Raw genomic sequence first — 922746 nt, forward strand, 5'->3', positions numbered from 1 at the left:
TCGATAATTTCTGCCGTTCCAGAGGCGCTTATCGCGGTGTCCTGCTCGAAATCATTTGGACTATATCGCGAGCGTACGGGCGCGGTGTTTGCGGTCGCGTCTTTGCAATCAGCTTCAGAGACTGCTCGGTCCAATCTTGTTGCTATCGCCCGCGCCAGCTACTCAATGCCGCCCGATCACGGCGCCGCAATCGTGAAGACCATCCTCAGCTCCCCCGAACTATGCCGGGACTGGCGTGAAGAGTTGGAATCGATGCGTCATCGCCTCCTCGCGTTGCGAAAATCTTTCGCCGACGCATTGGGAGGAAGATGGTCGAATGCCGTCGCCATCGGCTCGCAAGAGGGCATGTTTTCCATTCTGCCGCTCTCTCAGACCGAGGTGCTGAAACTAAGGGAAAAGCACGGCATCTACATGCCGACATCTGGCCGCATCAACGTCGCCGGCTTGAAGCGCACCGATGTGGCGCGTGTCGCAAGCGCGATCAAGGGGGCTGTGAGTTCCGCACGGGGAGATGGACCTTGATAGAGGCCTCAGACCGCCGTCAAAGGTTCGATTCCCTACTGGCCCGCCTGCCAGATCATCCCTCCAGGCATATCCACGAACTCCTGCCTTGGAACTGGCGCCCTCCGCGCATCGCTCACGCCGCCTAATCGCAATCGGCGATCCGCCCAAAGCGACCTGACCAGGGCCGTCGCCGGGTGCGTACGCCTGACTTTAATCCGATCGAGAATGCCTTTGCCAAGCTCAAAGCGCTCTTGCGTCAGGCCGCAAAACGAACCGTCGAAGGCCTCTGGACCGCGAAGGTGGCATCATTGATCGCTTCATAGCAACCGAATGCCGCAACTACTTCATCGCCGCAGGATACGCTGCAACATGATCGGCGAATGCTCTAGCTTGCGCCGCGGTCTCCTCCACGTTGGCGAGTTTCAGCTCGAGCTGCTCCAGCAATGCGCTTCGCTCGGAGGACTGTCCGAACTGCTCGTGGCGGAGCTTCTTGATCGTGAGTTTGAGCTTCTCGATTAGCAAGGCCCCTGGGCTTCGGCTTCCGCGGCCAAACAGGCGGCTCGCTCGGGCGAGCCCCCCGGTGTAGTGTCCGGGAGAGCCACTCCAGCCAGCTCCATTAGCCCAAGCCGGGATGAGCCAGTCGAATCTGGAGGGACCGCCGATTGGCGACGAGGTTGTCAAGGTGCAGCGGCTCGTGCGCTGGCCGCTCTCCTTGGGCCAATCGTCGAACCAACGCCCGCGTGCCGTCCACCACAAAGACGCCGCAATCATAGCTATTCCGCTGCTGGGCCATGTTGGGTGACTCCAGGCGGGCGCGCAGCCGTCGTGCGAGCTGCGTTGCCGCCTCATGGTTGTGTCCCCGGACAGAGTCGTAGTGATAGGCAACCGGCTCTCCTCGCGTGTGGCGATCAAGGAACAGCAGCGACCAGTGCGTGCCGAGGCGATTAGGATCCATAGCGTCGTTCACTGGCAGGAACAGAAAGTCGGCCGTATCATAACCATTTGGATCGTAGACGATGCGCTGGAACGCGCGGAGCATGTCGGGCTCGGCGCCGAAGCGCAGATGATAGTGAGCTATCAGGGGGTCCACGAACTGCGTCAGGGCGGCGAGTTCCGGACGGCCCCTCCGCAACTCCTCCGCCAGGAGCTCGTAATCCCTGTTGATATGCTTGTCGCCCAGCCATTCCTTGGCGCCGAGCTCTAGTTTACTGCGGCCGTAGGAGGAGTCGGTCGGATCCATAGCCCCGATCTGAGCATCGGCGGATGTGCGCGGGAAAGGCGCATAACGAGCATCATCATGCAGCTCCGGCAGCGTGGGCGGATTGAGATCAATAACTTGCGGTCTGGGCGCATCCCGACCAACAAATGATACAGAACCAGCGTAGGCGTCTGAGCGAACCCTGGCAGGAGCGGCCGGCGCAAAGTGAGCATCCTCGCGCAACTCGGACGGCGCTGGCGCATTTAGATCAACAAATGGCTCAAGACCAGCGTAGGTGTCTGAACGAACCCTGGCAGGATCGGCTGGCGCAAAGTGAGCATCGTCCCGCAACTCGGACGGCGCTGGCGCATTCAGATCAACAAATGGCTCAAGACCAGCGTAGGTGTCTGAGCGAACCCTGGCAGGATCGGCCGGCGCAAAGTGAGCATCGTCCCGCAACTCGGACGGCGTTGGCGCATTCAGATCAACAAATGGCTCAAGACCAGCGTAGGTGTCTGAGCGAACCTTGGAAGGATCGGCCGGCGCAAAGTGAGCATCGTCCCGCAACTCGGACGGCGTTGGCGCAATCAGATCAGCAAATGGCTCAAGACCAGCGTAGGTGTCTGAGCGAACCCTGGCAGGATCGGCTGGCGCAAAATGAGCATCGTAGCGCAACTCGGACGGCGCTGGCGCATTCAGATCAACAAATGGCTCAAGCCTGCCCTTAGCATTTGACGCGGGCCTGGATGGTGATCCTGGTTCTTGCAGCTGTTCACTCAACCAAACCCAAGCTCCAGCGCTTAGGCTGGCCGGCGTTGAGGCAAGATCCTGCGAAGAGCCGGAAAACCGATCGCCCAGCGCGGCCGGCGAGCTCGGCTGCTCAGGGCCTGGCAGCCCCAGCTCTCGGTTTGCCTCGATGAGTGTCAAATAGCTGCGAAGATGCGACAAATCGGGACCGTGTACTCTGCCTCCAGTCCGCTGGAATGCTACCACGTCATTGTCGAGGGATAACTGCTGCCTGCTGGAGCCGTTTAGCCGCCCGACGATGCTCCCTTTGCCATTCCCTCTCAGCCACGCACTCAGCGCACGAAGACGCCTCGCCCGCTGTTGCGCAGACTGCCTCAGCTTCGCAGTCGGAGTTTTAAGATCTTTCAGAGCTTGGTTCAGCGCGCCCTCGATGAGGGGCGCATCTTCTGGATGAGGAACTAGGCGACGGGGGGCACCGAGGACGCGGGGTTCGGGTGCTTCCACGTCTTCACCCCCACGCAGCAGCCGCCGGAGATGATCCAGAGCCGATCTAATGCGGTTCTGGGGGTCACGGCCCAAGCTCCTGTACTTCGCTATTTCCTCATCGAGCGATGAACCATCTCGCAGCCGAGAAGCTACAGGGCCCCTATGACTTGCGTTGACCCAGCGGACAAAAGTCCCAAGCCCGGAAACACTGTTGTTGATGGCCCCTTCGGTGAGCTTGCGCCCCTCGGCGTCTACACGAAACCTCGCCAAGAGCTCCGCGTCTTCGGCCGGAAGCTGCGCGCCGATCAGCTCCTCCGGCGACGACATCGGAGCTTGCCTCTGCGATGGTGACGTCGCCAGTTGATGGGATGGGGCTTGCATCAGCTGCCGCTCAAGCGCGTCGCCCTGCGGAGACGGCGAGGAGCTGGGTCCGTCCATCGTCTCCAAAAGCAGATCCTGCTGGTTCGCGGGCAGAGTCTCTGGCCAGCTCACAGCTTCGTTCGACCCGCTGTGCTGCGCAGTCGCGGTGAGGGTCGGCTTCGTCTCGGCGCGAACCGCGTCATCGAGATCAGGAAGGGGACGAATATGACGCAGGAGTTCGATCGCTCGAGCACCCGCCGGCGACCTCAGGAGATGAGCCAGTGCGGCTCCGGCTTTTCTGCGGCCATGGGGGTCCGCCTCCTTATACCGACTGACATCTTCATCGAGCGAGTCGTGGCCAAGCCGGGCAGCAATGCCGGGCTTATCGTTTTCACGGAGGTAATCACTGAAATCGATAAGAAGAGTTGCATAGCTCCTGGCGGTGTTGGCGGTGCTTGGGGGTGCTTCTTCCTTGTACCTTTTGATGAGATCCGCATCCTGGGGATAGGGATTCCGCTCAACCCGGCTTGCAAACGGCGTGATGCCGCCCGGCGATTGGGAGGCTCGAAGATGATCCAGTGGGGTAGCGATGGCCTGCTCCTCCTTCTCGGCGAACTCCTGGGCATCCTTGTCCAGCGACTTGTCGTAAAGCCGGGAAGCAATGCCCAGCTTGTCGTTCTTCACGAGCCAATGCCCCAGGCTGAGGAGACCACGTAGATTGCGACCGACCGTGCTCTCGGAGGCCCCGGCTTTGATGAGTGCCGGCCTCAGCCCCTCAATAAGAGAGGCATCTTCGCAATAAACAGGATCCAGGCTGCTACCTGCGAAAACCAATTTTGCATGGCCGGGCGGTAGCGCCGAGGCATTCAGCATCGTTCCACCGCCTTGACCGTGCGGAGGCGGCGGAGATGGGTGCCCACTCGCCCGCATGACGGGAATCTGCTCGCCTGGCATGAGGATGTTGCGGTAACGTTCATCCGTCAGCTCGTCGTCCTGGTGGCGCCAGTTCACGGGATCAGGGGACTCTGTAGGATTCAATGCCGGGCCATGCCGCGGTGGCTGAAGACACGACGATGCAGCGGCTTCGTCGACCGTCCCAAAGAATAAATCTCGATCATCCCCCTCAGCGAGCGCCGTTGGCCAACTGAAGGCGGGCTGCGACCCGCCCTGCTTAGCCGCGGCCTCAATGCTTCCTGCCCGGGCAGTGATTGACGCGACTCCGCCCGGCGACTGAGAGGCGCGGAGACGATCTAGTGCGGTAAGAACGAGGTGCCTGCGACTTTGATCGAAGATCGCAGCGTCGCTGTTGAGCGATTCGTCGTTAAGCCGAGCAGCCACTCCCGGCTCGTTTTTTGCAAAGAGCCACTGGCTGAATCTGCGAAGAGGACGAACATAATTCGTCTTAACGGTGATCTCCTCGTACCCAGCCTTAACGAGTGCTTCTTCAAGTCCGGAAATCAAGGGCGCGTCTTCGGGATGAAAAGGCGGACCGTTGAGTTTTCTCGCTCCATTACGCAGATGATCAAGTGCCGCGTTGATACTTTTGTTGCCCCCGGCGTCCTTGTAGCGCGTGATCTCTTCATTGAGCGGTTCGTCCTCGTTCCATTTCTCGTCCTGAAGCCGAGCAGCAATGCCAGGTTTGTTGTTTGCACGAAGGTAGTGGCTGAAATCCGTGAGAATGGATGCATAGGTTTTGGCGGTACCTGAAGTTCCGGCCGCCACTGCTTGCTGTCTGTATTCTTTGATGAGAGTTCCGTCCCTGGGATAAGGAGTGAGGTCAGGGCGGCCTGCGATCGGTACGACTCCCCCCGTCAATTGAGAGGTCCGCAGATGAGCTAGTGCCCAACGGACGTTCGCCGTCCCACCTTTGGTTATGAACTCCTCGACATCCTTATCCATCGACTCGTCATGAAGCCGATCAGCGATGCCCGGCTTGTGTTTTGCAAAGAGCCAGCGGCTCAAGCTGAGCAGATAACCGACGTAGCTCGTGGCGGTGCTCTCGGCGGCTCCCAGGAGCGCCTGCTTAAGGCCGGAAATAAGGCGCGCATCCTTACCATAAAGCGGATCCTTGCTGCGACCTACCAAGACCCAATTTGACTGAGCGGTCTGGAGCGCTGCGGCGCCCAGCACCGCCTCATCCTTTCCGGCATTCGCCTCAGATCGCGATGCCTCCGCTTGATGGGCGCGGACCTGCATGAGCACGGGAGCGGACGGGACAGCGATCTCGCTCAGCTGCTGCTCAAAGGCCGCCGCATCTGTGGACCGAGCCGGTGAGCTATCTTGCGGGCCCGCGGTGCCCGATTGTTGACGCACCCAGTTGGTGGATTCGAACTTCATTCGTTCTCACTTTCGGACGATAGGCCAATTTGAAGCCTGAGGTCGGCTGTGATTTGCCACGGAATCGACTCGGCAGCATCGAACCCAGCAGAAAACTATCGTGAACGCCCCAAAATGCCGCGTCCAAGCACTCCGACCGCGCGCTCCAGTATTCTTGCAGCGATCGCCAGCTATGATCGCCTCTGGAAACCCTGCTCTATGTGCGATATCTGTCGAGAACCTGACGCGGAGCCGCCAACTTCCTGCAGCGGACACGCAGGCTGCCCCCATGGCCGGAAATCGATAGGGAACCTTCCGAAGAACGGTTCTGTGGGCGTTCTTGAGTCTTCTTGTATGATCGTGCCCCGTGGCGTGGTGTAGCTGAGTGCGGGTCACCACGTTCGCCGGCATGGGCCGGATCGGTCAGCTGGCGATAGCCGGAAGGCTGACGGCGGGATCATCGCCCAACGGGCTGCGATGGTTTCCAGCGTCATGTAGCGTCCACGCTCGACGCCCCACCCGTCGTTCTGCTCGAGCAGGATCGCGCCGACCAGACGGGTGATGGCGTCCTCATTGGGAAAGTGCCGACCACTTCGGTCCGCCGCTTGATCTCGCCGTTGACGAAGCCGGCGCATGCTAGCCTCCAGCAGCGTCGACGCGGTAGCGGCTGGTCGAGGTCTGGTAGTACTGCGCGCGGATGGCCGCCATGGCCTCGATCAATGCTCCCCAGGGCGCGGGAAAGCGCTCTTTCGCCATCACCCGGTCCAGCACGCGCGTAAGGCCGGCGAGCTCGTCGTTGAGGAACTCCACCACAGGCATAGCCGGATAGCGCTGCAGCAGGAGAATCGCCGCGTTGTAGGCCTCGCCGGCCGACCTGTCCTTGTCGCGTCCATGCAGGTCGTTCTGCAGGCGCCCTATCGCGGAGATGAGCCGCAGGACCTGGCGAAACGCCGGGCGCGCGCGCAAGGTCGCCATGTCCAGCCCCCACAGCAACGACAGGCAACAGAGCACGTTCGCGTAGGCGATCGAATCGATGCCGTTGTGCAAGTACTCGGTGTAAGACCAGCGCTCCGCCCCCGCCGCTTGCGCGTGTTCGGCGCGCAGCGCCGCGCAGTAGCACCGGGTATCGTCGAGAAGCTGAGCATAGTCGCGACAATCGTAGGCGAGCGCGGCCAGCGAAGCGCGCAGCACAGCGCAGCCTTCGAATCCGGGAAGCGCGCACGGCGCGCCCTGCCCCAGCGCCTGCTCTACCGCGGCGAGTTGCCCCGGCGCGATCAGGCCAAGATCGTTGCAATCGTCGAGCCAGAACAGCAGCGCCAGTTCGCGATAGAATGCCACGATCAGCGTTTCGTCCTGCGGATCGCGGCCGGTGCGGGCGCTGATCTCGCGCAGGCTCAGGTGGATGCTCTGCAGGATGTACTGGCCACCCCTGACCGCTTCCACGGCATGCTCGTCGGCGAACCCGGTCAGGGAACGCCCCCACTGCAGCACCTGCTGCAGCGCGCGTTCGGTCTGGATCATGGCGTCGCTCCTGCTTCCTCGGCCGGGATGCGCCGTCCCCAACGAAGCGCCAGCCATAACCCGGCGAGTTCGGCGACGCGCACGACCCGAGTTGGGCAATACAGTTCCTTGCCGATCCACAGGGGCGTCTGCGGCAACGCGTGCGCCGCATGGCGGGCGAGCATCCACTCCAGCGCACGCGCCACTGTCTGCGCGATGCGCCGGCGCCCTGTCGGCTCTTCGCTCCCGTTCATCACGTGCAACGCGAACAGCGCATAGGCGGTTTCCTCGAACGTTGACGCGCGCCCCGCGCCCCAGCCGCCGTCGTCGCGCTGCGCCAGCAGCAGCGCCGCCAGCGCGCGCTCATCGCGCCACTGCACTTTGCCTTGCGCCAGCGCAGCGACCGCATGCGCGGTGGGATACAGCCACGAAACGTGCCATTTTTCGTTGTCCCACAGACCGTTCGGGTTGCGATTGGCCTCGACGTAGGCGCTGATGCCCGCGGCGGGCTTTCCCAACAGTCGCAACGCATGCAGGGCATGGATGTTGGTCGACACCGAGGCATTGCGCTCGCCGGGGAAAGTGACGAACAGCTCGCCGATTTCGAATTGGCGCAACGCATCGACCGCCGGGTCGCGGCCTGCAAGGCGCAGGACGCACAACGCAACGGCGGTGTCGTCCGCATCGGCCGCAAAGTGCAAGGCCGGGCCCAGACCGCGCACGCCCAGGCGGGCATCGAGCTGCGCGACGATCACGCGCACCGCCTCGGCGAGCGCGGGATGCGCAAGCAGCCCGGCCAGATGCAGGGTGTACAGCGACCAGCATGGCTCGAACACATTGATCGGCCAGACGTTGGGAATGACACTTTCGATGCCGCTGCGCGTCGCCCGCGATGCCATCTGCAGATACGCATCGGCGCGCCCGAGCTGCGGCGTGCTCGCCTGTGTCACGGCGTACGCACGCCATGCGGCGGTGGCCGCCGGACTGATGCCGATGCTGCCGTCGTCATCCGGGAAAGCGGTGGTCGGCGACGTCCCCCAGGCTTCCCAGGAGTGCAGCAGCGGATGGCCGCTCGGCAGCGTTGCCACAGCCCCCAGCTTGACCAGGCACGCTTGCCGCAACGGCAACAGCGCCGGGTGGCGCGGAAACGCCACGTCGCCCAGCAAGGATGCGGCCTCGCCGCAAAGCTGCGGCAGGATCAGCTCCGCGCCGATGGGCGCATCTTCCGGCACCGCATGCGCGTAGGGATCGGGCTGGCGCTGGAGGAACTGGGTTGCAGCCTGGACTGCGTCGGCAACGCCGGGAAGAGAATTGGCACGCTGCAATGCCAGCAACGCCGCCCATGTGGGCGCGTGGCGGAACCGCGAGAAGTCCGTACTTCCCCAACCGCCGTCGGCCTGTTGCTGCGCGATGAGCCACGCGTATGCGTCCTGCCGACCGGTGACGTTGCCGTGGAAGCGCAGCGCTCGCGCCGTGTCGTAGACGGACGGACCGACGCTGCCACCATCGCTCATCTCGCTCAGCAGGTGGCGCAATTCGGAAAGGATCTGTTCGGACAGCGCATTCACGCGGGATGTTCCTTCTGCAAACGATTGACGGGAACCAGGATTGGGCAGACGCCGCGCACGTCGCCGCAGGCCCGTCGCGGCCCGGCGCCTGTGCAGCGCCGGACGGCCGCGCGGGCTTGCGCGCAGCGCGCCTCGTGCGCCGCGGTAATGCTGGTCAACCGCTGCGATCAGCGGCGCGGACTTGGGACACGGTGCAGCATGCACCGCTGGCGCCGGCCGATCGCAACGCCACAGGGGCGACGCCATGCGGACGAGCTCGCTCATGCGGAGGGCGCGTGCTTGAACAGATACGCGTTGGCCCGCTGTAGGATTTGCGCCAACCGCTCCGTACGCGGCCCCAGCGGCGTGATAGCCTCCCCGGCATCGCGCAACAGATCCAGCGCGAACTGGCGTGCTGCCTGCAGTCCCATGATCGACGCGCAGGTCGGCTTCTGCGCCGCCACGTCCTTGCCGGGGGTCTTGCCCAGCGCCGCGGTATCCGCTGTCACGTCGAGAATGTCGTCGATCACCTGCAGCGCCAGGCCGAAACAGGCGCTGTAGTGATCGAGCGCACAGTACAGCGCAGCGTGCGCGGCATCATCCACCACTGCGCATAGCGCGCCCATGCGAACGGACGCGCGCACTAGCGCTCCGCTCTTCATCCGGTGCATCGCCACGATCCTGTCCAGCTCGACGTGCTTTCCAACCAGCGACAGATCGATGGCCTGCCCGCCTGCGGCACCCTCGGCGGATACCGCCTGCGCCAGTTCGCGCACGAGCGCGATACGGTTGTCGGGCGGCGCATCCAGGCTCGCCAGGGTCAGGAAGGCATGCGCCTGCAGCGCATCGCCGACCAGGATCGCAGTAGCTTCGCCGAACTTGACGTGCACGGTCGGAAGGCCGCGGCGAAGCACGTCGTCGTCCATCGCGGGCAGATCGTCGTGGACCAGGGTACAGGCGTGCATCATCTCGATGGCGGCAGCGACGTCGTCGAGCATGTGCGCCGGTGTGTCGGCCAGTGCGCCGGCAGCCAGACAGAGCAAGGCGCGGGTACGCTTCCCGCCATGCAAGGTGGCGTAGCGCATCGCCGCCATCAGCTCGGTCTCACCGTCATGTTCGGCGCAGAGAAGACGCGCCAGCTCCAGTTCGACCCGCTTTGCGCCGTCCTGCATCCAGATCTCGGGGAGCAGAGCGCCGGATGCGCCGCGCGCCTGCGTGCCCGATCCGCCGGGCGCGGAATCATCAGTTCTGTCGTCCTGTGGCGTGGAACCGGTCTGCATGTTGTTCATGTTCTTGTCCCTGACAGGAAACCGCCACGGCGAGCGGCGCGCCGCCAGGGTGTTGTCGGCGTCGCAGCGAGCGCGCGCGCCGAGTGCAGCAATGCCGCGCGTCGCTGTCTCGCCACAGGGGCATGCGATGCCAGCTCATGAGAATCCGATGCGGATCGTCATGGAGGGATGCGCGGTCGGGTAATAGCGCCGGCCTTTTTCGACGCCGCTCAGCAACCGCGGTCGCACCCCGGCCTCATGCATGGTCAGCGCCAAGGCGATACAGAACTGCACCAGTTCCAGCCATGCCAGGTGGTAGCCCATGCAGACGTGTGGGCCGGTACCGAACTGCAGCATGTCCACCGGCCGGATTGGCTCGGTGCGTTGCAGCCACCGCGCCAGCCGAAACTGATCAGGCGCCTCGTGCAGCAGCGCCGAGGTCGAGAAATGCAGCAGTGGGATGCACAGATCGGTTCCCGCGGGAATGCGCCATTGGCCGAGTCGCAATTCACGCAGTGCGCGACGCACTAGGAGCGGCGTCGCCGGATACACGCGCAGCGTCTCGCGGAACAGCGCCTCGGCGACCGGACACTGCGCCAGGTCCGCATGCCGGGTCGGCACCGCGCCCACGCGTTGCGCCTCCTCGACCAGGGCGTCCCACAGCCCAGGCTGCCGCGCCAGCTCGATCACCATCCAGGCCATCGTCGAGGCGGTGGTGTCGTGACCACCAAGCAGCAGCAAGCGGATATTGGCGACCAGGACGTCATCGGAAAGCGCATCGTCGCTGCGATCGAAGGCGCTCACCATGTCGTTGATCAACCCGGTGCGCGAGGCATGTTCGCGCGCGGCGCGGACGAACTCGCGCAACCGCGCATCGATCCAGTCACGGGCGGCGCGGCCGCGCCGCAAGGGCAGTCCGGGCAGGTCGACCGGGGGCGCGACGATCAACTGCAGCAGTTGCTGGTACTTGCGACGCCATCCCGGCAGGTCCTGCGCGGGGATTCCCATGAGACTGAAGATCAGCTTGAGCATCAGATCGCCGGTTTCGCGCAAGATGGTTACGTCGCCGCGGTCGCGCCACCTCTGCACGCGCGCCCGGATGACGGGCGCGAACAGCTCGCCGATGCCGGCCTGGGTCAGCCCCTTGGGCAGAAGCGCCGCCTGGATCGCATCGCGCGCCTGCCGGTGCGCGATGCCGTCCTGGGCGACCAATGTTCCGCCGAACAATTCGGGCGCGATGTCTTCGATCAGTGCCGAAGACACGTCCTTGTGCCGGAGCAGTGCGAGAGCATCCGGAGCCAGACTGGTCATCAGGTGTCCGGCAGGGCCGAAATCCAGCCAGAAGTGGTTGCCCAGCGTCCGTTCCGCGCGCCGCAGCAGGCGCGGCAGGTCGCAGACGACGGCGGGAAGATGACCGACCAAGGGAAAAGCGCCGGGCACGATCGGGATGTCGTGTCGTAGCCGATGCCGACGGTTCAGCGGGTTGAGCAGCATGTCCATCAGCAGCGCGACGCCGCGTCCGCTTCGGCGGTCTCGCCGGAAGGCCGCGCGGCGCGGCTGTTGCCACCGTCGGCGTACGTCGGCACATGCGCCAGCATGCCGCCGTCGATGCACACGACCTGGCCGGTGATGAACGCAGCATCGTCGGAGAGCAGGAACGCCACCAGTGCGGCCACGTCGTCGGGGCGGCCGACGCGCGGCAGGAGCTGGTGCCGGCGCAGATGCCGTTGCGTGCACTCGTCCAGCTTGGCGAGGAGACGATCGGTCATGATGAGACCCGGCGCAACCGCGTTGCAGCGGATTTGCGCATGACCGTACTGGGTGGCGAGCGAGGCGGACAGCATGTTCATCGCCGCCTTCGATGCGGCATAGGACGTCTGCGCGGTGTCACCGCTGAGCCCCTGGCACGACGACATGTTGACGATCGCGCCACCACCGCGGGCGATCATCCGTGGGATGGCCTGCCGGCAGCAGAGCAACGTGCCGCGTAGATTGGTCGCCATTGTCTGATCCCAGACCGCCAGGTCCAGGTCGAGGATCGCGCGGTCGCGCGGAGTCAGATGCATGGCGCTCGCGTTGTTCACCAGCAGGTCGACCCCACCGAAGTGGCGCTCCGCCTTTTCGAACAGCGCCGCCACAGCGTGCGCATCGGCGATGTCGGTGGCCGAGGCCAGCGCGCGGCCCGCTTCGGATGCAATTTGCGCGGTGCAGGCGATGGCCGCCGAGCCATCAATGTCGGCGACCACCACTCTGCCTCCCTCGCGCGCGATAGCGAGGGCGCATGCCTTGCCGATACCTGCGCCGGCGCCGGTCACCACAGCCACCTTGTCTTCAAACCGTCCCATCGTGTCCTCCTGGGATGGCGTTGGTCTCTCGCGGCATGCCGCTCGGGTCGGCGCTGGCGCGCTCGCCATCGCCAGCGTCGCTTTCGATGACCCGAATGGCGGCGACCGGGCACTGGCTAGCCGCGAGCCTTGCGGCGGCGTGCAGCGCCTGCGGGACCGTCGCCACGCACACTTCGGCCACGCCGTCCGGTTCGCGCTGGCGAAAGGTGCCCGGCAGCGTCAGCACGCACTGCCCGCTGGTCCCGCACAGATCCTGGTCGACTACGACGCGCATCTCAGCTCCCCTGCGCATGCAGCCGCACCGGCAGCGCGCGGAACGTCCGAAGAAACGCGGAGGGCTCCCGGGTCGGCTGCTCGGCCAATGCCAGCGTGGGGAACCGGGCCTGGATCCGCGGCAGGCTCTCGGCCAACTGCACCCGGGCCAGTTGCGCACCGAGGCAGAAGTGAATGCCGTGACCGAAGCTCAGCATGATCTTCCCGTCGGTCGACATGCCTGGACTGGTGCCGTAGAATCGCGCGGGATCGAAGCGATCTGGATCAGCGAAGGCCTCCGGGTCGCGATTGCCGGACGCGATCAGCACGCGCACGTCCGCGTTCTTCGGGATCACCACGCCGCCCAGTTCGATGTCGCGTTTGGCGATACGCGGAATGGAGCTGAACATCGCGGGCGCGTCGCAGCGCAGGACTTCTTCGACGAATGCCTTCACCCCCACGGCGTCTCCCTGCAGCCAGTGCCGCTGTTGGGGATACGCCAGCATCGCCAGGACCGCATGGTCGATGGTCGCAGCAGTAGTGGCGAAGCCGCCCAGCAGCATGCCCCACAACATGCTGATCAACTCGGCATCCGACAGCGTGTCGGCATCATCGTCATGTGCGCCGACCAGCATCGACACGATGTCGTGCCGGGGATCGGTGCGCTTGCACTGTATGAGGCAGCCGAAGTAGTCCTTCACTCTGGCACTGGCCGCGTCCGCCGCGGCGAGCTGGGGATCGCTGGCGTGCGGGCTCAGGCCTTCCAGAATGGCGCCGACGCCGGCGGCAAGCCCGAACATGTCGTCCTGGGGCATGCCAAACAGTTCGGCGAAGACCAGCATGGGCAACGCCAGCGCGAATTCCCGATGCAGGTCCACGGCCTCCCCGCGTTCCAGCGCAGGCGCCATGCCGTCCAGGCGCGCGGCGACGATGCGCGCGATGCCCGGCCGCAGGTCGTCGATCTGGCGAATGGTGAAATCGCGTGAGATCAGGCGGCGCAGACGCGTATGCGTCGATGGGTCCTTCATCGCTAGCGTGGAGGCCAGCAGATTGAGCGACAGGCTGGTCGCCGCACGCGGGAAATAGCGCGCCAGTTCGTCCGGCGCCGGTCCCCGAAACGCATCGCCCGTGGCCTTGAGCGCCCAGTAGATGTCGGCGTGGCGGCTCAACAGAAAGAGGCCCGACGCCGCACGATGCACCGGATCGTGCTCGCGCAACCAGCGCATGAACGGATACGGGTCGTGGATGCACGCTGGCGACGCTAGTTCAGCGAAAGCGTCCCGGTATGCTGCCGTGGCTTCTTGCACGTCCATCCTGGTTACCTGTTGGCTGGCTGCTAATCTGACCGGCGCGCGCCATGCGCGCCGGCAAATTGCGGAGAAGATCGCGATCCCCGGCGGCGTCCGCCACATCACCAGAGCACCGGGAACTCCTTGACCCGCCAGGATGATGTCCTCGCGCAACTTCAGTTCTTCGGCCGCCGCGGCCAGGCGGAGCGCGGGAAGCGCTGGAAGATCGAACCGAACACCGTTTGAGCTCCAGTCTGGTGCGCCGTGCCCGTCCCGAAGAACATCGCACTGCGGTTGGTGATGATGCGTGAACAGAGCAAATCGCGTGCCGAAGTGAATTCGCAGGCCCAGCAGGCACTCCGTAGTGGCGCGTAGTGTCAGGTTTCTGTCGTTGAGTCTCAATACCGACAACCGGCGCAGCAAGTGCCGACAAAGGCCTGCTCTCGCGCTGAATGTACGAGGCAGCCCTTGCGCGATACTTCAAGCATCCGGATTGGCTGCAGCAGGTGTGGTTCGCCGGAAACCACTTTGATGTCGGCGGTAGCGATCCGGAAAACGACGCCGCCTCTCCGACATCTCGCTGGGTTGGATGGCGCATGCGGCCGAGACCTTGCGGACGGCAAGACGCCCGACGGCTTCGGCATCAAGGTAGACGATAGATTCCTGAAGCTTGCGGAGATCTTCAACCTCAAAGAGGAAATCATAAGGGCCGAACCGGATTCCGAGGAGTTTCGCACCAAGATCAATGAGCTTTCGTGGAAATATACGTCATCTCTCAAAGCATTTGACATGGCGAACCTGTCGCAGTTGATAGTCCGCCGCGCGGCGAGCGCGTGCAGCTCGTTGACGTCGATCCCCGGAATCGCCATTTTGGCGACGAGTTCGCCAAACAGGATCTCACGCTCTTTCCATTTCGTGCCTTTTTCTCCGAGCGCGCCGCGCCAGCGCGACAGAAAGTCGTGACGCCGAGGCGGCCTCGACGGGACCGCGTTTGCGCGCGCCCTCCCTCGATCCAATTGAGATCGGAGATCGTGACCAATTTCGAGAGCCATGCGTCTTAATCCAGCGAGGACGCGTGCAAGATTACTTCTTGTCGCTGTCTGGAGAGGGCTGTCGTCCATTGAGAACAGGTTCTTGTCGTGAGAGTAGAAAATGTCCTCAAACGAACTGAGTAATCGGCCGCTCGTGGGTGGCTCAAAATTCCAGGTGCGCCAAATCAGGCGAATGGATGCGTTCTCATAGAAATCTTCGCGTTGCACGATGATGGGGATTTGCGTGGTTGCAAGTTGAACCTCCACGACGAGTGGCATGCCATCATAGATCGCGCGCACGTCCGGCCGCCTTCGTCCACTCTCTAGGATGAGATACTCATCGACAACGACGCTTCCTGCGGTCGTGCGCGGGGTGTTCTGACCGAGCGCATGTATGGGTCTATTGGCCGCGTAACAGTAGTGCTGCCGAGTGGCCGCGAACATCGGCCTTGGCCAACATTAGCGCCTGATAGAATTTAAGTGGCACCTGCCTTAATCGTCTATCAGACGGAGCTATGCCGAGGTTTGCTCAGCGTCTCGAACTAGAGCTACTACATCAAACGGTCGACCATGAGTCGCTGGGATTGCCAACTCGATCAGACGCTATCCGAGGAAGCTGCGGCCTGCGCCGATCTTCAGATCGACCTTCTCGATATTGTCCCTCGGCGCGGCAAAGCTAGGATGCGCTGTCATAACACAGCCCCTGCGCTCCAGCACGGCTCGAGTAGGTCGCGGCGCGTTCATGACCAGGATCCGAGAGGAGAGAGCGAACGGATTCCGCTCGATTACCTTGATTGAGTCGATCTGCAACGCGCCGATGGCGACGTATGCTGCTTCCACGCAGGATGGTTCGGCTACGGTTCCTCAGGCAAATCGATCCAAATATCCGCGGGACCTTCCAGGAGCGTATCCTGATCGGGAACGTAGATGCTATCAAAGACCCTGAGGCCATGAGCCATTGCCGCACCGATGATTATGAAAGGGAGCTTGACCTGCTCCAGATCTTCGAAGCTATCAGCGTCTACGATCCGAACGAAATCGAGCTTAAACTGTCGGAATGCGATCAGAGATGCGGCTGATGCTATCAGATCCTTGATGCAGGACGTCCCTTTAGCGATCTCTTTCCTCGAATGGTTCAGTGCCATGAAGAGGCACGAAAGCTCATCAAGCTCAGAGCGGCTAAAGCGTCGTAGCCGCGACGAAATCGGCACTCCGTTCCTATATCTCACCGTCGGCACAAATCGTATTTCGCAATCAAGAAGCAGGTCTGCGACGGCGCGCTTTACCAAGATCGCCTGACCGATATCTTTCAAGCCAAAATAGCTGCGGGTGGGGCGTGCATAGCAGATCCAGCGGATTGAACCGGTAACAGCTTCCTTCAAGTGCTCCTCGGGCCCGTCCAGACGCAGATCATAGTCGTCTTGCGTTAGAAACGTTCGATAGCCCGCCGGAAACATCTCGGAATCGCTGGACGAAAGCACAGCGGTCGCTCCCGCGCGTAGCGCAAGCCCAATGTCGTCGTCCAGATTGAACTCGTAGCTAACACCGGGCTCAAACTGGCTCTTGTTCGGGTAGACCGTGACGATTGCAACATCATTCTCAATTGCCGCCCTTCTGATGAGTTCTGCATGGCCGCGGTGCAGAGCGCCCAAAGTGTGCACCGTGCCAATCGTCTGGCCTGTTCTCGCGACCTCCCGGAGAAAGGCCCTGCCTGCTGAAAGGGAATCTAGATGCATGTGTCTTGATCCAGTTCTTCTGAACACAAGGACCGCCTTGTCCCATCGCTCAGACTACGGAAGACCTGGCCTGAGCGCCGCATCGACCGCGCGCGGCCAGCTAACATCGACGAGAGTTTCATGTCTCACCTCACGAAGGGGGGCTCAGTCCCAATCGGCCTAGTCTGTCTGACATTGTATTTCCCAGTCATTTCGGCCTTCTGAAACAATCAGGTTGATCCAGCTCGACCACGTCTTATCAACGACGACAACTCAGCCAGATAGCTTTCCGGTTCGCGCGGCGGACCACCCTTCAGAGCGGCCGGTAGTCCCGGACATCTATCTGCAAAGAACGGCGGCTCGAATGTGGTTACCGTTGCGCCCGAAAAATCGACCTTTACGAAGCTTGCCTGGAAGGGGGATATTCCACTCAGGTTCGCGTCGCGCAAGGACGATTGGTTCATGCGAATGTATGCGACGCGCGCAGCCTCGAGGTTACTGCCAGTCATTCCCGCCGCGAGATACGCCTGCACTAGATTGGATCCTTCGAGATTTGCGCGATCCAATGCCATTGATTGCGGGGGATCACCGGTAAGTATCGACCTGTAGAGGTAAGCCTGAGATAGGTCTGCATCCTCAAGATCGCAGTCGCGCATAAACGCACAGCGGCCACGAAAGCCCGTAAACTTAGCGGCTCGCATGGTGCTTTCTGTTATCGAAATGCTTTCGCCTGATGCCCGGGACAGGTCCGCTCCATCGAGCTGGCAGGAACGAATAGATGCACCGTTCAACACGGCGCCGACGAGGTTCGCGCCGGACAAGTTTACGGACAGGAGCCGTGCATCGGTCAATTCTGCCTGTTCAAGCTCGGTCCTGGAAAGATTTGACAGGTGCAGATCAGCAAATGGGGCGCTTAGTGCTCTCGCCGTAATCCGGCCGCTCACCTTTGAGAGTCTCAGATACGGAAGATGAGCGCCTTCCAGGACAAGGCCGTCGACCGACGTGGGACGCACGATCGATAAACAGTCACCCTTTGACTGAAAGAACGAGCACGCCGCCAGATACGTCTTCGTGATCGTGACTTGGCTCAATTTGGCAAAGCGAAAAGAAGCGGAAGAAAGGAAGCACTCGTTAATAGTCGAGCCTTGCAGTTCCGCCCCATCGAATACAGCGTAACTCGCGTCGCATTGATAGGCGAAAAGTCCACTGAGCATCGCGTTATCAAAACGCGTTCTTTTCATGCTGCAGCCGTGAAACAGACTGCCGGTCGCATCAACTACATTGCGCAGACTGGCATCATCGAAGTTGCAGACTTGTGCTGCAATCGCGTGCATATACGCACAATCGAGCTTGGCGCCACGGAAGCTTGCTCTCTCTAGCCCAGGACAGATAAGGTTCGCCCCTGAAAGGTCTGCCCGATCTAACGTTGCTCCGTAGAGTTGCGCGCGATTGAGGGTGCAGCGCCGCAACGGGAAATCGGATAGGTCGAGACCGCTCAAGTTCTCGGAGGATAGCTGCAGGCCAATCCCCGTTCTTCTGATAGCCTCCTCAGTTCGTCTGCCAACGGCCGCCACTGCGCGCGGCCGATCAGAAGCTCGGCTCCAGTGTCGAACAAATTCTCCATCGCATGAAACGTTATTTATCGGCCCGGCCCAGTTTTCTGATTCCTCATTTGCGCTGCACTCGATGTTAGCGTCGATCGTTTGCGACATGTCGACGATTCCATATTGCCCGGATTGCGAGTGGGCTTCTCGTTGTTAGCTCTTGTCACTCGGCAAGTGCGGGTAGGCTTAAGCGATTGTCCCCCTGTCGTCTGCCAAACCGCGACTCGATGGGTCGATGACGCAGCAATTGCAGTGCGGGCCTTCGCAGCCGCGGTGGTGCGCGCGTCGACAGAATGTACCATGGCCCCTCCACCACTGCATGTTGCGATGATTCAGCGGCCCGCCACGTCAACAACGCAAGCTCAACGACTATGCCGATATGCCCAAAGATGCGATTTGGCTTGATACGGCTCTCCCCCGGCAAATGCATCCGCCAACGGAATGCGCGAAGTTCACGTTCTTGCTTCTTTCTCAAAATGAAGCCACGGCTTGCGGCCGAAAGTGATCGCTTATGTAGCGCCGTACTCGGCACCACCTGAGCAATGACCGTGCCAGCCGATCAGCTGTAACAAGGGCCTGAATAAATGCGATGAAATCGAGATCGTCGGATCGACGCCAAGTGTTTTGAACCCGACAAAAGCCGTTTCTTGTCGGGGATCGCACCAGGTTCGCAGGGATATCGTAAAAACCAAGTTCCGAGCTCGCTCGCGAGACGGCGATGGCCGAGAAGGGGCACATAGTCAAGGAATTCGGCACGTTCCAACCGTAGAGGCGCGAACAGGGAGTGTACAAGCTCGACTGGCCCGCTCCGCGCGCCGGCCGCCCCACCGCGAACCACACACTGTGCCAGCGGAGCGATGAACGAGCGCGCGATCGTAACCAACCGGCGCGCAAAATGGTAATACCTCCGCGATCGAAGATCAGCTATTTATGATCCAGAAAGTCGAATTCGGCAGCATTCACGCGATGCCTCTCTCGAGAATCGTTGACGAACGACTTATCTCAGGATCGCGCACAAGACGGGGCATGGCGGCGATAAGGCTCCTAGTATATTCAGATAGTGGATTGAGAAATATCTCTTCAGTATCGCCACAGTCGACAATTCTCCCCTGGCGCATCACGATGACGCGATCGCTAATATGACGAACAACGCCGAGATCATGGGAGATGAAGAGATAACTCATGCCGAGGTGAGCTTTCAGATCGCCGAGCAAGTCCAGGACCTGGGCCTGGATCGAGACGTCTAGCGCCGAAACCGGCTCATCGCAGACGATCACGGCAGGATTTGGTGCAATCGCGCGGGCGATCGCGACGCGCTGGCGCTGACCGCCCGAGAGCTCGATCGGTCGCCGGTCGAGGAGGCTCTGGGATAATCCGACTAGATCGAGCAGCTCGATGATGCGCTCCTGACGCTTGCTCGATGTCTCGACGTTGCTCGAAAGGCTATCGGATAAAATGCGGCCGACCGTCCAACGTGGATCAAACGAGCCAAGAGGATCCTGGTAAATGATCGATATCGAACGTCGGCGAGCCCGCCTTTCGCGTTCGTTAAGCTTGGTCCAAGCCTTCCCTTCAAACTGAACGCCCCCCTCGTCGGGTTCCTCGAGGGCCAAGACCATGCGCGCCATCGTGGACTTTCCTGAACCAGACTCACCCACGATGCCCAATGTCTCGCCGGATCGCAATTCGAAGGAGACACCGTCGACGGCCGCCCGCAAAGCTCCATCCGGGCCGCTGAATCGCTTCACGAGGCTTGTGGCTTCGAGCACGATGGGACGAGATCTCGGCAGCAATTGCACGGGTGGGTGCGTTTTTCCGCCAACGGTCGATGGTGGAAGGCGTGAGCCGCGCGGCCGGCCTGATGGCACGGCATCTAGCAGCTGACGAGTATAGGAATGTCGTGGATCTCCAAATATCTGAGCGGCGGTACCGCGTTCGACGACCTCGCCTTGACGCATAACCAGGACCTCATCCGCCACGCGGGAGACCACCGCCAGATCATGACTGATCAGGATCAGAGCTTTACCCCGGGTTTTGGTTTCCTCGAGCAGTGCCAGCACCTGAGCTTGCGCTGTCACGTCGAGAGCGGTGGTCGGCTCATCGGCGATAAGGACGCGTGGCTCGAGCGCAAGTGCTGCAGCGATGAGAGCCCGTTGGCGCTGACCGCCGGACAACTGGTGCGGCAGTTGCTGAGCCTTGATCTCGGGCTCAGGGATGCCGACGAGCTTGAGGAGAGCAATCACGCGCTGTGCGAGCTCCAGGCGTGATGATACGGCACCATGCAGGCGTAAGCCCTCGCCAATCTCTTTGCCGATCCGGCGGAGCGGGTCCAACGAGACGAGTGCATCCTGTAGTACGAAGCCAATCCCGCTGCCGCGAATGCGCCGCCAGCCACGATCGTTAAGGCCGATCAGGTCCGTCCCATCGAAGCTCAGTTGGCGTGCATGGACCCTGGCGTGGCGACCGGCAAGGCCTATGAGAGCCCGCGCGGTCACACTCTTTCCTGAGCCGGACTCACCGACGATCGCAAGGCACCGCCCCGGTTGTAAGGAGAAGGACACATTGCGCACGACCGCTTTCGTGGCGATGTCACGCCCGAAAGAGACACGCAGCGAATCGACCGTGAGGAGGTCTGCCTGCTGCGAGACGGGCCTGGGAGGAGCCTGTAACATTCAAGTTTTTCCTTCCAGACGGTCCTGCAGGTGGCCTCCGACAATGGTGAGGCTAAGGGCAAAGATCGTCACGGCTAGTCCGGGTATGACCTCCAGCCACCAGGAATAGATCACATAGTTGCGCCCGGCATTGAGCAGCGCGCCCCATTCAGGGGCCGGGGGAGCAACGCCAAGACCTAGAAAGGCTAGCCCCGACGCCCAGATAATCGCCTGACCGACGCCGATTGTCATCATAGCTGTCAGGGGGTTCATCGTGTTCGGAAGAATATGCCTCCAGGCGATACGGGGAAACGGATGTCCGAGCGCCTTGGCTGCCTCCACGTACCCGGTCCCCTTGATAGAAAGCATCTGGCCCCTGATCATGCGCGCATAGCCTGGAGCCGTGGCGATTCCGACGGCTATGACCTCAGTCAGCACCGACGGCCCAAAGACGGTGACGAACACCAGGGCTAGCAAGAGCGTTGGAATTGCGAAGAGCACGTCGAAAATCCGGGTGAGGATGCTGTCGACCACGCCACCGGAAAGTGCGGCGGCGACCCCGAGAATGAGTGCAACGGATATGCTCAGCGCGGTCGCACCAAGTCCGATGGCAAGCGATTGGCCAGCCCCCTCCAGCACACGGGAGTAGAGATCCCGGCCCAATTGATCTGTACCCAACCAATGGACGATCGAAGGCGACTGCAATGACGAGCTCAAATCGATAGCGAGCGGGTCGTGCGTCTGCAGCACCTTTGGCGCGATGGCCGCGAGGACAAAGAAGCCAATGATGGCAAGCGAGGCAGCAACACGGAATGGAACATGGCGGATGAATTCCAAGACTTCTCTGAGCAGCTGAGACACCGTGACTTCCGCGAACCTGCTCATGTCAGCTTCATCCTCGGATCGAGCATCCGGTAAGCCAGATCGACAATCACACTAAGAAGGACGAATAGGCCCGCCGAGATCAAGACAGCTCCCGAGACAATCGGGACGTCCCGCGAGGACGTTGCTGCGACGAGAACTCCACCCAGGCCTTGGCGGGCGAAAACGACCTCTATCAAGATCGCCCCCGAAAGAAGCTTGCCAAGAGCCCAACCTGACAACGTAATGCCGGGCAATGCGGCATGACGCAGGACATGGTGAAGTCTGACGCCGAAATCACTCATACCTCGAGCTCGCGCGGACGTAACGAAGGGCTGCTCAAGCACGCGCGTGAACTCGTTCAGAACGACTTGTCCGAAAAAGCCCGACAGTTCGAGAGCCAGCGCAAGGGTTGGGAGAACGAGTCCCATGGCTGAACTTTCCCCTACAACGGGAAATATCCGCAAGTTCACCGCAAAGACGACGAGCAGAATTGTAGCTAGCCAGTAAGGCGGCACGGTTGCCAGGAAGATTTGCGCGCCGCTGAGCAGCTTCGACCATATGTTGTTTCTGCCGGCGATCAACAGGGTGGTCCAGATGGCAATAGCCCATGCCGTCAGCAGCGCGGCGATCGCCAGAACAATAGTCGGACCAATCTGCTCTGCGATGATCCCTGCGACGGGCCGATGCTGCTGGTATGATTCACCAAGATCTCCGTGCAGGATTCGCCATATGTACTTCGCGTATTGAACCACGAGCGGTTGATCAAAGCCATATTGCGCATTGACAGCTGCGAGTTCTGCCGGAGGGGCCGGCCCGACGTTACCATTCCGTATATTGATGATGATCTGCGCGCGATCGCCTGGCAGAGAACACTGAATTAGGAACGCAAACGTTGCTGCAGCCCACACGACAGCCACGCCGGAGAGTATGCGGCGCGCGAACCAAACAAGCCGATTGTGGGCTACGAGCTTCACGGCCTCATTTCCTTTCATCAAAATGAGCGTCGTAGAAGACGGGCTCGCCCACCGACCCGCGGTCCAGCCATACGTCTTTCAGATTAGGGCTGGTGGCCAAAGTCACGTCCAGCACCGTGAAGCCAACCACCGGAGCCTCATCCACGATCTTCCGTTCCGCCTGCTGATAAAGACCGGTACGCTCAGCGCCGCTGAAATCCTGCTCCGCCCTTTGGATCACCTCCCAAAGCGCCGGATCCTGGAAGCGCGACGGATTGAATCGATTGGGTTCACCATTCTGGTCCGGCTTCCATGAAATTCGGAAGATCTCGGCGCCGGGTGCAACCCAATAGAGCAGCACGATTTCATAATCGTCGGGGCCAAGGTTTCTTCCGGCGAAGAAATCAGCGGGATTAGTGGGTTGAAGACGTACGTCAAAACCAGCCGCCCTTGCCTGCTGCTGGATTACTTGCAAGGCTTGCTCGCCATCGGGCTTCAGAAAAGCGTTCGAATAGGAAATGCGCACCGTCAGTGAATTGCCGTGCTTGACACGGATGCCGTTACGGTCGCGCTCAGTCCAACCCGCCCGATCAAGCAGCTGATTGGCTTTGCGAATATCGTACGCATACGCCCGCCCGAGCTCGTGCAGGTATTCCGGCGAGCTTTGACTTAGCGCACCGTTGCCTTCAAATGGCAAAGAGCCAAGAAAGGATGTGTCAACCGCGGCCTTTCGATCAGTAGAATAAGCGAAAGCCTTGCGGACGAGCACGTCGTCAAAAGGAGGCCTGGCCGCATACAACGCAAGGCGTAGAGGAGTGCCGCCAGTAACATGCCGCAATACTCCAAAGCGGGAATTAGCGTCTTTCCATGCAATGGCCGGGATATCGTATATGGCATCGGTCTCGCCCGTGATCAGTGAGCCGTATCGGACAGTCTGATCTGGCAGAAACTTCCAGCTTATTCCGTCAACGTAAGCCGGGCCCTGGTGTTTCGCGGTGGCCGGCGCCGAATTGTAGTCAGGATTGCGGCGGAAGGTGACTTCCCGCCCATGGCGCCACTTGTCGACGATGAAAGGACCCGAGCCGATCGGATTCTCGCAATTCACCGCAAGTCCACGTTTGAGCGCGGATGGCGACAGAATGCCTTGTGAGGATTGGGCGAACACATTGAGCAAGGGCTGGAACGGCGTTTTCAAGGTTACCTGCAGCCTCTGAGGAGCGATTGCCTTTGCCGATTCGAAGCTGTCGCTAAGATAGGGAGCGGCAGTGGGATTACGAAGATCGGGGTCATTGCTGAGCCACCCGTTGATATTGTCAGCGATGGCCTGCGCATCGAGGGCAGTCCCGTCCGTGAACTTCACATTCGGCTTTATCTCGAATGTGTACACTTTTTTGTCGTCGGAGATGGTCCAGGACTCGGCCAACCATGGCGCAATCTTGCCGTCGTCGCTGCGAGCAACCAGATTGTCGCTGTACTGGCGTTGCAGGTACCATTGCTGCACCCACCCGCCGAACAGGCAGGCAGGCTCTTGAAAATGCCCATAACGGATAACGCCTCCCCGCTTCACGGCTCCCCCCTCTTGAGCATGAACGCTGGGTGCCCATTGAGACAGGCCTGAGAGCACGGCAAGGGCGGCCGCCATCTTTCTTGCTAGATGGTTCGACTGGCCAGTGAAGCGCCTCGTGGGTCGCGCAGTCGGTAAAAGCATATCCAGGCTCCGGAACACTAGCGTTAAGGAAATGTCACAGCGGTGAGCCAGCCGTGGCTCTTGCCGGCTCGAAAGGAATCGAAATCCCGAAATGCTCCCGCAGTGTCTGCCCCCGATATTCTCTGCGAAACAGTCCGCGCTTCTGCAGGATGGGCACCACATTGTCGACAAAGGCCGGAGTGCCATCCGTCAGCACGTCCGGAATGATATTGAAACCATCGACCGCGCCAGCGCGGAACCATGCCTCAATCGAATCCGCGATCTGCTCGGGTGCGCCCACGATCAGGCGATGCCCAAACGCTTGAACGGCACTGATGATCTCGCGAACCGTCCGGCCTTGACGTGCGAGAACTTCAATCGTGCGATGATGGCCGACAGAAAACGGAACCTTATCTGCATCGGGCAAAATCTCCTGCGGGATGGTCCTTTCGAGGCTGAGCTTCTCGACTGCCGCGCCCATGCTTCGTGCAAGGGCGGCCACGGCGCGCTCTAGATCGAGCAACTCGTCCAGCTGCTCTTTGCGACGAGCTGCCTCTTCCTCGGTTCCCCCGATGCAGGTGACCAGGCCTGGCAGGATGAGCGGAGCCGCGGGGCGTCCGAATTGCCGAGAGAGCGCGCGCAGACGCGCGGCCTCCTGCAGCGCCGTTGCCAAGTCTCCGGCTGCCGCAAACACGACATCTGCACTGCGGGCACCAAGCCGTAATCCGGGCTCCGAACCGCCTGCTTGAACGATGACGGGATGACCTTGCGACGAAGCGGGATGCGTAAGTGGGCCTCGGATACCGAAGCTATTCGTAGCCGGGTCGAGTAGCCGAAATTGACTCTGATCTGCGTAAACTCCCGCAGCCTGATCGGCGATGATCATCTTGTCGCCCCAGCTCAGCCAGAGAGCACGGACGGCTTCAACGAAGTCCTCGGCGCGTCTGTACCGGTCCGCTCGTGCGATCTCATGACCGCCAAAGTTCGCAGCCGTCGCCGAGTTCGAGGTCGTGACGGCGTTCCACGCGACGCGGCCGCCGCTGATGACATCGAGAGATTGAAAACGCCGGGCGAGATTGTATGGCTCATTGTAGGTTGTCGACGCGGTCGCGATCAGCCCAATCCGCTCCGTTTCGCGGGCAATTACAGAGAGAACCAGCGTAGGCTCGAGCCCGTTCAGCGGCGGCTGGTGCGCAATGTCGGAATTTATCGCGGGCGTGTCGGCGAGGAATACGGCATCCAGCAGACCGTGCTCCGCAAGCTTCGCAGCCCGGACGTAGTGCTCGATATCAAAAAAGGCGCCTGGATCTGTGCCCGGCCAGCGCCACGCGGCGGAGTGCCCACCAGCGCCATGAAGATTCAAACCCAGGTGAAGCATGGAGTTGACCGAAAACATCACACCTCCGAATGCGACGGCCTCTGAGCCGCTCGCAGGGTCTTGTAAACAGGCCGATCTCCTCCTGCGATGTCGGCGGCCACGCCGTTTCGCGCAGGGCCGCCCTGAATGCCCCCGAGCAACCTATTTGAGAGCGCTGATAATAGGCCGCCGATTGATGCCAGGCGGGTATCACCGAAGAGGCCTTGGCTAGGCCTTGCGATGTTCTCCGAGCCGGCGCGCCCCAGAAGACCTGCGACCACGATAGTTGCCAAATGACGCCGAACTATGTGCAGCTCTTTTGCACCCCCGATTTGCTTCCACACGAGTGCACTCACATCGGCTCTCCATTATTCATCAAAAAGCTCGCTTCGTTCTCAGGAAGGTGCCGTCGACGCGCCCATTCGCGATCGTAACGCTTGGACCGACCGAGCGAGCTCAAGCTAGACGATCTCTAGATGTCCAGAGCAGCCAAACGCAATAGTTGAGTATTTCAATCTAACATCCTCGGTTGGCATCCTCTTCTATTCGATGTCTATCTTCCATCGCTGAACCAGACTGCTCTCTGGTCAAATTCACCGAAAACGTCGATGCATGATTACAGCGACTTCAAGCGGCAACCGCCGGCTTGCAGCTAATAGATCGATGCGTTCGACGACACATAAGACATTTGGCGCGACAGTTTTGATCGACCGCTTTCTGCCGCGTTTCAACGTTAAGGTCAGCCAGGTGAAGCCGAGTCAATCATTCAATAATACGATGAAACATTCCAAATTCTCGATGCATCGGTGACACAATCCTGGCAGCTGAGATTGCTACTTGGTCACGCGCGCCCTCAAGGCCGCATTCCTTGGCGGGCCGGATCAGCGGCCTCAGGAATCAGCCTCAATCTCACTTGGCCGACGCGGTGCTGAACCGGCGCAAATGCCGGTGGTGAGGTCGAAAGAAATTATGCAACACAGAGGCGTGCAATTCAGCATGAAGCGTCGGCAGGCAAATGGCGCTACAGTTTTGAGATGGGCGGCAAGACGACCAGCGGCAAAGCCCGAACGAGATTGCAGTTTCTTGTTGTCCGTCGGGCCAAGGATCGCACTAATCGTGTGCGGAAAGTCAGGGTTGATATTGCCGTGGATGCTTCTGCCGGCTGCGCGAGCTCAATCTCTGCCGTCTTGGGATCAGGATGCTAGTTGAGCCGCATATCGAACTTGATGCGCGCGCGCCGCACCGGGCCAATTCACGATTGGACATCGCCATTAGACAACGAGCGGTACCTCTCCCTTTTTTCGGCTCGGCTTCTGGCCGGGCGTCCACCCGTATCGCAGCATCCCCGCCGGCATGGTGGGACGAGGGGTACATGCAAATCGTTTGCTTGGCGGACAAGCGGCCCTGTCCGCGACAGGACCGACGCCTTGCTGACGCTCAACAGGATAATGGAGCGGACCTCCGGAGTCCCCGACGACAAGACGGCGAGCAGGCGCAGGGCGTCGTCGCGAACCTAATGGCGGCTGTAGAGGCGTTCTGAAGCTGGCCGGCCGCGACCAGTTTACCCAGTTCATCTTGATGGACGGCTCGAAGATGGATGCACGCCTCGCCACGAATTCCCGGCCGCAGGGATCCCCAATCCCGGTAGCTTCGTTGGCTTCGGGCTTCGATTAGGTATTTGCGAGGAAGGGCCGCGGCGGCTGCTTGATTGTCCTGAACGATAGGGACTCGCGAATTGCGTAGGACAATCTCACGAACTCGCCGGGGTAACTGCCCGCCAAGGTATCGTTGCCTGGATCACCATCATGCTTTAATCCTTGGTGATGGCATCGGAGAAAATGGCCGAGCCCGCACACTGATGACCGGGTTCAGGCCCAGCGGGTCGGATATTATCTACTTCGTGTGAACGTAGAGAACGCGTTGCTTATCGGTGATCTGTCGATTTCCTGGAGCCAGCGGTCGAAGTTATTCAACTCTACCTTGTGGCTCACGTACGCGTTGCGGCTGATTTTTCAGCACGCTTACAACGTAAGATCTGCCATAATACAGGAACAAATCTTCCACCCTCGAAGACTCGAACAATGGCTCCGCGAAGCGATTGCTCGCGAGTACGATTCGGTCTGTGCCTGATCAGCCGATTCTGATGTCGTCATTTGGCGTGGGAGGGCGAGGAGGCTGCGCTGCAGCGAGATCCCAGAGCATATAGGTCGCAGCTTCGCCGTAGCATGCTAACTTTGCGCGCAATTCCGCATCGGTCGTGACGGACCGAAAGCCGAACCGTTCCCATAGCGGCCGCGTGGCATAGACCGAGACCAGCGCTAGAACTGCCCCCGACGAGCGTGCGAGTTGCTCGAGAGTCCGGATATAGGCGGCCGCTACACCACCGCGGGCGAAGGGCAACACGGCCACGTCGTGCACGTAGAGGCAGTCCGCATCGTCGGGCAAGCTTGCTAGGAAGCAATCGAGCGGCGGGATCTGATGCTGCTTCCAGGGGTGGGCAAGGCCGTAGCCGACTATCCCTTCGTCCCCGACGAGCACGCGGCAGCCGTCGGGACAAAGCCGCATCTTCTCCGCAAACACGTCAGGCCGCTCAAAAAGATCGGGATGGATGCGCTCTGCGATCGCGATAATCGCAGTAATGTCGGTCGTGCTGGCCGGACGCCAATGCGGCTTGCTCACGTCTATCCTCATTCACTCTCATTCGTCCAATCGATTCGCTCGCTACGCTTGCTCAGAATGCCGAGCTCGAAGTGCTGCAGGAGAGCGAAGATTGGCTACCCATATGAGCACGAGTTTATTGCGTTGGCCAAACATGATCCTAACGCGGCGATCAACATGTGCTAGGCATGGATCATCAATCCGGTGGCGGGCGTTCGCTTCTTGAAGGAGTTTTTGATGGCGGTTCCGTCCGAGAAGATCTTCACCTTCGGCGGCGACTATGTCGCTGTCGAGCCAATTTATGGCCATGCGCTTAAGCGGTGGGCAACGCTTGTCTCGATGAAGCGTTCGATTTTTCTAAGGAAGCCCTGGTGTTGCGCCGTGCCTTCTTGTCGGGTTTGGGTCGGCTCGGAAGAACCTGTCTGCCGCGCTCTTCTCACCCGGATCGCGGCTATCGTCCTGGGCGACAAAATTCTCGACAGTCTATTGCCCGGTCATGCCGCAAAGGAATTCTTCCAAGACCCGTCAGCTTATCGACAGCTAAGCCTCATAACGTCATATGCCTATCCACGTTGACCGGTCCCGCTGATTTCTCCTCGATCTGGCGATGGATAATGGAATGGATCTTTAAACAATATCAAGCAAGCCAACGCCCCGGATTCCGTACGGACGTCCTGTGCCCGGCTGCAACTGCTCGGCGCGTGGATCAGGTGGCGTGTTCGGCGGTCGCAACCGGGGCCTTGATCGCCTGCATATCGTTCGTCCGTTATCGTCCATCCGCGGTGACAAGTATCGGCTCGAAAAGCGCCGATCCGGCGCATCTCCGCGATTTGGCGTAAGAGGCAGTTAATGGACACGGGGCGGGCCCAGCGCACCACCATTGCTCCCGAAGCTTCCGAGCGAGCCCATCGGCAAGGTTGCCTGTGCGGTCTCACCCGGGCCGCAACGGAGTGGGTCGGAGCGTTGACCAGAGCACGGGTCCCCACCGCCGATCCAACGAATGTTGAGGGCCCCGCCGCCGGAGAGCCGTCGATGGATCAGCTCCTGGAGGGCTGGGCTGCCGAAGAGGGGCAGGGCGAACACGAAGACGGGCAAGAGGCAGTCAGACGAACAAGAGCTTTACGGGATGCGGCAGCCAACATGGATGTGCCGCAGTGGCTGGAGCTTTCATCGCTGTCCTTGACCAGTTTATCCGCCGCGCTGCCGGCCGGGCTCCAGCGCCTGACTGTCAACGAGAATCAGCTGAGCAGCTTGCCGGCTCCCCTTCCCGCCGAACTCCTGCGACTCTCCGCCATCAGCAACCGGCTAACTAGCCTACCCACTGCCCTTCCGATCGGGCTCCAACGTCTAAACGTCGACCACAATCAGCTGGACAATCTGCCTAATACTCTTCCGGCAACGCTTCGGGAGCTCGACGCCAGCGGTAACCGGCTGACCAGCCTGCCCGACCTTCCGGCCGGGCTTCAGCGCCTGAGCGTCGATGACAATCAGCTGGACAGTCTGCCCGATAACCTTCCGGCAACGCTTCAGGCGCTCAACGTCCGCGGCAACCGGCTGACCAGTTTGCCTGAGACGCTCCCGGCTGGAATCCGCCAGTTCGATGCCGGTCGCAATCGGCTGATCGCGCTGCCCGAAACCCTCCCAAGTGAGCTCAGTTGGCTTAGCATTAGCGGTAACGAGCTGACGAGTTTGCCCAACACCCTCCCGCCTCCGCTTCTGACTCTCTTCGCCGACCACAACGAGCTGAGCAGCTTGCCTGAGACCTTGCTGACGCAGCTCAGCGCTCAATGCACCATTGATCTGGACGAGAATCCGCTGCCCGAGCGGGTGCGGACCAATCTAGCGGCAGCCCTCAATGCTGCGGACTATGTCGGCCCGCGAGTCTTCTTCTCGATGGGTGAAGGAGCGGAGCACGGTCAGGCCCGGCCCCTGGGCGAGGCAGTCGCGAGCTGGCTCGAGGACGAGCCGGCAATTGTAGCCGCCTGGCAGGGTTTCGCCGATGAGCCGGGTGCCCAGCAATACTCACGCTTCCTCGACAGGCTGCGGGATACCGTGAGCTATGGCAATGACGCATTCCGGGAGACGGTGGCGGAGGATCTGCGGCAAACGGCGACCAGGCCGCAATTGCGCGAGCAGTACCTTCAGCTAGCCATCGGAGCGAGTGCCAGCTGCGAGGATCGGATCACTTTGACCTGGAACGACATGCAGACCGCACGCCTGAACGCTGATGTGGAGGACGGGGCCTATGACGAGCGGCTCGACAAGCTCCTGCAGCAGGGCCGCGTCATGTTTCGCCTGGACGCGTTGGAGCAGATTGCGCGCGACAAGGTCAGCTCGCTTCGCTTCGTCGACGAAATCGAGGTCTATCTCGCCTATCAGGTCAAGCTGCGCGATGTGCTGCAGCTGCAGCACATCGCTCCGAACATGCGCTTTTTCGCTGTCTCCCACGTCACCGAGCACGACATTGCCGCAGCCGAGACGTCGGTGCGAAACCAGGAGGCGACGGGATTCGCCGACTATCTGGCGACGCGCTGGCAACCCTGGGAGACGGTGGTGAGCCGCATCGCGCCCCAGGCCTATAAAGCAATGCAGGAGCGGCTCTTCGCTGCGATGGGCGACGAGTTCAACAGCCGCCTGGTGCAACGGCTTGCCGAGCATGGTCTGACCGGCGACGCCGATGCCGAGCGGGTGTTGGGTGCCCAGATCAACAAGGAAATCGCTCGCGAGATCAAGGGCGCGCTGATGCATCAGGTGCTCGCAGACCGTGGCCTTGCGCTGTGAAGCGCGCCCTTCAATTAAGAGGCATTAGGGACTCTTGACGCGGCTCTCATCATTGGTCCCCTGGAACCTCAGTCAACCGTGGCGCGCGCTTGCACCATCGAGCAAGAATCCCTCATCCCGGACCTTCGTCGGCGCTCAATGCCCGATTAAGACTAATATCAGCCCTTGCGGACGAGCTCGTGGCGAGCCCGGTCGGGTTCCTTTCAACAAGAGGTAAGAATGGGCGGCTGCATTTCACGACTGAGCATACGGCGCGAGACTTCTCAGGACGATGGACCGAGCCAGGAAGCTGATTTTGCCGCTCAGCTGGATTCCGTGCAATCGGTCCCGCCTCGATCCATTGACGAACAGGAGCACGCGGCCGGACCCTCTAGCGAGGCCGATCGCGGAACCACGTCGCAACCTATTCGGCCGGCCCGCATTGACGAAAAGCTCCAGCTGCTTGGGCAAACACTTCAGCGCGCCAGCCAGGCGGGACTTTCGTCCGGCCTAGTCGACTACGGTCAGCAAGTCGCTCGCTATCTGTCTGCCGACATCCAGACCGATGAGAAGCTGCTCTCTCTCGATGTCGACAATATTGATCGCTTAGCGGACAGCTACAACGAGCGCTACCCGGACCTTAATCTCAGATATATGGGTTCGCCTGCCGGTTTTCTCGAAGCGTTGACAGACCGATCATCGACTGGTGCCTGGCGTGCCATCGTACGGTTGGCGGATGGCGAGGCGCACCACTTTGCTGCGGATGTTCGAACCCGGGCCGGGGCGGCTCCGACGGTCATCGCGATGGAGCCGGCCGACCTTTACACCTTTATCGCTCCATACTCCCGACTGCGACGGGAAACACTACAACAGCTGGGGACGGAGCCGAAGTGGGCCTTTATCGGGGTTGGTGTGCAGAAATCCGCTAGCGATTGCGTAATGTTCAGCATGCAATCTACACTGGCGGCACGCCAAAATTCATCAACCTTCGATGACTGGCACAACAATCTTCGTCGGCGCGGAACGATTGCCGACGAGCGGGATGTTTCAAGCGACTATATGGCTTCACCCGACGCCATGCTGGAACATGTCGATATAAACTTGTTTCACGGGGAGAAGATGCTCCCGGCGCTGTTTTACAAGCATTCCCACTCGGGCAACGTCATCGAGGAAGCTGCAAGCAACCGGCTTGGTTTCAGAGACGAAGACGTGAGCACCAGCAGTCGCGCCCCAAAATCGGAGTCATTGGCCGAAAGGCGCGACGCCTTTGCTGTCCAGCGCGGGCCTCTAAATTACAGTGCATCTATCGAGACGTCGCGGGCGACCAAGATCCGCAAGGCATTGGACAGCATGCTATCTGACTAGGTGTCTGGGATGCTGGACGTGCAGCCTACAAAGCCGGCGCGAACGATATGGCTAAGGGCGTGACCAGGCCCCAGCACGCGCAACTGATATGCAGCGGCGGTCAGCTTCAGCGTGTCCAGAGCTGGATCGGTAAGGTCGCCATCCTCTCATCTAACGGTAATGGGAAGGGCATCTATCAATCATGATCGGCAACAATGTGCACGTGAAAACGTGGAACAATTTCATGTCTGACGCCGGTACGGCCGGCGCCCGATCGAAAATGAGTTCGTGGTGATCCACGAAGACCGAACGGCCTCTGGATCAGGTGGGCGACTGAGCGCAGTCCGGCGTTCTGGACCTATGTCGTCAGTGGCGCTAGTCCTCCCACCATATAGCGGCGGCCGATCTGAAGACCGCCAGGAACTGCTTCCATCAGGCCTCAAAGCGGTTCTATGGTGATTGAGCATGCGTATCAGAACTTCACGTTGAAGGTGGCATTCAGTCCGTTCTGGGTGATGCCTGAACCGAACTGACCTTGATAGGCGATGCCAAGGGTGCTGTTGCTCGAAAGCTGGAAGTCCAGACCGGATTCCACGAGTGCCACATCCTTGCCAATGGATACGCCTGAAGCTGCAAAAGCGCTGGAACCTGCAGCAAAGCTGGCTATCGCCAGCGGAATAATGTCACCCAGGGCATGACGCCAGCCAACGTCAGCGCGCGCAGTCGTGGCAATGTGGCCAAGTTGAAAACGGGTGGTCGCGTAGACGCCGAGCGTGGAGAGCGTCGTATCCATCGTGTCAGCGCGAACATCAAGCGCCGCCCCGTTCAAACCCCTTTCGTAAAAAGCATCCGTTGCGACGCGAACGTGGGCGAGATTGGCATAGAGTTCGATCAGAGAAGACTTGCGGACATGGACTTTGTAACCCAGTTCTCCAAAGATCTGGGAAGTGCCTGCTCCGTGATCCGAGATCAAGTTGTCGTTGAACCCGGGGAACCGAACGTTGCGGCTCATCTCAAGATCGTGCCATGTATAGGCAATGCCTGAGCGGAGGGCGAGGGCTCCTTCCGGCAGGATCCACTCGGTGCCTGCATAGGTCCCGACCGTGTAATTGTCACTGCGGCCCGACGAAGAAGCAGCGCCAGCCTTGAAAGTGGACCGGCTATAGCCCGCAAGAACACCGAAGCGCCAGTCCTCAAATACCGGCCTATCGATACCGGTCATAAAGCCGCTGATGCTGGATCTCGTGCTTGCAGCATTGCCATCCCCTGACTGGGCCGTCCATCCGCCAAAGGCAGAAGCCCACGCGGCATAACCCTGCAGGTCATAGGATGGCGGATCAGAAGACGCCGCGGCGATGGCAGGGACGGAATCGCCATCTGACCTTTTTTGCTCAGGATAAAAACCGATCGACGCCATCGCTGATGATGGCGCCCCGCCAAACGCCTGTTCCAGGCGGTCGTAGACGGCCGATCGCGCATAGAAGCTGTCATTGATACGTCTGCCCTGTTCGGACGCATAGATGGAGGGCGAGAGCTGTCGCAGCGCAGATGTCACCGCCGCGCCGTCAGGCGAGGAGAAATCGAGTGCCGCGACGAGCGGGTGCAGCCCCGACGCAGCGTTGCCGGCGACTTGATCGAGCGTCGCGCCTACCTCGCGGCTGTTGGCATTGGCCCCATATCGCGAGTAAGCATCGGATGGGCGGGAAAGCTTCAACGAATAGGTGTTGCCGCCCTCGGCTGTAGCACTCGCCAGCAAGGTTGGTGATTGCAGCGATGTCGTCACGTTCGGAAAGGAGCCCGAGAGATTTGTTGCATTCAGCCACTGATTGGAGGAGAAGCTGAAGCCGCTGCCATACCAGCCGCGCTGCGGGGTGATCGTGAGCGTGCCGTCGAGCGTCGCATTGCCGTTCACCACCAGACGACTGAACGCACCGCTATCATTCACCGCGACCTGCAAGTGACCGGTCGAGGTCTGCAGATAGTCGCCATTCACCGTTATGCTGCTGTCAAGGCGACCGATAAGCGGCGCGACAGTACCGCTATTGGTGAAGCGGCCATCGGTATTGAGCAGATAACTGCCATTGCCGGACAAGGTTGCGCCCTGCGCGACAGTTGCGTCATACAGTTCATGATTTCCGGTAAACAGCGTGACGCCGCCCGACAACCGCAGCGACAGGTTGCGTCCAATGATATTCCCTTCATAACGGGTCGCAAAGGTTTGGTCGGGCTCCTGCGTTGAGTGACCGTTCGCATCAGGCGTCATACCGAATGTCAATTTGGTCAGGCGCAGAGCACCGCTCTCGTCAAGCTGGGCGTAGTCAGACAGGATGTCCCCTGACAGCATTGCGCCACGCATGACATTGATCTCGCCGACATAACCGTTGTTCGACATGTACATCGCTGCATGACTGCCAGCCAGGCGTCCGGTCAGATCGAACTTGCTAACGAGGGGACCCTCGATTTCGTTCAGCATCGCCGCCGCGTCATTGCCGATCGTGCGAATATACGATCCACGATATTCATAGTCGTTGCCCATCCCGTTGTTGCCAAAGTCGAAACTTGCTGCGATGCCATGCTCGCCGAGAGCCTGCACGTTTCCACGCTGAGTAAACGTATGATCCTTTCCATAAGCGAACATGACGCCGCGCCCATAGGCGCCGTCGGCGTATACGCGGGTCCCAGGCGGAATTATGATCTGATTGTTTTCGCCGTCGACGCGGATGCCGGCGCCCCCTGCTCCTTGAGAAAGCAGGTCGGCACGCTGGACCACAGTATTGCCGCTGCCATAGACGTGCAGCCCAAGTCCAAGCGTAGCCGTATTGTACGTATTCGGCAGATAGGCCGTGCCGTCAGCGTTACGAGCGAAGAAAGGATTGTCGTTTACCAGATTCTGGCCGTTCCCGTAGGTTGAATAACCGAAGAATTTGCGCCGGTCGATGCTGTAGCCGATATCCTGCAAGGCGGCGATCTCCGCCTCCATCAAAGAGGTGTAGTTACGGTATCCCTGGTGGCTCATCAGGCTGTTCTTAAGTTCGATGTGCGAGGCGAAGGGTACATCGCGGCGTTGACCATGCTCGTCCATCACTCGCACCGGAATACCTGGCATTGCGCCGGCCAGCACCTCACTCACATGCTTGCCAGCGAAATACCCCTGATCGTGACGCAGGTCAAAAACGCCGTCGGCTCGCGGGTTCGCGCAGACCGCGCAATAGATCGTCTGTCCAGGCTTGGCTTGTTTGCCATTGTCGTCGTACAAATGCTCTGTCCAGGCATTTATCTTTTCCGGGAAATAGGTTGATAGCGGCCCAGGGAAATCCGGGAACGGTTCATAGCCGATAGTACTGCCGATTCCGAGATCATGGCCGAGCTCATGAATCATTACCGGTGTAAGACCTATCTTTGGAGTCATCGGCAATTGCGAAGGGATGTATGCTTCGGACGAAAACCCCATCTGGCCGATTGTAACCATGGCATGCGCGCCGTATTGCAGCTCGCCCGGATCTTGACCCGTGAGTGCCGCCTGCACTTTGGTACCGCCACCGGGGGACGTATCGAAATTGGCATATGCGGTGTTGGCGCGAATTCCACCGATGTTGACGAGGGCCGGCGACTGCCCCGGTATGACGTTGATGATCTCGGCCCAATGCCGAATCGCCGCAAGCGAATGATCTACTTCCCACTGCGGCAAATTCCGCAGCGATCGCTGCTGGCTGTCACCTTCTTCCCAATAAGGGCCATCGCTGGTACCGAATATCCGTGCCCGCATGAAGGGCACACCGTTCGAATCGCTGACATCGTAAGTTTCAATGGCCCTACTGGGCGAACCTAGCAACGAATTAACCGCAAGTATGATGGTCGTAACTGTCTTCGTCTTCATACTACACTTTCTATTCGAGGCATTGATTGCAGGCGTGCTTTGCCATCTAACTCGAGCGCGGATGCATGCAGATGGGCGAGCGGAGCGCGGCCATCATTGGTCGGACATCGGCGCGCGCAGTTCGCGCCCCATACCTGACGGCAGCACTTCAATACGAAAGGAAGACTATTTCCCTGGGTCGGCCTTGATGAACCCAAGTCCACTCAATGAGATGTCTTCCCATTGCTGGTGACTTTGATTTCAAATTCCTGGAGCTCAGATTCTGGCACATCACGCTTGCCATATGCGTACCCGCGGAGCCGCTGCTCGCCAAACCGAATATGACCGCCTGATGCCTGCGGCGCCGCGCCGATGTCGATCAATTTCATGGTGCCGTTAACAATGCGAACTCCTGTTGTCTTTTGATCGCGCGAAGGTCCTGCATTCTGCAGCAGACCAATCAGACAAGGCGGCGGTTGCGCGCAACTAACAAGCAGCTGAGCAAAAGTCGGGCCAAATTGCCCGATGCGTCCGCCGGGCGCAACCAGCTGAACGCAGCAACATGCGCGAGCCCTTCGTGCGAAAAACAGGCACTGCCTGTTCGGCGCCCGCCAACGTTGTCGCAAACCCGCCACTGCACTGGAGCGGCCCCCGGCAGTTGGAATGTGCCTCCATTCATCCTTGCTGGCGATTGGCGCGATCAGTTCAAGTTTTGAATGGGATTGCGAGGCACAGGCATTTTTATTGCACTCACCGTCGTGAGCTTCGGTCTCGCATGCGTCAGGCACATACAGAGCACCAAGACGCGGAGCCGGCCACCTCAACTAGACGGCGTAGAGAGAAAGTAGAGTGCAGTGCGCGGCCTCACCGATCGAAATGCTCAGGCCAGCCATCGCGCTTCAGACGGATCGAGGATGGCCGAACAATTGACTCGAAAGAAGCCGGAGGCGATCCTCGTTCCGGCAGAGGAACGCTTGACCGGCCGCGCCATGTTGGGCGCAACCATCGGCAATATTCTCGAATTCTACGACTTTGGGACTTATAGCTTTTTCGCTATCCAGATCGGTCAGGCGTTCTTCCCGGCAAGCGACCCGTTCGCCAGCCTCATGCTGTCGCTCGCAATCTTCGGCGCTGGTTTTGTGACCAGACCGATCGGGGCCATCGTACTCGGCTCGTATTCGGATCGGGCCGGCCGCCGGCCCGCCATGACCGCGAGCTTTGCAATGATGGGCGCGGCGATCCTTGCGTTAGCAGTTACGCCCTCGTACGAGACAATAGGAATTGCCGCTCCGCTACTGGTGATTTTTGCGCGTTTGGTGCAGGGCTTCGCGCTGGGCGGTGAAGTTGGTCCGACGACCGCCTATTTGATGGAAGCGGCCCCGGCCGAACGGCGCGGTCTTGCTGTGTCGTTCCAGCCCGCCAGTCAACAGATTGCTGCGACGGCCGGAGCGCTTGTGGGAGAAATACTCTCCCTTACCATGACAAGCGAGGCGCTCAGTGCTTACGGATGGCGGATCGCGCTTTTGCTCGGCGCCGCTACGCTGCCGTACGGACTCTGGTTGCGGAGCAACCTGCCCGAAACGCTGCACCGCCCCGACACGCCGGCTCCCGGCGGCCAGCCCGTAAGGAGATCGCCAACCGCTCGCCGCATCATAAGTCTGGGATTTGTCATTTTGGCCAGTTGCACGATCATCACCTATGTCACGGGATATATGACCACCTATGCGCTGAACACCTTGCAGGTTTCCGCGCCTCTCGCCTTTGCTGCCACACTCATCAGCAATGCGGTAGGAATTGCCGCCGCACTGCTGGGCGGCTGGCTCGCAGACCGCGCGGGCCGCCGGCACATCATGATTTGGCCGCAGATCGCTGCGTTGCTGATGACCTATCCAGTGTTCTTCTGGATCTCGGAGAGCCGCAGTGCTCTCGCACTTCTCGGAGGCCTCGGCGCGCTCACCCTGATCGGAACGATTCCATATAGCGCCTTCTATGTAAGCATGGCCGAGGGTTTGCCCAAGAACATTCGTGGCGGCGCCTTCGCGACGATCTACGCTTTCGCCATAGCGATCTTCGGAGGTACAGCTCAACCCATCGTCACCTGGCTGATCCACCTGACCGGGAGCGCGCTGGCGCCGGCCTGGTACATGCTTGTCGCGAGCGCGGCCGGGCTCTGTGCCATGCTCATGATTCCCGAGACTGCGCCGCTCAAGATTCGGAACGCTGCGCTCAGGTAAAGTCGGTCATGGCACAGCGCTGGACAAATTTGGTTGCGGGTCTCTTCCGCCTGATGTCGCGTGCTCGCGCCGGTCAGCAAGAATGCAGGTCTCCGCCTTTGACGTGGTCGTTCGCGCGGGCCATCGAGAGCACGGACGGCACAGATAGCCCCGAGAGCACCCGGGATTGCGTCGATTGTCATTGGCTTCATCAGACTGTCGGGCGCTCGCAGCGGTGAACACGACGCGATCGATGGAGTGCCCGGAGCTAAGAAGCGAGGACGTCCGGCCTGTCCGAAGTACCAAAGCCTAGGTTCGAACCGCGATTCTCAGCGCGCTCAAAGATGGTGCTGGAAAGGTAGATTTCGCCGAGGATCTTCGGTTACATGTCTCGACGCCTGCCCTGTGCCTGGTTCATTGATAGGATCGTGTGATCAGAAGTTACGGCCCGCGGCTAGCCACGGCAGCTAGCCAAAACTCGGTTCCTCCTCACCTCCTGATCGCATCGCATGTCCTTCCAAGAGCTTCCAGCAAAAGGAGCTCGAGGGCATTCGCGAGGGCGGCCGCTTTCAGTCCAGACGGGGTAAGGCGAGACGGTAGCAGGGCAATTGACCGGCAACCTAGCCACGCTTCAGGCTGCCGGCAACCTATGGTCGATCCTGGTCGGGGAGATGGTGGGCATCTAAATACCCATCAACCGCTTCCGGGCCTCTTCGTCGCTATGGCTGGTGAGTTCATAGATAGCCCGCGCGGCTTCTGCCGCATCGACCGAGACCGCTACGTGCAATCAAAGTCCTTTGACCATTCTTGTTCATTGGATCGATCGGCAGGACGTTCCAACGCGGCTTGGAATTTCAAGGAATGATGGATGCAACGAACGTCTGGAGACTGCTCGCCCAATCCGAATGCGCAGATTCACATAGTACAATTGACTTGCATGCCGATGGCGAGCCTAATTGATGGGTTGCAAGGCTTATAGAGAGCTAGTGAATTTTGGAACGCCTGCGCAGGCCAGATTTATCGTTCGAATGGGGACCTCTGGCTGGATGGTTTATGATCGAGAACGCAAGGGACCAGCGCTGATAAAGGACAGCCACCTGGCCGAGAAACTGACAAGCTGAACACATAAAAGAGAGCCTGACGAATACTCGGGGCAACGACCAAACTTAGTCTTCGTTGTCCTGGTGCTCGGTTGGCGCCCGCAATCTAGTAAGGGTCAAATCCTTGAGGCTCGATTGGGCAAACGCAGTCCCGGTTCTCGTGATCGCTGCCGGCCTCGCGCTGGTGCTTGTCGGCCTCATCGGCATAGTCCGGCGCCGAGGTCCCGAGCGACGCCACGCAGTGCAAGCAAAAGAAGATGTGTCCGGATCCAGCGAGCCGCCGAAATCCCCGAGCGCCAAAAAGCGGGACAAGAAAGCGCGGCCTACTGAAAACTCTCCCGCGAAGGACCTGGAGGCCCGGCCAGCCAATGAAGAAGAAAACTGAATGGCACAAAACATCTAAGCTCTGCACCGAGACCGCTCCCGAAAAGACAGGACTTCACAGCTGCTATCGCCGCAATGCTTACGACACTCGCTTGACTGCGCGGACGAGTTCGCATTCCCATACAGCAGGATTCGCCAGGACGCCTGAAGGCAGTGACGAGCCGTAAAATCCGCATTGGCCGCATCTGCGAACGCGCGGGCACTTGAGCTGAGCAGATATCAATGGCGACGCCTAGTAGGTGTGATTCACGACACGGTGCCGCCCTGGTGCAAGAAAGTGCTGTGCAAAACGGTTCTCATCTCGCCCTGGAGCGATGCTGGGTGAATGGACGCCAGATCGAGAATTTTCTTCATGGCTCGAATCCTCGCGACGCGGAGGCGTTGAAGCCAGCTTGCACCGCATCTGACAAGCCAATAAGGCAGCCGCCTGAACCGGGCCATTTCGCATTGCTCGCACAGCAGCCGCATTTTCTTCAAGGAAGGCATTTGCCGAGAATATCGATCTGGGTGTCTTCCAAAAACCTGCAGGGACAGAAGTGCGCCTCATGTCCAATCCTGCTTGGAACTAGCTCGCAGGCCGTGTCCGCCCGAGTCCCGGCCCCGGGGGGATCCCGTTAGCCATCCCGTCGCTTGACGGCGCCAAAACAAAACCCCGGGCCCGAACTTTTCCGCGAGCGCGATGGTCAATTTGTCCAATTGGCTCACGACGAACCCAGCGACGACTGGCCATAGCGATCAGTTGAAAGGCCGATCGAGCTGACGATCGGCGCCATCAAGTAGGATCGGCGTCACTGTCCACGAAAAATAGCCAGCCCGAACCAGAACGGTCCGATGATGAGTGGAACGAGGCCGATATGGGGGAAATCCGCGCCCAGCTCGAAATGATAGCTGCCGAAGTGAAAGCCCAAGGCTTTCCATCGGTGAGCGCAATCGTGCTGCACGAAGCAAACAGGATTGAGGCTCGGCGCGGACCATAGGCAAGAGCGGCGGATCAGCGCGCAGGCGATGAAGATTGCCGCGAACGCTTGCGCGAGCGGATTTGCATTCCAGGAAAAACCGATTGCGGCTGCGAGAATGCTGGCGATAGAAGCCCAAAGTGCAATCTCCTGCCAAGTCCAGAGCCCGTTGTCCGAAATACCGTCTCGTCTCGTTGTGTTTGCCCCATCGTAAGTGACGGCGCACACGACGAATCGTAGCCGGCGTCTCGCGCCTCGAAGCGAGGCGCTAGGACTTCTTCTGCACTCGCTGAGAGAATGTGACTACGCGCGCCGGAACACGAGCTTGCTTGTGATCAAGTTCGTCGCCGGCACTACTTCATCATCGCTTCGACCTCTGTACGAAACGCTTGACGCGAATTGTCCCGCGAATAGAACATGTGGCCGCCGGGAAAAACGACAAGTTTGACGCGCGGAGCCGAGGCAAATGGCGGCAATTGATCGAGCAGGATTTGTGATTCGAAATACGGCGTGACGAGGTCAAACAGGCCGTGCCCGACCAGCAATTTCATGCTCCGATCCGTTGCCAGGATTTGGCGTAGCTCCGAGAGCGACTCGGGAGGGCTGCGGCCGAAGTCCCAAGCCTGGACGACGGCGCCGTTGGATAGCTCATAGGAGCCGTCGGGCCGCCAGTTAAGCTTGCGAGTCAGGAGATCGACAGTGGCGCTGGTCAGAGGCGCCAGCAGTGTATCGCTCGAGGGATCCCCGGAAAGGTGAAGATCCGACTCCGGATATGGATCTAGGCCATGCACCGAGGCGTCATAATTGCCGATTAGCTTGCCGTTCTTACGATTGAATTCACGGCGGAATTCGGCTAGGTCGAAGCGGCCCGCGAGCCGGCGACTGACCGCTTGGTCGATGCCGGTCAGCGCCGCAGCCTTATCGGCCAGACGCATGGTTGCTTCCTTGTCCGCCTGGCCCTTGATGAGGTCGACCAGATACTCCCCGCGTGCATAAGCTTCCACGTCGGCGAGATCGGCTCGCTTTACCGGACCTTCTGCTTCACGCAGGGTAGCGACATAGCTCGGCAGTCTTGCGACGTACTGCAGCAGGCTCGTGTGGGCAAACTGGCTGGAGTCGAATCTTGGCGAGACCATGATCAGCCCCTTGACACCTATGCCCTGCCGCATCTGCAACTGGTGCACAACCTTTGGCCCGCGAATGCCCCCATAGCTTTCACCCACAATGTATTTCGGCGACAACAGCCGGTCATGCTTTTCGAGCCAACGGCGGACCACCAACGCGAGTGAGTTGACGTCGCCCTCAACGGAGAAGAACCGCTTGCGCACGTCATCGCTGGTCCCCACGAAACGGCTGTAGCCGGTGCCGACGGGGTCGAGAAACACCAGATCGGTGAAATCGAGCCAGGTTTCCGCGTTTGGCCTCGCCTCCGGAAATGTCGATGGCGTGACCTCGTCAGCATTGATCGGCAGCCGCCACGGTCCCGCATTGCCGAGCTGCAGCCAGGCCGATGATGAGCCCGGTCCGCCGTTGAAAAAGAACGTTACCGGGCGTGTGCCGCGATCGGTGCCGTCGAGCTGATAGGAGGTATAAACGATGTCTGCCTGCGGCTCGCCCTTGTCGTCGAACAGGCGGATGGAGCCGGCGGTCGCGACGAAAGCAAGCGTTCGTCCAGGGAGCTCAAGCGTGTGCCTGGTGCTGGAGTCCGGCGGCAGACGATGCGGCTCAGCAACAGATGGCATACTCGGCGTTTGGCCGGCGCCACTCTTTAGGCCGGACGGCGTCGTGACCTGGGCGGGCCGCGATGGATCGTCGGCTTGCGCACTGCCCATTACCCCGCAGGCAAACAGAATCAGTGCGAGAGAAGTACGGTACAGTGCGATCAGCTGCATCGGGTTTTCCTGGTCTGGCGCGCGCCTTGGTCCGCGAGACGTGCCGTCAAACGGCCTTACCAGTAGCTCATGCCGAGGAACTACAAACCCACTAGATCCAGTAGTCGCGCCACCGTGCCGCGAGTTGGAATGGGATTTCCTCGTCCGGAAGCTGGCCAGCCTAACAGCATCCGCGGTCCATTGAAGTCGATCTCTTTCCACTTTTGCTAATCCCTCATTTTCCCTCTTGAGCGGCTTTTCAAACGAGCGTTGGGTAATATTGGGTCAGATGCATCACTCGGCTGACTCAGATCGAATTGAGCTCGACTGGACCAGCTGTTCGGCTGTTACCTGTTCCAGGCCGGGTGTCGCGGCGTTTGAATCGCAAGTCGGCTGACATGAGCCTTGGCAGGAATTCCCGAGACGACGTGACGACTCGAACGTCCCGTTCTGTCCAGCTTTGGCCAGCAGATTCGCCGGCCGGCTGTTGGCAATGGCTTGGTTCGTCTAACTTGCAGACATTCCGCAACCGGCATTCTTAGACCGGCAGAGGCGCGGGCTGAGCATCCGCCTTGCCTATGTCTGACAACCGCAGGGGGTCAGATCGACCACGACGTCGGTTGTAGAGATGACGCCTCTGCGATGCGTAATCGCCAGCACGGTCACATCTTCCGCTAGGCTGCGAATATGTTCCATGATGTCCCGCTCGGTTCGCTCGTCAAGGGCCGAGCTGGCCTCGTCGAGAAGAAGGATCGCGGGCTCGCCATAGAGCGCACGGGCAATAGCCATACGCTGGCGCTCCCCGCCTGAAAGCTTCAAACCGCGTTCTCCAACAGTTGTTTCAAATCCGTCCGGCTGCGTCTCGATGAAAGAAAGAATAGCGGCTTTTTCCGACGCGGCACGAAGGCGCACCTCATCGCGGGGCCGTCCTAGCAGAATGTTGTCGGCCAGCGACTCGTTGAGCAACATCACGTCCTGCGGCACGACAGCAACTGCAGTATACCAATCCGTGCGATCGATATCCGTTATATCGGTTCCATCGACCAGAATACGGCCGCAGTCTGGCTCGATTGATTTCAGGACGAGCCTAAAGATTGTCGACTTCCCCGATCCTGATTCGCCGATAAGAAAGGTAATCCCGCCGCGTCCAGCCGAAAACGAGACGTTCGCAACGCCACGACCGTTTTCGTAGGCATAACCAATGCCCTCGAAAGACAGCTGGCCAGCAGAGGGTGCGAAATCATGAGCATGGGACGTTCGCCGCTCTTCTGGTGCGCCCCACAGTCTGGCGAGAGGGATGAGGTCGGCGTGCGACCGCGACGCGTCAGAGATCGCGCGCGCGACCATCTCGAAAGGCATACTGAGTTGGAGTATAAGCGTGTTGAATAGCACAATGTCGCCGATCGTGACCACGCCGGCCTGGTAGTCAGGAACTAGAAGGAGAAGAGTGACGGCGAATTGTAGCGCGACGGCTAAGCCGAGCACGGCGATGTAGGGCAGTCGTTGAAGCACGTAGGCTCGCAAGTTATCGCGCACCTCGCACGCTTTCATAGTAAAGCGCTGGCTCATCCAGGCATGACTGCCAAAATGGCGCAACGTGTCCATGGCGTTCGTGACGTTACCGACGAAACGCGCATTCTCCTGTCCGGCGTCGGCGGCCCGGTCCAGAAATACGCGCGCCCGACGCGTCGAACTCCATGTCAATGTGATCGCGGCAGCCCCATAAGCGACGACGATTGCAGCGATCTCAATATTGACCAGTGCACCTAGAGTAGCAATCGTAAGCAGAAGCTGCGCTGCAGCAGGGAGGAAGATCGTAGTGCCAAGCTGGACCATCGTGATCAACGCGCTGCGCCCGCGCGCGGCCGCACTCTGTATCTCCACGGGATTATGCTCAAGAAAAAAGGCTGCGGTTTTTCTCAGGATTCGATCGAAAAAGCGAGTTGCAGCGATGAAGCCAAGGTTCTCTGCTGTCATAAAGGAAAGATACTGCAGCATACTCTGAAATGCGGACGCAATTCCAAGCAGGACCGCATAGCCAGCGAATCCCCAGCCGAGCACCGACGCGCCTTCACTCCGCGGCAGACGATCAATCAGAGACGAAAATACATAGGGGGCTGCAACGCTGCTCGCGCTTGAGATCAGCACCACCGTGGCAACGACGAGAAGCAGGCACCGATCGGACCGCCAGTACGCATGCAAGATTTCAGAAATCGGCGACAACGCTGTGTACTTTGACATATCTGTGACGAGTCGAGGGAACGGCGCTTTGCTTTGCGCAGAGGGCGGCATGGCCTTGCTCGCACGAACTAGATTTGAAACGAACTCGCGTAAAGATACTCGATGCGTGCTCACCGGAATTTGCTATCGTTTACCGCCAGTGGGCTTCAAATGAGCTCCGTCCAGCGCTGTCATCTAACCCCGCCAGTCTTGGTAGGTTGTCGCCCGGCTTCCCACATGAAATACTTCATTTGCGGCCGACACGCTGCCACGCCACGCTATCCAGCTCCTTACTGAAGCATAGGATGTCGAGATGACGAGAAGCCCGATCCGTAAGGAATACGACATGAAGAGTGCAACTGCAGACACGCGCAAACGGCCCGAGTCTGATGCAACTGACCTTCCTCTACCGGTTCTGCCGCCCCCCACCATTAAGACGCCAAAGGGACCTCTGCCTAACGATAGCGCCACGGAGGGCTGGCTTTAAGATTGATTGTATCATTCTTCACTCTCTGTTGCCGCCCCTCACACGAGGGGAGCTTGAGTTTGCATCGAGAACAATGCTCAAGGCTACTCTGAGAATAGGTGATCTGGAAACCTTCGATCCTGCCGTCAGAGACTGCTCAATAGCGATTGGTGAAAGCTACATCCGGCCATTCCAGCATAAGAGCCTTGAAAGCTTTTTGCTAAAGAACTCTGACCAATGGTTCTTCGTCATACGGGAGCGTCAACGAGTAGCAGACGAGTTCGGCACACACCCCATCGCCACAGCTAACGCTGCTGCGGATCAGCTTCGTCAGCACTACCAACAATGCATGCACTGGCCGCTCGACTTTGTCGTGATCGAGGCCGCCCGCCGAGGTCCCCGCTTGCGGGTACGAGCTGGCCATATCGGCAGCCTGCCGATCTACTTCCACGTGGAGGAACGCACTCGTACGGTTACGCTCTCTTGGGATTTCGTCGATTTTTTGAGTACATCGCGAGCGCTTGATAGAGAGATTATGGCTCATCATTTGTCGATGAGAACGTTTTACTCTGCGCGGCAGCCCTGCGTCGGGGTTAACTTACTGACTGCCGGCGCAACCTTGTACGTCGACAGGTCGGAAACTTTTTTTGAGTACGGTTCATTAAATCCGTTCACTGATGAGCTCTCTGGGCGGGAGCAGGGCAATGGCCTCCTTGAGTTTGCGGATACTTTGCAGGAAGTTGTTCTTTCGCGGCCAACGGGCATTTGTGCAAGCGCTGTGGTGCTGAGCGGAGGTATGGATTCCGCTTCGGTCGCGATTGCTGTTGGCAAGAGCGTGAAAACCCTAAGATGTGGCGGCATACTGTTGGGCGACGGGAGTAGCCCCAGGCAGTCTGATCGGCGAGCGCGCATTTTGAGCGCACTGAATTGCCGCGATCACTCCCTTGAAATGCATACCCACATGCCGGCGATTGATCTGAATCTTGTCCCAGAACAACGCCTGCCACTCACTTCAGAGTATTACCTTGAGGCGTTTGAGGCACTCTGGGACAGGTTTCGCGCGGACGGCTGCGAAATCATCTGGTCCGGCATCGGCGGCGACGAGCTTTGCGCTTGTTCCACCATCGAAGAGGAGGCCCCCAGATCTTCGTCTTCACGTCACCTTAAGATCGCCGTCGAACTTGCAGAAGGCCTGTTGACAAAGCGCGCGCTCGACGCCGCTCATTCATCTTTCCTGTTTAGCGCGCCGCTTAGCGCGACTGTGTCCACATTTCTGCTCGCAAGCCTTTGTCATGCTCGTCCACTCGCAAAGCGAGGACTTTGGCCCGTTCGCCCGCTAGGCGATCCGAGATTGATTAATACTGCAGCGAGGCTTCCACTTGCACTTCGCGCCGGCAAGGAAATACTCCGCTCTTACCTGCGCAATCGGCTGGGCTGCGATGTGTTTCCGCCCGGTTATGTAAAGGAGACGTTCGCGCTTGTGTTACCAAAGGCGATTGCGGCTCGTGCAGACACGATTTCATCGCAGCTTTCCTCTTGCGCCCTGGCCGACTTCGGCTTGGTTTCGCGAGAGTCCGTTATGGCGCTCTTGAATAGGGTGTTAACAACGCACGAGTTTTCTGCAACGAGCGCCTTGGTTCGCTTCCTGTGGGCGGAACGCTTCGTTCGGCAACTTTGTTGAGAGCGCCACCATCAACAACCACCCGTCAGAACAGCTGCCACATCAGAGAACGGTTGGAATTGGACGTTCTCGCCCATCGGCACGATGGAACGAGACAGTGTCGGCGTGCATCGGCGGGGCTCTTGGCAGAGACCGCGACGCTGGACGCTTCCGCTTACCTCTGTCGTTGCATGCAGTTTTAGCGACTTTTTCCGTTAGGTAGATTCGTCCTTTGGAGGCGGGTCGGCCGCGAACGGAGGCGCCGTCTGGCGCGCACTCTGTCACGCATCTCGGCAAGCCATATGGATATGGATAGGACTCTTCGGCTTCCACTTACCGTTAGATCACCAGCAGACCTCTACCGGCGAGCGCATTTGAATGGGTTTCGTCGGACCTATGACTACTTGCGGTTGACGGACCTGCGATGCCCCGCGCGCGGTCGCTGGGCCTGTCCATATCGAGAGTCGAGGCCTCGATTGAATCAACGATTGCAATCGCTTTAAATTCTTGTCCCGCGCTCGGATGATAACGTGCAGCTCCGCGGTGTGCTTTGCATGATCCTTGATGGCCAAGCTGTGCTGGAAGATCCGTTCCACGCGCTCATGCTTCAGCGGTGGAACTGGAACGGCTTCAGAGACTAGTCGAAAATCTCTTTACGCGAGAGGACGCGGCCGCTGTTCCCACGAGCGGCCGCGCTGCGAGGCCTCGATTCTCATTTTCTGCCTGGTTTGTATCCCGTGGTCAGTGCTGTACGCACGCCGGATCGGTCAAACAAAAGAACAGATCGCAGATACCATTCAACGGGTCGTCCGCGCATTGAGGATATGACGTATCGGCCACCTGCACCTTGGTGGCGACGGGCTGAGCGGCGGCCTCAGCAACACAGGCCGGCACCGCCGCCGTTGCAAGCGCGATGGCGCTCGCAGTCACAAACAGCAATTTTTTCATTCCAGAGTCGCTCCTTAGATCGGCCCCAAGCCGCCCTCACGGATATATGACGGCACCACAGGTGGTAAAATTGATTTTCTCGATCAGGCCTATCTACGGGATGGATGAGTTCGGACATCTGCGCGGGCTCGGTTATAAGCCGCTCGGACAAGCCGTTTATGGTCGGCTTCTCGCCGGCCTCGAAGCGGTCCGCATTGATCGGAGCAATCGGACAACGCGATGACTGCATCGTCCCGGCCCGATGACTTGCACTCCTTTGACTTGCACTCCTTTGACTTGCACTCCTTGGAGACCGGACGTCTGCCCGAGCGGTCAGTCATATTCGGAATGAGTGCACAAGCGAACTCATCATGACGGATGCGACGACTGCGGCGATCGCTGAAATTCCAATCGTTTGTTCGGCTATGCTACAGGCTACACCGCAAGGCTTCGACCCGTTCAAGTATGGCGGCATGCTGCCAATGAAGCGGGAGTGCGTTCCTAGCTAGAACTTTCCACCGAGGGCGACATGGTTGTTGCGCGCGCGGCCGACTTCGCCGCGCCTCGTGGCGTACCGGCTGCAGCCATCAGCGGACTTCCTCGAAGCTCCCGATCGCGGCTGCCCCCTACAAGAACCACACGGTACTCACTGCCAACGAGAAGAACCATGGTCCAAACAGATTATCACCATGCCGATAGCTTTTGCGAAAGTAGAACCACCAAATGACCATTCAGGGATATGCCGCGTTAGCATCCAGGACCGGCATCTCACCCGCCAGTTCGACACCCTAACGGCGACCAGCGCGACCGCGATCTACAGCGAGAAGATCAGCTGTGTTCGCGCCGATCGGTCGCAAGTCACACAGTTGATGATCGCAGCCTCCAACCCGACGTGGTGCTGGTGACAAAGCTGAACCGGCTCAGCACTCGCGAGCTGATGGCTTGATCGAACGCATAGGCAGAGCTTGTGCTGCATTCCGCTCGCTCGGCGATAGCGCTCTTCACTCGCACGTCGCCTAGAGAGCGAGGCGGTTGCGGCTGCCATGCCGTCGGCGGATGGCAATGTCGAAAGCTTGTCGAGATGATGCTCGACGCCGGCTTCGCAAAACGACGCAGCTTATCGCAACCGCGCGGTGACCGGGCATCCCGTTGCCTGCCAGTGGGTCCAACGATGCGTACCCACTGGCGGCGCGAACAATTCACTGCAGCGCGATGAATTGCCTGTGTCGGTAACAACAACCGAAGCGATCGCGGGGCTCCAGGCCGGCGCGATCGGTCACAGTCGGGGGCGTCTCATACCCGCGTAAGCTTAACGAACCCACCTTCGGCCAACTCGGCTTGATAAGCCCTTCCGTTAAGCTGGATTGTTGTGGGGGTGTTTGCGGTCGGCATGAAACCTTCTTCGCGCAACTTGTCCATGAGGGCAGGTGTGGCCCATTGCTGTGCTAGCGGCGTTCCGAAGCGCCGGTTCTCCGTGAAGAAGGCCCCGAAGTCCGGTATCCCCGCCCGGCCTGCCCCAACCACTTGGTCCCCCGCAGGGTTATGAACAAGACGAACGCGATTGGACCCATCCAAACCGGCCGTGTAGCGGTGACCTTGGATTTCATAGGTCATCGTCGGCTGGTCCGCATCCGGCAAGAGACCACGGTGGAACAGCCTCTCGACCATTGAGTCAGGGGCGATTTGCGAACCGTGGGAAAATCTTTGGGGAGCGGCGAATGAGACATCTACCGCTTCTTCAGGCTCGGCAGATGATGATGGCCCGGCTTCATTCATGACCCGACTGAACAAATCATGGTCTTCCTGTGTCCAGACGTGCGCCGTTGGTGATCCTGGTGAGCGGGCATTATCGATCGGATTGGGATCCATTCAGCTCTCCTATCTGTTATGAGAACAAAGGCCTCTTGAAGACTCTCGGCGGCGAGTGAAGCTGAAGTTCATCACGAATTCAGACATGTGCGGCTTCGTCATCGAGAGGCCAGTTTCGAATGCTAAAAGAGCTGGCTTTCGAGAAGCTGACGAAAGTCGAAGAACGGAGATAAGACCGCGGCCGCGTCTGCCACGTCTGATGCGACCATCTCCGAGCCAAGTCCCATTCCGCTTGATTTTCGCAGTCGGTGCGCGCGTCCGAGTGGTACATCGCGTTCCACTTGGTGGGGGCTTTTCGGAGGTCTAGGCGATGCGGGCAGACGCCGGGCACAGTCTTGCACCGCATATGTGCATCTGGATCTCAGCCCGCGACTAGTCGTTCTGCCTTACACTTCGAGCCTACGCTCGGCTCGGGTTGCCAACCAGTATGAGCGGGATAGCCCGGCCAGCGCGACAACGAGGCGCGGCCTACGAGAGAATCCGGCAAGCGAGAAATGAACTGTTCACCCGATTGTGGGTGCGGAACGAACAGGTCCCAGCACCTTCTGGGGGCCATGGAGGCCGATGCTGGGACCGTCGTGGCCATATCCGAGGATAGAAAACGGACAGGCAGCCTTATTGTGCATCGTCAATTTGATTCGTCAAATCGGCCCAAGGTGCGTCTCGCGGGATGCCGATCACCGGAAATCGCTCGAGATTCGCCGGCTTCAGCCAGCCGAACCACAACTCAGCGCAGCGGTCCCCCTATGCGAGCGGAATGGACATGCTCGCATACTTGCACCAATGTTGGCGCGAATCCTGATCGAGCTTAAGCAGGATGAGGTGCGCCCGCGGTAGTCGCAGGAGCGAGCGACATCTGGCGCTCCGCCTGCTGCCTTCAGTGGTGCACAGTTTCTCGCCCAGCGGCCGACCTCGCCGCAATCGACCGAATTTCCTCATCGCGGAAGACGCGCTCGCCTTCTGCAGTGGACGAAGATCGTGGTCTCCTCATCAGGGCTCCATCCTCACCCGAGTCGAAGTCTCGGACGTCCTGGAGCGGATCAGCGGCCAGCATAGAATCCGGAATCGGAGGCATTATTGATGGTGTCAGCGCAAGCGGCACCCTATCGCGAGATACGCGCGCTACATCCCGTGTCGAGCGAGCTGCATCGCGCCGAACTCCGCCTCGAGACGGGGATACCATGACTGGCCGTCAACTGTGCTCAACAAGGACTTGCAGAACGCCGGCGTAAGCTTGCCGCGGTGGATCACGACGTCTTCGTGGCCCATTGCAGCTCGAGCATTCTGCCAGAGGCGATTGTAGCCGCGTTGTTCATTGGATTTCACGTGGCAAGCGGCGAATTCGGCGTCGTCCAATGCCGCCAGCTGCCACGCATAGCCCGGCCGCTTCGTATGAATATGCACCCACATCGGACTTGGCATTGCACCATTGCCCAGTGCCTTTGGCTGCAACTTGATCTCGAACAGCGTCCCAGGCTCGCCCTTCAACGCGCGCGGTGGCTCCAGGGGAGCTAATTCCTTGGCCGCCTGCAAGCGTTCAAGGTACTGCTGCGAGGGGAAGGCATAGGTCTTCATGCAATCTATCTTGATCATGGCCTTTCGCGCCTTCAAAGCGTTTGCCTGCCCCTGCACCTCGGACAACATTGCCTTGAGGCGGACGATTTTGTCGTGCACTTCGGGCACTTGCACAGGCGTGAGTAGGCCGCGTCGACGAGGCTCCTGCAGCGCGGCTACACAGGCCTCGATTTCGGCGGCCTGGTTCTGCAGGCGCTCGACGACGGTGTGCACGACGTGATCGGCATCTTCAGGTTTCATGTGGCGCGCTTGCGAGATGGCCCTTTGCTGACCGGCCAGATCGAATTGCAACAGTTCGTCCAACCGCTGGAGCAGTCGTGTCAGTGCCTCTTTCGATGGCGGGGCCCGCCACATCGCCAAGTGTTCCGTCGCCGACGATGACGCCCTCGCATGTGCCTCCTCTGCAGTCGCGAGTTTCTTGGTGCCCAGATCCGAAAGCACGATAACCTTGGCTGCTGGCGCCGTGTCGGCGCCGGGCCCAGAGGGCTGCAGCTCCGGCCGCCCGACGGCCGAACTGCCCGCGCCAGCGGCCGGCCTGCGCTTACCTTTCCCCTTCCTGCGCGCCGCTGTGCCTTCGGCCACCGCAGCTCTGCCGGTTGTGTTGACAGGCAACGCAGCTCCAGCCTCGGTTAAAGGTGCAATGATGGCGGGCATCTTCGGCTGTAGTGCCAGGAGGCCCATGATCTCATGGGCAGTGACCCACGCGGCTTCCTCGATCTGATCCAACAGTTCCAGCGGCAGGTTCCCACCTGCTCCGACATTCCTTAGCTCGGCAACCATGTCGTGCAAAGCCGACGCAAATTCCGATAGCCGCTCCATGACCCCTTCCAGAACGGTGCAGTGCTCTGCGTCGAGGACCCGTCCTTTGCTGTTTAGAACAGCATCGCCCGTCGAGAGAAATGCCGGAACGACATCCTCGATGAAGGTTCCGAGTAGACGCGCCCGACCGTTCTCACCCAAGAGGATTTGCCTGACGGCTGGCTCGAACGTGCTCGCCTGCGATTCAATCATGACCCGCGCGAGAGCGACCTGCGATTGCAGATGCATGTTCTTGGTAAACAGCGCCCAGCCGGTGTGCAGCCGTACTGCAGCCTGTTCGGCCTGCCGCATCTCGGCCGTTGTGCTTGGCAAGTTGGCAGTGGCCGCGCAGATGGACTGCATCCGCTCCGAGCGCAGTGCCTTCTTTCCCCACCACTCCACGCAAGCCAAATAGTGTTTCGCCACACTGGACGCCGCTCGGATCAGCTGCTCTGGTGGAGCGTTGGATTGGCGGATCCTCTCAAGCACCTTGCCCGCATTCTTCCTGCTCCCCTCCAGTGCGTAGGTCGTCGGGGTGCCCAGCGCATTGCATTGGTCCGCTGCCTCGAGTGTCTCGTCACGAAGTCGATGAGCCTGATCGTCAGACAGAATGCTGCGCGCTACATGTGAGGGCAGGTTCGCGTAGTAGTCCAGAACTGCTGAGCCTGCCTTGACGAACCGATCGATCAGTTCTTGCTCCTCTGGCGAATTCTGGGCGTTCACGGCCGCATTGCGGCAAGTATCAAGTTCCACAAGCAGGCTGTTCATTTTTCGCATCGCTGGCTCGATCCCCTCACCTCCAGAGGAAATGGGGACTGTCACACCCGAACCGGACGGCTGGCTCGTGAGCACCGCCGTTTCATCTTCAGGCGCGGAGCGCATGCGCTCCACGACGACGTCAAAAACTTGGCTGCCTTCCGCAGGGATGACACCGCTCTCCGAGCGCGAACTGCTCGATCCCGACGTGCTGTCGGCTCCTGCAGCCCCAATGTGCGGTTCGCCAGGTAGGCCTATGCCCGTCATATTCCATCTCCGATACAATCAACAATGCGCAGCCTAGCTGGATAGACCGCCTGGCTGACGACTGGCTGACGAAGGGCGCTCTTCGGATGCACAAGAGAATCCGAGTCGCCCGAGTTCCGATTCCATGGAAGCTGCTGTGGCGCTGGAGACGACGATGCAGCGAAGAACGCGACGCCGCAGGATAGTTAGTGCTGTGCGGGGCCGCAGCCTGGCGTTGCCTCGTCGTGAGAGCCATGTGCGCTGCCAGCTGCGCAGAATGGCCCTGACGGCGATCCATAAGAACTCGGCCGATGCCGGCGGCTTTGTCTATGGAACAGCCTTGCCAAGGGCCATCCCGAATCCTGAAGAGCCGTCACAAGCATGCCCGCATCGTCGAACGGACTGGAGAATGATGGTGAAAGAAAGTACCGCCGGATGTCGATCTGCGGACCTTCGGCAGCCGCAAGCGTCCTGTTTGCGGGCAGGAGATGCTGGTCTTCGATCGAAACGTTCACGGATCCAACGATGCGCAAATCCCGGCTGTGTGTGGACAATTCGTCAAAGCAACATCTTCTTCTTGCATTCAAATTGAGCAGAACCGACGTTGCGCAACTCCAAAATGGGATCCCGCCGAAGACGCCGTCCATCCAAGCGCACTTAGAATACGCTCATAAAAATATCGCAGCGAGCGTGCCCAGCGCACCGAGCGCCAACCCGATCAGCGAGCCTGCCGTCGGCACATCTCGAAACAGGAGCAGGGTTAGAATCGGCTCAACCACTAAAATTGCTCCCACCGATATCGCGATAATGATCCAGATGTTCTCGAGATACATGTAGCCCAGTGCATATCCGAAAACGAGCAGGATGCCGCCGAAGGATATCAGCAGACACATCGGCAGGAGCGTTGCCAGATCCCCGCCGGCCTTTCCAAACTGCTTTGAGGCAATCAACTCTGCGATGATCGAAAGCGCCTCTCCAAGGAAAATCGCCCCTACCGCTACAGTCTTCAATGTTGAGCTCATCGCCGGACGTATCGAAAACGCTAGGTCAAAGGTCACTTCCAATATTGGCATCCATCTGGGCTGCCTTTGACAGCTCGCAAAGACCTCGGCCGGGCATCCCGTTCATCCCCCTCGCAGGCACTCTATGCCTGCTGAATGCTGCCCAGTTCCCGAGATGAACATTCCTTCACGCCGATCAACCGCTTTTGCGGACTATGTAGCGACGAGAGAGGTCAAAGAGGAAGACCAAACCGCACTGCTGGCGGTGCCAAGCCGGAGCATCACGACCTACACTGGAATCCGCACAGGAAGAGCGGAATAACCGTGCACAAAATTCGACGCAATTCGCTCCGGTTCGCCGACAACCTTGACTTTCAGTCGCGCTTTCAAGATTTCTTCCCAGAGGATTTTCAGCTGTAGCTCCGCAAGATGTCGACCAACGCAGCGATGGATCCCGAATCCGAATGAAAGATGCTGCCGCACGTTCTTGCGATCGATGACGAAGCTGTCGGCGTCCTCGATGACCTCATCATCGCGGTTTCCAGAGATGTACCACATGACGACCTTGTCGCCCTTCCTGATTTGTTTCCCACCGACGATGACATCGGCCGTGGCGTTGCGGCGCATATGTGCGATGGGCGTTTGATATCGAATAATCTCGGACACGGCGCTCGAGACCAGTTCGGGATTATCGCGGAGCTTTCGCAGCTCGGAGGGGTGCTGGTTCATGAACAGGAGGCCGCCGGTAATCGAATTGCGCGTGGTGTCATTCCCACCGACGATCAGCAGAATTAGATTGCCGAGAAACTCACTCGGCTCCATGTGTCGAGTTGCAGGCGAGTGTGCCATCATGGAAATCAGGTCGAGACGCGGCTTGGCATTGATGCGCTCGTTCCAAAGCCGCGCGAAACACGCCAAGCACTCGGACAAGATCGCACTTCGCTTGTCCCAGCTATCGATCGGCTGGCCAATTCTCGGCATTGCAACAGCTACGTCCGACCAATAGGTCAAGAGACGCCGATCCTCAAAAGGAAAGTCGAATAGCGTGGCAAGCATTTGCGTCGTCAACTCGATGGAGACCCTATCCACCCAATTGAAGTCATCGTTGCGCGGCAAGCCGTCCAGAATCGTCCTGACGCGACGACGGATCAAGCTTTCGAGCTTGGTCAGGTTTTCCGGCGCGACTATCGGACTTACAGTATCACGCTGCTCGCGATGCTTAGGCGGCCCCATCTTGATGAAACTCTGCGTCCAGTGCTTGTCAGGCACGTCGACAATAGTGACGCCTTGCTCCGACGAGAATGTCTTGTGATCAGTATCCACCTCTACGATATCGCGGTATTTCGTTACGGACCAATATGGACCATAGGGACTATCTTGGCAGTAGTGAACGGGATCTTCCCTTCGCAGCCGCTCGAAGTAACCCCATATGCTATCATCTTGAAAGCGCTTGCCTTCGCTTACATCTAGATTGCTCAGCGGGATCTTACCCGCGCCGTCGGTTCTGTAGTCTGCAGATTGTGTCTTCATAATCGCCTCCGCAGATTTTGCTCTCTTGAGAGCTTGCGGATCCACAGGTCGCGATCCATCGTTTCGAGCTGCCGTGACGTTTTGCTGCGAGCGGATCGTCGCCTCCAACAGAATATCCCAAAGCGCGGGCAGTCACCCCTACCAGTTCCGGCAGGTAAAGATCGCATTGACTTTTCAACTCGATCTGCCCCAGTGGATCGATGAGAACGATCCGCCACAGGCATCGCCCAATGCCGGCTAGATCGCTGCTCGAGCCACCAGACAGTGCAATATGAGGGTAGCCTCCCACTTCTTTAAGATGCCAGATGCGACGTCTTCGGCTCCTCACGGCCCCACCTCGGCCGCTGGGATCGTGCGGCGACCACGAGCCGCGCTGGTCGTCGGGCGAAATCAGTTAGCGCGCTGCTCCGCCGAGAAAGGCCATTTGGTCCTCAACATGGCAATAAGCGTGCTTCATCCATCATCCTGACCAGCAACTTGCCATCTAACCGGAACAGGAAACGTTCGCGGACGATCGCCGCCAAGAGCTTGCGATGCTCGACCGCTTGTCCATCGCATTCATGGTGCCCGAACAGTTCGCGAGCGTAATCGCTTCGCGACAAATAGAAAGATGGTCCAGAACCTGCGTTGCCATCGGGAGGCTTGGGATGTCCCGTTTGTGCGGATTCGGCGCTGGTTCCGCATCGATACGGCTGCGGAAGCATCTCCGCAGCCCCTTCTAGCGAGGACACCGAGCCCAGCATCTGGCGTACGCCAACTCGGAACGAAGATGTTAATGACAGCCAATGGTGCTACGCAGCGGCCAACGCATAGAGAGCCGGGTTGGCACGCCAGGCCTATCCGACCTTCGGTAGCGCATGGTCGAGCCCGGCGCATTGTTAGCAATGAGACAGGAGTTTGGTCTAGTCATTTCGCCAACGGGCATATCCTGTATTTGCAATCCGTGAGGAGCAAAGCAAGCGGCTCCTCATCGAACGCTGCGCTCCTTCTCCAGCAGTTTCGTGGCTCCGGCGCCTGAAAGGACCAGACAGAATGACAGCATATCCCATGGTGTTACAAAACTTACGCGCTGCCAGTCCTGGTCGCCGGGTATTGGAGATAACGACGACCGCAGGATGCATCGTCCGGTGTACTTATTGCCCCCAAGACAAGTTCGCCGACCGGCAAAGACCTGTGTCTCAAGCGAAGTACCTAGGTCTTCAGGATTTCGAGCGGTGTCTTGCACGCGTGCCGAGGGCTACCGACATCAGTTTTGCCGGCTACTCGGAGCCTTGGCTCCATCCGAAGTGCACCAGGATGGTTGAGCATGCTTACACACGTGGGCATGACATCCGAATTTTCACAACCCTCGTCGGAATGAACGGGAGTGACCTGCGGCGCTTGCAAATGCTGCAGTTCAGAGCTTTCATCGTCCACGTTCCTGATGATGGCACTTATATGAACAGCCGGCTCGTCGGAAAGTCCTATCTCAATGTCATGCGCCGACTCGTCGAGGCGAACATTCCCTCGATTCGATTCGTTGTCCTTGGCAAAGTCCATCCCGACCTCGCCGACATCATTCCCGCAAAAGCGCTGGAGCGCTTGCGTCCGTTGAGTAGCAGGCGAGGACGTCTAGAGTCGAATATCATCAAACCGCGACAGCCGGTCGTCGGACCTTTGACGTGTATTGGCAAACAACAACATCGGAATATCCTTCTCCCAAACGGCGACGTTACTCTGTGCGGGATGGATTTTGAGCGGCGTCATGTCCTGGGCAATCTTTTGCGCGACGAATACGCATATCTCTTCGAAAGCCCAATTTTTCACGAAATCGCCGATCGCATGAACGGAATGGATGGCTTTCTGCTCTGCAGGATGTGCGAGTTTGCTCACCCGCAGACGTCGGGATGTTACATGGATGCCGACCAACAGACGTGACGGCCGGCCTGCACGAGTGTGGATGTCAAGACTCTCTCTGAGGAACGCGACCGAAGCCAATTCGCTCGTCACGTGCCGGGAATTGCCAAACCGATGGAAACCCGCCGGATCCGATATGCGATTGACACGAGGCAGATCAGAGCCGCGCTTCAGTGAGGTGAACCAGTTGAGAGCCGGCTCTGTAGGGGGCCTCACGGGCGGCACGAAACCGCCGATATTCAACCGGCGCAGCTGGAAGCGGTAGATCCTCTTCCGCAAGGCGGCCGAGAACGTAGGACGCCAACACGCGGCCGAGGACGGTCCCAGGTGCAATCCCGCGCCCGTTGTAACCGCCGAAGGACACGAGGTTACGGTCGAGCTTGTGAAAGCGCGGCAGGTGGTCGGAAGTCATCCCGATCATTCCGAACCAGCCGGCTTCGAACTCGACGTCGTCGAGTTGCGGAAACAGCCTACGGAGCGACCTGACCGCCCAGGCTCGGTGAACCAAGGCGCCGATACCCTCTAGGTGTCTGGTCCCGGAGTGTGGGGGAATCAGCCAAACTGGTCCTTCATTCCGGGAGGACCTATGGGCCAGATACTCCATGGCAGCGCCACGACCACGCACGCGATCCGAGCGGCAATACAGCGATCGAAGGCTCCGCTCAAAGAGCTAGCCGCCCAGCACGGGCTCAACCAAAAGACCGGTCGCCAAGTGGCGTAAGCGCACCTTTGTCCACGATGCGCCGATGGGGCCAAAGACCGTGCGCTCGACCGTGCTTTCTGCCGAGGAAGAGGCGATGGTTGTCGCCTTCCGCAAGCACACGCTCCTGCCTTTGGATGACTGTCTCTATGCGCTGCAGGCGACGATCCCGCATCTCACGCGCTCGTCCTTGCACCGCTGCCTGCAACGCCACGGGATCAGCCGCTTACCCGGGATCGCCGGCGAGGCAACCCTTCAAGCGCTACGCCATTGGCTACTTCCACATCGATATCGCTGAGGTCCGCACCGCGGAAGGCAAACTCTATCTCTTCGTGGCGGTGGACCGGACCGCCAAATACGCCTTCGCCCGGCTGGTGAAGAAGGCCACGGGTGCAGCAGCCAGGGCCTTCCTCGAAGAACTGGTGGGGGCCGTCCCTTTCCGGATCCACACTGTACTGACCGACAACGGTATCCAGTTCGCCGACCTGCCCAAGAATCGTGATGGCGCCACTGCAAGCTGGCGCGGCCATCCCTTCGACCGCGCCTGCCTGGGACACGGCATCGAGCATCGCCTGACCAAGCCCAATCATCCCTGGACTAACGGTCAGGTCGAGAGAATGAACCGCACGCTCAAGGAGGCAACCGTCCGGCGATACCACTACGAGACCCACGAGCAATTGGAAGATCACCTCGCTGCCTTCCTTGATGCTTACAACTTCGCCAGACGCCTTAAGACCCTGCGTGGTCTCACGCCCTATGAAGCTATCTGCAAAGCATGGGCCGACGAACCAAACCGCTTCAGGATCGATCCCATCCACTTGACCTCGGGACTGAACACCTAGAGCGCCAATGCTGCCAAACACCAGACGGCCGGACTGGTCGAAGCGAAACGAGGAAAGGACCTCGTGGGTGTCCCATGCTCCTTGGCGTTCGGGCAAGATTGAGGTCCTGAGACGATCTGGTAAGGGCCGCGTTGCCAAATTGAAGTAAGGTAGACGGATCTGCTCTCGCTGAACCCGCAACCAAGGTCTTTTGCCGTAGGCGTCGGTAGCGACGATTACCCACTTAGCACATACAGATCCCATTGCCGTGCTGACCCTCCAACGCAACCCCATGTCGCGGACTGTGAGGACCTCCGTCTGCGCGAATATCCTCGCGCCCGCTGCAAGCGCAACGCGCGCCAAGCCGCGCGCATAGGCCAGTGGCTGTATTGTAGCGGCGCGCGTGTCGAGCAGCGCGCCGGTATAGTTGCCACCGCCAATCTTTCTGCGCGTTTCCTTCGCATCAAGCACCACGACCGGAGCGCCGCGTTTCTGCCACTGTTCGGCACGAATCTGGATTTCCTCCAAGCCCCTGCGGCCGACCGCGCAATGCAGGGTCCCCGCGCGCTCAACTTCACAGTCGATCCCATGTGTCTCGATCAGTTCAAAAACCTCTTGCGGTCCGCCACCTAGTAATTCGATGAGCCGCTCTCCAAACGGAGGGCCGAGGGTGTCTGAGAGCGTGTCGGGCACGACCCACATGCCCGCATTGACGAGCCCGACGTTGCGCCCGGAACCACCGAATCCAATTTCGGATGCCTCCAGCAGGATGACGCGCGCGCCGCCCTCCGCGAGGTGGATAGCCGTAGAGAGTCCAGTATATCCACCGCCGATCACAACGACATCGGCTTGCAAATCGCCCACGAGAGGGCCGGTATACGGCGGTGCTGGCGCAGTCAGCTCCCATAAGCCGTGCGACTTGCGATTGCCCTGCATCCGACGAACTCGTTCTGCAACGCATCAAGCATCGGCCGGCGGTCTTCGTTATCGAACTCCCGCCCCGAACACGACCAGGCCTGAACCGGCACACTTTAACAGTTTGACTAGCAGCAGCGCTTGGCGGGATCGAGGAAGCGGAAGAGGCTTCACCGAACCGTTAGCTCCCAGATGATCCGGATATGCCCCCCATGAATCGATGGTCGGAAAATATGCATATTTCTAACACGCAGGTTACTGTTATCGATCAAGTTCAGGACGCGCCCAATATCGCCTTGATCAGAAAAGACGACATACATTAGGCCGTTGGCGTTGAGCCAATTATGCGCTCCCCCGAGAGCTGAGGCCATGGCGCTGTGATCTTCATCAAAGCAAGAGCGCTCCAAATCGTCTCTTGCTTTTCGGTTCCAGTATGGGGCGGCAAACAGAATAAGGTCGAACTTTTCTTCAGGCTGCAGCGCAGAATAGATGTCACTGAGCCGCGCTTCTGCCTGCTTTGAATGACCTAACCGCTCGATGTTTAACTTTGTGGTGAGAACGGCTTGCGGATTGATATCGAGAGCCACCAGGTGTTCTGCCCCGGCGCGAAGTGCCGCCAGCCCCAGGACGCCTGATCCGCACCCCAGATCCAATACTGTTGCTCCAGATTGGATGTGCCACTTCGATATCAAGGCGTCGGGAGCGTGACTTAGGCGTGGCGACAGAACGCCGGGGAGAATGTGCAAGAGCATACCGCACACTTCCACGTCGTGCGGGTGCTCGCATGACCGCAGATCCGCGATCATAGCGTCTACATCGGTCGTTTGGCGCCGCGCCGATATGGCTTGGGGGGCAGTCATCCAACTCTCCAGTTCGCTAGCCCGCGCTTTGCCTCATCGTCCTGCCATCCAATCGAAGGAACGCCCTATTGAGCAAGTGCGGCAGCTGTTATACGCGCGGTGCACTGTACAGGGCCTACTGGTTTAAAGAAGTTTCGGGCAGGTTTGTCCCAACGTGTCTGAATGCGCTTTGCGCCTTCGCCGACTATCGTTGTCTCTCAATAAGCAACGGCCGTGCCATTGGCTTCAAAGCGCCCGGCTTCTGATTTTCCTTGCAGAACGACCGCCGGCAGCTCTGATGTTCTGCCGCCCCGACGATTGTCAGCGGCGGTGTCGGACTCCGAACACGTATGACCGAGTTGGTGTACGAATGGCTTCTATCCCGGCGAGTTTCAGGGCAGTCGAATTTCGACGGTCTTTTAGAACTCACGTTTCGATGAAAGCGCGTCAGGAAGGACAAGACTCAGCTCAATTAACGATTTTGATGCCGCCCAAATGACGATCTAGCGGATCTAAAGGAGCGCTACTTCGCACTGCGCTGGTCTCGGATCATCGAAACTCGCCGAATGGCATACCCGTCGTCGCGATCATAGCGCGGATCGCCTCAATCGAGAGCTGACGGACCACGATCATCAATGGAGCGGCACACCCCTCTTGCAGCTCAAATTTCAACCGTCCCCCTCTTTTGTTACGAACTTTCTTTGGGCCCCCGCCCGCTGCAGCGCCTCCGCGCAGTCATGTGCAGGACCTCGTGCATTCTACCTGACGGAAGGCCACGTCAGGTTTTGGAAAGCTGACATTGGTAGCAAAGGAACCAGAGAGCTATGCTGGCAGACGAGAATCATGGACCGATTGAATACTATCAACCAAGCTGATCATGATTCGGCTGCATCCAATACGGCCGCGGAACAACCGCAACAGCCGCAAGCGGAGTTTGAGCAACAGCTGCTAGAGGCGCCAAGGGCCGGCCCGATATATCCCCACAGAGAGCTTTATGATGTTACTGAGGAGGACGATCGCCTCATCCAGGCAGCGTCCGGTGCTGCTCTCGAGCGAGGGCCACCGCCTAGTTCTGTCACCATCAGTATTTATGATCGTCGGCTTCGCAATTTGGCTGAGGAGCTGAAGCGGTCGGGCAAATCAATGGCTAGCCTGGATGACGATAAGTTACTCAGTTACGCCAGCAAGCTGCTGCCAAACGACAAGATCATCGCCCCAGCATTGTCAATGGTCAGTCGGTACCGCGAGCCTGACGCAGACGCTCTCCCCCTCAGAACACATTATCGTCCTTCCAGGGAAGATGAGCGTCTCATCAGGGAGGCTGCCGAGGCACGTTTTGGTCGACAGATCGGCGAGAAAAGGGCCGGGGGCTATGCGAGCGGGCTGCGGAAGTTAGCTGTAGCGCTCCGCCCGTCGTCCATTGCCAAGCTCAGTGATGACAAACTGCTCGGCCACGCATACCGTTTGTTTCGAAATGACAAGAGGCTCATCTCCGCCTTGAACGCTCTGCGCGACTATCGCGCGATCGTCGGGCGGGGTAATTTGGGCGCAGAAGGAGGCAGCTCGCGCCAGGTCATTCAACCGCCCGCTCCTTTGCCCATGCGGCCGGTCGATGAACAGCGCTTGGGAAGCGCTGCGGATCGCGACGCCTCACTACCGGCTGATGGTTTCAATACTCTGCAGGTTTGGCACGTGCCGGGTTTAGCCCTTCATTCTGCGATACGTAGTGTGGCCCAGGATGCGCCTTTCGATACCGCGGAGGAGAGCGGCGAGCTTCCAGCTCCTGGCTTCGATGCACCAGTGCTTTCGCAGCAAATGTGTTCAGCGACTTTATCGCCCGCGCCAAGTTTCACTCAGGAAGAGCTTCTCGTGCCGTGACCGGTTTGCAACGAATGCACTCAGCGACTTCATCGCCCGTGCAAAATTTCCCCCAGGAAGAGCTTTTCGATGCCGCGGATCGCGAGGGTCTGCTGGCAGCGACCTTCAATGCACCGGCGCCGTGGCCAACGATGAGTTCTAGCGTCCACTCGCCGGTACAAAGTGCCGCTCAGGAAGAACTTTTCGATGCCGTGACCTGGCAACCCAGCCCGCGGCCGCAGAATTTCGTCCCTGAAGACTATTTTAGACGGATGATGGACCAAGGTGCTGCGGCCCAGAGCACACTTGAGCGGACGTCCTTTCCAGCCAGCGACAGCTTTGATGCTTCTTTGGCCGTTCCCGAGGACTTCTCCCACGCCACCCAGCCTGCGCCGGACATGATGCGCTCCAAGCTGCGTCGATGGGGTCTGTTGCCCGATGCAGCACAGTGGGTAAAGACCTACGACATTCGCGGTGAACGCTATACGGGCGTGTTGGGACCGCGAGGGCCCAATGATGTTCAGCTCATCCATCTGCGGTCTCCCGCTGTCGGCGATACCTTCGATGTGTCGTTTGCCGTTCCCAAGGATTTTTCGCATCGCACCCAGCTGGCTCCCGACATGATGCTGTCCACGTTGGGCAAGTGGGACTTCTTGCCTGTTGCGGAACATCCGGTCATGAACTACGAGATTGGCGGCGAACGCTACACGGCCATGTTGGGACCGGGAGGACCCAACGACGTTCAACTCATTCACCACCCTCGGCCCGCTTTGCTGAGTGAAGCTACGCCTGCGGTGGGGAGGGCTTCCCCAGCTATCGACGTCGGTCTTGCGCCAGGGTTTGATGCACCGGCACCTTTCGAATGGCGCGAGGACGCTCCTTCGGCGCTGGCGCCAAACCGTCCCCTGCCGTCTACCGCACCGGCATCGGGCCATCAGCCAACCCCGCAAGTGCCTGAACGCGGGGAGTTATTCGGCGACAACTGGAGGCATGGCCCCAAAGAGGCTTCGCCCGTCGTGATCGACATGCTGCAAAACCGTGGTCTCCTGCCGAGCCAGGATGTCCCAATGACCCGTTTTTTGATCCACGGTCAGCCCTACACGGCCGAAAGCCTAGCCGGAGGCCGCGTTCTTCTCTTCCATCGGCCGCCATTTGGCTAAACGAGGGGCTCGTCGCCACGTTGGACAGCTGCCCAAGGGGCTCCCGAAGCCATGAAGATCTTTTGCTTCCAGAGATCTTAGAACTGCGTTCCAACGCTGTCAGCCAAACCCGACCTTGCCAGTCACAGCATGATCTCAAGCAGGATGTATCTATCGCGTTGTCGTCGCATTCGGCAGCACCGGCACTTTCAGCCGAGCAGATCCGAGAACCATCGGGATACAAGATGCGCACGCGCTACAAGACCATCGCTTGGCCGACGATCAAGTGCGAATCATCGCCGGCCGGTGGACTAATCGGATTGGAAAGAATGTCTACAAGGGTCGCGGACAAGGATACGAACGTACTTTGGCGACCCGGTTTTTGGTCTAATGAGCCCCTTGGCTCCAGATCATACCAGCATAGTCGGCACTGGCGATCCGCCGATCACAAAGATCCGATGAGGATCGTCCGCCCTCATATGGCGCCTTTGAGCGAACTGGCGCAACTTCGTGCAACTCGGCACGTCGGACGAAAGACGGTCAGAAACAATCTGGCCGTCTTCACGATTTAGATTATCGTACCATGTTCGGTGAAGCATCCACGCGTTAGGGAAACGGCTTCGAAGCGCGGTCCCAGCGCGGTGCTCTTCGTTTACCAGATGAACTTCGCGCCATCAGGCAAGTCGCAGATGAATTCGCCCTGATTCACGAGTTCGGTGGTCCCGACGACAAGCTTCGAAGCCCGCACCGTGAGCTTGCCTTCGCGGCTGAGGCTATGGCGGATGTACTCGGTTACGGCATGTCCGGCGCTGTCCACCGTTTGGTGCGCATTGGCGAAACTGATGCCGTTCTGGGGCGTAACCCTGAAGGCATTGATGACCAGACCGGCCTGCGTCGCCGACGCAGGCTTGCTACCCTCCGCGTTGGCACAGCGGCTCATGTCCAGGATGAGCTTCACGTTCTTTCCGGTCTGCAGGGCATTGAGCACCTCGGTGTATTTCGGCGAAGGCTCGTCGGCTCTCGCCATCGTGCTCATGCTTGCGGCCGAAAGCAAGGACAACAGAATCGCCAGCCCTTTGCCAGTAAACTTCATATGCTCATCTCCCTCGATAAGTACCACAGATCGCACGTTGCAAGACGTCGTCCTCGCAAGCCGTTTGGCGGATTCCAGACATCAAGCACGCCGCGCTTGCGACAAAAACAACCTGTCGCGACCAGGCACAAGTGGTTGTGACGGCTATTCCGACGTCACAACCTCGTAGGTCAGGTTTGCTAAAGTGGCCTGATCTCGCGCGACATCGCTGGAACGATTCGATCGAGCGTCGCCCGCTAGAACTACAAACGGCAACCGGTCGCGCTAATCCAACGGAGGCCGATATGGCCGAGGAAATGCGGCCCCAAATGTGCCTAAGCGAGCGACTTCCGAAAGAACACTTCGACCAACCGCATCTGCCAGCTTGTCCACGTTGAGACCTGGCAAGGTCTCTCTGCCACCGGACGATAAGCCGGCAATGGGTGGTTGGGCGAACAAGCTCAGTCAAGGCACCCGATCTCGCCCTCGTCGAAACAGGAACGCCAGATGGCACAAAGAAGTGTCGACTTCTAGTATATCGCTTTGCGTGGCTTCCGTCTGGTTGACCGCTCACCTCACTGAACTGAATTCATCCGGCACCCCTCAAACGGATACTGGCTTGCTTCCAGGTCCGTCAGCTTCTCGAAAGCTGCACCTGCAACACTCCATGCCAACGACCGGCACTCGAGGGGAGATCGAAGAGAAATGAATGTTGATCCACGGAATCCCGCAAATACTCCCCTTGAAGCTCACGACGTCGGGCAGCAGCCGCACCGGGTGGACCGGCAGCCAGACGAGCCGAGCGCACACACCGACGCGCCGGCGCACAGGTCCGAGGATCAAGCAAGCTTTGAGCAGCGGCTAGATGACTTGGATTCGGTCAACCCCGCGAGCGATTCGGTCTCCCTTATGGCAAATCCCGGGACGGCCAGGTCTGCGCCGAACGAGGTCGCCACGGTACCCGGTCGCTATCCATCCATATCATTTGTCAGCGCTCGCGCTAAGCTTGCGGCAACGCTGACAGGCGCCACGCTTGATGCGCTCAGACACGAGATCGACCTCGCCGACCAGCAATCAGCACGTTGGTCGCCAGCGACTGCAACTTTCGATGACAGTGTCGATCGGGACCGCATCTTCGACGAAGTGGCGGGGTCATCATATGTCACTCTGCGGCGCTTTCAGAACCAGGACAGCGATTCCAAGCCGCGCACGGAAGTCAACACGAGCGCAATATCGCATGTTCGCAACACGGCGAGGGACCACTCTTCGGTTGGAGATCCTCTGGAACGATATCCTATGGACCTTGCGCGCCTGGCTGGATGGCATATGCGCGGCAAGACAACAGCTTCTCCTTTCGTGTCGTTAGTTGAGGATCCGTCAAAGCTGGTCGTTTCGCGCGACCATTGGGCGCGAGCGATCGCTAACAATGCGAGCACGTTGCACACATACACCGTACCGAGGTCCTCGGTATGGACGCCAGACGACGTTCTGAGCAGTATCGGGCTCGGAATGAATGTCGAGGATCAGGACAACATCGATGCAGATGTGGATCTGATGTGCTCGCTGGGCCGAGCGCCAACCAGAGAGACCGAACGCCTGTTTCTAGGCGGCAATCTCGACGACTACCGGACCGCCCGCGACGCAAATCCGTACAGGCGTGATAGCACTGAATAGATAACCTACCGACGTGCTCTATTGCGAAAACGTTCATCCATGTGCAAATACCGAAACAGCACATCACGCGGCCATCAAAGGCTCAATCGCCGCCGACATCCCGAGAGCGGGATCCGGCGCGTGGTGCCCATTCGACCGCCCCTTCAAACCTGTTCTTCGACGTCACTCATTCGGGCGGGCTTTGGCTATTGCCTGACATCGATCCGGTCGCCGCGTTCGTTTCGAGATCGAACTCGTGTCGTGAGCCGGAGAACGCCTTCCGTCTGATGCGGGACATGCGTTTGATCCGAAGACCTCAACAGGATCGCATGACTGAGCGCAGTAGACGCCGCATCAGCCACGGCAAGCGGCGCAGCCGCCCGACGCATATCCGCCGCTTGAATGTGTTCCATCAAAACAATTGATTTTGCCAATCCTGCATGAAGCCTCCATAGTCGGCTGCGGTCTTTGGAGGCAGCATTCAGGAATGTGGTGTGACAATCGATTCTCTGTTCAATCCCTTGCCGGTCAATTCCACCTCGGCAATCGCGCGTCTGCATCCAGGACGTTAAGCTCACGCGTCAGATCAACGCTTCTTGCGGCCAGCCACAGTCTGCCTGCCAATCGCCGCGTGTGAGGCAATCTGGCAATCGCACGCTTACGCGCGCTACGGCTTCCCCCTTAACGCGCAGCAAGGATGACTGCCTCATGCCATCTTTGCAGGTGAGGCTGCGCGTCATAGAATTTGGAGAGACGAAATGCTCACGACGTTAGAGAAAGTAAGACCGACCGCAATCCTCAAAGCTATGACCGTGTCCAGACTTCCTCGCTATCGCTTCAAGACGCGCGTAAGTGTGAGGGTACGTTGTAACCAATTGTTAAAGACACTTGAATCTCACCCAACGTCAGATTGTAGGATTTCCGACAACCTCGCGACACACAACCACGCTCGCGCGAACACTTCCTGACAGGCGGCAAGAATTGCGAACGTCTTCCAAACTCAACACCGCGCCGCTTCGCTCCGTCACACGGATTGATCACTTCGCCTATGTGCAGCACGAAGGACGCAGCGCCGCCCCTGTTGCAGCCGGATCAAGATTTAGCATGCGGGCCGAAAGCGGGCTCTGTTTACCTCGCGCTGTCCATGCAACGCGCGACCAAAAACTCGAGCTCCGATTATTCCGCCGCCGCTCATCCAAGATGAGATGCAGCTGGCGCAATGACCTCGATCAGAGGCGTCGTAGCCCCGACGAGCGGCTCCCCTATCTGCCCCTCATTCACTACTGTCGATGGGGCGCAGCATCGGACGCGGCAAAACATCGGGATCGTTGGCGCCCTGCAAGTCTATCACCGGCCAGGGAGCGGTTTTCTCAGTAGTTCGGGAGGCACATCGATCTGTTCGTCGTACATCGTTGCGCCGGAGGCATCGTCCAGATGCGTGGCCTGAAATTGTCATTCACGCGGAAAACCTTGCCTCATCGGGACTTGGCGACGCCACAGGCTCGACAGCATAGCAAGATTGACCGCGGGGCCGGGGCAATGTGGGAGTGGTGGGGAGTTCCAACAATGTCGGTTTCACCAGGCTGTTCAGCCACAAATCCATCGGCTCGCTCCTGGGCATTGGCTTCGATTGCGCGCTCTAGTGCCATCATGATCGAAGCCGGCTACTCAGTGCGTGCAGACATCGCTGCGATCGATGCTCAGATCCGCCAATCGGCTGCAACCGCTCGCGGCCTCGTAAATTATGTCGCATTTTTTCCCGGCACAAAGGGCCCGCTTGGCATCGCCGACGACGCATGCAGTCACTGTCGGGTCATCGCATTTTTCAATCTCATGATAAGGAAGTCACCGAGATTGATCACCCACCACCACGCTCCGCTTCGTCGCTGCCGTACCTTTGCACTCATGTCAAAACGGACGTCTGTCAGTTTCGCCGAACCTCTTGGTCAACCGTGACCCGCTTAAGGTCTTGGCGTGGATGGACGAGAGGCGATGAAATGCGAATTCTCCTGGTTGATCATCATGCGGACTTTGCCCGTGCTGTGAAGGAAGCGCTCCCCTATTGCGGGTTCGCCGTTGACGTGACACGCACGCTGGATGAGGCGGCGGCCGCGCTGGATTGCGCCAACTACCACATTCTTTTGCTCGAATTGGTTCTGCCCGATGGGGACGGCTTGGATTGGCTGAAGCAGCTGCGGCGCGAGGGACGCTCAATGCCGGCCATTATGATGAGCAGTCTCAACGATCTCGGCCGGCGGATTGCGATCTTCAATGCGGGCGCGGACGATTTCCTCCCCAAACCCGTATCTACCGACGAACTCATCGCACGCATGCGAGCCATTCTGCGGCGGTCGACGCAAATGACGGCGCCGCTCGTGACATTCGGCAATCTGCATTTCGACCCCATTGCAAGGCAAGTCGCGGTCGGTGGTCGGATACTGAAGATTGCTCGCCGCGAAGTGTGCATTCTTGAACATTTGCTCAACCGTGCCGGCCGCACCGTGCCGCGCGCATCGCTGGAGGACAGCCTTTATGCGTTCGACGATGAGGTCTCGGCCAATGCGTTGGAAGTCGGAATCTATCGCTTGCGCACGCATTTGAGCCAGTCGGGTGCGACGCTCAGGATCAAGACCGCGCGCGGCGTCGGTTACACCCTTGAACTCATTGAGGCAGCCTCGGCTGCCTGACTAAATCGAACTCGAAAGCAACAATCCCTTGAAGGTCATTTACAATGCTGCCGGCACTGATGGGCCGTCGATGCTCGTCAGGACGTCGCGCTGTGCCGTTTTGTCTCGCCTCTGCTACGTCCTGTGCGGACTTGCTCTGCTGTTTTCATATGCTGCGGCAGCCGAGATCAAGCGGGATGGCAAAGGAGAACCGCCACGCGCGGCGCCCGGCGGCACCTCCGGCACGCTGAACCTGACTTCTTCACAAGGCAAGACAGTTCATCTGACCGCTGCGGCGAGCAGCATCTTTGTTGCTGACCCGACGATTGCGGATTATCAGGCGCCGTCGAACACGACGATCTTCGTGTTTGGCAAGAAATCCGGACGGACCAGCCTCTTTGCCCTGAACGAAAACGGCGAGGCTCTCGCCGAGCTGCGCGTGGTCGTTACACAGCCGATCGAGGACCTGCGAGCAACGCTTCGAGCCGAGGTTGGCGACTATCCGATCCAGGTGAGCTATACCCCACGCGGCGCTATCCTAAGCGGTACGGCGCCCAATGCCGAGGTCGTCGAGACCGCCAAGAAAGTTACCGAGCAGTTTCTTGGGGCCGGGTCACTGGTCGTCAACAAGATCCAGGTCGCCGGCTCGTTGCAGGTGAATCTCAGCGTACGGGTCGCAGAAGTCTCCCGCAGCGCCGTCAAGGATCTCAATATCCATTTCACCGCATCCAGCCCGAACGGCGCTTTTCTGATCAGCGGCAAAGATGGCGGGTCTGGCGCCGCCGGCGGCGGCGGCACGATCGGTATCGGGTTTAGCGCCGGCAATACCAACCTCAGCGCTGTTCTCGACGCGCTCGCCAGCGAACACCTCGCCTCGATCCTGGCTGAGCCGAATCTGACGGCGATGTCCGGCGAGTCCGCAAGCTTCCTGGCCGGCGGCGAATTCCCCATTCCTGTGATGCAGGATAATCGGCAGGTTTCGGTTCAATTCCGCCAGTTCGGCGTGAGCCTCGAATTCGTTCCGACGGTTCTCAACAATAATCAGATCAATGTCCGTGTGAAGCCCGAAGTCAGCGAGCTGTCGAGCGAAGGCCAAGTCAAGATCAATGGCATGGAAGTCCCTGCCCTCTCGACGCGGCGGGCCAGCACCGTGGTCGAGCTCGCCAGCGGTCAGAGCTTTGCAATCGGCGGGCTGATCAGACGCAACTTCAACAACGACATCGGCGAATTTCCCTGGCTCGGCGACGTGCCGATCCTCGGCGCGCTGTTTCGCTCCTCATCGTTTCAAAAGCGCGAAACCGAGCTTGTCATTATTGTCACGCCTTACATCGTGCGGCCCGGATCGAACCCGAGCCGGATGAGTGCGCCGAGCGATCGCATTGCACCGCCGTCGGACGCGGGCCGCATTTTGACGAATACGCTGGCGCGACCGCCAAAAGACCGCGATGCGCCCCGCACCAGCGCACCAGGATTGACCGGCAGCGGCGGCTTTATTATCGAATGAGGATCGTCAAATGACTCTGCGACATCTGTGCCATTTGATCGTTATGGCGGCAACGTTGGGTGGATGCGCAAATAGTGCTTCGGTCCGTTCCGAGCCGGCTGAGCAGGCGATCCAGGTGGAACAGAAGAGCAGCGTCTTGTTCTTGCAGAGCCTTCGTGGCTCTGAAAGGCATCGGCTGCGGAGTTTCATTGCGCATGCCAGTGGCGGTCGGCGGGATGCACTCCATATTGATGTCACCGGCTCACCCCGGCTCATTGCACAAGTGGCCCACGAGGCCCGTGCCATGGGCATCGCCCCCTATAACATCCGCCTGGCTGCCTCCCCGATCGATCTGCCCGCCCGCTTCGGGGTGCGGATCGAGGCCATCACCTTTGAGGCCCATCCTCCCGTTTGTCCATCGCTTTCCATCGTCGGACCTGCGGTAAACGACAATTCGTTCGATCCGACCCTTGGCTGCTCGACCAGAAACAATCTGGCAGTCATGGTCAACGATCCGATCGACTTGCTGGACAATCGATCTGTCATGACAAGTAGTGGCGATCGCGCCGCCATTCCTCTTGCCAGCTACGGCACCTTTGCCCCGCCCAACAAGAGCAAAGAGGAAGATGGAGCGAGCAACAGGGCAACACCGGAAGCCCCCGCGGCGACGACGAGGGACGTACAGCCCTCTCGATGAGGGGCTGGCGCCACCGTCGAGATGATCCAGTTTTTTTCGCTCCGATTGAATTGGAACGAGTCTCTATAGATTTTCGCTCTGGCGCGTTTCTTCACGCGAACCGGGCCCCGCTTCGCCCGGAAGCACTCTAGACCAGGCCGCCAGCGTAAAGCGCTTTTGCGACCGCCTCGAAATATTGCGAAGGAACCGGGTTGCCGAGCTTTGCTGTGCCGAGCAGCTGTCGCGCCAGGACGTCGTCATCCACAACCTTGAGGCCCAGCGCGCGCGCCTCGCCAAGCAGTTTGGAAGCAGTTTCGCCCTCGCCACGGCAGACCAGGATCGGCACGCCGGTTTCGCCGCGAACATAGCGCAGCCCAACCAGGGTTGTGGATCCCGCTAGGATCAGGTTGGCGCGATGAACGCCAAGGGGAGCCTCGTTCGCGGACTCCTGGCGCAGACGCCGGTGTTCGCGTTTCACTTGCGGATTGCCTTGCTGTTCCTTGTTCTCGCGCTTGGCCTCGGTTTCGGTCATGCGCATCTCCTGCAGGAACAACCAGCGCTGGATCAGAAGATCAGTCAATCCGCCGACGAGAAACGCCCCGCCGGCAATCCCGGCCAGCAGCTTGACCTCGGTGAAGACCAATCCGAGACAGCCCATGCCACAGACCGGCAAGTACACCAGCGCTTTCCAGCTAGCGGTCACGGTGAAGAAAAAGCACGTCCCGAGGAGCACTACCTTAACCAGAGTCTTGCCAAGTTCGATGGCCGATCGTTTCGATGCGATCCGCGTCAAGCCCTTGATGGGATCCAGTTTCTCAAGCTTCGGTTTGAGTGGCTCCAAAGCAATCATGAAGCCGCCATTGGCCAGGACATTGGCCAGAAGGGCAGCTGCCACGGCCACCGCGAGTAAAGGCCCGACCGCTGCAATCGAGAGTTCCAATAGGCCGCTGAGCGCCTGCGGAACGGCGCTCGTGAAAGGCTGGTCCTGCAGTTTGTCGATCAGCCGGACCGTTTCATGCCACTTGTCTTCGATCGCTCCCGCTCTCCACCACAGACAGGAAAGACCGGCGCAGGCGCTGACCCCGCTCACCAAATCCGAACTGCGCGCGCTCTGCCCCTTCTTGCGTGCATCGCGCAGCTTCTTGGGTGTCGGAGGAAGCTTTTTCTCCTCGCTCGTGCCGCTCATTTCAAGAGCTTCTTGAAATGCTCGAGCACGTTGTTCGACGTCAGGATTTCAGCTCCCGCATATTCGAGGAGATAGACGGCGTAGCTGACCATGATGACGCCGAAGGCGACATTCTTGATCGTAGGCGAAAGATCGTTCAGCTTGAGCTGCGATGCAAAGCGGCCGAGCATCATGACCGACACGTCGATCAACAGCAGCAGGGCCAGCACCGGCCCGGCGACCAATAGCGTCGTCAGCATGATATGATCGAGAAGGGTGAGGCATTCCATTGCCCCTTGTGCCGTGACCGCAGGCAGGAACTGATACACGGGCCAGATCAGATAGCTGCCATAAAGGCTGCTCACCGTGGTCCGGAGGCCGCCGACCAGAACGAAGATCGTGACTGCAGTGACACCGAGAAAAAGCCCGGTTCCCGACGCCTGGCTGTGCGTTGCAGGATCTTCCGCCGCAACCTGGCTTGAGATTCCTCGCTGGGTATCGATGATGTCGCCGACTGCCTGGATACTCCATAGGGGAATGCTGAGCAGGATACCGAGCATAAGGCCGACGAAGACCTCCTTCAGACCGAGCATGGTGACGCTGATCAGACGCGTGTTCGGGTCCAGCGCTTGGAGGCCTAGCTTGATCTGCGCCAGACACGGTAGTCCGATCGCAATCGTCAGGCTGCCCCGAATCAGGCCGCTGATACGCGGCCGCGTAAAAACAGGAAGCACAAGCATGATGCCTAAGGCGCGGGCCGCGCTTAGGCCAGTTGCCGCGACAAGTTCGATGCCGCCCTGCACGAGAGCGTACGCATCGGTGAGTGACAGGCCAGCCATCCAGGTCCCGCTAGTATCTTGCGGTGAGTGCAGGAAACTCGCTGAAAATGCGCTCGGCCTGCTCGATGAGCGGTGCACTGAGCACAGGAGAGAAGCCGGCGAGCACGGCGACGACGACCAGAAGCTTCACCGTCAGGGGCAAGGTTTGATCCTGGAGCTGGGTTGCCGCCTGGATGAGGCCAATGATCAATCCCGAAATCAGAGCTGCGAGGAGCGGCGGCAGAACCCAGATCATGAAAAGCACGAGCGATTGGCTCAGGTGCATGAGGATGCTGGCTTCGTTCATTGTCAACCTCCGGGCGTCGTGTAGCTTAGTACCAGCCCGTGCATGAGACGTGACCAGCCGTCGATGGTGACGAATAGAAAGAGCTTGAATGGAACAGATATTACTGTCGGCGATACCATCGACATCCCCATGGCCATCAAAATCGTCGTGACGATCAGATCGATGGTGATAAAGGGAAGATAGAGAAGAAAGCCGATTTCGAAGCCGCGCTTGAGCTCCGAGATCAGGAACGACGGCACAAGAATCACAAAATCATCAGCCGTGGCTGTGCCGCGCATCTCCTCCGACCAGACATGTTCGGCCGACGATAGGAAGAACCGGCGTTGCTCTTCATTGGTGAACTTCTTCAGATGGGCGCGCAGCGGCTCCTGCCCCTCCTTGGCGGCCGTCACCCAGTCATCGAACGTTTGGTAGCGGAGTTGCGGATCCGTCAGGCGGTTGTAGGTCTGCTCAAACACCGGCGCGCTGATGAAGACCGTCAGGATCAGTGCCGCCCCATACAGGACAATGTTGGGCGGTATCGATTGGGTTCCGAGCGCGTTGCGCACCAGGAAAAGCACAACGGAGACCTTTATGAAAGCGGTCGTGGTAACGACTGCGAACGCCAGCAGGCCGAGGCCGACCGTGATCGCAAGAAGCGCCAGGACGCTGGGTTGAATCTCAGTCATTGACCGCCAACCTGCCGCGTAACCTGACGGCAAGTTCCTCGCCGATCCGCACGATATCGCCGCGGCCGATACGATGCCCATTGGCAAGAATATCGACGGGGCCGTCAAGCGACCGGCCGAGTTCGAACACATGGCCTTCGTTGATGCTCCGCAAGGTTCCAATCGACATCGGCCAGCGGCCACATTCGAATACGAGCGTGATCTCGAGAGTGTCGATATCGGCCTCGGAGGGGAGCTGTTGTGCTTGGGGTTGTGTCGTCATGTGTCCACTTTTCAGGGGGTGGGATTGCGAGCGAAATGGCCCCCGCAGGACCAGCCTTTCGCCGGCGATCTCGGCAGGAGCCCACAATGCGCTCGCAGTGAGGATGACCTGGCCTCGAGCAAGCGGAATAGCGTCTGGCAGCAGCGCATCGCCTTGCTGTGCCTGACGAACAAGGCCGATCGTGATGCGGAGCGAGCCAACCTGGCCTGCGACAATGACAGGCAGTTCAGAACGAAGCCTGGGCGTCTGTCGCGGCAATCGGCCAAGCAGTTCGCCCAGGACGCTGAACGCTGGTGGAACCAGAGCGTCAAGAGACGAGAATAAAAGCAGGCGAACCTTAGTCGCGAGCTGACCATAGGCGACGTCGAATTCCAGGTATGGACCTGATTTCGCCGCTTCATCGGTGCGGAGAAGCTGCAAATTCCGCTGCATCAGTCGCTCCAGTGGAGCGAGCAACGGCTCTAGCGCCAGTTCAAGGACCAGCGAACGCGTCGGCTCGGAAGGTAGGCTCAGGCCGTTCTGTACGGTCGCAACCAGCGCTTCAGCAAGCGGGACGGGCAAGGACAGGACGAGCATTTCGCCGCCTGCGTCAAAGACACAATCAAGCAGCGATGTCTCAGTCGGCTCGACCTGCCAGACAAGCCGATTTATACGCAGCGATAGCGGCTTGTCGCCGAGACGGCTTTGCAGAGGTCCGCGGAAAACCGCGATCTCATTGAGCCACGAGACCACAGCATGCGAAAGGGCCAGCTGCGCTCTGAATGGCACCGATCTGTCCGGCCTCTGCGTCGCAGGCGACGCCTGCTCCTCACGGCATGCTGGCGTTAAGGTAGAAGTATCGGCCATCAGCTCGGCTCGTCTCCCCTTTGGGCGGACGCGCCTCTGCGGTAGCGAAGCAACACCTCATCATCGGCTTCGACTTCCGTCGCGGCTTCAACATGAGCATTGGTGCTTCGCTCAACGTCACGCTCGATCTCTTGCCATTTGTGGGACGCCGCCGAACGTTTGGCCCAAAGCGCCCGCGCCTCAAGGACTGCAGTCTCGACCTGATCTTGAGCGGAGCGCGCCTCGTCAAGAACCCGCTGGGCTGCCGCGATGTCCTCTGCGAGTCGGCCGATGATAAGATGATGGCGGCGCTCGAGTTCGCTGACGGATATCGCGTTCTCCGATAACATCTGCCGATAGAGCTCGGCTTCGACCCTTGCGCGGTGTCTTTCGGCATTTGCAAGCTGCTCGCAAGCCTGTGCGACAGCTTCATCTACGACGCGGCGCTTGGCTTCCATGTTGGACAGCTCACGAAGGGCACTCCGCTCCCTCATGTCCTTCACGAGCCGCAATTTCGACGCATGAACACAGTTCATGCGGTCAGACGCGACATCCATGCCACCGTCTCCCCAAAATTGCATGCTTCGTCCTGGCCCTGACGCAGGAACGTGCGCAACTCCTCGATCGAGGCGATCGCCCGGTCGGTCAGCGGATCGGAGCCTTGCTTGTATTCGCCGACCTTGATCAAGAACTCGGCCTCGGCGTAGCGCGAGAGCAGATCACGGAACAAGGAAGCGGCCTTGCGATGCTGAACAGACACGATGGCATCCATGACGCGGCTTCGGCTCGACAGCACATCGATTGCCGGAAAATGCTCTCGCGAGGCTAACGCGCGCGAGAGAATGATGTGCCCGTCAAGAATGCCGCGAGATTCTTCGGCGATTGGGTCGCCCGTGCCGTCACCTTCGACAAGCACGGTATAGAAGGCCGTGATGGAGCCATGCTCGCCCATGCCGGCGCGCTCCAACAGGCCCGGCAGCAGTGCAAAGACGGAGGGCGGAAATCCGCGCCGGGTCGGAGGCTCTCCTGCGGCAAGGCCGATTTCGCGCATCGCGCGGCTAAAGCGCGTCAAGGAATCCATCATCAGAACGACGCGCAGCCCTTGATCACGAAAATATTCGGCCAGCGCCGTCGCCATATGGGCGCACTGAGCCCGCTCCATGGCCGAACGGTCGGAGGTCTCAACAACGACGACCGAGCGGCGGAGCGCTTCGCCAAGATGGCGCTCGATGAATTCACGCACCTCTCGGCCGCGTTCGCCGATCAACGCGACAATCGTCACGTCGGCGGCTGCCCCCTTGACGATCTGCGACATCAGTGTCGACTTGCCGCAACCGGCGTCTCCATAGATTCCGATCCGCTGGCCTTCTCCACATGTCAGGAGCCCATCCAGGACACGAACGCCGAGCGGAAAAGACTGTTCGATACCGCGTCGTTTCATGGGGTTAGGCGCCTTACCGCGCAGCGGGCGCACTTCGCCAGCCTTTATGGGGCCCTTACCATCGAGCGGACGACCGAAACTGTCGATCACGCGGCCGAGCAAATCGGGGCCGACCGGCACTTCCTGCATTCGCCCGGTCGTGACGACTTCCGCACGGTTGGACAAGCCGACCATGTCACCGATGGGCGTGAGTAACACCCCGTCCGGCAACAAACCGATCACCTCGGCCTCGAGCGACCATCCGCTGCGGGGATCCTGCAAGAGGCATAGTTCCCCAACCCGGGCCTCCGGCAGGACGGCATGGAGCAGTGTACCGATCGCCCGCGTGATCCGACCGCGGACGGCACGCGTGTCGATATGCTTAGCGGAATATCGCAAGGATGAGAGTGCGGCGTGGACGGCCCCTTCTTCAGCAGCAGCATTGTGGGTCGGTCGTTGCGTGGTCATGGCTCACCTGCGTGCGAAGGCAAGCCAAACCCCAAACGAAGCGCGCGGAGCTGCGCGGCAAGTCCGAGGTCGACATTGCCAAATTCGCTCCACAAAACGCATTGGTCCGCCGCGAGCGCCGGATCCGGCTCGATCCTGACCTTGGGCCGGCCATCCTGTCCATTGTAGGCTGCAAATTCACTGGCAAGCAGATCGGCCTTTAAGGGCGATACGTGAAGGCAAACTTCCGTGTTCTTGTACTTTTGCTCGATCGCGTGACGAACACTGCGCACCAGCATCTCGCCCGGATCAAAGGCGCCAAGCAAATCGCGTACGATCTCAATGACCAGTTCGGGCAATTGCTGCTCCAGAACGGCCTTTCGCTGCGCGACTTCACACGCAGACTGCGCAATCAGTCGTGTCATTTCCTCTGCGCCCGCCTTGACGCCCTCGGCATGGCCGCGCCCCCGTTCCCGCTCATAAGCTTTGCGTCCCCAGCTGCGAACACGCTGCAGGTGCCGTTCGGCAGCGGCCCGCGCGTTTACGGCGTCATGCCAGATCTCGAGCTCGGCTGCCGGGATCAGGGGTCCAAGCGGGCAGATCTGCGGGGTCACGGGCAATGCTGGGTCGTCGACTGTCATACCGTGGCAGCCTCCGCCCGCAAATGGGCCATAACCAAGGAAAGCAGCGGCCCTGCGGCACAACGGTGCTCAGCCGCCGGATTCTCAGCAGCGGTCCCAACGGGCAGGCGTAGTAGCACGCGGATACGGTCGAGCGCTGGAGCCTCGTCGAGCCAGGCGCCAAGACAGGCATGTCCATCATGTTCAATCTGTCGCAACAGGTGCTCCGGATCGGCAATGGGCGTTGTTGCGACCGCACTGGATAAATGCCGGATGGCGAAAGCATGCGCTTCAGCACCGATCGTTTTGATCAAAATTGATAGATCGTGCTTTGAAACCAGCTTCAGGACGGAGCGCGCATGCCAGAGACCGCCGGCGAGCAGGGCAGCCCGCCGCGGATCATGCCCGAGCAAAGGATCCTCGTTCCAGCCAGCTCCGCTCACATCGACTTCGTGGCCGACCAGCAGTGCGGCCAGTCTTGGCTGCAGCCTAAAACACTGTTGTAGTCGGAGCAACGTGGCAGGCGACAGCAGCGGATCAAGACAGGCAGCAAAACGGCTCGGATGAATCGAGGCAACAAGCTCGCGCAATCGATCGGAAGCCAGCGTGAACGAACGATTGGGTTCGGTGGGAGACGTTGATACCGACATGAGCGTCCTGGCTACGTCGCATCAGACATGATCTTTTTATCAGCAGCCTGAACGGCGGGCACATTCGAGCGCCTGCTGAACATGATCAGGTTGCGCGATGATTGCCCGAACTGACGAAGACGCCCACCGAGCAACACATAAGATGCAATGACAAATACGGCGCCAGCGCCTCCAACCCCAAGCGAAAGCCACGGCGTTGAAGAAGATTTTGCGCTTTGAGCTGAAGCGGCTGCCGGCGACGCTGGCTGCTCAAGCGGAGTTCGCTCAACCGGCACGAAGACCACAGCCACCTTGTCGTAGGACAGCCCTTCTATGCTGTTGGCTACGAGCATCTTGATCTGAGGCAACAGCGCCGAGAGCTTTGCGTTGGAGCCATGTCGGATGAAAACCGACGCTGATGACGGGGTCGCATCTTGCCGCAACAGATCGTTTTTAGGAAGGACCACGTGGACCCGGGCGGAAAGGACGCCATCTATATCGCTAATGGTGCGCGACAATTCTTCGCTGAGGGCATAAACGTAACGGGCCCGCTCCTCGATCGGCGAGGCAACGAGGCCCGACCCCTTGAACACCTCGCCAAGATTCTTGAAAGATTGGCGCGGCAGCCCCTCAACATTCAGCAAGTCAATCGAATAGGCGAGCTGCCTTTCCTCGACCTGGATCGTGCTGGTCCCATCCTTGGCGACAACACGAACTGCATCGACACCCTTGCCAAGGAGAAGCGCAAGCATCTCATTGGCTTCACGCTCCTGAATCTTACTGTAGAGATCAGCTTTGCAGCCGATCAACGGAACAAGAAGGGGTAGAGCAAGGCAAACGCGAAGCCGTCGCCACGATTGACGGCTACCGCTGCCCGCACTGCACATCACACCAGGCATCAGCTTCATTCAGCCCGCCGATAGCAGCTTGTTCAGCGACGAACTCACGGCGCTGGTGCTCTTAGAGACAAGTGATACCTGAACGACGTCCCGGTAGACATCCCGCAGATTCACTATCATCGAATCGAAATCTGTCGCTACCGGTTTAACCGTCGCATGCGCACCGATGTCGGGCGGCTGCAATAGCGGCTGCGCGGCAGGTCCAGGCTGGATGACGCTCGGCGCAGACGACACACTGCCGACGGCCGGAGCACCGACATGGCTGTGGTACATGGTAGAAAGCGCTTGAAGGATGCGATCGCCCGGCGGATTCGCCAGCGTGTTCGCGCGCTGCACTTCCGATATGGGCGGAACGACGGCGGCTCTATCTGCGACCGATGAGGTGGCCCCCTGATTGGAGGCCGCTTGCGCAAGAGACTGCTCAAAGTGCGCCTGCTCGCCGGGAGCTGCCGGCGAGCAGGCGTTGGCAAGACAGTCGGCTGAATTGGGTGAGATCGGCGTTGCGCCTAACATCATATAAGGAGTCATTGCGCTCGTTGATGAAACCAGGCGTTGTCTGACACTGAACGGATCAAGATCGTAGAGCGGTGAGCTGACGAAAACCTGACGAGGATGCGCCGCCTTGCGTCATCTAAAGATCACGTTTGGCGTCCAGGCTGGACCGAAATTCCAAGTTTAATTCTTAGAAGGCCTTCAGGAATGTTTGTCCGATCCACGATCGTATTGAAGAGAATTCTTTACGCCGGAGGTTTCATCTGTCTTGGAATGGTCAGCGCGCTTGGCGCCCCCCTCTCGCTGCCGTCGGCCCCTTATAGCTACACGGTTCTGGATCAGGACCTTTCTGCCGCCCTGCAGGAGTTTGGCAACAATCTCAATATCAGGGTCAATGTCAGCACTGAAGTGAAGGGCCGGATTCGCGGACGGATGCCGGACCTGCCACCGCGCGAGTTCCTCGAGCGTTTGACCAACCTTTACAATCTTCAATGGTATTACGACGGCCTCGTGCTTTACATATCCGCGGCCCACGAGGCGCAAAGCCGACTGGTGGTGTTGAGCCCGATCAGCTTCGATGCGTTCAAGACTGCGCTCGATGCGCTCAACATCTCCGATGAACGCTATATCGTGAAACCGGCCCCGGGCGATGGCCTCGTCCTGGCTTCGGGCCCGCCACGCTTCATCGCGCTGGTGGACCAGACGTTGAAGGGCCTTGTGGCGGAGGCGCAGGCGCGGCGCAATCCTGCCGCCGCCGAAAGGCCGCCGCGGGATTCGGTTTTGATGTTGTTTCGCGGCTCCTCGAGCGTGGTTATTCGGGACGGACGCCCGGAAGGGCATTATTCGCCCGACGCGCCGCACCAGGACGGCACCATGCGCGAAGCTGGCACGGGCCAGAGGTGACCAACCGATGCGAGACATCTTAAGCCGAAGTCGATCCGATCTGCATTGGCTCAAATCCGTCCGATCGTCAGCTTTTCGAAAGCTAATGCGCCCAGCATGAACGTGCGGATGTCTGGACGGCGGTGCCTGCTACCGACCGCAACGGACGTGGGCAACCAGCCACCGTAGGCGCGAGCGGAAGTTGGTAAGCGCCAGTTTTGACGGCAGCTCGAGGGCTTAAGGGTCAACGCGAGTCTCCGAACCAACTGCGTCGGAGCGCTGGACCGATTGCATTGAAATCCATCCTGTCACTCCTTTCCCATAATGGAGCGGATCGAACGATACGAAGGCTCATGCCCTGCGGCTGAATACGAGCCGAGAGCCCGACTCACCGGAACCGTCTACGGGACGCGACCGGCTTTGAGCAGCGGCTCAGTGGCGCAAGCGAGGTCGTGTGGCCTCTTGGTATTCCGTTGAGCCGCCAATGCCTGACCAATTCTCTGAAAGGACGCATAACTAATGATTGAGTACATTCATCTTGGCGGGAGGCCAAGATGGCCAAGATAGTCGACGCCGGCCGGAAAGGACGTCGCCAAGCGCTCCTGCCGTCGGCGACGTCGCAAAGGTCTGCTGGCGGCGCGAGTATGCCCGCTCCGCGGGCTGGGCTATGGAATGCTTACCCAGTGGGCGCGTCGCCGTGCGATTGTCCAGGCCAAGGGCCCGCGTCCATCGACGGTTTGATACGAACGAACCCCTCTTGCCGAAATTCGGCTGTGTGGGGCATACCTAGCATGGTGAAAGTTGTGGTCCGGGAGGTATTGCTAGGCAAGAGGCCGGCCCTCCTTAGTATGTTGATCTGGGCATCCGACGCCGTATGGGGAACGAAGACCCAGTGGTCGGCTATGAGACGCTCGTTCTCGGGAATGAAATTTGTAAGCTCCGACAGCGCAGCCCCGGCGGACGAGGACGGCCCGGCTTGCGAAGGTCCAGCTTGCGATGGTCCAGCATGCGATGGCCCGGCTTCCACATTCTGCCAAATCAGATCAGGATCAAACTCTGGGAGTTCCGCGATGGCTTGAGCAATCGGCTGCTGCGAGCCGGGCTGCGGAGAGCTTTCTCTGGCGGCCACCAATGGCCCGGGGGAGCGCGCAGCCGGCGCATATAGATCATCGTCCCGATCCAACGGTGATGAATAGGGATGCCCCGACTCCAAATATTGCGAATAGGGATGCCGGGCGTCCAGATATGGCGAGTAGGCTTTGCCCTGCTGCACGGGAGATCCCGCAGCAGGTGGCAGAGCACTATCTTCGACTTCGCGCAGCTGGTGCTCAAAGCCCGCTGGACCCGCAGGCGCTGATGGTGAATCGGGCTGCGGGCTTGTGTTCGTTGGACTGATTGAGTTGAAATCCATCCTGTTCCTCCTTTGAAAGTTTGGCTCGAGCCATAAGTTCGACGAAGGCCATTTGCATTGCGACCTCCAGAGAACCGTTTCGAAGGCTCGTGTGGAGTGCAGCCTCCGAGCTACCGGCAGAGCATCGGGTGCTCGACGTGCATCTCCATTAAGATGGATAGGCGGTATCGCCCTCTAGACATCCCGCTCTCTCATGCTAAGAGAGTTAGCTTTCGAGAAGCTGACGAGCATCAAAAGAATTCGCAATGAGCCAATGGAGAAGGCATTGACCTGCGCCGAAAGCTGCTGCGCATTTTCAATTCATCTCTGCTTGGCGCAGGCTCGCGCACGATGCTGTCCTGACGCGGCTCGTCGGAAGAATAGGGAGCTTCCGGCCGTCCGTCGCGAACGACCTTGGTTGAGGAGCCACGAAAAAACTTCAGGACCGACTCCCGCGAACTGCTTTCAGACGGCCGCGTGCGGCCGCGTCTGCGCCTCCGCTACAAGGCCGTCTAGCTCTGGTCCAAGAGCGCGATGAACATGGTGGACCAGAAACCAGGACGAGGCCATCTCCTGGTGACGTTCTCACAAGATAGCGCTCGTCGGAGATGTTGAGTGCATCGAGGGCCGCTTTGAATGCATCGAAGCTGATCGGTTTCAACACAAGCAGACGACTTTGCGCCTCATTTGCAGCAGATACATGCAGCACGAGCCCATCGTAGTACCATTGAAGATTGTAGAGGTTGGTCAAAGGCTCGAGGAACTTGCGCGGTGGCAGATCTGGATGCGCCCACTAATCTGCCCGTTCACCTCGGCGCTGACGTTTACTCTGATATTGAGGTTGTTGCCGAATTCCAGCAGTGCGGCAGACAGGTCCTGATCAAATCGTGTAGCTATAAGGTGCCGAAGGCAGCGAGAGCAGCGTCCCAAACGCCGTGAGTGCCCCGGTGCAAAGGAAAACTCCTGCGCCCGCAACTTGGTTTGGATGGTTCGGACCGAGTGATACCAGCCAGTTTTGCCCAAAGCCACCATCAGCATCGGCGCGCTAAAGATCGCCTTTGGTGCGTCCAAGGACGCGACACTTACTTGGTGCGCCCATTGGTGATGGAGCTTGATCGATAAAGCGAGCTCCCGTCATAGATATGTCGCCAGGCGAGATAATCGCGCATTGGCCCATCGTCGAGTAGCATTGGCTCGTCGCGGGTAAACCGTTATGCCTTTCGGTGTCACTGCTCTTCAGTACAGACGAAGCAGAACCGCACAATTGAATTATCCTGATAACTCCTCAGCTTCTAGAAAGCTAACCATCCTAAAATGAGAACCGGATCCTCGAGGGCGAGGCCGCCTAGCGAGCGCAAATGGAATGGACGTGGCAGCGCGCGGTTCGTGTGGTCGGGCGGGCTCGATTAACCGGAGGATCGCGGCTTGCAGCTGCGCCAACTTCTTGTTTGTTGCTGTTTCGAGTGGACAAACGAGCTTTGCTGCTGAAACCTCCCTCGCCTTGAGCCGTGCACACGTCCGAGTGGCGGATTTGCGCACAATCGACATTCTCAAGGACGATTAGAGTGGACCGAAACAACATCAACCCATTCAGCCCTGGTGAGTTTCAGGCGTACAACGCCCCGCTGGAGCAGCAGGAGCAAGAACCGGGCAATACGAGCCAGCAAGCGAGGTTTGAGCAGCAGCTGAGCGAGCTGCAACACAGTGCGTTTTATGAGCGCTCCGCAGAAGCGGGTTCGCCTGATAGGCAAACCGCAGACGGCGGTGAAGCGATTCGGCGCACTGATGTCGGCGGTTCGATGCAGGTGCCGTCCATTCAGGGCCACTCATTCAGCAGCACGCGCCAAAGCTTGGACATACCCCATACTCCCTTCGGCCGTTCGACTGAAGGGCCGTCCAAGCGAAGCCGCGAGAACGAAGGCCCGGACGAGGAGCTTTTTTCTAGATTCCGCGAGGCATCAAAGAAACGCCGAGCCAGCGATGGCACTATCCGCGAGGAAGCCAAGAAAAGCGGGCCAAGCGATCGCACGATCCGGAGGGATCTAGAGGTACTGCGCAACTTCAGCGCCTGGCTTCAGGCGAAGCAGAAGCCACCAATCAGCAGCCAACTACAGAATCTTCAAGCATTGCGTGCCGAGGGGAACGAGTTTGCGGCCAATGTTGTTCACTTGGGCGCTCGTATCGAGGCAGCGTTGACAAGGCTCGAGCAATTCGTAGTCGGAGCGCCGGTGACAACGTTGACGCGAGGCGGCCGGCCAGTCGAGGCTCCGGTCACCGCAGTCGGAGCGTCGGTGATGACATTGCCGCCGGGCGGTCGGCGGGTCGAGGCTCTCTTCCCCGAAGACGAGGCGCTCATCAACGCTGCGTGTGACGAAGGCGTTAAGCGCGGCTTTGCGCCGGTAACCATGCAGGAGTACCGTAGGGCTCTTAACAGCTTCGGTAGGTGGCTCAACAAGCGCGGGGTAAGTATTACTCAGGCTGATCCCGAGAAGCGAGACCGCTATATTAACTCTGGGAAGGGCTCCTATCTTAGAGAGTTTCCACGCGCGTGGAATCTTCTTCAGAACTACCGACAACGCGCCAACGTGCCCCAGCCGTTCCCGCCTCAGGAAGTTTCCGCCAGCGCGGATGACGAGGCGCTTTTTCTCGGCTTCAACGAAGTGGCCCCGAAAATCGGGGTGAACCTGTGGGCACTTCGCCAGTTCAGCGCCTGGCTTCAGGCGACACAGAAGCCCCCAATCACCGGTCGGATTGAGAATCTAGAGGCTTTACGTGCCGAGGCCGACGAGTTTGCGGGCGATGACGTTCGCTTGCGGAATCTTCTCAGGACGGCGTTGCCAAGGCTCTGGCAATATCAACAAGCTGTCGAGGCGAACCGAGCGCTGGGGTTGGGTCCACCGGGACAAGCCGGCTCGCTCGCCGGGCAAGCCGCTCCGCAGCCGAGTTCGCTTCATGAGCTTCCGGCAACGCCCGCTACCCCGAGCGAGGGAGCGTGGGATTGGTTTAGGGAAGTGATGCAACAACCAGCTCCGTCATTGTCCGCACCACACCGTGGCCTGCAGCCCAGCTCGTATCAGGAGCTTCCGGCAACGCCAGCCACCCCGAGCGCGGGGGCCTGGGATTGGTTTAGGGAAGCGATGCAAGAACCCACTCCGTCGTCCACACCACATCGTGGCCCGCAACCCAGCTCGTATCGGGAGCTTCCGGCAACGCCGGCTACCCCGAGCACGGGAGCTTGGGATTGCTTCAGAGAGCAGATGCAAGAACCCACTCCGACGTCGCCTACGCCGCATCCTGGCTCGCGGCCCAGCTATTCGAACTGGCTTAGCGAACAGGTGCAACAACCCGAGCCACGGTCGTCTACCAGGGCTGCGGCGTCAAATATCTACGGTGGCGTTGAGCCAGTGCCTCATCCGAATGCATCCACAGTGTCTGAGTTGCGTGACTATGCGCGCTCTGCGCCGGCGCGTGGTATCGCAAGACCCCCGTCGTTCATCGGACCATCACTGCCCCCTCAAGAGCTACCGGAAATCGGACATATGGTCGACAACTGGCGCCACCGTTCCCAACCTGCCTCGGACGCCCTGATCGACATACTCGGTAACGTCGGTCTCTTGCCGAATCAGTTCGGCCCAGCACAGTTCACCATCGAGAGTCAGCTTTACTCGGCCACATTGGGACCGGGTGGACGCAGGGACGTTCAACTCGTCCATCATCCGCGCGCTAGCCAGATGAGTGAATTCCGGAGATCCCGTCAGCCGCTCCACGAGCCCGCGTCATCGTCGTCAGCCAGCGCTCCCTCAGATATTTATAACAGTGTTGAATCACTGGTTGATATCAATCCAATCACACGGTTCGAGTTGCGTGACCATGCTCAGCCGGTGCGGGGCGCCGGCTCGTCGTCTCCCGGATCATCAGAGGCCTATCGCCGCGGAGCGGAGTTACCGGATATCGGACCTTTTCTCGGCGACGATTGGAACCACAGCCGCTGGGACAATCAAGGCCAGGGCCGAGAGGTCTCGCACAGCGGCATGATGTACATACTGAACACGTGGAATCTACTTCCGACCCCGCAGAACCGGCGCATACAGTTCACCATAAACGGTGAGCTCTACACGGCCGAGTTGAGGAGCAGGCAAAGTAACGCGATCTTGGGGTCCGGCCACGTCGTTTATCTCATCTATCACCCTCAAAGTGACTGAAGAACGCGCTTGGGCTGGGAGTCCCCGAGTTCTTCGTTTCGATGCGCCCAACATCCCATGGCAGCGAAACTGCGAATTCGAACGATCTCGCGCGCGTGTACCGACGCGCTGCGGCCTGCGCATTCCGAGATGATTTCGCCACCATTCCGGGATGATCTCGCCGGGCGTGGAGGCGTCTTCTGCGGACGCTTCTGGCTCCGAGTAAGTCGCACTGGATTGGGGTCTGACGTGCCAGCGAATAGGGAACGCCCGGACGGTCCTAGACATGAACTCCGCCAGCGCCCTAGTGCTCCGCAACAACATGCCGCCCCGCCGGTCCGCAGGGTGATGCCTATTCGCCATATTTGGACGCAGGCCATCCCTATTCGCCGTACCTGGATTTAGCGCATCCATCGCCCGACTTGGGTTGGGAAGATGATGCGCATACGCCGGCTGCACGCCGCGCCAGAACCGGAAAGCCCCCGCAGTATCCCTCCCACCAGACGATCGCTCAGGCGATCGAGGCTCATCCTGGTGTCGATCAGAATCTGATATGGCAGGATGTGGATGCAGGCCCTTCGCACGTCGGGCCGTGGCATGCCGAGCCTTCGCATGCCGGGCTATCGCTTGCAGGGCCATCGTACGCCGGACCATTGCAGGCCGGGCCGTCCGAGCCAGGTCCTTCCGAAGCCGCACCACCAGAACGTTTCGAGTTGCGTATGCTGGACGGACGTCTCGCCAAGGATTACTGGGTTTTCATTGGCTAAACAGCCACAGGCTCAGATCGATATGCTGACGCGCAGCGGAGTGAGGCCCAGCAAGGACCACCTCACAAAGGTTTTCAATCTTTCTTGGAGTGCCTCACACAGCCGAACGCAGAGAAGAGGGCTTCATTCGTCTCGCACCGTCGCTGGACCCGACCCTTTGGCCCGAAGACCCGGCTGAAGATCGACGTGCGGACCGTGGGGAAGATCCGCCTCCCCGCTAGCGACCATGGCCCGTGCCTCGGCAGGGCCATGTCACTGGCGCCGATAGATTGAAATTGCGGACGGCAACAGCAGTTGGTGACGGCCCCCGGCCGGCGGAAAAATTGCCAAGCTCCCTCTTTAAGGCCCAATCGATCAGTGCAGAGAGCTGGTCGCGTCGTCAAGATCGCTGCACGGCGCGGGACAAACGATCACCAATGCGCCCTCTTCTCACTTTTGCGTTCTCCGCCTTGCGCTTTACATGGACCGACGCCACGAAGTCGCCGCCTTGACCATCACGCGCGATTGTCACGTACACAGCCGCCCCGATGAGAGCTCGCATCATTCAAGTCAGGTTTTACCCCGTCCCTTTGGCTAAGGTGCGTAAAACAGTTTCCGTCCGCCCTCCCCAACAGGACGGCGAGCGTGTGCAACCAATCTTCTCAAGCCGCATTGCAGGCGGCCTTAACGCAAAACCGCGTGGACATCGATTGCCTCACGGGCCTCGTGAAACCGGGATTGAGTTCATTTGCGCATCGGCACATCAACGGGCGCAGTTTTCTTCGATCGGTTGCCCGATACCGCGCTGCCTCTGCTCATTCCAGCCGGAGCGTTTTTGATAAACTCCGATACTGGCGGACACCCTAGGTGTGCTCAACACCTCCACTTTGGCACGTCCATCCCAAAGGCCCGCGACCATGATTTCGAGCGGCATAGATCATGCCACTTGAGGTCCGCTGCGGCCCCGCAAGCAGCGGCAGAGCCGACTTTCGCAAACGTCCGAAAATGCGGGGGCGCTCCAAAGCGCTGTTCCGTCTGGCTACGTCCGGCCGAAAGCTGCCCACACCCCGTCTTCGCCGTCCCAGCTGCCGCGGCTCGCCGCCTTGGAGTACTCGGTGGCGCGCTGCTCGAAGAAATTGGCGTGCTCGACGCCATTGAGAATCTCGACGAGCCAAGGCAGCGGATGCGCCTTGAGCTGGGTGAACCCGCCCTCCTTGGCTTCGAAGAAGCCGAAGACCGGGGCAATCCGCAACTGGGTCAGTCGCCAATCGGCGACATAGCGGACGTAAGTGTGGATCTGCTCGGGCCTCATGCCCTCGATCTTGCCTAGGCCGAACGCGAGGTCGACGAAATTCTCCTCCAGCTTCACCATGGTTTTGGCGACCTCGACGATATCGTCACGGACGGAGCGCGTCACCGCGGCGGTTTCGCGGTTCCATTCGTGAAACAGCTTGATAATGCCCTCACAATGCAAACTCTCGTCGCGAACCGACCAGCTTACGATCTGTCCCATGCCGTTCATCTTGTTGTGGCGGGGGAAATTGAGCAGCATCGCGAAGCTCGCGAACAACGCCATGCCTTCGGTGAAGGCGCCGAACATCGCCAAGGTCCTGGCGACATCGGCTACTGTGTCGACGCCAAACTCGTGCATGTAGTCCGCCTTGGCACGCATCTCGGAATAGCCGCGAAATGCCTCGAACTCGGTCTTGGGCATGCCGAGCGTTTTGAGCAGCAGCGCATAGGCGTCGATGTGGACCGTTTCCATATTGGTGAAGGCCGCCATCATCATCTGGACGGTGAGCGGCTGGAAGATCGGGATGTAGCGCTTAAGATAGTTATCGCCGACTTCGATGTCCGATTGGGTGAAGAAACGGAAGATCTGAGTGAGCAGCGCGCGCTCACTGTCGGTAACGCGGTCCGACGCCCAATCCTTGAGGTCAGCACCAAGCGGCACCTCCTCGCCCATCCAATGGGTCTGCTGCTGGCGCTTCCAGAACTCGTAAGCCCAGGCGTAGCGATCGACGTCATAGCTGCCGGTCGAGTCGAGGAGGCCGACGCACCGTTTGCCGATCAGTGTGCGCGGATCGACGGATGAGAGATCGATCACTGACATGCGAGGCACTCCTCATAGTCAGTGTGCCGCTGCGGCGGCTGCGGCGGCGCCGCCTTGTCGCCGTCAGCGATGTTGCCGGCGAACGCCGCGCGCGAGATCGATTTTGAACGGCAGTAGTAGAGGCTCTTCACCCCGCGCTTCCATGCCGTCCAATGCAGCATGTGAAGGTCCCACTTATCGACGTCAGCCGGCAGATAGAGGTTAATCGACTGGCTCTGGCAAATGAACGCGGCGCGGTCTGCGGCAAGCTCGACGATCCAGCGTTGGTCGATTTCGAAGGCGGTGCGAAAGACCGCTTTCTCGTGCTCCGACAGGATGTCGAGATGGGCGACCGAACCCTCGTGCGCGATGATCGACTGCCAGGTCTCCGAAGTATCGGCGCCCTTGGCGGCCAGCAGCTTGGCGAGATGCGGATTACGCACCGAGATGGCACCGGACAAGGTCTTATGGGTGTAGGTGTTGGCCGGGATCGGCTCGACGCAAGCGCTAGTCCCGCCGCAGATGATGCTGATCGAGGCGGTTGGCGCGATCGCGATCTTATGGCTGAAGCGCGCCATCACACCGCGTTCCAGTGCATCCGGGCACGGCCCACGTTCGCGCGCGAGCGTCACGGATGCCGCGTCGGCATCGCGACGGATTTTCCGGAACATGTTCAGATTGAACGACTTGGCCACGACACTTTCCATCGGAATGCCCTTGGCCTGCAGGAACGAATGGAAGCCCATGACGCCGAGGCCGACGGAGCGCTCGCGCAAGGCGGCGTAGCGGGCACGCTTCATGCCGTCCGGCGCCACCGTGATGAAGTGGGTCAGCACGTTGTCGAGGAAGCGCATGACGTCTTCGATGAAGCCTGGCTTCTCATTCCACTGGTCCCAGGTCTCGAGGTTGAGCGACGATAGGCAGCACACCGCGGTGCGCTCCTCGCCGCGATGATCGATGCCGGTCGGCAGGGTAATTTCGCTGCACAGGTTGGAGGTAGAGACCTTGAGGCCGAGCTCGCGCTGGTGCTTGGGGAGCGACCGGTTCACGGTGTCAATAAACAACAGATAAGGCTCGCCGGTCTGCAGCCGGTTCTCCAGGATGCGTTGCCACAGCTGCCGGGCGTCGATCTCGCGGATGACATCGTTGGTCTTCGGGCTGCGCAGGGCGAACGCGGTGCCGGCGCCCACGGCACGCATGAACGCGTCGGTAACGTTGATCCCGTGGTGCAGGTTGAAACTCTTGCGGTTAAAGTCGCCGGACGCCTTGCGGATCTCGAGGAACTCCTCGATCTCGGGATGGTGGATATCGAGATAGACCGCCGCAGAGCCGCGCCGCAACGAGCCCTGGCTGATCGCCAATGTCAGGCCGTCCATAACGTGGATGAACGGGATGATACCCGAGGTAACGCCGCCCTTCACCTTCTCGCCGATCGAGCGAACGTTGCCCCAGTAGGTGCCGATGCCGCCACCGTTAGAGGCAAGCCAGACATTCTCGTTCCAGGTGCCGACGATGCCTTCGAGCGAGTCCGACACCGAGTTAAGGAAGCACGAGATCGGCAGACCGCGCGTGGTGCCGCCGTTGGACAGTACCGGTGTGGCCGGCATGAACCACAGCCGAGACATCGCATCATAGAGACGTTGGGCATGCGCAACATCATCCGCGAAGGCGCAAGACACCCGCGCGAACATGTCCTGGAGCAATTCGCCGGCGAGCAGGTAACGGTCGGTCACCGTCAGCTTGCCGAACGGCGTCACCAGGTCGTCGCGCGTCCGATCGAGCTTGAGATCGGCCGGCCTTGGCGATGGCGCAAGGGGGCGCGGCAGCGGAGCTGGCGATGGCAACACAAGACCAAACTTAGGCGGGGTAGGCCTTGCCTGCGCTGGGCGCCGCTGCCCGTGCGGCGGCTCAATGAGATGACCATGCTGATCGAAATTGTAAGACGGCGACATCGGCAACCCCGCGATGTTAGGCGCGGGCCGGGCGGACGACTTGCGAGGAATCCGGGCAAATGTCCCCGGCTGCAAGCGACCCACCGGAGCACCCCGCCCGAGGACTTTCATTCGGTCGCGGCAGGTCTCCTGGCTCGCGGGTCACTGCGGCTGTCGGCCTTCCCGGCGCTGTGTCGCGCCAGTGACCATGATGACAACCGCTCGCCGCTTACAGTTGCGGGGGCAGCCCCGGAGTTGCCGTTTTGGCGCACCGGGTTCCCTCTTAGCTTCCGCCCTACAAGGTGTGGGGAACGGAAGACCGTGACTGACTATAGATAGGCACTACGCGCCGGGATTCGTCAATTGGAGAGATCAAGATTTAGAAGGCAAAAACATACCGACCTGCCCGGACCACTCTATCGCCGCTGTCACTTCCGCTGCAGATGATTGGAGATGCCGTTGGGCTGCCTTTCCGGTTTCCGTTGAGCTTGCGCACAGTCGAGGAAATTCTGACCCACGTGTCGCATTGATGCGATCTATGAAACCGCGCGTCAGTAGAGAGGGAATTCGGCAAGGCGCTCTCCGATCTGAATAGCAGCGCTCGCCGCGACAAACGGCATCTGGACGAGTCGTTATCCATCGTCGGCGAACAACATTGGCTCTGGCGCGCCTTCGACACAGAATGACCTTGTTTTTCGACGTCTTGATCCAGCGCCGAAGAGATTCGCGCGCTGCACAGTGGTCCTTAACTGTCAGGGCTCCAGCGCAACCTGAAAGCCCTCGTTGCTTTCAACATGAACGTAACGGGGTCCAATCGGCCGTCCCCTGCCGCTGGCGACGGTGACAACGTCTTCCAGAGGCGTGGCCCGCGCATCCGCCTCTGGGCGAGACAAGATCAGATCCGCATGCAACAGCCCTTCTGATTCGAGGCCGGTCGCATCCACGCCAAGGGCCGCCAAGCTGGCCAAACAACTTTCAAACTCTTCAGCATCGCGAAAGCGACGCTGGATAAACGTCGCGCCGGTAAGACGTTCTGTCACAAGACCACGCTTTGCAAACGCTTCGGCCAACGATTCAAATGGGAACATTCGTAGCACGAAGGAGATGATCCATGGTTGCTTCTCTGTCGCATCGAGAATCTCGCTGAACGTCTTCTCGGTAACGTAGCCGATGCATCCGGTTGACATGATAACATCCACGGAGCGGAGAATGCGCGCGCTATCCGTCGATAGCGCCTCCTTTTCAAGGTCAGCGACGATGCCCTGCTCCAAGAGGCCAACAGTCTTTGCATAGCTGATCGCCCGTGCCGACACATCGAGGCCGATAAAGCGCGCCACCCCGACATCAGGCCAGGCTGCATAAAAATTGCGATCGAGACTCACCAGTGTTTCAGAACTGATCGCCCTCATCTCACGCCGGGCGTAGCGGTGACGCAAGCCCCCGAAGGTCAGCGGAAAGCGATGCACCGCTGCGTTGATGCCGTATGAACATCCAACATCGAGCACGATGGGCTTAAGGCCAGTTGCCGAAGCTTTCGCTGCCAGGATTTGGCGCACAACCGGCTCAGCCACGTCCGGGATCATATAATCCAAGTCTCCGAGGATCGAGAAATATGCCCTCGGATCATCAGAAGCATAAATATCATAGAATATAGCTTTAGACCGATTAATACGCGAAAAATCCATCCGCAACGCAATTCCTCCCATCTCATTTGCAAGCGAGTCGACGACAGGTGCCTTCGTACTCGCCCGCACTTTGGTATACAGGTCGGTCTTACACCCGCCGATGCGACAGCAGAAGCGGCAAGCGGACAAGAGCATCCGCCTGCGTAAGACTATCATGAAACTGGTCCCGCACCGATGAACAGCCGCTGGAGATACATTCGGCCGAGTTGAGAGCAGTCGAGGCAACGGCAGGCAGCATGAGAAGAACCGTTTCTGTCGCGTGATAAGATTGGCAGCATTCGTGAGCGCGAATGGGCCAGCACTTAGAGAAGCGAGCTGACCGAAAGCTGACGAACGTTCGTTACCTGATGACCGCGGCTGCTTTCGATTTAGAAAGAAAGTATCGGCCTCCAAATTTGGGACGAATTTTGGTGTCGATCCTGTCGTGAAAATAGCAGGTATACTCATCCGATCTCGGAGGCTGTCATCTTGAAGAAAGTACTATGTGTTCCTGTTTTCACCTGCCTGACGTCGCCAAGGACGCTCGGCGCGCCGCTGACGCTGCCATCGACGCCTTACAGTTACACGTTCTGGATCAGGACCTCGCGACCGCACTGCAGGAATTCGGTCACAATCGGAATATCCGGGTCAATGCAAGTACTGGGGTGAAGGGGCGGATTCGCGGGCGGCTACCGGAACTCCCACCGCGAGAATTTCTCGACCGCTTGATCAAGCTCTATAATTTTCAATGGTACTACGATGGGCGGGTGCTTTACATATCCGACGCGCACGAGGCGCAAAATCGACTACTGATCTTGAATCCGATCAGCTTTGATGCATTCAAGCGGCACTCGATGCACTCAGCCATGGCACCAGGCCAGGCGAACGCAACTAAGCGAAGCTGGCACCGGCATTGAAATACGTCCAGGTCCCTTGCGGGCAAGGCTGTTTCATCAATCACCTTGAAATCGTCTGAGTGCCGTCAGCTTCTCGAAAGGTTGTCCGTTTTACCATACGGCGTGAATATTTAGACGGCGGCGTTCCCATGGATAGTCGCGAAACTGAGCGCTGAAGGCGCACTGAGCAACAGGATGCAAGTGGTAGAACCTGTTGAACTCTGCCGATCAACACTCCCTGTTCGTCGCGATCTAGGGCCGCGCCGGTGACCGTCTTGTGGTGCACACTTACATCGGAGGACGTGTAATGTCAGTCGACCTATCGCCAACCGCCAATTCAACTGTGGCTTTCTCCGGAATGCCCGCCCCGCCCTCCTCGGTGCAGGACTTTTCCAGCTTTCAGGCGATGCTGGCCAGCCTCTCGTCGAAAGACACGACCAGCGATCATGCAGCACCGCAGGAGCGGGCCCCCACAGAATCGACCAAGCAACTGACTGAGGAACTCACGCAAGAGGCGCGGAATATCCTGCCACCAGAGATAAGGGCAGCATTGGATGCATATCAGGATGACCCACAGCCGTCCTGTGCTGCCGGCAGCCCAATCATTGCGGAAGCGCCCGTACAAAGCTCAAGGATCACCTGGAACGGTGGCACGCTGACTAGTGCGGAACTGCAGATTGTCTCTGTGCTGAACCGCCACAAGGACAAATGCCCGCTTGATTGGAAGTCTCTGGGAGATTTGGCCAACGATCCCTCGACACCGCCGGATCTAAAGGCGGCGATCGAGGCACTGCAACAGGACCCGGAGCTCTTCTATGCGATCGGTTCGCAAGGCGACGGCCGCTGTGGCGGCAGGATCAAAGCGGGCGATCTCAGCGGCTTTTCCGACCATCACCCTCAAGTTGCCGCGTTCCAGGAGCAGCGGGCGCGGACCTACGAGCAGAACTACATGCCATCCGACGGTACGGGGAACGGTGAGCCATCGGTCATGACACTGACCGATGCCTTGCGCGAACTCTACCGCTATTCCGATAACCTGCCCAAGAACTTGAGCCTTGCGGATTTCAGGCGCATCGTGGACGGCAACGCCGACATTGGCAAATGCCCCCCACAGGTCCTCGCGGCGGCTCAATATTTTCTCGACCACCCGGATCAATGGAAGCAGTTGTACGGCGGCTCGATAGATAAGGTCCACAAAGAGGACTTCCTGCAGGTCGCTTCGTCATCGATGAGTCTCACTCGACCCGAGCTGAGCACACTAAACACGATCAACAAGAACCAGGACGCTTTCTTTGGAAATGGCGATCTGACCCGGGAAAAGCTCGTGAGTATGGTGGACGACAAGAGCCTTTCCCCTGAGGTGCGAAGCGCGGCTTCCCAGCTGCTCTCGGATCCTGTGCTGTTCGGGTTGATGAACAACGCGATTACTGGTTACAAAACCCACCACAAGTTTTTCGACTTCGGCGGCGGCCATACGGTCGATTCCGGAAACATCAGCAGAAACGATTTCAACCAGTTCTTCAACAACATGTCTGGTGCGAACCGCGCCGCTCCGCAATTGAAAACGCATGCCGCTCAAACGCTGGCCGAACAGGAGGCCACCGCGGACATGATGATTGGCGTGGCAGATCAGCCCGACATCAAGTCTCCCAAGAAGAACGGTGGCGCCCTCATGCACGCAATTAATGACGTGCTCAAGGTAGGCTCAAAGGTACTCGACTGGACAGCGACGGCCGTTGGTGTACTCGGCTTCATTCCAGGGCTGGGCGAACTGGCCGATCTTGCTTCAATGGTGATCGAGGCCGAAGCGCAAGCTGCAAATCTTCTCCACACCGCGATCAGCGGCGGCAACATGAAGAAGGCGCTGGAGGAAGCCAGGCTCAGTCTTGCGGCGCAGGCCGTGGGCTGCATCGCCGGCCCCGAGGTCAAGATAGCGATTCGAGAAGGCTTGGTGAAGCAGGCAATTCAAGAAGCGGCGACGGCCGGCATCAACCTGCCGGTGTCGATGGCCCAGTCCTACGCGGAGGACTATCTGAATAACCTCAAGGCACGGATAGAATCCGAGCGCACGCAAGCTGCAGGTGCCTACGCCTAGTCGTAGCGGCGCTATCGACGCAGGAGAATGCTGCAACGAAAGGCCAGCTTGCGAGGCCACCACGCGGTAGGGTCGTCCCCGCCGCGCAGGTCGCGCAAGCATGCTCGATGCTTACACTGACGAGCGTATTTGTCGCTAGCTAAACCAGCGCATTTGTCGGCTGCACTCGAGCACCCGACGGGCGTTCTCACATCGCGTGCGCCACCGCGAAGATTTCGACGGGCCGATTGCGCCACCCATCGCGGACGGTAAACTTGTTGATGCCTTCACGCCGCGACGGAACCGGTGGAGTGGCGTGCCTGACCGGTTTACGTCGTCGGATCGAGAGCACATTAGTGGACGTGACGCTCAAGGTCCTTGTCTCCAGCGCCTCCTGATCGCTGTCCACGAAAGTGATCCATTTGTATGGGTCTGCTACGAGCGGGAATGGAAGATCGCTCTTCGTCGTTGGCTCGCATGAGCAACTTTAACCTGCCACCCCGCCCGGGGCAGGATTTAGACAAATCGCTGCATGGTTCGAGGTACCTAAATTGCCGAACGAGCTGCGAGGGGTCCCAGCCAGGCGGGCCCGAGATTGGGCCACGTCAAAGCTTAAGCCCATTTTATCCGTCCGGCGCTTACATTCCGCTCATCAAAGCTGCGCTTTGATGAACAACGGCTTGCCTGATCAAGTGCCACATAGGCGAGATCTTGTACCAACTCTGATCTGCAGCTTTCGCCGGCAAACTGCCGAAATATGAGGCGGCCTGTCCATAGGCAACACCAAAGAGATTGGCTCAGTATTTCTGAGGCTCGTCAGCTTGTCGAAAGCTAATGCTTCCATAGTAGACGTGACGGAGACTGCTTCCTCCGCCCGAACGAAGTTTTGAAGTAGGAGAACCCGATGCGCATTTCCAGCTCCAGCGCCGCTGGGCACCTTGATGCTGACCTCCACGCGACTGGCGGCGGCAAAAAGGGATCTCGGGCGCCTGGCGAGCACGATGATCATGGCCAATCGCATGGTGCAGGAGCTCCCTTAAATGGCGGCGCGTCTGGTCCAAACGCTGACTCGCAAGCCGCTGCTATGCAGCAAGCGTTCAACGTCGCTCTCGGCGCCGTCGCTATCCAGTTTGTAAGTAGTGCAATGGGTCGTTTCGACGATGCCATGGCCGAGACAGAGGAGGATTCCTGACCTCGCATGTTGCGGCGTCAGGAAAATCGGAGCCGCAAGGCGCGGCAATCTTCAAATAAACAGGAGAAACAATATGGCTGATAAGGTTGGTGCTTCTCATACCTCGACGGCGGGTGGCGCAGCTGGTACTGTTACTGCAGCCGCGGGTTCCGCCGCTGCTGAAGCTGCGGGAGAAGCGGCATTCAACAGGCAACTCGCCGCCCTGACTGCCAGCAGCACGAAGGCTGCTGAAAGGGATGTAGAACTTCGCGTCGTCTCGACAGAGCTCTCGACCGTCAAGAAGGTGGCCGACGAGCGGGTGCAGTAACGGATGAAGCGGGACGAAATTATATCCTCCCGCTTTTGCCGGCCGCATGATCTGTGAAGTCGCAACAGACCGTACGGCTTTGCCGTACGGTCTCGTTCTTCATTCAGGAGACGATCGTGAATGAACCAGCTTCCCCGCTATTCGAAGTGTTGTCGGGGTGTTATACCGGGTTGACCGGCAAAGCGGGGAGCGGCTCCTGCTTGATTGGCAGCAGCCTCGATGCTGATTTGGTCTTCATCGAGCAAGGCCTCGAACCGCACCATCTTCGCGTCAGCTGGCATGTCAGTTCGATCGAGATCGAGGCCCTTGCCGCGGACGTCGCGATCGAGGGCCGCGGCCCTGTTTCGCCAAATGAGACCGTTGTTGTCCCTCTTCCTGCCGTCATCCATATGGGCGCGATGTCCATTCGCTGCTCGACCGAAGCCACTCAGCATGCCGGCTCTACCGGGCGCTGGCATGTACCGATTATCCCGCTCGCCCTGGTCCTCATCAGCTCTGCCGCAGTTGGCACCCTTTCAACGAGATTTGTCCAGTTCGACAGCGCCGCAGCGCTGAGCACCTCGTCCTCCGCCACGGACATTGCCCCCAAAATCGCGCTCGCGACCCCTGATGTTCCGGCCACCGACGCAGCGGCTCAACGGCTGCAAGGGGAAGTTAACGCAGCGGGCCTGCTCGGTATCAAAGTCAGTTCTGGGCCGGGCGTTGTGACCGCCGATGGCACTATTACGCCTGCCTCGCTCGCTAAATGGCGGGAAGTCCAGCAGCGGTTCGATGTCCAAAGCAATGGTGCTTATACGCTCGTCAGCGCGGTCGCCATCAAGGAGGAGAAGGCGCCCCCCGCAATTGCCGTCCAGGCAGTTTGGCGCGGAAACGACCCTTATCTGGTCATTGCTGGTCAAAAGTATTTCGCGGGTGCACTCCTGAGCAATGGATGGACCGTAAAGGAGATCGAGGACGGACGTGTGCTGCTGACACGCAATGGCCAGCTTGCTGCTTTGTCTTATTAGAGTTTTAGCCCGCGGCCAACGAAGGAACGTTTCATGACTAGGCTGCCGCAGCGGTCCGTAGAGCCTGGCACCGCCTTTCAGGGAATTAACAACGAGCATCATGCAGCTGTCATCGCCCCGACCACATCTCAGGCCAGCAGCATCGGCATCGACAAGGTCCATGGAAACGGCAAGGGCCACACGTCAGTTGTCCAACAGCGCGAAGCGCAGGAGCGGTTGGCTGCCAGCACGATCGATAACGCGCTCGAACTCAAGTCAATCGATTCAATCTCGCGGATCAATCCCACCGATGCCACCGAGCACGCAGGTAAGATCGAAACAAGTTCGGAACTTGCCTGGCTGACGGGCCCCAATCTCGCGCATAGCCTGCTCTCCTTCGTCACGCCCCGCCTGCGTCATTCGCATGTTGTACGTCCAGAGCAACACGGCCTTCTCCTCGAGCGTCTGGCCGATGCGCTGTCAGCCGCGCCAGAGGGCTCCGTGGCAGGCGAAGGGGCCGCGCTTCTGCGGCTGGAGCTGCGGCGGTTGATCCTGCTCCGGCAGAATCACAACAGCTTGATCCAAGGCTAGCAATGCCAGATCCGCACGACGTGCAGCACTTCACGCCTACCCAGTCGTCGAATGTTTCCAAAACCGATCGGATCGTTCCGTTCTCTGGGCCCGAGCGCGATTTGCTCTGCGCGCTTTCCTATGTCCACCTCGCGTGCGGGCAGAGCGCACACAGTCTGACTCTCTTGCGGCTCGTCGTTCACGAACATTCTCAGGACGTCGAGCTGCTTCGCATTCTCGCCTATGCTCTCATCTCACAGCGCCTCGGCGAGGAAGCGCTATCGGTACTGGACAGGCTGGACATGCTTGATGATCAGCCATCGTCGCGTCTGCCATTGCTGCTGCTGCGCAGCCATGCTCTGCGTCAGGCTGATCGCATGGCCGAGGCGCAGGCCACCTTCAAGCGCTATGTTTTCTTGCGGGGCAGTCCGGCTCCGGTCAAACAATAAGGCTTTGCATGGCCAGGCACCTACGAAATTTCGTCGCCCGCGCACCGGCCCATCCGGATATCATGGTCGCACTGATGCTGCTTCTGGCGATCGGCATGATGATCATGCCGATCCCTATCATCGTGATTGACATGCTTATCGGCTTCAACCTTGGCTTTGCCATATTGCTGCTGATGGTTGCCCTCTATCTCAGCACGCCGCTTGATTTTTCGTCGCTGCCGGGCGTCATTCTGATTTCGACGGTTTTTCGTCTGGCGCTGACCATCGCAACAACGCGCCTAATTCTTGCGGAGGGCGACGCCGGCAGCATCATCCACACCTTTGGCGACTTCGTCATTTCGGGGAACATCGCTGTCGGAATCGTCATATTCCTGATCGTGACCATGGTGCAGTTCATGGTCCTTGCCAAAGGCGCCGAGCGCGTCGCAGAGGTGTCAGCGCGCTTCACGCTCGATGCACTTCCGGGCAAGCAGATGGCGATAGATGCGGAGCTGCGCAACAACCATATCGATCAACACGAAGCACGTCGCCGGCGCGCGGCACTTGAGCAAGAAAGCCAACTTCATGGTGCAATGGATGGCGCCATGAAATTCGTGAAAGGCGACGCGATCGCCGGACTGATCGTCATCTGCATCAATATGCTGGGCGGAATCAGCATCGGCCTGCTCTCCAAGGGTATGTCGCTCGATGCCGCGATGCATCACTATACGCTGCTGACGATAGGTGACGCGCTCATTTCACAGATTCCGGCACTGTTGCTGTCGATTACAGCCGCGACCATCGTCACGCGCGTCAACGGGCCCTCCAAGCTCAAGCTTGGGGCCGATATTGTCAGCCAACTTACGGCGAGCACGCAAGCGCTTCGGTTGGCCGCCTGCGTCTTGTTGTTAATGGGATTCGTTCCTGGCTTCCCCTTGCCCCCGTTCGTCATCTTGGCCGCACTCTTCGCTGCCGCAAGCTATGTCAAGGTCGGCGCGAAAGGCGACAAGCCTGCCGCGAAGCCAGGCGCAAATGTCACCGCTTCGGCTCCGGCTCCGGCTCCAGCACAGACACAGAAGCGAGCCGCTCACGCGGAAGCACTTCCGATCGCGTTATTCCTTGCGCCGAACCTGATACATTCAATCGACAAAGACGAGTTGGAACAAAGCATCGCGCGCGTTTCAACGTCGGTATCGGCAGATCTTGGAATCACGGTTCCGCGTATCCCGGCCCAGATTGACCAGAACTTGTCCAAGTCGCAGTTCAGGATAGATGTCGATAGCGTGCCGGTTGAACGGGACGCGATCGATCCGACCCAGCTCGCGCTCAACGATGATATTGCGAACGTTGAACTAAGCGGCATTCCATTTCAGCAAGACCCGGAGACGGCTCGCGTATGGATCGAAGAACGCCATGCAGCTGCGCTCAAAGCCGCCGGGATCGGACACCACCGTCCGGTCGAAATTCTTGCTTTACGTCTCCGTTCCACATTGACACGCTACGCACAGCGCCTGGTCGGCATTCAAGAAACCCGTCAACTGCTTGCCCGAATGGAGCAGGAGTACGCAGATCTGGTGAAGGAAGTGCTTCGTACGGCGACCATTCCTCGGATCGCAGAGGTCCTGCGCCGCCTGCTCGATGAGGGGATACCCATTCGCAACACTCGCCTCCTCCTGGAGGCCCTTGCAGAATGGAGTGAACGCGAGCAGAACGCCGTCCTGCTCACTGAATATGTTCGCGCCGCGCTGAAGCGGCAGATCTGCTTTCGCTATGCCAATGCCCACCGCGTTGTGGCCGCCTTTATCATCGAGCGTGAGACTGAAGAGATAGTGCGCGGTTCGGTGCGCGAAACCGCTGTCGGACCATATCTCGTTCTGGACGATTGGCAGAGCGAGAAGCTGCTCTCACAATTCCGTCAGATCCATTCGACCATCGCACAAAGCCAAAGCCAGCCCGTCATTCTCGGCTCGATGGATATCCGACGCTTCGTACGCGGCTTTCTCACCCGCAACGGGATCGATCTGCCCGTTCTGTCTTATCAGGATCTCGCCTCGGATTTCACAGTCCAGCCGATTGGGTCCGTGAAACTTCCGGCTGCCAAGGAAAGGGTTCCTTCCTCGGAGCGGGGCGGGCTGCTTCCCGCCGCAAGTTAACAGAGCACAGCAGCTCGTCGTGAGATAGCCTATGAATTCCTACGAGATAAGCCTCTGGCGACACGCTCGCTTCTTTCGCTCAGCGTTGTGCTCAGGCACGCTCGCTATCGTTCTGCTGGCAGGCTGCGCTAACCCGGATAGGTCGGCCCTTTCACCGCGGCAGACACTCTCGTCAGAGCTAGCTAACGCCAAGGCGATCGATCCTGGCGTGCGCGAACGAATTGCATACAGCCTCGGTCGGGATGCTGATGAGCAAACTCTGCGCGATACGCTGAAGCAACAACCAAACAATGTCGATGCGGCAATCCCACTTGCGCGGGTCCTGCTGGCCCGCAAATCGCCCGATGAAGCGCTTGAGGTTCTCGATAATGTCCTCTTGGCGGCTCCCGGCGATCTGCGCACACTGAACGCCAAGGGCGTTGTCCTCGATCAGAAGGGCCGCCATCAAGAGGCACAAGGGCTATACCGCAAAGCTCTCGAAAGAGAACCCTCAAATGCAATGTTGCGCAACAATCTCAAACTGTCGCTTGCGCTAGAAAGTAGGACGGAGACCGAGGATCCACAACCGCAGATGGATGACGCCTTGGCCCGAGCAAGATGGCGCGGCAAATAATAGCGTGCAGAGCTTGACGCCTGAGTGGCCGGCTAGGCTCGCCCGAAGCAGCCGCACTACACGCCGCCGCCAAACCTCAAGAATGATAAGCCATGTGGTCGATAATTATACGAATCGTCACGTGTAACAACATTGCAACTTATCCATCACTTACCTTGCAGATGCTTGCGACACTGCCACCTTGCATCGGCAGAGACCAAATTATGCCTGCAGTCCGACATTCGTGAGAGCTTTCGCGGTTTCGATAGAATAGACAACATTCTCCGTGAACCGCTGCTTGGCGCCTTTCATCCACCCCTGAAGAATGCCGATCTGGTCGGGCGCTGAAGATGTCGAGGAGACATCCTTGAAGAACTCAGTCAACTGTGTCGATTCGATTTGAATGCGCTCCTGCCAGTGCCAATAGGCCTCTGAGTACTTTTTCACAAACTCGTTTTGCGCTCCAATTGCTCGCTTTGTGAAGTCCTGAAATGCGCCGGCTGCAATGCCGATGTCATCGTTGATCCCGGTTTCTTTCATCATCACCATCTCCTGTGTGGTTGTATATGGGCGAGACGATGCCTGAGCAGAGCTCCCGCATATCTCCCATGATCACTAATTGGCGCGTCTGCACGCCAGCTTGCAATTGTGAGGCCACTATTGTCACTTCTCGACCGAGCAAGTGACGTGCCACAAACGATCGTGAGGGCTTGCCGTCCACGAACAGGAAAACCATGTGCTTGATACAGTGCTCCCGCAGCCCTGATCCGTGGCGTCGGACTCTGGACATGTAAGTATCATACCGGACAGGGCAGAATGCGACAGGAATAAAGGGCAATGGCAGTTCGTGCTAAACAGCGACGAAGGTGGACCGGGGCGCATTGCCAACCGCTCCGATGCTCTGAGTCTGCTCAACTGGCACTCTCGCACAGCACGTCGCCTGGCGCACGTCCCATCGCTGGACGCTCCACGGCAGAAGATAATGGCGGCAACGTTGTCGTGCAGTCCGAGCAACCGGTCCATGGTAGACGGACGATGCTATGCGTGTCGATCAGTGCGACGTAACCAGTCGGCTTCACGGGAATCGACGTTCGACCCAAGGAGCGGTAATCGCGCGTATTCCGCTTATTCTTGGCTTGCTTCTCACCGCGATAAACTTTCGCTAGAACCGGGACCTTCGATTGGCCGAGAACACTACGACCCGGAATTTACCCCGCCAAAACTAAGAGGCGACGGCCGTTTCGTATGCAGCTAATATTTGCCAGGGTTCGGGCAGACAAAAACGTTCGCCCGAGCGCTCGCGGCTAGGGGACAGGGATGATCACGCCGGTTCGACGGGACTGGAATCCAAACGAATTGTTCAGCGCTCTTACACCTGCGATGTTCTGCGCCGAACCATCAGCCATACGCGCACGTTGGGATAAATTGTGGCCTGACCTATACACGGAATATGACGCCCGGTATTTGAAACAAGAACTTGCCGCCAGAAATCTCATCGCGACTGATGAAGCTGCAGCATTTCTCAACGCCTGGGCGATTGATGAAGAGCGACACACCAATGGCTTCATCCGCATCATTGAACTTGTCGCGAACGGATCCGAAAAGGATCTTCGCGAGAGATTGGGCGCTCGATCGCATGACTTTGGTCCGATCACCGAATACCTGAAGGACGAATTCTCCTTGCTGGTTATGATTGCGTTCGACGAAATGTGCACTTGCCGCGCCTACGCGGCAGAAAAGCCGTTTTACGACGCTCTTGGCAACAACACGTTTCATCATTGGCTGCGAGAGGTAATTGCCGACGAGGCGGTTCATTCGATGAACGCTGTTAATGTCATTCGCGCGCGCTATCGCGACCGCATTGGGCAAGTCGGCGCAATGCTCGATAGCCTAATCCACGCGTGCGATAATCTACGCTATTCTGGCACCTTCGTCCTCGACTACTTCGGCACAGCGTACTCCAAGGAGCTTCTCGTTAACTCTCGCCTCGCAACCATGAGAAACATCGCCAAGCCACTCCCGGCGTAGGACGAGACAGTAACAAGCGAGAGGGATTTGATCCGGCGTCATATCGCGGCTCAATTCGTCTCTCCCTACTGCCATTCTAAGGTTTGTGCCAGATTGTCGTGCGCTTTCTTGCGCAATGTCGTGTTCACGACCTGCCGGCCGTTGACCTTTGACCAGAACACGCGCGCCGGATCGGTTTTGCGTCCGGTTGGCGCGCCGTGCGGTCGTGCCGCGCAGCGGGCAATTGGCCCGACCTTTGCTCCTTGCCAAACCGTGTGCAGCTTCCTGTTTTGTCGGTCTATCTCCCACAAAACATGGATCTCTATGGAGCGAAGGCAAGCCCATGAAGGACCAGAGTTCCGTCAGCGCCATGGCGGCGGGCATCGCTACTGGCGCTATCGATTCAGTGACACAGACCTCCTCGACGGTCGAGCACAGGACGGCTGATAGCACCGATCGTAACCTATACTCTTCTGAGCAGGAGAGCATCTTTGCTGAGGACAAGACCAGATCGGATCGACCGGCTACCCTCACGCTTCCAAACGGCCTGCAAGTGGTGATGATTCCGGATCATCGCGCACCCGTTGTGACTCAGATGATCTGGTATAAGGTCGGCTCCGCCGATGAGCCGGCGGGCAAATCGGGGCTAGCGCATTTCCTTGAACACCTGATGTTCAAGGGCACAACCAAACATCCGGCGAGCGAATTCTCCCAGACCGTGCTGCGTGTCGGCGGCAAAGAGAACGCCTTCACGGGGAGGGACTATACCAGTTATTTCCAGCACGTGCCGCGCGAACAGCTCGGCAAGATGATGGAATTTGAAGCCGACCGCATGACCGGTCTTATTCTCGAGGACCGGGACGTCTTGTCGGAGCGCGACGTCGTGCTGGAGGAATATAATATGCGCATCGCCAACAGGCCGGATGCGCGGCTTGTCCAGCAGATGATGGCGGCGCTCTACCTCAACCATCCCTACGGTCACCCTGTGATCGGCTGGCGACAGGAGATCGAAAATCTCGACCGCGAGGACGCGCTCGCTTTCTACAAGCGTTTCTACGCGCCGAACAACGCCATCCTGATCATCGCGGGCGACGTCAAGGTCAGCGAGGTCCGTCCGATGGTGGAGACGACTTTTGGCGGCATTCCCCCGCAGCGATCGATTCCTGCGGAACGCCTGCGAGCGCAGGAGCCATCGCCGGCCGCGGCGCGCACCGTGACGTTGGCAGATCCCCGCGTCGAGCAGCCAGCCTTGCGCCGCCGCTATCTCGTACCCTCGGCTCGCACCGCGGCCGCCGGGGAGAGTCCAGCGCTTGAGGTGCTCGGCAAATTGATGGGTGGTGGCATCAACTCATATCTCTATCGCGCGCTGGTAATCGACAAGCGGCTCGCGATCAGCGCCTGGACGCACTACCGCGCCACCGCGCTCGATCTCTCGCAATTCGAGATTTCTGCCATGCCGAGGCCGGGCGTTAAGCTCGGGCAGCTCGAGTGCGCCATTGACGAAACGGTCGCCAATATTGCGCACAATTCCCCGCAGGCAGAGGATCTCGAGCGGGTCAAGACACAGCTGATCGCGCAAGCAATCTATGCCAACGACAACCTGGAAGAGCTCGCGACCTGGTATGGCGGCGGGCTGACGACCGGATTGACCATCGACGACGTCCGAGGCTGGTCGGACAGCATCCGCGCCGTACGGGCGGAGCAGGTGCTCGAGGCCTCGCGCAAATGGCTCGACAAGAAGCGCTCCGTGACCGGCTATCTCATCAAAGCGACGTCAAAGCACACGGAGAAACGATCATGACCTGTTCCTTTACACGGCGTGCCTTCTTCATCGGCGGAGCTTCATTGTCAATTGGGATGCTTGTTTCGCCAGATTCGCTCGCCGCCGCCAAGACCGTTGCCGCGACCAAGATCCAGCGCCTGGTCTCGCCCTGTGGTGTAGAGGCCTGGTTCGTCAGGGACGCAACTGTCCCGTTTATTGCGATGGAATTCGCTTTCGACGGCGGCGCGACACAGGACCCCGCGGACAAAGCCGGCGTCGGCTACATGGTCGCTGACTTGCTCGATGAAGGCTCCGGCGATCTCGACTCCAACAGCTTTCACGAGCGGCTCGACCGTCGCGCCATTGAGATGAGTTTTGGATCGACCCGCGATCAGTTCCGCGGTGCCTTGCGCACGCTCGAGGAAAACGCGGATGAGGCCTTCGACCTTTTACGGATGGCACTAACCTTACCCCGTTTCGACGCGGAGGATGTTGAACGGATCCGTGCCAGCCTGCTTGCGAACCTTAGGAATGATTCAAACAATCCTTCATCGCTCGCCAATCGCAAGTTCCTCGAAGTCGCCTTTAACGATCATCCCTATGCTCGGCCGGCCGGAGGCACGCTCGAGAGCGTCCCGAAGATTGGCGTCACCGATCTCAAGGGCTATGTCCGGCGCGTGCTAGCAAAAGACACCCTCAAGATCGCTGTGGTCGGTGACATTCAGCCAGACGTCCTCTGCGGACTGCTCGACAAGGCCTTTGGCGGCCTGCCGGCCAAGGCGGACTCGGTGCCGATTCGGGACGTCGTCGCAGCAAAGCCGCCGCAGCGCGTCTTCATTCCGCTCGATGTGGCCCAGACGGCTGTGACTTTCGGTGGTCCCGGCGTCCGCCGCAGTAAGCCCGATTTCATGGCCGCCAATATCGTCAACCAAATTCTCGGCGGCGACGGTCTGTCGTCACGGCTGTTTCGCGAAGTTCGCGAGAAGCGCGGGCTGGCCTATTCCGTCCGTCAGCAGTTGGTCTGGATGAATCATTCCGCCGTGTTCGTGGGCAATAGCGGCACCCGTGCCAATCGTGCCGGCGAGACGCTCGAAGAGATTGAGAAGCAGGTCCGCCATATCGCCGACGAGGGGCCGACCCGACAAGAACTCGACGACGCAAAATCTTACCTGAAGGGCTCGAAGATGCTGGCTCTTAATTCTTCATCAAAGCTAGCGCGAACGCTGCTGCAACATCAGCTTGACAAGCTACCTATCGACTATATCGAAAACTACAATGCCATCGTCGATGCGGTGACGTTGGAAGACGCCAGGAGGATCGCGCAGCAGCTGTGGGGCCAGGGTCTGCTCACCGTTATCGTCGGCCGACCCCCACCGGTCGCAGCCGAGTCGGCACCTGTCCCATCGGGCACGGCGCCCCCGTCACACGCCGAGCAGCTAGGCGCCACACCATCACCCGCTTTACCGAAAACACCCAATTAACTCTCAGGCAATCCCAGCGCCGCAGGTAGGCTCGCCCTCCATTTCCTCCGGTAGAAGCGGAATTCTTGGCCCGGGGGCCTTCGCAGAGCTAGAGTTTGCTCCTGTCGGCGGACTCCGGGGCAGAGAAGCAGGAGCTATGAAGTCGACGCTTCTTGTTTCCGCTCCTTACCCGATTTGCTAGCAAATATCTGCTTTTAGCTGCCTTGCGCTTTACAGGTGTGCTCAGCTGCTGCGACCGTGGCGAACTGGCGTTATGTTCTGTGGTGTCACGCGGCCCGAGCCTGAATACCTGTGGCGATGATCAGCAGCGGCCCATCGTGGTAGTGGCAGACCCACAATAACGGCGGGTTCCCTCGACGGCCCCGCCTGGGATGCCACCTGATCGGCCGCATTGTCGCGGACCCGATTGTATGCACGAGAAAATTATCGCTTTCGACGTGTCGCGGAGCGAACGGCGATACTCCGAGCGACCAACCTCCGTGTCGCTAGATGCAAGCACGGGGGGTGGTCGGTGACGCCCATGCTCAAAGGAGGATCCCTAATTGAGATGGTCATCAGGCTCGCCGATCAAGCAACTACAGAAGGCCCGTCGGATACCGCTTCCCGCCGTCGAACGGGTCCACAGAGCCGAGGTTCTGGGCCGAGCTCTCAGCTCGGCGCTCTGACATTCGAATGTGCAACGAGGCTTTAAACAGGCCGCTGCTCGATACTTTTCTTATTGTGCTCGCTCGTCACTTTGCCTGCCGGATGAGACGCCGCCATGATTGTCGAGTTAGATGTCTGGCGATCGACTGGATCAACACGGCCGTGCGACCCAACGCGCCGAAAGCGTCTTAAGCACCGGTGCGGAACACCTCGGTCATGCCCACGCCAAAGCGCCACTTTCCTGACGTACGTGAGACTCTCGAGTTGTTTGCACTGATCAAAGATCAAATTGAACGAGCATGATGGCGATCGCGATCATCAGCGCGCATGGTCTACCGCTCGATGAATCTGGCCTTTCAGCTCATCACAAACCTCACGTGAAACGCGATCACGAGAGATTGGTTACTGTCATCGAATTGCATCGTCGTTGCAATCAAAGAGCTCTGACGGCTCGGCACTGGAAAACCTCATCAATCACGCTGCACCCGCATCGAAGATACAATAGCCCCTTCTTTCTGCCATGTTCGCATCCAAAGCAAAGACACGCCGATTGCGCACGTCGCGCGCGGCAATAGCGAGTGTCTCAGGAGAATTCCATGGTGAAGCCGGTTGTGATTGTGGTGGGCGCGGACAAAGGAGGCGTCGGCAAGACGACCGTGTCACGAACGCTTCTGGACTACTTCAACGTCAATAACGTGCAAACACGCGCATTCGACACGGAGTCGCCGCGGGGAACGTTGAAGCGCTTCTATCCCGCAATCACCGAGATCGTCGATATGACGACGACGGCGGACCAGATGAAGATCTTCGATACCCTGAACTCAGGGCTATCCGTCACCGTTATCGATGCTCGCGCCGGCTTACTATCCACAGCACTGGCCTCCTTGCGCGACATCGGCTTTTTGGATTCGGCGCGATCCGGCCAGATCACTTTTGCCGTATTCCATATTCTGGGATCATCCATCGCTTCGCTGGACGAGATCGCCGAGACCGCGACCTACATGGCCGGCGCAAAGTACTATCTGGTGAAGAACTTCATCAACGATACTCAATTCTTCCAGTGGGACCAGTCGACCTATAGTTCCTATTTTCACCGCATCAAGCATGCGACCGAGTTGACCATCCCGAAGCTCAACGAGATGGCCTATGAGCAGGTCGAAGTCGCTTCTGTCCCATTCGTAGATTTTGTCGCAAACAAGGGCCGGAACGAGGAGCCGGCGAACAATTCCTTCGTTCTGCGCGGCTATGTACGGCACTGGCTGGCAAATGTCTGGAGCGAGTTTGATCGCATCAACTTGACGGAATTGGCCGGCGCCAAGTCAGCGACTCGGAGCGACGATAAGTAGTCGCATCATCGGCGAGCGACGGGTTGAGCCCAGGGACGAAGTGAGATTGATCTGCTGGCTATGTTAGCGACTCCTATCTACATCATCTGCTCTCCTAGCCCGCAGGTCGGCAAAACTCTCGTCGCTCGCCTCGTGAGCGAGTACTTGCTGCTGAAAAATGGTACGGCGCTCTCCTTCGATGTAAATCTCAAGGAGCCATCATTGCTCGATTATCTCCCCAACATCACGGAGACCGCAGATGTAATTGACACTTACGGTAAGATGCAACTGATGGACCCACTGATCATACACGATCGGGTAGCCAAGGTGATCGACCTCGGCTTCCACGCGTTCGACGAGTTCTTCAAGATGTGCGAGGAGATCGGCTTCATCAAGGAAACAGCACGCTGCTGTGTCGCGCCTGTCATCCTCTTCGTCGCGGGCGCTGACCGCCATTCCTTCCGTGGTTATCAAATGCTGCGGCGGCAGATTCCACCGGCGGCGCTGGTCACCGTCCACAATGAATTCGTGCTGCGCGGAGGACTACCTGAAGCGATGGATTGTGAGCGAGTGCTCCGGATTTCCGCGCTGCCGTTGTTTCTAAAGAGATATGTCGATCGACTGAGCTTTTCCTTCACCGGGTATCTGCGCGACGAAAAGGACTGGACCACCGAACTGCATCAGTGGATTCGTCGAAACTACACCATGTTTCGTGATTTGGAGGCGAGCGTGATGCAGCGAGGGTCCTATCGGTCTCGCGCAACGAATATCGAGAGCCTACGAGGCACAAGGGCGACTGAGGGACCGGCTCACTCTCCATTTCGCTATCAGAGATGAACGAGTGATATTCGACAGAATGCTCGCCTGGTCGAGCAGCGAGAGAGGTATTTCTCTTGATCGTCCGCACTACCAAGCGACCAAGACCTGCCGGCAACTCATTCGCTCGACGAAACTTCTCCATTCGTTCCTCGATAAGGATCGATAGCCGCCTGCGATTGCGCGCAGCTGGCCGGATCGACGGCTCCCGCTCGAGGGCGCTTCAAAGCTCAAGTCCGAATCTTTCGAGGACCTGATGCATAACCGGGCCTTTGATCTCGAGGGCGATCTCTTTGCGAATCTGGGCACCAAGCACTCGCTCTGCATCGGCATCGCCCGTCAGACCATTCTCGGCCAGTCGTCGATCCAAGCGGGCTTGGAATTCATCGCCCATCGCGTCGACGAGCCGCCTCTCCATTGCAGCATAGTCTTCTGGTGCGATGCGCCTCAATACGCTCTCCCATGGGTGCCAGCGCGTTGCCAGGTAGTCCGGAAATTCCGCTGCCTCCTGATTGCGCACCGACGCCTCGGCCCTGGCAATATCGTCCTCGGTTACGTTAGAGACATTCAAGAAGCGCATGTCCGGAGCGATGTGCAGCAGATGCAGCGGGTCGCGCAGCTGGGTCTGGTAGGCAAGGTAGACCTCGATCTCGTCGACGTAGGCGTCAGGATCGGCACGACGAAGCGAGTTGACCGTCTCGCGTGCGATCCCATCCAGCGCCTCCAGCCGAAACAGGACACGGCCCTGCCGAAGCAGCTCGGCCAACCGCCCGTCATAGACGCCGTCTTCAACGTCAGCGTTCAGACGTGCGCTCTGCATGCCGTTCCAGGTCAAGGTAACCCGATCTTCGCAGCGCTCGCTCGCTCCCGAGGCCAGCTGGAAAAACTGCTCACGCAAACGCGGCCTGACGGCTGCCTGCCGCAGATCCTCGACGACCGCCTGCCGGAACCCGTCGTTGCCATAGTTCACGGTACCCCGGAGCCTGTCGAGGAAGCGTGCATAGTCCCGCGCACCCGGTTCTTGGGCAAAGCCCTGCCAGGTGGCCGTTATCGAGGGCTCGGCCTCGAGCCAGTCCGCCACAACCTCTTGCAGGGACCGCGGCTCGACTTCCAGCGCGCCTTCGGCCGTCGATAAAAAGACCTGCGGGCCTGCATAGTCTGCTGCATGTATCGCTGCCGCCAGGCCGGCCTGCACCAAATCGGGGAGCGGATTATTCTCCAGATCAACGCTAGAATCACGGCCTAGCTGTGTCAGCAGGGTCTCGGGTACGCTGGTCAGCTGGTTGTCGCTGGCGCCGAGCCATAGCAGGTCGGGAGGCACCGTTTCGGGCAGACTGGTCAGTTCGTTGTGGCTAGCGCTGAGCCATTGGAGCCCGCCCGGAAGAGGCTCGGGCAAGTCCGTCAGCTGATTGTAGTCGACGTTCAGGCGCTGGAGCCGGGATGGAAGGTCGGGCAGATTCGTCAAGCGGTTGCCGCTGACGTCCAGCTCCTCAAGCGTCGCCGGAAGGCGATCAGGCAGATTGGTTAGCTGATTGTTATCGACCCTCAGGCGCCGCAAGCCGGGCGGTAGCTGTGCGGGCAGGTTGGTAAGCCCGTTACTGATGACATAGAGCCGCCGCAGGCCATTTGGAAGCTCGGGCAGGCCGGTCAGCTGGTTATTACTGGCATAGAGGCGCTGAAGACTGGCCGGAAGGTCCCCAGGAAGGTTGTTCAGCTGATTGTCGTCGACATTCAGGCGACGCAGCCCGGCCAGGCTCGGCGCAGGCAAGGCGGTCAGCGACAGGGACGACAGATCGAGGGCCTCATTGACATGGCCTGTGTCCTGCCAAGCCCTCGTACGACTTACCGCTTCTTGCCGGTCCTCGTGTTGCCCCTGCCCGACTTCGGCAGCCCAGTTCGTCAAGACCTCGAGCTGCGAGCTGGACGCCTCGCCGGCGGACGCCAGCGCATCCGTCAGGGCTTCGCCCCACTGCGTTGCAGCCGGAGATCCCGGCTCGGAGGTCTCCGAATCGGAAGTTTCGGAAGGAGTGCCTGAGCCAAGCTGTTCTGTATTCATCGCCGTCTCTCCGTATCCAAATCAAGCGCGTCTGCAGCCGCACCCTTAAACCGTCAGACTTCACCAGGGTTGGCGCGCTGATCGGCTGCTGACAAAGCTGGCGGTCATACCGCGCAATCACCGCCCACGGCTGGCGCGAACACCTGCCGGCCTGCGGGCGAGCAACTTCAGCTCACCGCAGCACAGCCAAAGCCGCGGTGGCAGATCGCTTGATGGATACCATCCAATTCTCTTCTGCCAGATCTGAGCATATCAAGCCGGACCAGCCAGCCAGTAAAGACGTTCCTGCTACGAGACGTAGCTGTCGATAAGCTGACGGGCTTCGGAGCGACGAACAATGGGCGGACGGCTGGCCATCAGCCTCTCCCGAAGCTTAGGCGTAGATAGCGGACCGACCAAAAGCAGACGAGGATCAACCGAGTTTTAAGCTTGGCAAAATGCTCGCTGTTTACGGCGCCTCGGCGGCGCGGCGCTGATAGCCGGCGAGTTGCGGCTCCTTTACTCCCGAGGCAACAAACCGCCCCCTGCTCATTCAAGAAGGCCACGTTGGGACGCTAGCTTGAAAGCCCGCGATCCCATGTAGCACCGCTCACGCTTCACTGCGAGGCGGTACGCCCCGGCGCAATCGGCAAAGGCTGGCTGATAACCTCCTGGATAGCGAGTTCCCACCTATTCTGACATCGGCGGCAAGGATCGATCTTGCCAGATCGGTTCAGACTGCCGCAGGTTTCGGCCAGCAAAAGCGGACGACTCGGCCCTTGCCGGGGCGCTTTCTCAGTCGAACAACGCGCGCCCGGCTGCATCTGACACTGATTCGATGGAAGTTTCTTAACTTCGAGATCAATGCAATAGATCCGCCCCGCGTCCGATAAACTCGAGCACCGACTGCGCCTCGTTGATTTCGCTTGAAACGCGCTTCAATATCCGAACTGCCACCTCTTCCGTCGCGATCAGCCCCGCTCTTTCGCAGGCTAATCCGAAATGATGCATCACCTGTTCGTAGGAGGGCGCAACACGATTCTGCAACAAGCTGATCGCCAATGATGAGAGCATCTGCTCGACGACATCCTTCTCAGCCTGGATCAACAACTACGTCCTTCCGATTGTTTACTCAATTCTGTGGCTGTGCACGCCTCCGACTGCATCCCAAGAGGGTCGCTACGTGGGATTGTCGTGTTGTGACCTCGCCGCATACTACGCATGAATACCGCTAGGAAGAGGCTTCTTTGGCCGATTGCCTTGTTTGGTGGGACCACTTCTCCCCTGGCCGGAGCTGAGCGGCTCCACCTTGTATGAGTTGCAGCTCCCCGATGATCTTCGCTATCGCCTCATGCCCTGCTTCGCCTTGCGGCCACCTATTGAAGCCATCCATCAGACTCTCCGATTCCGGTTTGGTAAAGTCAAAGAACCGGACACCGCGGCCTAGGACCTCATTGACGATCGCGATCGTGGCTTGGCGAGCGGCGCTCTCCAGCGGCCATCTGTTGAAACCGATCACCAGGCCCCTGAGATCCTGGGCAGTGAAGTCTGAGAGTCCCGTCCTGCGGCCGGCACGGCGAAGGACCTCGTCCGCGAGCACAACGGTCACTTGACCACACGGCACCTCCTTCGGCCAATTGCTGAAGCCATTCACTAAGTTCGCGAGTCCCTGCTGTGAAAAATCGTAGAGCTGATTGGCACGCCGCAGAACCTCACGAGCGAGTGCGACCGCTGCTCGGCGAAACGCCGGCTCTTCCGGCCACTTGCTAAAGCCATTCACCAGGTTCGCCAGGCCCTGTTGGGTAAGATCGGGGAGCTGGACAGCACGCCAAAGTACCTCACCAGCGATCGCAATTGCAGCTTTACGACAGGTCGCATCTTCAGGCCATTTGCAAAACCCGTTCACCAAGTTTGCCAGTCCTTGTTGGCTATAGTGAGGAAGTTGGTCAGCACGGTGCAGGAGCTCACTTGCGATCGCGATTGTGGCTTGACGAGAAATTGCCTCATCCGGCCATTTACTAAAGCCATTCACCAAATTTGCCAGATCCTGCTCGCTAAACTCATGAAACCGGGCGACCCGACAAAGAACTTCGCCTGCGATCGCAATCGTGACTTGACCACACGCCAGCTCTTCCGGCCACTTGCTGAAACCGTTCACCAGGATGGCCAATCCCTGCTGAGGAAGCTCGCAGAGCCTGCCGGAACGATGCAGAATTTCGAGTGCAAGCGCGGCGGCGGCCTGGCGCGAAGCCGCCTCATCCGGCCACTTGCTGAACCCGTTGACCAGGCTCACCAATCCTTGCTGTGTAAAGTCGGAGAGTTGGTGATGGCGGCCTGCGCGCCGAATGACATCGCCCGCAATTGCAACCGCCGCCTGGCGAAAGTCTGCTTCTTCCGGCCATTTGCTGAAGCCGTTTATCAGCGCCGCCAGGCTCAGATTGTTCAACTCTTGAAGCGGCCTGCTTTCCTCGCGACAAAACTTAGCTATTCTGATCGCCCCTTTGCGACATTCTGCTCTGTTGGAATGCCGACCGAATGATGCGGCGAATATGGAAAGGGCTCTTATCCCGATTTTTCCAATCAGCGCATGATCAAGCAGCGACACGCGAGAAGCTATTCTTTCGCAAACGTCCCGGCCGACCTGACCTCCGGCCTTCCGGCTCACCGCATTGCATGTCGTGGCATATCCCCACGATCTCCCGGCACGGATGCTTTCCTCGAAATTCGGCAGGAATCTAGATTGAAACTCAAGCGCAGCCTTTTGCAGAAAGACCGGATGGTCCGTCTTGCGCAGCTGCTTGTCGCGCGCAACCACCACGGTTGAGAATTGAACGATGTCGCGAGCACAATCGATCTCGCTTAGCGCCGTCGTCAGATTGGCTTGAGTAGACATGGGATCTTCCGAGCTTTCACCGCGGCGCCTTGTCCAGCCACAAGCTCAATGCGACTAGTCACCGCTTATGGCTGAATGTTAACCGCCTACGCAGTTGAAGCATCTCTTGCGAGGGCCGGCTGTTCACTCGGCGGGCCTTCACTGCACAGCGAGGAACGCGATTAAAGCAGTTGTCAGCGACATCCTGCCGCGCGCATCACTCCATCACCTCATGACATATCACGACTCCGGTTGTTGCAGCGCGATTGACAACGGCCAGCACAGCAGCTCGCCGATGGACCAAAGGTCTTGCCCATGGCCCGCAAGCGACAATGTCGGCAATTAGGAAGCCATCCCTGTCCGATCATGCTGAACCATTCGACGCCCGTCCCGCCTGCCTTTGTCTTTGCGAGACTACAACCTGACGCAGCGTGGGGTTCAAGCTACTAAATTGGTATCGAAGCGTGGCGTTGCTATCGCAGCGGCTACCAATGGGGCGTCCATTCAGTTCGACACGATTTCGAGTGACATTCACCCAGTGAGGTCCTGCGCTCGTTCGATCGGGTCGCGCCCGGGATATCGCGGTAATGCTCGTTTTTATCTATAGGGGAAAACACTGCCGCCATGCCTTTCCAGGATGTTGGTGAGCGCGCGCACCTTACTCATGGACATGCCCATCGGGAAACGAATGTGATGGTCCGACGGCAACACTGACCATCGTCAGGGGAACACATCGCGCCGTTTTCCAGTCGTGAGTTGCTGCCCTGCGTTTGCACGTGACTGCGCGCCGATCGACCCTGTGGAGCGCAGGAATTCCTCAACCCAGATGATCGTAGCGCCGAAAACCCGCAGCAATCCGCAGAAATTCCGCTCGCACGCCCAGCGTAAGGTGATATCGGTTGATAGCAGTCTTGAATACATCGAACCGCTCGCCACATCCGCCGAGCAATGGCGACGAACTCCATCGGCATGAATGCGGACGGAGGGACTACGCAGTGCTGAAGCGTACGCGTTGCACCCCCAATGCCCAAGTGAACCTGCATTTGTGATGACTTCGATTGATGATAGATTAAGTGAGATCAGATGGGTGAGAAACGAGATCTGGCGCTGCCGTCGATTGCTTAAGACGGAACTGCCTCGCGAGGAGAGTGCTGCCGTTGAGAAGCGTCTGCTTGAACAGCTTGCAGCCTTTGAGCGGCTCCTGACGACCGCGTTTCCTCTGGTCTTGAGCCCTTCGGCGAACTCAACCAAAAGCAGTCCCATCGGTTCAAGTGAATCCACTGAAAAGCTCGTTGAGAACTCCGCAACGGCATCAACCGGTTCCTTCCGGGCCTCGATCGGAGGCTAATGCGAGCATTCCGGTGCTTAAGAATCCCCCCGCTCCGGTGCCTCATTCTCGATGCAGGATCGGAACGTTTTTGACGCCTCGTCTTTTCGACCCACCGTTTCTCTCCGCCGCGGTTGGCATCACGCGGCGACATTCGACGCGCAAGCCTTTGAAATTGTCCCTAAGGCAAAACATGGCCGCGTCCATATCGCCACGCCCTGTAAAACGGTCACAGAATCGCATCACGTCTGGTCTGCAAGACGTCAAGATCTCTTCCGATCTACGTTCTCGCGCGCTGGCGTATCCCGTGAACCACGCGATCGCAACAAGGGCGGTGACATGGCGAGGCGCGCGGTAAGCCCAACCGGTTCGTCGCTTTTGGCTCAACAGAACTCTCTTAAGTTGCACAATCTTCACTATTGTTCTTTGCCTCGCGAGTATCGTTTGTCTAGGAAAGCAGGTCGCCGCATCGGCAGGAGCGGCCGGCGTCATTTGCGGTCCGAATCACCGTTGCATCGCGCGCCAGACCTTGTTGCCAAGATCAAAGCGCAACGCAGGCTGGCTACATGCAGCGGACGCAGCCCGCTGTAGGTATTGTGTCTAGGCTTGTGACATTCGCGATGTTAGTTCCCAACATGACATTTCTGCAAAGGCGACCGATCCTGCATGGCACTGCCTACAACCTGACGTTACGGTCGATTCAAGCACTTTGATCGTCGAACAAGTGTCAATACGCTCCAAGATAGGCATATCCATATCTCGACGGGAGCTCGCAAGGAGAGTTCTTCGGCAATTGCACGCTTCACTGGACGGAGCGCATACGAAGCCTTATCCAACGACGGCCGATAACTGCTCGGCCACGCTGGAACGCAACGCATAGTTGATGGATTCGCAAGGTCACACAATTTCGTCGCGTCAATGACGCGACGAATTGCGTCGATGCTCCGCGTTTTTGCTCAGCGTCCGATCTAGTTGTAAGCCTACACGTCTAAAATCGCGAAACCGACAGCTTTATGGGTTGCCTGTCGGTTGAGATAGTAGGCCGAAATACACTTCGTCAGCATGGCCATCGTCGCGTGTGGAATGCCAAGTTGATCCCAAAGGTTCGAGCCGACTGCTGGCATTCCTGCAATTGTTCAAGACCAAATCAACGGCCCCCCTTGAACTCCATTGGCACGGCGGTTGCTACTACGCAGCAACGGCGGATCAGACTTGGATGAGTACCCCAATGGATGTCGCTCGTCTTTGATCGCTGGGAGTCATTTCGATAATAGGCAGGCTAGCTGCGACCTCGCACTCTGTTCGCGGCTTTCACGAACTACGACAAAGGCAAGCCAAGGATGAGGAAATCAGCGGCACGAACGCTTTACATCGCAGCCAAGTCATGTGTTCTGGCCGCTGGGATCCTGGCTTCGTCAACAGCAGGCGCCGACGATGATTTGATGAGTGTAGCGAGGCAGATTTTCAAGCCGATCCCCTCCATCGTGCCCGCGGTCAGGGACAACCCTATTACCCACGAAAAGGTTACACTCGGCAAGATCCTGTTCTTCGATCCGAGGCTATCGGCGAGCGGGGTCATTAGCTGCAATACATGTCACAATCTTGGGACCGGCGGAGCAGATGCCGGCCCGAGGTCGGTTGGTCATCGCTGGCAGCTAGGTTCACGTCGAGCGCCAACGGTCTATAACGCAGTCTTCAATGTGGCACAGTTCTGGGACGGGCGCGCGGCTGACCTCAAGGCGCAAGCCGTAGGCCCCGTCCAGGCCAGCGCGAAAATGAATGCGACGCCCGCTCGCCTTCTCAATACGTTGAATTCAATGACCGATTATATCGTCATGTTCAGCAAGGCGTTTCCTAACGACGCGACGCCCATTACCTTTGACAATTTCGCCAAGGCCATCGAGGCTTTCGAGGCGACCTTGATCACGCCCGCCGCTCCCTTCGATCAATACCTCGAGGGCGATGCGTATGCTCTCAGTGCTCAGCAGAAAGCTGGATTAAAGCTGTTCATAGAAAAGGGATGCTCATCTTGCCACAATGGTATCAACGTCGGCGGCCAAGACTACTTCCCGTTCGGCGTGACGGAACGGCCAACTGCAAGCCTGCTGCCGAGGGACGACAAGGGCCGTTTCGCCGTCACCAAGATACCCAGCGACGAGTATGTTTTCCGCTCAGCGCCGTTGCGCAACGTCGCATTGCGTCCTCCCTACTTCCATTCGGGCCAAGTTTGGAGCCTCAAGCAAGCTGTTGGCGTGATGAGTGAGATACAACTCGGCGCAAAGCTCAACGATAGAGAAAAAGACGACATCGTCGCGTTTCTAAATTCACTTACCGGGCAGCTGCCTAAGATCGATTATCCGATATTACCCGCGCGCACCGACACAACGCCAAAGCCCTCTATAGACAAATAGGCCGCCGGCTTACGGAGCCAGGCTCGTCAACTTGCCAAGGGAAGATGGTGCGAGCGCCAAAGCCTCCCGCAGCGATGTCAAAGAGCACCGTGTCAAGCTGGAGCTCACAATGAAGCGAATCCGGCGCTGAGTTCTGCCGGCTTGCTTGGGCGCCCCCGCTTCTCGACTCTCACTTGGAGCGAGGATCGGGCGCGGCGTCGCGGGCTTCGCAGCCGACCGCCGCGCGCAGCGTTCGCGCCCTGATCTGGGGCCAATTGATGAAGCCGTTGTCGGCATCAGCAGCTGCGTGCGCCAATCAGGATGGAGGTACGCATGACAGCATGTGCGAGAGACCTCGTAGATGGCAACGAGCATTTCTCAATTTCGAGAACGCGATCGTGGAGCGCCACGCACCGGGGCCTGGATCCCGATGCATTGTCAGCCATCATGGCCTAATTTGCTCTTCGGCAGTTCCATTGAGCCGGTGTTCCAGTTTGGCTGTGTTTGCTCGAGAATGTTACGGACCAAGAACTCCAGGAGCTTGAGCTGTGCATAACTGCCAGGTGTTCCGTGATCTGCGCCTGGCACGTACAGCATGTCGAAGTATTTTCCCGCCTTGATGAGCCGATCGGCAAGCTGGAACGTGGCGGAAGGATCGACGTTGCGGTCCATTTCGCCGACTATGAGAAGCAATCTACCTTGCAGTTTGGCCGCATTGTCGATGGCGGACGATTGTGAATATTCGATGCCGACCGGCCACCCCATCCACTGTTCGTTCCACCAGATCTTGTCCAGCCGGTTGTCGTAGCAGCCACTGTTCGCGACCGCGACCTTATAGAAATCGGGATGGAAAAGTAACGCGCTCACCGCGTTTTGCCCACCGGCGGAAGTGCCAAAAATACCTACGTTGGATATATCATACCAGGAGTACTTCGCACTCGCCGCCTTGTGCCATAGGATCCGGTCCGGAAAGCCGGCGTCCCTCAGATTTTTCCAGGCAATGTCGTGGAACGCGCGCGAGCGATGGTTGGTACCCATTCCATCAATCTGAACAACGATAAAGCCGAGTTGTGTGAGCGGCTCGATTGAAGCTGAGAAGGACTTGGGAACGAAGGAACCGGTGGGGCCTGCATAGATGTGCTCCACCACTGGATATCTCTTGCGCTGATCGAAATTAGTCGGCAAGTGAATGACGCCCCATATGTCCGTCTTGCCGTCGCGTCCCTTGGCGTTGAAGCTGAGCGGCGGCTGCCAGCCAGCGGCTACGAGCTCGGAGATCTCCGCGCTCTCAACCTGCATCAGTTCGGCATTATCACTGGCACGATACAGCACCATGCGGGGCGGAACGCCGATGCGTGACCACAGGTCTACATAGTAGCGACCGCTAGGCGAGAACTCGATGTGATGATTGGCTGGCTCGGGCGTCAGCGGCGTGAGTCCTTTTCCATCAAAGCCAATGCGATAGGCATGGACGAAATAGGGATCCTCATCAGGGTTCATTCCGCTGGCGGCAAACCAAATCTCACGCTTCACTGGATCGACACAATACACCGCACGGACCACCCAATCTCCTTTGGTGATCTGGTTCTTGAGCTCGCCTGTTCGGCCGTCGAACAAATAGAGGTGCTCGTACCCATCGCGCTCCGAGGCCCAGATGATCTCCTTTCCATCATCGACGTCATAGCGAAACGTTTTTCCACTATTCAGCTGCTTCATCACCAATGGCTGGTAGTCGACGAAGGTCTTGCTTGCCTCATCAATCAACGCGCGCTTTGCCCGTGGCGGCGTCGACCTCCACCAGGCGATAGAGCTGATGGCCACGCTGATTGTATTCGAAGGTAAAGCCCCGTCCGTCCTTCCACCATCGGATCGCCGAAAGGCCGTAGGGATTCTGGAACGCGGCATTATCGATTGTGACCGCGCGTCGGCTGCTGACTTCAAACAGCACGGGTTGGAGCAATGCCAAGGCATCACCGGGTTTTGGATACACCATGGTCAGATGTCTGGGTTGACGCTGGTGCGCCGGCGACGATTCGAGGTAATGGACTTCCCGTTGGTGGGCTGGACGGATCCGGTAGACGGCCAGGTGAGTTGAGGCTGGAGACCATCTTAGTGTCGAGAGAGCATAATAGTCACTCTCAGCTCCGTCCCAGGTCAACTGGATGTCCTGCAAACCGTCTTGGCTGCGCAGGGAGAGATTGTAGTTTCGAATGTAGGCCAGCCATTTGCCATCAGGTGATGCGCTTGTCTTGTTTGGATCGTTCTCTGCCGGTGGCGTGTCGTCGTAGGGGCTCTGCTGATTGGCGCCCGAGTGCATTGCATTGCCGGTGCAGGCATAGCTTGCAAGCTCGCAGCTCCAATGCGTATGCTCGAGGTCGAAGCTCATCCTGCCACCCTTGTCGGTCAGGTCGAAATGGTCGAAGGGAAGATTCTCGGGCTGATAGTTCTTGTGGCTCGCTCTGTTCAGAGCAGCCGCGAGTCCGGCTTGATCAAAAGCGGACTCCTTTACGCCTTTTTCGGCATCAACCAGGATAAACTGGTGCTTGCCATGGGTCGTCCGCCGATAGATGAACGCCTCGCGCTCGCCGAGCCAAAACGGCACGTCGGGGACATTGACGGTAAGCCGGCCATATCGGTCTGCGGTCGTCAGTGCACGCTCGTAATCCGACCGCGCGAGGGGCACATTCACGACATCCTCCGCCGCGTGCGCCTGCGCTGCTTTGCACTCCTGCTGAGCCAACAGCGCAAGCATTAAGGCAACCAATCTGTACATTATGATTCGCGTCCCCTCTTAGTGCGCGGACCCCGATGCGAGGTCACTTCGCGATTGATGCGCGGCTCTTCGGTGCGGCTGGCCTTCTTGCTACTTTAAGCGACATGCCCCTTCGGCTCAGCCTCGGGCGGATTCGTACCTGACGAACATTCGGCTCGGCGGCTCGCCAGCAGCCGCAAGTGCCGCCAACAATCCTCACACAGCAACATGAGCAAACGCCGCGCGCCATTTGCAACGAGCGCTGCAGCGCCGACATTGTCGCATTACTTCCGTGCTCCTTATGCTGAGCAGAATCTATGCCAACTGATGTATATCGCTGCGGCTTCCTCTGCGCACAAGTTTGCCGATTATTCCGAAACGAGGTGGGCGTTTGAGGCCAAACAAAGCACTACGCGACGCTCGCCGCTTCCTCCACAAGCGCCGGTGTGGCCGTAATTCATTAGATATCCGAGCGGCTCTGCCTCGCCAGATCGCGTGCTCCCATCTCAACGGCTATCGAGACCAGGCGGTAGGTGCCGCCGATCAGACGGATCATTTCACCTCCGTTGACACTTCGTTGACTATCGCGGCGGCCCACCGCAATTGACGGGCTTCCAACGATCAACTCAGTGTCGGCATCAGTACAGATGACCCTAATGGGTGTCGTCGGGTCCGTCTCCAGGACTGCGATGTCGCACACTCGATACGGTGACTGGGGAGCGCTAATGCGAAGTCGGGCGATAGTCATGGCTTCTTGCGTTCTCCTATGCGCCCGCAGCAGGACGCGAGAGCGGTCCAGGCAGCGGGCGCAAGCGATTGTTCGCAGGCCAAACCACCTGCGTGCTGGTGATGAGATCAGGAGATCATTCGTGAGTTCGCGCTTGAGGCGTCGTCCTGAGGGTCGCAAGGGAGATCGCGCTAGGGGGGGACGAGAGCTAGATCGTGATGCTGATAAGCTCAGGGTAAGGCGGATTTTCGAAATGTCCTCCAAGAGATCTTGCTAAATGGTCCAATGCAGCCGAAGAGCGCCCCTTTTGTCGACGCAGATCAGACGGACGACAGATTGTAGCGACGCCTCCAACATCGTTCTCGATGCAAGAGCCGACGGCATCATCTTCAGGTGTCTATCTCGTGCGTCCTGCGTGGCCGATTGGCGACGCGAACGTCCGAAACCGGACGACACGATGAGGCCATTCTACACGCTGGGTGTGACATATAAGAGTTTCACATGAGCCAAGCGGGCCGTGCGCCATTTTTTCGAACCGGCACGCAGATTGCTGGGTGAGCAGCAAGTAGCTACCGCGACGAAAGCAGTCGTGGCGGTCCATCTTCAAGGTCCCAATGAGGTTTATCCGGTTGATCCTATTCGATCTGGCTTTGATGCTGCTTGCGCCTGACGTTGCGGAAGCCGTGAATGTGGGCACCGGCGCACACTTCACATTGGTCACCAAAGCTGTGGCGACTTTCAAGCCGATTGCTGGCCCCGAGGCGGCATCAAGCTCTGGCGGTAGCCGACACCTCTACAGCCAAACGACGCAAGCCTTGCCAGTTCAGCCAGAGGACAACCGGCGTCCAGCCAAGCAGCCTGAGGATTCCGCGGTATTGGATTCCCGCCTTGCGTGTGTGATTGGTATACGCGGCCCGGCAGCGTTCGATTGCCACGATCCTCAATGGCACGGAGACGCTCAAGATGCCGGCTGTCGTAACACCGTCGATCTGCAATGCTGCCCCCGCGCCTTTTGGCTTCCTCGGGGCGGAGACGCCGCGCTGGAGCCAAGCAGAATGGATTGTCGGCGGCATGGCGATCATCGCCTTTGCGGCCATTCTCCTCATGATTTGACGGCAAGATACAGCATAGGCGCGGGCAGGTGAGAGAAGCAAGACCGGGCTATATCGAAGTCGCCTTCGACGGTGCTCCCGCAAGCATCCCGCTGGATGCGCAATTCATCGTACCGGCCAAAGGTGTCACGGCAATTTTCGGTCCTCCGGGGTGCGGCAAGACCACACTCGCGCGTTGCATCGCCGGCATCCAGCCTCTACCGAGTGGATTCTGCGGCGTTGATGGTGAAATTTGGCAGAACGAGACGACGTTTCGGCCGCCTCATCTGCGTCCTGTCGCATATGTATTTCAGCGACCCATTCTTTTTTCTCATTTGTCTGTCAAGCGCACCCTTCTGTACAATGCATCGAAATCGAGGGCGACACTGATCGACTTTGATGGTGTGGTCAAGTTGCTCGACTTAGCGTCACTGCTTGACTGTTCTCCGTCACATCTTTCTGGCGCCGAGCGACAGCGAGTTGCCCTAGGCAGTGCGCTACTAACCCAGCCGCGGCTACTTTTGCTGGACGACCCGCTCATTGTGCTCGACCGTCCTGCCAAGCGGGCGATTCTGCCATTTATCGAGCGCATGCGTGAAGAGCTCAGGTTGCCGATGATCTATGTCTGCCATGACATGGCTGACATAGAGCGCTTTGCCGATCATCTCGTCATGATGAAAGATGGCACGGTGACTGCGGCCGGACCGCTTCAAGTCGTTCAGAGTTATCCAGCGCTTGCCGCGCGTGGCGAAGCGGCGGTTTGCGTTGATACCGTGGTCGGCGGCTACGACGGGCGCTATGGACTCATCATCGTCCGCCTCAGAGGCGCGCGTCTGCTAATACCTGGGCCGCCCCTCAGACCTGGCGCGCAGCTACGGCTGCGCATTGCAGCCGCCGATGTCAGCATCGTGCGCGAGGCTCCACGCGCAAGCTCCTTCCTGAATGTCTTTCCGGCACGCATCAAAGCCTCCCTTCCGTTCGACGAATCGGAGATCACGTTGGTTCTAGCGGTCGAAACTGGCCGTTCGGGCGTGCCGCTTTTGTCCCGCATCACACGCCGCTCCTATGATGCGCTAGGGCTCAGCAACGGAATGGACGTATTCGCCGAGGTCGCGCGAGCCTTGCCGGTCTCACCCCCCGAGCGGTTGCTCATAACCCCTGCGATACCACTCCGAGATGCTCTACAGCGGCGCGCCGACACCCGAAACGAACAGAAATCGGATCACGGCCATGATCGACAATTTTGACAACGTCGATTCGACAGCTTTGGCGGCGATTCTCTACCAGCCAAAGGACGATGCCGATGGGCTGATTGCCGATTTCGTCCAGGATCTCGCGCGGCATGACGTACGCGTCGGCGGCATCGTCCAGCGACACTTTAGAAATACAAACGGCACGCACGTTATGCTCGCCGTCGACGTTGCGACAGGGCGAGAGATCTCGATTTCCCAGCTACTCGGCAGCGGGGCAGCGTCCTGTAAGCTCGATACAAACGGACTAGCTGAGGCCGCAGTTGTCGTTTCCCAAGCGCTTCGCGACAAAGTCGATCTCCTCGTGATCAGCAAATTCGCCAAACAAGAAGCGGTTGGCCGCGGCCTGCGCGCTGAATTTGTTGACGCGATCACTCGGGGTGTGCCGCTCCTGACAGCTGTTCCAAGAAAATCCCTTGCCGACTGGAGCGCTTTTACGGGTGACGTTGGCATGCTGCTCCCTTGCGATCGTCAAGCCGTAGAGGATTGGTGGCGCGACGTCGCCACGCGCCCGGCGCGACGCCGCGCTTTCAATCCCAGCTGGAGCTATTTGGGGACTATGATACCGGACAGCTTGATGACGGCTGCGAGAATAATGCCAAGGTCGGCTCCGAAATCGCCGATTGCGCTCCTTCGCGGCCTACGAAAACGACCCTAGCTTCGCAGCCGTTTCACACCGCGAGATATCCGGATGCTATGCCGCCAGCGCCGAGGGTCCATTCTCGGTAGGCAAGTAGCCGTTTCGACCAGCGGTTCAATCGCTAGTCGAGGAACCTGGCTGCGACTTTTTAACTGCGGTACCCCACTCGTGATATACGCACGCGCTCACCGAGCATCGCGTTTCCACGCGGCGCAATGGAGGCGGATGTGAGAGCCATCGGACCTCACGATCAGATGCCTGCGCCCGGGCCGCTGGTCAGCTTCGTTGCGACGATGCGATCTTGATAACGGATGGCATATAGCTTGCTTCACCAATGATGGCACAAACGCAAACCAAACTTGTGAGGTCAGCATGCTCGGAATTGGAAGTCAGTTGCCGCCGTTCGAAATCACAGGCGTGAAGCCCGGCTTTCAGGCGCAGGAAGAAGAAGGACACAGCGCGTTCGAGACGCTGACCGAAACAAGCTTCCCCGAAAAATGGAAGATCATCTTTTTCTATCCCAAAGATTTTACGTTCGTCTGTCCGACCGAGATCGCCGAGTTCGGTCGGTTATCCAAGGAATTCGCCGATCGCGATGCTGTCGTAATGGGTGGTTCGACTGACAACGAGTTCTGCAAGCTTGCCTGGCGGCGCTCGCATGCGGACCTGCACAATCTACCGATTTGGCAGTTTGCCGACACAAAGGGGACCTTAGTCGATGGCCTTGGCGTGCGTTCGCCCGAGGGCGTCGCATATCGCTATACCTTTATCGTCGATCCCGAGAACACAATCCAACACATCTATGCGACCAATCTCAATGTCGGGCGTAGCCCCAAGGACACGCTCCGCGTTCTGGACGCGCTGCAAACCGACGAACTTTGTCCTTGCAACCGCGAAGTCGGCGGCGAAACACTGAAGGTTGCGTGAGGCGGCATGTCGTCGATTGAGCAGTTGAATGAGACGATTCCCAATTTCGCCAAGGACGTCAGGCTTAACTTGGCATCCTTGCTGGCCGATGATACGCTGTCGCCGCAGCGACAATACGGCCTGCTGCTGGCGAGCGCGATTGCCACTCGCAATGCAGCCCTGATTACCGCGATCGAAGCGGCAGCCGCCGCCGTGATGACGCCCGCGGCGATCGCCGCAGCGAAATCTGCAGCCTCTGTGATGGCGATGAACAACGTCTACTACCGATTCGTTCATCTCGTATCCAACCCGGAATACAAGACCATGCCGCCACGGCTGCGCATGAACGTGATCGGCAATCCCGGCGTGGATAAGTCCGATTTCGAGCTGTGGTCGCTGGCGGTCTCGGCAATAAACGGCTGCGGTGCCTGTGTCGACGCTCACGAGAAGACGCTGCGGGCTGAGGGCGTCAGTTCCGGAGTGATCCAGACTGCCGTGCGCTTTGCTGCGATTGTGCAATCAGTGGCGGTTGCAATCGAGGCCGCCGACCCGGCCTCCTCCAAGGCGATGGGCTGAATTTCCTTTGCGCCGTTGGATCGACATCGTTCGTGGCACCACTCAATGGTGCCACAACCAATCCCTCGCCGGTCCGGAGCGGGTGTAATATCCTCAAGCTGTGCCTTGCCGGGCGTCACCCACGGCTGCGCGCCTCGTTCGACTTTCATCTGCAGTACAGATGAGCCAGAATGCCCACAAAGGCGGTGAAATCCCCCGTCTCACGGCGATCACACCGCGGCCCTTCGTTGCACTTCACCCAAACTTGAACAGCACACCGTAACCGCCGCGCGGATAACTCCACTTGATGTCACCGGTGGGTTCGGCGATCACACGGCAGGTGCCGCACTCAATGCAGCCGTCGACGGTTATCTCAACTTGGCCGTTGTCGTTGAGTTCGTAGCATCGCGCGGGACAGGCGTTCAAAAGCGCAAGTAGCTGTGGCGACGGCGTCGTGTGCGCGCGCACCGTGACGTGAGGGCGACCGACGTCCACAAGATAGCGGTTGTAGTACAGCTTGTCTTCGACGCGTACTGTAGGCTCGACATTCATGCTTTGATCTTTCATTGCTGGACTTCACTGTTGCCGGTCAGCGCCAGGCCCGGGTAAAACGACACGCATCGCCGAACAGACCTGTCCATGACCGCGCCTTGACGAAGGATTTCAAGGTCGCCTTCTCCTTCTCAACCTTCGGCGTACCATCGACACGTACAAAGTTCTGCAGCGCCTTGGAAATAAGCTGCGGATAGGTAAGGAAGAAGTTTTGCGAATAGGTGTGCATCAGCATCGGCATGTCCTTGTACTTCTTGAGATCTTTGATGACAAAGGACTCGTCGAGCATCTTCTTGTAGAGCGACAGATTTGTCGCGGTCATCGGCTCGCGGCGCGATTTTACCTGGGCGATCGCTTCGGCTGCGATGCGGCCTGAGGTCATCGCAAGGTTGGAGCCTTCGCGATGAATGGCATTGTTGAGCTGTGCCGCGTCCCCGACCACCACCCAGCCCTCGCCGTAGAGCTGCGGGATTGCCTTGTAGCCGCCTTCAGGAATGAGATGCGCTGCGTATTCCTTGACTTCGGAACCTGCGATGAGCGGCGCCACGGACGGATGCTGCTTGAAATGATCGAGCATGCCGTAGGGCGTCTGGGCGGTGCGCTGGAAATCAGCGACGAGACAACCGATGCCGAGCGAAATGCACTCCTTGTTGGCATAGATGAAACCCATTCCGGTCATGCCGCGGGAAATGGTACCGGCCGCCTCGATCACAACGCCTTCGTCGCCCTTGAGATTGAAACGGGCCTCGATGGTCTCGCGAGGCAAAAAGTGCATTTCCTTCACCGCGAGTGCCACATTATCGGGTTTCGGCCGCGACCGCAGGCCCGCGCGCGTCCCGAGCAGGCCATTGACACCCTCGGCCAGCACGACGACGTCGGCGTGTATTTCGCCGTCGCGGCGATCAGTACGAACCCCGACGATCCTCTCACGGTCGTCCCGTACGAGCTCGGTGACTGTCGTCTCGCATAGCACGGTCGCGCCGGCCTCCCGCACCTTCGAGGAGAACCATTTGTCAAACTGCGCGCGTATGATCGTGTATCTGTTCGGCCGCTCCTCGTTGAAGTCATCCGAGCGGTAGTGCATGCCAACATGCGAGCGATCGTCCATCATCCAGAACCGCTGTTCGACCAGATGGCGCTCGAGCGGCGCCTCCCCGCGAAACTCGGGGATCAGCTTTTCCATCATGTCGGCATAGAGAATTGCGCCCTGCACATTCTTCGATCCCGGATATTCGCCTCGCTCGAGCTGCAGCACCTTCATGCCGCGCTTGGCCATGGTCAACGCCGCTGCGTTTCCAGCCATACCGGCTCCGACCACGATCGCATCGAACCTCTCTTCGATCATCACAGCATCTCCTCTAGACCGCGAGCCGGGCGCGAGAATCCGGCAAAAGCCTGGCGCGAAATGCGGCCGTCAGCGACGGGAGCAACTGCATGGCATCGCTGACGATCGCGACATGGGCGAAGTCGAAGATCGGCGCGTTTTTGTCGGTATTGATGGCGACGATCAGGTCCGCCCCCTCCACGCCGACCCTGTGCTGGATCGCGCCGGAAATGCCGGCCGCAATATAGAGCTTTGGCCGAATGGTCTTGCCGGTCTGGCCGATCTGCCGGTCAGACGTCACCCATCCCTTCTGCACCAGGGGACGCGAGCAGCCATACTCGGCGCCAAGCAGAGTTGCTAGCTCGCGCACCAGCCGAAAATTCTCGAGCGATCCCAGTCCTAGGCCGCCAGCGACGACGACATCGGCATAGGCTAGATTTGACGTTTCGGAATCCCGGTCGGGAATGAACGTCAGCACCTTCGTGACGATATCGTCTTCAACAAGGCCGAGCGGATGGATGATGATACGAGCGGCATCGCGTACGACGCGCTCCGGCATCGGCATGACGCGCGGGCGGACGGTTGCCATCTGTGGACGATAGTTCAAGGTATAAATCGTGCACAGCAGCGAGCCGCCAAAGGTCGGACGCGTCGCCGCAAGCGAACCGTCGGCGTCGACGTCGAGCGCAGTACAGTCGGCTGTGAGTCCCGTCGACAAGGTGGTCGCCACCGAACCTGCAAGATCGCGACCGAGTGTCGTCGCGCCTAACAACAGGATCTCAGGCTTGTAGGTGTTGACGAGTTCGGTTAGCGCTTTAGTGTATGATTCGTTGCGGTAATCCGACAATACATTGTCGCTCACGAGATAGGCCAGATCGGCGCCATAGCAAAATGACTCCAGCGCGGCGTTGCGCGTCGGCTGCCCCTCCGGACCGATAACGACCGCGGCAAGATTCACCTTCAGCCTGTCGGCAAGCCTGCGCCCCGCTCCCATGAGCTCCCAGGAAACCGGATGCACCTGGCCACGCTCCTGCTCGACAAAAACCCAGACATGCTTGTAGGCCTTGAAGTGCTCCGGAAGTTCCTTTTTGGCCGCCGCGCGGCCGGCCGCCGGCGCGGCCGTTTTGGTGACATTGCTCATGCTTTAAATTCCCCTCAAAATGCGCGCGCCCGCGCCACAGGATTGGTTTCTACTTCGGCTGGCTGGAGATCACTTTTGATCAGCAGATGGCTTGCTGCTCGTTGTTTCCGCTTGCGCGGCCCGACCGCGCAACGCGAGGCGTCGCACGGGGTGAACGTACCGGGCGGGCCAAGTTCCGAGATGGCGCCGAGACAGATTCATTGCGCGCTCTGTTCGACAAGCGCCAGCAAGGCGGCCTGGCCGCTGCGATCACTCTAATTGACTCTCTCCATGGCTGACTACGCCGGTCCGCTTGCTGCGCAATAGCTGCACCTTGCTTTCGGCCTAGCGCTCCGCATCGGCCGTGACGACCCGGTCGATCTTGCCACCGCACTTTCATGCGATGAGTGCTCGGCCGCCAGCGCCGCTGACTCGCAGGGGACGTTTGCCTCTTTTTCTGGCGCATGTTGCTATCGGCTCTGAGGTGGCTGTGGATCTGCGCGCAAGTGGGCACCCGCCTGATTCGGACGATGATATGCATACGTTTCCCGGGTGTGGCGCTGACGGGCGAGTTACCCATTGTCTCCCATCGCGGGCTCGATGGCAGTTTCAATTGTGTCAAAAGCCATTTGGGGTGCCACTGCGCGAGCGTGAACCACGAGATGATGCCGCACAACTCGGCCGGCAGTAGACGTAGCGTGAAAGGTCTTCCTTCAAATCTCATCTCGAACGGCTACCATTTGTCTGCATCGATGACCGGATCGACCCGACAACAGCAAGTGTCGTACCAGTTGCAAAAATCGGGGAAGATTAGGCGAACGCAATGACTCAGGGGAGACTTGGAAGGGCTGCTAATCCCCAGGACACGACCACTCCGAACATGGGTCGGGAATACGACAGCGCCGCGCGAGCCATGCCTGCGGAGAGTCGATCGATCCGGAAGAAGACGAAGCTTGCACGAGGGATCATCACCACGCCACACTTGGTGACAAACTTTGAAAGCGCGAGATCACTTCAGCTCGCTTAATGGGACAAAGGCCATCGGCTTGTCATGGTCCGCAACAGCATCCTTCAAAACCTTGAACACCCGCTGGTCGATTGGCGACGATGCCACGAAGTCGGCATAGGCCTGTTCCAGCATCGCTTTGCAACGAGCTCTGATGTCCGGCTCTGCGGCACCAGCGAATTGCTCCTTGGCAAGATATTGTCCCATGCGCTTTAGGATGTGAAGGCGCGCGACATTGACGATTCCGGGGTCGTACTCGACGCCTAGCAGTGAAAAAAACTCTTCCGCGGACGAGGCTTTGCTGAGCCGATCCAGGATACCGGCTGATGGGTGCGAGTTACTCATCGAAAACTCCCTTTGAATTGGCACGTGGACGATAGACGACAACGCGGCATCGCCTGATGATCCTGCTGCAGCCACCCTCGCGCGGCCATGCTGAGGCAGGCCGTCGTAGCCGCCGATTAACGATGCCCGCACCGTCCTCGCGGCGCTTCGTTTTCGAATGGCCTGTCCGGACCTTGCTGGGCACGCCTCTTCAGGCGGGGTGGGACGACAAGTATCCGCACACATCGCGCCAGATCGCTGCTACTGTTTCGCGCTCGACCGACACCTTGTGCTTTATGGCATGCTTGCGGACTTGCGTCAGGATCTGTCTGGCTTGGTCGGCGCTGGCGACGAGCTGTAATTCATTGAGCAACGCGGTGATCGCCGACAGGCCGGAATGCTTACCGATCACAAAACTGTTGCGGCGCCCAAGCAGAACCGGATCGAGCGACTGGTAGGTACGTTGATCTTTTAAAAGGCCATCCACGTGAATGCCCGATTCATGCGTAAAAATATGCTCTCCGACGATGGCTTTGTTCAGAGGAATCGCACGTGCGGCTGCGGCTGCAACCACCGCGGCGACGTTCTCGAGCTCCGGCAGTATGATGCCGGTCTCGTGCCTGTAGAGCTGCTTGAGCGCGACCGCGACTTCCTCGAGCGGTGCATTTCCAGCCCGTTCGCCGAGACCGATAACGGTTACCGAGGCGTGGCTCGCGCCGGCCTTGATGGCGGAGAGCGTGTTGGCGGTTGCGAGGCCGAGATCGTCGTGACCATGAAACTCAAGTTCGAGATCGGTGGTCGCCCGCAAATTTCCGACCAGAGCGGAGGTTGTGTCCGGGTCGAGCACACTGAGCGTATCGGCAATACGAAAGCGACGCGCTCCCGCCGATTTTGCCGCGGCTATCAGTCTGATGAGAAAGTCGATGTCGGCGCGGGAGGAGTCCTCGCCGCCGACGGCAACCTCAAGACCCCGCTCACGTGCATAACCTACCACTCGCTTCACTTGTTCCAGCGCCAGGTCGCGACGACCGCCAAGCTTGGCCGCGATCTGGATATCGGAACTCGGGATCGACACATTGACCATGGACACTTTCGCTTCGATCGCCGCGTCGATGTCGGCTTCGCGCATCCGGCACCAGCCTATGGTGGTCAGCGGAAGCTCTGCTTCGACGATTGCGTGGATGGCGGTGATCTCCTCGTTGCCCATCGCGGGCGTTCCCGCCTCGATCTCCGTCACGCCGGCCCGCGCCAGCGCCTGCGCGATCGCCAGCTTTTCTTCTGTGGTGAACGCAACGCCAGGCGCCTGCTCGCCGTCGCGTAATGTCGTGTCGTTGAGCACGGTCGGCTTGGCGCTCGCCTGCTCGGGCCAAGCCGGTTTGGCGGTCTTGGTAGCGGCCATCACGAAAGCGCTCCTCATTGCTTTTGACCCACAGGCGCTTCAGCAACCCCCATGCCAGCCCGCCACGCTTATTAACCCGTTGAAAACAATATGCTTACTTCAGCGGCTACTTGCCTTCGCTAATGGATTGTCGCAAACGCGACAGGCTTATGAAGCGGACGGCTCATCCTGCCTCTCGCAACGCCGAGCTCGAATGTTAACGCGATTGCGACACGCCGGCAGGCACGAATGTCGCGGAGTATTTGTGGCCCGCACCGCCTTAGACCCATGGTCGCGCGCGCATCGAAACGGCGTTAGCCGCGCCCTCCAGCTCCTGCTGAACTCGCCAAAGCGCCCGCGGGTTCTAGCTGACTTGGGCGATCGAGCCTTGCAACGGCTTAAATGGGCCAGTCGACGCCGACGACCGGGCGAGCTGTCTGCAACAGAACGTCACGCCGACGTTCTGCCATCCGGCTCTCGCCGCTTTCTTCGCCGAAGCAGAGATTGAAATCGCTACATTGCGTGCAAACGGGCGTTGTGCACATGACGAGGCCTTCATCCTCGCACAGCGAGCGGTAGAAGAAGCGCTTCCAGCGCATATTGTTGTTATTGCGCGCGGCGAGCGGCGCGAAGTGGCGGCTTAGCAGCCGAGAGAGTTCGCCACGATTGCGCAATCCGAGATCTTCCCACAAGTGGTTTGGCTCTATGGCGCGGCGTGCGATCATCGCGGCCAGCCAAGCCCCGATACGTCCTTCCGTTGAGCGTTTCTTGAGCAAGAGATCGCGCACCATTGCGATTTCGTCGTTCTCATCGCACTTGAAAGCCAGGAGCTGCTCCGAAATCTTGAGCCCGACTGATGGAAAATAGTGCTCCAGCAGGGCCGCCAGCTCGTGGCCGGACAGGCCAGCCTTCTCGGGAAGCGGGCCACCATCCATCGAGGCGGCCGCCAGAATTGACGCCAGGACATGGCAATCGAAATTGCTGTCGGTCGTAATGTCGGCCTCTTCGGGAGGCACACCAGTGAGCGCTCGGTAGGTCGCAATTCCTCTTTGCACCTCGCTGCCCGCGTCGGCGCAAACAGCTGTAAACGGATGGAAGTTCGCTTCGGGCATGAATCTTTTTACAGTGTCACGTTTGCCCCGTCCCATCCAGCTGGCCGGGTAATCGTCAGAATGCCGGTCTCCCCGGATGGGGGGTGAGGGAGACCGGCATCCGTCGCGCGCCTTCACAAGGCCGCGACCCGCGACCTTAAGAGGCCGCGAGCTCGGCGGCGGTCTTGCCGACGATGGATTCGTCGACGGGCTTCATTATGCCATGCTCCATCAGCATGTCCTCGAGCTCGTCCATGGAGATCGGGGTCGGAATGATGCCTTTGCCGCCATTGTTGTGAACCTTGGTCGCAAGATTGCGATAGTGATCGGCCTGCTTCGACTCGGGCGCATACTCCAGCACCGTCATGCGGCGTAGCTCGGCGTGTTGCACCACATTGTCGCGCGGTACGAAGTAGATCAGCTGAGTGCCCAGCTTCTTGGCCAGCGCCTCCGCCAGTTCCAGCTCTTTGTCGGTCTGCCGCTCGTTGCAGATCAGGCCGCCCAGCCGCACGCCGCCAGAGTTGGCGTATTTCAGGATGCCTTTGGAGATATTATTTGCGGCATACATTGCCATCATTTCTCCAGACATGACGATATAGATCTCCTGCGCCTTGTTTTCCCGGATTGGCATCGCAAAGCCACCGCAGACGACGTCGCCGAGCACGTCGTAGGAGACATAGTCAATGTCCTCATAGGCGCCGTTCTCCTCCAGGAAATTGATCGAGGTGATGACACCGCGGCCGGCGCAGCCGACACCCGGCTCAGGACCGCCGGACTCCACGCAGCGGATGTCCTTGTAGCCGACCTTCATCACGTCCTCGAGTTCGAGGTCCTCCACGCTGCCGGCGCTCGCAGCAAGGCTCAAAATCGTGTCCTGCGCCTTGGCGTGCAGGATCAGGCGGGTCGAGTCCGCCTTAGGATCGCATCCCACGATCAGGATTTTCTGACCCATTTCGGCCAGTGCCGCCAACGTATTCTGGGAAGTGGTCGACTTGCCGATGCCGCCCTTTCCGTAGAACGCGATTTGTCTCAGTGAAGACATGTTGTTCTCCATCAACCGATTTGCCAAAAGTTGCGCGCTTCCTACACGCGAGCTTGTTTCTCTCTCAGAAACGGGGCACACGGGTTCAAGGGAAGGAGCGCATCGCTCGCCTTACGCGTCGGCGTGCACTCAGCCCTCACTCAGTGTTGCTGCCGCTTAATAGCAACCGCCATGCCAACGCTGTCCACGCTCATTAAGCTTCTGATTGCGCTCTAAAAACCCAACGAGCCGTTGAGTAATCCCGGAGTGTTTTGCACCGGACAGGATCCGCTCGGCTGTCAGAAAACGAACACCGGCCAACCAATCAGGCTGGAAAACGGCAGCTTGTCATGACCAGATCCAATGCTCTCAAATGGAACGGGACTTGCTCCTCTTCTTGCAAGCAGGTGGTCGGCAATTTGGGCAGAGCGAGATGCAGGGCGACGTCGGCATCTCTAAGGCACGTGACCGGCGATGAGGTTCGTGGTCGATGATGCGAGCTAAATTGTGCGGCTAACCTACCAATTGATCCAACTGATCAGAACGACGCGCCTGAGCTTAAAGGCAGCAAGAAGCGACTTACAAGGGTGCCTCGGATCGAAACTAGCTGCGGCCCTGCTCCGCACTTCGTTTGCGAGACATGAAAGGCCAATTCTCGTTGATGAGTTAGTGGTCCAACGAAGGCGTTAAGAAGGGGGCGCAAGCACGGTACAGTGCTCAAGCCGCTTATGTGCGATCGTTTGCACGAGCGTCAAATGCGCTCTCCGACATAGCGGAACCCGCCGCCGATCGTTCAGCTCGGCGACCCACATAGGCATACCATGGCGACAATCCTCTTTTATCAAAAGCCCGGCTGCGTCACCAATGCACGTCAGATGCTGGCGCTGAAGGCCGCCGGCCATGACGTGATAGCCAAGGATATATTGAAGGAGCCGTGGGCTGCGGAGGAATTGCGACACTTCTTCGGCAAGACGCCGATTGCATCCTGGTTCAACCGAACCGCGCCTCGTATCAGGTCAGGCGAAATTAATCCTGACGCAATCGACGCAGCGAGTGCACTGGCGTTAATGCTGGCAGATCCGCTCCTGATCAGACGTCCGCTAATCGACGTCGATGGTGCAAGATGCGCCGGATTCGATCATGAAGCCGTACTGTCGTTGCTTGGCCGGAACACGCAAGATGACCTTGAGGGATGCTCCCACGAACAACAGGGCACGCACTGCCCGCAGATGTGAGGATACGATCAATCATACGACTGCCCGCCAACCAATGCGAACAACGATCTTCCTTTACCGGCTTTGTCAGGATGGCCGGCTGCATGTTCGGCGAGAACGCCGACGTGCGTGGCTCTTCGTAACCAGCGGCGCTCAGATTGCTCGGTTTGAATAAGACATGTCGTCGCCTGCGGTGTGGGAAACCACCGCAGTTTGATCGCGTTTATCGCGCAAGATTCCTGCAGTCTGGATTTGATCAGAGCTTTGAGCCGAGACACGGTTATTGAATAAATTCGGCTCAGACGGAACATTGAACTGAATAAGCGATCCGAACAGAACCACGGAGCTTCGCGGTCGTGATCCTTATGCAACGTGGCTGCATAATCGCGCTACGTGCGCCGCCATTTTGATCAGCATCAAATCAATCGCCGTCTCCCATGTGTGACAGAGATCTCGCGCGACTCTTCGCGCGGACTTTGGAATGGAGAATTCGATGAGGATCAAAACAATTCTGACGACGACATCGCTGCTCGCGCTCGCAAGCTCGTTGGCCAGCATGTCGGTTCAGGCCGCCGATCTCGCGCAGGCACCTATCTACTACAAAGCCTCCCCCATCGAACCCTTCAATCCGTGGATGATCCGTCTGCGCGTTCTCGGCGTTTTACCTGATACTGCAGGCAGCTCCGTCAATGTCGCCGGGGCGTCGCCGCTATCCTCGCCAGCTTCCGGACTATCGATCAGCGACCAAGCGGTACCGGAGCTCGATATCACCTATTTCTTCACAAGAAACGTTGCCGCCGAACTCATTCTCGGTGTGAGCCGCCATCACATCAGCGGCACAGGTACGCTAAATGGACTAGATATCGGCAAGGCTTGGCTGTTGCCGCCAACGCTGACTCTGCAATATCACTTCACTGATTTTGGCCCGCTCAAGCCTTACATCGGCGCGGGCATCAACTACACCGTATTCTTCAACCAATCGGCTGCCAATACCTCGCTCGCCGGCCTTGCCGTGACGGATTTGCACATCGCCAACCAGTTCGGCGCCGCGGTCCAATTCGGCTTCGATTATATGCTTGACCGCCATTGGGGCCTCAACTTCGACGTGAAGAAGTTGTGGTTGCGGCCGGATTATTCGGCGACCGTGAACAATGCGATTGCCGTCACTGGTCGCGCCAATATCGACCCATGGCTCGTCAGCGGTGGCATCACCTACAAGTTCTGAGGCTGGAAACACGCTTCAGTGAACTTCCCGGACGCGCCGGGTCGCCGGACGCTTCTCTCCGTTATAATACAGTGCAAACGCCAGCGAGATGATGCGTAAAGACACGTCGTCTCGCCGGTGACCAGGAGCCATCCCCAGCATTGCTCTCGCTGTGCGTCACGAATGTGTCGGTAAGTGGTGGAAAACAAGCAAATCGAGCCACTAGCGATAGGCTCCTGCCCGTGTTTCCCGGCATTAACAGAAGCGGCCGCCTGCTTATCGGCGCTGAGAATTCAAGGCGGTCGCCCCTGCGAGAGAACGACCGCACTTGCAAGGGACATGAGCTCAGGGCTCTTCGGCCCCGATCATGAGTAGAATCCGATCAAGGCTTACCTTGAGCGCATGTTCTTGAAACCAAAGCCATAGCCGACAAGTAAGCAGTCCCGTGTTGGGCACGTACTGGAAGCGTTAGGGCACCCGATCATTGTCAAACGTTCCAAGATGCCAGCTATTGGGCGGATATGCCCGCGATGTTTGATACAAAGGGCGAGCGGCGCTCAAGCGACGCCTTTAGCTTCGCCTCAGCACCATCACGAGGCGATCGACACGTTTGCCCTGCTTGAGATGAGAGTCTACGATTTCATCAACGTCCTCAGGCGTGGTGGCGCGATACCAGATTCCGTCTGGATAGACGACCATCAAAGGACCGGAGTTACAAAAGCCAAGGCAGCCCGTCACCGTGAAGCCGACATCAGTGAGGCCTTGCGCTTCGATCGCTTTGCCCATCCGATCCCAGAGGGCCTGCGCCCCAGAAGCGCCGCAACTGCCGTGCGGATGATTCGGCGGACGCTGCGTGTTGCAGGCAAAGACGTGATGTCTATAAAGTTGAGGAAGCTCGAATTCGGTTTCTGCGTTCATGCGCCTATCCTGAAATCAACGGCTTCCATCATCTGAAAAGAGACAAGATCCGAGCGCATCCGCCCGAACAACCTGCTCCTCAGTCGAACGCCGCATCGACCAATTGGTCCTACTAATTCCCACTCCGGCTTGCGGAAAGCGGGCGACATGCCGATGATGATCGCTGACGATCAGCGATACTCGACATCTAGAATATCCTCCTTGATCAGTTTCAATCTCGCGGTGTCTCCCTCCGCCTTACTTACGCAACCATCCAACTTCTCCAAGCAAGTTCCGCACCAGATGCGTAGCGCTCATTTCTTCAGCGATCTCATTCTCTGCTCCGGCGCGACTGACAATTATGCCGAGGTTGCAACATTGTCGCCCTCCCTTGGTCCATGCGTGACATATGGCACATCGCGTTTGATACGCTCCCCGCTTCAGCGTTTCGCGTTGCGCACAGTTCGCACGCACAGTAGCCGGACCACACCAACGCGCCCGTTCGTGCATTCGACCTTGGCCGCCGCCATCGGCTGACTATGGTGCGGCACTCGCTAAGGGCATCGCATGAACGAAAGCTTGGCATTGCAATTGCTACGCCCGCTTCGGCGGTCGTCCAAGAATTGTGACACAGGATCGTCATTCCTCCAGACCAAACGGTCCTGTCAGTCTGGGTCCCCCCATTTCAACCAGCCCAGACGGTGCCCTCGGCGTAACCGCCGAGGGCATTTCCTTCTCAAAGACATCGTATCCAGCAGCGGCAATGGCCTGCTGGCTCGATTTGGTGCGCTAGCGCCAAAGCACCTCCTAGATGCCGCGAAGGTCGCGGTCGCACGAGGTTCGCCTGTTCGCCTTTTAACTTCAAAGCATTGACGCGCGTCCGCGCCCAGCACTCACTGGTACGATGGCATTATTCGGCGACAACGCGCCGGAAACGAGTTGAGCAACGGCCAATTGACGCCTGTTAATCGGGATGGATCGTTATATCCATGGTTTCGTCGTTGTCCTCGAACGGCTCGGAAAGCCGATCATCCTCAAGTAGCTTGATGCCACACAGGCAGATGTCACCTTCGATGACGGCGAGTGCGACCGGCTCAAGTGTTTGTCCGGTGCAGGGACCATCGATGCACAGCCCGGTGTCGATCTCAAATCTCGCACCGTGCCGTGCGCATCTGAGAAAGGAGCGATCGGAGGAGAAGAACTCGCCGGAGCCGATGTTGAGCCATAAGCTGTCATGCGGACAACGATTGACGTACCCTAGATAGTCGTCGTCAAAAGTGCGAACCACAACAATTGGAAACGGCCGGCTCTCGCCGCTGTCGTCTACCTGCGACAAGCTAAAGGCCTTGGCGCCACACCGCTCGATGGCATCGGCCGGACAGACGGCGAACACCTCGATCTGATCACACATCGGGCCGATCATCCCTTTGCTTATCCAGGCCTCGCAGTTTCCTGCTTGAAAGCTTCGACTGCAGCCCGGGCCAGCCGAAAAACGCCGCGGCCACGAGCGAGCGGCCGATAGGCCGAGCCGGCACGGGTATTGAGGACATCAAACCATTGGTTCGGCGTGAGCTTCGCCGGGCGCTCGCTGATTTGGATCACTCTCCCGTTTGGAGCGAAGCGGACGTGAATGATGACCTGTTGAGAAGTCATGGCAACCCCTATTTGGCCGACTTTAAAGACCCGAGCCGAAACTGAGGATCTCTGTTGTGACGTGCTTCGTTTCCGGCAGCTTGCGTGGCCTCCAGCCGCGGCTTGGAGACCGCGCCTCGCTACTTTCGAGCAGGTCTTCTTCGTGCTCACGGCCCCCCCTCGGTCGCTCCGCTCGTTTCGCGCGACGTCGCAAGTGGGATCATCGCCATTTAATCGTCGTCCTTCGATGTGTTGGATGACGTGCATCTCAGTAGATCGCGGCCCCTGCGCCCACGTTGATCGAGGCATCTTTCACGGCTTCGACGATGAACTCGATCTTGTCGTTCGTGAGATGGGTGTGAAACGGCAGCGCCAGGGCGCGATCGGCGATCTTTTCGGCAACCAGGAAATTGCCACGTCGATAGCCGAGTTCGAAGTAGTGGCGTTGCAAGTGCAGCGGATGGCTATAAGCGACGGCTTCAATTTGGGCGACGCGCAGATCATCGACGATTGCATCGCGACCGGAACGCGTGAAGCGCGTTCCGAGATGGACGAGATAGAGCAACCAATTCACCTCGGTCACATGGGGACCAACATAAGGCGGCTTGATGCCCTCAAATGATTGCATATGCGCGTTGTAGAGCTGCTCCACCAGCCGACGACGCTCCAGGATTTCATCGAGACGCTTGAGCTGCGCCAGTCCCAAGGCTGCCGTGAGATAGCTCATGCCGGCTTGGTATGGTGCTGCGGCACCGACGATCACGGAGGAGCGTTCGTCCAGGCGGTGGGCGCGATAGCGACGCAAGCCAACCGCGATGTCGATATCGTCCGTTACCACCATGGCGCCTTCGCCACAACTTAGGGCCAAGGGCTGGGCAAAGTCGAAGACCGCCAGGTCGCCAAACCGGCCGACGAGCTCGCCCTTGTAGCGCGATCCGATTGCTTCGGTGGAATCCTCTAGAAGCGCCAGATGGTGGCGCTGCGCGATCGCCCGCAGTTCCGACCACGGCGCGGGATGGCCGTTGGGATTGCCGGCGACAATCGCCCGCGTGTGGGCCGTGATGCGCTCTTCGGCTTTATCTGGGACCAATGTTCCCGACCAATAGTCGATGTCGGCAAATACCGCCCGTGCGCCTGCAAGACCGATCGCATGGACCGTCTCGCGGAGGGAATAGGGCGAAGCGATGACTTCCTGCCCTGGCCCGATGCCGACCGCCTTGAGCGCAAGCAGGAGCCCAATGGTGCCACTCGAGACCGCAACGGCATATTTGCGGCCAAGATAGGCTGCAAAAGCGTGCTCGAACGCCTCAGTGACCCACCCATTGGAGATCTGCGGCGAGCACAGAATCGTTTCCACGGCGGAGAGCTCGGCGAAGGTGATATCGGGATCGGACAATGGAATGAAGGACGTGTTTGCCTCCATCCTGTCCGCACCATCAAGCCGATGCGCTGCCAGTTCAATCCCGCTCACCGCGCAACATTCCTTCTTGCCAACACGATGCCGGTCGCCCGCTTCGGATCGGGCGTAATCTGTACGCAGTGATCCGACCCGTCGAGCAAATGCAGGTCGAAACGAGGAAACCGCCGGAACGGCTGATCCGTCACATCCGACGCATCGCAGTGAACGCATGCAAGCTGCGGAAAGCGGCGCCGCAGCTCGACAAGGGGGCCCGTGTCCGCGCCGTCGACAGCAAGCAGCCGTTCGATTTCAATCAATTCCTCCGCAGTAAGCGCCATCGTGGCTCCTCTAGGACTCGCTAAGGTGGTCGTCATTGCCAGAACAGGCGCTCCGGATCCGCGTTCAACTCATCGATTGCTGAAGTCAAGCGGTGGTAAAGGCTGTAAAATTCCCAGATCCCTTGCGCGTGGTTCTTGCAAAACAGCTTCCAGATCCCACTGACGGTGTCGTAAAGAATCAGCGCGACATCAATGAGACCACCATCCTGGTCGATATTGCGCGAGCAACAGGGACTCTCGATCAGATAGCCACCCCTCACTGGCGTCACGTTCGGCGAGACATACAGATAGCGCTTGCGCGAGCTCAAGCCGCGCTCGATCCGCTTGCGATCGAGCTCGTTTGGGTGAGGAACCAACCCGGTCTTTACCTTCCTCATCAGCGCGGCAGTCATCGCGAAAGCTCCCCTTCAGAGCACCGTGATTTCTTCTTCAAAACAGCCAATGAGCCGTTGCACACCAAAATCAACAGTATAGATCGGCACGTCGGCTTCGGTATGGATAGCGACTCTGACGATCTCGCCGGTTGCTCCGGCGCCGAGCACGATCCCTTCGGGTTCCGTATTGGAAAAAGAGCCATCGTTGATGAGGTCGACCGCCGCTTTAACGCGTTGGCCCCGCCGATATTTCGGAAAGCGGGCCTCAGTCATGACACAGCCTCTTCCGGCAATGGCAAATCATCGATCTCCTCGCACTCGTCCACCGACTCAAGCTCCTTGCGCTTCATGCCAACGCGGTAGCCACGTTCGAGAAACTCGACGCCGTAGATGTAGAATTGCTGCAGGAACGTTCCGATCGAAACGACGTAACCCACCTCTCCCTTCTTGACCAACACCTCGCCAATCTCTTTGCCGCGAAAGGTGCCATCATTACGGATGGTGCGATTGGCCCGTACCTTTTCGCTAAAGCTGAAAACAGGCGGCCCGCTAAGCTCGACGACGTCGCTATCGCGAAGGATTTTATTCATGCAGCGCTCCCTATGGACACGCAGTGCCGCCGCCATACCAGCACAAGCGAGGTCCTGCATCGATTTGTCCTCATTCCCGAAGACATCCGGCGATTCACCAGCGGCAATGCCGCACGCCATTTCAAGGCGGAGATACCGGTCAGGACCGCGCTGCGGTGCAGTTCGCACCCTCGGCAACAGTCCCTGCATATTCTCGAATCGCACGGAGGCGTTCGCGTCGTTCGCCATGGCTAACGGCCACTCATCGTGGACAACCCATGCCAGAGAGTGGCGGCACTCGACCTCCGCATCGCTCATCAATCGGTCGAACAGCTGCAGCGATGCGGCGCGCAACGGCGCGATCAACTTCATTGTCCTGGCCGGCCAGCATCGGCGCCATTCCTCGCACATCAAGCGAAGATTCGGGCCAGACGGCGAGGCTGCGATGGGGCTCGCTTCGCAGTCGCAGGAGCAGGCGCATGGGCTCATTCCTGGGCACGGTCCGCATCATCAAGCGGCGGCAATCCGTTCACGGGGCTCACCTTTAGGCTGGCGTCTGGTAGCGCGCCAAGGATGTGTCAACGACGCAGGTATTGTCGACTGGACAGGCGGCGACGCATTGCGGCTCGTCGAAATAGCCAATGCATTCGGTACATTTTGCCGGTTCAATGACGAAGCTCCCCGCCTTCTCAGAGATTGCAACGTTCGGGCACAAGGGTTCGCAGGCTGAGCAGCTCGTACACTGCGAAGCAATGATCTTGAATGGCACATACCCCCCTACGCCGCAGAGATTACGGCTTTCTGCCGAATCGACGCGTCGCCGCGCTTCACGTGCTGGATCTCACCGCTTTTCACCCGGTCGAGATAAGACCGGAACCAGGAGATCGCCGACTTCTCAAACAACTCATGCGCGTATTGATCAACCGGCTCGATTCCGGCCTTGATCAGATTGCTTTTCGGGCCGCCGCCGATTTTGGCCACGAACACCGCGTGGCAGTCATTGATGCCGCGAATGATAGTCGAAAGCCTATCCTTCTCCCCATCACCGCCTTGGCAGTAGACGTCTACGCGGCGGTGGCCGACGAATTTTGCGCCGGATGTGGAAAGTTCGTAGATTTGGAATTCCTTCGCATGTCCAAAGTGCTCGTTGATCAGCCCGGAGCCTTTGGTTGCGACTGCCACCAGTAGCGTGATCTCGCTCACCTCTCCAGCCAATTCCCCGAGCTCCTCTTTGCTGGCCGCGGCCTTCGCAGCACGCTCATCCTCTACCCGGTCATGGTAAGCCTTGCGCATCTCGAGGTCGTATTTGACGTCCATCTTCATGACTCGGTCGGTCGTAAACTCTGCGCTGCGATCTTCTCCGAGTAGACCCACAGCATCGGCACGGCACTGACGGCAGTGACGCATCATGTTCATCTCCCTTTCGCAAGCATCTTGCAGCGCCTTCAATTCCTGCGCTGTCGGCCCGCGCTGACCGTTGAGGCCAAACACCGTGCCGTACTCGGGTGCGGAGATCAGCGGCATGATATTGTGAAGGAAAGCGCCGCGCGACTTCACCGCCTTGTTCACTTCGACCAAGTGACCGTCGTTGATATGCGGGATCATCACAGAGTTGACCTTACACAGGATCCCCCGTTCGCTAAGCATCTCCAAGCCTAGCAGCTGGCGATTGGCAAGTACCCTTGCCGCGTCGAGGCCGGTGTAGCGCCTGTGGTTGAAGAAGATCCAAGGATAGATCTTGGCGCCGATTTCGGGATCGATCATATTGATGGTGATCGTGACATGGTCAACCTTGGACTTGGCGATGGCGTCAATATAATCTGGCAGGCTCAGCCCATTGGTTGATAGACACAGCTTGATGTCCGGAGCCGCTTTGGCGACGAGTTCGAACGTCTTGAACGTCTTTTCTGGATTGGCCAGCGGATCGCCGGGACCGGCGATGCCAAGCACGGTCATCTGGGGAATAGTGGCCGCGACCGCAAGCGCTTTCTTTACCGCCTGCTCCGGCGTGAGCTTCTCGCTCACCACGCCCGGACGTGATTCGTTGGCGCAGTCGTATTTGCGGTTGCAGTAGTTGCACTGGATGTTGCAGGCTGGCGCTACTGCGACGTGCATGCGCGCGTAATGATGATGCGCCTCTTCGCTGTAGCAGGGATGGCTCTTCACTTTTTCCCAGATCTCGGTCGGCAGATCGCCTTGCCCTGCCCGCGAGCCGCAACTCGCCCGCCCGGAGTTGGACGAGGTGCGGCAGCCCTTATGCTCGGCGGCCGGCTGCACCATCTCGCTGGCACTTACTGCAGCTTTGGCACATTTTCCGCGCCCGACGACCGCGTTCATTTCCCATGTCTCCCTGCAGGCAATCTTCGGCTTCTCAGGACCAGCCCCGAGAGCCTCAGCAAGAGCAGTAGCAACTCATATGCCATGGTAGAGTCGATGCGATTGTAGCCATGCGCCAAACAGTTAGCTGGAACAGCAACGCAACCGAATGCAAGAACAGCAACCATGCGCGTGTTTGAAAGCCAACAAGCACGTCGTATTCCTGCCGCCGAGCTCCACGGCGGGTGCATTCATTCAAACGCCAAGCATGCGCGATCCCGGCTCCTTCCCCGTTGACCTTGATGCGATACGGCATCTGACAATAGGCCGATGCGAGCTGGCGGTCCGGCTTCGCAACGCGCTAATGGGTGAGCAGTATCTCGACTGCGCGAGGCAATCCAATCGCAAGCGGCGTCAGGCCCTGCTCGCGCAGAAAGCGGAGCTCATTGCGTGACAGCGTATCCAGATCAACGATCGCATAGTGGGTTTTGGCTGTACGCTTGATGATTTGCCGGGCATAGCTACGCAACAGCAGGTCGTTGAACCGACAGCCGATGAAGAGAAAGCTCTGTCCGATCCGCCTTTCCTTGATGATGTCCGGAATCGGTGTCTGGATGTCGATTTCGGTCAGCACCTCGACATAGTCCGCGTCGGAGATCAGGAAGTTCTTTGCCGGCTGCACACCGCCATGCGGCTTGTACAGCACCGTCGCCCAGCCATCCGCCACGACACCGTCGACCTCTTGGCCAATCGAGTCATAAAAGCGATACCAGCGATTCTCGCCAATGCTGGCGCGGGTGATACCCTGCACTTCGCCCCATCCATCGCGCTTATCCAACGCCCCGCGCATCGCGCCATCATACCATGTATCGACTATGATGGGCAGCGACAGAGACGCAAGATGATCGTGCAAGGCGGTCGGCTCGACCGGCCGAGCGAAGGCCTGCGCCATCAATGCCGTCACGGTGGAGCGATGTTTGCTGATTTCGATGTGCTGCGCCGCGGCCCATGCATTGCTCTTCGCCCGTCGCGGCAGCGCGACCTTGCTGGCGAAGAAAGCAGATAACGCCTCAGGCGTCGTCGGCACATCGGGTCTGGACAGTTCGGCAAGGCCAGGACCGATATAGGGAACAATGCTCGCGGCCCTCAGCCCGGCAGCAACGTCCGCGAGAATGGCCTTAGCATCGGTTGCGTTGACAAAATCGATTTGCACGGGCGCATTCACGGATCGTCACCGTTTTCGCCTCGTTTCTTGGCGTTGATTGTCACCGGCAAGCGCGTATCGCTCGCCATCTGCGGCAAATCGAGCACCCAGCCATTGGCTATTTTGATCCAGCCGCCCCATAGCGTCTCGTGCTCGGATTCCACGATCGACTCTTCGAGATCCTTTTTCGGCACGTAGATCGACAGGCCCGAGTCCGGAGCGCGGCGAATCATGATCTTCACGAGCTCAACTCCCTCGACTGCCGCGCATAGCTGGCCAGACCGGCCGATCCCCGCAAATTGGCGCGCAGGCGAGCCACGATGTCGGATAGTACGCCCACGACCTCATCGACCTCCGCAACGGAGGTTTCACGCGACAGAGAAAAGCGCACCGCGCCGCGCATACTCCGCTCAGGCACCCGCATGGCGCGCAGAACATGCGATGGCTCCATTGAGCCGGACTTGCAGGCTGCCCCCAGCGACACTGCAATGCCTGCACGATTCAGATGATGGACGATTGCTTCGCTTTCAAGATCATCGAACGCGATATTGGCCGTGTTCGTTAGCCGATTGCTAGCATCGCCGAGCACCGCGCACTCGCTGCTGTGCAAAATCCCCTGCTCCAGGCGGTCGCGCAACGCACCAATACGAACACGCTCCGGCCCGAGCCGCTCCACCGCCAGCTCCGCAGCTTTTCCAAGACCAACGATGCCAGGGATATTCTCAGTACCGCCGCGGCGCCGACGTTCCTGCGATCCACCCCAGATCAGCGGCCGGAATTTTGTCCCTTTGCGCAGATAGAGCGCGCCAATCCCTTTTGGGCCATGCAGCTTGTGCGCCGAAAGCGACAGCATGTCGATCGCACTGTCCTTCAGGTCGACGCGTTCCTTACCGACGGCCTGGACCGCGTCTGTGTGAAACAGCGCGCCTGCCTCACGGGTCAACCCGGCCAGAAACTCCACGGGAAAAATCGTACCGGTCTCGTTATTGGCCCACATGGTCGAGACGATCGCCGTGCGGGGCCCGAGCGCGCAGCGAAACGCCTCGATGTCGAGCCGGCCGCGGGAATCTACCGGTATGATATGTGTCTTGACGCCTTTCGGCGCCAATTGCTCGACCAGCGAAAGGATGGCGGAGTGCTCAACCGAGGTGGTAACGATCTCGTCACGGCCTTCCTGGCTCGCAAGCGCCGAGAGGATGGCAGCATTATTTGCCTCTGTCCCACCGGAGGTAAAAACGATCTCATGATCGTGGGCATTCCCCAACAGATCCTGCAAGCTACGGCGCGCCTGCTTCAGCGCCATTGCGGCCTCGCCGCCAAAGGCGTGGCTGGATGAGGCATTGCCGAATCGCTCGGTGAAGTAAGGCAACATGGCTTGCACGACGGACGGATCAGTCCGCGTCGTCGCGTTGTTATCGAGATAAATCGGCACCTGATTCCCTGCTCAATCTCACGCCTTGGCTGCCGCAGCGACCGGGATGAAACGGACGAATTCGCCGAGCCTCTCGACAAGCCGCGCCTGAATGCCTTCCAACGATCCGCTCAAAAGCTCGCAAAACGCGCCGCCACCAACGCAGACCATGTTCCTGCTGCCACCGATCCGGATCACTCGACTGCTGTCACCCCGTTGCAGAATGGGGCGGATCTTCTCGAGTACGGCGCGAATGCGCGGTCTTCGGCCGTTCACGGCGGCCTGCAATTGCCTGAGTTGCTCTGATTCGGCCAACATGCTTGATGTCTCTTCCATATCAGCTGAACGATTTTCCGCAGGAGCAGCTCGAGGTGGCGTTCGGGTTGTGAAAGGTGAAGCCTGGGCTCTCCAGCGCCATCACGAAGTCGATGGTTGTTCCGACCAGATGTTGATGACTCTTGTCGTCGACAAACACCTTCAGGTCGCCGCACTCAATCACTTTGTCGTCGGGCTTCGGTTCCTCGGCCAGACCCATCGTGTATTTGAACCCGTTGCAGCCGCCTGCCTCGACCATAATGCGCAGGCCGCCAGCTGGCCGCGTCGATGATGAAATCGCACTCTTGACCGCATTCACCGCGCTATCCGTCAGGTTGATCATGGCTTATCCTTCATCTGCTTAGGACCGCGTGCTCATGGCAAGTCATGTGCCACCGCGCGGACATTTGATGATGCTTGCCTTTTCGGGCCACGCCTGTTGACTTTGGTACTCGTGTCGAATTTCCGACAAGGCTGCTTCAGGCAGTCGGAGCCCATTCACGCCTTTTCCTTCCAGGCTATGCCGCAGACTGCTGCACATGGGCGGCAAGCAATTTGCATTGCATCTCGCACCGGCGCCGAAGCGTTGGTGAAACGCTTAGATCGAGGAACGTTCTAATGACTGCAATCGAGAACACCGCACTCGGCAGACTTGAGAAGGAGGGTCGCCTGCTCAATGCCGTATTCAAAGGCGGGACCATTAAGCCTGGGCGGTTCGGCTTTCGCGGTGACGTCGCACTGAAATTCCAAACCCAGGTCGCGGACGAGAAGCGGCCGCCGGACTATTCGATCGAACAAGTTTTGACCATCGCGCAGGATGGAGAGCGAACCATTCCAGTGCTAGCCGGCTATCTGCATTCCTTCGCCTATCTTGCCGACGTTGCTGGCGTGCTGGACAGCGCGTTAAGCCCCGACGGCAGCTACTTCATGTTCTGCAACAACATAGATCTGCTGGCGAAATACCGAGTCAAGCTTGGCGATGCCACTTTCCACGTCCTTCCGTGCGACGAGTCCACAGTTTGGAAGGAGATGATGGACCTGGTCGGAATCAACAAGGACGACATCAAGAAGCTCGATTCAGGTGGCAAGCTGGATTACCTGCTCGATGCGGCAAAGAATCTGGATCTGTCCTGTGACGAGATCTCGTACGAAGATGGACTGAAGAGGATGGAACCCGTGAAGAATCGGAACGAAAATCGGCCGGTCTGAGCGCAGGCTTCATGCATCGGAGGGCGCATCGTCTTCGACAAGACGCACGCCGACGACGCAGATTTCGCCGTCCAGAACTGTCAGCGCGATCGGCGTGAGCGCTCTGACCTTGCATTGACCTTCGACGCACCGCCCGGTGCTCAGTTCAAAGGTCGATCCGTGCTTGCCGCACATCAGCCGGACGCCATATGGATCGAGGAATTCGTTTCGCTCCCAATCTAGTTTGACGCTGTTGTGCGGGCATTTGTTGACATAGCCAAGCACTTTCTTACCTCATCGGATCACAACGATGGGCCACGGCCGCTGATTGCCCTCGTCATCGACGACCATAAGGTCAAATCCCCTCGCCCGTCGGTTTGGAATGTCGTCGAAGCCGCAAATCGCATAGATGGCATTGACTGCTCGTTGATTGCGAGACGTGCCTCATTATCGCTGTACGTCAATTAGGCAAGACCCGGTAGGAGCGCCCAACCGGCTCAGCTTTGTGGCACTCCAAGCGAGCAAGCTCGACAGCAAGCACAACTCATTGGCGCAGGTGCGGCCGGCCGCGTCGCTTTCGCTTTCGCCCATCAGCTTTTCCGATCACTTGATGGAAACCGCTAAGCTGTCGCTCACAGAGCGGCAATGCCGTTCTGGTCAGCCGAACAAACCAGACCTGAGGATTGGCGTGGCCGTCACTTTGGCGTGTCTTCGACGAGAGGCGGTACACCGTCTCTCTGTACCCTCGATCTTCGGATACACGGCGACGTTCCCGTGCATGCGCGGGCCGTAGCGGCTTGAACAGTGATGAGAATGATGCGGTCCGATCAGAGCCGAACAGAATACAATGAATCCTGGATGCTCGCAGGCCGTCTCGCTGAGCGGCAGCTAATCGAGAGCGGCGATGCAAACGTTTGCGTTACGACTAGCGCTCGCCGGTCGCCGCTTCGCCTCGACGAGCAGACTGGCTTCGGCGGCGACATCAGAATCGATGTGCCAATACCGAGCGCCTCGTTAATGAAGCCGATTTGATAGCTGGCAATGATTCACGCTTTGCAGTCGGGCGAGCTTGCCGATGGCGGCAACCCTATCACCGCCAAATCCGAGACAGGTTTTCCTTAGGGCGCACGCAGAAAGCGTGCGCCCTATCAAGCGAGAAACGTCGCTGCTGCGTGCACTCCGCGAATGCAGGCCGGCCACTTCTGGCCGGGTGGCATTATCGCGACTGCTTTACTCCATGCTCAGCCCGGCAAGAGCGCGCTCTAAGTAGAATGACGGATCATCGTCAGAAGAGTTCCACTCTTCAGTAGCAGTATCACCGTCATCTACCTTAGCAAGGTACTGTGTGGGCTTGCCTACTCGCTGCCACTCGTTGTTATCATTCTTCGTCCACACTTCGGGATGCTGATGAGGATCAAGCACCCAGTTATTTTCTTCCCAGTGAACAAAACCCATTTCCGCCAAGCGGGGTTCCATGCCGGGCAAGGCCGGGTTTGACAAGATCAACGGATCAGCGCCATCCTTTCTCAATTGGTGTTCCAGCAGAATATCGCCCGCATTTTCGGCCAGGGGATGCGTCACTCGAAGGTCTACGACAGAAGTGATATCGTTGCGCCCGAACTGTTGCCGGAAATCCTCTCTATCGATGAGAACCGGACCTCCTGCTCTTAGGAGCCCAACAGTTTCGTTACCCAACTGATAGCTGTAAAATCGGGCGGGCCTGGTCGGATCGTAATGAGTGCTTCTGTAGGCTCCAGCAACAATTGCCGCGCGCTCAGCCTTCTTGGATACGAAATCCGAGTACTCTTGTGGATTCCTGGCGATCTGCCTGATGTCGTCGCCCAAAAATCTCCGCAGCCCTGCATTGAAGGAAGATTCGGTGATGTCGTCTATTGGTGGATCCGAAGCGAGAAAGTATGACGCCGGCGACGACCCACCTGACCCGACGTCTGAAAGCGTTTCCGCAAAGTGCGGGCTATCTCCCGCCTCTTCCGATTCATCAGCTTGGCTGGCGTTTGGGGACTGGCTGGATGAGCCAACGATTCTGCCATACATCAGATCGCTCTCCTATCGGCACAATTGCACCTGTAGAGCTCGTGCCGCGCAAGCTCTGACGACGAGGATACGCGGCTTAGCTGACCGTAAGCTGACCCACACGGCGCAGAACATCTGTCCGGCTTCCACGTAACGACCAGGCTATCAGCACGCGATTCGTAAACACGCGTTGCTCATCGAGCTGCAATCGATAGCCGCGCATTGCGTGATATTTCTGATGGTTGAGTTTTCGGAGACCGGCCGGTTGTCGATACAGATCCGCGACCACCGCCACATCAGACCGCTGGGACGTCATAGGTTTGAGCAAGCCATTGACCAAATGCAACCATCCGTCGAGGACCGGCCCAGAGCTTGCCCCCATCGGCCGTTCCATGCTTTTCTTAGTGTGCTACCGATCTCGACGATCTCGCATACGCACTTGCACCGTCCCTCCGGTCCGATGCAACGACACCGTCAGTGCCAAACCAAGACGGGTACGGAATGAACAACTAACTGCTGCCGTCACCAGATTCCGCGTCAACGCGATCGGTCATGAATCTATCATTGGCGGCACCGAGGCCAAGGTACGGCGCCCCCTCTTCCTGGAGAGGACGAGCTACGGGACATAATCGGAACCATCTGGAGGAGTGCGCCCTACTTCGGGGAGCCAGCATTCTCCGACCGATTACAATCTGGATCGCGTCTAGTTCAGCCGATTCTGCGAGCCCGGATCGGTGCAGGACGTCCTTCCACGAAAACATAGAGCTTGCGGAGGATCTTCTCCACAGGATTACGACTCAAATGTATGGCTTGCCTTCTGCGAGCCTAACCGCAATGTCTCCGCTCGCTCCGTCCAACAATCGAGGCCATCACCCACGCCGGCCCAGCCTCAGTTTGGGGTTACACGAGATCGGCTATGGGTCTCGTCCGTCGCGTCCATTGCGCCTGCCGCGGAGAACGATCCTGCCTTCGCTCACGCAGCTTCGGCCGCGGCTGAACCGTGGGTCTGGCAGTTGGCCGGACAAACTCTGGCGCAGGCTCCGCAGCCGATGCAGGCGCCGTGATCATTCAAAACCATGATTTTCTTTTCAATTTCCCCGTCCTCGTCCTCGTCGAGGTCGACGAGCTCGCCCTCCTCGTTGATTCCCTTCAACGTCATGACGTCTCGACCGCACACCTTGAAGCAGCGGCCACAGCCGATGCACTTGCTGGCATCTATCGAGATCAAATAGTCCGGCGTCCAGTCGCGGCCATCGCGCGTCGCAAATGACATGAATCGGACTCCTTTAGCTATTTTCCAGGGCCTTCAAATCATGGCTCTTGCGTTCGAGTTCAGCATAGGCATCATACGCCTTCTGCGCCACCACCATGATCGATGTCCAGTTGATGGGAAGTTCTTCCGAGAGGTCGTGCAGATCCATTTTGGCTTGTAGCGCTTTGGCCGAAAGTTTCTTTAACTCCGCCTTCAGTAGTTCACGATCGCTCATTAGTTCCCTCAATAGTTTGCCACGTCCGGAAATTTCCGGATCAAGTCGATTCCGGCCCTGACATATTTGTCACCCTCCTGCGCGAGCTTTGCGAGGTTGTCGAAGCCGAACCGATGCATATCGCGCAGCTGCTTGTTCACGGCGATCAGCCGACCCGCGATCAGCACCATGCGGCCAAAGCCTTCATGATGCATCTTCAGCATCGGCTGGATCATTACGCCGGTGGCCCTCTCGATCGAGAGTCCGACTGCGTTGAAGAACAGCTCCAGCCGCCACAGGGTGTCGGGATCAGGATCGCCGACAATCGGCAGTGCCCGCCGCTTCTCCTTGTCCAAGATATAGGGTTCAAGCAGCTCGAAATCGCTCTTGGCCTCCCAGACTCCGTTGGTATCCTGAGCGCGCCATATCTTGACCAGCTCCTTGAGGAACGGGGAATCGAGGGCGTCGCCCTGCTGCGCCATTTCTGTGGCCTCGGTCATTTCACCTCATTCGTCGAACTCGAATGTGCGCCGTTGGTCCTTCGCCAAGGCCTTGCGTAGCCAGGGCGGCGGCGTGCCCTTCAATACGCGCTCGAGCTTTTCGAGCAGCGCCAGGATGTTTTCTGGCTTATTCACCTTGATAGGATGGATGTTGTTGGCCACCACCCGCGCAGCACCGGCACCGCCGATGGCGGCAACATACAGGATTGCACAATCCTTGATCGCCTCGATCTTCGGCGCCAGCTTGTCGTCGTCACCGTCTTCCTTGAGATCTCCCTCGAACTCAACCGCTTTGAGAAACACGTGCCCGTTTGGCGCGACATCGTAGATGGCGATATTCTTTGCCCAACCAAAATGGGCATCGACGCTTCTTAGGTCTTGTGTGGCGAATGCGACCTTCATGCAGTCGACCTCTCAGCTGCACTGCGGTGGCCCGACATTAGCGGCTGTGCCGCCGAAGGCCTCCATCTATCGGGTGTCGGCTGATGATTCTCCTCGCGGTCCGCGATCACAAGATTGGCGATATCAAAGATCAGATCGCGCGTACCACGATAGCCGACGGATAGTTGGTGCCCTGCACCAAGCCGATCGAACATCGGAAAACCGGCTCGATAGAACGGGATTTTCAGCCGGGCCGCCGCCTGCCTGCCATGCGAATGCGTGATCAGCAGGTCGCAATGCCTTGTTCTGGCTAGCTCTTCCAGATCCTCAAGATCGCCGATCAGCACCTCCTCGGTTTTTATCCGCTCGATTACCGCCGACTGCGTGGTCGTCACGGCCGCGCTCACCTGCGCACCCATCTCGTGCAACATACCGGACAGGTCGAACAGCAGGTCTGGCTCGGCCGCGATTGCAAGTTTGCGACCGCCAATATGGAAGTGAGCGTCCAGCATTGCGTCGGTGAGCTGGCCGCGCTGGCGCCGATATTTCGATGGCACGGGGCGGCCGCTGATCTCGCTCAGAAAAGTCATGAATTCATCGCTCGGACCCAGACCGCATAGCCGTTCGAACAGGCGAAATGGCACGCCGGTCCTGGACTGCATGAGCTCTGCTGCTCGCAGCATCTGCCCGCCTATTGCGATAGTCCACCCTGCGCGGCCCATGCTCGCGATTTCGTTCACGCTGATGCCGCCGATGGTCGTTGAGGTAAAGTCATCAGGGATATGTCCATCGAGCGACCCCGCCAGATCAGGCAGGAAGGACGGCCGCAACCCAAAATCCTCCAGGATGGCACGGAGTTCATCAAGATCACCCGGCGTGAGGTGGCATCCTGGAAGAACATTCACCCTCAAAGGATCGCGCAGGCCATTGATATTTGCCCCATCAACCAGCAACTCCACAACGCTCGCCACGGCCTTCTCCCAGCCGTCCTGGAACGCCCCTTTGAAATCAGGCGTCGAAACATAGACCAGCGGCAATTTCGCAAGCTGCGGATGCTTGTCCCGGATCAGCTTGAGGTAGGCATCGACATCGTCTCCATTGGTCTCGGTGACACCGGTCGAGCAGATTCCGATGATCTTTGGCTTGGTACGATTGTAGATATTGAGTATCGCCTGCTCGAGATTCTCATAGCCGCCGAGCACGGTCGCGACCTCGCTCATCGCAGTGGTCTGCAGCGGTACAGCCTCCTTGAAATGCCGCACAAAGAGGGTGAGCCCGAAGGAGGTGCACCCTTGTGAGCCGTGCAAAAGCGGCATCGCCCCGCTTAGCCCCATAAAGGCAAATGCGCCGCCGATCGGCTGGCTCATCTTCAACGGGTTAACCGCGCATGCTTTTGTCGGCAACGTCGCGATGGCCATGACACCTTCCTATTCGGCGGCCTGCAGCCCGGCGGGCGGCGCGGACGCCAGGACGTCCTCGATGCGTCGCTTGCAGCAGCCACCGACGGCATTGGTGTGACTTCTGACTGCCTCGACGCTCTTCAGGCCATGCGCGTAGATTGCATCTTCGATCGTGCCGAGATCGACCGTGTTGCAGGAGCAGATCTTTCTCGCGCGCCGCGCCGCTTCGGCGAGCGCCGGATCGCGCGCGATCGCTGCCACCGGCGATTGCATCTGCACCATCGTCTTGGCCAACGCCTCCCATGGCGCCGGTCGACGTAGCTGCTCCCACATCGGGTTGGAGAGCGACTTATCGATCTCCTCCACCAGCTTGACCATTCCGACATAGCCCATATAGGCGTAGCAACGCTCCTGGTTGACATCGAGCCAGGGCATCGCCGCCTTCAGTGCAACAAACTGCGATTTGCCGCCCGAGAGCATGATGTCCGCTTTGGCGTCCTTCAACATCCTGTACATTTCGCGCGGCGTCATATCCTCGATCATGTGGGCATCTTGCCCCATGAGCAGCTTGATGCGTTCCTTGTCCTCCCTCGTCGACTTCTTCACACTGGTTCCGACCATTTCGAGGCCGGCTTCCTGTAGCGCCGCAACGACCGACCATGACTTGACGCCGCCGGTAATCAATAACGCCTTCTTGCCTTTGAATCGTGGCTTGTACGGCTCGATCGCAGCCCACGCTCTCGCCTCCTCGCGTGCGATCACCGCTTCGGTGCGCCCGAGCAGCTCTTGTGGCGCGCCACGTTCAACCAATAAGCGGGCAATCTGGCGCAGCGAATAGCTCGAATCCTGAATACCGTAGAACGACCCTTCGAAGAACGGGATCCCGTAGCGTTCCTCCATCTTGCGTGCGACGTTGACCATGGCCTTCGAGCACACCAGCATCGCTGCCCGTGCGCGATGGGATGAAGCGACTTCGCGATATTTGCCATCGCCCGAGATGCAAGACAGAATCCGGATGCCAAGCTCTTCGAACAACGGCTTTACCTGCCAGAGCTCTCCCGAGAGATTAAATTCTCCGATCAGGTTTACATCGTACGGCGTGGCGTAGTCCGGCTCCTGCGTTCCGATTACATAGTCGAGCAAGGCCTCGCCGGCGAGCTTGTTACCGAGGTTCTTGGAACCAACGAACCCCGGGGAATTGATCGGAATCACCGGCTTGCCGAACCTTTGAGACGCCGCCTTGCAGACCGCGTTGATATCGTCGCCGATCATGGCCGGGATGCAGGTCTGATAGACGAAGATTGCGGGCGGGTCGTGCTTGTCGATGATCTCTTTGATCGCTTTGCAGAGCCGCTTCTCGCCCCCAAATACGATATCGGTTTCGCTCATATCGGTTGTGAATGCCGTGCGCCACAGACTAGAGCCGGAGGACGCCGCGCCGCGATTGTCCCAAGAATTGCCTTCGCATGCGATCGGACCATGCACGAGGTGAGCGACATCGGTAAAGGGCTGCAGCGCAATCTTGGCGCCGTCGAAGGCACACCCGCCCGCAGCGCTGCCCGGCTGCAGTTGCTTGGTGCAACCCTTCTTGCGCTCAGCCTCCGACTTATTGCCATTCTTGGCGCAGCCCGGCTCGCTGAAGATATCCTGGACCGTGGCCGCTAGCGAACTCATCAGCTTTTTCCTCTCTGCGAAAGCAACTCTCTGCCGACCATCTTGCACGCGCGCCATCGGCGAGTGTTCCGGCGACGGCACGCGCACTCTCCGCCATCAACGAATGATGTCGAAGCTATAGTCAGTCTTGCCAAGAACATTGGTCTTCTTGTCGATTTCATCGAAGATCTTGTCGAGGATCTTCACCAGTACATTCAGGCCGCCCTGATAACCCCACACAGGGGAGCGGTGATGGTGATGCCGATCAAAAATTGGAAACCCGATTCGGATCAGTGGCGTTCCCGTGTCCCGTTCCAGGTACTTGCCGTGTGTATTGCCAATCAGAAAGTCAACCGGCTCCGTGAACAGGAGCGAGCGCATGTGCCAGAGGTCCCGCCCCGGATAGGCCTGGCAGGCCTGACCAAATGGCGAGCTTGCAAACAGGGCCTGCATTTTTTCCTGCCACGCCTTGTTGCCATTGGTGGACAGCACATGGGTCGGTTCGGCGCCGAGTTCGAGCAGAAAGGCAGCCAACCCATAGCAGAGATCCGGATCGCCATAGATCGCGAACTTCTTGCCATGGATATGCGCGCTTGAGTCCGCAATGGCATCAACCAAGCGGCCGCGCTCTCGCGCGAGTTCCTCCGGAATCTCCTTGCCGCTGATGTGTGACAACGCCACGAGAAAATCATCTGTTGCGGACACACCTACCGGGTAATTGAAAGACACGACGTCCTGGCCATGCTCGGACACGAACGGCAGCGTTTTTTCCGTACACCATTGCTGCATGGAGATTGTCGCCTTGGCGTGAATCGCATTCGCCGCGTCTTCCAGCGTGGTGCCGCCGTCATACATCCGGAACTCGCCATCGGTCGGGGTATCGAAGACTTCAGAGTTATCGGCGAGAATCGTATGTTCGATGCCCATCAATGCCAAGATTCGCTTGATCTCGCGAAGATTTCCAACGGTATTGCCATCAAAGCCGCCGATGATGTTGATTGCCTCATTTGGCTTGCGCTCCAGCTTCGGCGCCGTTCCGGCCTTGCCGTCCCAAAAATGCTCGAGAATGCCCTTGAGTGCGTTGTCGTAGCCCGTGACGTGGCTGCCGACGAACGCCGGCGTATGTGCGAACGGCACGTCGAACTCTGCCGGAACCGAGCCTTTTTCCTTCGACGTCTTGATGAAGGCGTTGAGGTCATCGCCGATTACCTCAGCCATGCAGGTCGTCGAGACCGCAATCATCTTGGGTTTGTACATGTTGTAGCTGTTGGCGAGGCCGTCGATCATATTGTTCAGCCCCCCGAACACAGCGGCGTCTTCCGTCATCGACGAAGACACGCAGGAGCTCGGCTCCTTAAAGTGCCGCGACAGATGGCTGCGGTAATAGGCCACGCAGCCTTGCGAGCCATGGACGAAGGGCAGCGTGCCCTCAAAACCGACTGAGACGAAAACGGCGCCAAGCGGCTGGCAGGCTTTGGCCGGATTTACCGCAAGCGCCTCCCGCGCGAAATTCTTCTCGCGATATTCGGGGGTTTTCGTCCATTCCTTGATACGTTCGACCTCGGCAGGATCGCGGGGATTTTCGAACAACTTCTTGTCGGCCAGCATTTGTTGGTATTCTGGACCGCGGAACAGTTCGAGATGATCGAGCACATGTTCTGCACTCTGCGCCATGTTAGGATCCTTCACTATCGAAATTGATGTCGCCCAACTCTCCGCAGAGAGCGGGATCGGTTGCTCTATTGTGGAAGCGAGTGCTTGTTATTCTGCAGCCAAGAGCTTGGCTTTCGAGGCTTCCTTCCAAGGTGCTTTCATCTTCTTCCAGATCGGCGAGTTGACAGCCATGTCCATGTCGCGAGCAAAGATCGCAAAGCCGTCATAGCCGTGATATGGGCCCGAATAGTCCCAGGAATGCATCTGCCGGAACGGCACACCCATCTTTTGGAAAATGTACTTTTCCTTGATGCCCGAGCCGACCAGATCAGGCTGAAGCTTTTCGACGAAGCGCTCGAACTCATAGCCGTTGACGTCGTCGTAGATGAGCGTGCTGTCCTTTACATAATGCTGGGCGGTGCGCTGATAGTCATCGTTATGACCGAACTCGTATCCGGTTCCCACGACTTCCATGCCGAGGTCCTCGTAGGCGCCAATCACATGACGCGGACGAAGCCCGCCGACGTACAGCATCACCGTCTTGCCCTGCAGGCGCGGGCGATATTTTGCGATCACGGCGTTCACCAGCGGCTGGTACTTTTCGATCACCCGCTCGGCACCCTCCTTGATCTTGTCGTCGAAATAGCCGGCAATCTTGCGCAGCGATTCTGCGATCTTTGAAGGTCCGAAGAAGTTGTACTCGCACCAGGGGATACCGAATTTCTCCTCCATATGACGCGAGATGTAGTTCATCGAACGGTAGCAATGCAGAATGTTGAGCTTCGCCTTCGGCGTTGCTTCGAGCTCGGCGAGTGAACCGTCGCCGGACCACTGTGCAATCACCCGCAGCCCCATTTCCTCCAGCAGAATTCGCGATGACCAGGCGTCGCCGCCGATATTGTAGTCACCAATGATCGCAACATCGTAGGGCGTCGGCTCGAACTTTGGTTTGCCGTCGGGGTCGAGCTTGTCGAAAATCCAATCGCGCACCGCGTCGTTGGCGATGTGGTGGCCAAGCGACTGCGACACGCCGCGAAAGCCCTCACAGCGGACAGGCACGATGGTCTTGCCGCCATATTCCTTGGATTTCGACCTTGACACGGCCTCGATGTCGTCCCCGATCAATCCGATCGGGCATTCCGATTGGATGGTGATGCCGTGGTTGAGCGGGAAAAGCTCCTGGATTTCGTCAAGGACTTTGACCAGCTTCTTGTCGCCACCGAATACGATGTCCTTCTCCTGGAAATCGGAGGTGAATTGCAGGGTTACAAAACTATCGATGCCCGTTGTGCCAACGTAATAGTTACGACGCGAGCCCCACGAATACTGGCCGCAGCCAACCGGGCCGTGGCTGATATGGACCATGTCCTTGATCGGCCCCCAGACCACCCCCTTGGATCCTGCATAGGCGCAGCCTCTGATCGTCATCACACCAGGTATGGATTTTATGTTGGACTTGACTCCGCAATCGGACTTCCCGGACTGGTGAACGTTGAGATGCTTGGCACGCCGCTTCGCGGTCTTCTCTGGATAGACCTTCAGCACCTCGTCGATCAGCTGTTTGTTACGAGCCCTGATTTCTGCAATGCTCTGGGTCGTGGCGAGACTCATGCTGATGTCCTTCAAGGGTTAGCGGTTAGAAGTGCTTCTTGCTGACCAAGACTTTTGCAACGAGCATGCCAGTCCGTCGGGAGCGCAAAAACCAGAACAAATAGACACAGTTAGCGCGGCTCGTCCGATGAGGCTGGTTGTTGTTGCGAACGCGACATCGCGCTTTGCGCGGAGACCTCTTCGTTGACCCTGTTCGAAATGGAACAAGTGCCGGCTATGCGCGAAGTTGCGCCGCGCAGTTCTCGAAGACGCGAAGTTGCCGCCGATTGCAAGATTTTGCGATCGCGCTCGGCGGGACGGCTGCTAACATGGACGAGCGGGTGGCTGGCGGCTCCGGCTTGCCAATACCATCTATGCTGCCGGGCACGACGGATGCTTACCTTCAGCGAAGACGATGATGGTCTTGTGCATGACGTCATCGCCCGCCGAGTTCGATGCAAGCTCCCTAGCCACTTAGACTTGGCACACTCGCCGTCTCACGAGAACAGCTGCCGCGCCTTGATGAGCGCACCGACGAGCGTATCAATCTCTTCACGTGTGTTGTAGAGGCCGAAGGACGCACGGCATGTCGCCAGAACACCGAACCGCTTGAGCAGCGGCATCGCGCAATGGGCCCCTGCCCGCACCGCCACACCTGCGCGGTCGATGACGGTGGCAATATCATGCGCATGCGCACCCTTCATATCAAAGGAGATGATCGGCCCCTTCTCGGCTGGTGTCCCGATCAAGCGCACGGAGTTGATGTCCGCCAGCTGCTGCTGAGCGTAAGCAAGCAGTGCGCTTTCGTGCTCGCGGATCTGCTTCTTGCCTATTGAATTGATGTAGTCCACAGCCGTCCCCAGACCGACCGCCTCGACGATCGGTGGCGTACCCGCCTCGAAGCGGTGCGGCGGATCACCATAGATGACGCCGGTACGTGAGACCTCACGGATCATTTCGCCCCCGCCATTGAAGGGTGGCATCAACGCCAGATGCTCAGATTTGCCGTAGAGCACGCCGATGCCGGTCGGACCATAGAGTTTGTGGCCCGTCATCACGTAGAAATCGCAATCGATGTCGCAGACGTCGGCGTTCAGATGGACGCATCCTTGCGAACCATCGATCAGCACCGGGATACCGCGAGCGTGCGCGATCCTCACCACCTCCTTTACCGGTAAGACGGTCCCCAGAGCATTGGACATTTGTGTGATCGCAACCATCTTGGTGCGCCGGGTCAGGAGCTGCTCAAAGGCATCCAGCAGGAAGTTGCCGTCATCATCCACTGGTGCCCATTTGATCACCGCACCGTGGCGCTCTCTGAGAAAATGCCACGGCACGATGTTGGAATGATGTTCCATCATCGAGAGAACGATCTCATCCCCCGGGGTGACGCGTTCACGGCCGAAGGTCTGGGCGACCAGATTGATTGCCTCGGTGGCGCTGCGGGTGAAGATGATCTCTTCGTTTAGACGGGCGTTCACAAATTGCGCCAGCTTGGCACGCGCGCCTTCATACGCCTCGGTCGCAGCGTTAGCGAGGTAGTGCAAACCGCGATGAACGTTGGCATATTCGCTTGAGTAGACCTGCATCATGCGGTCAAGTACCGCCTTCGGCTTCTGAGCCGAGGCGGCATTGTCGAGATAGACCAGCGGCCTGCCATAAACCGTCATGCTCAGCGCAGGAAAGTCTGCACGTAGACGGTTGACCTCGTACCTGCCATTGCTCATCGCGGGATGCACGCTCATCTCCGCGCCTGCATCCAGTGTTCAGTTTGCGCGGTCACGAAATCGCGCAGGCTCTCTGGGGCGATTTCCTCGATCGCCTCGCCCAGGAATGCTGTAATCAACAATGCCTGCGCGTCCTTTTCGGATAGACCACGAGCACGCAGATAAAATACGAGAGCACTGTCCAGCGCACCTGATGTCGATCCGTGGCCGCAAGTCACGTCGTCGGCCAAAATTACGAGTTCAGGCTTATTGTCGGCCCGGGCCTCGTCAGACAGAAGCAGCGCTCGCGTCGTCAGCGTGGCGTCCGCCTTCTGCGCGCCAGGGCGAACGACAATCTGGCCTTGGAGCACCGAACGGCCGCATTCGTCGATGACCGCATGGAACTTCTCCCGACTGGTGCAATGTGGCACGGCGTGATCGACGACCATTGTCGTGTCGACGTGCTGCTTGTGCCTGATGAGATTGACGGCGTTCGCCGAGAGCTTGGATCCCTCGCCAGTCAGCGTGACGAATCCCTGGTAGCGACTGACGGAGCCGCTGCAGGTCATGCTGAAGAGATCCAGCTTCGCCCTGGCGCCGACCGCGATGATGCTTGATGAGATATGCACGGCGTCAGCGGCGTCGGCCGCCAGTCGGATATGCGACAGGTTCGCCTCGTCACCAACCAGGGCAATTGTCGCATCGTTGGTCTGATAGCCGCTCGCGCCTTCAACCGAGACGAAACTCTCCACTAAGGCCGCATGCGCGCCTTGGCCAAGTTGCAGATAGGAACGCGTGAAGTTGGACACCAACGATCCGGTCGTGACGTGAACGATCTGAAGCGGACGCTTCACCGCTTCGCCGTCAGCAATCGTAATCACCAAGCCATCGGTCGCCATTGCCGCATTGAGCGAGATCACCGCATCAGTCGTCGTCGACAGCACCAGGCCGGCCATCGCGCTGTCGGTCGTATCTTCCAGGACCTCTCGGAGCGACCGCACAGCGACCCCGTCTTCCAGACTGTCCACATCGGAAAGCTCCGGTACGAATACACCATCCACCAAGACGAGTTTGACCGCCCGATCGACTGCTGTTTGCTTAACCGACGCCGCTGCGCGCACCAGCGCAGCCGCATCGGGTCGCGGAGCGAGCGGCAGCACCTCGCGCATCAGCGCGCGCAGGTCGGTGTATTTCCAGGCCTCGATCCGCCGATGCGGGAGGCCGGCACGCTCGTAGGCTTCGAACGCCCTCGCACGGATATGAGCGACGAGCCCGGAGCCAGGCAGCCGTCCATGCGCCGCGGCAAAGACATTGTCCGTTGCGCGCCCGGCGGCGGTTTTGGTCACAACCTGCTTCATCGGGAACTCTCGTGCGCGGTCACGCCGCGTCTTCGAATTGTGCGTAGCCACAAGCCTCAAGCTCCATTGCGAGTTCTTTTCCGCCGCTCTTTCTTATCTGCCCTTTCGACATCACGTGGACAACGTCCGGCACGATGTAGTCGAGAAGCCGCCGATAGTGGCTGATTACAATCATCGCGCGCTCCGACGAACGCAGAGAGTTGATGCCACCCGCGACAATCCGCAGCGCGTCAATGTCGAGGCCGGAATCTATCTCATCCAGGATGCACAGGCTCGGTTCGAGCAGCGCCATCTGCAAAATCTCGTTGCGTTTCTTCTCGCCGCCGGAAAATCCGACATTGAGGCCGCGCTTGAGCATGCCTTGCGGTATATTGAGCGAATTAGCAACCTCGCGAACGCGTTTTATAAAATCGGGGGTGGAGAATTCCGTTTGTGCTCGCGCCTTACGCTGGGCGTTCAGCGCCGCGCGCAGGAAGGTCATGGTGGTCGCCCCGGGAATTTCCACCGGATATTGGAAGGCAAGAAATACGCCCCTAGTGGCGCGCTCGCTTGCTTCCATCGCGAGCAGGTCCTCACCGTTGAATAGGATTTGGCCAGCGCTAACTTGATAGCCGGGCTTGCCGGAGATAACGTGACTGAGCGTGGACTTTCCGGAGCCGTTCGGCCCCATGATCGCGTGCACCTCACCCGCATTGACCGCAAGATCGAGGCCGCGAAGAATTTCGCAGCCCTCGATACCAACATGCAAATCTCGGACTTCGAGTAGCGCCATTTTAACCTGCCCCTGAAATGCGTCATCCAGAACGCAAGCCGCAATCGCAAGGGCTCGCGGAAACGTTTAGTTACCCGACGGATCCCTCGAGCGAGATAGAGATCAACTTCTGCGCTTCCACCGCGAACTCCATCGGCAACTTTTGCAGCACGTCTGTCGCGAAACCGTTGACGACGAGGCCAGTGGCCTGTTGCTCGCTCAAGCCTCTCTGCACGCAGTAGAACAGCACGTCCTCGGAAATCTTCGACGTCGTCGCTTCATGCTCGAACGTCGCCGAGGAATTCTTGGCCTCGACATAAGGCACGGTGTGCGCGCCGCATTTGTCGCCGATCAGAAGCGAGTCGCAGGCAGTGTAGTTGCGCGCGCCGGTGGCTTTACGGTGCGCGCTGACAAGGCCGCGATAGGTGTTCTGCGACTTGCCGGCCGCGATGCCCTTGGAGATGATCCGGCTCGACGTGTTCTTGCCGAGGTGAATCATCTTGGTGCCGCTATCGACCTGCTGGAAACCGTTCGAGATCGCGATCGAGTAGAATTCGCCGCTCGAATTGTCGCCGCGCAGGATGCAGCTCGGATATTTCCAGGTGATCGCCGAACCGGTCTCGACCTGGGTCCAGGAGATCTTCGAATTGCGACCACGGCAGTCGCCACGCTTGGTGACGAAATTGTAGATGCCGCCCTTGCCTTCCGAATTGCCCGGGTACCAGTTCTGCACCGTCGAATACTTGATCTCGGCATCGTCGAGCGTGACGAGCTCGACCACGGCGGCGTGCAGCTGGTTCTCGTCGCGCTGCGGCGCGGTGCAGCCCTCGAGATAGGAGACGTAGGAGCCCTTGTCGGCGATGATCAGCGTGCGCTCGAACTGGCCGGTGTTGCGCTCGTTGATGCGGAAATAGGTCGACAGCTCCATCGGGCAGCGCACGCCCGGCGGCACGTAGACGAACGAGCCGTCGGAGAACACCGCCGAATTCAATGTCGCGAAGTAATTGTCCGAGGTCGGCACCACGGTGCCGAGATATTTCTGCACCAGCTCGGGATGCTCGCGGATCGCCTCCGAGATCGGCATGAAGATCACGCCGGCCGCCTTCAGCTCCTTCTGGAAGGTGGTCGCGACCGAGACCGAGTCGAACACAGCATCGACCGCGATCTTGCGGTTCGGCGTCTGCTCGCCGCCGGGCGGCGGCTCGACGCCCTCGAGGATCGCGACCTCGCGCAAGGGGATACCGAGCTTCTCGTAGGTCTTGAGGATTTCCGGATCGATCTCGTCGATCGAGGACAGCGTCTTCTTCGGCTTCGGCGCCGCGTAGTAGTAGATGTCCTGGTAGTCGATCTTCGGGTAGTCGACGCGCGCCCAGGTCGGCTCGGTCATGGTCAGCCAGCGGCGATACGCCTCCAGGCGCCATTCCAGCATCCAGGCCGGTTCATTCTTCTTTGCGGAGATGAAGCGGACGGTGTCTTCCGACAGCCCCTTCGGGGCCTTGTCGGACTCGATCAGCGTCTCAAACCCATATCGATACTGGTCGACGTCGATGCGCCGGACGCGCTCGACCGTCTCTTGTACAGCTACCATTGTCTACTCCGCTCCCACACGGAACACTCCAGCCGGCGATGATTGCCCCGCGCGACCTCTAAGCTGATCGCGCAAGTCATGGCCAACGCGGGATCAGCGGGTGAGAGGATCAGGCCCCCACCCCAGAGAGCCGTCGCTAGAGTCTTCATCCTGCTTTGCGCCGGAGTTCCCCTCATCGGCGACCTCATGCCGGCACGCAGGTGTCGGGCACTGGGCAAACGACAGCGCATTGCGGCGCCTCAAAATGACCCTCACATTGAGTGCACTGGGCCGGATTGATCACATATATATCGTTCTTCAGGCTGATCGCCGCGTTGGGACATTCGAACTCACACGCGCCACAGACGGTGCACTGGGACGCGATTATCTTGTAGGCCATTACTGCGATTCCATAAGCAAAGTGCGAACCGCTTCTTGCTTTCAAGTCTTATGCCAAAGAGCCTGAGCTTGATTTGTCTCGGCTATTTCCAATTGCATGACGCCGCCTCAACGGTTGTCGCAAATGCTACAATTGGCCTCACGGCAGCTTGATTTCGACGCATAGTTGGAGCGCAGGGCCGATCCGGCGGCGGTCGGCCGATGAGGCCGTGTTCGCCAGCCCAGTTCGCCTCTCCACAGCACAGCCAGAAAACGTCGTGCCCGATCGCGCAAACAAAGGTCGCTTCGATGATCGCGGTCCCTCTGGGCGAGCCGCGGCAGGCAATGTTCGATGCCCGCGGATTACCGGAAAACCTGCTTTCCCTGTAGAGGACGGAAGTACTTGGCTCGCATCACGGGGACGAGGGAAAGCCAAGCGCGTCTGGTGATCCCTCGGCTTCGTTCCGCGCACTAAAGGAATGCCGGCAGGACTGAGCAGATCGAATGAGCCGAAAAAAAGCCACCCCGAAGGGTGGCCCAAGTCAGGGAGGAAACGCCCGTGTGGGCCTCTGGGAATCAGGCCGCAGCCTGTTCGATCGGAGAGAAGGGGAGCCCGAGACTCTCGGCAACCGCCTTGTAAGTCAGCCGGCCCCGATGGACATTGAGGCCCGCGCGCAGGTGCGGATTCTCGAGCACGGCGGAAAAGCCCTTGTTGGCCAGAGCCAAACCAAACGGCAGCGTAGCGTTGTTCAGTGCCTGGCTCGAGGTTAGCGGCACAGCGCCGGGCATATTCGCCACGCAGTAATGAATGATGCCATCCACTTCGTAAGTTGGATCAGCGTGAGTGGTTGGGTGCGATGTCTCAAAGCAGCCGCCTTGATCGATAGCGACATCGACGATGACCGCCCTTTTGCGCATTGAGCTCAGCATGCTCCGGCGGACCAGCTTCGGCGCGCTCGCTCCTGGAACGAGCACCGCACCAATGACCACATCGGCCGCAAATACCTCCTCCTCCACGGATTCGATGGTGGAAAATCTGGAACGAACGCGCCCTTCGAATAGCTCGTCCAACTCGCGGAGCCGGGGTATCGAACGGTCGATGATGGTGACCTCCGCGCCCAAACCGACCGCCATGCGTGCGGCGTGCGTGCCGACGACGCCGCCTCCGATCACCACGATCCGAGCCGGCTGAACACCGGGCACTCCACCGATCAACAGCCCTCGTCCGCCTGCACTGCGCTTCAGCGCACTACCCGCAGCTTCGATCGCAAGCCTACCCGCGACCTCGCTCATCGGCGCCAGCAGTGGAAGACCACCATGGGCATCAGTTACGGTCTCATAAGCGATCGCGGTGCACCCAGATTTCAGGAGCCCCTTGGCCTGCTCCGGGTCCGGCGCCAGATGCAGGTAAGTGAAGAGGATCTGGCTCTCGCGCAGCTGGCTCAATTCGGACGGCTGAGGCTCCTTAACCTTTACGATCATCTCGCTCGATGCAAATATCTCGCCTGCGGAATCCAGAATCGTTGCGCCGGCGGCGCGATAATCGTCATCGGTTGCACCAATGCCGGCGCCGGCATTGGTCTCGATCATCACGCGGTGGCCCGCTGCCACATATTCGCGGACGGCTCCAGGGGTAAGGCCCACGCGATATTCGTGCGCCTTGATTTCCTTGGGGACTCCGACCTTCATTTGACAACTCCCTGCCTGGAAGGCTTTTTAATCGCAAGAGCGCAGCGATATTGCGAGGCAGGCGCCTAAATGGCGCAGGAATTCGGCGATCTTTGATCGGCCACGCAGGATTTCAAACAAGCAGGTACGAAGCGGATTGAGACGACCATGCTCGCTGAGCTTAACCATCGTTCCCTCATGCTCCCCGCAAATGGGTGTGGCGTGTCAGCAGATCCGAGGCAATTGTTCGCCTGACAACCAACCGATAATTCGTCCGCCGCCGAAACTGGTCGCCATTTGCACAAATTTGTGATCGTCAGCTACGGCCTCGCCAATATCGGCTGCATCGCATCCGAGCGGATGCGCCTTCATGGCTGCAAGCACGGCATCAGCCACATCAGGCGCGACGATCGCAACGAGCTTGCCCTCATTAGCGACATGGATCGGATCAAGCCCGAGGAGTTCGCAGGTGGCCGCAACCGCAGGCTTTACCGGAATGGCCGCTTCCTGCAGACGGAACCCGAGGCCAGATTGATGCGCAATCTCGTTGAGGGTGGCGGCAAGACCGCCGCGCGTGGGGTCACGCATCACGTGGATGCCGCGCCCGCCAGCCGCCATCATGACGGCCACCAAGTCGTGCAGCGATGCTGAATCCGAGACGATCTCAACTTGAAGAGCGGCGTTCTGGCGCGTTGACATGATCGCCACCCCATGATCGCCAAGGCTGCCCGACACCAGCACACGGTCCCCGATCCTTGCTTTGTCGGCGGACAGATCGAGCCCATCGGCCAGAACCCCGATCCCGGTCGTAGAGATGAACAACCCATCCGCCTTGCCGCGCTCGACGACCTTGGTGTCCCCAGTGATGATGTAAACGCCGGCACCGCGCGCCGCCGCGCCCATCGACTGCGCAATCGTCCTTAGATCCGAAAACCGAAAACCCTCCTCGATGATGAAGCTAGCCGACAGATAGAGCGGACGCGCGCCGGCCATCACGACGTCATTTATCGTGCCGTGCACAGCCAATGACCCGATATTGCCGCCGGGAAAGAACAGTGGCGAGACCACATAGCCGTCGGTCGTCATCACCATCCTGCCTGCCGCAACCTCAAACGCCGACTGATCATTGCAGCGGGCGAGCCATTCATTACCGAAGGCTTGGTGAAAAAGGCCGGAGATCAATTGTGCCATGGCGCGCCCCCCGGATCCGTGGGAAAGATCAACGCGTCCGTTCTCGACGTCGAGCTTGCCATGATAATCCTTGACGCTCATGACAATCGCCTTACCTGATCATCGCGAACTCGGCCGTAGGTCCAATACGCGGCACAAGCGCCTTCCGAGGAAACCATGCAGGACCCAACGGGTGTTTCCGGCGTGCAGACGGTTCCAAACAGCTTGCAGTCAACCGGCCGCTTGGCGCCGCGCAGGATCGCGCAGCACTCGCATGCCGGATTGTCGGCGACACGCAGTTCGTGCATCGCAAAGCGCGCCTCGGCATCAAATCCGGCATAAGCCCGCTTCAGCTTCAGTCCGCTGTTGGGGACGAGCCCAAGCCCTCGCCACTCGAACTGTTCACGCAGTTCGAATACCTGCGAGACCTCGTCCTTGGCGCGACGATTGCCTTGGCGCGTCACCGCACGGCTGTATTGGTTCTCCACCTCGTAGCGGCCTTCGTTCACCTGCCGCACCAGCATCAGGATGGCCTGCATCACGTCGAGCGGTTCAAATCCCGCGATGACGATCGGCTTACCGAATTGTTGCACCAAGGGCTCGTAAGGCTGCGTACCGATGATCGTACTGACATGTGCAGGACCAACGAAGCCATCGATTGCGACCCCACCGATGTTGCGTATCTTCGGGTTCTCGAGAATGCTGTGCATCGCAGAGGGCGTAAGCACGTGGTTGCAGAACACGCTGAGGCTCCTCAGCCGCTTCTTTTCGGCAATCCGGACCATCACCGCCGTCGGGGGCGTCGTGGTCTCAAATCCGATGGCAAAGAAGACCACCTCCCTGTTTGGCACCTGTTCGGCGAGCCGGATAGCGTCGAGCGTCGAATAGACCATCCGAATGTCTGCGCCGAGCGCTTTGGCGCGCATCAGGGACTGCCCCTGCGACCCGGGCGCGCGCATCAGGTCGCCATACACGCATAGAGTGACCTCCGGACGCTCGACGAGCCGGATCGCCATGTCGATCCGGCTGGCGGGCAGAACGCAGACCGGACAACCGGGCCCGTGGATCATGCGAACGTTCGCAGGCAACAAATCCTCGAGGCCGTAGCGGGAGATCGCATGAGTGTGCCCGCCGCAGAATTCCATGAACCGGTAAGCCCGTCGCGGACCGGCTTCGGCGCCAATCGCCCGCGCGAGCCCCTGTGCGATGGTCTTGTCACGAAATTCATCGGCATATTTCATGATCGGGGTTCCTGCCCTGCACTTCCTAGTTCCTGCAGGAGCTCCAACGTGCGCTTGGCTTCTGTCGGGTCGATCTTGGATAGCGCGTAGCCGACATGGACAAGAACGCTGTCGCCGACATCGAGCTCCTCGACGAGAGCGATCGATATTTCCAAGCTGACACCATCGATGGATACGATCGCCATATCGTCGGGAAGAATTTTCGAAATCTTTGCCGGGACCGAAAGACACATGTCAGGTTGCTCCTTCCAGGGCTGGCGACTGTTCGGCAGTCTGCAGAGCGGCAATCCAGGCCTGACCAAGGCTCAAGCCGCCATCGTTGGGCGGCAGCTGCCGTGGCACCAGCGGGGTGAGGCCTGCGCTGCGGCAACCGCGCTCAATTTCATCCGCCATCACCGCGTTCAGAAAGCAGCCGCCGCTTAGAACGATGGTATTGAGCCTGGTTCTGCGCGCCGCGCGCCTGACCCAGTCAATGCAGGCGGCGGCAAAGGTGCCATGAAACAGCCCGGCTCCGTCCGTGGCGTCCAGGTTGTCTGCAATCAACCGCGAAAATAGCGGACGAAGCGACAGCACGCCGCGGTCGACGGTCCAGCCGGCTTCGAAAATCTCAGTTCGCCGCACCAGCGCCTCGAGCTTCATCGCGGCCTCGCCCTCATAGCTCTGCAAACTTGCAACCCCCAGCAGCGCCGCCGCGGCATCGAATAAGCGGCCCGCGCTGGTTGTCGTGGCCCCGCCCGCTTGATCGAGTAATGCCGACACACGTCCTGCCTGCCGCTGCGCAGCAAAGCGGGGCCCGATTTCATGACCCCGGCCGAGCGCCTGTAATATTGCGCTTGCCATACGCCACGGCTCGCGGGCTGCGCGATCGCCGCCAGGCATTTGCAGGGGCGCGAGATGCCCGATGCGTCGAAACCTCGTTCCTTCGCACAACAATAGCTCGCCACCCCAGTTACCGCCGTCGGAACCGAAGCCATGGCCGTCGAGCACCAAGGCAAGCGCAGGTCCGGCGTGCCCATGCTCAGCGATGACAGCGGCAGCGTGGGCGTGGTGATGCTGGACGGCGACAAGCGCCCGGCCGCTTGCTTGCGCAAACCGGGTCGACGCCATATCGGGATGCATATCATGGGCAATGACGACAGGCTCCACATCAAGGGTCGATGTGAGGTGGTGGATCGTCTGCTCGAACACGCAGATCCCTTCGGCCGTATCAAGATCGCCAATATGCTGGGAGACGAAGGCTTCGTTGTCCCGCGTGATGGTGACGGTTGATTTCAGCGCGCCGCCGACGGCGAGCACGACCGGCACAGACCTCGCAAGTCGGATAGGTTCGGGAACATAGCCACGTGCCCGGCGAACGAACTGGGGCCGGCCGGTGACCACCGACAGCACGGTGTCATCGGCACGCGTCAGGATATCTCGATCATGGGTCACGACAAGGTCGGCGATCCCCTCAAGCCGCCGCAGCGCCTGCGCGTTGTCGATCACGAGCGGTTCGCCGCAAGGGTTGGCGCTGGTTGCGACGATGACGGGGCTCGCCCCCGCAAGCCATGCTCCTGTCGAGTGAAGCGCATGAAAAATGAGGTGATGCAGTGGCGCTACCGGCAGCATGACACCTACGCGCGATAAGCCAGGAGCTATGGCGGACGCCAAATAATTGCGCGAAGCTAAAAGGACGACGGGACGTGCTACGGATTCGAGCAGCGCAAGCTCTGCCGCGTTCGCTTCCGCGATTTCGTTGACACGCTCTATGGAACCGACCATGACCGCGAACGGCTTCTGGGGGCGCTGCTTTCTGCTGCGCAAACGCTGCACGGCGTCCTGGTTGCGCGCATCGCAAAGCAGCTGATACCCGCCGAGCCCCTTTATCGCCACGATTTGGCCGCCGGCAATCGCCGCAACAATGGCGTTGACCCCATGGCTAAGCCGAGGACCGCATATCGGACACGCGATCGCCTCCGCATGAAACCTGCGGCTCGCTGGATCGGCATATTCGGCCGCGCAGGCGGCACACAGCCTGAAAGCCTTCATGACCGTGTTGCGGCGATCGTACGGAAGCTGTTCGGCGATCGTGTAGCGCGGGCCGCAATGGGAGCAGCTGACGAAGGGATAAAGGTAATGGCGATTTTCTGGATCGAATAGCTCACCCAGGCATTGCCGGCAGGTCGCGGCATCGGCAACCATCCGAGTTGACAACCTGCCGCCTTCGCTCGTGCGAATCGAAAAGTCTTGTGCCGCGAGGGCCCCGGTCCGCTGAACGCAGATGTGGTCGATACGTGCCAGTGGAGGCGGCTCAAGCGGCAAAGCGGCGACAAACTCGGGCGCCCGGTTACCCTCGACCTCGATTGTGACGCCCTCGGGGCCATTGACGACGAATCCCGCCAATCCGTATCGCGCGGCGAGGCCATAGACGTAGGGGCGAAAGCCGACTCCTTGCACGGCCCCGCTCACGCGCACGCGCAGCCGTGTTCGCTCGCAGATGGCAGCGGCGCTCATCGCCTGGTATCCTCCAAGGCGCGCCTTTGATGCGCTGCCTGCTTATCGATCCAACCGTAGAGTGAGCCAAAACCCTCGCCGGTCCGCGCCGAGACCGTGAGCACTTCGATCTTGGGATTGACGCGTCTTGCGTATTCGACGGTCCTGCCCAAATCGAACTCAAGCAGCGACGCCAGATCAATCTTGTTGATCAGCATGAGCGAAGAAGCGGCGAACATATCCGGATATTTGAGCGGCTTGTCTTCGCCTTCGGTGGTCGACAACACCACGACCTTGCAGGCCTCGCCTAGATCGAAGGCAGCGGGACAGACCAGATTACCGACGTTCTCGATGAAGAGAATACCGCGCGTGAGCGGCGGCAAGCGGCGATAGGCCTCACCAATCATGGCAGCATCGAGATGACAGCATTTGCCGGTATTGACTTGAATAGCTGGCACGCCGGCCGAGCGAATGCGTTCGGCATCGTTCGAGGTCTGCTGATCGCCCTCGATGACTCCGATCGTCCAGCTGCGCTTGAGCTCGGACACGGCGCGGACCAACAGCGAGGTCTTGCCTGCACCAGGACTGGACATAAGATTAAATACGAGCAGTTCGTGGGCCATGAAGAGGGCGCGGTTTTCCGCCGCGATCCGGTTATTCTTGCCAAGGATGTCGCGCCCGACCTGAATGATATGCTCGCAGCTCTTACCCGCGACCTTCAATGCAGCCGGGTCGGCGCCGCGGCTCACAAGCGCCTGCCCACCATGCGCCTGATGACGGCCAGGATGATGAGGGTGGTCGTGGCCGGCATGGTGTGAATGCTGCAGGCCCTGGTCGCCCTGCAGATGCGCCTCATGGCGATCGCAATTGTCCTGCACATCGGGACGGCCGCGAACGCGACCTTGCGCATCATGCACTTCGGCGCGTTCGGTTGAAGACGCCTGTCCGCTGCAGCCGCATACGCTACACATCATTCGATCTCCAGCTCTTTCACCCGCATCTCTTCGCCTGCTGTTACCTGCAACTGATAGCTGCCGCAGCGCGGACAGCACTCATCGCGTCGTGCAATCTCGACACTCTTCGAACAGGTCATGCACCAGGCCACGCCGGGACATTCGATGATTCTAACAGCCGCGCCCTCGGCAATGGTCCGCGTTGCAACGACAGCAAAGCAGAACCTGATCGCTTCAGGCGCAACATGGCTCAACGCCCCGATCTCCAGACAGATGCTCCGCACCTGGGAAAACGATCGGCGACGCGCCTCCTCCTCGACGATTTCGACGATGCTTTGACAAAGCGCCAATTCATGCATCGTCAACTTTGCGAAACTTGAGTGTGAATCCGACGCAGGGATCAAGCGATTCAATCACCGCACGAACCGCTTTCTGATGTCGTCTCGTCGTCAGCCCCGCGCCCTGCAGATTCCGGACAAGTGGTCCGCGCCAATGGAAATTCCATTCCGTCGGCGCAAGACATTCGAAGCGGGATATCTGGCCCTGAGGATCAAGCTCGACCGCGTGATAGAGCCGGCCCCTGGCGCATTCGATCGCGGCCGCTCCTCGTCCAGGACCTAACCTGTAGCTTTCGATGATCCCAGGCTCGGCCGATTCGATATGAGCACCGGACTTGAGCCAATCGCATAGCTGCCGGATTTCTGCAATTCTGGCCTTCAGCCGCGCGACCGCACCCGACCGACCCAGCCAGAGCCGATCACGCGTCATTTGGCGCGCCCATGGACCCGTCTCGGGCGCATGCCCACCAAGATCGGGACAATGGCAAAATGTCGGGTCATCGCCGAGCAGCCGTTCAGTGATGTTGCGGTCGTCGGCAACGGACAGGAACGAGTGCGCGATCGAGATGGACTTCAGGTCGACTTCGTCAAGCGCTGCAATGCAAAGCGCGAACGGGCTACCGGGCCTCGGCGCGCCATCTTCATCCGGCATGCCGAGTGCCGCGAGCGAAGCCACAATCTGCGCTATAGCCTCACGCCGAATAGAGCCGCGTGCTGGCCGTGCGCCGCCCACAAGCATTGACAGTCCTCGTATGAGGGACCGGATCGCCGCCGCACTGACGTTCGGCGTAGGAAACCCGACCAAGAGGCCCCGCAGCAATTCTGAGATGCGCTCGGCAACGACCAAGAGCATACGACGCTGTGTCGTCGCGAGGATGATCTTTTCGTCACGTGCCGCCTCGATCGCGGACAGCAATGCGGTTTGTTGCGCAGCGGCACATACTGGGAAGAGATGCGGCAGCGCCTTGAGCAACGCCGAGGCCGGTTTGCCGGCGAACAGCCGTGCCAGTGGCGGCCGGGCTCGCGGCAGGATCTCGACCGCGGCGATGACGTCGGCAGCAAGCGATATGGTGACATCGATTTTGTTGCGAGCGACGAGGCTCATGCGCACCGCTCCGTCATCATCTCGCGCAAGAAATGCCGGCGGTCGATCAGACAGAGACGTGGCGCTTCGGTATGATTTAGCGCTCGGCGGTTGGGCGGCCACATCGTGGCAAGGACCGCTGCTTCGGCGCGGGCGCCACCCATGTCGTTGCGTGAGATCGCCGAAAGCAGGGAGCAACAGGCAATCGAGCCCAATGATGCGATTTCGCTGCCACCAAGCTCAATGTTGCGGAATCGAACTCGCAAGCGCAGGTTCGATTTCGGTCCAGCATGCCGTTGGCGGTTGCTCTTGCGCAAGAAGGCGACCAACTTCATGGCCCAAGGCGCGCCCATCATGCTAACAAGCCCTGCCCTCTGCACGTGCGAAACCCCGATCGCTTGGACCCTGAACACGGATCGTTCAAGGTCGGTCGCGTGCGCACGGCTCGACCGGCGATATCGCAGTCGGCTGCTACGAGCATCTCCTCAGGTGCCGACACATCGGGGTTCTTGCTCCTGCGAAGGTCCTGTTCGCGCTCAAGCATCATTTTCAACCGACCCGAAGCCGGACATCGACGTGCGAAAGCCGAAGACGCTTTCAATTTTTGGGACGCAACGCACTCGCGCAGCAGTCTGTGTCGCCATCGCTCTCTGGTCGATTGTGCACGATCCAGCCAACGCCACGTCGGGCGCCGTCCGTGAGAACCGGCCGAATGCCAAATATTCTCCAAGTTCTTCACGTGACGTAAGCCTTCATGATTTCCTGCAGGCGTTCGGCGGAATCCTCGAAATCCTCGTCGGCAGCCAACGCAACAATCGGCACGCCGCCGATCTCAAGCGTATCCAGGATGATGTTGTCGATAGAATTGAAGAACTGCACCGACCACACATTCCGTGTCGCAGTCGCCTGCACTCGGCATGCGCCGTAGCCGCGAAAGATGAGCTGGACCGGACCATTGCCCACGCTCTGCTGGAGAAACGCCAGGTCGATGTCGTTCATCGGCAAAAGCGTGAGATTGATGACATGCGTGCGCATGCCAGGCCGCCAGGCGCGGGCCCGCTCGCGTGTTTCGGCGAGCACCGGCAGCACGTTCATCGCCCCATCCGGCGCGGTGCCGATCGCCAGATCGGTCGACGCCAGGTCCGTTGCGGCGCGCTGCACGATCTGCGGGATCGCCCCGACTTCAACATATTCGTGTGCCGGATCCGTCCCGATGCGCACGCGCCAGATTCCCGCAAGTACGGACTCCTGGATTCCCGCCTGAGAGCCATCTGGCAGCGCAACGACGCCGGCGACCTCGCCTTCCCCAAGCACTTCGGCAATCAGGTTGCGCTCGAGATCACTGAGATTCGAAAGCCTGTACAGTTGCGTGCGTTCGCTACTCTTCTGGCCACGAGCGGCGGCAGCGGCGTTCGATAGCAGAGTGATGGCATTCGGACAGTTTTTTGCAAGCTCGTCGGCATCGCGCCAAGCGCGCCTGGCCAGCGTCGCCACAGCCGTTGGCTCGCTATGGACGATGTCGCGACTATCCGCATTCACGGGAAACCCGCCCACCGCCGCAGCGGCGGCTTCGTATCGAATACGCGCCGCCGTTTTCATGATGCGAAGTTCCGTGGGGCTCGCCGAGAGGCAATGCTATCGGCGGTGCAGTCGCCGCCGGCGTGTGGTCCGACGATCGGTGCCGAGATGCGGTCGACCTTGACCAAACGGATCTGGCTCTTGCCGACCCGGCGCAGTGTGCCGCGCTGATGGCACTCGATCTGCGTCGGCGGGCCACGCAGGCCGAGCCGCCCACCCAGCTCGCTACCGGCGCCGCGCGCGGTTGCGCCCCCTTGCATGGGCCGCCGGTGCGCCTTGATCTGTTCAGAAAGCGCGTTTGCGACGTGGTTGGCCCACAGCGAATTTACGGGACCCGCTGCCGACAGCAGCTCCACGCCCCAACTCCCGGGATCCTGCGCGGTCAGATGTGCACCGGCGTTCGCTCTCGCTACCTCGGACAGAGCGGGCCGCGCCAAATCATGCTGCGCCGGCTGGAATTTCATCAGACGCCTTTCCGATAATCTTCTGGTTCTGCTCGGCGAGCTATTAGCAAGGCACATGCCAATCCATCGTCTCGCTGCAATCGCGTGCGCGCGCCCGGATCAGCGGGTGTAAGCGCTTGACATCTGCTGTGCATAGGTTGCCTACGATGCAGATTCGATTTGCGAGCAAGGCGCGGTAGCGCGATGTCTGTGCGCGGCGCCGCTAGCGCAGGTGGTCGGGCAATTGCGGCTCACGACCGATCAAATCCGCAAAGAAGCGATCGCAGTCCTCGCCACTGAGGCCGGCCTCGAGCCCGTCGAGTGCTTTCGAGATTTGCCTTGCTTCGTCCTCCTCCAAGAGCCGCACCGCTGTGTCGATATGGACGAGGACCTTGGCGCCGACCGACGCGCCGGAGAGCAGCATGACTGAGACACGCCGCTGTTCATCGCCATACTCGCATAGCGCCGTGATGCGGTCGGTCTCAACAATCGTCATTGGTAAGCCAAGGCACATGAATAGCCGCGGGCCGCTAGATCGGCCGCTCCCTTTCATAATTGACATGGTCGATATTGTTCCCCAACAGCCGTTCTGATACAGGCAGCGGCGAAGCCCGCAGTTTCGCCGGCGAGCCCCACTGGGCCAGCAGTTTGCAAGCCAGTTCAATCGCGGGCGCGATCTGAAAGCGCACCGGTGCAGTCAGCGGACCGCCCCAACGCTCCAGGTCCAGCGGCTGACAGCCGATCAGAACGAGCTCTCGCGGGCAGCGATCAAGCAGGTCGGCTGCACTCAAGACCTCTTGAAAGCCGGTCTGATGCAGGCTCAGCTTCTTGGCAGCGGTAAATTTCGGCACCTCGTCATTCCGCACAAGCTTCAACTGCCCGGGCGAAAGTCCATAGTCGATGGCATCGAACACGATCAGGCAATCGGCCTGCTCAAGGAAGCTGACAAGGTAGAGCCCCTGCGTGCCACCATCGAGGATGGAGACGTTGTCATCGACGGTATAGCGACGATGAAACTCTTCTACCACTCGCACGCCGAATCCCTCGTCGGCCCATAGGATATTGCCGATGCCGAGCACCAGGATCCTTTTCTTGCTCTCCGGAGTCAGCATCCGCTTCCCAGTCAATCGCGAAACTGACGCTGGCCGGAAATCATCGAGGAGATGCTCCGCCCCGACATGATGTCTTCCCGGATCACCGCGTAGATGTGAACCAGCGCAAAGGTCACGACGATCCACAGCCCGAGATGATGCCAGGTATGGACGTCCTGACTGTTAGGCCAGATTGCAAATACCCAGCCGAACAGCTTGTACTGCCAGCTGTCACGGCCCGCACCCTGTCCATAAAGTGCAAAGCCTGTGACGATCATGAACGTGATCGTCTGCGTGAACATAAAGAACATCGCAAGTTGAGCCAGCCGATTGTGCCCGACGCGCCTGTCGGGCTCAACTGCGAGAAACGCGTACCAGCGCATCTCATCGTACACTTCGCGCCAAATGCAGCTGCGCCAGAGCGGCACGCGAAATATTTGCATGGCATGCGGGTTTCCCATCAGGGCCCAGTAGATGCGCAGCAGGAAGCCGACGCCAAGCACATATCCCGCAGAGAAATGCGCAAAGCGGATATAGCCGAACAAGAAATTGCCGCTAGCCTCTCCCGGCGTCGCCGGTGTCCCGGTTCCAATGAGATAGCCGGTTACGCCCAGCACCAGAATGGCCGCCGCATTGACCCAATGCCACAGTCGCACCGGCGCTTCATAGACGTAAGCGGCGCCACCGCCGCCGCCGCTAACAGTTGGCGGCGCATCGACGGCGGTAGGGTTTTGCGGAGCCTTGTCGGCCATGTCCCTACCGAACATTGACTGAAGCCATTTCTTGGCCGTCAGGACTGATCACATGGGTTGAGCAGGCCAAGCACGGATCAAAGGAATGGATCGTACGCAAGATCTCCAGGGGCCGCTGCGGGTCCGCGATCGGGGTACCGATCAGCGAAGCTTCAAAGGCGCCAATATTGCCCTTGGAATCGCGAGGAGACCCGTTCCACGTGGTCGGCACGACACATTGGTAATTGTCGATCTTGGTGTCCTTGATCTTGATCCAGTGCCCGAGCGCGCCGCGCGGCGCCTCAGTGAAACCGTAGCCCTTGGCCTCGTTAGGCCAGCTTTCCGGCTTCCACTTGCTGACGTTGGCGGTCGCGCTATTGCCGGCCTTGATGTGGACGACCAGCTTGTCCTGAAAATAACGCATCTGATGTGCCGCCCACTGGCATTCGAGTGCCCGCGTCGCAGTACGGCCAAATGTCGAAAACAGCGCGCTCAGGGGAAGATTGAGCCCCTTGAGCAGTCTGTTGGCCGGCTCCTTGAATTCGGCTTTGCCTTGCGCATAACCGATGATGTATCGCGCCAATGGTCCGACCTCGACGGCGTGGCCGCGCCAGCGCGGCGCTTTGATCCAGGAATACTTGCCGCCTTCGTCGAGCTCCTTGATATCTGTTCTGCTGCCTTTGACCTTTGCCCCTAGCTCAAAGTTCGGCTCGGTGATGCCCTCCCAGGGATGCAGTCCGCTGAACTCGCTCGGGTATTTATACCATGAATGCGCGACGAATTCCTGGATCTGCTCGGGATCGCCATGGTCGATCGGCAAAATCTCCTCGAGATTGCCGCCAAGAATGACACCGCGCGGCAGCTTGAGACTTTTCGCGGAACAGTCGTTAGCGTTTTCAGGGATGTCGCCGTAGGACATCACGCTTTTGCTGGAAAGTCCGCCGCCATGCAGCCAGTCTTTATAAAACGAGCCGATCGCCGCAATGTCGGGCAGGTAGACCTGCTCGACAAACTCGATTGAACGGTCGATGACCGAGGACACCAGGTTAAGCCGCTCCATATTGATCGCACCGGCCGCACCAGTTCCATCGATATTGATCGCGCAGGCCACGCCGCCGACCAGCCAGTTCGGATGCGGGTTCTTGCCGCCATAGACTGCTTGGATCTTGACGATCTCCTTCTGGAAGTCGAGCGCCTCCAAATAATGCGCCACGGTGATCAAGTTCACCTCAGGTGGCAGCTTGTATGCCGGATGACCCCAATAGCCGTTCTTGAACGGACCGGGCTGCCCTGATCCGAAGAATTTGGTGAGCCTGATCTGCAGATCCTTGAAATAACCAGGGGACGAAAGCGGCCAGGGCGAGATAGACTGCGCCAGCGCCGAAGTGGACTTGGGATCGGCCTTGAGCGCAGAGATGACGTCGACCCAATCCAGCGCGTGCAGGTGATAAAAATGCACGAGATGATCATGCACAAGCAGGCAAAGCTGCATGATGTTGCGGATCGAGTTCGCATTTTCCGGAATGGTGATCCCTAGCGCGTTTTCAACGGCACGCACCGAGGTGAGCGCATGGGTGCCGGTGCAGACACCGCAAATCCGCTCGGTGAACGCCCAGGCGTCGCGCGGATCCCGCCCGCGCAGAATGACTTCGATTCCACGCCACATCGTCCCGCTCGAGACCGCATTGCGGACCACGTTGTCCGCATCGAGGTTGGCTTCGACGCGCAGGTGGCCCTCGATCCTGGTCAGCGGATCGATCACAATTCGCTTGCCGGAACGATCGAGGTTGAACCCATTCGGTGTCTGGACCACCACCGTCGCCCCCTTTAAGTCGGCTTATCTTTGCGAACTGCGCGATCCGGCTTGTGGGTCAATCGCTTCACGGCCGTGATCGCCGCATGTGCGGCGACGGTCAGCCCAACCGCGCCGGCAGCGGCCATGCCGATCTGATCGGCGTTCTTCTCGATGCCGAACTGCTGGATGGTCGTGAGCCGATCGTAAAACGAACCTTTGTCCCAAAAGCCGTCTTCGGAGCAGCCGAAGCAGCCGTGGCCTGATTGAATGGGGAATGAAACGCCGCCGTTCCAGCGAAGGGCAGAACAGGCATTGTAGGTGGTCGGCCCTTTGCATCCCATCTTGTACAGGCAGTAGCCCTTGCGGGCGCACTCATCGTCCCACGCCTCGACAAATTGGCCGGCGTCGAAATGCGAACGTCGATAGCACTTGTCGTGGATGCGCTCGGAATAAAACATCTTTGGGCGTCCTTGGCGATCGAGCTCAGGAAGCCTTCCGAACGTGGTGATGAAGGTCACTAGGCCGGTCATGACCTCTGCGATGGGGGGACACCCGGGAACCTTGACGATCGGCTTGTCGGTGATCACCTTATCGATCGGTACAGCGCCGGACGGATTGGGCTTGGCCGCTTGCACGCAGCCCCAGGATGCGCAGGTCCCCCAGGCAATGACCGCCATGGATGATTCCGCCATCCACCTGAGCCTCTCGACGAACGGCTTGCCGCCGTCAATGCAGAACATGCCCCCCTCATTCAGCGGCGGGTTGCCTTCGACGGCAAGCACATATTTGCCTTTGTACCTGAGACGGGCTTCCTCGAGGATGGCTTCAGCCTGGTGACCTGCCGCGGCCATGATCATATCGTCGTAGTCGAGCGAAATCATCGACAACAGGACGTCTTTAATTAGCGGATGGGCCGAGCGGATAAAGCTTTCCGAGCAGCAGGTACACTCGAGCCCGTGCAGCCAGATGACGGGCATACGCGGTTTGGTCTCTAGGGCATTGGCAATCCTGCTTGCGGCGAGCGGGCCGAGTCCGAAGCTCGAGGCCGTCAAACTGCAAAACTTGTGGAAACTGCGACGCGTGATACCTTGGCGTCTGATCACGCTGTAGAAAGTTTCCGTTGCCCCACTCATGAACCCCTTCCAAGTTTCTCGTCGGCCCTGACGAATTGCTCACATTCAGCAGCAAAAAATGGGCCACCGCCCGGCAAACATCTGACGGTTACCAAGCCGCCACTCCGTGATTTGCAGTGGGATCGGCGAGCTAAGCGCAAGCTGCGCAACTGAGCGCGCTCGCCGTGCCAATGGTGTCCGGTTTTGACCGTCGATGTCAGAACTCCAACAATGCAGCACAATGGCTCGTCCCTCGCGGCCAATGCGTTATACTCGCTCTTTAAGCACGGTCCCGACACCGGCCGACACGGCAATTGCCGCAGTTCACGCGGCACCGCACTGCTCACCGATTTCAATGGGACTTGTTCGCCATTCTCAGATGCAATGGAGGCCGCGATCGTCGCAACTGCGCAACGACACCAAAGTGGCAGTCACCAACAACCCGAACCGGCGACCAAGAACGGCGCGATAGCGAGCCCTCCGCGCCGCAGTACACCGCCTTCACCTTTCAGGGCGGATCGATCCAATCTGCCTTGGGTCAATGACGCGCGGTACCAAGCCCGCCGGGATTGCGGGCGCAAGGCTGGGCGCGTTTGAGAGCTTTCATCCAGAAACGTTCATCGTTCATCGCGCGAGCCAAGCGCTAGCGAGGCGATGGCTTGGCGCATCACGAAACCACACCTTTCTCCGGTGAGCTTCGCAGCGATGGCAGAGGCGATCTCGCCGTTTCCATGTACTGGGTCCGATTCGCGCGACGCGGATAGCAGACGACGGTGTGGTATTTTTAGTTTGACGTCGATCCGCAGCAGCAAACATCACTTGCTGATCATCCAATCTGTTCGTCGCGCTTTGCCGGCGGCAAGCGAGCTAGCGAACTATGCCGGCATAAACGATATTCTGGACTTGCTCGCGGTAGTACTTGCGGATCTCTCCGGGCGCAGCCGTTCCAACCACCACGACCAGGCGCTCCTTTGGATCACAGAAAAATTGTGTTCCGTAAGCGCCGGTCCAGGTGAACTCACCTGGATTGCCTGGAACGGCCGAGAGACCCTCGCTTATGCGTACAGCCACTCCGAGCCCGAACCCAAAGCCGGCACGGTGCGGCTCCACATTAGCGACCTTGTTTTTGATCTCTGGCCCAAGGTGGTTGGAGATCATGTGATGCACCGTCCTGGGACCGAGAATGCGCTGGCCATCGAGTTCCCCACCGTTTAGCAGCATTTGCCCAAAGCGAACATAATCACCAACTGTCGCGAATGCACAGGCTCCCCCGCAGTCAAACTTCGTCGGACTTTCGAGGAGCTCGATGCCCTGTGGCTTTCCCGTCAGTGGTTCGTCTTTAAATGGACGCGCGAGCCGCTCGCGTTGCGATCCCGACAAATGGAAAGTGGCATCCAGCATTCCGATCGGCTTCCACAGGTTGCTAGAAAGATACTCGCCTAGTGGCTGCTCGCTAACCTGTTCCACGACAGCGCCAAGCACGTCGGTCGAGAAGCCGTATTCGAATTCCGTTCCCGGTTGGTGCGCCAACGGCAGCTTGGTAATGCCTTCGATGAAAGCCTTCTTATCGCCCTTGACCGGTGGCGCTGCGAAATCCGGATAGAGACGCGCCACTTGGTCTGAGCTGTCCGGCGGCGCGCCATAGGTGAGACCTGATGTGTGGCGATAAAGGTCGTGGACGTAGATCGGGGAACTCTGCGCTTCGAATTTTAACGAACCGTCAGGCTGCGGTACTCCCACTTTCATGTTTGCAAATTCGGGATAGTAATCCGTAAGTCTGGCCCGCAGAGGCAGGCGACCTTGTTCCATGAGGGTAAGCCCAGCAACCGCCACCATCGGTTTGGTCATAGACGCGAGCGCGAACATCGCATCGAGCCTCATCGAGGTTCCTTTTTCAGGATCGAGTTGCCCGTACGCCTTGTAGTGAATGAGCTTGCCGTCTCTGGCGATTGCAACCACTGCGCCCGGCACGCGCTTGGCTGCGATCTCGCCAGCAAAGAACTCGTCCAGTTTGGCAAGGCGCTGCTTGGAAACTCCGACGTCATCGGCCCTCGCCTCGGGCAAAGGCGCGGAGTGTGCTGAATTGAAGCTGATACCAGCGGCCGCCGCGGCTGCAACGAGCTTATTCATTGTGTCCTCGTCAAGAATGGACGGATCTGACTTGCAATACTGCTGCTCGGTTATGACCGGCCAGCTTGGCCAGTACGCCGAAGATGCTTCGATCCGGCTTAGTGCGCCTGCCCCTCACGTGCCTCTCCTGGCACATCGTTTGTCGATGAGGGTCAAAGTGAACATGACCGCAAAGGCGAACATTACCATACCGCCGGCAACCCAACCTGCCTCGCGCCAGCGCGATGCTTGGACGTAGTCAATGACATAAGCTGACAACACTTTGGTGCGCCCGGGAATGTTGCCTCCGATCATCATCACGACACCGAATGTGCCGATCGTATGAGCAAAGCCAACCAAACCAGCCTTGAGGAACTCCAGCCGTGCCAGCGGCAGGCCGACGGTAATGAAGGCGAACAACGCAGAAACGCGCTGACTCGCCACAACTTCCTGCGGGTGGTTACCCATCGCAACAAAGGCGCTACGGATAGGCTGCACCACCAAAGGGAGCGCCGAGAGGACCGATCCGACCACGATTCCCGCAAAGGTAAAGGCGAGCGTGTGCTCGCCCCAGAAAGAGGCGAGAAGCCCCCCTGGTCCGTTCGGGCCGAGCAGGACGAGTACGCAGAAACCGAGCGCCGTGGGTGGCAGCACAAGCGGCAGCGCGACCATTGTCGCCACCGCCTCGCTCAAAACCGTTTTTGACCGTGCCAACCACCACGCGAGCGGCGCGCCAATCACCAGCAGGATCATTGTCGTCACGCTGGCGAGCTCGACCGTGAGCGCAACGGATTGCCAGATTTCTGGCGAAAGGGCATCCATGTGCGTCAGCCCACCGGCGAGAGCACGTCGCCATACCGGCGCAGCGATCGCGTCGTTTCTGCGAGCAAATGCAGAATCGCAAGGCTCATCGGAAACTCCTGTGACAGGGCAGCTTCGACCGGCCTGACGGCGGCCGCTTCTCAGCTCGCCATCCAGCAATCCCCGTGCCGCTTGCGAAATGTGGTGGGCTCTGTGTCCAGCGTGAGAAAAACGCGCATAACTGCCAGAGATACTGCGGGGTGAACCTAACGCGCTGTCAAGTTTCCGGCATCTTTGTTCTCAAGCAGACAGCGACGGCAGAATGAGACGGCAGAGCGGCCGCCCGAGATGCGCATCCGCAATGTCTCGATGCAAATCCTGACGTGGATGCTGCTTCGACATGTTGGTTGTTTGTTGGTGTCGCTCAAGGGCCGGCGTGTATAAGCGCAGAACTCCCGTCACAGCCCCATTGCGAGAATGGACGAGACCGGCTCTCGGAGTTCATTCCGTCCTCAACTTTCGCCTTGTCGAGGAGAAAGACGGGCCGCGGACCGCCATCCGGCAATCATGCGCCACTGTTCTGTGAACGTAACAAACCATAAGCATACGTTAGTTGCCGAGTTCTGAGGCAACGATCTGCTACCTAAAACAAGGAGTCGCAGTGAACCTATAGCGCGTCCGGTCGGTGCAGTATATCGACGGTGATCGTGCCGCGGGCGCGAGAAACACATGCACAGATCTTTTCGTTCGCGTGCTTTTGCTCCTCGCTGAAGAAAACGTCGCGGTGGTCAAGCTCACCGTCGATTTTGACGAGATCGATGGCGCAGACGCCGCACTCGCCGCGCCGGCAATCCGAAATCACCTCGTAACCGGCCCCATTGAGCACGTCCAGCAACGAGCGATCGCGCGGAATCTCGATCTCAATGGCCTGACCTGCAAGGCGCACCCGAAACCCCTCGGTCGGCAGTGAGCCGCTCGAACCGAAGGTCTCGTAACGTAGGTCGGATAGTGCGCGTCCTGCACCAGTCCAGGCCCGGCGCGCGGCATCGAGCATCCGGATCGGACCGCACAAGAGGGTCAAGGCGTCGCGCGGCAGCGAAGCGAACAAGTCATCCAAATTGAGCCTGCGCCCTTCGTTGCCCGCATGGACAATAAGCCGCTTGTTCAGCAGGGGAGCGAGAACATCCAAATAGATGGCTTGCTCACGAGAAGTAACGGCATAATGCAGAGTGAAGTCGGCATCGCGGCGCGCCAACGCCAAAGCTGCCCCGATCAGTGGCGTAATGCCGATGCCGCCCGCGATTAGGCAGTAGTGCCGGCGCGCCCAGTCAATCGGCAGCAAAGAGGCCGGCAATGTAATGGTCAGTCGGGCGCCCGGCGCGAGCGACCACATGTACTGCGAGCCGCCGCGGGAGTCCTCCGCGCGCCGCACGGCGATACGATAGCCGGTTCGGTCGGGTTCGCCGACCAAGGAATAGGATCGCGTATCCGGGCGCCCATCGATAGTGACGGCGATATTGATATGGCTGCCGACCGGATAAGCCGCGCCATCAAAGTTTTCTGGTTTGATCAGGAACTCGCGGATCGAAGGTGTCAGATCGCGCGTCGCGACGAGCGTTGCGGGTGTCCAGCTTTCAATGAACCGCATGGAGATTTCCTTTAATCGCCTGCCATCCTGATGAGCGCCAGTCCTGGCAGCAGGTCAGAATGCGTCTTGTTCCTGAGCACCAGGCGCAGATTGCGCGCCGCCACTCGGGCGTGCTCGCGCATGATTGCCTCGGCCCGTGCGCCTTCGCGATTTTCGATTGCATCGATCACGACGCGATGTTGATCTTGTGCAATCAAGAGTGTGTGGCGCGCATCCGGCAGTGTCGATTGAGTCATCACAAAGCCGCTGGGCGAGGCGAATGGGAGCGCCGACGCGCGATCGACCTGCCGGATCAAGGGAGGACTGCGCGACAATTCGGTCAATAGCGCGTGAAAACGCGCATTGAGCGCGACGTAGGAGGAAAATGCCTCGACGGAGATTGGATCCTGCCGCACCAAGCCGTCGATCTCGTCAAGACATCCTTTTAGAGGCTCAAGATCGCGCGACGAAACACCGCGCTCGGCGGCAAAGCGCGCGGCCAGCCCCTCCACCGTACCACGCAGTTCGATCGAATCCAGGACATCTCGCTCGGAGAATGCCTTCACCATGAAACCACCAGAAGGGATCGCTTCCAGAAGTCCTTCCTCCTCCAGCCGAACCAATGCCATTCGCACCGGGGTGCGCGATGCGCCGGTCGTCTCCACAGCCTGCAACTCGGAGATCCGCTCGCCTGGCCGCAAGTCACCCGAAAGGATCAGGTCGCGCAAGCTGAGCTGGGCGCGTACTGTTTGCGAGACTGAACGATCGCTGTCGCGCTCGACCATGCTCTACTCCGCGGCCTGCTGACCTTGCGACGGATTCTCGGCCTCGATCATGCGATCTATCAAGCGGCGAGCCCACATCGCGCCCGCATCAATGTTGAGATTATAGAAGACCCGGTCTGGATTTTCGTCGATTGCGCGCTGCTGCGCCTCGAGAATGACCTCGTCCTCGCGGAAGATGCCAGAAACGCCTTGACGGAGTTCGGTGGTCAGGCGCTGCTCGTTCAGGCGATAATTGCGCACGAAGGCCCAGAAATAATGGCAGCTCATTTCCGTTTCGGGCGTAATGGTGTTGAGGACAATACCATTGACGCCGGCCGATCGGTTGCCTTCCGGCGCGCCTGTTCCGGCGGGCGCCACTCCGACGTCGATATTGATGGTGCACGGCGCCTCGAAACGAATGATTTGCCAGCGGTCCACCGGACCAGGTTTTTGCAATTGCTTGGCCCAGAACGGCGGGGCGCTAATCCCCTTCATCCAGCGCGTTACGGTAGCGGTCTTCTCACCATGGGTGACGTCAAACGGCGCTTCCGCAATGGCGTTATTGCCGATGCTGGCACCGTGCACAAACGTTTCATGCGTCAGGTCCATGAGGTTGTCGACAACCAGACGATAATCGCATTTCAGGTGAATGGTGTCACCGTCACCGGCCCAAGCGGAATCATCGTTCCAGTGCATATCCGGCACCAAGCGCGGGTCGGCCAGCGCCGGATCACCCATCCACAGCCAGACGAAGCGATCGCGCTCGACCACAGGATAGGCACGCACACAGGCGGAGGGGTTGATCGTCTCTTGCGAGGGCATGAAGGTGCAGCGGCCCTGCGCGTTGAATTTCAGCCCATGATAGCCGCAGACAACGCTGTCGCCCTCAAGACGCCCTTTTGAGAGCGGCACCAACCGATGCCAACAGGCGTCCTCCAGTGCCGCCACCTCCCCGTTGGCGCGCCGATACATCACAACGTGCTTGCCGCAGATCGTGCGCGGCAACAGCGCCTGCTTCACCTCTGCATCCCAAGCGGCCGCGTACCAGACATTCGTCGGAAAGCAATGGCTCATGTGCCGATTCCTCGCTTAGGGACACCGACTGTATACATAAATTTGAAAGGGGCCGAAAAAGTGACGAATATGCGGGCTTACAATGGAATTTCTGTATACAATAATAGTCCCAAGCTGCTCGGTCGGGCTCCGCTTCGGTGAAGATTTTTTGCGGCGCACCAAAACTGCTAGCGGATGAATCCAAGCTCGCCATCGTGCACACCCGCTGCATCTCGTCCCTGCACTGTCGCAGCCTCGGCTATCGGCGAGATTCCTGGCCTGCGAAGGGACGCCGGATTGGGGCTTCTTGGCCGGCAGCACAGTTCCCTTGCCGGGATCAGACGTCGACGTCTTGGTGCCGAGATCGGCCCATGCTCTCAAATCGTCCAGTGCGTAGATGACGCGGCCGCCGATCTTTCGATACGCTGGCCCCGTGCCATACGTGCGGTGCTTCTCGAGCGTGCGGCCGGATAGGCTAAGATAACGCGCAGCCTCCGGCGTACGCAGGAACCGGGTGGATAGATCTGACATCAAATAGGGCATTTGAGGGCTCCAGGTGAGAGGCCGGCCGCGAACGGCGGCACTATCGCGCCATCATCATGGAGAAGCGCGCTCTCTGGAGGGATACCGAATATCGATGAAGCGACTTTCGGCACCCCAAGTTGAAAGCGTATTCGTGGCGGCAAAGCTCACTCCTATCTAGCGCCCGTCCATTACCGTCCAGCCTACGACCTTGGACAATCATGGACATGGCAAGCCGATCGGGCGACCTTCACAAGGCGGATGATGCGCAGAAATTCTGCCGAACCATCGGTCTTACCGGACCATACTGGAGCACATTCACCGCCATCCGATTGTCGTAACTCGATTCGAGCTCGCCCGTATATCTGCAGCAAGAATAAGTTGGTCTCGTGCTGCCTGGCAAAGAGTTCAGAGCAGAATGATCGAGTCGAGAACCCCATCGTAACGCTATCGGCTCGGCGAGCGCCGATGCCGATACGACCTCACATCGACCGGCCCGCTAGATGTCGCACGCTTCCATCGCCTGGATGCCTACGATCCAAACAATCAATTTTACCAATGTAACGTGCTGTTGCATCAAGTCGCGCACTTGAAGAGTACTGATCACTCTAGGATTTCTATGCCAAGAGGTGCCTCGGGACACTTGCTAGCAAAATGCGGCATGACGCTGAGCAACGCCTTCGCGATCGACCTCACAAATGCCGTTCGAAGATTCAAAGACCCGTCAGAAGACAGGTGCTTATCCGATGGCGACTCGATCGACTGCAGGTTGGCTCTGGTGCGGATCTTGCTTGACGAAAAAAGATAACGTAACTGAACGCCTGCCTTTGGAATGACGCGCCGGCTCCCGGAATCGTCTTCAATTGGACACGGCTAAAATGACAGCCTCGTATGATGCCGTCGCCTCTAACGACGCAGCGGCTCGCATTCGAGTGTATTCGGGAAGGAAGCGTCATGACCACCATGGCAACTGCGGCGCCCGCGCGCGCGTCGCAGACTTGGTATAAAATTCTCTACGTTCAGGTGTTGATCGCGATCGTGATTGGCGCCATCGTCGGCTGGCTATGGCCGTCGGTCGCGACCAACGACTGGGTCAAGGCGCTTGGTGACGGCTTCATCAAGCTGATCAAGATGGTGATCGCACCGATCATCTTCTGCACCGTCGCATCCGGGATCGCACATATCCAGGATGCAAAGAAAGTCGGGCGCGTCGGCGTTAAAGCGCTGGTCTATTTCGAGATCGTATCGAGCTTTGCCTTGGTGTTGGGCCTTGTCATGGGCAATCTGGTCCAAATTGGCCATGGTCTTGCGGTCAAACCGGACGCTGCGGCGGTCGCCAACTACGTCAAGCAGGCGGAAGCCTCGAAGACCGTCGATTTTTTTCTCAATATCATTCCCGATACTGTGGTCGGCGCCCTCGCCCGCGGCGATGTTCTGCAAGTGCTCCTGTTCGCGATCCTGTTTGGCTTTTCGCTGATGGCGCTGGGGGAGCGTGGAGAACGACTGCGCGGCATGATTGACGACGTCGCGCACGCAGTGTTCGGCGTGATCGCCATCATCATGAAAGCCGCCCCGATCGGCGCGTTCGGCGCGATGGCCTTCACAATCGGCAAGTTCGGGCCGGCTGCGCTCGGTAATCTGATCGGACTGATCGTACTCTTCTATGCGACGGCCGCGATATTTGTGGTCGTCGTGCTCGGCCTGATCGCGCGGATCGTCGGCTTTTCGATCTTCAAGTTCATTATCTATATCAAGGACGAGCTTCTGATCGTGCTTGGCACCTCGTCGTCGGAAAGCGCGCTGCCGCAATTGATGGAGAAGCTCGAGCGGCTGGGCTGCTCAAAGCCCGTGGTCGGCCTCGTGGTGCCAACCGGCTACTCCTTCAACCTTGACGGCACCAACATTTATATGACGCTTGCGACATTGTTCATTGCCCAGGCACTCGGGGTCGATCTGACCTTTGGCCAGCAGCTCACGATCTTGCTCGTGGCAATGCTGACCTCGAAGGGAGCAAGCGGCGTCACCGGCGCAGGCTTCATTACACTCGCCGCGACATTGTCGGTGGTCAACCCGGCATTGGTGCCGGGCATGGCGATCGTATTTTCGATCGACAAGTTCATGAGCGAGGTGCGAGCCCTTACCAACATCACTGGCAATGGCATCGCCGCTGTGTTCGTGTCCTGGTGGGAGGGCGAGCTCGACGACGCGACGCTACATGCCCGGCTCGAGCAGCCCACCGCCGGTGCCGATACACAAAGCTCAAGGATATAGGCTCCAGGTCCTGTCCGTGATTTCAAGGCACGCTCGAACTGAGCGTAGCCAACTCCGAATTTTTCGCAGTTCAAATCGGCACAGCCAAATGAACTGCGAGCCGGATCCTCTCGCGGAATCTGCGGCTCGTACCACGACTCGGTGTCGCGCCCCAACGCGATCCGGATGACGGCGCAAGGTCGGCCGGGGCAGACAATGAGATTGCGACTGAACCTTGGCGGCCTGACGGGCAAAGGTACTGGATCTATCCATGAAACGGCTTGGTGCGTGGCCAGCGAACTGGCCTCGTCCATCGATGCTGCGGCAGTGATGACTCGTGAACCAGATCGGCACCTTCACCAGGTCGGGATAGATCGCATAGAGCAAACGTCACGGTGCTCTACTGCTTGTCGGCGCTCTTTAGAGATTCAACGACGGGCCTCTCATTGTTCAGCGTCACGTCCTGGCAGACCTGCGGCTCACAGCTCCCCGCCGCTGGACGTGCCTTGGCTGCATACTGTTGTGCTCGGCCGCGGCCTCCACGGCCGCGCGCGCCTGCCAAAAGGCTATTGCAGTGAAGGAAAACAGACATCTGAGCCTCGATTGTACGCACGTCGGCGCGCCATTTGGAAAGGTTTAGAACAACTATACCTACGTTTGTAATGCGCCTTTCTTCGGCACGTGCTGAGCTCAGCTGTAAGCAATTTACCCGGAACCGCTCTTGAGCGTGGAGCGGAAAGGATTGCCCCATTTTTGCCTAAAATGTTATAACTCTCCCGCCGGAGAAAGGCCGGACGGTCCAAGAATGTATAACCAGATCAATAACTTCAAACGTTCCGCCACGCAGTTTACTTTCGGCAGCATAACGCTGGCGGTGGTGACGCTAGCTTCCTTGTACCTTCAAACACATTTCGCTGCCACGGCGTTCGGCTATTTGCTGGTAATATTGCTGTTTTCATTGATCGGCAGCTTTGTCGCTTCATCCGCGCTTTCGGTCTTAGCTATCGCTGCTTTGGCGTACTACTTCGCACCGCCGGCGTTCAGTCTGCGGATCGATGACCCTCAAGTTCTTCTGGTGGTTGTCGCATTCTTTACCGTCTCGATTGTCGGAACGCACCTGATTGGAAAAATCCGCCAGGAAAGAGAGGCTGCGCATGAGACTGCCGCCGAACTCCGGCGCAGCACGGCCGATTTGAAGGACCGTGAAAAGCGGTGGCGCGCAATCTTTGAGCACAATCCGGCGATGTACGTCATGGTCGACGAAGCCGGTACCATCCTCAACGTCAATACGTTCGGCGCGACACACCTCGGCTATGGGCGCTCCGAACTCATCGGTCAATCCGTTCTGAGGCTCTTTCTGGAGGAGGATCGCGAGTTCGCTCGCACATGCATTCGCAGATGCCTTGAAGATATCGGTCAATCGCAAACCTGGGATGCCCAAAAAGTCAGAAAAGACGGCGCGGTCCTATGGGTGCGAGAAAATGCCAAAGCCATGCTTTGGGCCGATGACAAGTCGGTTGTCCTGATATCCTGCGAAGATATCACCGAAAAACGACAGACGGAGCTTGCCTTACAGCGCAGCGAAGCCCATTTGGCTCAAGCGCAGGAGTTGAGCCACACAGGCAGCTTCGGCTGGAACTTCGTCACTGGCGAGGTTTTTTGGTCAAAAGAGCTTTTTCGAATTTTCCAGTTGGATCCGAAGACGATACCGAGCCCGCAACTCGTCGTCGAACGCACGCACCCGGAAGATCGAGCTTCCGTCCAACAGACGATCGATCGAGCGATGCAAGACCCACAGGAGTTCGAGCATGAATACCGGTTGCTGCTACCGGACGGCTCGGTGAAGCACATCCGCGCGCAGGCGCGAGCCACGACAACTGCCTCTGGCGAAATCGAGTTTGTCGGGGCAGCGACGGACATCACAGTTACAAAGCAAGTAGAGCAGCAGCTACGCCGCAGCGAGGCCTATCTGGCCGAAGCCCAGCATCTCAGTCATACCGGCAGTTGGTCATGGGACGTCCACGGACTCGATTTTGTGTATCGCTCCGCCGAAGTGAATCGCCTCTTCGGCTTCGACCCGCATGAGACCGTGTCCATAGAGACTATTCGTTCGCGGATCCATCCGGACGACCTGCCGCGGCTTCAGGAAGTGCAGCGACTTGCGAGAGACGGCAAGCAAGACCGCTTCGAATATGATTTTCGAATTTTGCTCCCGGATGGCTCGATGAGGCACATACATTCTGTGGCCCATGTCGTGGTTGGCTCCGACGGCAATATCGCCGAGCTCATCGGGACACATATGGATGTCACTGAGCAATACGCAGCCAGAGAACGCCTGGAAAGCACACTTGCTGCGCTGCGCGAAAGCGAGCAGCGCTTTCGCGACTACGCTGAAACGGCTTCCGACTGGCTCTGGGAGACCGGGCCAGACCATAAAGTCACTCACTTATCGGAACATACCAGCGCTGCGGGAATCCTGGCCACAGGCCTCCTGGGCCTGCCGCGTTGGGACATTGCTTGCGACTTGGAAGACGAACCTGAGAAATGGCGGCAACATCGTGCAAGGCTAGAGGCACATCTGCCATTTCGTGATTTGGTCTATCGCACCGTCAACCGGATGGGATGTCCGATCTACGTCCGGACGAGCGGTAAACCATTTTTTGACGTAAGCGGCAATTTTCTTGGCTACCGTGGCGTCAGCACCGACATCACCGCTATTATCCGCGCAGATCAGGCCGAACAAGAGCTGCGGAAGGCTCAGGCGGAGCTCGCGCATGTGACGCGCGTGACGACGTTAGGAGAGCTGACCACCTCCATCGCCCACGAAATCAACCAGCCACTCGCCGCGATTATCAGCAACGCCGACGCGTGCCTCGGTTGGATGGGCCGCAAAACCCCTGATCTTTCCGCCGCGCGCTCATCCGTTGAATGGATAATCGAAGACGCAATCCGGGCAAGCGAGGTCATCCGTCGCGTTCGCGCCCTTGCGAAAAAGGGCGAGATCGAAATGCTGCCGCTCGACATCAATGACGTCGTCAAGGACGTCATTGCGCTGGTGAATCGTGAGCTGGTTAGCCACCAAGTGACACTGAAAACAGAGCTGACGGCAGCGCTGCCCGCCGTCCTCGGAGACCGGATTCAGCTGCAGCAGGTGATTATCAATCTGGTGATGAACGGGATCGAAGCTATGGACGCAGTTACGGACCGGACGCGCGAACTGTTGATCCAGTCATCTAAGGACGATATGGAACACGTGCGGCTTGCGGTGACTGATAGTGGCGTCGGCATCGCGGAGAATGACGTCGATCGGGTGTTAGACCCCTTCTTCACGACAAAATCGAGCGGCCTTGGCATGGGCCTTTCGATCTGCCGCTCGATTGTGGAAGCTCACGGAGGGCGTCTTTCTATCGTCCACAGGCAGGGGCCCGGAGCGAGCTTTCGGTTTGACCTGCCGTTGCACAAGGAGGTGGTGTCGTGAACGAACGCTCAAACTCCCAGCGCGAAGGCAGCAGAGCAGAGGCATCGGCAAATGCGATTGTCTTCATTGTCGAAGATGACGTCTCGATGCGTCGGTCGCTTACAAACCTTTTTCAATCCGTCGGCCTGGACGTCGTTGCATTCGGATCGGCCCGAGAAATGCTGCAGAGCAAACTTCCGGACGTCGTTAGCTGCCTGGTTCTTGATGTCCGGCTGCCTGGCTTGAGCGGCCTTGAGTTCCAGACTGAGCTAGCCAAGTCGAACATTCATATTCCCATCATCTTCATTACAGGCCATGGCGACATTCCCATGAGCGTCAGGGCCATGAAGGGTGGAGCGGTCGATTTTCTCACAAAACCGTTTCGCGATCAGGAACTGCTGGACGCTGTGATCGCGGCGACTGAACGTGATCGCAAGAGACGGGCAGCCGAGCAAACCGTCGTGAACCTTAAGTCCCTATTTGAGACCCTCAGCCCGCGCGAGCAGGCGGTTATGAAACTAGTCGCTACCGGCTTGATGAACAAGCAGATAGCTGCCGAGCTGGGGCTCGCCGAGATTACGGTCAAGATCTATCGGGGACACGTGATGAAAAAGATGCGGGCCCGGTCGCTGGCGGATTTGATCAGGATGACTGAGACGCTGGGACTCCGTGCTAACCGTCCCGAACAAACCTAAGTATGATTTTACAATTTAACCGCGCAAGCCCACTTTTCGCCCAGGGATGGCTAATGCCTCGGCAGTCGCTAGTCCCGCGCCAGGAGGGCCTGTCTTGTCCACGCCTTTGATTTCTGTCGTTGATGACGACGCATCGGTCCGTGCGGCGACAGAGAACCTTTTGAAATCGCGTGGCTACGTCGTTCAAACGTTTGTGTCGGCCGAGGAGTTCTTGAGGTCACCGCGGTTGAACGAAACCTCTTGTGTAATTACGGATGTGCAGATGCCGGTTATGAGCGGCTTGGACTTGCTCGCGGAAATGCGGACCCGTGGCTACGGTGTGCCATTCATTTTCATTACTGCCTTCCCCAATGACCGCGTGCGCGCCTCTGCCCTGAGCGCGGGAGCGGCTGGCTTCTTGGCCAAGCCCTTCGCCGGACATACGCTGATCGAGTACCTCGATGCCGCACTGGAGGAGAACGGCGGCGGCGGAAACACTTGAAGCGATCAACCGGCCGCCAATCTTATGTCTGATCTGAGCGCTTCGCGCGAGACACGATCCCGATCAACTTCTTGGAAGCTAAGCCCGCTGCCCTGTCGTTAAATTCCATGAAGTCGGGTTGGCGCTTTCCAATAAGGTTCCTTGGACCCGTCACGTCGCCAATGACGAAGCCCACAGCGTCAGCGTATCTTCAACCGACGTGCCACCAATCATCAGATCCCGAATCATGGTCGCCATGGATTCAGTGTTCTCAGGAAGATGCAACTTTAATGCTAACCTAGATGAGCCAGAGCCTCTCTTCGCGAAAAGCCTAATCAGTCTCAAATTATCTGACGTCGGACAGGCCGCCAACTGCGTTGTTCAACAAGGACCTACAGAATGCAGGCGTGAGCTTGCCGCGGTGGATCACGACGTTTTCGTGCCCCATCGCGGCTCGCGCGCTCTGCCAGTGCCGATTGTAGCCGCGCTGTTCATTGGATTTAACATGGCAAGCGGCGAAGTCGGCGTCAGCTGTCGTCGCCAACTGCCACGCATGTACCGGCCGCTTCGTATGGATGTGCACCCACATCGGATTCGCCGCCGCACCGTTGCGCAGTGCCTTGGGCCGCAGCTTAGTCTCGAACAGCGTCCCCGGATCGCCGCTCAACGCGCGCGGTGGATCCGGAGGCTCCAACTCCCCGGCCGCCCGCAACCATTCAAGGTATTTCTGCGAGGGAAAGCCGTAGCTCTTCATGCAATCGATCATGATCGCGGCTCTTTGCCTCTTCAATGAGTTTGCCTGTCCCTGCACCTCGGAGTACATCGCCTTGAGCCGGACTATCTTGTCGTGCACTTCGGGCACTTGCGCAGGCGTGAGCAAGCCACTTCGACGAGGCTCCTCCACCGCGGCTACACAGGCTTCGATCTCGGCGGCCTGTCTGTGGAGGCGCTCGACGACGATATTTAGGACGTGGTCGGCGTCCTCGGGTTTCATCTGACGCGCTTGTGAGACGGCGCTTTGCTGAGCGGGCAGATCGAACTGCAAAAGTTCGTCCAATCGCTTGAGCAGTCCCGTCAGCGCTTCTCTGGAGGGCGGAGCCTGCCACATCGTCAGGTTTCCGCTCGCCGACGATGACGCCCGCGCGCGGGCCTCCTCCGCGCTCGTGAGTTTCTTTGTACCCAGATCCGAGAGTACGATAACCTTGCGTGTTGGGCTCGTGCCAGCGTCGGACCCGGCGAGCTGCGGCTCAGCGCTCCCAGCTGTCGAACTCCCCTCGCCTGCGGCCGCTGCGCGCCTGCCTTTGCCCTTCCTGCGCGCTGCAGTGCCATCGCCCACCCCGGCAGTATGTTCCGGCAGCGCAGCCCAAGCCGGCGGTTGAATCGTGGCTGGCGTCTTTGGCTGAACTGCCAGCAGCCGCGTGACTTCGTCCGCTGTAAGCCACGCACATTCCACGATCTGGTCCAGCAATTTTAACGGCAGATCGGCTCCCGCTCCGGCGTCCGTCAGGCTGGCAACCATGCCGCTCACTCCTGATGCAAATTCCGAAAGCCGCGCCATGACTCCTTCCAGAACGTCGCGGTGCTCAGCGTCAAGCGCCGCTCCGTTGCTGTTCATCACGGCCTCGGCCGTCGAGTCGAATGCCGGAACAACATCCTCGATGAAGGTCCCGAGCAGACGCACCCGCCCGTTTGCATCGATAAGGGCGTCTCGCACGGCTGGTCCCAACCTGCTCGCTAGGGAGAGCTGCGCGAGAGTGATCTGCGATTCCAGATACTTGCACTTCGTATTGAGTGCATAGCCGGTATGCAGCCGTAGCGCGGCCTCTTCGGACTTCCGCATCTCGGGCGTGCTGCTTGGTAGGTCGGCAGTAGCGGCGCAGACGGACTGCATCCGCTCCGAGCGCAATGCCCTCTTTCTCCACCACTCCATGCAGTGCTCATAGTAGGGCTCCACGCCTGAAAGCACGCGGTTCAGCTGGTCAGGCGAAGCGGTGCGGATGATCCTGCCGAGCAGGGCTGCTGCTTTCTGTCTGCCCTTCTCGAGGCCATCGAAAATCGTAGCAGCCACGGCGTTACATTCGTCGGCCGCGCCCAGCGTCTCATCGCGGAGTTGGCGAGCCCGATCGTCGGGCAGAATGCGCCCCGCCAAACCTGGGGACAAAGCAGCGTAGTAGTCCAGAACTGCTAAGCCTGCCTTGACGACTTGATCGATCAGCTCTTGCCTCTCGGACAAGGTCCGGCCGCGCGTGGCTGCCCTACGACAAGTATTAAGGTCCTCAAGCAGGCTGCCCAACGTTCGCTTCGCTGCCTTAATCTCGTCTCGTGCTGGCGCCGCCACATCCGAAGTTGGTTGCCGGTTCACGAGCGGCGCGGTTCTATCTTGAGGCCCGGAGCGCATCCGCTCCACAACGGCGTCGAAAGATTGACTGCGTTCCCCAGGGACGAGGCCGAACTCCGGGCTCGATACCCCAGTGCTGTCGGCTCCTGCTCCAACGTGCGATTTGCCAGCTCGGCCGATGCCCGTCATATTTTATCTCCGATAGAAGAGTCGAGAATGCGCAGCCTTCCTGGTTAGACCGCTTCACTGACGAGTAGCTGACCAAGAGCATTTTTCCCGATGCACAAGCCCATGTCGCCTCAGGTCCAATTCCATCGCTGCTGCTGTGCTGCTGAAGACAGCGATGCCGCGATGACCGCCTCAGCTGCGGGATCATCACCTGCAGTACATGACCGCAGCCTGAAGCGCGAATTTTTCGCGAGCGCGCTGGGGGCAGCACCCCGCCACTCGATAGCCTTGCATTGGGGGGGCATTTTCCTCTGGAAATTGCCCGCGATCGGCGCAGCAATGCGCGCGCGGACGTTTCGGGCGAAAACCCGTATGCGGGACATCGCGCATAATCTAGTGTCCTAAACCAGAAGTTCATGGCGTTTTAGGCCTTGGCTGACGCATTGTAAGCGCAGAAGCGTTCGATGGAGCTGAGAATGTCGTCGGCTGATTTGGTCCATCGGAATGGGCTGGGTCGGCGTTGTGCTGTTCGATGAAGGACGTGATCTCCACGTATCTCCGCCACGCTGCGGTAGATGCCGCGCCTGATTTTGCGCTCGGTGATGCGGGCAACGAAACGTTCGACCTGACTGAGCCAGGGATGAGCTGGTTGCCTAAATGGACGTGCCAGCGCGGTCTCTTGGCCAGCCAGTTACGGATCAGCGGCCTCTTATGGGTTGCGTTATTGTCTATGACGAGATGTGAACATCCAGATCGTCCGGCACGGCGACTTCGATCTCATCAGAAACTTGCTGAATTCTGTGGCGCGTGGTGCCCGTAACACTTGCCGTTGACCCGGCCGGTTGCGATGTCGAGAGCGGCAAATAGCGATGTCGTGCCATGGCGCTTGTAGTCGTGACTGCGGCGTTCCACCTGACCAGGCCGCATGCGGAACGAGGGTTGGCTCCGATCCAGCGCCTAGATCTGCGGCTTTTCGTCGACACACAGCACGATGGCTCGCTCGGGCGGGGCCACGTAGAGGCCAACGACGTCGCGAACCGTGGCGACGAAGTCAAGATTGTTTGAAAGCTTGAAGGTCTCCAACCGATGCGGTTGCAGGCCGAAGGTGCGCCATATCCGCTGTACCGTCGAGACCGACAGTCCACTGGCCCTCGCCATGCTGCGCGAGCTCCAGTGAGTGGCGTTGGGCGGTTTCGTCTCGAGGGTGCGGACGACCACTGCCTCGATCCGGGCATCTTCGATCGTGCGCGGTGTCGCTGGTCGATCCAGGAACTCCGTCGCATCGCTATCAAGCTCGCTCAACGGCGCATCTCGATCGACCGTGTTCTCGCATGGTCGCTCTGGCGGCGAGCTCACCAGGCCGACGCACGGCCCGCTCACCTCAAACGAAAAATGCAACTGTAATGCTAGGCGTCCATCACGAATGAAGGCGGCCGAAAGTTCGCCTTTTCGGGCCATCGGATCGCCCTCCTTCCGAGGGTCAGTTGGCGCCGGACAGAGCCTACCCAGATCGTAGTCTCCATAATCTCCGCCAGGACGCGGCGGCGAACCAGACTATTATCTGTCATGTTCTTGTATCGCAGAACTGCCGCTGGAGAGCACGTCGACGTTGCTGCGGCGTCTATTCAACAGTGACCGATTTTGCAAGATTACGCGGCTGATCCACGTCCGTCCCCATAACCACGGCGGTATGATAGGCCAGCAGTTGCACCGCGATGGCATAAACCATGGGCGTAAAGCTTGCTGCCATGTTAGGCAACACAATGGTCATGAGCGTATCCACCGTCGCGTCCGAGGCGCCCTTCGCATCGGTGATCAAAATAATGCTGCCGCCTCGAGCGGCCACTTCCTGCATGTTCGAGACTGTTTTCTCGAAGACGTCGTCGTAAGGCGCTATCACCACCACGGGCATGGTCTCATCGACTAATGCGATTGGTCCGTGCTTGAGCTCGCCGGCGGCATAACCTTCCGAGTGGATATAGGAGATTTCCTTCAACTTGAGCGCGCCTTCTAACGCCAGCGGCGCCGATGTGCCCCGGCCGAGATAGAGCACGTCACTCGACTTTGCGATATCACGCGCGAGCTTCTCGATCTGTGGCTCGACCAACAGCGCCGCAGCAATCAGCCGCGGCACTTCGATAAGCTCGCGTACGAGCTTAGATTCATCGATCTCGGACAGTATGCCGCGCTCCCTGCCTGCTGCGACGGCAAGCGCCGCCATAACCGCCAGCTGGCAGACGAATGCCTTGGTGGAGGCGACGCCGATTTCTGGACCCGCCAGTGTCGGCAGCACGGATTCACTCTCGCGCGCGATCGTCGACGTCGGGACGTTGACCACGGATATCGTGTGCAGACCCTGGCTCTTGGCATAGCGCAACGCAGCCAGCGTGTCGGCGGTTTCCCCCGACTGCGAGATGACGATCGCAAGATCGCCGTGGCGCAGAGGCGCCTCCCTGTAGCGGAACTCGGAGGCAACATCGATTTCGACAGGCAGGCGCGCCAACCGCTCGAACCAGTATTTGGCGATATAACCGGCATAACTTGCCGTACCACACGCCGTAATTGAGATACGCTGAATGAAATTAAAGTCGAACGGTAGTGTGAGCGGCAGAGCTATGCGCTCGGCCGCCATATCGAGATAGTGCGCCAATGTCTGCCCGACCACTGTCGGCTGCTCGTGGATTTCCTTGGCCATGAAGTGGCGATAGTTCGCCTTGTCCACCAGCAGTGACGACACACCAGACTTTGATGTTTCCCGATGGACGACAGCCCCGTCTGCGCCATAGATCATGCAAATCGTGCGGGTAAGCACGGCCCAGTCGCCGTCTTCAAGATAGGTGATGGCATCGGTCAAGGGCGCGAGTGCGATCGCGTCCGATCCCAGATAAACTTCGCCGGTACCATGTCCGATCGCAAGGGGCGACCCCTTGCGCGCACCGATCAAAAGATCCTCATGGCCTTTGAACAGGAACGCCAGAGCGAAAGCTCCGCGCAGTCGTGGCAGCGAGGCTCGTACCGCATCCTGCGGCGAGTAACCATTCTTGAGGTACGATTCGACGAGATGCGCCACCACCTCGGTGTCGGTCTCTGAGCTGAAATGAGCTCCATTCCGCTCTAGTTCGGCCCGCAGTTCGCGGAAATTCTCAATGATCCCGTTATGAACGACCGCGACATTGTCCGTTGCGTGCGGGTGAGCATTGCTTTCGGTCGGTTTTCCATGCGTCGCCCAGCGAGTGTGACCAATACCGCTATGGCCCGACGGCGGATAATCGCGCAGCCGCTCCTCAAGGTTTCTCAGCTTACCTTCAGCGCGCCGGCGCTCGATACGGAGACCTTCGAGCGTCGCGACGCCCGCGGAGTCATAGCCACGATATTCCAATCGTCTGAGCGAAGCGACCAATTGCCCAGCGACCGGACCACGTCCCAAGATGCCGACTATTCCACACATATCGATCAATGCAGCCCACATTCAAGAAGCCAAATGTCCCCTAAAGGAGCATTTTCACGAAATTCGCGCGCCCGGTTGGGAATGGGTATCAAGTTCTGAATTTGATGCAGTTGCCTGTCACCGTCGCATTCACAGGCGTGAGTTCGATGTCTTTCAACCATCATCGCCTCGCCCAGCCACGCTCCGCCTTTGGTTGTCCGCTATCGAGTACAAACTGCGATGCGGCCGCGAATGGCGGGTGGGCTCTATGTGCAGGCGCGCTTGCGCGGCTTGGTGCGGCATCTAACCCCGGCACAAACAGATCCGTTGCTCGATGGCGACGATAACAACCGGCGTCGCAACAAGCCCAGTGCGAGGATATATCGCGCAGGGCGTCAGGCTTCATAGATTGAGGACATTTGAACCAGATCGACAGACCCGTTGTCTCACAGTAAAACGTCATGTCATATTTGGCTCATCGTCGCTGATGAGCCATTCACGGCTCTTCAGCTCAAACTCCCGAGAAACGCGCGGCGACGCGGCCGATCCGGTTAGCAGCTGGTGTGGGGGCACTGAATCCCCGCACCTCACCGAGGGTCTCCACGAGAGGCTTGCACCGGCCGCGCTCCATTGGACAGAAGGATGCAGCCTCACGGCACTCTCCACATGGCCGGGTGTAGGCGTGTTTACGCAGCCGCTCTAGGCCGGCTTAAGACGCTCATCATACTCGGATGTAAGCTATACGATTGGCATCGAACACTCTATTGTACGAACGTAAGCTTTCGATATCGAAACGTTCGAAGAACTATACCGACGTTTGCTACTCTTCCTCATTTCGTCTTGCGTCTCCCGTGCACTTCCTACGCGAGCTGCACTATTGGCAGAAGCGCAGAGGTCGATGCCCCTAGCGACCAGATCGCGTGCTCTATTCGGAGGCGGGGCCGCTTTGTAGAATACGATATTGGTGTGTAGCTTCACTGTGTGCTGGCTTGCATGCCGTCATTCTCTATAAATGCGTCGACAACCGCGCTTCAGCACATCGCTCTATTCGGCCGTGGCCGACCCACGCAAATGGATACAGCATGTACCTGGAGACGGATAAGGAACACAGACCGTCGGCATCCATCTCATAGGAAACATCGCTGGATCAGCGCGTCTAACTGGGTCTGCGTGTACGGCGTTTCGTCCAGCTCCGGTTCGCGTGTGTTAGCTGCCGTTCTTTTTGACTCTGAATGGTACAGTCGAGAATAAATCAATGTATATAGTGCGCATTTCTATGTGAGGTGTATGACTAGAGTTGCGATCGCTTTCCTCTTATTGCGGGTGGTGCGCGCTTGTGCATCTAGATCGAGAAAGCGCTCCGCAAATCGCGTTTCGAAAGGGCGCCCTCGTTCTAGCGGAACTAAGAGAAGCAATGGCGGCTCAGGACTCAAAGCGGCGCGTTGCGCTGATCACCGGCGTGACCGGGCAGGACGGCGCGTATCTCGCCGAATATCTGCTCGGTCTCGGCTACACCGTGCACGGGATCAAGCGCCGGTCGTCCTCGTTCAACACCGCGCGCGTCGACCATCTCTACCAGGATCCGCATGCCGGCAACGTGCCCTTCCTGATGCACTATGGCGACATGACCGATTCGACCAATCTGATCCGCCTGGTGCAGCAGATCCGGCCGACCGAAATCTACAACCTCGCCGCCCAGAGCCACGTCCAGGTCAGTTTCGAGAGCCCGGAATACACCGCCAACGCCGATGCGATCGGCGTGCTGCGGCTCTTGGAGGCAATCCGCATCCTCGGCATGGAAAAGGAAACGCGGTTCTACCAGGCCTCGACCTCGGAGCTTTACGGGCTCGTGCAGGAGGTGCCGCAGAAGGAAACCACGCCGTTCTATCCGCGCTCGCCCTATGGCGTCGCCAAGCTCTACGGCTACTGGATCACGGTGAACTACCGTGAGGCCTATGGCATGTTTGCCAGCAACGGCATCCTGTTCAACCATGAGAGCCCGATCCGCGGCGAGACCTTCGTGACGCGCAAGATCACCCGCGCCGTCGCCCGCATCGAGGTCGGCCTCGAGAACAAGCTCTATCTCGGCAATCTCGACGCCAAGCGCGACTGGGGCCACGCCCGCGACTATGTCGAGGGCATGCACAGGATCCTGCAGGTGGACGAGCCCGGTGACTTCGTGCTCGCGACCGGCGAGACGCGGTCGGTCCGCGAGTTCGTCGAGCTGGCGTTTGCCGAGGTCGGCCGCAGCATCGAATGGCACGGCAAGGGTGTCGAGGAGGTCGGTGTCGACAAGGCGTCCGGCAACACCCTGGTGCAGATCGATCCGACCTACTTCCGCCCGACCGAGGTCGATCTTCTGATCGGCGACGCCAGCAAGGCGCGCACCAAGCTCGGCTGGACGCCGAAGACGCCGTTCGCGCAACTGGTGAAGGAAATGGTCGCCAGCGATCTCGTCGAGGCCAGGCAGGACGCGGCCAATGGCAAGCACGGCGTTTGAGCTGAAGGGCAAGACGGTCTTCGTCGCCGGCCATCGCGGCATGGTCGGCTCGGCGCTGATGCGCCGGCTGGCGCGCGAGGAGGCCGATCTCCTGACGGTGTCGCGCAGCGAGGTCGATTTGCGCGACCAAGCCGCGGTCAACGCCTGGTTTGCCGCCAAGCGGCCGCAGGCCGTGTTCCTCGCCGCCGCCAAGGTCGGCGGCATCGTCGCCAACAACACGCTGCGGGCCGAATTTCTCTACGACAATCTGGCGATCTCGAGCAACGTGATTCAGGCGGCGCACGCCAATGGCTGTGAGAAGCTGATGTTCTTCGGCTCGTCCTGCATCTATCCGCGCCTGGCGCCGCAGCCGCTGCGCGAGGATTCGATGCTGACCGGCCCGCTGGAGCCGACCAACGAGCCCTATGCCATCGCCAAGATCGCCGGCATCAAGATGGCCGAGGCCTATCGCAGCCAGTACGGCGCCGATTACATCAGCGTGATGCCGACCAATCTCTACGGCCCCGGCGACAATTATCACCCCGAATACAGCCACGTCGTCGCCGCGCTGATCCGCCGCTTCCACGAGGCCAAGGTTTCGGGCGCCAGCAGCGTCGTCGTGTGGGGCACCGGCACGCCGCGCCGCGAATTCCTCTATGTCGACGATCTCGCCGACGCCTGCATCCATCTGATGAAGACCTATTCATCGCCCGAACTGGTCAATATCGGCACCGGCGAGGACATCACCATCGCCGAGTTCGCACTCATGGTCGCGGCCGCCGTCGGCTATCGCGGTGAGATCAGCTTCGATACGTCGCGCCCGGACGGCACGCCGCGCAAGCTGCTCGACATCAGTCGTCTGGCCAGGCTCGGCTGGCGTGCCCAGACCTCGCTGGAAGATGGCATTCAGCTAGCGTATCGGGCATATCTCGCCGACAGCAAATGGACGGCACTGCTTATCCCCGACAAGTGGCGTAAGCAGGCCCATCCGAGGATCCGTGCGCGGGGATCCCCTCCCTGGCCCCGTTGCTCGCGTAACGATTAACTTTGCCGCGGGTTGCCCAACGCTCTTCGTCAGCAGCGCTCGGTTGGCGTTCGATCATCCAAGTGACACCCACACCCTAGCTACGGTTCAGCGAGCCAACTCGCATGAACAGAGGAACGGTTGTGATCGAGACTTACCATTTTACTGCTATCAGGTTTAGACCTGATCGACTCTCAGCCTTGAACGCTCGGCGCCGCGGCCGATCATTGGCTCGAAACGTGCCGATGTCCTTTCCTCTCGATCGGCGGCCTAGCGAGGGTCGGCAATAACCATCCGCGCCGACAGCGTGACAATGCACATGAGCGCGCCTAACATGCCGAACGCAAAAGGCAAGCCGGTCATGTGTGCGACGAGCCCGATGCTGGCGGGACCCATCAGTATACCCGCGTAGCCAGCTGTCGTGATGACCGCGATCGCAACGCCTACCGGCATCACCTTCTGCTTGCCAGCGCGGCGACACAGTACAGGTACAACATTTGAAATACCCAATCCAATAAGAAGGAACCCCGCCATGGCAATCACCGCAACCGGCGCGGCGACGACAGCCAGGAAGCCTATCATGATTGGTAGAGTTCCGAGCATCAATGTGGCACGGTCGCCGATTCGCTCCACCACGGCATCTCCACCGAGACGTCCCGCAGTCATCGCGATGGCGAAGAGCATACAGCCAAGACCTCCATGCGCCTCAGCGAGAAGATCTTGCCCAACGAGAAGCAAAGCGCTCCAATCAAGCATTGCACCTTCGACAAGAAACGTAATAGCCGCGAGCGCAGCTATTAGCACCACATTGCGATGAGGCAAGACAAACACAGGCCCCCGCTGCCTTACACTCGTCGCGGTCAACCGCGGCCAGGCCGACACAATCGCGATCATCATAAACGTCGAACAGACTAACGTCGAAAAAAGCGGACCAAGCTGAAGCGAAAGGAACAAAGTTACTGCGGCAGAGCCGGTGAATTCACCGATGCTGTAATGGGCATGGAAGCCGGACATCAAGGGACGGCCGGTGGCCCGCTCCAGTTCAATCGCATAGATGTTCATGGCTACATCGATCGCACCCAGTGAAACGCCGAACGCAAACAGCGTGGCACCGAGCGCAAGAGTTGTTCCGGCGATAGCAAGCCACGGCAGGATAAGCGCGAGGCCGAGTCCACCCACGAAGATAATGGGCTTGCTGCCGTACCGCGCATTCGACACGCTGGTCAAAAGCATAGCGAGAACGGATCCCATTCCGAGACAGAGCAGCAGAAGACCAAGCATGCGGTCATCTACCGCGAGGCGCTCCTTGGCGAGCGGCACCAAAGGCGCCCACGCCGCGAGGCCAAATCCGGCAACAAAAAACGCAAGCCGCGTCCCAAGCAGGCCGGCAGCCCAATTGGCAGATGGAATCACGGGCACTCCTGAGAGAACGGGCTGGTGAGCGCGGCGCCCCTCATCCTGTGTGCGCCGCCTGCAAGCGATCCGCAGCTCGACGATGGTGGCCTCACGTTGACATTTTTCATCCCTGCAAATGCGATGCCATCGCAAGAACTCGAGCCACCCCCAGAGGGCAAGCGCCAACGCGGAATGATCGTCAAGCTCCAGACACCGGTTTGGCCTATCTTTCTCGGATAGGCTAGCCGTACGAAGGACGCTAGTCTTAGCTTGTTTCTGACGGTCAGAGGCGCAACAACTCGAGTTGGCTTTGTCGCAAAGCGCACAAAGCCGACGGCACCCGGACCTTGCGTGTACTTCGAGAAGAACACCACAACTCGTGCGAACACGGCCGTCAGCTCCCCGGCAGCATTTGCTGTCAGTCTGGAAGCTCTCGTAAAAGCAAAGGCGCTGCGCTACGCCTGAGCTCAATACAACGAACATTCACGGAGGACCGGAGCTGACCGCGGGGAGCTTCTACACTACACACCGGGGCATCGGATCGCGGCAGATTGAAGACATTCGTAACAGGGCCTACCGTCTTTGGAAGCGGGCTGGCGAACCGGCATGAGCGATGGACACCTTCTGGTACAAAGCGGAAGCCGAGTTGTTAACCGATGACGTCCCCAAGGGATGACAGACAATCTGCCGGTTCGACGGCCCAGCTCTCGAACCACTTGCCGACGGCCTAGCGCAATGGCAACCACTGACGGCATGGCGTTGGCTTAGGAACCATCACCTCATTAGGGCGTCGCTTCCTCTTTCCGGAGGTCGCGTTGACTTGCGGCCCGCACGCTTGCCGAAGATACCCCAGGGCCCTGACGTACAATGGAACGACGCTTGCCGTCGTGATGGCGGCATCCGCCGATCTCACTCATCTTGCCTTCGGGTTCAGCTTGACTGAGGGAATCATTGCTGCGCCGATCCGAGATCGAGGACCTCGACATCGTCCGGCACGCGGACAACGTGGAGCGCGAATGTGGCTCACCTCCGACCGGAGCGACCGCCTTGCGGCACGGCGGCGGCGACTGGTCGGCTCGCTGCGGCCTCCGCGGGACCGAAAGCCTGGCCGACGCCTGTTCGCCCACCCCACATGTCACGAGTGACCTATCGCTCGCCGGCGAAGACATTTTCTTGCTGTGCACGGGCTGACCGCGGCACGGGATATCAATCGTGCGACCCGGGCGACGCACGCCGCCGGGCTTTATCGGCCTGGTTCAGGGTTATTGTTCCTACGCGAAGATGTCGGCCGGCAAAATGCCCTCGACGAGCTCGCGCGAGCGATGGCCGCAGAGAGGGGTCGTCGGCTCCTTAGGCGCGCTGGTTCTCACCAGCCGCGTATCGTCGCAGTCATCGAGAAGCTGTCGAAGCAACTCGGCAATACGCCGGCAATCTGCCGCAAGAGTTATGTCCATCCGGAGATCCTGAGCGCCTACATGTCCGGCGATCTCGTCAAAATGACCGAGGCCAAGATTGCGCAGAAGTTCAAGCGCCAATACGCAACCTCACTTCGGATGAGATCATGGTCCTCGCCTTCCTCCACAAGCGGCTTCCGACTCTCAAGTCCGCGGATCAGCCATAACGCTTGGCCTTGGCGTACCACGCGGCGTAGGGGGTGTTCTTGACGGCGTATCGGTTGTCGGGGGCGCCGTCGTCCCACCACGCCGGCCCGCGCTCGCCCAAGCTGCGCTTCGCTTCGTCGATCCTGCGATGGGCTTCCAGTTCGGCGTCGCGATCTCTCGCGCTTTTCGAAACCTTGACGGCCCACCGCGCATCCATGAGCGCCTTGACGAGACGCGCCTTCGCGGCTCGATGTTCGGATCGCTCAGGCGCCAGAGCTTTCCTTTCACGACGAAGTAGCGCCCATCCGGGGTGACGGGATGCTTGATGCCGGCCATCTCAAATGAAGGGCTTGCCCCCTGTGACCGCGACGGTCGTCCCCGACGTGTAGCTTGAGAGCGGGTCAGCCAGCATCACATAGGCCGTGGCAAGCTCCGCCGGTTGACCGGCGCGCTTCATCGGCACTTGCTTGCCAAAGTTCTTGACCGCGTCGTCCGGCATCGACGAGGGGATGAGCGGCGTCCAGATCGGGCCCGGCGCCACGGCGTTCACGCGTATGCCTCTTTCGGCCAGCATCTGAGCCAGGCCGCCGGTGAAATTCTGAATGGCGCCCTTCGTCGTGGCGTAGGCGAGCAGAATGGGGTTCGGCATGTCGGAGTTGACCGAAGCAGTATTGATGATGGCGGCGCCCGGCTTCATGTGCGGCACAGCCGCCTTCGCAAGGAAGAACATCGCGTGGATGTTGACCTCGAAGGTCATGCGCCATTCCTCGTCGCTGATGTCGCCGATGTCGGCGAAAGTCGCCTGGTGCGCGGCGTTGTTGACGAGAATGTCGACGCCGCCGAGGTCCCGTACAGCACGACCGACCACGGCGCGGCAATGGTCGGCCGAGCGCAAGTCGCCATCGACCAGGATAGCTTTGCGGCCCTCCTTCTCGATGAGCGCTGCGACTTCCTTGGCGTCGTCGATCTCGTCGAGGTAAGCGATCAGGATGTCGGCGCCCTCGCGGGCGAACGCGATTGCAATCGCGCGCCCGATGCCGCTATCGCCGCCAGTGATGATCGCACGCTTGCCTTGGAGTCGTCCCGATCCCTTATAGCTGGCTTCTCCATGATCTGGACGCGGATCCATCTTCGCGGTCGAACCGGGCATTGGCTGGCGCTGATCGGGAAAGGGGGGCTTAGGATAATCTGGCATGGGCCGACGCCTTAGTTCGTCCGGACGAGCTTGGCACCGACGCCCTTCAGAGCGTCGGCAACGCGCGTAGGGACGTCCTCGTGAAAGCCGAGCGACGCCTCGATCGGACTTTCGAGCATTCCCCCCTGCTTCGGCATCTGGGCCGCCTTCGCGTCTGCACCGGCCGGACGGTCGCCGGTGGTGTTGGCAGCGCCCGCGGGCCGCACGAAGACGTCTCCCCCCGGAACGCCGCAATCCTGCACGATGTGCTCGACAGCGAGCTCCGCCGCTTGCCGGGTGTGGAATTCTGCGATGACGGTGCTTTCCATTCGGACTCCTTGCGGCAGGCGGCTGCCATCAACCGATCGCAGACGTGACAGTTCCTATATCCCGCCGCCTCCGCCGGCCCAGTAGCCAAGGAACGGCGCAGGGATCCGCTCGTTGCATTCGAAAACTCCGCCCGAATGTCGAGACTGACGACGGAAACGTTGTTGGCTGCGTGGCCCGCTTAGCCATCGCCGGCCAGTTAGGAACACTTCCTATTTGTCGTCGTTTGCCGTGCGGCAATTCAATAATGGGAGACATCCATGGGTTTCTTCACCAAAGACATCAAGACGCTGAACGACCTCTTCGTGCACACCCTGCAGGACATCTATTACGCCGAGCAGCAGATCGCGAAGAATCTGCCGGATATGATCGAGAAGGCAGGTGACCAATCCTTGAAGAAGGGTTTCGAGACTCACCTCGCGGAGACCAAGAGCCAGATCACTCGGCTTGAAAAGGTCTTCAAGATGCATGGTGCCGAGGCCAAGGGCGTGGACTGCCCCGCGATCGACGGCATCCTCGAGGAAGCCAGCGACGTAGCCAGCGACGTCGACGACACGACGGTTCTCGACGCCGCCCTCATCGCGGCCGCGCAGGCCGTCGAGCACTACGAGATCACGCGCTACGGCTCGCTGATCGCGTGGGCGAAGAAGCTCGGGCGCGACGACTGCGCCTCCGTTCTCCAGGAAAACCTCGACGAGGAAAAGGCGACGGATAAGAAGCTCAACGACATGGCCGTCAACAGCGTGAATCAGCGCGCCGCATGATGCTTCCCAATCCGAAGGCCGGCTGCCGACACAGGCGGCCGGCAGCCTTAGGGATCCAAACGCCGGCGGGCCGGAACGCCCGTACACTGTGATGGGTGAACTCTCATCGTACGTCGGCGGCATCGCGGCCTCCCTGGCGTCGCTGTCCTACATTCCGCAAGTTCAGAAGGCCTGGCCGCGCGGATCGACGCAAGATCTCTCTCTGGGCATGCTCGCGACGCTTATCTCGGTCTCGCGCTATGGGTAGTCTACGGCCTGCTAAGCCCACGACTGGGTCGTCGACGGCGCGAATTCGATCGGAGCCGCCCTGTCCGCCGTCGTGCTGGGCTGCAAGATCCGAGACCTCTAACCTAGATGACTAGGCCGATCGACGACATCACCGCCTTTGGAGGACGATTTGCTCAACTCCGTCGCCGCTGAGAGGCTGTGGAAGCTCGGCACATGCTACGCGCTGCGCAGCCAGTCCGACGGCTGCAATTCCGGGCCGCTCTCTCCGAAGCGTCGAAGATCATACCTTGATCCTTCAGGATCGATCGACGCTCATCTTGGGATGCTTCAGGGACCACGAGCTGCAAAGTCTGATCGCCGTCGAGCCCCCGAATAGAGCTGGAGCGTCTGAATGGGAACACGATATCCCGACCTTTCAAGCGAATCCTGGAGGCTGCGGAGCTTCTGCGGAACGCTGTCGACGATCCTCCACATCAAATACGAATCCTTTGAATATCGAACGCATCGTCCTTGATTTCCTAAGCTAAAGCGAGCCGGGTCATCGCCACAATGCGCGACCTTTTGGGGCCGACTTTTCTCGCCAGCAGAGAGAGAGAGGGAGAGAGAGAGGGAAAACGACGCGCGCCTCGTTCAGGCGCCAAGCAGTATAGGAAGTCGGTCGAGAACATGATGCGGTCCTGGCAAGCACCTCGATGGCGCAGCGCAGGTCTCTCGGGCTCCATGCCGCTCGGCGTCATCGTGACGTTGCTTTAGAAGCCTTCGGCAATGGTCCTCTTGAGGCTAAAGTGCCTTCGCCAAATAGGTCGCTGTTCGGCTTCCGGATGTGGCAACCTGCTTCGGCGGCCCTGACGCCACGATGCGGCCACCCTCGTTGCCCGCTCCGGGCCCCACATCGAGGATCCAGTCGCTGTTCGCGGCGACGGACATGTCGTGTTCGACCAGGATCACGGTGTTGCCGGCGTCGACGAGGCCCTGAAGTTGCCTGCTCAACTTCCGCACGTCGGATGGGTGCAGGCCGGTCGTCGGTTCGTCGAGAACGTAGAGCGTCCCGCCGCGCTGCGCCCGCTGCAACTCGGTCGCGAGCTTGACGCGCTGCGCCTCACCTCCAGAGAGCTCGGTCGCCGACTGACCGAGCCTGATATAGCCCAATCCCACTTCTCGGAGCACGCCCAGCGACCGGGAAAGCGTTTCGTCTTCTCGGAAGAACGCGAATGCCACGTCGACCGTCATCGCCAGCACCTCCGCAATCGATTTGTCGCGAATTTTGATCTCGAGCGTCTTCGCGTTGTAACGAGCGCCCTTGCAGGTCGGGCAGGGCGTGTAGACGCTCGGAAGAAAAAGAAGCTCGACGCAAACGTATCCCTCGCCCTCGCACGTCTCGCAGCGGCCCTTGGCGACGTTGAACGAGAACCGGCCGGCGTCGTATCGCCTGGCGCGTGCCGGCTTCGTCGCGGCGAACAGCTTGCGCACGTGATCGAGCAACCCGGTGTAGGTCGCCAGATTGGACCGCGGGGTTCGTCCGATCGGCTTCTGGTCCACGACGACGAGTCGCTTGATCCGATCGAGACCTTCGGCGATCTCGCCGCCCAGTGTGCGCACCCGCTCCTCGAGTTCGCCTTCGTCCGGATCCGCCTCCCGGCGTTGACCAAGCCGCTCGGCAACGGCTTCGACGAGAAACTGGCTGACCAGAGTGGACTTGCCCGAGCCCGAGACGCCGGTCACGCAGGTGAGGACGCCGAGAGGGAGGTCGGCATTCAGGCCGCCGAGGTTGTTGCGCGTGACTCCCCGCAGCTTCAGCCAGCCAATCGGCTCGCGAACCTTTCGTGTCGGCTCAGCGGTTTCGCCGAAAAGGAAGCGCCGCGTCTGCGATGATTTCACTTCGGCCAATCCCGCAAGTCGTCCGCTGTAGAGTATCTTACCGCCCTGCTCTCCCGCGGCAGGCCCGACATCAATGATCCAGTCGGCCCGGCGCACCACGTCGAGCTCGTGTTCGACGATGAAGAGCGAGTTGCCCGAGGCTTTCAGATGCTCCAGCGCTCGCAGCAACGCTTCAGTGTCCGCCGGGTGCAGGCCGGCCGACGGCTCGTCCAACACGTAGACGACGCCGAACAGGTTTGATCTGACCTGCGTCGCGAGACGAAGCCTCTGCAGTTCGCCCGGAGACAAGGTCGGCGTGCTTCGCTCGAGCGTCAGATACCCAAGGCCGAGATCCAGCAAAACCTCGAGGCGCCCCGCGAGGTCTTTGACGATCCTTTGCACGACGAGCGCCTTTTCGGGATGAGACTCGTTCGGCTCCGCTCGATCGATATACGGCTTGACGAGCGCTTCCAGCTTCTTCAACGGCAGGCGCGACATCTCGGCGATGTCCAGTCGGGCGAACTTGACGGAGAGAGCTTCCGGCTTGAGCCTCTTGCCCTTGCAGACCGGGCAGTCGTCGCTCGACAGGAATTGCGCCACGCGCCGCTTCATCATCGCACTCTGCGTAGTGGCATACGTCTGCAGGACGTATTTGCGAGCCCCGGTGAAGGTGCCCATGTAGCTCGGTTCTTCCTTTTTCTTCAGGGCCCTGCGTGTTTCAGCGGGTGTGTATCCGGCGTAAACCGGAACGGTCGGCTGCTCCTCGGTGAAGAGGATCCAGTCGCGATCCTTCTTAGGGAGTTCGCGCCACGGCCGGTCGACGTCGTAACCGAGCGTGACCAAGATGTCTCTGAGGTTCTGCCCCTGCCAGGCCGACGGCCAGGCCGCGACCGCCCGCTCCCGAATGGTCAATGCGTCATCGGGCACCAGCGTCCGTTCGTCGACCCGATGGACACGCCCGATGCCGTGGCAATTGGGACAGGCGCCCTCCGGCGTGTTGGGCGAGAAGGATTCCGCGTAGAGCAATGGTTGGCCGCGCGGATAGTCGCCGGCGCGTGAGTACAGCATCCTCAGCAAGTTGGACAACGTGGTGACGCTACCCACCGAGGACCTGGTCGTCGGCGATCCGCGCTGCTGCTGCAGCGCGACGGCCGGCGGCAATCCTTCAACGACGTCGACGTCGGGCACCTGCATTTGGTGAAACAGCCGACGCGCATATGGCGACACGGATTCGAGATACCGCCGCTGCGCCTCCGCATATAAGGTTCCGAACGCCAGCGAGGACTTTCCGGATCCGGAGACCCCGGTGAAGACCACGAGCTCGTTGCGGGGAATGTCGAGCGAGACATCCTTGAGATTGTGCTCGCGCGCTCCTCTGACGCGAACGAAGCCGTCACGCGCTTCGGGCGGCGGTTCTTCTGGTCTTTTTGCTTTGGCATCCATCTGGAAAGAAGCTCGGCCGGGGCGCAGGGTTCCGTGCAGCGCTATAGTGCAATTACGGGCACCGCGGTTGTCGGCAGGCGCGCCATGACGTTCCCTGAGATTTCAGATGCGCTTCGACAAGCCCACGCGGAGTGGACCCAAGCCGCAGGCTCAGTGAGATAGCGCTTACGACAATCGGGCGCCGCACGGAGCGTCTTCTATAAGCTTTCATAGGAACGTTCCCGCTCCCCTTACCGTTGTGTTGCGGAAAAGGGACCATTCTGGGATCGGTGGCCGGCAAACGCGAAACTTCACGACCGACTTCGCCAGACGCGATTGGCGCCTGGCCTCTCGCGGCGGCGGGCGCGTTCGGTTGCACGTTCAGCATCAATCCCGACGCACATTCCGTTCCGGAGCTCGACCACATGCACTGGGGCGTAGAGATGGCCCGCAAAGGCGGCGTCCCCGCGGACCGCGTCCTGAACGCGATGCCTCTCACCGAAATCATGCGACACCTGAGGCGCAAGCGCCGCTCTGCGGCGCGCGCCGCATGACGCCGGTAGCCATGGCGCTCGAAGGAATAGTCTTCGCCGTCTCGATCGACAGCAAGCATCGGTTCAGCAAGATACCCCGACTGTCGGTGACGCTCATCGCCGGTCATGGCATCGAGGGCGACGCGCACTATGGTCAATTCGTCAAGCATCGGTACTTGACCCGCCGCTATCCTCGATCACCCAATCTCCGTCAGGTCCACCTTATTTCAAGCGAAACGCTCAAGGCTCTGCGCGTCGCAGGCTACGATGTCGGGCCCGGCGAACTCGGCGAGAACATCACGACGACCGGCCTCGATCTCGAGACCTTTCCGCTCGACACCAGGCTCCGAATTGGCGCCTCGGCATGTATCCTTCTTACCGGCTTGCGGAGCCCATGCGTCCTGATCGATCGATTTCAACCCGGCTTGAAAAGCCGGCTGAGCGACGAGCCCGGGCAGCCTTTCAGGGCCGGCGTCATGGCAATGGTGACCAAAAGCGGCGACGTCTCGCCCGGCGACGCTGTCCGAGTCATCCTTCCGGCGACGCCTCACAGGCTGCTTCCGCCGCTTTGACGCGGTGCCGCAGTGCGTCAGGCGGCTTCAAGATCGTGGATGAGAGGCCGGATCCCATCCGGTGTCACATCCAGCGTCGCAAGGGTGATCGGCAGCTTAAAGCGGCGCCGGCCAGCGCTTCCGGGATTCACGTACAGAACCCCGCCGACCGTTTGGATTTTCGGTACATGGGAATGGCCCGATACGACAACGTCGATGCCCTGGGCGACGGGATCGATGGACATGGCCTTTAGGTCATGGAGCACGTAGACCGTCTTCCCGGCTAGGCTCACTGTCTCGATTTCAGCGTAGTCGCGACCCCAGTCAGCGGTGTCCACGTTGCCGCGGATTGCGGAAATAGGCGCGATCCGGCGCAACGCCGCGATGATGCCGGGATCGCCGATGTCGCCGGCGTGGATGATGTAGTCGGCGTCGGCCAGCACCTGCAGCGCCTTTGTTCTCAGAAGCCCGTGCGTGTCCGAGATGATGCCTATCCTAAAGGGCATTTTGCACCATGAGCGAGTTGCAGGAATATTCTAACCTGTGCAGCGCATCTCGTCTCTCCGCATGCGATCTACGGCGGCCTCGGCTGGCTCTCGAACGCCCTTCGCTCACGTGATCGTGCACTTTTCGTTCGGCGATAGTTCGATGCAGCAGGAGCTCAGTTAAGCCCCTCTACAGCGCAAGGCAGGCGGCGATTCCGAAGCCGACGACGGCCACATCGCATTGGCTCGCCCTAGAGCTGCCCCCTCCGGCAATATCGCGAAATCCACCCATAGCTAGAATGCTGACCATCCTAAACTCTGAGTAACACCGCAAATGTCCGCAGGTGCCTTGGTTCCTCCTGCCGCGGGAAATGGCCCCGCATACCGATGACCAAGGCGGCGACCCGATCTATGCGACCGAGCTGTGGCATCGGCGGCGAGGAACAAAGCCCGATCGATGCCGTTCCATCGCTTTGAACTCGAGGAGTGACGTCATGGGACTATTCACAAAAGATATCAAAACCATGGATGATCTGCTGCTGCATGGGCTGCAGGACATCTATTATGCCGAGCAGCAGATCCTCAAGGCGTTGCCGAAAATGATCGACAAGGCCACCAACCGGGATCTGGTCACGGGGCTCAGGAACCATCTCGAAGAGACGAACAAGCAGGTCGAGCGCCTCGAAAAGGCCTTTGAGAAACTGAGCCAGTCGCCGAGCGGCACGCAATGCCCCGCCATCGACGGCATCATCAAGGAAGCGGATGAGACGGCCGGCGAAATCGAAGACAAGGCGGTGCTGGATGCGGCGATCGTCGCCAACGCTCAGGCCGTCGAACATTACGAGATCTGCCGATATGGCACGCTGATCGCCTGGGCCGAGGCGCTCGGCCACGACGACATCGTGCGCTTTCTGAACACGAACCTGAACGAAGAAAAGGCAGCGAACACCAAGCTCAACACTGTGGCGTTGCGTAAGGGCGTCAATAAAAAGGCTTCCACCGCCGCCTGATCGCCAACTCCGGGTCTGGCGAATGATTTCGCCAGACCGCCTCCCTCCCGAAGCTTAATGAGTAGTTGACTGTCGCTATGACCAACCTGACAAAATTGCCGAGCTGGGCTGACAAAGACAATATCTTTACTGTTGTCGAAACGCCGCGCGGCAGTTCGTGCAAACTCGATTTCGATCCCAAGCTCGGCATTTTTGCCTTGGCAAAGCCCCTTATGGCGGGCCTGACCTATCCGTACGATTGGGGTTTCATTCCGTCAACCAAGGCCGAGGACGGCGATCCGCTGGATGTGCTGATCCTGCACGACGCACAGACTTATCCGGGCGTCGTGCTGCGCTGTCGTCCGATTGGAATTCTCGAAGTCGAGCAGAAGAAAAAGGGCAAGACGGAACGAAACGACCGCATTTTTGCGGTTCCTGATCGGTCGCCGCTCGAAACGAATCTCAAGGATATCCGCGATCCTCCTTCCCATGCGCGCGACGATCTCGAACAGTTCTTTCGAGCGACCAACGCGCTGGAGGACAAGGAGCTGAAGTTTCTCGGATGGCATGGTCCCAATCGAGCGACCAAGGCCATCAAACGGCTGGCCCACTGAGCCGAGCTTAATTCCGGATCGAACTAGAACTTCAGGGTCGTTCGTAGACCAAGCACCGTTGCATTATGAAGAACCCTGCCGGGCACAGCACTTGACGGGCTGGTGGCACCTCCGCCTGGATGGATGATATATTGAAAATTGGGCTGCAATGTCCACCCATCCCTGATCTGGTATTGATACACGGCGGTCAGAAGTCCTTCGAAACTTCGCATCGGCCAATTCGGATTAACAAGCGCACGATAATCGGCATCCAGCGATTGTGCGCGTTTCGACACATGCGCGTAGCCGGCCGCAATGCCGAATTTGTCGTCGGGACGCTGGTCGCTGAGCCCAATGAATTCGATGCCGCTGTCCGCATAGAGATCGATGAGATTGCGGTCGGCGGGCGCGCCCGAGACGCGCGTAAAAATCCCGATGCCTCGATCATCGCTCTTCGGGACGCGATAGATCTTCTGCTCGAAGACCATCCAGCCGCCGATATCGCCGGACAGGAGCAAGGGTTCGCCGCTGCTGGTTGGCGACGCGAGCGAAACACCATTGGAGTCTAGTCTCTGATCGGCGAAAGACCCAAAATGCCGCCAGCCGCCCAACTTGATTTGGCCAGCCGGGTTCGGATCACCGTTCTTATTGTTCCAGGCATATTGGATCTGCCCGAGCAGCAAGGGCGGATCATTGACGCGAAAGTTGACGCCATAGCGGTTGCGCTCTTGCGGATCGCCTAGGCCGGGGCCGGCCTGGTCGCCGTCGAATACGCCGCCAAGAACAGATAACTGCTCGGTGACGTTGACAAGAAGCCGGGCGCCCATCGCAGCCAAGGGGGGCGATGGTCCGCCGCTCGGCAGATCAAGTGAGGTGATCGCGGGCCAGCCCATTGAGGCGTTTGTCAGCACGTCAGTGTATCTGGTGTTGAAGAATTCGCTGTCAGCGGCGAGCTGACCGGCCTTCAGCGAGATTTTCTTATCGCCCCACTGCTTTTCGAAGTAGGCCTCATAGAGACGCGTGGATGGTAAAGCCTCGATGCCGCTGACCACGAAATAGTTCTGTAGACTACCGCGCGACAGCCCACCGCCATGGATCTGGAACATGTTGGCGTGGAATGTCAGTTTATCGAGGCCGGCAAGCTTCTGCAGGTCCAAATCAACAGCGAGATTCAAGCGCCCTTCATACACAGATCCTTGTTTCAGTCCGCCAGAGGGATTGCCCAGCACTTCGCCGATATAGGTGGCCGCGAATTTGACGCCGTACTTTTGTAGGGGATTGGGAAGGAGACCGAGCGTTTTTTCCTCTACGGTGCTTTCGCCCGTGTCGGGATCGGCTGGTTTGTCGTCGTCAGTCTTCTTGTCCTCCTGGGCGACCGCTGTCCCGGCCGCAAGCAGCATGGCAGCGAAAAGCAAACGACTAAGGCGCTTTTTGGCATGGCTCACAGTTTTCGATCCCGCTCGGCGTGTTGCAAGCATATCGGGCCATGTGATTGCTCGGAATTCAAGCCCGTTGATGGAGTTCGCCTTGCAGAGGCTAACGTGTGTTAATCTAGACTGCGGAACGCGCGTGCGCTCGGTCACCCACCGACTAACTTGCCAGCATAAGGGCAACGGGCGCCACCATCTGCAAGCTGAACCGTTTAGTGTGGAGATCGATCAAAGCATCAGGACCTTCATCGAACCAGCTGCAGAGCGCGTCTTCGGCGAGGATCGCCCCGTCTCCTATCGATCGCCTTGAAAACCGTTCCCGGTGAGGAACTGCACGCCGGGCGGACACGTTGGAAGCCGGGACAGACGACGGAGGAGAAAAGCCATGGGCTTTGGGCGAGGTGCCTTGTTGTGGCTGCTGGGCGTACCGCTGCCGATCATTCTGCTGCTGGCGATCTTCTGGCACCATTAGGGCGGCGAGCCGCGGCTCGCGCGGTGCGGCTGCCGCATCGCACTTTGAACCCTGGCCGTTGAAGCCCTCATGGCATCCTAACGCGGCAAGCGGTACGCTCGGTGGACAGTCCCCATCCCGAGGAGCACATGGCTACGGCCAAAGTCAAAAGGCGAAATCGAGGTACGGGCCTCCTCAAACGCCTTGGACCGGGCCTCATCACCGGCGCGTCGGACGATGATCCTTCCGGTATCGGCACTTATGGCCAGGCGGGCGCTCCGCTTGGTTTTGGCATCGGCTGGACGATGCTCTTGAGCTATCCTCTGATGGTGGCGATCCAGGAGATTTCGGGCCGGATCGGCCGGGTGACCGGCCACTTGCATCGCAGGCAATGTCTGTCGCAATTACCCCGGCTGGGTCATCTGGTCGCTGATCTCTTCTCTTTATCGCCAACACGATCAATATCGCAGCCGATCTCGGCGCCATGGCGGATGCGGCAAAACTGGTGATCGGCGGGACGGCAATCGTCTACGTCGTTACCTTTGCAGTGATCTCGGTTTTGGCGCAGATTTTCATTGCCTACAAACGATATGTGACCCTCCTGAAATGGCTGGCTTTAGTGTTGTTCGCTCAAAGTAACTTGGACTGAGGCGCTCAAGGGACTGCTCGTACCGAAGATCGAATGGAGCGGCACCTTTCTGACGACGCTGGTTGCCATTCTCGGAACCACCATCTTGCCTTACCTTTTCATCTGGCAATCCTCGCAAGAGGCGGAGGAGCAGCGCATTCATCCTGACAAGAAGCCGCTCGAGGAGGATACGAATCCCCACGAGCGCGAATTCTGGCGCATTCGCATCGATACGATGATCGGCATGGCCTTTTCGAACCTTATTGCGATCGCCATCATCATTACGACAGCGGCCACCTTGCACCAGCAGGGGGTGACCGATGTGCAATCATCGGCGCAGGCCGCGGCGGCGTTGAAGCCGATTGCGGGCCCGCTTGCTGAACTTGTTTTTGCGCTCGGCATCATAGGCACAGGCTTGCTCGCCGTTCCGGTACTGGCCGGATCGACGGCTTATGCCATAGGCGAAGGCCGTAAATGGCCGGTCGGTCTTGCCCGCAAGCCGAAGCAGGCGGTCGCCTTCTATGCGGTGCTCGCCCTCTCCGTTGGCCTCGGCGTGGCGCTCAACTTCGCGCATCGATCCCATCAAAGCGCTTTACTGGAGTGCGGTCATCAACGGGGTCCTAGCGGCACCAGTGATGGCCATGCTTATGCTACTCGTCAGACGGCGCGATGTGATGGATAGGCTCGTTGTCGAAGGCTGGCTGTACTGGCTTGGTTGGGCATCGACGGCCGCGATGGGCCTTTGCATCGTCTGCATGGCGGTCAGTATGCTGATGCCTGGATCGTCCTAGAAATGGCGGGAGGCGTGGTGGATTACGCATTGCGCTTTCCAATTGGGGGCTTGGTCGTCTCCTTGTTCGCTATCCTCGGTGACGTGCTGCGACCCAAGAATTTCGCGGGACTGTTTGGCGCTGCGCCCTCGGTGGCGCTCGCAACGCTCGACCTCCCATTCTACAAGCATGGCGGCGACTGCGTTGCAAGCGAGAAGGACGCTCGATGATCCTCGGCTCGATCGCGCTCGCGCCTACAGGGTTGTTGTCCGCAGTTGCTGATGCGGGCCGACTGGTCGGCGCTGAGGGCCGCCCCGCCGCTCTTGCAATCTGGCTTTCGATGGCTGCGGGCCTCAAGCAAGTATTGATCGGGCGACCGTCATGGTCGTGCAGGTCAAGCTGTCAGCACTCAAGCAGGGGCGCGCCTGCGAATATGTCGGGTTTTGCGCTCGGCGGATTGGCGACCATCGTGGCCGGCATGGTCGCGGACTGGGCAAGCCTGCGGCCGGTGGGCTGATGCGGGCCTTTCCGGCGATCTTCAGCGCCAGTGCGACCTTGATCGTCAAAGGCCAGCTCGGCTTCCCGAGCGGGCCTTTTGCGGAGCGTTCGCCAAGACGAGGCGCGAATCCGCCCCGCCTTTCCAGTTTAAGAAATCACAGACTGGTCGGCCGGATGCTAGATTGCTTCTCGCTTACTTCTCGGGAACCCAAGTCGTGCTGGCCTTATCGTATTTGAAGCCCGGTGCGGCTTTCAAACCATCCTTCGTTTCGTCCAACGTGAGCCACCACTTATCGTCCTTCTTTTCGGTCCTGACCGCAGTGAACGGCACGATCACATCCTTCTCGCCGGCGCCCAAGAATCCGCCGACGCCGATGACAAGCCCGGTCACCTTGCCGAACTTATCGACCAACACGTCGTCGATCGTGCCGATCTTGGACTCCTTGGGATCGTAAACGCTCTGCTTGTAGTAGTTGGTCACCGTCCAACTTTCAGGCGGGGCAGCCGTCATCGTGTCCGCGGCGAAAGCGGCTGAACAAGATGCGATGATCGCGGATGCTGCCAGGATAGTCGTTAGCTTCATGTTCTCTTCTCCGATAAGCCCTGAGACGGGCTGCGGAAACGACAACCAGCCCTCATTGTTCCAAAACGCACGATAGGCATTTGCAGGACCGGGCTGAGCAAGACTTCGTTCGCTTATCAACGGTAACGCGAGGTCCGCCGGATAGCTTAAGCGCTGCCGGGGAGCATCCTCATTAGGACGGCTCAGCTTCGGCCTCCGTCACCTTGGATTCAATCTCGAGCATTCTGGGTGCTAACCACCCGACGCTTACCCGCGCTCTGCTCGGTATCATCAATTTCGACCCTTCGATCTGCGGCGGCCTCTACGCTGCCTGCCGAGTTAGAATGCTCGGACCATGAGCTTGGTATTCGAAAGAGAAATTTGCAAGCCCATCGAAAGCATCGGCCCTCTGCGGCAGCGGTCCGAAAAGAGCGGATACCGAGTTATGACTAGAGAACAGGACGTCAGCGCAGAATGCGCAAGAGAAGCTCGCAAGCAAGCCGAGCTCCTCCCTCCAGGTCCGGTTCGAGATGCGCTGTTGGAGAAGGCTCGCCAATACGAGTTGCTCCTTCAGGTTCACAATGTGGCACCCAGGCCGAGCGGCACATCAAAGCGATGCCAAGCCAGTCTGCTGCTAGAGAGAGGCTTCGCATGGCCCGAAGTATTGCTTCCAACACCACAACGAGCACCAATTTTCTAGCTTCTTCTATCCCCGCTGCGCTCGATCGACCCGCGGCCCGGCCGCGACGTTCGACGAGGCACGCTCTGGGTTCGAGGCGGCATGGGGCGAGTTGCTGGCGACCCTGACCGAGGCGGACTTCCGGGCCTGGCGCGATCAGCGCGACTTGATCGCGCGCAAGCAGGCCATGTGGGACCACGCGAAAAGCTGTCTTCTCAACAGCCATCGTCGCTGATGCGCTGTCCCTGCGGCGCGACATTTGATAGCCACCGTCCGGCCGAAAGCCAGATTCACACCCCACATCTTTGCTGCGCAAAGGCGCGATGGAATTCGACGATGAAGATGAAGGAAGACCGCCGCCAGGACGATCCCAAGAAGACGCGTCAAAAAGGCGGTTCGGCCGATCTGAGGAACGCTGACTGAGCTTGATTGTTAGGAAGCATTATGGCGCCTCCCGTCACCGTTTATTTCATCTGTATCGGCTGCGGCATCGTCTATTCAGCGAGCCAGGAACGCAGCGCAACCCATACGAATACTTCCGGGGCCTTCGATTGCTGGCAATGCGGAAAGCTTGTTCATCACTGGGCTGGGCTCTACGACTATAACGAATGGAGAATCACCTCCGTACTGCCCAAGCAACCCAAGATGAGAAATGAAATACGAGGGTGATCGCCCCTACTCCGACCTCAGAAAGCCGGCCGCTGGATCATGGAGCATGCGCGCGCCTTTGAGCCAATCAATCTCTGGAGGAACGTCTAGCCGACGAGGCCATGCGCCTGCGCTCGCAGGCCAAGGCACTCCCCGCATCGGCCACGCCGCGGGTTGGTCGCATCTGACTTGGTCGATATCGTCAGTGTCCCGCCACCGCGGGCATGGCGTGGCGCGCGTTGATCGACAGATTGAGGATAGCAAGCTCAAGCTGATTCATATCAGCCAGCGCGTGCGGCAACCCTTCGAATAGGTCAGTTTCGACCGTAATTTCTGCACCCAGCGTCTGATTAACAAGCGCACCCATGCCCGAAATCAAGGCATTCAGATCAACCGGGGCGGTCGTGCTCCGCCTGGCGAACGACGCGAGGGTGGATTGCGCGCACGCGAATCATGTCGAGATTTCCGACGACTGCGGTGAGGAGATAGTTGAAGTCGTGCCTTAGGCCGCCGGTCACTTGACCGACCGCCTCCTTCTTCTGCTATTGTACACGTGCAGCTTCAGCACGTTCGCGCGCTTCGATTTCGCCTCTCAGTTTGAGGTTTGCCGCTTCCAGATCAGCTACGCGATCCTTAATGCGTTGCTCTAAGCTCGCGTCGAGAGCGCGCATTGAATCTTCGGCTGAGCAAATCCGTAACAGTGCATTAACGGCAGCAGCAGTTCGAGGGGTTCTGCCGGCTGCACAAGGTACGCGCGTCCGGTGGACCGAGGCCGTACAGGATTGCGCCGTCGCCGATTGCGTAATTTTCCTGGACAGGAATCGTTCCTACTGAGTGTGCCAATTTCTTTTGGCCAGTATCGCTGTTGACCAAGCCCGCTCTAGGATGCGCATGATTTCGCGGGATTACGCTGTGAAGGCGGCAAAGCACTTCCACGAAGTCGGCGATCCGGCCGGCATCTCGGAATGGCGCAGGTCAAGGCGACGGATGCCGACTGAATATCTTCGGCTGCTGGGCGGCTTTATCCATCTCTCGAAATCTATAGTTCGATCGTGAATACTGCTTCGGTCTCCGGTACGGTGACGATTGGGCGATGAGCCCTTATAACGGCGCCAAGGGCCATCCCGCGCCTTTGGCCAGCCCTCTCGCAAAAAAGGCCCGCTAAGGGAAAGCGGGCCTTTCGCTTACACAGCTTAGCAGCTCAATGCATCTGACAACATGGTTAGAACTCCAGGCCGTCTCAGAGCGAACCTACTGCTCGGTACAGACCTTGGTGGTCTTCACGGCAGACTCGGCTTCGGTCCTGGTCTTGTAGACGCCGTCACCCACGACCGTCGTTGTGGTGGTCGTCGGCTTGGTGTCGACAACGGTGCACTTCTTTGTCGATGCGTCGCGCACAATGTAAAACTCGGCGGCGCTGGCGGCCTGGGTGCCGAGAGCAAAGGCGGCAAGAGCGCCGCACACGATCAGCTTCTTCATAATGTCCTCCTCCAGTGGATGCTCGTGGTGCGTCCTAACGACGGATTTCGAGGGATGTTCCACTTTTCCCGACGCGATAGCTCTTCGTGAGCTTGAATTCGAATTCAGCACGGCTTCATCGTTAATAATTTTCCGAACAGGCCACAGCTATTGCCAACATATCCCGAGTTGGAACTAGCTGCGTCAAGCATTGTTGTTGGCCACCACATTCAGGGAGTTTTCAGATGAACAGGCGTTTATTATTGGCTACCACTGCGGCGGCCGCGATCGCGACGTCGGCTTTTGCGCAGACCTCTCCAAGCACCTCGAACGCGAATCCGCCAGGCGCGCAGCGTCAGCAGGATTCCACATCGACGACGACGCCCTCCTCGAGCACGACGCCGTCGTCCACGACGTCTTCGGGACCCGCCCAGGGCAACGCCACTTCGACCAATTCTGCTCAAACTCAGTCGTCCCCTTCCGCGGCCCAGAGTGCGACTGGTCAATCATCCCAGACCGGCGCCAACACTGCGCAGACACCGGCCTCGGGCAACTCGCCCAGCCAGGCGCAGACCAGCCAGCCGTCAAACCAGGCCAACCCGCCGTCAAACCAGGCGCAGACCAACTCGCCTTCGACCGGTCAAACCCAGAGCGCAAATCCGCCGGCGTCAAACAACAGCAATCAGGCCCAGTCGCCGACCGGTAGCAGCTCGACTAACACGGCCCAGCAGCCGAACAGCCAGCGGGAATCAGCCGACCGCTCGTCGAGTACCAACGTGAACGCTGCCGTCAACATCAACGACCAGCAGCGTACCCGCATCAGCACGTCGATCTCGCACCTCAACGTCCAGCCGCTGACGAACGTGAATTTCTCGCTATCGGTCGGCACCGCCGTGCCTCGGGACGTGCGCCTGCAGCCGCTACCAGCCGAGGTCGTCGAAATTGTTCCGCAGTATCGCGGCTACGACTTCGTCCTGGTGAAGGACGAGATCGTGATCGTGGAGCCGTCCAGCTACAAGATCGTTGCGGTCATGCCGTATTCGGGCCGCGCAACGGCGGCGGCGCCGGCGCAGTCCGAGCAGCGCAAGACGACCTTTAGCGATCGCGATCGCGAAGTGATCCGAAAGCACGCCAAGGCGCGCCCCGTGGAGCGCGAGCGGCGCACCACCGGCAGTACGGTTCGCACCGAAATCCGTACCGGCGAGCGCGTGCCGGACGACGTTGAGATCGAAGCATTTCCCGACGAGGTCTACCGAGACGCGCCGACCTTGCGAGAATATCGGTACATCCATCGGGACAGCCGCACCTACATCGTCGAACCGCACGAACGTCGCATCATCGAAGAGATCGACTGATCTCATCAGAAGAGGAGACAATCATGAAGATCATCGCCCTGGGCGTCGTCGGCGCCGCCCTTTTGGGGTCGGCTGCGACCGCAGCTCCCCTCAGCCCCTCCGCCGTGAGCTCGCCCGAACTCTCCGGCATTCACCAGGTCCGGCTCGTCTGCAACGAGTACGGTCGCTGCTTCCGCAGCTATGGTCCCCGCTACGTCCAGCGCTATTACGGCGATGACGGCTATGTGGTACGCCGGAGCTACGGTTCCTACGGCGGACCCGCCTACTATGATCGCGGCTATGGTTATTACGGCAGCGGCCCGGGCGTCGGCTTCAGCTTTGGCGCCCGCGGCTGGTAGCCGCTAACAGGGGCCGCTCCTTCGCAGTAGCGGGGTGGCGGTCCGACCTCGACAAGATATGACGTTTTGAGGAAGCAGCGCGAATTCTTCGTCGGCGTGAATCCTAACCACACGGTCGGCATCCTGGGGAGCACTCGAGGTCTGCACCACAGAGCCTCCGACTAAATTACTAGGCGCGAGTGTCAGGAAAAACAGGAAACATCGGCCCGAGCGCGAGTTGCCTTCACGGTATTTTTCTTGCGGGAGCCGATACATGGTCAACGACGTCCCGCTCAGAAGCGTGGTGGATACGATTTGGTGCCTCTATTGGGTAAAACATCGCGATGTTGACATTGCGGACAGCCGTCGTTGTTTGCTGGAGCGTCACCTTCAAGGGAGATGGGAAGCGAACTGAGCGAAGCCGATGAACTCACTGGATTGGCTTATCTCGATCGTCTTCCCAAGGACGAATGTTGAGGCTGATGGAGGAGTTCGTCAGACACGCGGTGATCGGCAGCGCAAGACCGGAGTGGACGCTGTTGGTCATTGCTGAACTCGCTTCAGCGGCCATCGTCTTACTCCTCGGAGCGATGCTTCCTATCTAACGGATCCATTGATGCGCATCGCTCAACTTGCTCCCCTCGCTGAAAGCGTGCCCCCGAAGCTCTACGGAGGCACCGAGCGCGTGGTGGCGTGGTTGGTTGACGAGCTCGTCGGGCTCGGACACGACGTCACGCTGTTTGCAAGTGGAGATTCCAGGACGAAGGGCAAGTTGCATCCCGTATGGCCGCGCGCCCTACGCCTAGGACGTAAGGGCGTCGATCCCAGTGCAGCCTGTGCCATGCTCCTGGAAGCCGTTGCGCGACGCGCGAAGGACTTTGATGTGATCCACGCTCACATCGATTGGCTGCCGCTTCCGCTGCTTGGCCGGCTCTCCGTGCCCTTCCTGACCACCATGCATGGCAGATTGGACCTCCCGGGCCTTCCTGACGTTGTGCGCCAATTTCCGGACGCGGGGTTCGTCTCGATCTCTGAGCATCAGCGGCTGCCGCTTCCGGGGGCGAACTGGATCGCGACAATTCAGCACGGGCTGCCGTCGCATCTGTTCAACCCGTCGAATGAGCAGGGATCCTATCTCGCGTTTCTCGGCCGCTTCACCGCGGAGAAAGGTCCCGAAGATGCAATCCGAATCGCACAGGCGGCTGGAAAGCCGCTGCGAATCGCGGCCAAGATTCCTCGCGGTGAGACCCGATACTTCAAGAAAACCATTGAGCCGCTGATCGATGGCCGAGCGGTTCACCTGGTGGGGGAAGTCGATGAGGCAAAAAAGCAACCTTTTCTGGCCGAGGCGGCGGCCCTCCTGTTTCCGATTGATTGGCCCGAGCCGTTTGGTCTCGTCATGATCGAGGCCATGGCTTGCGGAACGCCCGTGATCGCCTACCGATCCGGCTCCGTGCCGGAAGTTGTAGAGGACGGTGTAACGGGCTTCATCGTCGAGAATGTAGATCAGGCGACAAGAGCGGTGGCCGAGCTCGGTCGGTTGGATCGGAAGAGGATACGCGCCCGGTTCGAGGCGCGCTTCTCCGCGAGCCGGATGGCGACAGAGTACGAGCAAACCTACCGCGGCCTAATCGCCACCTGAAGGGCCACCCCTTTCACCTGCCCTGAGTGCGGTTAAGCGGCCACTTCCACCGGCGGCGCCGGGGTGTCCTCGGCGCGCCTGTGATTTATCAGGTTCAGTAGCCTGGCAGCGGCGCGGGCGTCGCACAGCGCGCGATGGTGATCATCGAGCTCGATGCCGTAGATCGCGCAGAGCTTGCCGAGACGATAGGACTTATGGCCGCGATATCTGCGACGCATGCCGGCGCAAGTACAAAGCTTCGGAAAGCGGAAGCGCCGCTCTCAGCCGTTAGTATTCGTACGATAGAAAGCCATATTCAAAGTTCACGTTGTGGGCGACGAAGATGCCGTTGCCCATGAACGTCATGAAACGGTCCGCGATGTCGGAGAATGCGGGCGCGTCTCGAACCATCTCGTTCGTGATGCCGGTCAGTTGCACAATCCTGGCCGGAATCGACCGCTGCGGGTTCACCAGTGAATGCCACTCGTCGACGACTTCGTGATTCTGGAGGTGGTGGCCCCGGTCGTGCCACGCGCTGAACGGCTCCTTCACCGTTTTGTTGCTGTCCATTGCTGGCCGCAATGGAAGCGTGAAATGCCGCGTTATTTCTTCGATGCTCGGGGCCTCTACCCCGATGATGAGGGCTTCGATTGGCCCGACCAACAGGCCACGGAAGCGGAAGCTATCCGCACCTTGGGAGAGCTCGTGAAGGACGTGGTCCCCAATCGAACCGATGTTTTGATCGAGGTGCGAACCGAAGATGGCCCGCTCTTCAGAGCTGCATTCATTTTTGAGACGAACAATTCGAAGCAGTAAGGCGCGCGCCGACATGGATCGCAAGAGAGCCGAGGCAAGAGCTCGAACGGAAACTGCGCGGCTATCTCGGGCTTTCCGAACGCTTCACTGGCGGCGCCGTGAGAGTTTGCTCGTCGACATAATCAAGGACATCGAAGAGCAAATCGCGGAGTGGGAGAAACAGCCCTAGCAACCTTCCGCGCATCAACGCGTATGTTCCGCACTGGAGGATTGCAATTTCCAGTTTGAGTGCCAGCGCCGCCAAGTCTTATATCGCTTGGTCGCGCTGTGCACTTGAAAGCAAGCGCCGTCCTCCGTGATGCCGATCTCCAGACGGATCGCCACAAAGGCGGCTCAGGCCCGCTGTCCGAGCAAATAAGTCCCAGCGCTCTGGGGAGGAGCGCCGGGACTGAGGTGGATGCGCCAACTTGGGGGCCGGGAACGCATCCACGATTACCTAATTTTCCCGACGGTGGATCGTTCCTAAGGAGCGGTCAGTTTTCCCATCCGCGGAACGCCATCGCCTCCAATGAAACAGTCCCAGCGCCCCGGACTTACATGCTCAGGCCCAGACCAACGATATCCGGCGAGGGCCATTCTATTCGATGAGAAAGAAGCCCGACGCCGGCGACAAGACCGACGAACGACAATCCCGCGAAGCTGAGAAATACGTATTCGACACGGTTGATTTGAGTGAACTTCATGCCTCAATCTTGGAATCGGGCGGCAGTTCCCGCAGTTGCGTAGACAAGTCAGCGCCCCCTAGCAAGAAGGCTCGCCAGGCTGAGCTGGCAGGCCACATGAGCGAATGGCTGCGTCGCCCGGCCTCCGCTCTCCGAAGTGACAACGCTGAATTACCAGCGTGTGTTGGAGCTGGTGCTGGGGTCAGTTATTCCCGGCCTTATCGGCGCGATCAACGATCAATTCTCAGCAGGCTCTTTCAAGGTTGCCACTTTTCCCTATGTGTTTGACGCCGCCCAAGGTAGTTTGAATTGTTCCTCGGCCCTCTCCAGGCCGAGAATCCTACCGCACAATGCGAGGCCACGGAGACGCGCCAACCGGGACCACTGCTGCGGATTCGCAATCCGCGCCTGGATAAATAAGTGTCATCGGTCAAGGAACCGGACTTCAAAAGGCCGGCATCCAAAAATGAGCGCGAGATATGACTGGGTCATCTGGCTGGCGGCGTCTGCGTGGCGCTGCCCCTCTTGCGATCATTGCCTCTCTTTTGCCCTAGGCTTCCCTAAGGAAAGCACGTGGAGCGGCCACTGGAGCCGGTAATTGTTGGCTAACTCCCCGTATACTACCGGCTCCGACGTTCCTGGCCACGGTTGAAGCACTCAATTGCAGCGCCTTATCACGCGGCAAGGGCGGCATGGTAGATCATCATGCTCCCCGAGGCCAATCGCTCAAAGACCGATCAAAAAGCGAATGGCGAAGTAAGCACTGACTCCAACAGCCGCAGTTACCGCAAATGAAAACAGGACGCGCCAGAGGTCGCCCTATTTTTGTTCGAAGGCCGGTTCGTTCGGCACGTTCCCCCTCGAAGGCCATATCGGCTTTGAGATGGACACGACGGAAGCCGCATTGCGCGTTAACATGGGTAAAGGCGTTTCCATCGGAACACCCGACGCGCCACAGCACTTGCAGATGCAAACCGCTGGTTTCGGAGGAACGCTCCCGCGCTCGGCCGCATATAATGGAATGAGCGCAAATGACTATTTGGAAATGGCGAAACATTGTCGCCGTGCAAAGGAAGCAACCCGGGACAGTTTCACGCGCCGCTACCTGGAGGACATGGAGCGCAGCTACCGGCTGCTGGCTGCCAGCGAGGCCGCGCTGGAGGCGTACAAAAAGGCGCAAGCGGTGCTGGACGAAAGCAAGCCATGAAAGCCTCGCTCTAAAGGTTGAAGGAGAAAGGCCGCGTCAAGCGGGGCACGCTGCCATTCGGTCATGCTAGCGTCTGCTTGACCTAGCCGGGTTAGCTTTCGCAACGATACGAAAGAGCGCGCCGGATCCGCGCCGATGCATTCGGGCCACGCGACGACCGCTCACAAACATCACACGCGGCACCATCGGATGTGCTCCTCGTCCGATACTGTGCATGACATTTCGCTGCATCTCTACGCCCAGTGCTTCGATTCCAGATCGAGCTCGCGGAGCGGGCGAGGTGCTGAAATCCTGGTGGCCCCAGCAACCCTCGGGGCGTGAAACATGACCGCGAGGAACAAGGCTGTTTTGATCGCGTTTGACGTTTTTAATGCCAACTTTCGGAGAACGTCCATGGCAGAACGCGAAACAGGTAACCTCATCGGCAGTGACAAGGTGGAAGGCACGGCCGTCTACGGTGCAGACCAACAGAAGATCGGCAGCATCGAGCGTGTCATGATCGACAAGGTATCGGGCAAGGTCGCCTATGCCGTGCTGGGTTATGGCGGCTTCCTTGGCATCGGCGACGACCATTATCCCACGCCTTGGTCCAGCCTGACCTATGACACCAACCTCGGCGGGTACCGCACCAACATCACCAAGGACCAACTGGATAAAGCGCCACGCTACACAAACGACAATGACTGGAGCTGGAATCGCGCAAACGATCAGCGCGTCTACGATTACTATCAGGCCTCGCCTTACTGGTGAGAGAATTCCATCGACGCTCTTCAGCAGCCCGGCGTCTTGCACGCCGGGCTTTTGCTCTGGAACCTCGCAAGGTTCTCCGGCTTGTCGTGTCGATTTGCCAACCGGAGGTACCCCGTAGGCAAGACCAAGACCCTGAACTTCCTTTTTCGCGACACGCTCAAAGACGTCCATTCGCTGAGAAGAAGATCCTGAGCGCTCTGCCCAAAATGGCCGAGGCGACGAGAGCAGCGCGCTCCTTCACTTGAACGGAAGAAAGAGTGCATTTGAGAAAGAGCGCCGTAAGCGCAAGAAGCGAATCCCGAGTTTCAGTGAGCGCCTCGCCCTCGACCGGCACTTGAATATGCCAGGCCGTTTGCCACCGCCTCGCGGGCTGAGGAGTTGACGAGCCAATAAACGCAAGATCCATCGGCCCTGAGAAATATCTGGTTATCGTTTGGCTGCTTCTCGCGCGGCGTCCACGGCATCCGGACCGGCCTGTCTGGCGCGGTCCAGCGCCTCGGTTCAGATGTCGGCAAATTCGGCCTTCACTGTGTCCGAGGCTTCGCGGAGGCTCTGTGCTACGGCCTCCGCGCGCCTGCCGAAATCATTCTTCACATCGTCGCCCAGCCCCAGGAAGCGCGCGCGCTCGATAGTGAGCCGGTCGTCGGCATCCCTCAAGCGCTAAAATCCGCGGAGCGCCGCGACTGTCGCTCCGACCAGGTCGGACTGTGCGTGGTAAAGAATGAGTATAGCAAGCAAAAATCGATCAGTATTGTCGCCGTCATCACGCTGTAAGCCCAGGCGTTCTGCACGAGATCGAGCTCGATCAACACTCGTGACAGACCGAATCCCACGATCCAAGCATCAAAGCTCATGCAAATGCGTCGAAACATCTCCGGATCAAGCCGCCGAATGACGTAGGATCCCAGTGGGATACCGAGCAAAACACTGGGTATAAAGGCATAAAGTAGGCTGCCGCTTTCGGAAATGAAAAGGCCGAGCTTGTAATAGACAAAGGCAGTCGCGCTCGATTCCACAACGCGAACCAGGGCGAGGCCGGCGCGAAATTCGTTTTTGACCAGGCCCTGGTTGTTAAACAGCATGGCCAAAGGCGGGCCGGAGATAGTCGTCACCGAATAGAGGATGCCCAGCACCGACCCGAATGGCAGACCGATCAACCAGCTCGATTCGATAGGGCGACGCCAGCCCGCAGCTTGCAACAAGATCAGGGGCAAAATGATCGTGTACGTGGCGAATTTCATCCAGCCCGGTTGCAGTGAGGCCAGCGCATAGCCCCCGAGCGCAATGCCTGGCAAGAGCCCAAGCAAGATAGGAAACACTCGTCTCCAAACCGCCGGCACGCCCTTCAGATTGATGACGAGGACGTAAAAATTGACGAAGACTTCAATGATAACAATGGCCGGATTGAGAATGCGATTGGTGTAGAACACCAGCGCAAGGGGTACAGTGAGCGACGAAAAACCGTAGCCAATGGCTCCATTTACGAACGCGGCAAAACACGTTGTTGCCGCCAAAAACAACATAGCACCATCAAACTCAGGCATTTCCTTAACCTTCCTAGTCCGGAGCGCGTCCGATCACACGTCAGCGAATCAGACGTGGACATTGGTCATCAGGATTGCGGCAGATTCCGCCCTCGCTTCACAGCTCCGGCGGCCTTCACATTGGCTTTTGGCCGTGGCCAAGCGCGCTAGTTTCTCTTATTATCGACTTCGGTCGTATGAAGCTGCGTTGTACTTCCCCTACCCGACCGCGATCACTCAGCTAATATTTTTTGGCTTGGTTTTCGTATCGAAGCCATGACTGCGGCGGTCGTATATGCGAGGCTCCTGACGACCAATTCCGAACGGTCCCAGTAGACTTGAACTGTCGGCAACTAAGCCCTAATGCCATTGCAAGCCAGAGGTCGTCGTTTTCAACTAACAATGCGACGCGCTCAGACGGGGTAAAGCAATTCGCTCCAGAGCCGTTGGGAAAATAGCAACATCACCTTTTCAGCGTTGACAAGCTCTTCGCCGGGCGCCTGACGCTCGCCAAGCTGGGCAGCATGTGGCGACGATCTCGTTACGCGAGAATTATAAGGCCGTCCCAGGCGCTATCGCTGACCACACCGGCATCATGAAGCGGCCGCATTTTTGGCAGTGTGCAGTCCTTCACCTCCGGCGAACGATGGGTCAAAACAGGCGCATCAGTTGGACATCATCCTTCGGTACTCTCGTGAATTTCGAATCGATGAAATCACCGCGGTCGGCGAACGACGTCCTATCTGGAGCAGCAATCGAGCGAACACGGATTGATTAATCGTTATTGTTTGGCCAGCTGGGCATCAGCAGCGCCGGTGAGTTCAACCTCGGTACCGTTCTTCGCGTGACCGACACTCGCGTTGGCTCGGTGATCGGACGCGATCGCGACATAGACCGCCGGCAGCACGAAGAGAGTGAAGAGCGTGCCGATAGACATGCCAGCGACAAGCACCAGCCCGATCGAAAAGCGACTCGCGGCGCCAGCTCCAGTTGCGGTCAACAAGGGTATGAGGCCCGTGACCATCGCCGCCGTCGTCATCAAGATTGGACGCAACCGGACGCGCGCCGCCATCTCTATAGCCGAGCGACGGTCAAGTCGTTCCTTGAACTGCAGTTCATTGGCGAACTCAACCATCAAGATGCCATGCTTGGAAATCAACCCAACCAGCGTCAGCAGTCCGACCTGGGTGTAGATGTTGATCGTCGACCAGCCAAAAAATAGCGGTATCAGGGCGCCGACGATTGCCATCGGCACGCTGATCATAATAACGAGGGGATCGCGCAGACTTTCGAACTGCGCCGCAAGCACCAAGAATATGACGATAAGGGCAAACGCGAAGGTAATGGCCAGTTGGTTACCCTCGTGCACATATTGCCGGGCGTCGGCAAGGAAGTCGTGGCTGAAGCCTGCGGGCAGTTTCTTTGCCTGCGCTTCCAGGAAGTCCACGGCCTGACCGATCGTAACGCCGGGCATCGGCACGGCTTGAAAGGTCGCGCAGTTGAGCTGGTTGTAGTGCGTGAGTGCGTTCGGATCAGTCGCAGTCTCCACCGAGACTACGGTAGACAGCGGAAGCATCGAACCTTTCGCGGTCTTCACATAATAGTTTCCGATCGCTTCCGGGGCCAGGCGTTGTTCGCGGGGCACCTGCGGAATCACTTGGTACGAACGGCCTTGCAGATTGAAGTGATTGACGTAGTTTCCGCCAAGTAGGGTGGCGAGCGCGTTACCGATATTCTGCATGGTGATGCCAAGATCGTTGGCCTTCGATCGATCGACCTTGATTCGTACCACGGGCTGATTGAACTCGAGGTCAGAATCGCTGACCATGAACAGACCACTCTTGCGCGCGGCATCCTTCAGGTTCGACATCTGCTCATAGACGGATTGGAAACCTAGCGTCGAATTGATCACCATCTGCACTGGTAGCCCGTCCGTGCCTCCCGGAAGCGACGGCAGGCTAAACGCAAATGCGTTAATACCTTCGATTTTGGACAGCTCGACCTGGACAAGGGACTTTAGCGCGATCGATGACCGCTTGCGCTCATCCCAAGGCTTGAGCAACATGCCGGCCATCCCTCCCCGCGAGCCGCTAGTGCCGTTGAGCACGAAGCTCAAATCGGTCTCGGGAAACTTCTGAAACGCCTTTTCGAGCTTGGCGCCGTAATAGTTGAGGTAGTCGATGTTGGCGTATTTCGGCGCTTTGGTTAGCGCGAATACAATCCCTTGATCTTCCTCCGGCGCGAGTTCCTTGGAAGTGTGCATATAGAGAAAACCGACGAGACCCAGCATGGTCAGGGCGAACAGCCCGGTAATCGGACGATAGTCGAGCGAGCGGTCGAGCTTGCGTCCGTACCAGCGTGTCGTGGCGCCAAACACGCGGTTCACAACTCTTGCAAACCGCCCCTCCTCAGCGCTCTTCAGGCAGACCGAGCACATCATCGGCGACAGCGTCAAAGCGATCACGCCCGACACGATCACCGCCCCCGCCAGCGTAAACGCGAACTCGCGGAACAGCGCGCCGGTGACGCCCCCGAGAAAACCGATGGGCGCGTATACGGCGGCCAACGTAATCGTCATGGAGACGACGGGGCCCACGATCTCGCGCGCGCCTCTCGCAGCAGCCTGGAGGGGCGGCGCACCTTCTTCCAGATGGCGATGAACGTTCTCCACCACGACGATCGCGTCGTCGACCACGAGACCGATCGCGAGTACCATCGCAAGGAGGGTAAGGAGATTGAATGAAAATCCCAGCGCCAGCATCATGCTGCAGACACCGACGAGCGACAACGGAATGGTAACGACGGGAATGATGACCGACCGCAGCGAGGCCAGGAATAGAAAGATGACCACCACCACTATCACGACGGCCTCAATGAGCGTCTTCTCCACTTCATCGATCGACGATTGAATGAATTTGGTGGAATCGTAGGCCACTTTCATCTTCAGTGCCGGCGGCAGGTTGCGTTCCATTTCTGGAAACAGCGCCCGAACACCTCGCACTATGTTTAGCGGATTGCCCTGCGGGCTCGCCTGGACACCGATGAAGACCGCGTGCTCGCCGTTCATGGAGACGCTGACGTCTGTGGTCTGCGCGGCAAGCTCGACTGCCGCAATGTCCTCCATGCGTACAAAGCCGCCGTCATTCGCTTTGACGACCATGCGCTTGAAGTCATCGACACTCCGCAGGTCGGTGTTTGTCGTGACGTCGGAGATGGTGAAATAGCCCTTGGTCTGACCGGACGCGGCCTGGAAGTTGTTGGCGGCGATTGCAGCCGAAACATCTGCCGGCGACACGCCGTGCCCCGCCATTTTCGCAGCATCGAGCCATAGCCGCATCGCAAAACTTTGGCTGCCCAGGATGTCAGCCGCCGCAACGCCGTCGACGGTCGACATAACCGGTTGCACGACGCGCGAGAGATAGTCCGAGATCGCGCTGGCCGTCAGTTCCTCGCTGGAGAAGGCGATGTACATGACAGCGGTAGCCTGACCGCTTGACTTAGTGACGACCGGATCGCTCGATTCTTTCGGGATTAACGATTTGACTGAATCGACCTTAGACAGCACCTCGGTGAGTGCCTCGTTGGGATCGAAATTGAGCTTGATGTAGACTTGGATCGTCGACGCACCGAGCACAGATGAGGAAGTGACATAGTCGACGCCCTCTGCGGAAGCGACCGCCTGCTCCAGAGGAGTGGTGATGAACCCCTGGATCATGTCGGCGGAGGCGCCAGGATAGGAGGTCGTGATATTGACGACCGTGTTAGACAGTTTGGGATACTGCCGGATTGGCAGAACAGCGGCCGCGCGAAGGCCGATCAGCAAGATCAGTAGACTGACGACGATAGATAAAACCGGACGCTTGATGAAAAGCTCTGTAAATGTCATCTCGACTCGCATTCAAAGAGGGTGACGCAAACTCGCTAGCGAGTCGCGCGACAGCCATCGTCATTAAAGCGGCAACTGCGGCCAGGCCCCTGCTATAAGCGAAACTAAAGTGGCCGCTCTAAAGACTCGTATGTTGCCAAGCAGAGGCTCAGCCTTCCGCTTCTTCCATCCTCGCTGCTTATGATGAACGCCGACCCCGCTTGGCTGAGTGCGATCTCGAATAGGGAGCGCCTTCGCAAGATAAGACCCAAGTCCTTTTTGCGCGTAATCAGCCTGAGGTCCGCCTCAGGATGTGGAGGTGGGCTCACGTGCTTCCATTTACTCTCGTGCTCAAGTCTGAATGGAGCGCAAAACCGTCTAGGTGAATCGCGTCAGTTCAAGGCTTCGACCCGTTCGATCGAATTCAGCTTTGAAATTGAAAGTATGGACAACCTGGCAGATGCTCAACTCTACAAAGGTAAGCGGGTGATATCGCATGGGCTACAAAGCCTATACCAAGGTTTGTTCTCGGTCCGACTCAAACTTCCACAGTATTCCCCCAGGCGGGTCGGGCGACGGTCCCGTCTTGTACGCGGCCTCGTGCCACTCAAGCTTCTTCTTGGGCTTTCTCATCATCCTTAGGTCGGCTTGGAAGCGATCGACTGCGCCACTCGTTTTGCTCGAGGCGGGATGCAAATCTCATCTCGAAGGACCTAATCCGCCCACACGATCGGGTTGTAAAAGCCGACATGCACAGAATTGACTCAGAGAGTCCGCGTGCAGGCGATATGCTCTCGCATCATTGAGAGCTTTGCGCTGGACGGCAATGAATGTGGCGACATTTATGTTGGCCGGCGTACGGGTGACAAGATGTTCTACGCCGGCAAGGTCGACCACGGCTTCGACAAGGCCTCGGCCACCGATCTCCACAAACTAGTGACGCCGCTGATCCGCAAGACCCAGGCCGCCTACACCAAACGCATCGAGCATAAGGCGATCTAGGTTGCGCCGAAGCTGTTCGTCGAAATCGAGTAATCTTGTCAACTGCCGAAGGTAAGGGGCGGCATTCGCTCTTTCATGGTGTCGGGGAGGATCCATCATTACCTCACCGCGCTGCAGCTTCTGCAATGATACCCGCTGGCTTTGGGAGGTGAATCCGGCTCAGGCATACAAAGACCACGCGCCTGCATGCGCGGCGCACTGTCAGGATGCCGCGTCCGGTCTGTTGCAAACCCGACGATCACGGCTTTGTCACGCCCTCGCCGCAAGAATTCAAGCCGGATCTGGATCGGCGCTAGGGCGCCTACTCATAATTCGCCGTGTTCGCTTTACCACTAAAACCAGTCATCGCCGGGCGACCAGGGCATGTCGGTGATGGGCGATGAGGCGACATCGCGAGCTATTTTTGATTTTGACGCGACGAACTCCTACGAATTTCTTTAAACATGCGTATTCAGATTGGTACGTTGCTTGCTTTGTTCAGGACCTCATCACCCACGATTATCTTCTGAGCGGACCTGCGTCGCTGCAAATGCAAAGTCCGCCCGGAGATCGCCGTGCGGCGAAACTATGGAACCGGTGCAGACCGGGGTATCGGTCTAAATAGCAGACTGCAGCGCAAAGGTGGCGATGCTGAACTGGCCAGTCGAGGGGAGCGATTGCAAAGGCCGTCGTGACTTCTGGTAAGTCCATCGTTGTACACGATAACGCCATTGACCCCGTCATTTCACGCGCACGACCTCATTAAACTTCACGTCTGATTCTGATCTAGAATGATGAGGTAGAACATGCAAAGGCGTGGCGCGGTGGTCGACCAGCCACTGAAATGAAATCAGGTCGTTCTTTAGTGCGTCAGAAGGGACCTAATTCGTTCTCACGATGAACCGTAGTTTGCTTCCGGACCGTAGCTGAGGAGATTGGGGCGCAATGACGTGTATTGTTGGACTGGTTAATAAAGGCACTGTTTACATCGGTGGCGATAGCGCCGGTTTGGACTCGAACTACTCTCTCGTCGTCCGCAACGACAGGAAGGTATTCCGGAGCGGTGATTTCGTCATGGGCTTTACCAGCTCATTCCGGATGGGACAGCTTTTGGCGTTTGGCTTCCATCCTAACAGGCCGCGCGTGGGTGTCGATGTGATGACTTACATGGTCACCGACTTCATCGACGCCGTGAGAGCTCGAATGAAGTATGGCGGCTTTGCTAGGACGAGGGATTCTGCTGAATACGGCGGGACGTTCCTTGTCGGCTACGCCGCCCGGCTGTTCCATATCTCGGACGATTACCAGGTTGGAGAATCGGTCCATGGGTTCGATGCGTGCGGATGCGGTAATGCGATAGCGCTCGGCTCGCTGAGATCAACACGCGACTGGAATGACCCCAAAGCACGCCTCCTTGAAGCTTTGGGCGCCGCCGAGACGTTCAGCGCGGGTGTCCGCGGGCCGTTCTATTTAGAGCAGACGGACTGCACAAATAATTGAACGATCCTTATCGTCCTCAGTCTATCCGACGACGTCATACGTGCCAGCCTGAACCTGTGTGCAGTTGAATTTGCTTGAGTGAAGGTGTTGCTGGGCAGTCATTCAGTTTAATTGCGGGTGATCTCCGCATTGTTGGACCGACCTGCATCTTAGCCAGAAAGTCCCTTGAGCATCGAAGCCCATGTGTTCGACTCAAAGTCGTGTCTTTGTCTCATCGTCTATGAGGGACAGTTACCGTCATCAGACCTTGTTCGGAGCAGGGCCCATTACGGCACCGGCTGGGGCTCGAAATGAGACGTTCTCACAAATCCGATATATGCCGTGATGACCACCATGAACGGCATCGCCGCGTGGCTGCGCGGTAAGCAGATCCGCGTAACCGCGGCGACCTTCGCTGTACCGGAGCCAAACCGGAAAAGATAAGTGATAAGGAGAGCAGCCCGAACCAAGGCGACCTTACCTGGGTTTGCATATGGTTCCGTGTCCGTCTTTTATCGTTAATTCGCCGTAGCAAGCAATGTGATACTTGCGTCCCACAATAGGCATCTCGTCTGCTTGAGAGAATGAAGGCACGTTAATCGAGAGCTTCTTTACGAGAACTTCCTCGTATCCACCATCTCTCTCCAAGATCACGCGCCATTTCCACTCCCCGCCCGGGCTTTCGTCTGCCATTGTGTTGTAGCGGAGTCGGATCAAATTGCTCATCGAGAGTACCTGAAGACCATGTCCGATACGAGAGATAGAGAAAATCTATCGCCATCGCCGAATGAGAGGCGAGCGGAATGCCCAACCGAGAACGCCTCGCCGATGCCAGCTTGCTCTTCCTTGAAGCAGTTCAAAACATAACTGCTCAAAGATCTTTCTCCAAGACATACGAACGTTTGCGCGATAGATCGCTCAGGATCATGCAAGCTCGGCCCCACATCGTGATAGTCTTTTTGTGAAGAGAAGGAACGCGGTCCGCGTCACTGCTCTTAGCGGCCCAAGCGGCCTAAACAGATCTCGGATTGTGAAACCGATTTGAGGGGTTATGGCGAAATCCTCAAAGCTTGTCGTTGCGAAGAACGGGCGTGCGCTTCTTGTCAGACGCCGTCGCGACGGGCTCTGGATGTTTCCGGGCGGCCGCAAGCGTGCCGGTGAGAGTGACAGGGCGTGCCTTCGTCGAGAGGTTGCGGAAGAACTTCCGAAAATCAAACTCGGACCGTTGAAGCTCTGGAAGGAAGTGAAGGGCACGAACCGCCGATCTGGGCGCAAGATGAGCGATGCTGTTTTCGTGGCTAAGAAAGCGTCCGGCCAATTGAAGATTGGTGACACAAAGGAGATCGACAAGGCGGTCTGGCGCAAGCCGCGACGGATCAGGCTAACGCCGACGTCCCGCTACATTCGGGACAAGCTGTTTCCCAAGTGAACAATAGCCGGTTACTTGCACGTTGATTTCCGCTCAAGGCAACAAACTTCGCCGCATCGCATATTGGCTCTTACCATCGGACGGGATTACCTTCTATCTCTTTGTGAACTTGATCTCGATGCGCGACGACTCGCTCTTAGAGCTCGGTCATAGGGCCGCAGGCCTTAATCAGGCGTGCGCCAGGGCGCATCGCCTTAAAGAGAAATGGCACCCGCAGGAGCGTGAGCATAGCGACGCCGAAGGCGGCACGCGGGACCGAGTGCAGCGACGAGACCGGTTAAACGGGCACCCGGGAACGGGGCAGTGATAGCGACGCCGGCATACTTCATGACGGCGGGCCCCTTTCCCGAGTGCCCCCGGCGAGGAGCACCGAAGCTCTGGCGCGAGGGATCGAAGCCGCACGGCGTGCGCCGTTGTGGCGTGAAGAAGAAGGGAGTGCTCGAAAGAATGGAGCCTACTGGTTGGGCTCTTACTTACCCGGCTTACCGGTGTCGGAAACGACTGAGACCTCGAAAGAGGAACGGGACCAGAGCATGCCGGGAAACGTCTCGAAATCGGGCGCCGCAGCCCGGTGGAGAGCACAGAGTAAGGTGTGCATGGTGAAAGCTGTATTGCCTGAATCCCAGTTTCCAGTCGCCAAAGGGCTGGCAGTAGCGAACGCGGCTGACACGCTACGCCACGCGGGGCGGATCGCACCGGCCAGTGCGAACTGCCACCAGTCCGCGTGGGACGACCACTATCCGTGGGTCAAGGAGACGAATGGGACACCTAAACACACCGCAACTCCCCGCACACGTAACTACGGGATCGCCTGCAATAGGTTCTTTCGAGGCCCTGTATGGCGACGGAGCCGTCATAGTACCCAAATGCCCGGCGTAATGGCCGGGACAGCCGAGCGAGGCGGACGATCATGCGTATAAGGCCGGGTGACCGGACCGAAAGCGCCTCCGATCGGGGGAAGGACGATGCCGCTAACAACGGCATTTGCAGTATGCGTAGAAGAGATTCTTCGACGGAAAGGTTCTGCTGATGCAGGCCGTTACCATCCAGAGAAGAATTGAATCACTGCCGACTTTGTCGCGGTCGGGTAAGCGCGTAAATGGCCTTCACCGCCTGATGAGATCCCCGCATCTCTTCGAGTGGGCCTACGAAAAGGTCTCCCGCAACAAGGGAGCCCTGACGCCCGGTGTAGATGGCAAGACCTTCGACGGCATGTCGCTGGAGAAGCTCGCCGACATCGCCAGGCGCGTGGCAGATGGCACTTATCGCTTCCGGCCGGTCCGGCGGGTTTATATCCCGAAGGACAACGGCGAGACACGACCGCTGGGTATCCCCACGGTGGAAGACCGGCTCGTTCAGGAGGCGGTCAGGATTCTGCTCGAAGCGATCTATGAACCTGTGTTCCTCAATGAATCACATGGGTTCCGCCCGGGGCGATCCTGTCATACCGCACTCAAGCTTATCAAGAAGAGTTGGACGGGCTGCAAGTGGCTGGTCGAAGTGGATGTGCGTGGGTTCTTCGACAACATCGACCATGACATCCTGCTTGGGCTTCTTAGGAAGCGGATCGATGACGATAAGTTCATCGGTCTGATCGAGGGAATGCTCAAAGCAGGCTACATGGAAGATTGGGTCTACGGACGCACTTACAGTGGTACGCCACAGGGCGGCGTTGTCTCGCCCTTGCTCGCCAACATCTATCTGCACGAGTTGGATCAGCACATGCAGATGATGAAGGCGGACTTCGACAAAGGCAGTGAGCGACGTCCATTCCCGCGCTACGTGGCGTTGGAACGGCGCGTCCTCAGTCTCCGCCGGAAGATTGAACGGCTCCGTGCCGAAGGTGCGGATCGGGCCGAGATCGATGCTGCATTTGCGGAGATCAAAGCCGTCAATAAGGTGAGACGGAAAGTGCCTTCCGTCGATCCGATGGACCCCAACTTCAAAAGGCTCCGCTACTGCCGCTATGCCGACGACTTCCTCATCGGCGTGATCGGGAGCAAGCGGGACGCGTGCGAGATCATGGCCTGCGTCGAACGATTCCTGACGGAGACCTTGAAGCTCGCCGTGTCGCCCGAGAAAAGTGGGGTTCACGCCGCTTCAAAGGGAGTGACCTTCCTGAGCTATCGCGTCTCGACATACACATCCTACGGGGCTGGACGAAAATCCAGCCGCAAGGGACCGGCTGGACGGACATGGCGCGTAATGCGTCGGCCGACCACCGGCAATGTCAGCCTGCGGGTGCCGCGCAAGGAAGTCACCAAGTTCTGCAAGCAACACGGCTATGGCGATCTCGCCAAGAAGACCGGCAGTCCGCGCGAGCAGTTCCTGGTAACCAGCGACGTTGCAACCGTCCTCGCCTATAACTCAGAGTTCCGTGGGTTTGCGAACTACCATTCGTTTGCCGACGACATCAAGAGCGCCTTGGGATTGCTGGAGCTTGTCGTGTTCCGCAGTCTCGTGAAGACGCTGGCGATGCGACATCGGACGACGAGGGCAAGAACCATGGCGCGTCTGTGGAAAGGCACGGACTACGAGGTTAGCTCCGTGGTCCGCGGTAAGCTTCGCAGCATCAAGCTGTGGAGACTGAAGCATCTGAACCGAGCCTACTGGACAAGTCCGACTATCGACAACGTCACGGCAGGTGCGTGGTGGGTCAAAAGCCCAAATGATCTGATCGATCGACTTAACGCTCGCAAGTGCGAAGCGTGCAGCGATACGACGGGACCATTCGAGATGCATCATCTCCGCCGCCTAGGAGACTTGCAAAGCGGATCGCTGACGGTCTGGAAACGGTCCGGTTGGCGGCGCAAGACCATTGTCCTGTGCCCGTCATGCCGTGCAGCCGTCTCCGGTCGAGAGCATGCGCGTACGGAAAGCCGTGTGCATTGAAAGGTGCCCGCACGGTTTGGGGGGAGGCGTAGGGATATCCTCTTCGAGGTGTCCCGCGCCTACCCTACCGAGACGCTGCGCGGCTCGGTTCACGAGAGCCCGGTGCGGCTCCGGCCGCACGCGCAGACACAGTGAAAAACCTATTGAACGTGATGCAGGCATCCTGCGAGAACCGCCTGGCATTTTTTCACAAGGGCCTCAGAACGGGCGAAAACATTGTCCCTCTGCTGACTGGAATCCCAGCCTTGTGCTAGCAGCCGGAACAAACGACGGGTCACGGGATTCGTCGTATTCGGAGTCTATTTCAATGCTGATGACCATTGAGCGAAAGCCGACAACACGGACCCTGCGCGGATGGGCGATCCAAGTGCTCCAGGAAGCGGGCGCCATCCGCGAGTGCGAGGAGCACGGTTGGATGCAGGACCGCGCCGATCCGCATGCACGAGAGCGCGCCTTCGATATCGCGCGTCTTCACCCGCCAGCAGACGTCTCCCCTCACGCAGCGGAGGCCGCGGTTCGCGATGTGCTGGACTCGATTGGTGATACCTGCCCAGAATGCTCCCCTGACGAGGAGGGCCGGCGCTAAACACCGACGCCCACCCCTCCTCGACCTCAGCGGCCTAGCCGCCTTTCCACCCGCTTCCGCGTATTGCCGACCTTTTTGACAGCCTTCTTCACCGCCGACGCCGACTTTCGCGTCTTCTTCGCCTCGTACTGCACTTCGTAGTCCTGCCTGCCGGCCACCCGAGCCCGGTCCTGTTTTCGCCCGCGCGCCGTCTTCGACTTCTTTGCTGCCGCCATGGATACCTCCTGTTCGTGGCGTCGAGGCAACGCAACAAGGATTCGCCGGTTCCGGAACGATTCGAACTGTGCCAGTTTGAATCGGCTGTAGCGTGGAGTTCTTCAGTGGCGTTTCAGCGTAAAAAGCCGGCGGCTATCGGCGTCAAGGCGCCTTTGCCCGGCTTCATCGAACCGGCCCTGGCCACCTCGATCGAGAAGGTGCCATCCGGAGAGCGCTGGATCCACGAAATCAAGTTCGACGGCTACCGTGTTCAGGTCCATCTGGTCAACGAGACGGCGAAGATCTTCACCGGGCGCGGCCACGATTGGACGTATCGCTTCAAGAAGGTCGCTCATGACGCCTGGCGGATCAAGGCGAACTCGGCGGTGGTGGATGGCGAAATCGTGGTACCGGCCGCCGACGGCACGACCGACTTCTCGGTCCTGCAGAACGAGCTCAAGGGCAAATCGAAGAGCATCGTGCTCGTCGCGTTCGATCTGCTCTATCTGAACGGCCGGGATATCCGGAAGCTACCGCTCTTTCAGCGCAAGGCCGAACTCAGGAAGATCCTTGGCGGTACCGACATCCAGTTCAGCGAAAGCTTCGAGATAGACGGCCGCGAGATGTTCGCGCACGCCTGCAAGCTCGGCCTCGAGGGTGTCGTCTCAAAGGTCCGGGGCAGCGCCTATCCGACGGGACGGACGAATGATTGGGTCAAAAAGACCTGCGTACAGCGTGAGACGCTGACCATTGCCGGTTTCGCACTCGATGGGGCAAAGTGGGACGGCATCTACGTCGGCCGGCGCAAGGCCGACGATCTGGTCTACGCCGGCAAAGTCGACCACGGCTTCGACAAGGTCTCGGCCGCCGATCTACAGAAACGGCTTAAACCCCTCATCAGAAAGACCCAGCCTTATACCAAGCATATCGGTCACAAGGGCATCTGGGTCGAACCCAAGCTTCTGGCCGAGATCGAGTATCGCGCGAAGTCGGCCGAGGGTAAGGTCCGCCACCGCTTCTTCCGGGGCCTGCGGGAGGACCTGTGATGGATGCGTTCGATCGCTTCTGGCAGTGGGCGAACAAACCCCCTCGAAAGTCCGCTGACGATTCCGGCCGAGCTGCATCGAGCGGTCATGGAGCTCGCTCCCGAGGACCGAGGGGACCGCACAGCGGTGAACCGAGCCGCAGCGCGCGTACCAGATCCCGAACGATGATCGCTCGACGGCACCCCTTTGCCTTCCCTCGGTGCCGCCGAGCAAGAACTGCCAAGAAACTAACTCCGCGCACGCTGCAGCGCAGCTTCCAATCGCTCCCTCTCCTTATTCCAGCGATCGTCTTCGGTTTGCGATCTCTTCGCGAGAGCCTCAACCTCGGCCTGGATGGCGGCAGCCCGCTTCGCGTGCTCCTGCTCCGCCTTGTCCAGCGCAGCCTGCGCCTTGTCGACCGCCTGCTGACGGCGCTCACGTTCTCTCTGTCTGGCGGCCTCCTCCCTCGCCCGTTCACTCTCCCGGCGCCTCACCTCCCGTTCGTAGGCAAGCGCAGCCTTCCGCTCGGCCGTCTTGTCGACTGGACGTGAGGAAGGTTTCTTCGCAATTTGGCCCTTCGATTTGCGCGGGGCGTTCGTCGATCTTCTGTCCCCGCCGAGATCGGAGGGCAGTTCGGCTTGCTCGCTGAAGGATCGGTTGGTCCCGACCGGGCGCCTGAGAACGACGCCTGGCTTCTTCATGGCCGCAGCGATGACGTCCGGATCGTCGCTTTCCTTCGCCGCGCCCTGGTGGAAGAGATTGCTGTTGGCGCCCCAGGCTTCGAGGGCCGCTTTCATGGAAGGAGCGGCGATCGCCAGATCGAAGAAGCCCAGCGAAGTCTGAAAGGTTTTCAGTTTTCTCGCCATTGGTCTGATCCGCCCTCCTCAATCGGTCAACGTCGTATGCCACGGAGCCTGCGGAACACGACGCGGCTCCGAAGCGTTCCCTAATCCTTGAAGGACATCCATGCATTTCGCAACGCGCTCTTAAGGATTGGCCTCGAATGAGCCGGACGTCGACCCTGCCCAAGCGCCTGCAGCCGATGCTCGCTACGCTCACCGACGCGCCGTTCGACGATCCCGGCTGGGTTTTCGAGGACAAGTATGACGGCTTCCGGATGATCGCGGAAATCCGGCGGGGCAAGGTTGCGCTCTACAGCCGAAATGGCAAGATCATCAGCCGCAGCTATATCGAGGTCGCCAAAGCGCTGGAGGGCGTGAAGGGCCATGCCGTGATCGACGGGGAGCTCGTCGCGATCGGAAAGGACGGCGTCTCGCATTTCCAGTTGCTTCAGAACGCCCTGCGCCATGAGGCCAAGCTTTTGTACTGCGCGTTCGACCTCATGTTCGCAGAGGGCGCGGACCTGCGTGCGCTACCGCTTCTCCAGCGCAAGAAGCGGCTCAAGGCCATCCTTCCGCGCCACAAGCTCGTCGCGTTCAGCAACCACCGCAAAGGTAAGGGAACGAAGTTCTTCGCAGAAGCCGAGCGGAGACATCTCGAAGGCATCATGGCCAAGCGTGCCGACAGCCCCTATGCGTCCGGACGCCGGACCGCCGACTGGCTGAAGGTGAAGACCGCGCAGCGGCAAGAGGTCGTGATCGCCGGCTTCACGGCGCCGAGGCGAACCCGGCCTTTCTTCGGCGCTCTCGTCCTCGCGGTACGCGAAGGGGATGCATGGCGGTACATAGGCCACGTTGGCACCGGCTTCAGCCACCAAGTTCTCGAAGAGCTTCACGGCAAGCTCATGAAGCTCAAAACCGCCAAGTCACCGTTCCCTGCCAAGGTGAAGGATGAGCAGGTCACGACCTGGGTGCGTCCTGCGTTGGTCGCAGAAGTGAAGTTCGCGGAGTGGACCAGCAACGGCGAGTTGCGCCAGCCTGTCTATCTCGGGCTGCGGTCCGACAAAAACGCAAAGGACGTCGTTCGCGAAAAGAACTGGTCGCGAAAATAATGTCGGCGAGACCAGCCGTACGACCTGGAGTCAGCCGGCGGGTCGCTCAGATGCCGAAGGCCATGGCGGCAAAGGCGGCAACCCGAGAGCCTTACGTACCGGTCCGAACGACCGCCGGTGAGCTGCGCATGCGCCTAATCTGGCGAGCGCTTCATAATGAGCCGGCACCGGGTAGCCCTTGTGATCCGCGAAGCCATAGCCGGGGTGTCGCACGTCGAGCGTCCGCATGACGGCGTCGCGCCCGACTTTCGCCAGGATGGAGGCGGCGGCGATGCTGGCGGACTTGGCGTCGCCTTTGATGATGGCCTGCTGAGGGATGTCGATTTCCTTCAATCGCTTCGCATCGATCAGCAAGTGCTGCGGCGTCAAGCCTAGCCCCCGGACCGCACGCTGCATAGCCTGAATGCCCGCCCAATAGATGTTGATCGCGTCGATCTCCTCGACCTCGACGAACGCCACAGACCAACACTCCGCCTTTTCCTTGATCTCCTTCGCGAGTTCTTCGCGAGCCGCGGCGTCGAGTTTTTTCGAGTCGTCGATTCCGAATATCCGCGTGCCCGGTTTCAGGATCACGGCGCCAGCGGAGACCGGCCCGGCGAGAGGGCTCATTCCGGCCTCATCCACGCCTGCCACGGCATGATAGCCTGTTTCCCACAGAGAAGTCTCGAAGCGGAGCATCTTGCGGAGGCGCTGCCCTTCCGACCTATTTTCGAAGCGGCGTTTATCGATTGAAGCCAGGATGGCACGCGCTCCGGCGCGGGTGTCGGCCCGCAAGATCTGCTCGACGCTGGCCTCGAGCGGTCTTTTCTCGACGACATAGCGCTGACGCAATACATCGAGTGAGTACTGGAACATTACGGCCTTCGTGAAGATCGACTGTTGGGGAGCATGTCAGTGAACTTTATGGCGATTGTCTGAAGTAGCTATACAGCCTCACCGACCGCGCAACGCCCTGTCAAAAGGAACCCGGCCAGCTCTCCCGCGCGGGTTCGGCCTCCATTTCCTCGCCATATTGTCGCTCGCCGGCTCGGTAGAAGGACCCGTGCTCAGTCGCCGTCCCGAGTAGATCGGGGCCGGCATGGCCGCAAACAAGGTAACGGCGGTACGCTTGGGGCTGGGGAGGCAAATCGACAGTCCGGGACTATCAAACCGCTGCTCCCATTTGGCGGATTTTTCTTCCCTCAGTCGCTACCTCAAGACGCGTTTGCTCTCGCCCATTCGCGCGCCTCGCGCCGACGTTCACGTCTTTCGCGCCGCCGCTTGGCACGATCGGCAGGCTGCCGCAGCGGAGGAACAGGCGCCGGCGAGGTCGCACTCGTCTCCAGAAGTGGGGGCGCCTCGGCCCTTTCCAGGGCCGTTGGCCGCGCTTCCATCAATTCGAGCAACGCCCGTCCTTTGGGCGTGATCTTCCGTCCTCCGCTTATCCGTTTGACCAATCCTTGTGAGAAGATGTCGAGGTCGGGCACTCTCGCCGCGAGGCGCCTGGTCCGGTCCGCCCAGTCGCGGCCACTCGTTGCCAGGATGGCCATATCCCTCTTGAGGTCCTCCATCACGGCAAAGCCGTCCGGATAAGCTACCAAAATCTTCAGGACGGTGACTTGAAAGTTCACGTCCGCCCCGCGATCAGCGCCACATCGTCGGCGCGTGCGAGAGGGCGTCGCGACCAATCTGTTTGAGACCTTCGGGAGAAATCTCGCCTCTCGTCGCAGCCTCTAGGATTTTCGACTCGACGTGAGTACGTGCCCCGATCTCGCAGTGCGAGACGCTTTCACAGACTTCATCGAGAACCGCGCGCAAAAGCGCGGTGGTTGCCGTCTCGAACATAAGCTGCCCCCCTAAGGGAAAATCTAATCCTAGCGCGGTTTCGCCCGCTTGGGGATTCAAGCATGTTAAACTTTGCGGACGGTGCACTGCACCCATAGCTGCGTCTCGCCCCCAATGGATCGCCTCTCTGGCCGAAGCCCCCAAAACCGAACTGATTAGGCTGAAAGACTACTCCGCCCAAACACTCTCCACAGCGCAAACTTCCGCAGTGGCGCGGCCTGCAGCGCGCAAAGTCTCCCCTCTCATTGCAAATCGCGAGGTCGACGGCTCTATGCGCCGTTGGTTCGGCCTCGCGGCTGTCGCCTTTCTGCCGGTCAGCGCGATAGTCTCACGCGACCTCGTCGAGATGGGATTTACCATCCGCCAGAGCCTGGGCGGATGACGAAGGAGTGACCGTCTGGCGTGACCGGTGCTTCACGATAGGCTAGGCCGACCTTCGCTGCGGCTTTGCGGCTGGCTTCTTGGCCGCGCCCTCCTTCGCCGGCTTCTTGCCTGCGATCGGCATCAGCATTTCCTTCTGCCCGGCCGCCGCCTTGCGCGGCTTCTTGGCTGTCTTCTTTGGCGCCTCTGCCGGGCCCGCCGCGTCTCGTCCGATGCTCTTGCGCAGCGCGTCCATCAGGTCCACGACGTTCTCGCCTCGAGGGCGCGCTGTGGCGGTGATGGGTTTGCCGGCGCGCTTCTGATTGATGAGATCGATGAGGGCGGTTTCGTACTGATCTTCGAACTTGTCCGGCTCGAAATGGCCCGCCTTTTGATTGACGATGTGCTTGGCGAGATCAAGCATGTCCTTGGTAACTTTGACGTCCTGGATATCGTCGAAATACTCATCCGCGGAACGCACTTCGTAGGGGTAGCGCAGCAGCGTGCCCATCAGTCCCTTATCGAGAGGCTCGAGCGCGATGATGTGCTCGCGATTGGTCAGCACCACACGGCCGATTGCAACCTTGTTCATCTCGCGGATGGTTTCCCGAATGACGGCGAAGGCATCGTGCCCGACTTTACCGTCGGGACGCAGGTAATAGGGGCGAATGAGATATCGCGGATCGATCTCGCTGCGGTCGACGAACTCGTCGATCTCGATGGTTCGTGTCGATTCCAACGCGACGTTCTCAAGCTCCTCCTTGGTCACCTCGATGAAGGTGTCGGTGTCGACCTTGTAGCCCTTGACGATGTCCTCGTTGTCGACCTCCTCGCCGGTGTCGGCGTCAACCTTGGCGTACTTGATCCGATGGCCAGTCTTTCGGTTCAGCTGGTTGAACGAGACCTTTTCGGATTCCGACGTGGCCGGATACAGCGCAACCGGACAGGTGACGAGGGAGAGACGCAGGAAGCCTTTCCAGTTGGCGCGGGGGGCCATCGCGGGGAACTCCATTACTGATGCCGGATTCAAGACGAACGGCTTGCCTTGGTTCCGACATCCGACCCGTCCACCCGGCCGATTTTTCTCACCCAGGCCCCTTGGACGGACTCGACATTTGTTCTTGTTATATTCTAATTCGGGCATGGCCGACCGACCCGCGAGCTGGCGCATGCCGACCCCGAAGCAAATGGAAAAGCTGGCTGCCGAAGCCGCCCGTAGGCCAAGCCCTTCGACTCCGGCTCCGGATTCGCAGCTTCCGGCCGAATACTGGGAATCAGTCCTCAAAGACCCTCGCGCCGGGACGACAGGGGCCGAAACGCGGCAGCGACGTCTTTCCGAAATTCAGCGTCACGTGCTGCGCGTCTCCTGCCGCCGCTGCGAGCGGACCGTGGAAATCCAGACCGCCGATGCGGTCCGCTTGTATGGCGCCAACGCGGTTTGGAAGGACGTGGCGCAGCGGCTGCTCGACAACACCTGCCAGCAGCGCACCGGCAGGCATGAAGAAGACGGGTGCTGGCTAGCGTTCGAGACGCCGTAGCGCTCAGGATTTGCCGATCCGATCTCTTTGCGCCTGGATGTCCGGATGGCCCCGAAGTATCACCCTACGCCCCTGTCGGGTGGCGATCGCAAGGCTCTGGCAAAAGAGCTCGGCAAGGCACGCGCGATGGCTAACATCCTGGCGACCCAATCGGCGGAGATGCGGGCCAAAGGCGAGGCGATGATCCAGCAAGCCGATAGGCTGCTTTGCGAAAGCTGGAACGAGCGGATGTGGAGTGACGGCGAACCGATCGATCCGTCGCCGACCATCGACCAGGCCGTGAACGGAGGCTTCCCCTGGCTGGAGATCAGGTGCGCGCGCTGCAAGACGCCGAGCGACGTGGACCTCGCGGAGATGAAGCACCCGCCGACCACCTTCGTGCACGATCTCGCCAGCCGTCTGCGCTGCCGCAAATGCGCCAAGGCGGGCCGGCGTCCATCCGCGATTCTGCTACAGTTGACGCGGCAGCCGCGCCATCCTCGAATCGACTCCTGACCGATGTGCAATCTCTATTCTATCACGACCAACCAAGCCGCGATCAGCGCGCTGTTTCGCGTCGTGAACCGCTACGTTGGTAATCTCGCGCCAATGCCGGGAGTTTTTCCGGACTACAAAGCACCGATCGTGCGCAACGGGGCTGAGGGCCGCGAACTTGCGACGGCGCGATGGGGAATGCCATCGTCATCAAAAGCGCTGATGGACGCCACGAAGAAGCGAGCCGAAAAGCTGCAGGCCAAGGGTAAGGCAGTGGATTTCAAGGAACTGCTGCGGATGGAGCCGGACGGCGGCACGACTAACATCCGCAACGTGAGGAGCAAGCACTGGACGAGATGGCTGGGAGCCGAAAATCGCTGCGTGGTGCCGTTCAACTCCTTCAGCGAGTTCAACAAGGCCGAGGGCGGTGATGTCTGGTTCGCGCTCGACGAGACCCGTCCCCTCGCCTGCTTCGCCGGCATCTGGACCAACTGGACGTCCGTCCGGAAGATCAAGGAAGGTGAAACGACCAACGATCTCTACGCGTTCCTCACGACAGAGCCGAATGCCGAGGTCGGCGCCATCCATCCCAAGGCGATGCCCGTCATCCTGACAACGCCGGAAGAAGTCGAGACCTGGATGACGGCTCCTCCGGACGAAGTCTTGAATCTGCAGCGGCCGCTTCCGGACGGATCGCTCAGGATTGTCGCCCGCGGCGTCAAGGAAGACCCAGCCGGGCAGACAACGTGACCGCCGAGGACGACGACCAGGCAGAGCCCTCGCCCCGCCAACGCAAGATCATCCACGTCGACATGGACGCCTTCTATGCGTCCGTCGAGCAGCGGGACAATCCGGATCTTCGCGGCAAGCCGATCGCCGTCGGCGGATCCCGGGAGCGCGGCGTCGTGGCGGCCGCCAGCTACGAAGCGCGCAAGTTCGGCGTTAGATCGGCCATGCCATCGGTTACCGCGAAACGACAGTGCCCAGACCTGATCTTCGTGAAGCCGCGCTTCGAGGTGTACAAGGCGGTCTCCCAGAAAATACGCGAGATTTTCGCCGAGCACACCCCGATCATCGAACCACTATCACTGGACGAGGCCTACCTCGACGTGACCGAAAATCTGCAGAGCATTCCGTTGGCGCGGGACGTCGCGTTGGCGATCCGTGCAAAGATCAAGGAGGTAACCGGCCTCAACGCATCCGCCGGGATCTCCTACAACAAGTTTCTGGCGAAGCTCGCCTCAGACCACCGCAAGCCGAACGGCCAGTACGTCATCACGCCGGAGATGGGGCCTGCCTTCGTCGAAGCCTTACCCGTAGGCAAATTCCACGGCATCGGCCCAGCGACCAGCGCCAAGATGAATTCCTTGGGTCTCTACACCGGCCTCGACATGCGCAATCAGTCGCTCGAATTCATGCAGGCCAATTTCGGGAAGGCCGGAAGCTACTACTACTGGATCTCGCGAGGCGTCGATAACCGCGAGGTCCGCCCCGACCGGATCCGCAAATCAGTCGGCGCCGAAAACACGTTCTCCACCGACCTCACCGACTTCGACGCCATGGTCGTCGAACTCAAGCAGCTTATCGACAAGGTCTGGCGATACTGCGAAGGCGCCGGCAACCGGGGACGCACGGTGACGCTTAAAATGAAGTTCAACGACTTCGAGATCATCACACGAAGTAGATCCGTACCCGTCGTGGTTTCGAGCCGCGGCGACCTGGAACGCCTATCGGTCGCTTTGCTGCAGAACGAGATGCCGGTCCCCAAGCCGGTCCGGCTTCTGGGAGTCTCGCCATCGGCGCTGCAGCATGTCGACGACGCGGAACCGCAGCTAGCGCTGCCGATTTGATCGTAACCCGTCATTTCCTTTTCAGGTCAATCGATGAGCTCGATCTTTCCCGATAGGATCAGCGAGCACCTCTCGCCGCAACGAATGGAATGATACCCGATCTCGCAAGTTTTTGACAGCGGCTGTGACGTCGGAAGCGGACCTTTATGAGCACACGCCCTAGCTGCCGCTGAATACTTCAACTTTCCAACTCTTCGAGGAGCACCGCCGCCTCGATTCTGTTTACCGCATCATCCCAAGACTCGCCCTTTTTCGGGGGCGGTAGATGCGGCTTAAGGGCAGCAAAGCGGTCGTGAAGTTGCCTGCGCGATAGCTTCCCTCCTCTGAGATAGAATCCGAGCGCGGCATGCTCGTAGGTCTGATAGCCATATCGGACGCACGCGCCCAACTTCGTCAGCGCGGGCCCTAAGGTGGCCTCCTTGCCCTCCGCCGCGCTCTGACGCTGTTTCAGCAACGCAGGTACACCGAACAAATAGCCCAACTCTGGCACAACGCGGAGTACGAATTTCCGCGCGCCAAGACAGGCTTTCAGTTTATCGGGATGTGTACCGAGCGCTTTCTCGAGGTCGGTCAAAGGATGTCCTCGTACCCATAGCTTCGTAAGCTTCTCAAGGTAGGGCAAGGCAAACGCGCACCTATCCTCGCTGGTTTCAAGCGATGTGACGTCATTGCCAAACAAGTCGTCAATGGTCTCCGGTCGGAAAATTTGAGCGAACAGATCGCCATTGGCCTTCATCCAGTTGAAGAACCACTTCCGCCAATCAGTGACCGTCTCGTAGTCTGTCGCATCGTTAAGGTCCTTGGAGAGGCGCTCCATCACAGGCAGCGCGATCCCCAAGGTCGAGGCAACTTGGTGGTCCACCAAATCGTCGTCAGATTCTGGTTTTTCCTTGTGCTGGAAAGCTACCGCTGCCGCGAGTCGTGTCTGGATCCACCTCTGATCACCACGCTTACGCGCCCTAAAGCCGGACAGCGATTTCTTGACTGCATCCTCAAGCCCCACTGACGCCAATCGAGCAATCGCGTAACGGTCGACCTCCCCGTTGGCGCCCACTGCCGCATGAACGCGGTCGAGAATGGCCGTCAACGGGTCGTCTATTTCCAAGCACTGATCGGACTGGCCGAAGACCTTTTGCAACTCGGTCCAATGCGCACCGATCGTGGCATCCTCTACATCAATGCCGACCACCTTGCCGGGGATAACTAACACAATACCGTTCGCATTCTGGCCGGCGCGGCCGGCCCTCCCCGCTGCGTTAAGGAGCTCCTGGGCCTGCAAGACCTCGCGGCGATCTTTGGCTTGATCAAAGCGGCTGTCCTCTGCGATGATCACCAGCTCGCTTGGAAAGTTCATCCCCTGCGACACCGTGGACGTCGCCGCCATTATCGTTGCGCCGTTTGCGCGCTGGTAGAGGGACTCACATAGCTGCCTTTCTTCGGGCAGCAGCAGGCCGTGATGAACGACGCACGGAGACACTAAATTCCCTTTGCTGACGTCAAGAAACAGATGGTCCGCGCCGCCGATCTCCAGCTCGCTTGTCGCAAACCACCCTCGTTCATCTTCAGTGAGCTCGATCTGAACCGCGCCAAGGCGCTTTGTTATCTTGTTCTTAGCGCTTACCGCGTTCTGGATCGTTTGGAAGAAGACTAGTGTCTTAACGCCTGCGCCAGCCGCCGCTGACGCAATCTCAGATGAGACTAATCCGGAATTCGGGGTTAATTTCCACCACTTGCTGGCTCCAAGGTTGATGGCCTCTCCGAGGAGACCAAGTAGGGTGTAGTCCTTAATATTGCGAGTTGCCCATGTCTGCTTGAGGCTGAAAAGGCCCATAGGTACGCTTTTCAGCTTCTCTCTGTCTTTAGTCGACGGCGCTTTGGTTTTTCGGGCGCGGGCAGCCTTCACGAGGCCGTCGCTTAGTTGGTTCACGTCGCTCTGCGGATACACAACGCTTCCGCGCAATTGCCGTGTAGGTTTCCACGGAAGCGAGAGCGAAAGGCAAGTACGCCCCGTCATCTCTTGAATCCAACCCGCGATCTCGTCTGTATTCTTCATCATTGCGGATAGTAGGAGGAAGCTAGCGGTTGGCACCAAGCCCCCAAAATTGAGCAAACACAGCATTGCGTCGAGCGCTCGCCTCCCTCGACCTTCTTCTGGATGCAGCAGATGACATTCGTCAAAAATAAGCAGGCCCACATCTGCAAACACGGTGGGCTCGATGCTCATTTGTGCCAGGCAGGACTCCGGTGTCATCACAAAGATTTCTGGTAAGTTATCCTCCTCACTCAAAAAGCCGATTTCATCGAAGCGCTCCTGCTCGACCTTGGCCCGTCTAAACGTTTTTCGAAGGCCTATCGTCGTTTGCCCCACGAGAGCATTAGTCGGCGCGAGGAAGATGACCTTTTTATCACGGAGCAGTGTGGCATATATCTTTAACTCCGAGAGCGTCGACTTTCCCGCACCTGTAGGGAAGCTGACAGCAGCAGAGTTTTCTGACTCCAAATAGCCCTGCGCGACGGCTTCGCGATGATTTCTCCAAAGGTAAGGTCGCTTGCGTGCGATGCGTCGCATCGCGTTGAGCCACTTCTCACCCCCGATGCCCGATGGAGGCGCAACGCCCGTGACAGCACTACCCGACAGATCGCCTGAGACAGCAAGAAGCAGGGAGGCCAAGTGGTGCGGACCGGAGAACGATCCAACCTCATCACCTAGCCAATCCTTTCCATCCGGTCGGGCTGCCGAGCTCAAGCGCAAGACCGAGCGGAAAATCTCCCTTGCTTGACCTGTGTCATCGTCATCTCCGCGCAGAAGCTGGTCCGCCAACGCGCGCACACCGATCAATAGTTTGTGGTATAGCGCCAGTGCGGCGGCCTCAGCGGCGGAATCGCCGGTAACGGCATCCTTCGGTGGCAGGGTAGCTGATGTGATCCCTACGAGTTCCCCTCGGGCCAACGATCCTAACGATTCGATCAGCGTACGTTCAACGCGTGAAGCAGCTTCCAGATTAAATCGGCTGGCGATCTCGCTGGCATCTGCCGTTGCTTCTGCAACGAGGAAGAGCAACATGGCCGCGATGTCAGACGAGATACCATTAGCATCGACATATGTGCCGCTCACTTCATCCTCTGCGCCGATCCGCCGGGCGTTGAAACAGAGTTGATGCGCAGAGCCGGCAACGAATGCCGCCGCCGCGCGGTCGTCACGATCCGGGGAGACCGCCACCAAGATTTCATTCGTGAATGCCAGCCGTTGCATCTCTGCAACGAGGGCAACAACGGCTTGATCGTCATCGACCCCACCTTCTCGCAGGCGGACGCGAGCTGCCGCAATGCGTGCGAATGCTTTCGAGAGCTCTTCGGGAAGTCGACTTCGGTCCATCCCATCGAGCGATGGAGCCGATCGTATCAGTTCAGCGGTGTCGGCATCATACATGCACAGCCACCATCGCCGTCGCCTTCTTGGTGGCGCGATTGGCGAGCACTGCCATCCATGCTCGCAAATTCTTTAAGTACAGCACCTCACCGCGACGTCGGATGACCTCTCCATTCACCACGGCGTCATATCCGTCAAAGAGCTTCTGATAACCGCTCGCGTCGTTGTGTTCATCGCCGATGGTGATCGCTATTCGATAGTAACGCGCATTCTTCCACACGATTGTTTCTACGGCTGAGTCAACATCCACACTCTTCGCCGTCTCCAAAAGCCTCGTGACTTCCGCCGCCAACTCGTTGTCGCGCTCGCCACTCTGCATTCCTTCGAACTCTTTCCAGATACGATCGCGCACCATCTTTCGAGCGTTGTCTGTCGCCTTCTCTTCGCAGATCACAACGGAGGTCACTAGATTAGTTTTGGGATCAATCTTTACGTGAACGCCGTCGAAACCCTTGTGCGCGTGGATCATATGCGGCGGAGCGATTAGGCCGTTCGGGTCCTGAAGGTTTGCTGCGATCCAAGAAATGACCTGAAACAGCCAACCGTCACGATGCCATGGATTTTTGGGATCTGTGGCCGTTAGCAATTTGAGCGCCCCAGCAAGTTCCGTCTCCTTTGCGTCCGGAGCGGCGAAACCTGTTTCCTTGAGCACACGACGCACATATCGGCTTTGACCAAGAGCAACCCTTGCGATCAGCCCTGCCAATTCATCGTCGTTGGTAATTGTCCAACTACTACCAGCCCAACCATTTTTGCCGCCAATAACGCTAAAAGTAATAGGCATCCCCGAATCCCCCAAGGATACTAGTAGGTCTTGCCGGGACGCCCTTCAACCATAGATGTGCATTACCCAACGACAGTCATTAGGATCTGGGCTTTGGCTGGTTAATGGCACCGTTGAGATCATCGCGTGCCTTGCGGTCGATTTGGCTCCTCACCGCAGATCGTTGCTCCAAAAAACTTGGCTTGAACTTGGCGTTTCTGCCTTCTGCGGCGGCCAAAGCTTCGTCGGCAAATGCTAGAGCTTCTTGCAGGTTACCCAGCCCAAGATTTGCCTTCGATAGCGAAAAGGCAACGAAGGGTTGGCTCTCCGGATCGGTTATGCTGCGCAGAATGTCATCGGCTTCAATGAACCGGCCTAGCTCCAGCAACGTCTCTGCGTAGTTTCTCCGTTGGTACGCACTCGGCCGGTTCAGCGCTTCAAATCCCTGCAGCGCCAACTTTAAATGTTTGTCCGCTGCTTCCCCTGATTTCGTCTTTGCAAGTTTTTGCTGGATCTCGGCGTACGCGCCACGACCGCGATCTTCGCGTATATCGTGCGCCGACGCCGTGTCGATCAGACCGGAAAGCATCTCCAGTCGTGACGGATTCGTCCATGCCCAATTTCTGACAATCGATGCCAAGGTCTCGTAAGCTTGGGGAATACCTGCCAGCAGCCCGCGCGATACGTGAGCCATGCACAAATCATAGTTCACATCGAAGATATTGTTCGACCAATCCTCCCGTGTCCAGTGAAGCGCTTCAATGAGGCCGAGCGTCACCGAACTCGAAAGGCCTTCACCGCCGGCGGCGATCGAGGCCATGAGTTCATCAGCCAACTGCTGCGCTCGCTCCACATTTCGATTCGGTTCCTTAGAATAGAGGCGAACCAGTTGCAGCTTTGCCTCGGAGAGCGGCACTTCGCTTTCTAGCACCTGCTCGAACAGCTTTGCCGCCTCGCCGCCCTCGTCGATAGAACGATGCAACTTTCCTCGATGATGGCTTATCTCGGCCCTTTGGCGGGGATTGAGGTCAGGGGTGTCGTCGAGAATATCAAATACAGATAGGCGTTCGCGGTACCTCCGCTTCGCCTCAGTAGAGCCCTTGACCTCACGCTCATATCGAAACAGCGCTTCCACTGTTTCAATGACCAACATTAGCTGCATGTCCCTTGTTGGCCCTGAGGCGCATCGTAAACTTCGCGCTAGGTCCGTTGGGTCGGGCAGCGATGGCACATCGGTATCAGCGGCATCCCAAGCGAAGATGAGAGCATACAGATAGGTGGGTCGGCGATCTCCTGCTGCAACCCTCGCTTCGAGTTTCCTCCGATGTGTTGCCGCGACCGTTTGTAAATTGTGCGTGTCGCCTCGAGTCAGCGACGCAATGTATAGTTCGAGGGCGTCGTCGAGTTCAGCGGCTCTGGCCTCGCTGCACCAGCCGCCGCCCCGAAGTGCGGCAAAAACGATCTCATGGAGTCTTATGACGGAAGCCCTGTCTACCGCAGTGAGCGCGTTCGACTGAAGATTACGGACACCGACAGGTTTAATCGCGCATCTCAAGAACCCAGTGTCGCAGATGGGCTGGTCAGCCCACGCAAATACCGCCAGCTCCCCTTGTAGGCTCGAACGCAGGCGACCGAGAATGCGCTCATAGAGCCTAGTATCTCCATCTGTAAACTTTCCGATCGCCTCGCAGTCAATAGCGATGTCGCCCCAACTCGTATCATTAGCCACGGCAGCGTTGATCAACGCCAGGCTCAGCGGATGGCCACCCGCGGTCGCCAAAACTTTTTCGAAGATTGGCCGCGGGCATGGATCAACGCCATCTGCTTCGAGGAGCGATTGGGACTCATTCTCAGTTAGCAATGGCAGGCTGTAACTACTTGACGCGACCCGACGAGTGAGGATGATGTGCGAGCCTTGCCCGCACAGGTTAGACAATTGAGCCGGTTCAAGGTCCGCCCTTGCATCGTCAATGACAAGCAAGCATCGCCTGGTGCTGAGAAGACCGACAACATTGAGGGCGTCTCCCGCCCTTCTGATCGTGACGGCCGACAGAGCCTCGATCCGTTCAATGTCCGCACCGTCCAGCCAGATCGTCTGCACGTACTCGTTGCGATGCCTCTCGACATAGGCGGCGGCGGCTTCAGATTTCCCGACCCCACCCATACCGGAAATCGCGATGCATGGTGATCGTCCAAGGGCGTCGGCGATCGCAGCGTCGACATCCGGCCTTTCGATGTGACGAGAGCCAGGACGGGGAGCTCTGAGATCGAGTGCGTGTTCATCTCGCACCGTTGCCAACACCGGAATAAACTCCGACAGGTCGTCGATCGCATCGTCGCTGACCATCAATCGGTCAACGATCTCCTCAGCGATTCGTCTTGCGTCGAGAACGTGGACACTTCGGCCCTGACTTACGTTCGATTCGACGAAGGTGTCGATGGCACCAGCAGGGGCGACTTGAGACGAAACCAAGTAAATCTGCTTCACAGACGGGTGCCGGTGAACAAGGTGAGCGAGGTCGTTCCTAGGTTTGTCGCCGGCAAAGTAGCCCTTGTCGGTCGAGAACTCGGCCACTGTGTTGTCATTCAAAGCTGTAGCGTCCACCGTCCTGCCGATAGGATTGCCCCTAACGCTGACGCCACGCTGCACCAGGGGAATGTCGAGTAACCGGGCGAGAAACCGGGTACCGAAAGTCTCAAAAAGAGGACCCGGTCCCATAGCCTCGATGTTTGGGACGAGCCGCTCGATGTGGGCCGCTCGCAATAACCGGTTCAAGCTGAAATCCCGAAACTAAACAGTCGACCGAAGAACACTCTCAACGATGTCACAGTGTCAGCGCGCCAGCTGGCCGGCGAACGGCGGCGTCAGCCCGTTTACAGCTGGGAAGACGCGCCCGGTGCGGGCCAAGGCGGCCATAAGCGTCAGATGAGCCCGCCACCCGCGATATTCGGGATCATCGTCGATCCCGAGCGCGCGATCGCCCATAGGTGAAAAGCGCATCAGCTGCTGGCTAATGCCTTGACGGCCGAAAACCCAACAGGCGATGCGGTGCCTCGACAACATGACGCAAAGACGGCCCGCGTCCAGGTGGAACGCCGTTGCATCGGCCCTTCCAGACAGAGGATGATGCACGAACATGAACGGTCGCTCGATCCCCTGGAAGCGATTGGCGGTCTCGACGAACACGTCTGCCATCGCAGGGCCAAGCCGTTCGCGTACCGCGTTGACCTGGCTCACATGCGCGCAAACAACGCCGATCTTGTCAGGCGTCACTTCCGAAACCCGACCGTCGTCGCTCATCCACGCGCGCCGCCGTAAAAGCCTTGCAAGCGAGGCGACAAGCTCTTGCGCAAGGTCACCGTCGGCCTCTCCCGTAATCTGTGCAGGCAGCTCGACCATGACAATCGATGCTCCCGCAGCGGCCACGTCTAGCGCGGCGTCGAATGGCATGATCCCCGCGACCTCGAAGCGCACCGACCGATCCTGGCTCATAGCTCGGAACGGCATGTCCGGGTAGAAGGCTGGCTGAATGAGGCGTACCGTATCGTCATTGAGGCGGCGCGAGACCGGGAGGTCGAGTTGGAGCACGGAAGGATGACGTTTCACCAATGCCGCCGGGCATGAAACCTGAGGGCCGGCAGGATCGCAGCGCCAGCGTTCGATCTCACAGTTGACGAAGGGATCGATTTGGCCCGGGTCGCCGATTAGGACGTGACGCGGGGCGAGATTGGAGATCAGCTGGAAGCGATAGTCAGGAAGCTGGAATGCCTCATCGACGATCTGCAAGTCAAAGCACGGCTCGGTAGTCTGGATCCATGACCATTTGGCCGCGTTGCCGATCGTTATCGACGGGTGCTGGGGCAGGCTCGGCACGTCATGCACGATCACCAAGTTCGGCAAACTCGCGACGTCGGCCGGCAAGCTTAAGCCCCGCCGGGCAAACAGGTGAATAGGCAATGATTGCGCATTTCGGGTGAGCCGGCGCGTCAGATCGAAGGCCTGCTCGTTGGTCTGCGTCACAATCATGCAGCGCTGATCGAGCATGGTGGAGCTCTGCAGAGCAACGCGCTGGGCGACACCTGTTTTACCTGCGCCGGGAGGCGAACGCAGCACTAGCGCTGGGACACCCTGCCATTGACTGGCGAGCACTTGCTCAAGGGCGGCATCGGCGGCGGCTTGAGGATTGAAGGCATCCGTCATGCTAGCCTCTCCACCGCGGCGAGCAGATCTGCAGGCATGGGCCGGCCAACCGGGGCCGATACTGGTGTTATGTCGCTGTGCGTCCAAGGCGCATTGGTGAGGCGCACACTCATCTGAGCGAGTTCATTGCCGATCGCCTGCCAGTTGGGCGCCTCCGGACCAAAGTCCAGCGTCGTGCCAAGCGACATGCGTTTCGCCGCGTTCTTACCCACCAGCACCCTGCCAGTGACCCAGGTGAACGGGCCACGCCGCTCCACACCGTCGATACGCAGCGACATCTTTGGATCATCCAGTGTCCACAGTTCGTCGCCTGCGCGAAGGTGAAGGCTGTCCTGATGGCTCGACAGAACGAAATCATACTCAAAAAGACGTGCGCGAACTTTCTGTTGACGGATGTCTACGACCTGCGCGCGTAGCACGCTGCCGCTGACGACCCCCTTTTCGCGCGCGGCTCGATCATGGCGAAGCATGCCCGCTTCCAGGTTTGACTCGGCACGCTCGCGCGCGACGATCTTCATGGCGCCGGCCTTCGGCTTGTCATGATACGGCAGACGAAAGCCCTCATCGCGCGCCGCCATGAAGCGTTCGAACTCTTGTGCCTCTTGGTCCGCCAGCGCATCAAGCGCAGGGTTGGGCTGCCATCGAACCGCCGTCAGCAGTGACATCGCACGTTGGGTAGCTGCATAGATTGGGCGAATCACACCCTCAAGCAACTGCTGAATGCGCGCATGATAGAATGAGAGAACGGCTTCACTCTCGCCGGCAGAACGAGCCCGGTTATAGTCTTGAATGGCAGGCTGAAGCGCCGTCCGGTCGAAGCGCGGATCTGTCTTCTCCGCCATTGGCTGCGCCTCCGCGGTCGCGACGGCTGCAAAGATATCGCGCCCTGCGGGCGGCTCGATCCACGTCAGCAGCGAGCCGAGATGCTCGTCCTCGCCTTCCTGCTGGCCAGTCGCAAAGTGGGCGCGGAGTGCCTTAGTAGCAGCAACTAGGGCCTGCTGCCCGGCCACAGGCGAGCGCTCGCCCGCATAGGTCCACAAGCTTCCGAGCCGTTTGATATCGTCTTCATCAGTAAAGCGCAGACGATCGGCAAGTGTGTCGAGATGCCCGAGGGCGCCGGAGGAAGACACCCAAATCTGCGGAAAGGTTCCCGCTGCACGGCACTCGGCATAATAGGCCTCGAACAAGGGCAGCAGCCAGCGTAGCAGACCATATTGATCGTCACGACGACGAGGATCGGCGACAACGTTAATCTCGGGCGAATAGCCGAAACCGCCGATCGCTGCAGCATGCACGGAGGTATCCTCGCCGGCCATGGCAAGCAGCGTCAGGATGCGCGCATGAGGTTGGATTACGAGCTGGCGCTGCGCGACAATCGGGACGGCCTGTCCTCGCTGGAGTGCCCGCAAGCGGGCTGCTACATGGACAAGGTCAGCCATTTGCAATCCGATCGAGTAAGAGGGCCGCGGCGCGTAGCTCGGCTCCAAGAGCAGCCTCTGCGTGATTTTCGGGCGGCCGGCCGCGCCCATCCAGCAAGTCGAGCGCGCGTGTGATCGAGCCCGCCGCGGCGAGCTGCTCGGCAGCAGCATCGCCCAGGATGATGGGTTGGCCAGCGGCGAGCGCTTGAGCGCGACAGTGTTCCCACAAGGCGCAATGCTCCTTGCAATTAGATCTATAATTATTGGGAATCTGGTCGATGACGTCGCGGCTCGCAAAATTGGCGCCCGCAGGCACCAAGCGCTCGACCTCATCGAGGTCGGCGGGCGCGGTCGAGAGGGCCCTCACCAGCGATGCCATTTCGGACTCAGCTCGCATGGAGGCAAACAGCCGCGGCACGAACGAACCGGGAGCCCGAAGCACCATGTCGATACGATCTCCGGCTCGATCCGGATCATCATTGCGGCTTTCGAGGTGCTGACGCAAAGCCAACGTCCCCACCGACGCTTCCCGGCAGGCGGATCGTAAGTGGGCCTTGTCGGTCTTGCCGCCGCGATCTGCGTAGGACTTGATGACGCCAACGCGGTAGGAAGGCGCGTCATCGCTTGCGACCATATAATCGAGTTCGATCGCGTGTGTGACTCCGACCAGCGCGAGCGGCAGTCGAGGATTGAGAATGAGATTCGGGGCAAGTGGATTGCCCGAATGCTTCATGTCCAAGAGACGCTGGGTTTCGAGTTCCCGCCGCTGGCGGGCGAGCCGCCCGTCGCCAGGCGCATGATCGGCCACCGATGAGATCTTGACCTCGGTCGGCCCCAAGTGCCCCTTGTCGCGATAGGCAGTCAGGAGCGAGGTCCCACCGTTCTCCAGCAGGCGGCGCTCATAGGCTTGGCTGAGCGTCATCGCGAACGGCGACATGATGTCGGGCTCAGCGCGCAATACGTGCTTGACAATCTCGGTGGGGGTGAGCCCCGCGATGACGATCGCGCGCAGCCGGGTACAGCCGGCGTTACGGGCCACGCTCTCAATGCCGCGCGCTCCCACCTCCACGGCCGGGATACCTCCACGCAGACGAGCAAGGCGCGCGTTGGCCGGAGTCACCTGATCGCCCTTTCGGCTGCCTTTGTGTCGACCATGACGGGACGACCCCAAAGCTTGAAAGAGGCGGCACTCGACGAGAGCCGAGCAGCAGCGGACTGTCGCTCGGCGAAATCGGCATCATCGAGCATCTTCAGTTCGGCCTGCGCAGCGTCGGTCACGCGCTTTGGATCGATCGGCTGCCCCGTATCACTGGCGCCCGGGATTGATCGCGCGAACGAGAACAGCAGCCGCTCAACGCCCTTTGCCTCGGCCGCCCCGACGTCGCGAAGATGAGCCAACCGACGCGCGAGATTGGTTGCGATTCGCAGATTGTCGGTGCGCATGCTGCGCGAGCCGATAATTCGGCGTTCGAGAGCCCAGGTGGAACTCGTGAGCAGCCTCGGAATAGCGGTAAGCTCGACGGCGCTGATCGCGGGCAGGATCCAGGCGGGGCGCGCTGCAAGGTTCCGCCGCGCCGCATTTTCCTCATCCCGTCGGAGGCTGGCGAAGCGCGAAGGCGAAGGTCGGTTACCTGTGAGCGCCGCCGTCAAATCTGCGACGAGTGCAGGTGCAGCCGGGACACCCAAATCATCGAGTGCGTCAAGCGCGAGCTCGCGAAGGGGTTTGCCAGGTTTACGCAAGTGGGGCGTCGCGATATCGCGCGCTTCGAGTTCGCTAAACCGGAGGGCGTCTGAGAGACGCTGATATTCCGCAGTCAGCTCAGTGATTTTGGCCTGCGCACGCTCCCGGCCAGCCGTATCTCTTGCGCCCAACGCCTTGGTCAGCTCGGCATAAGCCTCCTGCTGCCGACTGGCATTGCGGGCGAGTTGTTCAGATATGGTTAGGGCGCGAGGCATATCCTCTATATAGCACTCCACGCTCTTCCATGCAATACCACGCTTGTCCTTGTATCTCCATGCATATAAGCGACTGATTCTTCAGCGAAATTCACTGGATGAGGGTGAACCCAAAAGGCTTGCTGGCCAATTACACTATGCACTATTGCATATTCTGCCTAACTTGCCTATTCTGCCTTGAAGAGGATATCCTATGAGCACTTCTAAACAGGCGCACCCGGCTAAAGCCGCTCTGACCAAGGCCATCGAGAGCAAGGTTGAGCAGATGGACATGGCGGGCCTGCTTGAGCTCGCCGTGACATTGAAGGTCCCGGTACCGCCATCGGCCAACACAGCTCGCGGACGCGAGCGAAAGCCCTTTGCACGACCGTCTAATCCGAAGGACCGAGTCCTACAAGGCAGTGGAATCGGGCCAGTCGTATCGGCCGCAGAAGGCGGTCGGTTACTCGATGCTATTACGAGGGATGACAAGTCTGCAGACTGGGTCGAGAGCGATCTTCTTGGCGCAGGAGAGTTGGTCAATCGACTCAACATCTCGCGTGGGACGCTCGATAACTGGCGGAAGGCGAATAAGATAATTGCTTTGCGGAAGGGGCTTCGCAACTTCCTATACCCAATTCGTCAATTTGAGCGGCTGAGGCCCCTTGAAGGTCTCGACGTGATCGCATCATTCTTCACGTCACCCGAAGAGACATGGGAATGGCTGGTTTCCCCCAACCGGATGACCAGCGGCAAGCCGCCGATCGACAAGCTACGTGATGGTGACCTCCCGCTTGTCAAGAGCGCGGCGGAAGGCGCATTTGACTACGCGTGAAAATCGTCATTTCCAAACTTCGCGCGCGAGTCATCGAGGCCCGCATCGCCGACTGGCCGCGCATTCTCCCCAGCCGGCACCGCTCGACGCCTGCCAACGCAGGTTACGGATCGAGTCGCTTCTCGAGTCCGTCGGGAGCGTTCCGGGTGCTATACGCTGCCGACAATTTCCCGACTGCGTTCGCGGAAGCCGTAGTAAGGGACCGCTTCGAACGCAAGACAAAGCGCTTTCTCTATCGACCCCACCTCGAACAGTTGTGCGTGACCTCGATCAGTTCGAGCCGAGAGTTGTCGCTGCTCGACCTACGCGGGGCTGGAGCGTACGAAGCTGGGGTCGACACCGATGCCAATCGCGCACGCGCGCATGGCGCCGGCCAAGCCCTGTCCGAAGCAGTTTACGCTGAGATGAATGATATCGATGGCATCCTCTTCAATTCGCGCCTAACGACTGGCGACTGCGTGGCGGTCTATGATCGCGGCCTTTCGGCGCTTTCGGGCACGCCGCCGGTAGCCTTGCTCCAGGCAGCACTGCTGCCTACCGAGCTTACCCGGCTTGGCATCACAATTCGCAGCAAACGCGGATACGCGACACCATGAGACGCGCAGCTCCGATGAAGGCGCGCGAGGCAGCGCAAATGGCGCCACGATTTCGTATTCTTTCGCCCAAGCGTAACAAGTTGCTGCAGACCGGCTGGGAAGGGTTCTTTCCCTACTACGCCGGCTTCCCTGAGGTGTTTGCGCGAGAGTTGCTACAAAGTGCCGAGCTCCCCAATGGTGCGGTCATCCTCGATCCTTGGAATGGCAGCGGTACCACCACCTACGCTGCGAGCGGTCTTGGCCTGAGCTCGATCGGCATCGACCTGAACCCCGTGATGATCATCGTCGCGCGCGCGCGATTGCTTCCGCCAACCGAGGCCGATCATTTGAGGCCTCTCGCCGCGACGATCCTCTCTCACGCCTATTCCACGCCGCCGATTTTGGACCCGAACGAAGCCTTGCTTGGCTGGTTCAAACCATCCACAGCTGCCTTTATCCGAGGCATTGAGCAGAACATTCGGCGTAGTCTCGTGGGCAACATGACCAAGTCGCCGGACGGGATTCATCTCGACAAAATCTCAGGCACTGCGGCGACGCTCTATGTGGCGTTGTTCGCCGCCTGCCGTAAGCTCGTTGCACCGTTCCGCTCGTCAAATCCAACGTGGCTGCGCGTGCCGAAAGAGACCGACGCCCGCGTTGCGGCGACGAAGGCTAAAGTCGCGCAGTACTTCGCGGCAAATGTACGGGACATGTCCGGGGCCTTGGCGGCCACGCTCGACGCAGATCTTCGTATTGCGAACCCTCCACGCGCCGGGGAGTGCGAGATCAGCCTCTCCGACACCGCATCAATGAAGCTGAGGAAGGGCAGTGTCGATTTCGTGCTGACTTCACCGCCGTATTGCACGCGAATTGACTATACTGCCGCAACGCGCATAGAGCTCGCCGTTCTGGGGCCATTGCTGACTATCAGCGCCCGCGCACTTGGCAAACAGATGATCGGATCAACGCAGGTGCCAAGCACTTTGATCGAGGTCGATGAAAGCTGGGGCAAGACTTGTGCCCGCTTCCTAAGGGCTCTGCGGAAGCATCCGTCGAAGGCATCAGGCGGATATTACTATCGCACGCATCTTGACTACTTCCACAAGATGTCGCGCTCGATCGAGCGTATGTCCCACGCACTGAAACCTGGCGGGCATGCGGTCCTTGTCATTCAGGATTCCTACTACAAGGACATTCACAACGATTTGCCCGAGATCATCTCCGAGATTGGAGTGACACATGGGCTGAGCCTTAAGCAACGTAAGAACTTCCACTTGCGATCTATGTCCGACATCAATCCCGGTCGTCGGTCTTACGAACGCCCGTCGGGAGCAACCGAAGCCGTTCTCTGCTTCGTCAAATAGTGTGATAACTTTGGGCGATGACGCCGCGTAGACGTTCACAGGCTATTCGTAGGGCGCTCGGGTTTAGGGCCTTGAGGACCGTTGGGTGCTGAGCCGGCTGCTGGAGAAAGCATTGAAATTCGCCAGACCGGTCGCTGCCGTTTTGTCAAATGACATTAGCGGCGGCAACCCAAGGCTCGTCATTCAACGTTCCAGTATGAGTGTCTGACCGGAAATCCACCTAGCCGGTCGGGATTTTTCTCTGAATCTTAAATTCGGCAACCACATCGCGCGTGTCCTCAAACCACGCATCGACCGCCTTAAATAGGTCGCGCTTTATCACACGCGACCATTCTTGAACCGTCGCATCCAACGCCTGAGCGTTCGCTCGCACAAAGTGCGGCCGATCGAGCTTTTCCTGTCCCTTACTCATGAAATAATCTACAGCAACGCCGCCCGTAGCACCTAGGGCCCAACCCGCAACTGTACCTAGGCCCGGCTCGACCATTGTCCCTGCGGCGGCGCCAAGCATCTGCGGACGCATCGCAGCTAAGACTTTGCCCGCTGCCTTCGCGAAGATGGGAAGGACGGCCCGCTCAATAGCGGGCGCGAAACTCAAAGCGACCAGAGCCGAAACCGATACGGCCCCTGTTCCCCTGAGAACAGTCCAGAATGCTTCATCATCCACCGCGTAGCGCGGCGCTTTCCATTTTTGTTGGTCCCATCCGAGCGAGAAGTCCAGCTTTGCCAGCGGGTCGAGACGCTCAAGGTGCTGTGTTTCGCGGCTGAGATAATCTTGAACGCGATCGTCAAGTCTTGTGAGGACGGCAAGATAGTCTTTATGCGCCTCGGCGAGGATTCGCGCGATACCGGCTTCGAGTACAGGGTTTCGAAATTCAGGTTTTAGCACGAACCGCTGATAATTCCGGACAAGATAAGACTCAACGGCATTATGGCTCGCCTCAACGACCCCCTGCACATTGTTAGGTGCAAAGCCCGTCAAGCCTCCCATAGAAGCCTCTTTTAGGAGCGCCCACGACCGGCCCCAAGCGAAGTACCAATCCGCATAGGCAGCAATGGAAGCCTCGCGGTCCTCAAATGCCGTCGCGAGAAGTGCTTCTATTCGAACGGCCGTGTTAGTCTTTATTATCTGACATTCCGTATCAAGGTTGATCAGCGTTTCGTTGACGAATTTATTGACTCCGCTCTCGTCGGCCAACAACAGGTGCAAGGTGCCGTTCACATCTCGGTAGTAGAGAGCAACGGACCGTTTGAACTGTGTGGCCACGCCAGTGCGGATGACACTATCGTCCCGGTGCACGGGAGTTCGATGCAACGCCCGTTGCTGCATTGAGTCGAACAACCCAGGTCCGACCTCAAGAACGGCATATCCAATAAACACAAATGCAGCTGCCCCAGACAAACGTCCCATGACAGACGCTCGCCCTTGAGAAGGAATGGGCTTGGACCCACGCCGCAGTACCACGCGAAATAAACGTGAGAATGAGCGCTCGCTTCCTGCGACAACATCTCTGAGGTCATCGCGCCTTTCGATAAGGCTTGAATTTGGACGCTTTGTCGTCACATTTTTCTCCATCGCGGTGGGCCGTACGATCGAGACAGGCCTTGCAAGATAGGCGATTCCACACCTGCTTGCAACGAAGTGCGGTCCGCAATCCCCCGCGATCCGATACGCAAGCGCTTCGCGATGTGGAGCGTGGACGAGAGCGACGTGCAGAATTGCAGTTCCGTCAGAGCGAGAAATTTCAGATGATGGCGCAATATGGAATCATTTCTCATCCGTAGGCTAAGCGAAGAGGATCTAGACACGGTCATCGTTTCGGCCGGTGGTCGCCGTGCCCATCCCGATGCGGATCGGCGCGACCGGGTGGGCGCCGACTACGTGCTCGCCGAAGCAATCGTTGAGCTTAAATCGCTTGATGAAGAGGGATTGAAAAAGCCCGTTCGACAACGCAAGCTCGCGGAGCTATTTCGAAAGCACCGCGAAGCCCGACCAGTCGTTGTGATTGATCGCGAAGTCTTATCGGACCATGGGAAACGCGAATACGACCGCATCATTGCTGGACCCATCAAACAAGCGGTCGCATCTGCGCGCAAGCAGGTTGAACAATCTCGGAAGGAGTACTCCGAAACTTCGACCAATATTTTGCTCGTGCTGAATAACGGGTACAGCGCGCTAAGCCACGAAAGTCTTCTCAAGCTTGTCTGGGAGCGCGCAAAGAACGATTCACGGAAAATCGACGGTGTTGTGGTTGCCGGTTGCTATTTTCATAGCGACGGCTTCGACAGCTATTTCCTTTGGCCCATGGACTACCGACTGATCAATGTGGAGCGGCCGTTTCCATCGTATGAAAAGCTTCGAAAGGCATGGAACGAACTGGCCAGCAAGTTCATGACCGACCTGATGCTGGTATCGCCGCAGCAGAATTCAACCAAGACCGCAGTCGCTGACCTGTGTTTCGACTACGGCGGCGTAACCTACGTTAAGCCGGCACCTATTTTGGGTGGAGCGTCGACGTTCTTCGTCAACGGCCGGCCCCGCGCCAAGAACACCGATCGTTGCCCGCCGGTCGCAACAACCTTTGCCGATATGAACCGAGAGACGTGGCAAGCCATCCACAAGCTACCCGGAATGCCACTGCTATCCAACTCGTACGAAGAATGGCTTCGAGAACGTGGTCGGGCCGCTTCGTCGAACGAAGCGTTGAGGCCGTTCGTGCCGATACCTATTGGCTTCGATGACTGGATGTCGTGGTGCTCGACCCTCACCGATGGCGACGACTGTTCAGTGGGCCAATACGCCAACCGCCTATTTGACGAACGAGCACGCCATCTGCTCCTGACAGCTCGCGAACGCTCGCCGTCATCAATACTGCCATCCCGCTACATCTTTGCGATCACAGAATTCATCGGCCAGGATCAAGCGAACGACATTTCGCACGTACTCGATGTCCGCGAGTTACCGCATGGCGAGCCCAGCGTCCGAGTACTCGTCGAGAACGCGCGCATTGGCCATCTGCACGCTGTCGCCGTGGCTGCAGCTTATGCCGTTCTCGGCAACGCTGAATGTGTGATGTGGCAGAAGGATCTGCGGTACGCGTGGATGTAGCTCCCATTGCCGGGACCTACTCTGCTCACTACCCTTTCGCTCGGCTTAATCGTGCGAGAGGCCCAAGTCGAGTGGGTAGCGCGCAGCAGGTTTCCGCTCGTTGACAGGTATACCTGCACGAACGAGCTGGCTGCGCATCCAGCCGTCACGCTTAGAGGGACCTTGATGGTCTGCGAGCACCAGGCGCGCGATGCGAATAGCTTCACGCAATTCTCGCGCAGATACGGATGTACCCTCTACCCTCTCATCCGCCAATTCTGCGAAATCCATCCACCACTGATCGTTGTGCCCCCAATGAAGGAACGTTCCTGGATAAACATTCCCTTCCCACAAGCGCATAAATTCAGCTCTTCCGAGATGCTTTCCGTGGAGGGTACACGCGCTCGGGTGATCGAGAGTACGATAAAGCCTCCGGATCAAGCAGCAATATTCGAGGAGTTGATACCTGCCCGTACCACCGACATGGCTACTCGTTGGGTGGTCCCAATTGAACGTGACCCAACGAAAATCGTCTATCTCGGCCACCAAAATGGATTCAAAATCTTCCTCTCGCTGCCGCACGAAGATGATCCGCCTTGGATTGACCCGTTGGATAGACTCAAACTGCTCTTCTGCACCTCGATAGTCTCCTGGATCCACGAGGAAGGGCGTTTGTTTTCCTTCGAGAAGCCAATGTTCGCTTATCCCCAATGCCCGCGCAACGTTGACCAACTCGGCTGCACTTACATCAGAACGCCCCTCCGCAACGGCTTCGAGCTTGCGCCAGTCAGGAAATCCAAGGTGTTTTGAAATGCTCTGCAGGGTGAACCGTTCGTTCACGCTGCGCTGATCGTTCATTAATTCAACTGCCGTCGTTAGGCGTGAGCCTATTTGCTTTGCAATTGCTGATGCGGTCGCAGCATCGTGAAAACTCGGGTTCGCGACGGTGATGAGGCCGTACCGGATGGCAAGGTCGGCGTGCTCGCTCAATCGGCCTTCAAGCCAATCCCAACCATGTACTTGGACCTCAAAGCTGCCGTCTCGCGCATGGCGCGCGCTTATCTCCGCGGCAGCCTTCTTTAATCGCACGTCGTTCGGCCCCGGCGTGAGGACCACGAAGATGTCGAGCTTTGGATAGAAGCTGCGCGCCTTCGCCACTTCTTCACGCAACTCCTTCTGTGTGAGCCGACTATTCGTCCAAATTGAACCGTCACCGCGACCACGACATTGGATACCGACCTGAATGCGCGTTTGCTGATCAACACCCGAAACATCAACACCCGATTGCGGCTGGCCATTGCGGCCATGCAGGTCCATGTGGACGTCACCCGTAATCCTGATGTACAGATCCCGAGTTAGGCGTTCGAATGCCTGCCAATCTTTGGGACGGTTGAGCGAGGTGGCACTGCTTAATCCAGCGGCGAAAGCTCGCACCGCTTGACTGCGTTCGCGTTGGGCCAGCGGTGCCATGTCCCCCTCAATGTGCGCCTCCGTGCACTGGACGCCGACGCTCGCAAAAATCTAGGGTGGCGGTCCAAGCCGTCAAGGACATCGCGTCTTTTTAAACTCTTATTTTGCGAAGGATTCGTTTGGCTGGTAGGCCTGAAAGCTCCAAGAACCCAGGACCCTACATTAGAATCGGGACAGGCTTCAGTGCGCAAGCGCTGCAATTCTGCTCGGCCGTCGGAGAGCGGGGATTATGGTCACAGTGCAGTGTACGTAACCATGCCATTGCGCAGCCACGCCGCCGAAACTTTGGCAGGAGCGCGCGCGGATGTGGCAGGCGAGTTCGACCGGCTGAAGGAGCACCTTCATGTCATCAGAATGAGTGCCTAGGGAAAAGCGCGTTCAAAGTGAGGTTGCTCGCTTAAGTCGCACGTCCATTAGTTCGACATGTTGGTGTCAAGGAGCGCCAGAAGTGAACGCACCACTACTAGTCGACGACGTCCAATCGTTCTCGTGACGATACGCCCAGTTCCTATCAACTCGTAAAGCTTCGTGCGTCCCAAGCCGGTCACTTCGCATGCATCGTCAATCGTGCAGGTGAGACGCTGGGCGAATGGCATCGTGCTTGGTTCTGCGGCCTTCGGAGCGGATAGACTGACTTGCAACTGTTGTCCGCCAATTTTCTCTCGTCGATTGTATCGCACGTGGCCCTCCTATTCGCACAAAGCTCGACAGGACAAGAGTTGATTGTGCGACGAGCAACGTCAATGCGAGCATCCGACGGCGCTCGCGTACGACAGCGCACGTCAGCGGTCGTTTGAATATTTCCGGACACCAAGGGCGACGGAGAAATTTATGGCGAATGCGCCAACCACAGTGAGGCATCGCGCCGAGGCAAATTTGGCAAATGTCGGCAGCAAATTCCGCAAGCGTTCGCCGCTGTTCACCAGCGTCTTATTCAACCATTATTCAACGAACGCGGCTGATGGCTAGCTAAGTGCCTGATTTTGCTGGCGCTCCCTAGGAGCCTCTGAGTTGATATCCGCCAAGGAAGATCGTAGCGAAATTCACTCACAACTTCAAGGATTTGTTGCAACGCAAGCAGTGACTTGCTTCTACAAAAAATTCTTGGACGTTATACGCTTTGTTGGACGATTTTGTTGGACGGTTTAGGCTTCATCCGCACGGGCTGGAGGGGATGAATTTGCATGGGATTGTGCCGCCACTTCCTGCGCACCCCGCGAGATTGAACCCGCGCTATACAAGGGCAGTGGGGGGAGGACCTATCTTCAGGCGAGCCAACTATCGCTTGTTCTGTCGGTTGTGGAGAGAGATCATCGACCACGGCAGGAATGCTCCTTCTCGACTTCCAAGATGGAAAAAGAGGGGCCGCTGCCATGATCAGGCAGCGGCCCAGTCCAGTCTTGGGAGTAGAGCAGACAGACCGGTCTGCGAGCGGATTCTACGCAGCTTGTCTGCCGGTCGACTGTCTCTTGACATACAAGATGACGAGAACCGGCGAGTGCGAGTTTTCCACTCGCCGGCAACCAACAGACTCGCGTGATCAACTATTGATGTCTCGACCACGGGTTTCCGGCAGCAATAGAGCCCCGACGATCGCCGTCGACGCTGCGAAAGCGATCGTGTACCAGAGCCCTCCGAAAATGCTGCCGGTCGCGATGACGACTGCGGTCGCGACGAACGGCGCAAAGCCACCAATCCAACCGTTGCCGATCTGCAGAGCCACGGAAACGCCGCTGTATCGGATGCGAACCGGAAACAGTTCGACCAGGAGTGCCCCGAGCGGCCCGTAGACCATCGTCGCCAGGAACACCAAGGCGAAGAGGATGGCGACGACCATGGCTCCGTTGGGTTCTGCTGGCGTCTTCGCAGATGGCAACCCCTTGTCGGTCAACGCCTTCAGAAGCTTGGCCTCGTCGAAGGCCATGCCCGCTTCATTGCCGATCTGGATACTCAGAGTTGCGGCGTCGGCCTTCACGACATAGGGGACAGCCCTCGCGGTCAGGAACGTCTTCACGCGCGTGCACTCCTTCGTCGCCTGGGGCGCGAAGAGTTGACCAAACAACGATTGATCCTCGCTGCAGTCATTTCCGTGAATCACGACCGAGGTGTTGGCACGGAATTCGGCGAGCGCCGGATTGCCGTAGGCGGCCAACCCCTGGAAGAGAGGTATGATCAACAGTGCCGATAGCGCGCATCCGGTCACAATGATCCACTTGCGCCCGATCCTGTCCGACAACCAGCCGAAGAACAGGAAAAATGGAGTTCCAAGCGCGAGAGCGACGAGAAGATAGAAGTTGGCCTGCTCCTGGCTCATCTTCAGTGTCGTGGTCATGAAGTAGAGGCTGTAGAAGTGCCCCGTGTACCAGATCACCGCTTGGCCCGCGACCACCCCGAAAATGGCAATAAGCACCAGACGCAGGTTGCGGCTGTCACCGAAAGTATCGACGATCGGATTCTTTGAGCCTTTGCCTTCAGCCTTCATCTGCTGAAACACCGGCGACTCGTGGAGCTTCAGCCGGATATACAGAGAAAGAACCAAGAGGCCGATCGATCCGATGAACGGAACACGCCACCCCCAGCTCGCGAAGCTCTCTGCCGACATGGAATACCGGCACAGAAGGATGACAACGAGCGAGAGGAAGAGACCGAGCGTCGCCGTGATCTGGATCCAGCTCGTGGTGAATCCCCTCTTCTCTGGCTCGGAATGCTCGGCAACATATGTCACCGCCCCGCCGAACTCGCCGCCAACAGCCAGACCTTGAAGCAAACGCAGACCGACCAGGATGGTCGGAGCCCACCAGCCGAACGTCTCGAACGTCGGCAAAAGGCCGACCGCTGCGGTAGCGAGGCCCATCACGAGCATGGTGACGAGGAACGTCTTCTTGCGGCCGACCAGATCGCCCAGCCGCCCGAAGACGACCGCGCCAAACGGCCGAAGCACGAACCCGGCACCGAACGTCGCCAGTGCCGCCAGAAGAGCTGCCGTCTCATTTCCCTTCGGGAAGAACAGCGTGCTGAAAAAAGCGGCCAGCGAGCCGTAGACGAAGAAATCGTACCATTCGAAAACGGTGCCCAAGGCGGCAGCCAGAATAATGCGCTTCGTGTCCCGGTCGAGTCCTTGCGAGGAAGAGGCGCTGGTTGTGATTGCCTGCACTGACATGTTTCTCCTCCCGTTCAAATGGTGTGCGCCGCGCCGGCAGTCGCAATGGCGTGTGGTGGTTGAATGTCTTGCCGCATAAGGAAGGCACCCAAGCTCAGGTTGAATGTTGCCGGTTGCTCAAGCATCGGAAAGTGCCCTGCCTCAGGTATGATCTCGAGCCTGCTGTTGGGAATGCCCCTGGCGAGGGCCTGTGACTCGCTTGGCGGCGTGATGATGTCCTCATTGCCCACCAGAACGAGCGTCGGCACGCGGATCTGGCCGAGCCTATCGCGGCTATCCGACGCGTTGAGCGAAGCGATTGCCTCGCGCGCCACGAAGGCCGGTGTCTGCGCAACTTCGTGCTTGGCGAACTCGACAAGATCCGCGCTTGCGGCAGAACCGAATGATCGCTCGATGACCTTCTGGCTGGCCGCAACGACGCCCAGATCGGCGATCGCCTTGAGGACATTGTCGACATTCACGTCGGCGCCCAGCCCGTGCGGCGTAGCGCCGACGAGGACCAGAGCTCGCACCCGCTCGGGATGAGAGAGCGTAAAGTGCTGGGCAATGGTTCCGCCCATCGAGAGACCGACGAGAACCGCCGATTCGATCGCGAGGGCGCGGTAAACCTTGAGCACGTCCTCCACGAACGCCTCGATCGTGTATTTCCGATCTTCGGGACGCGGCGAACGGCCATGCCCTGGCAAATTGATGCGAACCACCTGATACCGGGCCGAGAAGGCGTCCACCTGCTCTCGCCAGAACTCCGCCGTGGTCGTGAAGCCATGCACGAACACCAAAGGCTGTCCTTCCCCGGCCACGTGCACAACAGTGTCTTCGATTTTTATGCTTCTTAAGGTCCTAGTGGGTGTCACTTTGTCCTCCCCGTGATCGTTTTCGATCCAGAAGGTTCGCAAGCTCCGTGCCATCCCGCGTCCAAGAGACGGGCCCACCTGCAAGCCTCTGCGAATCTTGCGCAATTTTCGCGAAGCCGAGTGACCGCCACGATTTGACGAGCATCTGCGGTCGGGTTAGTGTAACATTTTAGTTATACGATTGTAACCTTGGCGTTACACTCAGAAGGATTCTTCAAATGGTCCTTTCGCAATGGATTGTCGGATCGTCGGAAGAAGCTGGTTTTCTCAGGCTCGTCCTCGATCACGTGTCGGATTGTTTGGTGGCGGTGGATACGTCGGGTACGATCGTGCTGATCAACCACCCCTATTGCAGGCTGCTGGGCGGCACGGCGGAAGATTTCATCGGGCGCCACATTACCGATGTCGTGGGTTCGCAGACGAAGCTTCATCTCGTCGCACGTGGAGAAGGCAGCCATGTCGGCTACCCCCTCAAAGTGCGCGGACACCAGCTCATCACGCGGCAAGTTCCTGTTCTCCAAGATGGACGGATCATCGGTGCTGTAGGCCTCGCCCTGTTTTCGGATCTCGGTACTTTGAAGAGGACGTTTCGCCGCGTCTCGCAATCCGAATTGGCGATACCAAATGGCAACAAGCCGTGGCGCTCGCGGTACACGATGGAGGACATCGTTGGCGAAGGCGCGCTGATGGACGCGTACCGCAATTCGCTACAGGTCGTCGCTGGACATAACCTTCCTGTGTTGATCTCGGGCGAGACTGGTTGCGGCAAGGAGCTCGCCGCGCACACGATCCACGCACACTCGGCGCGAGCAGATGGACCATTCGTGTGGATCAATTGCGCGTCGATTCCGACCGAATTGATTGAGGCAGAACTGTTTGGCTATGAAGGTGGAGCCTTCACTGGCGCACGCAGTCGCGGAAAGCTTGGAAAGTTCGAGCTGGCTTCCGGCGGCACCTTGTTCTTGGACGAAATCGGAGACATGCCCCTGCATCTGCAAGGCAGCTTGCTGCGCGTGCTTCAGACAAACGAGTTGGTGCGCGTGGGCGGCACGACTCCCGTCGCGGTCAATACACGGATCATTTGCGCGACCAATCGATCCGTTCTTGAGATGGCGCGGGCCGGTCGATTTCGGCAGGATCTGTACTACCGCCTCAGCGTGCTGCCGATAGAGGTGCCGTCGCTGCGAGACCGAGATGACGTAGCGTTTCTCGCCCAACAACTTCTGATCCGAATCGCCGCCCGACTTGATGCCAGTCCGAAAGGCATGACCCGAAGCGAGATAGCTTCGCTGGCTCAACATCGATGGCCGGGAAATGTCCGCGAGCTGGAAAACGTGCTCACTCGGTTTCTCGTCACCGGCAAATTAACGTTGGGTACGGCTGATTTCATCTCAAATCCAGAAGCGGAAGAAAACGAGCCGAAATCACTCAAACAGGGCGTGCAATCCCAAACGGCGGTCCAGATTCGAACCGCCTTGGAGCGATCTGGTGGCAACAAGCGCCAGGCCGCGGAACTGCTGGGCATTAGTCGTACACATCTGTACCGTTTGATGAAGGAACATGGATACGAGCCGCGGCGAGGTACAGGATAAGTGGGGGCTCACTGCGAGAGCTCCCCGACCCGCCTATGCTGCCCTGACATTTGCGACAAAGCTGCCGACCTCGTCCTGCAACGATCGCAACTTGCCGGTCAATCGAGCGCTCGACTCAAGAACTGTGCCCGCTACCGCCCCGGTTTCCGACGCCGCAGTGTTCACGTCCGAGATGTTTAACGATACCTGAGTGGTGCCGGAAGCGGCGTCCTGCACGCTCTGGGCAATCGCCTGTGTTGCGACGCCCTGCTCCTCGACGGCCGAGGCAATCGAAGATGAGATCTCACTGACCTCCATGATCGTCGCGAGGATGTTCTGAATATTGCCGACAACTGAAGATGTCTCGGCCTGTATCGACGAGATTTGCGCGCCGATTTCGTCCGTTGCCTTGGCGGTCTGGGTTGCGAGCGACTTCACCTCGGCCGCAACGACGGCAAAGCCCCTTCCGGCCTCGCCGGCGCGCGCCGCCTCGATCGTCGCGTTGAGCGCGAGCAGATTGGTTTGCGCCGCGATCTGGTTGATGAGCCCGACGACCTCGCCGATCTGATTGGCTGCCGAGGCGAGCCCCTGCACGGTGGCGTTGGCGCGCTGCCCGTCATTGGCAGCCTTGTCAGCGACCTGAGCTGCTCGTACCACGCGCTGGCTGATCTCGTTGATGGAAGCGGACAATTGGCCGGCGGCGGATGCGACCGTCTGCACGTTCTCGGACGCCTGCCGGCACGCTTCCGTGACGACATTCGCCCTGCCGCTGGCTTGATTGGCGCTCGCCAACATGCTCTCGGCAGCCTTCTGCATCTCGCTTGCCTCATCGAAGACCTCGAGCACCACCGCCTCGACGCTCGCCTCGAACCTACCGGCGAGCTCCGCCATGAGCTTTCGCTTGTCCTCGTCTGCTCGCAGCTTGAGCTCCTCTTGCTCGCCATGCATCTCGCGAACGGCGGCAGTATTGTCCTTGAACACGCGGAGCGCTCGCGCGAGACTTCCCACTTCATCGCGACGGGCTGTGTAGGGCACGTCAAAATCGTCCTCACCGGACGCCAGCTTTTCGGTGAGCGTGGTGATCGTGGTGAGCGACCGTGTCACGGCACGACTGATAGCCAAGGATACCCCCAGCACCAGAACGACGACTGCTAGGCAAATCCAGGCGAAAGTCCAGGCGATCTGCCGAAAGATCGTATCGACATCATCGAGATAGATGCCGGTCCCGATGATCCAGCCCCAGGGCGCAAAACCCTTCACGTAGGAGAGTTTGCGGACCGGTTGGTCGAAGCCCATCTTGGGCCAGAGGTAGCTGTAGAAGCCGCCTCCCTCCTTCTGCACGAGATCGACAAAGCCGCGAAAGAGATAGTTTCCGGTCGGATCCTTGAGCTCTGCGACCGATTTCCCGTCAAGCTCAGGCTTGGCCGGGCTCATGATCATGTTTGGCGCCATGTCATTGATCCAGAAGAACTCGACCTTATCGTACCGCAGCCCCTTGATCTCGCCGATCGCAGCAGCCTGGGCCTGCGCGCGGTCAAGCTTGCCCTCGCTTTGAAGCTTCTGATAGTGCGCGAGGATGCCGTGTCCGATGTCGACCATTTGCTGGATCTTGGCCTGCCGATCCACCATCATCTGGTCACGTATCGTGTAGAGCGCCAAAGGCACCAGAGCGATCATACCCGTCAGCGCGACGGCGATAATGATGATGAATTTGGCTCTCAGACCACGAAATGACATCGGATTCTCGCGACAGGAAAAATGATCGTCAGACTGTGCCGGCCGTCTTACCGGACGCTTAAGTATCGCTGGCGTGCCACGCACCGCGCACGATGTTGACGCTGTTTGGCAGGATTTGCACGCTCAGCGAGATCGCACGAGCTGCACTCGCCAGGTTTTTAGGCTCCTCTGAGGCGCAATTGGGCAGCAACTTCCAAGCAGCATCGCATTTGGCCTGTTTGGCAGGATTCGCGCGCTGAGCAACGTTGTGTGCCCGTATCTCAAAACCTAGCCTCCGATGAATGGTAGGAGGAAACCGAGAGATGCCGATAGATACTTCGCGAAAAATTCCGGTCACTGTTCTCACCGGCTTTCTCGGATCGGGCAAGACGACGCTCCTGAATCAACTGCTCGAGAGCGACCTGCTCGCGGATACAGCTGTCATCGTGAACGAGTTCGGCGCGATCAGCATCGACGCCGAGCTCGTCGTCGGCGTCGACGAGGAAGTTCTCCAGATCAACAATGGCTGCATCTGCTGCACGGTGCGTACCGATCTCGTTTCGACGATCACCAACCTCCTTTCCGGGAAAAGACCGATCCGCCGTATTCTCATCGAAACGACTGGACTGGCCGATCCAGCTCCCATCATTCAAAGCTTCATCGTAGACGAAGTGCTGTCGGCCGCCACGACACTCGATGCAGTCGTTACGGTGGTCGATGCCGTTCATATAGATCGATGGCTTGCCGATCAGAGTTCCGAAGAGAACGTCGCAGCCGAGCAAATCGCCTTTGCCGACGTCGCGGTGATAAGCAAGCTCGATCTGATCGATGAAGACGGCTTCGCCAGATGCGAGGCCACCGTTCGAGCTATCAATCCGTTGGTGCGATCGGTTCGCGCGATCAACGGCAACGTTGATGTCGCTTCGATCGTCGATGTCAAGGCGTTCGATCTGAAGAACTGCCTGGCCATCGAACCGCTGCTGCTCTCCGACTTGGAGCACGAGCACGACTTGTCGGTCGTTAGCGTGGAAGTCCGCGAGGAGCTTCCACTTGACGGTCCGCTGTTCTTCCGCTGGCTTAACACGTTTGTTCAACAGAACGGCGAAACGCTACTGCGGTGCAAAGGCATTCTTTCGCTGGCAGGCGAGGCACGGCGATGGGTCTTTCACGGTGTTCACATGACGCTCGAAGGCCGTCCTGGGCGTCCCTGGGCCGCGAATGAGCCGCGCACGAGCGCGATTGTCTTTATCGGAAAAGGGCTCGATCCGGCCAGAATTCGTAGCGAGGTGTCCGGCCTTACGCGATCCGGAACGAGTCTCGTGGCCTAGCCGCTCTGTTCAATCATTCTGCAAAAGGGGAAGACCGAGATGACTCCATTACTTGCCTTGACGACAAGCATCGCCGTGCTGGGCGGCATCGATACCTATCTAACCGCGACCATTCTGCCCATCCCGGTGTGGGTTACCTTCATTGCGTGGGCTTCGTTCTTTGCGTGTGGTGGAGGGACAGCTGGTTTCGTCAAATCGATCGCCTCGAACGCGGTCGGGATCGTTATTTCCAGTCTCTGTCTGCTTGCTATCGCGGCAGTTCCAAACTCGGCAGCCTTCGCCGGACTTAGCGTCGGTCTGGGCAGCGGCGCCATGATCCTGGCCTCCTCCCACCGCGCGCTTGGATTTCCGCCTGCGATCGTCTTCGGCTTCGCCTCGACGGTGGGCACCGTGGCTGCGACGGGACATTCGATCACCGATGCAGGCATCGCCAATCCAGCCTTTATCGCAGCATTCTCCATGCTGGTCGGAGCCACATTCGGTTTCGTCTCCGAGAAATTTGCCGACATTCTTGCCACGCGCCGGGCTGTGGTTTGATCAACCTGAAGGGAAGCAACAATGAAGCTACAGCACTACCTTGGAGGCCTGGAAGGTCTCGATCCCATCGCGCTTGAAACGCGGGTGTTCGTGGAAGCCTGGGAAAAGAGGATTTTCGGCATCCATACGGCAATGATGGCGCTCAGCCCGCAACTTGACCTCGAGGCGACGCCAAGCACGTTCAAGACAACATGGACCTGGGCGGATCTGCGCAAGGGCGCGGAGGGGATGAACCCCTTCGATTACTTCAAGTACCGCTACTACGAGAAGTGGCTTGGAGGAATATCGGGGTATTTCGTCGCCAAGGGATACATCACGCAGGCCGAACTCGACGCACGCACCAATGAATTCCTCGCCTCACCTCCGGTAATGCCGAAGGGCGGCGACAGCGCCGTGGATGATCGTGTACGAAAATATCTCTTGATCGGTGACGATCCGAAGCGGGATCGGAAGGCCCCGCCCCGCTTTTCACCGGGTGACGCCGTCATCGTCGCTGATCCGAAATCGGTCGACCACACGCGCCTGCCCGGCCACCTCAGGAACAAGCCCGGTGTCGTCGATAGCGTCTATCACGACGCCTACACCTACCTCTGCGACACCGGTCCCGACGGAATCGGCGAAGCGATGCCGGTGTACTGCGTCAAGTTTGATCCCGAAGCCCTGTGGCCGGGTAACACCGAGAAGAACTTCACCTTCTATGCGGACCTCTTCGAGGCTTACCTCGAACCCGCGATCGCATCCTGAGGAGCCAACCATGCAGCGTTTTGAATATTCGAAGGACCGTGAGACGGCGAACGAAGCGCGCGCGCGCGCGCTGGAGGCGCTTCTCATCGAGAAGGGCGTCATTACGAACGACACCGTCGACAAGATCATGACGATCTTCGCGACCGAAATGGGTCCCTTCAACGGAGCCAAGCTCGTTGCAAGAGCGTGGGTCGATCCGGCCTTCAAGAAGCTTCTCGCCGAAGATACGATGGCTGCCGTCGAAAAAATGAACTTCGTCACCAAGGGCGCCGGCGCCGAAGGCGAGCACATGAAGGCCGCGATCAACACGCCGGACGTGCACAACCTCATCATTTGCACTCTGTGCTCGTGCTATCCTTGGCCGGTTTTGGGTCTGCCGCCCTACTGGTACAAGGACCCATCGTTCCGGGCCCGGGCCGCGCGCGAACCGCGGAAAGTGCTGAGCGAATTCGGCCTTAACGTCGATCCCGCCAAAGAGATCAAGACCTGGGACAGCAGCGCGCAGATCCGGTGGTTCGTGGTTCCCGAGCGGCCGACGGGCACTGATGGTTTCAGCGAAGAGCAGCTTGCCGCTCTCGTCACGCCCGAATCGATGATGGGCGTCGCCATCGTGAAGTCGCCAGTTCCTTAAGAGTTCGACGATGCAGACGAACTTTGAGCATTTTGCCCTGGGAAGCATGTTGGGGAAACCCGACATGCCACCCAAGGACAACGGAAGCCTTTGCTTTGGCGCACCGTGGCAGCGCCAGGCCTTCGGCATGGCGCTGGCGCTTTCAAAGCAGGGCGTGTTCGAATGGGATGACTTCCGCTCGGAAATGATATCAAGCATCGCCGCGTGGGAAGCCACGCACGACAAGGCCGACCCAAGCTGGGACTACTACGGAATCTGGCTTACCGTATTGGAGCGGATGGTCCAGCGATCAGGCTTGGTGGATAGATCGAGTGCACCGGCTTCCTAGGCTTCGCCTTGGTGCCAATCGATCTGCCCCGGAGGGCCATCATCAGACGACTTGCACCCTTTGGCCGGCTCGCATGATTGCAACCGGCCGCCTTACACATCCTGCTCTCCGGATTTCTGCTATCATGAGCGGTCCGAGGCGAGGGCCAGCCCCACTCCCCGGCTTCGAGGTTGAGTCCGCTACTGCACATGTTCGAGCGAAGGTCCGTTTGCTGCCGGACCCGTCGATTGGTCGTCTTCAGCCCAGATGATGTATACTCGCGGCCTGCCTGCTTCGCGCGAGCATCGCTCTATGCAACAGCGACCGTTAAGTACGGGACCGACAGAGCTACCGACTGGCCCTGCGCAGGTCGAGACACGCAAACCATAGCGGTGAGTCCGATTGTTGCGCAATTTTGGCCGAAAGTGACGCCTCTACGGCCGACGCTCGGAATGAAAGTTGCATGAAATTTGGGCCCACTGAGGATTATTGATGCGCATTGCATTGCTCGCTCCGCCAGGTGTTCAGTCACTCGATATCGTCGGCCCGGCCGAAGTGTTCTGGGAAGCAGCCAGACGACTCGGAGATCCGAACGCCTATACCGTGCAGGTTATAGCCGGCTCCACGCATCCCGTGCTTGGAACAGGTGGGCTTCGCTTTCTGGCTGACCGGCACATCTTCGAGCCCGACGAGCCGATCGACACACTCCTGGTCGGCGGCGACCCGTCATTCGAGACGATCGATCCGGCAATTGTGCAGTGGCTGCGTCGACGCGCGCGCACCGTGCGCCGGCTCGGCTCCGTCTGCACAGGTGTTTTCTTACTCGCTGCAGCCGGCTTGCTCGAGGGCAAACGGGTTACGACGCACTGGGAATGCGCGGCACGTCTACGGGCCGAATATCCAAACCTCGACATTGACTCCGATCAGATTTTTATCAGAGACGGCAATCTCTGTACCACCGCAGGTGTGACCGCCGGAATGGATCTCGCGCTCGCTTTGGTCGAGGAGGATTACGGGCGAGAGCTCGCTCTAATCGTAGCCCGATATATGGTCATGTTCCTGAAACGCCCCGGCGGCCAATCACAGTTCAGCGCGCATCTTGCCGCGCAAATGTCTGGCAAGACCAAGATCCAGCAGGTTCAGCAGTACGTTCTCGACAATCTGGCGGCGTCACTCTCAGTCGACAATCTGGCTGAGCAGGCGGGCATGAGCGTTCGCAATTTCACACGCGTGTTTCGCCAGGAAATGAGTATGACGCCCACCGAGTTCGTAGACGCAGCAAGGCTGGATGCGGCCCGGCTGCTCCTCGAAGACAGTGGAAAGTCGTTACAGCAGATCGCTCTACGCTGCGGCTTCGGTAACGCCGACGGCATGAGGCGAGCATTCATCAGAAACCTTGGCGTTGGCCCCGGCGAATACCGGCTTAGGTTCCGGAGTGCATGGGCCGGTACCGATCACGTTCCGGCGGGCCATTCAACGCCCCACAGACCGTAAACCGCTCAGAACTAGCTATCACACTTTGCTTCGCCTTTAGGTGAAACGCGCCAGCATGCGTTCGCGCCGCGTCATGTCGGAACGGCGCGCCCCTTCTGTAACCCGTCATCTCCCGACGCCACAACTTCATACGCCGATCCGCGCTGCGATTGGCCGACGCTGACGTAACTTTGGCCGCTGCATCGTGACGGATAGCTTACATTTCCTGCCATCGAACAGTCATTTCGACGACTGGTGATTCCGAAGTACGGCAATGACGCTGACTCCGGGAGTGGATCCGTGCGTCTGCAAATGACCTCGGATCATCGAACGTCGAGGCATCTATCGATGGCGATCGCCGACCCCCAGTCTTCTCATTCGTCTCACGACGACAATGAGGCTAACATCCCGACCCTGCGAGTTGGAATCGTGGTCATCAACGGATCCAACGCCATCGATTTCATGGGTCCAAGCGATGCCTTCAACGAAGCCAGCAAGTCGAAAACGACGTCAGTTCGCTACAAGGTAGATCTCATTGGCGCGGCGCCGGGGCCAATCGTGGGCTCGTCCGGCATCCGCATGCTACCGGACAAGATTATCTCACCCGACCTGGATATCGCCTACGACACCATACTGGTCGCAGGTACTCAGAGCCTTCCGCAATCCGGAAACGACTTTCCGCTATTGATCGACTGGCTAACCCGATATGCGCCGTCCGTGCGCCGGATCTGCGCAACCTGCGCCGGAACATTCGTCCTGGCATCGGCCGGCCTCCTAGATGGGCGCCGCGTTGCGACACATCATGAACATACGCAGCAGTTCTCGACGATGTTTCCGCAAGTGCGCGTGGAATCGGACCGGCTTTTTGTTCGCGATGGCGCCTACTACACCGCCGTCGGCGGAATGGCCGGGATCGACCTTTGTCTTTACCTGATCGAGAACGACTGCGGCCAAGCGACGTTTCTGGAGGTCGCAAGAATGCTCGTCGTTTTCTTGAGGAGGCCGGGCACTCTGCCCCAGATCAGCGAATTCCTCAAAGCACAATCGATCCGAAACACCCAGATCAGCCAAGTTATGGACTGGGCGCTGGACAACCTCACCGCCGATCTCTCGGTCGAAGCGCTTGCCAAGCGTGCCGCGATGAGCCCGAGAAATTTCAGTCGCGCTTTTATGGAAGAGATGATGACGACCCCGGCACGCTTTGTCGAAAATATTCGGGTCGAGGCCGCCCGCATCCTGCTGGAGACGACACCGCTACCCATCCAACAGATTGCGCATCGCGTCGGGTTTGGCAGCCCCGCAAACATGCGCCGCGCGTTCATTCGCGCCTTCCAGGCTCCTCCCGCGGAATACCGAAACAGCGTCGGGTGCGCCATGGCTCACTCCTAATGGATGGATTGAAGGCCTGACTAAGCCAGCAATATGTCAGACGACGGTGGAATAGTGATGGCGAACTATCGGTGGCCCCAGCGAGGGGCGAGACTCCTGGTCACGTTCACTATGTTGATCGCTGCCAACGTCGCCATCTGGATCTGGACGTTGCAGGCACTTAGCGACCGCCCCGGACTGCTCGGGACGGCGCTGCTGGCTTACGTCTTCGGGCTGCGTCATGCGTTCGACCCCGACCACATCGCGGCGATAGATAACGTGGTGCGGAAACTAATGCAGGAGCAAAAGCCATCGACACTCGTGGGATTCTACTTCGCACTTGGCCATTCGAGCATCGTCCTGCTGGCGTCGATTGCGATCTCCGGGACCGCCATATCGATGGACATCAGCGCGCTCGGAGACTTCAACCTTATCCGCACCCTCATCTCAGCATTCTTTCTGTTGGCGATTGGGCTGGCCAACTACTTCATTCTAAAATCCGTTTGGTCCGCATTCGTGCGCGTAAACCGCGGCGAACACCTCACGAGCGATCAATTTGAGCCACTCCTGTCGACGCAAGGTCCGCTGAGCCGTCTGTTCCGGCCGCTGTTCAATATCGTCACAAGATCGTGGCACATGTTCCCAGTTGGATTCATGTTCGGTCTCGGCTTTGACACCGCAACCGAGATTGGCCTGTTCGGGATATCTGCCACTCAGGCGGCACAGGGAACGTCGTTCTGGACGATCCTGCTATTTCCGCTGCTCTTCGCGGCGGGTATGACTTTGATGGACACTGCCGACAGCGCATTGATGACGAGCGCCTATGGATGGGCTTTCGTCAAGCCTGTCCGTAAGCTTTGGTACAATCTGACATTAACGACCGTGTCTGTCGTCGTCGCCATCTTCATTGGTGGCCTCGAAGTGCTCGGTTTGGTGCGCGACAGGCTTGGGTTGAACGATGGCGTTTGGAGCGTCGTCCGTAGCCTGAATTCTCATATGGACGATCTCGGCTACATCGTCGTCGCGATTTTTGTCGCGAGCTGGATTTGCTCTGCGCTCCTCTATCACTTCGGGCGCTATGACGAGCTGCCTGCCAATCAGGCACCGTCATGACAATCGCATTCGCAACACCCGCGCATTGCTGGGCGACTGGTCGCGATACACCGCAAATCTACGTCTGAGAGCTTGGGGGACACCTTGTCGAACATCGAGTACAATTTCGGCCACTATGTCGCACGTCTGTCGAGCACGACCAGGTGCCGCCGCTTTGGCGCCATTCTGATTGCAACACTTTCTTTTGGGAGTGCCTCCCCGGCCATTGGTCAGACGGCATCCCAAACAGAAGACAAATCCGCCAAATTGCCGCCGGTCGAGGTGTCCCCCGCCGCACCTCGATCCCGCAAGCAGGCCCAGCCTGCTGTGCGCGACGAACGGGGAACGCGCCGCACCTCCGCATCCAGACCGACCTCGGCGCCAGTCGCGCAGCAGTCGGCCGCACCGATCGCGACCGCCCAGACGCCGCTTAACACCAATGCTGTCGCCGAGAGCGCCTCGCGCCTCGGTCTCACCGTCCGCGAAACACCGGCAACCGTCGAAGTGATTTCAGCTGAAACAATACGCCAGCAGGGCTATCGGACCGTCTCCGACGTCGCGCAAGGCGCGGTCGGCGTCACCGCGGGCGATAACCCGGCCGAACCCTCTGCTTTCTCTATGCGCGGGTTCACAAACAGCCAGATCAACACGCTCTACAACGGCATCAAGATCGGGCCGCAGAACATGACGTCGCGCATCATGGACACGGCCAATCTCGAGGCGGTGGAGTTTCTCAAAGGCCCGGCGTCACTGATCTCAGGCGAGGGCGCCAGCGGCGGTGCGATCAATTTCGTGACTAAGCAGCCGCACACCGGACCGATCCGGAACGAGGCGTTCTTCGCCTACGACTCCCTCAATTCGTTCCGCAGCTATTACGGCTCGGGCGGCAGCACGAATGTCGGGGGGCTCGACTATCGCTTCGACATCAGCCGCTCCTCGCTCAACGGATTTGCCGACGACACCAATACGAAGACGCTCGATGTGTCTGGCCAGCTCAACTACCGCGTCACCGACAATCTCAAGATCTGGGGTGCGATCGAATATCGCGACGATCGCTCAAAAGCCTATTGGGGCGCGCCGCTGGTCCCTGTGGCCTTCGCGGGTTCGCACGCCACCGCCGGCATAGTCTCGGGCAACTACGTCTCCAACTATAACGGCACGAATCTCGGCGCTGTCACCATCGATGACCGCACCTTCAACACCAATTACAACGTGCTGGACAATCGCAATGTCGCCAAGGAGGTCTGGCTGCGTGGCGGTTTTGAGCTGAAGCTCGCGCCTGATCTGACCTTGAAGAGCCAGGCCTATGGTTACGGTGCCGAGCGCGAATGGTTCAACAATGAGGTCGAGGCGTTCAACGCCGGTACGAACCTCGTCAATCGGGAACGCTTCTACGTGGCGCACAGCCAGAGGCTGGTCGGGAACATCACCGACCTGGCGTGGGACGCCAATATCGCCGGCATGGACAACCGCCTGGTGACGACGCTTGCAGCGAGCAATCTCGATTTCGTCCGGCCGGGTGCGGCCAATTTTCCGGGCGATTCCGTCACGCTGGTCGATCCCGCGCGTGGCTACTACGGATTGCTGACGACGCAGCAGCAGACCGCGAAGATCGACAACGAGTCCTTGTCGTTCGAGGACCGCCTGAAGATCACGCGGACATTTGCGCTGGTCGGCGGGCTCCGCATGGAACATATCGGGCTCGACCGCAACTCGACCGACGTCAACGGCGTGGTGAAGGCGAACTTTCCGTTCTCAAAGTCCTGGACGCCGGTGACGTGTCGCATCGGCTACACTTGGGAAGCCGTTCCCGGCCTGACCTTCTTCAGTCAGTATGCGACCGCTGCCGATGTCGCCGCCAACAACAGCTTCCTGCTCGGCCCCACCCAGCCGCTCGATCTCACGACCTCGCGCACCTATGAGACGGGCGTAAAACACCTGTTCTGGGACAACCGGGCGGAGTGGTCGCTCTCCGTCTACGACATCGAGCGCAAGAACGTCTATGCGGCCGCCGGAGGCCAGCAGCTCAACATCGCCGGGCGGCAGGAGTCGAAGGGCGTCGAGCTCGCCGGCGCCGTGCGCGTCACCGATGCGTTGCGATTGTGGGGCAACATCGCCTACGTCGATGCGCGCTATGCCGACTATAATTTTGCCGGTGGCTCGTTCTCCGGCAATACGCCGCCGAACGTGCCGCGCATCGTCGCCAATGCTGGCGCGGCCTATCAGTTCTTCACACCGTGGCCGGTTGAGCTCGGCGCGGTCGGCCGCCACGTCGGCGACCGCTACAACACGGATGCGAACACTGTGACCATGAACGCCTACACGGTGGCCGATCTCTATGCCTTCGTGGACATCCCGAAATCGGTGTTCGCGGCTGTTGATCAGACCCGGCTGACATTCCGCGTGCGCAACATCGCCGACAAGCGCTACGCGATCTGGGGCGATCCGTTTTATCCCGACCAGATCCTGCTCGGCGCGCCCCGCACCTACGAGGTGTCGGCCGCGTTCAAATGGTGAGACTTGAAGCGCCATGGGTATAGTCGTCATTCTGCATCGCTGGCTGGGCATCGCGTTCTGCCTGCTGTTCGCGATGTGGTTTGCGACCGGCATCGTCATGCACTTCGTTCCGTTTCCGTCACTCTCGGAAGCGGAGCGATTTGCGGGCCTTGCGCCCATCGATCTTGCGCGCGTGACGTTTGGCCCGGCCCGCGCTGTTGAGGCCAGCGGGATCACTGACGCGACACGCGTTCGTCTGATCCAGCGCAGCGACGGTCCGGCCTATATCGTGTCCGATACGTCGCGGTTGCGGACGGTTCGCGCGTCCGATGGTGCCGATGCTGCGGTGATCTCGCCGGATGTCGCGCTCGCGACGGCCAGGGACCACGCCAGCCGGCGTGGTCTGGATGTTTCGCGCGCCTCCGTCTCCGGGATCGCGGATTACGATCAATGGAGCGTGCCGAACGGGTTCGATCGTCACCGCCCGCTGTTTCGTATTGCGCTCGGTGAGATCGCCGCAACCGAAATCTACGTCTCGTCCGTGACCGGCGAGGTCGTGCTCCACACCACTAGGCGCGAGCGGGCGTGGAACCTCGTCGGCAGCGTGCTGCACTGGATCTACCCGGCGATCCTCAGGAGCAACTGGGCGCTTTGGGATCGCGTAGTCTGGGCTCTTTCACTGCTGGCGCTGATCGCCGCCGTGCTTGGTACGGTGCTCGGGATCACACGAATCAAGGTCCGGGACAGCCAAGTCAACACACCTTACCGTGGCTGGCATGCCCTGCATCATGTCATCGGCCTGCTAACGGCGGTGTTCGTGCTGACCTGGGTCTTCAGCGGCTGGCTTTCCATGGATCATGGTAGGCTGTTTTCGCGAGGACAGTTGACCGCGGCCGAGGCCCGCGCGGCAGGTACTGTGCCGGACTGGACAACAGCCACGTCGCATGACCGTGAGCCACTGTCACCGTCCGCCGTTGAAGCCGAATGGTTTGCCTTCAACGGCAGCGTCTATCGACGTGACCGAATCGCGCTCGACAGACAAGTCCTATTCGGGACAGGCGACTCCGCCGATCGGAAGGCAGGGGTCCTCAGTCCAGGCGAAGTCCGGGAATTTGCGGCCCGCATTGCAGCCGACTGTGAAGCACCGTCCGTTGTTGCTGACAACGACGACTATCCCACGCGGTCCGCGTTCCGAGGTACGCCGGTCTACCGCATCAAGTGCGGAAATCTCTGGATCGACCTCGATAGTGCCGACGGAAACGTACTACAGAGGCTAGATCCGTCGCGTCGGGCCTATCGTTGGCTTTACAGCGCCTTGCATACGTTAGACATTCCAGTCCTGTTGGCACACCCGCACATGCGTGATGTGCTCATCGTCGCACTCTGTACGCTTGGCTTGTTCTTTTCCCTCACTGGCATTGTCATTGGCTGGCGGCGCCTGCGCGCAAGTTGGCGACGGGGGAGGTTGCGGCCCGAACCAGACTGGGGACAGCGATCCACGCTGTGAACCAGCAAAAAAGCGTGGCTGGCGCTTCCTAGGGGAATCGAACCCCTGTTTCAGCCTTGATAGGACGACAGCAAACCCAGGTCGGAGTTCTTGGAATGTTGCACCCAATTGGAAGGTGCTGCTATGAGTCTTTTAGATTTTAAAAGCGCGCGGTCCGCCGGATATTAGCCTTCGTGCCGGAGCCATTGGAGCGAGAAAAACCGCGCGCCGCCGCCACGGTGCTCGCAGCCTCTGATCACAATTGAGTCATTACATCGCACGCCAAGTTCGCCGACTTCACGCTGCGACTTACTTCCTGCCGCTTCCACGGCGCTTCCACAAGCAAAGATTCCAGCCAAACCGAGGACAGCAAAAAGCCCTTGAGAACGATGTGTTCTCAAGGGCTTGAAGCTTGGTTGCGGGGATAGGATTTGAACCTATGACCTCCAGGTTATGAGCCTGACGAAGCGCTGATGCGGCGTGACCAGATCAAGGTGCATCCGCTGTCCCGCTCGACCTAGCGGCACCGGAAAACTCGGATCGTTGAGCCTGATAGAGAGATATTCGCGATCGCCGTCGTGGGCCGTCTTACTTTCGAGCCGAGCTCGGTTGCTCCGCCGAAGATGCGGAAGCTTTTTGCTGCGATTCTAGGTCCACGGACCTGGAGACGAATTGCATATTGTTGTGGCTTTCACTGCCGTTCGAATCGTAAAGAACGCATCCGCGCGTGCGCGACTTACTGCGCGGGCGGGTCGGTCAGTCAGCGCGTCGGTGGCAGCGAACTCTAGACGGAGATGAAAGCGAGAATAAGCAACAATTGGGCTTACTGATTAGCCTGGCGGAGTTCGCCAACGTTCGCCATTGCTTATTCAACGGATATTCGACGACTTCTCTCAATCGGATCTAAGTCATTGAGATTTATGGCGCTCCCTAGGGGAATCGAACCCCTGTTTCAGCCTTGAGAGGGCCGCGTCCTAACCGCTAGACGAAGGGAGCGTTGAGAGGCAAGGCAATAGCCTTGAAATCCGGCGGCCGCAAGATGCCTTGTGCATTGCGGCGGGGATTTTGTCACGCATGCTTTACGAACGCCCCCCGGGGGCATCCGGCGCCATAGCGCTGGATTCCGGGTTCATCGCCGCGCGATGCCCTCTGCAATCGCGCACCCGGGAAGACGGGGCCGGGCGAGATGCCGCGCGTGGCTTGCCCGAGTGCGTCGCACCTGCACGCGACAGTGGCACCGCCCGCGCGATTGCATGATGGCCACCTTGAGATGTCATGTCTTGATCGTGCACGGCCCTGCTTTCGCCAAATGGCAATGCAAACACTTGGCTGTGAAGTCACCCGGCGTCCGTCTCTGCTAACATCGCAGCCCTTCACCATGCTGCGCCCCGCACGGCGCCGGACAAGCGAGAGGAGTGCTTGGAACAAAGCGCAAGCGCTTGACGGCCTTGGCGCACGGCAGATTTGGCTCACGAATATCTTGGCACAACAAACATCAGCGCGGTCGCAGGCCATGGAAGACGTTCCACACCTCGCGCCGCACAGGTCAATAGCTTAGGCAGAGCGAGGACAGACCATGATCAAACTAAAAATCAACGGCCAGGAACAGAATTGGGACGGCGACCCGGATCTTTCGCTGCTCTGGTATCTCCGTGACGAAGCAGGCCTCACGGGCACCAAGTTCGGCTGCGGCCAGGCGCTGTGCGGCGCCTGCACCGTGATCGTCGACAAGGAGGCGGTTCGCGCCTGCATCACCTCGGTGTCCGACGTCGTCGGCCGCGAGGTCACCACCATCGAGGGGCTGCATCCGACCGGCGACCATCCGGTGCAGAAGGCCTGGCGCCAGGTCAACGTGCCGCAGTGCGGCTACTGCCAGGCCGGCCAGATCATGCAGGCCGCGGCGCTGCTGGACCAGAACCCGAAGCCCAGCCACGACCAGATCCGCGAAGCCATGGCGGGCAATATCTGCCGCTGCGGCTGCTACCAGCGGATCGAGAATGCCGTCCATCTCGCATCGACGGGGGTGTGACATGAATATCCGCACCAACCCCAGCAAGCTTCGCGGCTTCGAGAAGCACGTGAAGGTCGAGAACGTTTCGCGCCGCAGCATCCTCAAGGGGCTCGGCATCGCCGGCTCGTTCGTGCTCGCCGCGCCGGTGATGACGCGCCAGGCGTTCGCCTATGAAACCGGCGCCGGCAAGATGCCGCATGGCGTCGTGGTCGATCCGCGCGTGTTCGTCGCGATCGCCCCCGACGGCATCGTCACCATCCTGGCGCACCGCTCCGAGATGGGCACCGGCGTGCGCACCAGCCTGCCCTTGATCGTCGCCGAGGAGATGGAAGCCGACTGGTCGCGCGTCCATGTCCAGCAGGCGCATGGCGACGAGGTCAAGTTCGGCAACCAGGACACCGACGGCTCGCGCAGCACGCGGCACTATCTGATCCCGATGCGCCAGATCGGCGCCTCGGCGCGCTCGATGCTGGAAGCCGCCGCCGCCAAGAAATGGGGCGTGCCGGTGACCGAGGTGAAGGCGCAGAACCACGAGGTGGTGCATAGCGCGAGCGGCCGCAAGGCCGGCTTCGGCGAACTCGCGGCCGACGCCGCGAAGGAGTCGGTGCCGAGCGTCGAGGGCCTCAAGCTGAAGGACCCCAAGGACTTCCGCTATCTCGGCAAGGGCCAGGTCTCGATCGTCGACCTGCACGACATCACCACCGGCAAGGCGCATTACGGCGCCGATGTCCGCCTGCCCGGCCTGAAATACGCCGTGATCGCGCGTCCGCCGGTCACCGGCGGCAAGCTCAAGTCGTTCGACGACAGCGCGGCCAAGAAGGTGCCGGGCGTCGAGAAGGTGATGGAGGTCAAGGGCTGGCCCTGGCCGTCCAAGTTCCAACCGCTCGGCGGCGTGGCCGTGATCGCGCGCAACACGGGTGCTGCGATCAAGGGCCGCGACGCGCTGAAGATCGTCTGGGACGACGGCGCCAACGCCAAATACGACTCCGTCACCTATCGTGCCTCGCTCGAGGAAGCCGCGCGCAAGCCCGGCCTCGTGGTGCGCAAGGAAGGCGATGCCGATGCGGCGCTGAAGAGCGCCGACAAGGTGATCACGGGCGAATATTATCTCCCGCATCTCGCCCATGTCAGCATGGAGCCGCCGGTCGCGGTTGCCGACGTCAAGGGCGACAAGGCCACGATCTGGGCGCCGGTGCAGAGCCCCGGCGGCACCCGCGAGGACGTCGCCAAGACGCTCGGGATTCCCGAGGACAATGTCACCGTCAACGTGACGCTGCTCGGCGGCGGCTTCGGCCGCAAGTCGAAATGCGACTTCGCGCTCGAGGCGGCATTGCTGTCGAAGGAGCTCGGCGCGCCGGTCAAGGTGCAGTGGACGCGTGAGGACGATGTGCATCACGACTTCCTGCACACCGTCTCGGTGGAACGGATCGAGGCCGGTCTCGACAAGAGCGGCAAGGTGATTGCGTGGCGGCACCGCAGCGTGGCGCCGACCATCGCCTCGACCTTCGCCGCCGGCGCCAATCACGAGGCGCCGTTCGAGCTCGGCATGGGCCTGATCGACAACCCGTTCGAGATCGCCAATCTGCAGTGCGAGAATCCGGAAGCCGCCGCGTTCACGCGGATCGGCTGGTTCCGCTCGGTCTCCAACATCCCGCGCGCCTTCGCGGTGCAATCCATGGTCGGGGAAATCGCGCATGCGACGGGCCGCGACCAGAAGGAGATGCTGCTGGAGCTGATCGGAAGCCCGCGGATCGTCAACCTGTCCTCGGTGAAGGATCCCTGGAACTACGGCGAGCCCTATGACAGCTACCCGATCGACACCGCGCGCTTGCGCAAGGTGGTCGAGCTGGTCGCCGAGAAGGGCGAGTGGGGTCGCAAGGTGCCGAAGGGCCACGGCCTCGGCATCGCGGTGCATCGCTCCTTCGTCAGCTACATCGCGACCATCGTCGAGGTGGCGGTCGACGACAAGGGCAAGTTCTCGGTGCCGCGGGTCGACACCGCGATCGATTGCGGCACTTACGTCAATCCGGAACGAATCCACTCGCAGATCGAAGGCGCTGCGATCATGGGGCTCAGTCTCGCCAAATACGGCGAGATCAGCTTCAAGGACGGCAAGGTGCAGCAGGGCAATTTCGACGACTTCCCGGTGATCCGGATGGACGAGTCACCTGTGATCACCAACGTCTACATCGTGCCGCCCGGCGCGGACACCCCGCCGAGCGGCGTCGGCGAGCCCGGCGTGCCGCCGTTTGCGCCGGCCTTGATCAACGCGATCTTTGCCGCAACCGGAAAGCGCATCCGCGCCCTTCCGATCGGCAAGCAGCTGGAGACGTGAGGCTGGAACGTCAGGCGAGATAGGTCGTTCTCATCGATCAACGGGAGCAGATCGATGAGAACCCCACCTCAAACATTCGGGACGCTCGCGGCAACCCTGTCCGCGGGCGTCTTGCTTTTTGCGACACAGACGGCACTTGCCCAGACCGCCTCGCCGCCAAGCGCGACGGCGCCCCGTCCGGCGCGGGTGCTGCCCGACCAGAGCTCGGTTCCGAGCAGCGGGCCGCCAGCGACCACCGGCCAGACCACTGGCGAGGCCAGCCGCGATCCCACGATCAAGCAGATGAACGACGACGAGAAGCGGAAGGTCGATACCAAGGGCAAATAAAGCAAGCGCGGACCGGGAAGCGGCGGTCTCCCCATCCGCCGCTTCCCGATCGCATCGCCCCCTATCGGTGAGAAGCGCTTTCGAGCGAAACCAACACCGTTACGCTTGAAGAAAACGCGTCATAACAAGCCGGCGCTTCGGTCCTGATTCAATCAGGACCGAAGCTCAGATCACGTGGCTTACTTCTTGTCGAGCGCGAACACCCAGATCACGCCGCCTTGCGGGACGTTGTTCTCGAAGCCCTTGACCTTGCCGGCCAGTGCATCCTGGATGCGTTGCGCGTCGACGCCCCAACCCGACTGGACCGCGATGTATTGCGTTCCGTCGACCTCATAGGACATCGGCATCGCCATGATGCCGGAGTTGGTCTTCTGCTCCCACAACAGCTCGCCGGTCTTGGCGTTGAAGATGCGGAACATCCGGTCGTTGGTGCCGCCGGCGAGAACCAGATCGCCCGCGGTCGCCGTCACCGAGCCGAACAGCTGCGAGGTCTTGAAGTCGTGCTGCCAGACCTTCTTGCCGGTGGCCGGATCCCACGCCTGCAACTCGCCGAAATGGTCGGCGTTCGGTGCCGGCGTCAGTCCGATGTCCTCCGGCTTGGTGCCGAGCCAGAGCTGGCCGGGTACCAGCGGCTGCTTCTCGCCCGTGAAGCCGCCGCAGAAGTTCTCGTTGGCGGGAACGTAGACGAGCTTGGTGCTCTGGCTGTACGCCGCCGACGGCCAATCCTTGCCGCCCCACAGCGACGGACAGAACTCGACCCGCTTGCCGATCACCGGCTTGTGCTCGGGATCGACGATCGGCCGGCCGGTCTCGGCCTCGATGCCTTTCCAGACGTTGGTCTTCACGAACGGCCAGCCGGACACGTAGTTGATCTTGTCGGGCTTGTTCTCGAGCACCCAGAAGATGGCGTCGCGTCCCGGGTGGATCAGGCTCTTGAACGACCGTCCGTCACGCTGCAGGTCGACCAGCATCGGCGCATCGACCTCGTCCCAGTCCCAGGAATCGTTCTGGTGATACTGGAAGTGCTTCTTGATCTTGCCCGTCTCGGGATCGAGACCGATCACCGAGCTGGTGTAGAGGTTGTCCCCGGCGTGAGCCGAGCCCGGCCAGGGCGCAGCGTTGCCGACGCCCCAGAGGATCGTCTTGTTGTCCTTGTCGTAGGTGCCGGTCATCCAGGCCGATCCGCCGCCCGACTTCCAGTCGTCGCCGCTCCAGGTCTCATGCCCGGGCTCGCCCTCGCCGGGGATGGTGAAGGTGCGCCAGAGCTCCTTGCCGCTCTCGGCATCGTAGGCGACGACATAGCCGCGCACGCCGAACTCGCCGCCCGAGCCGCCGACGATCACCTTGCCGTCGACCACCAGCGGCATCAGCGTCAGGTATTGACCTTTCTTGTAGTCCTGGACCTTGGTGTCCCAGACCACCTTGCCGGTCTTGGCATCGAGCGCGACGACATGATCGTCGGTGGTGGCGAAGTAGACCTTGTCCTGCCACAGGCCGACGCCACGGCTGGTCGGATGCAGCTGGAACAGATCGTCGGGAAGCTGCCGCTTGTAGCGCCAATACTCCTCGCCGGTCTTGGCGTTGAGCGCGATCACCTGGCCCATCGGGGTCGCGGCGAACATCACGCCGTTGTTGACGATCGGCGGCGCCTCGTGGCCCTCGATGACGCCGGTCGAGAAAGTCCAGACCGGCTTGAGGCCTTTGACGTTGGAGGTGTTGATCTGGTTGAGCGGACTATACCCCTGTCCGTCATAGGTCCGGCGATACAGCATCCAGTTGCCGGGTTCGGGATTTTCGAGCCGCGCCGAGGTCACCGAACTGTAGTTTTCGATCGGCCCTGCGACGGCATAGGTCGAAATGAGGCACGTGAATGCGACACAACTCGACAGTAACCACTGCTTGCTTGTCATGAGATGCTACCTCCCTGCTCTGTTTTGATTTTTTCAGTTTAGGTCATGCAGAAATCCCGATGTGGCCTCATCCTCCCTGCTGAGCACCCACCTTTCCGACGAATGGCGCTGCGACCGTGATCGCGCCGTCGGCAACCGTCAGCGGCAATGCCGCGAGGCGACGTGGCGCCGGCCCGAACACGACCTGCGCATTCTGCCGCGGATCGTATTCGGAGTTGTGACAGAGGCATTTCAGAACGTTCTTGTCGCCCTGCTCTTCCTTCAACCAGGCAGTGATCGGACATCCGGCATGCGTGCAGACGACCGAGTAGCAGACGATGCCGTCAGGGGCGCGGGCGCGCGTGGCATCGTCGAGTTCGCTCGGATCGAGCTTGACCAGCACGACCTCGTTCAGCCGCGAGCCCTTGCGAACGACCGAGGTGTTCGGGTCCTGCGGCCAGGCGCGAATGGGCGGGCCGCCCAAGGTCAGATCTTCCGACTTGATGACCTGGCCCGCCTTGTCGCCCTCGGCGCGCACGAGCCGATCGGCTTTTTGCGGCCGCTCGTTGGCACCGGGCTGTTCGTCATCATCGGCGGCCGCGGGCTCGATCGCGGCGAGACAGGCGCAGCTCGCGAGCGCGGTCAACACCGCGCGGCGCGTCGGGTCGGCGCACGAGCCCGACAGATCGGACTCACCAGACTGTTCGATGGAAGCGCTCGGGTTGGATCGCGGCATGGCGCAAGCTGAACGTGCAACTCGGCCGAAAAGATGGCGGCACACCTTCTCGATGCGCGAACGCATGCGCAAAAAATACGCTGCAGCTTTCGGTTGATCGACCGCGCGGCTTCGCGATTGCTGCGATCAGGGTTCGTTGACGAAGCTCAGCCTGCCGACAGGTTTCAGCGTCTTTGCATCAAATGTGCGAATCTCTGTTGCACCGCCCACGTCAAGCGTGAGGACCAATCGTTCGCCGGCGACACCGGTGGCGACGATGCGCGCGCCTTTCGGCAGCGCAGCAGTGACGTCGGAAACGGAAACGGGGCTTCCCTCGCTGCGATAAAGGCGGTAGCCGATGGCAATCAGTACGACGGCCACGGCCAGTGCCGAGGTCAGGCCCGCGATCAGCATCATGCGCCGCACCCGCGCGATCAGCGCGGCCTGGTCGGGGGTCGGTTCGGTCACAGCAGTGTCGGTCATCACAAGGCTCTATCTTTGCAAGTGTCTTCGCAACAAGTCTCTTCGAATGGCGGTCGGAAGCTGGAGGTCGTCGTCGCCGGCGACGAGGGCTCGGCCCGGCTCGACCGCGTGCTCGCGCAGCGCAGTCCCGAGCTGTCGCGGTCCCGGCTGAAGGCGCTGATCCTCGCCGGTTCCGTGACTGTCAAGGACGCCGTCGTCCGCGACCCCGCTTATCATGTCGCCAAGGGCGATACGATCATAATCGACGTGCCGGAGGCCGCGCCCGCCGAGCCGCAGGGCGAGGACATCGCGCTCGATATCGTGTTCGAGGACGACGACATCATCGTCATCGACAAGCCGAGGGGCCTCGTCGTGCATCCCGCCGCCGGCCACGCCACGGGGACGCTGGTCAACGCGCTGATCGCGCATTGCGGCTCGAGCCTGTCGGGCATCGGCGGGGTCAAGCGGCCGGGCATCGTGCACCGCCTCGACAAGGACACCACGGGGCTGATGGTGGTCGCCAAGAACGACCACGCCCACCAGTCGCTGACCGCGCAGTTCGCCGACCATGGCCGCACCGGCCCGATGGAGCGCGGCTACATGGCGCTCGTCTGGGGCGTGCCGAACCGGCCCCACGGCACGATCGACGCGCCGATCGACCGCCACCCGCATGCCCGCGAGAAGATGGCGGTGCGCCAGGGCGGCCGCGAGGCGATCACGCATTTCGAAGTGCTCTCGAGCTTCGCCGGCCGCGACGGCAAGCCGGTCGCCTCGCTGCTGGCGTGCCGGCTCGAGACCGGGCGGACCCATCAGATCCGGGTGCACCTCGCCCATCTCGGCCATCCCCTGCTCGGCGACAGCGTTTACGGTGCCCACTTCAAGACCAAGGCCGGGCAGCTCGGCGCGGAAGGTAAGGACACACTCACTGCGCTGGGCCGGCAGGCCCTGCACGCCTATCTGCTGGCATTGGAGCACCCCCGGACCGGAGAACTTTTGCACTGGGAGGCGCCTTTGCCGGAGGATTTGCTTCTTCTGCAACGGGCGCTGGAAGCGGCGGTATGACGCACCCCTTCCGGAAAAGCCGCGTTATGACAACAGGTTATACCTGCCACACGGGGACGTGACGTCAGCAATCCTTCCCTATCACGGACAGTTTGGTGTATGTTGCACCTGCGCTGAATATCCAGCGCGGAACATCGCAGCATGGCCGGCTTTAACCCAGCGGCCACCTGCCGGGCCCGCCGCTATCGGGGGCCTGAACCACTGGAGGGCGCTCAAATGGCCCGTACAGCTACGTTGCCGGTCCTCAATGGAGAATCCGGCCTCTCTCGATACCTCGCCGAGATCCGCAAGTTCCCGATGCTGGAACCCCAGCAGGAGTACATGCTCGCCAAGCGTTGGCGCGAGCATGACGATCGCGACGCGGCGCATAAGCTCGTCACCAGCCATCTCAGGCTCGTGGCCAAGATCGCCATGGGCTATCGCGGCTACGGCTTGCCGATTTCCGAGGTCGTCTCGGAAGGCAATGTCGGCCTGATGCAGGCGGTGAAGCGATTCGAGCCCGAGAAGGGCTTCCGTCTCGCCACTTACGCCATGTGGTGGATCAAGGCGTCAATACAAGAGTACATTCTGCGTTCCTGGTCGCTCGTGAAGATGGGCACCACCGCGAACCAGAAGAAGCTCTTCTTCAACCTGCGCAAGGCGAAGAGCAAGATCTCCGCCCTGGAAGAGGGTGATCTCCACCCCGACCAGGTCAAGCTGATTGCCAAGCGCCTCGGCGTGACCGATCAGGACGTGATCGACATGAACCGCCGCCTCGGCGGTGACGCGTCGCTCAACGCCCCGATCCGCGACGACGGCGAAGCCGGCGAATGGCAGGACTGGCTGGTCGACAACTCGCCCAACGCCGAAGCCCTGATGGCCGAGAGCGAGGAGTTCGATCATCGCCGTCAGGCCCTGAACGGTGCGATCGGCGTGCTCAACCCGCGCGAACGCCGCATCTTCGAGGCGCGGCGTCTGGCGGATGAGCCGATGACGCTGGAGGATCTCGCCGCCGAGTTCGGCGTGTCGCGCGAGCGCGTGCGGCAGATCGAGGTCCGCGCGTTCGAGAAGGTGCAGTCGGCCGTCAAGGGCACGATTGCCCGGCAGGAAGCCGCACTCGAAGCCGCGCACTGATCGCGCAGCAGCGAGCCAACAGACACGAAAGCCGGCGGCAACGCCGGCTTTTTTGTTGTTTGCAAAGTGGTGCTCGGCACGCACCTCGATCCGGGGCGTGTAGCCATCAATCCGCCTGCCGACGAATGTCCGCATCAGCCTCGGGTGCGGACACGCGAGGCGCACTCGGTCATGTCGGCTAAGGGGCCAGTTTCGGACCTTCCCGACAAGCTGCAGTGTTTTCGTGCAACGCTCCCTGTTCCCCGGATGCGTCAGGTGGCGTAGAATGTCACGGCCCTTGAAGCGGGACGCGCCGAAATCACCGTCCGGGCAAACGAGCAGCACTGGTGCTATCGGCAGGCACACGCTCTCCTAGAGGCCGTTCTTTTTTCGGTTTCACACCACCGTTCACCACGAACTTTGCGCGCTGCATTTGCGGCCGCTCGTTCGGTAACGTCGGGAGAAAAGCGATGAGGAAGGTCGATCGAAGGTCCGCACTGGGAATCGCGTTGGCAGCGGTTTCGACTGCCATGATCAAGCCCGCCAAGGCTCAAGCCACGGGCTACAAGGATGCGGCACCTTGGCCAGGTGTCGTGGTGCGTGAATATGAAGGCGACACACCATCCCTGATCCCAGGATTTAAGACGGTCTCAATGCGCGATGTCATTATGCAGCCGGGATCGAAGACCATGGGCCCCCCGATGATGAATGCCATGATCTGCCATATCACTGAGGGGGAGCTTCGGCTTGAACAGGACGGAAAGACCTTTACGGGCAAGAAGAATTTTGTCTGGACCTGCAACAAGGAAACAAAAGAGCAGGCGTACAACGATGGGAATGTGGTCGCGATCATGCGGATCACGGACCTGAAAGCCTAAGGCTCTCTTTCTTCGCAAGAGATAGCAAGAGACAGATTGCAGGAGCGGATGGCGCACGCGACGACGCGCCATCCGCGTGCAGGACCGCTTCGGGTCAGAAGGCGATATCCCTGAACTCGGATCGGGTTTCCGCTTCGTCCCCGAAAGCAGGCGTTCTGGATTTTGATGGAGTACGCGGCCCTGCTCGCCCACTGCCGCGCTTCGCCGCGACATCGCAATGAAACCCGAGCCGCGCACGCTCATTCCGCCGAAAACCACGGAGTGTCCTATGGCTTCGCCTTCACCGACTTCGACGGCACCTTCAAGTAGCCGCCGGGAATCCGAGGGCGACGATGAACCGGCATAAACTCCAAAGCGACCCATTGATACGCGGATATTGATACGCGGATATTTCAATCCGGGTTCTACCCGTTCCGCAGTCGGTCTCTCCGTTGGGAGATAGTCAACATGGCATCACCTGGAAAAATCCAGGAGTACGGATCGCAGGCACCGGATACGATTGCGGCGAAGTTATTCAACTTTGAAGTCGGCAAGTTCGCCATAAAGCCGGAACATTCCAATTGGCTGATCAGTGTCGTCGCTCCAAAATTGAGGAGCGGAGGAAGCCTTACAATCATCGGGCTTGCAAGCCGCACCGGCAGCGACGATTTCAACATGGAATTGTCGCAGAATAGGCTGCGGGCCGTAATTGATCTGCTTCGCAAGCAAGTGCCCAACAATTTCAAAGTTGCGCTCGAGGTGGCGAAAGGGGAACGCGCGGCCAAGTATGCGGGTGAAATGGATGGGGTGGAAAACGAAGCCTGGCGTGGTGTGATCATCTCAGTTTGGAATAAGCCAAATCCACCACCGCCGCCGCCACCACCGCCGCCGCAACCGAAACCTCAATTTTATCCGGAGGAACGCAAGTTCTTCAAGCGTTGGCTTGGCTTCGGCGTCAAGTCTGGCGGACAGTTGTTGATCGGCGGCATCGAGAGCACGACCGCGTACGTCGTGAACCTGGGAGATTTGGAGACCTTTGATCTCCAGATTATCAGCAGCCGGTGGGGACTGGGTCTTGGAGGCAGCGGAGGGGCCGTTGCCGTTATCGGCTTTGGTTTCAGCGTTCCATATGAGTTGCACCGTGAACCCCTGAATGACTGGGGCGTCAATGTCGCATTTACCGAAAAGCTGATCTCGAAATCGGCACTACAATCGATCCACAACAGCAAGTACTTCATCGATGGCTTGAAAAACGGCAGGTACGTGGCACCCGCGCTGAATACGCGAAACACCTTTACGGCTATCGGCTTGCTTCAAAACGTGAGAAATGCACTCCACACGCTGTACGGAGGATTCGAGGCAGCCAAGGGCTCGGGCGTCATTGTGCTCGACTTGCCGTTTTTAGGTGTGGGACTTGAATTGTCCGCATTCTTGACGCGAGGAACCATGTACGTCTCGAATCCTTCCCATTGGATTGAACCGAGTTGAAGGCTCGGACGAGACTCGCCAAACCCTTGCCGCTACTGAGGGACTTCCGGTTCACCTCGAAGACCCGACGTTCTCGATGGTCACGCAGGCCGTCAGCGATGGTGTCCGGCGGGCCCGCGACGGAGGGGGTTCCTTTTTGCTCGCCGCCGGTGTTTGCTCTGCACGGCGGAGAACGGGCATGCGGGGATCGCTGGGGGAAAAGATCGGTGAAGGCGTCTTCGCTGATGTCCACGCCTGGGCGCCCGGTCAGGTCGTCAAATTGTCCAAGCCAAGTATCCCACAGTGGGTCGTCCGGCACGAGATGCAAATGACCCGCGCGGTTTTCGCCGCCGGCGGCCCGGCGCCGGAGGTGCTCGGCGAAGTCACCCTGGACGGCCGCTTTGGCATCGTGCTGCCGCGGTTCGACGGGCCGACCCTGACGCAGGCTACGCGCACCGGCGCCATCACGCGTGAGCAAGCGGGCGCAATCCTTGCGACGCTCTGCCTTGCCGTTCACAAGACGCGACCGCCGCCGGACGCACTCTCGTTGCGCGAGGCGATGGACGCCCGATTGCGGTTCGGCGGCAGCGTGCTTCCGGAGCGCATCACCACCGGCGTCCTCGCGCTGATCGAGCACCTCTCGCCCGATGACGTGCTGTGCCATTCCGATCTTCACCCCGGCAACGTGATCATGACGGCGCAGGGTCCGAGACTGATCGACTGGCTCGGCGCGGCTCGTGCGCCCGCCGTCTACGAGATTGCACAGTGCCATGTCCTGATTGCCGAGCTTGACCCGGAACACGCCGGCGATCCGGAGCGGGCCACGGTCAATTCGGTTCTGCAGGCGGAGTATGCGCGGCTGGCCGGCATAGCCCCTGCGGCGCTGATAGCGGCGATGCAGCCCTATTTGCCGATCGTCCGCGTCTTCCTCCTGCTCGGCGGGGCCATGCCTGAGATGCGGGAGCGGCTGATCCAGCGCGTCGAGGCGGCCCTGCGCCCGGCGGGGTGATCATCCCGCCTACGCCAAGGCTGCGCCGGGCCAACATACTCGCTCGGCCGCCGAAGCTTCAGCGAAGGCGGCATGCCCGGCCATAGCCGTTCGAACAACGGCGTCGCTTCGCTCCGCCTATGACGAGTGACCATAGGGTGAGGGTCACAGCAACACGGAGGCTAAAGATGCAGGGATCGCTGGGGGAAAAGATCGGTGAAGGCGCCTACTCCGAAGCCTACGCCTGGGCGCCGGGGCAAGTCGTCAAACTGTTCAAGCCCGGCTTGCCGCGGCGGATGCCCTGGTTCGAGGTGCGCATGATCCGCGCCGTCCACGCCGCCGGCGCTCCGGTGCCGGAGGTGTTCGGCGAGGTGACCCTGGACGGGCGCTTCGGCATCGTGCTGCAGCGCCTCGACGGACCGACCCTGCTGCAGCTAACCCGAACCGGCGCGGTGACGTTCGAACAGGCCGGCGCGATCATCGCGGCTCTTGCCATGTCCATTCACAAGACGCCCCTGCCGCCGGAGGTCCTCTCCATGCGCGAGTATATGGAGGCTCAGTTGGAGCACGACGACGGCAAGCTCCCGAAGCACATCGCCACTGAAATCCTCGCGCTGATCGATCGCTTGCCGCCGGGCGACGGGCTTTGCCATACCGACCTGAGCCCCGGTAACGTGATCATGACAGCGGAAGGCCCAAGGCTGGTCGACTGGGTCAGCGCGATGCGCGGGCCCGCCGTCCTCGAGCTTGGGTTCTTGCACGTGATCCTGTCCGAGCTCGGGCCGGAAGTCGCCGACAATCCGGAGCGGCCGCGCGCGACCAATGCGGCGGCGCAATCCGAATATGTTCGGCTCAACGGCATGTCTCTCGCGGAGCTGACGGCGGCAATCGAGCCGTATTTGCCCATCGTCCGCACCTTCGCCGTTCTCGGCAACGCGGTGCCTTCGCTGCGGGAGCGGCTGATCCAGCGCATCGAAGCGGCACTGCGCTCGGGAGACTGAATGGTGACCTCTCCGCACGCTTCACAGCGCTCCGTCGCAGTTCATCGAACGGCGCTTAATTGCCTGGCGTTTTCGAACCTTGCTTGGGCCTCTGAGAGGGCACCGTCGATGGCGAGTCCCAGTCAATCATTTTCAAGCAAATGAGGAGTTCGACATAGCTTTGTACTTGCCCTGACCCCGCCATGAGTTCGCAACTTTCTCGCGGTCCCGCCGGGACAGTTAGCCAGATCGAGTTTAGCTGCTGCCGCGCAACCGCCTCGTCACTCACGCATTTACTCGCGTCCTGGGGAAGCCCCGACGCTTTATCGTCAACGGAAACGTCCGCGCAAAGCGACTTGATGTCGAAGTTGGGAACACTGTCTGAAATTTGTACGGGCGGCTGACCAACGAGCGATAATGCCAAGAGCGCTGCCTTCATGAGATCTCCCTCCCCGTCCGGTGCGCCCAGCTGGAAGGCGGATTGAGCTGGGACTGACGCCGCTTCGGAGGCTGTGGCGGCCGCCCTTCCGCCCACGACGTTACATTGCGCCTTTTTCCCAATTTCTATCCACTACGAACCGCAATGCTGCGGCGCGCTACTACTTTTGCGCATGCAATTTGCCTGCCCGTCTGTTGGTTAGGACCAGTTCCGAATGGCAATTGCCGCGGGCATTTGCCGATTTTCGCTCAACCGCAGCTTGGTGCCGGCCGGCATGTGCTCTAGCAGCAGATGCCGGGTGTTGGGCGCTTCGCAACAATCGAGACGGCCACTGCGAACTGCATCAGCGCTGTTCTGTGATTAGTCATTGCAATGCACTCCAAAACGAAACCGATTCAACGCCATCAAGCATGGGCGGATTCCAATCGGTCATCTGGCGCATAGCCTGTTTGAGGCATGCCAGCTTGCACAAAGTGTGCGTAGCTTCGAAGCCACCTTTCTTGATGGAGGATTCGGCGTGAAAGGACTGTTGATGGCGATAGCCGTTCTTGCGGCTCTCTACATAGCGGATCAGCAGTTCGCTCACGGCAAATATACTGATGCCGTGCAGCGAATGGCGGCTCAGATGCGACATTCTTTTGGAATGTAAAACGGGCCGTCATCCCAGGCGGAAGCGAAATGACCTGTTGCCAAGACACTCGACGCCATCCATCTCGATCGACCATCGAACGAGGAACCGGGCAAGCCCCAGCTCAGGGGGTGAGCCGGGGCTGCCGGGGCTGGAAGGCTGTAGCGGCACAGCCTCTACTCACGACGCTACGACTTTCCCGAATTTGATCCACAAGAAACCGCTGTTGCTGCAGCGCGCTACTACCAATGCCCCACGCACGCGATCATACGGTCTCATACAGCGCACCGACGCCTGGCATGCCGCAGGTTACGGTGCGGCCACCCAGCCCATTTTGAACGAGGCTGCTTCTCAAGTTGTAGATCTGAGACAGAGGAATTGAGTTACTGGGCGTCGGCCATCTTCGATCGAGAAGCCTGCGGTTGCGCGTTGACTGCCGAGGGCCGGTTCGACGGCGACGCCGGTTCCTGCGATGAGACGGCGGCGTCGGGCGGCGCGCCCGGGGATGGTCGATGGGCAGCTGGTGCCGGAAGCACGATCACTTTCGCGCCGACTTTCACCCGATCATAGAGGTCCATGACGTCGTCATTGGTCAGCCGGATGCAGCCGGAAGAAACGCGCTTCCCGATCGTATCGGGCTTGTTGGTGCCGTGAATTCTGTATTCGGTATCGCCCAGATACATCGCCCGGGCACCGAGCGGATTGCCGGGACCGCCCGCCATGAACCGCGGCAGATAAGGCTGGCGCGAAATCATCTCTGCCGGCGGACGCCAATCCGGCCATTCTGTCTTGCGGGCCACGACCTGCTCACCGGACCATGTGAAACCTTCGCGGCCGACACCGATGCCGTAGCGCATCGCCTGCCCGCCGTTCAGAACGAGATAAAGGAATGTGTTGCCGGTATCGATGACGACGGTGCCCGGCGGCTGGTGACTGACGTATTCAACGACCTGCCGAGCAAATTTTCCGGGAGCGTCAGCGGCTTTTGGTGTTTCGATCCGGGGCGCGGGGACCGGGATCGGAACCGGAGTTGGCGCTGGAGCCTGAACCGCCGCCGCTACGTGAATGGGAGTCGACGGCGTAGGACTAGATGGTGCCGGCACCTGATGCGCGGCTTGCTTCCGTATCGGTTGAACGCCCGCCGGCCGCCACAGCAAGCCGTACCCCAATGCGGCAGCGGCCACGACGCCAACTACAACTCTTCCGGCCACTGGTAGCGCGAGCGTCTCGGTCTTTCCACGTTTGGCCCGCTTACCCATACCTCTCCCCTGATCGCAATGCCCGGAAGAGGTATCCGGCAAATTTTAACAAGCTTCGAAGCGATGTCGCCCAGGCTGGAAATCGCCAAGCGTCGTTAACGCCAGCCCCTGTGCTGCAACACCCATCGTCCACATTCGATCGCCGGTTCGGGCAAAGCAAGGGCCGCCCAAAGGCGGCCCTCGCGCAAAGATGCAACATCACTTCAACGTATAGGTACCAGTCTGGTGATTGCAGTCTTGAAAGGTTCCCTCTTTGATGACCGGGAAAGGCCCTAAGGGTTGTATCGTTGCGGTCATGACCATGCCGTCGTACTTCCCAGTCCCCGCGACTGTCTCTCTGGTTACCTTTCCTTCTGACGTCGAGAAGTACGAAAGTCGCTTATCACCGTCTCGGTCAATGGACTCGCAGACCGTGGTGCCAGTAATTTTCCCACCAAGAGACGCACTAACCCCTACGCACCGGAATGTATCTTTGTCGAAAAGCCCACCCGGAGGATTGCTTCGGATAGAGCCGGTATGCTCATAGCTTCGCGCGATGTGGGTCTTGGAAAATGAGATAGTGCTGCTCGTGCCCGACCAGCACGCCGTGTAATCGAAGTTGCCTTCTTTTGGGAGCTCGGCGGCGAAAGCAGACGGTGCCAACGCAAAGACGATCAACGCTAAGGGATACCTGCACGCGCTTTCCATAGTACCCTCCGTATGGATTGGCAGAACGAACGATGCCAACGCGAGCGTGAGGGGACGCATTGATCCAGATCAATGGATGAAGACGAGGAAATGTCCGCGATGGGTCAAGGCTGCCCTGGCCAGTCCGTAGGATAGGTGGAGCGCAGCGATACCCATCATCCCACCGCGCAGCACAAGCTTGATGGGTATCGCTTCGCTCCACCCATCCTACGAAGCGGACAAAACAGGCGCTTTTGGCTATTTCGGCTAGGGTCCAAAAGCAGACGAATTATTGCGCCCCGGCGCGGAGACGGGTTGGCCAACCGACACGGACCAACGTTTCATCCGGGTCAGAGACCGCAAATTCGTACATCCCCCACGGCTTGTCTTCGGGTGATTGCTGAAATTCGCGGGCCGCAGCATCAACACTCTCGAGGTAAAGATAAAGCCCAAAAGGGTTTCTGCCCGGCGTCAGCCATCCCTCGACCGCGTCAGTCAGATGTAGATATCCGCCCTTCCCGTTCGACAGCATGCGATAGGTGTCGGGCTCTCCCGGAGCAGGCCTTTCGCCGTCCGGGCGCGCAAAGCCCAGCCGATTGTAGAACCGCTCGGACGCATCAAGGTCATTACACGGCAGGATCGCGATCAAAGCTCCGGAAGGGCTCATCCTGGTGCACTCCGACGTCACGCAACAACTTGCGTCCGCTCTTCTCAATGTCTGAAATTTGTCACCTTTAAGGTGGGAGTTGGGGTTGGGACAGGCAGATGACCGCTCACGGTCAGAAGGCGATATCGCCGAGGTCGGGTCGGGTTGCCGCTTCGTCCCCGAAGGCCGGCCTCCCGGATCTTGGTGGAGTACGCCGCCCTACTCGCCCCACTCTCGCGCCATGGTGGCGAGCGCGCAGCCTTCGCAGTAGCGGGCATCCTTGAAGTCGATCCAGTTGTGGGCGTAGACGCGCTCCGGCGGGATGCCGTAACGCGCGCGCAGCAGCTTCACCAGCACCCGCCAGGCCGCGACCTGTGCGTCGGTCGGGCCGGTCGTGACGTCGGGGTAATTGCCGGCGAACTCGACGCCGATCGACGTGTCCTTGTTCACCTGGTGATAGGTCTTGCTGTTGTCGATGTATTTGTTGTCGTTGCGATCGGCGCCGTCTGTGTGGGTCGGAACGAGGTTGTCGGCGACCGCCCAATAGACCGTGCCGTCGGTTTCGACCCAGACCATGACGCCGCGCCGGGTCGGGTTCTTGTGCTGCGCCTCGGCGCCATATCGCGCCGAGCCCTGCGGCCCCTCGGTCTGGTGCACGATGATGTTGCGCCAGGGATGCGATTTGGCGACGTCGCCCCAGGGCGCCAGCCAGACCATCTTCAAGCCGGGAATCTCGGGCGTGCCTTGCGATCGCGCAATGGTCGCGAGATCGGGCGTTTCGGCCGATGCGGCAGCGGACAGGACCAGCGCAACAAGCGCGGTGAGCAGGCGAGGCGTCATTGCGGAAGTCCCGGTGTCATTCCGTCGCTCGTTAGCACGCTCAGGCGCGCTTGCGCAGGCTCGCCTCGACCATCTCGGGCAGCTTCGGCTCGTAGGTCGCATAGCCGTTCTTGCCGCCCTTCTTGGCGTCGTAGAGCGCGTGGTCGGCGGCGGCGACCAGGCGATCGGGATGCAGGCCGATCTCGCGGGTCCATTGCGCGACGCCGATCGAGACCGAGATCGGAATGTCCCTGCCGGTGCACTGCTCGGCATCGGCGCGGCAGACCTCGAGCACGCGGCGCGCGATCATCGCGCCCTCGCGCAGCGTCGAGGACGGCAGCACGATGCAGAACTCGTCGCCGCCGGTGCGGGCCAGCATGTCGCCCGGGCGGAGCCGCGTCTGCGCCATCAGCGTGAAATGCTGCAGGCAGGCGTCGCCGGCGGCGTGGCCATGGGTGTCGTTGATGCCCTTGAAGCCGTCGAGGTCGATCACCAGCAGCGCGAACGCCTCGCCGTTGCGGTCGGAGCGCGCGCATTCCTCGGTCAGCCGCTGCAGGAGATGGCGGCGGTTGCCGACGCCGGTGAGATCGTCGAGCAGCGCGAGGTCGGCGACCTCGTTGCGCAGCCGGTCGATCGCCATCAGCAGGAAGCCGAAATTGAGCGCCATCGACAGGAACACCATCAGCAGGATCACCAGCGACTGTCCCGCAGAGAATCGGACGAAGGAGAACTCGCCGGGCTGCAGCAGCGCGCCGACGGCACGCAGCGCATAGATGCCGATCAGCACGGAGGCGACGATGCCGGCGAGCCGGGCACCGGGGCTGACGCGGCCGTTCTCGGACGACAGCAACAGCTTCAGCGTCAGCGCGAACGGCGTGACCTGGGCAATGGTGTAGACCAGGATGCGCATCGGCATGCTGTCATAGGCGAAGATGAAGGTGCCGAGACCGGCGAAGGCCAGCGCCGTGGTCAGCAGGGTGGCGCGCCAGGTCGCAGGCTTGTCGTAGAACCGCTCGATGCCCATCGCGGCAAGGCCGGCTGCGAACACCATCAAGGTCCCGGCCGCGAGCAGCGGCAGCAGCGAGTCGGTCAGCATCACGCGAAGCATCGCGCAGCTGGCGCCGGCGGAGGCGACCAAGGCGGATGCGGTCCAGAACCGCGCCGCGCCGAAAGCAGGATAGCTGCGCGCGACATACGCCCAGATCAGCCCGAGCGCGAGAAAATTGATAATGAATACCGTCCAAAGCGTCGGAACGCTCAACATCGCCCCTGTTCGAGAGCCGTATCGGCCTCGCCTCTCCTGAAATGACCGTCTGCCCCCTCCGGGCGTTTCCTCAAATGACAATCCCCGTTGTCTTACGGAACAGCATGCGGCCGCGCCGCTTAACGGAGCGTCACCCACAACGTGCCAATCCGCGCCGTGGTTTTGAATTGATGAAGATCTGCGCATGCGCCGTTTGCGCATCGTTAAGCATGACGGATGCGACGACGCCGCGACGCGCGAGATGCGCAACGCTTTGCGAAAAAGCTGGCGAAAACGCGTAACAGTTGTGGATAACACGATGACGGCGCCGTGACAGCACGCGGCAGCAGCCTCCGAATCTGCTGAGTTTGATATCGAGGATGTTGCGAGGCTGGCCCTCCGCCAAGCATGCCTCGGAGTCGCGTTCAATCCATGAAACCCTGAGAGGATACTATGGCTAAGAAAGCGAAGAAGGCGAAGAAGGCGAAGGCGAAAAAGGCCACCAAGAAGAAGGCCGCCAAGAAGTAACGAATTCCAGCCCGGGTAGCGGCTCTTGCCCTGCCCGGGCACCCGGACCGGGACAGCCGGTCGCAGCGACAGCAACCTCGAATTCACCGGCCCTACATCGATGGCCCCGAACTGGCGGGGCGCAAGGCAGCAGGCGCAACGCCTGCTTTTTTATTGCCTGCGTCAGGGCGCGACGTCAGCGCTCCGCCAAGGCGAGCCTGGCGCCGAGCAGGGCAAAGCCCGCGGCAAAGCTCCGCCGCAGCCAGGCCATCACCTTCGGCCGGGTGATGACGCGGTCGCGCACCGAGGCGGCGAACAGCCCGTAGACCGCGAACACCGCAAAGGTCATCGCCATGAACACGCCGCTGAGCTCGGCCATCCGCGCCAGCGGATGCGGCTCGTCGACCGCGATGAACTGCGGCAGGAAGGCCAGGAAGAAGATCGACAGCTTTGGATTGAGGATGTTGATCAGGATGGCGGTCACGATCACCCGCCGGCGCGAGCGCGGCTTGATCTCGGTGTCGACGGCGAGCGCGCCGCGCTCGCGCAGCGCCTGCCAGGCCATGTAGAGCAGATAGACGACGCCGCCCCACTTCAGCGCCGCGAACGTCACGGCGCTGGTGTGCAGGATGGCGGCAAGCCCGAGCATCGCCGCGATCATCTGCGGCACGATCCCGAGCGTGCAGCCGAACGCCGCCGCGACGCTCGCCCGCGCTCCCCGGGTCAGCGCCACCGCCAGCGTATAGAGCACGCCGGTGCCGGGCGAGGCCACCACGATCAGCGTCGTCAGCAGAAAGGACCAGGTCACTGCAAATCCGTCACTTCAAATCCTCGGCGGGCGAGACATCGTCCGCCAATATCACGGCGACGGGGACGGCGGAAGCGGCTGCCGGCATCCGCCCGACGCCAGCGTCGACACCCCGTTATGACGACCTGCGCCATCCGCGATGCGAAAGCTCCGACGCCTTCATCTCGGCGACCCGGATCACGTCCAGCGGCGCCCAGGGCTTGGCCCAGAACAAGGCGCCTTCGGGCAGGCGCTGCCGCAGCGGCTTGCCCGAGGTGACGATCACGTCGAGATCGGGTCTGTATTTCTTCGCGGCATAGGCGAGCTCGATGCCGGTCATGTGTCCGGCCAATTCGACGTCGGTCATCATCAGCACCACGTTGTCGCCGTTGCCCTGCAGCACCAGCTCGGCGGCCTCGGCGCTCTCGCAGGCGATGACGTCGAACTCGCTTTCCTCCAGCAGCAGCCCGATCATCTCGCGCTGCATCGGGTCGTCCTCAACCACCAGGGCCTTCGCACGGTAGGGCTTTGACTGTCCCATGGGTGTGGCTCCCTTGGTTTGAATGCTTCGCTTCGAGCGCGTAACATAGATTAAATGCCCAAAATCACTGGATGGTTCAGTTCCAATTTGAGAAAAGCGTGGAAATGCCGTGTTCCTCGCTTGGCAACCACCACCCCCGTTGAGATGGAGCCCACCTGACATGACCGCGATCCCTGGATCCGCCGCTGCCGTGACCGGAGCCGCCAGCGGCATCGGCCGCGCGCTCGCGCATGAACTGGCGCTTCGCGGCTGCGATCTGGCGATCGCCGACCGCGACGAGGCCGGCCTGCAGGCCGCCGCCGCGGAGATCGCGAAAGCGAGCCCGCGCAAGGTCACCGTGCATCGGCTCGATGTCAGCGAGCCGGACCAGATCACGGCGTTCGCGGAGGCCGCCGTTACAGCGCACCCCTCGCTCAACATCGTCGTCAACAATGCCGGCGTCGCGCTGCTCGGCGAGTTCGGCGAGTTCGATCAGGCGCAGATGGAATGGCTGTTCAACATCAATTTCTGGGGCGTGGTGCACGGCACCCGCGCCTTCCTGCCGCAGCTTTCGCGGCAGCGCGAGGCGCATATCGTCAACATCTCGTCGATCTTCGGCATCATCGCCCCGCCCGGCCAGAGCGCCTATTGCGCGGCCAAGTTCGCGGTGCGCGGCTTCTCGGAAAGCCTGCGCCACGAGCTTGCGGTGGCGAACAGCCCGGTGCGTCTGTCCGTGGTGCATCCCGGCGGCGTCGCCACCAGCATCGCGCGCAACTCGCGCGCCGGCACCGGCGTCACCGACAATGCCCGCCGCGCCGAATCGATCGAGCGCTTCGACGCGCTGGCCAGGACCACGCCGACCGCGGCCGCGCAGCGCATCATCGCCGGCATCGAGAAGAACCAGCCGCGCATCCTGATCGGCAAGGACGCATACTTCATGGACCTGCTGCAACGCTTCCGCCCGGCGACCTACTGGAAAACGATGCAACGGATGATGGAGAAGACGGCGGCGCGGCGGATCGCGCGCGATGCCGCGAGGGCGAGCCAGTAGCGCGATAGCGCGGAGTAACCCGCGCATCGCCGTCGTCCCGGCGAAAGCCGGGACCCATAACCACAGGATTGGATTGTTGAGCACGCCGGGGCCGCCGCGTCGTGCAACACGGACAATTGGGGTTATGGGTCCCGGGTCAAGCCCGGGACGACACTGAGGATGCTGCGCGGCCTGCGGGTCATACATATGCCTGCGAGTTTACACCTGCGCGTCATCGCGATACGAGATTACCCGCCCAGCTGCTTCTTCACCCCGAGCGCGAGCCGGAACAGCGGATCGCTCCGCTCCGACGGATAGAGCGCGCTCTTCGCGACCTGCGGGAAATTGTCGTTCTTCCAGAACGACGCCGGCGCGAACGAGAATTTGGCGACCAGCCGCCGGCCGAAATCCATCTCGTAGGGAAAGTAGTTTTCCTTCTGCTCGGTGCCGGACATCTCCGGATACTCGCCGAGCAGATAGCCCTCCTGGATGTGCGGCCGCACCGCCGACGGCGGGCAGACGCTGGAGAGGCGCACGATCTGCAGGCCGGCCTCGGCGCTCGCGGTGATCGCGCCGCTCAGATTCGGCACGCCGAGCACATAGAGGAAGGCGGTGCCGGTCTCCGCCAGCGAGGCAAAGGAGGCGGCGATCCGGATCGAATGGGTGACGTCGAGCAGCGGCGTGGTGCAGACCTCGTAATGCTGCAGGATCGACCAGCGCAGGATGCGATGCCGCTTCAACCGCTCGAGCCCGAGCAGCTTTTCCCTGGCGTATTCGGCGATCAGGATCCGCTCGGCGCGTTGCAGCGCATCGAACCGCCCGACCAGCGTCGCCTGATCGGGATTGCCGCGGCCGCCGCGAAACAGCGTCGGCTTCAGCGACGAGTTGCGCTTGATGTTCCTGTAGTCGGCGCCCTGGCCGCGAAACAGCAGCACATGATCGCGGTTGAGGAATTGCAGCTCGGCGATCTTGGTGGCGAGCTCGAGATAGGAGCCGACGCGATGGCCCGGCCCCTCCCGCACCGCCGAGTTCTTCGCGACCTGGCATCCGCGGCGGTCGAAGAACGACCAGATTTTTTGGCTGCCGATGGTTTCCATGGAGACACCAGAATTCTCAACCGTCATTCCGGGGCAGCCCGCAGGGCTGAACCCGGAATCCATTTTTCCATGCGTGATGCAGCCCGACGGATTCCGGGCCTGCGCCTATCGGCCTATCCCGGAATGACAGCAGATATGCGGCTCGAGATCCCGGGTTCGCGCCGAGGCGCGCCCCACGATGCGAAATTGCGCATCGGGGATGACCGCAGAGCGGTCACCGCCCCACGAGCTGATCGGCGAAATACCCGATGGTCTTGCGATAGATCACCGCCCTGTTCCACTCGCGCATCGCCTCGAAATTCGCGGTGCCCTCGCCATAGGGCGCGCCCATCTTGAAGCCGCTGGTGTGCAGGAGGTTCGCGGTCGAGGCCAGCACGTCGGCGACCGAGTGGCGCAGGTCGACATGGCCGTCGCCGTCGAAATCGACGCCATACTTGATGTAGGACGACGGCAGGAACTGGGTCTGGCCGATCTCGCCGGCATAGGCGCCGATCATGTCGTTGAGACGGAGATCGCCGCGCTGCACGATCTTGAGCGCGGCGAGCAGCTCGCCCTGGAACAGGTCGGTGCGGCGGCAATCATGCGCCAGCGTCGCGAGCACGCGAAACACCGGTAGCTTGCCCATGTCGCCCTTGCCGAAATCGGTCTCGAGCCCCCAGATCGCGACCAGGATCTGGCGCGGCACGCCGTACTGCTGCTCGATCTTCGAAAGCAGCGCGGCGTGCCGCTGCAGCATCGCGCGGCCGCCATTGATGCGCCCGGGCCCGACACGGGTTGCGACATACTGCTCGAACGTCTTGTTGAAGGTGTAGCGCTGCCGCCGGTCGAAGGCGAGCACCCCGCCATCCTGCTGCACGCCGCCGAGCGCCGCGGAGATCACATCCTGCTGGATGCCGGCGCTCGCCGCCTCCTGCGAGAACGACTGGACGAAGGTCGGAAAACTGCCGCCGCAGCGCGCGGCGTAGGAGGGGGTGGCAAGCAGCAAGGCGCCGAACACAACCGCCAAACGACACCTGAGCATGCAAAAATCCCCCTGCTTCGATTGGCCGATCATGCCATGGAGCAAACGAGGCAGTCAAAGCGTCGGCACGACACTCCATTCTCGGCGGGCAGCTACGCGCCTCAATCCATGTTCGCACGGTGAATGACCACGGCGCATCCATCAACCGATCGGCACGTAGCTGAAGCTCAACCCCTGAGCTGGCGCTCCAGATCCACAAAATCGATCTCCGCCCAGCGCTCGGAAATCCTGCCGTCCTGAATCCGCCAGAACGTCATGCCGCGGAATTCGACGTGGCGGCCGGTTGGTTGAATGCCGCGCCAGGGGCTGCGGTGGCGGCCGCGCCAAACGAAGCGGCCGGCGACGATGTCGCGCTCGGCCACCAGGCATTCCGCCACCGCCGACAGGTCGGCGAAGGTCTCGTGCATCGCGGCCGAATGCGCGATCACGTCCTCGGCGCTCAGCCGCTTGCCCACCGCATGGTCGAAGAAGTCGGGCGCCAACTGCGCGCGGATCGCCTCGGGATCGTGGCGGTTGGTCACGGCGTCGTAATGCGCGAGCACGAGCGCCTTGTTGGCGTCGATTGTGGCGTTGGACATCGGAGATCGATTCTCGAAGGAAAGGTTGTAGAAAGAGAAGGATGCGCCTCATACGCGAATCGGACGGCATGGCGCAAGTGACGATGGTCAGAAAAAGCTCAGCTTTCGGCCGTCGTTCGTTTGCGCGCCAATACGAAAGACGGCTGCCGGGAAACTGCGCCGGCGTGCGCGGCTCCGCCGCCAGCCACTCCCTCGGCTCGGCGCGAACGGCAGGCGGGCCGGCGCAACCGGCGGTAACATCATCCGATAGCTTGACTGCCGGTGGCCTGCAAGCGGCGGCGAGCGACCCACCGCACGGCAGCATTCGAGGACGCGACGCATGAACGCCGAAGCCGCCGGCCGCGACCAAGAAGCACTGGCTGGCAAGCCGCTTCCGCCGCCACGCGGCCGGCCGCGCTGTCTTGTTCATGCAAAGCCGCGTCGCTAAAGCCAGGCGCGCCGGCTGCAAAGCCGCCGTCATTTGGGGACGCCATCCGATGACGCGTTTGGGGATGAGGATGTGCTGCCGATGACGATCGCCGGGGGTTTCGCACGCGCGTGCAGGGCTGCCGCATCGATCGGTGTCGTGCTCGCGCTCGGCGCTGTTTTGAGCGCAGCGATCGACAGTGCCGCCGCGCAGAACGCCCCCGCCAAGCGCGCGCCGGCGCAAGGCGCCGGCAGCACGCAGGCGATCGCCGCGCAGGTCAAGAACGCCATCGCGCTGACGCGCGGCGGCAAGTTCGACGCGGGCTATGCACAGCTGCTTGCAGCACTGGATGCCGCAGACAAGCTCGACGACACCCAGTTCGTCATGGAGCAGTATTTCGACGCGACCGCGACGCTGCGCGCGGTCAAGCGCGACGATCTCGCCGAAAAACTGTTCGTGCGCGCGTTTCAGAGCAAGGCGGCGGCGCAACGGCCGCCCGGCAATGCCGACGTGCTGCTGATGTACGCGATCCTGCTGTCCGACCACGCCAGGATCGCCGAAGCCGTTCCGCTCTACATGAAGGCGATCGCGGCGTTCAACGCCTATTGGGGCGAAGGCTCCGAGGAATCGCTGATCGCAAACGACAAGCTCGCGGTCGCGCTGTCCGCCAACGGCTCGGCGGCGTCGGCGACCAATTTGGGCCGGCACAATTTCGAGCGTGCGGAGAAGGCGCTCGGGCCCGACCACCGCACCACCTGGAAGCTCGCCAACAATTATGCCGACATGCTGCGCGAGATCGGCGCGCCGGCGAAGGCGCTCGAGCTCGATCTGTTCGCGATCGAGAAGCGCGCCAGACATTATGGCGAGAACCATCTCAACACGCTGGTGACGGTCAACAACGCCGGCCAGGATTTCCTCAATCTCGGCCGCTTCGACGACGCCCGCCGCTACTTCCGCCGCCACCGCGCGATCGCGGCCGCGATGGCGCCGAAGGATCCGAGCTTTGCCGGACAGGCCGACGCCTGGCTGTTCTACACCGACATGCTCGCCGCCGGCGATGCCGCGATCGCGCCGGCCGATCTGGCGCGGCTGGAGGCGATCGTCGCCAATGAGGCGAATTTTGCGGATTTCCTGCGCATCAAATCCGCGGTGCTGGCTGCCGGCCAGCGCGAGCAGCGCCGCGAGCGGGACAAGGGGATGCGGCTGCGCGAGACCGCGCTGGCGATCTCGACCCGCGCCTTCACCGCGCAGCATCCGATCAGCTTCGAGATCAAGCTCGGCATCGCGACCGCGCTGATCGCCACCGATCCGACCCGCGCGGTGCAGGCCTTCGCCGCGCTCGACCGCGAGATGTTCGACTGGATGAAGCGCGAGGTCGGCACATCGGGCGATCGCGCCGTCGCCGAAGCGATCCGCGCCCATGCCGACCATCTCTTGTTCGCGTTCGGCCGCTTCGCCACCGGCGCCGGCTCCGCCGTGGCGCAGCCGGCCTTTGCCGCCGCCGTGCTGCGCTGGAAGACGCTCGGCGGCGCCGACGCCACGGCGCTGCGCCAGCTCGAGACGGAGGTCGCCGGCAAGGACGAGGAGACCGCGACGCTGCTGCGGAAGGCGCTCCGGCTCAACGGCGAGAAACAGGAGCTGTTCTCGTCGGGCAATATCGACGACTGGGCGAGGTCGGTGTGGGGACGGCAGGACGCCGCCGAGAAGGCGCTGCAGAAGCGGCTCGATGCGATCGGCATGAAGCTGCCGCAAGACCCGATCCGTCCGTCACAGCTGCTCGGGCCGCAGGAAGCCGTCGTCAACTATTTCATCACCCGGCAATGGAAGGCGGATCGCCAGGCGAAAGACCCGCTGGCGGCGACCGTGCTCTACGCCATCGTCGAGACCGCAACGAGCGAGCCGCGCGTGGTCGATCTCGGCGATCCCAGCCGGATGGTCGACACCGGCGTGCGCACCGAGATCGCGCGGCTGCGGGCGACGCGGGCCACCCCGCCTGATCCCGGCGCCGTCGCGCCCGACGTCAAGGGCCGCTTCCAGAACCTCCGGGCACGGCTGTTCGCCCCGCTGGAGCCGCTGCTGAAGGACAAGAGCACGCTCTATGTCGTGCCCGACGGCTTCCTGTTCGCCGTGCCGTTCGCGCTGCTGCCCGGCAGCGGCGGCGGCCTGCTGGAGGACAAGTTCACGATTCGGATGCTGACCAGCCCCGACGCGCTGATCGCGATCCATGCGCGCGAGACGCTCGATCAGCGGGGCGCGATGCTGCTCGCCGGCGGCATCGAATATGGCGAGCCGGGGCCGATGCCGCTGCCCGCGACCCGGACCGAGATCGAGGCGATCGCCAAACTCGCCCGCGCGCGCGGCGCGCCGGTCGAGATGCTGACCGGGCGCGGCGTCAGCGAAGGCACGCTGCGCGCGGCGATCGGCAAGGCGCGCATCGCGCATCTGGCGACGCACGGCTTCTATCGCGACGGCACGGCATCCGGCCTCGATACGCTGTGGCAGAGCGGCATCGTGCTGTCGGGCGCCGGCGACAGCCGATTTCCGCTGCGCGACGAGAACGACGGCTATCTCTATGCCTTCGAATTGATGGACTGGGACCTGTCCGGGCTCGATCTTTTGGTGCTGTCGGCCTGCGAAACCGGCCGCGGCGACGAGAGCTTCGTCAGCGGCCTGCGCGGCCTGCCGACCGCGCTCGGCATCGCCGGCGCGCGCCGCGCACTGCTGACGCTGTGGCCGGTCGCCGACGAGGGCACCGCGAATTTTACCGTGCGGTTCTACGAGCACCTCGCGAAGGGCCTGACCTATTCCGATGCGCTGCGCCGGACGAGGCGCGATGCGCGCGACGGCAAGGTTGCGAGCGCGGGCGACGCCAGCGTGTGGGCGGCGTTCGTGCTGTTCGAGGGCTGAGCCGTATATGTCGTTGATGTGACCGGACAGGCGCCGCGAGCGCAGGCCGGGCCGAACTGCGCCCGGCGTTGCGCAAGGGCCGCACGCAACCCCATCGCGCAGGGCAGACCGGCGCGCGGGCGCGGGCGATTTGCTTTGACAGCGGCTCCCCGATCGAGGACAAGCCGCGCATGCCGAAAAAACCCGGGACCAATCCCAAAGGCGAATTCGCCTTCTTCAACGTCTTCTATGAAGACGGCTCGCAGCGCTCCAACCGCCGCGTGCCGTCGGAGCTCATTGGCGGGCTCGACGGCGACGAGCCGGTGCGTGCCTTCCTGCGCGAGCAGGACCGCGAGATCGCCGAAAAGGGCGGCCGCCCGCCGCTCGAGATCAAGTCCATCGAGCGCGTCGGCGCGAAGAAGAAGTAGCGGCGTCCACACAACTCTATCCACGTCATTGCGAGCGCAGCGAAGCAATCTCCTCGCAATGACGTCGGAGACGGATCAAAATGAAAACGGCGGGCCTTGGCCCGCCGTTGTTGTTTCGATGGATTGCCGGGTCGAGCCCGGCAATGACAATCGGAAATATTAGTTGTCCAGGAAGCTCCGCAGCTTCCGCGACCGCGACGGGTGCTTCAGCTTGCGCAGCGCCTTGGCCTCGATCTGGCGGATGCGCTCGCGGGTGACCGAGAACTGCTGGCCGACTTCTTCCAGCGTGTGGTCGGTGTTCATGCCGATGCCGAAGCGCATGCGCAGCACGCGCTCCTCGCGCGGGGTGAGCGAGGCCAGCACGCGCGTCGTGGTCTCGCGCAGGTTGGACTGGATCGCAGCGTCGATCGGCAGGATCGCGTTCTTGTCCTCGATGAAATCGCCGAGATGCGAATCCTCTTCATCGCCCACAGGCGTCTCGAGCGACAGCGGCTCCTTGGCGATCTTGAGGACCTTGCGCACCTTCTCGAGCGGCATGCCGAGCTTCTCGGCGAGTTCTTCCGGGGTCGGCTCGCGGCCGATCTCGTTCAGCATCTGGCGCGAGGTGCGGACGATCTTGTTGATCGTCTCGATCATGTGCACGGGGATGCGGATGGTGCGGGCCTGGTCGGCGATCGAACGGGTGATCGCCTGCCGGATCCACCAGGTGGCGTAGGTCGAGAACTTGTAGCCGCGGCGATATTCGAACTTATCGACCGCCTTCATCAGGCCGATATTGCCTTCCTGGATCAGGTCGAGGAATTGCAGGCCGCGGTTGGTGTACTTCTTGGCGATCGAGATCACGAGCCGGAGGTTGGCTTCCACCATCTCCTTCTTGGCCTGACGGGCCTCGCGCTCGCCCTTCTGCACGCCGTGCACGATCTTGCGGAATTCGCCGATCTCGAGCCCGGTGAGCGCCGCCAGCGACTGGATCTCGTGGCGCAGGTCCTTGATGCGGTCCTTCTCGTGATGGACGAAGTTCTTCCAGCCCTTGGCCGACAGCTTGGAGACGCGGTTGAGCCAGCGGGGGTCGAGCTCGGAGCCCTGGTAGTTGCGCAGGAAGTCCTCGCGCGCGACGCCGTGGCTGTCGCCGAGGCGCAGCAGGCGGCCCTCGAACGAGACCAGCTTCTTGTTGATGTCGTAGAGCTGCTCGACCAGCGAATCGATGCGGGCCTGGTTGAGGCGCAGCGACTTCACCTCGACGATGATCTCGTCCTTCAGCTTCTTGTACTTGCGCTCCTGCGAGGGCGACAGCGACTCGCTCTGCAGCTGGTTGGCGATGTCCTGCTCCTGCAGGCGGCGCAGCTTCTTGTACTCGGACGCGATCTTGTCGAAGGTCTCGACCACCTTCGGCTTCAGTTCGGCCTCGATGGCGGCGAGCGACATCTGGTTCTCGAACTCGTCGTCGTCCATGTCGCCTTCGGCGGCGGCTTCGGCGGGATCCTTCTCCTCGGTGGCGGCTTCGCCACCGGCGGGCGCGGCGCGGAACGGAGTCGGCGACGGTGGCGCTGCCGGCGGCGCGACATGGGCCGGCGCACCGGCCTGCGCGTCGCCGCCATTGCCTTCGGCGGCGGCGCCCTCGGCGCCGTTGTTGCCGATCAGGTTCGGATTGATGCCGCCCTTGGACTCGGGGCCGGCATAGGTGGCTTCGAGATCGATGATGTCGCGGAGGAAGATCTTTCCTTCGTTGAGCTCATCGCGCCAGATGATGATGGCCTGGAAGGTCAGCGGGCTTTCGCAGAGGCCCGCGATCATCGCCTCGCGGCCGGCCTCGATGCGTTTTGCAATCGCGATTTCGCCTTCACGCGACAGCAGCTCGACGGTGCCCATCTCGCGCAGATACATGCGCACGGGATCGTCGGTGCGCTCGCCGGGCTCCGACTTCTTGACCTCGGTGACGGCCTTCTGCGTGACCTCGACGAGTTCGTTATCGGTCTCGTCGTCGCCGTCGTCCTTCTCGTCCTCGCCTTCGCTATCGTCGGCCTCGGTGACGTTGATGCCCATGTCGGACAGCATCGACATGATGTCTTCGATCTGTTCGGGCGACGTCGTGTCGGAGGGCAGCACTTCGTTGAGCTGATCGAAGGTCACGAAGCCGCGCTTCTTGGCCTGCTTGATCATCTTCTTCACCGCGGCATCCGACAGGTCGAGCAACGGCGACGGCGCGTCAGCGGCATCCTTCTCAGGAGCATCCGCTGCCTTGTCGTCCTTTTCCTTGTCCTTAACCTGCAGCGTCTTTGCCTTGGTGGCCATTCACTAAGCTCCCGAAACGCGGTCATGCAAAATGGCGCCACGCACGCGCATCCGCACGAAATCTAGATTTACTCTCTCGACGCACAAAGGGCGGCGCAATATCTCGCCACCCCTGTCATCCGTCTCGACGGTTTCCAATCTGCAATAGCCCGTCGCGTCTTCCGTAAAAGTGGACACCGGTTTTACGATCGGAAGACGCGACAGATCTAGATCTGACGCATTTTCTGACGGCGAACCGGGAACCACTTCGCCTGAAAATGCTACGGTAGCTATTAAGTTTCGCTTAACCCTGTTTTTGCAGCCAAACCATGGATTTGGCGAGTCTTTTCGCGGGTGCGGCCAGCGCCGTCCGCAGCATTTTTGTTATCAGACATTACGCTGGAACCGGCCCGATAATTCGCCGAACCCTTCAATCAGGGCTTCGGTCCCGTCGGCTTCTGCCATCCGGGCCTGGATATCCTGCAACCATGCCAGATTGGCCTCGCTGGAGTCTTCAGCCAAAGCCGCTTCCGCATCTTTTCTTTCCCTAAGTAAGGCGTGGGTTTTCTGATGCAAGGCAACGAGTTGACGCCAGGTTGATAAAACATCCTCGCGCGCCGCGCCGATCTGCGCGCCCCACACCGCCTGGGTTGTGATCGCTCGCTCAACCCTTTGAAGAATCGGGGATAATCCGCCCGCTTCGAGGTCGGCCCGCATCTTCTCGGCCTGCTCCTCGGCGTCAGGGGAATGGTGATGGTCGTGGGCAAAGGCGGCGATGATGGCGGCCCTGAGCTTGTGGGCCTCGGGATGGCCGAGCTCCAGCGCCGCCACCTCCTCAAGATGGTCGTGCAGCAGCCAGGGGTGGTTGATCAGGGATTGCAGGATCAGGGCCTCGCGGCGGGAGATCGCGCTGCGCTGGCCGCGCATGATCGGGCTGTTGGCCAATTGGGGGCTGGCGGCCTGATAGGGACCCCGTGAAATCCCGGGGGTGGCACCGAACCGGCCGCCCTGCGGGCCTCCCTGTCGGCCGTTTTGGGCAGGTCCCCGGGGGGCAAACTGGCGGGGTGATTCGCCACCGCGGCCGCCGCCGAAATTGCCCCTTCCGTAGCCGCCGCGGCCATAACCACCTCGGCCGCCCTCGGGCGCAAAATTGCGCTGCAGCCGCTCCTGCAGGTCCTGCCGGTAATAGCGGCGCACCACCTCGTCACGGATGCCATTGGTGAGCTCGCCGATCCGCGCCTCCAGCGCGGCGCGGCGCTCGGGCGTATCGAAATTGCCGCCCTCGATCTCGCGCGACCAGATCATTTCGGCGAGCGGACGCGCGGCCGAGATCACGTCCTCAATCGCGCCGCGGCCGCCGGAGCGGGCGAGATCGTCGGGATCCTGCCCTTCCGGCAGCAGCGCAATCCGCAGGCTCTTGCCGGGCTTGAGCTGCGGCAAGGCAAGGTCGGCAGCACGATAAGCCGCCTTCTGGCCGGCGCGGTCGCCGTCGAAGCAAAGGATCGGCTCGTCGACCATCTTCCAGAGCAGGCCGAGCTGGTTCTCGGTCAGGGCGGTGCCGAGCGGCGCGACGGCGCCGGGAAAGCCCGACGTCACCATCGCGATGACGTCGACATAGCCCTCGACGACGATCAGCTGCGCGCCGTCATGCGCGGCCTGCCGCGCGGTGAACAGATTGTAGAGATTGTCGCCCTTGTGAAACAGCGTGGTTTCCGGCGAGTTCAGGTACTTTGCCGGAACGTCCTTCTCCAGCGCACGCCCGCCGAACGCGATGACGCGGCCGCGGGCATCCGTGATCGGGAACATGACGCGGTCGCGGAAACGATCGAACGGCACCGGCTTGTCCTCGCCGGACACCAGAAGCCCGGCCTCCACCATGTCGTCGGTGGAGATGCCTAACGCGCCGAGATGTTCCTTCAGCGCGAAGCGGTCCGGCGGCGCATAGCCCATCCGGAACTGAAGCTGGGTCGCCGGCGAGATAGCGCGGTCGGCGAGGTAGCCGCGCGCCTTGGCGCCGCCCCGCGAGGCCAGCGTGTCGGCGAAGAACTTGGTCGCCAGTTCCATGACGTCGTGCAGGGTGCGGCGGTGCTGCTCGTGCCGCGCGGCATCGGGCGTCACCGCCGGCAGCGGGACACCCGCCATCGCGGCGAGACGTTCCACGGCCTCGGGGAAAGTCACGCCCTCGGTCTTCATCAGGAAGTCGAAGATGTTGCCATTCAGCCCGGACGAGAAGTCGAACCAGGCCTGCTTCTGGTCGTTGACGAAGAACGACGGCGTCTTCTCCTGCTGGAACGGCGACAGCCCCTTCCACTCCCGGCCGGCCTTCTTGAGCTTGACGCGCCTGCCCACGACTTCCGAGACCGGAAGCCGGGCGCGCAGTTCATCGAGGAATTCGGGCGTGAAACGCATCAGTCAGGATTTTGGGCTCGGGCGGCGAATCGCGGACAACCGGTTAGCCATATAGCGGCACGGCCCGCCATGCCGAACAATGTGGGGCTTTTCCGGGCTATTCACAGGTCTGGCCCGTCACGGCTCCGTCGAGCGGGCTACCCCCAAATCCACGGTGGAGAGCCCGTGCGGCAAGCTTGCCCCCTCCCCGCTTCCGGGATTGGATAGGCCATGTTCACGACATTCAGAGGCGGACAGAGCGGCGGCTGGCAGGTCACGTCCATCACGCGGGTGAAGGGCGAGACGTTGCCGAAGGTCGCGGCGTTGTCGATCGTTGCGAGCGAATCGATCGCGCTACCGCTGCTGCCGGCGCAGACCTCCTGGCGGCTCGCCGGCGTCGCCAGCCATCTGCGCTACACCGAGAAGGAGGAACGGGAGAAGCTTTTGGCCATGCAGGCCGGGCTCGGCCGCAGCGAGGCAACGCACGCGGCGCTGATCCCGATCCGGAAATCCGCGGCATGGTGGGAGCTGACGCAGGAGGAGCGCCGCAAGATCTTCGAGGATAAGTCGCACCACATCGAAGGCACCCTGAAATTCCTCCCCGCAATCGCCCGCCAGCTGTTTCATTCGCGCGACCTCGGCATGCCCTTCGACTTCCTGACCTGGTTCGAATTCGCCCCCGACCACGTCACCTTGTTCGACGAACTGGTCGGCATGCTGCGCGCGACCGAGGAATGGAGCTATGTCGAGCGCGAGGTCGACATCCGCGTGGTGCGGGAGGATTGACTTCTCTTTCGTGGTGGCCGGCACAGCCGTCAGAATGACGGCGTCGCTTCCGCTCGCCTATGACCCGGCAATCCATCAAAAGAATGACTCTTGCGAAGTGAGATGGATGCCCGGGTCAAGCCCGGGCATGACGAAACATGCGGTACGTCCGAGCGCTAATGCTCGAGGAATTTTCCTGACGCGATCCGCGGCAGCTCGGTGACCGGCCAGTTGTAGAGATAGGTCCACGCCTCGCTCACGCTGCCGTCGGCGAGCGTGACGGCAAGCATCTCGCGGACATATTCGGTCGGCGGCGGAAAGCCTTCGCCGCAGGCTTCGTACATGTCGAATTCACGCAGCATGGCCTCACGCTCCCGCAAGCGGAACAGCTCACCATGCACGATGTCGGCCGGATCGTCCGACACGACCAGGCCCGGATAATGCTTCACCAAATAGAGCCGGCCGCGGCACTGCGCCGGCCCGAGGAATTCGGCATTGCCCGCGAGCAGCTTCGCCATCGGATGGTCGAAGCCGCGCATCAGCGTGCCGTAGACGAAAAGAAGATCGGAGATCATGGGTTCAGTTGTCATTCCGGGATGGTCCGAAGGACCAGACCCGGAATCTCCAGATTCCGGGTCTGGTGCTAACGCACCATCCCGGAATGACAGAAAATCCCGGGGGACGCTAGGCCGCCGCCACCTCGTCCGTCACCACGACGAACTTCGTCAGCGTCATGCGGCCGAAGCTCGTGGTGAGGGCGACGTCGGCGGCGTCGCGGCCGGTCGCCATCAGGATGCGGCCGATCCGCGGCGTGTTGTGGCGGGCATCGAAGGTGTACCACTGGCCCGACAGATAGACCTCGAACCAGCCGGAGAAATCCATCGGCGCGGGGTCCGGCGGCACGCCGATGTCGCCGAGATAGCCGGTGCAGTAGCGCGCCGGAATGCCCATGCAGCGGCAGAAGGTGAGCGCCAGATGCGCGAAGTCGCGGCAGACGCCGGCGCGGCTTTCATAGACGTCGTGCGCCGACTTCATGTGATGGGCGTGCTGATAGCCGAACGTCACGTGGTGGTGCACGAAATCAGTGATCGCCTGCACCCGCGCCCAGCCCTGCGGTGTGTTGCCGAACAGCGACCAGGCGACATCGGTCAGCTTGTCGGTCTCGCAATAGCGGCTCGGCATCAGATAGAGCAGCATGTCGTCCGGCAATTGCTCGACCGGCAGCTGCTGTCCAGCCGGATTGACGATGTCAGACAGTCCGGAATCGCGCACCAGCGCGCTGCCGCGGAAGGTGACGCCACCGCTGGGGGCAACGAGCCGCCCGCAGACATTGCCAAAGCCGTCGCGATAGAGGCCGATCGGCACGTCCGGTTCGGTCGAAAGGCGCTCGGTGCCGACGATGTCGGCGTAGCGCGACGGATGGATCGACAGCATGATCACCATCGGGGTCGGTTGCGCCGCCGTGTAGGTGATCTCGAAGCCGACCTTGATCTGCATCGTCAGGCCGTCTCCTGCTCCGCGTTCTCGCCGACCGAGACCACCTTGATGTCGACATCCATGCCGAGAAAGGCGTCCGCCGCGCCGAGATAGACGCCGTGCAGCGGGATCGCCTGGCGCGGGTCGCGCGCCACCGCGACGCGGATCAGATCGCGCGTGCCGACGATGCCGTTGGTCGGATCGAACTCGATCCAGCCCGCGCTCGGCAGATAGACCTGCACCCAGGCATGGGTCGAGCCGCCGCCGACATAGCCGTGCGCGCTGCCGGGCGGCATCGCGAGATAGCCGGAGACGAAGCGCGCGGCGACGCCGAGCCGGCGCAGCGCTTCGATCATGAACAGCGCATAGTCGCGGCAGGTGCCGGACTGCGTGCGCAGCGTGTCGAGCGGATGCTGGGTGCCCTGCTCGTAGCGCTTGCGATAGCTGAACGCCTCGCGGATGCCGTGGGTCATGCCGCTGAGGATCTTGAAAGTCGGCGTCGGCGCCTCGACATCGAGGAAGCGCCGCGCCCAGGCCGACAGCTCGCCGTTCGGGTCGCCATATTGCGGCGTGATGAACTGCTGCAGATCGGGGAATTCCTCATCGTCGTAGAGGAACGGATAGAAATAGGCGGGATCGTCCGGCGTCAGCGCGAACGTATCGGCCGGATTGTGCTCCACCGTCGCGGTCGAGACGAAGGACAGCGTGTCGGCGCGCTCGTCGAAGGCGGCGATCGCCATGCTGTTGCCGAACACGTCGTGGATCCAACGCAGCGACATCGGCTGTGGATCGATCACAAGTGCGCTGTCGAGCACGCGCAGATCATGGCCGTCACGGGGCCGCAGCATGATGCGGTGCTCGCCGAACGCCACCGGGCGCGCGTAGCGATAAACGGTCTTGTGATGAATAGTCAGCAGCGGCATCTTCAAACAATCATCGTGATTTCGGGCTGCATAATCTATAGAGAAAGCTGCCCGATTCCAGATCAGCATGCCGCCTGAATAGGCAAAGTCGAGGAAAAAAGCCCTTGAATTACGGAGGCGGTCCATCGTTCCTGCTCGCGAGCACCGACGCTTCACCGGTTCTTGAACACAATGCCGGCGGCCGCTCGCCGTTCCTGTTCACCTGCGACCACTACGGCAGGCTGATTCCCTCTCCGCTCGGTGACCTCGGCCTGCCCGAAGATGAGCTGGTGCGGCACATCGCCTGGGACATCGGCATCGCCGGCGTCGCAACCCGGCTCTCGGAGCGGCTTGGCGCGCATTTGATCGCGCAGCGCTATTCGCGGCTCGTGATCGACTGCAATCGTCCGCCGCATGTCGCAAGCTCGATTCCGCTGATTAGCGAGGCCACCACGGTGCCGGGCAATGAAGGCCTGTCGCGCGAGGCCGCCGAGATGCGCCACGCGCAGATCTTCGATCCCTATCACAAACGCATCGACGAGATCATCGACGCGCGCGCGCGTCGGGGCCTGCCGACGATGCTGGTGTCGCTGCACAGCTTCACGCCGATCTACGCCGGCATCGCGCGACCCTGGCACATCGGCACGCTCTACCACCGCGACACGGTGCTGCCGCCGCTGCTGTTGAAGCATCTGCGCGCCGAGGGCGATCTCGTGGTCGGCGACAACGAGCCCTATGCGGTCAGCGACGAGACCGACTACACGATCCCCGTGCATGGCGAGGCACGCGGCCTGATGAACTCGGGCATCGAGATCCGCCAGGACCTGATCTCCGACCAAGCCGGCGAGACGGCGTGGGCCGAACGGCTGGCGCGCATCCTCGGCGAGATCGAGGCGACGCTGCGCACGGAAGCCCTGATCTAGCGACTGACGGTCAGCCAGGGCGTGGCCTCTAGCCCGAAGGCGGCTCGACGTGCTTTAATTGGCCGGGTTGAACTTCCAAGTTAGGGTAGTCCGTGGCGCCCGAGCGAGTGGAAAGGCGACTGGCAGCAGTGCTGGCGGCAGATGTCGCCGGCTACAGTCGCCTGATGGGAACGGACGAGGAAGGCACGCTCGCGCGGCTTAAGGCGGCCAGAAAGAATCTCATTGATCCAACGATCGCCGCTCATCGAGGCCGCATCGTCAAAACGACCGGCGACGGTATGCTGGTCGAATTCGGCAGCGCCGTCGACGCAGTGCGCAGCTCTGTAGAGGTTCAGAGCAGGATGGCGGAGCTTAACGCATCCGCACCGCAACAGCAGCGGATCGAATTTCGCATCGGCATTCACGTCGGCGACATCATCATCGACAACGACGACATTTTCGGCGACGGCGTCAACATCGCCGCGCGGCTGGAGAACATCGCGGACCCGGGCGGCATATGCCTGTCTGACGACGCCTACCGGCAGATCCGGAGCAAGGTCGATGCAGCCTTCGAAGACATGGGCCAACAGAATCTGAAAAACATCACTGAACCGATCCGCGCCTGGCGAATGAAGATTGGCGCCAGAACTTCGCCTGAGCGCCATCCAACTCCCGCCGAATCGCATCACGTGCGCCCGTTCTCGGGAAAGCCCTCCATCGCGGTGCTGCCGTTCCAGAACATGAGCGGCGACAACGAGCAGGAGTATTTCGCGGATGGGATCGCGGAAGACGTCCTTACGACCCTGTCGAAGATTCAGGAACTGATGGTGATAGCTCGCAACTCGAGCTTCGCGTTCAAGGGGCAGAACAGGGACATTCGCGAAATCGGGCAGATCCTGGGTGCTCGTTATCTGCTGGAAGGGAGCGTTCGAAAGATCGGCAATCGCATCAGGTTGACGGCGCAGTTGATTGATGGTCGAGACGGCGGTCATCTCTGGGCGGATCGCTTTGACGGAGACCTGGACGACGTGTTCGATCTCCAGGACCGAATTACGCAAGAGATCGTCGAAGCGCTTGAGGTCCAGTTGACGGTCGGCGAACGCGCAAGGGTGTGGAGAAAGCGCTCGGGCAGTCCGCTGGCTTATGAGTATGTTTTGAAGGGACGCGCCCTGTACGTTAATTTCGCAAGGCAAACTCACGCACAGGCCCGGAAGCTTTTTGAACAGGCGCTGGAGATCAATGCCTCGTTCATGCCGGCGCTCTACTTGTTGGGTCTTACCCTGACTGACCAGGCGCGCTTCGGTTGGATCAAGGATGAAAATGAAGCGTATCAAGCCGCACTGGGCTGCGCTGATCGGGCTCTCGCCGCCGACCCCAGCTTCGGGGAAGCATACCTGGTGATCGGCTATGTTCGTACCTATCAACGTCGTCATGATGAGGCTGTGGCAGCAGGAGAAACCGCGATCAGCCTCGCTCCCAGCAGCTCTGACGCCCATCACATGGCGGGCATGTACCACGGCTACGCCGGCAATTTCCGAAAGGCCGTCCTCTACGAGGAACACGCCCAACGGCTCAGTCCGATTGAGCGCAACGAATCCATGGTCGACGAAGCGCGCGCAAGATTTCATCTCGGAGATTTCGCGGCGGCGCACGATATAGCCTCCCGCGTACTGAGGCAGCGGCCGCTCTGGCGGACCGCGCAGTCGACCCTCATAGCGGCGCTCTGGAATCTCGGCCGGCAAGATGACGCGCGCAGTATCTCAACCGACTTGCTGGCGGGCCACCCCAATTTCAGCCTGGCCCGCTGGGCCCGGCTGCTGCCGTATCGTCGACAGAGCGACCTGGACGCATTGGTCAACCCGCTACGCATGGCGGGGCTCCCGGAGTGACGACCCGTCCTCTTACAATGCCGGCGCGACGCCACACGCCAGGCACCTGTGCGGCCGCGACTGCTTGTTCGATTGCCCGTTGGATTTCTTGCGCATCTCCGCGGATGAGACACCGCAGGGATCGGCATATTCCGATTGGACCAGCTTTGCTGATTGCACGACCGGTTCGAGGCGCGATCAGGAGCGAACCCGATCAATTCGGCTGGCGCCGCCAGATGAACACCAGATAGAGCAGCACAGGCAGGCCGAGCCCGGCCCATGAGACTGCATCCCACCAGCCGTCGCCGACCAGCGCGCTGATCAATCCGACCGTGCTCACGATCGCGATGACGAGCGGAGCGCCGAAGATCTGGGTCAATGAACGATGCGAGACCATGCTGACGTCACGACGATAATGCGGGTTTGTCGATGGAGGCGGCGTTGGCGATCGCACGTTCCTGGCTCACGCCCGCCTTGCGGCGGCGCATCCAGAGATACACGCCGGTCACGAGGATGAAGATGGTCAGGATGTCGAGCAGCGCCCAGACGATCTTGAGCGGCATGCCGCCATAGTCGCCGAAATGCAGTGGCTGCGAGACGAACAGGGTCGTCACATACCAGGGCATATCCCTTGTGTCGGTCAGCTTGCCGGTTTCCGCGTCGATCAGCGCCGGCTTCAGCAGCCGCGAGGTCAGCGGCGTATCGCCGTGCAAGAACACCGCGTAGTGACTCTTGCTGCTGAACAGGGTTCCCGGGAAGGCGACGAAGCTCGGCGTCATGCCGGGCACCGCATGGGTGGCCACTTCGACCGCCGCATTCAGCGAGGTCAGCTTCGACGGCACCGGCCGGTCCTTGTACTGCGCGGTCATTTCGGCGAGTTGGCCGAACTGCCACATCTTGAGGACGAGATCGGCCCAGGTGTTGATCACCCCGGTGAAGCCCACGACCAGCGTCCAGGCGACGAGCAGGATGCCCGCGAGATTATGGACGTCGAGCCAGCGCACGACGCGGGTCCGCTGCGCGCGGTAGGCGCCGAAACGCAGCTTCCGCATCGACGGCGCATAGACGACGATGCCGGAGATGATCGCGACGCAGAACAGGATCCCCATCAATCCGAGGAACAGCTTGCCGGGCAGGCCTGCGAACATGTCGGTGTGCAGCTTCAACATGATGTAGGTGAAGCGGCCGGTCACATCGGGCGCATCGAGATAGGCGCCGGTATGCTTATCCATCCGGATCAGCAAATTGTTGGTCGGATCGGCATCGATGGTCGGGCCGACGCTGACGAACATCGCGCTCGGATCGTCGCGATCCCAGATCAGGAAGTGAGGCACCTTTCCAGCCGCCTGCGCGAGCGCGTTGCCGAGCAGACGGTCCAGATTGGCCGGCGGCGTGCCTGGCGGCACGTCGGCCGGCTTGACCTGGCTGTGCAGGAGATCGTCGATCTGCTCGTGGAAGATCAGCGGCAGGCCGGTGATGCAGAGCAGCAGCATGAACAACGTGCAGATGAGGCTGGTCCATTTATGGACAGCGCCCCATCGCCGCAAGGATCTGGTCGTCGCAGTCAATTTCGTTACCTAGTTCCAGGTGTACTTCATCGTGCCCAGCACCGTGCGGCCATTGCCGAGGCCGCAATAGGGAAGCCCGGTGAGGCAGGATGCGACATAGAAGTGGTCGGTCAGATTGGTCACGTTGACCTGCGCCTTCCATCCCTTCAGGTCCGGCCGCAGATAGGCGAAGTCGTAGCTGACCGACGCATCGAGCAAGGCATAGGAGGGAATGACAAAGGTGTTGAAGTTGTCGCCGTAGGTCTCGCCGACATAGCGCACACCGAGGCCGAGCCCAAGGCCCGCGAGCGCGCCGTCATACCAGGTATACTTGCCCCAGACCGCGCCCTGGTCCTGCGCCGTGTTCATCATGTACTTGCCGGCATAGCCGGCGATGCTCGTCGTCACCCGCGGATCGAGATGGGTGTATCCCGCCGTGATCTCGAACTCGCGCGTGAGATTGCCCTTCAGCTCGAGCTCGAAGCCGCGGACACGCACGGCATCGGTCTGCACGTTGAAGAGCGGATTGAGTGGATCGGCGGTCAGTACGTCCTGCTGACGAATATCGAACGCTGCCGCCGTCACCATGAAGTTCGAGCCGTTCGGCTTGAACTTGACGCCGACCTCCGCGCCCTCGCCCGTCGTCGGCCTGAACGACCGGCCGACGCTGTCGGCGCCGAGGTTGGGCGTGAACGAGGTCGCGTAGCTGACATAGGGCGCGAGGCCGATATCGAACAGGTAGCTCAGGCCGATGCGCCCGGTTTGCGCCGAGTCATCGCGCGAATAATGGCCGGCCGGCGGATAGAACGCCATGCTGGTGAAGCCGGAGCTGACCCAATCCTGGCGGCCGCTCATGGTCAACATCCAGCGATCGAGCTTGATCTGATCCTGCAGATAGGCGCCGAGCTGCGACTGTCTGTCGTCGCGCAGAATGAACGGCGCCAGCGAGCTGGCTGACGGAACGGCGGTGCCGTAGACCGGACTATAGGCATCGATCGGCGCAATCGGCGTCGTGCGATAGTCGGTGTTCGCCCACAGATCGAAGTAGTCGACGCCGGCCAGCACCTTGTGGACCAGCGGCCCGGTCGCGAAATCCGCCTGCAGCTGATTGTCGAGCGCGACATTGGCGGCATTGGCCTTGACGTAGTTGTAGCTGCGCGCGACCAGACGATCCGTCACCATGCCCTCGGTCCGCACCGATGCGAGGTCGTTGCTGACCTGGGTGTAGCGGAGGTTTTGCCGGAACTGGAAGATGTTGTCGAAGCGATGCTCGAACGCGTAGCCGACCGCGAACTGCTCGAGATGATAGCCATCCAGCCCGGGCTCGCCGAGGTAACGGCTGTAGGGAATATGTCCGTTGGGGTTGGGCAGGAACGACACCTGTCCCGGGACGTATTGCTGGTAACCCTTGTTGTCGACCTTCTGGTACTGCGAGAGCACGGTGAAGCTGGTGTCGTAGGTCGGGCGCCAGGTGAAGCTCGGCGCGATGAACAGCTTGTTGTCCTGAACAAAGTCGGTCTGGCTGTTGCTGTCGCGGCCAAGGCCGACGATGCGGTAAAGCACCCGGCCGTCCTTGTCGGCGGGACCACCGATGTCGAAGGCGCCTTGGAAGCGATCGAACGAGCCGAACGATCCCTCGATCTCGTAATGCGGCGTCTCGGTGGGCCGCTTGCTGACCAGGTTCAACAGGCCGCCCGGATCGGATTGTCCATACAGGCCGGATGACGGGCCCTTCAGGACCTCGATGCGCTCGAGACCATAGGTCTCGATGCGCGGGACCGCGAAGGTCGTGGTGTCGGTCGGCAGCCGCAGCCCGTCGAGATAACGCGGCGCGGTGAAGCCCCGCAGCTTGAACTCGTCGAAGAACGCGTTGGCGCCAAAACTCTCGATCGTCACGCCGGGCGTGTAACGCAGCGCTTCGGTGATGTTCTGCGCACCCTGTGCCTGGATCTGATCCTGGGTGACGATCGAGATCGACTGCGGCGTCGTCAGGACCGGGCTGTCGGTCTTGGTTGCGGTGACGCTCTGGCTTGCGAGATAGCCGGTGACGGGCCCGTTGCCGCGCTCTCCACCGCCACTCGGCCCCGGTGCTGGAACGTTCTGCGCGGGCGCCCGGTTCGCGATCGATCGCGGCGTCGTACGTGCAGGACGCGCCGCGCGTCGCGCCGGCAGCGTCCGCCGCGCCTGCTGCTGTTGTTTCGGCGCCTCGACCGTCACCGGCGGCAGCGCCGATTGCGCAACGCTTTCACGCGGCATCACCACACTCAGCACGAACAAACCACTGCCGGCCATGTACCCGGCCGCCAGCGCAGTGCGACGAAACATCCGACCCCCGTCAACTCACATCGCCTTCATCCTCGCCGTCACTAACACGATGAAAGACGTACGCAGCTGATCGGTGATTAGAACACATCCAGTGTTGGGCTTATCGCCGATGGTGTTGCGAGCTCGCAACGTGAACGCAGCGAAACTGCGTCAATGCGCCTCAGATTTTTCGAGCGCTTCTAAGGACGATTCTAAACTGCGTTTCGCTCCGCGATACTTCGAGTCAGTTCCGCGCACGGCGATCGAACGACGCCGCGCGCGGAAGCGATGATCGCAGTTGCTGTGCTCTCGCCGAGCTCAGCGTCAGACTTCGGTGACGTGCTCCGGATCGGCGGATGCGAGCGCCGCGGCACGCTCGGCGCGCGGCGGATAGATCCAGACGGTGTTGATCTCCCGCTTGGTCTTCTTGGCGACGTCGCCGACCATCTCGACCTTCCGCTCCCAGCCGCGGGTGAACAGCGCGCCGGCCTCGCCGAGGTCGAGGCAGGTGACATAGGCCTTCTGGTGATACGGCCTGGTCGGGACACCGAGCAGCTCGGCGGCGGCGTTGTTGCCGGCAAAGGCGCCCATCCGCGTCGCGTGCTGGCACGACATCAGCGCGTAATTGCCGACATCGTCGCATGCGGCGCGCGCCGCGTCGCCGGTGGCGAACACGCCCGCGACCGACGGCACGCGCAGATCACGATCGACCAACAGCCGGCCGAAATTGTCGCGTTCCGCCGGGATCTGCGTGGTCAGCGGCGCGGCGCGAATGCCCGCCGCCCAGACCACGGTCACGGCCTCGATATGCTCGCCGCTGGAGAGCGTGACGCCGGACTTGCTGACCTCGGCGACGCCGGCACCGAAGCGGCCTTCCACGCCGAGCTTGCGCATCGCGTCCTCGATGATCGGGCGCGGGCCCTCGCCCATATCGGGTGCAATCGCCACGTTGCGATCGACGATCACGACGCGGGGCTTGGCGTCGCTGCCGAGAATATCCCGGAGCCGCGCCGGCATCTCGGTCGCCGCTTCGATGCCGGTGAAGCCGCCGCCGGCAACGACGACAGTGTCGCGGGCCACTGATGCCGGCTGTTTGGCGAGGTCGTGCAGATGGCGGTCGAGCGCGATCGCGTCCGCAAGATTGTCGACGCTGAAGCCATGCTCGGCGAGGCCGGGCACGTTCGGACGGAACAGCCGGCTGCCGGTCGCCACCACAAGGCGATCATAAGGCAGCGTCTTGCGCGCGTCCTTGGCGGTGACGATCTGCACGGTGCGGGCCTTGGTGTCGACGGCTTCGGCGCTGCCCTGCACATAGACGACGTCGATCGCGTTGAAGACGTCGAGCAGCGGCGCGGTCAGCGTCTCCGGCTTCGGCTCGTAGAGCCGCGGGCGGACCACCAGGGTCGGCTCCGGCGCGACCAGCGCGATCTCGAGTTCCTCGGGCGAGACGCCCTTGATGTCGCGCAGGCGGGCTGCGGAGAGCGCGGCGTACATGCCGGCAAAGCCGGCGCCGATGATGACAATTCGCATGGGTATCTCCTCTGGGTTGACAGTCTCTGATGTCCGCGCGTTGCCGCCGCTGCCTGCCGCTTGCGGCGAAGCCTGTCGCGATCGGCGACGCGAAGAGGTGAAACGAAAGCGAGCGCCTATTGCCGGGCGGCGCAGCTCGACAGGAACGGCGTGCGTGCCCCGGGCATGCACGCCGCGCGACAACCTCTCGCGCCCGACAGCGATCCATGCTGAAGGCCGATCGGCAGCGCGGCCCCCGGGAGCCAATCGCGGTAGAGTGCCTGGGCGGCGTCGCTGATCATCACCGACGTCATGGCATCGGCGCCCTGAACGGTCTGCGCCGGCGCATCGGCGTCCTCGCCGGTTGCCGACGTGAAGCGGACGGTGAGCGTAAGTCCGTACATCAGTGCAGTCGCGAGGACCCGGCGTCGCCGTGTGACTGCAAGGGAGCTACCGAAATCCTTCCAGGCCATCGCTTGTCTCCGTTGTTGGCGTAAGCGCCACGGTGATCTAGCGAATTGGCCTTATGAGTGCCCCAGAGCGATTGCCCGACCTGAAGAGCGATTGCGGCTAGAGCATTTTCCGTTATCTGCTCGAAAACGCTCTACCGCAGGCGGCGCCGCCAATCGCTCGGGGTCTCGCCGGTCAGCTTCCTGAACGCGGCCGCGAACGCGGTCTGCGAACTGTAGCCGAGCGCCGCCGCGATCGAGACCACGGATGCGTCGGTGTCGCGCAGCATGTTCATGGCCTGCTCGAGCCGGTGCTGGCGCAGCCAGGCATGCGGCGAGAGCCCGGTGCTTTCCTTGAAGGCGCGGCAGAAGTGAAAGCGCGACAGGCCGGCGTCCGTCGCCAGCGCCGCGAGCGAGACGTCCGCATCGCTGTCCGAGCGCAACCGCTCGATGGCGCGGCGCAGCGCGGTCGGCGCCAGACCGCCCACGGTCGCCTGCACCGTGGCAGGCACGCCGGCATGCGCCGACAGCAGGCGCGTGGCCAAGAGATCCGTCAGTTGCTGCCGGAACAGCGCATCCAGCGCCGCGCTGCCATCGAGCGCATCAGCGGCGCTCAGCAGCAACCGCGATGTAATCGGATCGGGATGCCCGGTGCGCTCCAGCAGATCGCCGGGAGCGGCGGTGTCGGCTTCGCCGGCCACGCGCGCCAGCGTCGCATGCGGAAGATAGAGCTGAACGACATGCAAGGACTGGTGAATATCCCAGCGCGAGGTCGAGCCGGCCGGAATGATCGTCACGACCCCGGACCGCGCCGTTCCGATCGAAGCCACCTTGCCGGTGCGCCGCTCCAGCCGCTGCGAGCCGGCGGGATAGCTCATGACGACATGGTCGGCCATCGGCCTGACCACGTCGTGCAGGGCGTCATGCTTCCAATAGGCGATCGCGCCGCTCGACGGGTCGGCCGCCATGCGAAGCGGCTGCGTCTTGAGCACGCGGGCCATCTCCTGGCCGGCCGGGCAGCGCGGACCGGCCGGCGCCTCGGTCTGCCGCGCATCGGATGCGGCGGGCGAATCCCGCAAAGCATCGTGCAGGATCGGCTTACTCATCACCTGTGCTCGCGTTTGAAGGCTCATGCGCTCCCTCCTTGCGGGCCCGGTCTGTGGGACCTGTGAGGCGCGGAACTGCCCGCCGGACCTAAGCGCCGTGCAGTTCAGCTGTCTTTCCTGAAACGGCCATGCTTTGCCCAATTCTGCGCCAAGCGCAGCGCTGCGACATTTCTGCGTCGGGTACGGCCGATCGAACCAAGGCAATTGAAATCGTTCTGGAATCGCTTGGCCGCGATCGGCCGGCAGGTCGTTCATGATCCCGTGAGCAAACTGGACTGCACGGCGGCAATCCCGGATAATGAGTGACTGCTTCGCAGGATGACTGAAAGGTCCCTGCCCGGCTGCGCATCAATGATGGACCCAACACACATGACACAGGCGGGCGCCTACGGGCAGCGGCTCGGGCAATTCCTGCGCCTGAAGGATACGCCGCCGGCGCTGATCACGCGTACGCTGCGCAGCGCCGAACTCGCGGTCACCGAAACCCGGGACGACAACCCGGTGCCCGGGCTGTCCGGATCACTCACCGCCGAGGATGCCTTTCTGGTCAGCCTGAAGCTGCACGATTATCCGGACTGCGAGCTGTGGGAAGGCGGCAAGTGCCTCATGAAGCGGGATATCCCTGCGGGCGCGACCTATCTCTACGATCTCAAACGCGATCCGCGCTACGTGATCGACAAGCCGTTCCACTCGCTGTTCTTCTATCTGCCGCGCTCGGCGCTTACTGATTTCGCCGAACAGACCGGCTCGCCGCGCATCGGCGAACTGGCCTGCGAAATCGGCACCGGTCACGACGACGGCGTCATTCGTCATGTCGGGGCGCTGCTGCGCGAGGGATTGCGTCGGCCGGACGAGACCAACCAGCTGTTCATCGACCACATGATGCTGGCGATGACCGCGCACGTCACCCGCACCTATGGCGGAATACAACACCCGACCGGACCGACCCGCGGTGGCCTCGCCGCCTGGCAGATCAACCGCGCCTGCGAAAAGCTCGAGTCCGACCTCAGCGGGAAGATTTCCCTGAAGCAGATCGCGGCCGAGCTCGATCTGTCGGTCGGCCATTTTTCGCGCACCTTCCGCATCTCCACCGGCCTGCCGCCGCACCAATGGCTGCTTCAGCAGCGCCTGAAGGTGGCCAAGCAGCTGATGGCGGCGCGCGACCTGTCGCTGTCCGAGATCGCGATTTCGGCCGGCTTCGCCAATCAAAGCCACTTCACGCGGGTGTTTTCCGCCGTGGTCGGCGTCAGCCCGGCGGCGTGGCGGCGCGAAATGCACCGCCCGGCGAGAAGCGAGAGCTGAACAGCGCCGCGTTCAACCGGCCGGCGCGGCTCGAACGGCATGCTTCGCGTGCCATTTGGGACCCGGTCCGCGCATGTAGTGCAGCTCGGGCCGGTAGGGATCGCGAATTCGCGCGATCAGATTCTGCAAGCTCGTCGTGATCGCGTTCCAGCTGTCGCGCAGAAGGAGCAATGATGCGTGCGGTGACAGCATGGCGCCCTCTCAGTGCGGCTTCCCAAGAACGGATGCGAAGGACAGGATCACGATCTCCTCGCCGGACTCGTCGCTGACATGCACGACCCAGTCGCGCCAGTCTTCCAGGCTGACCGTTGCGACCAGCGATCGCATCATGCACGTCGCCGCCTCGCAGGCCTCCGAGAGGCTGGTCACCGAGGTGCCGCGGCGATCCATCAGCACCCCGTGCGTGGTCGAGCAATGGAAAAAGACCTGGGTCATGTGCGTATCCTCGCAAGCTCCGGACCAGAAGGTCGTCTTTGGAGCTCCACGTTTCTTCGACGCGACCATTCGCAAGCCGGTTCACATGGGCGCGGGCCGCGCGGCGGCCTCGCGGAATGGTGATCAAGCCCCAGCATCGCCCCCTCACCAAATCGCGATTTGACAGTTCTTCTATATTTGTCAAAATCGTCAAATGGGACCGAAAACCCGCATCCTCGATGCCACCATGCTGGTGTTCCGCCGGCACGGCTTTCGCCGCTCCTCGATCGAGCAGGTCGCCGAGGCGGCCGGCCTGACACGGCAGGCGCTTTATCACCACTTCGAATCCAAGGAAGCGCTGTTCCGCGCCGTGATCGAGCGCGTGCATGAGAGCGCGATCGCGGCCGAGGAGACCGCCGTTGCCGCAGCCGAGACGGCGGGCGGCGATCTCGGCGACATCCTCGCCGCGGGCATGACCGCGCGGATGTCGACCATGATCGGCTCGCTGGACGGCTCGCCGCATCTCGAGGAATTGTATTCCGAGCACCTCGTGCACGCGCGCGACCTCTACCAGACCTACGCCGCGCGCTATGCGGAGCGCATGGTCGCGACCATCACGCGGGTCGTGCGCAAGCAGCAGCTCGCGCTGCCGCAGGACCTTTCGCCGGCCGAATTCGCGCGGCTGGTCGAGATGGCGATGTACGCAGCGAAGTCGCAATATCCGGCGATGCAGCCGTCGGATGCGTTCCTGAAGGACATGGCGATCATGGTGCGGACGCTCTGCGCCGGCGCCAAGTCGAAACCTTTGCCGAAATTGCAAAAACCGCCCGTCAAGAAGGCGGCAATCCCCAAGAGGCCGACACGCAGGACAAGCGGAGGACATTTATGAGCACGACGACCGTCAATGGCCGCGTCGAATCCCTGCCCGATGATCCCGATGCGCTCTTGATCGACATCGTGCGCGACCAGCTCAAGCTCACCGGCACCAAGCTAGTGTGCGGCGCCGGCGTCTGCGGCGCCTGTACCGTGCTGGTCGACGGCGCGCCGGTCGCAAGCTGCCTGATGCCGGCGCACGCCGCCGCCGGCAAATCGGTGACGACGGTGGAAGCCATCGGCGCGTCCGGGCTGCATCCGGTGCAGAAGGCGTTCATGGCGCATGACGCCCTGCAATGCGGCTTCTGCACGCCCGGCTTCATCGTGGAAGCGACCGCGTTCTGCGACCATTGGCGCGCGACCAGGGGAACGGCGGTGCCGTCGCGCGAGGAGATCGGCGCGGCGCTGTCCGGCCATCTCTGCCGCTGCGGCGCCTATGACGGGATCTTCCGCGCGGTGGCGGATGCCTGTGCCGGCCGCTTCGACGGCGATCACGTCACGGCGCCCCGCATCGAGGCGCGCGACAAGGTGACGGGCGCGGCGAAATACACCGTCGACATCCATCATGACGGCCAGCTCGAAGGCCTGATCCTGCGCTCGCGCGAGGCGCATGCACGCATCGCCACGCTCGATCTGGCGCCGGCACGCGCGCTCCCCGGCGTTACCGCGGTGTCGCTGCTCGGCGACGACCACATCGTGCGCTATGTCGGCGAGCCGATTGCGGCGGTTGCCGCCCGCGATCGCAAGACGGCGCTGGCCGCGCTCGCCGCGATCAAGCTGACCAGCGAGCGGCTGCCCGCGGTGATCGGGCTCGACGCCGGACGCAAGGATGATGCGCCCGTGGTGTTCGACAAGGCGAGCCGCAAGCGGGCCGGCAACGTCTCGGAAGCGGCCGGCGGGCCGGCGCCCTGGAAGCAGAACATCCGCGGGCCGACCGCTGTTTTCTCGACCCGCGCCAAGAAGGCCCGCAACTGGGTGGACGAGGCACGCCAGGCCAACAACAAGCTACTCGTCGAAGCCACCTTCCGCACCGCCACGCAGCAGCATGCTTGTCTCGAGCCCCACGCCGCGGTGGCGCGCTTCGACGGCGACCGGCTGACCCTGCACGCCTCGACCCAGCAGGTGTTTCACCTGAAGGAGCAGATCGCAAAACGCTACAAGCTCGATCACGACAAGGTCCGCGTGATCGCGGAGCACGTCGGCGGCGGCTTCGGCTCGAAAGCGAGCCTCGGCACCGAGACGATCGCCGCGATCGAGCTGGCCCGCGCGGCGAAAGCGCCGGTGCGGGTCGCCTATGATCGCCAGGAAGAGCTCTCCGTCGCAGGCTATCGGCCGGCTGCTGAGCTGAAGGTCGCGCTGCTGCCCTCCGACCAGGGCGGCCTGAAAGCGCTCTCGGTCACCGCGCACGCCGATACCGGGGCCGCGACCAACTCGACGATCGCGGGACTGGCGCGGCTGATCTATCCGGCCGAGGCGAAGGACCTTTCGGATTTTGACGTCATCAGCAATTTGCCGCCCGGCGCCGCCTTTCGCGGCCCCGGCGGTCCGCCGATGGCGTTCGCGGTGGAGCAGTCGATCGACGAGGCCGCGCTGCGGCTCAATGTCGATCCGATCGCCTTGCGCAAGCGCTGGGATCCCGATCCCAACCGTCAGCGGCTCTACGACTGGGCATCCGGGCTCGAGATCTGGCGCAACCGCAAGCCGGCGCAGAACGGGCGCTATCGCCGCGGCATCGGGGTCGCCACGGGCTACTGGCTCTATCTCTGGCAGCCCAAGGTGAAGGTCGAGGTCGCGGTCAAGGCCGGCCGCATCGTCGCCAGCACCGCGACCCAGGACATCGGCACCGGCACCCGCAGCGTGCTTGCCGACGCGATCGCGCGCGAGTTCGATCTCGAACCCGCCGAGATCGATGTGCGGATCGGCGATTCCTCGCTGCCCGAAGGCCCCGGCTCCGGCGGCAGCCGCGTCACCGCCTCGGTGATGCCGCCGACGCTGCAGGCGGTGCGGAAGCTGAAGGCCGCGATGCTCGAACAGGCCACGCGAAAGCCGGCGCCCGGCTCGAACGCGCCCTGGCGCGAGCTGATCGCGCGCTCGCCCGACATCGCAATGGTGGAGACGCGCGGCGAGGACGGCAAGAACACCGCGCCCGGCATCCGCTCGCCGCTGCGCGAAGTCGGCTTGATGGGCATGGTGTTCGGCTGGATGATGCGCCGCTTCTCGAACATCGCGGTCGGCGCCGGCGTGCCGAGCTCGGTGCAGGTCATCGAGGTGGAGGTCGACACCTGGCTCGGCCATGTCCGCGTGCTCAACGTGCATACCGGCATCGCGGTCGGCAAGATCGCAGCGCCCGCGCTGGCGCGCAGCCAGGCTTGCGGCGCGGTAATCCAGGGCCTCGGCTACGCGCTCTACGAGGCGCGCGAGCTTGATCCGACCAGCGGCGACGTCCTGACCGCGGGGATGGAGGATTACCGCATCCCTGGGATCGCCGACACGCCGGAGATCGAGGTCCATTTCGACGAAGCCGGCTTCGACCATGTGCTCGGCAACAGCGTCGGCATCGGCGAGGCGTCGACGGTGCCGACCTCGGCCGCCGTCGCCAACGCGATCCACAACGCGATCGGCGTCCGCCTCACCGAGATTCCGATCCGGCCCGATCGCATCGTCGCCGCGCTGAAAGGGAGGGATGCCGCATGAGTGTCGCGACTGCAGACGTCATCTCCGCGCCCGAATTCCGCGCCGCCGGCACCGATCTGTCGGAGCGTCGCCGCAGCGGCCTGTCGTGCGGCTCGATCATCGATCTCGCCGCCAGTCCCGACACGATCGGTGTTGCGTGGAACGCGGACGGCTCGGCCCGCATCGGCGCCCTGACCACGATCGCTGCGATCGCATTCGATCCGCGGCTTGCCCAGGCTTACCCCGGCATCGCCGCAGCCGCGCAGGGCCTCGCCACGCCGCAGATCCGGCACATGGCGACGCTCGGCGGCAACCTCGCCCAGCGCTCGCGCTGCTGGTATTTTCGCAATCCGCAGATCGCCTGCCTCAAGAAGGGTGGCGCCGACTGTCCGGCGCGATCCGGCAATCACCTCTATCACGTCGCGATCGATCTCGGCCCATGCGTCGCGCCGCATCCGTCGACGATGGCGATGGCGCTGCTCGCCTATGATGCGAAGGTCACCACCGACCGGCGCAGCGGCATGTCGATCTCAGAGCTGCTCGGCGACGGTAGCAACGGCGCGACCGACAATCTGCTTGCACCGGGCGAACGCATCGAGCGGATCGAGCTCCCCGTTCCGCTGGCCGGCGAGCGCGCGCTGTACAAGCGCGCCATCAGCCGGACGCATGCGGAATGGCCGCTGGTCGAGATCTGCGTGCGTGCGGTGATCTCCGGCGGCGCATTTCAGCAAGTGCACATTACCGCCGGCGGCATCGCTCCGGTCCCGCTGCGTCTTGCCGCGTCCGCGGCGGCGCTGCAGGGTAAGCAGATTAACGCGGCGACCATCGCGCAAGCGACCGAGCTGGCGATCTCGGGAGCCAGGCCGCTGCCGATGACCGGATACAAGCTCGAACTGCTGACGGGCCTGGTGCGCGACGTCGTCGAGCGGATCGTGGCGTAGGCTCAAGCGCCCATTCGCGGCCTCGAGGCAGCGTCGCGTCTGGAATGCATGGATCCAGGAATTCCTACGCCGGAATGCCGGCCTCACACAGCACGGCGACCATGCGGTCGCCCCATTCGACGGTCCTGGTCGGAAAATTCTGCCGCGCGTAGGACGCGCGGAAATCGGGCCGCAGCTTGAGCAGGCGGCCGGCGATGACGCGGGCCTCGTCGAGGCGCCCCGAGCCGACCTCGTTCATGATCAACGCGCTGAGCGTGTGTGCGTCCTCGCCGATCACCAGCGCCTTGGCGGCGGCCGCGCGGCCCTGCTCATACTGACCGAGCATGAAATGCGCGAAACTGATTCCGTTCCACATGGACGCCCGCCCGGGATCGATCGGGCTGAGCCGGAGTCTGTGCCCGAAGCTTTCGATCGCGCGTGCCGGCTGCGCGCACATGAGCGAAATCCAGCCGCGATATCCCCACGCCGCAGCATCGTTCGAATTGAGCGAGATCGCCTCTTCGATCATGGTCTCGGCGCGATCGTAGTCGTGGCCGAGATAGGCAAACATGTGAGCCGCGCGCGCCAGCACGAACGGATCGTCGCTCGCCAGCACGCAGGCGAGCCCGGCGATCCGCAGCGCCTCCGCCAACTCCTGCGCGCCGGGGGGCGTGCCGCGCGTGGTCTGTTTCAGCAGCGACGAATAGGCCAGCATGACCTGAGCGGCCGCATAGTTGGGATCAAGCGCGCAGGCCTTTTTGAACCACTCGCCCAGTTCGGCGTCGCCCCACTTGGAGCGATCTGCATAGGCCGCAATGCCTCTCAGAAAGAGGTCGTAGCTATCGAGACGGTCGGTCGGCTTGGTTCGGGTTCGTTCGATTTCGCTCTGCTGGATCTTCGGAGCGATGATGCTGACGACATTTGCGGTGACCTGGTCCTGCAGATCGAACACGTCCCTCAGTTCGCCATCGAACCTGTCCGCCCAGAGATGCGTACCGCTGCCAGCCTCGATCAGTTGCGCGGTGATCCGAACGCGGTCGCTCGACTTGCGCACTGACCCCTCCAGCAGGTATCGCACACCGAGCTCGTGCCCGACCTGCTTGATGTCGACGGACTTTCCCTTGTAGGTGAAGCTTGAATTGCGCGCGATCACAAACAGCGATCTGAAGCGCGACAGCGCGGTAATGATGTCCTCGACGACGCCGTCGGCAAAGTATTCCTGCTCCGGATCGCCGCTCATATTCTGGAACGGCAGCACCGCGATGGAGGCTTTCTCGGCAATCGCGGGTTGGGAAGCCGGAGCAGTGAACGCGTGCTTCGCGACCGCGGCCGCTGCGGAGGCGCCGCCGACGCGAAGCCTCCATGTACGAATAGACTCGGCAATATTCTTCAGGACCTGCGGCCCCATGTCCTCGAAGGTCGCATCGACCTTGCCGCGAATGTGCCGTTGCACGTCATCGGAAATGCAGACGCCACCCGGCTCGGCAATCCCCTCCAGGCGCGCTGCGATGTTGACGCCGTCGCCAAAGATATCGTTGTCATCAACGATGATGTCGCCGACGTGGATTCCGATTCGGAATTCGAGCCGCTGTTCCGTCGGCACGGCAGCATTCTGATCGGCCATTCGGCGCTGCACTTCGACGGCACTGCGCACCGCGTCGACGGCGCTGGCGAATTCAACGAGTATTCCGTCGCCGGTCGTTTTGACGACACGGCCGCGATGCGCCGCCAGCGCTGGATCCAGCAACGCCCGCCTGACCGACTTCAGCTTGGCCAGGGTGCCTTCCTCGTCGATTCCCATCAGCCGGCTGTAGCCGGCGATATCGGCCGCCAGAACCGCTGCCAGACGCCGATCCATGCTATCGGTGGTCAAGGACATGCCCCCGGACGAGGGGTTAATTTTCGTCGCCGATCAAAGCACGGCTGACGGCCTCCGGGCTAGAGCAAACGTCCGCGCTGCTTGCCCAGGCTGGAAATCGGCGGCTTGGTCAACGACGATCTTGAGGCTATCGCCCAGCGGGTCTATCGCGCCCGGGTCAGCGCCAGCCAGATGCCGCCGCCGATCATGAAGCCGCCTGATATGCGCGACATCAGCCGGGTCCGCTCCTTGGAGAAGAATTTGCGGGCGCGGCCGGCCGCCAAGGCGTAGGCGGCGTCGGTCAGCACGGCGGTCGCCATGAAGGTGAGGCCGAGCAGCGCCACCTGCGGAACGTGCGGCTTGTCCATATCCATGAACTGCGGGATGAAGGCGCCGAAGAACACCAGCACCTTCGGGTTAGAGAGCAGCACCAGAAAGCCTTGCAGGAAGAAGCCGCCGCGCGGCGGCGGCGGCGTGTCGTCGGTGCTGACGCCCTCGACCGGCGAGCGGATCAGCTTGAAGCCGAGCCAGACCAGATAGGCGGCGCCGGCAAAGCGCACCCAGTCGAACCAGTAGCCCATCGTCGCCATCAGCGAGGTCAACCCGACCGCGACGGTGCCGATCACGATCGCAAGTCCGACCTGCGCGCCCAGCACGTTGGTGAGCGCGGCGCGCGTGCCGTAGCGCAGCCCGTTGGCGATCACCATCGTGACGATCGGACCGGGCAGCAGCGCCAGCGCGATGCAGGCGGCGACGAAGGCGAAATAGGCTTGCAGGGACATGGGAGAACTCGTTTGTTTCTTATCGTCATTATGCACGCAAGAGCCGAACATGGAAGCGGCCCGCCGCCTCTCCCCGTTCTTCGCGGGGTCGAGACGAGCGAAGCTCGCTCTTAGAGGGTTGGGGTGAGGGGCTCTCTCCGCCAGGCGGTGCGAGTCGTTAGACCTGTACCCCTCACCCGGATCGCATCTGGCGATGCGATCCGACCTCTCCCCGCAAGCGGGGCGAGGTGAAGACGCACGCTGCGCTCAACGGCCTTCCATTGCCGCGATCATCCATGACCTGATCTCTCGCCCCTCCAGAAATTTCAACGTCGCGCCTTGCACGCGCCCAACATCGCCGCTCCCCTGCGCCACGACCGCCATCAGGTCGCAGCGATGCGACACCGCGATGCCGATCGCAGTGCGCTTCCCGTTGGGCATCTCGAGATCATAGACCCTGATCCGCCCCGGCATATCGGCGACAGCAACGACATCGCCGGCCTTCAGCGGCACAAAGCGCGGGCTGATCATGTCGACGTCGGAAACGCGGTCGACCTCGTCGTCATCGGCGACGCCGCTGTCGCAGTTGCAGAAGCCGAGTTTTGGCCTGAGATAAACCTCGAGGTCGTCACCGCACTCCGCCGCGCCGCAACGGAAAGCGCGGCCGGCGGGCCAGCCGTCGCGCGGGAACGGCCAGGCGATCTCGCGCCACGCGGCCGCGCGCGGCGGCGCCATCTCGTAGCCCGCAACTGCGGAGAGCCCGCCGAGCACGAGGACCATCGCCGCGATGACCGGCCAGGAGCGCATCATCGCGCGCTCACGGCAGACCGGCGACGGCGCGCGCCGCGCCGGTCAGTTCGAGAATATGCAGGCCGGTGTTGGCGCGGTCGACCGCGTAGATGTAGCCGCGCTCGTCGGTCTCGACATTATTGGTCTGGATCGCGACCTTGCAGCGGTCCTTGCCGTCGATGGTGACGCAGCGCTTGTCGGTCGCCGCCGTGATGGAGGGAATGAAGTAGCCGACTTCCCTGGGATGATAGGGATCGCGGATGTCGAGCGCGCGGACGCCGGCGTTGAAGAAGGCGATGAAGGCCAGCTTCTTGTAGTAGACCGGCGCCATGCTCTCGTTCGACGAATGCGAGCCGAACCGGCCGCCGCGCGCGCAGAACGCGCCGGAGGCCTCGGGCACCGTGTAGCTCGAGATCAGCATCGGCCGCGCCTCGGTGGTGACGTCGGCGAACCACACCATCTGCCGCGCCTCACCGCATTCGTTCTGGATCGCCTCGTCGACGATCATCACGATGTCGCGGCTCTTGCCGTCCTTATCGTGGGCGAACTCGGCGACCGGCATGCCGGGCAGCGGAAACACAGTATGCGCGCCGTTCATGGCGGACAGCGGCATCCGCGCGATCTCCGGGAATCTCAGATTGTCCGGCGTCGGCTGCTTCGGTCCGTTCAACAGCTTGTCGCGATCGACGATCTGCAGGAAGCCGCCCTTGTTGGTGCCGTAGCCGAAATAGACGCGATTGCCCTGCGGCCCGGTCGAGATCGGCCCGTGCAGTTCGGTCGGCACCGCGCCGGTCGCGCCCGGCTCCTGCCCGGGCAGGCCGAAATCCCTGATCTTCGTGGGGTGCGCGGGATCGGAAAGATCATAGACCTGCGTCATGCGCCGCGTGCGCCAGTCCGGCGCGCCCGACACCAGGAAGGCGATGCCGGTGCCGCATTCCCAAAAACTCTTGTGCGTGTCCTTCAGGCCGCCGATCCGGGTGACGAGCACCGGATTGGCGGGATCGGCGACGTTCCAGACCTCGTGCGCCTCGCTGCCGAAGGTACGCAGCATGTAGACCGCGTTGCGATCGCCCTTCGGCAGATCCTTGCCGTCGCAGATCCGCACCATCTGCGCGCCGCCGGATTCATACTTGCCTTCCTGTCCGGGAATGTGCCGCAGATATTTCGGGTGCGCGGGATCGGTGACGTCGACGATCGAGGTGCCGTTCGGCTCGGCCTTGCCGGTCATCGGGTTGACGGGATCGGGAATGTCGTCGGTGCCGCCGTGATGACCGATATAGGCGATCCATTTGTCGCCCTGATGATGGATGGTCGGCTGATAGGCGCTGCGCGCCTGCAAATCGCTGGTTCCAACCAGCCTCATGTTGGAGGCTTCAGGCGGGTCGCCGATCTTTGGCTGCTGGGCGCCCGCACCATTTGCGAGCAGGACAAGAAAGAACGTGCAGCAAACTGCCGTAACGCGACCGCCCATGCGCACCACCCAATGTTCCACACCAATCTGCGTTGGCTGCCGGCGAGGCTAGCACGGTGCTGCCGATGCCAAAACACACGCTCTTGACATGCAACCATTTGGTTGCATATTATCCGACCCATGGATGAAGTCTTCAAAGCCCTCGCGGATGCCTCACGGCGAACGCTGCTTGACCGGCTTCACGATCAGAACGGGCAGACGCTCGGTGAGCTCTGCGACGGCCTCGACATGACGCGTCAGGCCGTCACCAAGCACCTTGTGATTCTCGAGGAGGCCAACCTCGTCACCACGATCAAGCATGGCCGCGAGAAGCTGCACTATCTCAACCCGGTTCCGATCCATCAGATCGGCGAGCGGTGGATCAGGAAGTTCGAGCGCGGGAAACTCGCCGCGCTGAGCGAGTTGAAAAGACAATTGGAGAAGCGTGATGAGTAAACCGGACTACGTCTACGTCACCTATATCGAGACCACGGCCGAGAAACTGTGGCACGCGCTGACCTCGAGCGAATTCACCGAACGCTTCTGGTTCGGCTATCGCGTCAGCTCCGACTGGAAGGTCGGCTCGCTTTATTCTCTTACCAAGGACGGGCGACGCAGCGTGCAGGGCGAGGTGCTGATCGCCGATCCACCGAACAAGCTCGCCTACAGCTGGGACGTCGTGAAGGAAGGCGTCGAGCGCGAACAGGTCTCGCGCGTGACCTTCGACATCGAACCCCACGGCGGAGTGGTCAAGCTGACCGTGACGCATGATAATCTGGGTCCGAAGACGCTGCGCGACATCTCCGGCGGCTGGCCGATGGTGATCGCAAGCCTGAAGAGCTTCCTCGAGACCGGGCGCGAACTGCCGGCCGACCTGCTCACCAGCGGCGCCAGAGAGGCCTACCATGCCTAAGCCCGAATTCGCCTACGTCACCTACATCGAGACCACGCCGGACAAGCTGTGGGACGCGCTGACCAAGAGCGCGTTCACGCGGCAATACTGGTTCGACACCGAGTTGCAATCGGACTGGAAGGTCGGCTCGCCGCTCGCGCTGGTGATGGGCGGCAAGACCACCGACACCGGCGAGATCCTCGAGGCCGACCGGCCGCGGCGCCTCGCCTACACCTTCAAGCACGTGCTCGACGAGGACATGCGCAAGGAGCCGGCAACCAAGGTGGTCTTCACGCTGGAGGCCCATGGCAAGATCGTGAAGCTGACCGTGACCCATGAGGGCTTCGGTGCGGGCAGCAAGCTGCTCGACGGCATTTCCAAGGGCTGGCCGGCGATCCTGTCGGGACTCAAGAGCCTGCTCGAGACCGGCAAGGCGGTCACGATCCCGCCGGCCGCGCTCGGGATCGACGGCTTCGAATGACAATGAAAATCTATCGACGGGTGCGAACGGACATGAACATCGAGAAATTCAAACCGGCAATCGTCTACGCAATCTACATCGCCGCCACGCCCGAGAAGGTGTGGCAGGCTTTGACGACTGCCGAATTCAGCCGGCAGTATTTCTCCGGCAACGCGGTCGAGGTCGACCTGCGGATCGGCGGCGCCTACGTCGTGCGGACGCCCGACGGCGCGCTGCACATCTCCGGCGAGGTGATCGAGTGCGATCCCCTGAAGCGGCTGACCGTCACCTTCAACGTCAACTGGCCGCAGCTGGTCGAAAAGCTCGGGCCGACGCTCGTCACCTGGGAGATCGAACCGGCCGGCGACGGCGTGAAGCTGACGCTGCTGCAATCGCATGACCGTCCGATCAGCGACGACATTCTCTCAGGCGGCCGCACCGGCTGGCCGGCGATCCTCTCCAGCCTGAAGAGCCTCGTGGAGACCGGCAAGGCAATGGTGATCCCGATGCAGCCGCCAGCGCGCATGATGGCCGCGCTGAAGGAATTGGGAATTGCGATGCCGACGTAAGGTTGGCGATACAGCCGCTCCATACTCCGCTGTCGTCCCTGCGAAGGCCGGGACCCATTACCATCGCTCTGCGTGTGAAGTTCGCTGGGGCCACGGCGTCGCACAACAACATATAGCTGTGGTTATGGGTCCCGGGTCGCGCTTCGCTTGCCCGTGACGACGGTGGGAGAGATTGCGCCCAGCACCGGTAGCTCACGCCACAAGCAGCAGAGCAACGATCAGATTCGCCACGAACAGCGTCGCGTCGATGACGAATATCCTGAGCATCGGGCCCTTCAGCACCGGCCAGTAAGCGACCCCGACGCGCCCGCCGCGCATCAGCACAGGCAAATTGTAGGCGAACTGGCTGAAGTGACACGCGGCGAAGAACAGGAACAGTGAGAGCTGCGCCTCAACGCCCTGAAAGAACGGCGGCCTTGCGACCAGGAAATACAGCGACAGCAGCCCGATCGGCAGATTGATGCCGCCGAGAAATGCGACGCTGGCCGACAAGGTCGGCGCAATCGGGTTTCCACGCTCCTCGCGTGGGACCAGGATCTTCAGCGTGTTGCGCTGGGCGATGCTGAACTGGACGAATGCGGCGCCAAACCAGAGCGCGTTGAGCAGCAGGACGACATCCAAAAATCGCATGGGCTATTTTCCGTAGAATGCTTCGCTGCGCACCACACGGCCGGCGCCATCGAAGTCCATGAACTCGCTGGCGCGCGTATCGCCGAGTTGCCACCACACCGTCAGGCGCGCGATGGTCTCGTCCCAGCTCCAGTTCAGGATCTTGAGGTCCGCGCTTGCGATGCTGCCATAGGCCTTGCGCCAGTAGGCGCGGATGTTCTCGGCCCCCGTGACCACGGGGGAGTCCGTCAGTTTGAGCGCCAACGGGCTGCGCATCTCGGCATTCTCAGCGAAGTGCGCGACGACGGCGTCGATATCGACGTCGCACCAGTTCGCGCACCACGCCTCGACAAAGCGTCCGGCGGCCGCCCGGTCCATGATCTGTTCGCCCATGCGACTGCCCTCCCCCGCGTGACTGCAGGGCAGACTGGCACGGCGGGATTCTCACGTCAACTATGTTGACTTGAGAAGGCTAGTTGTTGTCGGCGATCGCTCCCATCACCGCCATCCATGCGGCGGTGCCGGGCGCGCCGACGCGACCGAACGCCTCACGGAGCACCTCGCGCTCGTGGTCGGACGCGCGCTGCTCGATGCGTTGCCCTGCTGCGGTCAGGTGCAGCAATTTGGAACGATGCTGCTCGGGCGACCGCTTTGCCGCCACGAGCTTACGCTCCAGCAACAGGCCAAGTGGCCGGTTCAGGGCCTGCTTGGAAATGCCGAGCACCTCGATCAGCGAACCGATCGAGATGTCGGGCCGCCGCGCAATGACATAGAGAATGCGATGGTGCGGCCGCGACAGGCCAACCGTGGCAAGATACTGGTCGGCCGCCAGTGTCATCCCGCGCCAGCCGTAATACATCAGCTCCAGCGCCGCATCCAGTTCGTGGAGCTTCCTGAGCGAGGCGCGATGCAGGCCGGGGGCCTGCGAGGCAGTCTTTTGCATGTGCGTATCGTGACGGACTTGCCAGAGAGAATCTAGCCCAGCGCCCTCAACTCCCGCCGCAGCACCTTGCCCGTCGCCGTCATCGGCAGGCTGTCGGCGAACTGCACGAAGCGCGGATACTCGTGGGCGGCGAGCTGGACCTTGACGAACTCCTGGATCTCGCGCGCCAAGGCATCACCCGGCGCAAAGCCCGGCCGCAGCACGATCCAGGCCTTGATCGATTCGGTGCGGATCGGGTCGGGGATGCCGACCACCGCCGACATCGCGACCGCCGGATGCTTCATCAGCGTGTGCTCGATCTCGGACGGGCCGACCCGATAGCCGGCCGTGGTGATGACGTCATCCTCGCGGCTGACGTACCAGAAATAGCCGTCCTCATCCTGCACGCCGAGATCGCCGGTCAGCAGGAATTCGCCGGCATATTTCTTCGCGGTCGCTTCCGGATTGCGCCAGTACTCGATCATGGTGCAGGGGCACGGCTGGCGCACGCCGATGATGCCGCGCTGGCCCCGCGGCAGCTCCTCGCCCTTCTCGTTGACGATGCGGACGTCGAAGCCCGGCGTAGCGCGGCCCATCGAGCCCGGACGGATCGGAAACAGATTGGAATTGCTGCCGATCACGAGATTGCATTCGGTCTGGCCGAACACCTCATGGGCATCGATGCCGAAGGTGTCGCGCACCCAATCCAGCAATTCACCGCCGAGCGACTCGCCGCCGGTGAAGATGCTGCGCAGCCTGACGCCGGAATTCTTCACATCGGCCTGCCGCATCAGCTTCAGCGCGGTCGGCGGCAGGAACACGTTGCGAATGCCGAGCTCGGCCATCATCTGCATCGCCGCTTGCGGCTCGAACTTGCGGGCGCGGTGCCCGACCATCGGGATGCCGTGGTACCAGAATGCGAACAGGCCGTTGATCAGGCCGCCGATCCAGGCCCAGTCGGCCGGCGTCCACATCAGGTCGCCGGGCCTCGGCAAGAAGTTGTGGCACATCTCGACATTGGGCAGATGGCCGAGCACGACGCGATGCGCGTGCAGCGCGCCCTTCGGGTTGCCCGTGGTGCCCGACGTGTAGATGATCAGCGCGGGATCGTCGGCCGAGGTTTCGACGGTCGCGAACTCAGGCGACGCCGACTTGATCGCGCTCCAGAATGGCTTCGTCCCCGCCGGCGTCTTTTCGCCGACGATATAGATGCTCTTCAACTCGGGCAGACGATCGCGGATTTTCGCGATCTTCTCCCAGCCTGCTTCATCGGTGATCACGGCCTTGGCAGCAGAATTCGACAGGCGGAATTCGAGCGCGTCCTCGCCGAACAGCGCAAACAGCGGGATCGAGATCATCGCTGCGCGAAACGCCGCGAGATGCGCGACCGGCAGTTCGAGCGATTGCGACAGGAACACCGCGACGCGGTCGCCGCGCACCAGGCCGTCGGCGGTCAGCACATTGGCGAAGCGGCGCGAGGCGTCCGCGACCTCGTCAAACGAGGTGCGCGTGGTGCCGCCATCCTCGTCGACATAGACCAGCGCGAGCCGCCCGGTGCCGTCGGCATGGCGGTCGCAACACGCGGTCGCCATGTTGAAGCGCGCGGGAACGTCCCAGCGGAAGTTGCGATAGAGTTCGTCGTAAGTAGCGGCTTCCTTGAGCATGGTGTGTGTTGCTTCCGTCCCTCGTCATGGCCGGGCGTTCCCCTGCCATCCGCGTTTTGCTGCGGCAGATTGTAGAGACGTCGATGCCCGGGACAAGCCCGGGCTGACGAAGAATGTGATGCCCGGATAAAGAACCCCGGATGGAGCGGTGCGCGAACGCGCGCCCGATGACAGGCTCCGCGCAATCCGGGGTTCTCATCGAGTGGACAGACTCCCCCGGATTTCGCTTCGCTGCATCCGGGCTACGAACATCCTTGAGGAGAAAGCCGTCAGGCTGACGCCCGCTCCATTGCGACCTCGGCCTTGAGGCTATCGAGGTCGCGATAGATCGATGCGACCGCGAGCACGCGCCCGCCGCGCTTGTAGCGCAGCACGCAATCCCTGCCGGCAATGCTGCCATCCACCGCGATCTCGTCCCACTGCTCGGCATGGCCGACATAGTTGATCGGCACGTCGTAATGCTGGCTCCAGAAGAACGGCACCGCGTCGAACACCTCGCGCTGCCCAAGCATATTCCGCGCGGCGGTCTGGCCCTGGCGCTCCGCCACCACCCAATGCTCGACCCGGATCGCCTCGCCGCTGTGCGGATCGGGCCAGCGCGCGATATCGCCGGCCGCGTAGATGCCGGGAACGCTGGTCTCGAGATAGGCGTCGACTGTCACGCCGCGATCGATCGCGAGCCCGGCCGCTTCGGCCAGCGCCAGCCGCGGCTTCACGCCGACACCGACCACGACGAGATCGGCATCGAGCACCGGCCCGCTCTTCAGGCGGGCGCGCTTGCCCTCGATCGCAGTCACCGTGTCGCCGAGGTGGAACACGACACCATGCTCTTCGTGCAACGCGCGGACGAAATCGCCCATCTCGGGCCCGAGCACGCGCTCCATCGGCCGCTGTTCCAGCCCGACCACGTGGACCTCGATTTCCCGCGCGCGGAGCGAGGCCGCCACCTCGAGGCCGATGAAGCTCGCACCGATCACAACCGCGCGGCGCGCTCCGCTGGCCGCGGCGATGATGGCCCGGCAATCGTCGACGGTGCGTAGCACATGAACGTGGGGCTGATCCGCGCCCGGGATCGGCAGCCGCACCGGCTCCGCGCCGGTCGCCAGCAGCAGCCGGTCATAGGTGAGCGTTTCGCCGCCGGCGAGCAGGACATTGCGGCGGCCGGTATCGATCGACTTGACCTCGGTCCTGAGCCTGAGATCGATCGACGCATCACGATAGAAATCGTCCGGTTTCAGCGGCAGCCAGTCTTCCGGCGCGCCGCCGGCGAGGAAGTCCTTTGACAGGTTCGGACGATCCACCGGCGGCGCGGCCTCGCCGCTCAACATGACGATGCTGCCGCGATAGTCCTGCCGCCGCAGCATCTCGGCGGCGGCGAACCCTGCCCCGCCGCCGCCGACAATCACGATGCTGCCGGGCGCATCGACCGGACCCTTGACGCGGAATTTCGGCTGCGCGCGCTTCTCGCGCACGATGATGCGATCGCCCTCGCGCTCGACCTTCCAGACAGTGAGCGCGTTGAAGGCGGGCGCGGCGGTCGCTTCACCGGTGCGAATATCGAAGCAGGCGTGATGCCAGGGGCAATGGACGGTCTCGCCCTCAAGGAGGCCTTCGGCGAGCGGGCCGTGGTAGTGGCTGCAATGCGCGTCGATGGCGAAGATATCCGCGCCCGAACGCACCAGCAGCACGTCCTCGTCGCCGACATGGCCGAGCAACATCGCGCCCGTGAAGTCGGAGAGTGCAACGCCTTGTGTCAGATCCGGACCGGAAGGAGCTTGCTGGTCGGCCATATCATTCCTCCATCGCCCTGTGGCGCTCTAAACCGCTATGCCGAGGAATTCCTGGCGGGTTAGCGCATTGTCGCGAAAGCAACCCAGCATGCGGCTGGTCACGAGATCGGTATCCGGCTTGTGCACGCCACGGGTCGTCATGCAGTGATGCGACGCCTTGATGATGACGGCCACGCCCTGAGGCTTCAAGACCTCGTTGATGGTGTTGGCGATCTGCGCCGTCATCTTCTCCTGAATCTGCAAACGCCTGGCATAGATGTCGACCACCCGCGCGAGCTTGCTGATGCCGACCACGCGGCCGTTCGGGATGTAGGCAACCCAGGCCTGACCGATGATCGGCGCCATATGATGCTCGCAATGGCTCTCGAAGCGGATGCCCCGCAGGGCAATCATTTCGTCGTAGCCTTCGATCTCCTCGAAGGTCTTTTCCAGGATCTCCGCGGGACGTTGGTCGTAACCCGCAAAGAACTCCTCGAACGAACGCGTCACACGCGCCGGAGTTTCAAGCAAACCATCCCGCTCCGGATCGTCACCGGTCCAGCGGATGATGGTGCGGACTGCGGCCTCGACTTCGGCCCGGGTCGGCTTGTCGGATTCGGTTTGAGCGGCTCTTGCACGATCCAGCGCATGCACAATCGGGTTCATCGGGGCCTTTCCTTTGCGGAGTCATCGCGAGGTCATGCCCGTCAGATGCTCCGTCAGCAGAAAGGTTCCCGCAATTCGGCCCGCGGCACTTTGCGCCGCAAGCCAGCCGGGACGAACGGCTAGCCCGTCAGCGCCGCCTTCACCAGGCCGCTGGCCTTGCCGAAATCCATCTGGCCGGCGTATTTCGCCTTCAGCGCGCCGATCACCTTGCCCATGTCCTTGATGCCGGCGGCACCCGTCTCGGCGATGATCGCCGAGATCGCGGCCTTCACGTCGTCATCGGACATCTGCTTCGGCAGGTACGCCGAGATCACGGCGATCTCCTCGCGCTCCTGGGCCGCGAGCTCGGCGCGGCCGCCCTTGTCATAGAGTTCGACCGACTCCTGGCGCTGCTTGATCATCTTCTGCAGCAAGCCGAGCAGGTCGGCATCGGAGAGTGGCGGCTTGCCCTGCCCGCGCGCGTCGATGTCGGCGTTCTTGATGGTCGAATTAACCATGCGCAGCGTGGAGAGCTTGCGCTCGTCCTTCGCCTTCATCGCTTCCTTGACCGCAGTATTGATGTCGTCGCGCAGCATTTCGTTGTCCTTGAACCAGCAATCCCCTCATCTAGGCAGTTTGCACCGGCAGAACAACCTAGTTCCTCAGCCATTCGACCAGCGCATCGGCGCAGGCCTGCGGCTGTTCCAGCTGCGGCAGGTGACCGCAATTGGCGAGCACTACAAGTTTTGCGCCGGGAATGCCGTTGGCCATCTCGTCCGACAGCGAATTCGGCACGGTGTTGTCGGTATCCGACGTCAGCACCAAGGTCGGGCACTTGATCCAGGCCATGCTCGGCCGCGAATCCGGCCGGCTGAGCACCGCGTTCTGCTGGCCGATGAAAGCCTCGGCGCCGACGTCCTCGCTCATGTCGTCGACGATCCGGCGCAGGCTTGCATCGCCCTGCCGCGACGGATGCACGAAGCCCGGAAACAGCTCATCGACCACGCTGCGATATTGGCCGCTTCTGGCACGCTCGATCATGCCGCGGCGACGCGCGGTCGCTTCCGGTGTATCGGCCCGCGCCTGGGTGCTCATCAGCGCCAGCTTCGCAACCCGGTCCGGCGCCTGCCGCATGATCTCGAAGGCGATGTAGCCGCCCATCGAGTGCCCGGCGAGCGCAAAGCGCGGCGGCGCCTCGGCCAGGATCCGGCGGGCGATCGCCCCCATATTGTCGTCCCTGACATGGTTGGCGACCGTCACCGGCCCGCATCGCCACAGCGCCGGGATGACCGGGGCGAAAATCCGCGGCGAGCAGATGAGGCCCGGGACGAGCAGGATCGGCATCGTATTATCCATGCGGGAGCTCCGGACGGGTCATTTTCGGCAAGCAAACGGCCGCTTCAGGGAACTTTAGATTAAAAGGCCGTTCGGGCCTGTCAAATCGGCCGGTATTGCCGTGTGAATCCGTGCCCTTTCGCTTTGACGCCGCAGGGTGCGGCGTCTATTTAAAGGGCTCATGACAACATCCGAAAACGCTCCCGCCTGGCCGGACCATAAACCGACCGCGCTCCTTGTGCTCGCCGATGGTACCGTGCTGGAAGGCTTCGGTCTCGGCGCGGAAGGCCACGCCGTCGGCGAGGTCTGCTTCAACACCGCGATGACCGGCTATGAGGAGATCCTCACCGATCCGTCCTATGCCGGCCAGATCATCACCTTCACCTTCCCGCATATCGGCAATGTCGGTACCAACGAGGAAGACATCGAGACGGTGAACATGGCGGCGACGCCCGGCGCGCGCGGCGTGATCCTGCGCTCGGCGATATCAGATCCCTCGAATTACCGCGCCACCCGCCATCTCGACCTGTGGTTGAAGGCGCGCGGCATCATCGGCCTTTCCGGCATCGACACCCGCGCGCTGACCGCGCTGATCCGCTCCAAGGGCATGCCCAATGCGGTGATCGTGCACGCCAGAAACGGCGAGTTCGACCTGCACGGCCTGAAGGAAGAAGCCCGCGAATGGCCCGGCCTCGAGGGCATGGACCTGGTGCCGATGGTCACCTCCGGCCAGCGCTTCACCTGGGACGAGACGCCCTGGGTGTGGGGCAACGGTTTCGGCCAGCAGACTGCGCCGGAATTCAACGTGGTCGCGATCGACTACGGCATCAAGCGCAACATCCTGCGCCTGCTCGCCGGCGTCGGCGCCAAGGTGACCGTGGTGCCGGCGACGACCGCCGCCGAAGACATCCTGGCGATGAAGCCGGACGGCGTATTCCTGTCGAACGGCCCCGGCGATCCGGCCGCCACCGGCAAATATGCCGTGCCCGTCATCCAGAAGGTGATCGCTTCGGGGACGCCGACCTTCGGCATCTGCCTCGGCCATCAGATGCTTGGCCTTGCCGTCGGGGCCAAGACCATGAAGATGCATCAGGGCCATCACGGCGCCAACCATCCGGTCAAGGACGAGACCACCGGCAAGGTCGAGATCACCTCGATGAACCACGGCTTTGCCGTGGACCAGGCGACGCTGCCGAAAGGCGCGACCCAGACCCATATCTCGCTGTTCGACGGCTCCAATTGCGGCATCACGCTTGAGGGCAAGCCGGTGTTCTCGGTGCAGTACCACCCGGAAGCCTCGCCCGGCCCGCGCGACTCGCACTACCTGTTCCAGCGCTTCGCCGATCTGATGCGGAAGAACAAGCAGGCCGCGTAGACACACCCGTCATTGCGAGGAGCGCAGCGACGAAGCAATCCATCTATCCCAGCTTGGAGCGATGGATTGCTTCGCTTCGCTCGCAATGACGGAGATTTTTCTCAATGACCGCCCCCGCCACCCCGAAGCCCGTCTACGGCGTCTCCTCGATGGCGGTGATGGCGTCGATGTCCGGGCTCGACTTCGTGCGCGGCATCTTCGCCCGGACCCTGCCGGAGCCGCCGATCATGGAAAATGTCGAGCCGTTCGACTGCACCGCCGAGACCGGCCATGTGGTGATCCACAGCGTCCCGGGCCTGCGCCACTACAACCCGATCGGCTCGGTGCATGGCGGCTACGCCGCGATCCTCTTGGATTCCGCGATGGGGCTTGCGGTGCAGACCACGCTGCCGCAAGGCTTTGGCTACACCACGCTGGAGTTCAAGATCTCCTTCGTCCGCGGCATGAGCCAGGACACCGGCAAAATCCGCACCGAGGGCCACGTGCTCAACGCCGGCCGCCGGGTTGCGACCGCGGAAGCGCGGATTACCGACGGCAAGGGCAAGCTGCTCGCGCATGCCACCACGACCTGCCTGGTGTTCGAGTTGCCCAAGACGACCTGAAGGCAATCGCGTCTTGGCGCCAGATCTTGGCGCCAGATCTTGGCGCATTGGAGCCATGACGAAGCGCGCTGGATCGCGGCCTGCGCTCTGTGATTGAGTTTCCCTGTCCGAGATCAGGCAAACATGATCCGGCCTTGAAAGGGAACGCCGATGACTTCAGCCCATTCAGACATGACCATCCGCGACATCCGCGTGACGATGCTGCGGGTGCCCTGGGCCAACGATCCCTGGCTGAAAGGCGCGGCGCTCGGCGCGACGCGCGACATTCTGATCTGTGACGTCGAAACATCCGGCAGCGTCACCGGCATGGGCTATCTGTTCGTGTTCAAGCCGGCGATGAAGTCGATCGCGGCCTGTCTCGAGGAATGCATCATCCCGCGCGTCATCGGCAAGGACGCCACCGCGATCGAGGCGATCTGGCGCGATCTGTGGACGGCGACGACGACCTATGGCCGCGGCGGCATCGCCGCGATGGCCATGTCGGCGCTCGACATCGCACTGTGGGACGCGGTGGGGAAACGGGCCGGCCTGCCGCTGCACCGGCTGTGGGGGCATTATCGCTCGGAAATCCCGATCTATGGTTCCGGCTGCTTCCGGGGCGCCGGCGGCGACGGGATGATCGAGAAGGCGCTGCATTTCGTGAAGCAGGGCTACAAGGCGATCAAGATGCAGGTCGCGCACGTCCACACGCCGGCGCAGGACCTCGACAATGTGCGCCGCATGCGCGAGGCACTCGGGCCCGACATCGACATCATGATCGACGTCAACATGGGCTGGAGCGCCGATGTCGCGATCGAGATGGGACGCAAGTTCGAGAAATACGATATCTACTGGCTCGAGGAGCCGGTGCCGGCCGATGATTTCGCCGGTTACCAGCGGATCGCGGCGGCGCTCGACATGCGCGTCGTCGGCGGCGAGACGCATTTCACGCGCTACGATCTGCGGCCGTTCTTTCTCAATCCCTGCCTGCCGATCCTGCAACCCGACCCGATGCGCGGCGGCATGACCGACCTGCGCAAGATCGCGGCGCTTGCGGACACGTTCGGCATCACCATCGCGCCGCACCTGTTTCCCGAACTCAATGTGCACCTCTTGGCTTCGATTCCGAACGGCATCTGGTGCGAGAACATGGCACTGATCGACGATCTCTGGGTCGACCCGCCCGAGATCGCCAACGGCATGATCACCGCGCCGGAACGGCCCGGGCACGGGCTCAGGTTCAGGGAAGACGCGTTGAAGTTCAAAATCTAGCTGGAACGGTTTGCGGACCGACGGTTTGATGGTCTGGAGACCACCTCGCAGCGCTGGAGAGCCACCATGTCGGTCGTCCGTACCGATATCGAACCCCAGACCATCGTCTTCCGGGACGACGGCCTGGTGCCGAACAACCCGATGCCGTTCCTGGTCTACAAGGCCGCCGTCGACGTCAGCAGCAATCCCGAGGCCACCATCGAGCAGCTGTTCGGCAACAACGGCTGGGGCGCGATGTGGCGCAACGGCGTCTACGACTTCGCGCATTACCACGCCACCGTGCACGAGGTGCTGGGCGTCGCGCGCGGCCGCGCGCGCGTGCAGTTCGGCGGCGATCATGGGCAGGCTCTGGAGATCGCAGCAGGCGACGTCGCGATCCTGCCGGCCGGCACCGGGCATCAATGCCTGTCGGCGAGCGACGATTTCTGCGTGGTCGGCGCCTATCCGCCGGGCCCGCCGATGGATCTGCAGCGGCCGACGCCGGAGAATCACGCCAGGGCGCTGAAGACGATCCCACAGGTCACGATCCCCGCGACCGATCCGGTGCTGGGCAACCATGGCCCGCTGCTGCGGCTGTGGAAACGCTAGGATTCAAGATTGTCGAACGGACTGTGTTTCGTTCTCCCCCTTGGGGAAGGTGACGGGATACAGGCAACCTAAATTGATTATCCGTAGCCCAATCGTTATGCGTGCGGCTCTTTTTGCGCGCTCAACGGATTCCCGAAACTATGCGGGCAGAGAATGCCCGTGATCACGGAAGGCCACTGACGATTCGGCCTGTCGCCATATTGAGCGCTACTCGCTCCCGCTTCCTGCTCGTGCTAGAGTGCCACACGTGGAGGTAGTGCAGCCCTTTTCAACGTTAAGCCTGCCGGCATCACTTTTCAAAGAACCTTGATTTAAGTCAGCATCGCTGCGGCGATTTATGCCGCCAATGACACCTTAAAGCGCGCGATTCATCTGCGGGAGTGACAGAGCTTCCGCGTCCGCTGCTGCTCTTTTTGCAGGAGCAACGGAGGTCATACACATCACCTGACGGCATCAGATGCTCCGCGCTTCCCACAAGCAACCGCAACAGAGATCAGGAGAGGAGAATTCGACATGTTTCGAGGAATTCTGACGCTGACATTGTCGCTCTGCATTGGCGCGGCTACCGCGCCTGCAGCGCTGGCCCAGACGGCGCCGGCAATCAACGAGCAGGAGGCACACGCGATCGCGGTGGACGCCTATATTTACTTCTACCCGCTCCTGACGATGGACATCACGCGAAAGCAGTTCACCAACGTCGAGCCCGGCAAGGACAACTTCAAGGGCCCGATGAATACCTTCGTCAACGTGCCCGAATACCCACCGGCGAATTTCAAGGGCGTGGTGCGGTCCAACTTCGATACGCTCTATTCCGTTTCATGGCTGGACATGACCAAGGAGCCGGTTGTCGTCTCCGTTCCCGATACCGATGGACGCTTCTATTTGCTGCCGATGCTGGACATGTGGTCGGATGTGTTCGCCTCGCCCGGCTGGCGCACCACGGGCACCAAAGCGGGGACCTTTCTGGTGACGGCTCCGGGATGGCGGCCTGATCTGCGCGACAGGTTTGCGGAGGAGTTCAAGCTTCCGAAGGATACCCAGCGCATCGACGCGCCGACGCCTTACGTCTGGGTCATTGGCCGCACCAAGACGGACGGCCCGCCGGACTACGATGCGGTCCACAAGATCCAGGCCGGCTACAAGGTCTCGCCTCTCTCCGAGTTCGGCAAGACTCAGAAGCCGACCGAGGTCAGGATCGATCCCAGCGTCGACATGAAGACGGCGCCCAAGGTGCAGGTCGATACCATGTCGGCCGGCGTCTACTTCGCGCAGGCCGCCGAGCTGCTCAAGCTTCACCCGCCGCACATCACCGATGAACCAATCATCGCGCAGATGAAGAGGATCGGCATCGAGCCCGGCAAGAGCTTCGAAATCAGCAAGGTGGACCCGGTGCTGCAACGGGCGCTGGAGACGGCGCCGCAGGACGGGCAGAAGCTGATGGCATGGAAGGTGCCGACGCTGGCGCGCGTTGCGAACGGCTGGTCGATGAACACCGACACGATGGGCGTTTACGGCAACTACTATTTGAAGCGTGCGATCGTCGCGCAGCTCGGGCTTGGCGCCAACCTGCCGGAGGACGCCATTTATCCGCTCAATCTCGCCGACAATACCGGCAAACCGCTCGACGGCGCCAACAAGTATACGATCACCTTTGAGAAGGGCGCGGCCCCGCCGGTCAATGCCTTCTGGTCGATCACGCTTTACGACCAGGAAGGATTCCAGGTCGGCAACGTGCTGAACCGCTTCGCGGTCTCCAGCTGGATGCCGTTCAAATACAACCCGGACGGCTCGCTCGATCTCTACTTCCAGAACGAAAGTCCGGGCGCGGACAAGCAAGCCAACTGGCTCCCGGCGCCGAAGGGCGCTTTCAACCTGACCATGCGCCTTTACGGTCCGAAATCGGAGGCGCTGACCGGAAAGTGGAATCCTCCGCCGATCGTGCGATTGGAGACAGCGGTGGGTCTGTCAGCTCAGTAGGCTTCAACCGCACTGACCGCAGCCGGGCGGCCAGACCGCAAGCTTCGCGAAGCAGTCCGGAGCAAAGCAGCTCTGGATTGCTTCCTCGCGGGTGCGGCAACGCAGCTTACGCCGCGTTGCTGCCTTCCTGGCGGCTGGCCTCGAACAGGAACCAGGTGCGGCGCTCGGTTTCGTCGATGAAGGTTTCGAGCAGGCCTGCGGTGCCGGAGTCCTCCTGGTCGTCAGCCAGCTTGTGCGCCTTGCGCATCGCAGCCGCCATGTGCTTGTTGTCTTCCATCAACTCGCGCAGCATTTCGCGCGGCGGCACATAATCGTCGTCATTGTCCTTGATGGTCTGATGCTTGGCGATATCGCCGATCGACTTCAGCGTCGCGCCGCCAAGCTTGCGCACCCGCTCGGCGAGTTGATCGGTGGCCGCGAAGATCGCCTCCGACTGCTCGTCCAGCAACAAATGGTAATCATGGAAATGCCGGCCGCTGACGTGCCAATGGAAATTCTTGGTCTTAAAATAGAGCGCGAAGGCGTCGGCCAGAAGCGTGTTGAGCGAGGCCGAGATCGTGTCCACCGCAGCCTGCGGCAGGTCGCTCGGCGTGTCGAGATCGGGCGAGATCTTGTCAGTCTTGGCTTTGCTCACGTTGGACCTTCCTGTTAGGAACCCGTATTTCGGCGCATTGAACATTGGCCGCCGGACCGCTAACGCATCATCAGCCCACCCGTTCCTGAGGCTAGGAACCCGTTCTGCCGGATACCAAACGCGATGGATGAATGGATCGATTATTACGATTCCACGCATACGATCTATGCGAGCCGACTGCACCGTGACCTGCATTTCCGGATCATCGCAAACGACATCATCGGCTACATCACGTCGCCGGATGCCGTGGTGCTCGACTATGCCTGCGGCGAGGCCCTGTCGGCGGCGAAGGTCGCCAATGCCTGCGCCCAGCTCTATCTGGCGGAGCCGGCGCCCGGCGTACGCGGCCGTCTGGTCGCGCGCTTTGCGCCCGACACCCGCATCCGTGTCCGCTCGCTCGATGACCTGAAGCACATGGACGCGGACTCGATCGACCTCGTGGTGATGAACTCGGTGACGCAATACATGACGCCGCAGGAGCTCGATTCCGCGTTCGACGTGATCCACCGCCTGCTGAAGCCCTCGGGCCGGTTCGTGCTCGGCGATATCCTGCGGCCTGAAGTCGGGATGGCGAGGGACGTCGCGGCCCTGCTGCGCTTTGCGGCGACCCACGGTTTCCTGCGCGATGCGCTGGTCGGGCTGGCTTCAACCGCGCTGTCCGACTACCGCCAGCTGCGCACCCGGATCGGACTGCAGCGCTACCGCGAGGACGAGATGATCGCCAAGCTCGGCGCCGCGGGGTTCAGCGCCCGGCGCGCGCCGCGCAATATCGGGCACAATCCGTGGCGGATGACGTTCGTGGCGCACCACTGATCCTGGGTTGCGCCAGCTATTAACGTTACCCACCAGTAAACGTGGCGGCCGCTGAAATAATCAGCAATGATCCGCTCGGCCCGGTGGCGGAAGCTTCGACGCGGCAGTGGTGCAACACTGTTTATCCTGGTTCAAATCCAGGCCGGGCCTCCAGCCTTCGCTGCTGACGCAGCTTCGGCTCGGCAGGCCTTCTCGTAGCGAAGGCTGCCGCGGCGTAGCCCGCAGGGCGAAGCCGGGCCGGTAGCCCCCTCCCAATCCCGAGCACCCCCAACCGGGCATACGCCGAATGCGGATTTTCCCCCAGAATCGCGGTTGATTGCGCGTTTTTGGGGGTTTCGCGGGTGCAGAAACTGGTCTAAAGACCACCCGCGCGCGAGGGATCGCGCTTCCGGCGCTACAACATGTAGCGCATGGCTCGAGGGACGCGCGGGAAGCGCGCCCTTTTTTTGTGCCTAAATTCCAGTCCGCGAGAGCCGATGCCCAAAAGAACCGACATCTCCACCATCCTGATCATCGGCGCCGGTCCCATCGTGATCGGCCAAGCCTGCGAGTTCGACTATTCCGGCACGCAGGCCTGCAAGACGCTCAAGGAAGAGGGCTATCGGATCGTCCTGGTCAATTCCAACCCGGCGACGATCATGACCGACCCGGAGCTGGCGGATGCGACCTATATCGAGCCGATCACGCCCGAAATCGTCGCCAAGATCATCGAAAAGGAACGCCACGTCGTGCCCGGCGGCTTCGCGCTGCTGCCGACGATGGGCGGCCAGACCGCGCTGAACTGCGCGCTGTCGCTGCGCAAGCAGGGTACGCTGGAGAAGTTCGACGTCGAGATGATCGGCGCCACCGCCGACGCCATCGACAAGGCCGAAGACCGCCAGCTGTTCCGCGACGCCATGGAGAAGATCGGGCTGCAGACGCCGAGGTCGCGGCTCGCCAATGCGTCGGCGCTGAAGAAGTCCGACCGCGACAAGTACCTCGCCGACCAGGCCAAGCTGTCCGGCCCCGAGCTCGAAGCCTTCGAACGGCAGTGGGAAGGCGGCGAGAACGAGCGGCGCAAGCGCTACCAGCAGCAGGCCTTGGCCGAAGCGCTGATGGCGCTGTCCGACATCGGCCTGCCCGCGATCATCCGCCCCTCCTTCACGCTCGGCGGCACCGGCGGCGGCATCGCCTACAACAAGGAAGAATATCTCGACATCATCGAGCGGGGCCTCGACGCCTCGCCGACCAACGAGGTGCTGATCGAGGAATCCGTTCTCGGCTGGAAAGAGTTCGAGATGGAGGTGGTGCGCGACAAGAAGGACAATTGCATCATCATCTGCTCGATCGAGAACGTCGATCCGATGGGCGTGCACACCGGCGATTCGATCACGGTGGCGCCGGCGCTGACGCTCACCGACAAGGAATACCAGATCATGCGCGACGCATCGATTGCGGTGCTGCGCGAGATCGGGGTCGAGACCGGCGGCTCCAACGTGCAGTTCGGCATCAATCCGGACGACGGCCGCATGGTCGTGATCGAGATGAATCCCCGCGTGTCGCGCTCGTCGGCGCTGGCCTCCAAGGCCACCGGCTTCCCGATCGCCAAGGTCGCCGCCAAGCTTGCGATCGGCTACACGCTCGACGAGATCGCCAACGACATCACCGGCGGCGCGACGCCGGCCTCGTTCGAGCCGACGATCGACTACGTCGTCACCAAGATTCCGCGCTTTGCGTTCGAGAAATTCCCCGGCGCCTCCTCCACGCTGACCACCTCGATGAAGTCGGTCGGCGAGGTGATGGCGATCGGTCGCACTTTCCAGGAGAGCCTGCAGAAGGCCCTGCGCGGGCTCGAGACCGGGCTGACCGGCCTCGACGAGATCGACATCGAGGGCCTCGGCCGCAGCGACGACAAGAACGCGATCCGCGCGGCGCTCGGCACGCCGACGCCGAACCGCCTGCTGCAGGTCGCGCAGGCGATGCGGCTCGGCTGGTCGAACGAGGATATCTTCAATTCCTGCAAGATCGATCCCTGGTTCCTCGCGGAGCTGCGCGCCATCGTCGAGATGGAAGGCAAGATCCGCAGCAGCGGCCTGCCGACCAATGCGTTCGCGATGCGGATGCTGAAGGCGATGGGCTTCTCGGACGCTCGGCTCGCCGTGCTCACGGAGACCACCGAGGCCGACGTCACCGCCAAGCGCCACGCGCTCGGGGTGCGGCCGGTGTTCAAGCGCATCGATACCTGCGCGGCGGAGTTCGCGTCGCCGACCGCCTACATGTATTCGACCTATGAGCGGCCGTTCGCCGGCGATTTCGCCGACGAGAGCGCGCCGTCGGACCGCAAGAAGGTGATCATCCTCGGCGGCGGCCCGAACCGCATCGGCCAGGGCATCGAATTCGACTATTGCTGCTGCCACGCCTGCTTCGCGCTCGAGGACGCCGGCTACGAGACCATCATGGTCAACTGCAACCCGGAAACGGTATCGACCGACTACGACACCGCCGACCGGCTGTATTTCGAGCCGCTGACCGCCGAAGACGTGCTCGAGATCATCGCGACCGAGCGCAAGAACGGCACGCTGCACGGCGTGATCGTGCAGTTCGGCGGCCAGACCCCGCTGAAGCTTGCCCGCGCGCTCGAAGCCGCCGAAGTGCCGATCCTCGGCACCTCGCCCGACGCGATCGACCTCGCCGAGGACCGCGACCGTTTCAAGCGCGTGCTCGACAAGCTGCGTCTCAAGCAGCCGAAGAACGGCATCGCCTATTCGGTCGAGCAGGCCCGCCTGGTCGCCGCCGATCTCGACCTGCCGCTGGTGGTGCGTCCGTCCTACGTGCTCGGCGGCCGCGCGATGCAGATCATCCGCGAGGAGAACCAGCTCAACGACTACCTGCTGGGAACGCTGCCTGAGCTGGTGCCCGCCGACATCAAGGCGCGCTACCCGAACGACAAGACCGGGCAGATCAACACCGTGCTCGGCAAGAACCCGCTGCTGTTCGACCGCTATCTGTCCGACGCGACCGAAGTCGACGTCGACTGCCTCTGCGACGGCAAGGACACCTTCATCGTCGGCATCATGGAGCACATCGAGGAAGCCGGCATCCATTCCGGCGACTCCGCCTGCTCGCTGCCGCCGCATTCGCTCGACGCCAAGACCATCGAGGAGCTGGAGCGGCAGACCCGCGAGCTTGCGCTCGGGCTCGACGTGGTCGGCCTGATGAACGTGCAATACGCCATCAAGGACGGCGAGATCTACGTGCTCGAGGTCAACCCGCGCGCATCCCGCACCGTGCCGTTCGTCGCCAAGGTGATCGGCACGCCGGTCGCCAAGATCGCGGCGCGGATCATGGCCGGCGAAAAGCTCGCCGACTTCAAGCTGAAGAAGAAGAAGCTCGGCCATGTCGGCGTGAAGGAGTCGGTATTCCCGTTCGCGCGTTTCCCCGGCGTCGATACCGTGCTCGGACCGGAGATGCGTTCGACCGGCGAAGTGATGGGCATCGACCGCTCCTTCGAGGTCGCGTTCGCGAAGAGCCAGCTCGGCGGCGGCACGCGCGTGCCGCGGCAGGGCACGGTGTTCGTTTCGGTGCGCGGCGACGACAAGATGCGCATCGCGGATGCGGTGCGGCTGTTGCACTCGCTCGGCTTCAAGGTGATGGCAACCTCGGGCACGCAGCGCTACCTCAGCGACAACGGCGTGCCGACGGAAAAGGTGAACAAGGTGCTCGAAGGCCGTCCGCACATCGTCGACGCCATCACCAATGGCGACGTCCAGCTGGTCTTCAATACCACCGAAGGTCCGCAGGCGCTGGCCGACAGCCGCTCGCTGCGGCGGGCTGCCCTCTTGCATAAAGTGCCATATTACACCACTCTTTCGGGCGCGGTGGCGGCCGCACGGGGAATCCGGGCCTATCGGGCCGGGGACCTTGAGGTCCGCACGCTTCAGAGTTACTTTTCCGAAAGCTGACCGCTGCCCGGGCTGAAGGCCCGAAGCGGTCAATTAGCCGAATGGCTGGAACTCACCGCGCGATTGGATGTTGTCACGGCCCTTAGCGGGGCCGAATATCACTGGGCTTCCGGGCGCGTTGGCGCCCTGATTCCTGCGTTAGCTGAACTGGATATTCGTGCACGGCCGCCGGGCGCGCACGATGAAGGACGAAGATGATGGATAAGGTTCCGATGACCGCGGGCGGATACGCCGCGCTGACGGACGAGTTGAAGCATCGCCAATCGGTGGATCGTCCGCGCATCATCGAACACATCGCGGAAGCGCGCTCGCACGGCGATCTCTCGGAGAACGCCGAGTATCACGCCGCCAAGGAAGAGCAGTCGCACAACGAGGGCCGCATCGCCGAGCTCGAGGACAAGCTCGCGCGCGCCGACATCATCGACATTTCGAAACTGTCGGGCGACACCATCAAGTTCGGCGCGACCGTGACGCTGATCGATGAGGACACCGAGAAGAAGGCGGTGTGGCAGATCGTCGGCGAAGTCGAGGCCGACGCCAAGAAGGGCCGCATCTCCATCACCTCGCCGCTCGCGCGCGCGCTGATCGGCAAGAAGAAGGGGACCACCGTCGAGGTGATGGCGCCGGGCGGCGCCAAGGCCTACGAGATCACCAAGGTCGAGTGGCGGTAGTTACCTTCACGTGACTGGTGCAGAAAAGCCGCGTCCCGCACGCGGCTTTTTTTATGCCCCGCGTTTCTCCCCGGTCTGACAGCAATGTGAATGGAGAGCCGCTGCACGCCATGCCAGTGAGGCCGTGACATGTTTATGCAGTATAATCATGTCGGGGGACGGAGTTCGGGCTGACGATCGCGTCGCAACACGCATCGCTGCGCGTCACCGTGTCACTGCCGCGTTCTCTCGCAACTGCCATCGCGCGAGGAATGATTCCAGGCGCAAGGTGTTGACATCACACTCCGGTGGCGGACACCGTGTGTTTCCGCATCTTGCAACGTTCCAGTGTGTCAAACAGGGGGTAAATGACAATGGACCAGATGTTCTCCAAGCTCCAGCCGGTGGCGCTCAGCCTGTTCCGGTTCATCACCGGACTGCTGCTGTTTCAGTTCGGCGTTGCCAAAATTTTCAAATTCCCACCCGGGACAATGTTCGAGAAGGTCGAGCTGTTCTCATTGATCGGCGCGGCCGGCGCACTCGAATTGGTGCTCGGCGGGCTCCTGATGATTGGCCTGTTCTCGCGGATCGTGGCCTTCATCCTGGCGGGTGAAATGGCCTTCGCTTACTTCATCGGCCATTTCCCAAAAGGGTTCTACCCGCTGCTCAATAACGGCAGTCTGGCGATCGCGTTCTGCTTCGCCTGCCTCTACCTCGCGACCTCGGGCCCGGGTCCGATCAGCGTCGACGCTGCGATGGGGAAGAGGTAGCAGCGCTAGGCGCTTCCCACTCCTTGATGACGTCATTCCGGGATGGCGCGTTAGCGCCAGATCCGGAATGACGCGCACAGTGCGTCAGCCGACCGCCTTCAATCCCAGCGGCACCGCGGCCTCGTACTTCGAATTGTGCAGCACCAGTGACGTCCTGACGTTGCGCACATGCGGCGCCGCCGTCAGGTGGGTGACGAAATCCTGGAACGTCGCCATGTCGGGCGCGACGCATTTGAGGATGAAATCGACTTCGCCCGACAGCATCCAGCATTCCCGCACCAGCGGCTCGGCGCGCACGAAATTCTCGAAGGCGCGGAGATCGGCGTCGGCCTGGCTCGACAGATGCACCGAGGCGAACACCGTGACGTCGTAGCCGAGGCGGCGCGGATCGAGCAGGCCGCGGTATCCCTGGATGTAGCCTTCCTCCTCCAGCGCCCTGACCCTGCGCAGGCAGGGCGGCGGCGAGATACCGACGCGTTTGGCCAGTTCCACATTGGTGATTCGGCCATCGGCCTGGATCTCGGCGAGGATTTTGAGGTCGATCTCGTCAAGGTTCTTCGACACGCGACTACAGTTCCCTAGGGGTTTGGAAGGCTTGGCGGATCCGCCGGCAACTCTCATAGCGCAGCCCGCTGGCATTGCGCAATTTTATTGCGCGTGCAGCGCACGATTTCGCGAATGTGACTTCAGTTCCGGGGAAAAATCGCTGCCATGGATTGCAAATCTTGCATAGCTTCCCAGATATCTTAGACTTGGATTTGACACTTTCAGCACCGCCGTGACCTGCTTCCGGGGTGCTTCCCACACAAGTCCCCGTCAAAGTCCCCAGCAGAGAGGGATCAGCTAATGCCCGCGCCTGTCCACGCCAAGGTCGTCATCATCGGGTCCGGCCCCGCCGGTTACACCGCAGCGATCTACGCGGCACGCGCGATGCTCGAGCCGGTGCTGATCCAGGGCATCCAGCCGGGCGGGCAACTCACCATCACCACCGACGTCGAGAACTATCCCGGCTTCGCCGATGTGATCCAGGGCCCCTGGCTGATGGAGCAGATGGAGAAGCAGGCGGCCCATGTCGGCACCAAGATCGTCACCGATCTCGTCAACAAGCTGGAACTCGGCCAGCGCCCGTTTCGCCTGACCTGCGATTCCGGCGACGTCTATCTCGCCGAGACCGTGATCCTCGCCACCGGCGCCCAGGCGCGCTGGCTCGGCCTGCCCTCGGAAGAGAAGTTCCAGGGCGGCGGCGTGTCGGCCTGCGCGACCTGCGACGGCTTCTTCTACCGCGGCAAGGACGTCGTGGTGGTCGGCGGCGGCAACACCGCGGTCGAGGAGGCGCTGTACCTGACCAATCACGCCTCCCAGGTCACCATCGTGCATCGCCGCGGTCATTTCCGCGCCGAGCGCATCCTGCAGGAACGGCTGTTCAAGCATCCCAAGATCAAGGTGGTGTGGGATTCGGCGATCGACGAGATCTGCGGATCGGAGAACCCGAACAAGGTCACCCATGTGCGGCTGAAGAACGTCAAGACCGGCGCGCACACGAACCTCAAGACCGACGGCGTCTTCATCGCGATCGGCCATGCGCCGGCGACGGAGCTCGTCAAAGGCCAGATCAAGCTGAAACCGTCGGGCTATGTCGAGGTGGCGCCGAACTCCACCGCGACCTCGATGCCCGGCCTGTTCGCCGCGGGAGACGTGGCGGATGAAACCTTCCGGCAGGCGGTCACCGCCGCCGGCCTCGGCTGCATGGCTGCGCTCGAGGCGGAACGCTTCCTGGCTCTTCGCGCGAGCGATCGCGCAGCGGCGGAATAATCATGGCACGATCTCGCGACGGATTTACGGATATGGATTGGGACAAGCTGAAGGTCTTTCACGCAGCGGCGGAGGCGGGTAGCTTCACGCATGCCGGCGAACAGCTTGGCCTCTCGCAATCGGCGGTCTCCCGCCAGGTCAGCGCGCTGGAGCAGGAGCTCTCGGTGTCGCTGTTTCACCGCCACGCCCGCGGCCTGATCCTCACCGAGCAGGGCGACCTCCTGTTCCGCACCGCGCATGACGTGTTCATGCAGCTGCAGGCGGCCCGCGCAAAGCTCACCGACAGCCGCGAGCGGCCGAGCGGTGACCTCAAGATCACGACGCCGCCCGCGCTCGGCATCAACTGGCTGATCCCGCGGCTCGACGAGTTCACCGCGCTCTATCCCGACATCCGGATCTCGCTGATCGTCACCGACGAGGATCTCGACCTCTCGATGCGCGAGGCCGACGTCGCGATCCGCACCCGCAAGCCGACCCAGCCGGACCTGATCCAGCGCAAGCTGTTCTCGATCGGCTTCCATGCCTACTGCTCGCCGGAATACATCAAGCGCTTCGGCACGCCGCGCACGCTCGATGATCTCGACTCGCACCGCATCATCATGCTCGGCGACTCGCAGGTGCCGGCGCATCTGCAGAACCGCAGCTGGCTGATCGATGCCGGCCGCAACGGCTCCGGTCCGCGCGAGCCCTACTTCAAGGTCAACAACATCCTCGGCCTCGTGCGCGCCTGCCAGCAGGGCCTCGGCATCGCCGCGCTGCCGGACTATCTGGTCGAACAGAACAACCTCGTGCAGCTGTTCGGCGAGTCCGACTCGATCGCACTCGACACCTACTTCGTCTATCCGGAAGAGCTGAAGACGGTGGCCCGGGTGCAGGTGTTCCGCGACTTCGTGGTCAGCAAGGCGCAGCGCTGGCCATCGTGATTAAGCCGCCCTTATAGGGCTGCTTTATAGGGATATCCGTGCTGCCCCCGGTCTCCGCATGACTGACATGCGACCTGGATAGTTGCTGCAGGCCGTCGATGGGGATCATATTGCTTACACGCTGAGCGTTCGCGTCGCGCATATGTCCCCCTCCTCCAGTGGCGCGGAAGTTCAGTAATCCCTCTTGGAAGGTGATTGTGTCGGCCTCACGTGGCCAATACCTTAAGCCGGGCTCACTCGAGCCCGGCTTTTTTTCATCGCCGTGCCTTTTCACCTCCACGTCATGCGCAAAACGCGCCGCACGCGCCGATCAGCATGTGCATTGACAACAACCTCGCAGCGCAGCATCATTATCCCATGATCACGACTTCGTGCGCCGTTCTGTCGTCGAAAAAAGCTCCCCTCCCGGGGACACGAGATCGCGCGCGATAAGATCACCTTCGCATTCAGACCGATCCCGAAACCCCGCCGCCTGGACGGGGTTTTTTGTTGGTCCCGTCTCCGGCTTTGCCTTCTTAAGGAGATGGAACATGACCGATCTACATCAGCAATTGCAGGGCCTCTGGCTGCCTTTGATCACGCCATTCCGTAACGGCGAGCTCGACGCCACGTCGCTGCGGCGTCTCGTACGGCACTACGCCAATGGCCCCGTCGACGGGTTCATTCTCGGCGCAACCTCCGGCGAGGGCATGGCGCTCAGCGTGGACGAACTGGAGGGGCTGGTGAGCGTCGTGCTCGACGAGCTCAGTGCCAGCTCCCGCCATTTGCCGGTCTGTCTCGGGCTCTCCGGCGCCTCGACCGCCCGGATGAAGGAAGCGCTGGATGATACGGCCGACTGGCCGATCAACGGCTATCTGATCGCCAGCCCCTATTACATCAGGCCCTCGCAACGCGGGCTCGTGCAGCACTTCAACGCGCTCGCCGATCACGCGTCGTGGCCGATCGTGCTTTACAACATCCCCTATCGCACGGCGGTGAACCTGACCAACGAGACGCTGCTGGCGCTCGCGGACCATCCGAACATCGCCGGCATGAAGGATTGCTGCGCCGACCGCGCGCAGTCGATCGACTTCCTCAACCGCCGGCCGGCCGGCTTTCGCGTGCTGACCGGCGAGGACGCGCAAACCTTCGATGCGCTCTCGGACGGCGCCGACGGCGCGATCCTGCTGTCCGCACATCTGGAAACAAACACCTTCGCTGCGATCCGCACGCTGCTGCAGCAGGGCCAGCACGACGCGGCGCTGGCCGCCTGGCAGAGCGTCGTCGGCCTGACGAGGCTGCTCTTCGCCGAACCGAGCCCCGCGCCGGCCAAGCACTGGCTGTGGCGGCAGGGGCTGATCGACAGCCCCGAGGTGCGGCTGCCGATGGTCGCGGTCAGCGAGGATCTCGCAACCTGGCTCGATGCTGAGATGGAGCGCCGCGCGCAGCTGTTGCTGCCGGCGTGATCGCTCCTCTCCTCTCCCCGTTCTTACGGGGAGAGGGCTGGGGTGAGGGGCTGCTTCCGCACAAAAGGCAAGAGACAGACTCGTGGAGAGTCCCCCTCACCCGGATCGCATCTCGCGATGCGATCCGACCTCTCCCCGCAAGCGGAGCGAGGTAAGAAAACTCAATCCAGCTTCACCCGCGAAAGCCGCAGCGCATTGCCGATCACGCTGACCGAAGACAGCGCCATCGCGGCGGCGCCGACCATCGGCGACAGCAGGATGCCGAACAGCGGATACAGCGCGCCAGCTGCGATCGGCACGCCGGCGGCGTTGTAGACGAAGGCGAACGCCAGGTTCTGGCGGATGTTGTGCATGGTCGCGACCGACAGCCGCCGCGCGCGCACCAGGCCCATCAGGTCGCCGGTGAGCAGCGTGACGCCGGCGCTCTCGATCGCGACGTCGGTGCCGCCGCCCATCGCGATGCCGACATCGGCGGCGGCGAGCGCCGGTGCGTCATTGACGCCGTCGCCCGCCATCGCGACGGTGCGGCCCTCGCCGCGCAGCCGCTGCACGACCTCGCTCTTGCGCTCCGGCAGAACGCCGGCCTCGACGTCGTCGATGCCGAGCGTCTTTGCCACCGCCCGCGCAGTGGTCTCATTGTCGCCGGTCAACATCACGATGCGCAGGCCCTCGGCACGCAGTGCCTGCAGCGCGCTGGTCGCGGACGGCTTGACCGGATCGGCAATTGCGATCACCCCGGCGATGCGGCCGTCGACCGCGACATAGATCGCCGTCGCGCCGTCCCGCCGTGCGGCTTCGGCCGCCTCGTCGAGCGCTGCCGTCGCGATCTTCAGCTCGGCCATCAGCACCGCGTTGCCGAGCGCAACCTGCCTGCCCTCGACCGTGCCGGTCGCGCCCTTGCCGGAGGGCGAGGTAAAATTGCCGACGGCAGCGGATGCGAGCTTGCGCTCCCTGGCAGCGGCGATAATCGCCTGCGCCAGCGGGTGCTCGCTGCCCTGCTCGACACTGGCGGCCAGGCGCAGCAGATCGCTCTCGTCGAACCCTGCGGCGGCAATGACGCGCACGACCTTCGGCTTGCCCTCGGTGAGCGTGCCGGTCTTGTCGATGACCAGCGTGTCGATTGCCTCCATCCGCTCCAGCGCCTGCGCGTCGCGGATCAGGATGCCGGAATGCGCGCCGCGGCCGACGCCGACCATGATCGACATCGGCGTCGCCAATCCCAGCGCGCAGGGGCAGGCGATGATCAGCACCGTGACGGCGGCGACCAGCGCGAAGGTCAGGCGCGGCTCGGGGCCGAACACCGTCCAGGCGATGAAGGCGAGCACGGCGGCGGCGATCACCGCCGGCACGAACCAGCCGGCGACGCGATCGGCCAGCCGCTGGATCGGCGCGCGTGAGCGCTGCGCCTTCGCCACCATGTCGACGATCCGCGACAGCATGGTGTCGCGGCCGATCTTCTCGGCGCGCATCACGAGGCCGCCGCTCTGGTTGACGGTGCCGCCGATCACGTTCTGGCCTTCGGCCTTCGTGACCGGCATCGACTCGCCTGTGACCATGGACTCGTCGATGACCGCACTGCCCTCGACGACGACGCCGTCGACCGGCACCTTCTCGCCCGGCCGCACGCGCAGGCGGTCGCCGACCTTGATCGCGTCGATGTCGATGTCCTCGTCGCCATGTTCGGTGATGCGCCGCGCGGTCTTGGGGGCGAGACCGAGCAGCGCGCGGATCGCGCCCGAGGTCTGCGCGCGGGCGCGCAATTCCAGCACCTGGCCGAGCAGCACCAGCACCGTGATCACGGCCGCCGCCTCGAAATACACCGCGACCGCGCCGTGCATGTCGCGGAACGCAGGCGGGAACAGCTGCGGCGCCAGCGTCGCGACCACGCTGTAGACATAGGCGACCCCGGTGCCCATCGCGATCAGCGTGAACATGTTGAGATTGCGGGTGACCAGCGACTGCCAGCCGCGCACGAAGAACGGAGCGCCGGCCCACAGCACGACCGGCGTCGCCAGCACGAGTGAGACCCAGTTCGACCAGTGCTGCGGCACCAGCTGCATCAATCCGAGATGGCTGCCCATCTCGAGCACGAACACCGGCACGGTCAGCACGAGGCCGATCCAGAACCGCCGCGTCATGTCGATCAGTTCGGGATCGGGGCCGTCGTCGAGCGAGACCTGCTCGGGCTCCAGCGCCATGCCGCAGATCGGGCAGCTGCCGGGGCCGACCTGGCGCACCTCCGGATGCATCGGGCAGGTGTAGATGGTGCCCGCGGGCGCCGGCGGCTCCTCTTCACGCGGCTTGAGATACTTCTCAGGGTCGGCTTCGAAGCGCTCGCGGCAGCGGCCGCTGCAGAACAGGTACTCCTCGCCCTGGTAGCTGAAGCGGTGCTTGGCGGTCGCCGGATTGACCTTCATGCCGCAGACCGGATCGATCGCGAACGCCGCCTCGGCCGGCGGCGTGTCGTGATCATGCTTGCCGCCGCAGCAGGAATGCGCGGCCGCGCCATTGTGGGGATGATCCGCGTGCGAATGGTCGTGCGTTGCGTGTGCCACGAAACTCTTCCCGGCCGGTAATCCGACCTCTTGATTTAGATACCCTAGGGGGGTATATGAGACCTATGAGAGACGAGGTCAAGACATCCTGCTTAAAACGGCTCAAACGGATCGAAGGTCAGATCCGCGGGTTGGCTGCCATGGTCGAGGACGACCGCTATTGCATCGACGTGGTGACGCAGATCGCGGCCGCGCGCGCGGCGCTGCGCCGCGTCGAGGAAGAGGTGCTGCGCGATCATGTGGCGCATTGCGTCGAGCATGCGATCTCGTCCGGCGACAAGGCCGACCAGCGGCGCAAGATCGCCGAGCTGATGGACGTGATCGGGCGCGCGGATCGGTAGAGCTGGTTGATCGCGGCGCGCCAATCGCGCTGATGGAAAGATCAGCAGCGCCTCTACGTATTAGTGTCGTCCCTGCGAAAGCAGGGACCCATAACCACAGGACGTGGGGATGGAGCGAGCTGGGGCCACAGCTCGCTTCAACAACGCGCCCCTGTGGTTATGGGTCCCGGGTCGCGATTCGCTTGCCCCGGACGACGTGGGAAAGAGCGCCACCCGTACATTCAGCGTCGTCCCGGCGAAGGCCGGGACCCATAACCACAGGAAGTTGTTGTTTGTGCGAACTGGGGCCCCAGCGTGCTTCATAGCCACGGCCGGTGGTTATGGGTCCCGGCCTTCGCCGGGACGACGTGGGGAGAAAGCGAGCTCGAAATCGATGCTCAGGTATTGAATCTGAAATGCATGACGTCGCCGTCGGCGACGACGTACTCCTTGCCTTCAAGCCGCAGCTTGCCGGCATCGCGCGCGCCGGCTTCGCCGTTGCCGGCGATGTAATCGGCATAGGCAATGGTCTCGGCGCGGATGAAGCCCTTCTCGAAATCGGTATGGATCACGCCGGCGGCGGCGGGCGCCTTGGTGCCGCGGTCGATGGTCCAGGCGCGCGCTTCCTTCGGGCCGACGGTGAAATAGGTGATGAGATCGAGCAGCCGGTAGCCGGCGCGGATCAGCCGATCGAGCCCGGCCTCTTCCAGACCCAGCGTCTCCAGGAAGTCGGTGCGTTCCTCACGCGACAGCGTCGCGATTTCGGATTCGATCTTGGCCGAGATCACGACCGCGACCGCGCCCTCCTCCTTGGCGCGCTCGAACACCGCCTTGGAGAAATTGTTGCCGTCCTTGGCCGAGCCTTCCTCGACGTTGCAGACATAGAGAACGGGCTTCGAGGTCAAGAGCCCGAGCATGCGGAACGCACGCTCCTCCTCCGGCTTGCGCTCCAGTCCGCGGGCAGGCTTGCCGTCGCGCAGCAGCACCAGCGCGCGGTTGACCAGCTCGAGCTGCTCCTTGGCTTCCTTGTCGTTGCCCTTGGCCTTCTTCGACAGGTTATCGACGCGCTTCTCCAGGCTGTCGAGATCGGACAGCATCAGCTCGGTCTCGATGGTCTCGATGTCGGCGAGCGGCGCGATCTTGCCCTCGACATGGGTGACGTCGGAATCCTCGAAGCAGCGCACCACATGGGCGATGGCGTCGACCTCGCGGATGTTGGCGAGGAACTGGTTACCGAGACCTTCGCCCTGCGACGCGCCGCGGACGAGGCCCGCGATGTCGACGAAGGTCAGCCGGGTCGGAATGATCTGCGCGGACTTCGCGACCGCCGCGAGCTTCTCCAGCCGCGGATCGGGCACCGCGACCTCGCCGACATTCGGCTCGATGGTGCAGAACGGATAGTTCGCCGCCTGGGCGGCCGCCGTCTCGGTCAGCGCATTGAACAGCGTCGACTTGCCGACGTTAGGCAGCCCGACGATCCCGCATTTGAATCCCATGTCTTCCTCAATAATCTCTGGATCGTCATGGCGGGCTCGTGCCGATGACGAATAAGGGAGATCAGGCAGGCTTCTCGCCGCCGTTCTCACCCTTGTCGAAAAATCCCTTGGCCTGCATCGTCAGATGCACCTTGTTGGCGAACGACGCGTCGTGCCCCGCAGCCAGCAGGCCGGCATTGTCGGCGACGGCCTGGCACAAGGCCTCCACCCACGCCCGGTCGCTCTTGGCGAAGTCCGACAGCACGTGGCTGTGCACGAGCTCCTTGACGCCGGGATGACCGATCCCGAGCCGCACCCGCCGATACTCGTTGCCGATATGCGCAGAGATCGAGCGCAGGCCGTTGTGGCCGGCGATCCCGCCGCCGATCTTGACCCGCACCTTGGCCGGCGGCAGTTCGAGCTCGTCCTGGAACACGGTGATGTCGGAGGGCGCGAGCTTGAAGAAGTTCGCCGCTTCCTGCACCGCGCGCCCGGACTCGTTCATGTAGGTGGTCGGCTTCAGCAGCACGACCTTGTCACGATCGACGACGCCCTCGGAGGTCTCGCCCTGAAAGCGACGGCGCCATGGTGCGAAACCATGACGCCGTGCAATCTCTTCGACCGCCAGGAAACCGATATTGTGCCGGTTGCTGGCGTATTTCGCGCCGGGATTACCGAGACCGACAAAAAGGCGCATGGCGCAGCATCCCGCGTCGGCGCGCCATCAGACGATCGCGCGCCGACCTGATCGGTTACTTCTTCTTGTCGCCACCGGCGGGGGCCTTGGCACCCGCGGCCGGAGCCGCAGCACCCGCAGCCGGAGCCGCCGCAGCGGCCGGAGCTGCAGCACCCGCGGCCGGAGCAGCGCCACCGGCAGCAGCCGCAGCCGCGGCCTTCTGCTCTTCGGCGTAGCCGGACGGCGGCACGAGGGTGACCAGGGTCGCGTCCTCGCGGGTCAGCGACTTCACGCCCTTGGGCAGCTTGATGTCGGTGAGATGCAGCGAGTGGCTGATCTCGAGGCTGCCGACGTCGGCTTCGATGTATTGCGGAATGTTGTCGACCGCGCATTCGAGCTCGAGCGCGTGGGTGACGATGTTCACGGTGCCGCCGCGCTTGATGCCGGGGGCGGTTTCCGCGTTCACGACGTGCAGCGGCACGCTGACGCGGATGGTGGCGCCTTCGCCGAGCCGCATGAAGTCGACATGGACCGGGAAGTCCTTCACCGGGTCGAGGTGGTAGTCGCGCGGAATCACGCGGTGCTTCTTGCCCTCGAGATCGATATCGAACAGCGTCGTGAGGAACCGGCCCGCCAGGATGCGCTGGCGCAGTTCACGGTCGTCGACCGAGATGGTGACGGGGGGCTGGTTGTCTCCGTAGATCACTCCGGGAACTCTCCCGGCGCGACGCTCTGCCCGGGCGGCCCCCTTGCCGCTCTTCGGACGCGCGGTCGCCTTCAATTCCTTGACGGTCGCCATAGCGTTAAGTCCTTGTATTTAAAAAGTTAAAGGCCGCAGCGCGGCCCATGCTCAGGTCCACAGCAAGCCTCCAGGGGTGCGGGGGCCGCGGACGTGGCGGGCTTTTAGCCCCAAAGGGCCGAAATGACAAGGAAATGAAGGGATTTTTCTTGGGTTACCGAGCGAGGATCGTAGCCCGGATGGAGCGAAGCGAAATCCGGGACCACTGCCTCTGCGGGCCGGCCCCGGATTGCGCTTCGCTCCATCCGGGCTACGGGGGCTGCGCTCCGGGCCGTTTCAGCCGGCCGTACCGCCGAGCTTGGCTTCCAGCGCCGCGATCCTCGCCTTCAGCGCCTCGTTCTCCTCGCGCGCCAGGCGGGCCATGTCCTTGACCGCGTCGAATTCCTCGCGCTTGACCACGTCGAGATCGCGCAGGATCCGTTCCGCCTGGTTGCGCATGACCGTGTCGACCTCGCGCTTGACGCCCTGGGCGGCGCCCGCGGCATCGTTCATCAGACGGCCGATCTCATCGAAAAACCGGTTGCTGGTCTGGGTCATTTTCGCAAAACTCTCCGCGTTCACTGCCTCGCGCCAAAGACAATGGCGATCTCAGCCATCCGGTTCAAGTCCGCCGCGAATGGCAGGCCTCCCGAGGCTTGCCTTGTCATGCTCCGGTTTCCTTGCAATCGTATGAACTCACAACAGAAATCGCACACATAACGCGAGCAGAAACGCCATGATCGACCAGACCGTCGAGATCCCGACCAAGGACGGCAAGACCACCACCTTCATCACCCATCCCGAGCGCGGCGGCCCCTTCCCCGTCGTCATCTTCTACATGGACGCGCCGGCGATCCGCGAGGAGCTGCGCGACATGGCGCGCCGGCTCGGCACGTCAGGCTATTATGTGATGCTGCCCAATATGTATTACCGCGCCGGCGTGATGGAGCTCGGCCCGATCAATCCCGATCCGGAATCGCCCGAGCGCAAGCGCATGTTCGAGCTGATGCACTCGCTCAACATCCCGCTGGTGATGGAAGACACCAAGAGCCTGCTCGCCTATGCCGAGACGCAGAAGGCCGCCAACACCAGGATCATCGGCACCGTCGGCTATTGCATGAGCGGCCGCTACGCCGTGAACGCGGCGGCGCATTTCGGCGATCGCGTCAAGGCCGCCGCCTCGGTCTACGGCACGCATCTGGCGACCGATCAGCCCGACAGTCCGCATCTTGCCGCGCAAAGGACAAAGGCCGAACTCTATTTCGCCTGCGCCGAGACCGATATCTACGCGCCACAGGAAATCATCGAGCAGGTGAAGGCCGGCATGAAGGGATCGAACAACGAGGTCGAGATCTATCCCGGCACGCATCACGGCTTTGCGTTCCCCAAGCGTCCGGTCTATGACCGCGACGCCGCCGAACGCCATTGGGAGCGGCTCCTCGCGCTTTACCGGCGCAACCTCGTGAGCTGAGTCTCAAGACGCACGATGCCGTTCCTGCTGATCGACTTTCCGGTGTTCAATCCCGTCGCGCTCTCGCTCGGGCCGATCGTGATCCGCTGGTATGCGCTGGCCTACATCGTCGGCATCGTGCTGGGCTGGATCTACGCTCGCTCGCTGATCAAGAAGGAGCGGCTGTGGGGCGGCCCGGCGCCGATCACGCTGCCGCAGCTCGACGATTTCATCCTCTGGGTCACCATCGGCATCATCGTCGGCGGCCGCACCGGCTATGTGCTGTTCTACAATTTGCCCTTCTTCATCGCGCATCCGGCCGAAATCCTCGAATTGTGGAAGGGCGGCATGTCGTTCCACGGCGGCTTCCTCGGCTGCGTCGCCGCGGTGATGCTGTTTGCCCGCCGCAACAACATCCCGATCCTGTCGCTCGGCGACATCACCACCGCGGTCGCGCCGATCGGGCTGTTCCTCGGCCGGCTCGCCAATTTCATCAACAGCGAATTGTGGGGCCGTCACGCCGATCCGAGCCTGCCCTGGGCCATGATCTTCCCCAATGGCGGGCCGCTGCCGCGGCATCCGAGCCAGCTCTACGAGGCCGGGCTCGAGGGCATCGTGCTGTTTGCGGCGCTGGCGATCATGATCCGGATGGGCGCGCTCAAGCGTCCCGGCCTGATCCTCGGCAGCTTTATCACGATCTACGGCGTTGCCCGAATCATCGGCGAGCACTTCAGGGAGCCCGACCCGCAACTCGGATTCCTGTGGGGCGGACTTACCATGGGCATGCTGCTGTCGGTGCCAATGATCATCGTGGGCGTTATCATCATCACGGCCGCCGTCCGCCGCAGGGCGAACGGTCCGGCACCGAGTTCAACCTGAACAAGTTCAATCTAAAGCAAGTGCAATCCAAGGAAGGCCGTGAACGAACCCTCCCCGCTGCTGGATGAGATCAGGAAGCTGATCAAGCTGTCCGGGCCGATGCCGGTCTGGCGCTACATGGAATTGTGCCTGATGCATCCGCGGTACGGCTACTATCTGTCGCGTGATCCGCTCGGCCGCGAGGGCGATTTCACCACGGCGCCCGAGGTCAGCCAGATGTTCGGCGAACTGCTCGGGCTGTGGAGCGCCTCGATCTGGCGCGCGATCGGCTCGCCGGAGACGTTCCGCCTGATCGAGCTCGGGCCCGGCCGCGGCACCATGATGTCCGACGCGCTGCGTGCGCTACGCGTGCTGCCGCCGCTCTACCAGTCGCTCAGCATCCACCTCGTCGAGGTCAACCCGGTGCTGCGCGAGAAGCAGTACGCGACGCTGGCGGGCGTGCGCAACATCACCTGGCACGATAGCATCGACGACGTGCCCGAGGGACCGGCGGTGATCCTCGCCAACGAATATTTCGACGTGCTGCCGATCCACCAGATGGTCCGCCGCGAGACCGGCTGGCACGAGCGGACGGTCGGGATGGATGCCAATGGCAACCTCTATTTCGCTCCCGCGCCCGAGCCGACGCCGCATTTCGAGGTGCTGCTGCCGCCGCTGGTGCGCGCCGCGCCACTCGGGGCAGTGTTCGAATGGCGGCCCGACAACGAGATCATGAAGCTCGCCACGCGGCTGCGCGACCAGGACGGCGCCGCGCTGATCATCGATTACGGCCATCTGCGCAGCGACGCCGGCGACACCTTCCAGGCGATCGCGCGCCACAGCTTCGCCGACCCGCTGAAGAACCCGGGACAGGCCGACGTGACCGCGCATGTCGATTTCCAGGCCATGGCGCGGGCCGCCGAGGATGTCGGCGCGCGCGTCCACGGTCCGGCGACGCAAGGCGACTTCCTCAAGCGTCTCGGCGTCGAGGCCCGTGCCGCCGGGCTGATGGCGAAAGCAAGCCCCGAAGTCTCCGCCGACGTTGCCGGTGCGCTGAAGCGGCTGACCGATTCCGGACGCGGCGGGATGGGCTCGATGTTCAAGGTCATGGCCATCTCCGACCCGCGCCTCACCTCGATCGCCGGATTGAGCGATCAGCCTGACGAGACCGAACAATGACATTGGGATCACCGCTGCTGTCGGCCATTCCGGGCCTGCGCCACGCCTTCTTCTCGCGCGAAGGCGGCGTGTCGGAGGGCATCTATGCCGCCCTCAATGGCGGGCTCGGCTCGCGCGACGATCCGGCCAAGGTCGCGGAGAACCGGCGGCGGATGGCGGCGCAGCTCGGCGTGCCGCTCGATCACCTCGTCAGCGTGCATCAGGTTCACTCGCCTGACGTCGTGGTCGTGACCGGTCCATGGAACGGCGCCGCGCGCCCGAAGGCGGACGCGCTCGTCACCCGCACCGAGGGCCTTGCGATTTCGGTCACGACGGCCGACTGCGGCCCGATCCTGTTCGTCGATCCCAATGCGCGGGTGATCGGCGCGGCGCATGCCGGCTGGAAGGGCGCGCTGACCGGCGTGCTTGAATCGACCATCGACGCGATGGAGAAGCTCGGCGCCGAGCGCGGCGGCATCGTCGCCGCCATCGGCCCACTGATCCGCAAGGAATCCTACGAGGTCGGCAACGAATTCGTCGAGCGCTTCATCGAGGCCGATGCGGAGAACGGCATGTTCTTCATGCCTGCCGAACGCGCCGGACACGCGATGTTCGATCTTGCCGGCTTCATCCGCATGCGGCTGGAAAATGCCGGCGTGCTGATGATCGACGATCTCGGCATCGACACCTATTCCGACGAGCGCTGCTTCAGCTACCGCCGCTCCGTGCACCGCAAGGAAGCCGATTACGGCCGGCTCGTTCACGCCATCGCGCTGGAAAGCTGACGCCGGGCACTCCCGCGATTTTTGTGCGACAAGCGCCTTGACTCTCCACCTGCTGGAGACCGGACAAGCGGCGCATGACACAACGCACCTACAGCATCGGTGAGGCGGCGCGGCTCAGCGGAATTTCCGTCCGCAAGCTCCGCTTCTATTCGGACCAGGGGTTGCTGCCGCCGGCCGGCCGCACCGCGAGCGGCTATCGCGTCTTCACCGACGACGAACTGGTTCGCCTCGACCTGATCCGTTGCCTGCGCGATGCGGGGCTCGGTCTCGACGCCATCCGCGAGGTCCTGACCAGGCAGCTCTCGCTGGTCGAGGCGCTGCAGCTTCGCCTCGAGACGCTGGAAGCGGAGATCGCGGCGCAGCGCCGCGTCGCCTCGGCTCTGCGGGCTGCGTTGCGTTCACCGCAACTCACCGAAGCAGATTTGAGGAGATTCCTGACCATGACGCAGCTATCCCGCACCGAGCGCCGCAACGTCGTCGAGCGCTTCTTCGAGAAAGTGTCCGACGGCATCAACATCGACCGGAAATGGATCCGGCAGATGATCGAGACCAGTGTGCCCGAATTGCCGGACGAGCCGACGCCCGAGCAGTGCGATGCCTGGATCGAGCTTTCGGAGATGCTCAACGACCCTTCCCTCGTCGCCAACATCCGCGCCAACGCGGAGGACGTCTGGAATCATCACGTGCTGGATCTCGCCGCCTGGCAAGCGGCCAATGAAACCGTGCTGGCGAGAGCCAGGGAGATCATCGCGCGCGACCTCGGCCCGACGTCGGAGGCCGGCCAGGCGCTGGCTCGCGACTGGCTGGAAACATCGGCGCGATTGCTGAAGCGAAAACCTGATCTGGAATTCCGCAACTGGATTCGCGGCAAATATGCCCTGCACGACGCCCGTGCCGCGCGCTATTGGGAGCTCGTCGCCATCATGCGCGGGCAATCGCCGGACGCGAGCCCGAACCGCGAATGGGCCTGGATCACCGCAGCCATGCGACACCATCTCTCTGACTGAGCAGGGAAATCCGAAACCTCGTGGCGCGCCGCCCGGATCGGTTAAGGGCTGTGGCCGTCCTGCCCTAGACGTTAAGCCGTTTTAACGATATCGCAGGACGCAATGAGGGAAGCGTCGAACCGCCAGTTTCAAACTGGGACAGCCGCGCGTGCCGCGATCGCAGGCGCGTGGCTCGCGATCGCGTGCGCGCTTGGCGGCTGCGCGGCCGGCGGCAATGTGGCCGACTCCTACGCCATGGCCACGCCGGCAAGCAGCGGCGCAACCGTTGCGTTCGAATCGATCGACGGCCCGCCGCCCCAGGTGTTCGACCGCATGGTCGGCGTGCTCGACAGCGAGTCCAAGCTGCGCAGCCTGTCGATCGTGTCGCGCCAGGGCGCTGCCGCCTATCGCGTGCGCAGCTATCTGTCGGCGCAGGTGGTGCGCGGCCGCACCATGATCTCGTGGGTGTGGGACGTCTACGACAGCAACCAGCAACGCGCGCTGCGGCTCTCCGGCGAGGAGCCCGCCGGCAAGGCCGGCCGCGACGCCTGGGCCGCCGCCGACGACCTGGTGCTGCGCAAGATCGCCCAGGCCGGCTTCAGCGGCCTCTCCAGCATGCTCAATGGCGGCCCGGCGGACGGCCTCGCACCCGCCCCGGCACCGGACCTCCGCGGGCCCACGGTGGCAAGCGCCCCGGCCCCCGCCGCGCCCGAGACCGTGGCGCTCGGCTATTCCGCCGACTAAACCCCGTTATCTCCCGGGGAAATGGGTTTTTTGCCCAGGAAAAACGGCGGCCAAGGCCGGCTAATGGGTTGCCATCGGAGGCGCCTGCCTGATATTCCCTCGCGCACCGAAAACCCGCCGGTTCTGTAAGGACTTGAGATGCTGAACGTCGTATCCAGCAAGGCGCGGGGGGAAGCATCGATGTCGGCAAAGAACGGATCAATCAAACTCGTCGCCGGCAACTCCAATCCTGCGCTGGCGCAGGACATCGCCAAGGGACTTGGCATCGAACTGACCAAGGCCGTGGTCCGGCGCTTCGCCGACATGGAGATCTTCGTCGAGATCCAGGAGAATGTCCGCGGCTCGGACATGTTCATCCTGCAGTCGACGTCGTTTCCGGCCAACGACAATCTGATGGAACTGTTGATCATCACCGACGCGCTGCGCCGCTCCTCGGCGCGCCGCATCACCGCGGTGGTGCCCTATTTCGGTTATGCCAGGCAGGATCGCAGGTCCGGCTCGCGTACGCCGATCTCGGCCAAGCTCGTCGCCAACCTGATCTCGCACGCCGGCGTCGACCGCGTCATGACGCTCGACCTGCATGCCGGCCAGATCCAGGGTTTCTTCGACATCCCGACCGACAACTTGTTCGCGGCACCCCTGATGGTGCGCGACATCAAAGAAAAGTTCGACCTCGCCAAGGTGATGGTGGTGTCGCCCGACGTCGGCGGCGTGGCGCGTGCCCGCGGCCTCGCCAAGCGCATCAACACCCCGCTTGCCATCGTCGACAAGCGCCGCGAGCGCCCCGGCGAGTCCGAGGTGATGAACGTGATCGGCGACGTCGCCGGCTATAACTGCATCCTGGTCGACGACATCGTCGATTCCGGCGGCACGCTGGTGAATGCGGCCGAGGCGCTGATCGCGCACGGCGCCAAGGAAGTCTCGGCCTACATCACCCACGGCGTGCTGTCCGGCGGCGCCGCCGCGCGCATCGCCTCGTCGCGGCTGAAGGAACTCGTCATCACCGACTCGATCCTGCCGACCGAGGCCGTCAACAAGGCGCCGAACATCCGCCAGATCTCGATCGCCGGCCTGATCGCCGAAGCGATCGGCCGCACCGCGGCGGAAGAGTCGGTTTCCAGCCTGTTCGATTAAGCCCCACTGTCGTCCCGGCGAAAGCCGGGACCCATAACCACAGGCCTCCATTGTGGAGAGCCACTGTGGCCCCAGCTTTCGTGACAACAAACATTCGTGGTTATGGGTCCCTGCCTTCGCAGGGACGACACCGAGTATGTGGCGCCAGACGCGTTAGAACCCCGGCCGCGGAACGTGGCTCATCAGCGTCCGCGCATAGCCGCCATCGACGATGATCTCCTCACCATTGACGTATGACGAGCGGTCGCTGGCCAGGAACAGGGTCGCGTCCGCCATGTCCTGCGGTGCGCCGATCCGGCGCATCGGCACCACGGCGGTGCGCCGTTCGGTGACGCCAGGCGTGTCGTAGAAGGCCTGGCTCATCGGCGTCACGACAAGGCCGGGGCTCACCACATTGCTGCGGATGCCATGCGGCCCCCATTCGGCGGCGAGTTGCTGCGAGAGCATCACGACCGCGGCCTTGCTGACGCTGTAGGCGCCGCTCTGCCCCTGCGCATTGCTGGCAGCGATCGAGGCGACGTGGATAAGGCTGCCGCGTCCGGCCTTCCGCATCTGGCGGCCGAACGCCTGGGCGCAGATGAAATAGCCGGTGAGATTGACCGCCAGCACCGCATTCCATTCCGCGAGCGCGAGCGTATCGAGCCCGCCCGGACGCAGCACCGCCGCGGTGTTGACGAGGATGTCGCAAGCGCCGAGCGTGCGCGCGACGGCGTCGGCGGCTGCCGCGACATTGTCCTCGCTGGTCGTGTCGAAGGTCGCGACGAGATGACCGTCGCCGAACTCGCCAAGCTTTGCCTTGGTCTCCGCGAGGGAGCGCTCGTCGCGATCGAGCGCGGCGACCCTGGCGCCGGCCCGCGCGAAACTGACGGCGGTGGCGCGGCCGATACCGCCGCCTCCGCCGGTGACGACGGCAACGCGGCCCGACAGGCCGAGCCAGTCGGAGGAATGTTGTTCGGTCATGGGGCGCCTCCCGCGCGTTTTGGTTTTATGCCGCAAGCATAGCCGAACGCGCCGCAGGCGAGAGCGATCCCGGCACGCATGCCGGAATCGCTTTTCCGCCGATGCTAGCCGGGAATCCCGGCCGCGACCTGGCCGCGCAGACGCTCGAGGCTGAGCAGCGTGTTGGCGCAGGCTTCCGCGACCTCGATCCCCTTGATGACGAAGTGCTTGCGGAAGAACTCGTAATGCACCTCGGTCTCGTGGAATTGCTGCGGCGTCAGCACCGCCGAGAACACCGGCACCTCGGTGCGCAATTGCACATCCATCAGCGCCTTGATCACGGTGTCGGCGACGAATTCGTGGCGGTAGATGCCGCCATCGACGACGAGCCCGGCCGCGACGATCGCGGTGTAGCGGCGGGTCTTCGCCAGCAGCTGGGCATGCAGCGGGATCTCGAACGAGCCCGGCACCTCGAACACGTCGACATTGGTGATGTGCCTCGCCTCGATCTCCTTCAGGAAGGAGATGCGGCATTCTTCCACCACGTCGCGATGCCAGGACGACTGCACGAAGGCAACGCGCTGCGGCTTTGCGAAGTGCGGATGCTCCGGCGTCGGAGGATTGGCCGGCGTATCGGGAGCGATTTCTGCCTGGGGGGTTTGGACTTGAGAAGCTTGAACGTCTTGATCTTGCAACATCTGATTCATGGCTTTCCTCTTTCAGGACCAGAATCAGGGCACACGGACAACGACACGAGCCCACGCGAAAATCGCGTTGGCTGCCGCAACCGTTCTCTTTCATCCGGACTGTGACCGTCGGCTTCGGAATTGCACCGAATCTGCTGACCCTTCCGCCGGCTTCGCGGAGGAAGGCGCTCGCGGGCTTGGGCTCATCACCCTTACCGCCGGTGGGGATTTTCACCCCGCCCTGAGAACTCGGCACGCCCGGGATGGACGTGCCTGAGACGAAATATGACCAAAGCGCGACAGCCGGGCAAGGCCTTTGGCATGGGGAAACGGCATGTCCCCATGAGCGCGTTGCGGCTCTGCGAGGTTGATGCGAGGGCCCGACAGCTGATTCACAGGCGCGGCGAAGCGCCGGCAAATGGTTAACAAAGCGTTACGCGAACGCTTAGATTCCGATTTGTTCTCAAAATCACAGATGTGGCGGAGATCAGCTGTGGACGATGCGCGCTTTGGCTGTGGACGGACTCGGCGTGCGGTTGCGCGGATTCCGCAAATCACATCACTTCATCGGCGTCAGGTCCAGGGGCATCCGGAAGCCCGGTCAAGGAACTGCACTCGGCCACGACGCAGTATGTCGCAAGTGCCGGCTTCCGTGTGCGTATCAAGCGATCATAAGAACAAGGTCCGAGACGGCATGTCCCTCCTCGAAAGCATTATCGATTCCCGGAACAACCCGCTTGCGGTGGTCGAAGATATCGCCACCGACAACAACTGGGCGTTCGAGCGTTCCGGCGAAGACGAGGTGACGATCGTCTCCAAGGGAGACTGGATCGATTATCAACTCTCGTTCACCTGGATGGGCGAGATCGAGGCGCTGCATCTCGCCTGCGCCTTCGACATGAAGATGCCGCCGGCGCGCCGCGCCGAGGTGCAGCGGCTGGTCGCCGCGATCAACGAACAATTGTGGGTCGGCCATTTCGATCTGTGGACCCACACCGGCATGGTGATGCACCGTCAGGCGCTGGTGCTGCCCGGCGGCCTCACCGCCTCCACCGCGCAGTGCGAGGCCATGGTGGTCAACGCAATCCACGCCTGCGAGCGCTACTACCCGGCGTTCCAGTTCGTGGTGTGGGCCGGCAAGTCGACCGCCGAGGCGATGGCCGCGGCGATGTTCGACACCGAGGGCGAGGCGTAAGCTCCACGGACTCAATCGTCATGCGCGGGCTCGACCCGCGCATCCATCCGACAAAGCTGCTTTCATTCCGATGGATTGCCGGGTCAAGCCCGGCAATGACATTTGGCAGCTTGTGGCTCGCGCTTCACTTCACTAGAACCGCCTGTGGTTATGGGTCCCGGCTTTCGTCGGGACGACACCGGGTTTGTGGAGACGCCTGTGAGCACGAGCAGCGCACTGAAAAACTCGACCGGCACCATCGCGCTCGCAGGCGCGGGCAAGATGGGCGGCGCCATGCTGACCGGGTGGCTGGCGCAGGGCCTTGCCCCCGAGCGTGTCGCGGTGGTCGATCCGCATCTCTCGCCGGAAATTTCCGCGCTTGCCGCAAAGGGCGTGCGGCTCAATCCGCAGGCGAGGGATCTCGGCACGGTCGACACGCTTGTCGTCGCGGTGAAGCCGCAATCGTTCCGCGACGCCGGCGCCGCACTGAAATCCTTCGTCGGTCCCTCGACACTCGTCGTTTCGATCATGGCCGGCACGACCATGTCAGCGCTGGAAGAGGTTGTCGGCGGCGCGGTGGTGCGCGCGATGCCGAACACGCCGGCGGCGATCGGCCGCGGCATCACCGTTGCAGTACCGTCGAAGCACGTCACCGCCGCGCAGCGCGCGATGACCGATGCGTTGCTGAAAGCGACCGGGCTCGTCGAATGGGTCGACGATGAGAACCTGATGGACGCCGTGACCGCTGTCTCCGGCTCGGGCCCGGCCTATGTCTTCCTGCTCGCCGAGGAGCTGGCGCGCGCCGGCGTTGCAGCCGGCCTGCCCGAGCAGCTCGCGACCACGCTGGCGCGGGCGACCGTCGCCGGCTCCGGCGAGTTGCTGCATCGCTCGGATCTGCCGTCGGCGACCCTGCGGCAGAACGTCACCTCGCCCGGCGGCACAACGGCTGCGGCGCTCGAGGTGCTGATGGCGAGTGACGGCATGCAGCCGCTGATGACCCGCGCGATTGCCGCCGCGACAAGGCGCTCAAGGGAATTGGCGAAGTAGCGCATGCACGGTCATTGCCGGGCTTGACCCGGCAATCCATCGAACAAGGACGCTTTCTTCCTTGATGGATGCGCGGGTCAGGCTCGCGCATGACGAGTTCGCCGGACCAACGACACAGGCCGCCTACTGCGCCGAACCCGACGTCCCGGCCAGCCGCTTGTTGAAGCTTTCGACATTGATCAGACCGCGGGCGTGGCGGCCTTCGCCGAGCTTGCGCGTGCCCTCAAAGGCCTCGACCTCGAAGCGGATCACGCGGCGTTCGACCGCGATCACTTTTGAGGTCGTCCGCACGATGGCGCCGACCAGCGCGGCGGCGAGATGGCGGATATCGACCTCGGTCCCGACCGTGACCCAGCCGGGCTGCAGCGCGGCGCGGATGGCATCGCCCGACGCCATCTCCATGTCGAGGATCATCATCGGCGTCGCATAGACCATCGGCATGCCCGGCACGAAGTGACCGACGGTGCGCTCCGGCGGCACCACGAGCATGCGCTCGGCGCTCATGCCGATCTTGATGAAGTCGCGTGCGTCCATGGATGCCTCAAAACAGGTGCCGTCCCGGGCAAGCGAAGCGCGACCCGGGACCCATAACCACGAATATCAATCGGTCGAAAGCTGAGGCCGCAGCCTTTGCCAATCACCGGCATCGGTGGTTATGGGTCCCTGCTCCCGTGCGCAATTGCGCACTCGGCAGGGACGACGAAATGAATGCGAATTATTTTTTCGCCGCAGCCGCGCGCTCGACGAACGACTTGCCGCCCTTCATCTTGTGATGCAGCGGCGCTTCGTTGATCTGGATCACGACCGCGTCGGCATCGACGCCGAGATTCTTCACCAGCGCCTGGGTGATGTCGCGCATCATGCCGAGCTTCTGCTCGTCGGTGCGGCCGGCGGCCATGCTCACGGTGATCTCAGGCATCGTTGCTCTCCCTCTTGTTGTCGCCATGGCCGGGCTCCTCCCGGCCATTCACGTCGCCGCGCATCAAACAAGAGGTGGATGCCCGACACAAGGCCGGGCATGACGTCACAAGCGAATGGCTATCCCCACGCCACGTCATGCCGCGCCAGGACCTCGCGGACCCTGGCGACCAGATCGGCCTCTGCGCAGGAGAACTGCGCCGGACGCGTCTCACGCCATTCCTGGTTGGAGGCGATCGCGGCCGCGGCCTTGGCACCCTCGATCAAATCCTTGATCTGCACCTCGCCGCGCGCCTTCTCGTCCGAGCCCTGGATGATCACGCAGGGCGAGTTGCGGCGATCGGCATATTTGAGCTGGTTGCCCATGTTCTTCGGATTGCCGAGATAGAGCTCGGCGCGGATGCCGGCCTGGCGCAACTGCGCGACCATCTTCTGGTAGTCCGCGACACGATCGCGGTCGAACACGGTGACGACGACGGGGCCGAACTCGGCCTGTGTGTCGAGCTGGCCGAGCATCGTCAGCGCGGCCTGCAGGCGCGACACGCCGATCGAGAAGCCGGTTGCCGGCACCGGCTCGCCGCGGAAGCGCGAGACCAGACCATCATAGCGGCCGCCGCCACCGACCGAGCCGAACCGCACCGGGCGCCCCTTCTCGTCCTTGGTGTCGAGCAGCAGCTCAACCTCGTAGACCGGGCCGGTGTAATATTCGAGACCACGAACAACGGTGGGATCGATGCGGATGCGATCCGCGCCATAGCCGGACGCCGCGACCAGCTTGGCAATCTCTTCGAGCTCGCTCACGCCGGCCTGACCAACTTCGCTCTTCGCCAGATAGGTCTCCGCTGCAGCAATCGCCTCTCGCCAATCGTCGCGCTGCTGCGTGACGGCCAGGACGATATCGGCATCCGCGGGGCTCAGCTCGGCGCCTTTGGTAAAGTCGCCCTTGCCCTCTTCGCCGCCATCCCATCGTCCGGCACCAAGCAGCTTGCGAACCTCCTCGGCGGGAAATTTGTCGAGCTTGTCGATCGCGCGCAGCACGGTGAGGCGACGGCCTGCATTCTCGTCACCGCCGAGACCGATCGCCTCGAGCACGCCGTCGAGCACCTTACGGTTGTTCACCTTCACGACATAGGAGCCGCGCGGAATCCCGAGCGCTTCCATCGTGTCGGCCGCCATCATGCAAATCTCGGCGTCGGCCGCCGGCGTCGCCGAGCCGACGGTGTCGGCGTCGAACTGCATGAACTGACGGAAGCGGCCGGGACCCGGCTTCTCGTTGCGGAAGACATAGCCGAACCGATACGACCGATAAGGCTTCGGCAGCGCGTCGAAGTTCTCCGCGACATAGCGCGCGAGCGGCGCGGTCAGGTCGTAGCGCAGCGAGATCCACTGCTCGTCATCGTCCTGGAACGAGAACACGCCCTCGTTGGGCCGGTCCTGGTCGGGCAGGAACTTGCCGAGCGCGTCGGTGTATTCCATCGCCGGCGTCTCCACCGGCTCGAAGCCGTAGAGCTCGTAGACGGCGCGAATCTTCTCCACCATCGCCCGCGTGGCATTGATCGCGGCCGGGCCGCGATCTTCCAGCCCGCGCGGCAGGCGCGCCTTCAGTTTCTGGGGTTTTTTGGGTTTCTCGGCCATGAGCGGCCGTTTACCAGCCGGCGCGCAAGGCGGCAACCGGTGCCGCTACGCTGTCATTCCGGGGCGCGTCGAACGACGCGAACCCGGAATCTCGAGATTCCGGGTTCGATGCTGCGCCTCGCCCCGGAATGACGTTGCGTCCGTCACTGGACGTTCCTGATCCAGTTATGCGGGTCGTTGGTGCGACCGTACTGGATGTCGACCAGCTTCTTGCGCAGGCCCATGGCGACCGGGCCGGCCACGCCGCCGCTGATCTGGAAGTCGCCGCTCGCCGAGCACACCTTGCCGATCGGCGAGATGACGGCCGCGGTGCCGCAGGCGAACGCCTCTTTCAGCTTGCCGCTGGCGGCGTCAGCGCGCCATTGCTGGATCGTATAGGGCTCCTCGCGCACACGCGTGCCGGCATCCTTGGCAAGCGCAATGATTGAGTCGCGGGTGATGCCGGGCAGGATGGTGCCGAGCGGCGGCGTCAGCAGCGAGCCGTCGTCGAACGCGAAGAACACGTTCATGCCGCCGAGCTCCTCGATGTAGCGGCGCTCGACCGCATCGAGGAACACGACCTGGTCGCAGCCCCGTTCGATCGCCTCGGCCTGCGCGCGCAGGCTGGCGGCGTAATTGCCGCCGCATTTGACGGCACCGGTGCCGCCGATCGCGGCGCGGGTGTAATTCTCCGACACCCAGATCGACACCGGCGCAGGGCCGCCCTTGAAATAGGAGCCGACGGGCGAGGCGATGACCGAGAAGATGTACTCGGCCGACGGCTTCACGCCGAGGAAGATCTCGCTCGCGATCATGAAGGGCCGCAGATAGAGACTGCCTTCGCCACCCGGGATCCAGGCGCGATCGATCCGCACCAGCTGCTCGACCGCGTCGATGAACAATTCCTCGGGCAACGGCGCCATCGCCATGCGCTCGGCCGAATCATGGAAGCGGCGGGCATTGGCGTCGGGGCGAAACAGGTTCACGCCGCCGTCGTCGCGCTTGTAGGCCTTGAGGCCTTCAAAAATTTCCTGGGCGTAGTGCAGCACCGCGCCGGCCGGATCGAGCGGAAAATTCGCGCGGGCCTCGACGCGGGCGCTGTGCCAGCCCTTGCCCTGGCTGTAGCGGACGATCGCCATGTGATCGGTAAAGACCCGGCCGAAGCCGGGGTCCACGAGCTTCGCGGCGCGATCCTTGTCGGATGTCGCATTCGGCGAAGGCTGGATGTCAAATTTCAAAGTCATTTTTCTTGCTTTCCGCTGTCGGAACTGGCGCGATACCCGGCGCCGGCCTGTTTCCCCCGGAGCCATCAGGCTCGGCTGGCCCGAACTTCACCACCGCCGGCCGCGCCGCCGGCTTCCCTCGCCAACATGCCGTTTAGACATGCTTTTGCGGAATGCTGAAGTCCAGTATGTTTGCCGAAATGCCGCTCGACAATCGCACGGTAGTCCAATTTGCGGCCCAAACCGCCTCACAGGCTCGTTCAGGCCGCCTTAAACGCTGTCGAGGACAAAACGACCTAATGTTTCGTCGTGACAGGCAGTTTTGTAACATTGAACCCAAGATACGTCAATATGACTGACATAAATTTCTCAGGCATGGCTGCCAAGCCCGATTCGCAGGGAGACGACCAGGCTCCTGGGGCGGGGGCGCGCGACCTGCGCTGGGACATCATCGAGCTGTTGTTCTTCGCCTACCGCGACTTCGTCGGCGACGCCGACCAGGAGCTGGAGGCGTTCGGCTTCGGCCGCGCCCACCACCGCGTCATCCACTTCGTTACCCGCTATCCGGGGCTTAAGGTCGCCGACCTGCTCGACGTCCTGCGCATCACCAAGCAGTCGCTCGGGCGCGTGCTCAAGCAGCTCCTGGACGAGGGCTACATCGTGCAGAAGACCGGCAACAACGACCGCCGGCAGCGCCTGCTCTACGCCACGCCGAAGGGCGAGGCGCTGGTCGCCAAGCTCGCCGGGCTGCAGACCGACCGCATCAACCGCGCGGTCGCCGGCATCGATCCGGCCGGCGTCGAGACGGTTCGCCAATTCCTCCGCGCGATGATCGACCGCGACGATCCCGACAAGGTGCTCGAAGCGATCTTCGGCGGCGGCAGAAAAACGAGGGAGTGAGCTGGTGCAGGCTGCAACCATGATGCGCGCGCCGGTCGAGCCGGCCGACGACGCGCCGCATCTTCTCTTGGTCGACGACGACCGCCGCATTCGCGACCTGCTGTCGCGCTTTCTCTCCGGCGAAGGCTACCGGGTCACGACGGCGATGAGCGCCACCGATGCGCGCGCCAAGCTGCTCGGACTGCATTTCGACCTGCTGATCCTCGACGTGATGATGCCCGGCGAGAACGGCTTCGACCTCGCCCGCTTCATCCGCAGCTCCTCGACGGTGCCGATCATCATGCTGACCGCCCGCCACGAGGCGGAAGCCCGCATCGAGGGCCTGCAGATCGGCGCCGACGATTATGTCGCCAAGCCCTTCGAGCCGCGCGAGCTGGTGCTCCGGATCGGCAATATCCTCAAGCGCACCGCGCCGCCGCGGGTCGCAGTCGTCGAGCAGATCGCGTTCGGCCCCTATATTTTCCACATCGAGCGCAGCGAACTGCGTCAGGGCGAAGAGATCATCCACCTCACCGATCGCGAGCGCGAGATGCTGCGCATCCTCGCCAGCGCGCCCGGCGAGACCGTGCCGCGCGCCGAGTTGACCTCCGGCGGCACCGTCAACGAACGCGCGGTCGACGTGCAGATCAACCGCCTGCGCCGCAAGATCGAGCACGATCCTGCCAATCCGCTGTTCCTGCAGGCGGTGCGCGGCATCGGCTATCGCCTGGTGGCCGCGCCATAAGATGCTGCCAAAGATGCTGCCATGAGCACGCTCGACTCCGGCCTGACCCTGATCAAGAACGCCTCGCAGCGCGTCTCGAAGGCGAACGGCTGGATGGGCAACGCGTTCAAGAGCTGGATGCCGACCGGCCTCTATGCCCGCGCGCTGTTGATCATGATCGTGCCGATGGTGATCCTGCAGACCGTGGTGGCGTTCGTGTTCATGGAGCGGCACTGGAACACGGTGACGCGGCGCCTGTCGGCCGCGGTGGTGTCCGATATCGCCGCGCTGATCGACGTCTACAAGAGCTACCCGCAGGACAAGGACCGCGCGCAGCTTCGCCGCATCGCCCAGAAACTGCAGCTGGTGGTCGACTTCCTTCCCGCCGGCGACATGCCGCCGCCGGGGCCGAAGCCGTTCTTCTCGCTGCTCGACCAGACGCTGTCGGTGCAGCTCGGCCGCCAGATCAGCCGCCCGTTCTGGATCGACACCGTCGGTAAATCCAATTTGGTCGAGATCCGCGTGCAGCTCGACGATTCGGTGATGCGGATCTTCGCCCAGCGCAGCGCGGCCTACGCCTCCAATTCGGAGATCTTCATCTTCTGGATGCTCGGCACCTCGACGATCCTCCTGATCGTCGCCGTGCTGTTCCTGCGCAACCAGATCAAGCCGATCCTGCGGCTCGCCGACGCCGCCGAAAGTTTCGGCAAGGGCCGCGAGGCGCCGAACTTCCGGCCACGCGGCGCGCGCGAGGTGCGGCGCGCGGCGCAGGCCTTCATCGAGATGAAGGCGCGCGTCGAACGTTCGATCGAGCAGCGCACCGCGATGCTCGCCGGTGTATCGCATGATCTGCGCACCATCCTGACCCGGTTCAAGCTCGAGCTTGCCCTGATCGGCGAAGGCCCCGAGATCGACGCGATGCGCAAGGACGTCGACGAGATGTCGATGATGCTGGAGGATTATCTCGCCTTCGCGCGCGGCGATTCCGGCGAGGTCGCGCAGCCGACCGACATGGCGTTGGCGCTGGAGGAATTGCGCAGCGACGCCGAGCGCCACGGCCACACCGCAACCGTTGCGTTCCACGGCCTGCCCGTCGTCACGGTGAAGCCGGCCTCGTTCAAGCGCTGTCTCGCCAACCTCGTCTCCAATGCAGCGCGCCACGCCAACACGATCTCGATCACCGGCCATCGCGACCATCGCTATCTCAACGTCACGGTCGACGACGACGGGCCGGGCATCCCCGCCGACATGCGCGAGGAAGTGTTCAAGCCGTTCCTGCGGCTCGACGATGCCCGCAACCAGGACGAAGGCGGCACCGGGCTCGGGCTTGCGATCGCCCGCGACATCGCCCGCTCGCATGGCGGCGACATCATGCTCAGCGAAAGTCCGATGGGCGGCCTGCGCGCCGTCGTGCGGGTGCCGGTGTAACCTACCAGCGGTAGGACAAGGTGCCGATGACCTGCCGCCGTTCGCCGGCATAACAGTAGCCGGACTGGCAGGTCTGGTAGTGCGTGTCGAACAGATTGGTGGCGTTCAGGCGCGCGGTCGCGCCGAGGAAGCGCCGGTCCAGCTTGCCCAGATCGTAATCGATCACCGCATCGAACAGCGTCGTCGCCGCATTCTGGAACGTGTTCTGGTCGTTGCCGAAGTTCGTGCCGATATAGCGCACGCCGAGACCAAGCCCGAGGCCTTCGACGGGCACGCCGGACTGGAACGTATATTTGCCGAAGGCGGCGAAGGAATTCCTCGGAATGCCGGAGAGCTCATTGCCGGTCGTATCGGGATTGCCCTGCGTGATCACGACGTTGAGATGGGTGTAGGCGGCGGTGAGATCAAATCCCTGCTTGAGCGCCAGCTTCGCCTCGAGCTCCACGCCCTTGGATTCGACCTGCCCGGTCGCTGCCTGGAACGCCATGTTGTTCGGATCGGTGCGCAGCACATTGTCCTGCGTGATGTCGAACACCGCGGCGGTCAACAGCACCGGAACGTTCGGCATCTGATACTTGATGCCCACTTCCTTCTGCTCGCCGGTGGTCGGCCTGAACGGCAATCCGGATGCGTCGACGCCGACCTGCGGGGCGAATGCCGTCGCGTAGCTGATATAGGGCGCAATGCCGTTGTCGAAGACGTAGCTGAGGCCCGCACGGCCCGTGAAGGCGGTGGCCTTTTGCGTTGACGGCACGCCGTCCAGACCCGCGGTCGTCGTCTGCGACACCCAGCTCTGGCGCCCGTTGAGCGTCAGAATGAAGCCGCCGAGCTTGGCCTGCTCCTGTGCATAGACACCGACCTCGTCGGTCGACTGCTTGTTGAAGATCGAGAATGTCGGCGTCGCGATCGCCTGGGCGCCGTAGTTCATGGTCAGGAGATTGAGATCGGGCGCCGGCCCGTAACCGATCTTGTCGTTGTAGGAGGAGTGACCGTAGTCGACGCCGAACAGCACGGTATTCTTGATCGCGCCGAGCATGAACTTGGCCTCGGCCTGATTGTCGAGTGTCACCGTGTTGAAGCTGTCCAGGATCCGCCAGGCCGACCGCGACGCCAGATTGGTGCTGCCGTCGATCGAATCGATCTGGGTGTATTTCGCGTCGACGTCGACCTGGTAGAAGCGGAAGTTCTGCCGCACCGTCCACACGTCGTCGACATTATGCTCGAACGCGTAGCCGATGCGATATTGCTTCTGATCCATTGCGCTGAACGCCGGATCATTCGAGTAGATGTTGGTCAATTGTCCGTCGGGCGTGCGGAAATTGCCGATGCTGGCGGCGGTTCGGCTCTTTTGATATTCGCTGAGGATGGTGAAGGACGTGTCGGCGTCCGGCCGCCAGGTCAGCGCCGGCGCGATATAGGCGCGATCGTCGTCGTTGCCGGGGTACCAGGTCTTTGCGTCGCGAAGCAGGCCCGTCAGCCGGTAGTACAGCTGATCGCTGCCGGGCACCGGACCACCGACATCGAAACTGCCCTGGTAACGGTCGTAGGTGCCGCCCTGCAGCTGCACCTCACCGAATGCCGTCAACGGCGGCCGCTTGGTCGTGACATCCACGATGCCTCCTGGAGAGCCGAGGCCATAGAGGCCCGAGGCTGGTCCGCGGAGGATCGACACGCTGTCGAGACCGTAGGGTTCGATCTTGGGAATTGCGAAGTTGCCGCCGCCCTGGCGCAGGCCGTCGCGATAGATCCCTGCATAGGTCGCGTCGAAGCCACGGATGTAGAAACTATCGAACCTCGGATCATAGCCGAACGCCGTGGTCGTCACGCCGGGCGTGTAGCTGACGGCGTCCTTGAGCGTCTGAACGTTGCGATCCCTTAGCTCCTTTTGCGTGACGACCGAAAGCGACTGCGGCGTCTCGATCAGCGCCGTGCTGGTCTTGGTGCCGGCCGTGCTCGCGGTCGCGACGTAACCCGTGGTCATGCCGATCGCGCCTCCTGTGCCTTGCGACCGCGGAGCCTGGCTCCGGGCGGGCGCCGCGGCACTGCGGCGCCGGTTCGCCGCGACCGCGCGCGAAGCCCTGGTGTTCTGGCTTGAAACGACGGCACCGCGCTTCCTTGCGGCGCCAGGTTCATCCACCGTCACTGCGGGAAGTTCGCTGACATTGTTCTGCGGAGGACTTGTCTGCGCCTGAGCGGTGGCGACGTCTGCACCCATTGGCACAAGCACGACCGAACCGAGTAGCGCTGCATTGATCGCAGCCGTTGATGCAAGCAAGCCGCGCTTGCTCCGCAACGAAGCCATTCCCACCGAACAAATCCCCACATTGCCTTACGCCTACATCGATCGAGCCGCGTTTGCGACAAGGCCGGCATCGATTGGGGCGGACTTCTATCGGCGGGATGATCGAAATTCCACACGCGCAAAATAGAATCGATGGAAGCAGCAACGAAGCGCAACACTGGAGTGATTCAAGATGCGCAACGCTGGAACGATTCAAAACGACATCTTGGCGCGTCAGGCTTTCGACACAACGAATGCGAATGCGATGCGCGTCGTCTCTCGCAGAGAGTCTCGAACGCGAGGCACGCAGCGATCATTCAATGATGTTGCATCCCGTCGACGTCATCGCACGCCGATGAGCGCACGAACGCGGTGAACCGTCACCCCCGCGCAAAGGCTATCGCATTTCGTGGCGGTGTGCTCGTGGCCATCCTTCGAGACGCCCGCCTTGCGGGCTCCTCAGGATGAGGTCTTGTTCTGCGGCACAATAGTAGACCCTCATGGTGAGGAGCGCCGCTTGCGGCGCGTCTCGAACCACGAGGCCAAGCACTTGCGCGGTCGCCAAGGGGCATATGCGATGGCCCTAGGGGTGACGGGGAGGGATCGGATGGATTGCACATCGCCTCAGCGCAAGATTGCTTTGCAATTTTGTCGCGAGCTACTCGAAGTGATGGTGGTGCAAGCGGCGCAGCCTCTCAGCATGCGAGGCGATGCATTCAGGCGCGCGGCAACAGCCGGATGCGCTGCGCGCTACTTCTGCTTGGGCAGGAGGCTCTTCAGCTTTTCCATGTCCTTGACGTTCATCTTCATGCCGCCGGGCATGATGATGTCGCCGGCCTTCTGGTCGCTCTTGCAGGCGCCGAGCCACTTCGCCTCGATGGTCATCGTGGTGTCGCGCGAGCCGGCCGCGCCGCCCTCGGCATGCGAGGTGCTCTTCACCGTGTAGGCGGAATTAAAATCTCCGACGATCTCGGCATGGCTTTGCATCGTCATGCCGGCGACGCTGCAGACGCTGTCGCTGACATAGCCGGTCGCGGTCTTCTGGATATCCTGCTTGGAGCAGACTTCCTTGGCCATCGGCGAGGCCGCCGCACTCATCTCCTTGTCGGTGGTCTCGTCGGTGCAGTGCTGCATGGTGATTTCCGGCATCGGCCCGCCGGTGCGCACCATCTTCATCTCCCACAGACCGGCCTTGCGGATCGGCAGGTCGACGGCACTTGCGGCGCCAGCGGACAGGACAAGGCACACAGCCGAACCAAGCAAGGCAAGCTGTCGGGTCATGCGGTCGGCTCCCGGCTGAACGATCGAAAGATCTGGTGCGCGCTCAGTAGAGCGTGCGCAGCGGCCTCTGGGCTGCGCCATAGGGCACCCAGCGACAGGCGAAAGAGATGTAGCCGCCCGGATAGTTCTGCATCGCAAGGAACTTGACCACCTTGCCGTAGGAGGCGCAGTGATCGACGGCGAGCTGCCGGGCGTCGTTCTGGGTCGCCAGCGTATAGGCGATGATACCGCCGGTATCATTGCCCTTGAATGGCGGCACCGGCTGCATCCAATCCGCCCGCGCCGGCACAACGGCCAGCATCCCGCAAACGGCAACCAGGCAAGCGGCCAATTTCCTTCGCATCGCAGACTCCATTTCGCTTCGAGCCAACATAGAGTGCGCCGGCGACCGTGAAAAGAACGAGCCGGCTCCCCAAAGTGGACTTCTCCGCAGGTGTTGCCGCCCTGCACTTGACCTTGCCGGGGCTTCGCGGCACCGTCCGCGGCATCGGATAATCGGGTGGATTCGCATGCGCAACCTGTTCAACTCCCGCAATAAACTCGGCCGCAAGCTCGGCCTCGGCGCCGCACTCGTAGTCGGCTTGCTGGCTTTCGGGGGTACGGCCCAGGCCGCCAATCCGCTCGAAATGAACTTCTGGCTGTCCGGCCCGCGCTATGACGGCAATGTGGCCCCATGCGAGAAGGCCCTGACGGTCATCAGCACGCAATTCCAGGAAAAGGAAGCCACCTTCTGGAATTCGCCGCTCGTGATCACCGGCTTCAACGGGATTCACGAAACCGCCTTCCGTCCCTGGCAGTCCGACAATATTCCGCGCCGTTATTGCACGGGCGAGGCGATGCTGAGCGACGGCAAGGTGCGCAAGGTGCACTATTCGATCATCGAGGATGGCGGCTTTGCCAGCATCAATCAGGGTGTCGAATGGTGCGTCGCGGGGCTCGACCGCAACTGGGCCTATAACCCGTCCTGCAAGGCCGCCCGGCCCTGATCTCCGACCAGACTGCTAAAGCAGGAGCCGCCGCCATTTGGACGGCGGCTTTTTGTTCTTGAAATGTTCTCGCGGCCTGCTAGGCTCCGGGCGGTCGAGTGAGGGAGCGTTTGATGCCTCGGTTGGACACGATTTCCCGATTTTTGATTTCGGTTGCCATTATTCTGTGCAGTGCGGTTGGGGCCTCGGCCCAGGATCGCCGCCAGAATGCGCCCGGTGAGTTCGATTTCTATGTGCTGTCGCTGTCGTGGTCGCCCTCGTTCTGCGAGGCGGCGAGCGAGCGCGGCAACAACGGCCGCGGCACGCAGGCGCAGTGCGGCGGACGGCCCTATTCCTTCGTGGTGCACGGCCTCTGGCCGCAATATGAGCGGGGCTTTCCGGAATACTGCCAGCGGCCCTCGCCGCGACTCGCCCGCAGCATCATGAGCTCGATGCTCGACCTGATGCCGGCGCCCGGGCTGATCTACAACGAGTGGGACAAGCACGGCACCTGCTCCGGTCTCGGCGAGCGCGCCTATTTCGAAGCCATCCGCAAGGCCCGCGCCACGGTGAAGATCCCCGAGGAATTCCTGCAATTGTCGGAGCCGAAGACGGTCGCGCCCGACGAGCTGGAAACGGCGTTCATCAAGGTCAATCCTGGCCTCAGCAACTCCGCGATCTCGGTGACCTGCGACAGCAAGCGGCTCAGCGAGGTGCGGATCTGCCTCAGCAAGGATCTGCAATTCCGCTCCTGCGAGGAAATCGATCGCCGCGCCTGCCGCCGCGATCAGGTGCTGATGCCGCCGGTTCGCGGTGGCTGAAACTCTCTGCGTCATGGCCGGCAGACCCGCGCCGCGAGTCGTCGCGCAGAACGCCCCGGCCACCTGCGCCATCGCGAAACAAGCAAGATAAGGCGCAGATGCCCGGGAGCCGGCTACGCCAAGCTCGGACGTTAACCCCGCCGAAGCCTTAGCGAAGGCCGGGACAAGCCCGGGCATGACGAGTACAACATGCGCACCCTTTGGGAGCGCAGCACGATCATCACATGAACTACCGTCACGCCTTTCATGCCGGCAGCTTTGCCGACGTCATCAAGCACATCGTGCTGGTGCGCATGCTCACCTATCTGCAGGACAAGCCGGCGCCGTTCCGCGTCATCGACACCCATGCCGGCGCCGGCCTCTATGATTTGACGTCGAGCGAAGCGCAGCGCGGCGGCGAATGGCTCACCGGCATCGCCCGGCTGATGCAGGCGCGGCTCTCCGACCAGGCATTGCCGCTGATCGCGCCCTATCTCGACATCGTCAGGGCATTCAATCCGAAAGGCGAGCTGAAAGCCTATCCTGGTTCGCCGTTGATCGCTCGGGCGCTGCTGCGTCCGCAAGATCGCCTCACCGCCTGCGAGATCGAACCGACGGCGCGCAAACAACTGATCGACGCCTTGCGACGCGACGCGCAAGCGCGCGTCGTCGATCTCGACGGCTGGATGGCGCTGCCCGCATTCGTGCCGCCGAACGAACGGCGCGGCCTGGTGCTGATCGATCCGCCGTTCGAAGCGAAGGACGAGTTCGAGCGGCTGGCCAGCGCTTTCACGGAAGCGTACGCGAAGTGGCCGACCGGCTCGTATCTTTTGTGGTACCCCGTAAAAACCCGGAGAGCCACCGATGAGCTAACGCGCAGTGTGGTCGCTGCAGCAGCAAGCAGCCGGCCCGCCGGCAAATGCCTGCGATTGGAATTCAGTGTGGCACCGCAAGAAGCAGGCGCAGGCCTCGTTTCCACAGGGCTTTTGCTGGTGAATCCGCCGTGGACGCTGGCGAATGAGTTGAAGATCATCCTGCCCGAACTCGAGAAGCCGCTCGGTCAAGGCGGCGCGGGACGCTTCAGACTCGAGACGCCTAAACCATGATCGACACCTCCTACTGAAAAGTTCAATTTTGAGCATAGGCAATTTGCGCGGAACCGTATTATGCTCATCCTGTTACGACTGGCTTTACGTTCCGCTTCCGCGAATGGTTGCGGCGGAGTGACAAGGCCGAAATAAAATCCAGGCGGACCGGCGGCGTGACGCCGGCCTGTTCAGGTGGCCAAGCTTCCGACAAGCGAATGTCGGTCAACCGGTACGCGGCGTGCGCGTAGCGGTGGAGCAATACGGGGGAGGAGTTTCCCGATGGCCATGACTGGGACAGTCAAGTTCTTCAACGGAGAGCGTGGCTACGGCTTCATCAAGCCTGATGATGGCGGCCGCGATGTGTTCGTTCACATCACAGCCGTCGAGCGTGCAGGATTGAAGGACCTGACTGAAGGACAACGCATTACGTTCGAGGTTGAGCCCGACAAGAAGGGCAAGGGCCCGAAGGCGGTCAACCTGGTGGTCTCATGACGAGCGCTCGCGATGCGCGGCTCGGGATGAACACCGAATGAGGCGTTGCGTGTGAGTTGACTGCCGAGCGCGGCTAGCGCTCGCTGGATGACCACCTGCATGATGCGGACGCGACTGGCGGTGCCGCATATCCCACACGTGCGGCCCACCGATTGGATTCGCGGACGCCGCGGCGTGTATACGGTCGTGCGCGACGTTGAGATCATCAACACAAAGAAAAACCCGGCCGCGCAAGGCGCGGCCGGGAGTTGATGGTCGACGTTTTCTTGTTCTCAGAAGTGATAGTTGATGCCGGCGCGAACCAGGCTGAAGCTGTAGCCGTTCGACACGCCACCGGTGATCGTGAAATTGCTGTTGGCAAGGTCGACGTAGAGATACTCGATCTTGGCGCTCCAGTGCGGGGCGAAGCCCATTTCGGCGCCGGCACCGACGGTGAAGCCCGCATTGGTGTGGCTCTCCGTGATGCCGAACGTCTCGCCGCGCAGCTCGCCGAAGGCGAGACCGCCGGTCGCGTAGAACAGCACGTTGTTGACCGCATAGCCGGCGCGGCCGCGCACCGTGCCGAACCAAGGGTTGGAGAACTTCCACGGCGCGAACCGGTCGTCGGCTGTGGTGCCCTGGATATCGGCCTCGATACCGAACACCCAGGGGGAGCCGTTCTGGAAGTTGTAGCCGGCCTGCACGCCGCCGACGAAACCGGACGGCTTGGTCGGGTTGTTCTCGACCGAGCCCCAGCCATAGCCGACATTGCCGCCAAGATAGGGGCCGGCCCAGCTATAGGCATTGAGCGGCTGATAGACGGTATAGGGCGATCCGTAATTGAGGTCGGCCGACGCGGCCGAGGTCGTCCAGCCTGCAACGATCAGTGCCAGCGCACGCGCAACAAACCGGGTCATTGGTACTCTCCAGAACGCAACTGCCGCAGCCCGCCGGCGAGGGCCGGCGTGGTTACGGAATTCCACTTTTTTCGCTAAGGTTTATCGAGAGTTTTAAGTTAAAGGGCTGTTAAGCCCGGTTACCGGCCCGCTCATCAGTCTTAACAAGGTGTTACGCACCCCTTCCCGACGGTCCGCGCAGGGCCGGTAACCTACTGCAATCGAGGTGCTTTTTGTTGGCGCCGTCAGCGCTGGCGACCGGTCGCCCAAGCACTTAGTTTACGGCCCATGGTTCACGATTCTCCCGAGCGCCCGACGCCGGCCCCCAAGGTTGACTCCAAGGCTGCCCCCAAGCCACGGCGCGGTTCAAAGTCCGACCTGCCACAGGACGATCTGGCGCTCGATACAAGCGACGTCGATCCCGAAACCTCCGCCGCCGAGGAGGAGGACGAGGCACGCCTGCCCGAGGCTTCGGAGGACGGCGCCGAGGCGGTCGCCGAGGGCACGCTCTCGGTCGGACATGCCGCGATCGAGAACGCGGTCCGCCTCGCCCCGACCTCGCCCGGCGTCTACCGCATGCTCAACGCCGCCAACGACGTGCTCTATGTCGGCAAGGCGAAGAACGTCAAAAAGCGGCTGTCGTCCTATGCGCGGGCCAACGCGCCGCTGCCGGCGCGCATCCTGCGCATGATCGCGGCGACCACGCAGGTCGAGATCGTCTCGACCATGACCGAGACCGAGGCGCTGCTGCTCGAAGCCAATCTGATCAAGCAGCTCCGTCCGCGCTTCAATGTGCAGCTGCGGGACGACAAGTCGTTTCCCTATATTCTGATCACCGGCGACCATTGGGCGCCGCAGATCCTCAAGCATCGCGGCGCGCAGTCGCGGCCCGGGCGCTATTTCGGCCCGTTCGCCAACGCAGGCGCAGTCAACCGCACCATCACGGCGCTGCAGCGCGCGTTTCTGATCCGCTCCTGCACCGACGGCTTCTTCGAAAGCCGCAGCCGGCCCTGCCTGCTCTATCAGATCAAGCGTTGCGCCGGTCCCTGCACGCGCGAGATCGACTTCCCCGGCTATAGCGAACTGGTGCGCGAGGCGACCGAATTCCTCTCCGGCCGCAGCCACGCCGTGAAGGAGCTGCTCGCGGCCGAGATGGAGAAGGCTTCCGGTGAGCTCGAGTTCGAAACCGCGGCACTGTACCGCGACCGTCTCGCGGCGCTGTCGGCGATCCAGTCGCAGCAGGGCATCAATCCGCGCACGGTCGAAGAGGCCGATGTGTTCGCGATCCACCAGGAGGGCGGCTATTCCTGCGTCGAGGTGTTCTTCTTCCGCACCGGCCAGAACTGGGGCAACCGCGCCTATTTCCCCAAGGCCGAGAAGAGCTTCACGCCCGAGGAGGTGCTGTCCTCGTTCCTCGCGCAATTCTACGACGACAAGCCGCCGCCGAAGCTGATCCTGCTGTCGCACGAGATCGAGGAAGGCGCGTTGCTCGCCGACGCGCTGTCGGTCAAGGCCGGATCCAAGGTCGAGGTCTCGGTGCCGAAGCGCGGCGAGAAGAAGGAGCTGATCGGCCACGCCCTCACCAACGCGCGCGAGGCGCTCGGCCGCAAGCTTGCCGATACCGCGACGCAAAGCCGGCTGCTGGAGGGCATGGTCTCGACGCTCGGCCTGCCGCACACGCCCAAGCGGATCGAGGTCTACGACAACAGCCACATCCAGGGCACCAACGCGGTCGGCGCGATGATCGTGGCGGGACCCGACGGCTTCATGAAAAACCAGTACCGCAAGTTCAACATCAAGTCCGAAGGGCTGACGCCCGGCGACGATTACGGAATGATGCGCGAGGTGCTGGAACGTCGCTTCAAGCGATTGCTGAAGCCGCCGGAGGGCGAGGCCGCAGCCAAGACGAAAGCGGACGACGATTCGTTCCCGCAATGGCCCGATCTCGTCATCATCGACGGCGGCCGCGGCCAGCTCAACGCGGTGCGGGAGATCTTCCAGAATCTCGGGCTGACCGAGGTCTCGCTGATGGCGGTGGCCAAGGGTCCGGAGCGCGATGCCGGGCGCGAAACCCTGTTCATGCCCGACCGTGAGGCCATCAAGCTGGAGCCGCGGGACCCGGTGCTCTATTTCATCCAGCGGCTGCGCGACGAGGCCCATCGCTTCGTGATCGGCTCGCACCGCAAGCTGCGCAAGAAGGACATCCGCGAGGCCGGCCTGCAGGAGATCCCGGGCATCGGCCCGTCCCGCAAGCGTGCCTTGCTGCACCACTTCGGAACGCTCAAGGAGATCGAGCGGGCCTCGATCGCCGACCTCGGCAAGGTTCCCGGCGTCAGCGCCGAGAGTGCCCGCAAGATTTTCGAGTTTTTCCACGCCCAGCCGGGTTAAACCAAAGGCGAGTCATCAGGGCGTCGCCTGCGACAGGGCATCTAGGGCATGATGCGGAAAAGTGTGAGGCAGTTATCCGAAAAGATCATGCTTAAACAACGAGCTAAGGCGCTATGACGATGCAGCGCAATCTGGTCGCGCTTGACGCGTCCGCACGGTTGACCTTCTCGCTTCAGCGGTATTGGTAGAACGGATGAACATCGCCACGACCCGGGGACAGACCAAGACCATGTCCCTCCCGAATATCCTGACCTACGCCCGGATCGCCGCGATCCCGGTGGTGATCGGCTGCGTCTACTGGCAATCGATCCTGGACGGCCCGTTGTGGCTGCGCTGGGTGGCGCTGGCCGTGTTCATTGCGGCGGGAATCACCGACTACCTCGACGGCTATTATGCCCGGATGTGGGACCAGCAGTCCGCCTTCGGCCGGATGCTCGATCCGATCGCCGACAAGCTGCTGGTCGCCTCCAGCCTTCTGATGCTGGCCGCCGACAATTCGATCCATGGCTGGACGCTGTGGGCGGCGATCGTGATCCTGTGCCGTGAGATCCTGGTCTCGGGCCTGCGCGAATATCTCGCAGGGCTCAGGGTCAGCGTTCCCGTGACCAAGCTGGCGAAATGGAAGACGACGATCCAGCTGGTGGCGATCGGCTTTCTGATCGCCGGCGAAGCGGGCGAGCAGGTCTTCCCGGCCACCACCCTGATCGGCATCGTACTGCTCTGGATGTCGGCGATCTTCACGATCTACACCGGCTGGGATTATTTCCGTGCCGGCATCCATCACCTCATCAAGGAGGATGAGGGATGAAGCTGAAATATTTCGCTTGGGTGCGTGAACGCGTCGGCAAGGCTGAAGAGATCGTCGAGCCGCCGGCCGAGGTGCGCACCGTCGGCGACCTGATCGGTTGGCTTGCCGCGCGCGACGATGCCTACGCCTATGCCTTCGAGAAGCCGACGGTGATCCGCGCCGCGATCGACCACGCCCATGTCAAATCGGACGCGGCGATCTCCGGCGCCCGCGAGATCGCGTTCTTTCCGCCGATGACCGGCGGGTAGGATAGCGTTTTCGAGCGAAGTGGGTACCGGTTCGCGTGAAGAAAACGCGTCAAGCAAAGAAGTCCACATGACCGTCGCAGCGACCATCCGTATCCAGCAAGCCGACTTCGACGTCGCACAGGAGATCGCGGCCTTGAGCCGAGGCCGCACCGATGTCGGCGCGGTCGTCAGCTTCAGCGGCATCTGCCGCGGCAGCGAGCAGGGCGAGCCGATCGCGGCGCTGACGCTCGAACATTATCCAGGCATGGCGGAAGCCGAGATTGGACGCCACGCCGACGAGGCGCTGTCGCGCTGGCCGTTGCAGGGCCTCACCATCATCCATCGCTTCGGCCGCATCGCGCCGGGCGAGAACATCGTGCTGGTCGTGACCGCCTCGGCGCACCGGCAGGCCGCGTTCGAGGCCGCCGAGTTCCTGATGGACTATCTGAAGACCAACGCACCGTTCTGGAAGCGCGAGGAAAGCGCGCGCGGCACCAGCTGGATCGAGGCGCAGGGCCACGACGACGCGGCCGCCGCGCGCTGGACCAAATCCTGATGGCCAAGCGCAGCAAAGTGCCGGCCAAGCGCAGCCCCGCCGTGCCGAAAGCGCCGAAAGTCGGCGCCGGCGAACTGCACACCCTGTTCGACTTCCTGCGCTATGCGACGAGCCGCTTCAACGCAGCCAAGCTCGTGTTCGCGCACGGCACCACCGATCCGGTGGCCGAGGCCGCGTTCCTGATCTGCGAAACGCTGCACCTGCACCCCGACCAGTTCGAGAACTTCGCCACCGCACGCGTCACCGTGGCCGAAAGCAAGCAGATCCTCGACCTGATCGAGCGCCGGATCGCGACGCGGCAGCCGGCCGCCTATCTCGTCAACAAGGTCTATCTGCGCGGCCTGCCGTTCTATGTCGACGAGCGCACCATCGTGCCGCGCTCCTTCATCGGCGAATTGCTGGATTCGCATTTCGGCGGCGACGAGGACGGCACCTCGCTGATCGGCGATCCCGAGGAGGTCGAACGCGTGCTCGACCTCTGCACTGGCTCCGGCTGCCTTGCGATCCTGGCGGCCCGGCATTTCCCCAACGCCGCGGTCGATGCCGTCGATATTTCAAAGGATGCGCTCGAGGTCGCCGCGCGCAACGTCGCCGATCACGGCCTCGACCATCGCCTGACGCTCCATCGCGGCGACCTGTTCAAGCCGCTCGGCGGCAACAGATACGATCTCATCATCTCGAACCCGCCCTATGTCGACGCCGAAGGCATGGCGGCACTGCCGCGCGAGTGCCGTGCCGAGCCGAAGATCGCGTTCGATGGCGGCGCCGACGGGCTCGACATCGTCCGTCGCCTGCTCGACGAGGCGAGGCAACATCTGACCCCGCAGGGCGGGCTGCTCTGCGAGATCGGCCGCGGCCGCGACAATCTCGAGGCCGCCTATCCGAACCTGCCGCTGCTCTGGCTCGACACCGAGGACTCCGAGGGCGAGGTGTTCTGGATCGCTGCCGCCGACCTCTGACCGGCGTGGCGCCGCCGGCTCCGGCGATTTACGGTGCCCGATCCGGGCGAAGCGAAAATCGTGTGCAGTTCCAGCCGGTTCCGAAGATCGCTGGCCCGTCGAATCAACAATGGTGCTAAGGTCGCGGTCCGGGGACGTTCGGACAGAGGGCGCGGGCGCGCGACATGATTCGCATTTCGACGATCTTCATCGCCATCTGCATGGTGCTGCTCGCAGCCTCGCTCGGCTTCGTTCTGTATTCGGTGGCGGGCATCAGCGGATCGGAATCGGCGATCGTGGCGCTCGCCGCCCTCACCTGCCTGATCCTCTACAACGCGGTCTCGATGCGGCTGCGCGATCGCAGCGACGTCGGCGGCCAGATCGCGGATCTGTCGCGCGGCACCGCCGACCTTGCCCGCCAGGTCGCCGAATTCGGCCGCCGGCTCGCCGCGGTCGAGGGGCGCGTCACCTCGGCCAACTCCACCGGCGCCGACCGGATGCAGGGCATGGCCGGCGAGATCAGCGAACTCGGCGGACTGGTGCGACAGCTCGCGGCATCCGTCGCGCATCATGAGGATCTGCTGGCGGCGGCTCCGGCGGTGCAGCCGGTCGCGTCCCCGCGTGACGATGTGCTGCAACGGGTTGCGCCTGCGCCGACCGTCGTGGTTGCGCCGGCGCCGCCACCTGCGGCTCCGTCGGAGGTCTCGCGCAGCCAGACCCAGCTGATCGGCGCGATCAAGCAGGCCATCGACGAGAACCGCCTCGACATCTACCTGCAGCCGATGGTGACGCTGCCGCAGCGCAAGGTGCGCTTCTACGAGGCGGTGACGCGGCTGCGCGACGAGCGCGACCAGGTGCTGGCCGCCGAGGATTTCATCGAGGCGGCCGAGGCCGGCGGCCTGATCGGCCGCATCGATCACATGGTGATGCTTCGCTGCGTCCAGGTGCTGCGCCGCCTGATGATCCGCAGCAAGGATGTCGGCGTGTTCTGCAACGTCTCGGCGACGACGCTGTCCAACCCGGCGCATTTCACCCAGTGTCTCGACTTCCTCGAGGCCAACCGCGCGCTGGCGCCGTCCTTCGTGCTCGAGTTCAAGCAGACGACCTTCCGCAATCTCGGCCCGACTGAAAGCGAGAACCTCGCGGCGCTGGCACAGCGCGGCTACCGGTTCTCGATCGACCATGTCAGCGACCTCCGCCTCGAGCCGCGCGAGCTCGCCGATCGCGGCGTCCGCTTCATCAAGGTGCCGGCGGCGCTGCTGCTCGACGCCAAGCAGATCGCGAGCACCGATATCCATCCTTCCGATCTGTCCGACCTGCTCGGCCGCTACGGCATCGACCTGATCGCCGAACGGATCGAGGGCGAACGCTCGGTGGTCGACCTGCTCGATTACGATGTCCGGTTCGGCCAGGGGTTCCTGTTCGCGCCGCCGCGGCCGTTGCGGCCCGAGGGGGCATCTGCTACCGCCGAGTCTGCACAGACCAACCCCCAGGATCTTAATGGCGCCAGCACTTCAGCCCCAGTCTCCAGCCCCGCAGCTTCGCCGCGCGCAACCGGCAGCGCCGCGCTGGCGCGCCGCGCCCTCGGTCCAAATTAGCCGGCAATTTGCATCATGACCTCACTGCGTTTCGTGGAGCAGCTGCGCGACCTCGTCGGCGGCGTCGATGTGGTGCTGTCGGACATCTGGGGCGTCGTGCACAACGGGCTCGAGTCCTTCCCCGAGGCCTGCGAGGCACTGCACACATTCCGCCAGCAAGGCGGTACGGTCATCCTGATCACCAACGCGCCGCGGCCGGCCGATTCCGTGCAGCGGCAACTGCGCAAGCTCGGCGTCGCCGACGAGACCTATGACGCGATCGTCTCCTCGGGTGACCTGACGCGCCACTTCGTCGCCGATCATCCCGGCCAGAAGATCTTCTGGATCGGCCCGGAGCGCGACAGCTCGATCCACCGCGGCCTCGACGCCACCTTGGTGCCGCTGGAGCAGGCCGACTACATCATCTGCACCGGCCTATTCGACGACGAAACCGAGTCGGCCGAAGATTATCGCGACACGCTGCTGAAGGCGCTCGAGCGCAAGCTCACGCTGGTCTGCGCCAATCCCGATATCGTGGTCGAGCGCGGCGACCGGCTGATCTATTGCGCCGGGGCGGTCGCCGAACTCTATCGCGAGCTCGGCGGCGAGGTGATCTTCTACGGCAAGCCGCACCGGCCGATCTATGAGCGCGCCATGGCTCTGGCCACCGAACGCCGCGGGCGTCCGACCGAGCTCAGCCGCGTGCTCGCGATCGGCGATTCCGTACGCACCGATCTCACCGGCGCCCTTGGATTCGGCATCGATCTCCTGTTCGTAACGCGTGGCATCCATTCCGAACAGTTCGAGGGCATCGAGCAGCTCGATGCGGCCTCGATCAAGGAATTGTTCGGCCACCCGCCGCGCGCGCTGATGCGCGAGCTGAAGTGGTAGCCAAAAGGTCGCCGGACTCCCTCGCCCTGCTATTCACGGGGCGAGGTGAAGGGGCGCGCCGCCAAAATATCGAAAACAACCCCATGCAAAGTAGCCAGCGGCGGCCGACGTTCGACAGCCAACTTGACACGTCGGGCAACTCAGCGATATTCTTCTAATATTCCGAAATCGTGCAGCCGCCCTCCCCCTCGTCTTGCAAGCGGGGCGGGTAAAGGGAAGCGTGATCAAATGCAAATGCCCGGGACAAACCCGGGCATGCGTGAATTTCAGCCGATGCGATCGATGTCGGGCGTCTTACGCCGTCGCCATGTCCGGGAACACCGCCTCGATCTTGGTCTTCAGCGTGGCCGCATTGAACGGCTTGACGATGTAGTTGTTCACGCCGGCCTTCTTGGCCGCGATCACATTCTCGGTCTTGGATTCCGCCGTGATCATGATGAAGGGCGTGGTCGCAAGGTTGGGATCGGCGCGGACTTCCTTGAGCAGGTCGTAGCCGGTCATCGGCTCCATGTTCCAGTCGGAAATCACCAGGCCATACTTCTTGCCGCGCATCTTGTTCAGCGCTGCGGAGCCGTCGGAGGCATCGTCGATATTTTCGAATCCAAGCTGCTTGAGAAGATTCCGGATGATGCGGATCATGGTGCTGTAATCATCAACCACCAGAACCGGCATGGACAAATCAACCGCCATCTTTCCCCCCAAAACACAAACGCAACTTGGCTTCTGCACAAACGCAGCTTTCCGCCAACGACTAACAGCAGCCGTTAAACAGCGCGTTAACCGGCTGAATCCGGATTGTTACGGATTTGACGCGATTTTCGTTAGCCTTGACTTCCACGCCGCCGCCGCGTCACGGTCCGGCCCGCACCAATCATGCTTAAGAATCCTTGAAGAATACCGCTCATGAGCACCGGCTTTACCGTTATCCGCGACAACACCCCCGCAAGCGCCATTCCGAAAGGCGCCGTGGTCGCGATGGGGAATTTCGATGGCGTCCATCTCGGTCACCGCGCCGTGATCGGCGCGGCGCTCGCGATGGGCAAGGCGCACGGCGTGCCCGCGCTCGCCGTGACCTTCGAGCCGCATCCGCGCAGCTTCTTCAGCCCGAACACCCCGCAATTCCGTCTCACGGACGAGACCAACAAGCTGCGGCTGCTCGCGGCCACCGGCCTCGCCGGTGCCGTCGTCATGACGTTCGACAAGGCGCGCGCCGGCACCTCGGCACAGGATTTCATTCACCACGACCTGATCGGCCGGCTCGGCATCAGCGGGATCGCGGTCGGTTACGACTTCCATTTCGGCAAGGGCCGGGTCGGCTCGCCGAGCCTCCTGGTCAGCGAAGCGCCGCGGCTCGGCATCGAGGTCGACGTGCAGGCCCATGTCGACATCGAGGAGCGCCCGGTTTCCTCCAGCGCCATCCGCATGGCGCTCGCCGAGGGCGAGATCGCGGATGCAACCACGATGCTGGGCGGACCGTGGTTCGTCACCGGCAAGGTGATCCACGGCGAGAAGCGCGGCCGCGACCTCGGCTACCCCACTGCCAATATCCGCCTCAACAAGCATTGCGGACTGAAGCACGGCATCTATGCGGTGCGGGTCGGCAAGGGCTCGCAACGGTTCGACGGTGTCGCAAGCTTCGGGCGCCGGCCGACCTTCGACAACGGCGCGCCGCTGCTCGAGGTGTTCCTGTTCGACTTCAAGGGCGATCTGTACGACGCGGTCCTTGATGTCGCATTCATCGGTTTCATTCGCGAAGAGCTGAAATTCGACACCATCGAGGCGTTGATACGCCAGATGGATGACGACAGCGCCAAGGCGCGCGCGGTGCTGGCCGCGGCGCCCGACGCGTTCCCACAGCTCGGAGTGATTGGTTGAACCGGACTGAAAAGCAAAAAATGCTGGCGGGCGAGCTGTATCGCCCGGATGCAGAGCTCGCCGCCGAGCATACAGCGGCGGAACAATGGATGGCACGCTACAATGCGTCGGGCGCATCGTCCGCGGCCGAGTTGCACGCGCTGCTTGGCGAGCGCTTCCGCAAGGTCGGCAGGGATGCCGTGATACGCCCGCCGTTCTTCTGCGATTACGGCAGCAATATCAGCCTCGGCGACGGCGTGTTCCTCAACTTCAATTGCGTGATCCTCGACGTCGTCGAGGTCGCGATCGGCGATCGGACCCAGATCGGACCCGCGGTGCAGATCTATACCGCCGACCACCCGCGCGATGCCGAAACCCGCCGCGCCGGGCTGGAATTCGGCCGCCCGATCCGGATCGGCAGCGACGTCTGGATCGGCGGCGGTGCCATCATCCTGCCCGGTGTCACGATCGGCGACGGCGCCCTGGTCGGGGCCGGCAGCGTGGTCACACGGAACGTCGCCCCCGGCGCGATCGTGGCGGGAAATCCGGCCCGGGCACGGCCGGCCTGAACCGCGCCATGCGCGGCCCTGCGAGCCACCGGGGGCTTTGCGATTTCCCCGTCCGGCTGCTATGGAAACCCCATGTTTTCGCGGCGCATCATACGGATTAGCGGCCCGGCTTCCGCCTGAGCCTGAAGGCTCGGCGCAAGACCGGGACTTCGCCGTTTCACCCGCGATTGATCGCGTATCCGCGCCCGCACCTGCCAAATCAGAGCTTTCATGTCCGACAAGCCGCAAAAGACCGACGCCCAAAAGACTGACGTTAGGGACTATTCCAAGACCCTTTACCTGCCGCAGACGGAATTCCCGATGCGCGCCGGCCTGCCCCAGCGCGAGCCGGAAATCCTGAAATACTGGAACGAGATCGGCCTCTACGACAAGCTCCGCCGGGAAGCCGAAGGCCGTGCCAAATTCGTCCTGCACGACGGCCCGCCCTACGCCAACGGCAACATCCATATCGGGCACGCGCTGAACAAGATCCTCAAGGACGTCGTGACCAAGAGCCAGCAGATGCTCGGCTTCGACTCCAACTACGTGCCGGGCTGGGACTGCCACGGCCTGCCGATCGAATGGAAGATCGAGGAGGAGAACTACCGCTCCAAGGGCAAGCAGAAGCCCGATTTCCGCGACTCGGCGGCGATGGTCGCGTTCCGCAAGGAATGCCGTGCCTATGCGACGCACTGGATCAACGTGCAGCGCGAGGAGTTCAAGCGGCTCGGCATCATCGGCGACTGGGACCATCCCTACCAGACGATGAGCTATCCGGCCGAAGCCCAGATCGCCCGGGAGCTGATGAAGTTCGCCGCCAACGGCACGCTCTATCGCGGCTCGAAGCCGGTGATGTGGAGCGTGGTCGAGAAGACCGCGCTTGCCGAAGCCGAGGTCGAATACGAGGACTACACCTCCGACATGGTGTGGGTGAAATTCCCGGTCACCTCGCCGGCGCATGGCGCGCTGGCCAATGCCTCGGTCGTGATCTGGACCACCACGCCGTGGACGCTGCCCGGCAACCGCGCCATCTCGTTCTCGCCGAAGATCGCCTATGGCCTCTACAAGGTGACGGACGCGCCGGCGGACAATTGGGCCAAGACCGGCGATCTCCTGATCCTGGCCGACGCGCTTGCCGGCGAGGTGTTCAAGCAGGCCCGCGTCACGTCCTATGAGAAGGTCCGCGATATTCCCGGCGACACGCTGGACGCCGTGGAATGCGCCCATCCGCTGCGCGGCTTCGGTGGCGGCTACGAATTCATCGTGCCGCTGCTCGCCGGCGAGCATGTTACCGACGACACCGGCACCGGCTTCGTGCACACCGCGCCGAGCCACGGCCGCGAGGACTTCGACGTCTGGACGGCCAACACCCGCGAGCTCGATGCGCGCGGCATCCCGACGGCGATCCCGTATACGGTCGACGAGAACGGTGCCTACACGGCGCAGGCGCCGGGCTTCACCGGCAAACGCGTGCTCAACGACAAGGGCGAGAAGGGCGATGCCAACGAGGCCGTGATCAAGGCGCTGATCGAGGCCGGCAGGCTGCTCGCGCGCGGCCGCCTCAAGCACCAGTATCCGCACTCCTGGCGCTCCAAGAAGCCGGTGATCTTCCGCAACACGCCGCAATGGTTCATCGCGATGGACAAGCCCATCGCCGAGAATGGCCATGCGAAGAAGGGCGACACGCTGCGCGCCCGCGCGCTGCACGCGATTTCGGTCACGCAATGGGTGCCGCCGGCGGGCGAGAACCGCATCAACGGCATGATCGCCAACCGTCCCGACTGGGTGATCTCGCGGCAGCGCGCCTGGGGCGTGCCGATCGCCGTGTTCGTGCGGGAGAACAGCGACGGCTCCGCCGAGATCCTGCAGGACGAGGTCGTCAACCAGCGCATCACCGAGGCGTTCATGGAGGAAGGCGCCGATGCCTGGTACATGGACGGCGCCCGCGAGCGCTTCCTTGGCAGCCGCGCGTCCGAGAACTGGAAGAAGGTCGACGACATCTGCGACGTCTGGTTCGATTCCGGCTCCACGCATGCCTTCGTGCTGGAAGACCGCCAGAACTTCCCGCAGCTCGGCAACATCGTCCGCAAGGTCGATGGCGGCAACGACACCGTGATGTATCTCGAAGGCAGCGACCAGCATCGCGGCTGGTTCCACTCGTCGCTGCTGGAAAGTGCCGGCACGCGCGGACGCGCGCCCTATGACATCGTGCTGACCCACGGCTTCACGCTCGACGAGAACGGCCGGAAGATGTCGAAGTCGCTCGGCAACACCGTCGAGCCGCAGAAGGTGATCAAGGATTCCGGCGCGGATATCCTGCGCCTGTGGGTCTGCGCCACCGACTATGCCGACGACCAGCGCATCGGCCCGGAGATCCTCAAGAACACCATCGAGACCTACCGCAAGCTGCGCAACTCGATCCGCTGGATGCTCGGCACGCTGCATCATTTCAAGCCGAGCGAGAAGGTCGCCTTTGCCGAGATGCCCGAACTCGAGCGGCTGATGCTGCACGAGCTCGCCGGCCACACCGAGACCATCCGCAAGGCCTATGCCGACTTCGACTACAAGACCGTGGTCGCAAGCCTCGCGGCCTTCATGAACTCCGAGCTGTCGGCGTTCTACTTCGACATCCGCAAGGACACGCTGTATTGCGATCCGCCGTCCTCGGTGGCGCGCAAGGCGGCGCTGACCACGATCGATCTGCTCTGCGACGCGATCCTGAAATGGCTGGCGCCGATCCTCAGCTTCACCACCGACGAAGCCTGGCGGATGTATCGGCCGAGCGCCGAGCCTTCGGTGCATCTGACGCTGTTCCCCGAAGGTCTCGAGCAGTTTCAAGACGACGCGCTTGCCGCGAAGTGGGAGACGGTCCGCAACGTCCGCCGCGTCGTCACCGGCGCGCTCGAACTCGAACGCGCCGCCAAGCGGATCGGCTCCTCGCTCGAGGCATCGCCGGTGATCTACGTCGCTGACAGGGAGATGCTGGCCACGCTGTTCGATATCGATCTCGCCGAAGTCTGCATCACCTCGAACTACGAGGTGCGCGAGGGCGAGGCGCCGGCGAACGCCTTCCGCCTCGACGCCGTGCCTGGCGTTGCCGTCGTGGTCGAGAAGGCGGTCGGCACCAAATGCGCCCGTTCGTGGAAGATCCTGCCGACGGTGGGCGAGGACGGCGAATATCCCGACGTCTCGCCGCGCGACGCGCAAGCGCTGCGCGAATGGAAGGCGCTGGAGGTCACGGCTTGAGCTCGCCCGTGCGCGCCGGTGTGCTTGCGGCGGTGATCACCCTGATCGCCGACCAGGCCTCCAAGCTCTGGCTGCTCCACGTCCTCGACATCGTGCATCACGCCCCGGTGCGGGTGACGCCGTTCTTCGACCTGGTGCTCGCCTGGAATCCGGGGATCAGCTTCGGCTGGTTCCAGAGCGAGACCCCGGCGGCCCAGATCCTGCTGATGGTGATCAAGGCCGCGGCCGTGATCGCGCTGGCGATCTGGATGGCGCGGTCGCGGACCTTGCTCGCGACGGTGTCGCTCGGCCTGATCATCGGCGGTGCCATCGGGAATGGCATCGACCGCTTCGCCTATGGCGCGGTGGTCGATTTTGCCCTGCTTCATGCCGAGATCGGGGGAAAAACCTTCAATTGGTACATCTTCAACCTTGCCGATGTAGCCATCGTTGCTGGCGTGGCAGCCCTATTGTATGATTCCGTGGTGGGGACCCCCGCCGTAAAAGCGCCCTGATCCCGGCCGATACGAGCCGGTCAGCGGCCCACACCTGTATCAAGCGGAACTGTGCCTAAGCCAGTGATCGCTTTGGCGAATTTTGAGATGGGAATGGCGCAATGCGCAACACCAAAGCCCGCGGTTACCTGATCGAGACGTCCCGGCTGTCGCTGATGCGCGGCCTGCGCCTGGCGTTCGTCGCAGCCGGGATCGGCCTTGTCATGACGGCCGGCCCGGTGCGCGCCGGCGACGATGAGGATGACGGCGACGACGGCCTGACCTTCGAAGAGCGGATCGTCGACAATCTGATGACCGGGCTCGGCGCCAAGAGCGCGGCCAGCAAGGGCATCGACTACCGCGAGCGCTCGCCGCTGGTGGTGCCGCCGAAGCTGGATTTGCCCCCGCCGGCATCGACCGCCCAGGTCAACGCGCCGAACTGGCCGAAGGACCCTGATCTCGCGGCGCGCAAGGCTGCGATCGCAGCGCGCAAGAAGGAAGTTAAGAAGGAGCCCTGGCAGTCAGCGGTAGCGTTGACGCCGGCCGAGATCGAGGCGGGCCGCAAGCAGCAGACCGCCACCGATGGCCGGAAAGAGCCGCTGGAGCCGGGCGTGAGCACCAATCCGTCGCTGATGCCGAGCCAGCTCGGTTACACCGGCGGCCTGCTCGGCATGTTCAAGGGGAACAGCAGCGAGTCCAAGCCGTTCAAGGGCGAGCCGACGCGCGATTCCCTGACCGAGCCGCCGCCCGGCTACCAGACGCCGTCCGCGGGCTATGCCTACGGCACCGGCCCGCAGGCGCCGATGGCGAAAGAAGGCCAGTACGACGTCATGACCGGAAAACCGGTGCAGTGATCGCTTGGCCTCCGCGGGCGAAGGCTGACATGAGCAAAGCTTAATGCGGGGCGGCGGGTGTCTCTCCGCTTCGTGACCATCGGCACGGGAACGACCGTGTACGATGGCTTGCTTTCGCGCCCCGGCCGGTGTCCGGGCTTTCATAAGGACCATGATGCGCTCTCGCCGATCGATCGCCCTGTTCGCTGCCGCATTCGTTTCCACCATCCCGCTGCCGGGTGCCAGCCTCCGCGCCCAGACCACCGTCACCTCGGAACGCCCCGCCAGTTTCACGCTCGACAACGGCCTGCAGGTCGTGGTGATCCCCGACCACCGCACGCCCGTGGTCACGCAGATGATCTGGTACAAGGTCGGCTCGGCCGACGAGACGCCCGGCAAATCGGGCCTCGCGCATTTCCTCGAGCATCTGATGTTCAAGGGCACCGCCAAGCATCCGGCGGGCGAGTTCTCGCAGACCGTGCTGCGCGTCGGCGGCAATGAGAACGCCTTCACCTCGGTCGACTACACCGGCTACTTCCAGCGCGTGCCGCGCGAGCAGCTGCCCACCATGATGGAGTTCGAGGCCGACCGCATGACCGGCCTGATCCTCAAGGACGAGAACGTGCTGCCCGAGCGCGACGTCGTGCTGGAGGAGTTCAACATGCGGGTTGCCAACAACCCGGATGCAAGGCTGGCCGAGCAGATCATGGCCGCGCTCTATCTCAACCATCCCTATGGCCGGCCGGTGATCGGCTGGCACCAGGAGATCGAGAAGCTCGACCGCGAGGATGCGCTGGCCTTCTACCGGCGCTTCTACGCGCCGAACAACGCCATCCTGGTCATCGCCGGCGACGTCGACGTCAAGGATATCCGCCCGCTGGTCGAGAAGAATTTCGGCCCGATCCCGGCGCAGCATGCGATCCCCGAGAAGCGGGTCAGGCCGCAGGAGCCGACACCGGCCGCGCCGCGCACCGTGACGCTGTCGGATCCGCGCGTCGAGCAGCCGAGCCTGCGCCGCTATTACCTGGTGCCGTCGGCGACGACGGCGGCAGCGGGCGAGAGCCAGGCGCTCGATGTGCTCGCGCAGTTGATGGGCGGCGGCGCCAACTCCTATCTCTATCGCTCGCTGGTGATCGACAAGGGCCTCGCGATCTCGGCCGGCGCCGGCTACCAGGGCACCTCGCTCGATCCGTCGCAATTCTCGATCTCGGTGACGCCGAAACCCGGCGTCGAGTTCGCGCAGATCGAGGACGCGATCGACAAGGTGATCGCCGATCTTGCGCAGAACCCGGCGCGCGCCGAGGATCTCGAACGGGTCAAGACCCAGCTCATCGCGGAGGCGATCTACGCCCAGGACAACCAGGCGACACTGGCACGCTGGTATGGCGGCGCACTGACCACCGGGCTCAGCATCGAGGATATCCGCAGCTGGCCGGATCGCATTCGCGCCGTCACCGCCGAGCAGGTGCGCACTGCTGCCGCCAGCTGGCTCGACAAGAAGCGGTCGGTGACCGGCTATCTGATCAAGGATACTGCGCCGAAACGCGAGGAGAAGCGCTCGTGATCTATTCCCTCACCCGCCGTGCGGCGCTGATCGGCGGCGCCTGCGCCGCGCTGCTGACGCTGACGTCGGCGCCCTCGCAGGCCGCGGCCAAGATCCAGCGGCTGGTGTCGCCGGGCGGCATCGAGGCGTGGTTCGTGCAGGACGCGACCGTGCCGCTGATCGCGATGGAATATGCCTTCAGCGGCGGCGCCAGCCAGGATCCGCCCGGCAAGCCCGGCGTCGGCAATCTGGTCGCCGACCTGCTCGACGAGGGCTCCGGCGATCTCGATTCCAAAACCTATCATGAGCGGCTCGAGCGCCGCGCCATCGAGCTCAGCTTCCAGTCGAACCGCGATCAGTTCCGCGGCTCGCTGCGCATGCTCAAGGACAACAAGGACGAAGCCTACGACCTGTTGCGGATGGCGCTGACCTCGCCGCACTTCGAGCCGAAGGACGTCGAACGGATCCGCGCCCAGGTGATCGCCAATCTGCGCCGCGAATCGACCAATCCGTCCTCGCTGGCCGGCCGCAAGTTCCTCGAGCTCGCCTTCGGCGATCACCCCTATGCCAGAACGGCCACCGGCACGCTCGACAGCGTGCCGACCATCCAGATCCCGGATCTCAAGGACTATACCCGCCGCATCATCGCCAAGGATACGCTGCGCGTTGCCGTGGTCGGTGACGTCGATCCCGATACGCTCGGCAAGCTGCTGGACAAGACCTTTGGCGGCCTGCCGGCGAAAGCCGAATTGACGCCCGTCCCCGACGTCGTGGCGACCCGGCCGCCGCAGCGCGCCTTCGTCCCGCTCGATGTGCCGCAGACCGTCGTCACCTTCGGCGGCCCCGGCATTAACCGGCATGACCCGGACTTCATGGCGGCCTATGTGGTGAACCACATTCTCGGCGGCGGCGGGCTGTCGTCGCGGCTCTACAAGGAAGTGCGCGAGAAGCGCGGGCTGGCCTACTCGATCTACGAAGCGCTGGTCTGGATGGATCACTCCGCGCTGTTCATCGGCAACACCGGCACCCGCGCCGATCGCGCCGGCGAGACCGTCGATGCGATCGAAGCGGAAGTGCGCCGCATCGCCGAGGAAGGTCCGACGCAGAAGGAACTCGACGAGGCGAAGTCCTACCTGAAGGGCTCGCAGATGCTGGCGCTCGACACCTCCTCCAAGCTCGCGCAGGCGATGCTGCAATACCAGCTCGACAAGCTGCCGATCGATTACATCGAGAAGCGCAACGCCATCGTCGATGCGGTGACGCTCGACGATGCCAAGCGGGTCGCCAAAAGGCTCTGGGGCAACGGCCTGCTCACCGCAATCGTCGGCCGTGCCCCGCAAGCCGCGGCGCAGCCGGTGTCGGCGCCGCCGAAGGCGAACTGACGCGTTTCGGCGGGCATCCACTTCTTCATACACCACCGTTGTGGCCACCCCTCTCCCCACCCTCCCCCGCAAGGGGGGAGGGAGCCGGAACAGCGTGCCCACCTCACAGCGAGTCATCGCAAACACTACAGTCCGTTCTCGGGCCGTCTGGGACGTATAGGCGGTAGGGCTCCCTCCCTCCTTGCGGGTAGGGCAATCGCATATGGCCGTTTGAGGCGATCGGAGTTCCCACAAACTCGTCATGCCCGGGCTTGTCCCGGGCATCCACGTCTTCGTTTCCACGCGAAGAAAAGACGTGGATGGCCGGGACAAGCCCGGCCATGACGGCGCGGAAGAATCGGTTCATTCCATATGCGATTGCCTTGCCCCCGCGGGGGAGGGTGGGGAGAGGGTAAGCCGCACGCGGCGCTCTCAGACGTACCTAACGCTGCATCTACGCAGCTGAAGCACGCACAGCACAAACCCGCTATCCTGCGGCCTGCCGATTCTTCCCTCCACGGGTGATGTCATGCTGCGGGTGTCCCGCGACCTTACGATCGACGAGAACGACGTTGAGATCGTCTTTGTCCGCGCCTCCGGCCCGGGCGGACAGAATGTCAACAAGGTCTCGACCGCAGCGCAGCTTCGCTTCGATACCAACAAGATTGCGTTGCCGGCGGACGCCGCGCAGCGGCTGGCGCGGCTCGCCGGCAGCCGCATGACCAAGGACGGCGTGATCGTGATCCACGCCTTCCGCTTTCGCACCCAGGAACGCAATCGCACCGATGCGATCGAGCGGCTGCTCGAGATGTTGAGGGAGGCGATGGTGCGGCCGACACCGCGGCGGCCGACCAAGCCGACGCTCGGCTCCAAGCAGCGCCGGCTCGAGGGCAAGAAGCGCCGCAGCGACATCAAGGCGGGGCGCGGCACACGCCGTTTCGACGATTAGGGAACGTCGACGTTAGGGAACGCCGGACGCAGCGCGCGCGGCACTGCATCCGGGATCCGGTCAGCCTAACCAGAAGCGTTTTCGCGCGAAGCGGATGTCGGTTCGCGCGAGGGAACGCGTCAGAACAGGAAGCTCGAGCCTTGGTTCCGATTGATCAGAACCGCGAAGGCCCTCGTGCTTCAGTACTTCTTGGTTGCGGGCGCCATCTCGGAACCACCCGACTTCGGTGCCGTGCGTCCGCTGCCGACCGTTCCCTTGCTGCCCGACTTGGCGGCGGCACCGCTCTTCTGCGTCGGCGCGCCAGGTTGCGCCGTCATTTCCTCATCGCCGCTGCCGGACATGCCGCCGCCCTGCTGCATGGTACCTCTGCCCGGTGCACCGCCGCGGGTATCCGGTGCAGTCGTTCCCTGTGCCAGGACGGGGCCGGCCATCGCGGCCGAGATGGCAAGGGCGAGCACGCTGGTTTTTGCAAACGTCATCCATTTCTCCTGGGATTTTAATTGACGATGGAGGAGCGGCGCAGATGGTGCGCCGTTTGCAGCGCCGACCCTGAACCCCATCGCGCGAGACTGCATTTTCCGCAAACGGCGCACGCGAGATGCAAGCTGCGTCGTGTGGTGATCGTGCAGGGATTTCGCGGTCATTTTGCGAAATTGTCGTCCGCATATGCGGCAACCACCGGTTCCGTGCCAGATCACCGCCCAGCTTTGTTCTGCTGTGAAACAGCCCGCTACTACCAACGGCGGATTTCAGCCTCCTACAGTCACCGCACAGAGGCGGTGATGTAGATGACAAAGCTGCGCGCAAGGTGGTCGTTGGGGCTGGGATTTTTTTGCAGCGCAATGCTTGCAGTGCAAATGGCCGGCGCGCAGATGCCCTTGCCCGCCGCCAAGCCGCCCGATGGGGCGACGCTGTTCAAGCAGCAATGCGCGACCTGCCACACCACCAACATGTCGGATGCCCTCCGGCAAGGCCCGTCGCTCTATAAGGTCGTCGGCCGTCACGCCGGCAAGGCCGACGGCTTCAAATATTCCGCAGGCTTCAGCAAGGCCAATTTCGTCTGGGACGACGCCAGGCTCGATGCCTGGCTGACCAATCCGCAGGAGGTGATCCCGGGCGCCGTGATGGCCTACCGGCAGGCCAAGCCGGAAACCCGCGCCATGATCATCGCCTATCTGAAGGAGCTGAACTGAATGGCGACACCCGTGCATTCGATGATCCGCGTGTTCGACGAGGCCAAAGCGCTCGACTTCTACCAGCGCGCGTTTGGCCTGGAGATCGCGGACAATCTGAGATTTCCCGATTTCGCGCTGATCTATCTGCGCCATCCCTCCTCGCCGTTCGAGGTCGAGCTCACGGTCAATTTCGATCGCAAGGAGCCCTACACGCTCGGCGACGGCTACGGCCATCTCGCCGTCATCGTCGATGACGTCGATGCCGAGCACGCGCGCTTCGAAAAGGAGAAACTGTCGCCCGGGCCGCTGCGCGACTTCAAGCATGACGGCAAGACGCTGGCGCGCTTCTTCTTCGTCTCCGATCCCGACGGCTACAAGATCGAGGTGATCCAGCGCGGCGGGCGCTTCGGCTAGAGCATGATCCGGAAAAGTGGAGACCGGTTTTCCGACAGGATCATGCTCAAGCAAAAAGAGCATGCTCGAACAACAAGGCAATTGCACAAATAAAAATTGACGGAGGAACCCATGAGAGAAATCGATCGACGCAGCAAATATGACCGGCGTGTCTTTCTCAAAGGCGCGGCCGTTACCGCACCCGCAGTCGCGATTGCGACCTCGACGGGGCTCGGCATCACCGATGCGTGGGCCGAAGGCGCCACGACGCTGACGCCGGCCACGATGAAGACGCTGCTGAAGATGGCGCGCGATATCTATCCGCACGATTTCCTCGGCGACAGCTACTACATAGCGGCGGTCAAGCCGTATGATGAGAAGGCCGCGAAGGATCCGGCGGTCAAGTCGCTGATCAATGACGGCGTCACGAGGCTCGATCAGGCGGCCAACGACCGCCACAAGATGCCTTATGTCCAGGTCGCCTGGGAAAACGATCGCGTCGCGCTGCTGCAACAGATCGAGCAAAGCGCGTTCTTCCAGAAGATCCGCGGCGACCTCATCGTCTCCATCTACAACAACAAGGAGGTGTGGCCGCGGTTCGGCTACGAGGGCTCCTCGGCCGAGCATGGCGGCTACATCAAGCGCGGCTTCGCCGATATCGACTGGCTGCCGAAGGCATAGCGTCGGAAACGGTCGGGAGGAAACAATGGCAAAATTCGATCTGAATGACAGCGGCGTTGTGGTGATCGTCGGCTCCGGTGCCGGCGGCGGAACGCTCGGCAATGAACTGGCGCAGAAGGGCGTCAAGGTCGTCATCCTGGAGGCCGGCCCGCGCATCGAGAACCAGGACTTCATCAACGATGAATGGGACAGTTTTACCCAGCTCGCCTGGTCCGACGCGCGCTCGACCTCGGGCAGCTGGCGCGTCCACCAGGATTTTCCGGGCCTGCCGGCCTGGATCGTGAAGGCGGTCGGCGGCTCGACCACGCACTGGGCCGGCGCCTCGCTGCGCTTCGACGAGCACGAGTTCAAGATCAAGTCGGCCTATGGCGCCATTCCCGGCGCCAACTTGATCGACTGGCCGATCACGCTCGCCGAGATGGAGCCGTGGTACGCCAAGGCCGAGGACAAGATGGGCGTCACCCGCACCAACGGCATCCCCGGATTGCCCGGCAACAATAACTTCAAGGTGATGGAGGCCGGCGCCAAGAAGCTCGGCTACAAGGAGGTGCACACCGGGCGGATGGCGATCAACAGCGAGCCGCGCGACGGCCGCGGCTCCTGCCAGCAGATCGGCTTCTGCTTCCAGGGCTGCAAGTCGGGCGCCAAATGGTCGACGCTCTACACCGAGATCCCGAAAGGCGAAGCCACCGGCAATCTCGAAGTGCGCCCCGGCAGCATGGTGATCAAGATCGAGCACGACCAGTCCGGCAAGGTCACCGGCGTGGTCTATGCCGATGCGACCGGCGCGATGCAGCGCCAGAAGGCCCGCGTGGTCGCGGTCGCCGGCAACTCGATCGAGAGCCCGCGGCTGTTGCTCAACAGCGCGTCCAGCATGTTCCCGGACGGGCTCGCCAACTCATCCGGCCAGGTCGGCCGCAACTACATGCGGCACATGACCGGCAGCGTGTATGCGAGCTTCGAGAAGTCGGTGCACATGTATCGCGGCACCACCATGGCCGGCATCATCCGCGACGAGGCGAAGAACGATCCGAAGCGCGGCTTCGTCGGCGGCTACGAGATGGAGACGCTGTCGCTCGGCCTGCCCTTCATGGCCGCGTTCCTCAATCCCGGCGCCTGGGGACGCAGCTTCACCAGCGCGATCGAGGGCTATCCGCGGATGGCCGGCATGTGGCTGGTCGGCGAGGACATGCCGCAGGAGACCAACCGCATCACGCTGGATCCGAAGATCAAGGACAAGTTCGGCATGCCGGTCGCCAGCGTGCATTTCGACGATCATCCGAACGACGTCGCGATGCGCGATCACGCCTACAAGCAGGGCTCCGCGGTCTATGAGGCGGTCGGCGCCACCGTCACCTATCCGACGCCGCCCTATCCATCGACACACAACATGGGCACCAACCGGATGAGCGAGAAGGCGCGCGACGGCGTGGTCAACAAGTTCGGCCAGACCCACGACATCAAGAACCTGTTCGTCTCCGACGGCAGCCAGTTCACGTCAGGCGCGGCGTGCAACCCGACGCTGACGATCGTGTCACTGGCGATCCGCCAGGCCGACCACATCGCCGGCGCGATGCAGCGCAAGGAGATCTAGACCAGACGACCATTCGAACCGAGTCGCGGATTCCGACTCACCTCGCCCCGCGTGCGGGGAGAGGTCGGAGCGCATCGTTAGATGCGTTCCGGGTGAGGGGGAGTCTCTGCGAACGCAGCTGTCACCGGATACGCGGAGACGGCCCCTCACCCCAACCCTCTCCCCGTAAGAACGGGGCGAGGGAGCACAGCGCCGTCGTGGTCGCCACTGCGCTTTAGCAAGAAAATACAATTCCCCTCTCACTGAAGCGGCCTTGCCCAACTGGACAAGGCCGCTTTCTTCTTTGCGTGATGGACCGGTGCGAAATCTATTCCGCAGCATCCATGATCGCCGCCGCCCCGCGATAGTCGGGAACGACCGCCGGCGCATTCGCCTTGGCGCGGTAGATCAGGCAGGAGCAACGCAGCAGCGACGCGAAATTGTTCACCTCGCCATGATGATCCAGCACCTCGTTGTGCAGGGTGGTGAGGAACTTGGCCAAGGTCATGCCTTCCTTGGCCGCGATCTCCTCCAGCGTATCCCAGAACGACATTTCCAGCCGGATCGAGGTGCAATGGCCGTCGATCCGCAACGATCGGGTCTGCGATTCATAGTCGCGTTGCGGCTGATGCGCGAAAAGATGGCACATGGCGTTCCTCCGGCGAGAACTTATAATTTTTCTAAACGATATACCTGTGCGCGCGGCCCCACAATCGGGACGTAGGGCGTAACGCGCCGGCCGCCGAAGCCAAGCGTCTTCAAGGCGATAGGCCGGACTCATCCCCAACCTGCTTGCGGCCGCCAGATCGGTCCCATGCATTTGCCGGCGCGGCGACTTATAGTAATGGCCAGCCTCGAATCGCTCCTCCGACCGTCCAATCCATGCCCGTCCGCCAGCTTCCCGAACAGCTCGTCAACCGCATCGCCGCCGGCGAAGTGGTCGAACGCCCCTCGAGCGTGGTCAAGGAACTGGTCGAGAACGCGATCGACGCCGGCGCCAGCCGGATCGACGTTTTCACCGATGGCGGCGGGCGGCGCCGGATCGGCATCACCGACGACGGCGGCGGCATGACCCGCGCCGACCTCGCGCTTGCGGTCGACCGTCACGCCACCTCCAAGCTCGACGACGAAGACCTGTTGCGCATCCGCACGCTCGGCTTCCGCGGCGAGGCGCTGCCCTCGATCGGGGCGGTCGCAAAGCTCGGCATCACGACGCGTCATGCCAGCGAGCCGCATGCCTGGTCGCTGTCGGTCGAAGGCGGCGAGAAGTCGGAGGTCATGCCGGCCGCGCTCGGCCAGGGCACCCGCGTCGAGGTCAACGAACTCTTCTACGCAACGCCGGCGCGGCTGAAATTCCTCAAGACCGACCGCACCGAGGCGGAGGCGATCCGCGAGGTGGTGCGCCGCCTCGGCATGGCGCGCCCGGACATCACCTTCACGCTGGCCGGCGAAGAGCGCGCGCCGGTCACCTGGGCCGCAGCGCTGCCCGGCGCGCCCGGCCGGCTGACCCGGCTCGGCGACATCCTGGGTGCGGATTTTCGTGCCAGTGCGATCGAGGTGCGCGCCGAGCGCGAGGGCGTCGTGGTCGAAGGCTTTGCCGCCGCGCCGTCGCTGACCCGCGCCAATGCGCTCGGGCAATATCTGTTCGTCAACGGCCGCCCGGTGCGCGACAAGCTGATCCTCGGCGCCGTGCGCGCGGCCTATTCCGACTACCTGCCACGCGACCGCCATCCCGTCGTGGCGCTGTTCGTGACCTGCGACCCCGAGGGCGTCGATGCCAATGTGCATCCGGCCAAGACCGAGGTGCGCTTCCGCAATGCCGGCCTGGTCCGCGCGCTGATCGTGCACGCCTTGAAGGAAGGCCTCGCACGCGAAGGCAGGCGCACCGCGGCCAATACCGCCGACGGCGCCGCGCTCTCGGCCTTCCGCCCCGCCTTCACCACGCCGCCGCGTCCGGGCAATTGGGACTGGCGCGGCTCGCCGTCCTATCCGGCTGGTCCGATGCGCGCGTTCGACGGTGCGGCGGCGCCCGCCTTCGCCGAGCCCGGACAGGCCGCCTTCGACGTCGGCGCGCCGACCGCCGATGTGCGCTTCGAGGCCGCGCCCGCGCCCGATATGCTCGACCGGCCGCTCGGCGCCGCGCGCACCCAGATCCACGAGACCTACATCGTCTCGCAGACCCGCGACGGCCTCATCGTGGTCGACCAGCACGCGGCGCATGAGCGCATCGTCTATGAGAAGCTGAAGGCCTCGCTGGCGAAGAACGGCGTGCAGCGGCAGATCCTCTTGATCCCCGAGATCGTCGAGCTCGATGAGGCGACCGTCGAGAAGCTGCTCGACCGCGCCGAGGAACTGGCGTCGTTCGGGCTCGCGATCGAATCCTTCGGCCCCGGCGCGGTCGCGGTGCGCGAGACGCCCTCGCTGCTCGGCAAGGCCAATGCGGCGGGCCTGTTGCGCGACCTCGCCGAGCACATGGCCGAATGGGATGAGGCGCTGCCGCTGGAGCGCCGGCTGATGCACGTCGCCGCCACCATGGCCTGCCACGGCTCGGTCCGCGCCGGCCGCCGCCTCAAGCCGGAAGAGATGAACGCGCTGCTCCGCGAGATGGAAGACACGCCGAACTCCGGCCAGTGCAACCACGGCCGCCCCACCTATGTCGAATTGAAGCTGAGCGATATCGAGAAGCTGTTCGGGCGGAGATAGTCTCTATCCCCGTCGTCGTCCCGGGCAAGCCAACGGGTCGGCGCAAAGCGCCGCCCGATGACAAACTCCGCGCGACCCATCATCTCTCCCACGGCCCGGAAGTTGATGGGTTTCGCCGCGCTCTACCCATCCCACGAATTGTTCCACCGGGCAAACACGTCCAGCACCGTGCGAAGTTGCGCGATCCATTCGTGACCGTCCTCGAACCTGCCTGCCGCGATCCGCGTGCAGATCTGATCGAGATCTTCACCCCCAGGTGATGCTTGATCCTTGCCGACCTGCCTCGCAATCGCGACATAGCCCTCCGTCAGCAGCACGAGGCCGGGCGCGCTCGCGATAACATAATGCTCGCGTGCTTCGCGAAACATGCTGATCGCCTCGTCGTAGCGGCCAAGCGCCAGATCAAACGCCCCCACCATCCAGACGCCCGTCGCCTCGCGCAGCGGTCCGAGCTCCAGAGTCCGCACCAGCCGGAGCGAGCGTTCTGCAAGCTCGCGCGCGGCCAGCAGATTGTCCGTACTGATCGGCTTCTCGGAAACGCTCCAGCCCGGCCAGCAATCGGCCGCCGCGTTGAACGTCCACCGCTGAACCATCGTGAGCGCGTCACGCGCGTCCCCATCCCGCGCGCCGCAACCGTGCTCGATCTGATCGGCAGCATCGCGCGCTGCCGCAAGCAGCGCCGCATCATCGCCAGCGCCGCGCAACGCCTTAACCTGCGTCTCCAGCTGACCGGCCAGCCCGGCAAGAGTGTCGGCCATGATTCGCGCTCCGCTAGCGGTGATGAATCAGCATCGCGTAGGATGGGTAGAGCGCAGCGAAACCCATCATCTCTCCCGCGGCCCGGAAGTTGATGGGTTTCGCTTCGCTCTACCCATCCTACGAATTCTTTCGCAGGGACGACACACTAGATTGCGGCGACAGCTCGCAGAAACACGAACTCGGTGTCGTCATACGCCCGCCGCTCGAGCTCCTCGAAGCCCTCGGGTGCCGCGAACGCCGCGGCCTTTGCCTCTTCCACCACGAGCAGCGCGCCCGGCGTCAGCCAGCCGCCGTCGCGCAGCGAGGCGAGCGCCTTGTCGGCCAGCCCCTTGCCATAGGGCGGATCGAGAAACACCAGCGAGAACGGCTCGACCGGATGCGCCGGTCCAAGATCAGTGGCATCGCGGCGATAGACCTTGGTCGTGCCGCCGAGACCCAACGATTCGACATTGTTGCGCAGCAGCGCCCGCGCCTCGGCGCCATTGTCGACGAACAGCGTGAACCTGGCGCCGCGCGAGACCGCCTCGATGCCGAGCGCGCCGGTGCCGGCAAATAGATCGAGCACGCGCGCGTCCTCAATCGGATTGTCGTAGGCGTGGATCAGAATGTTGAACACGGACTCGCGCAGGCGGTCCGCGGTCGGACGAATCTCGCGGCCCGCAGGCGAAGCTAGATTGCGGCCCTTCAGCCTGCCCCCGACGACGCGCATCGACCGTTACTCGTCCCGCGGCTTGAGATCGCGCTTGCCGTGATAGCCGCGCTTGGGACGGCGCGGCGGGCCGTAGCCGTTCGCTTCGTCTTCATTGCGGGCACGCGCTTCCTCGCCGCCGGTGCGCTGCACCAGCACGCGGCGACCCTTGCGATCGTTGATGGTTTCGCGCTTGCTGGGCTTCGGCTTCCTGGCGGGCGCCTCGTCGCCGTCGGCTGCGTCACGCTGCTCCGGCCGCGTGAAGTCCGCGCCCGCGATCTTGGCGATCTTCTCGCCGAGCTGCTCGCGCAGCACCCGCGTCTTGACCTCCTCGACCTTGCCTTCCTCGAGCTCGCCGAGCTGGAACGGACCGTAGGAAATCCGGATCAGCCGGTTCACCTCGAGCCCGAGATGCGCCATCACGTTGCGGACCTCGCGGTTCTTGCCCTCGCGGATCGCAAACACCACCCACACGTTGGCGCTCTGGTCGCGTTCCAACGTCGCGTCGATCGGCCCGTATTTGACGCCGTCGACCTCGACGCCACCCTTGAGCTGGTCGAGCTGGCCCTGCGTCACCTCGCCATGCGCACGCACGCGGTAGCGGCGCAGCCATCCGGTGTCGGGATGCTCCAGCGTCCGCGCCAGGCCGCCGTCATTGGTCAGCAGCAACAGGCCCTCGGTGTTGAAATCCAGCCGGCCGATCGAGATCAGCCGCGGCAGGCCCTCGGGCAGATTGTCGAACACGGTCGGCCGGCCCTCGGGATCGGCATGCGTCGTCATCAGCCCGCGCGGCTTGTGATACATGAACAGCCGGGTCCGCTCGCGCGGCGGCAACGGCTTGCCGTCGACCGCCACGACATCGTTCTCGGTGATATCGAGCGCCGGCGAGTTGATCACGCGCCCGTTGACGGTGACGCGGCCCTGCGTGACGATCTCCTCGGCATCGCGGCGCGAGGCAAGGCCGGCGCGCGCCAGCACCTTGGCGATCCGTTCGCCTGTCTTCTTCGGCTTCGGCTCGGGACGCTCGCGGCGATCGTCGTAGGCGCGCTCGCGATAGGCGCCGCGGCCGCCGAAGGCCGGGCGCTTCGCAAAGACCTTGCTGTCGTCCTCATTGTCGCGGCGCGGCCGGTCGGAGAAGCGACCCTCGCTGCGCGGGTGCTCCTGCCAGTCGGTGCGGCCTTCGGGCCGCTCACGGTGGCGGTTGTCGCGGCGATCGCCGGCGTCTTCGTCGCGATTCCAGCGCGGTCGGCCGAACTTCGGACGATCACCCTGCTCGCGGTCGTCGCGTGACCTGGAGAACCGCGGACGTTCGCCGCCACCGCGATCGTCGCGCGACCGCGAAAAGCGCGGGCGCTCGTCGCCGCCGCGGTCGTCGCGCGGTTTGCGATCCCGCTTTTGCCAGGGCTTCTCGTCGCCGCGGTCGCGGCCCTCGAAGTCGCGGTCGCGCTTGAAGCGCGGCCGATCGCCGAAATCGCGGCGCGGTGCGTCGCCATCCTCGCGGCGACGGAACGGGCGGCCTTCGCCCTTGTCCCCGAACGAGCGCTTGTCACGATCGCCGCGCGAAAACTTCCTGTCGTCGAATTTGCGCTCGGCGCGCTCGCCGCGCGGTGCAAAGCTCCGCTTCTCGCCGTCACGCTCGCCGCGCGGCGTGTAGGGACGCTTCTCGCGATCGCCATAGGACCGCTTCTCGCCGAACTTGCGGTCGGACGACCGGCCCTCCGAACGCGCGTCGCCGCGCTGCGGACGATCGCCCGCATCAAAGTCGCGGCGCTCGCCGCGCGGTTTGAACGGGCGCTTTCCGCCACCCTCGCCGCCGCGGTCGTCGCGCTTGAAGCGGGGCCGGTCGCCGTAATCGCGGCGCGGCGCATCGCCGTCCTCGCGGCGGCGGAACGAGCGGCCCTCGCCCTTGTCGCCGAACGAGCGCTTGTCGCGATCACCACCTTTGCCGCCGAAGCTGCGCTTGCCGAACGGCTTGTCCGATCCGCGGGAGCCACTGGGCCGCCCCTTCCCGGGCGCCCCCCGGTCCCGCCGGCCGCGCGGGGAATCGTTGTTTTTGTCGCTGTCGCGGGGCATGAATGTTCTCGCCTGGAGGTTCAATTGGGGCGCAGGGCAACCGGCGATACGCGCGCCATCTGGGCGCGACTGGCGCAAAACCGGCATCCACTTCTGCTGAAGGCGACGCTACTAGCAGGTTTCTTCCGATGATACGAGGCATGTCTGCCCCTTCTTTCATGGATTTGGCGCTAAAAACCGCCGAAAGTGCCGGAAAAGCTGGCGAGGTTCCGATCGGATGCGTGATCGTGCGGGGCTACGAGGTGATCGCCACCGCCGGCAACCGCACCCTGACCGACCACGATCCGACGGCCCATGCGGAAATCCTTGCGATCCGGCAGGCCGCCGAGGCCATCGGCACCGAGCGGCTGGTCGATTGCGACCTCTACGTGACGCTGGAGCCCTGCACCATGTGCGCCGGCGCGATCTCCTTTGCCCGCATCCGCCGGCTCTATTACGGCGCCGCCGACCCCAAGGGCGGCGCGGTCGAGTCCGGCGTCCGGTTCTTCGCGCAGCCGACCTGCCACCATGTGCCGGAGGTCTATGGCGCGGTCGGCGAGACCGAGTCCGCGCGCCTGCTGCGCGAGTTCTTCAGGGAGCGACGCTGACGAATTCGTAGCGCGGACGACCTGTAGCCCGGATGAAGCGCAGCGCAATCCGGGGAGACCTCTCCGCGGAGACCGTCCCGGATTTCGCTGCGCTCCATCCGGGCTACAGAGCTCTCAGCCGTTGATCCCGTCATCCCCGCGCAAAGGCTTCGCCTTTGTCGCTGGAGGAGCGCGTAGCGCGTCTCGAAGGATGCACGGCCGCCAGCCGGGCCGATTCATCCTTCGAGGCTCGCAAGAGTTCGCACCTCAGCGACTGTGTTCTTCGTCAAGCGGATTGCCATGGTTTTTGGTCCCTGAGCATGGCGTTGAGGGTTGTGAGGACTTTGCGTGCAACGGCGATGAGGGCGACCATCTTGGGCTTTCCAGCGGTCACCAGGCGTCGGTAGAAGACCTTGAGCTGCGGATGGTATCGGCTGGCCGACAGGGCGGCCATGTAGAGCCCGGCGCGCAGCTTGGCCCTTCCACCGCCGATCATGCTCTTGCCCTTCCAGCGGCCCGACTGGCGGGTGAACGGGGCAAGACCGGCGAGGCTCGCAATCTGACGCCGATTGAGCGTGCCGAGCTCGGGCACCTCGGCGAGGAAGGTCCGTGCGAGGGTGTTGCTCACGCCAGGAAAGCTGACCAGCAACTCCTCCTTGGCGCGCCAGACTGGCGAGCCGCGCACCAGCGTGTCGATGTCGTTGTCGATCTCCGGCAGCTCCTTCTCGAGGACCTTGATATGGCGGGCAAGGCTCTTGCGGACGCGGACGTTCTCGGCCCGCTTCTCGCGCTGACGCTCGGCAACGATCATCTCGATGATCTGCCGTCGGCGGCTGACCAGTTCGGCCAGCAGCCGGGCTTCCTGATCCGGCATCGCACGCGGCTCCGGCTGCACCGCCTCGACAAACCGCGCGATGACCGCCGCATCGATCGGGTCCGTCTTGGCGCGCTGGCCAACCGCCTGCGCGAAGTGCCGGATCTGGGCCGGGTTGACCACCACCAGCGGCAGCCGGGCGCCGGCCAGCGCCGCAGCAACGATCGTCTCGAAGCCGCCGGTTGCCTCCACCGCAATCAGCGCCGGCGAGATCGCCTGCAAGCGCGCAACGAGCTCTTCCAGGCCTTTGCCGTCACGCGCCACGGCAAAGGCTTCTCCGCTCGGACGGACATGCACGTCCAGTCGGTCCTTCGACACATCAATGCCAACGTAGATCGCGTCCATCTGCACCCATCCTTGCGCAACCGGGCTCGCCAGGCGGCCCTCGCGACTGTTCGGGTTCAATGGAACAACGGACGGGGCGCCGCGCTGAGGTCCGGGCTTCAAAGCCCTGGGATGAAGCGGTCTCCCGTCCGTTACCGCACCGGACACTCTATCCGATCCAGTGCGTCGTGGCTTACAAGGATGACGGTGGCAGAGCGGGGTCACCCCGCCAGGAAAAACTCCCGCAGCAGCTTCGCCGTCGCCTCAGGATTCTCCTCGGGCAGGAAGTGCCCCGACGCCACCGGCGCGCCGCTGACATTGGTGGCCCAGGTCTTCCAGGTGTCGAGCGGTGTCGTTGCGGCGCTCGCAACCCCGGCATCGCCCCACAGCGCCAGCATCGGGATCGTGATCTTCTTGCCGGCGTCGACATCGGCCTTGTCGATCTCGTAGTCGGCATAGGCGCCGGCGCGATAGTCCTCGCACATCGCATGGATGCGCGCGGGATCGCGGAATGGCGCGAGGTAGTGCGCGAGCGCGCGCGGATCGATCGCCTCCAGCGTCTTGCTCCTGGTCTGGCTCGCCATCTTCTCCTTGAGGAAGAATTCGCCATTGCTGGAGATCAGCGTCTCCGGCAGCGGATAGGGCTGCGCCAGGAACGCCCAGTGGTAGATCTTCAACGCCGACAAGCGATTGAGCTTCTGCCAGTAATCATAGGTCGGCGCGATATCGAGCACCGCGAGCTTCGACAGCCGGCCGGGATGATCGAGCGCGAGCCGGTACGACACCCGGCCGCCGCGATCGTGGCCGGCGAGCGCGAAATGCACGTGCCCGAGTTGCTCCATCACCTCGACCATGGTCTTCGCCCAAGCCCGCTTGGTGTAGGGCGTATGATCCTTGTCGCTGTCGGGCATATCGGACCAGCCGTAGCCCGGCAGGTCGGCGACGATCAGCGTGAACCTGTCGTCGAGTTTCGGCGCAACCGAGTGCCACATCACGTGTGTCGAGGAGAAGCCGTGCAGCAACAGCAAGGGCGGGCCCTTGCCGCCGACGCGGGCGAAGATGCGGCCCTGCGAGGTGTTGATCCATTTTGATTCATAGCCGGGAAAAAGATCAGCGAGATCAGGCATCGGTAGCTCCTTCCCTGTCGCGGGCGCTGCTTCAAACTTTGTTCGGCGTTGCCGCTGGCTTTGGCGAGGTTTATGCCATCCCCAAGTCCTGCCAACAACAACATGAAACGAGGAAGTGCCATGTCGATCGACTTCGAAATCCCCGCCGAGGCCAAGGCGATCCGCGAGAAGGTTCGCAAATTCGTCCACGACGAATGCATTCCGGCGGAAAAGGAACTCGACACCAAGCCGCTTGCCGAGGTGCTGGGACCGCTGCGGAAGAAAGCCCGCGCGCAGGGCCTGTGGTGCCCGTTCGTGCCGAAGGAGTATGGCGGTATGGGCCTCGGCCCGCTCGCCAACGCCCTGGTGCAGATGGAGCTCGGCGAGAGCATGCTCGGCGCGCTCTCGATGAACACGCAGGGGCCGGACGACGCCTCGATGATGACGATCCTGGCGCACGGCACCGAGTACCAGAAGGAAAAATTCCTCAAGCCCCTGCTGAACGGCGAAAAGCGCATCTGCTTCTCGATGACGGAAAAGGCCGCCGGCGCCGATGCCACCGGCATGCAGACCACGGCGGTGAAGGACGGCAACGAGAACTACATCCTCAACGGCGAGAAATGGTTCTCCTCGTCGGCGAGCGTCGCCGACCTCGCGCTGGTCATGGCGAAGACCGATCCCAACGCGCCGCGCCACAAGCAATATTCGACCTTCATCGTCGAGCTGCCCAACCCCGGCTACCGCATCAAGCGCAACGTCGCCAACATGGCGATCGAGGGTCCGCATGACGACGTGATCCACGGCGGCCACTCCGAGATCGAGATCAAGGATCTGAAGGTGCCGGCCGACAACCTGCTCGGCGGCGAAGGCAACGGCTTCAACATGGGCCAGCACCGCCTCGCCTACGGCCGCCTGCGCCACGGCATGCACAACGTCGCCAAGGCGCAGCGCGCGCTCGACATGGCGGCCGCCCATGTCACCAAGCGCTCGACCTTCGGCCAGCTGCTGGCCGACCGCCAGGCGGTGCAGTTCATGCTCGCCGACTGCGCGAGCGAGCTCTATATCGGCCGGCTGATGCTGCTGCACATCGCCTACAAGGCCGAGAAGGGCCTCGACATCCGCCAGGAGAACTCGATCGCCAAGATCTTCCACGCCCACATGGTGCACAAGGTGATCGACACCGCGATCCAGCTGCACGGCGCGCTCGGCTTCAGCCAGGATACGCCGCTGGCGAAATGGTACACCCAGGTGCGCTCGCAGCGGCTGGTCGACGGCCCCGACGAGGTGCACAAGTGGAAGATCGGCAAGAACGTCATCAAGGCGTTCCGCGAGCACGGCACCACCGCCAGCGCGGCGGGCGGGGATTTGCTTTAACCCACCGTCATTGCGAGCGAAGCGAAGCAATCCACTTCTCCACCCGGGGATAGATGGATTGCTTCGTCGCTTCGCTCCTCGCAATGACGAGCCGCGCTAACCCTTCGCTGTTTCCGCCTCAACCGCCTGCCAGGCGATGTCGCGGCGGCAGAATCCATCGGGCGGGGATCTGCTGTAACCAGCGCCCACAACTTGGTCATTGCTGGGCTTGACCCGGCAATCCATCGCGCAAAGAAATTCTCTCGAAGGTGATGGATGCGCGGGTCAAGCCCGCGCATGACGAGCGGAGATCAGCGGCCGAACCTAGCCGCTCGCCGCAAACAGCTCCCATGTCCCGGGCAGTCCCTTCAGCTCGAACGCGCCGCGCTCGGCGAATTTCAACCCGGCGCCCGCGACCAGATCGGTCACCACACGTGACACCAGCACCTCGTTCGAGCCGCACTGCGACATCACGCGCGCCGCGGCGTGGACCGCTATGCCGCCGATATCCGTCCCCCTCACCTCGATCTCGCCGGTGTGCAGGCCCGCGCGCACCGGCAGGCCGATCTGCCGCGCGGCCGAGCCGAACGCCAGCGCACAGCGTACGGCGCGGCCGGGACCGTCGAAGGTCGCCAGAATGCCGTCGCCAGTGCTCTTCACCAGATGGCCGCGATGGCGGCCGACCATCTGCTGCGCGAGTTGATCGTGATCGTCGAGCAGACGTCGCCAACGATGATCTCCCATCGTCGCGGCGCTGCGGGTCGAATCGACGATATCGGTGAACAGCACGGTCGCAAGCACACGATCGAGCTCGCCATCACCACCATCGCGATGGCCGGTGACGAATTCCTCGACATCGCCAAGCATCGCCTCGGTCTCGCCGACCCAATAGTAGTGATCGCCGCCGGGATATTCCACGTATTTCGCGCCGGGGATCGAGCGCGCGACGGCGCGGCCGAGCGCCACGGGAACGCGGGCATCGCCGGTCCGATGCAGGACAAGCGTCGGAGTCTGGAGCATCGGCAGGATCGTCGTGACGTCGATCGCGCGATTGAGAACCAGCAGCGTCCGCAACGCTCCCGGACTGCTCGACAGCCGCTCGAATTTCGCGATCTGCGCGATCACTTCTGCTTTCGTTGCCTGGCTCGGCGCGACGGTCTTGACCGTGTCGCCAGAACCCCAGTTCTGCACGATCTCGTCACAGCGCAGTTGCCACACGTCGTCCGGCAGGCGATCCTTCGAACGGGCAAAACTGCCGAGCAGAACGAGATGCGAAACGCGGTCCGGATAGGTCGCTGCAAACAGCACACTCATCGGACAGCCCTCGGAGAAGCCGAACAACACCGCCTTCGCGGAGCCGATGGCATCCATGATGGCCCGGACGTCGTCCATGCGCTGCTCGAGGGAGGGCGCGCCGGTCATCCGATCCGACAATCCCTGTCCGCGCTTGTCGAAGGTCACGACCCGGGCGAAGCGCGACAGGCGGCGCAACACGGCGGTGTAGCCGGGCATCTCGTGCATGAACTCGATGTGCGAGAAAAGACCGGGGACAAGGATGATGTCGACAGGACCATCGCCCATCACCTGATAGGCGATGCTCGCGTCGGCGCTTTGCGCGTAGTGCGTCTCGGGCAGTCTGAAATCGGTCATTCGAAGGCCCCCGGGCGCGCCATTGTCGCCGCTGAGACCGGATCGATCAACCCTTCTCCGCCTCCACCGCCTGCCAGGCGATGTCGCGGCGGCAGAAACCCTCCGGCCATTTGATGCGATCGACGGCCTGATAGGCGCGGTCGCGCGCCTCGGTGACCGTCTTGCCCATCGCGCAGACGTTCAGCACCCGGCCGCCATTGGCGATGATTGCGCCATCCTTCGCCACCGTGCCGGCGTGGAATATCTCGACGCCCTCGACCTTGGCGGCGTCATCGAGGCCGTCGATCCGCGTGCCCTTGATGTAATCGCCGGGATAGCCCTTCGCCGCCATCACCACCGTCAGCGCCGGGTCCGGATACCAGCGCAGATCGAAGTTCTTCAATTGCCCGTCGATCGAGGCGAGCAGCGCCGGCACGATATCCGACATCATCCGCAGCATCAGCACCTGACACTCGGGATCACCGAAGCGGACATTGTATTCGAACAGTTTTGGGCCCTGCGCGGTCAGCATCACGCCGGCATAGAGCACGCCCTTGAACGGCGTGCCGCGGCTCTTCATCCCGGCCACCGTCGGCAGGATGATCCGCGCCATGATCTGGTCGTGCACCTCAGATGTCACGAACGGCGTCGGCGAATAGGCGCCCATGCCGCCGGTGTTCGGCCCCTTGTCGTGATCGAACACCCGCTTGTGGTCCTGCGCCGAGGCCAGCGGAATTGCGGTCTCGCCGTCGCACAGCGCGAAGAAGCTGATCTCGCGGCCCGACAAAAATTCCTCGATCACGACTTCGGCGCCGGCCGAGCCGAACGCGCCCTCGAACATCATCGCAATCGCTGCCTCGGCCTCTGGCAGCGTCTGTGCCACCACGACGCCCTTGCCGGCGGCGAGCCCGTCGGCCTTGACCACGATCGGCGCGCCCTGGGCGCGGACATAGGCCACCGCGTCCTTTGCGTTGTCGAAGCGGCGATAGGCACCGGTCGGAATGTCGAACTCGCTGCAGAGGTCCTTTGTGAAACCCTTCGAGCCCTCGAGCTGGGCGGCCTGTTTGGTGGGCCCGAACGCCTTGATGTCGACCGCGGCGAGATCGTCGACGATCCCGGCGGCGAGCGGCGTCTCCGGACCGACCACCACCAGATCGACCGCATTGCGCCGGCAGAACTCGATCACCGCGGCATGGTCGGCGACGTCGAGCGCGACGCATTCGGCCTCGCGCGCGATCCCGGCATTGCCCGGCGCGCACCACAGTTTGGTCACCAGCGGGGATGCGGCGATCTTCCACGCCAGCGCATGTTCGCGGCCGCCGGAACCGAGCAGGAGGATGTTCATCTGTGTCGCCGATCAGAGGGGTTGTAACGCCATTTCGTCCGGTTTAGCACGCTCCCGAACCGCAGCAACACGCGGTTCGATCAGATGTGGATATGTGATTCGACGCCCGAAACGCGGCGTCCGGACCTTGCACACGGGGTCGAAAACCCCGATTCTATAGATCAGATGACCGCTGCTCCGAATCTCGTCAACGCGCCTGAATTCACCGTCTCGGAACTCTCTTCCGCCCTGAAGCGGACGGTGGAGGACCGCTTCGGCCATGTCCGTGTCCGCGGCGAGATTTCGGGCTTTCGCGGCCCGCATTCCTCCGGCCACTGCTATTTCGCCCTGAAGGACGAGAGCGCCAAGATCGAGGCCGTGATCTGGAAGTTCGCCCATGCCCGGATGCGCTTCAAGCCGCAGGAGGGGCTCGAGGTCATCGCCACCGGCAAGCTGACCACCTATCCGAACTCCTCGAAGTACCAGATCGTCATCGATTCGCTGGAGCCCGCCGGCGTCGGCGCGCTGATGGCGCTGATGGAGGAGCGCAAGAAGAAGCTCGCCGCCGAGGGCCTGTTCGACGAGGCCCGCAAGCAGCTTTTGCCCTGGCTGCCCGAGGTGATCGGCGTCGTCACCTCGCCGACCGGCGCCGTGATCCGCGACATCCTGCACCGGCTGGAGGACCGCTTTCCCCGCCGCGTGCTGGTCTGGCCGGTCAAGGTGCAGGGCGACGGCTCGGCCGAGCAGGTGGCGGCCGCGATCCGCGGCTTCAACGCGCTGCCGGAGGGCGGCAAGATTCCACGGCCCGATCTGCTCATAGTCGCGCGCGGCGGCGGCTCGCTGGAGGACCTGTGGTCGTTCAACGAGGAGATCGTAGTCCGCGCCGCGGCCGAGAGCCACATCCCGCTGATCTCGGCGGTCGGCCATGAGACCGACATCACGCTGATCGACTTCGTCGCCGACAAGCGCGCGCCGACGCCGACCGCCGCCGCCGAGATGGCGGTGCCGGTGCGCAGCGAGCTGTTCGTCGAGGTCGCAGCCCTCGCCCGCCGCACCATGGTGTGCTGGCAGCGCGCCCAGGAGGCCCGCCGCAACGAGCTGCGCGCCGCGGCGCGGGCGCTGCCGGCGGCGCACGAACTGCTCGCGATCCCGCGGCAGCGGCTCGATCATCTCGCAGCAGGTTTGCCGCGCGGGCTGAAGGCCAATACGCACGCGCATTTCCGCCGCTTTGCCGCCAGCAGTTCGCGCCTCACCATCGGCGTGCTGCGCGGCCAGATCGCGCATGCGCGGCAGCGGCTCACCGCATCCGGCGAGCGCATCACGCTGTCGGCGCGCGCGCTGCTGCATCGCCGCCGCGAGCGCTTCAGCGGGCTCGAGATCCGGCTCAAGGCCTCGAAGCTCGCCAACGCCAAGGCCCAGCGCAGCGCGATCGCCCGCGACCTCGAGCGCACCCACCGCCTCGCCGAGCGCGCCCGCCGCGCGCTGGTGACGACGATGCAGCGGCTCGAGGCGCGCGTTGCCCATAGCGGACAACTGCTGTCGGCGCTGTCCTATCGCGGCGTGCTGGCGCGCGGCTTTGCGCTGGTGCGCGACGCGGACGGCCACGCCCTGCACTCCGCCGCGGCGGTCGGCCCGAACGCCGGCCTGTCGATCGAGTTCGCCGATGGCCGCGTTGCCGCCACCGCTGACGCCAATCAGCCTCCGGCAACGGTAGCGCCCGAGAGCCAGCCGAAGCCTCAGCCGCGCGAGGCGAAACCGGCGGCGCCGAAGCGCGTCACCAAGCCGGTCGATCAGGGTAGTCTGTTCTAGCCCGGCAACAACTGTCTTAGCGCGACAGCCACTCGGCGACTTGCTTTTGCGCATCCTTGCGCGCGCCGGTATCGGTGCCGACGTGACCGCGCTCGGCGATCTCGGCATCGGAGGTCGCGACCGCGTGCAGCGGCAGGTTGGGCCGGTCGAAGTCGTGATAGGCCTCGGGATAGACCACGATCCGCGCCAGCGCGCTGCGGCCGCGGGCGCCGTCGACCATCTGGTGGCAGGCCGATGACGATGTCACGTCGTCGCGCGCGCCGATCAGCACCAGCGTCGGCACCCGCGCGCTCCAGCCGAGGCCGAACGAGGCGCGGCAATCCGGATAGAACGCGACCGCCGAGCGAAAATCCGGATCGACGTTGCGCGACCACACCTGCGGCCGCACCGCCCACAGCAGGGCTGCGGCGCCGTTGCCCCAGCCGATCAGGCTGATGCGGCGCTTCGCCACCCATTTCTGCTGCACCAGCCACTGCCGCGCCGCGTTGATGTCGGCGACCCGCGCGCGGCGGGTCTGCACCTGATGCTCCCTGATGCGGCACTGCGGACCGAGCTCGCGCGAGCCGTAGCTGTCGGGCAGCAGCACCGCATGGCCGGTCGTCAGCAACTGTTCGGCCCAGTCGCGATAGCGCGGCAGCACCGGCTCGGAACGGCCGGCGAGACCGCCGCAGCCATGCAGCGCGATAACAGTCGGGAACGGGCCGTCGCCATCGGGCCGGTAGAGCTGCGCGTGCAGCGTGACGTTGCCTTCGGGGATCTCGACCTGATGCGGGGCCGGGAGTGGCGCCGCGGCCGCGGCCGGCACGGCAAGCATGGCAAGGCACATGAAAACTGACGTGAGGCGCATCCGATCCGGCCGGCTCGTTATGGCGCTGCAAACACAGCGGACCACGGCCGCAAGGCTACCATGCGCCTCCGCCGCCAAATCATCACAAGTCGGTGGTTTAACGGGCGGACATGACACCCTATCTGTGATAGACGGTTTCATCGACATCCAGATGGCCTCATTGGAGGCAAGGCGGAGAGCTCAATCGTGCTGAACAAGTTCGGTCCCTCGGGCCATGGCGAAGCGCAGGTGCAATATCTCGACGGCGATTTCCGCGTGATCTCGCCCGGCACCTTTGTGCGTTGTGCCATCACCGACGTCCGGATTCCGCTCGACGAGCTGAAGTACTGGAGCGTCGATCTGCAGGAAGCCTACGCCACCCCGACCGCCGTGCTGCAGCGCCACCATCCCGGCGTCCTCAAGCCGCAGGCCTAGGCTCAACGCCGGGTTCATTTGCGCAGCCTCCTATCCCGCGCCCTGAACAGCTGATCGGCCACCAGGCGCCGCAGAGCGTCGCCATCATCGAATTGCAGCGTCACTGCGAACGGCACGATCGCCTGTGCCCAGGCCGGCATCCCGTCCGGACCACGCAACCGCGCGAGATCCTTTTCCGTCGTCACCAGCGTCAGTCCGTCGCCGCGCGCGTCGGCAACGAGCGCTTCGATCTCCTCCTTCGTGAAGGCATGATGATCGGCGAAAGCCTTGCTGCGCACGACGTCGACGCCGCTTGAGCGCAACGTGTTGAAGAAGCGCGCGGGATCGCCGATGCCGGCAAAGGCGAGCGCACGCGTTCCGCGCAGCACCGCCAGCGAAGCCTGCTCCGGCTTCAGATGCGCCGACAGCACCGGCTTGCCGCGGGACGCGAGATCGGCCGCAATGCGCTGCGCCGCGCTCCCCTCGCCGACCACGATCAGCGCGTCGGTTCGTTCCAGCTGCGGCACCAGCGGCGCGCGCAGCGGTCCTGCCGGAATCACGCGGCCGTTGCCGACGCCGCGCGTGCCGTCGATCACGATCAGGCAGGCATCCTTCGCCACCGAGGGATTCTGGAAGCCGTCATCCATCAGGATCACGCTGGCATCCTGCGCGCGCGCCAGCGCCAGGCCCGCGGCACGGTCGCGCGACACCACGACCGGCAAGCTTGCCGCCATCATCAGCGGCTCGTCGCCGACATCGGCCGCCGTGTGGCTGCCGCGATCGACCTTGACCGGGCCGCCGAGCCTGCCGCCATAGCCGCGGCTGAGCACCACCGGGCGCTCGTCAATTTCGCGCAGCAATCTTGCCAGCGCCAGCACCGTCGGCGTCTTGCCGGCGCCGCCGACATGGTAATTGCCGACGCAGATCACGGGAATGCCGGCATCGACGCCGGATTGCCGCATCCGCCGTGCGGCGACCGCGCCGTAAAGCGCGGCGAGCGGTTGGAGCAGTTGCGATGTCCAAGACGACGGCCGGTGCCAGAAGGCCGGCTCACGCATTGGCGGCTCCCATCTCGAGCCGCAACTGCAACAGATAGGGCTCGAGAGCGGTCACCGTGCGCTCCAGCGCGCCACCGAGCTGTTCGACGACGCGCTCGGAGGCCGCCAGCGAAGTGTCGCGTGCCGCGGAATCCGCGAGGAACTGGCCAAGCTGCTTGACCAGCGCTTCCCGATCATCGGCGCGCCGCGCGCCGCCGGCGCGATCGAGCGCCTCATAGACATCGGTGAAGTTGAACACGTGCGGGCCGTGTACGATCGCCGCGCCAAGCTTGATCGCCTCGATCGGATTCTGGCCACCATGCGCGACCAGCGAGCCGCCCATGAACACGATCGGCGCGAGGCGATAGAACAGGCCGAGTTCGCCCATCGTATCGGCGACATAGATATCTGTTGTCGCGACCGGCAGATCCTCGTGCGAGCGCAGACCAGCGCGCAGACCGGCCTCCGTCACCAGCCGCGCCACCGCCTCGCCGCGCGCGGCATGCCGCGGCACGATCACCGTCAGCAGGCCGGGGAAGAATCCCGCGAGCGACTTGTGCGCCTCGATCAGGATCTCTTCCTCGCCGGGATGGGTCGACGCCGCAACCACGATGGCGCGGCCGCGCGTCACCGACATCAGCCGCTCCAGCTTGGCCGGATCCGCCGGCGGCGCCGCGACGTCGAGCTTGAGGTTGCCGGTGACGACGACGTTGTGGCTGCCGAGCGCGGCAAAGCGTTCGGCGTCGGTGTTCGACTGCGCGAGGCAGATGTCGAACCGGCCGAGCAACGCGCCGATGGTATTGGAGACCCGACGCCAGCGCGGGAAGGAGCGCTGCGACATCCGCCCATTGATCAGCACCATCGGCAGCCGCCGCGCGGCGCTCGACAGGATCAGGTTCGGCCACAAATCGGATTCGATGAACAGCGCCAGCGACGGATGCCAGTGATCGAGGAAGCGCGTCACATAACGCGGCGAGTCGTACGGCACGTATTGATGGATGACGTCGGGCGGGAAGCGCTTGGCGACGATCGCGGCCGAGGTCACCGTGCCCGAGGTGAGCAGGATGCGCAAATTGAGCGCGCGCAGCCGCTCGATCAGGCCGGCCGCTGCCAGCACCTCGCCGACGCTCGCGCCGTGAATCCACACCAGCGGGCCCTGCGGCCTGGTATCGGCGCTCACGCCGCGCCGCTCGCCGACGCGTTCGGGATCTTCCTTGCCGAGCTTGAGCCGCCGCTTGATCAGGGCAGGCGCGAGCGGCACCATCGCGGACGACAGCTTGCGGTACACACGCAACGTCATCGGTAGCGAGCTAGCCAAGCGCTGCCTCCGGCCGCCCGACCGCTGCATAGGCACGTCGGGTCGCTTCGTTGAGAAGTTCCTCCACGTGCTGCCGAAGCTTTTCCATCGTCGCGGCGTCGGCGTCGGGCGGCACATAGACCGGCTCAATACCTACCACTGCGCCGCGCCCGAATGGCAAATTGATGGTGGTCGAATCCCAGTTTTTCAACCGGATGAATCGGCTGGTGACCATCGCAAAGGGGATGATCGGCCGGCCGGTCTCCCGCGCCAGCATGATAGCCCCGAGGCCCGCCACCCGCGCCCGCTTCGGCACGTCGGCGGTGGTGGCCATGTTGCAGCCGTCTTCCAGCGCCCGAACCATCTCCAGGAAGGCGCCGACGCCGCCCTTGCGATGGAACGCGCCGGAATGATCGCCGGAACCTCTGATGGTCCCGATGCCGAGCCGCTCCACCGCGAGGGCGTTGAACTCGCCGTCGCGGTGGCGGGAGATCAGCACTTTGGCGCGGTAGCTCTCCTTGGTCTTGATGAACGGCGTCATGAAGTGCTGGCCGTGCCAGAACACGAAGATCGCCGGCATCAGGGGCTCGACGATCCCGTACACGTCATGCGGCTGGTAACTGAAGCGGTTGGTGTACCACACCAGCCGCAGATACTCGGCCGCAAGCACACCCAGCGCGCGCTGCACGAAGCCGCTGCGCAGCAGATCGCGAAAAAGTCGTTTCAATGGGAATGCTTTGTGTCCTGCTCAGGATCGAGCAACCGGTGGAGATGAACGACGAAGTAACGCATCTGGGCGTTGTCCACGGTCTGCTGCGCCTTCGCCTTCCAGGCTGCATAGGCGGTCGCATAGTTCGGGTAGACGCCGACGATCTCGACTTCGTCCAGATTCTTGAAGGTGTTGTGCTCGAGATCGGTCAACTCGCCGCCGATCACGAGGTGAAGCAGCTGGGGCTGGGCATTGTCTGACATGATGGTGCTTTTCCTAACGAGATGCCCGGCAAACAAATGAAGTCGTAGTCGTCACAGGTCTGGTCGTCACAGGTCTGGTCGTAGCACGTCTGGTCGTCACAAGGCGGTCGCAACAGGTCTGGTCGTCACAATCGGAAACGCGGCGCGGATCGGCGAGGCCTCACGGCAAAGGACGGCTGCGAAAATGCTCGACAATGCGTGCATGACGTTCGCGTCCCGCTGCCACCAGCACCCCATGCGTCACCTCCCGGCGATTGTACTCAATCGCGTCCCCCGAGAGCGCGGTCATCTTACCACCCGCTTCCTGCACGATCAAATTCGCGGCGGCAAGATCCCAGTCGCGGCTTTGCCCGCCCGCAAAGGCCGCGTCAAGTCGACCTTGTGCTACACGGCACAACCGCAGCGCCAGCGATCCGATGCGCGGATAGAGCGTGATCTCGTCCGGCGTCGGGCTGAGCCGCTGCACCAGCGGCTTCGGTCCCGCCATCCGCGGAAAGTTGAAATCGGTGCCTGCGGTTGCATGCACCGCGCCGTCGTTCAGGGTGGCGCCCTGTCCGCGGGCGGCGAAGAAGAATTCCTCGCTGACCGGCGCATACACCGCCGCGAGCACCGGCGATGCATTTTCAACCAGCGCCACACTGACGCACCAGTCCTCGCGGCCGGCGAGATAGGCACGGGTGCCGTCGATCGGATCGACGATCCAGGTGAAGCGCTTGCCGATCCGGGTGTCGTTGTCGGCGCTCTCTTCCGACAGCCAGCCATAGCCGGGCGTTGCCGAACGCAGCTGCTGCTCCAGCAGGTCGTTGACCGCGATGTCGGCCTCGGAGACCGGCGAGGACGCGCCCTTGATCCAGTTCTTCAATTCGGTGCGGAACAGTGACGATGCGAGCCGGCCCGCTTCCTGCACCGATCTGGTCAGCAAGGCGGCATCGCGCGCCTTGGTCCAGTCGTCCGTATCAGCGTCCGCCAAGCGTCAGGCCCTCGATGCGCAGCGTCGGCGAATTGACGCCGTAGCGGAATTCCAGATCGTTGGCGGCGACCAGCGACTTGAACATCGGCAGCAGATGGCCGGCGATGGTCACTTCGCTGACCGGATAGGTGATCTCGCCGTTCTCGATCCAGAAGCCGGACGCGCCGCGGCTGTAATCGCCGGTCACGCCGTTGACGCCGGAGCCGATCAGGTCGGTGACATAGAAGCCCTGCTTGATGTCGGAGATCAGCTCCTTCGGCGTCACCGCACCCGGCTCGAGATGCAGATTATACGTTCCGGGAGACGGCGAGGACGACACGCCGCGATGCGCATGACCGGTCGTAACAAGCCCGAGCTCGCGCGCGGTCGCCGAATCCAGCACCCAGGTAGTGAGCACGCCCGCATCGATCAGCGCCGTCTTCTTCACCCTGACGCCCTCGGCATCGAAGGTCTGCGAGCGCAGGCCGCGCACGCGCAAGGGATCGTCGATGATGCGGATGTCTTTGGAGAACAGCTGCTCGCCGAGCTTGTCCTTCAGGAAGCTGGTCTTGCGCGCGATCGAGGCGCCGTTGATGGCGCCGACGAGATGGCCGACGATCGAACCGGCGACCCGCGGATCGAACACCACCGGCACCTTGCAGGTCTCGACCTTGCGCGGATTGGACCGCGCCACCGCGCGCTCTCCGGCCTTGCGACCGACGGTAGCAGGTGAATCGAGATCGGAGGCATGCGGCGCGCTGGTGAAATCATAGTCGCGCTCCATGCCGGTGCCCTCACCGGAAATCGCCGTCGTCGAGATGCCGTGGCTGGAGCGCAGATAAGAACCGTGGAAGCCGGTCGACGTCACCAGCACCATGCCGCCGATCCCGGTCGAGGCCGACGCGCCGCCGGACTTGGTGACACCCTTGACCGCGAGCGCCGCAGCCTCGGCTTCGATCGCGCGCTGCTCGAGTTCGGCCGTGCTCGGAACCTTGCGATCGAGCAGATCGAGATCGGGGAAATCGTGGGCGTGGAGCGCCGGATCGGCGAGACCGACATATTTGTCGTCCGGCGCCACGCGCGCCATCGCGACCGCACGCTCGGCAAGCTTGGCGACCCCGTCGCCGCTGACGTCATTGGTCGACACCACCGCCTGGCGATGGCCGACGAACACCCGCAGGCCGACGTCATCGCCTTCGGAGCGCTCGGTTTCCTCGACGCGGCCGTCGCGCACCTCGACGCCCTGCGAGACGCCGCGCACCGCGATGGCATCGGCCGCATCGGCGCCCGCGCGCTTTGCGGCATCGACCAGGCGCTGTGCAAGGTCGCTCAGGCCCGATTGGTCGAACAGATCGGAGCTATCGCCGTGTCGCGATGCAGATGGTGAAGAGTTCACGAACGAATTCCTGCGGATTGAGGGGGGCCCGGAACGAGGTCGACAGACCCACCAGATGTGCCGGTTTCACAGGGATTTCAAGCACTTTGCACCGGCAGGCAACAAAGATTTGAGTGATCGGGGCAAGGCTTCGTCAATCATGCGGGCCAACCTCTTGTCAATCATGGCACGAGGTGAGGAGGGATTAACCAGGCTTTTTAAGGGGGAACGGACATCGCTCGGCTAGGCTCTCACACAACGACCGGGAACAAAATCCCGGCGGGGAGACAGAGCTTTGAGGCGTCAAACACCAACAAGCGGAATCAATTCCGCCGGGTCGAGCTGCGCGTTGCGGCTCGACCCTCTTTCCCTTCCGCTCAGCTTCCACGCGCAGGACGCGCGCGCGGATGGCGGCATGCGGCAGGTCGAGCTTCATCGCGAACATGTCGTGCTGCGCCGTGCCGTTCTCGGCATGCGGATGGCGGTCAATGTTCGCGTCAGCGACTTTCTCGGCGTCGCGGTGCGTGGCATCGACGACGCGCAGATGCTGGTGCTGGTTCACCGCGATCCCGCGCTCAGCGTTCCGCTCGGCTCCAGTTCGGACGCCGAGGAGATCAGCTCCGCCTGGCAGATGTGGAGCGACATCTTCCGTCTCCCGCAACTGACCGAGCCGGCGCCGCGGACGCCGTCCCCGCGCCGCCGTCGCCGCAACGCGATCCGCACGCGGAGACCGAAATTCCTGGTCCGCCGCCGCGCCGGCGTCAGCCTCAACGGCACCAGCGTACATCGCGGCGAACGCGAGATAATCGCGCGGGATTGAGTTCGGCGCACTCAGCATTCCCTCCATCGCCGTCGTCCTGGCGAAAGCCAGGACCCATTACCACCGCATTCGGTGATGAACGGGATCGCGGCCCCAGCGTCGCGCAACAATTGTGATTTGGGGTAATGGGTCCTGGCTTTCGCCAGGACGACGATGAGGATGGGTTTCGATTCATCGTCTCACACCACGCGGTGTCATCACCCGCGCATGCGTGATTTGTCGTACCTCTCGCCGTCATTACGAGCTGCGTAGGATGGGTAGAGCGAAGCGAAACCCATCAACTCTTGTTCTGCGGCGAGAATGACGGGTATCGCTTCGCTCCACCCATCCTGCGAAGTCATCACGCCGCGCGCAGCACCGCGTCGACGACGAGGCTCGCGAACAGGATCAAGCCGGCGTCGCGGTTGGACTTGAAGATGCGCAGGCAGAGCGCGCCATCGCTGATGTCGAGCCGCCGGACCTGCCAGGCGAGATGCAACGCAAACGCCGCCAGCCCAATCCAGGCCGGCCAGCGCGCCCCCGCGAGTGCGAACGCCACGCCGATCAAGAGCACGGCGAGACCATAGAAGATCACGAGCGCACGATGGGTGCGTGCACCGAACAGGCGCGCGGTGGATTTGACGCCGATCAGCGCATCATCCTCGGCGTCCTGATGGGCGTAGATGGTGTCGTAGGCGATCACCCAGGCGATCGATCCGGCGTAGAGCGCAATCGCGGCCAGATCGATGCGCTCGAGCGTCACCGCAAATCCCATCAGCGCGCCGTAGGAGAAGGCAAGGCCGAGCACGACCTGCGGCCACCAGGTTATCCGCTTCATGAACGGGTAGATCGCGACGATCAGAAGCGAGGCGATGCCGGTCATCACCGCGAAGCGGTTGAACTGCAGCAGTACGAGAAGCCCGATCAGCGCCTGCAGGACCATGAAGACCACCGCCTGCGTCACCGTGACCTGCCCGGCGGGGATCGGCCGCGACCGCGTGCGTTCGACCTTGGCGTCGAGATCGCGATCGGTGATGTCGTTCCAGGTGCAGCCCGCGCCGCGCATCACAAAGGCGCCGATGAAGAACAGCAGCACGACGAGCGGCAGCGAGCGCACGTCATGCGCGACGCCGGCGGCAAGCGCCGCCGACCACCAGCACGGCATCAGAAGCAGCCAGGAGCCGATCGGCCGGTCGTAGCGCGCAAGCCGCAGATAGGGCCGCGTCCAGACCGGCGCATGGGTATCCACCCAGTTGCCTGTGGAGTCGGCAACGCGGGTGGAGACATCGCTCATGGGTGATCCATCAACGGGTGAGGACGTTGCCGTTCAGCGTATCGAAGGTGCTGCCGCCCTTCTTGGTCGGCGTCGCTTCCGGCAGCGAGGCGGACGAACCGAGCACGTCGCTCAAGCTCGGCCCCGCAGGCCCACGCGGCTGCGCCGCCGCCTGCTCCGCGACATTGCAGACCTTCTTCAGCAGCGCTTCGGTATTCTTGTGCCCGGCCTTGAGCTGGTCGGAGATCTGCGGCGGAATTCCGCACTTCTGCGCGTTGGTGTCGACATATTTGATCATCTTGATCTCGGCCTGGCTGTAATTGCCGATCAGCTTGCAGGCCTCTTGGGGGCTGGCGTGGCGATCGCTCGCCGCCTTGATCGCCTTGCCGCGCTTCTCCGCATCCTCGCGCAGCGGAGTGAAATTCTTCATGCAGGCGTCGGCGGCACCACCACCACCCGCACCCGGCGGGGGCGGCGACGACAGCCCGCCGCCGGCGATGGGGGCCGCGCCACTGCTCGGAAATGCCGACGGCGTGGTACCGACCCTGGCCGCCGGCGCGCCGTTGACCGGCGGGAATGCGGAATCGGAGGCGGTTCCGGCCTGGCTTGGACGCATACCATTGACCGGCGGAAATGCGGGATCCGAGGCGGTGCCGGCCTTCCCTTGCTGATTGGGCAGCGGTGCCGGAAAAGCGCTCTGGGCAGCGGCCTGCCCCGCGGACAGGGCGGTCGCAGCAACGGTCAGCACGATCAGACGGCGGATCATCGAGGGTGTTTCTCCGGCAAAAGGTCCAGGCAACCCCAGCGCAACAAAAACGAAGCAACGAATTTTGGGGGCGTTTTACGATTCCTGTGAGGCCTTAACAACCCGTGGATTTGGGCGACAGCGCGGCGTAGGGCCACACCGGCCACATTAAATTGTTCCCCGATTCTAAGCCTTTAGGCTACGAACGGCGGTAAAATGGACCATCAAATTTGCCTGAACAGGATTTTTGGCAAGGCCCCGGTTTGGATTTATGGGCCGACGCCGCGGGCGACCGAACAGCAAAAGGGACCGCGTGCAAGCGGCCCCTTGGACTAAAGAAATGACTTGGTGACAGAAGCAATATATCGACGCTCAATATTACCTGGCTGGCGAGTTCCTGAGGAGTCCGCGGGATTACGGTGTCGCGCAGTTTGGTAAACTGGCCACACCGCACTGAAGCCGCCTCGGATATGCCTGAACTCGATTTCCGCAGCCCCCGCCTGTTTGTCGACGCCCCGCTCGGCGCCGGCGCAACCGTTCCGCTCGAACGCGATCAGAGCAACTATCTCGGCAACGTGCTGCGGCTCGGCGCCGGCGACAGCGTGCTGGTGTTCAACGGACGTGACGGCGAATGGCGCGCGGAGATTTCCGGCCGCAAGCGGGCCGACATGCTGACGGTCGCGGCACAGACCCGCGCGCAGGACCGCCTGCCCGACGTCACCTATGTGTTCGCGCCGCTGAAGCATGCGCGGCTCGACTACATGGTGCAGAAGGCAGTCGAGATGGGCGCCGCGCGGCTCGTGCCGGTGCTGACCCGCTTCACCCAGGTGTCGCGGGTCAACGGCGAGCGGATGCGCGCCAATGCGGTCGAGGCCGCCGAGCAATGCGGGATCATCTCGCTCGCCGAAGTCGCCGACCCCCTGCCCCTCGAACGTTTCCTGGCGGGCCGCGACCCGGCGCGGCTGCTGGTGTTTTGCGACGAGGCGGCCGAGGTTGAAAGCCCGGTGCAGGCGCTGGCGGCGGCAACGGCTGCGAATGCCGGGATCGATGTCCTGATCGGCCCGGAAGGCGGCTTTGCCGAGGAGGAGCGCGCGCTGCTGCTGCGCCAGCCCGCCATCCTCCGCCTCGCCCTCGGTCCGCGCATCCTGCGCGCCGACACCGCCGCCGTCGCCGCGCTGGCGCTGGTGCAGGCGGCTCTGGGGGATTGGCGGGCGTAGCCCGGATGAAGCGCAGCGCAATCCGGGGAAACCTTTCAACGCCGCGAGATGCCCCGGATTTCGCTGCGCTACATCCGGGCTACGCCACCGATTGTGGGGAACATCTGCCCCTAGCCAAGCCGTCGTAAAATCGTTAACGCACGCAATCATTAAGCCACTTGGCCGATCGCTGTCGAAACCCCGATCCGGCCATGGTAATGGCTGCCCCGAACCACCCTTGGAACCCGCACCGGAACCTGGTCCGGAGCGAATTGGACGTCGAGATGACCGAAGCTGCCGCACCACGATCCGCCGCCGGATCCGCCGTTTGGGCGGATGCGCTGCTGGCCTCGTTCGCGCAGGCCGGCTATCAGAGGTCCGAGCCCGCGATCCTGCAGCCGGCCGAGCCGTTCCTCGATCTCTCCGGCGAGGACATCCGCAAGAGCCTGTACCTGACGACCGACCCGGGCGGCGAGGAGCTCTGCCTGCGCCCGGACCTCACGATCCCCGTGGCGCGCGACTACCTCGCCTCCGCCCGCGCCGGCCGGCCCGCCGGCTTCAGCTATCTCGGCCCGGTGTTCCGTTATCGCGGCGGCGCGCCGAGCCAGTTCCTGCAGGCCGGCATCGAATCGTTCGGACGGCAGGATCGCGCCGCGGCCGATGCCGAGATGCTGGCGCTGGCGCTGGAGGCGACCACGGCGTTCGGGTTGAAGGACGTCGAGATCCGCACCGGCGACGTCGCGCTGTTCAACGCGCTGATCGATGCGCTCGACCTCTATCCGGTGTGGCGGCGCCGGCTGATCAAGGACTTCAACCGCAAGGTCTCGCTGACCGACGACATCGAGCAGCTGACGCTCAAGACGGCACCGGGCCGCAACGAATATGAGGGCGTGCTCGCTGCGCTGGCCGGCTCCGACCGCAAGGCGGCGCTGGCGCTGGTCACCGATCTGATGTCGATCGCCGGCACCACTAATGTGGGCGGCCGCACGGTGGCCGAGATCGCCGACCGTTTCCTCGAGCAATCGACGCTGAAGGGCGGCGCGCTGCCGCGCGATGCGGTCGCGACCATCAAGCGCTTCCTGGCGATTGCGGGCGATCCCGACGACGCGGTCGCGCAATTGCGCGCGCTGGCTGGCGAGGCCAAGCTGGACCTTGCCGCCGCGATCGACCAACTCGAGAGCCGGATCGGCTTCATGGCCGCGCGCGGCATCGACATCCGAAAGACCCGGTTCTCCACCGCGTTCGGCCGCGGCCTCGACTACTACACCGGCTTCGAGTTCGAGCTGCACGCCAAGGGCAACGGCGCCGAGCCGCTGGTCGCCGGCGGGCGCTATGACGGGCTGATGACGCAGCTCGGCTCGGCGAGCCCGATCCCTGCAGTCGGCTTCTCGGTCTGGATCGAGGCGATGACCCGGCATGGCCAGGCCACCTCCTCCTTCGGAGCCGCCCAATGAGCACGCCCTTCGTCGTCGCCGTTCCCTCCAAGGGGCGGCTGCAGGAAAACGCCGAAAGCTTCTTCGCCCGCGCCGGGCTGACCTTGTCGAAGGCCGGCGGCGCCCGCGACTATCGCGGCACCATCGCCGGCGTCGACAATGTCGAGATCGCCTATCTCTCGGCGAGCGAGATCGCGGCCAATCTGGCCCGCGGCTCGGTGCATCTCGGCGTCACCGGCGAAGACCTGGTGCGCGAGAGCATTCCCGATGCCGACAAGCGCGTGCTGATGATCGAAGGCCTCGGCTTCGGCTTTGCCAATGTCGTGGTCGCGGTGCCGCAGGCCTGGATCGACGTCCGCACCATGGCCGATCTCGACGACGTCGCATCGGGCTTCCGCGAACAGCACAATCACCGCATGCGGGTGGCGACCAAATACATCAATCTGACGCGCGGCTTCTTTGCCAAACACGGCGTCGGCGACTACCGCATCGTCGAAAGCGCCGGCGCCACCGAGGGCGCGCCCGCCGCCGGAACCGCCGAACTGATCGTCGATATCACGACGACAGGGGCGACGCTCGCCGCCAACGGGCTCAAGGTGCTCGACGACGGCGTCATGCTGCGCAGCCAGGCCAATCTGGTGGCGTCGAAGGATGCCGATTGGTCGAAGGGCGCCCGCGAGACCGCGCGCGTGATCCTCGACCACATCGCGGCGCGCGCCCGCGCCAGCAAGTATCGCGAGGTCCGCACCCGCTTCGCCGGGTGCAACGATGCGCTGCTCTCCGAGGCGCATAACCGCTTCGGCGTGGTCGCCCCGTTCGGCGGCCCGACCTCGTCGGGCATGCTTACGCTGCACTGCCCACCGGGCAAGCTCTACGCGCTCGGTAGCTTCCTGCGCGAGCACGGCGCCGAAACCGTGTCGGTGGTGTCGCTGGACTATGTGTTCGACCGCGAGAACCCGCTGTTCGCCAGGCTCGAGGCGTTCCTGCGACAATGAGGCGGCCACGCCGTTCATGTTGGCGACAGCTACCCTGCGGTACCATATTGTGTTCGAGGGATCTCTCGTTTTGACGCGGTGTCTTCGTGCGAGGCGGAAGGCCATTTCGCTCGAAAACGCTCTAGTTCTGGAACCTGACCGATGATGCTGGGCTCTGACGTTTCCAGCCTGACCACGACCGCCAAAACCGCCGCCGCGCAGGGTCTGTCGATCGTCGTGCCCGTCTACAACGAGGCGGCCGGGCTTGCTGCGTTGCATGAGCGGCTGATCAACCTCGCCAAGACGCTGCGCGCCCGCTATGGCCTCGCCTGCGAGGTGATCTATGTCGATGACGGCAGCGCGGACAACACGCTGACGATCGCGCGCGGCCTGCCCGCCGACGGGCTCGACCTGCAGGTGGTGTCGCTGTCGCGCAATTTCGGCAAGGAGGCGGCGCTGATGGCCGGCCTCGACCACGCCCGCCGCGGCGCGGTGCTGTTCATGGATGGCGACGGCCAGCATCCGCCGACGCTGGTGGAGCAACTGGTCGCGCACTGGATCGATGACGGCTATGACGTGGTCTACACGGCGAAGGCGCATCGCGACAATGAATCGGCCGCGCGGCGGCTGGCCGTGCGCGGCTTCTACGCGCTGATCAACTGGGGCGCCCGGCAGCAGATCCCGGAGGATGCCGGCGACTTCCGTCTGCTGTCGCCGCGCGCGGCCGCGGCGCTGCGGCAATTGCCGGAGCGCAACCGCTTCTTCAAGGGCCTCGCCAGCTGGATCGGCTTCCGGCAGATCCGCGTTGACTACGAGCCGGCGCCGCGCGCGCATGGCGTCACCACCTTCAATGCCGGCCGGCTGATCGGTCTGTCGATCGAGGGCCTGACCTCGTTCTCGGTGGCGCCGCTGCGCTTCGCCAGCCTGCTCGGCGCGCTGCTCGCCGGCGTGGCGTTCCTGTTCGGCCTCTCGATCCTGTGGGAAGTGCTGACCACCGGCAAGCAGGTCCCCGGCTATCCGTCGCTGATGATCGGCATGATGACGATCGGCGGCGTGCAGCTGATCATGATCGGCATCGTCGGCGAATATATCGGCAAGATCCTCTCCGAGCTGAAGGCACGGCCGATCTACTTCGTCGCCGAGCACACCGAGAAGCACGCCGACGGCGGCGCGGCGCAAAATGCCTCCGAGCGGACCGCCGCGGAATGAACACCGATACGCCGCGCCGGATTTGGCTGTGTGCTGACGATTATGGCTTGAGCGACGGCGTCAACCGCGCGATCCGCGACCTGATCGAGCGCGGCCGCCTCAATGCGACGTCGGTGATGACGGTGACGCCGGCGATCGGCCGCGATGCGGCCAGCGCACTCACGGCATCGGTGGCGAGCAGCCCGCGCTGCGCGATCGGGCTGCATGTGACGCTGACCGCGCCGTTCCGGCCGCTGACAATGCATTTCCGCCCGCTCGACGGCGACATGTTCCTGCCCTTCCCGCGGCTGCTGCGCGCCGGGCTGATGCATCGGCTCGACGCCGAACTGGTCCATGCCGAGGTGCTGGCGCAGTTCGACGCCTTCCATGATCTGTTCGGCCGCGCACCCGACTTCGTTGATGGTCATCAGCACGCGCAGCTGTTCCCGCAGGTGCGCGACGGCTTCCTGCGCGCCGTGAAGGAGCGCGCGCCGGGCGCCTGGGTGCGGCAGTGCGGCCGCGAAGGCCCGCTGGCGCGCCAGCTGGCGGCGCCGAAGGCGCTGGTGCTGAACGTGCTCAGCACGCAATTCCGGATCAAGGCACAGCGAGCCGGCCTGCGGTTCAATCCGGCCTTCGCCGGCGCCTATGATTTTACGCGCGGCAATGATTTCGCGGCGCTGATGCAGGGCTTCCTCGACGGCATGCCCGAGGACGGGCTCGTGATGTGCCATCCCGGTTTCGTCGACGAAACGCTGAAGAGCCTCGACCCGCTGACGACGCAGCGCGAGACCGAGCATGCCTATCTCGCAGGCGACGATTTCCCCGCGCTGCTGGCCCTGAATAAAGTTACACTGGCCTGATAGGGTTCACGAAAAGCCGTCGGTCGTATTGTCGCATACATAAATTTAATTCTGGCCCCCACTCCTTGCGCCACAAACCCCGTCATACATCCCGGACGCGCCGATTCGATCGGCGCGATGGAGAACGCCATGACACCGCAAGAACGCCAACTGATCGACGATCTCTTCGACCGGCTCGCCAAGCTGGAGAATGCCCCGCGCGACGGCGAGGCCATGTCCGCGATCGTGCAAGGCCTGCGCAGCGCGCCGAATGCGGTCTACGCGCTGGTGCAGACCGCGCTGGTTCAGGACGAGGCGCTGAAGCGCGCCCATGACCGGATCCAGGAACTCGAGGCCGCGGTCGGCCAGCAGCAGGGAGCCCAGCAGCAGGGCGGCGGTTTCCTCGATTCGATGCGCGATGCGATCTTCGGCGGACAGGGCCAACAGCATGGTTCGGTGCCGCCGGTGCGGGCGCCCGACATGGGCGGCCGCGATCCGGGCAGCCGCCCGGTCTGGAACTCGGGCCAGGCGATGCAGCAGGCCGGCGGCGGCTATGGCCAGCAATACGGCCAGCCCGCGCAACCCTACGGCCAGGGCTATGGCGGCCCGCAGCCGCCGGCGCTCGGCGGCGCGCCGGGTGGCGGTGGCGGCTCGTTCCTCGGCACGGCGGCGGCGGCCGCGGCCGGCGTGGTCGGCGGCGGACTGTTGCTCTCCAGCATCCGCGGCATGATGGGTGGCGGCAGCCACCAGTCGATGGCCGATGCCGGCGGCCTCGGCGGCGGTTCGCGTCCCTGGGGTGGCGATCAGTCGTCGAGCGACCTCGCGCGTGACGCCGGGGTCAACGACATCGGCTCCAACCGCGACAGCGGCTCGCGCGCCGGCGCGTTCGACCAGGCGCAGGCCGACCAGGACAGTGACGATGATCAAGACGCCGACGACTTCGACAATGATGACGACGGCTTCGACGGCGGCGGAGACGGTGACGACAGCAATTACGCGTAAGCGTGTCACCTGAAACACAAACGGCCGCTCTCATCGAGCGGCCGTTTTCATTTGATCAATCGGGACTACAACTTCACATCACCACGACCCTGGCGCCGACATTGACGCGGCCGTAGAGGTCGATGACGTCCTCGTTGCGCATCCGGATGCAGCCGGATGAGACGTTGGTGCCGATCGTCCAGGGCTCGTTGGAGCCGTGGATGCGGTAGAGCGAGGAGCCGAGATACATCGCGCGGGCGCCGAGCGGATTTTCCGGGCCGCCTTCCATGTGCCGCGGCAGGTCGGGACGGCGCGCCAGCATTTCCGGCGGCGGCGTCCAGGCCGGCCACTCCTTCTTCGCCGAGATCGTCTTCACGCCGGCCCAGGTGAAGCCGGGCCGGCCGACGCCGATGCCGTAGCGCAGCGCGCGGCCGTCGCCCTGCACCAGATAGAGAAACTTGTTCGGCGTATCGACGACGATGGTGCCGGCGCTTTCCCTGCCGCTATAGTCGACCAGCTGCTTCTCGTATCTCGGATCGAACGGGCGCTGCGCCGGATCGCCCGCGGCCTCTTCCTGCTGCCGCAGCATCTGCTGCTGCGGATCAATCGGCGGCAGCTGACGGTTGCCGTAATAGCCGGGCTGCTGCTGATACATCGGCTGCGGCGAATAGCCCTGCGACGACGGCGCATCGCCGAACAGGAATTCGATGAAGCCGCCGCCCATGTTGGAGCGCTGCGGCTGCACATAGGCGGTTCGCATCGGCGGCTGCGGAGCGCCCTGATTGGCATAGATGACGGCGGGCCCGGCGGGCGCTGCCGCGTCGATTGCCATGGCATGATGGGGAACAGCAATAAGAGAAGACGCGCCGGCGAGCAGCGCAAGCGTGGTTTTCCTGAACATCGACGTACTCTGTACTGGTTTCGTCGTGACGTGATGCGCGAGGCGCCGACTTTGCGCCGTTGCACGTGGTCAATAAGCGATGAAAACCGCATCGGTTTGGTAAACGGATCGGCCGTTTCGATTCACCACGCCAGCAATGGAGCGCGGTTTTCCGTGACAGCGTTTATTTTGCGTGAACGGCGCGGCGACATGGTTAATCGCCGGTAGCGCCGCGCTTGCGCGCTATCCGCGCAAACAGTTCCGGCGTGAACCTGACGTTAAATCCGCTCTGTCTAGAACGGACTTCAGTGAAGGGGCGGGAATGAAAATCATGTCAGTGAAGCGCAAGCGTTTTCGTGTCGAGCAGGCGATGGGCGAGGCTGTGATGCCGGAGCCGGATGTTTCCAGCGGCGCCGATCTCGGTCCGATGCATCGCGAGATCATGGCCGAGCTTCGCTCGATCCGCGCCCAGATGGCCGCAGCACCGGCACAGCGCACCGGCGACAGCGTCGATGCCGCGGTCGCCCGCGAAGTCGCCGAGACCCACGCGCTGCTCGAGACCTACCGTGCGCAGGTCGAACAGTGCGAGAAGCTCAAGGTCGAGCTCGACCTGATCCACGACGCGATCAGCCGCACCAAGCGCGAGATCGCCGTGCTGCACGGCAAGAGCTTCAACGGCGAGGAGATGGCCAAGGTCAATGGCGAGCTCGGCGCCGTGGTCGGCGGCACTGAACAGGCCACCCAGCAGATCCTCGAGGCGGTGGAGGCGATCGACCAGGCCGCGACCGCGCTGGCCAACAACGTCACGCCCGACCAGCAGAAGCGGCTCAGCGAAGATATTCAGGAGCGCGTGGTCTCGATCTTCGAGGCCTGCAACTTCCAGGACCTCACCGGCCAGCGTATCAGCAAGGTGATGCAGACCATGAAGTTCATCGAACAGCACATCAACGAGATGATGAACATCTGGGGCGGCGTCGACGCGATCAAGACCCACGTCCCTGCGATCGTCGACACCCGCGAAGGCGATGCCCGCCTGCTCAACGGCCCGAAGCTCGACGGCGACGCCGGCCACGCCTCGCAGGACGATATCGACGCGATGTTCAACTGAGCGATCGCATCGGCAGAATACAAAACGCCGGCCTCGAGGGCCGGCGTTTTTGTTTGAGCCGCGGTCCAGCGCTCGCAGCGGGTCACCGAAAATAGACGGACCGCCTCAATCGCAGCCACCACATGCAGTTTGTGCCAATTGCGGCAATTGGAAAGTTACTGGCAGCTTTGGCATCGCTGACGCATACTGTGCGTGAGGGGAAATTGTCATGCGTATGCCGGGAGCCAACATTGGGTGCCGGTGGCATGGGACTTCCGGAGTAAATCCGGTCGTCCCCGCATGGGGCTTGCACGTCCACTCATCACACAATCACAGGTTCGCGGCTGCTCACCGTGCGTATCCAACGAGGGCGGACTGCCATCTCTCGCACGCTGCCGAAGCGCGAGGCCGTCTTTTGTAGCTGTGACGATCAGCGGCGGATTTCTTGCATTCGCGCTGATCGCGTACGCCTTGTTATCGGATCACTGATTTTGGGGGGAGCCACCGGAGTACTCAACACTGGAGATTGAACATGACGCAAGGAATTGTCAGGAATACCGCAATTGCGCTCTCGACTTTCGTTTGTGCGACACTGTTCTCCGTCACCTGGTCCGAGCAGGGCGACATTTCGGCTTCGGTCGAAAGCGCCCAGGCGCGTGTGGGCCGACCGCTGACGCCCGTGAGCGTCGCGGGCGTTGCGCGTCGGCAGACCCGGCGCGCCGCGTACGGATACGGCGCGGGGATCGCCGCTACGGCAGCGGTCGCCACGGCTGCCGCTACTGCGCCGGCCTATTCCGGCTGGGGCACAAACGATTGGACCAATTCGTACGCCGCCCAGACGGATCCCTACTTTGGCCAGCCCTACTATCCGGCACGAGCCTACCAAAGGATCAGTCCGTATTACGGATATGCCGGATGGACGGAGTACAAGGCAGCCAATGGTATCGGCTGCGAGCCTGGCACGATGACCAAGATGGCTGACGGCCGCATGTACGTCTGTCAGTGACGTCAGGGCAACGGCATCGCAGAGGGCGGCTCAACGAGCCGCCCTTTTGACTTCGTGGAGAAGCGGACGATCTCGCATGGCGACGGGACACGTCCAGCGTTGATCTACGTCAACATCACCTGACCCTTGCCACGCATATGTTGGACCGCGCCCGAAGCGGCTCGGCACCTTTCGGTTCGCCTGCGATGAGGAGGATCACCATGCATCGGACGAAGATTCTTTCCACCGGGTCGGTGACAGTTACGGGGATCGTGGCCAGCCTCATGCTTGGGGCAGCAGGTGTCGCGCTCACTCCGGCACCGGCCAAGGCCGTGGTTTACTGCACGTATGTCGGTTATCCGCAGGGTTGCGTGGCGCGGGCGGGCGTTGTGCTCAGGCCTCGTCCGGTGGCGCGCGCTGCGGTCCGTCACAATGCGGGCGGCAACCTGAATGGCGGCGTCAATCGGGTTGGCGTGCGGCGATAAGGCCGCGTTTTCGGGTCTCCTTCCCTTCTCCCCTTGTGGGAGAAGGTGGCGCGGATGCAATCCGCGCCGGATGAGGGGTTGTCGCCGCCTACTCAAATCTCGAAAGGGTCACTCGCGAAGAGAGACCCCTCACCCGGATTGCATCTGACGATGCAATCCGACCTCTCCCACAGGGGGAGAGGTGCGCCGACTTTGCGGCGCTATGTCGGCGGATAGCTCGAAGTCCCGCCGTTACGCCCTTGGCGCGCAGCGGACATAGACCATGTTGCCGTAGCGGACCCCGGCGTCCTTGTCGACGAAGCGGGTGATCATGACGCGGCCGTCGAACGAGACGATCTCGCGGTCCTGCTCGCCGGGCGTCGGTCCTGGCGGGCCGATATAGTTCTTGCCGCTCGGGGAACCCTTCAGCCGCAGTTCCTGCGGGGTGGCCTGGTCGGCCAGATGCATGATGACGCCGCCGTTCTGGCCGGCGCCGATCACGTAAGGCTGCTTGCACTGGCCGCGCGCGGCGGCCTCGGTGCGGGCGCGATCGGCGGGATTCTGGAACGAGGCGAGACCCCAGCGGCCGACGATCTCGTCGGCGCGGATGCTCGCGGGCATTTCGGGGGCGACCCCCGGCTCGGCTGGCGCCGGCTCAGGGTTCGACGACAACGACGGCAGGCTCATGCTGCCGCACGCCCCCAAGAGTGTCGTCAGCGCCGAAACAGCCGCGAACCGTGCGACCAATCGCGCGTTGAATGACCTGATCATATGCATCCCCCGACTATGTCCCGGCCGCACCCGTCCTGCAGCCAAGCGTAAAACTTAAGACGGAGCAATGACGTCTGACAAAATTACGTCATCGCTACGATTTGGTTTCTGGTCCACCATCCTATATTGGCCTCACCAAGGCCTTAACCCGTTTGCTTGACAGAAACTGCGCCAAGCCATATTTCCCGGCCCACCATTAGCACTCTCGCACCACGATTGCTAAGAGCGTCGGGCGTCCTGCCCAGCGCCGACCGGGCCGGCATCCAACGCCGGTCCCGATGAACCGGACCTGAAACCGAGCCTCCAAGAGGGAACGTCATGGCTAAATCCACCTTCCGCCCCCTGCACGACCGCGTCGTGGTCAAGCGTATCGATGCCGAGGAGAAATCCAAGGGCGGCATCATCATTCCGGACTCGGCGAAGGAGAAGCCGTCCCAGGGCGAGATCGTCGCCGTCGGCCCGGGTGGCCGCGACGAGGCCGGCAAGCTGATCCCGATCGACCTCAAGGTCGGCGACCGCGTGCTGTTCGGCAAATGGTCGGGCACCGAGGTCAAGCTCGACAACCAGGAACTCCTGATCATGAAGGAGTCCGACATCATGGGCGTGCTGGCGTAATAGGGCCGGCAATTCCAGAACCCGCCGCACCCTCTGCTGTCATGCCCGGGCTTGACCCGGGCATCCATCAATCTTCGCAAGATTTCTCGCAAGGACGATGGATTGCCGGGTCATCTGGCACGAAGACGCACTTCGTGCTTTCGCCCGGCAATGACGAGCGCAGATGCCGGCGCCCGCATCGAAACATTCCAGGAGTTCAAATCAATGGCTGCCAAGGACGTAAAATTCGCCGGAGAGGCCCGCGACCGCATGCTGCGCGGTGTCGACGTGCTCGCCAACGCTGTGAAGGTGACGCTCGGCCCCAAGGGCCGCAACGTCGTCATCGAGAAGAGCTTCGGCGCTCCCCGCATCACCAAGGACGGCGTCACCGTCGCCAAGGAGATCGAGCTCGACGACAAGTTCGAGAACATGGGTGCGCAGATGCTGCGCGAGGTCGCCTCCAAGACCAACGACACTGCCGGTGACGGCACCACCACCGCGACCGTGCTGGCGCAGGCCATCGTCCGCGAGGGCGCCAAGTCGGTCGCCGCCGGCATGAACCCGATGGACCTCAAGCGCGGCATCGACACCGCGGTCGCGGCCGTGATCAAGGACATCGAGAAGCGCGCCAAGCCGGTCGCCTCCTCGTCCGAAGTCGCCCAGGTCGGCACCATCTCGGCCAATGGCGATGCCGCGATCGGCAAGATGATCGCGCAGGCGATGCAGAAGGTCGGCAACGAGGGCGTGATCACCGTCGAGGAGAACAAGTCGCTCGAGACCGAGGTCGATATCGTCGAGGGCATGAAGTTCGACCGCGGCTACCTCAGCCCCTACTTCATCACCAACGCCGAGAAGATGACCGCCGAGCTCGAGGATGCCTACATCCTGCTGCACGAGAAGAAGCTGTCCGGCCTGCAGTCCATGCTGCCGGTGCTGGAAGCCGTGGTGCAGTCGGGCCGTCCGCTCTTGATCCTCGCCGAGGACGTCGAGGGCGAGGCGCTGGCGACCCTGGTCGTCAACCGCCTGCGCGGCGGGCTCAAGGTCGCCGCCGTCAAGGCGCCGGGCTTCGGCGATCGCCGCAAGGCGATGCTGGAGGACATCGCGATCCTGACCGGCGGTCAGCTGATCTCCGACGACCTCGGCATGAAGCTCGAGAGCGTCACGATCAACATGCTCGGCCGCGCCGGCAAGATCGTGATCGACAAGGAGAACACCACGATCGTCAAGGGCGCCGGCAAGAAGAAGGACATCGACGCCCGCGTTGGCCAGATCAAGGCGCAGATCGAGGAGACCACCTCGGACTACGACCGTGAGAAGCTGCAGGAGCGCCTCGCCAAGCTCGCCGGCGGCGTTGCCGTCATCAAGGTCGGCGGTGCGACCGAGGTCGAGGTCAAGGAGAAGAAGGACCGTGTCGAGGACGCGCTGAACGCGACCCGCGCCGCGGTGCAGGAAGGCATCGTGCCAGGCGGCGGCGTCGCGCTGCTGCGCGCCAAGAAGGCGGTCGGCCGGCTCACCAACCCGAATGCCGACGTCCAGGCCGGCATCAACATCGTGCTCAAGGCGCTCGAAGCTCCGGTCCGCCAGATCTCGGAGAACGCCGGTGTCGAGGGCTCGATCGTGGTCGGCAAGATCCTCGAGAACAAGTCGGAGACCTTCGGCTTCGACGCCCAGACCGAGGACTATGTCGACATGGTCGACAAGGGCATCATCGACCCCGCAAAGGTGGTGCGCACCGCCTTGCAGGACGCCTCCTCCGTGGCCGGTCTGCTCGTGACCACCGAAGCCATGGTCGCCGAACTGCCAAAGGACGCGGCGCCGGCAATGCCGGGCGGCGGCGGCATGGGTGGAATGGGCGGCATGGGCGGCTTCTAAGCCTCCCCCATCCCTATCGAGATCGAAGGCCGCCTCCGGGCGGCCTTCTTTTTTGCCGTTTGATTACGATCGGGATGCAAGGATCATCTGATGTCCCGCGACGCCAAATCACTGACGTTGACGCTCGTGCTGTTCTACGCGATCGGCGCGCTGCTTGCGCTCGGCGCCTATGCTCTGGACAGCATCGATGATCTTGCGGTCGTCTTGACGTTCTGGCTTAGGCAAACGCTGACGTTTGTCGTCCTCAGCGCGGGTTATGGCGTCTATTACGTCATTTCGGGTTCTGCCGGTCATCGTCCAAAAGCGCCGTTGCGATTTCTGGACATCTCGTTTCTGGCCGCTGCTTCCACGCTTGGGGTTGGCATCCTCGTGCACAGCTGAGCGATCCTTGACGCGACGGCCTGACAGTCCGTTACGCGACGCAGATGTCAGCCACCGCCACCTTCTGGAACAGGTGCGGCGAGGCCACCGCCGAGGCCGGATAGGCCGAGAGCTTGGCCCTGAACTCGGGGTTCACGAAGGCGGCGCGGAAGGCGGCAGTCGATTCCCAGACCGCGTAGTTCAGATAGGCCGGGCTCTCGCCGAGCGCGCGGTGCAGCTGGGTCGAGATGAAGCCCGGCTGCCGCTTCATGATGGCGGCGTCGTCCTGCCAGGCCTTGAGAAAGGTGTCCTCGTCGGCAGCATCGAGCGTGAAGAGGTTGACGAGCACGACGTTGCTGGCCTCGACCGCGAGCTGGCGGTCGATCGGGAAAGCGGGGTCCAGGGGGCGCATCTGCGGCATGGTTGGCTCCGTTCGATATGGTGTTATGATGTCATTACGTTCCGATGGATACATATAGAAATTGACATTATGATGTCAATACGGTTGCATGGTGACAAATGCCGAATGCAAAACGAACGCCGGCGGGCGAAGCCCTGAGCACCCTGATTCCCGACCTGTTCAGGCTCAACAGCCTGCTGTTCACATCAGGCGACCGGCTGGTGGTCGGGCTCGGGCTGACCAGCGCGCGCTGGCAGATCCTCGGCGCCATCGTCGCCGCCGAGCGCCCGCAACCGGTCGCATGGCTGGCGCGCGACCTCGGCGCTGCCAGACAGAACGTGCAGCGGATCGTCAACGACCTCGAACGGGACGGGCTCGTCAGCTTCGAGACCAACCCGCATCACCGCCGCGCCCAGCTCGTGGTGCTGACCGCCAAGGGGCGGCAAAGCTTCGACGCGGCCATGCGCCTGCAGCTGCCCTGGGTGAACGGCCTCGCCGACGGGCTGTCGATGAAGGACCTCGAAACCGTGAGCCGGGTCGTGACGGTGCTGCGCGGCCGACTGGAGAGCGGCGAGGAACCTGACGAACGCACATGACCGCGATCGCGGCGCGAGGCCGCCGTTAGGCGGCCTTCTTTTTTGGCCAATGACATGGAGGTTTGCTAGTTACGACGGAACCGATTCTGCCCTTCGAGGACTTATCGTATGCGCGCGCTCCCGCTCCTGCTGCTCGGTCTTGCCGTCACCTCGGCGCCTGCCCTCGCCCAGATGAAGCTGCAATCGAAGTCGGCTCCCGCCAATGGCCCCGAGACGCGCTATTTCACCTCGATCGACGGCCTGATGGACGGCAATGCCGACGTCGTCCTGAAGGAAACCCGCCAGGGCAAGACCGTGACCGCGGCCGTGCTCGACGTCTGCTATCCCGCCGACAAGAGCTCCGACCGCAAGGACCGCTTCGTCGCCAACCTGACCGTCAGCGGCCAGACGCTTTCCGGCACCGCCCAGAGCGTCGCCGACAAGCAGCCGGTCACCATCAAGCTGAACCGCAAGCAAACCGGCGACGGCTTTGAGTTCCGCGGCCAGATCACGATCGGCCAGACCGTGACCGAGGTCGCCTCGACGGACAATTCCGATCTCAGCGAGAAGGAATTCCAGGACAACCAGGCCACCGAGGACGGCATCACGCCGCAGCCGAAGGATTTCACCGACGTTTCGCCGGAATCGATCGGTGTGCGGGTGAAGCTCGATGCGGCGGCGGATTTCCTCAAGAGCCTGAAGGGCGAGGCGGTCGAGATCGGCACCTCCAGCCTTGCGGTGACCTGCGATGCGATGCGCTCCGGCGAGCAGACCATCAACCTCACCGTCGATCCCGAGCACGCCGGCGCGCTGCTCGCCAAGGCGAAATCCGCGCCCGGCGTGACCGCTGCCGGCTGGACCAGCGGCGTGGTCGAAATGGACCGCACCATCCGCTTTGCTGCCGCCGATTGGCGCGAGGGCGACAAGATCAACAAGGACAAGCTGGCATCGGCGATCGCGGGCGTGCTGGCGAAGACGCTTGCCGCAAAGCCCGCCTCAGCGACGTGGAACGCGAACACCGGCAAGCTCAAGCTGGTGCTGAAGCGGCCCAGCACGATTTACCCGGCGCTCGGCCTCACCCAGAATTACGAGGTCACTGCCCTGGTCTCGCCCGACAAGCCCGGAAGCTCTGACCGGCTGATGCTGTGGGTCTCGAGCCCCACCGTCTCGACATCGGACGACAGCGCCGGCGCCAAGCTGAATCTGTCCGACGATTCCAGCAGCGACGAGGAAGGCAGCGAGACCAGGGACGACAACGGCGCAATCGACGCGCTGCTCAAGGAGTTCAAGGGCCAGCGCTGGGACGCCGACAAGTCGGTGTGGCGGTAAGGCCGCCGCTGTCGTGAGTTAGGCCGCCTTCGTCTTCAGCGGCACGACGTTGTCGCGGACCGCCTTCGGGGTGGCGTCCGGACCGGACTGAAGCATCCCGTCGCTTCTGACGAACAATTCAGAACGAGGCTCGATCGCAGCGCGATCGAGCAGCGCCCGTAGCTCGGGACGAAGTCCATCGCCACGCAGCGCGGCGATCGCATCGAAGTTGCGCATGATGTTCTCCTGCGTGATCGCAATCAGATTCTCGCATTCGTCTTCCGCGAACCACCCGCTTCCCGATTCCGCGACGACGCTCGAGAAGCGGTGCTAAGCGCCATATCGACACAGCGGAATCTCGTCTGAAACTCGATCGCTCGCCCGATCTGAAATCGGGTGGTGCGAGACACGCCTCCAAATGTTCACTGCGCGCATCGAGAGAACGCCGGTCGCGATACCGGCAACGCGCAAATGGAGACGAAGAGATGTCAGAGGAAAACAAGAACGTCGTAGGCCGGTGGTTCAAGGAGTTCTGGGGCAACCCCTGGAATCCGCGCATCATCAACGAGCTCGCGACAGCAGACATCGTCGTGCACTACCCGATGCACGAACCGAAGAAGGGCCGCGCCGCGGTCACGCAGTTCATGACCGAATTTCGCGAAGCCTTTCCGGATCTCAATTTCTGGGGCGTCGGCGATCTCGTCGCGGAAGGCGATCTCGTCGTCGGCCGCTGGGAAGGCGGCGGCACGCACACAGGACCTGCGTTCAGCGACTTCCGCCTCGGCTCGCTTCCCGCAGCCTCCGGCCGCAAGATGACGTTCGCCGGCACCACCGTGCTGCGCGTGCAGGACGGACGGATCGCCGAAGAGCTCGGACAGGAAGATGCAATCACCGCCATGCTTCAGCTCGGCCTCATTCGTTTGCCCGAAAGCGACGGCGCCGCGTCGCGGCCGGGCGGCGAGCTGCCCGACGGCTGGAACAACATGCCGGGATATCCGGAGGGGCCGCGCTGAGCACGGCCGGAGTGCATGGCTCCATCGACGATCGCATCATGACTACCCGAACGCGCTTGCTGCGCGTTCGGGTAACGCAATCGATCGGCGCGGTGAACTTGAAGGTCTCTAAGCCGCAGGCTTGCCGGAGGCATTCCAATATTGCTGCGCCGGCATCGCATCTCCCGATGCAGCGCCGGCGCGGTCTCGCGGCCGCAATTTGCGTCAAGACGGGAAGATCAGGCACGTCGTCGTGCCGTGGGCGAGCAGCCGGCCCTGCTCGTCGGTGACCCTGCCTTCGGCGGTGCCGATGCGACGGCCGCAATTGAGCACATTGCCTTCCGCCCTGATCGGACCAGTGTCGGGCGTGATCGGACGCACCAGCGAGATCTTGAACTCGAGCGTGGTCTGGCTGGTGCCGGCATCGAGCGTCGACTGCACCGCAAGCCCCATGCAGCTGTCGAGCAGCGTCGCGGTGAGGCCGCCATGCACGGTGCCCGCCGGATTGAGATGCGCGTCGGTCGGCACCAGCGTGACGACGACGCGGCCGCGCTCGGCCTCGGCGACGTCATAGCCGAGTGTCCGCGCGATGGTGTTGAGCGGCAATGCGCCGCTGACAAGACCCTGCACGAATGCGAGGCCGCTCATCTTAAGCTTCTGTTCCGCACTGACGGTGCCGTAGCTCTTGGCCATTGCCGATCTCCACCGGGGTTTATTGCATCGTGACGGCAGGCCGCTTGCGCCGCAGCGACGCGGCGGAGCGGCCGTAGAGTTTTGCGAATGCGGCATTCATGCGCCGCGCGCTGGAGAAGCCGGCATGCTGCGCCACCAACGCAAGCGGCAGCTCGCTGCCGTCGATCAGGCGCTTGGCGCGCTGCACGCGCAGCGACAGCGCGACCTGGAGCGGCGAGGCATCGAGATGCTCGGCGAACAGACGCGATAGATGCCGCGCGCCGACGCCGAGCCGCCCCGCCAACGCTTCGACATTGCCGCGGTCGAGCGCGCCTTCCTCGATCAGCGCCAGGGCGCGCTCGACGGTGGTCCTGGTGCCTTTCCAGGCCGGGCAGAACGGCGCCGCCTCGGGACGGCAGCGCAGGCAGGGCCTGAAGCCAGCACGCTCGGCCGATGCCGCGCTGCCATAGAACCGCACATTGCGCGCGAGCGGCGTGCGTGCCCGGCAGACCGGGCGGCAATACACACCGGTGGTCTTGACCGCGACGAACACGACGCCGTCCCAGGCCGGGTCGCGGCGCTGAAAGGCTGCATATTGTGCGGCGAAATCGAGCATGCGACCGCTATAGCCCCGCCCGCGCGCCGCGACGACCCGCTTTGCGGGGACGACGTCCGGAAACGACCGCCGCCCCCAAGCGAATGCTTGCTGCGATCAGAGACGCTTGGTCATGAACAGGCTGAGCGGATCGGACGCGTAGCCGCCGAACGGCGGGCAATTCCGATAGCCGGCGGAGCGATAGAGCGCGATCGCCTCCGGCTGCCGGATTCCGGTCTCCAGGCTGATGCGCGCGATCTGCCGGCTGCGCGCCACATCTTCCAGCGCGTCGAGCAGCCGGCGGCCGAGCCCGTATCCGCGCGCCTCGGCACGCACGAACATCCGCTTCATCTCGGCATGGTCAGGCGCGATGATCCGGAACGCGATCGAGCCAAGCGCCTCACTGTCACGCCGCGCGACTAGAAACACCGCGCCGGGGGCGGTGAGCGCGATGACGTCGACCAGATGATTGCTGTCAGGCGGATACAATGCCTCCAGATAGGCGTCAGAGAGGGCGATCAACTGCCGGACCTCCGGCTGCCTAGGGTCTTCGGGGCCGATGCTGATCTCGGGCTTGTGCATCTCGGACACGGTTCGGTGCCGGCTGGAGGGTCGTTGCCGCAACTGTCTGATGGCGCCGCCACCCCGTCAATCTACGGGGGCATGCGACCAAAAGACTTCGTGCCGCCGCAGTTCGGTCACCGAAAATTAAGGCTCGATTTAGTTTCGAGGATCATGCTTCGCGCCATCGAACACAGGTCACGCCATGCAAGACCGCGAGCCGATCAACGCTGCGAGCATCTGGCCGACGGATGTGACGGAGGGTCATTCGCCGGCACAGACGGCGGACCTCTGGGATGTCACCGGCGAGAACCACGACGCCGCCCTGCTGCTGCGGGAGCCGTTTGCCGACCGCATCGGCACCGCGCTCTTGGCAGCGACCGCACTCGCCGCAAGCTTCGTGCTGGGATGGACCGGCGGAGCCAACTGGCACGACCTTGCAGCTCCCGCCCCGGTGCCGGTGGCCCAAAAGGAAGCGCCGGCCCCGCACATTGCGGAGGTGGCGCCGAGTCGAAAGGAGAGCCCACGCCGGGCTGCGTCCAACGCCGACCCCGTCGTCACCGGCAGCATTCCGAGGACCGCGCCGGCAAGCCCGCGTCCGCTCGCCTTGGGCGCCGCGCCGACGACCTTGAATGCACAGGCCGCCGCATTGGGGCCGAAGCAGGCGGCGGCGCCGGAGACGCGGCCGAGCACCATCCCGGGATGGTCGGTGGTCGAAGTCCGCGACGGCACCGCCGTGCTCGAGGGGCCCGAGGGTGTCAAGATGGCCGCGCGCGGCGACGTCGTGCCCGGCCTCGGACGGGTCGATTCCATCGTGCGCTGGGGCAACCGCTGGATCGTCGCCACCGCAAGCGGACTGATCGCAACGCCCTGAGCGTTTTGTCTTGACGCGTTTGCTTGACGCGAACCGCCGTCCGCTTCGCTCGATGACGCTTTAGTTGCTGTTGATCACGAAACGCAGCGACTTGCTGCCGGTGAAGGTCACCTCGTCACCGTGCCGCCGCCAGCTCGTCATGTCGCCGAGCGCAGCCAGCAGATCCTTGTCCGCCTGCGCCCGCTCCGGCGTGCAGGTGCGGTTCTCCATCGCGCCGGGAACGAAGACGATGGTGTTGCCGGCCACCGAGAACTGGCCCTTGCCGCCGTCGCACCACAGCTCGAGGATCACCTCGCCATTGTCGCCGACCTCGATCGAGGGAATCCGCTTGGAGCCCGGCATGCGCGCGGCATCGAGCGTCATCACGAAGCCGAACGGGAACTCCTCTTGGGCCCGCGCCGCATCTGCGGCGAGAGTCGCGGCAACCAGCGCCAACGCGGCGATGCCGCCGTTCAAATCTCGCCTCATCGAAATCATGCCAATCCTCGAAATGCGACGCGCAACTGCGGCCCCTTCTATGGGAGCAGAGCGCGATTGGCCAGATTGGCATTGCCGGAAAATGTGCCTGAAAAGCAAATCCCCGCGAGCCGTTCGCTCGCGGGGATTCCTGGTTCGCCAAACGCGTCGTGGCGCTATTTCAGCACCAGTATCGTGAACGGATAGACATAGGCCTGCAGGGTCACGAACAGACCGACCAGACACGCCAGCACGATCGAATGCAGGAACACGTAGCGCAGGATCGAGCCCTCGTGGCCGTACCAGTTGGTCGCGGTCGAGGCGACCACGATCGATTGCGCGTCGATCATCTTGCCCATCACGCCGCCCGAGGAGTTCGCCGCCGCCATCAGGATCGGCGACAGGCCGAGCTGCTCGGAGGTGATCTTCTGCAGATTGCCGAACAGCACGTTCGACGCGGTATCCGATCCGGTCAGCGCCACGCCCAGCCAGCCGAGCAAGGTGCCGAAGAAGGGATAGAGCACGCCGGTCGCCGCGAAGGCGAGGCCGAGCGTGGCGTCGACGCCGGACAGCCGGGTCAGCGTGCCGATCGCCAGCATCGCCGAGATCGTGATCAGCGAGATCGCGCAGATGCGGATGGTGCGGCCATACTCGGCGATCAGCTTGAGCGGCGAGAAGCCCATCAACAGACCCGAGATGATCGCGGCGATCAGCATGCCGGTGCCGGTGAACGACAGATAGGTGAAGCCGAACACGGCGCCTTCCGGCGTCGGCTTGGCGGCCACCGGCGGCACCTTGAAGATCAGCTTGTCGAGCTCGGGGACCGGATAGTTCCAGACGAAGTTGGCGTTCGCCCAGGCCTTGAAGGCACCGTTGCCCCAGATCAGCATCAGGATGCAGACGATGATCCACGGCAGCAGCGCGCTCCACATTTCACCCTGGGTCAGCGGCGTCTTGTCGAGCGGAGGTGCGGCGGCCATCGTCGCCGCCGATTCATCGCGGCCGCGCAGCGCCGGCGACAGCCAGAGCTGCCGCGGCTGCCAGACCTTCAGGAACAGGATCAGGGCGCCCATCGAGATCAGCGAGGCGCCGATGTCGACGATCCAGGGGTTGATGTAGTTCGAGATCACGAATTGCGGGACCGCAAACGACACGCCGGTGACCAGGATTGCCGGCCACACCTCCTTCATGCCGCGCCAGCCGGCAAACGCCCACACCACCCAGAACGGCACGATCAGCGAGAACAGCGGCAGCTGCCGGCCGACCATCGCGCCGAGGATATAGGGGTCGAGGCCGGTGACCGAGGCGAGGCCCTGGATCGGCGTGCCGAGCGCACCGTAGGCAACGGGTGCCGTGTTGGCGATCAGCGACAGGCCGGACGCGGCGAGCGGTGAGAAGCCGAGCCCGATCAGCACCGCGCCGGTGATCGCGACCGGCGTGCCGAACCCAGAGGCGCCCTCGAAGAAGGCGCCGAACGAGAACGCGATCAACAGCAGCTGCAACCGCCGGTCCTCGGTGACGCCGCCGACCGCGCGCTTGAGCAGCTCGAACTTCCCGCACCTCACCGTGACCTGGTAGAGGAAGATGACGTTGAGCACGATCCAGCCGATCGGGAAGAACCCGGTGATCACGCCAAGCAGGGTGGCGCGGATCGACATGTTGGCCGGCATGGTGAAGACGAAGATCGTGATCAGGTTGGTCACGATCACGGCAATGATGGCCGCAATGTGCGCCTTCACCTTGCCGCTGGCGATCAGCACCAGCAGCGTGACCACGGGAATGGCGGCCGCGACCGTCGACAGCGCCGCATTGCCCAGCGGGTTGTAGATTTGATTCCAGGTGTTCATCTCGGGATCCTTCCCACATTTTTATGCAGCGCGCCGGCCTGCATGCGGGCAGGCGCGACTGGTGCGATTGCGGGAGTCCGTCGGAAAAGCTGCAGCCCCGGCTCGCGAATGAACGATCGGTAAGGATCGCTCACATCCTCGCGAAAAATCGAAGGTCCCCCGCCCCTCGCCGTTGTCGTCATGCTAGGGTTGACTCGATTGCCGGGACAAGCCAACGCTTGCATGCCAGACCTACGACTTTAGTCGAGGATTACCCCAATTGTCCCGATTCTTCAGGCCTTTGCGGCCGCTTCCCCGGAGACGATAATCTGTGAACAACATTCGCTCGACGCTCGCGACGGTGTGGCGCATCGCCTCGCCCTACTTCAACTCCGAGGACAAATGGGCGGGCCGCGGGCTTTTGGGCGCGGTGGTGATCATCGAGCTCGCCAGCGTCTTTCTGACCGTGCTGTTCAACCGCTGGAACAATGTTTTCTACAACGCGCTGCAGGAACGCGATCAGGCAGTCTTCACCTATCAGATCGGTTATTTCTGCGTGCTTGCAGCGTTCTGGATCGGTCTGAAGGTCTACCAGCTCTATCTCAATCAATGGCTACAGATCCGCTGGCGGCGCTGGATGACCACGCGTTATCTCGGCGGCTGGCTGCACGATGCCAACCACTATCGCATGCAGTTGCTCGGCGATGCCGCTGACAACCCGGACCAGCGTATCGCCGAGGACACCCAGCGCTTCGTCGAACAGACCCTGACGCTCGGGATCGGATTGTTGAGCGCCGTGGTGACGCTTGCTTCCTTCGTGTTCATCCTGTGGGGCCTTTCCAATCAGGCGCCGCTGCATCTGTTCGGCAGGGACATCGCGATTCCCGGCTATCTGGTATGGGGCGCGCTGGTCTACGCGACCCTCGGAACGGTCTTGACCCATGTGATCGGCAGGCCGCTGGCCAACCTCAACTTCCGGCAGCAACGGTTCGAAGCCGATTTTCGCTTCAACCTGGTGCGGACCCGGGAGAACGCCGAGCAGATTGCACTGCTCGACGGTGAACCGGTCGAGCGCACGCGATTGCTCGATCGCTTCGGATTCGTGGTCGCGAACTGGCTCGACATCATGCAGCGCACCAAGAAGCTGACCGCGTTCACCGCGACCTATTCGCAAGCCGCGGTGATCTTCCCCTACGTGTTGATCGCACCGGCCTATTTCGCCAACAAGATCCAGCTCGGCGGCATGATGCAGACCGCCTCCGCGTTCAGCAGCGTGCAGGATTCACTGTCGTTCTTCATCACGGCCTACCGGACGCTGGCCGAATGGCAAGCGGTGATCGCGCGTCTCGATGGCTTCGAGAACTCGATGCGCGGCGGCGATGCGCTCGCGCAACGGCAGGACATCATCCACGTCAAACCGACAGGCGGCGACAGGATCGATCTCGACGATCTCCTGGTCACCCTGCCGGATGGCAAGCCGTTGCTCGCGGCCGACGGCTTCAGCCTCCGCGACAATGAACACACCCTTGTCACCGGCCCCTCCGGCGCCGGCAAGTCGACGCTGTTCCGCGCGATCGCCGGCATCTGGCCGTTCGGCGATGGCGCGGTCGAGATCCCGGCCAATGCCAGCCTGATGATGCTGCCGCAGCGCCCCTATCTGCCGATCGGCTCGCTGCATGATGCGGTGGTTTATCCGGGCCAGGCTGCGAGCTACGACGCGGGCCGGGTCCGCGAGGTCCTCACCGCCGTCGGGCTGCCGCAGCTTGCGGCGCGGCTCGAGGAACAAGCGCACTGGAACCGGATGCTGTCGCTCGGCGAGCAGCAGCGGCTCGGCATCGCGCGGGCGCTGCTGCATGCGCCGCAATTCCTGTTCCTGGACGAGGCGACGGCCTCGCTCGACGAGCCGTCGGAAGCCGCGCTGTACAGGCTGATTGCCGAGAGGCTGCCCGGCACCACGGTGGTTTCGATCGGCCACCGCTCAACGCTCGATGCCTTCCATCAGCGCAACGTCACGCTAGTCCGCGACGGCGACCGCTTCACCCTGCGCGACGCGGTCAAGGTCGCCGCGTCGTAGCGGCATCATGGGTCAGCCGCGGCCACGGCTTGCGGCTTAGCCCAGCGGAGGCAGCCCACAGGTCTCGCGAACGCCTTTTGCTGTTGTCCGCCCTGTGCCGATCGGACCTGGCCGGCCAAAACAAAAAGGGGCGGCAGATTGCTCTGCCGCCCCTCGATCTCCCGAAGGAGTGATTACTTCAGGTTGGACATCGCGGTCAGGTCAACCGAGAGCTTGGCGATGCCGGCCGCGCCGCACCAGTTGGAGCTCGTGCCACCCGGATTGATCGGGGTGACGGCAGTGGTTCCGCCCGCGGTGAAGTCGCTGGTGAAGGCGCTGCAATCACCCTTCGACATGTCGGTGTCGGAGTAGCGCAGATCGAGCGTGAACACCTTGTAGGTGAAGCCGATGCCGATGTTCCAGGTGTTGTAGTCGGCATACTTGATGCCGTTCGGGAACGCCGGGACACCGTAGAAGCTGTCCGAGGTGCCGAGCCACTGCCGGCCGAACTCACCCGACACATACATGCCGACGCCGCTGCTGCCGAACACGGTGCTCGGCGCAGTGTACTTGCCGATGATCGAGGAGTAGTTGCCCCAGGCGCCGGTGTTGAGGAAGTTCGGCGAGTAGTATTCGTTGATGGTGAACGCCCAGTTGTCGTTGATGGTCCAGGTCGCCTTGCCATAGACTTCGAAGAACGAGACGTCCTTCTTCATGACGGCGAGGTTGGTGAGGGTGTTGGCCTGGCAATCGGCGCTCAGCGGATTGCCTGCGAAGTCGGCCACGGCACCGCCGCCGTAATAGCAGGTTCCACCCGGATACAGGTAACCCCAGACACCGATGTCGAAGGCGAAGGCGCCGAAGGTCGGGCGGATACCGCCGTAGACGTCGACTTCAGCCGCGGCGCGGTTGGCGAAGGAGATGCTTTCGGTCGACGTACCGACGTAGAGCTGCAGGTCCTTGCTGACGTTGTAGCGCGGCTCGAAATAGGCCGTGACCGACGGATTGTGGTTGGACTGGGTGACGCCGCGGAAGATGTAGTCGCTCATGATGCCAGCGCCAAAGGCGATGTCCCACGGGTCGAACGGAGCCGGCGGCGGCGCCTTGACGGCCTTCACCGCCATGTCAGCTGCCATTGCCGAGCTCGAAATCATTGCTAGCGCCGTTGCTAACAAAGCCAGTTTCTTCATGACGATCCCCATCTAACTTTTCCAGACAGCCCAGCTCCGGTGGCCCCCAGGGCGCGCGCTAACGGACTGCAACTAAATCGCGTGGATCAATCTGAGGCCCGTGCACGGTACCGTGAAGCCAAAAAGACATGCATGTGCCGCCTTTTTAGGCGTTCTAGCCATCTTGCCGCATGTTGACTTGCGGGTGTTGCATTTGCACCACAAGACTGCTGCTCCCGCACCGGTTGAACCGGTCATTCGGACAGGGAAACGGCAACAGTCGGCTCGGCGCGAGAGCGTTCGGTGCGAATCGCCGTGCCCGTAAAAGCACGGATTGTCACCGCACCTACGGAAGAAGCCGCAGCGTGGCGCGCTGCGGCTTCGATCACTTGAACCTCGGCAATGTGGCAGCGGCTTAGTGGTGCTCGCCGCCGTCGGCCGATCCGGCAATCCAGCCCGGCGCCGGTTCGTGGCTCGGTGTGGCCCAGCTCGGAGCCGGCTGCGGCGCGGGCTCGGGCGCCGGAGGTGCCGCGACCGGGGCCGCCGGCTTCGGCGCGGCGGCCTTCTTCGGAGCAGCGGCCTTCTTCGGCGCGCTCTTCTTGGCAGCGGCTTTCTTGGCAGCCTTCTTCGGCGCAGCCTTCTTGGCGGCTTTCTTTGCCGTTTTCTTTGCAGCTTTCTTGGCCGACTTCTTCGCCGATTTCTTTGCAGCCTTCCTGGCGGATTTCTTTGCAGCCTTCTTGGCCGACTTCTTCGCGGACCTCTTCTTCGCCGCTACCACCTTCTTGGCCTTTTTGGCCTTCTTGCTTTTCTTCGCCTTCTTCGACTTCGCCATCGTGGTCCTCCTGTTGCCGCTATCTGAGTCCACCGGGCGTATTGAAGTGATCGCTTGCCGGACGTTGGCTGCACCTCGAGGAGAGGCACCCTCCACTTCGCTTGTCGGGCATGATGGCCGCGCGATCGCTTCGCGTCTGTGGCAAGGAAGCGCCGGTCCTTCACGTTGCGTCAGGGCAAGGCTGAGGTCCGGATCATGCTCGAGTGGCAGTCGATCAATTCAATCCTGGCCGGGGACCTCCTGTCGCCCAATCGAGAAGCTCAATCGTGTGCACCACAGGAACTGACGTACCGCCGGCAATCTGAACCATGCAGCCAATATTGCCCGCAGCGATCATGTCCGGTTTGACAAGCGCAATATTGGCGACCTTGCGATCGCGCAATCTGCTCGCAATGTCGGGCTGGAGAATGTTGTAGGTCCCCGCCGAACCGCAACACAAATGGCTCTCGGGCACATCTTTCACCACGAATCCATTCTTGGAAAGCAATTCTTTCGGAAGTTGAGTGATTTTCTGTCCATGCTGCAACGAACAAGCCGAGTGATAGGCGACGGTGATGTCGCCTTTCTGCGTTGAAGGCGCGAGCTCGAGGCCAGCGAGATACTCGGTGATATCCTTTGCCAGCGCCGAGATTCGCTTGGCCGGCTCCGCGAATGTTTTGTCCTCGCGCAGCAGGTAGCCGTAGTCTTTGACAACTGTCCCACAGCCCGAGGTCGTCACCAGGATGGCGTCGAGCCCGTTCTGGTCCGCTTCCCTTTGCCACACTGTGATGTTGGCCCGCGCGCGCGCCAGCGCGTCGCCGTCCTGTCCCATGTGATGGGTCAACGCGCCGCAGCATTGCTCGTCCTTGACCAGCACCACCTCGACGCCGTGCCGGGTCAGGACATTGATCGCGGCCTGATTGATGCGTGGCGCCAGCACCTGCTGGGCGCAGCCCTGCAGCAGCGCGACCCGGCCGCGCCGCCGGCCGATCGGCGCAAACACGGTTCCCGCAGCCGGCCCCGGTTGCGGCAGGCCACGCGGCGCGAGCGCCAGCATCGCCTTGATCCGCCGCAGCAGACCCGGGCTCGACGCACCGACCGATGGCGTCGGCAGCAATGCGGCGAACGGACGGGCGAGCCCGGCCAGGATCATGCTGATCCGGAACAGGCCCGGCCGCGGCAGCACGAGGGCGAGCACCGACCGCAGCAGCCGCTCGGTCAGCGGTCTCTGGTAATCCCGCTCGATCCGGACCCGGGCCTGGTCGACGAGGTGCATGTAGTTCACGCCCGACGGACAGGTCGTCATGCAGGCGAGGCACGACAGGCAGCGGTCGATATGCTTGACCACGTCGGCCGTCGGCGGCTTGTCCTTCTCCAGCATCTCCTTGATCAGGTAGATGCGGCCGCGCGGGCTATCGAGCTCGTCGCCGAGCAGCACATAGGTCGGGCAGGTCGCGGTGCAGAAGCCGCAATGCACGCAGGCGCGCAGGATCTTGTCGGCTTCCTTGATGTCGGGATCGGCAAGCTGCGCCAGGGAAAACTCGGTCTTCATGCAGCCCCGCCTCGCATCATCCGGCCGCGGTTGAGGACGGACCTCGGATCGAAGCTCGCCCGGACCCGTTCACCGAGCGCGGCAAGCCCGGCCGCCTGCGGCTGGAACACATCGACCGCCCGGCGCTCATCCTCGGTGGCGCGGATCAGGGTGGCGTGCCCGCCAATCGCCTCGACCTGGCCGCGGACCAGCGTGGCCTGGGCGTCGGCGCCCGGCGGCACCGCGGCCCAGATCAGCCCCCCGCCCCAGTCGTAGATCACGTCGCCGCCGGTGGCGCGCGACAACGCCTGGCCCAGCGCGCCGCCAGAGGCCGGCGGGCAAACGATACGCCACACCGGCCAGGCCCCGAGCGCGCCGTTCGCCGCGAACGGCACCACGTCGCGCAGCGCACTCCAGATTGCGGCCGACGCATCGTCGGCGAGGCTGTCGACCGTTCCATAGGACGAGAGCGTCTGGCTCAGCGAGGCCGCCCGATGTGCCGCCGACGCCGAAATCCCCTCCAGCCGCACCAGCGTGACCGGCTGGCCGGAGGCTGCGAGGCCGGCGAGCGCACCGCCCCCGGTCCGCAACGCCGAACCCGGAAGATGCGCGGCGCCGGAGACGTCGAAGGGCGAACCCAGCGCCGCCGTCATCGCCCTGTTGGCGGTGACGTCGTCGAGCCCGCGCAGCAGCAGCGTCCGCTCGGCTTCCGGCTTCGGCATGACCTTAAGCGTGACCTCGGTCATGACCGCGAGCGTGCCCCAGGAGCCGGTCAGCAGCTTGCAGAGATCGTAGCCGGTGACGTTCTTCACCACCCGCCCGCCGGTCTTGAAGCTGTCGCCAAACCCGGACACCGCGTGCGCCCCGAGCAGATGATCCCTGATACCACCGGCCTTGATGCGGCGGGGACCGGCCAGTCCGGCGCCGATCATGCCGCCAATCGTGCCGGCGCCCGCGGTGCCGAGCAGCACAGACGTGTCCATCGGCTCGAAGGCGAATTGCTGGTTCTTGGCGTCGATCAGGGATTGCACGTCGGCGAGCGGCGCGCCGGCCTGCACGGTGATGATCAGTTCGTTCGGCTCATAGGAGGTGACCGCATTCAGCGCCGAGACGTCGAGCAGCGCATTGGTCGCCATCGGATGGCCGATGGCGCGCTTCGATCCATGTCCAATGACCTCAAGCGGCTGCTCGCTGGCAACCGCCGCGCGCACCACTTCCTCGACGTCTTTTGCGTCTCTGACCTTGAGCGTATCCACACGCTAGGCGGTAACGAAATTTCGCGCCGAAATCAAATGCGCACCGAACGAACGTCTGAATGCGGCAAGCCGACCTCGTAATCCCGACGGAAGGGCCCGGCGGCCGGGGCTTGGCGCCATCCGGCAGGCATGGAAACCGCGGTCAGGCTGCCCTACTCGGAACGTCCCGCCAGCTCAAAAATTCGCCGCGCCAGGAGAGTTTGGCCCGAGAGTTCGAAGGGCTCGTCACCTCTGTGGGCGCGCCACCGGCCGTCCCTCCATCCGAGCGCCAGCGCCTTGACCAAATCGAAGAAGCTGACCCGGCCTGATTTGACCCCCTGCTTGAGCGTGTCCGGCATGGTCGACCAGATCAGCTCACACTCGGCATCGCGCTCGATGCGTTCGATTGCCTCGACGGATCGGTCTTGATGGTTCCATATCTGGCTGGCGCGCATCGCCGGCCCGATCCTGTCGGTCCAGCGGAACGCGTGCTGCTCCCGTTCGGCGTATCCGTGGCGTGCGAGCCACTTCATCGCCGTCGCGTATCCGGGAGGAGGTTCGAACCAGTCGCGCTGGTCCGACAGGACGTCTCGGCTGTAGCCGCCGCAGGCGATGGCGACAAAGGACTGCACGATTTGCACGATACGCGGGTCGCCGTCGCCAATCGAAGCAGCGAGGAAATCCGGCATCTCTGCCGCATTCATCGAAAACACGGCCCTTGTCACGGCGTCGTCGGCTCCGACCGGCTCGACATGCATCACGCCGACGGCGAGCAGCGCCTGCTCGGCGGCCACCCAGTCGCTCGGGCAGGTGCGCGCGATGAAGCCGCCTTTCTGGCCGGCACCATCGCAGCCGGGTCCGGCAAAGAATGCGCAGAGGCTGGCCGCCAGATGACCGCACATACGCCCTTCGAGGCCTCCGATGTCTGTGACCTTGACCATGCCGGAACTGTACGACTGGCGACTTAAGCCGCCGTTAGCGCGATGCTTCCATGCGTCGCAGCGTGGCAAGCGCCGATATCGGGAAAATCGCGTCGTGCGGTCTCTGCTGCAACACTTCGATCATTGCCGAACTGTTTTCACGACATCGACATTTCGATCATCGCCGAACTCGGTTCGCCGAACGATCCACTATCTCTCGCGTTGCGGTTCGGCCGGCAGGACGGTTGGCGCGAATCATCTGGAGGCGAACATGAAACGTTCGGAAGTTTCGACCACGACGATGATCCTCACCCGACGATCGGCCATCGGCTCGTTCGCGATCATGGCGATCGCCGGCGTCTCGCCCTTCGCCGGATCGCAAGCTCGATCGGAGCACAGCAACGGAGGAATGCCAATGAAGCACTATGCGATGAGCACGAGAACCATCAGCGACGCGATCAACACGTCAGGCCTTCTGGTTGTGGCGCAATGGGAAGCCAAGGAGGGACAGGCCGACAAGGTGGCGGAAATCCTCGACGGCTTCCTGCCCGAGGCGCAGAAGGACCCCGGCACCAAGCTGTTCCTGATCGGCCGCGGCAAGGATAATCCGGCGCAATTCCTGTTCTACGAATTGTTCCAGGACGAAGCCGCGTTCAAGGCACACCAGGACAGCGCGGCTTTCAAGACCTACATCGCGGAGCAGGCGCTGCCGCTGCTCGCCAAGCGCGAGCGGTCGCAATACGCGCTGCTGTGAAGAAAAGCGCGGCGGGGAGGATACTAAAGCGTTTTCGAGCGAAGTGGACCCGGTTCGCGTGAAGAAAACGCGTCAAAACAAGAAGCGAGAGCTTCGGTTCTGATTCAATCAGAACCGAAGCTCGTACTTCCCGCCGGCGCGGGTCAGATCGACGCGCCGCTGTTGCCGAGCGTTGCGCGCAAGCCGGCCCGCTCGGGCGGCCTGCGCCAGAAGCCGACGATCGAGATCCGCGACAGCACCGCCGCCTCGAGGCTCTCGACCTGGGTTCGGAGCCGAAGCGCGCGTTTCTCGACGAGATGCCAGGACGCGACGGCGACGCCGAAGGCGAGCGGCAGGCTGATCAGGAGGTTCAGATACCAGTGCTGGACCGGCGGGCCGAACGTGGCGACGCATTGCTGGATGACGAAGCCGTAGAGATAAAGCCCGTAGGAGTAATCGCCTGACGAGACGATCCAGCTCCGCCGAGGGTTCATCACGCCGAGATAGCAGGCGACATAGGCGGCCGGCACGGGAGCCAGCGCGTCGCCGCGCCCGGTCGCCATGCCGGCGGCGCACAGCACCAGCGCCAGCAGGCACACCGTGCGGTTGAACGGCACCTTGTCGCGCCAGAGGTAGAAGCCGACGCCGGCAAGGAAGCAGAACACCAGAAGGTGCGGGCGAAGCTGGATCGGTACCTCGTCCCAGCGCCAGATGTCGTAGGCGATGAGCCCGATCTGGGTGATCACCATGAACCCCAGGAACGCCACCCGGTTGAAGCAGATCGTGAGCACGGCGAGCAGCGCCAGGATGACGTAGCACCACAGCTCATACGGCACGGTCCAGAGCTGGGCGTTCACCAGATCGGGCAGCGGATTGTGCAGGAATACGCCCGGCAGCTCGTAATGGATGTCGCCGACGATATTGAGAAAATAGGCGTGGAATTTCGGATCGGCGACATATTGCGCCAACGGCAGCTCGGTGAAGACCGATCCGATGATGATTGCCGATAGCGTGGTTTCGACCGCGAGCGCCGGTCCGATCCGCAGCACGCGCAGGCCGAGGAAGGAAATCAGGCTCTTGCACCGGAGCAGACTTGCGGTCACCAGGAAGCCGCTCAGGGCAAAGAACAGCGCAAGGATCATCGCGACGCCGATGCGCAGCGTGCTCTGGATTTCCAGCGCGCGGCCGAGCCCGAGCGTCACGTTCGTGCTGTGCAGGCCAATGATCGACGCCGCCAGCGCGATCCGCATGTAATCGAAACCCGCGGGCCGATTGCGCGAAAGCGCCAGCTGATCGGCCAGGCTGGGCATCGATGTGCTCCCGAAGACATGCATCTGCGGAAAATACCGAGCAACAGTCTAAGGCCGTGTAAATGGGTCGGCGCTGTAATTGCAGCGACGCGCGGCGGCGGCCACCGCGGCAAGCATCGGTTAAGGTTATCGACTGGCTAGGGCGATCCGTCGAATTGTACCAACCGGCCCTCGCGCGTTAGTGGCTCTGGGCGCACGCTCACGCATGTTGGCCTCGGGGCCATTAGCTGACGTGGTTCCTGATGCCGTGGAAGCAGGGCTTGTTATCGTCATTCGGCAACCGTTGATTTGATCGCGGCTCCACTGGGAGAAACCACCACGATGCACATCAAACCGATAGCCATCGCGCTGCTCGCGATCACCGCGCCGGGACAGGCGGATGCCGCCATGCTCACCGACGCCGAGGCGACGTTCCTCGACCAGCTCGCGACCGCAGCCGCGGTGCTCGAACAACGATGCACCGGATATGAGGCCAACGGTGCCGGCGGCGTTCAAACGGGCGCCAGACTTCTCGGCAGCCCCGACGCCGCGATGGCCATGATCAATGCGTTCGACGCGGCGATCAAGGCTCACGACGGCAATGACTACGATCCGCGCAAATTCCGCCCCGAGGTGTCCGAAGCGGCCGGCAAGACCTTCAAGCGAGTCCGGGCGGCGTTGATCAGAGACCCGGAAGGGGCCTGCGCCGCCTATGGCGATAGCGGCGCGGCGTCGGGGCTGCTCAGACGGTACTAAAGCGCGATGAGATTGGGTTGAATCGTCATCGCGCTTTAGCTCTTTGTTTGACCATGATCTTTTCGGAAAACCGCTTCGCACTTTTCCGGATCATGCTCTAGAACCGCGGGATATCCGGGAAGGCCAGCTTGCCGGCGTGGACATGCACGCGGCCGAGCTCTGCGCAGCGGTGCAGGGTCGGAAACACCTTGCCGGGGTTGAGCAGGCCCCCGGCATCGAAAGCGCATTTCAACCGCTGCTGCTGGTTGAGGTCGATCTCGGTGAACATGTCCGGCATCAGGTCGCGCTTCTCGATGCCGACGCCGTGCTCGCCGGTGAGCACGCCGCCGAGCTCGACGCAGCAGCGCAGGATGTCGGCGCCGAACGCCTCCGCCTTCTCGATCTCGCCCGGCTTGTTGGCATCGTAGAGGATCAAGGGGTGCAGATTGCCGTCGCCGGCGTGGAACACATTGGCGACGCCGAGGCCGTATTTCTCCGAGAGGTCGCGGATCCGCGCCAGGGCCTTCGGCAAGGCGCCGCGCGGGATGGTGCCGTCCATGCAGAGGTAGTCCGGCGAGATCCGCCCGACCGCCGGGAACGCCGCCTTGCGGCCGGCCCAGAACAGATTGCGCTCGGCCTCCGAGGTCGAGATCTGGCAGGAGGTCGAGCCGCAGCCTTGCGCGATCGCCTCGACCCGCTTGATCAGCTCGTCGACCTCGACCTGAGGGCCGTCGAGCTCGATGATCAACAGCGCCTCGACGTCGAGCGGATAGCCGGCGTGAACGAACGCCTCCGCGGCGTGGATCGCGGGCTTGTCCATCATCTCCATGCCGCCCGGGATGATGCCGGCGCCGATGATCCGCGCGACGCATTCGCCGGCCGCCTCGACCTCGGCGAAGCCGACCATCAGCGCACGCGCCGTCTCCGGCTTCTGCAGGATGCGCACCGTGATCTCGGTGATGACGCCGAGCAGCCCTTCCGAGCCGGTGATGATTCCCATCAGATCATAGCCGGCATTCTCGGCCGACTTGCCGCCGATGCGCAGGATCTCGCCACTCATCAGCACGATCTCGCAGCCGAGCACGTTGTTGGTGGTCATGCCGTATTTCAGGCAGTGCACGCCGCCGGAATTTTCCGCGACATTGCCGCCGATCGAGCAGGCGATCTGCGACGACGGATCGGGCGCGTAGTAGAAGCCGGCATGCGCGACCGCCTGGCTGATCGCGAGGTTGGTGACGCCGGGCTCGGTGACGACGACGCGGTTGTCGAAGTCGATCTCGCGAACCCGCTTGAACTTGCCGAGCCCGAGCAGCACGCCGTCGGCAAGCGGCAGCGCGCCGCCGGACAGCGAGGTGCCGGAGCCGCGCGGCACCACCTTGATGCCCTGGCCCTGGCAATATTTGAGCACCTTCGACACCTGCTCGGTGGTATCGGGCAGCACCACGACCATCGGCGGCTGCCGATAGGCGGTCAGGCCGTCGGATTCATAGGCGAGCATCTCGGCGGCGCTGTCGATCACGCCCTCGCCCGGGACGATTGCGCGCAAGGCGGCCACGATTTCGGCGCGGCGAGCGAGGACGGCCTGGTCGGCCGCCGGCATCATGATGGACATCGTTGTTCCCTCGGCTGGGCTTTTGCCCTTCGCCGATTTGTTACGACAAATCAATCACGTCTGCACCTGTTTCAGTGCACCGGCCGAAGGTCGGATTGCCCCACCCCGCAATGGCGAGTTCTCTCTCGGACAAGCGGGCGGCCGCGAAACCTGTCAAAGTTTCGTGGCTTGTCCTGTCCAAGCCGGACATGCCACAAACGATCACTACCTCCCGGGACGAAACGAAGAGAACCCTATGAACCTAAAGACCTTGAGCGCGCTGGCGGTCGTCACATCGCTGGCTTCCGCATCCTCCGCGCTGGCGCAGGATGCCGCCGCCGGCAAGACCTCGTTCAATAAATGCCTCGCCTGCCACGCAATCGGCGAAGGCGCCAAGAACAAGGTCGGCCCCGAGCTCAACGGCCTCGACGGCCGCCATTCCGGCTCCGCGCCGGACTACAATTATTCCGATGCCAACAAGAATTCCGGCATCACCTGGAACAAGGAAACCTTCCTCGAATACATCAAGGATCCGAAGGCCAAGATCCCCGGCACCAAGATGGCATTCGCCGGCATCAAGAACGAGAACGAGGCCAACAACCTCTGGGCCTATGTCTCCTCGTTCGACAAGGACGGCAAGCAGAAGTAATCGGCGGTATCGGTCGCGCCGTCCGCCCGGCGCCAATGCCGGGGCGGACGTTAGAACGGGGATGGCCTTTCTTCGAAACGCCATCCCCTTTCAGCGCGGCAAGAGATTGGTCTTGGCGAGATCGACCACCTCGTCGCCGCGGCCGCTCATCACCGCGCGCAGCACCCACAGGCTGAATCCCTTCACCTGCTCCAGCGTAATGGTCGGCGGCATCGACAGCTCCTGCGTCGCGGTCACGACGTCGAGCACCGCCGGGCCGTCATGCGCGAGCACGTCGCGGATCGCGCCCTCGAGCTCGCCGGGATCCTCCACCCTGACGCCGTGAATGCCCATCGCGCGGGCCATCGCCGCGAAATCCGGATTCTTCAGATCGACCCCGGTCTCGATGAAGCCGGCGGCCTTCATCTCCAGCGCGACGAAGCCGAGCACGCTGTTGTTGAAGATCACGACCTTCACCGGCAGCTTGGCCTGGGTCAGCGTGATCAAATCGCCCATCAGCATGGCGAAGCCGCCGTCACCGGACATCGACACCACCTGCCGTCCCGGCTGCGCCGCCTGCGCGCCGATCGCATGCGCCATCGCATTGGCCATCGAGCCATGGACCCAGGAGCCGACCAGACGGCGGCGGCCGTTCATTTTCAGATAACGCGCGGCCCAGATCGTCGGCGTGCCGACGTCGGCGGTGAACACCGCATCCTCGCTCGCCTGCTCGCTGAGCAGGCGCGCCAGATATTGCGGATGGATCGGCTTCTGGCCCGGCTTGCCGCGGGCGAGATCGTCGAGGCCGGCGCGGGCGTCCTTGTAATGCGCGAGGCTGGCATCGAGATGCTTGCGGTCGGTCTTCACATGGAGCTTCGGCAGCAGCGCGGCGATGGTCTCGCCGACGTCGCCGACGATGCCGAGATCGAGCTTGCAGCGGCGGCCGAGATTTTCGGGGCGGATATCGACCTGCGCGATGTTGATGCCGGTCGGGAAAAACTGCTTGTAGGGAAAATCGGTGCCCAGCATCAGCAGCACGTCGCAGCCGTGCATGGCGGCATAGCCGGAGGAAAAGCCGATGAAGCCGGTCATGCCGACGTCGTAGGGGTTGTCGTATTCGACATATTCCTTGCCGCCGAGCGCGTGCACGATCGGGCTCTTCAGCGTCTCGGCAAGCTTGATCAAGCCGTCATGCGCGCCGGCGCAGCCGCGGCCGCAGAATAGCGTGACGCGCCGCGCGCCATTGAGCAGCGCCGCCAGCGCATTCAACTCGGTGTCGGCCGGACGCACCACCGGCGCCGGCGGCAGCAGGCCGGCATTCGGTGCGATGTCGCGCTTCGGCGCCGTCCGCATCGCGACGTCGCCCGGCAGCACCAATACGGCGACACCGCGCTTGCCGACCGCGGCGCGGATCGCGTTCTCCAGCATGTAGGGCAGTTGCGCCGGATCCGACACCAGTTCGCAATAATGGCTGCATTCGCGAAACAGGTCCTGCGGATGGGTCTCCTGGAAATATCCGCCGCCGATTTCAGCGGAGGGGATCTGGGCCGCGATCGCCAGCACCGGCGTGCGGCTGCGATGCGCGTCGAACAGGCCGTTGATGAGATGCAGATTGCCCGGGCCGCAGGAGCCCGCGCACACCGCGAGCGCGCCCGTGATCTGGGATTCGGCGGCGGCGGCGAACGCGGCCACCTCCTCGTGACGCACATGCAGCCAATCGATCGTGCCGCGCTTGCGCAACGCCTCGGTCAGGCCGTTGAGGCTGTCGCCGACGACACCGTAGATGCGTTTGACGCCGGCCTGGGCAAGGGTTTCAGCGATGAGGTCGGCAATGTTGTCGATCCGCATGAGACGTGTCCTTTGCTGCAATCCGAAACCGCGTGGGCCGCATGATGTTCGGCGCCACGCGGCGGCGCAAGCCTTGCCGGATCACATTCGCGCGGCGCAAAGGCGCGGCAGCTATTGCGCCGTCACCGCGTCCCGCACCATCAGGCCGGCCATCGTCTCGATCTCGGACGCCACGAGATCGGGCACGACGTACTGCACCATGTGGCCTGTGCCCGGCAGCACGATCAGCTTCGCGTTCGGTGCCGATGCGGCGAGCGGCCGCGAGTGGATGCCGGTCGAGACCGTCTTGTCGACGTCGCCCGAAATGATCGACAGCGGCGCCCTGATCTCGGCATGGCGCGGGGCCTGTTCGACAACGGCCGCCTTCAGCGTGACGAGGTCGTGCGCATTGGCGATGAACTCGCGCGGACGCAGCAGGAGCAACGACTCGCTGTCGCGGACGAAATCGACCGGCACCGGCTGCGGCGCGAACACGCCGCGCGCAGCCGAAATGGCAATGAGGAGACCGAGCGGCAGCGTGATCGTGTGTGCTAGCAATGGCCCGATCAAAGGCGTCGAGATCACATCATTGTAGCGTCCGGCGCCGCCGCGCCACGGATAGGCGACAGGGGCGAGCAGCACGAGGCCGGCGACGCGGTCCGGATGATCCAGCGCAATGCGCAGGGCGAGCGCGCCGGCCCAGGAATGCGCCACCACGATCGCCCGCTCGACGCCGAGCCTGGTCAGCGCCTCCACGATCATCCGGCTCTGGATCGCGGGCGTCGAATCCGCGACGCGCGCGCGGGTGCTCCAGCCGTGACCCGGCCGATCGATCAGGATCACCCGGCGCGCTTTGGCAACGCGATCGCCGAGCGGCTGCATCGCGCGGAGATTGGAGCTTGCACCATGCAGCATCACGACCGGCGGCCCGACCGCGTCGCGCGGGCCGAGTTCGACCACATGCAGCCGCGCCCCGGCCACATCGATCATTCGCCCCTGAGGCGGGAAGGCGCGCTGGATCAGTTGGACGCCGAACTGTGTCGCCAAGGCCAGCGCCAGCCCGGCTACCGCCAGCACGACGATCAAAGCGAGCATCAAGACGATCCGGATAATCCTGCGCACCGAGGAGCTACGGTGGAGGTACGAGCCGGTTTCGATGCTATCCCGCTTTGCAGCCGCAAGTCCAATGTCGGCCGAGCCGATATTGCCTCAGCGCGACAACGGAGCCAGCGCCCCTACGAGACGGGTTTCGATTCCCGACGTCTTGGGGGCCGTGGCGGCGGTGGCGGAGGCGTCGTGGGCTGCAACGTCACGATCACGGGATTGGGCTTGTGATCGAGCGCCGCCCCGGTCGCAGCGTCGACTCCCATGCCGACAATGCCGCCAAGCAATATATTTCCGGCGAAACCTGCTCCGCCGGATCCGCTGATGTCCTTGGTCAGCGGAATGATCTGCGATTGATAGCCTTCCTTGCTGATCGTGACGACAATATCCGCGTTGCGCTTGGCCTGAATCGCGCACGGCGTGACGCAGGCGGTCGGTATCTCCAATCCTGCGATGTCGGCTGTCGCGCCTGCGGGTGTTGATGCGATTGAGATGGTCTCAGTTGTACCGCGTGTCACTGACGCGCAGCCGCCTAATGCGACGCAAAGCGACGCAGCAAAAATCGATTTCATAAAATTGTCTTCCCCCCAGCCAGCCGCGTTGTGTCGCAACTTGTGGGCGACGGCAATCAACTTTTAACCTAATGGTAGGGCCTGGTTGGGCTTCGAGGGCCCTTTTGTCGTGGTCATGAACCAGTTGGGCGTGTCAGGCTCGCGCCCGGCGCGGAGTTGTCCACAATGCGCCCAGCCTGTGGATAGCGGGTTCATACCTGCGTCATTAGTCATTTCATAGATTGGCGGTGGCAATTTCGCCATCAGACGCGAGGCTTCATCGAAACCGGGACGCCACTGGAACGCTTCCTGGTTTGTACACAGTATCCACAGGAACCGGCGTCCGCATGACGAGTTCAACGGGAAATAATCGGAGGAGTACCATGATTTCCGACCCTAGCGATGCGGCCATCGATCAGATCGTGGCGAGTTGCAATGGCGACCTGCGCGGCGCGCTGAAGGCACTGTTGCTGGTGAATGAGCACCTGGAGGCGGAGCTTCAGCAATTCTATGCTGCCGTAGCCCAGGACACCGCGTCCCGCGGCAAGTTCTTGCACTAGCCTCCTGCGCCGGACCGTACCGCGAGCAAGCATCAAGCTCGCGAGCAACGTGCCCATTCGCGGCCATCGCCCCACGATCGCGATCAATCGCACGCAATCAGATATCGCGGCCTTCGACCTTTTCGGTCAGCTGCTTGACGATCTGCGGCACCTTCTCGAGGTAGGGATCGACAGCCAACGCCTTGCGGAAGGCGTCGAGCGCACGCTTGTCGTCGCCCATGTCCTGCATGATCATGCCGACGCCCGCCAGCGCGCCGAAATGGCGGGGTTCACGGGTCAGCACCTGCTGCAGGTCTCCCAGCGAACGAACGTAATCGTTCTTCAAATAGTAGATCGTCGCACGCCGGTTCCAGGCCTCGACATAGTCGGGGCGGAGCTTGATCACCGCGTCCAGCAGCTTCAGCGCGACATCGACATTCTGGGCGTCGATCGCCGCCTTGGCGCGCACCATCAACAGCGCCGCGGTATCGCTCGGGGTTTGCAGCCACAGCGCCCAGATCCGCGCCTCGACATGGCGGGCACTGTCCTCGTCGGGCGCGGCCTTCAGCGCGCCGAACAGGAAATCCAGCCCGCGGGTCCGGTCGGCCGGCACCTTCGGCAGCTTGGTCGGAGCTTCAGGCAGTTTTTTCTGGGCCCTGGGCGGCGGGACCACCCGCGGATCGTCCTGCGCGACGGCCGCAACGGGCATGGCCAGAAGCGCGGCGATCAGGATCGCCAGCCGGCGGTTGGTGGGCCCCAGGAACTTGAATCCGAGCTTTAATCCCATGGCCGAAGTCTAGACGCACAACGCCGCACTGCAAAGCAGCGCGGCGTCAAACACCTGTGAAGGAAGGATCGGAATCGGCCGGCGATCCGGGCGGGATCAGCCTTGCCGATCAGACTTGGCGTATCAACCCTGGCGCGCCTTGAAGCGGCGCTGGACCTTGTTGATCACGTAGACGCGGCCCTTGCGGCGAACCAGACGGTTGTTGCGATGGCGGCCGCGCAGCGACTTGAGCGAGTTACGGACCTTCATGGGACAATCCTGTTACTTCGAAAGGCCCGTGTTGGAGGCCGTACCTGATCAATGCCAATATTTGGCAAAATGGGATTTATCCCGACAAGCGGCCTGCCGCCCGGGACGGCCGGGTTCTAAGCCATCGGACCGTTAAATGTCAACCGAGATGGGCCGATTTTCGGGCCTGCCTTGGTCCGGAACCCGCGCCGGGTACCGCGCCACGCCATTGAGATCGCTTCGGAAACGGCGACGGCCACAATTATCCGAACCAACGAGGCGACCCGCCGTCGCCCTTTGACGATGGCGCCACGGCCGCCGAATCGAGTTTTCGTCCTCCTCGCGCCCGCCCCCGACCGAACCGGACCTCGCGCCGGGCCGAGCTCGGCGCGCGGCCAGAATCCTTCAACGCCACGGCGCTTGCGAAAATCGTTATATTATATAATTATTTTCCATCACCAATGAACACGCCGCCGGGGAAACCGAATGCCCAAGCTCAAACTGCCCGACATCGAAAAGGTCACCGCGATCGACATCCACACCCATGCCGAGGAGCCGTGCGGCATGCATGGCGACGACGGCTATGACGACTTCCAGGCGCAGATGGCCGACTACTTCAAGTCGCCGCACAAGCATCCGCCGACCGTGCCGGAGACCGCGGCCTACTACCGCGCCAAGAACATCGCCGCGGTGATCTTTCCGGTCGACGCCGAGCGCGAGACCGGCTTCCGCCGCTACAACAATTACGAAATGCTCGAGGTCGCCTCCGATCATCTCGACGTGTTGATCCCGTTCGTCTCGATCGACCCGCACAAGGGCAAGCTCGGCGTCCGCGAGGCGCGCAAGCTGATCGAGGAATACGGCGTCCGCGGCTTCAAATTCCACCCGACCATGCAGGGCTTCTACGCCAACGACCGCATGGCCTATCCGCTCTATGAAGCCATCAACGACGGCGGCGCGATCGCGCTGTTCCACACCGGCCAGACCGGCGTCGGCTCCGGCATGCCGGGCGGCATGGGGATGCGGCTGAAATATTCCAACCCGATGTACATGGACGACGTCGCGGCCGATTTCCCCGACCTCAAGATCATCCTCGCGCATCCCTCCTTCCCCTGGCAGGAAGAGGCGCTGTCGGTCGCGACCCACAAGCCGAACGTCTATATCGACCTGTCCGGCTGGTCGCCGAAATACTTCCCGCCGATCCTGGTCCGCTACATCAACTCGATCCTGCAGGACAAGATGCTGTTCGGCTCCGACTGGCCGGTGATCACGCCGGACCGCTGGCTCGCCGACTTCGCCAAGCTCGACATCCGCGAGGAGATCCGGCCGAAGGTCCTGAAGGCCAACGCGCGGAAGATTTTGGGGATCTAGAGCATGATCCGGAAAAGTGCGAAGCGGTTTTCCGGAAAGATCATGCTCAAACAAGGAAATGAGATCATGATGCGATTCCGTCGAAGCGCATCATGATCTAAGGGAGTATTGTCGGCGGCAAGCTTCGGAGGTGGTTCATGACGAGCTTCACCGGACTTGCCACCCTCTCCGCACTCCTGATCGGAAGCGCAGGACTCTGCTGCGCGGCACGCAGCGGGCAGCCGCCCGCGTTCGTCGAATTCGAGAGCCCGCTTGCAAGTGCGCAGCCACTGCAAGGCTATCTGCGAACACCCGATGGACCGGGCCCCTCGCCCGCCGTGGTGCTGCTGCACGGCTGCAGCGGCTTCTTCAAGCAACTCGACGAGCGCTGGGGCAAGCGGCTGGCGGCCTGGGGCTATGTCACGCTCACGGTCGACCGGTTCGGGCCGCGCGGCATCACCAGCGCCTGCACGGGCGGCGCGCCGGCCGCAACCGTCCATGACGCCTATCGTGCGCTGAGCTATCTCGCGCGGCAATCGGCGGTCGATCCGGATCGCGTCGCAGTTGTCGGGTTCTCGCAAGGCGCCTGGCTCGCCCTGCTCTCGGTCGAGCGTGGCGCGATCGAACATAACGCGGCAGAGAAATTCCGCGCGGCCGTCGCGTTCTACCCGCCCTGCGTCAGCATCAAGGGCGACATGACGGTGCCGACGCTGATCATGGTCGGCGAGCTCGACGACTGGACGCCGGCCAAGGAGTGCCGGACCCTGGCCGAAGGCCGCGACGACTACGGCATTTCCCGGCAGAATCGTGCGGGACATCCGATCGAGCTGATCGTCTATCCCGGCGCCTATCACGGTTTCGACGTGCAGCATTACAGCACGCCGGTGCAGATGCTCGGTCATCACCTCGAATTCAACGAGGTAGCCAGGGATCAATCCATCGACGCACTCAGGAAATTCCTGTATGCGACAATCGGCGGGCAAGAGAGATCACAATGACCATCAAGGCAATCGTCTTCGACGCCTACGGCACACTCTACGACGTCCAGTCGGTGGCCGACGTCACCGAGGATGCGTTCCCCGGCTACGGCGACATCATCACGCAGATCTGGCGCATCAAGCAGCTCGAATACTCCTGGCTGCGTTCGCTGATGCGGCGCTACCAGGATTTCGCCGGCGTAACTCGTGACTCTCTCGCCTACACGCTGCGCTGCCTCGGCCTGCAATATGATGCGGCGACCTTCGCCCGCATCATCGACAAATATCAGCATCTGGCGCTGTATCCGGATGCGGTCGCCGCGCTCGAGGCGATGAAGGACAAGAAGCTCGCGATCCTCTCCAACGGCAGCCCTGACATGCTGAATGCGCTGGTGCGCAACTCAGGCCTCGACCGCGTGCTCGATGCGACCATCAGCGTCGATGCCCACAAGGTGTTCAAGCCGGCGCCGGAGGCCTACACGCTGATCGAGGAGGTGCTGAAAGTACCGCCGGCGGAGGTGCTGTTCATTTCCTCCAATCCGTGGGACGCCTGCGGTGCCAAGTCGTTCGGCCTCAACGTCGCATGGATCGAGCGGGTGACGCCGGAAGCGATGGCGCTGGCCTGCGTCGAAAGCGAGACGGTCGCGCCATTGACGATGTTCAAGGCGCTGCGTACCCAGATGGACGAGCTCGGCGTCGTGCCCGATCACCGGATCCACGGTCTCTCCGAACTTCCCGCCCTGGTGTCTGCAAGGTCCTGAACATTATGAGTCTCGACTCCGTCCGCGCCTTCTTCGCCGAGAAGGCGCCCGAAATCTCCGTGATCGAATCCACCACGAGCTCCGCGACCGTCGTGCTGGCGGCGGAGGCCTATGGCGTCGAGCCGGCGCGGATCGCCAAGACGTTGAGCCTGCGGGTCGGCGACCGCGTGGTGCTGATCGTCGCCGCCGGGACGTCGCGGATGGACAACAAGAAGGTCAAGGCGGCGTTCGGCGGCAAGCCGAAAATGCTCGGCCTCGACGAGGTCGCCGACATCACCGGTCACGAGGTCGGCGGCGTCTGCCCGTTCGGGCTGAAGACGCCGCTGCCAGTCTATTGCGACTTATCGCTGAAGGCGTTCGATGTCGTGGTGCCGGCGGCAGGCTCGACCCACAGCGCGGTCCGCATCACGCCCGACAGGATGGCGGAGCTGACCGCGGCCGAATGGGTCGACGTCTGCGAAGTCAGACCTGGGGATTAGTCCTCATCGTCGAACGGCGGCCGCGATGGCGCCGGCTGCATCGGCTGTGGTGCGCGCGGCCGCTGCTGCATCTGCGGCTGCTGCGGCGCGCGGCCCTGCGCTTGCGGCTGCTGGGCCCGGCCCTGCGTCTGCGACTGTTGCGCGTTCGATTCGAACACGGCACGACAACTGCTGGAAAGTTGCGGCGTGTTCTGCCGCAGGCAAGCCACGATGCGCTGCACGTCGGGCACCTGGTCGCTGCAGAGCCGCCACACGTCCGGTGTGCACGCCATCTGCTGTTCCCAGGTTCCCCGATACTCCTCGGCGACGGCGGCCGTTGCCGTGACAGCTCCGCCGATCGCTATGGCAAGGCTCAGGACGATCCGCTGCGATCGCATGTCGGGCTCCTGCTGTTCCAGATACTGGCCCGCGCGCGCAGGTTCCCGCGCCGCGATTTGCTCCAAAGCTGCCCAATGAATGCGGCCAAGGATCGTTCGCGCGGACAACTAAAAGTGAAGAGAGTTTGTCCCGGGAGTTCCCTATTCGACCTTGCCGATCTTCTTCACCGCCGCGATCAACCGCGCGCTGTCGTCTGCAACAAATTTTGAGAACGCCGGCGCGTCCATATAGGCGACCGGACTGCCCGCAGTCTCGAAGGTCTTGATCACCTCCGGCGCCTTCACGGCATCAGCCATCGCCGCGCCCAGCCGCTCCATGATCGGCGCCGGCAGCGCTGATTGCGCGAACAGTCCCGCCCAGATGTAGAACTCGACGTCCTTGTAGCCGAGTTCCTTGAAGGTCGGCAGATCGGGGAAGCTCGCGATCCGCTCGGCGCCCCAATTGGCGAGCACGCGCATCTTGCCGTCCTCGACCTGCTGCTTGAGCGTGCCCGGCGCCGACGCCAATGCCTGCACGGTGCCGGAAAGCAGTGCGGTGAGCGCCGGGCCTGCGCCGCGGAACGGCACATGCAGCAGCTTGATTCCTGCGCTCGCCGCGAACATCTCCATCGCGACATGCAGCGTGCCGTACGGACCGGACGAGCCGTAGGGGATCTGTCCCGGGCGTTTCTTCGCGTCGTCGACGAATTCCTGCAGCGTCTTCCACGGCGCCGAGGCCGGCACCGCCAGCAGCGTCGGGTCGGCGAGCACGCGCGCGATCGGCGCGAACTGCGACACCTCGTAGGCAACCGGACGATCGAACAGCCGGTCGGCCTCCGGCAGCACCGCGAGCGAGGACAGCGTCATCAGCAGCGTATAGCCGTCGGGCTCGGCGCGCGCCGCCTGCGCATTGCCGATCGATCCGCCTGCTCCGCCGGCGCGATTGTCGACGATGACGGGCTTGCCGAGGATGCGCTCCAGCGCGAGCGCCACCGGCCGCGCCGCAAGGTCGGCCTGGCCACCGGCCGGAAACGGCACGATCATCGTGATGTTGCGGTTGGGATAGGCGGCTTGCGCAAACGCGGAGTTGGCGAGCGCAGCCTGCGCAAGCGGCAATGCGGCAGCGACGCGCAGGAGTTCGCGACGGTTCATCGAGAGTTTCTCCCCAATCATCTTTTTTGGCGATCGCAACCGATCGCGATGCCGCGGTCAGAGCCGCGGCTTGGTCGTATCGTGCAGGAGCGGAGCGCTGATCTCAAGCGTCCCGCGCGTCGCACCTGACGCCGACTGACCGATGGGGAAGATCGAGCCTGGTCGGGCCGAGTGCATGCTGAGATTCGATCGAATAACGACGGCGCTGTGCTCCCTCTCCCCGTTCTTACGGGAGAGGGTTGGGGTGAGGGGCCGCCTCCGCGTAAACGGCGACAGTTGGACTTGTGGAGGCTCCCCCTCACCCGGAACGCATCTGACGATGCGTCATAGCCGAAGCTCCGCTTCGGCGTTCTTGAGAACGGCCGCCAAAGGCGGCCTATACCTCTCCCCGCACGCGGGGCGAGGTAAAGCTGAATCCGCTGCGCGATGTGATGTAAGTCATCTTGCTCTAACGCTTGCGCGCCGCCCTGCGGGTCTTTCCGACCGACCGCTTGCTGGCCGCGCCGCGCTTGGTCGCGGTCTTCTTGCTGGCGGCCGCGCGTCGGACCGGAGCAGCCGCGGCCGGCCGCTTGCGCGCCACCGCCTTCTTCGGCGCCTTCCTGGCCGTTTCCCTCGCAGCTTTCTTGGCGGCCTTCTTCGCTGCTTGCGGACGCGCGCGTCGCGCGGTTGTCGCGCCGCGGCGCCGCGTGCTGCTGCCTCCGATCGGAACGAGGTGGTCGTCGGCATCCAGTGTGAGTTGCTGGAGCGGAAACGCCGGCAGGAAGCGCGGGTCGTTGTAGAGCTTGCTCAAACTGTCCTGATCGAACTTGCCGCCCTGCCCGCGGTCCTCGCCCGCGCCGGCGCGCCAGGCCGCTTCCCAGACCCGGGCCAGGGTCTTGGCACCATCCTGCATGCAGGCCGCGGTGGCATCCTTCAGCTTCGACCACAGCGCCTCGACCTGGCCGTTGCCCATGTGGGAGTTGAACAGGTTGACGATGGTCATCGGCGGCAGCCGCTTCACGGTCCGCTGCATCAGCGCGACCACGGCAACCGCGGCGTCGCGGCCGGTCGGGGTGCCGCCCGGGACGATCTCCGCGACGTCGCTGGTCCTGGCGTCAGGGATCATCTTGATGAGATCCTTGCCGTGGCGGCCGATCATCGTGGTCTCGTACACGCTGTGCACCTTGGCATGCGCCTTGTCGTTCGGATCGAGGCCATGGTGGAATTGCGAGATATGCAGCGGCTGGCAGGCATCGCCGATGTAATGTGCGACGATGCCCGCGGCGCAGACGAATTCCAACTTCTTGTTGGCGGCGGCATACTCGACCATCTCGTCGAAAATCTGCCAGACCCGGAACGGCAATGCACCGCGCCGGTCCTCGCCGATCCCTTCGTAATAGTCGTTCCAGACCTTCGGATCGACGTTGCGCGTCGACTCCGCGCAAAGATCGAGCAGCGTCTTGCCGTCCCTGCCGGGCTTGTCCATGTCGGCGAAATGGTTGCTTTCGTCGGTGTGCCGGGTGAAGCGCCACACCAGGTCGGCGACATCGGCCAGCGGCGAGAATGTGCCTCGCTGATGCGGCTTGAGGTCGACGAGCAGCTTGTCGTCGAGGCCGATATTGTCGGAATTGGCGTCCATCATGGTGGCGAGCTTGGGCAACTTCGCATCGATCAGACCGGTCGCGTAGGCGCCGATCTTGACGTGGCCCCATTCGCCCCAATACTCGGTGTGACCGGCGTTCCAGTCGCCGATCAACTCGACATCGAGCTCGCGGCACAGCGTCGCCATGCAGATGCCGAGCGCAACCTGCATCGGGACCTTGCCGCTCGATCCGAACAATTCCTGGCCGCCCCATTCGAGCGCCAGGGGACTGAGGATCCGCGCGCCGCTGGCGTTCTTCTTGGCGTCCGGATCGTCGACAAACCAGACCGTGCCGGAGTCGCCCGGATAATTGTTGAGCGGCGTGTCGCCGTCGCGCGGGCCGATCACGAAATCGCTGACATATTCCACGCCGCCGACGGTCTTGTAGCGATAGAACAGGCCGAGGATCTTGCCCTTCATCAATCCGCTGGTCGCACCGAACGCGATCAGCGGCTGGTTGATGATGTCGAGACGGAAGGTGCCGACATTGAGGTCGACGACGTCGCCGACCTGGCCGACGCCGTAAACCTGTGCGGTCCAGCCCTTGACGTCATCGACGCGGATCAGGCCGGCATCGAGATTGGCCACGACGCGCGAGCCGGGCCAGCCGGGATAGACCTCGCTGAAGGCGCGCTTGCCGAGTTGCAGCGCATCGCTGACGCCGAGGCGGCGGTCGGTGTTCTTGAAGCCGGCGAAGATCTCGCGGCCGGCTGCGCCGACCACGTGACGATTGGAGAGCGCAAACACCGTCTCGCCATTGGTGACGAGACAGCCGATCGAGCCACGGTGGATCTTGCCCTGGATCATGGTCTGCACCGGAAAGCCGCCGCCGACCAGATCGCTCTTGAACACCGGCGGATCGACGGTGCCGGGGCTACCCTCGTTCGGATCCACCTTGACGACGCAGGTGGGCACGACGCGACCGTCGGGCAGATAGAGGAACGGAGGCACCAGCTGGTCCTGCTTCTCCGGATGGTTCTTCAGCTCGGAGCGCTTCATCCAGTCGCGGACGAAGACGAGGATGCAGGGCCACGACCAGTCCTTGACCGACGAATTGAACAGCGTGCGCGGTCCGAGCGCCTGCGGCTTGGAGTGGGCCTTTCTTTCCGTCGCGTTGCGGTCGTTGTCCCGGATCAGATAGCGGCCGATCGCCGTGGCGTAGACCGATTGCAGATGGGCCAGATGCACGTGATAGGCCTCGCGGGCATCGAGCAGATCCTTCACCGACAATGACGTGAAATCGTGCTTGGTCAGATCAATCATCTGGTTCCTCCGAAAATGCGCTTTGCGGCAACACCGGTTCAGGACGCAGAAATAGACGATCGCGGCAGCCCACGATCGTGGGTTAGTTCACATAAGTAATACAATTTAAAAGGGATGACACGAATGTGACGGGGCGGGTCGGATGTCCCTCCACCGGTCCGCGTGCGGATTTCTATTTCCGCTGCGCGCGCCCTTTGGCGAAATGCTTCGCCAGGAAATCCGCCAGCACCTCGACGCGCGCGGGCCGCGGACCGCCGGGCGGGGTGACGAGATGCACGGCGCCCTCGGGCTGCTTCCAGCCCTTCAGGATCACCTCGACCTCGCCGCGCGCGATCGCATCGCCGACGATGAAGTCGGGCAGATCGGCGATGCCGAGGCCGGCGAGCAGCGCGGGCATCACCGCCTCGCCGTTGTTGACCCGGAGCTGGCCGGCGGGACGCACGCTCGCCTGCTCGCCCGACGCGTTGGTGTAGTGCCAGACGCCCTGGGTCGAGAGATAGGCGTAGCCGAAGCATTTGTGCTCGGCGAGATGCATCGGATGGGTCGGCCGGCCGTGGCGCTTCAGATAGGACGGCGCCGCCACCGTGTAGCGCGGCATGCCGCACAGCCGCCGCGCGATCAGTGAGGAATCCGGCAGCCGCGCGATGCGCAGGCCAGCATCAAAGCCCTCGCCGATCAGGTCGACCGTGGCATCGCTCAAGTGCAGGTCGATCGAAACCTCCGGATAGGCCTCCATGAATTCCGGCAGCAGCGGCGCCACCGTCTTGATGCCGAAGCTCATCGGCACCGCGAGCCGCACCAGGCCGCGCGGCGTGGTCGATTGCGCCAGCGCCTCGTTCTCGGCCGCCTCGCCGTCGGCGAGCAGCCGCGCGGCGCGCTCCGACAATTTCTGGCCGGCATCGGTCAGCGCCAGCCGCCGCGAGGTGCGGTTGAACAGCCGGGCGCCGAGCCGCTCCTCCAGCCGGCTGACCGCCTTGGACACCGTCGCCTTGGACAGCGAGAGCTCGGTCGCGGCCGCCGCAAACGACCGTAATTCCACGACTTTTGCGAAGATCGCGAGCGCCTCGAAGTCCGGCAGTTTCGACATGGGCCGCTGTCCTGATTGCTCAATACTGGAAACAATGAGTTTCAATAGTTTCTATTTCTATACCACAGCCGGAGGCATATCCAAGTGCCATCAAATTCAACCGATGGAGAAATCCAATGACAAAGAAGCTCTCAGGCAAGGTTGCCCTCGTCACCGGCGGTTCGCGCGGCATCGGCGCGGCCAGCGCTCGTGCACTCGCCGCGGAAGGTGCGAGCGTCGCGATCAGCTACGTCGCCTCTCCCGAGAAGGCCGAGGCCGTGGTCGCCGAATTGAAGGGCAAGGGCGTCAACGCCCGCGCCTACAAGGCCGACCAGGCCTCGTCATCCGATGTCGATCAGCTGGTGAAGACCGTCGCCAAGGATTTTGGCCGGCTCGACATCCTGGTCAACAACGCCGGTGTCGCGTCGGGCGGCGCGGTCGACGATCCCAAGGCCGACACCGCGACGCTCGCCCGCCAGGAGGCGATCAACATCGACGGCGTGATCACCGCGATCCGCGCCGCCTCCAAGCTGATGGGCGAAGGCGGCCGCATCGTCACCGTCGGCTCCATGCTGGCGGATCGCGCCTCGTTCCCGGGCCTTGCCGACTACGTCGCCACCAAGGCGGCCGTCGTCGGCTACACCAAGGGCGCGGCGCGCGACCTCGGACCGCGCGGCATCACGGTGAATGTGGTGCAGCCCGGCTCGATCGACACCGACATGAACCCGAAGGACGGTGGCGAGTTTGCCGAGACGCAACGCTTGCAGCACGCGCTGCAACGCTTCGGCCGCCCGGAGGAAGTCGCAGCGGGCGTCGTGTTCCTGGCAAGCCCGGAAGCCTCGTTCGTGACCGGCACCGTGCTCAACGTCGACGGCGGCTTCGGCGCCTGATCGCAAATTTTCTGGAGACGCCGGGCGCGGAGCGCCCGGCCCGCTCCTCAACATCGACATCAAGGGGAATGACCATGATCGAACTCAGACCATTCGCAGAGCTTGGCGGCGCCGACCACGGCTGGCTGAAGGCCAAGCACCACTTCTCGTTCGCGAGCTACTACGATCCCGACAATGTCAGCCACGGCGCGCTGCGCGTCTGGAACGACGACGAGATCGCGCCCAACTCCGGCTTCCCGGCGCATCCGCACGCCAACATGGAGATCATCACCTATGTTCGCGAAGGCGCAATCACGCACCAGGATTCGCTCGGCAACAAGGGACGTACCGAAGCCGGCGACGTGCAGGTGATGAGCGCCGGCAGCGGCATCCGTCACTCCGAGTACAATCTGGAGCCGGCGAAGACCAAGATCTTCCAGATCTGGATCGAGCCGACGACGAAGGGCGGCCACCCGACCTGGGGCTCGAAGCCGTTCCCGAAGGCGGACCGTTCGGGCAAGCTCGTCACCATCGCCTCGGGTATCGACGGCGACAATGACGCGCTGCCGATCCGCGCCGATGCGCGGGTGCTTGCCACCACGCTGAAGGCCGGCGAGAGCGCGGAATATGCCGCCGACAAGGCCCGTCACCTCTATCTGGTGCCGGCGGCCGGCAGCATCGAGGTCAACGGCGTGCGCGTCAATGCCCGCGACGGCGCCGCGATCCGCGACGAGGCCAAGCTGAAGATCACCGCGCTCGAGGATGCTGAGCTCGTGCTCGTCGACGCGGCGTAAGTACCACATCCACACTTCGGCATGCCCGGGTTTGACCCGGGCATCCATCGGGCTTCGCAAGAGTTCTTCGTTTGATGGATTGCCGGGTCAAGCCCGGCAATGACGGGGTTCCTTAACTTCACCCTACTGCCAAACCACAAGGAGGCCATCATGGCCAAGGTTCTCGTTCTCTATTACTCCGCCTACGGTCACATCGAAGCGATGGCGAATGCCGTGGCGGAAGGCGCGCGCGAAGCCGGCGTCACCGTCGACATCAAGCGCGTCCCCGAGCTGGTGCCGGCCGAAGTCGCCAAGGCCTCGCACTACAAGCTCGACCAGGCCGCGCCGATCGCCAAGATTGACGATCTCGCCAACTACGATGCGATCATCGTCGGCACCGGCACCCGGTTCGGCCGCATGGCCTCGCAGATGGCCAACTTCCTCGACCAGGCCGGCGGCCTCTGGGCCAAGGGCGCGCTGCACGGCAAGGTCGGCGGCGCCTTCACCTCGAGCGCGACCCAGCATGGCGGCCAGGAGACCACGCTGTTCTCGATCATCACCAACCTCCTGCATTTCGGCATGACGGTGGTCGGGCTGAACTACGGATTTGCCGGACAGATGAAGCTCGACGAGGTCACCGGCGGCGCGCCCTACGGCGCAACCACGATCACCGGCGGCGACGGCAGCCGCCAGCCGAGCGAGAACGAACTCGCCGGAGCCCGCTATCAGGGCCGCGCGATCGCGGAGACCGCGAGGAAACTTCACGGCTGATGCGACGAGGGCGGCATTCTCGTTCGCGATTGCCGCCCCTACCAAAGTCGCGACGTCGTTCCCGGACAACGGCGCAAGAGCGATCGCTGCTCGAACGCCAAGAGACGCCGAGAGACGCCAAGAAAGGCTGATAATCGACGTAATTGGCGTCCATGTCCAAGATTGCCTGACAATTGGCCGCGAATTGAGCCCTTGAGCGGCGACAAGCCGCGTGTCATCGTGCCCGTCAATATCCAGGCCGGAGCAACATGACGGTTCCCTGTCGCGTCCTAATGATCTATCCGAAGTTCGTTCAGGACTCCTTCTGGAACTATACGGAAGCTTGTGAACTCGTCGATGCGAAGTATCCGGCGGCGCCGCTCGGACTGATCACCGTCGCCGCCATGCTGCCCAAGCATTGGGATATTCGCCTCATCAACCGTAACACCGAGCCCTTGACGGACGCCGATCTCGACTCGGCCGATCTTGTCATGATCGGCGGCATGCTCAACCAGCAGCCTGATTTTCTCCACCTGATCGATCTCGCACACCGGCACGGCAAGCCGGTGTGTGTCGGCGGACCTGACGTCTCCTCCAGCCCGCATCTTTACGCCGACGCGGACTTCCAGGTGATCGGTGAGGCAGAGCAAATCATTCAGCAATTTGTCGCCGCCTGGGAAAGTGGAGAGCGCAAGGGCGTGTTCGTCGCCGAGAAATTCAAGATCGACGTCACGCTAAGCCCGATGCCCCGCTATGACCTGATCAATTTCGACCACTATCTCTTCATTGGCGTGCAATATTCACGTGGCTGCCCGTTCACCTGCGAGTTCTGCGATATTATCGAGCTGTATGGTCGTGTGCCGCGCACCAAGACCCCCGATCAAATTCTCGCTGAGTTGCAAGCGCTCTACGATCACGGTTATCGCGGACATGTCGATTTCGTCGACGACAACTTCATCGGGAACAAGAAAAACCTCCGCATCCTGCTGCCGCAGCTCAAAGCCTGGCTAGAGGAGCGAGACTATCCGTTCGAGTTTTCGACGGAAGCCTCGATCAATATCGCTGACGACAGCGAGCTGTTGCAGGCGATGAAGGACGCGAACTTCTTCGGGATTTTCGTCGGCATTGAGAGCCCGGATCCGGAGACCCTCGTGCAGATGAAGAAGAAGCAGAACACCCGGCGCGACATCGCCGAATGCATTCACAAGATCTATGGCTACGGCATGTTCGTCACCGCGGGTTTCATCGTCGGGTTCGATACCGAGAAAGCCTCGATGGGGCACGCGATGATCGACTTCATCGAGGAGGCGAGCATTCCAGTCTGCATGGTTGGACTGCTCTATGCACTGCCGGGCACACAGCTGACGCGGCGGCTGGCGAAGGAAGGCCGCCTGCACGAAGGCCATGATCTCATGAAAGTCGAGCAGGCGGGCGACCAATGCACGCTCGGCTGCAATTTCGACACCATACGTCCGCTGCGTGACATCCTTGAGGACTACAAGGCCGTGATCGGGCACGTGTTCGACCCGACGGCCTATGCAGGACGGCTGTCGCGGCTCGCCGCCATGCTCGACCGGTCCGACCGGCGCCGCGACCTGCCGGATGGCGACATACGCAAGAGGCTTGGCGGCATCGAGGGCGTGCACACGATCATGCGTGCCCTGCCGGAGGTCCGCGAACCGTTCTGGAAGACCTTCGTCGAGGTCGCCAAGTCCAATCCGGGCGCGCTTCGCTACATCGTGATGCTGATGGCGCTGTATTTGCATTTCGGGCCATTCTCGAAACACGTGATCCGTGAGATTGACCGCCGGATTGCCGCCCTCGACGATATGCCGCCGGTGAGGGCCACGGAGCTTGGGCCGCGAACTAACCTACGTGCGGTTTGACGGCAAAGCGCGTTCGTGCGCTTCGCCGACCAGAGCACGTCGCGCGGAACGAGAGGATCGGTTCCCCAAGGTCATCGCGACCAATTCGTAATAGCCGAAACACTGTACGTCGCGCAGCCCAGAGGTTTTGTCATGACCGACACACAGAAGACCCGCTGGCCGGAACTGCCGACCGCGGCGTGGCGCGACAGCTGTGCCACGCTCCAGCTCTTCACCCAGATCGCAGGCAAGATCCGGCTGGCGAAGTCGCCCTGGCTCAATCACTCCTGGCACGTCACGCTCTATGTCACGGCGCGCGGGCTGACGACCTCGCCGATCCCCGACGGCGATCGCACGTTCCAGATCGACTTCGATTTCATCGATCACGTGCTCCGCATCTCGACCAGCGACGGCACCGAACGGCAATTCGCGCTGGCCGGTCAATCGGTCGCAAGCTTCTACGCGGCGGTCATGAGCAATCTGAAGGACCTCGGCATCGACGTCGCCATTGACGAGATACCGAACGAAGTCGCCGATCCGATCCGCTTTTCGCAGGATACGCAGCATGCGTCGTACGACGCGGATGCCGTGCGCCGGTTTCACCAGATCCTCGTGAACTGCGATCGCGTGTTCAAGCAATTCCGGACCGGCTTCCTCGGCAAGGCGAGCCCGGTGCATTTCTTCTGGGGCAGCTTCGATCTCGCGGTGACGCGGTTTTCCGGCAGAACCGCGCCGCGGCATCCCGGCGGCGTGCCCCATTTGCCCGACGAGGTGGCGCACGAGGCCTATTCGCACGAGGTCAGCAGCGCCGGCTTCTGGCCGGGCGGCGGCGCGATCGATTATCCCGCGTTCTATTCCTACGCCTATCCGGAACCCGCGGGCTATCGCAGCGCGCCGGTACGGCCCGATGCTGCGTTCTTCAGCGAGGCGCTTGGCGAATTCATCCTGCCCTACGACGCCGTGCGGACGGCTGCGGACCCCGACAAGGCGCTGCTCGAATTCCTGCAATCGAGCTATGAGGCCGCGGCCATCAACGCGAACTGGGACCGTGCTGCGCTGGAATGCGCACCGGGCCAGCCGGGCGTGGTCCGAGGGGTCTAGCGGCGCGCTGTGCCGGCGGCTCAATCCTCTTCGCGCGACGGGGTCGCCTTGCCGAGCGCCTGCTTCAGCCGCGCGGAGAATTTCGGATAGTGACGCAGCGCCAGCACGGCGCGGTCGCGACCAAACGCTTCGTTTGCGATTCTCGTGGACAGTCGGCGAAGGCGCATAAGTTAAATTTTCGTGTTACGTCTTTACCGCATCGTTGCTTGGCCGAGCTATCTTTTGGACGACGCCCCGCACCCCCCCGGCCGGCTCGAACACAACAGGCAGTATATTCGTGAGCGCCCCGCAACCCGTCACGATCCCGCGACAACCATCGCACGCTGATCGGTCATGACGCGGCCATCGATCCTTGCCCTCGCGGTCAGCGCGTCGATTCTGCTGTCGGTCGCCGCGCGCGCCTGCCCCGCCTTGATCGACGGTGTCCCGGCCGAGCGGCTCAAGGCGCTGTCACGCGGCGTCAATGCCGACGGCTGGATCGCCGATCCGCGGTCGGCGCCGCCCCGCAGCCTGCTGCTCGAGCTGCGCAAGGCCGGCATGACCCACATCCGGCTGCCGGTGCCCGCCGACTTCGTCATGCCGCGCTTCGCCGCGAAAGCCGAGATCGACAGCCGCCTGCGCACCGTCGATGCCGCGCTCAAGACCCTGCTCGCGCTCGGCTATGCGGTGTCGATCGACCTGCATTCCGGCGAGCGCTTCAACGCGCTGCACAAGGACGATCCCACCAGTGCGATGATCGAAATGAAGCGCGCCTGGACCGAGCTCGCACGGGTCATACAGCGCTATCCGTCCGACCGTGTGTTTGCGGAACTGTTGAACGAGCCGGATGTCGAGGCCGCGCAATGGCAGGGCGAAGTCCGGGAGCTGGCCGGCTTCATTCGCGACCTGCTGCCGCAGACCACGCTGGTCACCGGGCCGGTCAACTGGCAGCGCGCGGATTCGCTGCCGGATTTCACTCCGCTCGACGATCCGAATGTCGTCTATGCCATCCACTTCTACGATCCGATGGTGTTCACCCATCAGGCCCATTGGGATCCGGGTGAACCGCTGCACGACGTCACCGGATTGCCCTATCCGGTCGGCGCCGACGATCCCGGGGTTCAGCAGCTGCGGGAGCAGCTCACCGCGCTGGACAAGCGCAAGGCGCTCGCGATGGTGGACCGCGCCGTTCCCGACCGCGGCATCGACAAATGGCTCGAGCCTGCCGCCGCCTGGCAACGGCAATATTCGCGGCCGATCATCATCAATGAATTCGGGGTACTGAAAGCCGGAGCGCCGCGCGACAGCCGGCTGCGCTGGCTCGCCGGCGTGACGGCCTACGCCCGGCAACAATGCTGGGGCTGGACCCATTGGGAGCTGTCGCAAGGCTTCGGCCTCGCCGACGCGGTCACCGGCAAGGTCGACCGCGATGCGCTGAGGGCCCTGCTCGGCACCCGCTGATCCATCTGGTTAACCGGTTCTTACACAATGCGCGGCTAGATCGACGATGCGGTGTGGCACGCCCACACGTCCGGTCACATTAGGTCAGAGCCTGTGCGAGCAGAGATAGCCCCGCGGCCGCTGTTGGCCGGCGATCTGATTCCTGCACTCGGCATCGCCGTGGCATCGATCGCATTCGCGCCGATCATGCAGGCGGCCAACGCCGGGCTCGCGATCGTCGTCGAAAGTCTGATCGGCTGCGCCATCGTGCTCGCAGTGCCGGCCTACGCGCCGTCGATCGCCATCTTCATCATCTTCTTCCAGAACCTCTTCGTCTCGATCCTGTCGTCCTACATGACGACCGAGCAGGAGATGGATTTCGTCAAGGGCTATAATTTCCTGGTCATCGCGGTGATGTGGCTGGTCACGCTGGCGCTCTATGCGCTGCACGAGCGCAAACATTCCGCCGAGATCGACCGGATCATGAAATGGGGGTTGATCACGCTCGCAACCGTGACGGCGTATTTCCTGCTCGGCGCCACGCAGGATTCGCACGCGGCCCTCGTCTATCTGCGCAACATTGCGCTGCCGCTGTTTCTGTTTCAGCTGTCGCTGCTGACGGCCGCAACCTTCGAGATCCGCATCACGCCCTTCCTGGTGACGGTTGCCGCGCTGCTGATCGTCTGCGGATATGTCGAGCTGCTGTTCCGCGATTTCTGGCTCTCCATCACCAACGGCTACACGTTCTGGCACTTCGACGAACTCAAGGCGAGCCGCTCCGGATCCTGGGAAGCCGAGATGCGCGCAACCGGCAGGGTGCCGGTGGATCTGATCGATCGCTTCCGTTTCAGCTTTCTCAACAGCCCGTTGTTCGAGGACCTCGGCCTCTCGTCGTTGCTGCGCATCTTCGGACCGAATATGAGCCCGATCAGCTTCGGTTACGGGATCGCCTTCTCCATCCTGTTCCTGTTCGCGGTCGGATATCGCTGGCTGGCGCTGGCTGCGATCCCGCTGCTGATTTGCTGTAGCGTGAAAGGCGCGCTCATCCTGGTCATCTTTGTCGCCTTGGGCTGGACAGCAACCTGGCTGCTCGGCGCAACCGTCACCCTTGCCGTCGCGCTGGTCGGGCTCGTGCTGTACGCCATCGCCGCGATCTATATCGGACTCCAGATCGGCGACTTCCACGTGATCGGCTTCATGGGCGGGTGGGACGGTTTTCGGCAGAATCCGATCGGCCGCGGACTTGGCGTCGGCGGCAACCTTTCCGAAGGTTATTTCTCGATCGACTGGAACGCCGCGCAGGCGGCCGGCACGATGGACGGCGCGGTGGAGAGCGCCGTCGGCGTGCTGCTGTACCAGATGGGGATCGGCTCGCTGGTGCCGCTTGGCTACTTCCTGGCGATGGCGCTGAAGGCCTGGCGGCTCTACGCCTCGTCGGGAATCCTCATCCAGGGGCTAGCCGCTTTCGGCACGATGGTCGTGCTGGTGAACGGCATCTTCCAGGAGGAGGCGCTGTTTGCGCCGCCGGCACTTGGGCTGCTGCTGTGCCTGACCGGGCTCGTGATCGGCCATCATCTGCGCACACAGGGTGACGATCAGGCGACGACCGATCGATAGCGCATGACAGCAAGCAGAAGCCCGGCCGCGCCGCGACCGGGCTCCGCTCGCGAATAGCCGTCAGAGCGGCTTGATCTGCACCTTGCGGAACTTGACCACGCCCGAACCATACTGGAGCGCGATGTAACCGTTGGCGTGCTTGGAGTCCTGGGCGTCGACGGTCTTCTGGCCGTTCAGCGTCACGACGAAATGCGGCCCCTGCGCCGTGATCTCGTAGACGTTCCACTTGCCGGCCGCCTTCGGCATCGGATCGACCTTACCGACGTCGACAATCGCGCCGGTGCCGTAGGTCGGGTCCGGCCGCTTGTCGAAGATGTTGACCTCGTAGCAGACCTTGGAGTCGATCACCTTGTTGCCTTCGCAGCGGATGAAGATGCCGCTGTTGGCATCCTCGTCGGTCCAGAACTCCGCCCTGATCTGGAAATCCTTGTATTGGGTCTTGCTGACGAGATAGGAGAGATCCTTGCCGTCGAGCTTGTCGGCGACCAGCGCGCCGTCCTTCATCGCCCAATTGGCCTTGCCGACCTCGTCCCAGTCACCCTTCTTGGAGCTGTCGAGCAGCGTGACCCAGCCGTCGTCCCCCGAGGCCGCGGTGGAAAATTGCAGCGCGGCCGCACCGATCACGAGTCCCGCCGCCAGTATCGACAGATGCTTCTTCAAGGTTATCCTCCCGTCTTTTGGTTGGCGCGCAACCTATCATCGTCTGCGGCGGCGTAAATGCTTTTTCATATTGCAACTGCGTTGTGTCACGGATCGTTGCCGCAATCCTGAGGTCAGACATGCACGGCCGCGTCTTGCCGGGCGGAAGCGAGGACGACTAGCATCGCGCGACGTACGGGCGCGGCAGTCGCCCGAGTAATCCGATCTGGGAGCATACCGATGACGGCGTCGAACCGATCATGGCGATACCTGATGATGCCGCTGATGCCGCTGGCCTTCGCCGGCATGTTGAGCGTCAGCTCCGCGGCTGAGCTCAATCCGGCCGCCGTCACCTACAAGCTGCCGGATCAGATTCCCTGGAGCCCGGCTGACGCGCGCGGCGCGCAGAATGCAGTCGTGGTCGGCGATCCCGCGAAGCCCGGCTTCTACATGGTCTACACCAAATGGACCAAAGGCAATCACTTCAGCCGTCCGCACTTCCATCCCAACGACCGCTACATCGTGGTGCTCAAGGGCACCTGGTGGGTGGGCTCGGGTCCAAAATTCGATCCCGATCACGGCACCGTGGCGATGCCGGCCGGCAGCTTCGTCACCCATTTCGGCAAGCAGGTGCACTGGGACGGCGCCAAGGACGAGGACGCCGTGCTGCTGATCATGGGCGAAGGCCCGGCCACCGCAACCGAGGTCGAGCAGAAGTAGCCGGTACCGGCTAGCAACCTTTTGCATCCAGGCGGCGTTTCATCCTCATCAGCATGACGAGGAGATGACGCATGGCAAACGCTGCCGACATTCGGGAACATATGGATGTGATCTCGTCGGACAAGAAAACGGTCGGCAAGGTCGACCACATGGAAGGCACCGACCAGATCAAGCTGACCAAGCAAAGCTCGCCTGACGGTCAGCACCATCACTTCATTCCGCTGTCCTGGGTCGACCATGTCGACCAGCACGTCCACCTCAACAAATCGGGCTCCGACGTGACGGCGCATTGGCAGCACGGCCGTCAATAGCCGCGTTGCGCGGGGTGGGAGCGATGCTATCATCCCGGCCCAAGGAAGGGCCTTCGATGCATCCCGCCGCCAAGCTGCAATTTGCCCGCATCGTCGACGAGTTCGCGCGCTGGCGCGTCATTCCGGAACCGGAACGGCCGCCCGCGCCGGCCTGGTGGTGGGGGCCGGCATTCGAGATGCGCGATGCCGCCGAACCGCTGCCATCCGCCTGGAGCCGCCAGCTCCGCTTGCCTGACGGCGCGAGTTTTGCGGAAGCTGCCGTTGTGTTGCGCCAGACTTTGGCCGGCCAGGACATCCTGCCATGGCCCTATGATTTCTCGCGCAAGGTCGCATCCACCGATTCCGACGTTCGCGACCTGCCCGTGCAGCCGTCAGACGACAGCGCGTTTCCGCCCTAGATCCGGCCCGGCCTCGCTGGTCGCCTCGCCATCCAGCGACGGCTGCAACGGCGGCGACGCCTCTGCCTGCGACGGCTTCAACAATTCGGCGAGATCGCGCGGCGGCAGCGGCCGGCTGAACAGGAAGCCCTGCATCTCGTCGCAAGCATGGGCGCGCAGGAACTCCTGCTGCTCGGAGGTCTCGACGCCCTCGGCGACGATGGTCATGCCAAGCGCCTTGCCCATCGAGATGATCGCCTGCGCGATCGCGACGTCCTCGGAATCATTGGGCAGGTCGCGCACGAAAGAGCGGTCGATCTTGATGGTGTCGATCGGGAACTGCTTCATCAGCGACATCGATGAATAGCCGGTGCCGAAATCGTCGATCGCCAGCCGAATGCCGCGATTCTGGATCGCGTCGAGCACGCGCACCGCACGCGTCACGTTGCGCATCACCATACTCTCGGTGACCTCGAGCTGGAGCAACGCCGGCGACATGCCGCTCTCCTCCAGCGCCGCGTCGATGTCGTCGAGCAAGTTCGGATCGCCGAACTGCCGCGGTGAAAGGTTGACCGCCATCGTCACGGCCCTGAGGCCGCAGCGCTGCCACGCCATGTTCTGCCCGCAGGCTTCCTTCAGCACCCAGCGGCCGATCGGCACGATCAGGCCGGTCTCCTCGGCGAGGGGAATGAACTGCCCCGGTGATACCTTGCCGAGCTCCGGATGGGTCCAGCGCAGCAGCGCCTCGACGCCGCTGATGTGCCCGCTCGCCATGTCCACCTTGGGCTGATAGTCGAGCGAGAATTGCTTGCGCTCGAGTGCGCGGCGCAATGCGCTCTCCATCGTCAAGCGCTCGATCGACTGCGCCCTGATCTCGTTGGAGAAGAAGCGGAAGCCATTCTTGCCGTCTTCCTTGGCGAGATACATCGCCATGTCGGCATTCTTGGTCAGCGTCTGCACGTCCGAGCCATCGGCCGGATACATCGCGATGCCGATCGAGGCCGTGGTGTGGCACTCATGCCCGCTGAGCTGCAGCGGCTGGCTGAGCGAAACCAGAAGATCGCCGGCGATGCGCTCGACGTCGTCCCGTTCGGCGGTTTCCTCGAGGATGACCACGAACTCGTCGCCGCCGAGCCGCGCCACCACGTCGCTCGCGCGCAACGATCCACGCAGCCGCTCGGCGATCGCCACCAGCAGCATGTCGCCGGCGTCGTGGCCGAGCGAGTCGTTGATCACCTTGAAGCGGTCGAGATCGATGAACAGCACCGCGAGCTGCCGGCGATGGCGATCCGCCGCCGAGATCGCGTGATGCAGCATCTCGTTGAACGTCTCGCGGTTCGGCAGATTGGTCAGGCTGTCGTGCGAGGCAAGATATTCGATGCGCTCGTCGGCCTTGTGTTTCTCATCGGCGCGATCGAAGCTCTCGAGCGCGAACGCCAGATTGTCGGCAAGGCGCTGCAGCAATTCGGCGAACTCCGGCGTGAACGTGTCCTTGTCGATCGCGACGAAGATCATGACCCCGACCACCTGCCCGCTGACAACAAGCGGAAACGAGGCGCTGGACTGCGTTCCATCGAGCCGCGCGCGCTCATGGAAAGCGGCGGTCTCGGGATCGGCAAAATAGTCGTTGATGATGCACGCCTTGCCGGAGCGGAACGCCCGACCGCAGGCGCCGCGCCCCTCGGGGTGCGCCTCGCTGGTCGAGAGCGTCACCTGGCGCGCGCCCTCCGCCGCCGGCCCCGCAATCGCGACGATCCGCAGATAGTCGCTTCCGGTCTGCGCCAGCGCGATCGTGGTCGAGGTGAACTTGCCGCCGGTCGCCGCCGCCGCGCAGACCAGTCGATGCAATTCTGCGCGGGACTTCGCCCGCATGATCGCCTCATTGGTCGCGCTCAGCGCCGCGAACATCCGCGACAGCCGCTCCTTCTGCTCGTCGTCCCGCGCCTTCTCGTCGGCGCGATCGAAATTGGCCAACGCAAACGACACGTTCTCGGCAAGCCGCTGCAACAGCGCCATCATCTCCGGGCTGAAGGTGCCGAACTCGCTGGAGAGAAACACCAGCGCGCCGATCGCCTCGCCGTTCTTGAGCAGCGGCAGGGCTGCGCCCGATTTGCTGCCGCTGTCGCGCACGGCCGGATAGACGTGCGATTCGGGGCCGAAATCGCTGAGATAGTCGTTGCTGATGCAAGGCCTGCGCGTGCGGATCGCAACGCCGGTCAGCGTCTGTCCCTCCGGACGCGTCGCGTCGGCCGACAGCTGAACCTCGCGGGCCCGCACCCGGTCGGGGCCCGAGGCGGCCACATTGTCCAGGAAGACCTCGCCGGGGCGCACCAGCCTGATCGTTGCCGAGACGAACTGGCCGCCGACCGCCGCGGCATCGCAGACCAGATCGAACAGTTCGCTGCGGGATTTCGCCCGCATGATCGCCTCGTTGGTTGCGCTCAGCGCCGCGAACATCCGCCGCAGCCGCTCCTTCTGCTCCTCGGTCCGCGCCTTCTCGTCGGCACGGTCGAAGCTGCCCAGCGCATAGGAGACGTTGTCGGCGAGCCGCTGCAGCAGCTCGGCGAATTCAGCCGAGAAGGTGTTGCGCTTGGCGGAGATGAACAGCATCACGCCGACCGGCTCGTCGTCGACGATCAGCGGGAATGCCGCGCCCGACCGCGCATCCTCGCGGTCGATGACGTCGCGGAACGGATTGCTGGCGACGTCGCCCAGAAAATCGTTGTTGATGCAGGCGCGCCGGGAGCGGAACGCCCGGCCGCAGACGCCGCGCCCTTCGGGGCGTGCCTCACTGCGCGAGACGTTGAGGCGGCGCGCATTTGCCGCGGTAGGCCCCGCGACCGCCATCATCTCCAGGAAATCGTCGCCGGGCTTCGCGATCAGGATGCTGGTGGAGTTGAATCCGCCGCCATGCGCCGCCGCCGCGCAGACCAGCTCGAACATCTCGAGCCGCGACCTCGCGCGCATGATCGCCTCGTTGGTCGCGCTCAGCGCCGCGAACATCCGCGACAGCCGCTCGCGCTCGGCGTCGGCCCTGGCCTTTTCGGTGGCACGGCCGAAATTGTCGAGCGCGACCGAGACATTCTCGGCGATCCCCGCGAGCAGCGCGATGATCTCCTCGTCACGCGCCCAGGAATTGCTAGTGAAGAAGATCAGGACGCCGACGCTCTTGCCGAACCGGATAAGCGGCAGCGCGACGCAGGCCATCAGGCCGCTGCCGCCGATCGGCATATGCGACGGGCTCATCGATATCGGGATATCGTGCTCGACGCAGGGCCGCTGGGTCCGGAACGCCTCGCCGCAAATCCCCTTGCCGTAGACGCTGTCCGGATCGGTCGAGAAGCGCGTCTGCGTGATCAGGTCGAGCGCCTCGCCGGTGCCGGCGACAGGCTCGAACCAGTGCGTGTCGGGTTCGGCCAGCAGCACCACCGTCGCGAAGGACTTTCCGCTGAACACCGCGGCATCGCAGACCCGCTGATAGAGATCGTGCTCGGTCTTGGCGCGAAGGATCGCCTCGTTGGTTGCGCTGATGGCACCGAACATGCGGTTGAGCCGGCGCATCGCCCGCTCGCCGCTCTTGCGCGAGGCCTCGTGGTCGAAATTATCGAGCGCAAAAGACACGTTCGCGGCCATGCGCTCCAGCAGCGAAACGGCCTCGTCGCTGAGCGAATTGATCTCGCGCCGCGTCACCATGAAGACGCCGACGCTGCGCCGGTTGCAAACCAGCGGCACCGCGGCGGCCGCCCCGACGCCTGCCGCTGCCGCGCCGCTGCGCCAAGCCGCCGAAACAGCGTCGTTGACATAGTCGTTGCGGACGCAGGCCTTCTGGTCGCGGAACGCGCGGCCGGCCACGCCTTCGCCCTCCGGGGTGTTGGCGATCGCGGAAATGGTGATGCTGCATAGTCGCGCGACATCGTCGCCGTAGCCAGCCGCGAACCTCAAGAGACCGGTATCCGGCTCCAGCAAAAACACGGTCGCGGCCAGGAAGCTCCCGCTCGAGAACGCGGCTTCGCAGACCTTGCCGTACAATTCTTCTGGTGATTTCGCGTACAGGATCGCTTCGTTGGTGGCACTCAACGCCGCGAAGGTACGCCCGATGCTCGACTGCACGATTCCTGAAGGCCCCGGGGCCAACCCCTCCAATCTGGCGGGGAACATTGCCCGCGAGAGGCCTAAGTGGTGGTTAGCGTATCCGGCAAGTTGCGCGACAAAGTAAACGGCTGACGAACGCCGGCGGCGGTTTTCCGGGATATTACGGACACCGGTGTGCCAGCCTGAGGCGAAGGGCGGCCAGGCGCGGATGGACGTCCTGCTCGCGCCGCCCGAGCAGCCAAATTCCGCATCGCGACCGCGCCTGTTCCACTCGGTGAAATCGCGGCGGCGAGCACCCTGCTGGCGGTATGGCCGCCCGGATTTTCTGCCCTTGCTCGCCCCTCGGCGCTTTGAGAGCATGACGTCGACAACAGCAAGCACGACCCGCGCATCACGCGGGCAGACCGCGAGGAAAATCCCATGCCGATCGTCCAGGCCGACCGTCTCACGCGCATCGGCGCGGCGCTCCTCAAGGGCGCCGGCGCATCGGAGGAGGAGGCCAGCGCAGTCGCCTCCGGCTGCGTCAACGCCAACCTCGCCGGCCACGACTCCCACGGCGTGATCGCAATCCCGACCTATATCGACCGCATCAAGGTCGGCCACATCGTGCCCGGCGCGAAATGGACCATCGTGCAGGAGACGCCGACCACGACTGTGATCGACGGTCATTGGGGCTTCGGCTTCCACGTCAACGCCAAGGCGATGGAGATGACCATCAACAAGGCGAAGACCGCCAATGTCGCGGCCTGCACGGTGTTCCGCCAAAGCCACGTTGGACGCCTCGCGCATTACCCGATGATGGCGATGCGCGAAGGCATGATCGGGATTGCGGCCGCCGATTCCGGCCGCTCGCCGAAGCACGTGGCGCCGTTCGGCGGCCGCGAGGCCCGGCTCGGCACCAACCCGCTCTCGATCGCGGTGCCCTCCGACCTCGAGGCGCCATTCTACCTGGATATGGCGACCTCGGCGGTCGCGGCCGGCAAGATCCAGCTCGCGGTGGCGCGTGGCGAGAGCATCCCGAAGGGTTGGATCATCGATGCCGAGGGGCGCGACACCACTGACCCGAAAGACTACCGCAAGGGCGGCGCGCTGCTGCCGCTCGGCGGCAGCGAAGGCTACAAGGGCTCGGGCCTTGCCGCGATGGTCGAGGTGCTGTGCGGCCTCCTGACCGGGCTCGGCTTCGGCGTCGAGCCGACCGGCCGACACAACGACGGCTGCTTCATGGCGGTGTTCAACGTCGCCGCATTCCGTCCGCTCAAGGACTTCAGGAAGGAGGTCGCCGACTTCGCCCGCTATTTGAAATCGACGCCGCCCTCGGAAGGGAGCCGCGGCGTGTTCTATCCCGGCGAGATCGAATATCTGCGCGAGCAGCAGCGGCGCAAGGACGGCATCGAAATCGAGGATGCGACCTGGGACAAGCTCAAGGCGCTCGCCGCCGATTACAAGCTCACGGATGAGCTCGACCTTCGCTGATAGTTGCGGACACAGGAGAACGACATGACACGGCAAATGGCGCTGGTTGGCTTTTTGCAGGCGCAGAACTGCACCAATCTGCCGAGCTCCTGGCGCCATCCGGAATCGCGCGACGATTCGATGTCGGCGGACTACTATCAGGAGATCGCGCGCATCCTGGAGCGCGGCAAGTTCCACATGGCGTTCTTCGACGATCGCCTCGCAATGCCCGATCGCTACGGCAACGATCACGCTCACACCGTCGAATACGGCATCCGCTGCGTGAAGATGGATCCGATCGTGGTGCTGACCACGATGGGCATGGTCACCACCAGGCTCGGCCTCGCCTCGACTGCCTCCACCACCTATTTCGAGCCGTTCGACGTCGCCCGCCGATTCGCCACGCTCGATTTGATGACGGGCGGCCGCGCCGCCTGGAACGTGGTGACGTCTGTCAATGACGGCGAAGCGCTCAACATGGGCCGCGAGCAGCATCTCGAGCACGACCATCGCTATGACCGCGCCGACGAGTTCATGGAGGTGGTGCTCGGCCACTGGGACGCCTGGGAAGACGGTTCGCTGGTGATCGACAAGAAGAGCGGCCGCTTCGCCGATCCGACCAGGGTAAAGCGGCTCGACCACAAGGGCGCGTTCTTCACCTCGCGCGGCCCGTTCACGGTGCCGCGCTCGGCGCAGGGCCATCCCGTCGTGATCCAGGCCGGCGCCTCCGGCCGCGGCCAGCGCTTTGCCGGGCGCTGGGGCGAGGTGATCTTCACCGCGGCGCGCAACCTCGCCAATGCCAGGCAGGGCTATGACGCGATCCGCGGCGAAGCCGCCAAGGCCGGGCGCGATCCCGACCAGATGTTCCTCTGCAATTTGATCACCCCGGTCACCGGCGCGACCAAGGCCGAGGCCGAGGACCGGATGGCGGTGATCCAGAAGCTGCCGCTCGAGATCGACGCGTTGTCGCTGCTCGCCGAAGGCCTCAACTTCGATTTCGGCGCCAAACCGATCGACGAGCCGCTGACCACCGAGGAGTTGCGGGGCATGCAAGGCATGCTCGGCATTCGCGACGGCGTGCTGCGCACCTCCGGCAAGAGCAATCCCTCGACCCGCGACTTCATCACCTTCTCCGGCCGCGGCCAGGTGCAGGACGCGATGGTCGGCGGCCCGAAGGAGATCGCCGACCGGCTGGAGGAGATGTTTGTCAATCGCGGCTGCGACGGCTTCGTCGTCGCGGCTAGCTACGTGCCGGGCTCCTATGCCGACTTCGTCAACCATGTGGTGCCCGAACTGCAGAAGCGCGGGCTGTTCCACAAGGACTACGCCGGCACGACGCTGCGCGAGAATCTTGGGCTCAAGCGCCCGGCCGCGGGCGCCTGGAAGACCCGCGCGCAGGCCGCGGAATAAAGGGACATCATCATGCGCTGGCTGAAATTCACCGCCGCAGGCACGACTTCCTGGGGCCTCGTCGAGGGCGACACCGTCACCACCGTCAACGGCGATCCGTTCGGCGAATGGAGCAAGACGTCGAAGACGCATGCGTTGAAGGACGTCAAGATCGAGTTGCCGCTGATCCCGCGCACCTTCTACTGCGTCGGGCTGAATTATTTGAAACACCTCAAGGAAGCCGCCGACAAGGCCGGCACCGTGCCGAACGTTCCCGATCGTCCCGAGATCGGCTACCGCGCGCAGAACGCGCTGATCGCCCATGACGAGAACGTCGTGATCCCCGCGAGCGCGACCGAGAAGATCCATTACGAGGGCGAGCTCGTCGTCGTGATCGGCAAGAAAGCCAAGCATCTGACCGAAGCCAACGCGATGGACTGTGTGTTCGGCTACACCATCGGCAACGACGTCTCCGAACGCAGCTGGCAGAAGGCGGATCGCGGGCTGTGGCGTGCCAAGAACGCCGATACCTTCAAGCCGATGGGCCCGTGGATCGAGACCGATGTCGACCTCGACCGCATGGAGACCGCGATCCGCGTCAACGGCAAGGAAACCGGCCGCTTCCACACCAACGAGATGATCTTCGGCATCGTCCCGTTCCTCGTCGAACTGACCAAATATTTCACGCTGTCGCCCGGCGACGTGATCTGGATGGGCACCGACGGCGCCTCGCCGGACCTGAAGGACGGCGACGTGGTCGAGATCGACATCACCGGCATCGGCACGCTGCGGAACAGGTTCGTGAGGGAGAAGGTGTGAGGCGGGTTGCACCACTTTAGAGCCGTCATCCTTGTAAGCCACGACGCACTGGATCGGATAGAGTGTCCGGTGCGGTAACGGACGGGAGACCGCTTCATCCCAGGGCTTTGAAGCCCGGACCTCAGCGCGGCGCCCCGTCCGTTGTTCCATTGAACCCGAACAGTCGCGAGGGCCGCCTGGCGAGCCCGGTTGCGCAAGGATGGGTGCAGATGGACGCGATCTACGTTGGCATTGATGTGTCGAAGGACCGACTGGACGTGCATGTCCGTCCGAGCGGAGAAGCCTTTGCCGTGGCGCGTGACGGCAAAGGCCTGGAAGAGCTCGTTGCGCGCTTGCAGGCGATCTCGCCGGCGCTGATTGCGGTGGAGGCAACCGGCGGCTTCGAGACGATCGTTGCTGCGGCGCTGGCCGGCGCCCGGCTGCCGCTGGTGGTGGTCAACCCGGCCCAGATCCGGCACTTCGCGCAGGCGGTTGGCCAGCGCGCCAAGACGGACCCGATCGATGCGGCGGTCATCGCGCGGTTTGTCGAGGCGGTGCAGCCGGAGCCGCGTGCGATGCCGGATCAGGAAGCCCGGCTGCTGGCCGAACTGGTCAGCCGCCGACGGCAGATCATCGAGATGATCGTTGCCGAGCGTCAGCGCGAGAAGCGGGCCGAGAACGTCCGCGTCCGCAAGAGCCTTGCCCGCCATATCAAGGTCCTCGAGAAGGAGCTGCCGGAGATCGACAACGACATCGACACGCTGGTGCGCGGCTCGCCAGTCTGGCGCGCCAAGGAGGAGTTGCTGGTCAGCTTTCCTGGCGTGAGCAACACCCTCGCACGGACCTTCCTCGCCGAGGTGCCCGAGCTCGGCACGCTCAATCGGCGTCAGATTGCGAGCCTCGCCGGTCTTGCCCCGTTCACCCGCCAGTCGGGCCGCTGGAAGGGCAAGAGCATGATCGGCGGTGGAAGGGCCAAGCTGCGCGCCGGGCTCTACATGGCCGCCCTGTCGGCCAGCCGATACCATCCGCAGCTCAAGGTCTTCTACCGACGCCTGGTGACCGCTGGAAAGCCCAAGATGGTCGCCCTCATCGCCGTTGCACGCAAAGTCCTCACAACCCTCAACGCCATGCTCAGGGACCAAAAACCATGGCAACCCGCTTGACGAAGAACACAGTCGCTGAGGTGCGAACTCTTGCGAGCCTCGAAGGATGCACGGCCGCCGCTCCATCCTTGCGTCGAGAGCCGGGCCGTCGTGCTTCGAGGCTCGCTGCGCTCGCACCTCAGCATGACGGTGATGGACCGGGTCGCTTCTCTCTCCATTTGTCGTCCCGGCTTTCGCCGGGACGACGGCGAGTTTGTGGCGCCGCTTGTGGATCATACATCCGCATTCTCGCGACATCATTTGCCCGACGGGCCATCGTGACGTGATCACACAGCCGTTCGCATCGTGACAACACAGGGCGAAGCGCAATAAGGTCCGCGCGCACTCATCAGACAAGTCAGCCATATCAAACAAGTCAGCCATGCCACTTTCACGCCGAACGTTGCTTCAGGGCTCCCTGCTATCGGCCGCAGGGATCGTCTGCGGGCCGTCGACCGCCCTTGCCGAGCAGCCCGCGGAGCTTCCGACGTCGGAGCAACGCAAGCAGATGGCTGACCTAGCCGCCGACTTCATGAAGGACTACGATGTACCGGGTCTTTCGATCGCGATCGCAATCAAGGGAAAGCCGGCTTATGTCGAGGCGTTCGGGGTTGCGGATCGGGAGACCGGCGAAGCATTGACCCCGCAACACCGCTTCCGGATCGCGAGCATATCGAAGCCTGTGACCTCGACCGGGATCTTCACCCTGATCGAGGCCGGCAAATTGCGGCTCGGCGACTATGTGTTCGGCGCAAGCTCCATTCTCGGCAAGGACTATCCGACGACACCCACGCTGCCAAGCTTGATGCCACCCGGCTCGTCTCGCTCCCATGTCGAGCAGATCACGGTCGAGCATCTCTTGACCCACACCACCGGGACCTGGGGAAACCAGTCTCGCGATCCGATGTTCATGAACCAGAACCTGAAGCATCGCGAACTGATCGGCTGGACGCTGGAGCATATGCCGCTCACCAGTCCGCCAGGCGAAGCCTATGCCTATTCGAACTTCGGCTATTGCATCCTCGGCCGCGTGATCGAAAAGCTGAGCGGCCAGAGCTACGAGCAATACATCAAGGACGCCGTCCTGAAGCGATGCGGCATCACCGACATGCAGATTGGCGGCAATACGCTGAGCGAGCGCGCAAGCAACGAAGTGAAATACTACAGCCAGACCGGCGATCCGTACCGGATGAACGTCGCCCGGATGGATTCGCACGGCGGCTGGATTGCGACGCCGGGCGATTTGACGACGCTGTTCGTCCATATCGACGGCTTCAAGGACACTGAGCAGCTGCTGACCGACGACAGCCTCCGCGTCATGAGCACCCCCAGCGCCATCAACCCCCGCTACGCCAAGGGCCTGTTCGTCACCGCGAACAACAATTGGTGGCACAGCGGCCTGCTGGACGGAACGACGACGATCTCGGTGCGAACCAGCGGCGATTTCTGCTGGTCGGCGTTCACCAATACCAGGTCGCGGGAAGGCATGACCCGCGCCCTCGACCTGCTGGTCTGGCACATGGTCAAGACGGTGCCTGACTGGCATCCTCAGAAGCGCGCCTAGACCCTCCCGTCATTCCGAGATGACCTGAACGAGCAATGCAAATCCGGGCTCTCTTCACCGCGCGGCCCGCGGCCTGCTCTTCACGTGATCGATGAAGGCGCGCAGCTTCGGCATGATCTGGCGGTGGCCGGGATAGTAGAGGAACACGCCCGGCGTGGTCGGTGCGAATGGCTCCAGCACGCGGACGAGCTTCTTCTCCTTCACGGCGCCTGATATCAGCGGTGCGGGGACCTGCGCGAGGCCCACGCCTTCGATGGCGGCGCCGACCAGCGTCGGGAAGTCATGGCCAATGAAGGATCCCGACACGGTAAGCTCGATCGAACGGCCATTGTCGTTCAGCGACCATGGCGCGAGCCCGCCGTTCGATCGCCGGAGCCGCAGGCACGCGTGTTCGCGCAGATCGTCCGGGCGCTTGGGGCGGCCGCGGCGCGTGAGGTAGTCCGGGCTGCCGACGATGGCATACGGGAACGGCTTGGTCAGGCGCACCGCGACCATGTCCGGATTGATGAACTGGCCCATCCGGATGCCGGCATCGAAGCCGCCGGCGGCGAGGTCGACCAGTTCCTCGCTGGCAGCGAGCTCGACCTCGATCTCGGGATAGGCCTTGCAGAACGAGGCGATCAGCGGCTCCAGCAGGATCGGCACCACCGAGCGCGGCACGGTGAGACGCAACAGCCCGGCGGGCTTCTGCCCGAGCTCGCGCGCCGCCCCGCTCGCAGCGACCAGCTCCTCGAATGCGGGCCGTGCGCGGGCCAGAAACCGTTCGCCGGCGTCGGTCAGTCCGACGCTGCGGGTGGTGCGAATGAACAGCACCGCGCCGAGGCGCGCCTCGAGGGCGCGCACCGCCTGGCTGATCGCCGACGGCGTGACGCCGAGCTCGGCCGCCGCGCGGCGAAAACTGCGGTGCTGGGCGACGGCCAGGAATGCCTCGACGCCGTCGAGCGCGCCCTGCCGGACTGTGAAGTTCTGCTTCATGGCCCGTGAACATTATCGCGAATAGTCGCTCGCGGAAAGCTGCCCTACATCGAAGCCACAAGCAGCGGCACCACGCGCGCTGCTCACGCGACATCACGACATCCGTCGTGAGCGGAGACCTGCGATGCAAGCAATCCGTCACACAATCCTGGCTCTCACCCTCACTCTGACAGGCACCACTCCCATGACCGCTCCCTCCCCTGCCCAGGCTCAAGCGCAAGCCCAAGCCACCTCCACCGTCACCACCGGCGTGATGGTCATCCTCACCGCGAAAGCCGGCGTCACCCGCGATCAGGTGATGGCCGTGATGCCGGACGAAATCCGGCAGACCGTGCAGCTCTATCTCAACGGCAAGATTCGCGAATGGTATTCACGGTCCGACGGGCGCGGCGTGGTCTTGCTGCTCGACGCCAAGGATGCATCCGAGGCGCACGCGATCATGGAAGGCCTGCCGCTGTCCAAGCTCGATCTGATGGATCACGAGTACATCGGGGTCGGCCCGCTGCTGCCGCTCCGCCTGCTCGTCGCCAAGCCCTGAGCGCCAAGGTCCTGAACGCAAGCCAACCGAACCGATCGACAACAAGGGAATCCGCCGATGCCCCCGGGCTTCAATCTTCCATTCGTCCTCAGCGTCGCCGGCGGGTTTCTGACAAGTGCTGTCGTGGCCGTCACCTACGTCTGGCCGGCGCTCCGCGCGATGCCGCGTGACAACGCGCTCCGACTGCTCGCAGCGTTCCATGCGTTCAGGTTCCTGGGCATGAATTTCATGGTGGCCGGGTTCGTGTCGCCGCAGTTGAGCGCAGACTTCGCCAGCGAGGTCGGATGGGGCGATCTCGTCGCCGCCGTTCTCGCTCTACTTGCGATGGCGGCGCTGTCCTGGCGGTGGGCGATCGCGATTCCGATCGTCTGGGTGTTCAATGTCTGGGGCACGCTGGACCTTCTCAACGCCTATTACAACGGCGTGAAGATCGGCGATCCCGGCCTGTTCGGCGCCGGCATCTACATTCCGGCGCTCTATGTGCCGCTGCTGCTGGTCAGCCATGTCATGGTGTTCATGATTCTGTTGAAGACCAAGTCGACAGAACAGGCAGCATGACCCGTATCCTCGTAGAATGGGTAGAGCGCAGCGAAACCCATCGCTTCCAACCCGCGGCACCATGATGGGTTTCGCTTCGCTCTACCCATCCTACCGACTACTTCGACCGTCATCCCCGCGCAAAGGCTTCGCCTTTGTCGCTGGAGGCGCGAGCCTCGCGGCGCACTTGCGCCGCTGGGCGAGCCTCGAAGGATGCACGGCCCGGCTGGAGGCCGTTCGCCCTTCGAGACGGCCGCTACGCGGCCTCCTCAGGGTGACGGGACAGAAAATTGAGCGCGCGGCCCCATCATCGTCGTCAGACCACATCACTTCAAAACGGCAGCGCCACGCCGGTCTTGATCTCCTTCAGGATCACGTTGGTGCGGACGTGGCGGATGCCAGGGATGCGGAACATGAACTCGTCGAGGAATTTGTTGTAGGCGTCCATGTCGCGCACCACGACGCGCAGATGATAATCGGCGTCGCCGGTGGTCGCGAAGCATTCCAGCACTTCGCGGCGCTTCATCACCCGCGCGACGAACTCGTCGACGAACTTCACGTCGTGCCGCTCCAGCGAGACGTGCAGGATCGCCGACGTGGCGAAGCCTGCGCGCTCGCGCGCCACCAGCGCCGAATAGCCCGAGATGACGCCGGACTCTTCCAGCGCACGGACCCGGCGCCAGCACGCCGAGGTCGACATCCCGACGGTTTCCGCAAGCTGCTGGTTGGTGGCGCGGCCGTCCTTCTGCAGTTCGGCGAGGATTTTCTCGTCCTGCTCTTCGACCATTGCGAGGCCCTCGATTTGGTAGATTCTACCGAATGATATCACCTACAGCAATATCCTGCCGATTTTTCACTGATGAATGAATGGATAGGTAAGACCTACCAGGCCCACAGGCATAGCCTAGTCGGATCAGACATCGCGATTCCCGGAGGGGTCAGCCATGGGCCAGATGCCGCTGCTCGACGCCTACCAGCTGTCCGACCGCTACAGCCGCGAACATGGCCGCGTCTTCCTCACCGGCACGCAGGCGATCGTTCGCATCGTGCTCGACCAGGCGCGGCGCGACCGCGCGGCCGGCCTCAACACTGCGGGCTTCATCTCCGGCTATCGCGGCTCGCCGCTCGGCGGCGTCGATCTCGAACTGTGGAAGATCGGCGAGCAGCTCAAGGACAGCCGCATCGAATTCCTGCCCGCGGTGAATGAGGACCTCGCGGCGACCGCGGTGCTCGGCTCGCAGCAGGTCGAGACGCAAAGGGATCGCGAGGTCGATGGCGTGTTCGCCCTGTGGTACGGCAAGGGCCCCGGCGTCGACCGCTCCGGCGATGCGCTGAAGCACGGCAATGCCTACGGCTCCTCGCCGCATGGCGGCGTGCTTGTCGTCGCCGGCGACGATCATGGCTGCGTGTCGTCCTCGATGCCGCACCAGTCCGACGTCGCCTTCATGAGCTGGTTCATGCCGACGCTGCATCCGGCCGATGTCGGCGAATATCTCGCATTCGGCGAATATGGCTACGCGCTGAGCCGGTTCTCCGGCATGTGGGTCGGCTTCAAGGCGATCTCGGAGATCGTGGAGTCCGGCGCCTCGGTCGAGCTGCGGCCGCCGCGCCGTTTCGTGCAGCCGGATTTCGTGCCGCCGGCCGGCGGCCTGCATTATCGCTGGCCGGATCTGCCGGGCCCGCAGATCGAGGAACGGCTGGAGGCGAAGAAGCACGCGGTCTACGCCTTCGCGAAAGCCAATCCGATCGACCGCCATATCTACGACATCAAGGGAGCGAGCTACGGCATCGTCACCACGGGCAAGGCGCATCTCGATCTGATGGAAGCGCTGCGGCTGGTCGGGCTGGATGAAGCCGCGTGCCGCCGCTTCGGCATCGACATCTACAAGGTCGGCATGGTGTGGCCGCTGGCGCTGCACGATGCGATGGAGTTCGTGAAGGGCAAGCGTGAGATCCTCGTGGTCGAGGAGAAACGCGGCATCATCGAGAGCCAGTTCAAGGAGTATTTCTACGACTATCCCGGCGCCAAGCCGGAGCGGATGGTCGGCAAGCATGACGAGAGCGGCGCGCGGCTGATCTCCTGGACCGGCGAATTGTCGCCGCGCATGCTCGCCGACGTGCTGGCGCGCCGGCTCGACCCGATGTTTCCGGAGTTGCAACTCGCCCGCCGCGTCGCCACGCTGGTGCCCGAACAGGACCGCATGATCGCGGTGCCGGGCGCGACGCGCACGCCGTATTTCTGCTCGGGCTGCCCGCATAACACCTCGACGAAAGTGCCCGAGGGCTCCAAGGCGCTGGCCGGCATCGGCTGCCACTTCATGGCAAGCTGGATGGACCGCGAGACCTCGTCGCTGATCCAGATGGGCGGTGAAGGCGTCAACTGGGCGGCATCGTCGAAATTCACCGGCAACAGCCACGTGTTCCAGAATCTCGGCGAAGGCACCTACTATCACTCCGGCTCGATGGCGATCCGGCAGGCGATCGCCGCGAAAGCCAACATCACCTACAAGATCCTGTTCAACGACGCGGTGGCGATGACCGGCGGCCAACCGGTCGACGGCCCGGTCAGCGTGCAGGCGATCGCGCACTCCGTCCGCGCCGAGGGCGTCGCGCGGGTCGCGCTGGTGTCGGATGATCCCGCGCATTTCTCGCCGGCCGATCTGCCCGTGGGCGTCACCATCCACCCGCGCGAGGAGATGGATGCTGTGCAGCGCGAGCTGCGCGCTGTTCCCGGCGTCACCGTGCTGATCTATCAGCAGACCTGCGCCACCGAGAAGCGGCGGCGGCGCAAGCGCGGGCAGATCAAGGATCCCGCGCGCTTCGCCTTCATCAACGACCTCGTCTGCGAAGGCTGCGGCGACTGCTCAGTGGAATCGAACTGCCTCAGCGTCGAGCCGAAGGAGACGCCGTTCGGCCGCAAGCGCCGGATCAACCTCTCGACCTGCAACAAGGATTTCTCCTGCCTCAACGGCTTCTGCCCGAGCTTCGTCACCATCGAGGGCGGCAAGCGGCGGGCGAAGAGCGCGAGCGCGATCGATCCGCTGACGCGTGCAGCCGCGCTGCCGGCGCCGGAGCTTGCGGGACTGGAGCGGCCCTATGATCTCCTTGTCACCGGCGTCGGCGGCACCGGCGTCATCACGGTCGGCGCATTGATCGCAATGGCCGCGCATCTCGAGGGCCACGGGGTCTCTGTGCTCGACTTCACCGGTTTTGCGCAGAATTTCGGCCCCGTGCTGAGCTATCTACGGCTGGCGGTTACGCCCGACGCGCTGCATCAGGTGCGGATCGACCAGGGCGCGGCTGACGCGCTGATCGGTTGCGACCTCGTGGTGAGCTCGTCGGCAAAAGCATCCGGCACCTATCGCAAGGGAATGCGCGCCGCGGTCAATACCGCCGAGATGCCGACCGGCGACGTGGTGCGCTTCCGCGATGCCGACCTCGCCTCGCCGGTCCGCTTACGCGCCATCGAGCGGGTGATCGGGTCGGGCAACCTCACCATGATCGACGCCAACGCGCTGGCCGAGCGGCTGCTCGGCGACAGCGTCTTTGCCAACATCATCATGCTCGGCTTTGCCTGGCAGCAGGGCCTGGTGCCGGTGTCGCTGGATGCGCTGATCCGCGCGATCGAATTGAACGGCGTCGCCATCGAGCGCAACAGGCAGGCGCTGGCGTGGGGCCGGATCGCCTTCGCCGATCCGGGGTTCTTGCCGAAGGCCGACGGTGCTGCGACCGATGTGCCCGAAACGCTGGAGCAGATGATCGCGCGGCGCGCCGATTTCCTCAGGGCGTATCAGGACGAGGCCTATGCCGCGCGCTATCGGGCGACAATCGACCGCGTGCGCCGCGCCGAAGCGGCGCTCGGCAGCGAGACCTTGACTGACGCCGTGGCCCGGTCACTGTTCAAGCTGATGGCCTACAAGGACGAATACGAAGTGGCGCGGCTGCATATGCAGAGCGGCTTCCTCGACGAGCTCAGCCAAGAATTCGACGGCGACTTCACGGTGCAATATCACCTTGCGCCGCCGTTCTTCCCCGCGCGACGCGATGCGCGGGGACGGCCGAGGAAGCGCGCGTTCGGGCAGTGGATCCAGACGCCGCTGCGGTTGCTCGCCGGCCTGAGAGGGCTGCGCGGCACGCCCTTCGACCTGTTCGGTTACACCGCAGAGCGCCGCACCGAGCGCGCGTTGATCACCTGGTATGAGGCGCTGATCGAGACCATGCTCGGCAAGCTCGACAAGGCACGGCTGCCCGATCTCGTCGCGCTGGCAAAGGCGCCGATGGAGATCCGCGGTTATGGGCCGGTGAAGGATGCCGCGATCGAAAAGACCAGGGCGGAGGTCGCGCAGCTCACCGCGCGACTTGCCTCCGCCCCGTCAGACCAAGGCGACGGCTCAGGCCGCCGCGCGGCGCTTGGCGGGTGATATCAGGCCGACCACGACGGTCGCGAGCACCGCCACGACGATGTTGAGCAGCAGCGCGCCGAGGCCGACATAGAAGCTGTAGCTGGCATCGCCGAGCGAGATGCTGGCGAGCGGCTTCAGCCCGTTGCTCCACGCGGTATATGTGCCCCAGCCGATGCCGACCGCCCAGCCGAGCAGCAGCCCTTCGGCACGGAACCAGACGGTGAACAGCCCGAACACCAGCGCCGGCAGGGTCTGCACGATCCAGAGGCCGCCGAGCAGTTGCAGGTCGAGCGCATATTGCGTCGGCAGGAACAGGATGAAGGCGAGCGCACCGACCTTGACCACCAGCGATGTGATCTTCGCCACCGACGCCTCACCGGCGTGCGAGATGTCCGGCTTGACGTAGGACTTCCAGACATTGCGCGTGAACAGATTGGCGGCACCGATGCTCATCACCGCCGCCGGCACCAGCGCGCCGATCGCGATCGCCGAGAACGCAAAGCCCGCGAACCATTCCGGGAACAGCGTCTTGAACAGCATCGGCACCACGTCGTTCGGCGAAGTCACCTTGATGCCGGCGGCATAGGCCATGTAGCCGAGCAGCGCGATCAGGCCGAGCAAGAGCGTATAGGCCGGCAGCAGGATCGCGTTCTTGCGGATGGTATCCGCCGACTTCGAGGCGAAGATTCCGGTCAGCGTGTGCGGATACATGAAGGCGGCGAGCGCCGAACCCAGCGCCAGCGTCGCATAGGGCAGATATTGCCCGGGCTTCAGCGTCAGGCCGGTGGCGCCGCCCTTCGCCGTGAAGGCGTCGTTGGCGGCCGAGAACACCGCGCCGTAGCCGCCGAGCTTCGCGGGCACCACGACCACGGCGGCCAGCACCACGATGTAGATCATGATGTCCTTGACGAAGGCGATCAGCGCCGGCGCGCGCAGGCCGGAGCTATAGGTATAGAGCGCGAGGATGACGAAGGCGGCGATGATCGGCAGTTCGCCGGATAGCCCCATCGCCTTGATCACGACCTCCATGCCGATCAGCTGCAACGCGATGTAGGGCATGGTCGCGACCAGGCCGGTCAGCGCCACCGCGAGCTCGAGCGCGCGCGAGCCATAGGCGCCGTGGACGACATCGGCGGCGGTGACGTAGCCGTTCGCATGCGCCTTCTTCCACAGCACCGGCATCACCGCGAACACGAAGGGATAGACGATGATGGTGTAGGGCAGCGCGAAGAACCCATAGGCGCCGACCGCATAGACCAGCGCCGGCACCGCGATCACGGTGTAGGCGGTGTAGAAATCGCCGCCGACCAGGAACCAGGTGATCCAGGTGCCGAACTGGCGGCCGCCGAGGCCCCATTCATCGAGATGCTCGCTGACCGGGCCGGATTTCCAGCGCGCCGCGAAGAAGCCCATCACGGTGACGAGCGCGAAGAAGAAGACGAAGACGCAGAGCGCCACCCAGGCGATGTGATCGGTCATGGCTGTCCCCTCACCGCGGCTCGTCGGCATCGGGCCGGCGGCTGCGATAGACCAGCCAGATCAAGAGCGAGGAGATCGGCACCCAGGCGAGCTGGTACCAGTAGAAGAAGGGAAAGCCGAACAGGGAAGGCTCGACGAAATTATAGAACGGCACCCACAGCAAGCCGATGAACGGCAGCAGCAACAGAATCCACATGGCCTACTCTTCAACGCAAGACATAGCTCAAGGCGGGAGGTTCCTCTGATCATGGCAACGATCAAGGAACCGGTCCGTTGCGTCTAGAATCACGGTTACGGCAATGCGACGCAAAAAGATGTGATCGTCACCTGGCGCATGCCGCCTATTCGGCCTTGATGCCCGCGTCCTTTATCACCTTGCGCCAGCGCACCTCCTCGCCGGCAAAGTAGCGGTCGAGCTCGGCCGGAGGAGAGGCCACCATCACGAGGCCCTCATTGACGCTGAGCTTCTTGAAGGCCTCCGCCTGCACGGCCTTGGCCGCCGACTTGTTGAGGCGGTCGATGATGTCGGGCGGCGTGTTCGCCGGCGCGTAGAGGCCGTACCAGGATTCGGCGACATAGCCGGAGGCGCCAGCTTCCGACACCGTCGGCAATTGCGGGAACGCGGGCGAGCGTTCGGCTGACGTCACTCCGATCGCGCGCAGCTGCCCGGCCTCGACCAGCGAGGCGCAGCTTGCCACCGTGGTGAACATCACCTGAATCTGGCCGCCCATCAGGTCGGTGATGGCAGGCGCCGCGCCCTTGTAGGGAACGGTGGTGAGATTGACCCCGGCCATGTGCTTGAACAGTTCGCCGGCGAGATGCGCCGAGGTGCCGGTGCCATAGGTGCCGTAGGACAGCTTCTGCGGATCGGCCTTCGCGGCCGCGATTAGATCGGCAATCGACTTGATCGGCGAAGCGGGATTGACCACGACAACGTTGAACGAGCGCGCCACCAGCGCCACGGGCGCAAAATCCTTGTGCGCATCATAAGGCAGCTTGCTGTAGAGGCTCGGATTGACCGCGTTGGCGAAGGTCGCCATCAGCAGCGTGTAGCCGTCGGCTGGACTCGTCGCGACGCTCTGCGTGCCGATGATGGTGCCGGCGCCCGGCTTGTTCTCGATGATCACGGTGACGCCGAGATCCTTCTGCATCTCCTGCGCCAGCGTCCGCGCCACGACATCGGTGCCGCCGCCCGGCGCGAACGGCACCACGATCTTGACGATGTGGTCGGGATAGCCGGCGCGCGCAGGCAGTTGCAGCAGCAGGTTTGCTGCGAGCGCGAACAGGAGTGATGCGAGGAGACGAAGCGGCATGACGGACCCCGGCAGGTGGGCGATCTTCATACACGCAACGGCTATGCAACGGCTGCCGGGTGGTCATGACGCGGAAGGAACGTCGCACTATTAGTCCCGTCATCCTGAGAGTCTGACTCATAAATCACCCAACCTTAGCTGCAGCCGCGAGTCTGCGGGTCAGGAGCCTGATGTGTGCAATCAGCAGCCAGGCAGCTTCGGTTGCGACCGTCGCCTCGAAGTCCTTGGCGAGGCGGCGGCATCTGCCGAACCAAGCGAATGTGCGTTCAACCACCCACCGCCTCGGCAGAAGCTGGAAGCCTTTGACGCCTTGAGGCCGCTCGACGATCTCGACAGTCCATGGACCGCAGTCTGAGAGCGCGTCGAGGAGTTGATTTCCGCGGTAGATCCGGTCGGCAAAGACGTGGCGCAGCCGGGGGAAGTTCATCCGCACGTTCTTCAGCAGCGGTACGGCGCCATGGCAGTCCTGAACGTTGGCCGGATGAACATGAACCCCAAGGAGGAGGCCATTGGTATCCGTCACGATATGCCGCTTGCGGCCGTAGATGCGCTTGCCTGCATCGTAGCCGCGCGGTCCGCCAGCTTGCGTGGTTGGCGCACTTTGACTGTCGATCACGGCTGCCGTCGGCTTCGGTGTCCGTCCAAGCTTTTTTCGCGCCCGTCGGACAAGCACGCTGACAATCCTCTGCCACCGGCCTGTATCCCGCCATCTATAAAAATAGCCCTGCACCGTCGAATAGGGCGGGAACTCCTGCGGCAACGCCCGCCACTGGCAGCCAGTCGAAACGATATAGAGGATCGCTTCGATCACACGACGCAACTCCGTCTTACGCGGCCGGCCGCGCCGGTTCGCTCGCGGCAACAGGCGTCTGATCAGCGCCCACTCCGCATCGGTCATATCGCTTGCATAACGCAGATCGTCCCGCCGATATTGCTCCCGAGTGATCTTGGTCCAGGGCATCGTGCTCTCCCTCGAATCTTTGCAAATCCGATGGAATCACACCCCACTGAGATCACTCACCCATTTTTCAGTCAGGCTCTGAGGTGCGAGCGGAGCGAGCCTCGAAGGATGAACGGCCAGCAGCCGGGCCGTGCATCCTTCGAGACGCCCTGCGCGGCTCCTCCAGCGACAAAGGCGAAGCCTTTGCGCGGGGATGACGGTGATAAAGGGCGCACGCGTGCCATCATCGCAAGCGCCCGCGCCGCTCACGAATACGGATTGATCAGCTTCTGCTGCTCGGTGGCGTGATGGACCAGCAGATCGATGAAGGTGCGGACCTTCGCCGAGAGATGATGGCGGTGCGGATAGACAGCATTCATGGTGAGCTCGACCGGCCGGTATTCGGGCAGCAGGCGGACCAGTTGTCCCGACTCCAGCTCGTCGCGGACCAGGAAGCCGGCCGCGAGGAAGACGCCGACGCCGGCCAGCGCCGCGAGCTTCAGGGTTTCGCCGCTGTTGGAAATCAGATTTCCGGAGACGCGCACTGCGGCCGGCGTGCCCTTGCGGTCGGCGAAGCGCCACTCGTCGCCATAGGGATAGTTGGCGTGGCGCATGCAGTTGCGCGCTGAGAGGTCGGCCAGCAGCGTTGGCTTGCCGTGCTGTTCGATATAGCCGTGCGAGCAGCACAACACGTGGCGCCAGGTCGCGATGGTGCGCACGATCAGGCTGGAGTCCGGCGGCGGCACCATGCGCACGGCGAGATCGTAGTTCTCGTCGATCAGATCGGCATTGCGCTCGCCGATCGTGAGATCGACCTTGACCTCGGGATTGGTGGCGAGGAACTCGGCCACCGCCGGCGACAGGAACTGCACCAGATGCGTGTTGGTGAAGATGCGCAGCGTGCCGCGCGGCACCGATTGCTGCGCGCCCGCGATGTCGTCGGCCTGCTCGATGTCGGCGAGGATCTGGACGCAGCGGTCGTAATAGGCTTGGCCGACCTCGGTGAGGCTGACCTTGCGCGTGGTGCGGTTGAGCAGCCGGGCGCCGAGCCGGTCCTCCAGCGACTGAACGTGGTTGCTCACCATGGTGGTGGACATGTTGAGCTTGCGGCCGGCCGCGGAAAAGCCGCCGGTGTCCACGACCCGGACGAAGGCGGTCAGGCTGGTTAGGCGATCCATGCGGCAAGGTCCGGATTATCAGCGCTGGCTTGATAATGCTTCCAGTTTTATCGGGATTATCACAGCGGGGAGGACATTGCATCTAAGGGGCGTTCTGGGCGCCCTTTCTGGAAGGACGCGAATGTTCGACCCGGAGGATGTCATGTCGACCACCACTTATGTCCCTGAACAAGCAACAAAAATCGGCCTCCGCCCGTCGCGGAAAACGGTCAAGCGGGTGGCGCTCGGGCTCGCCGCGATCATCGGCGCCGCCGTGGCAGCCGACTTTGGTTACGACTACGTCACCACCGGCCGCTACCTCGAAACCACCGACGACGCCTATGTGAAGGCGGACTCCACGATCATCGCCCCGAAGGTCTCGGGCTACATCGCCAAGGTGCTGGTCACCGACAACCAGCCGGTGAAGGCCGGCCAGCTGCTGGCCGAGATCGACGACCGCGATTACCGCACCGCGCTCGGTCAGGCCAAGGCGGATGTCGACGCCGCCACAGCCTCGGTGCGCAACCTCGATGCCCAGCTCGAACTGCAGCAGCCGATCATCGACCAGAGCACGGCCGACGTCACCGCCGCCGAGGCCAACCTGAAATTCGCGCAGGAGGAGCAGACCCGCTACGACGGGCTGATGAAGTCCGGCTCCGGGACCATTCAGCGCGCGCAACAGACCGACGCGGCGCTGCGCGCCAACACCGCGCAATTGCAGCACGCGAAGTCGGCGCTGTCGGCGGCCCAGCGCAAGGTCGACGTGCTGACCACGCAGCGCGCCCAGGCCGCAGCGCAGGTGGACCGCGCTCGCGCGGTCGAACAGCAGGCCGAGCTCAACCTGTCCTACGCCCGGATCACCGCGCCGGTCGACGGCACGGTCGGCGCCCGCACGCTGCGCGTCGGGCAATATGTGCAGGCCGGCACCCAGCTGATGGCGGTGGTGCCGCTGGACGCGGTCTATGTGATCGCCAATTTCAAGGAGACGCAGCTGACCCATGTGCGCAACGGCCAGCCGGTCGAGCTCACGGTCGACAGTTTTCGCGGCACCACGCTGAAGGGCCATGTCGACAGCCTGTCGCCGGCCAGCGGCCTCGAATTCGCGCTGCTGCCGCCCGACAACGCCACCGGCAATTTCACCAAGATCGTGCAGCGCGTGCCGGTGAAGATCGTGCTCGACGATCACAGCCTAACCGGCCTCTTGCGCCCCGGCATGTCGGCGATCCCGACCGTCAACACCAAGGCAACGGTGCTGGCCGAGCGCGAGGAGAAGCGGCGGCTGGCATCAGTGACGCGGCAGCACGGCGGATAGGACCAAACGCTTCTTCGGCTGGCTCCGCGCGATCGATCACCCATCGGTGGTCGATCGCGTTTTGCTGTCTACGCCCTCTTCGCCTCTCCCGCTTGCGGGTGGGGGCTCTCTCCGCGAGTCATCTTGTGGAGAGAGCCCCCACCCCACCCTCCCCCGCAAGCGGGAGAGGGAGCTTGAGAGGCGTGCTCACCTCACTAGTCGACAGCACGCAGGCCAAACGCAGCCGTCGTGCCGTGGTCATAACCGCAGTCGGTCTCTCAGCCGCAGCCGTTGATTATCAACCTCTACCGGACAATCCTTCCAATCTTTCCCGGATTATCGAAACCGGCCGCCTAATACATCTTGTGTAGGTAGCAAGGACGATCTCGATGACCGCACTTCACCCCACAGCCGACGCAGCGAACGCCGCCGCGCTCCCCGCCCCCGCAGCGCCGGCGGCGCCGGCGATCCCCACGAAAACCTGGATCGCGGTGATCGGGGCGACGCTCGGCGCGTTCATGGCGGTGCTGAACATCCAGATCGTCAACGCCTCGCTCGCCGATGTGCAGGGCGCGATCGGCGCCGGGATCGACGACGGCGGCTGGATCTCGACCTCCTATCTGATCGCCGAGATCGTGGTGATCCCGCTCTCCGGCTGGCTCGCGCAGGTGTTCTCGGTGCGCATCTATCTGCTCACCAATGCGTTCCTGTTCCTGGTGTTCTCGGCGGCGTGCGCGCTGGCGCAGGACCTGCCGCAGATGATCGCGCTGCGCGCGGTGCAAGGCTTCACCGGCGGCGTGCTGATCCCGATGGCATTCACGCTGATCATCACGCTGCTGCCGAAGGCCAAGCAGCCGATCGGGCTCGCGCTGTTCGCGCTGTCGGCGACGTTCGCGCCGGCGATCGGCCCGACCATCGGCGGCTATCTCACCGAGAACTGGGGCTGGCAGTACATCTTCTATGTCAATCTGGTGCCGGGCGCCGTGATGATCGCGATGCTCTACGTCTCGCTCGATCCGAGCCCGATGAAGCTGTCGCTGATCCGCCAGGGCGACTGGCTCGGCATCATCACCATGGCGATCGGCCTCGCCGCGCTGCAGACCGTGCTGGAGGAAGGCAACAAGGACGACTGGTTCGGCTCGCCCTTCATCGTCCGCCTGTCGGTGATCGCCGCCGTCGCGCTGGCCGCCTTCCTGATCGTCGAGTTCACCGTGGAGAAGCCGCTGCTCAATCTGCGCCTGCTCGCCCGCCGCAATTTCGGCTTCGGCATGCTGGCCAACTTCCTGCTTGGCATCGCGCTGTACGGCTCGGTGTTCATCCTGCCGCAGTACCTCGCGCGCATCCAGGGCTACAATGCCGAGCAGATCGGCATGGTGCTGGCCTGGACCGGGCTGCCGCAGCTCGTGCTGATCCCGCTGGTGCCGCGGCTGATGCAGCGCTTCGACCCCCGCCTCATCATCGGCGTCGGCTTCGCGCTGTTCGCCGGCTCCAACTTCATGAACATCTTCATGACCAACGACTACGCCACCGACCAGCTGTTCTGGCCCAACATCGTCCGCGCCATCGGCCAGGCGCTGGTGATGGCGCCGCTGTCTGCGGTTGCGACCGCGGGCATCGAGCTGGAGAACGCGGGCTCGGCCTCCGCGCTGTTCAACATGATGCGCAACCTCGGTGGCGCCGTCGGCATCGCCGTGCTGCAGACGCTGCTGACCAAGCGCGAGCAATATCACTCCAACGTGCTGATGCAGTCGGTCTCGCTGCTGGAACAGGCCACGCGCAACCGGATTGAGCAGCTGACGCAGTATTTCATGAACCACGGCGTCGCCGACCAGGCCGCGGCCGCCCACCGCGCAATCGCGGCGATCGGCAAGGTCGTGCAGAAGCAGGCCTACATCCTCGCCTTCAGCGATACCTTCTACCTGCTCGGCGTCGCGCTGATCATAGCACTCGCGGCGACACTCTTCCTGAAGAAGCCGGGCCAGCTCGCTGGCGGCGGTGCGCACTAACCCAAACCACAACCACGGAGAACGACCATGAAGCCCCGTATGAACTTCTACCAGGCCGCACCCGAGACCATCAAAGCGCTGGTCGCGGTCGAAAACCAGATCGCTGCGAGCGGCCTCGAGCAATCGCTGATCGAGCTGGTCAAGACCCGCGCCTCGCAGATCAACGGCTGTGCCTACTGCATCAACATGCACACCGAGGATGCCCGCAAGCACGGCGAGACCGAGCAGCGGCTCTATTTGCTCAACGCCTGGCGCGAATCCCCGCTCTACAGCGAGCGCGAGCGCGCGGCGCTGGCCTGGACCGAAGCGTTGACGCTGGTTGCGGAGACGCATGCGCCCGACGCCGACTATGAGGCCGTGCGCGCCCAATTCTCGGACAGCGAGCTGGTTAACCTGACCACGCTGATCGGCGCGATCAACGCCTGGAATCGGATCGCCATCGGCTTCCGCGCGGTGCATCCGGTGAAGGCGAAGGCGGCGGCGTGAGCAGCGCGGACGATCCATCCCCGTCATCCTGAGGAGCCTGCGCAGCAGGCGTCTCGAAGGATGCACGGCCACAGACGGGCCGTCGACCCTTCGAGGGCCGCTGAAGAAGCGGCCGCCTCAAGGTGACGGTGCCAAGGCGATGTGCAGACCGCAGGGTGGGTTAGCCGAAGACGTAACCCACCATTCTCTCCCGCGGTGAGCAAAGTCGGTGGGTTACGCTGCGCTAACCCACCCTAGGCAGTGTCAAACCGCCGTCGCGCGGGCGAACTCGACGTAGATCTCGCGCAGGCGGTCGGTGATCGGGCCGACCTTGCCGCCTCCGACCTTCTTGCCGTCGATCGCGACCACGCCCTGCACGAACACGGAAGCGCTGGTGATGAAGGCTTCCTTGGCAGCGAGCGCTTCCTCGATCGTGAAGGCGCGCTCCTCGATGCGCAGCTGGCGTTCCTCGGCGAGCTTGACCACCGCCTTGCGGGTGCAGCCGGGCAGGATCTCGTTGCCGTTCTGCCGGGTCACGATGACATCGTCCTGGGTGACGATGAAGGACGAGGACGAGCCGCCCTCGGTGACCTTGCCGTCCTCGATCATCCAGGCTTCGCCGGCGCCGGCCGCGGCCGCGGCCTGCTTGGCCAGCACCTGCGCCAGCAGCGCCACGCTCTTGATGTCGCGCCGTTCCCAGCGGATGTCGGGCACCGTGATGACGTTGATGCCGGTCTTGGCCGAGGGCGCGTTGATGATGTCCTTTTCGGAGGTGAACATCACGAGCGTCGGCTTGACGTCGGCCTTCGGGAAGGCGAAGTCGCGGCCCTTGTCGGCGCCGCGGGTGACCTCGAGATAGACCATGCCGTTGACGAGGTCGTTGCGCGCAACCAGCTCCTTCTGGATCTCCTCGATCCGCTCCAGCGTCTCCGGCAGCGCGAGCTGGATCTCGCCGACCGAACGCTTGAGCCGCGCCAGATGCGAGGCGTTGTCGATCAGCTTGCCCTCGAGCACCGCCGCCACCTCGTAGATGCCGTCGGCGAACAGGAATCCGCGGTCGAAGACCGAGACCTTGGCCTCCGAATGCGGCACGAACGAGCCGTTGACGTAAGCGATCTTTTCCACGCGAGTTCTCCTGCGGACGAAGGGGGTTTCAGGCCTTCGTATACGCAAATTGTTAACGGGGGAAAACCCTCCCGACGGCGCCCGTGAACTGCGTAAATCCACTACCGTCACCCTGAGGAGTGCGCCCTTGCGCGCGTCTCGAAGGGTCGACGGCCCGGCTGGTGGCCGTGCATCCTTCGAGACGCGCTAACGCGCTCCTCAGGATGACGGGTTTGGCCAATGCGCAGCCCCTCAGTGCTGCAGGATCTTCGACAGGAACTTCTGCGCGCGGTCGCTGCGCGGCGTGCCGAAGAAGTCGGCCTTCTTGGCGTCCTCGACGATCTCGCCGCGGTCCATGAAGATGACGCGGTCGGCGACCTTGTTGGCAAAGCCCATTTCGTGGGTCACGACCATCATGGTCATGCCCTCGCGGGCGAGGTCGACCATGACGTCGAGCACCTCGCTGATCATCTCCGGATCGAGCGCCGAGGTCGGCTCGTCGAACAGCATGGCGATCGGGTCCATTGCCAGCGCGCGGGCGATCGCGACGCGCTGCTGCTGGCCGCCGGACAGCTCGGCGGGAAACTTCTTCGCGTGATCCTTCAGCCCGACGCGCTCCAGAAGCTTCATGCCCTTGGCGGTGGCGTCCTCAGACTTGCGGCCGAGCACCTTCTCCTGCGCGAGGCGGAGATTGTCGATGATGCGCAGATGCGGAAACAGCTCGAAATGCTGGAACACCATGCCGACGCGCGAGCGCAGCTTCGGCAGGTCGGTCTTGGGATCGTTGACCTTGACGCCGTCGAGCGTGATGTCGCCACCCTGGATCGGCTCCAGCGCGTTGACGCATTTGATCAGGGTCGACTTGCCCGAGCCGGACGGGCCGCAGACCACCACCACCTCGCCCTTGGCGACGCTGGTGGTGCAGTCCTTCAGCACCTGGAAGCTCGGCCCGTACCATTTGTTGACGTGGTTGATCTCGATCATGATGGCTCAGCTTTTTTGTTTAGGCATGACCTTGTCGGAAAACCGGTTCCCACTTTTCCGGGTCATGCCTCAGCGAACGATGGCGATGCGCGCCTGCAGGCGGCGAACGCCGTAGGACGCGATACAGGAAATGACGAAGTAGACCAGCGCGGCGAACAGATACATTTCGACCAGGCGGCCGTCGCGCTGCGCGACCTTGCTGGCGGCGCCGAGGAAATCCGGGATCGACAGCACGTAGACCAGCGAGGTGTCCTGGAACAGCACGATGGTCTGCGTCAGCAGCACCGGCAGCATGTTGCGGAACGCCTGCGGCAGCACGACGTAGCGCATCGACTGCGCGTAGGTCAGGCCGAGCGCGCTGGCCGCGGCCGGCTGGCCCTTCGAGATCGACTGGATGCCGGCGCGCATGATCTCGGAGAAATACGCCGCCTCGAACGCAATAAAGGTGATCAGCGAGGAGGCGAAGGCGCCGACCGTGATCGGCCGCGACGCGCCGGTCAGCCACTGCCCGATATACGGCACCAGGAAGTAGAACCAGAAGATCACCAGCACCAGCGGCAGCGAGCGGATGAAGTCGACATAGAAGCCCGCGATGCGCCCGAGCATCTTGTAGCTCGACAGCCGCATCAGGGCGATCAGGGTGCCGAACACCAGGCCGCCGAACGCGGCGAGCGCGGTCAAAGTCAGCGTGAAGCGCATGCCCTCCAGGAACAGGTAGGGCAGCGAGCGGCGGATGACATCGAAATCGAAACTGCCGATCATCGTCATTTGCCCGTGATGTAGCCGGGGATCGCGACATAGCGCTCGAGGAAGCGCATCGCGGTTACCACGACGAAATTGAGGAGCAGGTAGAGCACGGTTGCCGCCGTGAACGCCTCGAACACCTGGAACGAGAACTCCTGCATCGAGCGCGCCTGGCCGGTCAGTTCGATCAGGCCGATGGTGATGGCGACCGCGCTGTTCTTGATGGTGTTGAGGAATTCGGAGGTCAGCGGCGGCAGGATGATGCGGAACGCCATCGGCAGCAGCACGTAGCGATAGGTCTGCAGCGTGGTGAGGCCGAGCGCGGTCGAGGCCTGCTTCTGCCCGCGCGGCAGCGAGGTAATGCCGGCCTGCAATTGCACGGCGACGCGCGCCGACATGAAGAAGCCGACGCCGATCGCGGCGGTCCAGAACGGCGCATTCGGCAGTTGCTTCAGCCACAGCCCGGCCGACCGCGGCAACAATTCGGGCAGCACGAAAAACCACAGGAACAGTTGCACCAAGAGCGGCATGTTGCGGAAGAACTCGACCCAGCAGAAGCCGATCCACGACGCGGTCCGCGACGGCAGCGTGCGCAGCACGCCGATCACCGAGCCGGACACCAGCGCGATGATCCAGGCCAGCACCGACACCTTGACGGTGACCACCAGCCCCGACAGCAACAGGTCGAGATAGGTGCCGGTCCCCATCGGGTTCGGCTCAAGGAAGATGTGCCAATTCCAATTATAGTTCACAGGTCCCCCACGCGGCCGTGCCGGTCACGCCAATACGCCGGCATCGCGCGCGGCGTCTATGCAAATGTCCGGCCATTCTCCTCCAAAAATGGCCGGACATGCTAACTTTCAGGACCCGCTCCCAAAAGGGACGACGGGTCATACACAGCGGTCAGTTGACCAGATAGGCATCCGGATCCGGAGAGTCCGACGGCTTCGCAAACTGCTTCTTCATCTCCGGTCCAGCCGGCGAGTTGAGATTGAGGCCCTTCGGCGGGATCTTTTGGGTGAACCACTTGTCATAGATCTTCTGGCCCTCGCCGCTGGTGTAGAGCGCGGCGGTTGCGGCGTCGACGACCTTCTTGAACGGCGCGTCGTCCTTGCGCAGCATGATGCCGTAGGGCTCGGGCTTGGAGAACGCGTCCTTGGAGATCACGTAGTCATCCGGCGACTTCGAGCCGGCGACGAGGCTCGCGAGCAGGATGTCGTCCATCACGAAGGCGACCGCGCGATCGGTCTCGACCATCAGGAAGGCCTCGGCATGATCCTTGGCCGGGATGATATTGACGCTCAGCCCGCGGGCGAGGTTGGCCTCGGTGAGCTGCTTGATGTTGGTGGTGCCGGCGGTCGAGACCACCGTCTTGCCCTTCAGATCGTCGATCGAATTGATCTTGCTCGCCTTCTTGGTGACGTAGCGGCTGGCGGTCAGGAAGTGGCTGTTGGTGAAGGAGACCTGCTTCTGGCGCTCGGCATTGTTGGTGGTCGAGCCGCATTCGAGGTCGACGGTGCCGTTGGCCATCAGCGGAATACGCGTCGCCGAGGTCACCGGGTTGAGCTTGACCTCGAGCTTGTCGAGCTTCAGCTCCTTCTTCACGGCATCGACGATCTTGTAGCAGATGTCCATGGCGTAGCCGACCGGCTTCTGGTTGTCGTCGAGATAGGAGAATGGGATCGAGGAATCGCGGTAGCCGAGCGTGATCGCCCCGGTGTCCTTGATGTTCTTCAGCGTGCCGGTCAGCTCCTGGGCTTGCGCCTGGCTCGCGCCGAGCGCGGCGGCGAGCGCGAAGCCGATCAGATAGTTGCGTGTCATACGTCTACTCCTTGCGTGGAAACGGTCGTTCTAGTGCGTGAGAATATCAGCGAGGACGGGTGCGATATAGCGGCGAAACTGCTCCGGATTCTCGCTCATCGGAAAATGACCGAGCTTCTCCATGATCGTGACGCTGGCGCCCCCTATTGCCGCTGCCGTCCGCCTCGTGTCCTCAGGCGTGCAGGAGAAATCATACTCGCCCGTAAGCAGATAGAGGTTGCATACTTTAGTATCGATTGACGCGACCCGGCCGCGCAGGTCGCCATCGACACGGTAGAAATACAGATCGCCCTTGAACACGCCGGGGCCGCCCTGCTTGTAGGCCCACAGCGTTTCCATCCGCGCAGGCTCTGGGCTTTGCGGGGCGATCAGCCCGGACACCAGCGCGGCGCAGACTTCGCCGCCGTGAACGTCCGGCCGGTTCAGCCAGTTCGTGTCATACCACGGCGCCTGGAAATCGGCAGCCTCGAGCCCGATCAGCGCGCGGAACTCGGCGGCATATTCGATCGCAAGGTTAAGCACGATGCGGCCGCCGATCGAGCAGCCCATCACCACAGGCTTCTCCAGCCGCAGCGCACGGCAGAAAGCGCGGATGGTCTCGGTGTAGCGCGCAGTGGTGAGTTGGTATTCATCGCCGGTCCAGCTCATCGGCGGATTCGACTTGCCATGCCAGGGCATATCGAAGGCAATGATGCGGAAATTTTCGGCAAATTGCGTATCCGCGAGCAGATGGCGCCACTGCCGCGCATCCGATCCCGCGGTGTGCAGGCAGACCAGCGGAATGCCGGTGCCGTTCTCCTCGAAATAGATGCGGTGCAGTTCGCCGCCGATCTCGACGTGAACGTAGCGGCCGACCATCGGCTCGATGTGGCCGTTCATGATCTTGCCGCTCATGACACGGCCGCCGCGAAATGCTGCCGCGGCAACGCCAGCAGGTCCTTGAAGTATTGCAGATGCGCCATGAAGGGATGCAGGTCGCCTTCCAGCACGGCCTCGCCGCGCTTGGTCAGCGCCAGCAGATCGTGCCAACCGGGCTTCGGCTCGGCCTGCCAATAGGCGGCCCAGGCCTGCGGCGTCGCGCGATAGGAAAAGCGCCAGGAGCGCATCAGGACCGGCGAAGGCGCAAGCTCGACGATGCGCCCGGCGCGGATCGCGGCATGAAACGGCCGCGCCATCGGGCCGATCAGGCAGTCGCAATCGAGCAGCCGCCCGCGCGCAAGCAGCCGAGGGGCCTCGTCGAGCAACGCGGGAAGGCCGGCAAACGCCCTCGTCACAGCGTCGTCGGTGGCGTCAGGCGATGGCGTCATCTGTCGGGCGGCGTTCCTGCAGCGGGCGGCGCCATGATGACGGCAAGCGCGCGATCCCGCAAGGCGCCGATGCCTTTGGGTTCCCTTGATTATTCGCTTGACCAAACCCGGCTTGCCGGTCAGGCGCGCACACCCCGCGCCCTCCCGGCACATTGCCAGGAACGGCTAATCCGTCCGACCAAAGGCCGATTGAATTCCGCGGCTCGGCAGGTCGCGCCAAATCGCGGCAGACCAATTGTCGCAGCCGGCGCTTCGAGCGCAATTCGCGCTTCCGTTGCCCGCCCCGTTCTGTCCAATGCGCTCGGTCCCAGCATGACAGGGACGATCATTGCCAACACCGAACAAGACGCGGCCGCGATCGAACGCGGTCATAAGGGAGAGATCGAGATGTCGCACCGCAATCGCTTGATGGTCCTGCTCGCCGCCGCCGGCATGCTGGTGTCAACAGCGGCGCTCGCGCAGGACTATCCGACCAAGCCGATCACGCTGATCGTGCCATGGCCGGCGGGCGGCTCGACCGATATCTCGATGCGCGCGATCGCCGAGAGCGCCTCGAAGGTGCTGGGCCAGCCGATTGCGGTCGACAACAAGGCGGGCGGCGGCGGCACCGTGGGCCCCGCGACGATGGCCGCGGGCGCCAAGCCCGACGGCTACACCATCGCCCAGATCCCGATCACCGTGTTCCGCCTGCCCTTGATGCAGGAGGTGTCCTGGGATCCGGCGAAGGATTTCTCCTACATCATCCACCTCACCGGCTACACCTTCGGCGTCACCACCAACGCGGAGTCGCAGTTCAAGACCTGGCAGGACGTGGTCGATTTCGCCAAGAAGAACCCGGGCAAGGTGACCTATGCGACGCCCGGCACCGGCACCTCGCTGCATGTCGGCATGGAGCAGATCGCCCTGATGGCCGGGATCAAGCTGACCCAGGTGCCGTTCAAAGGCGGCGCCGAGACCAATGCGGCCGTGCTCGGCCAGCACACCATGCTGCAGGCGGATTCCACCGGCTGGCGGCCGCTGGTCGATGCCGGCAAGCTCCGCCTGTTGATGGTGTGGACCGGCGCGCGCTCGCCGAACTATCCGGACGTACCGACGCTGAAGGAGCTCGGCTACCCCATGGTCTATGACTCGCCGTTCGGCATCGCCGGCCCCAAGGGCATGGACCCCAAGATCATCGCCAAGCTGCACGATGCCTTCAAGAAGGCGATCGAGGACCCGGCGGTGATCGCAACGCTGGCCAAATACGACATGGTGCCGAACTACAAGAACACCGAGGACTACAAGAAGTTCGTGGGCGAGGTCACCGAGTCCGAGCGCAAGGTGATCGACACGCTCGGGCTGGCGAAGAAGTAGAGAATTCGAGTTAGGCTCACCATGAGCACAGGCGTCATCCTGAGGTGCGAGCCGCACTTGCGGCTCGCCTCGAAGGATGGACACGGGCACCGCCGCCCTTCGAGGGCTACGCTGCGCTCCGCCACCTCAGGACGACGGTGATCTAAAGGCCGCTTCCCATGACAGACCAAACCAACGTCAAATTCCGCCTCAACAACTCCGAGCTCTGGGGCGGGCTGATCGGGCTCGGGCTCGGCGCCTTCGTGATCTGGTCGGGCCTGAAGCTGAAGCTCGGCACCATCAACGATCCCGGCTCCGGCTACGTGCTGTTCTACACCGGCATCCTGATGTGCGTGTTCGCGGCATCGATCATGATCGCGGCGGTCACCGAGGGCGGCCCGACCTTCGCCTCGCGCTGGGAGAATGCGCGCTGGGGCAAGCCGGTGCTGGTTATCGTCTGCCTCACCGCATTCGCCTTTGTGCTGGAGCCGCTCGGCTTCCTGCTGTCGGCGATCCCGCTGATGCTGTTGCTGCTCCGCGTGATCGATCCGGTGCGCTGGTCGCTGGCAATCCCGCTGTCCATCCTTGCCCCGCTCGGGATGTGGTGGGTGCTGAAGCACCTGCTCGCGATCCAGCTGCCGAGCGGCATGTTCGAGATCGGTTGAGCGCCCATGGATACCCTCGTCAACGTCGCCCACGGCCTCGGCGTCGCGCTGCTGCCGATCAACCTGCTCTACTGCTTCATCGGCGTGTTCATCGGCACGCTGGTCGGCGTGCTGCCCGGCATCGGCCCGATCTCGGCGATGTCGCTGCTGCTGCCGGTGACGCTGTCCGGCACGCCGGAATCCGGCATCATCATGATGGCCGGCATCTATTACGGCTCGATGTATGGCGGATCGACCACCTCGATCCTGGTCAATATCCCGGGTGAAGCGGCTTCCGTCGTCACCTGCATCGACGGCCACCAGATGGCCAAGCAGGGCCGCGCCGGCCCCGCGCTCGGCATCTCCGCCTTCGGCTCGTTCATCGCCGGCACCTTCGCGCTGATCGCCCTGATGCTGGTGGCGCCGTCGCTCGCCAGCGTCGCGATCGCGTTCGGGCCGGCCGAATATTTCAGCCTGATGGTGCTCGGCCTCGTGGTGCTGACCTTCCTCACCCAGGGCTCGATGGCCAAGGCGCTGTTGATGGCCTGCATCGGCGTCGTGCTCGGCCTGGTCGGGCTCGACAGCATCACGGCGCAGCCGCGGCTGACCTTCGGCCGCCTCGAGCTGATCGACGGCATCGGCCTGGTGCCGGTCGTGATGGGCCTGTTCGGCGTCGCCGAGGTGCTGCTCAACACCGAGCAAGCGATCAAGCGCGACATCATCAAGACCAGGATCAACCAATTGCTGCCGAGCAAGGAGGACTGGAAGGCCAGCGCCGGGCCGGTGGCACGCGGCACGGTGCTCGGCTTCTTCCTCGGCATCCTGCCCGGCGGCGGCGCCGTGGTGGCATCGTTCGCCTCCTACGCGCTGGAGAAGCGGCTCTCGAAGCATCCGGAGCGCTTCGGCCACGGCGCGATCGAGGGCGTCGCGGGGCCGGAATCGGCCAACAATTCCGCGGCCGGCGGCGCCTTCATTCCGCTGATGACGCTCGGCATCCCACCGAACGTGGTGATGGCGCTGCTGCTCGGCGCCTTCGTGATCCACGGCCTGCAGCCGGGACCGCTGATGATCTCGCAGAACCCGACGCTGTTCTGGGGCATCGTCGCCAGCATGTATATCGGCAACCTGATGCTCTTGGTGCTCAACCTGCCGATGATCGGCATGTGGGTGCAGCTGCTGCGGCTGCCCTACAACGTGCTGTTCCCGCTGATCATCCTGTTCACGATAATCGGCGTCTACTGCTCCAGCAACAACGTGTTCGACGTCCACGTCATGATCGCGTTCGGTGTGATCGGCTATTTCATGCGCAAGCTCGGCTACGAGCCGGCGCCGCTGGTGCTGGCCTTTGTGCTCGGGCCGATGCTGGAGAACAACCTGCGCAAGTCGCTGATCCTCTCGCAGGGCGATCTCATGACCTTCGTGGAACGGCCGATCTCGGCGATCTGCCTCGCCTTCGCGCTGGTGCTGCTGGTCGGCCCGCTGCTGCCCTCGCTGCGCAAGAAGCGCGAGCTGGTGGCGCTGGATGAGGGGGCGTAGGAGAGCGAGCCCGACTTCAGCCGCGCCGGCAGCGCGCCCCCTCGCCCCGTTCTTACGGGGTCGAGACGAGCGGAGCTCGCTCTTAGAGAGTTGGGGTGAGGACTGCCTCCGCAAGCACGGTGATAGCAGTATCTGCGGAGGCTCCCCCTCACCCGCAGCGCATCTGACGATGCGTTGCGGCCTCTCCCCGCACGCGGGGAGAGGCGAAGTGGCAGCTCAACCCGCTTTCACGCCCCGCCCGTTCTTCGGCGCCTGGGCCAGCGCGCGGGCCAGCACCTGGGCTTCCTTCTTCAGCATGTCGGCCAGCTCGCCTTCGCGGCGGCGGATGCGGTCGGACGCGGCGCCGATCGAGAGCGCGGCGACCACCTCGCCGGCATCGTCGCGGACCGGCACGCCGACGCCGCCCATGCCGGGGAACGCGGCGTCGATCAGCACGGTGTGGCCGGCCTTGCGCGCCATGGCGATCCGCTCGCGCAGGAACTTCGGCGTGATGCGCGGCGATTTCGCCAGCCGCGGCACGATCACCTCGATCACAGCCTCGATCTCGGCATCCGGCAGCCAGACCAGCAGCGCCAGCGCGCCGGCGCCGACACCGAGCGGACGGCGGCTGCCGATCTGCAGATAGTTCGGTTGCAGCGGATGGTTGCCGACCGAGCGCGCCAGATAAAGCGCCTCGACGCCGGATCGCACCGACAGCAGCGCGGTATCGGCCGAGCGCTCCGACAGCCGGAGCAGGCTCGGCTGCGCCAGCTCGGCGATGTCGACCGAACGGCGCGCGCCGACCGCCATCACCCGCGCCTCCTGGCCGAGCTCATAGGTCTTGGCGCCGGCGACGCGGCTGACGAAGCCTTCCTCGATCAGCGAGTTGAGGATGCGCAGCGCAGTCGCCTTGTTCAGCGAGGTGGTGTCGGCGATGTCGGTGAGCCGCAGCGGCGAGCGCTGCGCCAGCACGCGCAGGATCGCGCAGACCTTCTGGATCGCGTTGAACTTGTCGGGTTGGCCCGGCTCCGGCAGTGGCCTCTTGCGGCTGGTCCGCGCGGTCGCAGTCGTGGAGGCATTCATGCCCTGGCCTTCCTTGCCGTCAATTCCAAATCCTGAACCGGGCACAACGTTTAGACGCGCCCGGCGGACATCATCCTAGGACGGATGACGCGCGCCGGACACCGTATACTTTCGTCAGATGAAACTTTGATTTCGACTATCTACGCTGCTGTGCAACAATAAGGATATTTGAATTTCGCATCACGAAATCTGATGCGGTTAGCATGATCCTTTCGAAAAAGCCGCTTCGCACTTTTTCGGATCATGCGCTACGCCAGCCGCAGCCTGCGGATCGTGAACAGCGCGCAGAGGCTGAGGATGCAGACCGCGGTGAGATAATAGCCCGGCGCGAGCTCGCCGATCGGCGCGAAGCCGCCCAGCCAGGTCATGATCGCCGGCCCCATGCCGCCGAACAATGTGACGCCGATATTGTAGCTGAGACCGAGCCCGGTCGCACGCGTCGCCGCCGGAAACAGTTCCGACATCAGCGCGGCGAGCGGCCCGTAATACAGCGACTTGAGGACGCCGAGCCAGAGCACGCCGATCAGGATGATCATCGGCGTCGGCTGGCCGGTGAGCAAGAGGAAGGCCGGGAAGATCGACACCAGCAACAGCAGCGCGAACAGGATCATGTGGGTGGTGCGTCCGATCTTGTCGGAGACCATGCCTGCGATCGGCGCCAGCAGCGCAACCGCGGTCTGCGCGGCGAACGAGGCGATAAAGCCGACCGACGGCGCGAGGTTGAGCGTCTTCACCACATAGGTCGGCATGTAGACGATCAAATAGTTGACCGCGGTCGACACCGCGAGCGCGCCGATCGCGAGCATCGTGGCGAGCTTCTGCCGCGCGAACACTTCCCTGACCGGCGATTCCTGCTTCGCCGCCGGCGGCGGGGTCGCATCGTCGACATGGTTGCGGATGTAGATGCCGACCGGGCCGATCAAGACGCCGAACAGGAACGGCAGCCGCCAGCCCCAGGACTGCAAATCCTCCGGGCTCATCAGCGAGGTCAGCAGCGCACCGAAGCCGGCGCCCAACAGACCGCTGACGCCCTGGCTCGCGAACTGCCAGCTCGCCACGAAGCCGCGTCGCTCCGGCATGTGCTCGACCAGGAACGCGGTCGAGGAGCCGAACTCGCCGCCGGCGGAAAAGCCCTGCACCAGCCGCGCCAGCAGCACCGCGATCGGCGCCAGGATGCCGATGGTCTGATAGGTCGGCATCAGCGCCAGCACCAGCGTGCCCAGCGTCATCAGCACGATCGACAGCATCAGTGAGGCCTTGCGGCCGTGCCGGTCGGCATAGGCGCCGAGCACGACGCCGCCGATCGGGCGGATCAGAAACGACAGGCCGAAGCTGCCGAAGGTCAACAGCAGCGAGGTGGTCGGATCATTGGCCGGGAAGAACGCCTTGGAGAGATACACCGCGAAGTAGGCATAGACCGAGATGTCGTACCATTCGAGCGCATTGCCGACCGAAGTCGCGACGATCAGGCGGGTGATGTTTTTCTTGGTCGTAACGTCGGCTTCGGAGCTAATCGGCGTCGATAACGTCATTCGAATTCCTTCCGGTATAAGCACCGGCCTTGCAACTCGTCATGGCCGCCCCCCGGCCGTGCAAGTCTTCCGTCATCCCCGCGCAAAGGCTTCGCATTTGTCGCTGGAGGTGCGAGCTCTTGCGAGCCTCGAAGGATGCACGGCCCCACTGGTGGCCGTCGATCCTTCGAGGGCCGCTGAAGAAGCGGCCACCTCAGGATGACGGGGGAACAAGCGAGCCTAGCTCCTCACCCCTTGTGCTTTGCCTCGCCGAGGTCCCAGAACAGGCCGGCCATGATGGTCAGCGCCTCCTCAGTCACCGGCAGCAGGATGTGCTCGTCGGGGGCGTGCTGCGAGCAGCCCGGATAGGAATGCGGCACCCAGATCGTCGGCAGGCCGAGGCCTTCGGAGAACACGTCGTTCGGCAGCGAGCCGCCGAAATTCGGCAGCACCGCCGGCGCCTTGCCGGTGGTGGCGCGGATCGAGTTCGCTGCCCAGTCGATCCACGGGCTGTCCATGTCGGTGCGCGAGGCGGCAAAGCGCTGCGTGCCCGAGACCTCGACCATCGGGAAACCGTTGTTGTGCAGATAATCCCGCACCGCGTCGATCACTTCGAGATGCCGGGTGCCGACGACGAAGCGGAGCTGCAGCACGGCGTTGGCCTTGCCGGGAATCGCGTTGGCGGGCTTTTCGATGTTGCCCGACGACATCGCCAGCACTTCGAGCGTATTCCAGGCATAGAGCCGCTCCGCCGCGGTCAGGCCCTCCTCGCCCCAGTCTTCCGCCAGCGCCGGTTCGTCCGCCGTCGGCTTGACCTCGACGTCGGCGAGCGCGGCGCGGACGCGGTTCGAGATCGGCGGGGGTTTCAGGATCTCGAGCTTCATGCGGCCCTTGCCGTCGACCAGGCTTGCGATCGCGCTCGCCAGGATCGTGGCGGGGTTGGCGAGCACGCCGCCCCAATTGCCGGAATGGTTGCCGCCCTCGCGCAGATTGACGTCGAGATGGATGCGGTTGCCGCCGCGGCAGCCGAGGAAGATGGTCGGCCGCTCCGCCGACAGCCGCGGCCCGTCCGAGGCAATGAACAGGTCGGCCTTCAGCTCCTCGCGATGCGCCTCGCAGACCTCGCGCAGATCGGGCGAGCCGATCTCCTCGCCGGTCTCGATGATGAATTTGGCGTTGAAGCCGAGCTTGCCGCCGCGCGCCTGCTTCACCGCGCGCAGCGCCGCCATGTTGATCGAATGCTGGCCCTTGTTGTCGGCGGTGCCGCGGCCATAGACGCGCTCGCCCTTGACCGTGGTCTGCCAGGGATTGAGCCCGTCGCGCCATTCGCCGACCATGCCGTCGACGACGTCGCCATGGCCGTAGGTCAGCACGGTCGGCCGCGAAGCGTCTTCCTGATAGTCGGCAATCAGATAGGGCCCGCGGCCGGTCGGCGACTCGATCAGGTGGGTCTTGAAATCGAGCTCGGCGAAGGCCGGTTGCAGATTCTCCACCAGATAGGCGCGCAGCGCATCGGCCTTGTCGGCATTCAGGCTCTCGGTCTGGTAACCGACCCTGCGGTCCAGTTCCTTCAAGAACTCTCCCGATTGAAAATGCTCTCGCACCTTTGCGATTGCGTCGGCCCGTGTCGCCATGATTGTTCCTTCGTCCGGTCGCGTCTTGGCATGATCGCACCGGAACGCCACGCTTTGCGTCCCGATCATGCTTCTGGAGGGGCGCAACCTATCGGGATCGGCTCGCGACCGGAAGGGCGCGAAATGCGAATGGGCCTTGCCAAAACGTGGGAAGTCGCAACAAGTTGAAGCGGGACACCCGGCATCGACCGGGCAGCACGGCGCGCAAGGTTTCGACCAAGGTTTCTACAATGACAAAACAAATCCGGCTCAACGCCTTTGCCATGAACTGCGTGGCGCATCAGTCGCCGGGGCTGTGGACCCATCCGCGCGACCGCACCAAGGACTACAACAAGCTGTCCTACTGGATCGATCTGGCGAAGACGCTGGAGCGCGGCCGGTTCGACGGGCTGTTCCTCGCCGACGTGCTCGGCGTCTACGACGTCTATGCCGGCAATCCGGATGCGGCGCTGCGCAACGCGGCGCAGACCCCGGCCAACGAACCGTTGATGCTGATCCCGGCGATGGCCGCGGTGACCGAACATCTCGGCTTCGGCGTCACCAGCAATCTCTCCTTCGAGCCGCCCTACCCGTTCGCGCGGCGGATGTCGACGCTCGATCACCTCACCGGCGGCCGGGTCGGCTGGAACGTGGTCACCGGCTATCTCGATTCCGCCGCGCGCGGCGCCGGCAAGGACAAGCAGACCGCGCATGACGACCGCTACGAGCTCGCCGACGAATATATGGAGCTGGTCTACAAGCTCTGGGAAGGCAGCTGGGAGGACGACGCCGCGATCCGCGACGTCGCGCGCGGCATCTTCACCGATCCGAGCAAGGTGCATCCGGTACGCCATGACGGCAACAACTACCGGCTCAACGCGATCCACCTGTCGGAGCCGTCGCCGCAGCGCACGCCGGTGCTCTACCAGGCCGGCACTTCGCCGCGCGGCCGGCAGTTCGCCGCCGAGCACGCCGAATGCGTGTTCATGTCGGGACCGTCGGCGAAGGTGATCGGTCCACGCGTCTCGGCGATCCGCGAACTCGCCGCCGCAAAAGGCCGCAACGCGGCCGAGATCCTGATGTTCTCGATGATGTGCATCGTGGTGGCGCCGACCGAGGCGGAGGCGAAGGCGAAGTACGCCGAATATCGCAGCCATATCAGCCATGAGGGCGCACTGGCGCTGATGTCGGGCTGGACTGGCGTCGACTTCTCGACCTATTCGCTCGACCAGGAGGTCCGCCACGTGCAGAACGACGCCGGCCGCTCCGCGATGGACAACGTCACCCGCGCCGATCCCGACCGGGTCTGGACCGTGCGCGAGGTCGCCGAGCATGTCGGCATCGGCGGCGCCGGCCCCGTGGTGGTCGGAACGCCCGAGCAGGTCGCCGACAAGATCGAGCAATGGTTCGAGGACACCGACGTCGACGGCCTCAACGTCGCATTCGCAATCTCGCCCGGCGATTTCGAGGACATCGCCGACATGCTGGTGCCGGAGCTCGTCAAGCGCGGCCGCTACAAGCGGGAGTATGCCAAGGGCACCTTGCGCGAGAAGCTGTTCGGCGAAGGGCGTGCGAGGCTCGACGCGACGCATCCGGCGAGCCGGTATCGGGTGAAGCGTAGCGCTGCGGCGGAGTGATCCGCGCCGTCATTGCGAGCCACCCGGTCGGCGCGAAGCGCCGCCGGATGACAGGCTCCGCGAAGCAATCCATCGTTCCGCATATGCGGGATCATGGATTGCTTCGTCGCTTCGCTCCTCGCCATGACGCGGCACACACGTCTGCCCATCCCGTCATCCTGAGGAGGAGCGCGCTCTTGCGCGCGTCTCGAAGGATCGACGGCCACCGGCCGGGCCGTGCACCCTTCGAGACGCGCTTCGCGCTCCTTAGGGTGACGGGGATGGATTGAGCACGCAGCGAAATCTCAATTCACCGAATTGCTCACCACCACCTCGATCAGCTTCGCGCCCGGACGGCTGAACGCCGACTTCATGGCGCTCTTCAGCTCCTGCGGGTCGGTGATCCTGATCGCCTCGAGCCCAAGCGAGCGTGCGAGGGCGGTGAAATCGACCGGCGGATCGATGAAGTCCATGCCGACGTAATGATCGTCGCCATGGAAGGCGAGCAGGCGCTGCTTGATGATACGGTAGCCGCCATTGTTGACGATGACGAAGTTGAGCGGCAGCTTGTGATTGGCTGCGGTCCACAGCGACTGGATCGAATACATCGACGAGCCGTCGCCGGAATAGCACACCACCGGGCGCTGCGGATTGGCGAGGCTGACGCCGACCGCGGCCGGCAGGCCCCAGCCGATGCCGCCGGAGGCCAGCGCGTGATAGCCGTAGCGGTCGCGATGCGGCCGCAAGCCGATGATCTGGCGCGACGAAGTCAGGCCCTCGTCGACCAGGATCGCGTTGTCGGGCATCGCCTCCACGACCTGCAGCGCCAGCCAGTCCGGATCGATCGGCGAGGTCTGGCTCGCCTTCGAGACCTGTTCGACCAGCGCCTTCCGCTTCGCCGCCCAGTTTTTCGTCGACAGCGCCGCGAGTCCCTGCCTGGCACGCGTCTCCAGCGCGCCGCCGCCGACTTCCTTCAACGCCGGCACCAGCGCGCGCAGCGTTTCCTTCACGTCCGCCTTCACCGCAATCTCGGCGCCATAGTTCCTGGCGAGGTCGCTGTCGACCAGGCCGACCTGCACGATCGAGAGCCCGTCCGGCAGCGGATCGACCTCGCTGTAAACCGACATCCGCAGCGGATCGCCGCCGAGCGCGATCAGCAGGTCATGCGGCGCCAGCACGTCGCGCGCGACCTTCTGCAGCCGCGCGATCGCGCCCATGAAGCTCGGGCTTTCGGACAGGAAGTGCGAACCATAGGGCGTCGGCGATTGCCAGGCCGGGCAGCCCAGCGTCTCGGCGAGATCGGCCGCCTCGCGCAGCGCATCGCTTTTCACGATCTCGTCGCCGACGACGATCACCGGTCGCTCCGCTTTCAGGATGCGCGCGGCCAGCGCCTTCAGCGAATCCTCCGACGGCCGCACCCGCGTGTCGATCCGGGTGGAGCGGCCGAGCTCGATGCCGGCTTCGGAATTGAGGATGTCGCCGGGCAGCGAGATGAACACCGGCCCGGTCGGCGGCGTGGTCGCGATCTTGGCGGCGCGGCGCACGATGCGCGGCAGGTCTTCGAGCCGCGTTACCTCGACCGCCCATTTCACCAGCGGCGTCGCCATCCGCACCAGCGGACCGTAGAGCACCGGTTCGGTCAGGCCATGGCCCTGTTCCTGCTGCCCGGCAGTGAGGATCAGCGGCGTGCCCGTGAAGCTCGCATTGTAGAGCGAACCCATCGCGTTGCCGAGGCCGGGCGCGACATGGACGTTGCAGGCGACGAGCTTGCCGGAGGCGCGGCTGAAGCCATCGGCCATCGCGACCACCAGGCTCTCCTGCATCGCCATCACATAGGTGAGATCGGGATGGTCCTTCAGCGCGTGCATGATCGGCAATTCGGTGGTGCCGGGATTGCCGAACAGATGGGTGACGCCCTCATCCTTCAGCAGCGCCAAAAATGCCGAGCGGCCGGTAATGCGATTCTTCATGTTCCCTCCAGGCCTGTCGGCGCGTTGGCCGACGGGGATCAAGGGAGATGACCAAACTTGCGCGCGAGGGGCAATCGAGCGGGCGGTCATGGCCGCATTCCGCAGGCGCGCGCCTGAGGCGAAACGCTCGCTAGAACATCCCCTCGCGCTCGGTGCGCTTCTTCTTTTTCGAGCGCTGCCAGACCACGCCGGGATAGCCCTTCAGCGGCACCAGCGGCTCGCCCGTGTAGGCCCATTCCTGCAGTTCCTCGATCGCGATGTGATAGAGCGGCTGCCGGCCGGTGCGCCCGGAGAACAGCGCGCGCGGGATGTTGACCATGTGCGGCGACCGCGCGCGCTCGTAGATGATGGGCGTGCCGCAATTGGCGCAGAAGCTGCGTGCGGTCTTGCTTTTCGCGTCCTCGTAACGCGACAGCTCGCCTTCACCTTGCGTGATGCGGAAGCGCTTCTTCCAGCTGCCGACATAGGTCGCATAAACCGCGCCATGGACGCGGCGGCTGGCGGCGGTGTGATCATGCCAGGCCCAGCGCGCCGGCACGTCGATCTCGAAGCGTACCTTGCCGCACAGGCACTGGCCGGCCGCGGGCTTCGCCAGCGCCACTGGCTTTGGCTTCTTGGTCGGCTCGAACTCGTCGTCCGGAAACATCGCGGTCTCCCGGTTTTGCTGGCCGAGCTATCGTAGCCCGGATGCAGCGAAGCGTAATCCGGGGATGCTTGATCCGCTGATGCAAGGCCCCGGATTTCGCTGCGCTGCATCCGGGCTACGAAGAGTTACGCCTGCGCCAATTCGTCGTGCACGGGATAATCGGTGTAGCCCTTCTCCTCGCCGGCATAGAAGGTGGCGCGGTTGTACTTGGTCAGCGGATAGCCGCGCTGCAGCCGGCGCGGCAGGTCCGGGTTGGAGATGAAGTAGCGACCGAACGCGATCGCATCGGCATGGCCTTCGGCGACCGCGCTCTGTGCGGTTTCGCCGACGAAATTGCCCGCCGTGATCAGCACGCCGCTCCACATCGGGCGGTACAGCACCATCGCGGACGGTACGTTCTGCCAGTCGACCTCGGCGCGGCCGGTGCCCGAGGCGCGCGGCTCGATGAAATGCAGATAAGCAAGCCCGAGCTTGTCGAGCGCCGTGATGGCGTGGCTGTAGAGCGGCATCGGGTCGGCCTCGCCGCTGCCATTGGCGATGCCGTAGGGCGAGAGCCGGACGCCGACGCGGCTCGCGCCCCAGACCTCGGTCACCGCCTGCGTCACCTCCATCAGGAAGCGGACGCGGTTCTCGATCGAGCCGCCATACCGGTCGGTGCGCAGGTTGCTGCGCGACTGCAGGAACTGCTCGATCAGATAGCCATTGGCGCCGTGAACCTCGACGCCATCGAAGCCGGCGGCGAGCGCGTTCTTCGCGCCTTGCCGGTAGGCCTCGACCATCAGGGCGACCTCGTCGGTCTCGAGCGCGCGCGGCGTCTCGTAATCGACCACCTTGCCGTCCGCGGTCATGCACCTGAACTCGGAGGGGATCGCGACCGCCGACGGCGCCACCGGCAGCGCGCCGCCCGGCTGGAACGAGGAATGCGAGACGCGGCCGACGTGCCAGAGCTGCAGGAAGATCAAGCCGCCCTTGGCGTGCACGGCATCCACCACCTCGCGCCAGCCCGCGATCTGGGCCTCGCTATAGATGCCGGGAACACCGGGATTGCCGAAGCCGGTCGCAACCACCGGCGAGGCCTCCGCGATCAGCAGGCCGCCGGGCGTGGCGCGCTGCGCATAATATTCCGCGTTCATCGGCCGCGGCGCGAGGCTCGGCCGCGCCGCCCGCATCCGCGTCAGCGGCGCCATCACGACGCGATGTTCGAGCTGGTAGGGACCGATCTTGAGCGGAGAGAACAGCGACGGAGGATTCATGCCTGCCCCAATTAATCTTGTGTCATTTCCCGTTGTAGTCTGGGCATGATCCGCCCGGAAAACCGGTACCCACTTTTCCGGATCATGCCCGTTATCTAACGGGTTCATCTTGTTCATGAAAGCGGGTAGTGGCAATCTGTTGCCACGAGAACAGGTCTCCCATGTCGAAATCGAGCGCCTCATCGCTCCCCTCCCTTAGCGTCCGCATCGACCTCGATGCCGAGGACCGGATCGGGCCGGGCAAGATCCTGCTGCTTGAGCGGATCAAGGAATGCGGCTCGATCTCCGCTGCCGGCCGCGCCATGGACATGAGCTACAAGCGCGCCTGGGACCTGGTCGACGAGATCAACCGCATCTGCCGCCAGGCGGCGGTGGAACGGCAGACCGGCGGCAAGAATGGCGGCGGCGCGGTGTTGACCCCGTTCGGCCTCTCCTTGGTGGCACGCTACCGCAAGATCGAGCGCGACGCGGCAAGCGCCGTACGCAAGGATCTCGAGGCGCTGCGCAGCGACATCGGCAAGCCGAAGAAGGCCGCCGGGCGGTAAACGCAGGAACCGGCGGCCGCAGCAAGGGGCGCTTACGAAAATATCGAAAACAACCCCATGCAAAGGAGCCAGCGACGGCCGGCGTTCGACAACGCAGCTTGACGCGTCGGGCAAATCAGGGATACTCTTCTAATATTCCGAAATCATGTAGGCGTTGGAGCGGAGGGCTCCCCTCGGCGAACACGCCGAGCGTTGAGACCTGTACCCGCTCACCCGGATTGCATCTGGCGATGCAATCCGACCTCTCCCCGCAGGCGGGGAGAGGTGAAGAGAAACAGCGGGACCAGCCCTAAGCTGTCTTGATCCAGACCGCCTTGACGTTGAGATATTCCTCGACGTGCTGCTTGCCGGACTCGCGGCCGTAGCCGCTCATCTTGTAGCCGCCGAACGGCACCGCCGGATCCATCGCCTGGTAGCAATTGACCCAGACCGAGCCGGCACGTAGCGCCTTGGCGACCTGGTGCGCCTTGCTGACATTGGTGGTCCAGACACCCGAGCCGAGGCCGAAGGTGGTGGCGTTGGCGCGCTTGATCAGTTCGTCCGGATCCTTGAACGAGATCGCCGAGATCACCGGGCCAAAGATCTCCTCCTGCGCGATACGCATGTTGTCCTGCACGTTGGCAAACACGGTCGGCTGCACGAAATAGCCCTTCGACAGCGCGCCCTCGGTGAGGCGGCCGCCGCCGGCAAGCGCCTTGGCGCCCTCCTTCTGGCCGATGTCGAGATAGCCCGACACCCGGTCCATCTGCTGCTGCGACACCAGGGGACCGATCTGGGTGTTGGGGTCGAGGCCGTTGCCGACCTGCAGCTTCTTGCCGAACTCGGCGACGCGGCCGACGAATTCGTCATAAACCTTCTGCTCGACGAACAGCCGCGTGCCGGCGCTGCAGATCTGGCCCGAATTGGCGAACACCGCCATCGCCGCGCCCGGCACCGCGGCGTCGAGATCGGCGTCGGCGAACACGATGTCCGGCGACTTGCCGCCGAGCTCGAGCGAGACGCGCTTGAGGTTGCCGGCCGAGGCGCGGATGATCGACTGTCCCGTGATGTGCGAGCCGGTGAAGGCGACCTTGTCGACATCGGGATGCGAGGCGAGCGCGGCACCCGCGGTCTCGCCATAGCCCGGCACGACGTTGACGACGCCGGGCGGAATGCCGGCCTCCATGCAGAGCTCGCCGATGCGCAGCGAGGTCAGCGGCGATTCCTCGGCCGGCTTCAGCACCACGGTGCAGCCGGTCGCGATCGCCGGGCCGATCTTCCAGATCGAGGCGGTCAGCGGCCCGTTCCAGGGGATGATCGCGCCGACCACGCCGATCGGCTCCTTCAGCGTGTAGGAGAAGATCTCGCCGGGCAGCGAGTTCTCGATGGTCTCGCCGTGGATCGCGGTCGCCTGTCCCGCATAGTAGCGCAGCATGCCGAGCGCGCGCAGGCGGTTGCCGCGGGTCCGGCTGATTGGTGCGCCCATATCGAGCGTGTCGAGCTGGGACAGTTCCTCGAAATTGGCTTCGACGAGCTCGGCGAGCTTGAGCAGCATGTTCTGCCGCTCGAACGGCTTCACCTTGCTCCAGGCCCCTTCGAACGCACGGCGCGCCGCCGCGACCGCACGGTTGATGTCCTCGGCATCGCCCTCGGCGACCGACGCGAGCAACTCGCCGGTCGCGGGATTATGCGTCTCGAATTTCTTGCCGGAGGCGGCGTCGACCCATTTGCCGTCGATCAGCATCTTCTTGTAGGAGCCATCGGCATAAGGATGGCGCGTGAGCGGAATAGCCTGCGAAACAGCCATGTTTGCACTCCCTGTAAAATGTCGGCTGAGGTCTTTTGGAAGCGTTATATCCCGAATTCTACAGCGCGAACCCGAAACCGTAAAGCCGAGCCGGCGTTGATCAGGGTGGCGCGCACGAAAACCTCCCATGCGCGCGCGTGCATGGTACGATAGCGACTGAACCTCAGCCACACATGTGTCCGGAGACCGCCGATGCCCCACCCCGTGATATCAGCCAATCATGTTGCCGTGATCACCGGCGGCGCCTCCGGCATCGGACTTGCCGCCGCATTGCGGTTCGCGCAGGCCGGCATGAAGGTCTGCATCGCCGACCTCGGCGACGACCGGCTGAAGGATGCTGCGACAAGACTGTCATCTGCGGCGCCGGGCGGCGCTGATGACATCATGACGGCGGCTGTCGACGTCAGCCGCGCCGACGAGGTGGCAGGCCTGGAGGCCGCTGTCGCGAAGAAGTTCGGCGGCACCGACATCCTGATGAACAATGCCGGCATTCAGCCCGGCAGTGCGATGTTCGGGCCCGCGGACAATTGGCAGCGCATCCTTGGCGTCAATCTGTGGGGCGTGATCAACGGCACGCAGGCGTTCGCGCCCAACATGATCAAGCGCGGCAGGGCTGGGCTGATCATCAACACCGGCTCCAAGCAGGGCATCACCACGCCGCCGGGCGATCCCGCCTACAACGTTTCCAAGGCCGGCGTGAAGGCATTCACCGAAGCGCTGCAGCACGAGCTGCGCAACACCGCCGGCTGCAAGATATCGGCGCATCTCTTGATCCCCGGCTTCGTCTTTACCGGGCTGACCGCGCGCGGCCGCACCGAGAAGCCGGCCGGCGCCTGGACAGCGGAGCAGACCGTCGACTTCATGATCGAACACCTCGATGCCGGCGATTTCTACATCCTCTGCCCCGATAACGACGTGCCGCGCGCGCTCGACGAACGTCGCATCCTGTGGGCCGCCGGCGACATCGTCGAGAACCGCCCGCCGCTGTCGCGCTGGCATCCGGATTACGGCGATGCGTTCGCCGCGTTCGTGAAGGGGAAGTAAGCCGCTGGGAATCGTAGGATGGGTAGAGCAAAGCGAAACCCATCATCTCTCCCGCGGCCAGCTATTTGATGGGTATCGCTTCGCTCCACCCATCCTACGCGGCTATTTATTTCGTCACCCTGAGGAGCGCGAAGCGCGTCTCGAAGGGTCGACGGCCCGACTAGGGCCGATTCATCCTTCGAGACGCCGCTTCGCGGCTCCTCAGGATGACGGTGATAGTCCGGAGCGTGGGTTGGCCGAGCGTAACCCACCTCTTCTCCCGCCGCGGCACAACTGGTGGGTTACGCCTTCGGCTAACCCACCCTGCGAAGCTACGATCTTAATTCGCCCGCACCTGTACCCTTGTCACCGGCTGCGCCACCAGCGCCTCGCCGAGCTCGCTCTGCTGAGCGCGCGGAATCGAGAAGCAGACGCTGAAGCCGTCCGTGGTCCTGAGCGTCATCATGCCCTGCGCCGGATCGGTCGACTGCTCGATCACCCAGGAATCCAGCGGATAGGCGTAGCGCAAGGTCTGGTCGCCGAAGCGGGTCTGCAGTGCCTTGCTGATCAGCCCGGGCAACGTCATGACCAGCGCGCCGACCTGGTTGATCGACAGGCGGATGGTTGCGGGCTCGCCCCTGCCGTCCACGAAGCCAAGCGAAATGGCGCAGCCATCGGACGCGACTTCGCAGGTGGTGAGCTCCTGGGTTTCGATCTGCATGCCGGCACTCCGGATCATCGTTATATTCCATGCAATATATCGCGAAGACGACCAGCGTCCAGCCTTAAAATTATAGCCGCGGCAGCCATCGGCAGAGCCGCGCGCGGCATTAGAATCTATTGAAGCCTGCGGTGCCCCGATTGACGCCGGGCGGGCAACTGCGAATAAATCGGAACAAAGCCCAGGCTGATTTTTCTTCGCGATTTTCCAGAGAATTCATTCGGTTCGGCAGTGCCGCGCGCGTGCCCTGAATGGCCGTGGCGTCGACGCCGCAGCCGTGATATACACATGAATATAGCGAAGTCCGCGAAGGACCCGTTTGACCAGGGAGAGTAAGGCCAATGAGTGATTACAAGCTTCTCATCGACGGCAAGATGGTACCCGGCGACCAGACCATGCCGGTGCTCAATCCGGCGACCGAAGAGGTGGTGGCGCAATGCCCGCGCGCCTCCAGAGACCAGCTCGACAAGGCTGTCGCCGCCGCCAAGGCCGCCTACCCGGCCTGGGCCGCCACGCCGATCGAGGAGCGCCGCAAGCTGATCATCAAGATGGCCGAGGTGATCGGGACCAACGCCAACGAGCTCGCACATATCCTGACCAGCGAACAGGGCAAGCCGCTCGCCGATGCCACCGGCGAGGTGATGGGCATGGCCGGCTTCTTCCGCTATCTCGGCTCGCTCGAACTGCCGATGCGCGTGATCGAGAATTCCGGCGACCGCAAGGTCGAGGCCTATCGCCGTCCGCTCGGCGTGGTCGGCGCGATCATTCCCTGGAACTATCCGTTGCTGATCCTGGCGTTCAAGCTGCCGTCGGCACTGCTCGCCGGCAACACGCTGGTGGTGAAGCCTGCGCCGACCACGCCGCTGGCCTCGCTGCGCTTTGCCGAACTGGTCAAGGACATCCTGCCGAAGGGCGTGCTCAATTTCATCGCCGACGCCAACGATCTCGGCGACCACATGACCAAGCACCCTGACATCCGCAAGATCTCCTTCACCGGCTCGACTGCGACCGGCCAGAAGGTGATGGCGAGCGCATCGCAGACCTTGAAGCGGATCACGCTCGAGCTCGGCGGCAACGATGCCGGCATCGTGCTCGACGACGTCGATCCGAAGAAGGTCGCGCCGGGGATTTTCGAGGGCGCGTTCCAGAACTCCGGCCAGGTCTGCCTCGCCATCAAGCGGCTCTATGTGCACGAGTCGGTCTATGACGAGATCTGCAACGAGTTGGTCGCGATCGCGAAGAACACCGTGGTCGACGACGGCTCCAAGCAGGGCACCAAGCTCGGGCCGCTGCAGAACAAGATGCAGTACGAGAAGGTCAAGGCGTTCCTCGACGATGCCCGCAAGAACGGCAATGTGATCGCCGGCGGCGCCGCGATGGACCGTCCCGGCTATTTCATCGAGCCGACCATCGTGCGCGACATCAAGGAAGGCTCGAAACTGGTCGACGAGGAGCAGTTCGGTCCGGTGCTGCCTGTCATCAAGTACTCCGACAAGGACGATGTGATCCGCCGCGCCAATGCCACCACCTACGGCCTCGGCGCATCGGTCTGGTCGTCCGACATCAAGCGCGCGCACGAGATCGCGACCCGGATCGAGGCCGGCACGGTGTGGATCAACAAGCACCTCGACATGGCCCCGAACATTCCGTTCGGCGGCGCCAAGCAGTCGGGCATCGGCACCGAATTCGCCGAGGAAGGCCTCGCCGAGTTCACCCAGCTGCAGATCATCAACGGCCCGCCGGCCGCCTGATCCATCAACATGCGGCCGCGACGCCCAGGCGCCGCGGTCGCCGCTCCCCTCCACAACGAACAGAGCCCATCATGTTCGATGCCCAATGCGACCTCGCCGCCCTGGTCTATGACGCCAATGACGATCCCGATGCCATCCTGCGCGACTTCGCTGCCGATCTGAGAGCACGCGGCGCACGCGTGGTCGGCATGGTGCAATCAGGCCAGTGTGCGGACTCCACCTTGTCGGCCGTGCTGGTGCATAGCGGCGAGACGCTGCTGCTGGCGCAACCGCCGAGCCAAACTCCTGCGAGTCCCGGCGCGACCGGTTGCAAGCTCGATCTGTCGCGGCTGCAGGCCGCCGGCATCCGCGTCGCCAACGCGCTCGCCGGAGGCGCCGATCTCGTCATCGTCAATCGCTTCGGCAAGCGGGAACGCGACGGCAAGGGGCTCGGCTTTGTGATCGAGCGCGCGCTCGGCGCCGACATCCCCGTCGTGATCGCGGTGTCTCGCACGAGCTTTGCGGACTGGATCAAGTTCGCCGGCGGGATGAGCGTGAAGCTCGCCTGCGACCGCCACGCGCTCGATGCCTGGTGGCACAGCGTCTCGCTGCGGGCCGCGGCCCGGACCGCGCCGGATCACGTCACGGTCTGCGAGGCGTTCAAGTAGAGGCGCTTCGTAGGATGGGTGGAGCGCAGCGATACCCATCATCCCGCCGCGCGGATGCAATTGATGGGTATCGCTTCGCTCCACCCATCCTACGCGACCTTCGCAAGCGCTATCACCGTCATCCTGAGGAGCGCGCTCTCGCGCGCGTCTCGAAGGATCGACGGCCCGGCTGGTGGCCGCGCATCCTTCGAGGCTCGCTCCGCTCGCACCTCCAGCCTTTGCGCGGGGATGACGGTGTGAGAATTGTAGCAAGCGCCCTCGGCACGCCGTCGTCCTGGCGAAAGCCAGGACCCATAAGCACCGAATTCGATTGAGAGTGCGACAGTGGCCCCAGGGTCGCACAACAACAAGCGGTTGGGGTAATGGGTCCTGGCTTTCGCCAGGACGACGCCGAATACATTCACATCCTGTCAGGATGACGGGAGCGCGGCCCCGCTCACAGCGTTTCCTGCTTGTGGTCACAGTTCTTGCAGGTGAACTTGACGCGGGACTGGCCCTTTTCCGCCTGCACCCGGTTCGGCGCGCCGCATTTGCCGCAAACGGCCTCTATCCGGGTCGTGCCCTGCTTGATGACCAAGTTCCGCTTTTCCATGGTCTCGCGGATGAGGCGTTCGGCCTCCTCGCGCAGCGATTGCTTCGACATCATCTCCACCGGTCGTTGGTTAGCGGGCGGCGTCATAGCACGACCGCGTGAAGTTTTGACAGCGGGGATTACAGCTTAATTTTCAGACAATGAGCCGGTCAACCGGCAACCGGAAATGCCGCGGTTTCAACGGTTTTGATGGCCGGCCGATACGGAACACGTTGACGAGGCGCAGATCGGCGCCGATTTTGCCGAGCTTTCGCAGCCGGTCGTTGAAGTCAGGATGATCTGATAGCGCCGAAATCGGGCACGCGGCGAAACCGGCGCGATCGATCTCCAGCCAGGCGCGGTAGAAATGCCGACCGGTCGTGAGTGGATCCTCACCGACGGGACGGCAAAACAGCACGATCGCCGATGCCGACGCGGTCTTGGCGCCGTCGGCGAGCAGCGACGCGGCAAGGCCGAGACGATCGAGCGGCTTGAACAGGGTGCCGAGCACGTAGCGCGCGGCGGTGGCCTCGACCGCGTTCATGGCGAGCGCATCACGGTTGAGCCCATCGAGCAGATAGTGCGGATGGCCGGGCGACAGCCGCATCCATGCGAGCAGCTCGGCCCGGTAGTCGTCACCGCGGACAAAGGAGAATTCGGCCCGATCGGCCCAGCCGGCGATATCAGCAATCGCCCGGCGATCGCCAGTGCAGATCACATCGTCGCGCGCGGCAACGAGCTGCGCCAGCGCCGCCGCATCGTCCGGCGATGCCGCAAACTTGCCGCGCCACGACATGCGGCGTGCCACGAGGTCCGCCAGCGGATCGGGCTCGGCTCCTTGCCTGATCGCAAAAGAGCAGAGCACGGCAAATTGCGGCGACAGCGGCTGCTCGATCGTGGTCATGCCCGTGATTGCGAAGCCACGGCGGTTGAGCGCGAGGCTCATGCCCTCCAGCGCCGCGCCGTGCGACACCCGAACGTCATGCCCCGCGGGGTCGGCGACCGGCGCGCGGACGCCGGTCGCGTCGACCAGCGCCAGCCGCCCGTCGTCGATGAGGCGCCAGCGCGTCGGCTGGATGTTGTGGACGCTCGGCGCCAGCCGCGCCTCCGCGACCAGTTCGCGCAGCAAATCCGGCGTCAGCTCGCTCATGCCGCGGCCAGCCGCTTGGTGAACAGATGCAGCCGGTGCAGCGGCCTGGCGCCGACCTTCTCGACCTGGCGCAGCGACGGACCGTTGATATCGGCGATCCAGGTGCCGCCCAACGTGCGGTAGCCGGCCTCCTGCAACGCCAGCGCGGTGCGGTAGAGCATCGCGCCGTTGAGGCCGCGATTGTGCAGGTCGCGGCAGACCGATTGATAGATCAGCACCGCGCGCCTGTTCATCACGCGGTGCTGCACGAATTTGAACGGCGCTGACAGCCCGACCCGGCCGTCGATCGCCTTGATCAGCGGATTGAGGTCGGGGATCGCGATGATCGCGCCGGCGGGCCGGCCGCGGTGATAGACCACGGTCGAAATCCGCTGGTCGATGATCCACATCATGTCGCCGGCCTGGAACAGATATTCGGCGGCGGTCGGCGGCACGAACATCGGATTGTCGGCAAAGCCGTCATTGAGGATCAGCCGCGCGTCCTCCAGCCGCACCTTGAAGGCGGAACGCTTGATCGGCTGCCAGACGAAATCCGGGTCAGTGAGCACGGCCCGCTGCTTGTCGCCGAGCAATTGCTCCGGCTTGCCGCCGTCGAGCGCGATCTCGAACGTCGTCATCGGGAAGCTCGCGGCATAGCCGGCGCGTTCGAGATGCTTTGCGATGTGCGGCGGCGACCACATCATATCGGTGAACGGCGCATGGTCGAACCCGTCGGTCATGACGCCGATCTGCTGCATCGCGGTGAGATTGAAATTGCCGGCGACGCGGCTCATGCCGCGCGCCGACAGCCATTGCTCGGCGGCGCGCAGCAGCGCATCGGCCACCTCGACGTCGTCGATGCAATCGAAGAAGCCGAATGCACCATGGCGAGTGCCGTGCTTGTGGTTGGACGCGTCGTGGATCGAGGCGGCGATGCGGCCGACCGGCCGTCCATCGCGATGCGCGGAGAACAGCGCGTATCGGCCGTGGCCTTCGGTGACGAACGGATTCTTCGCCGGATCGAACATCCGGTCGAAATCGCTCCACAGCGGCGGCACGTAGAGGCTGTCGGATCCATAGGCATTGAGCGCGGCGTCGAATGCCGCCCTGCGGTCACCCTCGCGGATCTCTGATATCATTTGGCCTCCGGGGTCAACGCCAGCAGCCGGCGCACCAGCGCCAGCGCGGTTTCAGTGGCGGGATCGGCCGCGGTGACGGGCACCGCGAGCACGATCAGGTCGAGCGGATCGTGTCCGAGCACGATGACATGGGAGGCGTTGTTGGCCGAGATCAGCGAGACCATGCGCTCGGCCGCGGGATCGGTCGGCGCCAGTCCCCATGGCGCGTCGGACCGCCGCAGCACACGCCGTGTCGACAGGAAGTCGTGCAGCAGCGGCGGATCGTAGAGCGCGAGCTCGTGCTCGCGGAAGCGCCGCGCGCTTTCGAAGATCGGATGCCGCGCCAGCTCGGCGATCAACTGCTCCCTTGTCTGCGCCGGCGATGCGGCGACCGAATTGAGCACGCCGGGCTCCTGCGATTCGAACAGCGCCCGCAGCGCGTCCGTCATCAACCCGATGGTCAGGACGCCGGCGATCGCAACCGCGACGAAGCGAACCATCTGCGCGGCGTCGACGTCGGGCGCCATGAAGGCAGCGGCGAGCCCCAAGAGACCCGAAGAGATCAGCCGCAGCGCCATCATCGCAAGGCCGTGCCGGCGCGTCTCGGCGCCGCCGCCGGCGATCAGCATCACCGTCACGGTGAGCAGCGCGCCCAGCGCGCCGAGCCGCACAGGGATATCGGGAAACAGCGTACGGAAGTCCGTCAGGATGAACGGGATCACGACCAGCGCGCCGACCGCCATGCGGCCGATGCTGCGGTTCTCCGCAGCCATCAGCGAGGCGCGATCGCGCGTTGCCAGCAGCAGCGCGCAAGTGGCGAAGCCCAAGAGCTGGAACAACGCCAGCGCGATCGCGTAAGGCATCGCAAGCCGTTGCAGCCCGAACAGGCCGCCGAGACCGAGCAGGATGGCGCCCGCGAGCGCTGCGATCTTGACCGCGCGCGGCGCGTGGCGCCGCAGGATGCCTTCGGTGACGATCAGGGCGCCGAGCGGGACCAGCGAGGCGGGGATCACCGAGAGGCGGTCGAGCAGGCGGCTTCCAGTCCACCAGGCAAGACCGCGGTCGAGGAACAGGATCGCGATGACGCCGAGCGCGAGCAGCAGGCGGCGCGTCAACGGGCTCCTTGGATCGCGCCGGTAGAACGTCATCATCGCCACGGCGAGCCCGATGGCGCCGCACAGATTGACGATGGAATCGGCGATCACCCCGGAGGTCATTTGCCGCCCGTCAGGTCATCGATGGCCCGCCGCACCAGCGGACGCATCAGGGCGGCGACCAGCGCATTGCGCGGCTTCTCGATCGCGGGCCGGTGCGGGTTGAGGAACCAGCCGCGGCAATCGGTGCCGGAGGTGCGACCGAGGATCAGCGCGACCGCCTCATAGGCCATCAGCATGCCGGTCGAGATCACCATCGGCGCAAACGACATCCGGCTGCGGCGGCCGGCGGCGACTTCTCCGGCGATGGCAAGGTCGACATAGTTGCGCGACGAGGAGTGCAGCATCACGTGCTCGATCTCGGCGCGCATCGCGGCGCGGCGGTCGTCCTCGGTGATATCGGTCCAGTCCTTGCCAAGGGTCGGAAAGCCGAGGCGCTGCTCGGGCCGCGGATCGTGCGGGCGCACCACGATCACCGACGGCAACGGCGACATGTAGGCGTCGATCACGGTTGCATCGGCGCGCTTCGCGGTCCGGTACAGATGAACGCCGGCGGCGATATCGTCCATGCCGTTGACGATGACCGGGCACTGCGCGGCGATCCCGGCCAGCTCGCTGGTCCAGTTCTCGCCAAGCACCTCGATCTCGATGGTCGGGTTGATGCGCCTCGCGGCTTCGGCGGCAACCGCCGCCTTCTCGCGCCCGACCTCGTCGGCGAAAGCGAACACCTGGCGGTTGAGGTTGGAGACCTCGAAGCGGTCGATGTCGGCGATCACGAATTTGCCGACGCCGGCGCGCGCCAGCGCCATGAAGGCCGCGCCGCCCATGCCGCCGACGCCGCACACGAACACCCGCGCCTGACGCAGCAGCTGCTGCTCGTGCTCGTCGATGAAGCCGATATTGCGGCCGGTGAAGGAGTAGTAGTCGAAATTCATCGCGCGGCCCCGCTATCCTGCTTGCGCGGACGCAGCGTGCCGAAGGCGCGGCTGTCGTCCATCCAGTAGACCACCGGCAGCACCAGCCGCTGCAGCGCCAGCATCGCGGACGCCGCGAGCAGCGACGGCAGCGAGCCCGAGGGCACCTCGCTCATGAGATAGCGGCGCGCGCCGGCAAGATCGACGCGGCCGATCTGCAGCACGTCGTCGCCGCGGCCGTAGTCCAGCTCGCGCTCGCAAAACTCATTGTAGACGGCATTGCGGTGCTTCGGTGCGCTCTCCAAGGTCTTCTTCAGCGCGTCCGAGCCGCCGGTATAGGCGTTGGTGATGACCGAGCGCGCCTCGTCGAACCCGGCCTCTTCGCCGACGCCGAACACCGCGCGATGCCTCGCCATGATGCCGCGCGCGAGCTGCAGATGCGCAAAGCTCTGTCGCGCGCCCGGCAGCGGCGACGGAAACACGTCCGAGAAGGTATCGCTGACCATGCCGACCACCGCCGGCACCTGGGTGACGTTGGAGATCCATTTCGGCCGCAGCCCGTCGCGGGCGAACAGCACCAGCGCGGTCAGGCCGTAGAGCACCCAGGACAGCCCCTGCCCGCGCACATCGGGATCGACCATGACGAGGCCGAGATGGGTGACCTCGGCCGGCTCGCCGTCGAGCGGCACGTCCATCACCGACAGCGCGTTGAAGGCGATCGGCCGCCCGGTGTCTTCCTCCGAGATCAGCGTGACGACGGCGCGCGACAGCCGCTCGGGTTCGCCGGAGAAGATGCCATAGGTCAGGCTCTCCTCGGGCAGCGTCTTGGCGGCGACGATGCGCAGCTGCTCGACCAGCGCGTCGAGCTCGTCCCTCGGCAGCGACAGACCGGGCGATTCGACGATGCGGGTGCGCTGGCCGGCCTGGGTGCGCAAGCTGAGATCGATGGTCGGCTGCGACAGCGCCTTCAGCCAGAAGCCGCCATGGCTGCGCAGACCGTCAAAGGCGGCGCGCGCCTTGCCAAGACTCTTGCCAAGGTTCTTGCTGCCGCGCGAAGCCGGCGTGGGATTGTCCGTGGACGCCATTTCTCTGTCCCTCGGGCGCGATCTCTGCACTCGCCCCTGTTAAAGAGCCATGAGCGCAACCTGACGCTGTTGGCCGCAGGGTAAACAAGGCCTTCCGGAAACGGAACAAGTTGGTGGCAAGAGGCAGGTAGCCTCATTGCGAGCGAGGCTCGTGGCTGAAGAGTGCCAGCTCCTTCACCGTCACCCTGAGGAGCGCGGAACGCGCGTCTCGAAGGGCGACGGCCACCAGCCGGGCCGTGCATCCTTCGAGGCTCGCCGAAGAGGCTCGCACCTCAGGATGACGGGACTGCCAAGTCTAGCATCCGATCGGCGCAAAGCGTCTTAGGCAAAAGCGGCGAGTGCGAAACACCCGCCGCTTCATCCTGATTCGGGCTCACCCGGCCTTCGAGACCTCCATCAGCAGGCGCTCCGCCTTGGCGTCCTCGATGCGGTTCACGAACTTGCTGCTCTCGTAATTGTCGCGCACCGTCTTGGTGAGCGTGACGCAGGTCTGGATCAGCATCACGATGCCCATCGTGAGATAGCCCTTCATCCAGAGGTCGATCGGCAGGAAGAACACGCCGACGGCGACGAGGAAGGCGGAAGCCGCGAAGGACGCGTAGGTGAAGGTAACCCAGCTGCCGCTGTGGGGTTGGATGGTCTGGTTCATGGTAATCTCCTTAATGTTGCGAAATTTGACGATGGTTCAATTGCAGACTTGAAGTTCAGGCTTGAGGTTTCAGGCAGCGGGCGGGCGCCTGGCTTTCAGCCGCGCCAGCACGTCGTCAGCGGTCGATTTCATGCGCGGGCCAAAACCCTGCTCGGCGAGTTTCTCGGCGGTGGCTGATGGTCCCGCGGCGGCGTCGATCTCGATCAACGCCTCGTCGGCGGCCTGGATCTCCATCTGCCGCTCGCGCAGCCGCTTCAGCGTCGCCTCCGCTTCCGGCAGCGTCGACTCGTAGGGGCGCGCCGCCTCGATGCCGCTCCGGCGCAGCGAACGCACCGCTTCCGACGCGCGGGCGAGGCGCCGGCCGCGGTCGAGCTCGGCGATGCGCGCCTCGGCGTTACCGACATGGCGCTTCAGCCGCGTGATCTCGGAGGCGAACAGCGCGCGTGCGGTCATCGCGGCATCGCGCTCGGCTTCGAGATTGGCGATCGCCTGCGCGGCTTCGCGGGCGAGGTCTTCCCGGCCGCCCTCGAGTGCCGCCGACGCGCGCACCTCGAGATCGGCGATCCGGGCGTTGGTGGCGTCGAGCCGCCGGCCCTCCTGCTGGTCGCCGGCGATGGCCAGCGCCAGGGTCCGCTTCGAGCGGTCGACGGCGGCGGCGGCATCGCGCATCTGCTGGTCGAGGATGACCAGCGCGGTGCGGTCTTGAAGTTCCTCTTCGGCCACCGCAACGGTGCCGCGGAAAAGAGTGAAAACAGTTTTGAACATTTCATCGCTCCCTGTTATGAGCATCGCTCATGAATCTCTTGTACCACATAATGAGCATTGCTCAAGAATTATTTGAGCGTCGCTCAAGACGATGGTTAACGAAGGATCAAAGATGTCCAAAGCATTGGAACGACGTGCAAAACTGCGGGAAGCGCTGATCGAGGCGGCGGAGCGGGCGATTGCGGCAAAGGGTCTCGGTGGCCTGAAAACCCGCGAACTGGCCCAGGAGATCGGGGTCGCCAATGGCGGCGTCTACAATCTGGTCGAGGATGTCGACGAACTGATCCTGCGCGTCGGCTCGCGCACGCTGGCGCGGCTCGATGCCTCGCTGTCGCTGGCCGAGATCGGCGGGGCTGCGGCGCCGCGCGAGATGCTGGTGCGGATCGCGGTCGCCTATTGCGACTTCGCCGCCGACAATCTCGAACTGTGGCGCGCGCTGTTCGAGCACCGCATGCAGCCCGGCAAGCCGGTGCCGGAATGGGCGATCACCGAGCAGATGGAATTGTTCCGCCACATCTACAAGCCGCTCGCCGCGCTGTTTCCGCAGCGTTCGCCGGCGCAGCTCAGCGTCACTGCGCGCAGCCTGTTCTCCGCCGTGCATGGCATGGTCGCGCTCGGGCTGGAGCACAAGCTGATCGCGGTGCCGATCGGCGCGCTGCGGAGCGAGATCGCGACCTTGACGCGCGCGATGGTCGACGGGCTGACGGCGAAGAAGGAATAGGCCGCGTGGCCCCAAACCGCACGATGTCCCCCGCCATGCGGTCAGGCAAAGTTGCCGCAGAGCACCGTGAATTGCAGCTGTTGCCCCAGGGGGACGCAGCGGCCGAGGTCAGAAAAGGGGGGAAGCCACTTGCGGAATGACCGAACCGTAGCCATTTACCACGGATCGAGTTTCGGCCGAACGACTTGGCCTCGCCGCTGATAGCGTGCCTGACTGACGACCCTCACCCCCTGAACTTCGAATCCGCCCGCTGCGCTCGTGAAAGTGCGGCTCCAAACACGCATCTGTACTAAAGGACGATGTTCCATGAGCATGGGAACTGTGAAGTGGTTCAACAGCCAGAAGGGTTTCGGCTTCATTCAGCCGGACCAGGGAGGCCAGGACGTTTTCGTTCATATCAGCGCAGTCGAACGCGCCGGCATGAGCACCCTCAACGAGGGACAGAAGGTCTCTTTTGAGATCGTTGCAGACCGCCGGACCGGCAAATCTGCTGCGGACAATCTGCGCGCGGTGTAAGCTGCGACAATCGGCCATGATGCTTTGACCCCGGATGAACTGGCAAAGCCTCTGGTTACGCGACCCCGCGACCGGTCACCCGGCCGCGGGGTTCTCTTTGTCAACACCGCGCGCAATGCCCGCCAGGACCAGGACTTGAACGGTCCGCCGGCGAAACGGCCTGCGCATTGAAGCAGCTGAGGTCGCGAGCGTGTCCACCCATATCGATCCAGCTCGGCAGCACGACGACATCATGTACCCGCAGGTCCTCCCGTTTGTGCTGGTCCACGCAGGGTGTCTGGCGGCGATCTGGACGGGCGTCTCATGGCCGGCGATTGCAATTTGCGTCGCTCTGTATTGGCTGCGCATGTTTGCGATCACCGCCGGCTATCATCGGTACTTCTCGCATCGGGCCTACTCAACAAGCCGGGCGTTTCAATTCATCCTCGCATTCCTCGCCCAAAGCAGCGCTCAGAAAAGCGTCCTTTGGTGGGCCGCGAAACATCGACATCACCATCTTCATTCGGATACCGAGCAAGATGTGCATTCGCCGGGGCATAAAGGCTTCGCGTACAGTCATCTCGGGTGGATTTTTTATCGACAGCACGATGCAACTGATCTGACGAAAGTTGCGGATTTTGCCTCGTATCCGGAGTTGATGTGGCTTCACAGATTGGAGGTCTTGCCGGCGATCGTGGTCGCAGGTCTGTGCTTCCTCATCGCCGGATGGCCCGGGCTCGTGGTCGGTTTCTTCTGGAGCACCGTGCTGCTGTATCACGCCACGTTTTGCATCAACTCCCTCGCGCATGTTCACGGGCGCAAGCGATACGTTACGGGCGATGACTCCCGCAACAATTGGCTGCTGGCTCTGTTTACGATGGGTGAGGGTTGGCACAACAATCATCACGCCTACCAAAGCAGTGCGCGGCAAGGCTTCCGGTGGTGGGAGATTGATGTGACCTATTATGTTTTGGTGACCTTGTCCTGGCTCGGTATTGTCTGGGATCTGAAGGCGCCGCCCACGCAGGTTCTCCGCAACGAGCAGCGCTTGGGATCGCGTGTGATAAAGCGAACGGCTGAACAACTCGCTGGTCGCTTCAATCCCGAATACATCGCGCAGGCTATCAAATCGTCGGTCCACGAAACCGGATTGTCGGTGCGGGAAGCGCTTGTTCTGTTACAGCATCGCGCCGACTTGCATCTGCCCAGCATACCAACGCGCGACCGGTTGTTGGCTGAAGCCCAGGCCATGTTCGCGAAGACGAGTTCGTTGGACGATATTGTCGACCGTGCGCATGAACTCCTGGTGGAGTCGGTTTGCCTCCTGCTCGCCGTTCCACCTCGGATGGCCGGCGCAAACCCGAAACCTCAGGTGAGCCAACCGTAACATTTTGCCTTGGCCTTTTCCCAACCTCACGGCTCCATCGTGTAGGCGCGCCCGGGTTCGAGCGCGTAGATGGTCAGGAAGCGCAGCGGCCGGTCCGGGTCGCAATTGCGAAACAGCGTGTGCGGAACGTCGGGTCGATCCTGCAAGGTCTCGCCCGCCCGATACTGGCGCGGCGCCTCGTCGCCATACGCAGACTCGGCAACGCCTTCGACGATGAAGACCACGCCGCCAACGGGGTGCCGGTGCAGCGGAGCGACCCCGCCGGGCGGATAGGTCACCTCGGCAACGACAAGCTCGCGATCATCGCCGGGCAAAGCGAGACGCTCAAGGGTCCTGCGGGTGACGCCGGCGAATCCGGCTTGTTGAGCTTTTGCCTGACCGTCGCTGCTTTCAGCCATTGGAACCCTTTCTTGACGCGTGAGCCTCCGTCCCGAACCGGGCTGCAGTGACTATGGGGGCGCTTCAACCACGCAACAAGCGCGCAAGCATTTCAACACATGTCGCGCGGGCGAGGCGAAGCCCTTGCCACCACTGCTCCCACGTTGCAGGATTCCTGCGAGAACCTTCAGCAGTGGGCCTTGCATGAAAACGAGTATCGTCACGACGCGGGCGTCGGGGATCGCCGCCCTGGCGCTCATCTTTGCATTAAATGTCACGCCGGCGTCTTCGGCGCAGCCCGTGCCGGAATGCTCGATGTCGATGACATTGGCGGATTGGGGCGAGAATTCGAGCGGCGATATCGACGTCGCCTCGGGCCAAAGCTGCCAGATCCCGATCGGGATCCGCGGCACGGTGACGGACTCCGCGATCTCGCAGAAGCCGGCCTACGGCAAGCTGAAGAAGATCAACGCATCGACCTTCGAATACCGGGCGAAGGCCAAGTACAAGGGCAACGACACGTTCGCCATCAAGGCCACGGGTCAGGGGCCGAAGGCGTCCGGCACCTCGGTCATCACCGTGCACGCGACGATCAAGTAGTCCCTCGGTCGCGCGCCGCCTAAACGCGACGCGCGAGCATTACATCGGTATCAGGCCGGCCGCGCGCCGGTGCGGATGATCGATCCGACATGCTGGCCGCGCAGCGCCGCCGTGAGCCGGCCGGGAACGAGGCCGTTCACAACCTGCACGCGTTCGATATGCCGCGCATTGGCCATCACCTCGAGCAGCGCGGGATCGAACGGCAGCGTGCCCTTCAGCTTGGCAAGGTCGGCGAGGCTGGCCTCGCGCAGCAGCTGCGCCTTCTTCCCCTCGGGACCATTCGGATCGTCGGTGTAGACGCCGTCGACATCCTCGACGATCGTCAGCCCGGCGGCGCCGAGCGCATCGGCGATCAGGAACGCACCGGTGTCGGCGCGATGCAACGGGATGCGCGAGACCGGGAATTCATGATGGTGATAGGGCGGAAACGCGCTGCCCACCACGGCGCGGGCCGCGGAGAGATGGATCGCAAGCTGGCTCGCGATGGTCGGATGCTCGATATAGGACACGCCCTCCGGCGCGAGCAGGCAGGCCAGGATATGGCCGTTCTGGCCGGCTTCGCTCGCGGCGAGTGGCGCGAGCGAGCCGACCGGCAGGCCGAGATCGAGGCCGACGCTGTAGAGATGGCGGGCGCGGATGCCGGCGCCGGTGAGGATCAGCAGGCGGTGCTCGGGCAGCAGCGAACGCAGCTCGTCGACGATCGGCAGGATGGCTTCATGGCCGCGATCCATGATGGAGCGGCCGCCGATCTTCACCACCTGCACCCAGGGCAGCAGCGGGATCGGGCGACCGCCGGCAACGGGACGGGTGAGATCGCTGTCGAGCAGGGTCTGGCGCGCGAGCGGCGAGGCGACGTGCTTGATGGTGTCATCCATGGTCGTGTCCCTGCTCAGTTCGCGGTGATGATGGTGCCGACATGCTCGCCCGCAAGCGCGCGGGTGAGGTTGCCGGGGACAAGGCCATTGACGACCTGCACCTGCCGGACATGGCGCGCGGTGGCGAGCAGATCGAGCACCGGGAATTCGAGGATCGAATCCTGCAATCCCTTGGCCTTCATCTCGGCGACCGAGATCTTCGGGATGAAGGTCGCGCCCTTCGAGGTCTTGGGGTTTGCGGTGTAGAGGCCGTTCTCGTCCTTCACATAGATCATCGCCTTGCAGCCGAACTGTTCGGCAACCAGGAAGCATCCGGCGTCGGTGCGATAGGGCGGGATCATGCCCTCGGGTGCCGGTCGCATCCAGAGGCCGTAAGGCGGCATGCCGCTGAAGATCACGGCGTTCACCTCGGCAAGATAAAGCGGCACGGCCGACAGCCCGGCGCCGCTGACCGCGGAGATGCCGTGCTTGGCGAGCAGCTGGCCCAGCATCACCGCGTTCTGGTCGGCGACCGAGGCGCCGAGCTGCGACAGCACGCCGGCCGGCAGCCGCAGCCCGGCCGCGATCGAATAGAGGTGCCGGGCGCGGGTGCCCGCGCCGGTCCCGATCAGGATCTTGTGCGCCTTGCGGGCCGCGACGATCTCGTCGACCAGCGGGTAGACGGCGGCGCGGCCACGGTCGATGACGCTCTGCCCGCCGATCTTGATCACGGTGGCATCCGGCAGGATCCGGAAGTCCGATGCCGCCTCTGCCGTCGCCAGAAGCTGCGGATCGGTCAACGATCGCTGCATCAGCAGCGCTTCAAGCTCCGCCGTCGTGTTCACCATGAGAAACGTCCTTTCTCCAATGCGCCTGGCATTGCTTCCGTCGGCCCGCGATGTTCGATGTCTCCACCGGTGGCTCGCAAAGACCCGTGTTCGAATTGCACTGCTAACGGCAAGCCTGGCGCGTCTCAAGCCGCAACGGCAGGGATAGACCATCGCGAATGGCGCCGGCGAGTGCGTGTCGCGACACCCGCTGCGAGGCCGTTCGGAACGGGATACCTATGACGTTTTGCCGCACGCGACCCGACTGATGGGTGTGACACCCATCATAGATGCTGCATTGAAATTCTGCGATCCTGAATTTGATATTAACGATTTCTTCGGAATGCGCTGATCTCAGCCGGACGATACTAATCTCAGCCTGGCCCGCCTCACGGGCCAAAATTGATTGCCTTGCACCTTGGAAATTAGCCGGTCTCGACCGGCGCACCCCACGAGGAAGCAAACCATGGCCAATTCCGCACCGGTCGTCACGATTGGTAACCACAGCCTGTTGTACAATCAGTGGCAAAAAATACAGCCATGGCTCACTTATGCCGACTCCGACGGCAATCCCGCGCAGAAATTTCAGTTCTGGGATGGCGGCACAGCTGCGAACAGCGCCTATTTCTGGACTTCCACCAACGACCATTGGGCCGCCAACACGACGATCGATGTTTCGGCCTCTGACCTCTCCGACGTGTGGGTGCGTGCTGGTGCGGTCGGCGGCACCGAGACACTGTGGGTACGCGCTTTCGACGGGACCGATTGGGGGAACTGGACGTCTTTCACGCTCACGACGATTCCAAACACTGCGCCGGTCGTCACCGTCCCCGACGTGCAGCTGCACACCAATACATGGACGCAAGCCAAGAATTGGCTGACCTACTCCGATGCCAACGGGGATGCAGCCACCAAATATCAATTCTGGGACAGCGGCACCTCCGCAACAAGCGCCTATTTCTGGACTTCCACCAATGACCATTGGGCTGCCAACACGACGATCGAAGTGGCGGCCGCCGACCTGGCCGATGTCTGGATCAAGGGTGGCTCGACAACCGGTGCCGAGACGTTCTGGGTCAGAGCGTTCGACGGAACAGACTGGAGCAACTGGGACAGCTTCACGCTGACGTCGGCCAATACTCCGCCCGTCGTGACAGCCGGTGATCATTCCATACATATCGATCAATGGGTCACCGTCGACAACTGGTTGACCAAGACCGATGCCAATGGCGATGCGATCACGAAGTACCAGTTCTGGGATAGCGGCACCGCCGCCACCAGCGCCTATTTCTGGACACCCGACAATTCCCACTGGGCTGCCAACACGACGATAGACGTTTCGGCCGCGGACCTCGCCAATGTCTGGATCCATGGCGGCTCGACAACCGGTTCCGAGACGATGTGGGTAAGGGGATTCGACGGAACGGAGTGGAGCTCCTGGGACACATTCACCGTGACGTCGACGCCAAACACGGTCCCCGTCGCGACCATCAACGACCAGTCGCTACACGTCAATCAATGGGTCAAACCGCAAGGCTGGCTCACTGCGACCGATGCCGAAGGTGACACGATCACCAAATACCAGTTCTGGGACGCCGGCGCGGGCGCGACCAGCGCCTATTTCTGGACACCCGACAATTCCCACTGGGCTGCCAACACGACGATCGACGTTTCAGCATCCGATCTGGCCAATGTGTGGATCAAGGGCGGCTCGACGACCGGTTCCGAGACGATGTGGGTAAGGGCATTCGACGGTATCGCCTGGAGCAATTGGGACAGCTTTAATCTGACGTCGACCAATACGGCTCCGACCGCGACGATCAACGATCAAACGCTGAACGCCGCGCAGTGGGCGCAGCTCGTCAACTGGACGACGGCATCCGACGCCGACGGCGATGCAATCACCCAATACCAGTTCTGGGACGGTGGCGGGGCTGCGAACAGCGCCTATTTCTGGACGCCCGACAATTCACACTGGGCGTCCAGCACGGTCATCGACGTCTCGGCGTCCGACCTCGCCAATGTATGGGTGCGAGGTGGCACCGCGGCCGGTACCGATTCCATGTTTGTGCGCGCTTTCGACGGAACGAGCTGGAGTGCCTGGGACAGCTTCACCGTGACCAGCCTGGCAAACCACGCACCCGATGCCTCGATCAGCAATCAGACCTTGCACGTCAACGAGTGGAGCCAGATCGGCAACCTGGTGTCCTATGCTGATGCTGACGCGAATCCCGCGGCCGCCTATCAGTTTTGGGATGGCGGCGGCAACGCCAACAGCGGCTATTTCTGGACCTCTGCGAATTCCCATTGGGCAGCCAGCACCGTGATCGACGTCAATGCCGCCGACCTCGATGATATCTGGATGCGTGGCGGCGCCACCACCGGCAGTGAGACGATGTATGTGCGCGCGTATGATGGCATTGACTGGGGTGCGTGGCACGCGTTCACGCTTTCGACCATCGTCTAGCTGCCCCGGCGCGACATCGTGCAGACATGCACCGGCGAAAACGAGCATCGCGGTCCGTGTCGCGCCGGCGAATATCGGGGTACAACCTAGTTCGGCATGAAGATCACCTTGCCCTTGAATGCCGCTGCCTGCGCGATCGCCTGTGAAAAATCCTCCAGGCGATAGGTGCCGACCACCGGCGCGCTGATCGCGCCCGATGCGACCATCGGCACCAGATGGTCGTACATTCCGGCCAATACCTGATCGGTCGCGGTCTTGCCCCAATGGCCGAGCCAGAAGCCGCGCACCGACACTTCGTTGAAGATCACGCTCAACGGCGAGCCGGAGAACGGCTGTCCGCTCATCGCGCTGTAGATGACGAGCACGCCTTTTGGCGCGAGGCAGTTCATCAGGTTCAAGGCGGATGAGCCGCCGACCATGTCGAGCGCCAGCTGGATCGGCGCCCTGCCCGTTTCCCTGGCGACGCGCTTGGCGAGATCCGGTCCGTCGAGCAGCACGATATCGCCGCCGACCGACTTGACCTCCTCCATGACCTCCTCGCGGCGGACAATGTTGACCGTCTTGAGCCCGAGCGACTTCGCGATGGCGATCACCGCGCGCGCCGTCGCCGAATTGGCGCCGTTCTGGATCACCCAGCCGCCGGGCGGGACTTTCACGAAATCGGTCAGCAAGAGATAGGCGGTGGCCGGATTGACCCCGATCATGGACAGTTGCTGGACATCGGCATTGTCAGGCAGCGCACGCTGCCATGATGCGGTGAATTTGACCCGCTCGGTCCAGGTCGGGACCGTGAAGGGAATCAGCGTGAGGTCACCCTCCTTCAGATTCCTCACCTGCGATCCGGCGGCAACAACCCGCCCGACGCCCTCGATCCCGAGCGTGGCCGGCGGTGACGGCAGATAGCCGTAGCGCCCGGCGATGATCATGAAATCCGAATTGTTGATCGGCGCGGCCTCCACGGCGACCACGACCTCGTCGGGGCCGGGGCTGCCGACGTCCGGCACCTCGTTGAGCTTGACCACGTCCGCTGCACGTCCGAACGCAACGACCTGAACCGCTTTCATGGCGTGATCTCCCGATTTCATTGTGTACTTTTAAGTACAGAATAGAGATTGCGTCAATAGCCCGACCTGCCTTCACGGCAAGGTGAAGGCTTCACATCCGACGCGGGAGTACATAAAAGACGGCTATGGCAAGGCCGCGCAGCTTCGATCCGGACGATGTCCTGGAAATTGCCCGCCAGATGTTCTGGCAGAAGGGCTTTCAGGCGACTTCGCTCGACGACATCACGGCGGCGAGCGGCGTCGCGAAACCCAGCCTCTATGCGGCGTTCGGCGACAAGAACGCGTTGTTCCTGAAGGTGCTGGACCGCTATCACGACGGCATTCTCGGCTGGGCCGAGCGCGTGTTGGCGCAGCCGGGACCCACGCGGGACGTGATCAGGCAGTGGCTCACCGGCTTCATTCCCTATTGCTCGGGCGAGAAGGGACAGCGCGGCTGCCTGTCGATCAATTCCGCGACCGACGGCTCGCTCGACCAAGTCGAGCTCCGCAAGAGCATCGAGCGCTACAACCGGCGGCTTGAAGAACTGCTGCGCACGCGGCTGCGCAGCGATCGCGCCCAGTTCAGGAAGGGCTTTGACCCCGACGTCACCGCCCACACCATCATGGTGGTGCATGCCGGACTGCTGGCGCTCGCGCACCAGAGGCCGGATTCGAAGCAGGTGAAGGCCGTGATCGACCAGGTGATGAGCCTGCTCGCCTGAGTTTGTCGGCACCCGGCCTTCCGGCAGCCCCCGCGCGCTCTCACGATTGTGATTATATGACGATTATCATCTGATTGATGTCCTGATCTCGATGACCATCTCCGGGCTGGCTGTCATGGGCTTTCCGGATTTTGGGGATCAGATGAACAAACGGTTTTGGCGTGCGGCAATCGTTGTAGTCACCGCCCTGCTGGCGAAGCCGGCGATCGGGCCGGTGCAGGCCCATGATCACGGGCATCCCGAATTGAACGCCTGGTATGAGAGCCTGCGCAGCGTCAAGGGCCCCTGCTGCGACGGCAGCGACGCGAAGCGTGTCGATGACGCCGATTGGGACACCAAGGACGGCCACTATCGCGTCCGGCTCGAAGGCGAATGGGTCGATGTTCCCGATGAGGCCGTCGTCGCCGGACCGAACCGTGCCGGCCGCACCATGGTCTGGCCGTATTATCTGGACGGGCACCCGAGGCCACGCTGCTTCATGCCGGGCAGCATGGGCTGAGTGCCCGCGAAAGCGCTATGCGCCCGGTTCGGTCACAGCGCGAGCTGGATCCGGTCCTCGCCGTCGGCCTCCGGCTTCGCCGGCACGGCGCAGCAGATCAGCACCTCGTCATCGGGCACCTCGGCGGCGGGCTGCTTCACATAGGTCACGGCGCCTGCCAGCAATCGCGTTCGGCAGGTTCCGCAATTGCCCTCCCGGCAGCTGAAGGCGGGGCTAAGGCCACGTGCTTCCGCCAGTTCGAGCAGCGTCCCCGCCTCCGGCGTCCAGCGCGCCTCCTTCAACGAAGTGGTAAAGGCGACCGGGACCGGCGTTGTCGCCGGCGGTCGCCGCGGCGGCGCTGCGGTGACGAGGTCGGGCTTCCGAACCAGCGATGAAGGACCGAATGCTTCGGCGTGAATCCTGCCGTCGGCAATGTTGTAGCCGCGCAGGGCGTCATAGAGCGATTGGGTGAACTGCGGCGGTCCGCACAGATAGAAGTCATAGTCGTTGAACGGCAGGACGCGCGACAACAGCGCCATGTCGATCCGTCCCGCCGCGTCGTAGTCTGTGCCCTGCTCGGCGCCGTCGACATCGCCGAGGACGCGGACGATCCGCACCGCGCCGCCGGCGGCATCCACCAGCTGCTGCAATTCATTGCCGAACGCGCGGTCCTGTTTCGCATGCGCGGCCTGGATCAGGGTCGTCGGCCGGATGCCGCGGGTGCGCAGCCCCTCATAGACCACGTGGCGCAGCATCGCGAGCAGCGGCGTGATGCCGACACCGCCGGCGAGCAGCACCGCGGGCCGCTTCTCGCGCGCATCGATCGTGAAGCCGCCAGCCGGAGCGCGCGCTTCGATGATGTCGCCGACATGGATGGTGTCGTGGAGATATTGCGATACGACACCGTCGCGCTTCACGCTGATCCGGTACATGCCGTCCGACGGCGCGACCGACAGCGTGTAGGTGCGGATGACCGGCTTGTCGATACCAGGCAACGAGAGACGGATCGGCAAATGCTGTCCCGCCCGGTGCGGAAGCAGCCCTGCGCCGTCGTCCGGCTGCAAATGAAACGAGCGGATCGATCGGCTCTCGTCGACGATCCCAGTGACCTTGAACGGCCGCCACTGCGTCGCGCGCTCGGCCGCGCGGATCCGCTCGGCGGTCTGCCCCCAGTCGCCGGTCATCAGCGAATTCGGCGACCAGCCTTCGGCCCGGAACGCCCAGCGCAGCGGCAGCGCGCCGCGCCGGCGCACCACGCGGCGGGCGCGGAAACTCCAGAGCCGCTCGGCGCCCTGAAACGCCGCGATCTCCGGCGAGTCCAGCATCACCTCGGCATCGCCGCTCAGCTGCAGCAGGTCGCCGGTCTCGAAATCGACGAACACCAGCCCGGCCTTGCCGTTGACGAGGATGTTGCCGAGCGTGTTGAAGAACAGATTGCCGGAGAAATCGGGGATCGTCAGCGTGCCGTCGTCGGCGACGCGGACGAAGCCCGCCCTGCCGCCGCGATGCGAGACGTCGACCTGACGACGGTCCTCACGCTCGGCATAGGACGCCACGAAGAACGTGTCGGCCGCCTTGATCGTATCGCGCGCGGCCTGATCGAGCGTCGTGCTCGCCTCGATCTCTCCCGCAAAAGGCTCATTCGGCTCGCGCACGAAGGCAAAATCGCGAAGCTGGATGTACTGCGCGCAATTGCCAAAGCTCTGATCGAGCTCGAAGCTGAGTGCCTTGCCCGACGATGCACGCAGCAGCCCGTTGGCACGGTTGCGGCGGCGCGTGTGCAACTCGATCCCCAACAGTCCGATCGCATCGCCCTCGCGCATCCCTTCGCGGACGGGATCGCTGCGGTCGGGCCGCGCATCGATCTCGAGGCTGCGCGGCGTCGGCGAGGCGATGAAGCCGGGCTTGCCGGCCAGCAACGAGGCCCAGGCGTCACCGGTTCGGTCGACGCTGCCGACGACGATGAAGGGAATCTGCGCGAAGAAATCGCGGTGCTGGTCGGGCATGAAGTCGCGCACGGCGCGCTGGCCGACAGCCTCCATCTTCTCGGCGACGCCGACCTGCTGCTGGATCGCCGTTTCGCCGGCATGCCAGGTCGCGAGCTTGCTCTTGGTTCGTCTGTCGCTCATCGTATCGCCCTCCCCTTCGGGGTTGGACGGGCGCGCCCGACGGCACGCCCGGTCAGCAGGTCACGCAGCCGCCAGACCGACGGGGGTCTTGGCGAAGGCCACGAAACCCGGCAGCGCCTCGATCCGGCGCAGCCACGCGATGACGCGCGCATAGGCGGAGAGATCGACATTGCCTTCGGGTGCGCTGGACAGATAGCTGTAGAGCGCGACATCAGCGATTGTCGGCGCCTCACCGACCAGCCAGTCGCGACCGGCGAGATGGGCTTCGAGCCGCTTCAGCAGAACATGCGCCCGCGCGATTACGTCGTCCGGATTGTGCTTTGCGCCGAACACGGTGATGAGGCGTGCCGCAGCGGGACCAAACGCGAGATCGCCGGCAGCAACCGACAGCCAGCGCTGGACCGCGGCAGCGCCCTTTGCATCCTGCGGCAGCCAGTCGGTGCGGCCGAGCTTGGTCGCGAGATAGACCAGGATCGCGTTGGAGTCGGGGATGATGACCCCGTCATCGTCGAGCACCGGCACCTGGCCGAACGGGTTGAGCGCGAGATATTCCGGCCGCTTCTGCGCGGCGGACTTGAGGTCGACGTCGACCAGTTCGTGCGGAATTCCCAGCAGGGACAAAAACAGGCGCGCGCGATGCGCGTGGCCGGAGAGAGCGAAGTGGTAGAGCTTCATGTGCCGTTCCTGACGTGGTGGACGGGTTCATTCCCGACCGCCAACTCAAGGTGGCCCATTGCAGCGGTTATTATAATTGCCGTTGACGGCACTTCATTATTGCAAAAAATGCAATTACCTTGTCTGTACCATGGCCGGCTTGTCCCGGGCATGACGAGGTCCGCGGCGGCGCGCACGGTCGCTCGAACTGCGCCAACGCGCCGACTAGACCTCAACGATCACGTAATTGTCCTCGACGTGCACCGGGAACGTCTCGGCAACATACGGCCCCTTCTGCAACTCGGTGCCGCTCTCGACCGCGACCGGATAGGAGCGGATCCTGAACCGCTTGGGATCGAACCAGGACTGCCCGTTGCGCATGTCGAATTCCCAGCCGTGCCACGGACAGCGCAGCATCTCGCCGACGCGGTCGCGCTGATAGATGCCGGGCTCCGGCGAGGTCAGGCGCGCGACGCAGGCCGCCTTCTCCAGCGGCGCGCCTTCATGCGGACAGCGATTGAGCAGCGCGAAGAACTCGCCATTGACGTGGAACACGACGATGTCGCGGCCCTCGATGCCGAACACCTTGTTGCCGCCGGCCGGAATCTCACTGGTGCGCGCGACGATGTGACGGGTCATCTGTGTCCTAGAATCTATAAACCGCGCGGGCGTTGGCATTGAAGATCTTGCGACGCTCGGCGTCCGTCAGCGGCGTCTTGAAGGCGTAGCGCGCGTCGTCATAGTCCCAATGCGGATAGTCCGACGAGAACAACAGCCGGTCGATGCCGACCCATTCGATCAGCTGCCGCAGGTGCCTGGCTTCATCCGGTTCGTCGATCGGCTGGGTCGTGAACCAGAAATGCTCTTTCACATATTCGCTCGGCCTGCGCTTCAGATGCGGCACCTCGCTGCGGAAGCGTTCGAAGTGCTGATCCATCCGCCACATCGTCGCTGGGATCCAGCCGAAGCCGCCCTCGATGAACACGATCTTCAGTTTCGGGAAGCGCTCGGGAACACCTTCCAGCACCAGGCTGGTGAGATTCGAGGCCACCGTGTGCGCGTTCGACTGATGCTCCTCGCAATAATAGGAGGGCCAGCCGCCGCCGGTCGGCGCATGCCCGCCATAGCCGCCGACATGGATGCCGAGCGGCAGATCGAGCTCTTGCGCGCGTTCATAGATCGGCCAGTAGCGGCGGCGGCCGAGCGGCTCGTTGGCGCGCGGCGAGACGTTGATCTGGATGTATTCACCTGATTTGGCGCAGCGCTCGATCTCGGCGAGGCCGAGGTCGGAGCCGTCCTGCCCGACCAGGATCGAGGCCTTCAGGCGCGGATCGCGATGCGCCCAGAAGGCCAGCTGCCAGTCGTTGATGGCGCGCTGGATCGCGGCGCCGAATTCCAGATTCTGCTGCGAGAAGATGAAGAGATCGAGCACCTGCAGGATGCCGAACTCGACGTCGAAGGGATCGAGATGCTGCTTGCGCATGAAATCGAGATCGGAGCCGGGCACGCCGCCGGTCGGCGGCCAGGCATCGCGCCGCGCGATCAGCGGCGAGGAACGCGGATACGGCGTGGTGCCGATATAGGGCGTGCGCAAATGGCTGCCGTATTCCTTGAGATGCTGCTGCCAGCGTTTCGGCAGGAACTCGTTGAGGTCGCTGTGCGCGTGAATGCTCGGATGGATGTCGCAGTCGATGATCTTCAACCGCGTCGCCGCGGTCTTCTCCTGGTCGAGCATCGGGCGGTCGATGACGTCACTCATGCGATCCTCCTTCTTGTTTGCGCATGATCTTGTCGGAAAACCGGTTTCCACTTTTCCGGATCATGCGCGCGAATTACGAATTCAGCTTCAAACGCGGGAACGTTTCAATCGGATTGTCCTCGCACATCCGCTTGACGATGCTGTCGGGCAGATATCGCGGGATCGGATCGTCGCCGTCGAACTGCCAGTGCGGATAGTCGGATGCGAACAGGAACATCTTGTCGGAGCCGATCTGATCGATGATGTCGGCAACGCTTGTAGGATCCAGCGGCGCGTCGAACGGCTGCATGGTGACGCGGAAATGGTCGCGGATGATCGCGGCGGGCTCGCGCTCCACCCACGGCACCTCGACGCGCACGCCGCGCCAGGTCTTGTTGGCGCGCCACATGAACGCCGGCAGCCAGCTGACGCCCGACTCCATCAGCACGACGGTCAATCCGGGATACTTCCCGAACACGCCCTCATAGATCAGGCTCAACGCCTGCGCCTGGAACGCCTGCGCCTCGGCGAGATAATATTCGTAGCGGTAGGACGGCCAGCCGATCGAGCTCGGCGCGCCGCGGTAGGCACTGCCGGCGTGGATCGCGATCGGCAGCTTGTATTTCTCGGCGGCCTGATAGATCGGCCAGTAATGCCGCCGGCCGAGCAGCGTCTCGCCTTGCGAGGGCACCAGCACCGAAACGAAACGATTGTCGCCAACCCTGCGCTCGATCTCCTCGACCGCAAGGTCGGGCGCCTGGATCGGCACCACGATCGAGGCGCGCAGCCGCGTGTCCCTGGCAAGCCACTCGGCCGCGATCCAGTCGTTGATCGCCCTGCAGAAGTCAGCGGCCATGTAGGAATCGAACACCGCCTGCGCGCCATAGACGACGTTGCAGATGGCGTGGCTGGCGCCGAGCTGGTCGAACGCGCCGCGCTGCACCATGGCAAGATCGCTGCCGGGCTTGCTGCCGTCGGCCGGCCGCCAGTCGGCGCGGCCGGATAGCGGCATCGACGGCGGATAGGAATTGAGGTCGAGCCCGTCGATGGCGCGGCTGACCACCTGTTCCTTCCAGTGATCGCTCAGATAGGGCAGCAGCGTGGTGCGCGTTCCCCCCACCGCGGGATGGATGTCGCAGTCGATGCGCGTGGCCGCCATGGCGTTCCCCGGATTGATCTTCTTGTCGTCGTTGTTGGCGGCATCGCTGCCACGGATCGGACTGTGACGCCGATGGCGCGATCGCGCAAGCGGGTCCACGCGGGGCCGCCCTGCCCTGTGCGCATCCGCGCCTCACGCGAAGTTGCGGGATCGCGTGTGAATGGCGTCATCTGTTCAGTCCGCAAGACGTGCTAGCGATTCCGCGCCGCGGAAAGCGCCGGGAGACGGGAATGAGACTGGGCCGATTGACGATCCTCGCATGTTCATTGTCACTGGCCGCGTCGGCCGCATGGGCTGCGCCTGCGACCACCTCGGGCTCGGTCGCGCTGGCGCTCGCCGGCGTGGTGGCGCCCTATTCGCCGTTGCCGGCCAAAGAGAAGAAGGCGGTCGCCGCGTTCTTCAATGGTGACAGCAATGTCTCCTATACCAGGAAGATCGTGGTCACCGCCGACAAGGTGGTCTGCCGCGCCAGCAATGTCGACATCACCTCGCGCTCCTGCGCGCTGACCTTCGGCGGCAAGACGCATACCGTGAAGGGACGCGAGGCCAACGCGATCTTCGCCACCGAAGCGCTCGCCGGCGTGCCGCCCGACGGCGCCGCTGGCACGATCTACGAGGCGTTGTCGAAACTGTCCTGCACGCTCGATCCGAAGGTGATCAACGACAAGGCCGGCGGCGGCGCCGACTGCAGCTTCGAGCCGGGAAATTAGCCCCACTCAATCTCCCTGCACGGCGACGCCCAGCCTCGCCGCGACACGGCGCGCAGTCTCTTCCCGCTGCTCCGTGATCGCGCGCACGGCCTGGCGCGACTGCTGCAGGATTTCGGGTGGCGCGGTCTCCGGCGTGCCGCAGTCGAACGGCGGCTCCGGCGCATACACCATATAGAGCTGGATCGCGCGCGCGGCATCGTCGCCGCGCAATTCAGCCGCGAGCCGCAATGCGCCATCGATGCCTGCCGTGACTCCGGCGGCAAAGACAAAGCTTCCGTCCACCACCACGCGCTGGTTCACGGGCGTAGCGCCGAACAACGGCAGCAGATGAAACGACGCCCAATGCGTCGTCGCCCTGCGCCCCTTCAGCAGGCCGGCCGCTCCGCAGATCAGCGCGCCGGTGCAGACCGAGAAGATGCGGCATGCCCCCGCCGCCTGCCGGTTGATCCAGCCGAGCACCTCCGCGTCCTCCATCAGGGCTTGCTGACCAAAGCCGCCCGGCACATGCAGCACGTCGAGCGGCGGCGCATCGGCCAGCGTCGCATCCGGTGTCAGCCGCAATCCCTTGATGTCGCGGACGGGCTCGGCGGTCTTGCCGTAGATGCGATAGGTCGAATTCGGAATCCGCGACAGCACCTCGAACGGCCCGGTCAAATCGATTTGATCGACGCCTTCGAACAGCAGCGAACCGATCCGGAGATGAACATCGTGAGCAATCATCGAACTTCCCTCGAACTTTCCTTGCGCTATGGACAAAGCGAATCTAGCGCGGCAGGTTTCGGCGATGACGCCAACCAGCCCACGTTTTTCGCCAAACCGCCGCCGCTCGATCGAAGTGCTGGCCTATCCGGCCGTGCAGTTGCTCGACGTCACCGGACCATTGCAGGTGTTCGCGTCCGCCAATGCGCTGGCGGCCAAGGCTGGCAACGCCGAGCCATATGAAGTCCACGTCGTTGCAAAGGATGGCTCACATGTCGAGTCGTCCGCCGGTGTCGGGCTCGCGGTGCATCCGCTGCCCGCCACCGACACCGCGGTCGATACGCTGGTGATTCCGGGCGGCGACGGCGTCAACGCCGCGGCGGCCGATGCCGTCCTGGTGGACTGGGTACGCGAGCGCGCCGGGCAGGCGCGCCGCACCGCATCGGTCTGCACCGGCGCGTTCCTGCTCGCCGAATCGGGCGTGCTCAATGGCCGGCGTGCCGCGACCCATTGGGGATTTTGCGCAGAGCTCGCCGAGCGCTTTCCCGATGTCCGCGTCGAGCCAGATCCGATCTTCGTGCGCGACGGTTCGTTCTGGACGTCGGCCGGCGTCACCTCCGGCATCGATCTGGCGCTGGCGCTGGTGGAGGAGGATCTCGGCCGCACGGCGGCGCTTGCCGTCGCCCGCTATCTCGTCGTGTTTTTCAAACGGCCGGGCGGACAGGCGCAATTTAGCGAAATCCTGTCGCTGCAAGCCACCGACGACAGGTTCAGCGCGCTGCACGACTGGATCAGCAACCATCTCGCCGGCGATCTCTCGCTGTCGACGCTGGCGAAACAGGCCGGCATGAGCGAGCGCAGCTTCAGCCGCCATTACGCTGAAGCGACCGGCTTGACGCCGGCACGCGCAATCGAGCGGCTCCGGGTCGAGGGCGCGCGGCATCTGCTCTCGGAAACGCGCCTGCCGATCAAGCGCATCTCGCAGCGCTGCGGCTTCGGATCGGAGGAGACGATGCGCCGCAGCTTCCTGCGCCTGCTGTCGACCACGCCGCAGGACTATCGCGCCAGGTTTGCGGTCTAGGACGTGAAGCTATTTGCGGTCGGCACGCAGTGAAAGACGCTGAAGCGCGATTGCCTCAGCCGTTCCAAGCATATTCCTGCAACGCTGCCTCCAGCGGCGGATTGGTGACGCTGCCGGTGTAGTTGGTGATGGTCGACGCCGCTACGATGGTGATCACCTCAAGCACGAGGTCCTTGTAGAACCCGGCCGCCAGGAATCGTTCGATCTCCTCGTCGTCGAGCCGTCCGCGCTTTTCGATCAGCGACCGCGCCAGCGTCGAGAGCGCGCCGAGCGTCTTGTCGGCAGGCGAGCGGCCGGCGCGCATCGCGTCGACATCGGCCGAATCGAGGCCAGCCTGCAAGCCGAGCGCGGAATGCAGCGCGACCGCCCAGGCGCAGCCATTGGTCACCGCGTCGGTGAGCAGCACGGTCTGGATCTGCTGCTCGGTGAAGCTGCAGCCGTGAACCTTGTCGAAGATGCCGATGAAGCTCTGGATCAGCACGGGCGACGTCGCCATCGCCGCCGCAAGGTTCGGGATCATGCCGAACCGCGCCTCGACCTCGCGCAAAGTAGGCCTCGAGGCTTCGGGGGCAGACTCGAGCGTATGGACAGGAAAACGCGCCATTGGAAATGCCTTTCGCGGTGTTGATTGAACCCGAGGCCTCCGGACGCAGCTGAGCTGTTGCGATCCGCGCGCGGGCAACCGGATTCGATGGAAGCTATCTAGACCCGCCCTGACGCGCGCGTTCGCCAAACTCCCCACGTTCCGCGCCATCCAGGCGGCGGTGCGGGGCTCGCTGAGCCTCAGCTCCGTCCACTGTCATTGCGAGCGAAGCGAAGCAATCCATGTTTCCGCGCAACGGATAGATGGATTGCTTCGTCGCTGTCGCTCCTCGCAATGACGGTTGCAAGTCCCGCTTAGACCCCGGCGCGGTCCTTCACCCGCCGCGTCACGATCCCGAGCAGGCGGCCGAGCGTGCCGGCGGCGGGGCCCTTCTTGCGCGCCAGCGCGAGAGGCGCGACGAGGCCGGTGGCGCGGTCGAGGCGGAGATAGGAGACGCCGGCGGTCTCGAGCCGCGCCATCGATTCCGGCACGATCGAAATGCCGAGCCCCGCCGCGACGAGGCTGAGCGTCGACACCATCCGCGTCGCCTCCTGCGCCACCTTCGGGCTGAAACCCGCGGCGCGGCAGGCGGCGATGATGCTGTCATAGAGGCCGGGCCCGGTCGGACGGCGGTAGAGGATCAGCGGCTCGTCGGCGAGCGAGGCCAGCGAAGTCCGCCGGCGGGTGTCCTTGCGGGCGCGCGGATGATGGTCCGGCAATGCGACCACCATCTCCTCGTCGAGCAGATGCGTGATCGTGAGGTTCTCCAGCCGCTCGCCTGGCGCACGCACGAATGCGGCATCGAGCCGATCGGCCTCGACGGCTGCGATCAGCTCGCCGGTCGAGGCCTCCTCGAGCGACAGCGTGATCGCCGGGGCGCGCTCGCGCATTTCGCGCATCACGCCGGTGACGAAAGGATGGAAGGCGGCCGAAGAGGTGAAGCCGATTGCAAGCTGGCCCTCCTGGCCGCGGCTCGCGCGGCGCGCGGCCTCCACCGCGAGGTCGGCGTCGCGCAGGATCGCGCGCGCCTTGCCGACGAAGGCACGGCCGGCCGCGGTCAGCTCGACCCCGCGCGGCTGCCGGCGAAACAGCGGCGCGCCGATCGCGGCTTCCAGGGCGCGGATCTGCTGGCTCAGCGGCGGCTGCTGAATGCCGAGCCGCGCGGCGGCGCGAGTGATATGGCCTTCCTCGGCGACCGCGACGGCATAGCGGAGATGGCGCAGTTCGATCATCAGGGCAATCCATATGCAATAGATATGCAAATTCGCATATCCATATATTGGATATTTGGCACGCGGCCAACTAGAGTCGGCTCAACAACAAATCGAACCGGAGCCGCCCCGCCGATGGACGCCATCCCCGCCACGCAAACCACTAAGCATGTCGCACCTGACGTCGGCGCGTTGTTCACGGGCTTCTTCATCCTCGGATTGACCGGCTTCGGCGGCGTGCTGCCGCTGGCGCGCCACATGATGGTGGAGAAGCGCGGCTGGCTCACCGGCGCGGAGTTCACCGGCCTGCTCGGGCTGTGCCAGTTCCTGCCCGGCGGCAACATCATCAACATGTCGGTCGCGGTCGGGCTGAAGTTTCGCGGCATTCCCGGCGCGTTCGCGGCGATCCTCGGCCTGATCGCGGTGCCGACCGCGGTCGTGATCGGCCTTGGTGTGATCTATGGCCGCTTCGCCGACGACCCGGTCGTCCGTCATCTGTTCGGCGGTCTCGCCGCCGCGGCGGCCGGGCTCCTGATTTCCACGGCGATCAAGATCGCCTGGCCGCTGCGGCGCGATGTGCTCGGCCTCTTCATCGGCGCGCTCTGCGTGCTGGCGATCGCCGTGTTCAGATTGCCGCTGCTGCCGACCCTGTTGACGCTGGCGCCGCTCAGCATTGTCCTCAGGTCGAGGCAGGCATCATGAGCGCAACCCTCGTCACGCTCGCGCTGATCTTCGCCGAACTCTCGCTGCTCGCCTTCGGCGGCGGCAACACCATCCTGCCGGAGATGCAGCGTCAGGTGGTCGACGTCCATCACTGGATGACGGCGCAGGAATTCGGCGCGCTGTTCGCGCTGGCGCAGGCGGCACCCGGGCCGAACATGATGGTGGTGCCGCTGGTCGGCTGGCATGTCGCGGGCTTCTCCGGCGTGCTGGTGACATCGCTCGCCAAGTTCGGGCCGTCGTCGCTGGTGACAGGCTTCGCGCTGCGGCTCTGGGAACGCTTCAAGGACCGGCCCTGGCGCCGCACCGTGCAGGCGGGGCTGGTTCCGGTCACCGCCGGGCTCGTCACGGCCAGCGCCATCGTCATCACCCACGCATCGGCCTCGAGCTGGGGCACCATCCTGATCGCGGCCGGCGTCGCGATCGCGACCACCACGACGCGCATCCATCCGCTTGTCGCGCTCGCCGCCGGCGCGGTGCTCGGCCTGTCCGGCATCGGACAGCCCTGACACTCGGCCTGTTGCGGCGATGGCGCATCGTTCCACGCGGCGATGTGCGCGCTTTCGCCGCAATGGATGCGACGTCGCCAGCGGCTATGTTGATAATGCCATGATCGACACGCTCCGCATCGACACCCGCATTGCGCGCCGCGAATTGCGCGCCGGACGTCTGCACGCAGGCAATTAGCCGGCCGGCGATAGCGCGCCGTCCGGATTCCTCGACGTCATCGAGATCATTTCAGTCCGTCGCGTCGCGAGATATCCGCGCGCCGGCGCTCGTGCGCCTCCGATCAACCGCAAAGATCAACCGACATGACCCGAACCATTCAAAACAGCTTTACCGCCCCGGCATTGCCGCCGATCGTGATCACCGCGAGCGAGGCGCATCGCCTCAGCGCGCTGGCCGATTCCAGCATGGCGGTGTTTCCCCGCGTCGCCCAGTTCCTCGCACGCGAGACGGACCGCGCCCAGCTGGTCGCCGACGATGCCGATCTGCATGACGTGGTCCGCATGGGCTCGCTTGTGCGCTACCGCGACGACGAGACCGGCGACGTCAGGGAGGTCGTGCTCGTCTATCCGCACGAAGCCGACATCGCGCTGCGGCGCATCTCGGTGCTGACGCCGGTCGGTGCCGCGCTGATCGGATTGTCGGTCGGCCAGACGATCGATTTTCAGACGCCCAGCCAGCAGACGCGTTCGGTGACGATCCTTGCCGTGACACATGAGGGCTAGCGGCTTTACGCCGCCTGATGACACTGTCCCATCTCGATCCCGTGCCGGCGCCCGCGCGCGATGCCCTCGGCGATCGCCTTCACGACGATCTCGGCATCTTCGGCGGAGAGATGGTCGAGCGGCTGCCAGGCGCGCATGATGTCGCGTGCGCGATCGAGGTCGCCGTAGATTGCAAGGAGAGGAAGCGATTTGCTCGGCATGTCCGTTGCTCCCAACCGCAGCTGCGCGAGTCTACTCCATCTGGACAGGTCGAGCCATGCGTCCGGCAACCGCGATTGCGTGCATTGCAGATCGCCGATGCATGGCGAGGGCGTTCCTGCCCCCGCCATCAACGCATTCGGTTACTCCGCGCCGGAGCCGCCCTGCACGATCTTCTCGTTCAGCTTCTGATCGACGGTTTCGACCGTGCGGTCGATCTCGGCGCTCGGCGTGCCGAGCTGGTGCGAGATCAGCTTCACCAGCAGGTCGACGCGTTCAATGAAGGGCGCGCCGGCGGCGACCGCGCGGGCCGCCGATGACGGCTTGAGCAGGCTTTCCGCGGCCTTGGCGTATTTCGCGAACGGCACCTGGTCCGCGGGGTCGGCGCCGAGCTTGCGAGCGATGCCGTCGACGTGGTCATAGATCGCCTGCGAGCGCGTCAGGTCGCCGTGCACGGCGTCGCGGATCGATTGCGGCTCCGTCGGCGTGATGCAGCGATAGTTGCCGGTCAGCAGCATCGACCACTTCGCCAGCGGCACGAACAGCGAATCGAACACCTTCAGCTTCACCGGAACGTCCTGGCCGTCGAGCGTCACCGCGTCGATGTCGGCTTCGAGCTCGCGCAGCACCTTGTTGTGCTTGTCGTCGGCGAAGGCGGAGGCCTTGAAGTTGGTCGGCAGGCCGACATGCAGCACGTTGGCCTTCTCCTCCGGCGGACGGAAGGCCTGCGGATCGGGCGAGCACAGCGTGACGAGGCCCGGCTCGAAGCGCTCCCACACCTGCGCGTTGGTGTAAGCTTCCTCGAGGTCCATGCCGGCGAGTGCGGGGATCCGCTTCAGATACGGCAACGGCGGCATGTTCATGATCGACAGGCAGGGCAGCTTCGCCGCCGCGATCTTGATCATCAGCACGCGAACCGTGTGGTTGGTGTATTGCGGCTCCTGCATCGCAAGGCCGACCATGTCGTAGCGCGAGACGTCGACATCAGCGGGCGTGACGGCGTCGAGCTTGCCCGGCAGATCGCGCGAGAAGATCGAGCGGTGCTCCTTCTCGTCGCGCAGCTTGATCCGCACCTCGGTGCCTTCGCGGTTGATCAGGTCGGCGGTGTTCTTCCGGCACACCAGGGACACGTTGTGACCCGCCATCAGCAGCTTGGTCCCCAGCAGGGAGCCGTAGGAAGCTCCCAAAATCAGAATGTTGCGCGCCATGCTCTCTCCAATGGCCCCCCTCACGAAAGGCTTGCTCTCCAAAATCCTGTCCGAAGTTGCTGCCGAACCGATGCCCGGTCGATATTGGCCGTCCCGCATCCACGGGCCGACGGTCGCCAAATCACCAGACAATCAAGACCAGCTGGTGTATGGTATGCCACCGTCTATCGCAGATCGACAAGCGGCTGCCAAGGGGATTATCTCGCGTGCGGACTTTCGTTCCGCGGTCAAGAAGGGCATTCGAGTTTGCAAGTCGCCGCCGACCCGACGGATCGGGCTGAAGAAATCCTCGTCTCAGCTTCCCGGCTGTTTGCCCGCCACTCCTATGCCAACGTGACGATGGAGCAGGTCGCAGCATCGGTGCAGGCCGTGCCGGGCGCGCTGTACCACTATTTCCGCGACAAGGAAGATCTCATCTTCCACTGCTATCTGCGCGGCCTTGCGATCTATCGCCACGAAATCGAGGCGGCCGCCGAGCCCGGCATCGACGGGCTCGAGATCATCAGGCGCTTCGTGCGCGGCAGGCTGAGGCCCGAAGGCCAGCGCATGATCCTGTTCAGCGATATCGATGCGCTGGCCGCGCCCTACAACAGCGAGGTCCATGCCAAGCGCTGGCAGAACGCCGCACTGCTGGCGGACATCCTCGATCGGGGCGTGGCGGACGGCTCGATCGCCTGCGACGAGCCGCTTCTTACGGCGGTGGCGCTGATCTCCATCCTGGACTGGGTTCCGTTCTGGCTGTCCGAACGCGACTACTACACGCGGCAACAGGCGATCGATGCCATCGACGACATCATCACGCATGGCGTCTACCGACGCGAGATCGCGCTTCCCAAAATGCCCGAGCCGCTCAGCCTCGCCCCTTTTCTCGAGGCTCGCACAGCGTTGAACAAGCGGGCCGCCAAGTTCGACAGGATGCTGTCGATTGCTTCCGACAGTTTCAACCGAAGGGGCGCCTCGGGCACGTCGCTCGAGAGCATCGCCCTGGATGCGGGCATGACCCGCGCCGGCATCTACTATCATTTCAGTGAAAAGGAGAGCCTGCTGCTGGCCTGCCTGCGACGCGGGCTCGCCGGCGAGGTCAGCATTCGCGAGCATCTGCAAGAGCACAGCCTTGGAGCATTCGATCACATCGTTCAGCGAATTCGCCTGCTGTTGATGCTGCACGACACGCCCTGCGGCCCAAAGGCGACCTACCACAACATCAACTATCTCAACGACGCAGACCGAAAAGCCTATGTCGGAGACGTGCTGGCGACGATCCGACAAGACCAGAACAGCTATCAGCGCTGGGTCGACGAGGGCCGTTTCCGCCGCATCGATACGTATTTCGCAGAGCGCATTCTCACCGGAATGGGCCACTGGTATCCGATCTGGTTCAAGACCAGGCGTGACTGGTCTCCAGCCGAGATCGCCGATCATTTCGCGCGGCTATTCCTCGCGGGCCTCAAGCCGCGCCGACATCCAGGCTAAGGCGCCACGGTGGCGATCGTGGTTTCCCCTTCCCCCTGAAAGGGGGAAGGTCGGGATGGGGGTCAGCCGCAGGCGACGCTCCAAGTGGAGACAGCCGATCCCCACCCGCTTCGCTCTAACGAGCGAAGCGACCTCCCCTTTTCAAGGGGAGGTTTGGAGACGGACGACGCCGGTTCGGAACCGAGAATAAGCGTGAGCCCCATCCAAAAGTTTACCTGTAATTCAAAACTACGCCCGATTCCGGCGGCATATGGCCTATAACATCATAATACCTTCTGCTAAAACTTGACGCAGTATTCAAAGCGAAAGTTGCGAAGGCTCGGCGATTGGGGTTATGAGACGGCCTCGATCGCTAAAGATCAAGAAACACGAGCAAGGGAGAACGCAGGATGCATAGGCTGATCGTTGCCGCCGCGGCAGCGCTGACGGTGTTGGGAGGCGCGGCGTCCGCGCAGGAATCCATCAAGATCGGCTATATCGATCCGCTCTCCGGCGGCGGCGCCAGCGTTGGCGAAGGCGGCCTGAAGACGTTTCAGTATCTCGCCGACGAGTTGAACGCCAAGGGCGGCATCCTCGGCCACAAGGTCGAGATCGTCCCACTCGACAACAAGACCAATCCGCAGGAAAGCCTGGTGCAGGCGCAGAAGGCGGTCGACGCCGGCGTCCACTACATCACCCAGGGCAACGGCTCGTCGGTCGGCGCGGCGCTGGAAGACTTCGTCACCAAGCACAATTCGCGCAACCCCGGCAAGGAAGTGCTCTACTTCAACTACGCCGCGGTCGATCCGGCGATGACCAACGAGAAGTGCAGCTACTGGCATTTCCGCTGGGATGCGAACTCGGACATCAAGATGGAAGCGCTGACCAACTACATGAAGGGCCAGCCGTCCATCAAGAAGGTCTATCTGATCAACATGGACTATTCGTTCGGCCAGTCGGTGCGCACCACGGCGCGCAAGATGCTGGGCGAAAAGCGGCCGGATATCCAGGTCGTCGGCGACGAACTGCACCCGATGCTCAAGGTCACCGACTTCTCGCCCTACATCGCCAAGATCAAGGCGTCCGGCGCCGACACCGTCGTGACCGGCAACTGGGGCCAGGACTTCGCGCTGCTGTTGAAGGCGGCGGCTGACGCCGGCCTCAAGGTCAACTGGTACACCTATTATGCCGGCGGCGCCGGCGGACCGACCGCGGTCAAGCAGGCCGGCCTCGAGGGCCAGGTGTTCCAGATCAGCGAAGGCGTCCCGAACTCCGGCAACAAGGCGGCGATGGATTTCGAGAAGGACTTCCGCGCCAAGACCGGCATTTCCGTCTGGTATCCGCGCGCGGTCAACGAGATGCGGATGTTCAAGGCGGCCGCCGAGAAGGCCAATTCGATCGATCCGGTGAAGGTCGCGGCCGCACTCGAAGGCATGAAGTTCGAAGTGTTCGACGGCGGCGAGGGCTTCATCCGCAAGGACGACCACCAGTTCTTCCAGCCGATCTACATCTCCTCGTTCGGCGCGCTGGCCGACAAGACCAAGGAGCCGTTCGACGAGGAAAACACCGGCTGGGGCTGGCGCATCGTGTCCAAGATCGACACCGCGCAGACGATGCTTCCGACCACCTGCAACATGAAGCGGCCCTGATCGGCCACTTCGGTCATTCCGGGGCGCTCGCGCCAGCGAGCGAACCCGGAATTTCGTCATTCCGGGTTCGATGCTTCGCATCGCCCGGAATGACAGGTAAGCTCCTTTCCTTCGACAGGTCTGATCACGTGAACCGTTCCAGTCTCAAGCGAGTGCGCCGTGGCTGAGCTGATCGTCATCTCGACGCTCAACGGCGTCCTGTTCGGCATGCTGCTGTTCCTGTTGTCCAGCGGGCTCACCGTCATCTTCAGCATGATGGGCGTGCTGAACTTCGCGCATGCCAGCTTCTACATGCTCGGCGCATTCTTCGGCTTTCAGCTCACCCGCTGGATCGGATTCTGGCCTGCCCTGGTGCTGGCGCCGCTGCTGGTCGGCGCGGTCGGCATGGCGGTCGAGCGCTACGGTCTGCGCAACACCCACAAGCACGGCCATGTCGCCGAACTGCTGCTGACCTTTGGCTTAGCCTTCGCGATCGAAGAGATCGTCTCGATGATCTGGGGCAAGAGCCCGGTCGACTACCGCGTCCCGGCGGCGCTCGACTTCCCCGCCTTCACCGTGTTCTCCACCAATTACCCCGCCTACAAGATCTTCATGCTGGTGATCTCGGTCGTGATCTTCATCGCGCTGCTGGTCACCTTGAAGAAGACGCGCGTCGGCCTGATCGTGCAGGCCGCGCTGACCCATCCGAGCATGGTCGGCCATCTCGGCCACAATGTCGGCCGTGTGTTCATGCTGGTGTTCGGCGTCGGCAGCGCGCTTGCGGGTCTCGCCGGCGTCATCGCCGGTCCCTCGCTGGTGACGCAGTCCGACATGGCCGCGCTGCTCGGCCCGATCCTGTTCGTCGTCATCGTGTTCGGCGGCCTCGGCTCGCTGCCCGGCGCCTTCATCGCTTCGCTCCTGATCGGCTTGATCCAGACCTTTGCAGTTGCTTTGAACGGGTCGCTCGCCAGCGTGTTCGGCCCGCTCGATCCGAGCCTCGGCCCCTCGCCGCTCACGGACATCTGGAACGTCACGATCGCGCAGATCGCGCCGATCCTGCCCTATGTGCTGCTGGTGCTGGTCCTGATCTTCCGCCCCATGGGCCTATTGGGGACGCGCGAGTCATGAGCAACGCTTCCACGCCCTCCATCGCTGCGGCCAAGCAGGAGCCCGGCAGCGCCTTGAGCTTCTATGGCGTTTGGCTGCTCGCCGCGGTCGCGCTGGTCGTGCTGCCGCTGGTGTTCGGCACCGGCGGCTCGCTGACCTCCTTCAGCCTGATCGGCATCGCGATCATCTTCGCGCTGTCCTACAACATCCTGCTCGGCCAGACCGGGCTGCTGTCGTTCGGCCACGCGGTGCAGTACGGCCTCGGCGGCTTCCTCGCCGTACATGTCATGAATGCGGTCGCGAGCCACAACTGGCCGATCCCGCTGCCGGTGATCCCGCTGGTCGGCGGCATCGGCGGCATGGCGTTCGCCCTCCTCGTCGGCTGGGTCATGACCAAGCGCGCCGGCACCGTGTTCGCGATGATCTCGCTCGGCATCGGCGAACTGGTCGCCTCGTCGTCGCTGATCCTGCGCAGCGTGTTCGGCGGCGAATCCGGCATCACCACCGACCGCACCTCGCTGATGCCGATGTTCGGCTGGACCTTCGGGCCGCAGATCCAGGTCTATTACCTGATCGCGTTCTGGGTGATGGTGTCGGCGATCGCGATGTATGCGCTGACCCGCACGCCGCTCGGGCGGATCTGCAACGCGGTGCGCGACAATCCGGAGCGCGTCGAGTTCATCGGCTACGATCCGCATGTGGTGCGCTATCTCGCCTACATGTTCGCCGGCTTCTTCGCCGGCATCGCCGGCGGGCTGACCGCGATCAATTTCGAGATCGCCAACTCGGCCTATCTCGGCGCGACGCAATCGGGCCTCGTGCTGTTCTCCGCGTTCATCGGCGGCACCGCCTATTTCTTCGGTCCAATCCTCGGCGCCATCCTGGTGACCTATCTGCAGCTCGGGCTGACCAGCGTCACCTCGGTCTGGCAGCTTTATTTCGGCATCATCTTCATCGGCATCGTGATGTTCGCGCCCGGCGGCATCGCCGGCATCCTGATGAAGCATCGTCCGCTGATCCGCGCCGGGACCCTCGGCACCGTGATCCCGTCCTATCTGGTCGCGACGATCCCGACGCTGGCGCTGGCGCTCGGCATCATCCTGACCATCGAAACCGTTGCGCGCTTCTCGGGCGGCGATGTGATCAACCTGCTCGGCGTTCCCTTCGTCGCCACGGCGCCGACGACCTGGGCGGCCGCGGCGGTCCTGCTCGTCGGCGGCTTCCTGGTCGCGCGCATCACCTGGCGGCGTGTTGCGGAAGCCTGGGACCGCGCCGCGACGGTGGCCCGTGACCGGGGGTATCTCGCATGACCGCTGCCATCCAAGTCAACGCCGTCGAGAAGAGCTTCGGCAATGTCGCCATCATCCGCGATCTCAACCTGAGCGTCGCCAAGGGCGAGCGTCACGCCATCATCGGCCCGAACGGCGCCGGCAAGTCGACGACGTTCAACCTGATCTCTGGCCACATCAAGCCGACCTCGGGCGAGATCCGCCTCAACGGCGAGGTGACCTCGGGCTTGCGGCCCTTCGAGATCAACCGGCGCGGGCTGTCGCGCTCGTTCCAGGTCACCAACGTGTTCGCCCGCATGACGGTGTGGGAGAACGTCCGCTGCGCCGTGCTGTGGGCGACCGGCCACCGCTACGCGTTCTGGAAGAACGTCGACAATCTGCCCGAGGTGAAGCAGCGCACCGCGCAGATCCTCGACGACATCCATCTCAGCCACCGCCGCGACGTGCCGGCGGGCCTCTTGACCTATGCCGAGCAGCGCGAGCTCGAGATCGGCATCACGATCGCGGGCGGCGCCAGCGTCATCATGCTGGACGAGCCGACCGCGGGCATGAGCCACGCCGAGACCGAGCGCGCCGTCGCGCTGATCCGCCGTCTCACCGAGGGGCGCACACTCGTCATCGTCGAGCACGACATGAGCGTGGTGTTCGGCCTCGCCGACCGCATCTCGGTCTTGGTCTACGGCCACATCATCGCCTCCGGCACGCCGGAGGAGATCCGCGGCAATCCGAAGGTCAAGGAAGCCTATCTCGGCGAGGAGGTCGACTGATGCTCGAGGTCAGGAATCTTCACGCCTATTACGGCAAGAGCCACATCCTGCAGGGCGTCGATCTCGACATCGCGGCCGGCGAGGTCGTCAGCCTGCTCGGGCGCAATGGCGTCGGCCGCTCCACCACCGTCAAGGCGATCATGGGCGAGGTGCCGCCGCAGGGCACCATCCGCTTCAAGGGCCAGGATATCGCAGGTCTTCCGAGCCACAAGATCGCACGCCTCGGCCTCGGCTATGTGCCGGAGCATCGCGATATCTTCCCGAGCCTGACGGTTCGCCAGAACCTGATCCTCGGCATCAAGGACCCGCGCCGCCCCGGCAAGTGGCGGCTGCAGGAGATGCTCGACATGTTCCCGAACCTCGCCGCGCGCGCCGACACGCCGGCGGGCGTGCTGTCAGGCGGCGAGAAGCAGATGCTGACCACCTGCCGCACGCTGCTCGGCGACCCCGAATTGATGATGATCGACGAGCCGACCGAAGGCCTCGCACCGCTGATCGTGCAGCAGGTCGGCGAGCTGATCGCGCGGATCGCCAAGGCCGGCGTCGCGATTCTCCTTGTCGAGCAGAAGCTGTCGATCGCGATGAAGATCTCCAACCGGGTCTACATCATGGGCCACGGCCGCGTGGTGTTCGAAGGCACCCCCGACCAGCTCAAGAGCAATGCCGCCGTTCGCGAGGAATGGCTCGAGGTGTGAGGCGGCAGCCGGCGAATAGACGACGCAATCGAAAGTCGGCTTAGCAACGTCGTCAGTCAGCTCGCGAACACGACCCAGACCAGCGCGACCAAGAGACTGTGGAAACAAATTATCGAAGCCAGGAATAGCCAGTCGTCCCCGGTCATGGGGCCGAAAACCACGGCCGAAGCGCGGCGACAGCGACACGCGAGCTGGGAAAAGAGGTTCGACTGCATCGGACTGCCCTAGCGGAGTACACTCCGCCAGGTCTTGCTAGTCTGTGCCAGCTAGTTGAGAGCTGGTGTCAGCCCATCACCGATCGCCATTCGAGCTGCGATAGGCCCTCGGCGTGAGGCCGGTCCAGCGGACGAACGCATGTGTGAAGGAAGAGACCTCGCTGTAGCCCAATAGCCATGCGATCTTGGAAATCGGCAGCTCCTCATCTTCGAGGTAATGGCGGGCAAGGGCAATTCGAAACGCCTTGAGAACGTCTGAGAAGTCCACTCCCTCCGAGGACAATGCGCGAGCGAGAGTTCTCCGGCTCATGCCAAGACGACGCGCGACCGCCTCGGCATTGGCTTTGCCGTGCGGCAGCAACTGGGCGATGTGTCCTTCGACGCGTGACTGCACGCTGCTTCGTCTCGGTGCCCGGTTACGAAGCGCTTCGTCGGCATATTGAAGCAACATCCTGTTGAGATGCAAATCGGCCCCCACGACAGGCAATGCGCCGATCCGGGACGGAAACAAGAGCTCGTCGCTGTCCGCTGCAAATTCGATCTCGCATCCAAGAAGAGATCGCACATCCGACGGCGTTTCTCGTCTGGAGTGCTTCAACTTGATTTGCTTTGGGACCAGCCTGCCGTCAGTCAGTGCGCGGCAAATACGGATCAGCGCAACCAGCCAGAATTCCGCATGGTGACGATCCGACGACCGATCGATGTTGACATATTCGAACCCGATGGCGAAGCCGCGATCCAGCGAGCTTCGCAACCGCACACCCTCGTTGTTGATCGCGCAGTAGCGTCCGCCGATTTGCAAGGCGTCAACGAGATGCTCCGATGAAGCCATGACGTAGTACAGAAGCCCGATCTCGCCCAGCTCGAAGCCTTGAGCCAGATGGAGTCCGAAGCAGTCGTCCTGCAATTCCCTTGCGGCGAGTTCGAGCAGCCTGACCTGCGCTCGTGCATCGATGCGGCGCTTGTGGTCCTCGACGTCGTCGATTTCCAGGCCTGCAGCTGACACGATCGGGGCCGGATCAACCTGCGCATCGCGCAGCCGGGCACATGCGAGACGCGCGATTCCCCCGGCAGAGCTCGGTATCGACGGCAAGGCGCTAGCAACGCGTGTGGCGGCTTTCATTCGGCACCGAACTGTGTTCGTGGCTCAACGTCGGGAGCTTCCGGGATCGTATTTTGACCTATGTCAAACGAGCTCATGGGTTCGAGGCATCCGGTCTGACACCATCTCGCAATTTAACGACCCAGGATCACAAGACGCAACGGGCGCAAATCGTCTAGCCGATTGCTCCGCGGCCACTCCATTTCTGCCTTGAAACGACGGCAGTCAGCTTCCAATGGGCCCGCGCAGGGCGAACTCGTCATGGGCTTGGTCAAGCATGCAAATTCGCTGGGGCAGGCGATTGGCGCCGAAGCGAACAGCTGTATGAGCTAGGTCGTGGTTGGACAAACACCCGCCCAGCATAGCGGCATTCATCGTTCAATTCATTACACGATCATTGAAGGCGAGGCCGCCGGCACCTGGCGCTACTCGTTCTCCATCGGCGATCGCAACTTCTCGGGAACGGTTCAGGCAGTCCTGGGATTGCTGGCGGCACGCCGCGTGAGGATGAAGATCGATCGGATGTTAAGGCAGAACGCGACAATTGATCATCAAGGCCGGCAGCGGGTGGAGAAAGAGGCCGAGACGCCCGCTCCGCTCGTCCCACCGGCCGATCCCAAGGACTAGCGCGACTGTAGCCACCCTAGCCCGGCCGGAGCAACGCCACGACATCGCCCGCGCGCAGCGTCTGGCCGGGCTTCACCGGCACCGAGGCGATGCGGCCCGCCGCGGGCGCGTGCACGGAGATCTCCATCTTCATGGACTCGATGATGGCCAGCACGTCGCCGGCCGCGACCTTGGCGCCTTCCTCGACCAGCACCTTCCAGATGTTACCGGGCACTTCGGAGAACGCGCCGATCTGACCGTCGGGAATCCCCGTCGCGGCGGCTGCCGCATCGATCGTTTCAGCCGGCGTCTCGTCGAGCTTCATCTCGCGCCAGCGCTGGCGCTCGGCGTCGAACGCGGCCTGCTGCGTTGTCTTGAACGCGGCGATCGACGGCTTGGCGTCGGCCAGTGTCCTGGCGTAGTCGGCGTAGGAGAACTCGCCGTCTTCGATCCTGATGTCGTATTGGCCGTGCGGGAACGCGGCGCGGGCGTCGAGGAGTTCGTCGGCGTCGACCGGGAAGAAGCGGATCTTGTCGAAGAACCGCAGCAGCCAGGGATGGCCCGGCTCGAACACCCGCGTGGTGCGCCAGGTGTTCCAGACCTGGATGGTACGGCCGAACAGCTGGTAGCCGCCCGGCCCTTCCATGCCGTAGATGCACATATAGGCGCCGCCGATGCCGACCGCGTTTTCCGGCGTCCAGGTCCGCGCCGGGTTGTACTTCGTGGTCACCAGCCGATGCCGCGGGTCGAGCGGCGTCGCCACCGGCGCGCCGAGATAGACATCGCCGAGGCCGAGCACGAAATAATCCGCGTCGAACACGATGCGGCGGATATCGTCCTCGCTCGCAAGTCCGTTGATGCGCCGGATGAACTCGACATTTGACGGACACCATGGCGCGTCCGCGCGCACCAGCTCCTGATATTTGCGCATCGCTAGCTCGGCCTCCGGATCGCGCCACGACAGCGGCAGATGCACGGTGCGGCTCGGCACCCGCATCGCGTCGACCGGCGGCAATTCGCGCTCGATCCGCTTGAGCACGTCGAGCAGCTTTTGCCGCGACAGCGCCGTGCCGTCATAATGGATCTGCAGCGAGCGGATGCCGGGCGTCAGATCGACGAGGCCGCGGAGCTTCGCTTCCTCCAACGCCTGCGCCAGCACATGCGCGCGCAGCCGCAGCGCGATGTCGAGCTCCATCGGACCATATTCGACCAGCAGATTGTCGTCGCCGGCGCGGCGGTAGACCACCGGAATCGGGCCGTCGTCATTCCGACCGATGATCGCCGATCCGAGCTCGGGCGCGCGCAGCGCCGTGGGGCCGGCAACCGGATCGTCGCGTTTAACCGGCACGAAGCGGACCGTGTCGCCGGGCCGGAGCTGGCCGACCTTCCAGAGTTCGTCGCGGGCGACAACGGCCGGACAGACAAAGCCGCCGAGGCTCGGTCCGTCGGGCCCGAGAATGATCGGCATGTCGCCGGTGAAGTCGATCGAGCCGACCGCATAGGCGTTGTCATGGATGTTCGACGGATGCAGCCCGGCCTCGCCGCCGTCGGCGCGCGCCCAGCGCGGCTTCGGCCCGATCAGCCGCACGCCGGTGCGGGCGCTGTTGAAGTGCACCTCGTAGCTCGCCGCGAACAGCGTCTCGATATCCTCGTCGAGGAAGAAATCCGGCGCGCCGTGCGGGCCATAGATGACGCCGATCTGCCACGCCGATGTGAGTTGCGGCCGCTCGTCCTCCGCGGCGCGCCGCGGCGCCGCAGGGCCCGATGGCCCGGCACCGATATGCAAGACGTCGCCGGCCTTCAGCGATCCCGTCGCATGGCCGCCGAACGCGCCGAGCGCAAACACGGCACGCGACCCGAGAATTTCGGGCACGTCGATGCCGCCGCGCACGGCGAGGTATGTGCGCTGGCCCGGGCCCTTGATGCTGCCGATGGCAAGCGTCTGGCCGGCGCGTATCGCGAGCGGCTCATCGTAGGCGACATCAGCGCCGTCGAGCGATGCCTTCATCTGCGCGCCCGACAGAGCGACGATCGCATCGGTGTTGAAGCGCAAGGTCGGCCCGTTGACCGTCAGCTCCAGTGCGGTCGTCGTCTCCGGATTGCCGACCACGCGATTGGCGAGGCGAAACGAGCGTTCGTCCATCGGGCCGCTCGGCGGTACGCCGACATGCCAGAGATGCAGCCGGCCGGGCAATTCCTGCACTCCGCTTTGCGCGCCCGGCGCGACAACGTCGATGGTGCGGGGGCGATAGCCGAATTCGCCAAGCACACTCGTCGCCACCTGCCCGCTGCGGAACACGTCGGACGCCGCAATCGCACGCAGATAGTCGAGATTGGTCTCGATGCCGGCCACCACCGTATCGTCCAGCACCTTCGAAAGCCGCGCGATCGCGGCCTCGCGCGTCTCGGCTGAAACGATGATCTTGGCCAGCATCGGATCGTAGAACGGCGATACTTCGGTGCCGGTCTCGATCCAGCCGTCGATCCGCGCCTCCGGCGAAAAGCTGACCTGCGTCAGCCGGCCCGCGCTCGGCCGGAAGCCCGCGCCCGGATTCTCGGCATAGAGCCGCACCTCGATCGCCGCGCCCTTTGGCGCAGGCTCACCCGCCTGGCTGAGCACATCCTCGCCGGCCGCCTGCCGGATCATCCATTCGACGAGGTCGACGCCGTTGACCTGCTCGGTGACGGGATGCTCGACCTGCAGGCGGGTGTTCACCTCGAGGAAATAGAAATCGTCGCGCTCGACGTCGTAGATGAACTCCACGGTGCCGGCGGACTCGTACGACACGGCCTTGCCGAGCGACACCGCGGCCGCGTGCAGCCGCCGGCGGATGTCGGCGGAGAGTCCCGGCGCGGGCGTCTCCTCAAAGACCTTCTGGTTGCGCCGCTGCAGCGAGCAATCGCGCTCGCCGAGCGCGACCACGTCGCCCTCGCCATTGCCGAAGATCTGCACCTCGATATGCCGCGCGCGCGCAACGAACCGCTCGAGATAGACCCGGGCGTCGCCGAAGCTTGCCCGCGCGGTACGCTGCACCGATTCGAAGCGTTCGCGCAGCGTCGCCATGTCGTGGCACAGCTGCATCCCGATGCCGCCGCCGCCCGCCGTGCTCTTCAGCATCACCGGGAAGCCGATCGCTTCAGCCTGTTGCACCGCCTCGTCGATGGTCTCCAGCAGGCCGGAGCCCGGCAACAATGGCACGCCGCTGCGCTCGGCGATCTCGCGTGCCTTGTGCTTGAGGCCGAAGGCGTCGAGATGCTCAGGCCGCGGCCCGATGAATTTGATGCCGTGCTCGGCGAGCCGCTCGGCGAAACGGCGGTTCTCTGACAGGAAGCCGTAACCGGGGTGCACCGCCTGCGCGCCGGTCGCAAGGCACGCCGCCATGATCGCATCGACGTTGAGATAGCTCTCCGCGGCGGGCGCCGGACCGATCCGCACCGCCTCGTCGGCGTCGAGCACCGGCCGGGTGAAACGGTCGGCGTCGGAACAGACCGCGACCGAAGAGATGCCCATGCGGCGCAATGTTCTGCCGATCCGCCTGGCGATCTCGCCGCGGTTGGCAATCAGGACCTTGCTGAACATGCCTCACGCCTCCGGCTCGAAGATCGTCACCTGAACCGGCGTCGGAAAGAATCCGTTGCAGGGGTTGTTGATCTGCGGACAGTTCGAGATCAGGCACAGCACGTCCATCTCGGCGACCAGCTCGATGGCGTCGCCCGGCTTGGAGACGCCATCGACCACGGTGAAATTGCCGGCGGGATCGATTGGCACGTTCATGAAGAAGTTGAGATTCGGCACGATGTCGCGCTTCGACATGCCGTATTTCGCGGCCTCGATCACGAAATTCTCGCGGCAGGCGTGCTGGTAGCGGGTCTGGTGCCCGAACCGCACGGTGTTGCTCTCGCACGAGCAGGCGCCCGCCGAGGTGTCGTGCAGGCCGCAGCTGTCGGCCGTCACACGCAGCATCACGCGGCCTTCGTTGGACATGATCCTGGTGCCGAGCCCGACATAGGCCGAGCCCTGCGCGCGCAGCGTATCCTGGCCGCTGTAGCGCTCGCCGAAATCACCGGCGCAATAGAACAGCGTATCGACCGCCTGCTGGCCATGGCTATCGGTGATCCGCAGCGTCTGCCCCTTGCGGATGATCGCCGACCACGGCTTGCGCGCGGGAATTTCGACATCGAGGACGATGCGGCCGGCGGTGCGAACAGATTGCATGGTCATCGCACGGCTCCTTCCAGGGCTTCGCCGAGATACAGCGCATTGTTCTGATAGGCGCGGACCGCTTCCGCGGTCGCGGTCCGGCACAGATCGTCGGCCGCCGGCGCGGCCGCGCGATAGCGCACGATCTCGACGCTCGCCTGCGGAAAGGTTTTGGCGGGATCGAGCGGATGCGGGCAGTTCGACAGCGCGATCAGAAGGCCCATCTCCGCGCGCAGATCGACGAAATCGCCCTTCTGCCGCCGCTGCTCCGACCAGACAAACTTGCCGTCGGCGTCGATCGCGACCGGTGCGAAGAAGCTGACGCAGGGATGGACGTCGCGGCGATCAAGGCCAAGCTTGGCCGCGGCGAGAATGAAATTGTCACGTGTGTTGCGGAAATTGCCTTCGCCGTATCTGGCCAGGTTGGTCGCCGCGGTCGAGCCGCCGACCACGGCATCATGTGCGGCGCTGCTGTCCTCGGTGATCCCAAGCAGCGCGCGCCCCATGTCGGACAGCAGCACCCGCCCCTTCTGCAACCGCGCCGCCCACTGCACCTTGATGGTGTCGGCGTGGTTGAGCCGCTCGGTTGTGTCGGCACTGTTCCAGGCGAGTAGGCTGACGGCCGACGTGCCCGACGTGTTGACGATGCGCAGGGTGTCGCCGCGGTTCAGCCGCGTGGTCCAGTACCAGCCGGATGGGATCGTCTCGCGGTGAATGACCGTGTCGGCATCGATCGGCGCGGCGTCGCGCGCGGTCGGCGCCGGCAGCGCCCGCGGCGCGTGCTCCTGCCCCGCCGCCTTCAGTTCGTTATATCGCCGGGTATGCGCCGCGATCTCGGCCTTTTGTTCCTCTGACAGGATCATGGTTGCTCCTTCAAGACGAGAGCGCCGGGCCGTCCCGGCTGATGCTCCTTGCCTGACCGGGTCGTCCCGGTCGGAGCTGGTTGAACTGACGTCCGCAACTCCGCACTGCGGCGCGGGAAGATCTCGAGGTCGCGCGACACCGTGGCGCCGTAGCGGTCGCGCTCCTCGGGCCGGTTGCGCTGCCGCTCCAGCGCGATCACGCGCGTCGCGAGTCCGAAGGCTTCGCTGAGGTCATGCGTCACCATCACGACGGTGAGATGGGTCTCGTTCCAGAGCCGCTTCATCAGAAGGTGAATATCGGCGCGGATTCCGGGATCGAGCGCGCCGAACGGCTCGTCGAGCAGCAGGATCTTCGGGCCGCGCATGATCGCTTGCGCCAGCGCGAGCCGCTGCTGCATGCCGCCCGACAAAGCGGACGGATATTTACTCTCCTGGCCGGCGAGCCCGACCTCGGTGAGCAGCTTCATCGCTTCGTCGGCGGCAGCGCGGCGCGCGGCGCCGAACAGCCGGCCGGTGAATTTGGCGTCGCGCAGTTCGCGCCCGAGCATGACGTTCTGCAGCACTGTGAGATGCGGAAACACCGAGTAGCGCTGGAACACCACGCCGCGGTCAGCGTCCGGCTCGCCGGGCAACGGCTTGCCGTCGACCAGGATCTGGCCGCGGGTCGGCTGCTCCTCGCCGAGCAGCATACGCAGCAGCGTGGTCTTGCCGCAGCCGGACGGGCCGACCAGCGCAATGAAGGCGCGCGGCTCGACCTCCATCGTGATGCGCTCGAGCACGATGTGGTCGCCATATTCCTTCCAGACGTCGTCGAAGCGGATCGCGCTCATTCCGCCCTCACTGAGGCAAACCACGGAAACAACCTTCGCTGCATGACGCGCAGGCCGACATCGATCAGGAACGCCAGCAGCGTGATCCAGGCGACGTAGGGGATGATGACGTCCATCGCGAGATAGCGGCGCACCAGGAAGATCCGGTAGCCGAGCCCGGAATCGGAGGCGATCGCCTCCGCCGCGATCAGGAACAACCACGCCGGCCCGAGCTGCAGGCGCAGCACGTCGATCAGCCGCGGCAGGGTTTGCGGCATCGCGACGCGCAGCGCGATCTGCCAGGTCGAGGCGCCGAGCGTCTGCGCCTTGACGATCTGCTCGCGTGGCAACTCCTGCACCTTCATGGCGAGGTCGCGGATCATGCAGGGCAGCGTCCCGATCACGATCAGCGCGATCTTGGAATTCTCACCCAATCCCATCACGATGAACAGGATCGGGAGCAATGCCAGTGGCGGCACCATCGAGGTGACGGACACGAACGGCCCGAGCAGAGCATTGGCGCCCGGCAACAGCCCGATCACGATCCCGAGCACGAGCGCCGCCACCGTCGAGATCGCCAGCGCCGAGCCGAGCCGCCCCAGGCTGGCGACGGTGTCGGAGGCCATCAGATAGCCGCCGGTGCGCGGGTCGACCTCGAACGCCATCTGCTTGACGGCCTGCACCATGCTCGGCAGCGCCGGCAGCAGCTTGTCGTTCGGGTTCTGCGCGAGCCGCGCGCTGGAGCCGGCGAAGTAGGCGATTGCGACCAATACGAACGGCAGCGCGAGCAGATAGAACCGCGTCTGCCGTCCCGGCCGTATGTTCACAAGTCGCATGGTCAGCTCCTGCTTGGGGCGACGCGCTGCGCGTCCGAGCTTGGCGTCAGAGCTTGCCCTTGGCGGCCTCGTCCATGTAGGTCGGGTCGAAGCGCAGCTTGACGTTCGACTTGTCGCCGAGCACCGACTTGTCGGCGAGCTCGATGCCGACCGCGTCGGCCGACTTCGCGCCCTTGCCGAGCAGGTCCTTCTCGAACAGGAACTTGCGCACCCGATCCATGGTCACGCCGATGGTCTGGCTGCGCGTGAAGGCTTCGGCGTCGGTTGCCTTGTCGAACAGTTTTGTGGTCGAGAGCTGGCTGTCGAAGCCGGCGAGGTCGGTGCCGGAGGCCTTGGCCATCGCCTCCTTGGCGGCCTTCGCCGCGGCATCGTTCGCCGTCATTTTGGACAGCGTCTCGTACCAGATTCCGACCAGCGCCTTGGCAAAATCCGGATTGTCCTTGGCGACTGCGGTGTTCACCACCATCAGGTCCATGATCTCGCCGGGGATCTGCGAGGAATCGAACACCTTCTTCGCGTCGGGCGAGCCGAGGATTTCCGTCACGATCGGATTCCAGGTCACCACCGCGCTGACGTCAGGCGTCTTGTAGGCGGCCGCGATATCGGCGTCGGAGGTGTTGATGACCTTGACGTCCTTCTCGCTCAGCTTGCTGGTCTCGAGCGCGCGCGCCAGCAGATAATGCGACACCGAGAACTCGACCAGGTTGACGGTCTGGCCCTTGATCGCGGCGAGGTCGGTCTTGTTCTTCAGGATCACCGCGTCGTTGCCGTTGGAGAAATCGCCCATCACGACCGCGGTGGTGTCGACGCCGCCGGCTGCCGGAATCGAGAGTGCGTCCATGTTGGTGATGGTGACGGCGTCATAGCCGCCGGCGGTGTACTGGTTGATCGATTCAACGTAGTCGTTGAACTGCTTGACCTCGATCGCGATGCCGTATTTGTCGGCCCATTTCTTGACGATGCCGGTGTCGGCCGCATAGCCCCACGGCATCCACCCGACATAGATCGACCAGGCGACCTTGAAGCTTTTCTTCGGCGCGGCGTCGGCCGCAGGCGCAGCCGCCAGCACGACCGCGCAGCCGATGACAACAGAGCGAAGGAAGAAAACGAATTTGTTCATTGCCGATCCCTCTTGCGAAATTTCACAAAAAGGGACTGGCGAAAAGACCATCGCTCCGCCAATCCCTTGGCTGACGAGGTCTCCCGGGCTTTTATCCCGCCGTGCACCTGCGGGGATGTCTCCCCCGCAAGCGGCTGCTCTCGGACCAGCACCTTGCTTCGCAAGATCGGAACCCTAGCGGCCAACTCGATGCCATTGATGCACGAGGCGTGCCAGCGGGCCGGCAATTGAATCTCATGAGATTTTTCCGCGCGCGCGGCGCGGCCGCGATGGTGCCTTGCTCAAAGATTACGCAGACCTGCTCAGAATTGGTTCTGTCCTTTCGCGACCGGCATCAGCAGGATCGCACGATGGTTGATGTCGAGGGGAGTTCGATGCGCAAGCTTCTGAGTGTTCTGTGCGCCGGCCTCTGGCGCGGATTGCACGGCCGGTTCGGCCTGGTGCCGAATTCCGAACTAAAAGACTGATCGCAAAATCGCAAAAAAGAGCCCCGCTCTGCAGCGGGGCTCCTGCACAGAGATCCTATTTCCGATCGGAGTTTTGCGCCGGCGTCTGCGGGCTCTGGCCTGAGCCTGACGACGGTGGATTGTTGTTCTGGTTGGGCTGGCTCGACTGCGTGTCCCGGCCGGCGTTTGACTGATTGCCGCTGCCCTGACCGACGGTCGACTGGTTCTGGTTCTGCGGTGCAGCCTGGCCCGTCGTATTCTGCTGCGGGGCCTGCTGCTGAGCGGACGGCTGATTTCCGCTCTGGCCGGTTGTCGACTGGTTCTGCGGCGAGTTCGCCTGACCCGTGGTCTGCCCGGTCGTGTTCTGCTGGGCAGGCTGCTGAGCGCCGGTCTGGCCGGTCGATTGGTTCTGCGGCGCGTTGTTGGTCTGACCGGTCGTCTGTCCAGTCGTGTTCTGCTGGGTGCGGCTCTGGCCGACCGTCGACGATGCGCCCGCGCCCTGACCGATTCTGTCGGACAGGCCGAGTGCGGTCACCGTGCGCGTGTCGACGCTGCCGCTGGTCGTGATGCCCTCCTGACGCTGGAAGGTGATCAGCGCCTCGCGGGTCCGCGATCCCAATACACCGTCAGCCTCGCCGACCAGCAGGCCGCGGTCGATCAGCACCTGCTGCACCTCGCGGATCTGCTGCGGGTTCAGGTCCATCATCGCAACGCTAGCGCCACCACCGCCGCCGCCGCGATGGCTGAAGCGTGTCCGCGGTCCGACCGGGACCACGTCGACGACGCGGCGCTCGCGATCGAGGAACACGACTTCATCCTCGACGACGAAGAAGCTGTCGTCGCGATAATACGGGAACGCATCGATCAGCGCCGGGAAGGTTGCGACCGACACCGCGTTGAACCTCCGCGGCACCACCACGCCCGGATTGACCGCGAAGTTGATCGTACTGACATTGACGCGCGGTGCGTTACGCGCCGACAGCACCGAGCGCTGGATCGTGCTCTGCTGCTGCGCGGTCACGGTGCGCCCAGCCTCGGTCTGGACCGTGGCGTTCGACTGCGCCTGGGTCTGAGCGGTTGTCCCGGTTTGTCCCTGGGCCTGACCGGTGGTCTGTCCGGAGTTCATCCGGTTTTGCGTCGTGCCGGACTGCGGAGCGGCCGCGCCCGTGGTCTGGCCGGCTCGCGTATTCGGGGCCGCCGTTGTGCCCTGGCCGGTGGTCGTGTTGGCGCCCTTTGCCTGGCCCGTGGTCGTGCTCTGGCCGGTCGTCGTGCCCGCCTTGCCTTGAGTCTTGCCTTGAGCCTTGTCCTGAGCCGTCCCCTGACCGGTCGTGGTGCCCTGGCTGGGGTTCGCGGTGTTGGCGCGATTCTCCTGCTGCTGGCTTTGCCGCGTCGTGGCGCTGCCGCGTTCGCGGGATTCAGATCGCCCCATCTGCTCGCGCTGGTTTCGGCTCTGGCCGACGGTCTGCTCTTGCTTGCTCTGGTCTTGCTTGCTCTGGCTGCGCTGACCCTGCTCGGCGCGGCCGCTCTCGCGGGCCTGGCCGGTGGTCTGGCTGCGCTCGGCCGCACCGCGGCCCATCTGTCCTTCAGCCCTGCCGCTCTCTCGTGCGCCCTGGCTTTCTCGTGCGCCACCCTGGCCGCGACCGGCCGTCATGCCTTCGCTTCGCCCTTCGCTTCGCGATGCCCCGGGACTGCCATGCATTGCGCCGCCGGAACTGCCGGCCGGCGAGCCTGCGGAGCGGCCGTGTTCGCTACCGCCACCGCCCGCGCCGACGCTTCCGCCACCACCCATGCCGCCCCCGCCACCGCCGCCGCCCTCGCGCATGCCCTGCGCCGAAGCGAGACTGACGCCGGCCAACAGCACGGCCGTCGTCAGCAGAAATTTGCTCTTCATCATCTTGCTCTGCATTACCGATTCCTCCTGCAGTTTAGCGGCTGGCCGGATTGCGAAGCTGGCGCCAAATGGCTGGCGCGCTCCACGCCGTGGCCGCGTTCCAACAAAGCCGGCGAGCGACACGACGCAGCGGCGCGCGCGACTCACCGGTGAACCTGCCTTGTGAGGAAACAGCGTCGCCGCCCGCACCGTTCCTAGACGCCGGCGCGACGCGACATTTCGCACCAACGGAACTGCCGAGCGATCAACCTGCAGGAACCGATGGCCGCGCTTTCCCGTTTTGAAATGAAGCGTGGGTTCGCCGTCACGTCGATGGTCAGCGCGTTCACGCGGATCGTCATCCGCTGCGACCGGCGGAGGATCGGAACCGGTTCCGTTCGCCCTTGAACATTTGATTCACCGTCAACGGCGGCACCACTGCGCCCACCTCGCCGCCAGGCTTGTTGCAGGCCCAGGTTCATTGCAGGCGCGCGGCCATTCGCAACCAATGCCCCCCTGCCCCGTTGACCGGCTGGGCAACTATCATCGAGGAGGATCCCATGAGGAAGACAGGCCTTGTTCTTGCAACCGTCGGTGCGCTTGGGGTGAGCGCCATCGCAGCCCCGGCGCCCGCCGAAGCACGGTGGGGACACGGCGGGTGGGGTGCCGCGCTCGCAGGCGGATTGATTGCCGGCGCAGTCGTCGGCGGCCTCGCCTCGTCAGCCTATGGCTATCCCGGCTATTCCTATGGTTACGGCTACCCCGGCTACGGCTATTCGCCCGCCTATTACGGGTACGGCAGCTACGCCTATGACGACGGCTATTACGCTGCGCCGTATCGTTGGGGCGGCGGTTACACCACGACATATTATAGCGGATACCGGCCGGCCTATTACGGCTATCGCTATCGCCACGTGGTGCGGCCGGCATACGCCTACTATCGCGGCGGCTATCCGCGCTGGCATCATCGCTGGCGTCATTGGTGAGATCGGCCAGACCGACGCGGCGCGGCCAGCCGAGCTGACCGGCGCCGGCAAGGGTCGACCGGGTTGAGCGGCAGCGTTACCCGGCGACCCGCAGCGCGGTCACCGCGACGCAGGCGTTGCCTAACGGAATCAGCACCACCAGCGCGCCGTTCGGCAGCGCCATCGTCGCGAGATCACCGAGCGTGCCGGTCTGTCCGTTGAGCTTGGCGAGTTCGGCGGCAACCGTCGAACAGTTCTCCGTCCGCGGCGTCACCCGCACCAGATTGCCTTCGCAGGACGATCCAACCGGCGCGGCAAACACGATGCCGGCGGCCTGCTGATTGGCGGCGGGGGTGGCTTGGCTGGCCTGGTTAGGTGCGAGCGCGACCAGCGACTGCACCGAATGCGAATTGCCGGCCTTGGCGTCCCACTGCGACTGCGCGGTGTAGTTGGAGTTCATCGCGAGGCCGCGGCCGAGCGTCCCGAACAGATTCGCGCAGGTCACGATGTTGCCCTGCCGCGCGTGCTCGTCGAACACGGTCGGTTGCTGGCCCGCCTGCTGCGGCGGAACGGATGCCGCGGCAGACGGCGGCGTCGGCGCTTCCTGCGGACGCTGCTTGTGCGGCTGCGGCTTCGCGGCGGCGGCGGGCTTTTTGGCCGGCGCGGGCGTCGCCGGCTGCAGCGGCATCGGCTGCGACTGGGCCGGCTGCATCTGCTGGGCATAGCCCACGACGCCGGCCGCACTGAGCGCCGCCACGACGACCGCCGTGAAGATCAGGATGGGGGTCTTCAGTCGCATCGGCGTATTCATCCTCTCGTCCCGCACTTCGATGCGTCGCTCCGGCTTCCGGATCCGCATGCAGCCTGTTGTCTCATTTCAGCTTCGCCAGCACACCGGACAGTCCGTCCAGCGGCGCCTCCAGCACGATCGGCCCTTGCGGCAGCTGATAGGACACGCGGCACGGCGTCGCCGCGCGGATGTGCCGCCTCAGCACGTTGCCGATCGCGACCGTGGCGAAGCAGAAACTGGCATCGCAGCGATCGGTCTGCGCGACGATGCGGTCCGCACTGTCGCCCAGCGCGAGCTCGATCTGCGCGCCGACCCCGGCGGCCGCGGGAATCCGCATCGCCATCAGCGGTTTGCCGTCGGCGGTCGCGATCAGCGACCAGTTGAAGGCGACCGCGCCCTGCGCGTTGACGATCGATTGCGTGACGTTGCAGACGCGGCGCTTCGATTTGAGACTCTCGTCGCAAATCAAGGTCCAGTTCTTGAACGGCTGGATCATCCGTCTGAACTCGCCGAGCGTCTCGCCCTCCGGCACCACGACGTCGGACGGCTTCACAGCGTAGGCGGCAGGCGGCGCGCCCTGCGCGGCGGCGCTGGCCGCCGCCCCGAGCCAGATCATTAAAGCCAGACACGCCAGCCGCCTCGTCGACGTCAGCGTCAATTGAGCGTCAGGCTCACACCGGCGCTGACGCCCCAGTCGCCGCCGGCGGTGGTTGCCGCCGCGTTGGTGCGCAGCTTGCCGTTCTCGCTGGTGTAGCCGATGCCGAAGGCGAGCGCGCCCTGGCTGCGCCAGACGCCGCCGCCCGCCGAGGCGCTCACCTTGCCGGGCCGGTCGTCATAGCGCAGCGATGCGGCGGCCATGCCGATCGCGGCCGCCCGCCAGGCGTCCTGCCGCACCTCGCCGATCTGGCCGTTGAGCTGCTGGAACGCGCTGTTGAGCTGATTGACGTTGACCGCATCGGTGCCGAGGACGCCGGGCGCCACGTTGCTGATGGTCACTGGCGCGCCGTTGCCGCTGTTCAGCGTCAGCTTGTTGGTGGTGTTGCCGGAACCGTCGGTGTCGTAGCGGATCGAGCTCGACGCAACCGCCTGGAGCTGGCTGACATTGACCGCATCGGTCGCCGCCGAGCCCGCGGCAACGTTGGTGACGCGGCGTTCGGCGCCGGACGAGCCGACCGACACTTCGCCGGTCGCAACCCCTGCGACACTCTTGCCGACCACAGGCGTATAGGCCGCGTCGCTCAGATTGGCCGTGGTGGTCGCGTTGGCGCCGAGCGCCAGCGAGTTGGCCGCCGTCGCCTTGGCGCCGGCGCCGATCGCGACCGAATTGTCGGCCGATGCGGCCGAGCCGTTGCCCATCGAGATCGCATTGGCGCCGCTCGCGACCGACTGCGGTCCGATCGCGACGCTCTCCGCGCCGGTCGCGATGGAATCCGCCGCGGTCGAATTGGCGTGGAAATATTTCACGCCGCCACCGCCGGTCGAGATGTTGCTCACCGTGGTGTAGAGAGCGGCGAGCGAGGTGTTGGTGGCCCAGAGCTGCGAGCCATTGATCGCGTCGGTCGAGGTCGAATTGATCTGGCCCGCGGCCACGTTGGTGATGGTGCGCTCCGCACCGGCGCTGCCGACACTGACGGTCGAGGTCGGCGTCGTGCCGGCGAAGTTGTAGGTGGTGCCGCCGATCGAGGTGCTCGAAGTCGCGACCACAGTGGAGGTGGTCGAATTGGCGCCGAGCGCGACGTCGCCGGCCTGCGCCGTCGCCTTGGCGTTCGGACCGAGCGCAACGCTGGTCGGGTTGGTGGTCTGGGATCCGGCGCCGATCGACACCGACTGGATGCCGCTGGCCTGCGCATTGGTGCCGAACGCGATCGAATCGGCGAAGTTGGACACCGAATTCTGGCCGATCGCGATGCCGCCGGGCGCGGTCTGCGCCACGATTGCGCCAAAGCCCATGCCGATGCCGTTGTCGCCATTGACAATGGTCTGCGGTCCGACCGCCACCGAGTTGTTGCCGACCGCGAGCGAGTCGGCGAGCGTCGAGTTGGCGTGGAAGTATTTCGTCGTCGTGGTCGCGAACGACGTCAGCGCACCGGTCAACTGGCGCACGGTGACGGCGTCGCTGTCCTGGGTGCCGTCGGCCACATTGGTGATCTGCCGGTAGCTCGTCGCATTGCCGACCGACACCGCGCCGAGCAGCGCAAGATCGGTGGTGTTGTAGGGGATGATGGTGCCGCCGATCGTGCCGGACGCCGGCGCGAGCGCGCGGTTGGAAATCGACCCCGAGCCGAGCGCAACGCCATCCACGACCGAGGCCTGGGTGTTGAAGCCGAGCGCGGTGGCATTCGCCGCCGTCGCCGAGGCGGCAACGCCGGCCGCCATCGAGTTGGTCCCGGTCGCGCCGTTGTTGTTGTAGTTGGCCTGCTGGGTGCCGCCGTCGTTGACGCCGTAATAATGCGTCAAGCCATTGCTGACGACGGTCGACAGGCTGTCGATCGCCGAGGTGGCGGCGAACAGCTGTGAGCCGTTGATCGCGTCGGTCGAGCCGTTGCTGACCCGTCCCGCCGCGACGTTGGTGATGGTGCGCTCATTGCCGACCGAGCCGACGCTGACCGTCGAGGTCGGGGTGGTGCCGGCGAAGCTGTAGGTGTTGCCGCCGATGACGATGCTGGCGGTTTGAACCGCCGCGCTGGTCTGGCTGCCCGAGCCGAGCGCGATATCGTTGGCGTTTGCGGCGTTGGCGCCGTTGCCGATCGACACCGAGCCGGTGCCGGTCGCGGTCGACACCGGTCCGATCGCAACCGAATTCGTCCCCGCGGCGGAGGAATCGGCCAGCGTCGAGTTGGCGTGGAAATACTTGATGCCGCCGCCGGTGTTGATGTTGTTGACGGTGGTGGCGAGGCCATCGACCGCCTGGTTGGTGGCCCAGAGCTGCGAGCCGTTGATCGCATCGGTCGAAGCATTGCTGAGCCGTCCCGCGGCCACGTTGGTGATGGTGCGCTCGGCGCCGAGCGCGCCGACGCTGACGGTCGAGGTCGCCGTGGTACCCGCGAAGCTGTAGGTGGTGCCGTTGATCACCGTGTTCGGCGTGTTGACAGCGGCAGCGGTGACGCTGCCCGAGCCGAGCGCGACATCGCCGGAGCTTGCCGCCGCCGTGGCGCCGTTGCCCAGCGCGATATTGCCGGCAAGACCGGCGGCGCCGGCGGTCGAGCCGTTGCCGAGCGCCACGGAGCCCTGCCCGATCGCCTTGTTGTTGTTGCCGATCGCGACCGCGCCGTTGGCCTGGTTGGCGGCCGTGGCGCTGGCCGTGCCGTCACTGTTGGCGATGTTGTTGGCGCCGCCGGTGAAGGCGCCGGTGCCGCTGGCATAGCTGGGATCGCCGATCGCCACGGCGCCATCGCCATAGGCCACGTTGTTCGCACCGATGGAAACCGCCTGGCCGCCGGTTGCGGTCGCGCTGGTGCCGATGGCGACCGCGTTGGCTGAATCCGCAGTAGCGGCGGTGCCGACGGCGACTGCATTTAGGGCGAGAGCCGACGCGCCCGCTCCGAGTGCGGTCGCGCTTGGCGCTGTCGCGTTGGCCGTCACGCCAATGGCGACGGAATCATCGCCTGTAGCAACAGCCGAACGGCCCCCGGCAAACGCACGGGCGCCGCTGGCGCTAGAGCCAGCACCAACCGAAGTTGAGTACGCTCCCGCCGCGCTGGCCCCAACGCCGTTCGCGATCGAACTGATGCCGGCGGATGCCGCATTGTTGCCGATCGCGATGCCGCCCGTCGCAGCAGCATTGACGATGGCGCCCGATCCGATCGCAACCGAGCCCCCGGTACTCAGCGCCTGCGCCTGATTGCCCAAGGCAACAGCGAAATCCGCCGACGCCGCAGCGAGATTGCCGGCCGCCAGCGAGCTGGTACCTGACGCGACCGACTGGATGCCAACAGCGGCGGCGTTGCCGCCGCTCGCATTGGCAAGGTACCCCAGGGATGCGCTGCCGACCCCTGAGGCCTTCGCCCCGTTACCAATCGCGGTGGCCTGATTGGCCGACGCATTGGCCGATGTACCGAGGGCACTAGCTCCCGTCGCAGTCGCTGAAGCGCTTGGGCCGACACTGGTCGACCAAGCCCCCGTGGCGGCGGAACCGGTGCCGAACGCAACAGCCTCGAACGTGAAGCCGGCAGGCGCAGTCCCGCTGGCATTGGCATTCGTGCCGATGGCGATTGGAGACCCTCCGCCGACTCCGGCGTTTGCTTTGGCGCTGACCCCGATGGCAGTGCCCGAACCGTTTGAAGATGAGGCAGCCGAGGACAATCCAATCGCGATCGAGGCGCCACCGGAAGCGCTCGCCGTCGAGCCCAGCGCCAAGGCACCTACTCCGTTTGCTGTGGAGTTGACGCCGAAGGATGAAGATCCATCCCCGGTGGAGTGCGCGTTCCCACCTATGGCGAGGGCATTGGTGCCGGTCGCGTTCGCAAACACACCCATACCGATCGCATTCAGGCCGTTCACAGAGTTGGAATAGCCCACGATGATCGAACCATCGCCGGTTGCGCTGTTCGAATCGCCGATCGCCACAGAGTTTTGGCCATTCGCATTGGTATTGGCGCCAATGGCGGTTGCGGTGGCGCCGGCAGCATGGGCGCCGCAACCAATGGCGGTGCTGCCTGCGGTTGCAGCGGTGGGATTGGTGCAGTTGGCGGGATTGCTCAAAACCCCGTTGCCGATGGCAACCTGCGCAAACGCCGTCTGTGGGGCCACGATCGCAGCTATCGCCAGCATCGCGCCGACCGCCCCACCGGCACCGAGCGAGCCGAGCCCGAGCCGATCGCGCTTCACCCCGAGCGTCCGATGCGCCTCGCGCAGCACGGCCAATAGCCGGCGCCGCAACGAACTGCTGCCCGCATCGCCCGATGCGACCCAGCTCCGGACGAAGCCTGCGCGGCCCTGACGCTTCAGCGATCTTGTTGAGTTGTGTCCGACAACCATGGTGCGCCCCTTTCGCGACATCTTGAAAAGACGCCGGAGGCGACGCGCCATGGACCGGGCCGACGCGCGGGCCCGCCGGCCGCACACGCGAGAAAACAACGATGATCGTACGCACGATCATCGTCCCGTCCTGGCCAACGATGTGTCGAATTCAACGAGCGCATCTTGCCACCCAGCGCTCGCTCGACTGCCCCATCAATGTGCCCCGAGTCGTCATGTTGCAAAATGATAGACACAATTTTGCCAGCGTCACTCAGCAGGTCGTCCAAATAACACGCAGATCGTCTCACAAGTTGAAGGATTTGCTCGATGCACCATGAGTTGTTTGCACGTATCTCAACCGGTGGTTGATCGACGGCGCATGCGTTCGCGCATCTCGCGCGGGCTGACGCCGAATTCGCGGCGGAAGGCGCGAGTGAAATCGGACGCCAGCTTGAAGCCGTGGCGATAGGCGATCTCCTGCACCTGCCTGTCGGCGGACGAGACGAGTTCTGCATGTGCCGCGCGCAGCCGCTTGCGCAGGATGTAGCCGGCAACGCCCCCGACGCTCTCGAATGCACGGTAGAGGGCAGAACGCGAGATCCGCAATTGCTGCGCGATGCGGTCCGGCGTCAGGTCGAAGTCGGCGAGATGCGACTCTATATAAAGACGCGCCCGCTCGAACAGCACCGACTCGATCGCGCCGCGTGCCTGCTCCAGCCGATCCGAGGAGAGCTGGATGCACGCGGCGATCATCTGCGCGGTCGCCCGCCCCGCCTGCCTCAACTCCTCCGCGGACATCAGGGTGATGCGCGTTTCGAGTCGGTCGAGATAATCGGCCAACAATTCGATCAGGTTGCCTTCGAGTAGAATATTGCAGACAGCGTCGAGCTGATCGGCCACACTGGCGAACGACTGGCGCGGCAAGCCCAGCACCAGGCCGTCATAGTCCGTGATGCTGCCGCGGAAATCCTCATCGAGCGAGATCAGGAACATGGCGCCCGGCCCGGCGTGAATCCGCCGCTCTGCGGTCTCGAAGCGGGCTTCGCCGGAGCGCACCCGGTACAACCACCAGATATCGACGGGCGCGCCATGCGACGGTCTGATGACGCGGGCGAATGATTGCGCGGCGAATCGCCCCGACGTGAAGACGACATCGGCCATGTTGCAGGTCAGGTACTCCACCAGGAACCCGTGCGCAGGGCTATGACCTTCCGGTGGCGTAACGTCGACCAGCGAAGCCATCCGCGTTTTCCAGACCTCGAACTGCTCCGAGGGCGGATAGTGTCGTGTCGAGAACAGCCGCGGCGGCGCGGGGGTTAGATCCCTGATGTTCCGCGGCTCGCGCGGCAAGGGAACGTGTTCCAGGAGCTGCGCTGCGTGTGCCGGCGTCTTGTCGTCTTCTTGCATGAACTTTCGTGCCCCGTTGGCGCGAACGACGAACGTTGGCTCAACGGAGGCGCATTCCCAAGGTTGCGTCGCCGGCCGCGCACATACCGGCGAATTTCGGGGAAGACAAGGAAGAGGCATTTCGGGATTCGGACATCGACGGCTTACGCCGGCCGCTCCCGATAGGGTTGACGCAGGTTCCTTTGGCAGTCGTGCTCGCACATGGCGTTCATCATTGTCGCGTCATTGCCGTATCCGGCTCGGATGCTCCGTCACGAGCCAGCTTGACTGATCTAGAGAACAATCTGCGCGAGAACCAGAGGGGCGGCAACGCGCGTCGTGCAGAAATCCAAAATTGCGTTCATGCGATGCGATCGGGCAACGCATCATCGCAGAGTCTTCGGAAAATTTTCTCGATCTCCGCGCCTGGACGAAACGCATGTCGCTGCAAAGGCGCGACCTAAGCACGGTAGATGACATATCGAGAATCCCACGCATGATCGCATTGCGAGCGCTCTTGCCCAATCATGCGGCAACCCACCGCGTGCGACGTGAATGCATCCGTACGAATCGAACACGCGCGAGGCGTACATGCGTGCGCACGCTGCGGCATTCACATATGAGCGTCGAGATGACGAAAGTCACAAGTGCCCGTCGAATTTTTTCGGCGAGCACAGCGCGCTGGGCAAGCGACGCGCCGCAGGCGGCTCGCGCCGTCCCGCGAGATCATGCCGGGCGCAACGCGAGAGAAAACCCTGCCGGCGTTGCTCAAGCCTGCACGCGCGCGGACTTCCTGTACTGCGCGGTTTCGGCGCGCAGCAGATCGCAGAATTGAAGTGCGAGACGGCTTCGCGGCCGCTGCGAAGGAAGCAGCAACATGGTGGCGATCTCCAGCCGTGGCACGAACGGCTTGAGTACAATTTTGGAGCTTGCAAAATCCCGGGCCACGATCGGGTCGACGATCGAGAAACCCAGCCCCTGCGCAACCAGGGCACAACGCTGCATGCTGTACTGGATCTCCGCGACCGTCTTGATCTCGACCTTGGCCTCATCGAGGACGCGCTCAAAGCGGGATCGATGCGGTGCGCTCGGGGAAGCTGCGATCATGGGCTCTCCCCGCAGATCTTGCGCTGCGATCGATCGCTTCGAGCGTAACCGGTGCTGGCGGGGCAGGACGCAGACCGCCTCCGTTGTCATGAGGAGCTCGTCGTCGACCGCGGCAAACCCCGCCTGCGGCCGCGCCAGCCCGACGTCGCATTGTCCCGAGGCCACCAGACTCCAGACGCGCTCGGGGCTGTGGACGGCCACCGATACGACGATGTCGGGATTCTTCTTCAGGAAGCTGCTGACGATCTGCGGCATCAACGAATAGGTGAACGCCGGAAGACATGCGATCCTGAGCGTCCCGCTGCCACGCTCGCGAATGCCGCGCGCAGCGCGCGCCAGATATTCGAGGCCGGCCTGGTTTCTCTCGACCTCGTGCAGGAATATCTCGCCTTCCGGCGTCAGCGTGACGCCGCCTCGCCCGCGTTCGAACAACGCAAAGCCGATCTCGCGCTCGAGACGTGCGATCGCGCGGCTGATGAAAGGCTGTCCCACCCGAAGGCTCAAGGCGGCCTTGGTGATTCCGTTGTGGCGCACGACCTCTCGAAACAGGTCAACATGTCTTGGATTCAGGGGCATGACCAATTTGCATATGAACTGGCGTTCCGGTCATTTGACGGCATGCGCATCGGGTGCGTCAATACGGCATGTACCCGTCGAGCAACCATGCAACCTTCGCCACCGACCGCATCCTGTTGACCAGGATCACCGGCCCGGAGTCTTCGCGCGCACAGCAGCTTCGCGAGGCAGCGATGCTGCGGCGGCTCGATCGCGGCACATCGGACCGGCCGAATGCCGCACGCCTGGCGGCGGCACGGGACCAGGTCGACACCGCGGCCGCGTTCGCAATCGAGGCCGCGGGATCGGGAGACCTGCTCGGCGTGTCCGGGTTCGGCGCGATCGACCGGCACGAGAAGCGGGCTACGTTCGCTCCAATCTGGAGCATCGGACGACTGGACGAGGCCGTGCTCGTCAGTCACGTTGCGCATCTGATGACGCGGTATGCGTTCGAAGTGCTCATGGTCGAGCGGGCCGAGGTGCATCTGGACTGGCGCCTGAGGCACATGCTTGATCTCTACGCCGACCTCGGTTTCCGCCGCGAAGGCAGGCTTCGCGCATATTTCGCGGCCGATGAAGAGCCGTCCGCCGATGCTGCGGTCCTCAGCGTGGTTCGCTCCGAATGGCCCTCCGTTGTGCGTCGGCAGCGCGGGGTTCTCGCCGGCGAAACCTGGCGCTACCGGCTTCCATCCGACCGCCCTCCATAGCGGCAGCCAAGCTCGGATAAAACGATGTCACGAGAATGCGGGCTCAACGGTCGAGCCACACACTCGGTGTCGTCCCTGCGAAAGCAGGGCCGAGGTGTGGGAAAGAGCCGCGACGGCTTCCCTGCGCCGTCTGTTCGAGAGACGGGCGGAACGAGATTCAAAGCTCGGACAAATCATGTCGCGAGAATGCGGATGTGTGACTCACCGGCCGCGCAATACATGCGGTGTCGGCCCTGCGAAAGCAGGGACCCATAACCGCCGACGTCACTTGGCTTGCAGCGCTGGGCGCCACAGCTTGCTTCAACAACACAGCCCTGTGGTTATGGGTCCCTGCTTTCGTGTTTGGTCCCTGCAGATTGGTTGGATGGAATCGGTGTAGAACGAGGCGTGGCCTTTGTTAGGGAGCGCCTCGTGTCATGGAACTGAACTTGCACGCGAACGCCACGACGACGCCGAAGACACGTGCCTACATCCAGCGCAGCCGGAAGTCGGTCGCTCAGTTGGCGGCCGAACTGGGGGTCAGCGAGACCACGATTTATCGCTGGCGCAGCCGCACGACGGTCGAAGACCGCTCGCACCGGCCGAAGAACCTCACGACCAGCCTCTCCGCGGTTGAAGAAAGGGCCGTTTGTGAACTGCGGACGTCGCTCCAATTGCCGCTGGACGACATCGTTGAGGTGATGCGGCGATGCATCAACGCCAAGCTGTCCCGTAGTGCCATTCACCGCTGCCTGCAGCGCAATGGCATCAGCCGGCTTGCCAAACCTGACAAGCCCAAAGCCGGCGTCTTCGAGAATGCCAGTATCGGCTTCATCCATATCGACGTGAAGTATCTGCCGGCACTGCAGCGCCGCACCAGCTATGCCTTTGTCGCCATCGACCGAGCCACCCGCTACGTCTTTGTCGAGGTCCATTCCAAGCGGGACGGAGCGACCGCGACCGGTTTCCTTAAGCGCTTCCTGGCTGATTTTCCGCACCAGGTTCACACTATCCTCACCGACAACGGTGCCGAGTTCACCGACCGCTTCGCCGTCGACAAGAAGAACAAGCCGCCCGGGAAGCCTTCCGGCGACCACCCCTTTGATCAACTCTGCCGACAGTGCGGCATCCAGCATCGCCTGACCAAGCCCTACCATCCGCAGACCAACGGACTCGTCGAACGTTTCAACCGGCGCATCGCCGAAGCCATTGGCCGCGAAACAAAGCGTGGCAGCGCCCGGCGGACCTTCATCGATCACGCCGATCGAGACACCTTCATCGCCAAATTCGTCCACGACTACAATCGAACCAGGCTCAAATGCCTCCGCTACCAGGCCCCAATGCGGGCCCTCGCCAATCATACGGGACCAAACACGAACGCAGGGACGACTCGTGGAAAGAGCCGCGCGCTCTCACTCTCCTTGGTGTCATGCCCGTGCATGGGGGCATCCACTATGCCGCGGCTTCTCGGTTCAAGCACCGGCGTCTCTGGAATACCGGACCACCCGCCTTCGCGAGTGATGACATCGAGAACTTGGAGCGATGGATTGCTTCGTCGCTTCGCTTCTCGGGTCGAGAGATTTATGGAGGTATCAAGAAACGGCTTGCCGAGCCGAAGCTCGCGGCCACAAGCCCGCCTCCGCCCGTTGGGCTTCGGCGCGGCATCCTTCTCTCGCTGCGCGAGCGAAGGATGGTGGGTGCGACAGGGATCGAACCTGTGACCCCTACCATGTCAAGGTAGTGCTCTCCCGCTGAGCTACGCACCCAAAGCGTATTTGGATCGGGTCCCTATAACGGACGGCGGCGGGGCAGGCAAGGATACAAAGTGAAGGTTTTTTGGCGAATCAGGCCGCCAGCAACTTGTTCACTTCGCTGACCAATTCCCTGAGGTGCACGGGCTTGGCCAGCACCTTGGCGTTTTTCGGCGCCTCCGAATCGGAATTGAGGGCCACCGCGGCAAAGCCGGTGATGAACATGATCTTGATATCGGGATCGAGTTCCGAGGCACGGCGCGCCAGCTCGATGCCGTCCATCTCGGGCATCACGATGTCGGTGAGCAGCATTTCGAACGGCTCCTCGCGCAGCCGCTGGTAGGCCGACATGCCGTTGTCGTGCGGCGAGACCTTGAAACCCGCGTTTTCGAGCGCCTTGACCAGGAAGCGGCGCATATCGGTGTCGTCTTCGGCGAGAAGTATTTTCGGCATGGCAGGAATCGTCGAATCCGGCTTGAGGAGCAGTCCGAACAGTAAGCCCGACAGACGGTAAATTTCGGGTGAAATTTGCGTCAAGCCAGCGGCAAATGCGCGCCACCCATTTGTGGACCGAACCGGACATCGAATCAACCGGGTGCCGCATTTGCTGCTTTTAAGACGCGTTCCAGCTGAAACCACACTCTTTTCACTTGGCAGAATGATCGCGATTACCGACAATGCGTGCCCATAAATCTCCGCTTTTCCGGCAGACTCAGTTGCTGCGGGGCGAGGCGGACGCAAGGGACGGCGCCAAGGGAATGACCGAATTTGCTGGCGAGTTGTCGCCCCCGTTCGAGATCGTTGAGCCGCAGGCCTGGCGCGCGCCGATCATCTTCAATTCCCCGCATTCGGGCTCGGTCTATCCGGCCGAATTCCTCGACGCGTCGCGAATCGACGTAGTGTCGCTGCGGCGCTCCGAAGACTCTTTCATGGACGAGCTGATCGCGGGCCTCAGCGATCGCGGCTTTCCGATCGTGCGGGTCAACTTCCCGCGCTCCTATGTCGACGTGAACCGCGAGCCCTACGAGCTCGACCCGCGCATGTTCACCGGGCGGCTGCCGAGCTTTGCCAATACGCGTTCGATGCGGGTGGCCGGCGGCCTCGGCACCATCCCGCGCGTGGTCGGCGACGGCCAGGAGATCTATCGCGAGCGGCTCGACGTCGACGAGGCGCTGCGCCGGATCGAGGTGCTCTACAAGCCCTATCACCGCGCGCTGCGCCGGCTGATCAACAAGGCGCACCAGGCGTTCGGCGCCGTGATCGTGGTCGACTGCCATTCGATGCCGTCGGTCGGCGTGTCGCGCGACGAGCCGCGCCGGCCCGACGTCGTGATCGGCGACCGCTACGGCACGAGTTGCGCGGCGCTATTGCCCGACCTCGTCGAGGAGATCATGAGCTCACTCGGCTATTCCATCGGCCGCAACAAGCCCTATGCCGGCGGCTTCATCACCGAGCATTACGGCAATCCGGCGAGCGGCCTGCACACCGTGCAGATCGAGCTCAACCGCGCGGTCTATATGGATGAGCGCCGCCGCGAGCGCGGCCCGCGCTTCGCGCAGGTGGCCGCCGACTTTGCTACCCTGGCGGATGCGCTGGCGAAAATCCCGTTCGGCGATCTCGGCCCGTTCCAGGCGGCAGCGGAGTAATCAATCCTTCGTCGGGCACTGCGATCCCGACGAAGTCATGAACCAGGAATTCAAGTTGGCGGCGCGATAAGCGCCGAACTGGATTCTCAGTTCACTTGCGGAAACGACGGCCCAAGAAAAAAGGGCCGCTTGAATGAACAAGCGGCCCAAGTCTAGGGAGGAAACGCCCAAGGAGGGCAGCGATAGCGCGAGGCGCTACCGCACCGCAACAATATGCGACCGCGCTGCACAAAACGCAAGAACTTTCGAAACATTTCTTGGGTAATGTTGGAAAGTCTGGCGAAACTGCAACAGGCCAGCAGGAGCGGTTTTCCGTATGTAGGATCAATATCTTACAAGGAAAGCCTCGAGCGGTCGGCGCTTTGCGCATAGCTTGTATACCAGAATTCGCAACTTCGTGATCGAGGCCGGGACCCGGGGCGCTTTCGAATCCGAACCCAAATCGAAAGTCCGGAACCGCGTCATCGGGCTGGATAACACTCCGTTAATCGTGCGCGCCGCGCCGGATTGAGCTAGGCAAGACCGCATCCGATTTCTACCGCGTCGTTTGCGCAGTTCAGGGACATGCCGTGACGGTCATCGACTTTACCGCCTTCATCGGCCGCCTCGCGACCGCATCCGGCGAAACCATCCTGCCCTTCTTCCGCACCTCGCTCTCGGTCGACAACAAGAGCTCGAACGATTTCGATCCGGTCACCGAGGCCGACCGGGCGGCGGAAGCCGTGATGCGGCGGCTGATCAAGTCGAACTTTCCCCAGCACGGCATCGTCGGCGAGGAGTTCGGCAATGAGCGCGAGGACGCCGACTATGTCTGGGTGCTCGATCCGATCGACGGCACGAAATCCTTCATCGCCGGCTTTCCGATCTGGGGCACGCTGATCGCGCTGCTGCACAAAGGTACGCCGGTATTCGGCATGATGCACCAGCCCTATATCGGCGAGCGCTTCTCCGGCGACAACGGCTCGGCGCACTACTCCGGCCCGTCGGGCGAACGGCGGCTCTCGGTGCGGCGTTGCGCCTCGCTGAAGGAAGCGACCGTCTTCACCACGAGCCCGCTGCTGATGAATCCGGATGACCGCGCCCGCTTCGGCCGCATCGAGAACGCGGCGCGCCTGTCGCGCTATGGCGGCGACTGCTACTCCTATTGCATGCTCGCCGCCGGCCATCTCGACCTCGTGGTCGAGACCGAGCTGAAGCCCTACGACATTGCCGGCCTGATCCCGATCGTCACCGGCGCCGGTGGCGTCGTCACCACCTGGGACGGCAAGCCGGCACAAAGCGGCGGCCGGATCATCGCGGCCGGCGACCCGCGCGTGCACGAAGCGGCGATGAAGCTTTTGAACGCCTGAGTTCCCTGCCTGATTCTTGAGTTGCCGGGCGTCTGATCTGCGCCCATCCTGACCGCAACCAGAAAAGTCAGGGATGGGCGACATGACGATGCGCGGCAAGCTGCTGGCAGCCCTTCTCCTGCTTCTCGCGCCCGTTACGGCTTTCGCCCAGGATTTCCCGACCAAGCCGCTCCGGCTGATCGTGCCGTTCCCGCCCGGCGGGCCGAACGACATCATCGCACGGGTGATCGGGCAGAAGGTCTCGGAGCTCGCAAGGCAACCCGTCATCGTCGACAACCGCGCCGGCCAGGGCGGCGTGCTCGGCACCGATGCGGTCGCGAAGGCGGCGCCCGACGGCTACACGGTGGCGATCGCGAGCGCCGGCGCGCTGGCGATCAGCCCGAGCATAGAGAAGGTCGCCTACGACACGCTGAAGGATCTCGCGCCGGTGACGCTGGTCGCGACGGTGCCGGAGATGCTGGTGGTCGCCGCCAACGTGCCGGCGAAGAACATGAACGAACTGGTCGCGCTCGCCAGGGCGCAGCCGGGTAAGCTGAACTTCGCCTCCTCCGGCCCGGGCAGCCTGCCGCATCTCGCCTGCGAATTGTTCAAGCTGACGGCCAACATCGACATCGTGCACGTGCCCTATCGCGGCGCCGCGCCGGCGGTGAACGACCTGTTGGGTCAGCAGGTGCAGATGACCTTCCTCGACCTGCCGGTGATCCTGCCGCAGATCAAGGCGGGCGCGCTGCGGCCAATCGCGCTCGGTGGGCGCGAACGCGCGCCGACCGCACCCGACGTGCCGACCACCGCCGAGGCCGGCATGCCCGACCTGATCATCGAGAACTGGTACGGCATGGTCGCGCCCGCACGCACGCCGCCCGCGATCGTCGCCAGGCTGAACCAGCTCGCCACCGCGGCAATGGCCGATCCGATCGTCAAGCAGAAGCTCGCCGAGCAGGGTCTGACGCTGGCCGGCGACACGCCGGAGCATTTCCGCGACTTCATCGCCGCCGACATCAGGAAATGGGCGAAGGTGATCCAGGACGCCGGCGTGGTGACGACGAAATGAGCCAGCCGTCAGCGCTGCGCTTCGGCGCGCAGATAGTCCACAAGTTGCTTGGCCGCCCGCGGCAGCGCCTTGAAGCTGCGCGCGCAGATCGTCAGCCGGCGGTTGGCCCAGGCGTCGCGGATCCTTATCGTCGTGATCGGCATCGACGCCGCGCAGCGCCGCGCCGCGGTCTCCGGGATCACGGCGATGCCGACATCGGCGGCGACCATCTGGCAGATCGCGTCGAAGCCGCGCAGGCGGGCGCGAAAGCGCAGCCGCGCGCCGAGCTTTGCGGCGTGCCGCGAGATATGGACCTGCAACGCGGACGTTGCCGTGAGGCCGACGAAATCGCGGCCGACCACTTCCTGGAAGTCGATCTGGCGGCGGCCGCCGAGATCGCCGCGACGCGACGCCACCAGCATCAAGCGGTCCTCGCTGAACAGGAAGCGCTCGACGCTGTCGGGCAGCGCGTGCTCCGCGGCGAAGCCGAGATCGGCGGCGCCGCTGGCGATCGCGGTGGCGATATCGGTGCTCTCGCGCTCCTCGACATCGACGCTGATATCGGGATGCTCGTGCAGGAAGGCCGCGAGCGCCCGCGGCAGATGCTCCGACAGGCCCGAGGTATTGGCGAGCAGCAGCACATTGGCGCGCACGCCGCTGGCATAGGCGGCGAGATCGCTTTGCAGCGCCTCGACGTTGTGAATCACGATGCGGGCATGACCGAGCAGGCTCTCGCCCGCCGCCGTCAGTTCGACGCCGCGGCGGCCGCGCTTGAGCAGTGCGACGCCGAGCGCCTCCTCGAGGCCCTTGATCCGCTCGCTGGCGGAAGCCAGCGCAAGATTCGCGCGCGCCGCGCCCTGCGTGATACTGCGCGCATCGGCAACCGCGATGAACAATTGCAAGTCGATCAGGTCGAACCGCATGACGTTTCCCGCCCCATACCTTCGGATCGCCCGAAGGCTAACTCCGTAACCTCCAGATTGTGCCGTTCGCATCGATCGGTCAATGTGCCGCCATGGTCGACCATCTCCTGATCTTCATCGCTTTCGCCTTCCTGCTCGCCGGCTTCGTCAAGGGGACGCTCGGCCTCGGCCTGCCGACGGTCGCGATGGGGCTGCTCGCAACCACGATGGCGCCGGGCCAGGCGATCGCGATCGTGATCGTGCCGGCGATCGTCACCAATATCTGGCAGACCTTCGTCGGCCCCTATCTGCGCGACATCCTCAAGCGGCTGTGGCCGCTGATGCTCGGCACCGTGGCCGGGATCTGGATCAATGCCGGGCTGCTGACCGGGCCATACGCGGCCTACGGCACCGTGGTGCTGGGCGTGCTGCTGGTGATCTACGCGATCGTCGGCCTGAGCAGGTTCAGCTTCAAGGTCGCGCGGCGCGACGAAAAATGGATCGGCGGCATCGTCGGCGTCATCACCGGGCTGATCTCGGCGGCGACCGGCGTTCAGGTCATCCCCTCGATGCCGTTCATGCAGGCGATCGGCATGGAGAAGGACGAACTGGTGCAGGCGCTCGGCGTGTTCTTCACCACTGCGACCGTGGCGCTCGCGTTCAACCTCACGGCATCGGGCCTTCTGACGGCAGCCACCGCACTGCCCGGCGCGGTCGCGATGGCGGCGTCGTTCACCGGCATGTTCATCGGCCAGGCGGTTCGCACACGGATGCACCCCGAGGTGTTCCGCCGCTGGTTCCTGATCGCGATGATCCTGCTCGGCATCTATCTCGCCGGCAGCGCACTGCTCAAGATCCACGGCTAGAGCGGCAAAGCCAGAGCGCCAAGGCGCGAGCTAGCGCGCCTCCAGCGTCGCGACGCGGACGCCGAGATAGATGAAGAGCGCGCCGAGCGAGCGGTTGATCCAGGCGATCACGCCGGCCGATTGCCTGATGCGGCCGGCAGCCCGCGCCGCGAAGGCCGCAAGACCAAGGCACCACAGCGTGCCGCCGGTGATGAAGATCAGCCCGAGCACCAGGAAGGCGAGCGTCTTGTGCGGCGAATCGGCCGCCACGAATTGCGGCAGGAAAGCCAGGAAGAACAGCGCCACCTTGGGGTTGAGGATATTGGTCAGCGCCCCCTGCCAGAACACCCGCGAGATCGAGGTCTCGCCGCCCTGCCCGGCGATCTCGGCGACCGGCTTGGCGCGCGAAAGCAGCATCTGCAGGCCGGTCAGCACCAGATAGGCCGCGCCGACCAGCTTGACGGCCAGGAACGCGGTCGACGAGGCCATCAGCAGTGCCGACAGGCCGATCGCCGCACCCAGCACATGGACCAGGCAACCGCAGCTGATACCGATCGCCGCAGCGGCTCCGCCGCGCCATCCGAGCTGAATCGTGCGCCCGATGATATAAGCGGTATCCGGCCCCGGTGTGACGTTGAGCAGCAGCCCGGACAGGACAAACAGCCAAAGCTCGTGAATTCCCAGCATGTCAGCGACGTTAACCTATGCAAGTAGCCGTCCGGAAAGGATGATCGGCCAGCCGGCGCCATCCCAGCGACACACGAATTCAGTAGACAAACGACTGTACCATCCGTTCGTCGCGTGCCAATTCTTGCTACTATGCATTATAGGTGCCTGCAAACCGGGCTTCCGCCGGACCCGGCCTGTCTTGTAAGTATCGGATTCGGTCACCTCGGCTAAAGTGGCCATCCCAGGGCACAGGAGACATGGAAAGACGGCTCGCTGCCATTCTTTGCGCTGACATCGCCGGCTATTCCCGCATGATGGGTGCCGACGAAGCGGGGACTCATGCCTCGTTCAAGGCGCACCGCAGCGCGATTTACCCGATCATCCTCAACCATGGGGGCCGAATCGTCAAAAACACCGGCGACGGCTTCCTTCTGGAATTTCCGAGCATCATCGGCGCGATCGAGGCCGCCGTCGCGATGCAGACCCTGATGGCCGAGCGCAACGAACATCTGCCGGCCGACCGCGCCATGCACTTCCGGATGGGCGTCCACATGGGCGACGTGATGGCCGACGAGGACGAGGTGTTCGGCGACGACGTCAACATCGCCGTCCGTCTCGAGACGGTCGCAACGCCCGGCGGCATCGCGGTGTCGGACAAGGCCCGCACCGAAGCGGGACGGCGGCTTGCCGTCACCCTCGTCGACGCCGGCCCTCACCGCTTCAAGAACATCGCCGAGCCGGTCAATGTCTGGACCTGGGCGCCGGCCGGATCCGATGCCCAGGAGCAGGTTCCGGACGACGGCCCGCATCTGCCGGGGCAATACCGGACCGCAATCGTCGGCGTGCTGCCGTTCGACAATCTGAGCGGCGGCGCTGACGAATATTTCTCGGACGGCCTGACCGAGGACCTGATCCACGCGCTGTCGCTGCAATCCTTCTATCGCGTGCTGAGCCGCAACTCGACCTTCGCCTACAAGGGCAAGAACGTCTCGACGCGGCTGATCGCGCGTGAGATCGACGCGACCTATCTGATCCAGGGTTCGGTACGGCGCGCCGGCAACAAGATCCGCGTCTCCGCCGAACTGATCGCGCCCGAGAAGGGCGAGCAGCTGTGGACCGGCCGCTACGACCGCGACATGGGCGACCTGTTCGCGATGCAGGACGAGATCACCGCGAATCTCTCCGCCGCCGTCGCCCAGGAGATCTATCGCGCCGAGGCCTCGGCACCGGCGCGCTCGCCGAACGCCGAACTGACGGCGTGGGATCGCTTCCTGAAGGGGCTGTCGCACTACTACCAGCAGACCAAGGACGATTGCGAAACCGCGATCGCGCTGTTCAAGGAGGCGATCGAGCTCGACCCCGCGCTGTCGATCGCGCGCGCCTATCTGGCGCTGATCCAGATCCAGAGCATCCAGTTCGGCTGGATTCCGAGCACGCGCGAATTGTGGGCCTCGTCGGTCAGCCTGGCCGAGAGCAGCGTGCGGCTCGACCCGCGCTCCTCGTTCGCGTTTTCGCTGCTGGCCTATCTGCACGCGATGCAGGGCCATTACGAAGCCGCGATGGATGCCATCAAGCGGGCGATCGAGCTCAACCCCTACGACATGGGCGCGCGCGGCGTGCTGGGAATCTGCCACATGGTGATCGGCGACCATCGCAAGGCGGTCGATCTGTTCTCGACGGCGGTCCAGCGCGGCAACAGCGACCCGCGCTACCAATGGGCGGCGCTGAACGCATTCAGCCATTATCTGCTCGGGCAATATGACGCGTCGCTATCGTGGTCGCGCGAGGGACTGTATCTGAACCCGAACCATCTGCAGTGCCTTGCGGTGCGTACCGCAGCGCTCGCCCAGCTCGGCCGCGCCGACGAGGCCGCGCAGGCGGCCGAGGCCCTGCTCGCCAATCATCCCGAGCTGACGGTCGAGCGTCACTTGCGCAATTTTCACTGGAAGAACCCGGCCGACATCGCGCATTATCGCGACGGCCTCTTGAAAGCCGGCCTGCCGTTCGGCAAACTCGCTCTGGTTGCATCCACCTCGAAATTCGCCGTCGATTCCTGAGCGAATTCATCCACCGGTAATGGATGCTTTTTAAGCTGAAGCTTTTCAGGATGTGGTTTGATGTCCGATATGGCTGCAAGCGCGGCGCCCGCCCCGCAGATTTCTCCTGACAATCCCTGCCCGTTCCTGCGGGCGCTCGTCGCCGGCAACTATGTCGGCGGCCATATCGTGCCGCTGCCTGAACTGACCGGGACCATCGGGCGCGCAACCGGCAAGACCGGCTTCGAGGGATTCACCGCGCGGGCGAAGATCTTCATGGTGGCGCAGATCGCCAACGGCCTCGGTCCTTTCAGCCAGCTGCGCAGCCTGTTCCAGGGCGCCATTCTCGACGCGCTGCGCAACGGCCCGCTCGACAAGCACGGCGCCGGCTCGCGCATCCTCGACCAGCACGCGGTGGTCCATGAGGACGAGATCGCGCGGCTCGCGACCTTCGGCAGCGACCACAAGGCACCCGACGGCAGCGTCGAACGCGGGCTGTCGGCCGCCGAGATCAAGACCTTCATGGCGGCGAACTTCCAGCGCGCCAAGGACGAGCATCCGCCGTCCTACGGCATCCTGCACTGCTACTATCCGCTCCTGATGCTAGGCGAGTGGCCGGTGCTGCTCGACATCATGGGCAAGGGCGAAGGCAAGGACCGCTATCTCAGCGTCGCCGAGGTCAGGACGCTGTTCGTGAACAAGCGCTTTCCTGACCGGATCGTCGCGCTGCTGCAGCGCTAGATTTTTGTTGGACGCGTTTTCTTCACGCGAACCGGCATCCGCTTCGCTCGAAAACGCCATGTTTCACTTGAACAGCGGCGTGCCCGGCACGAACGCATCGAACGCCGCCCAGAATTGGCCGCGGTAGCGGTCCTGCTCCTGCAGGATTTCGTGCTTGGAGCCGGCGATCACGAGATGCGAGCCGGCGCGCAAGTGATAGGCGAACTCCTCGATCGCGGCCGTCGACACCACCTCGTCATTGCTCGCCGCCAGCATCAGGATCGGCTGGCGGATTTCGGACGGATACGACATGCCGCGGAAGGTGCGCATCGCGGTGAATGCGGTGTCGGCCCAGGCGATCGTCGGCGCCGCGATGCCGAGCGTCGGATCTTCTTCCAGGATCGCCGCGTTGCGGGCATGGCGCACCGGATCGCTGGTGACGGGATTGCCGATGAAGGGCGCGAGGCCGACTAGTTCGTCGCTGCCGCCGGGAACATAGCGGCCGCCCTGCCCGGCCAGCCGCATGATCCGAAGCAGCGCGCTCGGGAAGAACGACACGCGGCGGCGCGGCAGGTCGATCATCGGCGCCGACAGCACCATGCGGTCGAACCAGCGCTTGCCGGCATGCGCGAGGCGCAGCATCACCGCACCGCCCATCGAATGCGCCAGCGCGAAATAGGGCGGCGGGCAATCCGGCAGCACCACCTGCTGCACGAAGGTCTCGACGTCGACCTCGTAGTCGGCGAAGTCGCGCACATAGCCCTTGCGGGGATCGCGCAGCCGCCGCGACGAGTGGCCCTGCCCGCGCCAGTCGATCATCGCGACCGCAAAGCCGCGGTCGCGCAGATCGCGCACGGTCTCGAAATATTTTTCGATCATCTCGCCGCGCCCGCCGAACACGCAGACCGTGCCCTTGCGGCCGGGCGGCGGCGCCCAGCGCGCAAAGCGCAGCTCGGCCCCGTCTGGTGTCTTGATGGTGCCACTGACAACGTCGTCCGGAACCGGGTTGGCGGGAATCGAGACGAGCGTCATGAAGGGGACCGGAGTGGTGAGACAGGGTGGAGATCAAGGACGCCGGCGCCGAAAAATGCGACGCGGTTTCCGCCTCTTGAACGCGACGTGACCCCTCCCATATCACCTCCGTGCAGGCCGCTACCAGTGCTTCGGAACCGAAACATCAGGCTGCACACATCTAAGCCCGGCCCGATGGCGGGCGGGTAACTGAAACAGTCGCTCAATGGAGGACTATTCCTATGCGTAGCTACGACCTCACTCCGTTTTATCGTTCCACCGTCGGCTTCGACCGCCTCTTCAACCTGCTCGATCAGGTGACCTCGGACGGCAGCCCCGGCTATCCCCCCTACAACATCGAGCGCACCGGCGAGAATGCTTACCGGATCAGCGTTGCGGTCTCCGGCTTCTCGCAGGCCGAGCTTTCGATCGTCGCGAAGGAGAACACGCTGACGATCAAGGGCGAGAAGACCGCCAACGAGAACTCCGGCAACGGCTCCGAAGTGCTCTATCGCGGCATCGCCTCCCGCGCCTTCGAGCGCGTCTTCCAGCTCGCCGACTTCGTGCAGGTGAAGAACGCTTCGCTCGAGAACGGTCTGCTCCACGTCGATCTCGTCCGCGAGATTCCCGAGGCCAAGAAGCCCCGCAGCATTCCGATCGGCGGCGGCGAGAAGGCTCCGCAGGTCGTTGACGGCTCGGCCGGCAAGGTCGCCGCCTGAGCAACAAACCCCGCGTCAGCAGATATTGGCTGATTGCGAAAACGCCCCGGGAAACCGGGGCGTTTTTTGTTGCCGTCAGTCCGTAGCCCGGATGAAGCGAAGCGCAATACGGGAGGGTCGTGCCGCCGAGAACGTCCCCGGATTTCGCTCCGCTCCATCCGGGCTACGAATCTCACTCCAATCCCTGCACCTTGGGCATTGCCTGGGTCGGCAGGATCGCGGGCGCGGGCGCCGGCGCCGGCGCACCCTGACCGACGGTCGGAGCCTCGGCTTGCTGGACGGCTTGCGGCGCAGCCTGGGCCTCGGCCGGCTTCGGGGCAGCCGCGGCCTGCTCGGCCGTCGCGGGGGCGGCTGCCTGAGCAGGCTGCGGCGAGGCCGCCTGCGGGACGGCCGCCTGGGCCGCCGGGGCCGGAGCCTGGGCTGCCGCCGGCGCTTGGGCAGCCGCCGGAGTCTGGGTCGCCGGAGCCTGCGCCGCCGGAACCTGGGCCTTGGCCCCCAGCGGGTTCCGCTTCGGCACCGGCACGCGGCTGGCGACATGCGGGATCGGGAGTGGCGGGCGCGGCACCCGAGCCTGGATCGGCCGCGGCATCGGCCCGACGGGACCGTCGGTCGCGCTCATTTCCTCTTCGTAATTGTCGCCGAGCCGGGAGGCGGGCGTGAAGCGGATGATGTGGCCGTCGCGGGCATCGATCACCAGCCGGCCGTCGTCGCCGCCCTGGTCGATCACCGAGATCGTGTAGACGAACCCGCGCTGCCGGGGCGCGCCAAGCGGCAGATAGCCGTTCTCGCGGAGCACGGTATAGACCTCGACCGGCGGCAACAGGCTCGGGACCCGGCCAAAGCGCGGCGGCGGCGGAACCTCGGGCATGGCAGCATAGGGCCCGTCCATGTCGGATACCCTGACCAGAAGCGGGCTGCCGATCCGGGCGGACGTCGCCAGCTGGGCCTCGGCCGAGGCTGCGGTGAGCGCGAGGGCGGCGGCAGCAACCGAACCTGTGAACAACTTCATCGCCGTAACTCCTGTCTGCCCCGCCCTGGAGCGTTTCCGCTCTCTTGCCGGCTTGCCCCAAGGCAAAACTTCAGTTTCAAATTCGGCGGTCCTTGGTCGCTCCTTGGGCCAGATCACGGCGTGTTTGCTTCGAATCGGGGGCGTCTCACGCCCGCCGAGCCGTTCGATCCGAGCATGCGGGCGAGGACTTCCTCGCGCTTGTGTGATAGACAAAAATTTGGCAAGGTCTAAGTTAGGACAGTAAAGCTGTCTCAATTTCGAGGCCATCCCGGCATAGGGATTGCAACGAGACCTCGGCGCCCCGAGCTCCGAGAATGCTGCAGGCAGGGCCGTCCCTCAGGGGACGTTGAAACGCCCGTCGTCTGAATTTAGGAAAATGCGGCTCGCGGCGGACGAGCGGTGGCCCGGTGGGTGCCGCAACGTCCAAGGTGCGCCAAATACGGTGGGGCCCTTACGAAAGGGAGAGGACACATGAGCGGGTCGGAATTCGAGCGCGAAAACATCGTGGCAGGAACGCTGTCGGCGACCGCGGACTCGAAAGCCGCCGAGCCCGCGCGTGAGTTGCATACTTGGCGCCCGGAAGCCGAAGGCCTGTTTGATCCGAGCCTGGAAAAGGATTCCTGCGGCGTCGGCTTCATCGCCAACATCAAGGGCCAGAAGTCGCACCAGATCGTCTCCGACGCGCTGAACATCCTGTGCAACCTCGAGCATCGCGGCGCCGTCGGCGCCGACCCGCGCGCCGGTGACGGCGCCGGCATCCTGGTGCAGATCCCGCACGCCTTCTTCGCGCGCAAGACCGCGGAGCTCGGCTTCAAGCTGCCGCAGCCCGGCGAATACGCCATCGGCGCGCTGTTCATGCCGCGCGATGCCGCGTGGCGGAACGTGATCAAGAGCATCATCGCCGACGAGATCAAGAACGAGGGCTTCAAGCTGCTCGGCTGGCGCGACGTGCCCAGTGACAATTCATCGCTCGGCGTCACCGTGAAGCCGACGGAGCCCTACCACATGCAGGTCTTCATCGGCCGCAATGGTGCGGCCAAGACCGAGGACGATTTCGAGCGCCACCTCTACATCCTGCGCAAGTCGATCTCGCAGGCGATCTATCAGCGCCGCGACCGCGGCATGGCGGGCTACTATCCGTGCTCGCTGTCGTGCCGCACCGTGATCTACAAGGGCATGTTCCTCGCCGACCAGCTCGGCAAGTACTATCCCGACCTGCATGAGGCCGACTTCGACAGCGCGCTGGCGCTGGTGCATCAACGCTTCTCGACCAACACCTTCCCGACCTGGTCGCTGGCGCATCCCTACCGGATGATCGCCCATAACGGCGAAATCAACACGCTGCGCGGCAACGTCAACTGGATGGCGGCGCGGCAGGCTTCCGTGCATTCGGAGCTCTACGGCAAGGACATCAGCCGCCTGTGGCCGATCTCCTATGAAGGCCAGAGCGACACCGCCTGCTTCGACAACGCGCTCGAATTCCTGGTGCAGGGCGGCTACTCGCTGCCGCACGCCGTGATGATGATGATTCCGGAAGCGTGGGCCGGCAATCCCCTGATGGATGAGCAGCGCCGCGCGTTCTACGAATATCATGCCGCGCTGATGGAGCCGTGGGACGGCCCGGCCGCGATCGCCTTCACCGATGGCCGCAAGATCGGCGCCACGCTCGATCGCAACGGCCTGCGCCCGGCGCGCTATCTCGTCACCAAGGACGACCGCATCGTGATGGCGTCCGAAATGGGCGTGCTGAAGATTCCGGAGGACCAGATCGTCACCAAGTGGCGGCTGCAGCCCGGCAAGATGCTGCTCGTCGACCTCGAGCAGGGCCGCCTGATTCCGGACGACGAGATCAAGGCCGACCTCGCCAAGAGCCATCCCTACAGCGACTGGCTGCATCGCACCCAGATCCAGCTCGAGGAGCTGCCGGATGCGCCGGCCAAGGGCGTGCGCTCCAACCTGCCGCTGCTCGATCGGCAGCAGGCGTTCGGCTACAGCCAGGAAGACATCGCGATCCTGATGACGCCGATGGCGGCCACCGGCGAGGAAGCCGCGGGCTCAATGGGCAACGACACGCCGATCTCGGCGCTGTCGGACAAGCCGAAGCAGCTGTTCACCTACTTCAAGCAGAACTTCGCGCAGGTGACGAACCCGCCGATCGACCCGATCCGCGAGGAAATCGTCATGAGCCTCGTCTCGATCATCGGGCCGCGGCCGAACCTGTTCGACCTGCAGGGCGTCGCCTCGACCAAGCGCCTCGAGGTGCGGCAGCCGATCCTGACCGACGCCGATCTGGAAAAGATCCGCTCGATCTCCGACGTCGCCGAGACCCACTTCAAGTCGCGCACGCTCGACACCACCTTCCACGCCGGGTTCGGCGCTGCGGGCATGGAGCAGGTGCTCGACGAGCTCTGCGCACGCGCCGAGGGCGCAGTGCGCGAGGGCATCAACATCATCATCCTGTCGGACCGCATGACCGGTACCGACCGGATTCCGATCCCGTCGCTGCTGGCCTGCGCCGCCGTGCATCATCACCTGATCCGCACCGGCCTGCGCACCTCGGTCGGCCTCGTCGTGGAATCCGGTGAGCCGCGCGAGGTGCATCACTTCGCCTGTCTCGCCGGCTACGGCGCCGAAGCGATCAACCCCTACCTCGCGTTCGAAACCATCCTCGCGATGAAGGACCGGTTGCCCGGCGCGCTCGACGACTACGAGATCGTCAAGCGCTACATCAAGTCGATCGGCAAGGGCCTGCTCAAGGTGATGTCCAAGATGGGCATCTCAACCTACCAGTCCTATTGCGGCGCGCAGATCTTCGACGCGGTCGGCCTCAAGGCGGACTTCGTCGCCAAGTATTTTGCCGGCACCCACACAAGGATCGAGGGCGTCGGCCTCGGCGAGATCGCCGAGGAGACCGTGCGGCGCCACACCGACGCCTTCGGTGACGGCCAGATCTACAAGAGCGCGCTCGATGTCGGTGGCGAATATGCCTACCGCACCCGCGGCGAGGACCACGCCTGGACCGCGGAATCGGTCTCGACGCTGCAGCATGCCGTGCGCGGCAATTCGCAGGAGCGCTACCGGGCGTTCGCCAAGATCCTCAACGAGCAGTCCGAGCGTCTGTTGACGCTGCGCGGCCTGTTCCGGATCAAGAGCGCCGAGGACGACAAGCGCAAGCCGGTCAAGCTCGAGGATGTCGAGCCGGCCAAGGACATCGTCAAGCGGTTCTCGACCGGCGCGATGTCGTTCGGCTCGATCTCGCGCGAGGCGCACACCACGCTCGCGATCGCGATGAACCGGATCGGCGGCAAGTCGAACACCGGCGAAGGCGGCGAGGAGTCCGATCGCTTCAAGCCGATGCCCAACGGCGACTCGATGCGCTCGGCGATCAAGCAGGTCGCCTCGGGCCGGTTCGGCGTGACGACGGAATACCTCGTCAACTCCGACATGATGCAGATCAAGATGGCGCAGGGCGCCAAGCCCGGCGAAGGCGGCCAGCTGCCCGGCCACAAGGTCGACGCGACGATTGCCCGCGTCCGGCATTCGACGCCGGGCGTCGGCCTGATCTCGCCGCCGCCGCATCACGACATCTACTCGATCGAAGACCTCGCCCAGCTGATCTACGACCTCAAGAACGTCAATCCGGACGGCCAGGTCTCGGTGAAGCTGGTGTCGGAAGTCGGCGTCGGCACGGTTGCCGCCGGCGTCGCCAAGGCGCGCGCCGACCATGTCACGATCGCGGGCTTCGAGGGCGGCACCGGTGCCTCGCCGCTGACCTCGATCAAGCATGCCGGCTCGCCGTGGGAGATCGGTCTTGCCGAGACCCATCAGACGCTGGTGCGCCAGCAGCTGCGCAGCCGCATCGCGGTCCAGGTCGACGGCGGCTTCCGCACCGGCCGTGACGTCGTGATCGGCGCGCTGCTCGGGGCCGACGAGTTCGGCTTCGCCACCGCCCCCCTGATCGCGGCGGGCTGCATCATGATGCGCAAGTGCCACCTCAACACCTGCCCGGTCGGCGTCGCGACCCAGGATCCGGTGCTGCGCAAGCGCTTCACCGGCCAGCCCGAGCACGTCATCAACTACTTCTTCTTCGTCGCCGAGGAAGTCCGCGAGATCATGGCGCAGCTCGGCTACAAGACGTTCGACGAGATGGTCGGCCAGGTCCAGATGCTGGACCAGACCGCGCTGGTCTCGCACTGGAAGGCCAAGGGCCTCGATTTCTCCAAGCTGTTCGTGCGGCAGAAGGAGGAGAAGGGCCAGACGATCTATCACTCGGAGAGCCAGAACCACCATCTGGAAGCCGTGCTCGACCGCCGGCTGATCGAGAGGGCGCAGGCCGCGCTCGATCGCGGCGCCCCGGTCAAGATCGAGGAAGAGATCAACAACACCGACCGTTCCGCCGGCGCGATGCTGTCGGGCGCGGTGGCCAAGATCTACGGCCATGCCGGCCTGCCGCTCGACACCATTCATGTCGGCCTGAAGGGCACGGCGGGACAGGCGTTCGGCGCCTGGCTCGCCAAGGGCGTCACCTTCGAGCTCGAGGGTGAAGGCAACGACTATGTCGGCAAGGGCCTCTCGGGCGGCTGCATCATCGTCAAGCCGCCGAAGATCTCCGGCATCGTGCCGGAAGAGTCGATCATCGTCGGCAACACCGTGATGTACGGCGCGATCGCGGGTGAGTGCTACTTCCGCGGCATCGCCGGCGAGCGCTTCGCGGTGCGCAACTCCGGCGCGGTCGCGGTCGTCGAGGGCGCCGGCGATCATTGCTGCGAATACATGACCGGCGGCATCGTCGTGGTGCTCGGCAAGACCGGACGCAACTTCGCGGCCGGCATGTCTGGCGGCATCGCCTATGTGCTGGACGAGGCCGGCGACTTCGACAAGCTCTGCAACCTTTCGATGGTCGAGCTCGAGCCGGTGCTATCGGAGGAGATGATCAACGCCGACACCTACCACCACTCCGGCGATCTCGAGGCGCATGGCCGGGTCGACGTGTTCCAGAACCTGCTCGACTCCGATGTGGAGCGGCTGCACGTCCTGATCACGCGTCACGCCAAGCTGACCGGTTCGAAGAAGGCGGCGGAGATCCTCGCCGACTGGAAGAGCTGGCTGCCGAAATTCCGCAAGGTGATGCCGGTGGAGTACCGCCGCGCGCTGAAGGAAATGAAGGCGAACGCCGACGCCGAGCCGAAGATCGCGATCGGCGCGTAAGCCTGAAAGACCCTCATGGTGAGGAGGCGCGCAGCGCCGTCTCGAACCATGAGGCCGCCACACGGGCCTCCATCCTTCGAGACGCGGCGCACGCGCCGCTCCTCAGGATGAGGGTCAAACAGAACAGACGAACACATGATGCAGGGGCATCGGGTTTCAATGGGTAAGATCACAGGTTTTCTCGAGATCGAGCGGCATGACCGCAAGTACGAGCCGGTCGCCGATCGACTCAAGAACTTCAGGGAATTCGTCATTCCGCTGAGCGAGAAGGACACGCGCGACCAGGCTGCGCGCTGCATGAATTGCGGCATCCCCTATTGCCACGGCACCGGCTCAACCGCGCCGGGCACGCCGGGCTGCCCGGTCAACAACCAGATCCCCGATTTCAACGACCTCGTCTATCAGGGCAACTGGGAAGAAGCCTCGCGCAACCTGCACTCGACCAACAATTTCCCCGAATTCACCGGCCGCATCTGCCCGGCGCCGTGCGAGGCGTCCTGCACGCTCAACATCGACGACAACCCGGTCACCATCAAGACCATCGAATGCGCGATCGTCGACCGCGCCTGGGACAATGGCTGGCTGAAGCCGGAAATCGCCGCGCAGAAGACCGGCAAGAAGGTCGCCGTGATCGGCTCGGGTCCCGCCGGCATGGCCGCCGCGCAGCAGCTCGCGCGCGCCGGCCACGAGGTGCATGTCTACGAGAAGTTCGCCAAGGCCGGCGGCCTGCTGCGCTACGGCATTCCCGACTTCAAGATGGAGAAGGGCATCATCGATCGCCGCGTGGCGCAGATGGAAGCCGAGGGCGTCACCTTCCATTACGGCAAGGCCGTCGGCGGCTCGACGCCGGGTGCGATCGATCCGCAGGAGCTCGCCAAGCAGTATGACGCGGTGGCGCTGACCGGCGGCGCGGAAGCCCCGCGCGACCTGCCGATTCCCGGCCGCGAGCTTTCCGGCATCCACTTCGCGATGGACTTCCTGCCGCAGCAGAACCGCCGCGTCTCCGGCGAGCCGCTGAACGGTGCCGCCGACATCCTCGCCGGCGGCAAGCATGTCGTCGTGATCGGCGGCGGCGATACCGGCTCGGACTGCATCGGCACCTCCTTCCGGCAAGGCGCCAAGTCGGTGACCCAGCTCGAGATCATGCCGGCGCCGCCCGAGCACGAGAACAAGGGCGTGACCTGGCCGAACTGGCCGCTGAAGATGCGCACGTCGTCGAGCCAGGCCGAAGGCGCGGTGCGCGAATTCGCCGTGCTGACGACCAAGTTCGAAGGCGTCGACGGCAAGGTGACGAAACTGCATTGCGTCAAGGTCGACGACAAGTTCAAGCCGCTGCCCGGCACCGAGTTCACGCTCGACGCCGAGCTCGTGCTGCTGGCGATGGGCTTCGTCCATCCGGTGCACGAGGGGCTGCTCAAGACGCTGGGCGTCGAGCTCGACCAGCGCGGCAACGTCCGCGCCTCCCTGCAGGACTACCAGACCTCGCGCGCGAAGATCTTCTCCGCCGGCGACATGCGCCGCGGCCAGTCACTCGTGGTCTGGGCGATCCGCGAAGGCCGCCTGTGCGCGCGCTCGATCGACACCTTCCTGATGGGGAAGACCGATCTGCCGGGGTAAGCGCGTCAGCCGCCACGTCACTGCAGCCACACACTGAACTGTCATCGCCCGCGAAAGCGGGCGATCCAGTATTCCAGAGGCGTCAGGGCTTGAACGGACAGGCCACGGCGTACTGGGTGCCCCGCGTTCGCGGAGCACGACACCTCATTTGAGATGCGACTTAGGCATCCTCACCGCTAATTCTGCACCCGCACGCCGAGCATCACCACCGTCGACGCCGAGCTCTGTCCCGGCTGGTTGGAATCCAGCCAGTCGCGGCGCAGCGTGCCCTTGATCCAGAGGCTGCGGGTCATCTTGTAGATCAGATCGCCTGACACCGAGTAGATCGTGTCGTTGCGGTTGTCGCCCTGGTAATCGAGCGTACCGTAGGTGAACTTGCCGATGCCGGTCAGCCAGCGGCGGAAGTCGTGGTCGACCTCGACGGTGTAGGTGCGCGACAGCACGCCCGAGGTGCCGGGCAGCGTGGTCTCGCCGAGCTGGGTGTCGGAATAGAATTTGGCCGTGGTCAGCGGCGTCGCATTCCAGGTCAGCGAGGCGGTGGTCAGCAGGCCCTTGAGCGGGCTAAGCCGCGGATCGACATAGTCGCGCCTAGCATAGCCGATCGAGACCTCGCCGAACAGAATCCGGGTGAACTCGAACGATGTGCCGACCTTGGCGTAACCGCCCGACGAATTGCGCGCGTAACCGTTGCGGTCGAGATAGAGATCATGGAAGCGGCTGTCGCCCTCCACTTCCACGAACGGCTTCACGGCCGGATTGAGCTCATAGCTGACGCGGCCGACACCGCCATACTGCGTGAAGTTGCGATCGTCGTTGGACGACGAGGTGCCGTCGGTCAGCTTCGACCACTGATAGTCGGTGCGGTCGACGGTGCCGCCGAGCGAGACCTGCATGCGGTTGAAATTCTGGTCGATGCCGAAGGTGCCGCCAACGGTGGTGTAGATCGGATATCTGGCGAGGCCGGCCTGCACGTTCGGGCTGCCGGGATTGTCGGTCGAGACCAGCAGGCGGGCCTGCCCCAGGAGATGCGTGTCTCTTGAGACGTCGAGCCGGCCGTCGATATGACCGGTGAAGTTCGGACGGTCGATGTCGAGCGGCGCCGACAGCGGGGTGCCGTTGGCGTTCGGCGTCAGCTCGGAGCCATAGCCGGTGAAGGAGCCGCGCAGATCCGCGACGACGGCGTGACGCTCCCAGTCGGAGACCGCGAGGAATTCCGGCGCGACCATGTAAAACGCCTTGCCCTGCGGCGAGTAGAGCCGGCCCGGATTGGTGTCGTAGCCCGCCATCACCTCGACCGCGGTCTTGACCATGAACGAGCCGGCGTAGTCGCCGACCGCGCCGAACGGATCGTCGTCGATCTTGAGCCGCTTGCGCGGCGGCTGGCCGACGATGGTGCCCGCCATCGCTGGCGGCAGCGGCGTCTTGTTGGCGGTCTCCGAGGGCGGGATCGACAGCCGCAGCTGCCCCGTGCCGTTCAATGGCACCGGCGTCGGCGGCGGCGAGCCGGGTCCCGCCGGCGGCTTCGGTTTGGCCTGACCCGGATAGTATTTCGGCTTCTGGCGCTTGCGGTTGAGCGAGTCGTAACCCGACGTCGAGGCGCCGTTCGCCGCGGGGAGCCCGTAGGTCGGGACCTGCCCGATCCGCGTCGTCGATGTTGATGTCGATGAAGACGAGGAGGAACGGCGATCGCGATCGGCGTCGGGCAGCTTCAGGCCGTTGAGCGGATCCATGGCGTCAGCCGTGGTCCGGCGCAGCGGCGAATCCTGCGTGATCACCTGGCTCTGGCGATTGGGGCTGAACAGATCGGGCGTCACGGTCTGGGCCGCGGCGAACCCGGTGGTCACGGTCAGCGCCAGGACGGTCACGGCAGGGCATGGCAAAACCGCGCGGACGAGGTGTCCACGCCGGTCTTGGCCGCTTGCTGGCCGCCGCAACACGATGGAAAAACTCCAACGAATTCACATACTTGCCGGACGCACTCCACCGGGCGGCGGAAAACGTCGTTAATGGAGTTAAAACAATTATGGTTAATGAGCCGTTGAGGATCGGCCGCCGCGCGTCGCATCGCGGAATCGAACGTGCTAAGGGAGATGCCCGGGTGCAAAAACCCTCCCTTGGAATCCTAAATGGCCAAACCGAAACCGCTGATGACCAAATCATCCGGCCCCGATGACGGCGCTGTTCAATCGGCGCTCCGCACCCTCGATGCCGAAGCAAGCGGCGTCGCAGCCATCTCCGCGGCACTGAAGTCCGACCTCGGCGCGCCGTTCGCGGCCGCGTCCGAGCTGATCGGCAACGCCAAGGGACGGCTGATCGTCACCGGGCTCGGTAAGTCCGGCCATATCGGGCGCAAGATCGCCGCGACCTTTGCCTCGACCGGCACGCCGTCGTTCTTCGTGCACGCCGCCGAAGCGAGCCATGGCGATCTCGGCATGATCACGATCGATGACGTGATCCTGGCGCTGTCATGGTCCGGCGAGCAGCCGGAGATGCGCAACCTGATCGCCTATGCCGCCCGCTTCGGCATTCCGCTGATCGCGATGACGGCCGACAAGGACTCGACGCTGAGCAAGGCCGCCGACGTGCAGCTGACGCTGCCGAAGGCCCGCGAGGCCTGCCCGCACAATCTGGCGCCGACCACGTCCTCGCTGATGATGCTGGCGCTCGGCGATGCGCTGGCGATCGCGCTGCTCGAGGGCCGCGGCTTCACCTCGACCGATTTCAGCGTGCTGCATCCGGGCGGCAAGCTCGGCGCGCTCCTGAAATATGCCCGCGACCTGATGCATGGCGGCGACGCGCTGCCGCTGAAGCCGCTCGGCACCAAGATGTCGGACGCGCTGGTCGAGATGACCTCCAAGGGTTTTGGCTGCGTCGGCATCGTCGACCGCCACGGCCATCTCGTCGGCATCGTCACCGACGGCGATCTGCGCCGGCAGATGCGCCCCGACCTTTTGACGCTGTCAGTCGACGAGGTCATGACCAGGACGCCGAAGACGATCAGCCGCGATACGCTGGCCGGCGAAGTGCTGGAATTGCTCAACGCCTCGAAGATCACGACGCTGATCGTGACCGACGCCAAGAAGCCGGTCGGCATCATCCATCTGCACGATCTGCTGCGCGCGGGCGTAGCGTAGCGCAAGCTTCCCCCGTCATTGCGAGCGAAGCGAAGCAATCCATCTCTCCTCTTGCGGGAAATGGATTGCTTCGTCGCTTCGCTCCTCGCAATGACGATGATTACCTCGGAAACCGCGCCGCGGTTTCCTCCAGTGGCAGGGCCAGCGCGTTGGCGAGGTAGGAGACGGTGCGGTAGAAGCCGCACAAGAGGATGATCTCCAGGATCTGGTCCTCATCGTAATGCGCCGACAGCGCCGCGAATTCCGCGTCATCCAGCGTCGCGCGGGCATGCAGCGCGTCGACTGCCGCGATCATCGCCTGTTCGGCCGGCGACCAACAGCCGGCATCGGCCGCAGCGCCCACGGTGGCGTGGACCTGCTGCTCCGTCAGTTCGGCGGCTGCGCCGAACGCCGTGACGTGGACGCCCCATTCATATTCGCAGGCATTGAGTGCGCAGGTGCGGTCGATCACGATCTCCCGCTCCCTGAGCGACAACGGCCCGCGGTCCAAAAGGCTGCCGCCGCGAAACTTCTCCCAGGCGCGCGGATGGCCCGCCATCATGCGGAACAGCACCAGCGGCGGCTTGCCGCGCATGATGCGGTCGAAATGCTGTTGAACGTCCGCCGGATAAGGCGGATCGAGCGGCGCGAGGCGTGACATGGCCTGATCCCGTTGCTACATTTAATGTAGCGACACGCTACAATATCTGTAGCGACTCGCAAGAGGGATTCGAAAGGATTTCGCGACATGCCGAAGCAGGGCCCAGTCACAAGACCCGGCGTCCGCGGCTCGCGGTCCGGCCGCCCGATCATGGCGCTGCTCGATTTGCTGGGACGGCGCTGGACCTTGCGCATCATCTGGGAGCTGCGCGAGGGCGCGCTGACCTCGCGCGCGCTGCGCACCGCCTGCGACGAGGCCTCGCCGACGATCCTGCAGACGCGATTGACCGAGCTGCGCGAGGCCGGCTTCGTCGAGCTATCCGAGGATGGTTACGGCCTCACCACGCTCGGCCACGAGTTATTTGCGACATTCACGCCGCTCAACCGCTTCGCCGAGCGCTGGAGCAAGCAGGGCGGCAGCTAGACCTCGGCGGCCGTCAGTGTGTAGCCCGCATGAGCGGAGCGACATGCGGGACCGGTTTCCCCGGGTATCGCGGAGCCTGTCATCGGGCGCGCATGCGCGCGACCCGTTGGCTCACCCGGGCTACAGATTACTCGCCCGAAGCAGCATCCGACGCTCGGGGCCGAGTCGTCGTCAATGGCTCAGGCCAGACTAAGCGATCGCCACCGTCAGGCTGGCGCCGTCGGCGCGCACCACCTTCACCCGGCTGCCGGCCGGCGCATCGGGGCCGGCGACGCGCCACACCGTATCGTCGATCCGCACCGTGCCTGATCCGTCAACGATCGGCTTCTCCAGCGTGAATTCGCGGCCGACCAGGGCTTCGTTGCGGCGGTTGAGGAAGGGATTGGTCTTGCTTGCCGCCGTCGCGCCCTTGGCGAAATGCCGCCATGCCGGCACCGCCAGGGCGGCGAACACTGCGAACATCAAGAGCTGTATCTGCCAGGACGGCGTGAAAGCGAACGACAGCAGGCCGACAAGGAGCGCCGCGAGCCCGAGCCAGAAAAGGAACACCCCGGGCGCCGCGAGTTCCAGCGCCATCAGGATGAAGCCGAAGATCAGCCAGTTCCAGGTACCCAATGTCGAAAACATCTCGGCCATGACAGGACCTCTACCATTGCGGGCGCGACGCCGTCACGCCCTCACCGCTGCGGCGGCACCGGAGGCGGCGCCGTCGGGCCGGCCGGCGGCACTGAGCCGCCGCGCCGTGCTGCGGCCGTAGCGGACGCCGCACTCTCGCCGAAGGTGGCGCGGGCGATCTCGCCGATGCCGGCCAGCGATCCCAGCACGCTCGAAGTTTCGATCGGCAGCATCAGGACCTTCTGGTTCGGCGATTCCGCGAGCTGGCCGAACGCCTTGATGTACTTGTCGGCGATGAAATAGTTCAGCGCGGCGACGTCGCCCTTGGCGATCGATTCCGACACCATCTGGGTCGCCTTCGCCTCGGCCTCGGCAAGCCGTTCGCGCGCCTCGGCGTCGCGGAAGGCAGCCTCGCGGCGGCCCTCGGCCTGCAGGATCTGGCCTTGCTTGGCGCCCTCGGCGCGCAGGATCTCGGATTGCCGCTGACCCTCGGCCTGCAAAATGTCGGCGCGCTTGACGCGCTCGGCCTTCATCTGCCGGCCCATCGCCTCGACGAGGTCGGCCGGCGGCACGATGTCCTTGATCTCGATGCGGTTGACCTTGACGCCCCAGGGCGACACCGCGGCGTCGACCACGCGCAGCAGCCGCTCATTGATCTCGTCACGATGCGACAGCACCTGGTCGAGATCCATCGAGCCCATCACCGAGCGGATGTTGGTCATGGTCAGGACGGTGATCGCCTGGTTGAGATTGGCGACCTCGTAGCTCGCCTTGGCAGCATCGAACACCTGGTAGAACGCGACACCGTCCACCGTCACGGTAGCGTTGTCCTTGGTGATCACCTCCTGCTCGGGGATGTCGATCACCTGCTCCATCATGTTGATCTTGCGCCCGATGCGGTCGAAATACGGCACGATCAAATTGAGGCCGGGCGACAGCGTGCGGGTGTATTTGCCGAACCGCTCGATGGTCCAGTCAAAACCCTGCGGAACGGTCTTGACCCCGGCGAACAGCGTAACGATGACGAGAAGAACAAACGCGATCGCGAAAACGTCGAAGCCAGTCATAAAGTCCTCCAGGGCCGGCGAGACCGTCGCCAGTCACGGTCGTGCATTGGTCGGCAGGACCGCTCCGCCGGTTCAGCCGGCTGTTGTTCTCCCTAGCACATAGGAAGCTGCTGTCGGATGACCAGATGCCAACGAATGCCCGTGCCCGGTGTCACGGATCGTTAACAATCAAATCCAGCCTCCTTAGATCCAGCCTTGCAGCTCGCGCAGCACAAGCTGGCGGATCACGTCCATGCCGCCGTCGCTGTCGTTGAGGCAGGGGATCGCCGCAAACTGCTCGCCGCCATTGTGCCGGAAGATCTCGGCATTCTCCTGCGCGATCTCCTCCAGGGTCTCCAGGCAATCGGCGGAGAAGCCGGGCGTGACCACGGCAATGCGCCGCACGCCATCCTTGGCCAGCTTCTCGACCGTCTTGTCGGTATAGGGCTGCAGCCACTCGGCCTTGCCGAAGCGTGACTGGAAGGTGAGGATCAGCTTGTCGGCATCGAGCCCGAGCCGCTTGCGCAGCGCATTGGTCGTGGCGATGCATTGCGCCTGATACGGATCGCCCTTGTCGACATACTCCTTCGGCATGCCGTGGAACGAGGCGACGATGATCTCGGGCTGGAACGGCAATGCCGCAAGATGCGCATTGATCGAGACCGCGAGCGCCTCGATGTAGTCGGGATCGTCGTAGTAAGGCGGCGTCACCCGCAGGATCGGCTGCGCGCGCATGCCGGCCAGCACGCGAAACGCCTCGTCGCAGACGGTCGCCGACGTCGCGGCGGAATATTGCGGATAGAGCGGCACCACCAGCAGCCGGCCGCAGCCCTGCGCCGCCAGCGCCTCGATGCGCTCCTTGATCGAGGGGTTGCCGTAGCGCATCGCCCAGTCGACCACGACGTGGTCGTGATCGGCGATCGCCTCCGCCAGCTTGTCGGCCTGCGAGCGCGTGATGGTCTTCAGCGGCGACTCGTTCTTCTCGGTGTTCCAGATCTTCAGATAGTCGCGCGCCTTGCGGGCCGGACGGACCCGCAGGATGATGCCGTTGAGGATCAGCTTCCAGAGCAGGCCCTGATCCTCGATCACCCGCGGATCGGACAGGAATTCCTTGAGATAGACCCGCACGCCGGCGGCATCCGCCGTATCGGGCGTGCCGAGATTGACCAGCAGCACGCCGACGCGTTCCGGCCTCGGCCCCGCGGCAGGCTTCGCGCTCTCGAAGGGGATCACCGTGCTCATGATGGCCTTGCGCTTGATATCCTTCGCCTGGGAGCTTTGGGCTTCGCGCGTTGCTCCAACCTTGTCAAGCCGAGTGCGGGTTGGCTACGTTCCCGTGCGGAATAAGGGGGAACCATGACGATCGCCGAATGGTGCGTCTTCGGGACGCTGATGCTCTCGCTGCTGACGATCGTATCGGTGAAGTGGACCAGCTTCCGCAGCTTCGACAATGCCAGGCCGCGCGATCCCGACTTCTACGACGACCCGATCCGCTCGCGGGCGCTCGGCGCGCACCAAAACGGCATCGAGGCCTTCCCGTTCTTCGCCTTCGCCGTGCTGCTCGCCGAATTCCGCATCGGCCCGCTGCGGCTGATCGACGAGCTCGCGGTGCTGTTCCTGATCGTGCGGATCGCCTACGTCTTCACCTATATCGGCAACCGCCCGACGCTGCGCTCGATCCTCTGGAGCATCGGATTTGCGATCAACATCGCGATCTTCCTGCTGCCGGCGATCAGGGGCTATCTGACGAGTTGAGTGCGAATCCGCTCCCCTCCCCGTCATCCCCGCGCAAAGGCTTCGCCTTTGTCGCTGGAGGAGCGCGCCCTTGCGCGCGTCTCGAAGGATGCACGGCCCGGCTGGTGGCCGTCGATCCTTCGAGACGCCTGCTACGCAGGCTCCTCAGGATGACGGATAACCTGGAGTGGGACCCTACAAACACGTCGCGCGCTCGGCCGCGATGTAGCCGAACAATAGCCCGAGCCCGAACAGCAGCACGAGGCCCGCGGCGGCGAATTCCAGGCCGCGCATGATGACCATGCCGCCGCCGTCGCGCGCCGCGCTCAGCCGCTCCGCCACGCCGCGCGCCGACACCGCGACCAGCGCGATCGCGGCCACCGTGATGGCGGTGCCGAGCCCCATCACGAGGGTCGCGGCAATGCCGGCCCAGAACAGGCCCTGCGCCAGCGCGAATACCAGCACCAGGATCGCGCCCGAGCAGGGCCGGATCCCGACAGTGAGGATCGCACCTAAGCCGCGCCGCCAGCCACCGGGACCAGCAAGCTCGGCCGGCGTCGGCCCGTGCGAATGGCCGCAATGCTCGTCGTGGACGTGCGGCGCGTCATGCCCGTGATCGTGGCCGTGATCATGATGATGCCCGTGATCGTCATGCGTGTGACGATGATGGTGATCATGGCCGTGGTCGTGGTGATCGTGATCATGGTGGTCGTGTTCGTGCTGATGCACGCCGGCCATCGCCAGCGCCGGCCGCGGCACCTGCAACGCGCGGAAGAAGCCGCCGCCCTTGACCCAGACCAGCCGGGCGCCGAACGCCGCGATCAGCGCGTAGCTCGCGATCTCGATCGCCTTCTCCGCCCCGCACATGGTCTTCGCGGTCGCGTTGAGCAGCCAGGCACAGATGCCCACGATCAGAACGGCGACCACCGACTGCATCAGCGCCGAGGCGAACGACAGGACGATGCCGCGCCGCGCGGTCTCGCGATTGGCGACCATGTAGGATGAGATCACCGCCTTGCCGTGGCCGGGGCCGGCGGCATGGAAAATCCCGTAGGCAAAGGAGATCACAAGCAGCGTCCAGACCGCCGAACCGTCGGATTTCGCGGCGCGGATGGTCTGGGAAATCTCGCGGTAAAACTCCGACTGCTTCGCCAGCAGCCAGCCGACCAGGCCGCCCTGCGACTCCGCCGCGCGCGGCGCACCAAACGGATTTTGCGCCAGCAGCGCATGGACCGTCCCATCGAGCAGCGCGAATGCCGCCAGCACGGCCGCGGACACGGCGAGGCCGCGCGTCATGCGCGAGACGATCGGCGTCATGGGCACTCCACCGAGACCTTGTTGGCGAACATCATGCCGAAATTGCCGTTGCCGCCGTCGAGAAAGGTCTGCTCGCCGAGCTTCTGCGCGGCGGCGGTGCCGTCGCTATTCGGCCGCTCGAACTGCATCTTGCAGTTCGCCGCGGCGCCGACCAGCTTGACCGGCTCCTTCTCGGCATACTGGAAGTCGATGAAATAGGTCGGGTCGAATACTTCGAGCGAGAGCTGCCTGGCCTTGAACGGCGTCTTCACCGGCAAAGTGAAGTGCAGCGTCAGCGCCGAATCCTTGTATTCGAGGAAATAGTCGACCGGCTCGGTGAACTTCTGCTTCTTGCCGTCGCCCTTGGCGAAGGTGAAGTAGGCGTATTCCTTCAGCGACTCGACGTTGGTCTGCGCCAGCGGCGCCAGCTCCTCGCGGCTGTAGGCGCCCTTCACCTTGGTCTCGATGCCCTGCAGCGCGTAGGTCGAGAACATGTCGTCAAAGGTCCAGGCGTGCCGGACCCCGGTGATGGTGCCGTCGGGCGCGTAGATCAGCTCGCTCCTGGCAACGATCCAGACATGCGGATGGGCCTCGGCGGCCGCCGTGCCGAGCACGACGGACACCGCAAGCACGAGCCAGCCGATCAGCCGGTTCAACGACGGCCGCACCTCAGGCCGCCTCGGGCGTTTCGAGCAGGCCACGGCGACGCAGCAGCGCGTCCGGCTCGGGCTCGCGGCCCCGGAAAGCGACATAGGCCTCCTCCGGATCGCGCGAGCCGCCCGACGAATAGATGTCGTCATGCAGCCGCTTGGCGGTCGCGGGATCGAAGATGTCGCCGGCCTCCTCGAAGGCGCCGAAGGCGTCGGCGTCCATCACCTCCGACCACATGTAGCTGTAGTAGCCCGAGGCATAGTGGTCGCCGGAGAAGATATGGCCGAACTGGGTAGGCCGGTGTCGCAGCGATATCTCGGCGGGCATGCCGATCTTCTCGAGCTCCTTCTGTTCGAAGGCGCGGACATCCCAGCTCGCCGCCGCCGGCTGGGTGTGGAATTCGAGGTCGACCAGCGCCGAGGAGACGAACTCCACGGTGGCAAAGCCCTGGTTGAACTTGCGCGCGGCGAGGAAGCGCTTGAGCAAATCGTCCGGCAGCGCCTCCCCGGTCTGGTAGTGGCGGGCGAAGCGCTGCAGCACCTCGGGCCGCTCCTGCCAGTGCTCGTAGAGCTGCGAGGGCAGCTCGACGAAGTCGGTGAACACGCTGGTTCCCGACAGCGACGGATAGGTCACGTTGGACAGCATGCCGTGCAGGCCATGGCCGAACTCGTGGAACAGGGTCCGCGCATCATCGGGCGACAGCAGCGACGGCGCGCCGTCGGCGCCCTTGGCGAAGTTGCAGACATTGATGACCAGCGGCGCGACGGCGCCGTCGAGCTTCTGCTGGTCGCGCAGCGAGGTCATCCAGGCGCCGGAGCGCTTCGAGGGCCGCGCGAAGTAGTCGCCGTAGAACAGCGCCTTGTGCTGGCCGTCGCGGCCCTTGACCTCCCAGACCCGGACGTCCGGATGCCACACCGGGATATCCTTGCGTTCCTCGAAGGTGACGCCGAACAGGCGGGTGGCGCAGTCGAACGCGGCCTCGATCATGTGGTCGAGCACCAGATAGGGCTTGATCGCGGAATCGTCGAAATTGGCGCGGCGCTGGCGCAGCTTCTCGGCGTAGTAGCGCCAGTCCCAGGACGCGAGGGGGAAATTGCCGCCCTCCTCCGCGATCAGCGCCTGCAGCGCGTCGCGGTCGGCGAGCGCCCGCGCTCGCGCCGGCTTCCAGACCCGCTCCAGGAGGCCGCGCACGGCCTCCGGCGTCTTCGCCATGGAATCCTCGAGGCGGTAGGCGGCGTAGGTCGGGAAGCCCAGGATCTTGGCGGTCTCCTCGCGCAGCCTGAGGATCTCCACGATGGTCGCGTTGTTGTCGTTGGCGTTGCCATTGTCGCCGCGCGCCGTGAAGGCCTTGTAGACCTTCTCGCGCAGATCGCGCCGCGACGAGCTCTGCAGGAACGGCTCGACCGAGGAGCGCGACAGCGTCACGATCGCCTTGCCCGGCATGCCGCGCTCTTCCGCCGCAGCCTTGGCGGCCGCCACAAATGTGTCGGAGAGGCCGGCGCGGTCGTCCTCGCCGAGCTCCATGGACCACTCCTGCTCATCGCCGAGCAGATGGTGGCTGAACGAGGTGCCGAGATGGGCGAGGCGCTCGTTAATCTCGGCCATGCGGGCCTTTGCCGCATCGTCGAGGCCGGCGCCGGAGCGGCGGAAGCGGGTGTAGGTGCGTTCCAGCAGCCGCATCTGCTCGCCAGTCAGGCCGAGGGAGGCGCGCTTCTCGTGCAGCATGGCGATGCGGCCAAACAGCACAGCGTTCATCATGATCGGATTCCAGTGCCGCGCCATCCGGGGCGACACCTCCTTGTCGATCTCCAGGATCGCCGGGCTCGAATGCGCCGAGACCAGGTCGTAGAACACCGCCGAGACCTTCGACAGCAGCTTGCCGGAGCGCTCCAGCGCGGTGATGGTGTTGTCGAAGTCGGGCAGCGCCGGATCATGGGTGATCGCAGCCACTTCCGCGGAATGATCGGCGAAAGCCTGCTCGAAAGCGGGGAGGAAATGCTCCGGCTTGATCTCGGCGAACGGCGGCGTCTCGAGCGGCGTCCGCCATGCCTTCAGGAGGGGGTTGGCAAGAGCCTGAGCCTTGGCGTCTGCGCTGGTTTCTGACATCGAATGTCCCGTTTTTCGCCTTGAAAATGCTGCCCAATCTATATCACGCGATACGGCATTTTTGGGCCTTTTGCGCTTGATAGATGGGCACTTTTCGGAGAGATTGCGCCCCCTGAACAGGACCTATTTCATGACCATGCAGCCCTCCAACTCAGGCAACCGCACCATCGCCTGGCCAAGCGTCATCACCGTGATCTCGGCGGCGATCCTGATCGGCGCGGAAGTGTTCGGCGCGGCGTTCGCCGGCGGCTGGGCGCTCGCGATCCTGCTCGGGCTCGACGACGTCGCCGCGCACATCCTGCAGGCGGTGCTGTTCGGCATCGGCGTGCTGATCATGATCGCCTTCATCCGCGCAGCGCAGCGCGTCGAGCCGTTCACGCGTCGCGCGTGAGCTTGAGCGATTCAAGAAAGCACTGCGGCACAGGGCTAAAACGCACACACGCTTCGTTAGTCATTCTTAACAGCCGTTCATCCTCAGCGCGTCCGACGCGTGCTGCGCGCGACATCGCAAGCACGCGTTAGGGAAATTTGCCGCGATCGCAAAAAAATTCTTGCGCCACGAAGTCAAAAGACTTATTTCCTGCCTTGCCCAATTTCGCACGTGCCTGTGGTCGTGTGTCAGTCGGTAGGTATCCGGACAAGAGGCCGGACAGCCGCCAAGGGGTGGAAGAACCGAGGGTCGCTTACGTCCATCAGGACACGAGGCGGCCAGCATCTCTCTCCAGGGATGCCGTTGAAGGTCTCACCACTCTTTGCAACCGTGACTGGCAGCCGGAGGCGAACCGGCGCACCCCGCTCTCAACGGGGGACGCGACTTAAAGCAACGACGGATCGGGCTTTTTTGGTCTCTACCGGCGGTCCAACGCCGGCCCGGGCTACTGAAAAGGCTTGTCCTTCATTGCCAGGTGATCGGGCGGGAAACTCTCCCAACCAATCCACGGCAGCACAGTCTGGTTTGAGTCTCTTGGCCTCAACGCGCCTCCATCGCGCGATGTGGCCGAAGCGCTCTTACCCGACGTCACGTTGATGCGGATCCCGTCGCTGGGGCCGTTGGAGAGTGCCATGACTGAACGTATCCAGGAATTCCTGCGCCACCGCCGCCAGGATGGACTCGACACCGAGCCGTGCCTCGTCGTCGACCTCGAAGTCGTGCGCGACAATTACCAGACCTTCGCCAAGGTGCTGCCGGACAGCCGCGTGTTCTATGCGGTGAAAGCCAACCCGGCGCCCGAAGTGCTGTCGCTGCTGGCCTCGCTCGGCTCCTGCTTCGACACCGCGACGGTTGCGGAAATCGAGATGGCGCTGGCCGCCGGTGCGACGCCGGACCGCATCTCCTATGGCAACACGATCAAGAAGGAGCGCGACATCGCGCGTGCCTTCGCGCTCGGCATTCGCCTGTTCGCGGTCGATTGCGCCGCCGAGGTCGAGAAGATCGCCCGCGCCGCCCCCGGCGCCAAGGTGTTCTGCCGCATCCTCTATGACTGCGCCGGCGCCGAGTGGCCGCTGTCGCGCAAGTTCGGCTGCGACCCGGAGATGGCGGTCGACGTGCTCGACCTCGCCAAGCGCCTGGGCCTGGAGCCGTGCGGTATCTCGTTCCATGTCGGCTCGCAGCAGCGCAAGGTGAAGGCGTGGGACCGCGCGCTCGCGATGGCGTCGACCGTGTTCCGTGACTGCGCCGAGCGCGGGATCAACCTCACCATGGTCAACATGGGCGGCGGCTTCCCGACCAAGTACCTCAAGGACGTTCCTCCGGTCCTGCAATATGGCCGGTCGATCTTCCGCGCGCTGCGCAAGCATTTCGGCAACCAGATTCCGGAGACGATCATCGAGCCGGGCCGCGGCATGGTCGGCAATGCTGGAATCATCGAGACCGAAGTCGTTCTGATCTCGAAGAAGAGCGACGAGGACGAGGTGCGCTGGGTCTATCTCGACATCGGCAAGTTCGGCGGTCTCGCCGAGACGATGGACGAGTCGATCCGCTACGCCATCCGCACCCCGCATGACGGGGCGGACATGACGCCGTGCGTGCTCGCGGGCCCGACCTGCGACAGCGCCGACGTGCTGTACGAGAAGCTGCCGTATCCGCTCCCGGTGACGCTCGAGATCGGCGACAAGCTGCTGATCGAAGGCACCGGCGCCTATACGTCGACCTACTCGTCGGTGGCGTTCAACGGCATTCCGCCGCTGAAGACCTACCACATCTGACCCGCCTCCTTTTCGAGGCCCGATAAACCGGGAGCCGGCCCCGCCGGCTCCTCCCCGATCATTTTTGATTTTCCTGAACGACGCTTGCCGCGGCGTACGACATGCCGTTGCAAGCGGGGACTGACGTGCCATGACTGCAAAACGGAACACCCCCGTTGCCCTCATCCGAGATGCCGCCCCGTTCGCGATCCGTGCGGAGCGTGGCTCGGACGTCGTCGCACGCGAAGCGCTGCTGGATGCCTGCTTTGGCTGTAATCGCCATACGCGCACCTGCCAGCGCCTGCGCGACGGACGCGCGCCCGCCGAAGGCCTGAGCCTTGCGGCCGTGCGCCAGGACGGCCGGCTGGTTGGAACCGTGCGGTTGTGGCACGTCAGCGCGGGGGGCCGCAGCGCGCTGATGCTGGGGCCGCTGGCAGTCGACGACGACTGCCGCGGCCTCGGCGTCGGCGCCGCGCTGATGCAGCGCGCGCTGGCGGTGGCCAAGGCGCGCGGCCACGGCGCCGTGATCCTGCTTGGCGATGCGCCCTACTACGCCCGCTTCGGCTTCACCGCCGCCAAGACCGGCGAGCTGTCGCTGCCGGGCACGTTCGAGCGCGAGCGGCTGCTCGGCGTCGAGCTTGTCGCCGGCGCGCTGGACGGCGCCTGGGGCATGATCACGCCGACCGGCGCGCCGCTGCCCGAGGCCAAGGCATCGCGGACGCGATCCCGGACCCGGAAGGCACCGCTCGCCGTGCCGCACGCGGCGTAAGGCGGGCCGCTATGTCGGAGCACCTTCCCATCACCGATGGCGCGCGCCCGCGTTGGCGCGGCCTCGTCACCACGGTCATGCTGATCCTGATCTCGGTGATGATCGTCAGGGATATCCTGGGCCGGCGCTGGACCGGCACGGCGCCATCTCCGCCGGACACCACGCTGCAGTCCCATTAGTGCCGGCCGCACCAAGCCTGAACCAAGAAGGGGTTGCGCGGGCGCCAAAAATGCCCGTAAACCCCGCGCAAAGCCATTTTCAGTCGAGGTCCAGCATGTCCCGCCGCCTGATTTCCACCGGCTCGCCCTTTGAGAAGACCGCCGGCTACAGCCGTGCCGTGATCGACGGCGACTTCGCCTTCGTCGCGGGAACCACCGGCTATGACTACGCCACGATGACCATGCCATCAGATGTCACGAGCCAGTCACGGAACTGCTTCAAGACCATCGAGGCCGCCCTCAAGGAGGGAGGCTTTGCGATGGCCGACATCGTCCGCGCGACCTACTACCTCACCGACGCCCGTGACGTGGATGCGCATTTCGCGGTCTGCGGCGAGGTCCTCGGCGACATCCGCCCGGCCGCAACGATGCTGATCGTCGCGGGGCTCTACAAGCCCGAGATGAAGGTCGAGATCGAAGTCACCGCGAAGCGTCGCAACCCCTGATCCACCCTATCCGCCGCTAGGCACTCTCCTGGAGAAAATGATGAGCCCCGCCTCGCAAATCTACGCGAAGATCACAGGTCCCATTGTCATGATCGGCTTCGGCTCGATCGGCAAAGGCACGCTGCCTTTGATCGAGCGGCATCTCGACTATGACAAGTCGCGCGTCACCGTGATCGACCCCAAGGACGAGGGCCGCAAGGCGCATTGCGAGAAGCACAACGTCAAATTCATCCAGAAGGCCGTGACCAAGGACAATTATCGCGACCTGCTGAGCCCGCTGCTCACTAAAGGCGGCGGCCAGGGCTTTTGCGTCAATCTGTCGGTCGATACCGGCTCGACCGACATCATGGAGCTGTGCAACGAACTCGGCGCTCTCTACATCGACACCGTCAACGAGCCCTGGCTCGGCTTTTATTTCGATTCCTCGAAGGGCCCGGAAGCGCGCTCCAACTACGCCCTTCGCGAGGTGACGCTGGCCGCCAAGAAGGCGCGCCCCGCGGGCTCGACGACGGCCGTCTCCTGCTGTGGCGCCAATCCCGGCATGGTCTCGTTCTTCGTCAAGCAGGCGCTGCTCAATGTCGCCGCCGATCTGAAGCTCAATGCCCCGAAGCCGAAGACCAAGGCCGAATGGGCGGACTTGATGCGGCAGGCCGGTGTGAAGGGCATCCACATCGCCGAACGCGACACCCAGCGCTCCAAGTCGCCGAAAGAGCCTGACGTCTTCGTCAACACCTGGTCGGTGGAAGGTTTCCTGTCGGAAGGCGTGCAGCCGTCCGAACTCGGCTGGGGCACCCATGAGAAATGGATGCCCGAGAATGCCCACACCCACGAAGCCGGCTGCGGCGCCGCCATCTATCTGATGCAGCCCGGCGCCAACACGCGCGTGCGCACCTGGTGCCCGACCCGCGGCGCGCAGTACGGCTTCCTCGTCACCCACAACGAGTCGATCTCGATCGCCGATTACTTCACGGTGCGTGACGCATCGGGCACAGCGATCTATCGGCCGACCTGCCACTATGCCTATCACCCGGCCGACGACGCCGTGCTGTCGCTGCATGAAATGTTCGGCCGCGCAGCGAAGATGCAGGAAAAGCACCACATCCTCGATGAGAACGAAATCGTCGACGGCATCGACGAGCTCGGCGTGCTGCTGTTCGGCCATGACAACAATGCCTACTGGTACGGCTCGCAGCTCTCCATCGAGGAGACCCGCAAGCTCGCGCCGTATCAGAACGCCACCGGCCTGCAAGTGACGTCCGCCGTGCTCGGCGGCATGGTGTGGGCGCTGGAAAACCCGAACGAAGGCATCGTCGAGGCCGACGAGATGGACTTCGATCGTCTCCTGGAAATCCAGCTGCCGTATCTCGGCCCGGTGAAGGGTTTCTACACCGACTGGACCCCGCTGACGGATCGCCCGGGACTGTTCCCGGAAGATATCGACACCAGCGATCCCTGGCAGTTCAAGAATATTCTGGTGCGCTGATCCGAAGGGTTATCCCGGGATGCGCGCTTAGGCGCGCAGACCCGGGACCTCGAAATCGTTGCGCGAGATTCTCGGGTGCGCGAGTGCGCACCATGGTTCATCGCTGCCCCGGAATGACTTCGTCATCTCGCCATGTAGTCGAACGCGACCGAGCCGAGGCCGAGCGTCAGGTCCGCCTTGAAATGCAGCGCCGAGACCACCTCGCGCACCGGCAGGCGGGCGACGTCGCATAGCGCGTGCGGAAACAGCCCAAGCGCGGCGGGACCGGTCCAGGCCTCCTTCAGCGTGATGTCTTCCAGATGAAACCGCACCAGCTCGCAGATCCGCGGGCTACCGTCGACATGCGGGATGATTTTCAGAATGAAGTTCGGCGCCGTCATCGACTTCAGTACGGTGTCGTGATCAACCTTGCGGTGCTTGTAGCCCATGGTGGCGGAGGCGCAGAGCACCGAGCCGTAATGCAGCGAGCCGACCAGCACGTCGCTCTCGACCTCGATCCTGGGCTTTGCCAGCTTCTTCGGAAATCCCCACAGCTCGCGACCGCCGGCGATCGGGCCTTCATCGTCGAGATACATCGCGTGGGTGTAGGCGCCCTCCTCGCCCCTGAAGCGAACCGGGATCACCTGCCCGGTCTCGGTGTAGTCGCCGAAGCCGGTCGAGTCCGGCATGCGGATGAACTCGTACTTCACCACAGGCTCGGCGACCTCGAGCGGCTCCGGCACCACGGCGGCGAGCGCTTCCGGGTCGGTCTTGTAGGTGATGATGAAATATTCGCGGTCGAAGAACCGGTAGGGCCCCGGCGGAAACGACGGGTTGGTGAGCGGCATCGAATAGGCGGTGCGCCGGACGTCCTCGATCTTCATGGCAAGCCCCATCTGTCGTTGGCGAGACGACAGATTATGGAGGGCGCCCGCGGCGGAGGCGAGACCGTATAATCGGCAGCGTCCGTCAAATCCGCGTCACAATGCGGGCCGCGGTGCGCTTACTTTTTCTCGATCGGCGGCGCGGTCTTCTCCGCGGGCGCGGGCGGCAGCACCGGCTTGGCGCCGGCCTTCCGTGCCTCATCGTCGGGACGCGCGGGCTGCGGCGCCGGCGTGGTCGGCCGCTCGCCGCCCGGCTTCGACTCGGCCGGCGGCGCCGTCTGCTGCGGCTCGGGCGTCGGCGTCGGTTGCAGCGGCTGGGTCGCCTGCGCGATCTCCTGCGGCGAAGCGGCATTGATCGCGTGCAGCGAAAGCACCGCGATCGCAACGCCCGCTGCCACCAGCGTCGAGGCGATCAGCATGTCGATTCGCAACCTGGTCCGATCCACAGCCATCTCGTTCACCTGCGCCTTGTCCGCGGGGTCAACGATCCCGCCACGGCATGGTTCCGAAGCGGTGCCTGCGGGAACCTCGGCTCAATCCGTGGTGCTGACCTCCCAGGTCGCGTGCCGCACGCCGGGCTGATGCTGCAGGTCCACCACCACGGCATTCAACTCGTTGGGTTCGACCGCGGTCGAGACCAGCGTCGCCACGATCTCGAGGAAGTCGTCGCCGGCCTCAACCACGTCGACATCGGCAACAGGGTAGTTCGCTGCCTCCAGCTTCTCGACCAGGCGATCGCGCATGTCCGGCAGCGCTTCCGGGGTAACCGCGAGCTTGAAGTAGTAGGTCGCCTCCGAGGCCTTCTCGTTCAGCGGGATGCGGTTGATGGCGTTGACCAGCGGACGCAGCAGCGTGTTGCCGGCGATCACGAACACGGTCAGCGCCGCCGCCTGCGCCACGAGGTCGGCACCGGCGCAGGAGCCGACCGCGGCCGAGGCCCACAGCGTGGCCGCGGTGTTGAGGCCGCGCACATCCATGCCCTGCTTCATGATGACGCCGGCGCCGAGGAAGCCGATCCCCGACACCACATAGGCGATCACCCGCACCGCGCCGTCGGCGCCGGCCAGATGCATCGCGAGGTCGACGAAGGCGGCAGCGCCAACCGCAACCAGCACGTTGGTGCGCAGACCCGCGGTGCGCTGCCGGTACTGCCGCTCGGCACCGATCAGGGTGCCGAACACAAAGGCCGTGGTCAGGCTGACCAGCGTGTCGATGAAGTCGGCGAGCTGGAACGTGGTGAGAAATCGCATGACGCTGCGGCCCCGGCGCGAGCTTCGTCTTTTGACGCGTTTTCTTCACGCGAACCGGTACCCACTTCGCTCGAAAACGCTTCGTCTGCCGCGATCTCTTACATTTCCACGATGCCCGCGTCACCATCTTCCGTGCCGAAGGCGAGCAGCGTGCCCTTGGCATTCCATCCGAGCGCCGACACCGCCGTGCCGGCGTTCCGGCGCACCAGGATCTCGGCACCGTCCTCGAGCCGGACCATCAGCACGGTGCCGTCGGCATAGCCGACCGCCATGATGTCGTTCTTCGGATGGCAGGCGACCACGGCGACCCGCGCCGGCATCGGCGCCAGCATCGCCGGCTCCTTGCCCATCGGGCCGTCCTTGCTGGTGAACGGCCAGACGATCACGGTGTCGGCGCCCGAGGTCGCGAGCCCCTTGCCGCCGACGCTCCATGACATCGAGCGCACCCGGCCGGGATAGCCGCTCATCCGCATATGCCGGTTGTCGGCGAGCCGCCAGCCATGCATCGCGGGTTCGTGCATCGCGGTGACGAGGAATTTGTTGTCCGGGCTGAACATGACGGCGAGATGCGAGCCCGCCCATTCCAGAAACTCCGGATTGGCCGCCATGTTGGGAAACCACAAGGTCACGCCGTTGTAATGCGCGATCGCAAGCCGCAGGCCCTTCGGCGCAAAAGCAAGCCCGCCGACGGTCGACGGTACCTCGAAGGTTTTCTCCTCGCCCTTGGGATTGCGCACGAACGCGGTCTTGCCCGCCGACCACGCCAGCGTGCCGTCGCTGTGCAGGGCGACATTGTCGATCCAGCGCCGCTTGGCGTCGGTCGCAATGACAGCGGTCTCGCCCTTGGCGTCGATCGCGACCAGCTTGCCGTCGTCACCGCCGGTGACGAGCCGCTTGCCGTCGGAGGCGGCGCACAGGATGGCGCCGAAATGCGTCTGCGTCCGTGTGATCTCGCCTTCGGCGGTCGCGATCGCAACACCCTCCTCGGCGCCGACGAAGAACGCGCGGTCGCCGAGGAAATGTACCGAGCTCACCGCCGCGCCGAGCGGTAGCGGCTTGACGCGGTCGGTGATCGAAACGATGGAAGAAGGGGCCTCGCCCGGATCGAACTCTTTCATCACGTGGTGATGCACTGCTCGAAGCCGTCGCGGATCACCTGCTCGGGCAGTTCGCGACCGATGAACACGACGCGGCTCTCGCGCTTCTCGCCGTCCTTCCATTTCCGCTGATGGTCGCCCTCCAGCATCATGTGGACGCCCTGGAACACGTAGCGGTCGTCATCGCCGGTGAAAGCGAGGATGCCCTTCGAGCGCAGGATCTTCTGGCCCTCGGTGGCGACGAGCTGCTGCAGCCAGGGCATGAACTTGGTCGGGTCGAGCGGCTTCTCGGAACGCAGCGACAGCGACTGCATGTCCTCGTCGTGATAATGCTTCAACCCGCCATGGCCATGGTCGTGATCATGGTGGTGGTGATTATGGTCATGGTGATGACCGTGGTCATGGTCGTGATCGTCGCCGGCCTCGAGGAAATCCGGCTCGATCTCCAGGATGCGGTCGAGATCGAACGCGCCGCGCTCCAGCACGTCGGTCAGCCCGACCTGGCAACGCTCGGTGCGGTGCAGCTTGGCATAGGGATTGATGCCGCGGATGCGGGCTTCGACCTCGGCGAGTTCGGGCTTTGAGACCAGGTCGGTCTTGTTCAGCACGATGACGTCGGCGAACGCGATCTGGTTCTTGGCTTCCGGCGCGTCCTTGAGGCGGTCGCTCAGCCATTTGGCATCGGCGACGGTCACGACCGCGTCGAGCCGGGCGTTCTTCTGCACGTCCTCGTCGACGAAGAAGGTCTGCGCGACCGGCGCCGGATCGGCAAGGCCGGTGGTCTCGACGATGATGGCGTCGAACTTGCCCTTGCGCTTCATCAGGCCGTCCATGATGCGGACGAGGTCGCCGCGCACGGTGCAGCACACGCAGCCATTGTTCATCTCGAACACTTCCTCATCGGCGCCGATGATGAGGTCGTTGTCGATGCCGATCTCGCCGAATTCGTTGACGATGACGGCGTATTTCTTGCCGTGGTTTTCCGACAGTATGCGGTTCAACAGCGTGGTCTTGCCGGCGCCGAGATAGCCCGTCAGCACGGTCACAGGAATTTTTTGCGAAGCTTCAGCCATAACAACTCCGAAGGAACTTGGGGCCGCGCTCAATCCAGACAGGGAGGCCCCTGCCCTACTCGGCGAGCGCGCTGGTCAGGGCCTTTATATTGTGCCTGACCATATCAATGTAAGTGGGTGCATCGCCCTTTTCGGCCGTCAAACCGTCCGAATACAGGGTGCCGCCGACCCGGGCGCCGGTCTCGGCCGCGATCCGCTCGATCAGGCGGGGATCGCTGATATTTTCGAGAAAAACTGCCGGAATTTTCGCAACCTTGATCTGGGCGATGATGGCGGCGATATCGCGGGCGCTGGGCTCGGAATCCGTGGACACGCTGAGCGGCGAGAAGAACGTGACGCCGTAGGCGTCGGCGAAATAGCCGAAAGCGCCATGGGTCGAGATCACCTTGCGCCGCGCCTCCGGCACTTTCGCCACCGCCTCATGCACCTCGCGGTCGAGCGCCTCCAGCTTGGCCAGATAGGCGTCGGCGTTGGCCTTGAAGATGGCTGTCTGGTCGGGGGCCGCGGCGATCAGCCCGTCGCGAATATTGACGACGTAGATCTTCGCATTGGCCACGGATTGCCAGGCATGCGGATCGTCATGGCCGCCCATCTTTCGTGGCATGATCCCCTTGGTCGCCACCGCGACCGGCGCCTTGCTGCCCGAGGCCTGCAGCAGCCGCGGCATCCAGCCCTCGAAGCCGAGACCATTGATCACCACGAGCTTGGCGTCGGCGACCTTCTTGGCATCTGCCGGCGTCGGCGCGTAGACATGCGCGTCGCCGTCGGGCCCGACCAGCGCCGTCACGTCGACATTATTGCCGCCGACATTGCGCACCATGTCGGCGAGGATCGAGAAGCTCGCGACGACATTGATGCGCTCGGCGGCGCGCGCCGGTCCACTCGCCAGCAGCAGCGCCAGACCAATCAAACCGAACAATCGCCGCATCGTACTCACGCCTCGAGATGGCGGCCGGGAAACAGCTGCCGCACCAGGCCGCTGACATTGCCGAACAGCAGCGACACAATATACAGCCCCGCCGCGACCAGGATGATCGCAGGGCCGGAGGGAATCCGGGTCTGGTACGACAGCACCAGTCCGGCATAGCCCGACAGCATCGCGCTCGCCACCGCGATGCAGATCATGGTGGTGATGTCGCGCGACCAGAACCGCGCAATGCCCGCGGGCAGGATCATCAGTCCGACGCCGAGCAGCGTGCCGAGCGCGTGGAAGCCGTTGACGAGGTTGACCACGACCAGTGCGAGGAAGGCGAGATGCGCCGGCGCGCCGGCCCGGCTTACGGTGCGCAGGAATACCGGATCGACGCATTCGATCACCAGCGGGCGATAGATCACCGCGAGCACCAGGAGCGTGAGGGTGGCGTTGAACGCGATCACCAGCAGGGTCTGGTCGTCCATCGCCAGGATGTTGCCGAACAGCACGTGCAGCAGGTCGATATTGGTGCCCTTGATGGACACGATGGTGACGCCGAGCGCGAGCGAGACCAGATAGAAAGTCGCAAGCGAGGCGTCCTCCTTCAATTCGGTGGTGCGGGCGACGAGGCCGGCGAGCAGCGCCACGGCAAAGCCCGCGATCAGGCCGCCGGTCGTCATCGCGAACAGGTTGAGCCCGGACAGCAGGAAGCCGATCGCCGCCCCCGGCAGGATCGCATGCGCCATGGCGTCGCCGACCAGGCTCATCCGCCGCAGCATCAGGAACACGCCGATCGGCGCACCGCCGAGCGACAGCGCGATCACCGCCGCCAGCGCGCGGCGCATGAACTCGAATTCGGTGAAGGGCGTGACCAGCGCGTCGGATAGCATCGGCGTCAGGCGGCCCTCGAGCGTGGATCGGCGGCGCAGGCCGCGGCGCTGTCGTCGAACGCCTCGCACATCCGCATCGCGACCATCAGATTGTCGGCCGTCAGCGCCTCGGCGGTCGGTCCCCATTCGACCGGGCCGCGCGCCAGCAGCAGCGTTTCGGGGAAATTGTTGCGCACCATGTCGAGGTCGTGCAGCGCCGCCAGCACGGTGCGCCCCTCGCCGTTCCAGCGCTTCACCAGCGCCAGCAGGTCAGCGGTGGTCTTGGCGTCGATGGCGTTGAACGGCTCGTCGAGCACGATCAGCCGGGCGTCCTGCAACAGCACGCGCGCAAACAGCATGCGCTGGGTCTGGCCGCCGGACAGCGTGCCGATCGGGCGGTTCTCGAAACCGTTGAGCCCGACCGCGGCGAGCGCCGCCAAAATCTTCTCGCGCGCGGCCTTGCCGATGCCGCCGAAGAAGCCGGTCGAGCGCCACAACCCGGTGCCGACGAAATCGAACACCGAGATCGGGAAGCTGCGGTCGATGTCGGCGGACTGCGGCAGATAGGCGATGTCGCGATGATCCAGCCCGTCGAGATCGATCACGCCCGACAGCGGCTTGAGCACGCCGGCGATGCCGCGCAGCAGGGTCGACTTGCCGGCGCCGTTCGGGCCGATCACGGCGAGCAACGCACCCGCCTCGACGGCGCCATTGAGATGATGCACCGCCGGGTGGCGATCATAACCGAGCGTGACGTCGCGGAAGGTAACAAGAGCAGCCACAGGTCTCACCTCATCGCCAGCCAGACGACAGCCCACAGGCAGGCACTGACCGCGAGCGCCGCGAGCAGTCGGGCCGGCACGGGCATGCGCAGGATCGACCAGTGCGCGGCCTGCGCCGGATGCGCGTGCGGGGCGTGGCTGTGCCCGTGGGGGGCGTGGCCGTGATGGTGGTCCTCGTGGGTGTGCGTATGCGCCATGGAACGACTGTTATATTATAACATAACGCGAGTCTACAAAGGAGGAACTCATGGCCGACCCGCAAAACCGGGGAGATTTGAGCCGCGGCGGGGGGCAAGTCGTTTGTCTACCAGCTTGCCCATGTGAGCCAGACCCAAGGCTGCCAATCCCGTCACCCTGAGGTGCGAGCAGAGCGAGCCTCGAAGGGTGACGGCCTGGCTGGTGGCCGTGCATCCTTCGAGGCTCGCAAGAGTTCGCACCTCAGCGACTGTGTTCTTCGTCAAGCGGATTGCCATGGTTTTTGGTCCCTGAGCATGGCGTTGAGGGTTGTGAGGACTTTGCGTGCAACGGCGATGAGGGCGACCATCTTGGGCTTTCCAGCGGTCACCAGGCGTCGGTAGAAGACCTTGAGCTGCGGATGGTATCGGCTGGCCGACAGGGCGGCCATGTAGAGCCCGGCGCGCAGCTTGGCCCTTCCACCGCCGATCATGCTCTTGCCCTTCCAGCGGCCCGACTGGCGGGTGAACGGGGCAAGACCGGCGAGGCTCGCAATCTGACGCCGATTGAGCGTGCCGAGCTCGGGCACCTCGGCGAGGAAGGTCCGTGCGAGGGTGTTGCTCACGCCAGGAAAGCTGACCAGCAACTCCTCCTTGGCGCGCCAGACTGGCGAGCCGCGCACCAGCGTGTCGATGTCGTTGTCGATCTCCGGCAGCTCCTTCTCGAGGACCTTGATATGGCGGGCAAGGCTCTTGCGGACGCGGACGTTCTCGGCCCGCTTCTCGCGCTGACGCTCGGCAACGATCATCTCGATGATCTGCCGTCGGCGGCTGACCAGTTCGGCCAGCAGCCGGGCTTCCTGATCCGGCATCGCACGCGGCTCCGGCTGCACCGCCTCGACAAACCGCGCGATGACCGCCGCATCGATCGGGTCCGTCTTGGCGCGCTGGCCAACCGCCTGCGCGAAGTGCCGGATCTGGGCCGGGTTGACCACCACCAGCGGCAGCCGGGCGCCGGCCAGCGCCGCAGCAACGATCGTCTCGAAGCCGCCGGTTGCCTCCACCGCAATCAGCGCCGGCGAGATCGCCTGCAAGCGCGCAACGAGCTCTTCCAGGCCTTTGCCGTCACGCGCCACGGCAAAGGCTTCTCCGCTCGGACGGACATGCACGTCCAGTCGGTCCTTCGACACATCAATGCCAACGTAGATCGCGTCCATCTGCACCCATCCTTGCGCAACCGGGCTCGCCAGGCGGCCCTCGCGACTGTTCGGGTTCAATGGAACAACGGACGGGGCGCCGCGCTGAGGTCCGGGCTTCAAAGCCCTGGGATGAAGCGGTCTCCCGTCCGTTACCGCACCGGACACTCTATCCGATCCAGTGCGTCGTGGCTTACAAGGATGACGGGATGTACTGGATCGCTTGGTCGAACCGGGCGATGACAGCTTTAATGGTAACGCAGCTTCGCATTCTGGCGGCATGTTTCCGATTGGCGCGTGGGGAACATATCGGCGGAAGCCTTCGGCGACGGAGAGGCAGCCCTTAAGCGACCAGCACATAGACCAGCATGGCAGCGGTGATCGCCATCCAGACGAGCGAGAGGCGGAAATACAGCAGGTCCCAATTCATGGGCGCGAGCGTACACGCCCGCCCTGACGTCAACCTTTCACCAGGTTAAGGCATCGCGGATTTAGTAACTAAGCACGCCAGCGGAATGGATTGGTGGTTGGCACGCCGAAAGACACCGCTCCGGCCCTCAATTTATGAACATGGCAATCGCCACGAGGATGACCGGGCTTAGCCCCATCAGCACGACAAACACGCTGTAAAGTAGGTTGCCCATAACGCCGCCCTACGTTGGAAGGGGAAGCTATGCCGGGAGGAACTCGGCAAGCCAGTGCAGTTTGTGCCAGCGGTGTTTGAGCTTTGGGAATTACCCAGTCATCTCCGCGACCTAGCTGGACGCCCCCGTAACACTACGGGGGCGACACAGCTCAGGCAGAGAAAAGGGCGACGAGCGCCACCACCGCCAAAGCGGTAGCGACGCACCCTGCGATCATGACCCAGTCCTGACGCTTCGCCATGGCGCGCACGCTCACCCTGGCCAGCGCAAGTCGTGTTGACCTAGGTCAACCGGCCAAAATCATTCATCGGCCATCGAGGCATCACGCAACGAAGCGCCCTCACGCCTCGCGCGCGTAACTCTTCAACCGTGCCTGGAGCACAGCGATCACCTGGTCGCGGACCGGATCGCGGGAGCCTTTCAGCCAGGCGGCGGCGAGCGGCAGGCGGCCGGCGCTGCTGCCGCGCTTCAGGCGGAGCGGCACAAAGCGGACGCCGGGGATCGCCATCCGTGCGGTCCAGCGCGGCACGATGGCGACGCCGAGCCTTGCTGCGACCATGTTGACGATGGTCTGCTTCTCGTCGGCGATCTCCTGGATACGCGGCGTCAGCCCGGCCTCGTCGAACAGCTTGGTCGTCAGATCGTGGCTGTGCGGCCGCGAGCGGCGTTCCGGCACGATCAGGGGCTGATCCGCGATGTCGGGCAGCACGATCTGCTTGCGCCGCGCCAGCGCGTGCTTGTGCGACAGCGCCACCACGGCGGTCTCCCGCAACAGCGGGACGAATTCGATGCGGCGGTCGGGCCGCTCCGGCGGGCGCACGAACGCAAGGTCGAGCGCGCCAGACAGCAGCTTCGGCAGCAGCCGGATGGTCTTCTCCTCGAGCAGCTGCACCGCGACGTCCGGATGGGCGGCGCGGAGATCGCGCAGCAGCGGCGGCAAGAGGCCGGCCGCGGCGCTGTCGATCGCGCCGATCCGGAAGCGCCGCGCCTGTGGCTTGCGCAGCCGGCGGCGAAAGCCGTTCTCGATCGCCAGCAGCTTGATGTGGCGGCCCAGCGCCGAGGGCATCATCTGCAGGCGCAGCGCCGCGCGCCCGAAACGCAGTTCTCAGCAGCCGCCACGAAGCAGCGAAGCTGGTGCAGTTCCAAGACGCGGGCTTCCTTTCGGCTCAGTCATCGTCATGGCCGGGCTCGTCCCGGCCGTCCAGGTCTTCCTTTTATGCAGCCAAGACGTGAATGCCCGGCGCAAGGCCGGGCATAACGCGTTATGGGGGAAGCGATCGATCTCGTGTGCTCTCCGCAAGAGCCGGGCGCATCGTCACAGTGCGGGGGTCCACCTGTTGCGATGACGGTAGAGCTTTGACAGGCTGAAGTTTCCGACCTCTTGTTCGCCCTTGCGGAAAATGGCTATCGCCTTCTGAACGCTCATTTCCGAAATGATATCGGGCCGGCTCCCACAGAGCATGACGAGCTCGAAGATCAGATTGGTGAGGGCGGGCATATCGGTCCATTGCTGCGTCTGATAGGGCTCCTCCCAATGAGCCCAGGCCCAATCTTCGATCAGATAGAGACCATCGCTCTTGAGATAATGGAAGGACGCCTCGAAGCTTGCTCGCGAGAGCTCGTATTGATGCGAGGCGTCGTCGATAATCATATCTATTCGCTGGCCGGGGAATTCCGTCCTGATGATGGTCTGGACGCGCGCGGTGTCGCCTTGCGACGTATTGTAGTATAATTTGACGCGGTCCGTCAGACCGTGGTCGCGGATCAGGCCAAGCACCGCTGGGCTCGCAGGTCTGATATCGATCCCGACGAACTTGATACGTTCCTCGATCGCGGCAAGAAGCAAAGCCGAACCACCTTCGAAGATGCCGAATTCCAGGATATTGGTAACCCCGTTCTCGCGAATGAGGCTTTTGTAGCGATCAATCATCCCGCGGTTCTTGATGATCGCGATGGAATCCTTCGTCGTCCTGGCATCATTGAAGTTCTGCCTGATCAGGCCAAACTTCATGTTGTTGATCACGAAGGTATTCTCATCACTCCAGACTTCATCCATTGGGAACCCCCTGTCGATATTGACTCAATTAACTGATCGCTGTTGTTTGCCCTGTGGCGTGCAGAGCCTCTCCTGCCAGATAAGCGGTATTTTTTCTCCATCCTCCGACGGTGCTTGGCGCAATTCCTCGCCTGCAATCTGCATGCCTGGCGGACATGGCCACGCAGTTGTCATCGAATCACTGGCCGATTTGCATCCGGCGCCAGCCGTTGTAGTTGAGATCGATGACGAACCGACGGCACACGCCTTCGGATCGATCCGCGTCGGCCACACCAGCTTGAACGGCGGAAGTGTCGGGCGTCGGCCCGCCGCGTTGGCGATCACTTTGAGACGCCGCACGCCTTCAGACAGCGTCGGCTGAATCCAGCCGCCTTCGGAGCTCTCGTTCCAGGCATAGATCACAACGCTCTTGAAGCGATCGTTGCGCGGATTGTTGGCCGCCTGACTGATTGCAGCACGGATTTGCCGTGTCCATTCCTCATCGGTGGCAGGTTGACACCAGTCCGGATTCGGCTTGCGAGTTTTCAGTTCCTGAGGATCGCGCAAAGCCGGTCGATAATCCCAGCCAAGCGTCACGGTTGGTAGGAAGCCTCCAGAACCATTCTGGGCTTCGGCTTGCCAGGCTTTCTGTGCAAGAGCCGCGCAACTGGCGTACGGCAGGGATTTTCCATTCGACCCAAGGGCGGTCGCATATGTACTCGCCGCATCAAATCCTATCCTGTGAGCAACGGGCTCCGTCTCGGACAGGTTGAAGAGCAAGGCAACCAGGTAGAGATCTCGGCCGGTCGCGGCCTTGACCCGATCCCTCATATCCTTCAGGGCCGCCTTTGTACCCTCTTCACCCCCAAGCCCCTTTATCCACGGGGTCATCGTACCAAGCAGGAAGAACACAGGCGCCGAGCCGTCGCTCGCCCGCATGTAATCCGGCCCAGCTACCGCTTTGCTGATTGCATCACTCACCATCGGCACATCACGAGGGGGGAATGACAGGTTGAAATTCAGCGCGTATTTGATGCCGAGCTTGTCTGGAAGCCGAAGAAAATTTCCCAACGCCCGATTGAGCGCCACGGCTCGACTGGGATCGCGTCCCCAGGAAGAACTCTCCAGGTAGTAGCCGAAGATGAAATAATCCAAGCCTGCGGACTTCGCGTAATGCACGTCCGCATTCAGTGCTCGTTCGGTGTTTCCGGGAAAACCGAGATTTCCGTTCGGCAGACGCTCTGTGTAATACGGAGCGCGCGCGCGCAATCCAGGGTCGGCCAGGACCTGCCCATAGGGACTGTCGAGACTCCAATTGTCCCACCGAATGGCACCTAATGAGACCTTGCTCGACGAGGCCGGTGCCGCAGTTGGTGCGGCGGGCGCTGCGGGTGCCACGGCGGAAGGACTGCCCTTGCTCACCTGAGCCATGGCTGGGAATGAGGAGACTGCCGTCGCAAGCACAACAAGCAGACGGATCGAGCAGTGTCGGGCTGTCCACATCATCACTTTCCCTTGGTCCAAAGCCGCCATGATGCGGCTTGGGATTTCGGTTGTTACTCGACATGCATTCAAGAAGTAACAAAGGGCGCTTATGTGGCGGCGCACTGCAATCGTATCCGTTGAAGCGGAACATCGATGCAACAGCGTGACATCAGACTTGCCTTGGTTCTCGCGAGCATTGCGCCGCGATTCACATTAGGTCGAAGCAGAACGGGATCGGTGGAACTTTCTGCGCCATGCGTTTCAGTTGATCGAGGAACTTTCTGCCGCCGAAATGGGCACAGGCGTTACCGCGCTCCATGCCTCGCGACGACACGGTTGAAAAATCGAATGATCCTTCCATTGGTTGAAGACAGAGGCTCCGCGTTTTGCAACACAGGTCCCGAATCCATCGATCCGCAAAACGCGTGGTGGAATGGATTCCGAGCTCGCGCTTCGCACGCCCCGGAATGAAGAGAGAGAGAGAGAGACAGAGAGACGTGTTCACGCCTCGCGCGCGTAACTCTTCAACCGTGCCTGGAGCACAGCGATCACCTGGTCGCGGACCGGATCGCGGGAGCCTTTCAGCCAGGCGGCGGCGAGCGGCAGGCGGCCGGCGCTGCTGCCGCGCTTCAGGCGGAGCGGCACAAAGCGGACGCCGGGGATCGCCATCCGTGCGGTCCAGCGCGGCACGATGGCGACGCCGAGCCTTGCTGCGACCATGTTGACGATGGTCTGCTTCTCGTCGGCGATCTCCTGGATACGCGGCGTCAGCCCGGCCTCGTCGAACAGCTTGGTCGTCAGATCGTGGCTGTGCGGCCGCGAGCGGCGTTCCGGCACGATCAGGGGCTGATCCGCGATGTCGGGCAGCACGATCTGCTTGCGCCGCGCCAGCGCGTGCTTGTGCGACAGCGCCACCACGGCGGTCTCCCGCAACAGCGGGACGAATTCGATGCGGCGGTCGGGCCGCTCCGGCGGGCGCACGAACGCAAGGTCGAGCGCGCCAGACAGCAGCTTCGGCAGCAGCCGGATGGTCTTCTCCTCGAGCAGCTGCACCGCGACGTCCGGATGGGCGGCGCGGAGATCGCGCAGCAGCGGCGGCAAGAGGCCGGCCGCGGCGCTGTCGATCGCGCCGATCCGGAAGCGCCGCGCCTGTGGCTTGCGCAGCCGGCGGCGAAAGCCGTTCTCGATCGCCTCGGCGCGGCCGAGCAGCGCGCGGCCCTCGCGCAGCAGCACAGCGCCGTCCTCGGTCAACGACACCGCGCGCGTGGTGCGCGCGAACAGCCGAACCCCGAGATCCTCCTCCAGCAGCTTGATGTGGCGGCCGAGCGCCGACGGCATCATCTGCAGGCGCTGCGCCGCGCGGCCGAAATGCAGTTCCTCGGCAGCCGCGACAAAGCAGCGAAGCTGGTGCAGTTCCAAGACGTCGCTTCCTTATGCCCTGCGTTCGTCATGGCCGGGCTTGTCCCGGCCATCCACGTCTTTCTTTGCCGCCAAGACGTGGATGCCCGGCACAAGGCCGGGCATGACGCCAAGTGGGACCGGGTCCGATTATATCATTTTTTTGTATAAACCGGCGCGGGTTGAAGCGAAAGGGCGCGAGCTTCTAGGCTTTCCGATGGCGCGCGACAGGCGCCGTCCCAACAAACAAGACGAACCCGGGAAGAAGCCCATGGAAAGCCAGCTTGGCGCGCGCGTATTGCGCAAGATCTCACTGCGCATCGTGCCGTTCATCATGCTGCTGTACTTCGTGGCCTTCATCGACCGCGTCAATATCGGCTTCGCCTCGCTGACCATGAACAAGGACATCGGCCTGTCGCCGACCGTCTATGGCTTCGGCGCCGGTATCTTCTTCTGGGGCTACTTCCTGTTCGAGGTGCCCTCCAACATCATCCTGCACAAGATCGGCGCGCGGATCTGGATCGCGCGGGTGATGATCACCTGGGGCCTGGTCTCGGCGGCGATGGCGCTGGTGCAGGGCGCGACCAGCTTCTACGTGCTGCGCTTCCTGCTCGGCGCCGCCGAAGCCGGCTTCTTCCCCGGCATCATCCTCTATCTCTCCTACTGGTTCCCGGCGCGGCAGCGCGCCGCCGTCACCGCGCTGTTCATGGCGGCGGCGCCGCTCTCGACCGTGCTCGGCTCGCCGCTCTCCGGTGCGCTGCTCGAGATGGATGGAATGCTCGGCTTCAAGGGCTGGCAATGGCTGTTCGTGCTGGAGGCCGTGCCCGCCGTGCTGCTCGGCTTCGTCGTGCTGGGCTTTCTGACCGACCGTCCGGAGCAGGCCAGATGGCTTGCCGACGACGAGCGCGCCTGGCTGGTCAAGACCATGAAGGCCGAGAACGACGGCAAGGCCACGACCGCGAGCCACAGCATCTGGCGCGGCCTCGCCGACCCGCGCGTGCTGGCACTGGCGCTGGTCTATTTCGGCACCTCGGCCGGGCTCTACACACTTGGGGTGTGGGCGCCGCAGATCATCAAGGCGTTCGGCCTGTCGTCGATCCAGGTCGGCTTCCTCAACGCCGTACCGGCGACGGTTGCCGTGATCGCGATGGTGCTGTGGGCGCGGCATTCCGACCGCACCGGCGAGCGCACCTGGCACGTGGTGCTGGCCTGCCTGATGGCCGCGGCGGGACTGGCGCTCGCCGGGCTGTGGACCGGCCTTGCCGCCGTGATCGCGGCGCTGACACTGGTCAATATCGGCATCTCCTCGTCGAAGCCGCCGCTATGGAGCATGCCGACCATGTTCCTGTCCGGCTCGGCCGCCGCGGCCGGAATCGCCACCATCAACTCGATCGGCAATCTCGGCGGCTTCGTCGGGCCGGCGATGATCGGCTGGATCAGGGAACGCACCGGCAGTTTCGACGGCGGTCTTTATTTCGTCGCCGGCCTCCTGGTGCTCTCGGCCGTGCTCACGCTGCTGCTGTCGCGTGCGCAGAGCGCGCCCGCGCAAACCGAACCGCAACCCAATCCCGTGCGAACCCGCTAACCATCGATCGGAGAGATCCCATGCGTACCCATTCCATCGCCGCCATTCCCGCCGACGGCATCGGCCCCGAAGTGATCTCCGCGGGCGTCCGCGTGCTGGAGGCGCTGGCGAAGCGCAGCGGTGACATCAGCTTCAACGTCAAGACTTTCGACTGGGGCTCGGACTATTACAAGAAGCACGGCGTGATGATGCCGGCCGACGGGCTCGCGGAGCTGAAGAACTTTGACGCGATCTATTTCTGCGCGGTCGGCGCGCCTGACGTGCCCGACCACATCACGCTGTGGGGCCTTCGGCTGCCGATCTGCCAGGGCTTTGACCAATACGCCAATGTGCGGCCGACCAAGATCCTGCCCGGCGTTGCCTCGCCGCTGCGCAATGTCGGCGTCGGCGATCTCGACTGGGTGATCGTGCGCGAGAATTCCGAAGGCGAATATGCCGGCATGGGCGGCCGCGCGCACAAGGGCCTGCCGGAAGAGGTCGGCACCGAAGTCGCTGTCTTCACCCGGGTCGGCGTGACACGGATCATGCGCTATGCGTTCCAGCTCGCGCAGTCGCGACCGCGCAAATTCCTCACCGTGGTGACCAAGTCGAACGCGCAGCGCCACGGCATGGTGATGTGGGACGAGATCGCCGCCGAAGTGGCGAAGGACTTCCCCGACGTCACCTGGGACAAGATGCTGGTCGACGCCATGACGGTGCGGATGACGCTCAATCCGAAGAGCCTCGACACCATCGTCGCGACCAATCTGCACGCCGATATTCTCTCCGACCTCGCCGGCGCGCTGGCCGGCAGCCTCGGCGTCGCGCCGACCGGCAACATCGACCCGCAGCGCCGTTACCCCTCGATGTTCGAGCCGATCCACGGCTCGGCCTTCGACATCACCGGCAAGGGCATCGCCAACCCGGTCGCGACCTTCTGGACCGGTGCGCAGATGCTGGAGCATCTCGGCGAGAAGGACGCCGCGGCGCGCCTGATGGCCGCGGTCGAGAAGGTGTGCGCGGCCGGCGTACTGACGCCCGACGTCGGCGGCAAGGCGACGACCAGGGAAGTGACCGACGCGGTGATCGACGCGATACATGGATCGAATGCGTGAGGGGGCGGTCGCTTCGCATCATGCAGTGAGGCGAGCACGCTAGTAGGGAACCCTCCCCCCTTGCGGGGGAGGGTTGGGAGAGGGGCGCACTTGCTCCGCATCCAGTTAGAGCGGCGACACCTGCTGCGCGCTGATGCAACAGCATCATCCAATCTCTGACACCACGCCCGGGGCCACCCCTCTCCCCAACCCTCTCCCGCAAGGGGAGAGGAGCCTGAGAGGGTGCTCACCTCACGAAAACGTCCCCGCCTCCGCGCAATTGGTCAGCCGCGCGGGCACGCCGACGGCGGTGCAGCCGGCGGGCACATCCGTCGTCACCAGCGCGCCGGCGCCGATCCTGGCGAAATCGCCGATCGAGAGATGTCCGATCACGGTGGCGCCTGCGCTGAGCAGCACGCCGTAGCCGATCTTCGGCGCGCGGCGCGGATCGTCCTGATGCCGCGCGATGGTGACGTTCTGCAAAATCGTGACCTCGTCGCCGACCGAGGCCAGCGCGCCGATGATGATGCCGGTGCCGTGATCGAGGAAAACAGCGGTTCCGATCCGGGCCGACGGGTGAATGCTGATCTGCAACTGGTCCGCCGTCGCGCTTTGCATCATGAGCGCAAGGTCGGGGCGGTCCTCGCGCCACAGCCAGTTCGATACCCGCCAGGCTTGCAGCGCGACGAAGCCCTTGAAGTTGAGGAGCGGCGGCAGGAAGCCCGTGATCGCGGGATCACGGCGCACGATGGCCGTGAGATCGGTGGCCGCGGCATCGACCAGCACGGGCTCGGCCGCATAGGCTTCGCGGGCGGTCCGCGCGAACTGCGCGCGATCCCCTTCCGCGCGGCTGATATGCCGGCCGATCAGAAAAGCGAGCGCACCGCCGAGGTCGCCCTGATCGAGGATGAAGGCGGCCGACGCCTCGAGGAACGGATCGGCCGCGATCGCCGCCTCCGCCTCGCGCCGGATCGCAAGCCAGAGCTCGCCGGCCGTCACAATCGCTGATCCCGCCATGGTCTTCACCTCATCGTCCGGATCCCAAACGATAGAGTGGGCGTCACCATCCCAAAATGCAAACCGCCCGCTTGCTCATCGCAAACGGGCGGCTCAGGGCCATCAGGTTCTATGGGGGCACATCGCCTGAAGGCTAGCGCTTGCCTCGCGTGATCAGCTCTGCGGCGGCTGGTCGGTCGGCGGGGTCGGACGGGTCTTGTGCTGCGCCATGAAGGCGTCGAACTCTTCCTTGTCCTTGGCGTGACGCAGGCGATCGAGGAAGTTCTTGAACTCGACCTGCTCCTCCTCGAGACGGCGCAGCGTATCCTGGCGGTACTCGTCGAAGGCGCGGTTGCCGCTGGAGGGCGGACCGAAGCCGCCGAACGGGAAGCCGCGGCGCTCCATGCGGCTCTTCATCCGCTCCATCTTGTCCTGCATCCGCTCCATCTTGTTCTGCCAGCGATCCATGTCGTTGTGACTCCAACAGGCCATCTTTCTGCTCCCGAGTGTGAAAAAGAGAAGGGCGAGGCCGATCGGCCACCAGATCATGAAGCCGAGGATGATCCCGGCGATCTTCAGGGGATGCCACGGCGTCGCGTAGAAGTAGGGACGGTAGGGCTCTTCGACGGGGCCGCGCCAGCGATTGACATCAGCGGTGTAGGCCATTTCCTTCTCCATCACGGCATCACGCCGTTGTGAATGTAAATAACATTTACATAGGTAGCCGATCCCTTGGGAAAGTCAAGCAGCGTGGGTGACGCACCCCTCGGATTATTTTTGGCTTGGCCGTTGAACCTTATTTCGGCTTGCCCCACGGACCGGCCGGCTTGTCGTCGGCGGCCGCGGTTCCAGGCCGGCGGTCGGTCGGGAAGCCGAGGCCGCGCAGATAGATCAGCACTTCGGCCTCGAGCAGATCCTCCGGCGACATCGGCAGCTTGCGCCGCGCGGCATCGCCGCGGCCGAACAGCGAAGCGACGCCGTGCGACATCGCCCAGATGTGCAGCGCCATCATCATCGCCGGCGGACGCGGCATGCCGGGCGGCGCCAGTGCCGCGAGCCGTTCGGCAGCGGCGCGGATGATCGCGAAGGCGCGCTCGCTTGCGGCCATCAAGGTCGGATTGGAATCGACCGGCAGGCCGGATTCGAACATCGCCGAATAGAACGCGGGCTCCTCGCGGGCGAAGGCGAGATAGGCCTTGCCGACCCGCTCAAACGCCGTGACGGTGTCGGGGCGGCCGTCGTCCCAGGCCTGCGTCAACAGCGATTCGAACTGCTCGAAGCCGCGCTGCGCGATGCTGGCGATCAGCTCGTCACGGTCGCGGAAGTGGCGGTACGGCGCGGCGGGGCTGACGCCGGCCATCCGCGCAGCATCGGCGAAGGTGAAGCCGGCCGGCCCCTTCTTCGAGATCAGGTCGAGGGCGGCCTGCAGCAACGCCTCTTTGAGATTGCCGTGATGATAGCCGCGCTCGGCGCGGCCTTGGTCCTTGCGCCAGCTCATGTGAACGGCTTTTACATGAGCCGGCGGTAAAGGTCACTACCGGCGCGGCGACGCGTCAATCAAGATTAACGGACCGAAAGCGGCCGCAAGGTCGGTGCGCTCTCTCTCTCTGCCGCTTGCGGAGGTCCTAGACGAGCGAAGCTCGCTGTCGAGGTTGGGCTGGGGGCTTTCTCCGCTAGTCGCATCGTGGAAAGAGCCCCACCGCGGCGCTCTTCGAGCGCAGCGACCTCCCCCTGCAGGCGGGAGAGGTTCAGGGAGCCTGCGGCCCGCCTCAGCGGCCCGGGATCGGCAGCACCGGCATGATCTCCACGGCTTCGCCCGGGAAGATCGAAAAATGCGGGTGGTTCTCGAACAGCTTTGCCGCTGCCTCATGCGAGGGCGCGCGCACCACGGTGAAGCCGGTCATCAGATTGGCGATGTCGGTGACGCCGCCCTGCCCGACCTTCTTGGTCTTGCCGAGCGGTCCGCCCATCTCGACGATCACGTCGTGGTGCTTCTCGACCCAGGCGCCCCAGGCCGCCATGCCCTGCTGCTCCTTGGCGCGCCGTTCGGCCTCGGGCAGCGCATTCCAGGCTGCCATCCGCGAGCCGGTGCTGCCGCCGCCGAGATAGACCGCGAGAAAGGTGTTGGTGCTCATATTGCATCTCCGTTGTGGTCGTTGCTGGTTTGACGATGGTTAGTGATGCGATGCCGCCGTGCGGCAGCATCGCGACTTGGATCATGCGGTGTCAGCGCAGCGCCTTGCCCCAGCCGCCCTGCGGATGCTCGAAGGTCGCGGCTGCCTGCTGCACCTCTTCGGAGAAATCGGCCATCTCCTGCACCTGGCGGATCTCGATCATCTCGTTGGCGGTGGCCGGGCACTTGCTGGCCCATTCGATTGCCTCAGCGCGCGAGGCGACCTCGATCATCCAGAAGCCGCCGATCACTTCCTTGGCCTCGGTGAACGGGCCGTCGATCACGACCGGCACGCCGGTGTCGAACTTGACGCGCGCGCCGGCAGCCGGCGGATGCAGGCCTTCCAGCGTGATCAGCACGCCGGCGTCCTTCAGCGCCTGATTGTACCGCATCATCGCGGCGACTCGTTCGGGGTCGAGCTCGAGCTTGGCCGGCGCGGACTCGTAGCCGAGCGGGATCATCAGCATCATGAAACGCATTGGTCGGATTTCCTTGCCTGTTGAATCACTCGCAATCTTCACCCTCGTCATGCCGGGAAGCCCCACACGGCGCCGGCCCGGAATCCACGACTTGCGACGGAGATCATGTATTCCGGGCGCATCGCCGGCGCGATATCGCGGAATGACGTCGGGTGTCATTTCTTGCCCACCTGCGCGCGCAGGCGCTCTCCCCGCTCGCGCAGCTCGGGCGTCAGCGCCTCGCCGAAATCCTCCGCGGCAAACACCTGGCGGATTTCGATCTCGGAGCCGCCGTCGAACGGAGCGCGCTTCATCCAGTCGATCGCTTCATCGAGCGACTTGGTCTCGATCAGCCAAAAGCCGGCGACCAGATCGCTGCTCAGGCCGAACGGGCCGCGCGACACCATGCTCTGCCCGCCGGCATATTTGACGCGGGCACCCTTGCTGGTCGGATGCAGCCCCTCGCCGGCCTGCATCACGCCGGCCTTGACCATCTCCTCGTTGAACTTGCCCATCGCCGCGAGCAGCTCGGTGCTCGGCATCACGCCGGCCTCGGTGTCCCTGTTCGCCTTCACGATCACCATGAACTTCATCGTCCTGCTCCGTTGTCTTGTTCAGCTGCCTTGCCGGTATCTCCGGTGCTCGTCTCAAGGACGACGCGGGGCTTGCCACGCCGACAGGCCAAGCGAAATTATTTCGGAGGTCATTGCATCGCGCGCCACAGCCCTCAGCGGTCCTGCCTGACAAGTTCGCCGTCCTGATGCGACGGGCCGAAATAGACGTCGATGCGCGACACCTTGTCGCCGTCGAACACGAAGAACTCGGTGTTGCGAAAGCTCTTGCCGTCGCGAGCGACACAGCGATAGGTGACGAAGGCTTCGACGCCGCCGACCATGATGCGCTCGATCTCGTGGCGGCCGATCCAGCCGGAGTCGCGCCAGCACTCGGCGAAATAGGTCGGCTTGTCGATGTTCTCGCCATAGGGCGTCGAGAAGCGGAAATCCTCCGCGAACGCCGCCTCGACGCTCGCGCGGTCATTGGCGAGGTAGGCGGCGAAGAGGGAGCGGATGATCTCCGCCCTGTTGCCAGCTGCAGCCATGTCGTCTCCCACACGTATCGCCCGGGCCCCCGGAGCGGCCAGCGCTCCGGAAACCCGGGCCACAGGGAGATGACGAACGGGGCGGCGCGAAAGCGACATCCCGCCACGATTTATTTTTTGGAACCGGGTCGGAGGCCGGCTGGCGTCAGGTTTCCCGCGGGAACATGCCGAAATAGGGCTCGGCCTCCTTCAGGACACGCGCGAAGGACGGCCGCGCCGTCAGCCGCTCGAGATATGCGGCCAGATGTCGATGGCCATCTCCGAACGGCTCGACCTTGTTGCCGTAGAACATCGTCGGCGCGGCCGCGCAATCGGCCAACGAGAAATGCTCGCCCATCATCCAGCCGCCACGCGCGCGTTGCTGATTCAGGATCAGTTGCTGATCCAGGATCGCATAGGAGGTGCGGAGTTGCGCCCGCGCCTCGGCGACGCCATGCGGATCCTTGCTGTCCGCAGGCCGCAGCCGGTCGCCGACGACCTTCTGCATCGGCAGGTGGACATAAAGATCGAGGAAACGATCGCGCAGCCGGGTCTGCAGCGCGAGGTCCGGGTCCTCGGGGATCAGCCTGACGGCACCGGGATAATGCCGGTCGAGATATTCGATGACGATGCTCGATTCCGGCACCGTCTCGCCCCGCGTCTCGTCGCGGAGCACGGGTAAGCGGCCGATCGGCGACAGCGCGAGCAGCGCCGCGCGCTCGGCAGGATCGCCGAGATTGACCATGTTCGGCGTGAATGGCGTGCCGTTCTCATAGAGCGCAATCAGCGCCTTCCAGCAGAACGAGGACAGCGGGTGGTAATGCAGGGTAAGCGACATCGGAACTCCATCATGGAATGAGTGACCGGAGGACGAGCCCGGGACCGCCCTTCCGACATCTCGTGCGGCGATATTTTTTTCGTATGGCGATACTTTATTGCGGTCGGCGGGCGTGGAAACCCAAGCATCGAACGCGACGCACATTCATCGAGGACGCGAATCAAATCGCTGCATCGATCGGTGAAAAGCGGCCGGCAATATCAGGCTTCGTAATAGGTCCATCAGCATCGCTGAAGTAGACGCGCTTCAATCACCCGCATCAGACGAAAGTCATCATCGATTTTCGTCCGTATGATTACGGTGAACATCGCGTGCTGCCGGTGGATGATAACGTGCACTCTGAAAAAAACCTTTGCGAATTGAAGCGGATGCATGCGCGGAACTTGGCGTTATGCAATTCATGCCAGGCGCGCACGAGCAACAGGCTTTACCGATGCTAAACGGCTCGCTGCAACCTTTCCGTGAGTTGCCGCGATCCGCTTTTCCCCATCCCTTTCATTTGAACCTTCACGGAGCCCTGATGTTCAGTTTCAGCAACAAGGCCAAGATCGAGAATGCGCTGGCGCAGACTGCCGCGATCGGCAAATCGCAGGCGGTGATCGAGTTCAAGCTCGACGGTACCATCGTCGACGCCAACGAGAACTTCCTCAATGCGATGGGCTATACGCTCGACGAGATCAAGGGCAAGCACCACAGCATGTTCGTCGATCCGGCCACGCGCGACAGCCAGGACTATCGCGCGTTCTGGGCCGACTTGAACCGCGGCGTATTCCAGGCCGCGCAGTACAGGCGCATCGCCAAGGGCGGCCGCGAGATCTGGATCCAGGCCTCCTACAACCCGATCCTGGACAAGGGTGGCAAGCCGGTCGGCGTGATCAAGTTCGCCACCGATATCACCGCGCAGAAGATCCACAGCATGGAGGATGCCGGCAAGATCGCCGCGATCGGCCGGGCGCAGGCGGTAATCGAGTTCGACATGGACGGCACCATCGTCAAGGCCAACGAGAACTTCCTCGGCGCAATGGGCTATTCGCTCGCCGAGATCCAGGGCAAGCACCACAGCATGTTCGTGCCGCCCGCCGATCGCGACAGCGTGGCCTATCGCGATTTCTGGGCGCGGCTGAACCGGGGCGCGTTCGAGGCCGGCGAATTCAAGCGGCTCGGCAAGGGCGGCAAGGAAATCTGGATCCTCGCCACCTACAACCCGATCCTCGACGACCGCGGCAAGCCGTTCAAGGTCGTCAAGTTCGCCACCGACGTCACGCAGCAGAAGGTGAAAACCGCCGACAATGACGGCCAGATCGATGCGATCGGCAAGTCGCAGGCGGTGATCGAGTTCAACATGGATGGCACGATCCGCACCGCGAACCCGAACTTCCTCGCCGCGATGGGCTATTCGCTTGCCGATATCCAGGGCAAGCATCACAGCATGTTTGTCGAGCCCGCTGAGGCGAGCGCGGCCGGCTACCGCGAGTTCTGGGGGGCGCTGAACCGTGGCGAATTTCAGGCCGCCGAATACAAGCGCATCGCCAAGGGCGGCCGCGAGATCTGGATCCAGGCCTCCTACAACCCGATCCTCGATCTCAACGGCAAGCCGTACAAGGTGGTGAAGTACGCCACCGACATCACCGCGCAGGCGATCGGCCGCAAGAAGGCAGACAGCGCGCGCGGCCTGATCGAGGCGGTCGCCGCCGGCAGCGAGGAGATGAGCGCCTCGATCCGCGAGATCTCGGAAACCATGACCAAGTCGAAGCAGAACGCCGCGGTCGCCACCGGTCGGGTCGAGGCTGCCGACGGACAGGCGCAGAAGCTCAATGCCGCAGCTCAGGCGATGAGCGGCATCGTCGAGATGATCTCGAGCATCACCGGGCAGATCAACCTGCTGGCGCTCAACGCCACGATCGAGTCGGCGCGTGCGGGCGAAGCCGGCCGCGGCTTCGCGGTGGTTGCCTCCGAGGTGAAGAGCCTCGCCAATCAGGCCAAGCAGGCGACCGACACGATCTCCTCGGAAATCGACGCGCTGAACTCGATCGCCGCCGAAGTGGTGAGCTCGCTGTCCGAGATCAAGGCGGCGATCGCCGGCGTCAACGAATACATCACCTCCACCGCCGCCGCGGTCGAGGAGCAGAGCATCGTCACGCAGGACATGTCCACCAACATGCAGCGCGCCTCTGCCGAACTCGCAGCGTAAGCCACGGTGCGATCCTCGAAGGATGGGCGGCCCGGGCTGGGGGCCGTGCATCCTTCGAGACGCGCCTTCTTCCCATGTTGAAAGAGTATAGAACGGCCGTCGCACCCATGTCATTGCGAGCCAACGGGTCGCGCGAAAGCGCGCCCGATAACAGGCTCCGCGAAGCAATCCACCTCGCCACACGGGAAGAATGGATTGCTTCGTCGCTATCGCTCCTCGCAATGACGGCCGAGCCAGTTGAGCGCCTCTCAGGTTGACATCACCAGGTAAAGGTCGCAGACGGTCGGGATTTCCTGCCCAAACCGATGGACCATCCGATGAATCCCGCTTCCCCCAAAGTCGCACTTGTGACCGGCGCCGCGCGTGGCATCGGGCTTGCCGCGGCGAAACGCTTTCTCGCCGACGGCTGGCGCGTCGCGCTGCTCGACATCGAGGGTGAATTGCTGCGCGCGGCGGTCGCGGCGCTGAAGCGGCCCGACGACACGCTGGCGCTGACCTGCGACGTATCGGACGCCACCGGCGTGGCAGCCGCGATCTCTGCGATCACGGACCGCTTCGGCCGGCTCGACGCGCTGGTCAACAATGCCGGCATTGCCGTGTTCACGCCGGTGCTGGAGACCTCGGACGCCGACTGGAGCCGGATCATGGCGGTCAACCTCACCGGCCCGTTCCTGTGCACCAAGGCGGCCGCGCCTGTGATGCGCGAGCATGGCGGCGGTGCGATCGTCAACATCACCTCGATCTCGGCGGTGCGCGCCTCGACGCTGCGCTCGGCCTACGGCACCAGCAAGGCCGGCCTTGCGCATCTCACCAAGCAGCTCGCGGTCGAACTCGCCTCGCTCGGCATCCGCGTCAACGGCGTCGCGCCCGGGCCGGTCGAGACCGCGATGGCCAAGGCCGTCCACACGCCGGAAATCCGCGCCGACTATCACGACGCCATCCCGCTCAACCGCTATGGGCTGGAGGAGGAGCTGGCGGAAGCGATCTTCTTCCTGTGCTCGGATCGCGCCAGCTACATCACCGGCCAGATCCTCGCCGTCGACGGCGGCTTCGACGCCGCCGGCATCGGTCTGCCGACCCTGCGCGGCGCGCGACGGAATGGGTAGACTCAGCGATACACTCACTCCATCTCCGTCATCCTGAGGAGGCCGCGAAGCGGCCGTCTCGAAGGATGGACAGCCCCGCTGGTGGCCGTCGACCCTTCGAGACGCGCTACGCGCTCCTCAGGGTGACGGAATTGCTAGTGCCGCTGAGTGGCTAAATTAGCGCTCGTTCACCGCGACCACGCGCCAGGCATTCGGCAGCCGGTCGATCCGCGTCAATGACAGCGGATCGATGACGAAGCGCAGCGCGAGCTCCGGCGCAAGCTCGAGCGCGATCGCAAGGATCGCGCGGATGGTACCGGAATGCACGACCAGCACGACGTCGCCGGCCGACAGACGCGCGAGCCCTGCCCGCGCCCGCGCGATCTGATCGGCAAAGCTTTCGCCGCGCGGCGGCCGGTTGCTGCCCGGCGACTGCCAGAACGCGCGATAGGCCGCGCCGAGCTCGGCTTCGATCTCGCTGTGACGCCGGCCGGTCCAATCGCCAAAATCCTGCTCGCGAAAGGCGTCGTCCTCCGTTGCAGTCAGGCCGAGCTTTGCTGCGGTCTCGCGGGTGCGCCGCGCCGGACTGCAGACCGCGCGAGCGTGGGCCGGCAGCCTCGCCTGCAACGACGCGAATGCCGCGGCATCGCCGAGGTCGGCGGGCGCATCCGGCGCGTGGATCACGCCGCGCGGACCGTCCACCGGCGCATGACGGATCAGCCAGAAACGCGTTTCGCGATTCATGTTCTGCTTACGCTTTCATTTTGACGCGTTTTCTTCACGCGAACCGGTCTCCACTTCGCTCGAAAACGCTCTAACCTAACCGCGCCGCGAGCAGTACCAGGATCGCGGTTTCCGCGACCTGCTCCGCACCGCCAAGCACATCGCCGGTCTGGCCGCCGATCTGCCGCTTTGCCACGAGCGCCATGACCAGCGCGCTCACAGCGGCGGCAATCGCCGCCAGCAGCGCGCTGCTGAACGGCAAGGCGAGGATTGCGATCAGCAGTGCGATGCCGGCCGCGACCACGGCAATGGTCCCATCAGGCCTTCCGGCATTGGCGGCGAGCCCGTCCTTGCGCGCGTAAGGCTGGCTGATCGCAATCCATGGCAGCACGCCGCGGCCCAGCGCGTGCGCCGCGATCAGGCTCTGCACCACGAAACCATTCGGAATTGCCGCGAGAGCCGCGAGCTTGGCGGCAAAGCTCACCACCAGCGCCAGCGCGCCGTAAGTGCCGAGCCGGCTGTCACGCATGATCTCGAGCTTGGTCGCGACATCGCGGCCGCCGCCGAACCCGTCGGCGACATCGGCGAGCCCGTCCTCATGCAGCGCGCCGGTGAGCAGCGCACCGCCGCCGAGCGCGAGCGCCGCGGCGGCGAGATCCGGCACACCGATCGCCCGCAGCAGCAGGCAAAACAGGCCAATCGCCGCCCCGATGGCGGCCCCGACCAGGGGAAACAGCCGCTGCGCCCGCGCAAAGCTCTCCGTCCGCGCGCCGTCCGGATGCGGCATCGGCAGGCGGGTCAGGAAGGCGGTCGTGGTCCGGAGATCGTCGAGCCATTGATTCATGGTGAAGGCCTGGAAATTGGGCTAAAGCGCGACGAGATCGGGCTCGATCTGATCGCGCTTTAGCTTCTTGTTAGGGCATGATCTCCGCGCAAATGCTACGCATTTGTCGCGAGGGAAAACCGCTTCACACGTTTCCGGATCATGCATTAGCTTGCGGCCCGCTCGACGAGGGAATCGCATGCAGTTCAGTACTCTAGACGACATCCGCGGCTTTTGTCGCGACCTGCCGCAGGGCGACGAGGCCAGTGCCGCGGCCGCCACGCAGCGCCAGCAGAACCTGACCAAGCCGCCGGGAAGCCTCGGCCGCCTGGAGGAGGTTGCGATCTGGCTGGCGCGCTGGCAGCGGCGTGAGATGCCCCGGCTCGACCACGTCACGATCGCCGTGTTCGCCGGTAATCACGGCATCGCCGAGCGCGGCGTTTCAGCCTATCCCTCCGAGGTCACCGCGCAGATGGTGGCGAACTTCGCCGCCGGCGGCGCTGCGATCAACCAGATCGCGGGGCTTGCCGGCGCCGAGCTGCGCGTCGAGCCGCTCGAGCTGGCGCGCCCGACCCGCGATTTCACGACCGGACCGGCGATGGACGCCGCCGATTTCCTCGTCGCGCTCGATACCGGCTGGCGCACGGTGCCCGAGCAATGCGATTTGCTCGTGGTCGGCGAGATGGGCATCGCCAACACCACGGTCGCCGCGACGCTGTGCGCCGCCTTGATGGGCGGGCGCGGAGTGCGCTGGGCCGGCCGCGGCACCGGCGTCGACGATGCCGGGCTGATACGCAAGCGCACCACGATCGATGCGGCGCTCAAGCTGCATCGCGGCGCGATCGACGATCCGCTCGCCACCGCAATGTCGCTCGGCGGACGCGAGCTGGCGGCGATCGCGGGCGCCGTGCTGGCGGCGCGCGCACGCTGCATTCCGGTGCTGCTCGACGGCTTCGTGGCGACAGCGGCGGTGCTGCCGCTGGCGCGGCTTCAACCCGACAGCCTCGCGCATTGCCGCGCCGGACATGTGTCGGCCGAGCTCGGCCACCGCGAATTGCTGCGCGAACTCGAGCTCGCCCCCTTGCTCGACCTTAACATGCGGCTCGGCGAAGGCTCCGGCGCGGGGGTTGCGATCCTGCTGTTGCGCGCGGCACTCGCCTGTCATGGCGGCATGGCGACCTTTGCCGAGGCCGGCGTCTCCGGCGCGGACTGAGGCTCCCGGAGAGCCGGAGGGTTCCCTCAAAAAAGCCGGTGCATAGCGTCGGCGCGGGTCGACAATCTTCGCGTGTGCAGCATGACCTCTGCGCGCTGGAGGCCTAACCTTCGCGGCGGTGGGACGCCGGCCGGCGTCTCAGCCGTGCTGAACCAGATACCGGGGAGAAATCACCTCATGTCGGGCGTTCTCATCAATCTGATCATTCAGGTCATCAGCGGAGCCGTCGGCGGCAATGTCGCGGCGGGAGCGGCCAAGAACATCGATCTCGGCACGCTCGGTAACACCATCGCAGGCGCCATCGGCGGCGGCGCGGGCGGACAGCGGGCATGCTGATCCCGCTGCTCGCCAATTCCGGCGCGACGCCTGACATCGGCAGCATCATCGGCCAGGTCGCCGGCGGCGGCGTTGCCGGCGCCGTGCTCACTGCGATCGTGGGGGCGCTCAAGAACCGCGCGGCCTGAGCCACGTGTTGTCGCGACCGGGACATCGGTCTTGACGATGCCCCATTCCGGCGCGAGCCTTCCGGCTTGAGGTGCGGCGGCATCTCGATCGCATCGTGGCAGGGATTGCGCGCATGAAAATACTTGTCGCGGCGTCAGCTTTCTTCGCAACGGTTAGCTGCGCGCAAGCCGATGTTCGTATCCTCGCCAGCCCCGGCGGGCAGGTCGGCCCGTTCATCGAGCTGTTCGACAAGGTGCGCGAATCGGGCGAGCGCGTCGTGATCGACGGGCCCTGCCTGTCGGCCTGCACCCTGGTGCTCTCGATGGTCCCGGGCGACCGCATCTGCGTGACGCGGCGCGCCGTGCTCGGCTTCCACGCCGCGCGCTCGATCGACCAGCGCGGCCGCACCTATGCAGAGCCGGAAGCGTCCGTGGCGGTGCTGCAAGCCTATCCGGCACCGGTGCGCGGCTGGATCGCCCGCCGCGGCGGCCTGACCTCGCGCCTGCTATTGTTGCGCGGCCGCGAGCTCGCGGCGATCTATCCGCGGTGCAGGTGAGATTTGCAGCTTGTAAAGTGTCGTAGCCCGGATGAAGCGAAGCTCAATCCGGGGGACTACCGGCGCGGATTGGGTGCCCCGGATTTCGCTGCGCTCCATCCGGGCTACGGCTCCCATCCGTCATCCTTGTAAGCCACGACGCACTGGATCGGATAGAGTGTCCGGTGCGGTAACGGACGGGAGACCGCTTCATCCCAGGGCTTTGAAGCCCGGACCTCAGCGCGGCGCCCCGTCCGTTGTTCCATTGAACCCGAACAGTCGCGAGGGCCGCCTGGCGAGCCCGGTTGCGCAAGGATGGGTGCAGATGGACGCGATCTACGTTGGCATTGATGTGTCGAAGGACCGACTGGACGTGCATGTCCGTCCGAGCGGAGAAGCCTTTGCCGTGGCGCGTGACGGCAAAGGCCTGGAAGAGCTCGTTGCGCGCTTGCAGGCGATCTCGCCGGCGCTGATTGCGGTGGAGGCAACCGGCGGCTTCGAGACGATCGTTGCTGCGGCGCTGGCCGGCGCCCGGCTGCCGCTGGTGGTGGTCAACCCGGCCCAGATCCGGCACTTCGCGCAGGCGGTTGGCCAGCGCGCCAAGACGGACCCGATCGATGCGGCGGTCATCGCGCGGTTTGTCGAGGCGGTGCAGCCGGAGCCGCGTGCGATGCCGGATCAGGAAGCCCGGCTGCTGGCCGAACTGGTCAGCCGCCGACGGCAGATCATCGAGATGATCGTTGCCGAGCGTCAGCGCGAGAAGCGGGCCGAGAACGTCCGCGTCCGCAAGAGCCTTGCCCGCCATATCAAGGTCCTCGAGAAGGAGCTGCCGGAGATCGACAACGACATCGACACGCTGGTGCGCGGCTCGCCAGTCTGGCGCGCCAAGGAGGAGTTGCTGGTCAGCTTTCCTGGCGTGAGCAACACCCTCGCACGGACCTTCCTCGCCGAGGTGCCCGAGCTCGGCACGCTCAATCGGCGTCAGATTGCGAGCCTCGCCGGTCTTGCCCCGTTCACCCGCCAGTCGGGCCGCTGGAAGGGCAAGAGCATGATCGGCGGTGGAAGGGCCAAGCTGCGCGCCGGGCTCTACATGGCCGCCCTGTCGGCCAGCCGATACCATCCGCAGCTCAAGGTCTTCTACCGACGCCTGGTGACCGCTGGAAAGCCCAAGATGGTCGCCCTCATCGCCGTTGCACGCAAAGTCCTCACAACCCTCAACGCCATGCTCAGGGACCAAAAACCATGGCAATCCGCTTGACGAAGAACACAGTCGCTGAGGTGCGAGCCTTGCGGTGCACTTGCACCGCTGGGCGAGCCTCGAAGGATGCACGGCCACAGCCGGGCCGTCGTGCTTCGAGACGGCCGCTCCGCGGTCTCCTCAGCATGACGGGTAGGGAATGAGCTCGGCGGAATAAGCCGCCAGCCTACATCCCCTGCGGGCAGTTCACCATCCAGGGGATGCCGAACTGATCGACGCACATGCCGAAGCCGTTGGAGAAGAAGGTCTTGCCGAACGGCATCGTCACCGTGCCGCCCTCGGACAGCGCCTTGAAGCGGCGTTCGGCCTCCGCGGGATCCTCGACCTGCAACGCGACGTGGAAGCCCTGCGGCTTCTGGAAGTGGCCGGGCGGGGCGTCGGAGGCCATGATGATCTCGCCGTCGATCGTGAGACGAGCGTGCATGATCTTGTCTTTCCAGCCGGGCGGCGTCTGCATCTCCGCACTGCCCTCGCCATAGGGGAAGGTTTCCTCGATCCGGGCGCCGAGAACCTTCTCGTAGAATTTCAGCGCGGCGCCGCAATTGCCGTCGTAGGAGAGATAGGGGTTGACTTGCATCGCATGCTCCCTTGGGTCATTCGAGCCTCGTCCCGATGGTATCGGAACGAGGGCTCCGGATTGTTATCTTGACGCGTTTTCCTGACACGAACCGGTAACCACCTCGTTCGAAAACGCGCTACTTCTCAGTCAGTTTCTTCAGATTGGCGAGACCGGCCTCGAAATCCCTGCCGATCATGCGATCCAGGTTCATGAACACCTGCATCACCTTCGACATGAAGACGGCCGGACCATACATGGTCCATGTGACGCTGGTCGCATTTCCCTGCGGCAGCATTGTGAACTCGGCGGTGTTGTGGCCTTCGAACGGCTTGATGAAGTCGAGCTTGATGACGATCTTCGACGGCGCGGAGGATTGCAGGATCTCCATGCGGCCGGCGCCGACATTCTTGTTGCCGTCCCAGGCATAGGCCGCACCCTGCCCGCGCCCGGCGCCGCCATAGATACGCTTCATGGCCGGATCCCGGTTCTCGTAGGGCGACCAGAGCGTCCACTGATGGAAATCGTCGATCAATGGAAAGATCCGCTCGGCCGGCGCGTTGATGCTGATCGCACGCGTGACGCGGAGCGTGCCCGGCTTGGTCGCCGCGAGGACGAGGATGACGGCGATCGCGACGCCGAGGACGATCGCGATGATGATAATGGTCTCCAACATGACAGTCTCCACAAGGATGGATTGAACAATACCTCACCGGCGAAATGGAAGCATTGCGCGCAGATCGCCGTCGCGCAGATAGAGCCCGCCCCACAGCATCAGGCCGAGATAGAGCCCGAACAGCGTGTGGGTGAACAGCGGACTGCCGATCCGCACATGCGATGCGATCGCGCCGCCGAGATAGCCGGTGAGCAGGATGGCGCCGAGGATCGAGGTCGGCGGCACCGAGTAGAGCAGCGTACAGACGATGGTGATGATGCCGAGGCTGCGCGCCAGCGCATCGCTCGCGCCGAAGCCCATCCTGTCCATGGTCTCGGTGACGACCGACAACGGCACCAGCTTGATCGCGCCGTCGAACAGCAGGAACAGGACGACCACGCCGCTCATGACGCGGCCGGTGATGCGGGCGGGCTTTGAGACTTCGGTGTCGACGATCGTCGGCATGACAGGCTCCGTAACGCTTGGTGATGCTCTGTCATCAAGACGAACGGCGGAATGCGGGGCCGACAACCCCGATGAAGATTTTTGGATGTCGTCGCAATGCATGATCGAAGCTCCCGGTGCGGGAGCTTGAATCACGGGCATCCGGCCAGATCCAATGAGGTTTTCCCCTTCAACGAGGGCAGCCCCGCAGCCCCTCGCCCTCAGTCACCTTGCGTGAAAAAGGCTTCCTCGCTGGGCAGCGAAGGCGGCCCGTGAGCCGCCCCTTTGACCGCCGCGAACGCGTCGGCAAGAAACAGAGACTTCGCGCTCTCCCTGGCGAGCTGTTCGATGCGGGACTGCAACTCCCTGACCTTCTGCGGATTGCTTTCGACCAAATTGGTTTTTTCCGACGGGTCTTGCGGGATATTGTACAGCTCGACCGCCGAAGGAAGTGGCGTCCGCCAGATCAGCTTCCAGTCACCTACGCGTACGCCGCCGCGGAACGGCTCGATGTTGTAGACAACCTCGTGCCTGGGTGAGGGGGCGCCTTTGCTGACGGTGGCCCAGACATCCAGCCCATCGAGCGACTTTCCCTTGCCTGGCTTGGCGAGGTCGACGCCGGCGAGGCCGGCGAGCGTGGGGAACATGTCGACGACGTGCATCATCTCCCTCACCTCGCCGGCACTGATCTGCCCCGGCCAGTTCGCGAACGCGGCGACGCGGGTCCCGCCTTCGTACAACATGCCTTTTCCGCCGCGGTACGGACCGTTATCGGCTGGCAGCTTCAGCTTCGACACGTCCGCATCTCCGGCAAGGAGCGCGGTCTGGTTGCCGCCGTTGTCGCTCATGAAGACGATCAAGGTGTTCTCGCGCATCTTCTTCCCTTCGAGCGCCGAGACCAGCTTGCCGATCTCGTCGTCCATGCACGTGATCATTGCCGCGTAGGTGCGCCTCGTTGGATCTTCGATATGCCGGTACCTGTCGATATAGTCTTTGGGAGCCTGGTAAGGCGAGTGCGGAGCGGTAAAGGCCAAGTAGAGAAACAACGGTGTCTTTGGATCGTGAGCGTCGATTTGCGCGACTGCATCCGCACCCCACAATTGAGTGACGTAGCCCGGCTCATTCACCGGCTTGTCGTTACGATACCAGTCGCGCACATTTGCCGATGAATGGGTGAAGTAATCGACCTCGCCCACCATCGATCCATAGTGGTAATCGAACCCGCGTTGACGCGGCCAGAACTTGCGGTCGGCGTGCCCAAGGTGCCACTTGCCGACCATGGCGGTCCTGTAGCCTGCTTCCTTCAGGGCCTGCGGCAGCAGCCATTCATCGGTCGGCAAGCCGTATTTGGCGGGCGTCGGAATGACCAGGGTTTGCAGGCCGTAGCGGCACGGATAACGGCCGGTCATCAATGCTGCGCGGGTGGGGGTGCACATCGGCTGGACGTAAAATTGCTCGAGCCGGGCCCCGTCCTGCGCAAGCTTGTCGATATTTGGGGTCTTGATGTCGGAGCCGTGAAATCCGACGTCCTTCCATCCGAGGTCGTCCGCGACGATGTAAACGATGTGGGGGCGCGGCGCGGTCGATTGCGCGGCGGCAGACGTGAGGTTCGCAGGCGCAATCGACGCCAACGCAAGCATGGCCAGGACCGAGCTGCCGTTCAACAGCAGATCGCGGCGATTCATTTGGCGACTGCCTTGCGCTGAATGCGCCGATTCATCGAGCGGGCGATCAATCATTTCATTCTCCGGGCAATGGTTTTGTGTGCAATTCACGCAGGCTACTGCGGAGGTGCGCCGCAGGGAAGCAGGCAATGGCGACAGCCGGCGTCGTTTCGACGCCGGGCGGCAATCGGGGCTTCGAGGGAAGCACCGCTTTCGGAGGAAGCGATACGGGCTCAGGCCGCGCATGACGGCCGCGCGACGACCTGGACGACTATTTCCCCGCCTTCGCGTTGCGCGGCTGGCTGTCGCGCATCAGGCGGTCGATATGCATGCGGATGTGGGCGGCTTCGGCGGTGGTGTTGGCGAGCGCGATGGCGCGGTCGAAGGCGATGCGGGCCTCCTCGTTGCGGCCGAGTTGCATCAGGAAGGCGCCGCGGACGCCGAAATAATGGAAGTAATTGGCAAGCCGCGGCGCCAAGGGCTCGATCATCTCGAGCGCGGCTTCCGGCCCCTTAACCTTGGAGACCGCGACGGCGCGGTTGAGCGTGATCACCGGCGACGGCTGCATGACCTCGAGCGCGCCGTACAGCAGATCGATCTGGGTCCAGTCGGTATCCTCGGGCTTTTCCGCACGGGCGTGCAGCGCGGCGATCGCCGCCTGCACCTGATACGGCCCGCTGCGGCGGTGGCGCATCGCCTTGTCGATCAGCGCGAGGCCCTCGGCGATCTGCTTCTGATTCCACAGGCTGCGGTCCTGATCGTCGAGCAGGATCACCTGGCCGTCGGCGTCGAAGCGCGCCTCGGCGCGGGCGTGCTGCAACAACAGCAGCGCGGTCAGCCCCATGATCTCGGGCTCGCTCTGGAACAGCCGCAGCAGCAGGCGGGCGAGGCGAATCGCCTCCTCGCACAGCGGCGCGCGGATTTCGGCGGTGTCGCCGCTCGCCGAATAGCCCTCGTTGAAGATCAGATAGATCATCGCCGCGACCGAGGCGAGCCGCTCGCTGCGCTCGACCGCGCCCGGCGTCTCGAACGGCACGTTGGCATCGGCGACGCGCGCCTTGGCCCGCGTGATGCGCTGCTCCATCGCCGCTTCCGAGACCAGGAAGGCGCGCGCGATCTGCTTCACCGTGAGACCTGAGACGATGCGCAGCGCGAGCGCGATCTGCTGCGTCGCCGGCAGATCCTTGTGACAGCAGATGAACAGCAGCCGCAGGATGTCGTCGCGGTAATGCGAGCCGTCGAGCCGCTCGGCGATCTCGTCCTCGGCGTCGTCGAGGTCGGAGATCGCCTGGTCGTCCTCGGGCAGCGGCTGCTGCTTCTTGTTGCGACGGACCTCATCGATCGCGACGTTGCGGCCGACCATGATCAGCCACGCCGCGGGATCGCGCGGCGGGCCGTTCTGCGGCCAGCTCTTGAGCGCCCGCAGGCAGGCGTTCTGGAACGCCTCCTCGGCGGTGTCGAGATTGCGGAAGTAGCGCAGCAATGCGCCGACCGCCTGGGGACGCGCGGACGTCAACGCAGCATCGATCCAGGCGGTGTCGGTCACGCTCACGCCTTGGTACCCCCCTGATTGAAGTAGCCGACCGGGCGGATCTCATAGGTGCCGCCGGGATTGGCCTCGCCGAGGTCGCGCGCGATATCGAGCACCTCGTCGAGGTTCTTGCCCTCGACCAGATAGAAGCCGAGCAGCTGCTCCTTGGTTTCGGCGAACGGGCCGTCCAGCACCAGCGGCGGGTTTTCCTTGCGCAGCGTGGTCGCCGCGGTGGTCGGCAACAGCCGCGCCACCGGGCCGAGCTTGCCCTGCTTGGCGAGCTTGTCCTGCACGACGGACAGTTTCTGCATGACGGAGGCGTCGTGTTCCTTGCTCCAGGAGCCGACCATGTCTTCGTCATGATAGCAGAGGATGGCGTACAGCATCGAAAAGGCATCTCCGTTCATTGCAAGAACGAACGATTATGCCCGCTGCCGACAGGGGGCGCGAAAGAAATTTAGGTTCCGGATGCCGACGGTGGATTTTGATCGCGGCTCCATGGCGCGCTTCGACGGACGGGACGTTGTCGCGGCGACGATGAACGTGCGGTTACCAATAGACGCCGTAGCGGGCGGCGATCCGGCGCGTCTTGGCTTCGTTGCTCTCGCGATGGCGGACGTGGCTCCTCGTCACCGGACGGGACGCCTGCTGCCGCGGGGATTGCACGGTTGCGCCTGGGCCGACCGGGCCTCGCCCCGCGTTGGAGCAACGGCCGGTTGCGCCTGAGCCGGCGTGTCAGCGTTTGCGAGCACGGGCGCGGGCCGTGGCGCCGGCGGCGAGGATGAAAGCCGACACCGGATCAGTTTGCGCATGGAAGTTCTCCCCGGTTGATGGCAGGAGATGGGAGCGGGCCGGACCCGTTCTGTGACATGCGTCACATTGACGTTGGAGGTATCGGGATGGGTAAGGGCGCGCTCGCGCTGCTGATCAATGGCGGCTCGGAAAACTGGTCGTCGGCGCGCTGGAAGGCGCGGTTCGACGCGGTCTGCCCGGACCGCCGCGTGGTGCTGCTGCCGGACGGCGCGCTCGATCCCGCCGAGGTACATTACGCCGCCGTGTGGAAGCCGAAGCCGGGCGAGCTCGCGGCATTCAAGAACCTGCGCGTCATCTTCAATCTCGGCGCCGGGGTCGACGCGCTGATGGCCGATCGCTCGCTGCCGGACGTGCCGCTGGTGCGGGTTGCGGTCACTGATCTCACCGACCGCATGACCGAATATGTCGTGCTGCATGTGCTGATGCATCACCGCCAGGAGCTCTATTTGCGCGAGTCGCAACGGGTGAAGCGCTGGGCGCCGGACTATCAATGGGCGGCGAGCGCGATCACCGTCGGCGTCATGGGGCTCGGCACGCTCGGCGCCGCCTCGGCGCAGGCCCTGCGCGCGCTCGGCTTTCGCGTCGTCGGCTGGAGCCGAAGCGAGAAACGGATCGACGGCATCGCCTGCTATCACGGCGCGGACGGGCTCGACGCATTCCTGCGCGAGACCAACATCCTGGTCTGCCTGCTGCCGCTGACGCCGGACACAAGGCACGTGCTGAACCGCGACGCGTTCGCGAAGCTGAACCGCGAGAGCCCGCTCGGCGCGCCCGTCATCATCAATGCCGGCCGCGGCGGCCTGCAGAACGAGGCCGACATCCTGCGCGCGCTCGATGACGGCACGTTGGGTGCCGCCTCGCTCGACGTCTTCGAGACTGAGCCGCTGCCCGAGGCGAGCCCGTTCTGGAGCCACCCGAAGGTGGTGCTGACGCCGCACAACGCCGCCGACACCGACGCCGACGAGATCTCGAAATATGTCGCGCAGCAGATCGCGCGCTTCGAGGCCGGCGGCGCGCTGGAAAACCTCGTCGATCGGAAGCGGGGATATTGACGCCAGCGCGTAGCCCGGATGCAGCGAAGCGAAATCCGGGGTTCTTTGCGCTGGGCAAACCGCTCCCGGATTGCGCTACGCTCCATCCGGGCTACGAAAGCGGCGATTGCGGAATCGCGATCGAGCGTCATTGCGAGGAGCGAAGCGACGAAGCAATCCATCGTACCGCGTATGCGAAGACATGGATTGCTTCGCTTCGCTCGCAATGACGGACAAGATGCACGGCTGACTAGGACGTCTTGCGCGCGAAGGTGACGTGGGTGGCGTTCGGGCTCGCGACATGCGAGACCACGCCATAGCCGAGCGCGAGCAGGTCGATGCCCGCGAACAAGCTCTCGCCGGCACCGAGCACGACCGACGGCAGCACCAGTTGCAGTTCGTCGAGCAAACGCGCCTGCAGGAATTGCCGCACCACCGAGACGCCGCCGCCGACGCGGATGTCCTTGTCGCCGGCAACCGCGCGCGCCCGCTCCAGCGCAGCAAGCATGCCGTCGGTGACGAAATGAAACGTGGTGTCGCCCGCCATCGGAAGATCGGGCCGCGCATGATGCGTCAGCACAAAGACAGGCGTGTGGTACGGCGGATTGTCGCCCCACCAGCCTTTCCAGGCATGATCCGGCCACGGCCCACGGATCGGACCGAACATGTTGCGGCCCATGATCCAGGCGCCGATCCCCTCCATCGACCTGCGCGCGATCTCGTCGTCGAGCCCGGTGGTGCCGCCGTCCTGGCCGGTCATCGCGCGAAAGGTTCGCGTCTCGAAGAACCAGGCGGCGGGCAGCGCCAGGCCGCCGACGCCGAACGGATGTTCGAGGCTCTGATTCAGCGCCGCGCCAAATCCGTCGATCGAGACCGTGAATACTGAAGTCCTGACTTTTCCCATGATGTTCCGCTTCCGTGAGTGGGGAGACCTTACGGAAGACGGGCGGGAAAGCCAGCGCCCGACATTTGCCCGGTAAGAAAATTTGGACGGCTATTTCGCCCCGCACAGCACGTCGATCGCACCCTTCACGATCGCCTCGAGCTCCTTGCGCGGCACGCGGGCACGGGCGCGGATCGCGATGGTGTGGATGGTGGCGGAGGCGAGATGCGCCAGCGACGCCGGATCGGTCCCCTCAGGCAGTTCGCCGCGCTCCTTGGCATGGCGGAAGCAGATGCCGAATGCCTTGTCGAGCTCGGTCAGTCCCTCGACCACCATGGTGCGGATGTCCGGATCCGACACCGCCTCCGACGCCGCCGTCATCACGGTGAAGCAACCGCGCGGACCGGACTCGCCGGAAAGATAGATGTCGAGCGCGATGCGATAGATGCGCTCGAGCCGCTCGCGCAGCGGCGCGTCGGCGCGGAAGATATCGACCATCGCGGCGCGCGCGTCGTCGCGATAGCGCTGGTAGCTCTTGATGTAGAGCTCGCGCTTGTCGCCGAACGCGCCATAGAGGCTCGGCCGGTTCATGCCGGTCGCGGCGCTCAAATCATCGAGCGAGGTCGCGGCAAAGCCGTCGCGCCGGAACAGATCCAGCGCCTTGCCGAGCGCGACATCGGGCTCATAGGCGCGCGGCCGCCCGCGGCGCTTCGGGGTGACCGGCGCCACGATTTTGGCAGCAGACGGCGGCCTCTTACTTTTTTGTACCATTTCGCATTTAATTCCTTGACGCCACCAATATTATCCAAGACAGTACAAAAATCAACAACGGCCGGACACCCGCGCCAGACACCGGAGGCACCCATGGACCTTTATTTCTCGCCCCTCGCCTGCTCGATGGCGACCCGCGTCGCGCTCTATGAAGCGGGCCAGCCGGCCAACTATCTCGAGGTCGACCCGAAGACCAAGGCGGTGCGCAACGACGGCTCCGACTTCAACAAGGTCAACCCGCTCGGCCTGGTGCCGACGCTGCGCACCGACGACGGCATCGTGCTGACCGAAAACGCCGCGATCCTGCAATATGTCGCCGACCAGTTTCCGCGCGCCGGCATCGGCACCGTATCGAACGCCGAGCGTTCAAAGTTGCATCAATGGCTGTGCTTCATCGGCACTGAGCTGCACAAAGGCCTGTTCCTGCCGCTGCTCGACAAGAAGGCGCCGCCGGAAGCCAAGACCTATGCCGTGGAGAAATACGTCTCGCGGCTCGACTATCTCGAAGACCACCTGAAGGGCCGCGACTATCTGCTCGATCATTTCAGCGTCGCCGACGCCTATCTCGTCACCGTCATCAACTGGACCATGGCGACGCCGCCGATCGAGCTCGCGAAATGGCCGGCGCTGAAGGCCTATTACGAACGCCTGCGCGCCCGTCCCTCGGTTGCGAAGGCGATCGCCGAGGAGTTCGAACTCTACAAGGCCGAGATCGCGCGGCACAAGGCTGCAGCGTAAGGTTTCTTACGACGGAGGCACGGTCTTCTCTCCCTCTCCCCGTTCTTACGGGGAGAGGGTTGGGGTGAGGGGCCGCTTCCGCGAGTTGCGAACGCGGTGAGACCTGTACCCCCTCACCCGGATCGCATCTTGCGATGCGACCGACCTCTCCCCGCAAGCGGGGCGAGGTGAAGGGGTGCCGCGGTCAGCATCCTCGGCAAATCGAAAGCTTGCGGGTGTTGGAGAGTTCATCCGCAGGCTCCCCCTTTCGTGTGGCTGGAGGCGGCGCGTCCATGAAGACCGGCTGGAATTTCTTCCATTGATCGTAGTATTCCGCCGGCAACGTGTACGGCTGGCATTCAGTGATCGCTCGCAGCGCGCTGTTTTGATAAGCCTGAGCATAGTCTGATGTGGCCGGCTTGCTCCCTGGCAACACCACAGGTTGCCCATCGAGCCTGCCCTCTCGCGTCAGCTCGATCATGAACTCAACCCTTACACTTGCTGCATCGCTTCCGACGCGTGGAGGTCTCCTCCAACACCTCTCGAGCTGATGTCTGAACATCGCCCCCCAAGTATCGGCCCCGCGCATTTCATTCCTCGCTGCGCTTGGCTGGATAGCAACGGCTATGAAGACGGTCGCGAGGAGGAAGCCTGCGAGCGCAACGGCGGCAGAACGTTTATTTGGCATGTAATGAGGTCCGGCAGACGCGGTGAGGTTGCAACGCGGACCAGAATAAACCGCCCCTCATCGGGACTCGCAATCGTTTTCGACGAGCCGGCACAAACGCGCCGTAACGCGGATGAAGCGAAGCGCAATCCGGGATCGATCTTGCCACAGGAGAGACCACCCCGGATTTCGCTTCGCTTCATCCGGGCTACGAGAGACATGTCTTGCGGTCAGCATCCCCGGCAAATCGAAAGCTTGCGCTTATCGAGCTCCCCGGCTGCAGGCTTCCCCTTCCCGCCGGGAGGGGACGGCATCTCTAGAAACACCGGCATGAAGTATTTCCATTCATCGTAGTATTCGGCCGGCAAGGAATATGGCTGGCATAGCGTGATCGCTTGCAGCGCGCTCTTGCGATAGGCTTGGGAGTAGTCTGACACGGCCGGACTGTTCTGCGACGACACCGACGGTTGCTCCGCCAGCGAGCCCTCGCGCGTCAGCCTGATCTCGAGAACCAACTTTATGTTCGCTGCCTCGTCCCCAACGGGGGCAGGTTTACGCCAACACTTGGTGACCTGAGAGCGAAACAGCGGCCCCCATTTTGCGGAATGGTCTGCGCTGCTCTGCGCAGCCGCGGGCTGGGCAAGGATGAGAGCGGTCGCGAGCAAGAGGCCTGCCAGCACTACGGCTGTAGAACGTTCAATTGGCATGTAATGGATCCGGCGGACGCGGTGAGGTTGCAATCGCCGACCAGCATAAATCAGCCCTCTTCGAGACGCGCAAACGTTTTCGATGAGTCCCCACAACGACCCGTAGCCCCGGATGGAGCGCAGCGCGATCCGGGATCGACCGCACAACAGGAGAGATCGTCCCGGATTTCGCTTCGCTCCATCCGGGCTACAAGGCTACGGAGAGCCGATCAGAACGGCTCCTGCCCCAGACCCGGAACGTCGGCCGGACGCGGGCCCGGGGCGGGCCAGTGGAAGCGGCGGTCCTTCTCCGAGATCGCGATGTCGTTGATCGAGGCCTCGCGGCGGCGCATCAGGCCGTGCTCGTCGAACTCCCACTGCTCGTTGCCGTAGGAGCGAAACCAGTTGCCGCCGGCATCGTGCCATTCGTACTGGAAGCGGACCGCGATGCGGTTGCCGTCGAATGCCCAGAGATCCTTGATCAGGCGATACTCCTGCTCCTTCTCCCATTTGCGGGTCAGGAAGGCCACGATCGCCTCGCGGCCCTGAAACACCTCGGAGCGGTTGCGCCAGCGGCTGTCCTCGGTATAGGCGCCGGCAACCCGAACCGGGTCGCGCGAATTCCAGGCGTCCTCCGCCATGCGCGCTTTCTGTGCGGCGGTCTCGCGGGTGAAGGGTGGCAGCGGCGGGCGTGACATTAGCGATCCCTCGCGGTTGAAGCATGATCCGGAAAAGTGTGAAGCGGTTTTCCGAAAAGATCATGCTCGAAATGTAAGACAAACGCGATCGATCTGATCGCGCTTTGTCAGGCGCAAATCTATCGCCGCGCCGCGCAGAGTCGATGGGTCGTTTCTTATCGCCCGATAGCCGGAGCCTATTCCGTTCCGATTGTATCGGAACGGGGCTCCGGATTCCTGTTTTGACGCGTCTTCTTCGCGCGAACCCGGTGCCCACTTCGCTCGAAAATGCTCTAAGCCAGATCGGCCTTCATCAGCGCGCGAATAGCCTTCGGAATCGGCTGCGCGCGGCCGCCGCTGATGAAGGCGACGCGAACCTCGGCCTTCACAAGCACGTCATCGCCGCGCCGGACTTCCTGAGCGAGCATGATGGAGGCGCCCTTCACCGCGATCGGCCAGGTCACGACGTCGAGCACGTCGTCCATCCGTGCCGGCTTGAGGAAGTCGAGCGTCATCGAGCGCACCACAAAGGCGAAGCCGCCGGTCTCCTCCTGCGCTTCATCGAACAGCGCCTGCTGCTCGGCGCCCATCAGGCGGAGATGATTGGTGCGGCCGCGCTCCATGAAGCGCAGGTAATTGGCGTGATAGACGATGCCGGAAAAATCGGTGTCTTCGTAATAGACGCGGACCTGCATATGGTGGCGGCCGTCGCGGATCTGGCCGTCGAGAATGGGTGAGGTCATTTGCAGCCCCCGATTGCGCAAAACTTTGGTTCGTATTGCGCAAAATCACCGGCCGACGCAAGCACGGTCGGGAAATCTTGGGATCGACTGGCGATCTGGATCAGGCGACCTTCTGGAATACCTTGTTTCTGACGACCTCTTGGTACCGATGATCTGTTCTGACCAGGTCGTCAACGATCATCTTGACTTGAAAAGCGTCGATCTGCTCATCGGTATATTGATCGCCGATTGCCGGAATTTTCGTCGGATCGAGTGACGATCCCCTCAGACGCCATTCATAGTCGTCGAAATCCATGTAACCGCCAACCTTGAGCAGTTTGTCGCACAAGAAGTAGTTCAAAGCGTCGACTGCGACCGTATGCGCGCCGTCGAGAAAGCAATAATCATAGATCGGAGCGCCCTCATACTGCCTGATCAGCTTCATGAGAGACCAGTTGTAGGAATCGTTGAACTTCTGGGTGTTGCCGAAATATGAGATCTTGTTGGGGTAGGCGCTGAGCTTTGTCTCCGCGCGCTGAACCGCATCGTTGAAATCGAAAAGATGCAGCTCACACTCGGGAAACAGCTGGCAGACGTTTCTTGCGGTATCCGCCATGTAGATTCCAAATTCGGCGTAACGGAACGGCTGCTCCCGGCCGAAAACGGTTTTCATGAACTCGTAGGTGCCTGTCGTCCCCTGGACGCCGACGACGAGCTTCTTGGGATACCAATCCTGCATTTTGCGCGATCCCTCCCGCTACCTTAGGATGAAGGGTACCGTCCACAGAAATATGCGGCAACTTACGATCCTTCATCGCGGCCATGTCGAAAGGCGCTACTCCGGAACCGGAACGGATACAGCGCGGTTACTTTCGACGGAACCGCCGTCGGCCCGCATCCGATGCGCAGCTCTCGCCCACGCAAGCGTAGTCAGGACACCACCGGCCCCTTTGCGCCGAGCGTGACCTGCACGATCTCGGGCGGCACGCCGAGGCGGAACGGCATGATGCTGCAGCCGAGGCCGCCGGAGACCACGACGTCGCATTTCAGCTTGATATGGCCATAGGCGAGCCGCATGCCGTGCTTGACCGGCACCGCCGGAGACCAGCCGAGCAGCCGGATCTGGCCGCCATGGGTGTGGCCGGACAGTTGCAGCGCGACGCGCGAGGGCACGCGGAGCGCGACGTCGGGCTCATGCGCGAGCAGGATCACCGGCGCGTTGTCGGTGACCTTGGCAAGCGTCGCGTTGAGATCGTCGACGCCGATGCGCGTGACCTGGCGATAGGGCCGCGCCGCCATGAAAGCGAGCTGATCGCCGAGCCCGGCGAGCCAGAACGGACGGCCGTCCTTGGTGAGCCGCACCGCATCGTTCTCGTAGACCGGAATCCCCGCCCGCTCCAGCGCCCGGCGCGCGAGCGGCATGCCGCGCCCCAAGCGCTGTACCGCCTTGTCTTCCCAGTAGTCGTGGTTGCCGAGCACGGCGTGCACGCCGAGCGGCGCCTTCAGGCCCTTCAGCACCGCGGCCCAGTCGGAGGCCGGAATGAAGCGCGTGACGTGGCGCAGCCCCGCGACATAGTCGCCGAGCAGCACGATGATGTCGGCGTTCAGCGCGTTGGTCCGCTCGACGATCTCGGCGATGCGATCGAGCGACATCCACGGATCGCAGGCGTGGATGTCGGCGACCGCCGCGATCGTGAGCGGAAAGTCCGCCGGCCATTGCCGCGGCGACAGATCGTAACGCGTGAGCGCGAGCCGGACGACCGGCTCGCTCACCCCGTAGGCTGCGGTCGACGCAGTGGCGGCGGTCAATCCGCCGAACCCGCGCAGAAAATGACGACGTGAAATCATGGACGTGCGATCGGTGATGCCTGGCGCTCGTTGAAAACGCTCTGAGTTATCATAGGCCCTTTGATTGGAGCGAAATTGGGCCGTGTTTGTGCAGACGGCCTGCAGAGATGCCGCAATGGTTAGCGGGCAAGGTTACCGGCAAGTGCGATGCGCCGCATCAACACGTCTCTTCACGACTTCGGGAGCGGAGGCCTTTGAGCATGAAGAACCGCCTCGCGCTCTTCCGGATCATACGTCAGTCCTCGTCGCCATTGCCGCCGAACAGGCCGAACTGCGAGGGATCGCGGTTCGGCTCGGCGAGGCCGAGATGGCGGAAGGCGTGCGAGGTCAGCAGCCTGCCGCGCGGGGTGCGCTGCAGATAGCCGCACTGGATCAGATAGGGCTCGATGATGTCCTCGATCGCATCGCGCGGCTCCGACAGCGCCGCCGCCATGGTCTCGACGCCGACCGGCCCGCCGCCATAGTTCAACGCGATGGTGGTGAGATAGCGCCGGTCCATCGCGTCTAACCCGACGCTGTCCACCTCGAGCGCGCTCAACGCCCGGTCAGCGATGCCGCGGTCGACGGAATCGGCGTCCGCTGCGGAGGCAAAGTCGCGCACCCGGCGCAGCAGGCGGCCGGCGATGCGCGGCGTGCCGCGGGCGCGGCGCGCGATCTCATTTGCGCCATCAGGACTCATGCCAATATTGAGCACGCGGGCGCCGCGGGTGACGATCTTCTCGAGCTCTTCCTCGGTGTAGAAATTGAGCCGGATCGGAATGCCGAAGCGGTCGCGCAAGGGATTGGTGAGCAGCCCCGCACGGGTCGTCGCGCCGACCAGTGTGAATTTCGACAATTCGATTTTCACCGAACGCGCCGCGGGACCTTCGCCGATGATCAGGTCGAGCTGAAAGTCCTCCATCGCGGGATAGAGCACCTCCTCGACTGCCGGGCTGAGGCGATGGATCTCGTCGATGAACAGCACGTCGCGCTCTTCGAGATTGGTGAGCAGCGCCGCGAGATCGCCGGCCTTCGCAATGACAGGGCCGGAGGTGGCACGAAAGCCGACGCCGAGCTCGCGCGCGACGATCTGCGCCAGCGTGGTCTTGCCGAGGCCGGGGGGACCGACGAACAGCACGTGATCGAGCGCCTCGCCGCGCTTCTTCGCAGCCTCGATGAAGATCGAGAGATTCTTGCGCGCCTGGGCCTGGCCGACGAACTCCGTCAGCGACTGCGGCCGCAGCGCGGTGTCACCAACATCGTCGGAGCGGCGTTCGGGCGAGACCATGCGCGAGGGCGTATTCATGATACGAGACTAACATGAGATTGTTCTCCCTCTCCGCGCTCTTGCGGGGAGAGGGTTGGGGTGAGGGGCTCCTTCCGCGAGCGCACTGTGTGTCGAGACCTGTACCCCCTCACCCGGATCGCATCTGCGATGCGATCCGACCTCTCCCCGCAAGCGGGGCGAGGTGAAGGACAGAGGCGCTCCAATCCACTGATCACTTCGACAGTTCCTTCAACCCCAGCCGGATCAGCTGCGCGGTCTCGGCCTTCTCACCGGCGCTGCGCGAGGCGGCGGCGATGGCGGCGGCGGCCTGCGGCTGGCCGTAGCCGAGATTGACCAGCGCCGAAATCGCGTCGGTGACCGGACGCGGCGCGCGGTTGTTGTCGATCGCGCCTGACAGTTGCACCACCGCGGGATCAACATCGGCAAAGCCCGGCGCCTTGTCCTTTAATTCGCTGACGATGCGCTCGGCGACCTTGGGCCCGACCCCCGGCGTCCGCGCCACCGCCGCCTTGTCGCGCAGCGCGATGGCATTGGCGAGATCGGTCGGCGGCAGCGTGCCGAGCACCGCGAGCGCGACCTTGGCGCCGACCCCCTGCACGGTCTGCAGCAGGCGAAACCATTCGCGCTCGTGATCGCTGCGGAAGCCGAACAGTTTGATCTGGTCCTCGCGGACATAGGTCTCGATCGAGAGCACGGCGGCACCGCCCGGCGACGGCAACGCCTGCAACGTGCGGCTCGCGCAGTGCACCTGATAGCCGACGCCGCCGACGTCGAGGATCACGTAATCCTCGCCATAGGAATCGATCAGGCCCTTCAGCTTGCCGATCATAGGTTCGCCACCCTGAGCCGCAGCGCGGTGCTCTGGCGATGATGGGCGTGGGTGATCGCGACCGCGAGCGCGTCCGCGGCATCGGCGGACGGCGGCTCGGCCTTCGGCAGCAGGATCTTCAGCATCACCTGGATCTGGTTCTTCTCGGCATGTCCGGCGCCGACCACGGTCTTCTTGACCTGGTTGGGCGCGTATTCGGCGACCGAGATACCGAACATTGCTGGCGCCAGCATGGCGACGCCGCGCGCCTGGCCGAGCTTCAGCGTAGCCACGCCGTCCTTGTTGACGAAGGTCTGCTCGACCGCCGCCTCCACCGGTCGGTGGTCGGCGAGCACGGCGGCGAGCCCCTCATGGATCGCGAGCAGCCGGTTCGCCAGCGGCAGATCGTCCGGCGGTTCGACCGAACCGCAGGCGATATAGACGAGACGATTGCCTTCGGTCTCGATCACCCCCCAGCCGGTGCGGCGGAGACCCGGATCGATACCGATGATGCGGACGGGAGAGCGAATCGGCTGGGATGTCATGGGCTAGTGATACCGCCTGCGCCGGGAGAACGAAACACAAACGGAGCCTCATACCCGGGGAAAGCACAACACCCGCAATCGTCATGCGCGGGCTTGACCCGCGCATCCATCGATCAGAGAAGCCTTTGCTTTCGATGGATTGCCGGGTCAAGCCCGGCAATGACAAAGCAAACTACCCGCCCATCTTCGCGATCAGAGCGTCGGACACCTCGAAATTGGCGAACACGTTCTGGACGTCGTCGTGCTCGTTGAGCAGGTCCATCAGCTTCAGCAGCTTTTCGCCGGTCTCGTCGTCGACCGCGACGGTGTTCTGCGGTTTCCAGGTCAGCGCCGCCTTACGCGGCTCGCCGAACTTCGCTTCCAGCGCTTTTGCGACTTCGCGGAAGGTGTCCTGCGAGGCGTAGACCTCGTGGCCGCCCACGCTGGAGACCACGTCGTCGGCACCGGCCTCGATCGCGGCGTCCAGCATGGCGTCGTCGGAGGCGACCTTGGCGTCGTATTCGATGATGCCGGTGCGGTCGAACATGAAGGCGACCGAGCCGGTTTCGCCGAGATTGCCGCCCGACTTGGTGAAGAAGGAGCGGATATCGGAAGCGGCGCGGTTGCGGTTGTCGGTCAGCGCCTCGACGATGACGGCGACGCCGCCGGGGCCATAGCCCTCGTAGCGGATCTCGTCATAATTCTCGCCCTCATTGCCCGCGGCCTTCTTGATGGCGCGGTCGATATTGTCCTTGGGCATGTTCTCGGCGCGGGCCGCGACCACGGCGGCGCGCAGCCGCGGATTCATCGCCGGGTCCGGGGTGCCGAGCTTGGCCGCCACGGTGATTTCGCGGGCCAGCTTGCCGAAAAGCTTCGACTTCTGGGCATCCTGCCGGCCCTTGCGGTGCATGATGTTCTTGAATTGGGAATGGCCGGCCATGCGACGTCTCTTCGGAGCTTAGGGTCTGAACAGGGATGGAAAACGCGGCCTTATAGGCCCCTCACGGTCAAAATCAAAGGATCGGCGGGGCCCTCCGGCGGAGGAATACTACCGCAAGCCGGAATATGAGGCACTTGTTAACCATGACTTCATGCCCGGGTGCGAGGATCGCCCCGTCCCGCCGCAACTTTCCACAGCCCCCAAAGAGCCCACATGGCGTTCGGTTTGTTTCGAAAGCAAGTGCCGGAGCCGGCTGCGCCGGCCGTCGCGCCGCAGGTTCCAACCGCGGCCGCAGCCCCTGAGGTCTCGGCCGAGACTGATTCGGCCAAGGATTCGTCCAAGGAGATCCTGGAATTGCTGGAACTCGAGCTCGGCGCGATGATCCGCCAGCTCGAGCGCGCCGCGAGCTCGGTCGCCGACGGCGCCGAGGCGACGGCAGCCAAGCTCGCGACCATCCGCGCCCGCACCGACGCGCTGACCGGCCGCAGCAGCGATGCACAGAGCACCGCGACGACGTTCTCGCAAGCCGCCGACCGCTTCACCCACTCCGCCGAGGGCATCGGGGCACAGGTGCGCAGCGCGAGCCAGCTCGCCGACGACGCCGCGGCCGCGGCGCGCGAGGCCACCGCCAATGTCGATCGCCTGCGCGAATCCTCGGCCGCGATCGGCAACGTCGTCAATCTGATCGCACAGATCGCGCGGCAGACCACGCTGCTCGCGCTGAACTCGACGATCGAGGCGGCGCGCGCCGGTGCCGCCGGCAAGGGCTTTGCGGTGGTCGCAACCGAGGTCAAGGCGCTGGCGGTGCAGACCCAGAGCGCGACCGAGGAGATCACCCGCAAGATCGAGGCATTGCAGAAGGACGCCACCGGATCGGCCGACGCGGTGCACCGCATCTCGCAGGCGATCGAAAAGATCCGCCCGGTGTTCGAGAACGTCAACGGCGCGGTTGCCGAGCAGAATGAAATCACCGGCGAGATGGGCCAGAACGCCGCCTCCGCCTCGCACTTCATCGTCTCGGTCGGCACCAGCGCCGGCGAGATCGACAGTGCAACGCGCGAAGCCGCCGCGCATGGCGACAATGTCGCCAGGGCCGGCAAGGCGGTGACCGCCTTCGCCCAGAAGCTGAAAGCGCGCTGCGCCGTGCTGCTGCGCCAGGACGAGCGCGGCGATCCGCGCAAGAACGAGCGCCTGCCTTGCAGCCTCAAGATCGAGATCACGACCACGCGCGGCATCGTCACCGCACCGGTCTACGAGATCGCGATGGACGGCATTTTGATCGGCGGCGCCGATGCCGAGAAGCTGCCGGTGCAGGAGACCCTGAACGCGACATTGCCGGAGATCGGCGCGTGCCGGATCCGGATCGGCGAGCGCTCCAAGGCAGGCAGCCAGGCCCGCTTCGAGGCGGCGACCGCCGAGCTGCGCGAAAAAATCGAAGACCGGATGTGGGCGATCCACGAGGAGAACGCCGAGCTCGTCACCCGCGCGATCGAAGCCGGCAGCGCGCTGAGCAAGATCTTCGAGAACGGGCTGGCAAGCGGCGCGATCGCGATCGCCGACATGTTCGACACCGACTATGCCGAGATCGCAGGCACCAACCCGGTGCAGTACCGCACCAAAATGCTGGACTGGGCGGAGCGCACGCTGCCGGCGTTCCAGGAGGCGTTCCTCACCAGGGACAAGCGGATGGCGTTCTGCGTGATGATCGACCAGAACGGCTATCTGCCCGTCCACAACAAGCTCTACTCGCAGCCGCAGCGGCCGGGGGACGTGGCATACAACACCGCCAACAGCCGCAACCGTCGCATCTTCAACGACGCCGCGGGCCTCGCCGCCGGCCGCAACCAGCGCGCCTATCTGATCCAGACCTATGCGCGCGACATGGGAGGCGGCAACACGGTGATGATGCGCGAGATCGACGTACCGATCCGCGTGCGCGGCCGGCACTGGGGCGGTTTCCGCACCGCCTACAAGCTTTAGCGGCTTCGTAGCCCGGATGCAGCGAAGCGTAATCCGGGATGCGTCTTTCCACGGGCAGGAGTCCCGGATTTCGCTGCGCTGCATCCGGGCTACACAGTGCGCGCTCAGGCAAGACCGGCAGCGCGAATCACGCTTTAGGATTGGAATGGGGAATGCTGCGGCGGCCGACAGGCCGCTGTAACGGAGGAAGCGTCGATATGTCGGCCGCGCAGCTTGCAGTTCTGGACACGTCATCGGACCGAACGCTGGCCGAGCGGCTGGTGGACCAGCTCGCCGACCGCATCGGCGGCCTCGGGGTGGAACTCGCCGACATCGCCGGCAACGTCCAGGAAGTCGCGAACCGCGTCAGCAGCCAGTCCGAGCGCTTCCATCATTTGCAGACGACGGCCGAGACGATGGTCGCCGCCAATCACGACATCGCCAACGCATCGCAGGCGGTACAAACGACCGCGTCCGCCGCGGTCGGCCAGATCGCGGAATCCCGCCATGTGGTCGAGACGGCGGTCAGCCATATCGCAGAGCTCGTCGCGGCGGTCGGACGGATCGAGGCGCGGCTCGCCGCGGTCGGCTCCGCGCTGAGCCAGGTCGCCAAGGTTTCCGGTTCGATCGAGGCGATCGCCAAGCAGACCAATCTGCTGGCGCTCAACGCCACCATCGAGGCGGCGCGCGCCGGCAATGCCGGCCGCGGCTTTGCCGTGGTCGCAAGCGAGGTCAAGAACCTTGCGGAAGCGACCCGCCAGGCGACGCATCAGATTTCCGACACCGTGCGCGATCTCGACGGCCAGATCGGCAGCCTGATCGGCGAGAGCAGCGATGCCTCGTTGCGCGCCAAGAGCGCCGGCGAAGGCGCCCAGCAGATTTCGGCCATCATCATGCGCGTGCAGGAAGGCTTCTCATCCGTCGGCGCCGAGATCGGCAGCGTGGCGCGCGCCGCGACCTCCAATCTCGGCCATTGCGACAGCGTGATCGCGGAGCTGAACGAGCTGGCCAAGGGCGTCGATCTCTCCTCGCGTGACCTCAAGCACGCCGACAGCCGCGTCGCGAAACTGCTCGAGCTCTCCGAGAGCCTGATCGTGACCATCGCCGACAGCGGGGTGGAGACCAGCGACACGCCGCTGATCCGCGTCGTGATCGACACCGCAAGGCAGATCTCCGAGCTGTTCGAGAATGCCGTCGCGCGCGGCGAGATCACGCTCGCGCAATTGATGGACGAGAATTATCGCGAGATCGCCGGCACCAATCCGAAGCAGTATCTGACGAACTACGTCGCCTTCACCGACCGCGTGCTGCCCGCGATCCAGGATCCGATCCAGAAAAGCGATCCGCGCATCGTGTTCTGCGTCGCCTGGGCGCGCAGCGGCTATCTGCCGACCCACAATCCGAACTACCGGCAGCCGCAGGGGCCGGACCCGGTGTGGAACAACGCCAATTGCCGCAACCGCCGCCTGTTCAACGACCGCGCGGTGAGCAAGGTCGCGGCCAACACAAAACCGTTCCTGCTGCAGACCTATCGCCGCGACATGGGCGGCGGCAATTTCGTGCTGATGAAGGACCTGTCATCGCCGATCGTCGTGAACGGCCGCCACTGGGGCGCATTCCGGATGGGTTTTCGGCAGAGCTAGGCCAGCCCCTTGGCCGGGACGGGGGATGCAGTGCCAAAATATGGAAAACAACCCCATGCAAAGTAAGCCGGCGGCTGTCGGCGCTCGACACTGCACTTGACACGTCGGGCAACTCAGAAGTACTCTTCTATTATTCCGAAATGACTTGTAGCCCGGATGAAGCGAAGCGCAATCCGGGAATCTCGCAAGCTCAAAGACCGGTCCCGGATTACGCTTCGCTCCATCCGGGCTACGAGGGCTACGTCCAAAACCCCGGCACCGCAGGCTCGAGCCGCCCGCCGGCGCGCACCGGCGCGACCTTCACCGCAAGCCCGGTTGCATCGTCGGTCTCGACCGCGATGCCGCTCAGTGTTGCCACACCGCCCGCCGGCTCGAAACGACCGGAGGGAATGCCGGTGAGGAAGCGCTGCAGCGGCTCCTCCTTCTGCATGCCGATCACCGAGTCATAGTCGCCGGTCATGCCGGCATCGCTCATATAGGCGGTGCCGCCCGGCAGCACCTGATGATCGGCGGTCGGCACGTGGGTATGGGTGCCGACCACGAGGCTGACGCGGCCGTCGCAGAAGAAGCCGATGCCCTGCTTCTCGCTGGTCGCCTCGGCATGGAAATCGAGCACGATGGCGTCACAGCCCTCGCGCAGCGGGCAGGCCTCGAGCTCGCGCTCGATGGCGCTGAACGGATCGTTCGAGGACGGCTCCATGAAGACCCGGCCGATCGCGTTGAGGACCAGCGCGCGCTTGCCGCTCTTGGTATCGACCAGCGTGGCGCCGCGGCCGGGCGAATGGCGCGGAAAATTCAGCGGGCGGATCAGGCGCGGCGCGCGCTCGATGAAGACCAGCGCCTCCTTCTGATTCCAGGCGTGGTTGCCGAGCGTGATCGCATCGGCGCCGGCGTCGAGCAGTTCCTGATAGATCGCCTCGGTGATGCCGAAGCCGCCGGCGGAATTCTCGCCATTGACGACCACGAGATCGAGCGACCAGTCCCTGATCATGCCGGGAAGGTGGTCGGCGATGGCGGTGCGGCCGGTCCTGCCGACGACGTCACCAACGAAGAGAATTCGCAAGGCTAGCTACTCCGGAAATCGAACGTCTTGCGCTCCGTTAGCACAAAATCAAGCGGGACGTCGTGCGACAGCGCCGGAATCGCCTTGGTTTCCTGTGCAGCAAAGGCAAGTCCGACCCCGATTACATGCTTGGCCTTGCGCAGATGCGCGAAGGTATAGTCGTAATAACCGGCGCCGTAGCCGATGCGGTGACCGAGCTTGTCGAATGCCGCGAGCGGCACCAGCATCACGTCCGGATGCACCTCGGCGGCGGCCGGCGACGGCTCGGGAATGCCGAGCGGCCCGAGCATCAGCCGGTCCTGCGGCGACCAGCTGCGGAAGGTCAGCGACTGGCCGCGCGCGTTGATGCAGGGCAGCGCGAGCCGCGCGCCCTTGTCGGCAAGCTTCTTCATCAACGGCGCCGGATCGAGCTCGCTGCGGATCGGCGCATAGCCCGAGACGATCATGCCCTGCGCGATCTCGAACGGCGCGCCGCGCTTGGCGAGCGCTTCGGCAGCCGTCGCGCGCTGCTCGTCGCTCAGCGCATCGCGCTTGGCGAGAGCAAGTGCCCGGAGCTCGGCCTTCGATGGAGATGCGTGCATAATCCATCTTCCGCTGTCGTCGTCCGCGACAACGGACGATCCATCATTCCAGAGACGCTAGCTTTCGTTAAGGCCAGGCCGCGGCGCGCTGGACGCCCCGTATCGCGGGGCACAACACTGCAAGACAATTCAACCGCCGCAGCGCGACGACAAGGCAACAGCAAAAATCAGTGCGAAGCCGCAGAGGCCGTTGGAGCGCTCGATCCCGGAGTTCCCTACGAAAGTAGGTGGGCACCATATGTCCGGGTCCACGGACCCGGCCAGGGACAGTTCCCTAAAGGATCGATAAGGCCCCGGGGATATATGGCTCCTGACGCACGACGCAGCTTCGCGGGGGCTAATCTAGCCATCGTTGCCCCAATCCGCCAGCGGTAAGGAAGACGCAGTCTTGGCTCCTGGAAGAAACTGTCATGGCCGGGCTTGTCCCGGCCATCCACGTCTTTCTTTTCATGGAGACAAATACGTGGATGCCCGGGACAAGCCCGGGCATGACGAATGTGTGGAAACACCGAGACCAACAGGGACGAACGAAGATCACCCGATCGCGATGCCGCCGCCGATGGTGCGGTTGAGCACCTGCGTGGTGCGCTCGATCCGCTCCGCGGCGGCGTTGAGCGCGTTGGAGACCGCGGTCTGGGTCGCGCGGGCGCGGTCGATGGCGGCGACGCGCGCATTGCGCAGCTGCTCGATTTCCTCCTCGAGGCTGCGGATGCGTGCGCTGGCGTCGACCAGTTCGTCGCAGGCGGTGAGCGCCGCCATCACCGTCAGCCGCGCATCGCCGATCTCGCCGAACTTGCCGCGCAGCGATTCCACGCGCTGCTGGAGATTTTCCGCGAGCTTCAGGAGCCGCACCTCCTGACCCTCCTCGCAGGCCATCCGGTATTGCCGGCCATTGATGGTGACGTTGATGTGGCTCATCTGCTGTCTCCACCGTCGAGCACGGCGCGAATGCTGCCGATTGCCGCGTCGAGCTTTTCCGCGATCTCGCGATTGGCGCGCTCGAGCTTGCGCGTCTTCACCAGCGAGCCGTCGAGCTCGTCGGCAAGCCGCGAGCGATCGGCGCCGAGTGCCTGGATCCGGCTCGCCAATTCGTTCTCGTCGCGGTCGGCCTCGCGGCGCCGCTCCACCGAACTCTCCAGCGCATCAAGCGCTGACATCAGCCGCTTTGTCGCAGCATCGATATCGGCAAGCGGTGCCTCGGTATTGCCAGACCCGTTGGCGAGACGATCACTCATGGCACGCGGCGTGGACCCTTCGGTTGGCTTGGTAGCCTGCTGCAGAGAAGCCTGCCGCCGGCAAAACTGGCGGTTCGGCAAGCGTTTACGGGACGAAATTTACGTGGCAAGCGAGCCCAGCGCAACGGCGGCGCAGAACTATGCACCGTTGAATGAAATAGGGCGATTTCGGGCAACTTTTCCCCGTTTTGAGGCGTTTCATCGCCTTGGACTTGCGGAATTGAGGTGCTAATCCACCCGCAACCCGTAAGGCCATCCACGCGCGTATCGCGGCTGCCCGCCCCGATCCGTCCCGCAATCAGCTCCTCATTTTAGGCGGACTTTTCATCATGACGCAGGTCGATCACACCCGTATGGCCAATGCGATCCGTGGCCTTGCCATGGACGCCGTCGAAAAGGCGAATTCCGGCCATCCCGGCCTGCCGATGGGCGCCGCCGACGTCGCGACCGTCCTGTTCACAAAATTCCTGAAATTCGATGCGGCCGACACGGCGTGGCCCGATCGCGACCGCTTCGTGCTGTCGGCCGGCCATGGCTCGATGCTGCTCTATTCGTTGCTGTACCTCACCGGCAACAAGGACATGACGCTCGACCAGCTCAAGCATTTCCGCCAGCTCGGATCGCTGACGCCGGGACACCCCGAGAACTTCCACACCAAGGGCATCGAGACCACCACCGGTCCGCTCGGCCAGGGCATTGCGACCGCGGTCGGCATGGCGGTCGCCGAGAAGATGCTGGCCGCCGAGTTCGGTAAGAAGATCGTCAACCACCACACCTATGTGCTCGCCTCCGACGGCGACCTGATGGAGGGCATCTCGCAGGAAGCGATCGCGCTCGCCGGTGTCTGGCGGCTCAACAAGATGATCGTGCTGTACGACGACAACGGCATCTCGATCGACGGCCCGACCTCGATCTCCGATTCCGTCGACCAGGTGAAGCGCTTCAAATCCGCAGGCTGGGCCGCCGAATTGATCGACGGCCACGATCCGCAGGCGATCGCCGCTGCAATCACCCGCGCGCAGAAATCCAACAAGCCCTCGATGATCGCCTGCAAGACCACGATCGGGTACGGCGCGCCGCACAAGGCCGGCACCGCCAAGGCGCATGGCGAAGCGCTCGGCGCCGACGAGCTCAAGGCGGCCAAGGAGAAGCTCGGCATCTCGCTCGAGCCGTTCTCGGTGCCCGACGATGTGCTGAACGCCTGGCGCGAGGCAGGCGCCCGCGGCGCCGCCGAGCACAAGGCGTGGGACGAGCAGTTCGCGCAGCTCGGCAGCCGCAAGCGCGCCGAGTTCGAACGCCGCATTCGCCACGAGCGGCCGCAGTCGCTCGCCAAGGGGCTGCGCGCCTTCAAGAAGGGGCTGCTGGAAAATCCGCTCAACGTCGCGACCCGCAAATCGTCGGAAGCCGCGATCGAGGTGATTGCGGCTGCGATGCCGATGGAATTCGTCGCCGGCTCCGCCGACCTCACCGGCTCCAACAACAACAAGGCGAAGTCGGCGACGGCGTTCGGCGCCAAGACGCCGAAGGGCCGCTTCATCCATTACGGCGTCCGCGAGCACGGCATGGCGGCATGCCTCAACGGCATCTTCCTGCATGGCGGCTTCGCGCCGAACGGCGCCACCTTCCTGGTGTTCACCGACTACGCGCGCGGCGCGATGCGGCTGTCGGCGCTGATGGGCACCGGCGTCGTCTATGTCATGACCCATGACTCGATCGGCCTCGGCGAGGACGGCCCGACGCACCAGCCGGTCGAGCATCTCTCCGCGTTGCGCGCGATGCCCAACATGCGCGTGTTCCGTCCCTGCGACGCGGTCGAGACGGCCGAGTGCTGGGAACTGGCGCTCAACCGCGTCGACGGACCGACGGTGCTGGCGCTGACCCGCCAGAACCTGCCGCAGCTCCGCACCACGGCGCCGAACGACAACCCGTGCAGCCACGGCGCCTATGAGCTGGTCGCGGCGCAGGGTGACGCAAAAGTGTCATTGTTCGCGTCGGGTTCCGAGGTCCAGATCGCGGTCGAGGCGCAGAAGCATCTCGCCGGACGCGGCATCGCGACGCGGGTGGTCTCGGTCCCGTCGCTGGAATTGCTGCTGGCACAGCCCGCCGAACGGCAAAATGCCATTATCGGCAACGCCCCGGTCAAGATCGCGATCGAGGCCGCGGTGCGCTGGGGCTGGGATGCCGTGATCGGCCATGACGGCGAATTCATCGGCATGCACGGATTCGGCGCCAGCGCCCCGGCGAAGGACCTTTTCCGGCATTTCGGCATTACTGCTGAAGCCGTCGTTAACGCTGCCACCAAGCGCGTCTGACGCTGGCCTGACACCCGTCGGCCAAGGTTGAGCTTGTCGCAAAAAAGGATTACCTAAGCTCCATCTTTTCCGTACGCGCCCGGCCGAACCGGGCGTTCCGCCGTAAAAACCTCGTGGGAGCGCTCCCGCGGGGCTGACAACAGCATTAGAGGAGACGAGCATGGCAATCCGCGTCGCGATCAACGGGTTTGGGCGTATCGGCCGCAACATTCTGCGCGCCATCGCCGAGTCCGGCCGCAAGGACATCGAGGTGGTCGGCATCAACGACCTCGGCCCGGTCGAGACCAATGCGCACCTGCTGCGCTTCGATTCCGTGCATGGCCGCTTCCCCGGCACCGTCACCGTCGACGGCGACTCGATCAGCCTCGGCGACAACAAGATCAAGGTTTCGGCCGAGCGCGATCCCTCCAAGCTGCCGTGGAAGGCGCTCGGCGTCGACGTCGCGCTGGAATGCACCGGCATCTTCACCGCGAAGGACAAGGCCTCCGCGCACCTCACCGCCGGCGCCAAGCGCGTGCTGGTCTCGGCGCCCGCCGACGGTGCTGACGCCACCATCGTCTACGGCGTCAACCACGACACGCTGACCAAGGATCACCTGGTGATCTCGAACGGCTCCTGCACCACCAACTGCCTCGCGCCGGTCGCCAAGGTCCTGAACGACACCGTCGGCATCGAGACCGGCTTCATGACCACGATCCATGCCTATACCGGCGACCAGCCGACGCTCGACACCCTGCACAAGGATCTCTATCGCGGCCGCGCCGCGGCGATGTCGATGATCCCGACCTCGACCGGTGCCGCGAAGGCGATCGGCCTCGTGCTGCCCGAGCTGAAGGGTAAGCTCGACGGCGTCTCGGTCCGCGTTCCGACCCCGAACGTTTCCGTGATCGACCTCAAGATCGTCGCCAAGCGCGCAACCGACGTCAAGGAGATCAACGAGGCGATGAAGCGTGCGTCCGAGCAGCAGCTCAAGGGCATCCTCGGCTACACCAACGCGCCGAACGTCTCGATCGACTTCAACCACGATCCGCACTCGTCGACCTTCCACATGGACCAGACCAAGGTGCAGAACGGCAACTTCGTGCGCGTGATGTCCTGGTACGACAATGAATGGGGCTTCTCGAACCGTATGGCGGATACCGCCGTCGCGATCGGCAAGCTGGTTTAAGTTCGACTGTTCATGATGCCCGGCCAAGCGCCGGGCATCTGCGTGTTTGCCCCCCGCGTTCGCGACCTCAACGGCCGCGACATCGGCAAGCGAAAGCGACGCCGTCCGTCGGACGGCGGTGTCCGGCCGCACAGGAAACGCTCATGACAAAATCGTTCCGCACCCTCGACGACGTCAACATGAAGGGCAAGCGCGTGCTGCTGCGCGTCGACCTCAACGTCCCCATGGAAGGCGGCCGCGTCACCGATGCCACCCGGCTCGAGCGCGTTGCCCCCACCATCACCGAGATTTCCGACAAGGGCGGCAAGGTGATCCTGCTCGCCCATTTCGGCCGCCCCAAGGGACGCGATCCCAAGGAATCGCTGAAGCCGGTCGCTGACGCGCTGTCGAAAGTGATCAAGCGCCCGGTGGCCTTCGCCGAGGACTGCATCGGCGATGCCGCAGCCGCCGCTGTCGCGGCCCTCAAGGACGGCGACATCCTCTGCCTGGAAAACACGCGTTTCCATAAGGAGGAAGAGAAGAACGACGCCGGCTTCGTCGCTGAGCTTGCCAAGCTCGGCGACATCTGGGTCAACGACGCCTTCTCCGCCGCGCATCGCGCCCACGCCTCGACCGAAGGCCTGGGCCACAAGCTTCCCGCCTATGCCGGCCGCACCATGCAGGCCGAGCTCGACGCGCTCGGCAAGGCGCTGGAAGCGCCGACCAAGCCGGTGATCGCAATCATCGGCGGCGCCAAGGTCTCGACCAAGATCGACCTCTTGGAAAACCTCGTGAGCAAGGTCGACGCGCTGGTGATCGGCGGCGGCATGGCCAACACCTTCCTGCACGCGCAGGGCGTCGCCGTCGGCAAGTCGCTCGCCGAAAAGGATCTTGCCCCGACCGCGCTGCGGATCATGGAGAAGGCCAACACGGCCAATTGCGCGATCATCCTCCCCGTCGACGCTGTCGTCGCCAACCAGTTTGCCGCCAACGCGCCGTCGCATGCCTATGGCCTCGATGCGATCCCGGCCGACGGCATGATCCTCGACGTCGGTCCGCAATCGATCGCGCGCATCCATGCCGCGATCGACGACGCGGCGACGCTGGTCTGGAACGGCCCGCTCGGCGCCTTCGAGCTGACGCCGTTCGACCGCGGCACCGTGGTATCGGCCAAACATGCCGCCGAACGCACCAAGGCCAGGAAGCTGATCTCGGTCGCCGGCGGCGGCGACACTGTCGCGGCACTGAACCAGGCGGGCGTGGGCGGCGATTTTTCCTACGTCTCGACCGCGGGCGGCGCGTTTCTTGAATGGATGGAAGGCAAGCCGCTGCCGGGCGTCGAAGTTCTGAAAAACCGTTGATTTAGGTTACATCCGCGAACTTGCACTACAGGGAGAAATGGAATGGCTCGCATTACGTTGCGGCAACTGCTCGACCACGCGGCCGAGCATGATTACGGCGTACCTGCCTTCAACATCAACAACATGGAACAGGCGCTGTCGATCATGGCGGCAGCCTCCGAGGTCGACGCGCCCGTCATCATCCAGGCTTCGCGCGGCGCGCGGTCCTACGCCAACGACGTCATGCTCAAGCACATGATGGACGCCGTCACCGAGATCTACCCGCAGATCCCGGTCTGCGTGCATCTCGACCACGGCAACGAGCCCGCGACCTGCATGACCGCGATCCAGGCCGGCTTCACCTCGGTCATGATGGACGGCTCGCTGAAGGCCGACGGCAAGACCCCCGGCGACTGGGACTACAATGTCGGCGTCACCAAGACCGTGACCGGCATGGCCCATCTCGGCGGCATCTCGGTGGAAGGCGAGCTCGGCGTGCTCGGCTCGCTCGAGACCGGCATGGGCGACAAGGAAGACGGCCATGGCGCGGAGGGCAAGCTGTCGCACGACCAGCTGCTGACCAACCCGGACGAGGCCGTGAAGTTCGTCAAGGAGACCAAGGTCGACGCGTTGGCGATCGCGATGGGCACCTCGCACGGCGCCTACAAGTTCACCCGCAAGCCCGACGGCAACATCCTCGCCATGAACGTGATCGAGGAAATCCATCGCAAGCTGCCGAACACGCATCTGGTGATGCACGGCTCCTCGTCGGTGCCGCAGGAGCTGCAGGAGATCATCAACGCCAATGGCGGCAAGATGAAGCCGACCTGGGGCGTGCCGGTCGCCGAGATCCAGCGCGGCATCAAGAACGGTGTGCGCAAGATCAACATCGACACCGACAACCGGATGGCGATGACCGGTCAGATCCGCAAGGTGCTGAAGGACAATCCGGAAGAGTTCGATCCGCGCAAATACCTCAAGCCCGCGATGGAGGCGATGACCAAGCTGTGCAAGCAGCGCCTGCAGGAGTTCAACACCGCGGGCCAGGCCAGCAAGATCAAGAAGGTGCTGACCACGGCGGAAATGGCCAAGCGCTACGCCGCGGGCCAGCTCGACCCCAAGGTTGCCTGACAAGGTTTGCCTGACAACATATCGCCTGAAACATTACGGCGGGACACCGGCTCCGGCGCAGTCGGAAGCGGTGTCCCGAAGGCTTGATCGCCGGCTGCGACAAACATCGGCCGCGACGAACGTTTTCTAGGCATTTGCCCGAGAACCGCCTATTTTGGTTTGCAAAGGCAATGGCTCTGGAGGACGCCCCGATGAACCTCTCCGACCTCAACAAAATCGCGCTTGCCATGGTCACCCCCGGCAAGGGCATCCTCGCCGCAGACGAATCCTCCGGCACGATCAAGAAGCGCTTCGACGCCATCAAGGTCGATTCGACCGAGGACAATCGCCGCGACTATCGCGAGATGCTGTTCCGCTCGCAGGAGGCGATGAGCAAGTACATCTCCGGCGTCATCCTCTACGACGAGACGATCTGGCAGAATGCCAAGGACGGCACGCCGCTGGTCAAGCTGATCGAGCAGGCCGGCGCGATCCCCGGCATCAAGGTCGACGAGGGCACGCAGCCTTTGCCGAACTGCCCGGGCGAACTCGTCACCGTCGGCCTCGACAAGCTCGCCGAGCGGCTGAAGAAATATTACGAGCGCGGTGCGCGCTTTGCGAAATGGCGCGCGGTGATCGATATCGGGCCGCGAATTCCGACCCAGACCGCGGTCCGCGTCAATGCGCATGCGCTGGCGCGCTACGCCGCGTTGTGCCAGGCCGCGCAGATCGTGCCGATCGTCGAGCCCGAGGTGCTGATGGACGGCGATCACGACATCGACCGCTGCTATGAGGTGACGCAACGCGTGCTGAACCGAACCTTCCAGGAATTGCGGGTGCAGCGCGTCGCGCTGGAAGGCATGATCCTGAAGCCGAACATGGCGATCTCGGGCAAGAAATGCCCGAAGCAGGCGTCGGTCCAGGAAGTCGCCGAGAAGACCATCCGCCTGCTCAAGAGCTGCGTGCCGGCGGCGGTGCCCGGCATCGCCTTCCTCTCCGGCGGCCAGAGCGACGAGGAAGCGACCGCCCATCTCGACGCCATGAACAAGATCGGCAATTTGCCCTGGCGGCTGACCTTCTCCTATGGCCGTGCGCTGCAGGCGGCGCCGCAGAAGGCGTGGTCCGGCAAGCCCGACAACGTCCCCGCGGGCCAGCATGCCTTCTCGCATCGCGCCCGGATGAACGGGCTCGCGAGCACCGGCAATTGGGAAGCCGGCCTCGAGAAACAGGCGGCATAGTTGGCGACCAAGCCCGTTCCGCCGCGGCCGGCGCCGCGTCTCTATCTGGCAACGCCGCCGGTCGATGAGCCCGCGCGGCTTGCGGCCGAGCTCACCGAGCTGCTTGCCGCGGCCGATGTCGCGGCCGTGCTGGTGCGGCTGCTCGAGAGCGATCCACGCAGCATGATCTCCACCATCAAGGCGCTGGCGCCTGCGATCCAGAACGCCGGCGCGGCGCTGCTGATCGACGGCCATCCCGATATCGTGGCTCGCGCCGGCGCCGACGGCGCGCATCTGACCGGCATCGCCGCGATGGAAGAGGCGGTGCCGTCGCTGAAGCCCGACCGCATTGTCGGCGTCGGCGGGCTCGCGACCCGCCACGATTCCATGGCCGCGGGCGAAGCCGGCGCCGATTATGTGCTGTTCGGCGAGCCCGACACCAACGGACAGCGGCCCTCGCGCGAGGCGATCGCCGAGCGGCTGGAATGGTGGGACGAATTGTTCGAGCCGCCCTGCATCGGCTTTGCAACCTCGTGCGAGGAAGCCGAGGCGTTCGCGGCGGCAGGCGCGGATTTCGTGCTGGTCGGAGACTTCGTCTGGTCCGATCCGCGCGGCGCCAAGGCGGCGCTCGTCGAGATCGGCGACGCGATTGCGCAGGCGCATGCCGGCGCATTCGGCAAGGCCAAGGCCGACGGAAAGGCCGAGGGATGACGCCGGAATGAAATGCCTGCGTCCGATAGGTGTTGCGCTCGGCTGCACGATGCTGGCGAGCGGCGCGATGGCGCAGCTCTCGATCACGCCGCCGGCACAGACGCCGCCCGCGAAGAAGGAGGCTGCGAAGCCGAAGGTGCATTCGCCGGTCGCGAAGAAGCCGACGCCGAAGCCCGCCGCCTCCGCGACGCCGAAGCCTGCCGCATCTCCGACGCCCTCGCCGACCCCGACCCAGGCCGTCGACGACCCCAATGTCGACCTCGTCTACGGCGCCTATCAGCGCGGCATGTACAAGACCGCGTTCGATCTCGCGACCGCGCGCGCGCAGAACAACAACGATGCCAAGGCCATGACGATGCTGGGCGAGCTCTATGCCAATGGGCTCGGCGTCAAGCGCGACTACGTCAAGGCCGACGAGTGGTACAAGCGCGCCTCCGATGCCGGCGACCGCGAGGCGATGTTCGCGCTCGCCATGATGAAGATCGCCGGCCGCGGCGGCGCCGTGGACAAGGACGCCGCGGTCAAGCTGCTGGCGTCGTCGGCCAAGCTCGGCGAGCCGAAAGCGGCCTATAATCTCGCGCTGCTCTATCTCGACGGCCAGACCCTGCCGCAGGACCTCCGCCGCTCCGCCGAGCTCTTGCGCATGGCCGCCGACGCCGGCAGCCCCGAGGCGCAATACGCGCTCGCGACCTTCTACAAGGAAGGCACCGGCGTGCCGAAGGACCTCGAGAGGGCGGCGCGGCTGCTGCAGGCCGCCTCGCTGGCCGACAATGTCGATGCAGAGGTCGAATATGCCATCGCCCTCTACAACGGCTCCGGCACGCCGCGGAACGTGCCGGCGGCGGTGGCACTGCTGCGCAAGGCGGCCCGGCAGAACAGCGCGATCGCGCAAAACCGCCTCGCCCATGTGCTGGCGACCGGCGCCGGCGCCCCGGTGGACAAGGTCGAGGCGCTGAAATGGCACACGGTCGCCAAGACCGCCGGCAAGGGCGACCCCGATCTCGACGACATCCTCGCCGATATGAGCCCGGAAGACCGCGCCAAGGCCGAGGCAGCCGCGCGAAAATGGATCGGAAACAACGTCAAATGACGCCTTGACGGCGCCACTTCCAGAGGGCACCCAGTCCGGAAACTCGGGCGGCTAGGTCGCTCCCTCCTGATCCGTCATCCTGAGGAGCGCGAAAGCGCGTCTCGAAGGATGAACGGCCCGGTCCGGGGCCGTGCACCCTTCGAGGCTCGCTGCGCTCGCACCTCAGGATGACGGATTTGCGTGCGCCGCCTGATCGACTTTCACATTTCTCGGGTCACAAGTTCTCATCATGCTCTACTCCGCTCTCATCAATGTCATGGTCAAGGCCGCGCGCCGCGCCGGCCGCAGCCTCAAGCGCGACCTCGGCGAGATCGAACATCTCCAGGTGTCGCTGAAGGGGCCGGCGAACTTCGTCTCGCTCGCCGACAAGCGCGCCGAGGAGATGCTCTACACCGACCTCGAGAAGGCCCGGCCCGGCTACGGGTTCGTCGGCGAGGAAGGCGGCAAGCGCGAAGGCAGCGACAAGAGTCACACCTGGATCGTCGATCCCTTGGACGGCACCACCAACTTCCTGCACGGCATCCCGCAATTCGCGATCTCGATCGGGCTCAAGCGCGAGGACACCGTGATCGCCGGCGTGATCTACAATCCCGCCAATGACGAGCTCTACATCGCCGAGCGCGGCAAGGGCGCGTTCCTCAACGACCAGCGGCTGCGCGTCGCCGGCCGCCGCCAGCTCAACGAATGCGTGGTGGCGTGCGGCCTGCCGCATATCGGCCGCGGCAATCACCAGCTCGCGCTGCAGGAGATGGCCGCGCTGCAGAGCAAGGTCGCGGGCTTCCGCCGCTTCGGCGCCGCCTCGCTCGACCTCGCCTTCGTCGCCGCCGGCCGGCTCGACGGCTATTGGGAGCGCAATCTGCAGGCCTGGGACGTCGCGGCCGGCCTGCTGATGGTCCGCGAAGCCGGCGGCACCGTCTCCGGCATCCAGGGCAATGACGACCCGCTGCAGACCGGCCACGTCGTCTGCGGCAACGAGTTCGTGCATGGCGAGCTGATCAAGATCCTCAAGCCGCTCGGGCAGTAACGCGACGGCGCGATTTAATCGTCGTCATCCTCATCATCGTCGTCCTGCCCGTCACGAAATTCACCGCCCGCGGTCAGGCCCTCGATGGTGGTGGCGCCCTTCGTCTTGATCACCCGGCGCAGCGGCACCGCGCTCTCGCTGCGCAGCGCTTCCATCAGATGCTCCGAATGGGTGACGATCCAGATGTCGGCGCGGCGCGACGCCTTGGCGATCAGCCGGGCCAATGGCGCCAGCAGCGATGGATGCAGGCTGGTCTCGGGCTCGTTCAGCGCGATGAACGGCGGCAGCCGATAGCCCATGAACACGGCGAGCAGGCAAATATATTTCAGCGTCCCGTCGGATAGTTCGTGCGCCTTGAACGGACGCGGCATGTCCTCCAGTTGCAACTGGAATTCACATAGCCCATTTTTTTCCCAAGCCCGCAGTTCGGCGCCCGGAAATGCGTCCTCGATCGCATCCTGCAGATCGCCGGCATCCTGCCTGATCGTGAACAGGGTTGCCAACACGGCAGCCAGATCGTGGCCATCGGCGCTCAGCGAAGGTGTCGTGATCGCGAGACACGGCTTTCGTATCGGCGACGCCGGATCGGTCCGGAAGTCGTGATAGAATCGCCAACTCAGCATTGCATTTCGGATCAGGTCGATCTCGGGACTTCCCTTACCATCCGAAAATCCGGCCAGCGCGGTTTCCGACGGCAGCACCGCATCCTTGTGCTGGCTCCAGGTGCCGTTCTCATCGCGGACACTGACGAGTGAGTTGGTGCGCTCCATCATCAGTATAGTTTTCTTGCCGTGGGTCGCCTCGATCGTTTCGGACTTGATCATCGGCTCACCGGGAAATGCCGCCACGACCGGGCTCGGGAATCCGAGCTCGATGGAATATCTGACGTGGTCGAGCCTCACGGCCAACCGCAGACGCGCATCGTCTCCGCGTCTGCGGTTGCCGGACCAAAAGACGGAATACAAACCGCCTTCGTCGGAGATCGTGCGTGTGATCCGGCCGGTCGCCGCGTCGCGTAGCAGCGACAGGGACTTGTAGAGATTGGATTTGCCGACACCGTTCTCGCCGACGAAGACGGACAGCGGCTGGATCGGCATGACGAGCCGCCGGATCGAGCGATAATTCGAGATCGCAATATCGCTCGGCCGCATCGCATGCCCTCAATCTCCGGGTTGCCCAAACGCTTCCCGTTCAATCCAGAGCTGCAATCTGGATTGGTCGGCCTGCGAAAGCAAGCCGCTGATCTGACCGGCGTCGGTCCCTGATATCAGTGACCGATCCTCGCCGGCGCGGGCGGTCCGTACGCCTCACCCTGCTCCGGCACCGTCTCGCGGTCGCCGGCCAGCACGCGCTGCACGCTGACGAAGAACACCGGGACCAGGAGCAGCGCGAGGATCACCACCGCGATCATGCCGCCCATCACTGACGTGCCGAGCGCCTGCTGGCTGGCGCCGCCGGCGCCGGTCGCGATCGCCATCGGCAGCACGCCGCAGACGAAGGCAAGGCCGGTCATCAGGATCGGGCGGAATCTGAGGCTGCACGCCTCGATGGTCGCCTCGACCAGCGGCTTGCCCTGCGCGCGCAGATCCTTGGCAAACTCGATGATCAGGATCGCGTCCTTGGCGGCAAGACCGATGATGGTGATCAGACCGACGGTGAAATAGACGTCGTTGGAGAGCCCGCGCATCGTCGCCGCCACCACCGCGCCGAGAATGCCGAGCGGAATGGTGAGCAGCACCGCGAGCGGAATGGTCCAACTCTCATAGAGCGCGGCCAGCAACAGGAACACCACCAGCACCGAGAGCGCGAGCAGGAACGGCGCCTGCGAGCCCGACAGCTTCTCCTGCAGCGACTGGCCGGTCCATTCATAGCCGAAGCCGCGCGGCAGCTTGTCGGCGAGCCGCTCCATTTCGGCGATCGCATCGCCCGAGGTGAAGCCGGGCCGCGCCTCGCCGGAGATGCGCACCGCCGGATAGTAGTTGAAGCCCGCGATCTGCGTCGGCCCCTTCGTCCACTCGATGGTGGCGAAGGCCGAGAACGGCACCAGCTGGCCGCGGCTGTTCTTGACGTTGTAGTTGAGGATGTCGTCCGCGTTCATGCGGCTGGTCTTGTCGGCCTGCACGATGACGCGCTGCATGCGCCCGCGGTTCGGGAAGTCGTTGATGTAGTTCGAGCCGAGATTGGTCGAGATCGTGTTGTTGATGTCCTCGAAGGTGAGGCCGAACGCGCCCGCCTTCTCGCGGTCGATCATCAGATTGACCTGCGGCGCGGGCGGCAGGCCTTCGACATAGACCTTCTGCAGGATCGGGCTGGCATTGGCCTCCGCGATCAGGCGATCGGACGCGGCGATCAGCGCCGAGTAACCCTTCTGGCCGCGGTCCTGCAGGCGGAACGAGAAGCCCGAGGAGTTGCCGAGATTGTCGATCGGCGGCGGCTGCAACGCCGAGATCCTGGCGTCGCGGATCGACGACAGGTCGCGGTTGATGTCGGCGACGATGGCGGCGGCCGAATCCTTCGGGCCGCGCTCCGACCAGTCCTTCAGCGTGATGAAGGCCTGCGCGGTGTTCATGCCCTGGCCGAGGAAGCTGAAGCCGGTGAGGAACGTGACGTTCTCGATACCGGCGCGATCCTTGAGGTATTTCTCGACCTGCTCGACCGCAGCTTCGGTCCGGGCATAGGACGACTCCGACGGCGTCTGCACGTCGGTCGTGATGAAGCCCTGGTCGTCAACCGGCAGGAAGCCGCCCGGCAACCGCACGAAGCCGTAGGCGACGCCAAGGAACAGCACGAGGTAGATCAGCATCAGGCGGCCCGTGCGCTTCAGCGAGCCCTGCACGGTGCGGGTATAGCCGGCGCGGCTGGTGTCGAGCACGCGGTTGAACCAGCCGAACACGCCCTTGCTGGCATGGCCGTGGCCCTTCTTGACCGGCTTGAGCAGCGTCGCGCACAGCGCCGGCGTCAGCGACAGCGCGAGCAGCGCCGAGAACGCGATCGCCGCCACCATGGTGACCGAGAACTGGCGGTAGATGATGCCGACCGAGCCGGGGAAGAACGCCATCGGCACGAACACCGCCATCAGCACCAGCGTGATGCCGATGATGGCGCCGGTGATCTGCGACATCGCCTTCTTGGTGGCTTCCTTCGGCGGCAGGCCTTCCTCCGCCATGATGCGCTCGACGTTCTCGACCACGACGATGGCGTCGTCGACGAGGATGCCGACCGCCAGCACCATGCCGAACATGGTCAGCATGTTGATCGAGAAACCCGCGATCATCAGCGTGGCGCAGGCGCCGAGCAGCGCCACCGGAACCACGATGGTCGGGATGATGGTGTAGCGGATGTTCTGCAGGAACAGGAACATCACGATGAACACCAGCACCACCGCCTCGACCAGCGTCATCAGGACCTTCTCGATCGAGGCCTTCACGACGGGCGTGATGTTGTAGGGGATTTCGTAGGAGATATTGGCCGGGAAGAAGCGCGACAGCTCCTTCATCTTGGCTTCGACCGCGCTCGCGGTCGCCAGCGCATTGCCCTTCGGCGACAGCAGCACCGAGAGGCCGGCGGTCGGCTTGCCGTCCAAGCGTGTGTTGAACTGGTAGCTGAGGCCGCCGATCTCGATCCGCGCGACGTCGCGCAGGCGGACCGTCGAGCCATCATTGTTGGCGCGCAGGATGATGGCGCCGAACTCGTCGGGCGAGGACAGCTGGCCCTTCACCAGCACCTGCGCGGAAATCTTCTGGGTATCGGTGCTCGGCTCGGCGCCGATGCTGCCGGAGGCGACCTGGGCGTTCTGCGCCGTGATCGCCTTGTTGACGTCGTCGGCGGACAGGCCGTAGCCGACCAGCTTGGCCGGATCGATCCAGATCCGCAAGGACCGCTCGGTCGAATACAGCGTGGCGCGGCCGACGCCGGGGATGCGGCGCACCTCGCCCAGCACGTTGCGGATCATGAAGTCGCCGAGGCCCACTTCATCCAGCGAGCCGTCGGTCGAGTTCAGCGTGATGATCTGCAGCACGGCGGACGAGGCTTCCTCGACCAGGATGCCCTGCTGGATCACGGCGCGCGGCAGCCGCGCCTCGACGCGCTTGAGGCGGTTCTGCACCTCGACCGAAGCCTGGCTGGTGTCGGTGCCCGGCTTGAAGTTGGCGATGATCTCGACCTGGCCAAGCGAGTCGGAGGTCGATTCGAAGTTCAGGATGTTGGCGGCGCCGTTGAGCTCCTCCTCGATCAGCCGCGTCACGCTGTTGTAGAGGTTCTCCGGCGACGCGCCGGGATAGCTGGTCGAGATCGAGATCGAGGGCGGCGCGATGATCGGATATTGCGCGACCGCGAGCAGCGGAATCGAGATCGCGCCGATCAGACAGATGAACAGCGCGACGACCCAGGCGAAGATCGGCCTGTCGATGAAGAAGCTAGGCATGCCGGATCACCGCACTGCGTGCGCGGTCTGGTGCGAATCCGTCGGTGCTGCAGCTGCGTCGACCTCGCGCCAGGCTTGCGGCCGGACCTTGTCGCCGGCGGCGAATTTCTGGAACCCCTCGACGACGACCTTGTCGCCGGCCTTCAGGCCGTCGGTCACGAACCAGGAACCACCCTGCAGCGAGCCGGTGCGCACCGGCTGCACCGCGACGTGATTGTCGGCCTTGACGACGAACACCTCGCTGCCGCCGCCGCCATTGCGCTGGATCGCCTGCTGCGGCACGGCAATCGCATCGCTGTCGATGCCCTGCTCGATCAGCACGCGCACATACATGCCCGGCAGCAGGATGCGATGCGGGTTCGGGAACTCGCCGCGCAACGTCACCTGCCCGGTATAGGCGTCGACCTTGGCGTCGGAGAACAGCAGCTTGCCCGGCAGCGGGTAGATCGAGCCGTCGTCGAGCACGAGGCGCACCTTCATCGCGTCGGGCGCGATGCGGTCGAGATCGCCGCTCTCGAAGGCACGGCGGAGCTGGTTCATCTCGGTCACCGACTGCTGGAAGTCGGCGTAGATCGGATCGAGCTGCTGGATGGTCGCAAGGCTCGCGGCGTCGTTCTGCACAACGAGCGCGCCCTCGCTGACCAGCGCCGCGCCGATGGTGCCGTCGATCGGCGCGCGGATCGTCGCATAATCCAGATTGAGCTTGGCGCGCGCAACTTCGGCCTCGCGTCCCTGCACGTCGGCTTCGGCCTGCTTCAGCGTCGCGATCGCCTTTTCGTTCTCGGCTTCCGGCGCCGCGCGCTGGCTGGTCAAGGTCGCGATACGGCGGGCCTGCAGCGCGGCCTGTTCGAGCACGGCCTTGGCGCGCGCCAGCGCCGCCTCGGTCGACTGCAATTCGACTTCGAACGGGCGCGGATCGATCTGGTACAGGGGATCGCCGGCCTTCACCTCGGTGCCCTGATGGAACATACGGTTGACGATGATGCCCGAGACGCGCGGACGCACCTCGGAAACACGGGTCGGCGCGATGCGGCCCGGCAGCTCGCGCAGCATCGCGCGCGCCTGCGGCTTCACGGTGACGACACTGACGTCCGGCTCGGGTGCTTGCACGGCGGCGGTTGCGGTGTTCGGCTCGTCGCAGCCTGCAAGCAGTGGCGCCGTCACGGCCAGCATCAGAGCAATGCATGCCGATTGCGCGCGAAGTCCAGACATTGAGATAATCGCCCCTGAAAGGTTTGAACAAACGAACGGCGGTGTCACGGCGACACCGCTCGCGTTGCTGCGATGAAAATAAAATCTGCTTGCTGCGACGCAATGCGTTTTTGGGCGGCTCAATGTCACAGAACGCTATCACTCTGATTTCGCGGCATCTTTTGTCTTTTCACCGCATTGTGAGCGGGTTCCATCGCAGGCTGTGGGAATGCATTAAGGTCTGCGTGAGCGGGAACCACGCCATTTTGCCTGCGCGGAATGCCGCACCTCGCAACACCGAGACCATCGGACCGAATCACCATCGTCGCGTTCGCCTCACCGAACGACGCGTGCAAGCCGACCTCATTTCGCGATCTGCGGGTGGGGTGTGCAGTTCAGCGGATGGTGATGCGCCGAGCGGTCGGAAAGCCGTGCAAAGCGGCAACGGCCCACGAGATTCCAACTCAAGGTCCTGTTTGCTGCCCCTGGAATCGGCTTTCCTCACTCCGCCGCTGTGCCATATTGCTCGCAGATGCGGCCTTCGCGAACGGATGACCCGGCAATGCCTCCTTCCCGCTCCGACATGGAGATCGAATTGAGCAAGCTGTCCTCGCCTCGTATCTTCCTGGTGCGGATGCTGGTGTTCCTGGTGCTCTGCGGCCTGGTCGGGGTCGTGCTGTACAAGCAGATCGTCACCGCCTTCTTTGCCAATCCGGGGCTGAACGCCCTGATCGGGGCGGTGCTGCTGATCGGAATCATCCTGGCGTTCCGCCAGGTGATCCGGCTCTATCCCGAGGTCGCCTGGGTCAACAATTTCCGCATCGCCGATCCCGGCCTTGCGATCGAGCGCCGCCCGACGCTGCTTGCCCCGATGGCCGCGATCCTCGGCGGCGAACGCTCGGGGCGGATGTCGATCTCGCAGCAGACCATGCGACATCTGCTCGATTCGATCGCAACCCGCCTGGATGAAGCCCGCGACATCTCGCGCTACATGACCGGCCTGCTGGTGTTCCTCGGCCTGCTCGGCACGTTCTGGGGCTTGATCGAGACGGTGGGCTCGGTCGGCAAGGTGATCGACGGGCTCAAGGTCGGCGGCGACTCCGGCGCGCTGTTCGATACGCTGAAGGAGGGCCTCGCCGCGCCGCTCGGCGGCATGGGCATCTCGTTCTCGTCCTCGCTGTTCGGCCTTGCCGGCTCGCTGATCCTCGGTTTCCTCGACCTGCAGTCGAGCCAGGCCCAGAACCGCTTCTACACCGACCTCGAGGACTGGCTCGCCGGCACCGTGCGCGGCATTTCCGGCGATGAAGCCGGCGTTTCCGGTAACATGCAGGGCGCGATCGACCGGCTCCGCACCGCGCTCGAGGAAGGCGGCGGCGGCCGCAGCACCACGGCCGCGATGGCCAATCTTGCCGAGGCGATCCAGGGACTGGTTGCGCATATGCGCACCGAGCAGCAGATGATCCGCGAATGGGCCGACGGCCAGGGCGAGCAGAACCGCGAGATCAAGCGGCTGCTCGAACGCCTCGCCCGCCAGCCCGAGAAAAGCTAGCCGGGGAGCAAGCCCAAGGAGACACCCATGGCCCTCGCCCGCTCGCGCCGCAGCGAATCCGGCTTCAACTACTGGCCCGGCTTTGTCGACGCATTGTCGACGCTGGTGCTGTCGATCGTGTTCCTGCTGTCGGTGTTCCTCGTCGTGCAGTTCTTCCTGTCGCAGGAGGTCACCGGCAAGGACAAGGCACTGGAACAGCTCACCGCCAAGATCGCCCAGCTCAACGACCTGTTGTCGCTGGAGAAGCTCTCCAAGCTGACGCTCGACGACCAGGTGGCGCAGCTGCGCGCCGGGCTCGCCTCGGCGGAAGGCGAGCGCGACCGCATGAAGGGACTCTATGAGGGGCTCGCGAGTTCCGGCAGCGACGCGCAGGGCCGCGCCAACGAACTCAACAAGGCGCTTGAATCCGAGAAGGCCGTATCGTCGCGCGCACTGGCGCAGATCGAGCTGCTGAACCAGCAGATCAGCGCGCTGCGCCGCCAGCTCGCCGCGCTCGAGGAGGCGCTCGACGCCTCCGAGAAACGCGACAAGGAATCGCAGAACCGCATCGCCGATCTCGGCCAGCGCCTCAATGTCGCGCTGGCGCAGCGGGTGCAGGAACTGTCGAAATACCGCTCGGAATTCTTCGGCCGGCTGCGTGCGATCCTCGGCAACCGTCCCGATATCCGCGTCGTCGGCGACCGCTTCGTGTTCCAGTCGGAAGTGTTTTTCGACACCGGCCAGGCGACGCTGCTGCCCGAGGGCAAGACCGAGCTCGAAACGGTCGCGAGCGCGCTGATCGATCTCGACAAGCAGATTCCGCCCGAGATCGCCTGGGTGCTGCGCGTCGACGGCCACACCGACGTGCGGCCGATCAACAGCCCGCTGTTCAAGTCGAACTGGGAATTGTCCTCGGCACGCGCGATCTCGGTGGTGCAGTACTTGGTCTCGCTCGGCGTGCCGGCTCAGCGCCTGGTCGCCGCCGGCTTTGCCGAATTCCAGCCGCTCGACACCGCGCAGACCGAAGAGGCCTACAAGCGCAACCGCCGCATCGAGCTGAAGCTGACGGAACGCTAGGCGGCAGGCCGCCTGGCCAACCAGTCGTCATTGCCGGGCTCGACTGTGTTTGCGTCAACCCGTGGGACGGGCACACGGCACTATCCGTTCGTCGTCCTGGCGAAAGCCAGGACCTATAACCACCGCACTTGATCCTGGACGGGATCGTGGCCCCAGCGTCGCGCAACAATTGAGATTTGGGGTAATGGGTCCTGGCTTTCGCCAGGACGACATTGAGTGTGTGGCGAGGTCTGTGAGTCACACATCCGCATTCTCGCGACATGAATGTCCAAACTTCATGTCGAAAGATCCGCAACACCGGCGAGGCGTCGCCGCGATCGGTGGAGACCGTTCATTACACGGATATTTGCTTCGCCCTGGCGAGGCGTCCGGGAACGCATCAAATGCGGCTGACGTTATGTTGGTATCGCAATCTCGCGGGCTTGGCGGATGTCTCGTCTCCGTCGCGGCTGAGCCACTCGCTGCAGCCTCACCGCGCCATCTCGGACCAGCACATGTTCAAGACCAAATTTGCCATCGTCGTCGCCGCCGGCCTTATCCTCGCACCGGCCCAGCTTCTCGCGCAAAACACCGGCGGCACCCCGCTGCCGCCGAGGCCAGGCGACCGCGCCGCGCCGTCGAACGGCGTCGGCGGCACTGCGCTCCCGACCCAGTCCGGCCAGCGCGTCGCACCGTCTTCCGGCACCGGCGGCGGCAGCGCCGCACCGGCGCTTCCGGGAGGCCCGACGGGCACCACCACCGGCAATGCCGACAACCCGCAGCGACGTTGACGTGAGCCACGCTTGCGCGGGACGTCCTCGCGTGAACCATTGAACGCGCGCCCGATCCGATCGGCGATGGTCTGCGCCGAACGTCCACTCGATCATTGATCGATGAAACGCTGCGCTAGTGTCCCGAATCCGAAGTTCGCATCATTTGCCGCACCTTCGGAGCGAACTTCGGATTCGATAAGGACACTAGCAAACTTATGATTCTAGTGTGCTTTATGAATGCGAAGTTCGTGAAAGTGGTTGCCGCGAAATCACACGAACTTCGCATTCAGCACACTAGGTCGCGCCGGCCGGCTCTGCGGCCGGTTCAACCGGCTCGACTTCGGCCGTCACAAATTTGAGCCCGTAGGTCTTGCCGCGACGCCAGACCACCTTGCAAGGGTAGCGCTTGGCGTGATCGGCGAGCAGCGTCAGCGCGAGGCGGTCACTCACCTCGAACTCGACCTCGGTGGTGATCTTGGCGCCGCCCGGCGAGATGTCGACCACAGCGCATTCGCTCTCGGTCGCGCCGTCGTCGATCGTGATCCAGGCCGCACGATTGTTGAGCTGGCGCCGCGGCTCGCGACTGACCTTGATCCGTGCTCCATTGCTCGCCATCGTCGCCGTCCTTGAAGCCATTGGTCATTGAAAGAAATTGCACGCCGCGCACGTCGCTCGACGCGCCCGGCACAGAACCGCAACGGCCACAATGCCGGCCCCCCGTAAAGCCCGGCTTAGCGCGATCGCTTGAACTTTACCGGAATCTTGACGGGGCTTTTAGCGAACAAGGATTCTGCAATTCCATCAGCGGGATACCGGCCGCCTCGGCAGCCGCCGGCTTGACACGGAGACTGCACTCTTGGTGAAGTGGCGGCCGTGGCGTTGACCACATCCCTGCAACAAGAGCGCTTCAAGCCGCCTTTTCCGACGGAAACGACCCATGCTGATCCCCCTCGCCGACGTGCCGCGCTGGTATGCCGAACGCAAGCCCACGGATGCGATCGCCATCAGTCATGGCGCGGATGCGCTGACCTGGCTCGAGCTCGAGCGCCGCGCCAATGCACGGGCGCGCGCCTTCGCCGCCAAGGGCGTCAAGCCCGGCGACTTCGTCGCGATCGGGCTGCCCAACAGCAACGCGTTCTTCGAGACCACCTTCGCGGTGTGGAAGTGCGGCGCGACGCCGACCTCGCTGTCATGGCGGCTGCCGCGCGGCGAGGCCGCTGCGGTGCTCGAGATTCTGAAACCGTCGCTGGTGGTCGGCGGCGAGGCCGACTGGAATGCGCCGAATTCGCTGCCGGTGAATTTCGTGCCGGACGGATTCTCCGAGGAGCCGCTCGATGCGCCGGTCGCGCGCTACTGGAAGGCGATGACGAGCGGCGGCTCGACCGGGCGGCCGAAGGTGATCCTCGATCACAACCCCGCGGTGATCGAGACCACGGCCGAGGCGACGCTCGGTATTACGCGCGACACCTCGCTGCTCAATCCAGGGCCGCTGTATCACAATGCGCCATTCATCCTCTCGCACTTTGCGCTGTTCGGGGGCGGAAGGGTCACCGGCATGGTGAAGTTCGACGCCGAGGAGACGCTGCGGCTGATCGAGCGCGAGCGCGTGCAATGGGTGAATTTCGTGCCGACCATGATGCACCGGATCTGGGCGCTGCCCGAGGAGGTGCGCAGCCGCTACGACGTCTCCAGCCTGAACATCGTGTTTCACATGGCAGCTCCGATGCCGCCGTGGCTGAAGGAGAAGTGGATCGAATGGCTCGGCCCCGAGCGGATCTGGGAGCTCTATGGCGGCACCGAGCGGCAGGGCGCCTGCGTGATCTCGGGCGTCGAATGGATGGCGCACAAGGGCTCGGTCGGCAAGATCGGCGAGACCGCGAAACTGCGCATCATCGGCGAGGACGGCAACGACGTCGCGCCCGGCGAGACCGGCGAAATCTATTTCCTGCCCAATGAAGGCGCCGGCTCGACCTATCACTATCTCGGCGCAACGCCGAAGCGGCGGCCGGATGGCTGGGAGTCGCTCGGCGACATCGGCCGACTCGATGAAGAAGGCTATCTCTATCTCGGCGACCGGCTCGCCGACATGGTGCTGCGCGGCGGCGCCAACATCTATCCGGCCGAGGTCGAGGCCGCGGTCAGCGAGCATCCCGAGGTGCGCTCCTGCGTCGTGGTCGGACTGCCCGATCCGGAATTCGGCCAGCGCGTGCATGCGATCCTCGAGCTCGCCGACAGCGCCGATGCACAAGCGATCGCCGACGGCATGGGCGATTTCCTGAAGGACCGGCTCAGCCGCTACAAGCATCCGGAAAGTTTCGAGCGCGTCGGCACCGCGCCGCGCGACGATTCCGGAAAGGTTCGCCGCACCATGCTGCGCGACGAGCGCGCCGCGTGGATCAAGGACAACCGTGCCTTCCGCATCATGCCGGCGCGTGCGGCAAAAACCGAATAGGTTCAATTATCTTGCGAGGGGCAGGTCTGCACGCCACATGAGCTGTGCAGGCGGCCCTGCAAGGTATATCATTCCATCTTCCCTGCCGGCAGAACCTCGGTCTACCTTGAGGTTCCAGCGCCCTGCACGCCAGGAGATCCCTTGATGCCCTCCACGACCGAATGGAAAGTGCCCGCGGCCTTTCAGCCTCGCCCCGAAGATTACCGCTACGATCTCGATCGCGCGCTGATGAGTGTGGTCGGGCTGCACTCGATCATTCCGCCGGATGCTTTCAGCGCCGAGACGCTCGGCACCGAGCGCGCCGGCAATGGCGTCCTGATCGACGACGGGCTGGTGCTGACGATCGGCTATCTGATCACTGAAGCCGCCACGGTGTGGCTGCATCTCGGCGACGGCCGCGCGGTCGAGGGCCACGCGCTCGGCTTCGATTTCGAATCCGGCTTCGGCCTGGTGCAGGCGCTCGGCCGGCTCGATCTCGAACCGCTGCGGATCGGCTCGTCCGCGGCGACCCAGGTCGGCGACAATGTGGTGCTCGGCGGCGCCGGCGGCCGCACGCGCTCGGTCGCAAGCCAGATCGCGGCGAAGCAGGAATTCGCCGGCTACTGGGAGTATCTGCTGGACGAGGCGATCTTCACCTCTCCGTCGCATCCGAACTGGGGCGGCACCGGGCTGATCAACAATGCCGGCGAGCTGATCGGCATCGGCTCGCTGCAGCTCGAACGTGAGCGCTCGGGCCACGCCGAGCATGTCAACATGATCGTGCCGATCGATCTGCTCAATCCGGTGCTGGACGATTTGCGCAAGTTCGGCCGGGTCGACAAGCCGGCGCGGCCGTGGCTCGGCATGTTCACGACCGAGATCGACAACCGCCTCGTGGTGGTCGGCGTCGCCAGCAAGGGACCGGCGGCGCGCGCCGAACTGAAGACCGGCGACGTGATCCTCGCGGTCGACGGCGACAAGGTGACGAGCCAGGCCGGCTTCTACCGCAAGCTCTGGTCGCTCGGCGCGGCCGGCGTCGACGTGCCGCTGACCATCTATCACGAGGGCGTCACCTTCGACGTCACGCTGACCTCGATCGACCGCATAAAGCTGTTGAAGGCGCCGCGGCTGCATTAAGGCAAAGGGAAGAGGCAGCGGCGATGAGCGAGGCGGTGGTTGACGACATCGTGGCCGTGCTGCCGCCGCTGTTGCAGACGCTGGAATCGCTGTCGTTCGTCGCGCGCAACCTCAATCCGCCGGACTTCGATCGCGTGATGCAGATCGCGGGCGAGCCCGAAGAGGCCTTGCAGGCGGTGCGGCCGCGGCTCGCCGACTGGCCGGAGAAATTCGCGCACATCAAGACCGCGCTGGAAGCTGCGATCGAACCGGCGCTCGCCGGCTACGCAGGGCTGCGCGCCGTGCAGAACGGCGAAGGCGATCTGGTCAGCGTATTCCGCGCGCTGCGCTATCTGCCGCGGGCGCAGGAGGCGCTCTATCCCTTGACCGAGTTGCCGCCGGTCAGCGGCTTCTTCATCGCGCCCGATCTGCGCGAGGATACCGAGCTGCAGGCGAAGCTCGCGGCCAAGCCCAACGCCGACACCGGCATCTTCCACGAGCGCAACGAGCCGGGCAGCCGCGGCGGCTTCTCGATGTACGTGCCGGAATATTACACGCCGGATCGCGCCTGGCCGCTGGTGATGGCGCTGCATGGCGGCAGCGGCAACGGCCGCGGCTTCCTGTGGAGCTGGCTGCGCGACGCGCGCAGTCGCGGCGCCATCCTGGTGGCGCCGACCGCGACCGGCCAGACCTGGGCGCTGATGGGCGAGGACACCGACACGCCGAACCTCAACCGCATCCTCGACCAGGTGCGTGCGCGCTGGAAGATCGACGAGACGCGCATGCTGCTGACCGGCATGAGCGACGGCGGCACCTTCAGCTATGTGAGCGGGCTCGACGGCGCCTCGCGTTTCACGCATCTGGCGCCGGTTGCCGCGACCTTCCATCCGCTGATGGCGGAAATCGCCGACGCGGAGCGGCTGCGCGGCTTGGCGATCTTCATCACCCACGGCCGGCTCGACTGGATGTTCCCGGTGCAGACCGCGCGGCAGACCCAAGGCTTGCTGTCGGCCGCCGGCGCCAGGGTGACCTATCGCGAGATCGACGATCTCAGCCACACCTATCCGTGCGAGATCAATGCGGAGATCATGCAGTGGCTGAATGGAGCAGCTACTGGCGACACCTGAGGAGATCTCTTCCGTCACCCTGAGGAGCGCGAAGCGCGTCTCGAAGGGTCGACGGCCCGGCTGCGGCAGCGCGGCTGCATCGGGGCCGTGCATCCTTCGAGACGCGCTACTCGCTCCTCAGAGTCTGACTCATAAATCACCCAACCTTAGCTGCAGCCGCGAGTCTGCGGGTCAGGAGCCTGATGTGTGCAATCAGCAGCCAGGCAGCTTCGGTTGCCACCGTCGCCTCGAAGTCCTTGGCGAGGCGGCGGCATCTGCCGAACCAAGCGAATGTGCGTTCAACCACCCACCGCCTCGGCAGAAGCTGGAAGCCTTTGACGCCTTGAGGCCGCTCGACGATCTCGACAGTCCATGGACCGCAGTCTGAGAGCGCGTCGAGGAGTTGATTTCCGCGGTAGATCCGGTCGGCAAAGACGTGGCGCAGCCGGGGGAAGTTCATCCGCACGTTCTTCAGCAGCGGTACGGCGCCATGGCAGTCCTGAACGTTGGCCGGATGAACATGAACCCCAAGGAGGAGGCCATTGGTATCCGTCACGATATGCCGCTTGCGGCCGTAGATGCGCTTGCCTGCATCGTAGCCGCGCGGTCCGCCAGCTTGCGTGGTTGGCGCACTTTGACTGTCGATCACGGCTGCCGTCGGCTTCGGTGTCCGTCCAAGCTTTTTTCGCGCCCGTCGGACAAGCACGCTGACAATCCTCTGCCACCGGCCTGTATCCCGCCATCTATAAAAATAGCCCTGCACCGTCGAATAGGGCGGGAACTCCTGCGGCAACGCCCGCCACTGACAGCCAGTCGAAACGATATAGAGGATCGCTTCGATCACACGACGCAGCTCCGTCTTACGCGGCCGGCCGCGCCGGTTCGCTCGCGGCAACAGGCGTCTGATCAGCGCCCACTCCGCATCGGTCATATCGCTTGCATAACGCAGATCGTCCCGCCGATATTGCTCCCGAGTGATCTTGGTCCAGGGCATCGTGCTCTCCCTCGAATCTTTGCAAATCCGATGGAATCACACCCCACTGAGATCACTCACCCATTTTTCAGTCAGGCTCTCAGGATGACGGTGACGGGTGGGGCCGCGCGGGCGCTACTCTTCAACCCAGACAACGTTACTGGTTATCTCGCGGCTTGAGCAGATCGGAGAAGCCGACCCGGTGCAGCATCTCGTTGCGAACGCGGTCGATCACGCCGAATGCGACATCGGCGCCATCTTGCGTCGGATCGATGTGGACGCGGAACGGCCGCTTGCCGAACGGCGTGTCGACCACCTTCACGATCGCGTCCGCGACCGACGAGGCGTCGGCATCCTCGGGCACGATCGCCGCGAACGCCTTCATGATCTCCTCGCCGAAGCCGGCATAGGGACCGGCCTCATATTCGGCGACGCGGGCCTCGTCGGCGGGACGGCCGGAATGCGCAAAGTGGTTGGTGCCGCCGGTGAAGGCGCCGGGCACGATGATCGAGGTCTCGATGCCCCAGCGCGTAAGCTCCCGGGCATAGATCACGGCCATCGCATCCATGCCGGCCTTGGCCGCGAAATACGGCGCGAGATAGGGCGGCGTGCCGCCGGCCGAAGAGCTGCTCGACACCCAGACCACGAGTCCCCTGCCCTGTTTGCGCAGTTGCGGCAGCGCCGCGCGATTGACGCGCTGTGTCGACAGCACGTTGACGTCGTAGAGCTCGGCAAGCTGCTCGGGCGTGAACGCCTCCGCCGGGCCGAACACCATGTGGCCGACATTGTGCATCACGACGTCGAGGCGGCCTTCCTCGGCGACGATCTGCGCAATCGCCGCATCGCCCGACGCCTGCGAGCCGACATCGAGCTCGAGCGAGCGCAGGTCGACCTTGTTGTCGCGCGCGAACTCCTCGATATCGGCGACCGCGGCGGCGTTGCGGCCGGTGGTGTGGCGCATCGAGGCGTAGACGGTGTGGCCGGCCTTGGCGAGCGCGTTGGCGGTGAGGCGGCCGAAGCCGCTCGAAGCGCCGGTGATGACGATGACCTGTTTCATGACAAATATCCCAGTGAAGTCGGTTGAATGCGAGTTGGGTTGGAGATGTGCGGGCGTTAGACCAGGCCGCCATTGGCGCGCAGCGTCTGGCCGTTGATCCAGGAGCCGTCGGGGCCGGCGAGGAAGGCCACGGCATTGGCGATGTCATCAGGCGTGCCGAGCCGCTCCAGCGGCACCATCTTGGCGAAGCGGTCGATCAGCTCGTCCGACTTGCCGTGCAGGAACAGGTCGGTCGCGGTCGGCCCGGGCGCGACCGCATTCACCGTGATGCCGCGGCCGCGCAATTCCTTGGACAGGATCGCCGTCAACGACTCGATCGCGGCCTTGGTCGCGACATAGATGCCGTAGGTCTCGAGCTTGGTGCCGACGACGCTGGTTGAGAAGTTGACGATGCGTCCGCCGTTGCGCAGCCGGCGCGCCGCCTCGCGCATGGTGTTGAAGCTGCCCTTCAGATTGACCGCGACCTGCTGGTCGAACGCGGCATCGTCGCTGTCGGCGATCTTGCCGAGCTTCATGATGCCGGCATTGTTGACCAGCACGTCGACGCCGCCGAAGGCGGCTTCCGCCGCGTCGAACATGCCGCGCACCGCGTTGGCATCGCTGACATCGGCCTTCGCGGTCAGTGCCCGGCCGCCGGCGGCCTCGATCCTGTCCGCCACCGCCTGGGCGGACTTGGCGTCGCCGGAGTAGTTGATGACGACGGTGAAGCCGTCCCTGGCGAGGCGTTCGGCCACCGCCGCGCCGATCCCGCGCGAGGCACCTGTCACCAGAGCTACCTTGTTGGTTTGGTTGGTCATTTTCAGTCTCCCATCAGGTTGTGCGGCCGCGCCGCGTTCGATGGGAGGACACTATGCCTTGGCGCCGGCCGGATAATTGTGCATCATCCGACATCACTATTCGTTATTACCGGACAATAGATGGACCGTTTCGACGCGATGCGCGTGTTCACCCGGGTGGTCGAGCGGCGCAGCTTTTCGCTCGCCGCCGAGGATCTGGGGCTGCCGCGCTCGACGGTGACGGACGCGGTGAAGGGGCTGGAGGCGCGGCTCGGCGTGCGGCTGCTCGAGCGCACCACGCGCACGGTGCGCCCGACGCTCGATGGCGAGGCGCACTACCGCCGCTGCCTGTCGCTAATCGCGGACCTCGAAGACGCCGAGGGCGCGTTCGGCGGCGCGCGGCCGAAGGGGCTGCTGCGGCTCGAGGTGCAGGGCACGCTGGCGCGGCACTTCCTGCTGCCGAACCTGCCGGGCTTCCTCGCCGAATATCCCGACATCGAGATCAACATGAGCGAGAGCGACCGCTGGGTCGATCTGATCCGCGAAGGCGTCGACTGCGTGCTGCGCTTCGGCAAGCTGCCCGACAGCGACATGATCGCGCGGCAGGTCACGATGCTGGAGCGGTTGACCTGCGCGACGCCGGATTATCTTGCGCGTTTCGGCACACCGGTCGATCCGTTCGCACTCGACGGCCATCGCATGATCGGCATCCGCTCGCTGACCACGGGACGCCTGCGGCCGATGGAGTTCGTGATCGACGGCACGCTGAAGCAGTTTCCGCTGCCGGCGCCGATGTCGGTGACGGGACCCGAGAGTTACCTCGCGAGCGCCAAACTCGGTCTCGGCCTCGTGCAGGTGCCGCGCTTCCATGCCGAAACCGATCTAGCAAACGGAACGCTGGTCGCGGTGCTGCAGCAATGTCCGCCGCCCTCGGTGCCGGTAAACCTGCTCTATCCGCGCAACCGCCAGCTCTCGCCGCGCGTGCGCGTATTCATCGATTACGTGATGCGGGCGTTCGCGCGCAGTTGATCGATCGCCGGAACCACAGCGAGCCCGGCGACGTTATGCTTCCGACACCGGAGGGATTAAGCGATGCGGACCTTTTTCGGCATGATTTTGGGCGCGCTGCTGCTGATATGCGGCGTCTACGTCTACGATTCCATGCGGACATCGAGCGTCGCCAATGGCGAGGTGGCGCAGGACACGCGCACCATCGTCAATTGGGACGTCGCAGCGCATGACTGGAACCTGTTGAAGACGCGCACCCGCGAGCAGTGGGACAAGATCGCGGCGAAGTAACGATTGTTTTCAAGCCGACACAATCATATCCGCAAAACTTGTCATGCCCGGCCTCGTGCCGGGCATCCACGTCTTTGCTTCGCTTCGACAGAAAAGACGTGGATGGCCGGGACAAGCCCGGCCATGACGAAAACCAACGAAACGAGCACTTCGCATGGACCTGTCAGCGCTCCTCAACAGCAGGGGCCAAAGGCTAATTCTGCTCGGTCTTGCGGCCCATATTGGCCTTGCGGGCGTCGGCGATCACCTGCTCGAACTGATCCATGCTGAGCACGCCCGGTACGCGGTACTTGCCGACGATGAATGACGGCGTGCCGTTGAAGCCGAACGCCAGCGCCTGCTCGTTGTTGCGCGAAAGGATCGCGTCGATCGCCTTGGCGTTGGCGTCGTGATCCTTCTTCAGCCGGTCCATGTCGAGGCCGGCGCCCGAAAGCAACTCGGCGATGCGCGGCTCGGTGATGCGCGAATTGACCGAGATCATCGCCTCATGCGCGACGTCGAACTTGTTCTGGTACTTCGCCGCCAGCGCCATCCGCGCCGCGACCTTGGAGACCGGTCCGAGGATCGGCCAATCCTTCAGCACGAGGCGGACCTTGCCGTCGTCCTGCACCACCTGGCGCAGCTCCGGCGCGAGCTTGCGGCAATAGGGGCAGTTGTAGTCGAACCATTCGACGATGGTGATGTCGCCCTTGGGGTTGCCGATCACCGGAATATCCGGATCGCGCAGCACCTGCTCCTCGGTCAGGACATTGTCGTCCTCGGCGCGCGCGGCGCCCGCGGCCATGAGCGCGATGCCGGCACCGATCAGGCCGAGCGCGCCGCGGCGGGTGGCACCGGCGTTGATCAGGGGCGATTTCGTCATTTGGTTCATGGCTGGCTTTCGCAAGAGCTCTGCGCCCTTCTACGTTCAGGACACATTGATGTTACGCAGCAGCATATAGATCGCCACCACGATAATCACAGTCGCAAACACGATATTAAGCGCGCCGCGACGTTCCGACAGGTGGCGGGCGCTGCGTGTGCCCAAGAGGCCGCCCGCGATGCCGCCGGCGACGAATAGCCCCGCCAGGCCCCACGACACCAGCCCGGACCACGCATAGCTCAGGGCCGTGGTCATGCCGAAGGCAGTGACGGCAACCAGCGAGGAACTGACCGCGTTCATGATCGGCATCCCGGTCGCCAGCATCAGCGCCGGCACGATCAGGAAGCCGCCGCCGATGCCGAAGAAGCCGGACATGGTTCCGGTGGCAAGCCCGAGGCCGATGATCGCGGGCATGTTGGACATCGAGATCTTGACGTCGGTCAGCCCGACCCGCGCGCGGTTCTTCAGCATCAGGCCCGCGATGACCAGCATCACCAGCGAGAACAGCGCGAGCAGCTTCTGCCCCTCCAGCATCTTGCCGAGGAGCGAGCCGCCGAACGCGCCCAGCATGCCCGACAGTGCGAACACCAGCGCGCAGGACCAGATCACGGTGCCGCCGCGGGCGTGGTTGGAGAGATTGACCGCGGCGTTGGCGGCGACCGCGATCGCCGAGGTGCCGATTGCGACATGCGGCTCCGGCACGCCGACCACATAGACCATCAGCGGCACGGCAAGGATCGAGCCGCCGCCGCCGACCAGGCCCAGCGAAAAGCCGACCAGCATGCCCGATGCCAGCCCAAGCATGCTTTGAGTTGCGGAGAAGACCAAGGGGAACAGACTCGCGTTTGAGGCGGCGACCCTAGAAGGATTTGCTGCTCAACGCCATACCAATAGCACAAAACTGCCCTGCAGCCGGACTCTCTATATCAGCATGATCTCCGCGCAAACGCGTTGCGTTTGTCGCGAGGGAAAACCGGTTCCCACTTTTCCGGATCATGCTCAGCGCAGCAGATATGTCACAGCCAGCGGCACCAGCAGCGAGGTGACCAGCGCATTCAGGCTCATCGCGATCCCGGCAAAGACGCCGGCGACCTCGTCGACCTGGAAGGCGCGCGCGGTGCCGATGCCATGGGCAGCGATGCCCGCCGCAAAGCCGCGGGCGCGAAAGTCGGTGATGCCGGTGAAGTTCATCAGGGGCGTGACGATGATCGCCCCCATGATGCCGGTGAGGATCACCGACACCGCGGTCAGCGAGGGATCGGCATGCAGGGATTCGCTGATGCCCATCGCGACGCCGGCGGTGACCGATTTCGGCGCCAGCGACAGGATGACGTCGCGCGGCAGCCCGAACGCCTGCGCCAGCAGCACCACCGAGACGATCGCCGTCAGCGAGCCGATCGCGAGCGCAACCAGCATCGGCAGGATCGCCGCCGCGACCCGCCGGCGGTTCTCGTAGAGCGGCACCGCAAGCGCCACCGTCGCCGGCCCGAGCAGGAAGTGCACGAACTGCGCACCGGCAAAATAGGTGGTGTAGGAGGTCCCGGTCAGCAGCAGGAATACGCCGATGATCCACACCGAATGCAGCACGGGATTGGCGAGCGGGTGCCGCCTCGTCTTCAGCGACACCGCGTCGGCCGCAGCATAGGTCAACAGCGTCACCGTCAGCCAGAGCAGCGGCGACTGCGAAAGGTAGACCCAGAGCGAGAACGGATTGTCGTTCACGGCCTCTCCTCCTCGCGCGACAACAAACTGCTCGCCGCAACGAAGGTCGCAACCGTCGCCAGCAGGGTGACGATGACCGACACCGCGAGGATCACCAGGACCGCGATGCCGTGCTCGGCGAGCAAATCGAGCTTCTGCACCACGCCGACGCCGGCCGGAATGAACAGCAGCGAGAGATTGGCGAGCATGCCACGGCTCGCGCTCTCGACGCCGTCATCGCCGAGCGGCCCGCGCGCCAGCGCGGGAAAGCGGTCGCGCGCCAACAGCAGCAACAGCAGCAGCACGAGGCCAACCACCGGGCCCGGCACCGGTACCGCCAGCGCGCGCACGGCGACCTCGCCGACCAGCTGGCAGAGCAGGATCAGGCTGAGGCTGGCGATCATGGCAGGAAGCTCACGCGACGCATCCGCCTATCAGGTCGGTGTGGCGGGACCTTGTCAATGCGCGGGTCTTGGATGCGTGCGCAGATCTTGGGCGCCGCCGCTTTCACTCCCGTCATCCTTGTAAGCCACGACGCACTGGATCGGATAGAGTGTCCGGTGCGGTAACGGACGGGAGACCGCTTCATCCCAGGGCTTTGAAGCCCGGACCTCAGCGCGGCGCCCCGTCCGTTGTTCCATTGAACCCGAACAGTCGCGAGGGCCGCCTGGCGAGCCCGGTTGCGCAAGGATGGGTGCAGATGGACGCGATCTACGTTGGCATTGATGTGTCGAAGGACCGACTGGACGTGCATGTCCGTCCGAGCGGAGAAGCCTTTGCCGTGGCGCGTGACGGCAAAGGCCTGGAAGAGCTCGTTGCGCGCTTGCAGGCGATCTCGCCGGCGCTGATTGCGGTGGAGGCAACCGGCGGCTTCGAGACGATCGTTGCTGCGGCGCTGGCCGGCGCCCGGCTGCCGCTGGTGGTGGTCAACCCGGCCCAGATCCGGCACTTCGCGCAGGCGGTTGGCCAGCGCGCCAAGACGGACCCGATCGATGCGGCGGTCATCGCGCGGTTTGTCGAGGCGGTGCAGCCGGAGCCGCGTGCGATGCCGGATCAGGAAGCCCGGCTGCTGGCCGAACTGGTCAGCCGCCGACGGCAGATCATCGAGATGATCGTTGCCGAGCGTCAGCGCGAGAAGCGGGCCGAGAACGTCCGCGTCCGCAAGAGCCTTGCCCGCCATATCAAGGTCCTCGAGAAGGAGCTGCCGGAGATCGACAACGACATCGACACGCTGGTGCGCGGCTCGCCAGTCTGGCGCGCCAAGGAGGAGTTGCTGGTCAGCTTTCCTGGCGTGAGCAACACCCTCGCACGGACCTTCCTCGCCGAGGTGCCCGAGCTCGGCACGCTCAATCGGCGTCAGATTGCGAGCCTCGCCGGTCTTGCCCCGTTCACCCGCCAGTCGGGCCGCTGGAAGGGCAAGAGCATGATCGGCGGTGGAAGGGCCAAGCTGCGCGCCGGGCTCTACATGGCCGCCCTGTCGGCCAGCCGATACCATCCGCAGCTCAAGGTCTTCTACCGACGCCTGGTGACCGCTGGAAAGCCCAAGATGGTCGCCCTCATCGCCGTTGCACGCAAAGTCCTCACAACCCTCAACGCCATGCTCAGGGACCAAAAACCATGGCAATCCGCTTGACGAAGAACACAGTCGCTGAGGTGCGAGCCTTGCGGCGCAATTGCGCCGCTGGGCGAGCCTCGAAGGATGCACGGCCACTAGCCGGGCCGTGCATGCTTCGAGACGCCGCTATGCGGCTCCTCAGCATGACGGGATTGGCCTTCCGCCGCGACCACACGCGACTCCCGCCGCGCCAGCGCCATCAGCGTGCCGCTCATGGTCGCGACCAGCGTCTCGACGCCGTCCTGGATCGCGTAGGCGCGGCCGTCGCAGACCGTCAGCGTGCGGCCGGGCTTGACCACGACGCCGCGGAACACGAACCGCTCGCCGCGGGCCGGCGCCAGCAGGTTGGTCTTGAACTCCACGGTGAGGATGTCGGAGCCTTCGGGCATCAGCGTGAAGGCGGCGATGCCGCAGGCATTGTCGAGCCCCGCGGTGATGATTCCGGCATGCACAAAGCCGTTCTGCTGGCAAAACTCTGGCGCATAGGGCATCGCAAGATCGACCTCGCCGGGCTCCATGCGCGCGATCGAGATACCAAGCGTCTGCATCGCGCGTTGGCGTGCGAACGTATCGGTCGCGACGGCGCGATAGTTTGGATTCTTCGGTTCGAAACGCGGCATGGCGGTCACGCGATTGCGGGCTCGGACGGCACGAGATGCGGCATCGCCGCGTAGCGGATCGCCGGCGCAAACGGCGTCGATCTGCGCGCGGCACGGTCGATATGCACGGCCGCGATCTCGCAGGTCGCGGCGATCTCGCCGGTCTCCGCATTGCGCATCTCGTGCAGGATACGGATCGACTTGTCGCGGAACTCGACCAGCCGGCTCTTGACCTCGACGAGGTCGCCGGCGAGCAGCTCACGCTTGTAGGAAATGTTCTGCTGCACGGCGGCCATGCCGCGGCCGGACTCGCGCAGGTAGCTCGGCGTCAGGCCGAGCCGCGCGAACATGTTCCAGCTCGCCTCGTCGAACTTGCCGACATACCACATGACGTTCATGTGGCCGATATGGTCGCAGTGCCAGGGATAGACCGTGCCGCGATAGGTCGCCTCGCCCTCCATCGGATCCCTCCTTCGATTTTTGATACGGTAGCGTATCAGGGACGAAGCAGGCTAGCAATACGGTACCGTATCAAAGCATGATCCGGAAAAGTGCGAAGCGGTTTTCCCTCGCGACAAACGCAAACGCGTTTGCGCGGAGATCATGCACAAACAAGCGATTAATGCGCGATGACGATCCCATCGCGCATTATGGATGCGCGGAGATCGCATGACTGAAAGCAAAGGCGACGTCTGGGTCGCGGCCGGCTTCGCCGAACTCGCGCATAGCGGCGTCGACGGAGTGCGGGTCGAGGTGCTGGCGAAGAATCTCGGCGTCACCAAGGGCGGCTTCTACCGCCGCTTCAGGGATCGCGCCGCGCTGCTCGAGGCCATGCTGACGCGCTGGCGCGACGGCCGCATCGCATCGATCGAGAAGCACACCGCGCTCGACGGCGCCAGTGCGCGCGAGCGGCTGAAGGCGATCATCACGCTGTATTCGGAGCGCATGAACACCGAGGCGATGGCGGTCGAGCTCGCGATCCGGCAATGGGCGCGCACCGATGAGGCCGCTGCCGCTGCCGCCGCGAGCGTCGATGCCGCGCGGCTGAAGAATGTCGCCCAGCTCTATCGCGCCACCGGGCTGCCGACTGAAGAGGCCGATGCGCAGGCCTTCCTGTTCTACTGCTTCATCTTCGGCCAGAGCCTGCTGTTCCTCGAGCGCGGCCCGCGCAAGCGCGCGCAATTGCTGGCGCAGTCGGCGGACAAGCTGCTGACGGAAAACCCGTAGAGAGAGTTGCAGCCAATAGAGCCGGTGCAAACGGAAAGCGGCCGGCTTACGCCGGCCGCTCGCCAAACTCGGTCGGCTCGCTCAGGCGCCCTTCAGGCGCTTGTTGCATTCGCTGTAATAGCCGCCGCCCTTCTGGATCCACTTCAGGCCGCCATTGCCGCCGGTGGCCTTGTTGGCGTTGTACTGGTCGACGCAAGTGTGCATGCGTCCCTTGCCTTCGGACTCCTTGGCGTATTTGGGGTCGATAGCGTTCGGAAATACGGCGGGTCCTGCCGGCGCCGCCGGTGCCGCGGCGGGCGCCTGCTTGGCTTCCTTCGGCGCGGCCGGAGCGGGCGCGGCGGCTGCCGGCGGCGGAGCGGCGGGCGCCGCAGCCGGGGTCGCGTCGGCGCCGCACTGCGCCTTGCGGAAATCATTCCACTTCTGGCCGCCGAGGGTGCCGGCCGACTTGGCCGCCTGGTACTTGGCGCTGCATTCCTGCGCGGTCAGGGCCTGCGCCGGTGCGCTCGCCGCAAAGGCTGCAAAGCCCGACACCGCAAGCACGCACAACAATCTGGTTTGAATGGTCATCCCTGGTCTCCCGTCATCCCTGGTTTCCCGTCGGTTTCCCGTGGGGAGCATTGGCGTAAGACCATTATCCTAGCGCAACCCCGACTTGCGACAACGCACCTGCGCGCCTGCGCGTTAAAATATTGTGGCGGCGGGACCGCTGCATGTTCATCCACGGTTCAGCATCGTCGCGCGACGTTTCGGCCCTCTTTCCCTCACGAGGTGCCCCATGAAGACGATTTCCACGCTCGCGTCCGCAACCGCCCTGGCCTCCCTGCTGCTGATGGGCGGAGCTTTCGCGCAAACGGCCGCGCCCGCCGCCAAGGACGCCGCTCCGAAGGCCGAGACCAAGGCGCCGGCCGAGAAGAAGCCGCGCACCGCCGAGTCGCTGGAATGCTCGAAGGAAGCCGACGCCAAGGGGCTGCACGGCAAGGAGCGCAAGAAATTCCGCTCCGAGTGCAAGAAGGAGAAGTCGGGCGGCGCCGCCGCTGCGCCCGCGGCGACGAAGTAACGTCCGGACAGGTTTGATCCGATTCGCTCTCCCCATCGGGGAGGGCAATCGCAAATGCGCTCGATCGCTCGACGAACCCGTGATGCCCGGCCTTGTGCCGGGCATCTACGTCTTGGCTTGCGCGTGGCAAAGGCGTGGATGGCCGGGACACCTCCGCGCAGACGCGCTTCGCTTCTGCCCGGACATGACGAGTTTGTGGCGACACTGATCGCAATCCCCCGGCTCGTTTCGAAGGGTGAAAATCTGTGCGCCGGGCGAGCCGGGGCGCAATGCTGCAATCGCGAGATGCATTTGTCGCGTTCACGCGAATTTGCCATAAGGCGGCGTGACCCTGATCCGCGCTTCGATGGCAACGGCCATTCCCGACCGCAGCAAAGTCCTGAACGGGCTCGAGACCCTCGTCATCGGCACCGTCGGCGGCTTGCTGTTTCTGTGGGCAGAATTGCCGGGCGGCCTGATCTCGGGGGCGATGGTCGCGGTCGCGATCGCCGCATTGGCCGGACGGCCGCTCGCGGTGCCGGCGGTGCTGACGCAATCGGTGCTGCTGTTGCTCGGCATCTCCCTGGGCTCGCTGATGTCGCAGCAATTGCTGCAGCACATGAGCTCCTATCCGCTCACCATCGGCCTGCTGGCGCTGGCGACGTTCTGCTCGACCTTCGGCTCGAGCCTCTATCTGCAACGCATCCATGGCTGGGACCAGACCTCGGCTTTCCTCGCCGGCAGCCCGGGCGCGCTGTCGCAGATCACGATCCTCGCCGCGGAAAAGGGCGCCGACGTCGCGGCGATCGCGGTGGTGCAGACCATGCGCGTGATCATCTTGACCGCGGCGCTGCCGCTGGTGCTGGCGCTGACCGGGGTGACGCATGCAGCGCCGCCGCCATTGCCGACGACGGTCGCCTCGCCGTTCGGCCTCGTCGCGCTGGTCGCCTTATCGATCGGCGTCTCGCTGCTGCTGCGCTGGATCAAATTCCCCGCCAGCTGGATGTTCGGCGCGATGCTCGCCTCCAGCCTGCTGCACGGCTCCGGGCTGGTCGATGGCGGCCTGCCGCCCTGGCTCCGCAACGTCGCGCTGGTCGGCATCGGCGCCATCATCGGCACCCGCTTCGCGCGGATGAAAACCTCGACCCTGCTCAGTCACGTCAATGCCGGGCTCGGCTCGTTTGCGATTGCCATCCTGATCTCGGCCGTGTTCGTCGCGGTGATCGGCTTCACCACCCATGTGCGGCTCGCCGATGTCGTGGTCGCCTTCGCGCCGGGCGCGATGGACGCGATGCTGGCGCTGGCGTTGACGCTGCACATCGACCCGATCTTCGTCGGCGCGCATCATCTGTCGCGCTTCCTGTTCGTCACCATCTCGACGCCGGGCATCATCCATCTGTTCGGCCGGCCGCAGGACGACGTCGACGATTAGCTCTAACAACCGTCATCCTGAGGAGCGCCACCGGGTCCGCGCGAAGCGCGGCCCGATGACAGGCTCCGCGCGTCTCGAAGGATGAACGGCCCGGTCAGTGCCCGTGCATGCTTCGAGACGGCTGCTTCGCAGCCTCCTCAGCATGACGGATCGAGAGACGGGCAGGCTTTATCCGTGGAAGCGTAGGATGGGTAGAGCGCAGCGAAACCCATCGGCTTCGTTCCGCAGCAAGGATGGTGGGTTTCGCTTCGCTCTACCCACCCTACGGGCTTATGCCCTCGCGGCCTTCATCACGCCCCAACCGGCGATCGCGGCCATCACGAGCGAGATCAGCACGTTGTAACCGGCCAGCGAGATGCCGAGGAAGCGCCACTGCACCTCGTCGCAGCGCACCACCTTGACCTTATCGAGCTGGTCCAGCAGCGAGCCGGCCTTGCCGAAATCCACCATCGGGCCGGTGCAATCGGTCGGCCCCGGCCAGAACCCCCATTCGACACCGGCGTGATAGGTGCCGAGCCCGGCATTGGCGAGCGCGGCGAGGCCGAGGATCGCAAGGCCGGCGAGCAGCACCGGACGCGGCGCGCCGCGGGCGGCCGCGAGCGCCACCACGGCGCCGAGCGGCACCGCGAGGTAATAGGCATAGCGCTGCTCGAGGCAGAGCGGACAGGGCATGATCTCCAGCACGAGCTGGAAGAACCAGGCGCCGGCCAGGGTCGCCGCCGCGATCACGGCAATCGCCAGCGCCGAGGTCAGCGCCGGATTGCCGGCGGCGGAAGCATGCGACGGATGGGCGGTGGCAATCGTCACGTCGGTCCTCCTGCGAGCATCGTTCGGGAGGGTCATGGGCCCTGCTCCAAGGTCGTCGATTGCGGTCGTATCGCGTGAAAATACCGCTGTCGAGGCGCGGGACAATCACATCCGCGCGGGTTGACCGTGACGGCCGCCGTCCGCCGCGGTCAGATCGCGTTCAGTCGATGATGCGTGGGAACGCGCAGGCCCCACTGGGTCATCGCCCCCTGCAGCTCATCGGAAAAGAAAAGACTCGGATTGAGCAGCCTGCGTTCATGTGCGTCATCGAGATCGACGAACGGACAATACCGTTACGCTCGCGCCTCCGTGCCGGAGCACGTTGCCGCAGCCGCAGCCGCGGCCGGGCATGGGCACGGTGGCAGGCTGCCGCCGCCGGGCAAACTCTTCCGTGACTGCCATACGGACGGGCGACGGCTTTGCGTCGTCCTTGGGGTCACACCCGCCGGAAATTCCGCTGCCGGGGCGCGGGACATCCCGCCCGCGCGGGTTGACCGTGACGGGCCGCCCGCTATAGTCCGCCGCGCTTCGCGACCCTGGCCTTCCCGGCCGGGACCATTGCGAATGCCCCTGTGGCGGAACTGGTAGACGCGCTCGACTCAAAATCGAGTTCCGCAAGGAGTGCTGGTTCGATTCCGGCCAGGGGCACCATTCAGCGCAGCCGTAGCCGACAAGCCGTCCGCACGAAGGCTCGTCCCGACGTAGCCCGAAGGGCGAAGCCGAATCCCGCCGCTGGGCGCCATTCGCGTGCGATCCAGGCCGTAAACATTCGAAAGACCTCCCCTTTAGCTAGAGGGGGCCGGTTTCCTGCCGCGCCCGAGCGCGAATTGACCGACCGGGCCCTCCACGTGGAATTCAAGCCCCGTCATTTTTGCAAACAGATCGATGTTGCAGGTGCCGATCGCGCAGCCACCAAGGCCCATGTCGGTCGCCGTCAGATAGAACGTCTGGATCAGGTTGCCGACGTCCTTCAGGATCAACGAATATGCGATTGAGCTGTATTTCCAGGAGATCCGCCCAAAGCGCGCGGCGATCGTGATCAAGACCTGCGGTGGACCGGATGCGTCCATGGCAAACTCGGCCGCCGTAGAAAGCGCTTGGAGTTGTTGGGCGGAGGTGTCGATCGCGACAAGCGCGTGGCTGCCCGCGTCATAGTGGTAAAGTCCACGTGCAAGCTCCCCGCAGTTCAAGACCGCCAAGTATAGTTCCAGCTCGTAGGCGCCGCCTGCCGACGGATAGGGTCTTGCGCTGTAGGTGACCTCGGGACCGCCGTCAAAATCTGCGCTCATCTTCCATTCCGACAGCACGCGGGCTGTCGTGTCGAGAAACTGCGCGAGCTCGGCGAGCGTAACCGGATGCTGGTCGTCGAAATCTCGTATTGAATGGCGTTCGCGCAACAGCTTCGCGAAGTGCGAGACCGACCCCGACGTGGAGAATTTGCCGAGGTCGATCTTCTTGCCGGGCCAAGGCGGACGCACCGCGGGTAGCGGTGGAACGACGCCCGCATGGGTGAACGCGCCGCCAACTGGATTGGTGTGCCGGCCCTCCGTGCTCCGCGTATGAAACACGAGATCGTGGAAGTCCCAGAGAACGAGATTGCCGTCGCCTTCATTCACCCGAAGGCCGTCGCCGTCTTTCGCATTGAGCTTGATCAGCATCTTGCTGTCGAGCAGCAATCCGAGCAGATCGAGGTTGGCGGAGGCCGCATGGCGGCGAAGGTTGCTGATCTTCTGAGGCCGCGACAGGGCAGCGAGGGTGGCGGCGATGGCGGGATCGAAAATCCGAAACAGCGCGCCGGCGCGCGGCGATTCCAGCACCATCTCGCTGCCGCGCCGGCGCAGATAGGCGAAGCGCGACAACACAATGGTATCACCGTTCCCCAGCTTTGCGCGTTGTGGCCAGTATTCGGCGACCTGCGGCTCGATGACCACGAGGTCTTGCTCGTCACGCGGAGAGTATAGGCGGTATTCGAGAAGTCCGTGCCCTGCCAGTCGCCGCACGAGGGCATGAACCTGCCTCGCGAGGACGCCTTTGCCCGCAAAGGAGGCGAGCGGCAGGCCGCTGGTGAGATGTCCCGCACGGTCGACCGCTGCCGCACTGAATTGTCCCAGATTGATCGAGTAGCCGCCCAAGCCTGCAGCGATGCTTCCGTCCGCCTGCATGTGAAGGGAGCAACGACCGTTCAATCGGGCGACGATGACGGGTGCGATCTTCCTGAGCTTCGTTTTCCGGAAGTTGCGCAACGAGCCAGCCTTCAGGTGTGTGGAGGGAATGGCGTGAGCTCGCTTTCCAGTCGCGGACGATTCAGCAATCCGAGCTTCATCGGAACATCGTAAAGTCGGCCGGGCGCGAAGCGGCGATAGAAATGCCGCAACCCCGGAACGAGCACTCTGACGACGGGCACCTGGACATCGGGCCGCGTCTGGTCGAGCACGAGGAAATCAAATCCCGCGCCGGTGGCAATCTCGATGCAGGCATTGACCTGGTCGCGCGCGTTGTCGTGAACCTTGAGGCTCGGCGCCGACGGCACGATCGGATTGTCGCTGGGGATCAGGAACGGATAATCGTCCAGTCGCAGCGGCGTGACACCGTCCAGCGTCGGCTTCTCGCCACTCCCGCCGCCCATCATGCCAATCGACATGAACTGGGTCAGTTCGGTGAGGGAACGCAGCAGGGCTATGCGGCGATCGAAATGCGAGCCGGAACCGAATTCGATATTTTCGTGTCCGTTCTGCATCCAATGGATGATCGCCACGTAAGAGGGAATGCCGAGATCGCTGGTGATGTCGAGCACCCAAAGCCTGCGCCCTGCATCGGCAAGCTGGGCTTGCAGATCCCGCACATAGGGATCTTCGAATTGCGCGAGGTCGACTTCTGCACGTTGCAGCCGGTTGTACCACCAGATCGCGTAGGCGTCGCGTTCGACCAGTTCGAGGAAGCCTTGAACGATGGCTTCCTCCCGGGTGTTGCCGGCCGCGCATCCGTTGGAATCCGTGTGGAAGCCGCCATAGAAGAAGTACAAGAGGCCCGTTGGAAGATGTTTGAAACGCTTGTCCCGTAACGACCAGACCGGCGACCACTCCGTCTTGGTCGAGGGATCGAGCGGCTCAGGCACCAGATGTGAATCGTCCGGCTGCGAGGTATGTCTGTTTTGAAACTGCGCGTCGCTGAAAAGCTGTACTTCGTTGGGAAGAAGAGCGGCGCCGGGAGCGAAATCGACAAAGCGGCGCTTCGTCCTGATCTCGTCGCCCTGGAAAATACCCGAATAGCGCTCGATCGCCTCCATCAACGCGCTGGCCTCGCCCTGCTCGGCTGTGGAGCCCTTGCCGAAGCTGCCGCCGCTCAATCCGGATCTGAGCTGGTCGACGTTCCAGGCCGGCGCCGAGAAATTGTGGTAGGCGAAAAAGTTCGTGTTCATCGGCAGATCGGCCTCGATCCGCTCGAGCCGTGAGACGACGCCGGTCAGCGGACTGACGTGCTTGCGGAACCGTGCTACGGTGGCTCGCGACGTCACGGCGCGGTAACCGCCGCTGGTCATGACGAGCTTTCCGCCCTCCGCGATCTCGATCGGCGCTGCCGCCCGGCGCGGACTCTGCAGCTTCCTGCTGCCGCAGGTAGGACACTGCGGGCGTCGCGCGACGTAATGCTTGGCAATGACGGCACCGGTCAGGTCGAAGCTTGCGATGTGATCGCGCAGATCGGTACGAAATCCCGAGGCAATCGCTTTTGCGATTTCAACAGCAGCGAAGTGGATGCCGATCTGTCCGACGGCGTCGCCGACCAGGGGCGATACGGCGACCACCTGCGCCGCTCCGCGATCGAGAAATCCCTTGATCTCCCGATTGCGTATCATGCGATCGAACAGGCAAGTCCAGCAGGCGCTCTCGCCCGGCTTGAACACGGGTCCCACCAGCGGAAACACGCCGGACGGCTGCGCCAGCAGCCAGGGCGTCCCATCGCCAAAGCGCTTTCCGTTCAATTCGACGAGCCGCCGGTCAAGATAGTCGTTCGCCAGTGTGATCGTGAGCTTGGGCGACCGCTTGGTGATCCGAACACCGAGCTTGCTCAAGGCCGCGGCAAGTTCGTTGGCGCCTTTGACATCGATGGCTTCGACCCGCACGGGGCAATCGCGGAGATTCTGTTCTGCGACCTCGGGGGGCAGGCCGAGACTCGCCCAATATCCATCGACGGCGCCTGCGAACGCGTGCGGCGCGCCGCTTACGATATATCGGCGCTCCAGCAGCCGCCTGATCGCTTCCTCGATCTTGTCGGCGGGAAAATTCTTTGAGAGCTGGCGAACGATCTCTGGTGCAGCCTTACCATTTTTGCCGATCGCCGCGGCCACCGCACAATAGAGATCACCATGCAGGAAGAATTTGCGGTTCTCGGAGTAGAGGCAGACCACATCGGGAGGAATCACATAAGCGGTAAAGTTCGGCGCGAATCGCAAAATGCCCTTGCGGCTCTGCCTCGCGGTGCGGCTCTTGCCATTGACTGTCATCGGGGCGGCACGCTGATCCTGTTGCAGTCACTTCCGATCGCCGGAGCGCGGCAAACCATGGCATTGCGCGACTTGTGCGCCGCGTTCGGCCACCGGCATTCTGCGAGCAATTTGGATCACACTCGCCCACCGTCGGCAAGCTGATCAGCCAGGCGCGGCGAATGTATAACGAAAGCAAAAAATTGGCCGGGTCGTTCGGGCGCCCGGCCAATGAAATCGCGACGTGTCGACGCCCAGTCAGTGAGCGCTAGCACCAGCGGCAGCGGCCCCAGGATGCACAGCAGCCTGCGCATGAGACCAATGGCACGCCTACGCCGATCCAACCAACGCCGCAGCCGCCACATCCACCGCAACCGACACCGCAGCGGCAGCCTCTGCAGGCCCTGCATCCTCCGCAACCCCTGCAGCCTCCGCAACCTCTGGCGCCTCCGCAGCCACGGCAACCACCGCATCCCCGCGCGAGCAGCACGCGGCCTCCGACGCTTTCATCGTCGATGAGATTGAGGTGGAAGGTGGCGAGACTGACGTCGGCGAGTTCTTCCTCACTGAGCGTCGTCAGATGGCCCGGCGCGAAGCTCGGCTTGTGTTGAACGTCGCCGGTGGGCACGGCGGACGCATATGCGCTGCCCGCGAGCGAAAAAGTCAGACCGGCTAATCCCAGCGCCGGTACCGCGGCGTTGGTCGTTCGCTTCTTTCTCGAAGCTTGCTTCGCTCGCTGCATGGCCGCATCCTCCCAGTTTGGAAGAAAGGACTTCCGAAGCACGATCTTACGCCGAGCGAACGAGGCAGACAAGAATTACGGTATACACAAAATGTAATAGAGCTCGTTCTGATTGCATTCATCTTCATGAACGATATCGCGCAATTTGGTCGATTAAATCGAAAATCCGCGCCCGTGGAGCGGATTGCAACGGGTGCAATTTGATGCAGTGCGCAATCGTCGGCCCGCTTGAACGGGGAAATTAGCTTGGTCGATCAACTCGGACGCTTCGCTTGGTATGAGTTGCTGACGACGAACATGTCGGCAGCAGCCGCATTTTATGGCAAAGTCATCGGCTGGGCGGTGGAAGATGCGTCGACTCCGGAATTCGCCTACACGCTGCTTACTGCAGGCGACGCCCCGGCAGTTGGACTCATGCATCTCCCGGATGAAGGGCTGCGATTGGGAGCGAGGCCGAGATGGGTCGGCTACATCGCCGTCGATGACGTGGATGCGAAAGCCGTCCAGGTCCGCCGTCGTGGGGGCGCCATTCTGGTAACGCCGACGGCCAGCAATATTGGCCGAATTTCGGTGGTCGCCGATCCGCAAGGAGCGACGTTTGCACTGGTTTCCGGGCTGACATATGGCCAACGGCAGTCCAGCGGATTGGACGAGCCTGGACGCGTGGGCTGGCACGAGTTGCTGGCTGAAGACCGGAACAAGATCTTCCCGTTTTACGGCGAGCTTCTTGGCTGGCAGAAGGCTCACGCTGAAACCGGGCCGGCCGACCTGTACGAATTGTTTTCGGCGGCCGGCCAGACGATCGGCGGAATGCTCACCAAACTTCCGAGCGTATCGCAACCCTGCTGGCTCTATTACTTCAATGTCGACGACATCGGTGCGGCTGCCAAGCGGGTTGATGCTGGCGGGGGCCGGGTCCTCCAAGGTCCAATCGAGTTGCCCGACGGTTGCTGGATCTTGCGATGTGCCGATCCCCAAGGGGCTCTATTTGCGCTACAGGGAGCCTGGGATCAGAAAGGCACTGAGCGACCCTCCGCCTCGGAACTCAATTGGTCCGCGAGGTGGGGTGATGTCGCTTCACAGGGCAAATTGATCCTTCGCAAGACGAAGCGATAGGTCGGAAACGTTTCGACCTCGTCCGCAGCAGAATCATATAGGTGTTTAAATTAGGTAGTGGTGCGCAATTGTATTCTGAATGGTGCACCACGCTTCGCCTTTGCAGGCTTCGCGTGGCGCGGCCGCGAAGCCTGCAAGGGCGAAGCGTGTCCGGCGAAGCTCGAGCAACGCGAAAGCGAAGACGGACTGTTTACAATCACCACACCGCACTGATTCACGATCGGCAGCCGATCCTAGGCTGGCCGGCTCGGCAACGCGTCGCTGTCCGACAGCACAACCGCGGTGATCAAATTAGCAGCCATTGCGCGGACCACGCCTGAAGTCTTCGGCAGTGTCGCGGCCGCCGGACGGGACGTACCGGCCATATTTTGGCCATAGCCCGTTTCTTAAACGCCTGCGCGGGCCATGCCCCGCCTTCGTTTTGCGTCGCCTGACCGATGCGGTCGCTTCGCAAGCCAATCGCAGATCATCGCTGCGCTTCCTCCCACAACATGGATGGTCTGCCAACAGCAAGAAGGACTTTGTAATGCGTAAACTTCTCGCCGCTGTGGCGGTTCTTTTGGCGTTCGCTTCAACTGCCGAAGCCCGCGGCCGTCACCATCACCATCGGCACTATGCACATTCCGGTCGCCCAGCCGCGTGGTGCGGGTGGTTCATGCGCACCCAGGTCGGCAGCGATCCCGGTCCGCAATTCAATCTGGCCCGATCCTGGGCGCGTTACGGCAGCAATGCCGGCGGCCCTTCGGTCGGCACCATCGTGGTTTGGCGTCACCACGTCGGCAAGATCGTGGGTCAGGAGAACGGCCAGTGGATCGTGCAGAGCGGCAACGACGGGCATGCCGTGCGCACGCGGCCGCGCTCGCTGGCTGGCGCCATCGCGTTTCGAAATGCCTACGCTTCGTTCTAAAGTGCGATGAGATTGGGTCGAATCGTCATCGCACCTTAGCCTCTTATTTGAGCATGATCTTCTCGGAGAACCGCTGCGCACTTTTCCGGATGATGCGTTAGGGAACCTCGACGCTTCGGCTGACATGCGAGCTTGCGACACCCGGCGGTATACGAACCGTTCATGATCGCAGCTTACGCTGTAGCAGGGTTTCGCCCTGAAGCCCTCAGACGGGCGCCGTCATCTGTGTTGACCAGATGGCGGCGCCTTTTTCAGGAGCCAATTGGCTTGCCCCAGAAGTCGAAAAAAGTCGCGACGGCCGCTCAGACTGCTCCCTATTGGTCGGCGGCTTACGTCAGTCTCTGCAATGGCGTGAGGGTTTTCGCTGTGACCGGCGGCGTGCTCGGGTTTCTGCTGGTCGCCAAGCACTATCTGTGAACGTCAGCGCTTTCCGAGACTCCTCAGATACGCGCAGAACATGTCGGCCATGGCGTCGGCATAGGTCGCGATCTCAGCGGGCGTTCGCGGGCTCTCCGAAAAATCCTTGCCCACCGTGCTCAGCGTCGTCGTGATCAGATCGCCGGCCATCGCGCGCACCGCGCCGGACGCTTTCGGCAATGCCTCGCGCATGAACGCTTCGACGATGCGCTGCTGAAGGAGATGTTCAAGGATTGGGGGACGTTCCAGACCCGGCTGGCGCAGGCGATCGAGAAGAAGTCGCCAAGCGACGTCAGGCAGACGCTCGAGCCCTGGCTGAAGCGCAATAAGGACTTCATCAAGCAGCTGCTCGTCGAAACCCAGGGCAAGGTGGAGAAGCTGCGGCCGCTGGAGGCCCGCTAGAGCATAAGGGAGCGCAGATCCGGCTCAGCCGAACCCTGCGCTCAGATCATCGCAGCGACGCGTTCCAGGCCAATCAGGCGCGCCAGCGAACGGACCTCGTTCTTCTGATCCTCGCGGAGCTGGAACAGCAGCGGCATCGCCGCCGACTTCAGCTGCTGGACCTCCTCGGAGTCCGGATCGATCGGCATGCTGCCCGCGGCAGGATCGCCCTGGCGCTTGGCGTGGATCTTGCGGGCGACGGCGCGCAACGCGGTCTCGACCGCCGGCCAGTAATATTCCTGCGACGACGACAGCTTCAGCCGGTCCTTGATGCCGGCGATCTGGGCGTCGCTGAGCAGCGCGTAGCTCTTCTGCGGCGCCGGCTTGGCCGCAGCCTTGGGCTTCGGCGGCGCCGGGGCGACCGGCGCGGGTGCGGGCTCGGCGATCTTCGGCTGAGCCGCATCGACGGGGTCGGTGATCTTCGGCAGGCCGACATCGGCCGGCTCGACGGAGGCATAGGCCTGGCGCACCGTGTCAGTCGCGCCCGGAATCGCGGCTTGGGCCCGCAACAGGAGCGGAGACGGATTGGCGGGAGGCTCAATCGGCTGGGGCGCCTCAAACGAGGCCGCGGCAAGCGTGCTGACCGCGAGCTTGTCCTGCTTGCTGGCACGGTTGGCGACCGGGCCAATGTCGGCCTGCGCCGCCGGCAGGCTGTCCCGGCCCAAAATGGCTGTTATCGCGGCGCCGGCGAGGAGGAAGGATGTCAGCGCGGCGAGGGTGATGGCTCTGGTCAAAAACTACTCCATTGCCGGCCGGTGTCACCGCAAACTGAGCGCGAAATGCGGCGGTACCGTGCCGTGACGACGCCAAATAGGTGAAATTGTCCCGAAACGGCCGGAAAATCAGGCCGCGACGTCGAGCTCATAGGCCTCCTGGATATCGGCGACGATCTCATGCGCCGTCCAGAGCGCGCCGGGCTGGACCGTGTGCATGCTGACCGTCCAGTTGGTGCGGCGGGTGCGCGGCGTGCTGACAATGTCGAATTCGACCTGACGGCACAGCGGATGCCGCTGCAGGGCGTAAAACACCCGGGTCCGGAGCTCGTCGAGCGATGCCGGGGTCTTGGAGAGCGCCTCAAAGGCCATGTCGCATTCCCACAAACTGCCGGGCGACCAGCCGTGGTGACCCGTGACGCTATTGTTGGGACTGGCATGGTTAATGCCGCGTTAAGCGGATGGGCGGGATTTGAGTGCTGCTATTTCGTGAACCAGCGCGCTTTCGAGCACCGGTTGGCGCGAAGGGACCGCGTCAAAGCAGCGACGCTAGAGCCGCACCCGCGCGCTCGCCGCCTCATACTCCGCGACCGTCTGCGCCACGAGTTCGTCGACGCCGAGCACCCCGGTCACCCCGGAGGTGGAATGACCGCCGCTCCAGATATCGCGCCAGCGTTTGGGGCGGCTTTCGCGGGCGCCGATGTCGATGTCCTTGCCGATGTCGATCGCACCGCGTGCCGGCAGGTCGTCGGGATCGAGACCGGCGGCCTCGATCGAGGGCCGCAGCATGTTGGTCTGCAGGCCGGTGAACGCCGTCGTGAGCATGACGTCGTCGGCGGTGGAGTCGACCAGCATCTGCTTGTACCTGCCGTCCGCCATGCTCTCGCGCGTCGCGATGAACTTGGTGCCCATATAGGCGAGGTCGCAGCCGAGCGCCTCTGCAGCGCGGAGCGCGTGGCCGTCGCTGATGCCGCCGGCAAGCACGATCGGTCCATCGAAGAAGCCGCGCACAGCGCGGACGAACACGAACGGATTGAGCCAGCCGGTCTGGCCGCCCGCACCCGCAGTGAGCAGCACGAGCCCGTCGGCGCCGGCTGCTGCCGCGCGCTCGGCATGGCGGATCGAGGCGACATCGGCGAACACCAGCGCGCCGGCATCGTGCAGAGGACCAAGCACCGGCGCGGGCGAGCCGACCGAGGTGATCACAAGCTCGGGCTTGTGCCGCAGCAGCACGGCAAGATCCTGGGCCACCCGTGTGTTGGAGCGATGCACGATCAGGTTCGGGCAAATCGGCGCGGCTGCTTGGCCGCTGGCATCGGCATGCGCCTGCAGGCGGCGCGCGATGTCGCCGAGCCAGGCATCGAGCTGTTCCGTCTCACGGCAATTCACCGTCGGAAACGAACCGATCACGCCGTTGCGGCAGGCGGCTCCCACCAGCTCGACACCGGAGACCAGGAACATTGGTGCTGCAATCAGCGGCAGCCGCAGGCGATCGCGAAAACGCGCGAGAGGATCGGCGGACAAGTTGCTTCTTCCCTGCATCATTGTGTTAGCTTTGGTGCAACATTGGCACGACAAAAGCCAAAGACAAAGGTGGGAGGGACAACGAGATGAGCAATCCGCTCTATGCATTTCCGGCGGTGTGCGAACAGACCCTGCGGGCGCTGGCGCGCTATCCATCGCGCACCGCCTTCGCATGGCCGGGCGGCTCGCTCAGCTATCAGGGCGCGACCGACCTGATCGGACGCATGCAGAGCGTGTTCATGCGGCTCGGCTTTGCGCCCGGCACCCGCGTCGCGCTGCTCACCGCCAACCGCGCCGACACCTGGTGCGCCGGCGTCGCTGTGCAATTGTCGCGGCTCGCGATCACCTGGCTGCATCCGCTGGGCTCGCTCGACGACCAGCTGTTCCAGATCGAGGATTCCGAAGCGCAGATGCTGATCGTCGACGGCATCACGTTTCGCGATCGCGGCGACGAGCTCACGGCGAAGGCGCAGGGCCTGAAGACCGTGTTCACGCTCGGCCCGGCGGATTACGGCGCCGACCTGTTGCAGGTGGCCGGGGACGCCGGCAGCGCAAGCGCGAAGAATTTCGCCCGCGCCGACGACATCTCGACCTTGAACTACACCGGCGGCACGACCGGCAAATCCAAGGGCGCGCTGCGCTATCACCGCGAATATGGCGGCTTCGCCGCGGCGATCCTCGCCGATTTCGAGATTCCGGAGACGCCGCGCTACCTCACCGTGGCGCCGATCAGCCATGTCGCCGGCACCAAGGTGCTGCCCACGCTGATGCGCGGCGGCACCGTGCACATGCTGAAAGGGTTCGATCCGGAGGCCGTGTTCACGACCATCGCACGCGAGAGGATCAACTTCACGCTGTTCGTGCCGACCATGATCTATGTGATGCTGGATCATCCCGCGCTCGACAAGACCGACCTCTCCTCGCTCGAGCTCCTGCTTTACGGCGCGTCCGCGATGTCGCCGAGCCGGCTGGTCGAAGGCATCGAGCGGATCGGCCCGGTGTTCTCCCAGCTCTACGGCCAGACCGAATGCTATCCGGTCTCGGTGCTGCGCAAGGCCGATCATGACCCTAAAACGCCGGACCTGTTTTTGTCCTGCGGCTTCCCGATCGCCGCTTGCCAGGTCAAGATCCTCGATCAGGACGACCAGGAGGTCGCGACCGGCGAGGCCGGCGAGATCTGCGTGCGCGCCACGCATGTGATGGCCGAATACTGGAAACGGCCCGACATCACGGCGGAGACGCTGAAGAGCGGCTGGCTGCACACCGGCGACATCGCGCGCATGGACGAGCGCGGCTACATGTTCATCCTCGACCGCAAGAAGGACATGATCGTCTCCGGCGGCTTCAACATCTTCCCGCGCGAAGTCGAAGATGTCTTGTCGCAACACGCCGACGTCGCGATGGTCGCCGTGGTCGGCGTGCCCGACGACAAATGGGGTGAGGCCGTCACCGCCGTCGTGGTCGCGCGCGAGGGCGCTGTGCCCGACGCCGACGAGCTGATCGGACTGGTGAAGGCGAAGAAGGGCTCGGCGCACGCGCCGAAGCAGATCCAGTTCGTCAAGGAGCTGCCGATGACCGGCGTCGGCAAGGTCGACAAGAAGGTGCTGAAGGCGCGCTTCTGGACCGGCCGCGACCGCATGGTGGGGTAGGATGCTCGCACGACGATTGCTGGTCCCGTCATCCCCGCGCAAAGGCATCGCCTTTGTCGCTGGAGGTGCGCGCTCTCGCGCCTCGAAGGATGCACGGCCCCGATGTTTCAGCGTGCGCTATCTCTGCTTGCGACACCAGCCGGGCCGGCGCCCTTCGAGGCTCGCTCCGCTCGCACCTCAGGGTGACGGGGAGAGAGTGGAAGGTGCGGCAAGGTCGTCAGTGCCGGCCGTACGCTGCTTCACACCCTGCCCGAGCAGCTGATCGAGCCGGTCGCGCAGCTGATCCTGGTGGTAGGGCTTGGCCAGCCGCGGCAGGTCGACCTGGGTGCCGTCGGGCAGTTCGGCATAGCCGGTGGCGAGCAGCACCAGAAGCTGCGGCCGCACCTTGCGCGCAGCCGCGGCGAGTTCGATGCCGGTCATGCCGGGCATCACGTGATCGGTCATCATCAGGTCGATCTCCTGGTCGCTCCTGAGGATTTCGAGCGCCTGGGGTCCGGAATTGACGCCGATCACGCGGTGACCGAGGTCCTCCAGCATTTCCATGGTGGACATCGCGATCAACGGATCATCGTCAACCAGCAGGATCACCGCCGAGCGCTTGACCGCCTGCGCCGCAGGCGCCGGGCTCTCGACTTCAGGCACCGCCGTTGCAACCGGCAGCACCAGCGCAGCCGTGGTGCCCTTGCCGACCGCGCTCGACAGCTCCAGCTCGCCGCCGAGCTGCACGGCGAGCCCATGCACCATCGACAGGCCGAGCCCGGTGCCCTTGCCCACCGGCTTCGACGAGAAGAACGGCTCGATCGCGCGCTTCAGCACGTCCGGCGACATGCCGGTGCCGCTGTCGATCACCGAGAGCTTCAAATAGTCGCCAGGCTGCAGCGCCGGATCATTCTTCGCCTGCCAGGCCGCGAGGCGGATCTCGATCACGCCGCCGTCCGGCATCGCGTCGCGCGCATTGATCGCAAGGTTGAGGACCGCAAGCTCAAGCTGGTTGCTGTCGACGCAGGCGAGCGGCAGCCCCTCGGGAATGTCGAGCCGCAACATGATGCGCGGTCCGAGCGAGCGCTCGAGCAGATTGCTCATATCGCGCACCAGCGCGCCGAGATCGACCGGCACCGCGCGCAGATCCTGCTGCCGCGCGAATGCCAGCAGCCGCTGCGTCAACGACGCGCCGCGCTCGGCGCCCTGTAATGCGCCGTCGACCAGGCGACGCAGGCGTGGGTCCTCCGGCAAGCGCTTGCGCAGCAGATCGAGATTGCCCATCACCGCCATCAGCAGATTGTTGAAGTCGTGCGCGACGCCGCCGGTGAGCTGACCGATCGCCTCCATCTTCTGGGCATGGCGGAGCTGTTCCTGCGCCCGCTCGCGCGCGGCGACCTCCTTCATCAAGTCGGCGGTGCGCTGCTCGACCCGCTGCTCCAGCGTCGCGGTGAGTTCGGCGAGTGCGGTGCGCTCGGCGGCAAGCTGCGCCAGCAATGCCTCGCGCTCGATCTCCGCGGTCTTGCGTGCGCTGATGTCGGAGCAGACGCCGACCAGCGAGCGGATGCCGCCGTCGGGCCGACGCACCGCACGGGCGCGCACGTCAACCCAGTGCTCGGTGCCGTCGGGCCAGATGTTGCGGTATTCGATCTGATAATCCGAGCCGGTGCGCAACGTTTGTTCGACGATCTCGCTCCGGCGCGCGCGGTCGTCGGGATGCACCGCGGCCAGGAGATCCTGATAGGTGAAGGTATCGCCCGGCCTGCGCCCGAAATAAGTCTTGCAGGTCGGCGACGCCTCGAGCTCGAAATCCGGCAGATGAAGCTCGAGCGCGCCGAGATGACCGGCATTGAGCGCGGTCTGCAGCAGACCTTCGCTCTCGGTCAGATCCTCGAGGATCTGACGGGTCTGGTATTGGCGGCGGCGGCCGCGCACCGTCGCGGCGACCAGGCTTACCAGCGTGGTCGGATGAAACGGCCGCTCGATGAAGGTGACATTGCCGAGCGCCCGGCCGAGCCGCGCTGCTTCGGGATTGCGCTCGGGCCCGCCCTTCTCGCTGATCAGCACGATAGGAAAGTCCGACCATGACGGCTGCTCGTTCAGCCAGTGCGTCAGGCCGGCGAGATCGGCGGCCCTGATCACCTCGTCGGCAATGATGGCAAGGCCCGCCCCGCTTGCGATCTGGCGTTCGAGCTCGGCGAGATCACCGCAGATGTTGGCGTAATAGCCGGCTTCCTTGATCAGGTGGGCAGTCTTGACGGCGTCCCGCTCGCTCGCGGCGAGGATGACCGCGCGTTCCGAGGACGGACCAGGCTTCATCGCGTCTGTCCCTGCGGCGGCCGGGCGTCGACACCGTCCGGCACATCACACAACCGCCGGACGGCCATGGCCACGATGCCGGCGGCGGGATCAATACGCATCATGGGACCCCCTAACGGGAGCGAAACTCGCACCTGCCGCCAACCGTTCCCGGGAAGCCGAGTTATTTTTGCCGCAGGGGCAGTCGCTTGGCGTTCCTGCACCGCGAATTGGTGAAACAACCCCATGCACTGTAGACGTGGCTGGACGTAGCCGTCCCCAAAGCGACCTCCCTTTTCAAGGGAGGTCGAAGAAACATAGCCCGAGCTAGCGCCGCTCGATGACCAGGCTCTGGATCGCCTGGCCGAAATAGCCGCGCTGATCGGCGAGCCGCGACATTGCGAGCCCGGCGCCGTCGGGCCCGATCCAGGACTGGCCGTCGAGCAGGATCCAGTCGCCGACCGGCTCGCGCGCCAGGCTCACCGAGAGATCGGCGTTGATGAAGGTCCATTGGCTAAAATCGAGCGCCGGCGAGGTGCCGTTGGAGAAGTCCGAGGCAACCACTGCCCGCATCGCCTGCGAGACGGCGGCGCCCGCAATCAGCGGGCGGTCGACGCGGAACCAGATCGCGCCAGGTCCCGTCACGCCGAAGCGGCCGCGCGCGGCCCGCATCGAGATGCACTTCACGAACGGACTGTTCGCAAGGTTGCCCGGCTCGATCATACTTTCGTCGGGCCCCGGCAGATCGACCGCAAGCGGGGCGATGTCAGGCGGCAATTCGGCCGTCTGTTGCTTGATCTTGAGCACGCTGGCCGAAACCACGAGAACGCCGTCGGCAAGCAGCCTGACGCCGCAGAGCTGGATCTTGCGGCCGTCGCGCAGGATCTCGCTCGAGACCGTCAGCGGCGCCACCGGCACCGGGCGCATCAGGTCGATGGTGACGCGCGCGATCCGCATCGGCACCGGCGTCGGAAGGGCTTCGGCCGCCCACACCACCAGCGCTGCCGGTGCGGAGCCGTGCTGCATCCGCGGATCCCACGGACCCGCGGCGTCAGGACTGGTGACGACGCGGTCGCCGTCAACGCGAAAGATCGGCTCCATCAGGCGAGCGCCGGATCGACCGCGTCTTCATACTCTTTCCTGAACCGGGCGATCAGCTCGGCTGCGGGCACCACCTTGGAGATGCTGCCGACGCCCTGGCCCGAGCCCCAGATCTCCTTCCAGGCTTTCGGCTTGGCGCGCTCGCCGGATGCATCGGTGCCGAAGCTCATCTTCGAGGGATCGGAGGTCGGCAGGTTTTCCGGATCCATGCCGGCCGCGACGATCGACGGCTTCAGATAATTGCCGTGCACGCCGGTGAACAGGTTGGAGTAGACGATGTCCTCGGCGGACGAATTGGTGATCATGTCCTTGTAGCCCTCGACCGCGTTTGCCTCTTTGGTCGCGATGAAGGCCGAGCCGATATAGGCGAAGTCGGCACCGATGATGCGCGCGGCGCGGATGGCGCGGCCGTTGGAGATGGTGCCCGACAGCGCGATCGGCCCGTCGAACCATTGCCGCGTCTCCGACACGAACGGGAACGGCGACAGCGTGCCGGCATGACCACCGGCGCCGGCCGCGACCAGGATCAGGCCGTCGGCGCCCTTCTCGATCGCCTTGTGCGCGAACTTCTGGTTGATCACGTCGTGGAAGACGATGCCGCCCCAGCCGTGGACGGCCTGGTTGAGCTCCTCGCGCGCGCCGAGCGAGGAGATGATCATCGGCACCTTGTGCTTCTCGCAAAGCGCCATGTCGTGATCGAGCCGGTTGTTCGACTTGTGCACGATCTGGTTCACCGCGAACGGCGCCGACGGCCGCTCCGGATGCGCCTTGTCATAGGCGGCGAGCTCTTCCTTGATCCGGTACAGCCATTCGTCGAGCAGCTCCGGCGGCCGCGCGTTCAACGCCGGAAACGAGCCGACCACGCCGGCCTTGCACTGCGCGATAACGAGGTCGGGCACGGAGATGATGAACAGCGGCGCCCCGATCACGGGAAGAGACAGGCGGCCCTTGAACAGAGCAGGCATGGACATTTGAAGCGGATCCTCAAGTGTTGGTCGTTGATTGGTCTCGAATGCTGATCGTCATACCAACAAGGCAATCTTTCCAGTGTCAAGTATTGCGTTTTGGCGCTGCAAAAAAGATGACAAATCCTCATCCTGAAACCGTGTTTTCGCGGGCGCCTGGCATCCCAGACGCAAAGCCTGGCCGCCGCTACTGGCAGACGGCCCGTGTCACGAAATTTTCCGTCCTGCAGTCGTTCGGGCCGCGCTTGTGGCCCGGCAGATAGACCAGCGGCGAGCATTTCTCGGAGGCGTCGGTATCGATGCCCTTGCCTTCCCGAAACCCCTTGCTCTGGCACAGCCGGTCGGCGCCGATCTTGCAGTCCGGCGCACCGTTCGAGGCCACCACGCAGGCCGCGCGTCCGGTCACCACCGTCGAGGGGCGCGCGATGTTCGACAAATCGTTGAGGGTCTCGCCGGGGCTCTTCAGCGGCGGCAGCGCCGATTTCGACTTCTCGAACAGCTTTCCGATTTCATTGATCAGCCCGGGATTCTCGCGCTCGACCGGCGCCGGCGGCAGCTCGATCTGTTGCTGCTGCGAAGGCGCGACCGGCTGCGGCGCCGGCGACTGCACGCCAAGCGTCGGCGCTGTCTGGGCCCGGCTGTGGTCGAGGGTCGTCAGTGTCATCGGCAGCGCAAGACCCGACAGCACAAGACCGGCCAGCGCAATGCGCGCCCTTGCGCGCGTGGGCCTGACAAGCGTGAGCCCGGCAGGATCGAGCAGGTCCGCGATTCCATCAGCCATCGCGCTGAGCGTAACCCGAAGCCGCGCGCAGGCAAAGCCGCAAGCGGTCGGTCGCTAGTTTCCCGAATCCGAAGTTCGCATCATTTGCCGCACCTTCGGAGCGAACTTCGGATTCGATAAGGACACTAGCAAACTTATGATTCTAGTGTGCTTTATGAATACGAAGTTCGTGAAAGTGGTTGCCGCGAAATCGCACGAACTTTGCATTCAGCACACTAGATCAGCTTGAATGCGACAACAAAGCCCAGCACCAGCACGATCGCGCCGATCGCGACCCACAGGCCGAGCCGCTTCTCGAGCTCGGCGCGGATGAAATCGCCATAGCGGTTGAGCAGCACCGCGACGAAGAAGAAGCGGCCGCCACGGGCGACGATCGAGCACAGGACGAACAGCCAGATGTTGTAGCCGGCAAAGCCCGAGGTGATTGTCACGAGCTTGTAGGGGATCGGCGTCAGTCCCTTCAGCAGGATGATCACGGCGCCCCATTCGGCGTAGGAGGCGCGGAACGCGTCGACCTTGTCGGAGAGGCCGTAGAGATGGATCAGCCACTGCCCGAGCGAGTCGTAGAGCAGTGCGCCGATCGCATAGCCGAGCACGCCGCCGGCAACCGACGCCACCGTGCAGACCGCGGCGAACCACCACGCCCGCTTCGGCCGCGCCAGCGACATCGGCAGCAGCATGATGTCGGGTGGGATCGGGAAGAAGGAGCTCTCAGCGAAGGCGACGGCCGCGAGAATCCACAGCGCATAGGGCTTGTCGGCCGCCTCGACGCACCAGTCGTAAGTCCGTTTCAACATGGGCGCGATGAACCATCATCGAGCGGATTTGTCCATGCCGGGATTGAGCTGAATCTGGTTGATTTACGGCTACCGTTTGCGCAGCCGGTTCTCCAGCGCGACAATTCGGCGCCGAACCACCGGGACCGGCGCGGGTTTGGGCAGCTTGACCGGCGACTTCGGCAGCTTCTCGGCGATCCCGAGCAGCCGCTCGCGCCGCTCCATCTCGCGCCAGACATCCTCCGGCTTCACGCCGGCCGACGCCCAGAGAACGGCGAGGTTGTAGAACAGGTCGGCGCTTTCGCGAATGACGGCATCCGACTTGCCGCTCACGGCGTCGATCACGACTTCGATCGCTTCCTCGGCGAGCTTCTTGGCCATCTTGGCCGGGCCGCGCTGGAACAGCCGTGCCGTGCGCGACGTAGCCGGATCAAGATCCTTGGCCGCGATCACCGCCTGGTAAAGCCGCTCGATCGAATCACTCATGCTTCGAGCCTAATCGAAACGCGTCGCCAGCGTGTTAACGGCGTCGACGAAAAAATCCACCGGCCCGCGGCCGGTGGATTGGATGCTTTGTGACAGTTCTGAGAACCGCCGACGGCCGTCAGTACGGCTGATACGGCAGTTGCGACCGCCGCCCGTAATAGCCGCGGTAACCATAGTACGGGCCGCCGCCGTAATAGACCGGGCCGCCACCATAGTAGACGGGACCACCGTAGTAGCCCGGGCCACCATAGTAGCCGTAGGAGTCGTAATAGTCGCGGCGGCTCTGGGCTGCGGCGATCGCGAGACCCGTGCCGACGATCCCGGCGAACGCAGCCGCAGCCGCTGCGCCGCCACCGCCATAGTAGCGACGGCGGGCACTGATGTCGGTCGCGCCGCTCGTGCCTTGTGACGTCGTCACAGCGGTCGCCTTGCCTGTCTGAGCAGAGCCTGCGAACGCCATCGTCGGCTCGACGGCCGTCAACGCCACCGCGGCAACCGTTGCCAATGTGGCTGCGCGGCCAATGGACGAAAAAACACCTTTTCGCGCAAACATTGCAGTCATCCTTTGTGGAAGCCGGCCCGACGGGCCTTGGTTAGCTAACCCACTGCCTCCAGATTAGGTTCCCCAAACCGAATGCAAGCTGAACGACCCGAGGTGAAAACATGGCAAGCCGAAGCCTGGCAGTCATCGACCGTTCACCTTGCCTGGGGCAAAATGCCTGCAAATAACGCTTGAAACTGACGCTTGCTCTGGCGCATTCGATGTCATGAAGCAGGCGCGCCGGCGCGGCACTTTGTCTCGCCTCCCGGATGTCATGATGCAGGTAAGTCGGACCACCGTTCTCCGCTGGATACTGGCCGGCATGATCGGCCTCGCGGGGGGCGTGTGGCCGGCGTTGACGCCGCTGCGCGCCAGCGATCTGCCGCCGCCGCTCACCATCCAGTTCACGCTCGACCGTCCGCTTGATGCCGCCGCAGCGCCATTCGTGATGGCATTATCCGGCGGCCTGTTCAGCGCCGAGGGCCTTGCGGTCGGCACCAACGTCGCGACCAGCTCGGCGGATGCCATCGCGCGCGTCGCCGACGGCTCGAGCGATTTCGCCCTCGTCGACATCAACTCGCTGATCCGCTTTCGCGACAAGCCCGGTGCTGCGCCCGTCAAGGCGGTGTTCGTGCTGTTCAACCAGGCGCCTTATGCGATCATCGCGCGCAAGAGCCGCGGCATCAGGACGCTGAGCGACATGCAGGGCAAGAGCCTCGGCGTCGCCGAGGGCGATCTTTCGATCCGGCTGTGGCCCGCGGTCGCGAAGCAGAACGGCATCAAGCTGTCGAGCGTGAAGCAGAGCACGATCAGCGCCGCGGTGCGCGAGCCGATGCTCTCCGCCGGCCAGGTCGATGCCGTTACCGGCTTCTCCTATCTCTCGGCGATCAATTTGCGCGATCGCGGCGTGCCCGCCGACGATCTCGCGGTGCTGCGCTTCGCCGACTATGGCTGCGAGGCCTACGGCTTTGCCGTGATCGTCAGCCCGCGCCTTGCCGCCGCGAAGCCGGATGCGGTGAAAGGGTTCGTGCGCGCGGCGATCGGCGGCACCAACCTCGCGGTCAAGGATCCGGCCCGCGCCGCCGGCGAGGTCGCGAGCCGGATGGATGGCGGCTCGCGCGATCTGGAGCTGGAGCGGCTGAACGCCATCATCCGCGACAACATCCTGACCAGCGAGGTGAAGCGCGACGGCATCGGCGGCATCGAGGCGGAGCGCTTCGAGCGCTCGGTCGACCAGCTCGCCGAGGACTTCAAATTCCAGAAGCGGCCGCACGCCGCCGACATCTTCGACGAGGCTTTCCTGCCGCCGATCGACAGCCGCCTGGTGAATTGAGAGCATGCGAAGCGGCACCAAATGTTCAGCGTCGTCCTGGCGAAAGCCAGGACCCATTACCCCAGCCGTTTGTTGTTGCGCGACGCTGGGGCCACTATCCCGCTCCCAATCAAATTCGGTGGCTATGGGTCCTGGCTTTCGCCAGGACGACGGCGTGGGGAGCCGCTCGCCACAATCACCGTCACCCTGAGCATGACGCGCTGTCACCGCTGGCCCTGCATCGCGAACCCTGATTAAATTGCATCCCGCCTGATCGGGCGCCCACCGCTGACGAGTGCCGCCTGCATGTCCATGCTTCGCCTCTATACCCGCGTCCTCGAACTGCTCGGCAAGGAGGCGCGGCTCGGCTGGATCCTGGCCATCGCCAACGTGCTGCTCGCCGGCGCGCAATTCGCCGAGCCGGTGCTGTTCGGCAAGATCGTCGACGTGCTGTCGGGCCGGCCGGTCACCGGGCTGTTCGCGACCTCCTCGGCATGGCCGCTGCTCGTCGCCTGGGCGGCGTTCGGCCTGTTCACGATCGGCTGCAGCGCGATCGTGGCGCTGCAGGCCGACCGGCTGGCGCACCGCCAGCGCCAGGCGGTGCTGACCGATTATTTCGAGCACATCCTGCAGTTGCCGCTGACCTTCCATTCCGGCACCCATTCCGGGCGGCTGATGAAGGTGATGCTGAACGGCACCGACGCGCTGTGGCGGCTCTGGCTCGGCTTCTTTCGCGAGCATTTCGCCGCGATCATGTCGCTGATCGTGCTGCTGCCGCTTTCGCTCTACATCAACTGGCGGCTGGCGGTCCTGCTGTTCGGGCTCTGCGTCGTGTTCACCGTGCTGACCACGCTGGTGGTGCGCAAGACCTACGGCATGCAGAGCGAGGTCGAGGCCTATTACAGCGACCTCTCGGCGCGCGCCTCGGACGCGCTCGGCAATGTCGCGCTGGTGCAGAGCTTCGTGCGGATCGATTCCGAGGTGCAGGGCCTGCGCTACGTCGCCGACAAGCTGCTCGCGGTGCAGATGCCGGTGCTGTCATGGTGGGCGCTGGTCACCGTGATCACGCGCGCCTCGACCACGATCACGGTGCTTGCGATCTTCACCGTCGGCATCGCGCTGCATAACCAGGACCTCACCACGGTCGGCGAGATCGTGATGTTCGTCTCGTTCGCCACCATGCTGATCCAGAAGCTCGAGCAGGTGGTCAGCTTCATCAACAACGTGTTCATGGAAGCGCCGCGCCTGCAGGAGTTCTTCGACGTGCTCGATGCGGTGCCTGCGGTGCGCGACCGGCCCGGCGCGGTCGATCCCGGACGGCTGTCCGGCCTCGTCGAGTTCGACGACGTCTCGTTCTCCTATGACGGCAAGCGGCCGGCGATCGAGGATCTCAGCTTCACCGCCCTGCCGGGCCAGACCATCGCGCTGGTCGGCTCGACCGGCGCCGGCAAATCCACCGCGATCGCGCTGCTGCATCGCGCGTTCGATCCGCAATCGGGCATCATCAGGATCGACGGTATGGACATACGCGCGCTGAAGCTGACGGCGCTGCGGCGAAACATCGGCGTGGTGTTCCAGGAGGCGCTGCTGTTCAACCGCTCGCTCGCCGACAATCTGCGCGTCGGCAAGCCCGACGCGACCGACGAGGAGCTGCGCACCGCCGCGGCGCGCGCGCAGGCGCTGGATTTCATCGAGCGCAGCGAAAAGAAGTTCGATACCCATGCCGGCGAGCGCGGCCGCATGCTGTCCGGCGGCGAACGCCAGCGGCTGTCGATCGCGCGTGCGCTGCTGAAGGATCCGCCGATCCTGATCCTCGACGAGGCCACCAGCGCCCTCGACGCCGTCACCGAGGCCAAGGTGAATGCCGCTCTCGACGAAGTGATGAAGGGCCGTACCACCTTCGTGATCGCGCACCGCCTGTCCACCATCCGCCACGCCACCCGCATCCTGCTGTTCGACCAGGGACGGGTGATCGAAAGCGGAACTTTCGATGAACTGGTGGCGAAAGGTGGGCGTTTTGCCGAGCTGGCGCGGGCCCAGTTCATGGTCCAGGAACAGGCGCGCGCCGGCATCGAGACACCATAATTCCTGCCTTTCCAATTGAGGCGGCTGCCGAAATTCAGCCGATTTCGTCCACGATATAATTCCCCGGCCTCTGTTCTCTGCTGGCAAGCCGGTATAGGGTTTGCATCGCCGCAATGCGGCGCCGGACACGCTTGAAACCCGTACGTCACAATCGCAAGACCTCCTTTTTTCAAGGCGGGTCTCAAAGGACCGGAACCGGATTCGTGCACCTTCCTCGCCCGTCATTGAAATGGATTCTGGCCGTCGCGATGCTCGCCGTCGCCGCGCCGCAAATGGCGCAAGCCGAGGCACTGCTGGTTGTCGAGGCCGATTCCGGAAAGGTGCTGCAGGCCGACAATGCGACGATGCCGTGGTACCCGGCTTCGCTCAGCAAGATGATGACGGCCTATGTGACGCTTAAGGCGGTCAAGGACGGCCGCGTCTCGCTCGACACGCTGCTCACGGTGTCGCCGACCGCGTCGTCGCAGTCGCCATCGAAGATGGGCTTCCGGCCCGGCACCCAGGTCACCGTCGACAACGCGCTGAAGATGATGCTGGTGAAGTCGGCCAACGACATGGCCGTGGTGCTGGCCGAGGGCATCGGCGGTTCGATCGACGGCTTTGCCGGGATGATGAACCAGACCGCGCAAAGGCTCGGCATGACGCAAACGAGCTACGTCAATCCGAACGGCCTGCCCGCCGACGGCCAGATCACCTCGGCGCGCGACATGGCGATCCTCGCCCGCGCCATCATCCGCGACCTGCCGGAATACGAGTATTTCGTCCACATCCCGTCGATCCGCTTCGGCCGCCGCATCACCCAGAACTTCAACAAGCTGATCGGCCGCTATCCCGGCGCCGACGGCTTCAAGACCGGCTTCATCTGCGCCTCCGGCTATAATCTCGTGGCGTCGGCGACGCGTGACGGCAAGCGGCTGATCGCCGTGGTGCTCGGCGCCTCCTCGGGCCGCATGCGCGCGATCCGCGCCGCGCAGCTCCTGGACCGCGGCTTTGCCAACAATGGGATGGCGTGGCTGCGGCCCTCGCTCGGCACCGTCGACAATCTGGTGCCGATCGATTCCACGCCGCCGAACCTGCGCGAGGAGATGTGCGGTCCCAAGCACAAGCGGCCCGCCAGCGACGAGGACGCAGAAGACACCGTCGCCAGCGCCGGAAGCTCCAGCACCAATGGCGACGGCGGCGTCAGCTTCTTCGCCTCGGGCCTGCAGGCTGCGATGCCGACCAAGCCGGCCGACATGCTGGCGCAGCCGGCCGCGGCCTCCGAGCCGGTCGTGGTTTATACGGGGCCGACCAAGACCGGTGCTGCGTTGATCGCCGCGGTCGAGGCCGACACCGAGAAGATGCAGCCGGTCAAGCGCGCCAAGGGCAAGCACAGCCGCGTCGCGGGCAAGAAGCCCGATGCGGCCGATGACGCGAAGGCCGACACCAAGGGTGCCTCCAAGTCGGACAGCAAGCCAGCGGCCAAGCCCGCGCGTCACGCCAACGCCAAGCCGGATGCCGCAGCTGCGAAGACGGCCGCGGCGGACAAGCCCGCCGCCGCAAAGCCTGCCGGCAAGCCGGCGGCGGCAAAGCCGGCCGCCAAGCCGAAGACTGCGGCCGACAAACCCAAGGCTGCCGACAAGCCGAAAGCCGACGCCAAGCCGGCCGGTTAGCAGAGCGCCCGCCCGTCATTTCCGACTGTCATTTTCTCCAATGCGTCGATAACGCGCAGCGGCTTGCCATTGGCCGCGGCATCGCTCAATACTGCCTGAAATAACGCGGCCAAAGGTCGGAAAACCCGGAAGCAATCCGGGACATCAGCCAAATTTGAGAGAGGGGATTGACCATCATGGAGCGCATCTGGCTCAAGCATTATCCGGCCGGCGTGCCCGCGGATATCGACGTCACGCAATATTCGTCGCTGGTCGAATTGCTAGAAGAGAGCTTCAAGAAATTCGCCGATCGCAAGGCGTTCATCTGCATGGACAAGGCGATCACCTATCGCGAGCTCGACGGGATGTCGACGGCGCTCGGTGCCTACCTGCAGAGCAAGGGCCTGCAGAAGGGCGCACGGGTCGCGCTGATGATGCCGAACGTGCTGCAATATCCGATCGCAACCGCCGCCGTCCTGCGCGCCGGCTATGCCGTGGTCAACGTCAACCCGCTCTACACCCCGCGCGAGCTCGAGCACCAGCTCAAGGATTCCGGCGCGGAGGCGATCATCGTGCTGGAGAACTTCGCCACCACCGTGCAGAAGGTACTTCCCAACACCGCGGTCAAGCACGTAATCGTCGGCAGCATGGGCGACCTGCTCGGCCTCAAGGGCGTGATCGTCAATCTGGTGGTGCGCCGGGTGAAGAAAATGGTGCCGGCCTGGTCGATCCCCGGCGCCGTCGGCTTCAACGAGGCGCTGTCAGCCGGCCGCGCCGCCAAGCTCAACAAACCGACGCTGACGCTCGATGACGTCGCCTTCCTGCAATATACCGGCGGCACCACCGGCGTCTCCAAGGGCGCGACCCTGCTCCACCGCAACATCCTGGCCAACGTGTTGCAGAACGACGCCTGGCTGCAGCCGGCGCTGGCGAAGCCGCCGATCGTCGAACAGATGGTCATCGTCTGCGCGCTGCCGCTCTATCACGTCTTCGCGCTCACCGCCTGCTATCTGCTGGGCATGCGGGCCGGCGGCACCAATCTGCTGATTCCGAATCCGCGCGACATGGCGGGCTTCGTCAAGGAGCTCTCGAAGTACCAGGTCAGCTTCTTCCCGGCGGTCAACACCCTCTACAATGGCCTGCTGAACACGCCCGGTTTCGACAAGCTCGACTTCTCCAAGCTGAAGATCGCCAACGGCGGCGGCATGGCGACGCAAAGGCCGGTCGCCGAGAAATGGTTGAAGGTCACGGGCATCTCGTTGTCGGAAGGCTATGGCCTGTCGGAGACGTCGCCGACCCTGACATGCAATCCTGCAACGATCGAGGAGTTCTCCGGGACGATCGGCCTTCCCGTCCCCTCGACCTGGCTCTCGATCCGCGACGATGACGGCAATGAATTGCCGATCGGCGAGGCCGGCGAAATCTGCGCCAAGGGCCCGCAGGTGATGGCGGGCTACTGGAACAGGCCGGACGAGACCGCGCGCGTGATGACCGCGGACGGTTATTTCCGCACCGGCGACATCGGCGTGATGGACGAGAAGGGCTACACCAAGATCGTCGATCGCAAGAAGGACATGATCCTGGTCTCCGGCTTCAACGTCTATCCGAACGAGATCGAGGAAGTGATCGCAAGCCATCCGGGCGTGCTCGAATGCGCCGTGATCGGCGTGCCCGATGCGAAGTCCGGCGAAGCGGTGAAGGCCTTCGTGGTCAAGAAGGACCCGAACATCACCGCCGAGGACATCATCAAGTTCAGCGCCACCCAGCTCACCGCCTACAAGGTGCCGAAGCAGATCGAGTTCAGGACCGACCTGCCGAAGACCAATGTCGGCAAGATCCTGCGCCGCGAGCTGCGCGACGAGAAGAAGGCCGCGGCTTAAGGCGTGAGTGGACTGACGTTCGATGTCTGACGCAAGCCTCGCGACGCCGGCTGACGTGCTTGGCTTCTGGCGGAATGCCGGCCGCGACCGCTGGTACAAGCACGACGACGCCTTCGATGCCGAGATCCGCAGCCGCTTCCTCGCCACCTGGCAGAAGGCGGCTGCCGGCGAATTGTCGTCATGGGAGGCGAGCGATGAGGGCGCGCTGGCGCTGACCATCGTGCTCGACCAGTTTCCGCGAAACCTGTTTCGAGGCGACGCCAGGACCTTTTCAAGCGATGCGCTGGCGCGTGAAGTGGCAAGGCGCGCCATCGACCGCGGCGTCGATGCGCGGACCGCCCCCGTGCTGCGCGAATTCCTCTATCTGCCTTTCGAGCATTCGGAGGACCTCGACGACCAGCAGCGCTGCGTGACGCTGTTCCGGCGATATGACTGCCATCCCGACAACCTGAAATATGCCGAGGACCACGCCGACATCATCCGCCGGTTCGGCCGATTCCCGCACCGGAATCGCGTGCTGGGCCGGCAGACCACGGCCGAGGAGCAGGCCTTTCTCGACGCCGGTGGGTTTTCCGGCTGATGACGGAACGGTGACCAGAGCCTTCCGTTCCGATTGCATCGGAACGGGGCTCTAGATTCTTGTTTTGACGCGTTTTCTTCACGCGAACCGGTATCCACTTCGCTCGAAAACGCTTTGGCGTCCGGCATTGCCGTTCTTCGGCGAGCCCGTATTGTGCCGTGCTGTAGCCGGGTTTAAGACAGTTCCGCTTCACCGAGGGAGAACAACGATGACGATCAATGTTGGCGACAAGCTGCCGGAAGCCAAGTTTCGCGTGATGACCGCCGAGGGTCCGCAGGTCAAAACCACCGACGATATTTTCAAGGGCAAGAAGGTCGCCCTGTTCGCCGTGCCCGGCGCCTACACCGGCACCTGCCACAAGATGCATCTGCCGAGCATCTTCCTCAACGCCTATGCCATGAAGAACAAGGGCGTCGACACCATCGCGATCGTCTCGGTCAACGACGCCTTCGTGATGAACGCCTGGAAGCGCGACACCGACCAGCGCGACGAAGCCGTCTTCCTCGCCGACGGCAATGCCGACTTCGCCAAGGCGATCGGCATGGAGCTCGACGCCTCCGGCAACGGCCTCGGCATCCGCTCCAAGCGCTACTCGATGCTGGTCGAGGACGGCGTGGTGAAGAAGCTCAACCTCGAGCCCGCCCCGGGCAAGGTCGAGGTCTCCGGCGGCGACACGCTGCTCGGGCAGCTCTGAGCCGACGCTTCTTCCCTTCTCCCCTTGTGGGAGAAGGTGGCGCGGATGCAATCCGCGCCGGATGAGGGGTCTCTATCCGCGGAGACAGACCCCTCACCCGTCCGCGATGCTGCGCATCGCGTCCACCCTCTCCCACAAGGGGAGAGGGAAAGATCGCCGAAATATCGGGAATCGTAGGATGGGTAGAGCGCAGCGAAACCCATCGCCTTCGTGCCGTGCATTGAGGTGATGGGTTTCGCTGCGCTCTACCCATCCTACGCACCCGGCTCGCTGCGGCCCTAATTCTTCAACTTCGCCATCGCCACGCCTTCGCGCGCCAGTTCGTCGGCGCGTTCGTTCTCGGTGTGGCCGGCGTGGCCCTTGATCCAGTGCCAGCGCACCTCATGCGGCTTCAGCGCGGCATCGAGACGCTGCCACAGCTCGACATTCTTGACCGGCTTCTTGTCGGCGGTGCGCCAGCCATTGCGCTTCCAGCCATGGATCCAGCCGGTGATGCCCTGGCGGACATACTGGCTGTCGGTGGTGAGATCGACCACACAGGGCTTCTTCAAGGCTTCGAGCGCCGAGATCGCCGCCATCAGCTCCATGCGATTATTGGTGGTGTGCGCCTCGCCGCCCTTCAATTCCTTCTCGACGTCGCCGAACCGGAGGATCGCGCCCCAGCCGCCCGGCCCCGGATTTCCGGAGCAGGCACCATCGGTGAAGACAATCACATGCGGCTTGTCGCTCACGCCGCGCACCCGGCCGGCGTGATGCCGTAGTCGTTGATAGCAGCGACGCTCTGCTGGAAGCGCAGCTTGCGGACATATTCCAGCGGGTCCTTCGGCTGCACCAGCGCGCCTTCGGGCACGTTGAGGAAATCGACCAGGCGCGTCAGCAGGAAGCGCATCGCGGCACCGCGCGCGAGCAGCGGCAGCGCGGCCTCTTCCGCCGCCGACAGCGGGCGCTCGCGACCATAGGCGTTGAGCAATGCGCGCGCCTTGGTGACGTTGAAGGAATGATCCGGCTCGAAGCACCAGGCGTTGAGGCAGATCGCGACGTCGTAGGCCAGGATGTCGTTGCAGGCGAACGGGAAGTCGATCAGGCCCGAGAGCCTGTCGCCCAGAAAAAACACGTTGTCGGGAAACAGGTCGGCATGGATGACGCCGACCGGCAGATCGGTCGGCCAGGCGGCTTCGAGATGATCGAGCTCGCGCGCGATGAAATCGTGCAGGCCCGGCTGCACGCTGTCGGCCCGCGCGGCGGCGAGATCGAACAGCGGCCGCCAGCCGGAGACCGACAGCGGATTGTTGCGGACCAGCGGAAAATCGCGGCCGGCAACGTGCATTTTGGCCAGCGCCTCGCCGACGCCGGAGCAGTGCGCCACGTTCGGCCGCCGCGGCCACACGCCCTCGAGGAAGTTGATGATCGCGGCGGGCCGGCCGGCGAGCCGGCTAGTGACCTCGCCCTTGCGGTTGCGCGCCGGCTGCGGGCACGACACGCCGCGCTCGGCGAGATGGGCCATCAGCGACAGGAAATACGGCAGGTCGTCCTCGGCCACGCGCTTCTCATAGAGCGTGAGGATGTAGGCGCCCTGGCTGGTGTGCAGCAGGAAGTTCGAATTCTCGACGCCCTCGGCGATGCCCTTGTAGGAGAGCAGTTCGCCGATGTCGTAGCTTTTGAGGAATTCCGCGAGGTCTTCGGCGGCAACGTCGGTGTAGACCGCCATATGGTCTATTCCGCCGCGGCAGCGTCAGGCCGCAGCGAACGCGGCAGCGGGAAGAACTCGTTCTCCTCCGCGGCCGAGACCGTCTCCACGTGCAGTTCGTAGCGCTCGGCGAAGGCGCCCATGATCTCCTCGACGATCACCTCCGGCGCCGATGCGCCCGCGGTGATGCCGAGGCTCGTGATGCCTTCGAACCTGCTCCAGTCGATGTCGCTGGCGCGCTGGGCGAGCACGGCGATCGGGCAGCCCTCGCGCTCGGCGACCTCGCGCAGGCGCTGCGAGTTCGACGAGTTCGGCGCGCCGACCACGATCAGGGCGTCGACCACCGGCGCCACCTTCTTCACCGCGAGCTGACGGTTGGTGGTCGCGTAGCAGATGTCTTCCTTGTGCGGACCGTTAACGTTCGGGAAGCGCTGCTTGAGCAGCGTCACGATCTCCGCGGTGTCGTCGATCGACAGCGTGGTCTGGGTCACGAAGGCGAGGTTGTTGGGGTCCTTCGGAACGAAGGTCTTGGCGTCCTCGGCGGTCTCGATCAGGGTCACGGCGCCCGCCGGCAGTTGCCCCAGCGTGCCGACCACCTCGGGGTGGTGGGAATGCCCGATCAGGAGGATCTCGCGGCCGCGCTTGAAATGGATCGCCGCCTCGCGGTGGACCTTGGTCACCAGCGGGCAGGTCGCGTCCAGCGAGAAGAAATTGCGGGATTTGGCCTCGGCAGGAACCGATTTCGGAACGCCGTGGGCCGAAAACACCACCGGCGCGTTGGTATCGTCGGGAATTTCGGCCAATTCCTCGACGAAAATGGCGCCTTTGGTCTTCAAGCTGTCGACCACATACTTGTTATGGACGATTTCGTGCCGGACATAGACCGGCGCACCATAAATGGTGAGGGCACGTTCGACCGTGTCGATGGCACGGACCACCCCGGCACAAAAGCCGCGGGGGGAACAAAGCACGATTCTAAGGTCGGGTTTTTTGGCTGACATCGGGCTGTCTCGGGGCAATCTCGGGACCGAATCACCCCTCGCCGGCGGGCGGGGAACGGCCAATTTGAGTAAGGACTTGGGACTGCTTTCGGGCGCTGTCAAGGCGATTTTGCTGGCCCATTGCGCCATTCCCCCCGGAGGGCTTATATAGGCCCTATAATTCCCGTCATCGCCGATGACTACCAGCTTCGCCTCGACAGAGGTGGGCGAAGCACAAAGGAGATTTGCCATGAGCAACGCACCGCTGATGCCGAAGGCGACTGCCGTGTGGTTGGTCGACAATACCGCCCTGACCTTCGATCAGGTGGCCGATTTTACCAAAATGCACCCCCTCGAGGTCCGCGCCATCGCCGACGGCGACGCCGCCCAGGGCATCAAGGGCATGGACCCGATTTCCAACGGCCAGCTGACCCGCGAGGAGATCGAGCGCGGCGAGCGCGACCAGAACTACCGGCTCAGGCTCCAGGAGAGCAAGGTGGTGCTGCCCTCCGCCGCCAAGAAGAAGGGTCCGCGCTACACCCCGGTGTCGCGCCGCCATGAGCGTCCGAGCGCGATCCTCTGGCTGGTGCGCAACCATCCCGAGCTGAAGGACGCCCAGATCATGCGTCTGGTCGGCACCACCAAGACCACGATCGCCAGCGTGCGCGACCGCACCCACTGGAACGCCTCGACCTTGACCCCGATGGACCCGGTGACGCTCGGCCTGTGCTCGCAGATCGAGCTCGATTTCGAGGTGCAGCGCGCCGCCAAGGAGAAGCCGACCACCACGGTCTACGGCGGCGCCACGCTGCTGCCGGCCTCCGAGACCACGCGCAAGGACGAGCTGGACGATCAGCCGATCGAGCGCCACGACGATCTCAACGTCGATGCCGTGTTCGCCAAGCTGAAGACGATCGGCGGCAAGAAGCCCGCCGACGAGGAAGAGTAAGCGCGGATCGCGCAACTCGAAGCGCAGAATACGAAACGCGGCAGGGCAACCTGCCGCGTTTTTGCTTGGAAGCGCATGCGATGGCGTGACAACGGCCGTCGGCGCGGCTCAATGCCGGTCGGGATTGTTCATCATGTATTCGCCGAGATCGCGCTGCCGCCGATCGGTGCGGGCTTCGGCGTTCTGGCGCTGCACGTCGCGGTTCTTGCGGCAGGCGACGTAATCAGGCGAGCCGACCGCCACCTTGCCGCCGGCCTGGCAGTACTGATCGTCGTCGCCCATGCTCTCTGCGATCGGCGATCGGCCGCGCTCGAGACAGCCCGCAAGCAGCGGCAGGGCGAGCAGCAAGGCGAGTGGCGCGCGTGCGGAAATGGATCGCATCCGTGGGTCCGTATCTCGTGGCATATGACAGGGAGGCCGGGATGACCCGGCAATCCATCAAAATCAAGGCCGTTTTGCTTCCGAATGCGGAAGTCTTGTTCCACAGGTGCCGACCTCAGGCGCGGGAGGTGCCAGCACTCCCTCGCCCCGCTCTTGCGGGGAGAGGGGCCGCCTCCGCAGAATGAATGCAGCGAGCAAGCGGAGCCTCCCCCTCACCCGGATCGCATTGCCATGCGATCCGGCCTCTCCCCGCAAGCGGGGCGAGGCAACAAGAGCTACGCCTTCCCCTTCAGCGCCTCGCCGATTTCGTCGAGCACCTTCGGGTCCTCGATCGTCGCCGGCATGGTCCAGGGCTCGCCGTCGGCGATCTTCTTGATGGTGCCGCGCAGGATCTTGCCGGAACGGGTCTTCGGCAGCCGCGCCACCGTGATCGCGAGCTTGAACGCGGCGACCGGCCCGAGCTTGTCGCGCACCAGCGCCACGACGTCCTTCTCGACCTCGGCGGGCTGCTTGGTCACGCCGGCCTTCAGCACCAGGAAGCCGCAGGGCACCTCGCCCTTGATCGCGTCCTTGACGCCGAGCACGGCGCATTCGGCAACGTCGGGATGCGAAGCGAGGATCTCTTCCATGCCGCCGGTGGAGAGCCGGTGGCCGGCGACATTGATGATGTCGTCGGTGCGGCCCATCACCCAGACATAGCCGTCCTCATCCTTGTAGCCGGCATCCGAGGTCTTGTAGTAGCCGGGGAATTCCGAGAGATACGCGTCCCTGAAGCGATCGTCCTGCTGCCACAGCGTCGGCAGGCAGCCCGGCGGCATCGGCAGCTTGATGACGATCGAGCCCATCGTGCCCTCCCCGACCGGCTTCGCCGCCTCGTCGACGATGTCGACCTGATAGCCCGGCATCGGCACCGTCGGCGAGCCGTGTTTGACCGGCAGCTGGCCGAGCCCGACCGGATTGCCCGCGATGCACCAGCCGGTCTCGGTCTGCCACCAGTGGTCGATGACCGGCACCTTCAGCTGCTGCTCGGCCCACTCCACCGTCGGCGGATCGGCGCGCTCGCCGGCGAGGAACAGGGTGCGGAAGCTCGAGAGATCGTAATTCCGGATGAACTTGCCTTCGGGGTCTTCCTTCTTGATCGCGCGGAACGCGGTCGGCGCGGTGAAGAAGGCGACCGCCTTGTGCTCGCTTATCACGCGCCAGAACGCGCCGGCATCCGGCGTGCCGACCGGCTTGCCCTCATACATGATGGTGGTCGCGCCGTGGATCAGCGGGCCATAGACGATGTAGGAATGGCCGACCACCCAGCCGATGTCCGAGCCGCACCACCAGATCTCGCCGGGCTTCACGCCGTAGAGATTGTGCATCGACCATTTCAGCGCGACGAGATGACCGCCATTGTCGCGCACCACGCCTTTCGGGATTCCGGTCGTGCCCGACGTGTAGAGGATGTAGAGCGGATCGGTGGCGGCTACCGGCACGCAGGGCGCGGCCTTGCCGGCGTCGAACGCGGCGCGGCGCAGCGTCGCCCAGTCATGGTCGCGGCCCGCGGCGAGCTCGCAAGCCTGCTGCGGCCGCTGCAGGATGATGCAGGTCTCGGGCTTGCTGCCGGCGAGGCGGAGCGCCTCGTCGAGCAGCGGCTTGTATTGCACGATGCGCCCGGGCTCGATGCCGCAGCTCGCCGAGAAGATCAGCTTCGGCTTGGCATCATCGATACGGGTCGCGAGTTCCTTGGCCGCGAAGCCGCCGAACACCACGCTGTGCACCGCGCCGATCCGCGCGCAGGCGAGCATCGCGACGACAGCCTCCGGCACCATCGGCATGTAGAGGATGACGCGATCGCCCTTCGCCACGCCGAAATCCTGCATCACCGCAGCCAGCGTCTGCACCTCCTCCAACAATTCGGAATAGGTGAACTTGGTGATCGTGTTGGTGAGCGGCGAATCGTGGATCAGCGCGACCTGGCTGGCGCGGCCGCCGGCGACATGGCGATCCAGCGCGTTGTAGCAGGTGTTGACCACGGCGCCCGCGAACCAGCACCCATAGGCGCCCACGGAGGGATCGAAGATCTTCTTGGCCGGCTCGATCCAGTCGATCTCGCGCGCCGCTTCCGCCCAAAAGCCCTCAGGGTCCCGGAGCGAGCGGGCATACACCTCATGATACCGGCTCTTGCCTTGTATATTCATAGCGTCTCTCCCGGCTCATCTCTCGCGTCATGGCCGGGCTTGTCCCGGCCATCCACGTCTTTGGGGCGACAAAGCAAGACGTGGATGCCCGGCGCAAGGCCGGGCATGACGAACCTGAAATGGCTAGCTCTTGTTAACGGCCATTGTCACGGGCCCGACCGATAATTCAAGCCGTAAACTGACCGACGTTAGCACTAGTGTCCCGAATCCGAAGTTCGCATCATTTGCCGCACCTTCGGAGCGAACTTCGGATTCGATAAGGACACTAGCAAACTCATGATTCTAGTGTGCTTTATGAATGCGAAGTTCGTGAAAGTGGTTGCCGCGAAATCGCATGAACTTCGCATTCAGCACACTAGTAGCCGTCGACCCCATTGATCCGCTGCAGCCGCTCGCGCATCGCCCTTTCCAGGTCGTAGCCCGGCTTGCCGAAGTCGGCATTGCGGCGGGCGATGAACAGATCCTGGGCGCGCTGCAGCTCGCGCGCCTGGCGCGGATTCTGCGCCTCGCGCACCGTGCGGAAGGTCGATGCGACGATCTCGCGATCGAGATCGGCAAGCGTGGGATTGGCGCAGATCGCCTTCTCGACGGCGCGGCGCGCCTTGCGGCAATCGAAGCTCGGCTTGCCGGCGACCGCCATCATGGCGCCGATCCGCTCCAGCTCCAGCGACAGCGATTTGTAGTTGGCCCTGGCGGCGGCGTGATTGGGGTCGAGCTTGACGGCAGCACCAAAATCCAGGATCGCCTTCGGCCGGTCGCCCTTGCGGCGCCACAGCTCGCCGCGCGCATTATGCGCATCGGCAAGCGATGGATCGAGCTTGAGCGCGGTGTCATAGTCCGCGATCGCGCGATCGATCGACTGCTTGCGGTCATAGGCGCCCGCCCGCGCCATCAGCGCCTTGACGCGATCGGGCCTCGTCGCCTTCTCATTGTCGATCAGCGCGCCGCAGACATCGATGATCTTGTCGTCGTCGGCGGCCGCTGCCGCCGCGATGCAGGGGCCGGCATTGGCCTGCACATCCTCGCCCGGCTCGCTGCCGGTGGCGCGCGCAACGCCCGACATCAGCGCGCCCGACAGGCCGACACAGACCAGCATCGCGGCCAGATTTGCAGGTTTGTATCGCATCCCGATCGCCGACAAATCGTCCCTCTCCCGCGCCCGAACCGCCGGCCTCCGATGCCCGGCGGCGCGCCATTTGCCGCAAAACCACACGCTGGATTATACGTCAATTGCGACGATCGGCTGCATCGGGGGTTCGGCTTGCTCACATTCGAATGGATCATCGGGCTGTTGCTCGCGGCGGTGGCGCTATCGGCGCTGGCGCGGCGGATCAAGGTGCCCTACCCGACCTTCCTGGCGCTCGGCGGCGTGCTGCTGACGCTGCTGCCGTGGGCCCCGACCTGGGCGCTGGAACCGAAACTGGCGCTGGCGCTGTTCGTCGCGCCGGTGCTGCTCGACGCCGCGTTCGACACTTCGCTGCGCGATCTCCGCAACAACTGGCTGCCGGTCTCGACGCTGGTGGTGGTCGCGGTCGGCGTCACCACAGCGGCGGTCGCGGTGGTCGCGCATTGGCTGCGCCCGGACATGCCGTGGGCGGTTGCGATCGCACTCGGCGCCATCGTGGCACCGCCGGACGCGGCCGCGGCCACCGCGATCCTGCGCCAGGTCAACCTGCCCTACAGGATCCAGAAGATCCTCGAAGGCGAAAGCCTGCTCAACGATGCCAGCGCGCTGCTGATCTATCGTGTCGCGGTCGGCCTCGTCGCCGCCGAGCACATGAAGATCCGCGAGTTCGTGCCGACCATCACGATCGCGCTAGTCGGCAGCCTCGCCGCCGGCTTCCTGTTCGCGCAAGTCTGGATGATGATCACGCGTCGCATCACCGAGGCGCCGAGCGCGATCATCACGCAGTTCGGCGGCACTTTCATGGTGTGGATCATCGCCGAGCATCTCGGGCTGTCCGGCATCCTCACCATCATCGCCTATGCGATCACCATCTCGCGCACCGCGCCGGCCCGCACATCGGCGCGGCTGCGCGTGTCGTCCTACGCGGTGTGGGAAACCGTCGTGTTCGTGCTCAACGTGCTCGCCTTCATGCTGATCGGCCTGCAATTGCGCCCGATCTGGTCCGGGCTCGACGACGAGGTGCGGTGGAAATATTGCAGCTTTGCCGCCGCGATCCTCGCCGTCGTGATCCTCGCCCGCATCCTCTGGGTGATGCCCTACGGCGCGCTGCTGCGCACACTGAAGGCGCGCAACCTGCTGCCGGCCCACGTGGTGGACGCCGTGCCGACCTTGAAGCGCGGCTTCATCGTGTCCTGGTGCGGCATGCGCGGCATCGTCACGCTGGCGGCGGCGTTTGCGCTGCCTGAATGGTTTCCGTATCGCGATCTGATCCTGCTGACGGCGTTTGCCGTGGTGCTCGGTTCGCTCGTGATCCAGGGGCTGACGCTGCGGCCGTTGATCCTGGCGTTGAATTTCGCTGACGACGATCCGGTCGGACGCGAGGCGGCCCATGCCCGCGGCGTGGTGTTTCGCGCCGCGCTCGACGAGATCGACGCCGACCCGTCGGAGGAGGCCGAGATCCTGCGGCTCGAATATCGCGCCGTGCTGCTGCGCGCCGAGAATGATCCCGACGGCGGCCTGACCTCGCGCGAGTTGCCGTCGGATCCGCTGCGCCGCCGCGCCATCGCCGCGGCGCGTCAGGCATTGCTCAATCTGCGCCGCATCGAGGCGATCGGCGACGACGCATTCCATCTGGTCGAGGAAGAGCTCGACCGCGCCGAGCTCAGCGTGGAGGCCTAAAGCGCCATGAGGTTAGGATGAATAGCCGCCGCGACGGCACTGCGCTCCCTCTCCCCGTTCTTTACGGGGAGAGGGTTGGGGTGAGGGGCTGTCTCCGCGTAACCGGCGATAGCTGCATTTGCAGAGAATCCCCCTCACCCGGAATGCATCTAGCGATGTATTCCGACCTCTCCCCGCACGCGGGGCGAGGTAAAGCGAAGTTCGCTGCTCAGGCGCCCGACTTCAAGCCCCCGACTTGGAGGTGATGCCGCCGTCGACCACGAGCTCGATGCCGGTGACGTACTTCGATTCATCCGACGCCAGGAACAGCGCGGCATTGGCGACGTCCCAGGCGTCGCCCATGTGCCCCATCGGCACCTGCGCGTCGCGGGCCCGCCACATCGCCTCGACATCGCCCTTGGCGTAGCTCTGCGCCAGCCCGGCCGAATGCGCGACCATCGGCGTCTTCATCAGTCCGGGCAAGATCGCGTTGACGCGCACATGCCTGGACGCGAACTCGACCGCGGTCGACCGCGTCATCTGGTTCATCGCGGCCTTGCTCGCGTTGTAGCTGACATAGGAAATGCCGACATGGCGGATCGAGGCGATCGAGGAGATGTTGATGATCGAGCCGCCGCCCTGCTTGATCATGACCGGAATGACGTGCTTCATCGACAGATAGGCGCTCTTGAGGTTGACCGCGAAGACGCGGTCCCACTCGGCTTCCGCCACCTCGACGACGCTGCCGACCTCGGCGATGCCGACATTGTTGTCGAGCACGTCGATGCGGCCATAGGCCTTGAGGCAGGCCGCGACCATTGCCTCGACCTCGCCGGCGCGCGAGACATCGGCGGTGAATGCGACGGCCTTGCCGCCTTCGCCGGTGATGAGGCCGACGGTCTCCTCCGCCGCGGCGCCGTTGCGATCGACGCAGAAGACGCTGGCGCCCTCGCGCGCAAAGGTGACGGCGGTCGCCTTGCCATTGCCCCAGCCGGGCCCGATCGAGCCCGCGCCGACCACCATCGCAACCTTGCCCTTGAGCCGATCCATCGGTCTTTCTCCCTTGTTGTTCTTGTCGTGACTGTAGCCCGGATGAGCGAAGCGATATCCGGGGGCGCTATCCCCGCATATCGCTGCGCTCATGCGGGCTACGGATTCTTGCACACCCTGATCGTCGTGACATTAGCACCGATCGGATGCCCGAAAATCTCCGATAGCGTCTGGCAGCGTCCCTCCTGGCACAGGTGCCATTCACCCGCGGCGCCGGAATTGCCGAGCACGACTTCCGCCCTTGGCACCGGCGGCGGCGACCATTGAAACCAGCCATCGACGAGGCGCGCCTCCGGCGGCGGCTCCATGCCGGCGCCTGTGCCCTTGACGCGCGCCTGTTGCAGCGTGAGCCCGGCCGGCGTGACCAGCCAGTCCTCCTGCCAGGCGCTCTTCTCGATCGAATGCGTCCAGGCGAGCGTGAAGGCCGCGATCGACAGCGCCTTCACGACACCCGCGGAAGCGAGGCAGAGGCTCAAGCCGCCGCCACCGCATTGCGCGGACGCTGCCGCCATTGCCACAGCACGACAGCAGCGGCGAGCGTGAAGCCCGCCGTATCCGAGAACGGGAAATCGCCGAGCAGGCAGAGCGCGGCGCCGAACGCGACCAGGATCTCGATGAAGGTCAGCCGTGTGAACAGGAAGCCGATCGCGACGATGCCGAACAGGGCGATCGCGACCAGCGCCTTGAAGGTCGCCAGCGCCACCGCGCCGTAGAAGCCGAGCTGCGCCTGCATCGGATCCCCGGTCTGCAGCATCAACGCCGGCGAATAGACGAAGATGAACGGAATGACATAGCCGGCAAGCGCGATCCGCATTGCCTCCCAGCCGATCTTGTCCGGGTTCTCCTTCGCGATCGGCGCCGCCGCCAGGGCCGCGAGCGCGACTGGCGGCGAGAGGTCGGCCATGATGCCGTAGTAGAACGCAAACATGTGGCTTGCGATCAGCGGCACGCCGAGCTTGGCGAGCGCAGGCGCGGCCAGCGCCGCGGTGATGATGTAGGTCGGGATCGTCGGGATGCCGGTGCCGAGCAGGATCGACAGCAGCATGGTCATGATCAGCGCCAGGAACAGGCTCTTGGCTCCGAGCCCGATGATCCAGCTGCCGAAGATGGTGCCGACGCCGGTCTGCGTCATCATGCCGATGATGGTGCCGACGATGGCGCAGGCCATGCCGACCGTCAGCGCCGACTTGGCGCTGTCGGCGAGCGAGTCGCGGCAGGCTTTCAGGGTGGCGCGGCCGCCGCGGGTGATCGCGGCGATGACGATCAAACCGGCGACGACGCTCGCGACCGGAACGATCTCGATGCCGTGGCGCGACACCGCGGCGACCACCAGCGCGAGGCCGATCCAGAAGATGTAGCGCACGACGGTGTTGGAGAAGCCGAGCGTGATGCTGGCGCCGAGGATCAGCGCGACCGTGAGCGCAAGTCCCATGCTGCCGGCATAGAGCGGCGTGAAGCCCTCGAACAGCATGTAGACCAGCGCCGCGAGCGGCAACACCAGGTACCAGCGCGCCACCAGCGCCTTCCAGGCGCTCGGGATCTCCGAGCGCTTCATGCCGACGAGGCCGTGCTTGCCGGCCTCCAGATGCACCATCCAGAACGCCGAAGCGAAATAGAGGATCGCCGGGATCACCGCGGCCTTGACGATCTCCGAATAGGGCACGCCGAGCGTCTCGGCCATGATGAAGGCGACCGCGCCCATGACGGGCGGCATGATCTGGCCGCCCATCGAAGCGGTGGCCTCGACGCCCGCGGCGAAGGCGCGGCGATAGCCGAACTTGATCATCAAGGGGATCGTGAACTGGCCGACGGTGACGACGTTGGCGACGCCCGAACCCGAGATCGTACCCATCATGCCCGAAGCGAACACCGCGACCTTGGCGGGGCCGCCGCGGGTGCGGCCGAACAGGCCGAGCGAGACGTCGGTGAACAGCTGGATCATGCCGGCGCGTTCCAGGAATGAGCCGAACAGGATGAACAGGAAGATGTAGGTCGCCGAGACATAGATCGGCACGCCGTAGAAGCCTTCGGTGCCGAACGAGAGATGGGTGACGATCTGGTCGAAGTCATAGCCGCGGTGATTGAACGGCGACGGCAGATATTGGCCGAAGAACCAGTAGAGCAGACAGGCGCCGCACATCAGCGGCAGCGCCGCCCCCATCAGCCGCCGCGTGCCCTCGAAGATCAGGACCGCGAGCAGCGTGCCGACCGCAAGGTCCATGTTGGTCGGATCGCCGTCGCGGGCGATCAGGTCGGCATAGAAGATCCACTGGTAGAGCCCGCAGAGGAACCCGGCGGCGCCGACGATCCAGCTCACCGCGCGGCCCAAATCGGTCTTGGCGGTGAAATTGCCGATCAGGCCGAAGGTCAGGAGGATCAGGAAGCCGACATGGACACCGCGCACCACCTGGCTCGGCAGGTAGTTGAAAGCCGCGACATAGAGCTGGAACACCGCAAAGGCGAGACCGATGGCATAGGCCAGATGTCCCCAGGCGCCCGGGCCGAAGCCTTCCGGAAAGCCATGCTCGAAATTGTCGAATTCGACCTTGATGGGCTGCTCGCCCTCAACCTGCTGCTGCATATGATCAGTCCCCCGCCGTGTCCGCGACGTCCATAGTACCTGCGTGGCGCTTGGGCCGCGTCCCCCGCACGTCATGCGCGGGCTTGACCCGCGCATCCATCGAAAAATGAGCTCTTTAGAAAGATGGATGGCCGGGTCAAGCCCGGCCATGACACCCTCGAAGCGTAACCGGCCTTACTTGATCAGGCCCTTCTCCTTGTAATAGCGGATCGCACCGGGATGCAGCGGCACCGGGCTGCCGGTCGCGGCGGCCTCGAGCTTGATCTCCTTGCCCGCGGCGTGGGCGTTGGCGAGTTCCGGCAGCGATTCGTAGACCAGCTTGGTCATCTGATAGGCGAGATCGTCCGACACCGCGCTCGAGGTCACGAGGTAGTTCACGACCGCGGCGGTCGGCACGTCCTTGTCCTGGCCGGTATAGGTGTTGGCCGGGATGATCACGGAGACGAAGGGCGGGCCGATCTTGTCGACGGTCTCCTTCGGCACGGCGACCACGGTGATCTCGCTCGAGGTCGAGAGGTCCTTCAGCGAGGCGACGCCGAGGCCGGCGGACTGCAGCGTGGCGTTGAGCTGGCGGTTCTTCATCAGATCCACCGATTCGGCGAACGGCAGATACTCGACCTTGCCGAGATCCTTGTAGCTCATGCCGGCAGCCGCGAGGATCGCGCGCGAGTTGAGCTCGGTGCCGGACTTCGGCGCGCCGACCGACAGGCTCTTGCCCTTGAGATCGGCCAGCGTCTTGATGCCGCTCTCGGCGGTCGCGACGATCTGGATGTAGTTCGGATAGATCGCGCCGATGGTGCGCAGCTTGTCGAGCTTGTTCTTGAAGCCGGCCTCGGCGTCGCCTTCCCAGGCGGCTTTGAGCGAATCGCCGAGCGTGAAGGCGATCTCGCCGCGGCCCTGCTGCAGCAGCACCAGGTTCTCGACCGAGGCCTTGGTCGCCTGCACCTGGGTTTTCACGCCGGGGATCTTGTCGCCGTAGATCTTCCCCATCGCGACGCCGAGCGGATAGTAGACGCCGGAGGTGCCGCCGGTGAGCACGTTAATGAACTGCTCGGCCTGTGCGACAGGCGCGGACAAAACGCTGGCTGCCACGATCGCAGCAGCCATCAACTTGGAATTCATGAGTATTATTCTCCCCTTAAGCCGGCCGGAAATTGGCCGGACACCCCCGCCGGGTCAACCCATCCAAATGACGCATGCGCGGCGGAAATCCCCGATAGCAACACCACTTTACCTGCGCGGGAACTCCCCGCGCGACCGGGCGACCGCTTCGAGCTGGTTGCCGCGACCCGGGCGCTGGCGGCCGCTAACGGCTCGGTATTCGCGCCGGCGATCGCCGCGGTGACTCTCGGCATTGTCGGACCCAAAGCGTTCGCGGCGCGGACCGGCCGCAACGAAGCAGCGAAGATCGGCTTGCGGCCCCGGATGTCGGCTTGAGCACCGCTGTAGCCGGATTCATTGTCGTCCATGCAGGTTGCAGCGCTGCATTCCTGTTGCTTGCAGCTATCGCTTGTGTCGCGCTGATCGGCTACTGCGCGTTGATGCGGGAGACGTTGCGAACAGCAGCGACGACATCACGCACATCTGCATCGGCATCACAAAACGGATGATCTGATTCGTCATCGGCGCTCTGCGGAGCACTCTGCATGATGCGATCTGATGTCCGACAATGACGCAATTCCGCGTCTGCGTCGACGCGACAACACAGTCATTAACGCCGTCTCTCGATGACACACGCGCACAGTGTTTCTGCCGATATGCAAAGTCGGACGCGATCGCGCTCATGAATGTCAGATGACGCATTTGTTGCACGTGTAACAGCGGTGAGACGCCGCGATTCCAGCGCCATTTGAATCGAATTGAATCCTTTAAGGTTAGCGGGGCAATCAATGTATGATCCAGAAATTTCCATGATTGCCGCCGCTCTAGGATGTACGAGTCAAGCCGGGGTAACTACGGACAAGGCGGGGCATGAATCACATCAGTCACATCGAACGCACGCGAGCAGGCTGGTTCGGACATCGCAAGCTGACCCCACGCGCATGCATTGCGGACAGCAAAAAACACCTTCGGACCTTCCTCGCCGAGGCGCTGGAAGACCTCGGCTTCATCACCAGTGAATGCAGCCAGGCTTTGGAACTCGACACCGTTCTGGACGCGGAACGGCCCGATCTCCTGGTGCTCGGCGTGTCCGTGGACGGCATCGAAGTCAGTAAAATTCTCGAGACTTTGGTGAGAAAGGACTATGGCGGCAAGGTCCTCGTCATCGGGCAGCCGGACTCGATCATCGTCAAGGCGGTCCGGCAAATCGGCGACGAGTACGGCATCGCCATGCTGCCGGCGCTGTCGACGCCGTTCAGCGCCGGGACCCTTCGCGACAGCCTTGCGTCGTTGATGCCGCTTGAACCCGCGCCGAGCCCGGCGGTGGACGTGCCTGAAGCGCTGAAGGCCGGCTGGCTCGAGCTGTGGTACCAGCAGAAAATTCATCTCCGGACGCTGGTGCCGAGCGGCGCCGAGGCGCTGATCCGGATGCGCCATCCGGCTTGGGGCGTCGTGCCGCCGGCCTACTTCATCCCGGACGAAAGCGATCCGCATTTTCATGCGCTGTCCGAGTTCGTGATCGAGCGCGCAATCGAGGACTGGCGCTATCTCCTCGAGCAGACCGGGCCGGTCAATCTTTCGATCAACCTGCCGATCTCATTCCTCGCCGACGATCGTGCCGTGCGCGAGCTCTGTTACCGAATGCCGGATCATGCGGCCTTCGCGGGCCTCTTGATCGAGATCGACAGCACCGACGTGGTCGATCATCTGGATCTGGCGATCGATGTCGCCCGGCGCGTTCGACTGCACAATATCGGCATCTCGATCGACAATGTCGGCGCGAACTGGCCGTCTTTGCTGGGACTGCCGAACTTTCCGTTCGTCCAGCTCAAGGTCGACCATCAATTCGTCACCGGCTGCGCGGATCAGCGCCTGAAGCAGACGGTGTGCCGGCGTGTCGTGGAGCTGGCCCACGACAACGACGCGCAGGTCGTGGCCCAGGGGGTCGAGACGCGTGCGGACTTTCTCGCCGCGCACGAAATGGATTTCGATCAGGTCCAGGGCTACCTGTTCGGCAAGCCGATGGGCGTCAAGAAGTTCGCCCGCTCACGCATGCACTTCTCGGAGAAGGAGCCGGCCTCCTGAGGCGCGGCGTCGTCAAGCTCGAACGTCACGATCGATCGCGCGCAGCGCTTCGCCGCGCGCGATCAGGCGTTTCGCATTGGAATAGGTCGGGACCTCGAGCAACGAGCCGTCAAGTTCGACGCGCCCAAAGCCCTTTGTCCGCGCCGCTTCGAACGCCGCGACGATCCTGCGCGCCTGGCGCAACTCCTCCTCGCCCGGCGTCAGGACGCCGTTGACGATCGAGGCATGCGCGGGATCGACCAGGCTCTTTGCGGTGTAACCCAGCCGCCGCGCCCAGATCGTGTCGCGTTCGACGCCTTCAGCGTCGCTCCAGGTGTAGGGACAATCGACCGCGACGACATCAGCGGCACGACATTCGACGATGAAGCGCTGCCGCGCGTAAGCCAGCTCCAGGCCGTCGCTGCCACGCTCGGCACCAAGATCGGCGGCGAGGTCTTCGGAGGCCATCAAACAGCCGATGACGCGCCGGCTCGCCATGGCGATCGCACCGGTCTGCACCAGACCGCGCGCGAACTCGATGTTCGGCAGCAGCGATGTCGATCCCTCGGCGATACCGTAGTCGCGCTCGAACCGCGTCACCGCCTCGTCAAGCCTGACGACATGGTGCGGCTCGGCGACCTTCGGCAGCGCGACGATATCCGGACATCCGCGCATCACGGCGGCGAGATCGTCCATGCCGTCCTGGTCCAGCGGATTGACGCGGACCGCGACCATCACGCCCTGGTCGCGCCAGGCGGCGTAGAGCTCGGCCACCAGGGCCCGCGCCTTCGGGCGCAGCGGCGGCGGGGTAAAATCCTCGAGCTCGTGGATCAGCACGTCGGCGCCGCTGGCGGCCGCGTGCTGCAGCACGTCCTCGTTGGCGCCTTCGAGAAACAGCCAGGAGCGGCACAGCGGGGCCGGGCGCAGCTTGCGCATCACGCGGCCCGCGCCGCCGTCACTGGAACGTCATGTCGAGGCATTTCGAGATGTCGGAGCCGAGGCCGGACGAAATGGTGATGCAGCCGCGGATCTTCTGGGTGTTGACGTCGCTCGCCCAGATCGCATAGCCGCCCGGACCGAAGAACGAGTTGGTGTTCGGCGGCTCGGTCTCGGTGGCGTCGAAGGTGTAATTGCCGTCGGCCTCGAAGATGCGCGGCTTCTTGGTGCAGCCGCCGTCGGCCTGCACGTTGATGACCTCCTTGTTGTCCCGCGTCAGCGCCAGCGAGACCTGGCAGCGGAAGTATTCCGAGGTCTTGGCGTTGAACAGATAGGCGTAGGACTTGCAGGTCGCGGTATTGAGCTTGCCGGCGGACAGGCCGCGGCTGCAGGAGATCCGCTGGTTGTTGGAGAGCCTGAACTCGTCCGCCTGCGCGACTGACGCCAGCGTCATGAACGACAGAGCGACACCGATTCCGATCTTCATGACGTGGTTCATCCTGATCATCCCAAGGTAGTGTTTCTGGCAATCAAAGCGTTTGTAAACGGTAACGCGAAAATAGTCGCCAAGCTTGATGCGGGAAATCACAAAGTCGCCGATCCGCGAGCGGTCGCGCCGATTGTCGTATTGACGCGCGAACATCGTTCGTGATTTGTTCAAAAACGTGGGGACGACGCCGTTTTCTCGGCCGGAGGTGGATCATGACGCATTTTTTGACCAAGACTTTTATCGCGACTGCGGCGTTTGCCGCGCTGACGACCTGCGCATTCGCGCAGGAGGCTGCGCCCTGGGAGCTGAAGCCCGACATGGGCTACGCCTATGACAAGGACGGCAAGACCTGGTCCTACAAGATGGGCACCAACAACGCCGGCACGCTGCTGAAGGGCGCCAAGAAGGTGCCGAAGGGGACGCTGTTCTTCATCGGCCAGAACGGCCAGCTCTACATGCGCTCCGGGCCCTATCTCGAGGGGGACGGCAAGTTCAAGTTCGGCTCGAATTAGAGCGTTTTCGAGCGAAGTGGACGCCGGTTCGCGTAAAGAAAACGCGTCAAGAAGAGTCTAGGGCTTCGGTTCTGATTCAATCAGAAGCGAAAATGCCCTAGCGGTTTTCGGCAGGCGTCAGAACGTCGCGGCCAATTCCTTCGCGCCCGGCTTGTTGCTGTTGAAATCCATCCGCTCATTGGTGACGGCAAGCAGCCTGGCCACCGTGTTGTGGCGGATGGCGACCGGATTGCGTTCGTAGCCGGAGCGCTGGAAGAAATTCGCGGTCGGCACCTGCTCGCGCATCGCCTGCGGCATGGTCACCATGTCGAGCCCGGTGCCGTCGCCGGTCAGGTTCATCATCTCGAGCTCGGCCGCCGTCAGCGGCCGGCTGTAGCCCTTGTTGCGGGCAAAGATCACCGAGGTCAGCAGCTTGTGGGTCTGCAGCATCGGGCCGACATCGATGTCGAGCACCATGGCATGGCACGCCCAGCCCTGCGGCGTATCGGCGAGGCGCGCATGCGCCGACCAGTCGTCGGGCACGGTGCGGGTGAACGCGACCATCTTCTTCAGCACCGCGAGCTTGTGCTCCATCGCCTTGCGCGCGGGCCCCTGCGTTCTCGCAACCCGTTCGGTCAGATCCCGCACGAATTCATGGCCCTGCTCGGCCAATAGCTCGACGGTGTTGGTGGTAAGCAGCTGGTTGTAGCCCATCGCGGTGGAGATGGCCCGCTTGCCGCCGTGCTCGATGCCCGCCTGCACATCGTAAGTGCCGGTGCCGCCGGTCTCGAACGAATAGACCCGCACCGCCTGCTCCGGCGTCAGCCCCGCGGCGCGCGCGTAACGCGCGTAGGCGCGCTTGAACTCGACCTCGCTGGCCGGCCGCTGCGGCGTGAACTGGAATTGCTCGGCCGCCGCCCTGACCAGATCGGAGGCCACCGGAAGCGTCTTGGGCGGACGCGGCGGCTTGCCTTCCTCTTCTTCCGGAGCCGGATTGACCGGCCGCTTCGGACCCTCATAGACCGGCGGCTGCTGCAGCACGTAATCGTCCAGCGAGATCTGCACGCGGTCGCGCCGCTTGGCATTGCGGCCGCGCCTCTTCTCGGTGACCGCGTTCCAATAGGCGCTCGCGTCCTGCTCGAAGGCGGCGCGCGCCTCCTGATATTCCTGCAGCTTGCGGCGATATTCCATGATCGCCTGCGGCGATGCCTGCGCCATCGCATTGGCGACGGAAGGCGGCAGCGCGCCGGCCTCGCCGGCAAATACGGACGGGGCGCCGGCGGCGAGCGCGAGCGCGAGCGCGAGCACGACAAATCCAGGGCACAGGCGAATCAATTGCGGGCGCATGGCCTCGTTGTAGCAAGCACGGCCGCGAAGTCAGCCCGGAATTGTCCGGATCGCAGCGGCCGGATGCCGCGATCAACGCAGAATATTCGCCACAATGCGGTGTTTTCCGAACGAAAGCCTTGGAGAAAGCCTGGAGATTGCGATGAGAATGGCACTCTGGCTCGTCGCCGCCTGCGCGTTGACGCTCGCCGCACCGGCGCGCGCCGAGCGTCCGGACTGCGGATCGTTTCCGGATACGCGTTCACGCTTCACCTGTTACGAGAATGTGTCGCGGGCGCCTCAGGAACCCGAGGCCGCGGTGCATTCGCCCGGTGCGCAGGGGAAATCAATGAAGATGAACGCCCGCAAGCGGCATCACAAATAGCGGCATCGTTGCGGCCTACTTCCACGCGAATACCGGCTGCTCCAGTTCGGCGACGCGGGTGCTGCGACCAGCCAGCACCTCGCGAAATTGATAGATCAGCGCAGCGGTCGGCGCATGGATCTGCTGGCCACCGAGCCGGAAGCGGATCACGCGGCGCGAGCTCTCCGGGATCGTGACGAAGCTGAACGCGTCCTCCAGCTCGATCGCATCGAGGCCGATGCGATGGACGGAGGCGACCTCGTCCGGGTTCCGCGTGATCGCCGCATGCGCACCGGCCCAGACCACGACCGGCGTGATCAGATAGCCGGATCGCGTCGGATAATCGTCGAGCATGCCGAGCACGTCGCTCGGGCCAAGCGCGAGCCCGAGCTCCTCATGCAACTCGCGCAGCGCGGCCTCGGCCTGCGTCTCGCCGGCATCGCAGCGCCCGCCCGGCAGCGCCCATTGCGCGCTGTGGGCGCGCAGGCGCGCGCTGCGGCGGGTCAACAGGAACGCCGTGCTGCCGCCGTCGTCGCCTTCGGTCAGCGCGATCGCGACCGCCGCGCGCTTCAGCGTCGGCGCGGCGTCCGCCGGCGCCAGGCGTGCGAATGCGGCACAGAGCTCTGCGATATTCCGCCGGGTGGCATCGTCAAATGTGCGGGCCATTGACCTTGACTACAACACAACAGCGTTTGATGAAATGACTGCGACCACATGCCTCCTGCGATCAATCATCGGCAAGCAACGGACCCCACCTCATGACGGCCAAGGCCGCGGACAAACTCAAATCCGACGGCTGGAAGATCGCCGAAACCACGGGATTCCTGACGCTGATCGGCCCGTTGTGGGAACGGTTGAAGGACGGCGCGCTTGAACTCGCGCTGATCACCGAAGACAAGCACCACAATCGCCGCGGCCTCGTGCAGGGCGGCGTGATCATGACCTTCGCCGACCGCGCCTGCGGCATGGCCGCACGCTACGTCTCGGGCAAGCCGACGCTTGCGACCGTGCAGCTCGATACCCATTTCGTCGAGGCCGGCAAGATCGGCGAGATCCTGACGACGCGGCCGCGCGTGGTACGCTCGACCCGCAGCCTGATCTTCATCACGGCCGAGGTGACCGTCGACAAGCGCTGTATCGCGATGGCCAACGGCGTGTTCAAGATCCTGAAGAACGACAGCTGATCCTTTGTCACTCCGGGATGGTCCGAAGGACCAGACCCGGAATCTCGAGATTCCGGGTTCGATGCTGCGCATCGCCCCGGAATGACCGCAGGAAAGGAAAGTCCGATGCAATATCGCCAGCTTGGCCGCAGCGGCCTGAAGGTCTCGCCGATCTGCCTCGGCACCATGATGTTCGGCGGACCGACCGACGAGGCGACCTCGGCGCGGATCGTGGCGAAGGCGCGCGAGGCCGGCATCAACTTCATCGACAGCGCCGACGCCTATAATCGCGGCAAGTCCGAGGAGGTCGTCGGACGCGCGATCTCGAACGGAAGGTCGAACTGGGTGCTTGCGACCAAGCTCGCCAACCCGATCGGCGACGATCCCAACCACGGCGGGCTGTCGCGGCGCTGGGTGTTCCAGGCCGCCGACGAGAGCCTGAAGCGGCTCGGCACCGACTACATCGACGTCTATTATCTGCACAAGGAAGATCACACGACGCCGCTCGACGAGACGGTGCGCGCGATGGGCGACCTGATCCGCGCCGGCAAGGTGCGCTATTTCGGCGTCTCCAACTACCGCGCCTGGCGCGTCGCCGAGATCTGCAACATCTGCGACCGGCTCGGCATCGACCGCCCGGTCGCGAGCCAGCCCTATTACAATGCGATGAACCGGATGCCGGAGGTCGAGCATTTCCCGGCCTGCGCCTATTACGGGCTCGGCATCGTGCCCTACAGCCCGCTGGCGCGCGGCGTGCTCACCGGCAAATACGCGCCCGACGCGGCGCCGCCCGCGGACACGCGTGCGGGGCGCAACGACAAGCGCATGATGCAGACCGAGTGGCGGCCGGAATCGCTCGAGCTCGCGCAGGAGATCAAGCGCCACGCCGAGAGCAAAGGCATCACCGCCGGGCAGTTCGCGGTGTCCTGGGTGCTGAACTCGTCGTTCGTCAGCGCCGTGATCGCGGGGCCGCGCACCGAAGCGCAATGGGACGGCTACATCCGCGCGCTCGACTATCGCTTCACCGCCGAGGACGAAGCCCTCATCGACCGCCTCGTCGTCACCGGCCATCCCTCGACGCCGGGCTTCAACGACCCCGCCTATCCGATCGAGGGACGCCGGGCGCGGAGCGGATCGTCGCTGTAGGGGCAGCGTCACAATTTTAGTTTTGCGCTCCGCCCGCCGTCATTGCGAGCGGAGCGAAGCAATCCATCGTGCCGCAAGCGGAGAAATGGATTGCGTCGTCGCTGACGCTCCTCGCAATGACGGTGTGTTGCACTCGCTCGGTACGGATAACCCGCTCGGCAACGCCGAAGTTACGTTTCGTAGCTTCCGAATTGCGCGAAGCCCGACTCGGCTGCAGCATCAGGCATGGAAATGCTGATGCTGGTGCTGCAATGACGGCATCCAATGTACTGGACTGGATCGTAGCCCTCCTCGTCTGCTGGGCGAGCCTGACTGCAATCTTCGAGCCGCGGCGCGGTGCCTCGCAGTGCGACGTATCCACCGCGACGAGCAGCGCGCCGCAGGCCTCACTGGCGACCCCGACGCAGGCGGAGTTTGAGGAGATGATCCGCGACATGAAGCTGCATGATTGAACGGGATCGGCAAACCGCGAAAATCCTTCCGCATCATCCCCCAAATGAAACAGGGCGGCGCCGAAGCGCCGCCCTGCCCTGATTGCCGTTTGCTCGCCGCTTACTTCACGAGGTCGAAGCGGTCGGCGTTCATCACCTTGGCCCAGGCCGCGACGAAGTCCTTCACGAACTGCTCCTTGGAGTCGGACTGGCCGTAGACCTCGGCGAACGCCCGCAGCTGCGAGTGCGAGCCGAAGATCAGGTCGACACGGGTGCCGGTCCACTTCACCGCCTTGGTCTTGCGGTCGCGGCCCTCATAGACGCCCTGGCCGGCATCGCTCCACACCGTGCCCATGTCGAGCAGGTTGAGGAAGAAGTCGTTGGTGAGCGTCCCCGGCTTGCCGGTGAAGACGCCGTGCTTCGACTTCTTGGCATTGGCGCCGAGCACGCGCAGGCCGCCGACGAGGACCGTCAATTCCGGTCCGGTCAGCCGCATGAGCTGTGCACGGTCGACCAGCGCTTCCTCGGGCTGCAGGAACTGATGCTTGCCGCCGATGTAGTTGCGGAAGCCGTCAGCCCGCGGCTCGAGCGGAGCGAAAGACTCGACGTCGGTCTGGTCCTGCGTCGCATCGGTGCGGCCCGGCGTGAAGGGGACCTTCACACTGGTGCCGCCGTCCTTGGCCGCCTTCTCGATCGCAGCCGCGCCGCCGAGCACGATCAAATCGGCCAGCGAGACCTTCTTGCCGAACTCCTTCTGGATGGATTCGAGCTTGCTCAGCACAGTCTTGAGCTGCGCCGGCTCGTTGACATCCCAGTCCTTCTGCGGCGCAAGGCGGATGCGTGCACCATTGGCACCGCCGCGCTTGTCGGAGCCGCGGAACGTGGAGGCCGAGGCCCAGGCGGTCGACACCAGTTCGGACACCGACAGGCCCGAGGCGAGGATCTTCGCCTTGAGCGCTTCGATATCCTTGTCGTCGATCACGGCGTGATCGAGCGCCGGCACAGGGTCCTGCCAGATCAGCGTCTCCTTCGGCACCAGCGGGCCGAGGTAGCGCTGGATCGGACCCATGTCGCGGTGCGTGAGCTTGAACCAGGCGCGGGCGAAGGCGTCCGCGAACTGATCCGGATGCTCATAGAACCGGCGCGAGATCTTCTCATAGGCCGGATCGAAGCGCAGCGACAGGTCGGTAGTCAGCATCGTCGGGACATGCTTCTTCGACGGATCGAACGCGTCCGGAATGACGGCGTCCGCGCCCTTTGCCTTCCACTGCTTCGCACCCGCCGGGCTCTTCGTCAGCTCCCATTCGTACTTGAACAGGTTCTCGAAGAAGTGGTTGCTCCACTTGGTCGGGGTCTGGGTCCAGGTGACCTCGGGACCGCCGGTGATCGCGTCAGCGCCGACGCCGGTGCCGAACTTGCTCTTCCAGCCGAGACCCTGTTCCTCGATCGCGCCACCTTCCGGCTCCGGACCGATCAACGACGGATCGCCCGCACCGTGGGTCTTGCCGAAGGTGTGGCCGCCGGCGATCAGCGCGACGGTCTCCTCGTCGTTCATCGCCATGCGGAAGAACGTCTCGCGGATGTCCTTCGCGGCGGCGACCGGGTCCGGATTGCCATTCGGGCCTTCCGGGTTGACGTAGATCAGGCCCATCTGCACCGCGCCGAGCGGCTCGGAGAGCTGGCGCTCGCCGCTGTAGCGCTCGTCACCGAGCCAGGTGCCTTCCGGACCCCAGTACAGCTCTTCCGGCTCCCACACGTCGGCGCGGCCACCCGCAAAACCGAACGTCTTGAAGCCCATCGATTCCAACGCAACGTTGCCGGCGAGGACCATCAGATCGGCCCACGAGATCTTGCGGCCGTACTTCTGCTTGATCGGCCACAGCAGCCGGCGCGCTTTGTCGAGGTTGGCGTTGTCCGGCCAGCTGTTGAGCGGGGCGAAACGCTGCTGACCGGCGCCGGCGCCGCCGCGGCCGTCGGTGATGCGATAGGTGCCCGCCGAGTGCCAGGCCATGCGGATCATCAGGCCGCCGTAATGACCGAAGTCGGCCGGCCACCATTCCTGCGACGTCGTCATCAGGGCCGTGAGGTCCTTGATCACGGCGTTGAGATCGAGGCTCTTGAATTCCTTGGCGTAGTCGAAGCCCTTGCCCATCGGATCGGACAGGCTGGAGTTGCGATGCAGCACCTGAACGTCGAGCGTCTCCGGCCACCAGTCACGATTCGAGTGCCCGCGAGGCCCGCCTGTGAATGGGCATTTGCCCGCGCCTTCGTCGGTTTTTGCGTCCATGTTTCTTCTCCGAGGTGATGGATTCTGGAATGCGCTGGAGCTCTTCCAAGAACGATTCTACGCAACCCATTCCATCAGAGGAAATTGACTTTAGTGATCGCGTCGATAAGATTATCTGATGATAAATGTCACACTCCGGCAACTCAGGTATTTTGATGCTCTGGCCCACCACCGCCATTTCGGGCGCGCCGCGGATGCCTGCGCGGTGTCGCAGCCGGCGCTGTCGATGCAGATCCGCGAAATGGAACAGGCGGTCGGCGGCGTGCTGATCGAACGCAATGCGCGGCAGGTGACGCTGACGACCTTCGGCGAGGACCTGCTGCGCCGCGTGCGCGACATCCTGCGTTCGGTCGACGAACTCGGCGACTTCGCGCGCGCCTCGCGCGACAAGCTTGCCGGGCGGCTGCGGGTCGGCATGATCCCGACCGTCGCGCCATATCTGCTGCCGAAGGTGATCGAGAACCTGGCGCGGCTGCATCCCGAGCTCGACATCCATGTCCGCGAGACGCTGACGCCGAAGCTGATCAAGGAGGTCGCCGAGGGCCGGCTCGACACCGCGATCGTGGCGTTGCCGGTATCGGAACCGTCGCTGACCGAGGTCGCGCTGTTCTCGGAAAACTTCCTGCTGGTGCGGCCGGGCGAGGATGCCAAGACGCCGGTGCCGAGCGCCGAGATGCTGCGCGAGATGCGGCTCTTGCTGCTCGAGGAGGGCCACTGCTTCCGCGACCAGGCGCTGTCGTTCTGCAACATGCAGTCCTCGCCGCCGCGCGAGGTGCTGGACGCGAGCTCGCTGTCGACGCTGGTGCAGATGGTCGGCGCCGGCATCGGCGTCACCCTGATCCCCGAGATGGCGGTGACGGTGGAGACGCGCTCGGCGCCGGTCACGGTCTCGCGCTTCAAGCACCCGCAGCCGTCGCGCACCATCGGCATGGTCTGGCGTAAGACCTCTCCGCTCGCCGCGCAGCTTCAGCAGATCTCCGAGGTCGTCAGCCTCGCCGCCCGCGCCCTGCGCGCGCCGAAGCAGGACGGCGCCAAGGAGCCGGCGAAACGCGCGGGACGAAAGAAGGTGGCGTGATTGCCGAGACGCTGCGGCGAAGATGTAGTTCTCGTTTGACGCACACGTCTCGCCACCCCCACAACCGTCGTCCTGGCGAAAACCAGGACCCATAACCACCGCGTTTGATTGTGAACGGGATCGTGGCTCCAGCTTCGCTCAACAACTGATGGTCGGGGTAATGGGTCCTGGCTTTCGCCAGGACGACAGCGAATGTTGCGCGGTCTGGGAATCATACGTCCGCATTCTCGCGGCGAATGACGGGACGAGGCGGCCCCTACTTCTCCAGATACTTCTTCATCTCGGCGATCAGGCCGTCGCGCAGTTCGGGGCGCTTGAGGCCGAAGGCGATGTTGGCGCGGAGGAAGCCGGGCTTGGAGCCGCAATCGTGGCGCTCACCCTCGAACTCCACGCCGTAGAACTTCTGCGTCTTGGCAAGACCGATCATCGCATCGGTGAGCTGGATCTCGCCGCCGGCGCCGCGCTCCTGCGTGGCCAGGATGTTGAAGATCTCCGGCTGCAGGATGTAGCGGCCGGTGATCGACAGGTTGGACGGCGCGGTGCCCTGCGGCGGCTTCTCGACCATGCGGTCGACCTCGAAGATGTTGCCGGTGCGTTTGCCGACGCTGCAGATGCCGTATTGATGGGTGAGTTCGTCGGGCACCGCCTCGACCGCGATCAGGTTCGACTTGTCACCAAGCCTGCTCGCGGCGTCGATCATCTGCTTGAGGCAGCCCGGCGTGTTCAGCACCAGCTCGTCCGGCAGCACCACCGCGAACGGCTCGTTGCCGATGATATCGCGCGCGCACCACACCGCGTGGCCGAGCCCGAGCGGCGCCTGCTGCCGGGTGAAGCTCATCGCGCCGGCCTCCGGCTGGTTCTGCGCCAGGATATCCTGCTCGGTCTTCTTGCCGCGCTGCGCCAGCGTGGTGTCAAGCTCGAACATGCGGTCGAAGTGATCCTCGATGACACCCTTGTTGCGGCCGGTGACGAACACGAAATGCTCGATGCCGGCTTCCCGGGCCTCGTCGACCACGTACTGGATCAGGGGCTTGTCGACGATCGTCAGCATCTCCTTCGGCATCGCCTTGGTGGCGGGCAGCACGCGGGTACCGAGACCGGCGACGGGGAATACGGCTTTGCGGATCTTCATGGGATTATCGGAAGCCTTGAAATGGGTGGGACGGCGGCACGAAATGAATCATGCCTTTGGTACCCCGTTTTGCAGCCGCCAACAAAGGCGGATGTGTGGTGCGGCTTAATTCCGCCGTTCCCGTCAGCCAATGCGGGCCGCAACAAAATCTCGCCCTTGTTAAGTTGTTGGAAACCGTGCCGGGGCCTTCTGGAACAGCACGATTTTGACAGGCACACGACAAATGCGCGCGTTGGGAACATCAAGGACCAAGCTTTTCGGCGCGAGCCTGATCGCGCTGGCCCTGCTGCTGCCCGGCAGCACGCAAGCCCAGTCGGCGGGCAACGGCCTGACCAACCTGATCGACAGCATCTTTTCCGGACCGAACGCGACGCCGCCGCAGGCCGCAACCGGACAGGACGGCGCGGCACCGCCGTGGAGCGGTGAAGACGGCGCCTCCGGCCATCCGCTGATGACCGCAGCGGCGATCCGCCAGGCCGCGTCGGACTTCCCGAACTGCGTCGCAGCGATGTGGCCAGATGCCGCACGGCGCAACATCACCCAAGAGAATTTCGAGCGCTTCACCGCCGGCCTGACGCCCGATCTGCGCATCATGGATCTGATGGATTCGCAGCCGGAGTTCACCAAGGCGATCTGGGATTATCTCGACATCCTGGTCAGCGACACCAGGCTCGCCAAGGGCCGCGAGATCCTTGCGAAATACAAGCCGCAGTTCGACGCCACCGAGAAGGCCTATGGCGTCGACCGCTACATCATCGCGGCGATCTGGGGCATCGAGTCGAACTACTCGACCCAGATGGGCGATCGCAACGTGGTGCAGTCGACCGCGACGCTCGCCTGCATCGGCCGCCGTCAGGCCTATTTCAAGGACGAGTTCCTGTCGGCGCTGGAAATCCTCAACCGCGGCGACCTCAGGCCCGAGCAGATGCGCGGCTCCTGGGCCGGCGCCTTCGGCCCGACCCAGTTCATGCCGACCGCGTTCAAGCGCTATGCCGTCGATGGCGATGGCGACGGCCGCCGCGACGTCGTCGACAATCCGAGCGACCTGATCGCCTCCACCGCCAACAATCTGAAGAAGGACGGCTGGCAGACCGGCGCGAGCTGGGGCTACGAGGTCGTGCTGCCGCAAGGCCTCAATTACATGCTGGCCGACCGCGCCAAGGCCATGCCGCTGTCGCAATGGGAGCATCTCGGCCTCAAGCGGCCGAACAGCCAGCCGTTCCCGCGGCCGTCCGACAAGGCCTATCTGCTGGCGCCGGCCGGCGCCGAGGGGCCGGGCTTCCTGATGCTGCAGAATTTCCGGGTGATCATGAAGTACAACCCGGCCGAGGCCTATGCGCTCGCCATCGGCCATTTCGCCGACCGCCTGCGCGGCGGCCAGCCCTTCGCGCAGCCTTGGCCGCGCCAGGAGCGGGTGCTGTCGCGCGCCGAGCGGCTGGAACTACAGCAACTGCTGGCCCAGCGCGGCTTCTACAAGGGCACGCCCGACGGCCAGTTCGGCGGCCAGACCCGCGAGGCGCTGCGCGGCTTCCAGGTGTCGATCGGGGCGCCGGCCGACGGCTTTGCCACCTCCGAGGTGCTGGAGCGGCTGCGGGGGCGATAGGGCTGAAACCGGAGGGCTGCCGCCCGTAGCCCGGATGCAGCGCAGCGAAATCCGGGGTTCTCGCCGTGCGGCTGGTCTGGTCCCGGATTACGCTTCGCTCCATCCGGGCTACGGCTCTCCCTCCCCCGCAAGCGGGAGAGGGGGCGCAGTTCCGATGCGGCCATACTCAGGCCCTCCACCCCGAAAGTAACCGTGAAATCCAATATTTGCCGCCTGCCTTGACGGCGGCCGGAGGCACCCGATTTAAGGTGGAAAAGCTGCCCGCTTGCGGCCCGATTCCGCTAGTATGCTCACGTACTTCCAGATCATTTGCGACCGAACGCGATGCGAGAGCCAAAGTCCTTTTTGCGCATATTCACCGAAGCCGGTCCGCTGGTCGCGCTGACGGTGGCGCTTGCGCTGTTGATCGGCATCGCCCAGCCCGCCTCGGCGCAATTCTTCGGCTTCCCCGGCTTTGGTGGCGGACCGCCGCAACCACAGCGCCGCGCTCCGCCGCAGCATGGCGGCGGCGGCTGGTTCGGCGGTGATTTCTTCGCGCCGTTCCAGCAGCAGCAGCCGCAATCATCGCAGCCGCAGCGGCCGCGCGAGGATTTCTCGCGCGCTCCGGCACCGGCCAAGCGCGAGGCCGCCGCCGAGCGCAACGTGCTCGTCATCGGCGACGCCATGGCCGACTGGCTCGGCTATGGCCTGGAAGATGCCTATTCCGACCAGCCCGACATGGGCGTGATCCGCAAGCACAAGACGGTCTCCGGCCTGATCCGCTATCAGCCCAAGGGCGATCCGGCGGATTGGGCCGCGGCCGCGAAGGGCATTCTCGCCACCGAGAACCCCGACGCCATCGTCGTGATGCTCGGTCTCAACGACCGCACCGCGATCCGCGAATCTGTCGTGGAGAAGAAGGTCGACAAGAAGGACGAGAAAAAGGACGCGCGCGGCAAGCCCGAGGCCAAGCCGGGCGACAAGCCCGATACCGCCGCCAAAACTGATGGCAAGCCGGTCGAGGCCGAGCCGCCGGCCGACGACGCCGACAATGATCAGCAGGCCGCGCCGGAAAAGACTGCGCGTTCGCCGAACGGCCTCTATGAATTCCGCGACGACCGCTGGGTCGAGCTCTACGGCAAGAAGATCGAGGAGTTGATCAACGTGCTGAAGAGCAAGGGCGTGCCGGTGCTGTGGGTCGGCCTGCCCGCGATCCGCGGCCAGAAGGGCACGTCGGACATGCTGTTCCTCGACGCGCTCTATCGCGACGGCGCCGGCAAGGCCGGCATCACCTATGTCGACGTCTGGGACGGCTTTGTCGACGAGGCCGGCCGCTTCATGCAGAAGGGCCCGGACTTCGAAGGCCAGCCCCGCAAGCTACGTACCGATGACGGCGTGTTCTTCACCAAGGCCGGCGCGCGCAAGCTCGCGCATTATGTCGAGCGCGAGGTGACGCGCCTGCTCGCGGTGCGCTCCGGGCCGATCGCGCTGCCCAGCGAACCGGCGACGCCGGATACCAGCGCCGAGCCCGGCAAGCCCGCGCCGCGGCCGTTGGCAGGGCCGGTGCTGCCGCTGGTCGCCTCCACGGTCGGCACCGATCAATTGCTCGGCGGACCGGGCTCGCGGCCCGCCGCCGTCGATGCGCTCGCCGCGCGCACGCTGGTGAAGGGCGAGGCGCTGGCACCGCCCGCCGGCCGCGCCGATGATTTCGTCTGGCCGCGCCGCGAGATGGGCCGCGAGCAAGCCAAGGGCGATGTGCCGGTTGCCGCGACCACGCCGGCCGCGCCGGCGGGCGGGCCGGCCAATCCGCCGCCCTCGACCACGGCGATCGCGCCCGACGGCTCGATCATCACCGCGCCGAAGCCGCCAAGGCGCGTGTTCCGTCCGGCCCAGACCCAGGCCCAGCCGCAACAGCAGCCGCAGACACAGCCCTGGCTGCGCGATCTGTTCGGGTTCGGCGCGCCACAGCAGCGCCCGCTGGTCGCTCCGCCGCCGCGCCCGCCGCGCGGTGTCGGACAGCGGGCCGCGGTGCCCGGGAGTCCGTGGCAGTAAGGATTTCTGCCAGGCTCTTCAGACGACGAAACGGGCAGGCTCCGTCATTGCGAGCAAAGCGAAGCAATCCATCGATCCGCACGCGCGGACAGATGGTTTGCTTCGTCGCTTCGCTCCTCGCAATGACGACAGGTGGGTTTGCAAGTCAGGCGGAAGCCGTAACCCGCCGATGTCTTGCGCGGCGGGATGGTGGGTTACGCTGTCGCCAACCCGCCCTGCGATTTCATCGTATGGCTCAACCGTAATAGCGCCAGCGCGACGGCGGCGGGCGGCGCGGCTGGCGCGTCATCAGGAGCGCGAGTGCAAAGCCGATGCCGCCGGCGATCAGCAGCGATCCCAGCGGGTTCTCCTGCACCGCATGCGCCATCGCCTTCTGTCCGCTGCGAACGGTCTCGCCGCGATGCTCATAGGCATCCTTGGCGTAGTTGACCGCGGTGTCGGCGGCGTCGCGCGCGGCGTCCTTGGCCTGGCCGTAGAGATCCTGCACCGAGCCCGCGGCTTCGCGCGCGCGGCCCGAGGCCTGGGTCTGCGCATCGCCGGTCGCGTCGCCGACAGCACCTTCGGCCTTGCCCGCGAACTCCTTCGCCGTTCCGAAAATCCGATCCTTGTCCATCGTCACGCTCCCTGATCTGTCCGGGAGCTAACCGGGAAACGGCGCGCAGGTTCCTGCGGTTACAGGATCAGCCCACCGTCGACGACGATGGTCTGGCCGACGATGTAGGAGGCGAGCGGAGAGGCCAGGAACAGCGCGGCGCCGGCCATGTCGGCGGGCGTGCCGAGACGCTTCAGCGGAATGCGCTCGAGCGCGCCTTCGAGACGCTTCGGATTGGCCGTCGTCGCCTTGGTCATCTTGGTGTCGACGAGACCGGGCGCAATGCCGTTGACCCGGATGCCGTTCTCGGCCCAGGCCTCGCCGAGCGTGCGCGTCAGCCCGACGGCGCCGGTCTTCGAGGCGTTGTAGGCCGGATTGCCCATGGTGGAATGATAGGCCGCGGTCGAGCTCACGATGATCAGCGAGCCCTTAGCTGCGCTCAGCATCGGCTGGAATTTGGTGGCGCAGGCCATCAGGCTCATCAGGTTGACCTCGAGCACCTTGCGAAAACCCTCCATCTCGAATTCCCCGCGGCGGTAAATCACCGCGCCCTGCGCCAGCACCAGCACGTCGAGCCGGTCGAACGACGGCTTGAAGGCCTCGATCGCCTGCGGGTTGCTGACATCGAGCTGCGCGTAGGCGAGGCCCTCGAGATGCGAGCCTTCTTCGGTGGAATAGTCGCTCGCCTGCGCGCGGGTGCCGCAGATCGCGACGCGCGCGCCCCTGGCGCGGAACGCCTGCGCGATGCCGTTGCCGATGCCGCTGGAGCCGCCGACCACCAATATCTGCTTGCCGCCGAAATCGAGCTCGTTCATCGCGCGTTCCTCTCTCGTGCTGTTGTCTTGATTGAGCATGATCCTTCTCGGAAAGCCAACCGGGAAACTTGCGTTAACGCGCTGCGCGCATGCCGATATCGGATCAGTGGTTTGACGTATCTTGCGATCGGTGCCAGCGTTGCCGTCTCTCACAACGCAGAAAATCAACGGGGGGTCCGTCATGTCCGAATACAAGCAGCTCAGCCGTTCGGTGAAGGGCCTCACCGTTCTCGTCACCGGCGCCGCCAGCGGCATGGGCCGCGCCACCGCGCGGGTGTTTGCCGATGAAGGCGCCAATGTCGCGGTCACCGACCTCACCGAAGAAGGCACCCAGACGGTGGCGAAGGAGATTTCCGCAGGCGGCGGCTCGGCGAAGGCCTGGACGCTCGACGTCGGCGATCGCGACGCCATCACCAAAGTCGTCAACGACGTCGCCGCGCATTTCGGCGGGCTCGACATCATCGTCAACAATGCCGGCATCTCGGTGCGGGTGCCGATCGACGATCCCGCGTACGAGGACGCTTGGGCCAAGGGCATCGCGGTGATGCTGACGGCGCATCCGCGCATCATCCGCGCGGCACTGCCATACCTGCGCAAGTCGCACTCGCCACGCATCGTCAACATCGCCTCGACCGAGGCGCTCGGCGCGACCGCGCTGCACAGCCCCTACTCCGCGGCCAAGGGCGGCGTCACCAGCCTGACCCGCTCGCTCGCGGTGGAACTGGGACGCGAGGGCATCACCGTGAACTGCATCTGCCCGGGCCCGATCCGCACCGCCATCACCGACCGCATCTCCGAGGAGCACAAGACGCTCTACGCCAAGCGCCGCACCGCGCTCGCCCGTTACGGCGATCCGGAAGAGGTCGCGCACATGACGCTGAGCCTGTGCCTGCCCGCTGCATCGTTCCTGACCGGCGCCGTGATTCCGGTCGACGGCGGGTTGATGGCGCGGAATGCCTGACCCGCGCACGGCCCGCGAGCGTTGACAGCGCGCGCGCGTCGAGTAGCCTTCCCGTCAAACGAAGCGGGAAAACCGCCCGCGATAGACGGGGAGATACGCCAATGACGGTCCTGATCCGGCAGCTTCACAAGCATTTCGTCGGCGAGGTTTCCGGCGTCGATCTGCGCAAGCCGCTGACGAAGCAGGAAGCGATCGACGTCGAGGCCGGCATGGACAAATACGCCGTGCTTGTGTTCCACGGCCAGGACATCTCCGACGAGCAGCAGATGGCATTCGCGCTGAATTTCGGCGAGCGCGAAGATGCGCGCGGCGGCACGGTGACGAAGAAGCAGGACTACCGCCTCGCCTCCGGGCTGAACGACGTCAGCAATCTCGGCAAGGACGGCAAGCCGCTGCCGAAGGACCACCGCACCCATCTGTTCAACCTCGGCAACTGCCTGTGGCATTCCGACAGCTCGTTCCGGCCGATCCCGGCGAAATTCTCGCTGCTGTCGGCGCGCGTGGTGAACCCGAAGGGCGGCAACACCGAATTCGCCGACATGCGCGCCGCCTATGACGCGCTCGACGACGAGACCAAGGCCGAGATCGAGGACATGATCTGCGAGCACTCGCTGATGTATTCGCGCGGCTCGCTCGGCTTCCTCGACTACACCGACGACGAGAAGCAGATGTTCAAGCCGGTGCTGCAGCGCCTGGTGCGCACGCATCCGGTGCACGGCCGCAAGTCGCTGTATCTGTCCTCGCACGCCGGCGCCATCAGGGGCATGAGCATGCCGGAGGCGCGGCTGCTGCTGCGCGATCTGACCGAGCACGCGACGCAGCCCGAATTCGTCTATGTGCACAAATGGACGGTGCATGACCTCGTGATGTGGGACAACCGCCAGACCGTGCACCGCGTCCGCCGCTACGACCAGTCGCAGCCCCGCGACATGCGCCGCGCCACGGTCGCGGGCACCCAGCCGACGGTCGCGCAGGAAGCGGCGGAGTAGCGGTCGCGAAGGCTGTCGTAGCCAAACCACCGCTGTCGTAGTCGAACCCACAGCCGTCGTCCCGGGCAAGCCAACGGGTCGGCGCGAAGCGCCGCCCGATGACAGGCTCCGCGCGACCCGGGACCCATAACCACGGAGCGCCGTTGTTGCGCGACGCTGTGGCCCCAGCGCGGTGCCGCAACTGCATGCGGTGGTTATGGGTCCCTGCTTTCGCAGGGACGACACCGTGAATGTGGACGGATCGTCGACGACGTCAGCGCGGCCTACGCGTGGCCGGCGTCGTTCGACAGCATGCCGGCCTCGATGCCGATCTTGCGCAAGGCGCGCGCGTATTTCTCGTCGACGTCGGTACCGAAGATCAATTCCGGATCGGCGTCGCAATGCAGCCAGCCATTGTGCTGGATCTCGTTCTCGAGCTGGCCCGGCGCCCAGCCGGCATAGCCGAGCGCGAGGATCGCGTGCTTCGGCCCTGCGCCCTTGGCGATCGCCTTCAGGATATCGACGGTCGCGGTGAGCGAGATGCCGTCGTCGATGTTCAGCGTCGCATCCTGAATGTAGAAGTCGCTGGAATGCAGCACGAAGCCGCGGCCGGTATCGACCGGGCCGCCCTTCATCACCTTCATCATCTCGGCATTCTCGGGCAGCTGGATCTGGTCCGACTTCTCGATGATGTCGAGCTGCACCAGTAGCCCGGGGAAATCGATGCTGCCGGCGGGACGGTTGACGATGATGCCCATCGCGCCCTCGGAGGAATGCGCGCACATGTAGATCACGGAGCGTTCGAAGCGGGGGTCGTTCATGACAGGCATCGCGATCAGCATCTGGCCGTCGAGATAGCCACCTTCGGCGGCATGGGCACCGACGGCCGGGCTTCTGCCGGCGGCGGTTTTGCGAGTCTTGCCTGTTTTGCCTTCAGGGCGCATCCGCAAAGGCCTTTCCTGCTGATTTGACATCCTGATATCGGGTGGCGGTTCTGTCAATCAACCATCGACCGTCGTGCGGCGATGCATCACAAGCAATTCAATGGTTTGCACCGAAAGTTGCGGGTAAAGACGTCTCATGATCGTCATAGTTCCCTTGCGTGCCGCATTTGGCGTTGCCGCCCTGTTTTCCGTCGCATGTATGGCAACGGAGGTCCGCGCCGACGACGCCTCGCCGTGGCAACAGGACACGCATTCGGCGGTGCGGCTGCTCGCCGGATCGCGCAGCGGCGCGGTGCTGCTTGGCGGCATTGCGTTCCAGTTGCAGGACGGCTGGAAGACCTATTGGCGGACGCCCGGCGATTCCGGCGTGCCGCCGCGGTTCGATTTCTCCAGGTCGGATAACGTCGAGGCGGTCACCGTGATGTGGCCGGCGCCGCGGCAATTCGACGACGGCGCCGGCGGCACCTCGCTCGGCTACAAGCACCAGGTGGTGCTGCCGCTGCGCATCGTGGCGAAGAATCCCGACAAGCCGCTGGTGCTGCGCGCCGACATCAACTACGCGGTGTGCGAGAAGCTGTGCGTGCCGGTGGAGGCGAAGGCCGAGCTGGCGTTCGCAAGCGTCGCATCGACCGAGGACGCCGCGCTGTCCGAAGCGCTCAACGCGGTGCCGAAGCCTGCCAATATCGGCGACCCGATCCCGTTTTCGATCCGCGACGTCAAGCGCGACGGCAAGAACAGCGTGCTGGTCGATGTCAGCGCGCCCGAGAGCCGCGACCTCAGCCTGTTCGTCGAGGGGCCGACGCCCGACTGGGCGCTGCCGGTGCCCAAGCTCGTCGAACACGCGCCGCCGGGCGTGAAGCGCTTCACCTTCGAGCTCGACGGCCTGCCGCCCGGCGCCAAGGCCGACGGCGCCGCGCTGAAGCTGACGCTGGTCGGCGGCGACAAAAGCTACGAATTCAATATCAATTTGAATTGAGCCGTAGGGTCATTCCGGGGCGATGCAGCGCATCGAACCCGGAATCTCGAGCTCCCGGGTTCAGTGCTTCGCACTGCCCCGGGACGACCCCGAAGGGGTGCGTCGCCGAACCCAATCTTAACGTTTCGTTGATAGATCGGAGGCCATTGCCGCCACGCGGCGCTTTAGGAATTTTCCGCCTTGGCTGTGATGGAGACACAATCGGCAACCTCTGCGCCATTGGGCCGGGCCGCACGCCTGCGTGGCCTCGCTGCGCGCGCGCTCGGCGGCACCAACGAGGCGTCGGTCACCAAGCGCCTCGCCGGCATGATCTTCGCCATCCGCGTCATCAGCGCCGGCATCGCCTATCTCGCGCAGATCCTGCTGGCGCGCTGGATGAGCGGCTCGGATTACGGCATCTATGTCTATGTCTGGACCTGGGTGCTGCTGCTTGGCAGCACCATGGATTTCGGCATCGCGCCCTCCGCCCAGAAGATCATTCCGGAATACCGCGCGCGGGGCGACCTCGCGGCGCTGCGCGGCTTCCTCTCCGGCGGCCGCTGGGTGGTGCTGGCGACGTCCAGCATGGTCGCGCTGCTGCTCGCCGGCGTGATCCACCTCGCCTCGCCCTGGATCGATCCCAACGCGGTGCTGCCGCTCTATATCGGCTGCCTGACCTTGCCGCCCTTCGTCGTCGCCAACACCCAGGACGGCATCTCCCGCGCGCATGACTGGATGCAGCTCGGCCTGATGCCGCAGTTCATCGTGCGGCAGGGGCTGATCATCGCACTGACCGTCGGCGCACTGGCGCTCGGCCTCAATCTCGGCGCCACCGCGGCGATGATCGCGAGCGCGGCCGCGGTGTACATCGCGGCGATCGGCCAGATGATCGTGCTCAACCGCCGCCTCACCGCCCATCTCGGGGTGGGCGAGAAGACCTACGACGTCAAGGGCTGGTTCGCGATCTCGCTGCCGATCATGCTGGTCGAGAGCTTCTATCTGCTGCTCGGCTACACCGACGTGCTGATGCTGCAGCAGTTCCGCTCGTCCGAGGAGGTCGGCATCTATTTCGCCGTGGTGAAGACGCTGGCGCTGGTGTCGTTCGTGCACTACGCGATGGCGGCGACCACGGCGCACCGCTTCGCCGAATACAACGCGCTCGGCGACAAGGACCGGCTGTCGGCCTATGTCGCACACGCCATCAGCTGGACGTTCTGGCCCTCGCTGTTCGCGACCATTGCCCTGCTGGCGTTCGGCAAGCCGCTGCTGTGGCTGTTCGGCCCGAAATTCGTCGACGGCTACAGCATCATGTTCGTCGCCGCGATCGGCCTCGTGGTGCGCTCGGCGATCGGGCCGGTGGAGCGGCTGTTGAACATGCTCGGCCACCAGAGCATCTGCGCCACCGCCTATGCGGTGTCGTTCCTGATGAATGTCGGGCTCTGCATCGCCCTCGTCCCCCGCTACGGCGGCATGGGCGCCGCCGCCTCGACCTCGCTGTCGCTGACCTTCGAGACGATCCTCTTGTTCTATGTCGTGCGCTCGCGCCTCGGGCTGCACGTGCTGGCGTTCGGCAAGCGGCGGACGGCGCCGTAGCATTCGGCCGGCGCGGCATCATGCGATGGCATGACCGCCGCCGGACTGGAAAACCTGCCTGACCGCGTTCAGCCTTGCGCCTGTCAGGCGCGCCTGACGTCCGCCTGCTGCCAATTGTGGCCGGCAACCATACGGCGGAAGAACCACAGAACGGCCGGGCAAGCCAGGAGCATGGCGGCGCCGAAGTCGAGCGCCGCGCTCGCGGAGCCGACCGTGGTGGAGAGCTTTCCTCCGATCGCAGGTCCAGCCAGCATGCCGGCGTAAAAGACGGTGTAGAATATTCCCATTCCGATCGGCCGCGTCTTCTGCTCGAGCACGCGCGCAGGCAGGCTCATGATCGGACCGGCAGGCAGGCCGCAGAGGATTCCAAGAGCAATGACGACGGGAAGCACCGTGCCGCTGCGCGACAGGAGCAGTGTCAGGAGCGCGAAGGCGATGCAGCCCGTGACCAGGATGACCTCGCCGCGCCTGGTCCGATCGGCGAGGAAGCCGCCTAACGGCACCGAAAGGGCGGCGAGCCAGAGCACGATACTGATGGTTGATCCGGCTGCGGCGCCGGACCAGCCTTGCTCGACCAGCATCGATGGACCGAAACTGAAGATCATCGCAAAACCGATGTTGTAGAGACACCAGATCAGCCCGGCGGCAATCACGGCGCAGATCGTGTCGGCGGTCAGCGTGCTGCGCTCGCCTTCAACCGCGACGGCCGCATCTGGCGCGCGATAAACCAGAGCGATGAGGCCGAGACCGATCAGGATCACCCCGGCGACAGCAAGATTGACGGCATGGAGTCCGAGCGTGGCCCCGATTGCCGGCAACAGCATGAGAGCGACTGCGATGCCGGCCGGCCACGAGTTGATGAAAATAGCCATCGCGGTGGCGATTTCCCGGCCGGCAAACCAGTCCGCGACCATCTTGGTCATCAGAACGTTCAGGAGGACGCCGCCGATGCCGGCAGTCAGTCGGCCCGCGATCTGCACGCTCCACGACGTCGACGTGGTCATCAGCAGTTCGCCTGCCAGCATCATCAGGAGACCGGCAAGGACCACCACCTTGTCGCCATAGCGGCGGCCGATCGCGCCGCCAGGCAAGGCAAGCAAGGCGCCCGGCGCAAAGTAGAGCCCGATCAGAATGCCGATATCGGCCAGGCTCGCGCCCAGACCCTGGCTGAGCTGTGGCGCGATGGCCGCGACGCTCTGAAACTGAAAGGCGATGGTGGCACGAGCGACGAACAGAGCAGCAAGAATGGTCCAGCGGCTTCGCATTTGGATTTTCTCCGATGCCCAGAACTATGTCGTCGGCTTGATGTTCTGGTTCAGGCGGAAGAAATTCGTCGGATCGTACTTGTTCTTGAGCGCGACAAGACGTGCGTAATTTTCGCCATAGGCGTCGCGCACCCGGTCTTCGCCCTCGTCCCCCAGGTTGTTGGCATAGACACCGCCGGTCGAATAGGGCCTGACGGCACTCCACAGCTCGCGCGCCCAACGCATGTTCGCCTCGTCACCGGCTGGATCGTCCCAGATCGCCACGGGAAAACAGTCGAACGCCGCATCACGGTTTGCGTAAGGCGAGCCCGACACCGGAACCCGTGCGATTGCGCCGCCGACATGCTGGAGAACCAGCAAGGACGAGATGTTGGGGGCTCTCGCATAGGCGTCGAGCAGCGCGTCGATCGCGCCTGCACCGATCTCGCGCAGAAATTGCGCCTTCCAGTAATAGCGACGTCCCCGCGGAAACAGGGCATCGCCGCCTGACTGAATCTCGAGATAGGGAACGGTTGCGAGGCGCGTCTCGACGGGCGAGCCGAACTTGACGATCGGCGAAAGGGCGCGCTCACCGTCATGATGCGAGCCGACATAACAACCGGAGATGTTGAAGAACCGGTCGCCCGACGGCAGCGTCACAAGGGCCGCATCGACGTTGACCTCATCGGCAGCGTTGCGGGCGAATTCATCGTAGAACTGCATGGCCTCGCGCGCCTGATCGTAAGGATAGAGCGTTGACGCGACGGGCAACGACGTGCCGATCGCGTGCAACTGGTATTCGAACGCAGTCACGATGCCGAAATTGCCGCCGCCGCCTCTCAAGCCCCAGAGCAGGTCGGGGTGTTCGGTCGCGCTGGCCCTTAAAACTTGTCCCTCGGCTGTCACCACTTCGGCGGCAATCAGGTTGTCGCAGGTCAACCCGTATTTTCGCCCGAGCTTGCCGAAGCCGCCGCCAAGCGTGAGCCCGGCGATGCCGGTGTCGCTATTGACCCCCATGGTGGTCGCCAGGCCGTGCGCCTGCGTGGCACGATCGAATTCGCCGAGATCGAGGCCGGCCTCCGCGCGCGCGGTGCGCCTGACCGGATCGACATCGATGCGTTTCATCCGCGACAGGTCGATGACCATGCCGCCGTCACAGACCGAGAGGCCGGCGACATTGTGGCCTCCGCTGCGAACGGCCACCGGGAACGTGCGGGACCTCGCGAACGTCACCGCCTCGACCACATCCCGGGTATCCGCGCAGTAGGCGATCATGGCCGGCCGCCTGTCGATGGCGCCGTTCCAGACCTTGCGCGCCTCGTCGTAACCGGCGCTCCCGGCGAGGACCACCTCCCCCTTGAGCCGTAGCTGGGAGCTGGGCCGAAGCTCGGAATGCGGTTCGCCCATCACCAAGTTATTTGCCTGCCGCTGCTCCATCCGATTTGCTCCTCGCCAGGAATGCCCATGCCATCATCCCACGGCGTGCCAAATCGTCCTGAATCCGATCGGAAAAAGTTGCAAAATTTTGCCAAAAGCGATGGCTGCAGGCGATGGCGACGCCTGCAGCCTCAAAACAAAAGCCGGCCCTGATCCAATCAGGGCCGGCTCGTTTCTTAGGCCGCCAAGTCCCGCCGGAAAATTACTCCGCGGTCCAGCCGCCGTCGATCGAGTAGTTGGAGCCGGTGATCTGCGCGGCATCGTCGCTGCACAGGAACAGCGCAAGCGCCGCGACCTGATCGGAGGTGACGAATTCCTTGGTCGGCTGCGCGGCGAGCAGCACGTCCTTGATGACCTGCTCCTTGGTCATGTTGCGCGCCTTCATGGTCTCCGGGATCTGGTGCTCGACCAGCGGGGTCCAGACATAGCCCGGGCTGATGCAGTTGCAGGTGATCTTGTGCTGCGCGAGCTCCAGCGCCACCGTCTTGGTGAGGCCGGCGATGCCGTGCTTGGCCGACACATAGGCCGACTTGAACGGCGAAGCGACCAGCGAGTGCGCCGAGGCGGTGTTGATGATGCGGCCCCAGCCGCGCTTCTTCATGCCGGGCACCGCGGCGCGGATGCCGTAGAACGCCGACGACAGATTGATCGCGATGATCGCTTCCCACTTCTCCGGCGGGAATTCCTCGATCGGCGCAACGAACTGGATGCCGGCATTGTTGACCAGGATATCGACCGAACCGAAGGTCTTCTCGCCGAGCGCAATCATGTCGGCGATCTCGGCCGGCTTGGTCATGTCGGCCGGCGAATGCACGGCCTTGACCTTGAAGTCGGTCTCGATGCCGGAACGCTCCTTCTCGATATCGGCCGGAACGCCCATGCCGTTGAGAACGATATTGGCGCCGGCGCCGGCGAAGGCGCGCGCGATCGCCAATCCGATGCCGCTGGTCGAGCCGGTCACAACGGCGGTCTTGCCTGTCAACGTACCCATTGTCGGTCGCTCCTATTTGCTTGCGGGGGGTGTGGGTTCATCCCCCGTGAGGTCGTAAGTCACCATGGTCTCCCCGGACTGCGGCCGTTCTAGCCATTCTTTGTGACGCATCGACAAATGCACGTCGCGGACGCCCGCGCCCCAGTGCTCGACCATCGCAACATGGGAGAAGTCGTAGTCCTTCGAGGAGCTCTCGTAGTTCTTGCTCTTGTAGATCAGGTGAACCACCGTGACGGTGTTCTCCTTCGACGCCTTGCGCAGCAGCTCGACCGACGGATCGTTCTTCAGGTAATCGGGCAGCTTGCCGATCAGGTCGCGCACCGCCATGCGGGCGTTGTGGATCTGCCTGTTCTTGTCGGTGTTCATCCGCGTCCGGCTGGAATAGCGGATGTCCTTCTCGCGCTCGGCGGCCTCCAGCAACGTCTCCGGCAACGGCCCGCGCGCGCTGAACAGATCGACCTGGAAGATCAGCAGATCACGGTTGACCTCCTCGTCGAGCACGAAGTCGAGCGGGGTGTTGGAGGCGATGCCGCCGTCCCAATAATGCTCGCCCTCGATGACGACGGACGGAAAGCCCGGCGGCAGCGCGCCCGAGGCCATGATGTGCTCGGGGCCTATCTTCTTGCCGAGCTTCCTGAACTCGTAATTGTCGAAATAGCGGAAATTGCCCGAGGTGACGCTGACCGCGCCGACCGACAGGCGCGTCTTCAGATCGTTGATGCGGTCGAAATCAACGAGGCGCTCCAGCGTCTTCTTCAGCGGCCCGGTGTCGTAATAGCTCAGCGATTGCGAGCTGCCGGGCGGCCACAGCGGCGCCGGCGGAATCCGCGGCGTGAAGAAGCCGGGCACGCCGAAGGTCGCGATGATGGCCGCGCTGGTCTCGTTGAACAGCGAGCGGGCGCGCTCATGGTTGGAGACCGGATTCCACGGCACCGGCGCCGACACCATCTCCCAGAATTCCTTCAGCCGCAGCACGCGCTCGGCCGGCTCGTTGCCGGCGATGATCGCGGCGTTGATGGCGCCGATCGAGATGCCGGCGATCCATTCCGGCTCGAAGCCTGCGTGGCAGAGCGCCTGAAAGGCGCCGGCCTGATAGGAGCCGAGCGCGCCGCCGCCCTGAAGAACCAGCACGCGCTGCGCTTGCGCCGGCGTCGAGGCAGGCGCGGTGTCGGAAGTATCCATTCGTAACCGTTGGGGCTGCAAACAACGAGAACGCCGCACCGTGGCGGCTGTTCGCCGCGGCGTCAATCAGCGAGATTATGGGGTTAGATCACGCGGAATTTATCGAGATCAGGTTGCCGCCAAAATGAGCGTCCAGAATACCTTGTACTTGGTGTTGGGAGCATAGACGGCCGCGATGCCCATTTTTGTGACACCGCTCTTCAGCATATTGGCCTTGTGCGGCGGTGAATCGCGCCAGCCCGAAAAGGCTTCCGCCAGCGTGTGATAGCCGGCCGAGATGTTCTCGACCGCCACCGTCGCAGGATAGCCCCCGGCCTGCAGCCGCTTGCCGAGCGGGGCCTTTACGTCATGGTCCATCTTGTTGCGGGCGGCCATCGCCTGCGATTGCTGCTCGGCGAGCTTGGTCAGGTCCGGATCGACCACCACGGTGCCAAGACCATTGTTCTGGCGATACTGCGAAAACATGATCGCGGCCGCCTGGCTATCCAGGACAGCGCCGGGTTGGGCCATGTTGAGATACATGGTCGGTTCTTCCGGGATTTTGGTGTCCGTGCCGCAGCCGGCAAGCAGCAGAAGCCCGAACAGGGCGACCGTCGTCCGTTTCACTGTAAGAAAACCCCCAAAGATTGGCCCGCCGTTGTTGCATACCAACCGTGGCTGAATGGTGAACAGGGGCTAACTTTTGGCTGCGAAATGCCGTCATTCCGGGGCGCGAAGCGAGCCCGGAATCTCGAGATTCCGGGCTCGGTCCTACGGACCGCCCCGGAATGACGGTGGATGTGGTCAGGAACCGTCGCCCGGATGCCTACTCCTGGGCGGCAAAAATCCGGTAGCGGCGGGGCTGCAGGGAGACGATTTCGCCGGCCTGGAGCTCGCGGTCGCGGGGGGCGTCGATCTCGATCACGGTTTTGCCCTCGCTCCCCGACAGGGCCACCTCGGCGCGCTGGATCGGACCGAACGAACGGACGTGCCGGATGGCGCCTTCCAAGGCGCCGGTTCCAGCCGGGCCGACCGCCATGTCGTGGCGGCGGACGAACAGTTTTGCCGCGCCCGATGCCGCGCCGAGCGCCGGAATGTTCAGGGGACGGCCGTCCAGCCGCACCGCATCGCCGGCGACGTCGACCGGCAGCACGATGGATTCGCCGATGAAGCCATGCACGAAGGCGGTCGCCGGATTGTCATAGACCTCGCCGGGCGAGCCGATCTGCTCGATCTTGCCCTTGTCCATCACCACGACACGGTTGGCGACTTCGAGCGCTTCTTCCTGGTCATGGGTGACGAAGATCGAGGTGACGTGGATCTCGTTGTGCAGCGAGCGCAGCCATTGCCTGAGCTCCTTGCGCACCTTGGCATCGAGCGCGCCGAACGGCTCGTCGAGCAAGAGGATCCGCGGCTCGATCGCGAGCGCGCGCGCCAGCGCGATGCGCTGACGCTGGCCGCCGGACAATTGGCTGGGATAGCGGTTGGCGAGCCAATCGAGCTGCACCAGGTCGAGCAGGTTCTTGACGCGGGCGCGGATCGTCGCTTCGTCCTTGCGGATCGCGCGCGGCTGCACGCGCAGGCCGAAGGCGACGTTCTCGAACACCGTCATGTGGCGGAACAGCGCGTAGTGCTGGAACACGAAGCCGACCTGGCGCTCGCTGGCGCCGCGCGAGAGCGCATTCTCGCCGTCGATCGCGACCTCGCCCGAGTCAGGCCAGTCCAGGCCCGCGATGATGCGCAGCAGCGTCGTCTTGCCGGAGCCGGACGGACCGAGCAGGGCCAGCAACTCGCCGTCGGCGACCTTGAGGTCGACATTGTCGAGCGCGGCAAAGCTGCCGAACGTCTTTACGATATTCTTGACTTCAATCGCCATCGGGCACCTCTGCCTCGTCGAGCCGCCGCTCGAGAACGGTTTTCGCCACCAGGGTGATCAGCGCCAGCATCGCGAGCAGCGACGCGATCGCGAACGAGGCAACGAACTGGTATTCGTTGTAGAGAATTTCGACCAGCAGCGGCATCGTGTTGGTCTCGCCACGGATGTGGCCGGACACGACCGACACCGCGCCGAACTCGCCCATCGCGCGCGCGTTGCAGAGCAGGACGCCGTACAGCAGGCCCCATTTGATGTTGGGCAGCGTGACGCGGAAGAAGGTCTGCAGGCCGGAGGCGCCGAGCGAGATCGCGGCTTCCTCTTCCTGGGTGCCCTGCTCCTGCATCAGCGGGATCAGCGCGCGCGCCACGAAGGGGAAGGTGACGAAGATCGTCGCCAGCGCGATGCCGGGTACCGCGAACAGGATGTGGACGTTGTGCGCCTGCAGCCATGGCCCGAAATAGCCCTGTGCGCCGAACAGCAGCACGAAGACCAGGCCCGAAATCACCGGCGAGACCGAGAACGGCAGGTCGATCAGCGTGATCAGGAAGGTCTTGCCGGTGAACTCGAACTTCGAGATCGCCCAGGCCGCGATCACGCCGAACACGAGATTGAGCGTGACCGAGATCGCGGCGATCAAGAGCGTCAGCTTGATGGCGGCGAGCGCCTCAGGCTCCGCCAGCGCCGCGAAATAAGCGACGACACCTTTCGAGAAGGCCGACGCAAACACCACGACCAGCGGCAGCACGACGAAGATGCTGAGGAAGGCGATCGCGAGCGCGATGATGATGAAGCGGATCGGGCCGGGCTCGGTGCGCAAATTGCGCTGCGCCGTCCCCGGCTCCGCGCGCGCGATCTCGAGCCGCGGCGCCGGCGCGGCGACGCTGACATCGGTCGCGGGTGCGTAGGTCCGCAGTTGCGTGGTCGAGGTCACCAATCCCGTCTGCATCGACATCTCGACCTCAATGCACAGGGATGCGGGCTTGCGCCCAGCGCTGCAGCCGGTTGATCAGGAAGATGATCAGGAACGAGGCCACCAGCATCACGACCGCGATCGCGGTGGCATCGGCATAACGAAATTCGGACAGCCGGATCACGATCAACAGCGGCGCGATCTCGGAGACATTGGGCAGATTGCCGGCGATGAAGATCACCGAGCCGTATTCACCGATGGCGCGGGCGAAGGCGAGCGCGAAGCCGGTGAGCAGCGCCGGAATCAAGCTCGGCAGGATGACGCGAAACACGGTGTGCCAGCGATTGGCGCCCAGGCTCGCCGCCGCCTCCTCGATCTCGGGATCGAGATCGATCAGCACCGGCTGCACCGTGCGCACCACGAACGGAATGCCGATGAAGATCATCGCGATGAAGATGCCGATCGGCGTGAACGCGACCTTGATGCCGAGCTCCGCGAGCGGCGCGCCGAGCCAGCCCTTCTGCGCGAACAGCTGTGTCAGCGCGACGCCGGCGACCGCCGTCGGCAAGGCAAACGGAATATCGACGATGGCGTCGAACAGCCGCCGGCCCGGAAAGCGGTAGCGCACCAGCGCCCAGACGATGACGGTGCCCATCACCAGATTGACGCAGGCGGCTGCAAACGAAAGCCCAAACGAAATCTTCAGGGCGTTCAGGGTGCGGCGGCTGGTGATGATGGCCCAGAACTGGTCGAGGCTCAGCTCGAACGTCTTGAGGAACAACGCGGCCAGAGGAATCAGGATGATAACGGAGAGCCAGGTCAGGGTCAGTCCCATGGTGAGACCGAACCCCGGCAGGGTACTGCGCCGTGCAACCGCTGTGCTCACATATCCCCCTGATAATCCGATCAGTTCTTGTAAATCTGATCGAAGATGCCGCCCTCGGCGAAGTGCTCCTTCTGGGCCTTGGTCCAACCACCGAAAACGTCGTCGATGGTGAAAAGTTCAACCTTGGCGAAGGATTTTTCGTACTCCTTGGCGATCTCGGGATCGCGCGGCCGGTAGGAGTTGCGCGCGGCGATCTCCTGGCCTTCCTTGGTGTACCAGTATTTCAGATAGGCCTCGGCGACGGCGCGGGTGCCCTTCTTGTCGGCGACCTTGTCGACGACGGCGACCGGCGGCTCGGCCAGGATCGACTGCGCCGGGGCCACGATCTCGAACTTGTCCGCGCCGAATTCGCGAAGCGCCAGAAAGGCTTCGTTCTCCCACGCCAGCAGCACGTCGCCGACGCCGCGCTCGACGAAAGTCACGGTCGAGCCGCGCGCGCCGGTGTCGAGCACCGGCACGTTCTGATAGAGATCGGCGACGAACTTCTTCGCCTTGTCGGTCGAGCCGAACTTCTTCTGCGCATAGCCCCAGGCGGCGAGATAATTCCAGCGCGCGCCGCCCGAGGTCTTCGGGTTCGGCGTGATGACGCTGACGCCGGGTTTAATCAAATCGTCCCAATCCTTGATGCCCTTGGGATTGCCCTTGCGCACCAGGAACACGATGGTCGAGGTGTAGGGCGAGGCGTTGAGCGGCAGCCGCTTCTGCCAGTCGGCCGCGATCAGGCCCTTGCCCGCGATCGCATCGATGTCATAGGCGAGCGCCAGCGTGACGACATCGGCCTGCAATCCGTCGATCACCGAGCGCGCCTGCGAGCCTGAGCCGCCATGCGACTGCTTGATCTCGACGCTCTTGCCGGTTTCCTTCTGATAGGCCGCGGCGAACGCCTTGTTGAAATCGACATAGAGCTCGCGCGTCGGATCGTAGGACACGTTCAGCAGCGAATAGTCGGCCGCAAAGGCCGAGCTCGCCCACAACAATCCCGCGACCAGCGGCAGGATACGACGGATCATTTCGCTCTCCATTCAACCTGAGAAATGTCAGGGAACACGCAAGACATAACTCACGGTGAAGTGGTCTTAAGTCAACGAAACCGGTTTTCTTTGTTTTCGGCGGCGCAGCGCGCTTGTGCTACGAAGTCGCGGCACTGCGAAGGCTTTGTCGCGTCGCCAAATCGCGATGAAGGCTCATCGCGATCGAGCGCCCTGCTCCATGCCCTATGACATCTTCATCGTATGGATGCCGCATTCCGTCTTGGCCCGGCCGCGCCAGCGGCCGTCGCGCGCATCCTCGCCGGCAGCGGACCGGCTGCTGCAAGGCATACACCCGACCGACTGATATCCCGATGCGACAAGTGGATGCGGCGGCAGCTTGCCGAGCGTGTAGATCGCCTCGATCTCCTCGCGCGAGACGTTGGCGAACGGATTGAATTTCAGCCTGACGCCGTCATCCTCGACAACCGGGATGTCGGCGCGGGCACCGCCCTGGAAACGCTTGCGGCCGTTGATCCAGCCGGCGAACGGTTTCAGCGCGCGCGCCAAGGGCTCGACCTTGCGGATGCGACAGCAGGCGTCGGGATCGGTGAACCACAGCTCGCGGTCCGGATCCTGGCGCGACAGCGCTTCCTCATCGGGCTTGATCGAGCGCACGTCGGTGAGGCCGAGCGTCTTGATCAGCGTGTCACGATAAGCCAACGTCTCCTCGAACAGCCAGCCGGTATCGAGAAACACCACCGGAATCGCCGGATCGACGTCCGCCATCACCTTGAGCAGCGCAGCGGATTCGGTGCCGAACGACGACACCAGCGCCACCTTCTCGCGGCCGAGCGTCTTGACCGCGGCCGCGATCACCTCGGCGGGTGAGGCCGTGCGCAGCGCGCGATCGAGCGCATCGGCCGCGGGCAATGCGGCCGGCGCCACTGCGAGCTCTGGTGCAAGCGTGCTCACTGGCCGGCGCTCTCCGAGTGACGCAGCTGCATGCGGCGGTTGAGCGCCGTGACGCGGCCGTCGCCGGTCGGCTGGTAGAACACCGAATAGCGCTTCATGGTCGCGGCAAACGCATCGGCGTCGGCGTCCTTCTTCACCTCGAAGGCGTCGAAGCCGGCGCGCGTCATGAACACGAACTGGTCGCGCAGGATCTGCCCGGTGGCGCGCAGCTCGCCGTCATAGCCGTAACGCTCGCGCAGCAGGCGCGCCTGGCTGTAGGCGCGACCGTCGCGGAAGGTCGGAAACACCAGCGCGACCGAGGCCAGCCGATCGAGATGCGGCACGAGATCGTCGAGGTTGCGGTTGTTCGGCCAGATCACGCCGGTCTTGCCGGGACGGCGCAGCAGCGCCTCCGGATCGGCGAGAAAGCGCTCGGCGCTCACCAGCACCGCGCCGTCGCCCGGCAGCTCGGCGCCGTCGGCGACATGCACGAACAGATCGGTCGTGATTCTTCCCTGCTTAACGAGTGGCATAGACCCGCTCCCTGATAGGCTCGACGCCCAGACGCTTCACCGTATCGACGAACAATTCCTCGGGACGGTCGCGCAGCGCGAGATAGGCTTCGACAATGTCTTCGATCACATCGGCGACTTCCGCATAGGGAACGGCCGGGCCGATCAGCGTGCCCAACTGCGCGTTCTCGTCGGCGCGGCCGCCGATCGTGATCTGGTAGAATTCCTCGCCGTTCTTCTCGACGCCGAGAATGCCGATGTGGCCGACATGGTGATGGCCGCAGGCATTGATGCAGCCGGAGATGTTGATGTGCAGCCGCCCGATCAGATCGGCGGTGTCGTGGTTGGCGAAACGGCACGTCAGCTCCTGCGCGATCGGGATCGAGCGCGCATTGGCCAGCGAGCAGTAGTCCAGCCCCGGGCACGCGATGATGTCGGTGACGAGGTTGACGTTCGGCGTCGTGAGACCGAGGCGATCGAGCGCCTTGAACAGCTGCGGCAGGTCGCGCTTGGCGACGTGCGGCAGCGCCAGGTTCTGCTCGTGGCCGACACGGATCTCGCCGAACGAGTATTTGTCGGCGAGGTCGGCGACCGCGTCCATCTGCTCGGCGGTGGCGTCGCCCGGAGGGCCACCGACCGGCTTCAGCGACAGCGTCACGATCGAATAGCCCTGCACCTTGTGCGGCGCGACCGAGTTCTTGCGCCAGCGCTCGAACAGCGGATCATGCGCGGCCTGCTTCAGCTCGTCCGGCATGTGCGGCAGCTTCTCGTAAGGCGGATAGGAGAAGCGCGAGCGGACCTCCTCGATGGCGGCGTGATCGAGCGTCAGCCCGACATCGCCCATCGCCTTCCACTCCTCCTCGACTTCCTTGGCGAACTTCTCGATGCCGAGCTCGTGCACCAGGATCTTGATGCGCGCCTTGTAGATGTTGTCGCGGCGGCCGTACTGGTTGTAGACGCGCAGGATCGCCTCGACATAGCTCAGGATGTCGCGGCCGTGGACGAACGGCTTGATGGTCTTGGCGATGAACGGCGTGCGGCCGAGGCCGCCGCCGACCAGCACTTCGAAACCGGTCTCGCCGTCGGCGTTCTTGTGCAGCCGCAGCCCGATGTCGTGGATCTTGATCGCGGCGCGATCGTGCTCGGAAGCGGTGATCGCGATCTTGAACTTGCGCGGCAGGAACGAGAATTCCGGATGCAGCGTGGTGTGCTGGCGCAGGATCTCCGACCAGATGCGCGGATCCTCGATCTCGCCGGGCGCCACCCCTGCCCACTGGTCCGAGGTGACGTTGCGCATGTTGTTGCCGGAGGTCTGCATCGCGTGGATGCCGACTTCGGCGAGATCGGCCAGTGCATCGGGCAGCTCGGCGAGCTTGATCCAGTTGAACTGGATGTTCTGCCGCGTGGTGAAGTGGCCGTAGCCGCGGTCGTAGCGGCGCGCCACATGGGCGAGCCGGCGCAGCTGCTTCGACGACAGCGTGCCATAGGGGATCGCGACGCGGAACATGTAGGCGTGCAGCTGCAAATACACGCCGTTCTGCAAGCGCAGGATCTTGAATTCGTCCTCGGTGAGCTCGCCGGAAAGGCGGCGCTTCACCTGGTCGCGGAATTCCGAAACACGCTCGTTGATCAGCGTGCGGTCGAGTTCGTCATATGCATACATGATGGATGAGCCTTACGCCGGCGCGCCTTACGCGGGGACCTGGAGATCGATCGTGACGCCCTTGGCGCGGATGTGTTCGCGAAGATTGCCCGGCTTGAGCTTGCCGCCGTCCTTGAGCTCGACCGGCGCGATGTAGGGGCCGACCGCGCCGACATCGTCGGCGGCGGCTTCGGCCAAAAGCGCGCGCGCGTCGTCGGAGGTGCTGACGACAGCGGAATCGGACAGTTCGGTGGACCAGCCTTGCTTGGCGGTCCGGTACACCACGGCACCATCCCAGGTGCGGTTGGCGGTCACCACCGAGGGGCCCGTGATCCTGATTTTCTTCTGTTCAAGCGGAGAGGTCATTCGGCAGCTTTCAGCAGTTCGGAGAACATCTGGTTGGAGAAGAGTTGGGTGACGTTGGACCGGCTCCACGGCGCGGAATGCGCGACCACATCGCCGATGATGAGAATGGCCGGACCGCCATCGACCTGTTTGACCAGTTCGGGCAGCCGCGCCAGCGTGCCGACCGCGGCCTTGGCATCCGGCCGCGTCACGCGCGCGAACACGCCGACCGGCGTCTCCGGCGAGCGGCCCGCGGCAAGCATGCCTTCGCGGATCGAGGGCGCCGCGGTCATGCCCATATAGACGACGACGGTCATCTTCTTGTCCGTCAGCACCGACCAGTCGACGACCTCGGCATCGCGCGCCTTGTGCGCGGTGAGGAAGGTGATGCGCAGCGCCTCGTGCCTGAAGGTCAGCGGCACTTCGAATTGCGCGGCCGCGCCCAGACCGGCGGAGACGCCCGGAATGATGGAGTAAGCGACGCCGGCGTCGCGCAGCGCCTCGATTTCCTCGCCGCCGCGGCCAAAGATAAAGGGATCTCCGCCCTTCAGCCGCACCGCGCGCTGGCCGGACTGCGCGGCCTCGATCATCAATGCATTGATGGCGTCCTGGCCGATGCCGGGCTTGCCGACACGGCGGCCGACCGGGATCCGCGTCGCATCGCGCCGGATGCGGTCGAGAATTTCGGACGACACCAATTCGTCATAGAACACGACGTCGGCATCCTGCAGCGCGCGCAACGCCTTCACCGTGAGCAGATCCGGATCGCCGGGACCGGCGCCGACCAGCGTCACATGACCGATGGCTTTGCCTTCCGCGCTCGCGCCGGCGAATGCGGCGGGATCGCTGATCGCGTTCAGCGCCTGCTCGGCCTCGTCCTTGCGGCCGGCCAGCACCAGCGCGCCGATCGGGCCGTCGACGATGCGCTCCCAGAAGCGGCGGCGCAGCGGAAACTCCTCGATGCGGGCGTGGATCGATTTGCGGACGCCGCCGATGAAGCCGGCGAGATCGCCGATCCGCGCCGGCAGCACCGCCTCGATCTTCTCGCGGATGCGGCGCGCCACCACCGGCGACGTGCCGCCGGTGCCGACCGCGACCACGACATCGCCGCGATCGACGATCGCCGGCATGATGAAGGTGGAGTGCACGAGGTCGTCCATCACGTTGACCGGCAGGCCGATCGCTTTGGCGCGCACCGACATCGCAACACCGATCTCGCCTGCGCCGGCACAGAGGACGGCGATGACATCGGAAAGATCGGCGGTGAGCGGATCGCCTTCGGCGCGCTCGATCCGCGCGGCGTCCTCCGCCGCAAGACCGGCAATGTCATGATCACCGTCGGTCGCGTACCAGCGCACCGCGGCGCCGGCGGCTGCGAGCAGCCGCAACTTGGCGCGCACGAGGTCGCCCGCTCCAACGAGCAGCACCTTGCCGCTTTGCAGATCCAGAAACACCGGCAGATATCGCATCAGACACTCGCTTCCCCAACTTGGGGGTTGACTGAAATTATTTTCTATTTATCTCTCGATCAAGGCCAGCAAAGAGAAAATTATTTCTTCTCTATTGCAGCGCAACTTTAGAATTTTCAACTCCACAGGCCAAGGCCAAGAGATGCATCTTCTCGACAACGAATCCGTCGCCGCCAGGACGCGGTCCGCAGCGCTTAGCAATGCATCTTCCGTGCCGGGGATTCCCGCCGATCAGGCGCCTCCGTCGATGGATCATCTCGACGAGCTGGAGGCGCAGAGCATCTACATTCTGCGCGAAGCGTTCGCCCGGCTGAAAAAGCTCGCGTTGCTGTGGTCGCTCGGCAAGGATTCCAACGTGATGATCTGGCTGGCGCGCAAGGCGTTCTTCGGCCGCGTCCCGTTCCCGGCATTGCACGTCGACACCGGCAAGAAATTTCCGGAGATGTACGCGTTCCGCGACCGCTTCGGTAAGGAATGGGACCTCGACCTGCGCGTCGAGCCCTGCCCGCCGATCGACAGTGTCGACCCGACCCTGCCGCCGGCCGCACGTTCCGCCGCGCGCAAGACCGAGGGGCTGAAGCTCGCGCTCAACAAGTTCGGCTTTGACGGATTGATTGCCGGCATCCGCCGCGACGAGGAGGCCACCCGCGCCAAGGAGCGCGTGTTCTCGCCGCGCGGCCTCGAGGGCGAATGGGATGTCCGCGACCAGCCGCCGGAGTTCTGGGACCAGTTCAACGCCTCGCCGCCGCAAGGCGCGCATTTGCGCATCCATCCGATCCTGCATTGGACCGAGGCCGACATCTGGGCCTACACCAAGCGCGAAGGCATTCCGATCATCCCGCTCTATCTCGCCAAGGACGGCAAGCGCTACCGCTCGCTGGGTGATGCCGACATCACCTTCCCGGTCGCCTCCACTGCGTCCAACATCGACGAGATCCTCACCGAGCTCGACGGCACCAAGATCCCGGAGCGCGCCGGCCGCGCGCTTGACCACGAGACCGAGGATGCGTTCGAGCGGCTGCGCGTCGCCGGCTATCTCTGACCAACACTCAAAGCAACACCAAGCTTCGTGCGAGCGTTCCGATGAACATGATCCTTCCCACTGCCTCGATCTCGGCAACGCCCAACGGGACGACGCGGCCGCAGGTGCGCATCGTCATCGTCGGCCATGTCGATCACGGCAAGTCGACGCTGGTCGGGCGCCTGCTGCATGAGACCGGCAGCCTGCCCGACGGCAAGCTGGAAATGCTGAAGGCGGTGAGCGCGCGGCGCGGCATGCCGTTCGAGTGGTCGTTCCTGCTCGATGCGCTGCAGACCGAGCGCGACCAGGGCATCACCATCGACACCACCCAGATCCGCTTCCGCACCCGCTCGCGCGACGTCGTGCTGATCGACGCGCCTGGCCACGCAGAGTTCTTGCGCAACATGATCACCGGCGCCTCGCAGGCCGACGGTGCGGTGCTGATCATCGATGCGCTGGAAGGCGTGCGCGACCAGACCAGGCGGCACGGCTATCTCCTGCATCTGCTCGGCGTGAAGCAGGTCGCGGTCGTGGTCAACAAGATGGACCGCGTCGAGTTCAGCGCCGACCGCTTCAAGGAGATCAGCGACGAGATTTCCGCGCATCTGATCGGCCTCGGCGTAACGCCCACGGCGGTGATCCCGATCTCGGCGCGCGACGGCGATGGCGTTGCCGAGCGCACGGCGCGGATCGACTGGTACAAGGGACCGACCGTGGTCGAGGCGCTCGATGCGCTCGAGCCGGCACGCCCGCTGGCCGAGCTGCCGCTGCGGTTGCCGGTGCAGGCGATCTACAAGTTCGACGACCGCCGCATCGTGGCGGGCCGCATCGAGTCCGGCAGCCTGAAGGCCGGCGACGAGATCGTGATCATGCCGACCGGCAAGATCGCGCGGATCAAGACCGTCGAGAGCTGGCCGGTGACGCCGGTGAACGCCCCACAGGGCGCCGGCCGCTCGGTCGGCATCACGCTCGACCGCGAGTTGTTCCTCGAGCGCGGCGACATCATCGGACATTCCGGGCAGAGCCCGCGCGATACCCGCCGCATCCGCGCCCGGATCTTCTGGCTGCATGACAAGCCGCTGACCAAGGGCGAGCAGATCCTGATCCGGCTCGGCACCAAGGAAAGCCGCGCCACCGTGGTCGCGATCGAGAAGGCGATCGATCCCGGCGCGCTGTCCAACGAAGAGAACACCGCGATCGCGCGCAACCATGTCGGCGAGATCGACATCTCGCTGGCGCAGCCGGTTGCAACCGATCCCTACACCGACAATCCGCGCACCGGCCGCCTCGTGATCGAGGTCAACGGCCGTATCGCCGGCGGCGGTCTTGTGCTGTCGGTCGACGCCGGCCGGCCGGCGGTGCCGGTCGACATCGTGCCGGTGGAGTCCGCGCTGCGGCCGGACGAGCGCTCGGCGCGCTACCACCACAACGGCGCGGTGATCTGGCTGACCGGCCTGCCCGGCTCGGGCAAGTCGACCCTGGCGCGGGCGCTGGAACGGCGCCTGTTCGGCAATGGCGGCTCGCCGATCCTGCTCGATGGCGACACGCTGCGTGCCGGGCTGAACGGCGATCTCGGCTTCTCGCCGCAGGACCGCGCCGAAAACATCCGCCGCCTCGCCGAAGTCGCGACCCACCTGGCGCGCAACGGCCATATCGCCATCGTCGCCGCGGTGTCGCCATCGACCTCCGACCGTGCGGCAGCTCGCCGCATCGCCGACAGCGCGTTCCGCGAGATCTATGTCGCGACGCCGGCCGAGGTCTGCGAGACCCGCGATCCCAAGGGCCATTACGCCAAGGCGCGCTCCGGCGGATTGCCGTCTTTCACCGGCATCACCAATGACTACCAGCCGCCGACCGGCAACGAACTGACCATCGACACCTCAAACCGCTCGGTCAGCGATGCCACCGACGAGATCGAGCGGATGCTGGCCACGACCGGCATCCTGTTCGACGAACTGACCGACCTCGCGGCGAATATTTAGCTTCTCTTGCTGTCATCGCCCGGCTTGTTGTCCGGTCGATCCAGTATTCCAGAGACAGCAATTATCGAGCCGATAGGCCGCGGCGTACCGGATGCCCCGCTTGCAGCGGGGCATGACGGCGGTGTTGAGGCCTATTCCGCCGCGCGGCTTTCGGCCCCGTGCCGTACCATCCCCGGCGATTGCCCGGTGACACGCTTGAACGCGCGGCTGAACGCCGCCTGTGATGCATAGCCAAGCCGCTGCGCGATCACATCGATCGGCTGGCGTTCATGCTTGATCCACTGTGTCGCGAGACGCATGCGCAGCTCGGCAAGATAGCGCCGCGGCGATTGCCCGGTCATGGCCTGGAAGCGCTCGGCGAACAGCGAACGCGAGCAACCCGCCTCCGCCGCCAATTCAGCAACAGTCCAGTTGCGGCCGGGCGCGCGATGCAGCGCGCCGATCGCGCGGCCGAGACGCGGATCACGCAAGGCCTCGAACCAGCCCATGGCGTTGTCGCCGCCGCATTCGACCCAGCCACGCACGATCGACGCGGCGAGCACATCGGCGAGCCGCGCCATCACGCCGACGGAGCCGGCCCGCGGCGTGCAGGTCTCCCGCTCCATGGCCTTCAGCATCGGTTCGATTTCCGGCTGGCGCGCAAGCAACGTGTCGGCCCGCATCACCTCCGGCATCAGCGCGATCAGCGGGCGCATGCCGCCAAGATCGAAATTCATGCAGGCGCTGAAGACCAGGACCGACTCGTCCTGCGGGCATCCTTCAGGGCAGGCCGATGTCACATCGACATTGCCGCACAGCGTCTCGGTCTTGAAACGCTCGACATCGCAACTCGGCTCATCCGGGGCCGAGACAAGATCATGCGCGCCGCCGCGCGGCAGGAAAATCGCGTCACCGCATCCAAGGGGAAGCAGCGTCGCATCGGCATAGCGCAAAAGTGCCGTGCCATGCGCAACGAAGTGGAATTGCGCGCGTCCGTACGGCGTTTCGAACCGAAACCCGAAGGGCGCCCGCGTCTCGACCCGACGGTAGTGAACGCCCTCAAGCCGCATGCCGAGCAGCAACTCGCTCACCAGATCGACGGCGGCGTCGGTCGTATCGGCGGTGGACGATCTGGACGAATGATCAAACATTGGAGCGTTGATGGCATAGATCGTCCAAAACCTCCAGCCTATGTCTGCGGCGGTGCAACATAGATGGAAGGTTCGGCCAATGGATCAAGAAGTGGACCCCGCTCTGGCGCACGCCGATGCCGTTGCGCTGATGCCGGGCGACGCCGCGCTCAAGGTTGGTGACAAGCCGGCCTCACCGGAAAGGCCCGCTTGGGGCGCCGTCGCGGCCATGATGCTGGGCGTCACCGCACTTCTGACGGCCGAGTTCCTGCCGTCCGGTCTGTTGACGCCGATGGCGCGCGATCTCGGTGTGAGTCCGGGCCTCGCCGGTCAGGCCGTGACCGCGACCTCGCTGGCCGGGCTGGTCGGAGCATTGTTCACGCCGACACTGACGCGCAGGTTCAATCGAAAGCCGGTGCTGCTCAGCTTTTCGATTCTCCTGGTGATCTCCAATCTGCTGGTGGCGCCGGCGCCGAGCATCACGTTCCTGCTGGCCGCGCGGATCGTGCTCGGCCTTGCCATTGGCGGGTTTTGGGCGATGGCGGCAGCGACGACGATCAGGCTGGTACCACCGTCGCTGGTAGCCCGGGCCTTGTCGATCGTGATGAGCGGCATTCCCGCCGCGATGATCATTGCCGTTCCGCTCGGCAGCTATCTCGGCGAGGTGGCGAGCTGGCGCTCCGTGTTCCTGCTCGCGACGGCATTGGGCGCAGCGGTATTCGTCATCCAGGCACTCGCTCTGCCGCGTTTGGCCCCAAGGGGAGAAGCCGGGCTCGACACCCTGATCGACATCCTGACACGGCGGGGGATCGGCGCCGGCATCCTGGCGGCAACGTTGGTCTTCACCGGACACTTCGGCTATTTCGGCTATATCCGTCCATTCCTTGAGAGCGTGACCGGGCTGGGCGCCGCCGGAGTTGCGGCGACCTTGCTTGCCTTCGGCGTCGCCAACTACCTCGGCTCGTTCGCGAGCGGGCTGATGGCCGAGCGCAAACTCAAGCTCACGCTGATCGCGATGCCGCTGGCGATCAGCGTGATCGGTCTGTTGCTCTCGGTCTTTGGCAACGACGTCATTCCGGCTCTGGTGCTGGTCGCACTCTGGGGCTTCGCCTTCAGCGGCGTACCGGTCGCGACCACGACATGGATCACCCGCATGGTGCCCGACGAGACCGAGAGCGGGACCGGACTGACTGTGGCCTCGATCTTCCTCGGCATCACCATGGGCGCGGCCGGCGGCGGGCTGGTGCTTGATCTGATGGGCGCAGCCGCTGTGTTCGTAGCGGGCGCAATTCCCCTGGTGCTCGCTGCATTGCTGATCGCCAGCAAGGTACGCACCAGGGCGCCCTGACGGGTCTCTCCGGGAGCGGACCCCTGGCGTTTGGAAAATTCAGGGTGGCCGCCCGCGTGACGGTGCAGCGTGGGCCGGAAAGGGGGCCTTCTCAGAGCCGGGACTTTAGGGCTAAAAGGGCCGTGAACGCGGCCCTTTGGCGCGTTTTTTGCTGATTTCTCTCGAAAACAGCTCCTAAACGCCCCATTTCTTTGAGAAAGCCCATCATGACTCGTGTCGATGCCCATGGATTGAAGATCGCCCCTGTCCTGTTCGATTTCATCGCCAAGGAGGCGACGCCGAAAACCGGGATCGCCCCGGATGCGTTCTGGGCCGGACTTGCCGCCATCATCCAGAAGCTCGGACCGAAGAACCGCGAGTTGCTCGCGGTCCGCGACACGCTGCAGGCCAAGATCGACGACTGGCATCGCGCCAACAAGGGCAAGGCGTTCGACATCAACACCTACACCGCGTTCCTCAAGGACATCGGCTACCTGCTGCCCGAGCCCGCGACCCACAAGGTCGAAACCGCCAATGTCGATGAAGAAATCGGCAAGATCTGCGGCCCGCAGCTGGTGGTGCCGCTCACCAACGCCCGCTACGCGCTGAACGCCGCCAACGCGCGCTGGGGTTCGCTGTACGACGCGTTCTACGGCACCGACGCGATCCCGCACGATCCGAGCGAAGCTGGCCGTGGCTACAACAAGGCCCGCGGCGACAAGGTGATCGCGAAGGCGAAGGCCTTCCTCGACGCCGCCGTGCCGCTCGCGACCGGAAGCCACACCGACGTCACCTCCTACGCCGTGATCGCGGGCCAGCTCTCGGTCAAGCTGAAGAGCGGCAACTCGACCGCGCTGAAGAACCCCGCCCAGTTCGCCGGCTATCAGGGCGACGCCGCCCAGCCTTCCGCGATCCTGCTCGTCAACAACGGCATGCATGTCGAGGTCAAGATCGACCGCAACAACGTGATCGGCAAGGATGACCCGGCCGGCGTCGCCGACATGATCCTGGAATCGGCGGTCTCCACCATTCTCGACATGGAGGACTCGGTCGCCGCCGTCGACGCCGAGGACAAGGTGCTGGTCTATCGCAACACGCTCGGCCTGATGAACGGCACGCTGTCGGCCGATTTCGAGAAGGGCGGCAAGACGCTGACCCGCTCGCTCAATGCCGACCGCGTCTACAAGAAGCCCGACGGCAGCGAGTTGAAGCTGCACGGCCGCAGCCTGCTGCTGATGCGCAATGTCGGTCACCACATGTTCACCGACGCCGTGCTCGACGCCAAGGGCGAAGAGATTCCGGAAGGCATCCTGGATGCCGCGGTCGCCGGCCTGCTCGCGATCCACGACCTCACGGGCAATTCCAAGGTCAGGAACAGCCGCACCGGCTCGGCCTATATCGTCAAGCCGAAGATGCACGGCCCCGACGAGGTGACGCTGACCTGCGACCTGTTCGCCGAGGTTGAGAAGATGCTCGGCCTGCCGGAGAACACGCTGAAGGTCGGCATCATGGACGAGGAGCGCCGCACCACGGTCAACCTCAAGGCCTGCATCCAGCGCGCCTCCAAGCGCATCATGTTCATCAACACCGGCTTCCTCGACCGTACCGGCGACGAGATCCACACCTCGATGGAAGCGGGTCCGATGATCCGCAAGAACGACATGAAGGCCCAGCCGTGGATCAAGGCCTATGAGGACTGGAACGTCGACAACGGCCTGATCGACGGCCTGCCCGGCCATGCCCAGATCGGCAAGGGCATGTGGGCCGCCCCCGACAAGATGGCCGACATGCTGGCGCAGAAGATCGGCCACCCGCAGGCCGGTGCCACCACCGCCTGGGTGCCGTCGCCGACCGCGGCCACGCTGCACGCGCTGCACTATCACCAGGTCAACGTGATCGCCCGGCAGCAGGAACTCGCCAAGGGCGGGCCGCGCGCAAAGCTCTCCGACATCCTCACCATCCCGGTGTCGCAGTCGAACTGGGCGCCCGACGACGTGAAGCAGGAGATCGACAACAACTGCCAGGGCATCCTCGGCTACGTCGTACGCTGGATCGATCAGGGCGTCGGCTGCTCCAAGGTGCCCGACATCCACGATGTCGGCCTGATGGAGGACCGCGCCACGCTGCGCATCTCGAGCCAGCACCTCGCGAACTGGCTGCATCAGGGCGTCATCACAAGGGACCAGGTGATGGAGTCGCTGAAGCGCATGGCTGTCGTCGTCGACAAGCAGAACGCCGGCGATTCGCTCTACAAGCCGATGGCGCCCGCGTTCGATGGCGTTGCCTTCAAGGCCGCCTGCGACCTGATCTTCGAGGGCCGCACGCAGCCGAACGGCTATACCGAATACATCCTCACCGCGCGCCGCCGCGAGGCCAAGGCCGCGGGCTGATCCAATAGCCCGACGACAAGCAAAAGCCCCGGCGATCAGCCGGGGCTTTTTTGTGGGCGCCGCGAGTGAAGCCGGAATAGCCGGATGCGATCGCCCGCCGTCGCAAGGGCGCACTGCCAAAATATCGAAAACAACCCCATGCAAAGGTGCCGGCGGCGGCAACTTGACTCGTCGGGCAAATCAGCTCTACATTTCCATTATCCCGAAATCGTGCAGACGCCCTCGCCGTGTCATCACCCGCTCATGCATGCGCGGGTGACGACACCGAGAAGCTGTTTGACAACTTGAATCACGACCACCGTCATTGTCGTCCCTGCTCCCGTGCGCAATTGCGCACTAGGGCGTGTACCCATAAATCGGGTCGTCGAACGAAGTCCGTATTCCCGTCAGAAGCGGACAAAAGAGGCGCGCTTGGTCATGCCGGCCTTTTTCAACGGAATCGGCCAGAAGCAGCCATAACGGCTTGCGTAGCAGGCCGCGATGGTTTCCGCGCATTGCACTAGCGAGGTTTGGTGCGTGTTTCTGAGAGGTGCTTGTCCCAATGTGGGTGGATTTGGCCGTCCACTGTTGGCAGCCATTGGACCCATTCGGCTCGTATGCCTCGCGGGTCGATATCTCTGTTCGATACGACGTAGTCAATCTCGCCTCGCGTCGTGCCAATATCCATCAGCTCGCGGTCCGTCAGGCGGCATAATTCCGTTTGCAGCCTCCGGCGTTTGCGCCACTCCTGAAATGCCTTCCAATATGCTTCGAGCGGACTATAGACCGGCCGGTCGGTAGTTGCTCTGTGCTGCAACTTGGTGATCTCTTGGACTGTGCTCATTGCCGTGTGTCCTGTCGACTTTTCACAGGACGAACATGCTGTACGACGAGCCACCGCGCCTGACATCCGGCTTACATTTTCCTTACCAGCGGCTTATTCTTTGCGTTCGAGGGCGTTAAAGCCCGAAAATCGAAGGCCCTAAGGGATCGTCAGATGCGCTATTTCTTCGAGGAGTACGCATTCGATACTGACCGTCGCGAGCTACATCGCGGAACCATCCCTGTTTCCATCACGCCGCAGGTCTTCGATCTACTAGACTATTTGATCCGGCACAGGGAGCGCGTCGTCAGCAAGGACGAAGTCATAAGCGCGGTTTGGAACGGACGCATAGTCTCAGATGCCGCGTTGACGACCCGCTTGAATGCCGCTCGCGCCGCAATCGGTGACGATGGTGACAAGCAGTGCCTAATCAAAACGTTGCCGCGCAAAGGCTTTCGCTTCGTTGGCGTAGTGCACGAAGGGCAGAGGCCCGAAACTGCGTCGGCAAGTTCGGCGGCGCAGAACGACGGCACGGCACAAAGGTCGCTTTCACCGCCTCGTCTCTCCATCGTTGTGTTGCCCTTCGCCAACCTCAGCGGCGACCCAGAGCACGACTATTTCGTCGATGGTGTGACGGAAAGCCTCACTACGGACTTGTCGCGGATCAGCGGCTCATTGGTGATCGGGCGACACACCGCATTCACCTACAAGGGCAAAGCGGCTGACCTCAAGCAAATCGGTCGCGAGTTGAACATCCGGTATGTGCTAGAAGGCTCCGTACAGCGCCACGAAAGCCGACTTCGCGTCAACGTGCAGCTGGTAGACGCTGAAACCGGCACGCATTTATGGGCGGACCGCTTTGACAAACCCGTCACCCATCTGTTCGATATGCAGGACGAGATCATATCTAGGCTAGCTAACTCCTTAGACGCGCAGCTCGTCGCAGCCGAGGCAGTGAGAGCACAACGTTCGGCGCATCCCAATTCAATGGAGTTGTACTTCCAGGGCAGAGCTAAGCTCAATATGGGGTTGACTCCCGAATATATCTTGCAGGCGCGCCACTTTTTCGAGCGCGCTCTGACGCTTGATCCCGGCAATATCGAAGCGCGTCTGGGCTTAGCGCATGTTGATGGCATTGTTGGTGCCGGCTACATGACCGACAATCGGATAAAGTACCTTACCATAGCGGAAGTGGCCGTTATGCATGTCCTGACCCTCGCGCCGAACCACGCCTTGGCTCACTTACATTTGGGAACAGCAAAAATTTTCACGAACCGCGTGTCCGAGGGCATTGACGAACTACAACACGCTTTGGCATTGGACCGAAATCTGGCCCATGCGCACGGGTTAATCGGTCAAGCCAAGATTTTCCTCGGTCGCGGCGGGGACACTGAGGCGCATGTCTTAGAGGCACTCCGCCTGTCTCCCCGCGACATTCATGCCTTCATGTGGATGCAGTATGTCGGTTTCGCTAAGTTGCAACTTAGTGCCGATAGGGAAGCCGTCTGTTGGCTCCGCAGGAGCATCGACGCCAACCGAAATTATCCGTTTGCGCATCTTGGGCTCGCCGCTGCCCTAGCACTGCTTGGAGCACTCGATGACGCGCGGGCCGCTGCGCAAGCGGGGCTCGCGCTTCAACCTAATTTCAGCATCCGCCGCTTCCGCGCCAACCCGTCGACCGATAATCCAGCTTACCTCGCCAAACGTGAGCGCATTTATGAGGGCATGCGATTGGCAGGAGTACCGGAGGGGTAATGTCGCAGATGGGTCATAAGGCGACATCCCTGACGTTCAGGCCGAGTGTCTGCTTCGCTCCTGCAAGCGGGCGTCCCAGTTTATGAGTACGCGCACTAGGCAGGGACGACGATGAGGATGGTTGCGCTTCGCTGCTCGCAATGACGGATCTAAAACACCGCCAAATACTTCAGCAGCGAGATGATGCCGATGATGATGACGACGGCGCGCGCGATCTGCTTGGCGCGGCCGTCGAGCGGCAGCATGTTGATCAGATAAAGAACGAGAATAACGACAAGGAAGGTGACGAGTACGCCGACGAGCATGCGGAGCCCCCTGATGGCATCGGTGAATGTGCCGTTCGCCCTTTGCTAACGTGCAGGAGGCAGGCCGGTTCCGCGCCAGGAACCGAAAGCGGCCGCCGCGGTGTGATCGACGCTACTCGCGCGCCACCACTGCCGGCCGGCCATATTTGGCGCGGATGCGATCCGGCGCCGGCGTGAAGTTGAGCTGCGCGCCACGCCGGTCCGGACGGCTCACCGACATCAGCCCGTCCTTGCCGGCAACGATGTCGCCCTTGCGCAAGGTCGGATCGTCCTCGATTTTCACCGCGGCGAGGCCGACAGAGTCCTTGCCGTTGCAGGTGCAGCCCGAGACCAGCTCGTCGCGATAGCGGAACGCGTTCGGCAGCTCGGAATACGGCTTGCCGTCTTCCGTCGCGGCGTTGTCGATGTTGCCGCCATAGACCACTTCGGTCGCGCTCGCCGGACAGAAGCTGTTGCAGCTCTCCGCCTTGCTCTGGTTGCCGGTCGCAGCCAGCGGGAAATAGCGGCCGTCGCAGGTCCGCACGCAATAGGCCTGGCCGACGTCATAGCGTGGACGGCGCTCGACCCGCGGCATCATAGGCGGGCCATCGTCGAACGGCATCCGAATCATCGGCGGGCGGCCCTGCATCAAGCCGCCGAACAGTTGCGAGAAGAAATCCTGGGCTTGCGCCGCAGGCGCAAGGGACAGGCCAAGCACTGCCGCGGTCCCGAACGCCCACCGCCTGGAGTATCGCGTCACCATCACCGGCCCTCAGTACAACATCGATCGTCAGTACAACGAGGAAGCCGGCGGGATGTTCATTGCTTGACGGCCGGACGGCAGCGTCGTCACCGCAGGCCGCGGTTGTGCCGGGCGGACCGAGATCTGGGTCGTGGTCGGGCCGAGCGCACGCGCGGCGAGGTGCGGCGCGGTCTTCGGCAGCACCACGACCCTGGTGCCGACATCGACCCGGCTGAACAGGTCGGAAACGTCTTCATTGGTCAGGCGGATGCAACCAGACGACACGAACTTGCCGATCGTCGAGGGATCGTTGGTGCCGTGGATGCGGTATTCGCTGGAGCCGAGATACATCGCGCGCGCACCGAGCGGGTTGCCCGGGCCGCCGGCCATGAAGCGCGGCAGATAGGGCTGGCGCCTGATCATCTCGGCCGGCGGATGCCAGTCCGGCCATTCGGCCTTGCGGCTGATGGTCTGTGTGCCGGCCCAGGTGAACCCCTCGCGGCCGACGCCGACGCCGTAGCGGATCGCCCGGCCGCCGCCAAGCACGTAATACAGCGCGGTGTTGCCGGTATCGATGATGATGGTGCCGGGCGCCTCAGTCGTATTGAGCGCGACGGTGGTCCGGCGCAGCCGCTCCGGCAGCGCGCCGTCCTCGCCGGCCCCACTCGAGGGGTCGTTCATCACCTCGTCGGCGGGAAATGCGCCCGGCTGCGTCGGCGCATAGCCGAGCGCGGAAGAACGGACCTGGGCGCTGGCCGACGTGGCGACAACAAACGGCGTCGCAAACAGGACGCTGGCGAGGGCAAGGGTGCGCGCGGCGCGCGACGCAAGCCGGCGGCTGGAAACAGACTGCTGTGTCATGTGCTGCCCCTGGACGGGATGCGCATCGTGGTGATGCGATGCCGGGCCAACGCGCATGGTCGCGAGTCGGTTCCGCCGCGAATCGTCGCGAAGCCGCGATTGTCAACCCGTCACGTCTCACGAACGCGCGACGGAACTTTCCGGGGAGCGGCCCGTTGTCATCGCGCCATTCGACGCGCGGGGCGACCACGCGGCGGGTTTGTTCGTCCTCACGCGGGAGGAGTTCGGTGCGCGCCTTTCCAAGTGAAGACCTGCTTGGCAAAGCGCCCGAAGGCACGCCAGTCCCCGACAGCAAGATCGAACTGCCGCCGGTTGTCAGCCGCGCCGAGGCCGTCGCTTTCGCATTGATGGCCCTGCTGGTTATCGTCATTGTCGCGGTGCTCTATTTCGCACGCGCCTTCTTCCTCCCGATCACCATGGCCTTCATCGTCGGCACCATGCTGTCGCCGGCGGCGAGCATGCTCGAACGCTATCGGATTCCGCGCGCGCTCGGCGCGGTCGTCATCGTGATCGCGGTCGGCGCCGCCGTCAGCTTCATAGTCGGGCTGATTGCCTCGCCGGTGATGGAGTGGAGTTCGCGGCTACCCGAGCTCGGCGCGATCCTGAAGGAGAAGCTGCACGTGTTCGACCGGCCGCTCGCGCTGTGGCAGGAATTGCAGACCATGGTCGGCGGCTCCGATACGCTGGCCACGCTCCAGCTGCCGAAATTCGAATGGGTGCAGCCGACGCTGGAATTCCTGTCGCCGACCTTCGCCGAATTCCTGCTGTTCATCGCGACGCTGATCCTGTTCATCGCAAGCTGGAAGGATCTGCGCCGCGCACTGGTGATGGCATTCAGCGAACGCACGGCGCGGCTGCGTACGCTGCGCATCCTCAACGAGGTCGAGACCCATCTCGGCAATTATCTCCTGACGGTGACCATGATCAATGTCGGCGTCGGCATCGTCACCGGCGCGATCTGCGCGGCAACGGGCATGCCAAATCCGGCTGGGCTCGGTGCGCTCGCCGCGACGCTGAACTTCGTTCCGATCATCGGGCCGATCGCGATGTTCGTCGTGCTGGTCGCGGTCGGCATCATCGCCTCGCCGACCATCGGCGCCGGGCTGATCGCGCCGGCCTGCTTTACCGTCGTGACCTTCCTGGAAGGACATTTCGTCACGCCGACGATCGTCGGTCGCAGGCTGTCGCTGAACGCGCTGGCAGTCTTCCTGGCGCTGGCGTTCTGGACTTGGCTGTGGGGCCCGATGGGCGCCTTCCTGTCGTCGCCGCTCCTGATCGTGGCGCTGATCGTCAAGGAGCATTTGATGCCGGTCAATTCGCCGCAGCTGCCGGAGGAGTAGCAAGGCGTTCTCGAGCGAAGCCGGCACCGTTTGAAAGCCCGGTTTCACGGCTGGAACCATGCACCGCGCGGCGCGTTTTTGTTCCAGCACGCAAGTTCTCCGGGAGCTTTTCGATGTCGAGCACGGACAGCGCATTTGGGATCAAGAACATGACGGACAAAGCGACCTACGAACGCCTTGAAAAGGATGTCACCGCCGTGAAGAACGATATCGCCGCCCTCACCGAACAGATCACCGACGCGCTGAACTCGTTTGCCAACAACGCGGGCAAGCAGGCCCGCCGCCGCTACAAGGATGCGCGCGCCAGTGCGGAAGATACACTCGACGACATGTCGGAGCGCGGCAGCGCGATGATGGGCGCGGCGCAGGATGCCGCATCCTCGATCGAGGAATCGCTGGAAGATATGATCACCCAGCGGCCGCTGGCGACGGTCGGCCTTGCGCTGGGTCTCGGCTTCCTGATCGGCGTCACCTGGCGCCGCTAGGCAAATTGCGGTCTCCGGGGGATGAGCCCCATGGTGGCGATCACGCGGAAACCACCCCTCTGGATGCGATGGCGGCGCTGGCGCGCCGCCGCCGCGTTTGTCGACGCGCTCTTCAGGGCAAGGCTCGAGGCAAGATTCAGGGCAAGATTCAGGGCAGGGCTGGTCGATGCTTCAGCGGCTGATCAATGACGTCAAGGATTCCACCGGCAACGCGCTGCGGCTGACGTCGCTGGCCGCGGCCGCCGCGATCGCGCTGTTCATCACCATCGGCTTTCTGTGCGCGGCCGCCTTCGTCTACGTGCTGCAGCACTACGGGCCGGTGGAAGCGTGCCTCGCCGGCGCCGCGCTGTTCCTTGTCGTCACGCTGATCGCCGCCAGCGTCTACATCGTGCGCAAGCGCGAGATGCGCCGCCGCGCCGAGAAGGCGGCAAAGGCCGCCGCGGCCAATGTGTTCGCCGATCCGGTGGTGGTCGCCACCGGCCTGCAGATCGTGCGGGCCATCGGCGTGAAGCGCCTGATCCCGCTCCTGGCGGTCGGCGGCCTCGCACTCGGCCTGATGGCAGGCCGCAGCGCTGCCAGCAGCAGCGAGGCGGAGGAGGAGGAATAGCCTGCATTGCCCGGTAAGGTGCAAACCGCAACCAACGATGTCATCGCCCGGTCAAGTGTTCAGCCCGGGCGATGACGCCGTCGATATTGGACGACTGTGCGCCCTTCTCAGGTCACGCAGCGGCCGGGCTGCAGCAGCTTGGCCACTTCGGTCAGCACGCTGACCACGGGCTCGCAGGCCACCTTGCGGGTGTCGCCGGGCCGTGCCCGAGCCGGCACTGTGGGGCGATGGCGCGCCTCTTCCTTGGCCACGGGGACGCGGACCAGCACCGACGTATCGGGAAGCCGCTCGACCTTCAGCGCAACGGTCCGGCTCGGCAGGCCGGTGACTGGAACCGTGGCACGGTCGGTCTTGGCGGCGCGATTGACGGCGCTCTCCGGCGCCAGTGCGGTGGTGACCTGCTGGCGGCCGATGAGATCGTGGCCAGATGCCAGCTGGACGGCGCCAAGCGTCAGCCCAGCCGCCAGCGCAGCGAAAATTCCCATCTGAATCTTTGACATGGTGATGTCCCTCGCCCCATGGAAATTCGCTCGACGATCCCTTGGCGATCCCGGACACAACGCGAACGAAACCCGCGGGGTTCTCGCGTCCGGCCATCACTTAACCGTGTACGAAAATATTTTCGCTTGTGCGGAACGACTCAGGGGGTCTGCGAGTCTTTGGAAGAGCCGGTTATTCCCCCTGCCCCATTGACCGGCGACGTAGGGCGCGACCGTGGTGATGCCGGTCGCGCCCTGCTCTTTTTCTGGTGTGCCGCAAACGATGCGTCAGCCGGCCTGTCGCTCACCGGTCGCAACCGAAAACCTGAAACCAAAGCCGGTCCTCCCACTCGCGAGAGGAGCGTCCGCGTCAGGCATTGTCGTTCGATGGCATGTCCTGGGACCGAACAACCGTCACTTCACGGCATGACGGGCAACGACCGACGTGAAACTTGATTCCGGTTGTCTGGTCGTCGACGAGCATCAATTCGCTCAAGGGCTCACCGCATTTGCAGGTGACCGTTTTCTGATCGGTAAAGTACATCTGACGTCCTCCATAAGCCTGGAGATTTCTCGTCTTCGGGGCGAGCTTGTTTGTGCCGTGCTCGCCCCCTCGCTTCCGCTCCTTCTCGTTCGGTCAGATCCGGGCCATCCGGATGATTGGTGTGGCTCCAAGCGCTTATTTCGAAGCAGATTTCGCCTTGCGTGACTGCGCGGCTTCGCGCGCCTGCCGCTCGGCCTTGAGGCGCTGGAAGTTGTCGTAGAACGCCTTCTCGCTGGCGCGATGCTCCTTCATCGCCTGCGATGCGTCTTGCTGACGCTGCGCATCACGGTCCTTGCGCTGCTGGGGAGTAAGATTCATGCGACCTCCGACTAAGCTCTTGAATCAACGCTGGATTCAACGCACGAGGCCGGAAATGGTTGCACTTTGGGAGGGAACCGGATCTATTTGCGCAGGCTGGCCCAGACGCCGCCGAGGATCAAAAGGCCGCCAACCAGATGGATCAACTTCGGCGGCTCGCCAAGGATGATCCAGGACAGCAGCGCGCTCGCGATCGGCGCGACGTAGAGCACCAGCGAGCTCCGCACCGAGCCGAATCTCGCGCCGAGCCAGGCGAAGCCCGCATAGGCGATCAGGCCGGGCACGAGGCCGGCGAAGACATAGGCCTCGAACGCCCGGGTGTTGAACACCTCCGCGGGCGTCGCCCACATCTCCCGGAGCGCCGGCGGCAGCGAGCACAGCGCGCCGGCCGCCGAGAACAGGCTGACCCGCGCCAGCAGCGAGGCGCGCGGCGCGACGCGCGACTGCAGCAGCGTGTAGCCGGACCAGCCGAGCATCGCGCATACCACCAGGAGATCGCCCCAGGCCGCGCTCGATTGCGTCAGCGTTTCCAGATGACCGCCCGAGACGATCAGGAGCGCGCCGCCGAGCGCCAGCGCCGTGCCGAGCCATTGCAGCGGACCGATATGCTCGATGCCGAGCGCCGCCGAGATCAGCAGCACCATGATCGGCGACAGCGCGAAGATCAGCGCGATGTGGATCGCCGTGGTCGTGATGCCGGCGATGTAGACCGGGCCGCCGCACAGGAACATGCCGAGGAAGCCGGCGGCGAAGATCGGCCAGAGGTTCTGCGCCAGCGGGATCTTGCCGTCGCGGATCGCTGCAATCGCAAACGGCGCGAGGCCGATGGCGATGATGCTCCAGCGGAAGAAGGCGAGCGAGAACGGCGGCACTGAGCCGGCGAGGCCGCGCGCCAGAACCTGGTTGGAGGCCTGTCCGACCGCAACCAGGATGAAGCCGGTCAGCGCAACCGCGTCCTCCCAGCCTCTGGCGGGGCGGCTGACCTGCGCTTTCGGCAGTTCCGCATCCATGACACCGCCCCCTCAGCCGGCGCGCGATCGGCTCACAGGTCCGCTACTGCTCGGCCGCCTCGCGCTCCATGTCGCGGCCGGCGAGATCCTCGCCCTGCATGTTGGCGTATTCGCGCGCCATCTCGCGCATCAGGAATTTGGCGGGGACGTCGTGATAGCTGCCGTGGCCGTTGACATACTGCATGTAGGCCCGCCCTTCGCCGTCGAAGGGATGCAGCAGCGCGTCGGCATGGCCGTCGAAATCGAGCGGCTTGACGCCGAGCTTGGCGCACAGCGTGTCGTTGAAAGTCGGGGTCGCCTTGCGCCAGGCGCCATCGACGAACACGTCGGTGAAGCCGTGCCAGGTGAACAGGTCCGAGCCCATGCTCTGGCGCAGCTTCTCGGTGGTGAGATGGTTGCGCACATCGGCGAAGCCGACCCGCGCCGGGATGCCGTGGACGCGGCAGGCCGCGGCATAGAGCGCCGCCTTGCCGACGCAGTAGCCGTTGCCGGCGGCGAGCACGCTGGAGGCCCGGTAGCTCTCGGGCGAGCGCATGCTGACATAGGGGTTGTAGCGGATGCCGTCGCGCACCGCGGTGTAGAGCCGGCGCGCCTTGTCGCGCGCGCTGGCGTCAGACGTAACGGCGGCGCGGGCGAACGCCTCGACGGCGGGATGGTCGCTGTCGACATATTCGCCAGGGTCGGTGTAGAGGCGGCTGATCGTGTCGGGGAGATGCTCGGTCATGGCGCAAGCTTAGCAAGCCATGTGGGCAGTTCAATGCAGCACGTGCAGCCCGTCCCGCAGCCCTGCCCCGCTCCGATTGAATCGAAACGGGGGCCTGGATTTCAGTTTTGACACGCGTTTTCTTCACGCGAACCGGTGCCCACGTCGCTCGAAAACGCGCTAGTTCTTGAAGTGTTCGTCCAACTGCGGCGGCGGGTAGCTGCGCCGCCTGGCCTTGAAATATTCACGTGCGAAATGGATGCCGATCCCGATCAGGAACGGCGGCGCAAGCGCGGCGGCGATCATCAGCGCGGTGATCGACTTCGGCGTCAGGATGTCCAGCACCATCGACGCCAGCAGCCACAGCGTGGCAGCAATCACCGCGACGTCGACGTGCTTCATTCCCCGGTCTTTCCCTTGGTTCCTGGCTGCCATCCGGGTTCCATCCTACCGGCTGGTCCCGGACGCGCCAAGGATTCCGGGCGGCAGACGGTACCTCCAGCCCTTCACTTTTTTGGAACGGCGCTTGCGCAGGCCACGTTGGTGCAGAAGTCCTGGATCCAGGATCAAATCTTGATCCGGATCAGCCGAGCACGGAGGCCGCGATGGGCAACTCCAGTGACATCCACAGCGGCGTCGACCATCCCGCCAGCCGGAACGGCGTCAACGATCCCGTCGACGGCGTCGATGTGAAGCGAACCTTCAACGACAACCAGACGCCGCACGAACGTGCGCAATGGGCCGCCGATGTGCGTGCCGACGCCTCGCCTCGGCGGGGCGAACCGTTCCTGCCCGAAGCGCTGCGACGGCCGCCAACCGCACCGCTCAATCCACGCACCGGCCGCCGCGCGACTGACTAGGCTGTGAACGCCCGCACCAGCAGCAGGCCGCCGAACAGCGCGAGAATCGAGAGCGCGACGGAGGCCGCCATGTAGGTGCCGGCCGACCATAGCTCGCCGCGCTGCATCAGCACGATCGCGTCGAGCGAGAAGGTCGAGAAGGTGGTGAAGCCGCCGCAAATGCCGACGGTGAGAAACACCCGCATCGCCTGGCTGGCATTCCAGCTCAGCGCGAACGCCTCCGCAAAGACGCCGATCAGGAATGAACCTACGATGTTGATCACCAGCGTGCCCCAGGGAAAGTCCGTGCCGACCAGGCGCCCCGCGCCGATCGCCACCAGATAGCGCGCGACCGATCCCAGCGAACCGCCGATCGCGACCGCCGCCAACAACTGAACGTTCAATGCTCCACCTTTCCGGCTCGCCATTCGACGAAGCCCGCCACCAACCCAAGCACGAAGGTCGCGGCCACCAGTTCGCCCGGCGCGCCGACCAGCAGGGCGACGACACCGACGAGCCAGATCGACCCGACCAGCGACAATGCGATTGAGAGTGAACCAGGAAGACCCGTCATGCGCTGTCCCTTCTCATTCGCGGGACACGGCGGGTCGGCGGTGGCGCATGCTCCTACCGACGCTGTCGCGCCCGGTAGGAGTCATCAGCCTTGCGGCGGTTATCGGGGGACTCCATCCCCATCAACGTGGCGATGCTACGGTGCACGGCGGATGCGGGCAAGATGTTTTCGGGAGCAGATGCTTGATCGATCTCCGGCGCATAACGAGTTGTACGCCTTGCAATCAACCAAAGCGCGAATAGAATGAATTGCTGATTATGAAAGTGGACCAATTCGCTAGATGTTGCGACGGCTCGTTGTTTGTATTGCTTTGCTCGTTGCTGCCTCAGCTCCCGCAATCGCTGAGGACAGTGCAGCCCCGCAGGTCACCCCTTCAGTCGCGGCATGGAAGCAGGATATCTCCATCCGTCTGCGCCTGGCCCGGCGTTATCCACCGACACTCGCGCGTGGGCAGGGTGGCACCGCCACAGTCGCCTTCAGGATCGACCGCGCAGGTCATCTCGTGTCGAGTTGGCTTATCGAGAGCAGCGGTATTCCTGTGATAGACGCAGAAGCATTGGCAATCGTTGAACGGGCTCAACCCTTTGCTGCGCTGCCCGCGGACGTGGGGGACGATACTGCCGTTCTGACTGTGCCGTTCAATTTCGGAGCGATGCCGGCGCCCTCCTTGACGGAAAGCAATCCCGTTCCGCCACGGGACGATCCCGCCCTCAAGGCAAAGCTGAATTCAATCTGCCGCGGATGCTGAGCGACCCGCACGGCGCGGCCGCTCACGCCTGTTGCGACAGCATCGCGTTCAGCTCGACGGCTGTTCGCAGTTGCTCGATGCGCGCGACAATCTGCTCGCGTTCGGCGCCGCGCGGCAATTGAGCGAGCCGGCTTTCAAGTCGCACGCGGTGTTCCTCAAGGCGCTGCTCGAATGTGTGGGGTTCAGATCGCTTCCGCTTTTGAATCGTCTTCTGCATTATCGACCTTTGGCGGTTGAAGACCGGGGCTGTTGGCCCAGCGGTCCAGTTGCTCGATGACTTTCGCGTGGCTCGGGCGCCGCGGTTTCGGGGCTTCCGGCTCCTCGGACAGCTTGCGGGGAAGCTTGACGTGGTTGGCCATGGCATCTCTCCAGCGACATAACGAGATGGGCAGCCGGATCGTTCCTTTATTTTTTATCTAAGCTATTGATTTCATTTGATAATTTTACTCAATTGGCATTTTTATCTCAACCGGTGGAACCCCACGCGAGTTTGGCGGTTTAGCAAATTACTCAACAAGCTAAGTCTGGGTGTTTTGCGATGAATGAGCTTCGCGCTGAACGTCTTCAGGTCATGCTGTCGCCGGAGGAGTTGGCAGCCCTCGACGATTTCCGCTTCAAGCACCGCATGCCGACCCGCGCCGCGGCGGTCCGCGAGCTGCTCAAGCTCGGTCTGGCCGGCATTGGCACCGATGGGGCGGCAGGCGTGAAATCGAGCGATTACGGCGTGTTCAACCGGGGGCCCGATGGGCATACCCAGAGCGATGCCCCGCAAGAGGCGCAAGAGGATTGAGGGCGCGTTGGCGCTGGCGTGGCGGTTCAGCCCGCGGCGAACAGGTCGACAATCGCCTTCAGGCTGCACACCACGAGGGCCGACGTGAACATCGCCGTGCCGAGATCTGCGAGATAAAGCAGTTGCGCCCTCTGCTCCGCATCAAGCCGCGCGATCGCCTTGCGCATGGCCAAGCTCCCTTTTCGGGAGAACGCGATGCACCGATGTCCGTTCCCTCGCCTGCGTCAGGCTCGCTGCAGCGCCAGCGTCACGCCGCCGAGCGTCAGTGCCATGGCGCCGATCTCGCGCAGCCCCAGCGGCTCACCAAGAATGATCGCAGCCGACACCACGCCGATGACCGGCACCAGCAGCATGCCCGTTGACGCCGAGGTCGGCGGCAGGCGGCGCAGCGTCTCGAACCAGGTGAGATAGCAGATCCCCATCGGCATCAGCGTCATGTAGGCAAAGCAGCCGAGGCCGAGCGGCGTGATCGCGGCATAGTTCGGATGCTCGAAGAGAATGCCGAGCAGGAGCATCACGAGGCAGCCGATGCCGACCTGCCAGGCGACCACCGCGAGCGGCGGCATCGGCAGCGGCTTGCGATTCAGCACGTTGCCGAGCGCGAACAGGATGGCGCAGGCGAGCGCCAGCGCAATACCGGTGAGCTTGTCGGCGCTGAACGCAAAGCCATTGCCGCCGAGTAGGAGCGCAACGCCGGCGACGCCGAGCACCAGAGCCGCAAGATCCCGCAGCGTCGGGCGGCTGTGCAGCACCGGCCAGGCGAACAGCATCGCCCAGATCGGCATGGTGTAGGCGAGCAGCGCGCCCTCGCCGACCGTGACGAATTTCATCGCGATGGTGCCAAAGCCCATCCAGGCGAAGACATTGGTGAAGGAGGCAAACAGCAGCCGCGGGATCGCCTCGCGCGGCACGGCGAGCGACTGTCCGCGGGCCAGCGCCAGCGTGCCCAGGATCACCGCCGCGCAGGTGCCGGCAAGCCCGCGGGCGAACAGCGGCGGCCATTGCTGCAGCAACAGCTTCATCAGCGGCCAGTTCAGGGCCCAGCCGAAGGCCGTCACCACCAGGCAGAGAAAGCCCACCGTTCTATCGCGCTGCGTCGTATCCATGGGCCGCGCTTAGCAGGCGAACGCACGGGATTCCACATCGCTTCGCGTATGAGGGGGACGTGGCCTATGCAGGGACGCGCGGCACGTGCGGACACCGCTCCGTCAGGCGAAGGTGCCGATCGTGATCCGCGGCCAGCCGTCGCTTTTCCGCGCGGCGGCAAGCCTGGCCGTCCAGGCATCGATCAGGCTTGCGATCAGCAGGCGGCCGGTGCCGCGCATGTCGGGCAGTTTCATGGTCGGCGTGCCGAGCGTGAGCGCGACCACGCCGTGGGTTGCCGCCAGCAGCGCGGTTGCGAGCCGCTGCGGCAGGCCAGGCGCCGGCTCGGCGCCATGTGCAGCCAGAAATTCCCGCACCGAGATCACGAACAATTCGTAGCTGCGGCGCGCGATCTCGGTCTCGCCGAAATAGACGCCGTCGGGAAAACGGCGGTCCTCGATCGTACCGGACATCGAGAACAGTGAGCGGAAGTGATCGGGATTGTCGGCCCAGTAATCGAGATAGGTTTCCATCACGCGCCGCAGCCGCAGATCGCTGTCGGTCGTCTCCGCGCGGACCCGCTCGAGGCGTTCGGCGACCGCCTCGAGATTCTGCTGCTTCACCGCGAGCAGCAGCAACAGCTTGGTCGGGTAATATTTGAGGACGGTGCCCTTCGAATAGCCGAGCGCGTCGGCGATCTTCTGGATCGAAACGGTCTCCAGCGTGCCGGCGGCGAACTCCTTGCGCGCGGTCTTAAGGATCAGCGCCTTCAGCGCCTCCTTGTCGGCCTCCTGGCGCGCCCTGCGCTGAAAGCGCCGTGCGCCTTTGGCTCGCTCCACGATCGACATCCCCATCTGCCTCGCGCCTCCATGCCGCGCACCCGCCCCGATGGCAACCCCGCCCTTGCAATATGCAAGTTAATTGACTATGGTCAATTAATTATTGACAAGACGGGAGGACCCGATGAACAGCCATGCGAGCCCCCTTGAAGACGAAATTGTCCGCAGCGATTTCGATCCGTTCAGCGCGGCGACGCGGGCCGATCCCTACGGCACCTATGCGGAGCTGCGTGCCGCGGCGCCGGTCATCCGCCTGACCAAATATGACATCTGGGCGGTGCCGCGTTTTGCCGAGGTCAAGACGATCTTCGGAGACCATGTCAATTTCAGCAACGCCGGCGGCGCGGGACTTGCGAACCACTTCAAGGAAAAGCCGTGGCGGCCGCCAAGCATCGTGCTGGAAGCCGATCCGCCGCTGCACACGCGAACCCGCGCGGTGCTGGCGCGGATCCTCTCACCCGGCGCGATGCGGCGGCTTGCAGATGATTTCAAGTCAACGGCGACGCGGCTGATCGACGGGCTGGTCGAGCGCGGATCGTTCGACGCCATCAAAGACATCGCGGAGGTGTTTCCGGTCAGCGTGTTTCCCGACGCGCTCGGCATCGACCAGGAGGGCCGCGAGAACTTCCTGACCTATGGCGCGATGGTGTTCGCCGGCTTCGGGCCCGAGAACAACTATTTTCGCGATTTGATGCAAGAGGCGCCGCGGGTGCTGCCGTGGGTCGCGGCGCGCTGCCAGCGCGAGGCGCTGCGCCCGGGCAGCTTTGGCGCGCAGGTCTATGAGGCGGCCGACGCCGGAGAGATCAGCGCGGAGGAGGCGCCATTGCTGGTGCGTTCGCTGCTCTCGGCCGGGCTGGACACCACGATCAGCGCGATCGGCATGGCGCTGTACACGCTTGCGCGCCATCCCGAGCAATGGTCGCTGCTTGCAGCCGATCCGTCGTTGTCGCGCGCGGCATTCGACGAGACGCTGCGCTTCGATTCACCGGCGCCGTTCGTGTTCCGCACCACGCCGCATGACACCGAGATTGCAGGCGCCAGGATCGGCAAGCACGAGAAGGTGCTGCTGCTGCTCGCCTCCGCCAATCGCGACGAGACGCGCTGGGAGCATGCCGACCAATTCGACGTCAGACGGCGGCTCTCCGGACACATGGGCTTCGGCGTCGGCATCCACGGCTGCGTCGGGCAGATGGTGGCGCGGCTGGAAGCCGAGGCCGTGATCACAGCGCTCGCCAGCCGCGTCAAGCAGCTCGAGATTGCAGGCCCCACAGCCTTCCGCGACAGCTCGGGCCTGCGGGCGCTCAGCACAATGCCGGTCCGCGTGACGCCGAAGTAACGTCGCTATCGAAGGCTTGAAAAAGACCGGCGTACCTTTCGGCACGCCGGTCTGGATTTTGCTCCCTTGCGTAAACTCAGATCATGCCGATGCCGCGCGCGGCGTGCGGTTGCGCGAGTTGCGCTGGAAGAACAGCGCCTGGCTCGCCACCGCCGACACCATCGCCGGCTGGAACGGCTTTGAGATCAGGAACGCCGGCTCCGGCCGCTCGCCGGTCAGGAAGCGCTCGGGATAGGCGGTGATGAACACCACCGGCACCTCGAAGGTCCGCAGCAACTCGTTCACGGCATCGAGGCCTGACGAGCCGTCGGCGAGCTGGATGTCGGCGAGGATCAGGCCGGGCTTCTTGTTCTTGGCAAGCGCCACCGCGTCGGAATGCGTGCGCGCAACGCCGATGACGTTGTGGCCGAGATTCTTCACCAGGCTCTCGAGGTCCATGGCGATGAAGGTCTCGTCCTCAATGATCAGGACGTCGGTGGCGATCTCGGCGGCCATCTCGCGGCCGGCGGCATCGGTGAGCTTGCGCGTCTCGGCGATATCGGTGCCGAGAATGTAGCCGACCTCCTCTTCCGAGAAGCCCTCCAGCGACAGCAGCAGGAAGGCCTGGCGCGGCAGCGGCGTGATGTTGGACAGCCGACGCTCCGGCGGCAGCGACAGCGTCGCCACGTCGACATTGTCGTTGTTGTTCACCGACACCGAATTCCAGATCTGGGTGAACAGCCGAAACAGGCCGGCGCGCGGGCCGTGGGTCTGATCCAGCAATGATCCATCCTGCAACAGGGCCTCGAGCATGGCCCCGACATAGGCGTCCCCCGACGCCTGATTTCCGGTCAGTGCGCGAGCGTAACGGCGCAACAGCGGAAGGTGTTCGGCAACGATCTGCGATCGGGACATTCCCACTCCATCCTTGTTCGTGAGGCCTGGCGGCCTGAAATCCGTTGTCTGGGGGCGACAGAATCCAGTTCTGGGACGACCCCGGTTCCCCTGCATGGCCGACTACGCGCGAAAGCCGAAAAAGTTCCGCGAAATAGTTCCAGCATTCCGGAACTTTCTGCGCAACTTTGCATTAGCTCCTGACCGACGAGGCAACGCGGCCAGCCTCTTTTTTCGAGGAAACGACTTGAAAATCAGAGACTTAACTCCCGGGGAAGCGTGGATCACATCATGAAGGAAGTAAAGAAGCAGGGCGGTCTCAACGCCGAGATTCAATCGAGAATCGGCCACCAGCTTCGCGCCATGTACGATGACGTGGTGCGACAGGGCGTACCCGACCGCTTTGCGGAGCTGATCCGCAAACTCGACGGGCCGGAGGCTGCGGCGGCTGCCGTCGCCGGGGGCGATACCGACAAGAACAATGGAGGGGACTAATGCCTCTCACGAATGAACTTCGCGACGATATCCTTGCGTCGGTCCCGAGCCTGCGCGCGTTCGCGATCTCGCTGTCCGGTAATGGTGACCGCGCCGACGATCTGGTGCAGGAGACCCTGCTGCGCGCGATCGCCAACATCGACTCGTTCCAGCCCGGCTCGAACCTCCCCGCGTGGCTGTTCACCATCCTGCGCAACCTGTTTCGCTCCGACTACCGGAAGCGGCGGCGCGAGGTCGAGGATGCCGAGGGCAATTATGCCAAGACGCTGAAGAGCCAGCCTTCGCAGGCGGCGCATCTGGAGTTCGAGGAATTCCGCGCCGCGCTCGAAAAGCTGCCGCAGGACCAGCGCGAGGCGCTGATTTTGGTCGGCGCGTCCGGCTTCTCCTACGAGGATGCCGCGGCAATCTGCGGCTGCGCGGTCGGCACCATCAAGAGCCGCGTCAACCGCGCGCGATCGAAGCTCTCCGCGCTGCTCTATGTCGACAGCGCGGAGGATTTCGGCCCCGACAACACCGTGCGCGCCGTGATCGGCGGCAATGGCGGCTAAGCGCGACCACGGCGATAAATAGGAAAAGGCGGCCCGCGGGCCGCCTTTTTCATGTTGGCCTGCAGGGCCCGGTGACACTCAACGCGCCGTCAGCTGGCCATCGCCTTGACGGACGCCGGCTTGAAGCCGTTTCTCAACTCGAGGATCTTGGCTGCGATTTCGGTCACCGGGACCGGGTGACTGAACAGGAAGCCCTGCGCCTCGTTGCAGCCTTCGGCCCGCATATGATCCAGCTGCTCGACGGTCTCGATGCCCTCCGCGATCGTGGTCATGCCGAGGCTTCTGCCGAGGCTGATGACGGCGCGGACGATCGACTTCGATCCATGCGTCGCGGTCGCGTCGCGCACGAAGGATTTGTCGATCTTGAGCTTGTCGAAGGGGAAGCTGCGCAGATAGCTCAGCGACGAATAGCCGGTGCCGAAATCATCCAGCGCGATGCGCACTCCCTGCGCCTTCAGCTTGTGCAGCGTTGCAAGCGTCTCGTTGCTGTTCGCGAGGAACACGGATTCGGTGATTTCGAGCTCCAGCCGGCGCGGCGACAATTTTGACGTCGCGAGCGCGCCGACGACGACGTCGGTGAAGTCGGCATCGCGAAACTGGACCGCCGAGACGTTGACCGCGAGCTTCATCTCGCTTGGCCAGGTCGTCGCCTGTTCGCAGGCGCGATTGAGCACCCATTCTCCCAGCGGGCCGATCAGACCGATCTCTTCCGCGATCGGGATGAACTGGTCCGGCGGCACCAGCCCGCGCTTGGGGTGATGCCAGCGCAGCAGCGCCTCGAAGCCGCAGATGCGGTCGAGATGGAGATCGTAGAGCGGCTGGTAGAACAACGAGAACTCGTCCTTGACCATCGCCTCGCGAAGGTCGAGCTCGATGGCCCGACGCCGCTGCAGGCTGGCGTCCATCGCAGGCTCGAAGAAGCGCCAGGTGCCGCGGCCTTCCATCTTGGCGCGGTACAAAGCGACGTCAGCGTTCTTCAGCAGCTTCTCGCCGGTGGTGCCGTCACCCGGCGACATCGAGATGCCGACGCTGCATCCGACGACGACGCGATGCCCGTTCAGCTCGTACGGCGCACCCACGCATTCCACGATGCGGCGCGCGAGGCGTTCGGCCTCGTCTCCGCCCTGGACGCCACACTGGATGACCGCGAACTCGTCGCCGCCCAAACGCGCGACGGTGTCGACCTCACGGACGCAGGCGTTGAGCCGGTCCGCGACTGCGCACAGCAGCTCGTCGCCGACCGGATGCCCGAGCGTGTCGTTGACCTGCTTGAAATTATCGAGATCGAGGCAGAACACCGCGAAGCCGAGCCCGCGGCCGACCTGCGCAACCGCCAGCTCGATCCGCTCGGCCAACAACGTCCGGTTCGGCAGCTTGGTCAGGGCATCGTGCCGGGCCATGAACGCGATCTGCGATTCCGCCCGTTGCTGTTCGGTGACGTCCTCGCAGGTGACGAGCCAGCCGCCATCGGTTGTCGGCCGTTGCGCGATCGCAATGATCCGTCCATCGCTGAGATGCTGCAGATAATTGCCGTCGTGCTGGGCCATCGACCGCTCGCGCTCCGCCAGCAGGTCGGTGACGGTCCGCTCGCCGTGATTGCCCGCGGCGATGCTCAGGTCGAGCACCTCCTCCATGGTCATTCCGGGAACGACAAGCTCCGGCGATATATCGAAGATCTCGCAGAACCGGCGGTTGGCGACCTGCAGCCGCGCCTCGCTGTTGTAGAGGCACAATCCTTGCGACATGTGCGTGAGCGCCGCGTCGAGCCGCAGATTGGTTTCATGCAGCTCGGCCTTCTGCTGCTTCAGCGCGGAGATGTCGCTGTATACGAGGACGACGCCGCCCTCCTGCGTCTCGCTGCGGCTGACGCGCAGCCAGCGTCCATCCGCAAGCTGCGCCTCGCTCGCAAAGCCATCGATGTCACCGTCGGCAGGCGCCAGCCTGGCGGCATCGAGCGGATTCGACTGCAGAAGCTGCGGCGAGAGACGGATGAATTCACTCGCGCGCGAGTTGGCCAGCGCGACCTGGCCATCCGCATCGAGCAGCACGACGCCCTCACGCGACGTTTCGAGCGCATCGGAAAGCCGTGCCTGCGCCGAGCGGCGTTGCGATACTTCTTGATTGACCATCCGCCGGATGTTGTCGCGCATCGTTTCCATGGCGGTCAGAAGCGTGCCAAGCTCGTCGGTCCCGCCCTTGGGGATGGTCGCGTCGAGGTCGCCGCCTGCGATGCTTCGCGCGGCCCGCGATGCGATCGCGACCGGTCCGATGATGCGGCGCGCCAGCAGCCACGAAAACAAGGCGGACAGAAACAGCGCGACGGTCAGCCCGGCGACGTTGAGCTGCAGGTCCCGCTTGATCGTCGAGAGCGCCTTTTGCCTGAACAGGAAGCCATCGCCGGCCGTATAATTGACCAGCAGCTCGACCTGCTGACTGACGATCTTGGAGTAACGATCGACATCGCCGACCGTCGCACCTGGTGCGCGCGGATCGGCCGCCGCGCTGCCCTCCGTGGAGGATCCGATCGCGCGCCGGTGCAGCGCCATCCAGGCGTCGGCGGCTTCCTGAACCTTTGCGGCGGCTTGCGCTGCGCGCGAGGATTGCGACCGATCGGCAGCAATCGCCAGGTCTTCCGAGAGCGTCTTCCCGAGCTTTTCAATCTGGCCATCGAGATTGGCGCGAATCTCCGGATCCGCGGTCAGCAGGCGTTGCGACGAGGCGACCCGCATCGCGGCGAAATCCGCACCGGCCGCGCGTGCATAGTTGATCGACATCAGGGATTCGTCGAACGTCTTGGCCACCAGATCGCCGGCATGTCGGATGCCGAGGATGGAGTACCCACCGAGGGCGACTGCAACGGCGCTCATCGCAAGGCAAAAAATCAGAATCTGGCTGCGGATCGAACCCTTGGTCAGGGCAAGACGCGAAAGGCGGCCGGTTGCGAACCGAAAGGCCGCACCGCTCTTTACCTTGAGGTTGCCAAATAGGCTGTCCATGCCCGCGTTTCGCCGTAGTGCTCGATACTCAAGCTACGCAGAAACGCGCAGCACTGCGGAAAATAACTGTCTGCTCAAAATTGCTTTAGTAGTGACTGGAACTCATGCTGAAATCGTTAAGATCAGCTGGCGATAATCACCCTTACAGGTGATCCGGGAGCCACATTTGCGGCCCCGGGATAGCCGATATTTGGTGTTCGAGGTTCAGCGGGGGTCTCATGCAGTCAGGCTTGTTGCGCGCCTTGCGCCTGGGCCAGTTCGGCCGCGTGCCGTTTGCGGCGGCGATCGTCACTGGAGCGCTTATTGGAGCAGCTTTGGGCGCAGCCCCTTATGTCATTTCGCAGAAGGATCGTGAATTCAAACCCGCGCAGATCTCGATCAAGCGGGGTGAGGTTTTACGGTTCGTTAACGATGACGGCGAACTGCTGCATCACGCTTATTTGAGCACTGATACGTTCAGCTTCGACTCGGGCGACCAGCAGCCGGGCAGCAAGTTCGACGTCACCTTCTCGGTGCCTGGCGACTACACCGTGCTGTGCGGTATTCACCCGAAGATGAAGCTCGCCGTCCACGTCGCCAAATAGCCGCCCCAGGCGCGGCGATCTACAGGACCGACGTCTTGAAGATCGCGGCGTGACCGAAATAGTAGACGAACAAGGTCACCGACAGCGCGGCACAGAGTGCGACCGGGGCAAGCCACGGCGCACGACGGTCGCGCGACAACACCTTGTTGTCGGCGACAATCGCAAGCAGGACAGCGATGATCGCCGAGTGTCCGATCGTGTCGATCTTGCCGAATTCGAAGCACGCGCTGATGAACATCCCCGTCAGCACGGCGGCGGCGCAGCGCCGGATCAGCGGCGTCCAGATCAAGGCAAAGGCAAGCGTGAATTCCACCATGCCGGCGGCGCGCATGTAGAACTCGTTGTCGAAGCCCAGCGTCATCGCAGAATGCTCGATCAGCAGCGGGAAGCTCCACTCCGGATAGGCCCATTTTTCGACCGAGGCCCACATCAACGTCACCGCGGCGGCGTAGCGCATCACGTCGATCGGCCGGACTCCGAACAGATCCTTGTTCAGCCCAACCAGTGCAAAATAGGCGGCAACACCGAGAAAGATCGGGTAATCGGCGAGGTGAAAGACACCGTAGTCGCGCACACCGATCCCGAACAGGACCACCATCCCCGCCGCCGACAGCGGCAGCGTGCGTCGTGACAGCATCCCGGCAGCGATGGCAAGCTGCAGCGCGCCGACATACGGCGACGTCGTCTTCAACTCGGGCGTCAGCAGGATGCCGCCCACGGCCCAGATCGAGATGAAGAAGAACCCGCACACGGCGCGCATCATCAATTCGGTGCGCAGCCGCAGCCCCTCGGTGACACGGTCCATGACCCGGATCGTGGCGTCACCCAGCGAGGTGGGCTCGATCAGGCAACCCGCAAACAGCCAGAAGATGGCGACGCCGAGCAGCAGCTCGAAATCCAGGCAAAGGACATTCTCGAGTCCGCGGGGCTGGCCGGCGACATCGTAGGCACAAAACCATTTGACATGTGCCTCGGCACTGCGCGCGGCGACGACACAAAACAGAACCGCTGCAAGGCACGTGGCGAAAAAGGAGCGCACCGCCGAGACGGTATCTCGCGCCCATCCACTAAACATTGAACCAACCGCCCACACACTTAAGGACTTGTTTAACTTATATCAAATTTTAAGCTTTGCGCCTGCCGGGACACCCCGTGGTTGCATTGTGGTTAATCGTGGCGGGCGAGCCCCCGGCCTGTCCCTTAGTGCAGTCTTTACAGCCGGTTCCCTCAAATTTTAGCTAATTCCGGCACGGGAGCTCAATTCAACTGTCGTAGTGAAATCCGGACAAATCGGATCGGGAGCCGGTACAGTGTTCGGAGCGTTGAGCGTCGTAAGTATCGGGGTGGGGTCGGCCCTCGCCTATGTGACAAGATCGTCCGCTGCGCGCACAGCGACCCTCGAGACCTGCGCGGGCGCATTCGTGATCGTGGGGCTCGGCCTCCTGGGCGCGGCGCTGCCGCACCTGTCCTGAACGAACCTCGTTCTGAACCGCGTTGAGCCGCGGTCAGCGCGGCAGTTTGGGGACGCCTGCCACCGGCGGGGCCGTTGCGGTCAGGGTTTGCAGGAAGGCGATGAGGTCGTTCTTCTCGTCTGCCGTCAGGGACAGCGGCTTGATGTCGGGCGATCGGCTCGGCCGATCGATCCCACCCTTGTTGTAAAGCTCGATGACATCTTCCAGCGTTGCCACCGATCCGTCGTGCATATAGGGCGCGCGGCGCGCGACGTCGCGCAATGTCGGCGTCTTGAACGCATATTTCAGCTTCGCCGAGGTCGGAAAGAAACGGCCGCGCCCGATGTCATGGCCCTTGGCGGTGCCGATATCCTGGAAGGATCCGTCGGAAAACGACGGGCCGCTGTGGCAAGCGGAGCAACGCGCCTTGCCGTTGAAAAGCTCAAAGCCGTGCTGGGCTGATTTGCTGATTGCGGTATCGTCGCCCTTGATCCAACGGTCGAACGGAGCCTCGCCTGCAACGATGGAGCGCTCGAAGGTCGCCAACGAGGCCTCGATCCTCGGCCGCGTGATCGCGCCGTCTCCGAATGCGTGGGCGAAGGCATCGACATAGCCGGGGATCGCCGAAAGTCGCGCGATCAATTCGGGCTCGGTCATGTTCAGGTTCGCCGGACTGAGGATCGGCCCGAACGCAACGGATTCCAGATCCCTGAACTTGCCGTCCCATCCCAGCGGCTCGAAGAAGGCCACATCGATCAATGTAGGCGAGCGGATCGGCAGGCCCTTGGGATCCTCACCGATGGCGCGCGGAAGGCCGTCGGCCCATGAAAGGGATGGCCTGTGGCAGCTCGCGCAGGAGTGCGTCCTTGACCTCGACAGCAGTGGATCGAAGAACAGCAGTTGCCCAAGCGCGGATTTCGCCTCCGAATAGGGATTGCTGCTCGGGAACGGAACGACGTCCGGCCGCCGATAGCTGGCACGGATTGTCGCAGGGTCGCCGGGCGGCGCTGCCGGAGTCAAGGCAAGCGACAGCCCTACCGGCAAAACTGCCGCGAGCAAGGTCAGGCTGACCCAAAGCCTCATCGGGGTCCTCAGACGGTATCCTGCTCGGTATATGCCCAAGCATGTTCAACGAAGTTTTAACAATCGGTTGCGGTCTATTACTGATAGTGGGCATTGGTCACGATGACGCCGGCGCATGCTTGCGCGCGTGATTTCGATCAATCCGCGCGTCGATCCGATCACACAACCTGAGGCAGCCGCTACTTCTTCACCGGGCGCAGCGGCGCGGAGAACTGCTCGGTGCGGTCGCGCTCGGTCATGTCGACGACGGTGTCCATCGGCGCGGTCAGTTCATAGACATAGGAGACGTCGGTGAAGTAACGCTTCGCGGTGCCACCGAGCGCCTCGGGCGCGACACGGTCGAGCAGGATCAGGCCGAAATCACTGTCGGCTCGCCGCGTCGCCTGGCTGGTGTTGAACTCTTCCCAGCGGAAATGAAAGACCGAGTCCGCATCCTCGCCGACGACCTCCCAATTGGCGACGATGTGCGGGTGCTTGCCGACCAGCGACAGCCCTTCGTCGGAATGCGAGGCGAGCTCGAAGAACAGCAGCGACAGCGATTGGGCGGCGCGGGCGCTGACCGTGATGTCGGGACCGTTCACCGCGATCCGGTCGGCATGCGGGATCGCGCGCGATTCGAACAGGCCCTTCAGCTTGACGCCCTGCCACTGGCTCTCGCTGAGCAGCGTGACGACGTTCGACATCGCATGGATGCGCCCGATCAAGAGTTCGCGCGCGACATCGATATCGGCGCCGTGCCGCAGCGTGCGGGTCACGATCGACTGGATCACAGCGAGGATGTTCTTGACGCGATGGTTGAGCTCGTCGATCACGGCGGTCAACCGGCGTTCGAATCCGATGCGGACCTCGATCTCGCGGCTGAGCCGCAAATTGTTGTAGGCGACATAGCCGAACAGGCCGCAGACGATGCCGGTCAGCGCGAGGCCGATCGCCGCGACGATGGTCGCGGTCTGCTGCGCACGCACCGTGGCGTTGCTCTTGGCGTAATAGTCGAGCGACCAGTCACGGCCGCCGAACGTCACCGTGCGCACCATCGACGGCAGCGGGCCGTCCTGGCGCACCGCGCGCGAGGTGACGATGCCCTGCTCGTTGGCGGTGAACTCGTCGTTGGAGTCGCGCGGATCCTTCAACGCCACCGCGAACAGCGAACTGTCGTCGTTGGTCAGCATCAGCGACGACAGCTCATAGGAGAAGGTGATGAAGCCGGCCGGCTCGGATGCGCCCTCCTGGAACACCGGCGCGGCGAGCACAACCCCGACCGGGCCGTTCTGCCGCAACAGCGGCACCGGGTCGGAGGCCACCGGCTTGGCGTTGGCCATCGCTCGCGCCAGCATCGGGCCCACCACCGAGTGGCGGTCGAAGGCGCGGCCTGGAATGCTCAAGGTCTCCGGATTGCGCGGCTCGACGTCCATCAGCACGTTGATCGGCTTGTCGAGCGCCTTGAGGTCGAGCGCCTGGTCGTCGAAATCCCGGATGGTCGGATTGGTGAAGCCGTTGGCCTTCAGCTCGGCCTCCGCCGCGGCCAGCTCGTCCGGCTTGAGCCGCGCGATCCAGGCGGCGACGACGAAATCGGTCTTGAAGGCGTAGATCGCCGAGCGCAGCGGCTGCAGCATGTTGGCCTTCACCATCGACGGCGCCCGGAACAGCCCCGAGGCCACCCGCGCCAGCAGCTCGCGCTCGGTCAGGCGGTCCTGCACCAGGCTGGCGTGGACGTCGATCGCCCGCGCCAGCGCGATGCCGTCGATCGCGAGCTCCTGATCGTGCACCCGATAGGCGGCAAGACCGGAGAGCAGAACTCCGATCAGCGCAATCAAGGCAACGATGAAGCCCAGTCGAACCACACGCTTACTCGGCAATCAGGGGGTGGCGAAAGGGGACGGAAGTCATCTGGCTTCTGCAAGGGCGGCGACAAATCAGGATGCGATGAAGGCCCGCCGCCAAGGAATATGGAATAGCGATCATCGGTCCGCAACAGGAGCCGGTCGGCAGCATTAACGACGACGCCACCCGGCGGTCTTTGGCGGCGCCAAAGGTTGCTAATCGGCAAAGTTGGAAATTGTTCCGGCGATTGCGCAGCTTTTTTGCGGCGGCCAGCGACATCCAGCCAAGTGCCTCACCGTCATCCTGAGGAGCGCGCAGCGCGTCTCGAAGGATGAACGGCCCCACCGGTGGCCGTTCATCCTTCGAGGCTCGCTCCTCAGGATGACGGGGATAAGGGTTCGCACCGCCACAATGATTAACGTCAGCCTGCCTTGACCTTGCCCTGCGACCGAAGGCCGCCCTTGGTCTCGATGAAGCTGATGATGCGATCGAGGCCGTCGCTCTTCTTCAGGTTGGTCATCACGAAGGGCCGCTCGCCGCGCATCCGCCTGGCGTCGGTGTCCATCTTCTCGAGTGACGCACCGACATGGGGTGCGAGATCGATCTTGTTGATCACCAGGAGGTCGGATCGCGTGATGCCGGGGCCGCCCTTGGAGGGGATCTTGTCGCCGGCGGCGACGTCGATGACGTAGATCGTGAGGTCAGCCAATTCCGGCGAGAAGGTCGCCGCCAGATTGTCGCCGCCGGATTCGATCAGCACCAGATCGAGGTCGGGGAATTTTGCCCGCATGTCGGCGACCGCGGCGAGATTCATCGAAGCGTCCTCGCGGATCGCGGTGTGCGGACAGCCGCCGGTCTCGACACCGGCGATGCGGTCCGGCGTCAGCGAACCGGAGCGCACCAGAAACTCGGCATCCCATTTGGTGTAGATGTCGTTGGTGATCGCGGCGATGTCGTAGTGCTCGCGCATCGACTTGCAGAGCAGGTCCATCAGCGCGGTCTTGCCGGAGCCGACCGGGCCGCCGACGCCGACACGAAGTGGGCCGTGGGAAGTGGGCATATCAGGTGCTCTTTCCTTGTCGTCCCGGCCGAGTGCGCAGTTGCGCACGGAGCCGGGACCCATAACCACCGAACTCGATTGTTGCGACGCGCTGGGGCCACAGCCCTGCACAACCACATGCGCCTGTGGTTATGGGTCCCTGCTCTCGCAGGGACGACAGCGGAGGGTGCATCATGACCGGAACAGCCTCGTGTATTGCGTCTCGTGACGCAGGCTAGCGAGATCGGCTCGAAAGGTCGCGCCGCCGAGATCGTCGAGCGAGGCCGCATTGGCCCGCGCCGCGGTTGCTGCCACGACCGGCTCGAGATCGGCCAGCACGCGCTGACTGGCGGTCTGCCCGAGCGGGATCAGCCGGCTGCCCGCGGAAATCCAGTTCGAGAGCACGGCATGCAGGAAGGCGTGCAGCACAGGCGCAAGCCGAATGCCGTGTGCAGCGCTGACGATGCCGACCGCGACCGGGTAGACGACAGGGCCGTCGCAAACCGCAATCATCGCGTCGAGGTCGGGCGAATTCCACGCGGCACGAGCAATCTCGATGAAGGCGCGCCCCTGCGTCGTGGTCTCGAGCTGCCGCTCGCGCGACGGCACGAAGGCAGCCGCGAGTTCGGCAATCTCCTTCAGCCCGGCATGATTGGGCTGCAACGCTACGCGAAAACTCTGCGCGAGAAACACCGCGTCGCAAAATCCGCTGCCGTCGGAAAGCATCGCGGCGAGCCAGCCGCGCAGCGACGCGGCATCCGTGATGTCGCCGGCCTCGACCGCCCATTCGATGCCGCTTGAATAGGCGAACGCCCCAACCGGAAAGGACGGCGACAGCCACGTCATCAGCCGGTACAGCGCGGCTGCCTCGTCCTCCGCCATCCCGCCGCGCATCGCGGCGGGATCAGGCTCATTTGTGGTCATGAGCATGGGAGTGATCGTGGTGATGATGAGCATGCTCGCAATGCTCATCATGATGATGGTGGTGGTCATGGTCAGACCCATGATCATGGCCATGGTGGTGACCGTGATCATGCGCATGGCTGTGGGCATGGTCGTGCCCGGTGTGACCATGCGCGTGCTCGTCGGCATGCGCATGCTCGGCATAGGCGCCGCCCTCGGGATCGAACGGTGCCTCGATCTCGATGACACGGGCCCCCAACCCCTTCACCATCGCCTCGATCACGTGATCCCTGCGGATGCGCAATCCCTTGGGCATGATCTGGGTCGGCAGATGACGGTTGCCGAGATGCCAGGCGACCCGGATCAGATGATGCGGATCGCTGCCGCGGATTTCCGCCAGCGGCTCGGGAGCTGCGACCACCTCGACGAGACGGCCGTCCTCCAGCACCAACGCATCGCCGCCGCGCAGCGCGACGGCGTTTTCGAGATCAAGCAGGAATTCGAGCCCGCGCGTCCCTGACATCACCATCCGCCGCCGGTGCCGATCGTCGAAATCGAGCACGACGGTATCGGCTGGCGCTTCCTTCCAGCGGTGCTGTCCCAGGATTTTGGTGGCGCGGATCATCGATGCCTCAGAGCTTCTCGACCTTGGCGTCGCTGATGATCTCGATCACCGTCGGCCCGGTCTTCATGTTAGCGGAATATTCGCGCCATACCTTCATGTGCGGCGCCCTGGCATGGCCGTTGAGATCCTCGCGGCTCTCCCAGCGCTCGACCACCACATAGAGGTTGGGATCGTTGACGCTGACATTGCCGTCATAGGAGATGCAGCCCTTCTCCTTGCGGGTCTCGACCGTGCAGGCCTTGTGCCCCTTGATGAAGTCGTCCTTGTTCTCCGGCTTCATCGGCGTGGTGGCGATGACATAGATCATGGATTATCTCCCTTCTTTTTCTCGTTAGCGGACGTCGACCTTCTCGGGCGTGATCACCTCGATCTTCGGCGGCGCGGCCATGCATTTCACCGCGACCCGGCCGAACGTCTTCATGTGCTCGGCGGTGCGATGCGGCACCAGCGCCTCCGCGTTCTCCCACTGCTCGACGAACACCATCTTGCTGTGGTCGGTGACGCTCTCATGCAAATCGTAGGCGATGTTGCCGGGCTCCTTGCGGGTTTCCTTGATGCAGGCCGTCGCCGCGGCGATGAATTCGGCGCGGGTCTCGGGCTTGATGGTCAGCGTGGCAACGACGTAAATCACGGAAATTCCTCCCGGTTTTCTGTTTTGGCTTGAGTCTTGTTTTGACGCGTTTTCTTTCCGCGAACCGGAAATCCAGTTCACTCGAAGACGCTCTGGTCACCGGGACGGGTTTTAGAACATAAAATAGCGCTGTGCCATGGGCAGCACCTCGGCCGGCGCGCAGGTCAGCAGCTCGCCGTCTGCGCGTACCTCATAGGTCTCGGGATCGACCTCGATCTCGGGCGTCGCGTCGTTGTGGATCATGCTCTTCTTGGAGATCTTGCCGCGGGTGTTCTGCACCGCATAGAGCTTCTTGGCTGTGCCGAGCTTGCGGGCGAGACCGCCGCTCGCCGCGGCCTTCGAGGTGAACACCACCGAGGACGCGGTGAGCGATTTGCCGAAGGCGGCGAACATCGGCTGGTAATGCACCGGCTGCGGCGTCGGGATCGAGGCGTTGGGATCGCCCATCGGCGCCGCCACGATCGAGCCGCCCTTGATGATGCAATCCGGCTTGACGCCGAAAAACGCCGGCGACCACAGCACGAGGTCGGCCATCTTGCCCTTCTCGACGGAGCCGATCAGCTTCGACACGCCGTGCGCAATCGCGGGGTTGATGGTGTATTTGGCGATGTAGCGCTTGACGCGGAAATTGTCGTTGTCGTTGCCCTTGTCCTGCGGCAGCGACCCGCGCTGCTTCTTCATCTTGTCCGCGGTTTGCCAGGTGCGGATGATGACCTCACCCAACCGGCCCATCGCCTGCGAGTCCGACGACATCATCGAGAGCGCGCCGAGGTCGTGCAGGATATCCTCGGCGGCGATGGTCTCCTTGCGGATCCGGCTCTCGGCGAAGGCGAGGTCTTCGGCGATCGACGGATCGAGGTGATGGCACACCATCAGCATGTCGAGATGCTCGTCGATGGTATTGCGGGTGAACGGCCTTGTCGGATTGGTCGAGGACGGCAGCACGTTCTTCAGGCCGGCAATTTTAATGATATCCGGCGCATGGCCGCCGCCGGCGCCTTCGGTATGGAAGGCATGGATGGTGCGGCCCTTGAAGGCCTTGATCGTATCCTCGACGAAGCCGGATTCGTTCAGCGTGTCCGAATGCAGCATCACCTGAACGTCGTAATCGTCCGCCACCGACAGGCAGGTGTCGATCGCCGACGGCGTCGTGCCCCAATCCTCGTGCAGCTTGAGCGCGCAGGCGCCGCCCTTGATCATCTCGACCAGCGCCGCCGGACGCGACGCGTTGCCCTTGCCGGAAATGCCGAGATTGACCGGGAAGGCGTCGAACGACTGGATCATCCGCCCCATGTGCCACGGACCGGGCGTGCAGGTGGTGGCAAAGGTGCCGTGCGAGGGTCCGGTGCCGCCCCCTAACATCGAGGTGACGCCAGACATCAGCGCATGCTCGATCTGCTGCGGGCAGATGAAATGGATGTGGCTGTCGAATCCGCCGGCGGTGAGGATCTTGCCCTCGCCGGCGATCACATCGGTGCCGGGACCGATCACGATGGTGACGTTGGGCTGGATGTCGGGATTGCCGGCCTTGCCGATCGCCGCGATCATGCCCTCCTTGATCGCGACGTCGGCCTTCACGATGCCCCAGTGATCGACGATCAGCGCGTTGGTGATGACAGTATCGGCCGCGCCCTGCGCGTTGGTCACCTGCGACTGCCCCATGCCGTCGCGGATCACCTTGCCGCCGCCGAACTTCACCTCCTCGCCATAGGTGGTGAGATCCTTCTCGACCTCGATGATCAAATCGGTGTCGGCAAGCCGAACCTTGTCGCCGGTGGTCGGGCCGAACATGTCGGCATAGACGGAACGCTTGATCTTCACGGACATGTCAGCCCCCAGTTTCAGCCAGCGCGGCCTTGGCGCGCGCAATCGTGTCGTCGAAAATGCGGTCCAGCCGCGGATTGATGCCCCGGCAACCGGCAACGACCTTGTCGGCCCAGGCCGCATAGTCGGCGAGATCGTCGCGCTCGTCCTTGCTTGGATGCGGCACGATCCGCGCGCCGATATTGCTGATCTTGTCGGCGGTCTTGATCAGCTTTGCACTGGGAGATTTGTGCGGAGCATCCTCGATCTGCTTTTGCCGGCGGGCAGGCTTTGGCAGGCTCATGTCATCGGTGCACTCGACCACCAGCGAGGCAACGCGTGCGGTGAACTTCTGCGCGAGCTCCTCGCGCGTGGTCTCGGTGTCCTCGATGGTGTCGTGAAGCCAGCCTGCCGCCACCAGCTCGGCATCGGCGCCATCAGTGACCTGCGCGAGCAGGTTCGCGACCTCGGCGAGATGGTTGATGTAAGGCTCACTCCCCCGCCCCTTGCGCGCCATCCCGTTGTGACGGTGCGCGGCAAGCTCGGCAGCTTCGGAGACCATGCGAACAGCGGGAAGCATGGCGCTACAGCTTCCCCTTCACCTCGGCGCGAAAGCCGTAGATCACGCGCTTGCCGGCGAGCGCGACGAGCTGGACGTCGCGGGTCTGGCCGGGTTCGAAGCGGACGGCGGTGCCGGCGGCGATGTCGAGGCGCATGCCGCGGGCTTTCTTGCGGTCGAATTTCAGCGCCGGGTTGGTTTCGAAGAAATGGTAGTGCGAGCCGACCTGGATCGGACGGTCGCCGGTGTTGGCGACCGAGAGCGTCACGGTCTTGCGGCCGGCATTGAGCTCGATCTCGCCGTCCTTGATGAAGCGTTCGCCGGGGATCATTCGTCTCTCCTGTCATTCCGGGGCGATGCGCAGCATCGAACTCGGAATCTCCTGAAACAACCTCTGGATTCCGGGTTCGGCCTTCAGCCGCCCCGGAATGACAATGACGCTATCGGATCGGCTCGTGCACGGTGACGAGCTTGGTGCCGTCGGGGAATGTCGCCTCGACCTGGATGTCGTGGATCATCTCCGGGATGCCATCCATCACCTGCGCGCGGGTCAGGACCTTGGCGCCGGCCTGCATCAGCTCGGCGACGGTGCGGCCGTCGCGCGCGCCCTCGACGATGAAGTCGGTGATCAACGCGACGGCTTCGGGATGGTTCAGCTTGACGCCGCGCTCGAGCCGGCGCCGCGCCACCATGGCCGCCATCGATACCAGGAGCTTGTCCTTTTCGCGGGGAGACAAATTCATGCGAGCACTCTGAAAGCGTTGAAAGGATTAGTTGAGCCAAAGCCGCGGCAGCGGGACAGTGGAGGCGCGGCCGAGCACCGTCATCATGCCGGTCCGCAGCCGGGCCGCATCTTGGGCACAGAAGCGGGCCATTGCAAAGCCATTCCAGGCGGAGATGCCGACCTCGCCGCCGAAGCTTTCCGACGCCTCGCGGATGCGCTCGACCAGGGCTTCGTCACCCGGCACGATCAACGCCGTGCCGATCGCGCAGCCGCCGCCCGCGATCGCGGGTCGCGCGAGCTTCTCGCCGATCTCGCCGTCGAGGCGGATGGTCTCGGCAAACACCAGCCGGCCGCCGCGTCGCATCCGCCAGCGGTCGACGAACTCGCCGTGGCGCATGGTCTCGCCCATCGCGGCGCGGCCGAACACCACGATCTCGCAGAGCAGGAGCGAGGCACCCTCGGCGAGGTCGATGTCGAAGCCGCGGTGAATGCGGGCACGGTCGAACAGGATGGTTTCCTGCGGCAGCCAGGCAAGATGCGCGCCTGCGGCAACGGTCAGCGCGATGTTGAGCCGTGCCGCCGCTGCCGGTGCACGGTAGACTTTCTCAGCCGCCGCGGTGGTCAGCGCCAAACGCGCTCCCTCGCCGGCCGCGACCGCGATCTCGAAGCGGTCCCCGCCGGCAATGCCGCCGGCGGTGTTGACGAACATGGCCGAGAGACCATCGTCCTCCGGCGATGGGAAGCGGACGCGCAACGAGCCGGACTCATGCAGGTCGCCGCGGCGGGTGGCGCCGTCTTTCAGATGCACGTCGAACCTGACCGCACCCCGGGCGCGGTTTGCCGCAAACGTTGCCGCTGCCGCGCCTGCGATCCCGGTCCGCATTCCCCCGACGCTCCCTTCGCGCGCCACAACAGGCGGCGTCACATCCTGTTCACAGCGCCATCTGGCGGCTGATCTCGGCGGGATCGAGGCTTGCGCGGTCGCAGGCATATTTCACCGCACCCCGGTCCATCACGGCAAAACTGTCGCCGAGTTCGCAGGCAAAGTCGAGATATTGTTCGACCAGCACGATCGCGATGTTGCCGAGGTTGCGCAGATAGGAGATGGCGCGGCCGATATCCTTGATGATCGAGGGCTGGATGCCCTCGGTCGGCTCGTCGAGCAGCAGGAGCTTCGGCCGCATCACCAGCGCGCGGCCGATCGCAAGCTGCTGCTGCTGGCCGCCGGAAAGGTCGCCGCCGCGGCGGCCCAGCATGGTCTCCAGCACCGGAAACAGCGAGAACACGTCGTCGGGAATGTTGCGGTCTTCGCGCTTCAGCGGACCGAAGCCGGTCTTGAGGTTCTCTTCCACCGTCAGCAGCGGAAAGATCTCGCGGCCCTGCGGCACGAAGCCGATGCCGCGACGCGCCCGCTCATAGGGCTTTAGCGCGGTGATGTCCTTGCCGTCGAAATTGATGGTGCCGGAGGCGATCGGATACTGGCCGACCATCGCGCGCAGCAGCGAGGTCTTGCCGACGCCGTTGCGGCCGAGCACGCAGGTGACCTTGCCCGGCTCGGCGGTCAGCGACACGCCGCGCAGCGCCTGCGCCGCACCGTAATAGAGATTGATGTTGTCGATCTTCAGCATCGCGCTAGCGCCCCAGATACACTTCGACCACCCGCTCGTTCGACGACACCTGGTCGATCGAACCTTCGGCGAGCACCGAGCCCTCATGCAGGCAGGTCACCTTGACGCCGAGCTCGCGCACGAAGGTCATGTCGTGCTCGACCACCATGATGGTGTGGTTCCTGTTGATCTCCTTCAGGAGCTCCGCGGTCAGATGGGTCTCGACGTCGGTCATCCCTGCGACCGGCTCGTCGACCAGGAGCACTTTCGGGTCCTGCGCCAGCAGCATGCCGATTTCGAGCCACTGCTTCTGGCCGTGCGACAAGCTGCCGGCGAGGCGGTTGCGCGCATCGGTCAGGCGGATGGTCTCGAGCACCTTGTCAATGCGCTCGGACTCAGCCTTGCTGCCGCGCCAGAACAGCGTACCGCGCACGGAATGATCGACATTGAGCGCGAGCAGCAGATTGTCCTGCACGATCTGGCTCTCGAACACCGTCGGCTTCTGGAATTTGCGGCCGATGCCGAGCTCGGCGATACGGGTCTCGTCGAGCCGGGTCAGGTCGACGGTGCCGTCGAACAGCACCGTGCCCTCGTCCGGCTTGGTCTTGCCGGTGATGATGTCCATCATCGTGGTCTTGCCGGCGCCGTTCGGGCCGATGATGGCACGCATCTCGCCGGGCTCGAGCGCCAGCGACAGATTGTTGATGGCGTGGAAGCCGTCGAACGAGACATGCACGCCGTCGAGGTAGAGCATGGCCGAGGTGGCGCGGGTGTCCATGACGTTCATCTGCCTACTCCGCCGGGTTCGGTGCGCCGATGCCGTCTTCGCGCGCGGCACTCTCGGCGTCGGGTGAGTTGCGCCGCGCTTTCAGCGGCTCCCACCAGGCGTTGAAGGTACCGACGATGCCCTTGGGCAACAGCAGCGTGACCAGGATGAACAGCGCGCCCAGCATGAACAGCCAGTACGGTGCGAGCGGCCCCGAGGTGAAGAACGTCTTGGCATAGTTGACGACGACGGCGCCGAGCGCCGCGCCGACCAGCGTGCCGCGGCCGCCGACGGCGACCCAGATCACCGCTTCGATCGAATTCGCCGGCGCGAACTCGCTCGGATTGATGATGCCGACCTGCGGCACGTACAGCGCGCCGGCGACACCGGCCATGCACGCCGACAGCGTGAACACGAACAGCTTGTAGGATTCGACACGATAACCGAGGAAACGGGTCCGGCTTTCGGCGTCACGCACGGCGATCAGGACCTTGCCGAGCTTCGAGGTCACGATCGCGCGGCAGATCAGGAACGCGATGATCAGCGCAAGACAGCTCAGCAGGAACAGCGCCGCGCGGGTGCCTTCGGCCTGCACGTTGAAGCCGATGATGTCCTTGAAGTCGGTCAGCCCGTTATTGCCGCCGAAGCCGAAATCGTTGCGGAAGAACGCCAGCAGCAGCGCATAGGTCATCGCCTGCGTGATGATCGACAGATACACGCCGGTGACGCGCGAGCGGAAGGCGAGCCAGCCGAAGCAGAAGGCGAGCAGACCCGGGACCAGCAGCACCATCAGCGCGGCGAACCAGAACTTGTCGAAGCCGTACCAGTACCAGGGCAGCTTGCTCCAGTTCAGGAACACCATGAAGTCGGGCAGGATCGGGTTGCCGTAGACGCCGCGGCTGCCGATCTGGCGCATCAGGTACATGCCCATCGCGTAGCCGCCGAGCGCGAAGAACGCGCCGTGGCCGAGCGAGAGGATGCCGCAATAGCCCCAGATCAGATCGATCGAGAGCGCGAGGATGGCGTAGCAGACATATTTGCCCCACAGCGCGACCAGATAGGTCGGCACCTGGAACATCGAGCCCTGCGGCAGCAGCAGGTTCGACAACGGGATCAGCACGCCGATCGCGGCGACGATCAGGACGAACGCGGTCGCCGCGCGGTCGAGCGAACGGGTGAGGATGTGCGGCGTCATGCTTCCACCGCCCGACCCTTGAGCGCGAACAGGCCGCGCGGCCGCTTCTGGATGAACAGGATGATCAGCACCAGGATCGCGATCTTGCCGAGCACCGCGCCCGCGACAGGCTCGAGGAACTTGTTGGCGATGCCGAGCGTGAAGGCGCCGACCAGCGTGCCCCAGAGATTGCCGACGCCGCCGAACACCACGACCATGAAGCTGTCGATGATGTAGCTCTGGCCGAGATTCGGGCTGACATTGTCGATCTGCGACAGCGCCACGCCGGCAATGCCGGCGATCCCCGAGCCGAGGCCGAAGGTCAGCGCGTCGACGCGCGAGGTGGCGATCCCCATCGAGGCCGCCATACGGCGGTTCTGCGTCACCGCGCGCATCTCGAGCCCGAGCGCAGTGTAGCGCAGCATCGCCAGCAGGATGGCAAACACCGCGAGCGTGAAGCAGAGGATCCAGAGCCGGTTATAGGTGATGGTGATCTGGCCGAGCTCGAACGCACCGCTCATCCAGGAGGGGTTGCCAACCTCGCGGTTGGTCGGACCGAACGCGGTGCGCACCGCCTGCTGCAGCACCAGCGACAGGCCCCAGGTCGCGAGCAGCGTCTCCAGCGGACGGCCGTAGAGGAAGCGGATGATGGTGCGCTCGATCACGACACCGATCAAGCCGGCGACCAGGAAGGCGAGCGGCACCGCGATCAGCAGCGAGTAGTCGAACAGCGCAGGATAGCGGCTGCGGATCACCTCCTGCACCACGAAGGTGGTGTAGGCCCCGAGCATCACCATCTCGCCATGCGCCATGTTGATGACGCCCATCACGCCGAAAGTGATGGCAAGCCCGATCGCGGCGAGCAGCAGCACCGAACCGAGCGACAGGCCGTACCACGCATTCTGCACCATCGACCACATCGCCAGATTGCTCTGGATCGAGGACACCGCGCTTGCGGCCGCGTTGGCGACCAGCGGCGGCTGGTCGGCGCCGAGGCCGGTGAGCAGCGCCAGCGCCTCCTGATCGCCGCGCGCCTTGACCACGGCGACGGCGTCGAGCTTGTCGCTGTCGGATGCGTCCGACTTGAACAGGATGATGGCAGCGCGCGCCTCGGCGAAGGCCTGCTTGACCGACTTGACGCTCTCCTTGGCGAGCGCGCTCTCGACCGTCGGCAGCACATTCTCCTCGTGGCTCTTGAACACCGACTGCGCGGCGGCGAGGCGCTTGGCCGGATCCGGTGACAGCAGCGTCAGGCCGCCGAGCGCGGCCTCCACGGTGCGGCGCAGGCGGTTGTTGAGGCGGACGGCGGCGGCGTTGTCGGGGAGCTTGTCGACGGCAGCACCTGTGGCGGCGTCGACGATCTTGCCGTCGGTCCGCGTGATGAAGACCTTCTTGCTGTCGGCATCGGCCGAGAGCCGGCCGTCCTGCAACGCGCTGATGATGGGCGAGGCCAGCGCATTGCCCGACGCGGCGACCTCACCGATCGCAGCCTCTGTGTCGGAGAACTCGTCATTGGCGAATTTGGCGACCGAATCCTCGAACGGACCGGCCAGCGCCGGCACTGTGAGGCAGCTCAGCAGCAGGATCGAGAGAAACAGCGCACGAAAACGATCAATACAATTGGCGAACACGTCAGTACCCCGGCAGGAGTGTGAGGAGAAGGCGGCGAGCTGTGCCGCCTTCTCCAGGTTCTTGGATGGTTGTGTTGTGTCGTCGATCAGTCAGGAGCTCAGGAGCCCTGTTGTCAGGAGCCCTGGCCGCCGCACTTGTTGGTCTTGGTGTTGAAGTTGCCGCACTTCTTGCCGACCCAATCGCCGATCAGGTCCTTGGAGCCTTCGAGCTCCTTCGACCAGGCGTCGCCGGCCACCAGGCCCGGGGTCTTCCAGACCACGTCGAACTGGCCGTTGCCCTTGATCTCGCCGATGAACACCGGCTTGGTGATGTGGTGGTTCGGCAGCATCTGCGACACGCCGCCGGTCAGGTTCGGCGCCTCGATGCCGGGAAGCGCGTCGATCACCTTGTCCGGATCGGTCGACTTCACCTTCTCGACCGCCTTCACCCACATGTTGAAGCCGATGTAGTGCGCTTCCATCGGATCGTTGGTCACGCGCTTCGGATTCTTGGTGTAGGCCTGCCACTCCTTGATGAACTTCTCGTTCGCCGGAGTCTTGATCGACTCGAAGTAGTTCCAGGCGGCGAGATGGCCGAGCAGCGGCTTGGTGTCGATGCCGGCGAGCTCTTCCTCGCCGACCGAGAACGCGACCACCGGGATCTCGGTCGCCTTGATGCCCTGGTTGCCGAGCTCCTTGTAGAACGGAACGTTGGCGTCGCCGTTGATGGTGGAGACCACCGCGGTCTTCTTGCCGGCCGAGCCGAACTTCTTGATGTCGGCCACGATCGTCTGCCAGTCGGAGTGACCGAACGGCGTGTAGTTGATCATGATGTCGTCCTGGGCGACGCCCTTCGACTTCAGATAGGCTTCCAGGATCTTGTTGGTGGTGCGCGGATAGACGTAGTCGGTGCCGGCCAGCACCCAGCGCTTCACCTTCTCTTCCTTCATCAGATAGTCGACCGCCGGGATCGCCTGCTGGTTCGGCGCCGCGCCGGTGTAGAACACGTTGCGCTCGGACTCCTCGCCCTCATACTGCACCGGGTAGAACAGGATGTTGTTCAGCTCCTTGAACACCGGGAGCACGGATTTGCGCGACACCGAGGTCCAGCAGCCGAACACGACCGCGACCTTGTCCTTGGTGATCAGCTCGCGGGCCTTTTCGGCGAACAGCGGCCAGTTCGAGGCGGGGTCGACCACGACGGGCTCGAGCTTCTTGCCGAGCACGCCGCCCTTCTTGTTCTGCTCGTCGATCAGGAAAAGGATCGTGTCCTTCAGCGTGGTTTCGCTGATGGCCATGGTGCCCGACAGCGAGTGAAGGATGCCAACCTTGATGGTGTCGTCGGCCGCTTGCGCGGGCGCGAGGGACGAGGACGCAGCCAGGCCCAAAACCAGGCCGGCCGTCGCCGCGAGCGCGCGGCGGCGGGTCATCGTCGTTATTTTGTGAGAAAGCTGAGTAAGCATGAAATGTCGTCTCCCTGACGCAGGCGTGGAACGCTGCGAACGGCCGCTTGGCCGCCTGCGGTTAATGGAATCGCAAGAACTGTGCCACGGTGCGCGGGCACCGTAAGCCGATGAACCGGCTGGATAATTTCATCGGTTCCGGGCAAATACGGAAGCCGACTGCTCAATCATTGAGCCGCCAACTTGACTGCCGAAAGAGCAATCAGATTATTTTGTAGGCAAAATCGCCATCTTGGCTAAATTTACGGCATCGATTTGTGACAGTTTGCGCGATGGTTCAGCGAACTCCGGGCGCCAAAGACGGCGATCTCATCTTGAAACCGCCCAGTTCCTGGTCCATATCCTGGCCATGCCCGCGAGAGTCGCGGTGCCTTCGCGAGCTGCGTGTTCAAGCTGCCCCCAAGCGGCTTCTGGCTCGCCTTTCAGCTAACCCAGCTTGACGCCCCAGACACGCGGGTGTCCCCGAATGCCTTCACACGCTTCCGGCCGATATGGGCCGGGACGACGACGGCTTTTATGGAAAGAACCACCTTTTGACCTCCTTTCAGGATTTCGGCCTCGCCGATCCCATCGCCCGCGCGCTCCGAGAAGAAAATTATCTCACGCCGACCCCCATCCAGGCCCAGACCATCCCGCTAGCCCTTGCCGGCCGCGACGTCGTCGGCATCGCCCAGACCGGTACCGGCAAGACCGCCTCCTTTGCGCTGCCGATCCTGCATCGGCTGCTCGAGAACCGCGTGCGCCCGCAACCCAAGAGCTGCCGCGTGCTGGTGCTCTCGCCGACCCGCGAGCTGTCCGGACAGATCCTCGACAGCTTCAACACCTACGGCCGCCACATCCGGCTGTCCTCGACGCTCGCCATCGGCGGCGTGCCGATGGGCCGCCAGGTCCGTTCCCTGATGCAGGGCGTCGAGGTGCTGGTCGCCACCCCCGGCCGCCTGCTCGACCTCGTGCAGAGCAACGGTCTGAAGCTCAACCAGGTCGAGTTCCTGGTGCTCGATGAAGCCGACCGCATGCTCGACATGGGGTTCATCAACGACATCCGGAAAATCGTCGCCAAGCTGCCGATCCGGCGCCAGACGCTGTTCTTCTCGGCCACCATGCCCAAGGACATCGCCGAGCTCGCCGAGGCGATGCTGCGCGACCCCGCCCGCGTGGCGGTGACGCCGGTGGCCTCGACGGTGGATCGCATCGCCCAGCGCGCGATCCAGGTCGATTTCGCGGCCAAGCCGACGGTTCTCGCCCAACTGCTGAAGCAGGAACCGGTCAACCGCGCCCTGGTCTTCACCCGCACCAAGCACGGTGCCGACAAGGTGGTGAAAAGCCTTGCCAAGGCCGGCATCGAGGCCAATGCGATCCACGGCAACAAGTCGCAGAACCACCGCGAGCGCACGCTGGCGGCGTTCCGTTCCGGCGAGATCCGCACGCTGGTGGCGACCGATATCGCCGCCCGCGGCATCGACGTCGACGGCGTCAGCCACGTGGTGAATTTCGACCTGCCCAATATCCCGGAGACCTACGTCCACCGCATCGGCCGCACGGCGCGCGCCGGCGCCGACGGCGTCGCGATCTCGCTGATCGCCGGTGCCGAGGAGATGGGCTATCTGCGCGATATCGAGCGGCTGATCCGGATTACCGTGCCGCGGGAAGACCGCCGCACACAGGGCGGCCGCGAGGCCGCCGCGCCGGCGCAGGCCACCCACCCGCACCGGGGCGGCCGCTCTGCGCCCCGTGCGCATAATGTCCGTGGGAATGAGGCCGCTCCGGGCGCAAAAGGCCCTCGCCGCCGCCGCCGTCGAGGTGGTAATAATGGCGCGCCGCAGACGAGCCGGGGCGAGTCGCCGCGTCCGTCGCAGGCCGGCAACAGCGAAGGCATTCAGGGCGTCGCCTTCTTGCATCGCGAGAGCCGGCCGAATCCGCAATCCAACCGCAACAACCGACCGAAGCACTAGCCGTCGCTCGATCTGGAGAAACATATGGCTAAGGAAGAGCTGATCCAGTTCGAAGGACTGGTGACCGAAATCCTCCCCGACGCTCGTTACCGGGTGCAACTCGATGCCGGGCACGAGATCGTCGCCTACACCGCCGGCAAGATGAAGAAAAACCGCATCAAGACGCTGGCCGGCGACCGTGTTACGATCGAAATGTCGCCCTACGATCTCGAAAAAGGGCGCCTGATCTTCCGGCACAAGGACGAACGTCCGAGCGGCGCGCCCGGCGGCCCGCCGCGGGGCGGAGCCCAGCGCGGCGGCCAGTTTCGCCGCCGATAAGCGGGGTATTGCAACCGCTGCGGGCATGACGTCCTGATGTCCTGCGCACAATTGGCCGGCGGCTGCGCCGGCCAAAAAATCGCGCACGTCAGGATTGTTTTCAGGATTGTTTTGAAGCCTTCTATCGAATAATATCCTACCCATCGATTTTCGGCCGGACGACATTAGCCAATACCGGTACAGCCGGTTCAGACGCTGACGACCCTTCCAAAAATTCGATCTCACCACCCCGCCGATCAGCGGGTCTTGAACTTGTATATCTGAGAAGGGACTACCCACGTGAGCATGGGAACCGTGAAGTGGTTTAACGCGACCAAGGGCTACGGCTTCATCCAGCCGGATGAAGGCGGGAACGACGTGTTCGTGCACATCAGTGCAGTCGAGCGCGCCGGCCTTGGCACTCTGCGTGAAGGCCAGAAGATCTCCTACGAGATCGTGGCTGACCGCCGTTCCGGCAAATCCTCGGCCGACAATCTGCGCGCCGCCGGATAAGCCGATTTCCCGGGAGCGCGAAGCTCCAGGAAATTGTCGCTAAAGCATCAAGGGCCGCACCTTCGGGTGCGGCCCTTTTTGTCTGGATTGCCAACCGGCGTCCGCGTCGTTCGAAAGCTCTAGAGCTTTTCCCGTTCCGATGGAATCGGAACGGGGCTCTAGATTCTTGTTTTGACGCGTTTTCTCCACGCGAACCGGTATCCACTTCGCTCGAAAACGCTCTAATAGGTCGAGCAGGTCGTCGGCATCGTGGCGGACGTCGGGGCGTAGAACACGCAAACCGATTGGCGCGGTCTTGTGAAGGCGACGTCGGTGAGATTGATGCCGCTCTTGGCCATCACATAGCCGACCGTCGGAACGTATTTGTAGCTGACTTCGCTGAAGATCAGATAAGTGCCCGCAACCAGCAGCGCCGCCGGAACGACGCTGGTCACGACATCGCCCTGACTGCGGCTCGAGGCCGTCAATGTGGCCTGCGTGGCGCCCGTGGCCATCACCCCCGCCTTGCTCCACTGGATCCGCGCGACCTTCGAGGCATCGACGTAGATTTCCGACAATGTGACCTTGGTCGGCGTCGGGTCGTACGGCGTCATGATGCCGACGCTGGCACTGAAGAAGTTCTGCAGGTCGGCATCCACCACCTGCGTCGACTGCGAGGTCAGGTCCGACGCGGCGCGCGCCATAAGCGTGACCTTGCGGTCGACCGCGACACCGGATGAAAACTCGACGGTGCCGAAGAACAGCACCAGCATCAGCGGCAGGACGAAAGCGAACTCGACTGCAGCAAGGCCCCGGCGGTCATTGCAGAGGGCCGCGACGGAGCGCAGCAAGGCCGCGGCCTGGGTTTTCATGACGTTGCTCATGAGCATGTCGCCCCGGCGGTCCCGGATGGCTCGTTCTTGAATGTCGCGGTCGCGGTCAGCAGCCGCTTGCCGTTGGCGAGGTTGGCGACATTGAAGCCAAGCTTGGTGACGAACAGCGGCCACTGATAGAACAGCCGGACCACCACGACGTCGCCGTCCTTGCCGGGACACCATTTCATGGCCGGAATGAATGCGTTGTTGGAATCGATTGGAGGCGCGATGTTGACGCTGCTGAAGCCCGTCGCAGCGGGATAGCTGCGCACGTCGACCGATATGCCGTTGGCGCAATCGAACAGCGGGTTGACCTGGCCGCAGACGTAGTCCTTGAACTGCTGCTGGGTATAGCTGGCGCCCTGCGCCTGACCGGTCATGATCATGCGCGCCGAATCCTGCGTCACCGTCTCCAGCACCTGGCTAGCAAAGAAGATCATCGCCACTTCGATGATCGCAAACAGCAGTCCGAAAAACAGCGGCGCGACCATCGCGAATTCGACCGCGGTCGCGCCACGGCGGTTTCGGCGAAAGCGATGGAGGAGGCGCGCGAAAGAATGAGCGGGCAGCGGCATCAACGACCCCGGATCAACATGGCGGCAACAACTACCCAAGACTCATTGTCGAAGTATTTCGCCGGATCGAGACAGGGCGACCCGATCCGTCAGGCTTTTCTTAACCATGTCGGATGGACCGCCTGCGGCAGGCGGCTGCCCCGGCGTGCGAAGCGCCGGCGCGGACACGCGCTAGTTCTGTGGCTTCGCGGCCGCGCCCGAGCCGGAGGCCTGGCTGTTGAGCGAGCCGGCCTGGTCCATGGTCGACTTGAAGTAGGTCTCGCCGTCGCCGAGGGTGATGCGACGCTGGCAGACCGGCATGCAGCTGTAGGTCTCGCGATCGACGCCGCGATAGACAGTGACAAGCTGGTCGGTCGGACCTTCGACCTGGATCTGGCGATCCACCAGCACCTGGCCGGAGCGGTCGAGTGCGATGAAGTTGGTCGCGCCGTAGCCCTTGCCGGTCACGACGACAACACCGCCATTCTGCAGGGTGACGTCGGCGATCAGCGGGTTGCCGACCACGATGGTGGAGATGCCGCCGGGCAGCTTGACGAGCTTGGCCTGATCGACATTGACCGCAATCCGGTCCGGATCCGGCGCGGCCGTTGCAAATGCGGGCCACAGCAGAACGGCTGCGGCCAGCGAGATGAGTCCAATGCGCGCGACGGCGCGAATACGCTGGGATTGAAACGACATACCTTACCCCGGGACGTTAACAAGCCGGCAAAAGCGATACGCAGCGGACCGGCGCCCGACGCAGGCAAATCTGACGGCAATTCATTTAAGAAGAGCAAAAATCGACCGCTGAATTGCGCGGATGTCACGACTTCCGGAACGGATCGGCCAACGGCCCGGTGATCCCGCGGAAAAGCGCCGCCGCGCCGCCTAGCCGGCGGCACGCACATGCACCACCACGCGATCGTCCGCGTAGAGGCGCTGCCATCCATCGATGTGATCGAGAAATCTGGAGGCGGGCGTTGCCGGATCGAGCATCACCGCATCGACCCTGTAGGTCTTGAGCAGATCGAGGAAGCCGTCGACGTCCTTGAGCTGGAGCGCACGATAATAGGCCATCTCGAAGCTCTCGCCGTAAAGCTCGGCGCGGCCGTCGACGAACACTGGCACCTGGCGCCAGATCAGATAGCCGCCGAACTGCAGATCATTGAGCACGCGCTGCACGTTGTGCGCCTTCAGCGCGTCGACGGCGGCGGCGGGCGAATGGATCGTCGGCGGCGACATGTCCCGACGCGCCGCAGTGAACCAGGTCGAGGCGCAGAGCGCGGCGATGAGCACCGCGGCGGGCGAGGCCTTCAGCCGGGCCACGCTTGCGGCACGCAGGCCGAACTGGGTTGCCACCGGCGTCAGCGCGGCCAGCGGCAACAACAGGGCGAAGAGCTCGAGATTCCTGACATGGGATAGCGCCATGTGCAGCAGGCCCAGCGCCAGGGCGATCCGCGGCAGCGGCAGCTTCACCCCGCAATAGAGCGCCGCGCCGATCAGGCCGAGAATGGTCAGCTCGAATGCATCGACGTGGCTGAAACTCGCCGGCATCCACTCCGTGATGAGATGCAGCAGTTCACCGAGGCTGAGAATCCTGAGCGAGGCGAGGATCGTCCCCCAGCCATAGGGCGTCACGCTGCACGCGGCCAGCGCGCCGAGGCCGAACGCGGCCCAGCGCAGCGCCAGCGGCAATCTTTGCGCCGGCGCTGCGTTCCACAGCGCATCGAGCGCGAAGGCGCCGGCCAGCACCAGGCCGAACAGAAAGCCGCCATGCAGATTGGCCCAGAGCGCGATCAGCGGCAGCAGCCAGAACGAGGGGGCCTCGCGGCGTTCGCTGGCGACCATCAGGCCGTTCGCCCAGACCATCATGATCGGCAGCGCAAGCACATGCGGACGGGCCAGCAGATGCCCGCAGGTCAACACCAGCGCCGCCAGCGCGATCAGGCTGGCGTAGATCGCCGGTAGCGCGCGGCTGAGGATGGCGGTGAGCAGTGCGAAGGTGGCGGCGCCGCAGGCCGCGGCCAGCGCCGCGGGCCCGGTCCACCCGGCAAGGCCGTAGGCCTTTGCGAACAGGACCTGCGCCAGCCACGACGACGACACCCATGGCTCACCCGCCTTGGTGAAGGAATAGATATCGACCGACGGCAATGCGCGGTGGTCGAGGATCCACCGGCCGACGGCAATCTGCCAGTAGGTGTCGGAATCGGCGAGCAGCCTGTCGCCGACGACCAGCAGCAGCGCATAGACGCCGCACGCCATCCAGAGCCAGGCCGGGACTTCGGCGAACACCGAGGCCCGCGCCTGTGGGATGGTTGCGGTCTCAGCACTCATGCGCGCGCAGTCCGGTCAATGACGGAACGGATAGGCCAGCTGTCCGCCGATCTCGGCCGGCACGCCCTGCTCGGCGTCGACGCCGTAATCATCCGGAAGCTTGCCTTCGGGCATGCGGAATGTCCCGAACAGAATGTCCCAGAGCGGAAACGTGCCCGCGAAATTGGTGTCGCCACCCTCCTCGAGCGCAGTGTGATGCCAGCGATGAAACACCGGCGTGGCGATCACATATTTGAACGGGCCGAGCGTCCAGTTCAGGTTGGCGTGCACGAAGGCGGAGTGGAAGGTGGTGAACGGACCGACCCACAGCATGATGTTCGGCGAGATGCCGGCCATCAGCAGGATCACATCGACCGAGATCGTGCCGATCAGCAGATTGACGGGATGGAAGCGCGCCGCCGAGATCCATTCGAGATCCTCGGAGGAATGATGAATGGCGTGGTACTTCCAGAAACCGCCGCCGTGAAACATCCGGTGCAGCCAGTACAGCATGAAGTCGGAGGCGACCAGGAAAATGATCGATTGCAGCCAGAGCGGCAGCTGCGCCAGCGGGCCGTGTCCGTTCTCGTAGAACGAGATCAGCTCGTCAGCGCCGTGCACGTCGAACACCGCGGCCGCGCCCACCACCAGCAGCCCGATGCGCAGCACGCGGGCGAATACCGGCACGAAGAACCAGTAGCAGATGTCCGTGACTAGCTCGCGCTTCTGCCACCACGGCTTGCCGGGATTGCAGGCCCAGAAGTGGGTCAGCACCGTGAAGAACAGCGCGAGGCCGATCGTGATCGGCACCACCCTCATCATCGTCTGGCCGAGCATCTCGATGACTTCGATCGGAAGGGTGGACATGGCAGCCTCATACTACGGAAGCCCCATGGGTATAGATGTGCGCTTAAGGAGCCGTGAATAGACGACGGGCGTCGGGTCTCAGCAACAATCTGCAATCCTAGCGATCGGCTTAATGCCAAATTTACTGTGCGCAACATCAGCGGGTTCCCGCAGAGTTTATGCGATCAAATTAACTGCGCCGAAATCGTCCAACACTAGGGTGCCGCAATGGTCACGGTGCTGAGAACGCCGGCGAGACCAAATCTAGTTCGACCAGCCACGTGTACACAGGAGTGATTTTATGAAGAACCTCGTTTCGCGCTTCGTGAAGGACGAATCGGGCGCGACCGCCATCGAGTACGGCCTGATCGCCACCGGTATCGCCATCGCGATCATCGCTGCAGTCAACGGCGTCGGCACGAAGCTCTCGGGTACCTTCAACTCGATCTCGGGCTCGCTGAAGTAAGCCGGCTTCGACGAATTCGCATCAAAGGTCCCGGCAATCCCGGGACCTTTGCTATTTGTCGGGGGCCGATCGGCAGCCTCTGTTGAAGGTGCCGGCAATCCTTTTCCGATTGTTCACCATTGGCCGCTAGCGTCGGGTCTCGACCGCAGCTCCAGCTTGACGGCATGAATTCATGATCCTCGACATCGCACGCTTGATGCTGTTTCCGGCCTTGATGGCCTTTGCGGCGGCGAGCGATCTCCTGACCATGACGATCCCGAACCGGATTTCGCTGGCACTGGTGGCGGGCTTCTTTGTCCTGGCGCCGCTGACCGGGATGGGCGTCCACGAGATCCTCACCCATGCCGGCGCAGGAGCGCTGGTTCTCGTGGTGGCGTTCGGCATGTTCGCGATGGGCTGGGTCGGCGGCGGAGACGCCAAGGTCGCGGCCGCCGCCAGCCTGTGGTTCGGGTTCGAGCACCTGCTGCCCTATCTGGTCTTTGCCTCGCTGTTCGGCGGTGCGCTGACCGTGCTCTTGCTGCAGCTGCGGCAATGGCCATTGCCCTACCCGCTCGCGTCCCAGGCCTGGCTCAGCCGCCTGCACGACAAGCAGACCGGAATTCCCTACGGCATCGCACTCGCCCTCGGCGCCCTCCTGATCTATCCCGAGACGGACTGGATCAAGACGATCGATCTCGCGCACTTCGCCATGCGCTGAGAAAGCAGCGGTAACCGCCCGTTAAGGCGATTTAGATACGCCTCATTAACCATGCTTTGACGAATAGCTGGTCAACTCCCATCACGGCGGCGGCAGCGTCGCGGCGTCATGTGGAAAGTGAAGCGTAATGGATAAGGCCCGCATTCTGGTCCTGGCAATTGCAGGCTGCGCCGGCCTTGCGGCGCTTTATTTGGCGAGCGGAAGCGACGACAAGCCGGCGGCTCCTCCGCCAGTTGCGCAGCTGCCGACCGTCGACATCCTGGTCGCGCGCTCCGACATCGGCCTCGGCCAGGCAGTTAAGGCCGAAGATTTGCAGTGGCAGACCTGGCCGGCGGCGACCGCCAGCGCCAGCTTCATGCGCAAGGACAGCCACGCCGACGCCATCAAGGACGTCACCGGCTCGATCGCGCGCGCCCCGTTCATCCAGGGCGAGCCGATCCGCGAGCAGAAGCTCGTCAAGGCCGACGGAAGCGGCTTCATGGCTGCGATCCTGCCGACCGGCATGCGGGCGGTATCGACTGAAATCTCTCCCGAGACCGGTGCCGGCGGCTTCATCCTTCCGAACGACCGGGTCGACGTCCTGCTCTCGAAGCGCGACAAGAATCCCGACCGCAGCGGTGCCGACATCGTCAATTCCGAGGTCATCCTGACCAATATCCGCGTCCTTGCGATCGACCAGGCGCCGAAGGAGAAGGACGGCACCAACGCACTGATCGGCAAGACGGTGACGCTGGAGCTGAAGCCTGACCAGACCGAGACGCTGGCGCGCGCGCGCCAGAGCGGCGTCCTGTCGCTGGCGCTGCGCAGCATCGCCGACAACAACGGAACCGACGTCAGGACCGAGGACAACCACCAGAGACGCGGTGAAACGATCAACGTCATCCGCTTTGGCGTTGCCAACCAGGCAACGATGCAGAAGTGACCATGAGGACACAGGTGATGAAGGGCGGGGCAACTCAACGGACGATGCGGGCCTTCATGGTCCGCGCATTGTCGTTCTCGGCCGTCGCGGCGCTCACGCTCAACCCGGCACTGACGCCGGTGGTGGCGGGCGACTACCGCGCCGCTCCCGCCGCGGCCGACGGCCAGATGAACGCCCGCTTCCTCTCACTCGGCGTCGGCAAATCGGTGGTGATCGATCTGCCGAGAGACATCAAGGACGTGCTGGTCGCCGATCCCAAGATCGCCAATGCCGTGGTCCGCTCGGCGCAGCGCGCCTACATCATCGGCGCGACGGTCGGCCAGACCAACATCGTGTTCTTCGACGCCGCCGGCCAGCAGATCGCGGCCTATGACATCGCGGTCAAGCGCGACCTCAACGGCGTGCGCGCGGCGCTGCGCGCAGCGCTGCCGAATGCCGATATCCAGATCGAGGGTGTCGGCGAAGGCGTCATGCTGACCGGAAGCGCGGCGAGCCCGATCGAAGCGCAGCAGGCCGGTGAGATCGCCACGCGGCTGGTCGGCAGCGCCGACAAAGTCGTGAACTCCATCACGGTTCGCGGCCGTGACCAGGTGATGCTGAAGGTGACAGTCGCCGAAGTCTCGCGCAGCCTGATCAAGCAGCTCGGCATCGACCTCACCGCGAACCTCAACTACGGCACCACCGTGGTGAAGTTCACCAACAACAACCCGTTCACGGCGAACAACGCACCGCTGGTGCCCGGTAACGCCCTCACCACATCGTTCGGCGCCGCTCCATCGGTGTCGGCGACGCTCCGCGCCATGGAAAGCGCAGGCGTGGTGCGGACGCTCGCCGAGCCGAACCTGACTGCGATCTCCGGCGAATCGGCGACCTTCATCTCGGGCGGCGAATTTCCAATTCCGACCGGCGTGACCTGTCAGACGACGACGGGAGGCGCGATCGGGAATTGCGTCCAGACCGTCAGCTTCAAGAAATTCGGCATTTCGCTCAACTTCACGCCCGTGGTGCTGACCGAGGGACGGATCAGCCTGCGCGTGATGACGGAAGTGTCGGAAGTCTCGACCGAGAATTCGCTGACCGGCGGCGCCGGCGGAACGACGATCCCCTCGATCAAGACCCGGCGCGCCGAGACCACGCTGGAAATTCCCTCGGGCGGCTCGATGGCGATGGCCGGCCTGATCCAGGACCAGACCAAGCAGGCGATCAACGGCCTTCCCGGGCTGGCGTCGCTGCCGGTGCTCGGAACGCTGTTCCGCAGCCGGGACTTCGTCAACAACCAGACCGAGATGATGGTGCTGGTGACGCCCTATGTCGTTCGCGCGGTGGCGCAGAAGGACCTGTCGCGTCCGGATGACGGCTTCGCCAACGCGTCCGATCCGCAGGCCGACCTGCTGGGCAGCATCAATCGCGTCTATGGCGTGCCCGGCCGCACCGAGCCGGCGCGGAATTACCGCGGCACTTACGGCTTCATTACGGACTGAGGCGGACGATGACACAGACCACATCCAGGACATCCGCCGGTTACCAGCGCGGCATCGCCCTCGCCGGAGCGCTCGTCAGCCTCGCGATGACGCTCGGCGCCTGCCAGCACGCCGCGGACAACAGTTTCGCGATGGTGAACGCGCCGGCCGACTATCGCCAGCGTCACCCGATCGCGGTCACCGAGGCTGATCGCTCGATCGTGGTCTTCGTCGGCCGCAGCCGCGGCGGCCTGACTGCGGAGCAGCGCGCCGAGGTGATGGGGATGGCGCAGGACTGGATGCGCGAGGGAACCGGCGCCGTCACCATCGACGTTCCCGCCGACACGCCGAACGCACGGACCGCCCAGGAATCGCTGCGCGAGATCCAGGCCACGTTCACCGCCGCCGGCGTGCCGCCGCGCGGGATCCTCGTTCGCAAATACCGTCCCGAGGATCCGCGGCAAATGCCCGCGATCCGCGTGAACTATCCAAAGATGAAAGCGGTCGCCGGGCCGTGCGGCCTCTGGCCGGAAGATCTCGGCCCGTCGATCCACAACGGGTCCTACATCGAGAACAAGCAGTACTACAATTTCGGCTGCGCCAATCAGCGCAACCTCGCAGCAATGGTCGAAGACCCGACCGACCTCGTGCAGCCGCGCGCGGAGACCCCTGCCTATACGTCGCGTCGTAACATTGCCTTCGACAAGTATCGCAAGGGCACCACCACCGCCACGAGTTATCCCGAGTCCGACAGGGCCAAGCTAAGCGACACAGGAAAATGATCACCTACGCGCAGCAAAACTCCGAAGAGCAGACGGACGCCCCGCCGCAGGCCGTGGACGACCATATTGCTCCGGCGCCACGGGTTTCGGTCCAGGCGTTCTGCGAAACGGTCGAGACCGCTGCCGCCGTGCAGTCGGCGGGCGAGGATCGCCGGCTGGCCAAGGCTCACCTCAAGATCCAGATGGGCGGCATGGCGGCTGCCATCGAGGCCTATCGCTCGGCGCCGACGCCCAATGTCATCATCCTCGAGACCGAGGGCCGCGGCGACATCCTGGCCGGCCTCGATCAGCTCGCAACGGTGTGCGACGCCGGCACCCGCGTGGTCGTGATCGGCCGCGTCAACGACGTGACGCTGTATCGCGAGCTGGTGCGCCGCGGCGTCAGCGATTACGTGATTGCGCCGGCCCATGCGATCGACGTGGTGCGCGCGGTCTGCAACCTGTTCTCGGCGCCGGAAGCCAAGGCGGTCGGCCGCATCGTCGCCGTCGTCGGTGCCAAGGGCGGCGTCGGCGCCTCGACCATCGCCCACAATGTCGCTTGGGCGATTGCCCGCGATCTGGCGCTTGATTCCGTGGTCGCCGACCTCGACCTCGCCTTCGGCACCGCCGGCCTCAACTACAACCAGGATCCTGCGCAAGGCATCGCCGACGCCGTGTTCTCGCCGGACCGCGTCGATACCGCCTTCGTCGACCGCCTGCTGTCGAAATGCACCGACCATCTGAGCCTGCTGGCGGCGCCGGCGACGCTCGACAAGGTCTACGATTTCGGCGCCGAGGCGTTCGATGCGATCTTCGATACGCTGCGGACCACGATGCCCTGCATCGTGCTCGACGTGCCGCATCAATGGTCCGGCTGGACCAAGCGCGCGTTGATCGCGGCCGACGACATCCTGATCGTGGCGGCGCCCGACCTCGCCAATCTGCGCAATGCCAAGAACATGTTCGACCTGCTGAAGGCGTCGCGGCCCAACGACCGCGCACCGCTGTATTGCCTGAACCAGGTCGGCGTGCCGAAGCGTCCCGAGATCGCGGCCGGTGAGTTCGCCAAGGCGATCGAAAGCCAGCCGATCGCCGCCATCCCGTTCGATCCGCAGATCTTCGGTTCGGCCGCCAACAACGGCCAGATGATCGCCGAGATTTCCGCCAATCACCGCGCGGTCGAGATGTTTCTGCAGATGGCGCAGCGGCTGACAGGCCGCGGCGAGACCAAGAAGCCGAGGGGGTCCTTCCTGTCGCCCCTGCTCGAAAAGCTGCGGTCCAAATAGTGGTCCGCGTGGAGTCACGACGTCGTGTTTGGTAAGCGTAGCGGAAACGATGGGGACGTGCGGGCACCCAAGCCCGCGTTTCAGGCGCCGGAGCCTGCCGGCACGCCGGCGATGTCGCGCGAGTCCGCCGCACCGGCGATCTCGTCGCCGCCACTGGCACCCAGCAAGCCACCGCCTGCCCCCGCCGTCGAAGCCCGCCGCTCGGACAACTACTACCAGGTCAAGGCGACGATCTTCGGCGCCCTGATCGAGGCGATCGACCTTGCCCAGCTCGCCAAGCTGGACAGCGAATCGGCGCGCGAGGAAATCCGCGACATCGTCAACGAGATCATCGCGATCAAGAACATCGTGATGTCGATCGCCGAGCAGGAGGAGCTGCTCGACGACATCTGCAACGACGTGCTCGGCTACGGTCCGCTGGAGCCGCTGCTGTCGCGCGACGACATCGCCGACATCATGGTCAACGGCGCAGGCACCGTGTTCATCGAAGTCGCCGGCAAGATCCAGCGCACCGGCATCCGCTTTCGCGACAACCAGCAGCTGCTCAACATCTGCCAGCGCATCGTCAGCCAGGTCGGCCGGCGCGTCGACGAATCCTCGCCGATCTGCGACGCCCGCCTCGCCGACGGTTCGCGCGTCAACGCCATCGTGCCGCCGCTGGCGATCGACGGGCCCGCGCTCACCATCCGCAAATTCAAGAAGGACAAGCTGACGCTGGAGCAGCTCGTCAAGTTCGGCGCGATCACCCCCGAAGGGGCGACCATCCTGCAGATCATCGGCCGCGTCCGCTGCAACGTGATCATCTCCGGCGGCACCGGCTCGGGCAAGACCACGCTGCTGAACTGCCTGACCAACTATATCGAGCACGACGAACGCATCATCACCTGCGAAGACGCCGCCGAGCTTCAGCTGCAGCAGCCGCATGTGGTGCGGCTGGAGACCCGACCGCCGAACATCGAGGGCGAGGGCCAGGTGACGATGCGCGAACTGGTCCGCAACTGCCTGCGTATGCGCCCGGAGCGCATCATCGTCGGCGAAGTCCGCGGACCCGAAGCGTTCGACCTGTTGCAGGCCATGAACACCGGCCACGACGGCTCGATGGGCACCCTGCACGCCAACAATCCGCGCGAAGCACTGTCGCGCTGCGAATCCATGATCACCATGGGCGGCTTCTCGCTTCCGTCACGCACTATTCGCGAGATGATCTGCGCCTCGGTCGACATCATCGTGCAGGCCGCGCGCCTGCGCGACGGTTCGCGCCGCATCACGCACATCACCGAGGTGATGGGCATGGAAGGCGACACCATCATCACCCAGGATATCTTCCTCTACGACGTGGTTGGGGAAGACGCCAACGGCAAGATCATCGGCAAGCACCGCTCGACCGGCATCGGCCGGCCGCGCTTCTGGGAACGTGCGCGCTACTACAATGAAGAGAAGCGGCTTGCGGCGGCGCTGGATGCCTCCGACGCGCCGGCGCCGGTCTAGGGGAACGCAGGATGCAGATGCAAACTCTGGCTCTCGCCTTCCTCGCCGCCACGACGGTGGGCGGCATCGCCTGGGTCTTCCTGTATCCCTACCTTTCGGGGGAGAAGAAGGCCGAGTCGCGGCGCGCATCGGTGGCGCGCAGCGAACCCACGACGACACGAAATGCCGACCGCACGCAGCGCTCCCGCCGCGAGCAGGTCGAAGGATCGTTGAAGGAGCTCGAGGCGCGGCGGCAGAAGGACAAGAGGGTCCCGCTCGGCGTGCGGATCTCGCAGGCCGGACTGGGGTGGTCGGAGCAGAAGTTCTGGATGATCTCCGGCGCTCTCGGCCTGTTCGGGTTCGGCGCGGCGTTCCTGGCCGGCGGCGGCATGCTCGGCGCGGCAGGCATCGGCTTTGCCATGGGTCTCGGCGCGCCGCGCTGGCTGCTCGGCTTCCTGAAGAAGCGGCGGGAAAAGGCGTTCCTGAAGGCACTGCCTGACGCCGTCGACGTCATCGTGCGCGGCATCAAGGCCGGCCTGCCACTGTTCGAATCGCTCAAGGCGGTCGTCAACGACGCGCCGGAGCCGCTGCGCAGCGAATTTCTCGCCATCATCGAGACCCAGGCGATCGGCATGCCGCTCGGCGAAGCCTGTTCCCGGCTCTACGAGCGGATGCCGCTGCCGGAGGCCAACTTCTTCGGCATCGTGATCGCGATCCAGCAGAAGTCCGGCGGCAATTTGTCGGAAGCGCTCGGCAACCTGTCGAGGGTGCTGCGCGACCGCAAGAAGATGGCCGAGAAGATCCAGGCGATGTCGATGGAAGCGAAGGCCTCCGCCGCCATCATCGGCTCACTGCCGCCGATCGTGATGATCCTCGTGTTCCTGACGACGCCGGACTACATCGCCCTGCTGTGGACGAATTCGATGGGCCAGCTCATGCTGGTCGCCTGCGCGATCTGGATGTCGATGGGCGTGCTGGTGATGAAGAAGATGATCAATTTCGATTTCTGACGGTGCAGCATGATTGATTTTCTGGTCGCCAAGCTCCACGACGTCAGGTTCATGACCATGCTGCTTGCCTTCTTCGCGGCGAGCGCGACGGTCTACACGCTGGTGATGCCGCTGCTCGCCGGTGGCGATCTCAACAAGCGCATGAAGGCGGTCGCCAGCGAGCGCGAGCGTCTGCGGCAGCGCGAGCGCGAACGTCTGTCCAAGACCGAGAAGGTGGCGCTGCGGCAGTCGCCGAAGCAGGTCGTCTCCCGGGTGGTGGACGATCTCAACCTCACCAAATGGCTGGCCCAGGAAGCGGCGCTCGAGAAGCTGGTGATGGCGGGCTATCGCGGCCACGCTCCCTACGTCACCTTCCTGTTCGCCCGCGCGGTGACGCCGATCGTGATGCTGCTCGGCGCGATCATCTATACGTTCTTCATTGCCGGCGCGAACTGGTCGCTCACGCTCAAGATCGGCATTTGCGTGGGCGCGGCCTATGCCGGCCTGCAGGCGCCGATGCTGTTCCTGAAGAACGCGATCGCCAAGCGCCAGCTCCAGATCAAGCGCGCCTTCCCGGATTCGCTCGACCTGCTGCTGATCTGCATCGAGTCGGGCATGTCGGTCGAGGTCGCGTTCCGGAAAGTGGCCAACGAGATCGCCGGCCAATCGGTCGCGCTGTCGGAGGAGTTTGCGCTGACGACCGCGGAACTGTCCTATTTGCAGGATCGCAAGACCGCCTACGAGAACCTGGCGCGCCGCACCGGCCTCGAAGGCGTGAAGTCGGTGTGCATGGCCTTGCAGCAATCCGAACGCTACGGCACGCCGCTCGGTCAGAGCTTGCGCGTGATGGCGCAGGAAAACCGCGACATGCGGATGAACGAGGCCGAGAAGAAGGCCGCAGCACTGCCGCCGAAGCTGACGGTGCCGATGATCCTGTTCTTCCTGCCTTGCCTCTTCATCGTGATCCTCGGGCCGTCCTACATCAAGATCGCCACGATGCATTGAGTTGCCTCGCCTGCGCCGGCTGCCTCTCTCCTTCCCCCTGAAAGGGGGAAGGCCGGGATGGGGGTCAGCCGCAGACACCGCTCCTCGTGGAGAGATGATCCCCACCCGCTTTGCTCTCACGAGCAAAGCGACCTCCCCTTTTCAAGGGGAGGTGGAGCTGCCGCGTTTGGTTTAGTCGTCCTTGGCGACGACCGGCGCCGCACGCGACGCGGTCCGCGGCCCGTCCTTGCGGTTCAGCATGTCGCGGAGATAAGCGACGTTGGCCGCGGCCTCATCCGACGGCAGGTCGGCCTTGACGATCGTTTCCGCCTCCGCGAAGCGGCCCTGCAGGCCGACGACCAGCGCAAGGTTCTGCCGGATCCGGGTGTCGGCGCGAGCGCTGGCATAGGCCTGGCGCAGCGTCTCTTCCGCTTTCGGCAAATCCTTGGTCAGCATGTAGGACAAGCCGAGATTGGACAGCACCGACGGCTCGTCCGGAGCCAGCCTGAGCGCACTGGCGTAATAGCGCCGCGCCTCCTCGTGCCGGTTCATCTTGTCGAGCGTGGTGCCCTGCACGGACAGGATCCGCCAGTCCGGATTGTCCGGGCTATGCGCGCGGCTCAGCACGTCGAATGCAGCCTGCGAGTTGCCGTTGTCGGCCAGCGCGCGGCCATACGCGGCAAGCAGCGCCTTGTTGCCGGGGTTGGCGATCGTGGCCTGCTCGAGCACGGCGCAGGCCTGCGAGCGCTGGCCGGTCATGCGCAGGGCCTGGCCGTAGGCGACCGCGGCGGCGACATCCTTGGGATTCTTGCGATAGCGCTCGCCATAAGCCTCGACGGCGCGGCGCGGATCATCGGGCGTGGGATCGGACCGGGACGTGATCGATCCCGCCACGTCGGACATGGTCTGGCAACCGCCAAGCCCGGCGGCCAGGACCGCCAGAAAGGCTGCGGAAGCGAGATGCCGGGTCAGATTGGACTGTCGACACATGGCACTGTGACTCACGAAATCGGGCGAACGGTTCCAGCCGAGCGTGCCAGCAATAGACTGTTAACCCTAACGTCTGGTTAACTGGTGGCGTCGGCAGCCGACGCGCCGGTTCCGGCCCTGCACGTCGCGTGAACGGTTGGCGCGCTACCATCCGCGGCGAAAGGCGTGTAGTAGCCCACCAACGACGCCAGAACCGCCGAGAGCCGCATGCCATCCGTGTTCGAGACCGCCCCCACGACCGCCGCCACGCCGATCACCTTCGTCACCAAGGCGACATGGGATGCGATTCGGGGCGAGCTGCCGGCGCCGGCGCGCCAGTTCGCGGCAGCCAATGACTTTGCCGCCAAGCCCGGCAAATTACTCGTCCTGCCGGCGTCAGACGGCGGCATCGCGCAAGTGCTGTTCGGTCTCGAGGACGCCGACTATAAGGCGCGCGATCCGTTCCGGCCCGGCGCCCTGCCCGGCCTGCTGCCGCCGGGCGTCTATCGGTTCGCCAATGCACCGCACGACACCAGACTTGCCGCACTCGCCTTCGCGCTCGGCTGCTATCGCTTCGGCCGCTATCGCGCGAACAAGGTCCCCGAGGTCCGCCTGGTGCCGCCCGACGGCGTCGACACGGCGGAGATCACCCGGATGGCGGATGCCGCGGCGCTGGCGCGCGATCTCATCAACACGCCGTCCAACGACATGGGACCGGCCGAGCTCGCCGAGGTGGCGCGCGACCTCGCGACGCGGTTCGGTGCTGCCTTCAATTGCATCGACGGCGACGAGCTCGCGCAGAACTTCCCGCTGATCCACGCCGTCGGCATGGCATCGACTCGCGCGCCGCGGCTGATCGAGCTGAGCTGGGGCGACCCCGCCCATCCGAAGGTGACGCTGGTCGGCAAGGGCGTCTGCTTCGACACCGGCGGGCTCGATCTCAAGCCTTCGAGCGGCATGCTCATCATGAAGAAGGACATGGGCGGTGCCGCCAACGTGCTGGCGCTGGCCCAGATGGTGATGGACGCGAAGCTGAAGCTGCGGCTGCGCGTGCTGATCCCGGCGGTCGAGAACGCGGTTGCCGGCAACGCGTTCCGCCCGCTCGACATCTTCAAGTCGCGCAAGGGCATCACCGTCGAGATCGGCAACACCGACGCCGAAGGGCGGCTGGTGCTCGCCGACGCGCTGGCGCTCGCCGACGAGGAGACGCCCGATCTTTTGGTCGATCTGGGCACGCTGACCGGCGCCGCGCGGGTGGCGCTGGGCCCGGATCTGCCGCCGTTTTACACCAATGACGAGGCGCTTGCCGGCGACGTCGCATCTTGTGCGAAGAGCGAGAACGACCCGCTCTGGCGGATGCCGCTGTGGCCGGCCTACGACGCCTGGCTCGACTCCAAGACCGCCGACATCACCAACGCACCGTCAGGCGGTTTCGCGGGCTCGATCACCTGCGCGCTGTTCCTGCAGCGCTTCGTTGAGCACGCGAGGAGCTGGCTGCACGTCGACATCTACGGCTGGACGCCGTCGGCAAAGCCCGGCCGTCCCGAAGGCGGCGAGTGCCAGGCGGCGCGCGCGATCTACAAATTGCTGAGCCAGCGCTATGCATGACCCCCGTCTGACGCCGGCCCGCGACGACGTCGCGGCGAAATATCTCGAGGGCAAGGTCAAGGCCTTGCGCTTCGTCGAAGGCGAAGTGCTCGAGGTCGGCGAGGCCATCGCGCCGCTGCGCCAGGCGCCGGCGAGCGATGCCGAGCAGATGACGCAGGCGCTCCGGGGCGAGCGCGTCACGGTGTATGATCGCAACGGCGAAGGCTGGGCCTGGGGCCAGCTCGCCGATGACGGCTATGTCGGCTGGATTCCCGAGGCCGCGCTGGCCAAGCCCGGCGCCGCCCCGACGCACAAGGTCACGGCGCTGCGCACGCTGGCGTTTCCGGGCCCGTCGATCAAGCTGCCACCGGTCGAGGCGCTGGCGATGGGGACGAAGCTCGCCATCGTCCGCGAGGACGGTGCGTTCGCGGTGACCCGCGAGGACTGGCACCTGCCACGCCGGCATCTCGCGCCGCTCGACACGATGGCAGGCGATTTCGTTGCGATCGCCGAGCAATTCGTCGGCGCACCCTATCTGTGGGGCGGCAAATCGAGCCTCGGCATCGATTGCTCCGGCCTCGTGCAGATCGCGCTGACCGCCGCCGGCACCGGCTGCCCGCGCGACAGCGACATGCAGCAGGAAGGCCTCGGCCGCGAATTGACGACCGCGGAATCCAAGCAGCTGCAGCGCGGCGACCTGATGTTCTGGAAGGGCCATGTCGCCATCGTGCGCGACGCGACAACGATCGTGCACGCCAACGCGCATCACATGGCAACGGTGGTGGAGAACACGCAGGCTGCCATCGCCAGGATCAAGGCCGCCGGCAGCGAACTCCTCGCGATCAAGCGGCTTTAGCCGATCTTGTAGGATGGGTAGAGCGAAGCGAAACCCATCAAGCTGCTACCGCGCGGAGCAATGATGGGTTTCGCTGCGCTCGACCCATCCTACGAAGCTCGCTACGTCGCCACTGCACCGTCGCCGGCCGCTTCGATGCGGAATGCGGCGGCGAACAGCGCGCGGGTGTAGTCGCTCTTCGGATTCTTGAACAGCTCGGAGGCCGGTCCCTCCTCCTCCACCTTGCCCGATTTCATCACGATCAGATGGCTCGCCAGCGAGGCGACCACGCGCAGATCGTGCGAGATGAACATGTAGGTGAGGTCGCGCTTGCGCTGCAGGTCGCGCAACAGGTCGACCATCTGGGCCTGCAGCAGCATGTCGAGCGCGCTGGTCGGCTCGTCCAGCACGACGAAGTTCGGCTCCAGCACGACCGCGCGCGCGATCGAGATGCGCTGGCGCTGGCCGCCGGAGAATTCGTGCGGATAGCGGAAGCGCCAGTCGGGATCGAGCCCGACATCCTTCATTGCCTTGATCACCCGCGCCTCGCGCTCCTCGCGCGACAGCTGCTTCTGATGCACCTCAAGGCCCTCGGCAATGATGTCGGCCACCGACATGCGCGGGCTGAGCGAGCCGAACGGGTCCTGGAACACGATCTGCATATCGCGGCGGAACGGCCGCATCTGCTTGAAGCGCAGGCCCTGGATGTCGTTGCCGAGGAACACGATCGGACCATCGGACGAAATCAGCCGGAGCAGCGCGAGCCCGAGCGTGGTCTTGCCGGAGCCGGATTCGCCGACCACGCCGAGGGTCTCGCCCTTGCGCACCGCGAGGCTGACGCCATCGACCGCCTTGATGTGGCCGACGGTCGAGCGCAACAGCCCGCGCTTGATCGGAAACCAGACCTTGAGATTGTCCGCCGACATCACGACCGCTGCGCCCGGCTGCGGCGGCGCCGGATCGGGCTTCGGCTCGGCCGCGAGCAGCGCCTGGGTATAGGCGTGCTTCGGCGCGGTGAAGACCTGCTCGACCGGCCCCTGCTCGACGATCTTGCCGTTGTTCATCACGCAGACCGTGTCGGCGATGCGGCGGACGATGCCTAGATCGTGGGTGATGAACAACAGGCTCATGCCGAGCCGCGCGCGGATCTCGGCCAGCAGCGCCAGGATCTGCGCCTGCACGGTGACGTCGAGCGCGGTGGTCGGCTCGTCCGCGATCAACAGATCGGGCTCGTTGGCGAGCGCCATCGCGATCATCACGCGCTGGCGCTGGCCACCGGACAATTGATGCGGATAGCTCTTGAGCCGGGTCTCCGGCTCGGGGATGCCGACCTGGCCCAATAGCTCCAGCGTCCGCGCCCGCGCCGCCGCGCCACTGACGCCCCTGTGCAGCGACAGTATCTCGCCGATCTGGGTCTCGATGGTCTGGAGCGGATTGAGCGAGGTCATGGGCTCCTGGAAGATGATCGAGATGTCGTTGCCGCGAACCTCGCGCATCTCCCGATCGGACGCGGTCAGGAGGTCGCGGCCGCGGAAACGGATCGCGCCTGAGGGATGCGATGCCGTCGGATAGGGCAGCAGCTTCAGCACCGACAGCGCGCTGACGGATTTTCCCGAACCGGATTCGCCGACCAGCGCGACGCACTCGCCGCGCTTGATCGAGAACGAGATGCCGTCGACCGCAAGCGAGCGGCCGAAAGCGACCGAGAGGTCGCGGACATCGAGCAAAGGCTGGTTGATCGCGTCCATGCCTCAGCCCTTCGAGAACGTCTTGCGTGGATCGAAGGCGTCGCGCGCGGCTTCGCCGATGAAGATCAGGAGCGACAGCATGATCGCGACCGAGAAGAAGCCGGTGAGGCCGAGCCACGGCGCCTGCACATTGGCCTTGCCCTGCGACAGCAACTCGCCGAGCGAAGGCGAGCCGGGCGGCAGGCCGAAGCCGAGGAAATCCAGCGCCGTCAGCGTCATCACCGAGGACGAGACGATGAAGGGCAGGAAGGTCATGGTCGCGACCATCGCGTTCGGCAGCAGGTGGCGGAACATGATCACGCCGTTGGAGACGCCGAGCGCGCGCGCCGCCTGGATGTATTCGAAATTGCGGCCGCGCAGGAACTCGGCGCGCACCAGCCCGACCAGCGAGACCCACGAGAATAGCAGGAGGATGCCGAGCAGGATGAAGAAGCCCGGCGGCAGCACCGCCGAGATGATCAACAGCAGATAGAGCGAGGGGATCGCGGTCCAGATCTCGATCAGCCGCTGGAAGATGAGATCGGTCCAGCCGCCGAAATAGCCCTGCACGCCGCCCGCGGCGATGCCGATGATCGAGGACAGGATGGTCAGCGTCAGCCCGAACAGCACCGAGATGCGGAAGCCGTAGATCAGCCGCGCGACCACGTCGCGGCCCTGATCGTCGGTGCCGAGCCAGTTGTATTCGAGGTCGCGGCAGCCGGTCAGGCCCTTGCGCTTCACCACGTCCTTGCACTGCTCTTCGGTCAACAGCCAGGTCGGCTTCGACGGCACCGCCGTCGGCGGGTCGAGGTTGCGGCTGTCGTAGGAGTAACGGATCGGCGGCCAGATCATGCTGCCGCCCTTGGCGGCGATCTGCTTCTGCAAATAGGGATCGCGATAATCGGCCGCGGTCTCGAAGTCGCCGCCGAAGGTGGTCTCAGCATAGGTGAAGATCACCGGCCAGTAGAGACGGCCGTCATATTTGACGACCAGCGGCTTGTCGTTGGCGATGAAATTGGCGAACAGCGACGCCACGAACAGCACGAGGAAGATCCAGAACGACCAGTAGCCGCGGCGATTGGCCTTGAAGTTCTGCCAGCGCCGCCTGTTCAGCGGCGACGGCGAAAAGCCGTGGTGCGTGGCGGGCACCGCCTCGCCGAGCGGCGATTGCGTCGAGGTCTCGACCGGTTGGGGCGCGAGCATCGTCATCAGACCTCCCGCGCTTCAAAGTCGATCCGGGGATCGATCCACATATAGGCGAGATCGGAGAGCAGATTGACCACCAGTCCGACCAGCGAGAAGATGAACAGCGTCCCGAACACCACCGGATAGTCGCGGTTCAACACGCTCTCGAAGCCAAGCAGGCCGAGCCCGTCGAGCGAGAAGATGGTTTCGATCAGCAGCGAGCCGGAGAAGAACGCGTGGATGAACGCGCCCGGAAAGCCGGCGATCACGATCAGCATGGCGTTGCGGAAGATGTGGCCATACAGCACCTGGCGCTCGCTGCAACCCTTGGCGCGCGCGGTCATCACATATTGCTTGCGGATCTCGTCGAGGAACGAGTTCTTGGTCAGCAGGGTCATGGTGGCGAAGGCGCCGAGCGCCATCGATATCAGCGGCAGCGTCAGGTGCCAGAAATAATCGATGATCTTCCAGTACCAGGGGAATTGCGACCAGCCGTCCGAGGTCAGGCCGCGCAGCGGGAAGATGTTGAGGAACGAGCCGCCGGCAAACAGCACGATCAGGAGGATCGCGAACAGGAAGCCCGGGATCGCAAAGCCGATGATGATCACCGCCGAGGTCCAGGTATCGAACCGCGAGCCGTCCTGCACCGCCTTGCGGATGCCGAGCGGGATCGAGATAAGATAGGTCAGCAGCGTCATCCAGATGCCGAGCGACATCGAGACCGGCAGCTTCTCCTTGATCAGTTGCAGCACGCTGACACTGCGGAAATAGCTGTTGCCGAAATCGAACCGCGCGAAATTCCAGACCATCAACGCGAACCGCTCGGGCGCCGGCTTGTCGAAGCCGAACTGCACCTCGAGCTTCTTGATGAAATCTGGGTCGAGCCCCTGCGCGCCGCGGTATTTCGAATTGATGGCCGCGCCTGCGCCCGCGCCCTGGCCGCGCTGCGCGCCGAAATCGCCGCCGCCTCCCGACACGCGCGACGTGCCGCCGGTGTCGGCGCCGTTGATCTGCGCGATGACCCGCTCGACCGGACCGCCGGGGGCAAACTGCACGACCACGAAGGAGACGAACAGGATGCCAAGCAGCGTCGGCAGCATCAGGAAGATACGTCGGGCGATATAGGCGCTCATCGGCTACTTCGCCTGCTCGAGCTTCGCGGCCTTGGCCGCATCATACCACCAGTTCTCCGGGGCGCCGACGCCCGCATATTTCGCCGGCTTCTCCGGATGCCCGAACTGGTCCCAATAGGCGACACGGTGCTTGTTAGAATACCATTGCGGCACCCAATAGCGGCCGGCACGGAAGACGCGATCGAGCGCGCGGCAGGCAAAGGTTAAGTCCGCCCGCGTCTCGGCAGCGATAGCTTTTTCGATCAATGCGTCGATCGCCGGGTTGGCAACGCCCGCCAGATTGTAGGAGCCCTTGGTGGTCGCAGCCTGGGACGAGAAGTACGGCCTCAGGCTGTCACCCGGCGTCGCCGACATGGATATACGCTGGGTCGTCACCTCAAAATCGAAAGCCTCAACACGCGCACGATACTGCACTGCGTCGATCTGCCTGATGTTGGCATCGATGCCAAGCGGCTTGAGATTCTTGATGAAGCTGGCGTGATGCGGCTGGAAAGTCGGCTCATCTAGCAGGAACTCGATCGTAAGCGGGTCGCCGTTAGGCAATCGCCGCTTGCCATCCTTGACGACGCATCCTGCATCGTTGAGCAACTGCGTCGCCTTTCGCAGCAGTGCGCGGTCCTGTCCCGATCCATCCGACACCGGCGGCACAAAGGGCTCGCCGAACACCTCATCCGGCACTTGGCCGCGGAATGGTTCGAGCAGTTTCAATTCCTCGGGCGAAGGTAGTCCACTAGCCACCATGTCCGAATTCTGGAAAGGCGAGACGCTGCGCGCGTAAGCGTCGTACATGATGGTCTTGTTGGTCCATTCGAAATCGAAGGCATAAATTAGCGCTTCGCGAACGCGCTGGTCTTTGAACTTGTCGAGACGGGTGTTAATGAACCAACCCTGCCCACCGGACGGTGTTTCGTCCGGCAATGTCTCGCGCTTGACCCGCCCGTCCTTGATAGCCGGGAAATCGTACCGCGTCGCCCAGACACGGGACGTGAATTCCTCGCGAAACAGATAATTTTTGCCTGTGAAGCCTTCGAACGCGACATCGCGATCACGGTAGAACTCGTAGCGCACGGTGTCGAAATTGTAACTGCCGCGATTGACCGGCAAGTCGGCTGCCCACCAATCCTTGAGGCGGTTATACTCGACGTAACGATTGACCTCGAACTTGCCGACCATGTACGGCCCAGAGCCCAGCGGAACTTCGAGCGTGGACTCATCAAACTGCCGCTTCGCGTAATAGGCCTTCGAGAAGATCGGCAGACCCGCAACATAAAGCGGCACGTCGCGCGCGCGATTAGGCGCGAAGGTCACGATCACGGTGCCGTCGTCGGGCGCCTCGGCCTTCACGAAATCGCGCAGTTGCACCACGATCAACGGATGCCCCTTCTCCTTCAGCGTATTGAGCGAGAACGCGACATCCTGCGCAGTCAGCTTCGAGCCGTCGTGAAAGCGAGCCTCGGGCCGCATCGTGAAGCGGTAGGTGAGCTTGTCGGGAGAAATCGAGACCGATCTTGCGGCCAGGCCGTACATCGCGTCAGGCTCATCACCCGCGCGTGCCATCAACGAATCGAAGGTCATCTCCATGCCCTTCGCGCCTTCACCCTTGAGGATGAACGCGTTGAACGAACTGAACGTAAAGAAGGACTGGTTGTAGGCACGGGTCGAGGGGATCATTGAGAACGCCCCGCCCTTCGGCGCCTTCGGATTGACGTAGTCGAAGATCTTGAAATCCGCCGGATATTTCAGGTCGCCGAACACCGACATGCCGTGCATCTCGGTTCCGTTGTCGGCCACTGCCGGCGCAGCACGCAAGCCTGCAGCACTCAACGCACCGATGCCGAGACCGAGTGCGTGCCGACGGGAGAATAGCGCCATGCGCGGATCCTTGAGCTTTATGAACGCTTGAGCTTGCCCGCCTTGTCGGCGTCGTACCACCAAAGATTTGGGAATCCCGAAACACCGTATTTCGGCAGCGGGTCGGGATGGCTGAAGCGATCCCAGTACACATAGCGCTGCTTGTCGTAATTGAAGTGTGGAACGCAATAGAAGTTCCAGAGCAAGACCCGATCCAGCGCCTTGGCGGCGGCGATCTGATCGGCGCGGCTGTTGGCGAAGATGATGCGCTCGATGATGGCGTCGACGGCCGGATTCTTGATGCCGGGGAGATTGTTCGAGCCCGGACGATCGGCAGCCTGTGAGCCGAAATTGTCGCGTTGCTCGTTGCCGGGAGAGATCGATTGTCCCCACACCTGGGTGACCATCTCGAAATCGAAATCGCGCACCCGGTTCTGGTACTGCACCGTGTCGACGGCGCGCAGGTTGACGGTGATGCCGAGGCGCTCCAGGCTCGGCTTGTAGAACAGTGCAATCCGCTCCATACCGGAATCGCCGCTGTTGCCGAGTATCTCGACCGTGAACGGCTGACCTGAGGAATCCACCAGTTTGCGGTCGCGAATCTCGAAGCCGGCTTCCTTCAACAGCCGCGTCGCCTCGCGCAGATTGGCGCGCACGTTTTCCGGTGTGCCGCCGACCGGATCCTTATAGGGCGTCGTGAAAACTTCCGGCGGCACCTTGTCGCGCACTGTCTCCAGGATCTCGAGCTCCTTGCCTTCCGGCAGGCCGGTCGCCATCAAATCGGGGATGCCGTCGAAATAGCTTGAATCGCGATGATAGTCGCCGGTCGAAAGCACGCGGTTCATCTCTTCGAAATCGAACGCATAGTTGAAGGCGCGTCGCAGTCTGGGGTCGGCGAATTTCGGGCGCCTCAGGTTGAACACCCAGCCCTGCATCCGGCCTTGATTGCGGACGGTGAAGAGCTCCTTGAGCAGCCGCTTCTCACGCACCGGCGGAACGTCGTAGGCCGACGCCCACTCCTTTGCGCTGCGCTCGCCGTACCAATCGAACTGGTCGGCCTTCAGCGCCTCGCGCGCGACGGTGTCGTCGCGGAAATATTCGTAGCGCAGCTCGTCGAAATTGTTCTGTCCGATCGCGATCGGAATATCCTTGCCCCAGTAGTCCTTGACGCGCTCGAGCACCACCGATCGTCCGGCAACGAACTCCTTGATCCGGTAGGGACCCGAGCCAAGCGGCGGCTCCAGCGTGCTCGCGGTGATGTCACGCTTCTTGCCCTGCGCGTCGGTGCCTTCCCACCAATGCTTGGGCAGGATGACGAGCTGACCGGTGATCATCGGCAACTCGCGGTTGCCCGGGCTGTCGAAGGTGAACTTGATGTCGCGATCGCCGACCTTCTCGGCCTTTTCGATGTGCCGGTAGTAGGCGCTGAACATCGGGCTGTTCGCCTTCCACGCCTCGAACGAGAAGATCACGTCCTCCGGCGTGACCGGCTTGCCGTCGTGCCAGCGTGAGCCGGGCCGCAGGCGGTAGATCACGTAGGAGAAATCGTCGGGGAAGGCTGCAGCCTCGGCGAGCTCGCCGTAATACGTATCGGGCTCGTCGAGCGAGGCCTCCATCAGCGAATCGTAGATGCGGGTGACGGAAGAGGCGACCGTGCCCTTCAACCCCGCAACGACCAGGTTGAAGCTATCATAGGTGCCTGGCTGGAACAGCCGCACCACGCCGCCCTTCGGCGCGTCCGGCTTGACGTAGTCGTAGCGCTTGAAGTCGGCGGGATATTTGATTTCGCCGTAGGTCGAGAGGCCGTGCCGCCATTTCAGCCCGTTGGGGGCTTCGTTGGCGAAGGCCGGCGTGATCGCCGACAGGCCGGGGGTGAGTCCGAGCGCCGGAGCCATTGCCGCCAGTGCGCTGCCTTGAAGGAGGTGTCGTCGGGTGATCGCCAAATTCGGTCTTCCTGCTCGCGGCCCCGCTTACATGGGACCCAATATAAGGCAACGGTTCGACAAATTACGTTGCTTTTTCCTCATGATATTGGCCCGGGAACAATATCGGTGCGGCGAAACGTCCCGATAACAACCCCGCGACAGCGGATTCCCCATGCGAAAACGGCCAGGCAATGCCTGGCCGTTTCATCCGCATGCTTGCGCGAAGCAAATCGTTACTTCGAGGCGGTCGGGAGCGGAGCCGGGTGCTCCGAGTTCGAATTCAGATAGGCGATGATGTCGGCGCGCTCGCTGTCCTTCGGCACGCCGGCAAAGCCCATCGCGGTGCCCGGGATGAAGCCCTTCGGGTTGGTCAGGAACTTGTTGAGGTCGTCGAACGACCATTCGCCGCCCTTGCCCTTCATCGCGGCCGAGAAATTGAAGCCACGGCCCTCGCCCTTCTTCTCGCCGACGACGCCGAACAGGTTCGGACCGACGCGGTTGGGACCGCCCTTCTCGAATGTGTGGCAGGCCTGGCACTTCTTGGCGGCCGCCGCGCCCTTCTCGACGGACGCGGTCTGCAGCAGCTTCTCGATCGGCTCGGATGCGGCCGCAGCGGCCTCGCCGCCAGCGCCATGGGACTCTTCTTTCACAGCGATCTCAAAACCCGGCTTCTCCGGCAGCTTCGGCGCGAATTTCGCGCTGGCGGCAAAGCTCATCACCAGGACGACGATGCAGGTGCCGAGAACCGCACCGAGGATTTTGTTGAGTTCGAAGGAGTCCATTTTGGGTCAGGCTCCGGGCCTTGAATGTCGACTTCAGGCCGGGAATACGGCCGCGGGGAAAGACCTGGGAATCGGCCTTATCGCACCGCCCCAAGCAGGGTTGAGATATCGGTTTGCCCGCGCTCTGGCAACCCGTATAAACGCGCCGAATTCAACCTCCTCCCCGGCAATTTCCGCAGGCCGGACGGGCCCCGACACGAATGACCCAACCCCGTACCTTGGTGCTGATTCCGGCCCGCATGGCCGCCACTCGCCTTCCGGGAAAGCCGCTGCTCGAGATCGCCGGCGTGCCGATGATCGTCCATGTGCTGCGGCGGGCCGAGGCGGCGGGCATCGGCCGGGTTGCGGTTGCGACCGACACGGCCGAGATCGCTGCAGCGGTGAAGGCTGCCGGCGGCGAGGTCGTGATGACCCGTCCCGACCATCCGTCCGGCTCGGACCGGATTTATGAAGCGATGACGACCCTCGACCCGGCGGGCCATGCCGAGATCGTGGTCAATCTGCAGGGCGATTTCCCGACCATCAGCCCCGAGACCATCCGCAGCGTGATGCCGGCGCTCGACGATCCCGCGGTCGACATTTCGACCCTGGCCTCGCGCATCCATACCGAGGAAGAGGATCAGGCCCCCAGCGTCGTCAAGGCAGTCGGCTCGCCGATCGGGCCGAACCGGTTGCGCGCGCTGTATTTCACCCGCGCCACCGCGCCTTATGGCGACGGGCCGCGCTACCATCATATCGGCCTCTACGCCTACCGCCGCGCCGCGCTGGAGCGGTTCGTGGCGCTGCCGCCCTCGCCGCTGGAACAGCAGGAAAAGCTCGAGCAGCTCCGCGCGCTGGAGGCCGGGATGCGGATCGACGTCACCATCGTCGATACCGTCCCGCGCGGCGTCGACACCCCGGCCGATCTCGAAACCGCCCGCAGAATACTTTCCAAAGCCTGACCGGCTGGTAAAAGGCCACCCATGACCAAGAAGCTGAAAATCGCATTCCAGGGCGAACCTGGCGCCAATTCGCATATCGCGATCGTCGAGGCCTATCCCGACGCCGAGCCGATGCCCTGCCCGACCTTCGAGGACGCGCTGGCCGCGATTTCCTCGGGCGAGGCCGATCTCGGCATGATCCCGATCGAGAATTCGGTCGCCGGCCGCGTCGCCGACATCCACCATCTCTTGCCCGCCTCGGGCCTGTTCATCGTCGGCGAATGGTTCTTGCCGATCCGCCACCAGCTGATGGCGATCAAGGGCACCAAGCTCGCTGACATCAAGAGCGTGGAGAGCCATGTCCACGCGCTCGGCCAGTGCCGACGCGTCATCCGCAAGCTCGGCATCAAGCCGATCGTCGCCGCCGACACTGCCGGCAGCGCCCGCGACATCTCCGAGCGCGGCGACAAGAGCGTGGCGGCGATCGCCTCCCGCCTCGCCGCCGATATCTACGGCCTCGACATTCTCGCCGAGGACATCGAGGACGAGGCCCACAACACCACCCGCTTCGTGGTGCTGGCGCGCGAGGCCAAATGGGCCACGCAGGGTTCGGGGCCGCTGGTCACGACTTTTGTGTTCCGGGTGCGCAATTTGCCCGCCGCGCTGTACAAGGCGCTGGGTGGCTTTGCCACCAACGGCGTCAACATGACCAAGCTCGAAAGCTACATGGTCGACGGCAATTTCTTCGCCACGCAATTCTATGCCGATGTCGACGGTCACCCCGATGACCGCGGCCTCGCGTTCGCGATCGAGGAATTGAAATTCTTCTCGCGCGAATTCCGCATCGTCGGCGTCTATCCCGGCCATCCGTTCCGCGCCACCTTCAGCGAGACGCAGGACTGACGCAGTCATTCCGGGGCACGCGAAGCGTGAACCCGGAATCTCGAGATTCCGGGTTCGATGCTGCGCATCGCCCCGGAATGACGGGGTCAAGCCGCCGCCGTCTTCGCAAGCCCGAACGCCTCGGCGAGCAGGCTGTACGACTTCTTCCGCGCGGCATGGTCGTAGACCGCTGATATCACCATCAGTTCGTCGGCCTGGGTCGCCGCGATCAGCGGCTCCAGCTTCGTCATCACGGTTGCGGGGCTGCCGACGAAGAGGCGGGCGCGGTTGCGCGCGATCGAGGCGCGCTCGGCGTCGGTGTAGGGATAGGCCTCTGCCTCCTCGACGCTCGGCAGCGGCAGATACTGGCCGCGGTCGCGGCGCAGCCGGTTGAGATCCATCGACAGCGCAAGCCGCTCGGCTCCAGCGTCGGTCTCCGCCGCAACAACCGCAACCGCCAGAATCGCCTGCGGCGTCGCACGCCAGCCCGACGGCTTGAAATGCGCGCGGTAGTTCGTCATCGCCGCAATTGCATCGTGAGTGGCAAAATGATGCGCGAATGCAAAGCCCATCCCGACCTGGGCCGCGAGTTCGGCGGAATAGTCGCTCGAGCCGAGCAACCAGATCGGCGGCAGCGGCGAATCATCCGGCATCGCCACCACATTGTTGTAGGGATGGCCGGGCGGGAAATCGCGCGTCTCCCACAAGGTCAGCTCGTGCAGCCGCTCGAGGAAATCATCGCCTTCGCGGCGATCGAGCCGGCTGCGCAGTGCGTAGGCGGTGGCGCCGTCGGTGCCGGGCGCGCGGCCGAGGCCGAGATCGATGCGGCCGGGAAACAGCGCCTCCAGCATCTTGAAGCGCTCGGCGACGACCAGCGGCGCGTGGTTGGGCAGCATCACGCCGCCGGAGCCGACACGGATATGCTCCGTCACCGCCGCGATCTGCCCGATCATCAGATCAGGCGCGGGGCTCGCGACTGAAGCGAGGTTGTGGTGCTCGGCGAGCCAGTAGCGGACGTAGCCGAGGCCATCGACATGGCGTGCCAGGTCGATGCTGTTGCGGAGCGCCGCAGCCGGCCTGGTGCCGGTGGTGACGACGGACAGGTCGAGAACGGAGAGCGGAATCATGGCCGTCAACCTAGTGTGGCGCCACGAGGCGACAAAGGCCCCGGCCGCGCAGACCAGTCCCGCGGCGGAACGCCGGCGCCGGCAGCCGTCGATTTTGGGACGATATGCAATGATTCATCATTGTACCACACTACCCACAATCGATTTCACTCTCCAATCAATTACAAATTATTCCATTTATTTATATTTTTCAATATGTTAATATCATTTTCGGCGAAGTCGGCGGACTGCCCACCGAACGTTCCAGATAGTCAATTTTTGCCGAATCTGTGCCACGAATGGGCAATTTCCCATATCCGATGGGCTGTTTGATCCAACGCGTTTGGCTTATCTTAGGGCCTTCATATCCAGGCCGGACGTCTGCCCTCCAGTTGCGGAGCCCTTGCGTATCATGACCGAGACCATTTCCTCTGTGCCGAACGCACCGCGTGCGGCCAAGGCGCCGAAAATCTCCTTCGAGTTCTTCCCGCCGAAGACCGAGGAGATGGAGCGCAATCTCTGGGAGACCATCAATCGCCTGGCGCCGCTGACGCCGAACTTCGTCTCGGTCACCTACGGCGCCGGCGGCTCGACCCGCGAGCGCACCCATTCGACCATCACCCGCATCCTGCGCGAGACCGATCTGCTGCCGGCCGCGCATCTGACCTGCGTCAGCGCCTCGCGCGGCGAGATCGACGACATCGTCGACCGCTATCATGAGGTCGGCGTCCGTCACATCGTCGCGCTGCGCGGCGATCCGCCCGGCGGCATCGGCACGCCCTACTTCACCCATCCGGACGGCTACCAGAGTTCGGCCGAACTCGTCGCCGGGATCAAGAGGCGCCACGCCGACATCGAGATCTCGGTGTCCGCCTATCCCGAGAAGCATCCGGAAGCGAAGGATTTCGACGCCGACATCGACACGCTGAGGGCCAAGGTCGACGCCGGCGCGACGCGCGCGATCACCCAGGTGTTCTTCGACAACGACCTGTACCACCGCTATGTCGACCGGGTGCGCGCGCGCGGCATCGAGATTCCGATCGTGCCGGGCATCATGCCGATGCACAATTTCAAGCAGGCGCGCAATTTCGTGACGCGCGCCGGCACCAGCGTGCCGGACTGGCTCGCCGAGAAGTTCGAGGGCCTCGACAACGACGCCGAGACCCGCAAGCTGGTCGCCGCCACGGTCGCCGCCGGCCAGGTGCAGAAGCTGTTCAAGCACGGCGTCGACACCTTCCACTTCTACACCATGAACCGCGCGGACCTCGTGTTCGCGATCAGCCACCTGCTCGGCATCCGGCCGAACGGTGCCCAGAAAGCTGCCTGACACATGTCCGTTCCCGTTTCCCCCAAGCGTAACGCTTTGCTCGCGGCTGCCCGCGAGCGCATCCTGGTGCTCGACGGCGCCATGGGCACGATGATCCAGGGCCTGCAGTTCGACGAAGCCGCGTTCCGCGGCGCGCGCTTTGCGGACTTCCACCGCGACATCAAGGGCAACAACGATCTGCTGATCCTGACCCAGCCCGATGCGATCACGGACATCCACGCCGCATATCTGCGCGCCGGCGCCGACATCGTCGCGACCAACACATTCTCCTCGACCTCGATCGCGCAGGCCGACTACGACATGTCGGACCTCGCCTATGAGCTGAACCTGCAGGGCGCCCGCCTGGCGCGCACCGCCGCCGAGCGAGTGAGCGCCGAGGACGGCAAGCCGCGCTTTGTCGCCGGCGCACTCGGCCCGACCAACCGCACCGCCTCGATCTCGCCCGACGTTTCCAATCCCGGCTATCGCGCGGTGACCTTCGACGATCTGCGCAAGGCCTATGGCGAACAGGCCAAGGGCCTGCTCGACGGCGGCGCCGACCTGCTGCTGGTCGAGACCATCTTCGACACGCTGAACGCCAAGGCGGCGCTGTACGCGATTTCCGAGATCATCGAGGAGCGCGGCATCGACGTGCCCGTGATGATTTCCGGCACCATCACCGACAAGTCCGGCCGCCTGCTCTCCGGCCAGTTGCCGGAGGCGTTCTGGCATTCGGTGCGGCACGCAAGGCCGATCACGATCGGCTTCAACTGCGCGCTCGGCGCCGAGGATCTGCGCGCGCATATCGCCGATATCGGCCGCGTCGCCGACACGCTCGTGTGTGCATACCCGAACGCCGGCCTGCCCAACGAATTCGGCCAGTATGACGAGACGCCGGACTACATGGCGCGGCTGATCGGCGAGTTCGCCGCCGCCGGGCTCGTCAACATCGTCGGCGGCTGCTGCGGCACCACGCCCGACCATATCGCGGCGATCGCCAAGGCCGTCGCCCCGCACAAGCCGCGCGTGGTGCCCGAGATCGCACCGCGGCTCAGGCTGTCCGGCCTCGAGCCGTTCACGCTGACCGACGCCATTCCGTTCGTGAATGTCGGCGAGCGCACCAACGTCACCGGCTCGGCGCGCTTCCGCAAGCTGATCACCGCCGGCGACTACACCGCCGCGCTGCAGGTCGCGCGCGACCAGGTCGAGAACGGCGCCCAGGTCATCGACGTCAACATGGACGAGGGCCTGCTCGATTCCGAAGCGGCGATGGTGACGTTCCTCAACCTCGTCGCCGCCGAGCCCGACATCGCGCGCGTGCCCGTGATGGTCGATTCCTCGAAATTCCACGTCATCGAGGCCGGCCTGAAATGCATCCAGGGCAAGCCGATCGTGAACTCGATCTCGCTCAAGGAAGGCGAGGAGAAGTTCATCCATGAAGCGACCGTCGCCAAGCGCCACGGCGCCGCCGTGGTGGTGATGGCGTTCGACGAAACCGGCCAGGCCGACACGTTCAAGCGCAAGACCGAGATCAGCAAGCGCGCCTACGACATCCTGGTCGGCCGGCTCGACTTCCCGCCCGAGGACATCATCTTCGATCCGAATATTTTTGCGATCGCGACCGGCCTCGAGGAGCACAACAATTACGGCGTCGACTTCATCGAGGCGACGCGCTGGATCCGGGCGAACCTGCCCGGCGCCCACATCTCCGGCGGCGTCTCCAACCTGTCGTTCTCGTTCCGCGGCAACGAGCCGGTGCGCGAGGCGATGCACTCGGTGTTCCTGTATCACGCCATCCATGCCGGCATGGACATGGGCATCGTCAATGCCGGGCAGATGATCGTCTATGACGACATCGACCCCGAGCTGCGCCAGACCTGCGAGGACGTCATCCTCAACCGCGACCCCGGCGCCTCCGAGCGGCTCTTGGCGCTGGCCGAGAAATTCCGCGGCAAGGAGAAGCAGACCAAGGAAGCCGATCTCGCCTGGCGCGAATGGCCGGTCGAGAAGCGGCTGTCGCACGCGTTGGTGCACGGCATCACCGAGTTCATCGAGCAGGATACCGAGGCCGCCCGCCAGAACGCGTCCCGTCCGCTCGACGTCATCGAGGGCCCGCTGATGGCCGGCATGAACGTGGTCGGCGACCTGTTCGGCGACGGCAAGATGTTCCTGCCGCAGGTCGTGAAGTCGGCCCGCGTGATGAAGCAGGCGGTCGCCTATCTGATGCCGTTCATGGAGGAGGAGAAGGCGCGCAACCTCGCCAACGGCATCACCGGCGGCCGCAACGCGGCGGGCAAGATCGTGCTTGCGACGGTGAAGGGCGACGTCCACGACATCGGCAAGAACATCGTCGGCATCGTGCTCCAGTGCAACAATTTCGAGGTCATCGACCTCGGCGTCATGGTGCCCGCCAACAAGATCATCGAGACCGCGAAGGCCGAGGGCGCCGACATCATCGGCCTGTCCGGCCTGATCACGCCCTCGCTCGACGAGATGAGCTTCCTCGCCGGCGAGCTGCAACGGCAGGGCATGAATCTGCCGCTTTTGATCGGCGGCGCCACCACGAGCCGCGTGCACACCGCCGTGAAGATCGACCCGAACTATCCGGGCGGCCCGGTCGTGCATGTCAACGATGCGAGCCGCGCGGTCGGCGTCGCTTCCTCGCTGCTGTCGGCCGAGAAGAAGCAGGCCTACGCCGCCGAGGTGCGGGCCGAATACGCAAAAATCTCGACGGCGCATTTCCGCGCCCAGGCCGACAAGAAGCGGCTGAAGCTTGGCGAGGCCCGCGCCAACAAGGTCGCGATCGACTTCGCCGCGGCGCCGCCGAAGAAGCCGGCTTTCTTCGGCCTGAAGAGCTTCGACGCCTACGATCTTGCCGAGCTCGCCGACTACATCGACTGGACGCCGTTCTTCCAGACCTGGGAGCTGACCGGCCGCTTCCCGGCGATCCTCGACGACCCCAAGGTCGGCGAGGTCGCCCGCTCGCTCTATGCCGACGCGCGCAAGATGCTGGACACCATCATCAAGGAGAAGTGGTTCACCGCCCGCGCCACCGTCGGCTTCTGGCCGGCGAACGCCGTCGGCGACGACATCGAGGTCTATGCCGACGAGACGCGGAAGCAGAAGATCGCGACCTTCCACACGCTGCGCCAGCAGCTCGAGAAGCGCGAGGGCCGCTTCAACGCCGCGCTGTCCGACTTCATCGCGCCTGCCGGGTCCGGCGTGCCAGACTATATCGGCGGCTTCGTCGTCACCGCGGGGATCGGCGAGGATGCGGTCGCCGACCGCTTCAAGAACGCCAATGACGACTACTCCTCGATCCTGTGCAAGGCGCTGGCCGATCGCCTGGCCGAAGCCTTCGCCGAGCGCATGCACCAGCGCGTGCGCAATGAGTTCTGGGCCTATGCGCCCGACGAGGCGTGGTCGGCCGACGAACTGATCCTCGAGAAATATGACGGCATCCGCCCGGCGCCCGGCTATCCGGCGCAGCCCGACCACACCGAGAAGCGGACGCTGTTCGCGCTGCTCGACGCCGAGAACACCGCCGGCGTGAAGCTGACCGAGAGCTTTGCGATGTGGCCGGGCTCGTCGGTCTCGGGCCTGTACTTCTCGCATCCCGAAAGCTTCTACTTCGGCGTCGGCAAGATCGAGCGCGACCAGGTCGAGGACTACGCCGCGCGTAAGGCCATGACGGTCGCCGAGATCGAGCGCTGGCTGGCGCCGGTCTTGAACTACATCCCCTCGCAGGACGCCGCCAAGGGATCGGCGATCGCGCCCGCCGCGACGCCTGCCAACGACGCGGAGCTGGCCTCGCATCCGCAGGGCTGCACCTGTGCCGTGCATCTCGCCTGGCGCAAGAAGAAGGTGGGGGCTGGGTAGGCCTCCTCGACACGTGTCATCGCCGGGCTTGACCCGGCGATCCATCTTCAAAAACACTTCGAAGATTGATGGATGCCCGGGTCAAGCCCGGGCATGACGTATTGGAGTGCCGTAGCCCGGATGCAGCGAAGCGTAATCCGGGATATACTGCAACGGAACGACGGACCGGCCCCGGATTTCGCTTGCGCTTCATCCGGGCTACAGGTCTGGATAGACCTTTCTTCCCTTCTCCCCTTGTGGGAGAAGGTGTCGCGGACAAAGTCCGCGACGGATGAGGGGTCTCTATCCGCGGAGACAGACCCCTCACCCGTCCGCGATGCCTTGCATCGCGTCCACCCTCTCCCACAAGGGGAGAGGGGAAGAAATGCGGGGTGCACTCCATGCAGTTCTTCTCCTTCTGGCGCTCGCTGGCGAGCTTTCGGGTGCGGATTGCGCTCAGCCTCAAGGGCGTCGCCGCCGACGTCGTCTTCGTCGATCTCGATGCGGACGCGCATCGCACCGACGCCTATCGCAAGATCAATCCGCAGATGGCGCTGCCGGCGCTGGTGACCGACGACGGCACGGTGCTGTTCCAGTCGCTCGCGATCATCGACTGGCTCGACGAGACCTACCCGAGCCCGCCGCTGCTGCCGGCGGATGCGCTCGGCCGCGCCCGGGTGCGCGGGCTGGCGCTGATCGTCGCCTGCGAGGGCCATCCGCTGCTGACGCCGCGGGTGCGGCGCTATCTCGACCGCGAGCTCGATCTGCGCGACAGCCAGCAGAACGCCTGGCGGCGGCACTGGACGGTCGAGACCCTGGCGGCGCTCGAGGGCCACCTCGCCGGCCACAACGCGACCGGCCGGTTCTGTCACGGCGATGCGCCCACCCTTGCCGACATCTGCCTGGTCGGCCACGTCACGGCGGCGATCAACCAGCAGATCAGCCTGTCGCCCTGGCCGACCGTGAAGCGCATCCACGAGACCGCCATGGCGCTGCCCGCGTTCGCCAGGGCGCATCCGTCCGCGCAGCCGGATACGCCGGAAGCGATGCGGGCGAAGTAGTTTGCGGACGCGCCGCAACGGACAGGCAGAGGCGCAAACGTGTGCGCGGTTCTCTCTCGATCGTCGTCCCGGCGAAAGCAGGGACCCATACGCCGCGGCGGTTGTTGTGGAGGTGACTCGTCGTTGCAGCACCGCTCAACAATGACCATCGGTGGTTATGGGTCCTGCTTTCGCAGGGACGACACCGAATGTGTGGCGTCGTCTGTGACACACTTCCGCGTTCTCGCGACATGATTTGTCCGAGCTTTGTCTTTCTTTCCGCCCTCTCTTGAACAGAGGGCGCAGGGAAAGCCGGGTGCCGATCGGCCCGCGCGTGGCTCAAGCATCGGCGGCGGGCTCGCTCCCCTGCTATCCGCCGAAGCCTCTTGGCGGATGCGGGAGAGGAAGCCCGCAGGGCGTGCTCACCTCACGCTCGCCATGTTCCGACCGATGCGATCCCTGACCGTCTGCGCGATCGCCGCCGGCGCTTCGTCGGGAATCGCGAAGCACGAGCTCGCGTTGATCTCGCAGAGCACGTAGGTGTCGGCGCCATCAGCATCGCGTGGGCCGTAGAGGAAATCGGCATCCCAGATCACCGGCAGCGACGCTTCATCGATCGTCAGCGCGGCCATCATTTGCGGGATCCATTCGTCCTCCATCAGCCTTCGCAGAGCCTGGAATTGCGGCGCATCGGGACCGTGCATGATGCGCGGTCCGGGTTGAGCTTCCGAAGAATCCGGGCCTTGCGGGGGCGGCGGGATCAGGGCCTTGATCAATTGGTGCCCGAAGCCCGCGACCTTCGCTCCGCTGACATAGCAACGGATCATGCCCTCGGGCAGGCGCGGCTGGAATGCCTGATCGATGATGCAGCCGCCCCAGCCGAAATATTGCTCGCAGCGCGCCATGAAGTCGCCCAGCGGCATCTCCTCCGGCTGGCTGCCGCGCAGCGCATGAAGCACGCGAATCGTTGCGTCGGTGTTCGGCACGGTTTCCACCTTCCAGACCCCCTGCCCGCCATTGCCGCGGTTCTGCTTGAGCACGCGCGGACCACCCGCGCGCAAGCGCGCGGGAAATTCCGCGCGGAACGCGTCGACCGTGGCGTATCGATGGGTGTCGGCGCCCCAGCCCAGGTGACGCGTCCGGTACAGCACGTCCTTGACGCCCATCTTGAGGATGACGTCGGGATGCGCGCTGACCCACGGTCGCTCCGCCGCGACCTCGCGCAGCAGCGGATCGAGGGCGGCGCGCGTCTTGCCCTGATGGATCGGATCGACCCAGACGAGAACGCCGTCCATCGTCAGCAATTGGTCGCGGACGGCATCGGCGAATGTCTCGTCATAAACGACGGGAACGGCCTCGATGCCCGAAGCGGCGAGCGCTTCGAAGACGCGGACGAAACGGCTATTTTGTGGGGTCGCCTCTCGGCGCGACGCGGCGTCGCCACGCGACAGGATGGCGAGTTTACAACGACGATTTTCGGAACGAAGACGTGTGTGTGATTCAGTGTCCATGTGAAAGCTCCACGACGGTGAATGTCGCGCAGAGCTTGGACCGAGGTCTCACGGGGAGTCTGCCTTGTCCCCTCGAGGCAAATCTAGACCACCGCGCGCAGGTTTCAAGATGGAAGTGGAGCGAAGCCCGGATCAGGCCGTGATCCCGTGCAGCCCGAGCCAGCCCGTGTAGAGGCCGACGAGCACGATCAGCGCGGCCGACACGTAGGGGGCGCGATGGGCAAAGCGGCTGAAACCGGCCCAATGACGCTCGACATGACGCAGGCTCAGCGCGGCCGCAACGCCGGCGGAGACCATGGTAAGCGCAAGCCCGATGCCGAAACAAAGCACCAGCACGAAGCCGAGGCTGAACTGCTTGAGCTGGAGACAGAGCAGCAGCACGGTGATCGCCGCCGGACACGGAATCAGCCCGCCGGTCAGGCCGAACAGGATGATCTGCCATGTCGTGACGGTGCGTCCGGCAAAGCGCTTGCGGATGTCGGCGGCGTGCGCGCGCGCATGCGCGTCGTCCTCGTCGCCGAGATTCATATGCGCATGGTCATGCTCCTCGAACAGGACTTCCGCCACGTCCGCGCGGACCGAGACGCGCGCCTTGAAGGCATGCGGCTCCGGAATTTCGTCGATGCTTTCCAGATAGCCACCCCTGTCGGCGAAGCGAAAGCGTTGCTCGCTGCCGTCGGGACGGATCGTCACGGCGTCAACGTCGCCGGCCGCCGGCAGCGCTCCAGCCTCGCTTCGCAACCGCCAGCGCGGCGGCACGCCGTCCTCGAAGACCTCGAGCGACAGCGCTTGTCCGGCCAGGACAAGCTGGCGCGTTTCGTCGTGATGATGGTGGTGATCGTGTTCGGCAGCCTGCTCGCGCCAAGTGCGCCAGGCCATCCAGGCCGCGATCGCGATGATGATCACCGCCGACGCCAGTTGCAGCCAGGCTTCGCTGCGTTCTCCGGACCATTGCTGGCCGAAGTGAAGCCCGGCGAGCGCGACCAGCCAGACGATGGCGGTGTGCGAGATCGTCGCCGCCAGGCCGAGCAGCACCGCCTGCACCACCGTGCCGCGGATCGCGATGATGAAGGCCGCCATCATCGTCTTGGAGTGGCCGGGCTCGAGCCCGTGCAGTGCGCCGAGCAGGATCGCGCTGGGCACGAACAGCCATGCATGGGCACTGCTCTGCTGGAGCAGTTGAGACAGGTCGGTCATGGCACTCACTTCAAGTAGGTACGAACGACGTCGATCAGGTCCGCGGCGCCCTGCGCCTTCTCGGGATCCTTTTCCCGGGCAGGATCCACGACATGGTGGCGGATGTGATCCTCGAGCAATTCCGCAGTCAGCCCGTTGATGGCACCGCGAACCGAGGCCACCAGCATCAGCACGTCGGCACAACCAATCTCGGACTCCAGTGCGCGCTCGACGGCCTCCAGCTGGCCCTTGATGCGGCGAACCCGGCCGACGAGCTTGGACTTGTGCTTGATGGTATGCGACATCAATGTAATATAGGGGGGTACCCTATATTGGTCAACCATGCTGTCGGCCAGCCGGGCGCGCATCGAGGCATGGCGGCGGGATGTCAGCGGCGGGCGTCAGCCCATGCTGCCAGGCATGAAGCAGCGCGCCTTCGGATGACCGTCTATGTAATAGGGCCACACGATGGGTCGGCCGGACAGGTTCGGCCCGGGCACGACGGCTTCGTTCGGAACGTCAACCCACTCGCCGTCGATACGCACCCGATAATGGCCGTTCCTGGTTTCCCAGTCGACGTCGTCGATGTGCTGCGCATCCGTGCCATCGCAGCAGGGACCCTTGCTGCTATGCAAGCCCTCGTACCAACCATTCAAGTCGGGGTGCTGGTGATCGTGGGCGAGAGCGCCGCCGGTTGTTGTGATGAGCAGCATAACGACAAGAGCAACAGGCGTCGCATGCCAATAATGACTGTCCATCAATCGGCATTGCTCCAATGAATGCAGGCGGGAGCGCGACACGTTCGCGGTGTCGGCATCTACCTGAGTTGGTCCCTGCCTCCGCGCAACTCGGCAGCGAATTGTATGTTCCTATTCGCAACTCGCCGGAGATGGAGAGGTGACCCCATCGGCCTGATCCATGGATGCTTGTTCCAAGCGCGCGATGAAGTTTTCGTGACTGTCGATCGGCGGTAGCTGCGGGATTTGGCAAAGTCAGGTTGACAGCCCGGAGATCAGGGTTTTTGATGTGGCTACGGGGATGTGCGATCTCCCCGCGAGGCGACATGCCCAAGAATCGCGTCCTGTCACCAAGGGCGCACCATGTCGTCATACACATCGATCTCATCAGAAAAATTGTCCCGTCTCATCGGCACGGCGAAGGCGCCGACGCTCGTCGACGTTCGTCTCGATGAGGATTTCGCCGCCGATCCGCGCCTGATTCCGGGCGCGGTCCGCTACTCCCATCTCGACGTCCAGGACTGGGCTTCCCGTTTCACCGGGCAGTCCGTGGTCGTGGTCTGCCAGAAGGGACAGAAGCTTTCCGAAGGCACCGCCGCCTGGCTCCGCTGCAGCAACATTGCGGCCGAGATTCTCGAGGGCGGCCACCTCGGCTGGCGGGAAGCGGAGCTACCGACCGTTCCCGCCGACAAGATTCCGAAACGCGACGGGCGGGGCCGCACCGTCTGGGTGACGCGATCGCGGCCGAAGATCGACCGCATCGCCTGTCCATGGCTGATCCGCCGCTTCGTCGATCCCGCGGCCGTGTTCCTGTTCGTCACATCGGCGGAGGTCGAGGCGGTCGCCGAACGGTTCGACGCCACGCCGTTCGACATCGAGAACGTGTTCTGGAGTCATCGCGGCGAGCTCTGCACCTTCGACGTGATGGTCAAGGAATTCGGCCTCGCGACGCCGGCGCTGGAGCGGCTCGCGACGATGGTGCGGGCGGCCGATACCGCGCGGCTCGAGCTTTCGCCGGAGGCGCCCGGGCTGCTCGCCGCCTCGCTCGGCCTGTCGCGCATGTTCGACGACGACCTCGAACAGTTGAGCGCCGGGCTGCTGCTCTACGACGCCTTCTACCGATGGTGCCGCGACGCGACCAAGGAGACGCACAACTGGCCGACGAGCAAGGTCAAGCCATGACCGACGTCGCAACGACAGCGAAGGCGCGCGGGCATGAGCCCGCGCACGGCATCTCCTTCAACGAGGCGCTGCTGGTCTGGATACGCGTCGCCATCCTGAGCTTTGGCGGACCGGCCGGCCAGATCGCGGTGATGCATCGCATCCTGGTCGAGGAGAAGAACTGGATATCCGAGGGGCGTTTCCTGCACGCCCTCAATTACTGCATGCTGCTGCCGGGGCCGGAGGCGCAGCAGCTGGCGACCTATATCGGCTGGCTGCTGCATCGGACGCTCGGCGGCATCGTGGCGGGCGGGCTGTTCATCCTGCCCGGCATCTTCGCCATCATGGGCCTCAGCTATATCTACGCGGCGTATGGCAATGTCGGGTTTGTCGAGGCGCTGTTCTTCGGCCTGAAGGCCGCGGTGCTCGCCATCGTCATCCAGGCCGTGGTGCGGGTCGGCAAGCGCGCGCTGCGCAACCGGGTGATGATCGCACTCGCGGCGATCGCCTTTGTCGCGATCTTCTTCTTCGCCGTACCGTTTCCGCTGATCATCGGCGCCGCCGCGGTCACAGGGCTGGTCGGCGCACGCCTCGGCCGGAGCGAATTTGCGGCGATCGAGCATGGCGGCAAGAATTCCGCCGTGATCGACAGCATGCTCGGTGAAGCGGTGCCGGATCATGTCCGCCCCAACGCATCGCGCACTTTGCGGGTCGGCTCCATCTGGCTCGCGCTCTGGCTGGTGCCGGTGTTCGCCCTGCTCATTGCCCTGGGACCCGGCGACGTGTTCACCCAGATCGCGATCTTCTTCAGCAAGATGGCGATGGTGACGTTCGGCGGCGCCTACGCCGTGCTCGCCTATGTCGCGCAACAGGCCGCCGATTATTATAACTGGGTCAGCCCGCGCGAGATGCTGGACGGGCTCGGCATGGCCGAGACTACGCCAGGACCGCTGATCATGGTGGTGCAGTTCGTGGGCTTCATGGCCGCGTTCCGCGAGGCAAGCGGGCTGTCGCCGATGTTGGCCGCCACCCTCGGCGGCTTGCTCGCGACCTGGGTGACGTTCACGCCGTGCTTCCTGTGGATCTTCGTCGGGGCGCCCTACATCGAGGCGCTGCGCGGCAACAAGGCGCTGGCGGGCGCGCTTTCGGCGATCACCGCCGCCGTGGTCGGCGTGATCCTCAATCTGTCGATCTGGTTCGCGCTGCACACGCTGTTTCGGCAAACATTCCCGGTGCACGGGCTAGGCCTGTCGTTCGACGCGCCGGTGCCTGCTAGCGTCGACTGGCCGGCGTTGGCGCTGTCGATCGCCGCCGCGATCGCGATCTTCCGCTTCAATGCGGGGATGCTCAGCGTCCTCGCCGCCTCCTGCATCACGGGCGTACTGCTGCGCCTTGTCGGCATCATCTGAGCGGAGCGGCGGGCAGCTTGAGAACCTGGGGCAGCACAACACAACCAGGAGAACAACCATGCAGACACGAAGACTCTCCCGTTTGATTCTCGCCCTGACGATCGCGAGCGCGGTCATGCCGGCCCATGCCCTGACGCAGGACGAACTCGTCGCAAAACTTCGCGCCGCCGGCTACGCCGAGATCAGCGAGGTCAAGTCGACGGCCGAAGGCACGACGGCGAAGGCGATGAAGAACGGCAAGCCGGTGCGGCTCGTGATCGACAGCAGCGGCCAGGTCAAGGAGCGGGACTGAGCTCCCGCGCGCGCGAAAGCCGTCAACGAATCGATGGAGTGATAATCATGACGAGAGCAATTGTGGCCCTGTGCATGGCGGTGCTGGGGCCGGGCGCAACCCTGGCAGCGCCGGCCGCCCTCGATGAGCGGCAGGACGCAGCCGTCACAATGCAGGCGGCGATGGTCCTCCCGCAAGCGAGCGAGACGCTGCGCGGTGTCGTCGATCGCGTCGATGAACGCAACGACACGCTGCTGATCCGGTTATCTCCAGACCGGATCGAACCGTTCAAGGTCCAGGACGGCCTGATCTTCAATGCCGTCCGCTTCGGCGATCCCGTCGAAATCTCGGTGCAGAACATCGCCGGGTTCCGCACCATTGTCGGGCTCTCGAAGCAATAGAGCCACGATCCGAAGCATCGAAAGAGGTTCAAGGGAGCAATCCAATGCGACATACGATTTCGGCGCTGATCGGCGTCGGTGCCTGCCTCTTCGCCACAGGCGGGAGCGCGCAAAAGATCGACTGGCAGGTGTTCACCGAGCCGTTCGTCTCGTCGGCACATGCGCAGGCGATCGATTGGCAGAAGGTCGACGACATGCTGGGCAGAAAGCCCGCGGTCACCGGTGACGTGCATCGCTACGGCTTTCCGCGGAGCGATCTGACGGTGACGCTCGACGGCATTACCATCAAGCCGGCGCTGGCGCTCGGCGGCTGGGTCGCCTTCAAGCCCATGCACGACGACGTCATGGCGATGGGCGACCTGGTGCTGCTCGAATCCGAGATCAACCCTGTCATGCTGAAGATGATCGGAAACGGCCTGCAGATCACGGCCGTGCACAACCATTTGCTTGGCGCGAGCCCGGCCACCTTCTACATGCACGTCGCCGGCCACGGCGATCCGGTCAAGCTCGCCGCCGCGATCCGGGATGGCCTCGCCGAAAGCAAGACGCCGCTCAAGGCCGCGGCGCCGGCCGCGCCGCCGCCGGCCATCGATCTTGATACTGCGCAGCTCGACCAGATCATCGGCGTCAAGGGCCAGGCCAATGGCGGCGTCTATCAGTTCAACGTGCCCCGCCGCGATCCGATCACCGAACAGGGCATGGCGTTGAGCCCGGTTGGCCCGATGGGCGTCGCCATCGGCATCAACTTCCAGCCGACCGGCGGCGGCAAGGCGGCGATCACCGGCGATTTCGTGCTGACAAATGACGAGGTCAACCCCGTCATCATGGCGCTGCGGACGCACGGCATCAACGTCACCGCGCTGCACAGCCACATGCTGGACGAACAGCCGCGCCTGTTCTTCATGCATTTCTGGGCCAATGACGACGCCGTCAAGCTCGCCAAGGGCTTGCGTGCCGCACTGGACAAGACGGCCACGACAAAAAGTTGACCCTGGTCTCGGAGGGATCAACGATGCGAAGCCTCACGGTCATGTCCATGTGGCGCACGCTGCTCGGGAGTGCCCACGTGACGCTGCGCATTGCCGCCACGGTGCTTGCGATCGTGCTGACATCGGCTCGGCCGGCGCCGGCGGACGATGGCAAGATCGTTGTCTTTGTCTGCCTGCACGGCGTGGTGAACAGCCAGATGGCGGCGGCCTATTTCAACAAGGCTGCCCAGGAGCGCGGATTGCGGTTCAGGGCGGTCTCACGCGGCATCGACCTTTATCGGTCGGTGCCGGTGAGGGTGCAGGATGGCCTTGCACTCGACGGTCTGGAGGCGGCCAACACGCCGCAACAGCTGACCATCGACGACATGGCCGCGGCAGACCAGGTGGTGGCGTTCGATCAGCTCCCCGCCGACCGGCGCAGACGGGCCGACGTGACCTACTGGTCCGGCATTCCCTTGGGTATCGATGATTATGGGTCGGCCCGGGATCAGATCGTCCGGCGCATCGACGCCCTTATTCCGACGCTGGCAGCAGCAACTGAACCGGCAGGAGACAAAACGCCCCTTCAGCTCGAAACGAAGATCCTGCTCGGCGATGTCCGCGGTCGGATTGATCACCTGGCGGTCGACCTGAAGCGGCAGCGACTGTTCGTGGCCGAGCTCGGCAATGACAGCGTCGGCGTCGTCGATCTGGCTGCGCGCAGTTTGCTTCGAACCATTACCGGATTGAGCGAACCCCAAGGCGTCGGCTATGAGCCGTCGACCGACACCCTCTACGTCGCCAACGCCCGCGACGGATCGGTGCAGCTGTACGAAGCCAACGAGTACAAGGCGGCCGGGCGAATCGAACTCGGCAGCGATGCCGACAATATCCGGGTCGACGCGGCGGCCAAGCGCGTCATCGTCGGCTATGGCGATGGTGGCCTGGCAGTCGTCGACCCATCCACGCGGACAAAGGTTCGGAGTCTACTCCTTAAGGCACATCCGGAAAGCTTCCAGCTTCAGCCCGATAGTGGGCGCATCTTTGTCAATCTGCCTGACGCGCGAGCCGTCGCGGTGGTGGACGTTGCTTCCGGGAAACAACTCACCAGCTGGCCGTTGGACAAGAGCGGTAATTTCGCGATGGCCATCGATCACGAACGAAGTCGCGTTCTCCTGGTGTATCGCAGCCCAGCCGAGCTTGCAGCCTTTTCGACCGACGGCAAGGCGATTGCAGCCACCGGCACTTGCGGCGATGCCGACGACCTCTTTGTAGATGCAAAGCACGGACGCATTTATGTGAGCTGCGGCGCTGGATACGTCGATGTATTTGAGATTGATGGAGCGGCCTATCGACTGATCGCGCGCCTGCCGACGGCGACGGGCGCACGAACATCGCTCTTTGTGCCGGAGCTGGACCGTCTGTTTGTTGCGGTCCGCGCGGGGCCTGCCGGACCGGCGGCAATCTGGGTGTTCAAGCCAATGCCTTGAGATCGACTTTGTGGGGAGTTCTTCCTGACAGTACCGGCAATTCGGACGCTGGCGTAAGCCTGGCCGGCATTGTCTCGCAGCGCTGGGATTGGGGCACCATTCACTTGAATGCCGAGACTGCCGTCACCCGCGACCATCATGGCGACGTGTTCGTGTTTCCTTCTTCGAAGGCCACGCCGCGCAACAAGCGTCGCCAATTCCGCCTCGATAGCTACTGGCGGTCCCGGTTCTCTGGATGGGCTCGCCAGTCTCGACCGACAGTCTGATGGCCGTCGTCAGGTGTTGCCTGGCCGGCGTGGTCCTTCTCGCCGCCTTGAGCCTTCCAGTCACGCCCGATCTTAACGTCCTCGGCGCGACTGCGATCCTGCTCGCGGGTTTGCTCCGACTGCTGAGACGGCTGGGCCTGTTGGACAGGCGTGGCCTGTGCTTTTGCATCGCTTCCGGTGAATGCGAAGGTCATTGCGACCGCGGAGATGAACGCAACCGATATGGAATTCTTCATGGTGTTGTCCCTTCCTCTTGCTCTGCACTAACGCTCCGTCATCGCCTTTGTTCGGAAACAAACGGGCTTCTGGCCGCACGTGGTGGTCGGAACCGGGCGCGCTGCACGCGAACAGTGACAGTCAATATTTCGGCCGGTGCGAAGTAGCCCATTCGCGCGCGTGTTCGATCGGCACCCGCTGCACGGCGGCGCGAACCTTTTGCGTTGCGGGCAGATTGTCCATACGTTCCCGCCAGCGGCAGAATGCCGGGAATTTCGGATACATCGACTGCCCTTCGGCGGTGAGGCTGAAGGCGAACGTGCTCGGCAGCAGATAGAAATCCGCAATCGAGAGTTCGTCCCCGAGTAAAAAATCCTTGCCGTGCGCAAGCTGGCGCTCGGCCACCGCAAGCCCGGTCTCGACCTTGGGCAGCGCATGTGCCACGACCTTCTCGTCGGGGGCGATGCCGAGCTCCGGGAAAACCAGACGCTCATGCGTCACGTGATAGATCATGTAGGGGTAGTAATAGTTGTTAACAGCGCTGATCCACTGGTTCATGTGCGCCCGCGCCTTGATGTCTTTCGGCGTCAGCAACATGCCGCCAAAGGCTCCGTCGACATAGGCGGCAATCGCACTCGTCTCGTAGACGGTGAGATCGCCGTGTTTCAGAATTGGGACACGGTTGAACGGGTGCAGCGCCAGGTGATCGGGCTTGCCCATGACCGGTTCAAGGTCGTGGAATTGGTAAGCTACGTCCTTGT

At 63.1% G+C, this 922746-nt stretch carries 834 protein-coding genes, 5 tRNA genes, 1 other RNA gene, 18 pseudogenes and 4 riboswitches (2 of these 862 running past the window's edge); of the genes and pseudogenes, 361 read left to right on the top strand and 497 right to left on the bottom strand.

Going from position 1 to position 922746, the window contains the following annotated elements:
* Both QA635_RS34110 and QA635_RS34115 read left to right on the top strand, forming a co-directional pair.
* On the top strand, positions 1 to 522 hold the end of the coding sequence (locus tag QA635_RS34110) for an amino acid aminotransferase (RefSeq protein ID WP_283064081.1). Its footprint begins 672 nt before the window's first position; only the last 522 of its 1194 coding nucleotides appear in the window; the start codon falls outside the window, past its left edge; the stop codon is at positions 520 to 522.
* A gap of 182 nt (positions 523 to 704) precedes the next feature.
* Positions 705 to 877 (top strand): annotated as a pseudogene (locus QA635_RS34115) (IS630 family transposase); the annotation flags it as partial.
* On the opposite strand, the gene QA635_RS41905 reads toward QA635_RS34115, so the two are convergent.
* From QA635_RS41905 to QA635_RS34165, 10 genes and pseudogenes are all read right to left on the bottom strand, one after another.
* On the bottom strand, positions 844 to 1026 hold the full coding sequence (locus QA635_RS41905) for an IS66 family transposase (protein ID WP_425249086.1): 183 nt from the start codon (positions 1024 to 1026) through the stop codon (positions 844 to 846). The pseudogene QA635_RS34115 and the gene QA635_RS41905 sit on opposite strands and share 34 nt — an antisense overlap.
* 94 nt (positions 1027 to 1120) lie before the next feature.
* Entirely contained in the window at positions 1121 to 5632 is a 4512-nt protein-coding gene (locus QA635_RS34125) for a Ulp1 family isopeptidase (protein ID WP_283064082.1), read from the bottom strand.
* A gap of 402 nt (positions 5633 to 6034) precedes the next feature.
* Positions 6035 to 6233, bottom strand: a pseudogene (locus tag QA635_RS34130) (transposase); the annotation flags it as partial.
* 14 nt (positions 6234 to 6247) lie between these two features.
* The gene (locus QA635_RS34135) at positions 6248 to 7132 is read right to left on the bottom strand and encodes a terpene synthase family protein (RefSeq protein ID WP_283064083.1); all 885 of its coding nucleotides are present in this window, start codon (positions 7130 to 7132) and stop codon (positions 6248 to 6250) included.
* Positions 7129 to 8679: a hypothetical protein gene (locus QA635_RS34140; protein WP_283064084.1), complete on the bottom strand. Its 1551-nt coding sequence runs from the start codon at positions 8677 to 8679 to the stop codon at positions 7129 to 7131. Before QA635_RS34140 ends, QA635_RS34135 begins: the two co-directional genes overlap by 4 nt.
* A gap of 260 nt (positions 8680 to 8939) precedes the next feature.
* Positions 8940 to 9938: a polyprenyl synthetase family protein gene (locus QA635_RS34145; RefSeq protein WP_283071980.1), complete on the bottom strand. Its 999-nt coding sequence runs from the start codon at positions 9936 to 9938 to the stop codon at positions 8940 to 8942.
* Positions 9939 to 10082: 144 nt separating this feature from the next.
* On the bottom strand, positions 10083 to 11426 hold the full coding sequence (locus tag QA635_RS34150) for a cytochrome P450 (protein WP_283064085.1): 1344 nt from the start codon (positions 11424 to 11426) through the stop codon (positions 10083 to 10085).
* On the bottom strand, positions 11426 to 12271 hold the full coding sequence (locus QA635_RS34155; protein WP_283064086.1) for an SDR family oxidoreductase: 846 nt from the start codon (positions 12269 to 12271) through the stop codon (positions 11426 to 11428). Before QA635_RS34155 ends, QA635_RS34150 begins: the two co-directional genes overlap by 1 nt.
* Complete coding sequence (locus QA635_RS34160) at positions 12258 to 12545, bottom strand: ferredoxin (protein WP_172649343.1); 288 nt, start codon at positions 12543 to 12545, stop codon at positions 12258 to 12260. Before QA635_RS34160 ends, QA635_RS34155 begins: the two co-directional genes overlap by 14 nt.
* Before the next feature lies 1 nt (position 12546).
* Positions 12547 to 13836 (bottom strand): cytochrome P450, encoded by a 1290-nt coding sequence (locus QA635_RS34165; RefSeq protein WP_283071982.1) that lies wholly within the window; start codon positions 13834 to 13836, stop codon positions 12547 to 12549.
* Between the two features lie 428 nt (positions 13837 to 14264).
* Between QA635_RS34165 and QA635_RS34170 the strand changes: the two genes are divergently transcribed.
* Positions 14265 to 14471: a phospholipase effector Tle1 domain-containing protein gene (locus QA635_RS34170; RefSeq protein ID WP_283071983.1), complete on the top strand. Its 207-nt coding sequence runs from the start codon at positions 14265 to 14267 to the stop codon at positions 14469 to 14471.
* A gap of 510 nt (positions 14472 to 14981) precedes the next feature.
* Here QA635_RS34170 and QA635_RS34175 read toward each other — a convergent pair.
* The 9 genes and pseudogenes from QA635_RS34175 to QA635_RS34215 all read right to left on the bottom strand — a co-directional run.
* Positions 14982 to 15287, bottom strand: a pseudogene (locus QA635_RS34175) (DUF6035 family protein); the annotation flags it as partial.
* A 410-nt stretch (positions 15288 to 15697) separates the two neighbouring features.
* Positions 15698 to 16579, bottom strand: coding sequence for a pantoate--beta-alanine ligase (locus QA635_RS34180; RefSeq protein WP_283064087.1), 882 nt, complete (start codon positions 16577 to 16579; stop codon positions 15698 to 15700).
* A gap of 209 nt (positions 16580 to 16788) precedes the next feature.
* Positions 16789 to 18270, bottom strand: coding sequence for a pentapeptide repeat-containing protein (locus QA635_RS34185; RefSeq protein WP_283064088.1), 1482 nt, complete (start codon positions 18268 to 18270; stop codon positions 16789 to 16791).
* Between the two features lie 851 nt (positions 18271 to 19121).
* Entirely contained in the window at positions 19122 to 20834 is a 1713-nt protein-coding gene (locus tag QA635_RS34190) for a dipeptide ABC transporter ATP-binding protein (protein WP_283064089.1), read from the bottom strand.
* Positions 20835 to 21698, bottom strand: a complete 864-nt coding sequence (locus tag QA635_RS34195; protein ID WP_283064090.1) for an ABC transporter permease — start codon at positions 21696 to 21698, stop codon at positions 20835 to 20837.
* Positions 21695 to 22651, bottom strand: a complete 957-nt coding sequence (locus QA635_RS34200) for an ABC transporter permease (protein WP_283064091.1) — start codon at positions 22649 to 22651, stop codon at positions 21695 to 21697. The genes QA635_RS34195 and QA635_RS34200 overlap by 4 nt, the downstream gene beginning before the upstream one ends.
* Positions 22652 to 22655: 4 nt before the next feature.
* Positions 22656 to 24272 carry an ABC transporter substrate-binding protein gene (locus QA635_RS34205; RefSeq protein ID WP_283064092.1) on the bottom strand — a complete coding sequence of 539 codons (1617 nt, stop codon included), beginning with the start codon at positions 24270 to 24272 and terminating at the stop codon, positions 22656 to 22658.
* A gap of 100 nt (positions 24273 to 24372) precedes the next feature.
* Positions 24373 to 25713 (bottom strand): NtaA/DmoA family FMN-dependent monooxygenase, encoded by a 1341-nt coding sequence (locus tag QA635_RS34210; RefSeq protein WP_283064093.1) that lies wholly within the window; start codon positions 25711 to 25713, stop codon positions 24373 to 24375.
* Positions 25714 to 27804: 2091 nt separating this feature from the next.
* A complete protein-coding gene (locus QA635_RS34215) occupies positions 27805 to 28353 on the bottom strand; it encodes a GNAT family N-acetyltransferase (RefSeq protein WP_283064094.1) in 549 nt (182 codons plus the stop codon).
* A gap of 216 nt (positions 28354 to 28569) precedes the next feature.
* On the opposite strand from QA635_RS34215, the gene QA635_RS34220 reads away from it, so the two are divergent.
* The 3 genes from QA635_RS34220 (at position 28570) to QA635_RS34230 (ending at position 32457) form a co-directional block, all read left to right on the top strand.
* A complete protein-coding gene (locus QA635_RS34220; RefSeq protein ID WP_283064095.1) occupies positions 28570 to 28908 on the top strand; it encodes a hypothetical protein in 339 nt (112 codons plus the stop codon).
* Positions 28909 to 29364: 456 nt separating this feature from the next.
* On the top strand, positions 29365 to 31113 hold the full coding sequence (locus QA635_RS34225; protein ID WP_283064096.1) for an NEL-type E3 ubiquitin ligase domain-containing protein: 1749 nt from the start codon (positions 29365 to 29367) through the stop codon (positions 31111 to 31113).
* Between the two features lie 219 nt (positions 31114 to 31332).
* Complete coding sequence (locus QA635_RS34230; RefSeq protein ID WP_283064097.1) at positions 31333 to 32457, top strand: YopJ family acetyltransferase; 1125 nt, start codon at positions 31333 to 31335, stop codon at positions 32455 to 32457.
* A gap of 451 nt (positions 32458 to 32908) precedes the next feature.
* Here the strand turns inward: QA635_RS34230 and QA635_RS34235 are convergent, their stop codons facing one another.
* Positions 32909 to 36313, bottom strand: a complete 3405-nt coding sequence (locus QA635_RS34235; RefSeq protein ID WP_283064098.1) for an autotransporter outer membrane beta-barrel domain-containing protein — start codon at positions 36311 to 36313, stop codon at positions 32909 to 32911.
* Between the two features lie 203 nt (positions 36314 to 36516).
* Positions 36517 to 37080 carry a hypothetical protein gene (locus tag QA635_RS34240; RefSeq protein WP_283064099.1) on the bottom strand — a complete coding sequence of 188 codons (564 nt, stop codon included), beginning with the start codon at positions 37078 to 37080 and terminating at the stop codon, positions 36517 to 36519.
* Positions 37081 to 37206: 126 nt separating this feature from the next.
* On the opposite strand from QA635_RS34240, the gene QA635_RS34245 reads away from it, so the two are divergent.
* Positions 37207 to 38526, top strand: a complete 1320-nt coding sequence (locus QA635_RS34245) for an MFS transporter (protein WP_283064101.1) — start codon at positions 37207 to 37209, stop codon at positions 38524 to 38526.
* A 2251-nt stretch (positions 38527 to 40777) separates the two neighbouring features.
* On the opposite strand, the gene QA635_RS34250 is transcribed toward QA635_RS34245, so the two are convergent.
* The 3 genes from QA635_RS34250 to QA635_RS34260 form a co-directional block, all read right to left on the bottom strand.
* On the bottom strand, positions 40778 to 41173 hold the full coding sequence (locus QA635_RS34250) for a hypothetical protein (protein WP_283064103.1): 396 nt from the start codon (positions 41171 to 41173) through the stop codon (positions 40778 to 40780).
* Between the two features lie 125 nt (positions 41174 to 41298).
* A complete protein-coding gene (locus QA635_RS34255) occupies positions 41299 to 42837 on the bottom strand; it encodes a S10 family peptidase (RefSeq protein ID WP_283064105.1) in 1539 nt (512 codons plus the stop codon).
* 555 nt (positions 42838 to 43392) lie between these two features.
* Positions 43393 to 45108: an ABC transporter ATP-binding protein gene (locus tag QA635_RS34260; protein ID WP_283064106.1), complete on the bottom strand. Its 1716-nt coding sequence runs from the start codon at positions 45106 to 45108 to the stop codon at positions 43393 to 43395.
* A gap of 488 nt (positions 45109 to 45596) precedes the next feature.
* Between QA635_RS34260 and QA635_RS34265 the strand changes: the two genes are divergently transcribed.
* Positions 45597 to 47183 (top strand): asparagine synthase-related protein, encoded by a 1587-nt coding sequence (locus QA635_RS34265; RefSeq protein WP_283064107.1) that lies wholly within the window; start codon positions 45597 to 45599, stop codon positions 47181 to 47183.
* 720 nt (positions 47184 to 47903) lie between these two features.
* Here QA635_RS34265 and QA635_RS34270 read toward each other — a convergent pair.
* The 6 genes from QA635_RS34270 to QA635_RS34295 form a co-directional block, all read right to left on the bottom strand.
* Positions 47904 to 48110: a hypothetical protein gene (locus tag QA635_RS34270; protein ID WP_283064108.1), complete on the bottom strand. Its 207-nt coding sequence runs from the start codon at positions 48108 to 48110 to the stop codon at positions 47904 to 47906.
* A gap of 1272 nt (positions 48111 to 49382) precedes the next feature.
* Positions 49383 to 49958 carry a hypothetical protein gene (locus QA635_RS34275; protein ID WP_283064109.1) on the bottom strand — a complete coding sequence of 192 codons (576 nt, stop codon included), beginning with the start codon at positions 49956 to 49958 and terminating at the stop codon, positions 49383 to 49385.
* Positions 49959 to 51080: 1122 nt separating this feature from the next.
* On the bottom strand, positions 51081 to 53354 hold the full coding sequence (locus QA635_RS34280; RefSeq protein ID WP_283064110.1) for a hypothetical protein: 2274 nt from the start codon (positions 53352 to 53354) through the stop codon (positions 51081 to 51083).
* A gap of 647 nt (positions 53355 to 54001) precedes the next feature.
* Positions 54002 to 54391: a hypothetical protein gene (locus QA635_RS34285; RefSeq protein WP_283071984.1), complete on the bottom strand. Its 390-nt coding sequence runs from the start codon at positions 54389 to 54391 to the stop codon at positions 54002 to 54004.
* Between the two features lie 231 nt (positions 54392 to 54622).
* Positions 54623 to 55864, bottom strand: a complete 1242-nt coding sequence (locus QA635_RS34290; protein WP_283071986.1) for a cytochrome P450 — start codon at positions 55862 to 55864, stop codon at positions 54623 to 54625.
* 431 nt (positions 55865 to 56295) lie between these two features.
* Positions 56296 to 56607: a hypothetical protein gene (locus QA635_RS34295; protein WP_283064111.1), complete on the bottom strand. Its 312-nt coding sequence runs from the start codon at positions 56605 to 56607 to the stop codon at positions 56296 to 56298.
* Between the two features lie 553 nt (positions 56608 to 57160).
* Between QA635_RS34295 and QA635_RS34300 the strand changes: the two genes are divergently transcribed.
* A complete protein-coding gene (locus QA635_RS34300) occupies positions 57161 to 57781 on the top strand; it encodes an SPASM domain-containing protein (RefSeq protein WP_283064112.1) in 621 nt (206 codons plus the stop codon).
* A gap of 136 nt (positions 57782 to 57917) precedes the next feature.
* On the opposite strand, the gene QA635_RS34305 is transcribed toward QA635_RS34300, so the two are convergent.
* Entirely contained in the window at positions 57918 to 58364 is a 447-nt protein-coding gene (locus QA635_RS34305; protein ID WP_283064113.1) for an FAD-dependent oxidoreductase, read from the bottom strand.
* Between QA635_RS34305 and QA635_RS34310 the strand changes: the two are divergent.
* Positions 58347 to 59302 (top strand): annotated as a pseudogene (locus QA635_RS34310) (IS481 family transposase). The gene QA635_RS34305 and the pseudogene QA635_RS34310 sit on opposite strands and share 18 nt — an antisense overlap.
* Here QA635_RS34310 and QA635_RS34315 read toward each other — a convergent pair.
* Both QA635_RS34315 and QA635_RS34320 read right to left on the bottom strand, forming a co-directional pair.
* A pseudogene (locus tag QA635_RS34315) lies at positions 59300 to 60217 on the bottom strand (NAD(P)/FAD-dependent oxidoreductase); the annotation flags it as partial. The pseudogenes QA635_RS34310 and QA635_RS34315 overlap by 3 nt on opposite strands.
* 149 nt (positions 60218 to 60366) lie before the next feature.
* A complete protein-coding gene (locus QA635_RS34320; protein ID WP_283064114.1) occupies positions 60367 to 61056 on the bottom strand; it encodes a methyltransferase in 690 nt (229 codons plus the stop codon).
* A gap of 822 nt (positions 61057 to 61878) precedes the next feature.
* Between QA635_RS34320 and QA635_RS34325 the strand changes: the two genes are divergently transcribed.
* Together QA635_RS34325 and QA635_RS34330 are read left to right on the top strand one after the other, a co-directional pair.
* The gene (locus QA635_RS34325; protein WP_283064115.1) at positions 61879 to 62913 is read left to right on the top strand and encodes a hypothetical protein; all 1035 of its coding nucleotides are present in this window, start codon (positions 61879 to 61881) and stop codon (positions 62911 to 62913) included.
* A complete protein-coding gene (locus tag QA635_RS34330; RefSeq protein ID WP_283064116.1) occupies positions 62853 to 64052 on the top strand; it encodes a hypothetical protein in 1200 nt (399 codons plus the stop codon). The genes QA635_RS34325 and QA635_RS34330 overlap by 61 nt, the downstream gene beginning before the upstream one ends.
* 631 nt (positions 64053 to 64683) lie before the next feature.
* On the opposite strand, the gene QA635_RS34335 is transcribed toward QA635_RS34330, so the two are convergent.
* Positions 64684 to 65124, bottom strand: a complete 441-nt coding sequence (locus QA635_RS34335; RefSeq protein WP_212058994.1) for a VirK family protein — start codon at positions 65122 to 65124, stop codon at positions 64684 to 64686.
* A gap of 684 nt (positions 65125 to 65808) precedes the next feature.
* Between QA635_RS34335 and QA635_RS34340 the strand changes: the two genes are divergently transcribed.
* From QA635_RS34340 to QA635_RS34355, 4 genes are all read left to right on the top strand, one after another.
* On the top strand, positions 65809 to 66777 hold the full coding sequence (locus tag QA635_RS34340) for a hypothetical protein (RefSeq protein ID WP_283064117.1): 969 nt from the start codon (positions 65809 to 65811) through the stop codon (positions 66775 to 66777).
* Between the two features lie 1976 nt (positions 66778 to 68753).
* A complete protein-coding gene (locus tag QA635_RS34345) occupies positions 68754 to 69443 on the top strand; it encodes a response regulator (protein WP_283064118.1) in 690 nt (229 codons plus the stop codon).
* Positions 69444 to 69471: 28 nt separating this feature from the next.
* Positions 69472 to 70926 (top strand): type II and III secretion system protein family protein, encoded by a 1455-nt coding sequence (locus tag QA635_RS34350; protein ID WP_283064119.1) that lies wholly within the window; start codon positions 69472 to 69474, stop codon positions 70924 to 70926.
* Positions 70927 to 70936: 10 nt separating this feature from the next.
* Entirely contained in the window at positions 70937 to 71602 is a 666-nt protein-coding gene (locus QA635_RS34355) for a CpaD family pilus assembly lipoprotein (RefSeq protein WP_283064121.1), read from the top strand.
* Between the two features lie 127 nt (positions 71603 to 71729).
* Here QA635_RS34355 and QA635_RS34360 read toward each other — a convergent pair whose 3' ends face one another.
* From QA635_RS34360 to QA635_RS34410, 11 genes are all read right to left on the bottom strand, one after another.
* Positions 71730 to 72767: an EscU/YscU/HrcU family type III secretion system export apparatus switch protein gene (locus QA635_RS34360; protein WP_283064123.1), complete on the bottom strand. Its 1038-nt coding sequence runs from the start codon at positions 72765 to 72767 to the stop codon at positions 71730 to 71732.
* The gene (sctT, locus tag QA635_RS34365) at positions 72764 to 73585 is read right to left on the bottom strand and encodes a type III secretion system export apparatus subunit SctT (protein WP_283064124.1); all 822 of its coding nucleotides are present in this window, start codon (positions 73583 to 73585) and stop codon (positions 72764 to 72766) included. Before sctT ends, QA635_RS34360 begins: the two co-directional genes overlap by 4 nt.
* A 10-nt stretch (positions 73586 to 73595) precedes the next feature.
* Positions 73596 to 73871, bottom strand: coding sequence for an EscS/YscS/HrcS family type III secretion system export apparatus protein (locus QA635_RS34370; RefSeq protein WP_016844749.1), 276 nt, complete (start codon positions 73869 to 73871; stop codon positions 73596 to 73598).
* 2 nt (positions 73872 to 73873) lie between these two features.
* Positions 73874 to 74539 (bottom strand): type III secretion system export apparatus subunit SctR, encoded by a 666-nt coding sequence (gene sctR / locus QA635_RS34375; protein ID WP_283064132.1) that lies wholly within the window; start codon positions 74537 to 74539, stop codon positions 73874 to 73876.
* Complete coding sequence (gene sctQ, locus QA635_RS34380; RefSeq protein ID WP_283071987.1) at positions 74532 to 75533, bottom strand: type III secretion system cytoplasmic ring protein SctQ; 1002 nt, start codon at positions 75531 to 75533, stop codon at positions 74532 to 74534. The genes sctR and sctQ overlap by 8 nt, the downstream gene beginning before the upstream one ends.
* A gap of 113 nt (positions 75534 to 75646) precedes the next feature.
* On the bottom strand, positions 75647 to 76183 hold the full coding sequence (locus tag QA635_RS34385) for a hypothetical protein (protein ID WP_283064133.1): 537 nt from the start codon (positions 76181 to 76183) through the stop codon (positions 75647 to 75649).
* Complete coding sequence (gene sctN / locus QA635_RS34390) at positions 76159 to 77514, bottom strand: type III secretion system ATPase SctN (RefSeq protein ID WP_283064135.1); 1356 nt, start codon at positions 77512 to 77514, stop codon at positions 76159 to 76161. The genes QA635_RS34385 and sctN overlap by 25 nt, the downstream gene beginning before the upstream one ends.
* Positions 77511 to 78134 (bottom strand): type III secretion system stator protein SctL, encoded by a 624-nt coding sequence (gene sctL / locus QA635_RS34395; protein ID WP_283064137.1) that lies wholly within the window; start codon positions 78132 to 78134, stop codon positions 77511 to 77513. Before sctL ends, sctN begins: the two co-directional genes overlap by 4 nt.
* The gene (locus QA635_RS34400) at positions 78131 to 78763 is read right to left on the bottom strand and encodes a nodulation protein NolU (RefSeq protein WP_283064140.1); all 633 of its coding nucleotides are present in this window, start codon (positions 78761 to 78763) and stop codon (positions 78131 to 78133) included. Before QA635_RS34400 ends, sctL begins: the two co-directional genes overlap by 4 nt.
* 11 nt (positions 78764 to 78774) lie before the next feature.
* Positions 78775 to 79650: a type III secretion system inner membrane ring lipoprotein SctJ gene (sctJ, locus tag QA635_RS34405; protein ID WP_283064142.1), complete on the bottom strand. Its 876-nt coding sequence runs from the start codon at positions 79648 to 79650 to the stop codon at positions 78775 to 78777.
* Positions 79651 to 80169 carry a nodulation protein NolB gene (locus QA635_RS34410; protein ID WP_283064143.1) on the bottom strand — a complete coding sequence of 173 codons (519 nt, stop codon included), beginning with the start codon at positions 80167 to 80169 and terminating at the stop codon, positions 79651 to 79653. It abuts the gene before it with no gap.
* A gap of 171 nt (positions 80170 to 80340) precedes the next feature.
* Here QA635_RS34410 and QA635_RS34415 point away from each other — a divergent pair, with 171 nt between their 5' ends.
* Positions 80341 to 81036 carry a secretin N-terminal domain-containing protein gene (locus tag QA635_RS34415; protein ID WP_283064145.1) on the top strand — a complete coding sequence of 232 codons (696 nt, stop codon included), beginning with the start codon at positions 80341 to 80343 and terminating at the stop codon, positions 81034 to 81036.
* A 1704-nt stretch (positions 81037 to 82740) separates the two neighbouring features.
* Here the strand turns inward: QA635_RS34415 and QA635_RS41910 are convergent.
* Positions 82741 to 83327 (bottom strand): annotated as a pseudogene (locus QA635_RS41910) (nodulation protein NolW); the annotation flags it as partial.
* 643 nt (positions 83328 to 83970) lie between these two features.
* Between QA635_RS41910 and QA635_RS34425 the strand changes: the two are divergent.
* Positions 83971 to 86607 (top strand): hypothetical protein, encoded by a 2637-nt coding sequence (locus QA635_RS34425; protein ID WP_283064146.1) that lies wholly within the window; start codon positions 83971 to 83973, stop codon positions 86605 to 86607.
* A 1764-nt stretch (positions 86608 to 88371) separates the two neighbouring features.
* Here QA635_RS34425 and QA635_RS34430 read toward each other — a convergent pair.
* The 3 genes from QA635_RS34430 to QA635_RS34440 all read right to left on the bottom strand — a co-directional run bounded on the left by QA635_RS34430 (position 88372) and on the right by QA635_RS34440 (position 93040).
* Positions 88372 to 89445 carry a ribonucleotide-diphosphate reductase subunit beta gene (locus QA635_RS34430; RefSeq protein ID WP_283064147.1) on the bottom strand — a complete coding sequence of 358 codons (1074 nt, stop codon included), beginning with the start codon at positions 89443 to 89445 and terminating at the stop codon, positions 88372 to 88374.
* Positions 89436 to 91271, bottom strand: coding sequence for a ribonucleoside-diphosphate reductase subunit alpha (locus tag QA635_RS34435; protein WP_283064148.1), 1836 nt, complete (start codon positions 91269 to 91271; stop codon positions 89436 to 89438). The genes QA635_RS34430 and QA635_RS34435 overlap by 10 nt, the downstream gene beginning before the upstream one ends.
* 207 nt (positions 91272 to 91478) lie before the next feature.
* Positions 91479 to 91694: riboswitch (cobalamin riboswitch) on the bottom strand.
* A 413-nt stretch (positions 91695 to 92107) separates the two neighbouring features.
* A complete protein-coding gene (locus QA635_RS34440) occupies positions 92108 to 93040 on the bottom strand; it encodes a class I SAM-dependent methyltransferase (RefSeq protein WP_283064149.1) in 933 nt (310 codons plus the stop codon).
* A gap of 465 nt (positions 93041 to 93505) precedes the next feature.
* Between QA635_RS34440 and QA635_RS34445 the strand changes: the two are divergent.
* Positions 93506 to 93864, top strand: a pseudogene (locus tag QA635_RS34445) (nodulation protein NolW); the annotation flags it as partial.
* Positions 93865 to 94222: 358 nt separating this feature from the next.
* Positions 94223 to 96010: an HrpF/NolX family T3SS translocon protein gene (locus tag QA635_RS34450; RefSeq protein WP_425249087.1), complete on the top strand. Its 1788-nt coding sequence runs from the start codon at positions 94223 to 94225 to the stop codon at positions 96008 to 96010.
* A gap of 187 nt (positions 96011 to 96197) precedes the next feature.
* Here QA635_RS34450 and QA635_RS34455 read toward each other — a convergent pair whose 3' ends face one another.
* The gene (locus QA635_RS34455) at positions 96198 to 96398 is read right to left on the bottom strand and encodes a hypothetical protein (RefSeq protein ID WP_283064152.1); all 201 of its coding nucleotides are present in this window, start codon (positions 96396 to 96398) and stop codon (positions 96198 to 96200) included.
* An 856-nt stretch (positions 96399 to 97254) separates the two neighbouring features.
* Here QA635_RS34455 and QA635_RS34460 point away from each other — a divergent pair.
* The 6 genes from QA635_RS34460 to QA635_RS34485 all read left to right on the top strand — a co-directional run bounded on the left by QA635_RS34460 (position 97255) and on the right by QA635_RS34485 (position 102238).
* A complete protein-coding gene (locus QA635_RS34460; RefSeq protein WP_283064154.1) occupies positions 97255 to 97488 on the top strand; it encodes a nodulation protein NopA in 234 nt (77 codons plus the stop codon).
* Between the two features lie 116 nt (positions 97489 to 97604).
* Positions 97605 to 98495 (top strand): SctD/MshK family protein, encoded by an 891-nt coding sequence (locus QA635_RS34465; protein WP_283064155.1) that lies wholly within the window; start codon positions 97605 to 97607, stop codon positions 98493 to 98495.
* A gap of 33 nt (positions 98496 to 98528) precedes the next feature.
* Positions 98529 to 99065: a hypothetical protein gene (locus tag QA635_RS34470; protein WP_283064157.1), complete on the top strand. Its 537-nt coding sequence runs from the start codon at positions 98529 to 98531 to the stop codon at positions 99063 to 99065.
* 2 nt (positions 99066 to 99067) lie between these two features.
* Entirely contained in the window at positions 99068 to 99493 is a 426-nt protein-coding gene (sctY, locus tag QA635_RS34475; protein ID WP_283064159.1) for a type III secretion apparatus assembly chaperone SctY, read from the top strand.
* A gap of 8 nt (positions 99494 to 99501) precedes the next feature.
* Complete coding sequence (gene sctV / locus QA635_RS34480) at positions 99502 to 101625, top strand: type III secretion system export apparatus subunit SctV (RefSeq protein ID WP_283064161.1); 2124 nt, start codon at positions 99502 to 99504, stop codon at positions 101623 to 101625.
* Between the two features lie 31 nt (positions 101626 to 101656).
* Positions 101657 to 102238, top strand: coding sequence for a tetratricopeptide repeat protein (locus tag QA635_RS34485; protein ID WP_283064163.1), 582 nt, complete (start codon positions 101657 to 101659; stop codon positions 102236 to 102238).
* A gap of 201 nt (positions 102239 to 102439) precedes the next feature.
* Here QA635_RS34485 and QA635_RS34490 read toward each other — a convergent pair whose 3' ends face one another.
* Positions 102440 to 102760 (bottom strand): hypothetical protein, encoded by a 321-nt coding sequence (locus QA635_RS34490; protein ID WP_283064165.1) that lies wholly within the window; start codon positions 102758 to 102760, stop codon positions 102440 to 102442.
* Positions 102761 to 103534: 774 nt separating this feature from the next.
* Here QA635_RS34490 and QA635_RS34495 point away from each other — a divergent pair.
* The 5 genes from QA635_RS34495 (at position 103535) to QA635_RS34515 (ending at position 110274) form a co-directional block, all read left to right on the top strand.
* Positions 103535 to 104245 carry a hypothetical protein gene (locus QA635_RS34495; RefSeq protein WP_283064168.1) on the top strand — a complete coding sequence of 237 codons (711 nt, stop codon included), beginning with the start codon at positions 103535 to 103537 and terminating at the stop codon, positions 104243 to 104245.
* Between the two features lie 538 nt (positions 104246 to 104783).
* A complete protein-coding gene (locus tag QA635_RS34500; RefSeq protein WP_283071991.1) occupies positions 104784 to 106025 on the top strand; it encodes a M16 family metallopeptidase in 1242 nt (413 codons plus the stop codon).
* Entirely contained in the window at positions 106022 to 107467 is a 1446-nt protein-coding gene (locus QA635_RS34505; RefSeq protein WP_425249088.1) for a M16 family metallopeptidase, read from the top strand. The genes QA635_RS34500 and QA635_RS34505 overlap by 4 nt, the downstream gene beginning before the upstream one ends.
* Before the next feature lie 1241 nt (positions 107468 to 108708).
* Positions 108709 to 109458: a P-loop NTPase family protein gene (locus tag QA635_RS34510; protein WP_283064169.1), complete on the top strand. Its 750-nt coding sequence runs from the start codon at positions 108709 to 108711 to the stop codon at positions 109456 to 109458.
* A gap of 60 nt (positions 109459 to 109518) precedes the next feature.
* Positions 109519 to 110274, top strand: a complete 756-nt coding sequence (locus QA635_RS34515; protein ID WP_283064172.1) for a hypothetical protein — start codon at positions 109519 to 109521, stop codon at positions 110272 to 110274.
* A 202-nt stretch (positions 110275 to 110476) separates the two neighbouring features.
* Here QA635_RS34515 and QA635_RS34520 read toward each other — a convergent pair whose 3' ends face one another.
* From QA635_RS34520 to QA635_RS34535, 4 genes are all read right to left on the bottom strand, one after another.
* Positions 110477 to 112309, bottom strand: a complete 1833-nt coding sequence (locus QA635_RS34520; RefSeq protein WP_283064174.1) for an NEL-type E3 ubiquitin ligase domain-containing protein — start codon at positions 112307 to 112309, stop codon at positions 110477 to 110479.
* A gap of 840 nt (positions 112310 to 113149) precedes the next feature.
* Positions 113150 to 113395 carry a hypothetical protein gene (locus QA635_RS34525; protein ID WP_233475201.1) on the bottom strand — a complete coding sequence of 82 codons (246 nt, stop codon included), beginning with the start codon at positions 113393 to 113395 and terminating at the stop codon, positions 113150 to 113152.
* A 124-nt stretch (positions 113396 to 113519) separates the two neighbouring features.
* A complete protein-coding gene (locus tag QA635_RS34530; protein ID WP_283064178.1) occupies positions 113520 to 115181 on the bottom strand; it encodes a hypothetical protein in 1662 nt (553 codons plus the stop codon).
* A 699-nt stretch (positions 115182 to 115880) separates the two neighbouring features.
* Complete coding sequence (locus QA635_RS34535; RefSeq protein WP_283064180.1) at positions 115881 to 116441, bottom strand: hypothetical protein; 561 nt, start codon at positions 116439 to 116441, stop codon at positions 115881 to 115883.
* Between the two features lie 1386 nt (positions 116442 to 117827).
* Here QA635_RS34535 and QA635_RS34540 point away from each other — a divergent pair.
* Positions 117828 to 118898, top strand: coding sequence for a cytochrome-c peroxidase (locus tag QA635_RS34540; protein WP_283064183.1), 1071 nt, complete (start codon positions 117828 to 117830; stop codon positions 118896 to 118898).
* Positions 118899 to 119315: 417 nt separating this feature from the next.
* Here the strand turns inward: QA635_RS34540 and QA635_RS34545 are convergent.
* Positions 119316 to 121650 (bottom strand): annotated as a pseudogene (locus QA635_RS34545) (S9 family peptidase).
* 1669 nt (positions 121651 to 123319) lie between these two features.
* Between QA635_RS34545 and QA635_RS34550 the strand changes: the two are divergent.
* The 5 genes from QA635_RS34550 to ahpD all read left to right on the top strand — a co-directional run bounded on the left by QA635_RS34550 (position 123320) and on the right by ahpD (position 126819).
* A complete protein-coding gene (locus QA635_RS34550) occupies positions 123320 to 123469 on the top strand; it encodes a hypothetical protein (RefSeq protein ID WP_283064185.1) in 150 nt (49 codons plus the stop codon).
* Positions 123470 to 123497: 28 nt separating this feature from the next.
* Positions 123498 to 124694 carry a molybdenum ABC transporter ATP-binding protein gene (gene modC, locus QA635_RS34555; RefSeq protein ID WP_283064187.1) on the top strand — a complete coding sequence of 399 codons (1197 nt, stop codon included), beginning with the start codon at positions 123498 to 123500 and terminating at the stop codon, positions 124692 to 124694.
* Complete coding sequence (locus QA635_RS34560; protein ID WP_341850405.1) at positions 124678 to 125355, top strand: DUF2478 domain-containing protein; 678 nt, start codon at positions 124678 to 124680, stop codon at positions 125353 to 125355. The genes modC and QA635_RS34560 overlap by 17 nt, the downstream gene beginning before the upstream one ends.
* A 354-nt stretch (positions 125356 to 125709) precedes the next feature.
* Complete coding sequence (locus tag QA635_RS34565; protein WP_137479503.1) at positions 125710 to 126264, top strand: peroxiredoxin; 555 nt, start codon at positions 125710 to 125712, stop codon at positions 126262 to 126264.
* Positions 126265 to 126270: 6 nt separating this feature from the next.
* Positions 126271 to 126819: an alkylhydroperoxidase, AhpD family gene (gene ahpD, locus QA635_RS34570; protein WP_283064190.1), complete on the top strand. Its 549-nt coding sequence runs from the start codon at positions 126271 to 126273 to the stop codon at positions 126817 to 126819.
* Between the two features lie 234 nt (positions 126820 to 127053).
* Here the strand turns inward: ahpD and QA635_RS34575 are convergent, their stop codons facing one another.
* From QA635_RS34575 to nifH, 7 genes are all read right to left on the bottom strand, one after another.
* On the bottom strand, positions 127054 to 127350 hold the full coding sequence (locus tag QA635_RS34575; RefSeq protein WP_137479505.1) for a ferredoxin family protein: 297 nt from the start codon (positions 127348 to 127350) through the stop codon (positions 127054 to 127056).
* Between the two features lie 37 nt (positions 127351 to 127387).
* The gene (locus QA635_RS34580; protein ID WP_283064192.1) at positions 127388 to 128695 is read right to left on the bottom strand and encodes an FAD-dependent oxidoreductase; all 1308 of its coding nucleotides are present in this window, start codon (positions 128693 to 128695) and stop codon (positions 127388 to 127390) included.
* 13 nt (positions 128696 to 128708) lie between these two features.
* A complete protein-coding gene (locus QA635_RS34585; protein ID WP_283064194.1) occupies positions 128709 to 129815 on the bottom strand; it encodes an electron transfer flavoprotein subunit alpha/FixB family protein in 1107 nt (368 codons plus the stop codon).
* 988 nt (positions 129816 to 130803) lie between these two features.
* Positions 130804 to 131145 carry a nitrogenase stabilizing/protective protein NifW gene (gene nifW, locus QA635_RS34590; RefSeq protein WP_283064197.1) on the bottom strand — a complete coding sequence of 114 codons (342 nt, stop codon included), beginning with the start codon at positions 131143 to 131145 and terminating at the stop codon, positions 130804 to 130806.
* Positions 131146 to 131335: 190 nt separating this feature from the next.
* A complete protein-coding gene (nifV, locus tag QA635_RS34595; protein WP_283064199.1) occupies positions 131336 to 132523 on the bottom strand; it encodes a homocitrate synthase in 1188 nt (395 codons plus the stop codon).
* Between the two features lie 377 nt (positions 132524 to 132900).
* A complete protein-coding gene (locus QA635_RS34600; protein ID WP_283064201.1) occupies positions 132901 to 133614 on the bottom strand; it encodes a nitrogen fixation protein NifQ in 714 nt (237 codons plus the stop codon).
* Positions 133615 to 133750: 136 nt separating this feature from the next.
* Positions 133751 to 134635 (bottom strand): nitrogenase iron protein, encoded by an 885-nt coding sequence (gene nifH / locus QA635_RS34605; RefSeq protein ID WP_026192307.1) that lies wholly within the window; start codon positions 134633 to 134635, stop codon positions 133751 to 133753.
* Between the two features lie 800 nt (positions 134636 to 135435).
* Between nifH and QA635_RS34610 the strand changes: the two genes are divergently transcribed.
* The gene (locus QA635_RS34610; protein WP_283064202.1) at positions 135436 to 135849 is read left to right on the top strand and encodes an ArsC/Spx/MgsR family protein; all 414 of its coding nucleotides are present in this window, start codon (positions 135436 to 135438) and stop codon (positions 135847 to 135849) included.
* 460 nt (positions 135850 to 136309) lie between these two features.
* Positions 136310 to 137053, top strand: coding sequence for an OmpW/AlkL family protein (locus QA635_RS34615; RefSeq protein ID WP_425249089.1), 744 nt, complete (start codon positions 136310 to 136312; stop codon positions 137051 to 137053).
* A gap of 549 nt (positions 137054 to 137602) precedes the next feature.
* Here QA635_RS34615 and QA635_RS34620 read toward each other — a convergent pair.
* The 14 genes from QA635_RS34620 to QA635_RS34690 form a co-directional block, all read right to left on the bottom strand.
* Entirely contained in the window at positions 137603 to 137950 is a 348-nt protein-coding gene (locus tag QA635_RS34620; RefSeq protein ID WP_283064205.1) for a (2Fe-2S) ferredoxin domain-containing protein, read from the bottom strand.
* 943 nt (positions 137951 to 138893) lie between these two features.
* Positions 138894 to 139352 (bottom strand): Rieske (2Fe-2S) protein, encoded by a 459-nt coding sequence (locus QA635_RS34625; protein WP_283064206.1) that lies wholly within the window; start codon positions 139350 to 139352, stop codon positions 138894 to 138896.
* Positions 139353 to 139829: 477 nt separating this feature from the next.
* The gene (locus QA635_RS34635; protein WP_283071996.1) at positions 139830 to 140984 is read right to left on the bottom strand and encodes a DegT/DnrJ/EryC1/StrS family aminotransferase; all 1155 of its coding nucleotides are present in this window, start codon (positions 140982 to 140984) and stop codon (positions 139830 to 139832) included.
* A gap of 44 nt (positions 140985 to 141028) precedes the next feature.
* A complete protein-coding gene (locus tag QA635_RS34640) occupies positions 141029 to 141298 on the bottom strand; it encodes a hypothetical protein (RefSeq protein ID WP_283064209.1) in 270 nt (89 codons plus the stop codon).
* Positions 141299 to 141330: 32 nt separating this feature from the next.
* Entirely contained in the window at positions 141331 to 141690 is a 360-nt protein-coding gene (locus QA635_RS34645) for a DUF3024 domain-containing protein (RefSeq protein ID WP_283064210.1), read from the bottom strand.
* Between the two features lie 15 nt (positions 141691 to 141705).
* Positions 141706 to 141945, bottom strand: a complete 240-nt coding sequence (locus tag QA635_RS34650; RefSeq protein ID WP_283064211.1) for a nitrogen fixation protein NifZ — start codon at positions 141943 to 141945, stop codon at positions 141706 to 141708.
* On the bottom strand, positions 141942 to 142262 hold the full coding sequence (locus QA635_RS34655) for a nitrogen fixation protein NifZ (protein WP_283071998.1): 321 nt from the start codon (positions 142260 to 142262) through the stop codon (positions 141942 to 141944). The genes QA635_RS34650 and QA635_RS34655 overlap by 4 nt, the downstream gene beginning before the upstream one ends.
* Before the next feature lie 523 nt (positions 142263 to 142785).
* The gene (locus QA635_RS34660; protein WP_283064212.1) at positions 142786 to 143010 is read right to left on the bottom strand and encodes a 4Fe-4S binding protein; all 225 of its coding nucleotides are present in this window, start codon (positions 143008 to 143010) and stop codon (positions 142786 to 142788) included.
* Positions 143011 to 143018: 8 nt separating this feature from the next.
* Positions 143019 to 144521 (bottom strand): nitrogenase cofactor biosynthesis protein NifB, encoded by a 1503-nt coding sequence (gene nifB / locus QA635_RS34665; protein WP_425249215.1) that lies wholly within the window; start codon positions 144519 to 144521, stop codon positions 143019 to 143021.
* A 397-nt stretch (positions 144522 to 144918) separates the two neighbouring features.
* Positions 144919 to 145782, bottom strand: a complete 864-nt coding sequence (locus tag QA635_RS34670) for an SIR2 family NAD-dependent protein deacylase (RefSeq protein ID WP_283064214.1) — start codon at positions 145780 to 145782, stop codon at positions 144919 to 144921.
* On the bottom strand, positions 145779 to 146003 hold the full coding sequence (nifT, locus tag QA635_RS34675) for a putative nitrogen fixation protein NifT (RefSeq protein WP_016848167.1): 225 nt from the start codon (positions 146001 to 146003) through the stop codon (positions 145779 to 145781). The genes QA635_RS34670 and nifT overlap by 4 nt, the downstream gene beginning before the upstream one ends.
* Complete coding sequence (locus QA635_RS34680; protein WP_283072000.1) at positions 146000 to 147133, bottom strand: aminotransferase class V-fold PLP-dependent enzyme; 1134 nt, start codon at positions 147131 to 147133, stop codon at positions 146000 to 146002. Before QA635_RS34680 ends, nifT begins: the two co-directional genes overlap by 4 nt.
* A 78-nt stretch (positions 147134 to 147211) precedes the next feature.
* A complete protein-coding gene (locus tag QA635_RS34685; protein WP_283064215.1) occupies positions 147212 to 147490 on the bottom strand; it encodes a hypothetical protein in 279 nt (92 codons plus the stop codon).
* A gap of 19 nt (positions 147491 to 147509) precedes the next feature.
* Entirely contained in the window at positions 147510 to 147830 is a 321-nt protein-coding gene (locus tag QA635_RS34690) for a HesB/IscA family protein (RefSeq protein ID WP_283064216.1), read from the bottom strand.
* A 275-nt stretch (positions 147831 to 148105) separates the two neighbouring features.
* Between QA635_RS34690 and QA635_RS34695 the strand changes: the two genes are divergently transcribed.
* A complete protein-coding gene (locus QA635_RS34695) occupies positions 148106 to 148696 on the top strand; it encodes a hypothetical protein (protein WP_283064217.1) in 591 nt (196 codons plus the stop codon).
* Between the two features lie 9 nt (positions 148697 to 148705).
* Here the strand turns inward: QA635_RS34695 and QA635_RS34700 are convergent.
* The 37 genes and pseudogenes from QA635_RS34700 to QA635_RS34880 form a co-directional block, all read right to left on the bottom strand.
* A pseudogene (locus QA635_RS34700) lies at positions 148706 to 149086 on the bottom strand (Rieske (2Fe-2S) protein).
* 819 nt (positions 149087 to 149905) lie between these two features.
* Positions 149906 to 150730: a host specificity protein gene (locus QA635_RS34705; protein WP_283064218.1), complete on the bottom strand. Its 825-nt coding sequence runs from the start codon at positions 150728 to 150730 to the stop codon at positions 149906 to 149908.
* A 952-nt stretch (positions 150731 to 151682) separates the two neighbouring features.
* A complete protein-coding gene (fdxB, locus tag QA635_RS34710; protein WP_283064219.1) occupies positions 151683 to 151982 on the bottom strand; it encodes a ferredoxin III, nif-specific in 300 nt (99 codons plus the stop codon).
* 13 nt (positions 151983 to 151995) lie between these two features.
* Positions 151996 to 152196, bottom strand: coding sequence for a CCE_0567 family metalloprotein (locus QA635_RS34715; RefSeq protein ID WP_283064220.1), 201 nt, complete (start codon positions 152194 to 152196; stop codon positions 151996 to 151998).
* Positions 152197 to 152204: 8 nt separating this feature from the next.
* Positions 152205 to 152675 carry a NifX-associated nitrogen fixation protein gene (locus tag QA635_RS34720; RefSeq protein ID WP_283064221.1) on the bottom strand — a complete coding sequence of 157 codons (471 nt, stop codon included), beginning with the start codon at positions 152673 to 152675 and terminating at the stop codon, positions 152205 to 152207.
* A gap of 6 nt (positions 152676 to 152681) precedes the next feature.
* Positions 152682 to 153077 carry a nitrogen fixation protein NifX gene (nifX, locus tag QA635_RS34725; protein WP_283064222.1) on the bottom strand — a complete coding sequence of 132 codons (396 nt, stop codon included), beginning with the start codon at positions 153075 to 153077 and terminating at the stop codon, positions 152682 to 152684.
* The gene (nifN, locus tag QA635_RS34730; RefSeq protein WP_283064223.1) at positions 153074 to 154474 is read right to left on the bottom strand and encodes a nitrogenase iron-molybdenum cofactor biosynthesis protein NifN; all 1401 of its coding nucleotides are present in this window, start codon (positions 154472 to 154474) and stop codon (positions 153074 to 153076) included. Before nifN ends, nifX begins: the two co-directional genes overlap by 4 nt.
* Positions 154475 to 154483: 9 nt before the next feature.
* Positions 154484 to 156130, bottom strand: coding sequence for a nitrogenase iron-molybdenum cofactor biosynthesis protein NifE (nifE, locus tag QA635_RS34735; protein WP_283072001.1), 1647 nt, complete (start codon positions 156128 to 156130; stop codon positions 154484 to 154486).
* A gap of 96 nt (positions 156131 to 156226) precedes the next feature.
* Positions 156227 to 157783, bottom strand: a complete 1557-nt coding sequence (gene nifK, locus QA635_RS34740; RefSeq protein WP_283064224.1) for a nitrogenase molybdenum-iron protein subunit beta — start codon at positions 157781 to 157783, stop codon at positions 156227 to 156229.
* Between the two features lie 87 nt (positions 157784 to 157870).
* A complete protein-coding gene (gene nifD / locus QA635_RS34745) occupies positions 157871 to 159373 on the bottom strand; it encodes a nitrogenase molybdenum-iron protein alpha chain (protein ID WP_283064225.1) in 1503 nt (500 codons plus the stop codon).
* A gap of 476 nt (positions 159374 to 159849) precedes the next feature.
* Positions 159850 to 161097, bottom strand: a complete 1248-nt coding sequence (locus QA635_RS34750) for a cysteine desulfurase (RefSeq protein WP_283064226.1) — start codon at positions 161095 to 161097, stop codon at positions 159850 to 159852.
* Positions 161094 to 162416, bottom strand: coding sequence for a Fe-S cluster assembly protein SufD (sufD, locus tag QA635_RS34755; RefSeq protein WP_283064227.1), 1323 nt, complete (start codon positions 162414 to 162416; stop codon positions 161094 to 161096). Before sufD ends, QA635_RS34750 begins: the two co-directional genes overlap by 4 nt.
* Positions 162417 to 162435: 19 nt before the next feature.
* Positions 162436 to 163188 (bottom strand): Fe-S cluster assembly ATPase SufC, encoded by a 753-nt coding sequence (sufC, locus tag QA635_RS34760; RefSeq protein ID WP_283064228.1) that lies wholly within the window; start codon positions 163186 to 163188, stop codon positions 162436 to 162438.
* 70 nt (positions 163189 to 163258) lie between these two features.
* Complete coding sequence (gene sufB / locus QA635_RS34765) at positions 163259 to 164755, bottom strand: Fe-S cluster assembly protein SufB (RefSeq protein WP_283064229.1); 1497 nt, start codon at positions 164753 to 164755, stop codon at positions 163259 to 163261.
* Between the two features lie 184 nt (positions 164756 to 164939).
* Entirely contained in the window at positions 164940 to 165134 is a 195-nt protein-coding gene (locus QA635_RS34770) for a 4Fe-4S binding protein (RefSeq protein ID WP_139481194.1), read from the bottom strand.
* Positions 165135 to 165688: 554 nt separating this feature from the next.
* Complete coding sequence (gene ald / locus QA635_RS34775) at positions 165689 to 166801, bottom strand: alanine dehydrogenase (RefSeq protein ID WP_283064230.1); 1113 nt, start codon at positions 166799 to 166801, stop codon at positions 165689 to 165691.
* 204 nt (positions 166802 to 167005) lie between these two features.
* A complete protein-coding gene (gene hypE / locus QA635_RS34780; protein ID WP_425249090.1) occupies positions 167006 to 168052 on the bottom strand; it encodes a hydrogenase expression/formation protein HypE in 1047 nt (348 codons plus the stop codon).
* The gene (gene hypD, locus QA635_RS34785; protein ID WP_283064231.1) at positions 168049 to 169191 is read right to left on the bottom strand and encodes a hydrogenase formation protein HypD; all 1143 of its coding nucleotides are present in this window, start codon (positions 169189 to 169191) and stop codon (positions 168049 to 168051) included. Before hypD ends, hypE begins: the two co-directional genes overlap by 4 nt.
* Positions 169188 to 169424, bottom strand: a complete 237-nt coding sequence (locus QA635_RS34790; protein WP_283064232.1) for a HypC/HybG/HupF family hydrogenase formation chaperone — start codon at positions 169422 to 169424, stop codon at positions 169188 to 169190. Before QA635_RS34790 ends, hypD begins: the two co-directional genes overlap by 4 nt.
* Before the next feature lies 1 nt (position 169425).
* Positions 169426 to 171684: a carbamoyltransferase HypF gene (hypF, locus tag QA635_RS34795; protein WP_283064233.1), complete on the bottom strand. Its 2259-nt coding sequence runs from the start codon at positions 171682 to 171684 to the stop codon at positions 169426 to 169428.
* Positions 171681 to 172634 (bottom strand): hydrogenase nickel incorporation protein HypB, encoded by a 954-nt coding sequence (gene hypB / locus QA635_RS34800; protein WP_283072005.1) that lies wholly within the window; start codon positions 172632 to 172634, stop codon positions 171681 to 171683. Before hypB ends, hypF begins: the two co-directional genes overlap by 4 nt.
* Positions 172634 to 172975 carry a hydrogenase maturation nickel metallochaperone HypA gene (gene hypA, locus QA635_RS34805; RefSeq protein WP_283064234.1) on the bottom strand — a complete coding sequence of 114 codons (342 nt, stop codon included), beginning with the start codon at positions 172973 to 172975 and terminating at the stop codon, positions 172634 to 172636. The genes hypB and hypA overlap by 1 nt, the downstream gene beginning before the upstream one ends.
* Positions 172968 to 174059, bottom strand: coding sequence for a nickel-dependent hydrogenase large subunit (locus QA635_RS34810; protein WP_283064235.1), 1092 nt, complete (start codon positions 174057 to 174059; stop codon positions 172968 to 172970). Before QA635_RS34810 ends, hypA begins: the two co-directional genes overlap by 8 nt.
* Positions 174056 to 174451 carry a [NiFe]-hydrogenase assembly chaperone HybE gene (gene hybE / locus QA635_RS34815; RefSeq protein ID WP_425249091.1) on the bottom strand — a complete coding sequence of 132 codons (396 nt, stop codon included), beginning with the start codon at positions 174449 to 174451 and terminating at the stop codon, positions 174056 to 174058. Before hybE ends, QA635_RS34810 begins: the two co-directional genes overlap by 4 nt.
* Before the next feature lie 322 nt (positions 174452 to 174773).
* Positions 174774 to 175637 (bottom strand): hydrogenase expression/formation protein, encoded by an 864-nt coding sequence (locus tag QA635_RS34820; RefSeq protein WP_283064236.1) that lies wholly within the window; start codon positions 175635 to 175637, stop codon positions 174774 to 174776.
* Positions 175634 to 176080 carry a hypothetical protein gene (locus QA635_RS34825; protein ID WP_016846842.1) on the bottom strand — a complete coding sequence of 149 codons (447 nt, stop codon included), beginning with the start codon at positions 176078 to 176080 and terminating at the stop codon, positions 175634 to 175636. The genes QA635_RS34820 and QA635_RS34825 overlap by 4 nt, the downstream gene beginning before the upstream one ends.
* A gap of 202 nt (positions 176081 to 176282) precedes the next feature.
* Positions 176283 to 176573 (bottom strand): HypC/HybG/HupF family hydrogenase formation chaperone, encoded by a 291-nt coding sequence (locus QA635_RS34830; RefSeq protein ID WP_283072007.1) that lies wholly within the window; start codon positions 176571 to 176573, stop codon positions 176283 to 176285.
* A 16-nt stretch (positions 176574 to 176589) separates the two neighbouring features.
* Entirely contained in the window at positions 176590 to 177171 is a 582-nt protein-coding gene (locus QA635_RS34835) for a HyaD/HybD family hydrogenase maturation endopeptidase (protein WP_283064237.1), read from the bottom strand.
* A gap of 11 nt (positions 177172 to 177182) precedes the next feature.
* A complete protein-coding gene (gene cybH / locus QA635_RS34840; protein WP_016846839.1) occupies positions 177183 to 177902 on the bottom strand; it encodes a Ni/Fe-hydrogenase, b-type cytochrome subunit in 720 nt (239 codons plus the stop codon).
* 4 nt (positions 177903 to 177906) lie between these two features.
* Complete coding sequence (locus QA635_RS34845; protein WP_283064238.1) at positions 177907 to 179697, bottom strand: nickel-dependent hydrogenase large subunit; 1791 nt, start codon at positions 179695 to 179697, stop codon at positions 177907 to 177909.
* Positions 179698 to 179708: 11 nt separating this feature from the next.
* Complete coding sequence (locus QA635_RS34850) at positions 179709 to 180809, bottom strand: hydrogenase small subunit (protein ID WP_283064239.1); 1101 nt, start codon at positions 180807 to 180809, stop codon at positions 179709 to 179711.
* Positions 180810 to 181655: 846 nt separating this feature from the next.
* Positions 181656 to 182918, bottom strand: coding sequence for a serine hydrolase domain-containing protein (locus QA635_RS34855; RefSeq protein WP_283064240.1), 1263 nt, complete (start codon positions 182916 to 182918; stop codon positions 181656 to 181658).
* Positions 182919 to 183032: 114 nt separating this feature from the next.
* Positions 183033 to 183719, bottom strand: a complete 687-nt coding sequence (locus QA635_RS34860) for a molybdate ABC transporter permease subunit (protein ID WP_016846835.1) — start codon at positions 183717 to 183719, stop codon at positions 183033 to 183035.
* Positions 183720 to 184365: 646 nt separating this feature from the next.
* On the bottom strand, positions 184366 to 185346 hold the full coding sequence (locus QA635_RS34865) for a PDR/VanB family oxidoreductase (protein ID WP_283064241.1): 981 nt from the start codon (positions 185344 to 185346) through the stop codon (positions 184366 to 184368).
* Between the two features lie 11 nt (positions 185347 to 185357).
* Positions 185358 to 186110, bottom strand: a complete 753-nt coding sequence (locus QA635_RS34870; RefSeq protein WP_168855173.1) for a GntR family transcriptional regulator — start codon at positions 186108 to 186110, stop codon at positions 185358 to 185360.
* Between the two features lie 3 nt (positions 186111 to 186113).
* Complete coding sequence (locus tag QA635_RS34875) at positions 186114 to 187163, bottom strand: aromatic ring-hydroxylating dioxygenase subunit alpha (RefSeq protein ID WP_283064242.1); 1050 nt, start codon at positions 187161 to 187163, stop codon at positions 186114 to 186116.
* Between the two features lie 238 nt (positions 187164 to 187401).
* Positions 187402 to 187685 (bottom strand): annotated as a pseudogene (locus QA635_RS34880) (helix-turn-helix transcriptional regulator).
* A 933-nt stretch (positions 187686 to 188618) separates the two neighbouring features.
* Here QA635_RS34880 and QA635_RS34885 point away from each other — a divergent pair.
* The 4 genes from QA635_RS34885 (at position 188619) to QA635_RS34900 (ending at position 194547) form a co-directional block, all read left to right on the top strand.
* Entirely contained in the window at positions 188619 to 189935 is a 1317-nt protein-coding gene (locus QA635_RS34885; protein WP_283064243.1) for a dicarboxylate/amino acid:cation symporter, read from the top strand.
* Positions 189936 to 190719: 784 nt separating this feature from the next.
* Entirely contained in the window at positions 190720 to 193392 is a 2673-nt protein-coding gene (locus QA635_RS34890) for a PAS domain S-box protein (protein WP_283064244.1), read from the top strand.
* On the top strand, positions 193389 to 194066 hold the full coding sequence (locus QA635_RS34895; RefSeq protein ID WP_018269894.1) for a response regulator transcription factor: 678 nt from the start codon (positions 193389 to 193391) through the stop codon (positions 194064 to 194066). Before QA635_RS34890 ends, QA635_RS34895 begins: the two co-directional genes overlap by 4 nt.
* A gap of 46 nt (positions 194067 to 194112) precedes the next feature.
* On the top strand, positions 194113 to 194547 hold the full coding sequence (locus QA635_RS34900) for a response regulator transcription factor (protein ID WP_283064245.1): 435 nt from the start codon (positions 194113 to 194115) through the stop codon (positions 194545 to 194547).
* A 325-nt stretch (positions 194548 to 194872) separates the two neighbouring features.
* Here QA635_RS34900 and QA635_RS34905 read toward each other — a convergent pair whose 3' ends face one another.
* From QA635_RS34905 to glmS, 3 genes are all read right to left on the bottom strand, one after another.
* Complete coding sequence (locus QA635_RS34905; RefSeq protein WP_283064246.1) at positions 194873 to 197053, bottom strand: hypothetical protein; 2181 nt, start codon at positions 197051 to 197053, stop codon at positions 194873 to 194875.
* A 936-nt stretch (positions 197054 to 197989) separates the two neighbouring features.
* Positions 197990 to 198490 carry a hypothetical protein gene (locus tag QA635_RS34910; RefSeq protein ID WP_283064247.1) on the bottom strand — a complete coding sequence of 167 codons (501 nt, stop codon included), beginning with the start codon at positions 198488 to 198490 and terminating at the stop codon, positions 197990 to 197992.
* Between the two features lie 163 nt (positions 198491 to 198653).
* Positions 198654 to 200480, bottom strand: coding sequence for a glutamine--fructose-6-phosphate transaminase (isomerizing) (gene glmS / locus QA635_RS34915; RefSeq protein ID WP_283072009.1), 1827 nt, complete (start codon positions 200478 to 200480; stop codon positions 198654 to 198656).
* Positions 200481 to 201873: 1393 nt separating this feature from the next.
* On the opposite strand from glmS, the gene gmd reads away from it, so the two are divergent.
* Together gmd and fcl are read left to right on the top strand one after the other, a co-directional pair.
* Entirely contained in the window at positions 201874 to 202959 is a 1086-nt protein-coding gene (gene gmd, locus QA635_RS34920; protein WP_283064248.1) for a GDP-mannose 4,6-dehydratase, read from the top strand.
* Positions 202940 to 203983, top strand: coding sequence for a GDP-L-fucose synthase (gene fcl / locus QA635_RS34925; protein WP_283064249.1), 1044 nt, complete (start codon positions 202940 to 202942; stop codon positions 203981 to 203983). Before gmd ends, fcl begins: the two co-directional genes overlap by 20 nt.
* Positions 203984 to 204232: 249 nt before the next feature.
* Here the strand turns inward: fcl and QA635_RS34930 are convergent, their stop codons facing one another.
* Entirely contained in the window at positions 204233 to 205372 is a 1140-nt protein-coding gene (locus QA635_RS34930) for an MFS transporter (RefSeq protein WP_168855253.1), read from the bottom strand.
* 875 nt (positions 205373 to 206247) lie between these two features.
* On the opposite strand from QA635_RS34930, the pseudogene QA635_RS41915 reads away from it, so the two are divergent.
* Positions 206248 to 207021 (top strand): annotated as a pseudogene (locus QA635_RS41915) (formate dehydrogenase accessory sulfurtransferase FdhD).
* Here QA635_RS41915 and QA635_RS34945 read toward each other — a convergent pair.
* The 3 genes and pseudogenes from QA635_RS34945 to QA635_RS34955 all read right to left on the bottom strand — a co-directional run bounded on the left by QA635_RS34945 (position 206969) and on the right by QA635_RS34955 (position 208461).
* Positions 206969 to 207294, bottom strand: a pseudogene (locus QA635_RS34945) (hypothetical protein). The pseudogenes QA635_RS41915 and QA635_RS34945 overlap by 53 nt on opposite strands.
* A gap of 1 nt (position 207295) precedes the next feature.
* A complete protein-coding gene (locus QA635_RS34950; RefSeq protein ID WP_283064251.1) occupies positions 207296 to 208153 on the bottom strand; it encodes an SDR family oxidoreductase in 858 nt (285 codons plus the stop codon).
* Positions 208154 to 208164: 11 nt separating this feature from the next.
* Positions 208165 to 208461 carry a hypothetical protein gene (locus QA635_RS34955; RefSeq protein ID WP_283064252.1) on the bottom strand — a complete coding sequence of 99 codons (297 nt, stop codon included), beginning with the start codon at positions 208459 to 208461 and terminating at the stop codon, positions 208165 to 208167.
* A gap of 258 nt (positions 208462 to 208719) precedes the next feature.
* Here QA635_RS34955 and QA635_RS34960 point away from each other — a divergent pair, with 258 nt between their 5' ends.
* Complete coding sequence (locus tag QA635_RS34960; RefSeq protein ID WP_283064253.1) at positions 208720 to 209223, top strand: YciE/YciF ferroxidase family protein; 504 nt, start codon at positions 208720 to 208722, stop codon at positions 209221 to 209223.
* Between the two features lie 91 nt (positions 209224 to 209314).
* Positions 209315 to 209470, top strand: a complete 156-nt coding sequence (locus QA635_RS34965; protein ID WP_233475203.1) for a PQ-loop domain-containing transporter — start codon at positions 209315 to 209317, stop codon at positions 209468 to 209470.
* 761 nt (positions 209471 to 210231) lie between these two features.
* Here the strand turns inward: QA635_RS34965 and QA635_RS34970 are convergent.
* The gene (locus tag QA635_RS34970; RefSeq protein WP_283064254.1) at positions 210232 to 212751 is read right to left on the bottom strand and encodes an excinuclease ABC subunit UvrA; all 2520 of its coding nucleotides are present in this window, start codon (positions 212749 to 212751) and stop codon (positions 210232 to 210234) included.
* 335 nt (positions 212752 to 213086) lie between these two features.
* On the opposite strand from QA635_RS34970, the pseudogene QA635_RS34975 reads away from it, so the two are divergent.
* Together QA635_RS34975 and QA635_RS34980 are read left to right on the top strand one after the other, a co-directional pair.
* Positions 213087 to 213284 (top strand): annotated as a pseudogene (locus QA635_RS34975) (DNA polymerase/3'-5' exonuclease PolX); the annotation flags it as partial.
* A gap of 11 nt (positions 213285 to 213295) precedes the next feature.
* Positions 213296 to 213835, top strand: coding sequence for an MOSC domain-containing protein (locus QA635_RS34980; protein ID WP_283064255.1), 540 nt, complete (start codon positions 213296 to 213298; stop codon positions 213833 to 213835).
* Between the two features lie 17 nt (positions 213836 to 213852).
* Here QA635_RS34980 and QA635_RS34985 read toward each other — a convergent pair whose 3' ends face one another.
* Positions 213853 to 214320, bottom strand: coding sequence for a metallophosphoesterase family protein (locus tag QA635_RS34985; RefSeq protein WP_283064256.1), 468 nt, complete (start codon positions 214318 to 214320; stop codon positions 213853 to 213855).
* Positions 214321 to 214793: 473 nt separating this feature from the next.
* Between QA635_RS34985 and QA635_RS34990 the strand changes: the two genes are divergently transcribed.
* Both QA635_RS34990 and QA635_RS34995 read left to right on the top strand, forming a co-directional pair.
* A complete protein-coding gene (locus QA635_RS34990) occupies positions 214794 to 215309 on the top strand; it encodes a YciE/YciF ferroxidase family protein (RefSeq protein WP_283064257.1) in 516 nt (171 codons plus the stop codon).
* A 77-nt stretch (positions 215310 to 215386) separates the two neighbouring features.
* A complete protein-coding gene (locus QA635_RS34995) occupies positions 215387 to 215902 on the top strand; it encodes an inorganic diphosphatase (protein WP_283064258.1) in 516 nt (171 codons plus the stop codon).
* Positions 215903 to 215925: 23 nt separating this feature from the next.
* On the opposite strand, the gene QA635_RS35000 is transcribed toward QA635_RS34995, so the two are convergent.
* Entirely contained in the window at positions 215926 to 217281 is a 1356-nt protein-coding gene (locus QA635_RS35000) for a carbohydrate porin (RefSeq protein ID WP_283072013.1), read from the bottom strand.
* Positions 217282 to 217911: 630 nt separating this feature from the next.
* Here QA635_RS35000 and QA635_RS35005 point away from each other — a divergent pair.
* A pseudogene (locus QA635_RS35005) lies at positions 217912 to 219181 on the top strand (Nramp family divalent metal transporter).
* Complete coding sequence (locus tag QA635_RS35010; protein WP_283072190.1) at positions 219133 to 219390, top strand: hypothetical protein; 258 nt, start codon at positions 219133 to 219135, stop codon at positions 219388 to 219390. The pseudogene QA635_RS35005 and the gene QA635_RS35010 overlap by 49 nt, the downstream one beginning before the upstream one ends.
* Positions 219391 to 219851: 461 nt before the next feature.
* Here the strand turns inward: QA635_RS35010 and QA635_RS35015 are convergent, their stop codons facing one another.
* Positions 219852 to 220241, bottom strand: a complete 390-nt coding sequence (locus tag QA635_RS35015) for a PRC-barrel domain-containing protein (RefSeq protein ID WP_283064259.1) — start codon at positions 220239 to 220241, stop codon at positions 219852 to 219854.
* Positions 220242 to 221011: 770 nt separating this feature from the next.
* On the opposite strand from QA635_RS35015, the gene QA635_RS35020 reads away from it, so the two are divergent.
* The gene (locus QA635_RS35020) at positions 221012 to 221134 is read left to right on the top strand and encodes a hypothetical protein (protein ID WP_283064260.1); all 123 of its coding nucleotides are present in this window, start codon (positions 221012 to 221014) and stop codon (positions 221132 to 221134) included.
* Between the two features lie 615 nt (positions 221135 to 221749).
* Here the strand turns inward: QA635_RS35020 and QA635_RS35025 are convergent.
* Together QA635_RS35025 and QA635_RS35030 are read right to left on the bottom strand one after the other, a co-directional pair.
* Positions 221750 to 221914 (bottom strand): hypothetical protein, encoded by a 165-nt coding sequence (locus QA635_RS35025; RefSeq protein ID WP_283064261.1) that lies wholly within the window; start codon positions 221912 to 221914, stop codon positions 221750 to 221752.
* A gap of 884 nt (positions 221915 to 222798) precedes the next feature.
* A complete protein-coding gene (locus QA635_RS35030) occupies positions 222799 to 223026 on the bottom strand; it encodes a hypothetical protein (RefSeq protein WP_283064262.1) in 228 nt (75 codons plus the stop codon).
* A 224-nt stretch (positions 223027 to 223250) separates the two neighbouring features.
* On the opposite strand from QA635_RS35030, the gene QA635_RS35035 reads away from it, so the two are divergent.
* The gene (locus tag QA635_RS35035; protein WP_283064263.1) at positions 223251 to 224360 is read left to right on the top strand and encodes a DUF1236 domain-containing protein; all 1110 of its coding nucleotides are present in this window, start codon (positions 223251 to 223253) and stop codon (positions 224358 to 224360) included.
* Between the two features lie 23 nt (positions 224361 to 224383).
* Complete coding sequence (locus QA635_RS35040; protein ID WP_283064264.1) at positions 224384 to 224698, top strand: hypothetical protein; 315 nt, start codon at positions 224384 to 224386, stop codon at positions 224696 to 224698.
* Between the two features lie 409 nt (positions 224699 to 225107).
* Here QA635_RS35040 and QA635_RS35045 read toward each other — a convergent pair whose 3' ends face one another.
* Entirely contained in the window at positions 225108 to 225248 is a 141-nt protein-coding gene (locus QA635_RS35045; RefSeq protein WP_168855193.1) for a hypothetical protein, read from the bottom strand.
* A 45-nt stretch (positions 225249 to 225293) separates the two neighbouring features.
* Between QA635_RS35045 and QA635_RS35050 the strand changes: the two genes are divergently transcribed.
* Positions 225294 to 226319 carry a glycosyltransferase family 4 protein gene (locus tag QA635_RS35050; protein WP_283064265.1) on the top strand — a complete coding sequence of 342 codons (1026 nt, stop codon included), beginning with the start codon at positions 225294 to 225296 and terminating at the stop codon, positions 226317 to 226319.
* Positions 226320 to 226351: 32 nt separating this feature from the next.
* Here QA635_RS35050 and QA635_RS35055 read toward each other — a convergent pair whose 3' ends face one another.
* The 3 genes from QA635_RS35055 to QA635_RS35065 form a co-directional block, all read right to left on the bottom strand.
* Positions 226352 to 226537: an exonuclease domain-containing protein gene (locus QA635_RS35055; protein WP_283064266.1), complete on the bottom strand. Its 186-nt coding sequence runs from the start codon at positions 226535 to 226537 to the stop codon at positions 226352 to 226354.
* A 49-nt stretch (positions 226538 to 226586) separates the two neighbouring features.
* Positions 226587 to 227129 (bottom strand): 3'-5' exonuclease, encoded by a 543-nt coding sequence (locus QA635_RS35060; RefSeq protein ID WP_283064267.1) that lies wholly within the window; start codon positions 227127 to 227129, stop codon positions 226587 to 226589.
* A 518-nt stretch (positions 227130 to 227647) separates the two neighbouring features.
* The gene (locus tag QA635_RS35065) at positions 227648 to 227797 is read right to left on the bottom strand and encodes a hypothetical protein (protein WP_283064268.1); all 150 of its coding nucleotides are present in this window, start codon (positions 227795 to 227797) and stop codon (positions 227648 to 227650) included.
* Between the two features lie 862 nt (positions 227798 to 228659).
* Here QA635_RS35065 and QA635_RS35070 point away from each other — a divergent pair.
* The gene (locus QA635_RS35070; RefSeq protein ID WP_283064269.1) at positions 228660 to 228983 is read left to right on the top strand and encodes a hypothetical protein; all 324 of its coding nucleotides are present in this window, start codon (positions 228660 to 228662) and stop codon (positions 228981 to 228983) included.
* Positions 228984 to 229376: 393 nt separating this feature from the next.
* Positions 229377 to 229733, top strand: coding sequence for a PRC-barrel domain-containing protein (locus tag QA635_RS35075; RefSeq protein ID WP_137482149.1), 357 nt, complete (start codon positions 229377 to 229379; stop codon positions 229731 to 229733).
* A gap of 501 nt (positions 229734 to 230234) precedes the next feature.
* On the opposite strand, the gene QA635_RS35080 is transcribed toward QA635_RS35075, so the two are convergent.
* The 3 genes from QA635_RS35080 to QA635_RS35090 all read right to left on the bottom strand — a co-directional run bounded on the left by QA635_RS35080 (position 230235) and on the right by QA635_RS35090 (position 235142).
* Positions 230235 to 230390, bottom strand: a complete 156-nt coding sequence (locus QA635_RS35080) for a hypothetical protein (protein ID WP_283064272.1) — start codon at positions 230388 to 230390, stop codon at positions 230235 to 230237.
* Complete coding sequence (locus tag QA635_RS35085) at positions 230387 to 231277, bottom strand: sulfite exporter TauE/SafE family protein (protein ID WP_283064274.1); 891 nt, start codon at positions 231275 to 231277, stop codon at positions 230387 to 230389. Before QA635_RS35085 ends, QA635_RS35080 begins: the two co-directional genes overlap by 4 nt.
* A 760-nt stretch (positions 231278 to 232037) precedes the next feature.
* A complete protein-coding gene (locus QA635_RS35090) occupies positions 232038 to 235142 on the bottom strand; it encodes an efflux RND transporter permease subunit (protein WP_283064277.1) in 3105 nt (1034 codons plus the stop codon).
* Between the two features lie 756 nt (positions 235143 to 235898).
* Here QA635_RS35090 and QA635_RS35095 point away from each other — a divergent pair.
* From QA635_RS35095 to QA635_RS35115, 5 genes are all read left to right on the top strand, one after another.
* Positions 235899 to 236123: a hypothetical protein gene (locus tag QA635_RS35095; RefSeq protein WP_283064281.1), complete on the top strand. Its 225-nt coding sequence runs from the start codon at positions 235899 to 235901 to the stop codon at positions 236121 to 236123.
* A gap of 924 nt (positions 236124 to 237047) precedes the next feature.
* Entirely contained in the window at positions 237048 to 237602 is a 555-nt protein-coding gene (locus tag QA635_RS35100; RefSeq protein WP_018269882.1) for a hypothetical protein, read from the top strand.
* A 1030-nt stretch (positions 237603 to 238632) separates the two neighbouring features.
* Positions 238633 to 239010: an NUDIX hydrolase gene (locus QA635_RS35105; protein WP_016848005.1), complete on the top strand. Its 378-nt coding sequence runs from the start codon at positions 238633 to 238635 to the stop codon at positions 239008 to 239010.
* 1029 nt (positions 239011 to 240039) lie between these two features.
* Positions 240040 to 241902: a reverse transcriptase domain-containing protein gene (locus tag QA635_RS35110; protein WP_283064288.1), complete on the top strand. Its 1863-nt coding sequence runs from the start codon at positions 240040 to 240042 to the stop codon at positions 241900 to 241902.
* A gap of 307 nt (positions 241903 to 242209) precedes the next feature.
* Positions 242210 to 242488 (top strand): hypothetical protein, encoded by a 279-nt coding sequence (locus QA635_RS35115; RefSeq protein WP_283064290.1) that lies wholly within the window; start codon positions 242210 to 242212, stop codon positions 242486 to 242488.
* A 26-nt stretch (positions 242489 to 242514) separates the two neighbouring features.
* On the opposite strand, the gene QA635_RS35120 is transcribed toward QA635_RS35115, so the two are convergent.
* Entirely contained in the window at positions 242515 to 242703 is a 189-nt protein-coding gene (locus QA635_RS35120; protein ID WP_283064291.1) for a DUF3606 domain-containing protein, read from the bottom strand.
* Positions 242704 to 242808: 105 nt separating this feature from the next.
* Between QA635_RS35120 and ligD (QA635_RS35125) the strand changes: the two genes are divergently transcribed.
* Positions 242809 to 243729 carry a non-homologous end-joining DNA ligase gene (ligD, locus tag QA635_RS35125; RefSeq protein ID WP_283064295.1) on the top strand — a complete coding sequence of 307 codons (921 nt, stop codon included), beginning with the start codon at positions 242809 to 242811 and terminating at the stop codon, positions 243727 to 243729.
* 227 nt (positions 243730 to 243956) lie between these two features.
* Here ligD (QA635_RS35125) and QA635_RS35130 read toward each other — a convergent pair whose 3' ends face one another.
* Complete coding sequence (locus QA635_RS35130) at positions 243957 to 244574, bottom strand: cell envelope biogenesis protein TolA (RefSeq protein WP_283064296.1); 618 nt, start codon at positions 244572 to 244574, stop codon at positions 243957 to 243959.
* A 137-nt stretch (positions 244575 to 244711) separates the two neighbouring features.
* Here QA635_RS35130 and ligD (QA635_RS35135) point away from each other — a divergent pair, with 137 nt between their 5' ends.
* A complete protein-coding gene (gene ligD, locus QA635_RS35135) occupies positions 244712 to 245659 on the top strand; it encodes a non-homologous end-joining DNA ligase (protein WP_283064298.1) in 948 nt (315 codons plus the stop codon).
* Between the two features lie 30 nt (positions 245660 to 245689).
* On the opposite strand, the gene QA635_RS35140 is transcribed toward ligD (QA635_RS35135), so the two are convergent.
* The 4 genes from QA635_RS35140 to ku form a co-directional block, all read right to left on the bottom strand.
* Positions 245690 to 246514: a ribonuclease HII gene (locus QA635_RS35140; protein ID WP_283064302.1), complete on the bottom strand. Its 825-nt coding sequence runs from the start codon at positions 246512 to 246514 to the stop codon at positions 245690 to 245692.
* Positions 246515 to 246852: 338 nt separating this feature from the next.
* The gene (locus QA635_RS35145; RefSeq protein ID WP_283064303.1) at positions 246853 to 247269 is read right to left on the bottom strand and encodes an eS19 family ribosomal protein; all 417 of its coding nucleotides are present in this window, start codon (positions 247267 to 247269) and stop codon (positions 246853 to 246855) included.
* A 13-nt stretch (positions 247270 to 247282) separates the two neighbouring features.
* Complete coding sequence (locus QA635_RS35150) at positions 247283 to 247483, bottom strand: hypothetical protein (protein ID WP_283064304.1); 201 nt, start codon at positions 247481 to 247483, stop codon at positions 247283 to 247285.
* Between the two features lie 424 nt (positions 247484 to 247907).
* Positions 247908 to 248840, bottom strand: coding sequence for a non-homologous end joining protein Ku (gene ku / locus QA635_RS35155; RefSeq protein ID WP_283072014.1), 933 nt, complete (start codon positions 248838 to 248840; stop codon positions 247908 to 247910).
* A 145-nt stretch (positions 248841 to 248985) separates the two neighbouring features.
* On the opposite strand from ku, the gene QA635_RS35160 reads away from it, so the two are divergent.
* From QA635_RS35160 to dinB, 4 genes are all read left to right on the top strand, one after another.
* Positions 248986 to 249381: a hypothetical protein gene (locus tag QA635_RS35160; protein ID WP_283064305.1), complete on the top strand. Its 396-nt coding sequence runs from the start codon at positions 248986 to 248988 to the stop codon at positions 249379 to 249381.
* Between the two features lie 45 nt (positions 249382 to 249426).
* The gene (locus QA635_RS35165; RefSeq protein ID WP_283064306.1) at positions 249427 to 249876 is read left to right on the top strand and encodes a hypothetical protein; all 450 of its coding nucleotides are present in this window, start codon (positions 249427 to 249429) and stop codon (positions 249874 to 249876) included.
* 3 nt (positions 249877 to 249879) lie between these two features.
* Positions 249880 to 250605, top strand: a complete 726-nt coding sequence (locus QA635_RS35170; RefSeq protein ID WP_283064308.1) for an SOS response-associated peptidase — start codon at positions 249880 to 249882, stop codon at positions 250603 to 250605.
* Between the two features lie 62 nt (positions 250606 to 250667).
* Positions 250668 to 251705 (top strand): DNA polymerase IV, encoded by a 1038-nt coding sequence (gene dinB, locus QA635_RS35175; protein WP_283072015.1) that lies wholly within the window; start codon positions 250668 to 250670, stop codon positions 251703 to 251705.
* A gap of 178 nt (positions 251706 to 251883) precedes the next feature.
* Here dinB and QA635_RS35180 read toward each other — a convergent pair whose 3' ends face one another.
* From QA635_RS35180 to QA635_RS35210, 7 genes are all read right to left on the bottom strand, one after another.
* A complete protein-coding gene (locus tag QA635_RS35180; protein WP_283064310.1) occupies positions 251884 to 255135 on the bottom strand; it encodes a DEAD/DEAH box helicase in 3252 nt (1083 codons plus the stop codon).
* On the bottom strand, positions 255128 to 255919 hold the full coding sequence (locus tag QA635_RS35185; protein WP_283064311.1) for a hypothetical protein: 792 nt from the start codon (positions 255917 to 255919) through the stop codon (positions 255128 to 255130). Before QA635_RS35185 ends, QA635_RS35180 begins: the two co-directional genes overlap by 8 nt.
* A 79-nt stretch (positions 255920 to 255998) precedes the next feature.
* Positions 255999 to 258674 carry an NB-ARC domain-containing protein gene (locus tag QA635_RS35190; protein ID WP_283064312.1) on the bottom strand — a complete coding sequence of 892 codons (2676 nt, stop codon included), beginning with the start codon at positions 258672 to 258674 and terminating at the stop codon, positions 255999 to 256001.
* Positions 258675 to 258731: 57 nt separating this feature from the next.
* Positions 258732 to 260099, bottom strand: a complete 1368-nt coding sequence (locus QA635_RS35195; protein WP_283064314.1) for an AAA domain-containing protein — start codon at positions 260097 to 260099, stop codon at positions 258732 to 258734.
* Entirely contained in the window at positions 260096 to 261538 is a 1443-nt protein-coding gene (locus QA635_RS35200; RefSeq protein WP_283064315.1) for a hypothetical protein, read from the bottom strand. The genes QA635_RS35195 and QA635_RS35200 overlap by 4 nt, the downstream gene beginning before the upstream one ends.
* Positions 261531 to 262637, bottom strand: a complete 1107-nt coding sequence (locus tag QA635_RS35205; RefSeq protein ID WP_283064316.1) for a hypothetical protein — start codon at positions 262635 to 262637, stop codon at positions 261531 to 261533. The genes QA635_RS35200 and QA635_RS35205 overlap by 8 nt, the downstream gene beginning before the upstream one ends.
* Positions 262634 to 263473: a hypothetical protein gene (locus tag QA635_RS35210; RefSeq protein WP_283064317.1), complete on the bottom strand. Its 840-nt coding sequence runs from the start codon at positions 263471 to 263473 to the stop codon at positions 262634 to 262636. Before QA635_RS35210 ends, QA635_RS35205 begins: the two co-directional genes overlap by 4 nt.
* Positions 263474 to 263666: 193 nt before the next feature.
* Between QA635_RS35210 and QA635_RS35215 the strand changes: the two genes are divergently transcribed.
* Genes QA635_RS35215 through QA635_RS35225 form a run of 3 tightly spaced genes read left to right on the top strand, consistent with a single transcriptional unit; the run spans position 263667 to position 266226 of the window.
* Positions 263667 to 264287 (top strand): antitoxin Xre/MbcA/ParS-like domain-containing protein, encoded by a 621-nt coding sequence (locus QA635_RS35215; RefSeq protein WP_283064319.1) that lies wholly within the window; start codon positions 263667 to 263669, stop codon positions 264285 to 264287.
* Positions 264284 to 264883: an RES family NAD+ phosphorylase gene (locus tag QA635_RS35220; RefSeq protein WP_283064321.1), complete on the top strand. Its 600-nt coding sequence runs from the start codon at positions 264284 to 264286 to the stop codon at positions 264881 to 264883. Before QA635_RS35215 ends, QA635_RS35220 begins: the two co-directional genes overlap by 4 nt.
* 14 nt (positions 264884 to 264897) lie before the next feature.
* On the top strand, positions 264898 to 266226 hold the full coding sequence (locus tag QA635_RS35225; RefSeq protein ID WP_283064323.1) for a class I SAM-dependent methyltransferase: 1329 nt from the start codon (positions 264898 to 264900) through the stop codon (positions 266224 to 266226).
* 220 nt (positions 266227 to 266446) lie between these two features.
* Here QA635_RS35225 and QA635_RS35230 read toward each other — a convergent pair whose 3' ends face one another.
* Positions 266447 to 267637 carry a hypothetical protein gene (locus tag QA635_RS35230; protein WP_283064325.1) on the bottom strand — a complete coding sequence of 397 codons (1191 nt, stop codon included), beginning with the start codon at positions 267635 to 267637 and terminating at the stop codon, positions 266447 to 266449.
* Between the two features lie 351 nt (positions 267638 to 267988).
* Here QA635_RS35230 and QA635_RS35235 point away from each other — a divergent pair, with 351 nt between their 5' ends.
* Positions 267989 to 269335, top strand: a complete 1347-nt coding sequence (locus tag QA635_RS35235; protein ID WP_283064327.1) for a hypothetical protein — start codon at positions 267989 to 267991, stop codon at positions 269333 to 269335.
* A 45-nt stretch (positions 269336 to 269380) separates the two neighbouring features.
* On the opposite strand, the gene QA635_RS35240 is transcribed toward QA635_RS35235, so the two are convergent.
* Both QA635_RS35240 and QA635_RS41920 read right to left on the bottom strand, forming a co-directional pair.
* The gene (locus tag QA635_RS35240; protein ID WP_283064329.1) at positions 269381 to 270784 is read right to left on the bottom strand and encodes a helix-turn-helix domain-containing protein; all 1404 of its coding nucleotides are present in this window, start codon (positions 270782 to 270784) and stop codon (positions 269381 to 269383) included.
* Between the two features lie 413 nt (positions 270785 to 271197).
* Complete coding sequence (locus QA635_RS41920) at positions 271198 to 271380, bottom strand: helix-turn-helix domain-containing protein (protein WP_425249216.1); 183 nt, start codon at positions 271378 to 271380, stop codon at positions 271198 to 271200.
* 127 nt (positions 271381 to 271507) lie between these two features.
* Between QA635_RS41920 and QA635_RS35245 the strand changes: the two genes are divergently transcribed.
* Positions 271508 to 271753 carry a hypothetical protein gene (locus tag QA635_RS35245; RefSeq protein WP_283064331.1) on the top strand — a complete coding sequence of 82 codons (246 nt, stop codon included), beginning with the start codon at positions 271508 to 271510 and terminating at the stop codon, positions 271751 to 271753.
* Between the two features lie 571 nt (positions 271754 to 272324).
* Here the strand turns inward: QA635_RS35245 and QA635_RS35250 are convergent.
* Positions 272325 to 273944 carry an MFS transporter gene (locus tag QA635_RS35250; RefSeq protein WP_283064333.1) on the bottom strand — a complete coding sequence of 540 codons (1620 nt, stop codon included), beginning with the start codon at positions 273942 to 273944 and terminating at the stop codon, positions 272325 to 272327.
* Positions 273945 to 273958: 14 nt separating this feature from the next.
* Complete coding sequence (locus QA635_RS35255; RefSeq protein ID WP_283064336.1) at positions 273959 to 274720, bottom strand: alpha/beta fold hydrolase; 762 nt, start codon at positions 274718 to 274720, stop codon at positions 273959 to 273961.
* A 296-nt stretch (positions 274721 to 275016) separates the two neighbouring features.
* On the opposite strand from QA635_RS35255, the gene QA635_RS35260 reads away from it, so the two are divergent.
* On the top strand, positions 275017 to 276390 hold the full coding sequence (locus tag QA635_RS35260) for a sigma-54 interaction domain-containing protein (protein WP_283064338.1): 1374 nt from the start codon (positions 275017 to 275019) through the stop codon (positions 276388 to 276390).
* 33 nt (positions 276391 to 276423) lie between these two features.
* Here the strand turns inward: QA635_RS35260 and QA635_RS35265 are convergent, their stop codons facing one another.
* On the bottom strand, positions 276424 to 278106 hold the full coding sequence (locus tag QA635_RS35265) for a methyl-accepting chemotaxis protein (protein ID WP_283064339.1): 1683 nt from the start codon (positions 278104 to 278106) through the stop codon (positions 276424 to 276426).
* 302 nt (positions 278107 to 278408) lie between these two features.
* On the opposite strand from QA635_RS35265, the gene QA635_RS35270 reads away from it, so the two are divergent.
* The 10 genes from QA635_RS35270 (at position 278409) to QA635_RS35315 (ending at position 289568) form a co-directional block, all read left to right on the top strand.
* Positions 278409 to 279413 carry a CobW family GTP-binding protein gene (locus tag QA635_RS35270; RefSeq protein ID WP_283064341.1) on the top strand — a complete coding sequence of 335 codons (1005 nt, stop codon included), beginning with the start codon at positions 278409 to 278411 and terminating at the stop codon, positions 279411 to 279413.
* A gap of 39 nt (positions 279414 to 279452) precedes the next feature.
* Positions 279453 to 279950 (top strand): DUF1097 domain-containing protein, encoded by a 498-nt coding sequence (locus QA635_RS35275; RefSeq protein WP_283064343.1) that lies wholly within the window; start codon positions 279453 to 279455, stop codon positions 279948 to 279950.
* Between the two features lie 21 nt (positions 279951 to 279971).
* Positions 279972 to 280694 carry a nitrile hydratase subunit beta gene (gene nthB, locus QA635_RS35280; protein WP_283064344.1) on the top strand — a complete coding sequence of 241 codons (723 nt, stop codon included), beginning with the start codon at positions 279972 to 279974 and terminating at the stop codon, positions 280692 to 280694.
* A gap of 10 nt (positions 280695 to 280704) precedes the next feature.
* On the top strand, positions 280705 to 281325 hold the full coding sequence (gene nthA / locus QA635_RS35285; RefSeq protein WP_283064345.1) for a nitrile hydratase subunit alpha: 621 nt from the start codon (positions 280705 to 280707) through the stop codon (positions 281323 to 281325).
* Positions 281326 to 281335: 10 nt separating this feature from the next.
* Complete coding sequence (locus tag QA635_RS35290; RefSeq protein ID WP_283064346.1) at positions 281336 to 281653, top strand: nitrile hydratase accessory protein; 318 nt, start codon at positions 281336 to 281338, stop codon at positions 281651 to 281653.
* Between the two features lie 471 nt (positions 281654 to 282124).
* Positions 282125 to 283126 carry a GlxA family transcriptional regulator gene (locus tag QA635_RS35295; RefSeq protein ID WP_283064347.1) on the top strand — a complete coding sequence of 334 codons (1002 nt, stop codon included), beginning with the start codon at positions 282125 to 282127 and terminating at the stop codon, positions 283124 to 283126.
* Between the two features lie 327 nt (positions 283127 to 283453).
* Entirely contained in the window at positions 283454 to 284494 is a 1041-nt protein-coding gene (locus tag QA635_RS35300; protein WP_283064349.1) for a GlxA family transcriptional regulator, read from the top strand.
* 111 nt (positions 284495 to 284605) lie between these two features.
* Positions 284606 to 285586, top strand: a complete 981-nt coding sequence (locus QA635_RS35305; RefSeq protein ID WP_283064350.1) for a HoxN/HupN/NixA family nickel/cobalt transporter — start codon at positions 284606 to 284608, stop codon at positions 285584 to 285586.
* Between the two features lie 204 nt (positions 285587 to 285790).
* Positions 285791 to 288082 (top strand): TonB-dependent receptor domain-containing protein, encoded by a 2292-nt coding sequence (locus tag QA635_RS35310; RefSeq protein ID WP_283072018.1) that lies wholly within the window; start codon positions 285791 to 285793, stop codon positions 288080 to 288082.
* A 13-nt stretch (positions 288083 to 288095) separates the two neighbouring features.
* Complete coding sequence (locus tag QA635_RS35315) at positions 288096 to 289568, top strand: PepSY domain-containing protein (protein ID WP_283064351.1); 1473 nt, start codon at positions 288096 to 288098, stop codon at positions 289566 to 289568.
* Between the two features lie 392 nt (positions 289569 to 289960).
* Here the strand turns inward: QA635_RS35315 and QA635_RS35320 are convergent.
* Together QA635_RS35320 and QA635_RS35330 are read right to left on the bottom strand one after the other, a co-directional pair.
* A tRNA-Met gene (locus tag QA635_RS35320) sits at positions 289961 to 290070 on the bottom strand.
* A gap of 398 nt (positions 290071 to 290468) precedes the next feature.
* A tRNA-Glu gene (locus QA635_RS35330) sits at positions 290469 to 290543 on the bottom strand.
* A 580-nt stretch (positions 290544 to 291123) separates the two neighbouring features.
* Here QA635_RS35330 and QA635_RS35335 point away from each other — a divergent pair.
* From QA635_RS35335 to QA635_RS35345, 3 genes are read left to right on the top strand one after another with little or no spacing between them, the layout of a single operon-like run.
* Positions 291124 to 291576: a (2Fe-2S)-binding protein gene (locus QA635_RS35335; protein ID WP_028333166.1), complete on the top strand. Its 453-nt coding sequence runs from the start codon at positions 291124 to 291126 to the stop codon at positions 291574 to 291576.
* Position 291577: 1 nt separating this feature from the next.
* Positions 291578 to 293893 carry a xanthine dehydrogenase family protein molybdopterin-binding subunit gene (locus QA635_RS35340; RefSeq protein ID WP_283064353.1) on the top strand — a complete coding sequence of 772 codons (2316 nt, stop codon included), beginning with the start codon at positions 291578 to 291580 and terminating at the stop codon, positions 293891 to 293893.
* Positions 293894 to 293947: 54 nt separating this feature from the next.
* On the top strand, positions 293948 to 294220 hold the full coding sequence (locus QA635_RS35345) for a hypothetical protein (protein ID WP_283064354.1): 273 nt from the start codon (positions 293948 to 293950) through the stop codon (positions 294218 to 294220).
* Between the two features lie 179 nt (positions 294221 to 294399).
* Here QA635_RS35345 and QA635_RS35350 read toward each other — a convergent pair whose 3' ends face one another.
* From QA635_RS35350 to QA635_RS35360, 3 genes are all read right to left on the bottom strand, one after another.
* Positions 294400 to 296130, bottom strand: a complete 1731-nt coding sequence (locus QA635_RS35350; RefSeq protein WP_225159733.1) for a methanol/ethanol family PQQ-dependent dehydrogenase — start codon at positions 296128 to 296130, stop codon at positions 294400 to 294402.
* A gap of 67 nt (positions 296131 to 296197) precedes the next feature.
* Positions 296198 to 296845, bottom strand: coding sequence for a QcrA and Rieske domain-containing protein (locus QA635_RS35355; protein WP_283064357.1), 648 nt, complete (start codon positions 296843 to 296845; stop codon positions 296198 to 296200).
* A gap of 126 nt (positions 296846 to 296971) precedes the next feature.
* Positions 296972 to 297307, bottom strand: a complete 336-nt coding sequence (locus QA635_RS35360) for a hypothetical protein (protein WP_028333161.1) — start codon at positions 297305 to 297307, stop codon at positions 296972 to 296974.
* A gap of 21 nt (positions 297308 to 297328) precedes the next feature.
* On the opposite strand from QA635_RS35360, the gene QA635_RS35365 reads away from it, so the two are divergent.
* From QA635_RS35365 to QA635_RS35390, 6 genes are all read left to right on the top strand, one after another.
* Positions 297329 to 298348 (top strand): RluA family pseudouridine synthase, encoded by a 1020-nt coding sequence (locus tag QA635_RS35365; protein WP_283064358.1) that lies wholly within the window; start codon positions 297329 to 297331, stop codon positions 298346 to 298348.
* 216 nt (positions 298349 to 298564) lie between these two features.
* Positions 298565 to 299461, top strand: coding sequence for an RNA polymerase sigma factor RpoH (gene rpoH / locus QA635_RS35370; RefSeq protein ID WP_024581019.1), 897 nt, complete (start codon positions 298565 to 298567; stop codon positions 299459 to 299461).
* A 449-nt stretch (positions 299462 to 299910) separates the two neighbouring features.
* On the top strand, positions 299911 to 300318 hold the full coding sequence (locus QA635_RS35375; protein ID WP_229189157.1) for a hypothetical protein: 408 nt from the start codon (positions 299911 to 299913) through the stop codon (positions 300316 to 300318).
* Between the two features lie 447 nt (positions 300319 to 300765).
* Positions 300766 to 301785, top strand: coding sequence for an OmpA family protein (locus tag QA635_RS35380; protein WP_141340036.1), 1020 nt, complete (start codon positions 300766 to 300768; stop codon positions 301783 to 301785).
* A 178-nt stretch (positions 301786 to 301963) separates the two neighbouring features.
* Positions 301964 to 302773: a phosphotransferase gene (locus QA635_RS35385; RefSeq protein ID WP_283064362.1), complete on the top strand. Its 810-nt coding sequence runs from the start codon at positions 301964 to 301966 to the stop codon at positions 302771 to 302773.
* A 167-nt stretch (positions 302774 to 302940) separates the two neighbouring features.
* Positions 302941 to 303753 (top strand): aminoglycoside phosphotransferase family protein, encoded by an 813-nt coding sequence (locus QA635_RS35390; protein WP_283064364.1) that lies wholly within the window; start codon positions 302941 to 302943, stop codon positions 303751 to 303753.
* Positions 303754 to 303808: 55 nt separating this feature from the next.
* On the opposite strand, the gene QA635_RS35395 is transcribed toward QA635_RS35390, so the two are convergent.
* From QA635_RS35395 to QA635_RS35430, 8 genes are all read right to left on the bottom strand, one after another.
* On the bottom strand, positions 303809 to 304171 hold the full coding sequence (locus tag QA635_RS35395) for a hypothetical protein (RefSeq protein ID WP_092087479.1): 363 nt from the start codon (positions 304169 to 304171) through the stop codon (positions 303809 to 303811).
* Positions 304172 to 304535: 364 nt separating this feature from the next.
* Positions 304536 to 304805, bottom strand: coding sequence for a hypothetical protein (locus QA635_RS35400; RefSeq protein ID WP_283064367.1), 270 nt, complete (start codon positions 304803 to 304805; stop codon positions 304536 to 304538).
* A 377-nt stretch (positions 304806 to 305182) separates the two neighbouring features.
* Positions 305183 to 306058 carry a L,D-transpeptidase gene (locus QA635_RS35405; RefSeq protein WP_283064369.1) on the bottom strand — a complete coding sequence of 292 codons (876 nt, stop codon included), beginning with the start codon at positions 306056 to 306058 and terminating at the stop codon, positions 305183 to 305185.
* Positions 306059 to 307013: 955 nt separating this feature from the next.
* Positions 307014 to 307391, bottom strand: a complete 378-nt coding sequence (locus tag QA635_RS35410; protein ID WP_283064371.1) for a VOC family protein — start codon at positions 307389 to 307391, stop codon at positions 307014 to 307016.
* A 198-nt stretch (positions 307392 to 307589) separates the two neighbouring features.
* Complete coding sequence (locus QA635_RS35415) at positions 307590 to 308210, bottom strand: peptidoglycan recognition protein family protein (protein ID WP_283064373.1); 621 nt, start codon at positions 308208 to 308210, stop codon at positions 307590 to 307592.
* 40 nt (positions 308211 to 308250) lie between these two features.
* Complete coding sequence (locus QA635_RS35420; RefSeq protein ID WP_283064375.1) at positions 308251 to 309453, bottom strand: GGDEF domain-containing protein; 1203 nt, start codon at positions 309451 to 309453, stop codon at positions 308251 to 308253.
* Between the two features lie 682 nt (positions 309454 to 310135).
* A complete protein-coding gene (locus tag QA635_RS35425; protein WP_283064376.1) occupies positions 310136 to 310747 on the bottom strand; it encodes a LysE family translocator in 612 nt (203 codons plus the stop codon).
* A gap of 115 nt (positions 310748 to 310862) precedes the next feature.
* Positions 310863 to 311267, bottom strand: coding sequence for a response regulator (locus QA635_RS35430; protein ID WP_028333151.1), 405 nt, complete (start codon positions 311265 to 311267; stop codon positions 310863 to 310865).
* A gap of 160 nt (positions 311268 to 311427) precedes the next feature.
* On the opposite strand from QA635_RS35430, the gene QA635_RS35435 reads away from it, so the two are divergent.
* The gene (locus QA635_RS35435) at positions 311428 to 312297 is read left to right on the top strand and encodes an SDR family NAD(P)-dependent oxidoreductase (protein WP_283064377.1); all 870 of its coding nucleotides are present in this window, start codon (positions 311428 to 311430) and stop codon (positions 312295 to 312297) included.
* Between the two features lie 227 nt (positions 312298 to 312524).
* Here the strand turns inward: QA635_RS35435 and QA635_RS35440 are convergent, their stop codons facing one another.
* The 3 genes from QA635_RS35440 to QA635_RS35450 all read right to left on the bottom strand — a co-directional run bounded on the left by QA635_RS35440 (position 312525) and on the right by QA635_RS35450 (position 314972).
* Positions 312525 to 313400: an FRG domain-containing protein gene (locus QA635_RS35440; RefSeq protein WP_283064379.1), complete on the bottom strand. Its 876-nt coding sequence runs from the start codon at positions 313398 to 313400 to the stop codon at positions 312525 to 312527.
* A gap of 187 nt (positions 313401 to 313587) precedes the next feature.
* Entirely contained in the window at positions 313588 to 314394 is an 807-nt protein-coding gene (locus tag QA635_RS35445) for a lytic murein transglycosylase (protein WP_076827939.1), read from the bottom strand.
* 167 nt (positions 314395 to 314561) lie between these two features.
* The gene (locus tag QA635_RS35450; RefSeq protein ID WP_283064380.1) at positions 314562 to 314972 is read right to left on the bottom strand and encodes an ester cyclase; all 411 of its coding nucleotides are present in this window, start codon (positions 314970 to 314972) and stop codon (positions 314562 to 314564) included.
* A gap of 508 nt (positions 314973 to 315480) precedes the next feature.
* Between QA635_RS35450 and QA635_RS35455 the strand changes: the two genes are divergently transcribed.
* On the top strand, positions 315481 to 318285 hold the full coding sequence (locus tag QA635_RS35455) for a CHAT domain-containing protein (protein ID WP_283064381.1): 2805 nt from the start codon (positions 315481 to 315483) through the stop codon (positions 318283 to 318285).
* Between the two features lie 170 nt (positions 318286 to 318455).
* Positions 318456 to 318692: a hypothetical protein gene (locus tag QA635_RS35460; RefSeq protein ID WP_026192271.1), complete on the top strand. Its 237-nt coding sequence runs from the start codon at positions 318456 to 318458 to the stop codon at positions 318690 to 318692.
* Positions 318693 to 318851: 159 nt separating this feature from the next.
* Here QA635_RS35460 and rpoD read toward each other — a convergent pair whose 3' ends face one another.
* A complete protein-coding gene (gene rpoD, locus QA635_RS35465; RefSeq protein ID WP_057018061.1) occupies positions 318852 to 320984 on the bottom strand; it encodes an RNA polymerase sigma factor RpoD in 2133 nt (710 codons plus the stop codon).
* 366 nt (positions 320985 to 321350) lie between these two features.
* On the bottom strand, positions 321351 to 323372 hold the full coding sequence (gene dnaG / locus QA635_RS35470; RefSeq protein ID WP_283064385.1) for a DNA primase: 2022 nt from the start codon (positions 323370 to 323372) through the stop codon (positions 321351 to 321353).
* 210 nt (positions 323373 to 323582) lie between these two features.
* On the opposite strand from dnaG, the gene QA635_RS35475 reads away from it, so the two are divergent.
* Positions 323583 to 324137 carry a chlorite dismutase family protein gene (locus QA635_RS35475; RefSeq protein WP_283064387.1) on the top strand — a complete coding sequence of 185 codons (555 nt, stop codon included), beginning with the start codon at positions 323583 to 323585 and terminating at the stop codon, positions 324135 to 324137.
* Between the two features lie 155 nt (positions 324138 to 324292).
* Here the strand turns inward: QA635_RS35475 and QA635_RS35480 are convergent, their stop codons facing one another.
* From QA635_RS35480 to QA635_RS35490, 3 genes are all read right to left on the bottom strand, one after another.
* Complete coding sequence (locus tag QA635_RS35480; RefSeq protein WP_283072020.1) at positions 324293 to 324691, bottom strand: gamma-glutamylcyclotransferase family protein; 399 nt, start codon at positions 324689 to 324691, stop codon at positions 324293 to 324295.
* A 109-nt stretch (positions 324692 to 324800) separates the two neighbouring features.
* Positions 324801 to 325613, bottom strand: coding sequence for a transglutaminase-like domain-containing protein (locus QA635_RS35485; RefSeq protein WP_283064390.1), 813 nt, complete (start codon positions 325611 to 325613; stop codon positions 324801 to 324803).
* 2 nt (positions 325614 to 325615) lie between these two features.
* Complete coding sequence (locus tag QA635_RS35490) at positions 325616 to 326515, bottom strand: transglutaminase family protein (protein ID WP_028343411.1); 900 nt, start codon at positions 326513 to 326515, stop codon at positions 325616 to 325618.
* 104 nt (positions 326516 to 326619) lie between these two features.
* Between QA635_RS35490 and QA635_RS35495 the strand changes: the two genes are divergently transcribed.
* Positions 326620 to 327417 carry an N-formylglutamate amidohydrolase gene (locus QA635_RS35495; protein WP_283064396.1) on the top strand — a complete coding sequence of 266 codons (798 nt, stop codon included), beginning with the start codon at positions 326620 to 326622 and terminating at the stop codon, positions 327415 to 327417.
* Positions 327418 to 327545: 128 nt separating this feature from the next.
* On the top strand, positions 327546 to 329285 hold the full coding sequence (locus QA635_RS35500; RefSeq protein WP_283064398.1) for an adenylate/guanylate cyclase domain-containing protein: 1740 nt from the start codon (positions 327546 to 327548) through the stop codon (positions 329283 to 329285).
* 193 nt (positions 329286 to 329478) lie between these two features.
* On the opposite strand, the gene QA635_RS35505 is transcribed toward QA635_RS35500, so the two are convergent.
* The 6 genes from QA635_RS35505 to QA635_RS35530 form a co-directional block, all read right to left on the bottom strand.
* Positions 329479 to 329661: a hypothetical protein gene (locus QA635_RS35505; protein WP_092087447.1), complete on the bottom strand. Its 183-nt coding sequence runs from the start codon at positions 329659 to 329661 to the stop codon at positions 329479 to 329481.
* A 7-nt stretch (positions 329662 to 329668) separates the two neighbouring features.
* Complete coding sequence (locus QA635_RS35510) at positions 329669 to 330757, bottom strand: PepSY-associated TM helix domain-containing protein (RefSeq protein ID WP_283064401.1); 1089 nt, start codon at positions 330755 to 330757, stop codon at positions 329669 to 329671.
* A gap of 84 nt (positions 330758 to 330841) precedes the next feature.
* The gene (locus QA635_RS35515; protein ID WP_425249217.1) at positions 330842 to 333103 is read right to left on the bottom strand and encodes a TonB-dependent siderophore receptor; all 2262 of its coding nucleotides are present in this window, start codon (positions 333101 to 333103) and stop codon (positions 330842 to 330844) included.
* A 336-nt stretch (positions 333104 to 333439) separates the two neighbouring features.
* Positions 333440 to 334645, bottom strand: coding sequence for an NAD(P)/FAD-dependent oxidoreductase (locus tag QA635_RS35520; RefSeq protein ID WP_283064405.1), 1206 nt, complete (start codon positions 334643 to 334645; stop codon positions 333440 to 333442).
* A 116-nt stretch (positions 334646 to 334761) separates the two neighbouring features.
* Positions 334762 to 335097 (bottom strand): hypothetical protein, encoded by a 336-nt coding sequence (locus tag QA635_RS35525; RefSeq protein WP_283064407.1) that lies wholly within the window; start codon positions 335095 to 335097, stop codon positions 334762 to 334764.
* A 131-nt stretch (positions 335098 to 335228) separates the two neighbouring features.
* The gene (locus tag QA635_RS35530; protein ID WP_283064409.1) at positions 335229 to 336179 is read right to left on the bottom strand and encodes a helix-turn-helix domain-containing protein; all 951 of its coding nucleotides are present in this window, start codon (positions 336177 to 336179) and stop codon (positions 335229 to 335231) included.
* A gap of 369 nt (positions 336180 to 336548) precedes the next feature.
* On the opposite strand from QA635_RS35530, the gene QA635_RS35535 reads away from it, so the two are divergent.
* Positions 336549 to 337481 carry a helix-turn-helix domain-containing protein gene (locus QA635_RS35535; protein ID WP_283064412.1) on the top strand — a complete coding sequence of 311 codons (933 nt, stop codon included), beginning with the start codon at positions 336549 to 336551 and terminating at the stop codon, positions 337479 to 337481.
* Between the two features lie 12 nt (positions 337482 to 337493).
* On the opposite strand, the gene QA635_RS35540 is transcribed toward QA635_RS35535, so the two are convergent.
* Together QA635_RS35540 and QA635_RS35545 are read right to left on the bottom strand one after the other, a co-directional pair.
* Positions 337494 to 337673, bottom strand: coding sequence for a hypothetical protein (locus QA635_RS35540; protein WP_283064414.1), 180 nt, complete (start codon positions 337671 to 337673; stop codon positions 337494 to 337496).
* 9 nt (positions 337674 to 337682) lie between these two features.
* The gene (locus QA635_RS35545; protein WP_028333132.1) at positions 337683 to 337916 is read right to left on the bottom strand and encodes a DUF6894 family protein; all 234 of its coding nucleotides are present in this window, start codon (positions 337914 to 337916) and stop codon (positions 337683 to 337685) included.
* Between the two features lie 193 nt (positions 337917 to 338109).
* On the opposite strand from QA635_RS35545, the gene QA635_RS35550 reads away from it, so the two are divergent.
* From QA635_RS35550 to QA635_RS35560, 3 genes are read left to right on the top strand one after another with little or no spacing between them, the layout of a single operon-like run.
* Complete coding sequence (locus QA635_RS35550; protein ID WP_425249092.1) at positions 338110 to 338784, top strand: TetR/AcrR family transcriptional regulator; 675 nt, start codon at positions 338110 to 338112, stop codon at positions 338782 to 338784.
* Entirely contained in the window at positions 338781 to 341462 is a 2682-nt protein-coding gene (locus QA635_RS35555; protein ID WP_283064417.1) for a molybdopterin-dependent oxidoreductase, read from the top strand. The genes QA635_RS35550 and QA635_RS35555 overlap by 4 nt, the downstream gene beginning before the upstream one ends.
* On the top strand, positions 341459 to 342382 hold the full coding sequence (locus tag QA635_RS35560; protein WP_283064419.1) for an FAD binding domain-containing protein: 924 nt from the start codon (positions 341459 to 341461) through the stop codon (positions 342380 to 342382). The genes QA635_RS35555 and QA635_RS35560 overlap by 4 nt, the downstream gene beginning before the upstream one ends.
* Positions 342383 to 342446: 64 nt before the next feature.
* On the opposite strand, the gene QA635_RS35565 is transcribed toward QA635_RS35560, so the two are convergent.
* The 4 genes from QA635_RS35565 to QA635_RS35580 all read right to left on the bottom strand — a co-directional run bounded on the left by QA635_RS35565 (position 342447) and on the right by QA635_RS35580 (position 347240).
* The gene (locus QA635_RS35565; RefSeq protein ID WP_283064421.1) at positions 342447 to 344234 is read right to left on the bottom strand and encodes an adenylate/guanylate cyclase domain-containing protein; all 1788 of its coding nucleotides are present in this window, start codon (positions 344232 to 344234) and stop codon (positions 342447 to 342449) included.
* 149 nt (positions 344235 to 344383) lie between these two features.
* Positions 344384 to 345001: a LysE family translocator gene (locus tag QA635_RS35570; RefSeq protein WP_028333127.1), complete on the bottom strand. Its 618-nt coding sequence runs from the start codon at positions 344999 to 345001 to the stop codon at positions 344384 to 344386.
* Between the two features lie 246 nt (positions 345002 to 345247).
* Entirely contained in the window at positions 345248 to 345790 is a 543-nt protein-coding gene (locus QA635_RS35575; RefSeq protein WP_283064424.1) for a hypothetical protein, read from the bottom strand.
* Positions 345791 to 345797: 7 nt separating this feature from the next.
* On the bottom strand, positions 345798 to 347240 hold the full coding sequence (locus QA635_RS35580) for an LVIVD repeat-containing protein (RefSeq protein ID WP_341850407.1): 1443 nt from the start codon (positions 347238 to 347240) through the stop codon (positions 345798 to 345800).
* 120 nt (positions 347241 to 347360) lie between these two features.
* On the opposite strand from QA635_RS35580, the gene QA635_RS35585 reads away from it, so the two are divergent.
* The 4 genes from QA635_RS35585 to QA635_RS35600 are packed head-to-tail and all read left to right on the top strand — an operon-like array spanning position 347361 to position 349140.
* Positions 347361 to 347675 (top strand): ArsR/SmtB family transcription factor, encoded by a 315-nt coding sequence (locus tag QA635_RS35585; protein ID WP_028343393.1) that lies wholly within the window; start codon positions 347361 to 347363, stop codon positions 347673 to 347675.
* Positions 347668 to 348132, top strand: coding sequence for an SRPBCC family protein (locus QA635_RS35590; protein WP_283064431.1), 465 nt, complete (start codon positions 347668 to 347670; stop codon positions 348130 to 348132). The genes QA635_RS35585 and QA635_RS35590 overlap by 8 nt, the downstream gene beginning before the upstream one ends.
* Positions 348125 to 348592: an SRPBCC family protein gene (locus QA635_RS35595; protein ID WP_057018077.1), complete on the top strand. Its 468-nt coding sequence runs from the start codon at positions 348125 to 348127 to the stop codon at positions 348590 to 348592. The genes QA635_RS35590 and QA635_RS35595 overlap by 8 nt, the downstream gene beginning before the upstream one ends.
* A gap of 32 nt (positions 348593 to 348624) precedes the next feature.
* Positions 348625 to 349140, top strand: coding sequence for an SRPBCC family protein (locus QA635_RS35600; RefSeq protein WP_283064433.1), 516 nt, complete (start codon positions 348625 to 348627; stop codon positions 349138 to 349140).
* Positions 349141 to 349332: 192 nt separating this feature from the next.
* On the opposite strand, the gene QA635_RS35605 is transcribed toward QA635_RS35600, so the two are convergent.
* The 8 genes from QA635_RS35605 to QA635_RS35640 form a co-directional block, all read right to left on the bottom strand.
* Positions 349333 to 349770 (bottom strand): hypothetical protein, encoded by a 438-nt coding sequence (locus tag QA635_RS35605; protein ID WP_283064435.1) that lies wholly within the window; start codon positions 349768 to 349770, stop codon positions 349333 to 349335.
* 3 nt (positions 349771 to 349773) lie between these two features.
* Positions 349774 to 350142, bottom strand: coding sequence for a nuclear transport factor 2 family protein (locus tag QA635_RS35610; RefSeq protein WP_283064437.1), 369 nt, complete (start codon positions 350140 to 350142; stop codon positions 349774 to 349776).
* A 79-nt stretch (positions 350143 to 350221) separates the two neighbouring features.
* Positions 350222 to 350692, bottom strand: a complete 471-nt coding sequence (locus QA635_RS35615) for a MarR family winged helix-turn-helix transcriptional regulator (protein WP_283064440.1) — start codon at positions 350690 to 350692, stop codon at positions 350222 to 350224.
* A gap of 32 nt (positions 350693 to 350724) precedes the next feature.
* Positions 350725 to 352335: an acyl-CoA synthetase gene (locus QA635_RS35620; RefSeq protein ID WP_283064442.1), complete on the bottom strand. Its 1611-nt coding sequence runs from the start codon at positions 352333 to 352335 to the stop codon at positions 350725 to 350727.
* A 269-nt stretch (positions 352336 to 352604) separates the two neighbouring features.
* Entirely contained in the window at positions 352605 to 354125 is a 1521-nt protein-coding gene (locus QA635_RS35625) for an FAD-dependent oxidoreductase (RefSeq protein ID WP_283064444.1), read from the bottom strand.
* Between the two features lie 27 nt (positions 354126 to 354152).
* The gene (folE, locus tag QA635_RS35630; RefSeq protein WP_283064446.1) at positions 354153 to 354770 is read right to left on the bottom strand and encodes a GTP cyclohydrolase I FolE; all 618 of its coding nucleotides are present in this window, start codon (positions 354768 to 354770) and stop codon (positions 354153 to 354155) included.
* 119 nt (positions 354771 to 354889) lie between these two features.
* Entirely contained in the window at positions 354890 to 355345 is a 456-nt protein-coding gene (locus QA635_RS35635; protein ID WP_028333117.1) for a GatB/YqeY domain-containing protein, read from the bottom strand.
* A 58-nt stretch (positions 355346 to 355403) separates the two neighbouring features.
* The gene (locus tag QA635_RS35640; protein ID WP_283064450.1) at positions 355404 to 356105 is read right to left on the bottom strand and encodes an alpha/beta fold hydrolase; all 702 of its coding nucleotides are present in this window, start codon (positions 356103 to 356105) and stop codon (positions 355404 to 355406) included.
* A 160-nt stretch (positions 356106 to 356265) separates the two neighbouring features.
* Here QA635_RS35640 and carA point away from each other — a divergent pair, with 160 nt between their 5' ends.
* The 5 genes from carA to QA635_RS35665 all read left to right on the top strand — a co-directional run bounded on the left by carA (position 356266) and on the right by QA635_RS35665 (position 361877).
* Positions 356266 to 357459 (top strand): glutamine-hydrolyzing carbamoyl-phosphate synthase small subunit, encoded by a 1194-nt coding sequence (carA, locus tag QA635_RS35645; RefSeq protein ID WP_283064452.1) that lies wholly within the window; start codon positions 356266 to 356268, stop codon positions 357457 to 357459.
* Positions 357460 to 357563: 104 nt separating this feature from the next.
* Complete coding sequence (locus QA635_RS35650; RefSeq protein WP_283064454.1) at positions 357564 to 358061, top strand: PaaI family thioesterase; 498 nt, start codon at positions 357564 to 357566, stop codon at positions 358059 to 358061.
* 150 nt (positions 358062 to 358211) lie between these two features.
* On the top strand, positions 358212 to 359312 hold the full coding sequence (locus QA635_RS35655; protein ID WP_283064456.1) for a mandelate racemase/muconate lactonizing enzyme family protein: 1101 nt from the start codon (positions 358212 to 358214) through the stop codon (positions 359310 to 359312).
* A 66-nt stretch (positions 359313 to 359378) separates the two neighbouring features.
* Complete coding sequence (locus tag QA635_RS35660; protein WP_283064458.1) at positions 359379 to 359900, top strand: hypothetical protein; 522 nt, start codon at positions 359379 to 359381, stop codon at positions 359898 to 359900.
* Positions 359901 to 360413: 513 nt separating this feature from the next.
* On the top strand, positions 360414 to 361877 hold the full coding sequence (locus tag QA635_RS35665) for a DUF1254 domain-containing protein (RefSeq protein WP_283064460.1): 1464 nt from the start codon (positions 360414 to 360416) through the stop codon (positions 361875 to 361877).
* A 106-nt stretch (positions 361878 to 361983) separates the two neighbouring features.
* Here QA635_RS35665 and QA635_RS35670 read toward each other — a convergent pair whose 3' ends face one another.
* Positions 361984 to 362511, bottom strand: coding sequence for a Dps family protein (locus tag QA635_RS35670; RefSeq protein WP_283064462.1), 528 nt, complete (start codon positions 362509 to 362511; stop codon positions 361984 to 361986).
* A 123-nt stretch (positions 362512 to 362634) separates the two neighbouring features.
* Here QA635_RS35670 and QA635_RS35675 point away from each other — a divergent pair, with 123 nt between their 5' ends.
* The 5 genes from QA635_RS35675 (at position 362635) to QA635_RS35695 (ending at position 368685) form a co-directional block, all read left to right on the top strand.
* Positions 362635 to 363324: a class I SAM-dependent methyltransferase gene (locus QA635_RS35675; RefSeq protein ID WP_283064464.1), complete on the top strand. Its 690-nt coding sequence runs from the start codon at positions 362635 to 362637 to the stop codon at positions 363322 to 363324.
* 77 nt (positions 363325 to 363401) lie between these two features.
* A tRNA-OTHER gene (locus QA635_RS35680) sits at positions 363402 to 363477 on the top strand.
* A 323-nt stretch (positions 363478 to 363800) separates the two neighbouring features.
* Entirely contained in the window at positions 363801 to 367265 is a 3465-nt protein-coding gene (gene carB / locus QA635_RS35685; RefSeq protein WP_283064466.1) for a carbamoyl-phosphate synthase large subunit, read from the top strand.
* A gap of 197 nt (positions 367266 to 367462) precedes the next feature.
* Positions 367463 to 367936 carry a transcription elongation factor GreA gene (gene greA, locus QA635_RS35690; protein ID WP_018269816.1) on the top strand — a complete coding sequence of 158 codons (474 nt, stop codon included), beginning with the start codon at positions 367463 to 367465 and terminating at the stop codon, positions 367934 to 367936.
* 353 nt (positions 367937 to 368289) lie between these two features.
* Positions 368290 to 368685 (top strand): DoxX family protein, encoded by a 396-nt coding sequence (locus QA635_RS35695; protein ID WP_057017035.1) that lies wholly within the window; start codon positions 368290 to 368292, stop codon positions 368683 to 368685.
* An 84-nt stretch (positions 368686 to 368769) separates the two neighbouring features.
* Here the strand turns inward: QA635_RS35695 and QA635_RS35700 are convergent, their stop codons facing one another.
* On the bottom strand, positions 368770 to 369249 hold the full coding sequence (locus QA635_RS35700) for an Lrp/AsnC family transcriptional regulator (protein WP_016845095.1): 480 nt from the start codon (positions 369247 to 369249) through the stop codon (positions 368770 to 368772).
* 282 nt (positions 369250 to 369531) lie between these two features.
* Between QA635_RS35700 and trxB the strand changes: the two genes are divergently transcribed.
* The 3 genes from trxB (at position 369532) to QA635_RS35715 (ending at position 372865) form a co-directional block, all read left to right on the top strand.
* A complete protein-coding gene (gene trxB / locus QA635_RS35705) occupies positions 369532 to 370497 on the top strand; it encodes a thioredoxin-disulfide reductase (protein WP_283064473.1) in 966 nt (321 codons plus the stop codon).
* 2 nt (positions 370498 to 370499) lie between these two features.
* Positions 370500 to 371420 carry a LysR family transcriptional regulator gene (locus tag QA635_RS35710; RefSeq protein ID WP_026192264.1) on the top strand — a complete coding sequence of 307 codons (921 nt, stop codon included), beginning with the start codon at positions 370500 to 370502 and terminating at the stop codon, positions 371418 to 371420.
* A 530-nt stretch (positions 371421 to 371950) separates the two neighbouring features.
* Positions 371951 to 372865 (top strand): 4-hydroxy-tetrahydrodipicolinate synthase family protein, encoded by a 915-nt coding sequence (locus tag QA635_RS35715; protein WP_283064477.1) that lies wholly within the window; start codon positions 371951 to 371953, stop codon positions 372863 to 372865.
* A gap of 161 nt (positions 372866 to 373026) precedes the next feature.
* On the opposite strand, the gene QA635_RS35720 is transcribed toward QA635_RS35715, so the two are convergent.
* Positions 373027 to 375420, bottom strand: a complete 2394-nt coding sequence (locus QA635_RS35720) for a heavy metal translocating P-type ATPase (protein WP_425249093.1) — start codon at positions 375418 to 375420, stop codon at positions 373027 to 373029.
* Between the two features lie 65 nt (positions 375421 to 375485).
* On the opposite strand from QA635_RS35720, the gene QA635_RS35725 reads away from it, so the two are divergent.
* Positions 375486 to 375761, top strand: coding sequence for a metal-sensitive transcriptional regulator (locus tag QA635_RS35725; protein WP_018269815.1), 276 nt, complete (start codon positions 375486 to 375488; stop codon positions 375759 to 375761).
* Between the two features lie 377 nt (positions 375762 to 376138).
* Here QA635_RS35725 and ychF read toward each other — a convergent pair whose 3' ends face one another.
* The 4 genes from ychF to QA635_RS35745 all read right to left on the bottom strand — a co-directional run bounded on the left by ychF (position 376139) and on the right by QA635_RS35745 (position 379227).
* On the bottom strand, positions 376139 to 377236 hold the full coding sequence (ychF, locus tag QA635_RS35730; RefSeq protein WP_283064482.1) for a redox-regulated ATPase YchF: 1098 nt from the start codon (positions 377234 to 377236) through the stop codon (positions 376139 to 376141).
* Positions 377237 to 377297: 61 nt separating this feature from the next.
* The gene (pth, locus tag QA635_RS35735) at positions 377298 to 377912 is read right to left on the bottom strand and encodes an aminoacyl-tRNA hydrolase (RefSeq protein WP_283064484.1); all 615 of its coding nucleotides are present in this window, start codon (positions 377910 to 377912) and stop codon (positions 377298 to 377300) included.
* A 55-nt stretch (positions 377913 to 377967) separates the two neighbouring features.
* Positions 377968 to 378690, bottom strand: coding sequence for a 50S ribosomal protein L25/general stress protein Ctc (locus QA635_RS35740; RefSeq protein WP_283064486.1), 723 nt, complete (start codon positions 378688 to 378690; stop codon positions 377968 to 377970).
* Positions 378691 to 378966: 276 nt separating this feature from the next.
* Positions 378967 to 379227: an accessory factor UbiK family protein gene (locus QA635_RS35745; protein WP_050384261.1), complete on the bottom strand. Its 261-nt coding sequence runs from the start codon at positions 379225 to 379227 to the stop codon at positions 378967 to 378969.
* A gap of 178 nt (positions 379228 to 379405) precedes the next feature.
* Between QA635_RS35745 and QA635_RS35750 the strand changes: the two genes are divergently transcribed.
* From QA635_RS35750 to QA635_RS35780, 7 genes are all read left to right on the top strand, one after another.
* Positions 379406 to 380140 (top strand): dienelactone hydrolase family protein, encoded by a 735-nt coding sequence (locus QA635_RS35750; RefSeq protein ID WP_283064490.1) that lies wholly within the window; start codon positions 379406 to 379408, stop codon positions 380138 to 380140.
* 15 nt (positions 380141 to 380155) lie between these two features.
* A complete protein-coding gene (gene lgt, locus QA635_RS35755; RefSeq protein ID WP_057016609.1) occupies positions 380156 to 380998 on the top strand; it encodes a prolipoprotein diacylglyceryl transferase in 843 nt (280 codons plus the stop codon).
* Between the two features lie 99 nt (positions 380999 to 381097).
* The gene (locus QA635_RS35760) at positions 381098 to 382156 is read left to right on the top strand and encodes a class I SAM-dependent methyltransferase (protein ID WP_283072024.1); all 1059 of its coding nucleotides are present in this window, start codon (positions 381098 to 381100) and stop codon (positions 382154 to 382156) included.
* The gene (pgeF, locus tag QA635_RS35765) at positions 382153 to 382920 is read left to right on the top strand and encodes a peptidoglycan editing factor PgeF (RefSeq protein WP_283064493.1); all 768 of its coding nucleotides are present in this window, start codon (positions 382153 to 382155) and stop codon (positions 382918 to 382920) included. The genes QA635_RS35760 and pgeF overlap by 4 nt, the downstream gene beginning before the upstream one ends.
* Before the next feature lie 74 nt (positions 382921 to 382994).
* A complete protein-coding gene (locus QA635_RS35770; RefSeq protein ID WP_283064495.1) occupies positions 382995 to 383927 on the top strand; it encodes a MerR family transcriptional regulator in 933 nt (310 codons plus the stop codon).
* 102 nt (positions 383928 to 384029) lie between these two features.
* Positions 384030 to 384650, top strand: coding sequence for a hypothetical protein (locus tag QA635_RS35775; RefSeq protein ID WP_283064497.1), 621 nt, complete (start codon positions 384030 to 384032; stop codon positions 384648 to 384650).
* Between the two features lie 180 nt (positions 384651 to 384830).
* Complete coding sequence (locus tag QA635_RS35780; RefSeq protein ID WP_028344316.1) at positions 384831 to 385784, top strand: ribose-phosphate pyrophosphokinase; 954 nt, start codon at positions 384831 to 384833, stop codon at positions 385782 to 385784.
* 153 nt (positions 385785 to 385937) lie between these two features.
* Here QA635_RS35780 and QA635_RS35785 read toward each other — a convergent pair whose 3' ends face one another.
* Positions 385938 to 386744 (bottom strand): SDR family NAD(P)-dependent oxidoreductase, encoded by an 807-nt coding sequence (locus QA635_RS35785; protein WP_283064501.1) that lies wholly within the window; start codon positions 386742 to 386744, stop codon positions 385938 to 385940.
* 104 nt (positions 386745 to 386848) lie between these two features.
* The gene (locus QA635_RS35790) at positions 386849 to 387430 is read right to left on the bottom strand and encodes a 6,7-dimethyl-8-ribityllumazine synthase (protein ID WP_283064504.1); all 582 of its coding nucleotides are present in this window, start codon (positions 387428 to 387430) and stop codon (positions 386849 to 386851) included.
* 78 nt (positions 387431 to 387508) lie between these two features.
* Positions 387509 to 387662, bottom strand: a riboswitch (FMN riboswitch).
* Between the two features lie 441 nt (positions 387663 to 388103).
* On the opposite strand from QA635_RS35790, the gene QA635_RS35795 reads away from it, so the two are divergent.
* The gene (locus QA635_RS35795; RefSeq protein WP_225163797.1) at positions 388104 to 388604 is read left to right on the top strand and encodes a type III secretion system chaperone family protein; all 501 of its coding nucleotides are present in this window, start codon (positions 388104 to 388106) and stop codon (positions 388602 to 388604) included.
* 150 nt (positions 388605 to 388754) lie between these two features.
* Positions 388755 to 389630 (top strand): pyrroline-5-carboxylate reductase, encoded by an 876-nt coding sequence (proC, locus tag QA635_RS35800; protein WP_283072025.1) that lies wholly within the window; start codon positions 388755 to 388757, stop codon positions 389628 to 389630.
* A gap of 123 nt (positions 389631 to 389753) precedes the next feature.
* Here the strand turns inward: proC and QA635_RS35805 are convergent, their stop codons facing one another.
* From QA635_RS35805 to QA635_RS35820, 4 genes are all read right to left on the bottom strand, one after another.
* Entirely contained in the window at positions 389754 to 390164 is a 411-nt protein-coding gene (locus QA635_RS35805) for a thioesterase family protein (RefSeq protein ID WP_283064507.1), read from the bottom strand.
* Between the two features lie 181 nt (positions 390165 to 390345).
* Positions 390346 to 390549 carry a tautomerase family protein gene (locus QA635_RS35810; protein WP_018269806.1) on the bottom strand — a complete coding sequence of 68 codons (204 nt, stop codon included), beginning with the start codon at positions 390547 to 390549 and terminating at the stop codon, positions 390346 to 390348.
* 119 nt (positions 390550 to 390668) lie between these two features.
* Positions 390669 to 392183 carry a histidine--tRNA ligase gene (gene hisS / locus QA635_RS35815; protein WP_283064513.1) on the bottom strand — a complete coding sequence of 505 codons (1515 nt, stop codon included), beginning with the start codon at positions 392181 to 392183 and terminating at the stop codon, positions 390669 to 390671.
* A 143-nt stretch (positions 392184 to 392326) separates the two neighbouring features.
* Positions 392327 to 393406: a branched-chain amino acid aminotransferase gene (locus tag QA635_RS35820; RefSeq protein WP_283064515.1), complete on the bottom strand. Its 1080-nt coding sequence runs from the start codon at positions 393404 to 393406 to the stop codon at positions 392327 to 392329.
* 354 nt (positions 393407 to 393760) lie between these two features.
* On the opposite strand from QA635_RS35820, the gene QA635_RS35825 reads away from it, so the two are divergent.
* From QA635_RS35825 to QA635_RS35835, 3 genes are read left to right on the top strand one after another with little or no spacing between them, the layout of a single operon-like run.
* A complete protein-coding gene (locus QA635_RS35825; RefSeq protein ID WP_283072026.1) occupies positions 393761 to 394285 on the top strand; it encodes a MarR family winged helix-turn-helix transcriptional regulator in 525 nt (174 codons plus the stop codon).
* A 19-nt stretch (positions 394286 to 394304) separates the two neighbouring features.
* Positions 394305 to 395009, top strand: a complete 705-nt coding sequence (locus QA635_RS35830; protein WP_425249218.1) for a response regulator — start codon at positions 394305 to 394307, stop codon at positions 395007 to 395009.
* A 21-nt stretch (positions 395010 to 395030) separates the two neighbouring features.
* Positions 395031 to 396416: an ATP-binding protein gene (locus tag QA635_RS35835; protein WP_016844484.1), complete on the top strand. Its 1386-nt coding sequence runs from the start codon at positions 395031 to 395033 to the stop codon at positions 396414 to 396416.
* Position 396417: 1 nt separating this feature from the next.
* Here QA635_RS35835 and QA635_RS35840 read toward each other — a convergent pair whose 3' ends face one another.
* From QA635_RS35840 to QA635_RS35850, 3 genes are all read right to left on the bottom strand, one after another.
* Positions 396418 to 398397, bottom strand: a complete 1980-nt coding sequence (locus QA635_RS35840) for a TonB-dependent siderophore receptor (protein ID WP_283064517.1) — start codon at positions 398395 to 398397, stop codon at positions 396418 to 396420.
* 1050 nt (positions 398398 to 399447) lie between these two features.
* Positions 399448 to 399978, bottom strand: coding sequence for a DUF3617 domain-containing protein (locus tag QA635_RS35845; RefSeq protein WP_283064519.1), 531 nt, complete (start codon positions 399976 to 399978; stop codon positions 399448 to 399450).
* Positions 399979 to 400021: 43 nt separating this feature from the next.
* On the bottom strand, positions 400022 to 400321 hold the full coding sequence (locus QA635_RS35850; RefSeq protein ID WP_283064521.1) for a hypothetical protein: 300 nt from the start codon (positions 400319 to 400321) through the stop codon (positions 400022 to 400024).
* Positions 400322 to 400487: 166 nt separating this feature from the next.
* On the opposite strand from QA635_RS35850, the gene QA635_RS35855 reads away from it, so the two are divergent.
* From QA635_RS35855 to QA635_RS35870, 4 genes are all read left to right on the top strand, one after another.
* Positions 400488 to 400964 carry a hypothetical protein gene (locus QA635_RS35855; RefSeq protein ID WP_283064523.1) on the top strand — a complete coding sequence of 159 codons (477 nt, stop codon included), beginning with the start codon at positions 400488 to 400490 and terminating at the stop codon, positions 400962 to 400964.
* Positions 400965 to 401077: 113 nt separating this feature from the next.
* A complete protein-coding gene (locus tag QA635_RS35860) occupies positions 401078 to 401764 on the top strand; it encodes a ribonuclease T2 family protein (RefSeq protein WP_038377299.1) in 687 nt (228 codons plus the stop codon).
* 224 nt (positions 401765 to 401988) lie between these two features.
* On the top strand, positions 401989 to 402849 hold the full coding sequence (locus QA635_RS35865) for a 23S rRNA (adenine(2030)-N(6))-methyltransferase RlmJ (RefSeq protein ID WP_092089046.1): 861 nt from the start codon (positions 401989 to 401991) through the stop codon (positions 402847 to 402849).
* Between the two features lie 261 nt (positions 402850 to 403110).
* Complete coding sequence (locus tag QA635_RS35870) at positions 403111 to 403323, top strand: cold-shock protein (protein ID WP_016844477.1); 213 nt, start codon at positions 403111 to 403113, stop codon at positions 403321 to 403323.
* A gap of 272 nt (positions 403324 to 403595) precedes the next feature.
* On the opposite strand, the gene QA635_RS35875 is transcribed toward QA635_RS35870, so the two are convergent.
* A complete protein-coding gene (locus QA635_RS35875; protein WP_016844476.1) occupies positions 403596 to 404219 on the bottom strand; it encodes an outer membrane protein in 624 nt (207 codons plus the stop codon).
* Between the two features lie 267 nt (positions 404220 to 404486).
* Between QA635_RS35875 and uvrC the strand changes: the two genes are divergently transcribed.
* From uvrC to QA635_RS35910, 7 genes are all read left to right on the top strand, one after another.
* On the top strand, positions 404487 to 406586 hold the full coding sequence (gene uvrC / locus QA635_RS35880; RefSeq protein ID WP_283064538.1) for an excinuclease ABC subunit UvrC: 2100 nt from the start codon (positions 404487 to 404489) through the stop codon (positions 406584 to 406586).
* A 193-nt stretch (positions 406587 to 406779) separates the two neighbouring features.
* The gene (gene pgsA / locus QA635_RS35885; RefSeq protein WP_016844474.1) at positions 406780 to 407394 is read left to right on the top strand and encodes a CDP-diacylglycerol--glycerol-3-phosphate 3-phosphatidyltransferase; all 615 of its coding nucleotides are present in this window, start codon (positions 406780 to 406782) and stop codon (positions 407392 to 407394) included.
* Entirely contained in the window at positions 407391 to 407642 is a 252-nt protein-coding gene (gene moaD, locus QA635_RS35890) for a molybdopterin converting factor subunit 1 (protein ID WP_028333074.1), read from the top strand. The genes pgsA and moaD overlap by 4 nt, the downstream gene beginning before the upstream one ends.
* Before the next feature lie 67 nt (positions 407643 to 407709).
* Positions 407710 to 408177 carry a molybdenum cofactor biosynthesis protein MoaE gene (locus tag QA635_RS35895; RefSeq protein ID WP_283064544.1) on the top strand — a complete coding sequence of 156 codons (468 nt, stop codon included), beginning with the start codon at positions 407710 to 407712 and terminating at the stop codon, positions 408175 to 408177.
* Complete coding sequence (gene prmB / locus QA635_RS35900; RefSeq protein WP_283064546.1) at positions 408177 to 409136, top strand: 50S ribosomal protein L3 N(5)-glutamine methyltransferase; 960 nt, start codon at positions 408177 to 408179, stop codon at positions 409134 to 409136. The genes QA635_RS35895 and prmB overlap by 1 nt, the downstream gene beginning before the upstream one ends.
* Before the next feature lie 164 nt (positions 409137 to 409300).
* Positions 409301 to 410713, top strand: a complete 1413-nt coding sequence (locus QA635_RS35905; protein WP_283064548.1) for an EAL domain-containing protein — start codon at positions 409301 to 409303, stop codon at positions 410711 to 410713.
* A 15-nt stretch (positions 410714 to 410728) separates the two neighbouring features.
* Entirely contained in the window at positions 410729 to 411583 is an 855-nt protein-coding gene (locus QA635_RS35910; protein ID WP_076825548.1) for a TIGR01459 family HAD-type hydrolase, read from the top strand.
* A gap of 294 nt (positions 411584 to 411877) precedes the next feature.
* Here QA635_RS35910 and QA635_RS35915 read toward each other — a convergent pair whose 3' ends face one another.
* Positions 411878 to 412273, bottom strand: a complete 396-nt coding sequence (locus QA635_RS35915) for a response regulator (RefSeq protein ID WP_016844467.1) — start codon at positions 412271 to 412273, stop codon at positions 411878 to 411880.
* Positions 412274 to 412486: 213 nt separating this feature from the next.
* Between QA635_RS35915 and QA635_RS35920 the strand changes: the two genes are divergently transcribed.
* From QA635_RS35920 to arfB, 8 genes are all read left to right on the top strand, one after another.
* Positions 412487 to 413458: a bifunctional riboflavin kinase/FAD synthetase gene (locus tag QA635_RS35920; protein ID WP_283064549.1), complete on the top strand. Its 972-nt coding sequence runs from the start codon at positions 412487 to 412489 to the stop codon at positions 413456 to 413458.
* On the top strand, positions 413455 to 414006 hold the full coding sequence (locus tag QA635_RS35925) for a sugar O-acetyltransferase (protein WP_283064552.1): 552 nt from the start codon (positions 413455 to 413457) through the stop codon (positions 414004 to 414006). The genes QA635_RS35920 and QA635_RS35925 overlap by 4 nt, the downstream gene beginning before the upstream one ends.
* A gap of 210 nt (positions 414007 to 414216) precedes the next feature.
* The gene (gene ileS / locus QA635_RS35930) at positions 414217 to 417231 is read left to right on the top strand and encodes an isoleucine--tRNA ligase (RefSeq protein WP_283064553.1); all 3015 of its coding nucleotides are present in this window, start codon (positions 414217 to 414219) and stop codon (positions 417229 to 417231) included.
* Positions 417204 to 417725, top strand: a complete 522-nt coding sequence (gene lspA, locus QA635_RS35935; RefSeq protein WP_283064555.1) for a signal peptidase II — start codon at positions 417204 to 417206, stop codon at positions 417723 to 417725. Before ileS ends, lspA begins: the two co-directional genes overlap by 28 nt.
* 101 nt (positions 417726 to 417826) lie before the next feature.
* On the top strand, positions 417827 to 418558 hold the full coding sequence (locus tag QA635_RS35940) for a hypothetical protein (RefSeq protein WP_225645620.1): 732 nt from the start codon (positions 417827 to 417829) through the stop codon (positions 418556 to 418558).
* Positions 418559 to 418709: 151 nt separating this feature from the next.
* Positions 418710 to 420101 (top strand): M16 family metallopeptidase, encoded by a 1392-nt coding sequence (locus tag QA635_RS35945; protein WP_176731370.1) that lies wholly within the window; start codon positions 418710 to 418712, stop codon positions 420099 to 420101.
* Positions 420098 to 421462 carry a M16 family metallopeptidase gene (locus QA635_RS35950; RefSeq protein ID WP_425249094.1) on the top strand — a complete coding sequence of 455 codons (1365 nt, stop codon included), beginning with the start codon at positions 420098 to 420100 and terminating at the stop codon, positions 421460 to 421462. The genes QA635_RS35945 and QA635_RS35950 overlap by 4 nt, the downstream gene beginning before the upstream one ends.
* A 508-nt stretch (positions 421463 to 421970) precedes the next feature.
* Entirely contained in the window at positions 421971 to 422390 is a 420-nt protein-coding gene (gene arfB / locus QA635_RS35955) for an alternative ribosome rescue aminoacyl-tRNA hydrolase ArfB (RefSeq protein WP_283064558.1), read from the top strand.
* Positions 422391 to 422569: 179 nt separating this feature from the next.
* Here the strand turns inward: arfB and QA635_RS35960 are convergent, their stop codons facing one another.
* Complete coding sequence (locus QA635_RS35960; RefSeq protein ID WP_225163877.1) at positions 422570 to 422869, bottom strand: hypothetical protein; 300 nt, start codon at positions 422867 to 422869, stop codon at positions 422570 to 422572.
* Positions 422870 to 423262: 393 nt separating this feature from the next.
* Here QA635_RS35960 and QA635_RS35965 point away from each other — a divergent pair, with 393 nt between their 5' ends.
* The 4 genes from QA635_RS35965 to QA635_RS35980 all read left to right on the top strand — a co-directional run bounded on the left by QA635_RS35965 (position 423263) and on the right by QA635_RS35980 (position 426233).
* Positions 423263 to 423583, top strand: coding sequence for a c-type cytochrome (locus tag QA635_RS35965; RefSeq protein WP_283072031.1), 321 nt, complete (start codon positions 423263 to 423265; stop codon positions 423581 to 423583).
* Positions 423584 to 423979, top strand: a complete 396-nt coding sequence (locus tag QA635_RS35970; protein ID WP_283064559.1) for a VOC family protein — start codon at positions 423584 to 423586, stop codon at positions 423977 to 423979.
* A gap of 111 nt (positions 423980 to 424090) precedes the next feature.
* Entirely contained in the window at positions 424091 to 424639 is a 549-nt protein-coding gene (locus QA635_RS35975) for a gluconate 2-dehydrogenase subunit 3 family protein (protein ID WP_283064560.1), read from the top strand.
* Between the two features lie 25 nt (positions 424640 to 424664).
* On the top strand, positions 424665 to 426233 hold the full coding sequence (locus QA635_RS35980; RefSeq protein ID WP_283064561.1) for a GMC family oxidoreductase: 1569 nt from the start codon (positions 424665 to 424667) through the stop codon (positions 426231 to 426233).
* Between the two features lie 307 nt (positions 426234 to 426540).
* On the opposite strand, the gene QA635_RS35985 is transcribed toward QA635_RS35980, so the two are convergent.
* The gene (locus QA635_RS35985) at positions 426541 to 426861 is read right to left on the bottom strand and encodes a ribbon-helix-helix domain-containing protein (RefSeq protein WP_016848007.1); all 321 of its coding nucleotides are present in this window, start codon (positions 426859 to 426861) and stop codon (positions 426541 to 426543) included.
* Positions 426862 to 427094: 233 nt separating this feature from the next.
* Here QA635_RS35985 and mutL point away from each other — a divergent pair, with 233 nt between their 5' ends.
* Positions 427095 to 428915 carry a DNA mismatch repair endonuclease MutL gene (gene mutL, locus QA635_RS35990; protein ID WP_283064562.1) on the top strand — a complete coding sequence of 607 codons (1821 nt, stop codon included), beginning with the start codon at positions 427095 to 427097 and terminating at the stop codon, positions 428913 to 428915.
* 122 nt (positions 428916 to 429037) lie between these two features.
* Here mutL and QA635_RS35995 read toward each other — a convergent pair whose 3' ends face one another.
* From QA635_RS35995 to QA635_RS36005, 3 genes are all read right to left on the bottom strand, one after another.
* On the bottom strand, positions 429038 to 429673 hold the full coding sequence (locus QA635_RS35995) for a hypothetical protein (protein WP_283064563.1): 636 nt from the start codon (positions 429671 to 429673) through the stop codon (positions 429038 to 429040).
* A 146-nt stretch (positions 429674 to 429819) separates the two neighbouring features.
* On the bottom strand, positions 429820 to 430383 hold the full coding sequence (rsmD, locus tag QA635_RS36000; protein ID WP_283064564.1) for a 16S rRNA (guanine(966)-N(2))-methyltransferase RsmD: 564 nt from the start codon (positions 430381 to 430383) through the stop codon (positions 429820 to 429822).
* Positions 430384 to 430389: 6 nt separating this feature from the next.
* Positions 430390 to 432435 carry a pseudouridine synthase gene (locus tag QA635_RS36005; RefSeq protein WP_283064565.1) on the bottom strand — a complete coding sequence of 682 codons (2046 nt, stop codon included), beginning with the start codon at positions 432433 to 432435 and terminating at the stop codon, positions 430390 to 430392.
* A gap of 140 nt (positions 432436 to 432575) precedes the next feature.
* On the opposite strand from QA635_RS36005, the gene QA635_RS36010 reads away from it, so the two are divergent.
* Entirely contained in the window at positions 432576 to 433022 is a 447-nt protein-coding gene (locus tag QA635_RS36010) for a nucleoside deaminase (RefSeq protein ID WP_225163883.1), read from the top strand.
* Between the two features lie 265 nt (positions 433023 to 433287).
* Here the strand turns inward: QA635_RS36010 and QA635_RS36015 are convergent, their stop codons facing one another.
* A complete protein-coding gene (locus tag QA635_RS36015; RefSeq protein WP_283064566.1) occupies positions 433288 to 434220 on the bottom strand; it encodes an IS110 family RNA-guided transposase in 933 nt (310 codons plus the stop codon).
* A gap of 200 nt (positions 434221 to 434420) precedes the next feature.
* Positions 434421 to 435326: an alpha/beta fold hydrolase gene (locus QA635_RS36020; protein WP_283064567.1), complete on the bottom strand. Its 906-nt coding sequence runs from the start codon at positions 435324 to 435326 to the stop codon at positions 434421 to 434423.
* Between the two features lie 120 nt (positions 435327 to 435446).
* Between QA635_RS36020 and QA635_RS36025 the strand changes: the two genes are divergently transcribed.
* Positions 435447 to 436679, top strand: a complete 1233-nt coding sequence (locus tag QA635_RS36025) for an acyl-CoA dehydrogenase family protein (protein ID WP_038388024.1) — start codon at positions 435447 to 435449, stop codon at positions 436677 to 436679.
* A 303-nt stretch (positions 436680 to 436982) separates the two neighbouring features.
* Here QA635_RS36025 and QA635_RS36030 read toward each other — a convergent pair whose 3' ends face one another.
* Together QA635_RS36030 and purD are read right to left on the bottom strand one after the other, a co-directional pair.
* Positions 436983 to 438308: an adenylate/guanylate cyclase domain-containing protein gene (locus QA635_RS36030; RefSeq protein ID WP_283064569.1), complete on the bottom strand. Its 1326-nt coding sequence runs from the start codon at positions 438306 to 438308 to the stop codon at positions 436983 to 436985.
* A 46-nt stretch (positions 438309 to 438354) separates the two neighbouring features.
* Positions 438355 to 439632, bottom strand: a complete 1278-nt coding sequence (gene purD, locus QA635_RS36035) for a phosphoribosylamine--glycine ligase (protein WP_283064571.1) — start codon at positions 439630 to 439632, stop codon at positions 438355 to 438357.
* Positions 439633 to 439797: 165 nt separating this feature from the next.
* On the opposite strand from purD, the gene xseA reads away from it, so the two are divergent.
* Positions 439798 to 441420 carry an exodeoxyribonuclease VII large subunit gene (xseA, locus tag QA635_RS36040; protein ID WP_283064573.1) on the top strand — a complete coding sequence of 541 codons (1623 nt, stop codon included), beginning with the start codon at positions 439798 to 439800 and terminating at the stop codon, positions 441418 to 441420.
* 16 nt (positions 441421 to 441436) lie between these two features.
* On the opposite strand, the gene QA635_RS36045 is transcribed toward xseA, so the two are convergent.
* The gene (locus tag QA635_RS36045) at positions 441437 to 442234 is read right to left on the bottom strand and encodes a dienelactone hydrolase family protein (protein ID WP_425249095.1); all 798 of its coding nucleotides are present in this window, start codon (positions 442232 to 442234) and stop codon (positions 441437 to 441439) included.
* Positions 442235 to 442453: 219 nt separating this feature from the next.
* Here QA635_RS36045 and QA635_RS36050 point away from each other — a divergent pair, with 219 nt between their 5' ends.
* A complete protein-coding gene (locus QA635_RS36050; protein WP_016848019.1) occupies positions 442454 to 442681 on the top strand; it encodes a DUF2093 domain-containing protein in 228 nt (75 codons plus the stop codon).
* Positions 442682 to 442695: 14 nt separating this feature from the next.
* On the opposite strand, the gene lpxK is transcribed toward QA635_RS36050, so the two are convergent.
* The 6 genes from lpxK to QA635_RS36080 all read right to left on the bottom strand — a co-directional run bounded on the left by lpxK (position 442696) and on the right by QA635_RS36080 (position 448311).
* Positions 442696 to 443718, bottom strand: a complete 1023-nt coding sequence (gene lpxK, locus QA635_RS36055; RefSeq protein ID WP_283064577.1) for a tetraacyldisaccharide 4'-kinase — start codon at positions 443716 to 443718, stop codon at positions 442696 to 442698.
* A complete protein-coding gene (locus QA635_RS36060; RefSeq protein ID WP_283064579.1) occupies positions 443711 to 445045 on the bottom strand; it encodes a 3-deoxy-D-manno-octulosonic acid transferase in 1335 nt (444 codons plus the stop codon). The genes lpxK and QA635_RS36060 overlap by 8 nt, the downstream gene beginning before the upstream one ends.
* Positions 445008 to 445721, bottom strand: a complete 714-nt coding sequence (locus QA635_RS36065) for a lysophospholipid acyltransferase family protein (protein ID WP_050384219.1) — start codon at positions 445719 to 445721, stop codon at positions 445008 to 445010. The genes QA635_RS36060 and QA635_RS36065 overlap by 38 nt, the downstream gene beginning before the upstream one ends.
* Positions 445718 to 445966, bottom strand: a complete 249-nt coding sequence (locus QA635_RS36070) for a DUF4170 domain-containing protein (protein WP_016848023.1) — start codon at positions 445964 to 445966, stop codon at positions 445718 to 445720. The genes QA635_RS36065 and QA635_RS36070 overlap by 4 nt, the downstream gene beginning before the upstream one ends.
* A gap of 160 nt (positions 445967 to 446126) precedes the next feature.
* The gene (locus QA635_RS36075) at positions 446127 to 446936 is read right to left on the bottom strand and encodes an inositol monophosphatase family protein (RefSeq protein ID WP_283064582.1); all 810 of its coding nucleotides are present in this window, start codon (positions 446934 to 446936) and stop codon (positions 446127 to 446129) included.
* Entirely contained in the window at positions 446923 to 448311 is a 1389-nt protein-coding gene (locus QA635_RS36080) for a TldD/PmbA family protein (RefSeq protein WP_283064584.1), read from the bottom strand. The genes QA635_RS36075 and QA635_RS36080 overlap by 14 nt, the downstream gene beginning before the upstream one ends.
* A 274-nt stretch (positions 448312 to 448585) precedes the next feature.
* On the opposite strand from QA635_RS36080, the gene QA635_RS36085 reads away from it, so the two are divergent.
* A complete protein-coding gene (locus QA635_RS36085) occupies positions 448586 to 449110 on the top strand; it encodes a DUF6101 family protein (protein ID WP_283064586.1) in 525 nt (174 codons plus the stop codon).
* A gap of 340 nt (positions 449111 to 449450) precedes the next feature.
* Here QA635_RS36085 and ubiA read toward each other — a convergent pair whose 3' ends face one another.
* Together ubiA and QA635_RS36095 are read right to left on the bottom strand one after the other, a co-directional pair.
* The gene (gene ubiA / locus QA635_RS36090) at positions 449451 to 450383 is read right to left on the bottom strand and encodes a 4-hydroxybenzoate octaprenyltransferase (RefSeq protein ID WP_057016651.1); all 933 of its coding nucleotides are present in this window, start codon (positions 450381 to 450383) and stop codon (positions 449451 to 449453) included.
* A gap of 10 nt (positions 450384 to 450393) precedes the next feature.
* The gene (locus QA635_RS36095) at positions 450394 to 451128 is read right to left on the bottom strand and encodes a hypothetical protein (protein WP_283064590.1); all 735 of its coding nucleotides are present in this window, start codon (positions 451126 to 451128) and stop codon (positions 450394 to 450396) included.
* A gap of 449 nt (positions 451129 to 451577) precedes the next feature.
* Here QA635_RS36095 and QA635_RS36100 point away from each other — a divergent pair, with 449 nt between their 5' ends.
* From QA635_RS36100 to QA635_RS36125, 6 genes are all read left to right on the top strand, one after another.
* Positions 451578 to 452324: a 16S rRNA (uracil(1498)-N(3))-methyltransferase gene (locus QA635_RS36100; protein WP_283064592.1), complete on the top strand. Its 747-nt coding sequence runs from the start codon at positions 451578 to 451580 to the stop codon at positions 452322 to 452324.
* Positions 452325 to 452587: 263 nt separating this feature from the next.
* A complete protein-coding gene (locus QA635_RS36105) occupies positions 452588 to 453757 on the top strand; it encodes an ATP phosphoribosyltransferase regulatory subunit (RefSeq protein ID WP_283064593.1) in 1170 nt (389 codons plus the stop codon).
* Positions 453754 to 454731 carry an ATP phosphoribosyltransferase gene (gene hisG / locus QA635_RS36110; RefSeq protein ID WP_092086859.1) on the top strand — a complete coding sequence of 326 codons (978 nt, stop codon included), beginning with the start codon at positions 453754 to 453756 and terminating at the stop codon, positions 454729 to 454731. The genes QA635_RS36105 and hisG overlap by 4 nt, the downstream gene beginning before the upstream one ends.
* 141 nt (positions 454732 to 454872) lie before the next feature.
* Positions 454873 to 455919 (top strand): glycosyltransferase family 2 protein, encoded by a 1047-nt coding sequence (locus QA635_RS36115; protein ID WP_283064597.1) that lies wholly within the window; start codon positions 454873 to 454875, stop codon positions 455917 to 455919.
* On the top strand, positions 455916 to 456758 hold the full coding sequence (locus QA635_RS36120; RefSeq protein ID WP_283064599.1) for a ChbG/HpnK family deacetylase: 843 nt from the start codon (positions 455916 to 455918) through the stop codon (positions 456756 to 456758). Before QA635_RS36115 ends, QA635_RS36120 begins: the two co-directional genes overlap by 4 nt.
* A gap of 129 nt (positions 456759 to 456887) precedes the next feature.
* Entirely contained in the window at positions 456888 to 457739 is an 852-nt protein-coding gene (locus QA635_RS36125) for a DUF2076 domain-containing protein (protein ID WP_283064600.1), read from the top strand.
* Between the two features lie 73 nt (positions 457740 to 457812).
* On the opposite strand, the gene QA635_RS36130 is transcribed toward QA635_RS36125, so the two are convergent.
* Positions 457813 to 458619, bottom strand: coding sequence for a L,D-transpeptidase (locus QA635_RS36130; RefSeq protein ID WP_283064602.1), 807 nt, complete (start codon positions 458617 to 458619; stop codon positions 457813 to 457815).
* Between the two features lie 310 nt (positions 458620 to 458929).
* Here QA635_RS36130 and QA635_RS36135 point away from each other — a divergent pair, with 310 nt between their 5' ends.
* The 3 genes from QA635_RS36135 to QA635_RS36145 all read left to right on the top strand — a co-directional run bounded on the left by QA635_RS36135 (position 458930) and on the right by QA635_RS36145 (position 461155).
* Complete coding sequence (locus QA635_RS36135) at positions 458930 to 459706, top strand: protein phosphatase CheZ (RefSeq protein ID WP_283064604.1); 777 nt, start codon at positions 458930 to 458932, stop codon at positions 459704 to 459706.
* 511 nt (positions 459707 to 460217) lie between these two features.
* Positions 460218 to 460691 carry a hypothetical protein gene (locus QA635_RS36140; RefSeq protein ID WP_233475493.1) on the top strand — a complete coding sequence of 158 codons (474 nt, stop codon included), beginning with the start codon at positions 460218 to 460220 and terminating at the stop codon, positions 460689 to 460691.
* Between the two features lie 200 nt (positions 460692 to 460891).
* Positions 460892 to 461155 (top strand): hypothetical protein, encoded by a 264-nt coding sequence (locus QA635_RS36145; protein ID WP_283064612.1) that lies wholly within the window; start codon positions 460892 to 460894, stop codon positions 461153 to 461155.
* Positions 461156 to 461386: 231 nt separating this feature from the next.
* Here the strand turns inward: QA635_RS36145 and QA635_RS36150 are convergent, their stop codons facing one another.
* Positions 461387 to 461905, bottom strand: coding sequence for a hypothetical protein (locus QA635_RS36150; RefSeq protein ID WP_026192247.1), 519 nt, complete (start codon positions 461903 to 461905; stop codon positions 461387 to 461389).
* A gap of 318 nt (positions 461906 to 462223) precedes the next feature.
* On the opposite strand from QA635_RS36150, the gene QA635_RS36155 reads away from it, so the two are divergent.
* From QA635_RS36155 to QA635_RS36165, 3 genes are all read left to right on the top strand, one after another.
* A complete protein-coding gene (locus tag QA635_RS36155; RefSeq protein ID WP_018269780.1) occupies positions 462224 to 462520 on the top strand; it encodes a co-chaperone GroES in 297 nt (98 codons plus the stop codon).
* Between the two features lie 204 nt (positions 462521 to 462724).
* A complete protein-coding gene (groL, locus tag QA635_RS36160) occupies positions 462725 to 464371 on the top strand; it encodes a chaperonin GroEL (RefSeq protein ID WP_038388056.1) in 1647 nt (548 codons plus the stop codon).
* Positions 464372 to 464461: 90 nt separating this feature from the next.
* Entirely contained in the window at positions 464462 to 464752 is a 291-nt protein-coding gene (locus QA635_RS36165) for a hypothetical protein (RefSeq protein WP_283064615.1), read from the top strand.
* Between the two features lie 31 nt (positions 464753 to 464783).
* Here QA635_RS36165 and QA635_RS36170 read toward each other — a convergent pair whose 3' ends face one another.
* Positions 464784 to 465152, bottom strand: coding sequence for an antibiotic biosynthesis monooxygenase family protein (locus QA635_RS36170; RefSeq protein ID WP_283064617.1), 369 nt, complete (start codon positions 465150 to 465152; stop codon positions 464784 to 464786).
* A 98-nt stretch (positions 465153 to 465250) separates the two neighbouring features.
* Between QA635_RS36170 and QA635_RS36175 the strand changes: the two genes are divergently transcribed.
* On the top strand, positions 465251 to 465727 hold the full coding sequence (locus tag QA635_RS36175; protein ID WP_283064618.1) for a MarR family winged helix-turn-helix transcriptional regulator: 477 nt from the start codon (positions 465251 to 465253) through the stop codon (positions 465725 to 465727).
* Between the two features lie 108 nt (positions 465728 to 465835).
* Positions 465836 to 467035 (top strand): hypothetical protein, encoded by a 1200-nt coding sequence (locus QA635_RS36180; RefSeq protein WP_283064620.1) that lies wholly within the window; start codon positions 465836 to 465838, stop codon positions 467033 to 467035.
* Between the two features lie 18 nt (positions 467036 to 467053).
* Here the strand turns inward: QA635_RS36180 and QA635_RS36185 are convergent, their stop codons facing one another.
* On the bottom strand, positions 467054 to 467251 hold the full coding sequence (locus QA635_RS36185; RefSeq protein WP_076827533.1) for a hypothetical protein: 198 nt from the start codon (positions 467249 to 467251) through the stop codon (positions 467054 to 467056).
* A gap of 248 nt (positions 467252 to 467499) precedes the next feature.
* Here QA635_RS36185 and QA635_RS36190 point away from each other — a divergent pair, with 248 nt between their 5' ends.
* Positions 467500 to 468027: an ester cyclase gene (locus QA635_RS36190; protein ID WP_168856535.1), complete on the top strand. Its 528-nt coding sequence runs from the start codon at positions 467500 to 467502 to the stop codon at positions 468025 to 468027.
* 204 nt (positions 468028 to 468231) lie between these two features.
* On the opposite strand, the gene QA635_RS36195 is transcribed toward QA635_RS36190, so the two are convergent.
* The 3 genes from QA635_RS36195 to QA635_RS36205 form a co-directional block, all read right to left on the bottom strand.
* Positions 468232 to 468699 (bottom strand): PaaI family thioesterase, encoded by a 468-nt coding sequence (locus QA635_RS36195; protein ID WP_283064623.1) that lies wholly within the window; start codon positions 468697 to 468699, stop codon positions 468232 to 468234.
* Between the two features lie 19 nt (positions 468700 to 468718).
* On the bottom strand, positions 468719 to 469294 hold the full coding sequence (locus QA635_RS36200) for a bifunctional transcriptional activator/DNA repair enzyme AdaA (RefSeq protein ID WP_283064625.1): 576 nt from the start codon (positions 469292 to 469294) through the stop codon (positions 468719 to 468721).
* A 96-nt stretch (positions 469295 to 469390) separates the two neighbouring features.
* Positions 469391 to 469855, bottom strand: coding sequence for a GNAT family N-acetyltransferase (locus QA635_RS36205; protein ID WP_283072033.1), 465 nt, complete (start codon positions 469853 to 469855; stop codon positions 469391 to 469393).
* 184 nt (positions 469856 to 470039) lie between these two features.
* On the opposite strand from QA635_RS36205, the gene QA635_RS36210 reads away from it, so the two are divergent.
* Entirely contained in the window at positions 470040 to 470708 is a 669-nt protein-coding gene (locus tag QA635_RS36210) for a hypothetical protein (RefSeq protein ID WP_283064627.1), read from the top strand.
* Between the two features lie 60 nt (positions 470709 to 470768).
* On the opposite strand, the gene QA635_RS36215 is transcribed toward QA635_RS36210, so the two are convergent.
* A complete protein-coding gene (locus tag QA635_RS36215) occupies positions 470769 to 471185 on the bottom strand; it encodes an META domain-containing protein (RefSeq protein WP_283064630.1) in 417 nt (138 codons plus the stop codon).
* Positions 471186 to 471340: 155 nt separating this feature from the next.
* Positions 471341 to 473011: an L-lactate permease gene (locus QA635_RS36220; protein ID WP_283064631.1), complete on the bottom strand. Its 1671-nt coding sequence runs from the start codon at positions 473009 to 473011 to the stop codon at positions 471341 to 471343.
* 310 nt (positions 473012 to 473321) lie between these two features.
* Between QA635_RS36220 and QA635_RS36225 the strand changes: the two genes are divergently transcribed.
* Positions 473322 to 475064, top strand: a complete 1743-nt coding sequence (locus QA635_RS36225; RefSeq protein WP_283064633.1) for an ABC transporter ATP-binding protein/permease — start codon at positions 473322 to 473324, stop codon at positions 475062 to 475064.
* Positions 475065 to 475237: 173 nt separating this feature from the next.
* On the opposite strand, the gene QA635_RS36230 is transcribed toward QA635_RS36225, so the two are convergent.
* The 5 genes from QA635_RS36230 to QA635_RS36250 form a co-directional block, all read right to left on the bottom strand.
* Complete coding sequence (locus QA635_RS36230) at positions 475238 to 476233, bottom strand: TorF family putative porin (RefSeq protein ID WP_057018099.1); 996 nt, start codon at positions 476231 to 476233, stop codon at positions 475238 to 475240.
* A 394-nt stretch (positions 476234 to 476627) separates the two neighbouring features.
* Positions 476628 to 477044 carry a histone gene (locus tag QA635_RS36235; protein ID WP_283064636.1) on the bottom strand — a complete coding sequence of 139 codons (417 nt, stop codon included), beginning with the start codon at positions 477042 to 477044 and terminating at the stop codon, positions 476628 to 476630.
* Positions 477045 to 477258: 214 nt separating this feature from the next.
* The gene (glcF, locus tag QA635_RS36240; protein WP_283064637.1) at positions 477259 to 478575 is read right to left on the bottom strand and encodes a glycolate oxidase subunit GlcF; all 1317 of its coding nucleotides are present in this window, start codon (positions 478573 to 478575) and stop codon (positions 477259 to 477261) included.
* Positions 478572 to 479810 carry an FAD-binding protein gene (locus QA635_RS36245; protein WP_283064638.1) on the bottom strand — a complete coding sequence of 413 codons (1239 nt, stop codon included), beginning with the start codon at positions 479808 to 479810 and terminating at the stop codon, positions 478572 to 478574. The genes glcF and QA635_RS36245 overlap by 4 nt, the downstream gene beginning before the upstream one ends.
* A gap of 152 nt (positions 479811 to 479962) precedes the next feature.
* A complete protein-coding gene (locus QA635_RS36250) occupies positions 479963 to 480799 on the bottom strand; it encodes a hypothetical protein (protein WP_283064640.1) in 837 nt (278 codons plus the stop codon).
* A gap of 181 nt (positions 480800 to 480980) precedes the next feature.
* Here QA635_RS36250 and QA635_RS36255 point away from each other — a divergent pair, with 181 nt between their 5' ends.
* The gene (locus tag QA635_RS36255) at positions 480981 to 481463 is read left to right on the top strand and encodes a putative quinol monooxygenase (protein WP_283064642.1); all 483 of its coding nucleotides are present in this window, start codon (positions 480981 to 480983) and stop codon (positions 481461 to 481463) included.
* 143 nt (positions 481464 to 481606) lie between these two features.
* Here the strand turns inward: QA635_RS36255 and QA635_RS36260 are convergent, their stop codons facing one another.
* Positions 481607 to 482752, bottom strand: a complete 1146-nt coding sequence (locus QA635_RS36260; RefSeq protein ID WP_283064644.1) for an acyltransferase family protein — start codon at positions 482750 to 482752, stop codon at positions 481607 to 481609.
* A 321-nt stretch (positions 482753 to 483073) separates the two neighbouring features.
* Here QA635_RS36260 and QA635_RS36265 point away from each other — a divergent pair, with 321 nt between their 5' ends.
* Complete coding sequence (locus tag QA635_RS36265; protein WP_283064646.1) at positions 483074 to 483487, top strand: hypothetical protein; 414 nt, start codon at positions 483074 to 483076, stop codon at positions 483485 to 483487.
* Between the two features lie 97 nt (positions 483488 to 483584).
* On the opposite strand, the gene QA635_RS36270 is transcribed toward QA635_RS36265, so the two are convergent.
* A complete protein-coding gene (locus tag QA635_RS36270) occupies positions 483585 to 485078 on the bottom strand; it encodes an FAD-linked oxidase C-terminal domain-containing protein (protein ID WP_283064648.1) in 1494 nt (497 codons plus the stop codon).
* 235 nt (positions 485079 to 485313) lie between these two features.
* On the opposite strand from QA635_RS36270, the gene cycA reads away from it, so the two are divergent.
* Positions 485314 to 485706 carry a cytochrome c-550 CycA gene (cycA, locus tag QA635_RS36275; RefSeq protein ID WP_018269764.1) on the top strand — a complete coding sequence of 131 codons (393 nt, stop codon included), beginning with the start codon at positions 485314 to 485316 and terminating at the stop codon, positions 485704 to 485706.
* Positions 485707 to 485796: 90 nt separating this feature from the next.
* Here the strand turns inward: cycA and poxB are convergent, their stop codons facing one another.
* The 3 genes from poxB to QA635_RS36290 all read right to left on the bottom strand — a co-directional run bounded on the left by poxB (position 485797) and on the right by QA635_RS36290 (position 489188).
* Positions 485797 to 487533, bottom strand: a complete 1737-nt coding sequence (gene poxB, locus QA635_RS36280) for a ubiquinone-dependent pyruvate dehydrogenase (protein WP_283064650.1) — start codon at positions 487531 to 487533, stop codon at positions 485797 to 485799.
* A 111-nt stretch (positions 487534 to 487644) separates the two neighbouring features.
* Positions 487645 to 488607 (bottom strand): alpha/beta fold hydrolase, encoded by a 963-nt coding sequence (locus QA635_RS36285; RefSeq protein WP_283064652.1) that lies wholly within the window; start codon positions 488605 to 488607, stop codon positions 487645 to 487647.
* A 140-nt stretch (positions 488608 to 488747) separates the two neighbouring features.
* Positions 488748 to 489188: a PEGA domain-containing protein gene (locus tag QA635_RS36290; protein WP_283064654.1), complete on the bottom strand. Its 441-nt coding sequence runs from the start codon at positions 489186 to 489188 to the stop codon at positions 488748 to 488750.
* 362 nt (positions 489189 to 489550) lie between these two features.
* Between QA635_RS36290 and QA635_RS36295 the strand changes: the two genes are divergently transcribed.
* Entirely contained in the window at positions 489551 to 489727 is a 177-nt protein-coding gene (locus tag QA635_RS36295; RefSeq protein WP_018269760.1) for a hypothetical protein, read from the top strand.
* Positions 489728 to 489824: 97 nt separating this feature from the next.
* Here the strand turns inward: QA635_RS36295 and QA635_RS36300 are convergent, their stop codons facing one another.
* Together QA635_RS36300 and ykgO are read right to left on the bottom strand one after the other, a co-directional pair.
* Complete coding sequence (locus tag QA635_RS36300; RefSeq protein ID WP_225162236.1) at positions 489825 to 490493, bottom strand: tetratricopeptide repeat protein; 669 nt, start codon at positions 490491 to 490493, stop codon at positions 489825 to 489827.
* 123 nt (positions 490494 to 490616) lie between these two features.
* Complete coding sequence (gene ykgO, locus QA635_RS36305) at positions 490617 to 490742, bottom strand: type B 50S ribosomal protein L36 (protein ID WP_002718645.1); 126 nt, start codon at positions 490740 to 490742, stop codon at positions 490617 to 490619.
* A gap of 465 nt (positions 490743 to 491207) precedes the next feature.
* On the opposite strand from ykgO, the gene QA635_RS36310 reads away from it, so the two are divergent.
* The 4 genes from QA635_RS36310 (at position 491208) to QA635_RS36325 (ending at position 494288) form a co-directional block, all read left to right on the top strand.
* A complete protein-coding gene (locus QA635_RS36310; protein ID WP_028333003.1) occupies positions 491208 to 492092 on the top strand; it encodes an amidohydrolase family protein in 885 nt (294 codons plus the stop codon).
* 137 nt (positions 492093 to 492229) lie between these two features.
* Positions 492230 to 493069: a dienelactone hydrolase family protein gene (locus QA635_RS36315; RefSeq protein ID WP_283064658.1), complete on the top strand. Its 840-nt coding sequence runs from the start codon at positions 492230 to 492232 to the stop codon at positions 493067 to 493069.
* The gene (locus tag QA635_RS36320; RefSeq protein WP_283064660.1) at positions 493066 to 493809 is read left to right on the top strand and encodes a haloacid dehalogenase type II; all 744 of its coding nucleotides are present in this window, start codon (positions 493066 to 493068) and stop codon (positions 493807 to 493809) included. Before QA635_RS36315 ends, QA635_RS36320 begins: the two co-directional genes overlap by 4 nt.
* Positions 493810 to 493814: 5 nt before the next feature.
* On the top strand, positions 493815 to 494288 hold the full coding sequence (locus tag QA635_RS36325; protein ID WP_283064662.1) for a YbaK/EbsC family protein: 474 nt from the start codon (positions 493815 to 493817) through the stop codon (positions 494286 to 494288).
* On the opposite strand, the gene QA635_RS36330 is transcribed toward QA635_RS36325, so the two are convergent.
* The 4 genes from QA635_RS36330 to QA635_RS36345 all read right to left on the bottom strand — a co-directional run bounded on the left by QA635_RS36330 (position 494285) and on the right by QA635_RS36345 (position 499767).
* Positions 494285 to 494665 carry a hypothetical protein gene (locus QA635_RS36330; RefSeq protein ID WP_283064664.1) on the bottom strand — a complete coding sequence of 127 codons (381 nt, stop codon included), beginning with the start codon at positions 494663 to 494665 and terminating at the stop codon, positions 494285 to 494287. The two genes, QA635_RS36325 and QA635_RS36330, sit on opposite strands and share 4 nt — an antisense overlap.
* Positions 494666 to 494806: 141 nt before the next feature.
* Positions 494807 to 495796: a tripartite tricarboxylate transporter substrate binding protein gene (locus tag QA635_RS36335; protein WP_283064666.1), complete on the bottom strand. Its 990-nt coding sequence runs from the start codon at positions 495794 to 495796 to the stop codon at positions 494807 to 494809.
* Between the two features lie 448 nt (positions 495797 to 496244).
* A complete protein-coding gene (locus tag QA635_RS36340) occupies positions 496245 to 498680 on the bottom strand; it encodes a Nal1-like putative serine protease (RefSeq protein WP_283064668.1) in 2436 nt (811 codons plus the stop codon).
* A gap of 172 nt (positions 498681 to 498852) precedes the next feature.
* Positions 498853 to 499767 (bottom strand): LysR family transcriptional regulator, encoded by a 915-nt coding sequence (locus QA635_RS36345; protein WP_016846155.1) that lies wholly within the window; start codon positions 499765 to 499767, stop codon positions 498853 to 498855.
* 116 nt (positions 499768 to 499883) lie between these two features.
* On the opposite strand from QA635_RS36345, the gene QA635_RS36350 reads away from it, so the two are divergent.
* The 5 genes from QA635_RS36350 (at position 499884) to QA635_RS36370 (ending at position 505104) form a co-directional block, all read left to right on the top strand.
* Positions 499884 to 500636 carry an SDR family NAD(P)-dependent oxidoreductase gene (locus QA635_RS36350; RefSeq protein ID WP_069278265.1) on the top strand — a complete coding sequence of 251 codons (753 nt, stop codon included), beginning with the start codon at positions 499884 to 499886 and terminating at the stop codon, positions 500634 to 500636.
* Positions 500637 to 500710: 74 nt separating this feature from the next.
* Entirely contained in the window at positions 500711 to 501409 is a 699-nt protein-coding gene (locus QA635_RS36355; RefSeq protein ID WP_283064671.1) for a pirin family protein, read from the top strand.
* A gap of 150 nt (positions 501410 to 501559) precedes the next feature.
* Positions 501560 to 502159, top strand: a complete 600-nt coding sequence (wrbA, locus tag QA635_RS36360) for an NAD(P)H:quinone oxidoreductase (RefSeq protein ID WP_225645668.1) — start codon at positions 501560 to 501562, stop codon at positions 502157 to 502159.
* 248 nt (positions 502160 to 502407) lie between these two features.
* Entirely contained in the window at positions 502408 to 504024 is a 1617-nt protein-coding gene (locus tag QA635_RS36365) for a B12-binding domain-containing radical SAM protein (RefSeq protein ID WP_283064672.1), read from the top strand.
* 132 nt (positions 504025 to 504156) lie between these two features.
* Positions 504157 to 505104 carry a DUF5996 family protein gene (locus QA635_RS36370; protein WP_283064673.1) on the top strand — a complete coding sequence of 316 codons (948 nt, stop codon included), beginning with the start codon at positions 504157 to 504159 and terminating at the stop codon, positions 505102 to 505104.
* A gap of 20 nt (positions 505105 to 505124) precedes the next feature.
* On the opposite strand, the gene QA635_RS36375 is transcribed toward QA635_RS36370, so the two are convergent.
* Positions 505125 to 505271, bottom strand: coding sequence for a hypothetical protein (locus QA635_RS36375; protein WP_168856515.1), 147 nt, complete (start codon positions 505269 to 505271; stop codon positions 505125 to 505127).
* Positions 505272 to 505437: 166 nt separating this feature from the next.
* Between QA635_RS36375 and QA635_RS36380 the strand changes: the two genes are divergently transcribed.
* Positions 505438 to 506544: a glycoside hydrolase family 5 protein gene (locus tag QA635_RS36380; protein WP_283064674.1), complete on the top strand. Its 1107-nt coding sequence runs from the start codon at positions 505438 to 505440 to the stop codon at positions 506542 to 506544.
* 123 nt (positions 506545 to 506667) lie between these two features.
* On the top strand, positions 506668 to 508140 hold the full coding sequence (locus QA635_RS36385) for a hypothetical protein (protein ID WP_283064675.1): 1473 nt from the start codon (positions 506668 to 506670) through the stop codon (positions 508138 to 508140).
* A 60-nt stretch (positions 508141 to 508200) separates the two neighbouring features.
* Here the strand turns inward: QA635_RS36385 and QA635_RS36390 are convergent, their stop codons facing one another.
* The gene (locus QA635_RS36390; protein ID WP_057015457.1) at positions 508201 to 508800 is read right to left on the bottom strand and encodes a 3-keto-disaccharide hydrolase; all 600 of its coding nucleotides are present in this window, start codon (positions 508798 to 508800) and stop codon (positions 508201 to 508203) included.
* A gap of 219 nt (positions 508801 to 509019) precedes the next feature.
* Between QA635_RS36390 and QA635_RS36395 the strand changes: the two genes are divergently transcribed.
* From QA635_RS36395 to QA635_RS36405, 3 genes are all read left to right on the top strand, one after another.
* Positions 509020 to 509499 (top strand): cupin domain-containing protein, encoded by a 480-nt coding sequence (locus QA635_RS36395; RefSeq protein WP_283064676.1) that lies wholly within the window; start codon positions 509020 to 509022, stop codon positions 509497 to 509499.
* Between the two features lie 71 nt (positions 509500 to 509570).
* Complete coding sequence (locus QA635_RS36400; RefSeq protein ID WP_057015458.1) at positions 509571 to 509810, top strand: DUF2171 domain-containing protein; 240 nt, start codon at positions 509571 to 509573, stop codon at positions 509808 to 509810.
* A 56-nt stretch (positions 509811 to 509866) separates the two neighbouring features.
* Positions 509867 to 510208 (top strand): hypothetical protein, encoded by a 342-nt coding sequence (locus QA635_RS36405; protein ID WP_283064677.1) that lies wholly within the window; start codon positions 509867 to 509869, stop codon positions 510206 to 510208.
* Here QA635_RS36405 and QA635_RS36410 read toward each other — a convergent pair.
* On the bottom strand, positions 510182 to 514297 hold the full coding sequence (locus QA635_RS36410; RefSeq protein ID WP_283064678.1) for a bifunctional diguanylate cyclase/phosphodiesterase: 4116 nt from the start codon (positions 514295 to 514297) through the stop codon (positions 510182 to 510184). The two genes, QA635_RS36405 and QA635_RS36410, sit on opposite strands and share 27 nt — an antisense overlap.
* Positions 514298 to 514699: 402 nt before the next feature.
* Here QA635_RS36410 and QA635_RS36415 point away from each other — a divergent pair, with 402 nt between their 5' ends.
* From QA635_RS36415 to QA635_RS36435, 5 genes are all read left to right on the top strand, one after another.
* Positions 514700 to 515752: an Ldh family oxidoreductase gene (locus QA635_RS36415; RefSeq protein ID WP_283064679.1), complete on the top strand. Its 1053-nt coding sequence runs from the start codon at positions 514700 to 514702 to the stop codon at positions 515750 to 515752.
* A 24-nt stretch (positions 515753 to 515776) separates the two neighbouring features.
* Positions 515777 to 517141: an LLM class flavin-dependent oxidoreductase gene (locus tag QA635_RS36420; RefSeq protein WP_283064680.1), complete on the top strand. Its 1365-nt coding sequence runs from the start codon at positions 515777 to 515779 to the stop codon at positions 517139 to 517141.
* A 12-nt stretch (positions 517142 to 517153) separates the two neighbouring features.
* The gene (locus tag QA635_RS36425) at positions 517154 to 517939 is read left to right on the top strand and encodes a fumarylacetoacetate hydrolase family protein (protein ID WP_168856509.1); all 786 of its coding nucleotides are present in this window, start codon (positions 517154 to 517156) and stop codon (positions 517937 to 517939) included.
* A 209-nt stretch (positions 517940 to 518148) separates the two neighbouring features.
* Entirely contained in the window at positions 518149 to 519081 is a 933-nt protein-coding gene (locus tag QA635_RS36430) for an IS110 family RNA-guided transposase (protein WP_283062735.1), read from the top strand.
* A 487-nt stretch (positions 519082 to 519568) separates the two neighbouring features.
* The gene (locus tag QA635_RS36435; protein ID WP_283064681.1) at positions 519569 to 520624 is read left to right on the top strand and encodes a serine hydrolase domain-containing protein; all 1056 of its coding nucleotides are present in this window, start codon (positions 519569 to 519571) and stop codon (positions 520622 to 520624) included.
* A gap of 54 nt (positions 520625 to 520678) precedes the next feature.
* Here QA635_RS36435 and QA635_RS36440 read toward each other — a convergent pair whose 3' ends face one another.
* The gene (locus tag QA635_RS36440) at positions 520679 to 521599 is read right to left on the bottom strand and encodes a LysR family transcriptional regulator (RefSeq protein WP_283064682.1); all 921 of its coding nucleotides are present in this window, start codon (positions 521597 to 521599) and stop codon (positions 520679 to 520681) included.
* A gap of 184 nt (positions 521600 to 521783) precedes the next feature.
* Between QA635_RS36440 and QA635_RS36445 the strand changes: the two genes are divergently transcribed.
* Positions 521784 to 522137, top strand: coding sequence for a hypothetical protein (locus QA635_RS36445; RefSeq protein ID WP_283064684.1), 354 nt, complete (start codon positions 521784 to 521786; stop codon positions 522135 to 522137).
* 57 nt (positions 522138 to 522194) lie between these two features.
* Positions 522195 to 522695, top strand: a complete 501-nt coding sequence (locus QA635_RS36450) for a hypothetical protein (protein ID WP_057015466.1) — start codon at positions 522195 to 522197, stop codon at positions 522693 to 522695.
* Positions 522696 to 523005: 310 nt separating this feature from the next.
* Here the strand turns inward: QA635_RS36450 and QA635_RS36455 are convergent, their stop codons facing one another.
* Positions 523006 to 523461, bottom strand: coding sequence for an Lrp/AsnC family transcriptional regulator (locus tag QA635_RS36455; RefSeq protein WP_057015467.1), 456 nt, complete (start codon positions 523459 to 523461; stop codon positions 523006 to 523008).
* A 157-nt stretch (positions 523462 to 523618) separates the two neighbouring features.
* Between QA635_RS36455 and QA635_RS36460 the strand changes: the two genes are divergently transcribed.
* Positions 523619 to 527095: an indolepyruvate ferredoxin oxidoreductase family protein gene (locus tag QA635_RS36460; RefSeq protein WP_283064686.1), complete on the top strand. Its 3477-nt coding sequence runs from the start codon at positions 523619 to 523621 to the stop codon at positions 527093 to 527095.
* Here QA635_RS36460 and mctP read toward each other — a convergent pair.
* The 5 genes from mctP to QA635_RS36485 all read right to left on the bottom strand — a co-directional run bounded on the left by mctP (position 527066) and on the right by QA635_RS36485 (position 531987).
* Positions 527066 to 528556 (bottom strand): monocarboxylate uptake permease MctP, encoded by a 1491-nt coding sequence (gene mctP, locus QA635_RS36465; RefSeq protein WP_283064687.1) that lies wholly within the window; start codon positions 528554 to 528556, stop codon positions 527066 to 527068. The genes QA635_RS36460 and mctP overlap by 30 nt on opposite strands.
* 10 nt (positions 528557 to 528566) lie before the next feature.
* Positions 528567 to 528752, bottom strand: a complete 186-nt coding sequence (locus QA635_RS36470; RefSeq protein WP_038384255.1) for a DUF3311 domain-containing protein — start codon at positions 528750 to 528752, stop codon at positions 528567 to 528569.
* Between the two features lie 145 nt (positions 528753 to 528897).
* Complete coding sequence (locus tag QA635_RS36475; RefSeq protein WP_283064688.1) at positions 528898 to 529869, bottom strand: tripartite tricarboxylate transporter substrate binding protein; 972 nt, start codon at positions 529867 to 529869, stop codon at positions 528898 to 528900.
* Between the two features lie 124 nt (positions 529870 to 529993).
* Positions 529994 to 530830 (bottom strand): IS5 family transposase, encoded by an 837-nt coding sequence (locus QA635_RS36480; protein WP_225164260.1) that lies wholly within the window; start codon positions 530828 to 530830, stop codon positions 529994 to 529996.
* Positions 530831 to 531075: 245 nt separating this feature from the next.
* On the bottom strand, positions 531076 to 531987 hold the full coding sequence (locus tag QA635_RS36485; protein WP_283064689.1) for a LysR family transcriptional regulator: 912 nt from the start codon (positions 531985 to 531987) through the stop codon (positions 531076 to 531078).
* A 142-nt stretch (positions 531988 to 532129) separates the two neighbouring features.
* Between QA635_RS36485 and QA635_RS36490 the strand changes: the two genes are divergently transcribed.
* The 3 genes from QA635_RS36490 to QA635_RS36500 all read left to right on the top strand — a co-directional run bounded on the left by QA635_RS36490 (position 532130) and on the right by QA635_RS36500 (position 535749).
* A complete protein-coding gene (locus QA635_RS36490) occupies positions 532130 to 533278 on the top strand; it encodes an HlyD family secretion protein (RefSeq protein WP_283064690.1) in 1149 nt (382 codons plus the stop codon).
* 368 nt (positions 533279 to 533646) lie between these two features.
* Complete coding sequence (locus tag QA635_RS36495) at positions 533647 to 535263, top strand: MDR family MFS transporter (RefSeq protein WP_283064691.1); 1617 nt, start codon at positions 533647 to 533649, stop codon at positions 535261 to 535263.
* Between the two features lie 27 nt (positions 535264 to 535290).
* Positions 535291 to 535749, top strand: a complete 459-nt coding sequence (locus QA635_RS36500; protein WP_028332972.1) for a carboxymuconolactone decarboxylase family protein — start codon at positions 535291 to 535293, stop codon at positions 535747 to 535749.
* A 243-nt stretch (positions 535750 to 535992) separates the two neighbouring features.
* Here the strand turns inward: QA635_RS36500 and QA635_RS36505 are convergent, their stop codons facing one another.
* The 7 genes from QA635_RS36505 to QA635_RS36535 form a co-directional block, all read right to left on the bottom strand.
* The gene (locus QA635_RS36505; protein ID WP_028332971.1) at positions 535993 to 536853 is read right to left on the bottom strand and encodes a D-amino-acid transaminase; all 861 of its coding nucleotides are present in this window, start codon (positions 536851 to 536853) and stop codon (positions 535993 to 535995) included.
* A gap of 231 nt (positions 536854 to 537084) precedes the next feature.
* Positions 537085 to 537816, bottom strand: coding sequence for an amino acid ABC transporter ATP-binding protein (locus QA635_RS36510; protein WP_057015476.1), 732 nt, complete (start codon positions 537814 to 537816; stop codon positions 537085 to 537087).
* A 69-nt stretch (positions 537817 to 537885) separates the two neighbouring features.
* Complete coding sequence (locus tag QA635_RS36515) at positions 537886 to 538578, bottom strand: amino acid ABC transporter permease (RefSeq protein WP_283064692.1); 693 nt, start codon at positions 538576 to 538578, stop codon at positions 537886 to 537888.
* A gap of 2 nt (positions 538579 to 538580) precedes the next feature.
* Positions 538581 to 539312 carry an amino acid ABC transporter permease gene (locus QA635_RS36520; RefSeq protein WP_283064693.1) on the bottom strand — a complete coding sequence of 244 codons (732 nt, stop codon included), beginning with the start codon at positions 539310 to 539312 and terminating at the stop codon, positions 538581 to 538583.
* 151 nt (positions 539313 to 539463) lie between these two features.
* The gene (locus QA635_RS36525; RefSeq protein ID WP_225162203.1) at positions 539464 to 540381 is read right to left on the bottom strand and encodes an amino acid ABC transporter substrate-binding protein; all 918 of its coding nucleotides are present in this window, start codon (positions 540379 to 540381) and stop codon (positions 539464 to 539466) included.
* Positions 540382 to 540411: 30 nt separating this feature from the next.
* A complete protein-coding gene (locus QA635_RS36530; protein ID WP_283064695.1) occupies positions 540412 to 541275 on the bottom strand; it encodes an alpha/beta fold hydrolase in 864 nt (287 codons plus the stop codon).
* Positions 541272 to 541688 (bottom strand): hypothetical protein, encoded by a 417-nt coding sequence (locus QA635_RS36535; RefSeq protein ID WP_283064697.1) that lies wholly within the window; start codon positions 541686 to 541688, stop codon positions 541272 to 541274. Before QA635_RS36535 ends, QA635_RS36530 begins: the two co-directional genes overlap by 4 nt.
* A 387-nt stretch (positions 541689 to 542075) precedes the next feature.
* On the opposite strand from QA635_RS36535, the gene QA635_RS36540 reads away from it, so the two are divergent.
* From QA635_RS36540 to QA635_RS36550, 3 genes are all read left to right on the top strand, one after another.
* Complete coding sequence (locus QA635_RS36540; RefSeq protein ID WP_283064698.1) at positions 542076 to 543041, top strand: Bug family tripartite tricarboxylate transporter substrate binding protein; 966 nt, start codon at positions 542076 to 542078, stop codon at positions 543039 to 543041.
* Between the two features lie 158 nt (positions 543042 to 543199).
* Complete coding sequence (locus QA635_RS36545) at positions 543200 to 543685, top strand: tripartite tricarboxylate transporter TctB family protein (RefSeq protein WP_283064699.1); 486 nt, start codon at positions 543200 to 543202, stop codon at positions 543683 to 543685.
* A gap of 6 nt (positions 543686 to 543691) precedes the next feature.
* Entirely contained in the window at positions 543692 to 545200 is a 1509-nt protein-coding gene (locus QA635_RS36550) for a tripartite tricarboxylate transporter permease (RefSeq protein WP_028341157.1), read from the top strand.
* Positions 545201 to 545416: 216 nt separating this feature from the next.
* Here the strand turns inward: QA635_RS36550 and QA635_RS36555 are convergent, their stop codons facing one another.
* From QA635_RS36555 to QA635_RS36565, 3 genes are all read right to left on the bottom strand, one after another.
* Positions 545417 to 546262, bottom strand: a complete 846-nt coding sequence (locus QA635_RS36555) for an IclR family transcriptional regulator (protein WP_092086729.1) — start codon at positions 546260 to 546262, stop codon at positions 545417 to 545419.
* Between the two features lie 248 nt (positions 546263 to 546510).
* Positions 546511 to 547794, bottom strand: a complete 1284-nt coding sequence (locus QA635_RS36560) for an MFS transporter (RefSeq protein WP_283064701.1) — start codon at positions 547792 to 547794, stop codon at positions 546511 to 546513.
* Between the two features lie 227 nt (positions 547795 to 548021).
* The gene (locus tag QA635_RS36565) at positions 548022 to 549407 is read right to left on the bottom strand and encodes a M20 family metallopeptidase (protein ID WP_283064702.1); all 1386 of its coding nucleotides are present in this window, start codon (positions 549405 to 549407) and stop codon (positions 548022 to 548024) included.
* A gap of 230 nt (positions 549408 to 549637) precedes the next feature.
* Here QA635_RS36565 and QA635_RS36570 point away from each other — a divergent pair, with 230 nt between their 5' ends.
* A complete protein-coding gene (locus QA635_RS36570) occupies positions 549638 to 551023 on the top strand; it encodes an LLM class flavin-dependent oxidoreductase (RefSeq protein ID WP_283064703.1) in 1386 nt (461 codons plus the stop codon).
* 284 nt (positions 551024 to 551307) lie between these two features.
* Here the strand turns inward: QA635_RS36570 and QA635_RS36575 are convergent, their stop codons facing one another.
* From QA635_RS36575 to QA635_RS36585, 3 genes are all read right to left on the bottom strand, one after another.
* Positions 551308 to 552972, bottom strand: a complete 1665-nt coding sequence (locus QA635_RS36575; RefSeq protein ID WP_283064704.1) for a thiamine pyrophosphate-binding protein — start codon at positions 552970 to 552972, stop codon at positions 551308 to 551310.
* Positions 552973 to 553102: 130 nt separating this feature from the next.
* Positions 553103 to 553618: a GFA family protein gene (locus QA635_RS36580; RefSeq protein ID WP_283064706.1), complete on the bottom strand. Its 516-nt coding sequence runs from the start codon at positions 553616 to 553618 to the stop codon at positions 553103 to 553105.
* 125 nt (positions 553619 to 553743) lie between these two features.
* Positions 553744 to 554871 carry an alkene reductase gene (locus QA635_RS36585; protein ID WP_283064707.1) on the bottom strand — a complete coding sequence of 376 codons (1128 nt, stop codon included), beginning with the start codon at positions 554869 to 554871 and terminating at the stop codon, positions 553744 to 553746.
* 161 nt (positions 554872 to 555032) lie between these two features.
* Here QA635_RS36585 and QA635_RS36590 point away from each other — a divergent pair, with 161 nt between their 5' ends.
* Positions 555033 to 555416, top strand: a complete 384-nt coding sequence (locus QA635_RS36590; protein WP_016846469.1) for a winged helix-turn-helix domain-containing protein — start codon at positions 555033 to 555035, stop codon at positions 555414 to 555416.
* A 289-nt stretch (positions 555417 to 555705) separates the two neighbouring features.
* On the opposite strand, the gene QA635_RS36595 is transcribed toward QA635_RS36590, so the two are convergent.
* Positions 555706 to 557202, bottom strand: coding sequence for an aldehyde dehydrogenase family protein (locus QA635_RS36595; RefSeq protein WP_283064708.1), 1497 nt, complete (start codon positions 557200 to 557202; stop codon positions 555706 to 555708).
* 192 nt (positions 557203 to 557394) lie between these two features.
* On the opposite strand from QA635_RS36595, the gene QA635_RS36600 reads away from it, so the two are divergent.
* On the top strand, positions 557395 to 558246 hold the full coding sequence (locus QA635_RS36600; RefSeq protein WP_283064709.1) for an SDR family NAD(P)-dependent oxidoreductase: 852 nt from the start codon (positions 557395 to 557397) through the stop codon (positions 558244 to 558246).
* Between the two features lie 319 nt (positions 558247 to 558565).
* Here the strand turns inward: QA635_RS36600 and QA635_RS36605 are convergent, their stop codons facing one another.
* A complete protein-coding gene (locus QA635_RS36605) occupies positions 558566 to 558946 on the bottom strand; it encodes a hypothetical protein (protein WP_283064710.1) in 381 nt (126 codons plus the stop codon).
* Between the two features lie 341 nt (positions 558947 to 559287).
* On the opposite strand from QA635_RS36605, the gene QA635_RS36610 reads away from it, so the two are divergent.
* Positions 559288 to 560697, top strand: a complete 1410-nt coding sequence (locus tag QA635_RS36610; protein ID WP_283064711.1) for an aldehyde dehydrogenase family protein — start codon at positions 559288 to 559290, stop codon at positions 560695 to 560697.
* 71 nt (positions 560698 to 560768) lie between these two features.
* Complete coding sequence (locus QA635_RS36615) at positions 560769 to 561344, top strand: DUF2478 domain-containing protein (protein WP_283064712.1); 576 nt, start codon at positions 560769 to 560771, stop codon at positions 561342 to 561344.
* Positions 561345 to 561780: 436 nt separating this feature from the next.
* On the opposite strand, the gene QA635_RS36620 is transcribed toward QA635_RS36615, so the two are convergent.
* The 8 genes from QA635_RS36620 to QA635_RS36655 form a co-directional block, all read right to left on the bottom strand.
* A complete protein-coding gene (locus QA635_RS36620) occupies positions 561781 to 561987 on the bottom strand; it encodes a hypothetical protein (RefSeq protein WP_024581255.1) in 207 nt (68 codons plus the stop codon).
* A gap of 82 nt (positions 561988 to 562069) precedes the next feature.
* Complete coding sequence (locus QA635_RS36625) at positions 562070 to 563065, bottom strand: nitroreductase family protein (protein ID WP_283064713.1); 996 nt, start codon at positions 563063 to 563065, stop codon at positions 562070 to 562072.
* The gene (locus tag QA635_RS36630; RefSeq protein WP_283064714.1) at positions 563062 to 564183 is read right to left on the bottom strand and encodes a GNAT family N-acetyltransferase; all 1122 of its coding nucleotides are present in this window, start codon (positions 564181 to 564183) and stop codon (positions 563062 to 563064) included. Before QA635_RS36630 ends, QA635_RS36625 begins: the two co-directional genes overlap by 4 nt.
* Positions 564180 to 565379 carry a hypothetical protein gene (locus tag QA635_RS36635; RefSeq protein ID WP_283064715.1) on the bottom strand — a complete coding sequence of 400 codons (1200 nt, stop codon included), beginning with the start codon at positions 565377 to 565379 and terminating at the stop codon, positions 564180 to 564182. Before QA635_RS36635 ends, QA635_RS36630 begins: the two co-directional genes overlap by 4 nt.
* Entirely contained in the window at positions 565376 to 566251 is an 876-nt protein-coding gene (locus QA635_RS36640; protein WP_225162880.1) for a HesA/MoeB/ThiF family protein, read from the bottom strand. The genes QA635_RS36635 and QA635_RS36640 overlap by 4 nt, the downstream gene beginning before the upstream one ends.
* Entirely contained in the window at positions 566248 to 567315 is a 1068-nt protein-coding gene (locus QA635_RS36645) for a hypothetical protein (protein ID WP_283064717.1), read from the bottom strand. Before QA635_RS36645 ends, QA635_RS36640 begins: the two co-directional genes overlap by 4 nt.
* A 373-nt stretch (positions 567316 to 567688) precedes the next feature.
* Positions 567689 to 567964 carry a YiaA/YiaB family inner membrane protein gene (locus QA635_RS36650; RefSeq protein WP_038384293.1) on the bottom strand — a complete coding sequence of 92 codons (276 nt, stop codon included), beginning with the start codon at positions 567962 to 567964 and terminating at the stop codon, positions 567689 to 567691.
* 69 nt (positions 567965 to 568033) lie between these two features.
* Positions 568034 to 568729 carry a PspA/IM30 family protein gene (locus QA635_RS36655; protein WP_283064718.1) on the bottom strand — a complete coding sequence of 232 codons (696 nt, stop codon included), beginning with the start codon at positions 568727 to 568729 and terminating at the stop codon, positions 568034 to 568036.
* Positions 568730 to 568841: 112 nt separating this feature from the next.
* Between QA635_RS36655 and QA635_RS36660 the strand changes: the two genes are divergently transcribed.
* From QA635_RS36660 to QA635_RS36670, 3 genes are all read left to right on the top strand, one after another.
* Positions 568842 to 569450, top strand: a complete 609-nt coding sequence (locus QA635_RS36660; protein ID WP_283064719.1) for a TetR/AcrR family transcriptional regulator — start codon at positions 568842 to 568844, stop codon at positions 569448 to 569450.
* A gap of 306 nt (positions 569451 to 569756) precedes the next feature.
* A complete protein-coding gene (locus QA635_RS36665; RefSeq protein WP_028341292.1) occupies positions 569757 to 569966 on the top strand; it encodes a cold-shock protein in 210 nt (69 codons plus the stop codon).
* 232 nt (positions 569967 to 570198) lie between these two features.
* Positions 570199 to 571332 carry an acyl-CoA desaturase gene (locus QA635_RS36670; protein WP_283072035.1) on the top strand — a complete coding sequence of 378 codons (1134 nt, stop codon included), beginning with the start codon at positions 570199 to 570201 and terminating at the stop codon, positions 571330 to 571332.
* 26 nt (positions 571333 to 571358) lie between these two features.
* On the opposite strand, the gene QA635_RS36675 is transcribed toward QA635_RS36670, so the two are convergent.
* Positions 571359 to 571730 (bottom strand): cupin domain-containing protein, encoded by a 372-nt coding sequence (locus QA635_RS36675; RefSeq protein WP_253604394.1) that lies wholly within the window; start codon positions 571728 to 571730, stop codon positions 571359 to 571361.
* Between the two features lie 184 nt (positions 571731 to 571914).
* Between QA635_RS36675 and QA635_RS36680 the strand changes: the two genes are divergently transcribed.
* Positions 571915 to 572310 (top strand): hypothetical protein, encoded by a 396-nt coding sequence (locus QA635_RS36680; protein WP_283064723.1) that lies wholly within the window; start codon positions 571915 to 571917, stop codon positions 572308 to 572310.
* 50 nt (positions 572311 to 572360) lie between these two features.
* Here the strand turns inward: QA635_RS36680 and QA635_RS36685 are convergent, their stop codons facing one another.
* Together QA635_RS36685 and QA635_RS36690 are read right to left on the bottom strand one after the other, a co-directional pair.
* Positions 572361 to 573185, bottom strand: a complete 825-nt coding sequence (locus QA635_RS36685) for an amino acid kinase family protein (protein ID WP_168858488.1) — start codon at positions 573183 to 573185, stop codon at positions 572361 to 572363.
* A 14-nt stretch (positions 573186 to 573199) separates the two neighbouring features.
* Positions 573200 to 574012: an amino acid kinase family protein gene (locus tag QA635_RS36690; RefSeq protein ID WP_283064724.1), complete on the bottom strand. Its 813-nt coding sequence runs from the start codon at positions 574010 to 574012 to the stop codon at positions 573200 to 573202.
* A 445-nt stretch (positions 574013 to 574457) separates the two neighbouring features.
* On the opposite strand from QA635_RS36690, the gene QA635_RS36695 reads away from it, so the two are divergent.
* Positions 574458 to 576458, top strand: a complete 2001-nt coding sequence (locus tag QA635_RS36695) for a hypothetical protein (protein ID WP_283064725.1) — start codon at positions 574458 to 574460, stop codon at positions 576456 to 576458.
* An 86-nt stretch (positions 576459 to 576544) separates the two neighbouring features.
* Here QA635_RS36695 and QA635_RS36700 read toward each other — a convergent pair whose 3' ends face one another.
* A complete protein-coding gene (locus QA635_RS36700; protein ID WP_283064726.1) occupies positions 576545 to 577522 on the bottom strand; it encodes a zinc-dependent alcohol dehydrogenase family protein in 978 nt (325 codons plus the stop codon).
* Between the two features lie 125 nt (positions 577523 to 577647).
* Here QA635_RS36700 and QA635_RS36705 point away from each other — a divergent pair, with 125 nt between their 5' ends.
* The gene (locus QA635_RS36705) at positions 577648 to 578223 is read left to right on the top strand and encodes a TetR/AcrR family transcriptional regulator (RefSeq protein ID WP_283064727.1); all 576 of its coding nucleotides are present in this window, start codon (positions 577648 to 577650) and stop codon (positions 578221 to 578223) included.
* A gap of 142 nt (positions 578224 to 578365) precedes the next feature.
* Positions 578366 to 578722 carry a hypothetical protein gene (locus QA635_RS36710; protein ID WP_176937198.1) on the top strand — a complete coding sequence of 119 codons (357 nt, stop codon included), beginning with the start codon at positions 578366 to 578368 and terminating at the stop codon, positions 578720 to 578722.
* Positions 578723 to 578754: 32 nt separating this feature from the next.
* On the opposite strand, the gene QA635_RS36715 is transcribed toward QA635_RS36710, so the two are convergent.
* The 5 genes from QA635_RS36715 to QA635_RS36735 all read right to left on the bottom strand — a co-directional run bounded on the left by QA635_RS36715 (position 578755) and on the right by QA635_RS36735 (position 584381).
* Positions 578755 to 580830: a 2Fe-2S iron-sulfur cluster-binding protein gene (locus QA635_RS36715; RefSeq protein WP_283064728.1), complete on the bottom strand. Its 2076-nt coding sequence runs from the start codon at positions 580828 to 580830 to the stop codon at positions 578755 to 578757.
* A 60-nt stretch (positions 580831 to 580890) separates the two neighbouring features.
* Positions 580891 to 581505 (bottom strand): glutathione S-transferase family protein, encoded by a 615-nt coding sequence (locus QA635_RS36720; RefSeq protein ID WP_283064729.1) that lies wholly within the window; start codon positions 581503 to 581505, stop codon positions 580891 to 580893.
* A 204-nt stretch (positions 581506 to 581709) separates the two neighbouring features.
* Entirely contained in the window at positions 581710 to 582123 is a 414-nt protein-coding gene (locus QA635_RS36725) for a Rieske (2Fe-2S) protein (RefSeq protein WP_283064730.1), read from the bottom strand.
* Positions 582124 to 582130: 7 nt separating this feature from the next.
* The gene (locus tag QA635_RS36730; RefSeq protein ID WP_283064731.1) at positions 582131 to 583243 is read right to left on the bottom strand and encodes an amidohydrolase family protein; all 1113 of its coding nucleotides are present in this window, start codon (positions 583241 to 583243) and stop codon (positions 582131 to 582133) included.
* A gap of 73 nt (positions 583244 to 583316) precedes the next feature.
* Positions 583317 to 584381, bottom strand: a complete 1065-nt coding sequence (locus QA635_RS36735) for an amidohydrolase family protein (protein WP_283072037.1) — start codon at positions 584379 to 584381, stop codon at positions 583317 to 583319.
* A 230-nt stretch (positions 584382 to 584611) separates the two neighbouring features.
* Here QA635_RS36735 and QA635_RS36740 point away from each other — a divergent pair, with 230 nt between their 5' ends.
* On the top strand, positions 584612 to 585091 hold the full coding sequence (locus tag QA635_RS36740; RefSeq protein WP_283064732.1) for a hypothetical protein: 480 nt from the start codon (positions 584612 to 584614) through the stop codon (positions 585089 to 585091).
* Positions 585092 to 585097: 6 nt separating this feature from the next.
* Here the strand turns inward: QA635_RS36740 and QA635_RS36745 are convergent, their stop codons facing one another.
* On the bottom strand, positions 585098 to 585811 hold the full coding sequence (locus QA635_RS36745) for a DJ-1/PfpI family protein (protein WP_283064733.1): 714 nt from the start codon (positions 585809 to 585811) through the stop codon (positions 585098 to 585100).
* 64 nt (positions 585812 to 585875) lie between these two features.
* Between QA635_RS36745 and QA635_RS36750 the strand changes: the two genes are divergently transcribed.
* Positions 585876 to 586871 carry a GlxA family transcriptional regulator gene (locus QA635_RS36750; RefSeq protein WP_283064734.1) on the top strand — a complete coding sequence of 332 codons (996 nt, stop codon included), beginning with the start codon at positions 585876 to 585878 and terminating at the stop codon, positions 586869 to 586871.
* A 55-nt stretch (positions 586872 to 586926) separates the two neighbouring features.
* Here the strand turns inward: QA635_RS36750 and QA635_RS36755 are convergent, their stop codons facing one another.
* Positions 586927 to 587475 carry a carboxymuconolactone decarboxylase family protein gene (locus tag QA635_RS36755; protein WP_283064736.1) on the bottom strand — a complete coding sequence of 183 codons (549 nt, stop codon included), beginning with the start codon at positions 587473 to 587475 and terminating at the stop codon, positions 586927 to 586929.
* 293 nt (positions 587476 to 587768) lie between these two features.
* Positions 587769 to 588686: a LysR family transcriptional regulator gene (locus tag QA635_RS36760; protein ID WP_283064738.1), complete on the bottom strand. Its 918-nt coding sequence runs from the start codon at positions 588684 to 588686 to the stop codon at positions 587769 to 587771.
* Positions 588687 to 588800: 114 nt separating this feature from the next.
* Between QA635_RS36760 and QA635_RS36765 the strand changes: the two genes are divergently transcribed.
* From QA635_RS36765 to rnk, 3 genes are all read left to right on the top strand, one after another.
* Complete coding sequence (locus QA635_RS36765) at positions 588801 to 589367, top strand: chromate transporter (RefSeq protein ID WP_283064739.1); 567 nt, start codon at positions 588801 to 588803, stop codon at positions 589365 to 589367.
* Positions 589364 to 589894 (top strand): chromate transporter, encoded by a 531-nt coding sequence (locus QA635_RS36770; protein ID WP_057017908.1) that lies wholly within the window; start codon positions 589364 to 589366, stop codon positions 589892 to 589894. Before QA635_RS36765 ends, QA635_RS36770 begins: the two co-directional genes overlap by 4 nt.
* Positions 589895 to 590197: 303 nt before the next feature.
* Positions 590198 to 590617 carry a nucleoside diphosphate kinase regulator gene (gene rnk, locus QA635_RS36775; RefSeq protein WP_283064740.1) on the top strand — a complete coding sequence of 140 codons (420 nt, stop codon included), beginning with the start codon at positions 590198 to 590200 and terminating at the stop codon, positions 590615 to 590617.
* Between the two features lie 5 nt (positions 590618 to 590622).
* Here rnk and QA635_RS36780 read toward each other — a convergent pair whose 3' ends face one another.
* Together QA635_RS36780 and QA635_RS36785 are read right to left on the bottom strand one after the other, a co-directional pair.
* A complete protein-coding gene (locus QA635_RS36780; protein ID WP_057017911.1) occupies positions 590623 to 590817 on the bottom strand; it encodes a hypothetical protein in 195 nt (64 codons plus the stop codon).
* 141 nt (positions 590818 to 590958) lie between these two features.
* Positions 590959 to 592023, bottom strand: coding sequence for a ketopantoate reductase family protein (locus QA635_RS36785; protein WP_028332920.1), 1065 nt, complete (start codon positions 592021 to 592023; stop codon positions 590959 to 590961).
* A 246-nt stretch (positions 592024 to 592269) separates the two neighbouring features.
* On the opposite strand from QA635_RS36785, the gene QA635_RS36790 reads away from it, so the two are divergent.
* From QA635_RS36790 to QA635_RS36815, 6 genes are all read left to right on the top strand, one after another.
* Positions 592270 to 593496, top strand: a complete 1227-nt coding sequence (locus QA635_RS36790; RefSeq protein WP_283064743.1) for a TetR/AcrR family transcriptional regulator — start codon at positions 592270 to 592272, stop codon at positions 593494 to 593496.
* Between the two features lie 389 nt (positions 593497 to 593885).
* Entirely contained in the window at positions 593886 to 595124 is a 1239-nt protein-coding gene (locus tag QA635_RS36795; RefSeq protein WP_057017914.1) for a branched-chain amino acid ABC transporter substrate-binding protein, read from the top strand.
* 159 nt (positions 595125 to 595283) lie between these two features.
* The gene (locus tag QA635_RS36800; protein WP_016847025.1) at positions 595284 to 596231 is read left to right on the top strand and encodes a branched-chain amino acid ABC transporter permease; all 948 of its coding nucleotides are present in this window, start codon (positions 595284 to 595286) and stop codon (positions 596229 to 596231) included.
* Complete coding sequence (locus QA635_RS36805; RefSeq protein WP_057017915.1) at positions 596228 to 597520, top strand: branched-chain amino acid ABC transporter permease; 1293 nt, start codon at positions 596228 to 596230, stop codon at positions 597518 to 597520. The genes QA635_RS36800 and QA635_RS36805 overlap by 4 nt, the downstream gene beginning before the upstream one ends.
* Positions 597517 to 598266, top strand: coding sequence for an ABC transporter ATP-binding protein (locus QA635_RS36810; RefSeq protein WP_028332917.1), 750 nt, complete (start codon positions 597517 to 597519; stop codon positions 598264 to 598266). Before QA635_RS36805 ends, QA635_RS36810 begins: the two co-directional genes overlap by 4 nt.
* Positions 598266 to 598961 (top strand): ABC transporter ATP-binding protein, encoded by a 696-nt coding sequence (locus QA635_RS36815; protein ID WP_050385202.1) that lies wholly within the window; start codon positions 598266 to 598268, stop codon positions 598959 to 598961. Before QA635_RS36810 ends, QA635_RS36815 begins: the two co-directional genes overlap by 1 nt.
* 291 nt (positions 598962 to 599252) lie before the next feature.
* On the opposite strand, the gene QA635_RS36820 is transcribed toward QA635_RS36815, so the two are convergent.
* Positions 599253 to 600299: an AraC family transcriptional regulator gene (locus QA635_RS36820; RefSeq protein ID WP_253624937.1), complete on the bottom strand. Its 1047-nt coding sequence runs from the start codon at positions 600297 to 600299 to the stop codon at positions 599253 to 599255.
* A 315-nt stretch (positions 600300 to 600614) separates the two neighbouring features.
* On the opposite strand from QA635_RS36820, the gene QA635_RS36825 reads away from it, so the two are divergent.
* A complete protein-coding gene (locus QA635_RS36825; protein ID WP_283064747.1) occupies positions 600615 to 600905 on the top strand; it encodes a hypothetical protein in 291 nt (96 codons plus the stop codon).
* 16 nt (positions 600906 to 600921) lie between these two features.
* Here QA635_RS36825 and uca read toward each other — a convergent pair whose 3' ends face one another.
* The 6 genes from uca to QA635_RS36855 are packed head-to-tail and all read right to left on the bottom strand — an operon-like array spanning position 600922 to position 608713.
* Positions 600922 to 604464 (bottom strand): urea carboxylase, encoded by a 3543-nt coding sequence (uca, locus tag QA635_RS36830; protein WP_283064749.1) that lies wholly within the window; start codon positions 604462 to 604464, stop codon positions 600922 to 600924.
* 3 nt (positions 604465 to 604467) lie between these two features.
* Positions 604468 to 605106: an urea amidolyase associated protein UAAP2 gene (locus tag QA635_RS36835; RefSeq protein ID WP_283064751.1), complete on the bottom strand. Its 639-nt coding sequence runs from the start codon at positions 605104 to 605106 to the stop codon at positions 604468 to 604470.
* Positions 605103 to 605948, bottom strand: coding sequence for an urea amidolyase associated protein UAAP1 (locus QA635_RS36840; RefSeq protein ID WP_283064752.1), 846 nt, complete (start codon positions 605946 to 605948; stop codon positions 605103 to 605105). Before QA635_RS36840 ends, QA635_RS36835 begins: the two co-directional genes overlap by 4 nt.
* The gene (locus QA635_RS36845; RefSeq protein ID WP_283064754.1) at positions 605945 to 606778 is read right to left on the bottom strand and encodes an ABC transporter ATP-binding protein; all 834 of its coding nucleotides are present in this window, start codon (positions 606776 to 606778) and stop codon (positions 605945 to 605947) included. Before QA635_RS36845 ends, QA635_RS36840 begins: the two co-directional genes overlap by 4 nt.
* On the bottom strand, positions 606775 to 607593 hold the full coding sequence (locus tag QA635_RS36850; RefSeq protein ID WP_028332910.1) for an ABC transporter permease: 819 nt from the start codon (positions 607591 to 607593) through the stop codon (positions 606775 to 606777). The genes QA635_RS36845 and QA635_RS36850 overlap by 4 nt, the downstream gene beginning before the upstream one ends.
* Before the next feature lie 46 nt (positions 607594 to 607639).
* Positions 607640 to 608713, bottom strand: coding sequence for a putative urea ABC transporter substrate-binding protein (locus QA635_RS36855; RefSeq protein WP_283064756.1), 1074 nt, complete (start codon positions 608711 to 608713; stop codon positions 607640 to 607642).
* 78 nt (positions 608714 to 608791) lie between these two features.
* A riboswitch (guanidine-I (ykkC/yxkD leader) is annotated at positions 608792 to 608902 on the bottom strand.
* A gap of 47 nt (positions 608903 to 608949) precedes the next feature.
* On the opposite strand from QA635_RS36855, the gene QA635_RS36860 reads away from it, so the two are divergent.
* Positions 608950 to 609180 (top strand): hypothetical protein, encoded by a 231-nt coding sequence (locus tag QA635_RS36860; RefSeq protein ID WP_283064757.1) that lies wholly within the window; start codon positions 608950 to 608952, stop codon positions 609178 to 609180.
* 55 nt (positions 609181 to 609235) lie between these two features.
* On the opposite strand, the gene QA635_RS36865 is transcribed toward QA635_RS36860, so the two are convergent.
* Both QA635_RS36865 and QA635_RS36870 read right to left on the bottom strand, forming a co-directional pair.
* Positions 609236 to 611065: a peptidoglycan-binding protein gene (locus QA635_RS36865; RefSeq protein ID WP_283064759.1), complete on the bottom strand. Its 1830-nt coding sequence runs from the start codon at positions 611063 to 611065 to the stop codon at positions 609236 to 609238.
* A gap of 179 nt (positions 611066 to 611244) precedes the next feature.
* Complete coding sequence (locus QA635_RS36870) at positions 611245 to 611511, bottom strand: hypothetical protein (protein WP_283064760.1); 267 nt, start codon at positions 611509 to 611511, stop codon at positions 611245 to 611247.
* Between the two features lie 78 nt (positions 611512 to 611589).
* On the opposite strand from QA635_RS36870, the gene QA635_RS36875 reads away from it, so the two are divergent.
* On the top strand, positions 611590 to 612015 hold the full coding sequence (locus QA635_RS36875; RefSeq protein ID WP_283064761.1) for a hypothetical protein: 426 nt from the start codon (positions 611590 to 611592) through the stop codon (positions 612013 to 612015).
* A gap of 76 nt (positions 612016 to 612091) precedes the next feature.
* Here QA635_RS36875 and QA635_RS36880 read toward each other — a convergent pair whose 3' ends face one another.
* From QA635_RS36880 to QA635_RS36900, 5 genes are all read right to left on the bottom strand, one after another.
* On the bottom strand, positions 612092 to 612793 hold the full coding sequence (locus QA635_RS36880; RefSeq protein ID WP_283064763.1) for a hypothetical protein: 702 nt from the start codon (positions 612791 to 612793) through the stop codon (positions 612092 to 612094).
* 73 nt (positions 612794 to 612866) lie between these two features.
* On the bottom strand, positions 612867 to 613400 hold the full coding sequence (locus QA635_RS36885) for an invasion associated locus B family protein (RefSeq protein ID WP_283064765.1): 534 nt from the start codon (positions 613398 to 613400) through the stop codon (positions 612867 to 612869).
* 38 nt (positions 613401 to 613438) lie between these two features.
* Positions 613439 to 617761, bottom strand: a complete 4323-nt coding sequence (locus tag QA635_RS36890) for a beta strand repeat-containing protein (protein WP_283064766.1) — start codon at positions 617759 to 617761, stop codon at positions 613439 to 613441.
* 336 nt (positions 617762 to 618097) lie between these two features.
* Complete coding sequence (locus tag QA635_RS36895) at positions 618098 to 618985, bottom strand: helix-turn-helix domain-containing protein (RefSeq protein WP_283064768.1); 888 nt, start codon at positions 618983 to 618985, stop codon at positions 618098 to 618100.
* Between the two features lie 912 nt (positions 618986 to 619897).
* A complete protein-coding gene (locus tag QA635_RS36900; protein WP_283064769.1) occupies positions 619898 to 620812 on the bottom strand; it encodes a LysR substrate-binding domain-containing protein in 915 nt (304 codons plus the stop codon).
* A 68-nt stretch (positions 620813 to 620880) separates the two neighbouring features.
* Here QA635_RS36900 and QA635_RS36905 point away from each other — a divergent pair, with 68 nt between their 5' ends.
* Together QA635_RS36905 and QA635_RS36910 are read left to right on the top strand one after the other, a co-directional pair.
* Positions 620881 to 621498 carry a GNAT family N-acetyltransferase gene (locus tag QA635_RS36905; protein WP_283064770.1) on the top strand — a complete coding sequence of 206 codons (618 nt, stop codon included), beginning with the start codon at positions 620881 to 620883 and terminating at the stop codon, positions 621496 to 621498.
* Between the two features lie 416 nt (positions 621499 to 621914).
* Positions 621915 to 623198, top strand: coding sequence for an IS481 family transposase (locus QA635_RS36910; protein WP_283064771.1), 1284 nt, complete (start codon positions 621915 to 621917; stop codon positions 623196 to 623198).
* Here the strand turns inward: QA635_RS36910 and QA635_RS36915 are convergent.
* Positions 623169 to 623243, bottom strand: a tRNA-Val gene (locus QA635_RS36915). The two genes, QA635_RS36910 and QA635_RS36915, sit on opposite strands and share 30 nt — an antisense overlap.
* A 78-nt stretch (positions 623244 to 623321) precedes the next feature.
* On the bottom strand, positions 623322 to 623681 hold the full coding sequence (gene cpdR, locus QA635_RS36920; RefSeq protein WP_016843340.1) for a cell cycle two-component system response regulator CpdR: 360 nt from the start codon (positions 623679 to 623681) through the stop codon (positions 623322 to 623324).
* A gap of 305 nt (positions 623682 to 623986) precedes the next feature.
* Between cpdR and QA635_RS36925 the strand changes: the two genes are divergently transcribed.
* The 3 genes from QA635_RS36925 (at position 623987) to QA635_RS36935 (ending at position 627274) form a co-directional block, all read left to right on the top strand.
* On the top strand, positions 623987 to 624874 hold the full coding sequence (locus QA635_RS36925; protein ID WP_057016267.1) for an N-formylglutamate amidohydrolase: 888 nt from the start codon (positions 623987 to 623989) through the stop codon (positions 624872 to 624874).
* 569 nt (positions 624875 to 625443) lie between these two features.
* Entirely contained in the window at positions 625444 to 626223 is a 780-nt protein-coding gene (gene hisN, locus QA635_RS36930) for a histidinol-phosphatase (RefSeq protein WP_038384338.1), read from the top strand.
* Positions 626224 to 626305: 82 nt separating this feature from the next.
* On the top strand, positions 626306 to 627274 hold the full coding sequence (locus QA635_RS36935) for a tripartite tricarboxylate transporter substrate binding protein (protein ID WP_283072043.1): 969 nt from the start codon (positions 626306 to 626308) through the stop codon (positions 627272 to 627274).
* Between the two features lie 8 nt (positions 627275 to 627282).
* Here QA635_RS36935 and QA635_RS36940 read toward each other — a convergent pair whose 3' ends face one another.
* Positions 627283 to 628176, bottom strand: coding sequence for a LysR family transcriptional regulator (locus QA635_RS36940; RefSeq protein WP_283064773.1), 894 nt, complete (start codon positions 628174 to 628176; stop codon positions 627283 to 627285).
* A 92-nt stretch (positions 628177 to 628268) separates the two neighbouring features.
* On the opposite strand from QA635_RS36940, the gene QA635_RS36945 reads away from it, so the two are divergent.
* Complete coding sequence (locus tag QA635_RS36945) at positions 628269 to 629021, top strand: sulfite exporter TauE/SafE family protein (RefSeq protein WP_283064774.1); 753 nt, start codon at positions 628269 to 628271, stop codon at positions 629019 to 629021.
* Between the two features lie 30 nt (positions 629022 to 629051).
* Here the strand turns inward: QA635_RS36945 and QA635_RS36950 are convergent, their stop codons facing one another.
* Positions 629052 to 629687 carry a LysE family translocator gene (locus QA635_RS36950; RefSeq protein ID WP_168857880.1) on the bottom strand — a complete coding sequence of 212 codons (636 nt, stop codon included), beginning with the start codon at positions 629685 to 629687 and terminating at the stop codon, positions 629052 to 629054.
* A gap of 239 nt (positions 629688 to 629926) precedes the next feature.
* Between QA635_RS36950 and QA635_RS36955 the strand changes: the two genes are divergently transcribed.
* The gene (locus tag QA635_RS36955; protein ID WP_057016253.1) at positions 629927 to 631726 is read left to right on the top strand and encodes an adenylate/guanylate cyclase domain-containing protein; all 1800 of its coding nucleotides are present in this window, start codon (positions 629927 to 629929) and stop codon (positions 631724 to 631726) included.
* A gap of 60 nt (positions 631727 to 631786) precedes the next feature.
* The gene (locus tag QA635_RS36960) at positions 631787 to 632446 is read left to right on the top strand and encodes a hypothetical protein (protein WP_283064777.1); all 660 of its coding nucleotides are present in this window, start codon (positions 631787 to 631789) and stop codon (positions 632444 to 632446) included.
* Positions 632447 to 632509: 63 nt separating this feature from the next.
* On the opposite strand, the gene QA635_RS36965 is transcribed toward QA635_RS36960, so the two are convergent.
* Positions 632510 to 633457, bottom strand: a complete 948-nt coding sequence (locus QA635_RS36965) for an alpha/beta fold hydrolase (protein WP_016844028.1) — start codon at positions 633455 to 633457, stop codon at positions 632510 to 632512.
* A gap of 221 nt (positions 633458 to 633678) precedes the next feature.
* Between QA635_RS36965 and QA635_RS36970 the strand changes: the two genes are divergently transcribed.
* Positions 633679 to 634155 (top strand): Hsp20 family protein, encoded by a 477-nt coding sequence (locus QA635_RS36970; protein WP_028341344.1) that lies wholly within the window; start codon positions 633679 to 633681, stop codon positions 634153 to 634155.
* 172 nt (positions 634156 to 634327) lie between these two features.
* Here the strand turns inward: QA635_RS36970 and QA635_RS36975 are convergent, their stop codons facing one another.
* Positions 634328 to 635164, bottom strand: a complete 837-nt coding sequence (locus tag QA635_RS36975; RefSeq protein ID WP_283064780.1) for a hypothetical protein — start codon at positions 635162 to 635164, stop codon at positions 634328 to 634330.
* Between the two features lie 471 nt (positions 635165 to 635635).
* Between QA635_RS36975 and gltB the strand changes: the two genes are divergently transcribed.
* Entirely contained in the window at positions 635636 to 640372 is a 4737-nt protein-coding gene (gltB, locus tag QA635_RS36980; RefSeq protein ID WP_283064781.1) for a glutamate synthase large subunit, read from the top strand.
* 159 nt (positions 640373 to 640531) lie between these two features.
* The gene (locus QA635_RS36985; RefSeq protein ID WP_283064782.1) at positions 640532 to 641989 is read left to right on the top strand and encodes a glutamate synthase subunit beta; all 1458 of its coding nucleotides are present in this window, start codon (positions 640532 to 640534) and stop codon (positions 641987 to 641989) included.
* A gap of 176 nt (positions 641990 to 642165) precedes the next feature.
* Here the strand turns inward: QA635_RS36985 and QA635_RS36990 are convergent, their stop codons facing one another.
* A complete protein-coding gene (locus tag QA635_RS36990; protein WP_283064783.1) occupies positions 642166 to 643854 on the bottom strand; it encodes an outer membrane beta-barrel protein in 1689 nt (562 codons plus the stop codon).
* 261 nt (positions 643855 to 644115) lie between these two features.
* On the opposite strand from QA635_RS36990, the gene QA635_RS36995 reads away from it, so the two are divergent.
* A complete protein-coding gene (locus tag QA635_RS36995) occupies positions 644116 to 645123 on the top strand; it encodes a KpsF/GutQ family sugar-phosphate isomerase (RefSeq protein ID WP_283064784.1) in 1008 nt (335 codons plus the stop codon).
* Positions 645124 to 645223: 100 nt separating this feature from the next.
* Here the strand turns inward: QA635_RS36995 and QA635_RS37000 are convergent, their stop codons facing one another.
* Positions 645224 to 645763, bottom strand: a complete 540-nt coding sequence (locus QA635_RS37000; RefSeq protein WP_283064785.1) for a carboxymuconolactone decarboxylase family protein — start codon at positions 645761 to 645763, stop codon at positions 645224 to 645226.
* 87 nt (positions 645764 to 645850) lie between these two features.
* On the opposite strand from QA635_RS37000, the gene QA635_RS37005 reads away from it, so the two are divergent.
* Positions 645851 to 646186, top strand: a complete 336-nt coding sequence (locus QA635_RS37005) for a winged helix-turn-helix transcriptional regulator (protein ID WP_283064786.1) — start codon at positions 645851 to 645853, stop codon at positions 646184 to 646186.
* A 189-nt stretch (positions 646187 to 646375) separates the two neighbouring features.
* On the opposite strand, the gene QA635_RS37010 is transcribed toward QA635_RS37005, so the two are convergent.
* The 3 genes from QA635_RS37010 to hemH all read right to left on the bottom strand — a co-directional run bounded on the left by QA635_RS37010 (position 646376) and on the right by hemH (position 649089).
* The gene (locus QA635_RS37010) at positions 646376 to 646822 is read right to left on the bottom strand and encodes an NfeD family protein (RefSeq protein ID WP_028332871.1); all 447 of its coding nucleotides are present in this window, start codon (positions 646820 to 646822) and stop codon (positions 646376 to 646378) included.
* Between the two features lie 41 nt (positions 646823 to 646863).
* The gene (locus tag QA635_RS37015; protein ID WP_225163841.1) at positions 646864 to 647868 is read right to left on the bottom strand and encodes an SPFH domain-containing protein; all 1005 of its coding nucleotides are present in this window, start codon (positions 647866 to 647868) and stop codon (positions 646864 to 646866) included.
* A 183-nt stretch (positions 647869 to 648051) separates the two neighbouring features.
* The gene (gene hemH, locus QA635_RS37020; protein WP_283064787.1) at positions 648052 to 649089 is read right to left on the bottom strand and encodes a ferrochelatase; all 1038 of its coding nucleotides are present in this window, start codon (positions 649087 to 649089) and stop codon (positions 648052 to 648054) included.
* 114 nt (positions 649090 to 649203) lie between these two features.
* On the opposite strand from hemH, the gene QA635_RS37025 reads away from it, so the two are divergent.
* Positions 649204 to 649602, top strand: coding sequence for an MAPEG family protein (locus tag QA635_RS37025; protein ID WP_283064788.1), 399 nt, complete (start codon positions 649204 to 649206; stop codon positions 649600 to 649602).
* Positions 649603 to 649776: 174 nt separating this feature from the next.
* Here the strand turns inward: QA635_RS37025 and QA635_RS37030 are convergent, their stop codons facing one another.
* The 3 genes from QA635_RS37030 to QA635_RS37040 are packed head-to-tail and all read right to left on the bottom strand — an operon-like array spanning position 649777 to position 653634.
* Positions 649777 to 650898, bottom strand: a complete 1122-nt coding sequence (locus QA635_RS37030) for a nickel/cobalt transporter (protein ID WP_283064789.1) — start codon at positions 650896 to 650898, stop codon at positions 649777 to 649779.
* Complete coding sequence (locus QA635_RS37035; RefSeq protein ID WP_225648381.1) at positions 650895 to 651533, bottom strand: DUF1007 family protein; 639 nt, start codon at positions 651531 to 651533, stop codon at positions 650895 to 650897. The genes QA635_RS37030 and QA635_RS37035 overlap by 4 nt, the downstream gene beginning before the upstream one ends.
* Positions 651534 to 651546: 13 nt before the next feature.
* A complete protein-coding gene (locus tag QA635_RS37040) occupies positions 651547 to 653634 on the bottom strand; it encodes a M3 family metallopeptidase (protein ID WP_283064790.1) in 2088 nt (695 codons plus the stop codon).
* Positions 653635 to 653764: 130 nt separating this feature from the next.
* Between QA635_RS37040 and QA635_RS37045 the strand changes: the two genes are divergently transcribed.
* A complete protein-coding gene (locus tag QA635_RS37045) occupies positions 653765 to 654025 on the top strand; it encodes a hypothetical protein (RefSeq protein ID WP_168857868.1) in 261 nt (86 codons plus the stop codon).
* 484 nt (positions 654026 to 654509) lie between these two features.
* Here QA635_RS37045 and QA635_RS37050 read toward each other — a convergent pair whose 3' ends face one another.
* Positions 654510 to 654698 carry a hypothetical protein gene (locus QA635_RS37050; RefSeq protein ID WP_179077299.1) on the bottom strand — a complete coding sequence of 63 codons (189 nt, stop codon included), beginning with the start codon at positions 654696 to 654698 and terminating at the stop codon, positions 654510 to 654512.
* On the opposite strand from QA635_RS37050, the gene QA635_RS37055 reads away from it, so the two are divergent.
* The 5 genes from QA635_RS37055 to QA635_RS37075 all read left to right on the top strand — a co-directional run bounded on the left by QA635_RS37055 (position 654697) and on the right by QA635_RS37075 (position 658734).
* The gene (locus QA635_RS37055; protein WP_057016239.1) at positions 654697 to 655839 is read left to right on the top strand and encodes a type III PLP-dependent enzyme; all 1143 of its coding nucleotides are present in this window, start codon (positions 654697 to 654699) and stop codon (positions 655837 to 655839) included. The two genes, QA635_RS37050 and QA635_RS37055, sit on opposite strands and share 2 nt — an antisense overlap.
* A gap of 130 nt (positions 655840 to 655969) precedes the next feature.
* The gene (locus QA635_RS37060; RefSeq protein ID WP_283064791.1) at positions 655970 to 656587 is read left to right on the top strand and encodes a GNAT family N-acetyltransferase; all 618 of its coding nucleotides are present in this window, start codon (positions 655970 to 655972) and stop codon (positions 656585 to 656587) included.
* Positions 656588 to 656598: 11 nt separating this feature from the next.
* Positions 656599 to 656766, top strand: coding sequence for a hypothetical protein (locus tag QA635_RS37065; protein ID WP_283064792.1), 168 nt, complete (start codon positions 656599 to 656601; stop codon positions 656764 to 656766).
* A gap of 95 nt (positions 656767 to 656861) precedes the next feature.
* The gene (locus QA635_RS37070) at positions 656862 to 657251 is read left to right on the top strand and encodes a RidA family protein (RefSeq protein WP_028332860.1); all 390 of its coding nucleotides are present in this window, start codon (positions 656862 to 656864) and stop codon (positions 657249 to 657251) included.
* Between the two features lie 40 nt (positions 657252 to 657291).
* Positions 657292 to 658734, top strand: coding sequence for a homospermidine synthase (locus QA635_RS37075; protein WP_283072047.1), 1443 nt, complete (start codon positions 657292 to 657294; stop codon positions 658732 to 658734).
* A gap of 122 nt (positions 658735 to 658856) precedes the next feature.
* Here QA635_RS37075 and QA635_RS37080 read toward each other — a convergent pair whose 3' ends face one another.
* From QA635_RS37080 to QA635_RS37145, 14 genes and pseudogenes are all read right to left on the bottom strand, one after another.
* Complete coding sequence (locus tag QA635_RS37080) at positions 658857 to 659597, bottom strand: acetoacetate decarboxylase (RefSeq protein WP_076827705.1); 741 nt, start codon at positions 659595 to 659597, stop codon at positions 658857 to 658859.
* A 119-nt stretch (positions 659598 to 659716) separates the two neighbouring features.
* On the bottom strand, positions 659717 to 660049 hold the full coding sequence (locus QA635_RS37085; protein WP_283064793.1) for a hypothetical protein: 333 nt from the start codon (positions 660047 to 660049) through the stop codon (positions 659717 to 659719).
* Positions 660050 to 660130: 81 nt separating this feature from the next.
* Entirely contained in the window at positions 660131 to 660847 is a 717-nt protein-coding gene (locus QA635_RS37090; RefSeq protein WP_038384367.1) for an MgtC/SapB family protein, read from the bottom strand.
* A 98-nt stretch (positions 660848 to 660945) separates the two neighbouring features.
* Positions 660946 to 661965 (bottom strand): WD40 repeat domain-containing protein, encoded by a 1020-nt coding sequence (locus QA635_RS37095; RefSeq protein ID WP_057016236.1) that lies wholly within the window; start codon positions 661963 to 661965, stop codon positions 660946 to 660948.
* A complete protein-coding gene (locus QA635_RS37100; RefSeq protein ID WP_283064794.1) occupies positions 661965 to 663017 on the bottom strand; it encodes a CobW family GTP-binding protein in 1053 nt (350 codons plus the stop codon). The genes QA635_RS37095 and QA635_RS37100 overlap by 1 nt, the downstream gene beginning before the upstream one ends.
* 55 nt (positions 663018 to 663072) lie before the next feature.
* Positions 663073 to 663945, bottom strand: a complete 873-nt coding sequence (locus tag QA635_RS37105; RefSeq protein WP_076827710.1) for a metal ABC transporter substrate-binding protein — start codon at positions 663943 to 663945, stop codon at positions 663073 to 663075.
* Between the two features lie 5 nt (positions 663946 to 663950).
* Positions 663951 to 664820 carry a metal ABC transporter permease gene (locus QA635_RS37110; protein ID WP_016842589.1) on the bottom strand — a complete coding sequence of 290 codons (870 nt, stop codon included), beginning with the start codon at positions 664818 to 664820 and terminating at the stop codon, positions 663951 to 663953.
* 5 nt (positions 664821 to 664825) lie between these two features.
* A complete protein-coding gene (locus tag QA635_RS37115; protein WP_028332852.1) occupies positions 664826 to 665581 on the bottom strand; it encodes a metal ABC transporter ATP-binding protein in 756 nt (251 codons plus the stop codon).
* A 5-nt stretch (positions 665582 to 665586) separates the two neighbouring features.
* Positions 665587 to 665778 (bottom strand): hypothetical protein, encoded by a 192-nt coding sequence (locus tag QA635_RS37120; protein WP_283064796.1) that lies wholly within the window; start codon positions 665776 to 665778, stop codon positions 665587 to 665589.
* 260 nt (positions 665779 to 666038) lie between these two features.
* Positions 666039 to 666971 carry an IS110 family RNA-guided transposase gene (locus tag QA635_RS37125; protein WP_283064566.1) on the bottom strand — a complete coding sequence of 311 codons (933 nt, stop codon included), beginning with the start codon at positions 666969 to 666971 and terminating at the stop codon, positions 666039 to 666041.
* Between the two features lie 963 nt (positions 666972 to 667934).
* Positions 667935 to 668740 (bottom strand): annotated as a pseudogene (locus QA635_RS37130) (LysR family transcriptional regulator).
* 169 nt (positions 668741 to 668909) lie between these two features.
* Positions 668910 to 669650, bottom strand: coding sequence for a class I SAM-dependent methyltransferase (locus tag QA635_RS37135; protein ID WP_057016230.1), 741 nt, complete (start codon positions 669648 to 669650; stop codon positions 668910 to 668912).
* Positions 669651 to 669674: 24 nt separating this feature from the next.
* Complete coding sequence (locus QA635_RS37140) at positions 669675 to 671162, bottom strand: glycoside hydrolase family 71/99 protein (RefSeq protein ID WP_253604473.1); 1488 nt, start codon at positions 671160 to 671162, stop codon at positions 669675 to 669677.
* 453 nt (positions 671163 to 671615) lie between these two features.
* Complete coding sequence (locus QA635_RS37145; RefSeq protein ID WP_283064798.1) at positions 671616 to 672533, bottom strand: LysR family transcriptional regulator; 918 nt, start codon at positions 672531 to 672533, stop codon at positions 671616 to 671618.
* Between the two features lie 250 nt (positions 672534 to 672783).
* Here QA635_RS37145 and QA635_RS37150 point away from each other — a divergent pair, with 250 nt between their 5' ends.
* Complete coding sequence (locus tag QA635_RS37150; RefSeq protein ID WP_283064799.1) at positions 672784 to 674097, top strand: MFS transporter; 1314 nt, start codon at positions 672784 to 672786, stop codon at positions 674095 to 674097.
* Positions 674098 to 674117: 20 nt separating this feature from the next.
* Entirely contained in the window at positions 674118 to 675191 is a 1074-nt protein-coding gene (locus tag QA635_RS37155; RefSeq protein ID WP_283064800.1) for a tartrate dehydrogenase, read from the top strand.
* Positions 675192 to 675422: 231 nt separating this feature from the next.
* Here the strand turns inward: QA635_RS37155 and QA635_RS37160 are convergent, their stop codons facing one another.
* The 8 genes from QA635_RS37160 to QA635_RS37195 form a co-directional block, all read right to left on the bottom strand.
* On the bottom strand, positions 675423 to 676187 hold the full coding sequence (locus QA635_RS37160) for a serine acetyltransferase domain-containing protein (protein ID WP_283064801.1): 765 nt from the start codon (positions 676185 to 676187) through the stop codon (positions 675423 to 675425).
* Positions 676188 to 676340: 153 nt separating this feature from the next.
* On the bottom strand, positions 676341 to 676832 hold the full coding sequence (locus QA635_RS37165; RefSeq protein ID WP_076827785.1) for a DUF2852 domain-containing protein: 492 nt from the start codon (positions 676830 to 676832) through the stop codon (positions 676341 to 676343).
* A gap of 130 nt (positions 676833 to 676962) precedes the next feature.
* Entirely contained in the window at positions 676963 to 677664 is a 702-nt protein-coding gene (locus QA635_RS37170; RefSeq protein ID WP_092087570.1) for a TetR/AcrR family transcriptional regulator, read from the bottom strand.
* Positions 677665 to 677935: 271 nt separating this feature from the next.
* Positions 677936 to 678301, bottom strand: coding sequence for a YciI family protein (locus QA635_RS37175; protein WP_028341377.1), 366 nt, complete (start codon positions 678299 to 678301; stop codon positions 677936 to 677938).
* A 91-nt stretch (positions 678302 to 678392) separates the two neighbouring features.
* Entirely contained in the window at positions 678393 to 678818 is a 426-nt protein-coding gene (locus QA635_RS37180) for a YciI family protein (protein ID WP_092087574.1), read from the bottom strand.
* Between the two features lie 155 nt (positions 678819 to 678973).
* On the bottom strand, positions 678974 to 679390 hold the full coding sequence (locus tag QA635_RS37185) for a YciI family protein (RefSeq protein WP_283064805.1): 417 nt from the start codon (positions 679388 to 679390) through the stop codon (positions 678974 to 678976).
* Between the two features lie 134 nt (positions 679391 to 679524).
* Entirely contained in the window at positions 679525 to 679896 is a 372-nt protein-coding gene (locus QA635_RS37190; protein WP_283064806.1) for a nuclear transport factor 2 family protein, read from the bottom strand.
* Positions 679897 to 680041: 145 nt separating this feature from the next.
* Positions 680042 to 680713: a glutathione S-transferase family protein gene (locus tag QA635_RS37195; protein WP_283064807.1), complete on the bottom strand. Its 672-nt coding sequence runs from the start codon at positions 680711 to 680713 to the stop codon at positions 680042 to 680044.
* Positions 680714 to 681233: 520 nt separating this feature from the next.
* On the opposite strand from QA635_RS37195, the gene QA635_RS37200 reads away from it, so the two are divergent.
* Positions 681234 to 682904: a methyl-accepting chemotaxis protein gene (locus tag QA635_RS37200; protein WP_283064809.1), complete on the top strand. Its 1671-nt coding sequence runs from the start codon at positions 681234 to 681236 to the stop codon at positions 682902 to 682904.
* 317 nt (positions 682905 to 683221) lie between these two features.
* A complete protein-coding gene (locus QA635_RS37205) occupies positions 683222 to 684010 on the top strand; it encodes an SDR family NAD(P)-dependent oxidoreductase (protein WP_283064811.1) in 789 nt (262 codons plus the stop codon).
* Positions 684011 to 684166: 156 nt separating this feature from the next.
* On the opposite strand, the gene QA635_RS37210 is transcribed toward QA635_RS37205, so the two are convergent.
* Together QA635_RS37210 and cobS are read right to left on the bottom strand one after the other, a co-directional pair.
* The gene (locus tag QA635_RS37210; protein WP_283064812.1) at positions 684167 to 684733 is read right to left on the bottom strand and encodes a histidine phosphatase family protein; all 567 of its coding nucleotides are present in this window, start codon (positions 684731 to 684733) and stop codon (positions 684167 to 684169) included.
* 70 nt (positions 684734 to 684803) lie between these two features.
* Entirely contained in the window at positions 684804 to 685556 is a 753-nt protein-coding gene (gene cobS, locus QA635_RS37215) for an adenosylcobinamide-GDP ribazoletransferase (RefSeq protein WP_283064814.1), read from the bottom strand.
* Between the two features lie 178 nt (positions 685557 to 685734).
* On the opposite strand from cobS, the gene cobT reads away from it, so the two are divergent.
* From cobT to QA635_RS37235, 4 genes and pseudogenes are all read left to right on the top strand, one after another.
* Positions 685735 to 686748 carry a nicotinate-nucleotide--dimethylbenzimidazole phosphoribosyltransferase gene (gene cobT, locus QA635_RS37220; protein ID WP_283064815.1) on the top strand — a complete coding sequence of 338 codons (1014 nt, stop codon included), beginning with the start codon at positions 685735 to 685737 and terminating at the stop codon, positions 686746 to 686748.
* A gap of 177 nt (positions 686749 to 686925) precedes the next feature.
* Positions 686926 to 687212, top strand: a pseudogene (locus QA635_RS37225) (hypothetical protein).
* A gap of 113 nt (positions 687213 to 687325) precedes the next feature.
* A complete protein-coding gene (locus tag QA635_RS37230) occupies positions 687326 to 687748 on the top strand; it encodes a S49 family peptidase domain-containing protein (RefSeq protein ID WP_283064817.1) in 423 nt (140 codons plus the stop codon).
* Between the two features lie 304 nt (positions 687749 to 688052).
* Positions 688053 to 688985 (top strand): IS110 family RNA-guided transposase, encoded by a 933-nt coding sequence (locus tag QA635_RS37235; RefSeq protein ID WP_283064566.1) that lies wholly within the window; start codon positions 688053 to 688055, stop codon positions 688983 to 688985.
* Positions 688986 to 689151: 166 nt separating this feature from the next.
* Here QA635_RS37235 and QA635_RS37240 read toward each other — a convergent pair whose 3' ends face one another.
* The 6 genes from QA635_RS37240 to QA635_RS37265 form a co-directional block, all read right to left on the bottom strand.
* On the bottom strand, positions 689152 to 689562 hold the full coding sequence (locus QA635_RS37240; protein ID WP_225163972.1) for a VOC family protein: 411 nt from the start codon (positions 689560 to 689562) through the stop codon (positions 689152 to 689154).
* Positions 689563 to 689680: 118 nt separating this feature from the next.
* A complete protein-coding gene (locus QA635_RS37245) occupies positions 689681 to 690217 on the bottom strand; it encodes an SRPBCC family protein (protein ID WP_283064820.1) in 537 nt (178 codons plus the stop codon).
* Between the two features lie 33 nt (positions 690218 to 690250).
* Positions 690251 to 690661 (bottom strand): DoxX family protein, encoded by a 411-nt coding sequence (locus tag QA635_RS37250; protein ID WP_283064822.1) that lies wholly within the window; start codon positions 690659 to 690661, stop codon positions 690251 to 690253.
* A 200-nt stretch (positions 690662 to 690861) separates the two neighbouring features.
* Positions 690862 to 692379: an arylsulfatase B gene (locus QA635_RS37255; protein ID WP_283064823.1), complete on the bottom strand. Its 1518-nt coding sequence runs from the start codon at positions 692377 to 692379 to the stop codon at positions 690862 to 690864.
* A gap of 196 nt (positions 692380 to 692575) precedes the next feature.
* Positions 692576 to 693856, bottom strand: a complete 1281-nt coding sequence (locus QA635_RS37260) for an RNA polymerase sigma factor (protein WP_283064824.1) — start codon at positions 693854 to 693856, stop codon at positions 692576 to 692578.
* On the bottom strand, positions 693853 to 694221 hold the full coding sequence (locus tag QA635_RS37265; RefSeq protein ID WP_028332829.1) for a YciI family protein: 369 nt from the start codon (positions 694219 to 694221) through the stop codon (positions 693853 to 693855). Before QA635_RS37265 ends, QA635_RS37260 begins: the two co-directional genes overlap by 4 nt.
* Before the next feature lie 513 nt (positions 694222 to 694734).
* Between QA635_RS37265 and QA635_RS37270 the strand changes: the two genes are divergently transcribed.
* Positions 694735 to 695700 (top strand): 2-hydroxyacid dehydrogenase, encoded by a 966-nt coding sequence (locus QA635_RS37270; protein ID WP_283064828.1) that lies wholly within the window; start codon positions 694735 to 694737, stop codon positions 695698 to 695700.
* Positions 695701 to 695929: 229 nt separating this feature from the next.
* Here the strand turns inward: QA635_RS37270 and QA635_RS37275 are convergent, their stop codons facing one another.
* Together QA635_RS37275 and QA635_RS37280 are read right to left on the bottom strand one after the other, a co-directional pair.
* Entirely contained in the window at positions 695930 to 696583 is a 654-nt protein-coding gene (locus QA635_RS37275; RefSeq protein WP_283064829.1) for a dihydrofolate reductase family protein, read from the bottom strand.
* A 90-nt stretch (positions 696584 to 696673) separates the two neighbouring features.
* Entirely contained in the window at positions 696674 to 697333 is a 660-nt protein-coding gene (locus QA635_RS37280; protein ID WP_283064831.1) for a TetR/AcrR family transcriptional regulator, read from the bottom strand.
* A 93-nt stretch (positions 697334 to 697426) separates the two neighbouring features.
* Here QA635_RS37280 and QA635_RS37285 point away from each other — a divergent pair, with 93 nt between their 5' ends.
* Complete coding sequence (locus tag QA635_RS37285) at positions 697427 to 698071, top strand: glutathione binding-like protein (RefSeq protein ID WP_283064832.1); 645 nt, start codon at positions 697427 to 697429, stop codon at positions 698069 to 698071.
* 184 nt (positions 698072 to 698255) lie between these two features.
* On the opposite strand, the gene QA635_RS37290 is transcribed toward QA635_RS37285, so the two are convergent.
* The 10 genes from QA635_RS37290 to QA635_RS37335 all read right to left on the bottom strand — a co-directional run bounded on the left by QA635_RS37290 (position 698256) and on the right by QA635_RS37335 (position 706189).
* Positions 698256 to 698531 (bottom strand): hypothetical protein, encoded by a 276-nt coding sequence (locus tag QA635_RS37290; RefSeq protein WP_283064833.1) that lies wholly within the window; start codon positions 698529 to 698531, stop codon positions 698256 to 698258.
* A gap of 416 nt (positions 698532 to 698947) precedes the next feature.
* Positions 698948 to 699424 (bottom strand): hypothetical protein, encoded by a 477-nt coding sequence (locus QA635_RS37295; protein WP_283064835.1) that lies wholly within the window; start codon positions 699422 to 699424, stop codon positions 698948 to 698950.
* 209 nt (positions 699425 to 699633) lie between these two features.
* A complete protein-coding gene (locus QA635_RS37300) occupies positions 699634 to 700101 on the bottom strand; it encodes a nuclear transport factor 2 family protein (RefSeq protein WP_057016209.1) in 468 nt (155 codons plus the stop codon).
* 272 nt (positions 700102 to 700373) lie between these two features.
* Positions 700374 to 700823, bottom strand: coding sequence for a tol-pal system-associated acyl-CoA thioesterase (gene ybgC / locus QA635_RS37305; RefSeq protein WP_028332822.1), 450 nt, complete (start codon positions 700821 to 700823; stop codon positions 700374 to 700376).
* A gap of 100 nt (positions 700824 to 700923) precedes the next feature.
* Positions 700924 to 701541, bottom strand: a complete 618-nt coding sequence (locus QA635_RS37310) for a hypothetical protein (RefSeq protein ID WP_076825032.1) — start codon at positions 701539 to 701541, stop codon at positions 700924 to 700926.
* A 191-nt stretch (positions 701542 to 701732) separates the two neighbouring features.
* Entirely contained in the window at positions 701733 to 702650 is a 918-nt protein-coding gene (locus tag QA635_RS37315; protein WP_283064839.1) for a metallophosphoesterase, read from the bottom strand.
* Positions 702651 to 702885: 235 nt separating this feature from the next.
* Entirely contained in the window at positions 702886 to 703935 is a 1050-nt protein-coding gene (gene ruvB, locus QA635_RS37320; RefSeq protein WP_253604533.1) for a Holliday junction branch migration DNA helicase RuvB, read from the bottom strand.
* Positions 703936 to 704128: 193 nt separating this feature from the next.
* A complete protein-coding gene (gene ruvA / locus QA635_RS37325; protein ID WP_038386561.1) occupies positions 704129 to 704746 on the bottom strand; it encodes a Holliday junction branch migration protein RuvA in 618 nt (205 codons plus the stop codon).
* A complete protein-coding gene (gene ruvC / locus QA635_RS37330) occupies positions 704743 to 705270 on the bottom strand; it encodes a crossover junction endodeoxyribonuclease RuvC (RefSeq protein ID WP_253624975.1) in 528 nt (175 codons plus the stop codon). Before ruvC ends, ruvA begins: the two co-directional genes overlap by 4 nt.
* Positions 705271 to 705442: 172 nt before the next feature.
* Entirely contained in the window at positions 705443 to 706189 is a 747-nt protein-coding gene (locus tag QA635_RS37335) for a YebC/PmpR family DNA-binding transcriptional regulator (RefSeq protein WP_283064843.1), read from the bottom strand.
* Between the two features lie 213 nt (positions 706190 to 706402).
* Here QA635_RS37335 and QA635_RS37340 point away from each other — a divergent pair, with 213 nt between their 5' ends.
* Together QA635_RS37340 and QA635_RS37345 are read left to right on the top strand one after the other, a co-directional pair.
* Positions 706403 to 708169, top strand: a complete 1767-nt coding sequence (locus QA635_RS37340; protein ID WP_283064844.1) for a methyl-accepting chemotaxis protein — start codon at positions 706403 to 706405, stop codon at positions 708167 to 708169.
* A 197-nt stretch (positions 708170 to 708366) separates the two neighbouring features.
* Positions 708367 to 709791: a methyl-accepting chemotaxis protein gene (locus QA635_RS37345; RefSeq protein ID WP_283064845.1), complete on the top strand. Its 1425-nt coding sequence runs from the start codon at positions 708367 to 708369 to the stop codon at positions 709789 to 709791.
* Between the two features lie 238 nt (positions 709792 to 710029).
* Here the strand turns inward: QA635_RS37345 and QA635_RS37350 are convergent, their stop codons facing one another.
* From QA635_RS37350 to QA635_RS37370, 5 genes are all read right to left on the bottom strand, one after another.
* Entirely contained in the window at positions 710030 to 710854 is an 825-nt protein-coding gene (locus QA635_RS37350; RefSeq protein ID WP_253604542.1) for a TIGR00282 family metallophosphoesterase, read from the bottom strand.
* A 2-nt stretch (positions 710855 to 710856) separates the two neighbouring features.
* Complete coding sequence (locus QA635_RS37355; protein WP_137476855.1) at positions 710857 to 711435, bottom strand: 5-formyltetrahydrofolate cyclo-ligase; 579 nt, start codon at positions 711433 to 711435, stop codon at positions 710857 to 710859.
* Positions 711436 to 711606: 171 nt separating this feature from the next.
* Positions 711607 to 711767, bottom strand: a non-coding RNA gene (gene ssrS / locus QA635_RS37360) — 6S RNA.
* Positions 711768 to 711969: 202 nt separating this feature from the next.
* On the bottom strand, positions 711970 to 712353 hold the full coding sequence (locus QA635_RS37365) for a cell division protein ZapA (protein ID WP_283064849.1): 384 nt from the start codon (positions 712351 to 712353) through the stop codon (positions 711970 to 711972).
* Positions 712350 to 712670: a DUF4164 domain-containing protein gene (locus tag QA635_RS37370; protein WP_028343976.1), complete on the bottom strand. Its 321-nt coding sequence runs from the start codon at positions 712668 to 712670 to the stop codon at positions 712350 to 712352. Before QA635_RS37370 ends, QA635_RS37365 begins: the two co-directional genes overlap by 4 nt.
* Positions 712671 to 712999: 329 nt before the next feature.
* Here QA635_RS37370 and tkt point away from each other — a divergent pair, with 329 nt between their 5' ends.
* The 8 genes from tkt to QA635_RS37410 all read left to right on the top strand — a co-directional run bounded on the left by tkt (position 713000) and on the right by QA635_RS37410 (position 722621).
* Complete coding sequence (gene tkt / locus QA635_RS37375) at positions 713000 to 714982, top strand: transketolase (RefSeq protein WP_283064852.1); 1983 nt, start codon at positions 713000 to 713002, stop codon at positions 714980 to 714982.
* Between the two features lie 160 nt (positions 714983 to 715142).
* A complete protein-coding gene (gap, locus tag QA635_RS37380) occupies positions 715143 to 716150 on the top strand; it encodes a type I glyceraldehyde-3-phosphate dehydrogenase (RefSeq protein WP_028343978.1) in 1008 nt (335 codons plus the stop codon).
* Between the two features lie 143 nt (positions 716151 to 716293).
* Positions 716294 to 717490 carry a phosphoglycerate kinase gene (locus tag QA635_RS37385; protein ID WP_283064854.1) on the top strand — a complete coding sequence of 399 codons (1197 nt, stop codon included), beginning with the start codon at positions 716294 to 716296 and terminating at the stop codon, positions 717488 to 717490.
* A 42-nt stretch (positions 717491 to 717532) separates the two neighbouring features.
* Positions 717533 to 718600 carry a class II fructose-bisphosphate aldolase gene (gene fba / locus QA635_RS37390; protein WP_057016199.1) on the top strand — a complete coding sequence of 356 codons (1068 nt, stop codon included), beginning with the start codon at positions 717533 to 717535 and terminating at the stop codon, positions 718598 to 718600.
* A gap of 191 nt (positions 718601 to 718791) precedes the next feature.
* Positions 718792 to 719817 (top strand): class I fructose-bisphosphate aldolase, encoded by a 1026-nt coding sequence (locus QA635_RS37395; protein WP_283064857.1) that lies wholly within the window; start codon positions 718792 to 718794, stop codon positions 719815 to 719817.
* Complete coding sequence (locus QA635_RS37400; protein WP_283064859.1) at positions 719818 to 720507, top strand: thiamine phosphate synthase; 690 nt, start codon at positions 719818 to 719820, stop codon at positions 720505 to 720507.
* 7 nt (positions 720508 to 720514) lie between these two features.
* Complete coding sequence (locus QA635_RS37405; RefSeq protein WP_283064861.1) at positions 720515 to 721597, top strand: HcpA family protein; 1083 nt, start codon at positions 720515 to 720517, stop codon at positions 721595 to 721597.
* Between the two features lie 229 nt (positions 721598 to 721826).
* Positions 721827 to 722621 (top strand): inositol monophosphatase family protein, encoded by a 795-nt coding sequence (locus QA635_RS37410; RefSeq protein ID WP_283064862.1) that lies wholly within the window; start codon positions 721827 to 721829, stop codon positions 722619 to 722621.
* Positions 722622 to 722635: 14 nt separating this feature from the next.
* Here the strand turns inward: QA635_RS37410 and QA635_RS37415 are convergent, their stop codons facing one another.
* From QA635_RS37415 to QA635_RS37425, 3 genes are all read right to left on the bottom strand, one after another.
* On the bottom strand, positions 722636 to 723772 hold the full coding sequence (locus QA635_RS37415) for an AAA family ATPase (RefSeq protein ID WP_283064863.1): 1137 nt from the start codon (positions 723770 to 723772) through the stop codon (positions 722636 to 722638).
* A gap of 116 nt (positions 723773 to 723888) precedes the next feature.
* A complete protein-coding gene (locus tag QA635_RS37420) occupies positions 723889 to 727044 on the bottom strand; it encodes a multidrug efflux RND transporter permease subunit (RefSeq protein ID WP_283064866.1) in 3156 nt (1051 codons plus the stop codon).
* A gap of 6 nt (positions 727045 to 727050) precedes the next feature.
* Entirely contained in the window at positions 727051 to 728256 is a 1206-nt protein-coding gene (locus QA635_RS37425; protein ID WP_283064868.1) for an efflux RND transporter periplasmic adaptor subunit, read from the bottom strand.
* A gap of 541 nt (positions 728257 to 728797) precedes the next feature.
* Here QA635_RS37425 and QA635_RS37430 point away from each other — a divergent pair.
* From QA635_RS37430 to QA635_RS37440, 3 genes are all read left to right on the top strand, one after another.
* Positions 728798 to 729784, top strand: coding sequence for a hypothetical protein (locus tag QA635_RS37430; protein WP_028342555.1), 987 nt, complete (start codon positions 728798 to 728800; stop codon positions 729782 to 729784).
* A 27-nt stretch (positions 729785 to 729811) separates the two neighbouring features.
* Positions 729812 to 730840: a peptidoglycan -binding protein gene (locus QA635_RS37435; protein WP_057016193.1), complete on the top strand. Its 1029-nt coding sequence runs from the start codon at positions 729812 to 729814 to the stop codon at positions 730838 to 730840.
* Between the two features lie 383 nt (positions 730841 to 731223).
* On the top strand, positions 731224 to 731610 hold the full coding sequence (locus QA635_RS37440) for a hypothetical protein (RefSeq protein WP_283064874.1): 387 nt from the start codon (positions 731224 to 731226) through the stop codon (positions 731608 to 731610).
* Positions 731611 to 731886: 276 nt separating this feature from the next.
* Here the strand turns inward: QA635_RS37440 and QA635_RS37445 are convergent, their stop codons facing one another.
* A complete protein-coding gene (locus QA635_RS37445) occupies positions 731887 to 732207 on the bottom strand; it encodes a PilZ domain-containing protein (RefSeq protein WP_283064876.1) in 321 nt (106 codons plus the stop codon).
* Between the two features lie 322 nt (positions 732208 to 732529).
* Here QA635_RS37445 and QA635_RS37450 point away from each other — a divergent pair, with 322 nt between their 5' ends.
* The 3 genes from QA635_RS37450 (at position 732530) to QA635_RS37460 (ending at position 736266) form a co-directional block, all read left to right on the top strand.
* The gene (locus QA635_RS37450) at positions 732530 to 734044 is read left to right on the top strand and encodes an AMP-binding protein (RefSeq protein ID WP_283064878.1); all 1515 of its coding nucleotides are present in this window, start codon (positions 732530 to 732532) and stop codon (positions 734042 to 734044) included.
* A gap of 144 nt (positions 734045 to 734188) precedes the next feature.
* Positions 734189 to 735160: a S1C family serine protease gene (locus tag QA635_RS37455; protein WP_028342559.1), complete on the top strand. Its 972-nt coding sequence runs from the start codon at positions 734189 to 734191 to the stop codon at positions 735158 to 735160.
* 23 nt (positions 735161 to 735183) lie between these two features.
* Positions 735184 to 736266, top strand: coding sequence for a carboxylesterase family protein (locus QA635_RS37460; protein WP_283064881.1), 1083 nt, complete (start codon positions 735184 to 735186; stop codon positions 736264 to 736266).
* Positions 736267 to 736402: 136 nt separating this feature from the next.
* Here the strand turns inward: QA635_RS37460 and QA635_RS37465 are convergent, their stop codons facing one another.
* The 3 genes from QA635_RS37465 to QA635_RS37475 form a co-directional block, all read right to left on the bottom strand.
* Positions 736403 to 737239 (bottom strand): IS5 family transposase, encoded by an 837-nt coding sequence (locus tag QA635_RS37465; RefSeq protein ID WP_225164260.1) that lies wholly within the window; start codon positions 737237 to 737239, stop codon positions 736403 to 736405.
* Between the two features lie 136 nt (positions 737240 to 737375).
* On the bottom strand, positions 737376 to 738275 hold the full coding sequence (locus QA635_RS37470) for an SDR family oxidoreductase (RefSeq protein ID WP_283064883.1): 900 nt from the start codon (positions 738273 to 738275) through the stop codon (positions 737376 to 737378).
* 56 nt (positions 738276 to 738331) lie between these two features.
* Positions 738332 to 739072, bottom strand: coding sequence for an SDR family oxidoreductase (locus tag QA635_RS37475; RefSeq protein ID WP_283064885.1), 741 nt, complete (start codon positions 739070 to 739072; stop codon positions 738332 to 738334).
* 120 nt (positions 739073 to 739192) lie between these two features.
* Here QA635_RS37475 and QA635_RS37480 point away from each other — a divergent pair, with 120 nt between their 5' ends.
* A complete protein-coding gene (locus QA635_RS37480) occupies positions 739193 to 740080 on the top strand; it encodes a LysR family transcriptional regulator (protein ID WP_283064886.1) in 888 nt (295 codons plus the stop codon).
* A gap of 63 nt (positions 740081 to 740143) precedes the next feature.
* Positions 740144 to 740350: a hypothetical protein gene (locus QA635_RS37485; protein WP_016841536.1), complete on the top strand. Its 207-nt coding sequence runs from the start codon at positions 740144 to 740146 to the stop codon at positions 740348 to 740350.
* Positions 740351 to 740543: 193 nt separating this feature from the next.
* On the opposite strand, the gene QA635_RS37490 is transcribed toward QA635_RS37485, so the two are convergent.
* The 4 genes from QA635_RS37490 to QA635_RS37505 all read right to left on the bottom strand — a co-directional run bounded on the left by QA635_RS37490 (position 740544) and on the right by QA635_RS37505 (position 743317).
* Positions 740544 to 741221 (bottom strand): DsbA family protein, encoded by a 678-nt coding sequence (locus QA635_RS37490; protein ID WP_229192658.1) that lies wholly within the window; start codon positions 741219 to 741221, stop codon positions 740544 to 740546.
* 36 nt (positions 741222 to 741257) lie between these two features.
* On the bottom strand, positions 741258 to 741995 hold the full coding sequence (locus tag QA635_RS37495; protein WP_425249219.1) for a sulfite exporter TauE/SafE family protein: 738 nt from the start codon (positions 741993 to 741995) through the stop codon (positions 741258 to 741260).
* 216 nt (positions 741996 to 742211) lie between these two features.
* Positions 742212 to 742934 carry an LrgB family protein gene (locus tag QA635_RS37500; protein ID WP_225647868.1) on the bottom strand — a complete coding sequence of 241 codons (723 nt, stop codon included), beginning with the start codon at positions 742932 to 742934 and terminating at the stop codon, positions 742212 to 742214.
* Positions 742931 to 743317 carry a CidA/LrgA family protein gene (locus tag QA635_RS37505; protein ID WP_018269670.1) on the bottom strand — a complete coding sequence of 129 codons (387 nt, stop codon included), beginning with the start codon at positions 743315 to 743317 and terminating at the stop codon, positions 742931 to 742933. Before QA635_RS37505 ends, QA635_RS37500 begins: the two co-directional genes overlap by 4 nt.
* A 296-nt stretch (positions 743318 to 743613) precedes the next feature.
* Between QA635_RS37505 and QA635_RS37510 the strand changes: the two genes are divergently transcribed.
* Complete coding sequence (locus tag QA635_RS37510; protein ID WP_283064566.1) at positions 743614 to 744546, top strand: IS110 family RNA-guided transposase; 933 nt, start codon at positions 743614 to 743616, stop codon at positions 744544 to 744546.
* 77 nt (positions 744547 to 744623) lie between these two features.
* On the opposite strand, the gene QA635_RS37515 is transcribed toward QA635_RS37510, so the two are convergent.
* The gene (locus QA635_RS37515; protein ID WP_283064890.1) at positions 744624 to 745148 is read right to left on the bottom strand and encodes a PaaI family thioesterase; all 525 of its coding nucleotides are present in this window, start codon (positions 745146 to 745148) and stop codon (positions 744624 to 744626) included.
* A 5-nt stretch (positions 745149 to 745153) separates the two neighbouring features.
* Complete coding sequence (locus tag QA635_RS37520) at positions 745154 to 745588, bottom strand: acyl-CoA thioesterase (protein ID WP_057016296.1); 435 nt, start codon at positions 745586 to 745588, stop codon at positions 745154 to 745156.
* A gap of 208 nt (positions 745589 to 745796) precedes the next feature.
* On the opposite strand from QA635_RS37520, the gene QA635_RS37525 reads away from it, so the two are divergent.
* Positions 745797 to 746354, top strand: coding sequence for a TetR/AcrR family transcriptional regulator (locus tag QA635_RS37525; RefSeq protein ID WP_028342569.1), 558 nt, complete (start codon positions 745797 to 745799; stop codon positions 746352 to 746354).
* A gap of 81 nt (positions 746355 to 746435) precedes the next feature.
* Here the strand turns inward: QA635_RS37525 and QA635_RS37530 are convergent, their stop codons facing one another.
* Positions 746436 to 746921 carry a hypothetical protein gene (locus tag QA635_RS37530; RefSeq protein WP_076824984.1) on the bottom strand — a complete coding sequence of 162 codons (486 nt, stop codon included), beginning with the start codon at positions 746919 to 746921 and terminating at the stop codon, positions 746436 to 746438.
* A 208-nt stretch (positions 746922 to 747129) separates the two neighbouring features.
* Here QA635_RS37530 and QA635_RS37535 point away from each other — a divergent pair, with 208 nt between their 5' ends.
* Together QA635_RS37535 and QA635_RS37540 are read left to right on the top strand one after the other, a co-directional pair.
* Positions 747130 to 747411: a PsiF family protein gene (locus tag QA635_RS37535; RefSeq protein WP_168857374.1), complete on the top strand. Its 282-nt coding sequence runs from the start codon at positions 747130 to 747132 to the stop codon at positions 747409 to 747411.
* Between the two features lie 325 nt (positions 747412 to 747736).
* Entirely contained in the window at positions 747737 to 748822 is a 1086-nt protein-coding gene (locus QA635_RS37540; protein WP_375167014.1) for an AbrB family transcriptional regulator, read from the top strand.
* 270 nt (positions 748823 to 749092) lie between these two features.
* Here the strand turns inward: QA635_RS37540 and QA635_RS37545 are convergent, their stop codons facing one another.
* Positions 749093 to 749665: a disulfide bond formation protein B gene (locus tag QA635_RS37545; protein WP_283064891.1), complete on the bottom strand. Its 573-nt coding sequence runs from the start codon at positions 749663 to 749665 to the stop codon at positions 749093 to 749095.
* A 530-nt stretch (positions 749666 to 750195) separates the two neighbouring features.
* On the opposite strand from QA635_RS37545, the gene QA635_RS37550 reads away from it, so the two are divergent.
* Positions 750196 to 750280, top strand: a tRNA-Leu gene (locus tag QA635_RS37550).
* A gap of 134 nt (positions 750281 to 750414) precedes the next feature.
* Here the strand turns inward: QA635_RS37550 and QA635_RS37555 are convergent.
* Together QA635_RS37555 and QA635_RS37560 are read right to left on the bottom strand one after the other, a co-directional pair.
* Complete coding sequence (locus QA635_RS37555) at positions 750415 to 751791, bottom strand: SagB/ThcOx family dehydrogenase (RefSeq protein ID WP_283072051.1); 1377 nt, start codon at positions 751789 to 751791, stop codon at positions 750415 to 750417.
* A 92-nt stretch (positions 751792 to 751883) separates the two neighbouring features.
* A complete protein-coding gene (locus tag QA635_RS37560; RefSeq protein WP_283064892.1) occupies positions 751884 to 754130 on the bottom strand; it encodes a TOMM precursor leader peptide-binding protein in 2247 nt (748 codons plus the stop codon).
* Positions 754131 to 755097: 967 nt separating this feature from the next.
* Between QA635_RS37560 and QA635_RS37565 the strand changes: the two genes are divergently transcribed.
* From QA635_RS37565 to QA635_RS37575, 3 genes are all read left to right on the top strand, one after another.
* A complete protein-coding gene (locus tag QA635_RS37565; RefSeq protein WP_283064893.1) occupies positions 755098 to 755967 on the top strand; it encodes a VOC family protein in 870 nt (289 codons plus the stop codon).
* A gap of 655 nt (positions 755968 to 756622) precedes the next feature.
* On the top strand, positions 756623 to 756874 hold the full coding sequence (locus tag QA635_RS37570) for a C40 family peptidase (protein WP_028342576.1): 252 nt from the start codon (positions 756623 to 756625) through the stop codon (positions 756872 to 756874).
* 267 nt (positions 756875 to 757141) lie between these two features.
* A complete protein-coding gene (locus tag QA635_RS37575) occupies positions 757142 to 757291 on the top strand; it encodes a hypothetical protein (protein WP_283064894.1) in 150 nt (49 codons plus the stop codon).
* A 3-nt stretch (positions 757292 to 757294) separates the two neighbouring features.
* On the opposite strand, the pseudogene QA635_RS37580 reads toward QA635_RS37575, so the two are convergent.
* Positions 757295 to 757501: pseudogene (locus QA635_RS37580) on the bottom strand (TetR/AcrR family transcriptional regulator); the annotation flags it as partial.
* Positions 757502 to 757513: 12 nt separating this feature from the next.
* On the opposite strand from QA635_RS37580, the gene QA635_RS37585 reads away from it, so the two are divergent.
* Positions 757514 to 757693, top strand: coding sequence for a hypothetical protein (locus tag QA635_RS37585; protein ID WP_283064895.1), 180 nt, complete (start codon positions 757514 to 757516; stop codon positions 757691 to 757693).
* Between the two features lie 41 nt (positions 757694 to 757734).
* On the opposite strand, the gene QA635_RS37590 is transcribed toward QA635_RS37585, so the two are convergent.
* The 3 genes from QA635_RS37590 to QA635_RS37600 form a co-directional block, all read right to left on the bottom strand.
* Positions 757735 to 758466, bottom strand: coding sequence for a hypothetical protein (locus QA635_RS37590; protein ID WP_283064896.1), 732 nt, complete (start codon positions 758464 to 758466; stop codon positions 757735 to 757737).
* Positions 758467 to 758574: 108 nt separating this feature from the next.
* Positions 758575 to 758817, bottom strand: a complete 243-nt coding sequence (locus QA635_RS37595) for a hypothetical protein (RefSeq protein ID WP_076825188.1) — start codon at positions 758815 to 758817, stop codon at positions 758575 to 758577.
* A 177-nt stretch (positions 758818 to 758994) separates the two neighbouring features.
* Entirely contained in the window at positions 758995 to 759990 is a 996-nt protein-coding gene (locus QA635_RS37600; protein WP_425249096.1) for an NAD(P)H-dependent flavin oxidoreductase, read from the bottom strand.
* A gap of 65 nt (positions 759991 to 760055) precedes the next feature.
* Here QA635_RS37600 and QA635_RS37605 point away from each other — a divergent pair, with 65 nt between their 5' ends.
* Positions 760056 to 761618, top strand: a complete 1563-nt coding sequence (locus QA635_RS37605) for an AMP-binding protein (RefSeq protein ID WP_283064898.1) — start codon at positions 760056 to 760058, stop codon at positions 761616 to 761618.
* Positions 761619 to 761795: 177 nt separating this feature from the next.
* On the opposite strand, the gene QA635_RS37610 is transcribed toward QA635_RS37605, so the two are convergent.
* From QA635_RS37610 to QA635_RS37640, 7 genes are all read right to left on the bottom strand, one after another.
* Positions 761796 to 763916: an ATP-binding protein gene (locus QA635_RS37610; protein WP_283064899.1), complete on the bottom strand. Its 2121-nt coding sequence runs from the start codon at positions 763914 to 763916 to the stop codon at positions 761796 to 761798.
* A gap of 306 nt (positions 763917 to 764222) precedes the next feature.
* Positions 764223 to 764996, bottom strand: a complete 774-nt coding sequence (locus QA635_RS37615) for a thioesterase family protein (protein ID WP_283064900.1) — start codon at positions 764994 to 764996, stop codon at positions 764223 to 764225.
* The gene (locus QA635_RS37620) at positions 764996 to 765967 is read right to left on the bottom strand and encodes an NAD(P)H-dependent flavin oxidoreductase (RefSeq protein WP_283064901.1); all 972 of its coding nucleotides are present in this window, start codon (positions 765965 to 765967) and stop codon (positions 764996 to 764998) included. Before QA635_RS37620 ends, QA635_RS37615 begins: the two co-directional genes overlap by 1 nt.
* A gap of 181 nt (positions 765968 to 766148) precedes the next feature.
* A complete protein-coding gene (locus QA635_RS37625) occupies positions 766149 to 766742 on the bottom strand; it encodes a hypothetical protein (protein WP_283064902.1) in 594 nt (197 codons plus the stop codon).
* A gap of 215 nt (positions 766743 to 766957) precedes the next feature.
* A complete protein-coding gene (locus QA635_RS37630; protein ID WP_283064903.1) occupies positions 766958 to 767539 on the bottom strand; it encodes a YqaA family protein in 582 nt (193 codons plus the stop codon).
* Positions 767540 to 767608: 69 nt separating this feature from the next.
* Positions 767609 to 768004: a phosphoribosyl-ATP diphosphatase gene (gene hisE, locus QA635_RS37635; RefSeq protein ID WP_028342591.1), complete on the bottom strand. Its 396-nt coding sequence runs from the start codon at positions 768002 to 768004 to the stop codon at positions 767609 to 767611.
* 118 nt (positions 768005 to 768122) lie between these two features.
* Positions 768123 to 768557: a hypothetical protein gene (locus QA635_RS37640; protein WP_038386174.1), complete on the bottom strand. Its 435-nt coding sequence runs from the start codon at positions 768555 to 768557 to the stop codon at positions 768123 to 768125.
* A gap of 265 nt (positions 768558 to 768822) precedes the next feature.
* Between QA635_RS37640 and QA635_RS37645 the strand changes: the two genes are divergently transcribed.
* The 6 genes from QA635_RS37645 to QA635_RS37670 all read left to right on the top strand — a co-directional run bounded on the left by QA635_RS37645 (position 768823) and on the right by QA635_RS37670 (position 776727).
* A complete protein-coding gene (locus QA635_RS37645; RefSeq protein WP_283072053.1) occupies positions 768823 to 769878 on the top strand; it encodes an ABC transporter substrate-binding protein in 1056 nt (351 codons plus the stop codon).
* A gap of 285 nt (positions 769879 to 770163) precedes the next feature.
* Positions 770164 to 771942 (top strand): glucan ABC transporter ATP-binding protein/ permease, encoded by a 1779-nt coding sequence (locus QA635_RS37650; protein WP_225162952.1) that lies wholly within the window; start codon positions 770164 to 770166, stop codon positions 771940 to 771942.
* Between the two features lie 203 nt (positions 771943 to 772145).
* Positions 772146 to 773594 (top strand): D-alanyl-D-alanine carboxypeptidase family protein, encoded by a 1449-nt coding sequence (locus QA635_RS37655; protein WP_425249097.1) that lies wholly within the window; start codon positions 772146 to 772148, stop codon positions 773592 to 773594.
* Positions 773595 to 773770: 176 nt separating this feature from the next.
* Positions 773771 to 775453 (top strand): long-chain fatty acid--CoA ligase, encoded by a 1683-nt coding sequence (locus tag QA635_RS37660; protein ID WP_076825259.1) that lies wholly within the window; start codon positions 773771 to 773773, stop codon positions 775451 to 775453.
* Positions 775454 to 775475: 22 nt separating this feature from the next.
* Positions 775476 to 776033: a DUF924 family protein gene (locus QA635_RS37665; protein ID WP_225162954.1), complete on the top strand. Its 558-nt coding sequence runs from the start codon at positions 775476 to 775478 to the stop codon at positions 776031 to 776033.
* A gap of 208 nt (positions 776034 to 776241) precedes the next feature.
* A complete protein-coding gene (locus QA635_RS37670) occupies positions 776242 to 776727 on the top strand; it encodes a peroxiredoxin (RefSeq protein WP_018269652.1) in 486 nt (161 codons plus the stop codon).
* Positions 776728 to 777005: 278 nt separating this feature from the next.
* Here the strand turns inward: QA635_RS37670 and rnhA are convergent, their stop codons facing one another.
* The 3 genes from rnhA to ispH are packed head-to-tail and all read right to left on the bottom strand — an operon-like array spanning position 777006 to position 779415.
* Positions 777006 to 777458: a ribonuclease HI gene (rnhA, locus tag QA635_RS37675; protein WP_283064904.1), complete on the bottom strand. Its 453-nt coding sequence runs from the start codon at positions 777456 to 777458 to the stop codon at positions 777006 to 777008.
* Positions 777455 to 778435, bottom strand: coding sequence for a homoserine kinase (locus QA635_RS37680; protein ID WP_283064905.1), 981 nt, complete (start codon positions 778433 to 778435; stop codon positions 777455 to 777457). The genes rnhA and QA635_RS37680 overlap by 4 nt, the downstream gene beginning before the upstream one ends.
* Positions 778436 to 778440: 5 nt before the next feature.
* Complete coding sequence (gene ispH / locus QA635_RS37685; RefSeq protein ID WP_057016404.1) at positions 778441 to 779415, bottom strand: 4-hydroxy-3-methylbut-2-enyl diphosphate reductase; 975 nt, start codon at positions 779413 to 779415, stop codon at positions 778441 to 778443.
* A 229-nt stretch (positions 779416 to 779644) separates the two neighbouring features.
* On the opposite strand from ispH, the gene QA635_RS37690 reads away from it, so the two are divergent.
* Complete coding sequence (locus QA635_RS37690; RefSeq protein ID WP_076825203.1) at positions 779645 to 780343, top strand: DUF1013 domain-containing protein; 699 nt, start codon at positions 779645 to 779647, stop codon at positions 780341 to 780343.
* 108 nt (positions 780344 to 780451) lie between these two features.
* On the opposite strand, the gene QA635_RS37695 is transcribed toward QA635_RS37690, so the two are convergent.
* From QA635_RS37695 to QA635_RS37705, 3 genes are all read right to left on the bottom strand, one after another.
* Positions 780452 to 780724 (bottom strand): hypothetical protein, encoded by a 273-nt coding sequence (locus QA635_RS37695; RefSeq protein ID WP_075969207.1) that lies wholly within the window; start codon positions 780722 to 780724, stop codon positions 780452 to 780454.
* Positions 780725 to 780999: 275 nt separating this feature from the next.
* Positions 781000 to 782910 carry a propionyl-CoA synthetase gene (locus QA635_RS37700; RefSeq protein ID WP_283064906.1) on the bottom strand — a complete coding sequence of 637 codons (1911 nt, stop codon included), beginning with the start codon at positions 782908 to 782910 and terminating at the stop codon, positions 781000 to 781002.
* Between the two features lie 355 nt (positions 782911 to 783265).
* Positions 783266 to 784036, bottom strand: coding sequence for a tetratricopeptide repeat protein (locus tag QA635_RS37705; protein WP_283064907.1), 771 nt, complete (start codon positions 784034 to 784036; stop codon positions 783266 to 783268).
* A 135-nt stretch (positions 784037 to 784171) separates the two neighbouring features.
* On the opposite strand from QA635_RS37705, the gene QA635_RS37710 reads away from it, so the two are divergent.
* Positions 784172 to 785716, top strand: coding sequence for a cation:proton antiporter (locus QA635_RS37710; protein ID WP_283064908.1), 1545 nt, complete (start codon positions 784172 to 784174; stop codon positions 785714 to 785716).
* A 222-nt stretch (positions 785717 to 785938) separates the two neighbouring features.
* Here the strand turns inward: QA635_RS37710 and QA635_RS37715 are convergent, their stop codons facing one another.
* From QA635_RS37715 to QA635_RS37730, 4 genes are all read right to left on the bottom strand, one after another.
* Entirely contained in the window at positions 785939 to 786745 is an 807-nt protein-coding gene (locus QA635_RS37715) for an SDR family NAD(P)-dependent oxidoreductase (RefSeq protein ID WP_283064909.1), read from the bottom strand.
* A gap of 98 nt (positions 786746 to 786843) precedes the next feature.
* The gene (locus QA635_RS37720; protein ID WP_283064910.1) at positions 786844 to 787257 is read right to left on the bottom strand and encodes a DUF1850 domain-containing protein; all 414 of its coding nucleotides are present in this window, start codon (positions 787255 to 787257) and stop codon (positions 786844 to 786846) included.
* Positions 787218 to 789326, bottom strand: a complete 2109-nt coding sequence (locus tag QA635_RS37725; protein WP_283064911.1) for a TRAP transporter permease — start codon at positions 789324 to 789326, stop codon at positions 787218 to 787220. The genes QA635_RS37720 and QA635_RS37725 overlap by 40 nt, the downstream gene beginning before the upstream one ends.
* Positions 789327 to 789500: 174 nt before the next feature.
* Complete coding sequence (locus tag QA635_RS37730; protein WP_018269641.1) at positions 789501 to 790448, bottom strand: TAXI family TRAP transporter solute-binding subunit; 948 nt, start codon at positions 790446 to 790448, stop codon at positions 789501 to 789503.
* A gap of 141 nt (positions 790449 to 790589) precedes the next feature.
* Here QA635_RS37730 and QA635_RS41955 point away from each other — a divergent pair.
* Positions 790590 to 790727 (top strand): annotated as a pseudogene (locus tag QA635_RS41955) (MFS transporter); the annotation flags it as partial.
* Positions 790728 to 791297: 570 nt separating this feature from the next.
* Positions 791298 to 792512: an EAL domain-containing response regulator gene (locus tag QA635_RS37740; protein WP_283064912.1), complete on the top strand. Its 1215-nt coding sequence runs from the start codon at positions 791298 to 791300 to the stop codon at positions 792510 to 792512.
* 12 nt (positions 792513 to 792524) lie between these two features.
* Here QA635_RS37740 and QA635_RS37745 read toward each other — a convergent pair whose 3' ends face one another.
* Both QA635_RS37745 and QA635_RS37750 read right to left on the bottom strand, forming a co-directional pair.
* On the bottom strand, positions 792525 to 793427 hold the full coding sequence (locus QA635_RS37745) for an HpcH/HpaI aldolase/citrate lyase family protein (RefSeq protein ID WP_283064913.1): 903 nt from the start codon (positions 793425 to 793427) through the stop codon (positions 792525 to 792527).
* Between the two features lie 19 nt (positions 793428 to 793446).
* On the bottom strand, positions 793447 to 793926 hold the full coding sequence (locus QA635_RS37750) for a hypothetical protein (protein WP_283064914.1): 480 nt from the start codon (positions 793924 to 793926) through the stop codon (positions 793447 to 793449).
* A gap of 203 nt (positions 793927 to 794129) precedes the next feature.
* Between QA635_RS37750 and QA635_RS37755 the strand changes: the two genes are divergently transcribed.
* On the top strand, positions 794130 to 794429 hold the full coding sequence (locus QA635_RS37755; RefSeq protein ID WP_016845604.1) for a hypothetical protein: 300 nt from the start codon (positions 794130 to 794132) through the stop codon (positions 794427 to 794429).
* Positions 794430 to 794546: 117 nt separating this feature from the next.
* On the opposite strand, the gene QA635_RS37760 is transcribed toward QA635_RS37755, so the two are convergent.
* Positions 794547 to 795755: a hypothetical protein gene (locus QA635_RS37760; protein ID WP_283064915.1), complete on the bottom strand. Its 1209-nt coding sequence runs from the start codon at positions 795753 to 795755 to the stop codon at positions 794547 to 794549.
* 148 nt (positions 795756 to 795903) lie between these two features.
* On the opposite strand from QA635_RS37760, the gene QA635_RS37765 reads away from it, so the two are divergent.
* Positions 795904 to 796119, top strand: coding sequence for a hypothetical protein (locus QA635_RS37765; protein ID WP_283064924.1), 216 nt, complete (start codon positions 795904 to 795906; stop codon positions 796117 to 796119).
* 15 nt (positions 796120 to 796134) lie between these two features.
* Here QA635_RS37765 and QA635_RS37770 read toward each other — a convergent pair whose 3' ends face one another.
* A complete protein-coding gene (locus QA635_RS37770; RefSeq protein WP_283064926.1) occupies positions 796135 to 796764 on the bottom strand; it encodes an NUDIX hydrolase in 630 nt (209 codons plus the stop codon).
* A 92-nt stretch (positions 796765 to 796856) separates the two neighbouring features.
* Between QA635_RS37770 and QA635_RS37775 the strand changes: the two genes are divergently transcribed.
* The 3 genes from QA635_RS37775 to QA635_RS37785 all read left to right on the top strand — a co-directional run bounded on the left by QA635_RS37775 (position 796857) and on the right by QA635_RS37785 (position 798859).
* Positions 796857 to 797282 (top strand): PaaI family thioesterase, encoded by a 426-nt coding sequence (locus QA635_RS37775; protein ID WP_283064927.1) that lies wholly within the window; start codon positions 796857 to 796859, stop codon positions 797280 to 797282.
* Positions 797283 to 797387: 105 nt separating this feature from the next.
* A complete protein-coding gene (locus QA635_RS37780; RefSeq protein WP_283064928.1) occupies positions 797388 to 798407 on the top strand; it encodes an aldo/keto reductase in 1020 nt (339 codons plus the stop codon).
* Between the two features lie 251 nt (positions 798408 to 798658).
* Positions 798659 to 798859, top strand: a complete 201-nt coding sequence (locus QA635_RS37785; RefSeq protein WP_283064931.1) for a hypothetical protein — start codon at positions 798659 to 798661, stop codon at positions 798857 to 798859.
* A gap of 100 nt (positions 798860 to 798959) precedes the next feature.
* Here the strand turns inward: QA635_RS37785 and katG are convergent, their stop codons facing one another.
* On the bottom strand, positions 798960 to 801125 hold the full coding sequence (katG, locus tag QA635_RS37790) for a catalase/peroxidase HPI (protein WP_283064933.1): 2166 nt from the start codon (positions 801123 to 801125) through the stop codon (positions 798960 to 798962).
* 118 nt (positions 801126 to 801243) lie between these two features.
* Here katG and QA635_RS37795 point away from each other — a divergent pair, with 118 nt between their 5' ends.
* Complete coding sequence (locus tag QA635_RS37795; protein ID WP_283064934.1) at positions 801244 to 802200, top strand: hydrogen peroxide-inducible genes activator; 957 nt, start codon at positions 801244 to 801246, stop codon at positions 802198 to 802200.
* 256 nt (positions 802201 to 802456) lie between these two features.
* Here QA635_RS37795 and galU read toward each other — a convergent pair whose 3' ends face one another.
* Complete coding sequence (gene galU / locus QA635_RS37800) at positions 802457 to 803332, bottom strand: UTP--glucose-1-phosphate uridylyltransferase GalU (RefSeq protein ID WP_028334743.1); 876 nt, start codon at positions 803330 to 803332, stop codon at positions 802457 to 802459.
* A gap of 223 nt (positions 803333 to 803555) precedes the next feature.
* On the opposite strand from galU, the gene QA635_RS37805 reads away from it, so the two are divergent.
* Together QA635_RS37805 and QA635_RS37810 are read left to right on the top strand one after the other, a co-directional pair.
* On the top strand, positions 803556 to 804935 hold the full coding sequence (locus QA635_RS37805) for a lytic murein transglycosylase (protein ID WP_283064935.1): 1380 nt from the start codon (positions 803556 to 803558) through the stop codon (positions 804933 to 804935).
* A gap of 324 nt (positions 804936 to 805259) precedes the next feature.
* The gene (locus QA635_RS37810) at positions 805260 to 806966 is read left to right on the top strand and encodes an SGNH/GDSL hydrolase family protein (protein ID WP_283064937.1); all 1707 of its coding nucleotides are present in this window, start codon (positions 805260 to 805262) and stop codon (positions 806964 to 806966) included.
* Between the two features lie 235 nt (positions 806967 to 807201).
* On the opposite strand, the gene QA635_RS37815 is transcribed toward QA635_RS37810, so the two are convergent.
* Both QA635_RS37815 and QA635_RS37820 read right to left on the bottom strand, forming a co-directional pair.
* A complete protein-coding gene (locus QA635_RS37815; protein ID WP_050387227.1) occupies positions 807202 to 807579 on the bottom strand; it encodes a CsbD family protein in 378 nt (125 codons plus the stop codon).
* 59 nt (positions 807580 to 807638) lie between these two features.
* The gene (locus tag QA635_RS37820) at positions 807639 to 808373 is read right to left on the bottom strand and encodes an SDR family NAD(P)-dependent oxidoreductase (protein ID WP_283064940.1); all 735 of its coding nucleotides are present in this window, start codon (positions 808371 to 808373) and stop codon (positions 807639 to 807641) included.
* Positions 808374 to 808554: 181 nt separating this feature from the next.
* Here QA635_RS37820 and QA635_RS37825 point away from each other — a divergent pair, with 181 nt between their 5' ends.
* On the top strand, positions 808555 to 809334 hold the full coding sequence (locus QA635_RS37825) for an SDR family NAD(P)-dependent oxidoreductase (protein WP_283064942.1): 780 nt from the start codon (positions 808555 to 808557) through the stop codon (positions 809332 to 809334).
* A gap of 101 nt (positions 809335 to 809435) precedes the next feature.
* Complete coding sequence (locus tag QA635_RS37830) at positions 809436 to 810323, top strand: TauD/TfdA dioxygenase family protein (RefSeq protein WP_283064943.1); 888 nt, start codon at positions 809436 to 809438, stop codon at positions 810321 to 810323.
* Positions 810324 to 810586: 263 nt separating this feature from the next.
* Here QA635_RS37830 and QA635_RS37835 read toward each other — a convergent pair whose 3' ends face one another.
* The gene (locus tag QA635_RS37835; protein ID WP_076824945.1) at positions 810587 to 811246 is read right to left on the bottom strand and encodes a YqgE/AlgH family protein; all 660 of its coding nucleotides are present in this window, start codon (positions 811244 to 811246) and stop codon (positions 810587 to 810589) included.
* A gap of 136 nt (positions 811247 to 811382) precedes the next feature.
* Between QA635_RS37835 and QA635_RS37840 the strand changes: the two genes are divergently transcribed.
* Positions 811383 to 812222 carry a protein-disulfide reductase DsbD domain-containing protein gene (locus tag QA635_RS37840; RefSeq protein WP_253604651.1) on the top strand — a complete coding sequence of 280 codons (840 nt, stop codon included), beginning with the start codon at positions 811383 to 811385 and terminating at the stop codon, positions 812220 to 812222.
* Positions 812223 to 812411: 189 nt separating this feature from the next.
* On the top strand, positions 812412 to 813794 hold the full coding sequence (locus QA635_RS37845) for an oligosaccharide flippase family protein (RefSeq protein ID WP_425249220.1): 1383 nt from the start codon (positions 812412 to 812414) through the stop codon (positions 813792 to 813794).
* Between the two features lie 83 nt (positions 813795 to 813877).
* On the opposite strand, the gene QA635_RS37850 is transcribed toward QA635_RS37845, so the two are convergent.
* From QA635_RS37850 to cysG, 14 genes are all read right to left on the bottom strand, one after another.
* Complete coding sequence (locus QA635_RS37850) at positions 813878 to 815059, bottom strand: MFS transporter (RefSeq protein ID WP_283064948.1); 1182 nt, start codon at positions 815057 to 815059, stop codon at positions 813878 to 813880.
* Between the two features lie 24 nt (positions 815060 to 815083).
* On the bottom strand, positions 815084 to 816388 hold the full coding sequence (locus QA635_RS37855; RefSeq protein WP_283064949.1) for an FAD-binding oxidoreductase: 1305 nt from the start codon (positions 816386 to 816388) through the stop codon (positions 815084 to 815086).
* A 289-nt stretch (positions 816389 to 816677) separates the two neighbouring features.
* On the bottom strand, positions 816678 to 817466 hold the full coding sequence (locus tag QA635_RS37860) for a 3-hydroxybutyrate dehydrogenase (RefSeq protein WP_137476689.1): 789 nt from the start codon (positions 817464 to 817466) through the stop codon (positions 816678 to 816680).
* A 12-nt stretch (positions 817467 to 817478) separates the two neighbouring features.
* A complete protein-coding gene (locus QA635_RS37865) occupies positions 817479 to 818648 on the bottom strand; it encodes a DUF3734 domain-containing protein (protein ID WP_283064951.1) in 1170 nt (389 codons plus the stop codon).
* A 108-nt stretch (positions 818649 to 818756) separates the two neighbouring features.
* Positions 818757 to 819254 carry a CAP domain-containing protein gene (locus QA635_RS37870; RefSeq protein WP_028334729.1) on the bottom strand — a complete coding sequence of 166 codons (498 nt, stop codon included), beginning with the start codon at positions 819252 to 819254 and terminating at the stop codon, positions 818757 to 818759.
* 199 nt (positions 819255 to 819453) lie between these two features.
* Positions 819454 to 820503 (bottom strand): sulfate/molybdate ABC transporter ATP-binding protein, encoded by a 1050-nt coding sequence (locus QA635_RS37875; protein ID WP_028334728.1) that lies wholly within the window; start codon positions 820501 to 820503, stop codon positions 819454 to 819456.
* Complete coding sequence (cysW, locus tag QA635_RS37880) at positions 820493 to 821455, bottom strand: sulfate ABC transporter permease subunit CysW (RefSeq protein ID WP_425249099.1); 963 nt, start codon at positions 821453 to 821455, stop codon at positions 820493 to 820495. The genes QA635_RS37875 and cysW overlap by 11 nt, the downstream gene beginning before the upstream one ends.
* A 7-nt stretch (positions 821456 to 821462) precedes the next feature.
* Positions 821463 to 822248, bottom strand: a complete 786-nt coding sequence (gene cysT, locus QA635_RS37885) for a sulfate ABC transporter permease subunit CysT (RefSeq protein ID WP_229160995.1) — start codon at positions 822246 to 822248, stop codon at positions 821463 to 821465.
* A gap of 71 nt (positions 822249 to 822319) precedes the next feature.
* Positions 822320 to 823309 carry a sulfate ABC transporter substrate-binding protein gene (locus QA635_RS37890; RefSeq protein ID WP_225645140.1) on the bottom strand — a complete coding sequence of 330 codons (990 nt, stop codon included), beginning with the start codon at positions 823307 to 823309 and terminating at the stop codon, positions 822320 to 822322.
* Positions 823310 to 823513: 204 nt separating this feature from the next.
* Positions 823514 to 824242, bottom strand: coding sequence for a phosphoadenylyl-sulfate reductase (locus QA635_RS37895; protein ID WP_038386135.1), 729 nt, complete (start codon positions 824240 to 824242; stop codon positions 823514 to 823516).
* Positions 824239 to 824754, bottom strand: coding sequence for a DUF934 domain-containing protein (locus QA635_RS37900; protein WP_028334723.1), 516 nt, complete (start codon positions 824752 to 824754; stop codon positions 824239 to 824241). Before QA635_RS37900 ends, QA635_RS37895 begins: the two co-directional genes overlap by 4 nt.
* Positions 824741 to 826396: a nitrite/sulfite reductase gene (locus QA635_RS37905; RefSeq protein ID WP_283064954.1), complete on the bottom strand. Its 1656-nt coding sequence runs from the start codon at positions 826394 to 826396 to the stop codon at positions 824741 to 824743. The genes QA635_RS37900 and QA635_RS37905 overlap by 14 nt, the downstream gene beginning before the upstream one ends.
* Positions 826397 to 826423: 27 nt before the next feature.
* Positions 826424 to 826741: a DUF2849 domain-containing protein gene (locus tag QA635_RS37910; RefSeq protein ID WP_092086536.1), complete on the bottom strand. Its 318-nt coding sequence runs from the start codon at positions 826739 to 826741 to the stop codon at positions 826424 to 826426.
* Entirely contained in the window at positions 826738 to 828189 is a 1452-nt protein-coding gene (cysG, locus tag QA635_RS37915; protein WP_283064956.1) for a siroheme synthase CysG, read from the bottom strand. Before cysG ends, QA635_RS37910 begins: the two co-directional genes overlap by 4 nt.
* A 247-nt stretch (positions 828190 to 828436) precedes the next feature.
* On the opposite strand from cysG, the gene cysD reads away from it, so the two are divergent.
* A complete protein-coding gene (gene cysD, locus QA635_RS37920; protein WP_092086542.1) occupies positions 828437 to 829231 on the top strand; it encodes a sulfate adenylyltransferase subunit CysD in 795 nt (264 codons plus the stop codon).
* Positions 829232 to 829272: 41 nt separating this feature from the next.
* On the top strand, positions 829273 to 831192 hold the full coding sequence (cysC, locus tag QA635_RS37925) for an adenylyl-sulfate kinase (protein WP_283064959.1): 1920 nt from the start codon (positions 829273 to 829275) through the stop codon (positions 831190 to 831192).
* Positions 831193 to 831323: 131 nt separating this feature from the next.
* On the opposite strand, the gene QA635_RS37930 is transcribed toward cysC, so the two are convergent.
* The gene (locus QA635_RS37930) at positions 831324 to 832322 is read right to left on the bottom strand and encodes an AraC family transcriptional regulator (RefSeq protein WP_341850409.1); all 999 of its coding nucleotides are present in this window, start codon (positions 832320 to 832322) and stop codon (positions 831324 to 831326) included.
* 79 nt (positions 832323 to 832401) lie between these two features.
* Here QA635_RS37930 and QA635_RS37935 point away from each other — a divergent pair, with 79 nt between their 5' ends.
* Positions 832402 to 833649, top strand: coding sequence for an MFS transporter (locus tag QA635_RS37935; RefSeq protein WP_283064961.1), 1248 nt, complete (start codon positions 832402 to 832404; stop codon positions 833647 to 833649).
* 206 nt (positions 833650 to 833855) lie between these two features.
* Positions 833856 to 836018: a malate synthase G gene (locus tag QA635_RS37940; RefSeq protein WP_283064963.1), complete on the top strand. Its 2163-nt coding sequence runs from the start codon at positions 833856 to 833858 to the stop codon at positions 836016 to 836018.
* Positions 836019 to 836517: 499 nt separating this feature from the next.
* Here the strand turns inward: QA635_RS37940 and QA635_RS41930 are convergent, their stop codons facing one another.
* Complete coding sequence (locus QA635_RS41930) at positions 836518 to 836907, bottom strand: DUF1127 domain-containing protein (protein ID WP_425249100.1); 390 nt, start codon at positions 836905 to 836907, stop codon at positions 836518 to 836520.
* Between the two features lie 87 nt (positions 836908 to 836994).
* Between QA635_RS41930 and QA635_RS37945 the strand changes: the two genes are divergently transcribed.
* A complete protein-coding gene (locus tag QA635_RS37945; protein ID WP_283064964.1) occupies positions 836995 to 838575 on the top strand; it encodes a winged helix-turn-helix domain-containing tetratricopeptide repeat protein in 1581 nt (526 codons plus the stop codon).
* A 149-nt stretch (positions 838576 to 838724) separates the two neighbouring features.
* Here the strand turns inward: QA635_RS37945 and QA635_RS37950 are convergent, their stop codons facing one another.
* From QA635_RS37950 to QA635_RS37960, 3 genes are all read right to left on the bottom strand, one after another.
* Complete coding sequence (locus QA635_RS37950) at positions 838725 to 838880, bottom strand: Thivi_2564 family membrane protein (RefSeq protein WP_085970696.1); 156 nt, start codon at positions 838878 to 838880, stop codon at positions 838725 to 838727.
* 112 nt (positions 838881 to 838992) lie between these two features.
* Entirely contained in the window at positions 838993 to 839622 is a 630-nt protein-coding gene (locus tag QA635_RS37955) for a DUF2865 domain-containing protein (protein ID WP_225645131.1), read from the bottom strand.
* A 27-nt stretch (positions 839623 to 839649) separates the two neighbouring features.
* A complete protein-coding gene (locus tag QA635_RS37960) occupies positions 839650 to 840462 on the bottom strand; it encodes a L,D-transpeptidase (RefSeq protein WP_283064967.1) in 813 nt (270 codons plus the stop codon).
* 227 nt (positions 840463 to 840689) lie between these two features.
* Here QA635_RS37960 and QA635_RS37965 point away from each other — a divergent pair, with 227 nt between their 5' ends.
* The 3 genes from QA635_RS37965 (at position 840690) to QA635_RS37975 (ending at position 842894) form a co-directional block, all read left to right on the top strand.
* Positions 840690 to 841802 carry an AI-2E family transporter gene (locus tag QA635_RS37965; RefSeq protein ID WP_283064968.1) on the top strand — a complete coding sequence of 371 codons (1113 nt, stop codon included), beginning with the start codon at positions 840690 to 840692 and terminating at the stop codon, positions 841800 to 841802.
* 113 nt (positions 841803 to 841915) lie between these two features.
* Positions 841916 to 842287, top strand: a complete 372-nt coding sequence (locus QA635_RS37970) for an ElaB/YgaM/YqjD family protein (RefSeq protein WP_016842979.1) — start codon at positions 841916 to 841918, stop codon at positions 842285 to 842287.
* Between the two features lie 166 nt (positions 842288 to 842453).
* Positions 842454 to 842894 (top strand): hypothetical protein, encoded by a 441-nt coding sequence (locus QA635_RS37975; RefSeq protein ID WP_283064970.1) that lies wholly within the window; start codon positions 842454 to 842456, stop codon positions 842892 to 842894.
* A gap of 107 nt (positions 842895 to 843001) precedes the next feature.
* On the opposite strand, the gene QA635_RS37980 is transcribed toward QA635_RS37975, so the two are convergent.
* From QA635_RS37980 to QA635_RS38005, 6 genes are all read right to left on the bottom strand, one after another.
* Positions 843002 to 843394 (bottom strand): hypothetical protein, encoded by a 393-nt coding sequence (locus tag QA635_RS37980; RefSeq protein WP_283064971.1) that lies wholly within the window; start codon positions 843392 to 843394, stop codon positions 843002 to 843004.
* A 349-nt stretch (positions 843395 to 843743) separates the two neighbouring features.
* A complete protein-coding gene (locus tag QA635_RS37985) occupies positions 843744 to 843917 on the bottom strand; it encodes a hypothetical protein (RefSeq protein ID WP_283064972.1) in 174 nt (57 codons plus the stop codon).
* A 135-nt stretch (positions 843918 to 844052) separates the two neighbouring features.
* Positions 844053 to 844235, bottom strand: coding sequence for a hypothetical protein (locus tag QA635_RS37990; protein WP_283064973.1), 183 nt, complete (start codon positions 844233 to 844235; stop codon positions 844053 to 844055).
* A gap of 83 nt (positions 844236 to 844318) precedes the next feature.
* Complete coding sequence (locus QA635_RS37995) at positions 844319 to 845245, bottom strand: DMT family transporter (protein WP_283064975.1); 927 nt, start codon at positions 845243 to 845245, stop codon at positions 844319 to 844321.
* Between the two features lie 43 nt (positions 845246 to 845288).
* Complete coding sequence (locus QA635_RS38000; RefSeq protein WP_283064976.1) at positions 845289 to 845969, bottom strand: transglutaminase-like domain-containing protein; 681 nt, start codon at positions 845967 to 845969, stop codon at positions 845289 to 845291.
* 159 nt (positions 845970 to 846128) lie between these two features.
* Complete coding sequence (locus tag QA635_RS38005; RefSeq protein ID WP_092086575.1) at positions 846129 to 846350, bottom strand: hypothetical protein; 222 nt, start codon at positions 846348 to 846350, stop codon at positions 846129 to 846131.
* A gap of 203 nt (positions 846351 to 846553) precedes the next feature.
* Here QA635_RS38005 and QA635_RS38010 point away from each other — a divergent pair, with 203 nt between their 5' ends.
* Positions 846554 to 846808, top strand: coding sequence for a hypothetical protein (locus tag QA635_RS38010; RefSeq protein WP_092086578.1), 255 nt, complete (start codon positions 846554 to 846556; stop codon positions 846806 to 846808).
* On the opposite strand, the gene crcB is transcribed toward QA635_RS38010, so the two are convergent.
* Positions 846805 to 847191: a fluoride efflux transporter CrcB gene (crcB, locus tag QA635_RS38015; protein ID WP_283064980.1), complete on the bottom strand. Its 387-nt coding sequence runs from the start codon at positions 847189 to 847191 to the stop codon at positions 846805 to 846807. The two genes, QA635_RS38010 and crcB, sit on opposite strands and share 4 nt — an antisense overlap.
* Positions 847188 to 847361, bottom strand: a complete 174-nt coding sequence (locus QA635_RS38020; RefSeq protein WP_225161321.1) for a hypothetical protein — start codon at positions 847359 to 847361, stop codon at positions 847188 to 847190. The genes crcB and QA635_RS38020 overlap by 4 nt, the downstream gene beginning before the upstream one ends.
* Before the next feature lie 68 nt (positions 847362 to 847429).
* Positions 847430 to 847490, bottom strand: a riboswitch (Fluoride riboswitch).
* Positions 847491 to 847641: 151 nt separating this feature from the next.
* Between QA635_RS38020 and QA635_RS38025 the strand changes: the two genes are divergently transcribed.
* Positions 847642 to 848109, top strand: a complete 468-nt coding sequence (locus QA635_RS38025; protein WP_283064983.1) for an energy transducer TonB family protein — start codon at positions 847642 to 847644, stop codon at positions 848107 to 848109.
* A 22-nt stretch (positions 848110 to 848131) separates the two neighbouring features.
* Here QA635_RS38025 and QA635_RS38030 read toward each other — a convergent pair whose 3' ends face one another.
* A complete protein-coding gene (locus QA635_RS38030) occupies positions 848132 to 848326 on the bottom strand; it encodes a hypothetical protein (RefSeq protein ID WP_283064984.1) in 195 nt (64 codons plus the stop codon).
* On the bottom strand, positions 848292 to 848468 hold the full coding sequence (locus QA635_RS38035) for a hypothetical protein (protein ID WP_167350454.1): 177 nt from the start codon (positions 848466 to 848468) through the stop codon (positions 848292 to 848294). Before QA635_RS38035 ends, QA635_RS38030 begins: the two co-directional genes overlap by 35 nt.
* Positions 848469 to 848647: 179 nt before the next feature.
* Here QA635_RS38035 and QA635_RS38040 point away from each other — a divergent pair, with 179 nt between their 5' ends.
* Positions 848648 to 848899: a hypothetical protein gene (locus QA635_RS38040; protein WP_283064987.1), complete on the top strand. Its 252-nt coding sequence runs from the start codon at positions 848648 to 848650 to the stop codon at positions 848897 to 848899.
* 26 nt (positions 848900 to 848925) lie between these two features.
* Here the strand turns inward: QA635_RS38040 and QA635_RS38045 are convergent, their stop codons facing one another.
* The 3 genes from QA635_RS38045 to QA635_RS38055 all read right to left on the bottom strand — a co-directional run bounded on the left by QA635_RS38045 (position 848926) and on the right by QA635_RS38055 (position 850830).
* On the bottom strand, positions 848926 to 849066 hold the full coding sequence (locus tag QA635_RS38045; RefSeq protein ID WP_157347178.1) for a hypothetical protein: 141 nt from the start codon (positions 849064 to 849066) through the stop codon (positions 848926 to 848928).
* A 57-nt stretch (positions 849067 to 849123) separates the two neighbouring features.
* Positions 849124 to 850005 (bottom strand): DMT family transporter, encoded by an 882-nt coding sequence (locus QA635_RS38050; protein WP_038386117.1) that lies wholly within the window; start codon positions 850003 to 850005, stop codon positions 849124 to 849126.
* A 102-nt stretch (positions 850006 to 850107) separates the two neighbouring features.
* Positions 850108 to 850830, bottom strand: coding sequence for a TetR/AcrR family transcriptional regulator (locus QA635_RS38055; protein ID WP_283072061.1), 723 nt, complete (start codon positions 850828 to 850830; stop codon positions 850108 to 850110).
* A gap of 115 nt (positions 850831 to 850945) precedes the next feature.
* Between QA635_RS38055 and QA635_RS38060 the strand changes: the two genes are divergently transcribed.
* Positions 850946 to 852157 carry a cytochrome P450 gene (locus tag QA635_RS38060; protein WP_283064989.1) on the top strand — a complete coding sequence of 404 codons (1212 nt, stop codon included), beginning with the start codon at positions 850946 to 850948 and terminating at the stop codon, positions 852155 to 852157.
* 81 nt (positions 852158 to 852238) lie between these two features.
* On the opposite strand, the gene QA635_RS38065 is transcribed toward QA635_RS38060, so the two are convergent.
* The gene (locus QA635_RS38065; protein WP_283064990.1) at positions 852239 to 853051 is read right to left on the bottom strand and encodes a response regulator; all 813 of its coding nucleotides are present in this window, start codon (positions 853049 to 853051) and stop codon (positions 852239 to 852241) included.
* 270 nt (positions 853052 to 853321) lie between these two features.
* Between QA635_RS38065 and QA635_RS38070 the strand changes: the two genes are divergently transcribed.
* Entirely contained in the window at positions 853322 to 853525 is a 204-nt protein-coding gene (locus QA635_RS38070; RefSeq protein ID WP_018269610.1) for a NepR family anti-sigma factor, read from the top strand.
* Positions 853525 to 854073: a sigma-70 family RNA polymerase sigma factor gene (locus tag QA635_RS38075; RefSeq protein ID WP_016847265.1), complete on the top strand. Its 549-nt coding sequence runs from the start codon at positions 853525 to 853527 to the stop codon at positions 854071 to 854073. Before QA635_RS38070 ends, QA635_RS38075 begins: the two co-directional genes overlap by 1 nt.
* An 89-nt stretch (positions 854074 to 854162) precedes the next feature.
* Here the strand turns inward: QA635_RS38075 and QA635_RS38080 are convergent, their stop codons facing one another.
* Positions 854163 to 857069 (bottom strand): EAL domain-containing protein, encoded by a 2907-nt coding sequence (locus QA635_RS38080; protein WP_283065002.1) that lies wholly within the window; start codon positions 857067 to 857069, stop codon positions 854163 to 854165.
* 218 nt (positions 857070 to 857287) lie between these two features.
* Here QA635_RS38080 and QA635_RS38085 point away from each other — a divergent pair, with 218 nt between their 5' ends.
* Complete coding sequence (locus QA635_RS38085; RefSeq protein WP_028334698.1) at positions 857288 to 857653, top strand: methylamine utilization protein; 366 nt, start codon at positions 857288 to 857290, stop codon at positions 857651 to 857653.
* Between the two features lie 19 nt (positions 857654 to 857672).
* On the opposite strand, the gene QA635_RS38090 is transcribed toward QA635_RS38085, so the two are convergent.
* From QA635_RS38090 to urtA, 19 genes are all read right to left on the bottom strand, one after another.
* Positions 857673 to 858656 (bottom strand): hypothetical protein, encoded by a 984-nt coding sequence (locus QA635_RS38090; RefSeq protein WP_283072064.1) that lies wholly within the window; start codon positions 858654 to 858656, stop codon positions 857673 to 857675.
* Positions 858657 to 859158: 502 nt separating this feature from the next.
* Entirely contained in the window at positions 859159 to 860187 is a 1029-nt protein-coding gene (locus QA635_RS38095) for a cytochrome-c peroxidase (protein ID WP_283065004.1), read from the bottom strand.
* 179 nt (positions 860188 to 860366) lie between these two features.
* Positions 860367 to 862028: a CHASE domain-containing protein gene (locus tag QA635_RS38100; protein ID WP_050387210.1), complete on the bottom strand. Its 1662-nt coding sequence runs from the start codon at positions 862026 to 862028 to the stop codon at positions 860367 to 860369.
* 4 nt (positions 862029 to 862032) lie between these two features.
* Positions 862033 to 862353 (bottom strand): hypothetical protein, encoded by a 321-nt coding sequence (locus QA635_RS38105; protein ID WP_283065008.1) that lies wholly within the window; start codon positions 862351 to 862353, stop codon positions 862033 to 862035.
* A 76-nt stretch (positions 862354 to 862429) separates the two neighbouring features.
* A complete protein-coding gene (gene ureG / locus QA635_RS38110) occupies positions 862430 to 863068 on the bottom strand; it encodes an urease accessory protein UreG (RefSeq protein WP_283065010.1) in 639 nt (212 codons plus the stop codon).
* 171 nt (positions 863069 to 863239) lie between these two features.
* The gene (locus tag QA635_RS38115) at positions 863240 to 863977 is read right to left on the bottom strand and encodes an urease accessory protein UreF (RefSeq protein ID WP_283065011.1); all 738 of its coding nucleotides are present in this window, start codon (positions 863975 to 863977) and stop codon (positions 863240 to 863242) included.
* Positions 863958 to 864575, bottom strand: a complete 618-nt coding sequence (locus QA635_RS38120; RefSeq protein WP_283065012.1) for an urease accessory protein UreE — start codon at positions 864573 to 864575, stop codon at positions 863958 to 863960. Before QA635_RS38120 ends, QA635_RS38115 begins: the two co-directional genes overlap by 20 nt.
* Before the next feature lie 7 nt (positions 864576 to 864582).
* Complete coding sequence (locus QA635_RS38125; protein WP_028342270.1) at positions 864583 to 864882, bottom strand: putative quinol monooxygenase; 300 nt, start codon at positions 864880 to 864882, stop codon at positions 864583 to 864585.
* A 24-nt stretch (positions 864883 to 864906) separates the two neighbouring features.
* Positions 864907 to 865206 (bottom strand): putative quinol monooxygenase, encoded by a 300-nt coding sequence (locus QA635_RS38130; RefSeq protein ID WP_024581875.1) that lies wholly within the window; start codon positions 865204 to 865206, stop codon positions 864907 to 864909.
* Between the two features lie 111 nt (positions 865207 to 865317).
* Positions 865318 to 867033, bottom strand: a complete 1716-nt coding sequence (ureC, locus tag QA635_RS38135; RefSeq protein ID WP_283065013.1) for an urease subunit alpha — start codon at positions 867031 to 867033, stop codon at positions 865318 to 865320.
* 1 nt (position 867034) lies between these two features.
* A complete protein-coding gene (locus tag QA635_RS38140; protein ID WP_283065014.1) occupies positions 867035 to 867589 on the bottom strand; it encodes an HD domain-containing protein in 555 nt (184 codons plus the stop codon).
* 4 nt (positions 867590 to 867593) lie between these two features.
* On the bottom strand, positions 867594 to 867899 hold the full coding sequence (locus tag QA635_RS38145) for an urease subunit beta (RefSeq protein WP_139480290.1): 306 nt from the start codon (positions 867897 to 867899) through the stop codon (positions 867594 to 867596).
* 109 nt (positions 867900 to 868008) lie between these two features.
* Positions 868009 to 868311, bottom strand: a complete 303-nt coding sequence (locus tag QA635_RS38150; RefSeq protein WP_028334687.1) for an urease subunit gamma — start codon at positions 868309 to 868311, stop codon at positions 868009 to 868011.
* 27 nt (positions 868312 to 868338) lie between these two features.
* Complete coding sequence (locus QA635_RS38155; RefSeq protein WP_283065015.1) at positions 868339 to 869175, bottom strand: urease accessory protein UreD; 837 nt, start codon at positions 869173 to 869175, stop codon at positions 868339 to 868341.
* Positions 869176 to 869224: 49 nt separating this feature from the next.
* The gene (gene urtE, locus QA635_RS38160; RefSeq protein WP_018269603.1) at positions 869225 to 869920 is read right to left on the bottom strand and encodes an urea ABC transporter ATP-binding subunit UrtE; all 696 of its coding nucleotides are present in this window, start codon (positions 869918 to 869920) and stop codon (positions 869225 to 869227) included.
* A gap of 4 nt (positions 869921 to 869924) precedes the next feature.
* Positions 869925 to 870686, bottom strand: coding sequence for an urea ABC transporter ATP-binding protein UrtD (urtD, locus tag QA635_RS38165; RefSeq protein WP_283065016.1), 762 nt, complete (start codon positions 870684 to 870686; stop codon positions 869925 to 869927).
* Between the two features lie 4 nt (positions 870687 to 870690).
* Entirely contained in the window at positions 870691 to 871860 is a 1170-nt protein-coding gene (gene urtC, locus QA635_RS38170) for an urea ABC transporter permease subunit UrtC (RefSeq protein ID WP_283065017.1), read from the bottom strand.
* Positions 871857 to 873455 carry an urea ABC transporter permease subunit UrtB gene (gene urtB / locus QA635_RS38175; RefSeq protein ID WP_425249221.1) on the bottom strand — a complete coding sequence of 533 codons (1599 nt, stop codon included), beginning with the start codon at positions 873453 to 873455 and terminating at the stop codon, positions 871857 to 871859. Before urtB ends, urtC begins: the two co-directional genes overlap by 4 nt.
* Before the next feature lie 128 nt (positions 873456 to 873583).
* Entirely contained in the window at positions 873584 to 874879 is a 1296-nt protein-coding gene (urtA, locus tag QA635_RS38180; RefSeq protein WP_371852088.1) for an urea ABC transporter substrate-binding protein, read from the bottom strand.
* 566 nt (positions 874880 to 875445) lie between these two features.
* Between urtA and QA635_RS38185 the strand changes: the two genes are divergently transcribed.
* The 3 genes from QA635_RS38185 to QA635_RS38195 all read left to right on the top strand — a co-directional run bounded on the left by QA635_RS38185 (position 875446) and on the right by QA635_RS38195 (position 877674).
* Positions 875446 to 876864 carry a DEAD/DEAH box helicase gene (locus tag QA635_RS38185; RefSeq protein WP_225161335.1) on the top strand — a complete coding sequence of 473 codons (1419 nt, stop codon included), beginning with the start codon at positions 875446 to 875448 and terminating at the stop codon, positions 876862 to 876864.
* Positions 876865 to 876888: 24 nt separating this feature from the next.
* Positions 876889 to 877182, top strand: coding sequence for a translation initiation factor IF-1 (infA, locus tag QA635_RS38190; protein WP_016842649.1), 294 nt, complete (start codon positions 876889 to 876891; stop codon positions 877180 to 877182).
* 279 nt (positions 877183 to 877461) lie between these two features.
* Positions 877462 to 877674 (top strand): cold-shock protein, encoded by a 213-nt coding sequence (locus tag QA635_RS38195; protein ID WP_016842648.1) that lies wholly within the window; start codon positions 877462 to 877464, stop codon positions 877672 to 877674.
* A 221-nt stretch (positions 877675 to 877895) separates the two neighbouring features.
* On the opposite strand, the gene QA635_RS38200 is transcribed toward QA635_RS38195, so the two are convergent.
* From QA635_RS38200 to QA635_RS38220, 5 genes are all read right to left on the bottom strand, one after another.
* Positions 877896 to 878543, bottom strand: a complete 648-nt coding sequence (locus QA635_RS38200; protein WP_057016120.1) for a TadE/TadG family type IV pilus assembly protein — start codon at positions 878541 to 878543, stop codon at positions 877896 to 877898.
* Positions 878534 to 879103 carry a TadE/TadG family type IV pilus assembly protein gene (locus QA635_RS38205; RefSeq protein WP_283065019.1) on the bottom strand — a complete coding sequence of 190 codons (570 nt, stop codon included), beginning with the start codon at positions 879101 to 879103 and terminating at the stop codon, positions 878534 to 878536. The genes QA635_RS38200 and QA635_RS38205 overlap by 10 nt, the downstream gene beginning before the upstream one ends.
* 171 nt (positions 879104 to 879274) lie before the next feature.
* Positions 879275 to 879781 carry a pilus assembly protein N-terminal domain-containing protein gene (locus QA635_RS38210; protein WP_283065020.1) on the bottom strand — a complete coding sequence of 169 codons (507 nt, stop codon included), beginning with the start codon at positions 879779 to 879781 and terminating at the stop codon, positions 879275 to 879277.
* A gap of 189 nt (positions 879782 to 879970) precedes the next feature.
* Positions 879971 to 881416 (bottom strand): hypothetical protein, encoded by a 1446-nt coding sequence (locus QA635_RS38215; RefSeq protein ID WP_283065021.1) that lies wholly within the window; start codon positions 881414 to 881416, stop codon positions 879971 to 879973.
* Between the two features lie 15 nt (positions 881417 to 881431).
* A complete protein-coding gene (locus tag QA635_RS38220) occupies positions 881432 to 882262 on the bottom strand; it encodes a sterol desaturase family protein (protein WP_026192176.1) in 831 nt (276 codons plus the stop codon).
* 280 nt (positions 882263 to 882542) lie between these two features.
* Between QA635_RS38220 and QA635_RS38225 the strand changes: the two genes are divergently transcribed.
* The 9 genes from QA635_RS38225 to QA635_RS38265 all read left to right on the top strand — a co-directional run bounded on the left by QA635_RS38225 (position 882543) and on the right by QA635_RS38265 (position 891294).
* The gene (locus QA635_RS38225) at positions 882543 to 882707 is read left to right on the top strand and encodes a Flp family type IVb pilin (protein ID WP_016842642.1); all 165 of its coding nucleotides are present in this window, start codon (positions 882543 to 882545) and stop codon (positions 882705 to 882707) included.
* A 172-nt stretch (positions 882708 to 882879) separates the two neighbouring features.
* Entirely contained in the window at positions 882880 to 883404 is a 525-nt protein-coding gene (locus QA635_RS38230) for an A24 family peptidase (protein WP_028334676.1), read from the top strand.
* 127 nt (positions 883405 to 883531) lie between these two features.
* The gene (gene cpaB / locus QA635_RS38235; protein WP_283065022.1) at positions 883532 to 884326 is read left to right on the top strand and encodes a Flp pilus assembly protein CpaB; all 795 of its coding nucleotides are present in this window, start codon (positions 883532 to 883534) and stop codon (positions 884324 to 884326) included.
* Between the two features lie 2 nt (positions 884327 to 884328).
* A complete protein-coding gene (locus QA635_RS38240; protein WP_141341582.1) occupies positions 884329 to 885807 on the top strand; it encodes a type II and III secretion system protein family protein in 1479 nt (492 codons plus the stop codon).
* 8 nt (positions 885808 to 885815) lie between these two features.
* Positions 885816 to 886568 (top strand): CpaD family pilus assembly protein, encoded by a 753-nt coding sequence (locus tag QA635_RS38245; protein WP_283065023.1) that lies wholly within the window; start codon positions 885816 to 885818, stop codon positions 886566 to 886568.
* Positions 886565 to 887833: a CpaE/TadZ family protein gene (locus tag QA635_RS38250; RefSeq protein WP_018269598.1), complete on the top strand. Its 1269-nt coding sequence runs from the start codon at positions 886565 to 886567 to the stop codon at positions 887831 to 887833. The genes QA635_RS38245 and QA635_RS38250 overlap by 4 nt, the downstream gene beginning before the upstream one ends.
* 24 nt (positions 887834 to 887857) lie before the next feature.
* Positions 887858 to 889321 carry a TadA family conjugal transfer-associated ATPase gene (locus QA635_RS38255; protein WP_283065024.1) on the top strand — a complete coding sequence of 488 codons (1464 nt, stop codon included), beginning with the start codon at positions 887858 to 887860 and terminating at the stop codon, positions 889319 to 889321.
* An 11-nt stretch (positions 889322 to 889332) separates the two neighbouring features.
* Positions 889333 to 890310 carry a type II secretion system F family protein gene (locus QA635_RS38260; protein ID WP_092086635.1) on the top strand — a complete coding sequence of 326 codons (978 nt, stop codon included), beginning with the start codon at positions 889333 to 889335 and terminating at the stop codon, positions 890308 to 890310.
* A 9-nt stretch (positions 890311 to 890319) separates the two neighbouring features.
* The gene (locus QA635_RS38265; protein ID WP_225161343.1) at positions 890320 to 891294 is read left to right on the top strand and encodes a type II secretion system F family protein; all 975 of its coding nucleotides are present in this window, start codon (positions 890320 to 890322) and stop codon (positions 891292 to 891294) included.
* 171 nt (positions 891295 to 891465) lie between these two features.
* Here the strand turns inward: QA635_RS38265 and QA635_RS38270 are convergent, their stop codons facing one another.
* The gene (locus tag QA635_RS38270) at positions 891466 to 892263 is read right to left on the bottom strand and encodes a tetratricopeptide repeat protein (RefSeq protein WP_225645076.1); all 798 of its coding nucleotides are present in this window, start codon (positions 892261 to 892263) and stop codon (positions 891466 to 891468) included.
* Between the two features lie 207 nt (positions 892264 to 892470).
* On the opposite strand from QA635_RS38270, the gene QA635_RS38275 reads away from it, so the two are divergent.
* Together QA635_RS38275 and QA635_RS38280 are read left to right on the top strand one after the other, a co-directional pair.
* Positions 892471 to 893850 carry a leucyl aminopeptidase family protein gene (locus QA635_RS38275; RefSeq protein WP_283065025.1) on the top strand — a complete coding sequence of 460 codons (1380 nt, stop codon included), beginning with the start codon at positions 892471 to 892473 and terminating at the stop codon, positions 893848 to 893850.
* Entirely contained in the window at positions 893843 to 894685 is an 843-nt protein-coding gene (locus QA635_RS38280; RefSeq protein ID WP_283065026.1) for a C40 family peptidase, read from the top strand. The genes QA635_RS38275 and QA635_RS38280 overlap by 8 nt, the downstream gene beginning before the upstream one ends.
* Positions 894686 to 894786: 101 nt before the next feature.
* Here the strand turns inward: QA635_RS38280 and QA635_RS38285 are convergent, their stop codons facing one another.
* From QA635_RS38285 to QA635_RS38310, 6 genes are all read right to left on the bottom strand, one after another.
* The gene (locus tag QA635_RS38285) at positions 894787 to 896412 is read right to left on the bottom strand and encodes an ABC transporter ATP-binding protein (RefSeq protein WP_283065027.1); all 1626 of its coding nucleotides are present in this window, start codon (positions 896410 to 896412) and stop codon (positions 894787 to 894789) included.
* 3 nt (positions 896413 to 896415) lie between these two features.
* Positions 896416 to 897600: an ABC transporter permease gene (locus QA635_RS38290; RefSeq protein WP_028334665.1), complete on the bottom strand. Its 1185-nt coding sequence runs from the start codon at positions 897598 to 897600 to the stop codon at positions 896416 to 896418.
* A complete protein-coding gene (locus tag QA635_RS38295; RefSeq protein ID WP_283065028.1) occupies positions 897600 to 898709 on the bottom strand; it encodes a microcin C ABC transporter permease YejB in 1110 nt (369 codons plus the stop codon). Before QA635_RS38295 ends, QA635_RS38290 begins: the two co-directional genes overlap by 1 nt.
* A gap of 3 nt (positions 898710 to 898712) precedes the next feature.
* Complete coding sequence (locus tag QA635_RS38300) at positions 898713 to 900581, bottom strand: extracellular solute-binding protein (protein ID WP_283072070.1); 1869 nt, start codon at positions 900579 to 900581, stop codon at positions 898713 to 898715.
* Between the two features lie 17 nt (positions 900582 to 900598).
* On the bottom strand, positions 900599 to 902455 hold the full coding sequence (locus tag QA635_RS38305) for an extracellular solute-binding protein (protein WP_283072072.1): 1857 nt from the start codon (positions 902453 to 902455) through the stop codon (positions 900599 to 900601).
* 263 nt (positions 902456 to 902718) lie between these two features.
* Positions 902719 to 903267 (bottom strand): c-type cytochrome, encoded by a 549-nt coding sequence (locus QA635_RS38310; protein WP_283065029.1) that lies wholly within the window; start codon positions 903265 to 903267, stop codon positions 902719 to 902721.
* 200 nt (positions 903268 to 903467) lie between these two features.
* Here QA635_RS38310 and QA635_RS38315 point away from each other — a divergent pair, with 200 nt between their 5' ends.
* Both QA635_RS38315 and QA635_RS38320 read left to right on the top strand, forming a co-directional pair.
* Positions 903468 to 904208, top strand: coding sequence for a 3-deoxy-manno-octulosonate cytidylyltransferase (locus QA635_RS38315; protein ID WP_283065030.1), 741 nt, complete (start codon positions 903468 to 903470; stop codon positions 904206 to 904208).
* 21 nt (positions 904209 to 904229) lie between these two features.
* Positions 904230 to 905090 carry a prephenate dehydratase gene (locus tag QA635_RS38320; protein WP_092086664.1) on the top strand — a complete coding sequence of 287 codons (861 nt, stop codon included), beginning with the start codon at positions 904230 to 904232 and terminating at the stop codon, positions 905088 to 905090.
* 86 nt (positions 905091 to 905176) lie between these two features.
* Here the strand turns inward: QA635_RS38320 and QA635_RS38325 are convergent, their stop codons facing one another.
* Positions 905177 to 906196 carry an LLM class flavin-dependent oxidoreductase gene (locus QA635_RS38325; protein ID WP_283065031.1) on the bottom strand — a complete coding sequence of 340 codons (1020 nt, stop codon included), beginning with the start codon at positions 906194 to 906196 and terminating at the stop codon, positions 905177 to 905179.
* Positions 906197 to 906587: 391 nt separating this feature from the next.
* On the opposite strand from QA635_RS38325, the gene metF reads away from it, so the two are divergent.
* The 3 genes from metF to maiA all read left to right on the top strand — a co-directional run bounded on the left by metF (position 906588) and on the right by maiA (position 912400).
* Complete coding sequence (metF, locus tag QA635_RS38330) at positions 906588 to 907502, top strand: methylenetetrahydrofolate reductase [NAD(P)H] (RefSeq protein ID WP_283065032.1); 915 nt, start codon at positions 906588 to 906590, stop codon at positions 907500 to 907502.
* Between the two features lie 3 nt (positions 907503 to 907505).
* Entirely contained in the window at positions 907506 to 911360 is a 3855-nt protein-coding gene (gene metH / locus QA635_RS38335) for a methionine synthase (RefSeq protein WP_283065033.1), read from the top strand.
* A gap of 380 nt (positions 911361 to 911740) precedes the next feature.
* Positions 911741 to 912400, top strand: a complete 660-nt coding sequence (gene maiA / locus QA635_RS38340) for a maleylacetoacetate isomerase (protein WP_283065034.1) — start codon at positions 911741 to 911743, stop codon at positions 912398 to 912400.
* 401 nt (positions 912401 to 912801) lie between these two features.
* Here the strand turns inward: maiA and QA635_RS38345 are convergent, their stop codons facing one another.
* The 4 genes from QA635_RS38345 to QA635_RS38360 form a co-directional block, all read right to left on the bottom strand.
* Positions 912802 to 913890 (bottom strand): Cj0069 family protein, encoded by a 1089-nt coding sequence (locus tag QA635_RS38345; RefSeq protein WP_283065035.1) that lies wholly within the window; start codon positions 913888 to 913890, stop codon positions 912802 to 912804.
* A 132-nt stretch (positions 913891 to 914022) separates the two neighbouring features.
* Positions 914023 to 915087 (bottom strand): nickel/cobalt efflux transporter, encoded by a 1065-nt coding sequence (locus tag QA635_RS38350; RefSeq protein ID WP_283065036.1) that lies wholly within the window; start codon positions 915085 to 915087, stop codon positions 914023 to 914025.
* A gap of 5 nt (positions 915088 to 915092) precedes the next feature.
* Positions 915093 to 915371 carry a metal/formaldehyde-sensitive transcriptional repressor gene (locus QA635_RS38355; RefSeq protein ID WP_016847064.1) on the bottom strand — a complete coding sequence of 93 codons (279 nt, stop codon included), beginning with the start codon at positions 915369 to 915371 and terminating at the stop codon, positions 915093 to 915095.
* 96 nt (positions 915372 to 915467) lie between these two features.
* Complete coding sequence (locus QA635_RS38360; RefSeq protein ID WP_225164498.1) at positions 915468 to 915824, bottom strand: hypothetical protein; 357 nt, start codon at positions 915822 to 915824, stop codon at positions 915468 to 915470.
* A 342-nt stretch (positions 915825 to 916166) separates the two neighbouring features.
* Between QA635_RS38360 and QA635_RS38365 the strand changes: the two genes are divergently transcribed.
* The 6 genes from QA635_RS38365 to QA635_RS38390 all read left to right on the top strand — a co-directional run bounded on the left by QA635_RS38365 (position 916167) and on the right by QA635_RS38390 (position 921503).
* Positions 916167 to 916985 (top strand): chromate resistance protein ChrB domain-containing protein, encoded by an 819-nt coding sequence (locus QA635_RS38365; protein ID WP_225164497.1) that lies wholly within the window; start codon positions 916167 to 916169, stop codon positions 916983 to 916985.
* A complete protein-coding gene (gene chrA, locus QA635_RS38370; protein WP_283065037.1) occupies positions 916982 to 918373 on the top strand; it encodes a chromate efflux transporter in 1392 nt (463 codons plus the stop codon). The genes QA635_RS38365 and chrA overlap by 4 nt, the downstream gene beginning before the upstream one ends.
* 58 nt (positions 918374 to 918431) lie before the next feature.
* Positions 918432 to 918665 (top strand): hypothetical protein, encoded by a 234-nt coding sequence (locus QA635_RS38375; RefSeq protein ID WP_283065038.1) that lies wholly within the window; start codon positions 918432 to 918434, stop codon positions 918663 to 918665.
* Between the two features lie 74 nt (positions 918666 to 918739).
* Positions 918740 to 919045 (top strand): hypothetical protein, encoded by a 306-nt coding sequence (locus QA635_RS38380; RefSeq protein ID WP_283065039.1) that lies wholly within the window; start codon positions 918740 to 918742, stop codon positions 919043 to 919045.
* A 44-nt stretch (positions 919046 to 919089) separates the two neighbouring features.
* Positions 919090 to 920034, top strand: a complete 945-nt coding sequence (locus tag QA635_RS38385; protein ID WP_283065040.1) for a DUF1259 domain-containing protein — start codon at positions 919090 to 919092, stop codon at positions 920032 to 920034.
* Between the two features lie 23 nt (positions 920035 to 920057).
* Complete coding sequence (locus tag QA635_RS38390; protein WP_283065041.1) at positions 920058 to 921503, top strand: arsenate reductase/protein-tyrosine-phosphatase family protein; 1446 nt, start codon at positions 920058 to 920060, stop codon at positions 921501 to 921503.
* Positions 921504 to 921714: 211 nt separating this feature from the next.
* On the opposite strand, the gene QA635_RS38395 is transcribed toward QA635_RS38390, so the two are convergent.
* Positions 921715 to 922005, bottom strand: coding sequence for a hypothetical protein (locus tag QA635_RS38395; RefSeq protein WP_283065042.1), 291 nt, complete (start codon positions 922003 to 922005; stop codon positions 921715 to 921717).
* Between the two features lie 121 nt (positions 922006 to 922126).
* Positions 922127 to 922746 carry the 3' portion of a glutathione S-transferase family protein gene (locus QA635_RS38400; RefSeq protein ID WP_283065043.1) on the bottom strand. The gene runs 70 nt beyond the window's last position, so 620 of the gene's 690 nt are visible here — the last part of the coding sequence; its start codon lies off the right edge, out of view; the stop codon is at positions 922127 to 922129.

This window comes from Bradyrhizobium brasilense (assembly GCF_029714345.1).
Classification (GTDB): Bacteria; Pseudomonadota; Alphaproteobacteria; order Rhizobiales; family Xanthobacteraceae; genus Bradyrhizobium; species Bradyrhizobium australafricanum.

Bases quoted from the DNA above. Each gene is read 5' to 3' on its own strand.
- QA635_RS36540 (WP_283064698.1), top strand. From the start codon at position 542,076: ATGTCGCACCGCAATCGCTTGATGGTCCTGCTCGCCGCCGCCGGCATG.
- cysW (WP_425249099.1), bottom strand. From the start codon at position 821,455: ATGTCGATGCAGACGGGATTGGTGACCTCGACCACGCAACTGCGGACC.
- QA635_RS37620 (WP_283064901.1), bottom strand. From the start codon at position 765,967: ATGTCCATGCCTGCTCTGTTCAAGGGCCGCCTGTCTCTTCCCGTGATC.
- ruvA (WP_038386561.1), bottom strand. From the start codon at position 704,746: ATGATCGGCAAGCTGAAGGGCCTGATCGATTCCTATGGCGAGGATTAC.
- QA635_RS34910 (WP_283064247.1), bottom strand. From the start codon at position 198,490: ATGGCCCGAAAAGGCGAACTTTCGGCCGCCTTCATTCGTGATGGACGC.
- QA635_RS36985 (WP_283064782.1), top strand. From the start codon at position 640,532: ATGGGTAAGATCACAGGTTTTCTCGAGATCGAGCGGCATGACCGCAAG.
- QA635_RS36345 (WP_016846155.1), bottom strand. From the start codon at position 499,767: ATGTCGAAACTGCCGGACTTCGAGGCGCTCGCGATCTTCGCAAAAGTC.
- QA635_RS37615 (WP_283064900.1), bottom strand. From the start codon at position 764,996: ATGGAGCCGATCTTTCGCGTTGACGGCGACCGCGTCGTCACCAGTCCT.
- hisE (WP_028342591.1), bottom strand. From the start codon at position 768,004: ATGAGTGATTCGATCGAGCGGCTTTACCAGGCGGTGATCGCGGCCAAG.
- QA635_RS38390 (WP_283065041.1), top strand. From the start codon at position 920,058: ATGCGAAGCCTCACGGTCATGTCCATGTGGCGCACGCTGCTCGGGAGT.
- QA635_RS34900 (WP_283064245.1), top strand. From the start codon at position 194,113: ATGGCTAATGCCTCGGCAGTCGCTAGTCCCGCGCCAGGAGGGCCTGTC.
- QA635_RS35770 (WP_283064495.1), top strand. From the start codon at position 382,995: ATGACACAACGCACCTACAGCATCGGTGAGGCGGCGCGGCTCAGCGGA.
- QA635_RS36860 (WP_283064757.1), top strand. From the start codon at position 608,950: ATGAGATTTTTCCGCGCGCGCGGCGCGGCCGCGATGGTGCCTTGCTCA.
- QA635_RS37005 (WP_283064786.1), top strand. From the start codon at position 645,851: ATGCCGAAGCAGGGCCCAGTCACAAGACCCGGCGTCCGCGGCTCGCGG.
- gmd (WP_283064248.1), top strand. From the start codon at position 201,874: ATGGCGGCTCAGGACTCAAAGCGGCGCGTTGCGCTGATCACCGGCGTG.
- QA635_RS36180 (WP_283064620.1), top strand. From the start codon at position 465,836: ATGCGCGCGCTCCCGCTCCTGCTGCTCGGTCTTGCCGTCACCTCGGCG.
- QA635_RS36545 (WP_283064699.1), top strand. From the start codon at position 543,200: ATGACAGACCAAACCAACGTCAAATTCCGCCTCAACAACTCCGAGCTC.
- QA635_RS35875 (WP_016844476.1), bottom strand. From the start codon at position 404,219: ATGACCCGGTTTGTTGCGCGTGCGCTGGCACTGATCGTTGCAGGCTGG.
- QA635_RS35655 (WP_283064456.1), top strand. From the start codon at position 358,212: ATGACTTCAGCCCATTCAGACATGACCATCCGCGACATCCGCGTGACG.
- QA635_RS36025 (WP_038388024.1), top strand. From the start codon at position 435,447: ATGTCGATCGACTTCGAAATCCCCGCCGAGGCCAAGGCGATCCGCGAG.
- QA635_RS34885 (WP_283064243.1), top strand. From the start codon at position 188,619: ATGACCACCATGGCAACTGCGGCGCCCGCGCGCGCGTCGCAGACTTGG.
- QA635_RS35910 (WP_076825548.1), top strand. From the start codon at position 410,729: ATGACCTCACTGCGTTTCGTGGAGCAGCTGCGCGACCTCGTCGGCGGC.
- QA635_RS34865 (WP_283064241.1), bottom strand. From the start codon at position 185,346: ATGCGGTTCATTGAAAGCTGGACACCCGCAACGCTCGTCGCGACGCGC.
- QA635_RS36530 (WP_283064695.1), bottom strand. From the start codon at position 541,275: ATGAGCGGCAAGATCATGAACGGCCACATCGAGCCGATGGTCGGCCGC.
- QA635_RS38010 (WP_092086578.1), top strand. From the start codon at position 846,554: ATGGGCAACTCCAGTGACATCCACAGCGGCGTCGACCATCCCGCCAGC.
- QA635_RS36190 (WP_168856535.1), top strand. From the start codon at position 467,500: ATGTCAGAGGAAAACAAGAACGTCGTAGGCCGGTGGTTCAAGGAGTTC.
- QA635_RS36095 (WP_283064590.1), bottom strand. From the start codon at position 451,128: ATGATCCGCCGTCTGATCGTGCTGACCGTTGCTGCGACCGCCCTGTCC.
- QA635_RS36535 (WP_283064697.1), bottom strand. From the start codon at position 541,688: ATGACGCCATCGCCTGACGCCACCGACGACGCTGTGACGAGGGCGTTT.
- QA635_RS36625 (WP_283064713.1), bottom strand. From the start codon at position 563,065: ATGAGCGAGCTGACGCCGGATTTGCTGCGCGAACTGGTCGCGGAGGCG.
- QA635_RS36430 (WP_283062735.1), top strand. From the start codon at position 518,149: ATGGACGCGATCTACGTTGGCATTGATGTGTCGAAGGACCGACTGGAC.
- prmB (WP_283064546.1), top strand. From the start codon at position 408,177: ATGGCCAAGCGCAGCAAAGTGCCGGCCAAGCGCAGCCCCGCCGTGCCG.
- QA635_RS35250 (WP_283064333.1), bottom strand. From the start codon at position 273,944: ATGTCAGTGCAGGCAATCACAACCAGCGCCTCTTCCTCGCAAGGACTC.
- xseA (WP_283064573.1), top strand. From the start codon at position 439,798: ATGACCGCTGCTCCGAATCTCGTCAACGCGCCTGAATTCACCGTCTCG.
- QA635_RS34290 (WP_283071986.1), bottom strand. From the start codon at position 55,864: ATGAAGACACAATCTGCAGACTACAGAACCGACGGCGCGGGTAAGATC.
- rsmD (WP_283064564.1), bottom strand. From the start codon at position 430,383: ATGCGCGTCGTCGGGGGCAGGCTGAAGGGCCGCAATCTAGCTTCGCCT.
- QA635_RS38040 (WP_283064987.1), top strand. From the start codon at position 848,648: ATGAATGAGCTTCGCGCTGAACGTCTTCAGGTCATGCTGTCGCCGGAG.
- QA635_RS35050 (WP_283064265.1), top strand. From the start codon at position 225,294: ATGCGCATCGCTCAACTTGCTCCCCTCGCTGAAAGCGTGCCCCCGAAG.
- QA635_RS35810 (WP_018269806.1), bottom strand. From the start codon at position 390,549: ATGCCTGAGATCACCGTGAGCATGGCCGCCGGCCGCACCGACGAGCAG.
- QA635_RS35055 (WP_283064266.1), bottom strand. From the start codon at position 226,537: ATGCGTCGCAGATATCGCGGCCATAAGTCCTATCGTCTCGGCAAGCTC.
- QA635_RS35165 (WP_283064306.1), top strand. From the start codon at position 249,427: ATGGCCCCGAAGTATCACCCTACGCCCCTGTCGGGTGGCGATCGCAAG.
- QA635_RS35560 (WP_283064419.1), top strand. From the start codon at position 341,459: ATGAGTGTCGCGACTGCAGACGTCATCTCCGCGCCCGAATTCCGCGCC.
- QA635_RS35110 (WP_283064288.1), top strand. From the start codon at position 240,040: ATGCAGGCCGTTACCATCCAGAGAAGAATTGAATCACTGCCGACTTTG.
- QA635_RS36725 (WP_283064730.1), bottom strand. From the start codon at position 582,123: ATGACCCGTCACATCGTCGCGCGCACCAGTGAGATTCCGGCCGGCGGC.
- QA635_RS38145 (WP_139480290.1), bottom strand. From the start codon at position 867,899: ATGATCCCCGGCGAACGCTTCATCAAGGACGGCGAGATCGAGCTCAAT.
- QA635_RS38140 (WP_283065014.1), bottom strand. From the start codon at position 867,589: ATGCTTCCCGCTGTTCGCATGGTCTCCGAAGCTGCCGAGCTTGCCGCG.
- QA635_RS37525 (WP_028342569.1), top strand. From the start codon at position 745,797: ATGACTGAAAGCAAAGGCGACGTCTGGGTCGCGGCCGGCTTCGCCGAA.
- QA635_RS35835 (WP_016844484.1), top strand. From the start codon at position 395,031: ATGAGCACGCTCGACTCCGGCCTGACCCTGATCAAGAACGCCTCGCAG.
- QA635_RS36945 (WP_283064774.1), top strand. From the start codon at position 628,269: ATGGTCGACCATCTCCTGATCTTCATCGCTTTCGCCTTCCTGCTCGCC.
- QA635_RS37595 (WP_076825188.1), bottom strand. From the start codon at position 758,817: ATGGCCTTTGAGGCGCTCTCCAAGACCCCGGCATCGCTCGACGAGCTC.
- QA635_RS35550 (WP_425249092.1), top strand. From the start codon at position 338,110: ATGGGACCGAAAACCCGCATCCTCGATGCCACCATGCTGGTGTTCCGC.
- QA635_RS37875 (WP_028334728.1), bottom strand. From the start codon at position 820,503: ATGGCGATTGAAGTCAAGAATATCGTAAAGACGTTCGGCAGCTTTGCC.
- QA635_RS37900 (WP_028334723.1), bottom strand. From the start codon at position 824,754: ATGCCACTCGTTAAGCAGGGAAGAATCACGACCGATCTGTTCGTGCAT.
- QA635_RS34190 (WP_283064089.1), bottom strand. From the start codon at position 20,834: ATGTTACAGGCTCCTCCCAGGCCCGTCTCGCAGCAGGCAGACCTCCTC.
- QA635_RS35780 (WP_028344316.1), top strand. From the start codon at position 384,831: ATGTCGGCAAAGAACGGATCAATCAAACTCGTCGCCGGCAACTCCAAT.
- QA635_RS35405 (WP_283064369.1), bottom strand. From the start codon at position 306,058: ATGGGTAAGCGGGCCAAACGTGGAAAGACCGAGACGCTCGCGCTACCA.
- QA635_RS35865 (WP_092089046.1), top strand. From the start codon at position 401,989: ATGAACTACCGTCACGCCTTTCATGCCGGCAGCTTTGCCGACGTCATC.
- QA635_RS35455 (WP_283064381.1), top strand. From the start codon at position 315,481: ATGACGATCGCCGGGGGTTTCGCACGCGCGTGCAGGGCTGCCGCATCG.
- QA635_RS36415 (WP_283064679.1), top strand. From the start codon at position 514,700: ATGCCGATCGTCCAGGCCGACCGTCTCACGCGCATCGGCGCGGCGCTC.
- QA635_RS36375 (WP_168856515.1), bottom strand. From the start codon at position 505,271: ATGCGCCTTCGCCGACTGTCCACGAGAATCGCAAACGAAGCGTTTGGT.
- QA635_RS34510 (WP_283064169.1), top strand. From the start codon at position 108,709: ATGGTGAAGCCGGTTGTGATTGTGGTGGGCGCGGACAAAGGAGGCGTC.
- QA635_RS36485 (WP_283064689.1), bottom strand. From the start codon at position 531,987: ATGGATCGCCTAACCAGCCTGACCGCCTTCGTCCGGGTCGTGGACACC.
- QA635_RS34835 (WP_283064237.1), bottom strand. From the start codon at position 177,171: ATGCTGACTCCGGAGAGCAAGAAAAGGATCCTGGTGCTCGGCATCGGC.
- QA635_RS36820 (WP_253624937.1), bottom strand. From the start codon at position 600,299: ATGAAAGCCGCCACACGCGTTGCTAGCGCCTTGCCGTCGATACCGAGC.
- QA635_RS34225 (WP_283064096.1), top strand. From the start codon at position 29,365: ATGGATCAGCTCCTGGAGGGCTGGGCTGCCGAAGAGGGGCAGGGCGAA.
- galU (WP_028334743.1), bottom strand. From the start codon at position 803,332: ATGAAGATCCGCAAAGCCGTATTCCCCGTCGCCGGTCTCGGTACCCGC.
- QA635_RS34515 (WP_283064172.1), top strand. From the start codon at position 109,519: ATGTTAGCGACTCCTATCTACATCATCTGCTCTCCTAGCCCGCAGGTC.
- QA635_RS35115 (WP_283064290.1), top strand. From the start codon at position 242,210: ATGCTGATGACCATTGAGCGAAAGCCGACAACACGGACCCTGCGCGGA.
- QA635_RS38060 (WP_283064989.1), top strand. From the start codon at position 850,946: ATGAACAGCCATGCGAGCCCCCTTGAAGACGAAATTGTCCGCAGCGAT.
- QA635_RS35420 (WP_283064375.1), bottom strand. From the start codon at position 309,453: ATGTTGAGCGTTCCGACGCTTTGGACGGTATTCATTATCAATTTTCTC.
- QA635_RS37665 (WP_225162954.1), top strand. From the start codon at position 775,476: ATGTCTGACGCAAGCCTCGCGACGCCGGCTGACGTGCTTGGCTTCTGG.
- QA635_RS35415 (WP_283064373.1), bottom strand. From the start codon at position 308,210: ATGACGCCTCGCCTGCTCACCGCGCTTGTTGCGCTGGTCCTGTCCGCT.
- cobS (WP_283064814.1), bottom strand. From the start codon at position 685,556: ATGAATCAATGGCTCGACGATCTCCGGACCACGACCGCCTTCCTGACC.
- QA635_RS35855 (WP_283064523.1), top strand. From the start codon at position 400,488: ATGCGCAACCTGTTCAACTCCCGCAATAAACTCGGCCGCAAGCTCGGC.
- QA635_RS37140 (WP_253604473.1), bottom strand. From the start codon at position 671,162: ATGGCGGCTTTGGACCAAGGGAAAGTGATGATGTGGACAGCCCGACAC.
- QA635_RS36165 (WP_283064615.1), top strand. From the start codon at position 464,462: ATGTCCCGCGACGCCAAATCACTGACGTTGACGCTCGTGCTGTTCTAC.
- glcF (WP_283064637.1), bottom strand. From the start codon at position 478,575: ATGAAGACCGAGTTTTCCCTGGCGCAGCTTGCCGATCCCGACATCAAG.
- QA635_RS37075 (WP_283072047.1), top strand. From the start codon at position 657,292: ATGAGCCCCGCCTCGCAAATCTACGCGAAGATCACAGGTCCCATTGTC.
- QA635_RS36960 (WP_283064777.1), top strand. From the start codon at position 631,787: ATGTCCGATATGGCTGCAAGCGCGGCGCCCGCCCCGCAGATTTCTCCT.
- QA635_RS36470 (WP_038384255.1), bottom strand. From the start codon at position 528,752: ATGTGGATTCTGTTGCTGCTGCCGTTCATCGGCTTGCTGTGGGTGCCG.
- QA635_RS37470 (WP_283064883.1), bottom strand. From the start codon at position 738,275: ATGAAACAGGTCATCGTCATCACCGGCGCTTCGAGCGGCTTCGGCCGC.
- QA635_RS34195 (WP_283064090.1), bottom strand. From the start codon at position 21,698: ATGAGCAGGTTCGCGGAAGTCACGGTGTCTCAGCTGCTCAGAGAAGTC.
- moaD (WP_028333074.1), top strand. From the start codon at position 407,391: ATGAAGCTGAAATATTTCGCTTGGGTGCGTGAACGCGTCGGCAAGGCT.
- QA635_RS37745 (WP_283064913.1), bottom strand. From the start codon at position 793,427: ATGCGCAAGCTGCGCCCGGCCCCGCTGTGCCGCTCCTGGCTGTTTCTC.
- QA635_RS36365 (WP_283064672.1), top strand. From the start codon at position 502,408: ATGACGGTTCCCTGTCGCGTCCTAATGATCTATCCGAAGTTCGTTCAG.
- QA635_RS34770 (WP_139481194.1), bottom strand. From the start codon at position 165,134: ATGGCCTACAAGATAATCGCGTCCCAGTGCACCGTCTGTGGCGCGTGT.
- cybH (WP_016846839.1), bottom strand. From the start codon at position 177,902: ATGGCCGACAAGGCTCCGCAAAACCCTACCGCCGTCGATGCGCCGCCA.
- QA635_RS35000 (WP_283072013.1), bottom strand. From the start codon at position 217,281: ATGCTGCTTGCGGCCGGGACAGCGGTCGCCCAGGAGGACAAGAAGACT.
- QA635_RS37815 (WP_050387227.1), bottom strand. From the start codon at position 807,579: ATGGACAAGGATCGGATTTTCGGAACGGCGAAGGAGTTCGCGGGCAAG.
- QA635_RS36270 (WP_283064648.1), bottom strand. From the start codon at position 485,078: ATGTCCATCATGATGCCGGCGGCCGACCAGGCCGTCCTCGCTCGCCGC.
- QA635_RS36585 (WP_283064707.1), bottom strand. From the start codon at position 554,871: ATGAATCCTCCGTCGCTGTTCTCTCCGCTCAAGATCGGTCCCTACCAG.
- hisS (WP_283064513.1), bottom strand. From the start codon at position 392,183: ATGGCCGAGAAACCCAAAAAACCCCAGAAACTGAAGGCGCGCCTGCCG.
- QA635_RS37310 (WP_076825032.1), bottom strand. From the start codon at position 701,541: ATGCAGGATTGGTATCCCAAGAAGCTCGTCGTCGGCGTCCAGGGGACG.
- QA635_RS34905 (WP_283064246.1), bottom strand. From the start codon at position 197,053: ATGACGGGCATCGGCCGAGCTGGCAAATCGCACGTTGGAGCAGGAGCC.
- QA635_RS35920 (WP_283064549.1), top strand. From the start codon at position 412,487: ATGAGCACCGGCTTTACCGTTATCCGCGACAACACCCCCGCAAGCGCC.
- QA635_RS37415 (WP_283064863.1), bottom strand. From the start codon at position 723,772: ATGCGGCCGAGCGATATTGCGATCTCGAATTATCGCTCGATCCGGCGG.
- QA635_RS38075 (WP_016847265.1), top strand. From the start codon at position 853,525: ATGCCTCTCACGAATGAACTTCGCGACGATATCCTTGCGTCGGTCCCG.
- QA635_RS36005 (WP_283064565.1), bottom strand. From the start codon at position 432,435: ATGCCCCGCGACAGCGACAAAAACAACGATTCCCCGCGCGGCCGGCGG.
- QA635_RS38275 (WP_283065025.1), top strand. From the start codon at position 892,471: ATGCCATCCGTGTTCGAGACCGCCCCCACGACCGCCGCCACGCCGATC.
- QA635_RS35150 (WP_283064304.1), bottom strand. From the start codon at position 247,483: ATGTTCGAGACGGCAACCACCGCGCTTTTGCGCGCGGTTCTCGATGAA.
- QA635_RS36400 (WP_057015458.1), top strand. From the start codon at position 509,571: ATGGCAAACGCTGCCGACATTCGGGAACATATGGATGTGATCTCGTCG.
- QA635_RS36320 (WP_283064660.1), top strand. From the start codon at position 493,066: ATGACCATCAAGGCAATCGTCTTCGACGCCTACGGCACACTCTACGAC.
- QA635_RS36030 (WP_283064569.1), bottom strand. From the start codon at position 438,308: ATGACCGATTTCAGACTGCCCGAGACGCACTACGCGCAAAGCGCCGAC.
- cysD (WP_092086542.1), top strand. From the start codon at position 828,437: ATGGATCATCTCGACGAGCTGGAGGCGCAGAGCATCTACATTCTGCGC.
- QA635_RS37280 (WP_283064831.1), bottom strand. From the start codon at position 697,333: ATGGTACAAAAAAGTAAGAGGCCGCCGTCTGCTGCCAAAATCGTGGCG.
- QA635_RS37425 (WP_283064868.1), bottom strand. From the start codon at position 728,256: ATGTCTGGACTTCGCGCGCAATCGGCATGCATTGCTCTGATGCTGGCC.
- QA635_RS36845 (WP_283064754.1), bottom strand. From the start codon at position 606,778: ATGAGCGCGATCCGCTTCGACGACGTCTGGAAGGAATATGGCGACCAC.
- QA635_RS36575 (WP_283064704.1), bottom strand. From the start codon at position 552,972: ATGAAGAATCGCATTACCGGCCGCTCGGCATTTTTGGCGCTGCTGAAG.
- QA635_RS36700 (WP_283064726.1), bottom strand. From the start codon at position 577,522: ATGAAAGCGGTTCAGGTCGTTGCGTTCGGACGTGCAGCGGACGTGGTC.
- QA635_RS36815 (WP_050385202.1), top strand. From the start codon at position 598,266: ATGCTCGAGGTCAGGAATCTTCACGCCTATTACGGCAAGAGCCACATC.
- metF (WP_283065032.1), top strand. From the start codon at position 906,588: ATGACCGAGACCATTTCCTCTGTGCCGAACGCACCGCGTGCGGCCAAG.
- QA635_RS35035 (WP_283064263.1), top strand. From the start codon at position 223,251: ATGAACAGGCGTTTATTATTGGCTACCACTGCGGCGGCCGCGATCGCG.
- sctV (WP_283064161.1), top strand. From the start codon at position 99,502: ATGGCCAGGCACCTACGAAATTTCGTCGCCCGCGCACCGGCCCATCCG.
- QA635_RS35435 (WP_283064377.1), top strand. From the start codon at position 311,428: ATGACCGCGATCCCTGGATCCGCCGCTGCCGTGACCGGAGCCGCCAGC.
- QA635_RS38240 (WP_141341582.1), top strand. From the start codon at position 884,329: ATGAGGACACAGGTGATGAAGGGCGGGGCAACTCAACGGACGATGCGG.
- QA635_RS37725 (WP_283064911.1), bottom strand. From the start codon at position 789,326: ATGCAGCAGCAGGTTGAGGGCGAGCAGCCCATCAAGGTCGAATTCGAC.
- QA635_RS35015 (WP_283064259.1), bottom strand. From the start codon at position 220,241: ATGAAGCTAACGACTATCCTGGCAGCATCCGCGATCATCGCATCTTGT.
- QA635_RS36935 (WP_283072043.1), top strand. From the start codon at position 626,306: ATGACGATGCGCGGCAAGCTGCTGGCAGCCCTTCTCCTGCTTCTCGCG.
- QA635_RS36145 (WP_283064612.1), top strand. From the start codon at position 460,892: ATGCATCGGACGAAGATTCTTTCCACCGGGTCGGTGACAGTTACGGGG.
- QA635_RS36570 (WP_283064703.1), top strand. From the start codon at position 549,638: ATGACAAAACAAATCCGGCTCAACGCCTTTGCCATGAACTGCGTGGCG.
- QA635_RS37625 (WP_283064902.1), bottom strand. From the start codon at position 766,742: ATGGCTGATGGAATCGCGGACCTGCTCGATCCTGCCGGGCTCACGCTT.
- QA635_RS34305 (WP_283064113.1), bottom strand. From the start codon at position 58,364: ATGGAGTATCTGGCCCATAGGTCCTCCCGGAATGAAGGACCAGTTTGG.
- QA635_RS38125 (WP_028342270.1), bottom strand. From the start codon at position 864,882: ATGATCTATGTCATCGCCACCACGCCGATGAAGCCGGAGAACAAGGAC.
- QA635_RS37460 (WP_283064881.1), top strand. From the start codon at position 735,184: ATGAGCGAGGCGGTGGTTGACGACATCGTGGCCGTGCTGCCGCCGCTG.
- QA635_RS37660 (WP_076825259.1), top strand. From the start codon at position 773,771: ATGGAGCGCATCTGGCTCAAGCATTATCCGGCCGGCGTGCCCGCGGAT.
- QA635_RS35980 (WP_283064561.1), top strand. From the start codon at position 424,665: ATGGCAAAATTCGATCTGAATGACAGCGGCGTTGTGGTGATCGTCGGC.
- QA635_RS37370 (WP_028343976.1), bottom strand. From the start codon at position 712,670: ATGAGTGATCGTCTCGCCAACGGGTCTGGCAATACCGAGGCACCGCTT.
- QA635_RS35650 (WP_283064454.1), top strand. From the start codon at position 357,564: ATGACCGCCCCCGCCACCCCGAAGCCCGTCTACGGCGTCTCCTCGATG.
- ychF (WP_283064482.1), bottom strand. From the start codon at position 377,236: ATGGGATTCAAATGCGGGATCGTCGGGCTGCCTAACGTCGGCAAGTCG.
- QA635_RS37420 (WP_283064866.1), bottom strand. From the start codon at position 727,044: ATGCCTAGCTTCTTCATCGACAGGCCGATCTTCGCCTGGGTCGTCGCG.
- QA635_RS36260 (WP_283064644.1), bottom strand. From the start codon at position 482,752: ATGCCCAGCCTGGCCGATCAGCTGGCGCTTTCGCGCAATCGGCCCGCG.
- QA635_RS37120 (WP_283064796.1), bottom strand. From the start codon at position 665,778: ATGGCGCATACGCACACCCACGAGGACCACCATCACGGCCACGCCCCC.
- QA635_RS37995 (WP_283064975.1), bottom strand. From the start codon at position 845,245: ATGGATGCGGAACTGCCGAAAGCGCAGGTCAGCCGCCCCGCCAGAGGC.
- QA635_RS36880 (WP_283064763.1), bottom strand. From the start codon at position 612,793: ATGCGACTGAAGACCCCCATCCTGATCTTCACGGCGGTCGTCGTGGCG.
- QA635_RS37935 (WP_283064961.1), top strand. From the start codon at position 832,402: ATGGATCAAGAAGTGGACCCCGCTCTGGCGCACGCCGATGCCGTTGCG.
- QA635_RS37175 (WP_028341377.1), bottom strand. From the start codon at position 678,301: ATGAGCACCAACACCTTTCTCGCGGTCTATCTCGGCGGCGGCAGCACC.
- QA635_RS35805 (WP_283064507.1), bottom strand. From the start codon at position 390,164: ATGGACGCACGCGACTTCATCAAGATCGGCATGAGCGCCGAGCGCATG.
- glmS (WP_283072009.1), bottom strand. From the start codon at position 200,480: ATGTGTGGAATAGTCGGCATCTTGGGACGTGGTCCGGTCGCTGGGCAA.
- QA635_RS35350 (WP_225159733.1), bottom strand. From the start codon at position 296,130: ATGACAAGCAAGCAGTGGTTACTGTCGAGTTGTGTCGCATTCACGTGC.
- urtA (WP_371852088.1), bottom strand. From the start codon at position 874,879: ATGACCCGCCGCCGCGCGCTCGCGGCGACGGCCGGCCTGGTTTTGGGC.
- QA635_RS36205 (WP_283072033.1), bottom strand. From the start codon at position 469,855: ATGCACAAGCCCGAGATCAGCATCGGCCCCGAAGACCCTAGGCAGCCG.
- QA635_RS34275 (WP_283064109.1), bottom strand. From the start codon at position 49,958: ATGGATCCCAATCCGATCGATAATGCCCGCTCACCAGGATCACCAACG.
- QA635_RS37490 (WP_229192658.1), bottom strand. From the start codon at position 741,221: ATGAACCAAATGACGAAATCGCCCCTGATCAACGCCGGTGCCACCCGC.
- QA635_RS36730 (WP_283064731.1), bottom strand. From the start codon at position 583,243: ATGAGTGACGTCATCGACCGCCCGATGCTCGACCAGGAGAAGACCGCG.
- QA635_RS37245 (WP_283064820.1), bottom strand. From the start codon at position 690,217: ATGTTGGAGACCATTATCATCATCGCGATCGTCCTCGGCGTCGCGATC.
- nifD (WP_283064225.1), bottom strand. From the start codon at position 159,373: ATGAGTCTCGCCACGACCCAGAGCATTGCAGAAATCAGGGCTCGTAAC.
- QA635_RS37405 (WP_283064861.1), top strand. From the start codon at position 720,515: ATGAAATGCCTGCGTCCGATAGGTGTTGCGCTCGGCTGCACGATGCTG.
- dnaG (WP_283064385.1), bottom strand. From the start codon at position 323,372: ATGCGTTTCACGCCCGAATTCCTCGATGAACTGCGCGCCCGGCTTCCG.
- QA635_RS36995 (WP_283064784.1), top strand. From the start codon at position 644,116: ATGGCCAAACCGAAACCGCTGATGACCAAATCATCCGGCCCCGATGAC.
- QA635_RS35215 (WP_283064319.1), top strand. From the start codon at position 263,667: ATGAGCACTTCTAAACAGGCGCACCCGGCTAAAGCCGCTCTGACCAAG.
- QA635_RS37410 (WP_283064862.1), top strand. From the start codon at position 721,827: ATGCTCTACTCCGCTCTCATCAATGTCATGGTCAAGGCCGCGCGCCGC.
- QA635_RS35795 (WP_225163797.1), top strand. From the start codon at position 388,104: ATGTCCCTCCTCGAAAGCATTATCGATTCCCGGAACAACCCGCTTGCG.
- QA635_RS36970 (WP_028341344.1), top strand. From the start codon at position 633,679: ATGCGTAGCTACGACCTCACTCCGTTTTATCGTTCCACCGTCGGCTTC.
- QA635_RS35750 (WP_283064490.1), top strand. From the start codon at position 379,406: ATGATCGACCAGACCGTCGAGATCCCGACCAAGGACGGCAAGACCACC.
- QA635_RS36620 (WP_024581255.1), bottom strand. From the start codon at position 561,987: ATGTCGAAGCAATCGCTGCGCGAGGAGGCCGAACGCCTCATCCGCGAG.
- sctT (WP_283064124.1), bottom strand. From the start codon at position 73,585: ATGGCTGGCCTGTCACTCACCGATGCGTACGCTCTCGTGCAGGGCGGC.
- QA635_RS37545 (WP_283064891.1), bottom strand. From the start codon at position 749,665: ATGACCCTCCCGAACGATGCTCGCAGGAGGACCGACGTGACGATTGCC.
- trxB (WP_283064473.1), top strand. From the start codon at position 369,532: ATGCCCGCGCCTGTCCACGCCAAGGTCGTCATCATCGGGTCCGGCCCC.
- QA635_RS38045 (WP_157347178.1), bottom strand. From the start codon at position 849,066: ATGCGCAAGGCGATCGCGCGGCTTGATGCGGAGCAGAGGGCGCAACTG.
- QA635_RS35195 (WP_283064314.1), bottom strand. From the start codon at position 260,099: ATGACGGATGCCTTCAATCCTCAAGCCGCCGCCGATGCCGCCCTTGAG.
- fba (WP_057016199.1), top strand. From the start codon at position 717,533: ATGGCTCGCATTACGTTGCGGCAACTGCTCGACCACGCGGCCGAGCAT.
- QA635_RS34685 (WP_283064215.1), bottom strand. From the start codon at position 147,490: ATGTTGGCCGAATCAGAGCAACTCAGGCAATTGCAGGCCGCCGTGAAC.
- QA635_RS37835 (WP_076824945.1), bottom strand. From the start codon at position 811,246: ATGCGCCCTGAAGGCAAAACAGGCAAGACTCGCAAAACCGCCGCCGGC.
- QA635_RS34530 (WP_283064178.1), bottom strand. From the start codon at position 115,181: ATGTCTACTCAAGCCAATCTGACGACGGCGCTAAGCGAGATCGATTGT.
- metH (WP_283065033.1), top strand. From the start codon at position 907,506: ATGTCCGTTCCCGTTTCCCCCAAGCGTAACGCTTTGCTCGCGGCTGCC.
- QA635_RS36490 (WP_283064690.1), top strand. From the start codon at position 532,130: ATGTCGACCACCACTTATGTCCCTGAACAAGCAACAAAAATCGGCCTC.
- uca (WP_283064749.1), bottom strand. From the start codon at position 604,464: ATGTTCAGCAAGGTCCTGATTGCCAACCGCGGCGAGATCGCCAGGCGG.
- QA635_RS37820 (WP_283064940.1), bottom strand. From the start codon at position 808,373: ATGAACGAGCTCGATTTCGGCGGCAAGCAGATATTGGTGGTCGGCGGC.
- QA635_RS34600 (WP_283064201.1), bottom strand. From the start codon at position 133,614: ATGCCCGAAGCGAACTTCCATCCGTTTACAGCTGTTTGCGCCGACGCG.
- QA635_RS34265 (WP_283064107.1), top strand. From the start codon at position 45,597: ATGCTCAAGGCTACTCTGAGAATAGGTGATCTGGAAACCTTCGATCCT.
- QA635_RS35480 (WP_283072020.1), bottom strand. From the start codon at position 324,691: ATGATCTCCGATCTTCTTTTCGTCTACGGCACGCTGATGCGCGGCTTC.
- QA635_RS37755 (WP_016845604.1), top strand. From the start codon at position 794,130: ATGACGCATTTTTTGACCAAGACTTTTATCGCGACTGCGGCGTTTGCC.
- QA635_RS36310 (WP_028333003.1), top strand. From the start codon at position 491,208: ATGCCCAAGCTCAAACTGCCCGACATCGAAAAGGTCACCGCGATCGAC.
- QA635_RS38285 (WP_283065027.1), bottom strand. From the start codon at position 896,412: ATGGACGCGATCAACCAGCCTTTGCTCGATGTCCGCGACCTCTCGGTC.
- cycA (WP_018269764.1), top strand. From the start codon at position 485,314: ATGAACCTAAAGACCTTGAGCGCGCTGGCGGTCGTCACATCGCTGGCT.
- QA635_RS37930 (WP_341850409.1), bottom strand. From the start codon at position 832,322: ATGTTTGATCATTCGTCCAGATCGTCCACCGCCGATACGACCGACGCC.
- QA635_RS34985 (WP_283064256.1), bottom strand. From the start codon at position 214,320: ATGCCCTTTAGGATAGGCATCATCTCGGACACGCACGGGCTTCTGAGA.
- QA635_RS38290 (WP_028334665.1), bottom strand. From the start codon at position 897,600: ATGACGATGCTCGCGCCCCAACCGGTCGAGACCTCGACGCAATCGCCG.
- QA635_RS35260 (WP_283064338.1), top strand. From the start codon at position 275,017: ATGGTCCTTTCGCAATGGATTGTCGGATCGTCGGAAGAAGCTGGTTTT.
- sctR (WP_283064132.1), bottom strand. From the start codon at position 74,539: ATGACTGAGATTCAACCCAGCGTCCTGGCGCTTCTTGCGATCACGGTC.
- QA635_RS35170 (WP_283064308.1), top strand. From the start codon at position 249,880: ATGTGCAATCTCTATTCTATCACGACCAACCAAGCCGCGATCAGCGCG.
- QA635_RS36340 (WP_283064668.1), bottom strand. From the start codon at position 498,680: ATGATTGATCTGACCAAGCACGATTTCACGTCATTGTCGGTGAAGGAT.
- QA635_RS36835 (WP_283064751.1), bottom strand. From the start codon at position 605,106: ATGACCATGCAATCTGTTCGCACCGCCGGCCGCATCGTCCTCGATGTC.
- purD (WP_283064571.1), bottom strand. From the start codon at position 439,632: ATGAACATCCTCCTGCTCGGTTCCGGCGGCCGCGAACATGCGCTGGCG.
- QA635_RS34635 (WP_283071996.1), bottom strand. From the start codon at position 140,984: ATGGAGGCAAACACGTCCTTCATTCCATTGTCCGATCCCGATATCACC.
- QA635_RS36450 (WP_057015466.1), top strand. From the start codon at position 522,195: ATGCCCCCGGGCTTCAATCTTCCATTCGTCCTCAGCGTCGCCGGCGGG.
- QA635_RS36285 (WP_283064652.1), bottom strand. From the start codon at position 488,607: ATGCTCGCTTTGATCGTCGTGCTGGCGGTAGCCGGGCTGGCGCTGGCC.
- QA635_RS34820 (WP_283064236.1), bottom strand. From the start codon at position 175,637: ATGAAAACGGCGGCGCGTATTCGATACGAAGCCGCCGCTGCGGCGGTG.
- QA635_RS34790 (WP_283064232.1), bottom strand. From the start codon at position 169,424: ATGTGTCTTTCGGTCCCGGCAAAGATTTCGAAAATTCTTCCCGACGAT.
- QA635_RS34970 (WP_283064254.1), bottom strand. From the start codon at position 212,751: ATGGATGCCAAAGCAAAAAGACCAGAAGAACCGCCGCCCGAAGCGCGT.
- QA635_RS36745 (WP_283064733.1), bottom strand. From the start codon at position 585,811: ATGATTGCTCACGATGTTCATCTCCGGATCGGTTCGCTGCTGTTCGAA.
- greA (WP_018269816.1), top strand. From the start codon at position 367,463: ATGGATAAGGTTCCGATGACCGCGGGCGGATACGCCGCGCTGACGGAC.
- QA635_RS36020 (WP_283064567.1), bottom strand. From the start codon at position 435,326: ATGCCTGATCTCGCTGATCTTTTTCCCGGCTATGAATCAAAATGGATC.
- pgeF (WP_283064493.1), top strand. From the start codon at position 382,153: ATGACATTGGGATCACCGCTGCTGTCGGCCATTCCGGGCCTGCGCCAC.
- QA635_RS34830 (WP_283072007.1), bottom strand. From the start codon at position 176,573: ATGTGCCTTGGCTTACCAATGACGATTGTTGAGACCGACCGCATCACG.
- QA635_RS36555 (WP_092086729.1), bottom strand. From the start codon at position 546,262: ATGAATGCCTCCACGACTGCGACCGCGCGGACCAGCCGCAAGAGGCCA.
- QA635_RS37030 (WP_283064789.1), bottom strand. From the start codon at position 650,898: ATGACGCCGATCGTCTCGCGCATGACGCGCGGCCTCGCCGTGTCCGCG.
- QA635_RS37515 (WP_283064890.1), bottom strand. From the start codon at position 745,148: ATGCCGCGTTTCGAACCGAAGAATCCAAACTATCGCGCCGTCGCGACC.
- QA635_RS36720 (WP_283064729.1), bottom strand. From the start codon at position 581,505: ATGAAGCTCTACCACTTCGCTCTCTCCGGCCACGCGCATCGCGCGCGC.
- QA635_RS36130 (WP_283064602.1), bottom strand. From the start codon at position 458,619: ATGTTCAGGAAAACCACGCTTGCGCTGCTCGCCGGCGCGTCTTCTCTT.
- QA635_RS35375 (WP_229189157.1), top strand. From the start codon at position 299,911: ATGAGGAAGGTCGATCGAAGGTCCGCACTGGGAATCGCGTTGGCAGCG.
- ruvB (WP_253604533.1), bottom strand. From the start codon at position 703,935: ATGAATACGCCCTCGCGCATGGTCTCGCCCGAACGCCGCTCCGACGAT.
- QA635_RS36300 (WP_225162236.1), bottom strand. From the start codon at position 490,493: ATGGGATTAAAGCTCGGATTCAAGTTCCTGGGGCCCACCAACCGCCGG.
- QA635_RS36735 (WP_283072037.1), bottom strand. From the start codon at position 584,381: ATGGCGGCCACGCGCATCGACTGCGACATCCATCCCGCGGTGGGGGGA.
- QA635_RS38280 (WP_283065026.1), top strand. From the start codon at position 893,843: ATGCATGACCCCCGTCTGACGCCGGCCCGCGACGACGTCGCGGCGAAA.
- QA635_RS36440 (WP_283064682.1), bottom strand. From the start codon at position 521,599: ATGAAGCAGAACTTCACAGTCCGGCAGGGCGCGCTCGACGGCGTCGAG.
- QA635_RS34500 (WP_283071991.1), top strand. From the start codon at position 104,784: ATGATTCCGGATCATCGCGCACCCGTTGTGACTCAGATGATCTGGTAT.
- QA635_RS34185 (WP_283064088.1), bottom strand. From the start codon at position 18,270: ATGTCGCAAACGATCGACGCTAACATCGAGTGCAGCGCAAATGAGGAA.
- QA635_RS35040 (WP_283064264.1), top strand. From the start codon at position 224,384: ATGAAGATCATCGCCCTGGGCGTCGTCGGCGCCGCCCTTTTGGGGTCG.
- QA635_RS38050 (WP_038386117.1), bottom strand. From the start codon at position 850,005: ATGGATACGACGCAGCGCGATAGAACGGTGGGCTTTCTCTGCCTGGTG.
- QA635_RS38025 (WP_283064983.1), top strand. From the start codon at position 847,642: ATGTTGCGACGGCTCGTTGTTTGTATTGCTTTGCTCGTTGCTGCCTCA.
- QA635_RS37960 (WP_283064967.1), bottom strand. From the start codon at position 840,462: ATGACACAGCAGTCTGTTTCCAGCCGCCGGCTTGCGTCGCGCGCCGCG.
- QA635_RS36765 (WP_283064739.1), top strand. From the start codon at position 588,801: ATGGACGCCATCCCCGCCACGCAAACCACTAAGCATGTCGCACCTGAC.
- QA635_RS36840 (WP_283064752.1), bottom strand. From the start codon at position 605,948: ATGATCCTGTCAGAGGAACAAAAGGCCGAGATCGCGGCGCATACCCGG.
- QA635_RS34410 (WP_283064143.1), bottom strand. From the start codon at position 80,169: ATGACTCCTTATATGATGTTAGGCGCAACGCCGATCTCACCCAATTCA.
- QA635_RS37135 (WP_057016230.1), bottom strand. From the start codon at position 669,650: ATGGATGAAGTCTGGAGTGATGAGAATACCTTCGTGATCAACAACATG.
- QA635_RS35300 (WP_283064349.1), top strand. From the start codon at position 283,454: ATGGCGATCGCCGACCCCCAGTCTTCTCATTCGTCTCACGACGACAAT.
- QA635_RS37355 (WP_137476855.1), bottom strand. From the start codon at position 711,435: ATGCACGCATCTCCATCGAAGGCCGAGCTCCGGGCACTTGCTCTCGCC.
- QA635_RS37785 (WP_283064931.1), top strand. From the start codon at position 798,659: ATGACGGCATCCAATGTACTGGACTGGATCGTAGCCCTCCTCGTCTGC.
- QA635_RS37805 (WP_283064935.1), top strand. From the start codon at position 803,556: ATGCGCGCGTTGGGAACATCAAGGACCAAGCTTTTCGGCGCGAGCCTG.
- QA635_RS36330 (WP_283064664.1), bottom strand. From the start codon at position 494,665: ATGCGATCGCAGCGGATCGTCCTGAGCCTTGCCATAGCGATCGGCGGA.
- QA635_RS37645 (WP_283072053.1), top strand. From the start codon at position 768,823: ATGCAGGTAAGTCGGACCACCGTTCTCCGCTGGATACTGGCCGGCATG.
- chrA (WP_283065037.1), top strand. From the start codon at position 916,982: ATGACCGACGTCGCAACGACAGCGAAGGCGCGCGGGCATGAGCCCGCG.
- QA635_RS35960 (WP_225163877.1), bottom strand. From the start codon at position 422,869: ATGACGTTTGCAAAAACCAGCGTGCTCGCCCTTGCCATCTCGGCCGCG.
- QA635_RS38095 (WP_283065004.1), bottom strand. From the start codon at position 860,187: ATGAGGCTTTGGGTCAGCCTGACCTTGCTCGCGGCAGTTTTGCCGGTA.
- QA635_RS36255 (WP_283064642.1), top strand. From the start codon at position 480,981: ATGAAACGTTCGGAAGTTTCGACCACGACGATGATCCTCACCCGACGA.
- QA635_RS36615 (WP_283064712.1), top strand. From the start codon at position 560,769: ATGTTCGATGCCCAATGCGACCTCGCCGCCCTGGTCTATGACGCCAAT.
- QA635_RS37335 (WP_283064843.1), bottom strand. From the start codon at position 706,189: ATGGCCGGCCATTCCCAATTCAAGAACATCATGCACCGCAAGGGCCGG.
- QA635_RS35570 (WP_028333127.1), bottom strand. From the start codon at position 345,001: ATGTCCCTGCAAGCCTATTTCGCCTTCGTCGCCGCCTGCATCGCGCTG.
- QA635_RS36105 (WP_283064593.1), top strand. From the start codon at position 452,588: ATGACCGAAGCTGCCGCACCACGATCCGCCGCCGGATCCGCCGTTTGG.
- QA635_RS37265 (WP_028332829.1), bottom strand. From the start codon at position 694,221: ATGCTGTACGCCATCCTCTGCTATCATGACGAAGACATGGTCGGCTCC.
- QA635_RS38085 (WP_028334698.1), top strand. From the start codon at position 857,288: ATGCAGTCAGGCTTGTTGCGCGCCTTGCGCCTGGGCCAGTTCGGCCGC.
- rnk (WP_283064740.1), top strand. From the start codon at position 590,198: ATGACCCGAACCATTCAAAACAGCTTTACCGCCCCGGCATTGCCGCCG.
- QA635_RS38380 (WP_283065039.1), top strand. From the start codon at position 918,740: ATGGCGGTGCTGGGGCCGGGCGCAACCCTGGCAGCGCCGGCCGCCCTC.
- QA635_RS34850 (WP_283064239.1), bottom strand. From the start codon at position 180,809: ATGAGTGGGGCAACGGAAACTTTCTACAGCGTGATCAGACGCCAAGGT.
- QA635_RS35665 (WP_283064460.1), top strand. From the start codon at position 360,414: ATGTTTCGAGGAATTCTGACGCTGACATTGTCGCTCTGCATTGGCGCG.
- QA635_RS34355 (WP_283064121.1), top strand. From the start codon at position 70,937: ATGACTCTGCGACATCTGTGCCATTTGATCGTTATGGCGGCAACGTTG.
- QA635_RS34505 (WP_425249088.1), top strand. From the start codon at position 106,022: ATGACCTGTTCCTTTACACGGCGTGCCTTCTTCATCGGCGGAGCTTCA.
- QA635_RS36670 (WP_283072035.1), top strand. From the start codon at position 570,199: ATGTACCCGCAGGTCCTCCCGTTTGTGCTGGTCCACGCAGGGTGTCTG.
- QA635_RS37395 (WP_283064857.1), top strand. From the start codon at position 718,792: ATGAACCTCTCCGACCTCAACAAAATCGCGCTTGCCATGGTCACCCCC.
- nifE (WP_283072001.1), bottom strand. From the start codon at position 156,130: ATGAGTTCGCTAGCGGCCACGGTCCAGGATATCTTCAGCGAGCCGGGC.
- QA635_RS37125 (WP_283064566.1), bottom strand. From the start codon at position 666,971: ATGGACGCGATCTACGTTGGCATTGATGTGTCGAAGGACCGACTGGAC.
- QA635_RS35315 (WP_283064351.1), top strand. From the start codon at position 288,096: ATGGGTATAGTCGTCATTCTGCATCGCTGGCTGGGCATCGCGTTCTGC.
- cobT (WP_283064815.1), top strand. From the start codon at position 685,735: ATGCAGTTCAGTACTCTAGACGACATCCGCGGCTTTTGTCGCGACCTG.
- QA635_RS35585 (WP_028343393.1), top strand. From the start codon at position 347,361: ATGGATGAAGTCTTCAAAGCCCTCGCGGATGCCTCACGGCGAACGCTG.
- QA635_RS35945 (WP_176731370.1), top strand. From the start codon at position 418,710: ATGATGCGCTCTCGCCGATCGATCGCCCTGTTCGCTGCCGCATTCGTT.
- QA635_RS36940 (WP_283064773.1), bottom strand. From the start codon at position 628,176: ATGCGGTTCGACCTGATCGACTTGCAATTGTTCATCGCGGTTGCCGAT.
- QA635_RS34645 (WP_283064210.1), bottom strand. From the start codon at position 141,690: ATGACTGCCGCGCTGATGAGGAAGGTAAAGACCGGGTTGGTTCCTCAC.
- QA635_RS35355 (WP_283064357.1), bottom strand. From the start codon at position 296,845: ATGCCGCGATCCAACCCGAGCGCTTCCATCGAACAGTCTGGTGAGTCC.
- QA635_RS35725 (WP_018269815.1), top strand. From the start codon at position 375,486: ATGAGAGACGAGGTCAAGACATCCTGCTTAAAACGGCTCAAACGGATC.
- QA635_RS35065 (WP_283064268.1), bottom strand. From the start codon at position 227,797: ATGAAGTTCACTCAAATCAACCGTGTCGAATACGTATTTCTCAGCTTC.
- QA635_RS34230 (WP_283064097.1), top strand. From the start codon at position 31,333: ATGGGCGGCTGCATTTCACGACTGAGCATACGGCGCGAGACTTCTCAG.
- QA635_RS35740 (WP_283064486.1), bottom strand. From the start codon at position 378,690: ATGGCGACCGTCAAGGAATTGAAGGCGACCGCGCGTCCGAAGAGCGGC.
- QA635_RS36060 (WP_283064579.1), bottom strand. From the start codon at position 445,045: ATGCAGCGGTCGGGCGGCCGGAGGCAGCGCTTGGCTAGCTCGCTACCG.
- QA635_RS36560 (WP_283064701.1), bottom strand. From the start codon at position 547,794: ATGACGTTATCGACGCCGATTAGCTCCGAAGCCGACGTTACGACCAAG.
- QA635_RS34385 (WP_283064133.1), bottom strand. From the start codon at position 76,183: ATGGATGTCGCGTCTGACCGCATGAACTGTGTTCATGCGTCGAAATTG.
- QA635_RS34705 (WP_283064218.1), bottom strand. From the start codon at position 150,730: ATGTATGGCAGAATCGTTGGCTCATCCAGCCAGTCCCCAAACGCCAGC.
- QA635_RS34485 (WP_283064163.1), top strand. From the start codon at position 101,657: ATGAATTCCTACGAGATAAGCCTCTGGCGACACGCTCGCTTCTTTCGC.
- QA635_RS36590 (WP_016846469.1), top strand. From the start codon at position 555,033: ATGTCGAAATCGAGCGCCTCATCGCTCCCCTCCCTTAGCGTCCGCATC.
- QA635_RS34220 (WP_283064095.1), top strand. From the start codon at position 28,570: ATGGCGGTTCCGTCCGAGAAGATCTTCACCTTCGGCGGCGACTATGTC.
- pth (WP_283064484.1), bottom strand. From the start codon at position 377,912: ATGCGCCTTTTTGTCGGTCTCGGTAATCCCGGCGCGAAATACGCCAGC.
- QA635_RS36685 (WP_168858488.1), bottom strand. From the start codon at position 573,185: ATGGATGACACCATCAAGCACGTCGCCTCGCCGCTCGCGCGCCAGACC.
- QA635_RS36315 (WP_283064658.1), top strand. From the start codon at position 492,230: ATGACGAGCTTCACCGGACTTGCCACCCTCTCCGCACTCCTGATCGGA.
- QA635_RS35290 (WP_283064346.1), top strand. From the start codon at position 281,336: ATGCAGACGAACTTTGAGCATTTTGCCCTGGGAAGCATGTTGGGGAAA.
- QA635_RS38065 (WP_283064990.1), bottom strand. From the start codon at position 853,051: ATGTCCCGATCGCAGATCGTTGCCGAACACCTTCCGCTGTTGCGCCGT.
- QA635_RS37505 (WP_018269670.1), bottom strand. From the start codon at position 743,317: ATGATCGCCAGCCTCAGCCTGATCCTGCTCTGCCAGCTGGTCGGCGAG.
- QA635_RS37605 (WP_283064898.1), top strand. From the start codon at position 760,056: ATGAGCAATCCGCTCTATGCATTTCCGGCGGTGTGCGAACAGACCCTG.
- QA635_RS38245 (WP_283065023.1), top strand. From the start codon at position 885,816: ATGACACAGACCACATCCAGGACATCCGCCGGTTACCAGCGCGGCATC.
- QA635_RS36895 (WP_283064768.1), bottom strand. From the start codon at position 618,985: ATGGCTTCGCTGGTCGACGTTACGCCACCGGAAGGTCATAGCCCTGCG.
- QA635_RS34550 (WP_283064185.1), top strand. From the start codon at position 123,320: ATGCCGGCTGTCGTAACACCGTCGATCTGCAATGCTGCCCCCGCGCCT.
- QA635_RS41920 (WP_425249216.1), bottom strand. From the start codon at position 271,380: ATGCCATTCGCCCAGCGTCTCACCTGCACGATTGACGATGCATGCGAA.
- QA635_RS36475 (WP_283064688.1), bottom strand. From the start codon at position 529,869: ATGCCGCTTCGTCTCCTCGCATCACTCCTGTTCGCGCTCGCAGCAAAC.
- QA635_RS36445 (WP_283064684.1), top strand. From the start codon at position 521,784: ATGACCGCTCCCTCCCCTGCCCAGGCTCAAGCGCAAGCCCAAGCCACC.
- ureG (WP_283065010.1), bottom strand. From the start codon at position 863,068: ATGCCCACTTCCCACGGCCCACTTCGTGTCGGCGTCGGCGGCCCGGTC.
- QA635_RS35120 (WP_283064291.1), bottom strand. From the start codon at position 242,703: ATGGCGGCAGCAAAGAAGTCGAAGACGGCGCGCGGGCGAAAACAGGAC.
- QA635_RS35305 (WP_283064350.1), top strand. From the start codon at position 284,606: ATGTTGATCGCTGCCAACGTCGCCATCTGGATCTGGACGTTGCAGGCA.
- QA635_RS36210 (WP_283064627.1), top strand. From the start codon at position 470,040: ATGCAAGACCGCGAGCCGATCAACGCTGCGAGCATCTGGCCGACGGAT.
- QA635_RS38030 (WP_283064984.1), bottom strand. From the start codon at position 848,326: ATGCAGAAGACGATTCAAAAGCGGAAGCGATCTGAACCCCACACATTC.
- QA635_RS36795 (WP_057017914.1), top strand. From the start codon at position 593,886: ATGCATAGGCTGATCGTTGCCGCCGCGGCAGCGCTGACGGTGTTGGGA.
- QA635_RS34470 (WP_283064157.1), top strand. From the start codon at position 98,529: ATGACTAGGCTGCCGCAGCGGTCCGTAGAGCCTGGCACCGCCTTTCAG.
- cysG (WP_283064956.1), bottom strand. From the start codon at position 828,189: ATGCGATATCTGCCGGTGTTTCTGGATCTGCAAAGCGGCAAGGTGCTG.
- QA635_RS35210 (WP_283064317.1), bottom strand. From the start codon at position 263,473: ATGCCTCGCGCCCTAACCATATCTGAACAACTCGCCCGCAATGCCAGT.
- QA635_RS36230 (WP_057018099.1), bottom strand. From the start codon at position 476,233: ATGAAGAAACTGGCTTTGTTAGCAACGGCGCTAGCAATGATTTCGAGC.
- QA635_RS36890 (WP_283064766.1), bottom strand. From the start codon at position 617,761: ATGGTTGTCGGACACAACTCAACAAGATCGCTGAAGCGTCAGGGCCGC.
- QA635_RS38260 (WP_092086635.1), top strand. From the start codon at position 889,333: ATGCAGATGCAAACTCTGGCTCTCGCCTTCCTCGCCGCCACGACGGTG.
- QA635_RS38385 (WP_283065040.1), top strand. From the start codon at position 919,090: ATGCGACATACGATTTCGGCGCTGATCGGCGTCGGTGCCTGCCTCTTC.
- QA635_RS38005 (WP_092086575.1), bottom strand. From the start codon at position 846,350: ATGAAGCACGTCGACGTCGCGGTGATTGCTGCCACGCTGTGGCTGCTG.
- QA635_RS35085 (WP_283064274.1), bottom strand. From the start codon at position 231,277: ATGCCTGAGTTTGATGGTGCTATGTTGTTTTTGGCGGCAACAACGTGT.
- QA635_RS38310 (WP_283065029.1), bottom strand. From the start codon at position 903,267: ATGGACTCCTTCGAACTCAACAAAATCCTCGGTGCGGTTCTCGGCACC.
- QA635_RS38215 (WP_283065021.1), bottom strand. From the start codon at position 881,416: ATGAGTGCTGAGACCGCAACCATCCCACAGGCGCGGGCCTCGGTGTTC.
- QA635_RS38295 (WP_283065028.1), bottom strand. From the start codon at position 898,709: ATGAGCGCCTATATCGCCCGACGTATCTTCCTGATGCTGCCGACGCTG.
- QA635_RS34655 (WP_283071998.1), bottom strand. From the start codon at position 142,262: ATGAATAAAATCCTTCGCGATAGCGACGTCGTCGAGCTTAGCGGGCCG.
- QA635_RS37990 (WP_283064973.1), bottom strand. From the start codon at position 844,235: ATGAATCTTACTCCCCAGCAGCGCAAGGACCGTGATGCGCAGCGTCAG.
- QA635_RS35840 (WP_283064517.1), bottom strand. From the start codon at position 398,397: ATGACCACGGGTTACGTCGCGACCGCGAGCACGGCCGGCACCAAGACC.
- QA635_RS37905 (WP_283064954.1), bottom strand. From the start codon at position 826,396: ATGTATGCATATGACGAACTCGACCGCACGCTGATCAACGAGCGTGTT.
- QA635_RS35410 (WP_283064371.1), bottom strand. From the start codon at position 307,391: ATGAGCCCTTCCGGAGCTTTGATCGCGATCCTGCCGTGTAATGACCTT.
- QA635_RS37155 (WP_283064800.1), top strand. From the start codon at position 674,118: ATGCGTACCCATTCCATCGCCGCCATTCCCGCCGACGGCATCGGCCCC.
- QA635_RS36900 (WP_283064769.1), bottom strand. From the start codon at position 620,812: ATGCCCCTGAATCCAAGACATGTTGACCTGTTTCGAGAGGTCGTGCGC.
- QA635_RS35075 (WP_137482149.1), top strand. From the start codon at position 229,377: ATGGCAGAACGCGAAACAGGTAACCTCATCGGCAGTGACAAGGTGGAA.
- QA635_RS36215 (WP_283064630.1), bottom strand. From the start codon at position 471,185: ATGATTTCGATGAGGCGAGATTTGAACGGCGGCATCGCCGCGTTGGCG.
- QA635_RS36220 (WP_283064631.1), bottom strand. From the start codon at position 473,011: ATGAACACCTGGAATCAAATCTACAACCCGCTGGGCAATGCGGCGCTG.
- QA635_RS36015 (WP_283064566.1), bottom strand. From the start codon at position 434,220: ATGGACGCGATCTACGTTGGCATTGATGTGTCGAAGGACCGACTGGAC.
- QA635_RS37430 (WP_028342555.1), top strand. From the start codon at position 728,798: ATGCCTCCTTCCCGCTCCGACATGGAGATCGAATTGAGCAAGCTGTCC.
- QA635_RS37510 (WP_283064566.1), top strand. From the start codon at position 743,614: ATGGACGCGATCTACGTTGGCATTGATGTGTCGAAGGACCGACTGGAC.
- QA635_RS34170 (WP_283071983.1), top strand. From the start codon at position 14,265: ATGTACGAGGCAGCCCTTGCGCGATACTTCAAGCATCCGGATTGGCTG.
- QA635_RS35385 (WP_283064362.1), top strand. From the start codon at position 301,964: ATGCGGGGATCGCTGGGGGAAAAGATCGGTGAAGGCGTCTTCGCTGAT.
- QA635_RS34155 (WP_283064086.1), bottom strand. From the start codon at position 12,271: ATGGGACGGTTTGAAGACAAGGTGGCTGTGGTGACCGGCGCCGGCGCA.
- QA635_RS35230 (WP_283064325.1), bottom strand. From the start codon at position 267,637: ATGGGACGTTTGTCTGGGGCAGCTGCATTTGTGTTTATTGGATATGCC.
- QA635_RS36010 (WP_225163883.1), top strand. From the start codon at position 432,576: ATGTCTGCCCCTTCTTTCATGGATTTGGCGCTAAAAACCGCCGAAAGT.
- QA635_RS37315 (WP_283064839.1), bottom strand. From the start codon at position 702,650: ATGATTTCACGTCGTCATTTTCTGCGCGGGTTCGGCGGATTGACCGCC.
- QA635_RS37170 (WP_092087570.1), bottom strand. From the start codon at position 677,664: ATGAGCTGGCGCAAGGACCAAGGCCGCGCCGAGCGCGGCTATCATCAC.
- QA635_RS34860 (WP_016846835.1), bottom strand. From the start codon at position 183,719: ATGGATGCCCTTTCGCCAGAAATCTGGCAATCCGTTGCGCTCACGGTC.
- QA635_RS37275 (WP_283064829.1), bottom strand. From the start codon at position 696,583: ATGGGAAAAGTCAGGACTTCAGTATTCACGGTCTCGATCGACGGATTT.
- QA635_RS38375 (WP_283065038.1), top strand. From the start codon at position 918,432: ATGCAGACACGAAGACTCTCCCGTTTGATTCTCGCCCTGACGATCGCG.
- QA635_RS37295 (WP_283064835.1), bottom strand. From the start codon at position 699,424: ATGCCAATTGAACGTTCTACAGCCGTAGTGCTGGCAGGCCTCTTGCTC.
- QA635_RS37730 (WP_018269641.1), bottom strand. From the start codon at position 790,448: ATGAATTCCAAGTTGATGGCTGCTGCGATCGTGGCAGCCAGCGTTTTG.
- nthA (WP_283064345.1), top strand. From the start codon at position 280,705: ATGCAGCGTTTTGAATATTCGAAGGACCGTGAGACGGCGAACGAAGCG.
- QA635_RS35545 (WP_028333132.1), bottom strand. From the start codon at position 337,916: ATGACCCAGGTCTTTTTCCATTGCTCGACCACGCACGGGGTGCTGATG.
- QA635_RS35540 (WP_283064414.1), bottom strand. From the start codon at position 337,673: ATGCTGTCACCGCACGCATCATTGCTCCTTCTGCGCGACAGCTGGAAC.
- QA635_RS38155 (WP_283065015.1), bottom strand. From the start codon at position 869,175: ATGCGGACCGGGATCGCAGGCGCGGCAGCGGCAACGTTTGCGGCAAAC.
- QA635_RS35790 (WP_283064504.1), bottom strand. From the start codon at position 387,430: ATGAATCAGATGTTGCAAGATCAAGACGTTCAAGCTTCTCAAGTCCAA.
- QA635_RS37865 (WP_283064951.1), bottom strand. From the start codon at position 818,648: ATGGATACTTCCGACACCGCGCCTGCCTCGACGCCGGCGCAAGCGCAG.
- QA635_RS34560 (WP_341850405.1), top strand. From the start codon at position 124,678: ATGATCGACAATTTTGACAACGTCGATTCGACAGCTTTGGCGGCGATT.
- QA635_RS34870 (WP_168855173.1), bottom strand. From the start codon at position 186,110: ATGGTCGAGCGCGACAGCGATCGTTCAGTCTCGCAAACAGTACGCGCC.
- QA635_RS37770 (WP_283064926.1), bottom strand. From the start codon at position 796,764: ATGGCCCGCACATTTGACGATGCCACCCGGCGGAATATCGCAGAGCTC.
- QA635_RS37010 (WP_028332871.1), bottom strand. From the start codon at position 646,822: ATGGCCGAGATGTTTTCGACATTGGGTACCTGGAACTGGCTGATCTTC.
- QA635_RS37970 (WP_016842979.1), top strand. From the start codon at position 841,916: ATGTCGAGCACGGACAGCGCATTTGGGATCAAGAACATGACGGACAAA.
- QA635_RS34125 (WP_283064082.1), bottom strand. From the start codon at position 5,632: ATGAAGTTCGAATCCACCAACTGGGTGCGTCAACAATCGGGCACCGCG.
- QA635_RS34430 (WP_283064147.1), bottom strand. From the start codon at position 89,445: ATGTCAGTGATCGATCTCTCATCCGTCGATCCGCGCACACTGATCGGC.
- carA (WP_283064452.1), top strand. From the start codon at position 356,266: ATGACAACATCCGAAAACGCTCCCGCCTGGCCGGACCATAAACCGACC.
- QA635_RS35845 (WP_283064519.1), bottom strand. From the start codon at position 399,978: ATGACCCGACAGCTTGCCTTGCTTGGTTCGGCTGTGTGCCTTGTCCTG.
- rpoD (WP_057018061.1), bottom strand. From the start codon at position 320,984: ATGGCCACCAAGGCAAAGACGCTGCAGGTTAAGGACAAGGAAAAGGAC.
- proC (WP_283072025.1), top strand. From the start codon at position 388,755: ATGGGTCCCGGCTTTCGTCGGGACGACACCGGGTTTGTGGAGACGCCT.
- QA635_RS36605 (WP_283064710.1), bottom strand. From the start codon at position 558,946: ATGCAGATCGAAACCCAGGAGCTCACCACCTGCGAAGTCGCGTCCGAT.
- QA635_RS35240 (WP_283064329.1), bottom strand. From the start codon at position 270,784: ATGGCACCGCTGGCCCAACGCGAACGCAGTCAAGCGGTGCGAGCTTTC.
- QA635_RS36905 (WP_283064770.1), top strand. From the start codon at position 620,881: ATGTACCCGTCGAGCAACCATGCAACCTTCGCCACCGACCGCATCCTG.
- QA635_RS36650 (WP_038384293.1), bottom strand. From the start codon at position 567,964: ATGAACCAGACCATCCAACCCCACAGCGGCAGCTGGGTTACCTTCACC.
- QA635_RS34280 (WP_283064110.1), bottom strand. From the start codon at position 53,354: ATGACGGGCATAGGCCTACCTGGCGAACCGCACATTGGGGCTGCAGGA.
- QA635_RS34345 (WP_283064118.1), top strand. From the start codon at position 68,754: ATGCGAATTCTCCTGGTTGATCATCATGCGGACTTTGCCCGTGCTGTG.
- ligD (WP_283064298.1), top strand. From the start codon at position 244,712: ATGAGCCGGACGTCGACCCTGCCCAAGCGCCTGCAGCCGATGCTCGCT.
- QA635_RS36200 (WP_283064625.1), bottom strand. From the start codon at position 469,294: ATGCTCGATTTCGCCGCACAATATGCAGCCTTTCAGCGCCGCGACCCG.
- QA635_RS34295 (WP_283064111.1), bottom strand. From the start codon at position 56,607: ATGCTGGGCTCGGTGTCCTCGCTAGAAGGGGCTGCGGAGATGCTTCCG.
- QA635_RS38230 (WP_028334676.1), top strand. From the start codon at position 882,880: ATGATCCTCGACATCGCACGCTTGATGCTGTTTCCGGCCTTGATGGCC.
- QA635_RS34340 (WP_283064117.1), top strand. From the start codon at position 65,809: ATGAATGTTGATCCACGGAATCCCGCAAATACTCCCCTTGAAGCTCAC.
- QA635_RS37165 (WP_076827785.1), bottom strand. From the start codon at position 676,832: ATGGCCTACACCGCTGATGTCAATCGCTGGCGCGGCCCCGTCGAAGAG.
- QA635_RS35275 (WP_283064343.1), top strand. From the start codon at position 279,453: ATGACTCCATTACTTGCCTTGACGACAAGCATCGCCGTGCTGGGCGGC.
- hemH (WP_283064787.1), bottom strand. From the start codon at position 649,089: ATGAGCACGGTGATCCCCTTCGAGAGCGCGAAGCCTGCCGCGGGGCCG.
- QA635_RS36460 (WP_283064686.1), top strand. From the start codon at position 523,619: ATGGGCCAGATGCCGCTGCTCGACGCCTACCAGCTGTCCGACCGCTAC.
- QA635_RS35090 (WP_283064277.1), bottom strand. From the start codon at position 235,142: ATGACATTTACAGAGCTTTTCATCAAGCGTCCGGTTTTATCTATCGTC.
- QA635_RS38360 (WP_225164498.1), bottom strand. From the start codon at position 915,824: ATGGACAGTCATTATTGGCATGCGACGCCTGTTGCTCTTGTCGTTATG.
- QA635_RS34680 (WP_283072000.1), bottom strand. From the start codon at position 147,133: ATGTTGCCTTACTTCACCGAGCGATTCGGCAATGCCTCATCCAGCCAC.
- QA635_RS36175 (WP_283064618.1), top strand. From the start codon at position 465,251: ATGCCGAATGCAAAACGAACGCCGGCGGGCGAAGCCCTGAGCACCCTG.
- QA635_RS37270 (WP_283064828.1), top strand. From the start codon at position 694,735: ATGGGTAAGGGCGCGCTCGCGCTGCTGATCAATGGCGGCTCGGAAAAC.
- QA635_RS36495 (WP_283064691.1), top strand. From the start codon at position 533,647: ATGACCGCACTTCACCCCACAGCCGACGCAGCGAACGCCGCCGCGCTC.
- QA635_RS34460 (WP_283064154.1), top strand. From the start codon at position 97,255: ATGGCTGATAAGGTTGGTGCTTCTCATACCTCGACGGCGGGTGGCGCA.
- QA635_RS34565 (WP_137479503.1), top strand. From the start codon at position 125,710: ATGCTCGGAATTGGAAGTCAGTTGCCGCCGTTCGAAATCACAGGCGTG.
- QA635_RS37715 (WP_283064909.1), bottom strand. From the start codon at position 786,745: ATGGATCGGCTCAAGGGCAAGGTTGCGATGGTGGTCGGCGCGGGCTCG.
- QA635_RS38350 (WP_283065036.1), bottom strand. From the start codon at position 915,087: ATGACCGACCTGTCTCAACTGCTCCAGCAGAGCAGTGCCCATGCATGG.
- katG (WP_283064933.1), bottom strand. From the start codon at position 801,125: ATGGACGCAAAAACCGACGAAGGCGCGGGCAAATGCCCATTCACAGGC.
- QA635_RS37495 (WP_425249219.1), bottom strand. From the start codon at position 741,995: ATGCTGGTCGGCTTTTCGCTGGGCCTGGTCGGCGGCGGCGGCTCGATC.
- QA635_RS34320 (WP_283064114.1), bottom strand. From the start codon at position 61,056: ATGACTGCCCCCCAAGCCATATCGGCGCGGCGCCAAACGACCGATGTA.
- QA635_RS34490 (WP_283064165.1), bottom strand. From the start codon at position 102,760: ATGATGAAAGAAACCGGGATCAACGATGACATCGGCATTGCAGCCGGC.
- QA635_RS35485 (WP_283064390.1), bottom strand. From the start codon at position 325,613: ATGCAGATCAAGGTCGGCTTCGAGATCACCTACACGGCGGCGCAACCG.
- QA635_RS34165 (WP_283071982.1), bottom strand. From the start codon at position 13,836: ATGGACGTGCAAGAAGCCACGGCAGCATACCGGGACGCTTTCGCTGAA.
- QA635_RS37025 (WP_283064788.1), top strand. From the start codon at position 649,204: ATGACGATCGCCGAATGGTGCGTCTTCGGGACGCTGATGCTCTCGCTG.
- QA635_RS36120 (WP_283064599.1), top strand. From the start codon at position 455,916: ATGAACACCGATACGCCGCGCCGGATTTGGCTGTGTGCTGACGATTAT.
- QA635_RS36705 (WP_283064727.1), top strand. From the start codon at position 577,648: ATGGCAAGGCCGCGCAGCTTCGATCCGGACGATGTCCTGGAAATTGCC.
- QA635_RS35520 (WP_283064405.1), bottom strand. From the start codon at position 334,645: ATGCGAATTGTCATCATCGGCGCCGGCTTTGCCGGCATGTACGCCGCG.
- QA635_RS37185 (WP_283064805.1), bottom strand. From the start codon at position 679,390: ATGAAGTTCATGGTGATCGTGAAGGCGAACAGGGACACCGAGGCCGGC.
- QA635_RS34695 (WP_283064217.1), top strand. From the start codon at position 148,106: ATGACTGCAATCGAGAACACCGCACTCGGCAGACTTGAGAAGGAGGGT.
- QA635_RS35710 (WP_026192264.1), top strand. From the start codon at position 370,500: ATGGCACGATCTCGCGACGGATTTACGGATATGGATTGGGACAAGCTG.
- cysC (WP_283064959.1), top strand. From the start codon at position 829,273: ATGAACATGATCCTTCCCACTGCCTCGATCTCGGCAACGCCCAACGGG.
- QA635_RS35140 (WP_283064302.1), bottom strand. From the start codon at position 246,514: ATGTTCCAGTACTCACTCGATGTATTGCGTCAGCGCTATGTCGTCGAG.
- QA635_RS35760 (WP_283072024.1), top strand. From the start codon at position 381,098: ATGCCGGTCTGGCGCTACATGGAATTGTGCCTGATGCATCCGCGGTAC.
- uvrC (WP_283064538.1), top strand. From the start codon at position 404,487: ATGGTTCACGATTCTCCCGAGCGCCCGACGCCGGCCCCCAAGGTTGAC.
- QA635_RS34540 (WP_283064183.1), top strand. From the start codon at position 117,828: ATGAGGAAATCAGCGGCACGAACGCTTTACATCGCAGCCAAGTCATGT.
- QA635_RS36510 (WP_057015476.1), bottom strand. From the start codon at position 537,816: ATGATCGAGATCAACCACGTCAACAAATGGTACGGGCCGAGCTTCCAG.
- QA635_RS36910 (WP_283064771.1), top strand. From the start codon at position 621,915: ATGGAACTGAACTTGCACGCGAACGCCACGACGACGCCGAAGACACGT.
- QA635_RS35850 (WP_283064521.1), bottom strand. From the start codon at position 400,321: ATGCGAAGGAAATTGGCCGCTTGCCTGGTTGCCGTTTGCGGGATGCTG.
- QA635_RS37180 (WP_092087574.1), bottom strand. From the start codon at position 678,818: ATGCGTTTCATGATGCTGATGATCCCGCTCGGCTACGAGTCCGCGCCG.
- QA635_RS37060 (WP_283064791.1), top strand. From the start codon at position 655,970: ATGACTGCAAAACGGAACACCCCCGTTGCCCTCATCCGAGATGCCGCC.
- QA635_RS37890 (WP_225645140.1), bottom strand. From the start codon at position 823,309: ATGATCCGTCGTATCCTGCCGCTGGTCGCGGGATTGTTGTGGGCGAGC.
- QA635_RS35510 (WP_283064401.1), bottom strand. From the start codon at position 330,757: ATGCTGCTGCTCTGCATCACCGGCCTGCCGCTGATCTTCCACGAGCAG.
- QA635_RS37690 (WP_076825203.1), top strand. From the start codon at position 779,645: ATGAGCAACGCACCGCTGATGCCGAAGGCGACTGCCGTGTGGTTGGTC.
- hypE (WP_425249090.1), bottom strand. From the start codon at position 168,052: ATGAGCGTCAAGGATTATCATGGCAAGCTCGACGTCGAGAACGGACGC.
- QA635_RS35860 (WP_038377299.1), top strand. From the start codon at position 401,078: ATGCCTCGGTTGGACACGATTTCCCGATTTTTGATTTCGGTTGCCATT.
- QA635_RS37670 (WP_018269652.1), top strand. From the start codon at position 776,242: ATGACGATCAATGTTGGCGACAAGCTGCCGGAAGCCAAGTTTCGCGTG.
- nifV (WP_283064199.1), bottom strand. From the start codon at position 132,523: ATGGCCGCTACCAAGACCGCCAAACCGGCTTGGCCCGAGCAGGCGAGC.
- dinB (WP_283072015.1), top strand. From the start codon at position 250,668: ATGGACGCCTTCTATGCGTCCGTCGAGCAGCGGGACAATCCGGATCTT.
- QA635_RS37070 (WP_028332860.1), top strand. From the start codon at position 656,862: ATGTCCCGCCGCCTGATTTCCACCGGCTCGCCCTTTGAGAAGACCGCC.
- QA635_RS36655 (WP_283064718.1), bottom strand. From the start codon at position 568,729: ATGTTCAAAACTGTTTTCACTCTTTTCCGCGGCACCGTTGCGGTGGCC.
- QA635_RS34335 (WP_212058994.1), bottom strand. From the start codon at position 65,124: ATGAAGTTTACTGGCAAAGGGCTGGCGATTCTGTTGTCCTTGCTTTCG.
- QA635_RS37465 (WP_225164260.1), bottom strand. From the start codon at position 737,239: ATGCCCTGGACCAAGATCACTCGGGAGCAATATCGGCGGGACGATCTG.
- QA635_RS34235 (WP_283064098.1), bottom strand. From the start codon at position 36,313: ATGAAGACGAAGACAGTTACGACCATCATACTTGCGGTTAATTCGTTG.
- QA635_RS34950 (WP_283064251.1), bottom strand. From the start codon at position 208,153: ATGCCAGATTATCCTAAGCCCCCCTTTCCCGATCAGCGCCAGCCAATG.
- QA635_RS35235 (WP_283064327.1), top strand. From the start codon at position 267,989: ATGGAATCATTTCTCATCCGTAGGCTAAGCGAAGAGGATCTAGACACG.
- QA635_RS38345 (WP_283065035.1), bottom strand. From the start codon at position 913,890: ATGGACACTGAATCACACACACGTCTTCGTTCCGAAAATCGTCGTTGT.
- QA635_RS34720 (WP_283064221.1), bottom strand. From the start codon at position 152,675: ATGACCGAGGCCACAGAAATGGCGCAGCAGGGCGACGCCCTCGATTCC.
- QA635_RS34135 (WP_283064083.1), bottom strand. From the start codon at position 7,132: ATGATCCAGACCGAACGCGCGCTGCAGCAGGTGCTGCAGTGGGGGCGT.
- cpdR (WP_016843340.1), bottom strand. From the start codon at position 623,681: ATGCCGAAAATACTTCTCGCCGAAGACGACACCGATATGCGCCGCTTC.
- QA635_RS34650 (WP_283064211.1), bottom strand. From the start codon at position 141,945: ATGACTGAGGCCCGCTTTCCGAAATATCGGCGGGGCCAACGCGTTAAA.
- QA635_RS37705 (WP_283064907.1), bottom strand. From the start codon at position 784,036: ATGCGATACAAACCTGCAAATCTGGCCGCGATGCTGGTCTGTGTCGGC.
- QA635_RS34210 (WP_283064093.1), bottom strand. From the start codon at position 25,713: ATGTTTTCGGTCAACTCCATGCTTCACCTGGGTTTGAATCTTCATGGC.
- urtE (WP_018269603.1), bottom strand. From the start codon at position 869,920: ATGCTGAAGATCGACAACATCAATCTCTATTACGGTGCGGCGCAGGCG.
- QA635_RS37230 (WP_283064817.1), top strand. From the start codon at position 687,326: ATGAAAATACTTGTCGCGGCGTCAGCTTTCTTCGCAACGGTTAGCTGC.
- sctY (WP_283064159.1), top strand. From the start codon at position 99,068: ATGCCAGATCCGCACGACGTGCAGCACTTCACGCCTACCCAGTCGTCG.
- QA635_RS36140 (WP_233475493.1), top strand. From the start codon at position 460,218: ATGACGCAAGGAATTGTCAGGAATACCGCAATTGCGCTCTCGACTTTC.
- QA635_RS37205 (WP_283064811.1), top strand. From the start codon at position 683,222: ATGAATCCCGCTTCCCCCAAAGTCGCACTTGTGACCGGCGCCGCGCGT.
- QA635_RS34855 (WP_283064240.1), bottom strand. From the start codon at position 182,918: ATGAATAAGCTCGTTGCAGCCGCGGCGGCCGCTGGTATCAGCTTCAAT.
- lgt (WP_057016609.1), top strand. From the start codon at position 380,156: ATGCCGTTCCTGCTGATCGACTTTCCGGTGTTCAATCCCGTCGCGCTC.
- QA635_RS37195 (WP_283064807.1), bottom strand. From the start codon at position 680,713: ATGTCGCTTACCCTGCATTACCACCCGCTGTCCTCGTTCTGCTGGAAG.
- QA635_RS34610 (WP_283064202.1), top strand. From the start codon at position 135,436: ATGGCGACAATCCTCTTTTATCAAAAGCCCGGCTGCGTCACCAATGCA.
- QA635_RS35400 (WP_283064367.1), bottom strand. From the start codon at position 304,805: ATGTCGCATCTGAGCCGCCATTCGCTGCACGGCATCAGTATATTTGCC.
- QA635_RS34990 (WP_283064257.1), top strand. From the start codon at position 214,794: ATGGGACTATTCACAAAAGATATCAAAACCATGGATGATCTGCTGCTG.
- QA635_RS34575 (WP_137479505.1), bottom strand. From the start codon at position 127,350: ATGAATGTCGAGCCTACAGTACGCGTCGAAGACAAGCTGTACTACAAC.
- QA635_RS35440 (WP_283064379.1), bottom strand. From the start codon at position 313,400: ATGACGGTTGAGAATTCTGGTGTCTCCATGGAAACCATCGGCAGCCAA.
- QA635_RS34415 (WP_283064145.1), top strand. From the start codon at position 80,341: ATGTTTGTCCGATCCACGATCGTATTGAAGAGAATTCTTTACGCCGGA.
- hypF (WP_283064233.1), bottom strand. From the start codon at position 171,684: ATGAGCGCCGCTGCCATCTGCGAGCGAACACGGCTGCGCGTGCGCGTG.
- QA635_RS37910 (WP_092086536.1), bottom strand. From the start codon at position 826,741: ATGACCTCTCCGCTTGAACAGAAGAAAATCAGGATCACGGGCCCCTCG.
- QA635_RS35975 (WP_283064560.1), top strand. From the start codon at position 424,091: ATGAGAGAAATCGATCGACGCAGCAAATATGACCGGCGTGTCTTTCTC.
- QA635_RS34965 (WP_233475203.1), top strand. From the start codon at position 209,315: ATGGGTGAACTCTCATCGTACGTCGGCGGCATCGCGGCCTCCCTGGCG.
- ybgC (WP_028332822.1), bottom strand. From the start codon at position 700,823: ATGACCTCACCCATTCTCGACGGCCAGATCCGCGACGGCCGCCACCAT.
- QA635_RS35825 (WP_283072026.1), top strand. From the start codon at position 393,761: ATGGCTGCCAAGCCCGATTCGCAGGGAGACGACCAGGCTCCTGGGGCG.
- carB (WP_283064466.1), top strand. From the start codon at position 363,801: ATGCCCAAAAGAACCGACATCTCCACCATCCTGATCATCGGCGCCGGT.
- poxB (WP_283064650.1), bottom strand. From the start codon at position 487,533: ATGCGGATCGACAACATTGCCGACCTCATCGCTGAAACCCTTGCCCAG.
- QA635_RS35430 (WP_028333151.1), bottom strand. From the start codon at position 311,267: ATGGGACAGTCAAAGCCCTACCGTGCGAAGGCCCTGGTGGTTGAGGAC.
- QA635_RS37585 (WP_283064895.1), top strand. From the start codon at position 757,514: ATGTTCAAGGATTGGGGGACGTTCCAGACCCGGCTGGCGCAGGCGATC.
- QA635_RS37650 (WP_225162952.1), top strand. From the start codon at position 770,164: ATGTCCATGCTTCGCCTCTATACCCGCGTCCTCGAACTGCTCGGCAAG.
- QA635_RS34245 (WP_283064101.1), top strand. From the start codon at position 37,207: ATGGCCGAACAATTGACTCGAAAGAAGCCGGAGGCGATCCTCGTTCCG.
- sufC (WP_283064228.1), bottom strand. From the start codon at position 163,188: ATGGCGCTACTCGAAGTCCGAGATTTGCATGTTGGTATCGAGGGCTGC.
- QA635_RS35395 (WP_092087479.1), bottom strand. From the start codon at position 304,171: ATGAAGGCAGCGCTCTTGGCATTATCGCTCGTTGGTCAGCCGCCCGTA.
- QA635_RS37950 (WP_085970696.1), bottom strand. From the start codon at position 838,880: ATGCTCGTCGGCGTACTCGTCACCTTCCTTGTCGTTATTCTCGTTCTT.
- hisG (WP_092086859.1), top strand. From the start codon at position 453,754: ATGAGCACGCCCTTCGTCGTCGCCGTTCCCTCCAAGGGGCGGCTGCAG.
- cysT (WP_229160995.1), bottom strand. From the start codon at position 822,248: ATGGGACTGACCCTGACCTGGCTCTCCGTTATCATCCTGATTCCTCTG.
- QA635_RS38000 (WP_283064976.1), bottom strand. From the start codon at position 845,969: ATGACCGAGCATCTCCCCGACACGATCAGCCGCCTCTACACCGACCCT.
- QA635_RS37955 (WP_225645131.1), bottom strand. From the start codon at position 839,622: ATGGTGACGCGATACTCCAGGCGGTGGGCGTTCGGGACCGCGGCAGTG.
- QA635_RS36760 (WP_283064738.1), bottom strand. From the start codon at position 588,686: ATGATCGAACTGCGCCATCTCCGCTATGCCGTCGCGGTCGCCGAGGAA.
- ubiA (WP_057016651.1), bottom strand. From the start codon at position 450,383: ATGAGCGATGTCTCCACCCGCGTTGCCGACTCCACAGGCAACTGGGTG.
- QA635_RS37795 (WP_283064934.1), top strand. From the start codon at position 801,244: ATGATAAATGTCACACTCCGGCAACTCAGGTATTTTGATGCTCTGGCC.
- QA635_RS36525 (WP_225162203.1), bottom strand. From the start codon at position 540,381: ATGACACGCAACTATCTGATCGGCTTCGCGCTCGCCGCCGCGCTCGGC.
- QA635_RS36645 (WP_283064717.1), bottom strand. From the start codon at position 567,315: ATGGCGTCCACGGACAATCCCACGCCGGCTTCGCGCGGCAGCAAGAAC.
- QA635_RS35265 (WP_283064339.1), bottom strand. From the start codon at position 278,106: ATGTCATTTCGTGGTCTGAGAGCCAAATTCATCATCATTATCGCCGTC.
- QA635_RS38150 (WP_028334687.1), bottom strand. From the start codon at position 868,311: ATGAATTTGTCTCCCCGCGAAAAGGACAAGCTCCTGGTATCGATGGCG.
- QA635_RS36770 (WP_057017908.1), top strand. From the start codon at position 589,364: ATGAGCGCAACCCTCGTCACGCTCGCGCTGATCTTCGCCGAACTCTCG.
- QA635_RS36395 (WP_283064676.1), top strand. From the start codon at position 509,020: ATGACGGCGTCGAACCGATCATGGCGATACCTGATGATGCCGCTGATG.
- QA635_RS34205 (WP_283064092.1), bottom strand. From the start codon at position 24,272: ATGGCGGCCGCCCTTGCCGTGCTCTCAGGCCTGTCTCAATGGGCACCC.
- QA635_RS35530 (WP_283064409.1), bottom strand. From the start codon at position 336,179: ATGAGTAAGCCGATCCTGCACGATGCTTTGCGGGATTCGCCCGCCGCA.
- QA635_RS36675 (WP_253604394.1), bottom strand. From the start codon at position 571,730: ATGGCTGAAAGCAGCGACGGTCAGGCAAAAGCTCAACAAGCCGGATTC.
- QA635_RS37300 (WP_057016209.1), bottom strand. From the start codon at position 700,101: ATGTCACGCCCGCCGCTGCCACCCTTCACCCGCGAGACCGCCGCACAG.
- QA635_RS35185 (WP_283064311.1), bottom strand. From the start codon at position 255,919: ATGCCTATTACTTTTAGCGTTATTGGCGGCAAAAATGGTTGGGCTGGT.
- QA635_RS34640 (WP_283064209.1), bottom strand. From the start codon at position 141,298: ATGGCGCTTACTGCGGAGGAATTGATTGAAATCGAACGGCTGCTTGCT.
- QA635_RS37090 (WP_038384367.1), bottom strand. From the start codon at position 660,847: ATGCGATTTCTCACCACGTTCCAGCTCGCCGACTTCATCGACACGCTG.
- infA (WP_016842649.1), top strand. From the start codon at position 876,889: ATGGCTAAGGAAGAGCTGATCCAGTTCGAAGGACTGGTGACCGAAATC.
- QA635_RS35600 (WP_283064433.1), top strand. From the start codon at position 348,625: ATGAACATCGAGAAATTCAAACCGGCAATCGTCTACGCAATCTACATC.
- QA635_RS36715 (WP_283064728.1), bottom strand. From the start codon at position 580,830: ATGAGCGACAGACGAACCAAGAGCAAGCTCGCGACCTGGCATGCCGGC.
- QA635_RS35335 (WP_028333166.1), top strand. From the start codon at position 291,124: ATGATCAAACTAAAAATCAACGGCCAGGAACAGAATTGGGACGGCGAC.
- QA635_RS36780 (WP_057017911.1), bottom strand. From the start codon at position 590,817: ATGCCGAGCAAATCGCTTCCTCTCCTTGCAATCTACGGCGACCTCGAT.
- QA635_RS34150 (WP_283064085.1), bottom strand. From the start codon at position 11,426: ATGGACATGCTGCTCAACCCGCTGAACCGTCGGCATCGGCTACGACAC.
- QA635_RS37695 (WP_075969207.1), bottom strand. From the start codon at position 780,724: ATGCGATCCATTTCCGCACGCGCGCCACTCGCCTTGCTGCTCGCCCTG.
- QA635_RS37825 (WP_283064942.1), top strand. From the start codon at position 808,555: ATGTCCGAATACAAGCAGCTCAGCCGTTCGGTGAAGGGCCTCACCGTT.
- QA635_RS36125 (WP_283064600.1), top strand. From the start codon at position 456,888: ATGACACCGCAAGAACGCCAACTGATCGACGATCTCTTCGACCGGCTC.
- QA635_RS35985 (WP_016848007.1), bottom strand. From the start codon at position 426,861: ATGTGCCATCTTTTCGCGCATCAGCCGCAACGCGACTATGAATCGCAG.
- QA635_RS37535 (WP_168857374.1), top strand. From the start codon at position 747,130: ATGAAGACGATTTCCACGCTCGCGTCCGCAACCGCCCTGGCCTCCCTG.
- QA635_RS37555 (WP_283072051.1), bottom strand. From the start codon at position 751,791: ATGCAGGCGGACGGAAGCATCGCTGCAGGCTTGGGCGGCTACTCGATC.
- QA635_RS38265 (WP_225161343.1), top strand. From the start codon at position 890,320: ATGATTGATTTTCTGGTCGCCAAGCTCCACGACGTCAGGTTCATGACC.
- QA635_RS35295 (WP_283064347.1), top strand. From the start codon at position 282,125: ATGCGCATTGCATTGCTCGCTCCGCCAGGTGTTCAGTCACTCGATATC.
- QA635_RS34690 (WP_283064216.1), bottom strand. From the start codon at position 147,830: ATGATCAACCTGACGGATAGCGCGGTGAATGCGGTCAAGAGTGCGATT.
- QA635_RS37435 (WP_057016193.1), top strand. From the start codon at position 729,812: ATGGCCCTCGCCCGCTCGCGCCGCAGCGAATCCGGCTTCAACTACTGG.
- QA635_RS35060 (WP_283064267.1), bottom strand. From the start codon at position 227,129: ATGTCGGCGCGCGCCTTACTGCTTCGAATTGTTCGTCTCAAAAATGAA.
- QA635_RS36350 (WP_069278265.1), top strand. From the start codon at position 499,884: ATGACAAAGAAGCTCTCAGGCAAGGTTGCCCTCGTCACCGGCGGTTCG.
- QA635_RS35820 (WP_283064515.1), bottom strand. From the start codon at position 393,406: ATGACTTTGAAATTTGACATCCAGCCTTCGCCGAATGCGACATCCGAC.
- QA635_RS36955 (WP_057016253.1), top strand. From the start codon at position 629,927: ATGGAAAGACGGCTCGCTGCCATTCTTTGCGCTGACATCGCCGGCTAT.
- QA635_RS35870 (WP_016844477.1), top strand. From the start codon at position 403,111: ATGGCCATGACTGGGACAGTCAAGTTCTTCAACGGAGAGCGTGGCTAC.
- QA635_RS34520 (WP_283064174.1), bottom strand. From the start codon at position 112,309: ATGAATACAGAACAGCTTGGCTCAGGCACTCCTTCCGAAACTTCCGAT.
- QA635_RS35025 (WP_283064261.1), bottom strand. From the start codon at position 221,914: ATGGGTGCGCTTGTTAATCAGACGCTGGGTGCAGAAATTACGGTCGAA.
- QA635_RS35615 (WP_283064440.1), bottom strand. From the start codon at position 350,692: ATGCAAAAGACTGCCTCGCAGGCCCCCGGCCTGCATCGCGCCTCGCTC.
- QA635_RS37445 (WP_283064876.1), bottom strand. From the start codon at position 732,207: ATGGCGAGCAATGGAGCACGGATCAAGGTCAGTCGCGAGCCGCGGCGC.
- QA635_RS36135 (WP_283064604.1), top strand. From the start codon at position 458,930: ATGTCAGTGAAGCGCAAGCGTTTTCGTGTCGAGCAGGCGATGGGCGAG.
- QA635_RS34875 (WP_283064242.1), bottom strand. From the start codon at position 187,163: ATGAGCCATTGCTTTCCGACGAATGTCTGGTACGCGGCCGCTTGGGAT.
- QA635_RS35595 (WP_057018077.1), top strand. From the start codon at position 348,125: ATGCCTAAGCCCGAATTCGCCTACGTCACCTACATCGAGACCACGCCG.
- QA635_RS38080 (WP_283065002.1), bottom strand. From the start codon at position 857,069: ATGGACAGCCTATTTGGCAACCTCAAGGTAAAGAGCGGTGCGGCCTTT.
- QA635_RS34260 (WP_283064106.1), bottom strand. From the start codon at position 45,108: ATGCCGCCCTCTGCGCAAAGCAAAGCGCCGTTCCCTCGACTCGTCACA.
- gltB (WP_283064781.1), top strand. From the start codon at position 635,636: ATGAGCGGGTCGGAATTCGAGCGCGAAAACATCGTGGCAGGAACGCTG.
- QA635_RS38315 (WP_283065030.1), top strand. From the start codon at position 903,468: ATGACCCAACCCCGTACCTTGGTGCTGATTCCGGCCCGCATGGCCGCC.
- QA635_RS36155 (WP_018269780.1), top strand. From the start codon at position 462,224: ATGGCTAAATCCACCTTCCGCCCCCTGCACGACCGCGTCGTGGTCAAG.
- QA635_RS37110 (WP_016842589.1), bottom strand. From the start codon at position 664,820: ATGCTATCCGACGCGCTGGTCACGCCCTTCACCGAATTCGAGTTCATG.
- QA635_RS35610 (WP_283064437.1), bottom strand. From the start codon at position 350,142: ATGGGCGAACAGATCATGGACCGGGCGGCCGCCGGACGCTTTGTCGAG.
- QA635_RS38325 (WP_283065031.1), bottom strand. From the start codon at position 906,196: ATGATTCCGCTCTCCGTTCTCGACCTGTCCGTCGTCACCACCGGCACC.
- QA635_RS35030 (WP_283064262.1), bottom strand. From the start codon at position 223,026: ATGAAGAAGCTGATCGTGTGCGGCGCTCTTGCCGCCTTTGCTCTCGGC.
- QA635_RS35445 (WP_076827939.1), bottom strand. From the start codon at position 314,394: ATGCTCAGGTGTCGTTTGGCGGTTGTGTTCGGCGCCTTGCTGCTTGCC.
- QA635_RS38320 (WP_092086664.1), top strand. From the start codon at position 904,230: ATGACCAAGAAGCTGAAAATCGCATTCCAGGGCGAACCTGGCGCCAAT.
- QA635_RS36595 (WP_283064708.1), bottom strand. From the start codon at position 557,202: ATGGCTGTTTCGCAGGCTATTCCGCTCACGCGCCATCCTTATGCCGAT.
- QA635_RS36785 (WP_028332920.1), bottom strand. From the start codon at position 592,023: ATGGCGCGCAACATTCTGATTTTGGGAGCTTCCTACGGCTCCCTGCTG.
- QA635_RS38220 (WP_026192176.1), bottom strand. From the start codon at position 882,262: ATGTCCACCCTTCCGATCGAAGTCATCGAGATGCTCGGCCAGACGATG.
- mctP (WP_283064687.1), bottom strand. From the start codon at position 528,556: ATGACCGATCACATCGCCTGGGTGGCGCTCTGCGTCTTCGTCTTCTTC.
- QA635_RS36665 (WP_028341292.1), top strand. From the start codon at position 569,757: ATGAGCATGGGAACTGTGAAGTGGTTCAACAGCCAGAAGGGTTTCGGC.
- mutL (WP_283064562.1), top strand. From the start codon at position 427,095: ATGCCCGTCCGCCAGCTTCCCGAACAGCTCGTCAACCGCATCGCCGCC.
- ykgO (WP_002718645.1), bottom strand. From the start codon at position 490,742: ATGAAGGTCCGTAACTCGCTCAAGTCGCTGCGCGGCCGCCATCGCAAC.
- QA635_RS34325 (WP_283064115.1), top strand. From the start codon at position 61,879: ATGGACCGATTGAATACTATCAACCAAGCTGATCATGATTCGGCTGCA.
- QA635_RS37570 (WP_028342576.1), top strand. From the start codon at position 756,623: ATGCGCACCCAGGTCGGCAGCGATCCCGGTCCGCAATTCAATCTGGCC.
- QA635_RS35070 (WP_283064269.1), top strand. From the start codon at position 228,660: ATGGACACGACGGAAGCCGCATTGCGCGTTAACATGGGTAAAGGCGTT.
- hypA (WP_283064234.1), bottom strand. From the start codon at position 172,975: ATGCATGAATTGGCGCTTTGTCAAAGCATCGTCGAAATCGTCGAGGAG.
- nifH (WP_026192307.1), bottom strand. From the start codon at position 134,635: ATGTCTTCACTGAGACAAATCGCGTTCTACGGAAAGGGCGGCATCGGC.
- QA635_RS35830 (WP_425249218.1), top strand. From the start codon at position 394,305: ATGATGCGCGCGCCGGTCGAGCCGGCCGACGACGCGCCGCATCTTCTC.
- QA635_RS37050 (WP_179077299.1), bottom strand. From the start codon at position 654,698: ATGGCACTCTCCAACGGCCCCAGCGACGGGATCCGCATCAACGTGACG.
- QA635_RS36425 (WP_168856509.1), top strand. From the start codon at position 517,154: ATGCGCTGGCTGAAATTCACCGCCGCAGGCACGACTTCCTGGGGCCTC.
- QA635_RS35270 (WP_283064341.1), top strand. From the start codon at position 278,409: ATGCCGATAGATACTTCGCGAAAAATTCCGGTCACTGTTCTCACCGGC.
- QA635_RS36885 (WP_283064765.1), bottom strand. From the start codon at position 613,400: ATGATCTGGCTCGGGGCGGCGGCCAGCGCCGCCGCGCAGGGCGCGCCG.
- QA635_RS36325 (WP_283064662.1), top strand. From the start codon at position 493,815: ATGAGTCTCGACTCCGTCCGCGCCTTCTTCGCCGAGAAGGCGCCCGAA.
- QA635_RS38205 (WP_283065019.1), bottom strand. From the start codon at position 879,103: ATGCCGCTGCCCGCTCATTCTTTCGCGCGCCTCCTCCATCGCTTTCGC.
- QA635_RS36965 (WP_016844028.1), bottom strand. From the start codon at position 633,457: ATGACGCTCGTCTCGATTCCCGCCAACCCGGTTCCGGACGACGTTGTC.
- QA635_RS35785 (WP_283064501.1), bottom strand. From the start codon at position 386,744: ATGACCGAACAACATTCCTCCGACTGGCTCGGCCTGTCGGGCCGCGTT.
- QA635_RS37345 (WP_283064845.1), top strand. From the start codon at position 708,367: ATGTCGGCCGCGCAGCTTGCAGTTCTGGACACGTCATCGGACCGAACG.
- tkt (WP_283064852.1), top strand. From the start codon at position 713,000: ATGACGCAGGTCGATCACACCCGTATGGCCAATGCGATCCGTGGCCTT.
- QA635_RS36405 (WP_283064677.1), top strand. From the start codon at position 509,867: ATGCATCCCGCCGCCAAGCTGCAATTTGCCCGCATCGTCGACGAGTTC.
- QA635_RS36640 (WP_225162880.1), bottom strand. From the start codon at position 566,251: ATGAATTTCGACTACTACTCCTTCACCGGCCGCAATATCGGCTTCATC.
- QA635_RS36070 (WP_016848023.1), bottom strand. From the start codon at position 445,966: ATGTCAGACAATGCCCAGCCCCAGCTGCTTCACCTCGTGATCGGCGGC.
- QA635_RS36710 (WP_176937198.1), top strand. From the start codon at position 578,366: ATGAACAAACGGTTTTGGCGTGCGGCAATCGTTGTAGTCACCGCCCTG.
- fcl (WP_283064249.1), top strand. From the start codon at position 202,940: ATGGCAAGCACGGCGTTTGAGCTGAAGGGCAAGACGGTCTTCGTCGCC.
- QA635_RS37830 (WP_283064943.1), top strand. From the start codon at position 809,436: ATGACGGTCCTGATCCGGCAGCTTCACAAGCATTTCGTCGGCGAGGTT.
- QA635_RS35625 (WP_283064444.1), bottom strand. From the start codon at position 354,125: ATGGCCGACCAGCAAGCTCCTTCCGGTCCGGATCTGACACAAGGCGTT.
- QA635_RS37600 (WP_425249096.1), bottom strand. From the start codon at position 759,990: ATGATGCAGGGAAGAAGCAACTTGTCCGCCGATCCTCTCGCGCGTTTT.
- QA635_RS36565 (WP_283064702.1), bottom strand. From the start codon at position 549,407: ATGGCGACACGGGCCGACGCAATCGCAAAGGTGCGAGAGCATTTTCAA.
- QA635_RS37255 (WP_283064823.1), bottom strand. From the start codon at position 692,379: ATGATTGATCGCCCGCTCGATGAATCGGCGCATTCAGCGCAAGGCAGT.
- nifN (WP_283064223.1), bottom strand. From the start codon at position 154,474: ATGGCCATCGCGACGTTGCCGACAAAAGCATGCGCGGTTAACCCGTTG.
- QA635_RS37250 (WP_283064822.1), bottom strand. From the start codon at position 690,661: ATGCCGACGATCGTCGACACCGAAGTCTCAAAGCCCGCCCGCATCACC.
- nthB (WP_283064344.1), top strand. From the start codon at position 279,972: ATGAAGCTACAGCACTACCTTGGAGGCCTGGAAGGTCTCGATCCCATC.
- QA635_RS37210 (WP_283064812.1), bottom strand. From the start codon at position 684,733: ATGAATCGCGAAACGCGTTTCTGGCTGATCCGTCATGCGCCGGTGGAC.
- QA635_RS35775 (WP_283064497.1), top strand. From the start codon at position 384,030: ATGAGGGAAGCGTCGAACCGCCAGTTTCAAACTGGGACAGCCGCGCGT.
- QA635_RS35995 (WP_283064563.1), bottom strand. From the start codon at position 429,673: ATGGCCGACACTCTTGCCGGGCTGGCCGGTCAGCTGGAGACGCAGGTT.
- QA635_RS35575 (WP_283064424.1), bottom strand. From the start codon at position 345,790: ATGATGCGCTCCTGGCCGGTCATCGCGGCGATGGTCCTCGTGCTCGGC.
- QA635_RS34715 (WP_283064220.1), bottom strand. From the start codon at position 152,196: ATGAGCGATCGTGAACTACTGAAGGCGGAGTTAAAGAAACTTTCGGCC.
- QA635_RS36435 (WP_283064681.1), top strand. From the start codon at position 519,569: ATGGCTGACCTAGCCGCCGACTTCATGAAGGACTACGATGTACCGGGT.
- QA635_RS34180 (WP_283064087.1), bottom strand. From the start codon at position 16,579: ATGCATCTAGATTCCCTTTCAGCAGGCAGGGCCTTTCTCCGGGAGGTC.
- QA635_RS36750 (WP_283064734.1), top strand. From the start codon at position 585,876: ATGACGCCAACCAGCCCACGTTTTTCGCCAAACCGCCGCCGCTCGATC.
- QA635_RS34980 (WP_283064255.1), top strand. From the start codon at position 213,296: ATGGCGCTCGAAGGAATAGTCTTCGCCGTCTCGATCGACAGCAAGCAT.
- QA635_RS37740 (WP_283064912.1), top strand. From the start codon at position 791,298: ATGAATCACATCAGTCACATCGAACGCACGCGAGCAGGCTGGTTCGGA.
- QA635_RS34825 (WP_016846842.1), bottom strand. From the start codon at position 176,080: ATGAAATTCCAGCCGGCGCAGCATGATTTGGCGCGGCCCGCTCTGTCC.
- QA635_RS38355 (WP_016847064.1), bottom strand. From the start codon at position 915,371: ATGTCGCATACCATCAAGCACAAGTCCAAGCTCGTCGGCCGGGTTCGC.
- QA635_RS37095 (WP_057016236.1), bottom strand. From the start codon at position 661,965: ATGAAAGAGTTCGATCCGGGCGAGGCCCCTTCTTCCATCGTTTCGATC.
- QA635_RS37105 (WP_076827710.1), bottom strand. From the start codon at position 663,945: ATGCGGCGATTGTTCGGTTTGATTGGTCTGGCGCTGCTGCTGGCGAGT.
- fdxB (WP_283064219.1), bottom strand. From the start codon at position 151,982: ATGTCATTTGCGACGCGCGATGGCCGCGACTGGACGCCGGACTATTTG.
- QA635_RS36630 (WP_283064714.1), bottom strand. From the start codon at position 564,183: ATGATATCAGAGATCCGCGAGGGTGACCGCAGGGCGGCATTCGACGCC.
- QA635_RS34960 (WP_283064253.1), top strand. From the start codon at position 208,720: ATGGGTTTCTTCACCAAAGACATCAAGACGCTGAACGACCTCTTCGTG.
- QA635_RS35965 (WP_283072031.1), top strand. From the start codon at position 423,263: ATGCCCTTGCCCGCCGCCAAGCCGCCCGATGGGGCGACGCTGTTCAAG.
- QA635_RS35100 (WP_018269882.1), top strand. From the start codon at position 237,048: ATGACGTGTATTGTTGGACTGGTTAATAAAGGCACTGTTTACATCGGT.
- QA635_RS35105 (WP_016848005.1), top strand. From the start codon at position 238,633: ATGGCGAAATCCTCAAAGCTTGTCGTTGCGAAGAACGGGCGTGCGCTT.
- QA635_RS38305 (WP_283072072.1), bottom strand. From the start codon at position 902,455: ATGGCTCCGGCGCTCGGACTCACCCCCGGCCTGTCGGCGATCACGCCG.
- nifX (WP_283064222.1), bottom strand. From the start codon at position 153,077: ATGAAGGTCGCATTCGCCACACAAGACCTAAGAAGCGTCGATGCCCAT.
- gap (WP_028343978.1), top strand. From the start codon at position 715,143: ATGGCAATCCGCGTCGCGATCAACGGGTTTGGGCGTATCGGCCGCAAC.
- sctJ (WP_283064142.1), bottom strand. From the start codon at position 79,650: ATGAAGCTGATGCCTGGTGTGATGTGCAGTGCGGGCAGCGGTAGCCGT.
- QA635_RS35505 (WP_092087447.1), bottom strand. From the start codon at position 329,661: ATGGTCTCGCATCGTTCATTGACCCAGATCTTCGGCGCTCCGCTCGTC.
- QA635_RS34995 (WP_283064258.1), top strand. From the start codon at position 215,387: ATGACCAACCTGACAAAATTGCCGAGCTGGGCTGACAAAGACAATATC.
- QA635_RS34495 (WP_283064168.1), top strand. From the start codon at position 103,535: ATGATCACGCCGGTTCGACGGGACTGGAATCCAAACGAATTGTTCAGC.
- QA635_RS36295 (WP_018269760.1), top strand. From the start codon at position 489,551: ATGATTTCCGACCCTAGCGATGCGGCCATCGATCAGATCGTGGCGAGT.
- QA635_RS35660 (WP_283064458.1), top strand. From the start codon at position 359,379: ATGTCGGTCGTCCGTACCGATATCGAACCCCAGACCATCGTCTTCCGG.
- QA635_RS36355 (WP_283064671.1), top strand. From the start codon at position 500,711: ATGATCGAACTCAGACCATTCGCAGAGCTTGGCGGCGCCGACCACGGC.
- QA635_RS35380 (WP_141340036.1), top strand. From the start codon at position 300,766: ATGGCATCACCTGGAAAAATCCAGGAGTACGGATCGCAGGCACCGGAT.
- QA635_RS35515 (WP_425249217.1), bottom strand. From the start codon at position 333,103: ATGGCCGGCAGTGGTTTGTTCGTGCTGAGTGTGGTGATGCCGCGTGAA.
- QA635_RS37480 (WP_283064886.1), top strand. From the start codon at position 739,193: ATGGACCGTTTCGACGCGATGCGCGTGTTCACCCGGGTGGTCGAGCGG.
- QA635_RS37980 (WP_283064971.1), bottom strand. From the start codon at position 843,394: ATGTCAAAGATTCAGATGGGAATTTTCGCTGCGCTGGCGGCTGGGCTG.
- QA635_RS38210 (WP_283065020.1), bottom strand. From the start codon at position 879,781: ATGTCGTTTCAATCCCAGCGTATTCGCGCCGTCGCGCGCATTGGACTC.
- nifW (WP_283064197.1), bottom strand. From the start codon at position 131,145: ATGAGTAACTCGCACCCATCAGCCGGTATCCTGGATCGGCTCAGCAAA.
- QA635_RS34400 (WP_283064140.1), bottom strand. From the start codon at position 78,763: ATGTCGGTATCAACGTCTCCCACCGAACCCAATCGTTCGTTCACGCTG.
- QA635_RS36045 (WP_425249095.1), bottom strand. From the start codon at position 442,234: ATGCTTGCCGTGCCGGCCGCGGCCGCGGCGCCACTCCCGGCCCCGCAT.
- QA635_RS36805 (WP_057017915.1), top strand. From the start codon at position 596,228: ATGAGCAACGCTTCCACGCCCTCCATCGCTGCGGCCAAGCAGGAGCCC.
- QA635_RS36235 (WP_283064636.1), bottom strand. From the start codon at position 477,044: ATGGCGAAGTCGAAGAAGGCGAAGAAAAGCAAGAAGGCCAAAAAGGCC.
- QA635_RS37455 (WP_028342559.1), top strand. From the start codon at position 734,189: ATGCCCTCCACGACCGAATGGAAAGTGCCCGCGGCCTTTCAGCCTCGC.
- QA635_RS38225 (WP_016842642.1), top strand. From the start codon at position 882,543: ATGAAGAACCTCGTTTCGCGCTTCGTGAAGGACGAATCGGGCGCGACC.
- QA635_RS34620 (WP_283064205.1), bottom strand. From the start codon at position 137,950: ATGAACGCAGAAACCGAATTCGAGCTTCCTCAACTTTATAGACATCAC.
- sufB (WP_283064229.1), bottom strand. From the start codon at position 164,755: ATGGTAGCTGTACAAGAGACGGTCGAGCGCGTCCGGCGCATCGACGTC.
- QA635_RS37080 (WP_076827705.1), bottom strand. From the start codon at position 659,597: ATGAAGATCGAGGACGTCCGGCGCACCGCCTATTCGATGCCGCTCACC.
- QA635_RS37985 (WP_283064972.1), bottom strand. From the start codon at position 843,917: ATGTACTTTACCGATCAGAAAACGGTCACCTGCAAATGCGGTGAGCCC.
- QA635_RS37065 (WP_283064792.1), top strand. From the start codon at position 656,599: ATGTCGGAGCACCTTCCCATCACCGATGGCGCGCGCCCGCGTTGGCGC.
- pgsA (WP_016844474.1), top strand. From the start codon at position 406,780: ATGAACATCGCCACGACCCGGGGACAGACCAAGACCATGTCCCTCCCG.
- QA635_RS36950 (WP_168857880.1), bottom strand. From the start codon at position 629,687: ATGCTGGGAATTCACGAGCTTTGGCTGTTTGTCCTGTCCGGGCTGCTG.
- QA635_RS37850 (WP_283064948.1), bottom strand. From the start codon at position 815,059: ATGCGAAGCCGCTGGACCATTCTTGCTGCTCTGTTCGTCGCTCGTGCC.
- QA635_RS37340 (WP_283064844.1), top strand. From the start codon at position 706,403: ATGGCGTTCGGTTTGTTTCGAAAGCAAGTGCCGGAGCCGGCTGCGCCG.
- QA635_RS37840 (WP_253604651.1), top strand. From the start codon at position 811,383: ATGATCGTCATAGTTCCCTTGCGTGCCGCATTTGGCGTTGCCGCCCTG.
- QA635_RS35635 (WP_028333117.1), bottom strand. From the start codon at position 355,345: ATGCTGCGCGACGACATCAATACTGCGGTCAAGGAAGCGATGAAGGCG.
- QA635_RS36610 (WP_283064711.1), top strand. From the start codon at position 559,288: ATGAGTGATTACAAGCTTCTCATCGACGGCAAGATGGTACCCGGCGAC.
- QA635_RS34450 (WP_425249087.1), top strand. From the start codon at position 94,223: ATGTCAGTCGACCTATCGCCAACCGCCAATTCAACTGTGGCTTTCTCC.
- QA635_RS35915 (WP_016844467.1), bottom strand. From the start codon at position 412,273: ATGGCGGTTGATTTGTCCATGCCGGTTCTGGTGGTTGATGATTACAGC.
- QA635_RS35905 (WP_283064548.1), top strand. From the start codon at position 409,301: ATGATTCGCATTTCGACGATCTTCATCGCCATCTGCATGGTGCTGCTC.
- QA635_RS35675 (WP_283064464.1), top strand. From the start codon at position 362,635: ATGGATGAATGGATCGATTATTACGATTCCACGCATACGATCTATGCG.
- QA635_RS34585 (WP_283064194.1), bottom strand. From the start codon at position 129,815: ATGAGCAATGTCACCAAAACGGCCGCGCCGGCGGCCGGCCGCGCGGCG.
- QA635_RS35225 (WP_283064323.1), top strand. From the start codon at position 264,898: ATGAAGGCGCGCGAGGCAGCGCAAATGGCGCCACGATTTCGTATTCTT.
- urtD (WP_283065016.1), bottom strand. From the start codon at position 870,686: ATGAACGTCATGGACACCCGCGCCACCTCGGCCATGCTCTACCTCGAC.
- QA635_RS35345 (WP_283064354.1), top strand. From the start codon at position 293,948: ATGAGAACCCCACCTCAAACATTCGGGACGCTCGCGGCAACCCTGTCC.
- QA635_RS37945 (WP_283064964.1), top strand. From the start codon at position 836,995: ATGCGCTATTTCTTCGAGGAGTACGCATTCGATACTGACCGTCGCGAG.
- QA635_RS36810 (WP_028332917.1), top strand. From the start codon at position 597,517: ATGACCGCTGCCATCCAAGTCAACGCCGTCGAGAAGAGCTTCGGCAAT.
- QA635_RS35590 (WP_283064431.1), top strand. From the start codon at position 347,668: ATGAGTAAACCGGACTACGTCTACGTCACCTATATCGAGACCACGGCC.
- QA635_RS36480 (WP_225164260.1), bottom strand. From the start codon at position 530,830: ATGCCCTGGACCAAGATCACTCGGGAGCAATATCGGCGGGACGATCTG.
- sctL (WP_283064137.1), bottom strand. From the start codon at position 78,134: ATGACAGTCGACGACCCAGCATTGCCCGTGACCCCGCAGATCTGCCCG.
- nifB (WP_425249215.1), bottom strand. From the start codon at position 144,521: ATGGTGCAGCCGGCCGCCGAGCATAAGGGCTGCCGCACCTCGTCCAAC.
- QA635_RS37040 (WP_283064790.1), bottom strand. From the start codon at position 653,634: ATGTCAGAAACCAGCGCAGACGCCAAGGCTCAGGCTCTTGCCAACCCC.
- ahpD (WP_283064190.1), top strand. From the start codon at position 126,271: ATGTCGTCGATTGAGCAGTTGAATGAGACGATTCCCAATTTCGCCAAG.
- QA635_RS37640 (WP_038386174.1), bottom strand. From the start codon at position 768,557: ATGTTTGCGCGAAAAGGTGTTTTTTCGTCCATTGGCCGCGCAGCCACA.
- QA635_RS36690 (WP_283064724.1), bottom strand. From the start codon at position 574,012: ATGGTGAACACGACGGCGGAGCTTGAAGCGCTGCTGATGCAGCGATCG.
- QA635_RS37560 (WP_283064892.1), bottom strand. From the start codon at position 754,130: ATGACAGTCAATGGCAAGAGCCGCACCGCGAGGCAGAGCCGCAAGGGC.
- QA635_RS35450 (WP_283064380.1), bottom strand. From the start codon at position 314,972: ATGTCCAACGCCACAATCGACGCCAACAAGGCGCTCGTGCTCGCGCAT.
- QA635_RS37200 (WP_283064809.1), top strand. From the start codon at position 681,234: ATGTTCAGTTTCAGCAACAAGGCCAAGATCGAGAATGCGCTGGCGCAG.
- QA635_RS34440 (WP_283064149.1), bottom strand. From the start codon at position 93,040: ATGGATTTTTCGCGTATTAATCGGTCTAAAGCTATATTCTATGATATT.
- QA635_RS41930 (WP_425249100.1), bottom strand. From the start codon at position 836,907: ATGTCAGGCGCGGTGGCTCGTCGTACAGCATGTTCGTCCTGTGAAAAG.
- QA635_RS36925 (WP_057016267.1), top strand. From the start codon at position 623,987: ATGACCGAATTTGCTGGCGAGTTGTCGCCCCCGTTCGAGATCGTTGAG.
- QA635_RS34160 (WP_172649343.1), bottom strand. From the start codon at position 12,545: ATGCGCGTCGTAGTCGACCAGGATCTGTGCGGGACCAGCGGGCAGTGC.
- QA635_RS35390 (WP_283064364.1), top strand. From the start codon at position 302,941: ATGCAGGGATCGCTGGGGGAAAAGATCGGTGAAGGCGCCTACTCCGAA.
- QA635_RS36975 (WP_283064780.1), bottom strand. From the start codon at position 635,164: ATGAAGTTGTTCACAGGTTCGGTTGCTGCCGCCGCCCTCGCGCTCACC.
- QA635_RS35895 (WP_283064544.1), top strand. From the start codon at position 407,710: ATGACCGTCGCAGCGACCATCCGTATCCAGCAAGCCGACTTCGACGTC.
- QA635_RS38035 (WP_167350454.1), bottom strand. From the start codon at position 848,468: ATGGCCAACCACGTCAAGCTTCCCCGCAAGCTGTCCGAGGAGCCGGAA.
- QA635_RS34255 (WP_283064105.1), bottom strand. From the start codon at position 42,837: ATGCAGCTGATCGCACTGTACCGTACTTCTCTCGCACTGATTCTGTTT.
- QA635_RS36580 (WP_283064706.1), bottom strand. From the start codon at position 553,618: ATGTTTCCGGACGACGAGTTCGAGCCGACCAAGAAGCCAAAGCCAGTG.
- QA635_RS35340 (WP_283064353.1), top strand. From the start codon at position 291,578: ATGAATATCCGCACCAACCCCAGCAAGCTTCGCGGCTTCGAGAAGCAC.
- QA635_RS35200 (WP_283064315.1), bottom strand. From the start codon at position 261,538: ATGGCTGACCTTGTCCATGTAGCAGCCCGCTTGCGGGCACTCCAGCGA.
- QA635_RS36100 (WP_283064592.1), top strand. From the start codon at position 451,578: ATGCCTGAACTCGATTTCCGCAGCCCCCGCCTGTTTGTCGACGCCCCG.
- QA635_RS35970 (WP_283064559.1), top strand. From the start codon at position 423,584: ATGGCGACACCCGTGCATTCGATGATCCGCGTGTTCGACGAGGCCAAA.
- QA635_RS35475 (WP_283064387.1), top strand. From the start codon at position 323,583: ATGTTCACGACATTCAGAGGCGGACAGAGCGGCGGCTGGCAGGTCACG.
- QA635_RS36515 (WP_283064692.1), bottom strand. From the start codon at position 538,578: ATGATCGGCAGTTTCGATTTCGATGTCATCCGCCGCTCGCTGCCCTAC.
- QA635_RS38395 (WP_283065042.1), bottom strand. From the start codon at position 922,005: ATGAAGAATTCCATATCGGTTGCGTTCATCTCCGCGGTCGCAATGACC.
- QA635_RS34955 (WP_283064252.1), bottom strand. From the start codon at position 208,461: ATGGAAAGCACCGTCATCGCAGAATTCCACACCCGGCAAGCGGCGGAG.
- QA635_RS36380 (WP_283064674.1), top strand. From the start codon at position 505,438: ATGACGCGGCCATCGATCCTTGCCCTCGCGGTCAGCGCGTCGATTCTG.
- QA635_RS35490 (WP_028343411.1), bottom strand. From the start codon at position 326,515: ATGCCGCTGCTGACTATTCATCACAAGACCGTTTATCGCTACGCGCGC.
- sctN (WP_283064135.1), bottom strand. From the start codon at position 77,514: ATGACCACGCAACGACCGACCCACAATGCTGCTGCTGAAGAAGGGGCC.
- QA635_RS36755 (WP_283064736.1), bottom strand. From the start codon at position 587,475: ATGGCGCGTTTTCCTGTCCATACGCTCGAGTCTGCCCCCGAAGCCTCG.
- QA635_RS34810 (WP_283064235.1), bottom strand. From the start codon at position 174,059: ATGAGCCTCGTCGCTCGCAACAAAATCGATGTCACCATATCGCTTGCT.
- QA635_RS37285 (WP_283064832.1), top strand. From the start codon at position 697,427: ATGGACCTTTATTTCTCGCCCCTCGCCTGCTCGATGGCGACCCGCGTC.
- QA635_RS37780 (WP_283064928.1), top strand. From the start codon at position 797,388: ATGCAATATCGCCAGCTTGGCCGCAGCGGCCTGAAGGTCTCGCCGATC.
- QA635_RS34580 (WP_283064192.1), bottom strand. From the start codon at position 128,695: ATGATCGAAGAGAGGTTCGATGCGATCGTGGTCGGAGCCGGTATGGCT.
- QA635_RS38200 (WP_057016120.1), bottom strand. From the start codon at position 878,543: ATGCTCATGAGCAACGTCATGAAAACCCAGGCCGCGGCCTTGCTGCGC.
- QA635_RS34270 (WP_283064108.1), bottom strand. From the start codon at position 48,110: ATGAAAAAATTGCTGTTTGTGACTGCGAGCGCCATCGCGCTTGCAACG.
- QA635_RS35695 (WP_057017035.1), top strand. From the start codon at position 368,290: ATGGACCAGATGTTCTCCAAGCTCCAGCCGGTGGCGCTCAGCCTGTTC.
- QA635_RS38250 (WP_018269598.1), top strand. From the start codon at position 886,565: ATGATCACCTACGCGCAGCAAAACTCCGAAGAGCAGACGGACGCCCCG.
- ispH (WP_057016404.1), bottom strand. From the start codon at position 779,415: ATGTCAGCCAAAAAACCCGACCTTAGAATCGTGCTTTGTTCCCCCCGC.
- QA635_RS35715 (WP_283064477.1), top strand. From the start codon at position 371,951: ATGACCGATCTACATCAGCAATTGCAGGGCCTCTGGCTGCCTTTGATC.
- QA635_RS35525 (WP_283064407.1), bottom strand. From the start codon at position 335,097: ATGGCCTGGAAGGATTTCGGTAGCTCCCTTGCAGTCACACGGCGACGC.
- QA635_RS37045 (WP_168857868.1), top strand. From the start codon at position 653,765: ATGACCATGCAGCCCTCCAACTCAGGCAACCGCACCATCGCCTGGCCA.
- QA635_RS36170 (WP_283064617.1), bottom strand. From the start codon at position 465,152: ATGCCGCAGATGCGCCCCCTGGACCCCGCTTTCCCGATCGACCGCCAG.
- QA635_RS37160 (WP_283064801.1), bottom strand. From the start codon at position 676,187: ATGGCGGGATCAGCGATTGTGACGGCCGGCGAGCTCTGGCTTGCGATC.
- QA635_RS38055 (WP_283072061.1), bottom strand. From the start codon at position 850,830: ATGTCGATCGTGGAGCGAGCCAAAGGCGCACGGCGCTTTCAGCGCAGG.
- QA635_RS36290 (WP_283064654.1), bottom strand. From the start codon at position 489,188: ATGAAATCGATTTTTGCTGCGTCGCTTTGCGTCGCATTAGGCGGCTGC.
- QA635_RS37630 (WP_283064903.1), bottom strand. From the start codon at position 767,539: ATGTTGAAACGGACTTACGACTGGTGCGTCGAGGCGGCCGACAAGCCC.
- wrbA (WP_225645668.1), top strand. From the start codon at position 501,560: ATGGCCAAGGTTCTCGTTCTCTATTACTCCGCCTACGGTCACATCGAA.
- QA635_RS35535 (WP_283064412.1), top strand. From the start codon at position 336,549: ATGACACAGGCGGGCGCCTACGGGCAGCGGCTCGGGCAATTCCTGCGC.
- QA635_RS37235 (WP_283064566.1), top strand. From the start codon at position 688,053: ATGGACGCGATCTACGTTGGCATTGATGTGTCGAAGGACCGACTGGAC.
- folE (WP_283064446.1), bottom strand. From the start codon at position 354,770: ATGAACCCGATTGTGCATGCGCTGGATCGTGCAAGAGCCGCTCAAACC.
- QA635_RS36875 (WP_283064761.1), top strand. From the start codon at position 611,590: ATGAGGAAGACAGGCCTTGTTCTTGCAACCGTCGGTGCGCTTGGGGTG.
- QA635_RS37775 (WP_283064927.1), top strand. From the start codon at position 796,857: ATGACGGCCAAGGCCGCGGACAAACTCAAATCCGACGGCTGGAAGATC.
- QA635_RS36870 (WP_283064760.1), bottom strand. From the start codon at position 611,511: ATGAACCTGGGCCTGCAACAAGCCTGGCGGCGAGGTGGGCGCAGTGGT.
- QA635_RS36600 (WP_283064709.1), top strand. From the start codon at position 557,395: ATGCCCCACCCCGTGATATCAGCCAATCATGTTGCCGTGATCACCGGC.
- lspA (WP_283064555.1), top strand. From the start codon at position 417,204: ATGGAAGGCGCTGGAGGTCACGGCTTGAGCTCGCCCGTGCGCGCCGGT.
- ruvC (WP_253624975.1), bottom strand. From the start codon at position 705,270: ATGACATCCCAGCCGATTCGCTCTCCCGTCCGCATCATCGGTATCGAT.
- QA635_RS34625 (WP_283064206.1), bottom strand. From the start codon at position 139,352: ATGATCGGCCCGATGTGTGATCAGATCGAGGTGTTCGCCGTCTGTCCG.
- groL (WP_038388056.1), top strand. From the start codon at position 462,725: ATGGCTGCCAAGGACGTAAAATTCGCCGGAGAGGCCCGCGACCGCATG.
- QA635_RS35045 (WP_168855193.1), bottom strand. From the start codon at position 225,248: ATGGCCGCTGAAGCGAGTTCAGCAATGACCAACAGCGTCCACTCCGGT.
- QA635_RS37845 (WP_425249220.1), top strand. From the start codon at position 812,412: ATGGAGACACAATCGGCAACCTCTGCGCCATTGGGCCGGGCCGCACGC.
- QA635_RS34300 (WP_283064112.1), top strand. From the start codon at position 57,161: ATGGTTGAGCATGCTTACACACGTGGGCATGACATCCGAATTTTCACA.
- QA635_RS38300 (WP_283072070.1), bottom strand. From the start codon at position 900,581: ATGGCGCTATTCTCCCGTCGGCACGCACTCGGTCTCGGCATCGGTGCG.
- QA635_RS36855 (WP_283064756.1), bottom strand. From the start codon at position 608,713: ATGAACAAATTCGTTTTCTTCCTTCGCTCTGTTGTCATCGGCTGCGCG.
- QA635_RS37750 (WP_283064914.1), bottom strand. From the start codon at position 793,926: ATGAACCACGTCATGAAGATCGGAATCGGTGTCGCTCTGTCGTTCATG.
- QA635_RS35580 (WP_341850407.1), bottom strand. From the start codon at position 347,240: ATGGGCGGTCGCGTTACGGCAGTTTGCTGCACGTTCTTTCTTGTCCTG.
- QA635_RS36185 (WP_076827533.1), bottom strand. From the start codon at position 467,251: ATGCGCAACTTCGATGCGATCGCCGCGCTGCGTGGCGATGGACTTCGT.
- QA635_RS37680 (WP_283064905.1), bottom strand. From the start codon at position 778,435: ATGGCGGTCTACACCGACGTTGCCGCCGAAGACCTCGCGGAATTCCTC.
- QA635_RS37530 (WP_076824984.1), bottom strand. From the start codon at position 746,921: ATGACCATTCAAACCAGATTGTTGTGCGTGCTTGCGGTGTCGGGCTTT.
- QA635_RS37860 (WP_137476689.1), bottom strand. From the start codon at position 817,466: ATGGGTACGTTGACAGGCAAGACCGCCGTTGTGACCGGCTCGACCAGC.
- QA635_RS38120 (WP_283065012.1), bottom strand. From the start codon at position 864,575: ATGATCCGCGCCACCAAAATCCTGGGACAGCACCGCTGGAAGGAAGCG.
- QA635_RS36865 (WP_283064759.1), bottom strand. From the start codon at position 611,065: ATGCAGAGCAAGATGATGAAGAGCAAATTTCTGCTGACGACGGCCGTG.
- QA635_RS36420 (WP_283064680.1), top strand. From the start codon at position 515,777: ATGACACGGCAAATGGCGCTGGTTGGCTTTTTGCAGGCGCAGAACTGC.
- ileS (WP_283064553.1), top strand. From the start codon at position 414,217: ATGTCCGACAAGCCGCAAAAGACCGACGCCCAAAAGACTGACGTTAGG.
- QA635_RS37700 (WP_283064906.1), bottom strand. From the start codon at position 782,910: ATGAATATACAAGGCAAGAGCCGGTATCATGAGGTGTATGCCCGCTCG.
- QA635_RS37290 (WP_283064833.1), bottom strand. From the start codon at position 698,531: ATGATCGAGCTGACGCGAGAGGGCAGGCTCGATGGGCAACCTGTGGTG.
- QA635_RS36695 (WP_283064725.1), top strand. From the start codon at position 574,458: ATGGCCAATTCCGCACCGGTCGTCACGATTGGTAACCACAGCCTGTTG.
- QA635_RS34370 (WP_016844749.1), bottom strand. From the start codon at position 73,871: ATGAACGAAGCCAGCATCCTCATGCACCTGAGCCAATCGCTCGTGCTT.
- QA635_RS37015 (WP_225163841.1), bottom strand. From the start codon at position 647,868: ATGACTGGCTTCGACGTTTTCGCGATCGCGTTTGTTCTTCTCGTCATC.
- QA635_RS35180 (WP_283064310.1), bottom strand. From the start codon at position 255,135: ATGTATGATGCCGACACCGCTGAACTGATACGATCGGCTCCATCGCTC.
- QA635_RS36265 (WP_283064646.1), top strand. From the start codon at position 483,074: ATGCACATCAAACCGATAGCCATCGCGCTGCTCGCGATCACCGCGCCG.
- QA635_RS35940 (WP_225645620.1), top strand. From the start codon at position 417,827: ATGCGCAACACCAAAGCCCGCGGTTACCTGATCGAGACGTCCCGGCTG.
- QA635_RS36660 (WP_283064719.1), top strand. From the start codon at position 568,842: ATGTCCAAAGCATTGGAACGACGTGCAAAACTGCGGGAAGCGCTGATC.
- QA635_RS35745 (WP_050384261.1), bottom strand. From the start codon at position 379,227: ATGACCCAGACCAGCAACCGGTTTTTCGATGAGATCGGCCGTCTGATG.
- QA635_RS36550 (WP_028341157.1), top strand. From the start codon at position 543,692: ATGGATACCCTCGTCAACGTCGCCCACGGCCTCGGCGTCGCGCTGCTG.
- QA635_RS35640 (WP_283064450.1), bottom strand. From the start codon at position 356,105: ATGGATAATACGATGCCGATCCTGCTCGTCCCGGGCCTCATCTGCTCG.
- QA635_RS37720 (WP_283064910.1), bottom strand. From the start codon at position 787,257: ATGGCGGCAGCGTCCGCGCAATGCGGTGGCGGCGGCTTGAGCCTCTGC.
- QA635_RS37520 (WP_057016296.1), bottom strand. From the start codon at position 745,588: ATGGAGGGCGAGGCGACCTATCGCGGCACGGTCTATCCCTGGCACTGC.
- QA635_RS36500 (WP_028332972.1), top strand. From the start codon at position 535,291: ATGAAGCCCCGTATGAACTTCTACCAGGCCGCACCCGAGACCATCAAA.
- QA635_RS35605 (WP_283064435.1), bottom strand. From the start codon at position 349,770: ATGCGATTTTTGGATGTCGTCCTGCTGCTCAACGCGCTCTGGTTTGGC.
- QA635_RS37610 (WP_283064899.1), bottom strand. From the start codon at position 763,916: ATGAAGCCTGGTCCGTCCTCGGAACGCGCGGTCATCCTCGCCGCGAGC.
- QA635_RS37150 (WP_283064799.1), top strand. From the start codon at position 672,784: ATGGAAAGCCAGCTTGGCGCGCGCGTATTGCGCAAGATCTCACTGCGC.
- ureC (WP_283065013.1), bottom strand. From the start codon at position 867,033: ATGTCCGTGAAGATCAAGCGTTCCGTCTATGCCGACATGTTCGGCCCG.
- QA635_RS37760 (WP_283064915.1), bottom strand. From the start codon at position 795,755: ATGCGCCCGCAATTGATTCGCCTGTGCCCTGGATTTGTCGTGCTCGCG.
- QA635_RS38270 (WP_225645076.1), bottom strand. From the start codon at position 892,263: ATGTGTCGACAGTCCAATCTGACCCGGCATCTCGCTTCCGCAGCCTTT.
- cpaB (WP_283065022.1), top strand. From the start codon at position 883,532: ATGGATAAGGCCCGCATTCTGGTCCTGGCAATTGCAGGCTGCGCCGGC.
- QA635_RS36455 (WP_057015467.1), bottom strand. From the start codon at position 523,461: ATGGTCGAAGAGCAGGACGAGAAAATCCTCGCCGAACTGCAGAAGGAC.
- nifK (WP_283064224.1), bottom strand. From the start codon at position 157,783: ATGGCGCAGAGTGCAGAACATGTGCTCGATCATCTCGAACTGTTCCGC.
- QA635_RS38365 (WP_225164497.1), top strand. From the start codon at position 916,167: ATGTCGTCATACACATCGATCTCATCAGAAAAATTGTCCCGTCTCATC.
- QA635_RS36850 (WP_028332910.1), bottom strand. From the start codon at position 607,593: ATGCGACTTGTGAACATACGGCCGGGACGGCAGACGCGGTTCTATCTG.
- QA635_RS38020 (WP_225161321.1), bottom strand. From the start codon at position 847,361: ATGACGGGTCTTCCTGGTTCACTCTCAATCGCATTGTCGCTGGTCGGG.
- QA635_RS35620 (WP_283064442.1), bottom strand. From the start codon at position 352,335: ATGCTCAAGGAAGCCGCTACTTACGACGAACTCTATCGCAACTTCCGC.
- QA635_RS36680 (WP_283064723.1), top strand. From the start codon at position 571,915: ATGAAAACGAGTATCGTCACGACGCGGGCGTCGGGGATCGCCGCCCTG.
- QA635_RS37975 (WP_283064970.1), top strand. From the start codon at position 842,454: ATGCTTCAGCGGCTGATCAATGACGTCAAGGATTCCACCGGCAACGCG.
- QA635_RS37085 (WP_283064793.1), bottom strand. From the start codon at position 660,049: ATGGCTGTGGATCGGACCAGGTTGCGAATCGACATGCTGATCGCCTCG.
- lpxK (WP_283064577.1), bottom strand. From the start codon at position 443,718: ATGCGTGAGCCGGCCTTCTGGCACCGGCCGTCGTCTTGGACATCGCAA.
- rpoH (WP_024581019.1), top strand. From the start codon at position 298,565: ATGGCCCGTACAGCTACGTTGCCGGTCCTCAATGGAGAATCCGGCCTC.
- QA635_RS36150 (WP_026192247.1), bottom strand. From the start codon at position 461,905: ATGATCAGGTCATTCAACGCGCGATTGGTCGCACGGTTCGCGGCTGTT.
- QA635_RS37055 (WP_057016239.1), top strand. From the start codon at position 654,697: ATGACTGAACGTATCCAGGAATTCCTGCGCCACCGCCGCCAGGATGGA.
- QA635_RS35460 (WP_026192271.1), top strand. From the start codon at position 318,456: ATGCCGAAAAAACCCGGGACCAATCCCAAAGGCGAATTCGCCTTCTTC.
- QA635_RS37485 (WP_016841536.1), top strand. From the start codon at position 740,144: ATGCGGACCTTTTTCGGCATGATTTTGGGCGCGCTGCTGCTGATATGC.
- QA635_RS36195 (WP_283064623.1), bottom strand. From the start codon at position 468,699: ATGGCCAAGAGCTACGGCACCGTCAGTGCGGAACAGAAGCTTAAGATG.
- QA635_RS37940 (WP_283064963.1), top strand. From the start codon at position 833,856: ATGACTCGTGTCGATGCCCATGGATTGAAGATCGCCCCTGTCCTGTTC.
- QA635_RS37765 (WP_283064924.1), top strand. From the start codon at position 795,904: ATGGCACTCTGGCTCGTCGCCGCCTGCGCGTTGACGCTCGCCGCACCG.
- QA635_RS36635 (WP_283064715.1), bottom strand. From the start codon at position 565,379: ATGACCTCCGGGGTGATCGCCGATTCCATCGTCAATCTGTGCGGCGCC.
- QA635_RS36740 (WP_283064732.1), top strand. From the start codon at position 584,612: ATGAGACTGGGCCGATTGACGATCCTCGCATGTTCATTGTCACTGGCC.
- QA635_RS37240 (WP_225163972.1), bottom strand. From the start codon at position 689,562: ATGCAAGTCAACCCCTATCTCTCCTACGACGGCAATTGCGGCGCCGCG.
- QA635_RS37365 (WP_283064849.1), bottom strand. From the start codon at position 712,353: ATGAGCCACATCAACGTCACCATCAATGGCCGGCAATACCGGATGGCC.
- QA635_RS36335 (WP_283064666.1), bottom strand. From the start codon at position 495,796: ATGAACCGTCGCGAACTCCTGCGCGTCGCTGCCGCATTGCCGCTTGCG.
- QA635_RS35555 (WP_283064417.1), top strand. From the start codon at position 338,781: ATGAGCACGACGACCGTCAATGGCCGCGTCGAATCCCTGCCCGATGAT.
- hypB (WP_283072005.1), bottom strand. From the start codon at position 172,634: ATGTGTAGCGTATGCGGCTGCAGCGGACAGGCGTCTTCAACCGAACGC.
- QA635_RS35360 (WP_028333161.1), bottom strand. From the start codon at position 297,307: ATGACCGACACTGCTGTGACCGAACCGACCCCCGACCAGGCCGCGCTG.
- QA635_RS34615 (WP_425249089.1), top strand. From the start codon at position 136,310: ATGGAGAATTCGATGAGGATCAAAACAATTCTGACGACGACATCGCTG.
- QA635_RS37810 (WP_283064937.1), top strand. From the start codon at position 805,260: ATGCGAGAGCCAAAGTCCTTTTTGCGCATATTCACCGAAGCCGGTCCG.
- QA635_RS35130 (WP_283064296.1), bottom strand. From the start codon at position 244,574: ATGGCGAGAAAACTGAAAACCTTTCAGACTTCGCTGGGCTTCTTCGAT.
- sufD (WP_283064227.1), bottom strand. From the start codon at position 162,416: ATGAAGCAGGTTGTGACCAAAACCGCCGCCGGGCGCGCAACGGACAAT.
- QA635_RS37475 (WP_283064885.1), bottom strand. From the start codon at position 739,072: ATGACCAACCAAACCAACAAGGTAGCTCTGGTGACAGGTGCCTCGCGC.
- QA635_RS34145 (WP_283071980.1), bottom strand. From the start codon at position 9,938: ATGCAGACCGGTTCCACGCCACAGGACGACAGAACTGATGATTCCGCG.
- arfB (WP_283064558.1), top strand. From the start codon at position 421,971: ATGCTGCGGGTGTCCCGCGACCTTACGATCGACGAGAACGACGTTGAG.
- QA635_RS36115 (WP_283064597.1), top strand. From the start codon at position 454,873: ATGATGCTGGGCTCTGACGTTTCCAGCCTGACCACGACCGCCAAAACC.
- ku (WP_283072014.1), bottom strand. From the start codon at position 248,840: ATGGCCCCCCGCGCCAACTGGAAAGGCTTCCTGCGTCTCTCCCTCGTC.
- QA635_RS34360 (WP_283064123.1), bottom strand. From the start codon at position 72,767: ATGAGCGGCACGAGCGAGGAGAAAAAGCTTCCTCCGACACCCAAGAAG.
- urtC (WP_283065017.1), bottom strand. From the start codon at position 871,860: ATGACGCCGCACATCCTCACCCGTTCGCTCGACCGCGCGGCGACCGCG.
- QA635_RS37385 (WP_283064854.1), top strand. From the start codon at position 716,294: ATGACAAAATCGTTCCGCACCCTCGACGACGTCAACATGAAGGGCAAG.
- QA635_RS34890 (WP_283064244.1), top strand. From the start codon at position 190,720: ATGTATAACCAGATCAATAACTTCAAACGTTCCGCCACGCAGTTTACT.
- ald (WP_283064230.1), bottom strand. From the start codon at position 166,801: ATGAAGGTCGGAGTCCCCAAGGAAATCAAGGCGCACGAATATCGCGTG.
- QA635_RS37000 (WP_283064785.1), bottom strand. From the start codon at position 645,763: ATGTCACGCCTCGCGCCGCTCGATCCGCCTTATCCGGCGGACGTTCAA.
- QA635_RS34750 (WP_283064226.1), bottom strand. From the start codon at position 161,097: ATGAGCGTGCATCCCGCGATGAGCAATGGCAGGTACGAGGTCAACCGT.
- QA635_RS38115 (WP_283065011.1), bottom strand. From the start codon at position 863,977: ATGCTCATGACCACAAATGAGCCTGATCCCGCCGCGATGCGCGGCGGG.
- QA635_RS37100 (WP_283064794.1), bottom strand. From the start codon at position 663,017: ATGGCTGAAGCTTCGCAAAAAATTCCTGTGACCGTGCTGACGGGCTAT.
- QA635_RS35160 (WP_283064305.1), top strand. From the start codon at position 248,986: ATGGCCGACCGACCCGCGAGCTGGCGCATGCCGACCCCGAAGCAAATG.
- QA635_RS38070 (WP_018269610.1), top strand. From the start codon at position 853,322: ATGAAGGAAGTAAAGAAGCAGGGCGGTCTCAACGCCGAGATTCAATCG.
- hypD (WP_283064231.1), bottom strand. From the start codon at position 169,191: ATGAAATATGCCGATGAATTTCGTGACAAGACCATCGCACAGGGGCTC.
- QA635_RS37450 (WP_283064878.1), top strand. From the start codon at position 732,530: ATGCTGATCCCCCTCGCCGACGTGCCGCGCTGGTATGCCGAACGCAAG.
- QA635_RS36370 (WP_283064673.1), top strand. From the start codon at position 504,157: ATGACCGACACACAGAAGACCCGCTGGCCGGAACTGCCGACCGCGGCG.
- QA635_RS37190 (WP_283064806.1), bottom strand. From the start codon at position 679,896: ATGGCTGCAGCTGGCAACAGGGCGGAGATCATCCGCTCCCTCTTCGCC.
- maiA (WP_283065034.1), top strand. From the start codon at position 911,741: ATGCAGTTCTTCTCCTTCTGGCGCTCGCTGGCGAGCTTTCGGGTGCGG.
- QA635_RS37440 (WP_283064874.1), top strand. From the start codon at position 731,224: ATGCGGCTGACGTTATGTTGGTATCGCAATCTCGCGGGCTTGGCGGAT.